This window comes from Rhodococcus sp. RCBS9, assembly GCF_029457415.1.
In the GTDB taxonomy this organism is placed as follows: Bacteria; Actinomycetota; Actinomycetes; order Mycobacteriales; family Mycobacteriaceae; genus Rhodococcus_F; species Rhodococcus_F qingshengii.
Genome location: NZ_CP120422.1, coordinates 2,452,489 through 3,142,500, shown reverse-complemented (window position 1 = coordinate 3,142,500; position 690,012 = coordinate 2,452,489). Strand labels below are relative to the sequence as shown.

The following is a 690,012-nucleotide window of genomic DNA, read 5'->3' as shown; positions in this document are numbered from 1 at the left end:
CAGCTCCCCCACGGGGTGTTTCGAACAACCGTAAATGCAACGAGAACTCCGAGCACCACGATCGTCACAGTCGGCCGAAGCACGATCATGCGATCCCGCGTGCCTTTCCAACGGCGCACTGTCCAACCGATCCACGCGATCACCAACACCGCGATAAACGGCACGATCAAGGCATTGCTGGACACTGCGGCGCCAATATCCAGATTAGTCAGGTCATTGACCGCACGAAGGCCACCACACGCCGGGCACCACAATCCCGTCAACGCGTACATCGGACAAACGCCGTAACTACCCGCGCTGTGGGGATCACGGAAGTGGAGTACCGCGGCGGCCGTCACGGCCACTGCAGCAACACCGACGGGTGCGGCCAGCGAGCGTCGTCGACTTGTGACCGCTTCCAACTCCATGGCACCCACTGTAAGAGACCCCGGCCGCGACTAGCGGGCGCGAACGACTACCGACCGGACCACCATGTCGTGCCAGCACTGGTGCTTCGAGTCCCAGAGCGGCCAGAGATAGTTGAGGAAGCATGCCCCACCCAGGATCGCCATCATGATCCAACGAAGCAGCGCCATCACCGGGCCGAGCGGTACACCGTCGGACTCCCGAATCACCGAAATTCCCAGCCACTTCTTGCCGAGCGTCTGTCCGGTGTTCCCTTGTCTGAAGACGAGGTTCCATACCTCGATCAAGAAGATCGCCAGTATGCCGACGACCATGACGATCACGCCGACCGGATTGCCGCCTTCAGCGCTCACGCTGCCGTCGTCGTATGTGGTCACTTCGGATCCGGAGAACGCGATCACCGCCCCGATGATCGCGAGGATGACGCCCGGGAGCGGAACGACAAAGCCGTCGAGGATTGACGCGAACACCCGCGAGATCCAGCTTGCGTACGGATAGGCGGGCGTCGGCGGCTGATAACCCTGCGGCGGCATCGGCGGCATCTGCCCGTACGGCGGCTGATTCTGCGATGGTTGGCCTGGTCCCCAGTTCTGATCCGACATCGAGGTCTCCCCTGTTCAGGCACGTGTTCGCCGAACTCAGGATAAACCGCACATACGCAAGAATTGGGAACTAACGACAAGAGCCCCACATCCGGATTTCCGGGTGTGGGGCTCTTGGCTGAGCTGCCTGAGAGAATCGAACTCTCGACCTTTTCATTACGAGTGAAATGCTCTACCGACTGAGCTAAGGCAGCGTGCCTTTCGGCGGTGGCGAGTCTATCTGGTCAACCCCCGGATCGCGAAAACGGGGGTCGGAAAGCGGCTCCGATGGAGGCAACCATCGCATCGAGCGCCCACTGCAACTTGACGTTGAAGTCGACGGCCTCGCGGCATTCGAGCACCGCTTCGATGCACTTGAGCAACCCCTCCGGGGACGTTCGCGCAGCCAACTCGGCGGCCTGCCGAGCCATGTCGGGATGGGTCGCCGTCGACGTCGACCCCAGCGAATAGGAAAGCGCGTCCCGGTACATGCCGGCCAGGTCGATCAGCGTCCGGTCGAGAAGATCGCGGCGGGCCCGGGTGTCGCGCGATTTCTGACGCGCTTCGAGGTCCTTGATCAGACCAGCCGATCCGCGCAGAGTCCCGGCTGTTCCCTTGCCGGTTCCACCACCACCCAAGGAAACCTTGAGCTCCTCGAGCTCCTGTTCCTTGAGTTCGGCGTAGAACGCCTTGGTGTCAGCCTCGATCGACTTCACCAAGTTCTCTGCGGCCTTGTACGCCGTCGAAGCCCCGATCGCGTCTGCGGCAAGTCGAAGCGAACGCTGACGCTCGTCGCGCGCGCTCTCGTCGGTGGCGAGACGCCGAGCCCGGCCGACATGTCCGCCGCTGATCGATGCGGCGATTCTCGCCCGTTCCGGATCCAGCCCGTCGCGGTCGATCAGCACCTGAGCGATCGATTCGACGGACGGCGTCACCAACGGCATGTGCCTACACCGCGATCGGAGGGTGACAGACATGTCTTCCGGATCGGTCGTCGGCGCGCAGAGCAGGATGACCGTGCGGTCCGGCGGCTCCTCGACAACCTTCAGGAGGGCGTTGGCTGCGCCTTCGGTCAAACGATCGGCATCCTCGACCACGATCACCTGCCACCGCCCCGTCGTCGGTCGACGCGAAGCGATGTTGACTATCTCGCGCATGCCTTTGACGCTGATGCTCAGGCCGTCGGGGATGATCCGTCGTACGTCACCATGGGTTCCACCCATCGTCGTCGTACACGCATGACACTCACCGCACCCTGGTGCACCGTCGGAGGTGCATTGCAGGGCAGCGGCGAAGCAGAGAGCAGCCACCGAACGACCAGAGCCGGGTGGCCCGGTGAAGAGCCACGCGTGGGTCATCTCCGAGCCGCTGGAATCGCCACGAGCCGACAGTGCAGCATCACGCAGGCTCTGCTCGACGTCGTGCTGACCCACCAGCCGACCGAACACACCTCGTTCGGCCACTTCAGTACTCATGCAAAAACCCTAACCGTCGGCACCGACGAAGCCTTACGAGTCTTTCTTCGCCGGAGCCTTCTTGGCGGCGGCCTTCTTTGCCGGGGCCTTCTTTGCGGCTGTTTTCTTGGCAGCGGCCTTCTTGGCCGGAGCCTTCTTGGCTGCTGCCTTCTTCTTGACCGGGCCGCGCGCACGACGATCAGCCAGCAACTCCGACGCCCGAGCATCGGAAATGGATTCGACGTCGTCGTCCTTGCGAAGGCTGGCGTTGGTCTCGCCGTCGGTGACGTACGGACCGAAACGGCCGTCCTTGATCACCATCGGCTTCTCGCTGACCGGATCGACGCCCAACTCACGCAGCGGAGGCGTTGCCGACGCCTGACGCCCACGACGCTTCGGCTCGGCGTAGATCTTGAGGGCCTCGTCGAGCGTGACGGTGAACATCTGCTCTTCGTTGGCGAGCGAGCGTGAGTCCGTGCCCTTCTTCAGGTACGGACCGTAACGGCCGTTCTGCGCGGTGATCTCTTCCTTCGATTCGGGGTCGACACCCACGACGCGCGGAAGCGACAGCAGACGCAGCGCATCTTCCAAGGTGATCGTCGCCAAGTCCATGGACTTGAGCAGCGATCCGGTCCGCGGCTTGGGGCCTGCGACCTTCTTGGCAGCCTTCTTCGCAGGCGCCTTCTTGGCCGCGGCCTTCTTCACCGCAGTCTTGGTGCTGCCCGAGCTGATTTCTTCCGGCTCGGGAGCGGTGACGGGAACGATGTCCGGTTCCGGCTCGGCCGGCGGTTCGGGCAGGATCTCGGTCACGTAGGGACCGAAGCGGCCTTCCTTCGCGACGATCTCGTGGCCCGTCAGCGGGTCGACGCCCAGCTTGCGGCCCTCTTGAGGCGTCGAGAACAACTTCTCGGCGTACTCGGGAGTGAGCTCGTCCGGTGGCAGGTCATCGGGAAGATTTGCCCGCTGCGAGATCAGATCGCCTTCGGGATCGTCCGGATTCTGAACCATGCGCTCGAGATACGGCCCGAACCGGCCGACGCGCACGTGAACCTCGCGACCCTCGGCGTCGTCGAACAGTCGGATGGAGTTGACCTCGCGAGCGTCGATCTCCTCGAGATTGACACCGACCATCTTCTTCAGCCCGCCCTCGCGGGCGACCGAACCTTCAGCGCCTGTCTCGCCGCCGAAGTAGAAGCTGCTCAGCCAGTTGCCACGCTGCTCACGGCCACCGGCGATCGCGTCGAGATCGTCTTCCATTCCTGCCGTGAAATCGAAGTCGACCAGCCGGCCGAAGTGCACCTCGAGCAGCCCGATGACGGCAAACGCCACCCAGGACGGAACCAGCGCGCTGCCACGTTTGTAGACGTATCCGCGATCGAGGATGGTCTTGATGATCGACGAGTAGGTCGAAGGACGGCCGATGCCGAGTTCTTCGAGCGTCTTGATCAGGCTGGCTTCTGTGTAGCGAGCGGGCGGGTTGGTGCTGTGCCCGTCCGGATCGAGCTTGGTGGCCGTGACTTCCTGACCCTTGACCAGCACCGGAAGCCTGGATTCGGCGTCGTCGGACTGACCGCCGGCCTCTTCGTCGACGCTCTCGACGTAAGCCTTGAGGAAGCCGGCGAACACGATGGTGCGACCCGAAGCGGAGAACGTGCAGTCCTCGCCGGTGCCTGCCGTGCCGGAGATGCGAAGCGTCAACGTCGTACCGCGGGCGTCGGCCATCTGCGAAGCGACGGTCCGCTGCCAGATCAGTTCGTACAGCTTGAACTCGTCGGAATCGAGCTTGGAGTGCAGCTGACCCGGGGTCTGGAACACGTCGCCGGCGGGGCGGATCGCCTCGTGGGCTTCCTGCGCGTTCTTGACCTTGCGGGTGTACTGACGCGGCGTCGGATGCACGTATTCCGGACCGTACAACTCGGTGGCCTGCGCACGAGCGGCAGCGATCGCCGACTCCGAGAGAGTCGTCGAGTCGGTACGCATGTAGGTGATGTAGCCGTTTTCGTACAGACGCTGTGCGATGCGCATTGCACGCTCGGACGTGAAACGAAGTTTGCGTCCGGCTTCCTGCTGGAGCGTCGACGTCATGAACGGCGGGTAAGGCTTGCGCGTGTACGGCTTGTCCTCGGCGGAGGAAACCGTGAGGTCGACGCCCTGCAACGCTTCCGCGAGACGACGCGCGTACGCCTCGTCGAGCACGGTGACGGCGCTGCCCTTGAGCTTTCCGTCAGCTCCGAAATCGCGACCGGAGGCGACACGCGAACCGTCGACGGAGACCAGGCGCGCACCGAAACTACGCGGGCTGGCCTCTGCACCGGCGTCGAGCGTCGCGGAAATATCCCAGTACGACGCCGACTTGAACGCCATCCGCTCGCGTTCACGCTGGACGATGACGCGAGTGGCCACCGACTGGACGCGGCCGGCCGAGAGCTTCGGCATGACCTTCTTCCAGAGAACCGGGCTGACCTCGTAACCGTAGAGACGGTCGAGGATGCGGCGGGTTTCCTGAGCATCGACGAGGTCGGTGTCGAGTTCGCGGGTGTCTTCGGCGGCAGCACGGATTGCCGGCTCGGTGATCTCGTGGAAGACCATTCGACGAACCGGAATCTTGGGCTTGAGAGTCTCGAGGAGATGCCAGGCGATTGCCTCGCCCTCGCGGTCGGGGTCAGTTGCGAGGAAGAGCTCGTCGGCGTCCTTCAACAGAGACTTGAGTTCGGCGACCTTGCCCTTCTTTTCCGGGCTCACGACATAGAGCGGCTCGAAGTCGTGATCGACGTTGACGCCGAGACGGGCCCACGACTCGCCCTTGTACTTGGCCGGAACGTCCGCTGCGCCGCGCGGGAGGTCGCGAATGTGACCGACCGATGCCTCGACGACGTAGTCCTTACCGAGGTAGGGAGCGATTTTGCGCGCCTTGGTCGGTGACTCGACGATCACGAGGCGACGAGGGTTACCGGACGCTCCCTGACCGCTGCCGTTGTCCGCTTTAGCCACCTGCTGCCCGAGCCTTCCTTTGGACGTTCACTGCCGTCGGCAGTTCTTCAGAACTAGACGTGTGGAGCAAGTTATACCCCGTGTCTCTCTTTACAGAGTGACATACCCGCAAGACATTCGTGCAGATCAGTACAGTATGGGCTCCGTCGGACACGCGACATCAGCACCGTTGGACACGCGGCATCAGCTCTGTCAGACGTGCGGCCAGGCGACCGAGGTGTCGACGTGTTTCGGCGCCTCACCGAGGTATTCGACGAGCTTTGTCAGTCTCTTCTTTCCCGACACACGGAGCCCCGGACCCGGTGTCCGGTTACCCAGTTGAGTCGGCGCGATACCAACCCTCATCAAGGCCTGAGCCAGCGGTGCGTGTGTCTCCTTCGCATGGGGGTCGAGGCCGAACACGAATCGTTCACCGCCTTCTTCGAGTCGGCCGGCGGCGACGGCCCACACTCGGAGTTGGCGAGAATTAGGAACCCACCCGACCGGCACCGCCTTCACTGCTCCCTTGGTCCATTGCACGGACAGCGGAAGGAGTGCGGGCGTCGACTGAGTTCGGACGAGTGGGCTGCCTTCTTCGCTACGCGTCACCTCGGCCCCGAGTCCGCACTGCGCGATCAACTCGGCAACGGCCTGTGCTCTCCAGTCCCGATCCACGACGATCGAGATCCGCGCGCGATCCTCCGAGGTCACGACCTGCCCCGGTCCGGCCAGCATTCCGGCGAGGTCCGTCACGGCAGGTGGAATCGACTCGGCAGAGAAAAAGGACAGTTGGCTCACAGAGTGAAACGTAAGCCACGAAGGTACTGACGGCATAGACGACCGGCCGTGGTCGGACAGCTGCGTGCATTACCTCGGACAGAGAAAGACTGGCTCAGCCCGAAAAGATTTGTCCCCCACCGCACGGATGCGATGGGGGACAAATACTGTCCGAACTAATCGCTCAGCGAGTGAGCGGAAAAATCAGACCGCGCGAACGCCGGTAGCCTGGGGACCCTTGGTGCCCTGGCCGACCTCGAACTCCACACGCTGGTTCTCCTCGAGGGTACGGAAGCCGTTGCCCTGAATTTCGGAGTAGTGAACGAAGACGTCTGCGGAACCGTCTTCGGGAGCGATGAAGCCGAAGCCCTTTTCAGCGTTGAACCACTTCACAGTGCCCTGTGCCATGCTTTTCCTTCTCTTTCTAACACCGGATTCGGTGAACAGCCCTTACAGTCCACCGGGCCGGTTCCGACCGCTGTACGTCTTTATTTCCCCCTCAGGAAAGGCAGAGCACCGCGCCCGCAACAACGATCCTGCGAGCGTGCACTTTCTCAAGCCTACGAACACAGAAGCTGCGACCGATTGTCAGTCAACCATGTTCTCCGCGTGCACAACAGTCGAAAAGGGAACTAAAAACGTTAAAAGTTCGCTACGAGAAAAACAGCCCACGATCGTGGTTTCCCGCGCGCGCGCGCCGAGCACCCGGTTCCACCAAGACCGCCGACCGTTGCGTATCATCAAAACTGCAGGTAGCGACAGTTTCCGATTGCCGCCACACCCCAACGCCGAGCCCGGAGAGTCACGTGAACGCACCTTCCCCGATCCCCGCCCCGGGAGGGAAGCCTGGCGAGACCTACGGGCAGATGCTGCTCGATCGGGTCGTCGCCGGGGTCAGTGGAAGCGAAAAACCACTGATGTTCACCGCGCAGTTACCTGCTCGCGTAGCCGAGTTCACCGAATGGCCGGAGTGGGTGCACCCCAGCGTCGTACGTGCGCTCGCCGAGCACAGCGTGCGGTCCCCGTGGATCCACCAGAGTGAGGCCGCCGACCTCGCTTACGCCGGAAAACACGTGGTCGTGGCCACCGGTACGGCGTCGGGTAAGTCACTGGCGTACCAACTCCCGGTGCTGACGGCCATGGCGACCGATCCGCTCGCAACAGCCCTGTACCTCTCCCCCACCAAAGCGCTGGGCTCGGATCAACTGCGAGCAGTGCTGTCCCTCACCGACTTCGACGTCGAACTTCGCAGCACGAACGCCAGTGCGTACGACGGCGACACCTCGCAGGAACTCCGCACTTGGGCACGTGAGAACTCACGCTGGCTCTTCACCAACCCCGACATGATCCACATTTCTCTGCTCAGAACCCATCAGCGATGGGCACACTTCTTCCGCAACCTGAAATACGTGATCATCGACGAATGCCACTCCTACAGGGGAGTCTTCGGATCCAACGTCGCGCTCGTGATCCGGCGATTACGCAGAATTGCAGCCCGTTACGGAGCCGAACCCACCTTCATCCTGGCCAGCGCGACCACAGCAGATCCCGGCGCGGCGGCCTCGCGGCTCATAGGCGCACACTGCACCGAGGTCACGGAAGACGGATCGCCGCACGGCCCACGCACCGTCGCGCTGTGGGAGCCGCCGCTACTCGAGGCATTGACCGGCGAAAACGGTAGCCCGGTACGACGTCCCGCGGGCGCGGAAGCCGCGCGGATCATGGCCGACCTCATGATCGAAGGCGCCCGCACTCTCACCTTCGTCCGCTCCCGCCGCGGCGCCGAACTGACCGCGATGGCCACCAAACGTCTACTCGCCGAGGTGGACCCGGACCTCGCCGAGCGAGTCGCGTCGTATCGCGCCGGATATCTGGCCGAGGACCGACGCGAACTGGAAGCTGCACTCGCCGACGGCACACTGCTGGGCGCAGCCACCACCAACGCACTGGAGCTCGGCGTCGACATCGCAGGCCTCGACGCCGTTGTCGTGGCAGGCTTCCCGGGCACCGTCGCCTCGTTCTGGCAGCAAGCGGGTCGCTCCGGGCGACGCGGTGAGGGTTCACTCGTCGTGTTGATCGCCCGCGACGATCCACTCGACACCTACCTCGTTCACCATCCGTCAGCGGTACTCGACAAACCCGTCGAGGCGACGGTGACAGATCCCGGAAATCCGTACGTCCTGGGACCACAACTTCTCTGCGCTGCAATGGAACTCCCACTTTCCGATGCCGAGGTGGACGCGTTCGGGGCTCTCGAGGTTCTGACCAGGCTGTCGGAGGAAGGCAAGATCCGGCGCCGAAAGCACGGATGGTTCGTCACCGCCGATTCGAACCCCCACGGCTCTTTGGACATTCGCGGCGGCATCGGAACTCAGGTGGCCATTGTCGACGGGGAATCCGGCCGGATGCTGGGCACTGTCGACGCGGGCCGCGCTCCGGCCACAGTTCATCCCGGCGCCGTGCACATCCATCAAGGCGAGACCTACGTCGTCGACGAACTGGACCTCGACGTCGGACTCGCACTGGTGCACACCGAGAATCCGGACTGGACCACCTCGGCTCGCGAGACCACCGAAATCACGATCACCGAACAACTCGAGCACAAGAACTACGGCGACATCGCCGTCGCTCTCGTCCAGGTCGAGGTGACACATCAAGTCGTCGGGTACCTACGACGGTTGACTTCGGGTGAAGTCCTCGACTCGATCGAACTCGACATGCCCGCACACACTTTGCCCACCAGGGCAGTGATGTACACGGTCACGCCGGAACTCCTCGAATCAATCGGGGTCCCGCCCGAACGGTTCCCCGGATCACTGCATGCCGCCGAACATGCCGCAATCGGCCTGCTGCCACTGGTGGCGATCTGCGACCGCGGAGACATCGGCGGAGTGTCCACCGCGATGCACGCGGACACCGGACTCCCGACCGTCTTCGTCTACGACGGTCATGCCGGCGGCGCCGGGTTCGCCGACCGAGGGCACAGCGAACTGTCCCGATGGCTCACCGCGACGCGCGACGCCATACTCTCCTGCGAGTGCGCTCACGGTTGCCCGTCCTGCGTCTATTCACCCAAGTGCGGCAACGGAAACGACCCACTCGACAAAGACGGCGCGGTGAAGGTTCTGACCGCCGTGATCGACACGATCAGCTGACCGGACCCGCACGCGCGTAAGCCTGCGCATCCCCGATCCCGAAGCCCGACAACAACACCGGTGCGCGTATCTCGACCAATACATCCCAACCCTGCACCTCGCACTCCGCGAGCACCGTACGCATCCGCTCCGCGATCACCGCGGACATCTCACACGCCGACTCGTCACCGCCGTCCAAGGCGCCCGCACCGCCGAGAGCCGAAAGATCAGCGGCCGACTGAGCCGTGTGCCGAGCCACCACTGCGGAACCGACATGCAGCATCCCACCGGTCACCATCACCATCGCCGCCAGAACGCAGCACGCCAGAACCGTGGCAACACCTTCGTCGTCACGTAGGTTCACCCCTCCTCCACTCCCGACTCCACTGCTGCCACCGCCTCGGAAGAAATGTCGACCAACGGCAGCAACGCACTCTCGGCGCTGACAACGGCCACCGCAAAGCCGTCCACGATCTCCACCGAGATCGACGCATCTTCGGGTGCGATCCGGCGGGCCGTGGCGACCGCAGACTCACGATCACCACGTGCCACCAACCGCGCGGCCTCACGAGCGGCGTCGACACACCGAACCTGCATCGACACCGCCAGGACTCCACCGACACACAGCACGACCACCGTGACGATCGAAGCCAGAGCAATCGCGGCCTCCACCGTCACGGCGCCGTCGTCGGCTTGCCGAATACCTCTCGTGGACAACATCACACAGCTGTCTTGAGCGCCTTGTCGATGATGCCTGTCAGCGCCGAGACAATGGAGTCGCCAGTGACAACCGTGTACAGGACGGCACCGAATGCGGCAGCCGCAATCGTGCCGATCGCATACTCCGCGGTGGACATGCCGTCGTCCTCGGCAACCAACAGCGCAAATCTGGCCGACACCGTCCTCAACGTCTTCGAAATCATTTCTCCCCCTTCAATCGAAACCTGTGGCAGCACTTCTGCCGCAGGAGCTTTCACTCGGATCCGGCTCACAGCAGGCCGTTACCGAGCACAGTCGTGGCAAGCCCGATCACCACCGGGACGATGCCCAAGGCGATGAACGCCGGCAGGAAACACAGCCCGAGTGGACCGCTGATCAGCACTCCCGCGCGTTCGGCTGCGGCAGCAGCAAGATCCTCGGCGTCACCTCGACTGCGCTCGGCGAGTTCGGCCATGGATGAGGACAGCGACGAACCCGAACGGGCGGAACGCCGAGCCATTCTGGCGAGCGCCTCGGTATCGGGATCGAGAGCGGCTTCGCTCCACGCGGCGTCGGGATCGGCACCGAGCGCCAGAAGGTCGGCGACGCGACGAAGCGAGTCGGCCATCGGTTTCGGTGCCGTCGACGCCATCGATGTGATCGCGGCGGAGACGGGAAGCCCCGCTCGTAGGCAGGCCCCGAGAAGGTCGAGACTTGCGGCAACTGCGAGTGGATCCGGCTTGTCCGGGACTGGAACCGAATTTTCTGTTGTTGTGTCCGCGAAGAGAATTTCTGCCGCCCTGGCCGAAGCACCGCGCCGAGCGGGAATGATCGCGAACGCCAACGCCATCATCGCCACGGATGCCCAACTCACGACGTGACCTTCGCAGTTATCCGGTCGGTCCAGAGCAGACCCGCTGAGACACAAGCGGTTCCGATCACCAGGAGCACGCCGCCGAGCCCACCTCCGAACAGCACGCGCAGCGGCGACGCACCCATCAATTGCCCGAGACCGATCCCCAACAGCGGGAGAAAGGCCAACACCGCCGCGGTCGCCCGAGCGCCCGCCAACCCGGCCTCGGTACGCTGACGAAAGCGTCTACGTCCCAACATGTCCGTCCGGACGGCGCCGAGTAGTTCCGCCAGTGCCAGCCCGTGTTGGTCGGCGACCCGCCAGACGGATCCGATGCGGGAGAACTCACGCTCGATGCACGAATCCGGTACCGCGAAGGCCGCTGCGGCAGAACCACCGAGACGCGCCCTGGCCCCAGCGGACCGGAATACGGCACTCACTTCTCCGGTACATTCCTCGCCTGCAACAGAACTGGCCGCTGCAGGATGCGCGCCGACGCTCAGCTCGGCGATCAGCACCTCCAGACCGGAGAGCAGCATCTTCTGTGAGAGGTCCCGGTTTTCGGCCGCCTTCGCGCGGCGCCCACGAAAGATCAAGGTTCCGGCGAGGACAACCGCTGCGCATCCTGCCGACAAGCCTCCGAGAACCCATGCAGCCGACACCGCGAAAAATGCGGCGACCAACTGCCACGGAATCTGCCGGTCGGGCTTGCGGATGCTCGGGGCGTACGCAGCGAGCCGAGCACGTGAATCCCGCACCGGCGCAATCGAGACCGCCAACGCGAGGACCAGGAAGGAAACCGTCACGTCCCGACCTCTCGATTGCGAAGCCGGAACATCCGCTCGAGCCGCTCACGACCCGAACCGCCGTCCGGCCACGCCTGCATGATTCGTACATACCCGTCCGCACCGCGGTCGATGACACCGATCTGTTCGAGACGCCTCGATCCGTCAGCCAATCTGTGCACGTGCAGGATCACTTGAACTGCCGCGGCAAGTTGACTGTGCAACGCGTGGCGATCCATACCGCCGAGCGCCGCCAACGCCTCGAGTCTGGCCGGCACCTCTTCGGGCGAATTGGCGTGAACGGTGCCGGCGCCGCCGTCGTGGCCGGTGTTCATCGCCGTGAGCAGATCAGTCACCTCTGCGCCGCGGACCTCACCGACGACGATGCGATCGGGACGCATTCGTAGTGCCTGCCGAACCAGATCGCGCACCGTCACCTCTCCGACGCCCTCGACGTTGGGAGCTCTGGCGACGAGGCGGACGACGTGTGGATGCGGCGGCGCCAGTTCGGCCGCGTCCTCGACACAGACGATTCGCTCGCGCGGGTCGACCGCGCCGAGCATGGCGGACAACAACGTGGTCTTTCCCGCACCGGTCCCGCCGATCACCAGAAAAGCCAAGCGACAAGAAATGATGCGATTGAGGAGCTCCCGCGCGTCCGGTTCCACGGCGCCGTGGGCGGACAACGCGTCGAGACCCTGGGTCGCGGGCCGCAACACTCGCAGTGACACGCAGGTTCCACCCTGGGCCACGGGTGCGAGTACGGCATGAAGTCGTACCCCGAAGTGCCCGTCGCCGACGCCCCGCAGGCGGCCGTCGACCCACGGTTGGGCGTCGTCGAGGCGTCGACCTGCCGACAGTGCCAACCGCTGCGCCAATCGACGCACAGCTGCCTCGTCGGTGAACCGCACCCCTGACCTTTCGAGGCCGACCCCGCGGTCCACCCAGACCTGATCCGGCGCGGTCACCAGTACGTCGGCGACCCCGGGTTCGTGCAGCAGAGGTTCGAGCGGCCCCGCGCCTGTCAGTTCCGTCTGGAGCACCCTGACGACCTCCAACAGATCCGTGTCCGCCAGAACGCCCGAGGACTCAGCTCGCACGGCATCGGCAACGGTGGCCGCCGTCGGCTCGGCGACCGACGACGCCGTCAATCGCTCGCGAACTCGGTCGAGCAGTTCGGCCGTGACCAACGCACTCATGCCGCAGCCCTGCGCGGGCGTGCGCCGGATTCGACGGCGTCGAGTACCGCTGTTGCCGCCACACTCAACGGACAACCGCGGGTCAATTCGAGGCCACCACGCTCGAGCATCGGCGCCAGCGATCGGTGGCCGCGCATCACGGCCGTCAGGGGCAGGCCGAGCATGTCTGCCACATCGGCGCCGCGTAGGCCCCCCGGTGCCGGCCCACGCACGACGAGCCCGACGTTGGAGTTGTGTCGCACCACCCAGGCTCCGACCTTCTCGGCCGCGACGCATGCGGCCACGGTGGCCGGAACCACCACGAGCACCGAATCCGACATCTCCAACACGGCCTGACCTACCTCGCTGGGATGACGTGGCACGTCGCAGACCACGAGCCCGCCGGAACTGCGACCTGCGTCAAGCACGGCGCGAACGGCGGTCACTGTCGGACCGTCGATCTCCCGGCGACTGCTCGCCAGAACCCTCAGAAACTTTCCCTTTGCCGGCAGTGCATCGCGCAGCGCCTCCGGGGACAACCGCCCGCCCTCGACGGTCAGTGCACCCCAACGTAATCCGGGAGCAGTCTCGATACCCAACAGCACGTCGGCGCCGGAACCGAGTGCGTCGACGTCCACCAACAGCGTCGGGACGTGACGTGCCGCCGACGTCAACGCGACAGCCGCAGCAGTTGCCGAGGCTCCGCCGCCGCCACAACCACCCACCACGCTCACGACGGTGCCGTCACCACTGACGTCTACGTGATCGGCCAGAACTGCGACCAGCGCGTTCTCTTCCTCGGGCAAGGACAGAACGCTGTCGGCTCCGATCGCGGTGGCGCTCTTCCAATCGTCGACGGTCGGTGTGCCGTCGCATACGAGGAACACTCGCGTTCGCTTGGGGGAACGAGCCAGAGCATCTCGCGCCGCCGACGCGTCCAGTACCACCGCCGAGGCCCGGTTCCACTGTTGCCGGGACACGGGATGTTCGGCCTCGTCCAGCCGGCGGTCCACCGCGGCGGCGACGCGTCGCACGCTCGCGAGGATTTTCGCGTCGTCGACGAGAACCAGAATGGGAGCCCCGGTTTCCTGAGAGTTGATCGTCGTGTTCATGACTGCAGAGCCTGAACGAGCACCGGCAGCGAAAACAGTGGGCCGAACAACCCTGTGGACAACTGGGAGGTTGGGGAGAAACAGGCCTGAGACAGAGGACGGCCCCCGCCAATGGGGGGAGGAGGCGGGGGCCGTCTGAGTTCAGCCCCGGGGGGTCGGGCTGAACTAGTTCGAACGAATCGAACAGCAACGATCTTACACCCGCCATCGGCGAGAAATGCAAGCCTGAGCTGCACTGAACTGCTGTTTTTCGCCGAAAGAGGACGCTTGCCGAAGAGCACACGAACCGCCTGTCGGACTATCCTCAATCCTGTGACCGACAAGCCTGCGAACGGACTGAATACCGGGCGGACAGCCGCTTTCTTCGATTTGGACAAAACGATCATCGCGAAGTCGAGCACCCTGGCGTTCAGCAAGCCATTCTTCGCACAGGGTCTGATCAATCGACGCTCGGTTCTCAAGAGCAGCTATGCGCAATTCCTGTTTCTACTGTCCGGCGCCGATCACGATCAGATGGAGCGCATGCGCGAGCATCTGACGGCGATGTGTGCGGGCTGGGACGTGGAACAGGTGAAGGCCGTCGTCGCGGAGACTCTGCACGACATCGTCGATCCACTCGTCTTCGCCGAGGCGGCCGATCTGATCGCAGATCACAAGCTGCGTGGACACGACGTCATCGTCGTGTCTGCTTCGGGTGAAGAGATCGTCGCACCGATCGCCCGCGCCCTCGGCGCCACCCATTCCGTCGCGACGTCGATGAGGGAGGAAGACGGCCACTACACCGGCGAGGTGGACTTCTACTGCTACGGCCCCGGCAAGGTCGAAGCCATGGAAAAACTCGCCGCGGAGTACGGTTACGACCTCGCCGCCAGTTACGCCTACTCCGACTCGGTGACGGATTTACCCATGCTCGAGGCTGTCGGACATCCGACCGCAGTCAACCCCGATCGAGCGTTGCGCAAGGAAGCGGCCGTAAACGGTTGGCCCATACTGACTTTCTCGAATCCGGTCTCACTTCGTGCCCGATTGTCGGCCCAGTCCACGACCACGGTGGCTACTACCGCTGCGGTGGGAATCGCAGCTCTGGTGGCCGGCGCCATGACCTTCGGGCTACTGCGCCGGAAACGCTGAAATCCAAGGCCCACAAACAAAAATTGGTACTTGCTGTGAGCCCGGACACAGGGTACAAAGGAGTTACGGAAGAACGGAAGGCCAGGAACGGCTCGGAAGAGAAGGACCGTTTCCCCAACCGAAATTCCTAGCACGGGCACTAGGGCACCCACGCGGAGCACAAGCCACTATAAGGGCAGAAGCGTTGTGGGCCTGCGAGATTCGTTCAATTTGAGCGAGGACCCCGCACAGGTTGCGGGGACGACCTCAGAAAGTGCGATCCCTCGCCGAGGCCACCCACACAACCCACCGAGCACGCTTGGTAACGAGTAGTCCGTGCTGACGGGCGGCGAAGTCGATTTATCGGCAGCGCCGCCCGTTCGTTATGTTCCGGCAGGGGCAATTTGCCGGACTATCCGGTAGCGGCGTCGGCAATCGAAGTCGCCTCTCGCGCACCGGCTTCGAGAGCACCACAGCACAGAATCACCCAACTGCCGACGCCCGCCGGATTTCCCGAAGCGAATCCTGCCGCGCCGTCCGTGTACGCCTGTGGTCGCCGAAGCCAACTGACCTCGGGGACCCCGAGATTGTGCGGATCCAGCCCCGACGAGACCGCAACCAGACGCGAGGCCGCGCGGGCGACGATGCCGTCAGCGGTGCCGAACGGGCTCAGCGCCAAGAGTTCTCCGTGTACGACGGCCGCCAGAACAGGTGCCGGTGCACTGGTTCCGCCTGTAACGAGTTGGGCGAGAGCGTCCAACCGCTCCCCCACTCCGCGATCCGACCGTGGCCGCCCCAGTTGATCTGCGTCCTCGACGAGATCCGCCGCGGCCAACAGGTGCAGCCGGGCCAAAGCCTGAAGTGGGGCGCGCTTCCACGTCGACTCCATGAGCGGAAGGCTGTCGCCGTCGAGAGCCTGAGCCACGCGCAGAGCACCCGCGAGAATCGGATCACCGGCCATGCCCTCGGTCGGCAATTCGGTGGTGCCACCGGCGAGCGATGCGGAAGCGCGCGCGGCACGAACCGCGGCTTCGGCGGCAGTGGTGGGCCAACCGCGACGGTTGGTCTTGTGCCGATGAACCTCACCCAGAGCATCGCGCGCATGATCGGCGGCGGCGCGTACGCCTGGAAGATCGACGAGGGGCTGCAAGGGGTCCGTCACGATCAACGACGGTACCCTTGCAGCCCCTCTGCGGACTTGCCTACCTACCTGTTGCGTCAGCTTCCCAGCTTGATGGACCCACCGGGAATCGCGTCGAGCAACTTGCGTGTGTAGTCCTGCTGCGGATTGCCGAACACGTCGTCGATCGGTGCCGATTCGACGATCGAGCCACGCGACATCACCAACACGTTGTCCGCGATCTGACGAACCACGGCCAGGTCGTGCGTGATGAAGAGATACGTCAACCCGAACTCTGCCTGCAGGTCGTTCAGCAGGGTCAAGATCTGATCCTGCACGAGCACGTCGAGAGCGGAGACCGCCTCGTCGCAGATCACGACCTCCGGTTGCAAGGCCAGTGCTCGCGCGATCGCGACGCGCTGACGCTGTCCACCGGAGAGTTCGTTCGGGAACCGACGCATGACCGACTGCGGTAGACCCACCTTGTCGAGAAGTTCGCGGACGCGAGCCTCACGCTCGGCTTTGGTCCCGACCTTGTGGGTACGCAGCGGCTCCTCGATCGTGCGGTAGATCGAGTACATCGGGTCGAGCGTGCCGTAGGGGTTCTGGAAGATCGGCTGCACTCGGCGACGGAATGCAAAGGTTTCCTTCGCACCGAGTTTCGCCACGTCCTGACCGTCGAAGACCACGTTGCCTGCGGTGGGCTCGAGCAGACCGAGGACCATCTGCGCGACCGTCGACTTACCGGAACCTGATTCCCCGACGATCGCCGTTGTGGTTCCGCGGCGGACCTTGAAGGACACGTCGTTCACGGCTGTGAAGTCGGTGGTCTTGCGGAAACCCTTGCGCAGCTTGAACACCTTGGTCAGATGATCGACGACAAGAACGTCGTCGGTCGCCTTGCCGAAGGACTCTGCCGTACTTTCCTCGGCCTTCACCGCTTCGGCGACCTCTTCCGCCTGTTCGCGAATCTCGGCGCGTGCCACCGACGAGCTGAGCCGCTTCGACGCCAACGACGGCGCAGCAGCGACCAGCTTCTGCGTGTACGGATGCTGCGGGCGCTTCAGAATCTCCAGTGCCGGACCGGATTCGACGATACGACCCTTGCTCATCACGATCAGATGCTCGGCACGCTCGGCGGCCAACCCCAGATCGTGGGTGATGAGCAGAACGGCGGTGCCGAGTTCCGTAGTCAGACCGTCGAGGTGGTCGAGGATCTGACGCTGGACGGTGACGTCGAGCGCCGACGTCGGCTCGTCCGCGATCAGGAGTTTCGGACGAGCGGACAACCCGATCGCGATCAGTGCGCGCTGACGCATACCGCCCGAGAACTCGTGCGGGTACTGGCCCAACCGGCTCTCGGCTTCGGCGAGGCCGGCCTCCTCGAGCAGTTCGGCGGCCCGAACCTTGGCTGCCTTGCCCTTGGCAATTCCGTTGGCGGCCAGAGCTTCCTCGATCTGGAAGCCCACTTTCCACACGGGATTCAGATTCGACATCGGGTCCTGCGGAACCAAACCGATCTGGCTGCCCCGGATGTGGACGAAGTCCTTCTCCGAAAGTTTCGAGATGTCCTTGCCGTCGAAGATGATCTCGCCTGCCGTCACCTTGCCGGTGCCGGGAAGCAGATTGATGATCGAGTGCGCGGTGGTGGATTTACCGGAACCCGATTCGCCCACGATGGCGACCGTCTGACCCGGATACACGGTCAGGCTGACGCCTCGAACTGCCGGGACCGGACCGGAATTGGACTGGAACGACACCTCGAGATCACGAATCTCGAGCAACGGAGTTTCCTCCGAGGTGAGAGTTTCCTTGGTGGTCATCGTGCTCACCGCTTCCGCGACTTGGGATCGAGGGCGTCGCGCAGAGCGTCACCCATCATGATGAATCCGAGGACGGTGATCGCCAAAGCCGTTGCCGGGTAGAACAGAATGGTCGATCCCTGACGCAGCGTCACCTGAGCGTTGCTGATGTCGCCGCCCCACGAAACCTCGGTGGACGGAAGTCCGATACCGAGGAAGGACAGCGTCGCCTCGGCGACGATGTACGTGCCGAGCGAGATGGTGGCCACCACGATGATGGGCGCCAACGAGTTCGGGATGACGTGGCGGATCAGTGTCTTGAGCTTCGAGACACCCAACGCTTCCGAAGCCATGACGTAGTCGTTGTTCTTCGCCGAGATCACCGCGCCTCGAGCAATTCGTGCCATCTGCGGCCAACCGAACAGTGCCAGGACGCCGACGACGGTCCAGATGGTGCGATCGGTGAACAGCTGCATCAGGACGATGGCAGCCAGGATCAGCGGGATGCCGAAGAAGATGTCGGCGACACGGGAGAGGATCGAATCGGTCCATCCGCCGTAGAAACCGGACAGCGCACCGAAGATCACGCCGATCACCAGCACCGACGCAGTGACACCGACGCCCACGAGTACGGATGCGCGAGCACCGTAGATGGTGCGCGAGTACACGTCACAGCCCTGGCGGTCGAAACCGAACCAGTGCCCTGAGGTCGGCCCCTGCATGCTGTAGGTCAGGTCGCAGAACCGCGGATCGGTGCTCGTGAACAAGCTCGGAAACGCTGCGATGACGATGACCGCGAGGATGATGATCGTCGAGATGATGAACAGGGGGCGCTTGCGTAGGTCGCGCCACGCATCGGTCCACATGCTGGTCGGCGCCTGATCGAGTTTGACGGCGTCCGTCTCCCCGGGTGCCGCAACTTCGGGCGGTGCCACGAAATGACTTTGCCGGACGGCGCGTCCGGTCTTCACGGTCTCAGACATAGCGGATCCTCGGATCGAGCGCGGCGTACAAGAGGTCGACGAGCAGATTTGCGATCAGGTAGATCACGATGAGAATGGTGACGAACGAAACCACCGTCGGCGCTTCACCTCTGGTCACGGCCTGGTAGATCGTGCCGCCGACGCCGTTGATGTTGAAGATGCCCTCGGTGACGATGGCGCCGCCCATCAACGTTGCGAGGTCGGCGCCCAGGAACGTGACCACGGGGATCAGCGAGTTGCGCAACACGTGCACGCGAACCACTCGTCCACGGGAAAGTCCCTTGGCGGTGGCAGTGCGCACGTAGTCGGCACTCAGGTTCTCCGCCACGGACGTTCGGGTCAGTCGCAGTACGTAGGCGAACGAGACCGAACCCAGAACCAGGGCGGGGAGCAGGAGATTGGTGAAGCTGGTGTTGCCACCGACCGTCGGCGGGACGATGCCCCATTTGACGCCGATGAAGAACTGAGCCAGGAAGCCGATCACGAAGATCGGGATGGCGATGAGAACGAGGCTGAACAGCAGGACGGTGCTGTCGAAGAATCCGCCCTTACGCAGGCCGGCGATGAGGCCGAAGCCGACACCGAAGACGGTCTCGACGATCAGTGCCATGAAGGCAAGTTTCATCGTGATCGGAAATGCCTGTGCCAGAACTTCACTGACAGGTCGTCCGGAGAACGACGTGCCGAAGTCCAGCGTGAAGATGCCCTTCAGGTACAGCAGGTACTGCTGATAGAAGGGGAGATCGAGGTGGTAGCGCTCCCGAAGCTGTGCTGCCACAGCCGGACTGAGCGCCTTGTCGCCCGCCAACGCGGCAATCGGATCACCGGGAAGCAGGAAGACCATGGCGTAGATCAGAAGAGTGGCCCCGAGAAAGACCGGGATCATTTGAAGCACTCGGCGACCGATGTACCAGAGCATCGGATCACCTCCTTGTCGATGATCGTGTACGTCAGCGGACAGTCCGGTGTGAACACGAGTTCGGGACGGCAGGCAGGGCGCCTGCCGCCCCGAACTCACGTTTCAGATGCGGATCGTTCTACGCGTCAGTTCTTTTCGATGTCTTCGTAGACCGGAATGCCGTTCCAGCTGATGGTCACGTTGGAAACGTTCTCCGACCATCCACTGGCTGCGTTGCGGTACCACGTCGGAATTGCAGGCAGGTCCTTGAGCAGCACTTCCTGAGCCTGATCGAGCAGTTCCTGAGCCTTCGCCTTGTCCGTCTGGCCGGCCGATTCGCGCAGGAGGCGGTCGAACTCGGGGTTGGAGTACTCACCGTCGTTGGAGCTGCCGCCGGTCTGGTAGTTCTGCGCCAGGAAGCCGTACTGCTGCGGGTAGTCACCCTGCCAGCCGGAGCGGAACGCGCTCTGGATGGTGCGGTCGGTGGCTTCGGTGCGGATCTGCGCAAAGGTGGCGTACTGCTTGCCCTTTGCGTCGATGCCGAGCGTGTTGCGGATGCTGTTCGCCGTGGCGTCGACCCATTCCTGGTGTCCGCCGTCGGAGTTGTATCCGATCTCGAAGCTGCCGGACCACGGAGCGATGGCGTCGGCCTTGGCCCAAGCGGCCTTGGCTGCCTCGGGGTCGAACTTCAGGTTGCCGTTACCGGTCAGCGAGTCGTTCCAACCCTCGATTGCGGGGCTGGTGAAGTCGAGTGCAGGCGTCCTGGTCTTGTTGAAGATCTGCTGGGTGATCTGATCGCGGTTGATCGCCATCGAGATCGCCTGACGGCGGAGCATGCCCTCTTCACCACTGAAGTGCGCCAGGCGCCCCGGAATCGTGAACGTCTCGATGGTTGCCGACGGCTGGTTGACCGTGCGACCGGCAAGATCCGACTCGAAGGTCGTGACCGCGCTCGGCGGGACCTGGTCGAGAACGTCGACGTTGTTGGCGAGGAGATCCGTGTACGCCGTGTCGAGGCTGTTGTACATGATGAAGTCGACGCCGGCGTTCTTCGGCTTGCGGTTGCCGTTGTAGTCCGGGTTCACGACCGTGTCGATGCGGACGTTGTGCTGCCACGCGCCGGCGCCGTCGAGCTTGTACGGGCCGTTGCCGACCGGGTTCTCGCCGAATGCGGTCATGTCCTTGAACGCGACCTCGGGCAGCGGGTAGTACGCCGTGAAACCGAGGCGATCGGGGAACGCCGACTCGGGCTGCTTGAGTTCGATGGTGAAGGTGGAGTCGTCCACAACCTTCAGACCCGACATCGTCTGAGCCGTCGGAACCTCGGCGGCAACTTCGTCGTAGCCCTTGATCGGATCGAAGAACGATGCCTGGATCTGAGCGTTGGTGGAGAGGGCTCCGAAGTTCCACGCGTCGACGAACGACTTCGCGGTGACGGGGGTGCCGTCTGTGAAGGTCCAACCGTCCTTGAGCTTGACGGTGAAGTTTTGACCGTCGGTGCTCTCGATGGACTCGGCAACCTCGTTCTCCGTGCCACCGTCGGCGGTGTACGAAACGAGACCGGCGAACAGGGAGTCGAGGACGCGGCCGCCCTGGTTCTCACTCGTGTTCGTGGGAATCAACGGGTTCTGGGGCTCGCCCGCCCAGGCGTTGACGACACCGCTGGACGATCCGCCCGACGAATCGCCGGACGAACATGCCGTGATCAGCACTGCCGTCATTCCGAGCGCGACCGCGCCGGTCGCTATGCGTGAGATACGCAAAGGAATTCCTTCCACATCTAAGTGACCCCGAGCATGCTCGCGGCCTGCCGACAGCCGTAACTGCCGGCGTCGTGTCGCCTACAACTGAAAGTGAACGTGACTTCGAGTTGTGGTCGAATAATGGTTTGACAATAGACACATCCGACGCGGGGCGCGCATCGCACCCATTGTCCGCAATTCCGAGGGAAATCTGTCCGCGCCCATTCACTCGTCGGCGGAAGCGACCACCCGTCGCATCAATTCGACCGATCGTCGCAGGACAACGGGTTGCAACGTGATGCAACGGTGCGTTTACGCGAGCTTGTGACTACCCTCACACGGAGTCAGAAAAGTGTCGATCAAAGTGGAAAGAAGGCCGTCAGCCATGACAAGCGCAGCCGAAACAGACGTCCCCCAGGCATATCCGCCGAGCGCAGAGTTCGCTGCGGCCGCCAACGCGGGACCGGAGTTGCAGGCTGCCGCAGATACCGACCGCCTCGCTTTCTGGGCGAATCAGGCTGAGCGCCTTCACTGGCACGAGAAATGGACCGACGTCCTCGACTGGACCGACGCCCCCGTCGCCAAGTGGTTCGTCGGCGGAAAACTCAACGTCGCCTACAACTGCGTCGACCGCCACGTCCTCGCCGGCAACGGCGACCGCGTCGCCATCCACTTCGAAGGCGAACCAGGCGATTCCCGCGACCTGACCTACAACGACCTCCTCGCCGAAGTCAGCCGCGCCGCAAACACTTTCACCGACCTCGGCCTCGTCGCCGGTGACCGCGTCGCGATCTACATGCCGATGATCCCCGAAGCGATCGTCACCATGCTCGCCTGCGCCCGCCTCGGCCTGACCCACTCGGTCGTCTTCGCCGGATTCTCCGCCACCGCCCTACGCTCACGCATCGACGACGCCCAAGCCAAACTCGTCGTCACCGTCGACGGGCAGTGGCGACGCGGCGCAGCAGCACCCATCAAGACAGCGGTCGACGAATCCGTCGCCGGAGCCGAATCCGTCCAGAACGTATTGGTGGTCAACCGGACCGGCATCGACGTCGAGTGGACCGACGGCCGCGACCTGTGGTGGCACGAAACCGTCGCACAGGCCTCACCCGAGCACGAGGCGCAGGCCTTCGACGCCGAGCATCCCCTGTTCATTCTCTACACCTCCGGCACCACCGGAAAGCCCAAGGGCATCATCCACACCTCCGGCGGCTACCTCACCCAGGCCTCGTACACCCACCACAACGTCTTCGATCACAAAGCGGGACAAGACGTCTACTGGTGCACCGCCGACATCGGCTGGGTCACCGGACACTCCTACATCGTCTACGGACCCCTCTCGAACGGCGTCACCCAGGTCGTCTACGAAGGCACCCCCAACTCCCCGAACGAGCACCGCCACTTCGACATCATCGAGAAGTACGGCGTCTCCATCTACTACACCGCCCCCACCCTCGTGCGGACGTTCATGAAGTGGGGCCGCGAGATCCCCGACGCCCACGACCTGTCCTCGATCCGCCTCCTCGGATCTGTGGGCGAGCCCATCAACCCCGAAGCGTGGCGCTGGTTCCGAGAGGTCATCGGCGGCAACAAAGCCCCCATCGTCGACACCTGGTGGCAGACCGAGACCGGCGCGATCATGATCTCCCCACTCCCCGGTATCACCGCCACCAAACCCGGATCCGCGATGGCTCCACTGCCCGGTATCTCCGCGAAGATCGTCGACGACGACGCCAAGCCCCTCGGCCCCGGCGGCAACGGCTACCTCGTCCTCGACGAGCCGTGGCCGGCGATGCTCCGCGGCATCTGGGGCGACATGGACCGCTACCGCGACACCTACTGGTCCCGCTACGCCGAAGAAGGCTGGTACTTCGCCGGTGACGGCGCCAAGTACGACGACGACGGCGCACTCTGGGTCCTCGGCCGCGTCGACGACGTCATGAACGTCTCCGGTCACCGCATCTCCACCTCCGAAGTGGAATCAGCACTGGTGAACCATCACGGAGTCGCCGAAGCCGCCGTCGTCGGTGCCGCCGACGAGACCACCGGACAGGGCATCGTCGCGTTCGTCATCCTCCGTGAAGGCGTCGAGAACACCGGCGACGTCCTCATCGCCGAACTCAAGGCTCAGGTCTCCACCGACATCAGCCCCATCGCCAAACCGCGTCAGATCACGATCGTGCCGGAACTGCCGAAGACCCGGTCCGGCAAGATCATGCGCCGTCTCCTGCGCGACGTCGCCGAAGGCCGCGACCTCGGAGACACCTCGACCCTGGTCGACCCCAAGGTATTCGACGCCATCCGCGGCAAGTAGGGCCTTCGGCCCCTGTGCGCCTTTTTGGTAGTCCCCACTACCGGAAAGGCACACAGGGGCGAAGCCCCTCTCGCAACTTCACTTCCTCTTTCGACGTCAGCCAGGACTCCTCGGCTACCCGGATGTCTGCGGCAACCCTCTTGTGCAAGGACTTTCCGCGCGAGGAGAGAAACACGCGTACCTTCCGACGGTCGTCCTCCCCGACTTCGCGGTAGATGAGCGCGAGCGAGACCAACTTGTCCGCAACTCGCGTCAGCGTCGGAGCCGGTGTTCCCGTTCGATCGCGCAGCTCAGCCATCGTCAGCCCCTCGGTCGACGCCAGGGCTTCGAGCGTCATCCAGTGATCAAGAGTGAGATTCTCTGCCGCCAGCGCCTTCTCCGCCGCTGCCGCGGCCATTCGAGCTGCTCGGACCAGCGCAGTCGTCAGCGACGCATCAAGAATTCCGGAGTCACTTTTTCCCACTGATCGCTCCCCCGCTGTTGCGCAGTTCACACTTCTCGGGCAATACTTTCAAATGAAATGATAGTAACCCAGGCCAGGCCGCTGACTCCCGATTCCGGCGGCGACGCATGAGCGCTACCGGCGCGCTCGAACGCGCGCGCAGCGCGGTGTGGCGCCTGGGCATGGTGGTTCCCCTTCAGGGGCCGGCCGGACTGTTCGGCCCCTCCTGCGAAGCAATCAGCGAGTTGGCCGCCCGCGACCTCAACAACTCCGGTGGCGTGCTGGGACGCGAAGTCCAGATCGAAGTGATCGACGGCGGCGCTTCGCCGAGCGTCGTCGCCGCCCGCGTGGGACAACTACTCGACGCCGGCGACATCGACGCCGTCAGCGGTTGGCACATCTCCTCTGTCCGCCACGCTCTTGCACCCGTGGTCGCGGACCGCATTCCGTACTCGTACACCTCGCTCTACGAGGGCGGCGAGGTCAGGTCCGGCATCTACTGCTCCGGCGAAACACCACGGCAGCAGATCGCGCCGGCGCTGAAGTGGCTGCGCGACAACGTCGGAGCGCGTAAGTGGTTTGTCGTCGGGGACGACTACATCTGGCCGCACAGCTCTCTCGGAGCCGTGAGGCAATTCGCCACCGAACTCGATCTCAGCCTTGTCGGCGGTTCGTTTGTCGACCTGGGGCGCGGCAACATGAAACAACTGGTCGAGACCGTCTCGAACTCCGGTTGCGACGGCGTGATCATGCTCCTCGTCGGCCAGGACGCCGTCGATTTCAACCGCGCCTTCGCCCGCCGCGGCCTCGACGAGTCGATGATCCGGTTCAGCCCGTTGATGGAAGAGAACATGCTGCTCGCGAGCGGGCCGAGGGCAACCCGCAACCTGTTTGCCTCCGCCGCGTACTTCCGTTCGATGGCCGACGGCAACTCCATGGATCTTCTCGGGCGCTACGTTGCACTGCACGGCGCGCACGCTCCGGCGCTGAACAATGCCGCCGAATCGTGTTACGAAGGGATACATACCCTTTCGGCCCTGGTGCGGCGCGCCGACAGCACTCATCCGCGTGACCTGGACGCCGTCGTCGAGGGTGCCGCGTACGACGGGCCTCGCGGAACCGTCGAGTTTCGTGATCGTGTTGCACGGCAGAAGATTCAGCTCGCCGTCGCCGACGGACTCGACTTCTCGATCATCGCAACGCTCTGAGATTTTCCCTGAGATCTCCCTCTTGACTTCTGTGGCGCGCATCACTTAGTTTCATTTGGAATCATTTCATTTGAAAGTAACCCGTCCCGAAGTAACCGTCCCGAAGTAACCGGAGGTGCCCGATGGGCAGTGTTGGTTTGCTTTACGTGGGAGCCGTCCTCTTCGTCAACGGACTGATGCTGCTCGGCACAGTTCCCGTTCGATCCGCCTCGGTCCTCAACCTCTTCGTCGGCGCACTTCAATGCGTCGTCCCCACCGTCATGTTGATTCAGGCTCAGGGAGATTCGAGTGCCGTCCTGGCGGCCTCAGGGCTCTATCTGTTCGGATTCACCTATCTCTACGTGGGCATCAGCAATCTCGCCGGCTTCGAGCCGGAAGGAATCGGGTGGTTCTCGCTGTTCGTCGCGTGCGCCGCGCTCGTGTACTCCTTCCTCTCTTTCACAGTGAGCAACGACCCCGTCTTCGGGGTCATCTGGCTCGCATGGGCAGCGCTGTGGACGCTGTTCTTCCTGGTACTCGGGCTCGGCCGCGAGAATCTCAGTCGCTTCACCGGCTGGGCAGCGGTCCTCCTGAGCCAGCCCACGTGCACGGTCCCCGCATTTCTGATCCTGACCGACAACTTCCACACCACACCCGCCGTCGCGGCCGGTTGGGCCGGAGCACTTCTGGTTCTCCTGGGCCTGGCCAAGATCCTCGCTGCACCCAAAACCGCAGTACCCCAATCCCGTCCAGCCTTCAACTGATCGACACAACCAAGGAGTGAAAGACAATGCGACACGGTGACATCTCCTCGAGCAACGACACGGTCGGCGTAGCAGTGGTCAACTACAAGATGCCCCGCCTGCACGATCGCGCCGGCGTCCTCGAGAACGCGCGCAAGATCGCCGACATGATGATCGGCATGAAGACCGGCCTCCCCGGAATGGATCTGGTGGTCTTCCCCGAATACTCCACGCAGGGAATCATGTACAACGAAGAGGAGATGTACGCGACAGCAGCCACCATCCCGGGCGACGAGACCGCGATCTTCTCCGCAGCGTGCCGCGAAGCCGACACGTGGGGAATCTTCTCCATCACCGGCGAACAGCACGAAGACCACCCGAACAAGCCCCCGTACAACACGTTGATCCTCATCGACAACAAGGGCGAGATCGTTCAGAGGTACCGAAAGATCCTGCCCTGGTGCCCCATCGAAGGGTGGTACCCGGGAGACACGACGTATGTCACCGAAGGCCCGAAGGGGCTGAAGATCTCGCTCATCATCTGCGACGACGGCAACTACCCGGAGATCTGGCGCGACTGCGCGATGAAGGGTGCGGAACTGATCGTCCGTTGCCAGGGATACATGTACCCCGCCAAGGACCAGCAGGTGATGATGTCCAAGGCAATGGCCTGGGCCAACAATTGTTATGTGGCAGTTGCCAATGCGGCCGGATTCGACGGCGTCTACTCCTACTTCGGACACTCCGCGATCATCGGATTCGACGGCCGGACGCTGGGTGAAACCGGCGAAGAAGAATACGGAATCCAGTACGCGCAGCTTTCCGTCTCAGCCATTCGCGACGCACGCGAGAACGATCAGTCCCAGAACCACATCTTCAAACTCCTCCATCGCGGCTACTCCGGTGTCCACGCAGCAGGTGACGGAGACAAGGGCGTCGCGGACTGCCCGTTCGAGTTCTACAAGCTGTGGGTCACCGACGCCCAGAAGGCTCAGGAACGCGTCGAGGCCATCACCCGAGACACAGTGGGTGTAGCGGATTGTCGCGTCGGAAACCTGCCGGTCGAGAAGACAATCGAAGCGTAAGGATCTCACTGTGCCTTATATCACCGACATGCTCCATGACCGGAACAGTGCAGCAGCACCACCGCCGGCCGAGGAACGAACCGAACCCGTACCGGTCGGGGCCTTCGACGCTCGCAAGCTCTCGAAAGCCCTGAGTTCCAAGATCGTCGGACAACAGGCCGCCGTCGACGCAGTGGTTCGTGCGATTTCGATCGCGCATGTCGGTGCCACGGATCCGACGCGTCCGCTCGCAAACATCCTTCTCGTTGGCCCGACCGGCGTCGGCAAGACGGAATTGGTGCGGCGCGTGGCCGCAGAACTACGGTCAGGACCCGATGATCTGTGCCGCATCGACATGAATGCTCTTGCGCAAGAGCATTATGCGGCGTCATTCTCCGGGGCTCCACCTGGATATGCCGGTAGCAAGGAGTCCTTCACGCTGTTCGACAAGAACACCGTCGAGGGCGATCCGTACACCCCCGGAATCGTCCTGTTCGACGAAGTGGAGAAGGCCGACCCCACCGTGCTGCGTGCGCTCCTGCAGGTCCTCGACAACGGCGAACTCCGGTTGGCGAACGGTCAGCAGAAGATCTCGTTCCGCAACAGCTACGTGTTCCTGACCTCGAATCTCGGCTCTGCTGCGGTGGCAGAACGTCGGCGCTCTCACCTGCGGCAGCTCGCCGATCGCGTCCGGATCGATCGACCGCGCCATGGTCATCATCTGGTGCAACGCGCGTTGGAGAAGTTCTTCGACCCCGAATTCTTCAACCGCATCGACGAAACCGTGATCCTCGACGAGTTCGACGAACAGACCGCGGAACAAGTGACCCGTCTCGAGATCGAACTGATCACGACTCGGTTGGCCAGGAGAGGCATCGACGTCGAGGTGGAGGACAGCGCCGTCGCCCTGTTGCAACGGCGCGGGTTCGACCCGGTGTACGGAGCACGTGGCCTGCGCCGGACCATCCGGAACGTCTTGGCCGACCCGGTGGCCGCCGCCGTTCTCGACCTTCGGCCGGTCGGGACGCAGCCACTCGCCTTGCAGGCGCGGGCAGTTGGTGATCAGATACAGGTAAAGAAAGTCCCATGAGTGCTCGCTCACGTTGCGGATCGAATCCGCAACGTGGGCGACACATTTCAAACATGTCCGCGTAACGCCACCTCCCTAGGTTGGGTGCCTGCACCACAAAGTGCACATGCACAGGCACCCAGGGGAAGTGACGTCATGACAGCAGTGAACGAGCAGGTGTCCGCCGGCGCACCGGACAGGGCAGATCTCGGTGAGAATGCCGCACTGAAGGAGACTCTGGAGGACTACACCCTCCGATTTGCGCCACGCAGCTACCGCAAATGGGGAACCGGCGTCGTCGCGACCTCCGCGCTCGGCGGAATCGCGTATCTCGCAGACTTCTCGATCGGCGCCAACATCGGCATCTCGTACGGCACCGGTAACGCATTGCTGGGCATCGCCGTGTTTGCCGTCGTCATCATGGCGACCGGCTTCCCACTCGCCTACTATGCCGCGCGATACAATATCGACCTCGATTTGATCACTCGTGGAAGCGGTTTCGGCTACTACGGCTCGGTGGTCACCAACGTCATCTTCGCGACGTTCACCTTCATCTTCTTCGCGCTCGAAGGTTCCATCATGGCCCAGGGTTTGAAACTGGGGCTCGGGATCCCACTCTCGATCGGCTACGCGGTCTCGACCCTGATGGTCATTCCACTGGTCATCTACGGAATGAAGGCTCTGGCAAAGCTCCAAGTGTGGACGACGCCTCTGTGGCTCGTCATGATGGTGCTGCCGTTCCTGTATCTGCTGTTCAAGCACCCTGATTCGGTGAGCGCGTTCTTCGCCTTCGGCGGTGAGGACGGCGCAAACGGCAAGGGCGTCAACTTCGGATCGGTGATGCTGGCCGCGGGTGTCTGCTTGTCGCTGATCGCACAGATCGCCGAGCAGATCGACTACCTACGCTTCATGCCGCCCAAGACGCCGGAAAACACCCGCCGTTGGTGGGCTGCAGTAATTCTCGCCGGCCCCGGCTGGGTGATCTTCGGCGCGTTCAAGCAGATCGTCGGACTGTTCCTCGCCGTGTACATCATCGCGAACGTCGTCGACGGATCCTCGATCGCCAATCAGCCCGTGCACCAGTTCCTCGAGATCTACCAGGACATGATGCCTCACTGGCTGGCCATGACGCTGGCCGTGATCCTCGTGGTCATCAGCCAGATCAAGATCAACGTCACCAACGCGTACTCCGGCTCACTGGCCTGGACCAACTCGTACACCCGCGTCACCAAGACCTACCCCGGACGCATGGTCTTCGTTCTGGTCAACCTGGCGATCGCACTGATCTTGATGGAAGCCAACATGTTCGACTTCCTCAACACGATCCTCGGGTTCTACGCCAACTGCGGTATCGCCTGGGTCGTGGTCGTCGCCTCGGACATCGCGATCAACAAGTACTGGTTGAAGCTCTCCCCGAAAGTCCCCGAGTTCCGACGCGGGATGCTCTACGACGTCAACCCCGTCGGCTTCGTGTCGATGCTGCTGGCCGCGGGCATTTCGATCCTGGTGTTCTTCGGTGCTTTCGGTTCGGCGATCAAGCCGTTCTCCCCGATCGTCGCAATCGTCATCGCACTGGTGATGCCGCCGATCCTGGCCGTCGCCACCAAGGGAAAGTACTACCTACGACGCACCGACGACGGCATCGATCTGCCGATGTTCGACGAGTACGGGAACCCCTCCGGTGAAACGCTTCTGTGCTGCGTCAGCGGAATCGAATTCGAGCGTCCCGACATGCTCGCGTCGAACGTGCCCGGTCCGAACGGCGAGAAGCAGTACATCAGCTCCCTGGCCTTGAGCACCGACAAGACCGGTGAGCACGTCCTGCCTGCTCAGCTTCCCTGACAACTGCTGTGCGCCTTTATTAACCGCCGGGGGTTAATAAAGGCGCACAGCAGGGTTATGCCCCTACATCGTCGAGCGACTCACCCTTCGTCTCACGCATGACCAGCAGCGCGACAAAAGTCAGCGTCGCCGCTACGAGAAGATAGATGCCGACCCAACCGACGCCGTAGTTCTTCGCGAGGTAGACGGCGATGAACGGCGCCACCGCTGCGCCCAGAATACTGGCCGTGTTGTACGCGATTCCCGAGCCCGTGTAGCGGACGTTGGTCGGGAAGAGTTCTGGGAGAACGGCACTCATCGGGCCGAAGGTCAGGCCCATGAGCAGCATGCCCACGATGAGGAACGCCAACATGCGACCGTCGTTCATTCCGTCCGGTTCGAGGAAGACACCGAAGGTCAAGCCGAACACCATGATCAGACCGGTGATGATCAGCAAGGTGATACGACGCCCGTAACGGTCGGCGAGCCAACCCGAGACCGGCACGGCGGCAGCGAAGAACACGACTGCGATGAGCTGCAGGACAAGGAAATCGGTGTACTTGAAGCCCGCACCGGTTCCACCGTCGGCCGGCGTCTTGCCGGTTCCGTGGCTGAGAACCCAGGTGGTCATGATGTAGAACAGCGTGTACGTCGCGAGCATCACGAACGTACCGATGATCAGCTGACGCCAACTGGTCTTGAATACCTCGGCGACCGGAGTCTTGACCTTCTCGCCGCGCTCGACTGCGCGCGCGAACACCGGGGTTTCCTCGAGCTTGAGCCGGACGTACAGGCCGATCATCACCATGATTGCGCTGAGCAGGAACGGAATTCGCCATCCCCAACTCAGGAAGGCACCCTCGAGGTCCGGGCTGGAATTGTCGTGGTTCATGAACAACGTGATGATCAGGAACAGTCCGTTGGCCATGAAGAAGCCGATGGGCGCACCGAGTTGCGGCCACATCGCCGCCCAGGCCCGCTTGCCTTCCTTGGCCGTCTCGGTCGCGAGCAGAGCCGCGCCCGACCATTCGCCGCCGAGTCCGAGGCCCTGGCAGAAACGCATGAGCGCCAACAGCGCCGGGGCCAGTAGACCGATCTGGTGATAAGTGGGCAACAGTCCGATGAGGAAGGTCGCGATACCCATCGTCAGCAGCGAGCCGACCAGAGTTGCCTTGCGTCCGACGCGGTCACCGAAGTGCCCGAAGAGAATCGAGCCGAGGGGACGGGCGACAAACGCGAGTCCGAACGTCGCCAACGACGCGAGAAGCGCGGTGGTGTCGTTGCCCTTCGGGAAGAACAGGTGCGGGAACACCGATACTGCCGCTGTTGCATAGATGTAGAAGTCGTAGAACTCGATGGACGTACCCACCATGCTGGCGACCACGATTCGGCTGCGCGGCACTCCGGCGACGGTATCTGCGTCGCCGCCCTCCGGCTTGGGTGGATTCTCACTGACTGACGTGCTCAAAACATGCTCCTGCGCCGTTATACGAAAGATGTCCAATTGGTGGGATAGTGTCCCAATCAGTAGGAATTGAACACCCGCGGGGTTTTCCGACGCAAATTCGGTTCGCGAATTCGGCTCAGCGGGCAATCCGCGATAAAATTCCGTAAAGGTGAGCCGGGAAGTCTGGTCGGCACGTGCATTCGATGCGTCACAACGTCGATCACGTTCATGTCTGTTGCATCCGAATTCGGTTGCACGAACAAAGGTCGTCCCCACGCGTGATCTCCACCCTGCGTTCCGAACTGTCCCGCTACCTCCGCACCGAAACGGTGGGCGGATCGATCCTCCTGATCGCTGCCGCCCTCGCTCTGATCTGGGTGAACTCGCCTTTCGGTGAGAGCTACATCGCACTACGTGACTTCCAGATCGGTCCGTCCGCACTCCATCTCGACCTCAGCTTGGGCACGTGGGCGCAGGACGGACTGCTTGCCGTCTTCTTCTTCGTCGCCGGCCTCGAACTCAAACGTGAACTGGTGGTCGGCGAACTCGCGGACCGCAAAGCCGCGATGCTCCCGATCATCGCGGCGTGCGGCGGCGTCCTGGTCCCCGCGATCATCGCGGCGTCCATCGGTTTCGGCACGCCCGGCATGGACAAGGGCTGGGCCATTCCCGTCGCGACGGACATCGCTTTTGCCCTCGGCGTGCTCGCGCTGACCGGCTCGAAGATCCCGGCGAGCGCCCGAGTTTTCCTGCTCAGCCTGGCCGTCGTCGACGATCTGCTCGCGATCATCCTCATCGCCGTACTGTTCACCGGTTCCCTCGCGATGTTGTGGCTGCTGACCGCGGCCGCAGCCCTGGCTGCCTACGCCTACGCCCAACACAAACGCATCACGACGCCGTTCCTCTACGTCCCGCTGGCACTACTGACCTGGTACGCGATGCACGAAGCGGGGATACACGCCACACTCGCGGGCGTCGCGCTCGGCTTACTCACCCGGGTGAGGCGCGATCCGGACGAGGAGTACGCGCCCGGTAACCGTCTCGAGCACCGTATTCAGCCCTACTCTGCAGGCTTCTGTGTCCCCGTCTTCGCACTGTTCGCCTCCGGTGTTCCGATCAACGCGGCGGTGCTCGGCGACATTTTCACCGACCCCGTCGGGCAATCGGTTGTCGTCGGTCTTCTGGTCGGCAAAACCGTCGGAATCTTCGGAATTTCCCTGCTCGCGATCAAATTAGGGATAGCAACCAAACCCAAGACACTGGAATTGAGAGACATGTTTGCCCTCTCAGTTCTCGGTGGCATCGGGTTCACCGTTAGCCTGCTTGTAGCAGACCTCGCATTGGACGGGGTCGGCGATGGCAGCGAGGCCGAGATAGCGAAGGCCGCAGTTCTCGTGACATCGTTGGTGGCATCGCTGATCGGATCAGCGCTGCTGTGGCGACGTGGACGAGTTCATGCGGCTCGAGACGACGCTTCCACCGCCATTGCCACGGACGCGAGAGAACTACCTGGAGAGGTCGACAAGTGAGCTTGACCAACGGAGAGAGCCAGCGCTTCACCGGAGATGGAGTACCGAACACGGTCTCTTCCATCCCTCTCACCGATGTGGACGCCCGCACGCCGGGCGAGGCCACCATCGGGGCCCTCGTCAAGGACGCGACCGCACAGGTCTCCACCCTCGTGCGCGCCGAGGTCGAACTTGCCAAGGCCGAGGTGACGGGCGAGGTCAAGAAGGGTCTGCAGGGCAGCGTCTTCTTCATCCTGGCCTTCACGGTTCTGCTGTTCAGCTCGTTCTTCTTCTTTTTCTTCCTGGCCGAGATGCTCGACACCTGGGTGCCGCGCTGGCTGGCGTTCCTCATCGTCTTCCTGATCATGGTGGTGACCACCGCGATTCTGGCGCTGCTCGGTTATCTGCGCGTGCGCAAGCTGAGGGCTCCGGAGAAGACGATCGAATCGCTCAAGCAGGCCAAGAACGTCATCCCCGGCAGCCATGACGACGCAAAGCCGTCTGTCGATTTCAACGCGCGCCGGTAGCGAGTCTGATCGAAAGTGGCAGCCCCAGATCCATCCACCGTCAGGTTCGACGGCCCCTGGATTCACCGGGACATTCACGCCAACGGCATCCGGTTTCACGTCGTCGAGGTAGGCGACGCGGAGCCGGATGCTCCGTTGGTGGTCCTGTTGCACGGATTCGCCGATTTCTGGTGGTCCTGGCGCCATCAGTTGACGGCACTGTCGGAGCAGGGATTCCGCGTCGTCGCCATGGATCTTCGTGGGTACGGCGATTCCGACAAGCCCCCTCGCGGCTACGACGGTTGGACGCTCGCCGGTGACGTAGCCGGCCTCATTCGTGCGATGGGTTACGGCAAGGCCACGCTGATCGGTCATGCCGACGGCGGGTTGGTGTGCTGGGCGACCGCGCTCCTGCATCCACGCCTGGTGCGGTCGATCGCGCTGATCTCGTCTCCACACCCGATGGCGCTCAAGAAAGCAGTCGTCCGCGACCCCTATCAGCGCCGCGCGCTTTTGCCCTCGTTCCTGGCCTATCAGGTACCGCTACGCCCGGAACGTCGGTTGACGGCCGACAACGGCGCCGAAGTGGAGCGTCTGGTTCGCTCGCGGTCCGGCCCCACCTGGCCGCAGCAACCCGAATTCGCAGACGTCATGAGCAAGATGCGGTCCGCGATCCGGATCCCGGGCGTCGCGCATTCCACGTTGGAGTACCAGCGTTGGGCCTTCCGCAGCCAGCTCCGCCCCGAGGGCCGACGTTTCATGCGTTTGATGGATCAGGTTCTTCGCATTCCGATCGTCCAGATTCACGGCGAACTCGACCCGTACGTGCTCACCCGTACCGTGCGTCGCGACAAGCACTGGGCTCCCGGCGAGAAACTGCGCACCATTGCCGGAGTCGGTCATTACGCGCATCAGGAAGCCCCCGAGCGCGTCAATCGCGAACTCGGGGACTTCCTCCTTACGGAGAAGTGACCGCTACAGGATGCACGCGCCCGTCGGTACGGGCGTCGATGCCGAGGCAGCCGCGTTCAACTGGCGCGAGACTTCCTGCGCGGTGAGGACGAATCCGGTGTCACTGTCGTCGACGGCAGCGCCGAACACGACGCCGAGGACCCGCCCCTGATCGTCGACCATCGGTCCACCCGAGTTGCCCTGCCGGATGGATCCGCGGACGGTGTAGACCTCACGCTGGGTGGTTCCGGCCTTGTAGATGTCCGGCCCGTTCAGGTTGAGGACCTCACGAACGCGGGCTGCGCTGGCCGTGTACGGACCACCGCCGGGGTAACCGAGCACCAACGCGTTGTCACCGGTCCGAGCCTGCTCCGGAGCGAACGGCAGCACCGGCGCGTCCAATCCGGGAACCGCCAGAATCGCGATGTCCACGGCGGAGTCGAAGAGAACCACCTGCGCGGGCAGTGCGCCTTCCATGGTGTCCACGGTGATGCTCTCGGTTCCGGCAACCACGTGGGCGTTGGTCATGACGCGTTCGGGGGCGACGATGAATCCGGATCCCTCGAGCGCGCGCTGGCAACTCGGTGCGACGCCGTTGATGCGGAGAACACTCGGACGCAACTGCGCCGCCAACGGACTGGCGAGAACGCTCGCGTCGGGTGCTTCGACCTCGGTGATGGGCGTGCGCCCGAACGGGCCGATGACGTCAGGCAGGCCGGAGGTGTCGAGCAGCGCCGAGAACTCGGTCGGGATGCGGCGCAGCCACTGCGGCGCCACTTCGTCCACGCTGGCGAGAACGTCCGAACCACGAACAGCGGCGGCAATATTCGGCTGCGACGAGGAAGTGAGCGGAATCGCGAGCAACCACGCCGCGACCACGACAGCCACCGCCTGTAGACCCGCACCGATGACGCTGTCGACGGATCGCGCCGTCGGACTGTGCATTCCGCTGCGCGCCGCGCGTCCGAGCACCATGCCGGCGACCTCGCCGATGATGACCAACACGACGATCAGCGAGATGCCCGCGAGGATGCGCAGCTTGCCTTCGGTGACGTGCACGAGCAGGTGCGGCGCCAACAGAATCCCGGCGACGGCACCGAGGATCACGCCGACGAACGCCAGCGCCGACGCCACCGCACCCTGACGCCATCCGGACGTGGCCGCGATGAGGGCAACCAGAACGATGGCGATGTCCACCCAACGAGAACCTGTCATCGCGGCACCGCCGAATCCTCGACACCTTCACCGAACTCGGACAGCGCTGTGTCCAGGTCTCTCACGTCCTCGTAGTTCCACGGAATCTCCCAGCCCGACACCGTGAACAGCGCCGCGAGGATTCCTGCTGTGAACCCCCAGACCAGCATGCCGTCGGCGCGGAACGCCGGGCCCTGGTACCCGAGGGGATGTCGAACCTGAAACCGGTTGTCGGGGTCGAGCAACGTGCGCAGCGGCACCCGGGCCACCCGTCCGACCTCGCCCTCGTCCTGAATGCCCACCGTCGTCGGCTGCTCCCAGTAGCCGAGCACCGGCGTCACGTCGAAACCCGACGGCGGGATGAAGATCTCCGGCAGCACGGTGAGGGGCTGAACTCCGCTCGGATCGAGCCCGGTCTCCTCCTGCGCTTCACGCAGCGCGGTGCCGACGGGGCCGTCGTCGCCCGGATCGGCGGCACCGCCGGGGAATGCGACCTGTCCGCTGTGCTGACGCATCGTCGACGCCCGTTGGGTCAGCAGGACGTCTGCGCCCTCCGGCAAGCCGCCGACGGCGAGAGGGTCTGCCTCACGCGGTCCGCCGAAGAGCACGAGCACCGCGGCCGGACGCGTCACGGTGCCGCGCGGCGCGCGACGCGCGAGGACTGGGTTGATCCGATGGGGATCGGTGGGCTGGGTGCTGGCGACAGCGCGCAACCACTCGGGAACCGGTGTACTCATACGACGACTCCCAGATATTGCGCCGCAGCGGCGGCGATCTCGTCCGCACTGCGGAAGGGTTGGGGCAAGACCTTGGCGACTGTTCCATCCGCGCGCACGAGCACCGACACCGGCAGCACCGGCGGTGCGCCCACTGCGATCCGTACCTTGCCGTCACCGTCCTGGACGCCGGGCAAACGCACCGAGTAGTCGATGAGTCGCGTCAAAGCGTTCTCCTGATTCGGATCCGAATGCACGGTCAGCACGTTGATGCTGCCGTCGGCGCGCTCCGCGAATTCCTGAAGGTACGGAAGCTCTTCGGCGCATGGCGCGCACCAGTACGCCCACAGATTGAGCAGAGTCGGCTTTCCGCCCACCGCTGCGGCAAGGTCGACGGGCGCTCCGTCGGAGACGCAGTCGAGGGTGATTCCGGCGAGAGCCGAGCCGGCAGGCGCTTCGCCGGTCGGAGTCGGGCAGGAAGCCAGAGCCGCCTGGCTACGGAGTTGATCGAGCGATTCCGACGACGGAGTGAACGTCGGCGGCTGATACGCGGACGAGGACGGGCCCGTCGACGTGGGCGTCGTGTCGTCTCCTCCGCGCGGCCAGATCGCCACGACGAGAGCCGCGACGACCACGAGCGCAGCGAGAGACCATCTTCCGGCACTTGTCATCGGCGATCACAACCCTGCCAGGGCGAGCAGATGATCGGCCTCGGGGCCTTTCACCAGGGCCGCGGCCTCGGTTTTGTCGGTCGGGCCGAGACCGTACGACGGGCAGTCCTTGGCCAGGACACACACACCGCATGCGGGCTTGCGCGCGTGGCAGACCCGTCGGCCGTGAAAGATCACGCGATGCGAGAGCAGAGTCCATTCCTTACGTTCGATCAGTGCCCCGACGGCGTGTTCCACCTTGACGGCATCTTCTTCCTCGGTCCACTTCCACCGACGCACGAGCCGACCGAAGTGGGTGTCGACGGTGATTCCCGGAATGTCGAAGGCATTGCCCAGCACGACGTTCGCGGTCTTGCGTCCGATGCCTGGGAGTTTCACCAGATCTTCGAGCTTGTTCGGGACCTGCCCGTCGTGGCGTTCGAGTAGCGCCTGACCGAGTCCGATCAGCGACGTCGTCTTGTTCCGGTAGAAGCCGGTGGAGCGGATGTACTCCTCGAGTTCGGTCCGATCGGCTTCCGCGTATGCCTTTGCGTCGGGATAACGGGCGAAGAGTGCCGGCGTGACCATGTTGACGCGGACGTCGGTGCATTGCGCCGACAGGATTGTCGCCACTGCCAGTTCCAACGGAGTCGTGAAGTCGAGTTCGCAGTACACGTGTGGGAAAGCCACAGCGAGCTCACGATTCATCCGACGCGCCCGGCGTACCAATCCGAGGTGTGATTCTTCCTTCCGCGCACCCCCCGAACGCGGTTTCTTCCGCTGCTCTGAACTGCCTGTCGGGGTGGTCTGCACTCAGACAACTGTACGGATACGACATGAGTGGAGACTCCGTCGTGTCGATTCTGAGACCTTCGACGTGTTTACTTCCCCCTATGCAAGGACTCGCAGTAATTCTCTTTCCGCTACTGCTTATGCTCTTTGCCCTGGCGATGGAACGAGTCGAAGGGCGATTGCGTCGGCTCTCGGTCCAAGAGCATGAAGTAGAAGACTTCCTCGACCAGGCAAGTCACGACGACGTCGCCCGCCTGGCAAGCGATGGGTTTCCCCATGCGTTCGCCCGCTTCCACCGGAAGCGTAAGGGCCGTCAGTCGGAGGCTCCCGAGAGCGCCAGCCTGGGCGAAATCCGGACACAACGGGCAAGTTGACGGCCATACAAAGTAGTCACCGCAGCAGATTCCGGAAGAATTTTCGGCTCTTACGTGGCATCAATCACTCGTCGCGAGCTAACGGGACGTAGACTTCGATGCCGTACCTGTTGCATTGAACACAGATTGCATTGGACACAGTGTCTCACTCATGAGGGCTGAGCCTGTGTACGACGGTTTGTGCGCAGCGAGGGTACAAAGATAGATAGCGCAAAAATGACACCACAAACGAACAAATCCCAACAAGGAGCGCACGTGGACGACGTCCTGGCAAGAGCCGGCATCTTCCAAGGAGTCGAGCCCTCAGCGGTAGCGGCGCTGACAAAGCAGCTGCAGCCCGTCGACTTCCCCCGTGGACATGTCATCTTCAACGAAGGTGAACCCGGTGACCGCCTGTACATCATCGTGTCCGGCAAGGTGAAGATCGGTCGACGCTCACCCGACGGTCGCGAGAACCTGCTGACGATCATGGGCCCGTCCGACATGTTCGGCGAACTGTCCATCTTCGACCCCGGCCCCCGCACCTCGACGGCTACGACCGTCACCGAGGTTCGCGCCGTGAGCATGGACCGCGACGCTCTCAAGGCATGGATCCAGCAGCGCCCCGAGATCGCCGAGCAGCTTCTGCGCGTTCTCGCCCGCCGTCTGCGTCGTACCAACAACACCCTGGCCGACCTGATCTTCACGGACGTTCCCGGCCGTGTCGCCAAGGCGCTCCTGCAGCTCGCGCAGCGCTTCGGCACTCAGGAAGGTGGCGCCCTGCGCGTCACTCACGACCTCACGCAGGAAGAGATCGCCCAGCTCGTCGGCGCTTCCCGCGAGACCGTCAACAAGGCGCTCGCTGATTTCGCACACCGCGGATGGCTTCGCCTCGAAGGCAAGAGCGTCCTGATCTCGGATTCCGAGCGCCTCGCTCGTCGCGCGCGCTAGCTCTTCCTGTTCGACTCTTTCGGCCGCTCCCGCTTCGGTGGGGGGCGGCCGAAGTCGTTCACTGGACTCTTGTTGTACCTATCGGTAAAGTCTGTACCGATAGGTACATATCTGATCGAGAGGCCCCGCAATGACCGTCCGAGCACCGATTCCGCCCTTCACTCACGAAACTGCCGTCCAGAAGGTCCGCCTCGCCGAGGACGGATGGAACTCCCGCGACCCGCACAAGGTGTCACTGGCCTACACGCCGGACAGTTGGTGGCGTAATCGGTCGACGTTCGTCACCGGCCGATCCGAGATCGTCGAACTTCTGACCGAGAAGTGGACCCGCGAACTGGACTACCGGTTGATCAAAGAGTTGTGGGCACACAGCGACGACCGCATCGCAGTGCGATTCGCGTACGAGTGGCACGATCACGACGGGCAGTGGTTCCGCTCCTACGGCAACGAGAACTGGGAATTCGACGCCGACGGACTCATGCACCACCGTCATGCCAGCATCAACGACGTTCCCATCGAGGAGTCCGAGCGAAAGTTCTTCTGGGATCCGACCGGACCACGCCCGCACGATCATCCGGGCCTGAGCGAGTTGGGTCTGTGATGAAAGGATGAATCCATGGCCAGACAGGTAGCTGAACGCTCGGACACGATTCCCGCTCTCGCGAACGTGTTTCGAACCTACGGGTTCGACGGAGCAAGCCTGGCCGTGATCACCGAACACACCGGTTTGGGCAAAGGCAGTCTCTACAACTTCTTTCCGCGCGGGAAGGAAGAGATGGCCGAGGCGGTGCTCGACGAGGTCGACAGATGGTTTCGCGCCGAAGTCTTCGAACCTCTTCGAGCAGAATCGGTTCCACCGAGGCAGCGCATCCAGAGCATGTTCGCTACCGCGGGCGACTACTTTCGGTCAGGGCAACGCATTTGCCTGTTCGGCGCATTTGCACTCGGTGAAGAGCGAAACCGCTTCGGCGCCAGGGTCCGAACATACTTCGACGAATGGACAGCGGCTCTCGAGGCGGCACTCGTCGGTGCCGAAGATTCCATCGGACTCGCCGAAGAAGCCGTGGCCGGGATCCAAGGGGCGATCGTGATGTCCCGGGCACTGGACGACGGTTCCGTATACAGCCGAGTGACGACGCGACTCGAAGATCGACTGGTACAGGCACTCACGCCGTAACGCATACCGCACGACCACAAAGGCATTTGTGCCGCGGCATCCACCTGGCATGCTCGAAAAAGCATGCACAAGAAGAAAGGAACCCATGCCCTCGTTCGAGACGGTGATCGCATCCACCCCTTTGGGGAAGGTCCGCGGCCGAAAGCGTGACGGTTCCTACTACTTCGGTGCGATCCCCTACGCCAGCGCACCGCGCTTCGAGAAGCCTCGACCGGTGGAACCGTTCTCCGACGTCTTCGACGCCACAGCGCTTGGAACGGTCTTCCCCCAACCACCTTCACGACTCGAACGCATCATGGGGCCACCGCTCCCCGAACCGGAGCACAGCGAGGACAGCTTCACCGTCACCGTCACAACCCCGTCGCTGACCGGTCATCGCCCGGTGATGGTGTGGCTTCACGGTGGCGGGTACTCCAGTGGCGGCGGCTCACTCCCCTGGTACGACGGCGGCGCTTTGTCAGCCGAGGGCGACGTCGTCGTGGTGTCGGTCAACTATCGCGTCGGCGTGCTCGGATACCTCCTCCTCGACGGCGTCAGCGAAGGCAATCTCGGGGTACACGATCAGATCGCGGCGCTCGAGTGGGTGCGCGAGAACATCGAGGCATTCGGCGGCGACCCAGACTCGGTCACCGTATTCGGTCAGTCGGCCGGCGCTCATTCCATTGTGAATCTGTTGAGCAGTAACAACTCTCGAACCCTGTTCCATCGAGCAATTCTGCAGAGCACCCCACGGCCGGACCTCAACTTCACGCAGGCTGCCGCGATCGAGAACGGGGAGACGTTTGCCCGACTGCTCGACGGAGATCCTCGGACCGCGCCGCTCTTCCACATTCTCGACGCATTCCGCGGCACGGCTGTCGAGTTCAGCCGGCGGTCCCCCAATGTCGTGCAACCGCCCTTCGCGCCGATCTCCGAACTGGAACCGGTGATCCGAACTTTCGAAACAGCGCCTGACGTCATCGTGGGATACACCCGAGACGAGGGATCTGCTTTCGTGCGCGACGTAGCGGGAGTACCCGATCCCGAACACGTCGCCGAAAAGGCACTGACACAGAACATGTTTGCCGAACCGGCAATGGAGCTGGCCGAGACCTTCACAGCGGCCGGCGCGTCGGTGTACACGTACCGCTTCGACTGGGCACCGACGGACGACGTCTTCGGAGCAACTCACTGCATAGAACTACCCTTCGTGTTGGGAACCGAGCAGTCCTGGCAGGGCTCACCGATGCTGGGCAGCAGCGACTGGCAGAGCATCGACGCACTGGGCCGTCGGATACGCCGGCACTGGACGTCGTTTGCGCACACGGGAAGTCCGGACAGCAGCGAAACCTGGGAGAAGTACACCTCGTCCCAATCGATCGGAATCACCTTCTCCTGAGCAACTTCGGGCGCCTACCCACCCGGAGAAATCCCGTCTAGGATTGCTCCATGGACATGCCCAAGCTCCTCGACGGGCGACTCAAACTCCGCCATCTCCTGCTCGTCGACGCATTGAGCCGTCAGGGCAGTGTGGTCGGCGCCGCTGCCGCACTTCACATCACGCAACCTGTCGCGACTCGGAGTCTGCACGACATCGAGTCCATTCTCGGCGTCTCGCTCTTCGACCGCGGCCCACGCGGCATCACCCCGACCATTTTCGGCGAGGCCTTCACAACTCATGCACGGGCCGTGATCGCGCAGCTGACCGAAGCCGGGCGACACGTCGTCGAACTTGCCGACGCCAATCGCGGAACCGTCATCGTGGGAACACATCTCGCCGGATCCAACGTGCTGCTTCCCGGCGCTATCGCGCGCCTGAAGGTTCACCACCCGTTGCTCACCGTCGTCGTGCGCGAAGGTACGCCAGAGCAGTTGCTCACCGATCTGGAAGCGGGCCGAATCGACCTGATCGTCGGCCGGCTCACCTCACCTACCGATGACACCGCGACAAGACGGAACCTCTACGCCGAATCCGTCGAACTCGTCACCCGCGTAGATCACCCGCTCGCTCACCGCGAGGACGTCCAACTCGAAGAACTACGCGGCTTCCCCTGGATCCTTCCCGGGGTCGAGACAGTGCTCCGACGCGAACTCGAGGAGTTCTTCGCCCGGAACGGCTTGCCGTTGCCCGAAAATCGGGTCGAGGCAACCTCTTTCCTCACCGTGCGTCAGCTACTGGTCGAGACCGACATGATCGCGGTACTACCGAGCCTCATCCCCCGCGACGATGCGCGCTTGACCACCCTGTCCATCACACTCGATCCGATCGGGCACAGCGTCGGCATCACCTCGTCGGCGACTCGCACGTCGAGTCCGTCCGCGCAGGCCCTGATCGCGACGCTGGAGTCCTTTGCAACTGAGCTCATGCGACCGTGAAACGCCGATCGGCCCGTTCCCTCCAGAGGGAACGGGCCGATGTCGGATCAACCAGGACTCAGGCGTTTTCGGAGACGCGAATCTCCTCGTGCTCCAAGCCCCGCGACGAATCGGGGACAATCTTGAACAGTGCGATGGCGCCGACCAGGCTGATCGTGCACACCCCGGCGAGATACCAGGTCACACCGACCGAAGATCCGGTGGCGTCGAGCAGAGCCGTGGCGATCATCGGTGCCAGTCCACCGCCGAGAATTGCACCGCTCTGGAGGATCAGAGACGAGCCGGAATAGCGGACCTTGGCCGGGAAGGTATCGGCGATGATGCTGCCCTGGACACAATGTGTGACCGGAACGATCAGGCCCATGCCCAGGAACGCGATGACGGCGACCATTTTGTTCTCGGTGTTGAGGAGCGGGAAGAACACGATGCACCACAACAGGATTGCAGCTGATCCGCCGATGAACATGTGCCGACGCCCGTACTTGTCGGCGATCTTTGTCCAGAACGGGATGGAAAGGAACCACAGGACTGCTGCCGCGGTCACGCTGAGCACCAGGAATTGCTTGTCGTAGCCCAGATGTTGAGTTCCGTACGACAGGGTGAACACCATGAAGGCGTACGCCACGGCGGAGTTCGCCAAGCACGCGGCAAGCGTGAGAGACAAACGGGGGAAGCCGACCTTGAGCGACTCACGCAGCGGGAAGCGGACTATTTCGCCCTTCTCCATGATCCCGGCGAATGACGGCGACTCGGTGACGCGCAGGCGAATCACCAGACCGATCGCCACCAGAACGAAGCTGAGCAGGAACGGGATTCGCCAACCCCACGAAGCGAATGCCGAGTCCGACATCACGGCGTTGGTCGTCAGGAAGATGCCGTTGGCGAGAACCAGTCCGGCGGGTGTGCCCATCTGAGGGAAACCTGCATAGAGATTCTTCTGCCCCGCCGGCGCGTGCTCCATCGACATGAGTGTCGCGCCGGCGCCTTCACCGCCCAGACCGATGCCCTGAACGACGCGCATCGCCACCAGGAGGACGGGCGCCCAGAAACCGATGGAGTCGTAGTTCGGGATGAGGCCGATGAGTGTGGACCCGATGCCCATCATCACCAATGAGACCACGAGCGTGGCCTTGCGCCCGATCCGGTCACCGAAGTGCCCGAACACGAGTCCACCCACCGGCCGTGCAATGAACCCGACGGCGAAGGTGCTGAAGGCAGCCAGCGTGCCGGCCGTGGGGCTCAGGCTCGGGAAGAATTGTTTGTTGAAGATCAACGCGGCGGCTGTGCCGTAGAGGAAGAAGTCGTACCATTCGAGAGTTGTGCCGGCCAGGGTTGCCATGGCAACTCGGCTACGGGCCGCTTTCTCCGGCAACGGCTTTCCGTCGCTCGTAGTGCTGTTGGATATCTTGTCTGACATCGCGGAACCTATCGATTGGATGGGGCAGGCGGACGATGAAGTCTGTAGTCACCGACCCCGTCTTCGGGATTGTCGGTATCACGAGCGTCGTCGATCGTTGTGTTTGGAATTGTGCTCGCTCGAGACATGACTCACAAATGCCGAATTCACCGTCCGCCATACCGGAAAAGGTATAGCCGGGGCCTCAGACGAGACCCAGGAAGCGTTCGGCATTCCCCCGCGAAATCAGTTGGCGCGCAGTATCGTCCAAGAACTCACTCTTGCGAACCACCTCACCGACCGGACGCTCCCCCAAGGGGTACGGGTAATCACTACCCACCATCACACGGTCCACCCCCACCGTGTCCACCAACAGTCGCAGCGCACGCTCGTCGAAGACGACGGAATCCACGTAGAACCTTCCCAGGTAGTGCGAAGGCGGGAACTGCGACGTACCGATGATGTCGTTGCGGCCGTGCCAGGCGTTTTCCATCCGTCCCAACCAGAACGCGAAAGATCCACCACCGTGCGCAAATCCGATCTTGAGACGATCGTCGATCTTGTCGAACACCCCACCGAGAATCAGTGCGAGTATCGACAGGTGCGTTTCGGCCGGCATCGCAGTGAGCCACTGCGCCATCCAGCGATCGAGGCGCGGAGAGTTGGCCATGTCCCACGGGTGCACGAATACCGGCACGTCCAGCGACGCGCAGTGCTGCAGGAACGTCACCACGCCCTCGCTGTCGAGGTCCAGATCGCCGACATGATTGCCGATCTCGACACCGCGGTGCCCGTTCGCGATGCACCGCTCCAACTCACGGCACGCTGCGTCGGTGTCTTGCAGAGGCACCTGGCAGAAGGGAATCAACCGATCCTTCGCCGGCTCCACGATCTCGAGTGCGAGGTCGTTGAAGATCCGTGCAATGCGACTTGCCTGCTCACCGCTCCGGCCGTAGTTGAAGAACGCCGGAGTAGGTGAGACGACCTGCTTCTGCACGCCGTCGGCATCCATGTCCCGAAGCCGCACCTCGGCGTCCCAGGCATCGGACTGGATGCGACGGAACTCCTTGGTGCCCATCATGATCATTGCTTCGGTTTCCGACTCGACCTTCAGCCACGGCGCTTGCGGCCCCGCGTCTTCGGTCAGATCCGGCCACCCGTTGGGCACGTAGTGGGTGTGGATGTCGATCAGGTTGCTCATAGCTCAGCCCTTGCCGGGATGGAGCGTGCCGCACTTGTCACACGTGCGGGCTTCTTCGCTCTCGTAGAACTTGACGAACACCGGCGGAAGGTCGGCCACGATGTCGCGCACCTGAAGTTCGACCTCGTGAATCTTGTGATCACATTCGAGGCAGTACCACTGGAACTTCTCGAGCGTGCCTTCCTTGCGGACGCGTTCGATGACCAGGCCGATCGAGCCCGCGGTGGGACGCTGCGGCGAATGCGGAATGTCTCCTGGCAGCAACCAAGTTTCACCCTCGCGAATGTCGACGCGCTGAGGACCGTCTTCGGTCATGACATTGACGTGGATGTCGCCTTCGAGCTGGTAGAACCACTCCTCGTACGGATCGAGGTGGTAGTCGGTCCGCTGGTTGGGGCCGCCGACGACCTGCACGATGAAATCGTCTCCGAGCGCCATCGTCTGATTGTTGACGGGCGGCTGCAGGAGGTGGCGGTTGTCGTCGATCCACTTCTTGAAGTCGATGACGGGAGGAATCGTGGTCATGATGCATTCTCCGTATCTTCGGACGCCGAGCGTCGGGAGGCGGGCACGTACGCCACGCCGGAAATTTCGATGAGCAGGTGAGGGTGGGGCAGCTGGTGAACAGCCACAGTCGTTCTCGTCGGACCGTTTTCGTCGAACAGTTCGGCGTACACCTCGTTGTATCCGCCGAAGTCGTTCATCGACACCAGGTAGGAGGTGACCTGAACCAGATCACTCAGTTCTCCACCCACTTCGGCGAGAATCGCCGCGATGTTCTCGATGACGGCACGCGTCTGCGCCCGAATGTCGAGCGCCGTGGTCCCCATCTCGTCGACCGCGACGCCGACAAACGTGTTGTCGGGCCGACGCGAACTGGTCCCGGAGACATAGACGAAATCGCCGACCACCTTGACGTGGGGGAACTTTCCGCGCGGCTTCGCCAGCCTCTCGATGACCTGCGCCCCACTCATCGCTTCACACCTTTCACCGTGACGGTTCCGAGTCCGTCGATCGTGCACTGTGCGACGCCCTCGTCGAGTCGCACAGCTGCTGTGGCGGCACCGGCCAGAATTACCTGCCCGGCGCGCAACGGGATTCGGCGTCGACGAGCGATGTCGAGCAGTGCATGCAGAGCTCGCACCGGATCGCCGAGAATGGCCGACGTGGAACCGACTACCGTCTCGCCGCCGACTTCCATACGTACGGAACGGTCTTCGACGTTCTGTAGCGGCAGCCACCTCCCGATCACGTACCCGGCAGCGCTGGTGTTGTCAGCGACGACGTCGGTGTAGGTGAAGCGGAAGTCGCGGTACCGCGAGTCGATGATCTCCATTGCGGGAGCCAGTGCGTCGACGCAGGTTTCGATGTCGACGTTCGGATCGTCGAGATCGACGTCCTTCGACAGGCGGTATGCCACTTCGGGTTCGATCTTGGGATGAATGAACGTCCTCAGGTCGACTTCGCCGCCGTTGCTCACGCACATCGCGTCGGTCAACTGACCGACGATCACTTCGGAGACACCCATCTGCGCCATCTTCGCTTTGCTCGTGAAGCCGAGCTTGATGCCCACAATCGATTCACCACGGCTGGTGCGCCGTTCGAGGAGTTCGTTCTGGATCCGGTAGGCCTGGTCGATGTCGATGGTGTGTTCGTCGGCGAGGCTCGGGGTGTCGGTGCGCGTCTGCGCAGCGTCGTCGAGGCGACGCGCGAGCGCGGATACGGTGTCTTCGGGGGCTGTCATCACGCCTCGCTCATTTCTGGAAAACTTTTGCGGTTTCGATGTTCACAGTTGCACACATACATTCGTCGGTTCGGTGTAGAAGTGCAGCGAGGACTCGCCGCCCTCACGTCCGATGCCGGACAGGCCCATGCCGCCGAAGGGAGATCGCAGTTCGCGGGTGAACCACGTGTTGACCCAGGAGATTCCGACGTTCATCTTCTGCGCGACGCGGTGTCCGCGGCGCAGGTCGTTGGTCCACACGGAGGCAGCAAGGCCGTACTCGGTGTCGTTTGCGAGGGCGATCGCTTCGGCTTCGGTCTCGAACGGAATGAGTGCCGCGACGGGTCCGAAGATCTCCTCACGTACGGCGCGATCCTTGTTGGTCAAGCCAGTCCACAGGGTGGGTTCGATCCAGGATCCGCCCGACAGTTCCTGTCCGAGGTCCGGAATACCGCCGCCGGTCAGCACTTTCGCGCCTTCCTGCTCGGCGATCTCGAAGTAGTCGAGTACCTTCTTCCGGTGTGCCTGCGAAATGAGCGGTCCGGTCGTCGTTGGATCGAGCGTCGGGTCGCCCAGACGCAGTCCTGCTGCCCGCTCGACGAGTCCACCGGCGATGTCTTCGAAAATGCTGCGGTGCACGTACACCCGCTCGGTGCACAGGCAGACCTGGCCGGTATTGGTGAACACCGATTTGGTCAGGCCCGTCAGGGCTTCGTCGATGTCGACGTCGTCGAAGACGATCGCGGCGTTCTTGCCGCCGAGCTCGAACGAGACCGGACGGACTCGCGGCGCAACGGTTTTCATGACATGCGAACCCGTTGCCGAAGATCCGGTGAAGGTGACCCCGTCGATACCGGGGTGCGTGGTGAGGAACTCGCCGGCCGAGTTCGCACCGAATCCATGGACGACGTTGTAGACGCCGGCAGGCAGGCCGACCTCTTCGAGCACCTCGGCCAGCAACGACGCAGTCGCCGGGGTCTCCTCGGAAGGTTTGACCACCACGGAGTTTCCGCACGCGAGCGCGGGCGCAACCTTCCAGGTCAGGAGAAGCAGCGGCAGGTTCCACGGAACGATCACGGCGACGACGCCGAGCGGCTTGCGGATCGCGTAGTTCAGCGCCTGCTTGCCGCCCGCGAGATCCGTGACAAACGATTCCTGTCCCGCCGCGGCGACGATGTCGGCGAAGGTGCGGAAGTTCGTCAGGGCGCGCGCGACGTCGAGTTCGCGTGCCTGCGTGATCGGCTTGCCGGTGTCCGCCATCTCTGCGGCGACGAACTCTTCGAATCGCTCCTCGATCCGGTCGGCAGCGCGTCGCAGCAGAGCCGTCCGCTCTCGAACCGGCGTATCGGCCCAACCGTTGTCCAGAGCACGTCTGGCAGAGGTCACGGCCCGATCGACCAGGGCCTTGTCGGCCTCGTGGACCCGGGCGAGAACACGGCCCGTTGCTGGGTCGACCTGATCGAAGCTCGACGACTCGTCGGGTTCGACATAGGAGCCGTCCACGTAATTGCGGATCCATCCGTCGCATTGTGAGGTCATGGACTAACTATTGGGCCGTTACCCATATCAAACAAATGCAAAAACTGCCGCCAGCTATACCTCGATCGGCATAGATGGCGGCAGTTCGGCCACACAACTCAGCTCTTCGTGTCGGCGCCGAGCGCCTCAGCGTCGCAGATACGCCAACTGCACGTTGACGGATTTCTCCGCGACCGGCCACAGCTTCGGGTCGACGTCGGAGTAGACGTGCTCGACTACGTCGCGCACCGAGGCAGACTCGCCCAACGTCGACAGAGCAGCCCGCACCTGATCCAGACGCTCCTCGCGGTGGGCGAGGTACTGCTGCGAAATCGCCTGCAGATCGGGTAGGTCCGGACCGTGCCCGGGAAGAACCGTCAGTCCTTCGCCGAGTGCGGCCAGCGATCGCAGCGAGGTGAGGTAGTCCCCCAGATCGCCGTCGGAGTCGTCGAGAACTGCCGTGCCGCGGCCGAGAATGGTGTCGCCCGTCAGCACGCTCGCATCGTTCTCGATGACTATCGACACCGAATCCGCGGTATGGCCCGGCGTCGCGAGGATCCGCAACTTCAGGCCCGCTACCTCGATCACTTCACCGTCGACAAGCGCCGAAGCGCCCCCGCGAAGAAAAGTAGGGTCGACGGAACGCACTGGAGCCGAAGTCAATTCGTGGAAACGGTCCACCCCGCCGGTGTGGTCGTAGTGCCGGTGCGTGATCAAGGTCAGCGCTACCGGACCGATACCAGCGACACGTTGCAGGTGTTCCTCGTCGTTGTCGCCTGGATCGACGACAACACACTCGACGCTGCCCGGAGCATGCAGAATCCAAGTGTTCGTACCGTCCAGCGTCATCATGCCCGGGTTGTTCTCGAGCAAGACCGAAGCGATGTCGGTGACGCGGCGTAGCTGCGCGTAGGCGGGATGGACCGTCGACATCAGCGAACTTCGACGATCAGTTCCACCTCGACGGGTGAGCCGAGGGGAAGTTCTGCCACGCCGACTGCCGAACGGGCGTGGATACCGGCGTCGCCGAGCACCTCGCCGAGGAACTCGGATGCGCCGTTGATCACGCCGGGCTGGCCGGTGAATCCTTCGGCGGATGCCACGAAGCCGACAACCTTGACGACGCGAACGACGTTGTCGATGCCGACCAGGGCGTCGATGGCAGCAAGAGCGTTGAGCGCGCAGGTGCGAGCCGCGGCCTTGGCGTCCTCATCCGACACGCCCGCGCCGAGCTTGCCGGTCAGCGCCAGTTTTCCGTCGACGAACGGGAGCTGACCCGACGTGTACACGTGGTTGCCGCTGCGAACCGCGGGAACGTAAGCAGCGACGGGTGCCGCGACGGCGGGAAGTGCAATGCCCAGTTCGGCGAGACGCTCCGACCAGGTCTGTGTTGCCTCTGCCATGTGATTCAGCCCTTCGGACGCTTCATGTACGCGACGTGCTGCTCGCCCGACGCGCTCGGCAGGACGGCGACGAGTTCCCAGCCGTCGACACCCCAGTTGTCGAGAATTGCCTTCGGATTGTGGACCAGCAACGGAGTCACGGTGTATTCCCAGGAAGTTATTTCGCTCATGCGGTGAGCCTATCCCGCGTACATCTTCGGCCCCAGACTTATAGGCTCGCGGTGTGGTTGCATCCCAAGATGAGCTGAGCAGGACCTGGCCCGAGTCTGCGACGAAGGCCCGCCTGCACTTTGTGTCAGGTAAAGGCGGAACCGGTAAGTCCACGGTTGCCGCCGCGTTGGCGCTCGCGTTGGCCGAAGGCGGCAAGCGCGTTCTCCTCGTGGAGGTCGAGGGCCGCCAGGGAATCGCGCAGCTCTTCGACGTACCACCGCTTCCACCGCAGGAGACCAAGGTCGCGGCCGCCGAAGGTGGCGGTGAAGTGATGGCTCTGGCCGTCGACATCGAGACCGCGTTCCTCGAATACCTCGAAATGTTCTACAACCTCGGCTTCGCCGGCCGGGCGATGCGTAAGTTCGGCGCCATCGAATTCGCCACCACAATCGCTCCAGGCCTTCGCGACGTTCTGCTCACCGGCAAGATCAAGGAGTGCGTCATCCGCACCGATCGAACCGGCAAACGCGTGTACGACGCCGTTGTCGTCGATGCTCCCCCGACCGGGCGGATCGGCAGCTTCCTCGACGTCACCAAGGCGATGGCCGACCTCGCCAAGGGCGGCCCGGTGCATTCGCAGAGTGAAGGCGTCGTTCGGCTGCTGCACTCGCCGGAGACCGTCGTACATCTTGTTGCGCTTCTCGAAGCGCTGCCCGTTCAGGAAACCGCCGACGCCGCCGCAGAACTGGCGCGTGACGACCTCAACCTCGGTGCCATCATCGTCAACCGCGCCAGCCCGAGGTTCTTGCCCGAAGACCAACTCTCCGGTGCTGCAGCCGGCAACATCGATGCAGCTTCGATCCGGTCGACGCTCTCCGATGTCGGCATCGATCTGTCCGACGACGACTTCGCCGGCCTGCTCACCGAGACGATCGAGCACGCGTCGGTGCTCGAAGCTCAAGAATCCAGTGCGGAGAAGCTCCGCGAGATCGACGGCGCGCGGGTGCAACTTCCCGCACTCGCCGACGGCGTCGATCTCGGTGGGCTCTACGAGCTGGCCGAATACCTCACGGAACAGGGCGTGTGATGACCGAGACCACCGAGAACGTGACGGTCGGCAGTTCCAGGACCGGCCGACGCGCAGCTCCTGCCCTCGATATTTCGGCGATCATCAAGGACCCGACGGCCCGAATCGTGGTGTGTTGCGGCGCAGGTGGCGTCGGCAAGACCACGACGGCTGCGTCGCTGGCGTTGCGGGCAGCCGAAGAGGGCCGACGCGTAGTCGTCCTCACCATCGATCCGGCCCGTCGCCTCGCACAGGCCTTGGGTGTGGCCGAACTCGACAACACTCCGCAGCCGGTGAAGCTGGGTCCCGAGGCCACGGGCGAACTCCACGCGATGATGCTGAACATGCGTCGGACTTTCGACGAGATGGTCATCGAGCATTCGAGCCCTGAGAAGGCCGAGCAGATCCTGGCGAATCCCTTTTACCAAACCGTTGCCACGTCGTTCTCCGGAACGCAGGAGTACATGGCGATGGAGAAGTTGGGGCAGCTGGCGTCGAACGACGCGTGGGATCTGGTGATCGTCGATACCCCGCCGTCGCGCAATGCGCTCGACTTCCTCGACGCTCCACAGAGGCTCGGAACATTCCTCGACGGACGGATGATCCGGCTGCTCTCGGCACCCGGCCGTGGCCTGACCAGGCTCGTGGCCGGCGCGATGGGATTGGCTCTGAAGGGTGTCTCGACCATCGTGGGAAGCCAAATGCTTTCGGATGCATCGGCATTCGTGCAGTCGCTCGACTCGATGTTCGGCGGTTTCCGTGAACGCGCCACGAAGACCTACGAGTTGCTGCGTCAGCCGGGGACTCATTTCCTGGTGATCGCAGCGGCCGAGCCCGACGCTCTCCGTGAGGCGGCGTTCTTCGTCGATCGCCTTGCGGGTGACTCGATGCCGTTGGCCGGTCTGGTTCTCAACCGCACTCACCCGACGTTGACGGCTCTGCCTGCCGATCATGCGGTGACCGCCGCCGACAAACTGGAAGCGAAGGAAAATGCGACCGAGGCCGAGGCCCTCACCGCAGCCGTTCTCCGCATCCATGCCCATCGGGCAGTGATCGCGAAGCGAGAAATCGCCTTGCTGAGTCGATTCACCGCAGCTCACCCGAAGGTGCCGCTGATCGGTGTTCCGTCGCTACCGTTCGAGGTCTCGGACCTCGAGGCGCTGCGCGCGGTGGGAGATCAGCTCACTCGTAAGGGCTGATCCCCCGATCGACCTGGATCAGACTGCTGAGTGATGCTGGCGCTGGTCTTCGAAGAACTCGGACCAGGAGTCGACGTCGGGGTGCTGCTTGAGCAGTGCACGGCGCTGACGTTCGGTCATTCCGCCCCACACACCGAACTCGACACGGTTGTCGAGAGCATCTGCTCCGCACTGCATGAGGACCGGGCAGTGACGGCAGATGGTGGCTGCCTTGCGCTGTGCGGCGCCACGAACAAAAAGTTGGTCGGGATCGACCTCGCGGCATCGCGCCTGAGTTACCCAGGCAATTCGTGCCTCGGCCTGCTCGATGTCCAAACGGCTACTCGGGGTGGCTGTGTACATTCTGGGTCCCCTCTACAAAGTCTGACCGTCGCCATGAGGCGAGCAGCGCACCATCTCAGCCGTCTCGCGGTAGCACGTGAAAGCTGAGACACATTCGTGATCGAGTGTTACGTCGATCACACTGATCACAATTTAGGTAAAGAACGCCCCTAACGCAAGACGGTCGGGAGCATTTTTTGGTACGGCAGTACAAAGCGCGTGTTCAGGAGGTTTTGAACACCCGCAAAACACTGAAACCGGTTCCAATGGGTGGGCACACGTACTCTGTAGATCGTGTCGATTGCAAAAACAGTGGCGAAGCTCGCCGGAAGCTCCGCATTGGCGGGTGTCCTGGTCGCAGGGGTGATGTTCCCGGTGGCCGGCGGATTCGGATTCGCGTCCAATCGCGCTGCCGATACCGTCGACAACGTCTCGGCCGAACTGGTCGAAGGCACGGTCCCCGCGGTGTCCACCATGGTCGATGCGGCAGGCAATCCCATTGCCTGGCTGTACGACCAACGACGCTTCGAAGTCCCGAGCGAGAAGATCTCCAACAACATGAAGTTGGCGATCGTCTCCATCGAGGACCGCCGGTTCCCCGACCACAAGGGCGTCGACTGGCAGGGAACGCTGCGCGCCTTCCTCACCAACACGACGACCGGTGAAGTGCAGCAGGGCGCGTCGACACTCGATCAGCAGTATGTGAAGAACTACCAACTGTTGGTCGTGGCCAAGACGGATGCCGAGCGCCGCGCTGCCATCGAGACCACCCCGGCCCGAAAGATCCGCGAGATCCGGATGGCGCTGACGCTGGACAAGGAACTCACGAAAGACGAGATCCTCACCCGGTACCTCAACCTCGTACCGTTCGGCAACGGATCCTTCGGCATTCAGGACGCGGCTCAGACCTACTTCGGCGTCGACGCCGCAGATCTGACCGTTCCGCAGTCCGCGATGCTGGCCGGCATGGTTCAGTCCAGCTCCGCGCTGAACCCGTACACGAACGTCGAGGGCGTGACCGAGCGTCGTAACACCGTGCTCGACACCATGATCACGAACATTCCGGATCGTGCCGACGAGTTCCGTGCAGCCAAGGAAGAGCCCCTCGGCGTCCTCGAAACCCCCAACAACTTGCCGCGCGGCTGCATCGCTGCAGGCGATCGCGGATTCTTCTGTGATTACGCACTGAAGTACCTCTCGGATGCCGGAATCACCCGCGACCAGATCAACGAGGGTGGTTACCTCATCAAGACCACTCTCGATCCGCAGGTCCAGGCGTCCACCAAGGCCGGACTGAACGCGAACGCGAGCGCCAACCTCGACGGCATCGCGAACGTGATGAACGTGATCAGGCCGGGCCAGGATTCACACAAGGTCATCGCGATGGCCAGCAGTCGCACGTACGGACTCAATGCCGACGCCGACGAAACCGTCCAGGCGCAGCCGTACTCCCTTGCCGGTGACGGTGCGGGTTCCGTCTTCAAGATCTTCACGACCGCTGCGGCGATGGAGAAGGGCCTCGGCATCAACGCGACCCTCGACGTGCCCAAGCGCTTCGAAGCCAAGGGCATGGGTAGCGGTGGTGCGGCAGGCTGCCCGGTCTCGACGTACTGCGTGGAGAACGCCGGCAACTATCCGCCGACATTGTCCGTGACCGACGCCCTGGCACAGTCCCCAAACACCGCTTTCGTCAAGCTCATCGAGGCGACCGGCGTCACGCCGACCGTCGACATGGCTGTCCGTCTCGGCATGCGCTCGTACGCCGATCCCAACACCTCGGGCTTCGACGAGCGCAGCATGGCCGACTTCCAGAAGGAACAAAACCTCGGTTCGTTCACCCTCGGCCCCACCTGGATCAACCCGCTCGAACTCTCCAACGTCGCGGCCACTCTCGCCTCGCACGGCAAGTGGTGCCCGCCGAGTCCCATCGATTCGGTCTTCGACCGCTACGGCAAGCCGGTGGCCGTCACCGAGCAGGGCTGTGAGCAGGTCGTCGAGCCCGGCTTGGCAGACACACTCGCCAACGCCATGAGCCGTGACGACGTCGGCGCCGGTACGTCTGCCGGTGCCGCGAGCAGCGCCGGATGGAGCCTGCCGATGTCGGGCAAGACGGGTACCACCGAGACCCACAAGTCCTCGGCGTTCCTCGGTTTCACCAACAACCTCGCTGCGGCCGTCTACATCTTCGGCGACTCCCCGACACCCGGCGAGATCTGCTCGAGCCCGCTACGCCCCTGCTACAGCGGCAACCTGTACGGCGGTACCGAACCGGCGAGATCCTGGTTCGCGGCAATGAACCCGGTCGCCAACAACTTCGGGCCCACCTCGCTGCCCCCGATCGACGAGAAGTACGCACGGGGATCACAGAACGGCCAGGTTCCCGAGGTTGTCGGCCTGAGCCAGTCGGCGGCGACGTCGAGGTTGCAGGCGTCCGGCTTCACGGTCAATTCCGTGACCACGGCATCCGGAGCACGGGCGGGAACGGTCACCGGAGTTTCGCCGTCCGGGTCCGCGATCCCGGGTTCGACCGTCACGATCTACATCAGTGACGGGTCCGTAAGGGCTCCGGCAGCACCCGCATCCCCGGCAGCTCCAGCAGCTCCGGCACCGGGCGCGACTCCCCCGGATGCGACTCCGCCGGGAGGCGAACCCGCACCGCCTGCGGGGACCCCACCGAACTGACGGCCCCGAAAACTGACGGCCCTGAAAACAAGAACGGCCGCGATCTCCGAGTGACTCGGAGTTCGCGGCCGTTTTCGGTTTCCGGTGGCGCGCTTCTACAGGCGGGACTTCACTGCTGCAGAGATACGTGCGCCATCGGCCTTGCCCTTGGCCAGCGCGCTGGCGGCCTTGATGACCTGGCCCATCTGACGCATACCCGGACGCTCACCGAGCTCCTCGGACACCTGAGCGAGGGCGGTGTCGACGACGTCGACGAGTTCGGCGTCGGTCAACGGCGTCGGCAGGTACTCGTCGATGATCTGAGCTTCGGCGCGCTCTTTCGCGGCAAGTTCACCGCGGCCGTTCTCGGTGTAGATCTCGGCCGATTCGCCGCGCTTCTTCGATTCCTTTGCAAGGACTTTGATGATTTCTTCGTCGGTGAGGACCCGTGCTTCCTTACCGGCAACCTCTTCGGTCTGGATGGCTGCCATGAGCATCCGAAGGGTGGCTGTACGTAGCGGATCCTTCGCCTTCATGGATGCAACCATGTCGGTTCGGAGGGTGGCTTTGAGCGATGGTGTCGTGTCGGACATGGTGGAAACGCTACGCGCTCGGCGTTTCGAGCGTGCCGATAGTTACCTCCGCCCGGACACAATTCTCTGTGGAATAGCTGTAAAAGGCGGCGAGAGCGACGCAGAAGAACGCCACACCCGTATCCTTGAGAGGTGTCTTCCCAGTTCCGCACCAATCTGACCCGCACCGCACTTGGTGCCGCGGGCGCCGCTGCACTAGGGATCGGGTACGCATCCGGCATCGAACGCAATGCATTTGCACTGCGTGAGGTGACGATGCCAGTCCTGGCGCCCGGTTCGTCGTCGCTGCGGGTCCTCCATCTCAGCGACCTGCACATGATGCCGAACCAACGGTTGAAACAGAATTGGTTGCGTGAGCTCGAAGGCCTCGACCCCGACCTCGTGGTCAACACCGGAGACAACTTGTCGCATCAGCGCAGCGTCCCGGCAGTGGTCCAGGCGCTCGGCGATCTGTTGGCTCGGCCGGGTCTGTTCGTCTTCGGCAGCAACGACTACTTCGCTCCGAAACCGAAGAATCCACTGAGCTACATCTTCAACAAGGACAAGCGCATCACCGGGGATCCCCTCCCCTGGGGCGATCTGCGGGCCGCGTTCACCGAACGTGGATGGCTGGACATGACCCACGTGCGCCGCGAACTCGAAGTGGCCGGTATTCGCATTGCTGCCGCCGGCGTCGATGATCCGCACCTGAAGCGCGATCGCTACGACACCGTCGCCGGAACACCGAATCCCGTCGCCCAGCTCAAGCTCGGCCTGACGCACTCGCCCGAACCTCGAGTTCTCGACCGGTTCGCCGACGACGGCTACGACCTGGTGCTCGCCGGCCACACGCACGGTGGTCAGCTGTGCCTTCCGTTCTACGGCGCGCTGGTCACCAACTGCCAGATCGACCGATCCCGGGTCAAGGGACCGTCGAAGTGGGGCGCGCACACCCAGCTGCACGTCTCAGCGGGCATCGGCACTTCGCCGTGGGCTCCGGCGCGCTTCTGCTGCCGCCCCGAGGCAACTCTGCTGACTTTGGTTCCGGCGACCAGGCGCGAACCGGAGCATGTCTCCGCACACAGTTCCGCAGAGTCTCCAGCGTCGGTTCTACGCAACTGACCTGCGGATTTAATGTCAGTCGACTCGGTAATGTAAGCTAACCGAGGTTCGACACGGGGTGTGGCGCAGCTTGGTAGCGCGCTTCGTTCGGGACGAAGAGGTCGTGGGTTCAAATCCCGCCACCCCGACAGTGAAGAACAGAAATCGAGGCCCTTCCGCTTTACGCGGGAGGGCCTCGATTTCGTTGACGATAAGGTGAAGCCGTGGCATCCGAACCAGACTTCGCGCACAACGACATGGCGAGCCGTAGCCGACGTGAGAAAGCTGTCGGTCTTGCCAAGTTCGCCTGGGATCGCGATATCAGTAGTGCAGAGTTGCTCGACATGCCCGACGATCGGCTGCGCAAGCTTGCGCGGGCGGCGGGCGCCAATCCGCCGAGCACGCGGGAGACCTGGACGATCGCGGCCGGACTGCTCGACGAGAAAGCCGTGTGGGCAGCAGCCAACCCAGACCGTCCCGAAGCTCGGCGTGAGCATCCGGACGAGAAGATCATGTGGGTGAAGAAGCCGATCGAGCCCTGGCTGTGACAGCCGAATTCAGCGCAGGTGTGACAGCCGAATTGAGTGCAGCTGTGACAGCCGAATTCAGCGGAGCTGTGAAGCGGTGATCGGGCAGGTCGATGAAGTAGTTGTGGATTGCTCCGCACCAGCCCAGTTGGCGACCTTCTGGGCCGGAATCCTCGGTGGGCAGCCGGTGGAGCGGAGCGCGGAGTGGGCGTTTGTCGACCCTCCAGGATGGACTCGCCTCGCCTTCCAGCGTGTACCGGAATCCAAGCTGACGAAGAATCGTCTACACATCGACGTCAGTGTGGATGACGTCGTCGCTGCGACCGAAGCTGCCGAGCGCCTCGGCGCAACTCGGGTCGGTACTGTCCAGCAGGACCCGGCCGGCACCTTTCAGGTGCTGCTGGATCCCGAGGGAAACGAGTGGTGCGTCGTCCGAAGTGCCGGAAGGTGATTTACGCTCCCGCTACGGTTTCGCGAGCCCAACGGTAGTCGGCCTTACCGCTGGGCGAGCGGAGGATGGTTGGTACGAGCACGATCGAGCGGGGGATCTTGTACCCGGCGACGTGGGTGCGGCAATGCTCCGACAATGATTCCGTCGCAACATCTTCGAATCCCGGTCGAACCTGCACCACCGCGGCGACCTTCTCACCGAATCGAGTGTCGGGCGCACCCGCTACCAAGGCGTCGAAAACTGCCGGGTGAGTTTTGAGTGCCTGCTCCACTTCTTCGGGGTAGACCTTCTCGCCGCCGGAGTTGATGCACATCGAACCGCGCCCGAGCAGCACGATGGTTCCGTCGGCTTCCATCGTGCCCATGTCCCCGAGTACCGCCAGACGAACCCCGTCGACGACGGGAAAAGTTGCAGCAGTCTTGGCCGGGTCGCCGAAGTAGGCAACAGGAACATGGCCGGCCCGGGCGATGAAACCGACTGTGTCCGAGCCTGGTTCGATGCGACGGAATTCGTCGTCCACAAGAATCATGTTGGGGTTGGATCGAATTCGCTTGGAACCGTCCTCACCGAATTCGACGACGCCGTCGTTGCCGGATTCCGAAGCACCGAATGCATCCTTGATCACCAACCCCGGTAGTCGGGTTGTCAGTTCTGCTTTCAGGTTCGGGGAGAACAACGCGCCACCCGACCCGATCAGTTGGAGAGTCGAAAGGTCGTAGCGGCCTTCGCTTGCGGTGATGGCGTCGGCGATCGGCCGAGCAATTGCGTCGCCGACGACGGTGATTCCGGTGATCTTCTCGGCCTCGACCAGTCGCAACACTTCCATCGGATCGAAGCTGCGGGTCAGCACTCGGGGCGCTCCCATGAGGAATGCCGTGAGCAGTGAATAGATTGCGGCTCCATGCATGAGCGGCGGGATGAGTAGCAGCACAGTTGGATTGGTGTTCGCTGCAGCTGCATCCACAACCTCTTCGAGGCTACGACGCGGCGGCCCGCTGAGATTCGCTCCGGACAGGGCGGCAAAGAAGAAGTCCTCGTGCCGCCACACCACCCCCTTGGGCATTCCGGTTGTGCCGCCGGTGTAGATGATGAAATGGTCGTCGTTGCTGCGAGGGCCGAAGTCGCGGGTATCAGTCTGCGCGGCAAGGGCGTTCTCGTAGTCTTCGCCGACGATCAACACGTGGGTGATCTCCGGACACTGCGGAACCACGGCCAATGCCGTCGGCGCGAATTCCTCTTCGACCAGCAGTGCCACCATTTGAGAGTTGGTGTAGATGTACAGGAGTTCTGCATCGGTATAGCGGAAGTTGACGTTGATCGGTACCGCTCTGATCTTCAAGCAAGCCAGAAGCGCTTCGACGTACTCGACGCAGTTACGCATGTGAATACCGACGTGCTGCCCAGGCTCGACGCCCACCGACTGCAGATGATGAGCGAGTCGGTTCGATCGCAGTTCGAGTTCGGCGTAGCTCAATCGCACGTCTTCCAGAATCAAGGGAACTCGATCGGGGATCGCATCGGCAACGGCCTCGAACAGATCGGCAATGTTCAGGGTCATCGAAATCCTCACTACACGCGTCTTCGCTTACCAGTACAGGTCTTTCGCGAAGCTAACACGTTGGTCGCACCCTGTAGTCCGAATTGCGTAGCGGTCCCGCTGAGCGAGACCTGACGCGCCGCTCACCTGGCATCAACGGTGCGGACACCTCCCTGACCAAGCCCGATAGCCGAAAGGTAGGGTAGCCTAATGCACTCACGCACCACTCTCCGGAGCCGCACGTCGGTCCGGGTCGCCATGGTTGCTCTGGCGACTGTTTTTGCCGCTACGGCCTGCGGCTCTTCCGACGCCGGCGGCAATGCAAACGGCAACACCGATGTCGCGACCGGCGGCAAGCTGTTCAGCACCGCCGACACGGAAACCGCGAAGCTCGGCAGCGATGCCGCGCCAGGCGAGTTCCCTCGCACCATCACCCATGCCCTGGGCGAGACCACCCTCGAGGCCAAGCCGACCCGCGTCGTCGTCCTCGACAGCGGTGAACTCGACGAGGTTCTCTCGCTCGGGATCACCCCGGTCGGCATCGCCAGCCCGGAAAGCGCCGCCGGTCAGCCGTCGTACCTGGCGGACAAGTTGGTCGGTGTCCCCGACGTCGGCACGACCAACAACCTCAACCTCGAGGCGATCACCGCACTGCAGCCCGATCTGATCCTCGGCAGCAAGCTGCGCCAGGACAAGCTTTACCCGCAACTCGCGGCAATCGCTCCGACGGTCTTCAGCATCCGCCCCGGCTTTCCGTGGAAGGAGAACTTCCTCCTTGCCGGTGACGCACTCGGCGAGGAGACCAAGGCTGAGCAGGTTCTCAACGACTACCAAGAGCACGCCGACAAGGTACGTGAGTCGATCGACGGCTCCCCGACCGTTTCACTGGTTCGTTTCATGTCCGGGAAGCTGCGCCTGTACGGCAATCTGTCGTTCATCGGCGTCATCTTGAAGGACGTCGGCCTGCCCCGCCCGGCGATCCAGGACATCGACGAACTGGCCGTCGAGGTCAGCCCCGAAACGATCACCGAGGCGGAGGGTGACCGAATCTTCTACTCCAGCTACGGAAATCCCGCCGACACGGGCCAGACCACGGTTGTTGCCGGACCACTGTGGGCCAGCATGGACGCAGTCAAGGAAGGACGCGCCACCGAGGTGAGCGACGAGACCTGGTTCCTGGGCCTCGGCCCGACAGGTGCCGGCCTGGTTCTCGACGACCTGCAGGCCAAGCTCGGCAAGTAGCCGTCACCGGCACAAAGAACGCCGCCCGACTCTCCGGAGTCGAGCGGCGTTTTTTGTTCAGCGGTTGTCCTGCTCGAGGTGTTCGTTCATCGTCGAGTGAAGGTCGACGAGAAATTCCTCGAATCGACTGAGCAGTTCGGGCGGGTACTTCGCCATCATGGCGTCGAGTCGCACGGCAAGGGGCCCGAAGAACTCGTCCGCCAGGTCCTGCACATGCGCACTGCTGTGCAGCGTGACCACTCGCCGGTCGGCATTCTCTCGGGTCCGGACGATATGTCCCGCCTTCTCCAGGCGGTTGAGCAACGCGGTGGTTGCACCCGACGTCAGCGAGATCCGCTCTCCGAGGCGGGCGGGTGAGAGCGGCGTCCCCTTCTCCTCGGCAGCGGTGATTTCCATCAAGGCAGTCGCGTCGGTGGAATGCAGGCCGAGCCACGACGCGAATCGATGGCTGAATTCGGTGAACGTGCCACCGTACGCGCGGAATTCGTCCATCAGCCGCTCCCGCTCCACGGAGATGTCGCGCGGTGCTTCCACCTCGGTGATCCCACCTTTCCTGTGCCAGACGGCGGCCGGTCGAACCCAGCGCGCACGTTGACAACTTACCGCCTCAAATATACCTTCATAATAAAGTTACTTCACAATGGAGGTTTATTCGTGAACATCTCACCCACCACCCGCAAGTGGTTGGGCCTGATCGCCATTGCACTCGGCGTGGCACTGATCGTCGTCGACACCACGATCGTCAACGTCATAGTTCCCTCGATCATCGAAGATCTCGGGATCAATTCCGTTCAGGCTCAATGGATCCAAGAGTCCTACGCAATCGTGTTCGCGGCACTCCTGCTTCTGGTCGGCAGAGTTGCCGACCTGGTCGGCGCCCGTCGTATCTTCATCGCCGGTGTCGTCGTGTTCGGCGCAACGAGCCTGCTGGCCGGACTGGCGCCGAACGGCGGTCTGCTCATCCTGGCGCGCTTCCTGCAGGGCGCCGGCGCGGCCATGATCCTGCCCACGTCACTGTCGCTTCTGAACGCGATGTTCACCGGAAAGGCGCGCGGCCAGGCCTTCGCGGTCTGGGGCTCCACCATCGGCGCTGCATCCGCCCTCGGCCCATTGCTCGGCGGCTGGCTTGCCGAACATGCCTCATGGCGTTGGGCATTCGGGATCAACATTCCGCTTGCTGCGCTCATTCTCATCGGCGCAGTGCTGTTCATCGCACCCTCGACGCGCACCGCAGGGCGCGTCGACGCCACCGGAGCGGCACTGTCCATCGCCGGCCTGGGCCTGCTGGCCTTCGGACTCGTCGAGGGACGAACGTACGGGTGGCTGACGACGAAGGAACCCTTCGATCTATTCGGTCTGTCATGGTCCAGCGGCCCGTCGCCGGTTCTGGTGGCGCTGGTTCTCGCCGTTCTGTCGCTCGGTGCGTTCGCTTACCGTCAAACCATGCTCACCCGCAGCGCCGATCCGTCGCGGGCGCTGATGGACGTGCGGTTGTTCTCCATCTCGTCGTTCCGCAACGGCAACATCGCGACGCTGATCATCGGACTCGGCGAGTTCGGAATCGTTGCGGTGCTTCCTCTCTGGCTCCAGTTCACGCTCGGATACAGCGCCCTCCAGGCAGGGCTCGCGCTGGTTCCCATTGCCATCGGCAGCTTTGTCGCCAGTGGTGCGAGCTTCGGGCTGGCATCGAAGGTCTCGCCGTTGGGCTTGGTCCGTATCGGCCTGGCTCTCGAAGCGCTCGGTCTCGCCGGCCTCGGATTCATCGCTGCGACAGACAGCCCCTGGTGGACTATCGCCGCAGTGCTGTTCTTCTACGGAATCGGCGTCGGTTTTGCGACTGCCCAGGTGACCAACGTGGTGCTCGAGGAGATTCCCGAGCAGAGCGCCGGTCAAGGCTCCGGCATTCAGAGCGCGTTCCGCCAACTCGGATCCGCACTGGGCATCGCTGTCCTCACCACGGTCTTCTTCAGCACTCTCAATTCGACGCTGAACAACGACCTCACCGGATCCGGTGTCGACCAAGCTCAGGCTGATCAGTTGACGCGGGCAGTCACCGACAGCGCAGGCGCCGCCATCGACTCGCTGGCCGGTTCACCGAACACTGCCTTCGTCGCCGACGCTGCCCAATCTGCGATGACTCACGGCATCACACTCGGCGGATACCTTGCGGCCGGATTTGTCGTGGTGGGCCTGATCGCCACGGCGCTCATCCCGAACAAGCCGGCCCCGTCAAACGAGGAGGAAACGAAAGCAGCAGCCGACGTCGCCTGACGGTCGGATCGGTGCAGTACGGTGCCGGTATGCGATTGCCCTGGTCACGGTCATCACAGTCACGGTCAGCACAGTCACGGTCAGCACAGTCACGGTCAGCACAGTCACGGTCAGCACCGGTGCTCAGTGAGGCCGACATCGTCGCCGTAGGTGAGCAAGCACGCGAACTGGTACTCCCAGGTTTCGCGACGTTCGACGAAATCTGCGAAGCCGCCCGAGACTGTGTCGAGGGCGGCTTCGAGAACGACGAACTCGGCAGACAGATCGACGCAGTAGTGCGTGAGGTCTGGGACCACAGACTCGGGGAGCAGACCCAGTGGACGGCTCCCGGCGACTTCGAGCGCCTCTCCGCAGCCTTCGCTGATCTCGAGCGCAACGGCATCGTAGCCCGGATGAACTTCACCTGCTGCATGCAGTGCGGCACTACTGAAATCGACGACGAACGCACGCCGTCCGAACCCGACGAGAACGGGTATCCCTTTGCTCAGTGGGCGTACACGTTCTTCCACATGCAAGATGCGGAGCGTCTCGGCGACGAGCCGTCCGATCTCTACTTGTCCTACAGTGCGTTTCGTCCGGCCCACGATCTCGATCCCGCACTGGTCGCCGCTGCCTTCGGCGGCGACGAAACCGCCAAGGCACACATGATCGCGCACACCGATCAGACCGTCGGGCGCCAGGTAGCCGACGCACTCCGAACTCAGGGGCTGAGCGTCGATTGGAACGGTGACAACAATCAGCGTATCCGTGTCACCGACGTATGTTGGCGCAAACCGCTTCCGCAGTAGGAGATTCAGCTGGGTGGCAATACGCGGTCGAGGAACGTATTGCTGAAGACGCGGTGTGGGTCGTGTTCGTCGAGAGTGGCGAGAGCGAAGTCCCAATTCCCGTCGCCACCGGCACGGAAGGTGGCAGGCACTGTGCTGGTGAGGAATTCGTCGTCCTGGTACGCCGCCTGATCGGTGAATGCCCACCCCTTGGACCACTCCGGACGGAAGGTCGCGTAATCGCCGGAGTAGTTCGCGACCATCCACCGTTCCATTTCGCGAAGGAAGGCAGGCAATCCCGCGGTGCCGGGAATCGAGACCACGTTCATCCAGATCGCTGTGTCCCAGTCCTGACGATCCGCCCGCGGCCGCACCGCTGACAGGTCCGGCACTCCGGCGCTGTCGACCAACACCTCGCCGTCATCGTCGACACCGCAGAGACGCACTTCGAACGGCATGTTGACGGGATACTGCCCCAGCGACGCGTAGTGCGTCATTCGTTCGTTCAGCCAACTCGTCATCTCGTGGACGACTCGGCCGATGTTGGACCGCTTGGTGATCACGGCTCCGCCCCCGGCTACGACGCGCAAGGTCGTGTGCCGGAGGTAGAACAGAACGTCTTTCGACCAGCCCCAGAGATCGTCGGTGTCGGTCAGCACCAATCCTGCTGCTACAGCGCCGAACTGAGAGGCGCCGAACAGCGGTGTCGCACCTTGGAGACCCTGTGCCACCATCCCCAACGGGGTGGTGACCTCTTCGGGAATCGCGTCGGAGAAGAAGTAGTTGTACGGCCCGCTCACCTCTCGGGACTCCGGCGGTTTGACCGGGGTCGGTGTCCAGACCTTGAGCCACGGTGTTTGCGTGAACGGGAACCAGATTGCTTCCACCCGTCCGGATTTCTCGACGAAACTCTCGTAGGTACGCCCTGGCGAACCGGGAGCAGCAAAGAGTTCTTGCCACGGAATGTCGGTGAAACTCTGGCACCGCAGCCGATAATTCTCCCCGGCTTGCAGCGTCACGGAGGTGACGAAGGTTCGACCCAGATGGGTCAGGAAGGCGGTGCTCTCGACGTCCGATCGGTGAAATGTCTTCAGTGCGTACCGATTGATGCCTTCGTCCCACGCCACCACCGTGATCTCGGTGATCAGGTTGCTCAGCGAACCATACGATTGACCAGGGGTGATCGTCTCCCCCACAGCCGGATAGGTTGCCCCGTGAGCACCGATCGCCAGCGCGCCGGCGATGGACAGCTCACCGATCGCCGGAGAGTTGGCCCAGCCGAGCCCTTCTCGCTCGAGCGCTGTCAGAATCGCTTCGATACTGGCGCCGGCGCCCGCCGTGACCGTTGCGGGCGTGCCGTGCTGCACCACAACCGAATTCAGTTTGGCCATCGTATCGACCAGCAGAACTCGATCCGAAGGCGCGCCGGGCACCACCGTCAACGGACTCCACCCGTGCATCGTTCCCTTCGCACGCACTGTGTACCCGTTGTCGAACGCCCAGTTGGCGAGGGTGACGACGTCATCGCTGTGACGTGCCGTGGCCGTCCACACGCTGTCGAGCATGATTTCTCGAGACCAGTTCGCGTACGCCTGCTGTGACAACGGAATGTCCGACGGAAATCCGGGCGGTGGCGCGATGGTCGATGCCGAACCCCAGGGAACTGCTCCAGCCGGCGCCCAGGAAATGCCCGCGAGAGCAGCTGCGCCGGCACTCGCTGCGAGAAATCCGCGCCGGCTCACACCGTCTTCGCTCGAGCTGTGCTCTGCCATGCGCTCTGCTTGATGCACCACTGCTCACTCCGTCAGCCGACTCGGTTCATGTCAGGGACGAACGTAGAACAAATATGATTACGATGCCAGTGGTTCCGTAATAAAAGTTTTCCGAAGCTCACTGCACCATCGGAGCGAAGACCGCGTAGATCGCTTCCGGGGCACCGTCGAACGCACTGATGATCAACCAGGCAGTCAGAACCGTCAACGCCGGCCCGATCAGGATCTTCTCGAGGTTCCCACCTGCACGGATGGACAGGAATGACGGCAGCCGTTGTTCCCACCATCGTTTGCCGCCGAGCGGAATCAGGGGCGCGAGAAACGGCACCCCTTCCTTGGTGATCGCATCGCCGAGACAGTGCGTGGCGCAACCCAGTGCCACCGCAACACCTAGCCCCGTGGATCCAGCCTCACTCGGATACCACTGCCAGGTGAGGGCAGAGAGCACCAACGCAACGGCGGAGACCGCGAGCCAACCCTTCTCCTTGGCCAATTCACCCGCCAATCCACGGATGGCCAACCCGAGGCAGAAGAACAGGGTGATGATGATGGCTGGCTTCCCGAACTGAACAACCAGCGCCGAGACCCCGGCACCCAACCCGGCGGCGAACAGCGCGGTGTGCGTGAGCGTCCGATGCCCACCACGACGCTTGCCGTCCTTCTTGCCTTTGGTGATGCGGTAGAAGGTCACCGAAATTGCGTCGATGCCTTTGGCCAGAGCCTTGCTGAGCGGACCGAATGATCGCGAAACCGTCGACTGACCGGTATCGAGGTCGGGAAGCAAGGCGGCTCCGGCACACACTCCGGCAAAGGTCAAAGTTTCCGCAGTGGATGTGGGCCCTCCCCAGTCGAGAGGCAACAACTCCGCAACCACCAACCCCACAGCAGCACCGGACATCGCGTGGGTGGGGCCCATGACCATGAAACACAACACCTTTCGAAACGCGCCCCGCATCAGGCCGTACCGCACCCTCTGCAAGACACCACACACATGACGCCGTCGGCGACGGCCCCGGCATGCTCGCCGAGACCGCCCCGAACGTAGCAAGTGCTACCGACAGGCTTGACCAACCTCCAGACCCAGTTGAGTACGGCCGTACCGTTCCAGGTCAAAGCGGTTCATGCGGAGCTTTTTTCGCTCGTCAGCCCGCGGCAACCGTGCATGACAGGGCAACGCCTTCCTCCAGCGGAGCGACACCGGCCATGTCGAGCACCTCTGCCGGAACACCTTCGGTCGTCGGAGCCCACTCGACGGTCGGCAACGCCGGCACCCCTTCACGCGCAACGAATGTCGCAGCTTCGCTCGGCACTTCGATAGTGACTGCGGCCGTACCGGCCTCCTCCGCGCGCACGACCTTCCCCTCGTCGATGAGCTTCTGCAGCTCCTCGTCGGAAATCGGCGCCGCGACACCACACGCTACTTCGGGAGCCACACCCAACTCGGCTGGAGCGGTCGCGATCGACCGCACCGCCACCGGTGACCCGTCGGAAATCGGGTTGGAAGCCCAGGCGATTCCCGGCGCCACTGCCATACCGAGGACCGCCACGGACGCCACCACCACACCGGTCCGGCGGGCCCGCTTGCCGTTCACTTTCAATCGCGTCATCGTAGTTCTCCTTGATCGAACGTTCTCGAGTTCTCGGCGCGGTCGCATCCGAGAAACCCGAGGTTATGAAGCCAACACTGCAGATCTGTTGTCGGTTTCTTAGGAGTTGATGAGAATGCGACGGCCCTCGCTCCGAGCGAGGCCCCAGGCCTTGATCCGATGGCACCATGGCTGGGGTGAGTACACGCGAGCGCATCCTGATCGTTGACGACGACGCGAAGGTTCTGAATTCGCTCGAACGTGGACTCCGATTGTCGGGCTTCGACACGGCAACTGCCGTCGACGGACGATCGGCCTTGTCATCGGTGAACAAGCAATGCCCGGCCGCGCTCGTTCTCGACGTCAACATGCCCGGCCTCGACGGCGTCGGGGTGGTGACCGCCCTGCGCGCGATCGGCAACGAGGTTCCGATCTGCGTGCTCAGCGCCCGAAGTTCCGTGGGTGATCGCATCGCGGGGCTGGAGGCGGGCGCCGACGACTACCTCACCAAGCCCTTCGAGTTGGCCGAGCTCGTCGCCAGACTCCGCGCATTGCTTCGACGCACGACGCGAGCCACCCCGTCGGTCGACCATCCGATCACGGTGGGACCGCTGACGGTCGATCTCCGTGGCCATCGAGCGCACATCGACGGTAGGCGAATCGAACTCACCAAAAGAGAATTCGACCTGTTGTCGGTACTCGCCGAGCACGCCGGTGTCGTACTCAGTCGCGCACAACTCCTGCGACTCGTCTGGGGTTACGACTTCGCCGCCGACACCAATGTCGTCGACGTCTTTGTCACCTACCTACGCAAGAAACTCGAAGTCGACGGAGCGCCCCGCGTGATCCACACAGTGCGTGGGGTGGGCTTCGTCCTGAGGGCCGAACGATGAAGCGGCCGCTGTCACTTCAGACTCGCGTAGCCATCGCCTCGGGCCTGGCCGCCGGAATCGTGATTGCCGCGATCGGAATTGCGTTCGCGGTCTTTCTGCGTGTCAACGGATCCGAACAACTCGAACGCACTCTCGATTCCGTCACCCTGGGCGTCGCGGCGAGTGCGCCGAGCCCGCTATTCATCGAGACACCAACTGCAACAACAGAACCATCCGTGGTCAGCCCCGGATTCAACGCCGCGACCGTCAGCGCCTTGGCTACCACCGATGTTCGCAGTCGTGATGTTCTGGTGCCCGGCGACAGCGGCGCCACACTGGCCGTCAGCATCCCCGAAGACCCACTGACCCAGGCAATCCGCGAGCAGCAGTTCCAAGTGGCCGCTGCAGCAGTGGTCGCCATCCTTGCCGCGGCCGGGCTCGGTTGGTTCCTCACCGGCCGAGCCGTCCGGCCACTACAGCAATTGACCGAGACCACCAGTTCGATCGGCAACAACCTCGACGTCGACGGACTCTCGCGCCGGGCACCGTCGGTACGTGGAACGCGAGAAGCCGAAGAACTGTCGGAGGCAATCCACAGCATGCTCAGTCGCATCGAAAGCGATCGAAGCCGCACCGAGGAGGCGTTGGAGTCGGCACGCGATTTCGCTCGCGTCTCCGCCCACGAACTGCGCACACCTCTCACGTCGATGCGTACCGATCTCGAAGTTCTCGCAACACTCGATCTCACGGAAAGCCAACGGCGCGAACTGTCCGGCGAATTGTTGGAGGCGCAGCGCCAGATCGAGCGCACCCTGACCGACCTCGAGACTCTAGCCCTGGGTGACGTGGCCGATCCCGAGGATTGTGCCGACGTCGATCTCGTGGAGGTTGCCGATCGCGCCGTCGCTGACGCAGGCCGTCTGCACCCGCAGGTCGACGTTCGTTTGAAAGCACCGGAAGAACTTTCGGTTCAGGCCTTTCCCGCGGGTATCCGTCTGGTGCTGACCAACGCCGTCACCAATTCCGTTCGGCACGGCAATGCCGACGAAGTCGAGATCACCGTCCGATCAGGGGCTGCGACGGGTTCGGCGACGGTATTCGTCGACGACAACGGCACCGTGATCGCGCCTTCGGAACGCGAAGCGATGTTCGAGAGATTCGTTCGTGGTACCGGTGCGGGCGACGCCGGAAGCGGTTTGGGACTGGCCCTCGTCGCGCAGCAGGCGAGGCTGCACGGCGGTAGCGCGCGACTCGACAAGAGCCCACTCGGCGGAACTCGATTGATCTTCTCGATCAACCCAATTCGACGTGCAGAGCCTCGAGCAGCGGCTTGGCCGCCTCGTCGAAGAATCGGTCTTGGGTATCTCCACCGATCTGTACCAGTGCCACATCGGTGAATCCGGCGTCCGTGTATGCCTTGACCGCTTCGACGATCACATCGAGATCGGGACCACACGGAATGCTTTCAGCTACATCCTCTTTGCGCACGAACTGAGTCGCACCCGAGAAGCTCGCCGGCGTCGGCAGTTCGGAGTTCACGGACCACCCTCCGCCGAACCACCGGAACTGCTGATGAGCTCGTGCAATTGCCGTGTCGCGATCAGGGTCCCACGAGATCGGAATCTGACCGATGGTCCGGCCTGCGGGAGCCAATCCGTATGCTCGGCCGTGCACGTGCTTCCACAAGTGCACTAGCTCCGAATCCGGTTGCACGGCAATCAAATCGTCGGCCATCGGACCGAAACGCTCGACGGACTTGTCTCCGGACATGGCCAGCGCCAGCGGAACCGGGTTCTCGGGGAGATCCCAGATCCTGGCGGACTGGACGTCGAAGTACTCCCCCTTCCAGCTCACCAGATCTCCGGCGAGCAGTGCGCGAATGATGCTCACCGCCTCCTGCAGCATGTCCTGGCGGGTGTCGATGGACGGCCAACCCTCGCCGACCACATGCTCGTTCAGGCTCTCGCCACTTCCCAATCCCAGGGTGAAGCGTCCGTCCGCGAGGATCTGGATCGTCGCAGCTTTCTGAGCGACGACGGCGGGGTGGTACCTCACGGTCGGACAAGTCACGTACGTCATCAAACCGACTCGCTCGGTGGCGTGGGCGACTGCCCCCAGCACCGACCAGGCGTAGGGTGCATGCCCCTGCTCGGTCAGCCACGGCGAGTAGTGATCACTCATCACTTCGAAGTCGAAGCCGACTTCTTCGGCCCGAACTGCATGGCGAACCAGTTCTTTCGGACCTGCCTGCTCCGTCATCAAGGTGTAGCCGAATCGTGCCATCACTGATCAACTCCCGGTATCTAGGCCTGAAACGAGTTCGGAAATCACACTGCCGTCGAGGTGGTCGAGGAGGTCGCGGGCGTCGTCGTACACGGCAGCCGCACCCGCACCTTCGAGTTCGTCGGTCGACATGCCGCCGCTGCGCACTCCCACAGCCACAACGCCCGCCCATGTCGCCGCCTTCATGTCCCAGACGGCATCCCCGACCATGACCGCATTGCCCGCGTCGACACCTGCCTTCGCGAGCGCGACCTCGATCAGGTCCGGATCAGGTTTGGCCTCGTCGACGGATTCCGAAGAGGTGGCGGCGTAGATCATTTCGTCGATGTCGAGCGTCCGGCGTAGCAACTTCAGTTCGTCGTCCGGCGCCGAGGTAGCGAGCACCACATGCAGTCCGAGCGAGTGAACTCGGCGGATCAACTCGCGCGCTCCCGGCAGTACTCGGAGACGGTCGGCCGACTGCCGGTAGTACGTGGTGTGAAGTTCTTTGGCTCGCGGTCCGCACCCGTCGATGTCTTCGCCGAGCAAGGACTCCAGTAGTTGGTCTCCGTCCATGCCGATGCTGCGGTGTACCCGCCACGCGTCGACCGGGCGACCTACCTCGAAGAAAGCTCGCGACCACGCTTCTACGTGCAGATAGTTGGAATCGACGAGCGTTCCGTCGATGTCGAAGAGAACCGCACCTATTGCCATGGGAATTGACTGCCCAACACCTCGGTTCGCGAAACTTGTGCCCCGAGCATTCTCAGCTCGAGAAGCGGATCATGGAGAGTGCGAACAGCAGAAGTGCACGTCGAACAGGGGTGTCGTCATGGAGTCAGTCGTTGTATTCCTTCTCGCATGCTTCGTCTATTGGTTTGCGCTTCTGTAGTTGGGTAGACGGAAACGGACCGCTGCCGGGAAGTGATTTCCCTTGCAGCGGTCCGCATTCGGTAGACCTAAGCGATGCTCATGTCAGCGGGTCACTGACCTGCGCGTACACCTTCTTCGACGCGCTTGCCCAAATCTGCGTCGACGTTCTTCCAGTACTCGAAGACACGCAACAGAACTTCCTCACTGACGCCGGCAAGGGCGTGGCCGACGATGTTGCTCACCAGGCGCTCACGAGCTGCGTCGTCGAGAACTTCACGGACCAGCGTTCCGGCCTGCGTGAAGTCGCCGTCCTCGGCGTGCTCGATGTATCCGGCGCGCACTGCCTTGCCGTCGAACGCCCACAGTCCTTCGTCACCGGCAACCGACGGATCGGCATGCGGTCCGCCGTACGAGTTCGGTGCGTACACCGGCGTCGACGGGGAATTGAAGCTGTAACGCATGGCGCCCTCCTTGGAGTAGGAGTTCACCTCGTTCTTCGGGGCATTGACCGGCAGGTCGGCGTAGTTGGTGCCGATGCGGTAACGATGTGCGTCGGCGTAGGAGAAGACGCGGCCGAGAAGCATCTTGTCCGGGCTGAATCCGATGCCGGGCACCACGTTCGACGGCTCGAACGAAGCCTGCTCGATCTGCGCGAAGAAGTTCTCCGGATTGCGGTTCAGCGTCCACTTGCCGACCTCGATCAGTGGGTAGTCCTTCTGGGACCAGACCTTGGTGAGGTCGAACGGGTTGAAGCGGTAGCCTTCGGCCTCGTCGACCGGCATGATCTGAACCTTGAGTGTCCAGCTCGGGAAATTACCGGCCTCGATGGCGTTGTACAGATCCGCGCGGTGGTAGTCGGGATCGCTACCGGCGAGGCTGTCTGCTTCGGCCTGCGTCAGGAACTCGATGCCCTGATCGGTCTTGAAGTGGTACTTCACCCAGAAGCGTTCACCCGCAGCGTTGACCCACTGGTAGGTGTGCGATCCGAAGCCGTCCATGTTGCGCCAGGTCTTCGGGATACCGCGGTCACCCATCAGCCAGGTCACCTGGTGAGCGGTCTCGGGACGCAGAGTCCAGAAGTCCCACTGCATGTCGTGGTCACGAAGACCGGAGCCGGGCAGTCGCTTCTGCGAACGAATGAAGTCGGGGAACTTGATGGCGTCCTTGATGAAGAACACCGGGGTGTTGTTGCCGACGAGGTCGTAGTTTCCCTCTTCGGTGTAGAACTTCATCGCGAAACCGCGCGGATCGCGCCATGTGTCCGGGCTGCCCTGCTCACCGGCGACGGTGGAGAAGCGGACGAGTGACTCGGTCTTCTTACCCGGCTGCAGGAACGCGGCCTTGGTGTACTTGCTGACGTCGTGTGTGATGACGAGTTCACCGAAAGCGCCGCCGCCCTTGGCGTGGACGATGCGCTCCGGGACACGCTCGCGGTTGAACTGCGCGAGCTTCTCGATCAGGTAGTGGTCGTGAAGGAGCACCGGCCCCTGAATACCCGCGGTCAGCGATTCGTCATCACTTGCGACCGCGATACCGAAATTGTTGGTGGTGGGCTTGGTCATGGCGAAGCCTCCTAGCGTTGTGGGCTGGGCGTCAGAGGAGCGGGGCTGCATCCGAGTCGAACGCATGGGCTGCATGCGAGGTGGCTGACTCGGAGGTTCTGGACGCATCAATTCGATTCTGCGAGACCGCGTCCGACTCGGTGTCGGATTCGGCAGAATTCTTCAGGCAATCTTCGCAACGGCCCCAGAACACGACCTCGGCTTCGTCGATTTCGAAGCCATGATTATCGGAAGGTTCGAGGCAGGGAGCTTGGCCGACAACACAATCGACGTCGACGACCTTGCCGCAGCCGCGACAGACGAGGTGATGGTGGTTGTCACCAGTCCTCGTCTCGAACCGTGCGGGCGAACCCGCCGGCTCGATGCGTCGCAGCAATCCTGCGTTCACGCATGCCTTCAGCACGTCGTAAACGGCCTGTGTGGATACCGATCCGAGCTGCTGCCGCACGAGTGCTGCAACAGAATCGGCGTCTGAATGCGGTTGGGCTGTAACCGCATCCAGCACGGCGAGGCGCGGAGCAGTGACCCTCAACCCGACGGCGCGCAATTGCGCTCGGGGGTCGAAGTCATGCTCTCCGTCTCGCATGTTTCCCAGTATGCCGCTTTTCTGGAATTAGTCAAGAAAAGGATTGCCTAAGTTGAATCGAGACCGGTGTCACACCTAGCGGCATCACACCCAGTGCATCGCACCCGGTTACTCAGCCCAGGACGAACCAGATCGCCTTGACCGTCTCGTCCGTCTCGTTGCGCAACCGGTGGGGAACGTTCCCGACCAGGTGTATCGCTTCACCCGCCTTGAGGAGCCGACGCATTCCATCGATGTCGATCGTCAGAGTCCCTTCCAGCACGTACCCGTAGTCGTCACCCGAATGAGTCTGCGGTGCATCGCCCGGTGCGGAATCGGCGCCGGGCTCGTACTCCGTGAGGAGGAACTGGACGTGATGGTTCGCGGGAGTGTTCGCCAACCGTTGCCAGCGAACACCCGACCGAAAGGTGAGGCAGTCGGAGATCCGCGGTTCGTGAGTCTTCGTTTCGGATGCGGATTCCCGTTCCGGATCGACGCTGTTGCCGAGCAGCACGTCCAAGGACAGGTTGAGTTCGGTCGCGATCGCAAAAAGCGTGTTCACCGCGGCCTGACTCTGCCCCAGTTCGAACTGCGACAGGAAGGACGGCGATACGCCGAGCCGCCTCGCCAATTCACGAACCGGGATTCCCTGTCTCGTGCGTTCGGCACGAACCGTCTTGCCTACCGACGTCCCCAAACCGTTGTCCTCCGTCTTCTGTTTGCGCGCCGCCACCTTGGCCGGCGCCGACTTCTGCTGTGCCGACTTCTTCTGTGCCGTCGTCTTTTGGGGAGTCGTCTTGCGCGGTTGCGATTTCTTCGATGCAGCCGCTGTCGACTCAGCCGTCTTACGAGGTGGCTTTGCGCCGGTTGCCGTCATGTCCGAACTCGCTTCCGTAGGTCTCGGGGACCGCCTGTGCGGAGCCCAAGCCTAGCGCTCGACGTAGGAGAAACTTCTGAACCTTCCCACTCTCCGTCCGAGGAAGCGACGCAACGGTCTCGACTCTCTCCGGAGCTTTCTGAACGGCAAATCCTTCGGACAGCAGGAAGATCCGCAGATCTCGAACGCTTGGCGGATCACCGTCCGGAACCACGAAGGCGCACGCGCGCTCCCCCAGATCCTCGTCCGGATACCCGACCACCGCCACCTCTCCCACATTGGGATGAGCCTCGAGGGCCCACTCGATGTCGGCAGCGCTGAATTTCTCTCCGCCCCGGTTGATGATGTCCTTGATCCGTGACGTGATCCGGATCTGACCGGGTCCGTCCACGGCGGCTACGTCGCCGGTCCGGAAAAAGCCGTCCTCGGTGAACGATTCCTCGTTGATCGAGCTGTCGACGTAGCCGACGAACAGTTCCGGGCCCCGCACCAACAGCTCGTCGTCTTCGCCGAGCCGGAATTCGTTTCCGCCGATCACAGCTCCTTCGTCCTCTGCCTGCAGGTCGATGTCACCGAAAGGATCACCCATGACGAGGGTCGGAAGTTCCGTCGATCCGTAGGTGCGAACAACCGCCGTCCCCATCACGCGATGGGCCCGACGCACCAACTCGGGCGGAATCCCGGCCCCACCACACACGAATCGGGTCAGCTGAGATCGTCGATATCCGCCCTTCTCGTAGGCGTCGGCGAGACCACGGAGAAACGGTGTCGCGCTCACGGTGAACGTGCATTGCTCGCGTTCGATCAACGCAACTGCCACTTCGGGAACCCAGTGTTGCATCAGAACGGTAGAGCAGGCTGCCGCTGCCGGCAGAACTACCGCATACGAAATTCCGGTGATGTGGGGTAACGGCGAAGGCATGAAGATTCGGTCCTGCGAATCCACGCCACAATGCGCGATCATGCTCGAACTCTCGGCCATCAGGGTCCGATGTGTGTGAAGCACGCCTTTCGGAGCCGAGGTGGTTCCCGACGTGTAGAGAACGAGGGCGACATCGTCGGGATCCGCGCGGTGGTCGGGCCGGTTCGACTCCATCCCGAAGTCCAGGAAGTCGTCGAACGTTGTGCGTCGCAACCCACCTTCGCCTCGAGCCTCCACCAGAAGAACCTCTCGGCCCAGATCACGGAGCACCGTCCCGAGTTGCTCGACGTGACGATATCCGCGGTATTCCTGCGGGGCTACGATCACCGACGGCTCAGCTTGCTCGACGATGAAGGACAACTCGTGTGCGCGGTAAATCGGGACCACCGGAAGGAGAATGCCGCCGGCAAGCCACGTGCCCCAGGCCGCAACCACGGATTCCCACCAGTTCGGCAGTTGAACGAGTACCACTTCTCCAGGCTCGAATCCCGATTTATGCAGTGCGCCTGCAAAGCTCGTTGCAGCGTCCACCAATTCCTGGTAAGTCCACCGCACACTCTCGTCGACAAGGGCCAGTGCTTCGGGATCGCGACGCAGGGCGTCGAGAAGCATCTCGGGCAGCACCCCGCCGCCGGTCATTGCCCGCGGGCGGGTAGCGCTCAGCACGACATCACCCGCCGAACGGCTGCAACGATGTCGTCAGGTCCGACTTCCCACTCACGTTCGAGCACCGGCGCATAGGGCGCAGGCGCGTACCGTGCTCCCACCCGCACTACCGGCGCGTCCAGTGAATAGAACCCGGAATCCACCGCCATAGCTGCGATCTCGGCTCCGACGCCGAAGTCCACGACGGCTTCCTGGGCAATGACCATCCGGTTCGTCCGACTGAATGATTCGAGAATCGTCTCCCGATCGAGCGGAGCAATCGTTCGTAGATCGATGACCTCGGCATTGATCCCTTCGTCTGCCAACGTCTGCGCCGCGACCAAGGCGTGCAATGCCATACGCGACCACGAGACGATGGTGACGTCCGAACCTGGTCTCGTCACCGCTGCCTTTCCGATCGGAACCCGAAAATCCTTGCTCGGCAACAAACTTTTCTTCTCGTACAGCAGTCGATGCTCGATGAACATGACCGGGTTGTCGTCCTCGATCGCTGCCCGCAACAACCCGTATGCATCCGCGCCCGAACTCGGCATGAGCACAGTCAGTCCCGGGATGTGCGCCAACAGCGCCTCGAGACTCTGCGAATGCTGACCACCCGACGATCTGCCGGAACCGAACTGCGTCCGCACCACCAACGGCAGACTCACTGCGCCGCCCGTCATGAACCGAAGTTTTGCCGCCTGATTCATCAACTGATCCAGGCACACCCCGAGGAAGTCGAGGTACATCAGTTCCACGACGGGCCTACGGCCCGCCATCGCGGAGCCGACGGCAAGACCCATGATTGCCGATTCGGAGATCGGCGTATCGAGCACTCGACCCGGATACTTTGCGGCCAATCCCCTGGTCAGACCGAAAACATTTCCGCCGGCAACGTCGATGCCGGCAAGAAACACATCCGGATCGGCCGCCAGAGAGTCATCGAGCGCCGCCTTGAGGATCTTGGACTGCGACACGGCCGCGCCGCCCGCGCCGACACCCACGTCGAGGCGGTCCGGCGGGTAGATGCGACGCGGCGAAAAGATGTACTCCATCACGCTCGACGCCTCCGGTTGCGGCGACGACCGCGCGAAACGCTCCGCCTCGGCGACCACCGCCCTCACCCGCTTGTCCACCAGATCGAGTACTTCGTCCCCGATGCCGAACTCTCGGAGTCGGCCACGCGTCAGCGTCAGTGGATCGGCCGCGAGAATGTCTCGCGCCATCTCGTCCTTGTCGCGGTACACCTGCGGATCGCCCTCGTAGTGCCCGTGCACCCGCAGAGTCGTGACCTCCACGAACACCGGACCACCGCTGCCTCGCACCTGCTCGTACACCGGCCGAATACCGTCGGCGACCGCCTCGACGTCGTTGCCTGCCAGCGTGATCGATTTCATCCCGTATCCCGCTGCGCGCGCAGAGATCGGGACAGGATGCTGATCCACCGTCGAGGAAAACTCCGAGAATCCGTTGTTCTCGCATAGGAAGATGATCGGCAGCTTCCACAGAGCAGCCATGTTCATCGCCTCGTGGAACGCACCGGTCGCAATCGCCCCGTCACCGAAGAACGCCACCACCAGATCGCCCTCACCGCGATCCTTGGCAGCGAAAGCCGCACCGACGGCAATCGGCAACCCCGCGCCCACGATCCCGTTCGCACCGAAGATCCCCAAGCGGGGATCCGCCACGTGCATCGAGCCACCCCGGCCGTTGTTGGCTCCGGTGACCTTGCCCATCAACTCCGCCATCATCCGGTCGGGCTCGAGACCTTTTGCCAGAACATGGCCGTGCCCGCGGTGCGTCGAGGTGATGACGTCACTGACCCGCGCATGAGTGAGAGCCCCCACCGCGCACGCCTCTTGACCTATCGAAGTGTGAACGAACCCCGGAATGGTGTCGCCCTTGTAGAGCGCCGAGATGCGCTCCTCCATCATCCGGATCAACAACATCTTTTCGTAGGCACACAGAACTTCTTCGCCGTTCACGAGCCGGAACACCTCCAATAATGCTGCGCTCGTTACGAATACATGCGCAGTGGGTGAGCAGGACTATACCGACGGATTTTCCTCGCTGTCCAGTGGCACTTGACAAAGGCTGTGAGGTGACTCACGATTACGGAGTACTTCGGATCCGCGACGATCCGCTCGGGGCAGTTGGCACGAGCGAACCGCGTCGATGCCGTAATACGCACGGCGACAAGACCGTCCGTTTTCTTTCGTACCTACTTCCGTTCAGCTTTCACTCGTTACATGAGGAGTCGCGCAATGCGCCGTGAAGATGTCGAATTCTCCAGCGACGGAGTCACCGTTCGCGGTTGGCTGTACCGACCCGACACCGACGACGACGTTCCGGCCGTCGTACTGGCAGGCGGTTGGTGCTACGTCCGCGAATTGGTCATGCCCTATTACGCCGAGGCCTTCGTGACGGCCGGTATGGCTGCGCTGGTCTTCGACTACCGCAACCTGGGCGTCTCGGACGGTGAGCCCCGCCAACATCTGGACCCGAAGCAACAGATTCGTGACTATCAGAACGCGCTCAGCTTTCTCGAGCGCACTCCCGGCATCGACAACGACCGTCTCGGCGCCTGGGGAATTTCCTACTCCGGCGGCCACGTGATGATTCTCGCCGCGACCGATCCCCGGGTGAAGGCCATCGTGTCTCAGATTCCGGTGATCGACGGGTACCGCAACATGCGTCGGATCCACGGGACCATGGGTTATCGAAAGCTGTGGGACGCAATTCTCGAAGATCGCCGACTCCGCTTCGACGATCCGGATCAGCGACTGCACATCGCGCATGCGAGCGAGAACCCCGAGGAAGAACTGTCGTCCTGGCCGTTCCCCGAGACGAAGACGACCTTCGCGGCACTTCAAGCCACCGAAGCTCCTCTCTACCAGAACAGTTCGACCATGGAATCCGTCGATCTCCTGCTCGACTACGACGTCAACTACTTCGTACCCCGGATTCTCGACACGCCGTCGATGATGATCGTCGCCGAAGGCGACGACCTCACGTTGTGGGACTTGGAGATCGAGAGTTTCAACAACATCCCGACTCCGAAGAAAGAACTTGTCGTCCTACCGCACACGTCGCACATGACGCTCTACAGCGATCAGTCCAAGCTCGCAGTAGCGGCCGAACACGCTTCCCGTTGGTTCACAACGCATCTGCTGGCGAAGTAGCGAAATCTCCCGTTTCCTCCACACCTCGAGACAACCTCTCGAGCCCCCTCTTGTGAGACCAAGGATGTGATCATGCCTTCGATCGAATCGAAGATCGTGGACGTCGCGCGAAACGCGACGTTCTCTCATCCACTGACCCGACGTTCCTTCTTCGCCGCAATGGGCGCAGCAGGCATCACCCTCGGCGCAGTGGCCTGCGGAGCAGGCGGCAGTTCCACCAGTACCGCCGCCGGCGGTGGCGCTGGCGCGGGCAAAGTCCAGGAAAAGACCCTCTGCCAGGTCACAACTCTCTCCAACGACTACTTCGTCGCGTTCTCGGACGGCGGCAAGCAGGCGATGGACGCGCTGGGCGTGAGCATGTCCTCGGTGGAGGACCAGGGCAACGTCAACACTGCGCTGGGACAGGTAGGCAACGTCCGCGCTTCGGGCGGCAAGTCGATCTTCGGTACTCCCGCCACCGAAGCTCAAGCGGCAGCTGTCACGAAAGCCTGCCAGGCAGCCGGGATTCTGTATGCCAGCTCGTACACGGCGCCCGCCTGGTACACACCGGCCGACGCGGACAAGTGGGTCCGCTTCATCACACCGCCGTCCACCAAGATCGCCGTCGCAACCGCCAAGGCTTTGTTCGACAAGGTCGGCGGCAACGGAACCATCATTCATGTTCCGGGGCAGAAGGGTTCGTCTTCCGACGATCAACGGACAGCTGGACTGAACGCCGCGGCCAAGGACTACCCGGGAATCAAGATCGTCACCGCGTCGCCGGGCAACTGGACTTCGGAGGACGCGAGAAAGGCGTTCACGAACATCTTGCCTTCGGTGCCGGACTTCGTCGGGGTGTTCGCGCAGAACGACAGTCAAGCTGCAGGAGTCATTGCGGCACTGGACGCCGCGAAGATCACCGGCAAGATCGTGGTCGGATTCGACGGTAACAAGCAGAACGTCGAATACATCGCGCAGGGAAAGCAATACCTGACCAGCGCGACGGTCGGCGGACTCACGGCAGGAATTCTCGGTGTCACCATCTTCGATCAACTCAACGGCGTCGACCTGTCTCTGCCGGAGCGATTCCTTTCACAGGGAGCACTCCTGGTGACTCCGGAGATCGCCGACGACGTACTGAAAACCGTGTACGCACCCACACTTCCGTTCGACTGGGCAAAAATGAGCAAGGCCCTGCATCCTGACGATTGGGACCCGCAGACCGTACTCAACCCTATCGATCCGCGGGAGTACTACGCCGGCGTATCGCAGGACCAATACACGCTGAACAGCGCTTGGAACTCTGCAGATATCACCGGAGTACGCACCGAGTACGCAGCCGCGTTCCGCTCGGGCCCGTTGCTGCAGTACAAAGACCAACTCGTGGCCTGAGAATGAGTGATACGAAGGTGAGCGACTCAGCAACCATCAGCTTGCGTGGGGTCTGCAAGAGTTACGGACCCGTTCACGCCCTCCAGGACGTCTCACTCGACGTCAGCCGAGGTGACGTTCTCGGCTTGATCGGTGAGAACGGCGCCGGAAAGTCAACGCTGATCGGCGTTTTGACGGGAACGGTGCGTCCCGACGCCGGAAGCCTCGATGTCAACGGGACACACGTGGAACTCGGCGACTCGCGTACTCTCCGCGAACTCGGAATCTCCGTGGTGGTCCAGGAGCAGTCATTGGTCGATGCACTGCGGGTGTACGAGAACATCTATCTCGGACGTGAGGGCGAGATAGGTGGTTGGGGACCCGGCCGGCGTCGGAGAATGCGCGACGCCGCCCAGTCGCTACTCGACACACTCGGCATCGAGGGGCTGCGCGCCGACGCCGTTGTCGCCGAATTGACTTACCCGCAAAGGCAACTGGTCGAGATCGCACGTGCCTTCTCGCGGATCACCGACGCCACCGAAGCGCCGGTGATCCTGCTCGACGAGCCGACAAGCGCGTTGACCGAGACCGAGGTGGAAATCCTCTTCGCGTTGATCGAGGGGTGGCGCGATCGGGTGTCGTTCATCTTCGTCTCTCACATCCTGCAAGACGTCCTGCGGATCAGCACACGGCTACTCGTACTTCGCGACGGGCGGTCCATCGAAACGCTCTCCGCTGACGGCGTCACGGCGGAGCAACTGCACGAGTTGATGGTGGGTAGCGAACGCAGCGCGGACTACTACCGCGAAGGCGAACAGACCGGAGTGCTGTCGACGAAGCCGTTGATCGAACTCCGAGATGCAAGCAGCGCAGGCGAGTTCGAGTCCGTCGATCTTGTCGTCCGACCGGGCGAGGTAGTGGGACTGGCCGGAGTCATCGGTTCGGGGAAAGCGTCGGTGGCTGCAGCAGTCGCGGGTGCGGAGTCGTTGTCGGCGGGTTCGATTCACGTCGACGGTACTGCGCACGAGCACTGGTCGGTTCCCGCTGCCGTGGCAGCCGGAGTCTTGTACGTCCCGCCGGAGCGTGCCCAGGACTCCCTGTTCCGCAGCGCGTCGATCAGAAACAACATCTCGATCGGCTTCCTCGATCTCCTCCGCCACCCGTGGACGCGGCTACTGCGTTTACGGACCGAAAGGGAATGGACGACGCAGTTAGCCCGCGCGCTGCAGGTCAAGGCCCCGTCGTTGTCGACGCCCATCGGGGAACTCAGTGGCGGAAACCAACAGAAGGCGATCTTCGCTCGGTGGCAAGGTCGCGAATGCAAAGTGCTGGTCCTCAGCGATCCGACGCGTGGAATCGACGTCGGAACGCGAGAGGAGATCTACGGTTTGGTCCGGTCGATGGCTGCATCGGGGGTCGGCGTGCTGCTGTGCGCCGAATCCCTCGAAGAAGTGATCGGAATGTCCGACCGAATCGTGATCATGAAGGACGGAGTCATCAGCGCAGAGCTGGCGGCCCCTGCAGAGCACAAGCCCGCCGAAGTCGACGTGATCAAGCACATGATGTGAGGAATGCAGTGACCCAGACACTCTCGAAGCAATCGCCGGTCAGCGATGCCGCAGCGCCGTCAGGCGCGCGCGGTCTGCTGAGTCGACTCGATCAGCACCGCAACATAGTTGTACCGACGGTTGCAGTGCTGGTCCTGATCATCTATTTCCAGTGGCGCACGGAAAGTTTCATCACTGCGACGTCCGCGCAGAACATTCTCAACCAGATGGCTTTCCTGACCGTGCTCGCGCTCGCCGGCACGTTTGTCATTCTGATCGGTGGTATCGATCTTTCGGTGGCGGCGACGGCCACTCTCGCCGGAATTCTGATCGCCACGTGGATCGACAAGTTCGGCGGCCCGTTGGCGATAGTCATGGTGATCGCCGCCGGGGCGGTGGTCGGACTGGTCAACGGATTGATCACGACAATGCTCAAGGTTCCGTCGTTCCTGGTGACGCTGGGAATGATGTCCGTACTCGACGGCATTTCCAACACCGTCTCCAAAGGCGGTCCTGTTTCCTATAATTCGAATCTTCTCCAGAGCCTGGTGAACGAGTCGATGATCCCCAACGTCCCCAACGGGGCACTGATCGCAATCCTGCTGACCATCGGCGCGACAGTCCTGGCATTCGGTACGTCGTTCGGTCGCCACATGTATGCGGTGGGCGGCAACGAACGCGCCGCGGCACTCGTCGGTGTTCGCGTACGACGCACCAAACTTGCGGTCTTCGCGGTTGCCGGAGCCGTCGCCGCGATTGCCGGAATCATCTTCACCGGCCAGGCCAGCACCGGCGTCCCGATGGGTGCAGGCCCGAGCCTGCTCAATTCCATCGCAGCCGTGGTGGTGGGCGGCACCGCACTGTCCGGTGGCGTCGGCGGCCCACATCGAACGATCCTCGGTGCACTCGTGATCGTGTTGCTGAGCGCCGGAATGGACCTGACCTCGGTCGACCCCTACACACAACTCGTCATCAAGGGCATCGTGGTGATTGCCGCAGTTGCACTGACCATCGACCGACGCCGATACGGAGTGATCAAGTGACCACCAGAGCACGCACCACCGGAAGAGTTTCGGGCAAGGTCGCGTTCGTCACCGGCGCAGCACGCGGCCAGGGCCGGGCACATGCGATCCGCTTGGCCGAGGAAGGCGCAGACATCATCGCGCTCGACATCTGCGCCGATGTCGAAGGCGTTCCGTACTCGCTGGCAAGCGAAGCCGACCTCGCCGAGACCGTCCGGTCGGTCGAGGCGGTCGGCGGACGAATTCTGGCCGAGGTGGCCGATGTTCGCGACTTCACCGCGATCAAAGGTGTCCTCGGCCGCGGAGTCGACCAGTTCGGTCACGTCGACATCGTCTGTGCCAACGTCGGTATCAACATCCCATCACCTACACACGAACTCACCGAAAGCCAGTGGGGCACTGTCGTCGACATCGATCTCAGCGGCACGTGGCGAACCGCCAAGGCAGCAATCCCCTACCTGATCGAACAGGGCGTCGGGGGCGCGATCATCCTGACCAGCTCGGCGGCCGGGCTCAAGGGATACGGCAACATCGCGCACTACACAGCCGCGAAACACGGCGTCAACGGGTTGATGAAAACTCTCGCGCAGGAACTGGCTCCCCACCGAATCCGAGTGAACACCGTCAACCCCACCCAGGTCGACACTCCGATGATCATGAACGACGCCATGTACGAGTTGTTCTGTCCGGACATCGACGAGCCGACCCGGGAGGATTTCGCCCCGTTGTCGCAAGCGATGAATGCGCTGCCCATCCCGTGGGTCGAATCCGTCGACGTCAGCAATGCCGTGCTTTTCCTCGCGTCCGACGAAGCCAGGTACATCACCGGCGTCGCACTGCCCGTCGACGCAGGCGTACTCGTCAAATAGCTCTCCGATCACCCACGTACACAACAATTTCAGCAACAGGAGGATCCCCATGACCGGACGATTCGAAGGCAAGGTCGCATTCATCACGGGTGCTGCTCGCGGGCAAGGGCGTAATCACGCATTGCGGCTGGCGCAGGAGGGCGCGAACATCATCGCTCTCGACTCCGTCAAGGACAACGACACCGTGCCGTACCCCTTGGCCACGGAGGACGACCTTCAGGAAACAATCCGTCTCGTCGAAGAAGCAGGCGGCAAGATCATCTTCTCGCACGCCGACGTGCGCAACTTCGACTCGGTCAAGCTGGCCCTCGAAGCCGGGCTCGATCGCTTCGGCCACGTCGACATCGTCATCGCAAACGCGGGCATCCTCTCCTTCGGGAACGCGCACGAATTGGACGAGGAGAAGTGGGGCGAAATGATCGACGTCAACCTCAGCGGCGTGTGGCGCACCGTCAAGGCCGCGATCCCCCACATGATCGAACAGGGCACCGGCGGCGCGATCGTCCTCACCGCCTCCGTTGCCGGGCTGCGCGCGTACACGGGTGTCGGACACTATGTTTCGGCCAAGCACGGCGTCGTGGGATTGATGAAGACCCTCGCCCAGGAACTCGCTCCGCATCGCATTCGCGTCAATACCGTGAACCCGACGCAGGTCGACACCGAGATGGTGCAGAACCAGGCGATGTACAACCAATTCGTTCCCGGCACCGACAATCCGGGTCGCGACGACTTCGCCAAGGCCTCCGGCGACATGATCCTCTACCCGATCCCGTGGGTAGAAAACGACGACGTCACCAACGCCGTCAAATTCCTCGCCTCCGACGAAGCGCGTTACATCACCGGCGTCGCGTTGCCCGTGGACGGCGGCGTGCTGGTCATGTGAGTGACCGACCAGTTCAGGAGACTCTCGTGAACCGAGTGACGAAGATGCCACCTCAGCTCTGTGGAGGGACGAGCGTCGCAACCACCCACGAATGCCAGGTTCGACGTGCCAAACGCTCGCGAAACCGTGGATCGTATGCGGACGACCTCATCGACTTCGCAATCCTGTGGCGCCCGTGGAACGGCGCCGCTGCCGAGGACATCTTCGTCACCTTCGGCCTGTCGCCGCAGACGTATTACAATCGACTGCGATCAGCTCTGAGTGGGCCGGCCGGATCGGACCTGTGCACGGCACTGAAAATGGAACTCGCCCAGCTCGGCGCTGCCTGAACTCGTCGGCCCTGCTTGAATCACTACACACCGCGTCGGAAATACTTCACGATCCCCGGGAACAAATCCGGGGAGACCGCCGTTGAACACCCTGTCGGCGTCCGAACAAGCCCCGGGCCCCACCCCTTTTGTCGCTGCGAGCGACCACCCGCCGAGAGGCGCCTGTGGGACGTCGACACCTGACTTTCACACCACACCACACGACCAAGGCCGCCCGGTCACTGACGGGCGGCCTTGGTCGCTTTTTCTCAGGTCAAACCCCCGCTACCGATGCTTGGCCGCTCCCGTAGTCATTTTTCCGCCCAGAATCACGACGCCGTGATGGGTGCCCGCAGCAAGCCAGTCCGGCAGGGTCTGCCCCTCTGCCTCGACGCCCACGCGCGCGTATCGGAACGATCCCGTCAGCCTTGCCGACGCGATCGCCAGACCTCCACCGGACTCCGGCTGCGCAAATCCCAACGCCCCGGCAATCGGCAGACGCGGCCCGAGCATCCGCGTATCCGAACGCACCCGCCAACCGTCGCCGGTTGCAGTGAATTTCTGCTGCACGTCTCCGTCGAACTCGGCCAGAACCTTGGGTAGTTGCCAGTGGACTCGCCCACCGTGCACCGACGGTTCCGAATCCACCGCGATGAAAGGGACCGCCATCCGCGGCATAGGCCCGATCCGTTTCCCTGGCGCATGCAAGACCGGACTGGCGAGGATCTCGCGATACGGGCCGACCGGCGAATCGAGGTAGTCCACCATCATGGCCACCGTCATCGGAATCGTTCGACCATCCGGGCCGAGCTCCCGCGCCGCCGACGTACTGCGGTGCCACCACAGTGTCGCGCGAACGCGAGCCGGCCACGGCGGCGGATCACTCACCGGCCAGTCGACGCGGTCACTTGTCGATTCAGGCACGCTCCACATCGGACACCTTCTCAGCTCGAATGGTCAGGGGAAGCCGCAAAGCGCCTGGTGCATGCGTCGGCACCACCGGATCGGACGGCAAAGTCGGATCGATACGTACGTATGGCTCGCCGGTCTTCGGCCGGGCGTCCGCGCCACCCTTGTTCGGCCACATCGCGCACGCTCGTTCCGCCTGCGCAGTGATGGTCAGGGAAGGATTCACTCCGAGATTTGCGCTCACCACCGAACCGTCCATGACGTGCAGTCCCTCATGACCGTATGCACGCAGATACGGATCGACGACGCCACTCGACGCGCTGTCACCGATCGCGCAGCCACCCAGAAAGTGTGCCGTCATCGGGATGTTCACGATCTCGGCGATGGAACCACCCGGGTCGCCGTCGATCTTCTCGGCGACCTTGCGAATGGCTTTATGACCCTGCGGAATCCACTGAGGAGGTGGATCGCCCGGTCCCGGTCTACTGGTGAGGGAGCGCCCGAATCGTTTGGTGTTCTTGGAAAGTTCGAGGGAGTTGTCGTCGGTCTGCATCACCAGCGCGATGACGGTTCGCTCGGACCAGTTCCGTACCGACAACGACCGCAAGAACGCTCCTGGGTGTCGGGCCGCGACCGCCAGAGTCTTCAGCACCCGGGGAGTTCGCCCACCGCCGTCACTCAGGACGGTCTGCAGAAGTCCTATTGCATTGCTGCCCTTGCCGTATCGCACCGGCTCGATGTGCGTGTGATCATCCGGGTGAAAGGACGACGTGATGGCTACGCCCTGCGTGAAGTTCCGTCGACGCGACTTCGACGTTGCGGCCAGTACGGCTTCGGAATTGGTACGTACGACGGTGCCGAGAGTATCCGACAGGCCCGGCAGGGCACCGGATTCCTTCATACCGAGCAGCAGCCTCGCCGTTCCGTACGTTCCGGCGGCAACCACCACCTGATCGGCGGTGAACCGAACTTCTCGCCGGCGGACGCCGTCCGTTCGCCTCGCGAGCAGGCTGTAACCACCGCTTGCCGCCGGCCGAAGGTCGGTGACGGTCGTGAGCGGATGAACCCTGGCGCCCGCTTGCTCGGCGAGATGGAGGTAGTTCTTGACCAGCGTGTTCTTCGCACCGACTCGGCAACCGGTCATACATCCCCCGCATTCCGTGCAACCTGTGCGTTCGGGTCCTTTTCCGCCGAAGAACGGGTCCGGCACGGAAACTCCTGCCTCCCCGAAGAAAACCCCGACGGGGGTGGACGTGAAGGTCTCCCCCACGCCCATCTCTTCGGCTACGTCCTTCATCACCGCATCGGCAGGAGTGAAGGACGGATTGGTGCGAACACCCAACATCCGTTTGGCCTGGTCGTAGTACGGCGCCAGTTCGTCGTGCCAGTCAGTGATGTGCGCCCACTGACGGTCTTCGAAGAACCGATTGGGTGGCTGATACAACGTGTTGGCGTAGTTCAACGACCCACCTCCGACGCCGGCCCCCGCCATCACGAGCACATCCGGAAGAAGATGGATGCGCTGAACCCCATAACATCCGATCCACGGCGCCCACAGGTACTTTCGAAGTCTCCAACTGGTTTCAGGCAACTCGTCGTCGGCAAACCGTCGACCGGCTTCGAGCACCCCGACGCGGTAGCCCTTCTCCGTCAGGCGAAGAGCGGCGACACTGCCACCGAATCCCGAACCGATAACCACCACGTCGTAGTGCGTCGCGGTCATGCCTCGACGCTTTCGATCTTGCGAGCGGAGTAGTTCTCCCGATCGAAATGCTCCAGCAGCGAACGGAATTTGAAAGTGAACGTCGGCCACTGCACCGAGTTGCGCCCCTCCGGATCGATGTACCAACTCGAGCATCCGCCCTTGTTCCACACCGTGTGCTGCAACTCGTGCTGAATTCCCTTGTTGTAGTGCACCTGCACCGTCTCGTTCACGTCGAGGGCATCGATCCGCTCTCGCTTCATGGTGTTCAAGGCGTCGTTGACGTACTCGGCCTGGGACTCGAGCATGTACACGATCGAACTGTGTCCGAGGTTGGTGTTCGGACCGTACATGAGGAACAGATTCGGGAACCCGCTGACCGCAGTACCCTTGTACGCGTTGGGACTACCGTTCCAATGTGCGGCCAGCGTCTCGCCACGTTTTCCGGTGATCAGATGCGCAACAGGCGGTTCCGTCGGCGTGAACCCCGTGGCGAAGATGATGGTGTCGACCTTGTGCTCGACTCCGCGTCCGTCGACCACTCCGTTTTCGGTGACCGAGACGAGCCCACTGTCGACCAGACTCACGTCCGCGCGGTCAAGGGTGCGCAACCAGTCGTTGGACAGAAGCATGCGCTTGCAACCGATCGTGAAATCGGGAGTCAGTTTCCGGCGCAACTCCGGATCTTTCACCTGTCTGCGCAGATGAAGGCGCGCGGCCGCCTCGAAGGCAGGCAGCACCCACGTCGCGTGCGACATCGCGGCACCGAGTAGCTCGCGGAAGCCGTAAACCCACCCTCGAATCACCTTCTGTGTAACGGGAATCCGCGAGTACACGGCCTTCTGTGCGGCAGGCAGGGTGCGATCCATCCGCGGAATCACCCAGGCCGGAGTTCGCTGGAACACGGTGACATGGGCAGCAGGGTCGGCAATTTCGGGAACGAACTGAACCGCCGACGCTCCCGTTCCGATCACGGCTACGCGCTCACCGCGCAGTTCGTGTTCGTGGTTCCACGTCGCCGAATGGAAAGTGGTCCCGGAGAATTGGTCGAGACCGGGAAAATCCGGGATCTTGGGCGTCGACAACGCTCCGGTCGCGGCGACCAGAGCTTTGGCCGTCAACGACCCTCGAGATGTCCGAATACGCCACAGCGCCGCATCCTCGTCCCACACAGCAGCTTCGAGTTCGCAGTTCAGGACTACGCGTTCCACGATGCCGGTGTCTGCGGCCACCTTCTTCAGATAGTTGTAGATCTCGGGTTGACGAGCAAAGGTATGACTCCAATCGGCGCTCGGTGCAAAAGAATACGAGTACAACGCCGTCGGCACGTCACAGGCACAGCCTGGATAGGTGTTGTCGCGCCAAGTGCCGCCGATGTCAGCTCCACGCTCGATCAACACGACGTCTGCAGCGCGATTGTCGCGAAGCATTCTGGCGGCCAAGCCCATACCGGCAAATCCGGCACCGACGATCAGCGTTTCGACATGTTCGGGAAGCTTCACTTCTTCTCCACTCGGGATTGCCAGGCCGGCAACAGTCGCGCTCTGAGCGCGTCGTCGGCTTCGGATGTACGAAACAGGGCTGAGACGGCAAGCCCACGAACGAGTTCGATGGTGAGTTCGACCGACTCGGAGTCGAACCGATCACCGAACAACTCGGCGCTGCCGAACTCGAGCGCCTCACTCACCTTGCGTTCGAGGGGCACCGTCGCCGCATGCAGAACGGGATCGGTCCGCGCCGCGACCCACAATTCGAGGGCGGCATAGAACAGCGGCCCGGAGAACGCGTCCGACAGGACCTCGAGGCCTCGACCACGATCCACTTCAGCGGTGAGGATTTCTTCCAGCCGCTTGTCGACCAGATACTCGACGGCCGCGACGACCAGCGATTCCTTGGTCGGAAAATGATGCAGTTGCGTACCCCGCGAGACGCCTGCGCGGCGGGCGATCTCTTGCGTGCTGGTCCGTGCGTAGCCCAGCTCGACCAACGATTCGACGGCGGCGTCGAGGAGGCGCCCACGCATCGCCGCTGTACGTTCGGCCTGGGTACGGCTTACTTTCGCATCGGAAGTGGTCTCGGTCACAAGACAACTGTAGAGCCGAAACGTAAAACAGTCCAGGCTGACTTCAAATCTTGACACGTAACATACCGGTCAGTCAGCTCTGCCTGATAACGTCCTCGCATCGAGCGGAGGGAAACAATCGCTATGCCAGAGCAAACAGCATTTCCACACCGCCGTGTCGGGTTGGTGGAAGACCACGAGTCGGTAGCAATCGGCGTGTCCGTGATGCTCGAGGACGAGCCGGACCTCGAATTGGTGTGCATCGCGACCACTGTGTCCGAGATGCTCGCTCAGAACGTCGCCTTGGATCTGGCAATCCTCGACCTCCGACTGGCCGACGGGTCATCGCCCAAGAGCAATGTCGAGCAACTGCGGTCCGCCGGGCTCGAGACATTGATCTTCACCGGGGCGGAAAACCCGTACCTCGTTCGCTCGGCCGCCCGTGCCGGCGTACTGGGTGTTGTACGCAAGTCCGAACCGACTGCCGTCGTGGTTGATGCGATACGCGCCGCCGCGTCGGGAAGGCAGGTGGTGACGACAGAGTGGGCTGCCGCAATCGACGGGGATCCAGGTCTCGACGAAGTGGGTCTGAGCCCTCGACAACTCGAGGTCCTCGAACTTTACGCATCCGGAGAGAAGGCGGATCGAGTTGCGCGACTCACCGGTTTGGCGCCGCAGACGGTTAACGACTACCTCCAGCGCATCAGGCAGAAATATGCGGCTGTCGGACGACCCGCACCGACAAAAACGGATTTGTACAAACGCGCGGTCGAAGACGGGGTGTTACCAATTCCTGAACGGCCTACTTCCGGAAAAAAGCTGACTTTGACTAACAATGAGATTCGGCAACAATAACTCTCACAGCGCTGCCCCTGAAAATATGGGCAGAGGAATTGATGTCTGGGAAAAATTTCCCTCTTCGAATTACATTCATCTGACAAGAAGACGGCACTGTCGGGGGTCTGTCATTCCGCTACAGAGAAGTAAGGACGAAACTCATGACAGTCACTGTGGAAAACTGCATGGCACAGGATCCCGTAGGACCGCACCTTTCGGAGCGCGAAATCGAGGTTCTCACGGAATGGCTACTGAGTGATTCGAAGTCACGCGTTGCTCAAAACCTCTACATCAGCGTGGGAACGGTGGGGACCCACCTGTCGCGGATTCGCGAGAAGTATGCCGACGTTGGAAGCAACGCACCGACGAAATGCGAATTACTCGTGCGAGCGATACAAGATCAGATAGTGACGATCGACGAACTCTGATCGACAGAGTTGCTTTCGACAAAACAGCCAGTGCTTCTGACGAAATTCTGAGGCTCTTCGGCCGCTTCATCGGCGCCGGCTATGTCTGCTATTTGATATTGCTTGCCCCTGCGATTGCAGAAGCCACCACGATGTCTGCGTCGTGGTGGACTCCACTGGCGGTGGTCGCGACTTTCGGTAGTGGGCTGGCGCTGGGAGCATCGACGTTCCACGCCGACACCCGATGGGTGAAACGAACTGCGAGCGCAAATGCGGTTCTCTACGTCGTGGTCATCCTCCTGTGGTGGCCGGCGTGGAATGGTGACCACGTCACAGATTTCACCTTGTGGATTTCCAATTTCCCCGGCGTCGCCAGCCTTGCTGCCGCTGCAGCTTGGCGACCGGCCGCTGCCGTCGTGCACCTTTTCGTAGTGGCAACACTCGCACAGTTGACCAATCACATAATCCGGACGAGTCCCACGACGCACCTGTTGGTTCCCGACCTCGCCTTCGCCTGGACATTCTGCGCGGTTTTCGTAGCAGCGGCCGTCATGGCCTTGCGAACCGGACGAGTACTGGATGCGACCATCGCCACCACTCATGCCGCTGCCGCCGGCGCCGCCGCGGCCGAGGCCAAATCCGTCGAACGCGAGAGATTCGACGCACTCATCCACGACACCGTGATGTCGACTCTGCTCGCTGCTTCGAGAAACGACGCCGATCCCTCGGTCGTCGCTCAGGCGCGAAGGACGGTGGCAAGACTCGACGAACTGCGCTCCGGAACCGACCACGAGACGAGTTTCGACTTCGACGGAATCCTCGCTCAGTTGCGTTCAGCCGCTTCGGAAGTGGACGAAAACATCACGTTCGAGACCGCCCTCTCCGACGGGTCTGATCCGAGCGGATACGCACCCGACTCGATTCGTGCGATGGCCGGTGCGATGGCCGAGGCACTGCGCAACAGCGTCAAACACGCCGGAAGCAGTGCACGGCGTTCGGTCACGGTCACGGCAACCGCCACCCACCTCGAAGTAGTCGTCACCGACGACGGCGTCGGCTTCGATCCGAGCTCCGTCGAGACGCATCGCCTCGGAATCACTGTCAGCATCCGCGGCAGAATGCGTCAACTCGACGGCGGATCGGCAACCATTCGATCGTCACCCGGCCGCGGCACTTCGGTGACTCTGACGTTGAGCTTGCCCGTAGCGGTGATGACATGACCAGGCCGGACGGACGAGATGTCCGCGATCTTCTCGGCATGCACAGCCGTGCTGCTCGATTCATGGCTGCATGCTTCGCGCTCACCTGCGTGATCTCGGTCGCCTACACATCCTCCGACGTCCGCGCAGTCTGGCCGATGATCTTGGCAATTATCGTGTGCTCGACTGCGGCTTTCACACTCGTACTGAGCAGAGGCGACCCGATGCCGCTGGGGCAGAGCGTTCTGGTGTCTCTGACCGGCGCCGTCACGAGCGGCCTGGTGTTGTCAGTGGTTCCCGTCCCCGTCAACGACATGACTCAACTCTGGATGTTCGGGATGTCGACGGCAGTCTTCACCTTCATGTGCGTTCGTGGGCGTACAGCACTCGCGTGGCTCGGGCTTGGACTCATGGTGTTGGTGACCGCCATCTGGTCCTCCACCACCGGCCAGGGGGCCATGTACGGAGTGTCGTTGACGGTCATCAACGCCGGCCCTGTTCTGATGTCGACCTTCTTCGCATACACCATCCGTCCTCAAGCCAGGGTTATCTACGAACTTCGTGAGCAGTCCACCCAACGAATTGCCTCCGCATCCGCCAGTGCTGCGATTCTCGAGGAACGCGACGCGCAACTCGACAGGCTCGATGTCCTTGCACGCCCGCTCCTCGAACGGGTCGCTTCCGGGGTTCCACTGACAACCACCGAGCGGCAAGAATGCGAACTCCTCGAGGCGCAACTCCGAGATTCGCTGAGGGCGACAGGCTTACAACAAACAGATGTCATCGATGCTGTGCGTGCCGCTCGAAACCGCGGCGTCGAAGTGGTCCTGCTCGACGACCACGGAATGGATGGCGCGAACCCCGACGTGCGCGACCGAATCCACTCGAGCATCGTCCGGGAACTCACCGCGATCACGCGAGGAAAAGTGACCATACGGATCCTTCCACCTCGGCGTACCGCTATGGCCACGATGCTGGTCGACACTGAAGACGTTCGACGAATCGAGTTCGATCACAACGGAATGCAGCTGCTACGGCAGGGGGACCGGGGAGAGCTCGGCACCTCGTCCATGTCCGTCGATCCGACTACAGACAGCGCCGTCGAACCCGAATAGCTTTCGAGGAGAGTGAGATTCACCGGGTCGATCACCAGGAGAAATGAATGATCTTCGAACTGCGTCCAGCGCATGTCGCACGTGCCCTCGCCGCACTGTGTGCCCTTCCGATTCTGTGGACCTTCGCAGTAGAGGGAATCACCACGACAACGGAATACGACTACAGCACAGGCGAAGTGTCCTCGTCGAGCGACCTGGGCTCTCAGATCGGAAGCGTCGCGATCTGGATCGTCCTCGCGATCGCATTTGCCGCCGGTGCCTGGTATCTGGAGAAGCAGCGCATCGGTTGGCCGCCGGCGGCGCACGAGCAGCTGGTCAGACTGCAGCTGGCATCACCCAACCGAGAAGAGTAAAGGTCCCTACCGCTTCCGATCGCCGGCGCGGAGAAGATTACTGGGAACCGTATGGCCCACTATCTCCTCTGCAACGGCAGCGGCACGAATGCTCGCATCCAGGTCGATACCCGTCGCAATGCCCATGTCTTCGAGCATGTAGACCAGTTCCTCCGTCGCGATGTTGCCACTGGCACCGGGAGCGAACGGACAACCGCCGAGACCTCCGGTGGACGCGTCGAGGTTTCGAACACCGTGCTGCACAGCCGCAAACGCGCAAGCAAGACCAGCGCCACGCGTGTTGTGGAAGTGCGCACCCAAGCCGAAGTCACCTACTCTTTCGCCCACAGCGTCGATCAATCGTCCGACACGTCCCGGCGTGGCAGTGCCGATGGTATCTGCGATCGAGAACTGATCAGCACCGAACTCCTTGGCCTGCTCCGCAATCCGCAGAACACGATCCGGGTCGGTTGGACCGTCGAACGGACAGTCCCAGGCTGTGGCCACGATGACCTCCACCCGTCCTCCGGCGTCGTGGACGATCCTGACGACCTCTCCGATACGTTCGGTCGCTTGCTCCGTCGTCGACCGAGTGTTGGCCTCGCTGTGGCCATTCGATGCCGACACAACATATTCGACGGTTTTCATTCCTGCGGCGACGGCCCGTTTCGCTCCACCGATTCCGGCGACCAATGCCGAGAACTCGATGCCGGGCCACTGGTGCAGTTCTGCTGCCAACAATTCCGCGTCGGCCAACGCCGGCACAGCGCGCGGTGAGACGAACGACGTCGCCTCGATACGCGAAACACCCGTCGCAGCCAGAGCGTCGACAAGACGAAGTTTCTCCGCCAGCGACACCGGGTCTTCGATCTGCAACCCGTCCCGTGGTCCGACTTCACGAATACTGACTGCTGGAATACCCACGCCAGGTACCGACATGTCAGATCACGCCCTTCATCTTCAGTTCTGCCTGCTCGTCGTCCGAGAGTCCGAGGAGCCCGCCCCACACCGAGGAGTTGTCGTGACCCGGCGCCGACGCTCCCGCGTTGCGCACGGATCCGGGTGTCTCACTGAAGGTAGGCACGACGCCCAAGCCGAGGACGTTTTCACCGATCCGCTCGTCGTAGTGGTCGACGAGCATCCCCCGCTCGATCAGCTGCGGATCCTTGACGACATTTTCAACCGTATTGATCGGCCCGGCAACAACTCCCACTTCGGTGAGGCGTTCCACCAGGCTGGTGGGATCTTGGAGCGCGACCCAGGCGCTGATCAGTTCGTCGAGCTCGTCCTGATGTTTGCCACGGGCAACATGATTGGAGAAGCGGTCGTCATGCGCTAGTTCCGGTCGCCCCATGATGGTGCACAGACGCACGAAGAGCGTATCCTGATTGGCTGCGATCACCACCCAGTTTCCTTCAGAGGTCTGATAGATGTTGGACGGCGCAATACCCTCCAATCTCGTTCCCGAGGGCTGCCGGATGATCCCGCCCCGATCGTAATCCGGGATCGTGGATTCCTGCACCGCCAGACAGGATTCCGTGAGGGCAACGTCGACCACCTGACCACGGCCGGTCCGCTCTCGTGAGAGCAACGCCGCCAGCACTCCCTGAACGGCGAACATCCCGCCGAGAGAATCTCCGAGCGAAAGGGCAATACGCGGAGGCGCCTGCCCTGGATAACCGTTCAGATGCCGAAATCCGCTGACCGCTTCGGCAACCGAGGCGTAGCCGGCGCTCTTGGCTTGCGGTCCGCTCTGCCCGTAACCGGATACCCTGGCCAACACCAACTTCGGATTGCGCGCACTGAGAACGTCGAATCCCAGGCCCCACTTCTCGAGGGTGCCCGGCCGGAAGTTCTCGACCACCACATCGGCATGTTCGATCAGATTCAGAAACAGGTCTCGCCCCGCGTCGACACGAAGGTCCAAGGTCACACACCGCTTGTTGCGGGCGTGAACCGTCCAGAAGAATCGATGACCGTCCTGCTCGGCCTGACCCCAGGTACGAAGCGGGTCCGGGCGGTCCGGCGATTCGACCTTGATCACGTCGGCGCCCATGTCGCCGAGCAGTTTCCCGGCGAAGGGCCCGGCGATCAAGGTTCCGAGTTCAATCACCCGATATCCGTCCAGGGGCCCGGTGGGCGCACCTTCCGACACAGCTGCCTCCTCTGGGAACTTTTCTCCCCTTGAAGGCTACGTCACCACCCGATATCGCAACATCATGTCGTGGTCTTCGTGATCGAGCATGTGGCAGTGCCAGACGTACCCCTGCAGGTCCCCCATGCCGACTTCTCCGTGTGCCGAGTGGTCTGCCATGGCACCTCTCGCGAAAGTTGCATCCGGATCGAAGCCCAACTCGTCGGCAGTCGGAAAGCGCACGATCACGCGGGTAATCGAGTTGGCATCCACGATGACAGTGTCTTTCTCCCCCGTTTCCCACACTTCGGGAGGCCGCAGCGGGGAGGTCACGAATTCCTCTGCCGACGGCGTCCACCGGACCCCCAGATCAGGTACCGGGTACCGCTGCATGAGCGCTGCAGTGTCGATGTTCTGGCGCCCCACAACGCGGAACGCCACCAGGTGCAGATGAATCGGATGTGGTTCCGTGGTGATGTTGATCAGATTCCATTGCTCGACGGCTCCCTGACGTGGCAGTTCGATATCCGAATCGGTGAACCTCAAATTGTTGAGCGACATAGTGATCGACGGGTAATCCGAGGGACGCGACAGCTGCATGATCGTGAGATTTCGCACCACATCCGGGGACGCCGGTTCGGCAGCAACGGAATTCAGCTGCTGCGGGATCGAGCCGGTGAATCCCTTTGCGCTGCCCACGTCGAACCGACAGAAGACCGGCATCACCTGTGTGCCGCGTTGCGCCACCGCAAGGGGTACCGGTTCGTCGTTGCGCAATTCCACCGTCGTGCCCGGCTCGAGCATACTGAAGTCGACAAGCAGATCAGCGCGCTCACCCGGACTCAACCGAACGTGATCCGTCGGCGCCGGGGCGGCCAGTAAACCGCCTTCGGACCCGATCACCCAGAACCGCATACGATTTGCGAAATGCAGATTCCACACCGAATAGGTTGCGGCGTTGAGCAGTCGCAATCGATACAGGCCGCGGGCAACCTCCACTTTCGGCCACACGACGCCGTTCACCACGCCAACGTCACCGGGGGTCGCCGGATCCCATGAACCTTGCGGAGTGAGCCACGTGGAACGGACACTCTGTTGACCGTCGGAGGTGAAGACCTTGTCCTGCAGAATCATCGGAAGCTCGAATTCGCCGGACGGCAAGCCGAGAGAATTCCCGGTGGTGCCTGTATCTGCGTCGTCACGGAGAAAATACATCCCGACCAGCCCGGCGTAGACGTTGAGGCGCGTCATTCCCATGGCGTGATCGTGATACCAAAGATTGCCGGCGGCACGACCATTCGCGTATTCGTGAACCAAACCTTCGCCCGGACGCTGAATCAGCTCCGGATGCCCGTCGAACTGCGGTGCAGTAACTCCTCCGTGCAGGTGAAGCGAGGTTGGGACCTGTGTGCGGTCGAGGTCGCTGACGCCGTGCAGACCCGGATCGACATCCGCGGCAAGCGGATACGCAGAAATGTCATTGGCATATCGGACTGTGACGAGCTGATCGACGTGCGCCTCGACGGTGGGGCCCAGATAATCCATTCCGCCGTAACCCAGCGACGGCGACGACGGTAGGTCCGGATGGAATCGGTGCATCGACGATGCCGCACGAAGCTCCAGGTTGCCACCCGAAATGCCCGGCAGGACAGGAAGGGTCTCCCGAAACGGTTCCAGACGGGGCGACGGAAGTTGGAACGGGCGCAGTGGATCGACATCAGGTGGTCGAGCCGTCGCTGATCCAGCGGACAACGCGCTCAGACCGGCCAGTAGGCCAAGCCCTTGAACAAACGATCGGCGACGGATCTTGTGTGACTCGTCCACTCACGGCCCCCTCACGCTGACGGCATCCGGAGCGGGTTACCCGCGTGCTCGCACGGTCAAACACCGACCACCTTCTCCAACCAGGGTTTGAGAATGGGTAGAACATGAGCCGGTTGCATTGCCTGCGTGTGATCCAGACCGTCGAGTACCTCGATATCCCACCCTGCCGACCGAACGGCGTCGAGGTCGAGATCGGCCGGCGCGACCCGTACCCCACCCCATCGGTCACCGTATTCGATGACGTCTCGCGAACCGACGAAACACATTCGCGGACAAAGGATGCGCCCTTGAATCGTTCGATCGTCGAATTCACCAAGTGCGCGGTACAGCGTCACGAACTGCCGGGTCTGCGCTCCGGTCAACGCAATGTCGATGGAGTTCCAATCGAATTCGTCTGATGATGCCGTGGGCTGTGATGTGCGCTGGGGCGGTTCACTCGCCATGCGGTGTGTAGCTTCGGTAACCTGGAGCATCGCCTTGTACGGCCCATCCACCGGCGGGAAACCACCCATGACCAGTGCGGTCAGACGATCGGTGCGCAGCGCCAACTGCAATCCGCACAGAGCCAGCCAGGAGTATCCGTAGTAGGCGAACTGGTCGATCCCAGCCGAATTCGCCACAGCCAGAATGTCGGACGCGATGTTGTCGGGAGTGAGCGTGTCCGGCGCGGGCGACGCCATCCGGTGCCCTTCGTAGTCGAAGGCAACCACAGTGAAGTTCGACGCCAACCCTTCCAGGAACATTCGACCGAGCGAGGGGTCAACGCCCCAGGCGCGCAGTTCGTCCGCCTTGATGCCGGTAGCCGAAATCGGATTCACAGGTATCAGCACGGCAGGGCCATGTCCGAGAACCTCGACATCGATAGTTGTCCCGTCGTGAAGTCTTGCCTCAACCATGCCCACTCCCAAATCTTTACACTGTAAAGTAATTAAGAATAGCGCGACTCCACGAAAGCGACAAGATGAACAAACAGGCAGGCCGACGCGATATCGCACGCACGATTTCACTTCTGTGGCGTCAACCCGAGGCGCCTTCCGGCCGCCGAGGACCGAAGCCCGCGCTGTCCACTGACACAGTCGTTGACGCCGCGATCGAAGTCGCCGACGCCAACCCCACGACACCGTTGTCGATGCGCATGATCGGCGACCACCTCGGCCGCACTGCGATGTCGTTGTACACCTACATACCGGGAAAGGACGAACTACTGGACCTGATGTACGACCGGGTGCATGCCGAGCTACCGCCGATCGCAGACACCGGCGACTGGCGCATGGCACTCTCCGACTGGGCCGCCGCACTCTTCGCCCTACATACACGCCATCCGTGGACATTGGATGTCTCGTTGGCGCGCCCCGTCCTGGGTCCGCACGAGCAGACAGGACTCGAATCACTCGTGTCCATTCTCTACTCCACAGGTCTCGATGCTCCGACCATCCGCAGATCGGTGAGCATGCTTTTCCATTTCATCCGGGGGTCCGCGCGGACCTTAGCTGAGATCCGGAGCGCCTCGACCATCGGAGATTCCGAATCTCATTGGTGGGCAGAGTCTTCTGCTGCACTGGCCGATGCTGCACCGGATTTCGCGGACGACTTCCCCCACACGATGCAGTTGGGTCGGGAGGCCCCACCGGTACCGGGCGGCGACTTCTATCTCGAACGAGAAACCGAAGAGTCATTTACTCAGGGCCTACAGATCCTCCTTGACGGTATCGAATCGAGGATTCGAAAACGCTCTTGACTCGAACGCATGTTCGAGTATGATTTGGGGAGGGGATCGGGGGGGTTCAATGAGCGTCTTGTTGTCGGATGTGGTGTCGGGTTCTGCGGTGGGGTTACGCGGACGTCTGTGGCGGTTACCTGCTTCTGAGTTACGTGCGGCTGCGGTGTCGGCGAGCGCGGAGATTCTGCGCCTGGAAGCCGTTCGAGTGGCCGTGGTCGACGAACTCTCGTTGCGTTCCGATGATCAGGTGATTGCCGGCCGCGGTGTGGGGTCCTGGTTGGCGGCCAACACGATGCTGCAGGTTCGGGACGGGAAGAAGATCGCCGCGCTGGGTGCAGCTTTGCGGCCGTTTCCGGCGGTGGCGGCTCGGTTCGATTGCGGGGACTGTTCGTTCGAGCATGCGGTGTTGATCGTGGCGTTCTGTGAGTCACCGCCGAAAGGCATGCCAGACGCCGCGCTCCCTCGCTGTATCGACCTACTGCTTGCGGCTGCGTCGGGCGTGGAAGCGACGACCACGAAAGTGCGGAACGTGATCGCGACCTTGGAGCGAATCTTCGAATCCGATGAAATTCCACCCGCCGAAGACGTCGACCGGAATGAGCTGCGGATCGCGTCGACATTGAACGGTCGAGTGGTGGTGCGCGGGGATTTCGACGCCCTCACCGGCGAAATGCTGTTGTCGGCGTTGTCGAATCTGACGATGCCCACCCCGGCACCCGATGGAACCCCGGATTCTCGGTCGGCAGCGAAACGAACTGCCGACGGGTTCACCGAACTGATCCGCCGCTATCTCGACTGCGCCAAAACAGGCACCGACGGTGGTCAACGCCCGCACGTGAACGTGCACATCAATGCTCGCGATCTCGCCGAGCACCGGGACTGCGCCGCAACACCCTCCACTGCTGATGACGGAATGGCTGTATCGGATCTCGATGTCGGGCACATGCCCTGGCTGGGGCCGCTGTCGGTGTCGCGGACCAGGCTCCTCGGGTGTGACTGTTTCCTCTCCACCGTTCTGCTCGACGATCACGGCGCACCGCTCGATGCGAAACCAGGAAAGAGGTTGGTCAACGCCGAACAACGCGTCGCGTTGATCGCCCGAGACAAAGGCTGCGCCTTCCCGGGCTGCACATGCGTGCCCGCGTGGACTGATGCGCACCATATCCGGCACTGGGCCAACGGTGGCCCGACGGTGATGAACAACCTGGTCCTGCTGTGCCGTTCACACCACCGACTGATGCACCGAAAATCAGGGTTCGTCGGGAAATGGGAAATCCGAATAGGAGTCGACAACAAACCCTGGTTCATTCCGCCGCCCTCGATCGACCCCGGGCAGCAACCGCGCCCGGCGAACACCACATTCAAAACCTGAGAACGAACCTCAGGCACAACAGAACACGGCCGAGCACCGCATCGAAGGGATCCCCCCGATGCGGTGCCAACAGACCGTGGCGAACCCGTCAGACGGCCTGCGCAACCTTGGCGGCTCGCGGGAATCGCTCCCGAATCTCCGCTGGCGTGACAACTCTCGGGTCCAGGGGTTGCTCGTCACGCAGGTGGCGCTCCAACACCTTGCCCGTCATCGGCGCAATGACTTTCAGAGCAGTGGTCATGTTCTTCGGTGAACTACCCAACCGGACTGCCGTTCGCACCGCGGGCGCAATTGCTCTGTCCAACAACGCTGGCTGATCGAACCCACCCATCGTTCGCATCCAGCCGGGCAAAGTCGCGATAGTGGCCGGCGCGACCAATCGGCTGAATGTCGCGAACTTCGTCTTCCCCTGCGCTCTCGGTGTTCTCAACAAGTAGTGCATCGCCCGGTTGGCACGCTCGGAGGTACACAATCTGGGCCTGACTTCAGCGAAGTACTCACGTACCTCGTCTCGGGAGCGTGGAACGTCGGAGGTCTTGCATGTCTGTAGTTCGGCAGCGATCACGCATTCTTCCCAGTACCGCTGCTCTTCGACAGCTGAAAGCGGGCCCGGCCCATACATCTCGTAGCACTTGAGCACCGAATGCCAACCCGTCACGTGGATCCAGAGTTGTGGCGCCGGATTGTTTGCGCTGTAACGAGTTCCGGTGATCGGTTCGATGCCCGTGGCCTGAGCATGAACTGTCATGAGGTGGTCGGACAGCGCCAGTGCCGTCCGCCCGTCGGCAGTGGCGACGGTCAGGAAGTACGCCAAGGTTCGGTCGAGTCGCCCGGCCGGATCGCTGTAAATCCCGCTCATGTCTGCCACTGCGGCAGCCAAGAAGGGGTCGAAGTGCTCGAGCACCACCGACCGCTGGAACCCGATCAGCGCTGTCGGCGCGGCCCAGATCTTCCAACTGGGTGATCCTGGGCCGAAGAAGCCGTAATCCTCACGCGGTCGATTCATCGTCAGTTCAGACATTTCATTCCTCCCCGTTCGTTGAGCCGGCACCGTTCATTTCGTAGGCACCAGACAAGGCGACTACTTGCTGCCAGACGTACTCGAATCGCTCCGCCGCGAACGTGGGGCGCCGAATAGATGCGAGTGCCAACCGTTGCTGATCTTCACTGGCGCTGGGTTTTCCGTACAACTCCACCGCTGCAGCACTGAAGTCGCGGACCAGGACATCGAAGATCTGATCCAGCACCCCACCGCTCCGCTGTCCCTCGTCCAATCCCAAGATCTCGGCTTGTTCGAGGATCAGCTGGCCGTAGACGACGAGGGTGAAGAGTTCGGTGATCGCAAGGCCGAAGTCCAAGTCGACCTGCTGCGCCGCATCCGGTGCAGCTTCGGCTAGAAGGGTCACGAGCGCTTCTGCCTGCTCCACGAACAGTGCAACGTTGGGAACATCCGCAAACTTCGCGTATACCGCTCGCCAGTCGTCGAATCGAACCTTGGACAACCCCCGTGCCGGGCCCTGACGGAACAGGAACTCGTCGTCGGCTGCGTCGTTACGCGTCGGAATCGCCGGAAATGACTCGGGGGCAAAGAGGTACGCCGGCATGAACTTGGCGATCAGGGCGAGATTGACGGCGACGGTCCCCTCGAGCTTGGGCAGCCCGTCGACATCCATCTTGGCCACCGCGAGGTAGCTGTCCTTCTCGAAGCCCTTTGCCGCAGCGATGTCGGAGAGCAGTCCGATCACCTTCTGTGCCTCGGTTGTCACCTTCATCTTGGTGACAGGATTGAACAAGAGGTAGCGGCGGTCCTCGGGCGATGCGGTGCGGAAATAGTCCACCGCACGATCCGAGAAGAGCCTCATCGCCAGCAGGCGCGCGTACGCGTCGACGAATTCACGTCGTACGTGTGGGAACGCCGTGACGGGATTGCCGAACAGGATTCGATTGTGCGCGTGGGTAATCGTCTCGTACAAGGCATGAGTCGACATACCGATTCCGCCGAAACACAGGTTGAATTTTCCGATGTTCACGGTGTTGAGTGCGGCACTGAATGCTGCCTCGCCGGTATGCAGGATATCCTCTGCCGCAACGGGATAGTCGACGAGTGAGAACTCCGCTACGTACATCTGGGCCGGAACGATGTTCTTCACCACGGTGAATGCCGGATGGTCCGAGTCGGCGTAGAAGAAGACGTACTGATCAGTGCCCTCCACTCCGTCGACACGGCCGAAGACAGAGACCGTGTTGGCGCAGTTGCCATTTCCGATGTAGTACTTCGAACCGCTGGCCAGGTACCCGCCGCTGCCGTTGGGCGTCAAGACCATGTCCGTGGAGTAGACGTCCGCGCCATGCTCTTTCTCGGACAGTCCGAATGCCGCAACGCCTCCGGAAGCCAAAGCGGAAGCTGCTCGCGCCCTTGCCGTCTCGTTGTCGCTCTGCCACACCGGCCCGAGACCGAGGATGGTCACCTGCCACGGGTACCAGTAGTTGAGTCCGTAGAAGCCGAGGATCTCGGACAGCGCGGCGATACGACTGGTATCCCAGCGCTTGTCAGAGTCGCCACCACTGTCGCGGGCGGGCGTCAGAAATGTGGCGAACAGACCTTCCTTCGCCGCGAAATCGAGGAAATCGGAGTAGAAGATCTTGTCGTGATAGTCGGCCAGGAGTCGGTTCTTTCCACGCGCCTCGAACCAGTCGACGGTCGCGCCCAGCAGTCTCCGCGTGGTCGCGTCGAACTCCGGCCGATCGTACGTGGAGGGATGGAGCAGCAGATCATTCGGCACTAAAGAGGTCGACGCTGTCATAGCGGTTGTTCTCCTCGAGATCTCGGCAGAGGCGCCTCACTGAGCACCATTCGAATACAACGCCACCGTAACAATTGCAGACGATGAATACAACGGTTGCGTATTATTCACGAAGAAGTGGCAGGCAGATTAGGGTGAGACCGGAGGTGATGCACACGATGACCAGGTCACAAGCTGACGCAACGGATACACCGCGGCGCAAGTACGCCCCTCGCATGGCGCCGGAGCAACGTCGCGAGCAGCTCCTCGACGCAGCATTCGAGGTCACCGGCCGCGTTGGCCTGCACAACCTCAGCATGGAATCCGTCGCTGCCGAAGCCGGTGTCGGCAAGCCCGTCCTCTACACGATTTTCGATACCAGGACCGATCTCGTCGCTGCACTGCTGCGCCGCGAGCACGAGCGAGCCATCGCTCAGGTACTCGAAACCATGCCGACAGATCTGAGCGAACTCGGCCCAGCGGCGTCGTACACCGGGACCGTTGGCGCCTTCGTCGACGCCGTACTGGAGAACCCGACGCGCTGGCGCCTGATTCTGACGTCTGTCGAGAACGCCCCCAGCGAGTATCACGGCTTGTTGAAGCTCTCTCGCGGAGCTGTCTTCGCCCGCGCCGAAGAACTGGCCCGCGCCGGGATTGCCCTCGAGTCGAAGCTCGAAGGCCTTGATCCGGTTCTCCTCGCACACACCATGATGTCGTTCGCCGAAATGCTCGGACGACTGGCCGTCAGTGATCCCGAAACCTATACCCGAGAACGACTTTCCAGTTTTGCCGTGGCTCTCGCACAATCGGTCGGGCGTTAGCGGCCGACTGAAACCTGTCGGTCGGATCTGCTTCAATACACGCATGACATCACCATCGATCGAACCGCTACAGCTTTTCGAAACGTCTCCGGGCAACTGGTCACTGATGCTCACCGACCAGCATTTCGGCAAGGTGGCATCGATATTCGAGCAGGTAGAGGGTTTCGAAGGCTCCGGTTACGACTGGGCGTCGGTCGCCCACGCAGTGGTAGGCCGCGATGCACCGCATCTGGAGGGCCGCTTCGGCACCGATCCCGAAGCGGGCATGTTTGTTGCGTACGGCAGCGACACCGAAGCTCTCGGTGAGCTCGGAGTGCTACTCGCCAAAGCGTATTCGGATGCCGAGTACCTCGGTGGCCTGGTCGCCATTTCCGAACTCGACTAGAGCGCCGGTCGAAACGACACCGGCCCCACACCTAGGTGCGGGGCCGGTACCGAACGAAAGATCTAGCCGACCAACAGCTCGGCAATCTGAATCGTGTTGAGCGCGGCACCCTTACGCAGATTGTCGCCCGAAACGAAGAGCGCGAGTCCGCGTCCCTCCGGGACACCCGGATCCTGACGGATACGACCGACCAGCGACGCGTTGCCACCGGCAGCGGCCAGCGGCGTCGGAACCTCGACCAGTTCGACGCCCGGAGCGTCGGCGAGGATCTCCTTGGCGCGAGCAACCGAGAGCGGGTTGGCGAACTCTGCGTTGATCGCGAGCGAGTGCCCGGTCACGACGGGAACGCGCACGCACGTACCCGAAACCAACAGATCGGGAAGTCCGAGGATCTTGCGGCTCTCGTTGCGGAGCTTCTGATCCTCGTCGGTCTCGCCGCTTCCGTCGTCGACCAGCGAACCTGCGAGAGGCAGGACGTTGAACGCGATGGGGGCGACGTAGTTGTTCGGGGCCGGGAAGTCGACGGCACTGCCGTCGTGAACCAGCTTCTCCGCGTCTCCGACTACGGCGCGCACCTGGCCGAGGAGTTCCTCGACGCCGGCGATGCCGCTACCGGACACGGCCTGGTAGCTGGAGACGATCAGACGCTGCAGACCGGCTTCGTCGTGCAGAACCTTCAGCACCGGCATCGCTGCCATGGTGGTGCAGTTGGGGTTCGCGATAATGCCCTTGACCAGGTTCTGCGTGTCCTGAGGGTTGACCTCGCTGACCACGAGGGGAACCTCGGGATCCTTGCGCCATGCCGAAGAGTTGTCGACAACGGTCGCGCCGGCAGCAGCGAAGCGCGGAGCCTGGGCGCGCGAGAGCGTCGCACCGGCTGAGAACAGGGCGATGTCGATGCCCTTCAGGTCCTCATCCGATGTGGCGGCCGCATCCTCGACGATGATCTCTTCGCCGCGGAAGGGCAGCTTCTTACCGGCGGAGCGTGCAGATGCGAAGAACCGCACCTTGTCCGCGGGGAAGTTCCGCTCTTCGAGCAAAGTGCGCATGACGATGCCGACCTGACCGGTCGCACCGACAACAGCGATAGTCGTCATGAGAAATTACCGTCCCGTTCCAGCGTGTACTACTGCTTCTTCTTCGCCACCGAGCCCGAAAGCGTCGTGGATGACACGTACAGCGTCGTCCAATTCGGTGTCCTTGACCAGCACTGAGATGCGGATCTCAGAGGTCGAGATGAGGTCGATGTTGATGTCTGCCTTGGCCAGCGCCTCGCAGAACGTGGCGGTGACGCCCGGGTGGCTCCGCATTCCGGCGCCGACCAGGGAAACCTTGCCGATGTGGTCGTCGAACAAGATCTGCGTGAAGCCGATGTCTTCCTGACGCTTGGTCAGGATCTCGACGGCGCGGGGGCCGTCGGCCGTCGGAAGCGTGAAGGTGATGTCCGTCTTGTTTGTCTCCACCTTGGAGATGTTCTGCAGCACCATGTCGATGTTGATCTCGGCATCGGAGACTGCGCGGAACACCTTGGCAGCGTGTCCCGGTGTGTCCGGCAATCCGACAACGGTGATCTTGGCTTCGCCGCGATCGTGCGCGACTCCGGTGATCAGGGCCTCTTCCACAGGAATGTCCTCCATCGATCCGGACACGATTGTTCCGGGCTTGGTGGTGTATGACGAACGGACGTGCACAGGCACGTTGTAACGACGGGCGTACTCGACGCACCGGAGCATGAGCACCTTCGCACCACACGCTGCGAGTTCGAGCATTTCCTCGAAGGAAACCGTCTCGAGGCGGTGAGCGTCGGGGACGATGCGCGGATCGGCGGAGAAAACGCCGTCGACGTCGGTGTAGATCTCGCAGACGTCAGCGTTGAGTGCAGCTGCCAACGCCACGGCAGTGGTGTCCGAGCCACCGCGTCCGAGCGTCGTGATGTCCTTGCTGTCCTGGCTGACGCCTTGGAATCCGGCGACCAGAACGATCGAGCCTTCGTCCAGCGCAGTGCGAACACGGCCCGGCGTGACGTCGATGATCTTGGCGTTTCCGTGGCTGCCGGTCGTGATGACTCCGGCTTGTGAGCCCGAGAACGAACGAGCTTCGGCGCCGAGGGAGTGAATTGCCATCGCTACCAAGGAGTTGGAGATGCGCTCACCCGAGGTCAGCAGCATGTCCATTTCACGGGCCGGCGGGGAAGGGCACACCTGCTGAGCCAGATCGAGCAGCTCATCGGTGGTATCGCCCATCGCTGACACCACGACGACGACATCATTGCCGGCCTTCTTGGTCTCGACGATCCGTTCAGCGACTCGTCGGATGCGCTCGGCGGTTGCCACCGAGGATCCGCCGTACTTCTGGACGACGAGAGCCACGCGTTTCTACCTCCAGGTCGAAATTGTTTACAGATACCAGAGGTCGAGCTTACCGAGGTGGTCCTGGGACTTCCCGATGCGTACTGCTGTTCGCCTCAGATCCGCGCGGGATCAGTTGCGAGATCCGCGATCGCATCAACGTCGCAGAACGCGAGCCACCGGCAACGTAACCGACCACCGTGACGGCAACTCCGCAGGCGAGAAGCACGCGGATACTGCTGACCAGCGAAACTGCCAGCGCGTCGTACACCGCGACTGCCGCCTCAGATGACGGTATGTCTGAATTCTGTAAATAGACTCGCCGCACGACGGCCAGCGCCACCAACAGGGCGATCATCGCCACCGCCGTCGCCAGCCCGACCAGGGACAGTGCGCGCATTCGCCTCGGCGCAACTGCGACGGCCGCGATCGCACAGGCCAGCGACACCCACGGCAGCCAGGCCGCTGCCCGGTCGAGAGTGTTCGAGAGGTCCTGGGCCCGCACCAGCTCGTCGGACTGCAGGATCTCGAACTGCGGATCGAACGTCGGAAGACGATCGACGACGGTGAATCCGCGATCGCGGAGGTTCGTCCGCAGTTCTGTCATGATCGGCTCGAGGGACAAGGTGACTGTTCCGCTGTCGTCGGATCGAACGATGCCGTCGGTGGCTCTGCCGGTCACCATCGCAGCAAGTTGCGCGTGCGCCTGACGGTTGGCCGCGGTCCAGAGCGTCGCGAACTGGTCGCTGGAGACCAACGACTGAGCCGCCTCCCGAACAAGTTTCTCGGCTTGTCTCGTCACCACCTGCGGAAACCGGTCCAACCGCTGCGTCAGTTCCTCGGTCAGCCGATCAACGACAGCCGCTTGGACAGCAGGTTCGGAAGCCAACGGGGCAACCGTCTCGACGTAACTGTCTGTGTCGTTCACCTGGGTGTGGACGAACAGCGCGAGCACCGAGCCGGCAGCACCGAGACCAGCGAGAACGATCAGCAGTGAACAGACGATCCAGCGGATCGAGCGCATCACGTGTGCTTGGCGCGCGCCGGTCGAATCTTCGCGGTGATGTGGTGAATGCGGTGATCGTCAGCGGGTATCCGGAAGGTCTCGGTAACCCGAACGGTCATCAGGTTCCGCCCGAACAACCCGGCGTCGAGGAGGTAGTCAGCCGTCAGGTCGTCCCCGTCGACCGTCCACTCCACCTCACGAATGTCGCGGATCACGCGATACTGAGGACCTCCGGAAAGGCTGCGCCGCAAATGATTCCCCGAAAATCCGGTCTTGAGCCCGACCTCGTGGCGTACCGCGTCCGGGGCCAGCGGTACGGAACTGCCATCGTGACTGCGGAGCGCGTCGAGGTACGTGCTCGCCACGGCGATTCGGGGATCCATGGACGACAGTCCACCATTTTCGGGGCCGAAACGGCAGCACAATTCGGCGACAAATTGGACATGAGGGCGAACCCCACCGATTTCTCGCGAAATCCAGGAGTAGAGTGCTGTGCATGCAGCGCGCACTCCTTCTTGGTTGCCGCGACGGGGTCTGATCCAGACTGGCCTCCCGCCGCGGGGTTTTTGTGCGCCGGTCGACCAAGCCTTCCGGACTCATGGTCTTGACCAACAGGTCAACAGGCCGGGTCCACAATCCTGGAGATCACACCCATGTCCCCCGCTGACGCATTCACCACCGGCACTCGCACCATCACCCCGCCCACGAAGCCGGCACCGTCCGACCAGCCTGCGTGGAACACGCAGAAGAACTCGTCGATGCCGACGTTCCGCTACCGCCCGTTCGCCGAAGAGGTCGAGACGGTCACGCTGCCCGACCGCACCTGGCCGGACAAGATCATCGACCGAGCACCCCAGTGGTGTGCCGTTGACCTGCGCGACGGCAACCAGGCGCTGATCGATCCGATGAGCCCGGCGCGCAAGCGTCGTATGTTCGATCTCCTGGTTCGTATGGGCTACAAGGAGATCGAGGTCGGCTTCCCGTCCGCGAGCCAGACGGACTTCGATTTCGTTCGCGAGATCATCGAGGACGGCGCCATCCCGTCCGACGTCACCATCCAGGTGCTGACGCAGTCGCGTCCCGAGCTGATCAAGCGCACGTTCGAGGCCTGTGAAGGTGCCGAGAACGCGATCGTGCACTTCTACAACTCCACCTCGATTCTCCAGCGCCGCGTCGTGTTCCGCGCCGACAAGGACACGATCAAGAAGATCGCCACCGACGCCGCCGAACTGGTCCTCGCCGAGTCGAAGAAGTACCCGGACACGAACTGGCGCTGGGAATACTCGCCCGAGTCCTACACCGGCACCGAGCTCGAGTACGCCAAGGAAGTATGTGACGCCGTCACCGAAACCCTGGGTGCGACGCCGGCCAACCCGGTCATCCTGAACCTGCCCGCCACCGTCGAGATGGCTACACCCAACGTGTATGCCGACTCCATCGAGTGGATGCACCGCAACCTGGCCCGCCGCGATTCGGTCATCCTGTCGCTGCACCCCCACAACGACCGCGGCACGGGTGTCGCTGCAGCCGAGCTGGGCTACCAGGCCGGCGCGGACCGCATCGAAGGCTGCCTGTTCGGCAACGGTGAGCGCACCGGCAACGTCTGCCTGGTCACTCTCGCTCTGAACATGTTCACGCGCGGCGTCGACCCGCAGATCGATTTCTCGAACATCGACGAGATCCGTCGCACGGTCGAGTACTGCAACCAGCTGCCCGTCCACGAGCGTCATCCGTACGGCGGCGACCTGGTCTACACCGCGTTCTCCGGCAGCCACCAGGACGCGATCAACAAGGGCCTCGACGCCATGAAGGTCGACGCCGACAGCCAGAACTCCGACGTCGACGACATTCTCTGGCAGGTCCCCTACCTGCCGATCGACCCGAAGGACGTCGGCCGCAGCTACGAGGCCGTCATCCGTGTGAACTCGCAGTCCGGCAAGGGCGGCGTCGCATACATCATGAAGGCCGATCACGGTCTGGTGCTGCCGCGTCGTCTGCAGGTCGAGTTCTCGCAGTCGGTCCAGAAGATCACCGACGGCGAGGGCGGCGAGGTCTCGCCGAAGGAAATGTGGGACGTCTTCCACGAGGAGTACCTCGCTCCCATCACCCCGCTCGAGCGCATGAAGCAGAAGGTCACCGCGTCCGAGGAGGACGGCGGCACCGATGCGATCACCGCGATCGTCAAGGTGAACGGCAAGGAACAGGAGATCTCGGGAACCGGCAACGGCCCGCTCGCTGCCTTCGTCGACGCGCTGGGAAGCATCAACTTCGACGTTCGTGTCCTCGACTACTCCGAGCACGCGATGTCCGCCGGTGACGACGCCCAGGCCGCGGCCTACGTCGAGTGCGCCGTGACGGGCCCGGAGGGTCAGAGCACCGTCGTCTGGGGTGTGGGTATCGCCACGTCGATCACGACGGCCTCGCTGCGCGCTGTGGTCTCGGCAGTGAACCGCGCCAGCTGACACTCAGCTCCTGACTCGTGAACAATCCCTGGTCTCACCCGATTTTCGGGTGGGGCCAGGGTCGTTTTCAGAGCACTGAAGATTTTCGGTCGATGTTTTCGATTCGGCATGACATTGGTCCCGAAAGAGTCGGTTAGCGAAGTTAACAAAAAGAATTCACCCATCGAGGATGATGCAGACGCCACGTGCGCGTGAGATAGTCAGCTCAGACAAATCCGACTTGTGAAATGGAGCTCGACAATGGATTCCTTTTGGGACTTCCTCTGGCTGATCATCATCAGCTTCGCGTTCATCGCGTACTTGATCCTGCTCTTCTCGATCATCACCGACCTGTTCCGCGATCACAAGACCTCCGGCTGGGTGAAGGCAATCTGGATCGTCTTCCTGTTCTTCATTCCGCTGCTCACCTCGCTCGTCTACCTGATCGTTCGCAGTGACGGAATGGCACAGCGGTCCCTCGAGGCTGCACAGCAGGTCAAGAACGCACAGGACAGCTACATCCGTGAGGTTGCCGGAAAGTCCCCGGCCGAATCCATCGCAGATGCAAAGGCACTTCTCGACGCCGGCACCATCAGTGAAGAAGAATTCGCAGCACTGAAGGCCAAGGCTCTCGCCTGATACCGGCCCTCACTAAGCGACCCTCACTAAACCGTGAGGATTGCACTACCGAAACGGGAGCGACACTAATCGTGTCGCTCCCGTTTTGTGTTCATTCACCAACAGCTGCTCATTCACCGACAGCCGTTCATTCACCGACGGCCCTTCATTCACCGACAGCCCTTCATTCACCGACAGCCTTCATTCACCGACAGCACGCGCGACGTCACGAAAGGCGTCGAGCACGACTCCGATAGCCGGACTGCGGTTGGCGTGTAACCGAGTTGCCAATTCATAAACTCGTGCAGCGCGCACTCCCGCCACCGGTTTCCTCGACACTCCGGGATGCGTGATCGCGTATCGCGGCATCAAAGCCACGCCGTGGCCCGCCGCCACCAGCTCTTCGATGACGCGGAAATCGTTTATCCGATGAGCGACGCGAGGCTGGACGCCGGTTACCGACGCAACCGACAGCAGAACGTCGTCGACCGGAAACCCGCCGCGCACGCTTATCCAGTTCTCGTCGGCCAATTGTTCCAGCCGGACCGAATCCTGCTCGGCAAGTGGATGATCAGGCCGCAGCACCAGATCGATCGGTTCACGCATCAGCGGTTGCACGCTGACCCGGGGAAACGACGTCTCGGCTCCGCGTTCGTCACGGTGGGTGAGGATCACATCGTGATCGGCCAACAGTCCAGGGACGGCGGACGCCGGTTTGTCGACGTCGTAGGCGTCGATGTCCACGTCCGAGTTCTTCAGCGCCGTCAGGACACCGGGCAGCAGGAGCGCCGCGCCGGAGGGAAAGAACGCGACTCGCACCTTTCCCCGCGGCGAGCCTCGGTACGACGCCATCTCGTCCGCCGCCCGGTCTAGCGCCGCCACCACGTCGTCGGCGCGAAGCACCAGCGCTCGACCCGCGTCGGTGAGGCGCAGCGTGCGCCCGTCCGGTTCGAGGAGCGAGACCCCCGCTTCTCGTCCGAGGATCTTGAGTTGTTGCGAGACGGCGGACGGCGTCATCGAGAGGGCGAGAGCAGTAGCGCCGACGGTTCCACGGTCGGCGAGCTCGCGGAGGATTCGCAAGCGCGTGGCATCCATACGGTGACGAATATCCATGTAGCAAAACTACATGGATAGTGCATCTATATTCGCTTGTTCTGATGCTTCGTAAGGCTCACGATTAACGCATGACTCCCCGCGACCGTCTCCTCGGCCTGACCGTGATCGTCTTGTGGGGTCTGAACTTCCTGGCCATTCGCGTCGGCCTGGATCATTTCCCGCCGTTCTTCTTCGCAGCGCTGCGGTTTCTGATCATCGCGATTCCGGTGGTCATCTTCGTGCCGCGTCCACAGGTGCCGCTCCGCTGGCTGCTGCTCTACGGATTCGGTTTCGGATTCGGCCAGTTCGTCTTCCTCTTCTGGGCGATGCATTCGGGGATGCCGACGGGCCTTGCATCACTTGTCCTGCAGTCGTCAGCACCGTTCACCGTCCTACTCGGCGCTTTCCTGCTCCGCGAGAAGCTCAGCGTCTGGCAGGTCTCCGGTATCGCCGTCGCCGTTGGCGGGATGTCCTTGATCGGCTGGGACCGCTCGCACCACGCGGCACTGCTGCCCGTCGTCCTCACACTCCTCGGCGGCCTGTCCTGGGCGTTCGGCAATCTCGGCAGCCGCTTGGCTGCGGCAAACACCGTCGGCGAGCCTGCACCGATGCGCTTGATGTTGTGGATGTGTGTCATCCCGCCGTTACCGATGCTCGCTCTGTCAGCCGTGGTCGAAGGCCCCACAGTCGGCTGGCACGCACTCGGCACCGCATTCAGCGCCGACGCCTGGCCGTCGCTGGTCGGACTGGCCTACATCATTCTGCTCGGCACCATCGCCGGATCCGGGCTCTGGACGATGCTCATGGGCCGCTATCCCGCCGGCATGGTGGCGCCGCTCTCCTTGCTGGTGCCAGTCGTGGGAATCGGCGCGTCCTGGCTGTTCCTGCACGAGGATCCGAGCCCGTTGTCACTGGTCGGGGCGGTCATCGTGATCGCCGGAGCGAGCGCCGCACAGATGAGGCGTAAGCCCGCGAACACTGTTTTCTCGGACACACCTGCAGCCTCACCACCGGCGCGACTCGGCGTCTGACGACGCCCTGTGCCAAACTCGGGCCGTGGGAACTGGACTATCGATCACAGCGCGCGGAAAGCTCGCCATGCGAGCTGCCGCAGCAGCATCTTGGGCATCGCAGAAGGCCGGTCGCGGCAAGGGTTCGATGATCGGCGGGCTGATCGCCCTCAAGATCGACCCGACGCTCATGACTCAGCTCGGACGCGGCAAGCGCACCGTCGTGGTCACCGGCACCAACGGCAAGTCGACGACCACGCGTATGACCGCCGCAGCGCTCGCGACACTCGGTGACGTCGCCACGCAGGCCGACGGCGCCAACATGGATGCCGGGATCGTGGCCGCCCTGGCCGCGCGTACCGATGCGACGCTGGCGGCACTCGAGGTCGACGAACTGCACGTCCCCCACGTAGCCGACGCCGTGAACCCGGAAGTGATCGTGCTGCTCAACCTCAGCCGCGATCAACTCGACCGGGTCGGCGAGATCAACATGATCGAACGGAAACTGCGCGCGTGCGTCAACGCGCATCCGAATGCGGTGATCGTCGCCAACTGCGACGACGTACTGGTCACCTCCGTGGCATACGACGCCACCAACGTCGTGTGGGTTGCTGCCGGCGGCGGTTGGGCCGGCGATTCCGTCAGCTGCCCGCGCACCGGCGAACCCATCGTGTGGGAGGGAAAGCACTGGCGCAGTACCGGTTCCGACTTCGCGCGGCCCGAGCCGACCTGGTGGCTCGACGACGACAATCTCTACGGCCCCGACGGCCTGAAGATTCCGATGACGTTGACCCTCCCCGGAAAAGCCAACCGCGGCAACGCAGCTCAGGCCGTAGCGGCTGCAGCGGCTTTGGGTGCAGATCCGGTCGGGGCAGTTGCCGCCGCATCGACGGTTCAAGAAGTCGCAGGTCGATACAGCACCGTCGAGGTCGGACCGCACTCCGTTCACATGCTGCTCGCGAAGAATCCCGCCGGCTGGCAGGAAGCGCTGTCGATGATCGATCCCACGGTGGACGGTCTGGTCATCGCGGTGAACGGTCAGGTGCCGGACGGCGAGGACCTCTCCTGGCTGTGGGACGTGAGGTTTGAGCACTTCGAAGGTGTCAAGGTAGTGGCCGCCGGTGAACGCGGAACAGATCTGGCAGTTCGCCTCACGTACGCGGGCGTCGAGCACACTCTCGACCCGGACCCGTTGCGCGCCATCGCTTCCTGCCCTCCCGGACGTGTGGAGGTACTGGCGAACTACACGGCCTTCCGTGACCTCAACACTGCCATCGCGAAGGAGTCTCGCAATGTCTGACTCGACAGTTCGCATCGGTCTGGTACTCCCCGACGTCATGGGCACCTACGGCGACGGCGGCAATGCCCTGATCCTGCGTCAGCGTCTGCGGATGCGCGGCTACGACGCCGAAATCGTGGACATCACCCTCAGCGATCCGGTCCCCGATTCGCTCGACGTGTACACGTTGGGTGGCGCCGAGGATTCCGCTCAGCGCCTCGCAACGCGTCACCTCGCGAAATACCCTGGTCTGCAACGCGCCGCAGAGCGTGGCGCACCGGTTCTGGCGATCTGCGCTGCCATTCAGGTGCTCGGCAACTGGTACGAAACCTCCAGCGGCGAACGCGTCGACGGTGTCTCGATGCTCGACGTCACGACCTCGCCGCAGGAGAAGCGTTCCATCGGCGAAGTCATCACGAAGCCGCTGATCGACGGACTCACCGCGCCCCTCTCGGGGTTCGAGAATCACCGCGGCGGAACAACTCTGGGTAGCTCAGCCTCTGGATTCGCACGTGTCACCCATGGTGTCGGAAACGGCGTCGGTGACGGATTCGAAGGCGTCGTGCAGGGTTCGGTGATCGGGACGTACATGCACGGACCCGCTTTGGCTCGCAACCCCGAACTCGCGGACCTCCTGCTCATGCGCGCCTTGGGTGTGAACGAGCTTGAACCCCTGCATCTGCCCGAGGTCGACAAGCTCCGCAAGGAGCGACTCGCGATTCGCTGACCCGGTTCAGACGGTTTCGGATTTGCCCTCGGTCAGAATCAGTTCCACGGCCAACAGCGCGGCGCAGGCCAGTCCCGCGACCAGTTCGGGCACCGCGGTGTAGGTACCACCGAGCACGACGACTATCGCGACCGAGAACGGCACGAGGGTGCGTACCGAGGAGTCGTGTAGTCGAATGTGGATGAACCACAAGGCGGCAAGGATGACCGCGACCGGAACGGTGACGGCAGCACCCGTCACCAACGCGCTGCCGTCACCGTGATGAGTCCAGAAGTCGACGCGCGAGGCCAACCCCGCACCGATGGCGGCAGCGGCGGCGAAGATGAAGTAGTGACCGAACCCCCAGACGAAGGGTGAGACGTTGTCACCGCCGATCACTTCGCCTGCATTGCGTTGGAAGTACAACCACCACAGGCTGAAGACAATCAGAATGCCGCCGATCACGACGTAGGTGACCTGCGCTGCCGGATGCTCACCGTCGACCGCGTCCTGAATCGCGATGGTGGTCGAAAGGATCGTCTCGCCCAGAACGATGATGAAGAACAACGAGTACCGCTCCGCGATGTGATGCGGGTGCCACGGCGTCATGCCCGGCTTCTCCGACCAGATCGGTACCGCGAATTCGCACAGAACCAACACCAGGAACGTCGGGACGTAAACGGCGGACGGCACGAAGTAGAAACCGATCCAACCGATCTGGACCAACACGATTCCGAGAGCGTATCGACGCGCCGTGAGCGCATGCTCGGGGTCGTTCCGCGAGACCCTGAGCCATTGGATGACCAGTGCTATTCGCATGATGACGTAGCCGACGATGATCAGCAGGGCGTCGTCGTTGAAGAAGCGGACGATGCCGGCTGCAAGGACCAGCGATCCGAGGATCTGGAATATGGTCAGCAGCCGGGCGATTCCGTCGTCGTTGTCGTACGCCGAGGTGAACCACGTGAAATTCAGCCACGTCCACCAGATCGCGAAAAACGCCATCGCGAAGTGCCCGACGCCCGAAGCCGCGTGCCCTTCGCTGATCGCGTGGTGCAGGCCGGTGGCCGCTTGAGCGACCGCCACGACGAAGCAGAGGTCGGTGAGCAGTTCGAGCGGCGTCGCCACCCGGTGCGGCTCGTGCGGGTCCCGCGGAACCAACGGCCTGATGAACGAACTGGTGCGATTCACGAAGGGCAGAGTAGCGCGATGATTGCCGACGCGCTGCCCGTGACTGGAACCTGTCGTCTCAGATATTCACGCCGACGCCCCGATCTGGGCTCGGATCTCCAACTGATCGGCGAGTTCGGCGCCTATCGCCCCCGCGCTCCCCAAAGTGAAGGCGATCTGCCGTCCCCACAGGAAATAGCGGTGAATCGGATAGTCGACATCCGCGCCGATTCCGCCGTGCATGTGCTGGGTCGCGTGCACCACGCGCAAACCGCCGCGCGACGCCCACCATTTGGCGACCAGCGCAGCCGCTTCCGCTTCACTCTCGACTCCGCTGTCCATCAGCCAGGCAGCGCGGTGGGTGGTCAATCTTGTGCTCTCGGTGTCGAGGTACGCGTCGGCGGCCCGGACGGCAACTGCCTGGTTGGTCGAGAGTGGACGACCGAATTGCACTCGCTCGGAGGTGTATTTCGCCGTCATCGCCAGCGCTTCCTCGCAGACGCCGGTAGCCAGGGCCGCAAGAGCCACCCGTGCACGCCGCAACGTCCAGTCTCGAACCACCGCGCCGTCTGCGGGAAGTGCGTCAGCTGCAGTAACCGCAACCCCATCGAACTGCACAGCGCTGTTGCTCTCGCGGTTCGTCACCTGTAGCGGCGTACGCACCAGCGCATCCCGGTCCGTCGGCACGATCATGACGCTGACACTGCCGTCCGGCATCGTCACCGGAACCACCAGCGCGGCCGCGAACTCCGCGGCAGACACGGAGTCGGCGCGGCCTGACAGAACCCAACCGTCAGGCGCCGGCTCGGCGCGAACCGCCGTCTCGGCGTTGTAGCCGGTGTCGAAGGCGCCGGTGACGATCACCGAGCCGTCGAGCAGTCCCGGAAGCCACGACGCTTTCTGCTCCGTACTGCCGAACTCGGCAATCGGCAGCGCTGCCGTCGAAATCACCGACCAGAGCGGCACCTGGGCGACCCGGCGGCCTTGTTGTTCGAGCACCGCTGCCAGGCCTAGCATTCCGAGTCCCGCTCCCCCGACTTCCTCTGGCAGAGGAATTCCCAGAACGTCGGAGTCGGCGAGGAGCTTCCACAGTTCGGCGTCGAAACCGCCGGCGCCCTCTACTTCCCGCAGTCGGTCCACTCCGGACTTCGCCGAGAAGATCGATTCACTCAGATCCCGCACCGCGGACAAGTTGTCGTCGAATTCGAATTCCATGTCAGCTCTTTTCGTTCTGTGCAGCGGGTCGGCGACGCGCAGCAAGCGCCATGCCCAGACATTTTGCGGCGACGATTTCACGCATCACTTCGTTGGTACCACCGCCGAAGGTGTTGTTCTGGGCGCGTCGACCCAGGTTCTCGACCCGCCCTTCCAGTACCGCTCCGGGTGTGCCGGGGCGCAGTAAGCCCTTGGCGCCCAGCACTTCCTGCAGCATGCCGTACGCACTGACGACAGCTTCGGTACCGAAGATCTTGGCCGCGGCCGAATCCCCGCCGCCCAAGGTGTTGGCGGCGACGTCCGCCACCAGCCGTAGGTTCATCAGGTCGGCAGCACTGAGCAGCGCGTAGACTTCCGCCAATTTCTCACGTACCCAGCCGATGTCGTAGACGTGGCCGTCACCGGCGGGTTCGGTCTTTGCCCATTCGACCACCTCGGCAAAGAGCTCGTTGGCTATACCACCGCGTGCCGCCAGGGCAACACGTTCGTGGTTGAGCTGGTTGGTGATGAGCTTCCACCCTTGATTGAGCTCACCGACGACATTGGTGATCGGCACCCGAACATCTTCGTAATAGGTTGCCGAAGTGCTGATTCCGCCCACGGTATGAATTTCGGTGACCGAGAACCCCGGCGAGCTGGTCGGTACCAGGACCACGGAAATGCCCTGATGCGTAGGCGCGTCGGGATCGGTGCGAACGGCAAGCCAGACCCAGTCGGCAAACACACCGGCGCTGGTGAAGATCTTGTTGCCGTTGATGACAAGCTCGTCACCCTCGATGCGGGCGCGTGTTTCGAGGGCCGCGAGATCGGTGCCCGCATTGGGTTCGGTGTAGCCGATGGCAAAGATCAACTCGCCCGCCAGGATCGGACGCAGGAAGAAGTCCTTCTGAGCTTGCGTCCCGTGCTTGATCAGAGCGGGTCCGACGGTGTTCAGCGTGACCAGCGACAGCGGCGCATTGGCGCGAATCACCTCGTCGTAGAACACGTACAGAGCTTCGGGGTTCTCGCCCCGACCGCCGAATTCCTCCGGCCACCCCAAGCCCAGCCAACCGTCTTTACCCATCCGGCGCAGGATGCGATCGAAGACGGGGCCGCCTTCGGTCTGATCCACGAGAGCACGGCGGTCTTCGTCGTTGATGATCTCCGCGAAGTACGCCCGCAATTCCTTGCGCAGAGTCTTCGACTCCTCCGACAAATCCAAGTACATGGTGAAACTCCTAAGATCTACGAACGCGGCAGGCCGAGTACGCGCTGCGCGATGACGTTGAGTTGAATTTCGACGGTTCCGCCGCCGAACAGAATCGAGGGAAGTCCGATGTGGTCTATCGCGTAATTCGCCGACGGGTCGACAACGGCGGCACGAGGTCCGAGCAGTCGCAACAGGTCCCGCGAGCCCTCGCGCTGCGCCAGGGCGTTGTACACCTTCGACACGCTGATCTCGGCGCCCGGTTCCTGACCCGCCAGCCGCGCCGACACCCCGCGCAGATTCATCGCGGACAGTGCCAACTCACGAGAGAGACTGCGGCCGAGGCCTTCCACTGCATCTTCGCGGGGGCAGTCGTGGCTCGCGTCGGCAATCACCTGACGGAACAGTCGACTCGAACCGTGGTGCAGCGTGCTGCCCATGCTCAAGCGTTCGTTGGACAGCGTTGTCGCAGCCAGTTTCCACCCTTGCCCCGGTTCGGCCACCAGGCAGTCGTCCGGGACGAAGACGTCGTCGAGGAATACCTCGTTGAATTCCGACTTGCCGGTGGCTTGTTTCAGCGGACGTACGTCGATGCCTTTCGAGGTCATGTCGACCAGGAAGTACGACAGCCCACGATGTTTCGGAGCGTCGGCGTCCGAACGCGCCAGGCATACTCCCCAATCGGCCTCGTGCGCGCCCGAGTTCCACACTTTCTGACCCGACAGGACCCAGCCACCGTCGACCTTGCGCGCTTTCGTGCTCAGGCCGGCCAGGTCTGATCCCGCGCCAGGCTCACTGAACAGCTGGCACCAGATGATGTCGGCGCGCAGCGAAGGCTCGACGAACCTGTCCTGCTGCTCGGCGTTGCCGTGTTCGAGAATCGTGGGCAGCACCCATTCCCCGATCACCGTGGACGGTTGAGCCCAACCTCGCATCGCGAATTCGTGTGCGATGACGGCCTGTTCTCTCGGTCCTGCTCCCAGCCCGTACGGCGCCCGATAGTGCGGGGCTACCAGTTTGGCGTCGGCAAATCGGGCGCGTCGAGCGCTCCCCTTGGCCGGCGCCCAACTGGCGCTGGTGGTTCCGTCGTCGGGCAGCAGCGCAACCTCGTCCAGAACCCTGCGAACCTGCTCTCGTAGTTCCGGCAGCATGTCCGGGTCGACAAAGGAGAAATCCCGTTCCGAATCGGCGGACCGGTCTCCCAACGTGTGTGCCCACTTCACCTCGGATCCCGCCACCGCAGCGATACTGATTGCCCGGCGCCAGTACAGATGCGCGTCATGCTCCCAGGTGAATCCTATTCCGCCGAGCAACGTGACACATTCGAGGGCGTTCTCGATGCCGACGGGCAAAGCGGCCAACGCAGCTTGAGCCGAGACAAGTCTGTGCTGATCCTCGTCGTGCTCTTCGGACCGAGCGGCGTCCCACACTGCGGCACAGGCAATCTCGGAGCGGACCAGCATCATGGCCGCCTTGTGCTGAACTGCCTGGAAGCTTCCGACCGGACGGCCGAACTGCTGCCGGGACTTCACGTAGTCGACCGCGGTGCGTAGCGCCCACCCGGCGATACCGCTCGCCTCCGCAGCCAACACCGTGTTGACGATCAGTTCGACTCGGTGCGCCTGGAGACCCTCGACGATCAGCCCAGCGTCGACCTTGTGATCGGTCAACGTCAGCGTCCCGATCGAGCGTGTCAGATCCACTCCGTCTTCGACCTCCACCGCAGCGGAAGACGACTGCTCGAGCCGGAACCACAACTTGCCGTCGTCGCTGTTCGCTTGCACGAGAACGACATCGGCTCCGGGTAGACCTAGAGCCGGGTCGGCAGAACCGCTCACGGTCCACCCTGCATCGCTGCGAGCCGCGCGCAATCCCACGCCGGTGCAGACTGCTCCGGTTGCGCCGGTGGCCAATTCGATCAGCATTGATTCCGCAGCCGGGCCGGCAGCTTTCGCGAGGATCCCACTGGCGATGACCGTCGGAACGTACGGTCCCGGGTAAAGCGCATCACCCAATTGCTCGACTACCACCGCCAGTTCGGCAAGCCCTGCCCCGTCACCGCCGTACTGCTCCGGCAGGTGCACTGCGTGCAGTCCCTGACGGACCAATCCATCCCACGAGTCCGGCCGATCACCGGCGGCGTACCGCTTGACGTTGCTCCGCGTATCGGCGATTCCACCGAAGCGGTTCGCGAATGCGGCTACCGCTTCCGCCAGGTCACGGTGATCTTCGAGCAGGGGCAGTGCCATGGCAGGTTCCTCAATCTTCGGTTCTTGTCAGATGCGTTCGAGAATCAGGCAGGTTGTTGCGGCGGACGCGCAGATCGCGATCAGTGCGATGGACTTGTCCCGACGCTCCAGTTCGTCGATGACATTGGCCAACAGTCTGATTCCGGTTGCACCGGCCGGGTGGCCCAGCGCGATTGCACCACCGTTGACGTTCAGCAATTCGGGATCGACGCCGTGAACCTGCGCGAACGACATCGGTACCGAAGCAAATGCCTCGTTGACCTCGAACAGGTCGATGTCGTCGATCGTCAGACCGGTGCGGCCGAGCACGATGTTTGCCGCGTCCACGGGACCGTCGAGCATGAACTCGATGTCTCCGCCGATGACGCACTGCGCCAATATCTTTGCCCGCGGCCGCACCCCGAGCATCCTGGCTCGATCCTCGGACATCAGCAGAGCGGCACTCGCACCGTCCGAGACCTGCGAAGACGTTCCAGCGGTGTGCAATCCGCCCTTTTGAACGGTGCGCAGCTTCGCGAGCCCTTCGAGACTCGATTCGCGCAGACCCTGATCCCGATGGACCGGAGCGTCAGAGCCCGGAGCGACCACATCGATGATGTGCGAGTCGAAGCGTCCTGCCTCCCATGCTGCTGCGGCTCGCTGCTGCGAGCGCAGCCCGAAGGAGTCGAGATCCTCGCGGCTGAAACCGCGCTTGACAGCGATCCGATCGGCCGCGGTGTACTGGTCGACGGTATCGAGTGACCACGACTCCGGACGTGGTGTTCCGAGGCCGGTACCCACCTTGTAGGTGAGTGGTGCCCGCGACATCAGTTCCACACCGCACGCCACACCCACGTCGACTGCACCGATGGCAATCTGCCCGGCAATCAACTGCACCGATTGCTGCGCGGTTCCGCACTGCGCGTCGATCGTGGTGCAGCCCGCTTCCAACGGAAGGCCCGCATGCATCCAGGACGTACGCACGATGTTTCCGAACTGCTCACCGAGAGGCGTCACACAGCCGCCGATGACCTGGTCGACCGCGCCAGGATCCACGCCCACCCGATCCAGCACGCCTTTCTGCGCATAACCCAACAGTTCCGCCGCGTGGACTCCGGACAGCCAACCCTCACGCTTGCCGAACGGCGTTCGTGCTGCGTCCACGATGACGGGCTTCATGCCAACTCCTCGGTTCGTAATGCTGGGTTCTCCGGTAATGCTGCGCCGTCCAGACCACGCACGGTCAGGGACCACTCGTCGATCAGGTCCAAGCTGACGCTCGAGCGCGCGGTGAACTCGGTGTCGCAATCACACAGCGCTGTGACCGCTTCCACCATTTCTTCCATAGATTCGACCTGATCCGGCCGGATAGTCTCACCGACCAGGACTCTGGCGCCCTCACTGAGCACCGCTGCCCGCGGTTGAACCGTGTTGACGCGAACCCCCTGGCCGTAGAGTTCCACGCCCATGCCGTTGCTCATCCTGTTGAGCGCTGCTTTGGACGCGCCGTACACGGTCATGGCAGTTCCCGGTTCGACCCACGTGAACGGCGGGCCATGCCACGGTTTGACGGTGCCACTGGACACGTTCACGATCCAGCCGTATCCGTTTGCCACCATCCCCGGCACCACGGCTTGCATCAGATCGAGCGGTGCATGGACATTTGCCTCGAACATCAACCGTCGCCGCCGCAGTGGGTAATCCGAGAGCGGCTGATAGATCGCCGCTGCCGCGTTGTTCACCAGGATGTCGATCGTCCCGCCAAGCTTCTCGATCGCCAGCGGCACAACGGTGTCGCGCTGCTGCTCGTCCGTCAGATCTGCGACAACTATCTCGACTTTGTTTCCGTACTTGGCAATTCGAGCCGCAGTCTCTTCGAGACTGCCCGGCAGGGTTGCGTGTGCACCGAGCGTCCGGGCCACGAGAGCGACGTCAGCGCCTTCCGCTGCCAGCCTCTCTGCGACGCCTGCACCGATTCCGCGGCTGGAACCGGTGACAAGCGCTCGGCGTCCTTCGAAGCGATCGGTCATGCTACTTCCACTTCGCGGCGAAGCGATTGATGCTCTCCGCAATCCGAGCAACTTCGCCGTCACGCAAACCGTGGCTCATGCCGAGTGTCATGCCGCGGGCAAAAACTGCGTCCGCTTCCGGCAAACCTTCGGCCGGCTGGCGAAATTCGATGTTGTTCATCATGGGGTGACGAGTGACGTTGCCGCTCCACACGGTTCGGGTGTCGATGCCGTCGGCCTCGATGGCTTCCTGCAGGTCGCTGCGCGTGAAGGGGGCGTTCTCGTTGATCATCACCGGGTAACACAGCCACGCCGTGTTGAGACCGTCGAGTTCTACCGGCGTCGTGAAGAATTCAGGATGGGCGCCGTATGCCGCCGTGAAGGCCGCAAATGTTGCCTTACGCGTCTTGTAGTTCTGTTCCAGCTTGTCGAGCTGCACGACGCCGTAAGCTGCGCCGAGTTCGGAGGGCTCGAAGTTCCACGACATGAGCTCGAAGATGAAGTCGTTGTCGTAGTCGACGCCGTCGAGTTCTTCACGGAAGACTCGGCCGGACTTGGTACTGCCGAACAGGTTCGGCTCGCTACGACGGCCCCAGCGGCGAAGCAGCAAAGCCTTGTCACGGCTGGCTTCGTCGTCGACGCACACCATTCCACCGGTTCCCGCGCACGTGATGATGTGTGCCATCGAGAAACTGGTGACGACGATGTCCGCCCGAGACCCGGTGGGAGTACCGCGGAGCGTGGCGCCGATCGCGTCACACGAATCCTCGATCACCTTGAGTCCATGGCGATCAGCGATATCACGAATGACGTCCCAGTCCGGGCAGTTGCCGGCGAGGTTCGGCATCAGGATGGCACCGGTCTTCTCGGTGACCATTGCCTCGATCTTGGTGACGTCGACGTTGAACGTGTTGGGTTCCACGTCCACGAACACCGGCACCAGACCGGCACGCACGATCGGTGCGATATCGGTGGAGAACGTCAACGGCGACGTGATGATCTCGCTTCCCGCAGGCAGTCCAAGCAGCTCGACTGCCAAGTACAAACCCGAGGATCCCGAGTTGCACATGACGCCGAACTTCTTGCCGGCCAAGGCCGCGATACGTTCTTCCATCTCGAAGACGTTCTTGCCGATGCGCAATCCTTGATGCCCGCTGCGCAAGACGTCGACAACAGCCTGTATTTCTTCCTCGCCGTGGGTGGCCCTGGCGTAGGTGATCCGCTCGCTCATCTTGTTCCTGCTTTCTCGAATAGGCGGCAGATTCAGCGATCTGCCGAGAGGACGAGCGCACTGTGCGGGACGGGAGAGCCGCCGGTCACGAGCACGTTGTCCAGAGTTTTGGTGGGTTGATTGGTGGAGGTGCCGCGGATCAGGCGTACACCTTCGGCAATGCCGTTGACGCCGTGGATGTATCCCTCACCGAGTTGGCCACCGTGGGTGTTGATCGGCAGGCGACCGTCCAGCTCGAGATTCCCGTCGGCGATGAAGTCTTTTGCCTCACCTCGACCGCAGAATCCGTACTCCTCGAGTTGAAGCAGAACCATCGGAGTGAAGGCGTCGTAGAGAATTGCGGCATCGATGTCGTCCGGGCCGATACCGGCCTGGTCCCACAGTTGGCGCGCCACGAGTTCGACTTCCGGCATGCTGTCGATGTCGTCGCGGTAGTAGCTGCTCATCGAAATCTGTTGCGGACCTACACCTTGCGCAGCGCCACTGATGACCGCAGGTTTGTGCGGCAGGTCGCGGGCGCGCTCCGCACTGACGATCACCAGCGCCTGTCCGCCGTCACTTTCCTGGCAGCAGTCGAGCAGGCGGATGGGATCGGCGATCATGCGTGAGTTCTGATGGTCCTCGATAGTGATCGGGCGTTCGTAGAACCAGGCCTTGGGGTTGTTCGCCGCATGCTTGCGTGAGAGGACCGAGATCTGGCCGAAGTCGGCGCTTGTTGCCCCGTACTTGTGCATGTACAGCTTGGCGAGGAAGGCTTCCTGCTGCGCCGGGGTCAGAAGCCCGTACGGGTTGATCCAGTTCCGATACTCCTGGTCCGTCGACGCGTTGTACGCAAAAGGTGGCGGGCCGGCGCCGAATCGGTGACCTGATCTTTCGTTGAAGGCACGGTAGACGACCACAACGTCGGCAACTCCGCTGGAGACGGCAAGCGCTGCTTGTTGAACCGGTGCGCAGGCACCGCCGCCGCCGTGTGGAATTCGACTGAAGAACGTCAATTCCGGGATCCCGAGGGCGCGTGCGACCGCAATCTCAGGATTGTTCTCCATGGTGAACAGCGCAAATCCGTTCACCTCTTCTGCCTCGATGTGCGCGTCGTCGAGTGCGGCGATCACAGATTCGCACGCCAACTGCCATTCGCTGCGGCCGGAGTTCTTGGAGAACTCGGTGGCGCCGATTCCGGCGATGGCTGCTTGCCTCGAAAATCCTCGTGTCATGCGATTACCCTTTCCACCGGTTCGAGAGTCACGTCGGCCGTCACGTGTGTTCCGCGGGCGTTTTTCCCGAGAACCGTCACGGTGAGCGCCCGGCCGTCTGTGGCGGTGACCTCGCCGGTGAATGTCATGGTGTCTCCGGGAAAGTTCGGAACACCAAGCCGTAGTGATGTTTTGACGATCCGTGACGCCGGGCCGGACCAGTCGGTGATGTAGCGGTCGATGAGCCCGTTGGTGGTGTTGATGCTCATGAAGATGTCGGGAGTTCCGCGATCCTGTGCCTTGCCCGGATCGTGATGCACGTCCTCGAAATCCTGAGAAGAGATCGCGGTGGCGACGATCAGCGTTCGATCCAACGGCAATTCGAGGCTGGGGAGGACCGAACCCACTTCGCAGTCAATCAGTTTCGTCATTGCACCGAACCCCGTCGCCTCAGTTGCGGCAGCATCTCGCCGTGAGCGTGCTCGGAGAAGGTCACTTCGAGTTCCATGCCGAATTCGAGTTCCTCGTGATCGATCCCCGCGATGTCGGCAACCAGACGCGTGCCTTCTTCGAGATCGACGAGTCCGACGGCGAGTGGGTACTCGAAAGCAGGATCCTTCGGGTGATGGATGACCGTGAAGCTGTGCAACGTGCATCGCCGCGTGGATTCGACTGTGTCCCAACTGAACGAGCGGCATTCCGGGCAGGCGGGCGCTGGCGGGTGGCGCAGAGTCTTGCAATCCGCACACCGTTGGATCTCGAGGCGACCCTCTTTGGCCGCGGAGAAGAAGAAATCGTTGTCGTCGGTGACGGTGAGTCTCGGCACCGCGGTGTGGCGGGAGCCAGTCTCGCTCATGCGATTACCTCCTGGGCTTCGGGCTTGGTATCTGTCTGGGCATCTGGTTTGAATCTGAGCAGTCGAAAGCGCTCTTCGACCAGCGTCTTTCCGTCCTGGTCCACGTACTTCTTGAACAGAGTGATGAAGCACCCGTGACCGAGAGCCGTCTGTTTGAACGGCGAGATCGCTTCGATGGTGAAATGCGCGGTGACGTGGTCACCGGGGCTCAGCTCCGCGAAATACTCCTGCTCGACGTTGGTCGCGACAACGGAGGTGTATCCGGCCTCGTCCAACAGCGCCAGCAGTCGTGAATAGGCGAAGTCCTCGGAGACTCCGTCGGCACGAAGTTGCTGGACCTGCCGATAACGTCGGTAACCCGCCATCACCCAGGTCGAGATCATGGCGGGCGGACAGACGACGTCTCGACGACCGGTACTGCGAGCGGCTTCGGCGTCGACGTAGATCGAGTTGCGGTCGTCGTGTGCCTCGACCCAGTTGCGGATCATCGCCTCGTTGACGGCGTAGCGGGCGACGCGGGGTGGTTCGGCCTCTGCGCCGATGAAATTCGGAAACTGCGTCTGCAGGCTCTGCACTGAAATCCTCCGTGAACGAAAGTTGAGCAAGCGCTTGATTTTGAAGCTAGCATAGGAATCCGGAAGTGGAAACACGCGATCTCACCGACGAATTGGTTCGAGCCGGAGCTATCAGGCAGGATTGCGCTACGTTCGACGCCGGCAGCCCGGCACCCCCGAAACCCTGCCCTGAGCAGGACCGACAACCAGTGGAGATTTCAGTGGCATCACCAGATCGTCGGGAGAAGATCCTGGAGAGCTCAGCCGAGCTGTTTGCCAGAAAGGGTGTCGCCACCACGACCGTTCGCGAGATCGGCGACGCCGCCGGTGTGTTCTCGGGCAGCCTCTACCACTACTTCAAGTCGAAGAATGCGATAGTTGCCGAGCTCATGCGCGGCTTCATCACCGACATTCAGCTCCGCTTCGATCAGGTTGAGAAGACGGCAAACGACCCCGAGGAAGTCCTGCGCGGCTTGATCCGCGAGACGCTGGTCGTCATCGAACTACACCCGCACCCGACGGCGATCTACCAGAACGATCGGGCTTATCTTCGCGACAACGATCTCCTGCAATCCGTCGACGGGCCTTCCCGCCAAGTCCGCGAGCATTGGATGAAAGCGATTGCCGAAGGCGTCGATCAGGGAATCTTCCGCAAAGACGTGGCACCGGAAATTTTCTATCGATCGGTACGAGACACCTTGTGGTCGACAACGCATTGGCCGGATCGCCAGAAGTACACCACCGACGAGTTCGCGGATCTGATGATCACGCTCTTCCTCTCGGGATTCAGGGTCGCCTGACCAGATCCGGCAAATCCAGATGTTTCGGGGTTCGTCCCTGCGGCAACAGGATCGACACCGCGAACACGACCACCGCGCAGCCCGCGCACACCAGGTAGGCGACGGAGAATCCGGTCCACGACGTGGAATGTTCCGAACCGCTGATCACGAATGCAGCGAGAATGGTTGCCACCGTCGCACTGCAGATCGTGCTTCCGGACGTCCGCAGAAGTGAGTTCACCCCGTTGGCAGCCGCCAGTCGCTGACGAGGTACGGCAACCAGAATCAACAGCGAGAGCGTGCTGTACACGATGGCAGTCCCGACCGCTGTGATACCCAGTGCTGCAACCACTCCCCACAGTGGCTTACCGGCAACGGCGTGAATCCCGTACCCGCCGGCGAGGAACACGGCGCCGGTCAACATCGCGGTCCGTGAACCGAAGCGGTCGGTGATACGCACCGCAACCGGTGAGAACAGCACCATCGCGATACTCGCCGGAATCTGGCAGAGCGCTGCCGCGATGATCGACAGGCCGTACCCGGCACCCGGCCCCTTCATCCCCTGCAGCAGTTGTGTGGTGATCAGTGTGTTCCCGAAAAACGCGAACCCGACCAGCAGAGCCGCCAGATGCGGGATCAACACCGCACGTTTCACGAGAGCACGGACGTCGACCAGCGGATTGACGTTGCGCCGCTGTTGAATTACCCAGAGCGTGAACAGCACCGCCGACGCGGCCAGCATGGAGATCACCGCTCCACTGGTCCACCCCCAACTCGACCCCTGAGTGATCGGCACAAGCAGAGCAATCATCGCGGCGCTCAGACCAACCGCCCCGACGCCGTCGAATCTTCCCGACGGATTCGGCTCGGACTCTCGAATGAACAGCACCGCAGCAAGAGTCACGGACAGCCCGATGGCGGTGGTTACCCAGAACAGGACGTGCCAGTTCGAGTACTGCGCGATCATCGCAGAAAACGGTATGCCCAAAGCGGTTCCGACGCCGAGCGTCGAACTCATCATGGCCACTGCGCCATTGACCTTGTTGCGTGGCAATTCGTCACGGAGCATGGAGATTCCGATGGGGATGACTGCCGACCCGGCCCCCTGCAACGCTCTCGCGAAGATGAGGACAGCGATGTCCGACGACAGCGCACACAACATCGAGCCGAGAGTCATCATCGAGAAAGCAACCAGAAGCATCTTCTTCTTGCCGAACATGTCGGCGAGCCGGCCGAAGATGGGAGTGACGACAGCGCCGACCAGCAACGTGACGGTCACCAGCCAGGACACGGCCGTGCGTCCAGCGCCGGTGAAGTGCGGCAACTCCGGCAGCAGTGGAACGATGACCGTCTGCAGAACAGCCTGGAACACTGCGGCGGCGACAACGATGGGGAACAGGAAGCGGGAGCGCGGCTGCGCGAGTCCCGCGTCGGAGGTGGTGACTGCAGGCGTGCCCGGCGGACGGTCGAGCGTCGTCACCCCACACCGCCTGTTCTCACTAGGTAAATATCCGTTCACCTACATTAGGTGAACGGATATTTACCTAGCAAGAATTGTGACGCCGCTCACCCGTCGAGCAGCTTTTGCACCAGCGGTGCGTACAGCGCAACCACCTCGTCCTGGGTGCCGGTGGCATGGCCGGCCATCATCCGTCGGCGCATGATCGCCACTCCGACCACCATCGACATCGCCAGTTCCGCGCGCAATCTCGCGTCGGGGCCGGACAGGCGACCGGCGAGGGTGTCGATCATCTGCGTCGAATAGTTCTCGCGCAGCTTGCGGTTGCTCTCTTCACTGACGCCGCTCATGAACAACAAGCTCATGGACAGCGGCTTGTACGACTCCAGCGGCTTGGTGAACAGCGAGACCATGCGCTCGCCGAGCGAGTCGTTCGGGGCGTCGAAGACCGTGACCGCCGCTGCCCGGAAGTCGACCAACTCGTCGTACAACTGCTCTTTGGAACCGAAGTACTTGATGATCAGAGGCGCGCTGACGCCTGCGTCTTCGGCGATGTCCTTGAGCGTGATTTCGCGGTACGGCCGAGTCGCGAATGCTTTCCCGGCCGACGCGATGATCTGCGCACGCGTCTGCTCGGACGTACGACGCACCTGCTGACCTTGCTCCGTGCCGCTCATCAAGCGTTCCGCGACAATTCACGACGGCCGGACAATGCCCGACCCAGCGTCAACTCGTCTGCGAATTCGAGATCGCCACCCATCGGAAGACCCGAAGCCAACCGAGACACCGTCAGCCCCGGAATGTCTCGCATCATGCGAACGAGATAGGTAGCTGTCGCCTCACCCTCCGTGTTGGGGTCGGTGGCGATGATGACCTCGGACACGTCGACGCCGTCCTCCTGATTTGCGATGCGAGCCAACAACTCCCGGATACGCAACTGGTCAGGCCCGATCCCCGAGAGCGGATTGAGCGCACCGCCGAGCACGTGATAACGACCCTTGAACTCACGGGTGCGCTCGACGGCCTGGACGTCCTTCGGTTCCTCCACGACGCAGATCACCGTGCGATCGCGACGTGCGTCGGCGCAGATGCGGCACTTCTCCTGATCGGAGACAGTTCCGCACACCGTGCAGAACTGAACGCCGTCACGGATGCGCTGCAATGCATTTTTCAAACGGTCGATCTCGGGAGGCTCCACGGAGAGCAGGTGAAAAGCGATGCGTTGAGCGCTCTTCGGCCCGACTCCGGGAAGCTTCCCGAGTTCGTCGATCAGATCCTGAACCGGACCTTCGTACACGCGTTCTCGTTTCTAGAAGCCGGGGAGACCGGGAAGGCCTCCGCCGAGTCCGCCGGCCAACGGGCCGAGCTTCTCAGCAGCGACTTCCTGTGCCTTACGCGAAGCGTCCTCGATCGCGCCGATCACCAGATCCTGCAGCGTCTCGACATCTTCGGGGTCGACGACCTTGGGATCGATCTGCAGACCGACAACCTCGCCGGTGCCCTTGACCGTGGCGACAACCAGTCCGCCACCGGCCTGACCGGTCACTTCGGCCTGAGCCATTTCCTGCTGCGCCGCCATCAATTGCTGCTGCATCTGCTGAGCCTGAGCCAACAGAGCAGACATGTCGGGTGCTCCACCTGGTTGCACGAGCGGTCCTTTCTACAGAGTTATCCCCACCAGCGTAGTCGGTGGGCGCTACCGTGAGCGGGTGCGCCGGAACCAGTCAGACACCGTAAAACCGTCAAGAGGGTCAAACATGGCATCACGTGTGTTCCGCTCCCCTGCCCTGATCGCCGTGGTCGGGGCCGGGCTTCTGAGCGCTGCGTGCACGATTCCGACCGAGACTGCCGAGGCCACGACTTCGGTCGAGGTGTCTCCGCTGAGCACTGTCGCCGCTGACGTCCCCGCTGCGCTCACCGGCAAGGTCGTCTTCCTCGATCCCGGGCACAGCGGGGCGAACGACGACAGCATCAACACCCAGGTCCCCACGGGCCGCGGCGGCACCAAGAACTGCCAGACCACCGGCACCAACACCGATGCCGGGTTCCCCGAGCACACCTTCAACTGGGAAGTCGCGAGCCTGGTCAAGAGCGAACTCGAAGGCCAAGGCGCCACAGTGGTCCTGAGTCGACCGGACGACATCAGCGTCGGATCTTGCGTCGACGCACGCGCCGAAGCTGCCAATTCCTCCGGCGCCGACGTAGTGGTGAGCATTCACGCGGACGGCGCAGCAGCCGGAGCCGAGGGCTTCCACGTCTGCTACTCCGCGCCCCCGCTGAACGCGGTGCAGGCCGGCCCGTCCGTCACCTTTGCCGAAACCATGCGCGACTCACTCGTCACAGCCGGGCTCACCCCGTCGACCTACATCGGTGACGACGGGCTGGCACCACGCGCCGATCTGACGGGACTCAATCTGTCGCAGCGGCCGTCGATTCTGGTCGAACTCGGCAACATGCGAAATGCCGACGAGGCAGCGCGCATGACGAGCCCGGACGGTCAGCAGGAATATGCGTCCGCCGTCACCAGCGGAGTCACCGCCTTCCTCACAACCCCCTGACCTGTCTTCTGTGGAGAAATTCCACTTGTCCACAGGTATGTCGGCACCGCCGAGGTAGCCCGCTCACCTGGATACGGTTCTGCCATGGGGCCGATACTTCAGGTAGATTTCGCTGCTCTGCAGCAACTTTCAGCTGATCTGTCTCGAATTGCGGATCAGATCTCGGGGATCGATTCCGCCGGACCGATTTTCGAAGCCGCGGCGGCCCTGAATTCGTCCGCTGTCACGGCTGTGTCGACTGGGAATGCAGGCGTCATCGCCGACGCGTACCGGCACCTGGCTACGCAGTTGGGACTCATGGCGTCGGGAACCGCTGCCGCAGCACGTCTGTACGACGCTGCCGAGGGCGAAGTGGTGTCCGAACTGCGCGGAGCCTACTGATGCAGCCCACCGTCTCTCAGCTTCGAACATGGTCACCGGAGAAATTGCGCACAAGCGCTTCGGAATTGATCGACATCGACCGGCAGATCGAAGTCCTCGGCAATGACGCCGGACGCAGCATCGACGCCGTCCGCGAATTCTGGCAGGGACAAGCGTCGAGCGCGGCGGCAGTGCAGTGGTCTGGTATCTCGCTTTCCTCGTCGCGGCTGTCGATTGCAGTTCGCGTAGTTGCGGATCTGTATGGCGGAGCGGCCAATACGATCGGTGCGGCGCGAAAATCAGTTCTGGACCTGGTCGAGGAGGCGACTCTCGAACACGGCTTGACGGTGTCAGACAGTGGAGCGGTATCGGCACCTGAGACGAAGCAGCCATGGAATCTGGCCGACGCCATGCAAGATTCCGAAAACGACACGGCTGCAAAGGTTTTTCAGCAGAAGATCTCCACTGCATTGACGGCACTCGACGACGAAGACAACCGGGCCGCGACTGCTCTGGGTGCGGCATTCCGAGAGATCGGATCACTCCTTGGCAATCAGCCTGATCGCCTCGACCGCACTGTCCTCGACATCCTCGACGGGAGGTCGACACTCCCCGGGACACCAACGGAGCTACACCGACTCTGGGAATCGCTCACGCCCAACGAGAAAGACGCGTTAGCGAGGTGGGATCCGTCCATCGGTAGCCGGGACGGCCTTCCCGCTCTCGACCGGGACTACTACAACCGGCGGTACCTCTCTGCGCTCGAGCAGTTGCCGGATCGAACGGTCGCTGCCGGATACACGGCCGTGCGCGGCGAACTTCGACCGGACACGTTCCTTCTCTCGGTCACGGATGGGCATGCCGTCGTGGCAGTCGGTAATCCCGATGCCGCCGGCAACGTCGCAACACTGGTTCCCGGAACCGGCTCCGGGCTGTCGGGCGTCGGCGGAGACCTGCAACGAACCAAGGCCATGTACGACGCGGCGGTCAGGGCGGCGCCAACGGAAGCCACATCAGTGATCCTGTGGTCCGGATACGACGCTCCCCCAGGCATTCCCGACGCAGCATCGGATCGGTACGCCAACTCCGCAGCGCCGAGGCTCGACGGCTTCCAGGACGGGTTACGAACCTCGCATGACGGTCCGCCTTCGCACAACGTGGTGATCGGCCATTCCTACGGCAGCACCGTGATCGGTGCTGCGACTACCCGTGGCGCTTCTCTCGACGTCGACGAACTGGTTTTTGTCGCAAGCCCCGGCGTCGATGCCGAGCGCGTGAACGAACTGAGCCTGGACGGCGTCGACTCCGCCGAGATGGCTCACCATGTTCATTCGACGACGGCCTTCTGGGATCCGGTCCAATTGATCCCCAAGATCCTCGGAGTCCACGGGTTCGACCCGTCGGATCCGGAATTCGGCGCGCAGGTATTCGCCGGATCCCCCGGGGAGCCTGGGTTCGGAGTTCACAGCGATTACTGGGAAAGCGGAAACCCCGCACTCACCGAATTCGGACGGATCATTACCGGCCCATGAAAGAAGGCGCCGTACCGGTGAAGGTACGACGCCATCTCGGTGATGCAGGATCGGTTAGACGAGTTCGCGCTTGAGGTTGTCCAGGACCTGGGCCTGGATGCGCTGCAGACCCTTCGGAGCGAACGTGCGCTCGAAGAAGCCGCCGATACCGGTGGCACCCTGCCACTGGGTGAGCGTCGTCACCGTCGTTCCGGTGCCGTTGGGGGCAACGGTCCAGGTGGTGACGAGGCTGGAGTTCGCGTCCTTCTCGGTGATGACGTTGCCGTCGACCGTCACTGTCGCCTTGACGTTGCGCGAGCGCTTTTCCGTCGCCTTGAGCGTCCACTGCGCGACGGTTCCGTCACCCTGGCCACCTTCGACGACCTTGTAGTCGAGGTACTGCTCGGACAGGATTCGCGGGCGAACCGTCTCGTAGTCCGAGAGCGCCGCGAGCACCTTGTCGGGTGCTGCTGTGACGACTGTCGAACTCATTGCATTGACCTGACCCATATGCCCTACGTCTCCTTGCTCGACCAACGCGGCTCGATACCGCGAATGACTACCCGAATCCGCACCTCGAACTGCGCAGATATTCCTTTCCATACTGCCTGCTGCGCCCGGGTATCTCGACCATCTACCCATTCCGTGTGAGCTGGTTCACCACTCGGAGCATTTACCGAGTTCGATTGCAACAACTCGATCAAATTCGGGCATTAATGCCCCTCCGGATAGCTTGCACACGCAACTACCGATAGCGTCAGGGTGTGACTCTCTCGTTCAATGGGGTAGTTCAGAAGTTAGATCGAATCCGGACAAAGCAAGGCCCGGGTTCCGATGCTGCGCGTGAAATGGGGTTCGAGCAGCACAGAGAAGGCGTCGAACGCCTACTCGCGTCATACCGCGCCATTCCCGCCGATGCTTCTGTACGCCTGGCAAAGAAGACATCCAATCTGTTCCGCGCTCGCGCCAAGACGTCGGCCCCCGGCCTCGACGTCAGCGGTCTGGCAGGTGTCATCGCCGTCGATGCGCAGGCGCGCACAGCCGACGTCGCCGGCATGTGCACGTATGAGGACCTCGTCGACGCGACGCTGCCCTACGGGCTGGCGCCCCTGGTCGTGCCTCAACTCAAGACCATCACCCTGGGCGGTGCGGTGACCGGCCTGGGCATCGAGTCCACCTCGTTCCGCAACGGCCTGCCGCACGAGTCGGTACTCGAAATCGACGTACTGACCGGAAGCGGCGAGATCATCACCGCAACACCGGACGGCGAACACGCCGAACTGTTCTTCGGTTTCCCCAATTCCTACGGCACCCTTGGCTATTCGACGCGATTGAAGATCGCACTCGAACCCGTCAAGAAGTACGTCGCCTTGCGCCACGTGCGCTTCGATTCGTTGAAGAAACTCGAAGAAACGATGGATCGCATCGTCACCGAACGCGAGTACGACGGGATCGCCGTCGACTATCTCGACGGGGTGGTCTTCACCGATTCCGAGAGCTACCTCACACTCGGCGTGCAAACCGACGAGGAAGGCCCGGTCAGCGATTACACCGACCAGGACATCTTCTACCGGTCGATCCAGCATTCGTCACTCACCCAGCCCAAGACGGATCGCTTGACCATTCGCGACTACCTGTGGCGCTGGGACACCGACTGGTTCTGGTGCTCACGAGCTTTCGGTGCACAGAACCCGAAGATCCGGCGCTTCTGGCCCAAGCAGTACCTGCGCAGCAGCTTCTACTGGAAGCTGATCGCCCTCGACCACAAGTACGACATCGGAGATCGCCTCGAAAAGCGCAAGGGCAAGCCCCCGCGCGAACGCGTCGTCCAGGACGTCGAGGTACCCATCGAACGAACCGCGGACTTCGTCTCGTGGTTCCTCGAGGAAATCCCGATCGAACCACTGTGGTTGTGCCCGTTGCGTCTTCGCGAGCCAAGCCCGGCCGCCGCTTCTGCATCACGGCCGTGGCCCCTCTACCCCCTCGAACCCAAGCGCACCTACGTCAACATCGGCTTCTGGTCTTCGGTGCCGATCGTTCCCGGTGAGCGCGAGGGGGCAGCAAATCGACTGATCGAAGAAAAGGTCAGCGATTTCGACGGACACAAATCGCTCTACTCCGACTCCTACTACTCGAAGGAAGACTTCGAGGAGCTGTACTACGGCGGCGACCGGTACATCGGACTCAAGGAACGCTACGACCCGAAATCCCGTTTATTGGATCTATTCTCTAAGGCGGTGCAACGTAAATGACCACGTTCAAAGACTCCAAAAGCCAGGACAAGCTCTCTATTGCCGAGATTCTCGAGACGCTTTCCGACGGCATGCTGCCGCTTCGATTCACCGCGTACGACGGCAGCACCGCCGGCCCCGAAGATGCCGACTACGGACTGCACCTCAAGTCGACTCGCGGAACCACTTATCTCGCAACGGCGCCCGGCGATCTCGGCATGGCCCGCGCGTACGTCTCCGGCGATCTCGAAGCCGAGGGTGTTCACCCCGGTGATCCGTACGAGATCCTGCGCATCATGGGTGACGAACTCCACCTCAAGCGCCCGTCGGCACTGACACTCGCCAGCATCACCCGCTCACTTGGCTGGGATCTGTTGCGGCCCATCGCCCCGCCGCCCCAGGAACACCTTCCTCGCTGGCGTCGCGTCGCAGAAGGACTGCGTCACTCCAAGACTCGTGACGCCGAAGTCATCCATCACCATTACGACGTCTCCAACACCTTCTACGAGTACGTCCTCGGCCCGTCCATGACGTACACCTGTGCCGCTTACGACAATGCGGAACAGACGCTCGAAGAAGCCCAGGAGAACAAGTACCGCCTGGTGTTCGAGAAGCTCGGACTCCAGAAGGGTGATCGACTTCTCGACATCGGCTGCGGCTGGGGCTCGATGGTCCGCTACGCGGCCAGGCGCGGCGTCAAGGTGATCGGCGTGACTCTCTCTCGCGAGCAAGCGGATTGGGCACAGAAGGCCATCGAGGACGAGGGCCTCGCCGATCTCGCCCAGGTCCGTTTCTCCGACTACCGCGACGTGGCCGAGACCGGATTCGACGCAGTGTCCTCCATCGGCCTGACCGAGCACATCGGCGTCGGAAACTACCCGGCGTACTTCGAGTTCCTCAAGGGCAAGCTGCGTGAGGGTGGGCGTCTGCTCAACCACTGCATCACCCGTCCGGACAACCGAAGCAGCGCCAAGGCAGGCGGATTCATCGACCGGTACGTCTTCCCCGACGGGGAGCTCACCGGTTCGGGTCGCATCATCTCCGAGATCCAGAACGTCGGCCTCGAGGTGCGTCACGAAGAGAACCTTCGCGAGCATTACGCACTGACGCTCGCCGGATGGTGCCAGAATCTCGTCGACAACTGGGACGCCTGCGTCGCCGAGGTCGGCGAAGGAACCGCCCGCGTCTGGGGCCTGTACATGGCCGGCTCACGACTCGGGTTCGAGCGCAATGTCGTTCAGCTGCACCAGGTTCTGGCCGTGAAGCTCGGCCCCAAGGGTGAGGCGCATGTGCCGCTTCGCCCGTGGTGGAAGGCCTAGGGGCAAAGCCCCTGTGCGCCTTTTTGGTAGTCGGCACTACCAAAAAGGCGCACAGGTGCCGCAGGCACCCGACTGCGTCCTCACCCAACCTCCCCGCCGCAAGACCGTCTCCACCTCGTGCGCAACCTGGCACGGGGTCTTCATCACCTCGTCGAATCCGTAGACCAACCGCGGACGACCTGCCAGCTCTGCCGCATTGTCACGGCGGCGATCACGAAATGCCACTTCTGCCATGGAATGCGCCCACCGACCGTCGAGACGCACGATCAGCGGCACACTGACTTCGCTGTAGTCGCAATCCTCGTACAGCGTGCGGCCGTCGACGCGGACCGGAGACTGGCGTCTGGCCGACGGCAACCCGTGCGCCTGCTCCACGTCGACCGCATAGTGGTATTCGAGCGTTGACTGCACCCCGTCTGCCAGGAGTCGTACCGTATCGGAAGCGCACCCTTGAATCGATGTGGTGTTCGTTCGTCAATCCGACGACGCACATCGTTCAACGGAATTCGCGCATTTGTCACTGTGGTGATGAGTGAAACGTAGGCGCTTCGCGCTGTGGATTCGGCGGTCGCAAGATCAATCGCGGTATCCGCCCGCGACGTTCGAGGTATGACTGACGGCACGCCGATGTATCGGTGGGCTCGGGATCGGTGGACGACTACCCCGGGGTGAACCACGCCACCCACTCTGACAAGTGCACCCGACGTTCGCGCTGGAACTCGGCGGATTGTCGCGGACTGACAGCGAGCGGACTTGCCGTAGGGCACGGTGACATGGACTGGCTTGTCTGCGTCGATGCGACGCATTCCCCATTCCTCAGCTGCAGTGTCGTGGCTCAGAATCGCTTGCGCGCCACCATAAAGCCAAGCGGCGTTCAAGATCATTTCTCTGGTGAGCGGGCCAGCGGTCACTGCATACACGCCTTGTAGAACGCGCTGCCATTCGCCGCGGTCCAGAAAGTTCCGCAGCATCCCTCGGTTGTATCCGAATGACGAGAGTTGCTGTTGCCGTACCAGACCGGATTGCGCATCGAGAATCCGGAGAAACTCGCTTCCACCATGAGACGTAGTCATGGCACCAAGCGTCAGGCCGAACTCCGACAGGACTGACGTGAAATTCGCTGTCGGAGTTCGTCTGTGGATAACTCACCAGCTGGGGATGAACCCCTGTGCGCCTTTTTGGTAGCCGTAACTACCAAAAAGGCGCACGGGGGCTATGCCCCTAGCGAAGCCGGCGGGGTGAACCGCGGGCCGTACTGCGCAGCGAGTTCCTTTGCGCGAGCGACGAAGCCGGCCGTGCCGCCCTCATAGCCGACGATGAACTGGTGAACGCCACCGGTCCAGGCCGGGAATCCGATACCCATGATGGAGCCGATGTTGGCGTCCGCCGTGGTGATCAGGACGTTCTCGTCGAAGCACTTCTGCGTCTCGATCGCCTCGATGAACAGCATGCGGTCGATGAGGTCCTGGATCGGGGCGTCGGAGGTTCCGGAGTTGAAGTTCTCGCGGAGTCCGGACCACAGGCCGGTGCGCTTGCCCTCGGCGTAATCGTAGAAGCCGGCTCCACCGAGCTTGCCCTTACGATCGAACTTCTCGACGAGGGTGTTGATGACCTCGCCGGCCGGATCTGCCGGCAGTTCCTTGCCTTCGGCCTTGGCGGCGTCGGCAGATTCCTTGCGGATCTTCTGCATGAGGGTGAGGTTGAGCTCATCCGAAAGCTGAAGCGGCGCAGCCGGGTAACCGGCCTGCATACCGGCCTGCTCGATGGTGGCGGGCTCGACGCCCTCGGCGAGCATGCCGATGGCCTCGTTGATGAAGGTTCCGATGACACGCGAGGTGAAGAAGCCACGCGAGTCGTTGACCACGATCGGCGTCTTGCGGATCGCCTGGACGTAGTCGAACACGCGAGCCAGAGTCTCGTCGGAGGTCTTCTCACCGCGGATGATCTCCACCAGCGGCATCTTGTCGACGGGCGAGAAGAAGTGGATGCCGATGAAGTCTTCCTGACGCTTCACGCCGGTGGCGAGACCCGTGATGGGCAGCGTCGAGGTGTTCGAGCCCAGCAGCGCCTTGGGATCGACGATGTCCTCGATCTCCTGGAACACCTTGTGCTTGAGTTCCTGGCTCTCGAAGACTGCTTCGATGACGAAGTCGACGCCGGCGAAATCTGCCGGGTCAGCCGTCGGGGTGATCTTGGCGAGGAGTGCGTCGGACTTCTCCTGCGTGGTCTTGCCACGCGAGAGCGCCTTGGCCTCAATGCCTTCGGCGTACGCCTTGCCCTTGTTGGCAGCCTCGATGCTGACGTCCTTGAGGACGACGTCGAAGCCGGCCTTCGCGGAGACGTACGCGATGCCCGCGCCCATCATGCCTGCGCCGAGGACGCCGACCTTCTTGATGGTGGACTTCTCGATGCCTGCCGGACGTGAACCGCCGCCGTTGATCGACTGCAGGTCGAAGAAGAACGCCTGGATCATGTTCTTCGCGACGCGGCCGGTCACCAGCGAGGTGAAGTAGCGAGCCTCGATGAGCAGCGCGTTGTCGATGTCGACCTGCGAGCCTTCGACGGCTGCGGCCATGATGGCGCGCGGAGCCGGCATCGGAGCGCCCTTGAGCTGCTTACGCAGGTTCGCGGGGAACGCCGGAAGGTTGGCAGCGAATGCCGGAGTGGACGGAGTTCCGCCAGGGATCTTGTAGCCCTTGACATCCCACGGCTGAACGCCGCCTTCGGGGTTGGCCTTGATCCATGCCTTCGCAGCCGGAACCAGCTCCTCTACCGAGCCGACGACCTCGTCGATGAGGCCGACTTCCTTGGCCTGAACGGGTCCACGCTGCTGCCCCTGGAGCAGGACGCCCATGAGCGCGTTCTGCAGGCCGAGCATCCGCACGGTACGCACGACGCCGCCGCCGCCGGGCAGCAGGCCGAGGGTGACCTCGGGCAAGCCGATCTTGACGCCCTTGACGTCTGCCGCGATGCGGTGGTGGGTCGCGAGAGCGATCTCGAGGCCACCGCCGAGCGCCGCACCGTTGATGGCGGCGACGACCGGCTTGCCGAGAGTTTCGAGACGACGCAGGTCTGCCTTGATCTCGACGCTGTGGTTGTAGATCTCCTCGGCCTGCTCGGGGCCGACCTTGATCATGTTCTTGAGGTCGCCACCGGCGAAGAAGGTCTTCTTGCCGGAAGTGATGACGGCACCGGTGATGGAGTCCTTCTCGGCGACCAGACGGTCGACGGTGGCCTTCATCGACGCGATGTACGCGTCGTTCATGGTGTTTGCGCCCTGGTTGGGATCGTTGATGGTGAGCACGACGATGCCGTCGGCGTCCTGGTCCCAGTTGATGATGTTCTGATCAGTCACTTTGCTTGACTCCTGGTAAGCCTCGTTGGAAGGACGGACGCCGCGTCAGACGCGCTCGATGATGGTGGCAACGCCCATACCGCCGCCGATGCACAGGGTGATGAGGGCGCGCTTGCCGCCACGACGCTCGAGCTCGTCGACCATCGTTCCGGTGATCATCGCGCCGGTTGCACCGAGCGGGTGACCCATGGCGATCGCGCCACCGTTGACGTTGAGCTTCTCGTCCGGGATGTTCAGGTCCTTCTGGAACTTCAGGACGACGGAAGCGAATGCCTCGTTGATCTCGAAGAGGTCGATGTCGTCGACTGTCAGGCCGGCAGCTGCCAGAACCTTCTTCGACGCCGGCGTCGGGCCGGTGAGCATGATGGTGGAGTCGGCGCCGCTGGTGGCGGTGGCGACGACGCGAGCGCGCGGCGTCAGACCCATGTCCTTGCCGGCCTGCTCGCTACCGACGAGCACGAGGGCAGCGCCGTCGACGATTCCCGAGCTGTTACCGCCGTGGTGAACGTGGTTGATCTTCTCGACCCAGTGGTACTTCTGCAGCGACACGGCGTCGAATCCGCCGATTTCACCGATCACACCGAACGCGGGAGCCAAGCCGGCGAGGTTCTCTGCCGTGGTGCCCGGACGCATGTGCTCGTCGTTGTCGAGGATGGTGATGCCGTTGATGTCCTTGACCGGCACTACCGACTTGGCGAAGTATCCGCCGGTCCACGCCTTGGCGGCGAGGTCCTGCGAGCGCACGGCGTATGCGTCGACGTCGTCACGCGAGAAGCCCTCGATGGTGGCGATGAGGTCTGCGCCGACGCCCTGCGGCACGAAGTAGTTGTCGTAGTTGGTGGCGGGGTCGAGTGCCCACGGTCCACCGTCGGATCCCATCGGAACGCGGGACATCGACTCGACGCCACCGGCGATCACCAGTTCGTCCCAGCCGGACCGAACCTTCTGAGCAGCCATGTTCACGGCCTCGAGGCCGGAAGCGCAAAAACGGTTGAGCTGAACGCCGCCGACGGTGTCGGGCAGTCCCGCATCGTTGACTGCAACGCGGGCGATGTCCATTCCCTGATCGCCAACGGGGGTGACGACGCCCAGGATGAGGTCGGAGATCCGGTCCTCGTCGAGGTCGGGAAAGCGCACGCGCAGTTCCTGGATCAGACCCGTGACCAGCGAGATCGGCTTGACCGAGTGCAACGACCCGGTCTTCTTGCCGCGGCCTCGCGGGGTACGGATGGCTTCATAAATGAATGCCTCTGTGGTCACTGTGAGGTGTTCCTTCCGTGTAATTCGTCGAACCGGTCTGCAGATCGTCCGCGCCACCGTCGGTGGTGGCGCATGGCCGAGGTACAGACCTCAGCCCTTTCACTGTAGAACGTGTTCCAAATTCATGGGAAGGACCGAAGCGATCCTGCTAGGTGACCGAGGTGATCAGGTGCGCGAACGCCTGCCCGCTTCGGTTCATTTCGGGTGCGCCCCCGGAAGCACTCACGGCACGATGCGATACGGCAACATCATGTCGTGATCTTCGTGATCGAGTAGATGGCAATGCCACACGTATCCCTGGAGTCGACCAGAATCAGCCATATCGTGGCGCCCACCGCCCGTCATCCCACTACCCGTCATCACACCGCTCGGAAGACGATCGAACATCGCGTCGGGATCGAAACCCAGCTCATCCGCGGTGGGGAATCGCACGATGATCCGGGTGACAGTGCCGCCGTCCACCCTGACGGTGTCCTTCATCCCCGCTTCCCACGGCGCCGGCGCGATCATCGGCCCCGCCTCGAACCCGTCGGGCGACGGAGTCCACTTGTTGCCGATCACCGGCTGAGGATGGCGGATCAAGTACTCCAGCGTCCGCATCGGTGTTCTGCCGAGAATCCGGAAATTCACCAAGTGCAGGTGTATCGGATGCGGGTCCGGCGTGGTGTTGACGATGTTCCACTGCTCGACGGTGCCTTGCCGCGGCCTCTCGACGTCCGTGGTGCTGAACGTCAGGTTGTTCAACGTCATCTGAGCCGGTGGATTCCGCAGTTCCAGTTGCTGGCTCACCGTCACCGTGCGAATTACCGTCGGCTGCTCCAACGGGGCGAGAACGTCACGTTGCCGGCGCCCACCGCGCAGTTGCGACGGAACACCACCGGTGAATCCGCGCCTGGCGTCACCGCGGAACCGGCAGAACAGCGGCATAGTCACTTCACCGATGACAGCGGCAGGTAGCGGGGGCGCCTCGTCGTTGCGAAGCTCCACCGTCGAACCCTCCGACAGTCCGGTGAAATCGACGAGGAGGTCGTACCGCTCCCCCGGTGCGCAGCGGAAGGCATTGACCGCGACGGGTGCGTCGAGCATTCCGGCGTCGTTGCCGATGACCCAGAACGTCATCATGTTCGAGAAGTGAAGATTCCACACACTTGCCGACGCCGCATTGACGATGCGGAAGCGGTAAAGGCCCCGAGCCACAGACAGTTCCGGCCACACCTTGCCGTTGACCAAGCCGACGTCGCCCACCGCGCCGCCTTCCCACGATCCTTCCGGGATCAAGATGGTGGATCGGCCGTTCTGGGCGCCTGTCGGCGTGAAGATCTTCTCCTGCAGGATCAACGGGATCTCGAATTCCTCGGCCGGCAACCCCAACGGATTTCCCAGTTTGCCGGTGTCGAATTCATCCCTGATCAGATAGTTGCCGATCAGACCGGCGTAGACGTTGAGCCGGGTGATGCCCATCGCGTGATCGTGATACCAGAGGTGGGCGGCTTCCTGACCGTGCAAAAAGTGATGCATCGCAGCCTGTCCCGGCATCACCAGCAGCTCCGGATGGCCGTCGCTCTCAGGTGAAGTGACTCCTCCGTGCAAGTGCAACGACGTCGGCGGGTTAGCGCGAAAGTCTGCCTGCATTCCATGCAGCGTCATATCCATGTCCGCTGCCAACGGATGTCCGGTCAGATCGTTCTCGAACGTCAACATGATCGGCTCGCCGGAATGCGCCTCGACGGTAGGGCCCAGATAACCGCCACCGATCTCTCCGCTGCGGTACGACAGTGCTGGGGACGAGGGAAAATCCCGATGAAAGGCATGTTGCCCCACTTGCGCTGTCAGTGTGATCTCGTTTCCGGAAAGCGTTGACAACGAATGTAGTTCGTCACAGAACGGCTCGAACTCCGGCGAATGAAAAATCAACGGAGACTCGATATCCACACTCCCCGCCGGAGCAGCACCTGCCTTTGCACCCAAAGCAACAGCCGCTGTGCCGACTACCAACCCTTTCAGAACCGATCTTCTGGAAACCCCGATACCCATACATTCCCCTCCCCATCGAAACGGGTTGCGTTCTCCCGCAAGGAAAACGCAACCCGTCTCTCCACTTCGATCTCGGAAAATCCCCCGCCTACTTTCCGTCGATCGCCTCCAGCACCGAATCGATCAGCGACTGTGAAAGTTTCGACGGCGGAGAGATTTCCAGTTCTCCCGGAGCGCCCGGCATCGTCCAGACAGTTCTGTGCCGAGCGATCGCGAGCTTCTCCCGTGATCCGTCCTCATTGACCTTGAAGTACTCGAACTCGAGGTCGATCCCCCTCTCGTAGAGGGCAGACAAGGACATCGTGACCAGGACGTCGTCGAACGGCATGACCTCGCGCAGATGCTCAACCCTGGTGTGCACACAACGAAGTTCCCCGAGAGCGCCTCTGGCCGCCATGGCCTCACGCTGAGAACGGACCAGGAACTTGTCCCGAACCCTCGACTGCCAGATGTAATAGTTGCCGAAGTAGATGTTGCCCACGACGTTTCCGTCCTGCAACGTCGTCGAGAACACCTCGGATTCGAGCAGGTACGGATTGCGCGGCACCATCGGAGCCGAGCGGATCACGGAACCACGATCGACGTTCTTCGGTTCGGTGGGAACAGCGATGTTCTTCGTCCCCGTCGGAATCGTCATCGGCTCGATGAAATCGTGGAAGTACTGCGGCATCGGCCGTGCCGCCACCACACCGTGGGAGAGGATTTCCACCCACGTCGTCTGCATCGCACTCCACCCGATGTGAGTGCGCGTCTCGCCGTCGACCCGGCACCATTCGACATGCAGATTGGTGGTTGCACGATCCGGACCGGTGAGCTCGGTGATCCAGATCGTCCCCTCGACAATGTCGTCGGTGTACAGGTTCGCATCGATGAACACCTCGGAGTTGTTGGTCACCATGCCCCAACGACCCGTCGCCATGTCCTCCACGATCTGCTTCGAGATCGGTCCGGTTCCCCTCTCTCGCAAAGCGCCCAACCACAGCGCGAAGCTCGCGAACCCCACTGATCCACCGACGTTGCACGCGTCCCGGAACCCGACGGGGAACCGGATCGACACCGCCGGATAGCCGCTCCGGGCCACCACATGCACGTCGGAGCCGTAGGCCATCGGATCGAACTGCGCGAGAGACTTCGCCGACAACGGTCCGGAGTCGAACTGCGGTGCCGGGTCCTGCGCCGGTTCCTCCGCATCCTCCTCATGAGTCACAAACGCGAGAATCCGCTCCTCGTTGTCCGTCAACAGAGCTGGAAAAGTCAGAACCACCACGCTTCCCTCTGCGCCGCCGCGGAAGGTCACTGCGTCGTCCTCCCTGGCGCCCATCGCCAGAGAAACCGACATCTGCCCCGTGGCCTTTCGGATCGCCTCGGCCGCCGCCCACAGCCTGGTTCCCGCACGATCGAGTGATTCGCCGCCTGCGATCAACTCGTCCATCAGCGGAATCCGCGCCGAACCCAGAAGCGCCTTCCACTGCACGGCGGTTCGGGAGCGAATCGGTTCGATGTCACACCCCTGAGGCCAGTCGCCGGCCGAACTGAGTGACTTGCTGCCGTCGTGCGAGAGCGAGACATCCACAGAGGGCGGAATATCACCGACGACGACGGGCTTTCCGGTTTCCTGCCATTCGATGGCAAAGGCATTACTCATTTGATCACCACATCCTCATCGAGATGAATGTTCACGGCCGCCTCGGCGATCGGTTTCTCCTGCTCGTGGCGTTCCGACTTGGTCAACTCGTGAATCCCCGGGGTATGCGCGACCACAACCCGCGGGCTCTTCACTCCCAACGCCCGGCTGTGTTGCGCGAGCTTGTCGAGAATGATCTGTGCGTCGCGCGCAGTCGGATCCGCGATTTCCTCAGCTGTAGGACGGCTTTCGTCGTGGGAGAGAATCTGGGAGCGATATCCCTCGAGCTGCATCACCACTCGTCCGTCCTTCACCACCGCCACGTCGGCTTGCATGTGGGTCTCTGTCTGCACCTTGTCGTAGGCGTACGCGGTGAACGAACGAGCCTCGAATCGTCCGTCGTACATGTCGATTCGCGCAATGTTGACCGGAAGGCAGATCTCCCGCGGAACCATGATCTGACCCGATTGGAGCAGGGAATCGAGGAAGTAGGGATCACCGAGGAGGTGCTGCTTACGGTCGGCTCGCGAAATAGCGCTGAAGAGAATGTGCTCGGAATCGAGGCTCGAGATCTCTTCGAGTCGGCGGAAATCGCCCTCCTGGAACAGCAACCACGAGTAGAGATCGTCCAACGGATCGATGTCGAGCACCGGTCGCGGCAACTCCTTCTCGAACTCCGGCAGTGTTTCGTCCAGCCCGAAGATGAAGTCGGCCGAGAAATGGGGCCGTCCGTACCCGGTCCGTTCGGTGCCGATCGTGACATGCACCCGCGTTCCTGCAGCATCACGATCCTGCTCCACGACGCTTGCCTTGATCTCGACTCTGGTGCCCTCGACCGTGTCGACGACGATCGGTCGATCCAGCTTGATGTCGTCGATGCGGACGCGGCCCAGAGTCACGCGTCCGGTGACATAGGCCGCCGCCTGCGACATCGCCTCGAGCCCGAACACCGTCGGAAGCAGCGCCGATCCCTTCCAGACATGATCGAGGACAAAGGGATCCGCCGAGGTGGACAACGTCGTCCGGGTCACCAGTTCTACCTGCGGCTCGAATGTCACCACTTGGTCGATGTAGCGCGACACCGCCGGCAGAGCCGGTGCTGCCGGCGCCCAGGTGTCGAGACCGCCGAGTCGACTGGTCACGACGATACGACTCGCCTCGGGTCCGCTGTCGACCAGGCGAAGGAAATGATCCACTCCCGCAGCCGTGGAAATCGGCATGACACCCATCTTCGCGAGGTGGTTGACACTGCCCATGCGGGCGCCCATGCCGGTCTCCCCCCACACGCTGTACGCGATCGAGAACGCCCGAGTCTTCGGGTGCCCGGCGGCATACCGCACCACCATTTCGTCGAGAAGCTCGTTTCCGTATGCATACCAACTGTTTCCGGGCATACCTGTGAATCCGATGATGGAGGAGAAGCCCACGAACAGCTTCAGGTCACGATCAGCGAGCGCTTCGACGAAGTTGGCTGCGCCCAGGACCTTAGGTGCAACCTCCTTGAAAGCCGCAGCGCTGTCGACTCTCTCGAACCGCCGCGGAACATTCGCCCCCGCACCGTGGACAAACCCGGTGATCGGCCCAACCTCGACCTCGATCTGGGCGACGACGCCGGCCACCGCCGCAGCATCCGTGACGTTGCAGCGATAGTAGTGAGCGCTCAAACCGGCAGACGTGAAGTCCGCAAGAGTGGAAGCGATTTCGTCACCCGCTTGTCGCTGAGAGCTTCCGATCAGCACTAGTTCGGCGCCTGTCTTTCGGCCGAGAGCCAGAGCGCATTGCGCCATGATGCCTTTCGCGCCACCGGTCACGACCACTACATCCGAACTCCCCAACCCGCTCTCGCGGACGGTGTAGTCGCTCGAGGCGAGAACCCGCGGTTGCAGTGCCGTGCGTCCCATCTCGGTGTCGTAAGTCGCGAACACATAGGATGCAACCGAATCCAACTCGGAGACGACGGTGGTTGCCACCACCGCGTCCGCAGTCGAGCCGTCGAATCCTATGACGCGGACATCCAGTTCGGGGCGCTCGTGATGCACCGAAGCGGCAAAAGCCGCCGCACTCGATACCGGCGCCGGATTGCCCAACTCGACATCGGTGAACTGAATCACTGCCAATGTGGTTCGTGCGCCTCCACTTTGCTGCGCCGGAACCATCTTGTACATGTGTTCGATCCCACGGCGCAAGCCGATTTCGGTGACGGAATCATCGGTCACACGCGGCATTACGGCAACCACGTGCTGTGCATTCGCAGGAGCGCCGTCGGAGAATGTGCGAATGTCGACCTGAGCACCACGCCCTCGCAGTTCGGATTCCAACCTTCCGACCAAACCGGCGTCGTCACCGATGACGACAAACGTCGTGTCCGTGAGGTCTCGGACTCCGTGCAACGCTGTCTCGCTCCGAACCTTTTCCAGGGTGTAATCGCGAACCCAGGTGAAGCTGTCGGCTGATAGACCCTTTGCCTTCACCGGCAGCGCCCGCGCAACCGGCTGCTGCTGCCCCGACTTCTCTTTCGCGGATCGATCGAGCACTTCGATGAGTTCACCCAGGCTGACGTTGACGAGTTCGGCCGGATCCAGATCACCCTGGACACCCAATCGCGTTGCCACAGTTGCTATCGCATCGGCAGCCTTGATCGAGTCCATGTTCAGGTCGTCGAGCAGGTGGAGATCCACATCGAGAGACTCCACCGGAAATCCGGTGTCCTCCGCGATTACCTCGAGCAGTATTCGCGACACGTCCGACTGCACCGAACTCGCTGCTGGAACGGCAGAACCGGGATTCGGTGATGCCGCAAGGATCAGCGATGCTGCTTCTCCGATCGTGGCATTGGCCAACTCGGCAGGGTCGAGGTCGACAACCTCGAACTGATGCGCAACCTTCGAAATAGCCTCTGCCGCACTGATCGAGTCGAGATTCAGATCATCGAGCAGACGCAGATCCGTCGTGATCGACTCGGCGGGGAATCCCGTCGTATCGGCGAGGATCCTGATCAGCTCACTTTCCACGGACCCAGCGCCCGCGTCAGCCGGCTCTTCGACTACCGGAGCCGAAACCGGCGAAGGAGCTTTCACTGCCACGGATTCGTGGCCGTTGGTGACTGCCCGCGAAGTCGGAGCAGATGGAGAAGATGGAGAAGACGGAGAAGTCGCTCCACTGCCTACATCCGCGCGAATGACGTCGACGAGGAAGGTCCCGCGTCGGCTCAGGTAATCGGCCAGCGCCGTAGCCGGATCCCCGCCGGACGTACCAAGTGCGAGCGGTTCGGGAGCAGAGGTAACCGTCAGCTTCGCCTCGGCCAGGTTCTCGATGAACACCTTCTGATCGGCAGGAACGAATTCGCGCACGAACCGGCCGTCGAAAAGTTCGTTCCATCGGACCTGAGCGCCGTGTACGTACATCGCGGCCAGTGCGACATTGAAGTCCTCGTCGCGTCCGGACTTGGACGCAACGGGGAAGCAGCGCACGCCGTCGGTCCCATTGATCGCCTTGGTGAGCCCGGTCAGCACACGGCCGGGACCGACCTCGACGAGCAGGTCCACGTCCTGCGAGATTCCACTTACCGTCTTGACCCAGTCGACCGGTGAGACAACCTGTTTGGTGACCAATTCGCGAAGTGCCAGTGGCGTCTGTACGCGTTTCCCTTCGACGCAGGAATACACGGGGCAAGTCAGCGAATCGACTTGCTCGTCAACGGGCGCAGTGGACTTCAGCTCCCGCTCGGCCTCGTTCATCATCTCGGAGTGGAAAGCATTCGACACGGCAAGCGCCTGAGCCGACACTCCGCGCGTCTTCGCGATGGCAACCACATCGTCGACCGCGTCTTTGGTGCCCGAAACCACGGTCTGTGTAGGCGTATTCAGATTCGCGACGGTCGCGTAACCCTTTGTTTCCGCGATGATCGCCTCAGCCGTCGATCGGTCGCAGGTCAGGCTCGCCATCGCGCCGTTTCCACCACCACTGACAGCCATGGCCGCACCCTTCGCCGCAGCCAAGGTGATCAGCGTCTTCTGGTCGTAAGCTCCTGCCGCGTAGAGCGCGGTCAACTCGCCGAGACTGTGGCCGGCGACAGCACTGGGTGTGACACCCAATCGGCGGAGGTACTCGAACCAGAGCAGCGAAGCCAAAGCGACGGCAGGCTGGGTGAACTGCGTCTGGGCGAGATCCCGCTTCCACTTCGCCAATTCCGCAGCGTCAGCGCTCTTGACCGGGTTCCGCAGAATTCGAGGCGTGATCGCCTCCGCTCCAACTCCCTCCAACCAGCCGTCCGCCTCGGTCGCCAGTTCGCGTGCCCACTCGAAGCGCTCGATCAGCACGCGCGCCATCTCTAGTTGTTGGGATCCCTGTCCCGGGAACAGGAATCCGATGTCGTGGTGGACGGCGTTCGAGATCGAGATCTCGTTGCTCACGACCTTCACCTGACCGGATGCAGGAGCGGAGTTCTCGCAGATCACGGCAAGCTGACGCATGCGTTCGGCCAACTGCGCGGGACGTCCGGCCACCACTGCGGCACGGAAGGGCGCGGTCGGCGAGATCACTCGAGAGAGTTTCGCCGAAAAGTCCAGCAGCTCGGCAACACTCAACGGAACCGCCAGATCTGCAACATCCCGCGCTCGGGTCGCCAAGTCCACCGCGGAATCTGCAGAAAGTACGAAAACCTCGGTGTCCTGATACGACGCCATCATCGTGCGGACGTCTTGCGAGGGTGTCAGCTTGCTGGATGGTGCATCAGCCGATTCGATCGCGACGTGGCAGTTGATACCGCCGAAACCCATGGCTTGCGCACCGGCACGCATCTTCTCGGACGGATCTCTGATCTCACCGTTGACGAGCGGAAAGAGTGCCGGCGCTTCGGTTCCGAACGCCGGGTTCGGGTCGGTGCAACCGGCGAGCGGCGGAAGGATTCGTTGATTGACGGCCATGGTCGCCTTGATCAGCGCAAGGATGCCCGACGCCGCCTTCGTGTGCCCGATCAACGACTTCAGTGACGTCATGCCGATGCTACGAGCCTCGACGGGCCCGTCCGTCTGAGCGGCCTGCTGGACGCCGGCCAGTTCGACGGGGTCTCCGACGGGAGTACCAGTTCCGTGTCCTTCGACGAAGGCAACCTCGCTGGCCGCGAATCCCGCTCGCGAGTATGCGCGACGGATCATCTCGGCCTGAGTTTCGGCGCGGGGCTTGGTGATTCCACCCTTGCCATCGGTGGAGATGCCCCAGCCGCGAATCGTCGCGTACACGTAGTCGCCGTCCGCCCTGGCGTCCTCGAGTCGTTTCAAGGCCACGAATCCGCAACCTTCACCCGGGATGAATCCGCTTCGGCTTGCGTCGTACACGTTCATGTCGCCACGGGTCAGTGCACCCAAACGGGCGAATCCCACCAGTTCCAAAGGATCCAAGCTGACGTCGACTCCCCCTGCCAAGACGAAGTCGGCCGCGCCGGACGCCAGCTTTTCGGCTGCAGTCGCCACCGCGAGCATTCCGGACGCGCACGCACCGTCCACGACGTACCCGCCGCCGTTGAAGTCGAGATAATTGCAGATCCGGCCGGCAATCGTATTCGACAACATGCCGGCGAGAGTGTCTTCACTCGGCTCCACCAATGGGCCCTTGTAGACATCTTCCATCGTCTCGGCGAGAGCATCGGCGACGGAACTGTCCAACTGGCGCGCTTCGGCTGCCACAGCGAGTGCGCGCTTGACGTAAGGCCAACGCAAACGCATCGACCACATCCGGGATTCTTCACCGGTGAGGGAGTTGCCGACGATTGCGGCGCTGCGTCCAGTGGGTACCGATCCTCGGCTGTAGCCCGCGTCCGTCAAAGCCCCGAGTGCTGTTTCCAGAGCCAACCAGTGTGTGAGATCTGTCGACTTGAAGGTCCGCTCCGGTATCCGGCGACCGACCCAGTCGAATTCGAAACCATCCATGAACGCGCCGCGATCGGCGTATGTCTTGTCGACGTCGTCAGGGCTCGCGCTCCAGTAGTCGTCGAGGGACATCCGTGACTCCGGAAACTTTCGGAATTGCATCCGACGCGCGAGGACGTTCTCCCAAAATCCTTGCAGATCATGTGCACCGGGGGACCACATGCTCATCCCGACTATCGCAATCGCAGGATTAGTTGAATCTTCAGTCATCTTACACTTCCTATTTTCGCGCGCATCCACGGGAGACTCAATCGACCGAAGACTAACCACGCCCTCATCGGTGTGTAAAACGCAGATTCACCTCAAGGCATAAACAAATAACAAAGGTCGTTCGTCGCAATGAACGTGTTTCAGCAATTTGACAGCAATCGAGAGTTAGCTGTAACTCGGAGTTACTTATTTGCTTCGCAACCGGTCATGCTCCTGCTTGAACATCCGTACCGGATCCCGGTTTCACGGCCGCCATTTACTCGCGATCGGCAAATATTCAGTTGAATATGCACCGAAATACCGCAATGCCGAACATGTGGCCAATTCGCCGAATGTCCCAAATTGGTCGATCCCCGCAAAACAAACATCCGACAACTATCAATCTGAACATTCGTGACACACCGAAATTTAACAGCAGCACTCGAATGCCCATCAGACAACGAGAACTTCCAGATATTCTTCGGCGACCATCGTCCGAATCGACGTTTCGTTACACCGGAACTGAGCGAACGAATGTGCCAGCAAACCAGCCACATACAATTCAGCTTTGCGAGGCCGAGCCGGTGCGCTTTCGAGACGCGCGCACACAAAGGGAACGGCACTTATAACAATTCGATCACACAGTGGTGCAGCTGGATTCCGACAGCTGTTTCACGCACACGGACCGACTCGGCAACTCAGCTTTCGAGGCGGCGAGCTCCGAGGACGTCCTTGAGGAGTTCCTTTGCAACATCCTCGGGATCACGTCTGGCAGTCGGATCAGCGGGCTCAGCCGCCTCCGCAAACATCTCGTCCTCGTCCTCCGGCGTTGCAGGCGGAGGAGTTGCCTCGTAGTCGACCTCAGGAGCAGGCGCCGGTCCAGGGTCTTCCGGATAGTCGGGGGCCTCGGGCGGCGGAATGTCGTCCGAATCTCCGCGCTGGGGCTGCGGGGCCTTGGGCTGCTGCGCTGCGCGCTCCTGACTGGGCCGTGAGAAGCGGGGCGCAGCGGCAGGGCGGCTCGGAGCTTCTGTCGCCTTGGTTGCGCTCGATACTGTCGGCGCTGTAGGCGCACCTTCTTGATACTCGACTTGCCAAGTGCCACCGAACATTTCGGCAAGGACCTCGCAAATGACCGCCGCGTTGTGCGGTTGCGTCACACGAGCACCCAGGACCGGTGAGCCGTGAGCGATGACAACGACATGTCCACGCACGTCGTGAACCGTCGCAGCGGACAGCATGGCCGGAAGAACCTTGTTTCGTTCACCGACCTTGTTGCGCAAGGTGTTCCACGATTCACGGAGAGTCTCGACTGTGGGGCCTGCCGAGACCGGCGCAGCTTCGGCAACCGCCGGCTCGTCGAACTCGGGCTCGGGCTCGTAGTCGGGTTCCGGCTCGGCAAGCCCGATCAGCTCTTCCGCCTCAACAGAAGCAGTAACCGGTGGTTCAACCACAGGAGCTTCAACTATTGGAGCTTCGGCAACCGGAGCTTCAACCACCGGAGCTTCGGCAACCGGCGGTTCCACGATCTCGACAGTGGGAGTCTCGACGACGGGAACTGCCGCTACCGGAGGTTCGACGACAGGAGCCTCCACAACCGGCGGCGCCGCAGCTGGAGCAGGCGCGGCTGGTTCCGGCCGTGCCTCAGGCTCGGCCTTGCGTTGAGAGGGCCGTTGAAACTTGGAAGCAATCTCCGGTTCGAGCGGCGGCACGGTGGGTGCCGGCGTTGCTGCCGCGCGAGGAGCAGCCGCGACTCCGGCAGCCGGAATACCTTGTTCCAGGCGCTCCAGCCGCTGCAATACAGCTGACTCGGTGTCGGAGGCCGACGGCAGCAGCATTCGCGCGCACATCACTTCGAGCAGCAGCCGCGGCGCCGTCGCACCACGCATTTCGCTGAGTCCGGCATGGACAGTCTCGGCGAAGCGGGTGAGCGTGGCCGGGCCGACTCGTTGAATCTGCTCACGCATCGTGACCAGCTCCGCTTCCGGAGCGTCGACCAATCCTCGTTCGCTGGCGTCGGAAACAGCCTGCATCAAGATGAGATCACGCAGGCGCTCGAGAAGATCGAGCGCGAATCGGCGTGGATCGTGACCGGCGTCCATCACGCGATCGACAGTGCCGAACAACGCGGCCCCGTCACTAGCAGACAGGGCGTCTACTGCTTCGTCGATGAGCGCGACGTCGGTGACTCCGAGAAGAGAGAGCGCGCGCGGATACGTGACACCTTCTTCTCCTGCGCCCGCGAGCAGCTGATCGAGGACACTCAACGAGTCACGAGGGGAACCGCCGCCGGCCTTGATGACCAGTGGATACACCGCAGGTTCGACCGGTACGCCCTCCTGGGCGCAGATCTTTTCCAGGAGTCCGCGCATGGTCGACGGCGCCAACAGGCGGAACGGGTAATGGTGTGTACGCGAACGGATGGTCGGGAGAACCTTTTCCGGTTCCGTCGTCGCAAAGATGAAGATGAGGTGTTCCGGCGGCTCTTCGACGATCTTGAGCAGCGCATTGAAACCCGCCGCCGTCACCATGTGTGCCTCGTCGATGATGAAGACGCGGTAGCGAGATGCGGCGGGTGCGTGGAACGCCTTGTCTCGGAGTTCTCGGGTGTCGTCGACGCCACCGTGACTTGCGGCGTCGAGTTCCGTCACATCCAGGTTGCCTGTGCCGCCCGGGCCCAGCGAAACGCACGAGTCGCACACGTCGCACGGCGTCGACGTCGGTCCCTGCTCACAGTTCAGCGAACGCGCCAGGATTCGCGCCGACGACGTCTTTCCGCAGCCGCGCGGGCCGGAAAACAGGTAGGCATGGTTGATGCGTCCGGTGTCGAGGGCCGTGCTGAGCGGTGCGGTGACATGCTCCTGCCCCACCACCTCGGCGAAGGACGCGGGTCGATACTTCCGGTACAGGGCCACGCGCAAAGACTACCGGCGACCCACGACAGGTGGTCCGGTGCGGGTGCAACGCCGACTTCTCCCGAAACATGTTCGCAACACAATCGCAGTGCGGAGGAAACCGCACGCACTCATCGTGGGTTCCGTGCACGCGGGCTGGTCCGCGTGCGTGAGGAGAAAACTGTGCCCGCCACCATCGATGCCGGAGCGACTGCCTGGTTGCTCGTCAGTACTGCACTCGTACTTCTGATGACGCCAGGACTCGCACTGTTCTACGGCGGCATGGTCCGCTCGACGGGCGTACTCAACATGATCATGATGAGTTTCGTCTCCATCGCACTCGTCACGGTCGCGTGGTTGTTCGTGGGCTACAGCCTCGTGTTCGGCGACGATCACGGTGGCATCATCGGCGGACTCGAACACATCGGCATGGCGGGCATCGACCCGTCGACCGTGCACGGGAATGTCCCGGAAGTGTTGTTCGCAACCTTCCAATTGACGTTCGCAATCCTTACTGCAGCACTCATCAGTGGTGCGATCGCCGACCGCGCGAAGTTCTCCGCCTGGATGATCTTCGTCCCCATCTGGTCCTTGCTCGTCTATGTCCCCGTTGCTCACTGGGTGTGGAATCCGCAGGGATGGCTCGCCCAGATGGGCGCACTCGACTACGCCGGTGGCCTCGTGGTCGAAATCGTGTCCGGAGCGTCGGGTCTGGCATTGGCACTGGTCCTCGGCCAGCGGATGGGTTTCAAGGCCGAGTCGATGCGTCCGCACAATCTGCCGTTCGTCCTGCTCGGCGTCGGCCTGCTCTGGTTCGGTTGGTTCGGATTCAACGCCGGCTCGGCCCTTGCGGCCGACGGTATGGCCTCGCAGATCTTCCTCAACACACTCGTCGCCGGTTGCACCGGACTACTCGGCTGGCTGTTCGTCGAGCAGAATCGTGACGGACACCCCACGACGTTCGGCGCAGCTTCGGGCGTCGTCGCCGGTCTGGTCGCGATCACCCCGTCGTGCGGAACGGTGAACATGTTCGGTGCGCTCGTCATCGGTCTGATCGCCGGCATCGTCTGCTCGTACGCCGTGGGATGGAAGCACAAGCTCGGCTACGACGACTCCCTCGACGTCGTCGGCGTGCACCTCGTCGGTGGAATCGTCGGCTCGTTGCTGATCGGACTCCTCGCGACGGCCGTGATGACGGGCGGTCCGGAAGGTTTGTTCTTCGGCGGTGGATTCGCGCAGTTGGGCAAGCAGTTCGTCGGCGTCGTCGTGGTCGCGCTCTATGCCTTCGGTGTGACCTACGGTCTCGGAAAGCTCATCGACAAGACCTTCGGCTTCCGCATTTCGCGTGAAGACGAGGCCCGCGGAATCGACGTTGCCCTGCACGCGGAGTCGGCCTACGAGCACGGAGTCCTCGGCCACGGTCCGATCGGCGGACAGAACCCGAGCCCGTTCCTCCAGCGTCAGCGGGAGGAACGGGAGAACCGCGAGCGGGACTGACCGCCCTCAGCGGTTCGCGATTTCCTCCATCAGGATCGGAACGCCGACATTGCAGGAATGAATCCCGACGACGGTGGTCAGTTTCAGCACCTTGAGAATCTCCTTCGAGGTCACTCCCATGTCGAGCGCGGCGCGAATATGGCGTCGTACGCCGGGCGCGTACATGTGTGTGCTCGCCGCATCGACGGCTATGCACAGCAACTGGATCACCTGAGGTGACAGCACCCCGCTGTTCCAGGGCTGCATCGCTGTCTTCATGTACAGCTCGGTCCACTCGGGATCCAGCTCCGAAAGTCCGTCCCACAACGGATTCCAGCCACCCGAATCCTTCATGGCCTGGGTCACGGGAAAAGCTTCACTTGCTCGAACGTCAGTCATCGATCTCCTCAGACCATCGAAAATGCTTGATTCAGTTCACGTTTGAGAATCTTTCCGGTTGCCGTCATCGGCAGCGACGGCACGAACTCGATGCGACGCGGATATTTGTAGGCGGCCATCTGTTCCCGCGTCCATTCCACGAGATCCGATTCGGAGATCTCTTCACTCGGCTCTCGGATCACGAACGCGACAACTTCTTCGCCGAGGCTCGTGTCCGGCACCCCGACGACGGCGACGAGTGAGACGGCTGGGTGAGTGAGCAGAACCTCTTCGATTTCGCGTGGGTAGACGTTGAATCCGCCCCGCACGATCATGTCCTTCACGCGATCGACGATGTAGTAATTTCCGTCGGTATCGACCCGTGCCAAATCCCCGGTGCGAAACCATCCGTCGCACATGACTTCCGCCGTCGCCTCTGGTCGGTTGAAATAGCCCTTCATGACGTTGTGCCCGCGAATGGCCAACTCTCCCACTTCATCGGGGCCGGCGATCGTGTGCCAAGAGTCGTCGACAAGCCGCGCTTCGACGCCCCAGATCGGCACGCCGATCGAACCGGGCCGGGGGTCACTCTCCGGGGCACTGAACAAGGCCAGCGGAGAGGTCTCGGACAACCCGTACCCTTCGAGGATCTGAACACCGAAGCGTTCCCGGAACTGTGTCAATATTTCCACGGGAAGCGCTGCGCCACCCGAGATCGCGCACCGCATGTTCTGTGCAACGGTCTCGATATCCACCCCGGATTTCACTACCTCGTCCAGCACGCCGAGCAGTCCCCAATACATGGTCGGGACGCCCGCGAAGACCGAGATCTTTTCGCGTTCCATGATCTCGAGTGCCGCGGTCGCATCGAAGCGCGGCATCAACACCAAAGTGGCACCGACGCAGATTCCCGCATTCATGGTCACTGTCTGGCCGAACGAGTGGAACAACGGCAAAGTCAGGAGATAACGCTCATGCATGGACGGAACGCTCTCGAACAACCGGTTGGTCGACAGTGCATTCAAGACCATGTTGCAGTGAGTGAGTTCGGCGCCCTTGGGCTTTCCAATAGTGCCGCTGGTGTAGAGAATGACCGCGGTGTCCGTCGGTTCACGAACAACCGCGACTGCAGGCGTTTCCGTGCCGGACACGGACGCCAGTGCTTCGCCTAGAGTCTCGACTCCGAGGATCGACGACGGTGCACCCGACTCGGCGCTGATCACGATCAGGGCCGAACAGGTCTCGCTCTGCTCGAACCCGGCGATGGCGTACTCAGCGATCGGCAATTCGGGACTTCCCTCGAAACAGAAGTACAGCTTTGCTTCCGAATCAGCCAGGTGATAGGCGATTTCGCGCCCCTTGAGCAGAATGTTCAGAGGAACGACGACGCCGCCGGCCTTGAGAATGCCGTAGTAGACGATCGGGAACTCGAGAACGTTCGGGCAGGACAACGCCACCTTGTCACCTGGCTCGACACCCCGCGAGACGAGCAGATGGGCGATGCGATTCGCGTACGCGTCGAACTGCGCATACGTCAGCCTCGCTTCCCCGAGAACCAGCGCATCCCGTTCCGGGTACCGCCGGGCCGAGTCTTCCAGCAGAGCAGCAAGATCAAGCATGACTGTGTTCCTCCTGCGCATCGGAATCCGTGGCATGAGACGAGGCAGCGCGCGACACCGACTCGAGCAGTTCCCGCACCAACGATTCCGCCCGCGGCCAATACCCGTATCCGGACGCCGGATTGAGATGTCCGACCTCACCCAGATCCAGCAACCGACTCCCCCATCCTTCAGCCAGACCCACAACTCGGCGATACCCGGCCAGCGGATCGTTCCGACTCGCCGCGACCGTGCTCGGAAACGGCAGACGCTGACGCGGTATCGGTAGCCACCCGTGACGGTCGAGATCTTCGAGAGACGGATAAGACTCGGGCAGCGGAAGTTCGAGATCCGCCGGCGTGACCAGAAGTGCGCCCGCAACCTCTCGATGATGCGCCCTCGCCCAGTGAGCAACTGTCATGACTCCGGCGCTGTGCCCGACCAGGACCACCGGCCCGCAGACACTTGTCAGCACCTCGTTCAATGCCGCAACCCGCGCATCGCGGCTGAGCTTGTCGGTCTCGAGGGGAGGAACCGTCAGAACGTTGTCGAGCCTGCGCGCGAGGTGAGTCTGCCAATGATCTTCGACATGATCCCGCAGACCGGGAACCATTACTACCGTAGTTGATTCATTCATCATGAGCTCCGAACGTCTGTTACTTCAGTGGCGCCGGGGATCTCGGGCCGATTCTGCAACGTCGCCAGCCGCCTCATCCCGGCGGGATAGGCACGCTTGCCGGCTACCAACGCGAGGGCCGCGACGACATAGACGAAGGGCGAAAGCTGTAGAGCGCCGAGAAGACCCAGGTGATCGGCGAGGATGCCGACAACGAAGGGACCGAGCGCCAGCCCGAGAAGGTTGTTGGCGACGGTGAGCGTTCCCATGGCCGACGCTCGAATCGAGTGATGGGTAAGGTTCGCGACCATCGCTGCCGTCGGCCCCGACGAACCGGCGGAGAAGAATGCACCGATACCGAGCAACACGAGTTGTGCTGTCCCCGTGCCCAACCGGAGCCCGACGCTCAGCGTCACCAACGAGATGGCGCAGTAGACAATGGCGGTGGTCCATTTTCGCGCCGAATCGTCGCGGCTGAATCTATCTGTGATGAAACCGCAGACCACCATCCCGCTTCCGACCAGGAGGACGAACACGGAAGCCGTGACGCCGGCCTTGTCCGGGGCCAAATCGTAGTAACGATTGAAGAAGCTCGGCAACCACGCCAGAAGTACAGCGGCGGTGAACATCTGGAGACCACCACCGATGTAGGCGAACAACACGGCGGGATTGGTGAACAGCGAGGACACCGGCGCACGAAAACCGTCGTGTCTCACCGCTTCCCCGGCGGCATCCGGCGCGGCCTCGACGGCGTAAGCGGTGAGCTTCTTCTCGGTGACGAGGGCACGGAAGAGCGCGACCAGAATCAGACCGAAGATTGCCATGGCGGCAAAAGACCACCGCCAACTGAACTGGACTGCGATGAACCCACCGATTGCCACACCGATGACCGAACCGAACGATCCACCGGCCATGAAGGCACCTGCAAGAGCTGCGTGCACGCGGGGCGCAAACACACTGAGGACCACGGCGATACCCACGCTGCCGTACGCCGCTTCACCGACACCGACCAGGAACCGGGCGCCCAACATCTGTTCGTAGGTCTGAGCGATTGCGCACAGCAACGTCGCGACACTCCACAACACCGCCATCAAGATCAAGCTCTTGACGCGGCCCCAGCGGTCCGCGAGCAGCGACAACGGGAACGTCAACAGCCCGACCATCAATGCCACCACGCTGCTCAGGGAGGCGAGGTGCGAATCGGAGAGATCCCAGTCCGCTTTCAGGATCGGGAAGACTGCACTGAGCACCTGCCTCGACATGTAGTCCGAGAGCAGAAGACCGAAAGCCAGGGCGAAAACGATCCACGGGTATAACTTTCGTCGTCCGCCGGTTCCGAGCGCGGTGTCCACACGTGGCGTGGCGGGAGCTTGCAGTCCCATGACTCTCCTAGGAAGTACTCGAGGTAGACGGGGGGATTCGGGGGTACGAACCGTCGCGGTTCGTACCCCCGGAACTGTTGTACGAGAGGGTGCGAACTCAGGCGTGCTGCGTGAATCCCAGCTGGCCGATCCGGCGGTTGGGCGCGTAACCCAGCTTCGCCAACGTCTCGTCGGTGTCGGCATATGCCTCACCGATCCGGTAGATGTCCCGAGCTTCCTTCGCGGTAGCCACCTCGCGGCCCAATTCGCCTGCAATGCGCACCAACTGCTCGATCTGCTGCACCGACGTCATCTTCTCGCCCTTGCGGCCCCAGATGGTGTCCTCGTTGCCGCAACGAGCGTGCAAGCCCATCGCGATGGCCATCGTGTTCACCGGCAGGACGCTACGCATCAGCGTTTCCAGCGTCAGGCACGCACCGTCGGGAACACGCTGGACGAAGTTCATCATGTTGTACGGGTTGGGTCCGTCGAAGCCGCCGCCGATTGCGACCCACGTGAGGTTGACCGGACCCGTGTAGATGCCGCGTCGGATCAACCGCTCCACCGTTTCGAGCTGCGGAATACTGGACAACTGGAAATGCGGCTGGATTCCGGCGGCCTGCAACCGGCGCAGGTGCTCTGCCACCCACTCCGGACCGGCGGGCACAGTCATTTCCCGATACGTATCGGCCAATTCCGGACGCTGCATCGACGTACCCGCGATGTCGTCGTCGGTCATCAGTTCCATGATGTTCATCTGGCTGGTATTGATCGCGATCGTCACCTGATCGGGAGCCGGCTCCAATTCCGCCAGCATGTGACGCACGTCGTCGGACAACCACTTCGCATCGGCACCTTCCCCCTCCGGGGCAAACGAAATCGACCCGCCGACCTGCAGAATCATCTCGGGAACGGCCTCACGCAAGCGACCGAGAAGCTCGTTGAACTTCGACAGACGCTTCGAGCCCTTGCCGTCGAGTTCACGCACGTGGATGTGGAGAACTGTGGCACCGGCGTTGAAACAGTCGACGGCTTGCTGGACGTGCTCGTCCATCGACAGAGGGAGGTCTTCTGCAAAATCGTCCGGCTCCCACTCCGGTCCGTAGGGAGCAACGGTGATGACAAGCTTGTCCTGGGTTTCGGGGAACAGTGAATCGTCGTGGAAATGCATAGCGTGACTCCGATCGAGTGAATGAATTTATCTTCGGGGCTGGGAAGAGAGATCAGAACGGTGCGTCGCCGATGATTCCGGCGCGCTCCATCTTTCGAACCGCGGGCCAGTAGTCCTGCACCGCGTAATGCTGTGTCGAACGGTTGTCCCAGATCGCGACGCTGTTTTCGGTCCAACGCCACCGAACCTGGTACTCGGGAATCTGAGCCTGGCTCGCCAGGTAAGTGAGCAGATTCCCGGCGCCGGGGGCGTAATCGATTCCATAGCGGACGTTCTCGGGCGTGTGATAGTTCACGAGGTGTGTGGCGAACGAATTGACGAAGAGAATCTTCTCGCCGGTCTCCGGATGTGTTCGTACCACGGGATGTTCGGCGTCGGGAAAGCGTTCCTTCAGCTGGTGCCGCTGTTCGATCGGCATCCGAGCGCCGAAGGTCGACTCGATACTGTGCCTGGCACGCAGATCCTTGATCTGCTCCTTGACCCGCGCCGGCAGATTCTCGTAGGCGAGTGCCATGTTCACCCAAATCGTGTCGCCGCCGACAGGAGGTGTTTCCACACAACGCAATACACATCCCATGGGCGGGTTAACGCGCCAGGTGGCGTCGCAGTGATATGCATTCTCGAAATGCTCCGGTGGGCTGTCCAGATCCTTGTAGATGCGGACCAGGCCCGGGTGGTCGGGGTCGCTGCCCAGAGCCGGATGATCCTCGAGTTCACCGAATCGCTGGGCAAGTTCTACGTGCTCGGCTTTGGAGAAGGTCTGGTCGCGAAAGAACAGAACCTTGTGTTCGAGCAACAATGCCTTGATTTCGGCGAAGAGTGCATCATCTCGCGCGACCTCGCCGAGATCCACCCCGGACAACTCTGCCCCGATCGAACAGGTCAATTTCTCGACGCGGATCGTATTCCTCGACGAGGGAAGGTTTTCTGTGAGCGTTGCGGTGTTGGTCATGACAATTCCTCTGGGAAGTGCTGTTTCGGTTCAGACGGAGAAGACGGAGGAACCGATACTGCGACCGGACTCCATGTCGTGGTGCGCACGCACCGCATCTTCGAGGGGGTACCGCTGGTTGATCTCGATCTTGATTCGCCCGGACTCGACGTGTGAGAACAGTTCGCCCGCCAGTTCGGCACGTTCTTCGGGATCCGCGATGTAATCGGCGAGAGCCGGACGTGTGAGGAAGAGTGATCCCTTGACTGCCAACTGCATTGCCTGAATCGGCGGAGTCGGTCCGGACGCCGTTCCGAAGCACACCAGCAGCCCCCGCCTGGCAAGGCAATCGAGAGAGATGTCGAACGTGGATTGCCCGATACTGTCGTAGACAACCGGCACGCCGACGCCCCCGGTGATCTCCTTGACACGCGCGACGACGTCCTCGCGGGTGTAGATGACGACTTCATCGCACCCGTGAGCTCGGGCAACGCTCGCCTTCTCGTCGCTCGACACCGTTCCGATCACTTTGATTCCCAACAGTTTTGCCCACTGGGTGAAGATCAGTCCAACCCCGCCCGCCGCAGCATGTAGCAACACGGTGTCTCCCGCTTTCAACGGGTAGATGCGACGCAGAAGGTAGGCGGCAGTCAGTCCTCGCATGGTCATGGCGGCCGCGGTGTCGAAGGCGATGCCGTCGGGTAGCGCGATCAGGTCGGACGACGCCATGATCCGCTCGGTGGCGTACGCACCCAGCGGACTGCCGGTGTAGGTCACACGGTCCCCCACCGCAAAATCGACTACTCCCTCGCCGATCTCTTCGACCACACCGGCGCCCTCGACGCCCATCCCGGCAGGCAATTGCGCAGGATAGAGGCCACTTCGAAAGTAGGTGTCGGCGAAGTTCAACCCCACCGCTTCATGACGAACCCGAACCTCTCCGGCGCCCGGTCGTCCTACCTCGATCTCTTCCCAGCGCATGACGGACGGTGTGCCGATCTCGTGGAACCGAATGGCGTTTGCCATCAATGCTCTCCAATTCTGTGGGCGGGTTCGACTCGATTACGGTCGAGCTGTATTCGTACGCAACAACTTCCAGAAGTCGGTGCTCGACTTCGTGGTCGTGCCGAACTTATGTGAACAAAACTATGTGAGATCCGGCTCACATGCTTAACTTGACGAGACACGCAACACAACATTTCGGGACATCGAGTAAAGGGGGACCTATGAAGCCACTCGCCCGCTACGCGTCACTGAACCGATACGTCGACCTGTGCCGAACAGTGGACGTGGACGCTGTGGCCCTCATGAGAAGTGTCGGCCTGAGCCCGGCAAGCCTGGCGAACCCCGACCAATGGGTACCGGCCGCCTCCATCGCATCGCTCCTGGAGCGATCGGCAGCGGAGTCCGGACACGAAGACTTCGGGCTTCTACTCGCCGGCCTGCGTCGACTGTCCAATCTCGGTCCCCTCAGCTTGGTCATCAGGGAAGAACCAGACGTCAGGAGCGCGCTCGACGTATTGATGCGATACGAGCACACGTACAACGAGTCATTACGCATTCGATTGAACGAGGTCAACGGACTCGCCACCCTGCGAATCTCGCTCGAGGTCGGCGAACCGGTCGACACCAGACAGAGCGTCGAACTCGCAGTCGGCGCGACGCTGCAGATCCTGCGAAGTTTCCTGGGTTCTCGATGGCAACCGGTCAGCGTGGGATTCACGCACAATGCCCCGAAAGACACGAGCACGCATCGGCGAATCCTCGGCGAGACGGTGGAATTCGATCACGAGTTCACCGGCATCGTTTTCTTCGCCGCCGACCTGGATGCGGCTAACCAACTTTCCGACGAGTTACTCCGGCCGTACGCTCGCCAGTTCCTCGACTCACTTCCCGCATCGGAAACCTCCGACACCCTCAGCCGCACCAAGGAATTGATCGAAGTTCTGCTTCCGACCGGCCGCTGCTCTGTCGAGCAGGTGGCACGCAGTCTCGGATTCGACCGGCGGACACTGCACCGTCATCTCGCCGAATCCGGAGATACGTTCACGGCCGTTCTCAATTCGGTTCGAAGCTCCCTCGCGGAACGATTTGTCTCCAACCCTCGCTATTCATTGACCGAAGTGGCTGTGCACCTAGGGTTTTCGACGCAGGGTAGTTTCTCGCGCTGGTTTCGCACTCAGTTCTCGATGAGCCCGAGCGCGTGGCGGACTCAGCGCTCGATCAGCTGACCAGCACGACTCCGACGTAGGCGATCGTTGCCACCCACACAGTGGAAATCGCGGCCAGCACGAATGGCCGGGCGCCAACTCCACGAATGACGCTCAACCGCACCCCCAGCCCGAGTGCGAACATCGCGGCGGCCAACAGCGCCGTCTGCACCGTCTTCGCCAGCCCCAGAAGCTCATCCGGCAAGATGCCCGTGGAGCGCAAGCCCGTACAGCCGATGAACGCCACGACGAAAAACGGAACCAACGGAGGACGCTTGGTGGCGGTGCTGTCGACCATCCTGCGTTGCCGGATGCTCAGAAATGCCATGACCGGCGCCAACATCAACACGCGCGCAAGTTTCACCACGGTCGCGACACCCAACGCGGTGGCGCCGAGAGCGCTGCCGGCAGCCACCACTTGCGCCACTTCGTGGATCGACCCACCGGCCCACATGCCTGCACCGACCTCGTTCATACCGAAAGCGTTGGCCAACAGTGGGATTGTCGGAATCATCAGAGTTCCGAAGATCACCACCAACGCAACAGCGGTGAGCAACTCTTCCTCTCGCGCATTCACCACACCGTCCGCAGCAGCCACGGCGGCAGCACCACAGATCGAGAAGCCGCAGGCAATCAGAATTCTCTGCGACCAACTCAATCCGAGAAGTTTTCCGGCATACATGGTCCCGGCGATACCGAGGAACACAATCGCCACCACAACGGCGATCACTCCCCAGCCCAAACCGACGATGTCGGAGAACATCAATTGCAGCCCGAGCAGAGCGATACCCACCCGAAGTAGCCGTTTCGCCGAGAATGCCAGGCCAGGTTGGAATTTCGCCGGCAAAGAGACGGTATTCGCCAACACCGCACCCGCCACGATCGCAATCAGCAACGGACTCACGGCGGAGGTGAACTGACCGGCTATCAGCGCGACCGTGGCCCCCAAGGCGCACAACGCAACTCCGGGCACCAATGCAGCCACACTGGACCACCGTCGTACTTCTGACGAAGGGGCGACTGCGGGTTTCTCGGCCACGGACTTCACATCACGGTTCACTCATCCAGCGTCCTTGAGCCACCATCGCTCCGGTAGGGCGATTTCTACCATCACGGCATATCAAATCGATATGAACCTGAAGTTCGGTATAGCCTGTTTGCATGACCAGACGGTGGCCCGACCTCACCACTCTCGAGCTACTCATCGGCATCGATGATCACGGAAGTCTCAGTGCGGCAAGCCGTTCAGCAAACATTGCGCAGCCGAATGCCAGCCGCGCCGTCAAAGCCCTCGAGCGGCAGCTCGGGATGCCACTCATACACCGAAGGTCGACGGGGGCGACTTTGACTCCGCAGGGGACCGTCATCGTCCACTGGGCGCGCCGCGTCCTCGCCAACTCGAGGCAGCTTCTCGACGTCGCCGAAGGGATGCGGACCGAACGATCCGCGGAATTGACCGTGTGTGCCAGCATGACCGTCGCCGAACATCTGATTCCGGCCTGGCTCGGTATCTTTCGGTCACTACATCCTGGTGTCACCGTCCACCTTCAGGTTTACAACTCGACCCGCGTCCTCGAGGCTGTAGAGGTGGGAATGTGCGACCTCGGATTCGTCGAGTCACCGACCGTTCCGAAGAGCCTGTCCAGCGTCACCGTCGCGCGCGACTCGCTGGTCGTGGTCGTTCATCCGGATCATCCATGGGCGCGTCGACGAAAGCCGCTGACCGTCGCCGAACTGGCAGCGACGCCGCTGCTGGTGCGCGAGCCCGGATCGGGAACCAGAACGACTCTCGACCTGGCGTTACACGAATACGAGCGCGGTGCGCCGTTGTTGGAACTGGGTAGTTCGGCCGCGATTCGAACCAGCGTGCTCGGTGGCGTCGGCCCGGCTGTACTGAGCACGCTGGCCGTCGAGGACCAGGTGAAGCAGGGAGAACTTCGGGTGGTAGCCGTCGAAGGCTTGGAACTCGACCGATCCCTGCGCGCAGTGTGGCGTCCCCCGCGTCAGCTCGAGGGTCCCGCAGGAGACCTGATGAAAGTAGTGCGTGCGAGCGGGTCCCGGAAATCCTGAAAGCGGCTTACTTCTTGTCGGCCTTCGCTGCTGCCTTTGCGGCCTTCTTGAACTCGCGGACCTCGAGCAAAGACTGTTCGTCGACCACGTCTGCAATCGAGCGCCTCGAACCTTCGAGCCCGTAGTCGCCGGCCGCTTGGCGCCAACCTTTCGGCTCGACGCCGATCTGTTTTCCGAGCAACGCCAGGAAGATCCGGGCTTTCTGATCCCCGTAACCGGGTAGGGCTTTGAGCCGTTTCAGCACTTCCTTGCCGTCGGGATTTCCCGAAGTCCAGATCGCCGCGGTGTCGCCGTCGTAGTTCTCGACGATGAACTGGCACATGAGCTGGATACGCTCGCCCATCGACTTGGGGAATCGGTGCACAGCCGGAGGCTCGGCACAGACGGCGATGAACTCGTCGGTGTCCATGTCGGCGATACGCCTGACGTCGATACCGCTGAGCCGATCCGCCAGCTTCTTCGGACCGAGGAAGGCCGTTTCCATCGGAACCTGTTGATCGAGAAGCATTCCGATCAACAACGCCAACGGGTCCTCGGCGAGGAGAGCATCAGCTTCGGGGTCACCGACAAGGTTCAGTTGAAGTGCCATGAGTCCGATACTGCCACGTCAGGCGGCAGTTGTGACCGGCGCCGACGCATCCGGGGCCGGAATCTTCCACTTCTTCCAGCCGAACAGAACCACCGTCGAGACCGCGGCAAGCGTGAAGACCCAGAGGTAGACGCCGACGGTCGGAATCCGCAGATACTCGGGCGGCACGAACATGAACAAGCCCATTCCGATGAAGCGATCCGTACCCGGAATGACCGACGGGTCCCACCAGGTGTGAGACCAGTTCAAGACCGGGAGCAGGAAAACGAACGGCGCCACCCACGCCCAGCGCTTCTTCGACACCATCGCGTAGTGCGCGGCGAGGACGACCAGCGGGACGAACCATACCCAGTGATGGCCCCACGAGAACGGCGAGACAGTGGTCGCAGTCAACCCCGTCATGGTGAGGCCGAGCAATTTCTGGCCGTGCCGGTGAGCAATCCACGCGGCACCGAGTCCGAGGCATACCGCCAGCGCACTGAAGACTAGAACCAGGACCCGCGACGGCGTCGGAGTGTGAGTGAGCTGAGCGATCAGACCGGACACGGACTGGTTGCTCGGAGCATCCGTCGGTCCGACGCGTTCGCTGTCGACAAGAGTGCCGGTCCAGTACTTGTACGCATCGTTGTAGATCACGACGAAGCCGATCGCAACGGTCGCAGCGAACGTCACGACGGCCGTCACCAACGCACGCCATTGACGAGTGATGAAGAGGTACGCCCAGAAGAAGGCCGGAGTGAGCTTCACGCCGGCGGCGATGCCTGCCCCGATTCCTCGGAGCCGACTCTTCTCGTCCCGACCGAGGTCCCACACGATCAAGAGCAGCAGGAAGATGTTGATCTGCCCGAGCCAGAGCGTCGTACGTATCGGTTCCATGAACAGAAAGATCGTCGTCGCCAACGCACTCACGGCGTACGCCTTCACGTCGAGCCGATAACCGAGGTACTTCCAGCACAACAAGATCACTGCGAACAACGCAGCGATGTTCAAACCCGTCCACACGACAATCGCCTGTTTGAACGAGAGCACCGCCCACACCGTGAACAGCAAAGCCGCAAACGGGGTGTACGTGAACATCATTCCGTCCAGGACTGGCCCGTCGTACAACGGAAGGCCCTGAACCACAACGCTGCCGCCGTGGCGGTAGACGTCGAGATCGAGGAAATTTTCGAAGATCCCCCAGTACCGCGTATTCATCGGCACGGCGAAAAGAACCATCAGCACGGACGCGACTGCCAGAACACCGAGTACAGAGAATCCGAGAACACCGACACGGAGGGTGCGTCGCGGTATGTCAGCTTCGATGACCGACTCTGATTTCGCGGTGTGCGCCTCGAAAGAAGGCCCATCCGAAGCGTTGATCGCGCCCGTCACTACAACCTCCGGGATTTACACCCTATGTCGGGAATTGATGCTCCGAACGGTACAAGACAAGACCGAAAAGTACCGACCGGGCACGCCGCTTCGAGAACTCAGATCTCGGAGAGACGCGATTCGGTAGCTGCGAGCAGAACACACGTAGCCACGCCGTCCATGGCAACTTCGAGTTCAGCCTTGGACGGGAAGCTCGGGGCCAACCGGATGTTCCGGTCGTCCGGATCCGTGCTGTACGGGAAAGCCGATCCGGCAGCGGTGAGCGCGATACCCGCGTTCTTCGCCAGTTCGATGACCCGCTTGGCCGTGCCGTCGACCACGTCGAGGCTGATGAAGTATCCTCCCTTCGGCTCGGTCCAAGACGCGACCTTCGATGCACCGAGACGATCCTCGAGGATCCGCAGTACGAGCTCGAACTTGGGCGCGAGGAACGCGCGATGCTTCTCCATGTGCGCACGAACGCCGTCGGCATTGCCGAAGAAACGCAGGTGGCGAAGCTGATTGACCTTGTCCGGTCCGATGCTCTTCTTGCCCAGGAACTTCTGGTACCAGGCAAGGTTTTCCGCCGAGCTACCGAAGAAGCTCACACCAGCGCCGGCGAAAGTGATCTTGGACGTCGACGCGAACACGAGCGGACGGTTGGGGTGTCCGGCCTCCGCTGCCATCGAGAGAATGTCGTAGGAAGGCGCAGTCTCGCCGACAAGCGGATGTACGGCGTACGCGTTGTCCCAGTACAGGCGGAAGTCGGGCGCGGCCGTCGGCATCGACGCGAGCGTACGGACAATTTCTTCGGAGTACACGGCGCCCGTGGGGTTCGCGTAAACCGGAACCGCCCACATGCCCTTGATCTGCGGATCTGACGCAACAAGTTCGGCGATCTTGACGACATCCGGGCCGTCGTGGTTCATCGGCACCGCGATCATCTCGATGCCGAGGGACTCGGTGATCGCGAAGTGGCGGTCGTAGCCCGGCGCGGGGCAGAGAAACTTGATCTTCTCTTCCTGTGCCCACGGCCGGGCCGAATCCGGAGTGCCGTGGAGCAGTGAGAACACGACGTTGTCGTGCATGATCTCGAGGCTCGCGTTGTTGCCGGCGAGAAGGTTCGCAACGGGGATACCCAGCAGCTCACCGAAGATGGCGCGCAGTTCCGGCAGACCGGTGAGTCCGCCGTAGTTACGGCAGTCGGTGCCGCTTCCGTCACGGAAATCACCGTCGCCGGGCAGCGTCAGCAGCTCTGCGGAAAGGTCGAGTTGTTCCGGGGAAGGCTTACCGCGGGTCAGATCGAGTGCGAGCTTCTGCGCCTGGAGCTGCGTGTACTTCGCGCTCTGGCTCTCATGCTCGGAGGTGAGTTCTTCATGGCTCATCAACCCGATCTGGGTTTGGATAGGCATCCGGAGCGGCCTTTCACCGACGAGGCGGGGTCGGGTATGTGAAAAAAATAGAGGACCCCGCGCACCCGGCAGAGCCCGTTGACCCTTGCTGCCTTCCGGCCCTGGGGGAGTTCACAGGATGCGCGCCGCGCGGGATCCAATGAACAGTGTAGACGGCTTTCTCCGGCCGCTGCACACCACCTACCGGGGCCGAGATGCAAACCTCGAGTTCCACCGGTTCTTCGCAGGTCAGGTACCCGTTTAACGCTTCGCGCCCGCAATTGGGTATGCTGCTCCACGGAGGATTCGCCTAGTGGCCTATGGCGCTCGCCTGGAACGCGGGTTGGGTTAACGCCCTCAGGGGTTCAAATCCCCTATCCTCCGCCAAAGGAACCCCTGTGAACTGCTGAGAAGCGGTTCACAGGGGTTCTTTTCTGTCCTCATGCAACGAGTAATGCAACAGGGTCTCGGTTCAGCTCGATGTTCTGCGAGCTCAGACGGTCTGCCGACTCGTGGTGGTTTCGATCCCGCAGCGCGCCGAATCGGAATGCTGCTGCGTGATTTCGAGTGGCCCGCCGATGGCCCGAACCCGATTCGGGAAGCTATGGCCACATCTGCTCCTGCAGCCCGCGTTGGTCATGAAATGACACCCGCGCCGCAAGTCTTATTTATCCAGATCCCATTCTGGATAAGATAGGCGTGGAAAGCAAGGCGGCAATATAGCGTGGATACAGGGAGAGACCAGATGGCGTACAGGACGTTGAAATCGATCTTTCACCAACGAGATCGTGCTGGTGCCGATGCTGAGGAGCGAGCGCGACGCGATTCTCCCGCCGCCGTCCACTGGGACCTACTGATCGGCGAACACTCGACGTTCGCACTGATGACACCCGAAGTCGCAGCGCTGATCGAACGGATCATGAGCTTCGAGCCGAAGATCCGGGCTGAGTGGAACGGGCTGCCGGCCCTCGCGCGCACCCACTACCTGCATCGCATGGTGATCGACGAGATCCAGGCAACGAACGAGATCGAACAGGTCCGCTCAACCCGGAAGGAGATCAGCGAGGCAATCGAGATGGTGTGGGCGGAGCAACCCCTCGCGAACAAGCGGTTCGCCGAGATGGTGCGGCTCTATCTCAATATCGGCAACGACCAGGCCGAGAGTCCGCAGACGCTCGACGACATCCGAGACGTCTACGACGCGGTAACTCGGGGCGAGATTCGCGACGAGGACGCCCCCGATGGGAAGCGGTTCCGGCAAGGGCCAGTATCGATCACGTCAGGAATCAAGGTCGTGCACACCGGTGTGGTACCCGAGTCAGCGATCGACGACGCGCTGACCCTCATGCTGAGCCAGGGGGGCGACGACTCGATTCCACGACTGATCAGGGCAGTGGTCGCGCACTTCATCTTCGAGTACACGCACCCGTTCTACGACGGCAACGGCCGAACCGGACGCTACCTTCTCGCGCTGGACCTTCGACAGGTGTTGGCTCCGTATGCGAGCCTGGCATTGTCGGCGACCGTCGCCGACAACAAGGATCGTTACTACAAAGCATTCTCTGACGCGGAGAATCCATTGAACCGCGGAGATCTGACGCCCTACCTGATCGATATGCTGGAGATCATCGCCGAGGCGCAACATCGACTGCTGCTCGACCTCTCCGAGAGGCGGCATAAGATCGACACACTCGAGGCGCGTATCCGCGTTCTGGTGGAGGATGAGGAATTTCCGCTGAACTTGGGACTCGATCGCGAGTCGACGCCGCCGGTTGATAGCAACCACATCGGCGCAGTCCTGTTCACCCTGGGTCAGGCCCACTGCTTCGAGGCGAACCGCGCCATCAAGTTGAACACCCTGGTCGAGGTGGTGGGTCGATCCAGCCAGTTCGCCCGCCCGCGACTTCAGCGCCTGGACGATGCCGGGATCATTGAGACGGTTACGAAGAGACCGCTGCGCTTCCGGCTCACGGCACGGGGGGTATCGCTCCTCGATCTGGATGGGGAGTGATTTTCGCCAGGTCGCAGATGGGCTAGGTGGCGATTGGGCGCACGATCGACGTTTCCATTCCCACTCGCGAATGGAGTGCAGTGGCCGCAACATTTGTGGTCTTCGTCGACGCACTGGTTCTGCCGCCGGGTACCGCACGGCGATTGGTTGCAGCGAGCTGGGCCGTCCACCCGATTTTCGACCTACTTCACGAGCGTGGTCCAGAATCACGTCTGCCGGATTGGTACCCCGCAATTTGCGCGGGATACGACCTCGGAACCGCTGGACTTCTTGCTGCCGAACCACGCAATTTCGTTTGACAGACTCACAAACCCGAGGACAGACTTTCCGTCCAACCCAACCATCGGGAGTACGCGTGATTGCCGGCCAGACCAATCTGCTCGCAGATTGCAGCAGTTGCTTCGGTCTGTGCTGCGTCGCACTCCCCTTTTCCAAGTCCTCCGACTTCGCGACCAACAAGAATGCCGGCGACCCCTGCAAGAACCTGCAGCAGGATTTCCGTTGCGGCATTCACACCGGATTGCGAAAGAAGGGCTTCACCGGTTGCACCGTCTACGACTGTTTCGGTGCGGGACAGAAGGTTTCACAGCAGACCTACGACGGCATCAGCTGGCGTGATGCCCCGGAGACCGCGTCAGACATGTTCGAAACCTTCCCTGTCATACGCCAGTTGCACGAACTGCTCTGGTATCTCGCCGAAGCCCGCTCGCTGAAGCAAACCCACTCGATACGAAAGGAACTCGACGCTGCACTCGCAGAGACGGAAAGCCTGACCAACGGCACACCTTCGCAGATTCAAACCGTCGACGTCTCAGCACACCGAGCGGCAGTCAACACACTGCTCTTGCAGACGAGTAACCTTGTGCGCTCACCGATCTCAACCAAGAAGGGTCGAAAACTCGACCACCGCGGCGCAGACCTCATCGGCGCCAAATTTCGTGGTTCCGATCTACGTGGGGCCAACTTTCGCGGGAGTTACCTGATCGGTGCAGACCTCCGCGACTGCGAACTCGATCGAGCCGATCTGATCGGTGCAGACTTGCGCGGCACCGACATTCGCGGCGCAAAACTCCGCGGCAGTATCTTTCTCACGCAGTTCCAGATCAACGCGGCGATCGGCGATTCGGCTACCACGCTGCCCGATTCACTGACCCGCCCCAGCCACTGGGCCTGAACCCGACTGTCAACTCCGTCGTCTGTCGGCGACTGTCAACTCCGTCGACGGAGAACGACCTTGTTAGCTTCCGGATCGACAGACACCCACGGCGGGTCACCGTCCGTTCCGTCCTCACGATGCATCAATGCGCTCTGACGCTGTTCGAATTCATGATGCTTGGACCCCTGAAACAGGGCAGCAACCTCTTCGAAGCCCGCGGCCGAGACCGGACGAGTCGTACGTCCCCGAGTCCACGGCAGTGCCCGGCCGCCGGTGAGCCGGTTCCAGAGAGTCTCGGCGAAAGCGAACAGGACCAGCAGCACGAGCAAGCCTGGCAGCGTCAACGCGAACAGAGTGCCCATGAAAGAAGTCTAGCGACGAACGCCCCCGGTCCCCTCGACTTCCGATCGGCCGCCCTATGTCTGGTCCCGCGGTCGATGATCTGCCACAATGCAAGCTGTTACGACTAGTAACACCTTCGGGGGGAGGATTTCACGTGAGCTTGATACTTGCAGCTACCGATCGTTCGGAGCTTGCCCAGACGCTTGGTACCGAATTAATACATTTCGGGCACCAGATACAGCTCGTCCGCACCGGGCGTCGACTACTCGATGACCTGGACACCGACAGTTTCGATATCGCCGTGATCGATCTCCTTCTGCCGGACATCGACGGCTACGAGATCGCACGGCAGATCCGCTTGCGCAGTTCGATGCCGATCATGATGCTGGTGGATACCTACGAGGACATCGACGAAGCACCACATCGCGCTGTCTCGGACTTTGTGCTGAACCCGATCGATTCTCACGCGCTCGATCTTCGGGTCACCGCAATCCTTCGTGAAACCGCACATCCCGCCCCCGGCAAACACCAACGTCACGGTGACCTGCTCCTCGATCGACGTGCGATGACGGCGACGATGGGCGGAAAGCTGCTGGTCCTCAGTCGGACCGAATGGCGGGTACTCCTGGAGCTGTCGACCGAGCCTGGGCGCGTGTACTCACGTGATCACCTGATCCGAAACGTGTGGGGTTCCGACCACGAAAGGACGCGTGTAGTCGACGCAACCATTCTCAGCCTGCGGTCCAAACTCGAATCCGATCCCGCGAAACCGAAGTACATCAAAACCATCAGGGGATTCGGATACCGCTTCGGCCCGGTCGACTGAAGTCGCCTTCGTGTCGGTGCCGCTCGATAAGCTCTTGTCATGGGTTGGTACACACCACAATCGGTCGCCCCGGATCTCTCCGACATCCTGGTGTGTGGCTGGACGGCGTGCGCAGAAGGAGAACACCTCCTCGTGCCCGATGCTTGCATGGACGTGCTGTGGATACGCGGCGTCGGCATACGCGTCTGTGGCCCCGAAACCGCTGCATGGTCATTCACTCTTCCGCCCGGAACACGCTCCGTGGGTGTTCGATTCCGCCCTGGATCGGCATCGCCGATGTTGCGAACCTCGGCGTCCGAGCTTCGGGATTCTCGCGCCGATCTCAGCGATGTAACCGACGCACGCACGGAACGAATACTGTTGAACCGCTTGGAAAATTCCGAAGACCACGAACAGGTCTCCATCCTCGAAAGCGCTGTTCGGAGTTGGGTAAGTTCGAGTTTCCGTCACGATCCGGTGATCAACCACGTTCGCACCGCACTGTCCGAACATTCGTGGAATGTCAGCTCTCTCGCCGACGCGGCGGCACTGACTTCGCGCCAACTCCAACGTCGATGCAACGACGCCTTCGGATACGGCCCGGCAACGCTGCGCTCGATCCTGCGCCTCCAGCGCTTCATGGCGCTCGCTCGCAGTCGACCCGCGCTGGGACTCGCTGAATCCGCCGCCCACTGCGGATTCAGCGATCAGGCCCACTTGACCCGTGAATGCCGCCGAATCTCGTCGCTGACCCCGGCGGCTCTACTCCGCACCCAAGCCCCCGACTGGCACGGGTCGGATACCGTTGTCGCGCTGGCGGAGGGAGACGCGGTCGCGTAATCCCGACCGCGCTCCCCCGCCGTCACTTCTGGCTGAAAAGCGTCCTTGCCGACCACAGCCCACCGAGGGAAAGAACTGCGACCGTCATGTAGTAGTAACTGGGGGCGTCGAGCGAGCCTGTTGTACTGATCAACCAGGTCAAGACCAACGGCGCGATTCCGCCGAGCAAAGTCACTCCGAGGTTGTACGACAATGACATTCCGGTAGCCCGGATCTCTGCCGGGAACAGCGAACTCATCAGGGCGGGCAAGGGACCGAAGGCAAACGCCATGATGACACCCAGGACCGAAACAACCAGGACGAGAGTCAGAGTCGACGGGTGATCGACCATCAATTTGAAGAGCGGCCAGGCCAAGACGATTGCCGCAACGGCGGCCCAGGTCATAACTCTCGCCGGTCCGACCCGGTCTGCAAGATGCCCGATCAACGGCACGGTGATCAAGGTGACCAGTCCGGCGACGATGCCGCCGAGATAGCCGGCCGAGGCGGAAACTCCGAGGTTCTTCACGGCAAACGTCGGCATGTACAAGATGAGGTAGATCGAGATAGTCGCGACGCCCACTACTGCGGCACCGGTCAGCACCCGGCCGAGATGCCTGGTCAGCGTCGTCTTCAGCGGAGCCCTTTCCGGAACGCTCGTCTTGAAATCGTCCGTTTCGTCAAGCTTGGCACGGATGTAGAGTCCGACCGGCCCGACGATGATGCCGAAGAAGAACGGAACGCGCCAGCCCCACGAGTAGAGCGCTTCATGCGAAAGGTGAGTGTTGAGCACGTATCCGAACAGCGATGCCAGGAAAACCGAGGCACCCTGGCTGGCAACTTGCCAGGAAGAGTAGAACGCCTTCTTGTGTGGCGCAGTCTCCACGAGGAAGGTTGTAGCAGTACCGAATTCACCGCCGGCGGAGAATCCTTGAATGAGACGTGAGACAAGGATGACGACGCCGGCCCACGGTCCGATCATCGAGGTCGTCGGCGCCACGGCCATGATGAGCGTGCCGATCATCATCAGCATCATCGTCAACGTCAAGGCGTTCTTGCGCCCGCGACGATCGGCGTAGCTACCGAGAACCATCCCGCCAAGCGGCCGGATGACGTACGAGATCGCGAACGTCGCGAACGTCAGTATCAAACCGAGCGTGTTGTCGCCGCCGGGAAAGAAATTATGGGCGATCACCACTGCGAATGATGCGTAGACGATGACGTCGAACCATTCGAGCGCAGCGCCGAGCGAACTGCTGATCACCGCCTTGCGAGCAGCGGCCAGGCGTTCCGGGGTGACTGTTCCGGAGGTTGGCGTAGTTGCCGTGGACATGGTTTTCCTTAGGGGGTCAGGGTGGGTCAGGCGCGGGCGTGAGCGATGACGTTCCGAACGAACTGCTCGCACTGTGCCAATTGGTCAAGTGTCACGTACTCGTCAGGTGCATGCGCCTGAGTGATGCTTCCCGGCCCACACACGACAGTGGGGATACCGATAGTCGCGAACATCCCGGCCTCGGTGGCGTACGCGACCTTTTCGTCCGAGGCCCGACCACCCCATTGTTCGACCAGTGCGGCCGCCGAAGCATTCGCACCCGTCTCCAGGGGAGGAACCGAGGCCGACACGTGCATCGTCACGGAGGCTGACGGGTTTTCTTCCTGCATCAGGTTTTCGATCCGATTCGCCTCGGCGGCAAAGCGTTCGAGCAAATCTGCGGCGCCAGCTGAGCTGATGCTCCTGAATTCGAAAGTGATGGAGCAATCCTCGGGGACAGTGTTCACTGCGATCCCGCCGGATACGAGATTGACCGAACACGTCGTCCAGGCCACGTCGAATGCGTCGTCGTACGGGCCGGACGCACGGAGCTCGTCGGCCGCGCTTCTGACGAATCGAATCAACTCCGCGCCGTATTCGATCGCGTTGACTCCTTGCGGAGTAAGCGACGAGTGCGCCGAAACACCATGCAGATCAACACGTATGACGTTCATCGACTTGTGTGCGCGAATGACCCGCATCTCCGACGGCTCTCCGACGACGCACACATCAGGGCACAGGTTCCGGGAAACAACCTCCTCGACCAACCCGGCCGCACCGATGCAGCCGACTTCCTCGTCGTAGGAGAATGCAAAGTGAATAGGCTTCGCCAGCGGCCGAGCAACGATGTCGGGGATCGCAGCGACGACGATCCCGATGAACGACTTCATGTCGCACGTGCCACGTCCGTACAGGCTTCCGTCGCGAACGTCGGGCGCGAAAGGGTCGCTACTCCAGTCTTGATCGTCGACCGGCACTACGTCTGTATGGCCGGAGAACATCACACCGCCGGCAGTACTTCCGTCAGGAGGAGTGAACGTTGCCAACAAGTTGAGCTTCGTTCCCTCGTCATCGGCAACAAGTACCGGCTCGACCCCATGGCGACGTAGTTCCGCCGCAATGAGATCGATCAACGGTCGATTGCTCACGGCACTCGTCGTATCGATTCCGATGAGGCGTTGCACCCACTCGAGGCTTCTCTCTGTCGGAACAGCGGGCAACGTGGTCGATGACATCTGGTTTCTCCTTTCACAGCATGAACGCGGTGGGCACTCGCCACCGCGTTCTGCCCTTCGAGCATGAATGAAGTGATCCCAGACACAGTGAAGATGCACGATACTTGCACCATGATCGAAGAAACGCAGGATTCCGCCGTACTGGACGACGTCGACCTCGCCCTGATCAATTGCCTGCAACTCGACCCGCGAGCGTCGTGGCGCACGGTTGGCGACGCGCTCAAAGTGGATCCGGTTACCGTAGCTCGCCGCTGGCAGCGGTTACAGGATTCCGGCACCGCCTGGGTCTCTGCCAGGGCAACCGGCCATGGCCGTCCGGAGTCGTGTCTGGCTTTCGTCGAAGTCGACTGCACGACTTCGAACGCGTTGACGATTGCAGAACGACTTGCCCGCTGGCCGCACGTACTGAGCGTCGAACACACAAGCGGCCCAGGCGACTTGACACTTCTCGTCGAGGTCAGAGACATGGCTTTCCTGTCGCGCTTCCTGCTTCGGTCGCTCGCGTCGGTACCCGGGATCGTCAGTTCGCGTGCACACCTCGTCACCGAGGTCTTCGCGATCGGAGACGACTGGAAATTGCAGGTACTCGATGCCGCGCAGCGAGCGACGATGACAGACCGGCCTGTGCGATACAAATACGCGCCGACGGATCAGCGCCATCACGGGAAGACGTTCGACGCGGTCGACCGCCAATTGATATTGAAACTGGGTGAGGACGGTCGATCCTCGATTGCCGAGCTCACGGTCGGTACCGGCCTCAGCGAAAGTACGGTCAGGCGGCGACTTGCCGAATTGACGTCGCGCAACCAGATCGTGTTCCGCTGCGACGTGTCTCTGCCACTGTCCGGCTGGCCCCTCGTGACCTGGGTGTGGGGATATGTCGATCCCACGGACCGGTCGACGATTCGTGCCCTGGTGGAGCGAGTGCCGGGAACGCGGGTGTGCATGCGGATATCCGGTGGACGCGCCAACACACTGCTCGCGATCGCCGCACACTCCCTTCGCGAAACTCCCATTACCGAAGTACAACTCGCACAAGAGGCACCGGGCCTGGTGGTGCTGAACAGGTCAGTGGTGCTGCGATCGATGAAGAGGGTGGGCCGACTTCTCGACGACGAGGGCAAGAGTGCCGGGGTTGTACCGATGGACATCTGGGCGGAAGCCCCGGAGATCGAGTGAATGTCCGAAATAATCAATCATGACGCGCCGCGGTGGAGAAGGATTGTTGTCATGACTTCAACAGAGATCTCCCCCGCCCAGCGTTATCGGGATCTGGCCGCCGGATTCACGGCCCGGATCGACGCCGTACCCGCCGACCGCTGGGACGACGATTCCCCCTGCGAGGGCTGGACCGCCCGCGACGTGGTGAGACACGTGCTCGACAGCGAACGAGACATGGTCAAGGTAGTCGGCCTGGAATTGGCACCCGGTCCGTCGGTCGACGACGACCCGTCGGCAGCCTGGGCGGCCGTCCGCGATTCGATGCAGGAAATTCTGGACGATCCGGCAAAGTCCACCCTGGAATACGACGGACACTTCGGCAGGACCAACCTCGGGGCCACGGTCGAAGGGTTCTTGTGTTTCGATCTGGTCATCCACGGTTGGGACCTCGCGGCCGCAACCGGCACCGATACGACGATGCGAGACGCGGACGTGGAGTGGGTGTCGGAGATCGCCGCGGGCCTGGGCGAGTCGATCCGCATGAGCGGTGTGTGCGGCCCGGAAATACAGGTTCCGGACAACGCTGACAAAGCGACGAAACTCCTTGCCTTCCTCGGCCGGAAGGCGTGAAAAAGCACCCCTGACGTGGGCATTACTTCCATACGCATGTAATGTCGCGGTATGCCGGAACGCCGAAAATCCTCCACGAGTCCAGACCTGCTTGCGGCGGCATTGTTCGATGTCGCCGCGGAATCCGGACTGGAAAATGCCAGCGTTCGCGAGGTCGCAAAACGGGCGGGTGTCTCGATCGGCGCAGTGCAACATCATTTCTCGACCAAGGACGAGATGTTCGCATTCGCACTGCGAACACTCGTCGATCGATTGTTGACGCGACTGGCCGAATCGTCCGCCGACGCAGACCCGCATACCGCCCTGTTCCAGGCACTCTCGCAACTCCTGCCCCTCGACGAGCAACGCACGCGTGAGGCGCATGTGCTCGCCGCGTTTGCCGTGCGCGCCGCAACCAGTGAGTCACTCTCCGAAATCCGCCGGACAACCCTGTTCACAATCCGCACCGGCATCTCGACAGTTCTGATCGGCATCGGAACTCCGGAAGCGGAAACCAGAGCGGCACTTCTGCTTTCAACCGTCAATGGATTGGCACTCGACGCACTCGGAAGCCCCGCCATGTATCCGCCGCAGTACCTCGATCACGCTTTGGAAACCCAGATCCGCCTCACCCTGCACGACGCCGAGAACCCGCTCGCCTCCGTCGGGCTCGCCAGCTGACGTGGAAGGAGCAGGACGCTTCGCGCCGAGTCCGTCCGGCGATCTCCATCTGGGAAACCTCCGGACTGCCCTCCTGGCCTGGCTGTTCGCCCGCACCAGCGGGCGCGACTTCCTCATTCGGGTAGAGGATCTCGACCGTGTCCGCCCCGGCGCGATGGAACGACAACTCGACGATCTGCGCAGGCTCGGCCTCACCTGGGACGGCCCAGTCGTATTGCAGTCACACCGTCTTCCCTTGTACCACAAGGCTATCGACCAATTGCGCGAGCGTGACCTGACCTATCCCTGCTTCTGCACACGCAAGGAGATCCTGCAGGCACCGTCAGCGCCCCATGCTCCAGACGGCGCCTACCCCGGCACGTGTCGGAACCTTTCGGAGGCCGAACGCGCCGAGAAATCGGCAAGTGGCCGATCTCCCGCGCTGAGGCTACGGGCCGGCATCGACTCGTTCACCGTCCATGACGAACTGTTCGGCGAGGTGACGGGACCAGTCGACGACGTCGTCCTGCTCCGCGGAGACGGGGTGCCCGCTTACAACCTTGCCGTTGTCGTCGACGACGGTGCACAGAACATCGACCAGGTGGTTCGCGGCGACGACCTCCTGACCTCGGCTCCGCGTCAGGCATACCTTGCCCAGCTGCTCGACATCGAACCACCGTCGTACGCCCACGTTCCTCTTGCCTTGAACAGTGAAGGCAAGCGACTCGCGAAGCGCGACGGCGCAGTGACTCTGGCAGATCAACTCGAGGCCGGACGCAGTACCGAGCAGGTTCTGACGATGATCGCGTCGAGCATCGGTCTCGCCGAACCCGGCGAGGTTGTCACACCACCCCAATTGGCGGATCGATTCGACTCTCGCAAGATCCCCCGGACCCCGTGGATTTTCCCGGCGAAGTAAGTGACGTATCAATCGGTGCCTCGTCGGAACAAAACTACGATTGTCCGATATGACAAAGCCGTCCGCAATAGCTATTCGTTGGCAATTCTCGAATAGTGAAGTACGGTCGAGACTGGCGAAGGAAATTCAGGGCGAGTTGTTCCTGCAAAACCACGCCCGGGATCTGAACCTGGAATCCGACCACAGTACCCACTTGCAGCATCCACGCTGACACGCACGTGCGGCACGGGCGACTCAGGACGAAAAGGAATACGCATGGTCCGCGAGCTTCGCGAGGCACTCGACGACCATCAATTCGAGGTGTTGTATCAACCCCAGGTCAATCTGAACTCGTCAGCAATTATCAGCTATGAAGCTCTTTTGCGTTGGCGCCATCCGCTGCGAGGGTTGATCGAACCTCAAGATTTCATGCGCTCCGCCGAATCCTCTGGGCTCATCATTCCCATCGGGCTACAAGCTCTGGAAATGATTTGTGCCCAAACAGCGTCGTGGCCTGAGCACATGATGGTCGCGGTCAACTTTTCGCCTCGCCAACTCGCTACCCCGCACGCCGCTCACGAGATCCTCGGAGCGCTCGACAGTTCACAAACGCCACTGAGCAGAATAATCGTGGAAGTCACCGAACTCGGCGTCGTAGGCCGGCATGCCGCCGAGACTCTTCACGTCTTGCACAACGAGGGAATTCGAATCGCGCTGGATGATTTCGGGGCGGGCTTCGCGTCCTTCTCCGCATTGTCGGAATTGCCGCTCGACATTCTCAAGATCGACCAATCCTTGACCTGGGCCGTCAGCGCAGCGGGTCGTGCTGGAGACCGCGCCTTCATGGTCATGGAGTCCATCGCCGACATCGCTCGGAAGCTAGGGCTTGATTCGATCGCAGAGGGCGTCGAAACCGCGGAACACGCAGCCAACGTCTTGCGGGCCGGCTGCGACATGGGCCAGGGCTATTACTTCGGCAAGCCACTTCCTGCGTCGTCCGTCGTCACTCCCGTGTGAGCGCTCGCCACTTCAGCACGACGGCACTTCAGTACGACGACGATGCACTCGCTATGAGTGCGACTACGAGAATCACGGCAAAAATTGCCAAGAAGGCCGCGCCGACCGCAATTCCGGCTATCGCAAGCCCGCGCCCCTGTTGACCTGTCTGCTTGATCTGATTGAGCGCGACAATTCCCAGAATGATTCCGACGATTCCGCCGAGACTGTAGAAGCAACCACCCGCAAGCGATACAACCAGCGATGCAATTGCGAGACCATTGGTGCCGACCGGCTGCATCGGCGGTGCGTACCCACCCGCGAATTGATTCGGTTGACCGTACGGGTTCGGAGGTTGGCCGTACTGAGGCTGTCCGTATTGAGCCTGTCCGTATTGTCCGGGTTGCTGATATTGATTCTGCTGATATTGATTCTGCGGTCCGAAATTCTGCGGCGGCAGGTACGGGTTCGGTTCACCGATTCCGCCCGGCTGGGGGTTATTACCGGGCGGGTTGTACGACGGCGGTGGATAACCCGGGTACTGCTCGTTGGGAGTGGTATATCCGGGAACTTCAGGTGAAGACTGCGTTTCGGACGGGGACACGCCGTACCCCTCAGGAGGCAGGCTCGGAAATTCTCCGTACCCAGGTTTTGCCTGGTAATCGCTCGAAGAATCGTCGTTGTTGCCCCCGGAACTCGTCATACAACGCAGCCTAAACCACAGGTGACCTCCGAATCCAAGTGAGCAGATGTCATCCACATCGCTCTTTGATCCCAGTAGGGTCATATCCACTGTCACACTCGAGCGCGATATTTACGACTGAGGGGAACACATGACAACCGGTGGGTACGACCCCAACCAGAATCCAGAAGGCGGGAAGCAATTCCCACCCCAGGATCCATATGGCCAGCAGGGAACACCTCCTCCCGGAAGTTACCCACCACCCGCAGGCCCCCCGCAGGGCGGTAGCTACCCGCCGCCTCCACAGGGCGGAAACTTCCCGCCCCCTCAGGGTGGCAACTACCCGCCTCCCGGTGGATACCCGCCGCCGCCCCAGGGCGGAAACTTCCCGCCGCCTCCGCAGTTCAACGACCAAGGTGCGTACGGCGGAGGAAACCGGCTGCCTTCGGGTGCTCAGCCGGGCGATCTGTGGATTCGACTCGGTGCCCGCATCATCGACGGCATCATCGTCGGCGTCATCGCCGCGATTCTGGCTCTATTGGTCAGTGACTCCGACAGCTTGATTCTGGTCTCGGGACTGTTCTCGGGAATTCTGACCTTCGCTTACTTCATCGCAATGGAAGTAACGCAGGGTCGGACTTTGGGAAAGATGATTCTGGGCCTTTCAGTACACGGTCCGGGTGGCGCACCTCGCCCCTCCGTCCAGCAGTCTGCGATTCGCAACGCCTTCACGTTGCTCTCGATCATTCCGATCATCGGCGGAATCCTCGCGTTGGTCGCCTACATCGTCATCGCGGTCACGATCAACAACAGCCCCACCAAGCAGGGCAAGCATGACGAACTCGCTGGTGGAACTCAGGTAGTCAAGGGTTAGGTGCGCATATGACAACCGGTGGGCACGACCCCAACCAGAATCCCGAGGACGGAAAGCAATTCCCGCCCCAGGATCCCTACGGCCAGCAGGGAACGCCTCCTCCTGGGAGCTATCCCCCGCCGGCGGGGCCTCCGCAGGGCGGAAGCTACCCGCCGCCTGGTGGATACCCCCCACCTCCTCAAGGTGGCAATTACCCGCCGCCAGGTGGATATCCGCCGCCTCCGCAGGGTGGAAGCTATCCCCCTCCCGGTGGCAACTACCCACCGCCCGGTGGATACCCGCCACCTCCCGGAGGCGGTAACTTCCCACCGCCGCCCGCCAACGACTACGGCGCAGGATTCGGTGGACCGCAGCTTTCTGTGGGTGCGGCAATTACCTACGGCTGGAACAAGTTCAAAGACAACGCATTGGTTTGGATCGGAATCTCGATCATCGCGTTCTTGATCGCCGGACTGATCCAGGGCGCTTTCAACGGTTTCGACTACACCAATACCGAATTCAGCGCGCTGTCGATCGTGGGTGGATTGGTCACCGCTATCGTCGGCTACATCATCCAAGCCGCATTCCTTCGTGGAGCGTTGAGCGAATTGGATGGAATCAAGCCGGCTTTCGGCACCTTCTTCCAATTCACCAACATCGGCGCAGTTGTTCTCGGCGGTTTCCTGGTAGCAGTGGCAACTTACGTCGGTTTGGCTCTCTGCATCATTCCCGGCATCATCGCGGCGTTCCTGCTCTACTACACGCTGACCTTCATCGTGGACAAGAATCAGGATGCGATTTCGGGCATCAAATCGAGTTACGCGTTGACCTCGTCGAACGTCGGAACGTTGGTCCTGCTGGCGCTCGCTCTGATCGGTATCAACATCGTCGGTGCGCTGCTGTGTGGAATCGGTCTTCTGGTGACGGCGCCCGTCGCGTTGATCGCCAGCACCTACGCATACCGCGTGCTGACCGGCGGCCATGTAGCTGCCTGATCCGTTCGTTTGCATCACCGAAGGCCCTGCGGTTCCACGTGAAACCGCAGGGCCTTCGGTGTGTTCTGCGCAACTGGACGGTCGCCAACTCGCATCCGAGCGCCTTGTGGTGCTTGGATGACGGACGTGACAGCTCAGGATCAGCAAGACGAATCGACCCACGAAACCAAATTTGCGCACGTCAGCCGGGGTTATTACCCGACGATCGTCGCGCTCTTCACCGCAACGCTGCTGATCTCGAACGTGGCGGCGACCAAGGGGGTCGCCTTCTTTGCGGATTCCGACTTCTCGCTCGGTCCCTTGCAGATTCTGCCCATCATCACCGATGGTGGATTCTTCTTGTTCCCGCTCGCCTACGTCCTCGGTGACGTGCTCAGCGAGGTCTACGGCTTCAAAGCGACCCGACGCGCGATCTACCTGGGCTTCGGCGCACTGATTCTTGCCGCTGCGTGCTTCTGGATTGCAGTGCAACTCCCGTCGGCAGAGTTCTACGAGAACCAGGCCGCCCTCGAAACCGTGGTCGGTGTCATTCCCCGGCTACTGGTCGCGGGCTTGGCCGCCTACCTCGTCGGACAGCTACTGAACTCACTGGTTCTGGTCATGATGAAAAAGCGCATGCAGGAGAAGCATCTGTGGGCGCGACTGATCGGCTCGACCGTCGTCGGCGAATTCGCCGATACCCTCATCTTCTGTTCCATCGCGGCCGGTGTCATCGGCATCAGCACATGGGAAGACTTCATCAACTACGTGCTGGTCGGCTTCCTGTGGAAGACGCTTGTCGAGGTTCTGGTCATGCCGATCACCTACCGCGTCATCGCATACGTGAAGAAGCGCGAACCGACCTACGCCTGAGGTGCAGGCGTCTTCGCCGCGTAGAACTTTCCGAGCATGTCCGCCTTGAAGTCGTGGAAATACCCACCTTCGATGCTGGCTCGGATATCGTCGACCAACTTCACGGTGAATCGCTCGTTGTGGATGGTGCAGAGCGTCGACGCGAGCATTTCCTTCGCCTTGAACAGGTGATGGATGTACGCGCGGGTGTAATTGGCGCACGTGTAGCAGTCGCACTCGTCGTCGATAGGCGTGAAGTCACGACGGAATCGGCTGGTGTTGATGTTGAACCTGCCGGAGCGGACGTAAATCGCAGCATTGCGAGCAACACGCGACGGGTTGACGCAGTCGAAAGTGTCCGCGCCGTTCTCGATTGCGACGAAGAAGTCGTCCGGTTCACTGATGCCGAGCATATGACGCGGCTTGTTCTCGGGTAGTTCCTCGTTACACCAACGCACGATCGTTCCGAGGTTCTGCTTCTCGAGGGCGCCGCCGATGCCGTAGCCGTCGAAGCCGTATCCGTTCTCGCCTTCGATCGACTCGAGTCCGCGGCAGGCTTGACGTCGCAGATCTTCGTACTGCGCGCCTTGGATCACGCCGAAGAGAGCCTGATAGGGCTTGTCAGCGCGTTCGGCGGTGAGCTTCTCGTGTTCATTGATACAGCGGATCGCCCACGCCTGCGTGCGCTCGACCGATCGCTCCTGGTAGCCGCGGGTGTTGAGCAGCGTTGTGAGCTCGTCGAACGCGAACATGATGTCGGCGCCGAGCTGATGCTGGATCTGCATCGACACCTCGGGGGTGAAGCGATGCTTACTGCCGTCGAGGTGCGATTTGAACGTCACGCCCTCGTCGTCGACCGTCGCGAGACGCTCCTTGCCCTTCGCGATGACGTCGTCGGACTGCACACCGACGGCCTCCATCGCGAGCACCTTCTTGAACCCGACACCAAGCGACATGACTTGGAAGCCACCGCTGTCGGTGAAGGTGGGCCCGTCCCAGTTCATGAACTTGCCCAGCCCGCCGGCCTCGTCGACGATGTCGGGTCCCGGCTGCAAGTACAGGTGGTACGCATTGGCGAGCAACGACTGCGCACCGAGTTCCTTCATGGACTCGGGCAGCACGGCCTTGACCGTGGCCTTGGTTCCGACGGCCACGAACGACGGCGTCGCGATATCGCCGTGCGGTGTGTGGATGGTTCCGGTTCGTCCGAGCCGGTCCTCGAGCCTGGTCCCAATGGTGAAAATCGACTCGGGACGCTTGTCGACGGAGGGCGCGGGCGGTGTCGGTACTGCAGAAGTCACGGGCTCAATCCTGTCACAGGAGCAAATATCGCCGTGATCACAGCGAAGAAAGTTCCTACGCGATCAGCATCCGACATTGGTCTACTGACCGAACCCGAGCGGTACCGCCGCGTGAGGGTCCCCACCATACTTCCCACTACACATCCCCCGGCTCGACCGGTTTACCCCGCCAACCCGCTGACAGGAGCTCACTTGACGAGACAGACCGGCCAGACCTACAACTTCGTCACCGTCGACGTCACAGACTCGATTGCCACCGTGACTATCGACAAACCTCCAGCCAACGCATTCAACCCCAGCATGATCGCCGAGCTTCTGGAGATACTGCCGGTACTCGCGTCGGACCAGACCGTCCGCGTCATTGTCGTGACGGGCACTGGACGGTTCTTCGTCGCCGGTGCGGACATCACCGTGATGCGCGAGCTGACGGAAGAAACTCAGCGCGCGATGCGCCCGTGGGTCGACGTACAGCGGATCCTCGAGTCGGCTCCCAAACCTGTCGTCGCGAAGATCAACGGGCACGCACTCGGCGGCGGAGCAGAACTGACGTTGGCCTGCGACTTCCGCATCATGGCGCAGTCGGCGACCATCGGCTTCCCCGAGATCGGACTTGGGCTTTTTCCGGGTGCCGGTGGCAGCCAGCGACTTCCACGCCTCATCGGGGCTCACCGAGCCAAAGTGCTCATGATCGAAGGCAAGCGCCTCAGCGCCGAGCATGCACTCGATATCGGCCTGGTCGACACCGTCGTTGCGGACGCCGACCTCGATGCGCATTGCGCTGACCTCGCACGCGAACTCGCGACGAAACCCACTGCCACCATCGGAATGATCAAACGCATTGTCGACGAGGGCATGTCGTTGCCGCTCGATCAAGCGCTGGATCTCGAATTCGAGGCAGTGCTCGACCTGATCAAGACGGACGACGCTGCTGAGGGACTTCAGTCATTCCTCGACAAGCGGTCCCCCACCTTCACGGGACGCTGACAGCTCCCATTTACCGAGAGGCCATCATGCTCAACAAATTTCAGAAGAAATGGGTGGGCGCAGTCGCTTCTCTCGCCGCCCTGACGATCGCGGTCAGCGGATGCACCCGGCCCGCTACCGACAACTCCGCGGAAAGTGGTGGCCTGGTACGGATCGCGGTGGGTGTAGACCCGTCGTACGCCCCGATTTTCCTGGCCGACCACGAGGGCATGTTCGAGGCCGCCGGCCTCGACGTCCAGGTCATCCAGACGGAAGGCGGGGCGGCGGGCGCCCAGAACGTCGTAGCCGGAACTTCGGAACTCTCCGGCAATGCCGACTCGACGGCACTGTCCGTCATGGCCGCCAATCCGAGCCTGCGGGCGCTGGGCGTATTTCAGGAATCCGACCGATACTTCCAGGTTGTACTGAGGAATGGCGTCGAGCCGAAGTCGATCAAGACCATGGGCGTCTTCCCCGGCATCGGCCTCTACTTCACGAACCAGTACCTGGCCAGTCTCGGCATCGACCCCACGACGGTCACACTCGTGAGCACAAGCCCGCCCGAACAGCCTGCTTTGCTGGCGCGCGGTGACATCGACGGCTTCCTGTCCTTCGACCCCTGGGTGACGCAGAGTGTCAATACCGGCGGGCGCGTTGTTGCCACGACCGGCGACTTCGGCGCCAAGTACGCCCAATGGATCATCGCTTCGGACAACTGGTTGTCCGCGAACGAAGAAACCGCAGGCAAGGTGTTCAAGGTGATCTCGGAAGCGTCGGCAATCGTGAACTCGGATCCGGATCGGGCTGCAACCGCAATTGCCGCGTCTATCCAGATGGACCCGGCCGAGGCCGCAGACCGGGTGACCCAAATCGATTTCGGTGGACGCGGATTCACCGAGGACGACGTGGAGCGCGCAAACGAACTTGTTGCATTCTTCCGCGAGCAGGGCAAGATCTCCGCGGACATCGATCCGTCCGCTGTCCTCCTCTCGGGATGGTTCGAGCAGAACGCCGCCTGAGCGGAGAGTGAGAACGGGTCCGGTGGGCAGACCGAAATCATGTCGCCCACCGGCCCGCAGAACTACGTTCGACTCCAGTCGGTTCGGCGATATCTTTCGATTGAAACGGAGTAGTTGTGGTGCATCCCCCGGTACGGGTCGTAGAGATTTCCAGTCCGTTTGCGCGATTCGCCGGGCGCATCCTGGTCGGGCTGGGTTTCGAGGTCATTCTGGTAGAACCACCCACCGGTGACCCCAGTCGCACCGAGTCCCAGGGTGATTCGTACTTGCATTGGCATGCGGGCAAGAAGTCCGTTGTCCTCGATATCGACGACAGCAACGATCGCCTCGCTTTCGAAGCACTGCTGCGCAGTGCCGACGTCCTGCTCGACGGCAGCGCGACCGGCGCTCTACGCGACAACCGAGGATCTCTCGTTCACGTACGAGTGACACCCTTCGGCACAACCGGACCGCGAAGTGACTGGAAGGCAACAAATCTGACCGTCGCGGCACTCGGCGGGATGATGGCCCAGGTCGGCGATCCCGAGCACCCTCCACTGCTGCTCCCCGAACTCCAGGCTGAGCAGCTCGCCGGAATCAATGCCGCAATCGGCGTGCTTCTCGGACTGCGTTCGCGATCCAAGGGCCACAACCCGTTGCTGGAGATCAGCGCTCAGGAATGTGTTGCCGCCGCGCTGGAAGCGGGCACTCTTGCCTACATTCACGAGGACCGCGTACCACCGCGTCCGGGCCGGGTACATCCGCTCGTTCCGCACGGACTGTTCCAGGCCGCCGACGGTTATGTCGGTGGCGGCCTCGGCGGTAGCCCCCGCATGTGGGACGGCATGTTGGCCTGGCTGATCGACAACGATGCTCAGGACGATCTCGATCAACCGGAGTGGTCCGACGCGGTCTACCGAAAGACGCATCAGGAACACATTTTCGACGTTCTGTCCGCCTTCATCGCGAAGTGGCCGAAGGAAGAATTCGCGGTCAGCGCGCAGTCACGCAAGTTGCCGTGGGCAGCGGTCGACCGGCCCGAAGAACTGCTGCGTAACCCGCAACTCAACGACCGGGACTTCTTCACCGACGTGACCGGAGATCACGGTACCTACCGCGATCTCGGGTTCGGCTTCGCTTTCCCCGAAGGCCGGCGCATCGGAACGCTCGAGGCTGCCCGGTTGGGCCAGCATCAGGAACTCTTGAAGGCCACCTCGCCTGTGGCAGTGAACGAAACCCACGAGTTCAGCGGTGGCAGCACGCCCAGCCTCGAAGGTGTCCGCGTCCTGGATCTCACGTGGGTGTTGGCGGGCCCGTACGGCACCAGAATCCTTGCCGACCACGGTGCCGATGTCATCAAGGTCGAATCGATCGGACGCCCGGACCCGACTCGCTTTGCACCGTTCATGCATCTCTCGCGAGGACCGCACGACAATCCGAACACCAGCGGGTACTTCAACGACGTCAACCGCAACAAGCGCAGCATCACACTCGATACCCGATCCGCAGAGGGCCTTTCGGTACTGCGCGACCTGATCAGGAACTCCGACGTCGTGGTCGAGAATTTCAGCTCGTCGGTCATGGACAAGATGGGGCTCGGCTACGAACAACTCCGGGAGCTCAACCCGGACATCATCTACGTGTCGATGTCCGGGATGGGTCACACCGGTCCTCGCAAGGACTGGGTGTCGTATGCCGACATCGTTTCGGCAAGTACCGGTTTGACCGCACTGACCGGCTGGAACGCCGATGACGTTGTCGGAGTCATCTACGGCCATGGCGACATCGTCGCCGGACTGCAAGCCGGCGTCGCGATGCTGGCAGCCCTCGACTACCGCGACCGGACCGGCCGGGGACAGCACGTAGACCTGTCACAACTCGAAGCCATGGCAGCGCACATGGGTACCAGCGTTCTCCGAGCCGCCCGGTCACAGTCCCCCGATCCGATCGGCAACAGCCATCACGAACTGGCACCACACGGCGTGTACCCGTGCCTCGGCAGCGACCGGTGGTGCTCGATTGCCGTTCGCGATACCACGGAATGGAATGCATTGTGCCGCATCATCGAAGCAGAGAAATGGATCGGCAATCCTGACTTCGCGAGTGCAGAAAGCCGCCAAGCCGATCACGAACGTATCGACGACGCCATCGCCGACTGGACCAGGACTCTGTCACCCGAAACCGTCATGGAACGCTTGCAATCGGCGGGTATCGCGGCCGGCACCGTCCAGGACGGACGCGACCTGGTCGAGAGCGATCCACATCTTCGGGCACGCAGTTTCTATTCGGCACAGGAACATCCCCTCGCCGGAACATTCCTCCACGAAGGCATCCCCGTTCGCCGGAACTCCGAACCCGGCTCGATCCGACGCGCTGCGCCGGTGCTGGGCGCGGACACCGACGACGTCCTCGAGTCGGTGCTCGGATACAGCGACGAACTGATCGCCGGACTTCGCGACCAGTCGATCCTGTCCTGACCGCACTCATATTCAGTACATCCATTCACAGATCGCTACTAGGAGACACAATGCGCGCGGCCCGACTCCATCAGTTCGGCACTTCACCGGTCATCGACGACATCGACATTCCCACACGTGAATCCGGTCAGACGCTCGTGCGCATCGACGCTGCCGCGCTCGGCCATCTCGACATCACCGTCGCGAGCGGAAACTTCGGAGTCAAGCCGAACCTGCCACATATCGGTGGAACAGACGGAGCGGCGACGGTAATCGAATCCGACACCTATGAGCCTGGCACCCGCCTTCTGGTCCGAGGCGGCGGAGTCGGACTGTTCAAGAACGGTTGCTGGGCTGAGTATCTGGTAGCGGCAGACAAGGCGTTCACACCCTTTGATCCCGCACTGTCGCCGGCCGTCGCCGCAACCTTCTTCCTGCCCAGCACAACCGGCTATGTTGCCGTCAACGACATTGCAGCCGTCGCTCCCGGCGAACGAGTTGTTGTCGCCGGAGCATCCGGCGCTGTCGGATCGATGGCAGCACAGTTCGCTCTGCTTGCCGGAGCGTCCGAGGTAATCGGTGTTGTACCGCGCGAAGATCAGGCTGCCTTGCTTCCGGAGGGTGTGCGTCCCGTCGTCGGGCAAGGCGACGAACTTGCCGGAGTGGTGGGATCCGAGCCTTCCGTCGACGCCGTGATCGACACGCTTGGCGGCGACGGCTTGCCGCACCTTCTGGCGAGTGTTGTCCCCGGTGGCCGGGCTGCCCTGATCGGATATACCTTGGGTAAGAGCCTCACCCTGGACTTGCCGAACTGGTTGCTCAGCGATGTCCGGATCCTGCCCGTCAACATGATTCGCAAGACTGCCCGGCAAGCCGAACTGGCACCTGAAATGATCCGGCTGCTCATCGAAGGCAAGATTTCCGTTGCAGTGCAGGAGTTTCCGCTGGATGACATCGCAACGGCACTGCAGTTGATGGGTGAGGGCAAGGTTGCCGGCCGGGCCGTCGTCGTACCCTGAGGGATACAATTACCCATGCCCCACGACGCACATGCCATTCCGCGCTCGCTTCCGGATTTGATCCGGAGGCGAGCTTTGGAGCGTCCGGAGCACCCGGCGCTCGTCGTCGACGGGATCACGGTCACCTACCGCGAATTGCGGGATCGTGCAGCGTCGATGGGGGCGGATCTCCGTAATCACGGTGTCGGCCGTGGGGAGCGCGTGGCGGCACTGTCCGGCAACAGGATCGAACTGGCAGACCTTGTTCTCGGATGCGCGTGGATCGGTGCGGTTGTCGTCCCACTCAATACGGCCCTCCGAGCCGACAGTGTTGCCGGCGCACTCGAACAGGCTGGTGTACAACGGATCCTGGTTTCACCCGAATACTCAGGCGCTGTAGCCGGATTCGACGGCACCGTGTGGGTCATGGGTGAACAGTGCGTCCCCACTGCCGGTTCGCATCCGGGCTGTGAGCCCGAGACCCTCGATCCGCTCGACCTGGCCGCGATACTCTTCACCTCCGGCACCACCGGTCTGCCCCGAGGCGTCCGATGCCCGCACGCGCAGTTCCTGCAGTGGGGCAAAGGCGTCGGCGCCTCACTCGGGCTCACCGGGGACGATGTGCTGTACAACTGCCTGCCGCTGTTTCACACCAATGCTCTCAATGCCTTTGTTCAGTCCCTTTGGGCCGGGTCTACTTTTTTCCTGGGACAACGCTTTTCGGTCCGCAATCATTGGCGCGAAGTTCGCGAGATCGGCGCAACTGTCGACTACCTGCTGGGTGCGATGGTGGCCATGTTGATGAACGCGGACCCATCGCCGCAAGACCGACAGCACAGCGTCCACGTGGCACTTGCCCCCGCAACGCCGGCTCATCTGATCGAACCGTTTGCCCAGAGATTCGGTGTAGAACTCGTGGACGGATTCGGAAGTACCGAAACCAATCTCGTGATCGGCACACTTCCGGGAGATCGGCGGGCCGGGTACATGGGGCGGGTGATGAGTGGCTACGACGCCGCAGTCGTCAACGACGGTACTGCGGCCGCAGACGGGGAGCCCGGCGAACTGGTGGTCCGCAGCACGATCCCCGGCGCCTGTTCACTGGGCTATCTGGGCGAGGAGATTCCGGCGACGGAGAGTTGGATACAGACCGGTGACAGGGTGATTCGGGAAGCAGACGGCTGGTTCCGATTTGTCGATCGCATCAAAGACGTGATTCGGCGCCGCGGTGAAAATATTTCCGGGGCCGAAGTGGAAACCGTTCTGGCGTTGCATCCGTCGGTCGGTCAGGTTGCCGTCTTCCCGGTACCGTCGGATCTGGCCGAGGACGACGTCATGGCAACTGTAATACTGCGCCCCGGAGTATCTTTCGACCCCATTTCGATTCTGGAGTTCTCCCAGCAACAGCTGCCGTACTTTGCACTTCCCCGGTACATCGACGTCGTGGACACGTTGCCACTCACCGAAACCGGCAAGGTACAGAAAGCAGTGCTACGTGAGAGGGGCGTCGGCCCACACACCTGGGACTGCGAGAAGAGCGTGTTCCGCGCCCGGCGATAGACCGCGCCTCGCTACTTGCCGCAACCGTTGAACGAACACATCACCGGACTGCAGATCGTGCGCAGAGCCAGCGGGTCGCTCGGCGAATGTGTGCACTTCATGGCATGAAGTTTTCGGGTGATTCCGGCGCCGGCAGTGCGCAGGGCCCCGGTGATGCGGCTGACGTTGAGGCGAGCCGTCGGCGCTGTCACAGACAACGCGCCGGCCAGAGTGCGCGGGCCGCTGAACACCGGCACTGCGACGCTCATGTACCCGAGCCGTGTCTCCTCGACCTCCACCGCGAGTTGTTCCTTACGCATCCGCTCGGTTTGCTGGCGCAGCACGCTGACGGACATCGTCGTTCGACTGGTCAAGGCGGTGAAACCCTGCTCGACTACCTCGTCGAAGACCGATTGCGGGGAGAAGGCAAGGATGATCTTGCCGGTGGCGGTGCAGTACAGCGGGAGCCGACCGGCCACCCGCGACTGCTGATTGAGCCCGCGGTGTCCGATGATCTTCTCGATGTAGAGGACGTCGATGCCGTCACGAACCGCAAAGTGAACCGTCTCCTGCGTCGCCAGTAGTAGGTCCTCCATGTACGGCAGCGCCGCATCGCGCAGAATCCGCTGACGCGGCACCAATTGGCCCAGCTCGAACAATCGCAGGCCGAGCCGGTACTTGGTACCCGCGCGCTCGAGCAATCCCCACTCGACCAGCTCGCCGGCCAACCGGTGAACCGTCGCTTTCGCGACCCCACTGCGCCGGGTGAGCTCCGTCAGAGACAGGTCACTGTGGTCGGTGTCGAAAGCGTCCAAGATCATTCGAGCCTTGCCCAGGACCGAGGACAGTTCACCTGCAGGCTGCGATGCAGCGGTCGTTTCCGACGCGATGGGTAGTACGGATCCGAACCCGACGGATTGTTGTGGAGCGGCCATGAGTGTCCTCCTGAACGATCTGTGACAGCCTGCCGAGACCGAGTGCCACAACGACCGAGATCGGTCGGGGTCCTCGTTAGGTGCAGGTGCTTCGAGACTGACACTATGGTGACGACACGATGAGACGCACGCCACACGGTCCGCTCAGTGAACCCGTCCCGCAGAGTTTACACGGGGCGCCTACCTGCGTAATTCTCCAGAAACATGCGGACGGCGGATGCAATCTGCGGAGCGTGCTCCTCGACGAGTGCGACGGTCCCCGATTCGACGATCTCCGTTTCCACCACTGCCGCACCCGTCAGGTGTGCACGCAACGGCGCAATGTTAGGCATCGAGAAGGGATCCTTCTGCGCGCCGATCAGCAAAACCGGCGCAGTCACCGAACCGACTCTCGCCTCCATGACGTAGCGGGCGCAGGCTTTGTGCCCCTCCGCCGGATCTACCCGGTAGGCAAGCGCGTCTCGGATGAACCTGTCGAGCAGTGCGGTGCCTGGTTCGGGGTAGTAGGGGCGACGCATCTCCCACAGCCTGGTGAGATGGCTACCGTCTGCGGCCCGGTCGACGCAGTCGATCCCACCGGGTCCCGAGTGCCCCTCGCGGTAGTTGCGGTCGGTCCACGGGCACGACGAGAGCACGGCAGCGTGCACCCTCTCGGGGCGTGATGCCGCCATCTCGAGCGCCACTGCCGCACCGGTGTGGTGACCGATGACCGTGACTCGATCGACGCCCAGGGTGTCGAGCAATTCCCACGCGCCTCGCGCATAGGTCTCGATGGTCTGCGGGCCGGGCACCGGAGCACTGTTGCCGTACCCCGGCATGTCCATCGCGACAACGCGGAAGTCGTCGGCAAGGAGTGGAATGAACTCGCGGAACTCGTCCCACGACCGGGGCGCCTGATGAAGCAGGAGAATCGCCTCACCCGAACCTTGCTGCGCGTAATGCAATTGCCCGAAAGACGAATCAACGTATCCGAGTTGCAGGCCGCCAGCCATCAGAACGCCGCAACCATCGGGGTATCGACGCCGACGATGTCGATCTTTGCCGAACCACCCGGATTTCCGACGGGCTCGCTACGGGTAGGCAAGACCTCGAGGAAGAAGCGCTTGTTGTCTTCCTTGAAATCCGGGTCTGCTTTCCGGTCGACGGTGATCGCCTCCACCGGGCAGGCCAATTCGCAAGCGCCGCAATCGATGCATTCGTTCGGGTTGATGTAGAGCTTGCGATCACCCTCGTAGATGCAATCCACGGGGCATTCTTCCATGCACGATCGGTCCGTGTAGTCGATGCATGCTTCACCGATGACAAATGCCATTGCCTAGCTCTCCTGTTCGGTGGAGTGTCCAGGGAAGATTTCTGCTTCCGGATCCAGCACTGCCGCAGCGTTGTTCACCGCAGTCGCGGCCTCGCCGAAACCGACGGCGATCAAGCGGACCTTGCCGGGATAGTCCGTGATGTCCCCGGCGGCATACACACGCGGAACATTCGTCTCCATCCGTGTGTTCACCGCGATGTGGCGATTGTCGATCTCGATTCCCCACTCCATCATCGGACCGAGGTCGGCCGTGAATCCCAATGCAGCGATGACGGATTGAGCGGGCAGCGTGGACGTGCTCTTGTCTTGTTTGTGGGTGATGTCGACCTCGCCGATCCACCCGTTTCCACGTACCGCCGAGACATCGGCGTTGACGAGAACCTGGACACTGCTTTCCTGCACCTTGGCGACTGTGGATTTGTGCGCGCGGAAACGATCTCGCCGGTGAACCAGGGTGACGGACTTGGCAATCGGTTCCAGGTGAACGGCCCAGTCGAACGCGCTGTCGCCGCCACCGACGATGACAACGTCTTTCCCGGTGTGCGCCGACAAATCCGGGACGAAGTAACTCAGCCCCCGATCCATGAACTCCGAACCCTTCGCCAACGGACGCGGGGTGAAGGTTCCGATGCCGCCGGTGATGACAACCGCGCCGGCCACCACGACCTGGCCCGTGCTGGTGGTGATCCGCACCCGGCCGTCGTCGTCATGCGACAGCTCACGAGCCTGCATGCCCAGAAGGTACACCGGATCGAACGGGGCAGCCTGCGCCATCAAACCCTCGATGAGGTTGCGTCCCTTGACCGAAGGGAATCCCGCGATGTCGAGGATCGCCTTCTCCGGGTACATCGCACTGACCTGTCCCCCCGGTTCCGCAAGGGCATCGATCACGGCAACCGAGAGGCCGCGGAAGCCTGCGTAGTACGCGCCGTACAGCCCGGCGGGGCCGGCACCAATGATCAGAATATCGACGCCGATCTCGTTGTCGGTCGCCGTGGAAGACGTTTTGTTCACACTCGATACGGTATTGCGCCGACGGACTCACGCAAATGAAACCGGTCCGCTCAACAGACCTCGGTAACAGTTGCGGGACAGCACGAAAAAGGGCCCGCCGACCTCTCGGTCGACGGGCCCAATGCTCGCAGGAATTCAGTGCGCGAAGAATTCAGTGCGCGAAGAATTCAGTGCGCGAAGAATTCAGTGCGCGAATACCTCGGGTTCGTCTGCTGCGATCTTCTGGATGATGGTCGAGTACGCAAACCACCCCACCTTCTCGGTGCCGACTGCTTCGTAGGTCTGCGCCGCGATCTTCTCGTGCAGGACAACCGGATCACCGGCGGCTCGCGCCGTCAACTCCGCCTGCATCGACCGCTCCATCGACACATACCACCACACTGCGCTCTCCACGGAAGTTCCGACGGTCAGATGACCGTGGTTGGTGAGGATCACGGCCTTGTTCGATCCGAGGGCATCCGCGATGCGAATCCCCTCCTCTTCGTCCAGCGCCACCCCGTGATACTCCTCGTAGATCGAGTGATCCTCGTGAAAGGCGCACGCGTCCTGAGTGATCGGCGTTAGGCGGGTGTGCAGCGAGGAGAACGCCTTACCGTTCAAACCGTGAGCGTGAACAGCTCCGATGACGTCGGGACGAGCCTCGTGAACCTTGCTGTGGATGACAAACGCTGCTCGGTTGAGCGGTCCGTCTCCGGAAATGACGGCGCCGTCCGACGCCACATGCAGCAATTCCTCCGGCTGAACCTGGGAGAAGTGCCGCCCGAACGGCGCAGTCCAGAAAGTCTCCGGATCTTCTGGGTCTCGGGCGGTGATATGTCCCGAGATTCCCTCGTCCAAACCGAATTTCGACAAAATCCGATACCCGCCGATGACAGCGGTCTTGCGACGACGCCGCTCACTCTCGATATCGGTGAACTCGGGCGGTCCCGGAATTCCGGCCTGCTCGGCAATGCTCAGCGGGTGATTCATGCTGCGCTCCTGACTATTTGACGCCGTAACGGGCGAGGTACCGCGAGGACAGAATGCGGAGAATCCGGTCGAAGATGAAGCCCATGATGCCCAGGACGATGATGCCGACGAACGTCCAGTCGATCCGGCCGTAGTTTCGAGCCTGCCAGATCATCGAACCGATACCCTGGTCGGCGGCGACGATCTCCGCCGACACGATGGTGAGGAAGCTGTTGCCCATCGCTAGGCGAGCGCCCGTGACGATGCCGGGGATCGACGACGGCAAGACCACCGTCTTCATGATCTGAAGTTTGTTGGCACCAAGATTTGCCGCTGCCTGCAGTTTGTTCTCGCTGATCGCTACAGTCGCGGCAATCGTGCTGACCGTGACGATGAATACCGAGGTGTAGAAGATCAGAACAACCTTCGACGTCTCACCGATGCCGAACCAGACGACGGCGAGAGTGACAAACGCAATAGGCGGAATGAACCGGAAGAACTCGATGTACGGATCGAGGAGCTGTCGCACGATGGAAATGCGGCCCATCAGAATTCCGACGGGAGCACCGATCACGACCCCCAGGAACCAGCCGATGAGAATTCGCTGACCCGATGCGGTGATCGACGACCACAGAACGCCGCTCTCCCACAGTTCCTGTGCCGCCGACCATACTTCGGCCGGTGATGCAATGGTGGTCGGCCCGTACCACCACGCCAGGAACGACCAGATGCCCAAACCGATTGCCGCTGAGGCTGCATACATCAGCGTCGCTTTGACAATCTTGGATCGCCGCGCCGACGAACGCTTTTTTGTCTCCGCCACCTTCGCTGTTCTCACACCGGCTGAACCACCGGTCACTACAGCCGTCACAGCTCGTCCTCCTCAATGCCTTGGTTCCGCAGCGACGCAACCACTTCTGCCCGAATGTCGTCCCGCAGCTTCTCGTAGAGCTCGATCACCTCGGGATCGTTGCGGTCTCGCGGACGAGCCGCATTGACCTCGTAGACGCTCTTGATCCGGGCCCGCGGGCCGGCCGACATCACGATCACACGGTCAGCCAACGTCAGTGCCTCGTCGATATCGTGAGTCACGAATACCACGGTGCAGCGGGTGTGCCGCCAGATACGGTCGAGTTCGGTCTGCAGAACCTGACGAGTCTGAGCGTCCAACGCACCGAACGGCTCGTCCATGAGAACCAACGACGGCTGGTTGGCAAGAACTCGTGCGATCTGAACACGTTGCCGCATACCGCCGGACAGCTGCGAGGGGAACTTCGCACCCGCGTGGGGCAAGCCGACCATCGCGAGGTACTCGGCCGCGATACTCGCCTGCTCGCTGCGGTTCGCTCCACGCATCCTGGGGCCGTAGGCCACGTTCTGGCTCACGGTCATCCATTCGAACAACGCTTCGGAGCTCTGAAACACCATGCCGGCGTGGCGGTTACTGCCGGCGACGACATCTCCGTCGCACACGATCTCGCCGGCGCTGGGTTCCACGAAGCCGGCCATGGACGACAGCAGCGTCGACTTGCCGCAGCCACTCGGACCGAGCAGACAGACGAATTCACCTGGCTGCACGTGCATGTCGATTCCGGCGACGATCTCCGCCGCGCCGAAGCTGATTCCGAGGTCGACCACGTCGATGGCAACACCGGTGTTCTTCTTGCCGGGGCCGGCTGTCCCCGCGCTATTCGTCGAGCTGGTCGTTGAACCACTTGTTGCGATACTCACTGTGCACCATCCTTGTACCAATCCAGAAGCATTGCCGATTCGAGATCCGGCTGGTCGCTGAGAACACCGATCGACTTGTAGAAATCTACGATCGACTGAGCCGACTCGACATCCGCAGCTTCGAGATTCACCACGGCGAAGTCGATCTCGTCCACCGCGGCAATAGTCTGATCCTCGCTGACGTTCACAGCCGCCTTGGTCGCGGACGCTGCCACGCCCGGATCCGACTCGACCTTGCGCGTTGCCTCGTCGAGCACCTTCGCGACGGTTCGCGCTGTCTCTTCGTTGGCCGACAACCACGGAGCCGTCGTGATCGCCCAATGATGATAGAACCAGCCGTAGTCTCCGGTTACTGCCACCACGTGGCCGGTTCCCTGATCCAGGGCGGTGGCCGGCCACGGCTCCCACAGGACAAACCCGTCGATGTCGCCGCGACTGAGCAGTGCGGGCATGTCCGTCGGGGTCGCCGAGATCATCTCGACCGAACCGGGGGCAATGGAGTTGGCAGCGAGGTACTTGTCCGTCGAAATCTGGCTGAGACCCGGGACGATGCCCATCTTCTTGATCGCAGCCGGTGAGTCGACACCGTTACGCAGCACGACCTTGATGTAGTCACCCGACGCCTCGTACGAGTACATCGCGCGCAACGACGGATTCTGACGCAACTGGGCGATCGTTGTCGTATCGGAGCTACCGGCGATCTGGACCTGCCCGGTCGAGAGTGCGTCGACGGCCTCGCCACCACGACCGAACTGGACGAGTTCGACGTCCAAACCGGCAGCGTCGAACATGCCTTCCTGATCCGCTACGAAGAACGGAGCGTAGGAAGCATCGATTCCGACTGCGATACGCAGTGGTCCACTTCCGGCAGAATCAGCTGTGCTTTGCGTCGCCGGGCGGCTGCATGCGCCGGTTGCAACGGTCAGCAGCAGCGCAGCCGAAACAAGAGCAGTCCTTCCAAACTTTGACAGCGAGGCCATCTACTCACACCTTTGTTTGTGATCTGTGCCGCAGTTGCGGGTCGTGGAGAGCAAACCTAGCTGTGTGTACCTACACCCGAGAACCAACCGGGTCCACCGTGCGGACCGGGGACAGGAACTTACCTCGGCGAAACACTGCACCTGGAGGAACGTCCGGACCGAAATACTTCGGTAACACGGCCCTCGATCACAATGTCCACCGAATCACAATGTCCACCGAATTGTCTGCGAGCGCAGCGCACTGGCGACATTCTGCGCCGTCATCGAATAGATCGACGCACGCGCTCCGGCGCTGCCGCCGGCGACGTGCGGGCTCAGGAGGGTCGAATCGAATCCACGGAGCGGGCTCGAAATCGGTAGTGGTTCAACGTCGAACACATCGAGCGCAGCGCCGCCGACATGCCTGGAACGCAAGGCACGCGCCAATGCCGCGTCGTCGACGACAGCGCCGCGCGCCACATTGACCACGATCGCTCCGGTGGGCAACTGCGCAACTCGATGGGAATTGATCAGTCCCCGAGTTGATTCCGTAAGCGGGACGGCCAGCACCAGGACATCCGCGAGAGGCAGTAACTCGTCGAGTGACACAAACGTCGCAGCCACAGTGTCACGCGGTCTCGAACGCGCAGTGACGTAGACGTCGCAACCGAAGGCGGCAAACAATTCTGCACACCGGCGGCCGATCGAACCAACACCTACGACGCCGACCCGGCGCTGCGCCAGATCGCGGCAATCGCGCGTCAGGATGGATTCCTGTGGCCATCGACCATCGGTAACCTCGTTGTGCGCCCAGAACATGGAGCGGCACAACACACCTGCCGCGAGCACGGCCCACTCCGCAACCGAGTTCGCGTTTGCACCGGGAGTATTCGCCACCGGAACTCCGGCGGCGCGCCAGGCTTCGGCATCGATGAAATTGGTTCCGGCACCAGGCTGTTGGACGAGGAGCACATTCCGGCCGAGCTCTGCTTCCTCCTTGCCCAGTGGCAGATCACCACTCCAGTCCCCCACCACGACGTCGCATGTCGGCAACTCCGCACGGAGCGCCCCCGTGGTGCGCTCAGGTAATCGAACTACCTCCGCCTCACCCCTGACGGCGTCACGGATTGCGGTACCGAGTCCGTTGTCGGCGTCGGCCGTCAGCAGAAGTACTTTCTTCACGAGAACTCCTTCGCTGTAAGACGATGACTGTACCTTCGAAAACGCGGAAGCCGGCCTCCCAATCGAGAGACCGGCTCCATTACGCAGCAGCATATTTGGCAGGAACTTCTCAGATAGCTGCCTTCGCGCTGGCTGATGCCTTTGCCAAGAACTCGAGGCTCAGCGGGTTGTACTTCGCTGCCTGCTCGTGCTGCGGCCAGTGACCGCACTCCGAGTAGAGTTCGAGCTGAGCGCCCGGAATATCCTCGGCCATCTTCTTCGCTTCCGGAACATCACCGAACGGATTTTCCTGACCCCAGACCACAAGAGTCGGCGCCTTGATGAGTGCCATTCGATCCGGGCGCAGCAGGTTCCGCTGGCGAACCTCCATCTCCTGCAAGGAAAGGAGGTTGTGGATGTTGGCGACAAAGTCAGGCTGATGGTAGATCCGGTGACGAGCCTGAACCAATTCCTCGGTTGCATCGGCGGGATCATGCATGAGCAACTGCATACGTGCGCGGGTCAATTCGATGTCGTCACTCTGGACGGCCTTCGCGGTCGACGTCTTGATGCGCTCCATGACTACCGGGTTCGCGACTGTTCCGCCTGCTGCCAGCAACTGCAGCGACAGAACACGTTCGGGCTGCTCGCTGGCCAGGTAGGCAGCGACCCAACCACCGAGGCTTTCACCCACCAAGTGCACACGGTCCAGTCCGACCGCGTCGAGGTAGTTCACCAAATGCTCGACGTAGCGCGGAATCTCGTACGGGTAGTCAGGCTTGCCGGTGTAACCATGGCCGAGCATGTCGATCGCGTGAACCCGGTAAGACTCGGCGTGCGGTGCAATATTGCGTGCAAATGCCTCGAGGTGTCCGCTGGTGCCGTGCAGGAAGATCACGGCCTCGTCACCGGATCCTGCCTGCAGAGAGCGCGTGGGCACACCGCCGGCGTCGACGGTCGTCAACTCGAAATCGAGCCCGGCAAGTTCGTTCCAGATTGTCATCAGAGAAACTTCCTTTACTGAAGGTGCAGATTATGTTGTTGCGCTGTCTGTTCCAGCTGGATCGAGAATCGTGACACCCATACCGGTGAGCCACTCGGGAATCGCTTCGTAGGCAAGGCGTTCACCCGGAACGTAGTCGAGCATCGCGGCCATCATGAGCCAGGTCCGCAACTCCTGCGCACCGTTGCCCGCCTCGTCTTCGATCTGCTGCGTCGTGAACTCGGCAAGCTCACTTGCCTTGCCGCTGGCAAACAGATCAAGAATTCGGTCATCGAACTCCGGAGTGATCGCGGCATCGGCTGCGCGGATGATCTGGCGTCGCCGGACGTCGTAGTCGGACCAGTTCTCCCGGCCGTCCAGCCAGGCTTGAACCATGAAATCCTCGTCCTCACCGTGCGGATCCCGCCAGTCCGGCCAGGGCAGACGATGAGACAATCCACCGGACGCGATCACCACGACCCGGGTATCCGCCGGATACGACGCAACGGCATCCCGCAGGGCCTTCGCCACTTCCTCACATCGCTTGAACGTCGGGAGGGGCGGCGCGAATACGTTGACCACCAACGGAACTATCGGAACATCGATTCCGTCGAGAAGGTACTGAATCGCGTGAGACTGACCATGATCGATCTGCAATCGCGCCGAGTAGGCAAGATCGAACCGGCCACCTTCGATCAGCTCGTTTGCAAGGTGCCTGGCGAACTCCACGTCGACCCGTTGCGGCCCCTTGGGTGTTCCTGACTCGCCACTGGAAATGCACTCTCCGACGCCGAGAGTGAACGCCGGAATCAGATCCAGCCAGAAACCGCGAAAGTGGTTGGAGCCGAGAATCAAGACAACATCGGGTTTCGACGCCGCGATCTTCTCCCGGCTCAGATACAGCGCGTCCCGGAAGCGTTCGGCCTCCGCCTTGTGCGTCGTCTCTTCCCAATGGGTGTTCATCAAGGTGCTGTGGGAGGCACCGATACCCAGAACTATCTTCGCCATCAGTCGATTCCTACTTCCTCGAGCGAGCGGGTGACGGTGTCGAGGGCCACTCGGATCAGATACTTCGTAAATCTCTCCGCCGCAGCCAGGTCCACAGTGTTCATCCCCATCGCGAAGTCCACCTCGAACGGTGCGTCGACCACCTTGGGCATACCCACCCGAATCGTCGGGATGCCGCGGCTGCGCAGGATGTTTGCGTCGGTGGCTCCACTCGCGTCGAAGAAGTCCTGATGCGGCTCTCCTTCGGCAGCTTCCCACGCGTGGACTGCGGCGCGGCGCAACCACATTCGAGGGTCGGAACCCTCACCGGGGATGGCAAGAACCTGTTCGACGTCGATCTGCAGATCCAGCGATTGTGCGATCTCCGCAACGACGGCTTTGAGTTCGCGCTTGGCCGCGGTGGGCGTCGTCCGCGGGCTGAGCCGTAGATCAACGGTAAGGCGCACCTGCTCGGGGGTGAACGACGCTGTTCGCTCCCACCCGCCGCGGATGTTGGCAACGATCCCCTGAGGCGCAACCAAACCGTCCTGATGCGCCGCCGAGTACTTCGGGAACCATTCCTCCAACTTGGCGACCACCTCGCCGGCTGCGGTAATCGCGTTGCGGTACGGCAACCGGTGGCGCGAGCCGACGTAGGTGTGCAGACCGTGCACCGTGATCTCGAACCAGGCCAGTCCCACTTCTTCCCAGGAAACCGTCCAGCCGGGCTTGGCGATCAACGCGCAGTCCGCCCACACTCCCTGTTCCAGGAGGAACGAGCAGCCGACGCCCTGGCCGGTGTTGCGTCGGGGGTTTCCGACACCGGGGCGGGCATTGGTCGGCATACCACCGGCGCCGAATCCGAGCACCAGGTCACCGCGGAGCGGAATACCGGCTGCGGCAATTGCTTCGGCCGCCGCGACAATGCAGACGGCGTGGCCTTTGGGGTTCGACGCACCCAATCCGATCACGTAGTTCTCGTCGAACTGGGCGTGCGGCGTCAGATCCGCTCGCAGCTCATTTCCCACCCACGGCAGGTCTTCCGCCGGATCGCCGGTCGTGACGGTGTCGATCGGCGCATACAGCAACAGGTCCGGTCCGGACCCGTCACCGCGGAGCCTTCCCCACGAGTTCGCCTGCCGATCATCGAGATCCATTGTGTGGGCCTCGATGCCCGACGCTGCCAGGACCGCCGTGATGTGGCGGGCCAGCGGTGCTTCGTCACCCGTCGGACTGGGAATGTTGACCACCGAAGTGGCGAGATCCCGCAATCGCGCACGATCGACATGGGCGTAGGCTCGCTCGACCCATTCCCGGCGCTCGTCGCCTAGGCCTGCGAGAGCATCGGCCCTCGCAGTGGTCATGGATTGACCTGATGTACCTGAGTATTGCTGCGCTCGCCGGCCAGCTGCCACAGCTTGGGAACTGCCACTGCAACAGCGGCACCGATAGCGACAGCCGTCAGAATCTTGAACATGTATCTCTCCTATTCGCTGGTGCCGGTGGGAATCTGAGCGTCGGCGACAGGGGCCGAGCGGGGCGTTGGCGTCCGGCGCTCTCGGGTGGGCCTGACCGGCGCCTTGGGGGTGTGCTTGGCCGCGTCGGCGATCTTCTCGGCGTACTCTTCCTCTGCCAGATTTCGCCACGTCGTCAGCGACACGTCCGGTCGGTACAGCTTCTCCGGCGGTGCGTCGGTGACCTCGACCATCCACGCATCCTGACCCGAGAACTGACCGTGGAACAGCCAGCGGATCGCGCCGAGGTACTTGGCGTAGAAGCCCAATTTTGCTGCGCCGGAGACGAAGTTGACCATGAGGCCGACGTACTTGTGGTTGTCTTCGTCCACCGGGACGTAGAACTCGTAGTGAATGAACTTGGGGTACGCGATGCGCAGGACACCCGGCATGGACAGTGAAGCAAAACCGGGGAAGTTCTGAGCTGCGATCACAGGATTGACGTCCAGACCGGCGCCGACGTTTCCGATCTGCGAAATCTGGGTCTCGTCCGGCTTCTTCTTCCACCACCGCTTGTTCGTCCAGGTTCCCACGCCCGGGAATTCCGCCTCCCAGTACACCTCTTCCTGCACGCGGTAGATCCAGCGTCCCTCCGGAACGATGCTCGTGATGTTCCACGTCGGCATCGGCTTGAACAGACGCCACAATGCGGTGCGGTGCAGGTACTTCGCATGTCCCTCGTCGAAACCGTTCTCACATGCGAAGCGCCAGTTGCCTTCTCGGGGCTGAATCCGACCACCGACGATACCCTTGTTCTCCACCAGCTCACGCGGCAACTGGTCGTCGATGGACGGCGCCGGCTCGTTGGCGATCGGGATGTACACCCACACCAGACCGAGTCGCTCCTCGATCGCATAGGTCTGGACGTTCAGCTTGCCGCAGATCTTGGAATCCGGACCGTCGGTGATGACCGCGGCCAGCTTGCCGTCAGTGAGCCGGTACGTCCAGCCGTGGTACGGGCAGCTGACAGTTCCCGGGAACTGCTGATCGCCCTCGGACAACGGAACGCCGCGGTGCGGGCACCGATCGTGCAGGGCATATGCCTTGCCTGCGTCGCGGATGATCGCCAGCTTTTCACCACAGATGGTGAAGCTCTTGGGGTCTTTGGTGATGTGGTTCGACCACGTGACCGGGTACCAGTAACCGCGGTATCCGCTGCCGGCTGCGTTGTAACCCGGCCATGCCGTCCAATCCTGCCGACCGGCCGCTCGTGGCCGCTCGGGCAGCGCGAACGTGGCTTCCGACGCCTCGACACCAGTCATGTGAAGTCCTCTCGACACTGAACGTTTGAATGAAACAGATCTTGGGTGAGATTGCGGTCTACGCCAATGGATTCGGTTCGCTCAGCAGACCCGGACCACCACAGCGGTTCCGACGGCACACAGCACGCCATTGTCCGAATGCTCCCGCAATGCCAAAGTTAGTTGGTCACTGTTGATTTGGGACACTTCACCCGACACCTCGAGTGTGGTTCCGACGGGCGCGGGCGCACGATTCTGCCAGGAGACGGACACAACTCCTTCGTATCCACCGGCAAAGTGTGACGCGGCACGAAAGAACAGCGTGCCCTGCAACTGGGCCATGACCACCGGTGCGGACAACCCCTCCGTCTGCGCATAGGAGGCGTCGTAGTGAATACGGTGCGAATTGTGCGTCGACGCCCCGAATCGAAGGATCCGAACCGGATCGCAGACCAAGGTCACCGATTCGATCGGCGTGCCCACGACTACTGTTTCGGTCATCGGACGATGAACTTCTCGACGACCTCGGCGAATGCGCCGGACTGCGCACCCCGGTAAGTCTTGGTGACCGAGAGCAGCAGAAACTCGTCCGGAGCCCGGCCCTTGGTCGTCACGGTATCGAGTACTCGCCCTACGACGACAGCCTCACCCAGCGGGGCAGGTCGCAAGAAAGTCACACTCTGCCCGCCGGCCATCAAGCGCACGTCGATACCGTCTGTGCCCGGCACTTCGTCACGGAACATGCCGTCTGCTCGGTACTCTCGATCGGAGCCACCTTGCGGTCCTCGCAAAAGCGAAGGCAGATACATCGGATGGACGGCAAATGCCGGGTGCTCCGGGTCGAGAAACCGGGGGTCCGTCTCGGCGGTGGCAACCGCAAACGCAACCGACTCCGCCGGACGCACCGTTCCCAACTCTCGCGTTTCCCGCGTACCGATCATCGCCTCCGCGCGATCACGCGCGTGCTCGAGTTCTGTTCTCATGCCAGCACGCTAGGCATTCGGAAGTCTCACAGCCACGAACCGGGTTCGCCTGCCGGACCGCGATACTTCCCATACCGCTCACCTCGAGGTCAGGTATAGCCATGGCTGATCAACCGAAGAGCTTGTACGCCAAAGCAGATGGCGTCACATTCCATTACTACGACCTCGGCGAGGGCGACCCCACGATTTTCCTGCACGGAGGCGGCCCCGGCTGCACTGCGTGGTCCGACTTCGGGCCGGTGGCACCGCTCTTCGCCTCGGATCGACGAGCGATTCTCGTTGATCTGCTGCAATACGGTCGGTCCGACAAGTGCACCATCGCCGGCCCAATGTGGGACTTCCACGCCGCCAAGGTGGTTGCCCTGCTCGACGAACTCGGAATCGAACGCGCAGACTTCGTCTGCAACTCGTGGGGCGGCACCATAGCGCTCAATCTTGCGGCAAAGTACCCGGAACGCGTTCGCTCCCTGGTGATCACGGGCAGCATGCCCGTCTTCTACGGTCCACTCGCGCCGCTCCCCGAGGATGGCCGTCGTGGCCGCAACGCCCGCGACGTCTACTACGGCGGCACCGGCCCCACCCTCGAAAAACTCCGCACCTTGATCACCAGTCTCGAATGGTTCGACGGATCGAAGTTGCCCGCCGAAACCCTCCAGATGCGATACGAGCAAAGTCTCGACCCCGAAGAAATGGCCCTGGCTGCCTCGGCGGACTCACCTCGTGGCGATTGGCAGGATCTCACAGCTGAACTCGGTCAGATCCAGGCGCCGACGCTCTTCGCCTGGGGCATGCACGACGCATTCCTCACCCCGGACTACCCGCTCATGCTTGCGCGGATGATTCCCCATGGCCATCTCTACATCATGGACAAGGCGTCGCATCATCTTCAGGAAGAACGACCATACGACTACTACAGTGTAGTTTCGGGTTTCCTTGACCAACAGCACAACTGAACGAACGGTGATCGCCCCGACGGGCGGTGCACGGATCCGATTGGTACTGCTTCTCGGAATTCTCACCGCCCTCGGGCCGTTCACCGTCGACATGTATCTTCCTGCGCTGCCACAGATCACGCAGGAATTCGGCACGTCGGACACGATGGTTCAGCTGACCCTGACGGGCACACTGCTGGGTCTGGCTTTAGGCCAGTTGCTCATCGGCCCACTGTCCGACATCTACGGACGTCGACGTCCCCTGCTCGTGGGCACAGTAATTCACGTCGGCGCGTCGTTGGCCTGCTTCTTTGCTCCGTCCATCGAAGTCCTCACTGCGCTGCGAACCCTTCAAGGTTTCGGCGCCGCCGCGACAGGCGTGATCGCGATGGCAATCGTTCGTGATCTATTCACCGGACACGATGCGGCAGTTGTACTTTCGCGGCTGATGTTGGTCATGGGCGTAGCGCCCATCCTGGCCCCCTCCATCGGCGGGGCACTGATGTCCGTAACACAGTGGCGCGGAGTCTTTCTCGCTCTCTTCATCCTGGGCATCGCGATGATCGCACTCGCGGCAGTATCGCTGCCGGAAACACTTCCACCCGAGAATCGGTCGGGCAAGGGCATCGGCGCCATCGCGCGAAACTACATTGCGCTCGGCAAGGATGCCCACTTCATGGTGTTGGTGCTCGTGTGCGGTCTCGGCCGCGGCGTTTTGTGGTCGTACATCGCCGCGTCGTCCTACGTGATGCAGGAACAGTTCGGACTGAGCGCCACCGCATACGGATTTGCCTTTGCCGGCGGCGCCGTCGTTCTGATCGGTTCGTCCCAGCTCAACGTCGTGCTTCTCGGCCGGTGGTCGCCGAATTCCATCACGATCTGGGCAATGTGGGGCAGTAGTGCCGTCGGCGCTGCATTTGTTGTTGTTGCCGCCACCGACTCGTGGGGATTCGTCGGGTTTGCCGTCCCCATCCTGCTGATGCTCTGCGCAACGGGTTTTGTCATGCCCAACGCACCGGCGGTTGCACTGTCCCGTCACGGAGAAGCCGCAGGCTCAGCAGCCGCGCTGATCGGATTTGCGCAGTTCGGCGCTGCCGCTGTGGTTGCGCCCGTCGTCGGCCTTCTCGGCAACACCAGTCTTGCCGTGGCCATCTCCATGACCGGGGCTTCGGTTCTCGGCGTGATCGCGCTGCTCTGCGTGCGTCGATAAAACGGTTATGCCGAGCGTTCGAGAACCGATACCTTCCGGCTGATCCCTTCGGCCGCCGCGCGCAACGGTTCGGCAAAACGCTCGGTGTCCATTCGATACCGCGGACTCGACACACCGATCGCGGCAACTGCTTCACCAAGTCCACCGAAGATCGGGGCAGCGATACTCGATGTTCCCAGGCGAACCTCCTCGGTCTCGACCGCCAACTGCTGCGAACGAACAGCGTCGAGTTGCCTACGTAACCCGTCTTCCGAGTTCACCGTCCGATCGGTGAACTCGACAAATCCGTTGCCTGTCACCGCTCGAAAAACGGAATCCGGTGAGTACGCGAGTATCGCTTTGCCGGTTGCCGTGGCATACATCGGCAGCCGGCCAGCCACCCGCGACGGCAGGTCCACCCCGTGATGACCGGAGATCTTGTCGATGTACAGAACATCGAGGCCGTCGCGAATCGCGAGGTGAACCGTCTCCCGGGTCGCCGCGTGAAGATCCTGCACATACGTCAAGGACACCTCGCGCAGAATACGTTGACGAGGAACCAACTGCCCCAGTTCGAAGAGCCGTAACCCCAACCTGTACTTGGTTCCGACCCGTTCCAGTAGACCAAGAGACACCAGTTCACCGGCTATTCGATGCACCGTCGCCTTCGCAACACCACTCCGATTCGCAAGTTCGGTCAGCGACAGCGCACCCGAATCCGCATCGAAGGAATCGAGTATCAGGCGCGCTTTCCCCAGCAACGAATGCATCGCCGAGCGCCTCCAGTACACAGAATGTGGTCCACCCAGCGGACCAAGTCTGCTCCAGTCTACTGAGGCATCAGATCTCCGCGCCCACGAATTGGCTGTTGTACAGACGGAAATACGCGCCGCGGGATTCGAGCAGAGCCTCATGGCTCCCCTGCTCCACGATCCGGCCTTCCTCCATCACCACGATCAGGTTCGCATCACGAATTGTCGAAAGACGGTGCGCGATGACAAAGCTGGTGCGGTCGTTGCGCAGAACCGCGGTGGCGCTCTGGACCAGCAGTTCGGTGCGTGTGTCCACCGAACTGGTCGCCTCGTCGAGGATCAGGATGGACGGCTGCGAGATGAAGGCGCGGGCGATAGTGATGAGCTGCTTCTCGCCCGCACTGACGTTGCTGCCTTCCTCGTCGATGACCGTGTCGTAACCCTCAGGCAGAGAGTGCACGAACTTGTCGACGTAGCTCATCTCGGCCGCACGACGAATCTCCTCGTCGGTGGCACCAGGCTTGCCGTAGGCGATGTTCTCGCGGATGGTTCCACCGAACAGCCATGCGTCCTGCAGAACCATGCCGATCCGTGAGCGCAGATCGTCTCGCGTCATGTCGGCGATGTCGATGCCGTCCAAAGTGATTCGGCCCGAATTGAGTTCGTAGAACCGCAGGATGAGGTTGACGAGGGTGGTCTTGCCTGCGCCGGTGGGTCCGACGATCGCAACCATCTGGCCCGGCTCGGCAGTCAGGGACAGGTCCTCGATCAGCGGCTGTTCCGGCTTGTAACTGAAGGTGACGTTCTCGAACTTGACGCGACCCTTGTCGACCGTGGGCGACTTCGCGCTCTTCGGGTCCTCCGACTGCTCGTCTTGGTCGAGCAGCGCGAAGACCCGCTCGGCCGAAGCGACGCCGGACTGCAGCAGATTGGTCATCGACGCTATCTGCGTGAGCGGCTGGGTGAACTGCCGCGAGTACTGGATGAACGCTTGCACATCGCCGAGCGTCATCGTTCCGGATGCGACGCGCATGCCACCCACCACTGCGATGGCGACGTAGTTGAGGTTGCCGAGGAACATCACGGCCGGCATGACCAGACCGGAGATGAACTGCGCCTTGAAACTCGACTCGTACAGATCCTCGTTCTGCTTGCGGAAGCGCTCCTCGACCTCCTGCTGGCGACCGAACACCTTGACCAACTCGTGGCCGCTGAATGCTTCCTCGACCTGCGCGTTGATTCCGCCGGTGCTCTTCCACTGCGCCACGAAGTGCTTCTGTGAACGCTTCGCGATGAACGCCGTCACCATGATCGACAGCGGAACAGTTGCCACCGCGATCAAGGCGAGCAGCGGTGAGATCCACAGCATCATCACCAGAATGCCCAGGACGGTCATCACCGACATGACCAACTGGCTGAGCGTCTGCTGCAAGCTCTGCGCGACGTTGTCGATGTCATTGGTCACGCGTGAGAGAACATCACCGCGTGCATGGGTATCGAAGTACCGCAAGGGAAGTCGGTGAATCTTCTGCTCGACGTCCTCACGCAGACGACGAACGGTTCGCTGGACCACGATGTTGAGCAGATACGCCTGCAGCCAACTGAACAGCGACGCGCAGACGAACAGCAGCAGCACGATCATCAAGACCTTGCCGACTGCGTCGAAATCGATTCCGGTACCAGGCACAACTGCCATGCCGGACACCATGTCGGCGAGCTGACCCTGCCCCGAAGCGCGCAATCCTTCGACAGCCTGTTCCTTTGTCGTCCCCGGCTGGAGTTGCTTGCTGACGATGCCGTCGAAGATCAGGTTGGTGGCGTTTCCCAGGATCTTCGGAGCGATCGAGGAAAGTACGACGCTTGCCGTCACCAAAGCGAAGATCAGGACGACGATCGGCTTGTCGGGGCTCAAGCGTCCAAGGAGACGTTTGAGCGAAGGGCCGAAGTTCATGGCCTTCTTTGTGGGATCACCGCCGCCGGGCGGGCCGATGGGAGGCGAGGAAGTCGGCCGATTGCTCATGATGCGTCCTGTACGGCTAGCTGAGAGGCGACAATTTCGCCGTAGGTGGGACAACTGACCACGAGTTCGTCGTGCGTGCCGATCCCCACGATGGCGCCGTCGTCGAGCACGATGATCTGATCGGCTTCCACGATGGTGGAAATGCGCTGCGCGACAACGACGATGCAGGCGTCTTGCGTGACCGGCCGGAGCGCCGCACGCAGCCTCGCATCAGTAGTGAGGTCGAGTGCCGAGAAGGAATCGTCGAACAGATAGATCTGCGGCTTACGCACCAACGCTCTCGCGATGGCGAGTCGCTGACGCTGACCGCCCGATACCGTCGTACCGCCTTGTGCCACCGGTGTGTCCAGGCCTTCGGGCATGGCGCGGACGAAGTCGGCAGCTTGGGCGATCTCGAGGCACTCCCACAGCCATTCGTCGGTAGCTTCGGGGTTTCCGTAGCGGAGATTGGTGGCGACAGTGCCGGAGAACAGATACGGCTTCTGCGGGACCAGACCGATCACCGAACAGAGCAGCTCCGTGTCGATGTCGCGGACGTCGACGCCGCCCACCGATACCGATCCGGAGGTGGAGTCGATCAACCGCGGAATCAGGTTGAGCAGAGTGGTCTTTCCCGATCCGGTGCCGCCGATGATCGCCGTCGTCTTGCCTGGTTCGGCGCGGAAGGTGATGTCGCGCAACACTGGCTCCTCGGCTCCGGGGAACTGGAACTGAGCTCCACGAAGTTCGACGACTCCCGGGTCCTTCAGTTCTCGGACAGGATTCTCGGGCGGGATCACCGACGAATCCGTGTCGAGTACTTCGGAGATACGTTCGGCGCACACCGACGCACGCGGCAGCATCACCGCCATGAAAGTGGCCATCATGACGGCCATCAGGATCTGCATGATGTAGCTGAGCATCGCGGTGAGCGAGCCGATCTGCATCGAGCCCTCGTTGATCTGATGGCCACCGAACCAGATGACCGCGACGCTGGTGACATTGCTGATCAGCATCACGAGCGGGAACATCAGTGCCATGAGGCGGCCGACGCCGAGTGCAGTCTCCGTCAGCTCACGGTTGGCATCGCCGAAACGCTCTACCTCGTACGGTTCCCGTACAAACGCTCGGACGACACGGATGCCCGTGATCTGTTCGCGAAGAACACGGTTGACGGCGTCGAGGCGGCCCTGCATGACCCTGAATCCGGGGACCATCCGGGCAATCAGGAAACCCATCGAGACTACGAGAAGCGGGACGCTGATCCCCAGGATCCAGGACAGATTCAGGTCCTGACGCAGAGCCATGATGATGCCGCCGACGCACATGATCGGCGCCATGACGAGGATGGTGCAACTCATCACGACCATCATCTGCACTTGCTGGACGTCGTTGGTGTTGCGGGTGATCAGCGAAGGCGCACCGAAGTGCCCGACCTCTCGGGCCGAAAACGTCCCGACCTGATGCAGCACCGAAGCCCGGAGATCGCGTCCGACGCCCATGGCGACTCGCGCACCGAAGAAGACGGCACCCACCGAGCACAGGATCTGCGTGAGCGTGACCATCAGCATCATCCCGCCGGTGGAGAGGATGTAGCCGGTGTCGCCTTTCGTCACGCCGTTGTCGATGATGTCGGCGTTGAGACTCGGAAGGTAAAGGGCCGCCATAGTCGAAATAAACTGCAGGACGACAACGCCCGTGAGTTCACCCCGGTACGGCGTCAGATAAGTGCGCAGCAGCCTGATCAGCATAGTGAGCGAAGGTTACCAATCCTGGCCGACATGTGCCGCTGGATATTTCGATACACAAAAACTGCTGTGCGCCTTTATTAACCGCGGGGGTTAATAAAGGCGCACAGCAGAGATCAAGCAGATGCGGACTGAAGCTCCGCTTCCTTTTCTTCACGGAGGGCCTTGCTGAGCTTCTCGCCCTCGATGTCGACGTTCGGCAGAATCTTGTCCAGCCACTTCGGCAACCACCACGCCTTGTCGCCGAGCAGTGCCATGACGGACGGGATGATCACCATGCGCACGATGAAGGCGTCGAAGAACACCGCCGCGGCAAGCGCGAAGCCGATCGACTTGATGAACGAGTTCGGTTCCGCGATGAAGGCACCGAACACGGAGATCATGATGACCGCGGCCGCACTGACGACCCGGGCGCCATGGTTGAAGCCGATGGTCACGGCCTCCTTCGCGCTCGCGCCGTGGACGTACTCCTCACGCATACGCGTCACGAGGAACACCTGGTAGTCCATCGCGAGTCCGAACACCACACCGATCAGGAAGATCGGCATGAAACTCACGAGTGGTTGCGGGTTCGAGATGATGCCCAACCAACCGTGCTGGAAGATCGCCACCGTCGCACCGAAGGTCGCGAGCACGCTGAGCAGGAAGCCGAGCGTCGCCGTCAGCGGAACCAGGATCGAACGGAACACCAAGAGCAACAAGATGAATGCAAGGCCGACGACGACGGCCAGGTAGGGCACCAATGCATCCTTCAGCGTGTCCGAGACGTCGCCTTCGAGTGCGGTCTGACCGGTGATGCCGTAGCTGACGCCGATCGAATCGTTGAGTCCGCCTTCGGCTCCACGAAGGCTGGACACCAGATCCATCGTGGCGGGGTCGGTCGGACCACTCTTCGGAGTGATCAGTACCTGCGCGGTGTCACCGGCCTCGTTGACCCCGACGACCTGTGCGTTCTGGACGTCATCGAAGCCCGAGATGGTCGAGACGACCTCCGCAAAGGCCTCCCCGGCGGGAACGCTGGCATCCTTGGCGTCGACAACGGCGATGAGCGGTCCGTTGCGACCGTCACCGAAGCCCTCGTCGATCAGGTCGTATGCCTGACGCGCACTGGTCGCCGGGTCACCGGTGGCCTCCGACGGCAGTGCCAGGCTCAATCCCGTTGCGGGCAGAGCCAATGCGCCCAGAAGCACTACTCCACCGATCAGCGGCACGAGCGGACGACGGACGACGGCACTGATGAAGCGCAGAGCCAACTTCGGCTTGCCCGAATCTTCGTCTTCGGACTCCTCAGCGCGCTTGCTGAGGAAGGGAATCTTGCCGGCAAAAGCCTTGCGTCCGAACATACCCAGGATCGCAGGCAGCAAGGTCAAGGCGATCAGAACCGCGATCAGCACGGTAAAGGCCGCTGCCGCACCCATATCGGAGAGGAACGGGATGCCGACGACTCGCAAGGCAACCAGCGCGATGATGACCGTCAAACCAGCGAATACCACTGCGGAACCGGCAGTTCCGACGGCGCGACCTGCTGCTTCGGCACGGTTGTCAGTGAGGGTGAGCTCATGCCTGAACCTGGACATGATGAACAGCGAGTAGTCGATCGCCACGGCCAGACCGATCATGATCGCCAGCGTCGGAGTCATCGAACTGAGATCCATGAATCCGGTGGCAACCGTGATTCCGAGGCTGCCGATAGCGATACCGATGATCGCGGTGAGGAGCGGAAGCCCCGCGGCCACAAGCGAACCGAACGTGATGGCCAGAACGACAGCGGCAACGGCGATACCGATCAGCTCGGTGACACCACCGGGCATCTCCGCTTCCTGAGCAGCAGAACCACTGACCTGGACGTTCAGTCCCTCGGCCCGACCGACATCGGCTGCGGAGTTGATCGAATCACGCAACGCCTGATCGAGATCGGCGAAGTCACCGCTGAACGGAACCTCGACGTACCCGACTGTGCCGTCGGCACTGAGCGGCGACAACGCACGCGCGTCGTCCACGGCCTGCGTCTCGGAAGTTCCAGCCGCAGCAGCCTTTTCCTTGAACATCGCAACCATGGAGTCGTTGCCGGTAACCGGATTGACCAACGCCTTCGCGGCCTGTTCCGGAGTGGCAGTCGCCGGGTCCACCTTGGCAGAGTCGGCGACCTTGTCGATGCCACGAATACTCGCGAGCATGTCGTCCATGGCCTTGACGTTCGCCGGATCGGCCAGCGTCGTGCCTGCCGGAGCTTGCACTACGTATCGCGCGCTCAACGAATCCATAGGATTGGGCGCGTCGGGAAAACGCTCCGCCATCAGGTCTTGCGCCTGCTGCGCCGGGGTTCCCGGAATGGAGAACGAGTCCTTGGTGGGGCCGGACAGAGTCGCTGCCCCGACGCCCATCAGGACCAGGATTATCAGCCAAACGCTGAGGACCGCGCCTTTTCGCCGGTAGGCGAACTTGCCGATCCGATAAAGATAGGTGGCCACGACGGGCTCCTTGCTGTTTCGGTGCGTGTACGTGGACAGGTATTACGTGTGGGGCTCAGAGACGAGACATCTCAGGGACGCGACATCTCAGGGGCAGGCGGCGGCGCGGGCAACCCGGCACGAATCTGCCGAAAAGCGTCGTGAACCAACTCTTCCGGACTGGAAGCCTCCGACTTTCCGCCAGTCCAGACGTCGATCACCGATTTAGCGGCTCCGCCCACCGCTCCCAGGAGGAGCGTCGGGTACAGGTCCTTCTCGGCGTCGGTACCGGTGCGTTCCGCCAATGCCTGAACGACTGCACGGTTGATCCGCTGATGCATGTCTGCGGCATCCCGGTAGAGCGCGGGACTCGAATCCGACAGCAGCCAGATACTTGCCTTCTCACTCCCACTCGGACCTGAGTCGTTCACGATTTCGACCACAAGTTCTTCGAGGACGTCGAGAATAGGTTCGTCCGCGGGCCGCGACGCAAGCGCCTCGATCCACAGGTTCACCGATTCCTCGAAACTGGCGAGCACTGCCTCCTCCTTGCTGGAGAAGTAGTTGTGGAACGTCCTCGTCGACACTCCGGCCTCGGAGGCGATTGCGTCAGCGGTGACGCATTCGATCCCCAGCGCACGAGCGAGCCGTGCTGCCGCGCCGCTGAGTGCGGCACGGGTTGCTGCCTTCTTGCGGTCACGAAGGCCTTGTTCGATGATCACCCCAACACGGTACCGAACTTGCAGAGCTCTGCAACTTTGCAGAGGTCTGCAATATTGTGCGATCGAACACACGGCACGGAAACTCGAGGCGTACCTCACACTCACGCACGGCAAATGCCTGAACAGCGCGACGGAGAGAGTTGCGAGCAACTCCGCAGCCTGACGCCGCCTGCCAAGTTGACGCGTGAATCAACATGGCCTGACATACTTTGCGGTGAATTAACCGTGATTTGCTCGGCGAAGGAATCTGATGGACCCGCTCCTGCACACCTGGCCGGTTTCGTCCACGGTGATGCTGTGGGGATCGAAGTCCGGACGAGGCTCCGTACTACGTCTCGTCCGTCTCACCATCGGGTTCTGCTCACTCAATTTCTCGATCGTGGCGTTCCTGTTTCTCCTCAGCGGAGAGGGCCCGGACGGACCGTTTGCGCGCAGTTGGCTCGTCGGCATTGCGGCCGTCAACCTGATCCCTACGATTCTCTGGTTTGTCGGCCGAATCAGAGGTTCACGCATGCTCAAGCTCTACGGACTGTGGGCGGATCTCGGAACTGCCTCGGTTCTCATCACCTTCACCAGCCATAACGCCGCCCTCTTCGGCGCGGCACTCTTTGTCGCCACCGGCGCCTACTTCACCTATTTTCTCGATTACCGCTGGTTGGCCTTCCATCTCGCCTTTGCCACGACATTTGTCATCGCCCTGACGGTGCTCGGCCTGACGAACGGCGACTACTCGACAACCAGCGTGATCGCACGCACGGACGTCGTCCTGTGTGCCGTGATCTTCATTCCGGCCACGATTCAGTTCACCTGGCGGCAATTACTCGCGCGCGCAACGGGATCCAAAGTGGATGCGCTTACCGGCCTGTTGAACCGACGAGGACTGTGGGACATGTCGGAGCGCATCTGGTCGGTCGCGTCGGCAAATCGTGCCGACATTGCTGTTGCCGTCGTCGACATCGACAAGTTCAAGGCGGTGAACGACACGTTCGGCCACGAAGTCGGTGACGCCGTCATCATCCGGACCGGAACGCGCCTGCAGGCGCATGTGAACGGTTTCGGTTACGCCGCGCGCACCGGCGGCGAGGAGTTCACCGTTGTGATGATCGGTACTCCGTACGGACTTCGCAAACGAATCGCGACGCTCCCCAAAGCCGTGGTGAACGCCTCCGACGACCCCCTGGCCACGGTCAGCGTCGGCGCAGCGACGCTACCTTTCATCCCACATCAGGAAGAGTTCGACTACAACGAGTTCTCCCGAGCAATCGTTGCGGCCGATCATCTGATGTACGACGCAAAATCCGCGGGAGGCAACACCGCGAACACTGCTCCTATGGCAGTTCCGCGTCGACGGGCACACTGAAACCGGGCTGTATCAGCGCCGATTCCACGCCTCGGGATCTGCCGTCAGTTCGTGAATGAACTCGGGCAACTCGCCACCTGCAACATCGGTGAGTGTGACATTTTCGAGCACAGCACGGAGGTTGACTCGCACTGCAATCCACACCTCCTTGAGGGGCGTTGCCGGTCCCCCGTAGTCGACGTCTTCCGGTCGCTGACCCCGAATCGAAGCCAGCGGTCCTTCGACAGCTCGTATGACGTCGGCAATCGTGATCTCGTCCGCGGACCGAGCGAGCCAGTATCCCCCGTCCGGGCCTCGACGGCTGTTGACCAAGCCGCCGCGCCGCAGGTCCGAGAGCACCGCTTCCAGGAACTTGTGGGGTATTACCTGGGATTTGGCGAGAAACTCGGCCTTGGCCGGGTCAGGACCAACTGCCGCGAGCTCGACCAGAGTCCGCACGGCGTAGTCCACCTTCGCGGTGATATGCACCGGCAATTCCTACCATCGTTCTATGAATAGTCGCAACAAACCTGCGAGTTCTTCGCCGCAAAGGGTTCCCTGACGTTACATTTTGATGCATGATGTAACGATCAGAGCTGGAGAACAGGACAAATCGCGTGTGGGAAACCCTTCTCGAATCATGGAAGTCACTGCTCGAACCGCTTCATGATCCCGTTACGCTCGCAATCCCCGCGTTTGTCATCTTCCTCGCAATCGAATGGTTCGCGGCCCGTGCGCTCGAAGATCATCCCGACGACGCCGACGGACGCGCACGGCCGGCACAGGGCGGCTACCGAAGCGTCGACGCCAGAACCAGCGTTCTACTCGGACTCGTGTCGATCGCAACGAGCACCTTCTGGAAAGTGCTGGCGCTGATCGGCTATTCCGCAATCTGGGTGTATCTCGCTCCGTGGCACCTCTCGCCGACTGCCTGGTACACCTGGGTGATCCTGCTGCTCGGAATCGACGTCCTCTATTACGCGTATCACCGCATCGCACACCGAGTTCGAGTCATCTGGGCCACACACCAGGCTCACCATTCGAGCGAGTACTTCAATTTCAGCACCGCACTGCGGCAGAAGTGGAACAACAGCGGTGAGATCATCATGTGGTTGCCGTTGCCGTTCCTCGGGATCCCGCCGTGGATGGTGTTCGTCGGCTTCTCCGTCAGCCTCGTCTACCAGTTCTTCGTCCACACCGAACGTGTCGGAAAACTCTGGCGGCCCATCGAATTCATCTTCAACACGCCGTCACACCATCGCGTCCACCACGGCTCCGACGCCGAGTACCTCGACCGCAACTACGCCGGAATCCTCATCATCTGGGACCGGATGTTCGGAACCTTCGCAGCCGAAACCCACCGGCCCACCTACGGACTCACGACGCCGGTCGGAACGTACAACATCTGGAAGCTCCAAACGCGCGAATATGCTGCCATTGCTCGTGATTGGAAGGCGTCGACATCGTGGCGGCAGCGAGCCGGCTACGTGTTCGGCCCGCCCGGCTGGGCGCCGAAAGCCGAGGTCACTTCAGCAGAATCCACAGCCCCGTCGCACTGAGCAGGAGCAGAGCGACCGCGAGAGTTGCTCCCATACCCAAAGCGGGCGTTGCCTTTTCGGCCGAAAACTGGGCCAACCGGCTGGGCCGCGACCGACGTTCGTAGACCGTCACCGCGACGACGAGCACGGCAGCGACGGACGGGCCGATCAGGGCCACCGACCCGAACGGCGGCAACCATCTCAGACAGGCGGCAGACAAGCCGAGGATCGACAGACTCGTACGCACGAACGAGAGCGATGTGCGCTCGGACTGCAAGCCCTTGTCCGGAGGCTTGACACCTTCCGACGGTTCCAGCGCGGTCAATCAGTTCACGACCTCGACCACCAGGACGGTCGCGCAGATCACCAGCACGATGCCGACGACCGGCGCCATGAGCGGCACCGGCAACGAGCGCTCAGTTCGCAGTGCACGCTCGGCGCTGATCCAGTGGACAAAGGAAGTGATGGCGATCAGAGCACCGCCGACGAGCAACAACGCGGCCAAGCCGGATCGAACCGTCGGATTGAGAATGTCGCCGCCGAACGCTTCGAGTCCGACGCCCGACGCGACGAAGGCCGTTGCAGTGCGGATCCAAGCCAGATATGTCCGCTCATTGGCGAGCGTGAACCGTGGATCGGGGTCTTCGCCCGTCCGGAACGGTCTCCACCGGGGCATCACCTGTTCATTCCGTCCGGGCAGAGATCGCACACTGCCTTCGGAGCGGACAAGAAGAAAGGAAGGTCATGTCCTTAATCTTCCCTGCCCGCCCCGAAGCAGTGCGAATCGGGTGGACGTAATTCAGCTCGCGGCGAGTGAGACCAGGAAGTCCACCGAGCCGCTGCCGTCGACGGTGACGAAACCGAGGGACGGAGGCTCGACTCCGAAATCGGTCCAGGTGACCGGAATCGAGCCCGATGCGATCAGCGAATCACCCGAATGCAGCACGGTCATGTCGACCGACACCGGCTTGGACTGACCCTTGAGCGTCAGCGTTCCTGACACCGTGACCGTCGCCGTTGTTCCGTCCGTCGGTACAGCAGACAAGTCCACCGGCGAGTCGATCGTGAACGTCGCCGTCGGATACGTGCTGGTATCCATCACATTGCCCGTGAACTGGCCGTCCCGCCGATCCGAGTCGGTCTTGATGCTTGCCACCTGCACCGTCACTTCGCCGGAAGTGAGCTTTTCACCCTCGACAACCGCGTTTCCGCTCACCTCGCCGGTGGTTCCGACGACGGTCACACTCGATCCGTTGAGAATCTCGTGCACGGTGTACCCAGCTGCCGTCTGGTTGTCCCCCTGCCCGGCGACGACGGTCCATTGCCCGTCGATCGATCCGGACGCCGCCTCCGCGCCCTCAGTGGACACCACGGCCGCCGGTGCATCGTCTTCAGCGATGAACTTCCCGTACGCCCACGGCCCCACGAGCAGGGCGAGTACGACCACAACTACTGCTCCGCCGATCCACCAGATCTTTTTCATGGGCTCGACGATAGTTGCAGCTTCAACAGTTGTCAGGACTTACGACCTGGGAGAACCCTGTGAAAGTGCTCTACGACCACCGAAGGCGAGCCACATCTACAGCCATTAGTAATCATTTGGTAAAGTCGACTGTGCATTCCGGCCCCCAGCCTGGAATGCCTGGGCCGTGCGCATCGAATCATGCATCGATCCCGATGCGCACGGTCTGCCCGAAACACGAATCACACCGATCGAGGGAGCTCGCGATGGCGGACCTGACGCTCCTGACCGACGACGAGTTACGCGAGCGTCGGATCGCCCTCAGTCGATCCCTCACTACCGCAGCAGATTTGATCCCCACCCCGCCACCCTCGTTCTTCGAGAAGCTGAAGCAGGACATCGATGCCGCCGCTGCAGAGTGGATCGCCCGCCGCTCCTGAACGTTCGAATTGCGCACACAGAACCGGTTTTCGATTTCCTCACCGGTTCACCCCGCAAGGGTGATGATGCAGCGGACGGTCACCGGCACCATGACTTCATGGACTCCCCGACCGACTCAATCGCACAAGGTTTCACGCCGGCACACGCTCAACTGGCGAGATCGGCCGGAGTTCCAGCAACGCTCGCCGCTGAGAGTTACGTGGAAGCCCTCGCCCGGATCGTCTATTACTGGGGCTATCCAGCTGTGGACACCTTCGGCCGTACAAACATGTGGGAGATCATGGATGGCAAGACCGGACTCCAACTCGGCCTTCTGCCAGGCGCCGCCAAAAATTACACAGGTGCCCTCACCGACTACATGAGCCCGGCGCAGCGGTGGGTCGTCTCACCCAACAACGACACGATCTACGGCGCAGGATTCGCCGATCTCACCGACGAAACCGCAGTGATACAGACCCCGACCGAGGTACCCGACGGCCATTACTGGACTATCCAGATCGTCGACGTGCTGACAAATGTGACTCACCAACTTGGTTCGGCGACAGGCACTCCCGGCGGAAAGTTCCTTCTGGTCGGACCTGATTGGGATGGCGAGTTGCCGGAAGACTTCCTCGATGTGCTTCGATCACCGACGAACGTGGCTGGTGTCTTCCCTCGCAGTTTCGCAGCACGTTCCGAGGCGTCCAAGCAGCAGGCGCGGTCGGTGCTCGACCAGATCGGCATGTACCCCGTTCAGCGAGGATCGACCCGGCCCGCGGTCCTTCGGCTACGAGGCCCACGCCGCGAACTCGATCTACCCTCAGGGCGTCACCGCCGAAATGTTGGCGGCCGATCCCGACGCCAGTCGACCTCAATGGGTGAAGCCGGAATCTTTCTGGACCGATCTTGCAGCAATGCTCGATTTCAACCCGACCATGGGCGCAGCAGACACCCCGATGGCTGATCAAGCCAAGACGCTTGTCGCACTGCATCGTTCGGACAAGTCGTACCGAGCGCTGCTCGACCGCGCCGCGCTCCGCGCCGACGTCGCCCTCCATCAATCGGCGAGCTACGTCCAAACCGGGGTCGACGCAGGCAACGGATGGCAACGGCAACGCAACAGTGGCCTGTGGGGCACCGACTGGTTCGGACGGGCGCTCGCGGCCGTCATCTACATTTACGTCAACGACTTTCACGAGGCTGTCTACCTCGTCCGGGGTACCGACCACGACGGAGCGTTGCTCCACGGCCGCGAGCGGTACACCATGACCTTCACAGAAGACGCACTCCCACCCGTCGACCGCAGTCGCGGCGGCTTCTGGTCTCTGACCATGTACGACAAGGACGCATTTATGCTCGCCGACGCACCCGGTAACCGCGTCAACCTCGGCACCGTCAATCTCGACGCGGGCGATCTCGTCTTTCGTGACGGGAAGCTCACCTTGCACCTGTCTCACGACGAGCCGACCGATCCGGATGCTCGTGCCAACTGGCTACCCGCTCCGCACGACGAATTTCGACTGATCATTCGCAGCTATGTCCCCGACAAATCAGTCCTCGATGAAACCTACCGATTCCCCGACGTCGTCCGAGCAACGGGACTATAGGCGCCACCAAGCACAAAAAAGCTCCCCACCTGCGTGAACAGGTGGGGAGCTTTGGCGGTGGCGGAGGGATTTGAACCCTCGGACGGGGGTTACCCGTCACACGCTTTCGAGGCGTGCTCCTTAGGCCGCTCGGACACGCCACCGCTGGTGACTTTACCGGATGGAGTGCCCGTGGCTGAAATCGCCAGGTGGAGCGGTATTACGTGAGCTTGTCCTTGATGCTGGAAGCGGCGTCCTTGACCTTCTCGCCTGCATCCTTGACGGCCGATTTCACCTGGTCGCCCTTGCCTTCGTTTTCGAGGTCCCGGTCACCGGTAGCGCTGCCAGCAGCTTCCTTGGCCTTGCCCCCGAGGTCTTCGGCCTTGTTCTGAGCCTTGTCTGCGATTCCCATGAGTACTCCTCTGTGAACGCGAACGAATCGCCTTCCGACGATCCGCCGATGCCCTGACGGCATCTGCCTCCACCATGCCCTCGATTGATGGATCCGGCTACCCGAGTGTGCGATCACTCTCGATGGGGAATACCGAATTCAGGCCCGCTGCTCGCGGAAGAAATCTTCCAAAAGCCCAGCGCATTCGTCCTCGAGGACCCCGCCGCGCACCTGCGGCCGATAGGTCAATCTTTTATCTCGAACTACGTCCCATAATGATCCGACGGCTCCGGTTTTCGGCTCCCACGCCCCGAAAACGACCCGAGAAACCCGGGCGAGGACCAGAGCGCCCGCACACATCGTGCATGGCTCGAGGGTCACGGCAAGCGTCGCACCTTCCAGGCGCCAGCCGTCACCGTAGGTTTTTGCGGCAGCACGCAACGCGAGGATTTCGGCGTGCGCGGTCGGATCGGACGACGCTTCCCTGGCATTGGAGGCCCGAGCAACTTCGACGCCGTCTGCGTCGAACACCACTGCCCCGACCGGGACGTCGGCGTCGGAGGCGGAACGTGCGGCCACGATGGCCGCACGGATCATGCGCTGGTCGTCAGCGAGAGTCATCTAGCGCGGGAGCTTGTCGAGCGCTGCGCCGAACTCGGATGCGAACCCGAGTCGCTGCGCGATCATCCCCAACTGCTCGTCCGGATAGAGATCGGTCTCGGCCGCGATGACGGCGAGCACGGGTTCCGGCAGGCCCAGATCGGCCAGCACGGACAGATCGCCCTCTTCCCAGGGTTCGACATCGTCGAGGTCGTCCGGGTCGATGTCGGGGATCTCGATGTGCAAGGCGTCGAGGACGTCGGCTGCGATGTCGTAGTCGATGGCGGCGGTCGCGTCGGAAATCAGCAACTGCGTGCCCGACGGCGCCGGACGCAACACGATGAAGAACTCGTCGTCGACGTCGAGAAGACCGAAGACGGCACCCGAACTTCGCAGCTCACGCAGCTGCGTTTCGGCGGCCGAGAGCGAGGTCAACGCGTCGGGCGTCAGTGCCTTGACCGTCCAACGCCCCTCTTCACGGACCACCGCGACACCGAAGCCTTCAAGCTCCTCCGACTGGTTCGAAGAGGCGCTCTTGTTACCCGCGCGCTGTGCACCCATGGCGCAACGGTAGCCCGCCTGGTGCCAGTGAGTGAAGTCCGAGCATCGATGTGCCAACCTGAACTCGTGTCTGCGATCGATTCCGCCCCACCAGTCTGCGTTCTCGGCCTCGGATTGATCGGCGGTTCGCTACTTCGCGCCGCCGTCCGATCCGGCCGCCGGGCGTGGGGTTACAACCGTTCCAGCGAGTCCGCCGACGCGGCCCGAGCCGACGGTTTCGACGCCGACACCGATCTGGTTTCAGTGCTGCAGAGAGCAAACGAAAGCGGCGCGATCATTGTGATCGCCGTGCCGATGCCTGCCGTCGACGCCACCTTGGCGGCCATCGCCGCGCACGCGCCCGACAATCCGATCACCGACGTCGTCAGCGTCAAGGGTGAAGTGAAGGCTGCGGTCGAACGAGCGGGCTTGAGCGCCAAGTTCGTGGGCGGTCATCCGATGGCGGGGACGTCAGCTTCGGGTTGGGCGGTCGGGGATGCCGATCTGTTCGTCGACGCGGTGTGGGTCGTTGCCACCGACGAGGGCGTCGACGCAGACGTGTGGTCGCAGGTCGCCGACCTTGCACTCGACTGCGGCTCGGTGGTAGTGCCGGCCGAATCCCTCGAGCACGATCGAGCAGTCGCGCGAATCTCGCATCTGCCTCACCTGCTCGCGGAAACGCTTGCGATCACCGGAGCTGCCGGCGGCGAACTGGCTCTCGGGCTGGCTGCCGGATCATTTCGCGACGGCACCCGCGTAGCCGGGAGCGCTCCTGGCCTGGTGCGGGCGATGTGCGAGGGCAACCGCGACGCCCTGCTGGTCGCGCTGGACGAGGCGCTCGACCTTTTGCAGGGTGCACGTACCGATCTGCTCGACAACGGCTCGACGGCACGATTGGTGGACGCAGGGTTCGCGGCGCGCGGCGCCTACGAGTCGCACGAGCGGTGGGACATCGAAGACGTTCAGGCCGGAGAACCCGACTGGATCAACCGGATGCGAGACGCCGGTCGACGCGGCGGCGTCATCCGGCGATCCGCAACCTAGAACTACGCAACCTAGAGATACGAAACCTAGATACGAGTTGCCAGACCCGGGTAGTCGAGGACAAAGCCTTCGGTATCGACGGACAACGTCGAGCTGGACACCGGGGACAGCACACTGATTCCGTCGGCGCCGGAGCTGTAGGTGATGGTCGCACCCTCGACGCGCAGGTCGAGAAGGTTTACGTAGACGACCGGCACCTCGGCGTCTTCGATGTCGTTCTGCAGACCGACGCGGCGGATGGGCAGCGTGTTGAAGAACGGGCTGAGGATCACGTCGACATCGAGTGCGCCATCGAACGCAGAGCGCTGGTGACTGGCGCCGTTCTCGACCATCCAGGTGCCTTCTTCGTCCCGGCTGATCGACATCTGACGCTCACCGGCGGCCAGGGCGGTCCGCACGGACAACCGGCGGGTGATGCCGGCCTCGTCGGTGACCAGGTCGTACGACGCGCTGAATGCCGGGTGCTCACTGCAGGCTCCACCGATGATCCGGCCGGAAGCCTTGATGCGATTTCCGTTCAGCTGCACACGAACAGACTCCATACGAGGAGCGTTGTGGGCCTGCCAGGTCAATACCGCGGGCCAGGACGCGTCACCGGAAGGTTGGATGCTCACCCGACCACGGTAATGGACGAACGGGCGCGGAGCACCGCTGGTTCGGGTTATTGCTTCGATCAGGGACCTTTTAGGGACTTCGATCGGCCCCGAAGATCTCGATGTAAGGCGTTTCACAACGGTTCTTCCGTAAGGAGCACGCCGCGGACCGAATAGTTGGCAAACGGTGTCGGAGTTCTCGAGTACCGTGCTTCTAGGTCGGTTCGTGAGGAAGGGTGCTGTGACGTCGTCGCGGAGCATGGTGGGTTTGTTTGCCGGTATCGGTGGTCTCGAGTTGGGGCTCTCGGAACATGGGTGGAACACCGAACTGCTGTGTGAAATCGATCCGGGCGCGCAGGCAGTTCTCCGTTCGCGTTTCGCCGACGTGCCGTTGCACGGTGACGTCACCAAACTTCGCGCGCTGCCCAGTGACATCGAATTGGTGGCCGCCGGTTTCCCCTGCCAGGACCTCTCTCAGGCCGGCAAAACGGCAGGCATCACCGGCGCACGCTCAGGCCTGGTGGACGAGGTGTTCCGTCTGGTCAAGCGTAAGAAGGGCCCGCGCTGGCTGTTGATCGAGAACGTTCCGTTCATGCTCCAGCTCGGCAAGGGCGCCGCCATGCGGCACATCACCGACGCCCTCGAAGACCTCGGATACACCTGGGCGTACCGGGTGGTCGACGCCCGCGCCTTCGGACTCCCCCAGCGTCGCCAGCGAGTCATCATGCTTGCCTCGCGCACAGATGATCCCCGCGAAATCCTGTTCGGCCAGGACGCCGGCGAGCGCCTGGGTGGCGATCCCGCGGACTACCCCTGCGGCTTCTACTGGACCGAAGGCACTCGCGGTCTCGGATGGGCCGTCAATGCCGTGCCGACGCTCAAGGGCGGCTCGTCCGTCGGCATCCCCAGTCAGCCGGCAGTCCGGTTGCCGTCAGGTGAGATCGTCACTCCCGGTCTAGTCGATGCCGAGCGACTGCAGGGTTTCGATCCCGACTGGACGCTGCCGTCCGTCGAGGTTCCCGGCCTACGCCACAGCCATCGCTGGAAGCTCGTCGGCAATGCCGTGAGCGTGCGGATGGCGTCGTGGGTCGGTGGCCGGTTGAGCGATCCCATCGAATACGACGCCGCGGGCGAGACGCCACTCGAACCGGGCGACGCCTGGCCGAGTGCGGCCTGGGGCCGTAACCGCCAGGCCTTCCGCGTCCATACCTCGACCTGGCCGGTCCAGTACGACTACGAGGATCTGAGCGGCTTCCTCGAAGACACGCGGTTGCTGTCGGCTCGGGCCACCGCCGGCTTCCTCAAGCGCGCGCGCATGGGCAATCTTCGGTTCATCCCCGGTTTCATCGAGGACGTCGAAAGCCATCTCGAGCGGATGGGCGGATATCCCGAGGCCGCAGCATGACGGACTCGCTGTTTCCCGAACCTGAAACGCTGTTTTCCGAGCCGGAACACGAACCACTTTGGAGTGCACTGCAACTCGCGGGCGACAAGCCCCCGGCCGACGCCGATCGCGGCGAGAAGAAGAACTACGCGCAGCGACTGTCCAATCAACTGGCACAGACGGTCGCCGACGCTCTGCGTCCGCTGTATCCCAACATCACCCCGACGGCGTCCGGTGAAGGCCAGGAGGCAACAGTCGATGTCGCCAAGGGCCGAAAGCGCTTGGACGTCAAGGCACTCGACCCCACTCTCGGCCTGATCCTCTGCGTCTCCATCAAGACGTACAACTTCCAGGACTACAGTCCCCGCAGCGGCAAGCTGGGACGGTGGACCAAGAACATCGTCCGCAACGACCACGAATTGCGTGGCGAGGCAATGGTTCTGCATCAGCGTCAGCCGTACAGCGTGTTGGTCGCCGTCATGTTCGAGCCGTACGCCACGTGCGACGACGGCGACCCGACCAAGACCAGCGACACCGGCAAATCCTCTTTTGCACACCACGTCACGACGCTCTCGAAGCGCTCGGGCCGAGGCAAGCGCGCGGTGGTCGGCGTTCCGGGAAAGGCCTGGGTGGATCTCGGCGCCGAGGACACCCGCTACGACCTCTTCGAGAAGGTCTACATCGGACTCTACGAACCCGATGGCGCAGTTCGGTTCTTCGACGTCGACGAGCCGCCGCCGCGCAACGGACGCCCCACCGAAGCTCAGACGCTCTCGTTCACCGACTTCGTGACCGTCGTGCACGGTGAAGTGGAGCGTCGCAACAGGTTTGCGCCCACTTGGTCCGATCCCGAAGACAGCGAAGATTCCGACGGCTGAGGGAACCACGGTGCCTGCGACGGATCCTGCCACCAGCGCTCGGATGAGCGCTCAGCGTCGGCGCGACACCAAACCCGAAATCGCACTTCGACGCGAGCTGCATCGACGCGGACTCCGGTACTTCGTGGATCGGGCGCCTGTCAAAGGTGTTCGCCGACGGGCCGATCTGGTATTCCCACGCCGCAAAGTCGCGGTGTTCGTGGACGGATGCTTCTGGCACAGCTGCCCGCAGCATGCGACGTTTCCCAAGAGCAACGCGCAGTGGTGGACGGACAAGTTGGCCGCCAACGTGGTTCGAGACCGCGACACCGATGCACGTCTGGCAGAGCAGGGTTGGACCGTCATCCGCGTCTGGGAGCACGAAGATCCGCTGGTAGCGGCCGAACGCGTCCAGAAAGCCCTGCTCGGTCCGTAAGCTCGATTTCGTGAAGGAACGCAACGTTGCGCGGTGGGGTTTGGTGGCTGCGCTGGCTCTGGGCGGAATCGTCTACTCGTCGTGGATTCTCGAATTCTTCCTGGACACCGGCCTCGACCCGGTGACATCGTTCCTCAGCGAACTCGATGCCGAGAACCAGAAATACCGCGATGTCTTCGGTAACGCCGATGTCCTGTCCGCAATCTTGATGTTGATCTCCGGAGCGCTGGGTCTGCTGATCACGCCCCGGCGAAGGCTCTACGTCACGGGCTGGATTGCGCTGGCGGTGTTCGGCATCGCGACCATCGCCGACGCGTCGTTCCCCCTCGAATGCTCGGGCGAGGGTTGCCCGTCGAGCGCACCCGACGGTCTACTTCCGCAGCTCCACCATGTTCACGCGTTGACGAGCAGCGTGGCGGTCTTCGCGATCTTCACCGCGATGATCGCATTCACCGTGGGAGCGTTCAGGTATCGCGAGCACCCTTCTTTGCGGACGACGGGTCTGACCATTCTGATCCTGACTTCCCTTGCGACGGTGTGGATGTTGACGACCAACAGCATCGAAGTCTCCGGCGGCGGTAATCTCGGACTGGGTATCGCTCAACGTGCGCAGGTGCTGGGAATGTCGTTGTGGTTGTGCACCCTGGCATTTGCGATGTCGAGGCCGCCATCCACCGGGCTCCCGGCGTCGCCGCGCTGACAGGTTTTCCGGCAAGCGATTCGGGCGATCCTGGAACTACAACTGAAAATGGCTGCCCCGAACTAGCGAAGGTGTGCCCATGTCTCTCGCGTCGTCGTTCTTCGCCCATCCGCACCAGGCGTTCACTGCTGGTTTCTATCGCAACGAGTCCTTCGACTTCGAGCTACGAGTCGTTCTCGGGCAAGCCACCTTCGGCGCGGCAGATACCGGCGAAGTGCTCTCGGCCATCGCTCACGTCGGCGAGAAGGACCTCGAAGGCTGGTACGAGGCCTGGTTCGACCTCGGCACACGGGTATTCGGGCAGGCCGATGAGGCAGCCGAGGCCGGGCATTCGCGAAGCGCGTCCAACGCGTACCTGCGGGCGGCGTCGTACTTCGGTGTGGCGATCAACGCCGTCGACGGTCTCAGCGACGATTCGGTTCTGGTCCCCACTTTCAAACGTCACCGACAGGCGTGGGACCGCTTCGTCGACACCACCGCCCAGCCCGTCGAACGCGTCCGGATCCCTTACGAGGACACCTACCTGCCCGGGTACTTCTTCCGGCCGCCCGGGGACGTGCGACGGCCGACGTTGATCATGGTGAACGGTAGCGACGGCCCGATCAGCGGGCTGTGGGGCAGCGGCGGTGCCGGGGCGCTCGAGCGGGGCTACAACGTGTTGATGTTCGACGGTCCCGGTCAGCAGTCGATGCTCTTCGAGCGCAACATCCCGTTCCGTCACGACTGGGAAGCCGTCATCACGCCCGTCGTCGACTATCTCGTGGACCGGCCGGACGTCGATGCGTCGAAGCTGGCGATGTACGGGATCAGTCAGGGCGGGTACTGGGTGCCGCAGTCGTTGGCGTTCGAGCATCGGATCGCGGCAGCGATCGCCGATCCGGGGGTCGTGGACGTGGCCGCGTCGTGGCTCGCCCACATCCCCAAGAACATGCAGAAGCTGCTCGACGAGGGGAAGTCGGAGGCCTTCGACCGCGACATGGCGATAGGGCTGGGAATGAAATTCTCCAAGGACAGCGCCCGAATCTGGCGTTTCCGAGCGCGTCCGTACCTCGCCGACGGCTACTACAACACTCTCGCCGAGGTTCGGAAGTACCACCTCGAACACGTCGCCGGCTCGATCTCCACTCCCCTGCTCATCACCGATCCGGAAGGCGAGCAATTCTGGCCCGGTCAATCCAAGCGGCTTGCCGCCCTCGCCGGCGGACCGACGACGGTGGTTCCCTTCACCGCTGCCGAGGGCGCGAACTTCCACTGCCAGCCCATGGCGAGGCGTCTGACGGATCAGCGGATGTTCGACTGGCTCGACGAGCAGTTGGATCTCTGAATCAGGCCCTCGAATCAACGATCGAATGATGGCGTATTTGCTGTGCGCTCGATGGAGTTCGGCATTCGTCGGGTATCGATCTGTGGAAGCGTGCGAGTGTGCCTACCTATCACGACTATGTGTGGATTCAGCAGTACCTCAACACGAGCCTGTCTCTCGGGTACTGCGCTGCACTCATCCCTCGGTCCACTCCCGCACAGGTGTTGAGTGCCCTCGGCGCCGACGAGAACACACAATCGGAGGCAATCGGGATCGCCGAACTCGGCGAGGTGATGTCCGATCTCACTGAACAGCCCGAGACAGCCGGGGCTGGGCAGGTAGTCGCAGTCGCGGCGGTGGGCGACGACAGCACACTGTTGATGCAGATCAACGGCGGTTCCTTCGCTATCTCGGAAGAATTGATGCGGCCCCTTCTATCCGATCGCGAGGTGGCTTCGCACTATCTCAGCGTCAATGCCGACAGCCAGTTCATCTGGTGGTCGAACGGCACACGCGTGGCTGAATTCGAACTCTTCGGATCCAGCCCGGTGGTCGGGGACGATCGGATGGTGGATTTGATTCTCGATGTCGGCGGAATCGGAATCGACGATGACGCCCAAGGCTATGCAGGTGAGCATGCGTTGGAGGGCGCCTTTGCTCTCGCCGAGCAGATCACCGGCGTCGCAGTCCCCGCCTCGCTATTCGTGGAAGGCCAATTTATGGTGGCCGTTGTCCCCAAGTCAGGACAGTCCCCCTCGGCAGATGTGCCATCTGAGGCTTCTCCGCGAAAGTCGCCCGCTGCGTGGAGCGAGGTAGCGCGACGTTACAAAGCGGCGGAACGGATTCCGCTACATGGGGTGATGTTCCGCGGGCGACCCCCCGGCGGTCGTCCCTCCGTGCGACTCGAATTCTGGTTCAAGCCGCGCACCTGCATCCGTCTCGAAGACGAGCAGGGAGTGCTGTTTCTGCAGAACCGACAGAAGCAGACGTGGTTCCGCACCGACGGGGTCCTCGAACGACGAAACGGCGGATACAGTCTCGACATCCATATCGAACAACTTCTCCAGATACACAGAACCTGGCCGTACACACCTTTCGCCGACCTACGCCCACCCGACACGACAGGGCGGGAAGTAGAGGTCGACGGGCGGAGAGCGTGGGAATTCGCGATGCCACCGGATTGGGCCGGCCGTGATGCCACGGTGGCGTTCGACGCGGAAACCGGGATCCCTTTGCGGTGGGCGGACCGAACGGGCAGCCATGAGATATCGGCGCTGGAAACCGGTATCGACGTCGACGACGGCTTTTTCTCCGGCCCCTGATAATCGAAGCAAGCGAGTCGTCTGACTGATCAGCGGATGTTCGACTGGCTCGACGAGCAGTTGGATCTCTGAATCAGGACACTTTCTCTTTCTTCGTCAACAGAGTGGCAATCATCGGCAACAGCAGAACCGTGATCGCCCCGGCCGCGACAAGAATCGACGCGTTGTCCGAGGACATCTGATGCGCGTCGACGGCCGCGCCCGTGACCGCCACGATCATGGGCAGGCCGGTAGCCCCGTACAACGCGACTTGCGCACTTTCGCGCGTGGTGAAGGGTGGTTCGACCTTCTCGAACTTGGTCACGAAGAACACCGGCACGCCGCGGACTACAACGATCAGGATCAAAAACGCAATCAGTATGCCGGGACTGGCGGCGACCGCCGAGACGTCGATCGCCATGCCTGAAGTGATGAAGAAAATCGGGATGAGGAACCCGAAGGCGATCCCGTCGAGCTTGATCTCGAGGCGCTCGTCGCCCTCTGGCATCAGTCGCCGCAGGATGAAGCCGGCGGCAAATGCACCGAGAATGACGTCGAGTGAGAACACAGCCGACAGCACTCCGAGGCTGACCAACAACAGAACGGTGAGGCGGACCGTCGTCTGCGCCGTCGTGTCCGCCCCTGCCCGCACCAGGCGATGTGTCCACGAGCCTTCGTGAATCAGCTTGCCGGGCAGCACCGCAACGATGACAGCGATCAAGGCGAAGACGGCAAGAACGATCAGCGACAGCACGGCACCACGGGCACTCAGCAGCACCGCCATCGCGACGACCGGCCCGAGCTCGCCGACGGCCCCGTGGTTGAGGACGGTCTTACCCAAGCGTGTGTCGAGGAGTTTGTTGTCCTTGAGGATCGGCAGCAGCGTGCCCAGAGCGGTCGACGTCATCGCGATGGCAACAGCGGCTTCGGCGGAGATCACGTTCCTCATGCCAAGCAGCGCGACCACCGTGAACGCCAGCGCGAGGCAGAACAGCCACGTGTAGAGCGCTCGACGTCCGCCGCGCCCACTGAGTTCCTGTCGGTCGATCTCGTAGCCGGCGAGCAGGAACAGCATGCCGAGGCCGAGTTCGCGCAGGATGCCGATCGCTTCGCTGTCAGCTGCGATGTTGAGGGCGAACGGCCCGACCACTGCGCCCGCGAGCAGTAGCAACACCACTTCGGGAACCAGTCGACGCGGGATCAGGCCCGCGACTATCGGCGCAATGGCCGCGATCAGCGCAATCCAGAACAGCGAGGAGGCAATTGAAGGCACGGATCATTGTCGGACAAAACCGACCACTCTGCACACATTGCGACCGGTCAGTCTGGTAGAAGTATCGAATGCTCACCTAGTAATGCGTGAGCAATCCCACGTGAAGGAACGGCCATGACACAACCCGCGCAGGACCCTAACCAGCCATATGGCCAGCCGCCTCAGCAGCCGTACGGGCAGCAACCCCAGCAGCCCTACGGACAGCAACCACCGGCTCAGCAACCTTATGGACAGCCTTATCCAGATCAGTCTGGCGCGCCGTTCCCGGGCCAGTACGCTCAGCCGGCCGGTGGATTTCAGCAACCGCCGCCTTCACCGGCGAAAAAGAAGAAGTGGCCATGGGTCATCGGAGGCATCGTGGCGTTCTTCGTGATTGTCGCGATCGCCACTGGCGGCGGGGACAAAGACAAGGAAGAATCCGCCGCGGCCCCCACAACCACGCAAGCCGCGGCCAACGGTGCCTCCGTGGCCGCAGTTGCCCCGGCCGAAGCTCCCAAGGAAACGAAGTCTTCGAATCCCGGAATCGGCGAGGAAGTGCGAGACGGAAAGTTCGGTTTCGTCGTGACGGGTATCGAGACCGGCCTCACGACGATCGGCGACAATCCCTACTTGCAAGAGCAAGCTGAGGGTCAGTTCGTACTCGTTCACGTCGAGATCACGAACACTTCCGACAAGCCCCAGGCTTACTTCGGATCCAATCAGACCTTGATCGACACCGAAGGTCGCGAGTTCACCAACAACACGATGGCAGCGATCAATATCGACGCCGAAACCGCGATCGGCGGCGACATAAACCCCGGCATCACACGGAAGACCACCATTGTCTTCGACATCCCGACCAGTGCCACCCCCAAGGAGATCGAGGTACACGACTCGATGTTCTCCGGTGGCGCCACAATTTCGCTTCAGTAAACCCGGAACAGTAAGAACGACGGTCTCCACCAGTTGACGATCAGCCGGTGGCGCCACAATTTCGCTTCAGTAAACCCGGAACAGTAAGAACGACGGTCTCCACCAGTTGACGATCAGCCGGTGGAGACCGTTCTCCTGCGAAAGGCCAACGGACTGAGGTCAGTACAGGTACTTGCGGTACGCCTCTTGTCTGGCGGGTTCGAGGTCCTCGACGCGCAGGCTGTGTTGCTCCGCCATCATGTCGCGCAGACTCGGCACCTCATCGGATGCAGGCCACGTCGACGGATCCCACAGCTTCGCCCGCAGAATTGCTCTCGCGCAATGCAGATACGCCTCGTCGATCTGCACGATCACCGCAAGCTGTGCAGGCTTGCCGTTCATCGCCATCGAATCCAACAGATCAGGATCGGTGGACAGAGTCGCCGTGCCGTTGACGCGCACGATCTCGTCGCGCCCGGGCGCGAGAAAGAGGATCCCCACGTGAGGATTCTCGATCATGTTCCGGTACGAGTCAGCGCGCCGGTTGCCCGGACGATCCGGGAGCACGAGCGTCTTCTCGTCGGGAAACAGAACCTGACTGACCAGGTCTCCACGCGGCGAGCAATCGCAATTTCCGGCCGCATCGGATGTCGCGAGCACAAAAAACCGTGCCTGCTCGATGAATTCACGGATCAACGGAGTCGTGTGAGCGGTCTGCTTCTCCATGATCGTCGGATGGGGCTGTCCGAGAATCGCATTGAGTTGTTCCACGGATTCGATCCGCCCGCCCGGGGCGTTCGACGCCGTCACGTCGACACGTCGTCGAGCACGTGGTGGCGCCCGAGCGGCAACACCAACGGCTTACCCGACATGGGGTCGGGGATGATTCGGCTCTCGAGACCGAACACGGTGCGGACGTTGTCGCTCGTGAGCACCTCGGCAGGATCACCCGCCGCGTAGACCCGGCGATCGGCCATGGCGACGAGGTAGTCGGCGTAGCGGGCGGCGAGATTGAGATCGTGCAGAACCATGACAATCGTTGTACCCCGAGTCCGGTTCAGGTCGGTGAGCAGGTCCAAGACCTCAACCTGGTGGCTCACGTCCAAGAAGGTGGTCGGCTCGTCGAGTAGAAGCAGATCGGTTTGTTGGGCGAGCGCCATCGCAATCCACACACGTTGGCGCTGACCACCGGAAAGCTCGTCCACCGATCGTTCGGCCAATCCGGTTGTGTCCGTAGCCGTAAGCGCCTCGGCGACAGCTGCGTCATCCTCGCGACTCCACCTCGACAGCACCCGCTGATGTGGATGACGACCACGGCCGACGAGATCGGCGACAACTATCCCTTCCGGTGCGATCGGTGACTGCGGCAGCAGACCGAGCGTGCGAGCGAGCTTCTTCGCGGGCAGGCGATGAACATCCTTGCCGTCCAACAGAACATGACCGCTTCGGGGACTGAGTAGCCGCGACATCGACCGCAGCAGTGTCGATTTGCCGCACGCGTTGGCGCCCACGATGGTCGTGATCTTTCCCGGCGGCACCGCGAGGTCGAGCGATTCGACGACGGTCCGTCCTCCGTAACCGAGTTCGAGGTTTTCGACAGTCAGAGTATGGAATTCGGTCACAGCGAACCTCCCGTTCGGTTGGAGCGAATGATGAGGTAGACGAGATACGGCGCTCCCAGCGCGCCGGTCACCACGCCAACGGGGTAGCGGGTGCCGAAGGCGTACTGTCCGCAGAAATCGGCGACGAGCACCAGCAGCGCTCCGACCAGCGCCGACGGAATCAAAAGTGATGTTCCCGGACCGACGATGCGGGCGGCGATGGGCCCTGACAGAAATGCGACGAAGGCGATGGGCCCCGCAGCGGCAGTGGCAAAGGCGATGAGTCCGACGGCCGCAATGATCGTCAGAATGCGCGTTCGTTCCACTCTGACGCCGAGCGCTTGTGCTGCGTCGTCACCGAGCTGGCTGGTCGAAAGGTTGCGCGATTGGCTCAGCAGCACCGGTCCGAGGACAACCAGCGCCAGGAGTAGGGGAACCGTCGAACCCCAGTTGGCACCGTTGAGACTGCCGGTGAGCCAACGCATCGTCTCCTGCAGATCCCATGCGGCGGCGGTACTGAGCAGGTAGGCGGTGACGCTGTCGAGCATCGCGGCCATGCCGATACCGATCAGTATGAGCCGAGTGCCCGCCACACCGTCCCGGAAAGACAGAACGTAGATCAAGACTGCGACGCCCAGACCGACGGCGATAGCAAAAACCGATACCTGTGAACCGCCGAGTGAAAGCGAGATGATCGCGAAAGCCGCTGCAGCGCTTGCGCCGGAGCTGATTCCGATGATGTCGGGGCTCGCGAGCGGGTTGCGCAGCATCGTCTGGAACGTGATGCCGCCCAAGCCGAAACAGATTCCGGCGACCACAGCGAGGACAGCGCGAGGCAGCCGGAGGCGGCCGACAGTGAACGAGGCACCAGGCACGTTCTCCCCCAGCATGACCCGAAGCACATCTGACGGCGGGTAGAAGGTTTTTCCCACCATCAGAGTGACCGCGAAGGATGCGACGACGAGGACCATCAGCACGGCAATCACGATGCGGCGGCGTCTACCTCGCCGGATACGGCTTGCTCCGACTGCGTCGACCTCGACTTCGGGAGTAACGAATGTAGTGGTCACAGCTCACGTATCTTCTGACGGCGGACGATATAGATGAAGAAGGGCGCTCCGATGAGCGCGGTGATGATGCCGACGTCGATTTCGCCCGGCCGGGCGACAATTCGTCCGAGAATGTCGGCGGCGACGAGAAGGCCGGCACCTGTCAGCGCAGAAAACGGTAGTAGCCAACGGTTGTCGATACCGATCAGCAGGCGGCACAGATGCGGGACAACCAAACCGACGAAGCCGATCGGTCCGGCAATGGCAGTGGCTGCACCGCAGAGCAACACTGCACCGAGCGCTGCCACTGCACGAACCACCGCGACGCGTTCGCCGAGACCTGACGCAACCTCGTCGCCGAGCGCAAGAGAGTTGAGACTGCGCGCTGACAGCAGACAGATCACGAAGCCGACAATGAGGAAAGGCAGACCCTGCCGGATCACCTCGAAACTCGCGCCACCGACGCCGCCGATCTGCCACGAACGAATGTTGCCCGCAATATCGTTTCGCGGCAGCATGATCGCAGTGATGAACGAAGCAAACGCAGCCGATGTTGCGGCCCCGGCAAGAGCCAACTTGAGTGGCGTGGCTCCACCTCGCCCGAGTGACCCGACCACGTAGACGAACAACGCCGCCCCGGCTGCACCGAGTACGGCCACCCAGATCATGCTGGTCTGGGTCCACAGTCCGAACCACGCCATTCCGATCACCACGGCGAGCGAAGCGCCCATGTTGACGCCCAGGATTCCGGGATCCGCCAAAGGGTTTCGGGTAATCCCCTGCATCACAGCGCCGGCAAGACCGAGCGCAGCTCCCACGATTATCGCGAGCACCGTCCGCGGAATGCGCTTGGCAATCGCACCCTGACCGATGTTGTCCGTTGAACCGCCTAGTGCGGCAACGATATCGGACCAGTCGACCTCACGAGAGCCGATGACGATCGAAGCGCACATGAGCACCGCGAGGACAACGAGAAGGGCGATCAACCACAGCGAATTGCCGAACGTCGGGCGCCGCGTATCGCGAGCGCCCGACGTCGAATCCTGCGAGGTTACAGTCACTCCGACTTTCCAGCGGCCCCGGCGAGCAGATCGACGTAGTCGCCGAGTACCCACGAAATCGCGAGTGGAGTCGGGTTGGCCGCCGTTCCCATCGGCCCGGTTCCATTGAGGAACACGATCGCGTTGTTGGCGACGGCAGGCATCTGCGAGAGCAGCGGGTCAGCCTTGAGTGCGTCGACAAGTGCCTGGTCACCGTAGGTGACGATCAGTTCGACGTCGTCGAAGACGTCCACACGCTCCGCACTGACCTTCTTCGAGAACTCACCACCCGTCGAGGCCCCGGCAACGCTCTTCGGCGTCGAAAGTCCGAGGTCCTCGAAGAACGCGGCGCGCGTGTCGTTCGCCGTGTAGAAGCTGACCTGGCTCAGATCAGCGGTGTCGACGTGCGTCAGGAACATGGTTGCCTTGCCGGCAAGCTGCGGATGCGAGGCAACCTCGTCGGCGATCTCCTTTTCGATGGTGGAGATCAGTTCCTGCCCTTCGGATTCCATACCCAAGCCCATGCTGTTGAACTTGATGACGTCGCGCCACGACGTCGCCCACGGCCCCTCGGGGTATGCCACGACCGGAGCAATCTCGCTGAGGGTGTCGTAATCCTCCTGCGTCAACCCGGAGTACGCGGCAAGAATGACGTCAGGGTTCGTATCGGAGACGGCTTCGAAGTCGATGCCGTCGGTCTCGTCGAAGAGCACCGGCGGCTTCGCGCCGAGTTCGTCGAGCTTTTCCTCGACCCACGGCAGCATTCCGTTGCCGTTGTCGTCACCGAAAGTCGCCGCTGCCATTCCGACGGGAACCACGCCGAGAGCAAGGGGCACTTCGTGATTGGCCCAGGCAACGGTGGCAACTCGCTCCGGCTTGGCGTCGATCGTCGTAGTTCCGAAAGCGTGCTCGATCGTGACAGGGAAGGAGCTGGATCCGCTTCCGGCGCTGCCGCCGTCGGCGGTCTCCGAGGAGTCGGAACTGCAAGCTGTCATGCCGAGGGCGACTGCGACCGCTGCTGCGGCCACCGCCAAGAAGCGTTTTGAACGCATGAAAACAGAACTCTCTCGAGAAGGGGTACGGCCCTCAACCCGGCTCAATCAGGCACTTAGGTGAGGTTTGCCTAAACCGTATACGGGAGGGCAATGTGGCGCAATCGCGTGTTTGGGACACCCCGTGTAGCGATCGAGACAAGGTGTGATGGCCGATCAGCTAGCCCGGAACATCCCTGGTGTAGCGCCTGTCGTGCGCCGGAATGCCGCCCCGAATGCGCTGGTCGAGTGGTAGCCCACACGCTCGGCAACCTCTTGTAGATCCAAGCCGTGGGCAAGAAGGGTCACCGCTCGTTGGGCGCGCACAGCCGAGACCCACTGCCCGAAACTCATCCCGGTCTCCGACCGAAATACCCGGGTGATGGTTCGCGGGCTGACACCGAGGAGCCTTGCCCAGTCGGACAGCGTTCGCATGTCACTCGGATCGTCACCGATCGCATCGACGATGGGTTGCAGAAGTGGCGAGTCCGGCACCAGCACCAGCAACTCGTTCGGCGACGGTGCCAGCACGTCGATCACCATCTGCTCCGTGAGCGAGCGCGAAGGAGCTCCGAGTGACTCGTCTGCCAGTCGCTCGAGGAGGTTCCGCAGCAGCGGAGTGACCTCGATCGCCACCGGCACGTCGGACAGAGAAGGAACCGATGCGATGTCGAGCTGAGCGGCGCGATACCAGGTGCCGGCCGGCGCGATCGCCGAGTGCAGGACGCCGGCGGGCATCCACAGACCTACGGTCGGCGTAATGGTCCACGTGCGCGATCCCACCGTGGCGCTCGACGCTCCCCGCTCGTTCCACAACAATTCGTGAGTCGGGTGCGAGTGCGCATCCCACCGGGTCTCGCGGGAGACAAGTTCGTCCATGCCCGCAATGACAAAGGGCACCTCGACCGCCCCGGCCGAGTAGACCGGGAGCGTCCGACTGTCGACGGTCTCCAACGGGTTCTCCTCGGTTCGCGTGGCTGCTCCGCAGAAAGCATAGGTCGCGGGGATCGGTTGTCGGTTCCCACGATCGCGGGGATCGGTTGTCGGTTCCCACGATCGCGAGGATCACCGCCCGAAATCGCCGAGGTGACCTCACACACATTCAAGAATTGCGTATGCACCACAACAAAAAGAAGGTCACAGACCTGAAGTCTGTGACCTTCTTTCTTGTGCGCCCGAAGGGATTCGAACCCCTAACCTCTTGATCCGTAGTCAAGTGCTCTATCCGTTGAGCTACGGGCGCATGTTCTGTTGTCTTGCTGGTCTTGCGTGTCTTACCGTCGTAATTTCTATCATTTCTAACCCGCCGGTCAAAATCACCGGCTTGGCGGAGGCGAGAGGATTTGAACCTCCGGTCCCTCGTAAAAGGGACAACTCATTAGCAGTGAGTCCCATTCGGCCGCTCTGGCACGCCTCCCTGGGGGTTCCGATCCTTTCGGACCGCCGGATCGAAAGATTACACACCCTTCGCCACCAAAGGCAAAACGTGTGGTCAGCGGACTGTTTTGTGGACTTACCGCAGGTGGCTGTCGAACCAGTCGAAGATCCGGGTCTGAGCTTCGATGATCGAGGCCGAATCAGGGTCGTCGAGGTCAGCGTCCTCGGACAGCTGTGGCGGCTCGTCCGCCCGGTGAGCCAGTCCGGCGTAGCTGACCACCAGTGTCGCGACGTCGGCCTTCGCGGTCGCTTCCCGGAGCAGAGTCACGTGTTCGCGAGGCGTGCTGGGATCGTCCTCGCCGTACAGCGCCAGCCACGGCGCCTGCAGGGAAGTGGCCGCGTCGACAAGCGCCTGAGCATCCACCGACAAGGCTTCGACGATTCCCCGGGCGGCGACGCTCACCGCGGCGCCGACGGGACGGCTGGTGGCCACGAGCATCGCGGCGGTACCGGCGTCGTCGAATCCGAGCACCCCGATGGTGTCTGCGAGAACTTCGCGTCCGACGAGCCAATCGAGGGTCGCGTCGAAGTCGGCGAAGAGGTTGTCACCGAACACCTCACCCTGCATGTGTTCGGGTTCGCGGTGAAACAGGTGAGGTGCGACGCTCACCCACCCTTCGCCGGCAAGCGCGCACATCAGATTCAGCAGAGCCGGGCTGAACTTCCGGGCTTCATGCAGGACGACGATCCCGCCCCTCGTCGGGCCGTCCGGCTCCACCACGGTCAGCGGAACAGCCGTGGCGACCTCCCCTTCGGCTCCGCGCAGATACGCGGTGGCTCGGAAGATTTCCGACATCTTCTAACTCTGACACGCAGACGGCCGCTACGCACCAAATCAGTGCGCGCATAATCGACTCGTGACCGCACACATTCGCCCTGACCTCGCCTCCATCCCCGCCTACGTTCCCGGACGCAATTTTCCGGGTGCGATCAAGCTGGCGAGCAACGAAACGACAGTAGGGCCGTTGCCCGGTGTGCGTGACGCCGTCGCCGACGCGGTCGCCGATGCCAACCGCTACCCGGACAATGCCGCGGTCGCACTCATCGAGGCGCTGGCCAGCTTCCTGAAAGTCGAGCCGGCCAACGTCGCCGCTGGTTGTGGCTCCGTGACGCTGTGCCAGGAACTCGTGCAGATCACCTGCGATCAGGGTGACGAGGTCATCTACGCGTGGCGTTCGTTCGAGGCGTACCCCGTGGTCACCCAGGTCGGCCATGCCGTCTCGGTCAAGGTTCCGCTGACCGAGGACTTCGGCCACGACCTCGACGCGATGCTGGCCGCGATCACGGATCGCACGCGGTTGATCTTCGTATGCAACCCCAACAACCCGACCGGCAATGCACTGTCGAAGGCAGAGCTCGAGAGCTTTCTCGACGCGGTCCCGGCGCACGTCGTCGTCGCACTCGACGAGGCGTACTTCGAATACTCACGCTCGGACGCCGACGGCATCGAGCTGTTCCGCAGCCGCCCCAACGTGGTTGTTCTGCGCACCTTCTCGAAGGCGTACGGCCTCGCGGGAATCCGCGTGGGTTACGCGGTCGCGGATCCGGAGATCATCGTGGCCCTCGGCAAGGTGCACACCCCGTTCACCGTGAGCGCTGTTGCGCAGGCCGCCGCAATCGCTTCCCTGGCTGCAGCAGACGAACTGCTTGCCCGCACCGAAGGTGTCATCGCCGAGCGGACGCGAGTTCGAACCGCTCTGATCGAAGCCGGGTACACCGTCCCCGAGTCGTCGGCGAACTTCGTCTATCTCCCCCTCGGAGAACTCTCTCCCGCTTTTGCCGAGGCGAGTACCGAAGCGGGCATTCTGATCCGCCAGTACGGCGTCGAGGGCGTCCGGATGACCATCGGCGATCCACACGAGAACGACGCATTCCTCGCTTTCGCGAACACCGACGTCGCGAAGCAGGCCGCGGGCATCGGCGTCACCGCGTGACACTCGATACATAACTGTTACGCCGAGGACTGGAATTCGTTTCGGCAGACGGGCACACTCAGGGAGGTTCGAGGCCGGTCCGAGTGAGGGAGCACGACGCATGACGCGACGCATGACACGAACGTGTGCCGTGCTCGCAACGACCCTTCTCGCCACCACCGCGACCTCCCTGAGTGGCGTCGCCAACGCAGAGTCCCAGGACACGGTGTCGGTACGTCTGTTGGCGTTCAACGATCTGCACGGCAGTCTCCGCCCGCCGGAAGGTGTTCGCAGCGAGATCAGGCAGGCCGACGGCTCGCTCACTCCCGCAGGTGGCGCGGCGTATCTCGCGGCCTACGTGACGCAACTTCGCAGCCAGGCCACCAACTCGCTGCTGTATTCGGTCGGTGACAACTGGGGATCGTCGGCGCTCGAGTCGGCGATGTTCAACGACGAACCGACGGTCGAACTCCTGAACCGGATGAAGATCGACGCTTCCGCGATCGGCAACCACGAACTGGACAAAGGGCTCGCCGAGTTCCGACGCATGCAGTCCGGCGGTTGCTCCGCCGTCGATGCGTGCACGTTCAGTCCGTCCTTCGGCGGCGCCAACTTCCCGCTGATGGCCGCGAACATGACGTACACCAACGGCACCCCGGCCACGCTGCCCTTCACCGTGAACATGGTCGACGGCATTCCGCTCGGAGTCATAGCGATTTCCCCCGCCAACACGTCGCAGATCGTGACACCGGGCGGGATCGCCGATCTGCAGTTCGGCGACGAGGTCGAAGCGATCAACCGCACCGCCGACGTCCTCGACTTCTTCGGCGTCAAAGCCATCACCGTCCTCCTGCACCGTGGGGACGAACCGGCCGTCGAAGGTGGGCCCAACGACTGCAACGTCGAGTCCGGCCCGGCCCGCGACATCGCCCTCCGCGCCTCACCGAAGGTGGACGTCATCTTCACCGCCGACAGCCACCAGCAGTACAACTGCGAATTCCCTGATCCCGCAGGCAATCCCAGAGTCGTGATGCAGGGCGCTTCGCACGGCCGGATCGTGTCCGTCGCAGACGTCACCATCGACCGCAACACACGCGAGGTCGTTCGCGATCAGACGTCCGCGTTCAATCAGATAGTGACACACGATATTTCGCCGGATCCCGATATTCAGGCTCTCGCCGACCGGGCCTGGTCGGAGGCGTCGGACAGCGCTCAGCGGCCGGTGGGGACCATTACCGCCGATCTGACACGCGACCGCGTCCCCAGCGGCGAATCGACACTCGGCAACCTGGTCGCCGACGCTCAACTCGCCGCCGGATCGACACGAGGCGCCCAACTAGCGTTGACGAACCCCGGCGGCATGCGCGAGGACTTGGACTTCGGCACTTCCGGCCAGGTCACCTACCGCCAGGCCTACGGTGTTCAGCCATTCGGTAACAGCCTCGAGGTGCTCTCCGTCACAGGAGCGGTGTTGAAGGACGCTCTCGAACAGCAATTCCAGATCGACCTCGACGGCACCGCTACCGAGCGCATCCTCTCCCCGTCCGCGGGCTTCACCTACGCCATGGACCGGCGAGCAGCGCCGGGCTCGCGAATCTCGGAAATGCGTCTGAACGGGCAGGACATCGCGCCCGACGCCGTCTACAGCGTCGTGGTGAACAAGTTCCTCGCCGAGGGCGGGGACGGCTTCACCGCACTGAAGAACTCCACCCAGATGACCGGTGCTGGCAACGACCTCGACGCCTTGACCGCCCTGTTCGCAGCCGGGTCGCCGGTCTCGCCACCTGCCACCGACCGCATCCGCACCATCGGCTGACTAGGCATCCCCGCGCTCGATTGCCTAGTCTCGACGGGTGATCATCGCGACCCATAACGGCAAGTTCCATGCAGACGACGTCTTCGGCGTATCGCTGCTCAAGCAGCTGTACCCCGACGCCACCGTCGTTCGCAGCCGTGACGAGTCCGTCCTGGGCAGCGCGGACATCGTGCTCGACGTCGGCGGTCGCTACAACCCGGCCGAGGGGCGCTTCGACCATCACCAGCGTGATGCCGGCGAGCGCAGCAACGGCATCCTGTACTCCGCCTTCGGTCTGCTCTGGCAGGAATACGGCCTGCAGTTCTGTGAAGGCGACGCCTCCGTGTTCCGCCGTATCGACAGCCGACTGGTCGAGGGCATCGACGCCGTCGACAACGGCCAAGAGATCTACACCCTCAACGACTACGGCACCAAGCCTTTTGATCTGTCGTCCGTGCTGGACCTTTTCAATCCGATCTCGTCCACCGACGAGGAGTTCGACACCCAGTTCGAGCTGGCCGTCGTTCTCGCAACCCAGGTCTTGATTCGCCTGCGCGCCAAGTATGCCGGCGACGCGGCGGCCGAGCGCGAGTTCACCGAGACCTACGAAAAAGCAACGGATCCGCGCTTCGTCGTGCTGGAACGCTTCGTTCCCCACGGCCGCGCCGCGTCGGCCCAGCCAGAGCTGCTGTTCACCATCTTCCCGAACACCAACGGCGGCTGGTCGATTCAGACGGTCAAGCCTGCTGACTCCAAGTTCGGTTCACGAAAGCTGTTGCCGGAGCCGTGGCGCGGCCTGAACGGCTCGGATCTTGCCGCCCAGACGGGCGTCGACAGTTCGGTCTTCTGCCACAAGGCCGGGTTCATCGCGGCTGCGCAGACCCGTGACGGCGCCCTCCAATTGCTCGAACTGGCACTGGCCGAGTAGTTCTCAGCTCACATTCCCAGCGCCGTCTTCACCGTCGGCCAGGAATCGTGAAGCGCGTCTTGCCAGTACGGCCACGAATGGGTGCCGTCGTCCCGATACGCGAACACTGCGGGAATCGACAACTCCCCCAACCTCGCTTCGAACAGTTGTGTGCACGTATTAGCGAGCGCCTCGAGCGGTCCGCCTTCGATGGCAGTCTGCAGTCCACTCGGGGTGAAGACGTTGTCGTATTCTCCGGGCGCACCTGTACCGGAGGACACGTAGATCGTCTTCCCACGCAGCGTTTCCGCGTTGGTGGACGGGTCGTGCTTTTGCCAGTCGGGGTCCGACGCCGGGCCCCACATGTTGGTGGCGTCGCCCGCCTTGCTGGCCACGGTGAGCCGCACGGAATCCTGCGAGGACGATTCGGAGTTATCGAGACAGCCACTGTACGAGGCCAATCCGGTGTAGAGCTTCGGGTGATGTGTGATGAGGTTGGCCGCGCCGAGCGCACCCATGGACACCCCGCCGACCACGTTCGTCCCATTTCCGGAAAACGCAGAATCGATCAACGTCGGAAGTTCTTCTGCGAGAAACGATTCCCACTTGTTCACACCGAGGTTCGGATCGTCGTTCTTCCAGTTGGTGTAGAAACTGCCGGTGCCGCCCACGGGGAGAACGACGTTGACGTTCTTGTCGGCAAAAAACCTTTCGATGTCGGTCTTCTGGGTCCAGGTGCTCTCGGAGTATCCGGATTCCGAACCGGCACTGACGCCGTCGAGCAGGTAGAACGACGGACGTGAACCGGCGCTCGACGCTGGATGCAGAACCTGCACTTGTACCTCGCGTCGCATGGCCGGCGACTCGACGAACACGGCACTGCGTGTGGGCGACAACTGCTCTATGCGATTGATGTGAGCCCCGGCCTGACCGGCCGAATCTCCTGGTGGGTTTTCAGGTGCCGGTTCGGCATACGCCACTCCGCCCATGACAAGCGCGAGCACGACCAACACAATCCCGACAAACCCAAATCTCCGCATCCGTCAAGCGCCCCCTGAGCATCGCACGACTACCGCTGACCCTCGATTGGACAGGACGAACGTCCCGGGGTCAACCCACTGGTTGGGATTTATTACTCGCGGGTATCCAATGGAGTTGGACAGTTCTCCACCGATGCACACACAGGTGTGGATAACTTCATTCACATCCACTTCCCAGTTGTGCATAACCTGTGGACAAAAGGATGAATTACAACAGAGTTATTCCTCCTACCTGCAACGATTCGTTTCCCCACAGTGTGCATAACTTTGTCGAACAGGGCTCGCGAGACGCCGGTTTCCGGGCGTGTCCATGCAGTTCACACCGCCGCGCCACTCTTTGTTCACAGGCCCGACACCACCGGCCGACAATGCTCCCCACCCCGACTTCATACTTGTTGCATGCTGACCGCTCTGCTCGCCGCCACAGCTGTGCTCGCCCTACTGACTCTGGTCCCCGGGCCCGACATGGCCGTCGTGACGCAGGCTGCTCTCGGCGCGGGCAGATCCGCCGGTTTCCGGGTAGCTGCCGGCATCGTCTCGGGCCTTCTGGTGTGGGGTCTGTTGACCGTCCTCGGGCTGTCGGCGATCCTGGCCGCGTCGGCGGAGGCGTACACCGTCGTCAAGCTCGCCGGCGCGGCTTACCTGATCTATCTCGGTGTGCGAGCACTGTGGGAGAGCCGGACGTCGCGGATGCAACACAATGCCGACGCTCCACGATCGCAGAAGGCCGGGACATGGAAGACGGGCTTCACCACCAACCTGCTCAACCCCAAGATCGCCGTCTTCTACACCGGACTGTTGCCGCAGTTGGTTCCGGCCGGGTGGCCGACGGGACCGTCGCTTGCATTGCTGGTGCTCATCCACGCAGCCATCACCATCGTGTGGCTCAGTGGCTACGTGGTCCTTCTCTCGCGAGCGCGTAGCACCTTCGAGAAGCCCCGAGTGCGACAGGCACTCGAGCGCATAACCGGAACAGTTCTTCTAGGATTCGGAGCGAAGATCGCGCTCGAAGCGCGCTGAGACGGCAATCGGAAAAGAGTAGACAGTGGGCGCGTGGGGATCGGGACCGTTCGATAACGACGGTGCAGGGGATTTGATCGCGTCCATCGGACACGGTGACTTCACCTTCGAATCGGTGGAGTGGGCATTCGAGGACGACTACCTCGAGGTGGACGGCGGCCAAATCGCCGTCGCCTTGCTCGAATTGGTGTTGATCGTGCGCGCCGATCGCAAACGCGACCCCGCCGCCCAGGACCTCGATCTCGACTCCTTCACCGCGGCTCTGACCAGTGAACGGCTCACCTGGCTGATCGAAATGGTGGAGCGCACCATCGCATCGACCGATTCGGAACTGTTCGAGCTGTGGGACGAGCAGGGACCGGAAGAGCTTGCGTCGTGGCGCGTTCCCGTCGTGGACGGTCTCGAGGATCTGCGCGTTCTGTCGGTCTGATTCCGTCGCCGCTCCATCACGTTTGCTTATCGGGCCACAACGGTTCGGTCTTGGTCAGATGCCCTGGTAGGACCCTATGGTCGAACGGATCACCGAGTGAGAACTGTGGCTCGTCGACGACGGGAATCCACGCTCACCCCGGACCCAGGAGCAGACCATCATGGCGACTTTCGTTCCGGCTGCGCGCGTCGACAGAATCAGGGAGTCGCCGAGTGTGGCTGCCGCACAACGAGTGCGCGAGCTGAAGGCCCAGGGCCGTGAAATACTCGACCTGACCGTCGGGGAGCCCGATTTCGACACACCCGACAACATCAAGTCTGCGGCGATCACTGCGATCAACACGGGTCAGACCAAGTACACCGCAGTCAACGGCATCCCGGCTCTACGCGAGGCAATCGCAGCACGCGCGGCTTCGCGAACCGGAATCCAGTACGCGGACAACCAGATCACCGTCGGCGGCGGCGCGAAACAGGTCATCTTCCTCGCTCTCATGGCGACGGTCGAAGCCGGCGTCGAGGTTATCGTTCCCGCCCCTTACTGGGTTTCGTACCCGGATATGGTCCTCGCTCACGACGGAACTCCGGTGATCGTTCAGTGCGAGGAGTCCGACAACTTTCTTCTCACAGCCGAAGCACTATCCGCTGCAATCACTTCGAACACCAAGTGGGTCATCCTCAATGCCCCGGGCAACCCCACCGGATCTGTGTACACCCGCGAGCAGCTGCAGGCCCTCGCCGAAGTGATCGAGGCCAATCCCCATGTCAGTGTGTTGGTCGACGAGATCTACGACGAGATCAACTTCGGCGACGCTCCGATCCCGAGTCTGCTGCAGGTCGCTCCGCACCTCCGTGATCAGGTACTGGTCACCAACGGAGTCTCCAAGTCTCATGCCATGACCGGGTGGCGACTCGGATACGGACTCGGAAATTCCGGATTGATCGGCGCCGTCAACAAACTGCAGGGTCAGAGTTCTTCCTGCCCGTCCTCGATCAGCCAGGCCGCAGCCGTGGAAGCCCTCACCGGCGACCAGAGTTTCCTCACCGAATCCGTACGAAGTTACCGACGACGACGCGACCTCTCGGCTCACCTCCTCAGTGTTGTCCCCGGGCTCGAGCCCGTCGTGCCGCAGGGTGCGTTCTACCTGTTCGTCAACTGTGCCGGCTTGATCGGCAAGCAGACCCCGGATGGCACCGTGATCGAGTCCGACCAGGATCTCGTCCTCTATCTCCTCGACGAGGCGTCGGTTGCCACCATTCAGGGTTCGGCTTACGGCGCATCGCCGTACTTCCGTATCTCCTTCGCCACCTCCGAGGCTGTCCTCGAAAAGGCCGCGGCACAGATCGCCGCGGCAGTCGAACGCCTTTCCTGATCTTTCATACTTTCTGGAGTACAAGATGATTCACGTCAAGACGAAAATTGATCGCGCGGACAAGGACCTGATTGCCGAACTGGGGACGTTCTCCGCGGCCACGATTCACGAGGCACAGGGACGTAAGGGCTCGCTGCATCCGGCGATCAAGCCGATCGACCGCGACATGAAGTTCTGCGGCTCCGCTTTCACAGTCAAGTGCCATCCCCGCGACAACCTCATGCTGCAGGTTGCGATCAGCTACGCACAGCCGGGTGACGTCCTGATCGTCTCTTCAGGTGATCAAGCCGCCGGCCAGTTCGGCGATGTTCTGGCCAATGCCTGTGTTGCGCGCGGCATTACCGCACTGGTCACCGACGGCGGAGTGCGCGATACCCGGGAGATCCGCGAACTCGGATTCCCCGTCTTCTCCAAGCACGTGTACATCGAGGGAACCGTCAAGGAATCTCTCGGCCCGATCAACCATCCCCTGGTCTTCGGAGAACAGGTCATTTATCCCGGTGACGTCGTCAAGGGTGACTGCGACGGCGTTGTCGTGGTCCGCCGCGAGGAGGTTGCCGAGGCAATCGAACTCTCGCGTGCCCGTGACGAAGCCGAAGCCGGGTACATCGAGCGTTACAAGCGGGGAGAGACCCCACTCGAGGTGAGCAATCTGACTGCTCTGCTGGAAGCCAAGGGCCTGGTGGTCGAATAACCTGCTGTGCGCCTTTATTAACCGCCCGCGGTTAATAAAGGCGCACAGGGTCGAAGGACTCAGAACCGCAACAGCACCTTCCCCGACACCGAAGCATCCTTGGCGACTGCGAAGGCTTCCAGAGCTTCCTCGACCGGATATTCGTGTGTGAGAACAGCATCGACAGCAAGCGAACCGTCGGCGAGGGCGAGCAGCACCTCGTCGATTTCGTCGTTGAAGCGGAATGAGCCCACCAACTCCAACTCTCGCGTGATCGCCAGCGAAATGTGTACCGGTTGAGGTCCGGACGGAAGAAGCCCGAGCATGACCACCCGTCCACCGCGCGTCGCCCCGCGAATAGCGGATTCGAGCCCGCGATGATTGCCGGTGCACTCGACGACCACGTCGGCATCGGATGCGGCGACTGCCTGGGCGTCGGTGGCCTCGAGAACCCGATCCGCACCGAGCGTCGACGCGATCTGCAGCGGAACGTCGTGCACGTCGACCGCGGTGATCGACTGCGCGCCTGCTCGTCTGAGCACAGCCACGACCAGTGCGCCGATGGGTCCGCAGCCGACGACCAGCGCCTTCTTACCGCGTACGTCTCCCGCTCGCGAAACAGCGTGCCAGGCAACGCTTGCCGGTTCGGCTACCGACGCAGTCCGCAGGTCCAACCCCTCGGGCAGTTCCCGGAGCATGCGCGTCGGGAGCACTGCGTATTTCACGAAGGCGCCCTCGGTGTGTGGGTACTGCGCTGCACTTCCCAGGTATGTGCAGCAGGGCGAGAGGTTGGGCCGATCGCTCGGGAACCGAGGCGCGGTCCCACCGGGCGTTGCGGGGTGTACGGCCACGGAAGTTCCAACTGCCGGCCCCGTTCCGTCCGCCGCGGCCGTCACGACCGTGCCGACCACCTCGTGACCGAGCAGCATCGGTGCCTTCAGAATCGACTCCCCCGCCGCGCCGTGCGTCCAGTAGTGCAGATCTGATCCACACACACCGCCGTAAGCGATCTCGATCACTGCCTGCTCGGCGGTCGGCGCAGTCAACGCAACATGCTCGACCCGCAGGTCACCTGCCGCATGGGCCACCACTCCGAGCGTCGTTTCCGGTAGTACAAAACTCATGATGCGCTCTCTCAGTCGTTGCGACGGATGAAGTCGAGGCCACCGGGCACCTGGAAGGTGGGGAGCACCTCGATGAGACCAAGATTGACGTGGCCAGGGGCGTCGATCGCGAACTCGATGGTATCCGCGATGTCCTTGGTAGTGATGGATTCGTAGCCTTCGTAGAAGGTCTCCCACGCTTCCTTCATGGCTTCGGGCGTGCCGCCGAGGTTGCGACCGAAGATCTCGGTCTCGACCCGGCCAGGGCAGATCTCGGTCACTCGAATCCGCTTGCCGATGCAGTCGTTTCGCAGCTGGCGCGAAATCTGGTGCACCGCAGCCTTGGTCGCGTGGTAGGCAGTGTGGCCGTAGAAGTTGTACAGGCCGGCGATGGAGCTGATGTTGACGACATGACCTAGATCGCGCTCCACCATTCCCGGCAGCAGAATGCGGCACAGGTGCAGCACCGCACGAAGATTCACGTCCACCATCGCGTCGACCGATGCTTCTTCGGCGTCGAGAATGTTTCCGGTTGCGGACACCCCCGCGTTGTTGACGAGGATGTCGATCTCCAGTCCGCCGACAGCTTCGGCGAGCGCGGCGGTGTCGGTGATGTCCACGGGCAGAGGGATCATTCCGGTGCGATCGGCAACCTCACCGAGCTTGTCGGCATTGCGGGCGACGCCGTAGACCGTCAGTCCGCGCTTGGTGAACATCTCGGTGACGGCGGCACCCATTCCGGTGTTGGCGCCGGTGACGAGAGCTGTGCGGTAATCGGAGAAAGGCATTGTGTGCTCCTACAGGAAGAAATTGGTATGACCCGGCGGCCGCCGCGGACTGCAGGCGGCCACCGGGCCGGATCAGGAGTGACTCACGCGAGAAGTCACAGAGTGTCGCGTAGCGGAACGTGGGCGCGATCGGTGATGGTGCTGACCGCGATCAGCGTGCCGATTGCAGTGATGACCGCGTAGAAGGCGGGAACGTAGATACCGAATTCGGGGATCAACCAGGTCATCAACAACGGTGCGGTACCACCGAAGAGTGCGGACGAGATGTTGTAACCCAAACCGTAGGCGGAGTAGCGAACCCGCGTGGGGAACAGTTCGACGATCAGGATGTGGATGACGGCTGTGTGCCCGGCGAAGATCACTGCCATGATGCAGGCACCGAGAACGGCGAGGCCGACGTTGCCGGTCACGATCATGGCATAGCAGGGGATCGCTCCGATCGCCATTGCCGCAGCTGCACCGGCGATGACCTTCTTGCGACCGATCCGGTCGGAGAGAGCACCCATGAACGGAATCGCGAAGCAGATCGCGACCAGGCTGGAGGCGGTGACGAGAAGCGCTGTCCCGGTCGAGAATCCGATCTGATCGCCTTTGAGGAACGTGGGCATGTACGAGAACAGAACGTAGTAGCCGGAACCATTCATCAGGGGAATGAACAGGGCGAGGATCATGGCGCGACGGTGCTCGGGAGTGGAGAATGCTTCCTTGAGCGGATTGCGCGACAAACCGCCGGATTCCTTGAGCCGCTCGAAGTTCGGGGTATCGGAGATCGCGCGGCGGATGTACCAGCCGATGATTCCCATCGGAATGGCCATGAGGAACGGGATGCGCCACGCCCACGATGCGAGTCCGCCGCCGTTGATCGCGTCGGCGTTGAGCCACGGCGACATGGCAAACGCGATCATCGTTCCGGTCAGCAGTGCGAGGAACGACGCGATCTGCGCGTAGCTCGTGATCAAGCCGCGCTTGCCTTCCGGGGCGTGTTCGGCGAGGAACGTCATGGCGCCGGCAGCTTCACCACCGACGGAGAATCCCTGCACGATCCGCAGAAAGATCAGCAGTGCCGGTGCCGCGATACCGATGGCCGCGTAGGTGGGCAGCAAGCCGATACCGGCGGTCGCCACGCTGATCAGCATGATGACGAACACCAACATCTTCTGTCGACCGATCCGGTCGCCGAGGATGCCGCAGACCACCGCGCCGAGGGGTCGAACGAAGAACGAGACCGCGTAGCCGGCGAACACCAGCATCAGCGCGTCGCTCGACTTCGATACGTCGAAGAACACGATGGCCAGTGCCGTCGCCATGAACGCGAAGACACCGTTGTCGTAGAGCTCGACGAAGATGCCGACGCAGCCCGCTGCGACGACTTTCCGGACCTTGCGCGGGTCGGCTACCTGGCCGTCTACCGCTTCGATGGTGTTGGTCATGCTGTCTCCAAAATAGACGCGCGGCGCGGAGCGCTCGCGGGGCGTGTGGTGCCGACGTGGCTCGGTACTCGGGCTTCCGAGGTGTGAAGAGGTATCCGGAGGGTGGTGAATACGTTCTCCACACGCCGCCTCAGCAAGGCGATGCGGTGCTGCTGTTCGCGGTGCTCTGCAACCGCCGTTGCGACGCTGCAGTTCCGGAATCGGACGCGGTGCCCGGGTCGGGCCTGTCCCAGCTGTGAGAGTGAAACGGTGGTGACGACTGCCAGCACCGGATAACCGGCGGTGACGCCTCTACCTCGATGCAGGACCAGAAGTTCGTTGCCAGCGGGTACTTCGACGGCGCCGATGGGGACGCCGCGCGAGAGGACCTCGCCGGTGCCGGTGCGCTGTGGGAGCGGCTGCTCATCGGTAGATGCCAGCCGAAGCCCGATGTGATTGCTCTGATCGCCCACCACGAATTCGGTGCCGAACAGCGCGGCTGCACTCTCCCCGAAGTCGTCGATGTCGGGGCCGTCGGTCACGTCGAGCGTCCACACGTTGCCGAAGGACGGTCGGTCGGGCAACAACCGGAACAGCGGTAGCCGGAAGACCGGGTGGTCGATCGGCGGGCAGTCGGTGTCGACGACCAGCGTCTCCCCCGCGGTCAAGTGACGGCCGAATCCGAGGACCTGGTCGGGAGCGCAGCTGCCCAGGAGGTAGTCGGCCGTCAGCTCTCCGTGGACGGCGACGTAGACGCGCAATCCGTCGTGGATTCCGGTGACGGCAAGCCGCTGACCGGCTCGCCAGACGATCGGTTCCCACTGCGGTTGCCGATGTCCGTCCACCGTCACCGTTGCGGGTGCACCCGTGACGGCGATCAGCAGATCCGTGGACGCCGACGCTGAAAAGTCGAGGGCCGTCAACTCCAGTAGCGGGGCCTCGCGCCTACTACCCACCAACGCGTTGGCGATCTCCGCGCTGATCTGGTCGGCTGCGCCGCCCGTCGCCTGACCGAACTGTGACGCCGATCCACGCCCCAAATCCTGGACGGAGCTGATTCCGGGAGTCAGGACGGTGACGGTCTCAGCCATGGGGATCACCCCATACGGGCAGGAGCGAGCGTCCGTCGAAGTCGTCCCAGCGATCGGCGTCGATCGCACGGAAGACGAACAGATCGCCCGGGCGGTAGGCAGAAATCTGCTCCGACGCCGGATCGACCAAGATGAGCGGGGTCCGGCCGATCACTGCCCAACCGCCGGGCGCAGGCCTGGCCGAAACGACTGCCTGACGTCCGGCCACCGCAACGGAACCGGCCGCGACGTGCGGTCGCGGGCTCGATCGGCGCGGGATGGGAAGGCCGAACGCCGGGCCGTCGAGCATCGGGGCGCCGCCGGGTGAGCCGTAGCAACGCATGACCAACGGGGCTGCGGAGTGAAGGCGCACCACTTCGGCTTCGGTGACGCCGAGAAACCGCGCTGTATCACCCAGGTCCGGGCCGTGTTCGCCCCCGTAGACGACGGGGATCTCGAACGTCCTAGGTTCACCTTCCAGCGGTCGGGGGATAGTCGTTGCTTCGCGAACCAGGCCGCGGACGGCGTCGTGGTCGGTGAGGAGGTTGTCGAACTCGACCAGCAGGGCGTCGTATGTCGGGATGACGCTGACGATGCCGTCGGCACCGAGATCGAAACGTGCAGCGATCGATCGAACGGTGTTCCAGTTCTGCTCGGCGGTCCCGCCGCTGACACTGACGCGAACGGCGGCGTCACCGCAGTCGGCGACGTAGGTCTTCACGCGGAACACCCGACATCACGGGCCCGCCGTGACGCCACGACCCGGGTCAGCGGCGCAATGGTGACACCGGCGGCCTCGAGCGCGGCGCGAATCGCCTTCGCGTTCGCGACGGCACCGGGGTTGTCACCGTGCACGAGGACCGTATCGGCGACAACCGGGATCAACGTGCCGTCCACAGCTTCGACGACTTCCTCGACCACCATCCGAACGGTCCGCTCGACCAGAACGTCGACGTCGTGAATCACCGCTCCCGGCTCGCTGCGGGGCACGAGAGTTCCGTCGGAGTTGTATGCGCGATCCGCGATTCCGACGATGCCGACGCTCAATCCGCGGGCAGTCGCCTCGTCGGCCAACGCCCCGTCCTGGGCGAGCACGATCAACGACGGATCGAAGGCCGCGACCGCATCGACGACGGCGCGCGCGTAATCCTGGCGTACGGCAACAAGATTCCCGAGCTTGCCGTGGGGAGCGATGTGCGACAACGACGTTCCGCTCGCGACCGCAAAGGCGTGAAGGGCGCCGAGTTGGAACAGCACGTCGGTTCGGACCTCGTTCTCACTGAGATCCATCGCGCGACGTCCGAATCCGGCGAGGTCCGGAAAACTCGGATGCGCGCCGATGCCGATACCGCGCGATACGCACCCCCGCACGGTCGCATCCATGGTTCGTGGATCGCCTGCATGGAATCCGCAAGCGATGTTGGCCGAAGTCAGCGTGTCGAGCAGAGCATCGTCGGCGCCCATGGTCCACGTGCCGAAACCTTCGCCGAGATCGGCGACAAGATCGATGCTGGTTGCCATTTCGGTCCTTCCGGTTCGTTTACTTGTTCGTACGGGCGCCGTTGCCCGTGGTTGGTCCGACTGTCGAAGTTCTGTGTGTCGACTTCGGTGTTTCTGGGACGCTACTCAGGAACGCCAAAGGGTTGTTAATACCGTTTCGCGTTGGGGTGATCGGAATTCGATATGTCCGTTGAGCTGGTAGTTTGCACAGCATGGACACGAGAAGGCTCTACTCGTTCGTACGAATTGTCGATGCCGGCAGCATCACCCGAGCCGCCGACATCCTGCACATCGCACAACCCGCCCTGAGCCAACAGATGACGTCGCTGGAAACGCAGTTCGGTCAGCAACTTCTGATCCGCAGCAAACAGGGTGTCGAGCCGACCGATGCGGGGCACGCACTCTATCGGCATGCTCAGGTGATTCTGCGTCAGGTGGAGAGTGCCCAGGCCGAGGTGTCCGTGGTCGGACGGGCGCTGGCGGGTGGCGTCTCGGTCGGCCTCGCCCCGTACAGCACCGCGACGGCAATCGCCTTGCCGCTCTTGGCCCGTGTGCGCGAGCAGCACCCGAATATCTTGTTGCACATCAACGAGAACTTCGGTGGCGTGCTCAGCGAAGCGATGATGACCGGTCGCATGGATCTGGCGTTGTTGTACGACGCCGGCCCGATCAAGGGTGTGACGTTCGAACGCTTGCTCACCGAGGAGCTGGTGGTGGTTGCCCCGTTCGGTACCGGACTGGCAGGCGAATCGGGATCCGACATCTCCCTGCCCGAGATCGCCGAACTGCCACTATTGCTTCCGGGTCGGATGCACACCATCCGCAAGGTGGTGGAGCAGGCTTTCGACCGTGCAGAGCAGCAACCGAACGTCGTGGCCGAAGTGGAATCGGTGATGACGCTGTCCGAGGCCGTACGCACCGGATTGGGCGCGACGGTTCTGCCGTGGTCGGTGGCCCGCAGGGTCATGGACGTCGAAGCGCTCGAGCTACGACGCATCGAGCCGGGCATCGAAGTGCATGTCTCCCTTGGCACCCCGGCCAATCAGCCCCTCTCCAAACCGGCCGAGGCGGTGCGCGATGTTCTGCGCACCGTCGTTGCCGATTACGTGAAGGGAACCAACGCGAGCGGTCAGTAGCCCGCCGACGGATCGATCACGGCGGCGAGGTCCTCACCTGCGGCGAATCGGGCGACGTTGGCTGCAACGTGATCTGCCAGGACGCGGGTGAGCGTCGTAGCCGGGTTGGCGACGTGTGGAGTGATGATCGCGTTGGGCAGCTTCCACAACCGATGCCCGTCCGGCAACGGCTCGGGATCGGTGACGTCCAGTGCCGCCCCGCCGATCGAACCGGCTTCCAGTGCGTCGACCAATGCGTCCGTGTCGACGAGGGTGCCACGCGCGATGTTCACGATCCAGCTCGACTCCGACATCTGGTCCAGTTCGGCCTTGCCGACCAGATGCCGCGTCGCGGATGTCGACGGTGCTGCGATCACGAAGTGATCTGCCTTGGACCAGATTTCGCCGGTGCGGTCGGCCGAGAGCGTTTCGGAAGCACCCTCGACAGGGGTCCCGGAGCGGGTGATCGCGATGACCTTGACTTTGGACGCGGCGAGGTACGGGATCAACGCACGGCCGATTCCGCCGCAACCGATGATCGCCACTGTCGAGCCCTGCAAAGTGCCCACCCGCGGGTCGAACTCTTCCTTGCGCCACGACTGCGCCGCCAATTGTTCGGGGAGAGAACGAACTCCGGCGAGGAGAAGCATCATCGTATGTTCGGCAACATTGCCCGCGTACGCTCCGGCAGCAGACGTCCAGACCCGCTTGTCGTCGATCACCCCGGCGTCGAACCAGGGCTCGATGCCGGCGAACGGCAACTGCACCCAGCGAACCGAATCGGGTAGCGACGACGGGAACGTCTCCGGCCCGTGTACCCACACGACGCCCTCGGCGTCTGCCAGTGGAACGAGAACTCCACCGGCTCGGCGTATTCCGTCGGCGACGTGAGGATCCTCGACGGGACCGAGGTGGATACGAGGGGCGCTGGCGTCTGTCATGTGGGTGCTTTCTGTTCGAGTAGCGGACGATCTAACAGCGGACAATCAGACGACGGCCGTCATTCCGCCGTCGACGTAGAGGATCTGACCGTTGACGAAATCCGAAGCCGGGGAGGCCAAGAACAGTAGCGACCCGATCAGCTCCTCCGTACGGCCCCAACGTCCGGCGGGTGTCCGCTTGGCGAGCCACGCGGTGAACTCCGGATCGTTGACCAGCGCAGAGGTCAGTTCGGTGTCGAAGTATCCCGGTGCGATCGCGTTGATCTGCAAACCGAAGGGTGCCCAGTCGGCGCACATCCCGCGGGTGAGCATCTTGAGCCCGCCCTTGCTGGCTGCGTACGGTGCGATTCCCGCTCGGCCGAGTTCGCTCTGCACCGAGCAGATGTTGACGATCTTCCCGTGTCCGCGCTCGACCATGCCGCGGGCGAATTCACGTCCGACGTAGAACGCACTGGTCAGGTTGGTGTCCATGACACGCCGGAAGTCGTCGTCGCCGAACTCGAGAAGCGGGGCGCGGTGCTGCACGCCGGTGTTGTTGACAACGATCTCGACCGGGCCGACCTCCGCCTCGATGCGTGTCGCCGCATCCCGGACGGCGGCCGAATCGGTGACGTCGAACGCGTATGCGTGCACCGTTGCGCCGGTCGCGTCGGCGATGCGTCGACGCTCGGCTTCGAGCACGTCGGAATTTCGGCTGTTGAGCACCACCACCGCACCCGCCTCGGCGAGACCAGTCGCGAGGGCCGAGCCGATGCCTCGGCTCGAACCCGTCACCAGCGCGACCTTCCCGGAAATGTCGAACGGGCCGGGGCTTGCGGTGCTACTCACGCTGTGACGCTCCTCTGAGATGTATGGATGTAGTCGACTGCCTCGCCCACCAGTGTGCTCGGTTCGGAGACGACATTCAGCGTGATGCCGCGCTCGTCGTCTGTAAGCGGTTCGAGAGCCTCGAACTGGGAGATGAGCAGACTCTCCGGCATGAAGTGCCCGGCGCGGAAACGCATACGTGCGGAGATAGTCTCGAAATCACCGGCCAGGTGGACGAACTGCACGTCGAGACCGTCCGGGCGCAACCGGCCCCGATAGTCCTTTCGCAGAGCCGAACAGGCAACGACGCCTGTTCGTCCCGCATCGGCACGCTCGGAAAGCCAGGCCGCGATCGCGTCGAGCCACGGCACACGGTCTTCGTCGGTCAACGGTGTCCCCGAACGCATTTTGGCGACATTGGACTCGGGGTGCAGATCGTCACCGTCGACGAAGTCTGCCCCGAGAGACGTGGCGAGACCCACTGCCACGGTGCTTTTTCCAGCACCGGCCACACCCATCACAACTACCTGCACGGTCATGCTTCGACCATGCCCGACTACCGAAGGCCAGACAATACTCGAGTGATACCGGTTCGCGAGGGTGCCATAGCGGAACGATCTAGGAACTTCTGCCCGTTCGAGCCCTATCCGTTCGCCTTCGCGATCGAATCCTTGCCCTCGGCCGCTCCACCCTCGATGGTGTCGTGCTGGATGGGAACGAACTTCTTCTTCGGCAGCAGGAACAGCCACGTCGCGAAGACGAACGGGCCCGTTCCGGCCGGCAGGCTGATCGGAGCAAAGGCAGACACCAGCGTGCCGTGGATGACAACAGTCACCAGTACTCCGAAGACGGTGTAGACGAACACACGCCACGACGGGTTGTAGAACACCGATCCGAGAGCAATTGCCGTCAGCACCGAACTGAGCCCGTAGAGACCATTGCCGATGTCGACGGTGTTTGCGCCCAGCGCCAGTACCGAACCCATCGCTATCGCGGAACCGATGAGCGCGAACAACGCCGCCCAACGCGACGCGACCAGCAGCGCGATCACGAAGATAATGCCGGTGACGGTGTTGTTGATCAGAAAGATCTGGGAGACGTTGCGGAACAGCGTGTCCCACAGGAAGCTGAAAGTAATTTCGGCATGAACTGACGCGTCCCCGATGTGCTGGGGAAACTGGCCCGCGCTGAGGTCTGACGTTTCGATCCGCAGGAACTGGAACGCCGCGAGGAGGAAGAACCAGTTGACGAGGTTGAACGGAAAGGTCAGCGCCGGTACGCCCCACGTCTTGAAGACATTGGCAACGGCCAGGAACGCGATCGTCGACGCGGCAGCTCCCACCACGAGGTAGATCCACAGCATCACACCGCCGGCAAGGAACGTCGGAAAGGCAGCTCCCACAAGAACTCCGTTGTATCCGTACAGGCCGATACGCATCGAATCGTCGTCGGAGTGCAGCATCATGCCGGTGACGGTGGATACCACCAGACCCACCACGGCACCAATTGCGACGGTGATCGTGTCCGCGGCTATCGCTCCCCAGAAGATACCGACCAGAAACAGCAGGCCCGTCAGCGCATTGCCCTGGAACATCACCTGCCCGGAGCCTTTGAGATTGGTGTCGATGAATCTGAGCACGACGTTCTTGTCCGCGACGTCGTCCCAGGGTTTGGTGATGGTGGTCATCGCACGTCCCTCGATCCTTCTCCGACGATCCGCGTCATCCCCACAGCGGGACGGGCGGAATGGTGGTGTCCAGAACTGCCTTTCGCACCAGAGCCCAGAAATCACGAACCTTCGCCTTGACGGGTTCGCTCTCCGGACCGAGGACTTTGAAGATGAGACCGGCGTCGTTCGGTAGCCGACTCGCTCCGGAAACGACCTTGCCGTCACGGCCCGGAACTACCTCTTCGAGAATCGCGTCGGCGTGCTCCTTCGGTGTCAGCAGGATGACATTGCCGAACACGTCGTGGTCGCCCATGATTCCGCCGTATCGCACGGGGAAGCGTGCCGGTTCGATCACCAATTTCTCGGTGAAGAGGTTCTTCCCGTCCGGACGCTCCGCCTTGATCATTGTGGAGTACAGGTCGTAGACGAACATCTCTCCGCCGTCGTGGTACTTGCGACCCGACATCACGATCTCCGAGAACAACAGCGTTGCAGTCGGATCCACCGTGATGTCGGTGCGCGCGTAGTACCTCGCGTTGCGGTGTGGGATCGTCACCCCGGGCATCAGTTCGAGACACGAATTCTCCGCGAGCACCACTTTCTGGAGTTGCGACGCGTGATTGGCATCCATCCGGTGAACCTTGGTGGCCGACTGAGTGGTCACGTGCGCGAGGGAACCCGGTTCCATCTCGATGGTCAGGAACAGTCGATCGCCTTGCAACACACTGCCGGACGTCGAGATCATGTAGACGCACGGCATGGTCGGCAACGCTTCGTCCCAGTACAGCGCCTGCTGAACGAGCAGCGGTGTCTTGCGGTACATGTCCCGCAGAATCGTCTTGTCGCCACGGTCGACAAATCGCATCTCGAGAACGCCGGTCTTCCCGACCTTGCCGGCCGGGGCCTGCTTCGGCTGGTCCTGGTACTGGTCGAGTTCCGGGATGGTCGGGATCGGCCCCGGGAGCGACCGCGATGCTCCCGGGACGGACGTTGCGCTCACGGTGCGCTCGCTCCCACTTCCTCTTCGTCGAAGAGGACTCCGTGCACGATGAGGTCCACCACTTCCTTGATGCCTTCCCCGGTCATGCAATTGGTGAAGACGAACGGCTTGTCGCCGCGCATCCCCTTGGAGTCGCGATCCATGACTCCGAGATCGGCGTTGACGTACGGTGCGAGATCGGTCTTGTTGATGACCAGGATGTCGGACTGCGAGATTCCCGGACCGTTCTTGCGCGGAATCTTGTCGCCTGCGGCTACGTCGATGACGTAGATGAAGAAGTCGACCAGAGCTGGACTGAACGTCAGTGTGAGGTTGTCGCCACCACTTTCGATGAACACCACGTCGGTGTCCGGGAACGTTTTCTCCATGTCCTCGACCGCCGCGAGATTCATACTCGGGTCTTCGCGGACGGCGGTGTGTGGGCAGGCTCCCGTCTCCACGCCGACGATACGTTCCTCCACGAGAACACCTTTGAGAGCCTTGCGCACATGCTTGGCATCTTCGGTGGTGACCACGTCGTTGGTGATGATCAGAACGCTGGTGCCCCGCTTGATGAACTCCGGCGTGATCGCCTCGATGAGTGCGGTCTTACCCGAACCCACGGGTCCGCCGATTCCGATGCGCGTTGTCTTCTTCATCGTTCTCCTTCTAGTTCATGAACATTCGGACGTGCGCCTTGACGTGAACCGCAGCCAGAATGTCGATCATCGGGGCGAAATTGGACATGTCGTCGAGTCCGTAGTCACGCACTGCGGCGTACTCACGGCCGGCGCTCTGATTGACCTCGAACAGAATCTCTTGCGTCGTGAGGTGATCGACTCGGACGATACGAAGGGCAGCGCCGAGCAACGTCATCGCGACACCGTACTGATTGACCGTGAAAGCGTCCTCTTCCGGAGAACCCATCTCCGCGAAAGCAATTCCGAGGCCGACGGGGTAGGTACCCGGCGTCTCCCCCGATGCGATCGCGGCCAACCACTTGTTGAACAGGGTCTCACCGGCCAAGCGCCCGCCGAGTTCGGCCAACTTCTTACCCATGCGGGTACTCATCGTGCGTGCTTCTTCGTTGAGTTTGCGTTCGATCACTGCATGATCAGCGGCGAGGATCGCCGAGAAATCACCGGCTGCCGCACCCCGGTGCGCCGCGAGTACGGCGATACCGTCGCACGTCGCGCCCTGATGGGCGGCCGAGAGCACAAACTCCCGCAGCGACGGACCACCCGTGACAATTCCCTGCGCCACGGCCGATTCCAAACCGTTGGAGAACGAGAAGGAACCGACCGGGAACATGGAATCGGAAAACTGCATCATCCGCATCGCGCGGTTGATGCTGAGCCCGGATCCCTCAGACGAGAGGGTCATGGGTATGCCCCTCGCCCTCACGCGCGGCCGCACCGAACAAACGGCGTGCCTCGTGTGGAGCGATGTAGGGAATTACCTCGGCGCCCGGGATGAAGGTGTACTCGATGCCCTCGAAAGCATGTGTCCGCATCACCGAGCCCATGACCGCCTTGTCGACCGTCAACGGAACGTAGACCTTCATTCCCTTCACCACCGCAGGCCAGTGCTGGTTACCCACGGCATGTCCCAACTCCAAGCACGTCTGAATCATCTTCTCGGGCGTCACCTCGACCAGTGCGCTCAGGTCGATCTCCAACACGTCCTTGAGGTTGATCCTCGCCACGACGACGGTGTTCGCCTGCTCGTCCCACAGCAGAATGTCGCCGTCCTGCAACTGAATACCCCGATCGAGCGAGACGGCCAATTCACGGCCACCGATCGTGGTGCGTCGTAACCGACTCTTCTGCGCTTCCCACTGATCGAGCGACAAGACGTCGACTACCGCATTGTCGAGTCGACCGGCCCACTCCTCGTCGGTCTCCTTCCCGAGCAGCGCGTCGACTCGCGTCGGCTTTCCGCTCGGCGCGGTCATCTCGCCGTGCGTGTGTGGCGTCGCATCGGCGCCGTGCGTGTGTGTGATTGTTCCCGACACTGGAGACCCCTAACTGAAGAAGTAAAGTTGGTTCAAGCGAATGGATTCGGCAGGTTCGACGTATGCGTGGACGCCGTCCGCAGTCACCGCGAAGGTCTCCGGGTCCACCTTGATTTCCGGAGTGGCCGAGTTGCGAACCAGATCACGCTTGGTGACTGTTCTGGTCCCCTCGACAGCAACAACCTGACGTTCGAGACCGAGCCGGTCCTTGATGCCGTCGTCGAGTGCCGCTCGCGAGACGAACGAGACCGAACTCTGCGGCAACGCCTTGCCGAATCCACCGAACATCGGCCGGTAGATCACCGGTTGTGGTGTCGGGAGTGACGCATTCGGATCTCCCATGGCATGCCAACTGATCAGACCGTTCTTGATGATCGTCTTCGGCTTCGCACCGAAAAATGCGGGCTCCCAGAGAACAAGATCCGCCATCTTCCCGACACCGATCGACCCGACCACATGCGAAAGACCAAACGTCAACGCGGGATTGATCGTGACCTTCGCGACGTAGCGCAACACGCGGAAGTTGTCGTGCGTCGGTGAATCCTCGGGCAGCTTTCCGCGGGACCGCTTCATGCAGTCCGCTGTTTGGATCGCGCGTAGCCAGTTTTCTCCAACCCGGCCCATCGCCTGTGAGTCACTCGAGAACATCGAGATGACGCCCATGTCCTGCAGTACGTTCTCGGCACCGATCGTCTCGGCGCGAACGCGGGACTCGGCAAACGAAACATCCGAGGGCACTTTGGGATTGAGGTTGTGACAGACCATGATCATGTCGAAGAGCTCGGCCTGAGTGTTGATGCCGTACGGCAACGTCGGATTGGTCGACGCCGGAAGTACGTTGTCCTCGCCCGTCACTCGCAGGATGTCGGGTGCGTGACCGCCGCCCGCACCCTCGCTGTGATAGGTGTGAATCGTACGGCCTTCGAAGGCCGCGATGGTGTCCTCGACGTATCCGGCCTCGTTGAGGGTATCCGTGTGAATGGCGACCTGAACGTCCATTTCGTCTGCCACCCGCAGAGACTCACGAATTGTGGCCGGTGTCGCGCCCCAGTCCTCGTGGACCTTCAGACCGGCCGCACCGGCCTTGATCTGTTCGACCAGCGACTGATGCCCGGACGAGTTCCCCTTGCCCAACATGCAGACGTTGACCGGCAAACCCTCGTTGGCCTTGAGCATCATCTCCATGTTCCAGATACCGGAAGTGATGGTGGTGCCGTTGGTTCCGTCGGTCGGGCCGATACCACCACCGATCAGCGTCGTCACTCCCCCACTGAGTGCGTGGTACGCCTGCTGTGGTGACACGAGGTGAACGTGTGGATCGATGCCGGCGGCAGTGAGGATCATCTGCTCACCGGAAATCGCGTCGGTCGCCGGACCGGTGGTCAGCCCCGGGGTGACACCTTCCATCGTGCTGGAGTTTCCCGCCTTGCCCCAGCCGACGATCTTGCCGTCCTTGATTCCCACGTCTGCCTTGACGACGCCGATGGTTGCATCGACGATGACCACGTTGGTGATCACGAGGTCGAGGGCACCGTCGATGCTGCATGACTCCGGATCCTGGCCCATGCCGTCGCGCAGCGTCTTGCCGCCGCCGTAGATCGACTCGTCGCCGATCGTTCGAAGATCTTCCTCGACCTCGATGTACAGGTCGGTATTGCCCAGTCTGATCTGGTCACCCGTGGTGACCCCGAACAGACCCGAATACTCTTGTCTCGAAATGCTTGTCATGGGTGTTGCTCTCCTTCGTCCGCCGTGAACGAGAATCAGTCGGTTTGAGGTTCGGACAGAAAGCCGAGTTCTTCGGCACGCTGGACGGCTCCGGGAAGCCGAGGCCGGTAGGCGGCGTGGGTCGGCGCCCAACCGTCGACAAGTCCGTTGAAGCCTTGCACTCGTTGCTTGCCGCCGAACGGCACCAACGTCACTTCCTTCTCGTCGCCCGGCTCGAACCTGACCGCCGTGCCCGCGGGAATGTCGAGGCGCCAGCCGAAGGACTGTTCACGATCGAAGGACAACGCGCGATTGACTTCCATGAAGTGGTAGTGCGAACCCACCTGGATGGGACGGTCACCGGTGTTTCGGACTCGCAACTTCAAACGTGGACGGCCCTCGTTGAGTTCGATCGGCTCGTCCCGCAACACGTATCCGCCGACCGGCACTTTCTTCTCGCCGCCGGAATCCTTCTTCGTCGATTTGCTTGCCATCTTGGAGTGCTCCTGACATCTCGGTCGGGCTACTGGATCGGAGAGTGCACGGTGACGAGCCGGCTACCGTCGAGGAACACCGCCTCGACCTGCACACGTGGAATCATCTCCGCGACACCGTCCATCACGTCGTCGACCGTCAAGGCGTGCGATGCGTCGGCCATGACCTCCTCGAGAGTCTTGCCCTCCCGAGCTCCCTCCAGGGCGGCTGCAGTGATAACTGCGACGGACTCCGGGTGATTGAGTTTGAGCCCCTTTGCCTTTCGCCTCAGTGCGACATCCGCCAACATGAGGATTGTCAGCTTGTCGAGTTCTCGCGGTGTCAGATGCATTCTGAACGCTCCTTGTCGATCATGCGGTAACTCCCTGTCGTCGAATACATGTCAGCTCCCCTGTTCCGTCGCTTCGGTGAGAGGTTCGGCCGCTTGCTGGACGAAACCGCTCCTCCTGCCGCCCGAGTACTCGTTGATCGCGTCCAGAACCGCCTGTGCATGTTCCGAGGCGACCAGCACCTCGACACGCAACCGCTCGGTGAACACGACGTCGTTGCGTTGTCCGCGGAACTTGAGCGAGGCCGAGTCACTCGCGGAGACATGCGCTTCCGATACGACTATCGACTCCGCTCCGGCGGCCAGCAGCGCCTCCCGTAGCTTCTCGGACTCGATGGTCTGCAATACCGCGGTGATGAGTTCGTGCTTCGGGGCGCCGAGGTTCGGAACAAGTTTTGCCCCCTCGACCAGGACCCCCGAGTCGAACCCGCTGGTCTGCGGCGCACCACCTGCGTCGACGAATGCGGCGTTGTAGCGGTATGCGTCCATGCCTTGCTGACGACGGTCGATGTCCACCTGGTCTTTCGGGGCCAGCTTGAGACCGATGGTCTTCTCGATGCCCGTGGCGATCAGCCAGGTCATCACGAACGAGAAAGCGATGACGACGATCAACGCCAGCGCCTGCTCGCCGAGTAGTCCTGCCCCGCCGCCGAAGAAGAGTCCGTCGCGGCCGATCGAATTGATGGCTTTTTCGCCGAACAAACCGAGAAGGAGTGAACCGAGGATGCCGCCGATGAAGTGGACCGCGATGACGTCGAGCGCGTCGTCGAACTTGAAGATCGACTTGAGCGCGAGCGCGAAGTGGCAGACCAGTCCGGCAAGCGCGCCGATCGCCAACGCGGAGAAGGTGCTGACGAAGCCGGCGCAAGGGGTGACGGTCGCGAGACCGGCTACCGCGCCGGTGATTCCGCCGATCGCCGTGGCCTTGCCCTCGGTGTACCTTTCGATGACGAGCCAGACGACCATACCGCCCGCTGCGGCGATGTGAGTGTTCATCAAGGCCTGTGCCGCAACACCATCGGCAGCCAATCCGTCGCCCGCGTTGAATCCGAACCAGCCGAACCACAGGATGCCTGCGCCGATCAACGCCAGAGGCACCGAGTGCGGGACTGCCTCGGCGTTGGGCCATCCCGGACGTTTACCTACCACCAGCAAGATTGCCAGGGCGGCGGCGCCGGCGGATGCGTGGACGACAATTCCGCCGGCCCAGTCCTGAGCTCCGCGGAGCGCCAACCAGCCTTCGGGATTGAAGAGCCAGTGCGCAATCGGGGGGTAGACGATGATCGACCACAGCACGAGCAGAACGGCCCAGCCCAAGGGCTTGAGCCGGTTTGCGGTCGCACCGGTGATCAGCGCAGGCGTGATGATCGCGAACATCATCTGATAGACCACGAACGCCAGAGTCGGTACCGCGACTGCACCTTCGATCAGGTGGAAGCCCGGGGCGGCGGCAGTGTGTATGTCCTGCAAGCCGAACAATTTGAGGTCACCGAGGAAGCCGGAACCCCAGTCTCCACTGAACGCGAAGCTGTATCCGAACACGACCCAGGTAATCGAGACGAGTCCGAGTGGGACGAGGTTCTGCTGCAACATGACGAGCGCACTGCTACCACGCACCAGACCGGCGTAGAAGAAGGCGAGTCCGGGAACCATGAAGAGAACCAGACCCGCGGAGATCAGCACCCACGCCGTGTCCCCACTGTCTATCACTGCTTCGGCTAACACCATTTCCATCGACATCGACGACCTCCGAGCATTATTCGGACCTGAACAAAGTCATTGGTTAGAGCAGCAATTCGCGATGTTCCGGTTCGCTGCGACAGTTACGCTACGCCCCATAGTTGCACCTTCTCAGCAAAATCGGGGGAACATCCGGTTTTCACGTTTAGTAGAGCATTGTTCTGGGAAAAGATGGGACTTTGCCTAAACATTGCGGACGCTCCACAACCTACAATTGCGGGACTAATTCTCGCCGAAAGTGGTTTAAATCTTGCAAAATGGGGAACGTAGCCGCAGGTGAGCGCCACTTTCGGAGCAGAAATGCCGTTTCCAGCTCGGGACTTAGCTCCCTAACCAAGACAGCTGCGAGCGCCTTATTTGATTACCAACGTCGGTGACCCGCCTATCCGATCGGGTAGGTAATTTCACCGAACATCTTCTCACCTGTTCAGATGGTTAACCTTCACCGCACTGAGGGCAATCCTGTCGTTAATATGTTCTTCATCCGTACTGGATATTTCGACCGGAAAGTCGAAGATCACCTTTCGATAACCTTTAAAGGTGAAATAATTTTCGCTGTAACTATTTTGTTATGCAGAACCTAGAGGGGAGGATTGATCCCACCAGGCGAGCACTCGGATGCCGGACAAAGTCAGCCACTTCGACGGCTCCCCCGCCTTTGTGTCGACCTCGAACCACACCCGCCCCGGTTGGCGACCGGCCTGGAGCCACGTCCCATCCGAGGCTCGAGCGGCCCGGATCATCTCGATCGAGTCCGCCATTCGCGGATCAGGCTCATTTCCATACGACAACGACGCTTCACGGAAGTAGTCGGCCGCATTGAGCACGTTGTAACGCCACCGGAATGGATACGCGAACCGTCCGACCCAGGGCCCCAGCGGTTCGCCGGTCGAGAGTCGCCGGAACAGACCGCGCCGCAGTAAGAATTCCTCACCGGATCGCCGAGCCGCGCGCGTCTCATCTGTTCCCCCGGTCGCGATCTCGTACGCGAGAAGCCCTTTGAGTGAATTGAGCGTCGAATGGAACGACGATCGGGTCGAACCTTCGATCCACTCACAGTTCCACCCACCATCCGGAAGTTGATGCCGCACAAACCAATCAGCCAGTTCATCAACGGGCATGCCGAGCCAAACACCGTTTGCCACCGTCCAGGCGTTGATGCAGCAATCGACCTCACCGTCCCAGTACGGCCGGCCCTCGTACTCCCAGCGACAGTTCTCCGCGAGCAGTTCTGCAGTACGACGCTCCCGCAGAACACTGGCGTCGAGGCCCCACTCACGCAAGGAGTTGAGCGTCCAAGTAGTTGCCGTCCAGGGTTGCGAACCTTCTTCTGCTGCTTCGGGTCCCACGAAGTCGAATTCTGCCGGGAAGAACGCCCCACCCGCCCATTGGCCGTCTCGATCCTGCAATGAAAGCAGGCGTGCACCAAATCCTTTGGTAGCGATCGACGCGCGCGTCGCCGCCCACACAGTGGGCGCTTCGTTCAGCAGGTCGCGCTCCACCTGCCACCGAATCGCCGGATCCGAATCGAGGAGCCACGCGAGCAAGTCGGCTCGGGGTGCCATCTGGCAATACTATCGAAAGGCGAAGCAGGCCATCCGGTTAACACATTTCTCGACGTCTGATGCAATGGTGAACTCCGGACCCGTTGCGTGGCCTACACCGGATAACCCAACGCCGCCCGCACCGCCACGATGTCGGCGGCAGCGACCTCCATTGGCTTGTCCCCCAACCGAACCAACGTGCCAATGGGCAGTTCCTCCACCACCGCAGATTGGGGGAGTTTGCTGCGATCGAACGTAACTCCTGAATGGAAGTATGTTTCCCATCCCACCTCCACCTCACCTTTCGACCGATTCTGAAGGTGCCGGTAGTCGCCGATGCTCCACCGAGCCCGATCCGGATCCCAATGCTTGACGATCACTCTCACGATCGCGTCTCCGATATCCGGGTCGAGCAACCGCCGGGTACTGTCGGTGAGCTGCTTCTCCGTCGGCAACGACACCCGGACACTGTTGGGAGCACTGGTTTCCAGCCCGCCGACCCAGGCACCGACCCGGCGCGCGGTCCCGTCCTCGGGCGACAAGTCGATGTCGTAACCCGGTCCCGGGGTGTCCGAATACCCCATCTCCTTCGAGCGGGAATACTCGAAGATTCGCACCAACCCGTCCACACTGAGATCTGCTGGCACCTTGTCGAACTCGGCAGTCGAGACCCACGGCAACGCCAACCCCGGGTCGACCGCTTCCAGATCATCGAGGAAAGCCCGCATCGTCTGCGCCACCTCCTGACTCGACTGCACCCGCGTGCCCCAATATCCGGCTACCGTCGGCCGCCGCCCGAACATGCTCATCGCCCCGTCCTTTCCGACCAATGCGCAATCGTCTCCAATTCAACTACGTGTCGCGACGTGAGCAGCGCTCGGCGGTCACGCGGCATCTTAGACCGGGTAACCCAGTGCTTCCCGCACGGCCAGGATGTCGTCGAAGTTGACGTCTAACGGTTTCTCGCCCAACCGAATCAGCGTTCCGTTGGGGAGTTCCTCCAGTACGGCGACGACGGGCAGTTTGCTGTGATCGAGATCGATCCCGGACTGGATGTATGTCTCCCACCCGACTTCGATTTCGCTGACCTCATTTCCCTGCGCATTGCGGTACTCCCGCGTCCCCCACCGCGCAGACTCCGGCGACCAATGCTCGATGATCGCTTTCATGATCGCGTCCCCGACGCCTGCGGTTAGCAACCGCGACGCCTCCCCGATTGCTTGTTTCTCCGGAGGGAGGGTGACGTTGACGAGATTCGGAACCCTCGGAACATTCCGGCCGAGAGAGAATTGGATTCTCAAGAACTGATATCTGTCCGGGTGCAACAAACTCACGATGTAGCCGAGGTCGAAGGCCGCAACGGATTGCCCTTCGACATCCTTCGCTGCCCGGAAGATTTTCGCTAGGCCTTCCACGCTTAGATCGGTCGACTCGGAGGCAGTCTCGGGCGAAAACACCCAAGCTTGTCCAAGTGCTGGATCAATGTTCCGCAGACTATGAAGAAACGAGAACACCTCCGCTGCAATGTCTTCTACCGGTTGCGTCCGAGGGCCCCAATACCCGATCACTGTCGCGCCACGATCCGAATTCATCGACCTTTCCTTTCCAGCCACTCTGCGATCGTCATAGTCGTTCTCGGCAAATCATTGTCATTGAACAGTTGTGGTCCGGGTTGCTGCGGAGCGCCGGGAGCATCCGGATTCACCGGCACCTGACCGACATCAGGCAGAGTCGGCACACTCGGTTCCTCGGCACGACCTGGCGAGGGAGCCTCCGGGGTGGAGTTCTCGGGTCTCGGGTTCGACCCCGGATCGCCAATCTCACCGGGCGAGAATGATTCCCACTCGCCACGATCGGGAACGCCGGGAAAGTGGGTTGCGAGGGTTCCGGAATCGCGGGATCCGGGCGTGCAGGTTTCATTCACGGACGGAACAGAGGGTTGATCATGCTCGGCATGTTGAACTGTGCCGTCGATGGCGGGTATGCCGCGCGGTGGCACTCCACCCGGAGCGTCGATCAGCTGGTGCGTAGCCGGATCGGGGTCGCGGCGCGGTAATTGCGGGCAGGCTGGTCGGTCCGCGCCATCCCTACCTGCAGGCAGCCCCGAGTGCGCCCAACGTAGGGCTCACAGCCGTCTGAAACCTTTGGGTAGAGGAATCTCCGGTCGTTCGGTCGGCAGTCCTGCTGCTGCGCGGATGCTTCGGATGTCCTCGACGGTTAACGGCGTGGACAGATTCTTCTGGATGACGATTGTGCCGTCCTGGTAGGGAAACGCCTCCACGCTGGGCGGGAGCTGCGTTTCCTTGATCGGCAACTCAGGACCGAAGTAGGTGCAACTGCCCACGATCGCGTCACCCGGTACGTTGAACTGAGGCGATGATTCGGTTCGGCGGTAGAGCACGGTGACACGCGAGTCCCAGATGTCGGCTAGTCCCTGTACGAGCTTCAATGCCAGCGAAATCAGTGATTCGTCGGCAAAGGCACATGCGAATGCGCCGGACCCTGAGGTGCCCCCGAAACTGACAACGACTTTGACGTCTCCAGCGGGTGAATACAGGGTCATATGTCGTCCCAATGAGAGGGGATACATACCGCCGGTGGCATCGGGGGATCGTCTGCGCTCGATCAATGCGGCTTCGATCGATTTTTCCGTCGGAGGTACAAGGATCTGACGGAGATTCGACGCCAAGGCCTGCTCGACTCCGGCGCCGTCGGGGAGTGCATCGCCTACTGTTTGGTACAAGTCGACGTCGAAGACAGGATCGATGTCGCGAAGCAATCGTAGCGAACGTGCAACGAGCGCGGCCGTGACGGCCTCGCTTTCAGGCGAACCCTTTCGTGGAATGACCTTCACTGTCAAGCCCGCCGTAGGATTGCGGCGCAGTGATGACGTAGGCACTTTCACTCCCCTCCAAATACGATGATGTTGATGTTCTCCATCCCGATGACCTCGTCGAACGCATCCTCCATTATCTGAGCAGCTTGTTCTTAAGAACACCATCACCTGCGGACGTGAGCTTGGCCGTAACTTCTGGTGTCACAGCCGACGCGAGCCTTTCGGTAGGCGAACCTCCGGTCGTTCGGCCGGCAGGCCGACTGCTGCGCGGATGCTTCGGATATCGTCGGCAACCAACGGGGCGCGTGGATCACGCTGGATGACGATCGTTCCTTTCTTGTACGGAAAAGCTTCGACAGTGGGTGGGATCTGCGTTTCGTTGATCGGCATCTCAGGGCCGAAGTAGGTGCAACTGCCCACCGTTGCGTCGCCGGGCACGTTGTACTGAGGTGTGAGTTCCGCATCCCGGTAGAGCACGGCTGTGTGAGCGTCCCAGATATCGGCCATGCCCTGGACGAGTTTCAATGACAGTGAGATCAGAGATTCATCGGCGAAGCCCCCTGGGTACGGCCAGATGAACGTGCAAAGTAAGGAACCTGCTCCCGCCGTACCCCCGAATCCGATGAGAATTTCGATGTTTCCGTTGTCGATGAACAACCTGAGTTGATGCCCGAAGGAGAGTGGGTAAATCCCGCCTGCGGCATCAGGAGACTTTCTGCTCTCGATCATTGCGGCCTCGAGGGAGTTCTCTGCCTGAAGCGTGAGGATCCGTCCACCATTCGATGCAAGCGCCTGCTCGACCGTAACGCCGTCGGGAAGGCCATTCCTCACGGAGCGATACATGTCGACGTCAAAGACTGGGTCAAGCTCTCGAAGGAACTGCTGCGACCGCGCTGCCAGCACTGCGGTGACCGATTCGGCTTCCGGCGGCCCCTTTCGCGCCATGACTTTCAAGGTCAATCCGGACGCCGGATCGCGACGTAAAGATGAAGCAGACAACGTCACTCCTGCTCGAAGACGATCGACCAATTGGACAGGCTCTGGCGCTACACCGGGTAACCCAACGCCGCCCGCACCGCCACGATGTCGGCGGCAGCGACCTCCATTGGCTTGTCCCCCAACCGAATCAACGTGCCAGTGGGCAGCTCCTCTACCACCGCAGATTGGGGGAGTTTGCTGCGATCGAACGTAACTCCTGAATGGAAGTATGTTTCCCATCCCACCTCCACCTCACCTTTCGACCGATTCTGAAGGTGCAGGTAGTCGCCGATGCTCCACCGAGCCCGAACTGCCCACGATCGCGTCGCCGGGTACCTTGCGCTGAGGCGATGATTCGGTCCGGTGGTAGAGCACGGTGACGCGAGAGTCCCAGATATCGGCCAGCCCCTGTACGACCCTGAACGCCAGCGCAATCAGCCATTCGTCGGCAATGGTGCAGGAAAACGAGTCGATGCGTGAGGTACCCCCCGAAACCGATCATGACCTCGAGATCCCTTTTGGTCAGACAAATTGATCATCTGCTCTTGGGAGACTGGATCCCAGGCACGTGCCACGTGGGGCAAGACCGCACACAAATTTCTTAGACTGTCTCCAGTCTGGATATCCAAGGCGCAGGCTCTAGGCACCGAGTCCGACGTTGGTCCAGATATCAAGGTAAGTGGAGTAATCGACCAATTCAGGGGGTTCCGTCGATGACCACACAACACCCCTTGTCGATTCCTCACCAAAGTACAAGCAAAGATAACCGCCGCCGCCCGATCTGAATGTCGCGATGCAACGAGCCGGATCTGGGTACTCTTCAGGGGACAGCCCGTCCAGAATAGACCATTCAAAGCTGTCAATTCGAAACATATCTTCAAGAGGCAGTGGCCCGACAGTCTTACCGGCAATATAGTACCAACCGTTGTGCAAATTTGAATAGAAATTCTTTAGACTGGGGGGAAATTTATTCCAATACCCTGGAAGTTCATCACCATCCACTACCGGTGGCGTACCCAAATAGTAGAGATCGGTCCCGTCTGCCATTTTAATTTTATATAGAAGAAAAAACCTATTTTCAGACCTGAGCAGCCGAACATCAGATAGATTCTCTTTAATGTTTCTGTAAGTGTCGCCCAATATCGGTCGCCCAAATACATCCCATTGGTCCAATATCCCCGAAATTCGAGCTGCAAGGTCACCATTTAGCGCATCCAACCAATAATTCGGAAGCGCCGTACGTTCAAGTGGTGTCAAGTCGTCAATCTCCACAAGCACGGGCGAGTCGATATACCGCGAAATCTTGACCAGATCCACTACTGAACTCCATTCAATATACTAGATATCATTTGACGAATTTCCTCAGTAAGATGAGTTTCGATTTCGATCATAGCATCCCGGAATTCAGGGGAAACCGGGATTCCGCCCTTCACATAGCCCCACCAGTCTGCCCAACTCTTGGCGCCCTTTGACGTATTCGCAGTCGGGCTCAAACCCAGGAAGTTATCGACGTAGTTCAATACTTGAATTTGCTGCTCGAAGGTCAACTGCGTAAAGCCAGGCATGTCGAATATGACCCTCATCGGTACGGTGTGATCCGCCTCGAGGACGTCGGGCAATGTGAGCCCGGGAAGAACCGGGTCCGGTCCGCCACCTTCGTGATCGAGGTTAACTATGTCGCGGATCACATTTGTCGGCGTTTTTCGACGCAGCGACGCATACAATTGAGCTAAGTCAGCGGCCGTCAGCGGGTTGCCTTCGGAATCCAAGCGAGAATCCTCGGGTGCAGCCTCACCCGAATCAGATGACTGCTGCGGAGGTGATTCTGGACTTGTCTCGGCACCATCGGTGAGTGAATCTACGACTTCTTGCACCGCGTGAATGAAGTTCGACGCTAGTACCCGCTCGACGGATGAACGTTCGGTGGGATCTGGGCGGACCGTCGGATCGGCGATCGTGCTCGGGTCGGGATCAAAGGGGTCGAACTCCGGGGGTCCGGGCTGGGTCGGCGCACCGGGAGTCTCGGGATCGACCGGAATGTGGCCTGGGTTGACCGGATCGACGGCCGGTTGCTCGCCAGGTTCGGGAGCCGAAGGTTGTTCGGGGTCAACTAATCCAGGTGCGGTGGTGCCGGGGTCTACTGGTGGTTCGAAACCCGGATCCGACGGTGTTGCCGGATCGCCTGAATCCGGCTCGCTGGAGGGATCTTGCGGCTGGGTCGGATCGTGATCACCAGGCAGACGCGGTACAGGCCGCGGCGTGGGCCTCCGAGGCGGCGGCTTCGCGGCAGGTCCGGCCGGCCCGGGCTGGGCGTGGCCGGGAGTGTCCTGCTCATGCGCTGGGGGCAGCTTCACGAACGGAGAAAGGACAGTGCGAAGAAGTGCCTGATCCTGCGGAGAAAGCAGGGCCATAGCCTTCACGAGCACTTCGGCGAGATCTACTCCGGCCTCGAGCGCCCATTCCTCGAGGCTTTCCATGCGGCCGAACAGTTCCGAATCCCCCAGACCCACACCTGCAAGGATTTGCGCGAACAAAGCTGCGATTCCAGCGGTGAGCATGAGCCCGGCTTCGGCTGCACTGAAGATGCCGCCGATGATCGGAATTCCTGCCAATTCTGCTTGGGGTGTGTCGGTTTCGTTCGGTGTAGCGGGCGCTGGGTCGATGGATGGGGATGTCCCGGCACCTGGTCCGTCCCCGCCGATGTCTCCGCTGATGTCCTCGGCCGGCGACCGCTGCGGGATCTGCTCCGGCACTTGCGCCGGAGCCTGCTCAGGGACTTGTGGTTCGGGCTCGACCGCGGGTGGGACCGGTGGTTGAGTGGGTATCGGTTTCTGGACTGGTGGATTGGGGGCCTTGTGGCCTTCGACCTGCGGTGTCTCGTTCCAATGTGGACCGTCATCTGAGCGGGTGCCGTCGTCCTCACCGGAGATCTTGGTCGGGCGCGCCGGTGCAGGCGATTTCTTGCCGCTCTGTGTGCGATCCTGCGGGTCCGCCAAAATCGGATACAGCACGTTCTCGATACCCGTGGTGTCGACGACCTGGACGAGTTGCCCGTCCCGGATCTCATAGTGCGTCGGAATGGGTGTGCCGTTGGCGTCGTAGGCCCACGGGGCATCGATTGTCGAGACCGGGTTTCCGTCGGCGTCGAAGACCGTGACCGTGCCGTCTTGGTTGACGCTCATGTGACCGCCGGGCGGCACCGCCACCGGAATCACGGATTCGTGCGACGACGTTTCGTCGTGGATCAGGAAGAAGAACCGGCTTCCGCCGGTGATCGGATCGAACACCCGCAACGAGGACTGTCCGCCAGGTGCGTACGCAGTCAACGGCGACGCGGCAGTCCCGACCGCCTGGGAGAGTACTGATTCGGGCGTGCGGGGGCTGAAAGGTCCCGGCCGCCCGCGCACTCCGATACCCGCGGCGGTGAACGCCGCAGCGCCGATCAGGGTGAGTTCGAGATACCGGTCACGGCCCGAGTCCTCCCCGGCGGTGGAAACATCTGCTGCCGGGACCGGAACCGTTTGAGCCGGTGCGATATTCGAATCCGAATCCGCGGGGATCGGTCCGGGACCACGATCGGTGGTGGTTCCCTCACCCGGGGTGGGTGTGGGTGAGGGAACCGCTGATGCCGATGCATTGGGGAATGCACCGACACCAGTTTCCGAGGCCGGGGACTCGGAAGCAATGGGCGGAACCTCGATCGTCGGCACAGGGACGATGGGGGTGCCGTTGTAGGTGGGAAAGTTCGTCGGACCATTGGCCCCGACATTCGGGCCACCGCCTGGAGCCTGTGCACCGGGGAGCCCGACGGTGGTCGTCGGCGCAGCTGTCGCCGTCGTGGACGGCGCGCTCAGGCACGGGTTGATGATCTCTGGCGGGATGGGTGCGCCAGGTGGCAGTGAGGCGATGAGATTCAGGTAGATCTGATGATCACGTGCCCGCACCGCCGCGCAGTCTTCTTCCGGCGTCGCGTTCGCCGGAGCGGCGGAGAGTGCAATTTCCGCACCGATCGCTCCGGCCGCTCCGGTCAACAGCGCCCCAGCGGCAAGCACTCCCGCGAGAGTCCGGCGAAGTCGTCTACCGGACTTCACCGGTGCGCACCACGATTGTCACTCTTCTTCGTTCGGAGTAGCGCGATGAGTTTGTCTGCGCCCCACCAGAACAACCGTCCGGAGATCGACATCCACAAGAAGAACGCCAGGTAAACCAGGACCGTCCCGTAGTCGTTCGCCCAGCCGGCAAGCTTCCCGATCACCGCGAATGCCGCGATCAGCAACCCCAGTCCGACTGCCGTAGCGATCACAGCCTTGGAGAGTGGACTGAGTTCACTCTCCGGATCCCAGTCATCAACGTCTGCAACGTCTTTGCTATCGACGGCAGCGGGTTCCGGTTGGACACTGCGACGTTCGGCGTTGTTGACGGTCATGGCTGGAACTCCAAACAGGATGGGAGAGCGGGGACAACGAGTCGCCGGTACTGGGCGTGTTATCAGTTCCAGTACTGCTCCGTCAGCACTATGTGCCCCTCACTGGCGGGGTGATTCGGGTCGGAGACAAAGACATTGGCATGCCCACCACGCGCGGCTGCTTCACCGAGCACAGCTCCTTCGAGGGCGTCGACCTTGCCATCGGTAACAGTTATCGCGGAACCAGGCGCCAACCAGACCCCCCTCAGCGAACCTGGAACGATGTTCGCAATCGCATCAGGAATCGGGCTCGCCGCCAGCGCCGCCGTTTCGGCATTCGAAAGTGAAAGTCCGATCCGGCCATGTTCCGGTTGCACGATCGGAGTTGCAGCAGATGCCACGCCGGCGCCGAGAACACCGATCAGGGCGATACCTGCGGTGAGGGTTCCGGCAGTGGCCAAGGTACGAATCTTCATGATTTCTCCTTTGTGAGCGTGATGAGTAACCACCCCGGGACGGGACGGATCAGGAATTACTCGCCAGCAGCGCCGGCGAAGTCTGCGAGGGTCAGAGCCAGGTGGGATCGGAGTACACGAACAACGTGTTGTCGGACGTCGCCGTCGACACCGAGAGTTGTGCGTACGAGCGGATCGTCACCGGCCCCATGCACGCATCAACCTTCACGTGCACGTTCTCCGCGGTGATCGACGCCTTCGACGACTCGAGATCCTTCTTCCCCAACGGAATCGTCGTGATCGTGCCCGGCGCAATCGTCGACTGAATACTCGGATTCACCGACGCATTCACACCCACGTTCGCCGACGGGACACCCGAAATACTCACACCGACAGACGGACCGAGCGAAAAGCCAAGCCCCAAGCCAAGTCCGGAGGAAACATCGATCTGGCAGCCGATCTGCAATCCCTGCTCGACATAACCGGTCTTCACTGCCGAATCACCCTGACCGCCGATCGTGCCGGTCACCTTCGCCGACACGAACCCCTCACGGGTGAACGCCGTCGTCGCCAGATTCGGCACCGGGTTCGCCGACAGTTTCGTGGCGGCAAGATCCAACGACCAGCCGTCATCGGTGACCGTGCTCGCAAATTTGTCCACCAACGCCGTCGGCGTTGCCGATGCGCTCCCTGCGAAGACCACACCAGACGACAGCGCGGCAACCGCACACGCCGCGAGCCCCACTGCGGCCCTCGATCGACGATGGGATATGCCGTTTTGCGATTCGATCGACATGAACTGCTCCTCCACGTGACACAGCAACCAGAGCGGTAGCCGACAACTAACTGAATTAGTTACCGGACGGTACCAATCGTCCTGTTTGCCCGCCAGTGCGCCATCTCCCCCATCTTGGATTTAGGGTGAACTTTCGGTAACAGATATATATCGACAGGCTTATCAGCAGCGAAAAGGACCTAGGTCCCACTATGAGCAAGGTCACCGTTTACGGACGAGAAGACCCCTCAGAAACAGTGCGGCAAATCGGATTCGACCCGCATCCCGCGGGCCTCAGAGCAGCTGAAGGCAGAAAGTGCGGGCATCAAGCCAGTGTGCGTACTTGAATATGAAACTAACAGGCATTACCTGGCAATCAATCGTGAAGTACGGCGCCCAAGCGGGGCCTGGGAGCGCAACGCTGCACAGCTCCCGCGGAGATACTCACTTCATGGTCGGCGCGAAATCGTCGGACCCACGGGCATCGCATCGTTAGCTTGTCAATCACTGATAGGCGCAGACGACGCACACAAGTAGTACGCAAGTACGAGAAAAGGCTCTGACCAAGACCGGAGTCCTTGATCAGAGCCCTACCAACTCAGGGTCGAATGTTATGCCGGTTCTCTCATGATGCCGAGATGCCGTGCAGTCCCGGACACCCCAGGAACCTCTTGCACAGGAGACCAGGTGTTCAGCCCGTCCGTGCTGTCGGAGTAGAGATACTTTCCTTCGGTATAGGCGTCGAGATAGATCCGCCAGTCGCCGCTCGGCAACTGAACCACGGCCGGACCTTCGACAAGCGAACCCCAATTCCCGGGCGGGACAAACGAATAAGGTCCCGTCACCGAAGGAGCGACCGCATGCTCGACGACCTTCCTCGTCTCGTTCTTGGTGAACGCATGATAGGTCGATCCGACTTTGACCACGGTGGTGTCGATGTGGTCCGCACCGATCCCGGCGAGCGGAACAGGCGGGCTCCACAACCGGAGCGACGGTTCCAACGCCGTCATCAGATACGGCACAAATCCTCCACCGGTCGACATCGACAGGATGACGTTGACGCGATCGCCGTCCACAAACCATTCAGGCGCCCAGGCCTTGGTGACGAATGGTGACAGCGACGGTCCGTCGCTGAATCCGGCCGAACCCGAGAAGCCCGGGGGGCTCGCAGAACCGGTGCCATCTCCCGTGCCAGGCATCAAGGCGCAGCAAAACGGAACCGGATAGTTCCCCAGCGGCGTCCAGTTGATGCGGTCGCTGCTGCGTGCGAACCCGATGTTCGCCCCACCACCCGTCGTGTAGGTGAGGTAGTACACCCCGTCCGTGTTCCGGAAGATGCTCGGATCACGCACGAGCCCAGACGGCGGCCTGTACGCCGACTGCTGGACGAGCTGAAAGCCGGTGCCGTCAGCCGACTCGTAGACATCCATGTCGCGGTCGCTGGCATTGCTGAACGCCACCATTGTGTATTTCCAGTCAGGCGGCGGCGCGGCGCTGCTGGCAGGGGCTGCGACCAGCAACCCCGCGACGACGAGGATCACCAGCGATACAACAGAAAGGCCGGTCCGTTTTGTCGGAATCACCGATGAAGTATGTATGACAGCAGGCCCACCATGGGTAACTTCGGTCGGAGGCAGAGCAGGATCGTTACCTAAGGCGATTCGTCTTGTAGTGACGGCGGGACGGCGGCAGGTCGGCCGTTAGCATCACGCCATGGAACTTGGGGTACATTTCGCGCTGTCAGACAGCGTGGCAGCGGAACTTCTGGACGCGCGCGGCGACGACGACAAACTCGGCGCTCTGGTCGAGGACATCGAGGAGACGGGCCGATCCGAGTTCTCGTGCGACACGGACAAGGCGTGGGATCCGATCCTGTGCGCCCTCTCCAGCACGGGGTACGAGCGCGTGTCCGAGAACTGGCCGGCCTACGGCGTGATCCTGGGGGACGAAGACCTCAACACCGACACCGACGACCAACTCGTCACCTACCTGGCACCCGATCGGGTCGCCGAAGTCTCCTCGTACCTGGCGGAAATCACCGAATCCGAGTTCGGCGTGCGCTACGACGCAATGCCACTCGACGACCGCAACCCGGAGTACGGCTCCGACGAGCGCGGGTACGCCTGGGGCTGGCTTCAGGAAGTGGCGGACTTTTTCCAGCGCGCGGCCCGAGAGCGTCGCCACGTGGTATTCACCGTGCGGTTCTGACAGTCGAGAGCCCACTGCCGAAGCAGCGCGCCCTCGAAGAATGAAAGACCGCTTGACAGTGGCGCTCAACTGCGGAGGACCCTCTGCGCGGGTTCTTGCTCTGACAATTCCTGTGCCGCAGCGTTTCTGGGTGACCGAGTGCGTGTCCTTCTCGCAGCCAGACTGACCAGTAACGGAAACGTAACGACGGCCCGGGCGCTTCTCTGGCATTCACGATCTTGACCAGCAATTTCACTGAAACAGTTTATTCTTCAACGGATTTCCAGTAGTGAGCTGCATCTCAAACCAACCCAATGGATTGCTCATTGTTTGCAACATGTCGTTGACTGTTACCGGAAGAATCAGACAAAGTGGCCCGTGGAGGCGCCAACTCGAGTGGGCCACCGACGAGGGAGAAGCCGAATGACGCACCTACGCAGGATGATTACCGCGGCCGCATTGATACCTGCCGGTATCGCAGCCATCGCACTCAGTGGCGCGGGCGCAGCATCAGCTGTTACTCCGATCGCCGACAACGGGCGCATCGGCGTGCAGCTGAACCAGGGTGAGACGGCATTGTTCGGCCAGCTCAATGCCGGCGCTGCGATCGAAAGCATCACTAACTCCACCCAGATCGGCGTGCGCCTCGCACCAGGATCGCGCTTCGAGAGCGGCCCCAACGTCGTCTGGGGACGTCTCGACCAGTTCGCCAACGAAGCAGCCTCCCGTGGTGGAGAAATTTCTCTCGGCGTACTCAACCCGGCGAGGGGTTCACAGCAGTTCTTCTTCATTCAGAACTGGTAATACCCTCCGCCGTCGAATTGATGCTTCGCTCTTCCTGTGGCGGGGCGGAGCATTTTTCGTTTCCCGTGGCCACGTTCGTCGCCGAGTGTTGAACAGGCGACGTTATCCCGGACGACTTTTGCGAGGACTGCAAACGGGCACCGATGCGTGCGGGAATTCCCTGTGCCACTGCGTAATAACGCATCCACAACCGACCCCCGAGGCGAACGAATGAGGTGGACTCGGCGCACCTCTGTTATTGAAAATGAAAATCATTTTGACGGAGGCAAGTGGATGGCATTCAAACTTAACTGTCCAGACGAGACGGATGCTCGAAAAGTGGGATGAGCTGCAGACTTAGGCGGCGTTGCCGTGCCGGTCGCTCTGCTCCATTACGTCCAGTTCGTCTGAGACGACGTCACGAGCGCTTTCGAATACTGAAAGTAACTTCTTCTGTTCCGAAGACAAGGTGACACGCCAGGCAGGCATACGGACGCCTGCGCTGCTGTACAGGTAGTCGGTTTTACCTGGAATCATCAGGATGTGGTCGTGTTCCACTGGGATGCGGTAGGCGAGGTAGTCGTGATCGGTGATCAGGGCAAATGAATGGCCACCCTCGAAGGCGAAGACGTCTGAACCGTCAGCCTGCGAATCCTAATCTGCTCCCACATCACAATAAGCAACTGCTGGCCAGTGTCACTTGACATGACACTGGTCGCGCAAGTGAGTCAAAGCCTGCCTTGATTAGTCGCCCCTGGACCGAGAAAAGAGACTACGGAAGCAAGTCCAAGAATTCTTGAATAACTTCTCGCACCTCCGACTCATTTTTGCTCGAATTCGAAGGATCATCCTGGTTAATTGCATTCATTATTTCAATTTGACCCCAGGCCCCCCTCAGGGTTTCGGAATCTGATGCACGCTCCGATTCGCGTTCTCTGACGTACCTCTCGAATATTTCAACTAGCGCATGCAAGGATATTTTTCCGTCACAATAATCGCGATTAACCTGCTCAGCTTCCAGGCGGTAAATTGATTGATCCGTCATGTTTTTCACTTTCCCGATAAATTGCCAAATGAGGTGGTCACAACTCTGCCCGTTTCATTGATGATAACTGATAGGTTGTTTATCGAATCATAGATCACGGTCGTGTTTCCTCTGCTCGGGGTCGCCACCCCTTCACGAATGGCCTGTTCAACCAGGGATGGGAGTATGCCGCGCTCTTGCATTCGGTCGAACGCATGCCCCGTATATTCACGACCGTTGACTATTCCAGGACGATTGGTTCCGGGCTTTACATTTATTTCGCGATCTCCGCGCCCACCCACAGGCGTCGAGGCCGGTCTGTCTCCGACGGGAATAGTCGGATCGCTAGGGGCTCTATTCCCGGCCTCACCGGCGGTGGCGGCTGCCCTGCGACCTGCGGCTTCGGCGTCTGCGGCGGTTCCGCCGCGCCGCAGAACAGCCTCCACCGCTTCTTGCACGGCAGCTCCGCCGACTCTGCCTCCTGTGCCTACGATCGGAATGAGGGAGACGATATTTGCTGCTGCGGCAGCGATCTCAGCCGGAGAATGCTCGGGTGAAGGTTGTGCTCGTTGGCCGCGATTGAAGCCGAACGGATCGACGGCGGCATCGTGCACCGGGACTACGAGGAAGTTTCGCCACGCATCTCCGAGCGTTCCGACGCTATCGACTGTTGTGTCGACGGCACTTTCCCCGACACCCCACGCGGTGTCCCATACTTTTTGCGGGAACGATCGGTCGTCGGGCGCGTTCGGATCTGGCGGGATCGGCACATTGCCGGTGAAACCGGCAGGCACGTCCCCGTGCGCTTCGGCAAGCTGGTTCGCAGCTTGTTGACGTGGACTGACAGTGGGTTTGGGGCCCGGACTGGTCACCAAACTTGGACCATCCGCCCATTGGTGACAGTCGAGCAAACGTGCAAACAAGGCACGATCCGGAGCATTTCAGCAGATTGAATGCAACGTGGTCTCTGGCGATATGGCCACGCAAACTTATTGAACGGTCAACAGTTAATTGGTGGCGCGCAGCTCATCCGGACACCAAGCGCAAGGAGGCCGCGTAAACCACGAGCCCATCTAGCCAAGGAGGGAATCGAATTGACCACCAGCCGCACGATGCGATCACCTGGAACTCTCGTCGCCGAGCGCCGCAATGGCTGATCGTTCACCACAGCACAACGAGAACCGGCAGATTGCCGCAACATCGGACGTAGCACCGAAGTGGCGAAGCCATTGCTTCACCCGGCGACCCCAGGGCGGCAAAGATTGCTACACATCCGACTCCTCGACGCTCCTGCGCTTCGTAGGGCACGAAAAAACCCAGCCCACGCTTTCGCGCGGGCTGGGTTTGAACAACGAACATTTGGCGGAAGCGGAGGGATTTGAACCCCCGGTGGGTTTAACGCCACGCTCGCTTTCAAGGCGAGTGCATTCGGCCGCTCTGCCACGCTTCCGTGGGCGATCCTATCGGGTGTTCCCACGGACCGCGAAAACGGCTCCGGAGTCAGCGCTCGCCGATGGCTTTGTCGACCTTCTCGAAGACGTCTGCCAGCACGTCCAGTTCCTGGGGAGTCAGCAGATCGACCAGATTGTTCCGCACGCCGGCCACGTGAGTAGGTGCCGCCTCGGCGAGGCGACGCCTACCCTCTTCCGTGATCCGCGCGAGCACGCCGCGCCCGTCTTCGACGCAGGTGTCGCGCACGACGATGCCCTGAGATTCCATCCGCCTGATCTGGTGCGTCAGGCGGCTCCGCGAAGACAGCACGCCGTCTGCCAGGTCACTCATCCGCAACGACCCGTCAGCTGACTCCGAGAGCATGACCAAAATGCGGTAATCGGCCAACGACAGGTCGTGTGAATCCTGCAGTTCGCGGTTGAGAACCTCCATGAGGCGCTGATTACCGTCCATGTAGCCGCGCCATGCACGCATCTCGCATGGCGTCAGCCACGGTGTCTCACCGTGCGCCGCCTGCGATGTCTCCTCGGTTGTCGCTTCAGCTGTCACAGGTTCCAAGTTTAGACCTGTGTCCGCCCGTCACAGTAAGACTCACCCTAAAGTCACGAATTGGACATCAGGATCGAACGGTCGATTTCGGCGACCGATGCCAGCCCCGCCAGTCCCATGGTGAGATCCAGGTCGGCCAAGAGACTCCGGAGCGCATGACGCACTCCGTCCGCTCCGGCCAATCCCAACCCGTACACCCACGGCCGCCCGTACAGCACTGCGTCGGCACCCAAGGCCAGAGCCTTGATTACGTCTGCGCCACAACGAATTCCGGAGTCCATCAGGATGTCCACCTCATGCCCCACCGCATCAGCGACGGGACCGAGAGCGTCGAGTGCCGAAATCGACCCGTCGACCTGACGCCCACCATGGTTGCTCACCACAATGCCGTTGGCGCCGGCCGCGACGGCCTCACGTGCGTCGTCGGGATGGACAATTCCCTTCACTGCGATCGGAAGTGTCGTCCACTGGCGAAGTTTCGCGATATCCGCGATCCGCACCGCATGGTTACCGAACAACGACACCCACGTGAGAACCGCGATCTGCAGCGCTTCTGCGCTCTCCTCGGGCGGCGTCGCCAGTTTGGCGCGGAACACCGGATCCGACAGATAGTTGGCAATACCCTTCGCCTGCAGGAACGGAAGGTGGCCGAGCTCGAGATCCCTTGGACGCCAACCCATACCGGGAGTGTCGGCAGTCAGGACGATAGCCTTCGCGCCCGCCGTCTCCGCTCGGCGGACAAACGACTCCGCAAGTTCGTCGTCGGCCGGCCAGTACAGCTGGTACCACCAGTTCTCGCCGGAGGCCGCCGCTACGTCTTCGATGGTCGAGGATGCCGCCGTCGAGAGAATCGATCCGATCCCCAACTCGGCAGTGACCGAACCGACCGCAACCTCGGCGTCGTCGTGGACCAAGCCGAGCACGCCCACCGGAGCCGTCAGGATCGGTGCAGCCAACCGCGTCCCCAACACCTCGACGCTCAGATCACGCGCGTCGGGCGCCGCAGTCCCCCGCAACATCCGCGGCACGATCGCATGCTTGTCGAACGCCCGCAGATTCGACACCGCGGTTCGTTCGGTCGACGCGCTACCGGCGATGTACCCGAAGGCCTCCGGTGAGAGTTGCTCGCGCGCGGCATCTTCCAAGCCTGCCGCAGTCATCGGCAAAGCCGGCTTCGCGCCGCTCAGTCCCGTCAGATAAATCTCGTTCTGCATGTTCCCGAAGTAAGTCACGTCCGCGACGGTAGCGGCAAAACACCCGTCAGCGGGGAGATTCGCTAGCGTCGTATCCATGTACGCCATAACGATCGATCAGCCCGGCGGTCCCGAGGTCATGAAATGGGCGCAGCAGCCCGATCCTGAACTACCTCGCGGGCACGTACTCGTCGAGGTCGCCGCGACCGCAGTCAACCGCGCCGACCTGCTCCAACGTCAAGGCTTCTACCCGCCGCCGCCCGGCGCGAGTGACATTCTCGGCCTCGAATGCTCGGGTGTGATCACCGAACTCGGCGAAGACGTCACCGGCTGGTCCGTCGGCGACGAAGTCTGCGCACTGCTGGCCGGCGGTGGCTACGCCGAGAAGGTTGCGGTCCCGGCAACACAACTTCTCCCCGTTCCCGCTGGCGTCGATCTCCGTGTCGCAGCGTCCCTGCCGGAAGTTGCGTGCACGGTGTGGTCCAACGTCGTAATGCGCGGAGGTCTACGACGCGGACAGGTCCTCCTCGTCCATGGCGGTGGCGGCGGAATCGGCACCCACGCCATCCAGGTCGGCAAAGCCCTCGGCGCCCGCGTCGCAGTTACCGCGGGTTCGGAGGACAAATTGAACCGCTGCCGCGAATTGGGCGCGGATATTCTCATCAACTATCGCGACAGCGACTTCGTAGCATCACTCGCCGAAGCCACCGACAACCACGGCGCCGACGTGGTTCTGGACAACATGGGAGCGTCGTACCTCGGGCGCAACGTCGACGCACTCGCCATGGACGGCCACGTCGTGATCATCGGAATGCAGGGTGGCCGCAAGGGCGAAGTCGACATCGCCAAGCTGATGGGAAAGCGCGGAAACATCACGTCGACGGGCCTGCGTGGGCGTCCGCTCACCGGCCCCGGCGGTAAAGCGGACATCGTCGCCGACGTCCGCGCGAAGTTGTGGCCGTTGATCGCAGACGGATCGGTTCAACCGATCGTGTCGACCGAACTTCCGATCACCGAGGCGCCATTAGCCCATCAGTTGCTGGATTCGCCGGAAACCGTAGGCAAGGTCATCCTCACCGTGAAGTGAGCCGAGCGGGATCGATCAGCCCAGGGCGCCGAGTTCGGCGACCAGCTGATTGATCTCGTACCGCGTCGTGTACGGCGCAAGGCCGACGGTGACCGCGCCGCCTTCGTCGTTGACACCGAGGGCGTCGAGCAGCCTGGAACCGCCGTGCGTACCGCTGACCGTCGCGATGCGCTTGTCGGCCAGATGCGCGGCGACCTTGTCTGCCGCCATGCCCTCGAGCGTGAAGCTGAGCGTCGGCACCCGCGTGGGTGCGCCGCCGATCACCATCACGTTGGGTAGGGCTGCGAGAGAACGCATGAGGTGATCGAACAGACCGTCCTGGTAGTCCTGCAGCGAGCTGATCGAGGTTTCGAGGCGCTCACGCCTGGTTCCCGTTGCCGATTCGTCCAAGCCCGCCAGGAAATCGATCGACGACGTGAGACCGGACAGCAGCGCGAACTGATGACCGCCCACCTCGAGTCGCTCGGCGCCACGCGCGTACGGGTTGAGCGACACGGCCGGAATTCGGTCGAGCAGTCCGGGATCGCGGAAGACGAGTGCGCCCACCTGCGGACCGCCCCACGACGGCGCGCTGACGGCAACGATGTCCGCCCCGAGATCAGCCATGTCCACATGCGCATATGGCGCTGCACCGACGGCGTCGACCACCATCAGTCCGCCGAATTCGTGCAGACGATCAGCTGCGGCGCGGACGTTCGGAGCCGAACCGACGACCGGTGATGCGGCCGTCAAGGCCACCAATCGAGTGGTCGAGGTGATGAGATCGTTGAACTGCCAACTCGGGAGCTCACACGTTTCGATTTCGACCTCTGCCCATCGCACCTGAGCGCCGTAGCGACTGGCCACACGAAGCCAGGGCGCGACGTTCGCCTCTTCGTCGAGGCGCGAGAGTACGAGACCGGTTCCGAGGCCCAACCGCGAACTGAGCGACTCGGCGAGCCAAGCCAACAACACCGCTCGGTCTGATCCGAGAACGACTCCCGCAGGATCTCCGCCGACCAGATCGGCGACCGCGGTGCGCGCACTCTCGAGAATGGCAGCACTACGACGGTTCGAGACGTGGCGACCGGAGGAAGAAGATGCAGAGGCACGGAACGCGGTGGAGACCGTCCGCGAGACGGCGTCCGGGATCTGCATTCCGGCCTGCGGATCGAGGTGGATCCAGCCGTCACCGAGTGAGGGAATCAACCCCCGTACGCGGGCAACGTCGTAAGCCATGCTCGACACTCTAGGTGCAGACGCCCGCTTAGTCGAAGGCAGTCACCCAATTACCCGTCAGTACAGTTATTCGATAGCTAACTTTTTGGGGGTTACGCGGCGTTTGTCGCCCACACACGACAAGATGGAAGCATGACGAACCCCGACAAAGAGCAGGTACTCGTTATCGGACCCGACGGTCGACCCGTCGCGATGCCGGCGGCCGAGGCAGAGGCCTCCACCTCCGGCACCACCGAAGGCGCGGAATCCGAAGCCGAGTCCGTCGCCGAGATGGTCGAGCAGCCGGCGAAGGTCATGCGAATCGGCACGATGATCAAACAACTCTTGGAAGAAGTGCGCGCCGCGCCGCTCGACGACGCCAGCCGCAAGCGCCTCAAGGACATCCACACCTCGTCCATCCGAGAACTGGAACAAGGCCTGGCACCCGAACTCCGTGAAGAACTCGAGCGACTGAGCCTCCCGTTCACCGACGACTCCATTCCCTCCGACGCCGAACTGCGAATCGCGCAGGCCCAACTCGTCGGCTGGCTCGAAGGACTGTTTCACGGAATTCAGACCGCACTGTTCGCGCAGCAGATGGCAGCGCGCGCTCAGCTCGAACAGATGCGTCAGGGCGCACTGCCTCCCGGCATGAGCATCGGGGCTCCGCATTCGCCTGCCCATCCGGACCAACAGAGCCCAGGAACCGGCCAGTATCTGTAACTCGGACCACCACGAAGTCCGCGGGAAATCCGGCGCCGACGCCAGGCCGGTAGGCTCGACCTCCGTGTCAGCATCCGCAATCGAATCCGAGACGCCGGACGCACCCGCGCCCGTGTCCGACTCCCAGACGTTCCGTCGTGCGTTCAAAGACCTTCGCGACGGTCTGAATCAGCGTGAGTTGTGGCTCAGCCTCGGCTGGCAGGACATCAAACAGCGCTACCGCCGGTCGGTGATCGGACCGTTCTGGATCACGATCGCCACCGGCGTTCAGGCCGCCGCGATGGGTCTTCTGTACTCCGCGTTGCTGAACATTCCGCTCAAGGAGTTCCTGCCGTACGTCACGGTCGGGCTGATCGTGTGGAACCTGATCAGTGCAAGCATTCTCGAAGGTTCCGAGGTCTTCATCGCCAACGAGGGCCTGATCAAGCAGTTGCCGTCGGCGTTGAGTGTGCACGTATATCGCCTGGTTTGGCGTCAGGTGCTGTTCTTCGCGCACAACTTCGCGATCTACATAGTTCTTCTGTTCGCGTTCAGTATCTGGCAGAACATGAGCTGGACGGCGCTCGCGGCAATACCGGCATTCGTGCTGATCGTCGCGAACACGCTGTGGGTCTCGATCGTCTTCGGTATCTTCTCCACCCGGTACCGCGACATCGCCCCCATCCTCGGCAGCCTCACCCTGCTGCTGTTCGTGCTGACGCCGATCATGTGGACGACGCAGGCTCTCAAGGACCAGGGTGGGCAAGCCATGGAACGGGTCCGGCTTGCCGAGCTCAACCCGCTGTACCACTACCTCGAGATCATCCGAGCACCACTCATCGGAGCCGACCAGCAGGCATACCACTGGTACATCGTCATCGCCTTCACCGTCGTCGGCTGGGCCGTCGCGATCCTGGCACTCCGCAAGTACCGGGCACGCGTGCCCTACTGGGTCTAGAGGAAACACATGAGTCAGCCAGTCAGCATCCACACGCAGAACGCGTGCGTCGACTTCCCGATCTTCGACGCGAAATCCCGTTCGCTCAAGAAGGCCTTCCTCGGCAAGGCCGGAGGATCCATCGGCCGCAACGACTCCGATGTCGTCGTCGTCGAAGCGCTCCGCGACATCACGATGACGCTCAAGGAAGGCGACCGCATCGGGCTCGTCGGCCACAACGGCGCCGGCAAATCCACCCTGCTGCGCCTGCTCTCCGGAATCTACGAACCGACCCGGGGATCCGCCAGCATTCGCGGACGCGTCGCACCCGTCTTCGACCTCGGTGTCGGCATGGACCCGGAAATCTCCGGGTACGAGAACATCATCATCCGCGGCCTGTTCCTTGGTCAGACCCGCAAGCAGATGCTCGCGAAGATGGACGAGATCGCCGAATTCACCGAACTCGGTGAATACCTCTCCATGCCACTGCGTACCTACTCCACCGGTATGCGCGTTCGCGTTGCCATGGGCGTCGTGACCAGTATCGATCCCGAGATCTTGCTTCTCGACGAGGGCATCGGTGCCGTCGACGCGGAATTCATGAAGAAGGCCCGCATCCGGCTGCAGAAGCTGGTGGAACGCTCCGGCATCCTGGTATTCGCCAGCCACTCCAACGAATTCCTCGCTCAGCTGTGCAACAGTGCGATGTGGATCGACCACGGCCAGATCCGCATGCAAGGCGACATCGAAGACGTCGTACGCGCCTACGAAGGTGACGACGCCGCCGAACATGTGCGCCACGTGATCAAGGAAATGGAACGGGAGAACACCCCGTGAGCGCACCCGAGAAAATCATCGGGGTCGTCGTCACTCACAAGCGTCGTGAACTGCTGGCCGAATCCTTGAAGGTTCTCAGCACCCAGTCGCGTCCGCTCGATCATCTGGTTGTCGTCGACAATGCCGACGAAGCCGATGTGAAAGAGCTCGTCGACAACGCTCCACTGCCGACCAGTTACATCGGTTCTCAGCACAACCTCGGCGGTGCCGGAGGATTTGCTCTTGGCATTCTCTACGCGCTTTCACTCGGCGCCGACCGCGTCTGGCTCGCCGACGACGACGGCCGCCCGGAGGGGCCTGAGGTCCTGGAAACACTGCTCGACTGTGCAATTCGGAACGACCTGGCCGAGGTCTCCCCCGTCGTCTGCGACATCGACGACCCCGACCGCCTTGCCTTCCCACTTCGCCGCGGCACGTCGTGGCGCCGGTTGCGTTCCGAGCTCGGCGACGAGGATCTCCTGCCCGGCATCGCGTCCCTCTTCAACGGCGCACTGTTCACCGCCGACGCGATCGATGCCGTCGGAGTTCCGGATCTACGCCTGTTCGTCCGCGGCGACGAGGTCGAGGTACACCGTCGCCTCGTGCGCTCCGGCCTGAAGTTCGGTACCTGCCTGCAAACTGCTTATGTCCACCCCAACGGCGCGGACGAGTTCAAGCCGATCCTCGGCGGACGCATGCACACGCAGTACCCCGACAACGACACGAAGCGCTACTTCACGTACCGCAACCGTGGATACATCCTCTCCCAACCGGGAATGCGGAAACTGCTTCCGCAGGAATGGGTTCGGTTCGGCTGGTACTTCCTGATCACACGCCGCGATCCGGCCGGACTGCGCGAGTGGATGCGATTGCGCAAGCTCGGCCGGGAAGAGAAGTTCGAACGTCCGAGTTAAGTCGGCCGCCCCGAGTTAATTCAGTTGCACAGTCGCGTCTGCGGCTGAGACGATTCTGATCCGACGCATGGTGCGTCCTGAGATTTTCGAGGAGTGAGTATTGATGACTGTCGTGTTCCGCAGTTTCAGCACCGTCAACATTCACACTTCTTCGTACTCGAGGACACACTCACCATGCCGGAAAACAGCGCGCCCCTGACCGAATACGGTTGGAACGCAACACTCTCGAACACATTCACTGCCCTGGCCCCACCGGACTCCGCACCCGGGCGCGTTCTTCGCGCCGACCGGGGGCGGTGTGACGTGGCCGTCGCCGAAGGCACAGTTCGCGCACTCAGCGGCAGCGATCCACTCTGTACGGGTGACTGGGTCGCCGTGGCCGAGTTACGGGACTCACGCGAACCCGAGATGCACACGGTCACTTCGATACTCCCTCGATCAAGCAGCATCGTTCGATCCTCGGCATCCGGAAAATCGGAAGGCCAGATTCTGGCGGCCAATGTCGACACCGTCGTCATCGCCACGGCTTCGGACGGCGACGTCGATCTCGGGCGCATCGAGCGACTACTCGCACTCGCCTGGGAAAGTGGTGCAACCCCTGTCGTCGCACTCACCAAATCGGATGCAGCTCACTATATCTCCGACACTCTCGCCGAGGTCACTGCCATTGCGCCCGGCGCAACAGTGCTGGCCGTCAGTGCCGAGACCAACGAAGGAATGGATGTACTCGATGCAGTTCTGGACGGCACCGTGGCGATACTCGGTCCATCAGGCGCCGGTAAGTCGACGCTCGCGAACGCCCTCCTCGCGGACACCACAGACGCCGATCGACTCGAGACCGGTCGCGTTCGGACCGGTGACGGAAAGGGACGCCACACCACCGTCACCAGAGAGTTGATCTCATTCTCCGGCGGCCGGACACTGATCGACACACCCGGCCTGCGAGGGGTCGGCATGTGGAACGCGGCGGAGGGGATCGACAAGACGTTCCCCGAGATCGAGGAGCTGATTGCAGAGTGCCGGTTCTCCGATTGCGCACACAACTCCGAGCCGGGATGCGCAGTCCTGAGCGCACTCGGGCGTGGCGATATCGATGAGCGGAGGCTCGCGAGCTACCGGAAACTACAGCGAGAGAATGCATGGAACGCCGCGCGAAGCGATGCTCGTCTGCAGGCAGAGAGGACGCGGGAGATCAAGGTGATCTCCCGACAACTCAAGAGTCACTACCGCGGTCGGGACCGGTAGCGAACAAAGCCTGGCAGCATGGGGGTGATCCCGACGAGAGGTTGCCATGTTCGAGCAGTTCCGTTCCAGCGCCAGAACCAAGCTTCAGCGTGCGGTATCCGAGGTGGTCGAGGCCGCCGACCGGCGCAACGCAGATCGCACGCAACAGATCCTCGACGCGCTGGCACTTTCACGTGACGAACTGGCCGAGGCCCGCGGTGACATCGCGGGCCTCCGGTCCAGGATCGACGAGCTGGAATTTCGCCAGCGTCGGGATCTGGCCTACGCCGTGGATCTGGAAGCGACAGCGTCGACTGCCGAGTTCATCCTCGAACACCTTCGAGTCGCGGAGACATTCGGCCACCCGCACGACACGCTGCGCCACGCATTGGGCTTGATCGAAATACCCGGCATGGCACTCGAATTCGGCGTCGCCAGCGGAACCACACTCAGGATCGTCGCGGAGGCTTTCACCGAACGCGAGGGGACCGTCGCAGGTTTCGACGTGTTCTCCGGCCTTCCGGAGACCTGGCGCACCGGGTTCCCGGTCGGCGAGTTCGCACAGGAATCCATCCCCGAAGTGCCTGGAGCGCAACTTGTTCCGGGCCTCTTCGAGGACACCTTGCCCTCGTTCCTGAACGACGAACCCGGCCCCGTTGCGTTCCTGCACCTCGACGCCGATCTCTACTCGTCCACCAAGACGGTGCTCGATCTCCTCGGCGACCGCCTGGTACCCGGGTCGATCGTCGTCTTCGACGAATTCTTCAACTATCCCGGGTGGCAGCAGCACGAGTACCGGGCGTGGACGGAGTTCGTCACACGCACCGGCATCTCGTTCGAATACCTCGGGTACACCGTCGACAACGAGCAGGTCGTCGTCAAGATAGTGCGCTGAGGCTCACTTCTCGTACAGTCGAGCCCAGTTCTCCCGACTCGTGAGCTGCGGAAACTCGCGAGCGAATGCTTCAGCCACACTTGGTGCTTCGGCGAGGAACCTCTTCATGACGCCGGCGAGGCGGCCGCTCATCTCGGCGGCCTTCTCGCTGTCGAAGCGGCGTTCACGCACGCCTCCCTGCGAAGCATCGGTGACGAAGACGTGATCGAAACGTCCGACGTGCCACCACTGCGCGTCCTCGTACGAAATCGCCACCGGACCTCGCTCGAGGTGATTGCGAGCCTGCATCACAACGCGTTTCGCCAGAACGAGGTCCGTCCACAAACCGGGTTTCGGGCTGGGCGCAACGCGGCGGATCGGCAACCTGCCCGGCAGCTCCGACGCCGGGCGGGTCACAGTCTCGGGGAAGCGCTTACGTTCCTGGTTGATCGCGGCAAGCGCCTTCTGCCCACCGTCCGCCAAACCTGCCGGCCCCTCGAGGAATCCCTCGATCGCCCGGAGTTGCGTATGTGCAAGGCCGTACTGCAAACCCACGATCGAGTGCGAAATATCCCGGGAGAGCTGCTTCGCGAGGGTTTTGGGTGCAAACCCTGGGTCCAGCGCAGCGGTGATCAGACCGTTGCGCGTACTGAAGTAGTGCGCGAAACCGTCGACGTCCTTCCAATAGAAGTCCGCATGCCACACAGCAGCCGACGGCAACGTGATGGTGGGAATCCCGGCCCGCCCGGCCCGCAAGCTGTACTCGACGTCGTCCCACTGGAAGAAGACCGGCAGTGGCAAGCCGATCCGCTCGATGGCTTCAGCAGGAATCAGGCAAGACCACCAGCCGTTGTATTCGGCGTCCACGCGACGTTCCGGCAGTTTCTCGAGCACACTCCGGTTACGAACACCGTGCTCATCGGTCGGTACACCACGCTGAAGCGTGCCCAGATCCACGCGTTCACCCGAAGCCAGCAGGTAGTCGGGGTTGAACAGGAAGAGCATCTGGGCACCGATCAACGCCGGCTCCGTCGTCATGTTCGCGAACGCACTCAGTCGAAGAACCGATTCGGGCTCGCACAGAATGTCGTCGTCCATCAAGATCACGTCGGCGTGCGGCCCGGCCGCCGAAGCCTCGTACAAGCCCCGCGTGAACCCGCCCGCACCACCTAGGTTCGCCTGCCGCAGATATTGCAACCGCGAACCGAACTTCTTCGACACTTCCTGGAACAGCTCACGGCTCTCTACCGGATCCGTTCCCTGATCGACGACGTACAGAGCGTCGAGCAACGCGAGTACACGCTCGTCGGACGCGAGGGCCTCGACCGTGCGCGCACAGTCGTCCGCACGATTGAACGTGCAGATCGCCACGGCTACCGGGCGAATCGACTCCGGCGAGACGACGGTCCATTCCACATCGTCGACCACTGCGCCGCCACCCTGCGCTTCGAACTGCAGCCACAGTGCCCCGCCGTCGACGAAAGTATCGAGCGGGGCAGTCATGGACACTCGCTCGTCGCCGGTCACGACGACGTTCGTCACGATACGACGGTGGCCACCGATGTCCGAGGCCTGGATCTGGATGCGGCAAGCGGTATCGGCCACGACATGTGCAGTGACGGTGACCTCGGTGACATTGGTCCAGCGCTGCCAGTAGCTGGCCGGAAAACGACCGAAGAAGGTATTGGTGTGCGCGACCGCGCCCGGCTGAAGCCGCAACTCGAACCGCGATCGCGTCGACATACCGACCTTGGTCACCGCATACAGTTCGTCACTGGCGACGGGCGAAGTTCCGGTGAACAACGTCCGCTGCGCCAGCAGTCGATCCGACGTCGCGCAGCGTTCGATCAACTCGACTCCGGAATCGGACTGGTCATCGGTCGTGTTCACGGTATCCACGCCCCGCAGGGTATCGCGAATCCGCACCTCGGCGCCCCGGGCACCGAGTCACACCAGGTCTACCCGTGATTACTCACTGCAGCGGCGGAGCGCAGCTCGGTCTTTCGCCGACGAAGCGACAACAGACCCTTCGCCATCTGGACCACGTCCTTGGGCGAGATACGGCTCGCGTGCGCCAGATGATCGTCGCTGAGTCGGATCGGGACCTCGACCGGGCGCACCCCAGCCAATTCGAGCGCGTAGTCCAATTCGGTGGTGAAAAGGAATCCACGCTCGGTCAGCGAGGGTGCGATTCGACGTAGCAAGACACCGTCGACGATGAAAGTTCCCTGGGGGTCGCCCGTGCGGGTACCCAGCACCACCCGTCGCAGCGTCGCGAATCCACCCGTCATCACCGAACGCAGCAAGCCACGTTCCACCTCTGAGTCCGAATGAGCCTTTGAACCGATGACCACCGGCGGGACGGACCCTAGATCCGCCATCACGCGGTCGGCGCCTTCGATGTCACCGAAACCGAACGGAAGGTCGTCCGCGGTGAGCAACACGCGTCGTCCACGAGAAGCAAGCGTCCCGGCGCGAAGCGCTGCGCCCATCCCTTTGTCGCTGCTCATCGGCAGGAAGGTCACTCCAGGCCAAGACCAGGAAGCTGCCAGAGCAGCACACACGTCGGCAGTGTTGTCCGTCGAACCGTTCTCCACGACGATGATCTCGACCTGACCGGCGCTCTCGGCCGGGCGGCTGGTGAAGTACTCGGCGAATTGACGCACCGTCGACTCCAGCACCTCGCCTGAGTTGTATGCGGGGATGATCACCGAGAGTTCCGGCGTAGCTGGTTCCCCACGAACGGGTTCCGTTCGCGATGTCGCCACGTCCCGATCTCCTTACTTCCCCGACTGCAGTTCGAACTCGTCGGAATACTACGCTCCGAGAAACAAGGCGCAGCCCAGGCTCCGAGAAAAAGAGCACGACCCAGGCTCCGAACAACAGCCATCGACTCGAAGACGAAAGCACATCGTGAAATCTGACTTACCGCTCGCACAACGCGTGGTGCCGCCAATTCTTCTCGCCGCTCTGGTGTCGATCGTCGCCGCCATCCCACTGATCTCCAATCGGTGGTTCTACTACTGGGACGACAGCGCAGCAGCTTTCACGCCTGGTTGGCACACGATCGGCGAGCGAATCCTGTCCGGGTCATGGCCGACGCTCATCCCCGAATTGTGGGCCGGCGGCAATGTCACAGCCGAAGCCCTTTACGGGACATACAATCCCGTGATCCTTCTGGATTCGGTTGCCATTGCACTCATTCCGAACCTGGGAATCGGAATCACCCTGGTCAAGATGCAATTCATGGCGATTCTCGCGGTAGGCGTTTATCTGGTGGCCCGCCAGTACGGCGCCAATCGGTCGATGGCTTTCATCGCCGGATTTGCCATGCCGTTCGCCGGATACACGCTCTATTTCGACGCCTCCAGTTGGGCGTCCGGGCTGATCGCCTTCGCCTGGATCCCCCACGTCTGGTGGTCTACCCGCGCCAGCGCCCTCGGCCGAGTGAACCCCCTGGTACCGATCGTTTTCGGCTATCTTGCGATGACCACCGGAAACCCGTACGGCGCTGTCGGTGTCGCGGTCGTCTACCTCGCTGTCATAGCGGAATGCATCGCAATCAAACGCGCAGGCAGCATCAAATCACTGATGATCAGCGCGGCAGCGATCATCATGATGTCGCTGATCGTGTATCTACCGTTGCTCTTCACCACCGGCGTGTCGGTGCGTACTCAGTCCGGAATCGCGAACGACGGTTCGCTTCGACCCGATCTCGGTGACCTGCTCAACCTCTCCGGCCCGTCGAACCAGCCGTACGTCACCGCTTTCGCTTCGCCTGCCATGACGATTCCGCTGGTGTACCTGGCTTGGTTCCTCATACCGCTCGCACCGTGGATTCAGTGGAAGTCACTGAAGAAGTTGGGCCGCCACAGCGTCTCGCTGTTCGTCTTCGGCGGAATTTACGTCGTACTACTTCTCGGACCGTCGAATCTGTGGCTTTTCCGTTGGCCCGCGCGACTGCTCGAGTACGGTCAACTGCCCGCCATCGTGGTCACGGCGGTCGCCCTCTCTGCCGGACTGCATCGTGATCGAATCCGGACAAGATCAATCATCACCGCGGGATTGTTGGCACTTCAGTTCTATCTTGCCTGGTCGAATGTCCCGGAAGACATCGGTATTCACTCGGCATCACTGATAATCACCGTGGTTCTCACCGTCTTCGCGTTGGTCGTGGCCTACCGAAAGCCCCGCTACCTCGCCGGTGCACTCGCTGTCGGCATCGTCGTCGTGCTCAGTGCTCAGACCAATTTCTGGTTCACCGGAAACTACAACGTGACACCGTGGAAGTTCCCCCGGCAGGTGGCATTCCTGGAGTCCAAGTTCGAGGACCGTTACCAGGGAACCACTTTCGCGATTGCCGACCCCGTCAACATCCCGCCGGACAACGAAACCGGGCAGTGGGGTGACCTCCTGTTCGGCAACACCTGGCAGCCTGCCGGAGTCAATGCCGTCAACAGCTACGCCGGAATCAGCTACAACGATTTCGTTCAAGCACTGTGCTTGAACTACTACGGCGGTGTCCAGTGTCCGGACGGCGTCGACCGACTGCTCGCTGAGTCGCCGGGAACGGGTGTGTCCTGGCTCGACGCGATGCGAGTCGACACGGTCGTCGTTCAGAATTCCGGACCGTACGGCGGAAAACGCGCCCTCGACGCCCTACCGGAGGGCGAGTGGACCGTATCGCCGGATCGGGTGGTCACGGTCGGCCATCGCACCACCGAGCATCAGTGGCCCGACGGTCGCGTATCGGCAACGACGCCTGGTCTCGACGTGCGTGGCGATGCCGCCGCTACGGACACCAGGGAAACCGTCGAATACACCGGATCAGGCACGGTCACATTCGCCCTGCTGGCCTGGCCGGGTTGGAGCGCGACCGTAGATGGTCAGACGGTCGAGACGAAGGCCAGCCCCGGCGGGTTGTTGCAGGTCGATCTACCGCCGAGTGCCACGTCCGGATCCGCCCTCACCATCGAATTCAGTCCACCCGGAAGCACTTTCGGCTGGACTGTCGCCGGCGTCGGATTGCTCCTGGCACTGTCTCAAGGAGCGTGGGCCTTCCGACGCCGACGCAGCGGTCAGGACGACAACGCTGCAGCCAACGCAGATTCCGTCACCTCGTGAACCGCGCGGTGAGCGGGCAGAATCGACGCTCGCTCACCGTCTGCGTCACCGGTGCCCTGCACCAATCCGAGGAAATGCGTCAGCTGCGCGGCAAGCGGTTCCTCGCTGTAGCGGATCGTCGGAATTTCGATGACCGTCTGCTGCTGGTAGCCGTCCCGATCGGTGGGCATGTTGTCGTCGATGTGCCGGTAGATCGTGATGTCGCGACGCAAGAGATCGATCTCGATGAGTCGATCGGCCTCGAGCAACGACAGCTGGCGAATCTTGCGCTGACTGATCCGGCTCGCGGAAATCGTTGCAACAGCACCTGATCCGAAGCGCAATACGGCGTCGGCGCAATCTTCCGACCGGTTCTGCACGGATGTCGGGTGGAAGTAGCCGAACTCCCCTTTTGCCAAACTGGGTTCCGAGCCGGCAAATCCGATGGCAAGGTCGATATCGTGAATCAGCAGGTCCGTCGCGACACCCGTCGGAATGCGGGAAACGAACGGCGAGTGGCGGATACCGTTCACCTGCCACACATCGCCGGAGAACTCACGGGCGGTGCGGACAGCGGGATTGAACCGTTCGAGCAGTCCACACATCAGGGGAACACCGGACGCGCGCGAACGATCGACCAGGTCGACGCTCTGCTCGTACGTCGCAGCCAACGGCTTCTCCACCAGGACAGGCTTCCCCAGATCGAGAACCCGCCCGGCCAACTCGTAGTGCGCCGGCGTAGCAGCGGCGATCACGACGGCGTCGATACCGTCGAGCGAGTCGAAATCGGCGGCCCAACGCGTATCGAACCGCGCAGCAACAGCTTTGCCCTGCTCCTCGCGCGGCTCGATCAGCAGATCCAACTCGCACAGCGGCGACTGCGCGATGACCCGCGCATGCAGCGAGCCCATCTGACCGGATCCGACAAGAGCGATACGTGGCTTGCTAGCAGTCATTTTTCAGGCCTCCATGGCGCCGCGAACCGCGGCAACGATCTGATCGACGTCGCCGGCGGACAACGCAGCGTGGACGGGGATGCTCAGGCACCGCGACGCGACCGAAGTGGCCACCGGCGTCTCGTCGATGACGACGCGCGGATGTTCGCGGTAGCACTCGTAGTCGTAGACGGCCTTCGGGTAATAGATGCCGCTACCGATGTCCTTCGCGGCCAGACGCTCACTCAACTGGTCGCGAGTGATCGGTGCGTCTTCGGCCAGCAGCAAGGTGAACTGATGCCAGACATGTCCACGACCGGACAGTTCGCTCGGCAGGATCAGTCCTTCGACGTCCTTCAGGCCGACACGCAAGGCCTCCGCATTCCGGCGGCGCGCCTCGACCTGCTGCATGTACGTCGCCATCTGGGGCAGAGCCAAGCTCGCCTGGAGGTCAGTCATCCGGTAGTTCTGGCCGACCATCTCGTACTGGTAGCGCGCCCGCATGCCCTGGTTGCGCAGGACCCGAAGTCGATCGGCGATCGCGTCGTCGTCGGTCGTGATCATTCCGCCCTCGGCGGTCGTGAGGTTCTTCGTTGCATAGAACGAGAAGCAACCCACACCGAAACTGCCGGCGCCTCGCCCGTCGTACGTCGCTCCGTGGGCCTGAGCTGCGTCCTCGACGACAGTCAGACCGTTTTTCGATGCCAGCGGCATCAATGCGCCCATGTCCGCCGACTGTCCGTACAGATGAACCGGCATCAGCACCTTCGTGCGGTCACCGATTCGATCGGCAGCGACTGCCGGGTCGATGTTGAAATCGGACTCGGAGATATCGGCGAACCGCGCCGTCGCGCCTGCCTCGAGAATCGCATTGAGCGTGGCCACGAACGTGAACGGCGTGGTCAAAACCTCGTCACCTGGCTGAAGATCCTGGACCTGGAGAGCCGCGATCAACGCCGTAGTGCCGTTGTTCACCGCCACCGCGTGTCGCGTGCCCACCAGCGCCGCGAACTCGTCCTCGAGCCGCTTCACCTTGGGTCCCTGCGCGACGATTCCCGATCGCAGAGTGTCCAGCACCTCGCGCTCGACTTCTTCCCCGAACGAGATACTGGATATCGCGATCACTGAGTTACCTCCGATAGATTCATCCGACCGTCGTCGGAACGAAATACCCCGACAACCCAGGAAGCGTATCGAAACACGATTCGATACTTCGAGAGGATTCCGGAACCTGCATGTCTGAACGAGCCGACTGCCACATCCATCCGACCGCCGTGATCGGCGCCGACGTACTGATCGGGGCGGGAGTCACGATCGGACCGAACGCGGTACTCACGGGCCCACTCGAGATCGGCGACGACTGCTGGATCGGCTCGGGAGCGGTCTTGGGAGCTCCCCCCGAGATCCTCGGCGCGTTACATCCGACGTCCTGGTCCGTCAGCGCCGGTCTGGGAATTCGAATCGGTGCTCGAACGACGATTCGCGAATTGAGCACAGTCCATCAGGGAAGCGAACGCCGCACCGAAATCGGCGAAGACTGCTTCGTGATGAACAGAGTGGGAATCGAGCACGACGTGCAGATCGGTGACCGCTGCGTCGTGTCCTCCGGTACGACGCTTGCCGGGCACGTCAGCGTCGGAGACGGCGTCAACCTGGGCATGCACACTGTCGCGCACCAACGACGCGTCGTCGGCTCCGGATCCATGATCGGCATGGGAACCGTCGTGGTCAAGGACGTCCCGCCCTTCTCCAAGGCCTTCGGCAACCCGGTGTCGTTGCACGGTGTCAACCGGGTCGGAATGAGTCGGTCGGGAATCGCGGAGGAGGACATCGCCGCGATCGAAGCCGTGTACGCCGCGGGAAGCTTCGGCACGTCACCGGCCATTCCGGACTCGCTGTCGGAGGCCTTCACCTGGTGGCGGGAACGCGCCGACAAACCGCTCGTGGTTTAGCGAGACAAATCCTGGTTGGTATCGTCTGCGAAATGACGAACGGGCGGGATGCAGGCGCGTGAGTACCTCTCCCGAATCTGAACAACCGGTCGAAGACGTCGAACCGGCCGCAGAGCCGAACGCTCTACGCGGCCTTCTCGTCAACGGATTCAAGGTCCTCGTCACCCTCGCGATCGTCGTCGCGATCATCTTCGCGGTGAAGTCCCAATGGTCCGAGGTCAAGAACACGATCATCGAGCTGAACTGGTGGACGCTTGCCGCCTCGTCGGTGTTCATCTTCCTCGGTATGGGTGCCGCAGTGCGGGCCTGGCAACACGCACTCGGCGCCCTCGAACAACCGATTCCGGCCTTCGACGCCGCTCGCGCTTATCTGGTCGGCCAACTCGGCAAGTACCTTCCCGGCAGTGTCTGGGCCTTCGTTCTGCAAACGGAACTCGTGAGGCGCGCCGGTGTGTCCCGTGCCGCAGGCTTTGTCGCAGTGCTGGTCACGGTGGGGTTGAGCACAACTTCGGCGCTGGTCGTCGGCCTCTTCGGTCTACCTGCCCTGTTCGAGGTCAGCACGGCGGCAGCGGTCGGCGTGATCATCCTCGTACCGATCGCATTGGTCTGCGCCTACCCGCCGGTGCTCACACGCCTGGTGAACCTCGCGCTGAAACTGCTCCGCCGCACGCCGCTGCACAAGCCGCTCACGATGCACAAGATTGCGCTCGCGTTGGGCTGGTGCGCAGCAAGCTGGGTGCTCTACGGCATCCAGTTGTGGCTGCTCGCGTCCAGTTCGGCCGGCTTCGAAATCCGTGGGCTCGTCCAGTGCATCGGCGCTCTCGCCCTCGGTATGTGCGCGGGGGTCCTCGTCTTTGTCGTCCCGTCCGGAATCGGTGTCCGCGAAGCCGTCATCGTCGCAGCGCTTTCACCGTTCATGGATGCCGGCGTCGCGCTCGGCCTCGCACTGGCGTCGAGGCTGCTGTTCACCCTCTGTGAGGTCTTTGCCGGCGTCGTGGCTGCACTGTCGGGATCACGAGGCCTGCGCAATGCACTCGTGCACGAGCGCTCGCGGGTGCCGGACCCCACCAAAGCCTGACGTTCGGTCAGACCACTTTCTCGGACGCGGAATACTGCGTCTCGACGCCGGCCTTCTGCGGACGCCACCACTGCTCGTTGTCGCGATACCACTCGACGGTGGCTTCCAGTCCGCTTCTAAAATCGCGGTACTGCGGCTTCCACCCGAGCTCCTGCTGCAGTCGCGTCGAATCGATCGCATACCGCAGATCGTGACCAGGGCGGTCGGTGACGAAGTCGAAATCGTCCGGCTTGCGTCCGAAAATTTCGAGCAGAGCCGCAATCACCGTCCGGTTGTCGGTTTCACCGTCGGCGCCGATCAGATAAGTCTCGCCGAACTTTCCGCGGTCCAGAATGTCCCAGACGGCGCGGTTGTGGTCCTCGACGTGAATCCAGTCGCGGACGTTGCGGCCTTCCCCGTACAACCGTGGACGCACTCCGTCGAGCAGATTGGTGATCTGGCGTGGGATGAACTTCTCCACATGCTGGTACGGGCCGTAATTGTTGGAGCAGTTCGAGATGGTCGCCGCGATCCCGAACGAGCGCACCCAGGCGCGCACGAACAGATCACTCGACGCCTTGGACGCGGAGTACGGGCTCGACGGGTTGTACGGTGTCGTCTCCGTGAACTTCGCCGGATCATCCAGTTCGAGGTCGCCGTACACCTCGTCGGTCGAAATGTGGTGATAACGGACCCCGTGCGAACGCACAGCCTGCAGGAGCGAGAAGGTTCCCATGACGTTGGTGCGCAAAAACGGTTCGGGGTCGGCGAGGGAATTGTCGTTGTGGCTTTCGGCCGCGAAGTGCACGACTGCGTCGGAGCGCGAGACAAGATCGTCGACCAGCGGCTCGTCGGCCACGTCGCCGTGGACAAACGTGATCCGGTCCTCGACGGACGCCAGGGACTGGCGATTTCCGGCGTAGGTCAGAGCGTCGAGAACCGTGACTTCCACGTCGGGACGCGTCGCCACCGTCTGATGAACGAAATTGGCACCGATGAAGCCGGCACCCCCGGTGACCAGTAGTCGCACGTCATCTCCTCAGGCTCATCGGACGAACCCCACTTTAGCGGCCGGGCGTGTCATGTCCGTTTGCGTCGGCAGGCAGGAGTGCAGGACACTGCACGCATGCGCGGAATCATTCTGGCCGGTGGCACCGGGTCGCGGTTGCACCCGATCACCCTCGGAGTGAGCAAGCAACTCTTGCCTGTCTACGACAAGCCGATGATCTACTACCCGCTCTCCACTCTCATGCTCGCCGACATTCGCGACATCTTGATCATCACGACCCCACACGACGCCGAACAATTCCGCCGGGTTCTCGGCGACGGCTCACAATTCGGCGTCAACCTCACCTATGCAGTGCAACACGAACCGAACGGCCTCGCAACGGCATTCACCCTCGGCGCAGAGCACATCGGATCCGACTCCGTGGCGCTCGTCCTCGGCGACAACATCTTCTACGGCCCCGGCCTCGGAACCCAACTCAGGCGTTTCTCCGACATCGACGGCGGAGCCGTATTCGCTTACTGGGTCTCGAATCCGACCGCCTACGGCGTCGTCGAATTCGACGACTCGGGTCGCGCCGTGTCCATCGAGGAAAAGCCGACGTCGCCGAAATCCAATTACGCAGTCCCCGGCCTCTATTTCTACGACAGCGACGTCGTGGACATCGCACGCACTCTGAAGCCCTCTGCGCGTGGCGAATACGAAATCAGCGACATCAATCAGCACTATCTCGAAGCTGGCAAACTTTCTGTCGATGTCCTCCCCCGCGGAACCGCGTGGCTCGACACCGGCACACCCGATTCCCTGCTCGAGGCAGCGAACTACGTGCGGACCATCGAACACCGCCAAGGCCTCAAGATCGGTTCCCCTGAAGAGGTTGCGTGGCGTCAAGGATTCATCAGCTCCGACCAATTACGCACTCAGGCAGAAGCATTGGGAAAATCCGGGTACGGCAACTACCTACTCGAGCTGCTCGAGCACGGCAAGGAATGGTGACGTGGAAATCCGTCCACTGAAGATCGCCGGAGCTTGGGAAATTACACCGAAGCAGTTCGGCGACAACCGCGGTGTCTTTCTCGAATGGTTCAAAAGCTCCGCCTTCACCGCCGCGACCGGCCGCACTCTCGACCTCGCGCAGGCCAACTGCTCGGTTTCCGAAGCCGGTAGCCTCCGCGGGATCCACTTCACCGACAATCCGCCCGGACAGGCGAAGTACATCACCTGCGTGAAAGGTGCCTTCCTCGACGTTGTCGTAGACCTGCGCGTCGGATCACCGACCTTCGGCGAGTGGGATGCGGTGGTGATCGACGACGTCGATCGACGAGCGGTGTTCCTGGAGGAAGGCCTCGGCCACGCGATCCTTTCACTCGAAGACGGATCGACAGTGATGTACCTGTGCAGCATCGAATACTCGCCCCACCTGGACCGCGACCTCGATCCCTTCGATCCGGAACTCGCGATCGAATGGCCGAGAACAGACCGTAAGGGCAACCCTCTGACCTACGAGCTCTCCGCAAAGGACGCTGCCGCGCCGTCCCTGGCAACGCTCCGCGCGGACGGCATGTTGCCCGGTTTTGTGGCCGAAGATTCGCCGAATCGGTAATCTTCACCTTTCACGACTCGATGGCATGACACCGGCGGGACGGACGGCTGGATGACCAAACGTGCGAGCAGACGCGGCCTGTGGACGGCCGTCGTTCTCGCAGCCGGCCTCGGTGGTCTCGCGCTGGTCGCACCGCCCCTGACTCCGGGAACGATCGAGTCCGCACCGGTCACCGTCATCACGACCACCCCACCCGCGCCGGTTGTTCCACTCACGCCGGAGGAGCTCTCGGCCCGGGTGGTCCCCACCATCGTCACCATCACGGCGCCGGCCGGATTCACCACCACTGCTGGGACCGGGATCGTGCTCTCCCCTGACGGAGTGGTGCTCACGAATCACCACGTCATCAGCGGAGCTTCGGACGTCACTGCCGTCAGCATGTCCAACGGGCTGATCTACGACGCCGAGATCCTCGGGTACGACAGCGTCAGCGATCTTGCCGTCCTTCGACTCGCGGGCGCTGACGATCTGCCGGTGGCTGTGGTCGGCAAATCAGCAGAAGCCGCTCGCGGGGACTCCGTCACCGCAATCGGAAATGCGGAAGGCGGCGGAGTACCCGTCCCTGCTCCCGGCGTCATCACCAACCTCGGTGTCACCGTCAACACCCGCAACGTGTCCGACGGATCGCGAAACCAGTTGAAGGGCCTCATCGAGGTCGACGCGGACATCCGGCCTGGCGATTCCGGTGGCCCCCTGGTCAACGCCGTTGGCGAGCTGATCGGCGTCAGCAGCGCGGGCAACGCCGTCACCGACCGCACCGAAACCTCACCGGCGCCTCAGTCCTACGCGATACCGATCGACACCGCACTACCGATCGTCGAGCAGGTACTCGGTGGCCGCTCCTCCGAGACCGTGCGTGTGGGACCGACACCCGTACTCGGTGTCGCGGTGAAGGATCACGCGGACATGCCGGCCGGCGCCGAAGTTGTTGCCGTGAGCTTCGATTCGCCGGCCGAGCGGGTGGGGCTGACCAAAGGTGCGGTCATCACCGAGTTCGGTGGCAGCCGGATCGCGTCGTCCGCTGATCTCAACGCGGCGATGAGCTCGCGCCGCCCCGGCGACACCGTCGCGGTGACGTGGGTGGACGCAACCGGGCAACCCGGGACCGGTTCGCTGGTCCTCGACGAGGGGCCACCTCGCTAGTCTTAGAAGGCGCCAGCCGTGAAAGCATCGTGGCATGACCACGGTTCTCCTGCTCACCTGTGACGGCGCCGCCCGCGAGGCGGATGTCGAAAGCAAACTCGTCATGGAAGCTCTCACCTCCTACGGCATCGCGTCGACGATGGCGCCGTGGTCGAGCCCGTCCCTCCTCGATATCGACGCCGACCTGGTTCTGATCCGGTCGACCTGGGACTACACCCAGCGCCTCGACGAATTTCTCGCCGTTCTCGATCAGCTGACCGCTCCGATCGCCAATCCACTCTCGATCGTGAAGTGGAACGCACACAAGGGATACCTCACCGAACTTGCCGCGGCCGGCGTCCCCATCGTCCCCACCGCTGTGATCGCTGCCGGAAAGAGCGAAACACTCACCCTCCCTTCGTTCGAGGGTGCCGACGTCATCGTCAAGCCGGCAGTGTCCGCCGGCGCTGTCGGAGTGGGAAAGTTTGCCGCCGGGTCCGAGCAGGCCCACGCTCACCTCAGCTCGATCCTCGACGGCGGTAACGACGCGTTGGTCCAGCCATTCGTCTCGGACGTCGTCGACGGTGAGCGCTCGATCATCCACATCGGCGGACGCTACTCACACGCTGTCCGGAAGATCCCGGCCGCCCACGACTTCCGCGTGCAGGAATTTCACGGCGGAACCAACCACCTCCACGAACCGTCCGCCGCCGAACTCGCGGTGGCCGACGCAGCACTGGCCGCGACCCCATGCGGCCCCGGCGAATTGCTTTATGCGCGTGTGGACGTCGTGGGTCCGGTGGATCAGCCACTGCTCATGGAAGTGGAACTGATCGAGCCCGAACTCTTTCTGCCATTCGCCCCTGGATCTGCCGACGCCCTCGCACGGGCAGTTGTCGCGTCACTAGGTCGGTGACGCGCCACGGAGTGCCTTCTTGTCGATCTTCCCCAAAGCAGTGAGCGGCAGCGCTTCCAGAATCGAAATCTCCTTGGGCGCCCAGATCGGACCCTTGTGCGATCTCACGTGCGCGATGAGTTGATCGGGTGTGACCGACCATCCCGTCTTCAGTACGACTGCGGCGGTAACAGCTTCTCCCCATTGAGAATCGGGGACACCGAATACCGCACATGCTGCCACCGCGGGATGATGTCCGAGTGAGTCCTCGACTTCGCGCGGGTAGACGTTGAATCCACCACTGATGATCGTGTCTTTGATGCGGTCGACGATCGAGATGAGCCCACTTTCGTCGATTCGAGCAACGTCGCCGGTGTGCAACCACCCATTCGCGAGCGCTGCAGCGGTTTGTTCAGGTTTGTTCCAATAGCCGTCCATCACGAGCGGACCTCGCACACAAAGCTCGCCGGGTACGCCCGTCGCCGTCTCGTTTCCCTGCTCGTCAAGCAACACCACTTCGACACCTGGCATCGCGCGCCCACAACTCCCCAAAACTGCGGGATCGTCCGTGTGCTCACGTGTATCGAGTACCGTCAACGCATTCGGGGCTTCGGCCTGACCGTAATGCTGGCTCAGGATCGGCCCGAACACCGCCCCTGCCTGCTCGAGCCTGGTGGGGTCGATGGGTGCAGCACCGTAAAGCATCCAGTTCAGCCCAGACAGATTCGCATCCGACAGGCGTGGATGGTCGAGTAAGGCATAGAGCATCGTGGGAACCACGAATGTAGCTGTGACTCCGCCATTTTCGATGGCGTCGACAACTCTGTCCGGGTCGAACGACCTGTGCAACTCGAAGCTTGCACCTCGCAGCAGACCGGGTGCGACGAGCAGACCGGCAGCATGAGACATCGGCGTAGTGAGCAGCATGGTGGTTTCAGCCGGCCACTCCCACGTGGTGCAGGCCCAGGCATTGGCGACCAAGGATCGGTCCCTGAGCATGACGCCTTTCGGCTCACCGGTGGTTCCACCGGTGTAGAAGAGATACAAAGCTCGACCCTGACCGCCTAAGCCTGAACCTATTCCCGCCGTACCCAATTCACACGCTGATTCGAGGGCTGACAGTGACATCACTCGAGTCTGTGCCGCTTCGGCGCGTACCTGGAACTGTCCGTCGGCAACCAACAGGAGATCGGTACCACTGTCTTTCAGCACCATCCTGTCGTTCTCTTCGGTCGCGAGCGGATGGAGTGCCGTGTAGCGCACGCCCGCCAGACACGCCGCGGCCATGACCGTGAATGCTTCAGGACACGGCCCCGCAAGCAGGGCGACCCCGGCTCCGTCCGGCAGAGCGAAGCTACTGAGGACACCTGCAATCCGCTCGATCTGTTCCGCAGTCTGCCAATATGTCAGCTCGGCCCGATCACCGTTCCGATCCGTGAATCGAAACGCGATGTGGTCTGGTCGGCGTCGCAGCGCCGACAGAATCAGATCCGCATATCCCGCTTGCACCTGCAAGCCTGGCGCCATCGGTTCATCGTTCATGATGTCCGCGTTCATCGTGGCCCTCCCAAGATCGTGACCGCGGCGACGGCTTCCTCGATGCCGTAGAGACCTCCGCCGTTCTCTGCGACCGCGATTCGAGCACCCGGAACTTGTCGCCGCCCTGCTTGTCCACGCAACTGCGTGACAAGTTCGAAGACCTGCGCCAGTCCCGTTGCCGAGACCGGATGACCACGGGACTCGAGCCCACCTGACGGATTGACCGGACGCACGCCTCCCAACGAACTCGCACCGGACGCCGACCACGCGCCGCCCTCACCGATCGGGCAGAACCCCAGATTCTCGACCTGCTGCACTTCACCGAAGGCCGTGGCGTCGTGGACCTCTGCCACATCCACATCGCCTGGCCCGACTCCGGCTTCCTCGTATGCGCTCATTGCTGCACGGCGACCGATGTGACTCTCCACGTCATCTGCGGTCCGATCCGTGCCTGACACCAAGCTGCAACCGAGTACCTGCGCCGCCCGCCGAGAGGAATCGTGCCTTCGAGCAAAGTCCGCACTGGTCACAATGACCGCCGCTGCACCGTCACTGACGGGCGAGCACATCGGAACTGTCAGAGGCCACGCGACTCGCCTTGCGGCAAGCACCTCTTCGACGCTGAAGAGTTTGCGAAAGTGCGACCGCGGATTGTGCACGGAATGCGCATGATTTTTGGCTGCTACGGACGCGAGCTCGAACTCGGTGGTTCCGAATCTCTCCATGTGCGCCCGGGCAAGAGAAGCGTAGATCTCCATGAACACCGACCGCTCACCCTGCGATCCGAGTGCATCCGGCAGCGGAGCGGACAGCGAAGCAAGGCCCGCGAGCGTCTCGTCGCGATGCGCAACGTCGAGTGCACCGTCGAACACCTCCAGACTTCGAGCCGGATCCGAGCACACCAGCTTGTCCACCCCGACCGCCAACGCGACCTCGGACAGACCGGCGCGAACGTGGGCGATCGCCAGCCAGAGTGCAGTCGCGCCGCCGGCGCAGGCATTTTCGACATTGACGACCGGGACTCCCCCGAAACCGTATGGCCTCAAGGCAATCTGGCCTGGGATCATGTGCTGCCGGTCGATCGCCTTCTGGCTGACTGTCGCGTAGAAGACCGCACCGACGTCACCGCGGGTCAGGCCCGCGTCTTCGACGGCATCGATCGCCGCACGCCCCGCCAATTCCGAGGCCGCGGTATCCGCGTGCCGCCCGAAGAGAGTCGCGCCGACACCGAGAACCATGACTTCGCCGCTCACGCCACCACTCGATTCCTCAATACACCGAGGCCGGTGACCTCGAGTTCGACTACGTCTCCCGGTTCCAGGAACCGCCCGTGCTCCAAGCCGCATCCACTCGGCACGGTGCCGGAACAGAAGACTTCACCCGGGTACAGCCGCGTGGAAGTCGAAGCGAACGAAATCACGTCCTCGAAACGATGGTCCATGTCGGCGCTGGTTCCTCGGCTCACCTCGTCTCCGTTGATTCTCGCGGTCATCTCGAGTTGGTAGGGGTCACCGACTTCGTCGGCCGTCACGATCCAGGGCCCGAGGACATTCGCGTTCGAAAAGTCCTTGCTCTTACTGAGACCGAGTCCGGTGGAGATCTCCTCGAGCTGAGTATCGCGGGCGCTGAAATCGTTGAAGATGGTGTAACCGAAGATATGCGCAGGGGCATCCGCGCGTGAGATGTCGGTTCCACCGCGCCCCAGCACACAGGCGAATTCGAGTTCGTAATCGCGCAGGCTCGAGTACTCGGGCCACACGACGTCAGATTTGTGTCCGGTCACCGCCAATCGGTTCGCTATGTAATACAGCGGGCGCTCCAACTGGATCTTCGGCAGTTCGACGTCCTCGAGTGCGACCCCTTGAATTCGGGCGCGAGCGTTGCGGAAGTGATCCATGAAGCAGCCGAAGTCTCGGATCTGGACCGGCTGAGGAAGCGGCGACATCCAGCGCACATCACCTGCGTCGACGATTGCACTTGCCGGCGGCTCGTCTGCGAGCCGATCCAGGGTCTCCCGTGCCGCCGGACCACCTTCGATGATGGTTTGCATGGTTTCCAGTTCTGGAGCCGGTTTTCCCGTCACATCATGATGAGCTCGCTCGAGTAACAACAGTTGCTCGCCGCTGCCCGTCACCAGAGCCGTCTGCTGAGTCTTTTCGTATTCGACGGTCGCAAGTTTCACTGTGAGTCAATACCTTTCACTGAATTGTTCGTTAGGTGAGGCAGGAATTTTGCTCAGACGAACGCGACCACACGAGCCGGGGCAGCGCTGGCTCGCGCAAGCTTGATCGGGAAAAACGCCACGTGAAATCCCGAGGGCGGAAGCGCGGCGAGGTTCGCCAGTTGCTGAACGATGAATACTTCACGTTCGCGTCCGGCCCGGTGCCCGTCCCAGAGAACCGAGTTGTCCCCGGTGTCACGAAATTTCTGCGCCATGACTGCAAAGCTCAAGTCCCAGCCGGCAGCGTCGGTGCCCAGCACCTTCGCGCCTTGCTCGGCGAGAAACAGCGTGCCTTCGCGACTCATCCCTGGATACTGAAAGAACCCTGGATCAGCCAAGGTGAAGCTCTCTTGTCCGGTACGGAGCAACACGGCACCACCCTGGGGAACGGACGCACCGTTTTCCGCCAGGGCAGCTTTCAGCGCGTCCACCGAGATCGGCTGATTCGCCTCGCACCGGCCGCGCAGGTCGAGCACCACTGTCTCGCAGAACAATTCATCCAACGCGATGTCTGTGATCGTGCGAGAAGGCTTACCCTCCGAGGTTGATCCGTAGTGCAACGGCGCGTCGACGTGTGTGCCCAGATGGCTGTTGAACTCACTCAACATCTCCGATCCCCACCCCTCACCGTCCGGAAGATCATGAACTCCGCACTGCAGTGCTGCCGCGAACTCGTCGCGTCCGGCACCTGCGGGGTGCGAGTAGGTCACCGAGGGGGCAACGACGGAAGCCAGTGCCTTCAAACCCTCGGGGAGCAATTCCCGATCGGCCGGATCGAGAGTTCTAGTCAGATCGATGAATTCCATGTCCGCCCATTCCGTTAAGTTATTGGACGCTCAGCATAGAACTGGACGATCAACATAGGCAAGAGGGTGTCGCGAGAGGAATACGGCCGGCCGATGGCCGGCCTCGTAGCATGAGTGCGGTGCGCAGGTCTCGGCCCCGACGGGCGCGTCGACGTCACCGCGTGCCGGAATTGGCTGCACTCGAGAACGAAAGAAGGCAGGAACACCGAATGGCGTCGACACGCAAGCAGGAGATTTCCGAGGAAACCAGACGGCGACTGGTGAAAGCCGCGGCCGAACTGGCTGCCGAAGGCGGGTCGACCGCGATGTCCGTACAAGCCGTGGCAGAAAGATCCGGTATCAGCAGAGGGTCCGTGGCCTGGCACTTCGGATCGAAGGACGGGCTTCTACGAGCCGTCGTCGAGGACGCATTCCGGTGGGGCATGGAAAAGCTACGCGCAGAGTTGGCATCATCCTCGGCGACTGGAATCGAAGCATTGATCGAAGCCAACTTCGTACTGATGTCATACCCCGAGGCACGAATTTTCTCGACCATCTTGATCGAAGCCGTGATTCCCGGGTCCACCATCCGCGAGACCTACGCAGAGCAGTACGTCGCAATGCGAACGCTGTACGCGGACTACCTGCGTTCGATCGACACCCCGGTCACCAATCCGGAGTTGGTTGCCGTCACCCTTCTGGCCGGCACTCTCGGGATCAACCTCCAACATCGCCTCGATCCCGACAACGTCGATCGACGTTCAGCAGTAACCGAGCTCGAATCGATCTATGCCCGCGCGATGGCACCTACCACAACGTCAGGACACGAGAATCCCTAACCGGACCGGAAGTTCAACTTCCCGAACAACTTTCGCCCGCGACCTGGGGCGGGACCGCATCCAGCCTGGCGCGAATGAACCTGGCAACGTCACGTAGCGCAGCCCGGCTCTCCGGCAAGCCAGGCCAGACGGCGGGAAACGCGTGAACCTGGCCGTTCCAGATCTGCAGCGAGCACGGCACCCCCGCGGCGGCGAGCCGTTGCGCCATCACCTCCGAATCGACTCTGAGCACCTCGGATTCGGCGGCGATCAGCAACGACGGCGGCAGAGCGGCCAGATCGCCGTCGACGGGTGAGTTCGTCTGTCCGCCAAGCTTTCCGATCGCCATCAATGCCGACACCGGGGCGATCACGTCGCGTCGAGCGTTGGCATGGACCGATTTGGTGGTGCAATCGAGATCGAGGAGCGGTGAGAGCCCGACCAGACCGGCCGGAACCTCGAGCCCCGCGGAAACAGCTGCAAGTGCCGTCGCGAAGACCAGGAAGCCTCCGGCCGAATCGCCAACGAAGACAACCTTTTCCGGCAAGGCTCCCTGTTCGAGGAGCCACCGGTATGCATCGAGACAGTCGTCGACGGACCCGCTGATGCTCGTGCTCGGCAACTGTCGATATGCGATGTGCAGGACCGGAAGGCCGGTTCGCTTGGCGATGCTTGCAACGACCGGCCGATGCGTGTTGAGCCCGCAGCACATGAACCCGCCGCCGTGCAGGTAGAGAACAACACCGTCGCGCAGATCAGCCGTCGAGCCTGCCGTCCGCACGAGTTCACCGTCGAAACCTGGAAAGCGAATCGCTTCCCGATCGATCCCGGACGGAATGCGTACACCCGCGGCCGAGTCCAGCACTGCGGCGCGGCGCATGGCGCCAGGCGTCAGCGGCGCGATCCCGACCACGGGCCGAAGCATCCATCGACACGCGTTGTAGAGGACCTGCGATTCGATACTCGGCCTGCCGTATCGAGTTCCGGTCCTTCGACTGACTGTCGGCAACAGAGACATCTGTCCAGATTAGAAGCGATCAGGCACCGAAGAGGTCGACTTCGTCGAGATCGTCGACGATCGTGACCTTTCGTTTCCGCCCGCCGATGACCTTGCCCAGACCGCGCAGTCCACCGGACTGAGCTTTCGGGGCGGGTTCGATGCGCTGCGGCGCAACTCTCGTCCGCGCTGCGCGCTGAACAGGCTTGGGGGCGGGGGCTGCTGCAGGTGCCGCGGGTTCGGGAACCTCGGCTGGAACCACCGCTTCCGGCTCCACGAAGCCCTGAGCAACCGGGGCCTCGGGCGCGACCTCAGCGGCTTCCTCGACCTCCGCCACTTGCTCCACCTGCACCGGTCCGTCGATCACCGGGATGTCCGACGCCCAGCGGACCCGATACTCCAGACCGCGCGACGCCAGCTCACGCGCGAGATCGCCGTGCCAGACCCCGTCTTCGCCGTCGCCGTATGCCCGTGCGTCGGAGCTCACCCAGATGACGTCGACGCCCGGGTTGCGGTCGGCGAGATCGAGCACGGTCAGCCAGTTCAGCGTCGCCGGATATCCGTCTCGCTTCTTCTTGTCGGTATAGGGCCGACGCAGCGAGATCGCCCTCTCGGCCACCTCGAGATGCGAAACGTCGACTGGATCGACCACTTCGACGCCGATCGCCACGAGGCCTTCGATCACGTCGTCGACGTAGCCGTCGGCCTTGTCGTGAGCCGCGTCGACGAACCTCGTAAGGTCGCGCCGCAACCCCAGTCGGTCGTACATGCGCGCCTGGACGCTCAGGGCCGCGATCATCTCCGCCGATTCCTCGCGGTAGCGACTCGCAACCTCGAGGACGACCAATCGCGGCACGACGACGCGGTGTCCGAGTGCGCGAGCGTCGGCGATGGCAGTGTCGAACCGTGCGCCCCTGGTCAGGGCCGAAGAATCGAGAACGATGATCATGGGCTCGATTCTCTCTCGAGAAACCGGACGAATGCGCTAATCCACCCCGAACCGTTACTTGATCTTGAAGATCACTGCCCGCTGAACGATGAAGTTGATGACCGTCGCGGTGCCCTGCGCGATGACGAAGGCCAGCGGTGTCCGCCACCAATGCTCGTCGAAGACATGGACCATCAGTTCGTTGAGTCCGACCTGAACCGCAAAAGTGACCGCGTACAGCGCGACTACAGCGATGAAGCGGGCGCGAGAAGGCTCGGCCTTGAACGTCCACCGACGATTGATGAGGTACGCCGTCGTGGTGCCCGCAACGAAGCTCAGCGATTTTGCGGCGACGCGCGGCAACCCCAACGCAAAGAGCAGCACGTACAGCCCGTAGTCCACGACAGCCGACAGCCCACCCGTCGCGACGAACCGGACGATCTGCGTTTTCAGGTCCATCGCGTCGTCGGCGATGTCCGTCGTGACAGGAATCTCGACGGGCAGCGGGACGTGGGGTTCGTGCTGGTGACTTGCAGGTGTTTCGGGCACGACGACGAGAGTAACCACTCGAGTCGGAGCCGTCGGCACTACTCCCAGGTAACCTCTACCTTGATGTCCACGACAGCAGAAGAGACGCCGCAGCCGGCTCTCCACACCCAAGCCCGCACCCTCACCGGTTGGGGACGCACCGCCGCCACCACTGCACAGGTGCTGTCCACCCCCGACGTGGAAGTGATCGCCAACGCGGTCGCCCAGGTTGCGGAACAGAACGATTCCAAGCCCTCGCATCTGCGACGCGGCGTCATCGCGCGCGGCCTCGGCCGCTCGTACGGTGACCCAGCGCAGAACGCCGGCGGCCTGGTCATCGACATGAATGCACTCAGCCGCATTCACCGCATCGATCGCGACACCGCTCTGGTGGACGTCGACGCCGGCGTGAATCTGGATCAGCTGATGAAGGCTGCTCTGCCGTTCGGCCTGTGGGTTCCGGTCCTGCCGGGTACTCGTCAGGTCACGATCGGCGGCGCCATCGGCTCGGATATCCACGGCAAGAACCACCACAGCGCGGGCAGCTTCGGCAACCACGTCGTGTCGTTGGATCTGCTGACGGCCGACGGCAAGGTTCGCACGCTCACCCCCAAGGGCGGGCGCAACGACCCGAAGGCCGCACTGTTCTGGGCCACGATCGGCGGCATGGGCCTGACGGGCATCATCTTGCGGGCAACCATCAAGATGACACCGACGGAGACGGCGTACTTCATCGCCGACGGCGACGTCACCAACAGCCTCGACGAGACCATCGCGCTGCACAGCGACGGCAGTGAGGCCAACTACGAGTATTCGAGCGCGTGGTTCGACGCGATTTCCGCGCCCCCGAAGCTCGGCCGGGCGGCAGTCTCGCGCGGGTCATTGGCGAAGCTCGACCAGCTTCCGGCCAAGCTGCAGAAGAACCCGCTCGCCTTCGACGCACCGCAGTTGCTGACGTTCCCCGACGTCTTCCCGAACGGGCTGGCCAACAAGTTCAACTTCACCGCGATCGGTGAGGTCTGGTTCCGCAAGTCCGGCAAGTATCGCGGCAAGGTCCAGAATCTGACGCAGTTCTACCACCCGCTCGACATGTTCGGTGAGTGGAACCGCGCGTACGGATCCAACGGATTCCTGCAGTACCAGTTCGTGGTTCCGCCGGAGGCCGTCGACGAGTTCAAGAAGATCATCGTCGACATCCAGCGCAGCGGGCACTACTCGTTCCTCAACGTGTTCAAGCTCTTCGGCGAAGGCAATCAGGCGCCGCTGAGCTTCCCGATCCCGGGCTGGAACATCTGCGTCGACTTCCGCATCAAGCCGGGCCTGAACGAGTTCGTCACCGAACTCGACAAGCGTGTCCTCGAATTCGGCGGACGCCTGTACACGGCCAAGGACTCGCGGACGTCCGCGGAAACCTTCCACGCCATGTACCCGCGCATCGACGAGTGGATCGCGACGCGCCGCAAGTACGACCCCACAGGCGTTTTCGCCTCCGATATGTCCAGAAGGCTGGAACTGTGATCAACGCTGTAGGTAACCCGCAAACCGTTTTGCTTCTCGGTGGAACCTCCGAGATCGGCCTCGCCATCTGTGAGGAATACCTGAAGAAGGCGCCGCTCCGCGTCGTTCTGGCGGCACTCCCTGGCGATCCGGGACGCGAAGCTGCGGTCAAGCAGCTCGAAGCGAAGGGTGCCACCTCGGTGGAGCTCATCGACTTCGACGCCGTTGATTTCGAATCGCACCCGAAGGTGATCGACCAGGCGTTCTCGAACGGTGACGTCGACGTCGCCATCGTCGCCTTCGCACTGGACGGTGACTCCGAAGAGCTGTGGCAGAACCAGCGCAAGGCCGTTCTGGTGGCAAACGTCAACTACACCGCTTCCGTCTCGGTCGGTGTTCTTCTCGGCGAGAAGATGAAGGCTCAGGGCTTCGGCAAGATCATCGCGATGTCGTCGGTTGCCGGCGAGCGCGTCAAGCGTGCCAACTTCGTCTACGGATCCACCAAGGCGGGCCTCGACGGTTTCTACCTCGGACTCGGCGAGGCTCTCGCGGAATTCGGACCGCAGGTCACCGTCGTTCGCCCCGGCATGGTGCGCACGCAGTTCAGTGCCCACGTCAAGGAAGCTCCGCTGACGGTCAACAAGGACATCGTCGCGAAGCTCGCTGTTGCCGCCTCGGACAAGGGCAAGGAAATCGTCTGGACTCCCGGCCCGTGGCGCTTCGTCATGATGGGTCTTCGCCACGTGCCGCGCCCGATCTTCCGGAAGTTGCCGGTTTAAGCTCCTCCCGTGCCAGAAACAACAACTGCTCCGAGTACAGACCTTTCGACCCCGTCGCCGTGGCGTAATGCCGCGGCGACGGTGGTGGAAATGGCCCTCGGAGCGCTGGTCGCCGCTGTTGTAGCCGCTGTCGGGCTCTTTGCTTTCGGCCGAGTGCAGTGGCCGGCGTTCACCTCTTCCAATGTCACGCAGGCAGTCACGACGGTGCTGCAGGTGCTCTGCATCGCAGTGGTCGGTGTTGCGGTTCTGATGTTCCGCGCCCGCAAGGCCGAGCGGGTCGCAAAACTCCTCTCGTGGGCCGGGCTCTCCGGCTTCGTCACCACGACGCTCGGACTTCCCCTGGCCGCGACGAGTCTGTATCTGCACGGGGTCTCGGTCGATCAGCAGTTCCGAACCGAGTACCTGACCCGGCTGACGGATTCTGCTGCGCTGCAGGACATGACGTACGTGGATCTGCCGCCGTTCTACCCGGCCGGCTGGTTCTGGATCGGTGGACGCGTCGCGAACCTGCTGGGAATGGACGGCTGGGAAGCCTTCAAGCCTTATGCGATCGGCTCGTTGGCTGTCGTCGCCGTCGTTGCACTCGTGTTGTGGACCAAGATGATTCGACGCGATTGGGCCGTCGTCGCGGCCTTGGCCGTCACTGCCGTCGTGTTGGCGTACAACTCCCCCGAGGCGTACGGCGCCGTCATCAACCTCCTGATCCCGCCGGTGCTGATCCTCGCGTGGGGCGCATTGGACCGGCCGGGGGCATCTCGATTTGCCGGAGCCGGCGCAATACTCGGGACGGGCCTGTTCCTCGGTTTCGCCGCAACGGTCTACACGTTGTACCTCGCCTTTGCCGCCTTCTCAGTCACTTTGATGGCCGTCGTCGCAGCAGTAATGGCAGCGAAGGCCAAAAACACGTGGAAGGCAGCGCTGAATCCGCTGATCCGACTGGTAGTGATCGCCGCGATCGCAGGGGTAGTGGCCCTCACGGTCTGGACTCCGTACCTGTTGAAAGCACTTTCAGGGGCAACTTCCGAATCCGGCACGGCATTCCACTATCTTCCCGATTCCGGTGCGGTACTGCCCTTCCCGATGCTGAGCTTCACCCTCGTCGGTGGGCTGTGCCTACTCGGCACGATCTGGCTGATTTCTCGTTTCCTCTTCTCCCGCCGCGCCCGGGCACTCGGCATCGGTGTCATTGCCGTGTATCTGTGGGCATTGCTGTCCATGACGTTCACCGTCGCCGGCAGTACGCTCCTCGGTTTCCGACTGGAGCCGGTCCTGATCGGACTCCTTGCCGCCGCCGGTGTGTTCGGTTTCTTCGAGTTCGCCGGTTGGATCGTGCTGGCCACCAGCGAAAATCCTCGCGTCAAAGCGGTACTGGTTGCACTCGGTGTCATCGGAGCCATCGCCTTCGCGCAGAACATCCCGCAGGTGCTGGCGCCGGATATCGCTGTGGCATACAGCGATACCGACGGCAACGGCGAGCGCGGGGACAAGCGACCCCCGGGTGCCGAAGCCAATTACGCCGACATCGACCGGATCATTCGCGAGCAGTTGGGACGCGAACCCCATGACACGGTGGTCCTCACTGCCGACATCGGCTTCCTCAGCTTCTACCCGTACTTCGGCTTTCAAGGACTGACGTCGCACTACGCGAACCCGCTCGCCGATTTCCGTGCGCGCGCCGCGCTGATCGAGCAGTGGTCGGAACTGAAGACGCCTGACGAACTGGTAGCTGCGCTGGACTCGGCGCCGTGGCGCAGCCCCGACGCCTTCGTCTTCCGCCAGGGCGCCGACGGGTACACGCTGCGGTTGGCAGAGGACGTCTACCCCAACGACCCGAACGTCCGCCGCTACACGGTCACGTTCCCCAAGGAACTGTTCGACGATCCTCGTTTCACCGTGACCGAGCAGGGGCCGTTTGTGGTCGTTACCCGCTCTGACGCAATCTAACCAGGAGATACGTCACAAAAGGCTTACCGTCGGGGTCGTTGACGCGACCCCGACGCACCCCTAACTTCATACCGTGCCCCGAACCGATGCCCGAGCGGCGATGATCGATGCAGCCGAGCGTCTGGTTGCCGAGCGAGGTCTGGCCGCTCTGACTCTTCGTGATGTTCAGACCGAAGCCGGGCAGGCCAACAAATCGGCTGCGCAGTATCACTTCGGGTCACGTGAAGGTTTGCTGGCGGCCGTCGTCGAGTCCAGAATGCGACCTGCCGGTGAGCGTCGTCGTGAGTTGCTCGACACGATCGATCTCGACGCGAATCCACCGACGATGCGTGCCCTCGTCGAGGCTCTCGTCCTGCCGTTGGCGGAACAGACCATCTACCGCGAGGGCACGTTGTACGCGCGGTTCCTGGTGCAGTCGATCTTCGACCCGGCGATGTCGTCGACTATCCGTGACCACATGCAGGCCGAGAGTTTCCGCGAAGTTCAGCGGCGGATAGTCGCTGTGTCCTCGTTACCGGCAGAGATCGCCGAACTTCGGGCGGGAACTCTGACCGTGCTCACCGTCGTCACTTTTGCCACGTGGGAAGGCCGCGTCGACAGCCGCGAACGTGCTCACGTGATCGTTGCCGACCTGATCGAAAGTTGCCTCGGAGCACTCTCGGCCCCGGCTGCGCAAATCTGACACGCTGTCCGGCGAGTTTGTTTCCGAAACTGCCGGGGTACTCAGCCCCTCCAAGCGCAGTCGAGCAAACGGCCGCATCAACCACCGGCGGGGTAGGTGATGACAGTGAGCGAACTCGTTGCGCAAAGCCGCGAGCTTGTACCGCATCGTGCAGTTCTCGATTCCGCAGAGCATGTTCTGGTCATTGCGCGCGGCAAACCGTTCGGGCGCGAGCAGGCTTTCCATGAAGTGTTGAGCGTCGCGATTCGCAATCGCATCGAAGTACTCACTCTGGCAAGGGCTCTCATCGACGTGTCCGAGTCCCGCGACTACCGCGCGATCCCGACCGACACCGCGCACACCGTTGCGGTGCTCGAATGGGGCGAGCTACTCGAGATCCCCACCGAACACCACGAGAAGTCCAGGGCCGAGTCATCCGAGGACGTCGATGAATCGAGTGAACCCGACGACCCGATCGAACCCGAGTATCTGGTCGAGACCGACGTGGGCGGACGGGTCGTCTTCGTCGCCCTCGCGTTCACGATCGGCGGGATAGTCGGATTCTTCGCGCACGACTGGGCACTTCTGCTTCTGATCACCGCCGTGTACCTCGTGTGGATCGCGGCACGGTTGGTCGCGAAACTCGTCAGTGTTTCCCGTAGTGCCCACTGGGCGGACGCTTCGCCGATTCGTGGCGCCGATTCGACCACAAGGAACGCGGAAAACTCCCACCATCACGCTGTTGCAGCGTGACGGCGGGAGCATCCGCTTTCGCTAAAGCCTCTGCGGTACACCGTAAGTGACGACGGTATCGCCATTCGACGTGACAGCCTTCGCGTACGGCCTGATGGTCACCGGCCCGATTGCTCCCTGTACGTAACCGTGAACTCCGGACAGACGGACAGCGGCTTCGGGACCGTCGAACTCCTGATCTTCGAGCAGCGCGACGTCGGTGATACCGCCCGGCGCCAGGTCGACGTCCAGTTCCTGCGACGGAATGATGTCGCCGCCGATGACGAACCCATTGGAAATATCCAGGCCCAGTTCGAAATCCGGAACCAGACCGATCCCGAGGTTCGTTCCGCTCTCGACTGCCCAGTCGAGACCAGGACTGTTGAGAACGACCGTCGCGCCGGTCAGCGCGATCGGGTAACCGATCTGATAGCCGATCGTCAGCTTCGTTCCGGTGAAACTTGCTGCATCCGGGCCGTCGATCTTCACGCCGGCAACCCCGTCGTGGAAGAACTCGACACTCAGCGGTGAGCTGTCGAGAGGTGGAAAGACGTGGATAGCGGTATCAGCCTGGAAGACTTCTATCCGATTTCCTTTGACGTCGGTGATCGAACTGGTGTTGTCGACGCCTGCCGACGCCGTCCCACCCCCCAGGACAACGGCCAACAAGGCCACTGCTCCTACTGCGCTACTACGAACTGCTGTCTTCGACATGCACAAGCACCATCCCATCCGGTATAGGCCCCGGACGTAGGTTCCAACTCTTCGTCGAGGATGGGATTCGTCGGGGCTGCCTGAACAAACGCGAGCAAGATCCTTGTTGCGATACCCCGGTCACGAACCCGTCAAACGGTGCACGAAAACATTACTTTTCGGACAAGTCGGGCGGACCGGTTTGTCCCGCTGAGTGCGCCCGCTCGCGGACGCGAACCGTTTTGTTCGTTACTCTGACAGAGGAAGTTATCGAATCGAGACCTAAGTAGGCCACCCCGAACTTCTGAGAACTGCCACTTCAGGGATGGGCGCCAGAACCGAAAGGCACCGACTGCATGACCGAGACCTTGCCCGACGTCCAACTGCTCGAAGAAGCACGTCCAGGGCGAGTCCGTTCAGCAGTGCGGCGCTCGGTCGTCCAGCGCGGTCGTCTGGTCGACCTCGCGATCATGGCGACGTTCACCGTCGCGGCGATCTACGTGATGTCCAACCTGTGGAGCGATCTGCAGTCCGGCTATCTGTTCAACGCGGGCCGCGACCAGGCCATGTGGGAATGGTTCTTCGCCGATACCGCTCACGCCCTCGCCCAGTTCCGCAGCCCACTGTTCAGTGACCTGCAGAATTACCCGCTCGGCGTGAACCTGATGGCCAATACCGCCATGTTCGGGATCAGCATCCCGCTGGCCCCGATCACATTGATCTTCGGACCGACAGCCACGTATGCGATCGGACTGACTGCCGGCCTCGGCGGCACCGCTATCGCCTGGTACTGGGCATTCTCGCGGCACGTGCTGACCGGCGTCTCCGTCCGCTCCAAGGTCGCCGCCGCCGTCGGAGCGGGGTTCTGCGGATTTGCGCCCGCCATGATCTCGCATGCCAACGGCCACCCGAACTTCGTCGCGTTCTTCGTACTTCCGTTCATATTCTTGCAGGTAGTGCGCATTTCGAACGGCAAGCGTCCGGTTCGCGACGGTGTCGTCCTCGGCCTACTCGTCGCCTGGCAGATCTTCCTCGGCGAAGAACCGCTCCTCATCTTCACGATGTCAGCCATGGTGTTCGGCGCCGCCTATGCACTGCCCGGCCTGGCCAAGTCGCGCCAGGCGATCAAGCGCGCGATGCCCGGCCTCGTGATCGGCGGCGCGGTCACACTCCTGATCACCGCGGTGCCGCTGTGGTCGCAGTTCTTCGGCCCAGCGAGCTACGACGGCGTCTCACACGGTCAGGCAGGCAACGACACCGCTGCACTCACCACGTTCCCGACCGAATCGGTTGCGGGCGACCCCGAGGGCGCGGAGTTCCGAATGAACCCGACCGAGGAGAACGCGTACTTCGGATGGCCGCTGGTGCTCCTGCTTCTCGGTGCAACGGTGTGGCTGTGGCGCATCCGCCTGACCCGCGCGGCTGCCGCCGTGATCGTGGTCATGGGTGTGCTCTCACTCGGTTCCGAACTGACCATCGACGGTGACAAGACCGGCATCACTCTGCCGTGGAAACTCCTCGCCGACCTGCCGTTGTTCGAATCGGTGCTCGAATCCCGATTCGCGATGGGCGCGATTCCGGCGATCGGGCTGCTGCTCACCCTCGGCACCTACCGCGCTTTTGTCGAACTTCGTGGACCGCGCCGCACGGCAGCCGGTGTCTGGCTGGTGGCTCTCGCCGTCGCGATGATTCCCCTGATCCCGACCCCCATTGACGCCGATCAGCGATCTGCGACGCCCGAATTCATCACCAGCGGCTCGTGGGAGAACTACGTCAGCGACGGCACCCTGGTGACGGTTCCCGTCGCGAGCGCCGAAGACGCCCGCGCACTGAGCTGGCAGGTCGACGCCGACTTCGGCTTCCCCATCGCCGGCGGGTACTTCGTCGGCCCGGATTCGAAGACCCGCGCCGGAATCTACGGCGCCGAGTCCCGGCCCACCTCGACCCTGCTGGTCAATGCCAAACAAACCGGCAAGGTCCCGTTGATCGACGTGGGCACCAGAGCGAACGCACTGACCGACCTGCGGTACTGGCACGCCGACGTACTGGTGCTTCCCCGATTCTCCGGCGACGACGCCCTGCGCCACACGGTCGACGAGCTGGTCGGCTTCGACGCCAAGCGCGTCGACGACGTGTGGGTGTGGGACGTACGAGACCTCGTGAGCGGCAAGACCTCCAACCAGAGCTGAGCGGGTTGATCAGCGGGTCATGATCACCGGACCGTCTTCGGTGATCGCGACCGTGTGCTCACTGTGCGCAGCCCGGGCGCCCGAAACGGTGCGAAGGGTCCACCCGTCGGCGTCGTGCCGGTAGTCGTCGGTTCCGTCGGCGATGAGCATCGGTTCGATGGCGATGACCAGGCCGGGACGCAGCCGGAAGCCTTTGCCTGCTCGACCTTCGTTGGGCACGTCCGGGCCTTCGTGCATCTCGCGGCCGATGCCGTGCCCACCGTGATCGGCCAGCATGCCGTACCCGCGGCCACGCGCGTACTGTCCGATCGCGGCACCGATGTCGCCCAATCGGTTTCCGGGCTGGGCAGCGGCAATGCCACGGGCAAGTGCCTCATCGGTCGCGTCGATCAGTGCCTGATCCTCACTACTCCCCCGCCCGACAGTGAAGCTGATGGCGGAGTCGCCGCACCAGCCGTCGAGTCTCGCGCCGCAGTCGATGCTGACCAGGTCACCGTCGCGAAGCCGGTACTCATTCGGGATACCGTGCACCACAGCATCGTTCACACTCGCACAGATGGCGCCTGGGAACGGCGTCGATGCCGTTGCCGGCCGGTAGTTCAAGAACAGCGCCGAGGCGCCGGCCGCCGAAATAACCTCCGCGGCAACGGCGTCCAATTCGAGCAACGTCACCCCGACGCTTGCCGCCTCACGCGCCGCAGCCAGAGCCTGCGCCGTGATTCTCCCAGCCGCCGCCATCGCGTCGATTTCCCCTGCGGTCTTGATTTCGACCATTTCGAACACCTTCCTTGTCGAATAACTATACCGGTATTACTATAAGCACATGGTGCGCGTGCCGCTGACGGCGGAAGAACTCGAACGAGGACTACGACTGGGTGAACTCCTGCGATCGGCGCGGGGCGACCGAAGCATGGTTCAGGTAGCGCTCGACGCCGGCATCTCGGTCGAAACTCTGCGCAAGATCGAAACCGGCCGCATCGCGACACCCGCCTTCTTCACCATCAGCGCGGTCGCGGAAGTGTTGGGTATTTCACTCGACACCATCGCCCGAACACTTGAAACACCACAATCCGAACAGGAAGTTGCATCCTGAGTAGTTCTCTCAGGATGTGCGGGCCCGCACTCGCCTAACATCGTTCCTTGTGCCGTCTGAAGTAGTAGTGCCCCCGAAACCCGTGCCCACTGGCCCCGAAGCTCCCCGAGAATCGGATTCCCAGAGAGTCCGGACGGCACGACTCATCGCGATAGTCACCGGCCTTCTTGGCCTGCTTCTTGCACTCGCTACGCCCTTCCTGCCCGTCAAGCAGGAAGCCGCGAGCATCGACTGGCCGCAGGGTGGGACCGTCAACAGCGTTTCGTCGCCGCTGATCTCCTACTCGCCCACATCGCTCGACATCACCATCCCGTGTTCCACCCTCGGCCAGTTGGGCGGCAGCGGCGGCACACTGCTCTCGACCATGCCGAACGGGGCGCCGGACCGAAACGCCCGCGGCCTCACCGTCCGCACCACTGCCGACCGCCTCGAAGCACTCATCCGCGATTCGGTATTGATCTCGACCCCGCTCGATCAACTGAGCGGGTGCACGGCGATCACCATCACGACCAACTCCGAGCAGACCGTCGCGGCGGTCACCGGTATCGACGGCGTCGGCACCACCCTGACCGGTGACTACCGCCCACAGGTTGTCGGCATCTTCACCGACTTGCAGGGCGCAGCGCCCGCCGGACTGTCCGCCCACATGGACGTCGACTCCCGGTTCTCGTCCAGCCCCACACTTCTCAAACTGTTCGCGATGATCGTCGCGGCACTCTCGACCATCGTCTCGCTGTACGCACTGCACCGGATCGACGGCGTCGACGGCCGTCGTGCACGGCGGTTCCTGCCGGCGCGATGGTGGAAGTTCACCGGCATCGACGCCCTGGTTATCGGCACGCTGGCGCTGTGGCATGTGTTCGGCGCCAACACTTCCGACGACGGTTACCTGCTCGGCATGGCCCGAGTCTCGGAGCACTCCGGGTACATGGCCAACTACTTCCGCTGGTTCGGCGTCCCCGAAGCGCCGTTCGGTTGGTACTACGACGTGCTGGCGCTGTTCGCGAAGGTCAGCACCGCGAGCATGTGGATGCGCCTGCCCGCGCTGATCGCCGGCATTCTGTGCTGGATGGTGATCAGCCGCGAGGTGATACCGCGACTCGGTGTTGCGGTGCGCCGCAACAAGGTTGCCATCTGGACCGGCGGGCTCGTGTTCCTCGCCTTCTGGTTGCCGTACAACAACGGCCTGCGTCCCGAGCCCATCATCGCCCTCGGCGCCCTGCTCACGTGGTGCTCCATCGAACGCGCCATCGCCACCGGACGTCTGTTGCCCGCCGCGATGGCCGTGCTGATCGCCGCATTCTCGCTGGCCGCCGGGCCTTCCGGGCTGATCGCCATCGGCGCGCTGATCGCCGGAGCCAGGCCGATCCTGCAGATCCTGATCGCCCGCGGCAAACGCGTCGGCTTCCTGTCCCAGATCATGCCGATTCTCGCCGCCGGAACCGTGGTGCTCGTCGCGGTCTTCGCAGATCAAACCCTCGCGACAGTTCTCGAATCGACCAGAGTGCGAACGGCCGTCGGGCCGAACGTTCCGTGGTTCGAGGAACGGTTGCGTTGGGACGCACTGATGACCATCTCCCCCGACGGCTCACTCGCACGCCGCTTCGGCATGTTCGTCATGATCGTCGGACTCGTCTTCTGCGTCATGATGATCCTGCGCAAGGGCCGGATCCCCGGCACCGCTATCGGGCCCTCGCGCCGAATCCTCGGCATCGTGTTCGCGTCGCTGCTCCTGATGCAGTTCACCCCCACCAAGTGGACTCACCACTTCGGTGTGTACGCCGGTCTGGCCGCCACGGTGGCCGTCCTCGCTGCCGTCGGTGTGAGTGCGTCGAGCATGCGTTCCAAACGAAACCGCGCGCTGTTCGCCGCGGGCATCCTGTTCATCCTCGCTGTGGCGTTCACGAGCTCCAACGGCTGGTGGTACGTCTCGAGTTACGGCGTCCCGTGGTGGGACAAGCCGCCGTCAATCGCCGGCAAGGGATTCTCGACGGCCTTCCTCGGCCTCACGATTCTCGCGCTGCTGCTGGCCGCGTGGTACCACGTCATGGAGCCGCGCCGGCGAAACGGCACGGAGGACAGCGTCAAGAAGACCAGGCGACTCCGCCTTCTCGCCCCGTCACCGTTAACCATCGCGGCCGGAGCGGTCGTGCTGTTCGAGGTGCTGTCCCTGCTCAAGGGCGCGGTCGCGCAGTACCCCGCGTATTCGATCGGCAAGTCCAACATCGAATCCGTCTTCGGCGGAAGCTGCGGTCTCGCGGGTGAGGTACTCGTCGAGTCCGATCCGAACGCCGGCGTTCTGCAATTGACGGATCGGCCCACCGATCTCGCCGGCGCAGGTGCCTTCGGTGCGAGCGAATCAACCGGGTTCTCGCCGGACGGGGTTGCAGGCGACCTCACGGCCGACGCAGAAGACCCGACGGCAGGCAGTGCAAACAGCCTCGACACCTCGACCTCGCAGTCCGGCACCACCACGCCGGGAACCGGATCCGGCACCGCCGGTGGCTCGCAGTCGACGGCCGGCGTCAACGGCAGCAACGTCGCGCTCCCGTTCGGGCTCGACCCCGCAAAAACCCCGGTGCTCGGTAGTTACGGAGCACCTCAGAACGCGTCACTGACCACCGGTTGGTATTCACTCCCCGAGCGCAACGACGCCGCACCGCTCCTGACCGTCGCGGCCGCCGGACGCATCCGCTACGTCAACTCCGACGGCATCGTCACCCCCGGCGCAGTGCTGCAGGTCGAGTCCGGCAAGAAGCAGGCCGACGGGAGCGTCGACGCACTGGGACGTGTCGATCCGATCGACATCGGCCCGTCGCCGTCGTGGCGCAACCTGCGCGTTCCGATGGATCAGCTGCCCGCAGACGCCGACACCGTGCGTCTGGTGGCCAGTGACACCGACATCAGCGCCGACCAGTGGCTGGCGGTCACACCGCCACGAGTGCCGACCATGCGCACGCTGCAGGACGTCGTCGGATCCACCGATCCCGTGCTGATGGACTGGGCTGTCGGTCTGGCCTTCCCGTGCCAACGTCCGGTGGATCACCTGTACGGCGTCGCCGAGATCCCGGAGTGGCGCATCCTGCCCGACCGCATCGGTGCGGAGTCCACCAACGCCTGGCAGGACCACTACGGCGGCGGACCGCTCGGCTGGACTACCGAACTGCTCTCGGCCAGGGCATTGCCGACCTATCTGGACAACGACTGGGATCGTGACTGGGGATCGCTCGAGCAGTACACACCGCTCGATCCGGACGCGATTCCCGCGCAAATGAACGTCACCACCGAGACCCGGTCGGGCACCTGGACACCGGGCCCGATTCGTTACCAGTCGTAACTGTTACGCGTGGACCTACCAACCACCTGGGCACGGTAGGTCCACGCTCAGCCCTGACATACCATCGGTAGCCGTGCCCGACGCCGTGACAGCTTCATCCCAGACTTCGAGTTCGCCGCCTCCTGCTGGTCAGGATGCCCGCGAGCGTTTCCATCGCACGCGATGGGTCGCGATCATCGCCGGCTTGCTCGGCTTCGTGCTCGCACTGGCGACTCCGCTGCTTCCCGTCGTGCAGACGACGGCTTCGGTCAACTGGCCGCAGAACGGCGTGATCGGCGACGTCGAGGCACCGCTGATGGCGCAGGTTCCCATCGACGTCAACGCATCGATCCCCTGCACCGCGGTCAGCTCGCTGCCCGAGGGCGGCGGCATCCTGCTGTCGACGGCACCTGCTCAGGGCGACGGCGCCGCGCTCTCGTCGATGTTCGTCCGCGTGTCCGCTACCAGCGTCGACGTGCTCGATCGCAACGTCGTCGTCGCTTCGGCGGCACGCGAGGACGTCGAGTCCAGTCGCTGTGGCGCCATCGCGTTCAGCTCTGACGTCAACCGAACCACGGCAGAGTTCGTCGGACTGACCTATCCCGACGGCAACCCGATTCGTGGCCAGCTCGACGGTGACTTCCGCCCGCAGGTGGTCGGCGTCTTCAGCGACCTGCCCGACGGCGCTGCCCCCGAGGGCCTCGGCTTCTCGATGACGATCGACTCACGTTTCTCCTCGAGCCCCAGCGTCTTGAAGCTGGTCGCGATGATCGTGGCAGTCCTCTCGACCATCGTCGCGCTGGTCGCCCTGGCTCGCCTCGACGGCACCGACGGCCGCAAGCACCGACGCTTCCTGCCCGCGCGCTGGTGGAAGTTCTCCGGTATCGACGGAGTGGTGGTCGGCACGCTCGTCGTGTGGCACTTCATCGGCGCGAACACCGCCGACGACGGCTACCTCCTCACCATGGCTCGAGTCTCACCGGACGCGGGATACATGGCCAACTACTTCCGTTGGTTCGGCGTTCCCGAGGCCCCGTTCGGTTGGTATTACGAAGTGCTGGCCGTGATGGCGAAGATCTCGACCGCGAGCCCGTTCATGCGTCTGCCCGCTCTGCTCGCCGGAATCCTCTGCTGGATGGTCATCAGCCGCGAGGTCGTCCCGCGTCTCGGCCGGGCGGTTCGCCGGAGCAACGTCGCCCTCTGGACCGGCGGGCTGGTGTTCCTGTCCTTCTGGCTGGCGTACAACAACGGTCTTCGCCCCGAGCCCATCGTGGCTCTCGGCGCACTGCTCACCTGGTGCTCCATCGAGCGCGCCATCGCCACCGGACGTCTGCTGCCCGCGGCCACGGCAATCTTGATCGGCGCCTTCACTCTTGCCGCCGCACCCACCGGATTGATGTGTATCGCAGCCCTTCTCGCCGGTGTGCGCCCGTTGGTGCGCATCGTCGTCAAGCGTCACCGACTGGTCGGCACCCTGCCGCTTCTCGCTCCGATCGCCGCTGCCGGAACCATCGTGCTGGTGGTCATCTTCGCCGACCAGACCTTTGCCGGCGTCATGGAAGCCACGCGCGTCCGAACGATCATCGGCCCCAATCTCGAGTGGTACCAGGACTTCCTGCGCTACTACTACCTCTTCGTCCAGACGGTCGACGGCTCGGTTGCCCGACGCTTCGCGTTCTTGACGATGATCCTGTGCCTCTTCACGACGCTCTTCGTGTTGTTGCGCCGCGGTCGCGTCCCCGGCGCGGCAACCGGTCCGTCGTGGCGCCTGGTCGGCGTCGTCTTCGGCACGATGTTCCTGATGATGTTCAACCCCACCAAGTGGACTCACCACTTCGGTGCGTACGCGGGCATCGCCGGTTCTCTCGCCGCGCTGACCGCCGTGGCCGTGTCCGCGTCCGCCCTGCGCTCGCGTCGTAACCGATCGGTGTTCGTGGCCGGACTGCTCCTGATGCTCGCGTTGACGTTCGCCGGCATCAACGGCTACTGGTACGTCTCGAGTTACGGCGTGCCGTGGTTCGACAAGACCATCTCCTACGACGGCCGTGAATCCAACACCCTGTTCCTCGCACTCTTTGCTCTCGCCTTGGCCTTTGCCGCCTGGCAGTACCTGCGTGAGGGATTTGCCGCCCCGCCCGAGAAGCCGAACACGGCCAAGGGCAGACGAATTCGCAAGTTCGCGGCCGCTCCCCTCACCGTGATTGCCGGTCTGATGGTCCTGTTCGAGGTGCTCTCGCTACTCAAGGGTGCAGTGTCGCAGTACCCGGCGTACTCGCTGGGCCGAAGCAACATCGAGGCACTCGCGGGCAAGACCTGCGGCATGGCCGAGGACGTTCTGGTCGAGACCGACGTCAATTCCGGGAATCTGCGGCCTCTGACCGCTCCCGGATTCAACGCCGAGGATCCGTTGTCGGGAGTTGATTCGAAGGGCTTCTCCCCCAATGGGGTTCCCAGCGATCTGACTGCGGATTACATCGAAGTCAAGCAGGGCATGGGCAATACCGACAGCCAGAGTGTCGGTCCCACCTTCGCCACCGGTTCCGGTGCCGGAACCAGCGGCGGCACCGGCAACGTCGGCGTCAACGGCAGCACGGCCAAGCTCCCCTTCGGCCTCGATCCGTCGAAGACACCGGTCATGGGCAGCTACCAGCCCGGCGTGCAGGAACCTGCTTCCCTCATCTCGAGTTGGTACGGATTGCCCACTCGCAGTGAAGAATCACCGCTGGTGGTCATGTCCGTCGCCGGGCGTGTGTGGTCCGTCGACAACACCGGTGCGATCACGTACGGCCAGTCACTGCTGGTCGAGTACGGCAGGACTCAGCCCGACGGAACCGTGCAGGTTCAGGGTTCGTACATGCCGCGAGACATCGGACCCGCGCCGTCGTGGCGCAACGTCCGTATCCCGATCGACGAACTCGCGCCGGACGCGGACGCCGTTCGGGTGGTCGCGTTCGATCCCAATCTCACGGGCGATCAGTGGATGGCATTCACGCCGCCGCGCGTGCCCAAGCTCGAGTCCCTGAACTCGTACATCGGCAACGAGCAGCCGGTGCTTCTGGACTGGGCTGTCGGCCTTCAGTTCCCGTGCCAACGTCCGTTCACACATCAGAACGGCGTGGCCGAGATGCCGAACTTCCGCATCCTCCCGGACCGTCCTCTTGCGGTCAGTTCCACCGACACCTGGCAGTCCGCGGACAACGGTGGCCCGCTCGGATTCACCGAGGTTCTTGCCGGTGCGACGACGGTTCCGACGTACCTGAAGGACGACTGGGCGCGGGACTGGGGATCACTCGAGCGCTACGACCGGTACTTCCCCAATGCGGTTCCGGCAGAGGTGGAGACGGGCACCGCAACCCGCTCGGGCATGTGGATGCCCGGCGAGATGCGGGTGCATTAGCCTGCGCTACCTACTCGGGTGACTGCTCGGGTGCGACGTACGGAGACGGCCGAGACCGCTCCGACAACGACGACGCACCCGAGTAGTTGCCCAACGCCTGGCCGTTCGCCGATCAGCACAACTGCCAGCAGCACGGCGAGAACCGGTTGCATGAGCAGGAGCGTCGCGCCCACCTCGGCGGGAAGCCGAGGGAGCGAGTTCCCCATCAGCATCCAGCCGAACACCTGGCCGACCAGTGCCAGTGCCGCGAGCCAGCCGAACGCTTCCCAGCCCGGGACGAAATCGATCCGGCCCCACAGTGATCCGATGACGGACCCGGCGATGCCCGCGGACGTCGTCGAGATCAACACCTGGCTCGCTGCCCGATCCGCCTCGCCCGTCCGGCCGACCACGAAGATGTAGCCGCCGTAGGCGATTCCGGAGACGAGCGAGAGCGCCGTTCCCCACAGCAAGTCGTCGCCGGTTCCCGCACCCCCGAACACGCCGCCCGCCAAGGCGATTCCCGTGAACATGAACGGCAGGGCGAAGACGAACCGCATCGGCACCCGATTGCCGAACACCAACCAGGACAGTGCGGGCACCACGACCACCTGCACGTTCACGACGACGCTCGCCATCCCCGCGCCGATCATCAGAATCGACTGTGACCACAACGCGAAATCCAGCCCGAGCAGCAGACCGCCGAGCACCTGCAGAACGACTGCCCGCCGGCTCGGCTTGCCCACCCGGCGGTACTCCCGCCACGCCAACCACAACAGCGGCGGCAAGGCCAGGAAGCAACGGAAGAAGACGGCGGTCGAGGGCCCCACATCGGCCAGCTTGATGAGGAGCGAACTGATCGAGATCGCAGCTGCGCCTCCGACGACCAGCAGTCGAGGGTCGATGCGCCCCCGAGGAGTTCGGGTGGGTGTCGATGTCTGCGCGGTCGCGGAGGTCAGTGTGGTCACTCGACAATGTTCCTGCCGCTAACTATTCAGCACAAGCAAATGTTCAGACCGTATATTCGGTAGCATTACTACTGTGTTGAATCTCGAAAGACTTCGCGCCCTGCACGCCGTCGCCGAGAACGGATCAGTGGCGGCTGCCGCCCGCACCTTGCATGTCACACCCTCCGGGATTTCGCAGCAGTTGAACAAGCTCGAGCGAGAGGTCGGTGTTCCGCTCCTCGAACCGCAGGGCCGCGGTGTGCGACTCACAGAAGCGGGCCGAATCCTCGCGCGCCGAACCGCAGAGGTTCTCTCGACGCTCGCCCAGGCCGAGGCGGAAATCGCGTCGCTGCAGAGCGAGGTGACGGGCCGCGTACGTATCGGCGCCCTGGTCTCCCCCAGCAGGACGGTGCTGCCGCGAGCCATCGCCGAAATCAGGCATGCGCACCCCCAGCTCGAAATCACCTTCAACGAAGGCGAATCCGAAGAACTGCTCCCCGCACTGATTCGCCGCGACCTCGACGTCGTGGTGGTCGACAGTTGGAGCACTCTGCCCGTCGAACTTCCCGACGGACTCTCCTTCACGCCCGTGTACGACGACGTGGCGCTGCTCGCTCTCCCGACGTCACATCCGCTGGCGGAGAACAAGGTCGTCGCGCTCAGCGAGCTGTCCGAGCATGCCTGGGCGACGTGGACCCGGGGAACGGACTTTCACACCTTCACCGTCCGGACCCTGCGCGCGCAGGGGTTCGACCCACGAATCGAGTACGAGGTCGCCGAGTTTCCCACCCAGGTCGAATTCGTCGCTCAGGGCCTCGCCGTCGCATTGATTCCACGTCTGGCGAGAGTTGTACCGCCGGAAGGTGTTCGAATGCTCGACACGGTTCCGCCGCTCGGCCGAGACATCTACCTCGCCTGGCGGACAGACAGCGAAAGGCCGGCCGTCCTGGCGGCGATAGAAGCGCTACGCCGCCAGTTCGACGCCCTCGGTGACAAAAAGAACTAGAGCGGCATCAAGTTGTGCTTGCGCGGGTTCTTGAAGATCGTCTTGTCCGCGAGCAACTTCAGAGCCTTACGGATCTCGAGACGCGTCTGCGAAGGCTCGATCACCGCGTCGATGTATCCGCGCTCGGCCGCGATGTACGGCGTCGCGACGAACTCGTTGTAGAAGTTGATCAGCTGAGCACGCACCGCGGGTGCATTCTCACCGGCCTCGGCGAGCTGACGCCGCCCCATGATGTTGACGGCACCCTCGGCGCCCATCACGGCGATACGAGCGGTCGGCCACGCGAGGTTGATGTCGGCACCGAGCTGCTTGCAGCCCATGACGGCATAACCGCCGCCGTACGCCTTACGAACCACCACAGTCACCTTCGGCACAGTGGCTTCGATGTACGAGAACAGGAAACGCCCGCCGCGCTTGATGACGCCGACCTTTTCCTGATCGACGCCGGGAAGGAAGCCCGGTGTGTCGACGACGAAGACGAGCGGGATGTTGAAAGCGTCGCACAGACGCACGAAGTGGGCGGCCTTGTCGGAGCTGTCCGCGTCGAGGGCGCCACTGAGGTACGTGGGCTGGTTGGCCACGACACCGACGGGCAGGCCGTCGACGCGGGAGAATCCGGTGATCACGTTGTGCGCGACCTGGGCTCCGATTTCGTGGAAAGTGCCGTCGTCGAAGATCCGCAGAATGATGTCGTGCATGTCGTAGCCGGCGTTGTCGGCATCCGGCATGAACGCATTGAGTTCGAGATCCGACTCGGTGATCTCGGGTTCGAGGCCCGGGTTGATCAGCGGCGCCTTCTCCTGGCACGACGACGGCATGAAGCTCAGGTACTCACGCACCCAGTCGAAGGCAGCCTTCTCGTCGGGAGCGACGTGATGGATGTTTCCGTACTCCGCCTGCTTGCGGGCTCCACCCAAGTCCTCGAGGCTGACCTCTTCGCCGGTGACCGACTTGATGACGTCGGGTCCGGTGACGAACATGTACGACTCTTCGGTCGCGACCACGACGTCCGTGTTGATCGGGGCGTACACGGCACCGCCGGCGCATTTACCGAGGATGACCGAGATCTGCGGGCACAGGCCGGACAACGGCTCCTGACGTGAACCCATGTTGGCGTACCAGGCCAACGAGGAAACGGCGTCCTGGATGCGAGCTCCACCGGAATCGTTGATACCGACGACCGGGCAGCCCACCTTCAGCGCAAAATCGTTGACAGCTGCGACCTTACGGCCGAACATCTCTCCGGCGGCACCGCCGAACACCGTCTGATCGTGCGCGAACACGGCTACCGGACGCCCGTCGACGGTCCCGTGACCGGTCATGACGCCGTCGCTGTACGGGTTGCCCTCGCCCGCCATCTTCACCAGGGCACCGATCTCGATGAAGCTACCGGGGTCGAGCAACATGTCGATGCGCTGGCGCGGCGTGCTGTGCCCTGCTGCATCGCGCTTGGCAATGGCCCGAGCCGAGCCGGGTTCCTTTGCCTTCTCCAACTTTTCGCGGAGTTCAGCGAGCTTCTCCGCGGTGGTTGTCGTCACTTCTGAACTCCGGTTTCCGCTGCTTTGGTCTGAGCTGTCTCGATCTGGGCCAGCTTGGTGGTGAGGTCTGCCGCAACCTTCGCGATGTACGGCTCGTCGACGATCTGCAGGTGGTCCCCGCCGATGTAGACGACCTCGAGGTTCTTCACGTAGTCACCCCAGCCACCATCTGCCTTGCGGGTCTTGAATGCAGGCTCGAGCGTCATCAGCTCGTCGTGGTACTTGTCAGCCATGTAGAGCACGACGTCGCCGTCGTAACTGCTGAACTCGGCCGTCTGGATGGCGCGATTGTCCAACCACGACGTCCGCTGATGCTCGATGATGCCGCCGGGAATCTTGGCGCCGCTCATCTTGATCATGTCCATCAAGATCTGGATCTGATCCTCGTCGGCTTCGGTGGAAGCCAGAACGTCAAGCGGCAGCGGCACATCCAGGTTGTAGGTGCGCTTGGCGAACTTGCCGTAGCGCTCCCAGCGCTTGCGTCGTTCCGCCTCGGTGTCCGGCACGACCTCGCCGGCCATGACGGTGTCGAGCAGCCCGACCACACGCACGTCGGCGCCCTGCTCGCGCAGCAACTTCGCGACCGCATACGACATCACGCCACCGAACGACCAGCCACACAGCACGTACGGCCCGTCGCCCTGGATCTCACGCAGCAGCGGAACGTAAGCAGCAGCGCGGGTTTCGATCGAGCCCTCGACCCGCTCGAACCCGTACATCGGCGTGCCGGCGGGCAGGCGCTTGAGCAGAGGCTCGTACGTCACCGTCGAACCACCGGCAGCATGGAAGACGAATACCGGTACGGCAGTGGAACCTTCGGGACGGGCACGCAGAGTACGTACGAGTCCGTCGATCTTGCCGTCGTCCTCGAGGTACTGGCGAACGACGTCCGCAAGCTCTTCGATGGTGGTGGAGTCGAGAACGTCGTCGAGAGTGATCTCGCCGCCGGCACGCTCGGAAAGCCGAGCAGCAAGCTTCTCGGCGACCTCGTCACCGACGATCGGCAGATCGTTGAAGATGCCCTTGGCCGACTTCCCGGTGACAACCGCCCACGTCGCAAACGTCAAGCGCTCGGCCGCATCTCGCGGCGGAACGTCCGAGCCTGCGTCGTCGGCAGTTCCGGCTCGAGAAGGATCGGAAGGCGCAGCAGCAACCGGAGCAGTGGTAGGTAGTTCCACTGCCACCTCTGCGGGAGCAACGTCCTCGTCAGCAGCGTCGGCCGCCAACTTCTCCGCGGCCTGCTTGTCGGCCATCGCCTGAACCTCTTCGCGATTGTCGATCGCGTAGCGCAGGTACTTGTTGACCTCGTTGAGGCTCGCATCCTTGACTGCCTGGAGCTGGAGCTGCGGAATGTCGAACTCGTACTCGACGCGGTTCTTGATACGCATCGCCATGAGCGAGTCGAGACCCAGTTCGATGAGCGGAACCTCGGCCGGCAGATCCTCCGGCGAGTACCCCATCGACTCGGCTACCACGATCTTGAGGCGGTCGTCGAGGCTCTGCGAACCGTTCGGATCCCACTTGTCTCCGGCGTCTTCGACGACCTCGGCCAGGGATTCCATCGGCGCACTGGTCTTGACCGGCGCGCTGACGACCAGCTCGGGCAGCGGCTCACCGGACGTGACGACGGCGTCGAACAGCAAACGGAACGTAGCACCCTCACGGGCGTGCACCTGCACCGACGCTCCACCCGGATGCGGGTTGAGTGTCGTGGTCAGGGTCGCAGCGCCGGCCAGCTCACCATGGGGAACGGCGGCGGTGAGAGCGACATCCGAGAGCACCTGTCCGGCAGCAGCGCTCACGAGCACAGCCAGATCGGTGACGGCGGATGCGTCGACCTCCCACACGTGGCGGCCGTCGGGCAGAGCGACGTGCGAACCGGGTACGCGAGCCGAACCGCCGGCACTGACGCGAATGTCGAGCCAATACGGCTTACGCAGGAATGCGGTACGCGGAACCGAAGCGAAATCGCCTGCGGGAAGCAGAGACTCGAGGTTCACGGCATGGCCGTGCACGTACAGCTGTGCGAGAGCGGCAAGAACACCCGCGGACTCGTCTTCCTTACGCTTGAGCGTCTGGATGAGCTCCATATCGTGCAGGCCCGAATCGAAAGCGGTAGCCGCCACCGACATCAGCGTCACCGGGTTGGGTGCAAGCTCGACAAAAGTGGTGTGGCCGTGGGCAACTGCACCGCGTACCGCATTGGTGAAGTACACGCTGTGGCGAAGACCCTTGACCCAGTACGCCTCTTGATGGATCGGCTCGTGACCGGGACGGTAGAAAGTGTCCTTGTCGACGGACGAGTAGACGCCGAGCTTCAACGTGGTCGGCTCGATACCGGCCAACTCCGCGGCAAGCTCGCCGAGCAACGGATCGACCTGTGAGGTGTGGCTGGCACCCTTGGTCTGCAGGACACGCGCCATCTTGCCGTCGGCCTCGGCGGCCGCGACGATCGCCTCGATGTCCGGCTGTGGTCCACCGATCACCGTGTGCGTCGGAGCTGCGTAAACACAGACCTCGAGCTTGGGGTACGTGGGCAGTAGCGCCTCGATCTCGGATGCGCTGTACTCGAGCAGAGCCATCAGACGGATGTCGTCACCGACAAGTGCGCCCTCGGCCTCACCCATCAGCCGTGAACGTGAACAGATCACGCGCACAGCGTCTTCCAGGTTCAGACCACCGGACACGTATGCAGCAGCGGCCTCACCCATCGAGTGCGGAACCACGGCTTCGGCCTCGGCGCCGTGGTGACGCAGCAACGCGGCCAGACCGACCTGGATGGTGAAGATTCCCACCTGGGCGGTCTCGACGTTGTACTCGATCGAATCGTCGAGGAACATCTCGACCATCGAGTAACCGGCCTCGTCCTGGATCAGCGCGTCGACCTCGTCGACGGCCGCCTTGAAGGCCGAGTTCTCCGTGTAGAGCTGCTTGGCCATCTTGCGGTGCTGCGAGCCGAAGCCCGAGAACACCCACACCGCGCCCTTGGGCGACGGCGAGTCGGCGGAGAAGACTCCTTGAGCAGGCTTGCCCGCGGCGACGGCACGCAGCGAGCTGATGGCCTCGGAGCGCGTCTTCGCCAGAACAGCGGCGCGCGAGCGTCCGTGGTTGCGACGCGCGAGTGTGCGGGCGACGTCGGCGAGGGGCGTCTTGCTTCCCTCTTCGGTTTCGAGCCAGTCGGCCAGGTCAGCGGCTGCGCGGCGACGACGCGACGGCAGCGCACCGGAAACGGCCAGCACAACGGTGCTCTCGTTCTCTGCTGCCGGTTCGTCGACCACCGGGGCATCCACAACCGGTTCATCGACTACTGCGTCGGCGGGCACGTATTCCTTGACCACGACGTGCGCGTTGGTTCCACCGAAACCGAAACCGGAGACACCGGCGACAGCCTTGCCGGTGTAGCGCGGCCAGTCGGTGGCCTCGGGCGTCACCTGCAGGTGCGACTTCTCGAAGTCGATGTGCGGGTTCGGGCCCAGGTAGTTGATCGTCGCGGGAATCTTGTTTTCCTGCATCGCCAAAACGACCTTGATCAGGCCGGCGGCGCCCGCAGCTGCTTCCAGGTGCCCGAAGTTGGTCTTCGCGCTACCGAGCAGAGCCGGCTTGTCTTCGTCACGACCACGACCGACGACACGACTGAGCGCGTCGGCCTCGATGGGATCACCGAGATCGGTACCCGTTCCGTGCGCCTCGATGTAGTCGACGGTGGTCGGCAAGATTCCGGCGTCGCGGTACGCGAAACGCAACACGTCGGCCTGGGCATCGGGATTGGGTGCGAGCAGACCGTTGGAACGGCCGTCCTGGTTGACCGCGGATCCGGCGATCACCGCGAGGATGGAATCTCCGTCACGCTCGGCGTCTTCGAGGCGTTTGAGCACGACGAGTCCGCCGCCCTCACTGCGAACGATTCCCTGAGCCTGAGCGGAGAAGGCACGCAGTTTTCCGTCGGGAGCGAGCATCCCGGTCTGATCGAAACCGAGGGTTCCGGGAGGGGCCAGCAGCATGTTGACGCCACCGGCCAGCGCGATGTTGGAGTCACCGCTGCGCAGCGAGCGCACAGCCTCGTGAACGGCAACCAGCGAAGACGAACACGCGGTGTCCAGAGCGATGGACGGTCCACGGAAGTCGAAGAAGTACGAGACCCGGTTCGCGACGATGGCAGTCGACGTTCCGGTCAACGCGTACGGATGCGCCGTCGTCGGATCACTGACCGCGAGCAGCTGGTAGTCGTTGGCGGAACTGCCGATGAAAACACCGACCTGCTTGCCCTTGAGCCCACTGGCCGGAATGCGAGCGTGCTCGAGTGCTTCCCACGCGAGTTCGAGTGCGAGGCGCTGCTGCGGATCGACGTTGACGACCTCGAGCGGAGACATCGCGAAGAACTCGGCGTCGAAACCCTTGACGTCGTCGAGGTACCCGCCCTTGGTGTTCGCGTTCTCGACCGCGGCCTTGATGGCGGGATCCGACATGAACTCGGCCCAGCGGTCCTCGGGGAGGTCGCTGATGCCGTCGCGTCCGTCCGCCAGCATTTCCCACATGTCCGAAGGCGTGTGCCCGGCACCGGGGAATCGTGTGGACAGTCCGACGATGGCGATGTCGTGAGCGTCCGTCGTGCCGCCTGAGACGTAGTACGAGGCGTCGACGGTCTCCTCCGGCGCCTCGGGCTCACCTTCGATGATCCGAGTAGCCAGCGAAGCGATGGTGGGGTGTTGATAGGCAACCGTGGCGGTCAGCGTGACGCCGAGCAGATCCTCGATGTCTCCGCTCAGAGCGACTGCGTCCCGCGAGGCGAGCCCGAACTCTTCCATCGGGCGATCGTCCGTGATCGAACCCGCCGGCTGACCGGTCGCGTTGGCGATCCAATTGCGAAGCCACTCACGCAGCTGCGCGACACTCATCTCGCTCACAACGTCTTTGCTCTGCGCACCATCTTGTTCAACCATCAACTCACCAAGCCACCGATCATGAAGGGACTGCTCCTCAAACGCTATCGGGGAATGCGGTCTGCTGATAGCCGCCTCGCAACGTTCCCTCGATATAGCTCGCCTTACACGCGCGGCGAGCGATCTTGCCGCTCGACGTACGCGGAATCGAACCCGCGGGGACGAGCAGGATGTCTCGGGCCGTGACGCCGTGACGGGAAGAAATCGCCGCACGCACAGTGTCCGCGATCGGCTGCGGATCGGCCTTGCCTGCGCCGGGAGCACGCTCGGCCACGATGACCAACTGCTCCGAGGAATCGTCGTCGTCGAACTTCAGACCCGAGTGCGTGTTGGAGAACACGACGGACGGCAGCTGGTTGGCCGGTACGGCAAACGCAGCGATGAAGCCGGGGCGCAGAGCCGGGCTGGCTTCCTGAGCCGAAGCCTCGAGGTCCTGCGGGTAATGATTGCGACCGTCGACGATCACGAGGTCCTTGACGCGCCCGGTGATGTACAGCTCGCCGTCGACGTAGACGCCGAAGTCGCCGGTACGCATCCAGTTGGCATCCGCCGGCGTGCCCTCGGTGTGGCTGTCTTCGCTCAACCGATTGTCCAGCTTGTTGTGGAAGGTCTCCGCCGTCTCGTCAGGGCGACCCCAGTAGCCGATACCGATGTTCTCGCCGTGCAACCAGATCTCGCCGACGTGATTGTCGGGGACCTCGGTCAGCGTCTCGGGATCGACGATCGCCGCCCACTGACTGCGCGAGACGTACCCACAGGAGACCTGCGCGATTGCGTTCTCGGAGTACTGGTCGACGATGACCATGCGTCCCTTGTTGAGTTCCGTGCGGTCGACGTAGATGACCTTGGCCTCGTCGGAATGCTTGGTCGAGGAGACGAAGAGCGTCGCCTCGGCCATGCCGTACGACGGCTTGATCGCAGTCTTGGGCAGACCGTACTGAGCAAAAGCGTCGTTGAACTTGCGCATCGACGACGTCGTGACCGGCTCACTGCCGTTGATCAGACCGATGACGTTGCTCAGGTCCAGGGTCTCGCCGTCCTTCGGCAGGCCACGCGCGGCAGCGTGCTCGAAAGCGAAGTTGGGAGCGGCAGCAAAGGTGCCGGCGCCGTCGGAAACCGCAGCAAGTTCCTTGATCCACCGGTACGGCCGCTGCACGAAAGCACGCGGGCTCATGATGGTGATGTACTTGCCGCCCAGAGCAGGCAGGATGACCGTCAGCAGGCCCATGTCGTGGAACAGCGGCAGCCACGTGACGCCCCGAGAGTCCTCGTTGAGTTCGATGGAGTCGACCATCTGGAGCGCGTTCGTTCCGACAGCACGATGGGTGATCTCCACGCCGGCGGGAACTCGGGTCGAACCCGAGGTGTACTGCAGGTACGCGATGTCGTCGAGTTCGATGTCGGGGCGAACCCACGTTTCACCGACGGTGTCGGGAATCGCGTCGACGGCGATGATGCGCGGACGCTCGGCAGCGGGAAGCGAGCGGAACAACTGTCGAACACCGGCCGCCGACGATGCGGCAGTCAGAATCGCAGTCGGCTTGCAGTCACCGAGAACAGCGTGAAGACGGTCGGTGTGACCGGGCTCGTCCGGATCGAAGAGCGGCACCGCGATGGAACCGGCCTGAATGGCCGCGAAGAACGAAATGACGTAGTCGAGTCCCTGCGGAGCAAGAATCGCGACACGGTCGCCACGCTTGGTGACCTGCTGCAGACGGGCTGCAACAGCGCGCAGACGCACACCGAACTGCTCCCAGGTCAGCTCCAGGGCTTCACCGTCACGCTCGCGTGAGTAGTCGATGTACCGATACGCGAGCTCGTCCGCGTTGACACGCGAGTGTTGCTCGACGTAGTCGACCAGCGTGAAGCCTGGTTGCAGGCGGATCTGGCCCTTCTCGTCGAGAAAGCCATCGAACAGCGCGTTCATTCCATCTCCTCCGAAGCGATCACACAAGCACTGTCTTTCATGCCTGCGCCCCAGACTTCCTTCGCTCTCTCGGGTCCATCTTCGATCAATCGAATCGCACTTTGTGCGCAACTCACCTGAATCACTTCATCGATCCCAAACCATCGATATGTTACAGATTCGCATCGTCCGTATTCTCCGGCCTACTCGCCCGCCAGTAACGGGATGATCGGGGCGAACGCTTCCATCTGCGTCGGGAAGACCCCGACGTACGACATCGACGTCTTCTCGCGGACCAGTCGAATCTGGTCTGCGATTTCCTCGAAAGTGCCCACAGCCAGGTATGGAGAGTTCAACAGCTCCTCCACGCTCAGCTTACGATCCACTTCGATGTTCGGCGGAAAACCTTGGTCCAGAGCGGCGATTGCCATTTCGGCAGCCTGCTCTCGATCGTCGGTGATCATGATCATGGTGATGGTCCAGTTGAGTTCGATCTCATCGAAACGCTCGCCGGCAGCCTCGCGGATCCGCTCGACACGTTCGATGGTCTTTTCCATCGTGATTCCGGAGAGCAGAAGCCGCCCGTCACGGTTGGTCGGTGTGGCGACCGAGATGATGTCCGCGTACTTCGCCGCGAGAGCAAGCATCTTCGGGCCTCCGCCGCCCACGATGATCGGTGGCCGCGGGCCCTGCCGCGGTCGCGGGCTGCCCTTGAGGCCGCGCACCTGATAGTGCTTGCCTTCGAAAGTGCATTCCTGCCCGCGCAGAAGAACGTCGAGAATCTGCAGAGACTCCTCGAGCTTCTCGATGCGAACGCCCGGGCTCTCGTAGGCGATGCCGCCCTTGTCGAACTCTTCCTTCATCCAGCCCGCACCGATACCGAGTTCGAGTCGACCACCGGACAGCACGTCGATTGTCGCCGCGTCCTTCGCGAGCACAGCGGGATGACGGAAGCCGTTGGCCAACATGGCGGTGCCGAGACGAATCTTGTCGGTGGCCACCGCGAGCGCTCCGAGAGCGGCGATCGGGCCGACCTGATTACCCAGGTGATCCGGAATCATGAACGAGTCGTAGCCGAGTTCCTCGGCCTTCTGCGCGAGCTTGACGAAGCGTCGCGCACCACCCTCTTCGGCGTTGCCCTCGCCACCGGCCGCAAACCGAAATTTGCGTAGGGCATCGCTGCCGTGGGTGGAACTCATATATCGATCTCCTGTGATGGACACGTACGTCGTACTCGAACTACAAACTCGGACAAATCGAACCTACTCGCCAGTCACTTACGTGACAGCACTGTAGAGGAAGCCCCCGGACCGTGCAGCACTCTACCGGGACCAAACGAGCAGATTACCCGCGAGCGAACTCCCGAGACGCCCGATTGTGACGAATCAACAGTGCGGCGGTGACTCAACTGTGGGGCGGCGTCGGTGCAGCGTCGATCTTCTCCGCAGCCCACTGTGCCATCCATTGGGTGGCCGTCGTGCCGTTCGGATCGACTTGGAAGGAGTTGTACATCGCGTGCACAGGGTTGTTGTAGTACTCGAGCAGTCGCGGCGCCGAACTCAGCCAGTTGGTCGGGTTGAGAGCGGCTGCCGGCGCGTCGCAGATACCGTCGCTCGGCGCGCAGATCTGATAGGTCCGATCGTTGAGGTCACCGAACCCGCCGGGCCTCGGGCCGGTCATCGTGAGACCGGGCAGCTTCAGCCCGTTCAGCGACAGCTCGGCGCCGACACCGGCAACGCTCGGGCCAACGGTGTTCCCGAACGCCGGATCGCGCCGACCGTCGGCGATCAAGCCGACGCCCAGAACCAGATCGGCAGGCACCGCGCCGGTACCGTCGCCGATACTCGCGGCGACGTCACCCGCGATCACCGCGCCCTGGGAAAATCCAGTCAGGACGTAACTCGTGAGCGGGCACTCGGCGTGCCGCTTCATCAGAAAGTCGTTAGTGGCAGCAGTTCCCGCGGCCCGACTGTTGTTGTAGGACTGCTGTCCGTCCGGCGGGATCGCCACCGGATTCGAAAACTGTGCGACATACGGAACGGTGTAGACGTCGGCCCGTGAAGTATCGAACTTCTCCTGCAGAGGACGGGTCACGTTCAGCATCAACGACGCCGGATTGGCCGTCGGGTTGTACGGGTCGTCGGTAGCGCTCGACTCCCACGTACCCGGTATGGCTACTACCTGGACATCGGGGCAACTGGCCGGCTGAGACACCGGAGGCTCCGGGCTCGGCGGGATCGGAGTCGGCGAAGGCACCCGCCCGGCCAGGATGTACCAACCGCCGATCACGACCGCTGCGACCACAAGAATGATCAGCAGCGGGATCAGGCACCCACGACGCTTTCCAGACCTCGCCATGACCCGCGCCTACTTGCAGTAGGTGGCGTTGGCGACGTCGATGTAGATCTGAGCGTTCGCACCTGCCTGCTCGGGAGTGATCTGCTTGCCTTCCGCCGACGCTTCCTGGCCGACGAAGGCGGTCACGAAGGTCAGGACCTCGTCGTCGGTCTGAGGACCGGCAGCGCAGATGTAATTGGCCGTGTTGACGGCGATGCTTCCGTCACCGGCTGGGGTGATGCCCTTCGCCTTCAGTCCGTCGAGGAACTTCTGTGCCTCGGGACTGACCTCGACGACTGTGGGACCCGGGAAGCCCTCGATGCTCTGCGGCTGCTCCGGCGGCGCGGTGGCCGCGGCTCCCGGACTGGTGGGCGCAGCCGACGCCGTCGTGGTCGCAGAGGCGGACGCAGATGCCGAACCGCTGGAGGACGAAGCCGCCGCGGACGTCGTGGTGACCGGATTGGAGGTTGCAGTGGAGTCGTCACTACCGCACGCGACAAGCGCGCCACCGGTGGCGAGCGCCAGGGCGCCGACCGCGATCGCGCGTGCACAAGTGTTTCGGTTACCCGAGAAAAGCGACATCAATGTCCGTCCTTGCCTTCAGTCGAAAGTCCATCAACAGGTTACGCAACGCACGCGGGCGGGCACCGATCCGTGATCGGGCCCGCCCGTCGTGCACCACTGTGAGTTAGTGAACTTCTGTCTTGTCACCGATCACCGTGATGTAGCCGAACTGGAAGTTCTGCTGGACACCACCGGGAATGTCGAACTTGTCACTGATCGGGAATCCGAGTCGTCCACCTTCGTATCCGACGCTCTTCCAACCGTCGAACAGCGGACCGTTCTCGACGGACCATGCACCGGTGCCGGGGCTCCAGTAGATGTTGCCGCCCTCGAACTCGGTGAAGCGTCCGTTGTCCTTGATCGGAACCTCGTTCGACTTCGGGAATCCGAGCCAGCCGTTTTCCCAGCCGAGTTCGCCGTACTTGCCCATGATCATTCCGAGAACCGCGTGAGTTCCGTTGGCGCTGCTGTACATTGCGCCGATCTCGAATCCCTGGACCTTGCCCGGCTTGCCGGGGGTCGCGATCTCGTCGGCAGTCGGGTAGCCGAGCGGGCCACCTTCCCAACCCTGTGTGGACCACTCGGCGAGGATGTCACCGCTGACGGGGTGAGCGCCGGTCTGCGGGGTCCAGTAGATGGAGCCGTTCTGGAAGTGGTTGAAGCGTCCGCGTCCGTCGGGGGTACCGAGTTCGGGGGTACGCGGGAAGCCGAGCGGGCCGGCCGCTGCTCCGGTGTTCATGTACGCGCCGGCGATACGACCGGCGACGGGCTGGGCGCCCGTTCCACTGGTGAAGTAGATGCGACCGTTGCGGAAGTCCTGTGCCAGGCCACCCGCGACGCTGTACTCGGGGGTGATGCAGTCACCGATCCAGCCGTTGGCTGCGGCCGTCGCACCGATCTCACCCGAAGTGCCGCAAGCCGGCTTCTCGACCTCGACGCCGATGGCGTTGGCCAACTGCGGCCACAGCTGATGAAGCTCGAACTGCCAGTACGGCCACGAGTGGGTTCCGGACGGGCGGTAGTTGACCTGCGCGGGGATGCCGAGCTGGTTGAGCTTGGTCGCGAAGGTCTGCGAGGTCAGGCGAGCGAGGATCTCGAGGCCCATGCCTGCGTAGTTGGTGCTCACGCCGGGAATTCCCGACGGCTGGTCGTACGGGCCGGTCGTACCGCTACCACTCGAGACGTACAGGCTGACGCCCTTGAGCTTCTCGGCGAGCGCGTACGGATCGTGTGCAGCCCACTGCGGGTTGGACGGCGGTCCCCACATCGCGGCGGAGTTGTATCCACCGGCGTCGGTCATCGCGAACTGGATTGCCTGAGGCATGCCGAGCGAGGTGGTGGTGAGGATGCCGGAGAGCGAAGCGGCGAACTTGAAGAAGCCGGGGTTGCGCGCCGTGAGGAACATGGCGGACGTGCCGCCCATCGACAGTCCGACGACACCGCGTGTCTGCGTGGTCCGCCAGTCTTTTTCGAGGATGGGGGGCAGTTCCTTGGTCAGGAACGTCTCCCACTGGTAGTTCTTGCCGTTGTCGGGCTGGAGCCAGTCGGAGTAGAAGCTGGACTGACCGCCGACCGGGAGGATGACGTTGACGTTCTTGTCCGCGTAGAAGGACTCGGCGTCGGTCTCGTAGGTCCAGGCGTTCTCGTTGTCGGTCGCGCGAAGACCGTCGAGCATCCAGACCGAGGGGAAGCTGGCCGACGGATTGACGTTCCAATCGCGGGCCAAGAGGATCTGCACCTGAATCGGGGTGCCCATCGCGGGAGAGTTCACCCACAGCGCGACGCGACGCTCGCTGAGCCAGTCGACCTTCGTGACCGCTGCTCCGGTGGGGTTCTGGGTGGCGGCCGGTGCGGCCTGAGCAGGTGCCGGCGCGGCTGCCGCGGTTCCGGCCGTCGTCAAGCCCGCGGCGATCGGCAGAACCAGCATCGCTGCCAGTGCGCCGACGACCTTTGTCCGGAAGGTTGCCCGGGACCGGCGACGGTCCTCCGTGGCAAGGCCTACTCGCATGAGCTCACTCTCTTTCCTTACGTTCGGTCCGCGCGTCGATCGTGTGGCCGCCTGAGCAGCCAGACCCCCGTTGAAACTATTTCTACACGCAAACGATCCCCGCTTGGGGTAGCCGCGCTGTTACTGGTGGTGCAATTGTTACTGACATCGGGCGCTTGTGCAGCACCTGAATACACAAGTGCCGTCCCGGTTCTCCTTCGAGGAGTCCGGAACGGCACTGGTGAAGTGACTAGGTCACGGGATCGCGCACGATCACCAAGCGTTCATGGTGTCGAGGATCTGGCCGCGAGCCTTCCACAGCTCTGCCGACCAGTACGGCCACGAGTGCGTGCCGTTGGACGGGAAGCTGTAGGTGGCCGGGATACCCAGCGAGTTCATGCGGATCTGGAATGCACGGGTGTTGACCAGGGCGAGAGCCTCGAGGCCCATGCCGTTAGCCGTGTTGTAGTAGTCGATCGGTGCGCGCGGGTGGTCGTATTCACCAGGCAGGCCGCTTGCCGACGAGATGTACATCGACAGGCCCTGCAGACGCGGCGCGAAGACGAACGGGTCGTTGCGCAGCCAGGACGGGCTCCACGGCGGTCCCCACATGGAGTCGACGTTGAAGCGACCGGCATCGAGCATTGCGACGCGGATTGCCTCGCGCATGCCCGGAGCCGAGATGTTCAGGTAGCCCGACAGCGAGCCGGCGAACTTGAACTGGTCACGGTGGTAAGCAGCCAGCGTCAGAGCAGCGCTGCCACCCATCGAGAGGCCGAGGACCGCGTTGTTGGTGGGCGAGACGCCGTAGTTCGCGAGGAAGTTGGGCAGTTCTTCGGTGAGGAAGGTTTCCCACTTGTACGTGATCTGCTGGCCGTTGAAGTTCGACGGTGCATACCAGTCGCTGTAGAAGCTGGACTCGCCGCCGACGGGCATCACGAGGGTGATGTTGTCGTTGCGGTACTGGTCCATCGCATTGGTCTCGAAGCTCCACGCGTTGGCGTCGTTACGCGCACGCAGGCCGTCGAGAAGGTAAAGGGCAGCGTTTCCGCCGCGAGCGGCCCACTGGACCTGGACCTTGATGTTGCCCATCGAGGAGGGCACCCACAGCTCGTCGTATCCGCCGGAGGGGGCGGTGTGGCTGGGAGCAGTGTGCGCAGGCGCAGCAGAGGCGACAGCACTACCGGCAACTCCTGCAGCAAGGGGGAGCACAAGTGCTGCGGCACCGATGGCCAACGCTCGGTGCTTGAGGCGCTGGGTCAGCCTCTTTCTGGCAAAACGCATGGATACTGCTCTCTCTCTTCGTCTGCGGAACCCACTCGGTGGAGTGGTTCCGGCGGATTCCGTCGGGGAACAGGCTTTTCTGCCAGCCCGAACGAGTTCGGGTCGGCAGCGGACCTCTTCCAAGTCACACTGCGCTCGCTGGACTTTATGTCACAGGTTCAGCTGTGACAAATAGGTGGACCGTTACGTCCCAATCCGCGAGCAACACCGTCATCACCCCTCGGGGGTGATTCAGGTTAGGTGAATCGTCTTCGAGTACATCGTGGCCAATCAATTCGGTGTTACTGAATCGAAATATTCAAACCCTCAACAGTCGGTGATGCTGATCACATCACCTGGGTGACTCCGGTGGAACGAGACCGCAGCGTTCCAATTCGTAGGCCGGAACCCGGTCGAATCGGTACTTCGCGAAGTCGAATGCCTGCTGGAAGTTCTGTTTGAATCTGGCCCAGGTCAGCTCGGAGCGGTACGACGTGAGCAACTCCTGCGTTTCCGGGCAGGTGATGGCCAGCTTTGCGTCCGCAACCCAGTCTTCGTCGAGGAAGAACGGCAGCCACGGTCGAACGTCGATCATTCCCGTGTCCGCGACCACCCAGTCCGGATAGAGATTCTTGTCGTGCCCGATCCGGCCGTCCTCGAGTCGCTCGGTGTGAGCTGCCAGGGGGTACGCCAGCCCCATCTGATCGAGCACCCGAACGTCGAGGCCGACGTTCATGCTCGTCATTCCGAGGTTGAGGAAGAAGACGACGTGCTCGGCCGGCTCTTCGATCGGTCCGGGTGGTGGGACGACGAACCAGGAGTCGTAGCTCGCGGACGGCAGCAGCAGCCCACCCTCCGGAGTCCGCGCGATGGTCTCGACCATGGCACGCATTCGCGGATAGTCGAGGTAGTCCTCGGCCAGGATCGGATGCTTGTGACCGGTGTTGAGTGCGTAGAACGCTCGCTCGTCGACGATTCCCGAGCGACCCACCACGGATCCTTCGGGCATACCCGTCGTGTTCGCGGCGAAGAAGGCCCAGATGATCGTGCCGATCCACAGCACCGCCGAGACTCCGAAGATCGCGGTGTCGCGATTACTTCCGAACGCTGCCCGCGCCGGCACCCGCAACGGAATGACCGCCACCGGGATGAGCAGGCAGAACAACACCGGCAACAGGACGCGGCCGTGCATGAAGTCGCCGCCGACGCGCAGAGAGTAGATCCCGAGGATCAGCCCACTGCCGAGAATGAAGGTGACAATCGCCCGCGGCGTGCGCAGAAACTGCTGAAAGCGCTGCCACAGCGGGCGTGTGGGTTGATCTGCGGTAGCGGTAGGTGTGTCCGCTCGGCTTCGCCACACGAGCAGCAGCGCACCGATGAGCAGGAACAGCAACGGTAACCAGAGCAGGTACGGCCCGACCAGGTTCCACAGGTAAGCAAAACCCTGCGCCCACTTCGCGCCACCGGCGTCCTTCGACACCGCGGTGTTCGGGTACGGCAAGGCGTAGTAGCCCATTCGCCAGATCTGATAGGCCACCGGGACAAGTCCGGCGACGACGACGATCAGTGTGCGAATCTTCCAGGTCAGGCCTGCGGAGAGAACGATCATCATCAACGCGGCAGCACCGGGAATCGCCATCTCGGGTCGAACCAGTGGTCCGAGTCCGGCCACGAACGAGAGAGTCAGGATCGACGCCGTGGACGGCGTCGACGCCTGCGCCCACCGAACGAGCAGTACCCACAGGAGCGCGATCCAGAAGATCACCAAGCATGTCTCGAGCCCGGAAGTGGCGAAATCTCGCGCAGGCGGAACCGCGATGTAGACGAGAACACCTGCCGGTACCAGCAGGATCGTTCCGCCCGCCGACGGCCGAACGCCGCGGTACAGACGACCGGTGCCGAGCATCGCCAACACGACGGCAGCAGTCGAGAGTACGAGCGCGATCGTCAGAACAACGTATTCGAGACGGATCTGCGTGAGCCAACTGAACGCGTAGACGATGTACGTCCACGCGGTACTCGTGTTCGCCTCGACACGCTCACCCGCGTTGAAGACCGGGCCGTTCCCCGCAAGCAGGTTGCGGACGGTTCGCAAGACGATGAGTCCGTCGTCGGCGATCCAGCGACGCTCCCACGCACCCCAGAACATGAGGGCAGCAGCAAGCACCACCCCGCCGAGAAAAACTCCTCGACTGAGGGTGGTGCGATTCGCCGCAGTGTCGACGTGCGGGTCGGCCTCGGTGCGTGGCTCAGACGAGGTAGACAGCGACACCCACTACTCCGATCCACGCAATCGCGAGGAGTTGCAGCACCCGGTCACCGAGCGCGATCTCCTCAGGCTCTCCGGCTTCGCCGCCGTCGACGTCCACCGCGTATCGCAGCACCGCGATGGTGAACGGCACCATCGAGATGGCGTACCAGTTGGTGCCCTTGATGGCGTCCTGTTGGAACGCCCACAGTCCGTAGCAGAGGACCAGCGTCGTCGCTGCCATCGTCCACACGAAACGCAGGTACGTCATCGTGTAGCTCTCGAGGGACTTACGGATCTTGGCGCCGGTCTTCTCGGCCAACTGCAATTCGGCGTAGCGCTTGCCTGCCGCCATGAAGAGTGAGCCGAACGCCATCATCAGCAGGAACCACTGCGAGAGATCGATCTCGGCGGCAACGCCACCGGCGATCGCTCGAAGCAGGAAGCCGGACGAGACGATGCAGATGTCGATGACGGCCTGATGCTTGAGACCGAAGCAGTAGGCGAGCTGGATGACGATGTACACGCCCATGACCACGGCGAGTTGCCAGTTGGCCAGGAAGGACAGCCCGATCGCACCGGCAAGCAGCACGACTGCCATGCCGTAGGCGATGTTGACGGGTAGAACGCCGGCCGCGATGGGACGGAATCGCTTCGTGGGGTGAGCACGGTCGGCTTCGACATCCATCGCGTCGTTGACGAGATAGATGCCTGATGCCGCCATACAGAACACGACGAACGCCAGCGCGACGGGCAACAGCACGTCGGCTTCGGTGGCGGTTCCGGCCGCGATGGGCGCTGCCAGCACAAGGACGTTCTTGACCCACTGACGTGGGCGAAGCGCCTTGACGATGCCGGCGGGCAGGGACTTCGGGGGTCCGCTGACCGTAGCCGGTTCCTCGCTCATTTATCTCCACATTTCTGTTCGGCTCTGGCTTCTTCGACCCGGCGAACTACCGCCGCGGATGCGGCTCCCAGTGCCGCTCCGGCGAGTACGTCGGTCGGGTAGTGAACTCCCAGGACCAGACGCGAAAGCATCATCGGGGGCACCAGCAACGCCGGTAAGGGTAGCCCGGTGAGCCGACCGATCAGCACAGCCGCCGCCGTCGTCGACGTCGCGTGTGATGACGGGAAGCTGAGCTTGCTCGGTGTCGAGACGTTGACCTGCACCGAAGGATCGGAAGGTCGCTTGCGCCTGACCACTCGTTTGATCACCACGGAGGCGGCGTGTGCACCGAATGCTCCGACGGCCGCTCCGGCCCATTCCCGTCGACGCGGCTTGTCCACAGCAGCTCCGACGGCAGCGATCGCGATCCACCCGAGGGAGTGCTCACCGAAGTGAGACATACCGCGGGCGACCTTGACGGCTCCCGGCAGCTGCCCGACGGTCGACTGAATCCCGGCCAGAATCTGTACTTCAGGAGATGCCGAAGACACGTTCCCACCTTTCCGTGCTGGTCAGTGAAGGAACGGCGTCCTGGTACTGCTTCTTGAGCTCGGGGAAACGGGCGGCGAGTTCGCGGCGCAACCGTGTTGCTTCCTTGAGCAGTTCGAGCGCGAGTTTCGGGTTTCGCTTGCGGTAGACGACGCCGCGACCGTCGGCCGTGGTGACGGTGACGCCGTCGACCTGCGAGAGCAGGAACCAACGGGCGTCGATGGTCGGAACGTTGAGCTGAGGGCGCTCGAGGTGTTCCGGCTTGGCCGGCTTCACGTTGTGCACTCCGGCCCTGAGGACCCGGGTGATCTTCGCGACGGTCGACAGCGGCAGGCTCACGTCTCCGACATCCGCACCGGAGGGCAGCGGCAACGCAGTCGACGACGGCAGTACGACCGCGTCGGAGAATTCCTTGCGCTGGGCGTGGACCTCACCGAGTGCCGTCGGCAGCATGTTCGCGACGTGCTCGGGTCCGGCGAGGAAGTCCGCGATGGCCTTGTTCTGGATCGCGACGGTGGAGTACTCGAGGCACAGCAGGTGCTTGAGCGTTGCCTTCACCGTGTTGACCACGAGGCCACGGCCGTTGCCCGGCATGTGGAGCGCGGCCACCACCAGACGGTTACGGAGGTGGAAGTACGCCTGCCAGTCGATGGCGTCGTCCTTGTCGCTCCACGCCATGTGCCAGATCGCGGCACCCGGAAGTGTGACGGTCGGGTATCCGGCTTTCTTTGCGCGCAAACCGTATTCGCAGTCGTCCCACTTGATGAAAAGCGGTAGCGGCTGCTTGATTTCTTCGGCGACCTGGCGCGGGATCATGCACATCCACCAGCCGTTGAAGTCGACGTCGATGCGGCGGTGCAGGAGTTTCGATTCGCGCAGCGGCTTCTTCGAGAAATCGTGGTCGTATTCGACGTTCGGTGCCGCGGTCCACATGAAGATGCCGCGGTCGACCACTTCACCCATCACGTGGAGGTGGCTTCGTTCCTGCAGGTTGAGCATCTGCCCACCCACCAGCATCGGCGACTTCGCGAAGCGCGAGAATGAAAGCGCACGCAGAATCGAGTCCGGTTCGATCTCGATGTCGTCGTCCATGAACAGGATGTGCTGGCACTGCGTCGTCTTGAGTGCCTCGTACATGATTCGGCTGTATCCGCCCGAGCCGCCGAGGTTGCCCTGATCGTGAATGGCGAGCCGATCACCGAGCGCTGCAGCAGCTTCGGCGAATCCGGGTTCGTCACGCACCTTGCGGGTGCCCTGATCCGGCATGATGACGGCCTTGATCACGTCCGACACCAGCGGATCCGAAGCCAGTGCAGCAAGCGCCTTGACCGCGTCGGTCGGACGGTTGAACGTCGGAATACCAACGGCGACAGTCGCTTCGCCGGGAGCCTCGACGGGCGCGTACCAGCCGCCGCTCTCGACGACCACTGCCGTATCGGTGGTGATGTCGAACCAGATCCAGCCACCGTCCTCGAACGGCGCCAGTTCCACCTCGAACTCGACCGCGGCATCGCCGTCGGCAAATTCCTTGCCTTCCACGTGAATTCGCGAGGAATCCGCCTTGGAACGGTAGATGTCGACGCGGCCGTGGCCGGACAGCTCGAGACGAAGGACCACCGATTTCAGGATGGACCATCGACGCCAGTAGCTGGCAGGGAACGCGTTGAAGTATGTGGCGAACGAGACCTCGGTCTCGGCGCCGAGCGCTACCGACGTGCGCGAGGTCGAGTGCGCCCGCCGACTGTTGGACCAGGACTCTTCCAAGTACAACGTGCGGACGTCGAGCGGCTCACCGGCGCGGGGCAGGATGATCCGCTGAAGCAGGGACTTGCCGAGGTAGGTCACCTCGTCGCCGCTGACGGCATCTTCGCCTTCGAGTAGATGACGTGCGTTCATTCGCTCTCCCCTGCCAATTCCGCACCCGTTTCGAGATGCGGGCGCAGGGTGTTCTCGAACATCGTCAGCGCGCTGGCGATCGCCATGTGCATGTCCAGGTACTGGTAGGTGCCGAGACGCCCACCGAAGAGGACCTTGTTCTCCGCGGTCTCCTTCTTGGCGCGTGAGCGGTACGCGGAGAGCTTCTCGCGATCCTCTGGAGTGTTGATCGGGTAGTACGGCTCGTCCTTCGCCTCCGCGGCACGTGAGAACTCACGCATGATGACGGTCTTGTCGGTCGGGTACTCGCGCTCCGGATGGAAGTGACGGAACTCGTGGATACGGGTGAACGGCACGTCGGCGTCGTTGTAGTTCATGACCGGGGTGCCCTGGAAGTCTCCGGTGGGCAGAACCTCGGTCTCGAAATCGAGGGTGCGCCATCCCAGTGCACCTTCGGAGTAGTCGAAGTAGCGGTCGAGCGGGCCCGTGTAGATGACAGGGGCGTCGGGGCTGGCGGTGCGCAGTTCGTCGCGGACGTCGAAGTAATCGGTGTCGAGGCGGACCTCGATCTTCGGATCCTTCGCCATGTTCTCGAGCCACGCCGTGTAGCCGTCGACGGGCAGGCCCTCGTACGTGTCGTTGAAGTAGCGGTTGTCGAAGTTGTAGCGGACCGGCAGGCGGCTGATGTTCGCGGCGGGCAACTCGGTGGGGTCGGTCTGCCACTGCTTAGCTGTGTAGTCACGCACGAACGCTTCGTAGAGCGGGCGTCCGATCAGGGAGATCGCCTTCTCTTCGAGATTGGAGGCGTCCTTCGAATCGATCTCGCTGGACTGTTCGGCGATGAGGGCGCGTGCTTCTTCGGGAGTGAAGTACCGACCGAAGAACTGCGACACGAGACCGAGTCCCATCGGGAACTGATACGCCTGTCCCTTGTGCAGCGCGAAGACGCGGTGCTGGTAGTTCGTGAACTCCGTGAACTGGGTGACGTAGTCCCAGACCTTCTTGTTGGAGGTGTGGAACAGGTGGGCACCGTACTTGTGGACCTCGATGCCGGTCTCCGGCTCTGCCTCCGAGTATGCGTTTCCCCCCAGGTGGTGACGGCGATCCAACACCAGCACGCGCTTACCCAGTTGGGTAGCGGCACGCTCGGCGATGGTCAGCCCGAAGAATCCCGAACCGACGACGATCAGGTCGTACTGGGCACGGGCGGTCTCTGAATTTGCAGCGGTCACGATGAACCAGGGTATCGGACCTGTTCGGAAGCCGAGGGTTGGATGCGTCACCAGGGACGATGCGGCAAGTCAGGACGTTGCAAGACCGATCAGACCGGAAGCACGAGGTGCACCGCTCGAATCGAATTCGATCACGATCGGTTCGTCGACGGGGAAGTGTGCGGGAAGTAGAAGCAGTCCCTCCGACGCGCAGCGTTCGAGAAGTTCGCGGCGGGTGACCCTCGCGATCTCGGGATCCGCGTCGCCGCCCTGACTGAGGTCCGGGTACAGAAACTGGATCGGATGGTGGACCACATCGCCGGAGATGACGGCGCCGCCGTCGGCAGTGCGAATCTCGATCACGATGTGGCCCGGCGTGTGGCCGGGCGCGCTGCGAACGACGACGCGTGTGCCTTCGGACTCGACCAGGACGTGGCCGTCGTCGACCGCCTCCCACTTCGCCCCGTCCAGAACGGGACGGACGCTGTCCTCGAAGGTCTGCGCCAGATCCGAGACCACTCCTTCGTGTGGACCGTCGGCGGCGAGTTGTTCGAGCGCGGCCAGTTCGGTGCGATCGAAAATGTAGGTCGCGCGGGGGAAGGTAGGCCGCCAGGTTTCGGCGTCGAGGGCGGTGTTCCAGCCACAGTGGTCAGGGTGCAGATGTGTGCTGACCACCAGATCGACGTCGTCGGCGGACACACCGGTGGCTGCGAAGCGTGAGAGGTAGTCGGTGCCGAACATGTGATGCGGCAAGAGGTTCGGCCGGTGCTTGCTGTTGCCGTTGCCGGTGTCGACGACGACGGCCTTGCCGCCGATCTCCACCAGGTAGGTGTGGATGGCAAGCACGAGGTCACCACTACCCTCGTCGAAGAACTCCGGTGTCAGCCGCGCCGACGCTTCACTGATCTCGGCCTCACTCGCCTGGGGAAAGAGCTCTCGCGGCGGAAACGGCCAGTGCGCCAGCTCTGTCAGTTGGGTGACGCGCGCCGACCCGACGTCGATGGTGAAGCTCATCAGTGTTTGCCTTCCGAACAGCTCGATACCGCTTGTGGGCACACACAAAGGCACCCACCGAAATGCTCGGTGGGTGCCTGGTCGGTGTCAATGGTTTTCGACGCCGGTGATCAAAGACTCTTCGCGATGATGCCCTTCATCACTTCGTTGGCGCCGGCGTAGATCTTCTGGACGCGGGAGTCCTCGTACATGCGCGCGATCGGGTATTCACGCATGTAGCCGTATCCGCCGTAGAGCTGCACGCACCGGTCGACGACGGCGCATTGCTGCTCGGTGAGCCAGTACTTGACCATCGCGGCGTCTGCGCCGTCCAGCTCGCCGTTGAGGTGATCCTCGATGCAGTTGTCGAGGAAGACACGGCAGGTGCGTGCGATCGTCTGGCACTCGGCCAGCTCGAAGGCGGTGTTCTGGAACTCGAAGAGGCTGTGCCCGAACGCTTGACGCGCCTTGGTGTATGCGACGGTCTCCTCGACTGCACGCTCGATGGTGCCGATGGCCTGCGCGCCGATGATGAGGCGTTCCTGCACCAGTTGCGCCATCAACTGACCGAAGCCGAGCCCCTCGGACTCACCGAGGAGGTTCGAGACGGGAACGCGAACGTCGGTGAAGGACAGCTCCGACGTATCTGCGCCGTGCTGACCGACCTTGTCGAGCACGCGGCCGACCGCAAAGCCTTCGCAGTCACGAAGATCCACGATCAGGAGCGAGACACCCTTGGCGCCCGCCTTGGGGTCGGTCTTGACGGCAAGCACGATCATGTCTGCGCTGCCACCATTGGTGATGAAGGTCTTCGACCCGTTCACGACGTAGTGGTCACCGTCACGGATCGCGGACGTGGTGATTGCCTTGAGGTCGGAACCTGTTCCTGGCTCGGTCATTCCGATGGCGCCGAGGATTTCGCCCGTTGCCATACCTGGCAGCCAGGCCTTCTTCTGCTCTTCGCTTCCGTACTCGAGCACGTAGTGGGCGACGATGCCACTGTGCACGGAGTTACCGAGCGCATAGTCACCGCAGTAGCCCTGCGCCTCGAAGACAGCGAGATCGTGCGCGAAAGTTCCACCGCCCCCGCCGTATTCCTCGGGAATCGAGCAGCACAGCAGGCCGAGCTTGCCGGCTTCGAGCCACACGGACCGGTCGACGCGATGCTGAGCGTCCCACTGCTCACGCTTGGCGATCAGTTCACGATCGAAGAAACCACGGGCCAGTTCGGCTACTGCGGTGATCTCGTCGTCGTGCCACGACGGCTTGCGCTTGGCCGCCATGATCAGACCCGCTTCAGCAGGGCAGCGAGTGCCTGACCGCCGCCGATGCACATGGTGACGATGCCGAATTCGAGGTCGCGGCGAACCATGTCGCGCGCGGCACGCAGGGTCAGGATGGCTCCGGTGGCGCCGACCGGGTGTCCGAGGGCGATCGCTCCGCCGTACGGGTTGGTCTTCTCCGGATCCAGGCCACTGTCACGGATGACGGCGATGGCCTGCGAAGCGAACGCCTCGTTGACCTCGGCGGTGCCGATGTCGGACGGCTTCAATCCTGTTTGTGCAAAGAGCTTTTCGAGAGCGAGCACGGGAGCGTAGCCCATCAGGCCGGGCTCCATGGCTGCCGTCGTGACGGTTTCGAGCGTGACCAGTCCGGTGAGACCGCGCTTGGCTGCCTCGGTGCCCGTCGCGAGGACGAGTGCGCCGGCGCCGTCGTTGATGCCCGACGCGTTACCGGCGGTGACGGATCCGCCCTCTTCGAATGCGGGGCGCAGCGTGGCGAGGGTTTCGACGGTGGTTCCGGGCTTGGGATGCTCGTCCTCGGTGACGGTGACGGAGCGCCGACCACCGGTCTCGACGGGAGTGATTTCCTCGGCGAATGCCGCCTTCGCTGCGTCGGTAGCGGCGCGGCGCTGAGATTCGACGGCGAACTCGTCCTGCTGCTCGCGACTGACGCCGTACTTACGGGCGACGGCTTCGGCAGTGCGGCCCATGTGAGCCTTGCTGAACGGGTCGGTGAGCATCGCGACGGTGCCGTCGACGAGGCTGCGATCGCCGAGCTTGTAGCCCGAGCGGGCGGCGAAGTCGTAGAAGGGCATGCGAGACATGCTCTCGTCACCGCCGGCGAGCGTGATGGCAGCTGCGCCCCATCGCATCTGCATCGCCGCAGACCACACAGCCTGCAGGCCGCTGCCACAGAGGCGGTTGACGGTGTAGGCGGGGACGTTCTCGGGCAGTCCGGCGGCGATGCCGACGCGGCGTGCGTTGTAGGCGTCCGGGCCGACCTGGCCGATGCAGCCCATGACGACCTCGTCGATGTCTTCGGGCGCAACGCCGGCGCGGCTCAGCGCGGCCTTGGCTGCTGCGGCGCCCAACTCGTGCGCGGGTACGTCCTTGAAGACGCCGCCGAAGCTACCAACGGGGGTCCTGGCCCCGTCGACGATGACGATCGGTTCGGGTGTGGTCATGATTGTCCCCATCTGCTGTGCTCACGTCGATTTCTCTGTCCGTGGCCGATACTAGGACATCGAAGTATCTCGCAGATGGGGACGTTGGTGTCAGGGTGTGGGAGCGCTCTCGGCGACGGGCACGACCTCGGCGTCGGTGTCTTGGTGGTTCCGGTAGCGGTAGAGCCCGATACCCACGAGGATCGCTGCAAGTCCCAGGGACACGATCATCTGGCTGCGTGTCGAGTCCAGGGTGAGCATGCCGATGCAGAGCGCGATGATGGCGGCGATCGTGGCGTAGGTCAGGTACGGGAAGAACCACATCTTGAGTTCCAGCTCCTGGCCCGAAGCTTCGAGCTTGCGGCGGGTGCGCAGCTGGGACACCGAGATGACCAGCCAGACGAACAGCGCGATCGCACCGGAGGAGTTGACCAGGAACAGGAAGACCTTGTCCGGGGAGAGGTAGTTCATGCCGACGGTCAGGAAGCCGACGATCGTCGAGACCAGGACAGCGCGCATCGGGACGCCGGTCTTCTCGATACGTGAGAGCGACTTGGGGGCGTCGCCGCGGCCGGCGAGGGAGAAGATCATGCGGCTCGCGGTGTAGAGACCGGAGTTGAGGCAGGACAGAACCGACGTGAGGACGACGACGTCCATGATGTTGCCCGCGGCCGGAATGCCGTAGGAGTCCATGACGGCGACGTACGGGCTGAGTGCAACCGACGCGCTGTCCCAGGGAAGCAGGGTGACGACCACCGCGATCGAGCCGATGTAGAAGATGAGAATTCGCCAGACGACGGATTTGACGGCTGCGCGAACAGCTTCGAGCGGGTTGGCCGATTCACCGGCGGCGATGGTGGCGATTTCGGCCCCGAAGAACGAGAACACGACCACAAGGACTGCGGCGAGCATCGCTCCTGTTCCGTTCGGCAGGAAGCCGCCGTGACCGGTCAGGTTTGTCATTCCGGGTGCTTCGACGCCGGGCATCCATCCGCAGATCGCCACGATGCCCATGCCGAGGAACGCGATGATGGCGACGACCTTGATGGAGGCGAACCAGAACTCGAACTCGCCGAACGACTTGACCGAGATGATGTTGGTCAGCGTCAGCACGATCATCAGAATCAATGCCCACGTCCACTGGGGAACCCCCGGAACCCAGCGATTCATGATGAGGGCACCGGCGGTGGCCTCGATACCGAGCACGATGATCCAGAACCAGGCGTACAGCCAGCCGATCGAGAAGCCCGCCCAGCGGCCGATGGCCTTGTCGGCGTACGAGGAGAACGAGCCGGTTTCCGGCGACGCTGCCGACATCTCACCGAGCATGCGCATCACGAGGATGACGACGACGCCGGCAAGCGCGTAGGAAATCAGGACACCGGGTCCCGTCTCCTGGATCGCCACACCGGAGCCGACGAACAGTCCGGCGCCGATGACGCCTGCGATCGCAATCATCGACAGATGCCGCTTCTTCAGCGTGTGCTGAAGTGCCGGCTGGTCTGTACTGGACATCAGTACTCCTTGTGGGCTGTTCGGAACGTGGATCTCGGTGGCGCTCTATCCGGAGCGCATTTTCGATAGCGCCAGTGTCGGACCTTCGGCAAGCTCGCGTCAGGCTCCACTTTGTACAAACGTGACCGCAGGCACTACAAAGTGGCGAGTTCGAGGTGTCAGACTGGACTCATGCCCATCACGCTCCGCCAGCTTTGTGCGACCGAACAGTTCGGCCTTCGCGTCCTGGCTGGGCACGACCAGCTCGATCGCACCCTGACCTGGGCACATGTCTCCGAACTTCCCGACCCGACGCCCTTCCTCGACGGCGGTGAACTACTACTCATCACCGGGGTGTCACTACCGACGACGGCCGCGGAAACGACCCGATTCGTACGGACCCTGGTGGCGGCCGGAATTGCCGGAATCGGTTTCGGAACCGGCCTCGGATACGAGCAGGCGCCACAGACTCTGGTGGATGCGGCCACCCGTTTCAGTGTGCCCCTTCTCGACGTCCCATTGCGAACACCTTTCATCGCCCTGACCAAAGCGGTGTCGAAGGCGCAATCCGACGACGACATGAAAGCGCTGCGCAGCAATTACCAGAGCCTGCGGCGACTGCTTCAAGCTGCGGTGACGGTCAACGGCACCCGGGCAGTCGTACGACGGGTGGCGGAATTGATCGGCGGATGGGCGGCTCTGCTGGACTCGGCCGGACATACCGTCGAGATCTCACACACCGCCGCGGCCGCAGGAATCGAGCGAACTGCCCCCGAGCGCGACGCCCGCCCGATGGAAGTCAGTTTCCTCACGAGTGAGAACGAGGACGTCATCTCCCATCCTCTGCTGACGTCGAGGGGAAAGCTGATGGGGTACCTCGTCGCCGGCTGCCCCGGCGCCGTCGGTTCACTGAATCAGGGCATCGTCATCGCAGCCGCGTCTCTGCTCACGTTGATGACGGCTCGAACCCGAGACGCACAGCTGACGATGAACCACCTTCGTACCGTTGCGATGCATCAGCTGTTCGAGGGACAGAATGCGCTCGCCCGCAACATCTCCGGGGAACTGTGGGGAGGATTTCCGGTCGAGCCTTTCCAGGTCTTCCACGTAGCGGGCCCGAGTGGCCTGCTCGAGAGCGTGTCCGTCTCACTGCTCGATGGTCTCAGCCGCGATCTGGCGTTCGGCATCACCGACGGTGCACTGATTGCCGTCGTCTCGGCTACCGACAGCGGGCGAATCCTCGCCCGTGTCAACGAAATCGACGTCACCGTCGGCGTGTCGGACATGCTGTGGTGGGACGATCTCTCGCGCGCCAGACGCCAAGCCGCGCAAGCAGCAGCCGAGGCGGGTGCCCGCAACCTGCCTTCGATGCGGTTCGCCGAACTCTCGGAGAGCGGATTGTCCGCATTTCTCGACCAGGATCGCTCGACGGCATTCGCGGCGGCACACTTGCGCCCGCTTCTGGAAGCGAAGGGCGGTAGCGATCTCTACCGGACCTTGGCCATGTGGTTGGCACACAACGGGGTGGGCGACGCCGCAGCCACAGCGCTGAATATTCATCGGCATACGTTGCGCAGCAGACTCGCTCGGATCGAGAGCCTTCTCCAGCTCGACCTCGGCTCCCCCACGGAACGTGCGGAGTTGTGGCTCGAGTACCGCCTGCTCGGCGACGCCCCGACCATCTGACCGACAACCAACGAACCCTGAACGACCTGAAGGGCCTCCGCCGGGTTACGGCAGAGACCCTTCAGAGTCGATACGTGCGAGTCGCTACCGACCGACCTTCCCCTAGCTTCCGCCCGTCGGTATCCACTCGCGGAGCACGTTGGCATCAACTACCTGCGCGCCCAAAACCTTTGTCCAGATGATGGTTCCGTTTTCGTAGACACGGAAAGTGCCTGCTTCGGAGGGCAACTGCATCTCCGGGCCGGCAGGAGCACCGAGAGAGCCGCTTTCACCGCCGAGCTCCCGATACTTCTTCTCGATCTGCGTCTCCGTAACCGTACCCGATGGATCGTCGGATGGCGAATTAGATTCCGGCACTGTCGATTCCGAATCCGGTGCCACTACCACACCCGCACCGTCACCGATGGTGAACCAGTCGGATTTCAGGCCGAGTTTCTGGCGGAACTGAATTCCGGTGGCGCCAACAGTTGCATTTGTTCCGACTACCTCGACTGCCGTCACTCGCCCGCCGTCGGTACCGAATCCGTTGCGCGAGAGAATCTTGAGCGATTGCAGCTCACCCACATCGAAGGCGTCCGCAATCTGCCCTGCGGTCAGATTCACTGTCCAGTCATGATTCGGAGAAAGCGCGTCACCGAGATCCTCGACGGCCGGGAATTCACCGCCGGAGCTGTAACCTCCTGTGGACGAGGAGAATTCGGTGGCAACGATCTTGCCGTCACGCGACAGAACGGCGCCGGCGGTGGACCGGACGGCTTCGGTGGTGCGGGGATCTTCCTTGCCCGCTCCGCCGTAGACCTGGCAGTCCTGAGTGTCGCAGGTGTCGGCGTACGAGCTGCGATGCTCGGTCGCAGCGTACGAGCGTGCTGCCACGGCTTGCGCCCGTAGCGCTTCGGCCCCACCGGAATCGGCCCATTCGGCCTTCGCTTCGACCGGCACCACGCCGAGCAGGTAGTCCTCCATGTCGAGGAGATTGACTGTCCGAGCCGAGCCGTTGTCGAGCACTACGCCGAGGGCGCCTCGATAGGGCGCGTCGTTGTTGCACAGCTTCAGGAACTGGTCGGCGGGTCGATCAGGACCGAGGTCCACCGGGTCCACCCACGGATGGTCGGTGACCGCTTCCCAGACAACCCCGCCACCACACCCGCTGGTGACCACTACCTGCGCACCGCCACCGGGCAGTGCAGTGAGATGGGCAGCCTCGCCGGGCGCGGTGCGCTGACCGTTGACCACGAGGCCGGCGTCGGAGTAGACGTCGAGCGTCGAGTTGTCCTGGGCCGTGAGCCGCACACTCATCTGGGCAGGCGGCATCGAGTCCAGGACGGTTCCCCCGTAGTAGTGACTGAGGATTCGCTCGCCGGACCAGCCGTCGTTCTTGGCGTAGCCGTAAGCGCCCCACTGGCCCATTCCACGGCCATGTCCGTTGCCGTGCCCGGAGAGCGTGAATTGCGTGTCGGCAGCGACGGCGTGCAGGATCGACGGCTCGTCAGCGCGGATTTGCGTGAAACCTCCGATCGCGACGCCGAGCGCAAGAGCCGGAACGAGACCGAGGACCGAGATCCGCATCAGCGAGGTTCGCCTCCCGGGTCCGCCCACCAGAAAGCGACCTGCGCGACCGGACACAGGCTTCTTACCTGCAGTTCCGCTTCTTCCGCTTCTCGCCATCAATGCTCTCCTCATCGCTACCGGCCTCACGAGTCCGCGAAGTCGGTACTTCGCGCGCAGGCCAGTCCACAACGATTTAACTAAAGTCTCACCCTAAGGTTGAGCGTTATGGACTTTTGTGACTAGTGTGGCAAGAGTGTTTGGAGTTAGCAACACCAGTCACACGAGTCACATCAGCATCACGAGTTGCAGACGTACGCGTCCGAAAACTGGAGTTCAACCCCAGAACATGGCATCCGACCTGCTCGGATCCGGTTTTGAAGGATTCCGTTCACGGCCGTCATCGGCCCTGAAGTTCGCTCGCAAGTAACTACAACCGAGGAGTAATCCCTTGCCACACCGTCGACCGAAGCCCTCGCTCGTACTCGGGGCTGTAGCCGCAGTGGCTGTCGCAAGTCCTTTTGCGGTCTACGGCTTCACGAGCACTACGTCCGATGTACGTTCCGCGAACGAGACGACGTCAGTAGCAGTGCCGACCCAGATCGCAGAGGTGCTCCTCGCGTCGGTGCCCGACATCATCATTCCGGTCAAGGAGCTGACCGGTCTCGATCTCCCCGACATCAACCTCGGTGATCTGAGAAACCTCAAGCTCCCGACCGAAATCCCGCTACCTCCCGGGATCACGCTGCCGACCGAGCTGTTCCCGGCACCCGCTGCTCCCGGCGCCCCGACCGAAACCGCTCCGGTTCCTTCCGAGGAAGAGCCAGGTGCCGTGGTCAAGGAAGTCACCCGCGACACTCCGTTCAGCATGGTCGCGTTGACCTCGGACACCATCGCCTCGGCGCAGTCCAAGGTCCGCGCCCTGGCCGAAGACGGCACCTGGGGCCCGTGGTTCACCCCTGACGCCATCGACTCCGCCAGCTCGGATCAGGCCACCAACTCCGGTACCGCCACCGAACCGGTCTTCGTCGGCGCGACCAAGTCCATCCAGATCCTCACGCCGCAGGGTGCCGCTGCTCCCGCAGCCGAGGTTGTGCCGGCCCCGGCTCCGGAAGCTGCCCCCGCGCCCGCTCCGGAAGCTGCCCCCGCTGAAGCACCCGCAGCCACCGGCGAACTCGGGTACACACCCGCTTCGGTGTCCAAGCCGCTTCGCCAGGTGACGACGGCAGCAGATGCCGTCACCGCCGTGTTGATCGACCCGGGTGCCAGCGAGGCAGACAGCAATCTGCAGGCCGTCGCAGCGCCGCTCGGCGGCAGCGGACCGTCCGTCATCACCCGTGCTCAGTGGGGAGCAGACGAGTCACTTCGCTGCGACTCCCCCACCTACGACGACTTCATCGGTGGCGCGACCGTTCACCACACCGCAGGTAGCAACAACTACACGAAGGCCGAATCGGCCGGCATCGTCCGCTCGATCTATGCCTACCACGCACAGACGCTCGGCTGGTGCGACGTCGGATACAACGTCCTCGTCGACAAGTACGGTCAGACCTTCGAAGGCCGCGCAGGCGGACTCGACAAGGCAGTTCAGGGTGCACACGCGGGTGGATTCAACGAGAACACCACCGGTATCGCGATGATGGGCGACTACTCCACCGTCGAGCCTTCGCAGGCGACGCTCAACGCCGTCGGCAAGTTCCTCGGTTGGAAGCTCGGCATGGCCGGACTCGATCCCAAGGGCCGAACGACGATGTACTCCGAGGGCACCGAGTTCACGCCGTACCCGCAGGGCGCAGCAGTCGATCTGCCGATCATCTTCGCCCACCGCGACGTCGGAAACACCGCGTGCCCGGGTGATGCCGCATACGCACACATGAACGACATCCGGAACATCGCGGCCGCGAACATCGGGGGAACGTTGAACCCCTCGAACCCTTCCAATCCGTCGACGCCTGCGCCCAAGCCGACCACTCCGGTCGACACGGTCACCGGTGGCACCGGTTCGTCGATCCCGGATCTGGTCACCCAGATTCTGCAGATCACCGACAATTCACCGCTCGCGCAGAAGTGGATCGCCGAAGGTGGCGAGATCGGACGCCTCGGCCAGGCACTGTCCGGAATTCTGCAGGCGAAGCTCGGCAACCAGGGTGCGCTGTTCCAGAACGGCGCTGTCTACACCTCGCCGAACGGCGGAGTGTTCACCGTGCTCGGCGAGATCTTCAAGTCGTGGCAGAGTTTCGGTTCCGACGCGGGTGAACTGGGATTGCCGATCTCGGACGAGTACTCGATCCCGGACGGCCTGCGAAGCGACTTCGAGAACGGTTCGCTGATCTTCAACCAGATCACCGGCATGGTCACGAAGGTCCTCAAGACCTACAACGAGACCTTTGCCCAGGAAATGGCCAACAGCGCGCCTGTCGGCTGACACTCGAGCAGTACACGTCCTCGGGCGCTGGTGGGTTCTACGACCACCAGCGCTCGAGGACTTTTGCGACCCCGTGTGCCGAATTGGTGTCGGTGACCTCGTCGGCTGCGGCTTTGGCTTCGGGGTGAGCGTTGCCCATGGCAACGCCGAGGCGTGCCATCCCCAGCATCGGGATGTCGTTGGGCATGTCCCCGAAGGCAACCAGACCCGACAGGTCGAAGCCGAACCTCTCCGCGGCGGCAACCAGGCCCGACGCCTTCGTGATTCCCGGCGCCGAGAGTTCGATCAGTCCGTTCTCGGTGGAGTACGTCATGTCGGCGAGCGCACCGACGTGCGGAGCGAGCGTGTCGTACATCGCCGTGCTGGTCATGCCTGGACGGCGAATCAGGAGTTTGACGGCCGGCGCCGCAAGCACTTCGTCCTCGGACATCTCGGTGTTGTCCGGGTTGAGCCAGGCATGTTCGTAGTCCGGTGAGCTGACGAACTGTGGGGTGGCGGCGTCATGTGCGCTCTCCCCCACCCGTTCCGCGGCCAAACCTGCGCCCGGGAGTGCAACCAGTGCCAGCTCGGAGAGTTCGGTGAGTGCGTCGACCGACAAGGTCGCGGCGCTGAGGACGCGGTCGGCGTAGCTGTCGTAGACAACGGCTCCATTGGCGCAGACGGCGAGTGGCGCGTATCCCAAGCCCTCGACGACGGGCGAAATCCATCGCGGAGGACGCCCGGTTGCCAGCAGGAACGGCGTGCCGGATTCGACGACGGCATGCACGGCGGCGCGGGTGCGGGCACTGACCAACTCGTCGTGATCGATGAGGGTGCCGTCGACATCGGTCGCAACCAAGGTTGGGCGGTCAGGGCTGATACGACGGTCTGGGCTCACACCGCCATTGTGCCTGCCCGGTACGACGGTCTCGCTCAGCGCGCCCGCTTCGCGCGTTCCTGTGCGTCCATGGCCGCAGCTTCCTCCGGCGTCGGTGCGCCACCGCCGAGTCGGCGCGGCACCCAGTACGCCCCGGGCTCGTGCACGAACCCGTCCTGCACGTGGCGCAGGATTGCATCCATCTCGATGCGCAGAATCTCGCTCAACGCTTCGGCGGGCTCGACCGGATCGATCGGTGCACCCACCTCCACCGAGATCGGGAAATGATTGCGGCCCAGATTTTTCGGTCCGCCCTTGGTGACGATCCGCTGGGCGCCCCAGACGATCAGCGGAATTATCGGAACGCCGGCGTCGATGGCCATCCGAGCTGCTCCGGATTTCATTTCCTTGATCTCGAAGCTCCGGCTGATCGTCGCCTCCGGGTAGACGCCCACCAGTTCGCCCCGTTTCAGGGCGTCGACTCCGGCTCGATACGCCTGCGCTCCGGCAGAGCGATCGACTTCGATGACGCCGCATCCACGCATGAGGAAGCCGAGGACCTTGTTGTCCGCCAACTCGGCCTTTGCCATCACCCTGAGCTTGCGTTTCGCGGTACCGACCGCCAGGGCCGCCGGTATGAAATCGAGGTAGCTCGTGTGGTTGATCGCGATGACGGCGCCACCGGACACCGGGACGTTCTCAGTCCCGGTGCGGGTGACCTTCACACCCTGGAAACCGCTCAGACCACGCGCGACTACCTCGACAGCGGTGTAAACGGGCTCGAAGGACATCGGTCAGCCTTCGGACTTCCGCGCCTCGCGAGCCTTGGCTTTCGCCTCGGCCTCATCGGCATCCATCTTGTCGGCCTGCTCGAGCGTCGGCGCGCTGCCACCGAGGCGGGCCGGCACCCAGTACTCGCCGGCGGGATGGTCGTAGTTCTTCTGCAGATCGAGCAGCAACTCCTGCATCGTCGACCGCAGCTTCGCCGTCAGCTCACTCGCCGGCTCGAAAGGTGCAATCGGCTCGCCGACGGCAATGGAGATGGGAGTGTTGGTGCGGCCCAAACGCTTCGGATAACCCTTCGTCCACACGCGCTGAGCGCCCCAGATGACGACGGGAACGATCGGGACGCCCGCCTCGATCGCCATGCGGGCGGCGCCGGACTTGAATTCCTTGATCTCGAAGCTCCGACTGATCGTGGCTTCGGGGTACACGCCCACCAATTCGCCGCGCTTCAGGAAATCTACGGCCGCCTTGTAGGAGTCGGCGCCCGCGCCGCGGTCGACCGGGATGTGCTTGAGGGCCCGCATGATCGGTCCGGAGATCTTGTTGTCGAAGACCTCTTTCTTGGCCATGAACCGGATGTAGCGCTTCGGGGTCCGTGCCGGCAGTCCCGCATACGTGAAGTCCATGTACCCGGTGTGGTTGATCGCGATCACGGCGCCACCGGACGCCGGGATGTTCTGCTCTCCCTTGACGGAGAACTTCAGGCCCTCGAAAGCGAAGACGGTACGGGCGATGCCGATGACTGTTCTGTAAACGGGATCCACAGTTCGCTAGCGTAGACGGGAATCCGTGATCTGACCCGCAGCAGTTCTGGGGTGGATGTTGGTCAGAATGTCGCAAAAGGGGCGTACGAACGAATGAAGTCGGCAGGACGAGCGGCAGTGGGGGCAGTCGCACTCGCCATGACGTTGGCGATAACCGCATGTGAGGACGACGGACGGACGGGAATCCTGACGGACGAACCGTCTCCGCCGACGACTGAAACCACGACGACAACCACTCTCGCACCCACGACGACAATTGCGCCCGCTGCGCCGGTCGCGCCACCTCCGGTTGGTGACGTGCCCGGCAATCCGGCTGCTGCGCCGGCCTTGGCAGCTTGGGCAACGGACCTGGTGTCCTTGGACGTGGACGCGCTCACGAACGCATGCTGGACGATGCCGCCCACAACGATCGCCGACCGATACTCGGATGTTCCCGCCATCTTGACGGCCATCGCCGCACCAGGCGTCGACGGCCAGTACGCGGTCACCTGGAATGGAGGCGGACTCTCCGTCGCCGCCAAGCGCTCGGAGATCGCTTCCGGCTATGCGTGCCCGTTCGTCTTCCCTGCGGGGCAATCAAACTTCTACACCGCGGCCGACGCTTCCCACGCCGTCGTCAGGTTTCTCTCACGCGCCACGGGACGGCCGGTCAATACCCGCGACGTCGAGACGTTCTATCCACTGATCTGCCCCGGCAACAGCCCGTGGGATCCGGACGGCACCGGCGCAACCGGCCAGCCGCCTCTCAAGCTCGATCCGAATCAGCTGGCCGGTATCAAGTCTTTCGACGCCGACGCTGCAACAGTCACTCCGGTTCGCGGCGACTACGTCCGTGTCACCCTGCCCGTCAGCGACGGAACCGGTAACTCGCGCTCGATGCAGTTCACCCTGTCGATCGGCCCCGAGGGATATTGCCTCGGGGCCGCGACCTGAACTGTTCCGGTCAGGAACCGAACGGAAGGAAATCGCTCGAGCCAGCGCTTCCTGAACCGAGGCTGCCCGTGCCACCGCCGGTTGCAGCCTTGATCTGAATTGCGTGGGCCGTCGAGGTGGATCCTGTGAATCCGGTTGCCCCGCTGTAGATTGCCGAAATCGAATGCGTGCCGGTTGTGGTGAAGGTGTGGTTCAGCGCCGCGATCCCGCTGACCACCGCAACAGCGTCACCGATCGGAGTATCCCCATCCATGAACTGCACCGTTCCACCGTTCTGCACCGAACTGACAGTCGCCGACAGGGTCACCGACTTGTTCACCACGGCATCACCAGGCACCGTCACCACAGTCTCCGTGGTGACATCCGAAGGCGCAGGGTCCGTTACATTCACCGTCCGCGCCTGGGCCGAGGATCCGACTACACCGGCTCCTCCCGAATAGACCGCAGTGATGCTGTGCGCACCCGCAGAGGTAAACGAATGCGTCAGGCCGGCAGCGCCGGCCGTAACCGCTTCAGGACCGCCGATCGCGACGCCACCGTCGTAGAACTGCACGGTTCCGACGCCGACAGCATCATCCGACGACGTTCGGACGGTTGCCCACAAGTCGGTCGCCACACCAGTTTTGGCGTCGGTCGGGATATTCAGTTCGACGACGGATTCCTGGTCGGCAACACTGACCTGAACTGACTTCGCACTCGCAACCGAGTTCTTGAATCCGGAACCAGCGGTGAAATCCGCGGTAATGCTCTGCGCGCCAGCGGCATCGAAGGAATGTGAGAGGGTCGCGGTACCACCGGACACTGTGACCGGGGAACCGATCGCAGTGCCATTTGACTTGAACTGCACCGAACCCACAGCATTGTTCGGAGCAACCGTCGCCGTCAGATCAACAGCCGTACCCGTAACCGCCGTAGCCGGAACCGACAGCGACGTCGTCGTCACCACATCCACCGGAGCCGGATCAGAAACGGTCACCGTCTGAGCCGACGCCGACGAACTCACAAAGCCAGCACCGGCGGTGAAATCGGCCGTAACACTTTGTGCACCAGCAGCATCGAACGCATGCGACAGCGTCGCAACACCCGACGTGACTGCCACCGGAGTGCCGATCGCCGTGCCGTTCGACTTGAACTGCACCGAACCGACAGCGTTGCTCGGAGCAACCGTCGCCGTCAGATCAACCGCCGTACCCGTAACCGCCGTCGCGGGAACCGAGAGCGACGTCGTCGTCACCACATCCACCGGAGCCGGATCAGAGACCGTCACCGCCTGAGCCGACGCCGACGAGCTGACAAACCCTGCACCGCCGGTGAAGTCAGCCGTAACACTCTGAGCACCAGCAGTATCGAATGCATGCGACAGCGTCGCGACACCTGACGCAACTGCAACCGGTGAACCGATCGCAGTGCCGTTCGACTTGAACTGCACCGTGCCGACAGCGTTGTTCGGAGCCACGGTAGCGGTCAGATCAACCGCCGTACCCGTGACGGCAGTCGCCGGAATCGACAGCGACGTCGTCGTCACCACATCCACCGGAGCCGGATCAGAGACCGTCACCGTCTGAGCCGACGCCGACGAACTCACGAACCCTGCACCGGCAGTGAAGTCAGCCGTAACACTTTGTGCACCAGCAGCATCGAACGAATGGCTCAGTGTCGCAACACCCGCGGAGACTGTCACCGGCGAGCCGATCGCCGCACCGTTCGACTTGAACTGCACCGAACCCACAGCATTGTTCGGAGCAACAGTCGCGGTCAGATCAACAGCCGTACCCGTGACGGCCGTCGCCGGAACCGAGAGCGACGTCGTCGTCTCCACATCCACCGGAGCCGGATCAGACACCGTCACCGTCTGAGTAGGCGCCGACGAACTCACAAACCCTGCACCAGCAGTGAAGTCAGCCGTAACACTTTGTGCACCAGCAGTATCGAATGCATGCGACAGCGTCGCGACACCTGACGCAACTGCAACCGGTGAACCGATCGCAGTGCCGTTCGACTTGAACTGCACCGTACCGACAGCATTGTTCGGAGCAACCGTCGCCGTCAGATCAACAGCAGTACCCGTAACCGCCGTAGCCGGAACTTGAAGCGTTGTAGTCGTACTCAGCGCTGAGCTCGAGATCTCGATGGTCTGAGCTTGCGCGGTCGAACCACCAAAACCTGCAGTACCTGAGTAGACCGCAGTGATCGAGTGCGATCCCGTCGTGGTGAACGTGTGATCCAGGGTCGCCGCTCCGCCAGTCACCGCGATGGGTCCGCCGATGTCGATGCCACCGTCCTTGAACTGGACCGTTCCGCCGTTAGCTGCCGGTGAGATGTTTGCGGTCAGCGCGACCGAGGTCTGCTCGACGGCACTACTCGGGACTGTCAACGACGCAGTCGTCTGTACAACGGCAGCGGCCACGCTCACTGTGCGTGCCGGTGACGTGGATGTCAGAAACTCGAGAACACCGTCGTATACAGCGGTGATGGAGTGATCTCCCGTTGCGATGAATGTATGTGGCAGTGTGGCAACGCCATTGACGACGGCCACCGGGGCGCCGATGTCAGTTCCGCCATCCTTGAACTGAACGGTGCCGCCTGTCGGTGCCGGGGAGACCTGCGCAACCAAATCGGTCGACTGACCGACCGTTGCAGCCGCGCCGGATGTCACTGCAGTCGCGGTCCCCGCCTGCGAGACGACGTTGACGGTGGCCAATGCCTGACCACCCGCATTCAACCCACCACCACTCGAATCGCGCGGAGAGCAGTTGTAGCGCTCCCAGTACCCCGGCCAAAGGGTCTCGTACTGCAAGAACGTGAACGCATTCTTCGGCGAATTGAACGCACCCGAATCACCGTCTGTGGCACGCAACTTCGGCTGCACCGTACTACCCGCGGCACCGGCAACCACCGTCACGTCGATCGCGGGCAACCGGAAGGTCTTCCCTGCCCCTACCTCGATTCCACCGTCACTGTTCTTGCTCGTGCTCGGGCCGTTACCGCCCTTGTTGTTCGAGTCAGCAGTCTGATTGTTCCCCGAAATACGCAGATGCGTACCCGCGCCATCCGGCGAACCGCCGTCGTTGATCCGAATCACCGACGGAGTCACACCGGACAAATTCGACGAAGTACCTGCCACGACCTGAGCATCCACCAACGACACCCCTGCAGGTATATCGAAGTCGTACTTGAGCCGCGTCCACTTACCGACACTGCGGCCTGCATGCCCACCCGTCGGCACCGACATCACGTTCGGCTGAACCCGATAGGTGAACGTCGACCCCGCCACCACCTTCTCCGGCGCAGACACCGTCACACCCGTCGAATGAAACACATCCGCGATATCAACAGCCAGATGTTCATAACCATCGCAACCCAGCTTGAACCCGATCGAGTTCTCCACCGCGGGAGATGACGTCGGAGCTGCCGAAGCAACGCCACCTGCCACCAGCACGCCACCGACCAACGCCGCCACCACAACCGCGGAACTTCTTCTCACCATCACGAACTCTCCTCAGCTAGCAACAGACGTGGATCGGGAACCGCACGGAAGGAGGTCACTCGAACAGAGCGGAAATCGGAATGGAGCTGGACGCTCGTACAGTACCCGTCAAAAGTAGTACTTGTATCAGTTATTTCAGACAAACAATCACGAATTGCCAATAGTTCAGCTAACGACCAGTCCGCGATTCCCGAAGAGCAATACCCCCTTGCACCTATGGGCGCAAGGGGGCATCACATCATCGGAGAATCATGAACCGAACGGCAGCGACAGCGAACCGAGCGAACCGGAGCCACCACCCCCGTTACCGACGTTCACAACCGATGCAGTCGACGTGGAACCCGTGACGCCCTGGGCTCCGCTGTAGACCGCGGTGATCGAATGGTTGCCGGTCGTGGTGAAGGTGTGGCTCAACACAGCCTGCCCACCGACAACATCGACGGCCGTTCCGATCGGAGTCGTTCCATCGAAGAACTGGACGGTTCCCGACGTCGCGCCGGAAGAACTGACCACAGCCTTCAGCTGCACCGAAGTGCCGACCTTTGCCGAAGACGGAGCCGTCAACGACGTAGAGCTTTCGACATCCGACGGGGTCGGAACCGTGACATTGACGTCGACAGACTCCGCAGCGGACGACGTGAACACACCGGATCCACTGAATGCAGCCGAGACTGCAAAGGTGCCTTCTGCTCCGAACACGTGCGGCAGCTTGGCAACTCCGTCAACAACCGCGACCGGGGCGCCCAGATCGACTCCACCGATCTTGAACTGGACCGTTCCGCCGGACGGCACCAGGGCGTCCGAGGGATCTTCGGACACTGTCGCGAAGAGATCAACAGGCAGTCCGACCTTGGCTTCACCCTGAACACTCAGCACCGTTTTTGTCGCCTTGTCGACCGGAGCCGGATCCGACACCGTCACCGTCTGAGCAGGCGCCGACGAACTCACGAAGCCAGCACCGGCGGTGAAGTCAGCCGTAACGCTTTGAGCGCCAGCAGCATCGAACGCGTGCGACAGAGTCGCAACACCGCCACTCACCGTGACCGGGGAACCGATTGCAGTGCCGTTCGACTTGAACTGCACCGTACCCACAGCATTCGAGGGAGCCACGGTAGCGGTCAGATCAACCGCAGTACCCGTGATCGCCGTCGCCGGAACCGAGAGCGACGTCGTGGTCTCCACATCCACCGGAGCCGGATCGGAGACCGTCACCGTCTGAGCCGACGCCGAGGAGCTGACAAAGCCAGCACCGGCGGTGAAGTCAGCCGTAACACTCTGCGCACCAGCAACATCGAACGAATGCGACAGAGTCGCAACACCGCCAGTCACCGTGACCGGGGAACCGATTGCAGTGCCGTTCGACTTGAACTGCACCGTACCCACAGCATTCGAGGGAGCCACGGTAGCGGTCAGATCAACCGCAGTACCCGTGATCGCCGTCGCCGGAACCGAGAGCGACGTCGTGGTCTCCACATCCACCGGAGCCGGATCGGAGACCGTCACCGTCTGAGCCGACGCCGAGGAGCTGACAAAGCCAGCACCGGCGGTGAAGTCAGCCGTAACACTCTGCGCACCAGCAACATCGAACGAATGCGACAGAGTCGCAACACCGCCAGTCACCGTGACCGGGGAACCGATTGCAGTGCCGTTCGACTTGAACTGCACCGTACCGACAGCAGTATTCGGAGCCACGGTCGCGGTCAGATCAACCGCAGTACCCGTGATCGCCGTCGCCGGAACCGACAACGACGTCGTCGTCTCCACATCCACCGGAGCCGGATCGGAGACCGTCACCGTCTGAGCCGACGCCGAGGAGCTGACAAAGCCAGCACCGGCGGTGAAGTCAGCCGTAACACTCTGCGCACCAGCAACATCGAACGAATGCGACAGAGTCGCAACACCGCCAGTCACCGTGACCGGGGAACCGATTGCAGTGCCGTTCGACTTGAACTGCACCGTACCGACAGCAGTATTCGGAGCCACGGTCGCGGTCAGATCAACCGCAGTACCCGTGACGGCAGCCGCCGGAACCGACAACGACGTCGTCGTCTCCACATCCACCGGAGCCGGATCAGAAACGGTCACCGTCTGAGCAGGCGCCGACGAACTCACAAACCCTGCACCAGCAGTGAAATCAGCCGTAACACTCTGCGCACCAGCAGCATCGAACGCGTGCGACAGAGTCGCAACACCGCCAGTCACCGTGACCGGGGAACCGATTGCAGTGCCGTTCGACTTGAACTGCACCGTACCGACAGCATTGTTCGGAGCAACTGTCGCCGTCAGATCAACCGCCGTACCTGTGATGGCAGTCGCCGGAACCGAGAGTGACGTCGTGGTCTCGACATCCACCGGAGCCGAAGCAATGCTGATCGTCGCGAGTGGACCTGCACCAGCGTTGAGAGGCGTGGTGTCCTTGTTCTCGCGAGGCGAGCACCGGGTCGGAGCCCACTGTGTACCAAGGAAACTCGCCTTTGCGAGCTGAGTGCTGAAGTTTTCGCTGGCACCGAGGTTGCCGGCCGCACCCGCGGTCCTCACCTTCGGCTGGATCACTCCCGTCGCACCAGCGACCATTGTTACGTCGACTGCGGGAAGTCGGAACCACGTGTCTCCGTTGCCGTTTGTCGAGCCATCGAGGTTCTTCTTGGACTTCGGTACTCGAATTCCACCCTCCGAGTTCGTGCTCGTCGTCGGACTGTTGCCGATCACCTGGTTGTTTCCTGACAACCGCAGGATCCCGCCGCTGCCGTCGACATTGCCAGAATCGTTGACTCTGAGAACATTCGGTGCGACATTGTCGAGTCCGATGGAGGTACCTGCGACGACGGTAGCGGAAACGTACGTCGCATTGCTCGGGATGGCATAGTCGATTTTCAGACGTGACAAGTTCGTAGTAGTCGCTCCGGAGTCCTTGTCCGGATATGACGTTCCGCTCGGCTGAATTCGGTAGGTGAAAGTCTCGCCGGGCTGGACAGAAGCCGGGGCGTCGACCGTGATGAGGTTGTCGGTGACCTTGTGGACGTCTCCGATAATCGATCCGGCAACGCACGCTGTTTTGAAACCGGTGGTCGAGATAGCAGCTGACGCGGGCGTGCCGACCAGCAGCATTCCGGCGACCATGGCGGTTCCGGTTATGGGCACGGCGAATCGCCGCAACTGAGAGATTTGGGGCATGGGCACTTCCTTCGGAAGGGCAAACATGAGCAGTGGATTCGGACAAAACGTGTGCGCGCCGTCACAACATAACGAAAAAACTAGTACGTGTACTACTTTTGGCAAGACACTTGTCCAATTCACCCCGGACTCACCCTCGTATCACCAGACGCGGGATGGAAAAGCAGGGTATGGAAACTCGATTGAACGCAAAACTATCGCCAAAGCGGCCCATCGACAACGCTTTTGGTGGTCACCGCGCCAATCGGCGGGAAAAAGTTGATATTTCGTCAGTTCAGAAAAAGTTCCAAACCTACCAGTACGAAAGTACGAAAAGGGCCGCGACGGAGTCCGTCGCGGCCCTGATTGTGTTGGTTCAGCGTGTCAGCGAAGCACATCCGTGCCGACAAACGGCACCAATGCCTCGGGCACTCGCACCGAGCCGTCGGCCTGCTGATGGTTCTCGAGAATCGACACGATCCAGCGCGTCGTAGCCAAGGTGCCGTTGAGAGTGGCGGCCGTCTGCGGCTTGCCGTTCTCGTCGCGGTACCGAACTCCGAGGCGGCGGGCCTGGAACGTCGTGCAGTTGGACGTCGATGTCAGCTCGCGGTAAGTGCCCTGCGTCGGGACCCATGCCTCGCAGTCGAACTTACGCGCAGCCGAAGAACCGAGGTCTCCGCCGGCGACGTCGATCACGCGGTACGGAACGTCGATGGCCGCCAACATGTCTCGCTCCCACCCTAGGAGACGCTGGTGTTCGGCGTCGGCGTCCTCGGGACGGCAGTACGTGAACATCTCGACCTTGTCGAACTGATGGACACGGATGATGCCGCGGGTGTCCTTGCCGTAGCTTCCGGCCTCGCGGCGGAAGCACGAGGACCAACCGGCGTAGCGCTTCGGGCCTTCGTTCAGTTCGAGGATCTCGCCCGAGTGGTAGCCGGCCATGGGTACCTCGGAAGTTCCGACGAGGTACAGGTCGTCATCCTGCAAGTGGTAGATCTCGTCCGAGTGAGCACCGAGGAAGCCGGTACCCGCCATGATTTCCGGACGTACGAGCACCGGCGGAATCATCATCGTGAATCCGTTGGCGATCGCCTTCTGCGCAGCCAACTGCAGCAGTCCGAGCTGGAGCATGGCCCCGTAGCCGGTCATGAAGTAGAAGCGCGAACCCGAAACCTTGGCGCCGCGTTCCATGTCGATCAGGCCGAGCGACTCGCCCAGCTCGAGGTGATCCTTCGGCTCGAAGTCGAACTTCGGAATCTCACCGACGTGTTCGAGAACGATGTAGTCGTCCTCGCCGCCCGCCGGCGCACCTTCTTGTACGACGTTGGAAATCGCGCGGTGTGCGGCGTCGAGCGCGGCCTGCGCCTCGTGCTGCGCGGCCTCGGCTTCCTTGACCTTTGCCGCCAGTTCCTTGGAACCTTCGAGCAGTGCGGGACGCTCCTCCGGAGATGCCTGTCCGACCTTCTTGCCGAAGGCCTTCTGCTCTGCACGGAGGTTGTCTCCGGTCAGAACGGCAGCGCGTCGGGACGCGTCGGCTTCGAGCAGAGCGTCGACCAGTCCTGGATCTTCTCCACGGGTGCGCTGCGACTCGCGGACGATTTCGGGGTTCTCACGGAGAAACTTGAGGTCAATCACGACTTCGAACTTTACCCACTCACTGCAGCTCTCCGACGGTCACGTCCACGTCGGAGAGGGAGAGATCACGATTCGAGCAGACTCAGGTAGTCCTCGCGTCCGAACATCCGAGCCGCGTCGACCGCCGTCGGGTGTCCACCTTTCGGGTCGGCTCCCCCGCTCACCAGCGCTTTCACCACCGCATCCTCGCCCTTGAAGACCGCCCCGGCAAGGGGCGTCTGGTTCTTGTCGTTGGGTCGGTTGACGTCGGCACCGCGCTCGATCAGGGCAACGACGGCGTCAGCGTGACCGTGGTACGCCGCCAACATGACGAGCGTGTCGCCACTCTCGTTGGTCAGATTGACGGGAACTCCGGCATCGACGTACGACGCCAGCCCGGCTGCGTCACCGGTTCGTGCCATGTCGAAGAGCCGGCCCGCCAGCTCGACAGCCTCGGGATCGAGTGGGGTGTTTTCGCTCATGACTACAAAATACTCACAGACGCGATTGTGAGTTTTGTAGTGAAGGTTCGATATCGCCACGGCAACAGGCATGATGGAATCGATGTCCGAAGACAAGATCGAGAAGTCGCCAGATCCGGCAGATCCCCAGGGGACGCCGGCGAAGAAAACTGTCTCCGCGAGTCGCACCCGTCGGGTCCTGGCTGCCGTGGCGGTAGGTGCGGTGGTCGCCGCGATCGCAACGATCGCGATTTCCGGTGGATTGAACAAGGACGACTCGTCCTCGGTCAGTGTCAGTGGTGGCGGTCCCGCAGCGACGGGATCTACTCGTGACGACGCCTTCACCGCGGCTGCGGCCGGCGACTGCCTCAACTGGACGCCTGCGACCGAGTCGGGCGGGGACCGCACGGACATGTCAAAGGTTCAGTGCGGAACTGAACACCGCTTCGAGGTTGCCGGACCACTCGACCTCTCGGTGTTCCCCGGCGCCGAGTTCGGCCCCGGTTCCCGGTACCCGGGCGCCCTTCGGTTCGCCGAACTACGCGACGAGCACTGCACACCCATCGTCATGTCCTACCTCGATTCGAAGTTCGATCCCAAGGGCAAGTTCAGCGTCGGCCTGATGTTCCCGAGCGAATCGGGTTGGGCTTCGGGTGAGCGCGCACTGCGTTGCGGCTTGCAGTTCTCGACCACGACCGGCGAACTACAACCGTTCGTGGGCCGCGTGGCGGACCAGGACCAGTCGAACGTGTGGGACGTCGGCACGTGCATCGGCATCAACCAGAACCTCCCGACCGATCCGGTCGATTGCGCGAAACCGCATGCATACGAGGTTATTTCGGTGATAGACCTCGGCACTCAATTCCCGGGCGCAATGCCGTCGGTCGAAGATCAGGACCGCTACCTCGAGGGCGTCTGCACTCAGGCGTCCAACGAGTATCTTGGTTCCGCAGACGCGCTTCGCGACAAGACGCTGACACTGTTCTGGGACAACATTTCACTGGAAAGCTGGTTGGCCGGCAGCCGCCGAGTCAATTGTTCGATCGGCAAAGAGGTCGAAACCGGCGGGTTTGCCGCGATCACCGGAAGCGCCAAGGGCGACATCCTGATCAACGGCGCCGCTCCGGTCCCGCCACCCGCTGCACCGGAAGGTCGGTCGTTGCCGACGCCGTTGCCCGGCGCAGCTCCGCCGTCGTAAGCCATGACGGTAACTATGACGCCCGACCGGTTCGAGGAACTGGTCGGCGAGGCGCTCGATCTGATTCCGCCCGAACTTGCCAAGGCAATCGACAATGTCGTGGTGCTTGTCGAAGCACGTGACGAAGAAGAACCGGGGCTGCTCGGTTTGTATCAGGGCGTCGCTCTGACCGAGCGGGATTCTCATTACGGTGGGTACCTGCCGGACACGGTCACTATTTTCCGCGATTCGATACTCGACATCTGCGCATCCGAGGACGAGGTTGTTCACGAGGTTGCCGTGACCGTCATCCACGAGATCGCGCACTACTTCGGCATCGAAGAAGACAGATTGCACGAACTCGGCTGGGGCTGAGGGCAAAGTCGTCCGATTTCGGGGGGAACCAAAAGCGGGCGGTATGCATCAAAGTATGTGCGGGGGGATATCGACGGCTGTGCGCACGGCCTCCCGACCACTTATCCGCCCTGGTCAGGAAGGAGTTCGGCACTATGCACGTCGACCCTCAAGCCCTAGTTGCCGCCGCAATGGAACTCGAGTCCGCGGCGACGCGATTGCGCGGAATCGTCTCTACTGCGCAGCCGACGCTACGCGTTCTCCCAGCGGGATCCGAAGAAGTGTCCGGTAGCGCGGCAAATTACTTCAACACCATCTCGGGCAGCCTTGCCTCGTCCACCGATCGGGCAATCGAGGAGCTCACCGCGGCTGCGGCAGCTCTGCGCAAGAATGCAGCTGCCTACGAGCTCGAAGACCAGCTCACCAAGTCCAGCCTGGCAGCCGCACCGATCTGATCGACAGAAATCGAGCTCGGTAACTCGGCAACACAGTCACACTTCCTGGGGGGAAGAACAATGGTCGGCATCACCGGCGTCATCTGGTATCCACGGGGCGCAGCACCCAACTCCGCAGCACTGGTCGCCGGAGCCGGGCCGGTCCCTCTCGGCGTGGCGGCCGGAGCCTGGTCCACCGTGTCGTCCGGACTGACCGACACCGCTGCATCAATCTCTCGCGTGATGGCGGACCTTCGCACCGGGTGGTCCGGAGAAGCAGCGGATGCCGCATTGAGCAAGTTCGCGCCGTTTCAGGAATGGGCTGCTGCTGCCGCGTTGCTCGCGGGAGAAACTGCAGGTAAAGCCCAAGTACAGTCCGGTTCATACACGGTTGCCACCCTCGCCATGCCGTCCCTGGCCGAGATTGCAGCAGTTCAAGCGGCCAAGGTCGCCGCGTATTCCATCGGCGGGGCGCTGGTAGGCGGAGCCGCTGCAGCCGAGGCTGCCGAAGAAGCTCTCAAAATTCGAGCGGCGGTGACAATGGAAACGTACGACGCCGCAACGGCCCATCTGGCCGTGCAGCAGAACTTCGACTCACCACCGTCCATCGCGGAACCCACAGCTGGGGCATCCGCTTCGGCCGAAAGCCCAGGCAGCGCCGCACGACAGTCCGTCGTGCAAGCGGCATCCACGCTCGCTGACGCAATCGCGGATCCCGTGCGCGCCGCCACCGCTGCTGTCGCATCCGTAGTTTCCAACCCGGTATTTGCCGCCGCTGCCTCACAAGCCGGTGCCATCTCCGGTGGAGTTGCCACCGCAGCCAGCGCCACCACCACCGCAGTCACAGGCGCCACCACTGCCGCATCAGCTCTCGCGACGGCAGGAGCAGGACTCACCGGACTGGGCGGCGCGGGACTCGGCGGCGCAAGACTCGGCACTTCCACACCATCACTGTTCGGCACCCCGTGGGCAAGCCGGGCACCGGCACAGGTCAGCGCAGCTTCCGCGACCACCGGAGCCGGAGCATTCGCGGGCTCGTCGTCGAGCAGCAGCACCGGCCGGCACGCTCTTCCGGATCCCTCCACCGGCCAGAGCGCCGCGCGCCAGAACCCCGTGACCTCGCCGGTTCAGGGCACCACAGATACCGTCAGAGTGGATCCGGCCCGAACCGCAGGCGGATCTGCGCCGATCGCCGGCGGCCGTCATGCGGCCCAATCTGAAGACGAGACCGAGCACGACACACCCGATTACCTGAAGCACTTCGAGCACTTCGCCGACGGCCGAACAGTCATCCCGTCCGTGATCGGTGGCGCACTCGAAACTGCAGAGCATTGATGGTGGACCTCGGCACCTCACCTGAGGGGTGGAATTTACCTGTCGTCGCCCTGTCACAGGACGAAATCGACTATGTACGTGAGCGACTCGGACTCGATGGGCTTCCCGTGGTTCTCGGTGGCGCGACGGTTCACGGCAGTGCGAGCGCTCACCGTACGGCGATGCAGTCCGCGGCAGATTCACTCTCCGAGCGCGATCTCCTCCCCGGTGGGGAGATCCATCACGACCTCAGTGCCCGCCTGCGCGTCCTGACCCACCCCAAGTGGGAGTTGGCGCTGCGTCGGCATGTCGGTGGAGGGATTTCACGCCTCTGCGTCGCGCAGGGCGAGTTCCTTTGTGTCGAAGCAACTTCAACCGGTTCTTCGTTCGCATTGCGCAGCGTCACCGCCGAACCGACTGCACCCGTTGTCACCGCGCTCGGCAGCGCCGAAGCAATGCCGATTGCCGTGATCAACGCACCGACCGAGATGCTCAGCCTGGCATTCGGCGCCGGCCCGGATGCAGGCAGCGTAACCTCGGCCTTGATCAACGCCGGGATACCCGAAGACGACGCGCGCCAACTGGGTAGCGCAATCGTCACATGCACCGCCTTCGCCGAATTGGTCGGAATACCACACAGTTTGGGAGCGACGACGCTCATGACCGGCGCAGTGACTGTGTACGACACCTTGTCGGGTCGGCTGGTCGGTTCGACCACTCGGGCCGCCGACGGCACCGAATGGACGTCCATCAGTTCCGGAACATCCCATCGCCTCCGACAAGCCGTGAACGCTCTTTTAACGGAACTCGAGGAATCGGCGCCGGAGACTTCCGGGTAACCTCGGGGCGTCCCTTCAACGCCCGGAGCCTTACTTCAGCATGCAGTTCTCGCGTCAACCGTCGTCACCGGGCGAACAAGGCTCGGTCGCCACGATCGACCGGCCGCACGAAGAACGGGCAACAACACCGCACCGACAAGACCTGAACGGACTGCGTGGCCTCGCCATCGGTTTGGTGGTCGTGTTCCACGTGTGGTTCGGACGGGTATCGGGCGGGGTGGACGTCTTCCTGGTTCTGTCCGGATACTTCTTCGTCGGCTCACTGGTTCGACGCGCCGAAGCCGGGGGTTCACTCAACCCGGTCCCGGCACTGCGGCGGGTGTTTCTGCGGCTGTTCCCCCTGATCGCGGTGGTCAGCATTTTGACCGCACTGGGGACCGCGTTGCTGCTGCCACGCACACGCTGGGCCGATCTGGGCGATCAACTGATCGCGGTGCTCGGGTTCTTCCAGAACTGGCAGCTCGCCAGCACCGCAAGCGACTACCTGGCCGCCGACGGCTCGGTCACTCCCCTGCAGCACCTGTGGTCGATGGCCGTACAAGGTCAGTTCTATCTCCTGGCCATCGCACTGGTCTCCGTGATCGCTTATGTCGCTTCACGCGTGAATCCCAACTATTTCCGCCCGTCACTCGCGGTCACCCTTCTGGTTCTGACCGCAGGATCTTTTCTCTACGCACTCGCCAAATCTTCGCGTCACCAAGCCTGGGCGTACTACGACTCCGGCGCCAGGTTGTGGGAATTGGCCCTCGGTGGTCTGCTGGCCGTTCTGATGACCAGCACACGCAGTCGGCAGATCGCATCCCTGCCGTTCTCGGTCAGAGCAACGATCGGCTGGGCGGGGCTTTCGTCGATCCTGTTGTGCGGCATAGTGCTCGACGGCGCCCAGCAGTTCCCCGGCCCGTGGGCGCTGGTGCCGGTGCTGGCCACTCTTGCGCTGATCCTGTCCGGAGTCGGCGACGACACGCCTTGGACGTCGAAGACTCTTGCCCATCCGGCACTGACGTGGCTCGGCTCGTTCGCATTCGCGCTGTATCTGATTCACTGGCCGATTCTGGTGTTTGCACTCGTCATCACCGGACGCCCCGAAGCCGGCCTGCTCGGCGGGGCACTGATCATCGCCCTCTCCGTCGCGGGGGCGCTTGCACTCCGGCGCCTGATCGAGGTTCCGGTGGAACGTGGAGGCCGCTCGCGCCGGTACACCGTCCTGGTATGCGTCGTCACCGCTGCCGTGGTCCTCGCCGCTTCGGTCGCCTGGCAGTCGTACGCGAGCAGCCAGACGACGGGCCAGCGGGCGGTCGACACCCTCGACCTCCCGACCCATCCCGGCGCACTCGCGCTCACCGACGGTGCCGAAGTACCTAAGGCGTCGATGGTTCCCTCGATCTTCGATGCGCCACTGGACCTTCCGGCCAGTACGCTCGACGGCTGTATCGCCGATTTTCTCGAGCGGGACGTCGTCCACTGCACCTACGGCGACGCCGATGCAGACAGAACCATCGCGCTCGCGGGTGGTTCGCACTCCGAGCACTGGCTCACTGCGCTCGACGAACTCGGCAAGAGTCACGGGTTCCGCGTCGACACGTATCTGAAGATGGGCTGCCCGCTCACCATCGACTCCATGCAGACGTTGTCGGACAACGACTATCCGGATTGCGTCGACTGGTCGCGTGGAGTACTGACCGAGTTGGCCGACGCCTCACCCGATTTCGTGTTCACGACGGCAACCAGGCCGAGTTCCGACGGCCCTGGCGACGTGACGCCCGAGTCTTACGTACACGTGTGGGAGGAACTGGAGCGCGACGGTATCGACGTACTCGCCATCCGCGATACCCCCTGGCTGCACCACGACGGCGTCGCCTACCGCGCGATCGACTGTCTGGCGACAACCACGTCACCCGATCACTGCGCGATGCCACGGTCCGAAATGCTCAGCGACGTCAATCCGGCGCCGTCGGCGATCGGCGATCTGACCAACGTCCGTCTACTCGACCTCAGCGACGGCGTCTGCGGACCGGAGTTGTGCCGCGTCGTGGAGGGAAATGTGTTGGTGTATCACGATTCCCACCACCTGACAGCCAGCTACGTGAGCACGCTGTCCGCTGAACTCGGGCGCCAACTGAGCGTCCAGACCGGTTGGTGGTGAAGCCGGCCGTCAGCCCATCACGTCGTCGGCACCGGGGATGAGTCGGTGCTCGAACGGCGGGTTGACGGTTCCCCAGCGCAGGCACTCCCAACCGCCGTCGACCGAAGGCAACAGTTCGACGGTCTCGGTGTTGGCCAAGTGGTTGTTGGCTGCGAACAGACCGGGGACACCGGCAAGCTGGGCTGCGACAAGACGGATCGCCGCACCATGACTGACCACGACGATGTCGCCGCCGTCTCGTGAGCCTTCGAGAAATTCTTCGCGCAACGAATTGACGACGGGGACGTACCGCTCCAGGACGTCGTATCCCGTTTCACCACCGGGGATGCGAGCGCCGAGGTTGCCGGTGTGCCAGTGATGGAACGTCTCCATGAACAGTCGGTGCGCGGCCTCGTCGGTACGATCTTCGAGGTCACCGGCCTGCACCTCGTGCAATCCGTCCCGCACATCCAGAGTGACACCGGCGGCCTGCTCCACGAAACCTGCGGTCTGCCGGGCACGCAAAGCCAACGACGATACGAGTGCCAGCGGAGGCGCCGAAGCCAGGCCGATGCCCAACGTCTCGGCCTGCGCCAACCCTTCCGGCGTGAGCTTTGCTCCGGGTAGTGCGGTGTCGAGACGTTTGGCGACATTCGCCTCCGTCTGACCGTGCCGAACGAGGATGAGCCTTCCGGTCATCGTTCTCCCCCTCCATGCTTGAGTTCGTCGATCCACCGAATCGCTTCTTCGTCCGAAGGAGGTTGTGGCCCGGTCGAATTCGCTGTCGCCCACGACCCCAGGAAGCGGACTCCGGATTTACGATGCAGCGCACGCATCGCCTCGGCCACCAGCGAGTCCTCGACGTGTCCGACGCAGTCCACGAAGAACCGGTACGTGCCCAATTCCGTTCGCATCGGCCGTGATTCGATCCGAGTCAGATCGATACCGCGAGCGGCGAATTCGGAGAGTGCGCGCACCAGGGAGCCGGGAGCGTTGTCAAGATGAAGCACCAGCGCGGTGCGATCGGCACCGGTCCGCGCCGGAACCGGGGCCGGCTTGGTGACCAACACGAAACGTGTGCGGGCGCCGCCTACATCGGCGACGTTGTCCGCCAGGCTGTCGAGTCCGAGCATCTGACCTGCCAAAGCCGTGGACACACCGGCGTCGACGGTTCCGGCCTGCACATCCAGGGCCGCACCGGCGTTGGACGACGCCAGCACCACCTCGGCCTGGGGCAGGTTCTCGGCGATCCATCCGCGGACCTGCGCGCCCGCATGCGGGTACGCGCCGATCGTGCGGACCTGATCGGCGGTGGTCCCGGCCCGAACCAGGATGGAGAAACTCACGTCCAGATCGGTTTCGGCGACGATCTGCAGCGGCGAACCGAGAGCGAGTGAATCGAGCGTCGGAGCTACGCCGCCTTCCACCGAGTTCTCGAAGGGAACCACGGCTCCGTCCACGGAACCGTCGCGAACCATGTCGAGAGTCGCCGGCGGACTGCCGGCCGGTACTCGCTCGACGGTTTCGCCGAACGCGCCCTCAGCCTCCAACTGGGCGAGAGCTATCTCCGTGAAGGTTCCCGACGGACCGAAATACGCGATTCTTGGCACGCCTAAAAGATTACGCACCGACCCACGCCGGTCACTGCAAACCCGCGGCACGCAAAGCCGTTTCCACTGCAGGCAGATCCGCGACCTCGATCGTGAGCAGCACCTCACGCATGGCCGACGCGGCTTCGGGGATCAGCGCGGCAAGTTTTTCCGGCTTCGGATCGACCATCGCGGCGCGCACGTCGTCGCCGCGCAGTGCAGCGACGGTGCCACACAGCAGGGAGATCACCTCGTCGCCGTCGGCCGCGCGGGCTACGAAACCGACGGACTCGTGCGCGAGTACCGCCAGGAAATCAGCCACTTCGGTGGGCGTAAGACCGGCGGCGAGTCCGGGGATCCGGCCACCTTCGCACAGACGCAGCGCCGCTTCAGCGGGTGTCAGATCCTCTTCGCCGCCGTCGACATACACAGCGAGCGGAGCGGGCAGGCGCAGCGCGATCGCGTCGTCGATCTGGTCGGTGGTGACGTCGACGTCGAATCGGACGGCCTCGTACGACGCTTCCGTGTCCGCACGCAGTTCTTCCGGATCGATATCGAGGCGGACGACAACCCGGCCTGCTGCTTCGCCGCCGATCAGAGCCGACGCCGGAACAACCGGGAGAAAGAGTGCTTCGAGGAGTCCGCGCGAGTTTCTCGGGGCGGGCAGCCCGAGTGAGAGAGGAATGGCCACAGACAAACCGTAACCCCGGCGCAGGCGGCGGATTCCACGCGAGTTGCGCAAAAGTCTTGCGATTCACACCGAAGCGCCTTAGGTTAGGGTTACCTCATCATCCGATGGAGTTCGAGAGAACACCCGCCAAGGGGGCAGCATGGCAACGAAGACCAGCACCGGCCCGTCCACCGCCGAACGCGTCCGCAGCGCCTGTGTGCGCGCACAAGACGCAGTTCTCGCCATCGAAGGCAGCGATCCCACCGTCACGTCGGTGCATCACCTGCGTTCGAACGGTGACGTCGTCGTTGCAGTCCCACATGCCTCCGCAGCTGCGGCCCTGGCCTGGAACTCCGGCGGCGGCGGCCTGCCTGCCGTCCTCGAGATCACCGATCACGCACCACTGCGTCTGCGTGAGCCCGTGCGCTCCCTCGTGTGGCTTCGCGGCTCGTTACACGCCGTGCCCGACTACGAGGCACGCGTTCTCGCCGACGACGTCGCATCCGAACATCCCCACCCGGGGCTCCTCGACATCGGCCACACCTCGGTCCTCCTTCGCTTGAGCCTGGCCTCGGCTGTAGTCGCTGATGCAACGGGGGCAGAACCCGTCGCCGTGGACGAACTGCTGAACGCCAGCCCCGATCCCTTCTGGGAAATGGAGACCGCATGGCTGCAGCATCTCGACGAAGACCACCGCGACCTCGTGGACCTGCTCGTGCGCAAGCTTCCCCCGTACATGCGCACCGGACGCGTTCGCCCACTCGGCATCGACCGCTACGGACTTCGCCTGCGGGTCGAGGATCACACCGGTGACCGCGACGTGTGGATGCCGTTCGCCAACCCCGTCGACGACGCTCCCGCGCTGAGCCGCGCCATCCGCATGCTGGTCGGGTGCCCTTTCCTCAACGGCCTCCGATCGGGCGGCGCATCAAACGGCTAGCGTTGCGCGGGTGAATGCCCGCGAAACCGTCCGCACCTGGTTACGGCCGCCGACTCCCGTCCCGGCCGGCCCGGCCCTCGATCCGGCCGCCAGACGCGGAGTCTGGATCGAGATCACGATCGTCCTGCTGGTCACCTTCGGACTCAGCGGATTGTCCGGGATCCTCTCGCTCGCCGAATCCTTGGCGACGCCGGTTGCGCTCTCGGATCAGACGGTTGCACTCAACCCGTCGCGGGCCGCCATCGACTGGATCGACCTGGCGCGCCAATTGCTGGGCGTCGCAAAGCTTCTCGCGTGGGCAGCGCTGGGACTCTATCTACTGTGGCGTTCGGGGATCGGTCCACGTGCTGCGGGACTGACCCCCAAGCCTCGATTCGGGCGCGACATAGCACCGGGATTCGGCCTCGCCGCTGTGATCGGTCTCCCCGGTCTGCTGTTCTATCTCGTGGCTCAGGCACTGAGCATCAACCTCACCGTCCAGGCCAGTGCGCTCGACGATCACTGGTGGCGGGTGCCGATCCTCGTACTGTCCGCGATCGCGAACTCCGGTGCCGAAGAGGTGCTGGTCGTCGCCTACCTGATCACTCGCCTCCGAACGCTGGGTTGGAGCGAGAACAAATCACTGCTCGCGTCGTCACTCCTGCGCGGCAGTTACCACCTCTATCAGGGGTTCGGTGGCGGCGTCGGAAACGTGATCATGGGGCTCGTGTTCGGCCGGTACTGGCAGCGCACCGGGAAACTCTGGCCGCTGGTCATCGCCCACGCTCTCATCGACATGGTGGCGTTCATCGGTTACGCCCTCCTGCGCGATCACGTCTCCTGGCTGCCGTGACCGGTACCGTGAACTGGTGACCGGCGACTCCGAATATCCTCAGCGCCCTCCGCGGCGCCAGCCGCCAGGGCCACCTCCGCGTGGACCGATGCCTCCGAGGCAGAACCCTCCACGCCAGAATCCACCCCGTCAGGGCCCACCCCCGCAGCGGCGTCCACCGATGCCGCCGGAAGGGCCGACGGTCATTCGCCGCGACGGACGCCCGCAGCAGCAGAATCCGGCCAATCAGGCCTGGTCACAGGTCCCACCACAAGCGCCGCAGCAGCCCAGGCGTGAGGACTGGGCGCCGACCCAGCGCCCGCAACCGTTTCAGGACGACCCGCGCAGGCAGGGGCCGCCGCGTCAGGATCCGCAGCGCCAGGCGAAGTACGCGCCCGCACCGCCGCGCCGTACCCCGCCGAACGCCCCGCCGCGCCCTCCAGAACCTCCGAAGCAGCGACGCCCCCGCAAGCGTCGTAGCTGGGGTAAACGTATCGGCATCACGTTGTTGGTCTTGCTGCTCGCGCTGGCCGGCGCGATCTACTACGTCGACAGTTCCCTCAATCGAATCGACGCGCTGCCCGACTACGCGGGACGCGTCGCCGATACTCCGGGCACGAACTGGCTGATCGTCGGCTCCGACAGTCGTGAGGGGCTCACCCCCGAGCAGGAGCAAGCCCTTGCGACGGGCGGTGACACCGGCCCCAAGCGCACTGACACGGTCATCTTGGTCCACGTCCCCAAAAGTGGGAAGACGACCATGGTCAGCATCCCTCGCGATTCGTACGTTCCGATTCCCGGCTACGGGTCGGACAAGATCAACGCCGCCTTCGCCTTCGGTGGCGCTCCATTGCTGGTGCAGACCGTCGAAGAGGCAACGGGGCTTCGCATCGACCACTACGCCGAGATCGGATTCAGCGGGTTCGCCGGCATCGTCGACGCCGTCGGTGGCGTCAACGTGTGCCTGGCACAGCCGATCGACGATCCGCTGGCCGGGATCAACCTCCCCGCCGGATGCCAGGACTTGAAGGGTTCGGACGCACTCGGGTTCGTGCGAACTCGCGCGACGGCGCTCGCCGACCTCGACCGCATGAACAACCAGCGCCAGTTCATGTCGGCGTTGCTGTCGAAGGCGACGAGTCCGACCACGTTCCTCAATCCGTTCCGGTTGTGGCCACTCGTCTCCGATACCGCCAAATCTCTACAGGTCGACGAAGGCGATCACATCTGGAATCTGGCCTCACTCGCCTGGGCGCTTCGCGGCGGGATGACCACCACGACGGTTCCGGTCGCCGGTTTCGAGGACGTGGACGGTTCGGGCAACGTGTTGTTGTGGGACAAGGCGCGCGCTTCGCAGTTCTTCGACGCCCTGGCCAACGATCAGCAGATTCCACAGGATCTGATCACCACGGGGTAATCGCCCTGAGTTCCGGTAGTACCGCGGGAGGACAAGCCCGGCGAACAAATCGCTTTCCGGCAGGACGCGGAATCGGCGGCCGAAAAATACCGTGAAGGTATGAACACAACACACCGCCGATTCCGCACTCTCGCCGTCGTTGCCGCCGCCGTCGGAGCTGCTGCACTCGTGACGTCCTGCTCCGGAACCTTCGAGAAGTTCGACGACTCCAAGGCGTACAAGAAAACCGAAACCTTCTCTTTTGCACAAGCATCCAACGGAATCGACACACTGCCGAGTTGGGTTCCCGCCGGCGCAACGGGTATCGACGAGGTCATCCGCACCACCGGCAACGAACGCATCCTGCGAATGACTGCGAACATCGCGGAGATAGATCACAACAGCTGCATCGCACGACCCACCGTCGAAACTCGTCCCGCATCGTTGTCCGCACAGTGGTGGCCGACGGGGGTCGAGAAGGGCAGTTCTTTTCAGTGCGGCGATTGGTACGTCGGCGAAAAGGACTCGTTCGTCTACGGGTACCGACCGGAAACTGTGGGCTTCGTCATCGATCAGCTCGACAAGAAGTAGCTCCCTCTCAGCGGCGACGACCCAGTAACCTGTTGGGATGACACAGGCGAAGAACTCGAGCGAATTCACCACTCTGCTGCGTCAGCAGATCCGTAACGAGTTCACTGCATCGCAGCAGTACATCGCGGTAGCGGTGTACTTCGATGCACACGATCTTCCGCAGATGGCCGCGCGCTTCTACAGCCAGGCCACCGAGGAGCGCGGTCACGCGATGATGATGATCCAGTACCTGCTCGACAACGACCTCGACGTGGACGTTCCGGGCATCGACGACGTCGTGACGAAGTTCGACAGTGTCCGGGCTCCGGTCGAGTTGGCACTCGAGCAGGAGAAGACGGTCACGGAGCAGATCACGCAGCTGGCACGCACCGCGCGCGATACCGGCGACTACCTGGGCGAGCAGTTCATGCAGTGGTTCCTCAAGGAACAGGTCGAGGAAGTGGCAAGCATGACAACACTTCTCACCATCGTCGACCGCGCCGGCGACAACCTGTTCCACCTCGAAACGTTTGTCGCACGCGAGATGAACACCCCGGCCGCTGCCGATGCAATGGCGCCGACGCCCGCCGGCGGCGGCGTCTGAGGGCCACCGGCCTACCGAGTCTCAGGCCGCTCGGCGGCGTTCAGTGATCTGAGGAAATTGTTGTACGCCTCAAGATCACTGTCGCCGTCGATCTCGGCGCGGCGGTCCAGGTCGGCATTCATCCGTTTGTCGTCGCGGTTCCAGCGCATCGCGAAGATCACGACCACCACCAGCGCGACGGGCTCTCCGTACGACCACGCGAGGGCGCCCGCCAGCTGCTGATCCTGCATCACGTCCACGCCCCACTCCGGAGGCGGATCCACGAACGTGGTCAGCAGCGGCTTTGTCGCCATCATGAGTACGACGCCGATGAACACGTGCAGCGGCATCTCCACGAACAGGTCGAAACACCGGCCGAGGTAGCTCTGTCGCACCGGCAGTGGGCCGGTGGCGAGCACCGGCATGATGAATAGCAGACCGCTGGCGAGAAAGAAGATCTCGAGAAAGACGTGTCCAGCCGGTAACGCCGAGACGGTGTCGAAGATCGGCGACAGGTAGATCCCGTAGTAGCTGAACAGAAATACCGGGATCGTGAACCCGGGGTGCAGCATCCACCGCGCCGGACGGCTGCGCAATGCCGAGAGGGCAAGCGCGAGAATGCCTTTTCCTATTCCTCGGTGCGGCGTCGAACGTAGTAGCAGCAGTCCCGGCGAGCCCAGTACCCAGAGCGGCGGGATCGCCATCGAGAGCGTCAGGTGTTGGAACATCCAGACGCTGAAGAGTTCGTAGCCGTAGCTCTCGACCTTCAGTCCGGTCACCGCGATCAGCAGCAGGCACCCACCGAGGAAACACGCTGTCCGATGCCACGGCCATGGTCGCCCACTCGCGCGAACTCGCTGAGCGCCAGTCCAATACCAGAGTGCAAGAACAACTCCCAGGGCAGGAAGAAGCGGGAGGGATGAGGTATCCCACTCCAGCATCTGCCCGATCGACGGCGGCGGCGTGTCATTCACGAACGCTTCACCGGCGGGTCCTCCTTCGTCTCCATGCGGGTACCGTCGACTCTACACCTAACTACTATGTTGGATAGTATTTAGGAATTCGACGGAAGGTACAGGTGCACAGCAGTGTCCAGAAGCATGAAGATATCCGCCGCCCTGATCGCGGTGTTCGCGGTAGCACTGATCACGTTCATCACCGTCGATCCGATTCGGGCAGACAACGAGAACGCCGATCGGGCAGCACAATCCACCGCCGTCCTCACCGACGACGCGTACCGATTGACCTCGGCCGCCGACGGCAAGGTAAACCTGGTCGAGTTCCTCGACTTCGAATGCGAAGCCTGCCTCGCGCTGTACCCGACGATGGAGCGGATCAGAGCGGAGTACGAGGATCGAATCACGTTCGGCATCAGATACTTTCCGATTCCGAGTCACACCAACAGCACTCTCGCGGCGCAGGTCGTCGAATCCGCATCTCGCCAGGGCAAATTCGTCGAGATGTACAAGCGAATGTACGAGACGCAGTCGCAATGGGGTGAATCCGCCGAATCACAGGAGGCGCTGTTCCGTTCCTACGCACAAGATCTCGGACTTGACATGGCCCGATTCGAATCCGACCTCGGCAGCCGCGGCGTCCGCGAGCGGGTCGAGCGCGACTTCGAAGAAGGCCGACGCCTCGGCGTCCAAGGTACTCCGACGCTGTTCCTCAACGACGTGAAGCTGGACCAGATGCCGAGCTACGAGCAGTTGAAAGCCCAGATCGATTCGGCCTTGGGAGAATGATCAGGTCAGAACAGCGCAGATCCCCGCGGAGACGGCCACCGTCACGGCTGCGGCAACGGCCGTCGTGACAGCGGCCGGCACACAGGCCGCCACCGCGCAGGTCAGTCGCCGAGGCGACGCCACGTCGCCGTCGACCAGGGAACTCAATCGCACCGCGGTCGTGCTGCCGCGATCGCTCAAGCTCCAGTCCGGCTGAGGAAGCGGCGATTTCGACACCACGGCAAGGGCGGAACGCACCGCAGCCGGGCTGGTGACGCGAGCGGCGTGTCTGTCCGCCGACAGTTCGACGATCGCGCCGACGGCAGCGGGTGCCGCCGCGAACAACGGCACTCGCGGAAGAACAGCGGCCAAGACTTCGCACGCACCGACAATTCGGTGATGACCGCCGCTCAGGTGTGCACGCTCGTGCGCGAGGACAGCATCCCGCTCGCCTCCACTGAGAGCGGATGACAAGCCTTGCGTCGCAACAACAAATCCAGGCTTTCCGGCGACGCTGTACGCCATAGGCAGCGGATGATCCAGCCACAACACGTCGGACTCCGAGTTGTCGCGGCGCGCGACGATCGAGAGAACATCACGATGGAAATCTCGGACCCTCGCGTGCTCACGTGCCTGCTTGCGGCCGGCCAGCACGATCCGAACGGCGATCACACCCACCACAGCAACGGCTGTGCCGGTGATCAGTTCACCCACCCATGAACTCGTGCCGTGCGCGAAGGCGCTGAAACACCGAGCGATACCGTCGACCAGCCCCTCGACCGGCGCGTGGCTCGGCCACACCAGAACCAAGACCGCGGAGAGAGCGAGATACAGAGCCGACGCCATGCTGCCGAGCCACGCCGCGAGCAGCACCGCCGGTGACAACGCCGAGGAAACGGCTCGCAACACTCTCGGAACCAGGAATCCCACGAGCATCGCACCGAGAAACATCGGCAACGCCAATGTCATTGCACACCTTCCCCGGAAAGACCCCGGCGCAGGGCCTCGTTCTCGGCATCTGTCATGGTCTTGGCGAAGTGCAACAGCACGGCAGCGGAATCGGAACTGCTGTCCAACAATTCGCGCAGCGCTCTGGATGTGGCCTCTTCACGGCTGCGACTCGGCCGATAGAAGTAGGCGCGACTCTTCTTCTCACGACTCACCCAGCCCTTGTCGAAGAGATGCGTCACGACGGTCAGGATCGTGGTGTACGCAAGTTGTCGACGCTCACCCAGGATCTCGACCAGATCCTTGACCGAGAGCGCGTCGTCGGACTGCCAGAGCACATCCATGACCTCGGCTTCGAGTCCGCCCAGCCCCTGCATTGCTCCTCCATCGCGTCGTGACAGAACTTCAGTCGCCCGTGGTCTTCTCCCCGAACGACACGCCCCGGGAATTCAGGTACACGAGCGGATCGGTCTTCTGTCCGTCAGATTGCCACACCTCGTAGTGCAGGTGTGGTCCTGTCGATTGTCCACGATTGCCCACGGTCGCGATCAACTCACCCGCCCGCACCTTCTGACCCGCAACCACGAGCGCCTCGTTGATGTGTCCGTAGACGCCGACGGTCCCGTCGTCCTGCTGGATGCGGACCCAGAGCCCGAATCCCGCGGCGGGACCGGATTCGAGCACCACACCGTCGGTCGCCGACACGATGGGCGTTCCGATCGCGTTCGCGATGTCGAGACCGTAGTGGGTGGTTCCCCACCGTGGACCGAAGTTGGACGTCATCGTCCCGCTGACGGGGGCCATCACCTGTGGCTTTTCGGCCTCGTACGCCAGCGCCGCTCGCTCGGATTCGAGCTGTCGCGTCTTGCCGAGTTGTTCGGCTATTCCGGCAAGATCCGTCGACCGGACAAGGTCGAGGATCTCCGGCGCCGACACCGCAGATGCATCCTCGACTACAACCGACGGCGGCGACGCGTGCCCGATGGAAGTGCCGGACGCGAGGATTGCACCCGTCGCCACGGAAACCGCGGCCATGCGCCCGCCGGGTCTGATCGGCTCGGATTTTCGATGTCTTCCCACTTCTCGGTCCTCGCGTCGATGACAAATGAAGGTCTACGCCGCCACCTTACAACTATGTTGCATAGTTTTTAAGACATGCACTATTGCGCATATATGCATATGTGTCTAGGCTGGCGTCGACGAAAGGACCTTCGATGTCACACGGACACGGGCACGGAATCTCCCCCGCCGAGGCTGCGACCAGCAACAGCGGCAAGCATGTCAACAAACTGTGGATCGCCGCCGGCCTCGGGTTGGTGACCTTCGTGCTGCAGGTGACGGTCGGCCTCTTCACCTCGTCATTGGCCCTGCTCTCGGACTCGGCGCACGTGTTCACAGACATCTTCGGCATCTTCATGGCGCTCGCCGCGATCCTCGTCGCACAGCGTGCCGCCCGGCGCCCCGACCGTACTTTCGGCATGTACCGCACGGAAGTGTTTGCGGCACTGGCCAATGCGATCCTGCTCTTCGCAGTCGCCGGGTGGGTGCTTTACGAGGCCGCCAGCCGCTTCACGGATCCGCCCGAGGTTCCCGGCCTTCCCGTCGCGACAGTCGCCGTCGTCGGTCTGGCGATGAACGTCATCGCCTTCCTCATGCTGCGCAGCGGCGCGAAGGAAAGCATCAACATCCGCGGCGCCTACCTCGAAGTCATGGCGGACATGGTCGGGTCCATCGGCGTCCTGGTCAGCGGCTTGGTCACGCTTGCGTTCGGTTGGCGCTACGCCGACCCCGTCATCGGCGTCGCGATCGGCCTCTTCGTCTTGCCACGTGCCTTCAACCTGGGCCGCCACGCCGTTCGCATCCTCCTCCAGCAGGCTCCCGACCGCATCGACGTCACCTCGATCATCGAGAAGATCAACGCTCTGCCGGGAGTCGTCGACGCGCACGATCTGCACGTCTGGACACTCACCTCGGGGATGGAAGTTGCTTCCGTTCACGTCACCGCGGTCAGTGACGCCGATCCCACAACGGTGCTCGCAGCAACCCGAACCTTGCTTGCCGAGGAATTCGAACTGGGGCACGCCACCGTACAGGTGGAACTACAGGGAAGCGACGGTAAATGCGCGGAACTCGCCTGGTGAAATGGACATTCCTAAATGAAACATTCGAATTCACCGGGCTCGATAACCTCACCGAATTCGAAGAAAAATTAGGTCTTCTTTAGTTTGGGAACGCTTACCACAATAAGGTCATACTGGGATGACAGGGCCTCTGACCTGCACTATCTTGGAATTCATGACTTCTGGGGAGACTCACATGACCAAATTCCACGCACTACTCCGAGACCAGATTCGCAACGAGTTCAACGCTTCGCATCAGTACATCGCGACAGCGGTTTACTTCGACAATGCGGATCTGCCACAGCTGGCAAAGCACTTCTACAAGCAGGCTGTGGAAGAGCGTAACCACGCCATGATGATCGTTCAGTATTTCCTCGATCGCGACATCAATGTCGAACTCACCGGCGTCGACGCCGCGAAGGCCGACTTCAAGGATGCCCGCGAGCCCATCGCTCTCGCGCTGACGCAGGAGAAGACGGTCACCGAGCAAATCGTCCAGCTCGCGAGCACTGCCCGCGAAGAAGGCGACTACCTCGGCGAGCAGTTCATGCAGTGGTTCCTCAAGGAGCAGGTCGAGGAAGTTGCAAGCATGACAACACTTCTCACCATCGCGGACCGCGCAGGCGCCAACCTGTTCGACCTCGAAGACTTCGTGTCCCGCGAGATGAGCACCGTCGGTGACACCACCGGTGCACCGAGCGCAGCCGGCGGAACCATCTAGCCTGCAGCACTCACGGATTTTGCCCTCGAGCCGAACGGTTCGCTTCCTGCCAGCAGGATCGAACTGATCAGCTCGGGGGCATCTGTCATCGGTACGTGCCCAAGGCCGGGCAGAACCATCAACTTTGCCTGCGGGAACGGCTTTTTCACGCGCTGCGCCTGATACACGGGCAGGATGAGATCGCGTCGACCCCACGCAACCGTCACCGGCACAGTGGGATCCACGATGGGCGGCAGCACGAAGTCCATCTCGAGACCGAGATCGACGAGTTCGTTCGACACGAGCGAACGGCAGTCGGCCAACGCCGCTGCATAACCGACATGACTCGGATGAGCGAAGAACGCGGCGAGCGCCGGATAGCGAATCAGCTTGTACCGCAATGCGCGTGGCAATCCGTCACCCATGAGCTTGGCTGTGCCGCGCAGTGCACGGAACGTGTTGATCGCTCGCACCTGATCGAGGTGATTGACAAAGAACCCGGCCGGCGAAAGAGCTGTCGCCGACGCGACATCTCCGCGCGCTGCCAGCGAGAGGGCAATCCAGCCGCCGAGGGAGTTTCCCGCGACGTGGGCACGCTCCCCCGCCGGCGTCACTTCCTTGACGAACTCACTGACATCGTCGATCAGCTGTCCCATGACGTCCGGACCGAGTTCGGGCAGCAGCGACTCTCCGTGACCCGGCAGGTCGACGGTGACGACGCGGCGGTACGGCGTCAGCTGGTCCAAAAGCGAATCCCACGCCTGCCGTCGATGGACGATGCCATGGACGAGCACAAGCGTGGGACCACTACCGGAGATGTCATGCGACAAGGTCATGTCACCAACATTAACCGTAACTTCGCGTAACGCCTATAGTTCGGGCGAAAAAATCAGCGCAGCGTGACCTGACGACCACGAAGTCCGTCGCGCGAGCGAAGCTCGGCCGAGGTCAGCGGAGCATCGACGGCCAGAGCCTCGGCAAGACGCTCACCGAGCTCGACGGTTGCCGCTACCCACTCGTTTGCATGCTTTTCGCGGTCGACGTCGAAGACGGGAACCAACAGGCCGTGGGTGCGGAACGAGCCTGCGTAGCGCGAGCCCTCACCCAGATGCAGTCCACCGGTCGCGTGCACGCGCGCCAGCGCGAGCATCAGGTCGTCTTCGCTCTCGGGACGAACCCAACGCAGGTGCGCCTTCTCGCCGGCGTCGACCCACCACGCGGCAACGAGGCCGTCGCCTTCGAGGCGTGCAGAGGGCATGATCGCCGAGTTGGCGTGCTGCACGGTGGCGGCAACCTCGGGATCGGTTTCGACGCCCTCGGGGATCCACCAGTTGAAGTTCTGGTGCACGGTGATGTCGAGCAGTGCCGAGGGATCGACGACAGCGGTGACTGCGGGGGTCTCGGAATCGGGGTTCGCGGCAGAAAGCGCGTCGCCGGGGGCCGCGTCCTTGATCCAGTTCACCGAAGCGGCGAGGTCTGCGCCGAGGTCGGCCGAGTGCGCCTGAACCTGGACACCGACAAATCCTGTGGCCGTCTCGCCCTCGTCGCGGACGAGTGCGGCAACAGCGCCGGGGAGGACCGTTGCCAACGTGACGGGACGGTCGGAGCCGATGACCGGCAACGGAGCCGTGGCGGACGGAACGAATTCGCGCAGCGCGACCAGATCGCACTCGGCGGCAAGGCCCTCGAACGGGCGGCTGACTACGCCGGCAGCGGCTTCACGCTCTGCTTGGCGTGCCGCCAGCTTCTCTGCGCGTGCGCTGCCCTGCTTCGGTCCACTGTTTCTTTTGCTCTTCTTGGCCACGAGGGCAAAATCTACACGCTGCCCAGCCATTGCTTCGTGCGCCCGGGATGGTTGGTGGCAACCCAACTGACCCCGAGCTCACGACACAGGTCCACATCCGCCTTGTCGTCGACGGTCCAGCAGTACGTCGCGCGACCCGCAGCAGCGGCCCGATCGACCAGATCGGGATGTTCGCGCAGAGCCTTGATCGACGGCCCGATCGCCGTAGCGCCCACAGCCGTCGACGCACCGCCGCCGAGGTACCGCGACGCGTCACCGAGCAGGACCGTCGGCAGCAGCGGTGCCGAACGACGCACTCGCCACACCGCACTCGCCGAGAAAGACATGACGACAGCGCGCGAATGATCGGCCGACGGCGGTGACGCGATCCCGAAGCGGTGCAGTTCCGCCAGGAGTTTGGCTTCGACCAATCCGCCGAACCTCACGGGGTGCTTGGTCTCGATGAACAGCTTCACCGGGCGCGCAAAATCCAGAGCGAGGGTGATGAGATCGGAGAGAGTCAGCAGTTCGGCCGGTTCGCTCGTCGACCCGTAGTCCAGAGCGTTCAGCGAATCGAGCGTCATCTCGCTGACGATCCCCGTCCCGCTGGAGGTGCGGTCGACCTTGCGGTCGTGAACGCAGACCAGGTGTCCGTCGCGGGTGAGCCGGACGTCGCATTCGAGCCCGTCGGCACCCTCCTCGAGGGCCAGTTCGTAGGCGGCGAGGGTGTGCTCCGGCCGCGCAGCCGACGCACCTCGGTGCGCAACGACGAGTGGACCTCGACGATCTGGGCTCACAGGGCAGCGGTCTCCTTCTCGTCCAGCACCGTCTTCTCTTCCAGCACCGTCTTCTCTTCCAGCACCGAGCGCGGCACTGGCACCCACCGGGTTTCCGATTCCGGTTCACCGCGCCAGCTCTTGCGCTCGATCCGGCGGATCACGACGAGTGTCAACGCCGCGGTGACGGCAGCGATCAGTGCGATGAAAGCGTTCAGCAGAACCCCGTCGGCCATTGCCTGAATCCCCGGGCGTGATCGCCAGTACGCGTTGACCACCAGCAGCAGAGCGCTGAATGCCCAGAAGCCCCACCAGATCTTGACCAGCAGGGTTCCGCGCGGATCGCGGCGGACCAACTCGAAGAGATAAACGGCCGGCATCACCAGGTTGAGGATCGGCACAGCGCAGCCGACGACAACTTCCGACGCTGTGCGTGGATCGGATTCCCGGACACCTGCGAAGTGTTCACGACGCCGACGAAGCAGCCAGCACACAGCGACGATTGCCGCGAAGACCGAGATCAGCAGTCCACCCAACTGAGTGAAGTACACGGCGGCGTCGGAGACCGTGAGCAACGGCTGCGGGATCAGCCTGGTGCGGTTGCGGACCAGGATCGCGTATCTGCCCAGTTCGGCGAACACCGCCAGTCCGTAGAGGATCGTTGCGAGCGTCAGCAACGGCCCGACTCGGTCGGCCATCCGGTCCGCTCGCGAGGGCGGCACCGGTGAGGTATCGACGACGTCCTGGAGTCCCCACTGCGGGACAGCGTCGTAGCGCGGAGTGGAGAAGCTACGACGCACTGGTGCGTCCCCCACGCCGCGGGGGTCGGACGGGGAGCGCGCGATCCAGCGGAAGCCACGGCGGTTGGGCGGTTGGTAGATCTCGGTGCGGGTGGGGATCAGCAGGACGCCGCTGCAGCGCGGGCACCACTGCGTCGGGCCGCCGACGACAGGCCAGCGTGCGGCGCACCGGGCGCAGACCTGAACGACACTCACAACTTCGATTCTGTCACGCCGTATCGGTAACGGCAGCAAATGGATTCACTCCCGATTTGTGATCGAACCTCCACCGCGTTCACCTGCATTGTTCGAATAATGTGACCTCCGCCACTTAAAAACTCGAGTTATCCACAGTTTCCACAGGTTCATCCACAGTTCTGGATGAATGAATCGGGCTTTATCCACAGGTCACGGGCAAGACCCTGAGAATTTGCTGACAGGTGTTAGCGAACGATGCACAGGCTCGAGGATGAATTTGACACCGCAGGTCAGTGAACTTTCGGGCGTCGACGTCATTTATCCCGGCAAAGTTCACAATCCATTCAGAAATTGCTCCCGAAAAGACAGAAAAGACCGGTATCCCCTTTTTATGAAAAGTCGGTTTTTGACACACCTGGAAGCATGACCGTCGATGACTTCTCCACAGCCCGAGCCAACTCTGACGTTCACCCCGAGACGGGTCACGCAGCTCGCGTTCGTGTTGATCGGATGTCAGCTCGTCATTCGCGTCTGGGTTGCCGCGAGCAATTACTTCTACTGGGACGACCTCATCCTGATGGGCCGCGGAGGACGCTTCCCACTCTTCTCGAGCGAACTCCTGCTCTACGACCACGACGGTCACTTCATGCCCGCGGCCTTCTTCTTCACCGGGTTGATCGCCCGTATCGCGCCGTACAACTGGGCGCTGTCGGCAACGCTGCTCGTCATCGGTCAGGCCGCCGCGTCGTTGGCGCTTCTGCGCACTCTTCGGTTGGTCCTCGGCCGGCGACCGGCACTGTTGATTCCGCTGCTCCTGTATCTGTTCGTCCCGCTGACACTTCCGGCGTTCTCGTGGTGGGCAGCCGCGCTCAATGCATTGCCGCTCCAGATCGCGCTGGCCTGGGCATGCGGCGACGCGATCAAGCTGTACCGCACCGGGCAGGTGCGCTACGTGTTCTCGGGCACCGCGGTTTTTGTCATCTCCTTGCTGTTCTTCGAGAAAGCAGTGCTCGTTCCGTTCGTGGCACTCGCTTTTCTGGTGCTGTACTTGCGCACACAAGGTGAAGGAACGCCGATACGAAGTGCGATCACGAAGTGCCGACTCCTGTGGACGGCCTGCGCCGCCGTGCTCGCGATCTGGATTCCGGTGTATCTGACAACTGTCGAATCTCCGATCACCGGATACGGCCGTTCGATGTCCACCGAACTGCTGCATCACGGAACGTCTTTGGGGATGCTTCCCACTCTTCTCGGCGGCCCCTGGCGCTGGGAGCGGTGGATCCCCAGCCCCGCCTGGGCCGATCCGCCGACGCTCTTGGTGGTCGCATCCTGGGCCGCGCTGCTGACGACGGCCGTGATGACAGTGCGTGCCCGACGCGGCGCTGCCTGGATCTGGGCTGCCGCGGCGCTGTACTTCCTGGCCTCAGTGGTGGCGATGACCGCTACCCGATCCGACGCCGACACCACTTACGAGTTGGCGCAGACCTTGCGTTACTTCACGGATTCGGCGACGGTGTTCGCCCTCGCCGCCGCTCTTATTCTCGCTGCGCCTCGGCGACGTCCGGCCCGTATACCCGTCGCAGTCGCCGCCGGCCTGTCAGTGCTCTTCGTGATCAGTTCGCTCGTCTCGACCGTCACGTTCGTCGACATCTGGCGCGAGAACCCGACCCGCGACTACCTCGCGAACGCGCGAATGTCGTTGTCACAGAATCAGGATGCTCCACTGCTCGAGCAACCCGTCGCGATCGAAGTGCTCCTTCCCGTCGCCTTTCCGAACAATTTGGCAAGCAACGTTCTCGCGCCGCTGCCTGATCGCCCCGAATTCTCTTCCAGCACTCCGATTCTGCGCACCATCGACGACAGCGGTCAGATCGTCGATGCCGAAGTGACCTGGACGAGAAGGATTCCCGAAGGAACGGCACCGAACTGCGGCACCCGTGCCGAAGGCCCGACCGAGCTCCCCCTCGACGGCCCCCTGGCCGGCTGGGAATGGACGGTTCAGCTCAATTACCTCGCCAGCGCCGACGGAACGATCGATGTTGCGTTGGAGTCCGGCGACGCAGTATCCGTACCCGTCACCCAAGGTTTGCACTCGGTGTTTGTGCGCCTGGTCGGCCACGGAAACAGCGTGAAGATCACGCCGACAACGCCGGGACCGACCCTGTGTTTCGGCGCCGGACAAGTCGGTGCCGTCGTCCCGACCTCCACAAAATAGTGGCAGAGTAGAACTCATGGAGCTGCGTATATTCACCGAACCCCAGCAGGGCGCTACCTACGAACAACTACTGACTGTTGCCCAGACCGCCGAAAAACTCGGCTACGGCGCATTTTTCCGCTCGGACCACTATCTCGCCATGAATTCCGACGGCCTTCCCGGGCCCACCGACGCATGGATCACGCTCGCCGGAATCGCCCGCGAAACGTCCACCATCCGCCTCGGCACTCTGGTGACGTCGGCTACGTTCCGTCACGCCGGACCGCTGGCCATCTCGGTCGCACAGGTCGATCAGATGAGTGGTGGCCGCGTAGACCTCGGCATCGGCGCCGGCTGGTACGAGGAAGAGCACCAGGCGTACGGCATCCCGTTTCCGGCGCTCAAGGATCGCTTCGAATTGCTCGAGGAAACTCTCGACGTCGTGACCGGTCTGTGGCGTACGACGGTCGGCGACACGTTCGACTACGACGGTAAGCACGTGCAGATCAAGAACTCTCCCGCGCTTCCCAAACCGCACCAGGTCGACGGTCCGCCGATCCTGATCGGTGGCACGGGCAAGAAGAAGACTCCGGCGCTCGCCGCTCGGTTCGCAAACGAGTTCAACATCCCGTTCAAGTCCCTCGAGGAAACGAAGGACATCTTTGCGCGGGTTCGTCAGGCTTGCGTCGAGCACGAGCGCGATCCGAACGAATTGGTGTACTCCAACGCTCTCGTCCTGTGCTGCGGCCGCGACGAGGCGGAGATCAAGAAGCGCGCCGAGGCTATCGGACGCGACGTCGACGAGCTACGTGAGAACGGTCTGGCCGGAACACCTTCGGAGCTGGTCGACAAGATCGGCACTTTCGCCGAGGCCGGTTCACAGCGCGTGTATCTGCAGACTCTCGATCTCGCCGATCTGGATCATCTCGAACTCGTCGCAAGCGAGGTCATGCCCCAACTGCAGTAAAGAATGGGCCGGGATCTACAGCGCGTTCGCGTCGAGGAATGCGCGTAGGTCTCGGTCCCACTGGGCCGAGCGGGAACGGTCGAGAAAGACGCGCACCAGCATGAAAGCGATGACCAGCAGCGACATCACGCTGAACCAGGTGAAAACGCCGGTCACCACGGCTGCGACGTCGGCAGCGCTCTGAGTGATCGGAGCTACGGTCTTGTCGCCCTGATCATTGACGTAGATGGGGACCTCGGTGCCGGCGGGCGTCGCCGAGTCGACAGTGACATCACCCGTATGAACCTGGCCGTTCCAGTTCCACTGCGCGCTGGCCATTTCGGTGGTCGGCGCAATGTAATCGGCTGTCGAGGCGGTGGTCTGCGTCGAATCTGCAGTCGTCGTCGCCGAAATGCTGTGTAATTCGGCGGATTGTTTGGCGATCAGTGCGTTCTGGCTCGAAGCAGTCGCAGCCCCTGCCCATACCGCGAGAGGCAGCAGAAGAATCGCGAAAATGATCAGACCGAAGGACATGAACCCTTCGATCCGATCACTGCGGCGAACCATCGGATCGTGGCCTACATGAATGGTGCGTCGGAGCAGCGACGCAGTTCCTCGCGTACTACCTGACATTGTGAGCTCAGTTCTCTCGACGACACACTCTTACATCGAGATTCCCTTTGTTTCGATCTAGTTGCAAGTGTTAACGAGCTGAATCACATGTGTCCTCCAACACCTGTCCAGTTATTCGCTCGGCGGAAGGATGTCCGTCTGCGCCGGAACCTGATCCTGACGGAGCAATCCGACCGGGCAACTGACGCCCGTGGCATGCACCGGGCAGTAACCGCCGGGATTCTTCGCCAGATACTGCTGGTGGTAATCCTCCGCGTAGAAGAAGTCGCGCAGCGGGCCGATTTCGGTGGTGATCGCTCCATATCCGGCTTCGGCAAGCCGTTCACCGAAAGCGACGGCCGACGCATGAGCGATTTCTTCCTGCTCCGCGGACGTCGTGAAGATCGCCGAACGGTACTGCGAGCCCTGGTCGTTACCCTGACGCATCCCCTGCGTCGGATCGTGGTTCTCCCAGAAGTGCGCCAGGATCTGCTCGTAGGAGATCACTGCGGGATCGAAGACCACCAGCACGACTTCGGTGTGACCCGTACGTCCGGAGCACGTCTCTTCGTACGTCGGGTTGGGCGTGAAGCCGCCCGCATAACCCGCAGCGGTCGTGTACACGCCGGGAAGCTGCCAGAACTCCTTCTCGGCGCCCCAGAAACAACCCATTCCTACGACGACGGTCTGCAGTTCGGCCGGAAACGGCGGCGTCAACGGATGCCCGTTGACGTAGTGCGCGGTCGGAACCGGCATTTTCTGCTCTCGGCCCGGGAGTGCGTCCTCAGGCGCGATCAGCGTGGATTTTGCGGACGCTCGTCCCAGAATGTCGTCGTACCAGCTCATGCTTCGATGCTACGCGCGAGCGACTGTTTCGCCACGCCGTGATCGCGCGGGCGCCGGGCAGCTCCACCCACCGGTAGCCGATTTCTGCTACCGCGGCCGTGGCCAGAAGGAAGAGTGCAAACGCCAGCGTCGGTCCGACGTACAAAACGGTGTTCTCGACGACGCGGTACAGGATCAGGGTGTGCACGAGATAGATGACGTAACTACGCGTCGAGAGCCACTTCACGACCGGCCAGCGCGTCGGGACGCCGTCGTAGCGGCCGATGAGAACTACCGCTGCGGCGACTACCGAAATGGTCCACAGATAGTGCTCACCGGCCCAGTAGACGCGGAACTGGGTCGCCACGATGATGACGTGCATCTGGACGAGGACGGCCGCGATCAGCCAGCGGCCGGGAGCGAGCTTCGCCCACGCGAGGTACATGATCTGGCCGAGGAAGACGGCCGGCAGCGTCGCGGCGATCTTGGACAGCATCGGCACGGTGTACGGCAGCGGCGCGTAGACGTTGTAGAGCAGCACCAGCGAGCACAGCGCACCACCGGCGAGCGGCATGACGATCGGTCGCAGCCGCAGTATCGGGCGAGCCGCTACACATGCGAGATAAAAGAGGAATTGAACGGTGAGTGTCCAGGTCACTCCCAGAACTGCTACCTCGGGCTTGAGAAAGAATCCGCCGAGAAAAAAGCTCATCAACGCTTCGGTATCGGAAATACCTTCCTGACCGCTGAACATTCCGTTGATTCCGAGGCGGACCAGAAGAATGGCAATCGCGGTCGCCACCCAGAATGCGGGCAGCAGTCGACTGAATCGGTTGGTCAAGAACTTTCCGGGGCCGTCGCGAATCGCGGATCGCGTCACCAGAGCACCGGTAAGCATCATGAATACTGCGACGCCGACAAAAGAGAGGTGCTGGTTGAGTTCGGCAGGCTCGATCAAAACGCCGTAGACGACGTCGATCACCCACCAACCCGAGCCGAGATCGTCGATGACGTAGAAAGAGATGTGGGAGTAGATCACGGCGGCAACCGCCAGGGCTCGCAGCAGGTCAGCGCCCGGAAGATTCACCCGAGGCGCGGCCGCCTCTGGTGATTCCGGGAGGAAAACTGGTGCGGGCATCGCGCAAGTTTAAGGTTCCGTTCACCTTTACGACGAATTTGCGCATATTAGCTTACCCTTAGATCGGGGCAAGTTCGGTTTCCCAAACTTTATTCTTTGGTGATTACTACCTGAGCCGGACTGTTGCGGACGGTGTACGAATGTTATTGGGTGGAAACCCGAAGAATGATTTGCACATACGCGAGTGACGTCACGCCGTGACCGGTGATCGACGCACTCTAAAGCACCAGGGCTCACCAGCCCGCAAAGAAGGGACCCTCGTGTCTGTTTACACGCTGCCGGAACTCCCCTACGACTACGCAGCCCTCGAGCCGCACATCTCGGGCAAGATCATGGAGCTGCATCACGACAAGCACCACGCGGCTTACGTTGCCGGTGCCAACGCTGCACTCGAGAAGCTGGCCGAGGCTCGTGAGAACGACACCATCGCAGCGCAGGCCAACCTGCTCGAGAAGAACCTGGCGTTCCACCTCGGTGGCCACACCAACCACACCGTTTTCTGGAACAACCTCAGCGCTGACGGTGGCGACAAGCCCGAAGGTGAACTCGCCGCAGCGATCGACGACAACTTCGGTTCGTTCGATCTCTTCCGCGCTCACTTCTCCGCGAACGCCAACGCCATCCAGGGCTCCGGCTGGTCCATCCTCGCGTGGGACTCGATCGGACAGCGTCTGATCATCGTCCAGCTCTACGATCAGCAGGGCAACATCTCCATCGGCCTCACGCCGCTGCTGCTCCTCGACATGTGGGAGCACGCTTTCTACCTCGACTACCAGAACGTCAAGGGCGACTACGTCAAGGCATTCTGGAACATCGTCAACTGGAACGACGTTTCGGCTCGCTTCGACCGTGCACGTACCCAGACCGCAGGTCTGATCGTCTAGTCACGCTCTTCTTGCGAACGGCGGCGCCTTACCAGGGGCGCCGCCGTTCGTGTCAGCAGAGCACCACCGAGCAGGACCGTCGTGGCTCCGAAGACCAATGCCAGTGTGCGAGTTCCGGAGTCACCGCTGCTCGCGGTGGTCTGATTCACGGCCACCGGATCCGACAGCACCGAGGTCAGCTGAACCTGCTGCGGGGTGGTCATCGCGGGAATACCGGATTTTGCGCCGTCGAGGCCCGTGACCAGTGACTTGGCGATTCCTTGCAGCGTCGTGAATCCCTGGGTGATCTGATCGGTCACGTCACCGAGCATCTGCGGCGCCTGATCAGCGATGGGAATGAGGCCGTCGTTCAATTGTCCGGCAGCACTGCTCAGTTGATCGCTCGCGCCTTGCAGCTGCCCGACAGCGGTGCGGACTAGATCACCGAGCTCCGTATCGGGCCCGACCGAGCCACCCAACAGCGCCGGAACGGTGCCCAGTTGCGCATTCAGCGCACCGAGATCCGAACTCACACCGGCCAGTTGCGCTGTCACGTCAGACGGGATCGGAAGGCCGTTCAGCGCAGTCTGCAGCGCGTCGATTCGTGTCTTCAGTTCCGCGGTCGAGGTCGACGCCTCCCCAAGCGTCAGGCCCAGTGAGTCCGCGCGCGTGGCCAGCTCTTCCGCCGACCCCGACGCCTGATCGACAACACCGGACACCTGATCCGCGACGCTCATCAGCTCCAACGCCCCGGACCGTGCGGTCTCGAGGTACGGCAGCAGAGTGCCTGCGCCTGCTTTCACCTGATCGATGGACTTTCCGGCCTCGTTGGTTCCGGCGACCAGAATCTGTGCGGTGGTGAGGTTTTGATCGATCGAGCGTCTGGCGGCCGACGTCTGAGCCAGCAGGCCCTTGATGCCGTCCGCGCCGACCTGCGCCGATACGGCCCGAGTCAACTCGGCCGACTTCTCCGAATCCGAGCCCTTCACCTCGAGGTCGACGCTCGCCTGCCGTGGATCCATGCCGAACATCGACGCGACGGTTTCGCTGAAGTCCTCCGGCACGGTCAACGTCGCGAAGTAGTTCCCGCCGGGGTTGTCGACCACCTGGAAGTCGAAGTCTTCGTTCTTGCCCAACGTGTCCACCAGCGTGTCGCCGGCCCGAAGTTCCTTGCCGTCGAGCGTGGTTCCCGCGTCGGCGTTCACGATCGCGACGGTGTTCGAGGTGTCGGCACCGCCCGCGAAGATCACGAACCCGATCCCCGCCACCGCAGCCGCAACGATCGCGGCCACACCACCGACTGCCAGCCGTCGACCGAGTCGTGACGGCCGGCGATGGGAGTTTTCTGTGGTGTTCTCGGCGCTCATGGGCGAGACGATAAAGCAACAACTTGTAGAAACACTGAGAGCCCTAGCCTGCGGGCGTCGCCGGCTTCTCAGACTCCTCGGGTTCCTCCTTCGGCATGTCCCGAGGGCCACTGATCAGGATGTCGGCCCAGCGCGTGGCTGGGTCGATGTCGAGCAGGACGGCCTTCACCAACAACGAGAGCGGGATCGCCAGCAGCGCTCCGAGCGCCCCGAGAACCCACGACCAGAAGACAAGTGAGAGGAACGTCATCGTCACCGACAGTCCGACGGCGTCGCCGACGAACTTGGGTTGGATGATGGACTGGATCACGAAGTTGATGACGGAGTAGACGACGATCACCCACAGCATCAGCCACGGCCCGCCCTGCAACAGTCCCAGGAGCGCCGGTGGAATCACGCCGATGACGAACCCGATGTTGGGGATGTAGTTGGTGATGAAGGACAGCAACGCCCACAGGACGGGCAGCTGAATGCCCATGAGCCACAGCGCGCCACCGTCGAGTACCGCCACGATGAGACCGAAGACCGTCGAGACCACCAGGTATTTGCGAGTTCCGGCGGCAAAGGTGGAGAGCGCGTAGGAGATTTCGGGACGTTGCTCGGACAACACATGCAACCGCGAGCGGATGCTCATGCCGTCGAAGGCCATGAACAACAACAACGCGAGAATGAACACCAGATCCGACAGGATGCCGAGCAGGCCCTCCAGCCCGCTTTCGAGTACGCCCACAACCTTCGTGAGATCGACACTGCTGAGCGTGCTTTGGATCTGTTCGGTGCTCACTCCGAAGTCGGCCAACTTGTCGCGGCCCTCGTTGAGGAGGTTGGTCATCTCCTCGGAGTACTGCGGCAGGATCGTCGCCAACTGAGCCGTCGACACGATCAACGACGCCGCCAACCCGAGCAGGATCAAGTACACGGTGACCAGTGAGCCCAACATCCCGACCCACTTGGGCCACCCTCGGCGCTGTGACCAATCCTGAATGGGCTGAACGGCAATCGTCAGCACCAGGGCCAGGAATACCGGTCCGAGGATGCCGCCGAACACCTTCATTCCGCCGACGGCGACCACGGTGGCGGCAATACCGAGCAGGACGATCAAACCGCGCGGGATCGACCAGTTCTCGCTACCGGACAGCGTGGGGATCGGAGTGGGAGCCTCGACGGCCGGCTTTCCCTTCTTAGAGAACACCGGCTTCCTTTGCCCGGCTCCTGATCTGGAATGCTCCCACGATCATGAAGAGGCCGAACAGGATTGCGTACCAACCCAACAACCAGATGAGGCTGATGATGCCTTCGCCGGGCGCGATGAGAAGAATGATGCCGAAGATGACAGCAAGCACCGATGCGGCGAGCAACCATCCCCAACTGGATCCGGGCAGCGCCTTCATCTTGAAGGCGCCGACAATTCCGAAGATTCCGAACATGATGGCGTAGAAGGCAATTATGTACAGCAGCACCAGCGCAGTGATGCCCGGCCAGACCAGCGCGACGATGCCGGCTCCGACCGAGACGACGCCCGTGAACACCCACCAACCCCACGAGCTCAGATGCTCGCGGTCCCGGATGGCGCGAACTATCGTGATCAAACCGTCGGCGATGGAGTAGATACCGAACAGGAAAACCAAGGCCACCACGGTAATTCCCGGCCACACGAGCGCGATGATTCCGAAGATCACGCCGAAGATTCCGCGGATCAGGATCATCCACCAGATCTCTTTGCCGTACTGCACGAACGGATTCTGCGTGACCATCAGTAGCCTCCGAAACAAGCGGGTGTCTCTGACCGATTCAACAGCTCTTCAAACAGGGCAGTACCGACAGATCGTATGACTCTTGTGACCTTTCCGCCCATCGAAACGCGCGGCTGATACCGAGTTGTGCTCTTCGGGTACGAAGCGAGGGGACTTTCAGCCTGCTTCTCGAATACTTGCTTCTCGAATACCGGGCGCAGTCCACGATCCCGACAGCACTGCAGCCTTCGGCCAGTACAGGCGCAGAAAGACGTTGAAGTCGCCGGACGGAGCCGGCAGCCAGTTCCGCTCCTTCTCACCACCAGGGGATTCGTGCTGAAGATAGATGTCGAGGGAACCGTCGTCGGCAAACACCAGATCGCTTCGATCGCCAATCGCGTATCGGTCGATCGGGTTGTCCACGAAGAACTGCCGCTCGCTCATCATCGTGAGCGACCAGAAGCCCTCGACCGGTGGCAGCTCGCCCTTCTCGAAGTGCAGGACGTACTTCTTCGCCCCGGTCAGCGGCTTCCCGTCGACGTCCGTCGTGGCATGCGGGTACACGGCATCAGCGTCGAGATTGGCCCCGAAACCGAGCCAGACGATCAGAGCCCGCTGAGCGTAATGGGTTCCGTAGTGCCCCAAGCCGCGGTGCATCGTCCAGCCGTTCTTCGGACTGCCCTCGGCCTCTTCGGCGATCTCGCTCAGCACATCCATACCGGTTCGCGCAGCTCGATCGAGGGCATCACGTACCTCCTGCGGACGCGACCTCCAGGGCAAGGAGGAGCCGATTCCTATGTCGGACAGTTGTTTCATCATCTCGGTGTCCTCCGGACGCGGAGGATTGTCGTCGAGAAGTGCGTCGAGTCTGGTGAAGAATGCCTCGCCGTCCATGGCGGCCACCTGGTCCACCGGCGGCGTCCGCGTGTCGACGGCAGGGTTCACCGGCATTTCACCGGGCGTGTAGTCCTGCGGGTCACCCGTCCACTCCGACAGAGGAGTGAGTCGCGTCCGGTCCTGCAGGCTGTGCACTTCTGTCAGGTCTGTGCCCCCCGACGTCGCGTAGCGGGCGACTATCCAGTTCATCGCCGTCGGAGACCGCAGCAGCGTCAAACCCTTGGGCACGTTGCCTTTCCAATTCGGCCCGGCCACCAGGTACGGTCCCCCGGTCCGCCCGACTGTCCGAGATCCCGGAACCGTGAACACGTCGCTCCACGCGTCGAGGATGGGGACCAGCCAGTACCGGGTGCCGAAGTCCGGCAGTGAGAGCACCTGCGGTTCCGTCGAGACGTCCAGCCACCCCGACGAGTAGAGAGTGTCCGCGTTGGGTGAGACGACATCGGTGAAGGTCGCATCCGGCGTCGTACGCGCGTATGCGAACTGGTTGAGCGGGGCTTTCATCGCCACCGGCGAAGGCACCGCCGTCATGACATCCCGCGATACCGCAGCAATCAACAGGGGATATCCGAAGATCCACGCCTGCGTTGCCAGGTCTTCCAGCCGAGAACGGTTCTTCGACAGAGTCATGTCTGCGCATACCACCGCCCTCACCAGCGCAAACCTGGCTGGCACTCTCCCTCTCTTGTGTGCCAGTACCGAATGGGTGCATATTTCGATTACCCAACGAGGTGTGCCGGACCGACGCATGCGCGTCTGCCCGAGATTTGCCCCAGCACCGAGGGAGGAACAGAAATGAACAGAAACGAAGCAATAGGCATTTCTCCGTTCCAAGCCGCTGGGTCTTTGCAGGGGTTCGTCATTTCCGGTCGTTGGCCGGACACCACCCAGGAGTGGGCGCAGCTTCTCGCATTGGCTGTCCGCGTGGCCTCGATGCCAGGTTTGTTGCCGACCACGACGGTCTTCGGGGTCCGTGAAGACGTTCCCGAAGATCCGCAGCCGGGCACCGTCGGTCTGGTGGTTGCCGAAGGTCCGGTACTCGGCGATTTCGCCTTGACACCCGGCCGTTTCTCCGACCATCAGCCACCGGCGCTGATCATGCTGCACCCACCGTCGGAAACCACGCCCAGCCTGCCGGAATGCGAGGGCAGCGCGTCGGGGTGTGTACTGCTGCCAGGCCTTCCCTATCTGGGTTTGGAGCATCGTGCGGCGTGGGTCGAGGCTGAGCCGGACGGCACAGTCGTCTCCATGATCAGTCGTGTCGGCATCGATCCGATCAGCGATCCCGACACCGCTGTTTTGGCCATGCTCCTCGCCTCGTGACGGCCCCGGTAAGCGATAAGTTCGGACTCCCAAACTTGCTGTGCGCTTTGCCAATTCGTTTCAGGCGCGCTAACGTGGGCAGCAACGAAGGGGAGTAGCCCCCAATCGCCCGTGTCGACATACTGGTTCGACGCGCTCCGCCTGGTGCGGATCGCGAAGCACCCGGCCTGGCGAACCGAAGGTCTTGTGGCCTCGGTGGGCGAGACCTTCGGCCGGACAAGCGCACCCACTGCGCCTGCCCAGGCCGGAGGCTCGCATTTTTCCTCCGACCTACACCGACCGGAGGAGTAAATCTTGCTTGCCGCAATACTTTTGAGTTTCGGCGTCATTTTTGTCGCAGAACTCGGTGACAAGTCGCAACTGATGGCAATGACGTTTGCCTTGCGCTATCGCTGGTGGGTCGTCCTCGGCGGAATCACCGTCGCCACCACCCTTGTTCACCTCGTCTCGGTCGCCGTCGGCCACTACCTGGGCGTCGCCCTCCCCACCGCGGCGATTTCCATCGTCGGCGGTATCGCTTTCCTGATCTTCGGCCTCTGGACCTTGCGCGGTGACGATCTCACCGACGACGAGCAGAACAAGGCCGGTCGCGTCACGCGATCCGCCTTCATCGCCGTCGCCTCGGCCTTCTTCCTGGCAGAACTCGGCGACAAGACCATGCTCGCCACCATCACCCTTGCCACCGACAACGACTGGATCGGCGTCTGGATCGGGTCGACGGTAGGCATGGTGGCGGCCGACGCTCTCGCCATCATCGTCGGCTCGGTGCTGGGCAAGCACCTTCCGGACGGATTCATCAAGATCGGCGCCGCGGTGCTGTTCTTCGTCTTCGGTATCTGGCTGCTGCTCGAGGGCATCTTCCCGGACTCGTCGGCCGGCATCATCGGCGGTGGCGTTGTCCTGGCCGTGTCCGTGCTGGGTGCACTGGCTCGGATGATCTGGAAGCGCTCCCGTGCGACCGACTCCGCTACGCACCTCGTCGACGACAATCGGACGCCGATCGACTGACGCTCAGCGAAGAAGGTCTCCGGCACCCCAAATCGCGACCGGCACATGACCTTCTGCCACTCCGCTCGGTCCGAGCAGCTGTCCGAATCGCTTCATCGGGTACAACGAGACACGTCGATCAAGGATCCGCACACTACCGATTCGACGGAGGCGATCCTCGACGACAAGACTCTGCGCGAGGCTGCTCAGCCACACGCTGATCAACATGTTCGCTGTTCCGGTGGTCGCTACCAACAATCTGATCTCCGGCCAACTCGACACAAGATTGCCGAGTTCGTCGGTGGAACCGTCCACAGCGACGTCGAAGATCACTTCGAACGGTGAACCGACGGCCTGTTGCGAGACATCGCAGCGGAAAATCAACTGTTGCGACGCAGTCAGTTGGGCCAAGCGCCGTCGAATCGCAGTCTCGTTCGTTCCACAAATCGCGGCGAGACGCGCATAGCTGGCACGTCCGTCACGGCCGAGCGCCTCCAACAGGGCACCGTCGGACTCGCGGAACTCTGTCGGATCTGCCGGCACCGCAGCGCCCTTTGTCGATGCCGTTGCCAGCTGAGCCCGACCCGCTTGCCCCAGAGCGCCCGGCTCCCAGCTGAACCCGTCCCGGTACACCTTCACCCCGACCCGGCTTCTGATCGACAGAATTCCAGGGTCGGCGGCAAGGTGCTCACACACCAAGGCGTCCAAACTCTTGTGGTCGGCGGCCACGACTCCGACGAAATATTCGTACTCGCCTTCCGTCCTGGCCAACAGATAGGCACAGGAGAGTTGACGTAACAGCTCCCCCACGTCGGCAACGGAATCCTGTGTGGTCCTGATCAGGAGATAGCCGAATATGTGGGTTCGACCGATTGCGACCGCGTTGACCCACGAATGACCGTTCGAGACGAGGCGACGCCACCGGCGGGCGATCGTCGTCGAATCCATGTCGAGCACTGACGACAACTGCGTCCACGACGCTCGGGGGTTGAGCTGAAGTGCATTGATGATCTCCAGATCAGATTCCGCGATGACAAATGCGTCGGATTCCGGCTTCATCGGCCCAGTATTGCCGGATTACTGCATTCTGGTCGGTGATCCCTGCCTGTTTGCCAAAGATGTGTGAATCACTTCACAGGTTCACCACTTGGAGGCCCAGTGCTTCGCTCCACCAAAGTCACGGTCGCGTTGCTGTTCGTCGCGTACGCGATCGACTACATAGATCGGCTGGCGATCAACCTCGCTCTCCCCTTGCTCGGTGAGGAGTTCGATCTCGACTACTCCCAGCGTGGATTGATCATCTCCACGTTCTTCATTGCATACACGCTGGCCCAACTGCCTGGTGGACTGCTCGCCGATCGATACGGCGCAGTCCGGATGGCTCTGATCGGGTTGGTGGCGTGGAGTGTCTTCACCGGCCTCACTGCCCTTGCCTGGTCGTTCGGGACGCTTCTGGTTGTTCGCTTTCTCTTCGGTCTCGCGCAGGGCGTGTTTCCGGCAGCTGCAGTAAAGCTCGTTGCCGAGCGGAGCATCCCGGAGCAACGTGCCACTGCCACAGGATGGATGAACAGTTCCAACGCCGTCGGTACGCTACTTGCCATCGTTGTTGCGGCAGCACTTCTCCCGTTGATCGGCTGGCGTGGAATGTTTCTGGCCGTCGCGGCGCTCGGCGTACTCTCGCTCGTCAGCATCAAGTTGTGGCTCCCGCCGGCACTTCCGGCGGAGAACGACCACGGTCCGGATTCCTCCTGGGACAACATGCGCACCGTACTTCGCTCCCGCGCGATGTGGCTCTTCGCCTTGATGTTCTTCGGATACGACTTCGTGATCTGGGGGATGTCGTCGTGGGTTCCGTCGTACCTCCATGACGAACGTGGAATCGCCCTCTCGAGTGCAAGCCTCCTTCTGATTCCGGCTACCGTGGTGGCCGCCGTGACCACCGTCATCGGCGGGCGAATCTCCGATCGACTGGCTGGCAACAGTCGTGTCGTCGTGGTGCCGTCCATGCTCGCGTGCATCGTGATGCTCGTTTCGATTCCTTTCGTCTCCAACACGGCCTTGTTCGTCGTTCTCGTCACCCTCGGATCTGCCGCTGCCTCTTTCGCTTTCATGCCGTGTTTTGCACTTCCGCTTCGTAGCCTGCCTTCGTCGGTGGTCGGAGCAGCCTCGTCGATGATCATTTTCGGCGGCATGGTCGCCGGAATAGTCGCGCCGTTGGTATTCGGATTCATCGTGGACCACCTCTCCTGGTCAGCGGCGTTCGTATCTCTCGCGCTCGGGCCTGTCGTGGCGATCGTCGCGGTCATGGCAGCACCACAAACCCGGGAAAAGATGCTGAACCTGGTGCAACTGAAAACCGCCAACTGAAAGAAGATCAACCATGAATCAACTGCTTTCGAATCTCGAGTTCGGAGACCCGTCGCGGTTGCGAACCGTCGAGCCGCACTGGTTCGAGCTCTACCGGGACCTACACGCACACCCCGAGTTGTCCGGCGACGAAACTCGCACCGCCGCAATTGTTGCCGAGGAACTTCGGCGAATCGGCGGCTGGGACGTCACGGTCGGGGTCGGCGGTACGGGTGTCGTCGGTGTTCTCGAAGGGAGCAGCGGTCCGGTGATTCTGCTACGCGCCGACATGGACGCGTTGCCGGTGGCAGAAGACACCGGGCTGTCCTACGCCTCCAGAACTGATGGAGTCATGCATGCGTGTGGCCACGATGTCCACGTAACCGCGCTACTTGCCACGTGCGCAGCACTTTCCGCGGATCCGACATCGATCACCGGGACTGTTGTCGCGGTCTTCCAGCCTGCCGAGGAGACCGGCTCCGGCGCTCGTGCGATGGTCGACGACGGAATCTTCGACCGCTTCCCGCGTCCGGACCTCTGTCTGGGACAGCACGTGGGCCCAACTCCGGCGGGGATGTTGGTCAGCAAACCCGACATCTTGATGGCAGCATCCGACACGATACGAGTGGTCTTTCACGGCCGTGGTGGACACGCGTCCTCACCGTACGCATGCATCGACCCTTTGTTGATGGCAGCGTCTTTCGCGCTGCGCATTCAAAGTCTGGTGGCTCATGAAGCGGCAACCCCGACAGCACCTGTGCTCACGGTGGGAGCCTTGCACGCCGGCACGGCTGCGAACATCATCGCCGATGAAGCCGAACTACTGCTCAGCCTAAGGACTTTCAGCGCAACGTCACGAGAAAACATGCTCGAATCGGTGCGCCGGATAGCCCGCGCAGAAGCGGACGGAGCCGGCGCCGTCGAGACGCCGGACGTTCATGCGTACAACGGCTTTCCGGCCACGGTCAACACTCCGGACGCCACGTCCACAGTGATGTCCGACCTGCGACAGGCCGGCTTGGGAATGCACACTCTGTCACAACCACTTTCAGGTAGCGAGGACTTCGGAATCTTCGGCACCGCCGCCCAATGCCCCTCCGTGTTCTGGCATTTCGGCGGAACGGCACTGCAGAGTTTCGACGGAACCGCCCTTGCCGCGCTCGCCGAGGGACGGATACCACCCGGCACGCCGTCCAATCATTCACCGCGCTTCGCCCCCGATCCCGCCGCTGCCCTACCCGAAGGTGTCACGGCCATGACCGCAGCTGCACTGGGAGCCCTTGCGCGGAGCGCGTGATTCTCACACAGACTTACCCAGGGAGATAACGTCATGTCAGACGAACTGCACTACCTCAGCGCCACCGAAGCCATTGCTCACTTTCGCGCGCGAGAATTGTCTCCGGTCGAACTGCTACAGGCAATCATCGACCGGACACAGAATTTCGAACCTCACATCAATGCCTTCACCGAAGAGATGTTCGACGAGGCCCTCGCCGGCGCCCGGGAAGCCGAGAGCCGATACCTCGGCCACGGACCCGAACCTCGACCGTTGGAGGGAATTCCGGTAGCTGCCAAGGAAAAACATGCCATTGCGGGAAAGTCTCTGACCGAAGGTTCGCTGGCGGGACGCGGCAACATCGCCCGCGAGAACGCACCGGTGATCGACCGAGTTCTGGCAGCAGGCGGCCTGATTCACGCACGCACGACGACACCGGAATTCTGCGTCGCGGCGTTCACACACTCTCCTTTGTGGGGCGTGACCCGCAATCCCTGGAACCTCGATTACAGTCCCGGCGGCTCATCCGGCGGAGCCGGCGCCGCACTGGCCGCCGGAACTACTACTCTGGCAACAGCATCCGACATCGGCGGGTCGACGCGAGGCCCGGCAGGCTTTACCGGCACCGTCGGTCTCAAGGCCTCGTACGGGCGTATCGCCGGGGTCGCCCCGCTGTCCATGGATTCCTACCGTGGCGACGGTCCGATGGCCCGAACTGTCGACGACGCAATTCTTTTGGCCAACGTTCTGATCGGGCCGGATCCGCGTGACCATTCTTCCCTGAGGCCGGCGATCACGCTGCCACACGAGTACCCGTCGGTCGAGGGAATGCGAATTGCCTTGTGCCTGCGGCTCGGTGACTTCCCCATCGAGCCTGACATCGAGGCGAACACCCGGGCTCTCGCACAGTCGTTGGTCGATGCCGGCGCGATCGTCGAGGAGATCGAGTTGCCGTGGACTCGTGATTCGATGGCAGCAGCGGTGAAAGTCCATTTCGGAACGATCATGGGTGCATCCGTCGCGGAAGTTGCTCGCGTCCACGGTGATCTTCTTGCCGACTACACGCTCGACAACGTCGCGATCACGTCGAAGGGCGCTGTGGAAATGTCATTTCTGGACGGCCTTCGCAAGGAAACCCAAATGCAACGAGAGCTCGCCGAGGCGATGGCTCCCTTCGATGCGCTGATCTGCCCGACTTCGGGCACCATCGCCTTCCCGGCAGGCGAGTCTTTGCTCGACGGCCTCACTGTGGCGGGTCAGCACGTGAACACCACCGCCGAAGCACTTCTCACATTGCCGTTCAACGTCGCCAATCGGTGCCCCGTATTGGCGGTGCCGAGTGGACACGCACACAACGGCGTTCCCACGGGCGTCCAGATCGTCGGCCATACGTACGACGAACCGACCGTGTTCCGGATCGGCAAAGCACTGGAGAAGATCCGCCCGTGGGCATACACCGACCAGCATCAACCGAAGCTGAATGTGGTGACGCCGGCGTCCTCTTGATTGCTGAGGAGATCAGAGCTTGGCTCTGATCTCCTCAGCGATCGGCTGGAACTGCTCGAGGAATGTCAGGGCCCAACCGAAGGACGCGACGCCCTCGTAGTCGAACGAGTACACCTGATCATTCTTGACGGCGCGCAGACGCTGGAAGATGGTGTCGTTCGCCAACTTCTCGTTGATGGGGCCCTTGCCACTGTTGGTGATGATGACGTCGGCCTCGTCGAGTAGCTCCAACTGCTCCCTCGGGAACCACTCGTTGCTGCCGGCGGGAATTGCCAGCGAACGGTCGTTGAACTGGAACCCGGCCTCGCTGATGACCGTCGTCTGATACTTGGTCGGCGAGTACAGCGAGAAACCACTCTCCTCGAAGTACGTGGTGTAGACGACCTTCACCTTGCTCAGCACATCAGCGTTGTCGCTGCGGAACTTGGCGATCCGCGCCTCGTACCGATCTGCCAACTCTTGAACCTTCGCGCTCTGGTTCAGCGCGTCCGCGACTCCGAAGGCGCGCTCCTTCCATGCGTACTGCCCGTCTTCGGCAAAAACCGCGGTCGGTGCGATCGACCGGATCTGCTCGTAAAGATCCGGGTTGTTCTCCGACAGCAGGTTGGTCATCACGATCAGGTCGGGAGACAAAGCCGTTATCGCCTCGGCGTTGGGCTCGTACCAGCGTCCCACCTTCGGGAGAGACCGCAGAGCGGACGCATAGGGTTCCGGGACGCCGTCGGCGTTCTCGTAGTCGACCGGCAATCCGACCGGTGTGAACCCGGCGTCGAACATCGCGGGGCCCGTGTAGTAATCGGCGCTGACCACCCGTTGCGGGTTGGTGGGCACTTCCACCTGCCCCAGAGCCGTGTTGATGGTGCGCATCGAACCCTCGGCCGATTCACCGGAGCTGGTTCCACAGGCCGTGAGCAATCCGATCCCCGCCAAGGCACCGGCTCCGAGGAAACCGCGTCGGGTAAGTGCTGCGGTGATGCGAGCGAATTCGGCATCGGTGTCAGCGCTGGGCAATAGAAGTGATGTCATGAAAGTGCCTCCAAAGCGCCGGTTTCGAGTTCGTTGAGCCAGTTGATTGCAGTGCCGTAGTCGGTGACCTGAGTGCTGATTCCGAATACCCGGCCCGAAGCTGCTGCCGGAATGCGGCTCCACAGCGGGCTGGTGAAGACGGATTTCATTCCTGCAGAATCAGTTCCGTTCGGCTGCTTCGGGTAGATGACGACGGTGACGTCCCGCAGCATTTCGAGTTGTTCGAGCGGGAAGGCTTCGAAGCCGGTGGCTGGGCGCAGGTCCGGGATGAATTCGCCGCGGGTCACGTTCAGGTCGGCGAGCATCGCGCCGGTCACTCCGGTTGGATACAAGATGGAGAAGTGCCCTTCCGAACCACCGATAGCAACCTGGGCCCACCGATTCTCGCCAAGCTGCGCGGCGTATTCGGTGCGGATTCGCTCTTGCATCGCCTGATACTTCTCGCGATTCGACGTCAATGCCGAACCCTTGTTGACCGCGTCTGCGACACCCTCGGCGACAGCGCGCCAATCCGATCGGTTCGTGCCCGAATACACCGCTGTCGGAGCAATTTTCGAGAGCTCGCGGAACATGTCCTCGTCGATCTCGTACGCATCGCCGACAATGAGATCAGGCGCGGCAGCCACGACGGCTTCGCGGTTGACCTCGAGGAAAACCCCCACCGTGGACAAGCCGTCGATGAACTTCTGCTGTGTCGGGGTGAACTGGTCGATGTACGCGCTGTAGTCGAGCGTCGCGACGGGTCGGGCGCCGACGGCTTGCAACTGCCACGGGGTGTTGTAGGAGACGGCGACGATGCGCTGCGGATCAACGGGAACATCCACGGGTCCGTAATGCGTCTGCACCGTCCGAGTTTCGCCTTCCGCACCGCCACCGCCGTCCTCACTGCTGCATCCGGCAAGGGCGAGCATGGACAGTGCGGCGGCACTTCCACCCAGAAAGCCGCGTCGGGTCAAGGCCGCGGCGACGCGAGCGAACTCTGCATCGGTATCTGGAGTCGGTAACAGGAGTGATGTCATGGGTTTCCTGACGGTTATCCGAATTAGGGCTACCTAAAATTACTCTCACCTGCACCGTTACGGTGAAGCCTCTTGGCCAAGACGTATCTCTTTCGCGCCAAGACGCCAATCGTTGAACTGGTATTACCACTTGACCTCTTACCGATAAGCGGGTTACGGTCGGTACATGTTTCAACCCGTTGCACGTACCTCGGCCTCCGGCGCAGTCTTCGATCAGATTTCGGTGAAAGTGCTGGCCGGAGAGCTGGCTGCGGGCGAGGCGCTACCCAGCGAGCGCAAGCTCGCCGAGGCATTCGGCGTCTCGCGGCCCGCAGTCCGCGAGGCAATTCAGAAGCTCGCCCAGGCCGGGCTCGTCGAGGTCCGCCAGGGCGAGTCCACGTCGGTGCGCGATTTTCGACGCCAGGCCGGACCCGAACTTCTCCCCCAGCTGCTGGTGCGCGACGGCGTCCCCGATCTGAGCGTGGTGCGCAGCGTCCTGGAAACTCGCGAGTTGATGGGACCGCAGATCGCTGTGCTGGCCGCCCGTCGCATCTCCGCGGAATCCGCCCGAGAACTCGACGCGGCCGTTGATCAACTAGGCGCCACCGAAGATCCAGTGGAGTTGCAAGACCGCGCTCTGGCGTTCTGGGACGTCGTCGTCGACAGCGCAGATTCCATTGCCTTCCGTTTGATCTTCAACAGCCTTCGGGCTGCATACGAGCCGGCTATGACTGCACTTGCATCCGTCATGGTCGCCGAAGTCGGCCAGACCGACCTGTATCGAAAACTGGCCTCCGCCATCACTTCACACGACGAGCCAACTGCCGAGACGTCAGCCGCACAGCTCCTTCACACCGGCACGACGGCAATCGGCGACGCTCTCACCTTCCTGGAAGGACTGAAACCATGAGCAAGCCACTTACTCTCGCCGATGCCGCACGGACGTTCCGCAAGTCACCGACGCCGTGGATGATCGGCACCATGCTGCTGGCCGCCGCGGCGGCGCGCATCGCAGTGGGCAACTGGCAGATCACCGACGCCCTCGTTCCGCTCGTGATGCTTGCCGCATTCCCCTTCGTGGAGTGGATCATTCACGTCTTCGTTCTCCATTGGAAGCCGCGAACCATTGCCGGCGTCACACTCGATTCACGGCTGGCGCGCAGCCATCGGGAACACCACTTTGCGCCGCGAACCGTCTCACTCATCTTCATCCCGTGGCAGACGCTCCTGATCGTGATTCCCGTTCTGACAGCCGTCGCCCTCCTGACATTTCCCCGCGTCGAACTCGGTCTGACGTTCCTGACCTTCATTTCCGTGCTCGGCCTCGGTTACGAGTGGACGCATTTCCTCATCCACAGTGACTACAAGCCGAAAACTGCTCTCTACCGGTCGGTTTGGCGCAATCACCGCAACCACCACTTCAAGAACGAGCACTACTGGTTCACCGTCACCACGGCGGGAACTGCCGATCGCGTACTGGGCACGTACCCCGATCCCAAATCCGTCGAGACCTCCCCGACAGCCAAGAACCTGCACGGCGCAGCGTCCAAGCTGTGAAGGAAGACCGGTTCCTGGCCCCCAGCTGGCAATGAACTTGAACTTGCCTGTGTATCAGCAATTTTCGTTGAAACTCGTCAGAACCGTGCTTAGTGTCGATGGAGTCAGAAGTTCGAAAACGCTGTAACCGAAGGACACAACACATGTTCAACGATGTAATCAACAACGTCATCCACCCGATGGTCACGAACTTCCAGCAGTTGGGCCCCCAGCAGTTCATTCCGCAGCAGTTCATCCCACGGGGAGTGTTCCAGCAGGCGCCGCAGGCAGCAGAGCAGGCAGTGACGATCTTCGGTAGCTGATACCGCAATCCACAGATAGCGCCACTCAGGGGTCGTCCGTCCAATATGCTGGACGGACGACCTGAGTGCCTCCGCCTGACAAGGATCCCCATGACCGCGAACACCCCCATCCACGCTTTCACCGACGACGCCCTGGGCGACCTCGACGCCACCGGCGTCGCCGCCCGGATCGAATCAGGCGAGGTGACCGCACGGGAAGTCATGGAGGCATCGATCGCCCGCGCCGAGGCAGTGCAGGGGCAATTGAACGGTCTGGCCTGCACTGATTTCGATCGTGCCCTCGCCAGGAGCAACCGGCCCGCCAAGGGCGTCTTTGCCGGTGTCCCCACCGCGATCAAGGACAACACCGACAGCGCCGGCCTTCCCACCCAGCAGGGCAGTACCGCCTTCACCGCGGTCCCCGCCAAAGCCGACAGCGATTTTGCGAAGCAGTTCCTCTCCACCGGGGCCATTTCGATCGGCAAGACCCGACTGCCCGAGTTCGGGTTCAGTGCGTCCACCGAATACATGACGGAAGAACCCGTGCACAACCCGTGGAATCCGGCGTACTCGTCGGGCGCTTCCTCGGGAGGCGCAGCCGCGCTTGTTGCTGCCGGCGTACTCCCGATCGCGCACGCCAACGACGGCGGTGGATCGATTCGCATTCCCGCCGCTGCCTGCGGACTCGTCGGACTCAAACCCACTCGCGGACGCACCATCGCCGATCCGGCCGACAAGTCGATGCCGATCCGGTTGATTGCCCAGGGCGCCGTTACTCGGACTGTTCGCGACACTGCACGATGGATGTCTGCGGCTGAGAACTACTACCGCAATCCGCGACTCGCACCGGTTCGCTTGATCGAAGGACCCAGCTCAACCCGCCTGCGCGTCGGCGTGATCGCCGATTCCGTCACCGTCACCAAGACGGACGACGAGACGCGCAAGTCCGTCGAAGCTACGGCCGAACTCCTTGCAAGCCTTGGCCATCATGTCGAGGACGCAGCACTGCCCGTCGGCCCCGAATTCATCGACGACTTCAGCATTTACTGGGGCTTTCTGTCGTTTGCCATCTCCACCGGTGGCAAACAAATGCTCGGACCCGACTTCGACAAGTCCGGCACCGACAATCTCACCAAGGGCCTCTACACGCTGTACCGGAAGAACCTGGTGAAGACGCCGCGCGTGCTCTATCGTCTGCGACGGCTCCAGCAGCAATACAGCGCCATGTTCTTGAAGTACGACGTCGTGCTCTCGCCGGCCCTGGGGCACACCACCCCCGAGCTGGGATACCTCTCTCCCGCTCAGCCTTTCGAGGAACTCTTCGACAAGCTGATCGCGTACACATCGTTCACGCCACTGAACAACATCTCCGGAGGTCCCGCGATTTCGCTACCGATGCATCAGACCAGCAACGGTTTGCCGTTGGCTGCGCATTTCTCCGCCGATCTCGGCGACGAGCGCACGCTCCTCGAATTGGCCTTCGAACTGGAAGAGGCTCAGCCCTGGAGAAGAATCCAGGACTGAGCCTCGCCGGTAAATACCCTCAGTCTCGCGGCAATCCGAGCATGCGCTCACCGATCACGTTGAGTTGCACCTCGGTTGTGCCACCGTAGATGGTGGTGGCACGGCCCGAAATGAGTTGCTCCATCGCCTTGTCGCTTGGCTGACCTGGGATGCTGACCGCTCCGGCAGCACCCAGTTCGGCGACGACGAACTCGGCAATCGACTGGCTGATCTTCATCGCCAACAGCTTGCCGACGCTCGACGTCGTACTCACGTCGATTCCCGAAAGTTGCTTGAGCACAACGCGGGAACCGATGAGATCGATCGCCTGACTCTCCGCAACCAGCTCGCCGACACGGTAGCGTCCGATCGGGCTCAGGTCTGCCGACTTCGCGAACTTCAGCAGATCGGAGTCCGAGGCGTACGCCTCCATCTTCTGGCTGAGCGCGACGCGCTCGCCGGCCAGCGTCGTCCGGGCGACGTTCCAGCCGTCGTTGACCTCGCCGACCACGTTCTCGTCGGGGATGAACACGTCGTCGAGGAACACCTCGTTGAACAACGCCGAGCCCGTCATCTCACGCAGCGGGCGGACGGTGATGCCCGGTGTCGACATATCGAGCACGAAGTAGGTGATGCCCTGATGCTTCGGCTTGCCGGCGTCCGTACGGGCGATCAGCATCGCCCAGTCGGAGAACTGAGCAACCGTGGTCCAGATCTTCTGACCGGTGATCTTCCAACCGCCGTCGACCTTTTCGGCCTTCGTCGACAGTGATGCGAGGTCGGAACCAGCACCGGGCTCACTGAAGAGCTGGCACCACACCAGCTCACCCTGCAGGGTCGGTACTGCCAATTCCTGCTTCTGCTTGTCCGAACCATGCGCTACGACGGCCTGCACGGCCCAGGTGCCCATCAGGAGCTGCGGCATCGAGATACCGGCAGCCTTGATCTCCTGGGAGATGACGATCTGCTCGAGCGGAGCGGCGCCGCGCCCGTACGGCTTCGGCAGGTGCGGCTGAACCCAGCCGCCGTCGCCGAGTGCGATCAGTTGGTCGTCCTCGTCGAGATCGACCAACTTGGCCAGCTCGGTCGCGATGTCGCCGCGGATCTCCTCCGCCTCGGGCGGTAGTTCGAGAACCGAAGCCCGGCTGACACCGTCAAGTGCTTGCTGCGCAACACGATTGGCTCGATCCTCGCGGGTGCCGAGAATGCCGCGGATCGAGAGCGCGCGGCGGTAGTACAGGTGTGCGTCGTGCTCCCACGTGAATCCGATGCCGCCGTGAACCTGCACGCAGTCCTGCGCTACCTGCACTGCGGCGTCCGGCACGATGACTGCGGCGATGTCGGCGGCAAAATCTGCCGTGTCGTCGCCCTTGTCCAATGCGCTTGCCGCATCCCACACAACGGCGCGTGCCTGCTCGAGCGCAATGCCCATCTGCGCACACTTGTGCTTGACGCCCTGGAACTGGCCGATGGGTCGCCCGAACTGCACGCGTGTCTTGGCGTACTCCGACGCAGTGGAAACACACCAGGACATGACGCCGACGTCTTCGGCGCCGAGAACGACTGCGGCAATGGACCGTACCCGCGCCTCGGTGAGACCGTCGAGTATCCGTTCGGCGCTGATCTGAACATTGTCAGCTTCGATCCGCGCACTACCGCGCAGCACGTCGATGCTGTCCTGAACGGTGATCGCGACTGCGCTGCTCTCGAGCACCGCGTAGCGAACGCCCTCGGGCAACTGGATCGGAACCAGCAGTACGTCGGCGTGCTCACCACCGAGCACACCGTCGAGTGCGCCCGTGATCTTGTACCCACCGTCCGACGACTCGGCCGCCAACGGTGCACCCAAGGCGACTGCTGCCGTACGACTTCCGTCGATCAGACCGGGCAGGAACTCGGGTCCCGCCTTGGAATCGGCGGCGCCGAGAACGGCGCTTGCCAATACCGTCGGAACGAACGGTCCGGGAGAGACTGTGCGGCCCAATGCTTCCAGTGCCACCGCCAAGGTCAGCAGGCCGGCGCCGTGACCACCTTGCTCTTCCGGAACCGCGAGCCCGAGAAGGTCCTGCCCGACGAGTGCCGTCCAGAACTGGGGGAACTTGTCCTCGGTCCGTGACTCCACGGCCGCGCGCACCTGCTCGGTGGTGATGGTGCGCTCGGCGAAGGAGCGCACCGAATCTGCAAGCGCGGTGTGCTCCTCACTCAGCCCGAGACCGAGTTCGTATGCGTTGCGTGCCATGCGCTTACAGTCGTTCTGCGAGGTCGGCGGTGGTCCAGGGACCCTCGCTCTCGATGGTGTTCACACCGTGCCAGCCGGCGAGTTCCGTGATGGCCCCACCCTGAACGGCATACACCTTGCCGGTGAGCTTGCAGTCCGCCGCCGCGAGATAAGCCACGAGCGGCGAGATGTTTGACGGCGCAAACGCATCGAACTCACCCTCGGGGACCTCGGCCGCGAAGAGCGCACCCATACCGGGTGTCGCCAGCGTCAGTCGAGTACGCGCGATCGGCGCAATTGCGTTGACGCGCACGCCGTATCGATCGAGCTCGTCAGCGGCCACCAAAGTCAGAGCTGCGATGCCCGCCTTGGCGGCACCGTAGTTGCCCTGGCCCGCATTGGGCATGAAAGTACCCGAAGCCGAAGCAGTGTTGATGACCGAAGCGTTGACGGTCTCGCCTGCCTTGCTCTGGTCCTTCCAGTATGCGGCAGCGTGGTGCAGTGTCGCGGCGTGCCCTTTGAGGTGCACGGCAATGACTGCGTCCCACTGGCTCTCGTCCATACCCGCGATGAAGGCGTCACGAAGAATGCCGGCGTTGTTGACCAGGACGTCGAGTCGGCCGAACTCACTGACGGCCTGCTTGACGAGGCCCTCGGCACCGTCCCAGGTGGCGATGTTGTCGGTGTTGGCAACAGCCTTGCCGCCTGCAGCGACGATCTCGTCGACTACCTGCTGCGCGGGGCCGGCATCTGCACCGGAACCGTCGTTTGCTCCGCCGAGATCGTTGACCACGACGCTCGCACCCTCACGAGCGAAGAGCAGCGCATGCTCACGGCCGATGCCGCGTCCTGCTCCGGTGATGATCGCTACGCGACCGTCGAGACTTCCCATCAGTTCAGATTCCCATCAGTTCAGTTGTCGGACATGAAGACTCATTTGTCGGCGATGACCGCCAGGCCGTCCTTGATCACGAGGTCGCCGACCGCGCTGGTTTCGTACGAGTACGACGTGGCTCCGTCTGCCGAACCCGACTTGTAGAACACCGTCTCGATGTCCTGGGTCGGGAGTACGGGTTTCGCGAATCGCACTGCGAGACGGCGCAACCGCTCGGTCTCGCCGCCTGCCAGTTCGGTCAGGGCTCCCCACGACGTGAACGCCATCGTGCACAGTCCATGGTTGATGATTCCGGGGAGACCGGACATCCGAGCGATCTCCTCGTCGAGGTGAATCGGCATCGGATCGCCGGAAGCCGGTGAGTACCGGAATGTCTGGTCCTCGTCGATGTGCTGGTTCACCACCGCTGCGGGTCTACCAGCGCGAAGAGCGTCGTCGAATCGGTGTTCGGGAGCCTTCTCGCCAAGTCCGGGGCCCGCGTCGACCTTGCGGAAGAAGGCCGTCATCCACTGCTCGTTGACCAATTCACCCTTGTCGGTTTTGGTTTCGACGTAGATGACGACGGTGGATCCGTTGTCCCGGCCCTCGAATCCGATGGGCTTGGCACGAGCGACAAGGTGGTCACCGGGGTAGATCGGACGGTGGAACAGGAAGTCCTGCTCACCGTGAACGAGCTTCATCAGCAGTTCGACCGGCGCCACCGACAGCGCAGCGGGTGCCATCGACATGAAGACGGGTACCACCGCGAAGACCGGCGGAGCGATCTCGCCTTTCAGGTGTCGCTCGATGGGGTCGTTTGTGGCAGCGGCATATTCGGCGATGCGCTCGGCTGTCACCTCGAAGTGCTCCGGATCGGTCCATACGTCCAGCCCGGACGTATCGAATTCGACCGCGTTGGTCTTCGGTGTCGTCATCGAGCCGTTACCCGACCAGCTCGGCGAACTTGGCCAGCGAGGCCTCGAGATCAGCCTTGGCGTTCTTGGCAACTGCCTTGCCGATCGGCCCGACGATCATGGTGCCCTTGAAGCTGGCGTCGACGGTTGCCTTCGAACCCGCACCGTCGGCCTCGACCGAGAGGATGAATTCGACGGTGACGCCGGCCATTCCGGTACCGGCAATCTTGACCATCTTCGGAACCTCGACCTCTTCGACGGTCCACTCGATCTTGTTGGCCATACCCATCACGGAGACGACCTCGGTGAACTTGGCGCCCAACGCGACCTCGGTGGGGAGTTCACTCTTCCAGCCCTGGTGAATGGTGAGCCACTCTTCCCAGCGAGACAGATCGGAGAGCGCATCCCAGGTCTTCTCGGGGGATGCGGGCAGTACGGCGGAGACGGAAACGGAAGCCATGATGAAACTCCTAGTGGGTAGCTGGCGGGTTGAGGGTGTGATTCAGCGTGCGTAGGGCTTGTATGCGGTCACGACAACTGCACCACCGAGTCCGATGTTGTGCTGGAGGGCGACCTTCGCGCCGTCGACCTGACGCTTGTCCGCGGTTCCGCGGAGCTGCCAGGTGAGTTCGGCGCACTGCGCGAGGCCTGTTGCTCCGAGGGGGTGGCCCTTCGAGATGAGGCCGCCGGACGGGTTGACCACCCAGCGTCCGCCGTAGGTGGTGTCGTCGGCGTCGACGAGCTTGCCGCCGTCACCTTCGGCGCACAGTCCAAGTGCCTCGTAGGTCAGCAACTCGTTGGTGGAGAAGCAGTCGTGGAGTTCGATGACGTCGACGTCGTCGGCGGTGATCCCGGCCTGGGCGTATACCTTCTCGGCGGCCTTGCGGGTCATGTCCGCGCCGACGAGGCTGATGGCGCTCTTGTCCTCGAAAGTGCTGTTCATGTCGGTGACCATGGCCTGTCCGACGATCTCGATCGCCTGAGCAGCGAGCCCGTGCTTTTCGACGAATGCTTCGCTGGCGATGATCGCCGCGCCGGATCCGTCCGAGGTGGGCGAGCACTGGAGCTTGGTGAGCGGCCCGTGAATCTGGCGTGCTTCGAGGATCTGCTCGAGGGTGTACTCGTCCTGGAACTGCGCGTACGGGTTGTTCAGTGAGTGCTTGTGGTTCTTGACGGCGATCTTCGCGAACTGCTCGGCAGTGGTTCCGAAGCGTTCCATGTGCTCGACGCCCGCGGCGCCGAACATGTACGGAGCCGGCGGCATCGCGAACTCCTGCAGCTCGGCGAGAGCGAGGAGGTGCCGCATGAGGGGCTGTTCGCGGTCGTCGTAGGTGGATCCGAGGGACCCGGACTGCATCTTCTCGAAGCCCAGCGCGAGTGCGCAGTCGGCCTGACCACTCTTGACCGCCTGCGTGGCGAGGTAGAGCGCGGTCGATCCCGTCGAACAGTTGTTGTTGACGTTGACGATGGGGATACCCGTCAGACCGAGCTCGTAGACAGCGCGCTGACCTGCGGTGGACTCGCCGTAGACGTAGCCGACGTATGCCTGCTCGACCTCGGTGTAGTCGATACCCGCGTCTTCGAGCGCCTTGGTACCCGACTCGCGTGCCATGTCGGGGTAGTCCCACTCGCGGGCTCCCGGCTTCTCGAACTTCGTCATGCCGACGCCGACGACAAAAACCCTGTTACTCATTGCCACTCCTGAAGAGAACGGTATCTGTGTGTGACACGCTGTCCCACCAAAGTATGTGAGACATCTTGTCCAGTCAATGGCGGGGTGAGTATCGTTCGATTTATGACAAAAACAGCCGAGTCGGCGCAGCCCGACGGGCGCAGCACTCGCTGGAATGATCACAAGGAACAGCGCAAAGCGCGGATCCTCGACGCAGCACTCGATGCAGTCAACGAAGGTGGCGCCGACGTCGGCGTCCAGCAGATCGCCGAGCGCGCCGACGTCCCCCGTTCCGTTGTCTACCGGATCTTCAAGGATCGAGCCGACCTCGACGAGCAGCTGCGAGTCCGCATCCTCGAGATGATGATGACCGACCTGACCCCCACCCTCACGCCACAAGGCACCGTCGGCGAGGCCATCTCACGGGCCGTCGAGACCTACCTCCAGTGGATTGTGAAATATCCACGACTGCACCACTTTTTAGGCAAGGGCTCGCCGAGTACGCGGGCCACCGGTTCGAAAGTGGTGACCGGAACCAAGACGGCAATCGCCGTCCAATTGGGAAATTTGTTGGGCACGATCCTCACCAGCCGTGGCAAACCGTCGAAGATGGCGGAGCCCTTGGCTTTCGGCGTCATCGGATTGGTCGACGTCAGCGTCAACCGTTGGCTCAGCCAGCCGGGTTCCGATGTGACCAGCGCAGAATTGGCCGAGTTCCTCGAACGCTCCATCTGGCAGGTTCTCGACGGCAATCTCCGGAGCATCGGCGTCGACATAACGCTGTCGACCCCCATCGCCGACCTGTGACAGTCACCGAACTACCCTGGACACTCGACGGACGGGGACTTCAACTGATCCAGGTTCCATCACTCGCCCTGCACGCACTGGGTGAAGACAACGCCACTCTTGCAATGGAACTCGCACCCAACCTCCTGACCCCGTATCTCCTCGGCGAAGAATGCCAGGGCTTGTGGCGCTACCGGAGCAAGCAGATAGCAGAGAATCCCCTCGACAGCGCGTGGATCACCCGCATCGCCGTCGATGCCCGCACCTCGACGCCGGTGGGGTTGGCCGGATTCCATGGTCGTCCCGATGCGCGCGGGATGGTGGAGGTCGGATATCGCATCGACCCGGCGTTCCGGCGCCAGGGATACGCTCGGGCCGCCCTCGAGATACTTCTCGACGTCGCAAGTCGCGAATCCGAAGTACACACCGTTCGAGCGACCATCAGTCCGAACAACATCGCATCACGAAATCTGATCAGCCAGTACCGTTTCAACGAAGTCGGTGAGCAGTGGGACGAAGAAGACGGTCTGGAAACCATCTTCGAAGTCAGTGCCTCTCCGGAACCGTGACAGCCGTCAACCCGCTGGTTTTATCGGTCCAGTGAATGGCACGGTCCTCCAGCATCACCGGCGTCCACAACCTGTATGTCTTCACCTGATGGTGATGACGACACAGGCATTGGAGGTTGCTCGCAATGGTCCACCCACCACGTCTCGGATCGGAAGGATCGAACTCGGTGATGTGGTCGAGTTGGCACCTGTTCGCGGGCACCGAACAGCCAGGGAACCGGCAGTGACCGTCGACGGCCCGCACCAATGCGGCCAGAGCCGCTCCCGGAGCATAGGTCAGCGCGCCGGGAGGCGGATCGGGTTGGGTGCCATGCCCATCCGATCTTCGAACGATGTCCGGTGATCGCGCGACCAACCGTTGCATTGCCCGAATCCGATCCCCGCAGCCGTTCGGTTCGCGACTTGGGCGATCACGTCGGGTGACAAGCGGCAGGACAGTCGGAGCATGCTGCCGACGCGGTCGGTTCCCCGCGGCCTGGGCGCGGAAATCAACGAACAAGGCCTGCCAGGTGGAATCAGCGGCGAGCTCGCGAGCAAAATCAGGATCGATCGGCCCGTATCCGTCGATGCTCGCGGGATCTGACATCAATCCGAGGAGCGTCGCCAGATCACACACGATGTGCAACAACGGCTTCCGACGTGAGGATGCAGTCGATCGAGCTGCTGTGGATGCTGCCTCGCACGTTTCGCTGCCACACTGACAAGTCAGCCCCTGTTCGCCGTGCAGCAGAGCGACCAGTGCGTCGGCCCTACGGGTCGAGACATTTCGTGGATCGTGGTTGCAGACGCTTCCGGCGGCCTCGTTGATCAGGCCAAGCGCTTCGACGGCCTCGGTCGCGCTGAGTGTTGCCTGCAACTGGGCGAGTCCGTGACGGTCTGCTCGCGTGCGAACATCGCGGTGTTCCAGCATCTTCCGGCGACGTTCGGCGGCAGCATCCGGATCGTAGGCAAAGAGCTGGCGCTCGATGTCGCGCTCCAGTTGCCCGGGCGGAAGACGGTGCGCCGAGGCAAGTACCCGGCGCTCGAGTGCTGCGATCGCCTCGGTGTCGGCCCCGGTGAGTCCGTCGACAATCTTGCGCACGCGCGCATAGTCCAGCTCGCCGGCAGCGAAGGCCGCCTTGGTGAACGGAAGGAACTCCCGCAGGGCATCACCGATCTCGATGTGGACTTCGGCAGTACGACGCGAGCACGTGAGCATGACCGCGATCTCGTTGCATGCGATCCGCCACGCCTTGTCGACATCACCGGACACGTCGAGTTCGGCGTTGAATCTCGACTCCGACAACATGGATGCACCGAGCACCTTTTGCGCGGCAAGCATGTTCTCGCTCTGCGCCGTCGCAAAGAGCATGTCCGGCAACACGAGTGGGTCGACGACAGGACGGCCGTCATCGACGGATGTGCCCACACCGCCCGTCGATCCGTTATCGAACATACATTCGACAATAAACCCACCCACCGACAAGAAAACTAGAGTGCCGGTTTGTATCCCTTACCCTGCATCCACGCCAGCACGTCCAACACCCTGATGACCGGAACGGATTCGTCGAGACCTGCTCGTGCACGTAGATCGAGGAGTCGACTCTGCAACTCGTCTTCCCGCATGGCTACGCGAACGGGTTCCAGGTGGGCCGACTTCGTTCCCAACTCCCGCCCGACGACGTCGTCGTAGATCGGGAAGAGTCGCGGACGCTTGCGCGCGATCAGTTTGGACGCCATGGTTCGCCCGACGCCGTGAATCTCTCGAAGCGCCGTCTCCAACCGCCACACCGGGGATTCCGGAGTGAAGGGATCGGGTTCGTTCGACAGATCGCGATCCGGGCCCACGTCCGCCAGGAGTCGGTTCAGTTCGGCATTGTTCTCCCCGAGCAGGAAGAAGGCTCCTTGCGCCGGAACCTGAACCGACAGAAGCGTCACCGCAACAAGATCTTCCGCGGTGAAGATGTTCGCATCACGATCGCGATTGCCACTGGGATCCCAGGAATCCCACAACGCACCGGTTCGGAGATAACCGGTCTTTCGGAGCGGCCTCGTGAAATATTCCTGCAGCACGTCGACCGCGCCGTCATCGTCCCCGTCTCGCAGCACACGCGGGAGTCGGATGGGCAACTGATCAACCATGGTCGAGCGACCTTTCCAGTACATATTTGGCGAACCCGGCGTTGTGATACTGCCGAAATGGGCCCTTGCCCTTGGCAACAAGATGCTCCGCGAGCGGACGAACCGTCGTCACGTCGACGGGCAGCTGGGCGAACTGTTCCAACGCATCCGAGTCCTCGAGACTGCAGTCGATCACGGTCCCGTCGCCGTCGGCGGACGCCAACTCGGTGCGTCTGATGGCGACCAGATCGTGCTTGGCATCGAGTTCTTCGATGCTGCAGCCGGTTCGCGATTCCAGTGCCGAACTGGATACGTACACGGACATGACGTGCTCGATCGCCTTACCGCCGACCAGATGGCACTCGACGCTCAGAATCTCCATCGGACCGATATTGAGCGTGAACAAGCGATGGCGCTCCGCGGATCGGTTGGTCGACGGCAGGCAACTGATCGTCCACTGTTCGATCTCGACGGCGGCCGGAGCGTCGAACGCGTAGGAGAGAACCTCGGCAATCAGTTCGGCAAGATCTTCGAAGAGAGGGTCGCGCTGCAACCGCTCGAAATTCTCGACAGAAGCGGCGGGACGCACAGGCGCCTTGCTCACGCAGGTCCCCTCTCGTCCGGTGCTTTGCTCTCAGACCTCGCGTCCAAGGTACCCAGCCCTACGCGGGTCTCGCGCGTTCGCCCTCACATACACCCTCGCGTTATGGTTCTCGACACGTACCACCGCCTTACCGATCGCTAACTCGAGGAGCACACGAAGTGGAAATCAAGGGAACCGCAGCACTGGTCACCGGAGCGGCATCAGGCCTCGGCGCCGCAACAGCCAAGCGCCTCGCCGACGCCGGCGCTACCGTCTTCGGCCTGGATCTGCCCGCGTCGATCGAGCGCGCAGGCGACAACGTCCCCGCCGGCGTCACCCTCATCCCCACCGACGTGACCAGCGGCGAAGAGGTCGAAGCAGCGATCAACCAGATCGTCGAGTCGGGCTCCCCGCTGCGCATCGTCGTCAACTGTGCCGGTGTCGGTTGGGCCGGACGCATCCTGTCCAAGAAGGGTCCGCACGACCTCGAGCTGTTCCGCACGGTCATCACCGTCAACCTGCTCGGCACCTTCAACGTCATGCGCCTGGCCGCCGACGCCATCGCCAAGACCGAGGCCGTCGACGAGTCGGGCCAGCGCGGCGTCGTCATCAACACCGCTTCCGTTGCTGCCTTCGAAGGCCAGATCGGCCAGATCGCGTACTCCGCCTCCAAGGGCGGCGTGCACGGCATGACGGTTCCGGCTGCCCGTGACCTTGCGCAGTTCGGCATCCGCGTCAACACGATCGCTCCCGGCATCATCGACACCCCGATGCTCGCAGGCGTCACCGACGAGTACCGCAAGGGCCTCGAGGCCGGCGTTCCGTTCCCGTCCCGCCTGGGCCAGCCGTCCGAGTACGCGCAGCTCGCGCAGATGATCGTCGAGCACGACTACCTCAACGGCGAGACCATCCGCATGGACGGCGCACTGCGCATGGCGCCGCGCTAACCTCCCTGCTGTGCGCCTTTATTAACCGCCCGCGGTTAATAAAGGCGCACAGTTGTCAGAACGAATGAAAATACCCACCGTTGGAGTGGGCAGTTGCGCTGAGGTACTCGGCCACTTCCTTCGCCGGCATCGGTCGGCTGATGTAGTAACCCTGAACCAATTCGCAACCGGCGGTAAGCAAGAGCCTCAGCTGGTCGGCCGTCTCCACGCCTTCCGCCAATGACTGCATACCGAGCGCCTTCGCCACCTCGACCACCGAAGTGACAACTGCCGAATCACCCTCGCTCAGTTCGGTGATGAACGACCGGTCGATCTTGAGGATGTCCAACGGCAGTTTCTTCAGACTCTCGAAAGACGAATAGCCGGTTCCGAAGTCGTCCAGGGCAATCGCAATTCCGGTGGCACGCAGGCGATCCAACTCGGCGACGGCAAGCTCCTCCACTGCTCCCGTCTCCGTGATTTCCAGCTGAAGCCGTTTGCCGGACAGACCGCTTGCCTCCAGCGCATCGTTCACGGCCGATCCAAAGCCGGACGACATCAGTTGCACCGGAGAGACGTTCACCGTCACGTACGTGTCGTCGGGCCACGTCGCGGCTTCGGCGCACGCCATGTTCAGTACCTGAAGCCCCAGAGGGACTATCAAGCCGGTCTCCTCCGCGACATCGATGAAAATGTGCGGTGCAAGCACGCCCCGCACCGGGTGATTCCAGCGAAGCAGTGCCTCGAAACCCTCGACGCGGCCGGTGTCCGCACGAACCTGCGGTTGGTAGTACAGCTCGAACTGCCGAGACTCGATCGCAAGCCCAAGTTCTTGCAGGGCCGATGCTCGCTCCCTGGCCCGCGCCCGCAGCACCGGTGAGTATCTTCCTACCCGGTTCTTGCCGGCGGATTTTGCCGCATACAGCGCCAGGTCGGCGGACATGACAAGCGTGTCCGCATCTTCGGAATCTGCGGGTGCGCCGGCATAGCCGATCGATGCACGAACCTCGATGCGATTCCCCCGCACGTAAAACGGCTCACGCAATGCATCCAGATAGCGAGCGAACACCTCTCCGCCGTCCCCTGTTCCCCGCAAGACGACGCCGAATTCGTCACCACCGATTCGCGCACACATGGCGCCGTCGACCACCCGATTGAGCCGTACAGCAACGGAAATCAACAATTTGTCACCGACAGGGTGCCCTAACGTGTCGTTCACCGACTTGAAATTGTCCAGGTCGAGGATTCCGACAAGGACTTCCTCGCCGGTTCGGACGGTGCCGAGCGCGTCGGACAGCTCCGAGCCGAACGTCCGGCGATTCGGGAGCCCGGTCAGTCCGTCGGTTGCAGCAAGCCACAGAATTCGCCGCTCGTAGTTGTACTTCTCGGTGATGTCCGAGCCCACGCCTCGCCAACCCACGAACTCCGTGGCCTCGGATAGCCTGGGATGACCCGACAGAGACCACCATCGGTCGACGCCGTCGACACGAACGGGAATGACGACCTCTCGAAACGGCATGAGGCGGTCGAGGTGATCTCCGATGACCTGGACCGCGGCTCGGCCACTCTTCGTCGAACCCACGTCGAGCCGATCCAACAATCCGCGCAGCGACAGGGTTTGCAGGTCGGAGACGGGAACTCCCGAGATCTGCGACAGCCGAGCGGAGGTGTGCGACAACGTCCCGGTGGTGTCGACTTCCCACAGCCAGTCGCGTGACCCACCCTCGAAATCGTCGAGAAGCAAACTGACCGTCTGGCGCTCGGCAGCAGCCTCGAACTCGGCGAGACAACGACTTCGGAACGACGCCCAGAGGTACACGACGCCGATAATCAGTGTCACCGAGTAAACGACCAACTGGAACGAGAGGACAGCATATTCCGTAGTTCTCTTGGGCAGGATAACGACGAGCAATCCGATGCTGTGCACCAGAATCCACGCTACCGCTATCGACCGAACCGTCGACAACGCTACGGCGCCGGCGCCCATGACTCCGGCGAATGTCGCTAGAAGCACAAGCTTTCGCGAGTTGTCCGTCACGGGAAGCATCGCGGCGGCGAGAACGACAAGCAGAAGCCCAAGCAGGATCACCTCGAGCATGAGCGCCCAGTAGTCGTACCTCGTCGTATGTTTGGGCGTGTACCGGCCCTTCAGGACGACTCGCGGTATCCAGACGCGCACCGAATTGAGGACGACCAAGAAGGCCGCAGAACCCCAGATCACCCGAAACTCGTTGTGACCGGGGGGTATGACATACACAAGCAAAGCGCACACGCTGAGTACATTGACCATGTTGGCCAGTGGCGCGACCGTCGTCACCTGCAGTATCTGGCGTGCGAAGAGGTCGCGCCGCTCGACGTCAGACAGTTCGGCGTCGCTCGCACTCGAAGTCAGCCTGCTCAGCATGCAACACCCTCCATCGTGGAGCCGACCAGATGAAGGTAGCGCGGATGCGGGTTCCGGACACACGATGACGAGAAACTACGAGTTGAAACATACTGTTCAATAGGATGTTTCAGACAATCGCGACAGAACGGATCAGCGCTACAACTCGGAAGCCAGCGGAATTTCCTTCTCCGCGCGGTCCGTCATCCACTCACGGAGGACCTTGGTGGCAATGACGTCGTCCTCGTTGTACTGCAGGATGCGTGTCCGCTGCGTCTCGTCCGGCTCACCGTCGTAGCCGACCGCCTCGCGGTACCACGCCATCGACGCTTCACCCCCGGCCTCGGCGTCACGCCAGTTGAAGCCGGCGACGGGAGCAATCTTCTTGAGCCCCTTGCCGTTCGGGCAGATGAACTGATCACTCACTGCTTGATAAATGTCGACCCACTGCGGACTGTCGATGAACTCGCGGATCTCGTCCTTACTCGGAATCCCGGGTTCACCGGCAAACCTGCGCGCCGAGTCCAACAACCACTTGTCCTCGGCTGAACGCGAATAACAGTATGCGGCAAAGGTTTTACCCGAAGCAGCGGCCGCGGCACGCTCCGCCATCAGCCAGCCCCAGAACTCTGCGAACGACCGCGCCTCGTCACGCGTCGGCAGCGGATCCCACGTCGCAAATCCTCGATACATCGAGAAGCCGCCGACATTGAGCAACGTCCCCCACAGGTACGCGCCGTGCTCCTGATAGCTCTCCATGTCGACGTCGATCTCGATGTCCGCCCGAGTCACCGAGATCTTCTCGAACCGCCGCACCAACGGAGCATCTGCCAACCACGCCTTGGCGATCACGACTGCGTCGTCGAAATTTCCGTGCGGCCAATCCTCGAGCGGCTCACCGTCCCAGGCGGCCAGCTGATCGATCGTGTTGCAGCCGACGTCGCGCAGAAGCTCGGCCCGCGATCCGACAGCCACCAGGCTGACGTCGCGGTTGCGAACCAATTCCCGCTTGCATTCGGTCCACCACGGGCACGACTTGCACTCGCTCACCTGTGACGGAGACGTCAGCACCTCACCGCGGGCCACAGCGATACGGTCGGCGAAACGCTTGTCGTAATCGTCGAGAATCGCGCTGAGGTCGTGGACGAGGATGCAGTCTCCGTTGTATCCGATCGCGCCTGCCGTCAGCGACGGGCTCGCCAGCCCACGACGCTCGAGCATCCGATAGACCTGCGCGACGCGCATCTGATCGCGGACCTGACTGCGGACCTTGCGTTTGGGATCGGCCGCGGGCTCCCATTCGAAGAGCCCCGAGGTGATCGCGCCCTGGCCGGGATCGGTCACCTTGTGATTGACGACAATGACGGGGATGTACCCGCCACCCTCGTCGTCACGGATGAGCATTTCGCAGCGACCCTTGCGTCCGGTGTCGCGCTCGACCGGCAAGACCGCGCCCCAGATCCGGTCCGCGCCGGCCTCACAGGCAGCCAAGGTGTCGCGAGCCTGAGCCGACGCCGATTGGTCGGGGTTGATCTTCACCCAACGCTCGGGAGCAGCACCGATCACGAGTTCGGCGATCTCCGCGCGCTTCGCGATCGCGGCATCCTGGCGCTGCTTGACGCCGGTGTCGACGGGTTCCGAAGCCGATTTCCCGGGAAACAACCCGTCCAGACGCACCCGATGACGGCATCGGGTCAACGCCCCCGAATCGATGATCGGGAGCTGGGGCGCGGGGTTGTTAACGGAACACACGATGACGAAGATTATGTGCTCCCCTAGGCTGAAGCCGAAGCGCAGGTACCTGGCAACACACAAACACCTGGAAACGGGGTCCTTTTCGATGGGGTTGTTCAAGAAGCGAAAGTCTCGTGCCACCCGCAAGGCGGAGGCAAAGGCTCTCAAGCACAAGGCTGAGGTCGAGGCGAAGCTCAACGCCAAGAGCCAGCGTAAGCGCGACAAGGTCGAGACCAAGTCGCTCAAGAAGCTGGAGAAAGCCGAGATCGAGTCACAGCACAAGATCGAAAAGGCGCAGATCGCGACCCTGAAGGCGCAGGAGAAGGCCGCTGCGAATCAGGGCCTGACCGTCGCCAAGGTGCGTAAGTACCTGGGAGTGGCACGTCTGCTTGCCCCCGTTCTCCTGCCGATCGCTTACCGCGCAGCCACGGCGGTGCGCGCCCAGCTCGACACCACGCGTGCACAGAAGATGGGCATCGCCGTCGACCAGCTCGGTGACTACACCGGTCACGGCGCGAAGTTGAGCGCTCGTATCGCCGGCGCCGAGAGCTCGGTCACCGAGATCCTCAGCCGCAAGCCCGACGACGCGGAGACGCAGCGTTTCGCCGCCGCCATCCGTGAGCGCCTCGGCGACCTCAGCACGGCAGTTCGCGCTGCCGAGCAGATGCCGCAGGCTCGCCGTAAAGCAGCTCACCAGGCGATTTCTTCCGAACTCGACGGCGTCGAAGCAGATCTGCTCGCACGTCTCGGCGTGCGCTAGACCTGAGGACGCCAGTGAGAGCAGCCGAGCAGACCGCGACCCTCCGGGGGACAGCTGTCGGTTCCGCTTCGGCTGCTCTCGCTGTCGCCGCGCACGGGATCGGCGGAGGCGAGCTGCCACAGTCGTCGTCGCTGACCCTGTTGCTCGCCGTCTGCGCAACCGTCGGCGCCGTGACGGCCACCCTTCCCGCCCTCTCTCGGGGGCCCGCTGCCTTGATCGTTGCTCTGGGTCTGGGTCAGCTCGCCGCGCACACCACCATGACGCTCTCCGAGCACGCTCATTCGCCCGCTCCGGGATTGGTGATGCTCGGTGCTCACGCCGGTGCCACCGTCGCTTGTGCGGTGGCGGTCCTGGCCGCCGAGCGCCTCTACCGAGTTGTCACCCACGCTCTCCACGTCGTCCTGGCGTCTCTGGCTCCCGCCGCTGTCACTTCCCGCGGCCACACCGTCTCGACCGGAATCCATCACGGACCTGTCGACGCTCTACTTCGCGCCAGCATCTCGCGGCGCGGTCCTCCTGCCCTGGTCTGAAGATTCGTAGAACGCCCCACCCCTTCACCAGACCAAGAGGACACTTCCCGACATGAAGAACACCCTGATTTCGCGCGCGGTTGTCACGACCGTCGCTACCGGCAGCGCCGTGCTGCTGGCCGCCGGAATTGCTTCAGCACACGTCAGCGTCGTCGCACCAGGAGCTGCGCAGGGCGGATACTCCGTTCTCACGTTCCGCGTGCCCACCGAATCCGACACCGCTTCGACCACCAAGCTGACGGTGGCGCTCCCCGACCTCAAGTCGGCACGCACCGAACCGATGCCCGGCTGGACCGCCGTCGTGGAGAAGGACCCCACCTCGTTGGTCGCCAAGTCCGTGACGTGGACCGCCGACCCCGGCGTCGGAATCGCCCCCGGCCAGTTCCAGCAGTTCGTCCTTTCTGCCGGCCCGCTGCCGGAGCAGGACGAGGTCGAGTTCAAGGCCGTCCAGACGTACAGCGACGGCAACGTCGTCAACTGGGATCAGGAAGAGCTTGCCGACGGCAGCGAGCCGGACAAGCCCGCCCCGACGCTGACTCTCGCCGCGTCCACCGGCGATGCCCACGGAGCCCCCTCTGCCGATAACACTGCCGAGACGTCCGCCGCATCCGAAGCCTCTGACTCTTCGTCGGACAACACCGCCCGCTGGCTCGGCGGCGTCGGCCTGGTGCTCGGCGCGTTGGGCGCTGCACTCGGCCTCGGCGCACTGGTCAGGAGCAAGCGCTGATGAGTACCCGGATCAAGGTCATCGCCGTCGGCATGCTCGCGATGCTGGCCACGATGCTCGGAATGGGCACGGCCAGTGCACACTCCGCGGTGGTCGGCTCCAACCCGGAAAACGGTGCGTCCATTCAGGTTGCGCCTGACACGGTTTCGGTCACGTTCAACGAGGCTCTGCAGGCACAGTTCGCGGCGCTGACGGTCACCGGCCCGGACGGCAACCTCTGGACCAAGAGCGATCCGTCCGTCGAAGGACCCACTGTCAGTGCAGACCTCGGCGATCTCGGGCCGACCGGCGTCTACACCATCGCGTACCGCGTCACCTCCGCTGACGGTCACCCCGTCAACGGAACCCTGACGTTCACCCTCACCGAGGCGGGGTCGGGCACTCCCGGCGCTGCCGCCGCGTCGAGTACGGGTGAGTCGGAGTCCGGCAGCATGCCGGTGTGGATCTTCATCGTCGCCGGCGTCGTCGTGTTCGGCGGTGCGCTGTTCTTCGTGCTCCGTAAGCCGAAGTCGAGCTGATCGCGTGACGGGTACGGCAAACAGGTGGTGGTTGCTGTTTGCCGTACCCACAGCTCTGCTGGGAGTCCTGATCGCCTGGGGCCTCGCCAGCCCGTCGGGACCCGAATCGTCGAGCACGGTCCGCGTTCTCGCGATCGGATGTGGTTCGTTGACGCTCGGCATCGCGACGCTCGCCTGGATGGGCCGCAGTGAACGCCGCCCGGCGACAACCCCCGCCGTCATGTGGACTCAGCTCACCGCGGTGGCAGCAGTGTGGCTCGTCGCCGAGATCACGCTCCTCGTGCTCAATGCCGCAGCGGCCGACGGCGCCCCGGTCACCTCGCTGACCATCGGGCACTTCGGCGCATTCGTCTCCGAGGTCAACGTCGGCCGCGTCGGCGTCGCGATCATCGCGTGCGCGTTTGCCGTCGTCTGTTACGGCATCTACGGATTCACCAATCCCGAGACGGTGCCCGTCGCACCGGCATTGGTCGTCTCCGCGTTGGCGCTCGCTGCCCGCCCGATCACCGGGCACATGGCGCAGCAGAGCTTCGGATCGATCCTCGACGCCGTTCACGTCCTCGCTGCGGCCTTGTGGTTCGGCGTGCTCGCCGCACTCGCGCTTGCCGTACCGTCGCGCGGTGCCTGGGCGATCTGGTTGCCCAAGTACTCCGCTCTCGCCTGGCGATGCGTCCTCGCGCTGGTCGTCACCGGTATCGTCAACGCCGTCGTGCGACTCGACTCACTCTCCGCCTTCTACGACACCGCATACGGTCGGGTGATCCTCGCCAAGATCGTGGCGATCGGACTGCTCGTCGCCCTGGGATGGTGGTGGCGCCGGACATGGGTGGTCGCGAGCGCTGCACACCGCATGAGTTCGGACGGATCCCTGCGTCGCGCCATCGGTGAAGTTGTCTTCATGGCCATCGCATTCGGGCTTGCCGCGGCCCTTGCGACAACTGCGTAAGACGTGCCTCAGCGCGACATTTCGTGACCCGCACATTTAACGTTTCACGTCGAGATTTAACCTCTGCGTGAGTTTATTTTCCCAGCTTGCGGCGGTTTCCGGCCCCCCTTAGCGTTGCTCGCATGACGGAGGCCCAACGCTCGTTTCTCGTCTGCGCTTCGCAGCGCAGCGGCAGTACTTTGCTGGTCGAATCCCTGCGAGCAACCGGGGTCGCGGGTGAGCCGGAAGAGTTCTTCCAGTACCTCCCCGAGACCTCGCGATCGCCGCAACCGAGGCAGTGGTTCGAAGACGTCACGGACGAGTCCGTCCTGGGTCTGCTCGCCCCGTTCCACCCGGGCACGCCGGACACTCGCACCTCCGAACAGTGGCGCACACAACTTCTCGAACTCGGCCGAACCCCCAACGGAGTCTGGGGTGGCAAGCTGATGTGGAACCAGACGCCGCTCCTACTCGATCGCGCGGCCGGATTGCCCTGGCGCAGTGGGACGGACCTACGTTCCGCACTCCACGACACCCTCGATCACGACCTGCAGTTCATCCACGTCTATCGAGAAGATGTCGTCGCTCAAGCTGTGTCGATGTGGCGCGCCGTGCAGACACAGGTTTGGCGCGACGACGCGACTCCACCGAATCTCTCGGACGGTGCGCAGTACAACGCAGTCGGAATCGCGCACCTGGTGACGATTCTCGGCGAGCAGGAACGCCAATGGAAGCGCTGGTTCGAGGAAGAGGACATCTCTCCCATCGAAGTCGGGTTCCGCGATCTCACCGAAGACCCGCAGTCCGTGGTCGCAAAAACCCTCATCTCCCTCGGCCTCGACGGACAACTGGCCCCGCCACCCCCGCTGCGTCGTCAGAGCGACGGACGATCCCGCGAATGGGTGCAGCGTTATCGCATCGACGCCGAACAGAACGGATATCCCGTCACATGAGCACCGTCACCGATGTCGTCGACGAACTCCGAGTTCTCGAATCCGAAGCGGTTCACATCATTCGAGAGGTGGTGGCAGAACTCGAGAGACCGGTACTGCTCTTCTCGGCCGGCAAGGACTCGATAGTCCTGCTTCGTCTGGCCGAGAAGGCGTTTCGGCCCTCCCCACTCCCTTTCGCGGTCCTGCACGTCGACACCGGTCACAATTTCGAGGAGGTCATCGAATTTCGCGACCGCCGAATCAAGGAGGGCGGGCACACACTTCTGGTTGCTTCCGTTCAGGATTCGATCGACCAGGGTCGAGTGCAGGAGTCGACCGAGACCAGCGGATCGCGAAACCGCCTGCAGACCAGAACCCTGCTCGACGCTCTCGAAGCTGGAAGGTTCGACGCCGCGTTCGGCGGCGCCCGCCGGGACGAGGAACGTGCGCGCGCCAAGGAAAGAGTCCTGAGCTTCCGTGACGAGTTCGGCCAGTGGGACCCGCGAGCGCAACGGGCCGAACCGTGGTCGCTCTACAACGGTCGGATCAGACGCGGCGAGTCCGTTCGTGTCTTCCCGCTGAGCAACTGGACCGAACTCGACATCTGGCGCTACATAGCCCAGGAGGAACTGGAACTGCCGCCCATCTATTTCGCGCACCAGCGGAGGGTATTCGAGCGCGACGGGATGCTCCTCGCTGCTTCCGAATTCAGCACCGACGCCGAGAACGCCGCGGCAACGACCGAGTGGGTGCGATATCGAACCGTCGGCGATCTGACCATCACCGGCGCCGTTCGATCGCACGCCACCACTATCGACGACGTCGTCACCGAAATCTCGGCCGCGACGGTTTCCGAACGAGGCGAGACTCGCGCAGACGACCGAACGTCGGTCGCCGCGATGGAAGACCGAAAGCGTGAGGGCTACTTCTGATGACGACCACCATCACTCGCCAACTCCTGCGACTGGCCACGGCGGGTAGCGTCGACGACGGCAAGAGCACGCTGATCGGCCGACTGTTGCATGACACCGACAGTCTGCCAACCGATCACCTCGATTCCGTGACCGACGAGCACGGTGTCGCCGACCTGGCTGCACTCTCCGACGGACTACGTGCCGAGCGTGAACAGGGCATCACGATCGACGTCGCGTACCGATTCTTCTCCACCCCGACAAGAAGTTACGTACTCGCCGACACCCCGGGGCACGAACGCTACACGCGCAACATGTTCACCGGAGCATCCAACGCTCACGTAGCGGTCCTGCTGGTCGACGCGAGGACCGGCGTGCTGCGTCAGACCCGTCGGCACGCCAGAATCGCCGCACTGCTCGGTGTTCCGAACCTTGTAGCCGTGGTGAACAAGATCGATCTGGTGGACTTCGACGAAGCGAGATTCGCTCAGGTGCAGGAAGAATTGCGGGCCTTGGCACGGCAAGTCGGACGCGAGAACGTACTCGCCATACCGGTCTCCGCGAAAGCCGGCGACAATGTCGTGACGCGGTCCGAGAACACCGCGTGGTACGAGGGGCCGACGCTCCTCGAGTACCTCGAAGGCGTCGAACTCCATGCGCCCGCGACGCACATCGAGGAGCTTCGGCTTCCCGTGCAATGGGTTTCGCGCCCCGATCCGCAGAATCGTCGCCGGTACACCGGCCGGATCTCGGCAGGCACACTGAGCGTCGGAGACGAGGTAGTGGTCCTGCCGTCCGGATCGAAGAGCACCGTGATCAGTCTGGACACTCTCGACGACAACCGCAGTACTGCCGTTGCACCACTGTCGGTTTCGGTGGAACTGGCCGACGACATCGACGTCGGACGTGGCGACGTTCTGGTCAGTGGCGGTGCGCAGGCTCATTTGCCGGTTCTGGCCCGAGAACTCGAAGCCACCATCTGCTGGTTGTCCAACACACCGTTGCGCGCGGGCGATCGGATAGCGCTCAAACACACGTCCCGGACCGTGCGAGCGACCGTCCAAGAACTGCACACCCGTCTCGATCCTGAAACGCTCGACGAGCAGGACAGCCCAGTCGAATTGGGACTCAACGACATCGGAACGGTCACGCTCCGAACCAGTTCCGTGGTGGTCGCCGACACCTACGACCACAATCGGGACTCTGGCGCCTTCATCCTGATCGACGAGCAGAGCAACGACACCGTCGGCGCCGGCACCATTCTCGAACCACGCGTCGTCGTTCCCGGCGAGCAGACCCGCAACGACATCAAGTGGCATCCGTCCTCACTCGAACGTCAACGGCGATGGGCGTCTACCACCCAGAGGGGCGCGACGATCTGGTTGACCGGCCTACCTGCATCCGGAAAATCTACCGTCGCAGTCGCTGTCGAACGTGCGCTCGTCGACGCGGGACGCACCGCGTATCTGCTGGACGGTGACAACGTCCGCCACGGTATCTCCGACGATCTCGGGTTCTCGCCGGGAGACCGAGCCGAGAACATCCGACGCGTCGGGCATCTCACTCGACTGTTCGCCGACGCCGGCGTGGTGGCGATCGCGTCGATGGTCTCGCCACTACGTTCGGATCGAGCAATTGCGCGCGCGCTCAACGAAGCTGCCGGGCTCACCTTCCTCGAAATTGCCGTCACCACCCCCGTCGAAGAATGCGAACGCCGTGATCCCAAGGGCCTGTACGCACGTGCGCGGGCGGGTGAACTGAAGGGGCTCACCGGAATCGACGCGCCTTACGAGACGCCGGAGGACCCGGACCTGGCATTCGACACAACCGGCGCTGACATCAACGAGCTGGTCGAGCGGGTCATCGCATTGTTGGAAGAGCGCGAAGCCGCAAGGCCCTAGGGATTTTCGGTGTCCGACTCGAGGTAACCGCGGTCCGCACTGTAGGCGGACCGCACGTTGGGTCGGACACCGATCTTCTCGAGGTACGCCGCCATGCGGTGCACCGCCATCGCGCTTCCCAATGCCTCGTCCGGGAGACGATCGTCGGTTTCGGCGCGCCACGTGTGAAGCTGCGAGGACAATTCCGCCTGTATTGCCGAGACTTCCGGTCGATCGATCAGATTGATCTTCTCGTCCGGGTCGGCACGGAGGTCGTACAGCTCCCGGGGTGCGCGTACCGCAAGATGCTCGGTGCCGAGCGCTTTTCCGGAAAGACTGTCCTCGATGTCGAGCGGTAGATCCAGAGCCGGGCGGACGGCGTAGTTCTCGATGTAGCTGTAGTCCTTGGTGCGCACCGCACGAATGGGATCGAAGCTGTCGTGAAAGGTCTTCTCCGTGAACAGGGAAGTACGAACGGGTTCGGACGGTTCAGTTCCGCGGTCGACGAGGGCATCGGCGTGCGAGCGCCCTTCCACCTCGGTGGGGACATCGATACCGAGGAGATCGAGAATGGTCGGAACAAGGTCCACACCGCTGAACAGTGTCTCGTATTCCTTTCCGCCACTGCGATACCGCGCGGGAGGCCGAGCGATCAAGGCAATACCGGTACCCGGGGCGTAGAGCGTCGACTTGGCACGCGGGAACGCCGCGCCGTGATCAGTGAGGAAGAAGACCCAGGTGTTCTCGTCGAGCCCCTCTTCCTCGAGGGTCGCGAGCAGTTCCCCCACCGCGGCGTCGGCCACCTCTACGCTGCCGTGGAATTCGGCCAGATCCTCGCGCACCTGTGGCACGTCCGGAAGATATCCGGGGACCTCCAGGGCTGCGGTGTCCGCCGGGGTATAGCGATCGGCGGGGTACGGGCGATGCGTTTCGAAGAATCCCGTGGTGAGCAGGAACGGCTCGGGCGGGAAGCGTCGTAGCCAGTTCTGGGCACGCGGAACCACGTAGTCGCAGAACGAGTTGGTGACGTCGTACTCGTGGTAGCCCAGTCGCTTCGGATACGCAGTCTCGTGCTGCATGCCGAAGAGCGAGGTGTACCAACCGTTGTCGGAGAGGATCTGCGGGAGCGTCTGCACCTCAGCGTGGTACTCCCAGCCGTGGTGCGCCAACCCGATCAGACCGTTGTTGTGTGGATACCTGCCCGAGAAGAGCGATCCGCGCGAAGGCGAGCACAGCGGCGCCGTCGCGTGTGCGTCGGTGAACCGGATGCCTTCTGCCGCCAGCCGGTCGAGATGGGGGCTGTTGACCCCGGCGACACCGTAACTCGCGAGGTGCCGCCCCAGGTCGTGCCAATGAATGATCAGGACGTTATCTCGCGCAGCCGACACGTGGGCAAGGCTAGTTGCCCCGCCCACGTGCGGCAACAGCTCGAATCAGCAGGATCTCAACTGTTTCTGCAGAGTTGTCTGATCCATCCGCGGGTATCGGCCGGATCGATGACGTCGTCCAGTTCGAACGTGGTCGCCGCCATCAGCGCCTTGCCCTGTGCGTAGGCCAGTTCCACGAACTGACCGAACAGCGTTTCCCGAGCCACCGGATCTTCGACGGACTCGAGTTCCTTGCGGAAACCGAGACGCACAGCACCTTCCAGACCCATCGGCCCGATCTCGCCCGTCGGCCACGCGACCGTGAACTCGGGGGCGTGGAAGGAACCACCGGCCATTGCCATGGCGCCCAACCCGTAACCCTTGCGCAGGATGATCGTTCCGAACGGCACGGTGAGGCGAGCACCGGCAACGAAGAACCTGCCGAACCTTCGAACCGTCGCCTCCTCCTCCGAATCCGGGCCCACCATGAATCCCGGTGTGTCGCACAGCGTCACCAGAGGGATGCGGTGCGCTTCGAGCAGTTCCAGGAAATCCGAAGCCTTGTCCGAGGCTTCCGCGTCGATCGCGCCGCCGAGATGCTCGCTGCTGTTCGCCAGCACACCGTACGGAACTCCTTCGACACGAACGAGTGCGGTTACTACACCGCGTCCGTAGTCTCGACGCAGTTCCAGGACGCTGTCGACGTCCGCGATTGCGTCGATCGCTCCACGAACGTCGTACGAGCGCAGGCGATTCTCCGGCACCACATGCCGCGAGAGCCGCGGATCCGGAGCGGTCCACTCTCCGCTCGCACCCTGGAAGTAGCCGAGGTACTGCTTGGCCAGCGCCACCGCATGAGCGTCGTCGTCAGCGACCAGGTGTACGACGCCGTTGCGGCGCTGCACGTCGATGGGGCCGATGTCCTCGGGGCGAAAGTTTCCGAGCCCGCCGCCCTCGACCATGGCAGGACCACCCATCCCGATGTTGGCGTCCGGTGTCGCGATCAGGACGTCGCACGCGCCGGCCAGGGCCGCGTTGCCTGCGAAACAGCGCCCGGACACGACGGCGACCATGGGCACCCGCCCGCTCAGCGCCGCCATGGCGCGGAAGGTTCCCAGCTCGAGGCCCGCCCCGGCGCCGGCGTCGGTGTCACCGGGGCGACCGCCGCCACCTTCCGCGAACAGCACCACCGGAACTCGCTTGCGATCGGCGATCTCGAGCAGGCGGTCGGTCTTGGCGTGATTGCGCATGCCCTGGGTACCGGCGAGCACCGAGTAGTCGTACGAGATCACGACGCTCTCGCCGCCGCTGATGGTCGCCACTCCGCCGATCAACCCGTCGGCAGGAGTGTTGGCGATCAGGTCTTCCTCGCTTCGCCGACTCCGCTGCGCTGCCAACGCGAGAGCGCCGTACTCGACCAGGCTGTCGTCGTCGACCAGGTCGTAGACGTTCTCGCGAGCAGTCCGGCGTCCCAGCTTGTGACGCTTCGCCACGGCTGCGGGCCGGGCCGGGTCCAGGGTCACCTCGTGGCGAGCGATGATCTCCGCGAGATCGGGACGCACGTCGTCGAGGTCCACCTCGTCGACCTCGGCGAGCTTCGATCCCGCGCTTGCACTACGGACGACGAGCAACGGTTCGCCCGCACCCACCGACCTCCCCGGTGACGACAGGACCCGGACCACTTCGAGATCACCGGGCGCCGAGAGAACATGCTGCATCTTCATCGCCTCGAGGACGGCAACCTGGCCACCCGCATGGACGCCGTCACCGACTGCGGCAAGTTCGACGACGATTCCCGCCATCTGTGCACGGACCACGTCCTCGTCCGGCGCGATGTCAACACTCGCGGAGGGTGTTTGTGGGTCCGCTTCGGGAACGAGGTCCGCCAATCGAGAACCCAACCAGTCGACGTCGACCAGGCCGTCGCGGAAGTCCTTGTCCGACAGTATTGCCTGCAGGAATTCGAGGTTGGTCGCCACGCCGTCGATGGTGAACTCATTCAGAGCAGCAATCGACTTGCGCACCGCGGCAGGGAAATCCGATCGACGCGTGTGGGTGATCACCTTTGCCAAGAGCGAATCGTAACGCGCACTCGGCGAGAGTCCGACCGTACCGAAGGTGTCCACTCGCACGCCGGGCCCGCCCGGAGGAGTGAAGTTGTCGAGCGTGCCCGACGAGGGCAACGCATTGCCGTCCGGCGTCATGGTTTCCATGTTGACGCGGGTCTGGATCGCGATTCCCGAAGCGTTTGCCACGGATCCGACTGTCTCCGAGCCCTTCTCGACAGCGATGATCCCTGTTGGCAAGTCCAAGTTCTCGAACGGAACTCCGTCCGCGATCGCGAGCTGCACGGAGACGAGGTCGACTCCGGTGACCTCCTCGGTCACCGTGTGCTCCACCTGAATTCGGGGATTGACCTCGAGGAAGACGAAGCCGCGTTCCTCGACGAGGAACTCGACCGTCGCGATGCCGCGGTAGCCGACCTCGGCGCACAGCCTCGCCGCCGCAGCGTGAAGACGATCGCGCAGGGCCCCCGACAGCCCCTGCGCGGGCGCAACCTCGATCAACTTCTGATGGCGACGTTGGACGCTGCAATCGCGGTCACCCAGAGCGAGCGCGTGGGTTCCACCTTGCCCCGGTGCCGCCACGATCTGCACTTCGATGTGCCGAGCGTGCTCACTGAGTACCTCGGCGAACAGTGCCGAACTGCCGAATCCCGACTGGGCTTCGGCCGCACACACACGGTACGCGTCGTCGAGTGCTTTCGGGTCACGCACCGCGCGCATGCCGCGGCCACCGCCGCCGCTGAGCGCCTTGATCATGATCCCGCGGGAATTGCGCTCGAAGAATTCACGCACCTCGTCGAGGTCGGCGTTCGCCGATGTCGACGGCAGGACCGGCACTCCTGAGTCGACAGCCGCGGTGCGGGCACTGGCCTTGTCGCCGAAAGTCCGGAGAACCTGGGCGTCCGGGCCGACGAAGACGATGCCCGCCTCGGTACACGCCTGCGCGAATTCGGCGTTCTCACTGAGGAACCCGTAACCCGGGTGCACGTGCGTGGCGCCTGTTTCGGCCGCGATCTTCAGCAGTGCGCTCTGATCCAGGTACGCGGATGCGCCCGACGCTCCGAGCGGCACCGACTCCGTGGCCGCCGCGACGTGCGGACTGGACGCGTCGTCCTCGGCGTACACCGACACCGTCTCGATCCCGAGTTCACGGGCAGTTCGAATGATCCGCAGCGCAATTTCGCCGCGGTTCGCAATCAGCAGTCTCACTTGTCCCCCTGAGTGCGCTCGAACAGATCGCCCTTGCGCACCTTTCCTGTCGCTGTCATCGGAAGCGCCTCGAGCACTTCCACTTCGGGCACCTTGTACGTGGCCATGTTCTCCTTCGCCCACGAGACGATCTCGTCGGCCGCAGTGTCGGAACCCTCGACCAGTTGGACAAACGCAAAAGCCACCTGCCCCTTGTCCGGGTCCGGTTTCGGCACCACCGCAGCCTTTTCGATCGCCGGGTGCAGCATGAGCAGCGCTTCCACCTCGGAGGGAAAGACACTCATGCCGTTGGTCTTGATCATTTCCTTGTTCCGCGCCAAATAGTGCAAACCGCCACGCTCACTGAACTTTCCGACGTCACCGGTCTGCAGCCAGCCGTCACGGATGGCGTCGGCGGTGGCCGCCTCGTTGCGGTAGTACGCGGAAAGGATGGACGGGCTGCGCACGATGATCTGCCCGTGCTCGCCGACGGGAACCGGCCTGCCGTCGTGATCGACGATCAGAACGTCGGTGCCGGGCACCGGAATTCCGCAGAACACCGGCTCGCTTTTCAGGTCGTAGTCGCCGTCCTGGAAGCCGAGGGTGATCGTGTCCGCGGTGTGGGTTTCGGTCATGCCGTAGCTCGCTTCGCGCAGAACGCCGCCGGTAGCCTCGCGCCACCGCTGGCGCGTGGCCGGATCGAGTTTGAGAACGAACGAAACTGCCATGACGTTCTGGAGTGTCGAGAGATTTCGCTCCGCGAATCCTGGCGTGTCCATCAGTTCGACGTAATTGTCGACAGTTCCGACCAGCGAGGTCACGCCGTAAGCCTCGACAGCGTCGAGCGTGGTCTCCGCATCCCAACGATTCAGCAGGACCACGGTTCCGCCGTTGACGAGCGGAACCAGGATGCCGAAGTCCTCACCTGCGATCCAGAAGATCGGCAAGAACACCAGGGACACCGGCGGATTGGCACCCACCTGGTCACCGCCCGCAAGCGTCGCGGTGGCCGCGGTGTAAACCATGTGGCGCTGAGTGTGCTCACAGCCCTTGGGCATTCCCGTCGTTCCGCCCGTGTAGTTCAGGGCGGCGAGGGAATCGAGTTCGGTGGCGACAGGAGTCGCCCGCTCACTGGTGATGATCGACTGCCAGTCGCTCAGGCGCGGATCGTCGACCTCGAAGGGCAGTTCGACGGTCGGGATCGCCGTCAGCATGTCCGACACTGCAGTCTTCGCGACGTGTTCGAGTGGAGTCTGTGAGCGAACCTTCTTCACCAACTTCGAGAAGGTGTTCTGCGTCAGTAGGACCTTGACGCCGGCATCGTTGAGTTCGTGAATCAATTCATGTTCACGGAAGAGTGGATTGATCGGCACGTGAACCGCACCGACCTTGAGAATGCCGAGCATCGCGATATGGAACTGAGGGCAATTGACCAGGTGAACGCCGACGCGATCGCCGCGTTCGACTCCGAGTGACAGCAGCCATCCGGCAAAACGATCCGAAAGCTCGTCGTATTCGGAATACGTGATGACCCGACCGTAGAAGACGATGGCAGGAGTATCCGGCCGCTCGATCGCCCAATGCCGCAAGTAATCGACAAGTCCCCCACCTTCGAGCGGATACTCGACGGCGCGGGGAATGCCGGCGGGCCAATGCGCTTGTTGCAGCGCAGAGATCTCCGCCAGAGCCGCTTCGAGCACGTCTTGTTCTGCCACCGATCACTCCATTCGTAAAAGAAATCTATTTCGACTCTTCCAACCCGATCAACCGCTCGGACATCGTCGTCATATCTGCAATGAACTGGTTCTGCTCTTCGACACTCGCCTTACTCAGTCGTGCTCCACCGGCCATCTGTGCGTCCGAGATCATCTGAACGAGCACCGGGGGCGAAACACAGGGATCTACGTCGTGAACCCGTCGAATCCGTTCGACAAACCGGACGTAGCGGCTCACGAGCTTTTCGCGAACCGCCGACCAACTGCGCTCGACCTCGGAATCCACCCGCGCCCGATGCTCGATCACCGCGAGCAGGTCACCGTAGGTGTACACGGCCGTGATGAACGCCGACGTGGTCGTTCGGAGAACTTCGCGTAGATCCTCGGCCGCCGGGCCCTCCATGTGCTGAGCGTCGAGGAAGCGTCGGCACATCATCTCGGCGACGGCGCGGAAGACCTCGTCCTTCGACGAGAAGTACGCGTAGAAGGTCGCCCGGGACACATCAGCCCTGGTCGTGATCGTCTCGACGGTCACGGCGTCGTATCCGAGTTCGCCGAAGCAGAGGGCAGCGGTGTCGAGCAGTCCGGCACGGCGTGGACCGTCCCCGAGCTTGCGGGCTGTCCGCGCTCGCTCCTGCGTTTCGCTGGTGGTCACCGTCACAGTGTGTGTTGACGTTGACGTCAATGTCAAGAATCGCAGCCCCGACGACCGACTTCGGCCTTTTGTTCGGGTTGCCCTTTCACAGCCCATATATCGGGTGTAAGACTCTGCCTCTAATGCTTTTCGCCTTTTCCAGAAGGAGTCAGTTCCGTGCCGGAAGAATCCGCGTCACCCTCCTATTCCACGATCAAGGAAACAGTTGCAGCTTTGATGCCGACTCTGGAGTCGGAACTAGTCGAACTTGTTCGCATCCCGTCGATAGCGACCGAGGGTTTCCCCAGCGAACCCCTCTTCGAGGCTCACGATCTGATCGTTTCTCTACTGGAAAAATCCGGAGTCACGAAGATAGAGAAACTCGAAATAACAGGTAAAACCGCGCCCGTCATCATTGCGACAGTGCCCGGCCCCGCCGGATCCCCGACGGTATTGATGTATTCGCATTACGACGTCGTTCCCGCCGACGACGTCGAACTCTGGGATTCTCCGCCTTTCGAACCGAGCAAGCGTGACGGCGCGATTTACGGCCGCGGTACGGCAGATTCGAAGGCAAATGTCATCGGCATGATCGGTGCACTTCGAGTCTTCGACGGAAAGCCGCCGGTGACGGTCAAGCTCGTCATCGAGGGCCAGGAAGAATTCGGCAGCCCCTTCGACAACTATCCGCCGGAAGCCCCTGAATTATTTGCGGCCGACGCAATGGTCATCGCCGACGTCGGCAGCGTTCGCCCCGGATCACCGACCCTGACCGTCGCACTGCGCGGATCCGCCCAGGTGATCGTCGAACTCACCACTCTCGGCGCCGACAAGCACAACGGCCTCTACGGCGGCGCCGCACCGGACGCCCGCCTCGCGCTCATCCGCGCACTGGCGTCGCTGCACGACGACAACGGTGACGTGGCGGTCGACGGCCTCATGCGCGAACCGTGGACCGGCAGTTCATACACCGAGGACGAGTTCCGCACCCTCGCCGAGATCCAAGACGGGCTTCCGCTGCTCGGAACCGGCGGCATCGGCGAACGCATCTGGTCGGGCCCGGCCATCACCGTGACGGGCATCGACGCTCCCCCTGTGGACGGTGCGGTCAACGCCGTCGCAAGCACTGCCCGCGCCGTGATCAATCTGCGCGTACACCCGCGCCAACCTGCCATCGAGGCGCAGGCTGCTCTGGTCCGGCACCTGGAAGCCCTGCGCCCCTTCGGTTTACAACTGACTGTCACCGCGGGAGAAACCGGCGACGGGTTTGCGGCAGCCGAAGGTGGACCGGCCTTCGACGCGGCATTGTCTGCATTATCGCAGTCGTGGGGTGAGCCGGCCGGGCTGATGGCAGGCGGCGGCTCGATCCCCCTCGTGATGGCCTTGGATACAGCAGTGCCCACCGCCGAGAAGCTGTTGTTCGGCGCCACCGACGGTTACGCGAACATCCACGGCCCCAACGAACGCGTCCTGCTCGACGAGCTCGAGAAGGCCGTCGTCGCCAAAGCACTGTTCTTCCAGGAGTACGCACACACCTTCGAGGGGAAGAAATGAGCACCGAGACCGATACGGGATCCGCGCAAACGCCCGCCAAGAAGAAGTTCGAGTTCCCCGGCGCGGTCACGATGCTCGCGATCGTCACCGTCCTGGTATGGATTGCGGCACTGTTCATTCCGGCCGGACGCTTCGGCGTCGACGTGGACGGCTCACCCGTTCCCGGCAGCTTCGAAACCGTCACGTCTCCGCTGTCGTTCTGGGAACGAATCCAGCAACTGATCCTCTCCCCCGTCAACGGCCTCTACGGCGTCCAGGATTCGATCACCGGGTTCGTCGACACCGACAACATCGGACGGCTCTTCGGTTCCGTCGGCGTAGTCCTCTTCATCATGGCGCTCGGTGCGTTCATCTCGGTCAGCTTTGCCACCCGCAGTCTCGAAACCGCTGTCTCCCAACTCGCTACCAAGCTCAGTGACAAGGGCTGGTTGCTCATCACCGTCATCATGGTGCTGTTCTCGCTGCTCGGTTCGACGATGGGCTTCTCGGTCGAGACGTTCGGCTTCTACGCCCTGCTCATCCCGCTGATGACGGCACTGGGTTACGACCGCATGGTCGCGGCCACCATGATCATCCTCGGCGCTCTGGTCGGAAACATGGCGTCGACCGTCAATCCGTTCTCGATCGGCGTCGCCTCCGGTGAGGCAGGCGTCTCCATCGGTGACGGCATCGTGCTGCGCGTGATCCTGTGGATCGTATTGACCGCTGTGGCAGTGGTATTCGTTCTCCGCTACGCCGCAAAGGTGAAGAAGGATCCGTCCAAGTCGCTTGTCGGCTTCGACATCGCGGACGACGAAGACGAAGAGCCGGCCGAGCCGGCCGACATCGACGGCAAGCTCACCGGAACTCAGAAGCTGGTACTGCTCATCACCGGACTCACCTTCGGACTGATGATCTTCTCCGTCATCCCGTGGTCGAGCATCTTCGGCGCCACCACCGGTCCGGCCGAGTACGACGCGTACCACGTCACGGCAACCGAGCCCTACTGGTTCGAGTTGAACTGGTGGTTCCCGCAATTGGCGATGCTGTTCATCCTCGCCGCCGTTCTCGTCGGCATAGTCGCGAAGATGGGTGAGAAGAAAATCGTCTCCCTGATCACGCGTGGAGCCGGCGACATGGTCGGACCGGCGATCGTCATCCTGCTCGCTCGCGGCGTCTCGGTGATCATGACCAACACCGAAACCCTCGACACCATCCTCAACGCGATGGAGCAATTGGTCAGCGGCGCTTCGGCGGGGGTCTTCGCGATCCTGGTGATGCTCGTCAACATCCCGCTGGCGTTCCTGATCCCGTCCAGTTCCGGTCACGCCACCCTGGCGATGCCGCTGCTCGCGCCGCTGGGCGACTTTGCCGGAGTCAGCCGAGCACTCGTCATCACCGCCTTCCAGATGGGCCACGGCCTGATGCTGATGGTTGCCCCGACCAACGTCGTCGTTGTCGGCGGGTTGGCCATGGCGAAGGTCGGCTACGACAAGTTCCTGCGCTTCGTCTGGCCACTGCTACTGATCAACTTCGTGATCGTTGTCGTGGTGATCGGCGCGGCAGCGGTATTCGAGTAGTTCAAGCGTGGTGGGCCTCGCGTGCCGCCGTCTCCAGACGGTCGGTGTACTCGGCCCACCACGCCTCATCGCCGGGAGCCAGATTGTTGTCGCCCGCCTTCATCCCAGCGGCGCCGTCGATCAGCTCCCGCACGATGTCCGCGTGGCCGGCGTGCCGATGGATCTCGGTGACAACGTGAACGAGTATCCGGTGCAGTGTGACGTCGCGACGATCCTCCGGCCAGTGCTTCACGAAGCCGGGGGCGTCCAGATCGTGCTCCTCGATCGTGGCGTCGGCGAAAGCCCAGGTGCGGCGATAGGTTTCGACGATGTCGGCAGTGGACTCGTCGGCGCGGGCCCACATGTCGACGTTGAGTTCCTCCGAACGCAACCACGCGGGGAGATCGGGAACCCGACGGCCGAACGTAGGACCGAAATACCCGAGCTCGACGCCGATCATGTGTTTGACCAGACCCAACAAGTTGGTCCCTGTCCGGGTCATCGGGCGCCGAATGTCATACTCCGACAGCCCGTCGAGCTTCCAGACGAGCGCATCACGTGCTGCCTGCAGGTACCGCTGGAGATCTTCCTTTTCCGAGTTGGTGGTCATGAAACCAACCTAAACCGAGTGGAGCAGACATTGACAGCGGTCGAGGATCTGACCGAGGTTGCCTCCCGGGCCGTCGCCGCCGAGCGTGACGCCCGGTCGGTGCGCTGGCACAACCCGGCAGCCGTCCGCAAGGCTGCCGCGGCCGTCCGTGATTCGCTCGCCGACGAACGATCAGCGCTGAGCCGACCGTCGTACAGCGGGTTGTCACCGTCGCCGCACATGGCGCGCCAACTCGAACTGATCACGACGTTGCAGCCGCCACTGCCCGCCGACGCCGGCATCGGCACCGCCGCGCAGGCCGAGGCCGACGCCGTCGCCGCGGTGACCACCGCACGGATAGCCTTGCGCGCCGCCCACCTTGCGGTTCTCGAAGCACGCGTCGCCGCGCTCGATGCCGGTGACACCGATACCGTCGCCGCCGCGATCCGTGGTTACGTCCCGCTGAACTCGGGCAACCCCGTCGTCCGGCATGTGCAGGATCTCGGCTCCCGGATCCGTGAGGAAGCACGGCACGTGGTGAGTGGAAAGCCTCGGTCGATCGCTTTTCGGCTGGGGCTGAGCCTCGGAATGGGCTTGGCGTACCTGGCATTCATTCGCCTCTTCCAGTGGGACACCAAGGAAGATCGACTGCCTTACCTTGCGCTGTATGCACTCTCGGGTGTGGTCGGAAGCGTCGTGTGCACCAATGCGCTCAGCTTCGACGCCGGCCGCGTGCGCGCTGCGTTGTCCGGTGGAACGAGGCTCTGGCACGTGCTCGTCGCGAAAAACGCGGTGATGCTGCTCCTCGTCGGCAGCGCCGGGTTCCTGCTCAGCGCCGTCCTCGCGTGGCGCTCCGGAAGCAGTGCCGACCTGGTGAAGGCGTGCGGCCAGGTGCTGACCATGATCCTGCTCTGGTTGGGGGTCGCGAACGTGATGTCGGTGAGCTTGCCGCTGCGGGCAGAACCGATGACGGCGCGGCGCCACGACGGCACGTGGAAGCAGTTCCTGCTGTCCTTCGTCATCTCGTACGGTGTCGGACTGATCGTCAATCTGATGCTCTACTGGCGCGTCTGGGCAAAGACGACGCTTCTCGAGCAGATGGGCGGTCCGTGGATTCCGGTCCTGCTGCTCCTCGCGAGCGCGGCCGCGACGTGGCTGTTGCTGACCGTGCTGGCCGTACTCCTGGCCGAGCAACCGCGCTTCCGGCGCGCCTTGCACCGGGAGATGGTGGTCTACCGCGAAGAAACCAACCACTTGCAGGCGACCATTCAGCACAATTCCGGCTAATGTAGCCGTGCGTGGCTGATCCGGGCACGTCGCGAGTACACGCAGTGTCGAGGAAGGCGTGACCCATCATGTCCGTAAAGCCTGGCGCGGCCGCCACAACGGCCGCCGTGAGCACCGCCTCCTGGCTACCACTCATCGTGGTGGTCCTCACCCAGATTCAGGCGTCGTTCGCCGTCAACGCCCTGACCGTCTCGATGGCCGGCATCACCACCGATCTCGACACGCCCGCAACAAGTGTCGGCACCGCGATCACCGCGGGCACCTTCGCCATGGCTGCCTTCATTCTATTGGGGGCCAAGATCGGCGCCCGTTACGGAACGCGTCTGGTCTTCCAGATTGCCGTCGCGATTCACGGCCTCGCAATGGCCGCGGTCGCCCTGAGTCAGAGCCCGGCAATGCTGTTCGTGGCCCAAGCTGCATCCGGCGCCGTGATCGCCCTCATCGCTCCTGCGTTGACGGTCTTCATCGCCACGAACTTCAGTGGCGATCAGCAGGCAAAGGCCATCGGTTACCTGGCAGCAGCAATCCCGGCGGCCGGTGTGCTGGCGCTGCTCATCGCCGGTTCCTTCGCGACGACGATCGGGTGGCGATACTCGTTCGCCCTCGTCGTGGCTCTCGCGGTGGTCAACCTGATCCTGAGCTTCCGGGTCAAACCTGTTCCCCCGCAGAAGGACATCACCATCGACTGGGCCGGCGCCGCCATTGCTGCCGTTGCCGTCATCCTGCTCAGCTTCGGTTTCAGCGGCCTGAACTCGTGGGGCGTCATCCTGGCCACCGACGCTGCGCCGTTCTCGGTCATCGGTGTTTCACCCGCGGCCATCCTGATCGTCCTCGGCACCATCTGCGCGCAGGGATTCTTCCAGTGGACGCGAAGCCGCAAGGCGCAGAACAAGCCTCAGCTCTTCAACCTCGACGTCCTCAAGACCGGCGCCGAGCGCGCCACCACGATTTGCATGGCGACGATGATGTTCGTGGGAACCGCGGCCAACTTCCTCATTCCGCTGTACATGCAGATCATCCAGGGCCGCAGCAGCTTGCAGACGTCGTTCTCGATCATCCCGTACACACTTTCGATCTTCATCGCGAGCACCGTAGTCGCGCGTCTGTACAAGACGTACTCCCCGCGTCTGATCGCACGAGCCGGGTTCGTCGTCGTTGCCGCTGGACTCATCTTGTTGGCCTTCACCATTCGTGGCGACTGGCATCAGATCTTTGTCGTCATCGGACTGATCACCCTCGGCCTCGGGCAGGGCGCCATCGTTGCGCTGGTGTTCAACACCCTCCTCACCGCAGCTCCCAAGGAACTGGCCGGCGACGTCGGTGCCTGGCGGGGACTGGTACACAACATGTCCGGCAGCGTCGGCATCGCGGTGGCCAGCGTCTTCGCCGTCGGAATCCTCGGTTCCCTCGTCAGCTCGCAGCTGATCGACAACCCCACCATCCCGGCATCACTCAAGGTCGAGTCCGGGATCAATCTCGACCAGGTCAACTTCGTCCCCAACGATCAACTCGTCGTGACGCTCGAAAACACCTCGGCGACACAAGCACAGATCGACGAAGCCATCCGGATCAACACCGAAGCGCGCTTGCGCGCCCTGCGAACCTCGCTACTCGTCCTCGCCGGACTCTCCCTGCTCGCCATCATTCCGGCCGGCCGCATGCCCGACGAAGTACCTGCTCTGGAAGAACCGCAACCCACGAAGGGCAAGAAGTAACCGATGTCCAACCAAGACCAATTCGGTCCGATCGAATACGTTGCCGTCGAGTTTCCCGGCGGTGCACCGACCTCCGCAGGATTCGAGCAGCTGCTCACTCTCGTCGACTCCGGCGTGATCCGCATCCTCGACCTCGAGTTCGTCACCAAAGCCGCCGATGGATCAGTGGCCGTCGTACCGGCATCGACCTTCGAACTCGCAGATTTCGATCTGGCGCAGTTCGACGGCGCTGCCTCCGGACTGCTCGACGCCGGCGACATCGCCGCCGTTGGTGACGAGTTGGCCACCGGTAGTGTTGCCGCCGTGCTCGTTTACGAGGAACTGGCCATACTGCCGGTGATCGACGCGTGGACACGCAGCGGCGCAAAGATTGTCACCGAAGGTCACCTGAGCTTGGACGAACTTGCCACCGCACTCGACAACACCGCACCAGGCAACACGGAGAAGGACGCATGAGTTTCTTGAGGCGAGCCGGCCGGGTAGCCGTCGCAAGCTCCATTCACGGCAATGTTCAGCGCCGTCAGCGGACCCGTTGGGCCGCCGAAGATCAGGCTCGCGCAGCGCAGGCCCAGCCGGTGCCCCCGATTCCCGATCTACCACCCCTGCCACCGCAGGCAGCTCCGGCAGCTCCGGCAGCATCGATGGACTTGAAGCTCGAACAGCTCACCAAGCTGGGCGAACTCAAGAATGCGGGAGTATTGACCGAGGCCGAGTTCGAGACCCAGAAGGCGCGCATCCTCGCCTGACCTAGCTGGGCCGCCCGAGTGCAAAAGCCATGACGGGAAGCTGCGTCGTCGCGAGATTCAACAGAGATGCCACTCGCGCATCCGTGAATCCTGCGATGGCGCAGCCCACAAGTCCCATCGCCTCGGTCACGAGGTACAGATTCTGAACCAGCACACCGGCATCCACGTGCATCGTGCGGTAGTGCCGCATCGCGTACTTCTCGAGCGGCGCTTCCACGTCGGCAACCACAAACAGAAGAACCGGGAACACGTCGACGAACTCGGGTTGGAGAAGGCTCGCTCGAAGGTGCTCTCGCACGTCGCCTGGCCGGACAGCTTCGGCACGGCCTCGGGCATATCGGTATACCCCGGCTCCGAGCTCGTCTCCGGGTCGGCTGAGAACAAACGACAGCGTCAGTTCGCGCATCCCGCCCGCCGTCGGGCTGCTGACAACACTGTGGTGCAACATGTTTGACAGCTCGCCTGCTCGGAGTGCCGTCTGTGCGGGGTCGTAGCGGCTCCGCCGTGCCTGCAAGACGTCCGCGAACCCGCAGGCCGGCAGTGGCGTCGCGGCCGGCAGTTCCACGGATTCACACGTCACCGGCGGCAGTGCGTGCTCGTCGAACGGTAGCTCCGACGGACTCACCGTCCGGTCCAACACTGCATGCAGCGATACGACGGCCTCGATGCGATCGAGTGCGGTCACGAACCCGGGTGCAGCAGGCGAGACACCTCGCCGGCCCCGTCGATCGAGACCAACTCGCCGGCGAACCACGCCTCCGGAACGGCAAAGATCGCATTCGACGCCGCGGCGGGGGTTCCGGCAAATGCCGTCCGCGCGGCATCCAGGGTGGATTCCCGAGCCGACTCGGTGGAGTAGACGACGAGGACAGCCTTCGGCGACTTCGCGAGCACCGATTCCGTGGCTACCTGGCCGAAGTACTTTCCGTCAGGAAGGTCGTTCTCGAAAAGATTGCTTCCCCCGGCGGCCTCGAGCACACTGCTGTAGAGGCCCCTGGCCAGAGCATAGGACTGTCCCTCCGAAACCTGAACCATCACAGTGGGAACCGGCTCCTGCCCGGCGACAGATGCCTCGGTTGCTGCGAGGGACTTCTTGCCGTCGGCCAGGAGGGTTGCTGCCGCGTCACTAGTTCCGGTCAAGGCGCCGAGACCGTCAAGGTCGGACCAGACGTCGTCGATCCGCCCCTCGGTGACGGCCTTGTGGCAGTAGCCGCTGTTCACGAAGATCGGGATGCCGAGGTCACGCAATTCGTCCATGGTCTGCAATCGGTCACCGTCGAACCAGTATTCCCCGTCGGAGACGATCAGATCCGGACGGGCGTCGAGCAATGCTTCTTTCGCGGGAACTCCGGCGCTCAGCACCGGCACGGCCGCGAACTGATCAGCGAGTTCGGGGCTGGGAGGAGAGAGGTCGGTATTCGATTGTCCGACAATGCGGTCGGCGGCGCCGAGCTGAATGAGAAGTTCCGTCATCGACGGATACAGCGAGACAATCCGCTCCGCCGTCTTGGGCACCGTGACCTCGCGATCACAATTGGTGACGGTGATCTTCTCGGACGACGACGCCGCCGAATCCGCCGTGGAGTTTCCGCATGCGGCCAGTACTGCGGTGGCGGTAACGGCCGAGCACATCAGCGCGGCAGTACGTATCGAGGATTTCAAGACACTGCTTCTTTCGTGTGTAGGAGCGGAGGGGCGAACGAGAGCAGGGGGCGCCCGGTCAACGGATGAGTGCCGAGATGCACCTGAACCCCGAATACTTCGGACAGCAGGTCCTCGGTGAGGACCTCGGCCGTTGGTCCTGTCGCGACAACTACCCCGCCGGAGAGCAGACAGACGTAGTCGCAATACGCTGCGGCCAAGGCGAGTTCATGGATCGCGACAATCGTCGTGGTACCGAGTTCGGCGACCAGTTCCATCAATTCGAGTTGAGCACGGATGTCGAGGTGGTTGGTGGGCTCGTCCAGGACCAGCACCGACGGTTGTTGAGCGATCGCCCGGGCCAACATCACACGCTGCTTTTCTCCGCCGGACAGTTCGGCGAAGAGACGTGATCCAAAGCCCTGCATGCCGGTTCGCACCAGTGCTGCGCTGACGATGTCTCGGTCGATCTCGCCGAGTCGAGAGAACGCGCTGTGATGCGGCGTCCGACCCGTTGCAACCACCTCGCGGACGCTGAACGAGAAATCGGATGAATGCTCCTGCCCCACAACACCGATGATGCGTGCTGCCGATCGAGGCGAGAGATCGTCCCAAACATTCACCTCGTCCACCTTCACGATTCCGCTTCGAGGCTTCATCGAGCGATACAACGCGCGAAGGAGGGAGGACTTTCCACTGCCGTTCGGTCCGACGAGTCCGACCACGCTTCCCTCGGGCGCTTCGAGGTCTACACCCGAAACCACGAGGCGTCCGCCCCGAACGACGTGAATTCCGCTGGCCGACAATCTCATGACTGCGCACCGCCGTCCCGTCGAAGCAACCAGAGGAAGAACGGTGCACCCAATCCGGCGGTGATGATCCCGAGCGGTAATTCGTTGGGCGCATCCAACATCCGAGCCGCAAGATCGACGATCACCAGGAAGGTGGCACCAACCAACGCGGTCGCGGGGAGCAGCTTGCCGTGATCGGAACCGACCAGAAGTCGTACGGCGTGCGGCACGAGCAGCCCCACGAAACCGATTCCCCCGGCGACGGATACGACAACCGCGGTCAGCAACGACGCGATCACCAGTAGTAGCAACCTGGTACGGCGCACGTCCACGCCGACCGATTGCGCGCTCTCGTCTCCCATGGCCAACGCGTTGAGTTGGCGCGATTGTGTCAACAGAATTGCCGCACAGACGGTGATCACCGCGGCGGGCACACCGAGATCCGACCAACTGGCCCCGCTCACCGAGCCCAGCAACCAGAAGAGCACTCCCGAAAGCTGACTCGGATCGGCGCGCAACTGCACAAAACTTGTTGCAGCCGAGAGCAGATAGCCGATGGCAACTCCGGCCAGGACCATGCGCAGCGGGACGAGCATTCCCTCTCGCCGACCCAGGACGAGAACCGCGATCAGGGAGATCATGGCCCCCAGGAAGGCTGCCACCGGGACACCGATCGACAGGCCGGTGCCGATGCCGGTCGTCATGATCAGTACTGCACCGAAGGATGCTCCGGAACCCACGCCCAGAATGTACGGATCGGCAATCGGGTTGCGCACCAACGCTTGCAGCACGGCGCCGGCCAACGACAATCCGGCGCCCGCCAATGCCGCAATCAGAATGCGCGGTACCCGCAATCCCCACACGATCCGATCGAGCAGCGGGTCGACCGGCGGACCGCCGACGTGTGCGTACAACACCGCGAACACGTCGGCAAAGGACACCGACGCGGCACCCGACCACACCGCGACGGTGGAGACCGCGACAAGCACAACCGCCGTGGCCAACAGAAACGGGACGTACCCGCGCTCGCCGACGGGATGTGGACGCGACGGCACTCGTGGTGCTGCCTCGCTGGTCAGCGTCATCGCACTCCTGAGTCGGTGGGGTTCGCAGTCATGAACAGGTGGATCTAACCATAACGACAGTCGTTTTCATTAATAGTCACATGCTCATCTGTGCGGGTAAGGGTCGGTCCGCAGCGCGCTCGCCCACGCGAAGAGCGCCCCGACCAGCGCAAAGATGCACGCAACGAGGTAGGCGGTGCCGATGTCCCAGCGTCCTGCGATTGCCCCGGCAATCAAGGCGCCGACCGGCGAACCACCCCAGGCGACCATCCTCGCCGTGGTGTTCACGCGCCCCTGCAGACGATCCGGAGTCAGGCGCTGACGTGCACCGATGCCATTGAGGATGGTGACGGTCGCACAGCCGGAGTAGACGACGAGCGCCGTGATCGCGGCGCCGGTGTTGCCGGTTGTCGCAACGACGAACAGCACCACCGGGGCGATGGTCAGCGCCCCGACAGTGATCGCCCCGACCGGCCACTGCGCCGGTAGGCGTGGAAGCACGAGCGCCCCGACCACTCCACCCACGGAGACGGCCGTCCACACGGCGCCGATCATCGGACTCGACGTCGAAATCCCAAGCCTCTCGGATGCGTACACCACCAGGAGCGCCGTAACCGCACCCTGCGTCAGGGAATTGACGAAGCCGACGCCGGTCAAGGCTCGCAGAAGCGGCGACCGCCAGAGGAAGCTGAGGCCCTCGCGTATGTCACGCGCAATTCCGGTTCCCGACTTCTTCGGCGCCGCAGGAGTAATCGAAAACGAGGCTCCGATCGAGGCCATGGCCAGCCCGGCCAGTACGTAAGCCAGTGCATCAGCACCCAATGCGTAGGCCGGGCCGATCGAGGCCACAAGCACGCCGGCTATCGCCGGAAAGACAACATCGATCAGCGTGCTGGACGTCCACAGCGCGCTGTTGGCCGCCGGTATCCTCTGCCGACCGACCAGAGCAGGCAGCGCTCCGAAAGCAGCGGCGTCGAACCACACGAAACACGTTCCGATGCACATCGATACGCCGACGGAATGCCACGCCGTCAATACGCCGAGTGCCTGCGCTGCCGGAATACTCGCCAAAGCAAGTGCAGCTACGGCCTGCGCACACAGGATGACCGTCCGCCGGTTGACTCGGTCTGCCACGGCGCCGGCGAACAAGCCGAACACGAGATACGGCAGAACCGTCCCCGCAGCCGCGAGCGAGGTGAGAAACGGAGACCGGCTGATGTCGAACACCAGGATCGGCATGGCCACTCCGGTGACCGCCGCACCGGCTACGGCAATCGTACGAGCCGTGAAGAACAATCGAAACGATCTGTCCCGAAAGACATGTGGTTGCGCTTCGACGGATCCCGTCGTCGGGGTCTCGCTCATGTATGCACTCTCTTGTACCTGTTGCTCTCCGTGGCGATCTTTCGTACGGTGGCATCGTAATGGAAATGGTTTCCATTACGGAAGGGATGACAATGAGCAACATTTCGTTCGACAGCGTCTCCAACTCGGCTCCGGCCAATGCACTCCAGGGCGTCGGCACCAACGCTCTCGTCGACAACCCGTTCACCTTCGAGCCGGTTGCCGAGGCAACGTCCGCACACGCCCTGCAGGGTGTGGGCACCAACGCCCTCGTCGACAACCCGTTCAGCTTCCAGAGCTGAAACCTCCCCTGATCCAGACTGTTTCGACAGTCTGATCAGCCGATGACCCCGCCCGCATCCGACTCGTCGGGTGCGGGCACCGACAAGGAGATCCGTGTACGCCCTCGCCGACGGACACCAGCTGTATCCGACCCCGGACGGTGTTTGGCATTACCTGACACCGGACGAGAACGCGGTCACGATCGGCGCGCCGGCCGAAGACCTCGCGGAACTCGACAACTTTCTCAGGCGCTCTGGTTCGGTGCTCGGCCCGGGAGCTATCGAGATCGCCGACGCCCTCGTCTCTCGCGGCGTGCTGGCTGTTCCAGGTCAAGTGCCAGAGATTCCGCGCCCACAGCGTGTGCTGATGGACGGGATCGGGCCCGTTGCCGATGCTTGCATCGCCCTGCTCTCCAAGGCTCTTCCGCATCTCGAGGTCGTATCCACCACTGCGCCAATCGAAGACGATGTTGCGTCGTCGGACCTCGTACTGTCGGTTGCCGACGCTCCTCCTCACGACGCGTGGTCGGAACTCGATACCTGGTGCCGCCACAGCCGAACTCCGTGGCAACGCGTCCACACGGAGCTGGGTGAGATCTGCATCGGTCCCTTCTTCGACGGCATCGACAGCGCAAGCTACCGGGACGTCTGCGGTCGACGGCTTGCTGCGTCGCGCGTCCCGGATCATCTGCAGGCACTGTGGAATCACCTCGCCGGCAGCGAACCTCGCCCGCTCGAACTTTCACCCACCGCAGCCGCAATGGCCAGTGCGCTTGCATGTTCGGACGTCGTGGCTGGTGTGCATGGCGCACCGCCATCACACCTTCACCACCAGATCCGGATGAATCCGCGAACCCTCATGATGACTCGCCATCCCGTGCTACCACTGCCCGGCGGCGTTCTCGAACCCGCGCCGACGCTCCGGTGATCTCACTCGGCGTGAAGATCCCGGCAGCAGACGGTTCTTCGTTGGCTACGGATGTGCTTCTCCCACCGGATTCTTCACCGCGGGGACTGATCGTGATCCGCACCCCGTACGGGCGTGGATGGCATCTGGCGGAGGGGATCGAATGGCGATCACGAGGAATTGCATTCATCTCGCAGGACGTACGCGGACGGCACGATTCCACCGGCTCTTGGGTACCGTACGTCCACGAGCGCGAGGACGCCGCCGCCCTGGCCGAGTGGCTGCAGGATCAGCCGTGGACACCGGAGTGCGTCATCGCGAGCGGGGCTTCGTATGCGGCCGGAACCGCCTGGGCATTTGCTGCCGAGACCAACAGCGCCGATCGGTCATTTCGTGTAGACGGCGTCGTCTCCAAGGTGCCGACCATCGGAAGCGACCGCGTCAAACGTGATCCCTCGGGGATACTCCTCCTCGCCGAGCATCTGGCGTGGTGGGGCGAGCACGGAGATTCGTCTTCCTCCCGTGAGGGTTTCATCCCTGAACTGATGCGTTCGGATTCAGCTTTGCTGGAACATCTCCCGGTGCAGTCGATGATCGAGAAAGTCGGTCTGACCTCCGATTCACCGGGCTGGTTGACGCCGATCCTTCGCGCTCGTAAACGCGAAGACTTCGGTGGCGATGATCTGGTGTCCGCGGACGAACTCTCCGAACTCGACATCGCCGGGCTGCACATCGGCGGTTGGGACGATGCGATGATTCGGGAGACACTGCGGCACTTCACGTCCGTGGGGCGCGGGCCGCAGAGTTTGATCGTGGGCCCCTGGGCGCACGACCTCCGCCCGGGAAGGGTCGGCGAGACAAGTTTCGGCCGCCTTCAGGTCGAGTGGATGGAATCGGTATTCGCTGCGCGGCCCCTGACCATCAATCGGGTATTCGACCGGGGTGTCGGCGAATGGTCGACCGAACCGTTTGTCACGGGTGCGAATCGCGTTCATCTCGAACCAGATCGGAAGGATGCGGCCTACAGCTTCCTGTATGACGCCTTACGGGACCGAAACAACTGTGTTGTCTTGACTTTCGATATCAAGCACGACTCCGTACTCTCCGGAACACCATCGGTGGAGCTGAAAGTGTATTCACCCGAGGGCGAAGCCGATTGGATCGCCGAACTGAGCGTCGTCGATCCCGCTGGAGTTACCAGATCGATCGCACGGGGCGCGGGTGTCAGCCTGCAGCCGACGATGGTGACCATCGATCTGGATCCCGTGTTGCACACTGTGCGCGCGGGTGATGTCTTGACGCTGCGGATCGCCGGCTCGGACTTCCCACGACTCGCACGCAATCTCGGAGACGGTGATCGCTATCGAGGAACACGCAGTACCGCACTGCACCAATCATTTTCCGGGTCGTTGACCCTGCCGATACTCGGAGGAACTGCCGGTGGATGACTTGCTGGTCGACGCCCGGAGCGGCGTGCTGACCTCACTGGAACCACACATTCGCTCGGACATGCCGACAGGCTGGGTCGGTTGGGCCGCGAGGGTGGCCGACACCAGAAACTTCGGCGGCAGCGGTTCACTGTTTCGCGCGGACCCTTACGGATTCGGGGCTTCGATACGCGACGATGCAGCAGCTCGCGGGGCGGCGACCGGTGAGGCCGTCGAAAGATATTGCGGCAACGTGGTCCCCGAGGATCTGGTCCGCAGCAGTGCATCAGCGCTGGAACTGGCCGGCTCACGGGTCGTCGATCCCGCTGAATTTGCGTTGTACAGCGAGGATCAGTACCGCCTTCCCGGATTCCCCTTTGTTCCCTTCACCTCTGATCTGAACATTCGCTGGGCATTGGGTCACACCATGGACGAAAAGGTGCCCACCTACGTGCCTGCGGCCCTGACTTATCTCGGGTACTACACAGGCACCCGTCGCTGCGAGCCACCGATCGCGTCGTTGCAGTACGCCGGAATCGCAGCGGGACGCTCACGCGACGAGGCCGAGATGTCAGCTCTGCTGGAACTTCTCGAACGCGATGCCACCGCGCTGTGGTGGTGCGGGGACCGGTCACAGCCGGCGATCGAGCTTTCCGACTGGGAGCGGTTGCCTGCGCACCGCCAACTCGGGGATCTGGAGAGCCAGACCCGGAGCGTTCGAGTGCTTCTGCTTCCCTCCCCCTTCGGCATTCCCGTCGCCGCAGCGTGGATCCGCGATGACCGACGTGGACTGGTCGCGCTGGGCACAGCTTGTCGACCGACGGTGGAGGCGGCAGTCTCGAAGGCGCTTGTCGAGGCGTATGCCGTACTTGCCATCACGATCGACCTCGCCGACCCCGACGGGCCGACCTGGCGCAGCGTGGCGGACGGAACGCTGCCGGCGCACCTGTACAAACCCTTTCGGGCCGACCGTCGTTACCGGGACGAGTTCGATCCGCAATGGAAAGACGTCGTCGATCTGCCGACCGTTGCCCAGCTTTATCTTGATCCCACGATGGCCCTGGCCGCGGAGGAACATCTCTTCGACTACACCGAAACACTCTCGGTATCAAAGATTCCCGACGAAGCGCCGTTGGATCTGGCTTCTCTCGTAGCGCTTCTGACGTCACGGGGACACCAGCCGATTTCCGTCGATCTCACCACCGGCGACATCTCGATTGCCGGGTTGCACGTCGTCCGCATCCTGACTCCGGGCCTGTACAACAACGCCCCGGCAGCCTTTCCCCTTCTTGGAGGTAGCAGATTGACCAGCGCATCGACCACCCATCTGCATCTGCCGGTCCCCCTCGCATGACATCTTCGCTCGTCGACCGCCGAACTGGGATCATTCGAGAGCTGGTCGACGCCGTTGTTCCCCAGCACTTTCCGCCCGAGTTCAAGCTGATTCACTCGTATGTCAGTGATTCAGCACGCTTTACACCCTGGTCCAGTGACTCGGCCGGCGCCGGATATTGCTTCGATCTGGGTGACCGTGCGCGGCCTACCGCAGCTGCGATAGGCGAAGCGGTGGAACGGTATTGCGGCAACATCGTCGCCAAACCGATCGTCCGCGGGTCCGCCGAAGCGTTGATCGGAGCAAGCATCGAGCTGTCACAACTCGCGCGTTTCGACGCTGCCCAGTACGCGCGGCCACAGTTCCCGTTCGTCGAACCAACCGACGATCTGGAGATGGACTGGACTCGCGGAGCCGACCTGATCACGGGTTCGGATATCTGGGTACCGGCCGAACTCGTCTGGGGTTCGTATCCTCATTTCGTCGCCCGGACGGGTCCGGCGATCTCTCCGGTGGCTCAGGCGGGTCTCGCCGCCGGTCCCACGACGGAATTCGCGATACGGAATGCACTGCGCGAGATAGTCGAGCGCGACGCGATGACGTTGTCCTGGACCGGAAGACGCGGCGTTCGGATCGTCACCGGCATTCCCGAGGTGCTTCGGCGACTGGGGAATCACGGCACCCTCTCGACCAGGTGGTTGTCATTCGACAGCGATTTCGGGATCCCGGTGCTCGGCGCCCTCGTCCACGACGGACTCACCGGATACTCGACCATCGGTACCGCCTGCCACGAAGAAGCGCAGACGGCTGCGTTCAAGTCACTCGGCGAAGCGCTTCAGCTGCAGCTGCTTTCCGCCGACTACGACAACCCGGAGAGCGGCATCGGTCGAGCCGCGGCCTCCCCGACCAGTCCGCTTGCGCCGTGGCGAGCTGACCGAAGCTACGCAGGCGCCTACCGATCGGATTTTGCCGACGTGATGGACTACGGATGCCACTTGCAACTTCACCTGGACCCGGAGATCCAAGCACGATTCGAGAGTGAGCTGGTCGGTGCCGTCGTCGGCGAGGTGGGACTCGACTCTCTGACATCAGCCGCCGGCACCGAAAGCGCTCTGACGGCAGCCGGTTTCCGGCCGGCATGGGTCGATCTCACCACAACTGATGTTCTCCACGCCGGCCTGCACGTCGTCCGCGTCGTCGTACCCGGTTGTCTCACCAATGCGGCCGCCGGATTGCCGTTTCTCGGCTCGCCCCGACTAGTGGACTGTCTTGCCGGACGATCGGCTCGCACCATCCCATTGCCGCACTGACAGTTCGGGAACCGCCGCTTGCAACGACTCGGTGGTTTCCACCGCGTGGAACCACGTCGGCTTCGAGATCGCGGCATCCCGAATCACCTGCACGGCGCGCGCGGCGATAGCTGCCGTCGCGACCGACTGGCTAAGCCCCGAAACCCACAGCGCCGGGCCGGTATCCGCTCGGGCCATCGCTACCCAACGATCCGAGCCCCACAGCTTCTTCGGCACGACCTTCTGTAGCGCGGGTGCCCACGTCATGGCCGCAAGTCCGAGCGTCGCGGTGGACGTGTCCAATCGCAGGTACGTCCTGACCGGAACACCGAGGTCTCGCGTCAACGCATGCTGGTCCGAAAAGTCGGCCCGCACAGCAGGACCGGTGCGGTAGCCGGTCGCATCGGCCGGTATTCGAAACGTCTTCATCCCGGTGTAGTTGCGGACCGATCGTCCGTCGGGATCAGGAAACCTCGTGCCCAACATCCCGTACGTCCACGCCGTTGCGGCCGGCCCGTGTAGTTCTCCACCGCCGAGGCCGATCAGGATGTACACGGGTCCGTCGCCGAGTCGATGCGCCTCGGTTGCAAGGACACTGGTCAATCCCGGCGCCAACCCGACGCCCATGAGAACGGGTCCGTCGACCGCTTCCAATTCTTCGCAGTAGCTCGAGGTCGCCGTGATGTCGACGAATGCCGCCCCACCGCGTACCGCTTCGTCGGCCAGGCGAACATCCTCGAAACCCGACGCATTCACCACGACATCGAAGTCTCGAACCACAGTCGAATACGCGCCTGGTTCTTTAAGATCAACGACGACGTCCGCGCGGGCAGGGTCACGGCCGGCGGAGTACGCGGAGATTTCGGGGACCTTCGCGAGTTGTTTCATCAGGGGAATCCCGACGGCACCGTAGCCACCGAGTACAAGAACCTTCGTCATTACTTCACCTCCCGAGTCGCTAGAGTTCGACTCTAGAGTTAGACTCTAACCATGACTGAGGTTCTTCGGGAAGACACGTCGGCGCGGCGCAAGATCATCGAGGCAGCGCGTGAGGTTTTTGTCGATCCCGGCTACGCGGCCGCCACGATCAAGCAGCTTGCCGCGGCGGCGGGCGTGTCGGTGCAGAGTGTCTATTTCGTGTTCGGCAACAAGCCGAGCGTGCTGTCAGCACTACTCGACGTGGCCGTTGCGGGCGACGAGGAAAAGACGGCAACTCTCGACCGTCCGTGGGTGGCGGCAGCACTCGGCGCCCCACATCCACTCGGGCAACTCCGGATTCAGGTTCACCACGGACGGCTCATTCTGGAACGCACCGCAGACATCCTGCTGGCACTGAGGGCCGCCGCTTCCGCCGACGAGGACGCCGCCCGTCTGTGGCAAATCAACCGCACTCAGAGACGCACGGTGCAGGAACATCTGATGGTCGGCATCGTCGAAAAAGCGCCGGCCGTCGACCTCGAAACAGCTGTGAACGTCGCACTCACGCTGCTCAGTCCCGAGACCTATACAGACCTCGTGGTCGGCGCGGGTTGGACCGGCCAACAGTACGAAGAATGGGTGGTCAACACCCTTGCCGCCACCCTCGGCCTGGACCGAACCGTCAAATCCCGGAAGTAGCTGGGACTACTTGGTGGGCTTGTCGTCGATGTGCCGTGGGTTGTTCCACAGGCGCTCCGTCAGATCGTGGAGGACGGCAAGGGTGATCGTGTCGTCGTCCCGTCGGAGCAGAGACTGGCTGACCGTCGCGCGCACCAACGTGGAGTCGGAGTGCACGAACTCCTTGACCGAGCCCGGCTCGGAACTCAGTTCACGATGGGCCTGCTCTGCACTGACGTCGTCGGCATCCTTGTCGTAGAGGATGTCCTGCAAACGCAACGCCGAGACGGCCTTCTTGGGATATCCCAGCATGTCAGCGAAAGACGGGTTGGCAAAAACGATGCTGCCATCGCGGTGAACGGCCATGACCGGCACCGGAAGCCTGTCGAGGAGAATCAGGGCAGGCATCTGCTCCAGATCCGCAATCGGCGATTGTGGCGGCTGCGCAACGTTGCGGCGGCGTTCCATAACACGTCCTCTCAAGTTGCCCGAGTCGACAACAGTCTAACTGCCCAGCAAATCGCGGGTTGACTTCCCGCCCGGATGCAGTGACGAATGCCCGAATCGTGCCCGCCTGAGTCACGCCGCGAGCGCCTCCTGATCCTCCGCCAAGGAACCGTCAACAACACGATAGACAGTATCCATCCGAGACAGGTGACTTCGGTCGTGTGTCACGAGAAGGGTTGCCGCCTCGCGTTCCCGCACCACCCCGATGATCAGATCCATGACAGCGGCACCGCGCTCCTGATCGAGCGCACTCGTGGGCTCGTCGACCACGAGAAGCTGCGGATCGTTCATCAATGCTCGCGCGAGATTGACGCGCTGTCGCTGCCCACCCGACAGCTGGGACGGCCGTTTTCCGCTCTGATCCGCGAGCCCGACAGCGTCCAGCAAATCCATCGCTTTTGATTTCACGGCCTTGCGACGGGCCCGTGACGTGAACACGGACTGCCCCAGATGCGCCATCACCTCGAGCTGCTCCAGTGCAGTCAGCGAAGACACGAGGTTCGACTGTTGGAAGACGATGCCGATCGACGAGCGTCGCAGCTCCGACGCCGCCCGCCGACTCAGCGCAGCGATGTCGGTGCTGCCTTCCGGCGTCCGGAGATAGACGTGCCCGGAATCCGGACGGATCAGCGTCGACGCCACCGCCAACAGGCTGGACTTGCCCGAACCCGAGGGCCCGGTGATCGCGGCGATCTCGCCGCGGTGCAGTCGCAGAGACACGTCGTCCAGCGCCGTCACCCGCGATTGCCCATCGGGAAACGTCAGATCGACGTTCTGGATGTCGAGAACTGTGGTGCCGGTTGTCATGGTCATCGTGCGCTCCCCAATGCTGTGAGTGGATCGGTGGTCGAGAGGAATCGAAGTGCAAAGGCCGCGCCGAGCAGACCGAGCCCGATCAATGCCACGGCAGGTACGACGGTGGTGGATGCGTCCAGGACGAACGGCATGGCGTCACCGATCAGCGATCCGGCCACGGCCGTCAGCCCGATTCCGACGGTGACACCGGCAATCAGAACGATGAGCGCCTGACCCAGTGCGTCGCGCACCAGCGAACCGGTAGTCGCACCGAGCGCCTTCAGCGTCGCGATGTCCGGAGTTCGCTGGATCGTCCATACCGTGAAGAACGCACCGATCACCAGGGCTGAGATCGCGAACAACATGAGCGTCATCAACGTCAACGACCCGTTCTCCGACTTGTACGAACCGATCGCGTCGAGCGAACCGCTGACCGTCGTCGACGTCGTCGCAGCCGCCTTGTCCGTTGCGGAAGCGTCAGAGGCTCCGGTGACAGCCAGTACTGTCGCAACTCCGCCGCGTGGATTGGCCGCCTGCCAGTCGTCGAGCGTCATCCAGACGACGGGCGAATGGCTGTACCAGTCGTCACCGCGAACGGCGCTGACGGTGAACTGCTTCGTACCGACGCTCACCTGATCGCCGGCGCCCGCCCCCAGTTCGCGGGCGGCACCTTCGCTCAACACCACCGTGCCTGACGCCGACGGCGTCACGTCACCGAAACCGCCATCAGCGCCGAACAGGGCCACCGACTTCTGATTTCCGTCGGCCAATCCCGCTTTCCCGCGACCGATTCCGATGGGATCGACGTCCTTCGACGTGGAGGTCCAAGCGTTGACCTGGTCCTGCGTGAGCGCCGACTCGTCGAACGACGCCCCGGCTCCGGTGTCGGCGAACACCACCGTGTCGGCATTCATGGCCTCGATGGCCGACACGTTCTGATGGCGAAGTCCTGCAGTCAACCCGCTGAGAAAACTGACCAGAAGTGCAACCAACAGAACCACGACGGAGATCAGCGCGAAACGACCTCGCGCTGCCCGTAAGTCCCTCATTGCGACAAACACTGTGAATTCCTTTCCTGTGCTTGCCTCTACGCTCTCGCGGATGCAGACTCTTTCCATCGCACCTCGGATCGACATTCCAGCGCTCGAAAGAACCATCCCGGTTTACAACTTTTGATGGATGAACCAGGCCCGAACCTCGCTAAGCTGGGCGAGATGCACCGATCTCCGCTCACGCCTGTCTTCGCCGGCCTACAACTGGGCCTGCATGTCCTTGTCATGGCGCTGGCCGGTGTGGTGTTTCTTCGAGCGCTGATCGACGAATCCGACCTGACCGCAACAATCATCGCGTTGGCCGTGATCTTTGTTGCCGTCTATCTTTTCGGGGTCGCCAAAAGGCTGCGCGGCAACGCTGCCCGCTGGTGGCTGGCCGTGCTGACCCTCGTCTGGATCGCGACGATGGCGGTATCCGCCGACGCCGCCTACCTCGCGTTCGGACTCTTCTTCCTCTATCTCCATATTCTGCGACGCCCCTGGAGTCTTCTCGCCGTCACCGCGGCAACGGCTGTCGCCGTGGTCGGCACCGGCCTGCATCGTGGATGGACGATTGCCGGCGCCGTCGGCCCGATCATCGGCGCTGCCGTAGCGGTTGCAATCGGCCTCGGATATCAAGCGCTGTACCGCGAGGCAGCCGAGCGCGGTCGTCTCATCGACGAGTTGATGAATACTCGTGAAGAATTGGCGTCGACGTCTCGCGATGCCGGAAAATTCGCGGAACGTGAAAGACTCGCCGCCGAGATTCACGACACCGTGGCCCAGGGACTTTCGAGCATCCAGATGCTCCTTCACGCTGCCGAACGCGCCGATCCGGACAGCCCGGCCATCCGTCAGATCAGCCTCGCACGGGAAACTGCCGCGGACAGTCTTGCCGAAACCCGCCAACTCATAGCCGAATTGACGCCCGCGGCCTTGGACGGTCAGTCGCTCGCCGACGCGCTTCGTCGAATCTGCGAACGCGCGAGCAGTCCTGAACTGGAAGCGCGCTCCGTGGTCGAAGGCGAGGCAGTGCGGCTGCCGATGCCCCTCGAAGCAACATTGGTACGCATCGCTCAGGGCGCGGTGTCCAATGTTCTCCGCCATGCCGATGCAACCAGAATGGCTGTGACACTGACCTATTCCGATGACACCGTCAGCCTCGACGTGGTCGACAACGGTCGCGGTTTCGACGTGGCAGTTCTCGAACGTGGCCCGGCGGAATCTTTCGGCCTCAATGCAATTCGCCGACGCGTCGAACTGCAGGGCGGGACTTTCTCCATCGAGTCCGAGCCGGGACACACGGCCGTCGCAGTGACGTTTCCTCTCGAAGTCGGCGAACCGTGATCCGCCTGCTGCTCGCCGACGATCACGCGATCGTGCGCGCCGGGTTACGAGCGCTGCTCGAAAGCGAAGCCGACATCGAGGTAGTCGGCGAAGCGGGCACCGCCGAGGAAGCCATAGCCTTCTGCGCCACCACGCCGGTCGACCTCGTGCTCATGGACCTGCGATTCGGCCCCGGGAAGACGGGCGTCGACGCCACCCGCGCGGTGTGCGCGCTGCCGAATCCGCCGCACGTACTCGTCGTGACCAACTACGACACGGATGCAGACATCTTGAGCGCTGTCGAGGCCGGGGCCAGCGGGTACTTACTCAAGGACACACCACCGGTCGAGTTGCTGTCAGCCGTCCGTGCCGCTGCGAGCGGGGACAGCGTTCTCTCCCCCGCCATCGCGTCGAAGCTCATGACTCGGGTACGCAAACCCGAAACCAGCCTCAGCCCAAGGGAAATCGAAGTTCTGAAGTTGGTGGCGGCGGGTCGCTCCAACCGAGAGATCGGCAAAGAACTGTTCCTGAGTGAGACCACGGTCAAATCGCATCTGGTTCACATCTTCGGCAAGTTGGGAGTGAAGTCGCGGACGTCGGCGGTAGCTCGTGCGCGGGAGCTGGGTTCGATCTGACATTTGCCCGAATTGTCGAAAGTAGCTGGACAGCAGCAATTTTCGCTCGCAATTCTATTGTGTTCGAAACTTTGTTCGATTAGACTTTGGGCATGGACAGTCGGGAAGCGTGGCAGCTGGATGGCGAGGGCCTCAAGAGTGAGGTTCTCGATCTGGTGCGTGTCCGGCACGAGTTGCAGTCGCGGTTGGTGTTGCTGATCGTGGAGATGTTTTCCCGGGAGGTTCTCGGTGGGAAGGGTTTTCGGGCGATCGCGCAATGGCTGCACGGTTCGACGAATCTGGAGATCGGTGAGTGCAGTCTGCTGGTCGGGTTGGCGCGGTTGCTGATGCTCGAACCCGTTGTCGGCGATGCGTTTCACCGCGGTGACGTTGATGCGTTGAAAGCCCGTCAGGTGGCGTCGTTCTGTCAGCATCCACCGAAGAACATGACGCCGGCGGATGTGGACAAGGCCCGCGGGATTCTGCTTGGCCTGGCGTCGAAGAACATTGCTGATTGTGATGCGGTGCGGGCGGCGATCCGCCGGATCGAGAAGCAGTACGGCAAACGCGAAGACGGCGTCCCGGTCGGTGAGGATTCCGAACGTAACGAGTTCTACGCCTCGAAAGGCCTGTACGGGCGCGTGTCGGTGAAGGGTGATCTGGATGCGGTGAACGGGGCCCGTCTGATCACGTTGTTGTCGAGTCTGTCGGCTCCGACACCGGAGAAGGACGGGGTCAAGGACACCCGCACGCCGGCGCTACGGCGGGCGGACGGGTTTTGCGAACTACTGCGGCGGTATGAGCGGGCGGGGTTGGGTCCGATCGAGGGCGGGGTGAAACCGCACATCACGGTGACTGCGTCGGCGAAAGACATGACCGACCTCAAAGCAATGAAGGATATGTTGCCGTCGACTCAGGAACTGGGTTTCGCGTGGACGGATTGGGTGGGCCCGATCAGTATCGACACTGCCCGGATGTTGGCCTGCGATTGCACGGTCACGCGAATTTTGTTGGATGAGAATGGTGTTCCGCTCGACTGCGGTAAGGAAGCGAGAACGGCGACGGTGCCGCAGCGGCGAGCGTTGGCGGTTCGTGATGGCGGGTGTGCGTTTCCCGGGTGCGGAACTCCGTCGGGGTGGTGCGATGCCCATCATATTGTTCACTGGAACGATGGTGGCCCAACAGATCTCGACAACCTGATCTTGTTGTGCGGTCATCACCACCGGACGCTGCACCACACGGAGTGGCGGGTGGAGATCGGCCCGGATCGGAAATCGGTGTTCTATCCACCGATGTCGGTTGATCCGTATCAACAGCCGATCGGCGGGAACAGCCCACCGACAGCGGCGTGAACCGACATAACTGAAAAGGCCAGCGTGTGCACCGGGGAAGAATCATGCCCCGGGGCATACGCTGGCCTTTTCGGCTGCGCTCGATGTCCGTCTTGCGACAGCATCTGTCTCCACTTCGACACGCCGGACCCATAGGGTCGAGGCATGTCTTTCTGCGAACCCGCCCGCGTTGTCACCGTCACGTCCCTGACCCCGCACATGCGGCGAATCAGCATCGAGGCAGAAGGCAACTGGCACTGGCCGACCGGCGGACAAGGCGACGAGCGCATCGACATCGCGTTCCCGAAACCCGGTGAAACAGAAGCAGATTACGACTACTTCAACAATCCCGACTACGGCAAGGCCGATCTCGGAACCGAGCCACCGTGGCGGCACTACACCGTGCGCAAGGTGCACGACGGCGGCCGACGTCTGGACATCGACTTCGTCGTGCACCCTGGCGGTATTGCAGCGGATTGGGCCCTGCGGGCCGAACCAGGTCACCTACTAGGCGTCTTCTGGTCGGACAGTTCGCGGTCCCACTACCAAGCACCGGCGGGTCCTCGCTGGCAGCTGCTGGTCGCAGACGCCACGGGTCTCCCCGGACTGGGCAGGATTGTCGAAGAACTTCGAAAGGGCGATGTCGCACAGGCGATCATCGAGGTCGAAACCGAAGAGGATCGACAGGAATTTGTCACTCGCGGCGACGTCACGTACACGTGGCTCGTGGGGAGTGGCCTCGGAAAGGCGCCGAGCGCACTGTTCGAGGCTGTGGAGAAGGTCGAGTTTCCCGAATCCGAATCGGCCGACATCTACGCGTGGGTGGCGTGCGAAAGCGCAACAAGCCGTCGCATTCGTAAGCATCTGAGGGAAGTTCGAGGAATTGCTCGCGACAAGCACAATGTTGTCGGGTACTGGCGAGAGGGCGCCGACGGCCACGTTTCCGGCATGAACAGCGAGGAAGTCACCGTCGGCGCCTGAGCGCCGTGATCACTCTGCCGGCAGCGTGTCGGTAGATTCTGTGTGAGCCTGCTGCGCGTCAGCCGACTTTTCCGCCAGCATCTCGAACAGTGCTCGGCGCGCCTCGGCGAGAATTGCCTCGGCCTTGGCTACCTGCTCAGCGGTCCCACCTGCGGCTACCGCGACAGCGGCACCTCGGAGTAGGCCCATCGCGGGACGGAGCGCTGCGCCTGCTTCACCGAAGTGAGGCCGACCGTGTCCGCGCTGGTCAAGTCGACCGCGCCGGCCTTCGGGGCGTCCTTCTGCTCGGTCTTCGAAGCGACCCTCGGGTCGCTCGCCCTCGAATCCTCGACGGAAACCGTGTCCACGATGCGGGCCTCGGCGGCCATGCTCGCGACGTTCTTGCATTTCTGGGTTGTTGTGTGGGGCGTACATGTTGTCCTCCTGGACTGTCTGTGTTTGTTTGACGTATCGACGATATATCGACAATAGATCGAACGCAAGGGTTCGTAGAATAATTCCCGCACCCTCGTCCGGATACGCTGAAGCCGTGAACACGGATCTACAAGCCCAGGCCGCGGACGTCCTACGCCGCCTCGCACTCGACGAATCCCTGAAAGAACGCACCATGGCGGACGCCGCGACGGCAGCACTCGCACGGAAAGTCGCCGCTCGCTACATCGGCGGCGAAACCATCGACGACGCTTTCGACCGACTCCCCTCGATCTTCGCGCGAGGACACAAGGCGAGCATCGAATACACCGGAGAAAGCGTCCGGGATCCCGAACTCGCGAACGCCGAAACCGATGTGTTCGTGGAATTGGCGGAACGGATCGGCACCTCGGGCGTCGACAGCACCGTGTCGTTCGACCTCTCGCACATCGGCTTGGTCATCGATCCGGAGCAGTGCTTTCGCAATGTCGTGCGCCTGGCCGAGACCACGGAACGCGCCGGTGCCGAGCTGATCATCTCCGCCGAAGCGTCCGACCGCACCGACCTGGTCCTCGACATGCACGCGCGACTGGCCGAGCGGTTCACTCACGTGGGGATCACCGTTCAGGCCCGACTGCACCGGACCGCAAAGGATCTCGCCGCTCTGCTGGACCGACCCGGCCGCATCCGTCTCGTGAAGGGCGCCTTCCTCGAAGCCGAATCCGTCGCCTACCCGCGCGGTAGTGCCGAACTGCGAAGCGCGTATCTCAACTACGCAGCCCGAATCGTCGAATCGGGTCACCAGGTTTCCATCGCGACACATGACCGCGACATCCTCGAAGCACTACGCGCCGAGCATGATTCGAAGCTCAGAGGCGAGCACGTCGAGTTCGAGATGCTGCTCGGCCTCGGCACCGAGCAACTGGACGCACTCCGAGGAGCAGGCTTCACCACACGCGAATACGTCATCTTCGGAACACAGTGGTGGCTGTACGTACTCAATCGCATCGCCGAAGAACCGGAGCGTGTCTACACCGCGCTCATCGACGCTGCGCTCATCAGCACTGCAAACTAGATCTCCAACAACAGAAGTGGGGCCACACTCGAATCGAGTGCAGCCCCACTTGTGTCAGTTTCTAGCTCTCCAGAAACGCCTTGATGCGCGCCAGAGTAGTTTCCATTCCGGTCTGCATCAGCTGATCTCGACCCCGACCGAGTAGGCCGCTACCCGACATCATGCGCACGTAAAGCGCAGGCGTCGCATAGATCTCACGAGTCTCGGTAAGCACGGTGCCCGTTCCCGAAGGCTCGAGCACAAAGGTCCACCGCGCTTTCGGCTCGTCCGATTCGAAGGAGAACCTCCGGCAGTCGACCACGTCGACCACCGTGCAGTGCGTGCTCCACCGAATCAGACCATGCTTGTTGGTGCCCTTGAACTTTGCACCCACAGTGCCCGGAGTTCCGGAAGTCCATGTTCCACCGGTGTTTTCAGGACTGAAGCGACCCATACCTTCGATGTCGCTGACAACCTTCCACACCGATACCGGCGTTGCCTCGATGTACGCGCTGGCGGTTTCCACCCGTTACCGGCCCGGAACCCAGGACATGATCTTGATGGCGTGAGGCATGAGCTTTGCCCACACCTTGGCCGGAAGTCCGCGCGGTCCACCGAGATTCATGACGCGAGTGGTGGCAACGGTCTGCGGTTCGGTGTACTTGATCAGACCCTCCGCGCCGTGACGACGACCGACGCCCGAGACACCCATGCCACCCATCGGTGCTGCGGTGCTGCCCCAGGTGGGTGCGTAACCCTCGTCGACGTTGACGGTGCCGGCGTGGATGCGCGCTGCGATGGCTTCACCGGCAGCCTTGCTTCCCGCCCACACACTGGCGTTGAGGCCGTACTCGGTGTCGTTGGCCGCAGCGATGGCCTCTTCGACGTCCTTGACGGGGTAGATCGAGACGAGCGGCCCGAAGGTCTCGTCGCGGTAGCACTCGGCGTCTTCGGGAACCCCGGTGAGCAGGGTGGGCTCGTAGAACAGCGGTCCGATGTCCGGGCGGGCCTTGCCACCGGCAATGACGGTGGCGCCCTTGACCACTGCGTCGTCGACATGAGCGGAGATTGCCTTGACCTGCGCCTCGGAGACGAGGCTGCCCATCTCGATTCCGAATTCGTATCCGGCGGCGAGGTTCATCTTCTTGACGCGGTCACCGAACATGCGGATGAACTCGGGTGCGATGGACTCTTCGACGTAGATGCGCTCGATGGAGATGCACAGCTGACCGGAGTTGGAGAAGCACGCACGCACAGCGGCGTCGGTGACCTCGCGCAGGTCTGCGCCGGCCGCGACGATCATCGGGTTCTTGCCACCGAGTTCGGCGGAGAAGCCGATCAGTCGACGGCCGGCCTGCTCGGCGAGGAGCTGACCGGTCGCGGTGGAACCGGTGAACATGAGGTAGTCGGTGTTCTCGACCAGGGCGGTGCCGACGACGGAGCCCGGCCCGGGAACCACGGCGAAGAGGTCGCGAGGCAGACCCGCCTTGTAGAGCAGTTCGACGCAGGCGAGCGCGCAGTACGGCGTCTGGCTGTCCGGCTTGAGGACAACGGCGTTACCGGCGAGCAGCGCGGCGATGGCGTCGGACACGGCCAGCGTCATCGGGTAGTTCCACGGCGAGATGACGCCGACGACACCCTTGGGCTGGTAGCGGACGACGGTCTTCGTCAGGCCCGGGAGCATGCCGGAGACGCGACGCGGGCGCAGCAGCTTCGGCGCCACACGTGCGTAGTGACGCGACGTCATCGAGATGTCGAGGACTTCTTCCTGAGCTGCGGTACGCGACTTTCCGGTCTCGGCCTGAGCCATGTCCATGAGGGCGTCGCGGTTCTCGAGGATGAGATCGCGGTAGCGGTGGAAGACGGCAGCGCGGTCGAGGACGGAGCGCTTGGCCCATTCCTTCTGGGCGACGCGGGCACGGGCGATGGCCGCAAGTGCGTCGTCGGCGGTGCCAACGGGGATGGCCGCCAGCTCCTTGCCGGTGAACACCTCGGTGATGGACTTCGTCGGGCGATCGGCAACATTGTCGATGGCGATCAGATCGGCGAGCCGCGAGAAGGTCGCAGCGGACGGAGCAGGCATTTCAGTACCCCTACTGGTGAGTAGTTCTTGGAGTTACACACAACTTACCCCGTCGGTGGTACCGATCACAGTGCCGAATCAGACAGAGTCAACCAATACTGCCTCTTTCGGACGTTTTGCGATCAACAACGACATGACTGCAGCGATCGCGCAGAGCGCGCCGGCCACCAAGAAGGCAGCGTCGTACGAGCCGATCTGATCACGAACGAGACCGGCCAAGAAGGCCACCAGACCCGCACCGATCTGGTGCGATGCCAGCACCCAACCGAACACGATGGGGGCGTCGGCGCCGAAGTGTTGACGGCACAGCGCGACGGTCGGCGGAACCGTCGCCACCCAATCGAGCCCGTAGAAGATGACAAACGCGATCATCGGCGGATTCACGGTGTTGGCGAGCAGCAGCGGCAGGAAGAGCAGCGAGATTCCGCGGAACAGGTAGTAGATGCCGAGAAGTTTTCGCGAGTCCATGCGGTCGGTGAACCAACCCGAAGCAATGGTGCCGACCATGTCGAGGATTCCGATCAACGCCAACAGGGACGCGGCAGTCGTGATCGGCATTCCGTGGTCGTGCGACGCCGGGACGAAGTGCGTGCCGATCAGGCCGTTGGTGCTCGCGCCGCAGATCGCGAAGGTACCGGCGAGAAGCCAGAACACCTTGGTCTTCGACGCCATCACCAGCACCGAGATCGCCCGGCCTCCGGCACCGCCGCGCTGGTAGACAGGCTTGGCTGGTGGGGCGTAATCGGCGGGCGCGCCGTACGGCGTCGTACCCACGTCTGACGGATAGTTACGCAGGAACAGCAGAACGAACGGCACAACGGCCAGTGCGGCAAACGAAACTGTGAAGGCGACGCTCTTCCAGTCGTACGTTTCGGCGATCTTCGCCAGGACCGGAAGGAACACCAGCTGACCGGCAGCACCACCGGCCGTCAGGATGCCGGTCACGAGACCACGCTTCTCGACGAACCAGCGATCGACGACGGTGGCGACAAACGCCAGCGCCATCGAACCGGTACCGAGACCGACGAAGACACCCCACAGCAGAATGAGCTGCCAACTCGAGGTCATGAAGATCGTGAGACCACTGCCGAGCGAGATGAGCGCCAACGCCGAAGTGACAACCGCCCGGATGCCGAACCTTTCCATCAGGGCAGCAGCGAACGGCGAGGTCAACCCGTACAGGATCAGGTTGACCGAGACGGCGGCCGAGATGCTGGCGCGCGACCACCCGAAATCCTCGTGCAGTGGATCGATCAGCACGGATGGGGCAGCGCGGAAGCTCGCCGCTCCGACCAACGCCAGAAATGCCACGATCGCGACGGACCACGCGCGGTGAAAGCGCGGCGGGCTCACCTGCTGTTGGCCTGATTCGGGGAGAGCGGTCTCAGAAGTCACAGAGAGAATTCTGCAGTTCGGATTCGATCGAGAACAGTGGCCAGATTGCCAATATATGAAAGGATCGAGCCATGTCTGGTCCGCATCGCGTCGTCGTACTGGCTCTTAACGGAGTCATACCCTTCGAACTCGGGATCCCCGCGCGCATCTTCGGGCGTGCCCTCGACGTCGAGGATCGGCCGCTGTACGAGATCCTGACGTGCACAATCGACGGCAATCCCGTGCGGACCGACGCTGACTTCAGCATTTCGGTCGACCATGGGAGCGAGTTGCTCGCCACCGCCGACACCGTCGTCATCCCCGCGTCGTACGAGTTGGGTCCGGCCTACGAAGACGGCTACCTCTCCCCCGAGTTGGCCGCAGCTTTCCAACACATCCGGCCGGGCACTCGGCTGGTCTCGATCTGCACCGGGTCGTACATCCTCGCCGCGGCGGGTTTGCTCGACGGACTCCGCGCCACGACGCACTGGCGCAACACCGACCATTTCCAGCGTGTCTATCCCAAGGTGAACGTGGATCCGGACGTGCTGTTCGTCGACGAAGGCCACATCCTGACCTCGGCCGGGGTGGCGTCGGGAGTTGACCTCTGCCTGCATATCGTCAGGCGTGACCACGGCATGGAAGTGGCGAACACCGTCGCGAGGCGTTGCGTCGTACCGCCGTGGCGCGACGGTGGCCAAGCTCAGTACATCCGACGCCCCCTGGCCGACAAGCCTTCGGAATCGACTGCCGACGCTCGGCACTGGGCCCTCGAACATCTCGACGACCCGATCACCCTGGCGGACCTGGCGACGCGCGCCAACATGAGCGTCCGCACGTTCAGCCGTCGATTCCGCGACGAAGTCGGAACCACACCGAACCGCTGGTTGACCAGCAGACGCGTCGATCGGGCGCGGGAACTACTGGAGGAATCCGATCTGTCGATCGATGCGATTGCTGCTCGAACCGGCTTCGGGACTGCGACATCCATGCGTCAACACATGAACGAGGCCCTCGGCGTTTCACCGAGCGCCTACCGACGCACGTTCAAGGCACCGGTGTAAGCGGCAGTACCAGGCACTATCCTGGATGCCATGGCCGAACAGACTCGCCCGAACTTTCCTCAGTACTGCGGATACCTCCTGGGGAAGACGCTCCCCGACCGGTATCAGGACTGGGTACGGAACGATCTCGTCGGCCCGGGCGCCCAGGCCCGCTACATCATCCGCTTCACCGTGCCGGCGACGCTGATCCTTCTGCTGTTCCTCTTGATCCCGGGACCGATCTGGATTCCCTTGGCCATGATGGCCTTGTTGCTCATCCCGCTCGCGTACTTCGTCGTGGCGCTCGGGACCATCTACCGCCGTCACCGCCTGCTGAGCCACGGACTCGATCCCGAACTGCTCGACGAGAAGGCCCAGCGCCGTGCCGATCGCACTCGCGAGGACTACGAGAAGCGGCACGGTCGCTGAGCACCCCTCAGCGGAACATCGTCACTGCGGCCTTGGCGAGGACCTTCGGATCCTTCTCATAGTGATGCATCTTGGTGAGCTTGTCTTCCGGAATCCCCAGGAACTTGTAGACGGCTACCTGAGCACAGCGCACCGAGTACTGCTCGGTGAACACCATGTCGAACGGCAGCTCCGCGAACTGACTGATGAACGCCAGGTTCTTGGAGTGCTTCGGCACCACCAGCGGCCGGTCGCCGACGGCGCGCCGATTGAACAGCGCACTGGCGTAAGGCATATGGCTGGGAATCGAATTCACGACGCTGTCCATAATCTCTTGTCGACGCGCGGCGAGCGCACCGCTCTCGTCGAGCGCCTCGAGGTGTCCGAGCGTCTCTTCCAGCATTTCCCGCCCGGTCATCTCGATGAACGGCTTCTTCACGTAGTCGCCGTCCTTGCGCGGGAACAGACAGTAACCCCAGAAGACTCCTTCGTTCTCCTTCTGCGCGTGGTAGTGCGGCTGATGGTGGACCACGATCGAGAGAAGCACGTTCGAGTCCACGAATGTGTTGAGCGCATTTCCGGGGAGCTGCTTGGTGATTCGGGAAATCTCGTTGATGAGCTCGTGTGACGAAGTGGTGACGGTGAAGCTGGTCCACTCACTCTGCGCCCGGTCCCCGAAGAACTTGTCGGGATTCCCGAGATCGTAGAAATGCTCGGTGGCCTGCTTCCACAGCAGCGCACTCGGTGCGTATCTCATGTCTTCGACGATCGGGGTATCCAGATCGCCGATCGAAGAACTGTCGGTGATGCTGCCGTTGGTGTCGAAGACGAAATCGCCCTCCGCCACGTCGATTCGGCCCTTCTCACCGGTGCGGACGTTTTCGTAATCGAGTCCCGTCACGATGATCTCGTCTCGTAGCGGGGTGTCCTTGAACACGAACTCCGTGATCTTCAGTTCGTTGACGAACTTCACGCCCTTGCCTTCGAGGAAGGCCCGCATCGGCAAGATGATGCTCTCGTACTGGTTGTACGGGGATCTGGTGACACCGGCAAGAGTTTGAATGCGACTGAACTCGAGAATCATTCGGTTCATGTACCGGCGCAGCTCCATCGCCGAACTCACCCGCTTGAAAGCAAATGTGGTCTCCCACATGTACCAGAAGTTGGTGGTGAAGAAGTGCGGAGTGTCCTCGAACCACTGCTCGATACTGATGTCGTCGAGTTTTGCCTCGTCCGACTCCGGCATCGTCATCAGCTTCGTCAACAAGTACCGATCCTTGTTGTCGAATTGCATGTGCTTGTAGTCGTTTTCACCCTTGTTGCGAATGCCGTCGCGATCGATCAATCGTGCGACGTCGTGCGTTGGATGCGCGTGGTCGAAATCGAGAATGTCATCCGTCACCGATTTTCCCGGGTTGTCCAGCGACGGAACCACACTCAGCACGTCCCAGAGGTTCTCATAGGTCTCCTCGTTGAGCATGCGACCGCCACGATTGATGAAGCCCGCGTCGTTGCCCAGCTCGCGATGACCGTACTGGTGCTGGAAGGTAGCGGCAGATTCGCCGTCGTTCGCTCCATGCATGTCCAGCCCCATGATGGTGATGTCCTCACCGCTCCACTCACCGTCTCGAATCAAATAGACGGCAGCCGAGAGGTTTCCGATGCCGGCACCGATCATGTAGGCCTTGTGAGACAGCTTGGAAGACATTGGGTTTCGTTCCTTACTCGAGTCGCGGTACGGATACCTTCCAAGCATGGACCCCTTTGCCCGCTGGCGCATCACCCGAACCGGATGACGTCCGTCACGGTCGCTGAAGGCGCACCAGATCCAGTGCAAAACGCGCGTAGTCGCGTGCAATTTCCTCGGGCGTTTGTGGTCCGCTCGGCCGATACCATTGCGCGACAGAGACACACATCACGACGATTGCACGCGCGGCCTGTCGCGGCCGATCCGTCCCGAACACACCGGCAGCGATTCCGTCGTCGACCTGCTTCGTCATCAACCATTGCTGGTAGTTGCGTGATTCCGTGATGCGCAACCTGTTCTCGGCTGTGAGACTGCGCATTTCGCTGGCGCCGAGGAATCCTTGATCACGCCGATAGATATGGAACAAGGTCACACATTCGACGAGGAAAGCCAGCCTTTCGGAGGGACTTTCGCCCTCGTCGATAGCCGCCAACGATCTCGTGTTCAGTTCAGCCATGGTGAGGTCGAGAATTTCGGCCAACATCTGTTGCTTGCTGGAATAGTGGTGATACAGACCCGGAACACTCATCTGCGCACGTTTGGCGATCTCACGCATCGCAGCGCCGTGATATCCGGTCTTCACCATCTCCGCGAGCGCGGCCGCCAACACCGGATCGAACGAACTCGGGCCGAACCTTCGCCACTCGTTCGGGCGAAAATGTGCGTTCGGGTCGGCGTCGTCGCCTCCCCATCGTGGCTGTTCTGGCGGACGCACTATCGCAGCCGGGAGCAGAGCGTCGAAACGCACTCCGAGAATCCCGCCGATTGCCGCCAACCTGTCGACGCTGACTCTGGTCTTTCCGGTCTCGACGGCGCTGAGGGTAGCTGCGCTGACGCCGAGACGCCTGGCCAATTCGCGCAGCGAGAGCCCACGGTGACGCCGGGCTTGCCGGATCGACGCTCCGATCAGGACGGCATTCTCGAATTCGGTCACAGTGTTCAGTATTCCCGAACATTGGATTTCCAACAATGCGATGACCACGGCAATCGGTGAACCTGTTGACTACTGATTATCGGCCTGAACATGATGTGGATCACAAAGACCCAGGTCCGCCCGAGCGATCGTTCGGTGTCGGTAGCGAGAGGATCGAATCACCATGACCGAGGCGCCATATCTTGGAGAACTCCTGCGCGACGCACCCAGCAACTGGGGCAAGTGGGGAGAGTCCGACGAGGTCGGTTCACTGAACTACCTCGACGCCGGACAGGTGCTTCGTGGCGTCGGAACCATCAAGCAGGGTTCCGTGTTCACACTCCAACGTCTTATCGGCGATCCCAAGGGTGATCCGGTGTGGCCGGGACGCAGCCCTGCCGAGCGCACACAGATCTTCGACGAGAGCAGCTGGGACGGCGACGACGCCCCCAACTTCCCCGGTGGCCTGCATTACGCGGACGACAAGATCGACGCGTTCCTGCAGGGTTCGACGCAGTACGACGCGCTCGGCCACGTCTGGTACGACGGCGCGCTGTGGAACGGATACTCCGCTGACACCACTGTCGGCGGCCTGGAGAAGGCCAGCGTCGAACCGATTGCCGACCGTGGCGTCGTCGGACGCGCAGTACTTCTCGACATGGCAAAGTTCCGCGGCAAGGAAAACCTCGACAAGGCCGAAACCTTCACGCACCATGATCTTTTGGCCTGTGCCGAAGCGCAGGGGGTCACCATCGAGAAGCGTGACATCCTCGTCATCCGCACCAACTTCCTCAAGCTGTTCTTCGACCAGGGCGAAGCCTTCTACGAGGGCTTCTGCGAGCCCGGCCTGATCTACAGCCCCGAACTCGTCCAGTGGTTCCAGGACATGGAGATCCCCAACCTTGTCACTGACACCATTGCCAACGAGGTCACCACCGACCCCGAAAACGGTGTGGCACTGGTTCTCCACAACGCATTGATGCGCAACCTCGGAGTGGTGTTCACCGAGATCTGCGATCTGGAGAAGTTGGCCGCGGACTGCGCGTCCGACGGCCAGTACACGTTCCTGTACGTCGCCGCACCGCTCAAGGTTGCCAAGGCCAGCGGCTCTCCCGTGAATCCGGTTGCCATCAAATGACATACGAAGATCGCCCTTGGTTGGCGTTGTACCGCAACGACGTTCCCCCCGACATCGACGTCGAACAGCCCACAACGCTCGAAATGTTGGCAGCGGCGGTCCGCTCTGATCCGGACGCCACGGCTGTGAAGTACTTCGACGGTCAACTCAGTTTCGCCGAACTGGATCAGCAGAGTGACGCCCTGGCCCGCGCACTACGAGCAGGTGGTCTGACGAAGGGAGACCGTGTCGCACTCTTCCTGCAGAACGTTCCGCAATTCGTGCTCGCCCTCGCCGGAATCTGGAAAGCCGGCGGCGTCGCAGTCTCGATCAATCCCATGAGCCGTGAACGAGAACTGGGATACCAACTCGAAGATTCCGGAGCAGCGGTTCTGATCGCTCTCGAGGGGCTCTACGAGTCCGTCGGCCGCAATGTCGTCTCCGACTCGCCGGTCAGGCGAGTCATCACCACCTCGGAACTCGAGTACCAAAGCCGCAACGATCCGAGGATTTTCGACGGAATCGTCAAGAAGGATCTCGGTACCGACGATCTCGCGACGCTGATCGACCAGCATCGTCTCGGCGATCCGATCACTACCGACGCTGCACCGGAAGACATTGCGGTACTGACCTATACGTCGGGAACCACAGGTCCGCCGAAGGGAGCGATGACCTCTCACGCGAACATGACCTTCAACGCCCAGGTCTACCGTGACTGGCTGGGGCTCACCCCGAAAGACACGGTTCTCGGGGTCGCACCGCTCTTCCACATCACGGGGTTGATCGGTCACATCGCGGTGTCCGTCCTGGCGAGAATGCCGCTGGTGCTGGCCTATCGCTTCCAGCCCGAGGTGATGCTCGACGCGATTCGTGAGCACCGCCCGACATTCACAGTCGGCGCCATCACTGCGTTCACCGCGCTGCTCAACACTCCGGGTTGCGCGCCGGAAGACTTCACCTCCATGCGGTTGCTGTATTCCGGCGGCGCACCCATCTCGCCGACAGCCGCCGAGGCAGTCCGCGCCATGACCGGTGCTGCGCTGCACAACATCTACGGGCTGACCGAGACCACGTCGCCCACTCACGCCGTTCCCGTCGGGGCAGATACCCCCGTCGACCCCACGTCCGGGGCACTGTCCGTCGGCGTTCCAGTACCCAACACCGTGGTCCGCATCGAAGACGAGGACGGTGCGGTCCTGCCGATCGGAGAGATCGGCGAACTGGTCGTCCGAGGTCCACAGGTGGTGCGCGGTTACTGGAACAAGCCGGAGGAGAGTGCGTCGGCCATTCGCGACGGGTGGTTCCACACCGGCGACGTGGGGTTCATGGACGAAGCCGGCTGGTTCTACGTCGTCGACCGTAAGAAGGACATGATCATCGCGTCCGGCTACAAGGTGTGGCCACGCGAAGTCGAGGACGTTCTTGCCGAACATCCCGCGGTCCGCGAGGCGGCTGTCGTCGGGATCGCCGACGAATACCGCGGTGAGACGGTGAAGGCGTTCGTCAGCCTCGTCGCGGGGGCGTCGGTGACGCCGGAAGATCTGATCGATCACTGCAAGCAGCGGATGGCGGCGTACAAGTACCCACGCTCCGTGGTGCTGGTGGAGGAACTGCCCAAGACCGTCACCGGCAAGATACTGCGACGGGAACTGCGCACGACCTCCTGATCACAGGGCAGCGGGCGGACTTCGCGGTCCGCCTGCTGTCTGATCGCGCACAGTTTCCGGTCGACCGCGCCATTGGGGTAATGGAACAGTAATATGTGCTGAGTACCCACGGACAAACGGGAGACATCAGTGAGCAAGTTCGGACGTAAGAAGCAGCCCACGCCCAAGAGCTACCAGTGGCTGGCCATGACCCTCATCGCTTTGTCGCTCTCCGTGTCGATCGGGATTGCCGCCAAACCCTCCTGAGCTCTGCGAATCCGAAACTTGTAACCCCGCGTCCATCTCCACATGGGCAAATAGGTGCAATTCGGACGCTTAGCTGTTCTAACTTTCCTTCCGTCGTGTCACCTCGGCACCGACGGAGAGGATCAACTCACCATGCGAAGCTCACGCTTCGGCGTGCTGGCCGCTGCCGGCGCTGTCGGACTAGTGCTTGTCACCAGCAGCGTCCAGTCCATCGCCACGGCGTCACCGTTCGGTTCGCTCGACGCCGGTTCGAGCTCCGGTTCGACAGAGATACCGACCGTCAGCGACGGCGGCTTCACGTCCAAGACGCCCTACACTCCCGGCCAGCGCATCGCCGACTATCAGGCGCCGCCGACGGGATACTCCCCCGTGTACACGGAAAGTGTTGCGCGCCATGGTTCCAGAGCACTGTCGAGCCTGAAGTACGACGACCTGAGCCTGCAGCTGTGGGAAATCGCCGAAGCCGAGAACGCATTGACTCCCGTCGGCAAGGAATTCGGCCCGGCCCTCCGTGATCTCATGGCCGCCAACAAGAAGCTGGGGTACGGCAACCTCAGCGGACGCGGGATCACCGAACACAGACAGCTCGGCGCGCGGGTCACTGAACGCCTCCCCCAACTGTTCGACGCCATCGCAGCGCAACAGGGCACCATCACCTTGACCTCGTCGGGTGTGGACCGTGCCGTGGACAGCGCCGAGAACTTCGCGCAAGGGCTGACCGGTGCGTTTCCAGCCGTCGCCGGCGATGTTGCACCGGTGACCACGGATGCCGACCTTCTCTACTTCCACGACTCGGATGCAAACGCCGACTACAAGGACTACGAAGAGTCCGATCCTCGACTGAAAGCCGTCGACGACCAGATCGCCGATCTTCCCCGCACCCGCGAGGTCTCGCGGCACATGATGCTCAGGCTCTACTCGGAGGACTTCGTGAACCGGCTGAGTGCGGGCGAGTTCTCACTCGTCGACCGTGGCAAGGGTTCCAGCACGATCGACAACGAAGTCGACGCCGCGTACATGCTGTACAACACGTACATCATCACTCCGGGCATGGCCGAAGAAGGCAAGTGGAATTTCGAGCGGTTCATCGAACCTGCTGACGCGCAGTGGCTCGCATACACGAACGATGCCGAGGACTTCTACGCCAAGGGCCCGGGCTTCACCGGTGAAGACGTCACCTACCGGATGGCAACTGTCCTGCGCGACGAGTTCCTGCGCGGCCTGCAGAAACATACCGGCGACGACGCCGTCCCGGGAGCGGATTTCCGGTTTGCACACGCAGAAACGATCATCCCCTTCGCAGCACTCTTGAAACTGCCGGGAAGCACCGCCTCGCAGGCGGAGGGCGACCTCTACACCTATGCGAACAACCCCTGGCGCGGATCACAGGTCAGCCCGATGGCTGCGAACGTGCAGTGGGACGTCTACGCCGGACCGGAGGGTAAGCGTCTGGTCCGAATGCTTTACAACGAGCGCGAGACAGCATTTGCTGCCCCGTGCGCTCCGGTGAGCGCCGGGAGTTTCTTCTACACGCCGGACGAACTGGCCCGCTGCCTGCCGGAGATTTCACCGGCAGCCTGAGATCCGGCAACTCGGGATCCAGCCAGCGGTCGACGAGGGCGCGCCCATACCTGGTGCAATGCCAGCATGCGCGCCTTCTCGTCGTCTTCCATCAACAAGGCGTCGCAGATCCTCACGATGACCGGAGCCGAAACACCAACGGACGTACCCTGTTCCAGCCGCTGATAGTGATTGAAACTGATGTCGGCAATCTGCGCGACATCGCGCCGACTGAGGCCGTGCATTCGGCGAGCACCCTCGCAGCGCATGCCGACCATTTCGGGCGCAAGACTGTTTCGTTTTTCGACGAGCATCTGGCTCATCAACTGACGCGCGCTCGACCCGTTCACGTCGCCACCTTTTCCATCCCTGAAATATGCTTTCACCTAACATGTTTCAGAATATGGGATGGGACGGACCCGGCGGTATCTCCGAGATGACAGATAATCACGCGATACCGCCAACCCTGTGCCCGTCCAGGCTGTGACGATCAGGCTCAAGATCAGGCTATGAACCTGCCGATCGTCGGATTCGACTGGCAGATGGGACTACTGCCCCAGTTGATCGAACCGAACGCCGTCGCAACGACATTGCCGACGCCGGTGTTCACCGTCGCGGACAGGTACGGATAGGTACCGACCAGGTCGACGATTCCGGACTTGCCCGTGTCGGTGTTGACCCACGCAACAGTCACCTGACCCGCCGCCGGGATGGGTGCAGCGGCCGGGAACGAATCGAAGCGAATGTCACCCTTGGCGATGGGCGGATTGGATTCTGGCCCGGACTGGCCGGTGAGCCCGGTCAACGAGGCCAGCGACCCCTGATTCGGACACCCGATAGTGACGGCGGCGCCGCCGAAAGGGTGGGGCGGATCAGCCGAGGCGACTCCGGCGAACATGACGCTCGCGGCAATCGGTAGTCCGATGGCCGCAAAAACCCCGGCCGTGCGTGTGACGCTCATAGCTGCTCCTCGGGTCGACAACACTTTCCGGATACCCCTGGTACAACGCCCGAAACGAAGGAAAGACGACTATTCACACCCCCTAGACAACGCGTGTTGTCAGAACTACAGTCGGTGGTGCAGCTCACACCTATCTCTGCCGCGCGCAGACCAGTCCCAGGGAGTGTTCAGATGAAGCGCTACGACCTCCGCAGTCGCACGGATCAACTCGATCCCGAAACCGATTACGAAGAGATGTCGCGCATTCTCGCGGCGCAAGAGTTTCCCTGGGACATCAATCAGGCGCTCAGCTTCGCACTGTTTCGTACATACGCTGTCCCCTCGATCGGCAAGCTCCTCTTCTCCACGGGCGAGTTCACCGACAAGGTTCAGAAGCGCTACGACGACACCAGCCTGATCCTCGACGCCATCCTCGAGCACGGCCTCAGCAGCACCGAAGGCCGCAAGAGCGTGCGTCGAATGAATCAGATGCACGGCTCGTACGACATCTCCAACGACGACATGCTCTATGTCCTGGCCACCTTCGTCGTCACGCCGGTCAGATGGCTCGACGAGTACGGCTGGCGGAAGATGACCGACAACGAGATCGTCGGGTCGACGAATTATTACCGCCACCTGGGTCGGTACATGAACATCAAAGACACGCCGGACACCTACGAGGGCTTCGTCAAACTTCTCGACGACTATGAGCGCGAACACTTTTCATTCGATCCCGGCGCCCGAGCCGTCGCTGATTCCACCCTCGACCTGATGTGCACCTTCCCGCCCAACAACCTGGCACCGAAGGCTCTGGTCAAGGGATTCGCCTTCGCTCTCATGGACGATCACCTACTCGACGCCTTCCACTACAGGCACCCGAGCACTGCGATGCGCGTCGTCTCACGCGGTGCGCTGAAGGTCCGCGCGCGCCTGCTGCGGTTCTTCCCCGTGCGTACGAAGCGGAAATTCGCCCGCGAGCTGCCCAACATCCGCAGCTACCCGAACGGTTACAAGGTCGAAGACCTCGGCACCTTCCCCACGGGATGCCCGGTCAAGCACCTGCAGGCAGACCAGCAGGCCCAAGCGTAAGCAGGTTCCCATCGTGGAGTGGTGGAACTCCTGGCACCCGGGCTGATTCGCGTTTCTCATGCCTGGGAAAGGGAAGAGCCTCGACCCGCGCGACGCAGGGTGATCAATTCATGGTTCGTCTCGGCGTCGTGTCGACGCCCCTCTTCTTCGAACTCCATCAGCGCATAGAACCTGCGGGCGCGATCGTTGAGCGTGTAGACCTCCAGTGTCACCTCGCCGTGCATGGTTGTGGCGTGTTCGACCAACGCCCGCCCGACGCCCAACCCTTGTGACGCCGGCGCGACGAACAGTCCCCCGATTTCGGAGCCGATCATTCCCAACAGTCCAACGACAGCGGAGTTGTGCTCAGCGACCCAATTGTCGGCCTGAATCAGATAGACCTCTCGCATCTTCTGCTCGCGTTCGCCCGTCCCCTCACCCGCAAGGAACGGATGGGCTTCACGGGCAGCGCGCGACCACAGGTCGACGACCACGTCCTCATCCGAGGGCTGGTAGCGGCGAATGATCAGATCCTGGTTCACAATCCGACCATACCCTCAGACATTAGAGGACTGGCTGGCGCCGAAAATGTTCAATTCGCGGATCTACGCACGACGACCCCGACGTATATCAGTGGACGATTCCGTTCGTTGCCGCTCCGCAGTTACTGCGGTGTGCAAGGGTTGTCCGATGACTGACGGTGATCCGGTAACTAAGCGCGGAGGTCCGGCATCCTGGTGGAAGGTGACAGCGATTGTCACCGCAGTGCTTGTCACTCTCACATGCGGCGTCATCGTGTGGTCCTTCATGCCGCCGGTTGTGTACTTTCCGTTCTGTGCGCTCGCAGCCTCAGTACTGCTCGGTTTGGGCGGAGTGTGGTTGATACTCAGCCTGATTGGCTGGATGAAGTACAAAACTCTGCGTTTGAGCACGATCGCGCCGGTGATCGTGCTCGTCACCGGTGCGCTCGTGACCTTGTCCGTCCCTTCGCGTGCTGCGTTTGCATTGTCGAAAGATTCGCTCGAAGCACTGGCCGCGGATTGCCAGAAGTCGATGGACAACCAAACAATTGGCGTCTACCGGGTCCTGCAGGTCTGGCCCGTCGGCAACGGGTGCCGCTTCCACATCGAGGGTGGTCTAATCGATTCGATCGGATTGGCGTACTTACCTGACGGCGCACCATATCTCGGCAAGCCCCGCCGCGACGGCGAGATCGGATACCAGGAGTTCGACGGCGACTGGTACTCGTTCGTTCAAGCGTTTTAGCAGCGAGAAACTAGCCGACCAGCTTGGCCTTCAGAAGCGCGATCGTGTCCGCAGTGAGTCCGAGACCTTCGGTGAGATAACCGTCGACGGTTCCGTAATCGCTGGCTACCTGCGCGAGTCCAGCTTCCAGGTACGAAGCGTCGACACCGAGGGCCGGCTCGAGATTGGTCGCCACCTGCGGGCTCAGGGCCTGAGAGATCTGCGCAAGGATCTTCTCGTTGGTCGCCTGAAGGTAGGTGTTGCTCAACAGATAGTCGTCCATGATCGTCTGGGCGGGGACACCGGCGATGGACTGCAGCAACATCGCGGTCCAACCCGTGCGGTCCTTGCCTGAGGTGCAATGGAACAACTGCACCCCGTCACTCGCAGCGATGTCCGAGAGGACCTGCTTGAAGCCGGCACGGCGAACGGGATCGGTGACAAAACTGCGGTTGGTGTCGACCAAGAACTGCTTGGCCTCCTCCGGCGACTTGATCGTCGTCGCGAGCTGGGTGAGATCCTTGAACTCGATGGGGATGTTCGTGTACGTCACACCGTCCGGGAGTTTGTCCGCGCCACCGATGAACGGGTTGGAGATCTCGGTTGCGCCGCGCAGGTCATAGGCGTCGGCAAGCCCGAGGCCGGTGAGTGTCGTCTTGTCTGCGTCGGTGGTAGCGGTCAGCGCATTGGACCGGTAGATGACGCCGCGCTTGAGGTGTGAGCCGTCGACGGTGGCGTATCCCCTACCGTCGTTGCCGGCAACGTCGCGAAAGTTGGCCACGGAGGCCAAATTCGGTGTCGGCGCGAGGACAGGATCGAGCGAGCCGAGATCGACCGCTCCAAGCGAGCCTGTGTTGAGAGAGCCCAGGTCGAGCGGGATTGCCGTGGCGGGAGCAGCAAACATCAGACCACCTGTAACAACTAATGCGGCGGCCTTTGCAGTGCGAGCGAACAACATTCGTGTGCGTGTGGACATGTGGCAGTGCCTCTCTCTGCAGTTTGGGATTTGTGGTGTGGTGATCTGGAGTTACGGAGCGACATCACCGATGCCGGTAAATCCGTATCGCTGGTGAGGTCCGATGACTGCTACCTCGAACAGGCCTGTCCCGGTGCGGGTTACGCCGCCCTCGACGAGGGTGAACCGAGCCAGGTTGTCGACCGGGCACAGCATCTTCTTCCACGATTCGATGTCCGAAACCTTTTCCCGCAGGCCTTGAACCACCAGTTCGCCCTGCCACATCCCGTGGCGCCAATCCTGCTCGAGTCCGTAGCCCGTGCCGACACCGATGTAGTTGGGCAGTATCGGTTCGCAGGTGATCTCCAGGATGTGGTCGGATTCGCCTGGTGCACCGGGGCGCCGGAAGTACAGAGTTCCGCTCTTCACCTCGCGAGTACCGGAAATGAACGTGAGCTGGTGGTCCGGTCGACCCAACCACTCCGGCTCGCGCGAGCGGTCCGCCCAGACGCGAGTCGCATCTTCGAGGATTCGGCGTCCCTGCTGATCTTCTTGAACGATCGTGACGATGGTGAAGTCGCCGAATTGCATGATCGAGTAAATCCAGAAGAAGTTCTGACTGCCGGCTATCGCCGGATCTGCCTTGCGTCCAGGCGGTTCCGCTTCGCCGACCGGTCGCACACCCCAGGACCGATCGCGATTACCCCGCCACGTCTCCGGGGTGACCGGGATGACGTCGCCGTCGACGGTCAGGGATCCGGACCATGTTCCGGTCTGCACGAATCGTTGCGTGTCGAAGGTGACTCGTTCGAGCTGGCGATGGAAATGTCTGGCCTCGAGATTGGCGGGGCCGTCGGACTCGAAGGTGAGGTCGAAGCTCAGGTCCGGCGCTTCGGGACTCGGGTCCAACACCACACGTAGGCGGTGCAGACCCTCGATGATTTCGATTCGCAGCGGGCCTACTGACAGGTCCATACGATCGTCACCCAAGGCTCGGGATGCCCGGAAGACAATATGGTCTTCGCCGCGCCGAAGAACCGCAAAGCCGTCGCATACACCAAGATTGGGGTACTGACCGAGACCGATGATGAGAAACAGCGGCTCGGTGTCGCCGTCGACGCCGGCATGGCAGTTGAAGTAGTAGCGGTCGTAGAAGTTTCGATCCGAGGTGCCCACGTGGCGGATGGTCTCGGCGATCTGATGTACCGGGTAGTCGTCGAGCGGGGACAGTGTCATCGTGCATCTCCTGTTGTGAGCGGGGATGTTGCGAGCGACTCCCAATAGGTGCCGTCGAGCATGGCTTCGAGTGTTTTGTGGTGCAGGATCATCTCGTCCGGGTTGTCGGGGAATTCGGCCTGACCGAAAGCCACTGCGCGGCTTTGGACTCGGAACATGATCACCGCGTGCCGCAGCGCGGCGTAAAGGATGTAGAAATCTAGATCCGCAACCTGGTGGCCGGAAAGCGAGCCGTAGGCCTCTGCCACGTCCTCGCGACGAAGGAAGTCCGGCATTCCGGGGAGTCCGGCCATGGCAGCGAGATCCTCGAAGAACCTGTGCTGGAAGATCATCCAGCCGAGGTCCAGCTCACGCGGCCCCAGTGTGGCCATCTCCCAATCGAGGACCGCCGCCGGCTCGAAGTCGCGGTAGATGACATTTCCGATCCGCGAGTCACCCCAGCAGAGCACTGCGGAACCGGCATCGACGGGAAAGTTCGCTTCGATCCAGTCGAAACCGCGCTCGATCAAAGGAGATCCTGGTCCGTCGGCTGTTGCCCACTCGTAATAGCGCCGCTGGTCCTCGAGGTGCGCGCGAAGTGCTTCTGCCCCAGTCGGTTCGGCACCATCGCGGCACAACTCGGGGAGTGCGAGGTGCGGATCGGCCATAGCGTGTAGCTCGGCGAGCACCCGGACCGATGACTGCTGGAGTCGAGAACAGTCGTCGGCCGAAGCTTCCGAGAGCCAGGATCCGAACGTGTACGGCATGACATCGGGCGGGATTTCGCCCTCACGCCGTTCCATCACGAAGAACTCGCCGCCGAGCGCGTCCGGGTTGCTCTCGGACCAGTACACCCGCGGGATCGGCACCGACGTGTGAGCGGCGACGGCGCTCATGACCCGAAACTGCTGGTCCAGGTTGTAAGACGGAAAGATCGGTACCGCACTGTCCCGCGGGGCGATACGGGCGACCAAGCGATGCTCGGCTCGAATCCCGTCCTCGATCCACGTCGCATCGAAAAGCACAGTTTCGTTGGACATGCCGTTCGCGGCCGGCACCTCGACCGAGGTCACGGAAGGTTTCGAACCTCGCCACAGCACGGTCGCGAGCCAGCCTTCGAGGCTGCGCCGCATCTCCGCCGGGTCGTTGCGGGATTCGCCGGGCCTGGCAAATTCGGCGTAGTCGGGATCTTCGCCGGAGGTTTCTGTTTCGGTTCGAAGGTTCATCACCACTCCTCGTGGTTCGGTGGCGCCGATGCGCACGTGCCGATTGTCGATACAATATGTATCGACTAAAGCCGTGACAGAATGTAACGGCCATCACAGCGATACCGCAAGGGATTTGCCCAAAATGTCCAAAGATTCCGAAACTCAGCACCGCCTGGGCCCGCAGCGAAACCCTGCAATCGACGACGCAGTACTGGACGCGACCAGGCAACTGTTGGAAGAAAAGGGGTACGCGGGCACGTCCGTCGACGCCATAGCCACGCGTGCGGGAGTAGGACGTCCAGCCATCTACCGTCGGTGGCCGTCGAAGGCACACATCGTCAACGACGCGATCTATCCCGTACTCGACGTCGAACAGGGCGCTGACATCGACACCGAACTCGGCACCGAGGGCACGATCGCGGATCAGATCCGCGCGCTGGTGCACGGCGCGGTTGCTCTGTTCGCAGCTCCCGCCACGCGAGCCGCTGCTCCCGGATTGATGGGCGAAGTGCGAACAAACGCGGAATTACGCGACGTTCTCGTGGTGCGGCAACTGGCCGGAGTCCGCGTCGAGCTGAACCGTCGACTCGAGGCGGCGAGAGAGCGCGGCGACATCCGAAGCGGCGTCGACGCCGACGCTCTTCTCGACATCATGGCGGGCGCGGCCATCTTCGCGCTGTCGGTTCGTGACGTCTCGGACCCGGGACCGTTTGCCGATTCTCTTGCCGACATAGTGCTGAACGGCATACTCCCCGACGACAACTAGGCGCCAACCTCGCCGACTATCCTGTGGGGCATGACCGAGCCTGTAGCGACCGCTGACCTTGCCGACGAGATCGGACCCGACATTCGTAGCTGCGACACGCAGTTCACCCAGTTCGGTGGACGTGAAGTCTTTGCCGGCCCCATCACCACCATCAAGTGCTTCCAGGACAACCTGCTCGTGAAGCAGACCCTCAGTGAACCGGGCAACGGCGGAGTCCTCGTCGTCGACGGTGACGCGAGCATCCACACCGCGCTGGTCGGCGACATCATTGCCGGCCGCGGCGTCGACAACGGCTGGGCCGGCGTCATCGTCAACGGAGCCGTCCGCGACTCCGCGATCCTGCGCACCCTCGACATCGGCGTCAAGGCTTTGGGCACCAACCCGCGCAAGAGCACGCAAACCGGTTCGGGCGAGAAGAACGTGCCGATCGAAATCGGCGGAGTCACCTTCAACCCCGGCGAGATCGTCTACAGCGACCAGGACGGCGTCGTCGTTCGCGAGAGCTAGTCAGAAGTCGCGGGATCAGGCGGGGGCTTCCACTTTGGCGGCCATCCCGCCGATCTCGACGACATCGCCGTCACGAAGCTGGCGGCCCCGACGATCTTCGACCTCACCGTTGACCGAAACCATGCCGTCGGCGATCACTTCCTTGGCCTCCGCGCCCGATTCGATGAGGTTCGCGAGCTTGAGAAACTGACCGAGCCGAATCATTTCGTCGCGGATGGGTACTGCTGGAATGTTGTCGGTCATGTCAATCATCTTCCTCCTCCCACAAAACTGGACACGACAGACCACACTTAGCGTGAGGATCTGATCGACCGGTAGGAGAGGAAGCTCGATGGCACCATTGACCGAGGTATCGGACACCACTGCAGAGTTGGTGGAATCGCCACCCGAAAATCCGCGCCAGGCGCGTCGATTCCGCAAAGGGCGGTTCAGCCAGGTTCCCCATATCTCGGGACTGATCCTCGGAGTCTTCTCCGTACTGGTGTTCCTGTGGAGCCTCTCGCCGGTACTGCGGCACATCCTCCGCGTCCCACGCGAATACATCGACAGCTACTACTTCGACGCACCGGATACGAGCCTGTCGTGGGCGCTCGTCGTCGCCCTGCTCGCCGCCGCCCTCGCGAGCCGCAAGCGCATCGCCTGGTGGCTGCTGACGATCTACCTGTCACTGATCACCCTCACCAACATCGCCTCCGCGATCGTCGACAAGAACCCGAACAACGCCGTGGCCGTTGTCGTTTTGCTTGTCGTGATCGGAATTCTCATCGCGGCGAGGCCCGAGTTCTACACACGCGTACGGCGCGGCGCCGGCTGGAAAGCACTCGGCGTGCTGATCGGCGGCATGGCTGTCGCGACCGTGATCGGTTGGGGCCTTGTCGAACTCTTCCCAGGTGACCTGCCGCAGAACCAGCGATTCCTCTGGGCCCTGAACCGCGTCACCGCGGCGGCTTCGGTCGACAACGAGGTGTTCGACGGCCACCCGCGTGTCTTCGTCAACACGGTCCTCGGTCTCCTCGGTGCCATCGCGCTACTCGCCGCAGTCATGACGCTCTTCCGCGCGCAACGCTCCAACAACGCGCTCACCGGAAACGACGAGTCCGCGATCCGCGGGTTGATCCAGAACTTCGGCGCCGACGATTCGCTCGCCTACTTCGCCACCCGCCGCGACAAGGCCGTCATCTTCGCACCGAGCGGCAAGGCCGCGATCACGTACCGCGTCGAGATCGGCGTCTGCCTCGCCAGTGGTGATCCCATCGGTGATCCCGAAGCGTGGCCGCACGCCATCGAAGCGTGGCAGGGGCTCGCGTCGCAGTACGGCTGGGCGACGGCCGTCATGGGCGCCAGCGAAACCGGGGCGACGGCATACAAGAAGGCGGGCCTGAGCGTCCTGCAGCTCGGCGACGAAGCGATCCTGCGCACCCGCGAGTTCAATCTCAACGGACGCGACATGCGCCCGGTGCGCCAGGCGGTCACCCGCGTCAGGCGTCACGGCGTCACCGTGCGGATGCGACGCCATCGCGACATCCCGCCCGAGGACATGGCGGCCGTCATCATCCGCGCCGACGACTGGCGCGACACCGACACCGAGCGCGGCTTCTCCATGGCGCTCGGCCGACTGGGCGATCACCTCGACGGCGATTGCCTCCTCGTCGAAGCCGTCATGGGTGAAGGCACCGAGGACGAAAGCGTCGTCGGCATGCTCTCGCTCGTGCCGTGGGGACCGAACGGTGTTTCGCTCGACCTGATGCGCCGTAAGCCGACGGCGCCCAACGGTGTCGTCGAATTGATGGTCTCGGAGTTGGCCACACGTTCGGACGAGATCGGCGTCGTGCGAGTTTCGCTCAACTTCGCCGTGTTCCGCTCGGTGTTCGAGGAAGGTTCGCGCATCGGCGCGGGCCCGATCCTCCGCATCTGGCGCTCGGTGCTCGTCTTCTTCTCCCGCTGGTGGCAGCTCGAAGCGCTGTACCGCTCGAACGTGAAATACCAGCCGGATTGGGCGCCGCGCTTCCTCTGCTTCGAGGACAACCGCGAACTGCCGCGCGTCGGATTCGCGTCGGCCATCGCCGAAGGCTTTGTGGTGCTGCCCAGTTTCGGGCGCAAGTCCAGCCAGGTCGTCAAGCACACCGGCACGCATGCGGCGGTGCCGGCAGCTCTGGTGACTTCCGAAGGACTGCATGCCGACGGCAGCCCGCCGGACTCGGCTCCGACGTTCACGACCAACGGTCCGCGTCGACCCGAGCAGGTCCGCGTGCGCATGAACAAGCTCGCGCAACTGGCCGACGAAGGGATCGCCGCCTACCCCGTCGCCTATCCACCGACGCACACGATCGCGGCCGCAGCGAAGTCACCGGAGGGCACCCGCGTGCGAATCGCGGGACGCCTCCTGCGGGTCCGCGACTACGGCGGAGTGGTGTTCACGGACGTGCGCGACTGGTCCGGCGACATTCAGGTCCTGGTCGACCAGGACAACGTCGGCCGCGAGAAGCTGGCGGAGTTCGCTGCCGAGTTCGATCTCGGTGACCTGATCGAAGTCAGCGGAACCATCGGGCGCAGCCGCAAGGGCGAGCTGTCGCTCATTGCCGTCGAGTGGCGCATGAACGGCAAGTGCCTGCACCCGCTGCCGGACAAGTGGAAAGGCCTCTCGGATCCCGAGACCCGCGTCCGCCAGCGGTACCTCGACATCGCCCTCAACCCGAAGGCCCGCGAACTGCTCGAAGCCCGAAGCGCCGTCGTGAAGTCGCTGCGCGATTCACTCGGTGGTCGCGGATACCTCGAAGTCGAGACCCCGATCCTGCAGCAGGTGCACGGCGGCGCGAACGCTGCTCCGTTCCTGACACACATCAACGCGTACAACCTCGACCTCTATCTCCGCATCGCACCCGAGCTGTACCTGAAGCGGTTGTGCGTCGCCGGTATGGAGAAAGTGTTCGAGATCGGCCGCGTGTTCCGCAACGAGGGCGTCGACTTCAAACACAATCCCGAGTTCACGATCCTCGAGGCCTACGAAGCCCACAGCGACTACGAGGGCATGATGCGGATGTGCCGCGAGCTGATCCAGGCGGCGGCCGTCGCAGCATTCGGTCGCGAGATCATCATGCGTCCCGGCCCGGACGGCGAACTGGTCGAGGTCGACATCTCCGGTGAGTGGCCGGTGAAGACGATGCACGGCGCCGTCGCCGAAAAACTTGGTGTCGACGTCTCCCCCGAGACAAGTCTCGAAGACCTGCAGAAGTTGTGCGACGCCAATGAGATCCCGTACCAGTCCAGCTGGGATACCGGCGCCATCGCGCAGGAAATGTACGAGCATCTGGTCGAGGACTACACGGAGTTCCCGACGTTCTACACCAACTTCCCCACCTCGATGTCGCCGCTCACCCGGCCGCACCGCAGCATCCCCGGCGTCGCCGAGAAGTGGGACCTGGTGGCGTGGGGCGTCGAACTCGGAACCGCATACAGCGAGCTGACCGACCCTGTGGATCAGCGCAACCGGCTCACCGAGCAGTCGATGCTCGCGGCCGGCGGCGACCCGGAAGCGATGGAATTGGACGAAGACTTCCTCCAAGCCCTCGAACACGCGATGCCGCCGACGGGTGGTCTCGGGATGGGCGTCGACCGAATCGTCATGCTGATCACGGGTGGCAGCATCCGCGAGACGCTGGCCTTCCCCCTCGCGAAACCGCGTCAGTAGTCCGGATTCTCGCGTGCCGGAATTGTTCCACGTGAAACCACCGGGCGAGATCTTGCAGGTCGGCGAGAGCCGACTGCATGTTCTTGCCGAGGGCGACGGCCCCGTCGTCGTCCTGTGCGGCGGGCTGGCGGGCAACTGGTTCGACTGGGATGACTGCGCGCGTCATCTTCAGTCGGACCACACCGTCGTCCGCTTCGATCGCCCGGGCTTCGGGCTCAGCGAGCCTACTTCCGAAGTTCCGACCGTCCGCGGCGAAGCTCAGCGGATCCGCGACGTGCTCGACACTCTGGGACTGAGTGGTCCGGCCGTGGTGGTCGGCCACTCCATCGCCGGCTTCTACGTCGAAGGCTTCGCGCGCCTGTTCCCCGATCGGGCGGCGGGGATGCTCCTCCTCGATTCCAGTGCCGAGAAGGAGCCGAAACGTCTTTTCCCCCGCGACCTGCTGCTGATCGCCTCCCGAGCCGCCGCGGCTTCGTTCAGCACCACCGGGCTCCAACGACTCCTCGGTACGACGACGCGCAAGATCCTCAACCAGTCCGTGCCGCCGAGTGGGTCGTCCGAAGCCACTCTCGAATGGGTCCGGAAGATCTACCGCGAGCCTCATTATCTGGAAGCGGCGATGATCGAATACGTCGCGTACACCGATATGGCGCTGGAGCTCACCGCTTTACGACGCTCGAGCAAGCATCCACTGCCCGACATCGACCTCAGCGTCGTAGCCGCACACACTGGCCACACCACTCCCTGGTCCATCGCCTGGATGGCAAAGCAGCAGAAACTCGCCACCTACCTCGGTGGGAGTTTTCACGTCCTGCGCCCGGCGCATCACCACGCGATGATCGACCAACCCGAGGAGTTAGCGAACTTGATTCGGCGCCTCACGCAGCCGAACCGTCGGGGATGACACTTAAAGTTACAACTCGGACAGTAGCCGGATCATTGCTAGTCTCGGACAGCTTCTGCTTTCTACGACAGGCTGACCATGGACCGTTCGACACGTCGGGTGCGCTCGTGCCTGATTTTCGTGGCGATCCTCGTTGTCGCCCTGGCGGGCATCGCCGCCCGTCCGCCCGGTTTTCTGTCGACCTTCTGGCCCGCCAACGCGATCCTTCTGGGCATTCTCCTCCGTAACCCGCGCTCGTTTGCGCCGATCGGACTCGCTGTCGGCGGCGCAGCGCTGCTGACGGCGGATCTTGCGACCGGAAGCCCCGTGCAGAGGGCCTTCGAACTGAATGCGATCAATCTGGTCGGCGTCACGACAGGATTGATCGCCGCGAACTTGCTCGGCTGCTTTCCGCGGCAAATCTCCGAGACGAAGTACACGGCCAGAATCTTCCTCATCTCGGTTCTGGCGTCGTTCACGGCCGGGTCCGCCAGCGCACTACGCACTCAACTCCACGAAGGAAGCGGTGCGGCAACGGAATTGGTGGGGTGGTTCTTCGCCGACCTGTGTACGTATCTGATCGTGCTGCCGATCGTTCTGTCGGCACCGACGCTCGAACACATTCGAAGAACCTGCGGGCCGTCCGTGCGGCAGAGTCTGCGCTTGAGGCGGCTCGCACAGATCCTGGCGCCTCTGGCCGCTCTCCTGGCCTGTCTGCCACTCGCCCTGGAGGTTCAGGGAGCCCTTGCGCTGCTGCTGCCGATGCCGGCGCTCCTGTGGTGCGCAATGCGTGTCTCACTGTTCAGCACTTCACTCCTGGCAGCCGGATGGAGCGCGTGGGCACTGGTCATGGCGGGTAAGGGACGTCTGGCACTGGCAGATCCGGTGCACCTACTCAGTGAGGGGGTGACCACCCGGATCTCCGTCATCTTGATGGCACTCTCCCCCATCGCCGTAGCCGTCGCCACTGGCGCACAGCGGCGCGCTGAGCGAGAACTCCAACGCATCGCCGAATGCGACGCCCTCACCGGAACGCTGAGTCGCCACGCGTTCTGGACCCAATCGCAGGAACTCCTCGACGCCCAGCACGCGGCACAACGACCGATCGCCGTCATGATGCTCGATCTCGACCACTTCAAATCGATCAACGACAACCTCGGTCACCTCACCGGCGATTCGGTCCTCGAACAGTTCGGAAACACCCTCCTCGCCGCTACCGAAGGGCTGGGACTCTCCGGCCGACTGGGTGGTGAAGAATTTGCCGTCGCCGCCGCCGACTGCACCTTCGAGGAAGCCATCCACCTCGCGGAGCGCATCAGAGAGGCGCAAGAGGCCCACGCGCGATCCATTCGCGGTTTCGCGGGAACGGTCAGTATCGGCGTCGCCTGGGCCGATCGCGCGATGCCGGGCATGGAGACTCTGCTCGATATCGCCGACAACGCGATGTACCAGGCAAAACGCGACGGCCGAAACCTCGTGGTGGCGTTCGATCTCTACATGGCAAGGTGACGTAGGTGCAACTACTCCTGATCCGACACGCGCTCCCCGAACTGGCCGAGGTCACCGAAGGCCGCGCAGATCCCTCGCTGACCGACGAAGGTCGTGCCCAGGCACTACGGCTGCCCGCAGCACTGGCGCCGTACCGGATCACCGGACTCTTCAGCAGCCCGCAGAAGCGCGCACTCGAGACCGCAGCCCCGGTAGCGCAGATATTGGGCCTTCCGGTCACCCAGCGCGAGGGTCTGGCGGAATACGACTACGAGCAGCCGCACTACATCCCGATGCACGAGGTCCTGGAGCGGGCGCCGGAAACCTATGCGCGAATCAAAGCCGGCTGGCTCCCCGAGTCGGTGGACGGCGACGCCTTTCGTGCGCGAGTCCTCGGTGCGATCGACGAGATAGTCGCGGCAACGGACAACGACGCCACCGTGGCGATCTTCTGCCACGGCGGCGTCGTCAACATCGTTCTGCAGGAACTGCTCGGACTGGAGCGCCCGTTGACCTTCCCGATCGAGTACGTGTCCGTCACGCGCATTCTCGTGTCGCGAAACGGAAGCCGCAGGGTCGGGTCGATCAACGAAACCGGTCACGTACGCAACATGCTTCGCGTGTAGTCACACGTTGTGGCACGCCACCTGATGGCCGCCCTCGACGAGACGCAGCTCGGGAACTACCTCGGCGCAGAGATCAGTAGCCAGCGGGCACCGCGTGCGGAAGCGGCAGCCACTGGGCGGATTGAGCGGCGAGGGCAGTTCGATGACCTTCTGCTCGACGTTCTGCGCCGCGGTGACGGTGGCGTCGGGATCGGGAATCGACGCCAGCAGTAGCTGCGTATACGGGTGCAGCGCGCGGTTCTGCATGTCTTCTGCGGGAACGATTTCGCAGACGCGGCCCAAGTACATGATCATCACGCGGTCACTGATGTTCTTCACGACGGCCATGTTGTGCGCAATGAACAGCAGCGACAGCCCGTGACGCTTCTTCGCGTCCTCGAGCAGGTTCAGAATCTGCGCCTGCACGGACACGTCGAGGCTCGAGACCGGCTCGTCACAGATCAGGACCTTGGGGTCGAGCATCAATGCGCGGGCGATGCACACGCGCTGGCACTGACCACCCGAGAGTTCGCGTGGGGTTCGGTCCCACACCATGTCCGGGTCCAGCCCGACCTCGGCAAGAACCTCGCGCGCCCGAGCTTCGATGGCAGCCTTGTCTTTTCCACCCCAGATCGACGGACCCTCGGTGATGAGAGCCTTGACCTTGCGACGGGGATTCAGGGAGGAGATGGGATCCTGAAAGATCATCTGCAACTGAGTGCGGCTGCGACGCAATTCTTCCGCGCCCAGTGCCGTCATTTCCGTCTCTCCGAGGCGGATCGAGCCCGACGTCGGTGAGGGCAACTGCATGATCGCCCGGCCCGCCGTGGACTTGCCACAGCCGGATTCACCGACCACGCCCAAGGTTTCGCCCGGAGCGACGGTGAAGCTGATCCCGGACACGGCGTGAACGGTCTGGCCCTTGCCGACGTTGAATTCGACGACCAAGTCCTCGACCGTCAGGGCCGCGTCCACCGTCTCGGACTTCCTGGTATCCACTGATGCAGTCATCAGACCATCTCCTTCACCGCGAGCGTCAGGCCCGCTGCGGTAGTGCCGGCCTTCTCGTTGGCGACCAATGCCGTTGTGCCTTCGGGGGTGTCGACCGGGTAGTGGCACGCGAACGTGTGGCTTTCGGTTGTGTTGTCCCCCGGTCCGCCGGGAGCCAGGGCCGGGTCGCCGGTCAGGCAGTCGTCCTGGGCGTATCGGCAGCGAGCGGCGAAGCGGCAACCGGTGATCGGCTTCGTCATGTCCGGGAGTCCACCCGGAATTGTCTGCAGCACTGTGTGCGTCGGTGATTCGAGTCGCGGAATCGCGGCCATCAGCGCTTCGGTGTACGGGTGGCGAGGACGAGTGAACAACTCTTCGGTTGCCGACGTTTCCACGACGGAACCGGCGTACATGACGGCGACACGGTCCGATCGCCCCGAGACCACACCGAGGTCGTGGCTGATCAGGATGACGGCCATGTTGAGCTTGTCATTCAGTGAGGCGAGCAGATCGAGAATCTGCTTCTGCACCGTCACGTCGAGAGCGGTGGTCGGCTCGTCGGCGATCAGCAGTTTCGGCTCGCAGGCCAGCGCCATCGCGATGACCACACGCTGTCGCATACCTCCCGAAAGTTCGTGGGGGTACTGGTCGAGCCGACGCTTGGGCTCGGGGATACCCACCATCGACAGGAGTTCCGCTGCGCGATCGCGCGCCGCGTCCTTCTTCAGACCCAGGTGGAACTTCAAGGATTCGGTGATGTGGGTACCGATGCGCTTGAACGGATTGAGCGAGGTCATCGGATCCTGGAAGACCATGGCGATCTCGGGTCCCCAGAAGTGCTTCATCTCCGACTTCTTCATCGTCGACATGTCGCGGCCGGCAAACGTCACCGTCCCGCTGATGTCGAGAGCCGGACCCTTCTGGAGCAGTCCCATGATGGTGCGCCCGAGAACCGACTTGCCGGAACCGGATTCACCCACGATGCCGAGAGTCTCGCCGGCGGAGACGTGGATCGAGACACCGTCGACTGCTCGCAACTGGCCACGGGGAGTGGCGAATACGGTTCTGATGTTGTCCGCCTGCAGTAGCGGAACGCCGTGCTGAGCTGAAGTGGTCACAGCTTACTCCGATACTTCTCGCCGATGAGGTTGAAGGAGAACACCGTCAGGAAGAGGAAGACGCCTGGTACCAGGACGATGAACGGATGCTTCTCCACGATCCCGCCCTGACCTTCCGCAATCATGTTGCCCCAGGTCGGATCAGGTTGTGCGATACCGAGTCCGAGGAAGCTCAGTGACGCTTCCGCGACGATCAGGCCGGAGACGGCCACCAGGCCGAGCGCGGCGACGGGAACGAGGACGTTGGGAACCAACTCGCGCCAGATGACGCGCCATTTGGTGGCGCCCATGGCTCTCGCGGCAAGCACGAACTCCCGTTGGGCGACGACGATGGTGTTTGCCCTGGCGATTCGAACCATGCTGGGAATGCAGAGAATCGACAGTGCGAGGGTGATGTTGCGCAGGTTCGACGTGAGCACCGCGGCCAGTGCGATGAGCAGCACCAGAGAAGGAATGGCCAGCAGCGAGTTGGTCAGGATTCCGACCACGGCGTCGACCTTGCCACGGAAATAGCCGGCCATGACGCCGATGGTGCCACCGATGATCATGCCGATCAGCACGGCGCAGATGGCGACAGTCAAGGAGGCGCGCGCACCGAACAGGGCGCGGGCGAGCAGGTCGAGACCGAAGTTGTTGGTACCCAACGGATGATCGGAGAGCAGGCTCGGCGATGCGAAGCCCGGCTCGGCCAAGGTCTTGACCGTGTCCTTGTACTCACCGAGCGGCAGCAGCGGCGCGAAGATCGCGGCCAGGATCAGCGCGACCAGCCAGATGCACGCCAACCAGTACGAGAGATCGAACTGACTGCCCCACTTGGACGTACCGAGTTTGCCGAGCCCCTTGAAGAGGAAAACCAGGGCAACGAGCGCGAGCACGATGCGGACGGTCATCATGATCGCTGAACCGAAGAGTGCGGTGCCGAGCAGCGCAACGCCGACCACTGTGAGAATCGATCCGATCAGGACCAGATTCTTGGGCTGTTCCAGCGTCTCGACGGGACCGGGAGCCAGCAGGACTGTCTGCTGCCGGTATGTCATCACCTCGGACGGGGCCGGCGACGGGGCCGCTCCGTCTGGCGTCACTTCAGACATGGACACGACGACTCCTCGGGTCAAGATAGGTGTACAGAACATCGATCGCACTGTTGACGAGGACGTAGATGACCGCGATCACGACCACCGCGCCGAGCAGCATCGGCGAATCACCCTGCTGCGCTGCGCGGACGATGAGCGTGCCCATTCCGGGCAGCGAGAACAGCGTCTCGACGATCACGGTGCTGCCGATCATGCCGCCGAGAGCCAGACCCATCATCGTGATGAGCGAGAACGACGACGGGCGGAGCGCGTCACTGAAAAGCACTCGCAGCGTGGGCATTCCCTTGGCCTTCGACGCGAGGATGTAATCCTCACGGAGCGTCGTCACCAGGTCGGATCGGAGAACGCGAGTGAACATCGCCATCTCGAGGAGGCTGATGGTGATCGCGGGAAGTATTGCGTGTGAGAGGTTTCCGGAGAGGCTGTCGCCGATGCGCACCCACTGTGATCGCGGGAACCAGCCGAGCCAGTTGACGGTGACCATGATCAGCAACAGACCGGCGAGGAAGCTCGGGACGGAAAGAACACCGAATGTCGCGGCGCTGATGACGCGGTCGATGACGCCGCCTTCGTGGTGCGCCGACCAGAGTGCGAGCGGAACTGCGACGACGAGTGCGATGACCAGACCCATCACTGCCAACTGAACGCTGACGGGGAGAGCGGAACTGATCGCGGTGAGGACGTCCTGCTGCGGGGGAACGAGCGAGTTGCCGAGGTCGCCCTGGAGAGCGCTGGTCAGCCAGTCCCAATAGCGAACCAGGAGTGGATCGTTGAGTCCGAGCTGCTGCCGAACTTCCTCGTACTCGGCAGGCGTTCGGCCTTCACCGAGAACGGAGACAGCGGGATCGCCGGGGATCAGTGATGCCAGCACGAAGGTTCCGAAGCTGACGATCAGGATCACAATGACGAGCTGGCCCAATTTCTTACCTATTGCGCCGATGTTCATCGATTTCGTCTCCTTCGGACAGCGAGCTCGCAATACACAGCAGTTCCTCTGATTTCATTTCTTCGTTCGCAGCCGGCCCCGATCCGCTGCAATACGGGCGCGGGGCCGGCTGTGAACTTCAGGCTCTCTAGGACTTCCAAGCTCCGTCGAAGAGCACGATTCCGTCGAGGCTCTGCTCGAGTCCGTGAACGTTCTGGTTCCACACGTCGAGTGCGGCGACGTTGCCCCACACCTGCCACGGGACGGTCTCGTTGGCGCGTTCCTGGATCTGTGCCAGGACTGCCTTCTTGTCCTCGTCGGTGGTTGCGACGCCCAACTTGTCCAGGAGAGCATCCATTTCGGCGTCGGAGTAGCCGGTCGCGTTGTTACGGCCACCGGACTTGATGCCCGTGTACAGACGCTCGTAGGGATCGGCCTCGGCGAGGCTCAGTGCTGCGGTGCTCATGTCGTAGTCGTGATCGGCGTACATCCGCTTGACCAGATCACCTGCACCGGTGACGTATTCGATCTGAGCGTCGAAGCCGACTGCGTTGAGCATCGCCTGGATGGCCAGAGCCGTTGCCTGTGCGGACGGTTCCTGGATGGAGAGGAAGGTGATCTTTCCGTCGTAGCCGTCGGCCTTGGCCTGATCGAGCAGTTCCTTCGCCTTGGCGGGATCGACGCCGATCGGTGCGACGTCGTTGTGCCAGCGCGAGGTGTCCTGGAAGATCTCCTGGCCGGGCAGTCCCTTGCCGTTGTTGACGCGGGTGTTGAGCGTCTCCGGATCGACGGCCAGCGCCATCGCCTGGCGGACACGGACATCCGAGCCCGGGCGGCCCGGGGCCATGTTCACGTTGGCGATGTAACCGAGCGACGGGATGTCGACGAAGCCGGGGTAACCCGACTCGATCAGATCCAGGATCGGGGTGAGCGTACGCATGTACGCGGCGTCGATGCCGCCCGTCTTGAGTGCTTCGGCGGTGGGCTGAGCTCCGACGATGCTGATCAGCTTGAGCTTGTCGATGTTCGGTGCGCCGTCGTAGTAGTCGGGGCGAGCAGCCAACAGCAGTTCCTCGTTGGGAGCGAACTTCTCGAGGGTGAAGGCGCCGGCGCCGATCGGGGTGAACTGGTCACCCTGCTGGGCGCTCGGGGCGACGATCATGCCGGGTCCGGTGGCGAGCATCGACTGGATGCCTGTCCACGGATCAACGAGGTTGAAGACTACGGTCGTCGCGTCGGGGGTGTCGATCGAGGCAACCTTGGAAGCCCACAGGCTCGACTGAGGTCCCTTGTTGGTGACGTAGCGGTTGATGCTGTCGGCGACGGCCTTCGAGTCGAGAGCTGTGCCATCGCTGAACTTCACACCGTCGCGGAGCTTCAGCGTCCAGGTCTTGCTGTCCGAACTCGCTTCGAGCGACTGAGCGAGCTTGGGCTCGAACTTCTGCCCGATGGGGTCGTAACGCATGAGCACGTCGTAGATGGCACTGAGCTCGCTGCCACCGGTGGCGCCGGCAACCTGAGCCTTCGCGGGATCGAGAGTCGTGACCGCCGAGTAGCCGCTGAACGTCAGCGTGCCGCCTTTGGTGGGAGTGCCGGGATCGGCCTGCTCGTTGACCATGCCGATCTTCAGTGAGGAACCGGAATCAGCGGATTCGCCGCCGCCATTGCTCGAGCCGTTGTCGGCGCACGACGCCAGGAACATACTTGCGGTGATCGCCAGCGCAGCCGCAGCCAATCTGCGACTTCCGCGGCGGGAACTACGACTCATTCGAATGCCTCCAAGGCGGGGTAAGACCGTGACGTGATGTTGAACACGAAACAGTCTGTGATGGGAGGCACAGAAAATTGGATCGAGTCTCGCTCAGTGGAATCGGTTAAGTTGCAGGCCTCAACAGTCAGGTAAACCGACCCTGGCCAGCGGTTACCTTCGTGGACAGCAGACCAGCCGGTCTAGTCCCGGTCGAGCGTCGCTTCCTCGAGATCGAGCTCGCGAAGTACCTTCCGGAGGACCTCGTCGTCGATCCGGCCGGCATCGCGTTCGGCGATGAAGACGTCTCGCTCGGCATCGATCATCTCGAGGCGCAGCGAGCGGAAGGCGTTCGACGGGCTCTCCCCCAGATCCTCGTCGCTGCGTCCCAGTCGCTCCCACGCCGAGTTCGCGCGGTGGGTGTTCCAGCTTCGCAAGATGTCCGCGGCACGATTGCGGACCTGAGGGACGTCGTCGGCGTCGGCTCCGACCAACTCGTCCAGCCGCGCCGCAGCGGCCCGTGCAGCCTTGTCCTGAGCGGCCGCCTCGGCGCGGGCGTCGGACTGCTCTTCGTCCCCCTGCACGCCGAGGACACGGATCACCCACGGCAACGTCAGGCCGTGCAGCAACAGCGTGCCGACCACGACGACAAACGTCAGGAACAGGATCAGCGACCGCCCCGGGAAGTCCTCCCCACTGTTGACCGTCAGCGGAATGGCGAAGGCAGCTGCCAGCGACACGACCCCTCGCATACCGGCCCACGACACGACGAACACCGCCCGCGCCGAAATCTCCGGCTCCCTCGCTCGAATACGCGGCGACAGCCAGCGCGGTACGTACGTGAACGGGAACACCCAGGCGATTCGGACCACCACGACGGTCACGAGAACGGCAACCGACGCCCAGACGACGATCGAAGTGCTGTACCCCTGCAATCCGTTGACGACACTGGGCAATTGGAGACCGATCAACAGGAAGACGAACGACTCCAGGATCAGGTCGACGGCCCTCCACACTGCCGTGTCCTGCAAACGCGTCGCATAACTCGCGCGGGTGGAGCGCTGGCCGAGGAACAATCCGGCTACGACGACCGCGATGACGCCCGACGCGTGGACCTCTTCCGCAGCCAGGTAGGTGAAGAACGGCACCACCAATCCGATTCCGCTCTCCATCACCGGATCCTGGAGCTTGCCGCGAACCTTCGAGATGACGAACCCCACCGCGAGGCCGATCACCGTTCCACCGACCGCCGCGACGAGGAAGGTCTCGAAGCCGCCGATCAGCGTCGCACCCGTACCGACGGCAGCCGCGAGAGCGACCTTGTACGCCGTCAGAGCGGTGGCGTCGTTGAGCAGGCTCTCCCCGCCCAGCAGGGTCATGATCCGGCGCGGCAGGCCGAGCTTGCGTCCGATTGCGCTCGCGGACACCGCGTCCGGCGGCGCCACGATCGCGCCGAGAACCAGAGCAGCCGCTATCGAGAACTCCGGCACGATCAGGTAGGCGACAAAGCCCACCGCAGCCGTCGTCGCCAGGGGAAGCCCCACCGCGAGAAATCCGATCGGACGCAGATTCGAGCGCAAAGCCAGGTATGAACTGTCCAGTGCTGCCGAGTACAGAAGTGGAGGCAACACGACGAACAGGACGAGGTCTGGATCGAGTTCCAATTCCGGAACACCCGGTATCTGACAGGCGATCAAACCGACCAGGACGAGGATCAGCGGCGAAGACAGCCCGAACCTTCGCGCGACCGCCGCCACCAGCAACGCCGCTACTACAACCCCCAGTAATATGCCGTTCACCCTGGCAGCATGCAGTATGGAAGGCGATGAAGAAAATCCTGAAGCGAGCAGCAGCTCGCACACAGCAGCCCGCACCCGCTCCCACCGGTTGCGAGGAACTAACCAATGCGCCCGAAACGGACCCGGCGGCGCTTACGCCCGGCGTCTGCCAGGAGTGCGCCGAGTTGGGCGAGGATAACTGGTCTCACCTGCGCATGTGCCTGTCCTGCGGCCACGTCGGATGCTGCGATTCCAGCCCTCATCAGCACGCCACCAACCACTACCGCGAAACCGGGCACCCGGTCATGCGCTCACACGAGCCCGGCGAATCCTGGCGCTGGTGCTACGTCCACGACCTGATGGACTGACCGCGCGCGACTGGCGGTGCACTGCGCATAGTGCCCACCTGTCACGGCGCACAGCCCTCGGTGTTGCGCACATTGCTCAATCCACCGGGTAGCTATTGCTCAATCTGTATGCCGATGATGGACTTTGACGCAGAATCTGCACAACAGATCGACAGGTGCGGCTGGACTTTGCCGCACCGAACGGTTCGGCCTCAGGAAGTCCTGCCAAACATCACAACCACATCGTCGGCCCCACGATCTGGGGTACAGGCGGTGCGGTGATCGATGTCCACTACTGAAGGCAGGACCGGCCGTGAACAGCCCCAACATCGACCAGAACGCTCCCGAGTCACTGGCGGAGATCGAGAAGCGCGTTCTGTGGTTGTCGACCGCGATGATCCATCACGCCAACCGTGTCCGTCCGAATCCCAGCGGGCTCAAGGTCGGCGGCCATCAGGCCTCGTGCGCGTCGATGGTCTCGATCATGACGTCGCTGTGGTTCGGCCAACTTCGTTCCGGCGACCGGGTTTCCGTCAAGCCGCATGCGGCGCCGGTGCTCCACGGCATCAACTATCTGCTCGGCGAACTCGACGAGTCCTACCTGACGACTCTGCGCGAATTCGGGGGCCTGCAGAGCTACCCGAGTCGATCGAAAGATCCTGATCCGGTGGATTATTCGACCGGTTCGGTGGGTATCGGCGCGACGGCTCCCATCTGGGGCGCCATCGCTCGCCGATACGTCGACGCCTCCCTCGGCGGCGCCGGAACCGGGCGTCAGTACTCCCTGGTCGGTGACGCCGAACTCGACGAGGGCGCGGTGTGGGAAGCAGTTCTCGATCATTCGGTTGCCGAACTGGGTGAGATCGTGTGGATAGTCGACCTCAACCGCCAATCACTCGACCGGGTGGTGCCGAACATCGCGGCAACCCGCCTGGAGCGCATGTTCTCGGGTGCCGGCTGGCAGGTCATCACCGTGAAGTTCGGTGCGCTGCTGGAATCACTGTTCACCCGGCCGGGCGGCACCGCGTTGCGCGAACGAATCCTGGACATGCCGAATCCGGAGTACCAGCGCCTGCTGCGATGCACGGCCGACGAGGTACGTCTGAGACTGCCCGGCGACGCGGCGGACGCCGACGCGATCACGGCGCTGATCGACGACCTCGACGACGCCACGGTGCTCGAGGCCATCCGCAATCTCGGTGGCCACGACCTCGACGCTCTGCGAGAGGCGTACGCACAGATCGACGACACCCGTCCCACCGTGATCATCGCGTACACGATCAAGGGTCGGGGTCTGCCGACGCAGGGTCATCCGCAGAACCACTCGTCGCTGCTCACCGCCGAGCAGTTCGAGCACCTGGCGGCGGAACTCGGCATGGATCCGTCGAAGCCCTGGGAACGGTTCGAGACCGACAGCCCGTCCGGCCGCATCTGCGCCGAAACCGCTGGGCGCCTGACTCGCCCGAAGGTGGAGCATCTGGTGCCCCCGGCAGTTCCGAAAGACATCGGCCGTACGCCCTCCGGCACGTCCACCACTCAGGCAGCTCTCGGCCGGGTACTACTCGACCTCAGCCGCGAAGCGCCGGACGCCGCGAAACGTGTTGTCACACTGAGCCCGGACGTCAGTTCCACCACCAACCTCGCAGGCTGGCTGAACAAGGTCGGGGTCTGGTCCCCCGACGAGCGGCACAACTGGTTTGCCGACGACGCCGAAACGATCATGCACTGGCGTGAGAAGCCCACCGGTCAGCACATGGAACTCGGTATCGCCGAGACCAACCTGGTCGGGTTGATGGGCGAACTCGGTGCAACCTGGAGTCGTTGGGGCCAGCCACTCTTCCCTATCGGCGTGATGTACGACCCCTTCATCGAGCGGGCTCTCGAACCGTGGTCGTACGGCATCTACGCCGGTGGACAGTCGATCATGGTCGGCACTCCGTCGGGCGTCACCTTGGCCGCCGAAGGTGGTGCGCACCAGTCGATCAAGACCCCATCCATCGGACTGGAACAGCCGGGTTGCGTCAGTTTCGAACCGGCATTCGCCGTCGACGTCGAGTGGACGCTCCTCGACAGCATCGGACGCCTCGGTCGCCCGGACGGCAGCTCGTCGTATCTGCGCCTGTCGACCCGCCCGGTCGATCAGGCCCTGGCCGCGGTACCGACCGATCCGGCTGCGCGAGAACGCCGCCGAAGTCAGGTGGTCGCCGGGGCATACACACTGCGGCACAACCCTGATCCGGCCGTCACCCTGGTCGGCATGGGTGCCACCGTCACCGAAACACTGGTCGCAGCCGAAAGACTGGGCGAGCAAGGTATTTCCGCCGACGTCGTGTGCGTGACCAGCCCCGGCTTGCTCTTCGAAGCGCTCCAATCGCGGCGCGGCCTCGCGGACGGCCCGTCGTGGATCCTGGATCAGGTCTTTCCGAGCAGCCGGTCCGCGCCGATGGTGACTGTTCTCGACGGACACCCGCACACCCTCGCGTTCCTGACGGGAATCAACAACGTTCCGGGCGCTGCGCTCGGAGTGAGCCGGTTCGGTCAGGTCGGTTCACTCGAGGACGTCTACCGATACCACGGCCTCGACTCCGACAGCATCGTCCGCGCTGCCCTCGATCTCACTTCTTGATCTATCCCGCTCTCTGATGCCGAGAAGCGTCCCCGCAGGGACGCTTCTCGGGTCCAGTCAGTTCTTCAGTTCTTCAGTTCTTCAGAAGCCTTCAGTTCTTCCAGGCCTTGTCGAAGAACATGATTCCGTCCAGGCTCTGCTGAATGCCGTGGACGTTCTGTCCCCACACACCGAGCCACGGGGTGTTGCCGTAAACCTGCCACGGCACAACCTCGTTGGCGCGCTCCTGGATCTTGGCGAGCACCTCGATCTTCGAGTCGGTCGACGTCGCGACACCCAATTGATCGAGCAGCGTATCCATCTCGGGGTCGGAGAAGCTCGTGGCGTTGTTCCGTCCACCCGACTTGAGATTGGAGTACAGACGCTCGAAAGGATCGGCTTCCGCGAGGCTGGCGGAACCTGTTGCCATGTCGAAGTCGCGGTCGGCGTACAAACGCTTGACGACGTCGGCAACCGAGTTGACGTACTCGATCTGGAAATCGAATCCGACGGCGTTGGCCATCGACTGCAGTGCGAGAGCCATCGCCTGCGCCGAATTCTCCTGCAGCGTCAGGTATGTGATCTTGCCGTCGTAACCGTCGGCCTTGGCCTCGTCGAGAAGCTGCTTCGCCTTGGCGGTGTCGACGCCGATCGGAGCGACGTCGTTATGCCAGCGGGAGGTGTCCTGGAAGATGACCTGTCCGGGCAGACCCTTGCCCTCGTTGAGTCGGTTGTCGAGTGCGACGGGATCGGTTGCGAGCGCCAATGCCTGACGGATGCGCACGTCGGCACCGGGACGACCGGGTGCCGTGTTGACCAGCGACAGGTACGACAGCGACGGAATGTCGACGAAGCCCGGGTAGCCGGAGTCGATCAGATCCAGCACGTTCGGTAGCGAACGCATGTATGCGACGTCCGTGCCGCCGCTCTTGAGCGATTCAGTGGTGGACTGCGAACCGACAATGCTGATCAACCGCAGCTTGTCCACGTTCGGGGCACCGTCGAAGTAGTCCTCCCGAGCGTCGAGGATCAATTCCTCGTTGGGAGCGAACTTCTCGAGGGTGAAGGCACCCGCGCCGATCGGGGTGAACTGATCACCTTGCTGGGCGCTCGGCGCGACGATCATGCCGGGGCCGGTGGAGAGCAGTGACTCGATACCGGTCCACGGGTCGACGAGATTGAAGACGACCGTCGACGGATCCGGAGTGTCTACCGACGCGACCTTCGACGCGTACAGACTCGACTGCGGTCCCTTGTTGGTGACGTAGCGATTGAGGCTCGCCGAGACGGCCGCCGAATCCACCGGCGTCCCGTCGCTGAACTTCACACCGTCACGCAGTTCGAGGGTCCACGTCTTGAAGTCGGAACTCGGCTCCATCGACTCTGCGAGCTTCGGAACGAATTCCTTGGACGCCGGGTCGTACCGCAGGAGCGTGTCGTAGATCGCGCCCAACTCCGAACCGGCGACCGAACCGGCGATCTGAGTCTTCGCCGGATCGAGATTGGTGACGGCGGAGTACCCGCTGAACGTGAGGGTGCCGCCCTTGACCGGATCGCCCTCGCCGGACTGCTCGTTGACCGGGCCGATGGACAATCCCGAACCGGAGTCCGGTGCGTCGCCGCTCCCACCCCCGTTCCCGCTGTCAGCGCACGACGAGACGAACAGGCCGGCGGAGACTGCCAGCGCGACGGCGGCAACCTTGCGGTGACCGCGCCGAGAACTGCGACTCATTCAAAACCTCCAGGTCAGAAACTGTGATGTGAAGCATTGTCGAGACAGTTTGTGACTTAAGGCACAGGTATTAGTCGCAGGTCCCGCTCAGTGGAATGAAGCGCGACGATTGGTCAGTTTTTGAGCGACATTCGCAGGTCAGACCCTTAGCGAAGGTCAGGAATTCATTCTGATTCAGGCGCCTTTCAACGGATGAATCGCCGGAGCGCCGTCGAGAAGTGGTCCGGCAGCGGCCAGCGCGGCCTGTAGATGCGGGGACTGCATGTGAGCGTCCAACTCCTCCTGCCCGCGCCAAGTTTCGATCGTGACGAACGTGCCGGGCGCAGCCGCTGACTCGAACAACTCGTACGACACACAGCCGTCCTCGGACCGACTCGCCTCCGCGAGAGTTGTCAGAGCCGATCGGACGTCGTCCTCGGAACCGGACTTGGCCGGGATGGTTGCAACTACACGAAGCTCGCTCATCGGATACCTTTCGCAGAGGGGAAGTCAGCTAGAGACACACGCCACAAACGTACACACGAAAAGGGCAACCAATGGGGCTACTGAAGGACGTCACCGGCTGGCGACGCGGAACGAAGTTGCAGCGTCGACTGCGCGATCTCACCGGCACGCTGGTGGTGATCACCGGTGCGGGCAGCGGCATCGGGCGTGAAACGGCCCTCGCCTTCGCCGCCCAGGGAGCTATCGTCGTGGTCTCCGACATCAATCTTGAAAGCGCGCAGGACACTGCGGCACTTGTAAACATCCCTTCGCAAGCCGGCGGCGCCGAAGCAGTGTTCGGTGGCGGTGCCCACGCCTATCAGGTGGACGTGTCCGACGAACAGGCCGTGATTCGGTTCGCGGAGACCGTCGCGGCACATCACGGCGTACCGGACATCGTCGTCAACAACGCTGGAATCGGGTTCTCCGGGACATTCGCCGACACCGAGCAGCGCCAGTTCGAGCGCGTCATGGACATCAACTTCTGGGGAGTTGTCTACGGCTGCCGGGCATTTACCCCGATGATGATCGACCGGGGAACAGGAGGGCACGTCGTCAATCTGTCCTCGGCCGCCGCGTACACACCACAGAAGGCCCTCACCGCGTATTCGACAAGCAAAGCAGCGGTATTCATGCTCTCGGATTGCCTACGGGCAGAGCTGCTTCCACACGGCATCGGCGTCAGCACCATCTGCCCCGGCCTCGTTCACACGAACATCCTCAAGACCACCGAGTTCGCCGGGACCACCGCCGAGGAGCAGCTCGAGAACCAGACCAAGGTCGACAACTTCTACCGCAAGCGCAACTTCACGCCTGACCGAGTCGCCAGTGCCATCGTGAAAGCGGTTCGCACGAACAAGGCCGTCGTACCCGTGACCGTCGAAGCCAAGCTCGGACGCACGATCAGCCGGTTGTCTCCCGGGTCGATGCGCGTCGGAGCTCGGTTCGAGATCTAGGTCAGCTTCCGAAACTCAGGCTGCCCGTGAAACCCTGCTGCACATCGGCTTCCGAGCGGGGAAGAACCTCGTAGGTGCTGGCGTACTGGCCACTGAAACCGGTGACGGTGATCGGGCGTCCGACGGCGACGGCATCGACGTCGATTCCGGTCTGGGTGTTGACGAAGATGACGGTGTTTCCCTCGGCGCCCGAGACCAGGATCTTGTGGCCGTACGGCAGATCGTCGACGACGGGTCCGCTCACGATTCCGGACACCGTCACGAGACGACCTTCGCTACCCTCACCGATCGCATTGAGGGGCAGTCGCGCCGGGCTGATCTGGGAGGTCGTGCCGATTACCTCGACGGCAGTCGGGCGGACGACGAGCAGGCCTTCCTGATCCGCGAGGACTCCGGTGACCTGAACCTGATCGCCGAGAGCAATCCCGGAGTTGTTCGGATCGCTGATGTAGATGCCCGAATTGCCGCTCTGGAGACCAAAGCCCTTGTCGTAGAAGCTGGATTCGAACACTCCAGACGGCGTAGTCGCGGTTCCCACGACGGTGACCGTCGTTCCGATGGCCTGCGCACGGGCTGCCGCGATGGAGTCCGCGGACACCTCACCGACAACTGCTGCCGGCTCCGCCGTCGCTGCAGTACCGACAAACATGGTGGCTGCAGCCGCAACTGCCAGTGCCGTCACACCCCGGCGCAGGACCGGACTCGCAAGAACGCTGTCTCGAAACATGTTTGAGGACTCCCCTGTGATTTCGTGGCCGCGCAGGTGCTCCTGATGGAGTCCGCCTTCGCCCACCCTGAGGCACAGGTTATTACAGGTCGGACGCCGCAGCGGTGGTGACATTCCGCCACCACCGCTGCTTCAAGGCATCCGAGTTTTCAGGAACCGGAGCTTCCGGACGAACCGCTCGAGCCACTGGAACCGCTGGATCCTGTTCCGCCACCGAGATCGTCGAGAGGATCGCTACCGGTGAGGCCGCCCGGGTACAGGTAGGCGTCGGAGATCGTGCTGAGCGAGGTTCCCGACGTGGCCGGTACCTTTGCTCGCCAGTTGACGATCGGGTTCAGCACTCCGAACGGTCCGCAACCACTGGCGGCGGGCAGCGCGAAGCCGGTGGCCTGGTTCCCGACCGGGCTCACCTTCAGTGCATTGTCCGGGAGCACCGTGTAGGTCGGTACCACCGACGGGTCAGGCGCGAGACGAAGATTCACCGGCGCAGCCGCGGAGCCCAGGTAGCAGTTGTCGCCGAGGAACGCATTGTTGATCTTCATCCGCACCGGGATGCTCAGATCCATGTCGGTGATGATGCCGTTGAGGGTCGGGGCAGCGGTCGCCTCCACCTCGGCGGTGACTGCGGCGAGGCCGAACAGATTGCCGAACGGCAGGTCGATTCCGAGGACTCCACCCGGAACGGTCAACGGCTTGGAGTAGACACCGTGGTGTCCGTCGTCGCGCGGGAGAAGAACGGTGGACTCACCTTCACCGGAGCCGGCCTCGGCGGCGATGATCATGTCGCCTTTTCCGATCGGGAGGTTGAAGCCGTTGTTGTCGAAGGTTCCGCTCTGAACCACAACCGACACACAGGATTCGGCAGTAGCCGGACACACTGCGGCACCGGGTATCGAATTGTCGACCGGATCCTGAGCCGAGGCCATCGGCGCCGCGAACGCGAGGACCGCACCTGCGGTACCTGCAATGACGGCCACGCGCGTGCCGAGACGTCTGTTGCCGTTCTTGTGAGATTTCTGCACTGATTTCTCCCTGCCGTTTATGTGATGGGGGACGAAACTCGCAGTCATTGCTTGTGTTTCGACCGCCGCCGACAAGGTCTTTGCGGTGTGCTCCTACTCACAAGTAACAACTGAACAGATGTATATCACAGGACTTCGACTTAAAAACAGGGCAAAAGGGAGTTTCCTTAAAACGGACAAAATAAGCGGTACGGTATGTAACACTCACGGGTGATGAACACGAACAGACTGGTCCTCTGCGTCGCGGCAGCGGGCCTAATCCTCAGCGGCTGCAGCAGCCAATCCGACAGCGACGCAGCGGAATCCACATCTGCTGCCACCAGCACGTCGATCGCGGCAACGTCGAGTTCAGCTGCCCCCGAGTCCCTGTCGGCGCTGGCGACCAGCCCACCCGCCGCAACTCCGGAAGCCGCGCCGAGCGTCGTCGAATCGACGCCCCCACCGGTAACGCTGCCGGTGGCGCCACCGGCAAACTCACCGATCGACGCCCGGTCACCGGAAGAGATCGTCGCGAACGCCGGCGAGAAGGGGCAGCGGTACATCGCCGCTCTGCGTCTGGCCGGGATCCCTCCCGCCGGAATGGATTCCGCAGAGATCCTCTACGCCGACGGCACCTGCAAGGCTCTCGCTGACGGTATGCCTCGGTCCGAAGTGCTGGCGGAGTTCAACTCCGTCGGCGAGGTGTACTCACAGATCACGCCGATGTCCTCGCAGCGCATTGCCGAGATCTACGTCGACACGGCGGAGCAGACGTACTGCTGATCAGGCCTTGCCGGCCAACCAGCCGTGCAGCCAGGATGTAGCCGAATTGCCTGCGCCGTCAACGACGTAACGCGTGTAGTCGGTGTGGACCTGCGAGCCGTAGAAGTCGACCAGCTGATCGATGCGACGCGAATTCGCGCCCGGATCGAGCTGGGCCATCAGAGCGGGGAGCCCGCCTGCGGTGATCAGATCGTTGACGATCACGGCCGCTTCGTCGCGCAGCGCGAGCGCACTGGCCGGAGTGGGATCGGACGCCTGAGCCATGAATCCGGCCAGGCGCATCACAAAATCGTCCTTCGGCGTCGAGCAGTACAGGTCACCGACCGCGCACAGCGTCACCGTTTTGCCTGACAGCCAACCGAATCCACCGATGCGAGGGCCGCTGGCACCGTTACCGCCGACAGCGGGGCCGATCAGGACGTCGGACTCGGAACGACGGGGATCGGACAGCAAGCCGACGCCCTCGACGCGAGTCGGGGGGACCACGCCGATGCCGGTTCCGATCTCGGCGGCGAGATCGCCTGCCGCGTCGGCGCCCTGGCTGTATCCGACGATGGCGAAGCGAGTGTCACCGCACGAGGCGGCCATGGCGCCGATCATGCCGCGGGCATTGTCGACGGCCTGCTGCTTCGACTTGGCGTAGACGTTGGACTCCCACGGGAAGGCCGTCGCCGAGTAGGTGACGTAATCGGTGCGTACGGAGCCCGGAAGCCCGTTGGTCACCGGGGCGAGCATGCCGGCGCCGGGCCTGGTGCCCGAGGGCTCCCAGGTTCCCGGGATGGCCACGACGTACAGGCTGGGGCAGGGATCAGCCGACGCCACGGGAGCACTGACAACCGGTACCACTACTGCCGCAGCAAGTGCCGACAACACCGCAACGAGACGCCTCGCACGCATGAAACTCCCCTGTTTTACCTTCAGCAACCCATACACCACTATCGGTGCTCCGGAATCATACTGTCTGGGCGTTGTGTCTGTCCGATGCACGATTGATGAAGGTTTGTTACAGATCGTGCGAATTGCTTGCAGAAACAAAGCCGCACCCCACCGAATGCGGTGGGGTGCGGCTTTGTGAGAGCCTCTAGCGCTGCGGAGCCGCTGTCGGGTGGATCGGTGACGGAAGGGCCGTGACACCCTCGAGGTAGGTGTCCACAGCGGCTGCTGCGGAACGTCCCTCGGCGATGGCCCAGACGATCAGGGACTGACCGCGGCCCATGTCGCCGGCCACGAACACGCCGTCGACGTTGGTGTTCCACTTCGACGTGCGGGCGACGTTGCCACGCTCGTTCAAGTCGACACCGAGATCGGTGAGCAGACCCGGCTTCTCGGGACCGACGAAGCCCATTGCCAGGAGCACGAGATCGGCTTCGAGCTCGAAGTCCGAGCCCTCGACCTTCTCGAAGCGACCCGACTTCATCTCGACCTCGTGAGCCTTGAGTCCGGTGACCTTGCCGTTTTCACCGACGAAGTTCTCGGTGTTGACGGAGAACAGACGCTCGCCGCCCTCCTCGTGAGCCGAAGCCACGCGGAACATGAGCGGGTACGTCGGCCACGGAGTCTGCTCGGCGCGAGTCTCCGGCGGACGCGGCATGATCTCGAACTGGTGGACGCTGGCCGCACCCTGACGGTGCGAGGTGCCGAGGCAGTCCGCTCCGGTGTCGCCGCCGCCGATGATGACAACCTTCTTGCCCTCAGCGGTGATGGTGGGAGCGTCGAGGTCACCCAACTGCACGCGGTTGGCGATCGGCAGGAACTCCATCGCCTGGTGGATGCCGTCCAGTTCGCGGCCCGGGATCGGAAGATCGCGAGCTGCGGTGGCGCCGCCGGCCAGAACCACTGCGTCGAACTGCTCACGCAGCTCGTCCGCGGTGATGTCCACGCCGACATTGACGTTGGTCTTGAAGACGGTGCCTTCGGCTTCCATCTGCTCGAGACGGCGGTCGATGTGCCGCTTCTCCATCTTGAACTCGGGGATGCCGTAGCGCAGCAGGCCGCCGATGCGGTCTGCCCGCTCGAAGACCGTCACTGCGTGACCGGCGCGGGTCAGCTGCTGCGCTGCAGCCAGACCGGCCGGACCACTGCCGACAACCGCAACCTTCTTGTTGGTGGCGTGCGCGGCGCGAACCGGCTTGACCCACCCTTCGTCGAAGGCCTTGTCGATGATCTCGACCTCGACCTGCTTGATGGTGACCGGATCCTGGTTGATGCCCAGGACACAGGACGCCTCACAGGGTGCGGGGCACAGACGACCGGTGAACTCCGGGAAGTTGTTGGTCGCGTGCAGACGCTCGATGGCGTCGTGCCAGTGGTCCTTGTAGACCAGGTCGTTCCACTCGGGAATCAAGTTTCCGAGAGGGCAACCGTTGTGGCAGAAAGGAATTCCGCAGTCCATGCAACGGCTGGCCTGGGTCTTGAGGGTTTCCCTCGGGAACTCCTCGTAGACCTCTTTCCAGTCGAGCAGGCGCAACGGCACCGGCCGGCGAACCGGAAGTTCGCGCGACGTGTGCTTCAGGAAGCCGCTTGGATCACCCACGAGCTGCCTCCATAACTGCCTCGTCCACGTTCTTGCCATCCTTCTCTGCGGCCGCGATGGCCAAAAGAACCTTCTTGTAGTCGCGGGGCATCACCTTTGCGAAGTGACCCACCTGCTGCGACCAGTCAGCGAGGATGCGCGTGGCAACCTCGGAGCCGGTTTCGTCGCGATGACGTTCGATGGCGCCCTTCAACCAGGTGAAGTCGTCGCCCGAAAGATCCTCGAGGTCCACCAGTTCGGTGTTGAGGTTCTTCTCGAATGCCTTGTCGGGGTTGTAGATGTACGCGACGCCACCGGACATGCCGGCGCCGAAGTTACGTCCGGTGGCTCCGAGGATGACCACCTTTCCACCCGTCATGTACTCGCAACCATGATCGCCCACACCCTCGACGACGGCAGTGGCGCCGGAGTTACGGACTGCGAAGCGTTCGCCGACGACACCGCGAAGCAGAGCCTCGCCGCTGGTGGCGCCGAACAGGATGACGTTGCCACCGATGATGTTGTCTTCGGCGACAAAGCCTTCCGCTGCATCGAGCGGCGGGCGTACGACGATGCGTCCACCCGAGAGGCCCTTGCCGACGAAGTCGTTGGCGTCGCCGTGCAGGCGCAAGGTCATACCGCTGGGCACGAAAGCACCGAAGCTGTTACCGGCGGAACCGGTGAACGTGATGTCGATGGTGCCGTCGGGCAAGCCCTCTCCACCGAACGCCTTGGTGACCTCGTGGCCGAGCATGGTGCCGACCGTGCGGTTGACGTTGGTGATCGCGGACTCGAAAGAGACCGCCTCACCCTTGTCGAGTGCGTTGCGGGCCGAAACGATCAACTGCTGATCGAGCGCCTTGTCGAGACCGTGATCCTGCGTGCCGGTGCAGTGGACGTCCTGGTCCATGAACGCGGACTCGACCTGGGTCAGGATCGGCGACAGATCGAGATTGCCTGCCTTGCTTCCCTTCCAGTGATCGAGAGCGCGCGTGGTGTCCAGCATGTCGACCTGGCCGACGGCTTCGAGCAGCGTGCGGAAGCCGAGTTCCGCGAGAAGCTCGCGAACCTCTTCGGCGATGAACATGAAGAAGTTCTCGACGAATTCCGGCTTGCCACTGAAACGCTGACGCAGCAACGGGTTCTGCGTCGCGACACCGACGGGGCAGGTGTCAAGGTGGCAGACGCGCATCATGATGCAGCCCGAGACAACCAGCGGTGCGGTGGCGAAACCGAACTCCTCGCCGCCGAGCAGGGCAGCGACGACGACGTCGCGACCCGTCTTGAGCTGGCCGTCGACCTGCACGACGATGCGGTCACGGAGACCGTTGAGCAGCAACGTCTGCTGGGTCTCGGCGAGGCCGAGTTCCCAGGGTGCGCCCGCGTGCTTGACGGAGGTCAGCGGGGTGGCACCGGTGCCACCGTCATGACCGGAGATCAGAACGACGTCGGCATGTGCCTTGGAGACACCGGCCGCGACGGTTCCGACGCCGACCTCGGAGACCAGCTTCACGTGGATGCGGGCCTGCGGGTTGGCGTTCTTCAGGTCGTGGATCAGCTGAGCGAGATCCTCGATCGAGTAGATGTCGTGGTGCGGAGGCGGCGAGATCAGGCCGACGCCAGGTGTGGAGTGCCGAACCTCGGCCACCCACGGGTACACCTTGTGAGCCGGAAGCTGGCCGCCCTCACCGGGCTTGGCTCCCTGCGCCATCTTGATCTGGATGTCGGTGCAGTTGCTCAGGTAGTGCGAGGTGACACCGAAGCGTCCCGACGCGACCTGCTTGATGGCACTGCGACGCAGATCGCCGTTCTCGTCCGGCGTGAAGCGCGACGGATGTTCGCCGCCCTCACCGGAATTGGAGCGGGCGCCCAGACGGTTCATCGCGATGGCGAGAGTCTCGTGAGCCTCGGCGGAGATGGAGCCGTAGCTCATCGCACCCGTCGAGAAACGCTTGACGATCTCGCTGGCGGGCTCGACCTCGTCGATCGAGATCGACGGCCGCTTGCCGATGTTGAAGTCGAACAGACCACGCAGAGCGGCAAGGCGCTCCGACTGGTCGTTGACCATGGTCGTGTACTCCTTGAACACCTCGTACTGACCTGTGCGAGTTGCGTGCTGGAGCTTGAAGACCGTGTCCGGGTTGAACAGGTGGTACTCGCCTTCACGACGCCACTGGTACTCGCCGCCGACCTCGAGCTCGCGGTGAGCGCGCTCTTCGGGGCGATCGAGGTATGCGACGGCGTGACGTGCCTGGACGTCGGCTGCGATCTGGTCGAGGCCGATGCCACCGAGCTGCGACTGCAGACCGGTGAAGTACTCGTCCGTCAGCTCCTGCGAGAGGCCGATGACCTGGAACAACTGAGCACCGGTGTACGACGCGAGCGTCGAGATGCCCATCTTGGACATCACCTTCAGGACACCCTTGCCGGCTGCCTTGATGTAGTTCGCGATGCCCTTCTCGAGGGTCAGACCCTCGAGCTCGCCGTTCTGCAGGAACTCGTCGATGGTCTCGAAAGCCATGTACGGGTTGACCGCTGCGGCACCGAAGCCGATGAGGAGCGCCATGTGGTGCACCTCGCGGGCGTCGCCGGCCTCGACGATGAGACCGACCTTGGTGCGCGACTTCTCACGAACCAGGTGGTGGTGCACGGCCGAGGTGAGGAGCAGCGACGGGATCGGCGCGTAGTCCTCGGTGGACTCACGGTCCGAGAGCACGACGATGCGTGCGCCACCCTCGATTGCCTGCGAGACCTGGTACTTGATGCCCTCGAGCGCACGACGGATACCGTCGCCGCCTTCCTTGACGGGGTACAGGCCACGGATAACGACACTGCGGAAGCCCGGGAATTCGCCGTCGTCGTTGACGTGAACGAGCTTCGACAGGTCGTCGTTGTGCAGGATCGGCTGCGGGAGCGCAATCTGCTTGCAGGAGTCCGCATTCGGGTGCAGCAGGTCGCCCTCGGGGCCGATGGTCGCGCCGAGGCTGGTGACGACCTCTTCACGGATCGCGTCGAGAGGCGGGTTGGTGACCTGAGCGAAGAGCTGCGAGAAGTAGTCGAACAGCATCCGGGGACGTGACGAGAGCACGGCGATCGGAGTGTCGGTACCCATCGAGCCCAGTGCCTCGGCACCGGAGAGTGCCATCGGCTTGACCAGCAGGTTGACCTCTTCGTTGGTGAAACCGAAGAGCTGCTGACGCAGGACGACGCGCTCGTGCGACATGTACGTGTACGGACGGTCCGGCAGGTCGTCCATGTGGATCAGACCTTCGTCGATCCACTGCTGGTACGGGTGCTCGGCAGCGAGTTCGTTCTTCAGTTCCTCGTCACTGATGACCCGGCCCTGCGCGGTGTCCACGAGGAACATGCGGCCGGGCTGGAGGCGGACCTTGCGGACCACGGTGGACGGATCGATCGGCAGAACGCCGACCTCCGACGCCATGACGACGAGGCCGTCTTCGGTGATCCACAGACGCGACGGACGCAGACCGTTGCGGTCCAGCACGGCGCCGATGACGGTGCCGTCGGTGAAGCACACCGACGCCGGTCCGTCCCAGGGCTCCATGAGAGCCGAGTGGTACTCGTAGAACGCCCGACGAGCGGGGTCCATGCTCTCGTGCTTCTCCCAGGCTTCGGGGATCATCATGAGAACTGCGTGCGGCAGGCTGCGGCCGGCGAGGTGCAGCATCTCGAGCACCTCGTCGAAACGAGCGGTGTCGCTGGCGCCCTGGGTGCAGATCGGGAAGATCTTGTCCAGGTTCTCGCGGCCACCGAAGACGTCACTGTCGATGAGGGACTCGCGAGCGCGCATCCAGTTCTCGTTGCCGGTGACGGTGTTGATCTCACCGTTGTGAGCGACCCGGCGGAACGGGTGCGCCAGCGGCCACGACGGGAACGTGTTGGTGGAGAAGCGCGAGTGGACCAGGCCCAGTGCGCTCTCGACACGATCGTCCTGCAGATCGAGGTAGAAACCCTTGAGCTGCGGGGTGGTGAGCATGCCCTTGTAGACGAACGTCTGGCCGGACAGGCTGGGGAAGTACACGGTCTCGCTACCCGGGCCACCCTTGCCGGCGCCTTCTGAGCCGAGTTCGTGCTCGGTGCGCTTACGCACCACGTATGCACGACGCTCGAGATCCATGCCGGTGTACTTGTCACCCTCGGAGCCGATGAAGATCTGACGGAACGTCGGCATCGCGTCGCGCGCCAGTGCGCCCAGCGAGGAGTCGTCGGTTCCGACCTCGCGCCAGCCGAGAACCTTCAGGCCCTCTTCGACGACGATCTTCTCGACTGCAGCAGCAGCCTCGTGTGCATCGGCGTCGCCCTGCGGGAGGAATGCGATACCGGTTGCGTACGCGCCTTCGGCGGGCAGCGCGAAGTCCACGACAGCTCGGAAGAACTTGTCGGGAACCTGCAGCAGAATGCCCGCACCGTCACCCGTGTTGGGTTCTGATCCGGCAGCGCCGCGATGCTCGAGGTTGACCAGAGCGGTGATCGCCTTTTCGACGATGTCCCTGCTGCGGCGACCATGCATGTCGACAACAAATGCGACTCCACAGGAGTCGTGCTCATTGGACGGGTGATAGAGGCCCTGGGGGCCTGGAAGTTGCTTCATACCCAGCCTTCGTATGCCATAAAGATGCACCGACGACCAGCAGCGCTGATGGCCATCAACTTGCAATGCAAGTCCTTCAAAGCACCGACACGACGATGTGTTCGGTACCACCGAAGTAGCCGCCCTGCGCAGACGCGATGGTGTGCGTTCTGGCACCCGGCGACGTGAGTCTTCGGTCGGTTGAAACTTTTGTGAGTCAACCGTGTAACGAAAACGATAATTCAGAACCCCGGCACGGGCGCAACTAAGGTAGCCCTATAATTGCTCTGAACTGCGGCGATGCAGGGAGCCAGAAGGCCCCTCGACAGATTTCGGAGCTGCGTCTGTGCAGAGAAGTTCCGATTCACAGGATACCGAATCCGCAGGAAACAGGCGCGATGGGCGATGAATGCAACAACTGGCCGCAGCGATGAAAATCAGCTGCGGCCAGTGCGCCTCGAACTGTAACAAAAGTTGATCGATCAACCAAGGTCTAGGCCTGAATTGTTTGCTCGCAGAATGCCATCGCTGTAATTTCCGTAGGCTCACCCTTGAGAAGACGGGTGGCGAAGAGCAAATGACAACAGCAGTAGTGGTGGGCAGTGGCCCCAACGGTCTCGCGGCGGCGATCGAACTCGCCCGCGCCGGAATCGACGTTCATGTCATCGAGGGTGCGGACAAGATCGGCGGTGGCACCCGCAGCAGCGAATACATAGTCGACGGACTCGTCCACGACGATTGCTCCGCCTTCCATCCCACCGCTTTGGCTTCTCCCTACTTCAAGGCCCTCGACCGCGAATTCGGGCTCGCCAAACATGGCCTGACGTGGCTGTGGCCCGAGATCGATCTGGTCCATCCACTCGACGACGGCACCGCCGGGGTTCTGTGGCGCGACATCAACCGGACCGCTGACGGATTGGGTGCCGACGGTAAGAGGTGGCTCGACGTCTTCGGATACCTCTCCGAGAACTTCGACGAGTTGGTGCAGGACGTCTTCAAGCCGATCGTGCACGTTCCGAAGCACCCGCTGATGCTCGCGCGTTTCGGGACGGGCGCTCTGCTTCCCGCGACGGGTTTCGCGCGGATGTTCAAGACCCCACAAGCGCGGGCGCTGTTCGGCGGCGTCGCGGCGCACATGTTCGGGACGCTCACCCTTCCTCTCTCCAGTGCTGTCGGCTCGATGCTCACTGCGGCCGCTCATGCTCACGGTTGGCCTGTGGCGCAAGGGGGTTCAGGATCAATTGCGGATGCGCTCGCCTCGATTCTGCGCAGCCTCGGTGGCACCATCGAAACCGGGAACTGGGTCACCAACTACTCCCAGATCGCCGACTACGACATCGTCATGCTCGACATCGCACCAGACGCGGCCGGTCGTCTGCTCGACGGTCGGCAACCCGACCGCATTGCCCGGGCCTACCGCAAATTCCGCTACGGCACCGCCGCCTACAAGGTCGACTACGCCGTGCGTGGTGACTCCGACGGGAGCGTCGTGCCGTGGACGAATCCGCACGCCCGCAAGGCCGGCACCCTGCACCTGTCCGGGACGATTTCGCAAACTGCTGCTGTCGAACGTCAGACCGTGCGGGGTCAGATGCCGGACAAGCCTTTCATTCTGTTGGGCCAGCAATTCTTGGCCGACCCTTCCCGTTCCGTCGGAGACATCCATCCTGTGTGGTCGTATGCGCATGTGCCGCACGGATATCCAGGTGACGCCACCGATGCGATCACGAGTCAGATCGAGCGCTTCGCGCCGGGGTTCCGGGACCGGATCGTGGGCGTCCACGTGCGCAATGTGCCGCAGATGCAGGCGTACAACCCCAACTACGTGGGTGGCGACATCTCCGCGGGGGCGAACACGGCGCGCCAAATCATCGCGCGCCCCCGGTTCGGGCTGGACCCCTATGCCACCGGGGTTCCGGGCGTGTACCTCTGCTCGTCCGCAACTCCCCCGGGCGGCGGGGTCCACGGGATGGGTGGGTTCAATGCGGCGCGGGCGGCGCTGAAGTCTCAGGGTTGAGGCGTCCCCGATGGGGACGACATTTCGGACAAACATTCACTCGCGAGTCACCCCACCAAGGATGATCGTCGACTTCGGATTTGCGCGTAGCCGTCACTCCGGCAAGGGTCGAGCAGTGTGGTCGTTAGGCATTGACGTCGGCTTGCTTATGCTATCCACGGAGTCACGAAATTCAAGAATCCCTCAAAGCAGGGCTACCGCGAAAAACGCTCGTGCGCGAACAGCTGGCTTGTTATGCAAATCGACTCAAGTGGCAATGCCGACACCGCGCGACATAGCGCCCATGACGGCGCGAACCAAGATGTTGCGAGTGCCCGCGTTTCACTTGCCGAACACAATTGACAAGTAGCGTATGCCCCAGGTGCGTTGTCACATAGAACTGGCGGGGCGGCGCCAATGCGTTACCGCGTCAGTAATTCCACGCGTGCTTGCACCCTATTCAGCGACCGAAACCAGCAGATGAAGGCTCCACCATAAGCCAAAATCGATAGGAGAAACCCGACTGCGATTGCGTTCGCCAGCCACATATGGAGTGTCGGCTGTTCAAAGCGATCTACAGCTAAATTCGTGAGGACACCACCAATAAGGGCAACTGCGAAGAGGAGGCCAGCAATATAGCCGAATAGAAAAGTAGACTTATGCGAGCGGCGATCACGGTATGTCTCGACCAGTCGGGGGATCGCCTTGCGCCCCGCTTCCCGCAGTTCATTAGCGAAGTCGGGATAACCCGCCGCCTCTACCCGCTGTGCGGCAGCGAGGTGATCGTCTTCAAAATCGATTCGATCGGCCACACGCTTCATGACATAGCGGTCGGAGAAGAACCCTCCCATATAGCGACGCGCCGAGTCGAGAATCGTGAGCAACGCGGTCGCAATCGCCAAGATCGCGGTAACGGTGGTCATGAGTATTCCTTTCTTTACGAGGATGCTTTATGTCACCATTGCACGGGCTACCGACAGGAACCCGAGTTGCAAGATTTAGCGAGGAAATCGACGTCATAGACTGTGTCGAAAAGTGATCTCCTTCGCTTACACGACAGAGGTATTCAAAGCGTCTTATTCGAAGTGGAAAGTTAATCTTGTTGCACCCTCAATCTCGACGTTCAGAGCGCCGGCGACGCAACGCACGCGCATACGCCCGAACAGACTCTGAGCTCAAGCGGCAGGAAGAGTCAGTCTGGTCCGCCCGGTTAAGGCACTACAGCACCGCCCATCGCGCCACGCGAATTCAATTGCGGCAGAAGTGGTCTGACAAGGAAGACCACCGGATCGTCAAAAGGGAAAGAGAGGAGAAACAGTCCGGCAAACCGACTTTCTCGATGAAAGACGGCCTCGCGATGGTGTCGATCGCATCTTTGATGATTCTTCAGTCTGCCGCCGCTGCCATAGCTCTCATAGCCGGCGTGCTGCGGGTGGTCGCCCCACGATCCAAGCTGTGATTACAAGAACCAAGTGATTGTGTTAAGTCTGGACGCTCCGTCGAAAACCTCCATCCCGACAACTCCAGAACGACGGAGCACTTCGTGCGAACCACCCCGCCATGGGGTGAATGTCCGTTATCTTCCTCGATAGTGGTTGCAATCTCCTGGCTGCTTGGCATCCCGCGCACGGATGCTGTCACCACGAAAGGGAGCACATCTGTGAATGGACCCGCAACGCCTACTCGTTTGTCCCGGACCACCGCGGCCCTCGGTGTCGGCGCGCTCGCTGCCGCAATCACCTTCGGCAGCGCTGTTGGTACTGCATCGGCCGACACTCCGGTCGCCGACTTCGGCAGTATCTCTTTCGCGGTGACCAACGGTCCCGACAACACCATCTACGACATCAACGCCATCATCAATCTCCCGCCCGGCACACTGCCGCCAGGGATGATGACCCCTCAGATCACTGCGCCCGCCGCGCCCCCTCAACCAGTCGGCGACCCGTTTGCGGGCACCGCGTTGGACTTCGTTCTGAGCTTCATTCAGGCTGCGGCCAGATAGCCGACAACAAAAAACGAGGCCACCAACTCTTGTGAGTTCGTAGCCTCGTCTTGTGGTGGGCGAAGGGGGACTTGAACCCCCACGTCCCGAAGGACACTGGCACCTGAAGCCAGCGCGTCTGCCATTCCGCCACTCGCCCGAGCAACGCCGAAACATTATCACGACAAACTTTGAAAGTTCTATTCGTGCAGCTCAGGGCACGAATCGATGAACACCGAGCACCCAAAAGCCCAGAACCGATACCATGCTGAAACAGCGGCCAGGTACTGCCGAAGCGACATTTGACAGTACCGTGGAACCTGTACAGCAGTTTGGACGACACGCGACAAGGCGGTGCCGGCGCTACTTGCCGAGCATTTTGCCGTCGTAGATGCGAGGCGAGAGGAGGGCCCGATGGGCATCGTGCAGCGATTCGAACGAAAGCTCCAAGGAGCTGTCGGCGACGCATTCGCGCGGGTCTTCGGTGGTGGTGTTGTGCCGCAGGAAGTAGAGGCGGCGCTCCAGCAGGAGGCACGTGACCGCGTCGAGCACCTCGGCGGCGGAATCCTTCTCGCCCCCAACAACTACGTGATCACCATCAACAACTCCGATCACGAAGAGCTGGCAGCAGATCGCGAACTGACGACAAAAGCTTTCAGCCGACACCTGCAGGATTTCATCCGCGATCAGGGTTGGCAGACGTACGGCGACATCTCGGTCACCTTCGAGCCTTCGCCTACGCTCCACACCGGTCAGTTCCGCACCCGCGGAACCGTCGACCCGGATGGTGACGCCGAGCAGGCATCACCGCCGTCGCATGTTCCGCAGGTTTCGTCGCGGCCTCCACAACGGCCGCCTCAGCGACCCGCACCGATTGTTCCCCCTGTTTCCAATCCAGTCCCGTCACAACCAGGAGCCGGCCCCATGACGCAGAACTCAGGCTACGAACCAAGCCGCGAACCGGCGGGTCGCCAGCCCGAACCGCAGCAGCCGGCACGGAACGGGTACTCCCACGACGACGGCGGTTACGCCGCTCCGCAGGGCCAGGAAGCGCCGTACCAAAACGGTTACGACCGCGGCGACGGTTACCGCACGGGCGACGACCAGCAGGGCTACAACCAGCAGCAGGGTGGCTACGACCAGCAGGCGTACCCGAACCAGCAGCAGCCGTACGAGCAGGCCGGTTACGACCAGCAGGGCTATGACCAGCAGGGCGGCGGCTACGACCAGCAGGGTTACCAGCAGCAGCCGTACGACCAGCAGGGCTACGGCCAGCAGGCGTACCAGGGTGGGTACGACCAGCAGGGCTACCAGCAGGGTGGCTACGACCAGCAGGGTTACCAGCAGCCCTACAACGGCCAGTCCTACGATCAGCCGGGCTACGACCAGCAGAGCTACCAGCAGGGCGGCTACGACCAGCAGGCGTACACACAGCAGCCGTACGAGCAGGGTGGCTACGAGCAGGGCGGCAACTTCGAGCAGACGCAGGCCTACCCGCAGCAGGGTTACGCCCAGCCGCAGGGTGGTTACGCACCGACGGCCCAGAGCCTGACGGCAACCCTGCAGCTCGAGGACGGCAGCGGACGCCACTTCCAGCTTCGCGACGGCAGCAATGTCATCGGCCGCGGCCAGGAAGCTCAGTTCCGCCTCCCGGACACCGGCGTCTCACGTCGCCACATCGACATCCGTTGGGACGGCCGCACCGCGATGCTGTCCGATTTGGGATCCACGAACGGCACCACCGTCAACGGAGCACCGGTCCAGGACTGGCAGCTGGCAGACGGCGACATCATTCGCGCAGGTCACTCGGAGATTCTGGTTCGCATTCTCTGAGCTGAGAAACGGACGCCAGGATTTTTCCGATAACAATCGAACATTCGGCGGTCCGTCGGCGCGCCGCCGTCACGCGGCTGTCAGTATCGTGATCTTCGGGGCCCAGAGCCCCCTATGATGCTGCCAGTCGACAATGCTCGAACCCCGCTGCGGCGGGGCTCGAGCCATAGAAGGAGGTGGACAGCCGTGCAGGGCCTGATTCTGCAACTCACACGGGCGGGCTTCCTGCTCCTACTGTGGCTGTTCGTCTGGGCAGTCCTCCGCACTCTCCGCTCCGACATCTATGCCGGCTCCGGGGTCAGGGTTCCGCCGCGGTACACCCGCGCCGGAAAGGTCCTGCCCTCGCTGGGCAAGGCGAAGGTGCCTCGGTACCTGGTGGTCACGCAGGGCGCCCTCGCCGGTACCCGCATCACCCTGGGTTCTCAGCCGGTCATGATCGGCCGCGCCGATGATTCGACGCTCGTTCTCACCGACGATTACGCGTCGACGCGCCATGCGCGGCTCTCGCAGCGCGGCGCCGACTGGTACGTCGAGGATCTCGGTTCGACCAACGGCACCTATCTGGACCGCGCCAAGGTCACCACTGCGGTGCGCGTGCCGCTGGGCACTCCGGTTCGCGTCGGCAAGACGGTAATCGAGCTACGCCCGTGACCCTTGTTCTCCGCTACGCGGCGCGCAGCGACCGCGGTCTCGTGCGCTCCAACAACGAAGATTCCGTGTACGCCGGTGCCCGTCTGCTGGCCTTGGCCGACGGTATGGGCGGGCACGCGGCCGGTGAGGTCGCGTCGCAGTTGATGATTGCCGCTCTGGCGCATCTCGACGACGACGAGCCCGGCGAGGATCTGCTCGGCAAGCTCGAGGCAGCCACCCGCGAGGGCAACGATTCCATCGCCGATCACGTCGAGGAAGAACCCGAACTCGACGGCATGGGCACCACGCTCACCGCGATCCTCTTCTCCGGCAGCAAGCTCGGTCTCGTGCACATCGGCGACTCGCGCGCCTACCTGCTGCGTGACGATCACCTGACGCAGATCACCCGCGACGACACGTTCGTGCAGTCGTTGGTCGACGAGGGCCGGATCACCGCCGAACAGGCACACACGCACCCGCAGCGATCCCTGATCATGCGGGCGTTGACCGGCAACGAGATCGAGCCGACGCTCACCGTGCGCGAAGCTCGCGCCGGCGATCGTTACCTGCTCTGCTCCGACGGCCTCTCCGACGTGGTCAGCGACGAGACCATCGAGAACACGATGCGCGAGGGCTCGCAGGAGCAGTGCGCCGACCGTCTCATCGAATTGGCGCTGCGCAGCGGCGGTCCCGACAACGTCACCGTCGTCGTCGCCGATGTCATCGACCTCGACTACGGCCAGTCTCACCCCATTGTCGCGGGCGCCGCGTCGACGGAAGAGGAAGAGGACGCCCCTCCCCCCAACACCGCTGCCGGCCGCGCCGCTGCCATGCGTCCGCCGCGCGCGACGCCCAAGCGAGTTGTCTCCCAACCCGAACCGGAACCGAAGAAGAAGCGGAACCGGTTGTGGTGGGTGGTCCTCGCCGTGGTGCTGATCGCGCTGATCGGCGTCGGCGCCGTGATCGGCCGCGCCGTCATCCGCAACAACTACTACGTCGGCGAAGACAACGGCCGCGTGACGGTGCTGCGCGGAATCCCTGGTTCGGTGCTCGGCTACTCGCTGCAAGACGCGGATCTGGTGGGTTGCGTCGGCGACGACGACGTCCTCACTCTCGTTTCCCCCGACGCGATTCCCAGCAACTGCAACATCCTCGAAGTGACGGATCTGCAGCCGTCGGCGCAGGAGCAGGTGCGCGCCGGGCTGCCGTCCGGCAAGCGTGAGGATGCGCAGAGCCAGATGATCCGTCTCATCGGCGGCGATCTGCTGCCTCGTTGTGAGCCGGTTCCGACGACGACGGCAGCGCCCACTCCCCCGCCGGCACCGGAGACCACTCCGGCTCCTGCGCCGCCCGCGGAGCCGGCCACGCCGACGACGGCAGCACCCACGACTACGCCGACGCCGACCGACATTCCCGGTCAGACTTGCAGGACGGTCAACTGATGTCGTCCAACGCAGCTGCGGGGACGGCTTTTCCGAGTCCGCCCGGAGGTTTTGCCCCGGCGCCGGTCCAGTCGACCCGCCGAAACGTGGAGCTGCTGCTCCTGGGCTTCGCCGTCATCATCACGACGGTCTCGCTTCTGCTCGTCGAGGCGAGCCAGGAACAGAAGATCACTCTCGATCTGGCTAAGTACGCGCTCGCGTACACGGGCCTGTTCCTGATCGCGCACTTGGCAATTCGGCGGTATGCGCCGTACGCAGATCCACTGCTACTGCCGATCGTCGCCCTGCTCAACGGCCTTGGGTTGGTGCTCATCCACCGACTCGACCTCGCCGACGAACAGACAGCGCTCTACAACGGCGTCGAAGCACCGTCACCGGATGCGAACCAGCAGGTCATGTGGACTGCACTGGCGATCACCGGTTTTGTGCTGCTGCTCGTGTTCTTGAAGGACTACCGCCTGATGGCGCGGTTCAGCTACACCCTCGGCCTCGCAGGCCTGGTGTTCCTGGCGATTCCCGCGATCCTGCCGGCGAAGTTCTCGAGCGTGAACGGCGCAAAAATCTGGATTCGCCTGCCCGGATTCAGCATTCAGCCAGGTGAGTTCGCGAAGATCCTGCTCATCATCTTCTTCGCCTCCGTGCTCGTCGCCAAGCGCGACCTGTTCACCTCGGCCGGTAAACACTTCCTGGGCATGGATTTTCCGCGTGCCCGCGACCTCGGTCCGATCCTGCTCGCCTGGATCGTCTCGGTGGGCGTGCTCGTCTTCGAAACCGACCTCGGTACGTCGTTGCTGCTCTTCAGCACCGTGCTGGTGATGCTCTACATCGCGACCGAACGTGTGGGCTGGCTGGTGATCGGCGGCGGACTGCTCGCCATCGGATTCTTCTTCGCCTACAAGATGTTCGGACACGTGCGCGTGCGCGTCGACACCTGGCTGGACCCGCTCGGCGACTACGCCAACACCGGTTATCAGATCTCGCAATCGCTGTTCGGCCTGGCCACCGGTGGTATCGCCGGAACAGGTCTGGGCAGCGGCCGCCCCAACCAGGTGCCGTTCGCGAAGACGGACTTCATCATCGCGACCATCGGCGAAGAGCTCGGCCTGATCGGCCTGGCCGCTGTGCTGATGCTGTTCCTGCTCCTCATCGTGCGCGGCCTGCGTACGGCGTTGGCCGTGCGCGACAGCTTCGGCAAACTGCTCGCCGCCGGTCTGTCGTTCACGATCGCGATCCAGATTTTTGTCGTCGTCGGCGGCGTCACCAAGCTGATCCCGCTGACGGGTCTGACTACACCGTTCATGTCGTACGGCGGCTCGTCGCTGCTCGCGAACTACCTACTGCTGGCCATCCTCGTCCGGATCTCGGACGCGGCTCGTGCGCCGGTAGTGACGAAGAAGAAAGGTCCGCCCCCAATCGCTGACGCCAATACCGAGATGATGCCGCGCGTATGAACACTCCACTGCGCCGCGTCGCGATGGCCGTCATGGTGATGGTTGTCGCGCTCCTCGCCAACGCCACGTACGTACAGGTCATCAAAGCTGACGACCTGCGAGCCGACCCGCGCAACTCGCGGGTGCTGCTCGACGAGTACTCACGCCAGCGAGGTCAGATCTCGGCTTCCGGTCAGGTGCTTGCCGCCTCCCGCGCCACCGACGACCGGTACAAGTACCTGCGCGAGTATCCGAATCCGTACCCGTACGCACCGGTCACGGGCTTCTACTCGATGCAGTACGGCAGCGCCGGCCTCGAGCGCACCGAAGATCCGATTCTCAACGGCTCGGACAACCGGTTGTTCAGTCAGCGCTTCTTCGACCTGGTGTCCGGACGCGATCCGCGCGGCGGCAACGTCGTCACGACGCTCAATCCGGCCATGCAGCAGGTGGCGTACGACCAGTTGACCAGCAAGGGCTACACCGGTTCCGTCGTCGCCATCGAGCCGAGCACCGGACGCATCCTGACGATGGTCAGCACCCCGAGCTACGACCCGAATCTGCTTGCCAGCCACGACGGCGCCGAAACCACGAAGGCGTGGGACGAGCTCAACGCGGACCCCAACGATCCGCTGGTCAACCGCGCGATCTCGCAGACCTACCCGCCCGGCTCGACCTTCAAGGTGCTCACCACGGCCGCAGCTCTGGGCAACGGCGCGACCCCGGACGACCAGCTGACCGCGGCGCCGCAGATCACGCTGCCCGGCACCAGCACGACCCTCGAGAACTACAACGGCAGCACGTGCGGCCCCAACCCGACGGCGTCGTTGCGCGACGCGTTTGCGCGCTCGTGCAACACGGCGTTCGTCGAACTGGGCATCAAGGACGGCGCCGACGCCATCAAGGACGAGGCCAGCGCCTTCGGCATCGGTCCCAACACTCCCGCGATCCCGCTGCCGGTCGCAGACAGCACCGTCGGCGACATCTCCGACGACGCTGCCCTCGGCCAGACCAGCATCGGCCAGCGTGACGTTGCGGTGACCCCGCTCGAAAATGCGGTGATCGCCGCGACCGTCGCCAATGGTGGTGTGCGGATGCAGCCCAACCTGATCTCCCAGTTGCAGGCGCCCGATCTGACCGATCTCAGTACGCCGTCACCGGTGTCGATGGGTCAGGCGATCTCGCCGGCAGTGGCGGCAACGCTGACTGATCTGATGATCGGCTCGGAGAACTTCACCGGCGGCGACGGCAAGATCCCCGGCGTTCAGATCGCGTCCAAGACCGGTACCGCCGAGCACGGCGTGAACCCGCGGGAAACTCCGCCGCACGCCTGGTACATCGCTTTTGCACCGGCGCAGAATCCGACGGTCGCCGTGGCCGTCATCGTCGAGAACGGTGGTGACCGCGGACTCGCCGCTACCGGTGGCTCGGTTGCTGCGCCGATCGGTCGTGCAGTCATCGCAGCCGGAATCCAAGGGGGCTGAACCGTGGCGTTGAACAACGGCGCTTTGATCGCCGATCGTTACCGATTGATCCGTCTCATCGCCACCGGTGGGATGGGTCAGGTGTGGGAAGCCACCGACTCCCGGCTCAACCGTCGCGTCGCCGTCAAGGTACTCAAGTCCGAGTTCTCTTCCGATCCGGAGTTCTTGGAGCGCTTCCGCTTCGAGGCCCGCACCACCGCACAGCTCAACCATCCCGGTATCGCCGGAATCTACGACTACGGCGAGACCCGCGACAGCTCGGGTGATTCCACGGCGTACCTGGTGATGGAACTCGTCAACGGTGAACCGCTCAACGCCGTCCTGGCACGCGTCGGCCGCCTGGCGGTTCCGCATGCCCTCGACATGCTCGAGCAGACCGGCCGCGCCCTGCAGGTCGCACATGACGCCGGTGTCGTGCACCGCGATGTGAAGCCCGGCAACATCCTCATCACGCCGACGGGCCAGGTGAAGATCACGGACTTCGGCATCGCCAAGGCCGTCGAGAACTCCCCTGTCACGCGCACGGGAATGGTGATGGGCACCGCCCAGTACATCGCGCCCGAGCAGGCTCTCGGTCAGGACGCGACCGCGGCGAGTGACGTGTACTCGCTGGGAATCGTCGGATACGAAGCACTTTCGGGTAGACGCCCGTTCACCGGTGACGGCGCGCTGACCGTCGCGATGAAGCACGTGCAGGAAACCCCGGCGCCGATGCCGGCCGACCTGCCGCCGAACATCCGCGAGCTCATCGACATCACGTTGACCAAGGATCCGGCCGGCCGCTACGCCAGTGGCGGCGAGTTCGCCGACGCCGTTGCAGCCGTTCGGGCAGGGAGACGTCCACCGCCGCCCGGTCTGCTCGCTACCGGTGCCGCGAGCGCGTTGCCGGCAACGGGTGCCACGCAGGTCATGCCGCCGACGTACGCGGGCCCGGTGACGGGCGCCGCTGCTGCGGACGACGCGGCAGCCGGCGGACTGACCAGTGGACAGAAGGCCGTGGCGTGGGCCGGCGGCGGATTGATCCTGTTGGCGTTGATCATCGGCGGAGTCTGGATCGCGACCGACGGTCCGAGCGACCCGACGCCGCCCGTCGTCACGTCCACGACGTTGCCGACCACCACGACGACCAAGCCCACCACCACGACGACTCGGCCGACGACGACGACCACCGAGCCGACAACAACGACGACTCGGCCGACGACCACAACGACCGAGCCGACAACCACCACGACAACGCCGACCACGACCACAACAACTCCGACGACCACAACCACCACCACGACGACAACGACGACCACAACGACCACTGAGCCGTTGGCGGATCCCGGAGACGCTGAAGAACCGCTAGGACAAGACCAATGACGACACCCCGCAATCTCTCCTCCCGCTACGAGCTGGGTGAGATTCTCGGCTTCGGCGGAATGTCCGAGGTTCACCTGGCGCGCGACCTCCGACTCAGCCGCGACGTCGCGATCAAGGTGCTGCGTGCAGACCTCGCACGCGATCCCACGTTCTACTTGCGGTTTCGTCGTGAGGCGCAGAACGCTGCCGCGCTGAACCATCCGGCGATCGTGGCCGTCTACGACACCGGTGAAGCCGAGACCGACGCCGGGCCGCTGCCGTACATCGTCATGGAGTACGTCGACGGCGACACGTTGCGTGACATCGTGCGCAGCACCGGACCGATGGCTCCGCGCAAGGCGATGGAAGTGATCGCGGACGTCTGTGCCGCTTTGGACTTCAGCCACCGCAACGGCATCGTGCACCGCGACGTCAAGCCCGCCAACATCATGATCAACCGTGCCGGCGCCGTGAAGGTGATGGACTTCGGTATCGCCCGTGCCATTTCCGACGCGTCGAGCCCGATGACGCAGACGGCCGCCGTGATCGGCACCGCTCAGTACCTCTCGCCGGAGCAGGCGCGCGGTGAGCAGGTGGACGCGCGTTCGGACGTGTACTCGCTCGGTTGTGTGCTGTTCGAGATTCTGACGGGCGAGCCGCCCTTCAAGGGTGATTCACCGGTCGCCGTGGCGTACCAGCATGTTCGTGAAGATCCGCAGACGCCGTCGGAGATCAATCCCGACATTCCGCGCGAGCTGGATTCGATCATTCTCAAGGCAATGAGCAAGAACCCGGCCAACCGCTACCAGAGCGCCGGCGACATGCGCAGCGACTTGGTGCGTGTCCTGGGCGGTCAGCGTCCGAGTGCGCCGATGGTGATGAACGACGAGGACCGCACCACCATCCTCGGCGCCGTCGGCTCCGACACCGGGAACTACCGCACCGCTCCCGATCCGGTCGAGCCGGTTCCTGCGAGGACAACTCGCGCCGCCGAGCCGCCTGCCAAGAAGAAGGGCGGTCGCTACGCCCTGATGGGCATCGCGGCGCTTCTGGTGATCGGTCTGGTGACGTTCTTCCTCATTCGGGTGAACTCGCCGAAGGTCGAGATGGTGACCGTTCCGGGTGACCTGACCAACCAGCCCGCCGACGTCGCCGAGGCGACGCTGACCAACGCCGGATTCCAGGTGGAGCGTCAGCAGAAGACGGACAAGGTGATCGCCGCCGGAAACGTCATCACGACGCGTCCGGTTGCCGGGGTGCGTATCGAGAAGGGCAGCACCGTCACCATCGACGTGTCCACCGGACCCGAGCAGGTCGCGATCCCACGCCTGACCGGGCTGAGCCAGGACGACGCGGAGAAGAAGCTCAACTCCGTCGGACTCCGACTTGATCCGACCATCGGCAAGGCGGCATCGACCGTCGCCGAGGTCGACAAGATCGTCAATCAGGACCCGGCCGTCGGAGTGTCGGTTGTTCTCGATTCCGCGGTCTCGATCACCGTCGGCACCGGACCGGAGCAGGTTCGTGTCCCGGATGTCACCGGTCAGCGTGAAGAGGTGGCGAGGCCCAACATCGAAGGTGCCGGGTTCGTCGTCCAGATCACGGAGATCGATTCGGGACTGCCCAAGGGACAGGTTGTTTCGACCGACCCGACCGGCGGTACTTCGGCCACCAAGGGTTCGACCGTGACGCTACGAGTGTCCAACGGCAACCAGGTCGCGATGCCTGATCTGACCAACAAGACGGTGTCCGAGGCGTTGAGCACGCTTCGCGCAGCCGGCTGGGCGGGAACTGCATCGCAGCTGGTGCAGAACCAGAGCACGACGCTCACCCCGGAAATGGTGGGCAAGATCGTCTCGCAGACGCAGCCTCCGGGCTCGGAGATCTCCAAGGACGCAGTCATCACCGTCAGCGTCGGAGCGCTCGGAATCCCCGGCCGCTAGCAAAGTGAAAAAGTGCCTCCCGGAGATTTCCGGGAGGCACTTTTTTGTGGACAGGTGTCAGAGAATTGCGGGCAATGCGCCGCCGAGCGCCGACGCGACCTCGGCCTCGAGGGCTGCGACGAGCCCTTCCGGCGGCGCCTCACCGCAGACTGCGAGCCAGTTCGCGAGCATCCGGTGTCCACCCTGGGTGAGGACGGACTCGGGGTGGAACTGGACGCCGTGAATCGGCAGTTCGCGGTGGCGCATCGCCATCACGACGCCGCTCTCGGTGTGGGCGGTCACCTCGAGTTCCTCGGGAATGGTGTCCTCGAGAACCGTCAGCGAGTGGTAGCGGGTAGCGGTGAACGGATCGGGCAGTCCGGCCAGGACGCCGACGTCCTTGTGGTGAACCAGACTCGTCTTGCCGTGAAGCAGTTCGGGCGCGCGGTCGACGGTTCCGCCGAAAGCCGCACCGATCGCCTGATGTCCGAGGCAGACGCCAAGCAGCGGGGTCTTGGTGTCGGCGCAGACCTTCACCAGATCCATCGTCGCTCCCGCGCGCTGCGGAGTTCCGGGGCCCGGGCTCAGGAGAATGCCGTCGAACTGCGCTACTGCACCCTCGAGGTCTGCCGTCAGTTGTGGATCGTCGTTGCGCCAGACCACGGCTTCGGTTCCGAGCTGGCCGAGGTACTGCACCAGGTTGAACACAAAGCTGTCGTAGTTGTCGACGACGAGAATCCTCATGAGAGCAGGGTAAACGCCCGTGCTATCCGCCGGTATAGGCGGGGACCGTGATCTGCGACGGCGTTGCCTGCGTGTACCCGAGGCCGAAGCGGGTCGCGTACTGCTTGTAGATCCGAATGCCCGGTTCGGCGGCGAGGGCCGCCTCGAGGCGCGCAACGTCACCGATGGCGCTCATCACGTAGGGCGGGCTGTAGGTACGTCCGTGAAGAAGAAGAGTGTTTCCGATGCACCGCGGCGCCGACGTACTGATGATCCGTTGGTCCTGCATGCCCACCGCTTCGGCCCCGCCGGCCCACAGTGCGTTCAGGACGCTCTGAACGTCCTGCTGATGCACGACGAGGTCGTCCGGGGTGGCGTCGACCGGATACTTGCCGTCGGCGTTGCGCGGAGCGTCCGTCATCGTGACGACAACACCCGGGCCGGTCATCTCCGTCAGTCCCGCGTCGGCGGAGATGTTCTTGATGTCACCGAGCGCGGCGGCCACTCCGGCGTCGGACCGAGCGGCGTCTTGCTGCAGCGAATCGAGCTGGGCGGCAAGTTCGTCCCGGTCGGCCGAGACTTTTTCGGCATTGGCCTGGGCGCTGCGAACCAGATCGGAGAGCCTGGTGCTTTCGGTGACCTGGAGCTGGTTCTCCTCGGCGGATCGTTGCGCCGTGGCGACCATCAGACCGGCTACCAGGCAGACGGCAAGTACACCGATGTGCCAGACGGTTCGTGAAGATTCACCCGAAGACACGTGGCTCCTCCCGGATTGTGCAGGTCGGCCGGTGACCAACTGGACACAGCTACGTTAGCGTGTAGGTAACACATGCAGGTCACACCGTAGAGCGAGGACGTCATGCCCAAGTCGAAGGTCCGTAAGAAGAACGACTACACAGTCAACCCGGCAAACCGCACTCCGGTGAAGGTGAAGATGGGTCCGTCGAGCACGTTGTACGTCTCGGTGATGCTCGGATTCATGCTTGTCGGCCTGGCGTGGCTGATTGTGTACTACTTGGCCGCGGATTCGATCACGTGGATGAACGACTTGGGAAACTATAACTTCCTCGTCGGCTTCGGTTTCATGGTTGTCGGCCTTGTCATGACCATGAGATGGCGCTGACCAGCGAGTATCTGATTCGACCCGGATCGTGACCGTCATTCAATTACATGGGTGTCATTCATCCCCATTGTGGATAACTCCTGTGGACAACCTAGGAAGTTATCCACATGCTCGAGGATGAATTTCATCCACAGCCTCGTGACAACGTCACGGAGGTGATCTCGTGGGCCACTCCGATGGGTGTTGTCTACGCGATGTTCGGCGGCGGAATTGCCCTCGCGATCGCCTCGATAATCGCGCCCACGGAGCCTGCCGGACGCTTCCTGCTCGCCCTCGCGGTGATCGGGCTGTTCGTGATGGGCGGACTCGCCCTGCGTCAGCGTCCCCGCCTGGCTGTGATCGAAGACGCGGGAACCAAGTCGATCGCGGTGCAGCGACTGCGCGCCCGCCACGAGTTCACCCGCGAACAGATCGACCGCGTGCGTCTCGTCCGCTACCCGCGTCTGGGTCGACGCGTCCCGATGCTCGAGATCGACATCGTCGACCGTCCCACCGACACGGAGAAGCTGTTGATCTTCGGACGCTGGGATCTCGGCACGTCGCCGGAGGACGTCCTCGACGTGCTCGCTGTCCACGGATTGGTACCGCCCGAGAAATAGGCGCGGGTTACATGGCCAGTGCCGCGAGGTCCGGCTGCACGATGTCGAGAGCCTGCTGCGGCACCGCGACTGCGTCGCTCGACCATCCCCAGATCGAGTACAGCTCACGGCCGGGGTCGGTGTATCCGTCGCGGCCGTGCAGTACCCGGTAGTTGTCGATGCAGATCATCTCGCCGGCTTCGGCGCGGAACATCGGACCGCTGTCGCGCACGTGAATCACAGCCTCACTCCACTGCTTCACCAGCGGCCACTGCGCTACTTCCGATTCACCGGCGATCGGCGCGAGGTACGGGTGATAGCGAACCTGGTTGCGTCCACTCGGCACCGTCCTGGCGATCGGCGCAAATGTGTTCTGCGGGAAGTTCGGTTCCGAATGGTCGATGTCTGTGCTCCAACAGAATTCGGCCAATTCAGCGGTTGCGGGATCGAAGGCGAGCAACCGCGTCAGTTTGAGCGCATCGATGAGAAACGAGTCGCCGCCACTCGGATACGCCGGACGCTTGCACCACAGAAACAGATAGTCGGGCGCGTAGTCACCGAACGCAAAACCGTCGTTGTGGGCGGTCATCCGCTCGCCGGAGATGCCGAACGAGCGCTTCCTGCCGCGTTCGTCCACCGGTTGGGTGTCGACGACAGCTGCTTCGGCATCCTGACTCTTGGCACTCGCCTCGAACTGACGGCCGACGCGAATGCACTTCTCACCGAGCAAATTCGACGCGAAGGCAATGGCATCTTCCTCGGTGTGCAGGCCACCGAAGACCGCGGCCCCGTCGAGAGCGATTGCCGCCCGGACGGCCTCGACCGTGTCCACGCGCCGCGGAACAACACTTGCCAGCGTCAAATCGGAAGAGAACATTCATGACTCCATACGTCGAGTTGGCCAAACGGTTCAACTCGAGCGTAGGAACTCGTCATTTCGACGGCGTAACTCCGGAAACCGATTCGGTTACGGAGCCGGCCTTCAGATCACCCGGCCTTTCAGATCACCTTGCCGGGGTTCATGATTCCGTGAGGGTCGAGTGCGCCCTTGATTGCATGATGCATCGCGACGACGGCCGGTGACAGTTCCTGTGCCAGGCCACCCATCTTCAGTAGGCCGACGCCGTGCTCACCGGTGACGGTTCCGCCCAACTCGAGGGCGTTGTCGATGATCTCGGCAAAAGCGGCCTGAGCGCGCCTCCGCGCCGCTTCGTCGTCGTGTGGCGTGATCAGCAGCGGGTGCAGGTTGCCGTCACCCGCGTGCGCGATGTTCGCGATGTGCGTGTCGTGCCGGGCCGAGATGGCCTCGATGCGCGCCAACATCTCCGGAACCGCCGCCTTGGGGACACAGATGTCCTCGGTGAGCACCGGGCCGAGCCGCTCGAGGGCGGGGTATGCCAGACGCCGGGCGGAGAACAGGGCGTCGGCTTCCTCCTGGTCGGTGGATCTCGCGCTCCAGGTAGCCCCGGAACGGTTGAAACAGGCCAACATTCGCTCGGCTTCGGCGTCGCCGATCTCGCCCGGTGTGTCGATTCGGCCGAGCAGGACCACCTCGGCATCGGCCGAGAGGCCCATGTTCTTCCAGGCATCGACGGCAAGCAGGCACTGCCGATCGATCAACTCGAGGGCCGACGGCGTGAGACCGTCTGCGGCGACGGCTTCGACGGCCTTGCCCGCAGCAACGATGGAGTCGAAGTATCCGACGATGGTGCGTTCGGGATCGCGCTGAGGACGAAGCTTGACGGTCACCTCGGTGATCACCCCGAGAGTGCCTTCGGAGCCGACCATGAGTGCCGAGAGATCAAACCCAGCCACTCCCTTGGCAGTTCGACGCCCGAGCCGAACCAGCTCACCGGTTCCGGTGACCACCTGCATGCCCAGTACGTAGTCCTTGGTGACGCCGTACTTGACGCAGCACAGGCCGCCGGCATTGGTCGCGACGTTGCCGCCGATCGTCGACCAGGGTGCGCTCGCCGGATCGGGTGGATACCAGAGGCCGTGCTCGGCGCAGGCGTCGCGGAGGTGATCGTTGACCACTCCGGGTTCGACCACGGCCAAACGCTCGAGGGTGTTGATCTCCTTGATGGCGTTCATCGCGTCGAAGGCGATCACGACGCCGCCGGCGACTGCGTTGGCTCCGCCCGACAGACCGGTTCCGGCGCCGCGCGTGACGACGGGCGCACCGTGGGCGATGCACGCCTGCACAACTGTCTGTACCTGCTCGGCTGTGCGCGGGCGGACCACTGCGACAGGCATCTCGTAGGGAGCCCACTCGGCGTCGTCGTGGATGTAGCTCGCCATGATGTCGGGGTCGGTGATCAGTCGATCCGCATCGATCTGCGAGCCGAGCGCCTCGAGGAGTGTCATGTCTCCACGATAGTGACGGCGGCTACACCGCCCCATGTAGATTTACTCCGAGAAACCGGAAACTGTATGGACATTCTCTCCATACTCATCATTGGTCTGACGAGTTGGTCTGACAAGGGAGCGCGGATGCACGAGAACTGGCTACAGCTTCTCCTGGCCGAGGCATCCACCGAGGAACTGATCGAACACCGCGATCAGTTGGCCGCTGGGTCAGGCCCCGAGGTCGCCGCCGAGATCGAGCGAGAAGCCCGATCGGCACTTCAACTACGAAGTCTCCTGGCTCAGCGCCGACAGCGCGCCACCGAACTCGGGGCACTCAACGACATCGCGTCGCTGCTGACCACGATGCACGATCACCACGCCCTTCTGCAGGAGATCGTGGATCAGGCCAAACGACTACTCGGCGTGGACCTTTCGTACCTTGCTCTCATTCACGACGACATCTTGATCATCGAAGTCACGAGCGGTGCGTACACCTCCCAATTGCTCGGCCTCACGGTTCCCTTCCGCGAAGGTCTGATCGGTCGCGTGGTCGAGAACTCTTCTCCTGCTTGGTCTCCCGACTACCGAAACGATCCCTCGTTTGCACATATCGGACCGGCCGACGACGCAGCGCGAGCCGAGAACATGCGCGGCCTGCTGGCTGTGCCGCTGACCTTGAACGGCAAGATCCTGGGTGCCCTGTGCGCGTGCAAACGTCAAGAGCGCCGATTCGGCAACGAGGAAGTTGCGTTGCTGTCCGCCCTCGCAGCCCATGCCTCGGTGGCCATCGAGAATGCCCGCTCTCTCGAACGCTATCGCGCGACGGTTGCGGAAGTGAACGCCGCGAACACCGAACTTGCCAAGCGCACAGCACTTCTCGAACAGACACTGACTTGGGATCGTTCGCTCACTCAGGTTGTCCTGCGCGGCGGCGGTGTTCGCGAACTCGTGGAGGAAACCTCGGCGTCGACGGGCTCGCCCGTGTTCTTCGTGACCGGAACATCCGAGATCCCACCGGGACTGCAACGGGTGAGCGAGAGCGTGCATCGGGTCTTCGACATCCTTGCCGCCGACCGACGCGAGCAGGAAGTGACGCTTATCGTCGGTGAGCAGTTCCTGTTCGCCACCGAAGTACGCAGTGCCGGTGACCAACTCGGAGTTCTGTTCCTACTCTCGCGCCAGGAACCCACCGCCGCCATGAGATTGGCACTCGAAAGGTCTGCTCCCGCCATTGCGCTGGCACTGGTCGGCGAACGGGCAGCCCGGGAAGCCACCCGCCGAGCACGCGATGCATTTCTGGTCGATCTGATCACCAGGCCTGCGCCGACGCCGGCCGAGGTCACCGGTCAGTTCCGCCTGGCCGGGCTCAATCCTGACCGCTCGTACACCGTCGTGGTGGCCCGCCCGGCCGACGCCGTCGACCGTGCGCGTCGCAGTATCGAGGAAATTGCATTCCCCTCGGGAACCGTTGTTGCCGAACATGGTTCACGAGTCATCGCACTGATTCCCGGAATGTCACCGGCAGCAGTTGCGGCGGCGTGGGTTCAGCCGGCGGAGAACCCGACAGTGGGAATCGCCGATCCCGCGGTGGGAGCGGAAGGTCTGGCGCGGGCGTATGTCGAGGCACAGCACACCGTCGACGTCCTCGAGACTCTCGGTCGGGCCTCCCACGTGGAACCGGCAAGTTCACTCGGCATCTACCGAATTCTCCTCAGCCGCACCGGCCGCGAAGAACTGGAAGCCCTGACAGAGCGTTCCCTCGGTCCTCTCCTCGAGGAGGAGCAACGACGCGGCGTTCCGCTATTGGACACCCTCGCGTCGTACCTGTCACACAATTGCAAGCACTCCGCGACCGCCGCCGCGCTCGCGATTCACGCCAACACTCTGTACCAACGGCTCGAGTCGATCGACCGATTGATCGGTACACAGTGGCGTCAGCCGGACCAGGCGCTCGATCTTGCGCTCCTGATCCGGCTGCGTGCCAGTGCCGGGAAACTCGGTCAGATCTGAGCGGGCTTGCTCGATCGCTTTGCCAGTGCCACCACAAGGATTGCGGCACAGAGCATCACGGCGCCCACCACCCACAGTCCTGCCTTGGCATTTCCGGTCACATCGGTGAGCCAGCCGGTGATGTACGGAGCACCGAAGCCCGACGCGTTGCCGATCGAGTTGATCATGGCGATGCCCGCGGCCGCGCTGGCACCCGTCAGGAACGTGGTGGGAAGGTACCAGAATACGGGGAGTGCACACAGCACGCCGACGGCGGTGAGCGAGACCGCGATCATGACGGTGAACGGTGAATCCAGGTACAGCGCAATCGGAATGGATACCGCGCCCAGGAGCGTCGGGGCTGCAACGTGCCACATTCGTTCACCGGTCTTGTCGGAATGGCGGCTCCACAGCACCATCGCGACAGCGCCGATCGCGTAGGGGACGGCCACGATCAGGCCTGTCTCGACGAGCGAGAAATCGGTGTTGAACGTCTGCTTGAATCCCGCGACGATGCTGGGCAGGAAGAAGCTCAAAGCGTAAAGGCCGTACGTGATTCCGAAGTAGACCAGACCGAAACCGATGACGCGGGGATCACGCAGGGTTTTGCCGGCCGACTGGTGACCGGCGTCGCCGAGTTCTTTCTCCTCGTCGGCCATCGACTTCATCAGCCAGGTGCGCTCCTCGAGGGTCAACCACTTCGCGTCGGCGGGACGGTCGGTGAGGTAGAACCAGACGACAAACGCCAAGATCACGGCGGGCAGACCCTCGATCAGGTACATCACGCGCCATCCGGCCAACCCGAACAGGCCGTCGCCGTACTGGATGATGGCCGCCGAGAGCGGGGCACCGAGCGCCGACGAGAGCGGAAGTGTCAGCAGGAACAAGCCCATCAGGCGTACGCGGTACTTCTTCGGGAACCAGAAGGTCAGGTAGAGAAGAACTCCGGGGAAGAAGCCGGCCTCGGCGATTCCCAGCAGAATGCGGAGGAAATAGAGGCTGCCCACGTTGGGCACGAATGCCAGCGCAGCGGCGAGGATGCCCCAGGTGAGCATGATCCGCGCGATCCACAGCCGGGCGCCGAAGCGGTGCAGGGCCAGGTTGCTCGGCACCTCGAACAACAGATAGCCGACGAAGAAGAGTCCGGATGCGAGCCCGAACATCGTCTCGGTCATACCGAGGTCGGCGCTCATGGTGAGCTTGGCGAAAGCGATGTTCGTACGATCCAGATAGTTCACGAAATAGAGCAGGATCAGGAAGGGAATCAGCCGGCGCGCTACCTTCTTCACCACGCGAGTTTCGATCTCGCTCGGCGCAACCCCACCGTCAGTGGTGGTGCTATCGGTGGAGGTCATTGCAGGGGTACTCCTCGGAAAAGGTCAGCGTTGCTATCTACGAAGTGACTCAAGCCACAGTAGAAGCACGACCGAGCCCAACCTATGTGGACAATCTCTACAGAAGCCGTCTCTGCATGTGCGATTGCTCCCAAAGATCCGACAGATGATCCCGGGCAGCCCGACGAACGTCCCTGAACAGTCGAAGGCGACAAACCCGTCTGAGCTGGGGGTTTAGAGCTACGAGCACCAAGTCACTGGCTAGTGTTGTCGGCGAAACAGCCAGAGCAAGTGCGGACGCACCGCGTGACTTGAAGGACAGAACATGACGAAGTTGGTTCGGACCACGATGACCCGCCGGTCCTCCACCGCAGTCGCTGCCACCATCGCGGCGGTCGCTCTATTCGCCTCCGCCTGCGGCAGCGACTCCGACAAGACCAACTCCGACAAGAGCGCTGCCGGCGCCTCGTCCGCTACATCCTCGGCCACCGTCGGCGGGAAGACACTCGACGCCAAATTCGAGACGAAGTGCGCAAAGGACGGCGGCACGACAGTTATGACACTGCTCGACGCGGAAAATGCCACCTACGGCATGTTGACCGTCTCGGCCATCGTCGATGAATCCGGCACGGTTCAGACTGCTGGAATCGCCGGAAGCGAGGGTGGATCGAACGGTCTGCCGTACACCGCCGGATACGCACCAGGCCTGCCCGGCGGATCTGCCAGTGCCAAGCAGGACGGCAGTACCTTCGTGGTGACGGGCGAGGGAATCGGCGCCCGGGACAAGGGCAACCCGACGGCGACGTCGAGCTTCGAGATCACGTTCGCCTGCGAGTCCATCATCGGCGGCTGATCCGTAGAACGGCTGGGCCCTAGGATTCTTGCTAGCTGATTCCCAACTGTTCGCGCAGTTGAACGACGCGGAGCACGATGACTCCGATTGTCACCACGGTGACGGCACCAAAAGCGATCCAGCCGATCCGCACTGCTTTCACGCGGTTCTCACCGGCGCCCAACCACTGTGGGGCGTACAGGAATGCAGCGGCCGTTGCGGCACCTGCCACCAGACCTCCCGCGTGACCCCAGAACGAGATCCCGGGCAGCGAAATGCTGATGATCACATTGATCGCGATCACCGAGATGATCGGGACCGGGCTTCGACGCAAACGCAATAGAAGGACGGCCTGTGCGCCCATGATGCCGAAGATCGCTCCCGACGCCCCAGCAGTCCAGGACAGGGCCGTGAGCGAAGAGAACACCGGCTGGAATGCCATCACCGAGGCGGAACCGCCGAGAAGCGAAACCAGGTAGATGCCGATGTACCTCGAGCGGCCCATCACAATTTCGGTGTCGCGGCCCAGGATGTAGAGGGCGTACATATTGACCGCGAGGTGCAGGATTCCGAAGTGCAGGAACCCGGAGCCGATGAGCCGGAACCAGTCACCGCTGGCGACCAGACCCGGATTGAGTGCCCAGTTCGCGAAGATCGACGAGCCGACCTGATTGTTCATGATGCTTCGCGACTGCGCGAAGGTGGCGAGGAACGCCAGGACGTTGAGCCCCATCAAGGTGTACGTCACGATCGGGATCGCACGGGCGGGGCTCACGGTGTTTCCGGCGACGCCCCGAACGGGGCGGACATCGCGTTGGCCGGCAGCTACACAGTCAACACATTGGTATCCCACCGCCGCCTCGCGGAGGCAGTCCGGGCACGCCGGACGTCCACAACGATTGCAGGAAAGTGCGGTGGGTCGATCTGGATGGCGGACGCACCGCGGTTGGGGCGGGATGCCCTCACTCGCACCGCCGCCCCAACCGGGGTTCGTCATCTGCTTGTTTTACCTGTTCAGGAGATGGTGATGCTGTTGATCACGACGGGCTCGACCGGACGATCGCCACGATCGACGGCGGTGGAGGAGATAGCGTCGACAACCTTCTTGGAATCGTCGTCGAGAACCTCACCGAAGATGGTGTGGCGACGGTTCAGGTGCGGCGTCGGGCCGGTGGTGATGAAGAACTGCGAGCCGTTGGTTCCCGGGCCTGCGTTGGCCATGGCCAGCAGGTAGGAACGGTCGAACTGCAGTTCCGGGTGGAACTCGTCACCGAACTTGTAGCCCGGGCCGCCGGTGCCGGTTCCGGTGGGGTCGCCACCCTGGATCATGAAGCCGTCGATGACGCGGTGGAAGATGGCACCGTCGTAGAACGGGCCGGTCTTGGTGCCGGCGGCGTTTGCGGTGGTGTACTCCTTCGAGCCGTCGGCGAGGCCGACGAAGTTCTCGACGGTCTTCGGCGCATGGTTGCCGAACAGAGCGATCTTGATGTCGCCGCGGTTCGTGTGCAGCGTTGCGGTTGCGGTCTGATGAGTTGAAGTCACACCACCATCGTGCCATTGCCGGCGTTCTCGCGGATGTCGCCCCGCAAAAGTCTCCCTGTCCTCGCCCCACTGTTATGGCACAGTGAAGTCATGACACGAGTGACCGAGTCCCTCAGCACGCAGTTGCCCGACACCTTCGATCACGCGCGCGCCCGCGTCGAGGACACCTTCGACGAGACTGCCGCCTACCTCGAAGAGACAGCGGCTCGCATCAAAGAGTCCGAGGCAGCCGACAACGCTCGCCGCATCGCTGCGGTGGTCGCCACGTCGGTCGCTCGCGGCGCTGGGCAGGTCGGGTTGTTCCTGGGTCGCCAGGGCAAAGTCCTCGCCAAGAAGGGCGTCGAGCGCGCAAAGGCCATCCCCACGAAATCCACGGAACGCACCGAGAAGCCTCGCGGTCGCAAGCGCGTCACCGTGTTCGTCATCGCCGGTGTTGCGGTGATCAGTGGCGCGGTGTTCTTCAAGAGCCGCCGACGCGAGCATCCGCCGGTCGCTTCCGCACCCCCTCGCCTCGAGGAGAACTCGGCCGAGAAGACCGCTTAGTCGAGATACGAAAAGCCCCGGAACAGATTGTGTTCCGGGGCTTTTCGATGTTCACGTTCAGCAGTTGGACGGTGCCGGGACGTTGTTGAAGCGATCGATCATGTATCCGACGGATTCCGGGGTACCCACCAGGTACGGCGTCGCGTGATTGATTGCCAGTCCCGGAATGATCGGGGGCAGTTCGTTGACGGAGAACTGCACCGTCGCGCCCTTGCCGCACCAGTCTCGCGCCAGTTGCTGTCCCTGGCCGAACGGAACGATGTCGTCGGAGCGGCCATGCTGAATGAGCACGGGCGACTCCGGCGTCAGCTTGCCGATCTTCTGCTCGTCGAGGATTGCCTGCGCCATGGGCAGACGCGCCAGAACTGCGGAGAGTGATTCACCGGAATTGGTGAAGCTCGACGACTGCTGGAAGCCGAACTGCAATCCACTTTCGGCGACGCACTGGTTCTTGGTGGCGGCCAACATCTGTCGGCCGCGATCGTTGATCTCGGCGTCGAGCAGCGGCTGAACCTCGGGGTACTGCGCAAGGATCCCGTTGAGCGCGTATCCGATCACTCCGGTGAGGAACGTGCCGTCGACCTGCTGCAGCGTCGCCGCCAGATCGGCGGGCGGTGCACCTGCGTACGTGCCCTTGAGATCAAGCTCAGGAGCATACGACGGCTTCAATTCCGTTGCGGCAGCGGCAGCTCCACCACCTTGCGAGTAACCCCACAGTCCGACGGGGCCGTCGGCGGGAATGCTCGTGTTCGGGAGTTGCTGAGCGGCTCGCACCGAGTCCAGAACGGCGTGCGCTTCGGCTTCACGGTTGACGTAGGTGTGATCGCCCGGAGTTCCGAGGCCCTCGTAATCGGTGACGACGACGGCAATGCCGTTGAGCAGCAACGTGTTCACCCAGATGGACTCGTAGCCGACCATGACGTCCGTCGGGAACTGGTACTCGATGCCGGTGTTGAACAGCTTGGACGGTGCGCACTGATCGCCCTGTCCGTGCGTTCCCACCGCTGCGGCAACCAGTGGACGCGCCCCCTGCCCGGTCCACGGGTTCGACGGTTCGAGATAGGTGCCCGTCACGGCAACGGGGGCGCCTTTGGCGTCCTCGCTTCGGTACATGATCTTGGTGGCGGTTGCCGGCCACGCACCGTTCGATCCGGGCACGCTCAGCAGCAGTGGTGACGGCTCACTCTTGATGAGATCTCCGTTGGCACCTGCCGGAAGCTCCGACGGCGGCGTGTAGAAATCCGCCGGCTCCGCCGTTGCGGCAGGGGCCGTCACAGCACCCATGACCAGTGCCGCGACGGAGACCCCGGCCGCCCACCATGCTCTGCTCTTCACGTTTCGATCTCCCCACGCTCGCTTGCGCTGTGGCTTGGCACACAGCGAACGCAGAGTAACACATACCTCACGTAACACTTTTTGGTGAGGTTTTTGCCTTAACAGGCTGAATTACAACCGTTTACGACTACTTCGTGGGCTCCAGATTGGTGGTCAGCAGCGCACGAAGCTTGTCGGTATCAGCCGAGGTCCAGGTCTCGGGGTGCAGGATCTTGGCCCACATGTCCGCTGCATCCTCGCCGTAATTGTGACCGTGCCCGGACGGGACGTCAGCCGAGAAGACCATGTCGAGGGTTACCTGCCAGAAGGTCACGAGAGGAACCCATGTCATTCCCGGATCCACGTCGCGACCCAGCGGTTCCTTGAGCCAATCCGGCTTGTTGAGCAGCAGGTCGAAGGACCACCACGTGATCGGGTCGCTGGCGTGCTGCCAGTACACGATGCGATCGTCGTCCCAGTCCGACTTCAGCTCCAGATCTTCCGGATCACCGGCAAACCGAATTGCCTGGCCACCGTCGATCACCGGCAGAATCTCCGGTGAGCCCGAGTCACGACTGTCCGTGATTTCCTGCCACTGAGCAGTGAAGTTGGGGGTTCCGACCCACAGTGCGCCGTCGACGCGCGTCATCATGTCCTGAGCGCCGGCGAATGCGGCCTGGCCACCGTAGGAGCCGAGGCTCTCACCGAAGACAACCAGTTCGGGTCGCGTCTCAACGGGCAAGTCGATCCACTTGGCGTAGACCGCGTTGAACAGCGCGCGGCCGGCGATCATCGGCGTCTCACGGTCGGCGATGAAGGCCAACGGACTCGGAAGGAACGAGTACTGCATCGACGCGATCGCCGTGTCCCCGCCCTCGACGTACTCGAACGCCGACGCGACGTCCTCGTTCACCCAACCGCGACCGGTGGTCGTGACAACTGCGAGAGTTCCGCGGTCGAATCCGCCGGTGCGCTCCAACTCGTCGACGACCCGCTGTGCGACACCGTTGATCGAGTCCGAGGATTCACGTCCGGCATACACCCGGATCGGTTGCTTCGCTTCACGTCCGGTCAATGCAGAGATCTCGGCTGCGGTGGGACCGCTACCCATGAAGGTGCGCCCCTCCTGGCCGAGAGAATCCCAAGCCTCGGCGGACATCGGCGAACCGCTGCGCTCTGCAATCATGGGCTGTTCGATGCCGTCCGGTGTTTCGTGATCCGCACCGGAGAAACTCCAGTTCGCGAAGGCGATCAGCCCGTTGTACAGCGCACCGTTCACGATGAAGATGCCGAGGGCGAAGATGACGATCAAGCTGCCGACCTTCGCCGCCTCGAGGGGAACGAACCGTAGTGCGACGGCGGTGAGCTTGTTGGTGGTGAACCGAAGACCACGGCCTGCCTCGAGCAGGATGAACCAGATTCCGAGCGAAATCATCAGCACCAGAAGATAATTCGCTTGATTGGTGCGTGGAGCTTCCACGAGATCGCGAACGATCTGCTGCCACCACGAACCGAGGACCAAGAACGTCGGCACCAGAATGACGGCCGCGACCAACAGGATTCGCCAGCCGATCTTCTTGGTGCGATCCGACCACTGCGGTTCGACGCCGCACTTGCGGATCATCCAGGCGACCGTCACGCCGACGCCGTATCCCATCGCGAGCGAGATGCCCGTCGCAACGCCCTGCAGGTACCACGCGCGCGGCAACAGGGACGGACTCATGGACCAGGTGAAGAAGACCAGAGCAAAGGCAAGCCCGACCGGGTGCAGCGTCTTGCAGTAGAGGCGCAGCCGTTCCCACACACGTTTCATGCCGGAATCGTATGCGCCCCGTGCCCGAATCAGGTCACGAAGCGCACACGCGTCCAGTCTGTTTACGGGGCGAAGCGCAAAATCGCGGCAACTGCGCCGCCGCCCGGAATGTCCTCCGCGCGAACAGCGAGCACCCGTGCACCCGTCAGGAGCGCACGACGAGCGATCTCGTCGACGACCCCGTAGGTGCTTCCGTTGGTCGACTCACCGGTCGTGAGAGCGCCCGTCTGGGGATCGAGACTTCCGGGTACGACGGAATCTATGTCGATGAAAACGGTGTCGACCTGTCCGTACGTCGCGGCTGTTGCCACGTCGGCGACGTCCGTCTGAGTGCGTCCCTGTTCCGTGCGCACATTGAAGGTGTCCCGCACCGCCGCCAGCTGCTCGGCATGGAAGTCGTCGAGCGCCCGACGCGAACCGTCCGCCACTTCCTGCGTCGACAAGGCTTCCGGGTTTCCCTCGACGGTTTTGTCGACCAGGTGGCGGTACGAATTCACGGAGCGATACACCGACGCGATGGGTTCCGCAGCGGCCAGAATCAAGGGGACGTCACGGCCGGCGAGCACACCGCGGACCTCGTGATCGACTGCGCGGGCGTACTGATTGACGCGCAACTTTCGGCTGTCCGACCCCGACAACCGACCCGCTTCGGTACGGCTGTTGATCGACGACTTGCCCGCGTGATCCGCAGCGTTCTTCGGCATTCCCTGAACACGGACCTCGTCGGCCGGCTGATCGGCAGCGATCTCGATCAGTCGCACCGAACCCTCTGCCAGAGCGAGAACAAACGCCGTCTGGGGGAACGTCACCGAACGGAGCAGTGGCTTGAGATGAAACCGATCGCTGACCGTTTCGAGCGCCTGCAGACGGTTGGGGAGGCGGAAGGTCACCAGACGCTCCGGCGTCGCGTACGTGACCAATGAGCGCGACTGGAAGCGCCAGAAATCGTCGTCGTCGTCGAGCTCTGCGTATTCGGCCTCGAACTGCTTGCGCTCGGCCGGATCCTCCACCGATGCGAGTGCCGAGCGGACCTGGTCCTTGAAGGCTATGCGCGCTTTGTCGTAATCCTGCGGCGCATCTTCAGTCGGAGTAACGATGGTGATGCAGGTGGGCCCCTCCACCTCCGCGAGTGCGGCAATTTCACCGTGGCTGGGAATGTCGTTGTGAAGCACTACGAACCTCCTGAAATTGGGTTCTCCTCACGCTACGCCCGGCTGGTTATGACCACTAGACTTTCCGGAGAATTCGGGACGAACGGTCCATAGTGGGCGCGGTTCCGGCCACCCCACTCCGAGCGAACGGCATGTTCATCGCCTTCAGTGCGCCGAAAGTGCCGTTCGCTCGAAAACGGGGGCACACAAGTCGGGCACCGGCCGGGGCGAGCAGAGATCGGGTACATCGGCATACAAAAACACCCTCCCGGATCCCGGGAGGGTGTTTTCTTACTGTGGAGCCTAGGAGATTCGAACTCCTGACATCTGCCTTGCAAAGGCAGCGCTCTACCAACTGAGCTAAGGCCCCGTTCGGTTTTCTGACCGGAGTCAGAGTACCTAGGTTCTATCCTGTTTCCAAATCGTGCCAAACCTTGTCTCCGCGCTGACTTTTGATCAGCTTGGTGACCCCGAGAGCTACCAGAATTCCGGCCCCGACAAGCAGGAAAACCTTCATTCCAGCAACCCTTCTTCGGCACATGGGAGTGGGCCTAGGAGGACTTGAACCTCCGACCTCTTCATTATCAGTAAAGCGCTCTAACCACCTGAGCTATAGGCCCCTGAACCGATTCCAAAGATTACCCCACCGGGCCGCTGACACCAAAACGGGCCCGGCGGAGCAATGTTTTCGCAGGTCAGTCGCGGTCGGCGAGAGTTACCTCTACGCCGCCAACCAGGTCGCTGCAGAGGTTGTAGATGAACGATCCGATCGTGACGAGTGCCGTGAAAAGCACCATGTTCGCGATACCGATCAGTGCGGCGTAGCCGAACACCTGGCCGGCCGTCACCAGACCGTCCGAGCCGCCGTCGGCAACGATGTCGGTGAACGCGTTGTTCAGGCGATCCCAGACGCCCATGCCGTCGAGAACGACGTAGAGCAGTCCGACGGCCACCATCCACACGAAGAACAGCGACACCGAGATCACGGATGTGATCTTGAGCGTGGACCACGGGTCGATACGACGGATCTGGACCGTTGCGCGCAGTGGCGCACCGTCCACGACCGAAGCCGATACGGCGTGAGTTTTCTCACCCTTCACCGCAGCAGGCAACGGATGCTTGGCCTCGGAGAGGTCAGGCATGTCCTTCGGTAGATCCTTGCGATCGATGTGCCGAGTCGGCCCGTCGATCGCGGCGGCTTTTGCTTTCGGATTAGCGACCGTGGGATTGGCGACCGTGGCGTTTGCAGCCTTGGGATTTGCGCCCGAGGGTGTAACAGCCTTGGCTGCTGCCGCGCCGGCGACGCCACCGGTAGCTGCGGCAGCCGCCGTTCCCGTCACGACGGGACGTGCCGACGGGTTGCCGGCAGGACGACCCGTCGGTGCACCGGCAGCGGGACGACCCGATTGCGGCTGTCCCTTCGGCGCACCACCCTGCGCGGGGTTTTTGGCCGGACCACCCTGCGCCGGACCACCCTGCGCAGGGCCTGCCGCTGCAGGACGCTGCGGACCCGCAGGCGGCTTACCCCCGGCAGGAGCTGCCGGACGACCCGCAGGAGCACCAGCGCCGGCTGGGCGCGTGATGTTGGTCTGCGGCTGACTTTGCGGCGCCTGACTTTGCGGTGGCTGAGTCTTCGACGCCGGGGCTTTGGACGCCGGGTTCTGAGCAGCCGGGTTCTGAGCTGGCTGCCCCTGCGGCTGACCCGACGGCTGGGGTCCGCGTTGCCACGGCGGCGCCTGGCTGCCACGAGCCTGATTGGCAACCGGTTGCGGCGGAGCCTGACCGTCACCCTTTGCCGGAGTTACCGGCGCAGCCGGAGCCACTGAAGGAGCGGAAGGAGCTTGACCCTTGGCCGCACCCGCGGCGTCGGAAGCCCCACCCGCCGGCTTCTGAGCCGACGGGCCGCGAGGCGGCTCCGGTGCCTTGGGCGCCGGAGCTGCCTCGGAAGCTTTGGGTCCGCCGTCCGCTGGAGCTGCAGGTTTCGAGGTCTGCGGCCCCGCCGGAGCAGTTGCCTGCTCCGGCTTCGGTGGCGTCGAACCTGAAGTGCTTTCGCTCTTCTGGTCACTGCCCGGCTGGTTGGGAGTGCTCACTAGGACTCCTTAGCTCCATCGGCATTGTCTGCGTTGTCGGTGGTCTCTGCAGCGAGCTCTTCGGGCTCGTCGGCGTTGCGCGCAATCGCGAGCAGTGTGTCGCCTTCGCCGAGGTTCATCAGACGCACGCCCTTGGTCTGGCGTCCCGCCTTACGAACCTGCTTGGCAGCCGTCCTGATGACGCCGCCGCCCGAGGTGATCGCGTACAGCTCGTCGTCGTCGTCGACGATGAGCGCACCGACCAGAGTGCCACGTTTCTTGTCGTACTGAATCGTGAGCACGCCCTTGCCGCCGCGACCCTGCACCGGGTAGTCCTCCATGCCGGTTCGCTTGGAGTAACCGCCCGACGTGGCGACCAGGAGGAACGTTCCTTCACGAACGACGTTGAGCGAGAGCAGCTCGTCGTCACCGTTGAAACGCATGCCCTGGACACCGGAAGTGGCGCGGCCCATCGGACGCAGTGCCTCGTCGGTGGCCGAGAAGCGGATCGACTGGCCCTGTGCCGAGACGAGAAGGAGGTCGTCTTCGGCGGAGCAGAGGACAGCGCCGACCAGTTCGTCTTCACCGCGCAGGTTGATGGCGACGATGCCACCGCTGCGGTTGGAATCGAAGTCGGTGAGCTTGGACTTCTTGACCAGACCGTTGCGAGTGGCGAGCACCAGGTAAGGCGCGTCTTCGTACGTCTTGATCTGGATGACGGACTGGATGCGTTCGTCCGGCTGGAATGCCAGCAGGTTGGCAACGTGCTGACCGCGAGCTGTACGGCTCGCCTCGGGCAGTTCGTAAGCCTTGGCGCGGTAGACGCGGCCCTTCGTGGTGAAGAACAGCAGCCAGTCGTGCGTCGACGTGACGAAGAAGTGCGAGACGATGTCGTCCTGCTTGAGGCCGGCACCCTGAACACCCTTGCCGCCGCGCTTCTGCGAGCGGTACAGGTCGGTCTTGGTGCGCTTGGCGTAACCGGTCTCGGTGATCGTGACGACGACGTCTTCGCGGGCGATCAGATCCTCGTCGTTGACGTCTCCGTCGGCGGCGATGATGCGGGTACGACGGTCGTCGCCGTACTTGTCGACGATTTCCTTGAGCTCGTCACGAACGATCGCGCGCTGACGCTCCGGGCGAGCCAGAATGTCTTCGAGGTCCGCGATTTCGAGTTCGATCTCGGCCAACTCGTCGACGATCTTCTGACGCTCGAGGGCGGCCAGACGACGCAGCTGCATGCCGAGGATGGCGTCGGCCTGGATCTCGTCGACGTCGAGGAGTTCCATCAATCCGGCGCGAGCGATGTCGACGGTCTGCGACGCACGGATCAAGGCGATGACCTCGTCCAGAGCGTCGAGCGCCTTGACCAGACCGCGCAGGATGTGGGCGCGCTCCTGTGCCTTGCGAAGCAGGTACCTGGTACGACGGACGATGACCTCGAGCTGATGCGTCGTGTACAGACGGATCATCTGATCGAGGCGCAGCGTGCGCGGCACTCCGTCGACGATGGAGAGCATGTTGCAGCCGAAGCTGGTCTGCAGCTGGGTGTGCTTGTAAAGGTTGTTCAGCACGACCTTGGCAACGGCGTCACGCTTGACGGTGACGACGATGCGCATGCCGACGCGGTCCGAGGACTCGTCGTGGATGTCGGAGATGCCACCGATCTTCGCGTCACGAACCTGCTCCGCGATGGAGGTGATCAGGTTGTCCGGGTTGACCTGGTAGGGCAGCTCGGTGATGACGATCGTGGTGCGGCCCTTGGCATCTTCTTCGATCTCGACGACGCCGCGCATACGGACGGAGCCACGGCCGGTGGTGTAGGCATCCTGGATGCCCTGTCCACCGACGATGAGCCCGTGCGTCGGGAAGTCGGGTCCCTTGATGCGCTCCATGACGGCCGCGAGGGTGGCTTCCTCGTCCGCCTCGAAGTTCTCGAGCGCCCAGTAGATGGCCTCGGCAACTTCACGCAGGTTGTGCGGCGGAATGTTGGTGGCCATACCGACGGCGATGCCGTTGGAACCGTTGATCAGAAGGTTCGGGATTCGGCTGGGCAGAACCGTCGGTTCCTGCGTCTTGCCGTCGTAGTTCGGGGTGAAATCGACTGTCTCGTGGTCGATTTCGCGCAGCATTTCCATCGCGAGCGGCGTGAGCCTGCACTCGGTGTAACGCATGGCGGCTGCGCCGTCGTTGCCGCGGGATCCGAAGTTTCCCTGACCGTCGACGAGCGGGTAACGCAGCGACCACGGCTGGGCCATACGGACCAACGTGTCGTAGATCGAGGAGTCGCCGTGGGGGTGGTAGTTACCCATGGTCTCGGCGACCGGTCGGGCAGACTTCACGTATCCGCGGTCGGGGCGATATCCGTTGTCGTACATCGCGTAGAGCACGCGGCGGTGCACCGGCTTGAGTCCGTCGCGGACATCCGGCAGAGCGCGACCGACGATGACGCTCATGGCGTAGTCGATGTAGCTGTTCTGCATTTCCTGCTGGATGTCGACCGGTTCGATCCGGTCGTGTTGCGGACCGTCCGGTGGCAACGTGGTGTCGGTCATGAGCTCACTTTCTTAAAAGAGGGGGCAAGCCCCTGTGCGCGGAAAAGGAGCCCGGGGACTCCTCAACCACGCACAGGGCCGCAGGCCTACACGTCGAGGAAACGAACGTCCCGGGCATTGCGGGTGATGAAGCTGCGTCGTGCTTCGACGTCTTCGCCCATCAGCACGCTGAACAGCTCGTCGGCAGCAGCCGCGTCGTCGAGCGTGACGAGACGCAGAACGCGCACCGTCGGGTCCATCGTGGTTTCCCACAGCTCCTTGGCGTTCATCTCGCCGAGGCCTTTGTAGCGCTGGATGCCGTCGTCCTTGTTGATCTTCTTGCCGGACTCGAGGCCGGCCTTGACCATCGCGTCGCGCTCGCGGTCGGAGTACGCGAATTCCGGCTGCGCACCCTTCTGCCACTTGAGCTTGTACAGCGGCGGCTGCGCGAGGTAGACCTTGCCGTGCTCGACGAGCGGCCGCATGAAGCGGAACAGCAGCGTGAGCAGCAGCGTTGCGATGTGCTGACCGTCGACGTCGGCGTCGGCCATGAGCACGATCTTGTGATAGCGCAGCTTGGCGATGTCGAACTCGTCGTGGATGCCCGTGCCGAACGCGGTGATGATCGACTGGACTTCGGTGTTCTTGAGGACGCGATCGATACGCGCCTTCTCGACGTTGATGATCTTTCCGCGAAGCGGGAGGATCGCCTGGTACATCGAGTCTCGGCCGGACTTGGCCGAGCCGCCTGCGGAGTCGCCCTCCACGATGTAGATCTCGGACTTCTCCGGATCGTTGGAGCGGCAATCGGCGAGCTTGCCTGGCAGGCCACCGAGGTCGGTCGCGCTCTTACGACGGACCAGCTCACGCGCCTTACGTGCGGCGACGCGGGCCTGCGCCGACGAAACAGCCTTGTTCACAATGGTTTTCGCGTCGGCGGGGTTCGCCTCGAACCAGTGCGCGAGGTGCTCGTTGCACGCTTTCTGCACGAAGGACTTGACCTCGGTGTTGCCGAGCTTGGTCTTGGTCTGACCCTCGAACTGGGGTTCACCGACCTTCACCGAGATGATGGCCGCAAGTCCTTCACGGATGTCGTCACCGGTGAGCTTGGGATCTTTGTCCTTGAGCAGCTTCTTTTCGAGCGCGTACTTGTTGACCGTTGCGGTCAGTGCGGCGCGGAAGCCCTCTTCGTGGGTACCACCCTCGTGGGTGTTGATGGTGTTGGCGAAGGTGTGCACGGACTCCGAGTATCCGGAGTTCCACTGCATTGCGACCTCGAGCTCGTGGCCGGTGCCCTTGGCGGTGAATCCGACGACCGAGTTGTGGATCGGGGTCTTGCTCTTGTTGATGTGCCGGACGTAGTCCTCGAGTCCACCGGGGTAGTGGTAGATACGGGTCTTGGACTTACGCGGCGCTGCCTGAGCAGCTTCTTCGGCTTCTTCGGCAGCAGACTTGGGAGCCTCGGCCACCTCGGCAGCTTCGTCGTCGATGACCTCGGCGCGCTCGTCGGTCAGCGTGATGGTCAGGCCCTTGTTGAGGAAGGCCATTTCCTGCAGACGACGCGCAACGGTCTCGAAGTTGTAGCGGGTGGTCTCGAAGATCTCGGGATCGGCCCAGAAACTGACGGTGGTGCCGGTTTCCTTCGTCGGGTCGCCCTGTACGAGCTCTCCCGGCTTGGAATCGGTGTACGTCTGCTGCCACCGGTAGCCGTCGACCTTGATGTCGACGTCGAGCCGGGTCGAGAGCGCGTTGACCACCGAGATGCCGACGCCGTGCAGACCACCGGAGACGGCGTAGGAGTCGGAGTCGAACTTGCCGCCGGCGTGCAGCTGGGTCAGCACGACCTCGACGGTGGGAACTCCGGAGGCGTGCATGCCGACCGGGATGCCACGGCCGTCGTCGATGACGCGGATTCCGCCGTCTTCGAGGAGGGTGACCTCGACCTTGGTGGCGTGTCCGGCCATCGCCTCGTCGACCGAGTTGTCGACGACCTCCCAAATGAGGTGGTGCAGACCGCGTTCACCGGTGGAACCGATGTACATGCCTGGACGCTTACGTACCGCCTCGAGTCCTTCGAGGACGGTGATGGACGACGCGTTGTAGTCCTTGCTGGAAGTGCTTGTATCTGACTTCTGGGCAGCCACGGGTGGGTAGCTCTCCTTCTCCGTCAATACTCGAGCGCAGCCGTCAGCAAGCCCTTGCGGGTGTCGTCGGAGCGGGTTCGAGAATGTTGCCGCTAGTTACCGTTGACCATCTTACTGGTAAGCACCGACTAGAAGCGGCCAATGACACCCCTGGCTGCGCCGCAGACGAATTTTTACGATCCCCGGAAGGTGAAACGCTAGGAACTTTGCTTCTCCGAGCGACGCTCTCTCAGGCTCGCGATAAATGCCCGCGCATGTTCGGCAACCTCACCCGGATGTGAAAACGGCGACCAGTGTCCCGCGGCAATTTCACGTCGCTGCAGGTCGGAGACCCATTTTTCGGTGTCTTCGTATCCCACCGGACGAACGGCTTTGTCGTACTTGTTCAGAATGAGCTGAACAGGCACGTCCGTGTACCGATCCCGCGGCTTGCCGAGAGACGGCCGGATGTTCGCGCGATAAAGCTTGAGTCCGTTCACCATGTCGTCGGCGATGGTGGGCGCGGTGTTGACCACACGGGGGTCCAGACCGTCGAAGAAGCCCAGAAACGCCGGCCAGTGCTTGGAGAACCACAGACGCAACGGAAGGGTGCACAGGCCGGGAATCTGGAACAGAACGGTGTAGGCCGACGCAATTCCCTGCGCCGCCGGGCCGAGGAAACGACGCTTGGACGCGCTCGCCCGGATCCACTTGCCGAGATGATCGAGATTGGGGCCCGAGATGGACGAGAACGACGCGATCTTCTCTTCGGCACCCGGCTCGCAGACCGCTTCCCACGTTTCGACGGATCCCCAGTCGTGCGCGAGGACGTGCACCGGCTTGCCCGGGCTGACCGCGTCGATGACGGCAAAAAGATCGCCGGCCAGTGCGCTCAGTTGGTAGTCCTGCACCCTCGAGGGGATTGTGCTCTCACCGGCCCCGCGGCTGTCGTAGCTGACGACGCGGAAGTCGTCTGCCAGCAAAGGCACGATGCGGTTCCACAATTCATGGGTGTCGGGCCAACCATGCACCAGGACGATGGTCTCGCCGTCTGCCTTGCCCTGCTCGAACACGGCCAGGCTGACGGAACCGTTGGTCACGCGACGCGCGGTCACGGCATGGACAGGAGAGTGCTTCGACATTGTCGAACCCTTCGGAGTCGGGAAATATCTAGAGATCGAGAACGAGACGTCCACCGTCGGAACGGGATACGCAGATGAGCATCTCCGTTTCCTGTTCGGTGTCGGTCAGACGCCTTTCGCGGTGATCGGGTTTACCCGCGAGTACCTTCACACGACAGGTTCCGCAGAAACCCTGCTGACACGAGTACCCGACACCGGGCAATGTCTTCTTGATGACGTCGAGCGCGGACTCGTCGGCGGGCACGGTGAGTACCTGACCCGAATTGACAAGCTGCACTTCGAATTCCTTGCCGTCGATCACCGGCGGAGCCCCGAACCGCTCGAAATGCAAAGCGGTGGAGGGTGTATCGCGGAAACCGCGGCGGACGGCATCGAGCATCGGCGTCGGGCCACAGCAGTACACGGCGCCGCCGACCGGCGCTCGTCCGAGAAGGTCTGTGGTGGTGGGCAATCCGAACTCGTCGTCCGGGCGCACGAAGACACGCTCGGGATCCCAGGTTGCGATCTCGTCGAGGAACGGCATGGATTCACGGGAGCGGCCCGAGTACACGAAGTACCAGTCCATCCCCAATTCTCTTGCCGCACGGACCATTGCGATGATCGGCGTGATACCGATGCCGCCGGCGACGAACAACGCGCTGCCTTCTCCGACAAACGGGAAGCCGTTGCGTGGTCCGCGTACCGTGACGTGCTCACCGGGCTGGAGAGCGTGCATCTCGATGGAACCGCCACCGCCGTCGGGGATCCGGCGCACCGCGACGCTGTATCCCGTGCGATCGGCCGGGTCGCCGCACAGCGAATACTGACGCCGCAGACCCGAAGGTAGATGGAAGTCCAGGTGCGAACCCGGATGCCACGGCGGAATCGGTGAGCCGTCGGCGGATTCGAAGCGCAGGCGAACGACGTTCTCGTCGGTTGCCACCACCTCACGTGTGCTGACCACCATGTTCATGGCCGTGTCGGGGTTGTGGCCCGCGATCTCGGGGTTGTAGTCGTAGGCCGTCAACACCCGAAGGTACTTGTCCGCCAACAACTCCGTGATGCGCATGGCGCGGTCGGGACGGTTCTTGCCGGACAGATCGGGTGGCGCCGGAAACCGCGGCAACCCGTCGTGCCCGGAGATGACGTCCTTGACCCTCGAGAGTGAAATCACCGTGCGGCCGCCTGGGCTGCGGGTGACGACGCGAGGTACTGCACCGCCTGGGCGGTCGAGCCCTCGTTACTGGGGTGATAGGACTTGCTGAAGTAGGTCGACATCCGCTTGACCAGCTCGAACGACGTGGGAACTGTGCCGCGCTTACCGGCCGCGATGAAATCGGACAGGTGGGGGCGTCGACGGCTGGGAGCCTGAGCGGCAAGCTCGGGATCGTTGCGCATCAAGAACCGGGTACCGCGAATCCACAGCCACACGATTGCGGGCGTGACGAGGATCTGGGTACGGATCCGGCGGGTCTCACGCTTGTCGAAGTAGCGCATAACGTCGTACGCGACGGCTCGGTGTTCGACTTCTTCGGCGCCGTGCCAGCGAAGGAGATCAAGCATGGTCGGGTGCATGCCGGCTTTGTCCAGTCCCTTGGCGTTGAGCACCCAGTCGCCGAGGAAAGCAGTGATGTGTTCGATGGCCGCGATGATCGCCAAGCGCTCCACCAGGTGATTCTCGGCACGCAGACCCGTCATCGGACGCGGTCCGAGCAGCTTCGAGAATGCCCACTCCATCTGCTGGGTGTACGGCGTCGGATCGAGGCCGTTTTCCTTGAGATGGACGAGGACACCCGAGTGCGCGTTGGAGTGCATCGCCTCTTGGCCGATGAATCCGACGACGTCTTCACGGAGTTTCTCGTCCTCGATCAGAGGAAGAGCTTCCTTGAAGGTCTCGACAAACCATTCCTCACCGGCGGGGAGGAGAAGGTGAAGCACGTTGAGAACGTGTGTGCTGAACGGATCGCCCGGAATCCAGTGCATGGGCAGATCGGACCAGTCGAACTCGACATTGCGAGCCTGCAACAGGATGTGATCCGGCTCGGCGAACGACGAAGCGGGTGTCGATATCTTCTGCGACATCTAGCTACTCCTTCATGCCTGCCGATCGGTGGGGAACGACAGCCTTGTGACACAGTTCACTCACTAGCGAGTTTTAACTGTAACACGAAGTAATAGGTAGAACCAGGGCCTGGTTGAGTTTTCCTCAGCCGTACGTATCGCGAGGTCCGCGGCCTTTCACATGCCTTTCTCCCTTGCGCCAGCTAGGCGCACTCGGACCGGTGATCCGCAGTGTCTTCACGACGCCGTCACCGACGGCAGCAGCGATCTTGGCCAGAATCTGGGACTGCATCATGCGCAACTGGGTAGCCCACGCCGTCGACTCGGCGGAGATGCTGAGAACACCTTCTTTCAGAGAGATCGGCTCGGCGTGCGCGGAGATGTCTTCTCCGACGACCTGCGGCCACCGACCGAGGACCGTGCCCTCGGACACCTTGGGGGACCACCCACGCGATTTGGAGATAGCGCTGGTGAGAGCGCCGAACGGCTGAGGGTCCCGCGCATCCGGGCCGGGGCCGGACCAACCGCTGCGTCGACGCGGTCGGCCACTTCCGTATTTGGGCGACGATCGCCCCTGCCCGACGGCCTTGCCGTTGGCCTTTGCCGTCGCGCGTGCCTCCTCGAGGGCACGGCGCGCCAGATCGATCCCTTTGAGCTCGGGCTCCGGAGCCGCGCTGCTGTCTTCAGTCATCGAACTCGACCTCCTGATCTGTCGAGCCTACGGGCACTATCCGGGATATCCGACCGTCTCCGGTATCGGAGGCTTCGACGCCGAACTTGGCCGCCTCGAGTTCGTCCGGTACGTCCTCGGGAACAGCAGCTGTGATCAGTACCTGTTCTGCGGTGGCGGCAACGGTGGCGAGCGCACGACGGCGACGACGGTCCAATTCCGCGAAGACATCGTCGAGCATCAGGACCGGGTCGCTGCCGTCCGCGCGCAACAGAGCAAAACCTGCCAGTCTCAGCGAAAGCGCAAAAGACCACGATTCACCATGGCTGGCAAAACCTTTCGCCGGACTGTCGCCGAGAATCAGCTCCAGGTCGTCCCGATGCGGACCGACCAGACACACTCCGCGATCGATTTCCTTCGACCTCATCTGCGCCAACTCGAGATGGAATCTCTCCTCGAGGTATGCAACGTCGTCGATACCGGAAATCCTTGCAGGATCGGTGAATTCGGGATCCAACGAGGACCCCAGACTGCTCTTGTATCGAATCGACGCCGGCCGGGATTCGGGTGCGATGGAACGATACGACTCCGCCAGATGCGGCGCCAGATCATGGACCAACTCGAGGCGCCCGGCCAGCAATTGTGCGCCGTGAGCGGCCAGATGCCCGTCCCACACCTCGAGGGTGGAGAGGACGTTGTCGGACTCGCCACCACGAGAACCGCGACGCAAAGCCGCACCGGCAGTTTTGAGTAGGGCTGAGCGCTGACGCAGAACTTTGTCGTAATCCGCACGGACAGCAGCCATTCGGGGTATCCGGGACGTCAACAACTCGTCGAGATAGCGTCGACGATCGCCAGGATCACCGCGAACCAACGACAGGTCTTCCGGCGCGAACATCACCGACTGCAGAATCCCCAGCACTTCCCGCGGACGACGCGTCGGAGACTGATTTATCCTGGCGCGGTTGGACTTTCCCTCGATCAGTTCGACGTCGATGGTCAGTTCACGCCCGTTGTTGACCACCGTTGCACCGGCAAAAGCACTGGCGGAACCGCTGCGGATCATCGGTGCATCCGTGGACACTCGATGAGACGACAGCGTCGACAGATACCCGAGTGACTCGAGGACGTTCGTCTTACCGTGCCCGTTGGAACCGAGGAACACGGTTGTTCCCGGCGTGAGGTCAAGCGTCAGCGAATCCCAGGATCGGAAGTCACGCAGCGAAAATCTACGAACGAACACTTAGCTTCCAGAAGCCGAATTCTTGGGCGAGGCGCTCTTGACGGCGTGACCACCGAACTGATTGCGCAAGGCCGACACCGCCTTCATGGCCGGTGAATCATCCTGTCGTGAAGCAAATCTCGCGAACAGAGCAGCCGAGATGACGGGAGCGGGGACCGCGTGCTTGATAGCTTCCTCGACCGTCCAGCGGCCCTCACCGGAATCCTCGGTATAGCCCGTGATCTGCGCAAGCTCCGGATCTTCCTCGAGGGCGTCGACAAGCAGATCGAGCAACCACGAACGTACGACGGTTCCCTTCGACCAAGCTCGGAGCACGCCCGGAACGTCCGCGATCAGGCTTTCCGCCTCGAGGAGCTCGTACCCCTCGGCATACGCCTGCATCAGGCCGTATTCGATGCCGTTGTGCACCATCTTCGCGTAATGACCAGCACCGACGGGACCGGCGTGGACAAAGCCGTCTGCAGCCTCACCGTCGGGGCGAAGGACGTCGAAGATCGGCATTGCCTTCTCGACGTCAGGCTCGGATCCGCCCACCATCAGGCCGTAGCCGTTCTCACGGCCCCAGATGCCACCGGAGACACCGCAGTCGAGGAAACCGATCCCACGGGCGCCCAACAGCTCGGCATGAACAGCGTCGTCGGTGAAGCGAGAGTTTCCACCGTCGATGACCAGATCGCCACCCTCGAGGGCATCCGCCAGCTCGGCAATGGTGCTCTGGGTGATGTCACCGGCCGGAACCATCACCCAGACGACTCGAGGTCCCTCGAGGGAAGCAGCGAGTTCGGCAAGTGACCCGACATCGGTGACTTCCGGTCGAGGGTCGTATCCGATCACCTCGAGGCCATGCGCGCGCAAGCGCTCACGCATGTTGAAGCCCATCTTGCCGAGACCTACGAGTCCGATCTTCATACTGTTCTCCCTGGTCAGGCGCGAACTGAAGTGCGGGGTTCCACTCAGCCCGGAAGGCGAACCGGCATCAGCAGGTACGTGTACTCGCTCGAGGGCGCAGCGAAGTTACCGGACTCGTCTGCCGTGGGCTCTTCCTCGGCCGCGGGGCGAAGAACAGCCGGACGGCTGGGAGTGGTGAAGCCGAACAGAACGTTTTCGCTGTGAAGCGAGTTCAACCCGTCGATCAGGTAACCGGGGTTGAACGCAATGGTGAGTGCTTCGCCCTGGAACGACGCGTTGAGCGTCTCTTCCGCGCGGCCGGCGTCGTCGCCACCCGCAGAGAGGAGCAGGCCGTCAGCGGAGAACTGCATGCGAACCTGTGCGCCACGCTCGGCGACGAGTGCTACACGCTTGATGGCTTCGATGAGTGGCGTGACCTCGACCGTTGCCATCGCGGTGTGCTGAGCAGGCAGCAACTGACGGAACTTCGGGAACTCGGCGTCGAGGAGGCGCGTCGTGGTGCGGCGTCCGTCGTTGACGATGCCGAGGAGTCCGTCGTTTCCGATGGTCGTACCGGAGCCGAGAGCCAACTCGACCGGCGAATTTGCATTGCCGGCAAGCGTTTTCGCGGACTCGGACAAAGTCTTGGCCGGGATGAGAACAGCAGCCTGGACGTCGGGATTGGCCGGAGTCCACTCGAGTTCACGTACGGCGAGACGGAAGCGGTCGGTAGCGGCGAGGACGATCGAATTCTGTTCGATCTCGACACGGATACCCGTGAGCATCGGAAGGGTGTCGTCCTTGCCGGCTGCAACAGCTACCTGGCTGATGGCTTCGGCGAACAGGTCGACGGGAATGGACCCGGACTGCTGCGGAAGCGTCGGAAGCTGGGGGTAGTCCTCGACCGGCATCGTGGGCAGGGAGAACTTGGCGCTTCCGCACGAGATGAGCACGCGAGTGCCCTCGAGGGTCACATCGACCGGCTTGTTGGGAAGCGACTTGGTGATATCTGCGAGGAGGCGACCGGAGACGAGTGCCTGACCTGCAGTTGTGACATCTGCCGAGACGCGGACCTGCGCGGATACCTCGTAGTCGAACCCGGAAACGGTGAGGCCGGCTTCGGTTGCGTCGAGAAGAACTCCGCCGAGAACCGGCACGGGCGGCCTCGAGGGCAGGCTACGAGCAACCCACGCTACTGAATCAGCGAACTCTTCCCGGGAAACGCGAAACTTCAGGCTTCCAAGCTCCATCGCCGGGTTATTCCTCTCGGTAGGCATGTTCGTCTGCTGCGGATCTGCATCAGCTCACTTGAAGTCTGACACAGACCAAGCGATGCCCACCGTATGCCCTCGAGGGCGCAAGTGGAAAGCCGAAGCCGCGGCGAGCGCAGCCTGAGGCGAGGTTCTCAACAGGAGTTGTCCCCAGAACTATTTTCAAAGAGCTTTTCCTAGGAAATTCTCAGTAGTAGTAATAAGTCCTGTGCAATCTGTGGAGCAACGGTTGTCGACGCTGGTAGGTCCCCTCGAGGGCCTGTGCACTTCTCGAGGACAGACTCGAGGACCAATCGACCCCCTCTGTGCACTCTCTGAAAGTTTTCGGATTCCTCCTCGAGAACTCCACAGACTTTCGGAGTTATCAACACACTTATCCACAGATGTGAATACTTTTCACAAGAAACGAAGAGTTTGTTCTCATCGGCGTGTCTGACTCCGGCGTGTCGTCCCTCGAGGTGGACAACCGCCCTCGAGGGGACCTCACGTGGAACCCTTCGAATACACCGATGCCGCTCGAGGGAACCTCTGCCTCGAGCGGCATCGATCGAAATAAGTGCAGGTCAACGCTTGGAGCGCTGCTTGATCCTTGCGGTCAACTCCTGAACCTGGTCGTACACCTTGCGGCGTTCCGTCATTTCCTTACGGATCTTCTTGTCGGCGTACATGACCGTCGTGTGGTCACGGCCGAACGTCTGACCGATCTTCGGCAAGGACAAATCAGTGAGCTCACGGCACAAATACATCGAGATCTGGCGGGCCTGAGCGAGTGGCCGGGCCTTACCCGGCCCACACAGGTCGTCGATCGACATGTTGAAGTATTCGGCCGTCACCGCCATGATCGTCGCCGCGTTGATCTCGAGGCTCGACGAATCGGGCATCAGATCGCGCAGGACCACCTCGGCCAACGTCAGATCCAACGGCTGGCGGTTGAGCGAGGCAAAAGCGGTGACGCGGATCAACGCGCCCTCGAGTTCACGAATGTTGCGCTCGATACGGCTGGCGATCAACTCGAGGACGTCGTGCGGGACCTCGAGGCGATCCATCCTCGCCTTCTTGCTCAGAATCGCGATACGCGTCTCGAGCTCAGGCGGCTGAACGTCGGTGATCAGGCCCCATTCGAAGCGCGTCCGCAGACGCTCCTCGAGGGTTGCCAACTGTTTGGGCGGACGGTCCGAGGAAACGACGATCTGCTTGTTCGCGTTGTGCAAGGTGTTGAAGGTATGGAAGAACTCCTCCTGGATACCTTCCTTGCCTTCGATGAACTGGATGTCGTCGACCAGCAGGACATCCGTTTCCCGGTAGCGACGCTTGAACGCGACCTTGCGGTCGTCACGAAGACTGTTGATGAAGTCGTTGGTGAATTCTTCGGTCGAGACGTACTTGACCCGCATGCCGGGGAACAGTCGCTGTGCGTAGTGGCCGGCCGCATGAAGAAGGTGCGTCTTGCCCAGGCCCGAAGCTCCCCAGATGAACAAGGGGTTGTACGCACGCGCCGGCGCCTCCGCGATCGCGACGGCAGCGGCATGAGCGAATCGGTTGGACGATCCGATCACAAAAGTGTCGAAGGTGTACTTCGCATTGAGGCTGTTGGCGCCGGACCCCGAAGCAGAAGGAGTAGCGGGCGGCTTCGTGAAGTACGACGGCCACGATTCGTGAACGCTCGCGAGTGCTTCGCGGTCGTCGTCGACTTCTTCGGTCTCGGCAGTCTCGGAGTCCGAAGGTTCGCCGTCGCCTTCGGTGAATCTGCGCCGACGGTATGCGCCCGATGAGTTGACCGACTCGAACTGACGGCTGCCCGTGCGCTCCTCGACCGGTTCGGCGGGTGCGTCGGCATCGTCTTCGAGTGCAATGCGGACACCGAGTCCCTCGACCTGGCCGCCGAGATGGCGTCCGAGTGCCTGCAGGATCGGCTCGCGTAGATCGCGCTCGATCGTCTCTTGAGCAAATGGCGATGGAACCGAGAGGAGTGCAAAACCCTGAGCAAGTGTGAGAGGCCTCACCAGACGGACAAATGCCTTCTGCTTGCTGCTCAAAGCCGGAAGATTACTTCCGGGGTCATCACTCGTGAGTTCTGCAACCACGTCGACCCAGACCCGTGCGAGCGCGTTGGGATCGTCGTTCACGTGGTTCCTTCCCGTGTTTCGCCGACAGTGGGTGTGCTGCAGCTGCCGAGCGTATGGCTGCGGCGTCGAATGATTCGGTGGATTACCACCCGGGGTGAGAACCCCGTAACAGGCTACGAATATGCCACCTGGGCTGTGTTTCCACACAATTATCCACAGATGTGGACAAACCTGCACCGAGTCGGTTTTTTCGTCAACCAAATTCGTCAAAGTGACCGAGAAATTGATCTACCTGCAACTTTGTCGGAACTCGAGGCGTTCGCCACTTGGTGTCGGGGATGCGTCAACACTCACAGCCCTGTGGATGAATGTGGAAACTCGGGATTCGGGGTCGCGTCCGGTGCTCGTGCCCGTATGTGCTGATGAGGCCTTGTCGAGAGCATGCGCCGGTGGAACTGTCCGGGTTGCCTTCGGGTCACCTGCAGTCCGTAGCGGAACTGTTGCCAAGGTCACACTTGCCGCCTCGCTCGAGGTCACGGCCGTATGCACACTGTGAATGGAATCTGCGGAATGATGTAAGTATCGGCGTGTCGCCGTGGTTGCCGCGGGAGGGCTCCGAATCGGGCTGGTTTGACCTTGGCAACGGTGGTAAGTAACCTCGAACGGTCACCCGCTGGTGGTGATCGCTTCGTGCTGGCTACATATGTCAGGTCGGATCGGTCTTCCAAGCCACAACGAGTGAAGTTGATTGTTCTGTACCTGTTGGATCCAAAGGCGCCGTAAGGCGTCGATCACTGAATGACGCCGGGAGGCGTCAATGAACTTCGAGGAGTGTTGACCGTGGCCAAGGGCAAGCGGACGTTCCAGCCGAATAATCGCCGCCGCGCGCGTGTTCACGGCTTCCGTCTTCGTATGCGTACCCGTGCGGGTCGTGCAATCGTTTCGGCGCGTCGCCGTAAGGGCCGCGATTCCCTCACCGCCTGATCTGATTTCGAGTTCAGGAGCTCGGGGTGTTGCCTGAGCCGTCTCGGTTGCGTCGCCACGCGGATTTCTCCGTGGCGGTGCGACGCGGGCGTCGTATGGGAAGACGCGACCTTGTCGTGCACGCGTTCGATCGCGAGCAAGTAGAGGCGCTGGTAGTAACAAATCACGGTCCCCGTTTCGGGCTGATCGTGAGCAAGGCTGTCGGGCCGGCGGTGATTCGACATCGAGTCGCACGCCGGCTTCGTCATATCTGTGCAGATTTCGTCGGGCAGGTTTCGCCGGAGACGGACGTGGTTATCCGCGCACTTCCGGGTGCAGCTACCGCCAGTTCAGCCGAACTGGCCAAGCAGTTGCGCGGGGGCCTGACCAAAATGAACCTATTGGTGTCGGTAAGTGAAGAGCCATGAGTACTCCGCTCTCTGAGCAGATCGAGACTCCCAGAGCCTCCCGTGTCATCACGGTGTTGAAGGCTGTGCGTCGCGCTCCCGCCACTGTTCTCATCTTCTGTATCGAGTTGTACCGGACGTATGTGTCGCCCTTGAGGATGCCGACCTGCCGGTTCACCCCCACCTGCAGTGAATACGCAGTCGAAGCGCTGCGCACTCACGGGGCGATCAAAGGCCTTTTCTTGACTGTGGTGCGGTTGGCGAAGTGTGCCCCCTGGCATTCTGGAGGGTGGGACCCTGTCCCTGCCCGTCGTGACCGTGATGCGGGTAGCCGCCATAGCTGTCCGGAAGCACGCGCAGCGTGTCACAGTCCGACGGACGAACAGAGGAGTACTTAGAGCCGTGCTCAATTTCATCTACTATCCGGTATCCGCGATTCTGTGGGTCTGGCACAAGGTCTTCGGGTTCATTCTCGGCCCGGACAACGGAATAGCCTGGGCGCTTTCCGTGGTGTTCCTGGTGTTCACCTTGCGTGCGGTTCTGTACAAGCCGTTCGTGAAGCAGGTCCGCACGACGCGTCAGATGCAGGAACTGCAGCCACAGATCAAGGCATTGCAGAAGAAGTATTCGGGCGACCGTCAGCGCCAGGCCGTCGAGATGCAGAAGCTCCAGAAGGAGCACGGATTCAACCCGATCATGGGCTGTCTCCCGGTCTTGGCTCAGGCTCCGGTGTTCATCGGTCTGTTCCACGTCCTGCGCTCGTTCAACCGCACCGGCACCGGCATGGGCCAGCTGGGCATGAGCGCCGAGGACAACCTCAACACCCCGAACTACGTCTTCTCGGCCACTGACGTCCAGTCGTTCCTGGATGCTCGTCTGTTCGGCGCGCCCATCTCGGCCGCGATCACGACGCCGGTTGCGCAGCTTCAGGCCTACGTCACCGAGAACGTTCCCGAGCTTCCGTCACGGCTGAACATCATCCTCGTGGCCGCTCCGCTGATGATCATCGCCAGCATCGCGACGCACTTCAACTCACGCGCTTCTGTTGCCCGTCAGAGCGAAGCAGCTGCCGCGAACCCGCAGTCCGCGATCATGAACAAGCTCGCCCTGTACGTCTTCCCGCTCGGTGTTCTGGTCGGTGGACCGTTCCTTCCGATCGCGATCCTCCTGTACTGGGTGTCGAACAACATCTGGACCTACGGTCAGCAGCACCTCGTCTTCCGCAAGATCGACGCGGAAGAAGAAGCCAAGAAGCAGGAAGCGATCACTCGCCGCAACGACAATGCGCCCAAGCCCGGTGCCCGTCCTGATCCCAGCAAGAAGAAGGGATCTCCGGCTGCGCTGAAGACCGCGGATTCAGCCGACGACGACGGTGACGCCCCGGAAGTTTCGCTCAAGAAGCCACAGCCGAAGCCCTCGGGTTCCAGTGGTGGTTCCACGTCGAAACCGAAACAGAACCGGCCACAGAGCAACCGCGGCAACTCCCCCAAGCGCAATAAACGGCGCTGATCCAGGAAAGAGAACGACCAATGTCCAGTGAAGCTGACATCGTTGTGGATGGAGAGAACGCAGACGTGAGCACCGAGACCACTGCGCCGGTTACCGATGTGGATGTAGACATCGACGATTCCGATGACGACCTGATCGAAGAGGGCGAGATCGCCGGCGACTACCTCGAGCAGTTGCTCGACGTTCTCGATTTCGACGGAGACATCGACCTTGACGTCGAGGGCGATCGGGCGATCGTCAGCATCGACGGCGGCGACGACCTGACCAAGCTCGTGGGACGCAAGGGTGAGGTTCTGGATGCTCTCCAGGAGCTGACTCGTCTGGCAGTTCAGCAGTCGACCGGAGAGCGCAGCCGCTTGATGCTCGACATCGCCGGGTGGCGTGCGGGCCGGCGCGAGGCACTCAGTGCTCTCGGTGCGGAAGCTGCACAGCGTGTTCTCGAGACCGGCGAACGCGAAGAGCTTGCTCCGATGACTCCGTTCGAACGCAAGATCGTGCACGACGCCGTCGCCAAGGTCGCCGGTGTTTCCAGCGAGAGCGAAGGCGCTGAGCCGTCTCGTCGAGTGGTTGTCCTCAAGGACTGACACTCCCCCTTGATCGAATGCGGGCCCCGGATTTTCCGGGGCCCGCTTTTGTGTCCGAGAGGTGTTTCACGTGAAACCGAATCCGGCGGCACGGTGAAGGTCCGCTGCCTATCGTTGTCGACACGGCCTATCTCTATTTCGGAACCTGTCGTCAATGAAGCGTCGTGAAGGGAAGCAATCTTGCTGATACGACCCGCGACACGGGCCGAGCTGGAAGAGCCCGTGGGGTTCGCGATGAACGATCCGGTCGAGTTCGTCGACACTGACTCGCTCCGGGAAGAGGTGGCGGCCGGACGGCTTCGTCCGGAATGGAGTTGGTTCGCCGTTGACGGCTCCAGGATCGTCGCGCGTGCCCTGTGGTGGGGGCGTGAGGACAGTGAGCGTCCGCTCGCCCTTGATTTCCTGCACGTGCTGGCTGACGTGCCGGATCGTGCTGCGCTTGCCGCCGAACTCATGTCGCGGGCGCACACCGAGTTCCATGCGAAACCTGAGTATGTGCTGGTCGTGCCGACCGCCGGGCAGGACGCGAATTCCGCCGTCGCAGACGCCGTGTCCTGGCGTCGTGAGGCGGCCCAGGCGGCCGGACTGACCGAGATCATCGAGCGGCTGCGTTTCGAGTGGACGCCTGCGGCCGGTGTGCCCGCCCCCTCCGAGCGTCTGACTTTCCGTCCCGCCACCGATGAGGAGTTCCTCGCGGTGTTCCAGCGGGTCGCTGTCGGCAGCCTGGACGTCGCCACGCAACGAGGCATCGCGGCTACGGACATCGTCAGCCAGGCCAGGGACGATCTCGAGTTCTACCGGTCGTGCCCCGGCGAACGATCGTGGTGGCGGCTGGCGGAGACCATGGACGGGACGCTGGTCGGCTTCGCGATCCCGTCTGCGACGCCCTACCACCGCAACGTCGGATACCTCGGAGTAGTGCCCGAGCTACGCGGGTGCCGCTACGTGGACGACATCCTCTGCGAGATCACCCGCTTTCACGCAGCCGATGGCGCCAATCGCATCACCGCGACCACGGACGTACCCAACACACCCATGGCCGCGGCGTTCAAGCGGGCGAACTACCAAGTGACCGAGGTCAGGATGGTGTTCGAGGCCCCGGCGGGCTGATCCAGGCCTCAACCGGAGGTTCGCTGCCGTCGTGCCGGCGCGGGCCTTTCTGTCCAGCTTGTCCGACGGTGTACGGGGTGACGCGGAGACCGCCGTGTACCAGGGGGTAAAGGTGGCCAGGTTCCAACTCGGCCCACATATCCTGCTGCAACGGTGTCGTACGAAAATAGAGGTCGCCAGATCCGGTCACCCGGTCGAGGAAGTGCCACCATCGGTTGCGCGCGCACGGCCGACTTGGCGCATTCGGCGGTACGCTCGGTCACTTGCATCGTCACCGCAGTCACGGGGAAGTCGGAACAGAGGAGGTCGGCAGCGACCGAAACTTCGATCCCGAACGTCTCTCACAGGCGGGCGGCGATTCTTGAGAGCCGTCATGCTCAGCTTCATGATTGCCTTCTTGGCTGTCGGCGGGGCACTGTGCATGTTCGGATATTCGATCGACAACACGGCGTACTACATGTGAGCCCCTCCCCTCCCCCAGCGGAAATAGTCGGCCCTTCGTTTCACGTGAAACCGGATCGATGGTTGTTGCCCCGAGCCCTCGATCTCCATCCCAGATTGGTATTGGATGTCTACTGGATGGCGATCACGACCCAATGGCTTCTGGTGTGCCATCGTCAGCGCGAACCCCAACCTGACGGATGCGGCCGTGAACCAACTTCAGCCCGTCACCGTTTGCTTGCTCGATCATCGCGATCTGTGGGGCTTCGGCGCCTAGATCGCCGAGATCGGATCGTCTTCGGATATTTCGAATGTCGCGAACGGTTCGTCGTGCGCCGGAGTCGACGATCGTTCCGGAGATGCCAACTGGCGGATCTCGTGTTCGAGTCCCACCCAGTGTCGAGCCGGCATGGAACGACGGTGCAGTTCGATGAAGAAATTTCTGTGGTGCGGATTGCTCAATGCATCTGCGACGGAGTCGAGGGCGAGCCCAATGCTGCGGAGTGCGTTCACCATCAGTCCAGAGGAGAGGGTGAACTCTCCGATGTGCATCCTGTGGAGCGAAGCTTCTTGGATTGATTCGCGGTTTGTGATGCCAAGCCTCCGGCGTCCCGCAACAGGAGTGTCAAGCCGACGGATATATGGCTCGCAACAACCGGCGATGAGATACCGAAGCTGTCCGAGATCTGGAATCGAAGTCTGTTTTCCGAGTCGACCTACAGAGAGGATTTGACTGACCGAGTCCGTTCTGCAGTCCGTCGCCGGCGATCTTTTGCAACGACTTTTTCATCGAAAATTGGTCTTTTTGGGTCAGAATTCCATCCATGTAACTACTCATGGCAGTTTCGTCACTGTGATGATACTAAGAATTGCGCTCCTATCTGCATTCGATCGCCCGGCCATGTTTCACGTGAAACGCGTCAGAATTGGAAGAATTTTCAGCGCAATGTTTCACGTGGAACGTGAACCCCTCCCCTCCCCCGCTTGAATTTTGGGCCGAATACTTCCCAAAGAATGAACGAGTCGGCAGACTCACAGCGAGTCGGTGTGCAGAAGCGAACACATGTCGGCTCCAGAGCGGATAATGATTTCGGTCTTGATTGTTGATTTCGCGGTTTACGCGGGAGGATGTTTCACGTGGAACAGAATGGTGCGGCGTCGGTTGACTGGGACGAACAAGAGACTGCGCGCGCAGTGTTCGGTGACAGATATGAGATCGCGGAACGGTATTACCAATCCCTGGCGACGGATGGTGTCGAGCGCGGGCTCATTGGTCCCCGTGAAGTCCCTCGACTGTGGGAGCGTCACCTTCTCAATTGCGCCGTCATCGGTGAGTTGATTGCCGAAGGCGAGTCGGTTGTGGACGTTGGAAGCGGCGCCGGCCTACCCGGTATCCCTCTCGCAATCGCCCGCCCGGACTTGAAGGTGACTCTGGTCGAACCGTTGCTTCGACGCTCGGTGTACCTCGCGGAGTTCATCGAGTCCAACGGATTGGACGTATTGGTTGTCCGAGGGCGAGCCGAGGAATCGGGTGTTGTGAAGGAAGCGGGCGGCGCGGATGTAGTCACCTCGCGAGCTGTGGCGCCTCTCGAGAAGCTCGCACGTTGGTCCCTCCCACTCATTCACGAGCACGGCCGGATGTTGGCACTCAAGGGTTCGAGCGCCGCCGAGGAGATCGAGCGAGACCGTACGGCGCTCACCAAGTTGGGCGCAGGTAAGTTGGAAATACTCGAATGCGGAGCCAAGATTCTCCGCACCCCCACTGTTGTGGTGAAGGCCGAACGTCTCCCGAAGCGCCGCCAGCGTTGATGATTTACACGCATGCAATCGAGAGCAATGTACAGATGATGAGAGCACCTAGTGATCGATTCCCAATCGAAGGAGCAGTCAATGTCGGGTCGATCTGAATCCGCCGTTTCACGTGAAACACCGAAGCAGCACACGAGTGCGGGTGCGGATCAGATCGTCAACGACGACGACAATTTCACCGCCCCCTACGCGGCGATCTCCTCGGAGGAGACCCCCATCGGGGCGGCCGCGCATCGAGCGAGCCAAGTGCTTCATCCCCATTCGGTGACGCTGCCGAAGCCGGCGTTCCGCCGCGTGATCACCATCGCGAACCAGAAGGGTGGCGTCGGCAAGACGACGACCACGGTGAACCTTGCGTCGGCGCTCGCTCTTCAAGGGCTCACTGTCCTTGTGGTCGATTTGGACCCTCAGGGCAACGCCAGCACCGCTCTGGGCGTCGTCCATACCTCGGGCACCCCGTCGAGCTACGAGCTGCTCATAGGCGAAGTGAAGGCCCCGGAGGCGATCCAGACCAGCCCGCACAGTGAGCGCCTTCTCTGCATCCCGGCAACGATCGATCTGGCGGGCGCCGAGATCGAATTGGTCTCCATGGTTGCCCGCGAGAATCGACTCAAAGGCGCGCTCAACGACAAGGTGCTCGCAGAGCTTGACGTCGACTTCGTCCTCATCGACTGCCCGCCCTCGCTGGGACTGCTGACCGTCAACGCGATGGTCGCTGCCAAGGAAGTTCTGATCCCGATCCAGTGCGAGTACTACGCCCTCGAGGGGGTCGGTCAGTTGCTCCGCAACATCGAACTCGTCCAGGCTCATCTCAACCCGGATCTGCATGTCTCCACCGTCCTTCTGACGATGTACGACGGGCGCACCAAGCTGGCCGACCAGGTCGCCGAAGAAGTACGCAAGCACTTCGGTGAGGCCGTTCTGCGCGCCGTGATTCCGCGCAGCGTGAAGGTGTCCGAGGCTCCCGGATACGGGATGACAGTTCTCGACTACGACCCGGGTTCACGTGGCGCCATGAGTTACCTCGACGCCGGCCGTGAACTTGCCGCCCGCTCTGCCACCACGACGACCCAGGAGCAGTGAGATGAGTCAAGCACGCAAAGGTGGATTGGGCCGCGGCTTGGCTGCTCTCATCCCCACTGGGCCGGCCACGGCGCCGGGTCTGGGATCGGCTGCAGCGGACGTCGTAATCGGCGTCGACAAGCGCAACCCCTCCCCTCCCCCACCGACCAAGGCGGCCCCGAAAACGCAGAAAGCCACCAAGGCGTCGGCTGCGAAGGCTCCGGTGGAAGCTGAGCCGGAGACCGAACTCGAGCCGACCGGCGCGGTCTATCTCGAGATCGAACCGAGCCTGATCGAGACGAACCCGAAGCAGCCTCGCAGCGTTTTCGACGAGGAAGCACTCGCGGAGTTGGTTCACTCGATCCGCGAGTTCGGCTTGATGCAGCCGATCGTGGTCCGTCGTCACGGTGACAAGTACCAACTTGTCATGGGTGAGCGTCGCTGGCGCGCGAGCCAGGAAGCCGGGCTGGAGAAGATTCCGGCGATCATTCGTGAAACAGATGACGACTCGATGCTGCGCGACGCGCTCCTCGAGAACATCCATCGAGTGCAGTTGAACCCCCTCGAGGAGGCAGCGGCGTATCAGCAGCTGCTCGAGGAGTTCGAAGTCACCCACGAAGAATTGGCCAATCGGATCGGACGTTCGCGTCCCGTCGTGACCAACATGATTCGTCTGCTGAAGCTGCCGGTGGCGGTTCAGCGTCGCGTTGCGGCCGGTGTACTTTCGGCCGGCCATGCTCGCGCACTGCTGTCCCTCGAGGCGGGTGCCGACGCTCAGGAGGTCATGGCGGCGCGCATCGTCGCGGAAGGAATGTCTGTTCGCGCGACGGAGGAAGCAGTCACTCTGGCCAACCGGGCGGATAATGAGATCGCTCCCCCACAGAAGCGCAAGCCCATCGTGATGCCGGGTCTGCAGGATGTGGCCGAGCGGTTGTCGGACTCGTTCGACACTCGGGTGACTGTCAGTCTGGGCAAGCGGAAGGGAAAGATTGTGGTCGAATTCGGCTCGGTCGACGACCTACAACGCATCGTCGGAATGATGGAAGCACAGAAATCCAAGTAGAGAACTCGGATGCCCGTTTGGTGACGTAATCATGATGACCGGGCACACCACCTATTTTCGTCACTGTGACAAATCTAGGTGGTCCGAGCTTCTCGAAATCTTGAACCGGGACGAAAGATGTTGAACAGCAATATATTAGGGCGATCAACTCTCGTGCCACTGCCGACTTGTCGTAGCTGGCCTATCCTGGAGAAGAGAAAAGCAGCGGGCGAGCATCAAAACCGCTTCGGGGACCTACGGAGAGTGAGTTAGTCAGTGTCGACTCACGTCATCACCTCTCTCACACTCGACAGCCTCGATCAGCTTTCCGCCCATGCGCGCCGATGCGTGTTCTGGGAGATGGACCCGGGCGCGCTTCACGACGCCCGAGGATTCTGTGATCAGGAATTCGAGAAGGAAGCCTGGCTGTCGATGGTCATGCTCGAGTGGGGTTCGTGCGGACAGGTCGCCGTCCGCGACGGAAAGCCGCTCGGCAGTGCGTTGTACGCCCCTCCCCGCATGATCCCGCGCGCGCAACTGTTTCCCACCAGCCCGGTCAGCTCGGACGCAGTGCTTCTGACAAGCCTTCGCCTCGAGCCCTCGGGCATAGAGGAAGAACTAGGGCCGAGCCTGCTGGCCGCTGTCGTGACAGATCTGGTCCGACGAGGAGTTCGTGCGCTCGAGGCATTCGGTATCCGTAGCGGCGACTTGGGGCCAGCTTCCGACGTGGCCAGTGCAACGGCAGCTCTGGAATGTTCACCCGCAGAATGCATGATCAGTGCCGAGTTCCTCGAGGACTACGGTTTCGAGGTCGTGGCACCGCACCATCGTTATCCGCGCCTTCGTCTCGAACTCAATCGAGATCACGAATGGAAAGTCGACGTCGAAGAAGCCCTCGACCGTCTACTGAAGGCCGCAGCTCTCGAGATGGTGGAGATCAGCGAACTCGCCAGAGTGTGAGCAGGTGCCGACCGCAGGACCTACGAAATGCGGTCGGCTACCGAAAGCTCTTCTGCGAGAAGCTCGGCGAAGGTGAAGGTACCGGTCGGCTGATCATCTTGGCCCAACAGATACAGCCGCTTGACCGAGATCAAAATGGCTTCGGCGATGGTGTCACGCATCCGCGGATTCGTCAGTACCGCAACGTCGGACGCGTTGGACAGGTAGCCGAGATCGATCTGCACCGTCGGCATGTTGGTCAGGCGCAACAACTCCCACGTTCGACCGTGAGTTCTGCAGTCCCGCAACGGAGTTCGCGCAACGATCTCGCGCTGAACGAAACCGGTCAACACCTGCCCGATCATCGAGACCGAACCGTGCGAATTTCCGAAGTGGAAGCTCGCGACGCCGTTCGCCGACGGGCTCGAGTTGCTGTCGCAGCGCAGGGAGATCATCAGATCGGCGTCGAATGCGTTGGACGTCAGCGCGCGCTCGGCCTCGCTCGGATCGGCGTTGTGCGGGCGGGAGAGGAAGGTTTCCATCCCGGTTGCTGCCATCCGCCCCTCGAGGCGCATAGCCAGATCCCACAGGATGTCGGCTTCGGAGATGCCGTTGACGATTGTGCCGGTGGACGGACCACCGAGGCCTGGATCGATGACGATGCGCTTGCCGCCCAGCTGTGGGCCCTTGCGCCTCACCAGCTCCTCTTCGCTGATCGCGTGCGGCGATCCGCCGGTGACGCGAGTTCCCAGCAGTTCCAGCGAACGCAGTGTCTGCGGTCCGCAGATACCGTCGGCGGCGATCCCGATTTCACGCTGGAAAGACGAGAGAGATTCGTGGGTCTGCGGGCCGAAGAAACCGTCGACCCGACCTGCGTAGAAGCCGAGGTCCTGCAGTTTGGCCTGCAGAGCTGCGACGTCGTCGCCGTACAGCGGCGCAGAAAGCTGGTAAATCAACGTACGGGCGCCCAGGCGGTACGAGGCCTCGCGAAGTGACCGATAGGTGGCCGGGCCCACGATGCCGTCGACAAGGAGCCCACGCTGCTGCTGGAAGGCGCGAACGGCGCTGTCGAGTTGATGATCGAAGATGGCGTCGGGTGCAACCCAGTGGGCACCGTCGGCGCTTTCACGTCGAATACCGGAAGTTCCGTGATGGAGGTATCCCAGCTTCGTCAATGTGCCCCGAATCTCGGCGACGGCCGGGCCGTGATCGCCGTGTCGGAGTCTGTGCATGCGTGAAAGCCTCTCGGATCGGTTAACGAATTCGATCGATGTGCCTGGTCGTAGACCCGATCAGGCACATCGATCGATTATCTCAGAAATTCTGTGGATTGCGAGAATCCACGATGCTCATCCAGCCGTCAGAGAACGTCTGCGAGGTCCTTGAGCAGTGCGGCCTTGCCCTTGGCGCCGACGATCGTCTTGATCGGCTTGCCGTCCTTGAACAGGATCATCGTCGGGATCGACATGACCTGGAAATCGCGGGCGGCCGCCGGGTTGGCGTCGATGTCGAGCTTCGCGACGGTCAGCTTCTCGCTGTTCTCACCGGCGATCTCCTCGAGGACCGGGGCGACCATCTTGCACGGGCCGCACCAGGTTGCCCAGAAATCGACCAGAACGGGCTTGTCGCTGCCCAGGACGTCCTGCTTGAAGGAATCGTCGGTGATGGTGACGGTATTCGACACTGTTACTCCTCGAGGGTTGGGTTCGACAGCTTGATGAATCAGGGAGCGCCGACGACGTCGACCGTGTGGCCGGCTGCGTCGAGCGTGTTGGCGGTGATGTCGCCGCGGTCGGCCAGCCAGCGTTCGGCGTCGATTGCTGCGGAGCATCCGGTGCCGGCAGCGGTGATCGCCTGGCGGTACGTGTGATCGACCAGGTCACCGGCAGCGAAGACGCCGTCGACGGAGGTCGCGGTGGAACCGGGAGCGACGCGCACGTATCCGGCGTCGTCGAGATCGACCTGGCCCTTGACGAGCTCACTGCGCGGGTCGTGGCCGATGGCGACGAACATGCCGGTGATCTCGAGTGTGGAGGTCTCACCCGTGACGGTGTCACGAACGACGAGCCCGGTGACGCTGTTCTCGCCGAGGACCTCGACGGGCTCCGCGTTGGTCAGGAAGCGGATCTTCTCGTTGGCCTTGGCGCGCTCGAGCATGATCCGTGAGGCGCGGAATTCCTCGCGGCGGTGCACCAGGGTGACCGAGCGAGCGAAGCGGGTCAGGAAGGTTGCCTCTTCCATCGCGGAGTCGCCGCCGCCGACCACGACGATGTCCTGGTCACGGAAGAAGAAGCCGTCGCAGGTGGCGCAGGCGCTGACGCCGCGGCCGAGGAGGCGTTCTTCACCGGGAATGCCGAGGTAACGGGCTGCCGCGCCCATGGCGAGGATGATCGCGTGCGCGGCGTACGTTTCGCCGTTCGCGACGACCGTCTTGATCGGGCCGCTGAGATCGATCTCTTCGACGTCCTCGGTGCGGATGTCGGTGTCGAAGCGAAGTGCCTGCTCACGCATCTGTTCCATCAGATCGGGGCCCATGATTCCTTCGCGGAATCCGGGGAAGTTCTCGACCTCGGTGGTGGTCATGAGGGCGCCACCGAACTGGGTTCCCTCGAAGAGCAGGGGCTGGAGCTCAGCGCGCGCGGTGTAGACACCAGCGGTGTAGCCGGCCGGTCCGGAACCGACAATGATGACGTCATGGACCGCGGGCGTGTTTTCCAGCTGGGTGGTCATGCGAGCCTTCCAATAGTGAGTGCAGACCCTCCGCTTCTTGGAGAGCCGTACCGATCAACACCAGGATAAGGGGTGTTGTTCCCGCACTCGGCTGGAAAGTGGCTCACAGCCGGCAGCTCACAGTGTGGGACTCACTGGGCGGGGCGCGCTGCCTCCCGAACCACCAGCGCGTCCCGAACCACACAGCGTGTGCCGGTGTAGATGGTGGGCATGCACTTGTTGCAGTGGATACACAACCCCTCGTCGACGCTCTCGGCTCGGAATTTGTTGACCAGTTGTGGGTCCCTGAGGAGCGCGCGCGCCATGGCGACGAATTCGAATCCTTCATCCAGTGCGTGCTCGATGGTGTCGACGCGGTTGATGCCGCCGAGCAGGATCAGTGGCATCCTCAGCGCCTGTCGGAACTGACGGGCGAAGGGCAGGAAGAAGCCCTCCTCGAACGGGTACGTCGGAAAGAGTTTGGGACCGTAGAACTTCAGCCCGTACCCGACGAGTTTGGGTTGGGAGGCGACAAACTCAGCCAGTGGGACCTCACCGCGGAAGAAGTACATTCCGTTGAGAAGTGAACTGCCACCGGTCAATTGCATCGCATCCAGATGGCCGTCGGCTTCGAGGATCTGGGCGATCGGCAGGCTCTGGTCGAGCCACAGACCTTTCGGCACCCCATCGGACATGTTGAATTTCGCGGTGACCGCCACGCTGGATCCAGCGGCCCGTCGCACCGCTTCGACGACTCGACGCGGATACTCGGCGCGCTTGGCGACGCTGCCACCGTATCGATCGTGGCGCTTGTTCAGATTGGGGCTCATGAACGAACTGAGGAGGTAGTTGTGGCCGAGATGGACCTCGATGGCGTCGAATCCTGCGTCCACGGCGACGCGAGCGGTCCGTTCGAAGTCGGAGACGACACCGTCGAGTTCGGCGAGTGTCGCGCCCTTGACGAGGCCCATCGCGGGCGGACTCAGCCGGGTCGACGGCGCCAGAGTCTTCGTCTTGTTGGAGAGCGTGTTGGCGACCAGTCCCGCGTGGCCGATCTGCGCCGCAGCAAGTGCGCCTTCGGCGTGGACGGCGTCGGTCAGTCTGCGTAGTCCCGGCAGCGCGCGCTCGTCCATGACAAGGGTGTCGCGGTGGACTCGTCCACCTGGTGAGACGGCGCAGTAGGCGACAGTGGTCATCGCGGCCCCGCCGCGGGCCACCTCGGCGTGGAAGTTGATCAGATCGTCCGAGACCGCTCCCCGGGGCATGACGCCCTCGAACGTTGCAGCTTTGACGATGCGGTTGCGCAAGGTCAGAGGGCCGAGACGTGTGGGTTCGAATATCGACGGTGTGGGCGCTGTGGTCATTTTCAACTTCCTGCGGCGGCCTGATCTTTACGATGCCAGTGGACTCGTAACTACGACGATATAGCGCCTACTCCCAATCTGTCCGACAATTCGACACGATGAATGCCACAGGATCAGGTCGCCCACGAGACCCACGCATCGACGACACAGTCCTCGAGGTCACCCGAGCGATGCTCCTCGAGGTCGGTTGGGATCAACTCAGTCTCCGGGCGATCGCGGCACGGGCAGGCGTCAGCCGAGCCTCGATGTCGCGGCGATGGCCGTCGAAGGCACATCTTGTTCTCGGGTCGATCCTGGGGGCGACACCGGACCTGACACCGTTCGAGGGCACCGATCGCGACGGCTGGATCCGTTGGGTGGTGGAGGGAAGTGCTCAGCTCTTCTCCCGTCCCGAGGTTCGCGCCGCGTCGCCAGGATTGCTGGCGGCCCTGCGCGACCACGACGACCTGCGCAACGAATTGTGGCGCGGGTTCAGTGGACCGAGTACCCAACTGTTCCTTCAGAACGCCGAAGATCCTGAATCGGCACTGCTCGATGCCAAGGCCGTGCTGGTATTGGCGGCCGGGGCAGCGATGTTTTCGAGTCTGATAGCGGTCGAGGATGATACGGACGCATTGCGTGGGAGAATCCTCGAGCTCTTACTCCCGGCGGCAACACCGCGCTGACCGTCGACGTCAGCCGATGTTCTTGACCGACAACGTATTCGGATTCCCGTCGCTGCAGTTGATGCCAACAGTCAGTGCAGTGATCTGACGCGGCTGCGATCCCGTGAAGAGTAGGACTATCGCCGGCGCCCCGTCGATGCGAATCTCGCCGGAACCGAGCAAAGGCCAGCCCTCGTCGATGCCGTTGGCGCGTAGGCATCCGGCAAGTTTGGATGGATCATCCAGTGGTCCAAGGTTTTTGGATCCGACGAGTGAGAGCAGAGACGCCGAATCCGGATCGTCGACAGCAGACGTCGCCGGTGTGCTCGGTTGAGCGACAACACTTTCGGCAGGTTCGGAATCTCGGATTCCGATAACAACGATCACGAAGGCCGCCAACACGGCTGCTGCGGCACCGAGAACCCACGCTTGTGGGCGCCGCCGGAACGGCACGACAGATGCCTCAGCTTGCGGCTCCAGCTGTTCTGACTGTAGATCCAGTGCCGAATTGATTCGCTCGGCAAGCGAATTCGGAATCCGTTCGTGAGTGGCCTTGCTCGAGTTCAGTGTCGCGAGTGATGCCGTGACGCCGTCAAGGGCGGTGACAAATGCATGGGCGTCAGGATCTGCGTGTACCACCGGCCACAGAGCCGCACTGGTTTCGGAATCGAGAACCCCGGCGTGAAGATCTGCGAGTAGGTCTTCCGAAAACGGAGGCGACGGAACGCGAACAGACGGATCTGTCATGAACCCTCCCTCGGCAGTCGGTGCGGACCCTTACAAGATAGGACGCGGCCGGTTCACGAATGGTTCCCGCCTTCGCGAAAGTCCTCCAACTGGGCGGCGAGACGCTTGCGCGCGCGGGCGCAGCGACTCTTCACGGTCCCTACGGGCACTCCCAACCTCTCGGCGGCCTCGGCTACCGGATACCCCTCGACATCGACGGCGACGACGGCAGCACGCTGCTCAGGCGGCAGCGATGCCAGTGCCTGTTCGACGGTCAGGCTCATGTCCACTGTCGCCGCATAGTCGCGGTGATCGCGGGGTTCCTCCGCGTTCTCCGAAGACAGAGAGAACGCCGCCCGTGATTTGTTGCGTCGGATCCGGTCGAGGCAGGCATTGACCACGATGGTGTGGAGCCAACTACGCACCGCCGCGTCGCCGCGGAACTTCGCGGCCTTGCGGTGCGCGGACAGCAGACCCTCCTGGAGAGCGTCGGCCGCATCCTCGTCCGAGTAGCTCGTACGCCGGGCAACGTGCCATAGATGATCCTGATGCCTGGTCAGTAGTTCACGGAACGCATGCTGATCGCCCTCGACATGAGCAGTCAACAATTCGAAATCCGTCGCCTCGAGATTCTTGTTCTCGAAACTTCTGGATTCGAATTTTCCGGCTCCGCCCCCGGTGCCCCCCCGATAACTGTGCACGGGCGGATATTAGCCCAGTCGGTAGGTTTCAGAAGGGCCAAGGGCGATCACTTTGCAGCAGTGAATGCAATCTCCGAGATGGATGTCTGGTTTTGTCCGGATTCGGTGCTGAGCTGCGTAATCCAAACCAGGACATACTGACCCGAGCCGTCCGACGTGACTGGAATGTCGGTCACGCCGTTCTTCAGGACACCCGATCCGATTTCCTTGGTCTGATCCAGCGAAGTATTCGCAGAAGGGGCAGAACGGATTTCAACGACGGTTCCCGGCGAATCAGACGTGATCGCAACGTTCTTCAGGTTGGCGGCATCGGCAAGCGTCACCATCAGGCCGACACCGTTCTTCAGCGACGGGAACGGCTGGAAGTACGAATCCGACGACCATGCGGTGGCCGGATTGCCGTCGATGGCGTTCTTCGCTGTTGCCGGCTGATCCGGCGTTCCCTGGGGTGAGAACACCGTTACGGCCGAGGAAGCTACCGGAACGGTTGCTGCCGCCGGTGCGGGCGCCGGTGAATTGTTCTCGGGCGCAGTGGCTTCGGTGGTCAGTCCGAAACTCTGCTCGCTGAGCGGGGTGTCGTTACTGCCACCCGAGAGGAAGCTCGCTACCCACACCACAAGGAGAATCAGGACGATCACGGTGAAGACACCGAGCGCCGTCAGTGCCGCGAGCATCCGCGTCGACTTCTTCTTCTCGGCCTCGATGGCTTCGGGGTCGTTCAGTGCATGACCCGACGCACCCTGTTCGCGGTGGCCGAGACGAAGTGCCGGAATCATTTCCGTCTTGTCGTTGACGACGGACGCCTGATCGAGGATGTGCTGCACGGTGGCAGCAGTGCGGATTCCACTCTCCGACTGCAACGCTCGAACCGCAACGGCCGAGATGTCGAACGGAACCTCCGGACGGACGACGCGAGGCTCGACGATGTTCCCGTCGGCGCCGCGGCCGGCGGGAAGCAAACCACCGACGGGACCGGCGGACGGATCGGCGAGCGGCCAGCGCGCCGTGATGAGCGAGTACAGCATGGCGCCGAGACCGCGGACGTCGCTGGTGGAATCGGCGTCGGCAAGCGTCGCCGGGAACGCCAGTACGGCGTCACCGTTGATGCTGATGCGAACGCGGTCCGGGTGATCGATGGACAGCGCACCGCCGGTGCGGTGAGCAGCTTCGGCAGCCGCCGCGAGGGCGCGGATGGCGCGGGCTGCACCGATCGGCGACGGCGTCGTCTCGGCCATCTCACGCAGCGAACGGCCGGGAGTCCATTCGGCGACGACGATGCCGCCCGAGCTTCCGCGGACGACGTCGAGGACGCGAGCCAGACCGGGCGAGTTGATTCGTCCCAGGCGCAGAGTGCGTGAGAGAACTGCCTGCGGTCCGGACTGGCTGTCGTCGTCACCGCGCTGATCGGCGTCGACGAACGTCAGGGCTACTTCACGGTCGAGCTTGACGTCGAGAGCTTCCCAGAACTGCAGTCCGCGGGTTCCGCCGTGCGGCGCGAGCAGACGGTAGCGTCCGCCGGCGACAGATGCGCCCGGGATGAGCTTCGGTCCACGGGGCATCGGTCGCTGGGCCGGTCGTGATGCGGATCCGGCGGCAGGTGTGCGAGGTGCAGTGGGCGGTGTCTGAGCGGCAGCCGTCTTCTGAGATTCGGGTGCCTTCTTGTCCGGAGCAGGCGTCTTCGGCGCGGGTGTCTTCGAGACAGGTGCTGAAGGTGTCTTCGACACGGGCGCCGAAGGTGTCTTGGACACACTGACCGGAGGTACCGGCGGAGCGGCCTTCTGCACCGGCGGCTGCGGCTTCTGACCCTGCGGGCTTTGGCCCTGCTGCGGTCGCTGTGCGGGCTGCTGTGGCTTCTGACCCTGCTGTGGCTTCTGGCCGGCAGATGCGGAGGAACTCGTGGATGCAGGTGTGCCCGACGATGCCGTTGACTTCTGTTCGGACGCTTTCACGGCAGAAGTCCCGGCACTCTTGTTGCCGGAAACGTTGTCGTCGCTCACCCTCGCTCCTTCTCCATCGATAGCCCGTCCCCGAATACGCGCGGGTTGCGATCCTGTACGCCCACGACCAGGGTACGGGAGCGCACCCGGTCGTTCTTGCTGGTTTGATTCCGTTCTGATTGCAGGAATCAGCTCGGTGACGTCGTCGTCGGTGTTGTTACGTGTGTCCGGTTCGGCGCGACCTGTCAGTGAACGAATCTTGCGGGAGACCGCAACCGTTACCGACAGGACTTCCGGAACCTTCTTGAAGTAGAGAATCGTGAAGGTGATCGCGAGCATCAGGATGCCGCCGACGGCGACGCGAACCATCGAGCCAGGTCCGCCGAAACGCTCGGTGAGTTGATCGAATCCGAGGACCCGGTCGACCGCGAGCATGGTCAACGACCCGGCCAGCGAGGCGAGTACGACGGACCAGACTGTCTTGCCCACGTTGGCCATCTGCAGGTTTCCGAGGCTGCGGTGCAGGAGGTACCCGCCGATGACGGCGCCGGTGATGTATCCGAGACCGTTGGCCGCACCGAGCAGGATCACGACCTGATCGCTGTTGGATGCGAAGACCGGAGCGAGCGCCGAGAAAGCGATTTTCACTGCAGTGATGCCGAGAACGATCCACGTCGGCGTCCAGGCTTGTTCGCGGGCGTAGAACACACGAAGTTGGATCAGGACCAGCGCGTACGGAATCAACGTGAATGCCGACCAGCTGACGGCGGTGCCGAGTCGTTCGGCCTGTTCGGGTCCGAAGCGGCCGTAACCGTAGAGCGCTTCACCGACCTGCGGACCCATGAAGGTCAGGAACATGATGATCGGAACCAGCGTGATCATGGTCAGACGCGTTGCGACCGACAGATCGTCCACGACTGCCGGGGTGTCGTCGGCCGCCGCGTTGCGGCTCAGGCGCGGCATGATCGCGGTCAGAACCGTCACTCCGAGCACGCCGTACGGGAGTTGCAGGAGCAACCAGGCCTGGCTGTAGATGGCAGGGCCGGCTTCGTCGGCATGTGAGGAAATCTTGGTCGCGAAGATCATGCCCATCTGGCTGATCAGGACGTACAAGACGATGGCGACGGCCATGCCGCCGAACTGGCGCAGGCGGTCGTCGAGACCCCACAGCGGCTTGAGCGAGATCTTCTCGCGGCGAAGCGCGGGGATCAGGCTGGCTGCCTGCACGATGACGCCGATGGTGATGCCGATGCCGAGGGTGAGCAGCTTTGCATCGCCCATCGAGACCGGATCAAGCGAGATCTCACCCGGAGTCAGGCGATAGACCACGAGCACCACGAGGACGACGACATTGTTGAGTACGGGAGCCCAGGCTCCGGGCTTGAAGATCTGTCTGGTGTTCAGAAACGCTGTGAACAGCGCCGACAGCCCGTAGAACAGGATCGCCGGCAGAAGCAGATAAGACAGCGCCGTGGTCAGGTCGGTGCTGACCTTGCCGTCTTCGGACAGGAAGACGTATTTGGTGAGTACGGGTGCTGCCAGGGTCGCGAGCAGCGCGGCCATGCCGAGTAGAACGAGCGACGCCGTGAAGAGGCGTCGGACAAACGCTTCGCCGTGATCGGCGTCCTCCCGCTCGGCGCGAACCAGCACGGGGACGACGATGGCGGTCAGCACGGCGCCCAGAACCAGTTCCGCGATCATGTTCGGAATCTGGCTGGCCACGGTGAACGAACTGGCGATGGCCGGGCCCAGGACCATCAGGATCATCAACTGCTTGGCGAATCCCGTGATACGGCTCGTCAGCGTCGCGATCGCGATGGAACCCGTTGCCGCGAGAAGTCGAGAGTTCGTCTCCTTGCGTTCCCCGACCTGGACATGGGCGTCGGTGTCGAACTCGTCCGACGTGGTCGTCTGCCGGTCGGCGAATTCCATCTCGGCTTCGCGGTACCGGGGGTAGTCGCGGATCACCGGGATGGTCATGGTGGGTGCGTCGTCGAAACGTGCGTCCGGGTTGACCGGCTGGATCGGGTAACCGCGCTCCCACGGTGGCATCCGAGGATGCGAGCGGGTCGTGGCACTCTTGCGGGTGATCGCCGAGCGGCGACCCTCCTCGGGTGGATTCCCGGTCATGAGCGTTCGTACCCTTCATCTGCTGGGTCCGGCTGACCCTTGAATCGATGCCACAGCCGTCGCCCTGCCAGGAACAGCAGCAACCCTCCCGCTGTCGCCGTCACGGCGGCCAGGGGACGACCGTACGCATTCGACCGTACGGTCACGCTGGTCGGCGTACCCAATTGGCGGCCATCTGTCGTGGTCAGCGAGAAGTTGACTTCCAGCTTGCGAGAATCGTTCATTTCCGCGGGCACAGTCAACTGTCGGCTACCTCGCGGCGGCAGCTGTTTGGGACCGATGTCACTGATCTGCATCTCGGGTGGGGCTTCCACACGCAGGTCGACGTTGATGGCGATGGGCAGTTCGTTGCGCGCCACCAGCAGGAGCGGACTCTGCCCCGACGCAAGGGTGTAGACGCCGCCCGGCGACACCACACTGACGGCCCGGTACATCCCGTCGACGGCTTCGGTGACGTTGTCGGCGCGGATGGTCGCAGCGCGCTCCGCCCGATTGACCGAAGCGGAGTCGACGTTGCGGCGATCGGCCAAGGTCATCGAACGGAGCAGATCTTCGCGGAGCGGCGCCGTGAATCCCCGGGGGGTGAGCGAAGCCGCCGGATCGTCCACGAGCGAAGCTTCGAGCCCGTCGATACGCGGAAGTTGGGTGGTTGCGGTCTCGACGACGGACGTCTGCGGACCGTCCTGGGTAGCCCGGTCCGGGTAGTCGAGCGTGGCGGCGTCCGTCGCGCCCGGTTGCCTGCCGAGCAGCGCCGGCAAGGCCTGAGGTGAGGCGAGCCCGGACCGGATGAGGGTCGCGAGCATCGAGAGCACCGCCGTGGCGTCGTTGCTGTCGGCGGTCCACAGTTGCGGCGGCGCGAAGATCTGATTGCGCGGCAGCGACGTCGGCGTCAGCGCGGCCCAGGCCATCGCCCCCAGCGCGTCCTGACGCCGGGCGCTGCGCGATTCGATGTCGATGGTCGGCGCGGTGTCGTCGGGGATGTACGACGGGACCTGCGGTTCCGAGCCGGTGGCGGCCAACGCTGCTGCCGCCGAGGTGTCGAAGGCAAGCGCGTCGAGTGAGCCGGTTATCCGCGACGACAGCTGCGGAGCTGCCGAGTCGACGGAAGTGTCAGCCACCATCGCTGTGGTGGGATTCACGCTCAGCACCTCTGCGGTGGCCGAGTCGAGGACACCCGAATCCGGCCAGACGAAATCTCGCAGTGAGGTCACGCCGAGGATGTTGTCGACGATGTCCGCCGGCCGTGTGAGCGCGGTAGCCGTCAACTCCGGATTGGCCACCGAGGTGACCGCGGCGAGATCGGCCTGGGCGAACGGAACCGCCGTCGTGCACATCGAGGACGCGAGCGTCTTCACCCGGCCGAGCCACTGGTTGGCGGCGTCGCTGCCGCGGCCTTCGTGCGACGGTCCGGTGGGATCTGACGAGTTGTCGGCCACGAGGTATCCGCGAGTCATGTTCTCGACGGCGATCAGAAGGTCGGGGTCGATTGCCAGGCAGAGCGCATCCGTGACGCGGCGATCGGTATCGCTCTCGGGCTTGGTGGCGTTCTCCACCGCATCGACCAACGCGTCCAGACGGCCGCCGTCGGAAAGTTCGGTGGCAAGTTCGTCGTCGATCAGGCGTACGGGCTCGTTGACCGCGCCGGGGATTCCGCCGACGAGTCGTGGCGCGTCGGCCAGCGGCCACATGAGCGTGACGCCGATCGGGGCGGACGTGTCGGGGGGAACGACCGCCGTGGCGGACGAACTGGGGGTTCCGGCTGTGGCGTTCGATTCGGCTGCGGCCGGCACACCGAGGACGGGGAGCAGGAAGCGTGCGTCGTCGAGTCGGGCGGCACCGCCGTACTCCGGGGTCCCGTTCACGTTGACGAGCATCGGGTAGACGCCGGGTTCGGTGATGTCGAGGGACAACCCGGTTGTGCTCCGGAGCGGCAGGGTGAGCGTGAACTGCTTGGACTGGCCGGTGTCGAGGGTGGTGGCAACGGTGTCGAATTCGCCGACCGTGTCGAAAACGGCCTGGTCGAAGTCGAGTGCGGCGCGCACGTCCGAACTGGAGTCGATCGCGGGAGCACGTTGCAACCTCACGCCGACGTCCTCGACGGGACGATCACCGACGTTCTTCACCGTGCCCTTGACCACGACGTTGCGGTCGCTGGTGGTCGTCACCGTGGTCGGTGCGGTGGAGTCGATGGTCAGCTGCAGAAATTTGGCATCGTTGGTGTTTCGCGCCGGGGCGCGCTCACTGGGCTGGCTGGACGGCGCTGCACCTGCGACGGCCGTCGTTGCAGGCCCGAAACCGACAGCGGCCATCACCAAAGCGGCCACACCGGCCCGCCGCAGAGCCATTCTCATCCGGCGTCCGGTTCCTTCGGGCGCTGTTCTTGCCGTATTTCCGTTCGCGGCATCTCGGCGATCATCTGGGACGCGAGTTCTGCGAGTTTGCGCTCGTCGGCGTATGCGAGGCGCGAGTGCAATTCCGTCAGCGGCACCCAGGCGACTTCGGTGACCTCGATGTCCTCGTCGGAGAGTTCACCGCCGAGAAAGCGGAGGAGGTAGTGGTGCACGGTCTTGTGGACGCGTCGACCTTCGGTCACGAACCAGTAGTCGATGCTGCCCAGCGGTGCCAGGACGGTTCCCTGGATACCGGTTTCTTCTTCGACCTCACGCATCGCGGTCTGCTCAGCGGTCTCACCTTGTTCGATATGGCCCTTCGGTAGCGACCAGAGCAGGCGTCCGCGGCGGTCGGTTCGGCCGATCAGTGCAGCGCAGAGACGTTCCGGGGGTCCGCCCCAGCCGTCGACGACCAAGCCGCCCGCAGAAGTTTCACGGACGGTTCGCATCAAAGGTTTATCGGGGTTGCCGACGGCAGGTCGACGCCGCGGGTTGCGGCGACTCCTGTTTGTTCGTTCGGCACCAGACACCTCATCGATACTAGTTGGCGTTGCAGCGTTGCCCGGTAACCCGCGCAAAGCGGTCTATCGCGTTCGTATGCGCGTTCTGCTATTTGCGCACCTTAAGTAAGCTCCTTTCACGTGACTGTCCCTACCTCCGACGCTGATCGCCGCCTACGACTGCTTGCCGACGCCACTGCAACGCTCGGCACGTTGTCCGACGTGTTGAACCCGCTCGGTGAGCGTTTTGCTGCGGCCGGTCACGAGCTGTTCCTGGTGGGTGGCAGTGTTCGCGACGCGATCCTCGGCCGCTTCAGTGGCGATCTGGACTTCACGACGGACGCCAGGCCGGAGAAGGTTCAGGCTCTGCTCAAGGGCTGGGTGGACAAGCAGTGGGACACGGGCATCGAGTTCGGGACCATCAGCGCCATCAAGCACGGCCAGGAGATCGAGATCACGACCTTCCGGGCCGACGCTTACGATCGCGTCTCTCGTAATCCGATAGTCGAGTACGGCACGACGTTGGCCGACGATCTGGTGCGCCGCGATTTCACCGTCAACGCGATGGCGATGAAGATCGGCGCGGACGGTTCCTACACGTTTGTCGATCCGCTGAACGGCATGGACGCGCTGTTGGCCGGAGAGCTCGATACGCCGTCGGCGCCGGAAAACTCGTTCAACGACGATCCGCTGCGGATGCTGCGTGCTGCCCGGTTCGTCTCGCAGCTTGGTTTCACGTTGAACAATCGTGTTTTCGAGGCCATCAAGGAGATGGCGTCGCAGATCGAGCGAATCACCGCCGAGCGTGTGCAGGTGGAGCTGAACAAACTGATGCTGGGCATGTACCCGGTGGACGGCATCAACATGATGGTCGACTCCGGACTGGCTGCATACGTGCTGCCCGAGGTTCCGCAGATGAAGCTCGAGATCGACGAGCATCACCAGCACAAGGACGTCTACCAGCACTCCCTCACGGTGCTCCAGCAGGCGATCGATCTCGAAGAAGGCGATCCGGACCTCGTATTGCGTTGGGCAGCACTGCTTCACGACATCGGAAAGCCGGATACCAAGCGTAACGAGCCTGGCGGTGGGGTCAGCTTCCACCACCACGAGGTGGTCGGCGCCAAGCTGGTGCGCAAGCGCATGCGGGCACTGAAGTTCTCGAAGCAGATGGTCGACGACGTCTCACAGCTCGTGTTCCTGCACTTGCGTTTTCACGGCTACGGCAAGGGACAGTGGACCGACTCGGCGGTGCGGCGGTACGTCACCGACGCGGGCGAGCTGCTCCCCCGCTTGCACAAGCTCGTGCGGGCCGACTGCACAACACGCAACAAGCGTCGCGCCGCGCAGCTGCAGGCCACGTACGACGACATCGAAGAGCGGATCGCGCGCATCGCCGAGCAGGAAGACCTTGCTCGCGTGCGTCCGGACCTCGACGGCAACGCCATCATGGAACTGCTCAACATCCCGGCCGGCCCGCAGGTGGGCAAGGCATGGACGTTCCTCAAGGAATTACGTCTGGATCGCGGCCCGCTCGAGCGTGACGAGGCCGAGGCCGAACTGCTGAAGTGGTGGGCTACCCAGCAGGGCTAGTTTCTCGTTTCTTGCGGTTGATCAGCACCGCTGACAATCCGGCGGCATAGACACCCGCACCGGCAACGGCCAGGCCGACGCTCTTGCCATCGGGTGCGATCACCGTCGACGCTGCCGCGATCGCACCGATGAACGCGACGTTGAACACGGTGTCCTGCAGGGCGAATACCTGACCACGACGGTCGTCGTCGATGTCGATCTGCATGGCCGCGTCGCCGCTGAGTTTCACGGACTGGCCGGCGATGCCGAGCAGGAAAGCGGCGATCAGCAGCGACCCCTGAGTCAGCGTGGTCACGAAGACGAGCTGGACGAGAACCGCGCACACCAGGGCGTAGGTGATCGTCCGTGAGCGACCGATCCGCGGGATGAGGAACGGTGTGATCAATGCCGCGATCAGCATTCCGATTGCCGTGGCGCCGACGGCGACGCCGAATCCGGCCATCCCTCCAGGTAATTGGGAGCCGTTCGAGGTGTCGCGTAGGACCAGCACCATGATGAGGGTGTTGATGCCGAAGCAGATGCGGTGCGCTCCGATTCCGATCATCGCCGTGGTGACGCCGGGCGCCTCCCAGACAGCGGTTGCACCGGTGCGCAGTCCGGCCGTCACCGAACGGACGGCACTGGCGCGGACCACTTCGTCGGCGACCGGACCAAGTGAGCGGGCGGTGAACCTGGCCGCGGCGAGGGCCGCGATCACCGATCCCAGTGCTGCGATGGCCACGGCGGCGCCTGACGCTCGATCCCCCGCGCCGATCATGCCGATGATCGCCACCGCTGCCGAAGCACCAAGAGCGGCTACCACCGAACCAGCCGTTGTGAGAACGGAATTGGTTGCCACCAGCCACGATTGTCGGACGACCTTCGGCAGGGCTGCGGATACGCCTGCCCCGACGAAGCGACTGACTCCGATTGCAGCAAGCGCACAGGTCAACAACAGAGTGTCACCGCCGCCGGCGACCAACAGCACCGCAGTGGTCAGGATGAAGAGCCCGCGGAGCACGCTCGCCCACAGGAGCACCAGGCGGCGGTCCCAACGATCCAGCAGAGCGCCGGCAAAGGGGCCGATCACCGAATAAGGAAGGAGCAGTACGGCAAAGCCGGCCGCTATCGCCACCGGATCGGTTTCGCGTTCCGGGTTGAAGAGGATTGCGCCGCCGAGCGCGGCCTGGAACATTCCGTCGCCGAACTGGCTGGAAAAGCGGACGAGCGCCAGCCTTCCGAGGCCGGGTGATTCACGCAGGGTGTGCAGTACGCGCTGCCAGGCCTCGCGGCGGTTCGAGGCTCGGTTCATAAGCGGAAACTGTAGTGGGTGGGTCAGGCGCCGATCTTGACGGTGGCCCGCTCGAGGATCGGCGCGACGTCCACGCCCCTCGGCAGCGTTCCGAACACACTCCCCCAGCTGTTTCCGAGCCGACTCGCGCAGAACGCGTCGGCCACCGCGGGGTGCCCGTAGCGGAGCAACAGCGAGGCCTGCAGAGCGAGCGCCATGTTGCCGACGATCTTTCGTGCCCGGTATTCGATGTCGTCGAAATCGCCGAATGCCACCTGGAGATCCCGCACGGCCTGATCGAAGTGGCCGTCCACTCCACTGGCTCGTTTGAGCTCGTCGAAGAACACCTGCAGTGTTTCGGGTTGCTTGGCCATCGCCCGCAGTGTGTCGAGCGCCGCGACGTTGCCGGAACCCTCCCACACCGAAAGCAGCGGAGCCTCGCGATAGAGGCGCGGCATCCGGGATTCCTCCACGTATCCGTTTCCGCCCAGACACTCGAGTGCCTCGGCAGCGTGGATCGGTCCGCGCTTGCAGACGAAGTACTTACTCACGGCCAACGAAATGCGTCGTAGTGCGCTGGCGTGGGCATCGCCTGCGGTTGCGCGGTCGGTCAGAGCGGCCAGCCACATCGCGACGGTGGTCGACGCTTCCGATTCCACCGCCAGATCTGCCAGAACGTTTCGCATCAAGGGTTGGTCGATCAGGTTGGCGCCGAAAGCACTTCGATGCGTCGCGTGGTGAACTGCCTGCATGGTGCCGACGCGCATGCCGGTGGCCGTGCCGATCGTGCAGTCCAACCGGGTCATGTTGACCATCTCGATGATGGTGCGCACGCCCCGGCCTTCCTCGCCGACCATCCATGCGAGAGCGTCGAGGTACTCGACCTCACTGCTCGCGTTGGAATGATTGCCCAACTTGTCCTTCAAGCGTTGCAGGTACATGTTGTTGAGCGAGCCGTCCGGCAGGACCCGAGGCAGGAAGAAGCACGACAGACCACCCGGTGCCTGGGCGAGGACGAGGAACACGTCCGACATCGGCGCGGAGGTGAACCACTTGTGGCCCGTCAGCAGGTAGCTGCCGTCGGATTGTGGCACTGCCCTTGTGGTTCCGGCACGAACATCCGAACCGCCCTGCTTTTCCGTCATCGACATACCGGCGATCAATCCGGGTTTGGTGAGGGGAGCTTTCAGCGCCGAATCGTAGTGCCGCGTGGTCAGGAGGGGTTCGTACTGCGCGGCCAGATCCGCGTTGTGCCGCAGCGCGGGGATCACGGCGTACGTCATGGAGATGGGACAGCCGTGGCCGGCATCGGTTTGACCCCACACGGCCATCTTCGCGGCGCGGACGAGGTGTGCGTGTGGATTCGGGTCAACCCACGGAGCGCCGTGCAGTCCCAATTCCACTGCGGTGCTCATGAGTTGGTGATAGGCGGGGTCGTAGCGGACCTCGTCGATACGGTTGCCGTAGCGATCGTGGGTTCTCAGGACGGGTGGGTGCTCCTCGGCCAGATCGCCCCACTCCTGGGCCTGAGCACTGCCGGCGCGGATCCCGACGCGATGAACCCCCTCGAGTTCGTCCGATGCTCCTTCGCGGTGTAGTGCCTCGAGGATCGGCGCGTATTCGGCTGCGTCGTAATCGATCAGGGGCGGAACCTGATTGGTGACTTCATGCGTGGGTGTCATCGAAGCTCCCTAACGATCGAAGGGTGAAGGCGAGAATGGCGTCGATCGCAGCGGGATCGGTGGTGCCGCCGCGCAGTGGAAGGATCAGGGCCTCGCCGATTGCCCCGACGATGCACGCTGCCGTCAGAGTGGCGTCCTGTGGCGGTATCTCACCGGATTCGACTGCCGAGCGAATTGCGGTGGCCAGGCAATCGCGGAACGATTCGCGAAACATCAACCGCTGTTCGTCGACGAGAGGATCTACCGGTTCCACCAGCAGTGCATAGGCGAGAACCGGTGCGCGCATGGCACGTTCGGCGAAGGTCCGAACCGACGCTGATACAGCGGAGCGGTGGTTGCCTTCCAGATGTCGGGCGCTGTCTCCGGCGTCCCGAGCTGCGGATACCTCACGGCTGCAGACTGATTGGAACACTTCGGCGAACAATTCGCCCTTGCCGTTGAAATGTCGATACAGCGTCCCGGTGCCGACGCCGGCGTGTTTGGCCACCGCGGCGATGGAACATCCCGCATAGCCGTGGGTTGCCACTGCCGTCGTGGCGGCCTCGAGCAGTCGGGCGCGTTGGGCGTCCAGTCTTTCCTGTACTGCTGGAGTGCGGCGATAGGCCATGTGAAGAAGTGAACACCCGTTCCGTTCTTGCGTCAAGAGTTGACTGGAGCAGAACGGCGACATGGCTACTGGAGCATCGTTGAACTTTTACACGCAAACCCCGTGGGTGAGCATTTCGATCAGCCCGTCGGCCGTCTTTCGAAACGGTTCTTCGGATTGGGCAGCACGAGCGAGGACGTAAGCACCTTGCCGCACTGCGAGAATGGTGGCGGCGAGAGCTTCGATGTTCGCATCGGGACGGATTTCACCGTTGCTGCGCCCGTCTTCGAGTGTGGATGCAATGTTCTGTTGAATCCACACGAACATGGTCTGGATCGGTGCTCGCAACTCGTCGTTGGATGCGACCTCGGAGTCTTGGACCAATCTCCCGAGCCGACACCCGCGGAGGACGTGTTCGTCGATCGTGAGGAAGGCAGCGATCTTGTCGACGGTCGTCTCGCCGGAGCTGAGTCGTTCGGTGATTTGCGCTTGTAGTTCGCGCCCCATGAGATGCTCCGCGGCCACCGCCAGGTCCGCTTTCCCCTGGAAGTGGTGGTACATGCTGCCTTGCCCGACGTCAGCCATTTCCTGCACGGCGCGTGGGCTGGTTCCGGAGTAGCCACGCTCCCACAACAGTTCTTGCATGCTTGCGATCAGCCGTTCCGCGCTACCCATGAAGACATTGTACCTATGGGTATGTACAGTCTCTGTGAAAGCTGTTGTACTTGCGGGTACAGAAATTCCGGAGACGGGGGCCTCATATGGGCACGAGCAACATCTCTGCTGACAGCTCGGTCGGTGACGCAGTCTCCGGCGGCACGAAACATACTGCACCAGTGAGTGCTTCAAGGGTTCAGGCACTGGCGCTGACTGCGGTTTGTCTTGGATTCTTCATGATCCTGTTGGACGGGAGCGCTCTCAACATCGCGTTACCGGCAATCGAACGCGACATCGGTGGCTCCATTGCCGCTTTGCAATGGTTGGTGAACATCTACACGGTTCCTCTGGCCAGCCTGTTGCTCACAGCGGGAGTTCTGGCGGACCGAGTCGGTTCCCGCAGTGTCTTCCTGTGGTCGTTGGGCGGCTTCACGGCGGCTTCTCTGTTGTGCGCCGTCAGCCCAAACCTTCTATCGCTGGCGGCATTTCGTTGCCTGCAGGGTATCGCTGCTGCCGGGCTTCTTCCAACGACACTGGCGATCATTGCACGCACCTATCCGGATCCGATCGCGCGTGCCAAGGCAATCACGATTTGGGGAGCAACGGGCGGAATCGCATTGGTCGCAGGACCGATCGGAGGAGGCTTGCTCACCGAGTTCATCGGTTGGCGCTCGATCTTCTTCGTCAATGTTCCCATCGGCGTTCTAGCCCTCTGGCTGTGCTGGCGGCATGTCCGTGAAACCGCGACGCGCGATGCGGAATCCTATGACGTTCCCGGGCAGGTCCTCGGCATCGCCGGACTTGCCCTCCTGGTAGCCGGTTTGATCGAAGGCGGCTCCCGCGGGTGGGGTGATCCGTTGGCGCTGGCGTTGCTACTCGGATGTGTGCCAGCGCTCGTCGGGTTCTTCGTCGTCGAGGGCCGGACCCGGCATCCGGTTCTGCCGCTGTCGATCTTCCGTAAGCCGGCGTTCTCTGCATCCATAGCGAACGGATTCGCCTTCCAATTCGGGGCCTACGGCATGCAATTCATGCTCGCGATATTCATCCAGTCCTACTGGGGCTCTTCAGCGCTGCGGACAGGACTGTTCTTTCTGCCGTTTGCAGTGTTGTGGACGTTCGGAACGCTGGTCCTCAATCGCGTGTGGGCAGGTCGCGGTATGTGCTGGCTCCTGACTGTCGGTGCTTCCACTGCTGCGATCGGCGCGCTCCTGTGCACCGCGATCGGGGACAGCGATACCTGGCCTGTGGTGATGGCGGGGACCGCCCTCGTCGGTCTCGGGTGTGGTGTGTTCGGCCCCAGCTGCAATGGAGCGGCCATGGCAGTGATCGACAAATCGTTCGCCGGACTTGCCTCGGGGGTACTGAATACCTCCCGTCAAACGGGCATGGCGATCGGCGTCGCGGCCCTGGGCATCGCTCTGAGTGCGTCGAACTCCGTTGGTGGGGCACGCATCGGGATGATCTTCGTTGCAGCGTGTTTCGTGGCCATCGTCGCTCTCAGTCGACGCTATCTCACGCAGATCTGAGTGATGCCCGGCCCACCGCCAGATTCAGGCAGCAGCGGCGCGAGCCTGTTCCTCGCGCCACCACGCGACGGTCTCTTCGGCGGCCTGATCGAGCGGCGTCGGCGAGAGTCCGAGCAGCACTTCGCTGGCACTCGAGTCCATGACGAACGGCTTGGTGAACTGGTAGTTCATCTCCGCGAGTTCGCGGCTGTCGGTGTTGATCTTGCCGACGGCGTCGAGCACCCAGGCGGGCAGGACACCCACCTTGGCGGGGGATGCCCCGGCGGCGCGGGCGAAGGCCTCGGCGATCTTGCGCTGAGTGAGCGCGGGGCCGGTGGGTGCGTGGAGGACGGAGTTCCAAAGCTCGGGGTTGTGGGCTGCGGCGATCATCGCTGCTGCGAGATCGGGGATGTAGGTGAAGGAGTGCGGCTGATCTGCGGAACCGATGACACGAATCTTCTTACCTGCCATGACCTTCGGAACCATGCGCTCACCGGCGTGGGCGGTGCGGACGCGGGGGCCGAAGAAGTCCGAGGCCACGACGCTGACGGTGGGTGTTGCCGAGGCCTCGCGAGCACGCAGCAGCGCGGTGCGCACTCCGCGCTTGCCGCCGGTGGCGTTACGTGGATCGGATTCGGTCATCAGGGTGTCGGAGTTGTAGGCGTAGAGGCTTTCGGGGAAGACCACGACGGCACCGATGGATGCGGCCGCGTCGAGCACAACCTTCTCGGCCGCCGGGAGTTCCCGCTCCCAATCGGCTGCGTTGTAAGCAGCGTGGATGCAGTGGTAGATGGCCGTGGCGCCCTCGCTGACCGAGCGAAGGGCCTCGGCATCCGAGACGTCGACGCGTCGCCGGTCGATCAGCGGGTGCTCGGGCCCGCTGCCGGACCTGGTCAGGAGCCGGACGTTGATTCCCTGCTCGGCGAGCTGTAGTGCGACGGCGGATCCGACGGGTCCTGCTCCGGTGACGATTTCGAGGTTCGACATGGTGTGCTCCTTCTTGTTTCGAGTGAACTGAGAGCACTGCTCTCGTTTTCAAGAATGCACCGGCACCCGAGCGCTGTCAAGAGCAGTGCTCTCTTTTGTTGATACTGCTCTCGGTCATGGGGCAAGATGGACTCATGGTTGGAACTCCCCGCGAACGGGCGCGCGAACAGACGCTGCAGGACATCACCCGTATCGGACGCGAGCATCTTGCTGCCGTCGGCGCTGCCGCTTTGTCTCTGCGGGCCGTCGCGCGTGACCTGGGAGTCGTGTCCTCAGCGGTATACCGCTATGTCGCCAGTCGGGACGAACTGCTGACCTTGCTGGTGGTCGACGGGTACACGGAACTGGGCGCGGAAGTGGACGCCGCCGTGAATGCCGTTGCAGCAGAGGATTTTCGCGGACAGTTCATTGCTCTCGGGCGCGCCGTTCGGAGCTGGGCGATCCGGGAGCCGGCCCGCTACGGTCTGTTGTTCGGCAGCCCCGTCCCCGGCTACGACGCTCCGGGCGAGCAGACCACCGGCCCCGGCACCCTCGTCGTGACCCGGCTGATCGGGATCATCGACGCCGCCCATCGCGCGGGTTCACTGACGGTGCGAGAGGGTCCGGGCCTGAGTGACACGTTGGCAGCGGACCTCGAGGGAGTGCGGAATGAACTGGGTACCGACCTGCCGCCGGATGCCGCCGTGCGCGCAACTCTCGTCTGGGTATCGCTGTTCGGTTCGGTGAACTTCGAGGTGTTCGGGCAGTACGGAAGCGATACGTTCACCGACGCGAGCGAGATTTTCGAGCGGCATTTGGCACTACTTGCCGATGTGGCGGGTCTGACCTGAACACGCTTGTGTCTCGTTCCTCCGCACGCAGTTGTCGGTGAGATGATGTCCTTGTGGCGCACGCAGAAGAACCCGAGGATCGAATGGCCTGGATAGAACCGGAGGTTCGTCCGGGCAGTTTGTTGGTGTCGTCGACCGATCTCACGGAACCCGCATTTCGCCGCACCGTCATCTACATGATCGAGCACAACGACGCCGGGAGCCTGGGCGTCGTCGTCAATCGGCCGAGTGAGACGGCCGTGCAGAACGTGTTGCCGCAGTGGTCACCGCTGACCGCGCATCCTTCGGCCCTGTACATCGGTGGACCAGTCAAGCGTGACTCGGCGCTTTGCCTGGGCATCGCTCGCAACGGTGCGCGGATCGACGGCGTCGCCGGCCTGCGGCGGGTGGACGGCAAGGTAGTCATGGTGGATCTGGACTCGGACCCGGAGGTCATTGCTCCTTTGGTCGAAGGGATCCGCATTTTTGCCGGGTACTCGGGTTGGACTCTGGGCCAGCTGGATTCGGAGCTCGAGCGTGAAGACTGGATGGTGATCAGCTCGCTGCCGTCGGATGTGCTGACGCCGCCCCGAGTCGATGTCTGGGCGCGGGTGCTACGACGCCAGCCGCTACCCGTGGCGATGCTGGCCAGCCACCCCATCGAGGTGGAACGAAACTGACTTGTCGGAGGTCGATGATATTCCTGTGTCATCGTTTTCGAGAGAGGTGGCAGCAATGATCGCTGAGCGTCAGATCCAGTGCGCGGATTGTGTTTCGGATGTCGATCACTGCCACGATTCTTTGCTGCGGCATGCCGACGGATCACTCGAATGCACCGGCGCGAACTGCCTCGACCTGGCATCGGTCCGCCATGCGCTGTCCATCGATTGTGCTGAACTGCAGGGCGGTTGCGGCTGCGTCGACGCGACCCGAGGCGAGTTGCTCGCTAGCTGACGCTGACCGGATCCCGATTCGCGAAGCGTTGCGCCATCGCAGCACAGACGATCAGTTGGATCTGATGGAAGATCATCAGCGGCAACACGATCAGGCCGACGGGCTGGCCCGCGAACAGTACAGCCGCCATCGGTAGGCCCGTTGCCAAGGACTTCTTCGACCCGCAGAAGATGATGACGATCTGATCGGGAAGATCGAACCCGAGCTTGCGCCCCGCGAGAGTGGTCACGCCGAGAACCAGCGCGAGAATCAGGCAGCACACGATTGTGAGGATCACGATCTGCCAGATCGTGATGGTGCTCCAGATCCCCTCTTTCATGCTTTCGCTGAAGGCGGCGAAGACAACGAGGAGGATCGATCCGCGATCGACGTACTTGGTGGGTTCGGCGTACTTCTGCAGCCATCCGATCACCAGCGGGCGGATCAGCTGACCGACGATGAACGGGATCAGCAACTGCACGACGATGTCGAGGATCGACGAGAAGTCGACCGTCGCCTGGCCGGTGGTGTTCATCAGCAGAACCACCAGCAGCGGTGTGACGAAGACGCCGATCAGGTTGGAGAACGACGCACTGACGATCGCGCCCGCGACATTCCCCTTGGCGATCGAGGTGAACGCGATCGAAGACTGAACCGTCGACGGAACCAGGCACATGTAGAGGATGCCGGTGTAGAGTTCGTCGCTGATCAGCGTCGGCGACAGGAATCGCAGTGCTAGGCCGATCAGTGGGAACAGCACGAACGTCGCGGCGAGGACGACGGTGTGCAGTCGCCAGTGCTTGACGCCCTTCCAGGCTTCCTGCGGCGAGAGCCGTGCGCCGTAGAGCAGGAACAAGAAGCCGATGGCGATCTTGGTGGCCCAGTTCAGAATGCTCTCCGCGGTACCCGATACCGGGAACACACTTCCGAGCACGCCGGCGATGATGATGCCGAGGATGAACCCGTCGATGTAGAACCTACTGAGAAACTTCACCTGGCTAAGGATAACGGCGAGCTTCAGCGGGCTCTCGAGCCCCACGAAGGTTGAAGCCCATCACCGCCAGGCACAGCAGCGTCCCGATGATCGACAGCTCGATGATGGCCGTCTGCATTCCCTGGAGGGTGATGGCGATACCCGCGATGATCGACGGGATCGCCAGTCCCGCGTAGCTGACGGTGAAGAACGCGGCCAGAACTCCGCCGTGGCTCTCGCGGGCGTGGGTCCGGGCGGCGGCGTTGACGCGCTTCATGCCGCCGGCAAACGCCAGACCGTGCCCGGCGCCGACCACGACGGTGATGACGCCAAGCAGTGCCAGGCTCGGGACGAGGTCGACCACGAGGAGGCCGATCATTCCCAGAGCGAGGATTCCCAGGCCGGCGGTGACGGACGTGCGCGGGTCCATGCGGCTTCCGCCGAGTTGCGCGACCACCGAGCAGATCATCACCAGTGCGGCCGCCCCGCCGCCGAGTAGAAGGTTGTCGATGTTCAGCAGGCTGGTCATCCACGACGGGACCACCGACTGGAAGAGCCCGACCGCGCCCCACGACAGCGCGACGGCGAGCGAGCTGAGCCAGAAAGTCTCGCGAATGGCGGCGGGAACATGTGGCATCTGGAAGAACCGCTTCGGGCGTGTGACGTCCCCGATCCGCGGAAGTAGCAGCAACACGATCAGTGCCGGGATGAACGCGACGAGGAAGATCAGATACGGCAACCGCAGCGGTTGTGGAAGGTACTGGGCGATTGCACCGGACACGAGTGGTCCGAGCGCACCGCCCAACGCGCCCGTCACCGTCGATACGAGCGCTGCACGTCGGTGATCGAACTTCGGTTCCTGCTCCACCAATGCGGCGCTGCCCGCCGCACTGGCCGCGCCCACCGCGATTCCCTGGGCAATCCGGCCGACGAACAACCACACCGTCGCGTCGGCAAATGCCAGAACGAGCGTGCCGACGACGCTCAGAGCGAGTGCAGTAAGGAGCACGGTGCGTCGGCCGAGGGCGTCGGACAGCGGTCCGAAGAACAGCAATGCCGGAACGAGGCCGGCGACGTAGACGCCGTAGATCAGCGTCTGGATGGTGGGCGTGAATCCGAACTCGGTCCGGTAGAGCCCGTAGACGGAGGTGGGCATGTTCGCGCCCAAGAGGATCACGGTGAGGACGTAGCCCACGCCGTAGAAGTGTCGATTGGTGCGGCGTGTGCGTTCTTCGGTGGCGACAGCTGTGGCGGACGTGGGAAGCCCCTCCTGAAGACAGAGTGCGAAAATACATGGGTCGTCCTACGTATCGTAGGTGAGTGGAATGATCGCCGCTAATGCTGTGAGGATGAGCTGATGACCGTTGTTCGCAAAGAGTCCGCGTACGAGCAATCCCTCGACTGGATGCGCGCGCAGATCTCCGACGGCGTCTGGACAGTGGGCAATCGTGTTCCGACCGAGCCGGAGCTGATGAGTGTTCTCGGCGTCGGCCGGAACACCGTGCGCGAAGCGATCAAGACATTGACCTCGACGGGAGTCCTGGAGATCCGTCGCGGATCAGGGACCTTCGTGCGCGCTCGGACCGACATCGGCGGACTGCTCGGCAGACACGCGTCCGTCGACGAGATGAAATACGTCTTCGAAGTGCGTCGTGCGCTCGAGATGGAAGCGGTCCGGTTGGCGTGTGAGCGTCGCAGCGACGACGACGTCCGGATACTTCGTGAGCTGGCCACCAAGCGTGACGTCCCGGCCGAGAACTTCGTCGACGTCGATCTCGCGTTTCACATTGCCGTTGTCGATGCCGCCCACAATCCCGTGCTGAAAGATCTGTTTGCCGGAATCCTCGAAACAGTTCGAGCCACCTACGAGGTGACCGAAGGGGTGCATCCGCCGTCGCTGACGTCTTCGCATCATCAGGGAGTTGCCGAAGCCATCGCCGAACGCGATGTCACCAAAGCCAGGGCTGCGGCGTGTGGGTATCTCGAGAAGACTCAGGAAGCGATCGGTTCAGGCTCGGCGGTTAGCGAGTCCGGGCGTCGGCCAATCGATTGAGTGACCCGGCGATGTCTTCGGCTCCGGGTGTCGTGATCGTGAGTCGGTCGCCACAAGCGAACGTGATGACCACCGCTGGCCCGGTGCGGGTGACGACGCCGTAGTTACGACGACCCTTGGTCTTGAGTCCCCAGCCGCCGAAGTCCGCGAACGGTTTGATCTCCGCGACGTCGGCTCCGACAACTTCCTCGATGCCGTAGGTCATCGCAGCAATCCCCATGTTGATCACCCGGATTTCCCGTTCGTCGACGATCACCCGGAAGCGAACCAAGCTGACGACGAGCAGTCCGAGTGCCCCGAAGATGAACAACGGCCAGAGTGACCGCATCGCCAACGCCATGATGACTCCGGGCGCCAGAGTGATCGCAGTGAGGATCACCGAGCCTTTGGTGCTGAATCCGACGTCGTCGGAGATAGGTAGAGGGCAGCTGCTTCGCGGCAACCCGGCCGAGGGTTCGATCGTGGCAAGAGTGCGGACGCGGTAGTCGCGCAGGAAGGAGGCGCCGATCCACCCCAGCACCCCGCCGACTGCAAAGCCGACACCGAGAGACCACAGCGGGAGTGACGTCGTGGACGGATCGGCGACATCGAGTTGGGTGTAGAGCAAAGCGAAGTTCACTGTCGTGACGAGCCCGACCATGCTCAGCCCGACAACCAACATGAAGCGACGCATCATCAACATCGCGGGAGCAAGAGCAGCAATCGCGCTGAGACCGCCACCGAAGAGCAGTGTCAAAAGTGCAATGGTCCATGCGTTGGCCGACGGGGTGGAGAAGCCGTCCGGCGAGGTGGTGGTCCAGTGAGTCGCGATCTGCTCCGGGAGGCGAGGCTCCCACATTTTTGTCAGGACGAAGCCGAAGACCGCACACAGCAGCGGAACCACTAGCCCGAATACGACCCCGGCCGGGTCGATCACGCGATGTTTCACGTGAATCAATGAGCCGGCTGGCAAGCATCCTTGAGCGCGCAGGCACCGCAGGAAGCGGTACCGCAAGCGGCAGCGTTCGCCTTGGCCTCGGGGGTCTCCGCCACCGGCTCGTCTGCGGCAGGCTCGGAGTGGCCGCCGCAGTTGCAGTCGTTACCGCATCCGCTCTGTTGTGGGAGTGCGGCGGCTGCGCGGGTGCCGATGCCTCCACCGAAACCGGCAGTGAGGACGGCGACGACGACGGCGATGATCGCGACCGCGACGCCGAAGACTCCGCCGATGGTCAGTGCTGCGACTCCGCCGATGACCAACATTCCAGCGGCCGCGAGCATGGTCGGACCGGCCACCTTGTTGGCGAGGGCGAACGACTCCTCGCTCCGCAGGGAATCCTCGGTGCGGACACCGGCCCAGCGGTTGCGCGGGAGTTTGCCGATCAGTCCGGCGACAGCAACTCCACCGACGGCGACAGCGAGCACGAATAGCACCACAGCGACAACGATCACCCATACAGGATAGGCGCGAGTGGAGTTGATGGTATGCCCGGGTCGTGCAGGCTCTACCCTGGTTATCGGTATTTCCGTCAGCCAAGTAGATAGCGACCACAGTGACCGAGTCTCCGCAGTCCCCCGATTCACCAGCCGACGCAACTCCGCAGCACCGCTACACCGCGGAGCTCGCCGGCCAGATCGAGCAGCACTGGCAGGACCGCTGGAGTGAGGAAGGCACGTTCAACGCGCCTAATCCGGTCGGTCCGCTCTCCTCGCCCGACGGTGTTCCCGCCGACAAGCTCTTCGTGCAGGACATGTTCCCGTACCCCTCGGGTTCGGGCCTGCACGTCGGTCACCCGCTCGGATACATCGCTACGGACGTCTTCGCGCGCTTCCATCGCATGCAGGGGCGCAATGTCCTGCACACCCTCGGCTACGACGCGTTCGGTCTCCCGGCCGAGCAGTACGCCGTGCAGACGGGTACCCACCCGCGGACGACCACCGAGTCCAACATCGCCAACATGAAGCGCCAGCTGCGACGCCTGGGTCTGGGCCACGACGAGCGTCGTAGTCTCGCGACGACGGATGTCGACTTCTACCACTGGACGCAGTGGATCTTCCTGCAGATCCATGGCGCCTGGTACGACAAGGAAGCCGGCAAGGCGCGTCGTATCTCCGAGTTGGAAGCCGAGTTCGATTCCGGTGAGCGCGCTCTGGAAGACGGACGCGAGTGGGCTTCGTTGGACGTGGCCGCGAAGGCCAAGGTTCTGGACTCGTACCGCCTTGTCTACCAGTCGGATTCGATGGTCAACTGGTGCCCCGGTTTGGGTACCGTCCTGGCCAACGAGGAAGTCACCGCCGACGGTCGTAGTGACCGCGGAAACTTCCCAGTCTTCCGTAAGCATCTCCAGCAGTGGATGATGCGCATCACCGCGTACTCCGATCGCCTGGTCGACGACCTCGAGTACTTGGATTGGCCGGACAAGGTCAAGGCCATGCAGCGCAACTGGATCGGACGCTCGTACGGTGCCGAAGTTACCTTTGCTGCAGGCGAGTACGGCGTCGATGTGTTCACTACCCGTCCGGACACGCTGTTCGGCGCCACCTACGTGACGCTGGCTCCTGAGCACGACTTGGTGGACAAGCTCGTCGCGGACGAGTGGCCCGAAGGTGTCGACGCGCGCTGGACTGGCGGTGCCACGACTCCGGCGGAAGCTGTTGCTGCATACCGTAAGTCGATTGCCGCCAAGACCGACCTGGAGCGCCAGGAAAACAAGGAGAAGACGGGCGTCTTCCTCGGTTCCTACGCCGTCAATCCGGTCAACGGACACAAGGTTCCGATCTTCATCGCCGACTACGTTCTGACGGGTTACGGCACCGGTGCGATCATGGCAGTTCCGGGACACGATCACCGTGACTGGGAGTTCGCGAACGCGTTCGGTCTGGATATTCTCGAAGTTATTGCCGGTGGCAATGTTTCGGAGGCTGCGTACTCCGGTGACGGCCCGCTGGTGAACTCCGACTACCTCGACGGGCTGGACGTTGCCGAGGCCAAGGCGACCGTCATCAGTCGCCTCGAGGAGAGCGGCCAGGGCAAGGGCACCATCCAGTACAAGCTGCGCGACTGGCTTTTCGCGCGTCAGCGTTACTGGGGCGAGCCCTTCCCGATCGTCTACGACGCGGACGGCAACGCACACGCTCTGCCGGATTCGGCTCTGCCCGTGGTGCTTCCGGAGGTCGAGGACTACGCACCCGTGTCCTTCGATCCGGACGACGCCAACTCCGAGCCCTCTCCCCCGCTGAACAAGGCGACCGACTGGGTCAACGTCGAGCTCGATCTCGGTGACGGTCTGCAGACCTACCACCGCGACACCAACGTCATGCCGCAGTGGGCAGGTAGCTCGTGGTACCAGCTGCGCTACATCGACCCCACCAACCAGGACGCCTTCTGCGACCCGCAGAACGAGGCGTACTGGACGGGCCCGCGTCCGGAACTGCACGGCCCCAACGATCCCGGTGGAGTCGACCTGTACGTCGGCGGCGTCGAGCACGCAGTGCTGCACCTGCTGTACTCGCGCTTCTGGCACAAGGTTCTGTTCGACCTGGGCTACGTGTCCTCGAGCGAGCCGTACCGCCGCCTGTACAACCAGGGCTACATCCAGGCATTCGCGTACACCGATGCCCGCGGCGTCTACGTGCCGGCGGAAGAGGTCGTCGAGCGTGACGGCAAGTTCTTCTACGAAGGCGCCGAGGTCAACCGCGATTACGGCAAGATGGGCAAGAGCCTGAAGAATGCCGTTGCGCCGGACGAGATCTGCGCCGAGTTCGGTGCAGACACTCTGCGTGTGTACGAGATGTCGATGGGTCCGCTGGACACCTCGCGTCCGTGGGCTACCAAGGACGTCGTCGGTGCTGCGCGATTCCTGCAGCGAGTGTGGCGCGTCGTCATCGACGAGGAGACCGGCAAGCCCCGTGTCACCGACGAAGCTCCTGGTGAAGAGACTTTGCGTGCGCTCAACAAGGCGATTTCCGGTGTCATCGAGGATTACACGGCGCTGCGCGACAACACGGCCGCCGCGAAGCTGATCGAGTACAACAACCACCTCACCAAGGCGTTCCCGGGCGGTGCGCCGCGTGCTGCTGTCGAGCCGCTGGTGCTGATGCTCGCTCCCCTGGCGCCGCACCTCGCGGAAGAGCTGTGGTCGCGTCTGGGTCACACGGAATCCCTTGCGCACGGACCCTTCCCGGCAGTCGAGGAGAAGTGGCTCGTCGAGGATACCGTCGAGTACCCGATCCAGGTCAACGGCAAGGTTCGTAGCCGCATCAGCGTCCCGGCGGATGCCGATCGCAAGGCTGTCGAGGAGATTGCGCTGGCCGACGAGAAGATCGTCGCTCTGCTCGAGGGCAACGCACCCCGCAAGGTGATCGTTGTGCCGGGCAAGATGGTCAACATAGTTCTGTAGGGCCTTCGGCCCCTGTGCGCCGTTTTGGTAGTTACCGCTACCGAAACGGCGCACAGTCGTTTCTGGGGATGATTCCCGACGTTGACACCGAGGGGGAACCTCAAAGGCGGGATCGTCAAGTACGGGGTGGTCGGTATTTCGAAGATGGGAATGGCTCCACGTTCAAGTTCGAACCGAAAATCGTTGCCGTTGCTCATAATCCAAAGCCAGGTTCGAGCTTGTGACGCCAATCAGTCGTTGTCCTGAATGTCCCGCTCCACGGAACATTTGGTAGCGCGTGTTCGATGTGAGGGCTGTGATGCACGTAACACGTTGCCGAGAGCGGTAGCTGTCGTTCCACTGCACTTCCCCGCAAGGCCCCCGTCGGCGGTATTCGACAGGGGGTCAATCGAATTTGTAGGTGTCCCGAAAGGATCTTCCAGCCATGGCGTCTCACGTCCACAGCTCCGGTTCGTCTCCTAGTGCGCCCGAACCGACGTCGATACCGGAGCGTTGGACTCCGCGACTGGTGTTCTCTCTGGCGTCGATCGTTCTACTTCTCGAGATGCTCGCGGTGAGCTACATGATGATTTCCACTGCGCTGCCGGCCATCTCGGCGCATTATCAAACGACGCAGGGAGCTTGGCTGCTCACGTCGTTCTTGCTGCTGGGGGCGGTCGCGTCTCCTCTGCTCGGAAAGCTCGCCGACATGTACGGCAAGCGAAAAGTCCTGCTCTTGGCGGTCGCCGGCGCAGCGGTCGGATCCTTCATTTCGGCGGTTGCGCCGAGCTATGCCGTCCTGATTCTGGGCCGGTCATTGACGGGTCTGCTCGTTCCCTGCCTCTTCCTGAGCTACTCCCTCATTCGAGATGTCTTCCCGCCGAAAACTGTTGCGCTGGCAGTCAGTATCGCGACTTCCGGTATGGGTCTGATCGCGATTCCGGCGCCGTTCGTCTCCGGTTGGTTGATCGACAACCACGGGTTCCGGAGCATCTTCTGGTTCTTTGTCGTCGGGCTGGTTCTCCTCGGCGGCATGATCTTCGCCTCGACGGCGGAATCGACTGTCCGACTTCGCTCTTCGCTGGACCTGATCGGCGCGGTACTGCTCGGATCGGGCATCGCCGGAATTCTGATCGGCGTCAGCTTCGGACCGACCTGGGGCTGGAAGAACGGTTCGACACTGGCCTACCTGATCGGCGGCGTCGCACTGTTGGTGGCTTGGGTTGCCTCTGCCCGAGCCATCCGCGAGCCCTTGATCGACCTGCGCTACTTCGGCAAGCGTTCGGTGATGCTCACCGCCGTCGGTGCCGGTTTCTGCTACGGCGCGTCGGGAGTCTTCACGATTCTGCTGCCGATGATGGTGATGACCCCAGCAGTTCTCGGCCTGGGATACGGATTCGGCGTCACGGCAGAGGGATTCGCGATCTTCCAGGCGCCGCTTGGCGGCATGGTGGTGGTCGGTGGTTTGGTCGTGGGCTTCCTCGTGGGGCGCAACATCCGGCCCCGTCTGCTGATGATCATCGGAATGATCCTCATGGCAGTCGGATTCACGTTGACGGCAACCATTCACGACAACAAGCCTCTGCTCATCATCTTTGCCGGAATCTTCGGTGTCGGTATGGGTATGGGCTACGCCTCCATCCCGAACCTGCTCATCGAGGCAGTGCCGCCGCAGTTGCAGGCAACCACGGCGAGCATGGTTGCGGTCTTTCAGAGCATCTTCCCCGCAGTGCTTCCCGTCATCGCCTTCACGGTCTTGAACTCGCACATCGCGATGGCGATGGAGGGCGCTGTCTTCTACACCGACGAGGGCATGCGTATCGCGTTCCTGATCGGTGCTGCTGCAGCAGTTCTCGGCGCGATCGCAGCCGTGTTCCTGCCGCGAAACATCGTCCAGATCGGCGCAGAAGACGGTGTGCAGCAGGAGACGTCCCTCCTCCCTGCTCACTGATCGGAAATGCTGCGCGTGTAGATCCGGGCTGACAGGATTGGGTGTACCGACGAAAGGACTCCCATGACGTTCGCGGATCTGGACGGCGATGAACTGTGGAGTTACCTGACGGAGCGTTCAGGACTGCCCGGCCCGCGCGCGAACCTTGGGCTCATGCTCGAGTTCGCGCGCGGCGCCGATGACGACGACATCCTGCTGGCGGCGGAGTCCGAGGACGAATACATCCGCTGCTGTGGGATCGTCGGGCTCGGATTCATCCTTGTTCGTTCACGCGACAAGGCTGTTCTGAACAGTCTCACGGAGGCAACCACCAGTGCGTCGTGGCGTGCACGTGAAGCTGCCGCGATGGCCGTTCAGGCGATAGGCGACACGGATCCGGAATTGTTCCGGGCGATCATCGAGCAGTGGTCACGCTCCGCCCATCCATTGACGCTGCGCGCAGCGGCTGCGGGGATCTGCGAGCCACGGTTGCTGAAGGACAAGACCAACGCTGCGCTGGCCGTTCAGGTGTGCCGAGACGCTACCGAGTGGATCGTCTCGCAACCAGCTGATTCTCGTCGTGAGGCCGACACACGGACTCTCCGGCAGGCGCTCGGATACTGCTGGAGTGTCGCGGTTGCGGCGGATCCGGAGAATGCCCTGCCGGCATTCGTCTCCCTGGAGGCGTCGGACGACACCGATGTCGTCTGGATCGTGCGGGAGAACCGGAAGAAGGCTCGCCTGCGCAAGGTGCTCGAAAGCTGACCCGTGGAACAGAGTCGTAGGTTATCCTCAGAATTAGAACCTGTTCTAACTACGAGGGGTAGACCATGGCACCGTCCGCAGAGGTAATCCGCAAGACCGTCGACGCCTACATCGAGACCGTTGCGACGGGCACTGCTGCCCAGGTTGTGGCCCTGTACGCAGAGGGTGCAACGGTTGAAGACCCGGTTGGTACCGACGTGCGCACCACCCGCGAGTCCATTCTCGAGTTCTACTCCGTGATCGAGAACTTCGACCAGGAAGCTCACCTTCAGACCCTTCGCATTGCCGGAAACGAAGCGGCATTCCACTTCTCGCTGATCACCAAGCTCGGCGAGCAGACTCTGACCATCGCACCCATCGACGTCATGACCTTCGACGACGACGGAAAGATCCTGTCGATGCGTGCATTCTGGAACCAGGAAGACATGATCACCGCCTGACATGACGGTCAAGACGATCGACGTCGACGGATTCTGTTGGCAGATCGACGATTCCGGTTCCGGGACAGCTGTGGTCATGTGCCACGGCTTTCCCGGCCTCGGATACAGCTATCGCCATCAGTCGGCAGCGTTGGCGGAAGCGGGTTTTCGGTCGATTGCACTCGACATGCCCGGTTACGGCGGCACTACCCGCCCCGACGCGATCGAGGACTACACCAACGACGCCGTCGCGAACCGGCTGATCGACCTACTCGACGCTCTCGGAATCGACAAAGCGGTGTTCGTCGGACACGATTTCGGCGCTCCGGTTGCGTGGACGACAGCGCTTCGTCACCCCGATCGCGTTGCGGGACTGGTCTCCTTGGCGGTTCCCTATGCGCCGGACAGATTCCCGGCCAAGCCCTCGGCCATCTACGCCGCCTTGGCGCGCAAGCACTTTCTGCACATTCACTATTTTCAGGAACCGGGTGTCGCGGAGCGCGAACTCGACGCCCGTCCACGTGAATTCCTTCAGCGGCTCTTCCACGCCTTGTCCGGGGCTTACCGGTACCTCGATGTGTGGAAGAACCCCTCCGAAGGAAACGGCTATCTCGACGTACTTCCCGAGGCGCCGGCGTTGCCGTGGTCGTGGCTCACCGAGGATGATTTGGATGTCTATGTAAAGGCCTTTACTGCAACAGGTTTCACCGGTGGCTTGAACTGGTACCGAGCGTATGACGCCAATTGGGAACGCAGCGCGGATCTGGACGGCGCGCACGTCGAGGTCCCGACGCTCTTCGTTGCGGGCGCGGAAGACCCGGTCATCGCGATGAGCGGTCCCAAGGCACTGGACCGAATGAAGGACACTGTCCCCGACCTGCGGGGTGTACATCTCCTCGGCGGTGCGGGGCACTTCGTACAACAAGAACACGCTGCCGAGGTCAATGAACTTTTGATCTCTTTCCTTCGGTCGCTCTAGGCGAAATCGGGCCGAAGGTCTAGCGTTGCGCAGATGCGCACCAGGATCTTCGATCGCGGTATTCGGGTAGGTATCACCGGTGCTCTTGTTGCCGGTTCGCTTCTGGCTCTGGGCGTGTCCGGTGCCGCCGCCGCTCCGCCTTGCCCTGGATCGTCACCCGCCATACTCAGCGCCCAGATTCCGGGTGCGGCCCTCGAGGGTGTCACGGTGGACGGGCAAGGGCGCCTGTATACGACCGACCTGGTGAGTGGGCGGATCTTCCGCGTCGACGGGCCTGGTCAGGCCGCAGTTCCGATCGCGACGGTTCCCGGCGGTGCGGGCGCACTCGCGTGGAGCCCGGACGGTTCACTGCTGGTGGGTACCGGAGCAAACGCCGGCGTGCTGATCGGCGATCTGACGCGTGCTGCGTCGGTCGCGCGGGTGGACGTGAACTCGGGCGCCGTGACGCCGATAGCCGGTGGTCTGAGCGCTGCAAACGGCCTTGCCGTCGCGCACGACGGGACGATCTACGCCACCAACGATTTCGGTTCGCTGATCGGAAAGGTCAGCCCGAATGGTTCCGTCGACCCGGCGTGGGCAACCTTCCCGAGTGCAAACGGCGCTGCCCTGAGCGCCGATAATCGCTGGCTCTACGTTTCGCGCACGTTCGCAAACCCGGGTGTCAGCCGCATCTCCGTGGACAATCCGGGATATTCGGAGTCGTTGGTCGATCTCGGTGGTTTCGAAACCTTCTCTGCCCCAGATGGTTTGACCTTGGACTCGCGAGATCGCGCAATTCTTCCCACGGACATCAGTGGTGAGGTGTGGCGGATCGACGGACCCGGCCAGTACTGCTCGCTCACCAGCGGACTGCAAGCGTCGAGTGTGTTGACCTACGGGCGTGGCAATTCCGGTTTCGCGGCCGGGCATCTCTACCGCGCCGGGTTCGACGGAAAGATCTTCGAGATTCCGGCCGGCTTCGACGCGGGCGCCCAGGCCGCAACACCCTGACGCGACACCCTGACGCGACTTACCCACTACTGATGCCGGGACTGCCGGAATCGTCCATACTGGTCTGCATGGCGGAAACGAGTGAGATCGACGAGGCCGAAGTGGCCCTTCCCGCGATACCGCAGCCGTTGCTGACCCCGCTCACGGAAGCTGCGATCTTCCTGGTTTTCACCATCGACGAGGGTGGTGAGCAGGCAGTTCACGACGTTCTGGCGGATATTTCCGGGCTGCAACGCTCGATCGGATTCCGGGTTCCCGCCGGTGGCTTGGCTGCCGTCGTCGGCATCGGTTCGGATGCGTGGGATCGACTTTTCGACGGTCCACGGCCGGCGGAATTGCATCCGTTCGTCGAGTTGACCGGTGACAAACACCACGCCCCGCGCACGCCGGGCGATCTGTTGTTTCACATCCGGGCCCGTCAGATGGACCTGTGCTTCGAGTTCGCCACGGTCGTGACCAACAGGTTGGCCGGGGCCGCGTCGGTGATCGACGAGGTCCACGGGTTCAAGTATTTCGAGCAACGCGACCTCATGGGTTTTGTCGACGGTACCGAGAACCCGTCCGGGCAGGCCGCTTACGTCGCGGTCACCGTCGGTGACGAGGATCCGGATTTCGCAGGCAGCAGTTACGTCATCGTCCAGAAGTACCTCCACGACATGTCGGAGTGGAACTCCCTGCCCGTCGAGGAGCAGGAGAACGTCATCGGACGCTCCAAGCTCGAAGATCTCGAGATGGACGACGACACCAAGCCGGCCAACTCCCACACCGCACTCACCGTCATCGAGGACGAATCCGGTGAGCAGATCCAGATTCTGCGGGACAACATGCCGTTCGGCCACGTCGGCTCCGCTGAGATGGGTACCTATTTCATCGGTTACTCGGCGTCGCCTACGGTCACCGAGCAGATGCTCACCAACATGTTCATCGGGAATCCCGTCGGCAATTACGACCGCATTCTCGATTTCTCCACCGCCGTCACCGGAATCAATTTCTTCGTTCCGACGGCGGACTTTCTCGACGATCCCCCGGACTTGCCGACCAGGCTCGTTCCCGAAGCGACGTTCACAGCGCCCATCTCTGACGGTTCTCTCGGAATCGGCAGCCTCAAAAGGAGTGCCCAGCAATGACAAACCTGCACCGCGACCTAGCACCCATTTCGGCAGCAGCCTGGGCCGAGATCGAAGAAGAGGCGAGCCGTACCTTCAAGCGTCACGTCGCCGGTCGTCGTGTCGTGGATGTGGAGGGACCGTCGGGTGACGATCTCGCGGCCATCCCACTCGGGCATCAGGTGCCGATCAATCCCTTGGCCGACGGCGTCATCGCACATGCTCGTCAGTCCCAGCCGATCATCGAACTGCGGGTCCCTTTCACCGTCAGCCGTCAGGCCATCGACGACGTCGAACGCGGCGCCAAGGACTCCGACTGGCAGCCCGTCAAGGACGCGGCCAAGCAGATCGCGTTCGCCGAGGACCGCGCCATCTTCGAGGGATACCCAGCAGCCAGCATCACCGGCGTGCGGGCCAGCGGTTCCAACCCGGAACTGAAGCTACCCATCGACGCCAAGGACTACCCGGAAGCCATCAGCCAGGCGATCACGTCGCTGCGCTTGGCCGGTGTCAACGGACCGTACTCACTGCTCTTGAATGCAGATGCGTTCACCGCGATCAACGAGACCTCCGATCACGGCTACCCCATCCGCGAGCACCTGCGACGCGTCCTCGACGGCGAGATCATCTGGGCCCCGGCCATCGACGGCGCTTTCCTGCTGTCGACGCGTGGCGGTGACTACGAATTGCACCTCGGCCAGGACCTGTCCATCGGCTATCTCTCGCACGATGCGAACTCCGTCGAGCTGTACTTCCAGGAATCGATGACGTTCCTCATGTACACCAGCGAAGCTGTTGTCTCACTTGCGTGAGACCTTTCGAAACCTCTGATACCAGGGTGGGCGAGGCAGTTCGCCGATGTCCTGGAGATGGGCGACAAAGGCCTGGGCATCCGCATGCGAAGACGACTTCGGTCGTCCGTCCGCCCACGCTGTGAACAACTGAAGATAACGATCGCCGAGAGTGTGGCGCACGACCGGAAGGTGGTGCGCCACTTCTCCTGCGCGCTTTCGGAGCAGCGCCGCCGAGACAACGGCGGCTTCGTCTTTGTCGAAGCCTTCGGGCAGTTCGCCACCCGCCACCAGTGCGCGAATCAGCGCCTCTTGACGCTCACCGAGCGTGCTCATGTGCGTGACCAATCGGTGCCCGCGGTGATGCGATCCAGACCAGCTGCGTCGGCGATGGCATCGAGCTCGTCGAGCAATTCCAGTGCCGGCGGATAGTTTCCGTCGCGCTCGAGCATGATCGCGGGATGGTGACCGGCGGCGGTGAACTGCGCAAGGAGTTCCAGCACGGCTTCGGGCACCGGGTCGGTGTGCGTGTCGTGGTATTTTCCGTCGCCGAGACTGCCACCGGCGATGTGGCAGTAGGCGATTCGTTCGAGTGGCAGCCGGCTCAGCTCGGTCCAGGGATCACGCCCGCGATTGAGAGCGTTGGCGTAGACGTTCGCGATGTCGAGAACCAGCAGGGCCCCGGTGCGCTCGACGATCTCCGCGAGAAACTCCCCTTCGGTCAACTCGTCGTCCGGCCAGTCGAACAGGGCGGCAACGTTTTCGACGGCGAACGGCACCGGTAGACCGTCCTGAGTCCGGGTGATGTTGCGTACCAGGGCGTCGACGGCTTCGTAGGTGCGCGGAAGTGGGAGCAGGTGGCCGGCCTCGATGCCGCCTGCACGCACGAATGCGATGTGCTCGCTCGCCAAGGGAGCGCCCAGTAGCTGGGATGCACGCGCAAGGTGATCGATCCGTGCCTGATCTACCGCCTCGGCCCCGCCAAGTGAGAGCGAGATTCCGTGCGGGATCACCGGAACTCCCAGCGAGCCGAGGTGCGGCGGTATCTCGTTTCCGACGGATTCGGCAATGACTTCGCAGAATGCCAGGCCGTCGAGTTGCGCGATGATTCCGGAGACCTCGGGGCGCCAACCGATTCCCAGGCCGTGCAGGGTCATTCGAGTCACCTCCCGTGTGCAACTGCTAACGGCGACTATAGACGGATCAGCCGGGCAACCAGTTGGGTCCCGGACCGTTGCCTTCTTCGAAGATCAGCCACGTTTTGGTCGAGAGAACCCCGTCGAGTCCCTGGAGTTCTTCGAGGACGGTGTGGCGTAGTTCCTGGTTGTCCGGGGCTCGAACCAGCACCAGAACGTCGAAGTCGCCGCCGAGGAGGGAGAAGTGCTCGACAAACGGCAGGGCCTTCAAGGACGCCGCCAGACCTCGCCACGAGTGCTGCCGGATCGAGAGTGCCACGTACGCCGAGGAGCCGAGTCCGGCCTTCTCATGGGCGATCCGCGTCGTGAATCCGGTGATGATTCCGGCGTCCTCGAGCCTTTCGATGCGGACGTAGGCGTGAGCGCGGGATATGTGCGCCTTTTCAGCCAGTGCACGCATGGAGATGCGACTGTCTGCGGTCAGTTCGGCGATGATGCGGCGGTCGATCGCATCGAGAGCGTGCGGTTCGGTGGCCATCTGTCCATTCCTGGTTCGGTAGTCGAGTCGGTTGATGGACATATTGCTGCCCGAATCCTCATGATAGGCCGTTTGTCTTGAATCCTCGACGCCTGCTGCCATTACGTCGCCGAAGTGCGAATACTGATGGACACAACGTCTTCTGGAGGTAGAAGTGACACTTGTCGAGCCCTTGGGGGAACTGCGGTATCAGAAGTTCCTGCCGGCCGATTCTGCGGTGCAGTACCTCGACCCTGCCGGAGAACTGACGCGCAGCGAGGCCCGCTACGCAAAACCGAGCGACGATCGCCTGATCGCGATGTATCGAAAGATGTTCCTGGGCAGGCGTTTCGACCAGCAGGCTACGGCGCTGACCAAACAGGGGCGCCTGGCCGTGTATCCGTCCTCGCGAGGGCAGGAGGCATGTCAGATCGCGGCAGCGATGAGTCTGGAGCCGAGTGACTGGCTCTTCCCCACCTACCGGGATTCGATGGCGTTGGCCGCCCGGGGTGTCGATCCGGTGCAGATTCTGAGCATGCTCGCCGGCGACTGGCACTGCGGATACGACCCGGTCGCACTGCGCAGTGCGCCGCAGTGCACCCCGCTGGCAACGCAATTGCTGCATGCAGCGGGGGTGGCCTACGGGGAGTCTCGACGGGGCTTGAACACCGTCGCCTTGGCGCTCTGTGGTGACGGCGCCACCAGTGAGGGCGATTTCCACGAGGCGCTGAACTTCGCCGCCGTCTTCAAGGCGCCGGTGATCTTTCTGGTGCAGAACAACGGATTTGCGATCAGCGTGCCACTGTCGCGCCAAAGCGCAGCACCGACGTTGGCGCACAAGGGTGTCGGCTACGGGATCGGCAGCGAGCAGGTAGACGGCAACGATCCCGTTGCGATGCTGGCCGTCATGGACGAGGCGGCACGCTTCGTCCGCAGCGGAAACGGACCGGTGATCGTCGAGGCACACACTTATCGCATCGACGCACACACCAATGCCGACGACGCCACCCGCTACCGCGACAGCGCCGAGGTGGAAGTCTGGCTCGGGCGAGATCCGTTGCCGCGTCTCGAAAAGTATCTGCGCGCACACGATCTGATCGACGACGCATTCGTGGAATCACTGACCGCGGAGGCCGAGGCAGAGGCCGCCACACTGCGCGCCGGCATGAACGTCGACCGCCCGCACGATCCGCTCGATCTGTTCCGGTACGTCTTCGCCGAGCAGACACCGCAATTGCGTGAGCAACAAGCCCAACTCGAAGCCGAACTTGCTGCCGAAGCCGCTGACACAGGGGGACACTGACCATGCCCATGCTCACGATGGCTCAGGCCCTCAACACCGCGCTACGCGACTCTCTGGCTGCGGACGACAACGTTGTCGTCTTCGGTGAGGACGTCGGCACCCTGGGCGGCGTTTTCCGCGTCACCGACGGCCTCACCCGCGACTTCGGCGACGACCGATGCTTCGACACTCCCCTCGCCGAGTCCGGCATCATCGGATTCGCAATCGGCATGGCCATGGCCGGTTTTCGTCCGGTCGTGGAAATGCAGTTCGACGCGTTTGCCTATCCGGCGTTCGAGCAGATCGCCTCCCATGTGGCGAAGATCCGCAACCGCACCAAGGGCGCGCTGTCGATTCCGATAGTCATTCGTGTTCCTTTTGCCGGCGGTATCGGCGGGGTGGAGCATCATTGTGATTCCAGTGAGGGCTACTACGCGCACACACCCGGACTGAAGGTTGTGGCGCCGTCCACGGTGGAAGATGCGTACTCGCTGCTACGTTCGGCAATCGAGGACCCCGACCCCGTGATCTTCCTCGAGCCCAAGAAGCTGTACTTCGCACGAGCAGATGTCGAACTGACCGCACGTGAGCCGATCGGTCGCGCCGTCGTCCGTCGCCCCGGTCGTGACGCGACGCTCATTGCCTACGGTCCGTCCGTGGATGTTGCACTGAGGTCCGCCGAGGCCGCTGCAGCCGAGGGCCGGGACATCGAGGTGATCGACATCCGCTCGATAGTGCCGTTCGACGACGAGACGGTCACCGCATCGGTGCGAAAGACCGGACGCTGCATCGTTATCCAGGAAGCGCAGGGTTTTGCCGGTGTGGGTGCAGAAATTGCTGCCCGCGTGCAGGAACGGTGTTTCCACCATCTCCATGCCCCGGTGCTCCGGGTCAACGGCTTCGACATCCCCTACCCCGCTCCCAAGCTCGAGCGTCACCACCTGCCCAGCATCGACCGGGTCCTGGACGCCGTCGACCGTCTGCAGTGGAACGACGCCCCGGACACCCGTTGGGCGGTGACGGCATGAGCAATCAGGTTTTCATGCTCCCCGACCTCGGCGAAGGACTGGCGGAGGCCGACATCGCGGAGTGGCACGTCAAGGTAGGCGACGTGGTCACCATCGATCAGATCGTCGTCGAGGTGGAAACTGCGAAAGCTGCTGTGGATGTGCCCATCCCGTTCGCCGGGACCGTGATCGAACTACACGGCAAAGACGGAGACACCCTGAAGGTGGGCACACCGCTGATCACTGTGAGTGGTGGCGAGAGTGTCGACGCGGTCGTTTCGGCCAACCACGAGCGCTACCGCGAAGAGGAACGCGCCGGTTCGGGCAACGTCCTGATCGGCTACGGCACCAGCGAGGATGCACCGAGACGCCGACGCAGAGCGGCTCCGTCGGTACGTGTGATCTCGCCGATTGTTCGTAAACTGGCCTCTGACAACAGTATCGACCTAGCCACGATTTCCGGATCGGGCGCTGGCGGAGTCATCACGCGCGCCGACGTCGAGGCCGGGGCAAACTTCGGCCCGGAAACGGAAACGTCACACGCGACCGACCAAAGAATTCCGATCAAGGGGCTACGCAAGGTAGTTGCCGACAAGCTGTCCACCAGCCGCCGCGAGATCCCTGACGCGACAACCTGGGTCGACGTCGACGCCACCGAACTGTTGGCGGCGCGAGCCGAGATCAACAAGTCACTGCCCGATTCCGACAAGATCAGCCTGATGGCGCTCCTGGCTCGGCTGACCATCGCGGCGTTGGCGCAGTACCCCGAACTGAACTCGTCGGTCGATACTGCTCGAGGCGAGATCGTTCGACACGCCCGCACCCACCTGGGGATCGCCGCGCAGACACCGAAGGGATTGATGGTACCGGTCATTCGAAATGCGGACGCCCTGAGCACCGTCGAACTCGCACAAGCACTTCGGGTGACCACCGACCTTGCGCGCGACGGCAAACTCGAACCCGCCCGCCTGACCGGCGGCACGTTCACGCTCAACAACTACGGGGTATTCGGGGTCGACGGATCGACTCCGATCATCAATCACCCCGAGGCGGCAATTCTGGGGATCGGACGCATCATCGACAAGCCGTGGGTCGTGAACGGCGAGTTGACCGTTCGTAAGGTCACTCAGATCTCGTTGAGCTTCGACCACCGCGTCTGTGACGGAGGCGAAGCCGGCGGATTCCTCAGGCTGTTCGGTGACTACATCGAGAACCCGATCCGCGTCCTGGGAAGGCTCTGATGACAACTGCAGAACCCCACAGCGACGTCGTGATCCTCGGTGGAGGATCGGGCGGCTATGCCTGCGCCATCCGCGCCGCTCAACTCGGATTGTCGGTCACGCTGATCGAAGCGGACAAGGTCGGCGGAACGTGCCTGCACCGCGGATGCATCCCGACCAAGGCACTGCTGCATTCCGCCGAGGTGGCCGATTCGGCACGCACCAGTGAGCAATTCGGTGTCCGGGCATCTTTTGCCGGCATCGACGTCGCGCAGGTGCACGACTACAAGAACGGGACAGTCGAGCGGCTGTACAGCGGTCTGCAAGGTTTGTTGGCGCAACACAAGATCACTATCGTCAACGGATACGGAACGTACGTCGGTGGGCGAAGCATCGACGTCGACGGAACCCGCTACACCGGAACATCACTCGTTCTGGCCACCGGCTCGTATCCGCGGGAACTCCCCGGCATCGAACTCGGCCGACGGATCGTCACCAGCGACCAGGCACTCGAACTCGACCGGGTGCCCACCAGCGCAACGGTACTCGGTGGCGGTGTCATCGGCGTCGAGTTCGCAAGCCTCTGGCGCTCGTTCGGCGCCCAAGTAACGATCGTCGAGGCACTCCCCCGACTGATCGCCGCCGAGGATCCGTGGTCGTCGAAGCAGCTGGAGCGGGCCTATCGTAAACGTGGAATCGTCTGTAAGACAGACACAAAGGTCGATTCCGCGAAAGAAGCAGCCGATTCCGTCCGCATCGAACTTAGCGACGGAACGAAACTCGACACCGACCTACTGTTGGTCGCCGTCGGCCGCGGACCTCGCACGGACGGTAACGGTTTCGAAGAAAACGGAATCAGCCTCGACAAGGGATTTGTCGTCACCGACGAACGCCTCCGTACGTCCGTGGACGGTGTGTACGCGGTCGGCGACATCGTGCCCGGTCTTGCGTTGGCGCACCGAGGTTTCCAACAAGGAATCTTTGTGGCCGAACAGATTGCCGGCAAGGATCCGATACCGGTCGCCGAACACCTGATTCCTCGCGTGACGTACTCACATCCCGAAGTTGCATCGGTCGGGCTCGGCGAAGAGGTGGCGCGCACGCAGTACGCCGACGTCTCCACCGTCATCTACGACCTGGCAGGTAACGGCAAGAGTCAGATCCTGCGAACTACCGGCGGAATCAAAGTGATTCGAAGCGGAACGAAAGGCCCTGTTGTCGGAGTTCACCTGGTGGGAGACCGCGTCGGCGAACTGATCGGTGAGGCGCAGTTGGCCGTTGCCTGGGAAGCACTTCCCGATGAAGTGGGGCGTTTCATCCACGCGCACCCCAGTCAGAACGAAGCGTTGGGCGAGGCCATGCTCGCACTCGCGGGAACACCACTGCACGCCCACAACTGACCCGGAGACAGAAAAGGAGATTCAATGAGTATCGACGACGAACTGCGCTGGGACGGTGAACTGACCGTCACTCGCCATGATCGGGAGACCGGCACGACTTTCGTGATTCGAATCGACTCCACCCGTCTGGGACCGGCGTCGGGTGGCACGCGGGCCGCTCACTATCCCTCCATCGGTCACGCATTGGCGGACGCCGGGAAGCTGGCCGGCGCAATGACTTTGAAGATGGCGGTCTCCGATCTGCCGATGGGTGGCGGGAAGTCGGTAATAGCGCTACCTGCACCGCGCAATCAGATCGACGCCGCAACCTGGTCTCGTATCCTCGGCATCCACGCCGAGAACATCGACAAGCTCGAAGGAAACTACTGGACTGGTCCTGACGTCAACACCAACTCTTCCGACATGGATCAGCTCAGCCGCACCACCAAATACGTCTTCGGGCGTTCGGTCGGCAACGGTGGCGCCGGTTCCAGCGCGCACGCCACCGCTCTGGGTGTGTTCGAAGCGATGAAGGCCACGGCGCGTCGCCGAGGACTCGGAACACTCGACGGCCGAACGGTACTGGTACAGGGGCTCGGCGCCGTCGGCGGCGACGTCGTCCGTCTCGCAGCGCAGGCTGGCGCACGTCTGCTGGTTGCCGATACGGACCCGCAGCGCCTCGAGGCGGCTTCTCTCGCGGGGCACACGGTCGTTCCTGCCGGCGAGGTCCTCCGAACACCGTGTGACCTCTTTGCCCCCTGCGCGATGGGAGGCATCATCGATTTCGCTGCGGCTGCGTCGATTCCGACTCTGGCCGTGGCGGGCGCAGCAAACAACATCTTGACCGATGCCGCTGCGGGCGAGGTTCTGCGAGACCGCGGGGTTCTCTGTGCCCCTGATTTCGTCGCGAACGCAGGCGGAGCCTTTCACCTCGTGGGGCGAGAAGTCCTGGGGTGGAACGAAGACGACGTCGTCGAACGAACCCGAGGGCTCGGTCGAACTCTGGACGAGGTGTATTCGTTGAGCGAGGAACGTGGCATCACTACCGAGGCCGCAGCGCTTATGCTCGCCCGGGCGCGGCTATCCCCCGCATCCGCCGCCGCCACATCCGCCGCCCCCGCTGCAGCTGCTGCCTCCCCCGCCTGAACCGCCACCGTCCGAACCCCCGCTACTTCCGCTGCCGTCGGCACCGATTCCGGCGGCGGAGGCCAAGGCGGGATTGATCATCAGCATCGCCGAACCGGCGAAGAGAGCAGCGGACATTCCGGCCAAACGCGGTCCGTAGGCGGAGAAGGCAGGCTTGTTGCGCGGGGACAGGTAGGCGTGTGCCGTGGTCAGTTCCGAACGTGCCGCCTTGCCAGAGGTGGTTCGATCGAAGTTGAGCCCGAGCAGCGGGATACTGAACCCGGTGACGAGTACGGCGAGAATCAGAAACTCGACGGGCTTGTCGTTGTGCAGTCCGAAAGCAATGCGGACGATACCCACGGCCACCAGGATCTTCAGCGGAACTGTGGAGAGAAAGATTGAACGCCTGGCGCTGTCGGAGGTCAGGTATCCCCGGTCCGCCAAAGAGTTTCGTAGGCGAGCTGTTTCCACCGTCATACGCTCGGCGAGTTGGCGCCGACGATGGGGTAGAGCCTGCTGGGCCAGGCGCTGGTACACGGTGAGGGTGTACCAGTCCAGGGTCTCGTCGCCAGGGCCCAACGGGCGCAGGACAGCGCCGTCGGTGGTGATCAGGTCAGCGCTACGCAGGATTGCCAATGATGCTGCGATGGCGCGTGACTCGCCGGTGAGCATTCCGACTTCCGGAGGCGTCAGTTGCTCGGCGGAATACCCGTGCTCGGTTGAGTACCCGTGCCGGGGTGCCCGGATCATCAGACGCCACCCCAGAGTGAGAACCATGAGCGTGGCCGAAACGGCTATGTAGCCGTAGAGGAAATCCTCGCTGGGGATCCCCCAAGTGTCGGCTGCATGCGTGCTCATCCCCCACACCCCCCGCCGCCGCAACTGCTCCCACTGCCGCCACCGCCGTCCGAACCGGATGATCCGGATGAGGAGCCACAACTGTAGTAGCTCGAACTTCCGCCACCCGGGCTGTACGCGGCGCCCGCAGCTACCGCTCCCGCCAGCGCCGGATCGATCAGAACCAGAGCGCCCGCACCGAAGAGCGCCGCCGAGAGCCCGGCGAGCGAGGGACCGTAGCTCGTGTACGCGGGCCGCAGTTTCGGTGAGAGGTACGAGTTTTCGTGCTTGAGTCGTCGAAGCTCGCTGTCTCCCAAAGCTGTCCGATGACGCTTGATGCGAAGAAGTGGAATCATCAGAGCGAGAACGATGATGGTGAGGAGCAGGAACCCGACCGGCTTACCGCCGGCGATTCCGGCGACGAGACGGACCAAGCCGAGAGCAATTACCGCCACGATCGGAACGGTCCGAAGGGCAGCGGTCAGACCGTCCTGCTGGCGTTGCAAATATCCCTCGTCGATCAACGTCGTACGTAGTTGTGCGAGTGCGATGTTCAGCCGTCCCATCAGACGCACCTGCCGCAGCGGGACCTTTCCGTTGCCGAGTCGCTTGTGCACCGTACGGGTGAACCAGTCGAGACGATTCTTGTCCTCCGCAGTGAGTGCCAGCTTGGTCTTGCCTTCGGTGCTGATCAGCTCGGCGCTGCGCAGAATAGCCATCGACGCCAGCACCGCTTGGTAGTCACTGGTCAAGGCACCGATCTCGGGAGGAGTGAGCGGCCGACGGACAGCGTCGACGACCACCGGTGACCGGCGCGCAGTCATTCGGCTGTACAGCGAGAGTCCGATCGCGACGGCAGCCGCCACCAGGTACCACTGAAGGAAAGTCTGGCTGGGGATCCCCCATGTATCCGTATGATCATGCATCGCACACCACCTCTCGATGAACTCCTGAGACAAGTCCAGTCTCTTTGTCCGACAACTGATGTCAGTATCGGGCCAGTGCCCGGAAAAGCGATATCCGGATGGCCATCGTCACCATTCCGTTACCGCCGAACTGGGGATTTACCGGCCGGTAGGTCGAAGCACGATCTCCGTGGGGTGTGCGTCGGACGGTGTTTCGACGGCAGTGAGTACGGCACGCGCCACAGTGGAGGCTTTCAGGAAGCGCTCCGGGTCGTACTCGTCGCCCTCACCCGCGACGATGTCGCGCTGCATGTCGGTGTCGATCCGTCCGGGGTGAATGGAGGTGACCCGAAGTGCCGGCTCTTCCAGGCGCAACGCATCTCCGAAAGCGCGCAGGGCGAACTTGCTGGCCGCATACGAGCCCCAACCGGCGTTGGCGCGCAGTCCGGCACCCGAATTGATCAGCACGACGTGACCTCCAGCCGCACGAAGCGCGGGCAGGAGAACCCGCGTGAGTTCGGCGACGGCGATGACGTTTGCCTCTAGGGTGCGTCGCCACTGATCGACCGAGGATTCCTCGATGGTTCCGATGTCGGCCACGCCGGCGTTGTGTACCAGCACGTCGAGCGTCGTGATGGACGAGGCGGCGGCGGCGGCGGCGTCGTAGTCCGTGAGGTCGAGGGGTAGAGGCGTCGATCCGGGCAGTTCGGCGCAGATCGGCTCGAGGGCCTGCGCGGATCGTGCACCGAGCAGCAGGTTGTGTGTCGGCGCCAGTTCGCGTGCGATGGCAGCTCCGAGGCCGCGACTGGAACCGGTGATCAAGGCAGTAGGACGCATGGCCCGAGCCTATCGAGTGGAGATTGTTCGGCGAGACGAACTTGTGTATTTGTTTACCCACATATTAGAGTTCGACCATGACGACACGCGACGCGAAGAACTTCCGCCGCCTGGGAATTGCCGCCCTCGCCGCCCTGCTTCTGTCCAGCTGTTCTGCGGTGAGTTCTGGCTCCGACGACGACCGCCCGGTGGTGCTCACCACGTTCACCGTGCTGTCGGACATCGCCCAGAACGTTGCCGGCGATCATCTTCGCGTCGAGTCGATCACCAAGGCGGGGGCCGAAATTCACGGCTACGAGCCGACGCCCGGAGACATTCGGCGGGCGAGCGAAGCCGATCTGATCCTCGACAACGGCATGAACCTCGAGGCGTGGTTCGCGAAATTCGTCAACGGACTGGACGTGCCACACGTCGTGGTCAGCGACGGCGTCGAAGGCATTCCGATCGCCGGCGACGCGTATGCGGGCAAGCCCAATCCGCATGCATGGATGTCTCCGTTGAATACGCAGATCTACGTCGACAACATGGTGACTGCTTTCAGCGACCTCGACCCGGACAACGCCTCGGCATTTGCGGAGAACGGCGCGAAGTACAAGACGGAACTGCAAGCAGTGCAGGACGGCCTGGTCAGTGGCCTGGCGGCATTGCCCGCAGGTCAGCGCGCACTTGTCAGTTGCGAGGGTGCGTTCTCCTATCTGGCCAGGGACGCGGGACTCAGCGAGGCGTACATCTGGCCGGTCAATGCCGAGCAGCAGGCGACGCCGCAGCAGATCATCGCCGCGATCGACTTCGTCCGAGCCAATTCCGTTCCCGCCGTCTTCTGCGAGTCGACGGTCTCGGATGCCCCCATGCAGCAGGTTGTCGGGGCGACCGGCGCGAAGTTCGGCGGAACGCTGTACGTCGATTCGCTGTCCGAAGCCGACGGTCCCGTGCCCACCTACCTGGACATGATTCGCCACGACACCGACGTCATCCTCGGCGGTCTGACCGGCGGTAAATCATGAACGATGCCATTCGCGTCGAAAACGTCAGCGTTCACTACGGCGAGGTCCACGCACTGGACCACGTCGATCTGACGTTGAACTCGGGTAGCGTCTGCGGACTGATCGGTATGAACGGTTCAGGAAAGTCGACTCTGTTCAAAGTGATCATGGGGATGATCAAGCCGGACAACGGTTCTGTCAGAATCGCCGGTCTCGACGCAGCCACTGCGCGCAAGAGCGGCCGCGTCGGATACGTGCCGCAGAGTGAAGACGTCGACTGGACCTTCCCGATCAGCGTCCGTGACGTCGTGATGATGGGCAGGTACGGCCACCTCGGATTCTTGCGACGTCCGCGGCGTGCAGATCGCGAGGCGGTGGCAGAGGCCCTCGAGCGGGTGGAACTCACCGAATTTGCGGATCGTCAGATCGGTCAGCTCTCGGGTGGTCAGAAGAAGCGCGCGTTCGTCGCACGCGGCATCGCGCAGGACGCGTCGATACTGCTGCTGGACGAGCCGTTTGCGGGCGTCGACAAGCGTTCCGAGGCAACGATTTCTACGCTGCTACGAGAGTTGGCTTCCGACGGCCGGTCGATCTTGGTCTCGACCCACGATCTCCACGCTGTGCCGAAACTTTGCGACGAGGCGGTACTGCTCATGCGCAAGGTCCTGGTGCATTCCGACCCGGACACCGTGCTGCAACCGGAAAACCTCGCCCTGGCTTTCGGTCTCGACGTGATGGACAGGACCTGATCGATGAACCTCGTAGAACTCCTACTTGATCCTCTCCAGTACGGATTCATGGTGCGCGCGTTGGCCGTTGCGGTTGTGGCAGCGGTTGTCTGCGCGGTGCTCAGTTGTTGGTTGGTGCTCATCGGGTGGTCGTTGATGGGCGACGCCGTCTCGCACGCCGTGCTGCCGGGTGTTGTCCTCGCTTACGTCGTCGGCGCACCATTTGCTATCGGGGCCTTGATCTTCGGGTTGATCGCCGTAGCGCTGATCGGACTGATCCGTAACACCAGTCGCGTCAAGGAAGACGCCGCGATCGGTATCGTCTTCACGACTCTCTTTGCGTTCGGTTTGGTTCTCATCTCGGTGACCCCCAGCCAGACCGATCTCAACCACATCATTTTCGGCAACCTGCTGGGGGTGAGCTCGTCAGATCTTCTGCAGGTCGCGATACTTGGCGCGTTGGCGTTGAGCATTCTGTTGATCAAGCGTCGTGATCTGACGTTGTTCGCCTTCGACCCGATCCATGCGAACGCGATAGGTCTTTCGCCCAAGCGCCTGGGTGCGCTGCTACTCGGCGTCCTCGCACTCACGTCCGTTGTGGCGTTGCAAGCCGTCGGCGTCGTGCTGGTGGTGGCGATGCTGATCATCCCCGGCGCGACGGCCTACCTCCTCACCGACAAGTTTTCGCGGATGCTGGTGATAGCTCCCGTCGTTTCCGCAGTCTGCGCGATTGCCGGTATCTACGTCAGCTACTACCTCGACACGGCTTCCGGTGGCATGGTCGTCATGACGCAGGGCATCGTGTTCGCTCTGGTGTACCTGTTCAGCCCCTCGCAAGGGGTGATCGCGAAATGGACTTCGCAGCAGCGTAGGACCCGAGCGGAATACAGCGCCGCGGGGCGTACGAGCCTTCCTGATCGTTCGTCCAGTTAACAATCCGCTACCAAATCGGGTAGGTTCGTACGGGCATTCGTCACCACAACATTCCGGCCGCAACGATGCCGGCTGCAAGACGATCGGTGGTGACGCCTTGAACACCGATGGGTTCTTCGATGACGCAGTTCCGAGCGCGACGCACGTGGCTGGTTCTCGGCGTCGTTGTCGCGGTCATCGCTCTCGCCGGATCCGGGCTGCTCAGCCCACGAACTTCGGTTCTGGTGGACGATATCGCCCAGCTCGTCGGCGGAGCCACCGCAACTACGGTCTGTTGGTGGACATCGCGGCGCTATCACGGCGTCGAGCGTCGTTGGCGAACTCTGATGGCTCTGGGTATGGCCGGCTGGACTCTCGGGATGTTCTTCTGGGCGTTCTACCGCTCGGTTCTCCACGTTCCACTTCCGTCGCCGTCGATCGCGGATATCGGTTTCTTCATGTTCCCGGTGTTCGCCGTGCCGGCGCTTCTGTCGTTGGTGCGTCAGTCGCCCCGGCGTGAGGCGATCGGTCCGATCCATCTCTGGCTCGTGCTGACGCTCGACGGTCTTGTCGTTGTCGGTGGATTGTTCATCCTCACGTGGACAACGGCCCTGGGCGCCGTCGTTCATACCGGTCCGACGGGATCTCTCGGGTTTCTTGTCGCGGTGATGTATCCGATCACCGACTTCGTTCTGATCGCCATGGTCTTGCTGATGGTCATCGGACCGAAGGCCGTAGCAGAGATCCGTGAACCGCTGACGTTCCTCGGGTGCGGGTTGGTGATGCTCTCCCTATCGGACAGCCTGTACGCGTACTTGGTGGCGATCGGCGCCGAGAGTATGCCGACCATCGCCGATGCCGGGTTCATCGCGGGGCCGCCGTTGATCGCCTTGGCGGCGCTGACGAAGCGAACCGAGCCTCGGAACCGCAACGCGCCACAGCAGTGGCGAAGCGATCGGACTCAGTTGCTGCTGCCGTATCTGTTGATCGCGGTGATCGCGACGATCGTGACTGTTCAGGCGCTGATCGTCGGCAACCTCGATGCCGTGGTCGTGATACTCGGCGTCGGCGTGTTGGTTCTCGCGCTGGTGCGCCAAATACTCACGCTCCTCGAGAACGACGCGCTACTCCAACAGATCTCCGCTGCCCAGGACGAGCTGAGGTACCGAGCACATCACGACCCACTCACCGAGCTTGCAAACCGGGCCGCGTTCGACGAACACTTTGCGAGCGCCATCGAAAACTATCGCCACACGAACTCCGATTGGGTGCTGATGCTTGTCGATCTGGACGACTTCAAACAGATCAACGATCGATACGGGCACCCGGCCGGCGACCGGTTACTGGTTGCTCTCACAGCACGTCTGCGCGAAGCGGTTCCCGAGGGTGCGTTTGTCGCCCGATTCGGTGGCGACGAGTTCACAGTGCTCCTGCAGGGCACGATCGACGACGCCGTCGTCGTGGCTCGCCGGATCGTCGACGCGCTCAGGTCCGATCAGACTGCAGACACATCGGTGTCGGTGGGTGCGAGCGTTGGTGTCGCGCATTTCGAGTCCGCGCAGTTCGAGTTTGGGGACGAACCGCTCAGCGCGCACACTCTTCTTCGCCAGGCCGATGCGGCGATGTACGAGGCGAAGAGAAGTGGGAAGGGCGCGGTCGTTGTCTACGGCGGCCGTCGCAAATGGTTATCGCCGTAGTAGTGCGAAAATCGTTGCCGGTGAACCCGATCCGGCCTTGTTGATCGCACCACCGACAAGGATGCTAGCCCCGGTGGTTGGCAGGGCGGCAAGATTGTTCAAGTTCTCCAGGCTGATTCGATGCTTGTCGTACAGGATTGTCGAGACGGGGTAGGTTTCATCGTTTCCGAGGTCGGGACCGAACGTGTCGGTTCCCAATGCTCCGCGGGTGCCCAAACGGCCGGTGTCTATCAGCCACCGCGCCGCGTCCACCGAGAAGCCGGGCTGGTGGGTGACGCCCTCGGCATCGGAGTTGGCATATTCTTCGCTACCCCAGCGCGATTCCCATCCGGTCCAGAGAACTACGGCCGCTCCATCGGGGATCTTGCCGTTGCGCGTTTCCCATTCCTGCAGGTCCGCGACCGTGAGCGCATAGTCCGAATCGGCGGCAGCCTTGTCCCGGATGTCGATCTTCACTGCGGGGAGGAAGAGGTCCGCCGGATCGAGTTGGTCGGCTGTGAGGCCGCCTTCCTGGAAGTGTGCGGGTGCGCCCCAATGCGTGCCCGTGTGCTCACCTTCCTTGACGTACTGGAGGTAGTAGCCGTCGTTTGCGATGGTGGCCGCTGTGTCGAGAGTGAACTCGGGGTCGCCTGGAAAAACCGGCGTCGTCGCCGGGTCGTTCACGTGTGAGAGCGAAACAACCGACAACTGTTCGTTCAACGGGCTTGTTGCGTCTTGACTGCTTCCGGAACTGCTACCCATGTCGATCACCTGAGGTCCCGCTACCAGCGCCAGACCTGTGGCTGCGCGCTGAAGTAGCTGCCGTCGTTTCATCGATCCCCCACCAATTTGTCCGAATTGAGAGTGTTGCAATCACTTTCGCTCCTTGAACACTAGGACAGAACCTTAGGCTGCTGCGGACCATGACGACCACTCCACATCGCGGACAGCTATGACCTGTCCGTGCGGTCGGTGATCTACGTACTGCGGATACTTTGCGGCCAAAGCATCGATCGCGCTCTCGGACTCCTTGGTGCCGGGGTCGAGAACCTCCGCATGTCCGTCGACGCGGACCCACCAGAGCGCGGACCAGTCGTCGTCGTAATGATCGACCAGCAGGCTTGCGCGCCCCGTCTCGGTGATGTTCCGGAGCCTGCGAAGAGCGGTCGTGGTTTTCGGTTTGTGGTCGACACAGGAATAGACGGTGCCGCCGACCAATACGAATACCAGCGGCACGATGTGCGGAACGCCGGCCGCATCTGCCGTTGCCAGGTGAGCCACCCGCGCGGCTTCAAATCGTGCTCTCGGGTCGTCCATATTCACAGCGTAAGGGGATCAAGGGTTGCCGCGAGCCGCTGCTGACGGAACAGTGGTCTCATGGAACCGGATGAAGCGCTTCGGGAGATCGCCTACTGGCTCGAACGATCACGCGCTGAAACGCACCGCGTCAAGGCCTATCGCCGAGCTGCGGAGGTCTTTTCAGGATTGTCCGACGAGCAGAAGGAGTCTCGCCGGAAAGCCGACAGTTGGAAGGCCCTCACCGGCATCGGGCCGAAGACTGCCACGATTATCGCTCAGTCGTACGACGGCATCCCCGAGTATCTCGAGGAACTGCGGGGGCAGGCTGAGCCCATCGGCGACAGCCCATTGCGACAAGCCCTCCGCGGCGACCTCCACACCCACTCCGACTGGTCCGATGGTGGAAGCCCCATCGAAGAAATGATGCGACGCGCAGCAGCACTCGGCCATGACTACTGCGCCCTCACCGACCATTCGCCTCGCCTCACAGTTGCCAACGGGTTGTCCGCGGAGCGCCTACGGTCTCAACTCGACGTGATAGCCGGGTTGAATGCCGAATTGGCTCCCTTCCGCATTCTCACGGGAATCGAGGTGGACATCCTCGAGGACGGTTCACTCGACCAGGATCCCGATCTGCTCGACGAACTCGACATCGTGGTGGCGAGCGTCCACTCCAAGCTGCGGTCCGAGCGTGAGGCGATGACCCGCAGAATGCTTGCTGCAGTGCGAAATCCGCGTGTCGATATTCTCGGACACTGCACCGGGCGTCTTGTCGAGGGTGCTCGCGGAACCCGGCCCGAGTCGCAGTTCGACGCGGAGAAAGTGTTCGAGGCCTGCCGCGAATCAGGCACAGCCGTTGAGATCAATTCCCGACCGGAGCGTCGTGACCCGCCTTCGCGTTTGATCGAGTTGGCCCGCGATCTCGATTGTCTTTTCTCCATCGACACTGACGCCCATGCCCCCGGTCAGTTGGCTTGGCAGGGCTACGGCTGTGACCGGGCCGAAAAGTGCGGCGTCGAAGCGGATCGGGTGATCAATACGTGGACCGCCGAAGATCTTCTGGAGTGGGCGGGCAATTGACGGTCTCGGCACGCGCGCTGCTGTTGGTGGCGTCGCTTTGCCTGGCCACCGCTTGTTCGGCTCCCTTCTGGCGAGATTCGGTGTACTTCACACCTCCTGAGGCTCGGGTGTTCGAGACTGCCGACTGTCTCGGAATTGAAGTCGCATGGGGCCTGTTCGGTGTCGATCTGTATTCGCGTCCGAAACACGAAATAGGGTATCCTCCATCTGATTTCGATCCAGTGGCAGTATTTCGTTGCGAAGTCGGCGAAGACGCCTCCGGAGCGCTAACCGTCGACATGGTTCGACTCGAAGGTGACGTAGCCGCCGTCAAGGATGCATATCGTGTCGACTCCAAACGCTTTCCCGACAATGTCGTTGCGAGTTGTGTCACAAGCGAACTGATTCCCGTCAAACTGTGGATGGTCAATAGTGCCGGACAAGTGATGTTTCCGGCCTGGCCGTCGAGTCCGTGCGGCTTTCAAGTCGGGCCTCTCGATTCGCTTCGATCTCTGCATGAAGTCGAACGTGTCCGAACTTCGTTGAGTCTTTCTCCGACGATGGCGAATTGCGATCGCTCGTCTGCCCTTCAATTCGACCGGACAGATGCCAGAGAAGTCGACAAGGCGCGCGAGCAGTTCGAGAGAGGCGAAGTCTATGACCCGCTCGACAATGAGCTGGCTACGCCTGTCGCTGATGCTGCACGACTATCCGTGTGCCGGCATGAATCTCAGACAGACGTGGACGTTATTCGCCTGTCCGAAGCGGAGAGTCGAGACGTGGTTGCCGCCATAGCCGATGCTCCTATAGCTCCGCCTTGTGATCAGATCGCGACAGCGACAGCATCATCAACCCTCCTACGGGTTGACGGTTCGGGTGGTACTCCTGTGAGCGTGGAGTTGGATGGATGTCGCCGTGCCGCCCTTTCCGGCTATCGAAGCACGCCGGAATGGGTCACCGAGGCGTTTGCTCGGTGACCTCCGGGTTCAGAGTCGTGTGGTGGAGCGGCGGGGTTTCCGGTCGGGGTCGATGCCCGGTGGTGGGATGAACCAGGGCAGGTGATCGGTGCCCATTCGGATTTCCCATTGTCCGGTGAATCCGGGTTTTCGGTGCATCAGGGTGTGGTGGGTTCGGCAGAGTAGGACCAGGTTGTCCATGACGGTTGGTCCTCCTTTGGCCCAGTGTTTGATGTGGTGGGCGTCGGTCCAGGCGGGGACGCAGTCGCAGCCGGGGAAGGCGCAGCCTTTGTCGCGGGCGATCAGGGCGGTGCGTTGTGCTGCGGTGACAAGCCTTTTGAGTGGGGTGACGTCGAGTGGGGCACCGTTTTCGTCGAGGAGGACGCTGGAGAGCATGCAGTCGCAGGCGATCATGCGGGTGCGGCCGATGCTCAGTGGTCCCATCCAGGGCATGTGGCCGACATCGAGATCTTGTTTGTCGAGATCTTGGAAGTCGAGATCGAGCATGCCGGGATCGTCGTCCTCGGACGGGACAGGTGTTGAGCCATCGCCCGTTGTGGCGCATTCACGGTGGTAGGCCAGGTCTTTGGCGTTGATGTGCACGTTCAGGTGTGGGCGTTGGCCGCCGTCGATGCCGGTGGCAGCGTTGTCGAGGTAGCGCCGGATGAGTTCTGCCATGGCGTCTGCGTTGCGTGTGGCGGCGGGTCGTTTGTCGGGTGTGCCGTCTTCGGCGGGGGTGGGCATGGAGAGGTTGGAGAGGGCGGAGAGAAGCATTTCGCCGGTCACTCCGTCGAAATCGCCTCGGACGGCGACTCTTCCGTTGAGGGTGGGGGAGATGCGCAGTTCGTTGCGGTCGGTGTCTTCGCTTGGTGGTGGGTCGTCGGATTCGAACATGTGCTCGAGGACGCTGATGGCGTAGCGCAGTTTGACGGTGGTTGCTTCGGTTCCGGATGCTGCGGCGAGGAGTGTGTCGCGGCAGTACGGTAGTGCGGCGTCGGGCATTGCCTTGGGTGGGGATTCGCAGAACGCCACGATCAGTGCTGCGTGCTCGAAAGTGAGGTCACCGGCATCGAATTGGTCTTCGATCTCGGGAAATGAGCGTAGCGCTTTGCCCAGGGCTGCGATTCTTCTGCCGGTGGAGATCTGCAGCATGGTGTGGTTCGCGAGCCATTGTCCGGTGCCGCGGTAGCAGAGTACTTGTTCGTCCGGGTTCAACGTCAGGGTGTCGACAGCGGCCACTCGAATGGCTTCCAGGCGAAGAATTTCCGCTGACGCGGTGATGGCGATCTCGCGGACGTCGCTGGGGTGAAGCCGCCACAATCGTCCGCGCACACCCACGGCGGAGTTGTTGACCACGTCGGTGACAGTATCTTCGTCGGTGATGTTGATCGTCATGAGAACCCCCCGTTCCACCTCCCATCATACTCGAACATACTTTCGAGTCAAGGATATTTTCGAGAAGGTGAGGTGGGCCCGGCCGTCGTGATTCTATTGTTCGAGAACAGGTTCCGTCGCTAGAGCATCAGCGCCGGATCTGTAGTCAGTTCGATGTTCAGCCACGGTTCGTAGGGGAGATCGGCGAGGCTGGTGGCGAACGAGCGTCGTACTGCGTCTTCACCGTCGATGTCCCAGCTGTGTGGCACGACCATGAACGTCGCTTCGACATACAGCTTGCGACCCACCTTGCTCATGGTGAGAGTCGGTTCGTCCAAACCGAATTCGTCGCGGACGACGGCGATGGCATCGTGCACGCGGGCCTGAACGTTTTCGCCGGGAGCACCTTCGAGGAGTTCGATCAGTGCGGTTCGCAGAAGTGCGTACGGTTGCGGGACCAGCATCGCGCAGCCGAGGAGGACCAAGACGGAGTCGACATATCGGTCGGCGTCGGAGAAATCGGTGCGGCCCAGGATCATTGCGACGACAGCACCGACTGCGACCAGCGCGCTGAAGGCAGCCGACGCTCCCCATTGCCTGGCTTCGGCGACGAGCAGATCAGATGTGCGGTCGACTTGTCCGACGTAGCGCCAGATGATGATCGACACCACTGCGCTGACAGCGCCGTATGCCACCAGAGACCCCGCGGTGACGTCGGCTCCGCCCGCGAGGATGACACGAACTGCCTCGACTGCGGCGTAGGCGAGCGTCGCCAGTAGTGCCATGCCCTGGACAGCGATGACGACCGGGATCAATGCCTCCTTTCCGAACGGGAAGCGTGCGGTGGGGCCCGAGTCGGCTATCCGCGAGACCCGCAGTGAGATCGCCGTCAACACCATTCCGATGAGGGCGTACACACCGTCGAGCAGGATCACCTGGGACTGCGAGATCCAGCCCCAGAATGCGGCGAGCACAGCCAACGCCGTTGCGACCACGAGCGAGTACCGCAGGGCCTTGCGTTCGCGGGTAGCGCTGTCTTCCTTGGTGCCCATGAATTCCAAACCGCCTGTCCGTTTCGATATTCCTTCACGTAGGAATACCAGCAACGACGCGCAGGCACGGGATCAGTGGACCAATTGCGCTGCCAGATCGAGAAAGTCCTCGGCGTTGATGTCGAACTCGTCGGAGAAGGACACATCGGGATTGCCCCTGGCTCCGAATTCGAGTGGTCGAGCTATGAAGGCTGTGCGGAATCCGAGAGCTTTGGCCGCCCGGATGTCATATTTGTGACTGGCAACCATCATGATCTCGGCCGGGTCGTACCCGAGATATCGAGCGGCCAGGTGATAGATCTTCGGATCTGGTTTGAAGACGCCGGCCATTTCGGCAGTGAAGACGGCATGCCATGGCAGATTTCCGTGCCGGGAGATGCTGACTGCGGCATTCACGTCGGCGTTGGACAAGGCAGCGATTGTGTACTGCTGGCGCAGGGTTGTCAGGCCGGCGACAGTGTCGGGCCACGGGTCCAGGAATTTCCAGGCGGTGGTGAGTTCTTCCTGTTCGGCATCGGAAAGTTCGATGCTCTCGCGGGCCAACAGCTTGCGCAGAGCCTCGCGGTACACCGAATGTACTGTCACCCATTCGCCTGTGGAGTCGTCGGCCTCGGAGGTGTTCGCGAAGTACTCAGCGCGCCAGAGATTGACGAATCTTGGCCAGTCCACGTCGGCGTCGGTGATTCGACGGGCCTCTCGGCACAGTGTGCTGTGAAAATCGGTCGCTGTGCCCTGGACGTCGAACAGCAGTGCTTTGATCTTCTCGCGCACTAGGCCTCCACTCCGAGATCACCTGACGGACTTCCTTCATTATTGCGGCTGCAGCGCCGGATTCGTGCTCGGTGAGCGCAAAGGCTCGACGCGTCGCAAAATAGACATCTATGGCCGACCGCGGATTCACCCCGACTCAGCTCGCCGCCCGAGCTGCCTACTTGCTGCGCGGAAACGACCTGGGCACGATGACCAGCGCTGCCCCGAAGCTGTATCCCCACATGTGGAGCTGGGACGCCGCGTTCGTGGCGGTAGGTCTGGCGCCGCTCAGCGTCGAACGGGCGGTAGTAGAGCTCGATACCTTGCTCTCGGCTCAGTGGAAGAACGGAATGATTCCGCACATCGTGTTCGCGAACGGTGTCGACGGCTACTTCCCCGGACCGACGCGGTGGGATGTCAATGCGTTGGCAGCGCATGCTCCTTTGGGTACCGCTACATCGGGAATCACCCAACCCCCCGTTCACGCGATCGCGGTGCAGCGGATTCTCGATCATTCGCGTCGGCACGGACGTACGACGCGTGCGGTCGCGGAAGAGTTTCTCGACCGGCGCTGGAGCGATCTGGTTCGGTGGCACCGGTGGTTGGCGGAGGCCCGCGATCTCGACGGCAACGGCCGTATCGCGCTCTATCACGGGTGGGAATCTGGGATGGACAACTCTCCGCGGTGGGATCTGGCGTACGCGAATGTTGTTGCGGGACAAGTTCCTGCGTATCAGCGTGCTGATCTCGCTGTGGTGACGGACCTGTCTCAGCGGCCCACGGATCACGAATACGACCGCTACCTTTGGCTTCTCGAAGAGATGAAGGCCGTGCGGTACGAGGACTCGCAGCTTGCCACAGCCATGAGTTTTGCCGTCGAGGACGTGTTTGTCAGCGCGGTCTTCTCGATGGCGTGCGACGTCCTGGCGACGATCGGCGAGGAGCATTCCCGGCCGAACTCCGACGTCCGTGATCTACGCGGGTGGGCAGATCGATTCCGGCAGGGCGTGATTGCCACCACCGATGAACGATCAGGTGCAGCAAAGGATTTCGATCTTCGCACCGGGCGATGGGTTCATACCGAGACCATCGCGATGTTTGCGCCGTTGCTGTGCGGCGGCCTGAGCCGCGATGCCGAGCGCGCTCTGTTGCGCACTTTCGAGGGGCCCAAATTCTGTGGTCACCCGGACATGCGGTTTGCTGTCCCACCGTCGACGTCTCCGGTTTCCGGCGATTTCCGCCCGCGGGAGTATTGGCGTGGCCCGGTGTGGCCGGTGATCACGTGGTTGTTCTCGTGGGCGTTCGCGCGTCGGGGGTGGGCCGAGAGATCGCACGTCTTGCGTTCGGAGGGGTTGCGGCAGGCCAGCGATGGCAGTTTTGCCGAATACTACGAGCCTTTCACCGGTGAGCCGCTGGGCAGTATGCAACAGTCGTGGACCGCTGCGGCTGTTCTCGATTGGCTCGGTTGAGTGAACATTCCCTGAATTAGGGGACAAAACGGACTAGTCGACCTTAGTCTCGGGAAATGGTCGAGCGACGGATCGTCAGGACACTGGGCAAGCTCACCCCGATCGCGATGGCAGCTGCCATCGCGATCACGGCACCTGGCCTCGCCGCTGCCGACGCTCCCCGTGGCCCGGACGTCTCTTCGTGGCAACACGTGGACGGAACCGGAATCGACTGGTTCCAGGTCAAGGCGTCAGGGCACGAGTTCGCGATGGTCAAGGCCACCGAGTCGCTCAACTACGTCAATCCGTACTTCATCCAGGATTGCCTGGTCATGCGTGCTGCCGGCGTCTCGCGCGGGGCCTACCACTACGCAGACGTTCGCCAGTCCCCCGAAGCCCAGGCCGCCTTCTATTCGGCGATCGTCCTGGGTATCAACGGACCTGGTGACCTCCCGCCCGTTCTGGATCTCGAGGACGCGAAGGGACTGCCCGCCGGGCAGGTCATCGACTGGACTCATCGCTACTTGAATACAGTCCAGGCACTTACCGGGCGGCAGCCCATCATTTACACGTATCCCAACTTCTGGCGTACTCAGATGGCCAACACCACCGAGTTCAACCACTACCCGCTGTGGATCGCCGATTACAACGGGCAGAACGCACCGGGGCCGCTACCCGGCGGTTGGTCCAACTGGACTTTCTGGCAGTACACCAGCACCGGACGCATCCCAGGAATCACCGGAAACACAGATATCAACGTCTACAGCGGAGCCCAGGGCGATTTCGATCGCTACGCCAACAGTGTGGGGTTCGGCAGCAGCTAGGTTGCGGCGGGGCCGTTGGCTCCGTGGCGCCCGTTTCGGGCCCTTTCGCCCTCGAGGCATTTGTCGCGAGGCATGTGGAAGGGCTCTTTTCGACGCCTTTGCCTCGCTTGGCTGGTTAGTCCGGTTGTTGCTCGTCAGTTACGAGAATTCTGCCGAACGGTAGCCACAGTCGCAGAATTTTCGACTAACTGAGCAGGATCAAAAGATAGCTGTGGCAGAAAATGAGCAGAACTGCTCTGCCTGAAAAGCTACAAAACGGACTTGAAGTTGGGTCTGAATCGAAGGCGGCCGCCCGGTTTCGGGCGAAGTTGGTGCCTCGCAATCCAACTATCGGAGCCTCGGGATGCTTCGTTACCGGCAGCAGTCGCTGAGTGTGGTCTGGATCAATTCGATCAATTTCGACGGGCTCGCACGCGTGATCGGACTCCATGCAGGACGGGGTTTCCGAACGTCGTTCGAGGGTCTGTGGCGCATCCAACAGGCCTTATCCATATTGGGCATTTGTCCAGATTCCATATCTTCCTCGAGGTTGGTCGTCACCCGATCTGGTCAGCGGAAACGTTGAATGTCATCGCGTTCGCCGCGGTGCCGCACTCCGAGGGCTGAATTGTCCGCTCGGACAACACTGCTCCTCGAAGCTTGTCCGATCTACGAACAAAAACGTCGATCGGTCTGCTTTGTCCGACTTTCGATGGGCAAGCTCCCGGTTATCTGTTATCTTGTTCCTGATAACTGGAAGGTTGCTCTCGATTTGCGCGGATTTCGAGGGCCAAGGTCCTGTTCAGGGCGGCTCTTCCAACACGCAGGTGTTTCCGAAGAGGAGCTCGAATGACAGGACCGGCAACAGCGTCCGGTGTGAGGTCGATCAGCCGAAAACAGGCGCATCGACCCGAACCAACCGATCAACCGGGAGTTCGCGCCAGCGCTCTCGCATCTCCGTCCATCGAACATCGATCAGGCACATCCTGGGGAGTAAGAAATGCCTAACGACATACCGCCGACAAGGTCGGCCATATTCACCGCAGGGCTCCCGCCCTGGGTGCGAGCGTGGACGGTGGTATGGACCGCCATCGCGATGATTCTCGGTATCTCCGGCGCGACGGCAGTGGTTGCGTCAGCGCAGCCGGCCGCGACGCTCGGCGGCCCCGTTCAGGCTCAGGCGCCGGCTCGCGCCGCTGTTCTTCCGGATGAACAGCCTGCAAAAGGCTGCGCATTCAGCGCCCCCGGCACCGGTCCGTTCTCGCAGAACATCTGCTGGATCGATATGTCGACGCTCGATGCGGCAACGGCTGCTTCTGCGGCAGGGCAGTCGATGGAAATCCAGCTCACCGACGGTTACAAGATCAACTTCAAGGCTTTCCTCACCGACTCGGTAGCGGGAAAGACACACCAGGGGATCGAAACGAAGGCATTTCCCACGTTGCACTATGCAGCGTTGGGAACTTCCGCGTACACGGGTGTGCCGACGACGATCAAGCCGGCGATCTACCAAACCTCAGCCACCGCTGGTCAGTCCGGTGGAACAGTCTCGCTGAAGAACATCGTGATGACGGGGCCGAATGGCGCCGTCAACAACTACGGGCTCGTAGCAGCCGACGCCGAGTCGACAGACGCGAATATCAATACTACGAACGACCGTGAATTCCTCACTTTCAATTCGGACAAGCCTCTACGGCAGATCGCACGTACCGTCGGTGACGACAGTGATCCTGCCTACCCCGGAATTCGGGCCTGTGACGGTGGGCTGACGGGTATGCCAGCCAATACCGTCCGATGCGATTCGTGGAACAACGTCAATGGCCAGGGGCGCACGCCCGGAACGCTGGTCGTTGCATCGACTGCTCCGACAAGTTTCGCAGCCACTTTCGGAAATACCGTTCAGGCGACCTCGCGTCAGGGCCTGGCGTTCGGTGTGCTGCTGTCGAAGGTCAAGATCGACAAGGACCTCACGCGCGTCACCCCCGGTGACGATTTCACTATCGGCATGAGCACCGGACACCACGCTGATGCAGGCGCCGCTGCAGCAACCGAGATCAAGAGCACCACGACCGGTGCGACTGATACGACGGCATCGACTGGCTGGCGGACGCTCCTCGCAGATACCACGCCCACCCCTGTCACGTTCTGGGAGAAGCCAACTACCTCGGCGACCAAGACCGCGAACTATGCGACATCGTGGGATTGCCAGGTAAACGGCGTGACCCAGGCCCTCAGGGTCGGTGACGTTGCGCAGGCAGCACTTACACCGGGTGACAACGTGTATTGCAAGGTCAAGAACACCCCGGTTCTCGTGAAGAAGTCGTCGTCACCACCTACCGGTGAGACGGTCAATATCGGCCAATCAATCACCTACACTCTGAATTTCGAGAATCCGGGCACTGCGCCGGCAACGATCGACTACACGGACTACCTCGCCGACGTCATTGATGACGGAACAGTTGCGGTCGGTGCTGCAACCGGCGGACTCACCGCCGCATTGAACGGCGCCGACAAGATCAAGGTCGGCGGCACGTTGCCGGCCGGCGGCAAGGGGACAGTCACATACACCGTCACTGTCAAAGACGGCGGCAACAAAGTTCTGAACAACTATCTGGTTCCGGGGACTACAACTCCCCCCACAACATGTGATCCTGCAACCAATCTCTGCACGACGCATCCCATGCCTGGTTTCACGCTGACCAAGACGGCTGATCCGGTTTCCGGTTCGACGGTTCAGGCCGGCGACACCATTACGTACACCGTCACCGGTGCCAACACCGGCAGGACGGCCCTGACTCCCGCGACGATCACCGATGATCTGAGTGCGGTTCTCAACAATGCTGCTGTCGTTCCGGGCTCGCTGAAGGCGACCATCGACGGTGCTCCTGTTGCTGCTCCGACTCTTTCGGGCAGCACTTTGTCGTGGTCCGCGAATCTCCCGGCCGGTAAGTCTGTTGTTCTGACATACCAGGTGAAGGTCAATGCCGGCGTTGCCGCGGGAACGGTTCTGAACAACAAAGTCACCGGTACTGCGAAGCCGCCGACCGGTCCGGACATCACTCCTCCTCCGGTGGAAACGAATCACTCGGTTCCAGGTTTTACGCTGGCGAAGACTGCCGATCCGATCTCCGGTTCGACGGTTCAGGCCGGCGAGTCGATCAAGTACACCGTCACCGGCACCAACACCGGCAAGACGAAGCTTGATCCGGTACAGATCAATGACGATCTGGGTGCGGTCCTCAATAATGCTGCTGTCGTTCCTGGTTCGCTGAAGGCGACCATTGACGGAGCTTCCGTGGCTGTTCCGACTTTGTCGGGTACGACGCTCTCGTGGACTGGCGTTCTCGAAGCCGGCAAGTCGGTTGTCCTGACCTACGAGGTGAAGGTCAACGACGGTGTCGCTGCGGGTACGGTTCTGAACAACAAGGTCACGGGTACTGCGAAGCCGCCGACCGGTCCGGACATCACTCCGCCGCCGGTTGAGACGAATCACTCGGTTCCCGGTTTCACTGTCGCGAAGACTGCCGATCCTGCGTCGGGTACCGGCGTCAATGCTGGTCAGACGATCACGTATACGGTGACAGGTACGAACACCGGTAAGACGACGCTCAATCCTGTTGTGTTGACCGATGATCTGTCGAAGGTTCTCGACAACGCGACGTTGGTGGACGGTTCGCTCAAGGCGACAGTCGACGGTGCTGCTGCCGCTGCTCCGACGCTCTCGGGGACGGCGCTCTCGTGGACTGGTGTTCTGGAGCCGGGTAAGTCTGTTGTTTTGACTTATCAGGTGAAGATCAACGATGGTGTTGCCGGCGGGGTTCTGATCAACAACAAGGTCACCGGTACTGCGAAGCCGCCGACGGGTCCGGAGATCACTCCTCCGCCGGTGACGACGGAGCATCCGGTTCTGTCTCCGAAGATTGCTGTGGTGAAGTCTTCTGATCCGGTGTCGGGTTCGAATGTTGTTGCCGGTCAGGACATCAAGTACACGCTTTCGTTCTCGAACACCGGTAACGGTGCGGGTGAGGTCGCGTACTTCGATGATTTGCGTCAGGTTGTGGACAAGGGTGCATTGAGTGGTTTGACTGCTGATGCTCCGTTGGTTGCGACGATGGTCGGCGGCGATGGTTTCTCGGTGACGGGAACCTTGGCGGCCGGCGAAACGAAGACGGTGACGTATTCGGTGAAGGTCAATGCCGATGTGGTCGGTGGGGTGTTCGTGAACAACTTCGTTGTTCCGGGGACGACTCCGCCGGTTGATCCTCCGGAGGTGTGTGATCCGGCGACGCAACTGTGCACGACGCATCCGGTGGTCTCTCCGAAGATTGCTGTGGTGAAGTCTTCTGATCCGGTGTCGGGTTCGAATGTTGTTGCCGGTCAGGACATCAAGTACACGCTTTCGTTCTCGAACACCGGTAACGGTGCGGGTGAGGTCGCGTACTTCGATGATCTGCGTGGTCTGCTCGATGATGCTGATCTGGTTGCGGGCAGCTTGAGTGCTGATGCTCCGTTGACGGCTGCGATGGTCGGCACGGATGGTTTCTCCGTGACGGGAACCCTTGCGGCCGGTGAGAGCAAGACGGTGACGTACACCGTCACGGTCAAGGCTGATGCCGATCGCGTTGCGGCGAATGCCGACAACACGGTGCTCAACTTCGTTGTTCCGGGTACGACTCCGCCGGTTGATCCTCCGGAGGTGTGTGATCCGGCGACGCAACTGTGCACGACGCATCCGGTTCAGGTTCCGGGGTTCACGGTCGCGAAGGCTGCCGATCCTGCGTCGGGTACCAATGTTGCTGCTGGTCAGACGATCACGTACACCGTGACCGGTTCCAACACGGGTAACACGACTCTTGATCCGGTGGTGTTGACCGATGATCTGTCGAAGGTTCTCGACAACGCGGTGTTGGTGGACGGTTCGCTCAAGGCAACGGTCGACGGTGTCGACGCGACTGCTCCGACCCTGTCGGGTACGACGCTCTCGTGGACTGGTGTTCTGGAGCCGGGTAAGTCTGTTGTTTTGACTTATCAGGTGAAGATCAACGATGGTGTTGCCGGCGGGGTTCTGATCAACAACAAGGTCACCGGTACTGCGAAGCCGCCGACGGGTCCGGAGATCACTCCTCCGCCGGTGACGACGGAGCATCCGGTTCTGTCTCCGAAGATTGCTGTGGTGAAGTCTTCTGATCCGGTGTCGGGTTCGAATGTTGTTGCCGGTCAGGACATCAAGTACACGCTTTCGTTCTCGAACACCGGTAACGGTGCGGGTGAGGTCGCGTACTTCGATGATTTGCGTCAGGTTGTGGACAAGGGTGCATTGAGTGGTTTGACTGCTGATGCTCCGTTGGTTGCGACGATGGTCGGCGGCGATGGTTTCTCGGTGACGGGAACCTTGGCGGCCGGCGAAACGAAGACGGTGACGTATTCGGTGAAGGTCAATGCCGATGTGGTCGGTGGGGTGTTCGTGAACAACTTCGTTGTTCCGGGGACGACTCCGCCGGTTGATCCTCCGGAGGTGTGTGATCCGGCGACGCAACTGTGCACGACGCATCCGGTGGTCTCTCCGAAGATTGCTGTGGTGAAGTCTTCTGATCCGGTGTCGGGTTCGAATGTTGTTGCCGGTCAGGACATCAAGTACACGCTTTCGTTCTCGAACACCGGTAACGGTGCGGGTGAGGTCGCGTACTTCGATGATCTGCGTGGTCTGCTCGATGATGCTGATCTGGTTGCGGGCAGCTTGAGTGCTGATGCTCCGTTGACGGCTGCGATGGTCGGCACGGATGGTTTCTCGGTGACGGGAACCCTTGCGGCCGGTGAGAGCAAGACGGTGACGTACACCGTCACGGTCAAGGCTGATGCCGATCGCGTTGCGGCGAATGCCGACAACACGGTGCTCAACTTCGTTGTTCCGGGTACGACTCCGCCGGTTGATCCTCCGGAGGTGTGTGATCCGGCGACGCAACTGTGCACGACGCATCCGGTGGTCTCTCCGAAGATTGCTGTGGTGAAGTCTTCTGATCCGGTGTCGGGTTCGAATGTTGTTGCCGGTCAGGACATCAAGTACACGCTTTCGTTCTCGAACACCGGTAACGGTGCGGGTGAGGTGGCGTACTTCGATGATTTGCGTCAGGTTGTGGACAAGGGTGCATTGAGTGGTTTGACTGCTGATGCTCCGTTGGTTGCGACGATGGTCGGCACGGATGGTTTCTCGGTGACGGGAACCTTGGCGGCCGGCGAAACGAAGTCGGTGACGTATTCGGTGAAGGTCAATGCCGATGTGGTCGGTGGGGTGTTCGTGAACAACTTCGTTGTTCCGGGTACGACTCCGCCGGTTGATCCTCCGGAGGTGTGTGATCCGGCGACGCAACTGTGCACGACGCATCCGGTGAAGGTTCCGGGGTTCACGGTCGCGAAGGCTGCGGATCCGGTGTCGGGTACCAATGTTGCTGCGGGTCAGACGATCACGTATACGGTGACGGGTGCGAATACGGGTAACACGACTCTTGATCCGGTGGTGTTGACCGATGATCTGTCGAAGGTTCTCGACAACGCGACGTTGGTGGACGGTTCGCTCAAGGCAACTGTCGACGGTGTCGACGCGACTGCTCCGACCCTGTCGGGCACCACGCTCTCGTGGACTGGCGTTCTCGAGGCCGGTAAGTCGGTTGTTCTGACCTACCAGGTGAAGATCAACGATGGTGTTGCCGGCGGGGTTCTGATCAACAACAAGGTCACTGGTACTGCGAAGCCGCCGACGGGTCCGGAGATCACTCCTCCGCCGGTGACGACCGAGCATCCGGTGGATGGCACACCCGCGATCGAGGTACTGAAGTCCTCTGTTCCGTCCACCACGAACCGTGTGGTTGGCGGCCAGGAGATCACGTACACGCTCACGTTCAAGAATGTGGGCACCGCGGATGGTGAGGTCAGCTTCTACGACGATCTCACCGACGTTCTCGACGATGCAGTAATGACGAAGGATCCGGCTACCACTTCCACGCTGGTTGTTTCGGGTGTCGTCGACAACGTCTTCACGGTCACCGGAAAGCTGGCCAAGGGCGAGACCGCGACAGTGACGTACACCGTCAAGGTCAATCCTGAGATCGGAACGTTGTCAGGTCCCGGATTCACTCCGGGTGTCCTGAACAACTACCTGGTGGTTGGTGGCGAGAACCCGCCAGTGGACTGTGTCCCGGGCGACGCTCTCTGCACCGAACACCCGATAGACCCGCCGGAGACCACCACTACGGTGCCGCCGACGACCACCACGACGCCGCCGGTCACGACGGAGCCCTGTGTTCCTCCGACGACGACCACGCGGATGGTTCCGACGACAACGGTTGCGACGACGACGGCTAGCGCGATCACTGCCGGTGACGCTGATGTGACCGGTACGGAGGAATCCACCACCGCGGAGGAGACCACCACAGAGGAGACCACGACAGAAGAAGTTGTCGCGGAAGAGATTGTGGATCCGTGTGGCGTGACGACAACGACGCCGCCGACGACAACGCCGCCGGTCACGACAGTTCCGCCGACCACGACGGTTCCGAACACGACGGTGCCGGTTACACCGACGATCATCATTCCCCCGATCGTCGTTGTGCCTCCGATCGTCGTACCGCCGACGGTTCCGGGTCAGCCGGTTCCGAGCACGGTTCCGGGACAGCCGAAGCCGCCGACAGCAAACCCGGGTCAGCCGGGTCAGCCGAAGCCGTCTGCTCCTCAGGGCGGGACGATCAACTCGGGTGGTGGCGCTGGTGAGAGTGGCGTGAACACCGGGTTGCTCGCAGCAGGTGGATTGGTTCTGCTGCTGGCGCTGGGAACGGGTGTTGTTCTCCTGACGCGTAAGCGTCGCGAGGACGGTGACAACTGATTCTCTTGAGAATCTGAGGTAAACGACGTGGGGCAGATCGCAGAGTATGCGATCTGCCCCACGTCGTTTTCATGTGTGTTACGAGCCGAGCCGAGATCCGTCCTTCTTCCAGGCTGCAACTACCGACGGGCGAGGCTGGGAAGAACCACCGTCTGGCCAATGGGATGCGGGGCTTTCGATGCTGGCGTCGTCGGTCTCGCCGGGGTGCTGGACGCAGACGATGACGCGCTTCTCGTCCACGATGGGGCCGCAGGTTTCGGCGCCGACGGGAACGGTGAGGAACTGCTTTGTCTCACCGCGGTTTTCGCCTTCGAGGACAACGCTGAACAGCCCGTCGTTGGACTTGAGTGCGTTGCCGTCGGTGGAGATCCACAGATTGCCGTGCGGGTCGAAGGCAAGGTTGTCCGGGCATGAGATGGGGCTGACCTTGCTCTTGTCGAACCCGCCGAAGTAAGTATCGGCTGTGGCCGGATCTCCGCAGACGAGAAGAAGATTCCAGCCGAAGGTGGTGCCGGCGTGGTCGTCGGTGATTTCGAGGACCTGGCCGTTCTTGTTGTTGTTCCTCGGGTTCGCCTCGTCGGCCGCGGCGCCACCGTCGACTCCGCGCTTGGTGTTGTTGGTCAGTGCGACGTAAACCTTGCCGCTCTTCGGGTTTGCCTCGAAGTCCTCGGGGCGATCCATCTTCGTTGCCCCGACCTTGTCACCGGCCTGGCGGGTGAAGACGGCGACCTCTTCGGCGCTCATACCGTCTACCAGCGATTCGCCCTTGCCGTCTTCGCCGGTGCGCAGGATGGCTACCCACTCGCCGGTTCCGTCGAACTTGCCGTCCGACGGAAGTTTGCCGCTGCCGTCGATCTCGCCGGCGGAGTTTCCGCTGAGCTTTGCGACGTACAGTGTTCCGGCGTCGAGCAGAGTCATGTTGTGGCGCATGGCTGCTTGACTCTTGCCGTCCTGCATCTTTCGGCTGGAGACGAACTTGTACATGTAGTCGAAGCGCTCGTCGTCGCCGCTGTAGGCGACGACGGTGCCGTCCGCCGTGATGTAAATGGTGGCGGCTTCGTGCTTGAAACGTCCGAGCGCTGTGTGCTTGATCGGAGTCGACGACGGATCCCAGGGATCGATCTCGACGACGTATCCGAATCGGTTGACCTCGTTGGGTTCTGCGACCAGATCGAACCGCTTGTCGAAGCGTTCCCACTTGCGCTCGGAAGCGGCGCCGGCAAGACCGTAGCGCTTCAGTCGCGCTGCGACCGTGGGATCGGTGACACCCTCGGCGTTCGCGAAGTACTGGTTGAAGTTCTCTTCGCCGGAAAGCACTGTGCCCCAAGGGGTGACGCCGCCGGCGCAATTGTTGAGGGTGCCGAGCACTTTGGTTCCCGTGGGATCGGCACTCGTCTTGAGGAAGTCGCTACCTGCAGCGGGGCCGGTCACGACAAATTCCGTGGTTCCGGTGATGCGGCGGTTGTTCGATCCGATCTCCGGTACGAGCTTGCCGTTGTCGGATTCGCCCTTGACCTGGACGACCGACAGTCCGTGGCTGGCGAGGCCGATCTTGAACTGCTCCTCGGTCGGGTTCTCCGCATCGTAGCCGCGGAACATCGCCGGCTCGGTGGAGTATTCGTGATTGACCACGAGTAGGTAGGTGTTGGGCTGCCCGTCGACCGGGAGCAATCCGGCGAAGTCGTTGTTGAATCCGAACTGCAGTTCCTGCGCCGCCGCAGTCTGCTTGTCGAAGTCGAAAGCCGGGGCGCCGGCGAGAACGGCGTCACCCCAGCGAATCACGACGGCTTGATCGTATCCGTCAGGGACGGTGACCTTGTCTTCCTTGTTGGGCGCGACGGCGCCGAAGTTCGTCCCCGCTGGTGTCGATCCGCTGCTGCTGCCGCTCGTCGATCCGGTTCCCGGTTCGGCACTTGCGGATTCGTCCGAACAGGCAACGAGGGCGCTGCCCGCTCCCACCGCGAGCACTGCCATGCCGCTGCCCCGGAGCAAGCCGCGACGACTCAGCGCTGTGCGTGCGATGTCGCGGAAGTACTCGCCGCCCGAGGTGTTGGGGACCTCGTGAGAGCACGCGTTTCCGCACTTGTACTGGCAGGTGATCGACGCGCGTGCAGACACGCCGTCGTGTTTGACGAACAAGGCCAAAGGCTTGATAGCCACCGTGAACTCCCGAGATTCGATGTACGGACTTCGGGAACCGTAGAAGCTCGAAGCAAGGGTAAAGGAACGTAAAAATGAACGGCAAAACAACGAGGTGACCCTTACCCGCGGTTTACGACGCGTCCCCGCGGGGACGTCGCATGACATTTGTCATCGCTGATCCGTGACGGTGTCACCGCAGGTGATGACGCTGTGCACTGTTTTCGGCTCTGACTTCCCGCGAAGCTTGGATGCATGAGAGAACCACATGAGGGAAGCCTCCTGACGGACCTGATGGACATCGGACCCGCACCCACGATGGGCCGCGAACTTGTAGTGATCGTGGTGAACATCGCGATCGTCGGAGTGGTGTTCGCGATCATCGGCTCCAATCCGGTGTTCTGGATCCTTGTTGCCGCTCTCGCTGTCTATGTGGGTATTCGATTCGCGATCGGACTGCGCGGCTGGAACCGAGCGGAGGCGCAGCGATGAAGGGCGATCCCGTGATCGACGTAGTCGGAATGTCGCGGCGTTACGGCTCCGGTAAGGAGGCGTTCGATGCTGTTCGCAATCTGGATCTGAGTGTTCAGGAAGGCGAGCTGTTCGGCCTCCTCGGAACCAATGGTGCCGGCAAGACATCCACCCTCGAAGTGATTCAGGGTCTTTCACGAGCCAGTGCCGGAACGGTGCGCGTTCTGGGCATGGATCCGGTGCGCAACCGCAAGCAGATTCGCCCGTCGCTTGGCATCATGCTCCAGAAGGGTGGCTTGCCCCAAGACCTGACTGCTCGTGAGAGTTTGGCGATGTGGGCCGGAACCTGCTCGAATCCGCTGCCCGTGGACGAGGTGCTCGAGCGCGTGGACATGCGTGACCGTGGTGATACCCGCGTGAAGTTCCTCTCGGGAGGTGAGGCGCGGCGACTGGATCTGGCGTGCGCGATCATCGGCCGGCCACTCGTCCTGTTTCTCGACGAGCCGACTACTGGTTTGGATCCCGAAAGTCGACGTAACACTTGGCAATTGATCGCTGACTTGAAAGCGTCGGGCGTCACCATCATGTTGACGACGCATTACCTGGACGAAGCCGAGTCCCTGTGCGACCAGTTGGCGATCATGCACCGAGGATCGGTGGTGCGCAGCGGAACCGTGGCGGACGTCGTCGCGGATCATCCTGCCCAGATCAAACTGCACCGTCCCGGTCTTCCGCTCCCGGCCCTGGCCGGCGCCGAGGTACGCGTCGAAAACGATCTGGTGGTGATCACCACTCGCACAGTGCAGGAGACGCTGACGGAACTGCTGCTGTGGGCACAGCACAACAACATCCTGCTGACCGGCCTGGATGCCCGCGCGGCATCCCTGGAGACCGTATTCCTCTCCATTGCAGACCAATTCGATCATCACGCAACTCTCGAAGGAGCGTCGGCATGAACCGCATAGCAACCCTGTCTCGTTCGGAGTTCACGCTCCTGGGACGAAATCGACTGTTGCTCTTCAACGCAATCGTCCTCCCGTTGATCTTTCCCGTGGGGATGCTGTACCTGTCGCGCGATGGCGGGTTGTCCGACAAGTCGGTGTCGGCAGGCCTCGAGGTGTTTGCACTCTTCCTGCTCGTGTTCGTGGTCTTCTACAACCTCCTGTCGGTGTACGCGACGCGTCGTGACGAGTTGGTTCTCAAGCGACTACGGACAGGGGAATGCAGCGACGCCGAGATCCTCGCGGGCCCGGCAGTGCCGTCGTGGGTTCTCACCGGCCTGTTGACGGTGGTGATCGGAATCGCCGTGATGGTTCTGGGCGGTAGTGCTCCGGTCAATCCGGTCCTGGTGCTGGTCGCGGTGATCGGCGGCGCCGCGCTCTTCACGGCGCTGGCGTTGATCACTTCGGCTGTCACGCGAAATGCAGAGGCGGCGCAGATCACCTGCATGCCGATTCTGATTCTGGCGACGGCAGGTATGTCCTCGATCAGGAATGTCGTGCCGGACAACGTTGCTCGCATTCTCGATTTCACTCCGCTGGCCGCAGTAGTGGACCTTCTCAATCTCGGATGGCTGGGGCGGACCACTGGCGAACTGGCTGATCTGGGCGATGCGCCCGGTGCGGCAGCCGGATTTGTCGACACCTTCGGTTCGGCTGCGCAACCGCTGTTGGTCATGCTGGCGTGGATCGTCGGTTCGGTTCTGATCGCGAACGTCCACTTCCGCTGGGAACCGCGTTCGTAGAACTCTGAGAAGGTAGTGGGCATGATCGCGCAGAACTTCGGACGCTGGAATCCGAGACGGACGTGGCGAACCGCGTCGAACGTCGACAAGGTTCGCCTCTACACGCGGCAATCGTTCATCATGGTCGCAGTGGTTTTCGGTGGCTTCGGTGCGGTCACCGAGATAGTTGCGGATCGGTACCTGTCGGGTGTCTTCCTCGGAATCAGTGCCGTTGCGTGCGTCATCGCCGTGTCTCGGATGCCTGATCTGGGCGGAGTCGTGGCCAAGCCCGTCCAGATTCCTCTTGCCGTGATGACGTTGTCGGCGTTCTGCTCGGCGGGAATTGCCTTGGGAAGCAATGGCGAGAACGGCCCGTACTTCTGGCTGGCGGCAATCCTTGTCGTGCCACTTGCGGGGTTGACGTCGTTGCGCTGGCTGATCGTGGGCTCGGTGGCCGCCGGGGTTGTACTGGGACTGCTTGCGGGTCCGGAAAGCGGCGTGTCCGTCGGAATCGTCGCCGCCTTCATGGGGCTGACCGTCTACATGTCGGTGTGGCTGCTGCGGATGGTCACCGAATTGGACGAGGCACGCGGAGCCGCTGCCGCTCTGTCCGTCGCCGAGGAACGGTTGCGATTTTCACGCGACCTCCATGACGTCGTCGGGCGGGCACTGTCTGCAATTGCGGTGAAAAGTGAACTTGCAGCTACTCTTTCACGACGCGGCGACGATCGTGCCGCCGCGCAGATGGACGAAGTACGCGAACTTGCGCAAGATTCACTCGACGAAGCGCGCGAGTTGGTTCGGGGATACCGGTCCATCGCCTTGGCGTCCGAGCTGGCCGGTGCGCAGTCTCTGCTCGAGGCCGCCGGAATCTCCACTGCGATACGTGGATCGGCAGATCAGCTGCCGGTGGAACTGGCCGAAGCTGCCGCCTGGGTCGTCCGTGAAGGCGTCACCAACATTCTCCGGCACTCCAGTGCCGAGAATTGCAGCATCGAAGTGTTCGCGGACGGCGTCGTGATCGCCAACGACGGCGCACGGATCGCAGAGCCGAACAACGGAACCGGCCTGAACGGATTGCGCGAGCGCGTCGGCGCCGTCGGAGGAATTGTCGAAACCGTGCAGGACGAAGATCGCTTCACCCTCACCGCCCACTTTCCGTCCCGAACGAAGGAGTCTCGGTGACCGAGCCGATCAAGGTACTGCTGGCCGACGACGAGAACCTGATCCGCTCGGCTCTGGCCATGATGTTGTCGCTCGAGGACGACATAGTTGTCGTCGCGGAAGCCGAATCCGGCGAGGATGCCGTGGTCGCTGCTGCAAAACATCAACCTGACGTAGCCGTGCTCGACCTTCAAATGGCAGGTATCGACGGCATCGAGACGGCGCAACAGATTGCGCAGACGGTCTCGGGGTGCGTCTCGATCATCGTGACGAGCCACGGGCGTCCCGGGTATCTGAAGAAGGCACTGTCAGCAGGCGTCCGAGGATTTCTGCCGAAGACGACGCCTGCGGCGACGCTCGCCGAGGTGGTCCGCAGCGTCCACGCGGGCGGGCGGTACGTCGATCCGTCGTTGGCTGCCGAGGCGATCGGCGCCGGCGACTCACCGCTTACTCCGCGCGAAGCGGACGTACTCGAGTACGCGGCCGACGGAGCATCCATCGAGCAGATCGCTTCCCGGGCACACCTCTCGGCAGGAACCACCCGGAACTATTTGTCGTCAGCTGTCACCAAACTCGGTGCTGCCAACCGGCACGAAGCAGCGGTGATCGCCCGCCGGCAGGGGTGGATTTAGGGCCTTCGGCCCTGTGCGCCTTTCTGGTTGCGGGCACTACCAAAAAGGCGCACAGGGCCGAAGGCCCTGCGATGTCGAGAATCCCCGACTTGCTTCGTCCCGGTAGTGAAGTGCGACCAGAATGGGTGGCACCGACACAGAGGAGATTCACGATGGCCAAGTACTTGCTGCTCAAGCACTACCGCGGCGCTCCGGCGGCAGTCAACGACGTGCCGATGGACCAGTGGACGCCGGACGAGATCACTGCCCACGTGAAGTACATGCAGGACTTCGCGGATCGGCTCGAGAAGGCGGGCGAGTTCGTCGACGGTCAGGCTCTCGCTCCTGAGGGCACCTTTGTCCGGTACGACGGTGAGGGTCGCCCGCCGGTCACCGACGGTCCGTTCGCGGAAACCAAGGACCTCATTGCCGGCTGGATGGTGATCGACGTCGACAACTACGACCGTGCCGTCCAATTGGCCGGCGAGCTCTCGGCCGCGCCCGGCGCAGGCGGGAAGCCGATTCACGAATGGCTCGAACTGCGCCCGTTCCTGACCGAGCCGCCGACCATCACGGACTGAAACCTGTCATGGACGACGCCCTGCTTCGGAGTCTGACTCCGAGTGTGCTCGGCATCCTCGTCCGCCGCGGAGCAGATTTCGCGTCGGCCGAGGACGCCGTGCAGGACGCTCTGCTCGAGGCGGTCAGGGTCTGGCCGGACAACCCGCCGCGGGACCCGAAGGGCTGGCTGGTCACGGTGGCCTGGCGGCGGTTCCTCGACGGGATCCGGTCGGATGCGGCTCGCCGTAAGCGGGAGTTTCTGGCTGACGAGCAGCCAGGCGAGCGGCCGGTCAGCGGGTCGGTGCCGGGCGTGGACGACACACTCCAGCTCTACTTTCTGTGCGCGCACCCGTCGTTGACGCCGTCGTCCGCCGTCGCACTCACGCTGCGCGCTGTCGGCGGGCTGACCACCCGCCAGATTGCGCAGGCCTACCTGGTGCCCGAGGCGACTATGGCTCAGCGCATCAGCCGAGCCAAGCGCACGGTCTCCGGCGTCCGGTTCGAGCAACCCGGCGATGTCGCCACCGTCCTGCGTGTCCTCTATCTGGTCTTCAACGAGGGGTACTCCGGCGACGTCGACCTGGCTGCCGAGGCCATCCGGCTCACCCGGCAGTTGGCGGCCGCGATCGATCACCCCGAAGTCGCAGGGTTGCTCGCACTGATGCTGCTCCATCACGCTCGTCGAGCCGCGCGAACTGCCGCGGACGGCAGTCTGGTTCCGCTAGCCGAGCAGGATCGCAGCCGGTGGGACACCGATTCGATTGCCGAAGGAGTCGCAATCCTCCAGTCAGCTCTCGCCCGCGACCGGCTCGGTGAGTTCCAGGCCCAGGCCGCCATTGCCTCACTCCATGCCGACGCTTTCACAGCAGACGAGACCGACTGGGTGCAGATCGTGGAGTGGTACGACGAACTCGCAGCCCTGACCGACAGCCCGATCGTCCGGCTCAACCGAGCGGTGGCGGTCGGCGAGGCGGACGGGCCACGCGCCGGCTTGGCAGCTCTTGCAGCGCTCGACGATTCACTTCCACGCCATGCCGCAGTCGAGGCCTATCTCCGTGAACGCGACGGAGACCTGGAGACGGCGGCGAGGTTGTATGCCGATGCAGCGCACAAGGCATCCAACCTCGCCGAACGTGACCATCTGATGCTTCAGGCGTCCAGGATCAACGCCCGTCGATCTCCTGCAAGCGCCCCTGACTCAGAGAACCTGTGAGAGGAACGCTTGCAGTCGATCTGTTTCGGGATCGTCGAAAAGCTGTTCCGGAGTACCGGTTTCGACAACGGCACCGCGATCCATGAACAGCACCTTGTCGGAAACGGAACGCGCGAAACCCATTTCGTGCGTCACGACGACCATGGTCATGCCGGACTTCGCGAGATCGGCCATCAATGCCAGAACACCCTTGACCAGTTCGGGGTCGAGAGCTGACGTCGCCTCGTCGAAGAACATGACCTCGGGCTTCATCGCCAGGGCGCGGGCAATTGCGACGCGCTGCTGCTGACCGCCGGAAAGGTTGCCGGGCCGCGAGTCGGCCTTCTCCCTGAGCCCCACCAGATCCAGCTGCTCGAGCGCGAGCGCCCGAGCTTGTTCCTTCGACAAACCCTTGAGCTTGTTCGGCCCGAGTGCGATGTTCTCGGCGACGGTCTTGTGTGGGAACAGGTTGAAGTGCTGGAACACCATGCCGATCCGCTGGCGTAGCTCGTCGGGGTTGTCCTTCAGGACGGACTTCCCGTCGAGCAGCACGTCACCCTGCTCGGGCTCGTGCAGACGGTTCAGCACGCGCAGGAGCGTCGACTTGCCCGAACCGGAGGGCCCGATGACGGTGACGGTGTTTCCGGCGTCGACGTGCAGGTTGACGCCGCGAAGCACCTTGTTGGTGCCGAAGGACAGATGCAGGTCCTTGCCGGTGAGCGATACGGACTTCAGTTCAGAGCTGGTGGTCATGTCCTCAGCCCCTTTCCACGACGATGGCCTGCTCGAGCGGATCCAACGTGCCTGAAGTGTCGGCGCGTCCGGTCCGGAGTCGGTTGTCGATGTAGTTGACGAGGTGCGTCAGCGGGATGGTCAGAGCAAGGTAGAACAAGCCTGCCGCAACGAGCGGGGACAGGCTGCCGGTCTGGGCGTTGAGATCACGTCCGACGGCAAAGAGTTCCCGCTGGGTGACGAGCAGACCGAGGAAGTAGATCAGCGACGAGTCCTTGATCAGCGAGATGAACTGGTTCATCAACGCCGGCAGAACGCGTCGTACACCCTGCGGGATGACGACCAGCGACATGGACTTTCGGTAGCTGAAACCGAGGGCACGTGAAGCCTCGAGCTGCCCGGACTCGACGCTCTGGATTCCGGATCTGAAGATCTCACCGATGTATGCCGACGCGAGCAGTGACAGCGCCGCGACACCGAGCCAGTACGGATTGCTACCGGTGATTCCCTTGACGATCGGTCCGACGCCGAGCCCGATGATCAAGATGATGACGACTGCGGGCAGGCCACGGAAGATATCGGTGTAGACGCGGGCCGGCCAGCGCAGCCAACGGGTGCGCGAGATACCGGCGACAGCGAGCAGCATGCCGAGGATCGTGCCGATGATGCCGGACGCGAGCGCAAGGATCAGGGTGTTGGGAAGACCGGTCTTGAGGAGATCGGGGAATGCCTTCTTGTACAGATCCCAGTCGAAGAACGTGTCCTTGAGCTGTTCGAGCGTCGACTTCGGTTGGTACGACGCGGTATCGCCACCGTCGCCGTTCGCTGCGTTTTCCGCGGCAATGGCTGCGAAGTCGGGCAGTTCCGGAGTGGCCGCGGCCTTGGATCCGGGCTTCCAGCCTTCAGGGAGTTGGCGCGGTACCCAGTCGGCGTACAGCTGAGACCAGGTTCCGTCGTCGATGACTGCGTCGAGGCCGGAGTTGAGGGCGTCGATCAGCGGCTGGTTTTCCTTGTTCACCGCCCAGCCGACGAAGTTGTTGACCGAGAAGGTGTTCTGGATGATCGAGGTCGGATCACCGGGAGCGATTGCACCTTCGGCCTGCTGAGACGGAGCTACCCAGGCGTCGATCTGTCCGGACTTGAGGTTCGCGTACGCCGTGGCGTAGTCGGGAAACTTCACGGGATCGAGCTTGAGCGTGTTCACGACGTAGTCGTCCTGCACGGTTCCCTGCACGACGCCGATGCGCTTGGAGGCATCCAGGTCTCCGAAGCCGGTGATCGGGCTGCCGTTAGGCACGACGAGGGAGAAGTATCCGAAGTCGTAACCGTTGGTGAAGCCGACGGTGTTGCGACGGTCGTCCGTGGTGGTGATGGACGACGAGCCGACGTCGAAGCGTCGACCGGCAACCTGGGCGAGAAGCCCGGCGAACTCGGTGCCGACGAACTCGACCTTCAAGCCCAGTTTGTCCGCGACGGCCTTCAGGAGTTCGTTGTCGTATCCGGTGTACTGATTCTCGGAGTTGACGCAGATGCTCGGGGGCGCGTCACCGAGCGTGCCGACCGTGATGACCCCGGGTTTGATCAGATTCAGCTTCGAGGTGTCGATCTGATCGACCGGGGTGACGGTGGCCGTGGTGTAGCGGTCTTCGGCGCCCGCACCCGCTGCCGCGTCCAGATTGGTGGGCGCCGCGGTTGCAGCTCCCACTCCTGGAGGTGCACACAGGTCTGTGGGGGCTGCCGACGAATCCGAGCCACTCGAGCACGATGACAGAGTCAGCGCCAGGAGGGCAGTGAGGAGCAGTGCCACCACCAGGCGGATCTTCGCTGCGACGGAAGAAAACATGCGTGCAGCGTAAACCTAAGGGTAGCCATTTCTCCGTGTAGAACTGTTGACAGTTTTCGGACAAGGGGCCGTTGCGCTGCGGGCATGCCTTCAAATCAGCGTGATTTTAAGTATCGCCAGGTCGGGGAATCTCGTGCCGAAGAGATCGGCGTCAGCGGACGGGTGCGAGGTCGACGCCCGACGGAGGTACCAGGCGACGCAGCGTTCCGTCGAAGCCGGTGACGTAGAGCGCCCAGCCGTCGCCGTCCTGTCCTATACGCACTGAACTCGGCCCGTTCCACCCATTCGACAGACCCGAAGCGACGACGCAGGAAGTGCCGGTTTCAGGGTGTACGCGATAGATCGAGCCTTCGACGTGAGCAGCGGCGTAGAGCATTCCATCCTGCGACATGGTCAGATCGTCGAGTCCGGGTATCAGGCTCGGGACCGTCGCTACAACTGTCCACGCGTCAGGGGTATCCAAGGGCACTCGAATGATCTGACCGGTGAACAGGTCATCGGTGTACACGGCTCGATGATCCGGACTGAGCGCGAGTCCCTCCGAACGCGGCACTGTCGACCAATTGGGAACGACGGCTCCGGAGTCGTGCAGATAGCGCGAGACGCCCTTTGGCGGACCTCCTTCTGTTCCGACCCACGTGGTCAGCAGATCGCCGTCGGGAAGCCGGAGCAGGCCGTTGCCCGCGAAGTCGACGGGTGCGGACAGCTGATCCGTCGAGGTGTCCAGGTGCCACAGCTTGCCGTCCTGTCTGGTGAGGAAGGACAGCCTCGAACCGTCGAGTTGCAAACCGCCAGGGGCAGCCATGTCGTCGAGGACAGTTCGTACCTGTCCTGCGGCGTCGACGTGATAGATCTTCGACTCGCCGGAGAGGTAGAACCCGCCGTTGTCATCGGGCTCGAGGTTTTCGAGCTGTTCCAACCCTTGCGCTACGGTTTCGACCCGCCACTCGCCGCACATCGGCGCGACTGTCCAGGTGGCCCCCGCCGGCGTCACCGCGGCCACGGTCCCGGCTGCGATCGCCGCGACGATCAACAACGCCCGAGTTCGGTTGCGTGATACCCCCATTGCGCACAACTTACGGCAAACCGGACCAATATCAAACGGTCTGGTCGGTATAGCCGACGCCCAGGGGGTCGCTCCAGGTGGTCCACACGTCTGGCCCGAGTTCGATCTCGGCTGTGGTGAGTAGACACGCGTCGAGTTCTCGGTGCAGTCGAGACGGGTCGATGGCTTGGCCGATGAAGACGAGTTCTTGTCGGCAGTCTCCGACGGGTTCTTCCCACTTGTCGAGGATTCCGTCACGACGGTAATCGTCGGCCGGCCACTCGTCACGGGGTAGAAACTTCCACCAACGGCCGACGTATCCGTGGCGAATGAGATGACCGGCCTGAGAAATACTCCCGATCTCGGTGAACCGGCCGGCATTCCAGTAGTAGCCCTTGGCCCGAAGTAACTTTCCGTTGGTCCACTCGCTGCTGAGGAAATCATGCAGCCGTTGGGGGTGGAAGGGTGCGCGCTCGCGGTACACCACCGAACTGATTCCGTACTCTTCGGTTTCGGGGATGTGTTCACCTTGGAGTTCTTGTAACCATCCGGGGGCCTGTGCAGCCTTTTCGAGCGAGAACAAACCGGTGTCGAGAATCGTGTCGAGTGGGATGCGACCGAGCGTCATCGGAACTATCGCAGCGGATGCGTTCAAAGAGCGCAGGACTGCGGTCAATTCGACCAGGTGCTGGTGCGAGACGAGATCGGCCTTGCTCACCAGGATGACGTCGGCAAATTCGATCTGATCGACAAGCAGATCCGCGATGTCTCGTTCGTCTTCCGGGGCATCGGCTTCGACGCGGCCCCCAGCCGTGTAGTCGCGCAGAAAACTGTGGCCGTCGACGACGGTGACCATGGTGTCGAGTCGGGCGACGTCGGCGAGGGCGTGGCCGTCGGTATCGATGAATGTGAACGTCTCTGCGACGGGCAGCGGTTCGGAGATGCCCGAAGATTCGATGAGTAGGTAGTCGAATCGGCCATCGGCGGCCAAGGCACTGATCTCGGAGAGAAGATCCTCTCGCAGGGTGCAGCAGATGCAGCCGTTGGTCATCTCGACCAGTTTCTCTTCGGAGCGACTGAGCGAGATCTCACGCTCGACTTCTGCACTGTCGATGTTGATTTCGCTCATGTCGTTGACGATCACCGCGACCCGCCGACCCTCTCGATTTCGCAGGATCTCGTTGAGTAGTGTCGTCTTCCCGGCGCCCAGGAAACCTGACAGCACCGTGACCGGAAGTCGTGTGTCGACCATGATTTCCAGTGTCCTTCCGAATGAGAGAATTGCTGTGATCAGGCGGCGGTCACGCGAAACGCTGTGATCGCGTGACCGCCGCCCGGAATGTTGGACGATCAGGCCGCAGGCTCGAGGTAACCCTCGAAAAGGTCGACTACGACGCTGCCGCCGTCGGTGTCGCTACCGAACAATTCCTCGGCGGCGAACTTCACGTGGTACGTCGGTTCTTCGCCGGCGTCGTTGCGCCCGTGGCCGATTGCGTCGGGAAACGGCCACTTCTCGCTAGTCCGATGAGAGATGGTTCCCACTCGTCCGCGGCAGTACGCAGGCATTCGAATATGCCCCGGAACGTACTCGTCGCGCACGCGTACTCGCTGACCGATTTCGAAGGTGGTCGTCTCGACGGGTGCCGGACGCCCTTCGGATTCGCTGGGCCGCGACAGTGGGAACGGTCCCCCTGCAAGGCTTTCGAGTTCTTCCTGCGTCAGGATTCCCTTTTCGACCATCAGTGTCGCGACGCCGATGACGTACCTCTCGTAGTACGGGGTCATCATGTAGTGGCGTGGTTCCATCCGCTCGACGACGTATCGAACTTCGTCGACGCTGAATGCCCCGAGTTCGGCGACACCGGCGAACATCAGGCTGTACGGCAGGTGTTCCCACTCGGCGTGGAAGGTGGGGCCGATGTCGGCGTTGACGGTATGCGGGACTTTGCCGAAGCCTTGAACTCCGGCAAGATCGTGTACTCCATCCATGGTGTGCTTCTTTCTTGTCGGGGTGATCAGACGGTGGGGACCTGCGGGACTGCGACGCCGATCAGGCAGTCCTTGGTGACGATCTCTTGAAGCTGTTCCTGGCTCCAGCCTTCGGTGCCTGCGGGACGTTGCGGGAGAACCATGTAGCGAGTTTCGGCGGTGGTGTCGTAGACGCGGATCTCGACGTCCGACGCGATCTCGGTTCCCATCTCGGAGAGAACCTTCCGTGGCTCACGCACCACTCGCGCACGGTATTCGAAACTCTTGTACCAGGTAGGGGGCAGGCCGAGAATGGGCCACGCGGTGCATGAACACAGCGAGCACACGATCACGTTCTTGAGGGTCGGGGTGTCTTCGACTGCCACGATGTACTCGCCCTGGGGGCCCAGGTATCCGTACTGGGCAACCGCGGCGGTACCGTCGGTGAGAAGCAACTGCCGGAACTCGGGGTCGGTCCACGCCCGCGCGACCAATTCCGCTCCGCGCCTTGGACTGAAGTCCTCCTCGAAGGTTTTCTTCCATCCTTCGACGTAACCGTCGGGTACCAATCCCTTACCGTCGAGTGCGCGGAACAGTGCCCACGCCCGGTCGGAGACCGGCGCCTGGGCCGGTGCGGCGTTCTCCGTTGTGTGGTCGATCGTTACTGACATCTGGTTCACCTTTTCTATGCGGGCTGATCATGTGTGAATCGGTGGAATTTGTTGTGCAAGTGCGGATACAGAACTAGGTGAGGCTGAGTTGTGGTGCAGAGTCGGAGATGTGGTCGGCAGGCGTCGGAAACGCGCCGCGAAGCTTTTCGAATGCGCGCCCGACCCGGAGGACCGTCGCATCGTCGAAGGTCTTGCCGGTGATCATCATTCCGACCGGAAGCCCGTTCACCAGGCCGGCGGGAACGGACAGGGACGGATGTCCGGTCACGTCGAACGGTGCTGTGTTGGCGATCATCCCGAGAGCCTTCGTGATGAAGGTTGCACGATCCACGTCCTTCGCCGGTAGTTCGGATGCGACGTAGGGCAGTGTGGGCATCACCAGGACGTCGAATTGTCTCAAGGCAGTGTCGTAGGCGGCGCGGGCGAGCGGTACGAGGTTCCGGGCTTTGCCGTAGCTCGCGCCGCCGAGGGTGGTGATGCCGTGGTGGCCGGTCAGAGCCACCAGTTTGACGGTTTCGGACAGAGCGTCGGCGTGCTGAAGGCGTCGAGAAGCAAAGTGTGCCATCAGTTCCGGATCGTACAAACCTTCGGCGTTCATGCCGTATCCGTTGCCGTCCAACATCTGGTAGGCACCACCGTCCGTGGCGATCACGTTCCAGATGTGGAAAGCATGTAGGTGCCACGGGATGTTTACTTCCTCTACCGTGCAACCGATTTCGGCCAGACTGTGTGCCGCTGCGCGGACTGCGTCGTCGACCTCGGGCTGTGAGACCGCGTGCCCGAAACCTTCTCGAACGATCCCGATTCGCAGACCATCCACATCGGAGTCGAGGGTGGACAGATAGTCACCTGCTTCGACGCTGTCGGCTTGGCGTGGGTCGTTACCGTCGCGACCGGCGATGACCGAGAGCATCAGTGCGGCATCGTGGACCGTGCGTGTGATCGGGCCGAGATGGTCGATTGTTCGCTCGATGGGAAATGCACCGGTATACGGGACGAGCCCGAACGTCGGCTTGTGTCCGACGACGCCGCAGAATGCCGCCGGGATCCGGATCGATCCACCCTGATCCCCGCCGATGGCAAAATCGACGTCACCGTTTGCGACGAGAGCCGCACTGCCACCGGATGATCCACCTGCTTCACGCTGTGGGTCCCATGGATTGCGGACCGGTCCGCTTGCCGGTGTGAAGCTCGAACCGGAGAAACACAGGTCCTCACACACAGCTTTGCCCGCGACGGTTGCACCGGCCGCCAGTAGTCGAGTGACCACAGTCGCGTCGCGAGACGGAGTGAACCCCTCTACTGTCCGAGACCCGTTCATCATCGGAACTCCGGCCACGGTCACGTTGTCCTTGATCGCCACGCGTCGGCCGGTCAGGACGCCGTCCGACGTCGGCGGGATGCTTGTGGTCACATACCAAGCGCTCAAAGGATTTTCGCTCGCTGTTGGCACCGTGTGCTCACGTGACGTGGTCGGCGGGGTTGCCTCGTCGGCGTACAACTGGTCGACGACGTCGTAGGAGCCCAGTGCTCCGTCGATCAGTGCCGGCCACTCGAGCCGGGCTGATTGGTCGAGAGTGATGCCGTAATGCTTTGCGGCGGTGTCTATTGCATTGTCGTCAGGTCGGATTGTTGCCATGAGAAGTGTGCTCCTGATGTGATCGGCTTCACTTGTCTTTCAGACTAGGGCCGGATCCATAATTGCGTCAATAGGTATCGACATATTGACTCGTTAAGTTCGGGTTACGCGCGCTCAGAGAGAACGGGGGTACAGGCGCCCACGGCGTGATTCAGCGAGCAGAATCGGTCGATGCAGTGGAACGCCGTTGTTCGTAGAGCTTTTCGACGTCGTGACAAGCTGCCGAAGTACTGTTTCCGGATCGCCTGCGGACGTTCGTTCGACGGCGCGTGCGTAAGCGACGATCGCTTCGTACGTTGTCTCCGACAGGGAACTGAGCGGAGGCAGGAGTTCGTTCGAGCTCGCGCTGTATCGCTTTTCGAGGTCGTGATCGCCGGCTGCGGATTGAAAGTAGCCGAATGCCGCCCAGACTCCGTCAGCATCGGAATTGCCGATGAGCTGCTGAGTGGCCTCGTCGAGGACCAATGCAAACGTCCGCGTGGTGGCCCGCAGTCCGTGCTGGGCGCATTGTCGTTCGAAGAAGACCTCGTCATGGCCCACCAGGGTGGAAAGAATCAGTTCGGCCCCGGAGTCGGCTATCGACTCGATGATGCGTGAGAAGTCGGTTGTCCCCAACGGTACGTAGACTTCGCCGGCCACCGAACCTGTGGATTCGGCGATCACACGCCGGGCCGCCCAATGCGCTCCGAACGACCACGAATACTGCTGGCCGACCAGGAACCAAGTGCGAGAACCGGTCTCGGACATCATTGCGGGTATGCCCGCTCGCGTCTGGTCGAGTGGTCGCTCACCTAATCGAAGGACTCCCGGACGCGATCGACCTCCCTCGTTGAGAACTGTGTGCACCAACAGCACACCGGTGTTCTGCAATGCAGATGCAGCGGCATTGAAGGTCGACGATGTCACGCACGCGAAAACGGCGCGACATCCGCTTTTCACCAATCGCAGTGCGGTCGCCGCTCCGGCCGCCGAGTCGGAAGCGTCATCGCCGATCACCAAGTCGACGAGAACGCCGCCGATGCCGCCGTCGGCATTGATTTCTTCCACCGCCAGGGCTGCGAGTGTTTCTGTCGCCTGGGCGAATACAGCTGCCGGGCCGGATTTGCTGACCAGCAGCCCGATCCGATGTCGGTCGGAACGCGGAGGTTCGGGTGGAGCGAATCCGCGCTTGTTGGCAAGCCAGGAAATGCCGTCCTGATCGAGGCTGGACTCGAGAACGATCCGGGTCCCGGCGCCGTCGGGAAAGAACCGGATCGTCAGGCGGCCGCGCCACGGTTGGTGGTGCACGATCACGACCGATCGGCCCCGCTTCACGCCGGCGACGTATCCCAACAGCGTGATCGGCATTCCGACTGGATCTGCGCGTGCGCCGTCGCCGACGGGAAGGGAGATCGCGGCAGCGGCCCCGACCGTCAGTTGCTCACATTCGAGTTCGAGCAGTTGCCCCGTTTCGAGGCGCTCGAAGGCTGACCCTGGTGGGTCGGTCGTCACGATCTGTGCCGTTACGGAGAGACCTGGCACGTTCTACTTCCTGCCTGAAATAGGTGCTGGGGCTCAACAAGGCCTCACGCTCGGCGACGCACCGATGCGACGTCTGAATCCTCAGTCGCAGTGGTCGGCGACTCGGAGGCGTTCGAACCTGCTTCCAGCGCTCGCCCGAGGACGTCGCGCAGGAACTGGAGTGCATCGTTGGCGGGCCCCGATGGATCTATCGAGAACAGGCGATGACGTCCTTGACGCCGTTCGACGATCACGCCGGACAACCGCAGCGCCTTGAGATGTGTGGATACCGTGGTGCGACCGACCGTCGAAATTTGATCGCTGATGAAGCCCGCGTTGCACTCGCCGTGGGTAGCCAGCGTGTCGAGAATCTGTCGACGCACTTGGTCGGCCAGCACAGCAAACGCCAACTCTTCGTTTCGTTGAGTAGTCACTGTCTGCTGTCCGCGCTTCCTCGATGGTCTCTACTGAGATATGTCGACACCCGTCAACATATCTCGAGTTGCCTCCGAGGGAAAGAATGTGGCCGAAGATTGCCGGCGACTTCGGTCAGTGCTCGGCGGTGATCACCGCGTCGCGCAGCATTCCGGTCCCGGGATGGCAATTGATGTACTCGTAGAGCTGATCGGCGGCATCGAATACCGAGACCTCATGGTAGAGACGCAATTTCGAAAGGCCCTCGGCCACCCGGAAGAACGTCGTGAAGATCCGTAGATGGGTCGGGTGGGATTCCGACCACCGTTCGAGTTGGTCGAGGGAGGCCCAGTGGCCGATGTTGTAGCTCAAGTCGAGGAAGTTTCCGTCGATGTCGATATTGCGTACGAATCGGTTGCTGTAGCACCCGACGGCCGGGCCGTTGTCGCGGAGGAAGTCCATACCCGATTGAAGAGTGGGCAGGATTTCGTCCAGGTAGAGGCTGCGCTCGTCTGCTTCCGCGTCGGCCCAGTCCTGCCCGGACCTGATCAGTGCGATGTTGTCGTGTCCCCGCACTACTACGCGTCCACCTACGGCGGGGTCACCGGCGACGACCCGCAGTTCGCCCGAGGCCTGCATCCAGTCGGTTTGGGAGATCGGAAACCGCTCGCGCATCGAACCCCAGTAGCCGTGCTCGTTGATTTCGCCGCTGACACCGTCCATGACAGCTCCCACCCCGGGGAGGTCGTCTTGGAACGCGTAGAGCGTTTCGAATTGTTCGGCTCTCGGTGCCACGATCTCGCGGAAGAACCCCAATCCGTCCGACAGGCGGTCTTCGGACTCCCACCAGGAGGACACTGGAGGTGATGTGCTCCAACGATGTTGGGAAGAAACATCTTTCCAGTAACCGACCACGATCAGGTTCTCGTAGCCCTGGTTGTCGATGTGATGGGTGAGATCGTGGTGTGCCGGTCCGTCCGGCAAGTCGAAGCCGGCGACGATATCCCGCATCGCCCGCAGTGCTGCCGGGCGCTGATCCTCGCCGCGGAACTGCACGCCGAGATAGCCCATCACGACCTGGTGCAATGTGTCGTCTGCGCGCCCGACCCACATGGGAAACGGTGGCGTATAGGTATCCGGGACCCGCCTGGTCAGAGTGCGCGGGCATTGAAGGTGTTCGCCGATTGCAGATTCCATGAGTGCTCCCTGTGATGTAGGTGGTCGAATCGGGTGCCTGGCACTTGGCAACGCCGTGCCGAAAATCTACGCCCGCTCAGCCGAGCAAACTTGGCCGTCAGCGCCCGATGCTTGGCCTACCGTGCCAAGAATTGTGGATACGCTTCGGCGACAGAAAATTTTTGAACACCATGTTCAATGGGTAAGTGTCCGAAGATGTTACAGATCAGCGGGTAGTACTTGTGGGGGCCGCTGCTTGCGACCGGTACCGCCGCGGGCTGATCCCGAATTCCGCCTTGAAGGCTCGACTGAAGGCGGCCAGGTCGGTGAATCCCCAGCGGTGAGAAATCTGGGTCAGCGACCGCTCTACTCCGTGTCGTTGCACGATCTCACGACGGCAACCGTCGAGTCGACGGCTGCGAATCGACCGTGACACCGTCGTGCCGTGTTCGGCGAAGGCTCGGTGCAACTGCCGAATGGAGACTTTGACCGATCCCGCGATGTCCACCGGAGACAGGGCCGGGTCTGCGATGCGGGCGTCTATGACCGACAGGGCGGATTCGTAGAGGCTGGTTCGCCGCGAGGTGATCGGTCGCGCAGTTGTGTGAAGAACGGACTTGACCAGGTTGCCGATCTCGTTGACGACTTCCTCTTCGTCTCCGCTTGCGTCGGACGTCATGCGGACGGAGGCAAGATCGTGAAGAAAGCGACCAAGCAGGCCACTCAGGCCCGCGTGTCCGTCGAAGGCGATGGCGGTCAGGCTCGTGACCTCCGCGTCGCTGAGCGACAGGTACGACCGTGGCCAGGTGAACACCTCGAGTCCCCAGATGCCGTCGTGTGCGTGTCCCTCGATCTGCCAATCGAAGGGGCGCGTGGTGTCGTACAGGACGTAGTCGCCACGTCGCAGGACGCATTCGCGGTCGTCTTGGCGCACTACCGCGCTACCGCGGCGGATCATCCCGATCTGCAGATAGTCCGCGCCGTCGCTTTTGATGAGGCTGTTGCTACGGACTATTCGTTGTTCCATCGATTGAACTGCGGATACCCGAACGTGTGCGAGTTGGGCCGAGTGGACGGCCCCGCTGAATCGATCGCCGTCTCCGATATCGGATACGTCGAGCGCGACAAAATGCTCGCGCAACAAATCTGCCCAGTCGCCCGTGAGAGTCGTGCGTGTGGGCAGGGAGAAGCCGGATCGCGCGAGCATTGCAGGGCGCCTCCTCGCAGAAAAGCCGAAGTTCTCGGGTGCTCGATGTTCAGAGAGTAATCCCGCACATCAGACATGTCGATAGAAGTCGACATGTCATCGCGTCGGGAAGAAATTGTTTGCCATACAAACAACGCCGAGTTATTGTTTGTCGTACAAACAAGTAGGAGTTCGTGATGGCCACCGAGGCAGTTCCCGCAGCGCGCGCGACGCGTGAGTCGGGCAAGCAGACGCGCATGGCGCTGTTCAACGCCGCAACCGAGCTGTTCCTCGAGCACGGCGACAGCGTCTCCATCGCGCAGATCTGCACGGCCGCCGGCGCCCATCCCAACCAGGTGACCTACTACTACGGCTCCAAAGAAAAGCTCTTCGTCGAGGTGGCGTGCGCGGCCGTTCTGCGCGCAGGCAAGCGTGCCGAGGTCGATGCCGCCGACGCCGACACGGTCGGCGATTACACCGAGAAGCTGGTCGGATCCCTCCTGGGCTCGGGCGCTCCCAGCGTCGAACTCTTCGTGGAAGCGATGATGATGACGGGTCGTCGTGGTGAACTCCGCGACCTGATCTCCGAAACGCTTCGCACTCTGCACTCCTCGGGCGAAACCGCCCTCCTCCGTACCTTGATCCGCACCGGCTGGCAGCTGCGCGCGGGCATCGACGTCGAGTCCAAGGCCTTCTGGTCTGCGATCTTCGGCCTCGTCATCCAGAAGACTGCCACCGGCGAGAGCTTCGGCTACTCCCTCGAGGAGGCGGTTGCCGTCATCTTCGCCACCCTCCAGATACCCGACGCCGTACTCAACAGCTCGATGGAATGAACTCTCTTCGAGCGTGATTCTCCGACAAGGACTTCGATGAATATCGTTCGCGTATTCGACAGCAACGTCACCAAGACCCCGGACAAACCCTTCCTGATATTCGACGGTCACGATCACACGTACTCCCAGGTTCAGGACGGAAGTCGACGCGCCGCAGGCTATTTGCAGTCGCTGGGCGTGCAGCCGGGCGACCGCGTCGCGCTGATGTGTTACAACACTCCGGGATTCGTGTACGCGATGCTCGGTGCCTGGCGCTTGGGCGCCGTCGTGGTCCCCATCAACCACAAGATGCAGACTCCGGAAGTTGCCTACGTGCTGGGACACGCGAAGGTGTCGGTGTGCGTCTTCGACGGTGAGTTGGCGCCGGTTGTCGGTCGACTGGAGACAACGGCCAAGCTGATCAGCACGGACTCTGTCGCAGACGGTTTCGACTTCTTCGACGACGCCATCACCCGCCAGGACGGCGTTGACGGTATCGACATCGACGAGAACGATCCGGCCGAAATCCTCTACACCTCGGGGACTACCGGCTCGCCCAAGGGCTGCGTCCACAGCCACCGCAACGTCGTCGGTGTTGCCGTCACCGCGGCCCTCGCCGTGTCGACGACTCGGGACGAGCGACTGCTCATGGCCGTCCCGATCTGGCACGCTTCCCCGCTCAACAACTGGTTCATGTCCACGCTCTACATGGGCGGAACCGTCGTGCTGCTGCGCGAGTACCATCCCGTCAAATTTCTGGAAACAGTTCAGGAACAACGCATTACCCTCTGCTTCGGCCCGCCGGTCATCTACACCACCGCACTCAACCTCGTGCCGAACTTTGCCGACTACAACCTCGGAAGCGTTCGTGCGTGGTTGTACGGCGGGGGACCGATCGGCGCGGATGTCGCTCGGCGACTGGTGGAGTCGTACGGCACCACCGAATTCCGGCAGGTCTACGGCATGACCGAGACCGGGCCAGTGGGCACCGTGCTGTACCCCGAAGAGCAGTTGAGCAAGGCGGGCTCGATCGGCCGCGTCGCGCTGGCCGGCGTCGACCTGCGCCTGGTTGCCGATGACGGCACCGACGCGGAGCCCGATCAGATCGGTGAGATCTGGCTGCGCGCCGACACCGTCATGCAGGGGTACCTCGACGACCCCGCTGCCACGAAGGCTGCATTTGCCGACGGCGGTTGGTATCGCACCGGCGATCTGGCGCGCAAGGATGCGGACGGTTACCTCTTCATCGTCGACCGCGCGAAGGACATGATCATCACGGGCGGTGAGAACGTCTACTCCAAGGAGGTCGAGGACGTGATCTCCGGCCACCCGGACGTCGTCGACGTCGCCGTTGTCGGAAAACCCAACGAAGAATGGGGCGAGACCGTCGTCGCGCACGTCGTCTGGCGTGAACCGGATGTCATCAGCGCCGACGACATCAAGGACTACCTCTCGGACAAGTTGGCGCGCTACAAGATTCCGCGTGAAGTGGTGTTCGCGACGATTCTTCCGCGTACACCGACCGGCAAGATCCAGAAGCACCTCATCCGCGCAGCGAGCTGAAAGGCCTGTCATGACTGATATTTCCGAGAAGACCGTCACCCACCCGGCTCCGCATCGCACCCATGCAGTGCTCAACCAGTCGGTACCGCGCACGGACGTCAACGAGTTCCTGCTCGATACGGTCCTGGCCGAAGGCGTCGCGCGTCACGACGCCGATTGGGCCACCAGTGAACTCACCGATATCGGTGAACTGGTCGGCAGTGCCGGGTTCCAGCACGACGCCGAGCTGGCCAACACGGTGATCCCCGAATTGAAGACCTTCGATCGCTGGGGAAACCGCATCGACGAGGTCGAATACCATCCGTCGTATCACCGGATCATCTCTGCCGCCGTTGCGCACGGTGCTCACACCTCTGCCTGGGCTGACCCCAAGCCGGGTGCCAACGTGGCTCGGGCCGCGGCATTCATGCTCTTCTCCCAGGTCGAACCGGGCCACGCGTGCCCGATCTCCATGACGCACGCTGTGATCCCCTCGCTCGAGCTGCAACCCGATGTAGCCGCCATCTGGACCCCGCGTGCCCTTTCTCGGAGTTACACCCCCGAGTTGGATGCTCCCGGAAAGGCATCCGCGATCTTCGGAATGTCGATGACGGAAAAGCAGGGTGGCTCCGACGTGCGAGCCAACACGACCATCGCCAAGCCGGCCGGACGTGGCGGCTCGGGTGCGGACTACCTCCTCACCGGACACAAGTGGTTCTGCTCCGCGCCGATGTCCGACGCCTTCCTGGTTCTCGCTCAGGCCGAAGGTGCTGCCGGCGAGGGACTTTCCTGCTTCCTTCTCCCCCGCATCCTGCCCGACGGCACACGCAACGTCTTCCGCATCCAGCGTCTGAAGAACAAGCTGGGCAACAAGTCCAACGCGTCTTCCGAGATCGAGCTCGACGGCACCGTCGGCACCATGATCGGCGAACCGGGACGTGGTGTGCGGACCATCATCGAAATGGTGTCCCAGACGCGACTCGACTGCATTCTCGGCAGCACGGCAGGTATGCGTCAGTCGGTGGCCGAAGCGGTGTGGCACGCACGGCACCGCAGCGCTTTCGGTGCCGTCCTGGCAGATCAGCCCGCAATGACGTCGGTGCTCGCCGACCTGGCTCTCGAATCCGAGGCCGCGACCATCACCGCACTGCGATTGGCCCGTGCGCAGGACGAGGACGCGAACGAGCAGGAAAAGGCGTTCCGCCGACTCGCGACGGCTGTTGCGAAGTACTGGATCTGCAAGCGCGGCCCGCACCACTCCTACGAAGCCCTCGAGTGCCTGGGCGGCAACGGTTACACCGAGGACTTCCCTCTTGCCCGTCGCTACCGTGAGCAGCCCGTCATGGCCGTGTGGGAGGGGTCGGGCAACGTCATCGCGCTCGACGTCCTGCGCGCGATGACCCGTGAACCCGACTCCGTGGCCGCCTTCGACCACGAGATCAACCTCGCCCGCGGCAACAACCCGGTCCTCGATCAGCACCTCGATCGGGTACGACGCCAACTCGGTGAGCTCGCCACGATGGCACCCGCCGACGCTCAGCTCCGCGCTCGGACCGTCGTCGAGGCTATGGCGTTGGCGCTGCAGGCTTCGCTCATGGTGCGCCACTCCCCGGCCGCCTCGTCCGATGCGTTCATTGCCGCTCGCCTCGGTGCCGACCGTGGTCACGAGTACGGAACTCTGCCTGTGGGAACAGATTTCGCCGGAATTCTCGCGAGAGCCTAAGGCTGCTCCCTCAGTACCCTGGTGACGGTGTGTACTGCCGGCGTCGGATTGTTGGGTCGCCATGCCATCGCGATTTTCAGCGTGGGCGTGGCCCCGGCGATCGGCAGGTACACGACCCCGTCCATGGACAGATGCGCCGTCGACTCCACGACGACGGCAATCCCGACCCCCGCTCCGCCCATGGCCAACAGGCTGTACGGATCGGGGGCTTCGTGCGCGACGGTGGGCGTGAAACCTGCTGTGGCGCACACGGACAACGTCGCATCGCGCACCGCCGAGCCGTGCTCGGCGGGATACATCACGAATCGCTCGGTTGCCAGGTCTTCCGGTGACACCGAGTCATGCGCACCGAGGTGATGCCTGGCAGGAACCGCGACCATCAAGGTTTCCTCCCGCACAGTGTGAGTCTCGAATCCGCGCGGAATGGGCAGGCCGACTATGCCCATGTCCAGTGCTCCGCGTCGGAGAGCGTCGAGCACCTCACCCGAGTACATCTGCGGCCGTAGTTCCAGTTCGATTCCCGGATGGGAGTCGGCCAAGGACCGTGTGAGGGCCGACAGGACGGTGTAGCCGCCTGTTCCGCCGAAACCCACTGTGACACGGCCCGTCTCGCCAGTCGACGCGGCCGATGCGATTTCTCGTACCACGGCGATCTGCGCTTCGATGATCCGTGCGGGCGTGACCAAGGCTTCGCCGGCGGCGGTCAGTTGCACTGATCTGGTGGTCCGGACGAACAGGTCGGTGCCCAGTTCACGCTCGAGCGCCCGAATGGTCTGGCTGAGCGGGGACTGCCCGATGTGGAGTCGCTCGGCGGCCCGGCCGAAATGAAGTTCGTCGGCGACTGCGAGAAACGCGCACAGTTGACGCAGTTCCACGTCGCTCCTCCCGGGTTTCATTATGTGGTTCTCCCACATAAATAAGTCGAACTAAGTCTTGGACTCTACATGGATTTCGGACGATAGTGATTCACGCCTCACATTGCATCCCTTGGTGATGCCCGACGCGAGAATCAGGGAGAACCGTGGATCAACACCCAGGTCAAGACACCAATCCGCCTGAATACAACACCAAACAGGCACGCAAGGCCGGAATCACGGCGTTTGTCGGAACGACCATCGAATGGTTCGACTTCTACATCTACGGAACCGCATCCGCCTTGGTGCTCGGCCCGCTGTTCTTCCCGGATGCGTCGCCGGCGGTGGGGACACTCGCAGCCTTCGCGACTTTTGCCGTGGGATTCGTGGCTCGTCCGGTCGGCGGAGTGGTGTTCGGTCATTTCGGAGACAAGTTCGGTCGCAAGAACGCCGTGATCATCACCCTCGCGCTCATGGGGTTGGGAACTGTCGGTGTCGGCCTCCTCCCTACGTACTCCCAGATCGGGATCTGGGCACCGATACTGCTTGTGGCACTGCGTGTTCTCCAGGGCATTGCCATGGGCGGCGAATGGGGCGGTGCCGTGTTGATCGCCACCGAATTCGCTCCCCCGAAGAAGAAGGTGCTCTACGGCGCGTTTGCGCAGCAGGGTTCACCGGTCGGCAACCTGCTCGCGACGCTGGCCTTCCTCGGCCTGACGTTGATGTCGGATTCCGTGTTCGAGTCGTGGGGTTGGCGTCTGCCGTTCCTCGGATCCGCAGCTTTGGTGATCGTCGCTCTCTACATCCGGTTGCACATCTCCGAGACACCCGAGATGAAGAAGGCTGTTGCAGCACAGGAGCGTACACGGATGCCGCTGGTCGAAGTGTTGCGGTCGCATCCCGTCGAACTTGCTCTCGGCGTCGGCGCTGTGGTTGCTGGTGTTGCCATCACGTACGTCAAGACGACCTTTGCGCTCTCTTGGGCGACAACGGATCTCGGCTTCGAGCGTAGTGACTTCCTCCTCGTGATCACCGTGGCACTGGTAGCCCAGGCGCTCGTACAGCCTTTCGGTGCTGTGCTGGCCACACGGATCGATCCGTCGAAAGCGGTCCGTTGGATGCTGCTTCCGGAGATCGTGCTCCTACCACTGATGTTCGTGCTGGTTCAGACGGGCTCCGTGCCCTTGGCGATTCTGGGGATGGTCCTCGCGACGGCGCCTCACGCAATGTATTACGCCGCGTTGGCCGGCATCCTGGCGCAGGTTTTCCCCACCAATGTTCGGTATACCGGCATCTCTCTGTCGTACCAATTGTCGACCGCCATTTTTGCCGGAACGGCCCCGATGGTCAGCCAGTATCTGCTGACGCGAACCAACTCGATCTGGCCGGTCGTAGCTCTAGGGCTCGTGTATGTCGTTCTCTCCCTTGTCTGTATGACTGCATTGTTGCGCAGGAGTGCGCTGCACGGGCAAGGGCTGGAGTCGACGAGCTCCTCGAACATGACCGATGCTTCCACCCTGAAAGGCGTTGACCACTGATGAACTTTGCACACACCGACCCCGCTCTGACAGCGGTAGTGGACAGATGGACCGCCGGGGCGGACCGAGAGACGTTGAACGGATTGCTCGACCGACTGGGCCGAGATGCCGCCGGCCGTTTGTCCGAGCTTGCCGACATCGCAGACAAGAACCCGCCGGTGCTGCAGCAATTCGACAAGGCCGGTGACCGCGTCGACCGGATTTCCTATCACCCGGCCTACCTGGAACTGTGCCGGGCGGCGTACAACGAGTACGGCCTGTCCGCCATGTCGCACCGAAAAGGGTTGCACGGATGGGACTCCGTGCATCCGCCACTCGCGAAGTACCTCGCGTCGTACATCTTCGTGCAGGCAGAGTTCGGGCTGGCCTGCCCGGTGTCGATGACAGATGCTGCTGCGCGGACCCTGCGTATGTTCGGTGATCCGGCCGTGTTCTCGCCCTGGATCGACGCGTTGACGTCGACGGACCCCGAGCAGGCGAAGACGGGTGCGATGTTCATGACCGAGATTCAGGCAGGCACCGACATCGCCTGCACCGAAACACGCGCCGAGCGCGACGGTGACGGATGGGTTCTGACGGGCAAGAAGTGGTTCGCCTCCAACCCGGATGCCGATGTGATCATCACCCTCGCAAGATTCCCGGGCGGACAGGATGGTTCGACGCGTGGAGTCGGAATGTTCATGGTGCCCAAGACCTTGGGATCCGGCGAGCGCAACAACCTCACGATCGATCGTCTCAAGGACAAGCTGGGTACGCGTTCCATGCCGAGCGGCGAGGTGACGCTGAACCGGGCGCACGCACTCCAGGTCGGTGAACTCGATCGAGGGTTCCGCCAGATGGCTGAAATGGTCAACACGTCTCGCCTCTCCAATGCGATGCGTTCGAGCGCTCTCATGCGCCGAGCAGTTCGTGAAGCCGTCGAACATTCGAAGAGCCGAGTCGTGTTCGGTAAGAGGCTCTTCGACCAGCCGCTGATGCGGGCGACACTTCTTCCCCTTGCACTCGATGCCGAGGCTTCGCTGGCCCTGGTCGCGTACAGCGCACAGTGTCTTCAGGGAGCAGACGGCGGCGACGAACAGGCGCGCGCACTGATCAGAGTACTGACACCGATCGCCAAACACTTTGTCTGCAAACGCGCGCGGGTGGTCACCGGCGAGGCCATGGAGGTGCGCGGAGGAAACGGCTACATCGAGGAATGGGCCAACGCGCGACTCGTCCGGGACGCTCACCTCGGATCGATCTGGGAAGGGTCGAGCAATGTCATTGCGCTGGACGTACTTCGGTGCCTACGTAAGTTCAACTCGCACCGCACCGTCGCGGGAGCGATGACCGACATCCTGTCCACCGTCGGACCGGATTGCGAAGCCGGGTCCGGAGTTCTGTTGCGGCGCTGGGAGGAACTGGTCGATGAAGGAGATCGTCTGATCTCCGGATCTGACGATGCCGCGCAGGCTGCGAGTGCAAGGTACTCCGACGAGTTGGCTCGTACCGTCATGGCGACCCTGCTCTTCGACCTTGCGGACCACGGCATCCGACACGGTAATGGGTACCGGTCACTGCTGGTGGCGAATTCCTACCTGGCCGGTCTTGTGGGGAAGGTGCCGTCGGCTGCACTCGGCAATCTCGACGTGATCACCGACGGCGGTGACGTCGAGCTGGATGATGCACGTGACGTCGTAGCCGAGTTCCTCTCCGTAGCAGGGGTTCACCAGTGAATTCTCCAACAGGCCCCACACCCTTGGCTGGTGTCCGCGTGCTCGATCTGTCGAAGATCCTTGCCGGGCCGTACGCAACCATGTCGCTTGCCGATCTCGGAGCCGACGTCACCAAGATCGAACACCCTGAAGGCGGCGACCCCACGCGTTCGTGGGGGCCTCCCTTCGTCGGCGTAGATGCCGCCTACTACCTCGCGATCAACCGCGGCAAGAAGTCGGTCACGATCGACCTCAAGTCCACCGAAGGACAGGAGATCATCCACCGCATGCTCGAAGAGACCGATGTGGTCGTGGAGAACTTCAAGCCGGGCAGCGGATTACAGAAGATCTTCGACTACCAGGCACTGTCCGAGCGATACCCGCATCTGATCACCCTGCACATCTCTGCCTTCGGTGAAGAAGGACCGCTGCGCGACGAACCGGGGTACGACATGATCGCGCAGGCCGCGGGCGGGCTCATGTCGCTCACCGGTGAACCCGGCGGCGCTCCGATGAAATCCGGATTTGCGTTGGGAGACTTGGGCGCAGCACTTTTCGGACTGGTCGGTGTCCTGGCCGCATTGGTCGAGCGAGGCCGGACCGGACGCGGACAGTACGTGACCACGTCGCTGTACGAGTGCCAACTCGCGATGCACGTCAACTGGGCGACCAGTTACTTCGCCACCGGTGAGCGCCCAACTGCGTTGGGCTCCGGTCATCCGAATCTTGCTCCGTATCAAGCATTTCCTGCCAGCGACGGGTACTTCGTCATCGCTGTCGGCAACGACGCGATGTGGGCGTCGCTGTGCGAGGCCATCGGAAGGAGTGAACTGGTCACCGATCCGCGTTTTGCCCACAACCGCGACAGGGTGGAGAACCGCGAGAGTCTGGAACGAGAACTCATCAGCGCCTTCGCATCGGAGACCGTCGAACACTGGTGCGCTCTTCTCGCCGAACGCGCCGTACCGGTCTCACCGATCCGGCATCTCGACGAGATCTACTCCGATCCCCACACCGCCGCGCTCGGCATGGTCGGAACCGTCGACCATCCGACGCTCGGACCGTTGAAGCAAGTGGCCTTTCCGGTCAACTTCTCCGGCCAGAGGCCACGTCTGACGTCGGCGCCGCCCGTTCTCGGCGCCGACAACGACGAAGTCCTTGGTACCGCTCAGGCCAGCCCGCTCAACGCAGGCGGCGTGTTGTCGTCGCGCCAACCGATGGCCTCGGCAAGCGTTGTGAGGTCGTAGTCCGGTCCGCTGACGCCGACGGTGAAGAGTGAGACACCGTCGGCGACCAGGTCGGCTGCATTTTCGAGCCCAGGCCACGGAACCGAGTGCTCTACTTCCAGCGGGTTCCGGCCCACGTCGGCGCAGTGGTCGGAGAGGATGTCTGACTTGCGCAGGTGTGTCTCACGGTCGCCGAAGCTGTGCCAGACGTCGGCGTACTCGGCGACCAAGCGCAGGGTCTTCTTCTCGCCGCCACCGCCGATGAGGACCGGGATGTTGCGCGTCGGCGGCGGGTTGCCCTTCGCCAGGCGGCCCGTGATGCGGGGGAGGTATTCGCCAAGCAGTTTCAGCCGTGAACCGGGAGTGCCGAAGTCGTATCCGAACTGGTCGTAGTCCTTCTCGAACCAGCCGGCACCGATACCGAGGATCAGGCGCCCACCGCTGATGTGGTCGACGGTTCGCGCCATGTCGGCCAGCAGATCCGGATTGCGGTAGCCACCACCGGTGACCAGGGCGCCGATCTCGACGCGTTCGGTCTGCTCGGCCCAGGCGCCGAGCATGGTCCAGCATTCGAAGTGTGCGCCGTCGGGATCGCCGGTCAACGGGTAGAAGTGGTCCCAGTTGAAGACGATGTCCACCCCGGCGTCCTCGGACCGCAAGACGGCGTCGCGTATCAACCCGTAATCGGGTGCGTGCTGGGGTTGGAGTTGAACACCGATGCGTACCGGACGAGTCATGCCACGCTCCTGACGAGAGGAATGGTTGTCTTCTCCCATCATGGCCGGGTGTGCGCGGTACCGCTACCGCCGCCGTCGGTGACGGGTTTGCCCGATCTTGTGCCCACCCCTTTTCGAGCGAACGGTACTTTCGGCGCCTTAGATCGACTGAACGTGCCGTTCGCTCAAACAGGGGGGCAGTCAAAGGGGGCGGGCAAAAAGGGGGGGCGGGCAAAGGCGGCGGGTAAAAACAGGGGTGGTCTGCCCACAGCAGACAGGCGGGGCCGCGGCACTGCCGCGCCGGTAGGAATGGATTCATGACTACTGAAGCGCCCACCGATACCGGCTACCGTGACCTGTTGACAGACAGGCTCTTCCGACAGCGAACGATTCTGCTCACCGGCGAGGTCAACGACGCCATGGCCGAACGTGTGTGTTCGGAACTGGTGCTCCTCGCGACCACCGACCCCAAGCGCGACGTCGTGCTCTACATCAATTCACCTGGCGGGTCGGTGTTTGCCGGTCTGGCCATCTACGACACTATGAAGCTCATCCCCAACGACGTCGTGACGGTCGCGATGGGCTTCGCCGCCAGCATGGGCCAGGTGCTTCTCTGCTCCGGCACCCACGGCAAGCGAATCAGCCTGGCGCACAGCCGCATCATGATGCACCAACCTTCGGCAGGTATCGGTGGCACTGCGGTGGACATTGCGATCCAGGCCGAGAGTCTCGAGCTGATGAAGCGTCAATCGCAGGAAATCCTCGCCGCCGAAACGGGCCGGACCGTCGAAGAGATCGAGACCGACAGCGATCGGGATCGCTGGTTCACCGCCGAGCAGGCGCGCGAGTACGGAATCGTCGACCGCGTCGTGACGTCCTTCGCCGAGATAGCACCGCAAGCCACCTTCCCCAAGATCGGATTGTGACGTCATGTCCCAGTACACGATTCCCAGTGTCATCGAGCGAACACCAACGGGTGAGCGATCTTTCGACATCTTCAGCAGGCTGCTCAACGAACGCATCGTCTTTCTCGGCACAGAGATCGACGACGGCGTCGCCAACGTCGTGATGGCTCAGATGCTGCATCTGCAAGCCGACAACCCGGATCGCGAAATCGGTTTGTACATCAACTCTCCCGGCGGTTCCACCACGGCGATGCTCGCGATCTACGACACCATGCAGTTCTTGAAACCGACGATTTCGACGTACTGCATGGGTCAAGCGGCTTCGGCTGCTGCGGTGCTTCTCGCCGCCGGCACTCCGGGCCATCGGCATGTTCTTGCCCATTCGCGGGTGCTGCTGCATCAACCGTCGACGCAAGGTAGCGGCACCATCTCGGACCTCGCGCTTCAAGCAGCCGAGATCCTGAGAATCCGGGAGCAGACCGAGGCGATTCTGAGTAAGCACACCGGTCAGAGCGTCGAGCGGCTCCGTAAGGACACCGATCGCGACAGGATCTTCACCGCCGACGACGCAATTTCCTACGGGCTGGCCGACACCCTCATCGAAGGGAACTGATCAGGCTGCCATCAGGACGGGACCGGAGATCGGGGCGGGAGAATGTCCGAAGGTAAGGGAGTTGAGCGCAACGATCCTGTTGCCCGCTCGGAACAGCAGGTGCTCGAGCGGCATCCCGAGCGCTTCGCAGATGGCGCGCAGAATTTCCGACGACGGTTCCTTCTTGCCCCGTTCGATCTCGGAGAGGTACTGCTTCGACATCCCGACCTTTGCGGCTACGTCGTCGAGAGTTCGGTCCTGATCGCGTCGAACCTCCCGCAGCACTCGTCCGTAGGCTTCACGAATCAGCGGGGGTTTGCGCACGGCAACAGCCGGATCGGGGAGTTCCGACTCACCCTTGACCAGGACCAGTCTGCGCGGCGCATCCATAGGCCGAGTATTCCAGCCGACCGGTACGGACACCACCGGGTTCGCCGAGGGCTGACATCTAGTCCGTTCGAACACCACCGGCAAGGAACATCGCTCGAAGAACGAAGGCCGCCTCGGGCCCGATGATCTCGCCGACAAGGCTCGTGTAGCGGTCGACGAACTCGGGCCCGTGGGAAGCCTCGTCGGAGGCGGGGTCGCCGAGGTGGTGCGCAAGTTCGTGCAAGACAACGAATTCGCGTAGCGCCCACCGGCCGTCACGGTCGTCCGGGACGGCGATGACGTCGTTCGAGTAGTGAGCGGCGGCATTGCCGGCGCGGGAGCGTACGGACACCGGAATGGTTGCGCGAGTCCAGGTCTCCCGTACCCAATTCAGCCCGAGTAGCTGATCGCAGTACGCCTGGACCGACTCCACGGAACCGAATTTGCGCTCGACCGGCAAGGTGATGGTGGAACCCATGACCTCGACGCTCCGAAGTCCACGCTCGTCGGCGCGATCGAACATGGTGCGCACCAACGTCTCTGCCTCGTAGACGGCGCTCCGCTGCGTATCCCTCACGAGTCGAGCTGCCCGCGTACCCCGCCGATCTCCGGAAGGTTCCCCAGACGTGCGGAGCGCGCCGCCCGATCACCCGCTCGTCGAGCATGTGAGGAATGCCCGGCGCTTGCGCGGCCGCCGCCCCGCCACGTCCCACGCGCTTTGGAGTTGGACGAGTAGTAGTCCTTCAGCTCGATTTCCTTGTTACGCAGCACGAGTGCGGTTTCGGAAGACGACGTGGCAGATTCTGCGATCGCGGTCTTCTCCGTCTCCTGCTTCGTCTCGGCCAACCGCGCGCCGATGCGGGACGCGTACGCCATCTGGAAGTTCAGGCGTGCCGTCACTCCGGCCACCGGCTTGCGGACCTGCGTGCTGACGCGTCGTCGTCCACGAGTTTCGACGACGGTCCGCACGGACGTTTCGCCGCGGTACGCCCCGGAACGCACGTACGCGTCGGAGTCGCGCACCATCTGGAAGAGCAGGCTCGAATACAGGGCCTCGCACACGTCGATGTCGCCGGCGAAGCCGTAGGCGTAGATTACGGCCGACGTCTGCGCGATGTCGCATTGCACGTCGTTGGCAGCGGCGATGGCGATGAACAACTGGGCGTACGTTCGCAGTCCGCGCTTGCCCGGTTCGCCGATGGTGATGAGCCGTTGAGTGGGCGTCGCACGCTTTTCCGAAGACGCGGTGTGCGCACGCGCGACCGCCAGGTCGATCGCGGAACTGGTGGCCAACCGCTGAGCGGCAGCCATGAAGGCTTCACCTTCGTGTGGATTGTCGGTGGACTCCGCTTGGCGAAGCAGCGCACCGATGCGGGTCAGCATCTTCTCCGAACTCACCGTGAAAGACTACGCTCGCGCGCCGACACGGACGTTTATGCTGCTAGCGCACACGCTCACCCTCGACTTGGATCGTCCGGCACGTTCCTGCCGGTAGAAGGGATCAACCCCGTCATGGCTTCAGTGACTTTCGAGAGCACCACCTGCCTGTTCCCCGGATCGAACACTCCGGCAGTGGACAAGCTCGACCTCGAGATCGAGGACGGCGAGTTCCTCGTCCTCGTCGGACCCTCCGGCTGCGGAAAGTCGACCACCCTGCGCATGCTCGCCGGGCTCGAAGATGTCCACAGCGGACGGATCCTCATCGGCGACCGCGACGTCACCGGTCAGGAGCCGAAAGAGCGCGACATCGCGATGGTCTTCCAGAACTACGCGCTGTACCCGCACATGTCGGTGGCCGAGAACATGGGTTTTGCGCTCAAGCTCGCCGGAACCAACAAGACGGAGATCCGCGCCCGCGTCGAAGAGGTCGCGAAGATGCTCGATCTCGAGCCGTACCTCGATCGCAAGCCCAAAGCGCTGTCCGGTGGACAGCGTCAGCGAGTGGCGATGGGCCGCGCCATCGTCCGCCAGCCGCAGGTCTTCCTGATGGACGAGCCGCTCTCGAACCTCGACGCGAAACTCCGTGTGCAGACACGTACGCAGATCGCTCAGCTGCAACGACGCCTCGCGACGACGATGGTTTACGTGACCCACGACCAGGTCGAGGCCATGACGATGGGTGACCGCGTCGCCGTCCTCGAAAAGGGAATCCTGCAGCAGTGCGCCTCGCCGCGCGAGCTCTACAACAAGCCGAAGAACGTCTTCGTCGCCGGCTTCATGGGTTCGCCCGCGATGAACCTGTTCACCCTCCCCGTCGTCGACGGCGGCGTCGCATTCGGTGACGGGATCGTTCCGGTTCCGCGCGAGACGATGAACGGTGTCGTCGAAACCGAGGTTGTTCTGGGTATTCGCCCCGAGCACCTCGAGATCGCCGCCGAAGGCCTGCCGATGGAGGTCGACGTCGTCGAGGAACTCGGTTCCGACGCCTACGTCTACGGCCGGACCACGATCGGCGGACGGTTGCAGCAGATCGTTTCGCGTGGTGACTGGCGCAATCCGCCGCAGAAGGGCGAGCGAGTCAACCTGCGCGTCGACCCTGAGAAGGTGCACATTTTTGCCACCACCGACGGGCGTCGCCTGGGTTAGGTGGACCTGTCAAACGACACATGACCGATTCAGGTTCGGCGTAATACCCACAAGTAGGGGTGTCTCGTGCCACAGTAGGGGCCGATGCCGGGAGCCGGCACCCATGGCGCATGCCGTGAGCCGGCTCTCGGTGACCGTCTATTTGTCATACACATACGGGGAGCGAATCCATGGTTCTGAACTCGAAGGCGATGCGCCGCGCTGCAATTGCAGCCACGGCAGCGTCCATGCTGGTACTGGCAGGCTGCTCGTCCGATTCGGACAAGGACAGCGGAACCAGCACCACGGCCGCATCCGGGGGATCGTCCTCGAGCGAAGGCCGCGGACCCATCACGATCGTCGAGGGGCAGGATGCCCTGAACGAGGCGCTCGAAAACATCATCACCGACTGGAATGCGGAGCATCCGGACGAGAAGGTCACGCTCAAGCCGCTGGCCAAGGAAGCCAACGCGCAGGTCGACGACATCACCCAGCGCATGCAGGCCAAGAGCGACGAGTACGACCTCATCGGCGTCGACGTCGTCAACACCGCCCAGTTCGCCGCAAACGGTTGGCTGCTGCCGCTCGAGGGTGACCTCGCGATCGACGAGTCCGGCCTCCTGCCGTCGACCGTCGCTTCGGGCACCTACAACGGCAAGCTCTACGCAGCGCCGAAGAACACCAACGCAGCGTTCCTGTACTACCGCAAGGACCTCGTCGAGAAGGCCCCCACCACGTGGGCCGAGCTCAAGGAAAACTGCCCGAAGGCTGTCGAAGCCGGCATCTCCTGCTACATCGGTCAGTTCAAGAACTACGAGGGCCTGACGGTCAACACCACCGAGATCACCAACGCCTTCGACGGCCCGTGGGTCGGCCCGGACGGACTCACACCGGCCATCGACGACAAGACGAAGGCAGGCGTTCAGTCGATCGTCGACAACTTCGCCGACAACACGATCCCGCAGGAAGCGCTGACCTACTCCGAGGGCGAGTCGCAGACCGCGTTCGGCGACGGCAAGGCACTCTTCATGCGCACGTGGTCCGGCTTCTCGGTCGACGGTGAGAAGACCTCGGTTGCCGGCAAGTACGGCTACACCGTTCTTCCGGGTGTCGACGGACCGGGCGCTTCGACCGTCGGCGGCTACAACGTCGGCATCAGCGCGTACTCGGACGCACCCGCCACGGCTCGTGACTTCCTCGAGTTCATGCAGACCAAGAAGTCGCAGACGTACTTCACCGAGGTCGGCGGCGCACCCGTCCTCTCGGCTGTCTACGACGATCCGGCAGTGCTCGCTCAGTTCCCGTACTTCGCGACCCTGAAGGAAGCACTCGCCACCGCTCAGCCGCGCCCCGTCACGCCGTACTACACGCAGGTGTCGAAGTCGATCTCCGACAACACCTACGCTGCTATTCGCGGCGAGAAGACCGTCGAGCAAGCCTTGGCGGACACCAAGGCCGGCATCGAAACCGCCGGTAACTGATCTACCAGGAGCAATAAGCAATGGCAGAACCGCAGGATCCTTCCGCGGCTGTGCCTACCAACCCCACGGTCGGGGCCGGTTCAACCGGTCCCGACCGTTCGGGCGTTGGTGGGAGACACCGTGCACCGGAACCGCTAGAAGAGCCGTCGGCATCCGAGGCAGCAGGGACATCCCTGACCAAGGTTCTGCCTGACCTTGCAGCTGCTCCACCCCCGCCGACCTCGCCCCCGCCTGCGTCGGCCGACAAGCCGAAGAAGCGTCGACGAGTTCCGGTGTGGGCGTTCGTCGCACCGTCGCTGATCGTTCTCGCCGTCATCATTCTGTATCCGCTCGGACGAGCGATCTGGATGTCGATGCACAGCGACGGCAAGAAGCTCGATCCCGAGACCGGCATGTTCGTCACCGGTCAGTTCACGTGGTTCGACAACTACAAGAACTGGATCACCCAGTCCTGCAACACCGCCAACGGCTCGATTCCCTGCCCGCCCGGCACACTCGGATCGCAGTTCTGGCAGTCGATCGGAAATACGTTCGGCTTCACCGTCGTCACCGTCCTGCTCGAGACGGTGATTGGTCTGTCGATGGCGTTGATCATGGCCAAGACGTTCCGCGGACGCGGTTTGCTCCGCGCTTCCGTGCTGATTCCCTGGGCCATCCCCACCGCCGTCACCGCGAAGCTCTGGTTCTTCATCTTCGCCAACGACGGCATTGCCAACAAGATCCTCGGCACCAACATCCTGTGGACGGCGGACCCCTGGCCGGCGCGATTCGCGATCGTCGTCGCCGACGTCTGGAAGACCGCGCCGTTCATGGCGTTGCTGATCCTCGCGGGTCTTCAGATGATTCCCGCCGACGTCTACGAGGCCGCCAAGGTCGACGGTGCGACGGCGTGGCAGCGGTTCCGCATGATCACGCTTCCGCTGGTCAAGCCCGCACTCATGGTGGCGGTGCTCTTCCGCACGATGGACGCGCTGCGCATGTACGACCTGCCCGCGATCATGATGGGATCCAATCCCGCCACCTCCACCATCTCGGTTCTGGTGGTCGATCAGATGCGCGTCGGCGCCAATTCGGCGTCGGCACTGTCCACCATCACGTTCCTCATCATCTTCGCTGTGGCCTTCATCCTGGTCCGATTCCTCGGAGCCAATGCGGTCAGCACGCAGGAAAAGCAGCGGAAGGGGGAGCCGGTATGAACAAGGCACTACGCGGCAAGGTCGGCACCTACATCGGCGTCGTACTGATCATCGTGTGGGGACTCGCTCCCTGCTACTGGATGATCGTGACGGCGCTGCGCGACCCGGCGGACACGTTCTCGACGTCGCTGTGGCCCACCAATCTCACGCTGTCCAACTTCACGGCGGCGCTCGATCCCGACGCGAAGGTGAACTTCACCCGTGCACTGATGAACAGCCTCATCATCGCGGGCGCGACCACGCTGATCGCCTTGGTCATCGGCGTGTTCACGGCGTACGCGCTCTCGCGTTTCGATTTCCGTGGCAAATACTTCGTCACCGGAATCATCCTCGGCGCGTCCATGTTTCCGGTTGTCGCCCTCGTGACTCCGTTGTTCCAGTTGTTCACCGACATCGGCTGGATCGGCAGCTACAAAGCGCTGATCATCCCGAACATCTCGTTCGTGCTGCCGCTGACGGTCTACACGCTGACGTCGTTCTTCTCCGAGCTTCCGTGGGAACTCGAGGAGGCGGCGCGTATCGACGGCGCCACCCGTGGCCAGGCTTTCCGCCTGATCATGCTTCCGCTCGCCGCGCCGGCACTGTTCACCACCGCGATCCTCGCCTTCATCGCAACGGTCAACGAGTA

Annotated in this window: 624 protein-coding genes, 10 tRNA genes, 1 other RNA gene and 2 pseudogenes (2 of these 637 cut by a window edge); 274 read left to right on the top strand and 363 right to left on the bottom strand. The window is 62.7% G+C overall.

The annotated features are described in order from the left end of the window. The 7 genes from P0M12_RS14860 to P0M12_RS14830 form a co-directional block, all read right to left on the bottom strand. A protein-coding gene (locus P0M12_RS14860) for a DUF2752 domain-containing protein (RefSeq protein WP_007732476.1) crosses the window boundary here: on the bottom strand, nt 1–407 show its 5' portion. It extends 16 nt beyond the left edge of the window; 407 of the gene's 423 nt are visible here — the first part of the coding sequence; its start codon is at nt 405–407; the stop codon falls past the left edge of the window. 30 nt (nt 408–437) lie between these two features. Continuing rightward, complete coding sequence (locus P0M12_RS14855) at nt 438–1,007, bottom strand: RDD family protein (protein ID WP_047270004.1); 570 nt, start codon at nt 1,005–1,007, stop codon at nt 438–440. 121 nt (nt 1,008–1,128) lie between these two features. Beyond that, nucleotides 1,129–1,201 (bottom strand) — tRNA-Thr (locus P0M12_RS14850). Nucleotides 1,202–1,231: 30 nt separating this feature from the next. Continuing rightward, complete coding sequence (locus P0M12_RS14845; protein WP_019746652.1) at nt 1,232–2,461, bottom strand: DNA polymerase III subunit delta'; 1,230 nt, start codon at nt 2,459–2,461, stop codon at nt 1,232–1,234. A 33-nt stretch (nt 2,462–2,494) separates the two neighbouring features. After that, the gene (topA, locus tag P0M12_RS14840) at nt 2,495–5,431 is read right to left on the bottom strand and encodes a type I DNA topoisomerase (protein WP_003946104.1); all 2,937 of its coding nucleotides are present in this window, start codon (nt 5,429–5,431) and stop codon (nt 2,495–2,497) included. A gap of 192 nt (nt 5,432–5,623) precedes the next feature. Next, a complete protein-coding gene (locus P0M12_RS14835) occupies nt 5,624–6,208 on the bottom strand; it encodes a hypothetical protein (protein ID WP_003946106.1) in 585 nt (194 codons plus the stop codon). A gap of 183 nt (nt 6,209–6,391) precedes the next feature. After that, nucleotides 6,392–6,595, bottom strand: a complete 204-nt coding sequence (locus tag P0M12_RS14830; protein ID WP_003946117.1) for a cold-shock protein — start codon at nt 6,593–6,595, stop codon at nt 6,392–6,394. Between the two features lie 458 nt (nt 6,596–7,053). On the opposite strand from P0M12_RS14830, the gene P0M12_RS14825 reads away from it, so the two are divergent. Beyond that, complete coding sequence (locus tag P0M12_RS14825; RefSeq protein ID WP_003946107.1) at nt 7,054–9,342, top strand: DEAD/DEAH box helicase; 2,289 nt, start codon at nt 7,054–7,056, stop codon at nt 9,340–9,342. Here the strand turns inward: P0M12_RS14825 and P0M12_RS14820 are convergent. The 7 genes from P0M12_RS14820 to ssd form a co-directional block, all read right to left on the bottom strand. Further along, nucleotides 9,335–9,685: an Rv3654c family TadE-like protein gene (locus P0M12_RS14820; protein WP_064689115.1), complete on the bottom strand. Its 351-nt coding sequence runs from the start codon at nt 9,683–9,685 to the stop codon at nt 9,335–9,337. The two genes, P0M12_RS14825 and P0M12_RS14820, sit on opposite strands and share 8 nt — an antisense overlap. After that, entirely contained in the window at nt 9,682–10,041 is a 360-nt protein-coding gene (locus P0M12_RS14815; protein ID WP_047270007.1) for a TadE family type IV pilus minor pilin, read from the bottom strand. Before P0M12_RS14815 ends, P0M12_RS14820 begins: the two co-directional genes overlap by 4 nt. Beyond that, a complete protein-coding gene (locus P0M12_RS14810) occupies nt 10,041–10,244 on the bottom strand; it encodes a DUF4244 domain-containing protein (RefSeq protein ID WP_007732448.1) in 204 nt (67 codons plus the stop codon). Before P0M12_RS14810 ends, P0M12_RS14815 begins: the two co-directional genes overlap by 1 nt. A 65-nt stretch (nt 10,245–10,309) precedes the next feature. Then, the gene (locus tag P0M12_RS14805) at nt 10,310–10,894 is read right to left on the bottom strand and encodes a type II secretion system F family protein (protein WP_230359456.1); all 585 of its coding nucleotides are present in this window, start codon (nt 10,892–10,894) and stop codon (nt 10,310–10,312) included. Continuing rightward, a complete protein-coding gene (locus tag P0M12_RS14800; protein ID WP_230359455.1) occupies nt 10,891–11,679 on the bottom strand; it encodes a type II secretion system F family protein in 789 nt (262 codons plus the stop codon). The genes P0M12_RS14805 and P0M12_RS14800 overlap by 4 nt, the downstream gene beginning before the upstream one ends. Further along, complete coding sequence (locus tag P0M12_RS14795; protein ID WP_003946116.1) at nt 11,676–12,857, bottom strand: TadA family conjugal transfer-associated ATPase; 1,182 nt, start codon at nt 12,855–12,857, stop codon at nt 11,676–11,678. The genes P0M12_RS14800 and P0M12_RS14795 overlap by 4 nt, the downstream gene beginning before the upstream one ends. Then, nucleotides 12,854–13,948 (bottom strand): septum site-determining protein Ssd, encoded by a 1,095-nt coding sequence (gene ssd / locus P0M12_RS14790; protein WP_277377883.1) that lies wholly within the window; start codon nt 13,946–13,948, stop codon nt 12,854–12,856. The genes P0M12_RS14795 and ssd overlap by 4 nt, the downstream gene beginning before the upstream one ends. Before the next feature lie 312 nt (nt 13,949–14,260). Here ssd and P0M12_RS14785 point away from each other — a divergent pair, with 312 nt between their 5' ends. Continuing rightward, nucleotides 14,261–15,079: an HAD-IB family hydrolase gene (locus tag P0M12_RS14785; protein ID WP_003946123.1), complete on the top strand. Its 819-nt coding sequence runs from the start codon at nt 14,261–14,263 to the stop codon at nt 15,077–15,079. A gap of 391 nt (nt 15,080–15,470) precedes the next feature. Here the strand turns inward: P0M12_RS14785 and P0M12_RS14780 are convergent, their stop codons facing one another. The 5 genes from P0M12_RS14780 to P0M12_RS14760 all read right to left on the bottom strand — a co-directional run bounded on the left by P0M12_RS14780 (nt 15,471) and on the right by P0M12_RS14760 (nt 21,624). Next, nucleotides 15,471–16,220 (bottom strand): hypothetical protein, encoded by a 750-nt coding sequence (locus P0M12_RS14780; RefSeq protein WP_003946100.1) that lies wholly within the window; start codon nt 16,218–16,220, stop codon nt 15,471–15,473. A gap of 56 nt (nt 16,221–16,276) precedes the next feature. Next, nucleotides 16,277–18,001 carry an ABC transporter ATP-binding protein gene (locus tag P0M12_RS14775; protein WP_099696931.1) on the bottom strand — a complete coding sequence of 575 codons (1,725 nt, stop codon included), beginning with the start codon at nt 17,999–18,001 and terminating at the stop codon, nt 16,277–16,279. A 5-nt stretch (nt 18,002–18,006) separates the two neighbouring features. Continuing rightward, nucleotides 18,007–18,963, bottom strand: a complete 957-nt coding sequence (locus P0M12_RS14770) for an ABC transporter permease (RefSeq protein WP_019746638.1) — start codon at nt 18,961–18,963, stop codon at nt 18,007–18,009. Continuing rightward, nucleotides 18,956–19,882, bottom strand: coding sequence for an ABC transporter permease (locus tag P0M12_RS14765; RefSeq protein WP_007732434.1), 927 nt, complete (start codon nt 19,880–19,882; stop codon nt 18,956–18,958). Before P0M12_RS14765 ends, P0M12_RS14770 begins: the two co-directional genes overlap by 8 nt. Nucleotides 19,883–20,007: 125 nt before the next feature. Beyond that, nucleotides 20,008–21,624 (bottom strand): ABC transporter substrate-binding protein, encoded by a 1,617-nt coding sequence (locus P0M12_RS14760; RefSeq protein ID WP_037132624.1) that lies wholly within the window; start codon nt 21,622–21,624, stop codon nt 20,008–20,010. Nucleotides 21,625–21,988: 364 nt separating this feature from the next. On the opposite strand from P0M12_RS14760, the gene acs reads away from it, so the two are divergent. Next, complete coding sequence (gene acs / locus P0M12_RS14755) at nt 21,989–23,920, top strand: acetate--CoA ligase (RefSeq protein WP_065351837.1); 1,932 nt, start codon at nt 21,989–21,991, stop codon at nt 23,918–23,920. 37 nt (nt 23,921–23,957) lie between these two features. Here the strand turns inward: acs and P0M12_RS14750 are convergent, their stop codons facing one another. Continuing rightward, the gene (locus tag P0M12_RS14750) at nt 23,958–24,383 is read right to left on the bottom strand and encodes a MarR family transcriptional regulator (RefSeq protein WP_042446697.1); all 426 of its coding nucleotides are present in this window, start codon (nt 24,381–24,383) and stop codon (nt 23,958–23,960) included. Between the two features lie 107 nt (nt 24,384–24,490). On the opposite strand from P0M12_RS14750, the gene P0M12_RS14745 reads away from it, so the two are divergent. The 5 genes from P0M12_RS14745 (at nt 24,491) to P0M12_RS14725 (ending at nt 30,267) form a co-directional block, all read left to right on the top strand. Then, the gene (locus tag P0M12_RS14745; RefSeq protein WP_277377882.1) at nt 24,491–25,570 is read left to right on the top strand and encodes a substrate-binding domain-containing protein; all 1,080 of its coding nucleotides are present in this window, start codon (nt 24,491–24,493) and stop codon (nt 25,568–25,570) included. A gap of 122 nt (nt 25,571–25,692) precedes the next feature. After that, nucleotides 25,693–26,313 carry an AmiS/UreI family transporter gene (locus P0M12_RS14740; RefSeq protein ID WP_054187038.1) on the top strand — a complete coding sequence of 207 codons (621 nt, stop codon included), beginning with the start codon at nt 25,693–25,695 and terminating at the stop codon, nt 26,311–26,313. 26 nt (nt 26,314–26,339) lie between these two features. Continuing rightward, complete coding sequence (locus P0M12_RS14735; protein WP_003946093.1) at nt 26,340–27,377, top strand: aliphatic amidase; 1,038 nt, start codon at nt 26,340–26,342, stop codon at nt 27,375–27,377. 10 nt (nt 27,378–27,387) lie between these two features. Beyond that, complete coding sequence (locus P0M12_RS14730) at nt 27,388–28,446, top strand: AAA family ATPase (protein WP_007732419.1); 1,059 nt, start codon at nt 27,388–27,390, stop codon at nt 28,444–28,446. 135 nt (nt 28,447–28,581) lie between these two features. Continuing rightward, the gene (locus tag P0M12_RS14725) at nt 28,582–30,267 is read left to right on the top strand and encodes a membrane protein (RefSeq protein ID WP_047270014.1); all 1,686 of its coding nucleotides are present in this window, start codon (nt 28,582–28,584) and stop codon (nt 30,265–30,267) included. A 55-nt stretch (nt 30,268–30,322) separates the two neighbouring features. On the opposite strand, the gene P0M12_RS14720 is transcribed toward P0M12_RS14725, so the two are convergent. Beyond that, nucleotides 30,323–31,714 carry an MFS transporter gene (locus P0M12_RS14720; protein ID WP_003946096.1) on the bottom strand — a complete coding sequence of 464 codons (1,392 nt, stop codon included), beginning with the start codon at nt 31,712–31,714 and terminating at the stop codon, nt 30,323–30,325. Nucleotides 31,715–31,971: 257 nt separating this feature from the next. Between P0M12_RS14720 and nhaA the strand changes: the two genes are divergently transcribed. Genes nhaA through P0M12_RS14705 form a run of 3 tightly spaced genes read left to right on the top strand, consistent with a single transcriptional unit; the run spans nt 31,972 to nt 34,679 of the window. Further along, nucleotides 31,972–33,222: a Na+/H+ antiporter NhaA gene (gene nhaA / locus P0M12_RS14715; protein ID WP_064443033.1), complete on the top strand. Its 1,251-nt coding sequence runs from the start codon at nt 31,972–31,974 to the stop codon at nt 33,220–33,222. Next, complete coding sequence (locus tag P0M12_RS14710) at nt 33,219–33,728, top strand: phage holin family protein (RefSeq protein ID WP_007732413.1); 510 nt, start codon at nt 33,219–33,221, stop codon at nt 33,726–33,728. Before nhaA ends, P0M12_RS14710 begins: the two co-directional genes overlap by 4 nt. 15 nt (nt 33,729–33,743) lie before the next feature. After that, nucleotides 33,744–34,679: an alpha/beta hydrolase gene (locus P0M12_RS14705; protein WP_007732412.1), complete on the top strand. Its 936-nt coding sequence runs from the start codon at nt 33,744–33,746 to the stop codon at nt 34,677–34,679. Between the two features lie 3 nt (nt 34,680–34,682). Here the strand turns inward: P0M12_RS14705 and P0M12_RS14700 are convergent, their stop codons facing one another. The 4 genes from P0M12_RS14700 to nth are packed head-to-tail and all read right to left on the bottom strand — an operon-like array spanning nt 34,683 to nt 38,031. Continuing rightward, nucleotides 34,683–35,873: a MarP family serine protease gene (locus P0M12_RS14700; RefSeq protein ID WP_003946095.1), complete on the bottom strand. Its 1,191-nt coding sequence runs from the start codon at nt 35,871–35,873 to the stop codon at nt 34,683–34,685. Continuing rightward, nucleotides 35,870–36,589, bottom strand: coding sequence for a CoA pyrophosphatase (locus P0M12_RS14695; RefSeq protein WP_063315187.1), 720 nt, complete (start codon nt 36,587–36,589; stop codon nt 35,870–35,872). The genes P0M12_RS14700 and P0M12_RS14695 overlap by 4 nt, the downstream gene beginning before the upstream one ends. Further along, complete coding sequence (locus tag P0M12_RS14690; RefSeq protein ID WP_003943500.1) at nt 36,586–37,239, bottom strand: TlpA disulfide reductase family protein; 654 nt, start codon at nt 37,237–37,239, stop codon at nt 36,586–36,588. Before P0M12_RS14690 ends, P0M12_RS14695 begins: the two co-directional genes overlap by 4 nt. Nucleotides 37,240–37,245: 6 nt before the next feature. Next, the gene (gene nth, locus P0M12_RS14685) at nt 37,246–38,031 is read right to left on the bottom strand and encodes an endonuclease III (RefSeq protein WP_083059337.1); all 786 of its coding nucleotides are present in this window, start codon (nt 38,029–38,031) and stop codon (nt 37,246–37,248) included. Nucleotides 38,032–38,111: 80 nt separating this feature from the next. On the opposite strand from nth, the gene P0M12_RS14680 reads away from it, so the two are divergent. From P0M12_RS14680 to P0M12_RS14655, 6 genes are all read left to right on the top strand, one after another. Continuing rightward, nucleotides 38,112–38,384: a hypothetical protein gene (locus P0M12_RS14680; RefSeq protein ID WP_019746620.1), complete on the top strand. Its 273-nt coding sequence runs from the start codon at nt 38,112–38,114 to the stop codon at nt 38,382–38,384. 255 nt (nt 38,385–38,639) lie between these two features. Continuing rightward, nucleotides 38,640–39,314 (top strand): Crp/Fnr family transcriptional regulator, encoded by a 675-nt coding sequence (locus tag P0M12_RS14675; RefSeq protein ID WP_003943506.1) that lies wholly within the window; start codon nt 38,640–38,642, stop codon nt 39,312–39,314. 130 nt (nt 39,315–39,444) lie between these two features. Then, a complete protein-coding gene (locus P0M12_RS14670) occupies nt 39,445–39,915 on the top strand; it encodes a nuclear transport factor 2 family protein (RefSeq protein WP_007732407.1) in 471 nt (156 codons plus the stop codon). A 15-nt stretch (nt 39,916–39,930) separates the two neighbouring features. Continuing rightward, a complete protein-coding gene (locus tag P0M12_RS14665; RefSeq protein ID WP_054827456.1) occupies nt 39,931–40,491 on the top strand; it encodes a TetR/AcrR family transcriptional regulator in 561 nt (186 codons plus the stop codon). A gap of 85 nt (nt 40,492–40,576) precedes the next feature. Then, complete coding sequence (locus tag P0M12_RS14660) at nt 40,577–41,869, top strand: carboxylesterase family protein (RefSeq protein ID WP_228401742.1); 1,293 nt, start codon at nt 40,577–40,579, stop codon at nt 41,867–41,869. Nucleotides 41,870–41,919: 50 nt separating this feature from the next. Next, nucleotides 41,920–42,846, top strand: a complete 927-nt coding sequence (locus P0M12_RS14655) for a LysR substrate-binding domain-containing protein (RefSeq protein WP_003943516.1) — start codon at nt 41,920–41,922, stop codon at nt 42,844–42,846. Nucleotides 42,847–42,904: 58 nt separating this feature from the next. Here the strand turns inward: P0M12_RS14655 and P0M12_RS14650 are convergent, their stop codons facing one another. The 9 genes from P0M12_RS14650 to P0M12_RS14610 all read right to left on the bottom strand — a co-directional run bounded on the left by P0M12_RS14650 (nt 42,905) and on the right by P0M12_RS14610 (nt 50,257). Beyond that, entirely contained in the window at nt 42,905–44,263 is a 1,359-nt protein-coding gene (locus P0M12_RS14650; protein WP_042446679.1) for an MFS transporter, read from the bottom strand. Between the two features lie 184 nt (nt 44,264–44,447). Continuing rightward, a complete protein-coding gene (locus P0M12_RS14645; RefSeq protein WP_042446676.1) occupies nt 44,448–45,443 on the bottom strand; it encodes an amidohydrolase family protein in 996 nt (331 codons plus the stop codon). A 3-nt stretch (nt 45,444–45,446) separates the two neighbouring features. Beyond that, entirely contained in the window at nt 45,447–45,968 is a 522-nt protein-coding gene (locus P0M12_RS14640) for a 3-hydroxyanthranilate 3,4-dioxygenase (protein ID WP_003943511.1), read from the bottom strand. Then, the gene (locus P0M12_RS14635; protein WP_063315191.1) at nt 45,965–46,417 is read right to left on the bottom strand and encodes a RidA family protein; all 453 of its coding nucleotides are present in this window, start codon (nt 46,415–46,417) and stop codon (nt 45,965–45,967) included. Before P0M12_RS14635 ends, P0M12_RS14640 begins: the two co-directional genes overlap by 4 nt. Continuing rightward, nucleotides 46,414–47,187, bottom strand: coding sequence for a fumarylacetoacetate hydrolase family protein (locus P0M12_RS14630; protein ID WP_003943526.1), 774 nt, complete (start codon nt 47,185–47,187; stop codon nt 46,414–46,416). Before P0M12_RS14630 ends, P0M12_RS14635 begins: the two co-directional genes overlap by 4 nt. A gap of 42 nt (nt 47,188–47,229) precedes the next feature. Continuing rightward, entirely contained in the window at nt 47,230–48,705 is a 1,476-nt protein-coding gene (locus P0M12_RS14625; RefSeq protein WP_277377881.1) for a 2-hydroxymuconic semialdehyde dehydrogenase, read from the bottom strand. Nucleotides 48,706–48,831: 126 nt separating this feature from the next. After that, nucleotides 48,832–49,617 carry an MBL fold metallo-hydrolase gene (locus P0M12_RS14620; protein WP_007732381.1) on the bottom strand — a complete coding sequence of 262 codons (786 nt, stop codon included), beginning with the start codon at nt 49,615–49,617 and terminating at the stop codon, nt 48,832–48,834. Next, nucleotides 49,617–50,087 (bottom strand): RidA family protein, encoded by a 471-nt coding sequence (locus tag P0M12_RS14615; protein ID WP_003943508.1) that lies wholly within the window; start codon nt 50,085–50,087, stop codon nt 49,617–49,619. Before P0M12_RS14615 ends, P0M12_RS14620 begins: the two co-directional genes overlap by 1 nt. A gap of 5 nt (nt 50,088–50,092) precedes the next feature. Then, nucleotides 50,093–50,257 carry a hypothetical protein gene (locus P0M12_RS14610; protein WP_003943454.1) on the bottom strand — a complete coding sequence of 55 codons (165 nt, stop codon included), beginning with the start codon at nt 50,255–50,257 and terminating at the stop codon, nt 50,093–50,095. A gap of 53 nt (nt 50,258–50,310) precedes the next feature. Between P0M12_RS14610 and P0M12_RS14605 the strand changes: the two genes are divergently transcribed. Then, complete coding sequence (locus P0M12_RS14605) at nt 50,311–51,324, top strand: ArsA-related P-loop ATPase (protein ID WP_037130910.1); 1,014 nt, start codon at nt 50,311–50,313, stop codon at nt 51,322–51,324. Continuing rightward, entirely contained in the window at nt 51,324–52,502 is a 1,179-nt protein-coding gene (locus P0M12_RS14600; protein WP_277377880.1) for an ArsA family ATPase, read from the top strand. The genes P0M12_RS14605 and P0M12_RS14600 overlap by 1 nt, the downstream gene beginning before the upstream one ends. Before the next feature lie 18 nt (nt 52,503–52,520). Here P0M12_RS14600 and P0M12_RS14595 read toward each other — a convergent pair whose 3' ends face one another. Next, the gene (locus P0M12_RS14595) at nt 52,521–52,844 is read right to left on the bottom strand and encodes a WhiB family transcriptional regulator (RefSeq protein WP_007732375.1); all 324 of its coding nucleotides are present in this window, start codon (nt 52,842–52,844) and stop codon (nt 52,521–52,523) included. Between the two features lie 291 nt (nt 52,845–53,135). On the opposite strand from P0M12_RS14595, the gene P0M12_RS14590 reads away from it, so the two are divergent. Further along, complete coding sequence (locus P0M12_RS14590; protein WP_003943525.1) at nt 53,136–55,505, top strand: transglycosylase domain-containing protein; 2,370 nt, start codon at nt 53,136–53,138, stop codon at nt 55,503–55,505. A gap of 95 nt (nt 55,506–55,600) precedes the next feature. Here the strand turns inward: P0M12_RS14590 and P0M12_RS14585 are convergent, their stop codons facing one another. Continuing rightward, on the bottom strand, nt 55,601–56,077 hold the full coding sequence (locus tag P0M12_RS14585) for a GatB/YqeY domain-containing protein (RefSeq protein WP_003943491.1): 477 nt from the start codon (nt 56,075–56,077) through the stop codon (nt 55,601–55,603). A 132-nt stretch (nt 56,078–56,209) separates the two neighbouring features. Between P0M12_RS14585 and P0M12_RS14580 the strand changes: the two genes are divergently transcribed. The 4 genes from P0M12_RS14580 (at nt 56,210) to P0M12_RS14565 (ending at nt 58,135) form a co-directional block, all read left to right on the top strand. Continuing rightward, nucleotides 56,210–57,178, top strand: coding sequence for a metallophosphoesterase (locus P0M12_RS14580; RefSeq protein WP_003943461.1), 969 nt, complete (start codon nt 56,210–56,212; stop codon nt 57,176–57,178). A 54-nt stretch (nt 57,179–57,232) separates the two neighbouring features. Then, nucleotides 57,233–57,306: transfer RNA gene (locus P0M12_RS14575), tRNA-Pro, on the top strand. A 75-nt stretch (nt 57,307–57,381) separates the two neighbouring features. After that, a complete protein-coding gene (locus P0M12_RS14570; RefSeq protein WP_003943496.1) occupies nt 57,382–57,705 on the top strand; it encodes a hypothetical protein in 324 nt (107 codons plus the stop codon). Nucleotides 57,706–57,781: 76 nt separating this feature from the next. After that, nucleotides 57,782–58,135: a VOC family protein gene (locus tag P0M12_RS14565; RefSeq protein WP_042446659.1), complete on the top strand. Its 354-nt coding sequence runs from the start codon at nt 57,782–57,784 to the stop codon at nt 58,133–58,135. Between the two features lies 1 nt (nt 58,136). Here the strand turns inward: P0M12_RS14565 and P0M12_RS14560 are convergent, their stop codons facing one another. Continuing rightward, nucleotides 58,137–59,693 carry an acyl-CoA synthetase gene (locus P0M12_RS14560; RefSeq protein ID WP_054827461.1) on the bottom strand — a complete coding sequence of 519 codons (1,557 nt, stop codon included), beginning with the start codon at nt 59,691–59,693 and terminating at the stop codon, nt 58,137–58,139. A 189-nt stretch (nt 59,694–59,882) separates the two neighbouring features. Here P0M12_RS14560 and P0M12_RS14555 point away from each other — a divergent pair, with 189 nt between their 5' ends. Further along, the gene (locus tag P0M12_RS14555) at nt 59,883–60,914 is read left to right on the top strand and encodes an iron-siderophore ABC transporter substrate-binding protein (RefSeq protein ID WP_003943522.1); all 1,032 of its coding nucleotides are present in this window, start codon (nt 59,883–59,885) and stop codon (nt 60,912–60,914) included. Between the two features lie 57 nt (nt 60,915–60,971). On the opposite strand, the gene P0M12_RS14550 is transcribed toward P0M12_RS14555, so the two are convergent. Then, a complete protein-coding gene (locus tag P0M12_RS14550; RefSeq protein ID WP_003943458.1) occupies nt 60,972–61,448 on the bottom strand; it encodes a helix-turn-helix domain-containing protein in 477 nt (158 codons plus the stop codon). Nucleotides 61,449–61,568: 120 nt separating this feature from the next. On the opposite strand from P0M12_RS14550, the gene P0M12_RS14545 reads away from it, so the two are divergent. Together P0M12_RS14545 and P0M12_RS14540 are read left to right on the top strand one after the other, a co-directional pair. After that, nucleotides 61,569–63,185 (top strand): DHA2 family efflux MFS transporter permease subunit, encoded by a 1,617-nt coding sequence (locus P0M12_RS14545; RefSeq protein WP_064443026.1) that lies wholly within the window; start codon nt 61,569–61,571, stop codon nt 63,183–63,185. A gap of 119 nt (nt 63,186–63,304) precedes the next feature. Then, on the top strand, nt 63,305–63,973 hold the full coding sequence (locus P0M12_RS14540) for a hypothetical protein (RefSeq protein ID WP_042446741.1): 669 nt from the start codon (nt 63,305–63,307) through the stop codon (nt 63,971–63,973). A gap of 5 nt (nt 63,974–63,978) precedes the next feature. Here P0M12_RS14540 and P0M12_RS14535 read toward each other — a convergent pair whose 3' ends face one another. From P0M12_RS14535 to P0M12_RS14525, 3 genes are all read right to left on the bottom strand, one after another. Then, entirely contained in the window at nt 63,979–65,724 is a 1,746-nt protein-coding gene (locus P0M12_RS14535; RefSeq protein ID WP_064443467.1) for a cholesterol oxidase substrate-binding domain-containing protein, read from the bottom strand. 118 nt (nt 65,725–65,842) lie between these two features. Further along, nucleotides 65,843–66,646 (bottom strand): metal-dependent hydrolase, encoded by an 804-nt coding sequence (locus tag P0M12_RS14530; RefSeq protein WP_007732353.1) that lies wholly within the window; start codon nt 66,644–66,646, stop codon nt 65,843–65,845. A gap of 220 nt (nt 66,647–66,866) precedes the next feature. After that, nucleotides 66,867–67,331 carry a hypothetical protein gene (locus P0M12_RS14525; RefSeq protein WP_003943487.1) on the bottom strand — a complete coding sequence of 155 codons (465 nt, stop codon included), beginning with the start codon at nt 67,329–67,331 and terminating at the stop codon, nt 66,867–66,869. Between the two features lie 167 nt (nt 67,332–67,498). On the opposite strand from P0M12_RS14525, the gene P0M12_RS14520 reads away from it, so the two are divergent. Both P0M12_RS14520 and P0M12_RS14515 read left to right on the top strand, forming a co-directional pair. Then, nucleotides 67,499–68,203 carry a response regulator transcription factor gene (locus P0M12_RS14520; protein WP_003943475.1) on the top strand — a complete coding sequence of 235 codons (705 nt, stop codon included), beginning with the start codon at nt 67,499–67,501 and terminating at the stop codon, nt 68,201–68,203. Further along, on the top strand, nt 68,200–69,579 hold the full coding sequence (locus P0M12_RS14515) for a HAMP domain-containing sensor histidine kinase (RefSeq protein ID WP_075831949.1): 1,380 nt from the start codon (nt 68,200–68,202) through the stop codon (nt 69,577–69,579). The genes P0M12_RS14520 and P0M12_RS14515 overlap by 4 nt, the downstream gene beginning before the upstream one ends. Here the strand turns inward: P0M12_RS14515 and P0M12_RS14510 are convergent. The 7 genes from P0M12_RS14510 to P0M12_RS14480 form a co-directional block, all read right to left on the bottom strand. Beyond that, entirely contained in the window at nt 69,476–70,465 is a 990-nt protein-coding gene (locus tag P0M12_RS14510; RefSeq protein WP_007732341.1) for an LLM class F420-dependent oxidoreductase, read from the bottom strand. The two genes, P0M12_RS14515 and P0M12_RS14510, sit on opposite strands and share 104 nt — an antisense overlap. A gap of 6 nt (nt 70,466–70,471) precedes the next feature. Further along, nucleotides 70,472–71,158 (bottom strand): HAD family hydrolase, encoded by a 687-nt coding sequence (locus tag P0M12_RS14505; protein WP_003943463.1) that lies wholly within the window; start codon nt 71,156–71,158, stop codon nt 70,472–70,474. 269 nt (nt 71,159–71,427) lie between these two features. Next, nucleotides 71,428–72,879 carry a catalase gene (locus P0M12_RS14500; RefSeq protein ID WP_003943483.1) on the bottom strand — a complete coding sequence of 484 codons (1,452 nt, stop codon included), beginning with the start codon at nt 72,877–72,879 and terminating at the stop codon, nt 71,428–71,430. A 31-nt stretch (nt 72,880–72,910) separates the two neighbouring features. Next, a complete protein-coding gene (locus P0M12_RS14495) occupies nt 72,911–73,465 on the bottom strand; it encodes a Fur family transcriptional regulator (RefSeq protein WP_003943517.1) in 555 nt (184 codons plus the stop codon). Between the two features lie 112 nt (nt 73,466–73,577). Further along, a complete protein-coding gene (locus P0M12_RS14490) occupies nt 73,578–74,321 on the bottom strand; it encodes an XRE family transcriptional regulator (protein WP_054187027.1) in 744 nt (247 codons plus the stop codon). Continuing rightward, nucleotides 74,290–75,909 (bottom strand): AMP-binding protein, encoded by a 1,620-nt coding sequence (locus P0M12_RS14485; protein WP_142006325.1) that lies wholly within the window; start codon nt 75,907–75,909, stop codon nt 74,290–74,292. Before P0M12_RS14485 ends, P0M12_RS14490 begins: the two co-directional genes overlap by 32 nt. Next, nucleotides 75,903–77,873, bottom strand: coding sequence for a dehydrogenase E1 component subunit alpha/beta (locus P0M12_RS14480; RefSeq protein WP_277377879.1), 1,971 nt, complete (start codon nt 77,871–77,873; stop codon nt 75,903–75,905). Before P0M12_RS14480 ends, P0M12_RS14485 begins: the two co-directional genes overlap by 7 nt. 279 nt (nt 77,874–78,152) lie before the next feature. On the opposite strand from P0M12_RS14480, the gene P0M12_RS14475 reads away from it, so the two are divergent. From P0M12_RS14475 to P0M12_RS14445, 7 genes are all read left to right on the top strand, one after another. Next, on the top strand, nt 78,153–79,070 hold the full coding sequence (locus P0M12_RS14475) for an alpha/beta fold hydrolase (RefSeq protein WP_054187024.1): 918 nt from the start codon (nt 78,153–78,155) through the stop codon (nt 79,068–79,070). Between the two features lie 72 nt (nt 79,071–79,142). After that, a complete protein-coding gene (locus P0M12_RS14470) occupies nt 79,143–80,441 on the top strand; it encodes a sugar ABC transporter substrate-binding protein (protein ID WP_143542547.1) in 1,299 nt (432 codons plus the stop codon). 17 nt (nt 80,442–80,458) lie between these two features. Beyond that, the gene (locus tag P0M12_RS14465) at nt 80,459–81,988 is read left to right on the top strand and encodes a sugar ABC transporter ATP-binding protein (protein ID WP_185744486.1); all 1,530 of its coding nucleotides are present in this window, start codon (nt 80,459–80,461) and stop codon (nt 81,986–81,988) included. A gap of 8 nt (nt 81,989–81,996) precedes the next feature. Beyond that, entirely contained in the window at nt 81,997–83,010 is a 1,014-nt protein-coding gene (locus P0M12_RS14460) for an ABC transporter permease (protein WP_190287611.1), read from the top strand. Next, entirely contained in the window at nt 83,007–83,858 is an 852-nt protein-coding gene (locus P0M12_RS14455) for a mycofactocin-coupled SDR family oxidoreductase (RefSeq protein WP_064111995.1), read from the top strand. The genes P0M12_RS14460 and P0M12_RS14455 overlap by 4 nt, the downstream gene beginning before the upstream one ends. 49 nt (nt 83,859–83,907) lie before the next feature. After that, on the top strand, nt 83,908–84,741 hold the full coding sequence (locus tag P0M12_RS14450) for a mycofactocin-coupled SDR family oxidoreductase (RefSeq protein WP_054187020.1): 834 nt from the start codon (nt 83,908–83,910) through the stop codon (nt 84,739–84,741). A 26-nt stretch (nt 84,742–84,767) separates the two neighbouring features. Beyond that, a complete protein-coding gene (locus P0M12_RS14445; RefSeq protein WP_277377878.1) occupies nt 84,768–85,070 on the top strand; it encodes a hypothetical protein in 303 nt (100 codons plus the stop codon). A gap of 264 nt (nt 85,071–85,334) precedes the next feature. Here P0M12_RS14445 and P0M12_RS14440 read toward each other — a convergent pair whose 3' ends face one another. The 4 genes from P0M12_RS14440 to P0M12_RS14425 are packed head-to-tail and all read right to left on the bottom strand — an operon-like array spanning nt 85,335 to nt 89,683. Then, nucleotides 85,335–85,982 carry a hypothetical protein gene (locus P0M12_RS14440; RefSeq protein ID WP_042922823.1) on the bottom strand — a complete coding sequence of 216 codons (648 nt, stop codon included), beginning with the start codon at nt 85,980–85,982 and terminating at the stop codon, nt 85,335–85,337. Beyond that, nucleotides 85,966–87,681 carry a GMC family oxidoreductase gene (locus P0M12_RS14435; protein ID WP_054187018.1) on the bottom strand — a complete coding sequence of 572 codons (1,716 nt, stop codon included), beginning with the start codon at nt 87,679–87,681 and terminating at the stop codon, nt 85,966–85,968. The genes P0M12_RS14440 and P0M12_RS14435 overlap by 17 nt, the downstream gene beginning before the upstream one ends. After that, on the bottom strand, nt 87,678–89,162 hold the full coding sequence (locus tag P0M12_RS14430) for an NAD(P)/FAD-dependent oxidoreductase (protein ID WP_007732326.1): 1,485 nt from the start codon (nt 89,160–89,162) through the stop codon (nt 87,678–87,680). Before P0M12_RS14430 ends, P0M12_RS14435 begins: the two co-directional genes overlap by 4 nt. Next, a complete protein-coding gene (locus tag P0M12_RS14425; protein WP_202427151.1) occupies nt 89,159–89,683 on the bottom strand; it encodes a TetR/AcrR family transcriptional regulator in 525 nt (174 codons plus the stop codon). The genes P0M12_RS14430 and P0M12_RS14425 overlap by 4 nt, the downstream gene beginning before the upstream one ends. A 183-nt stretch (nt 89,684–89,866) precedes the next feature. On the opposite strand from P0M12_RS14425, the gene P0M12_RS14420 reads away from it, so the two are divergent. The 5 genes from P0M12_RS14420 to P0M12_RS14400 all read left to right on the top strand — a co-directional run bounded on the left by P0M12_RS14420 (nt 89,867) and on the right by P0M12_RS14400 (nt 93,633). Continuing rightward, the gene (locus P0M12_RS14420) at nt 89,867–90,577 is read left to right on the top strand and encodes a response regulator transcription factor (RefSeq protein ID WP_277377877.1); all 711 of its coding nucleotides are present in this window, start codon (nt 89,867–89,869) and stop codon (nt 90,575–90,577) included. A gap of 143 nt (nt 90,578–90,720) precedes the next feature. Continuing rightward, nucleotides 90,721–90,987 (top strand): helix-turn-helix transcriptional regulator, encoded by a 267-nt coding sequence (locus P0M12_RS14415; RefSeq protein ID WP_277377876.1) that lies wholly within the window; start codon nt 90,721–90,723, stop codon nt 90,985–90,987. 131 nt (nt 90,988–91,118) lie between these two features. Next, entirely contained in the window at nt 91,119–92,186 is a 1,068-nt protein-coding gene (locus P0M12_RS14410) for an ATP-binding protein (protein WP_042446628.1), read from the top strand. Next, nucleotides 92,183–93,280, top strand: coding sequence for a hypothetical protein (locus tag P0M12_RS14405; protein ID WP_065455112.1), 1,098 nt, complete (start codon nt 92,183–92,185; stop codon nt 93,278–93,280). The genes P0M12_RS14410 and P0M12_RS14405 overlap by 4 nt, the downstream gene beginning before the upstream one ends. Nucleotides 93,281–93,327: 47 nt before the next feature. Next, nucleotides 93,328–93,633 (top strand): hypothetical protein, encoded by a 306-nt coding sequence (locus P0M12_RS14400; protein ID WP_073513342.1) that lies wholly within the window; start codon nt 93,328–93,330, stop codon nt 93,631–93,633. A 6-nt stretch (nt 93,634–93,639) separates the two neighbouring features. On the opposite strand, the gene P0M12_RS14395 is transcribed toward P0M12_RS14400, so the two are convergent. The 4 genes from P0M12_RS14395 to P0M12_RS14380 are packed head-to-tail and all read right to left on the bottom strand — an operon-like array spanning nt 93,640 to nt 98,466. Continuing rightward, nucleotides 93,640–94,551 (bottom strand): hydroxymethylglutaryl-CoA lyase, encoded by a 912-nt coding sequence (locus P0M12_RS14395; RefSeq protein WP_003943493.1) that lies wholly within the window; start codon nt 94,549–94,551, stop codon nt 93,640–93,642. Between the two features lies 1 nt (nt 94,552). Continuing rightward, nucleotides 94,553–95,767, bottom strand: a complete 1,215-nt coding sequence (locus P0M12_RS14390) for a CoA transferase (protein ID WP_277377875.1) — start codon at nt 95,765–95,767, stop codon at nt 94,553–94,555. 36 nt (nt 95,768–95,803) lie between these two features. Continuing rightward, nucleotides 95,804–97,570 carry a multicopper oxidase domain-containing protein gene (locus P0M12_RS14385; RefSeq protein ID WP_277377874.1) on the bottom strand — a complete coding sequence of 589 codons (1,767 nt, stop codon included), beginning with the start codon at nt 97,568–97,570 and terminating at the stop codon, nt 95,804–95,806. Nucleotides 97,571–97,626: 56 nt separating this feature from the next. Next, a complete protein-coding gene (locus P0M12_RS14380; protein ID WP_277377873.1) occupies nt 97,627–98,466 on the bottom strand; it encodes an alpha/beta fold hydrolase in 840 nt (279 codons plus the stop codon). A gap of 65 nt (nt 98,467–98,531) precedes the next feature. On the opposite strand from P0M12_RS14380, the gene P0M12_RS14375 reads away from it, so the two are divergent. Further along, nucleotides 98,532–99,308 carry a TetR/AcrR family transcriptional regulator gene (locus P0M12_RS14375; protein ID WP_277377872.1) on the top strand — a complete coding sequence of 259 codons (777 nt, stop codon included), beginning with the start codon at nt 98,532–98,534 and terminating at the stop codon, nt 99,306–99,308. 49 nt (nt 99,309–99,357) lie between these two features. Next, nucleotides 99,358–100,662 carry an HNH endonuclease signature motif containing protein gene (locus P0M12_RS14370; protein WP_277377871.1) on the top strand — a complete coding sequence of 435 codons (1,305 nt, stop codon included), beginning with the start codon at nt 99,358–99,360 and terminating at the stop codon, nt 100,660–100,662. 88 nt (nt 100,663–100,750) lie between these two features. Here P0M12_RS14370 and P0M12_RS14365 read toward each other — a convergent pair whose 3' ends face one another. After that, nucleotides 100,751–101,683 (bottom strand): oxygenase MpaB family protein, encoded by a 933-nt coding sequence (locus P0M12_RS14365; protein ID WP_277377870.1) that lies wholly within the window; start codon nt 101,681–101,683, stop codon nt 100,751–100,753. Nucleotide 101,684: 1 nt separating this feature from the next. Continuing rightward, nucleotides 101,685–103,466 (bottom strand): acyl-CoA dehydrogenase, encoded by a 1,782-nt coding sequence (locus P0M12_RS14360; RefSeq protein ID WP_073512824.1) that lies wholly within the window; start codon nt 103,464–103,466, stop codon nt 101,685–101,687. 158 nt (nt 103,467–103,624) lie between these two features. Here P0M12_RS14360 and P0M12_RS14355 point away from each other — a divergent pair, with 158 nt between their 5' ends. Further along, nucleotides 103,625–104,266 (top strand): TetR/AcrR family transcriptional regulator, encoded by a 642-nt coding sequence (locus P0M12_RS14355; protein WP_037130914.1) that lies wholly within the window; start codon nt 103,625–103,627, stop codon nt 104,264–104,266. A gap of 43 nt (nt 104,267–104,309) precedes the next feature. Next, nucleotides 104,310–104,651 carry an Imm51 family immunity protein gene (locus P0M12_RS14350; protein ID WP_149357835.1) on the top strand — a complete coding sequence of 114 codons (342 nt, stop codon included), beginning with the start codon at nt 104,310–104,312 and terminating at the stop codon, nt 104,649–104,651. A gap of 62 nt (nt 104,652–104,713) precedes the next feature. On the opposite strand, the gene P0M12_RS14345 is transcribed toward P0M12_RS14350, so the two are convergent. Genes P0M12_RS14345 through P0M12_RS14330 form a run of 4 tightly spaced genes read right to left on the bottom strand, consistent with a single transcriptional unit; the run spans nt 104,714 to nt 108,388 of the window. Continuing rightward, nucleotides 104,714–105,748, bottom strand: a complete 1,035-nt coding sequence (locus P0M12_RS14345; protein WP_003943474.1) for an aspartate-semialdehyde dehydrogenase — start codon at nt 105,746–105,748, stop codon at nt 104,714–104,716. Nucleotides 105,749–105,754: 6 nt separating this feature from the next. Next, nucleotides 105,755–107,020 (bottom strand): aspartate kinase, encoded by a 1,266-nt coding sequence (locus P0M12_RS14340; protein WP_003943494.1) that lies wholly within the window; start codon nt 107,018–107,020, stop codon nt 105,755–105,757. A gap of 49 nt (nt 107,021–107,069) precedes the next feature. Further along, complete coding sequence (locus P0M12_RS14335; protein WP_007731502.1) at nt 107,070–108,023, bottom strand: hypothetical protein; 954 nt, start codon at nt 108,021–108,023, stop codon at nt 107,070–107,072. Then, nucleotides 108,023–108,388, bottom strand: coding sequence for a hypothetical protein (locus P0M12_RS14330; protein ID WP_003943492.1), 366 nt, complete (start codon nt 108,386–108,388; stop codon nt 108,023–108,025). Before P0M12_RS14330 ends, P0M12_RS14335 begins: the two co-directional genes overlap by 1 nt. 270 nt (nt 108,389–108,658) lie before the next feature. On the opposite strand from P0M12_RS14330, the gene leuA reads away from it, so the two are divergent. Beyond that, a complete protein-coding gene (gene leuA, locus P0M12_RS14325; protein ID WP_003943488.1) occupies nt 108,659–110,467 on the top strand; it encodes a 2-isopropylmalate synthase in 1,809 nt (602 codons plus the stop codon). A 240-nt stretch (nt 110,468–110,707) separates the two neighbouring features. Beyond that, nucleotides 110,708–111,085, top strand: coding sequence for a PLDc N-terminal domain-containing protein (locus P0M12_RS14320; RefSeq protein ID WP_003943489.1), 378 nt, complete (start codon nt 110,708–110,710; stop codon nt 111,083–111,085). 180 nt (nt 111,086–111,265) lie between these two features. Here the strand turns inward: P0M12_RS14320 and P0M12_RS14315 are convergent, their stop codons facing one another. Further along, complete coding sequence (locus P0M12_RS14315; protein ID WP_003943476.1) at nt 111,266–112,159, bottom strand: LysR family transcriptional regulator; 894 nt, start codon at nt 112,157–112,159, stop codon at nt 111,266–111,268. Between the two features lie 89 nt (nt 112,160–112,248). On the opposite strand from P0M12_RS14315, the gene P0M12_RS14310 reads away from it, so the two are divergent. From P0M12_RS14310 to P0M12_RS14300, 3 genes are read left to right on the top strand one after another with little or no spacing between them, the layout of a single operon-like run. Next, nucleotides 112,249–113,190, top strand: coding sequence for an EamA family transporter (locus P0M12_RS14310; RefSeq protein WP_003943484.1), 942 nt, complete (start codon nt 112,249–112,251; stop codon nt 113,188–113,190). A gap of 25 nt (nt 113,191–113,215) precedes the next feature. After that, entirely contained in the window at nt 113,216–114,469 is a 1,254-nt protein-coding gene (locus tag P0M12_RS14305) for a MurT ligase domain-containing protein (RefSeq protein WP_277377869.1), read from the top strand. Then, nucleotides 114,462–115,175 (top strand): hypothetical protein, encoded by a 714-nt coding sequence (locus tag P0M12_RS14300; RefSeq protein WP_007731510.1) that lies wholly within the window; start codon nt 114,462–114,464, stop codon nt 115,173–115,175. The genes P0M12_RS14305 and P0M12_RS14300 overlap by 8 nt, the downstream gene beginning before the upstream one ends. A gap of 6 nt (nt 115,176–115,181) precedes the next feature. Here the strand turns inward: P0M12_RS14300 and P0M12_RS14295 are convergent, their stop codons facing one another. The 11 genes from P0M12_RS14295 to P0M12_RS14245 all read right to left on the bottom strand — a co-directional run bounded on the left by P0M12_RS14295 (nt 115,182) and on the right by P0M12_RS14245 (nt 126,817). After that, nucleotides 115,182–116,345 (bottom strand): low temperature requirement protein A, encoded by a 1,164-nt coding sequence (locus P0M12_RS14295; protein ID WP_047271595.1) that lies wholly within the window; start codon nt 116,343–116,345, stop codon nt 115,182–115,184. A gap of 66 nt (nt 116,346–116,411) precedes the next feature. Then, a complete protein-coding gene (locus P0M12_RS14290; RefSeq protein ID WP_277377868.1) occupies nt 116,412–117,539 on the bottom strand; it encodes an acyl-CoA dehydrogenase family protein in 1,128 nt (375 codons plus the stop codon). A gap of 1 nt (nt 117,540) precedes the next feature. Further along, nucleotides 117,541–118,746 (bottom strand): acyl-CoA dehydrogenase family protein, encoded by a 1,206-nt coding sequence (locus P0M12_RS14285; RefSeq protein WP_047271591.1) that lies wholly within the window; start codon nt 118,744–118,746, stop codon nt 117,541–117,543. 17 nt (nt 118,747–118,763) lie between these two features. After that, nucleotides 118,764–120,974 carry an acyl-CoA dehydrogenase gene (locus P0M12_RS14280; protein WP_277377867.1) on the bottom strand — a complete coding sequence of 737 codons (2,211 nt, stop codon included), beginning with the start codon at nt 120,972–120,974 and terminating at the stop codon, nt 118,764–118,766. Between the two features lie 27 nt (nt 120,975–121,001). After that, the gene (locus P0M12_RS14275) at nt 121,002–122,132 is read right to left on the bottom strand and encodes a steroid 3-ketoacyl-CoA thiolase (RefSeq protein WP_277377866.1); all 1,131 of its coding nucleotides are present in this window, start codon (nt 122,130–122,132) and stop codon (nt 121,002–121,004) included. Next, nucleotides 122,129–122,983, bottom strand: a complete 855-nt coding sequence (locus P0M12_RS14270) for an SDR family NAD(P)-dependent oxidoreductase (protein WP_042447783.1) — start codon at nt 122,981–122,983, stop codon at nt 122,129–122,131. The genes P0M12_RS14275 and P0M12_RS14270 overlap by 4 nt, the downstream gene beginning before the upstream one ends. 1 nt (nt 122,984) lies before the next feature. Then, nucleotides 122,985–124,193, bottom strand: a complete 1,209-nt coding sequence (locus tag P0M12_RS14265) for a DegT/DnrJ/EryC1/StrS aminotransferase family protein (protein ID WP_277377865.1) — start codon at nt 124,191–124,193, stop codon at nt 122,985–122,987. Nucleotides 124,194–124,225: 32 nt separating this feature from the next. Continuing rightward, complete coding sequence (locus tag P0M12_RS14260; protein WP_030535711.1) at nt 124,226–125,407, bottom strand: lipid-transfer protein; 1,182 nt, start codon at nt 125,405–125,407, stop codon at nt 124,226–124,228. Further along, nucleotides 125,404–125,817 (bottom strand): acyl dehydratase, encoded by a 414-nt coding sequence (locus P0M12_RS14255; protein WP_047271582.1) that lies wholly within the window; start codon nt 125,815–125,817, stop codon nt 125,404–125,406. Before P0M12_RS14255 ends, P0M12_RS14260 begins: the two co-directional genes overlap by 4 nt. Further along, nucleotides 125,814–126,242: an OB-fold domain-containing protein gene (locus P0M12_RS14250; protein ID WP_054781277.1), complete on the bottom strand. Its 429-nt coding sequence runs from the start codon at nt 126,240–126,242 to the stop codon at nt 125,814–125,816. The genes P0M12_RS14255 and P0M12_RS14250 overlap by 4 nt, the downstream gene beginning before the upstream one ends. Beyond that, on the bottom strand, nt 126,239–126,817 hold the full coding sequence (locus P0M12_RS14245) for a MaoC family dehydratase N-terminal domain-containing protein (RefSeq protein WP_054188606.1): 579 nt from the start codon (nt 126,815–126,817) through the stop codon (nt 126,239–126,241). Before P0M12_RS14245 ends, P0M12_RS14250 begins: the two co-directional genes overlap by 4 nt. A 65-nt stretch (nt 126,818–126,882) precedes the next feature. Here P0M12_RS14245 and P0M12_RS14240 point away from each other — a divergent pair, with 65 nt between their 5' ends. Beyond that, complete coding sequence (locus P0M12_RS14240; RefSeq protein ID WP_172827063.1) at nt 126,883–127,596, top strand: TetR/AcrR family transcriptional regulator; 714 nt, start codon at nt 126,883–126,885, stop codon at nt 127,594–127,596. Here P0M12_RS14240 and P0M12_RS14235 read toward each other — a convergent pair. The 4 genes from P0M12_RS14235 to P0M12_RS14220 all read right to left on the bottom strand — a co-directional run bounded on the left by P0M12_RS14235 (nt 127,583) and on the right by P0M12_RS14220 (nt 130,682). Further along, complete coding sequence (locus tag P0M12_RS14235) at nt 127,583–129,055, bottom strand: MFS transporter (RefSeq protein WP_007731537.1); 1,473 nt, start codon at nt 129,053–129,055, stop codon at nt 127,583–127,585. The two genes, P0M12_RS14240 and P0M12_RS14235, sit on opposite strands and share 14 nt — an antisense overlap. Before the next feature lie 86 nt (nt 129,056–129,141). Next, nucleotides 129,142–129,711: a TetR family transcriptional regulator gene (locus P0M12_RS14230; RefSeq protein ID WP_042447770.1), complete on the bottom strand. Its 570-nt coding sequence runs from the start codon at nt 129,709–129,711 to the stop codon at nt 129,142–129,144. Continuing rightward, complete coding sequence (gene recR / locus P0M12_RS14225) at nt 129,711–130,331, bottom strand: recombination mediator RecR (protein ID WP_003943917.1); 621 nt, start codon at nt 130,329–130,331, stop codon at nt 129,711–129,713. Before recR ends, P0M12_RS14230 begins: the two co-directional genes overlap by 1 nt. A gap of 12 nt (nt 130,332–130,343) precedes the next feature. Further along, complete coding sequence (locus P0M12_RS14220; RefSeq protein WP_003943929.1) at nt 130,344–130,682, bottom strand: YbaB/EbfC family nucleoid-associated protein; 339 nt, start codon at nt 130,680–130,682, stop codon at nt 130,344–130,346. Between the two features lie 109 nt (nt 130,683–130,791). Here P0M12_RS14220 and P0M12_RS14215 point away from each other — a divergent pair, with 109 nt between their 5' ends. From P0M12_RS14215 to P0M12_RS14205, 3 genes are all read left to right on the top strand, one after another. Beyond that, entirely contained in the window at nt 130,792–131,592 is an 801-nt protein-coding gene (locus P0M12_RS14215; protein ID WP_277377864.1) for an Rv3717 family N-acetylmuramoyl-L-alanine amidase, read from the top strand. An 84-nt stretch (nt 131,593–131,676) separates the two neighbouring features. Next, a complete protein-coding gene (locus P0M12_RS14210) occupies nt 131,677–131,973 on the top strand; it encodes a hypothetical protein (protein ID WP_007731542.1) in 297 nt (98 codons plus the stop codon). Next, nucleotides 131,973–133,484, top strand: a complete 1,512-nt coding sequence (locus tag P0M12_RS14205) for an alpha/beta hydrolase (RefSeq protein ID WP_277377863.1) — start codon at nt 131,973–131,975, stop codon at nt 133,482–133,484. The genes P0M12_RS14210 and P0M12_RS14205 overlap by 1 nt, the downstream gene beginning before the upstream one ends. 54 nt (nt 133,485–133,538) lie before the next feature. Here the strand turns inward: P0M12_RS14205 and P0M12_RS14200 are convergent, their stop codons facing one another. Further along, the gene (locus tag P0M12_RS14200; RefSeq protein WP_003943959.1) at nt 133,539–133,973 is read right to left on the bottom strand and encodes an SRPBCC family protein; all 435 of its coding nucleotides are present in this window, start codon (nt 133,971–133,973) and stop codon (nt 133,539–133,541) included. A gap of 338 nt (nt 133,974–134,311) precedes the next feature. On the opposite strand from P0M12_RS14200, the gene P0M12_RS14195 reads away from it, so the two are divergent. Together P0M12_RS14195 and P0M12_RS14190 are read left to right on the top strand one after the other, a co-directional pair. Further along, nucleotides 134,312–135,715 carry an FAD-binding oxidoreductase gene (locus P0M12_RS14195; RefSeq protein WP_007731548.1) on the top strand — a complete coding sequence of 468 codons (1,404 nt, stop codon included), beginning with the start codon at nt 134,312–134,314 and terminating at the stop codon, nt 135,713–135,715. Beyond that, nucleotides 135,712–137,013: a class I SAM-dependent methyltransferase gene (locus P0M12_RS14190; protein ID WP_003943932.1), complete on the top strand. Its 1,302-nt coding sequence runs from the start codon at nt 135,712–135,714 to the stop codon at nt 137,011–137,013. The genes P0M12_RS14195 and P0M12_RS14190 overlap by 4 nt, the downstream gene beginning before the upstream one ends. A gap of 36 nt (nt 137,014–137,049) precedes the next feature. Here P0M12_RS14190 and P0M12_RS14185 read toward each other — a convergent pair. From P0M12_RS14185 to P0M12_RS14155, 7 genes and pseudogenes are all read right to left on the bottom strand, one after another. After that, a pseudogene (locus P0M12_RS14185) lies at nt 137,050–138,086 on the bottom strand (type IV toxin-antitoxin system AbiEi family antitoxin domain-containing protein). 140 nt (nt 138,087–138,226) lie between these two features. After that, nucleotides 138,227–140,368 carry a 3-hydroxyacyl-CoA dehydrogenase NAD-binding domain-containing protein gene (locus P0M12_RS14180; RefSeq protein WP_003943799.1) on the bottom strand — a complete coding sequence of 714 codons (2,142 nt, stop codon included), beginning with the start codon at nt 140,366–140,368 and terminating at the stop codon, nt 138,227–138,229. Nucleotides 140,369–140,413: 45 nt separating this feature from the next. After that, nucleotides 140,414–141,628 (bottom strand): acetyl-CoA C-acetyltransferase, encoded by a 1,215-nt coding sequence (locus tag P0M12_RS14175; RefSeq protein WP_007731553.1) that lies wholly within the window; start codon nt 141,626–141,628, stop codon nt 140,414–140,416. A gap of 222 nt (nt 141,629–141,850) precedes the next feature. After that, nucleotides 141,851–143,662, bottom strand: coding sequence for a multicopper oxidase domain-containing protein (locus P0M12_RS14170; protein ID WP_277377862.1), 1,812 nt, complete (start codon nt 143,660–143,662; stop codon nt 141,851–141,853). A gap of 88 nt (nt 143,663–143,750) precedes the next feature. Continuing rightward, on the bottom strand, nt 143,751–145,307 hold the full coding sequence (locus P0M12_RS14165; protein WP_277377861.1) for a hypothetical protein: 1,557 nt from the start codon (nt 145,305–145,307) through the stop codon (nt 143,751–143,753). Then, the gene (locus P0M12_RS14160) at nt 145,304–151,423 is read right to left on the bottom strand and encodes a type I polyketide synthase (RefSeq protein ID WP_277377860.1); all 6,120 of its coding nucleotides are present in this window, start codon (nt 151,421–151,423) and stop codon (nt 145,304–145,306) included. The genes P0M12_RS14165 and P0M12_RS14160 overlap by 4 nt, the downstream gene beginning before the upstream one ends. A gap of 677 nt (nt 151,424–152,100) precedes the next feature. Further along, nucleotides 152,101–154,314, bottom strand: coding sequence for a DNA polymerase III subunit gamma and tau (locus tag P0M12_RS14155; RefSeq protein WP_030535724.1), 2,214 nt, complete (start codon nt 154,312–154,314; stop codon nt 152,101–152,103). 162 nt (nt 154,315–154,476) lie between these two features. Here P0M12_RS14155 and P0M12_RS14150 point away from each other — a divergent pair, with 162 nt between their 5' ends. After that, nucleotides 154,477–155,790 carry an ammonium transporter gene (locus P0M12_RS14150; protein ID WP_003943791.1) on the top strand — a complete coding sequence of 438 codons (1,314 nt, stop codon included), beginning with the start codon at nt 154,477–154,479 and terminating at the stop codon, nt 155,788–155,790. 6 nt (nt 155,791–155,796) lie between these two features. Here the strand turns inward: P0M12_RS14150 and P0M12_RS14145 are convergent, their stop codons facing one another. From P0M12_RS14145 to P0M12_RS14115, 7 genes are all read right to left on the bottom strand, one after another. Then, on the bottom strand, nt 155,797–156,168 hold the full coding sequence (locus P0M12_RS14145; protein ID WP_277377859.1) for a carboxymuconolactone decarboxylase family protein: 372 nt from the start codon (nt 156,166–156,168) through the stop codon (nt 155,797–155,799). Between the two features lie 8 nt (nt 156,169–156,176). Further along, entirely contained in the window at nt 156,177–157,766 is a 1,590-nt protein-coding gene (locus P0M12_RS14140; protein WP_277377858.1) for a long-chain fatty acid--CoA ligase, read from the bottom strand. Next, on the bottom strand, nt 157,759–158,382 hold the full coding sequence (locus tag P0M12_RS14135) for an alpha/beta fold hydrolase (protein WP_050656466.1): 624 nt from the start codon (nt 158,380–158,382) through the stop codon (nt 157,759–157,761). Before P0M12_RS14135 ends, P0M12_RS14140 begins: the two co-directional genes overlap by 8 nt. Then, a complete protein-coding gene (locus P0M12_RS14130) occupies nt 158,382–159,743 on the bottom strand; it encodes an MFS transporter (protein ID WP_162114028.1) in 1,362 nt (453 codons plus the stop codon). Before P0M12_RS14130 ends, P0M12_RS14135 begins: the two co-directional genes overlap by 1 nt. A gap of 97 nt (nt 159,744–159,840) precedes the next feature. Continuing rightward, complete coding sequence (locus P0M12_RS14125; RefSeq protein WP_050656457.1) at nt 159,841–160,893, bottom strand: 3-keto-5-aminohexanoate cleavage protein; 1,053 nt, start codon at nt 160,891–160,893, stop codon at nt 159,841–159,843. A 52-nt stretch (nt 160,894–160,945) separates the two neighbouring features. Beyond that, the gene (locus P0M12_RS14120) at nt 160,946–161,845 is read right to left on the bottom strand and encodes a TauD/TfdA family dioxygenase (RefSeq protein ID WP_007731564.1); all 900 of its coding nucleotides are present in this window, start codon (nt 161,843–161,845) and stop codon (nt 160,946–160,948) included. A 30-nt stretch (nt 161,846–161,875) separates the two neighbouring features. Then, nucleotides 161,876–162,850, bottom strand: coding sequence for a quinone oxidoreductase (locus P0M12_RS14115; RefSeq protein WP_003943928.1), 975 nt, complete (start codon nt 162,848–162,850; stop codon nt 161,876–161,878). A gap of 200 nt (nt 162,851–163,050) precedes the next feature. On the opposite strand from P0M12_RS14115, the gene P0M12_RS14110 reads away from it, so the two are divergent. After that, nucleotides 163,051–164,055, top strand: a complete 1,005-nt coding sequence (locus P0M12_RS14110) for an AraC family transcriptional regulator (protein WP_007731570.1) — start codon at nt 163,051–163,053, stop codon at nt 164,053–164,055. Here P0M12_RS14110 and P0M12_RS14105 read toward each other — a convergent pair. Further along, nucleotides 164,048–165,094 carry a putative sulfate exporter family transporter gene (locus P0M12_RS14105; protein ID WP_007731571.1) on the bottom strand — a complete coding sequence of 349 codons (1,047 nt, stop codon included), beginning with the start codon at nt 165,092–165,094 and terminating at the stop codon, nt 164,048–164,050. The two genes, P0M12_RS14110 and P0M12_RS14105, sit on opposite strands and share 8 nt — an antisense overlap. A 101-nt stretch (nt 165,095–165,195) precedes the next feature. Here P0M12_RS14105 and P0M12_RS14100 point away from each other — a divergent pair, with 101 nt between their 5' ends. Next, entirely contained in the window at nt 165,196–166,104 is a 909-nt protein-coding gene (locus P0M12_RS14100; RefSeq protein ID WP_003943906.1) for a LysR family transcriptional regulator, read from the top strand. A gap of 7 nt (nt 166,105–166,111) precedes the next feature. Here P0M12_RS14100 and P0M12_RS14095 read toward each other — a convergent pair whose 3' ends face one another. The 4 genes from P0M12_RS14095 to ffs all read right to left on the bottom strand — a co-directional run bounded on the left by P0M12_RS14095 (nt 166,112) and on the right by ffs (nt 169,600). After that, nucleotides 166,112–166,693 (bottom strand): HhH-GPD-type base excision DNA repair protein, encoded by a 582-nt coding sequence (locus P0M12_RS14095; protein WP_003943868.1) that lies wholly within the window; start codon nt 166,691–166,693, stop codon nt 166,112–166,114. A gap of 18 nt (nt 166,694–166,711) precedes the next feature. After that, complete coding sequence (locus P0M12_RS14090; protein WP_064073546.1) at nt 166,712–168,067, bottom strand: glycosyltransferase 87 family protein; 1,356 nt, start codon at nt 168,065–168,067, stop codon at nt 166,712–166,714. 98 nt (nt 168,068–168,165) lie between these two features. Next, entirely contained in the window at nt 168,166–169,458 is a 1,293-nt protein-coding gene (locus P0M12_RS14085) for an aminotransferase class I/II-fold pyridoxal phosphate-dependent enzyme (protein ID WP_003943985.1), read from the bottom strand. 42 nt (nt 169,459–169,500) lie between these two features. Continuing rightward, nucleotides 169,501–169,600, bottom strand: an RNA gene (gene ffs, locus P0M12_RS14080) — signal recognition particle sRNA small type. Nucleotides 169,601–169,736: 136 nt separating this feature from the next. On the opposite strand from ffs, the gene P0M12_RS14075 reads away from it, so the two are divergent. The 4 genes from P0M12_RS14075 (at nt 169,737) to P0M12_RS14060 (ending at nt 172,622) form a co-directional block, all read left to right on the top strand. Beyond that, a tRNA-Ser gene (locus P0M12_RS14075) sits at nt 169,737–169,824 on the top strand. A 496-nt stretch (nt 169,825–170,320) separates the two neighbouring features. Continuing rightward, a complete protein-coding gene (locus P0M12_RS14070) occupies nt 170,321–171,448 on the top strand; it encodes a Fic family protein (protein WP_228401709.1) in 1,128 nt (375 codons plus the stop codon). Between the two features lie 80 nt (nt 171,449–171,528). Then, nucleotides 171,529–171,747 (top strand): hypothetical protein, encoded by a 219-nt coding sequence (locus P0M12_RS14065; RefSeq protein WP_261256885.1) that lies wholly within the window; start codon nt 171,529–171,531, stop codon nt 171,745–171,747. 56 nt (nt 171,748–171,803) lie between these two features. Continuing rightward, on the top strand, nt 171,804–172,622 hold the full coding sequence (locus P0M12_RS14060; protein WP_065455097.1) for a pentapeptide repeat-containing protein: 819 nt from the start codon (nt 171,804–171,806) through the stop codon (nt 172,620–172,622). A 35-nt stretch (nt 172,623–172,657) separates the two neighbouring features. Here P0M12_RS14060 and P0M12_RS14055 read toward each other — a convergent pair whose 3' ends face one another. Then, complete coding sequence (locus P0M12_RS14055; protein WP_007731580.1) at nt 172,658–172,966, bottom strand: DUF6191 domain-containing protein; 309 nt, start codon at nt 172,964–172,966, stop codon at nt 172,658–172,660. Between the two features lie 134 nt (nt 172,967–173,100). On the opposite strand from P0M12_RS14055, the gene P0M12_RS14050 reads away from it, so the two are divergent. Next, a complete protein-coding gene (locus P0M12_RS14050) occupies nt 173,101–173,772 on the top strand; it encodes a response regulator transcription factor (RefSeq protein WP_007731581.1) in 672 nt (223 codons plus the stop codon). A gap of 39 nt (nt 173,773–173,811) precedes the next feature. After that, complete coding sequence (locus P0M12_RS14045; RefSeq protein ID WP_003943809.1) at nt 173,812–174,591, top strand: helix-turn-helix domain-containing protein; 780 nt, start codon at nt 173,812–173,814, stop codon at nt 174,589–174,591. 22 nt (nt 174,592–174,613) lie between these two features. On the opposite strand, the gene P0M12_RS14040 is transcribed toward P0M12_RS14045, so the two are convergent. Then, nucleotides 174,614–175,903, bottom strand: a complete 1,290-nt coding sequence (locus P0M12_RS14040; protein WP_030535736.1) for an MFS transporter — start codon at nt 175,901–175,903, stop codon at nt 174,614–174,616. Between the two features lie 26 nt (nt 175,904–175,929). Further along, complete coding sequence (gene argE, locus P0M12_RS14035; protein ID WP_065455096.1) at nt 175,930–177,117, bottom strand: acetylornithine deacetylase; 1,188 nt, start codon at nt 177,115–177,117, stop codon at nt 175,930–175,932. 111 nt (nt 177,118–177,228) lie between these two features. On the opposite strand from argE, the gene P0M12_RS14030 reads away from it, so the two are divergent. From P0M12_RS14030 to P0M12_RS14010, 5 genes are all read left to right on the top strand, one after another. Further along, nucleotides 177,229–178,296 carry an Lrp/AsnC family transcriptional regulator gene (locus P0M12_RS14030; protein WP_064073653.1) on the top strand — a complete coding sequence of 356 codons (1,068 nt, stop codon included), beginning with the start codon at nt 177,229–177,231 and terminating at the stop codon, nt 178,294–178,296. Between the two features lie 51 nt (nt 178,297–178,347). After that, nucleotides 178,348–178,908: a TIGR03086 family metal-binding protein gene (locus P0M12_RS14025; protein ID WP_007731584.1), complete on the top strand. Its 561-nt coding sequence runs from the start codon at nt 178,348–178,350 to the stop codon at nt 178,906–178,908. A 51-nt stretch (nt 178,909–178,959) separates the two neighbouring features. Further along, a complete protein-coding gene (locus tag P0M12_RS14020; protein ID WP_019746515.1) occupies nt 178,960–179,568 on the top strand; it encodes a TetR/AcrR family transcriptional regulator in 609 nt (202 codons plus the stop codon). Between the two features lies 1 nt (nt 179,569). Then, entirely contained in the window at nt 179,570–180,466 is an 897-nt protein-coding gene (gluQRS, locus tag P0M12_RS14015) for a tRNA glutamyl-Q(34) synthetase GluQRS (RefSeq protein ID WP_042447725.1), read from the top strand. Between the two features lie 255 nt (nt 180,467–180,721). Then, complete coding sequence (locus tag P0M12_RS14010; RefSeq protein ID WP_003943863.1) at nt 180,722–181,462, top strand: EAL domain-containing protein; 741 nt, start codon at nt 180,722–180,724, stop codon at nt 181,460–181,462. A 28-nt stretch (nt 181,463–181,490) separates the two neighbouring features. Here P0M12_RS14010 and P0M12_RS14005 read toward each other — a convergent pair whose 3' ends face one another. After that, the gene (locus tag P0M12_RS14005; protein ID WP_030535740.1) at nt 181,491–182,144 is read right to left on the bottom strand and encodes a DUF4190 domain-containing protein; all 654 of its coding nucleotides are present in this window, start codon (nt 182,142–182,144) and stop codon (nt 181,491–181,493) included. A gap of 130 nt (nt 182,145–182,274) precedes the next feature. Between P0M12_RS14005 and P0M12_RS30420 the strand changes: the two genes are divergently transcribed. From P0M12_RS30420 to P0M12_RS13990, 3 genes are all read left to right on the top strand, one after another. Beyond that, nucleotides 182,275–182,997: an RDD family protein gene (locus P0M12_RS30420; protein ID WP_064073552.1), complete on the top strand. Its 723-nt coding sequence runs from the start codon at nt 182,275–182,277 to the stop codon at nt 182,995–182,997. Nucleotides 182,998–183,005: 8 nt separating this feature from the next. Beyond that, nucleotides 183,006–183,971, top strand: coding sequence for a hypothetical protein (locus tag P0M12_RS13995; RefSeq protein WP_223304518.1), 966 nt, complete (start codon nt 183,006–183,008; stop codon nt 183,969–183,971). A 117-nt stretch (nt 183,972–184,088) separates the two neighbouring features. Further along, nucleotides 184,089–184,823: a queuosine precursor transporter gene (locus P0M12_RS13990; RefSeq protein ID WP_030535741.1), complete on the top strand. Its 735-nt coding sequence runs from the start codon at nt 184,089–184,091 to the stop codon at nt 184,821–184,823. Here the strand turns inward: P0M12_RS13990 and tgt are convergent. After that, the gene (tgt, locus tag P0M12_RS13985) at nt 184,814–186,103 is read right to left on the bottom strand and encodes a tRNA guanosine(34) transglycosylase Tgt (protein WP_007731594.1); all 1,290 of its coding nucleotides are present in this window, start codon (nt 186,101–186,103) and stop codon (nt 184,814–184,816) included. The two genes, P0M12_RS13990 and tgt, sit on opposite strands and share 10 nt — an antisense overlap. Before the next feature lie 192 nt (nt 186,104–186,295). Between tgt and P0M12_RS13980 the strand changes: the two genes are divergently transcribed. The 5 genes from P0M12_RS13980 to P0M12_RS13960 all read left to right on the top strand — a co-directional run bounded on the left by P0M12_RS13980 (nt 186,296) and on the right by P0M12_RS13960 (nt 193,078). After that, entirely contained in the window at nt 186,296–187,087 is a 792-nt protein-coding gene (locus P0M12_RS13980; protein ID WP_020723626.1) for an enoyl-CoA hydratase-related protein, read from the top strand. A 26-nt stretch (nt 187,088–187,113) separates the two neighbouring features. Continuing rightward, complete coding sequence (locus P0M12_RS13975; protein WP_007731596.1) at nt 187,114–188,085, top strand: ABC transporter substrate-binding protein; 972 nt, start codon at nt 187,114–187,116, stop codon at nt 188,083–188,085. 119 nt (nt 188,086–188,204) lie between these two features. Continuing rightward, nucleotides 188,205–190,541, top strand: coding sequence for a CoA transferase (locus tag P0M12_RS13970; RefSeq protein ID WP_230359430.1), 2,337 nt, complete (start codon nt 188,205–188,207; stop codon nt 190,539–190,541). 50 nt (nt 190,542–190,591) lie between these two features. Continuing rightward, nucleotides 190,592–191,539 (top strand): zinc-binding alcohol dehydrogenase family protein, encoded by a 948-nt coding sequence (locus tag P0M12_RS13965; RefSeq protein ID WP_007731598.1) that lies wholly within the window; start codon nt 190,592–190,594, stop codon nt 191,537–191,539. Between the two features lie 15 nt (nt 191,540–191,554). Further along, nucleotides 191,555–193,078: an AMP-binding protein gene (locus tag P0M12_RS13960; protein ID WP_064073555.1), complete on the top strand. Its 1,524-nt coding sequence runs from the start codon at nt 191,555–191,557 to the stop codon at nt 193,076–193,078. 11 nt (nt 193,079–193,089) lie between these two features. On the opposite strand, the gene P0M12_RS13955 is transcribed toward P0M12_RS13960, so the two are convergent. The 15 genes from P0M12_RS13955 to P0M12_RS13885 form a co-directional block, all read right to left on the bottom strand. Next, on the bottom strand, nt 193,090–193,992 hold the full coding sequence (locus P0M12_RS13955) for an IclR family transcriptional regulator (protein WP_007731601.1): 903 nt from the start codon (nt 193,990–193,992) through the stop codon (nt 193,090–193,092). Nucleotides 193,993–194,159: 167 nt separating this feature from the next. Continuing rightward, a complete protein-coding gene (locus P0M12_RS13950; protein ID WP_007731603.1) occupies nt 194,160–194,984 on the bottom strand; it encodes an alpha/beta hydrolase in 825 nt (274 codons plus the stop codon). Continuing rightward, the gene (locus tag P0M12_RS13945; RefSeq protein ID WP_007731605.1) at nt 194,984–195,304 is read right to left on the bottom strand and encodes a ferredoxin family protein; all 321 of its coding nucleotides are present in this window, start codon (nt 195,302–195,304) and stop codon (nt 194,984–194,986) included. The genes P0M12_RS13950 and P0M12_RS13945 overlap by 1 nt, the downstream gene beginning before the upstream one ends. 3 nt (nt 195,305–195,307) lie before the next feature. Next, nucleotides 195,308–196,318: an NAD(P)/FAD-dependent oxidoreductase gene (locus P0M12_RS13940; protein ID WP_050655582.1), complete on the bottom strand. Its 1,011-nt coding sequence runs from the start codon at nt 196,316–196,318 to the stop codon at nt 195,308–195,310. Nucleotides 196,319–196,501: 183 nt separating this feature from the next. Further along, on the bottom strand, nt 196,502–197,287 hold the full coding sequence (locus P0M12_RS13935; RefSeq protein WP_054188628.1) for a class II aldolase/adducin family protein: 786 nt from the start codon (nt 197,285–197,287) through the stop codon (nt 196,502–196,504). A 13-nt stretch (nt 197,288–197,300) separates the two neighbouring features. Further along, entirely contained in the window at nt 197,301–198,137 is an 837-nt protein-coding gene (locus tag P0M12_RS13930; protein WP_019746502.1) for an ABC transporter permease, read from the bottom strand. After that, on the bottom strand, nt 198,134–198,997 hold the full coding sequence (locus tag P0M12_RS13925) for an ABC transporter ATP-binding protein (protein ID WP_007731623.1): 864 nt from the start codon (nt 198,995–198,997) through the stop codon (nt 198,134–198,136). The genes P0M12_RS13930 and P0M12_RS13925 overlap by 4 nt, the downstream gene beginning before the upstream one ends. Further along, complete coding sequence (locus tag P0M12_RS13920; protein WP_007731624.1) at nt 198,994–199,977, bottom strand: ABC transporter substrate-binding protein; 984 nt, start codon at nt 199,975–199,977, stop codon at nt 198,994–198,996. The genes P0M12_RS13925 and P0M12_RS13920 overlap by 4 nt, the downstream gene beginning before the upstream one ends. Nucleotides 199,978–200,181: 204 nt before the next feature. Continuing rightward, nucleotides 200,182–201,138: an NAD(P)-dependent oxidoreductase gene (locus P0M12_RS13915; RefSeq protein ID WP_019746501.1), complete on the bottom strand. Its 957-nt coding sequence runs from the start codon at nt 201,136–201,138 to the stop codon at nt 200,182–200,184. Nucleotides 201,139–201,247: 109 nt separating this feature from the next. Further along, a complete protein-coding gene (locus P0M12_RS13910) occupies nt 201,248–202,120 on the bottom strand; it encodes an alpha/beta hydrolase (protein ID WP_019746500.1) in 873 nt (290 codons plus the stop codon). Between the two features lie 30 nt (nt 202,121–202,150). Beyond that, nucleotides 202,151–203,107 carry a 3-(2,3-dihydroxyphenyl)propionate dioxygenase gene (locus tag P0M12_RS13905; RefSeq protein ID WP_007731630.1) on the bottom strand — a complete coding sequence of 319 codons (957 nt, stop codon included), beginning with the start codon at nt 203,105–203,107 and terminating at the stop codon, nt 202,151–202,153. Next, nucleotides 203,107–204,450 (bottom strand): peptidase dimerization domain-containing protein, encoded by a 1,344-nt coding sequence (locus tag P0M12_RS13900; RefSeq protein ID WP_007731632.1) that lies wholly within the window; start codon nt 204,448–204,450, stop codon nt 203,107–203,109. The genes P0M12_RS13905 and P0M12_RS13900 overlap by 1 nt, the downstream gene beginning before the upstream one ends. A gap of 122 nt (nt 204,451–204,572) precedes the next feature. Further along, the gene (locus P0M12_RS13895; protein WP_007731634.1) at nt 204,573–205,862 is read right to left on the bottom strand and encodes an aromatic ring-hydroxylating dioxygenase subunit alpha; all 1,290 of its coding nucleotides are present in this window, start codon (nt 205,860–205,862) and stop codon (nt 204,573–204,575) included. Between the two features lie 81 nt (nt 205,863–205,943). Further along, the gene (locus P0M12_RS13890; RefSeq protein WP_007731636.1) at nt 205,944–206,342 is read right to left on the bottom strand and encodes a hypothetical protein; all 399 of its coding nucleotides are present in this window, start codon (nt 206,340–206,342) and stop codon (nt 205,944–205,946) included. Then, nucleotides 206,339–206,824, bottom strand: a complete 486-nt coding sequence (locus tag P0M12_RS13885; protein ID WP_007731639.1) for a MaoC family dehydratase N-terminal domain-containing protein — start codon at nt 206,822–206,824, stop codon at nt 206,339–206,341. The genes P0M12_RS13890 and P0M12_RS13885 overlap by 4 nt, the downstream gene beginning before the upstream one ends. A 101-nt stretch (nt 206,825–206,925) precedes the next feature. Here P0M12_RS13885 and P0M12_RS13880 point away from each other — a divergent pair, with 101 nt between their 5' ends. Both P0M12_RS13880 and P0M12_RS13875 read left to right on the top strand, forming a co-directional pair. Continuing rightward, nucleotides 206,926–207,777 carry an alpha/beta hydrolase gene (locus P0M12_RS13880; protein ID WP_007731641.1) on the top strand — a complete coding sequence of 284 codons (852 nt, stop codon included), beginning with the start codon at nt 206,926–206,928 and terminating at the stop codon, nt 207,775–207,777. 7 nt (nt 207,778–207,784) lie between these two features. Continuing rightward, nucleotides 207,785–208,966: a multidrug effflux MFS transporter gene (locus P0M12_RS13875; RefSeq protein ID WP_007731642.1), complete on the top strand. Its 1,182-nt coding sequence runs from the start codon at nt 207,785–207,787 to the stop codon at nt 208,964–208,966. 5 nt (nt 208,967–208,971) lie between these two features. Here P0M12_RS13875 and P0M12_RS13870 read toward each other — a convergent pair whose 3' ends face one another. The 5 genes from P0M12_RS13870 to P0M12_RS13850 form a co-directional block, all read right to left on the bottom strand. After that, entirely contained in the window at nt 208,972–209,715 is a 744-nt protein-coding gene (locus P0M12_RS13870; protein ID WP_007731643.1) for an IclR family transcriptional regulator, read from the bottom strand. Between the two features lie 70 nt (nt 209,716–209,785). Next, nucleotides 209,786–211,717, bottom strand: coding sequence for an ABC transporter ATP-binding protein (locus tag P0M12_RS13865; protein WP_007731644.1), 1,932 nt, complete (start codon nt 211,715–211,717; stop codon nt 209,786–209,788). Further along, on the bottom strand, nt 211,714–213,447 hold the full coding sequence (locus tag P0M12_RS13860) for an ABC transporter ATP-binding protein (RefSeq protein WP_003943950.1): 1,734 nt from the start codon (nt 213,445–213,447) through the stop codon (nt 211,714–211,716). The genes P0M12_RS13865 and P0M12_RS13860 overlap by 4 nt, the downstream gene beginning before the upstream one ends. Nucleotides 213,448–213,560: 113 nt before the next feature. Beyond that, on the bottom strand, nt 213,561–215,915 hold the full coding sequence (locus P0M12_RS13855; protein WP_042447716.1) for an MMPL family transporter: 2,355 nt from the start codon (nt 215,913–215,915) through the stop codon (nt 213,561–213,563). Between the two features lie 71 nt (nt 215,916–215,986). Beyond that, a complete protein-coding gene (locus P0M12_RS13850; RefSeq protein WP_007731646.1) occupies nt 215,987–216,616 on the bottom strand; it encodes a TetR/AcrR family transcriptional regulator in 630 nt (209 codons plus the stop codon). A 250-nt stretch (nt 216,617–216,866) separates the two neighbouring features. On the opposite strand from P0M12_RS13850, the gene P0M12_RS13845 reads away from it, so the two are divergent. Beyond that, on the top strand, nt 216,867–217,976 hold the full coding sequence (locus tag P0M12_RS13845; protein ID WP_020968182.1) for a GGDEF domain-containing protein: 1,110 nt from the start codon (nt 216,867–216,869) through the stop codon (nt 217,974–217,976). Nucleotides 217,977–217,988: 12 nt separating this feature from the next. Here the strand turns inward: P0M12_RS13845 and P0M12_RS13840 are convergent, their stop codons facing one another. Beyond that, a complete protein-coding gene (locus tag P0M12_RS13840) occupies nt 217,989–218,444 on the bottom strand; it encodes an Rrf2 family transcriptional regulator (protein ID WP_003943908.1) in 456 nt (151 codons plus the stop codon). Between the two features lie 128 nt (nt 218,445–218,572). On the opposite strand from P0M12_RS13840, the gene P0M12_RS13835 reads away from it, so the two are divergent. Continuing rightward, complete coding sequence (locus P0M12_RS13835) at nt 218,573–219,514, top strand: sterol desaturase family protein (protein WP_003943902.1); 942 nt, start codon at nt 218,573–218,575, stop codon at nt 219,512–219,514. Here P0M12_RS13835 and P0M12_RS13830 read toward each other — a convergent pair. The 3 genes from P0M12_RS13830 to P0M12_RS13820 form a co-directional block, all read right to left on the bottom strand. Beyond that, nucleotides 219,480–219,818: a DUF202 domain-containing protein gene (locus tag P0M12_RS13830; protein WP_064112067.1), complete on the bottom strand. Its 339-nt coding sequence runs from the start codon at nt 219,816–219,818 to the stop codon at nt 219,480–219,482. The two genes, P0M12_RS13835 and P0M12_RS13830, sit on opposite strands and share 35 nt — an antisense overlap. Next, nucleotides 219,819–220,169 (bottom strand): DUF202 domain-containing protein, encoded by a 351-nt coding sequence (locus P0M12_RS13825; protein ID WP_003943804.1) that lies wholly within the window; start codon nt 220,167–220,169, stop codon nt 219,819–219,821. A gap of 123 nt (nt 220,170–220,292) precedes the next feature. Beyond that, a complete protein-coding gene (locus P0M12_RS13820; RefSeq protein ID WP_003943876.1) occupies nt 220,293–220,976 on the bottom strand; it encodes a YceI family protein in 684 nt (227 codons plus the stop codon). Between the two features lie 245 nt (nt 220,977–221,221). On the opposite strand from P0M12_RS13820, the gene P0M12_RS13815 reads away from it, so the two are divergent. The 3 genes from P0M12_RS13815 (at nt 221,222) to P0M12_RS13805 (ending at nt 222,982) form a co-directional block, all read left to right on the top strand. Further along, a complete protein-coding gene (locus tag P0M12_RS13815; protein WP_003943953.1) occupies nt 221,222–221,395 on the top strand; it encodes a hypothetical protein in 174 nt (57 codons plus the stop codon). Nucleotides 221,396–221,493: 98 nt separating this feature from the next. Then, a complete protein-coding gene (locus P0M12_RS13810; RefSeq protein WP_230359427.1) occupies nt 221,494–222,339 on the top strand; it encodes a DUF1254 domain-containing protein in 846 nt (281 codons plus the stop codon). After that, nucleotides 222,290–222,982, top strand: coding sequence for a DUF1214 domain-containing protein (locus P0M12_RS13805; RefSeq protein WP_230359426.1), 693 nt, complete (start codon nt 222,290–222,292; stop codon nt 222,980–222,982). Before P0M12_RS13810 ends, P0M12_RS13805 begins: the two co-directional genes overlap by 50 nt. 52 nt (nt 222,983–223,034) lie before the next feature. Here the strand turns inward: P0M12_RS13805 and P0M12_RS13800 are convergent. The 4 genes from P0M12_RS13800 to P0M12_RS13785 form a co-directional block, all read right to left on the bottom strand. Beyond that, nucleotides 223,035–223,125: transfer RNA gene (locus P0M12_RS13800), tRNA-Ser, on the bottom strand. A gap of 56 nt (nt 223,126–223,181) precedes the next feature. Beyond that, a complete protein-coding gene (locus P0M12_RS13795; RefSeq protein WP_003943869.1) occupies nt 223,182–223,373 on the bottom strand; it encodes a CsbD family protein in 192 nt (63 codons plus the stop codon). Between the two features lie 138 nt (nt 223,374–223,511). Further along, on the bottom strand, nt 223,512–223,973 hold the full coding sequence (locus P0M12_RS13790) for a nucleoside deaminase (protein ID WP_003943976.1): 462 nt from the start codon (nt 223,971–223,973) through the stop codon (nt 223,512–223,514). Continuing rightward, nucleotides 223,974–224,513: a tRNA adenosine deaminase-associated protein gene (locus P0M12_RS13785; protein ID WP_003943823.1), complete on the bottom strand. Its 540-nt coding sequence runs from the start codon at nt 224,511–224,513 to the stop codon at nt 223,974–223,976. Between the two features lie 48 nt (nt 224,514–224,561). Between P0M12_RS13785 and P0M12_RS13780 the strand changes: the two genes are divergently transcribed. Further along, complete coding sequence (locus tag P0M12_RS13780) at nt 224,562–225,536, top strand: prephenate dehydrogenase (protein WP_165638770.1); 975 nt, start codon at nt 224,562–224,564, stop codon at nt 225,534–225,536. Between the two features lie 26 nt (nt 225,537–225,562). Here P0M12_RS13780 and P0M12_RS13775 read toward each other — a convergent pair whose 3' ends face one another. Then, a complete protein-coding gene (locus P0M12_RS13775) occupies nt 225,563–226,150 on the bottom strand; it encodes a putative glycolipid-binding domain-containing protein (RefSeq protein ID WP_073512852.1) in 588 nt (195 codons plus the stop codon). Nucleotides 226,151–226,388: 238 nt separating this feature from the next. On the opposite strand from P0M12_RS13775, the gene dcm reads away from it, so the two are divergent. From dcm to P0M12_RS13745, 6 genes are all read left to right on the top strand, one after another. Continuing rightward, complete coding sequence (dcm, locus tag P0M12_RS13770; protein ID WP_030535749.1) at nt 226,389–227,534, top strand: DNA (cytosine-5-)-methyltransferase; 1,146 nt, start codon at nt 226,389–226,391, stop codon at nt 227,532–227,534. Further along, nucleotides 227,531–228,391, top strand: a complete 861-nt coding sequence (locus tag P0M12_RS13765) for a hypothetical protein (protein WP_003943911.1) — start codon at nt 227,531–227,533, stop codon at nt 228,389–228,391. Before dcm ends, P0M12_RS13765 begins: the two co-directional genes overlap by 4 nt. A 10-nt stretch (nt 228,392–228,401) precedes the next feature. Beyond that, on the top strand, nt 228,402–228,806 hold the full coding sequence (locus tag P0M12_RS13760) for a very short patch repair endonuclease (RefSeq protein ID WP_058227067.1): 405 nt from the start codon (nt 228,402–228,404) through the stop codon (nt 228,804–228,806). Between the two features lie 10 nt (nt 228,807–228,816). After that, nucleotides 228,817–229,506, top strand: coding sequence for a DUF998 domain-containing protein (locus P0M12_RS13755; protein ID WP_007731663.1), 690 nt, complete (start codon nt 228,817–228,819; stop codon nt 229,504–229,506). Nucleotides 229,507–229,585: 79 nt separating this feature from the next. Next, nucleotides 229,586–230,830, top strand: a complete 1,245-nt coding sequence (locus P0M12_RS13750; protein WP_058227066.1) for a prolyl oligopeptidase family serine peptidase — start codon at nt 229,586–229,588, stop codon at nt 230,828–230,830. A 98-nt stretch (nt 230,831–230,928) separates the two neighbouring features. After that, nucleotides 230,929–232,131: a DUF6461 domain-containing protein gene (locus P0M12_RS13745; protein ID WP_030535753.1), complete on the top strand. Its 1,203-nt coding sequence runs from the start codon at nt 230,929–230,931 to the stop codon at nt 232,129–232,131. A gap of 73 nt (nt 232,132–232,204) precedes the next feature. On the opposite strand, the gene P0M12_RS13740 is transcribed toward P0M12_RS13745, so the two are convergent. Continuing rightward, nucleotides 232,205–233,383 carry a cation:proton antiporter gene (locus tag P0M12_RS13740; RefSeq protein WP_218681263.1) on the bottom strand — a complete coding sequence of 393 codons (1,179 nt, stop codon included), beginning with the start codon at nt 233,381–233,383 and terminating at the stop codon, nt 232,205–232,207. A gap of 357 nt (nt 233,384–233,740) precedes the next feature. Between P0M12_RS13740 and P0M12_RS13735 the strand changes: the two genes are divergently transcribed. Next, nucleotides 233,741–234,295 carry a DUF4352 domain-containing protein gene (locus P0M12_RS13735; protein ID WP_051720817.1) on the top strand — a complete coding sequence of 185 codons (555 nt, stop codon included), beginning with the start codon at nt 233,741–233,743 and terminating at the stop codon, nt 234,293–234,295. Nucleotides 234,296–234,454: 159 nt separating this feature from the next. Here the strand turns inward: P0M12_RS13735 and P0M12_RS13730 are convergent, their stop codons facing one another. The 9 genes from P0M12_RS13730 to P0M12_RS13690 form a co-directional block, all read right to left on the bottom strand. Then, nucleotides 234,455–235,084, bottom strand: a complete 630-nt coding sequence (locus P0M12_RS13730; RefSeq protein ID WP_277377857.1) for a pyridoxamine 5'-phosphate oxidase family protein — start codon at nt 235,082–235,084, stop codon at nt 234,455–234,457. Beyond that, nucleotides 235,081–235,896 carry an ABC transporter ATP-binding protein gene (locus P0M12_RS13725; RefSeq protein ID WP_230359425.1) on the bottom strand — a complete coding sequence of 272 codons (816 nt, stop codon included), beginning with the start codon at nt 235,894–235,896 and terminating at the stop codon, nt 235,081–235,083. The genes P0M12_RS13730 and P0M12_RS13725 overlap by 4 nt, the downstream gene beginning before the upstream one ends. Then, complete coding sequence (locus P0M12_RS13720) at nt 235,893–236,945, bottom strand: iron chelate uptake ABC transporter family permease subunit (RefSeq protein WP_118604829.1); 1,053 nt, start codon at nt 236,943–236,945, stop codon at nt 235,893–235,895. Before P0M12_RS13720 ends, P0M12_RS13725 begins: the two co-directional genes overlap by 4 nt. Beyond that, nucleotides 236,942–237,985: an iron ABC transporter permease gene (locus tag P0M12_RS13715; protein ID WP_277377856.1), complete on the bottom strand. Its 1,044-nt coding sequence runs from the start codon at nt 237,983–237,985 to the stop codon at nt 236,942–236,944. Before P0M12_RS13715 ends, P0M12_RS13720 begins: the two co-directional genes overlap by 4 nt. Beyond that, nucleotides 237,982–239,016, bottom strand: coding sequence for an iron-siderophore ABC transporter substrate-binding protein (locus tag P0M12_RS13710; RefSeq protein ID WP_064113949.1), 1,035 nt, complete (start codon nt 239,014–239,016; stop codon nt 237,982–237,984). The genes P0M12_RS13715 and P0M12_RS13710 overlap by 4 nt, the downstream gene beginning before the upstream one ends. Nucleotides 239,017–239,172: 156 nt before the next feature. Continuing rightward, entirely contained in the window at nt 239,173–239,949 is a 777-nt protein-coding gene (locus P0M12_RS13705; protein ID WP_039973248.1) for an AraC family transcriptional regulator, read from the bottom strand. A gap of 216 nt (nt 239,950–240,165) precedes the next feature. Continuing rightward, nucleotides 240,166–240,238: transfer RNA gene (locus tag P0M12_RS13700), tRNA-Arg, on the bottom strand. Nucleotides 240,239–240,320: 82 nt separating this feature from the next. After that, nucleotides 240,321–240,412: transfer RNA gene (locus P0M12_RS13695), tRNA-Ser, on the bottom strand. Nucleotides 240,413–240,508: 96 nt separating this feature from the next. Next, complete coding sequence (locus tag P0M12_RS13690) at nt 240,509–241,228, bottom strand: dienelactone hydrolase family protein (protein ID WP_003943860.1); 720 nt, start codon at nt 241,226–241,228, stop codon at nt 240,509–240,511. Nucleotides 241,229–241,289: 61 nt separating this feature from the next. Between P0M12_RS13690 and hisC the strand changes: the two genes are divergently transcribed. The 3 genes from hisC to P0M12_RS13675 all read left to right on the top strand — a co-directional run bounded on the left by hisC (nt 241,290) and on the right by P0M12_RS13675 (nt 245,068). Then, on the top strand, nt 241,290–242,366 hold the full coding sequence (hisC, locus tag P0M12_RS13685; RefSeq protein ID WP_064113793.1) for a histidinol-phosphate transaminase: 1,077 nt from the start codon (nt 241,290–241,292) through the stop codon (nt 242,364–242,366). A 100-nt stretch (nt 242,367–242,466) separates the two neighbouring features. After that, entirely contained in the window at nt 242,467–244,161 is a 1,695-nt protein-coding gene (locus tag P0M12_RS13680) for a bifunctional UDP-sugar hydrolase/5'-nucleotidase (protein WP_064113794.1), read from the top strand. A 37-nt stretch (nt 244,162–244,198) separates the two neighbouring features. Beyond that, a complete protein-coding gene (locus tag P0M12_RS13675) occupies nt 244,199–245,068 on the top strand; it encodes an MYG1 family protein (RefSeq protein ID WP_047271521.1) in 870 nt (289 codons plus the stop codon). A gap of 8 nt (nt 245,069–245,076) precedes the next feature. Here P0M12_RS13675 and P0M12_RS13670 read toward each other — a convergent pair whose 3' ends face one another. Continuing rightward, nucleotides 245,077–246,060 (bottom strand): alpha/beta hydrolase family protein, encoded by a 984-nt coding sequence (locus P0M12_RS13670; protein WP_156519400.1) that lies wholly within the window; start codon nt 246,058–246,060, stop codon nt 245,077–245,079. A 426-nt stretch (nt 246,061–246,486) separates the two neighbouring features. On the opposite strand from P0M12_RS13670, the gene P0M12_RS13665 reads away from it, so the two are divergent. From P0M12_RS13665 to P0M12_RS13650, 4 genes are all read left to right on the top strand, one after another. Continuing rightward, the gene (locus P0M12_RS13665) at nt 246,487–247,107 is read left to right on the top strand and encodes a LysE family translocator (protein ID WP_007731691.1); all 621 of its coding nucleotides are present in this window, start codon (nt 246,487–246,489) and stop codon (nt 247,105–247,107) included. A 25-nt stretch (nt 247,108–247,132) separates the two neighbouring features. Further along, complete coding sequence (locus tag P0M12_RS13660; protein ID WP_064113851.1) at nt 247,133–247,537, top strand: DUF4259 domain-containing protein; 405 nt, start codon at nt 247,133–247,135, stop codon at nt 247,535–247,537. A 160-nt stretch (nt 247,538–247,697) separates the two neighbouring features. Beyond that, nucleotides 247,698–248,906: an aspartate transaminase gene (locus P0M12_RS13655; protein WP_007731694.1), complete on the top strand. Its 1,209-nt coding sequence runs from the start codon at nt 247,698–247,700 to the stop codon at nt 248,904–248,906. Between the two features lie 25 nt (nt 248,907–248,931). Continuing rightward, nucleotides 248,932–249,600, top strand: coding sequence for a 4-carboxy-4-hydroxy-2-oxoadipate aldolase/oxaloacetate decarboxylase (locus P0M12_RS13650; protein WP_007731695.1), 669 nt, complete (start codon nt 248,932–248,934; stop codon nt 249,598–249,600). A 59-nt stretch (nt 249,601–249,659) separates the two neighbouring features. Here the strand turns inward: P0M12_RS13650 and P0M12_RS13645 are convergent, their stop codons facing one another. The 6 genes from P0M12_RS13645 to P0M12_RS13620 form a co-directional block, all read right to left on the bottom strand. Beyond that, a complete protein-coding gene (locus P0M12_RS13645) occupies nt 249,660–250,703 on the bottom strand; it encodes an L-idonate 5-dehydrogenase (protein WP_054188639.1) in 1,044 nt (347 codons plus the stop codon). Between the two features lie 11 nt (nt 250,704–250,714). Further along, nucleotides 250,715–251,470 (bottom strand): SDR family oxidoreductase, encoded by a 756-nt coding sequence (locus P0M12_RS13640; protein WP_007731698.1) that lies wholly within the window; start codon nt 251,468–251,470, stop codon nt 250,715–250,717. Nucleotides 251,471–251,565: 95 nt separating this feature from the next. Then, nucleotides 251,566–252,900 (bottom strand): MFS transporter, encoded by a 1,335-nt coding sequence (locus P0M12_RS13635; RefSeq protein WP_277377855.1) that lies wholly within the window; start codon nt 252,898–252,900, stop codon nt 251,566–251,568. Further along, nucleotides 252,897–253,970: a biotin-dependent carboxyltransferase family protein gene (locus tag P0M12_RS13630; protein ID WP_007731701.1), complete on the bottom strand. Its 1,074-nt coding sequence runs from the start codon at nt 253,968–253,970 to the stop codon at nt 252,897–252,899. Before P0M12_RS13630 ends, P0M12_RS13635 begins: the two co-directional genes overlap by 4 nt. Beyond that, entirely contained in the window at nt 253,963–254,670 is a 708-nt protein-coding gene (locus tag P0M12_RS13625; RefSeq protein ID WP_277377854.1) for a carboxyltransferase domain-containing protein, read from the bottom strand. Before P0M12_RS13625 ends, P0M12_RS13630 begins: the two co-directional genes overlap by 8 nt. Beyond that, a complete protein-coding gene (locus tag P0M12_RS13620; protein ID WP_007731705.1) occupies nt 254,667–255,470 on the bottom strand; it encodes a 5-oxoprolinase subunit PxpA in 804 nt (267 codons plus the stop codon). The genes P0M12_RS13625 and P0M12_RS13620 overlap by 4 nt, the downstream gene beginning before the upstream one ends. Before the next feature lie 191 nt (nt 255,471–255,661). Between P0M12_RS13620 and nac the strand changes: the two genes are divergently transcribed. Continuing rightward, nucleotides 255,662–256,585, top strand: a complete 924-nt coding sequence (gene nac, locus P0M12_RS13615) for a nitrogen assimilation transcriptional regulator NAC (protein WP_030535780.1) — start codon at nt 255,662–255,664, stop codon at nt 256,583–256,585. Here nac and P0M12_RS13610 read toward each other — a convergent pair. The 24 genes and pseudogenes from P0M12_RS13610 to P0M12_RS13495 all read right to left on the bottom strand — a co-directional run bounded on the left by P0M12_RS13610 (nt 256,579) and on the right by P0M12_RS13495 (nt 279,700). Further along, the gene (locus P0M12_RS13610; RefSeq protein ID WP_007731707.1) at nt 256,579–257,505 is read right to left on the bottom strand and encodes a D-isomer specific 2-hydroxyacid dehydrogenase family protein; all 927 of its coding nucleotides are present in this window, start codon (nt 257,503–257,505) and stop codon (nt 256,579–256,581) included. The two genes, nac and P0M12_RS13610, sit on opposite strands and share 7 nt — an antisense overlap. Before the next feature lie 45 nt (nt 257,506–257,550). Further along, entirely contained in the window at nt 257,551–258,333 is a 783-nt protein-coding gene (locus tag P0M12_RS13605; protein WP_007731708.1) for an SDR family oxidoreductase, read from the bottom strand. Then, complete coding sequence (locus tag P0M12_RS13600; RefSeq protein WP_030535782.1) at nt 258,330–258,851, bottom strand: gluconokinase; 522 nt, start codon at nt 258,849–258,851, stop codon at nt 258,330–258,332. The genes P0M12_RS13605 and P0M12_RS13600 overlap by 4 nt, the downstream gene beginning before the upstream one ends. Nucleotides 258,852–258,955: 104 nt before the next feature. After that, nucleotides 258,956–259,999 (bottom strand): urea transporter, encoded by a 1,044-nt coding sequence (gene yut / locus P0M12_RS13595; protein ID WP_030535783.1) that lies wholly within the window; start codon nt 259,997–259,999, stop codon nt 258,956–258,958. A gap of 34 nt (nt 260,000–260,033) precedes the next feature. Next, nucleotides 260,034–260,981, bottom strand: a complete 948-nt coding sequence (locus P0M12_RS13590; protein WP_277377853.1) for an urease accessory protein UreD — start codon at nt 260,979–260,981, stop codon at nt 260,034–260,036. Beyond that, entirely contained in the window at nt 260,978–261,619 is a 642-nt protein-coding gene (ureG, locus tag P0M12_RS13585) for an urease accessory protein UreG (RefSeq protein WP_007731713.1), read from the bottom strand. The genes P0M12_RS13590 and ureG overlap by 4 nt, the downstream gene beginning before the upstream one ends. A 10-nt stretch (nt 261,620–261,629) precedes the next feature. After that, nucleotides 261,630–262,343 (bottom strand): urease accessory protein UreF, encoded by a 714-nt coding sequence (locus tag P0M12_RS13580; protein ID WP_047271507.1) that lies wholly within the window; start codon nt 262,341–262,343, stop codon nt 261,630–261,632. Beyond that, nucleotides 262,327–262,974 carry an urease accessory protein UreE gene (gene ureE / locus P0M12_RS13575; protein ID WP_050655600.1) on the bottom strand — a complete coding sequence of 216 codons (648 nt, stop codon included), beginning with the start codon at nt 262,972–262,974 and terminating at the stop codon, nt 262,327–262,329. Before ureE ends, P0M12_RS13580 begins: the two co-directional genes overlap by 17 nt. 9 nt (nt 262,975–262,983) lie before the next feature. Continuing rightward, complete coding sequence (locus P0M12_RS13570; RefSeq protein ID WP_003943847.1) at nt 262,984–264,702, bottom strand: urease subunit alpha; 1,719 nt, start codon at nt 264,700–264,702, stop codon at nt 262,984–262,986. A gap of 35 nt (nt 264,703–264,737) precedes the next feature. Next, on the bottom strand, nt 264,738–265,175 hold the full coding sequence (locus tag P0M12_RS13565; protein WP_003943812.1) for an urease subunit beta: 438 nt from the start codon (nt 265,173–265,175) through the stop codon (nt 264,738–264,740). A 29-nt stretch (nt 265,176–265,204) separates the two neighbouring features. Next, nucleotides 265,205–265,507, bottom strand: coding sequence for an urease subunit gamma (locus P0M12_RS13560; protein WP_007731718.1), 303 nt, complete (start codon nt 265,505–265,507; stop codon nt 265,205–265,207). A 51-nt stretch (nt 265,508–265,558) separates the two neighbouring features. Then, nucleotides 265,559–267,238, bottom strand: coding sequence for an ammonium transporter (locus P0M12_RS13555; protein ID WP_277377852.1), 1,680 nt, complete (start codon nt 267,236–267,238; stop codon nt 265,559–265,561). A 575-nt stretch (nt 267,239–267,813) separates the two neighbouring features. Beyond that, entirely contained in the window at nt 267,814–268,809 is a 996-nt protein-coding gene (locus P0M12_RS13550) for a squalene cyclase (protein WP_118604853.1), read from the bottom strand. A 92-nt stretch (nt 268,810–268,901) separates the two neighbouring features. Next, nucleotides 268,902–269,597 (bottom strand): Imm52 family immunity protein, encoded by a 696-nt coding sequence (locus P0M12_RS13545; RefSeq protein ID WP_230793306.1) that lies wholly within the window; start codon nt 269,595–269,597, stop codon nt 268,902–268,904. An 87-nt stretch (nt 269,598–269,684) separates the two neighbouring features. Continuing rightward, nucleotides 269,685–270,380: an Imm52 family immunity protein gene (locus P0M12_RS13540; protein WP_325066535.1), complete on the bottom strand. Its 696-nt coding sequence runs from the start codon at nt 270,378–270,380 to the stop codon at nt 269,685–269,687. A 533-nt stretch (nt 270,381–270,913) separates the two neighbouring features. Then, on the bottom strand, nt 270,914–271,687 hold the full coding sequence (locus P0M12_RS13535) for a hypothetical protein (RefSeq protein ID WP_223304698.1): 774 nt from the start codon (nt 271,685–271,687) through the stop codon (nt 270,914–270,916). 138 nt (nt 271,688–271,825) lie between these two features. Further along, a complete protein-coding gene (locus P0M12_RS13530) occupies nt 271,826–272,623 on the bottom strand; it encodes a hypothetical protein (protein ID WP_230359415.1) in 798 nt (265 codons plus the stop codon). A 47-nt stretch (nt 272,624–272,670) separates the two neighbouring features. Then, nucleotides 272,671–272,910: pseudogene (locus tag P0M12_RS13525) on the bottom strand (hypothetical protein); the annotation flags it as partial. Nucleotides 272,911–273,241: 331 nt separating this feature from the next. Further along, the gene (locus P0M12_RS13520; RefSeq protein ID WP_065455076.1) at nt 273,242–273,919 is read right to left on the bottom strand and encodes an SMI1/KNR4 family protein; all 678 of its coding nucleotides are present in this window, start codon (nt 273,917–273,919) and stop codon (nt 273,242–273,244) included. Then, nucleotides 273,919–276,693: a hypothetical protein gene (locus P0M12_RS13515; RefSeq protein ID WP_277377851.1), complete on the bottom strand. Its 2,775-nt coding sequence runs from the start codon at nt 276,691–276,693 to the stop codon at nt 273,919–273,921. The genes P0M12_RS13520 and P0M12_RS13515 overlap by 1 nt, the downstream gene beginning before the upstream one ends. Then, a complete protein-coding gene (locus P0M12_RS13510) occupies nt 276,690–277,028 on the bottom strand; it encodes a hypothetical protein (RefSeq protein WP_047272170.1) in 339 nt (112 codons plus the stop codon). The genes P0M12_RS13515 and P0M12_RS13510 overlap by 4 nt, the downstream gene beginning before the upstream one ends. A gap of 62 nt (nt 277,029–277,090) precedes the next feature. Next, entirely contained in the window at nt 277,091–277,483 is a 393-nt protein-coding gene (locus tag P0M12_RS13505) for a hypothetical protein (protein ID WP_029254241.1), read from the bottom strand. Nucleotides 277,484–277,574: 91 nt separating this feature from the next. Beyond that, on the bottom strand, nt 277,575–278,258 hold the full coding sequence (locus P0M12_RS13500; protein ID WP_054188735.1) for an MspA family porin: 684 nt from the start codon (nt 278,256–278,258) through the stop codon (nt 277,575–277,577). 590 nt (nt 278,259–278,848) lie between these two features. Then, nucleotides 278,849–279,700 carry a glycoside hydrolase family 43 protein gene (locus P0M12_RS13495; RefSeq protein ID WP_228402308.1) on the bottom strand — a complete coding sequence of 284 codons (852 nt, stop codon included), beginning with the start codon at nt 279,698–279,700 and terminating at the stop codon, nt 278,849–278,851. Between the two features lie 250 nt (nt 279,701–279,950). Here P0M12_RS13495 and P0M12_RS13490 point away from each other — a divergent pair, with 250 nt between their 5' ends. Together P0M12_RS13490 and P0M12_RS13485 are read left to right on the top strand one after the other, a co-directional pair. Then, on the top strand, nt 279,951–280,445 hold the full coding sequence (locus P0M12_RS13490; protein WP_020905815.1) for a DUF1877 family protein: 495 nt from the start codon (nt 279,951–279,953) through the stop codon (nt 280,443–280,445). A gap of 402 nt (nt 280,446–280,847) precedes the next feature. Beyond that, nucleotides 280,848–281,228 (top strand): hypothetical protein, encoded by a 381-nt coding sequence (locus P0M12_RS13485; RefSeq protein ID WP_020968146.1) that lies wholly within the window; start codon nt 280,848–280,850, stop codon nt 281,226–281,228. 336 nt (nt 281,229–281,564) lie between these two features. Here the strand turns inward: P0M12_RS13485 and P0M12_RS13480 are convergent, their stop codons facing one another. The 5 genes from P0M12_RS13480 to P0M12_RS13460 form a co-directional block, all read right to left on the bottom strand. After that, on the bottom strand, nt 281,565–281,765 hold the full coding sequence (locus P0M12_RS13480) for a hypothetical protein (RefSeq protein WP_003943904.1): 201 nt from the start codon (nt 281,763–281,765) through the stop codon (nt 281,565–281,567). A gap of 492 nt (nt 281,766–282,257) precedes the next feature. Further along, nucleotides 282,258–283,106 (bottom strand): DUF4258 domain-containing protein, encoded by an 849-nt coding sequence (locus P0M12_RS13475; RefSeq protein WP_277377850.1) that lies wholly within the window; start codon nt 283,104–283,106, stop codon nt 282,258–282,260. Between the two features lie 485 nt (nt 283,107–283,591). Beyond that, nucleotides 283,592–283,681: transfer RNA gene (locus P0M12_RS13470), tRNA-Ser, on the bottom strand. A gap of 50 nt (nt 283,682–283,731) precedes the next feature. Then, the gene (locus P0M12_RS13465) at nt 283,732–284,157 is read right to left on the bottom strand and encodes a MarR family transcriptional regulator (protein WP_020968140.1); all 426 of its coding nucleotides are present in this window, start codon (nt 284,155–284,157) and stop codon (nt 283,732–283,734) included. A 128-nt stretch (nt 284,158–284,285) separates the two neighbouring features. Continuing rightward, nucleotides 284,286–285,524, bottom strand: coding sequence for a lactate 2-monooxygenase (locus P0M12_RS13460; RefSeq protein ID WP_044480920.1), 1,239 nt, complete (start codon nt 285,522–285,524; stop codon nt 284,286–284,288). Between P0M12_RS13460 and P0M12_RS13455 the strand changes: the two genes are divergently transcribed. Further along, a complete protein-coding gene (locus P0M12_RS13455) occupies nt 285,523–286,512 on the top strand; it encodes an NAD(P)H-quinone oxidoreductase (RefSeq protein ID WP_007731765.1) in 990 nt (329 codons plus the stop codon). The genes P0M12_RS13460 and P0M12_RS13455 overlap by 2 nt on opposite strands. A gap of 15 nt (nt 286,513–286,527) precedes the next feature. Here the strand turns inward: P0M12_RS13455 and P0M12_RS13450 are convergent, their stop codons facing one another. After that, nucleotides 286,528–287,730: a cysteine desulfurase-like protein gene (locus P0M12_RS13450; RefSeq protein WP_007731767.1), complete on the bottom strand. Its 1,203-nt coding sequence runs from the start codon at nt 287,728–287,730 to the stop codon at nt 286,528–286,530. A 132-nt stretch (nt 287,731–287,862) separates the two neighbouring features. On the opposite strand from P0M12_RS13450, the gene P0M12_RS13445 reads away from it, so the two are divergent. From P0M12_RS13445 to P0M12_RS13420, 6 genes are all read left to right on the top strand, one after another. Beyond that, nucleotides 287,863–288,432 carry a bacterial proteasome activator family protein gene (locus P0M12_RS13445; RefSeq protein WP_003943894.1) on the top strand — a complete coding sequence of 190 codons (570 nt, stop codon included), beginning with the start codon at nt 287,863–287,865 and terminating at the stop codon, nt 288,430–288,432. A gap of 64 nt (nt 288,433–288,496) precedes the next feature. Beyond that, on the top strand, nt 288,497–289,369 hold the full coding sequence (locus tag P0M12_RS13440; protein WP_064442976.1) for an ABC transporter permease: 873 nt from the start codon (nt 288,497–288,499) through the stop codon (nt 289,367–289,369). Between the two features lie 9 nt (nt 289,370–289,378). Next, the gene (locus tag P0M12_RS13435; protein WP_007731776.1) at nt 289,379–290,185 is read left to right on the top strand and encodes an ABC transporter ATP-binding protein; all 807 of its coding nucleotides are present in this window, start codon (nt 289,379–289,381) and stop codon (nt 290,183–290,185) included. Continuing rightward, complete coding sequence (locus tag P0M12_RS13430) at nt 290,182–291,078, top strand: glycosyltransferase family 2 protein (protein WP_007731778.1); 897 nt, start codon at nt 290,182–290,184, stop codon at nt 291,076–291,078. The genes P0M12_RS13435 and P0M12_RS13430 overlap by 4 nt, the downstream gene beginning before the upstream one ends. Nucleotides 291,079–291,252: 174 nt before the next feature. Then, nucleotides 291,253–292,323: a ribosome small subunit-dependent GTPase A gene (gene rsgA, locus P0M12_RS13425; RefSeq protein WP_277377849.1), complete on the top strand. Its 1,071-nt coding sequence runs from the start codon at nt 291,253–291,255 to the stop codon at nt 292,321–292,323. Nucleotides 292,324–292,369: 46 nt separating this feature from the next. After that, nucleotides 292,370–293,197 (top strand): class I SAM-dependent methyltransferase, encoded by an 828-nt coding sequence (locus tag P0M12_RS13420; protein ID WP_065455073.1) that lies wholly within the window; start codon nt 292,370–292,372, stop codon nt 293,195–293,197. A 3-nt stretch (nt 293,198–293,200) separates the two neighbouring features. Here P0M12_RS13420 and P0M12_RS13415 read toward each other — a convergent pair whose 3' ends face one another. Both P0M12_RS13415 and P0M12_RS13410 read right to left on the bottom strand, forming a co-directional pair. Then, nucleotides 293,201–295,075 (bottom strand): glycosyltransferase, encoded by a 1,875-nt coding sequence (locus P0M12_RS13415; protein WP_277377848.1) that lies wholly within the window; start codon nt 295,073–295,075, stop codon nt 293,201–293,203. Between the two features lie 59 nt (nt 295,076–295,134). Beyond that, nucleotides 295,135–295,944 carry a glycosyltransferase gene (locus P0M12_RS13410; RefSeq protein WP_054827093.1) on the bottom strand — a complete coding sequence of 270 codons (810 nt, stop codon included), beginning with the start codon at nt 295,942–295,944 and terminating at the stop codon, nt 295,135–295,137. Between the two features lie 145 nt (nt 295,945–296,089). Between P0M12_RS13410 and P0M12_RS13405 the strand changes: the two genes are divergently transcribed. Next, nucleotides 296,090–298,300, top strand: coding sequence for a hypothetical protein (locus P0M12_RS13405; RefSeq protein WP_277377847.1), 2,211 nt, complete (start codon nt 296,090–296,092; stop codon nt 298,298–298,300). Here the strand turns inward: P0M12_RS13405 and P0M12_RS13400 are convergent. Together P0M12_RS13400 and P0M12_RS13395 are read right to left on the bottom strand one after the other, a co-directional pair. Continuing rightward, nucleotides 298,255–299,235, bottom strand: a complete 981-nt coding sequence (locus P0M12_RS13400) for a Gfo/Idh/MocA family oxidoreductase (RefSeq protein WP_007731789.1) — start codon at nt 299,233–299,235, stop codon at nt 298,255–298,257. The two genes, P0M12_RS13405 and P0M12_RS13400, sit on opposite strands and share 46 nt — an antisense overlap. 3 nt (nt 299,236–299,238) lie before the next feature. After that, the gene (locus tag P0M12_RS13395; RefSeq protein ID WP_042950324.1) at nt 299,239–300,339 is read right to left on the bottom strand and encodes a DegT/DnrJ/EryC1/StrS family aminotransferase; all 1,101 of its coding nucleotides are present in this window, start codon (nt 300,337–300,339) and stop codon (nt 299,239–299,241) included. A 110-nt stretch (nt 300,340–300,449) separates the two neighbouring features. On the opposite strand from P0M12_RS13395, the gene P0M12_RS13390 reads away from it, so the two are divergent. Both P0M12_RS13390 and P0M12_RS13385 read left to right on the top strand, forming a co-directional pair. Beyond that, nucleotides 300,450–301,166: a DapH/DapD/GlmU-related protein gene (locus tag P0M12_RS13390; protein ID WP_058038038.1), complete on the top strand. Its 717-nt coding sequence runs from the start codon at nt 300,450–300,452 to the stop codon at nt 301,164–301,166. Between the two features lie 58 nt (nt 301,167–301,224). Continuing rightward, on the top strand, nt 301,225–302,244 hold the full coding sequence (locus P0M12_RS13385) for a lysylphosphatidylglycerol synthase transmembrane domain-containing protein (RefSeq protein WP_256520253.1): 1,020 nt from the start codon (nt 301,225–301,227) through the stop codon (nt 302,242–302,244). 7 nt (nt 302,245–302,251) lie between these two features. On the opposite strand, the gene rfbB is transcribed toward P0M12_RS13385, so the two are convergent. Further along, nucleotides 302,252–303,253: a dTDP-glucose 4,6-dehydratase gene (gene rfbB / locus P0M12_RS13380; protein ID WP_073513410.1), complete on the bottom strand. Its 1,002-nt coding sequence runs from the start codon at nt 303,251–303,253 to the stop codon at nt 302,252–302,254. 96 nt (nt 303,254–303,349) lie between these two features. On the opposite strand from rfbB, the gene rfbA reads away from it, so the two are divergent. The 4 genes from rfbA to P0M12_RS13360 are packed head-to-tail and all read left to right on the top strand — an operon-like array spanning nt 303,350 to nt 306,870. Continuing rightward, complete coding sequence (rfbA, locus tag P0M12_RS13375) at nt 303,350–304,225, top strand: glucose-1-phosphate thymidylyltransferase RfbA (protein ID WP_003943968.1); 876 nt, start codon at nt 303,350–303,352, stop codon at nt 304,223–304,225. 1 nt (nt 304,226) lies between these two features. Next, complete coding sequence (rfbC, locus tag P0M12_RS13370; protein WP_042921219.1) at nt 304,227–304,832, top strand: dTDP-4-dehydrorhamnose 3,5-epimerase; 606 nt, start codon at nt 304,227–304,229, stop codon at nt 304,830–304,832. A 51-nt stretch (nt 304,833–304,883) separates the two neighbouring features. Then, entirely contained in the window at nt 304,884–305,975 is a 1,092-nt protein-coding gene (locus P0M12_RS13365; RefSeq protein WP_003943984.1) for a trypsin-like peptidase domain-containing protein, read from the top strand. Nucleotides 305,976–306,009: 34 nt separating this feature from the next. Then, complete coding sequence (locus tag P0M12_RS13360; RefSeq protein ID WP_256520252.1) at nt 306,010–306,870, top strand: hypothetical protein; 861 nt, start codon at nt 306,010–306,012, stop codon at nt 306,868–306,870. Here the strand turns inward: P0M12_RS13360 and P0M12_RS13355 are convergent. The 4 genes from P0M12_RS13355 to P0M12_RS13340 are packed head-to-tail and all read right to left on the bottom strand — an operon-like array spanning nt 306,859 to nt 311,415. Continuing rightward, nucleotides 306,859–308,406 (bottom strand): AMP-binding protein, encoded by a 1,548-nt coding sequence (locus tag P0M12_RS13355; protein WP_058038043.1) that lies wholly within the window; start codon nt 308,404–308,406, stop codon nt 306,859–306,861. The two genes, P0M12_RS13360 and P0M12_RS13355, sit on opposite strands and share 12 nt — an antisense overlap. Beyond that, nucleotides 308,403–309,641: a thiolase family protein gene (locus tag P0M12_RS13350; protein ID WP_030535807.1), complete on the bottom strand. Its 1,239-nt coding sequence runs from the start codon at nt 309,639–309,641 to the stop codon at nt 308,403–308,405. Before P0M12_RS13350 ends, P0M12_RS13355 begins: the two co-directional genes overlap by 4 nt. Beyond that, nucleotides 309,638–310,570: a fumarylacetoacetate hydrolase family protein gene (locus P0M12_RS13345; RefSeq protein WP_030535808.1), complete on the bottom strand. Its 933-nt coding sequence runs from the start codon at nt 310,568–310,570 to the stop codon at nt 309,638–309,640. The genes P0M12_RS13350 and P0M12_RS13345 overlap by 4 nt, the downstream gene beginning before the upstream one ends. A gap of 53 nt (nt 310,571–310,623) precedes the next feature. Continuing rightward, the gene (locus P0M12_RS13340; RefSeq protein ID WP_065351774.1) at nt 310,624–311,415 is read right to left on the bottom strand and encodes a cyclase family protein; all 792 of its coding nucleotides are present in this window, start codon (nt 311,413–311,415) and stop codon (nt 310,624–310,626) included. 209 nt (nt 311,416–311,624) lie between these two features. Here P0M12_RS13340 and P0M12_RS13335 point away from each other — a divergent pair, with 209 nt between their 5' ends. Further along, nucleotides 311,625–312,233 carry a TetR/AcrR family transcriptional regulator gene (locus P0M12_RS13335; protein ID WP_158170230.1) on the top strand — a complete coding sequence of 203 codons (609 nt, stop codon included), beginning with the start codon at nt 311,625–311,627 and terminating at the stop codon, nt 312,231–312,233. 13 nt (nt 312,234–312,246) lie between these two features. Here P0M12_RS13335 and P0M12_RS13330 read toward each other — a convergent pair whose 3' ends face one another. Genes P0M12_RS13330 through P0M12_RS13320 form a run of 3 tightly spaced genes read right to left on the bottom strand, consistent with a single transcriptional unit; the run spans nt 312,247 to nt 314,686 of the window. Continuing rightward, nucleotides 312,247–313,230, bottom strand: a complete 984-nt coding sequence (locus P0M12_RS13330; RefSeq protein ID WP_030535811.1) for an alpha/beta hydrolase — start codon at nt 313,228–313,230, stop codon at nt 312,247–312,249. A gap of 19 nt (nt 313,231–313,249) precedes the next feature. After that, on the bottom strand, nt 313,250–314,158 hold the full coding sequence (locus P0M12_RS13325) for a PIN domain-containing protein (RefSeq protein WP_125050191.1): 909 nt from the start codon (nt 314,156–314,158) through the stop codon (nt 313,250–313,252). Between the two features lie 54 nt (nt 314,159–314,212). Then, nucleotides 314,213–314,686: a GtrA family protein gene (locus tag P0M12_RS13320; RefSeq protein WP_269465953.1), complete on the bottom strand. Its 474-nt coding sequence runs from the start codon at nt 314,684–314,686 to the stop codon at nt 314,213–314,215. Between the two features lie 63 nt (nt 314,687–314,749). Between P0M12_RS13320 and P0M12_RS13315 the strand changes: the two genes are divergently transcribed. The 5 genes from P0M12_RS13315 (at nt 314,750) to P0M12_RS13295 (ending at nt 320,299) form a co-directional block, all read left to right on the top strand. After that, nucleotides 314,750–316,183 (top strand): FAD-binding oxidoreductase, encoded by a 1,434-nt coding sequence (locus P0M12_RS13315; RefSeq protein ID WP_003943934.1) that lies wholly within the window; start codon nt 314,750–314,752, stop codon nt 316,181–316,183. After that, nucleotides 316,180–316,941, top strand: a complete 762-nt coding sequence (locus P0M12_RS13310; protein ID WP_007731800.1) for a decaprenylphospho-beta-D-erythro-pentofuranosid-2-ulose 2-reductase — start codon at nt 316,180–316,182, stop codon at nt 316,939–316,941. The genes P0M12_RS13315 and P0M12_RS13310 overlap by 4 nt, the downstream gene beginning before the upstream one ends. A gap of 90 nt (nt 316,942–317,031) precedes the next feature. Next, nucleotides 317,032–318,885, top strand: coding sequence for a galactan 5-O-arabinofuranosyltransferase (locus P0M12_RS13305; protein ID WP_125052506.1), 1,854 nt, complete (start codon nt 317,032–317,034; stop codon nt 318,883–318,885). Nucleotides 318,886–318,958: 73 nt separating this feature from the next. Next, a complete protein-coding gene (locus P0M12_RS13300; protein WP_228401673.1) occupies nt 318,959–319,567 on the top strand; it encodes a TetR/AcrR family transcriptional regulator in 609 nt (202 codons plus the stop codon). 99 nt (nt 319,568–319,666) lie between these two features. Further along, complete coding sequence (locus tag P0M12_RS13295; protein WP_202022615.1) at nt 319,667–320,299, top strand: hypothetical protein; 633 nt, start codon at nt 319,667–319,669, stop codon at nt 320,297–320,299. A gap of 21 nt (nt 320,300–320,320) precedes the next feature. On the opposite strand, the gene P0M12_RS13290 is transcribed toward P0M12_RS13295, so the two are convergent. After that, nucleotides 320,321–321,010, bottom strand: coding sequence for an MspA family porin (locus P0M12_RS13290; RefSeq protein WP_037126068.1), 690 nt, complete (start codon nt 321,008–321,010; stop codon nt 320,321–320,323). A 317-nt stretch (nt 321,011–321,327) separates the two neighbouring features. Here P0M12_RS13290 and P0M12_RS13285 point away from each other — a divergent pair, with 317 nt between their 5' ends. Further along, nucleotides 321,328–323,160, top strand: a complete 1,833-nt coding sequence (locus tag P0M12_RS13285; RefSeq protein WP_042921226.1) for a hypothetical protein — start codon at nt 321,328–321,330, stop codon at nt 323,158–323,160. 9 nt (nt 323,161–323,169) lie between these two features. Here the strand turns inward: P0M12_RS13285 and map are convergent, their stop codons facing one another. Then, entirely contained in the window at nt 323,170–323,934 is a 765-nt protein-coding gene (gene map / locus P0M12_RS13280; protein WP_030535815.1) for a type I methionyl aminopeptidase, read from the bottom strand. Nucleotides 323,935–323,983: 49 nt separating this feature from the next. On the opposite strand from map, the gene P0M12_RS13275 reads away from it, so the two are divergent. From P0M12_RS13275 to P0M12_RS13265, 3 genes are all read left to right on the top strand, one after another. Next, a complete protein-coding gene (locus P0M12_RS13275; RefSeq protein WP_003943854.1) occupies nt 323,984–324,253 on the top strand; it encodes a helix-turn-helix transcriptional regulator in 270 nt (89 codons plus the stop codon). An 82-nt stretch (nt 324,254–324,335) separates the two neighbouring features. Then, the gene (locus tag P0M12_RS13270) at nt 324,336–327,590 is read left to right on the top strand and encodes an arabinosyltransferase domain-containing protein (RefSeq protein WP_277377918.1); all 3,255 of its coding nucleotides are present in this window, start codon (nt 324,336–324,338) and stop codon (nt 327,588–327,590) included. A gap of 73 nt (nt 327,591–327,663) precedes the next feature. Continuing rightward, nucleotides 327,664–330,966, top strand: a complete 3,303-nt coding sequence (locus tag P0M12_RS13265; RefSeq protein WP_277377846.1) for an arabinosyltransferase domain-containing protein — start codon at nt 327,664–327,666, stop codon at nt 330,964–330,966. Here P0M12_RS13265 and P0M12_RS13260 read toward each other — a convergent pair. Then, entirely contained in the window at nt 330,963–331,913 is a 951-nt protein-coding gene (locus tag P0M12_RS13260) for a DMT family transporter (protein ID WP_277377845.1), read from the bottom strand. The two genes, P0M12_RS13265 and P0M12_RS13260, sit on opposite strands and share 4 nt — an antisense overlap. A 73-nt stretch (nt 331,914–331,986) precedes the next feature. Between P0M12_RS13260 and P0M12_RS13255 the strand changes: the two genes are divergently transcribed. Then, entirely contained in the window at nt 331,987–332,898 is a 912-nt protein-coding gene (locus tag P0M12_RS13255) for a LysR family transcriptional regulator (protein WP_065351773.1), read from the top strand. On the opposite strand, the gene P0M12_RS13250 is transcribed toward P0M12_RS13255, so the two are convergent. From P0M12_RS13250 to P0M12_RS13170, 17 genes are all read right to left on the bottom strand, one after another. Next, nucleotides 332,895–334,436 (bottom strand): acyl-CoA carboxylase subunit beta, encoded by a 1,542-nt coding sequence (locus tag P0M12_RS13250; protein WP_003943957.1) that lies wholly within the window; start codon nt 334,434–334,436, stop codon nt 332,895–332,897. The two genes, P0M12_RS13255 and P0M12_RS13250, sit on opposite strands and share 4 nt — an antisense overlap. Further along, nucleotides 334,433–339,376: a polyketide synthase Pks13 gene (pks13, locus tag P0M12_RS13245; protein ID WP_277377844.1), complete on the bottom strand. Its 4,944-nt coding sequence runs from the start codon at nt 339,374–339,376 to the stop codon at nt 334,433–334,435. Before pks13 ends, P0M12_RS13250 begins: the two co-directional genes overlap by 4 nt. A gap of 37 nt (nt 339,377–339,413) precedes the next feature. Next, nucleotides 339,414–341,303, bottom strand: a complete 1,890-nt coding sequence (gene fadD32, locus P0M12_RS13240; RefSeq protein WP_003943899.1) for a long-chain-fatty-acid--AMP ligase FadD32 — start codon at nt 341,301–341,303, stop codon at nt 339,414–339,416. Between the two features lie 182 nt (nt 341,304–341,485). Then, on the bottom strand, nt 341,486–342,481 hold the full coding sequence (locus P0M12_RS13235) for an LLM class F420-dependent oxidoreductase (RefSeq protein ID WP_277377843.1): 996 nt from the start codon (nt 342,479–342,481) through the stop codon (nt 341,486–341,488). Between the two features lie 205 nt (nt 342,482–342,686). Continuing rightward, complete coding sequence (locus P0M12_RS13230) at nt 342,687–343,640, bottom strand: cutinase family protein (RefSeq protein ID WP_003943848.1); 954 nt, start codon at nt 343,638–343,640, stop codon at nt 342,687–342,689. Nucleotides 343,641–343,649: 9 nt separating this feature from the next. Then, complete coding sequence (locus P0M12_RS13225) at nt 343,650–344,201, bottom strand: DUF732 domain-containing protein (RefSeq protein WP_003943980.1); 552 nt, start codon at nt 344,199–344,201, stop codon at nt 343,650–343,652. 106 nt (nt 344,202–344,307) lie between these two features. Then, nucleotides 344,308–346,191 carry an alpha/beta hydrolase-fold protein gene (locus P0M12_RS13220; protein ID WP_277377842.1) on the bottom strand — a complete coding sequence of 628 codons (1,884 nt, stop codon included), beginning with the start codon at nt 346,189–346,191 and terminating at the stop codon, nt 344,308–344,310. Between the two features lie 252 nt (nt 346,192–346,443). Next, nucleotides 346,444–347,454 carry an alpha/beta hydrolase family protein gene (locus tag P0M12_RS13215; RefSeq protein ID WP_007731818.1) on the bottom strand — a complete coding sequence of 337 codons (1,011 nt, stop codon included), beginning with the start codon at nt 347,452–347,454 and terminating at the stop codon, nt 346,444–346,446. A gap of 331 nt (nt 347,455–347,785) precedes the next feature. Further along, nucleotides 347,786–349,705, bottom strand: coding sequence for a flagellar motor control protein ZomB (gene zomB / locus P0M12_RS13210; protein ID WP_277377841.1), 1,920 nt, complete (start codon nt 349,703–349,705; stop codon nt 347,786–347,788). After that, the gene (locus tag P0M12_RS13205) at nt 349,683–350,588 is read right to left on the bottom strand and encodes a decaprenyl-phosphate phosphoribosyltransferase (protein WP_003943808.1); all 906 of its coding nucleotides are present in this window, start codon (nt 350,586–350,588) and stop codon (nt 349,683–349,685) included. The genes zomB and P0M12_RS13205 overlap by 23 nt, the downstream gene beginning before the upstream one ends. Further along, on the bottom strand, nt 350,585–351,118 hold the full coding sequence (locus tag P0M12_RS13200) for a phosphatase PAP2 family protein (protein ID WP_003943893.1): 534 nt from the start codon (nt 351,116–351,118) through the stop codon (nt 350,585–350,587). Before P0M12_RS13200 ends, P0M12_RS13205 begins: the two co-directional genes overlap by 4 nt. After that, nucleotides 351,099–353,012, bottom strand: a complete 1,914-nt coding sequence (locus tag P0M12_RS13195) for a glycosyltransferase (protein WP_007731821.1) — start codon at nt 353,010–353,012, stop codon at nt 351,099–351,101. The genes P0M12_RS13200 and P0M12_RS13195 overlap by 20 nt, the downstream gene beginning before the upstream one ends. Further along, nucleotides 353,009–354,223, bottom strand: coding sequence for a UDP-galactopyranose mutase (gene glf, locus P0M12_RS13190; RefSeq protein WP_007731822.1), 1,215 nt, complete (start codon nt 354,221–354,223; stop codon nt 353,009–353,011). The genes P0M12_RS13195 and glf overlap by 4 nt, the downstream gene beginning before the upstream one ends. A 69-nt stretch (nt 354,224–354,292) precedes the next feature. Further along, nucleotides 354,293–355,216, bottom strand: coding sequence for an MBL fold metallo-hydrolase (locus P0M12_RS13185; protein WP_210377932.1), 924 nt, complete (start codon nt 355,214–355,216; stop codon nt 354,293–354,295). Nucleotides 355,217–355,326: 110 nt separating this feature from the next. Continuing rightward, nucleotides 355,327–356,478 (bottom strand): acyl-CoA dehydrogenase family protein, encoded by a 1,152-nt coding sequence (locus tag P0M12_RS13180; RefSeq protein ID WP_081557203.1) that lies wholly within the window; start codon nt 356,476–356,478, stop codon nt 355,327–355,329. A 2-nt stretch (nt 356,479–356,480) separates the two neighbouring features. Continuing rightward, the gene (locus P0M12_RS13175; protein WP_277377840.1) at nt 356,481–357,662 is read right to left on the bottom strand and encodes a thiolase family protein; all 1,182 of its coding nucleotides are present in this window, start codon (nt 357,660–357,662) and stop codon (nt 356,481–356,483) included. 90 nt (nt 357,663–357,752) lie between these two features. Further along, on the bottom strand, nt 357,753–359,156 hold the full coding sequence (locus P0M12_RS13170) for an amino acid permease (protein WP_261256659.1): 1,404 nt from the start codon (nt 359,154–359,156) through the stop codon (nt 357,753–357,755). Nucleotides 359,157–359,327: 171 nt separating this feature from the next. On the opposite strand from P0M12_RS13170, the gene P0M12_RS13165 reads away from it, so the two are divergent. Next, nucleotides 359,328–360,821 carry a PucR family transcriptional regulator gene (locus P0M12_RS13165; RefSeq protein ID WP_003943944.1) on the top strand — a complete coding sequence of 498 codons (1,494 nt, stop codon included), beginning with the start codon at nt 359,328–359,330 and terminating at the stop codon, nt 360,819–360,821. A 102-nt stretch (nt 360,822–360,923) separates the two neighbouring features. Here the strand turns inward: P0M12_RS13165 and P0M12_RS13160 are convergent, their stop codons facing one another. After that, entirely contained in the window at nt 360,924–362,486 is a 1,563-nt protein-coding gene (locus P0M12_RS13160) for a SpoIID/LytB domain-containing protein (protein WP_054827106.1), read from the bottom strand. A gap of 331 nt (nt 362,487–362,817) precedes the next feature. Here P0M12_RS13160 and P0M12_RS13155 point away from each other — a divergent pair, with 331 nt between their 5' ends. Further along, the gene (locus P0M12_RS13155) at nt 362,818–364,791 is read left to right on the top strand and encodes an N-acetylmuramoyl-L-alanine amidase (protein ID WP_003943924.1); all 1,974 of its coding nucleotides are present in this window, start codon (nt 362,818–362,820) and stop codon (nt 364,789–364,791) included. 37 nt (nt 364,792–364,828) lie between these two features. Here the strand turns inward: P0M12_RS13155 and P0M12_RS13150 are convergent, their stop codons facing one another. Genes P0M12_RS13150 through P0M12_RS13140 form a run of 3 tightly spaced genes read right to left on the bottom strand, consistent with a single transcriptional unit; the run spans nt 364,829 to nt 367,197 of the window. After that, on the bottom strand, nt 364,829–365,650 hold the full coding sequence (locus P0M12_RS13150; protein WP_037131235.1) for a Cof-type HAD-IIB family hydrolase: 822 nt from the start codon (nt 365,648–365,650) through the stop codon (nt 364,829–364,831). A 53-nt stretch (nt 365,651–365,703) separates the two neighbouring features. After that, the gene (locus tag P0M12_RS13145; RefSeq protein WP_007731829.1) at nt 365,704–366,438 is read right to left on the bottom strand and encodes a lysophospholipid acyltransferase family protein; all 735 of its coding nucleotides are present in this window, start codon (nt 366,436–366,438) and stop codon (nt 365,704–365,706) included. Between the two features lie 3 nt (nt 366,439–366,441). Beyond that, nucleotides 366,442–367,197: a lysophospholipid acyltransferase family protein gene (locus tag P0M12_RS13140; protein ID WP_003943903.1), complete on the bottom strand. Its 756-nt coding sequence runs from the start codon at nt 367,195–367,197 to the stop codon at nt 366,442–366,444. Nucleotides 367,198–367,290: 93 nt separating this feature from the next. On the opposite strand from P0M12_RS13140, the gene P0M12_RS13135 reads away from it, so the two are divergent. Continuing rightward, entirely contained in the window at nt 367,291–368,130 is an 840-nt protein-coding gene (locus tag P0M12_RS13135) for a hypothetical protein (protein ID WP_037131202.1), read from the top strand. A 10-nt stretch (nt 368,131–368,140) separates the two neighbouring features. Here P0M12_RS13135 and P0M12_RS13130 read toward each other — a convergent pair whose 3' ends face one another. The 4 genes from P0M12_RS13130 to P0M12_RS13115 all read right to left on the bottom strand — a co-directional run bounded on the left by P0M12_RS13130 (nt 368,141) and on the right by P0M12_RS13115 (nt 376,869). Continuing rightward, complete coding sequence (locus tag P0M12_RS13130; RefSeq protein WP_277377839.1) at nt 368,141–371,617, bottom strand: Ig-like domain-containing protein; 3,477 nt, start codon at nt 371,615–371,617, stop codon at nt 368,141–368,143. Nucleotides 371,618–371,866: 249 nt separating this feature from the next. Further along, nucleotides 371,867–374,791, bottom strand: a complete 2,925-nt coding sequence (locus P0M12_RS13125) for an Ig-like domain-containing protein (protein ID WP_277377838.1) — start codon at nt 374,789–374,791, stop codon at nt 371,867–371,869. A 363-nt stretch (nt 374,792–375,154) separates the two neighbouring features. Then, complete coding sequence (gene serS / locus P0M12_RS13120) at nt 375,155–376,408, bottom strand: serine--tRNA ligase (protein ID WP_007736032.1); 1,254 nt, start codon at nt 376,406–376,408, stop codon at nt 375,155–375,157. Between the two features lie 65 nt (nt 376,409–376,473). Beyond that, nucleotides 376,474–376,869, bottom strand: a complete 396-nt coding sequence (locus P0M12_RS13115) for an ankyrin repeat domain-containing protein (protein ID WP_003945404.1) — start codon at nt 376,867–376,869, stop codon at nt 376,474–376,476. 82 nt (nt 376,870–376,951) lie between these two features. Here P0M12_RS13115 and P0M12_RS13110 point away from each other — a divergent pair, with 82 nt between their 5' ends. From P0M12_RS13110 to P0M12_RS13085, 6 genes are all read left to right on the top strand, one after another. Beyond that, entirely contained in the window at nt 376,952–378,046 is a 1,095-nt protein-coding gene (locus P0M12_RS13110) for a septum formation family protein (RefSeq protein ID WP_030535830.1), read from the top strand. A 3-nt stretch (nt 378,047–378,049) separates the two neighbouring features. Next, the gene (locus P0M12_RS13105) at nt 378,050–378,400 is read left to right on the top strand and encodes a metallopeptidase family protein (RefSeq protein WP_007736028.1); all 351 of its coding nucleotides are present in this window, start codon (nt 378,050–378,052) and stop codon (nt 378,398–378,400) included. 134 nt (nt 378,401–378,534) lie between these two features. Further along, nucleotides 378,535–378,834: a PE family protein gene (locus tag P0M12_RS13100; RefSeq protein ID WP_003945399.1), complete on the top strand. Its 300-nt coding sequence runs from the start codon at nt 378,535–378,537 to the stop codon at nt 378,832–378,834. A 60-nt stretch (nt 378,835–378,894) separates the two neighbouring features. Next, nucleotides 378,895–380,148: a PPE domain-containing protein gene (locus tag P0M12_RS13095; RefSeq protein ID WP_277377837.1), complete on the top strand. Its 1,254-nt coding sequence runs from the start codon at nt 378,895–378,897 to the stop codon at nt 380,146–380,148. Beyond that, the gene (locus P0M12_RS13090; protein WP_277377836.1) at nt 380,148–380,966 is read left to right on the top strand and encodes an ESX secretion-associated protein EspG; all 819 of its coding nucleotides are present in this window, start codon (nt 380,148–380,150) and stop codon (nt 380,964–380,966) included. Before P0M12_RS13095 ends, P0M12_RS13090 begins: the two co-directional genes overlap by 1 nt. A gap of 40 nt (nt 380,967–381,006) precedes the next feature. After that, nucleotides 381,007–383,109, top strand: a complete 2,103-nt coding sequence (locus tag P0M12_RS13085) for an acyltransferase family protein (protein ID WP_277377835.1) — start codon at nt 381,007–381,009, stop codon at nt 383,107–383,109. Between the two features lie 9 nt (nt 383,110–383,118). Here the strand turns inward: P0M12_RS13085 and P0M12_RS13080 are convergent, their stop codons facing one another. From P0M12_RS13080 to P0M12_RS13070, 3 genes are read right to left on the bottom strand one after another with little or no spacing between them, the layout of a single operon-like run. Further along, nucleotides 383,119–383,787 (bottom strand): histidine phosphatase family protein, encoded by a 669-nt coding sequence (locus tag P0M12_RS13080; RefSeq protein WP_058038060.1) that lies wholly within the window; start codon nt 383,785–383,787, stop codon nt 383,119–383,121. After that, complete coding sequence (pheA, locus tag P0M12_RS13075) at nt 383,784–384,698, bottom strand: prephenate dehydratase (RefSeq protein ID WP_003945402.1); 915 nt, start codon at nt 384,696–384,698, stop codon at nt 383,784–383,786. Before pheA ends, P0M12_RS13080 begins: the two co-directional genes overlap by 4 nt. Before the next feature lie 31 nt (nt 384,699–384,729). After that, complete coding sequence (locus tag P0M12_RS13070) at nt 384,730–385,368, bottom strand: hypothetical protein (protein ID WP_277377834.1); 639 nt, start codon at nt 385,366–385,368, stop codon at nt 384,730–384,732. Between the two features lie 139 nt (nt 385,369–385,507). Here P0M12_RS13070 and P0M12_RS13065 point away from each other — a divergent pair, with 139 nt between their 5' ends. From P0M12_RS13065 to P0M12_RS13045, 5 genes are all read left to right on the top strand, one after another. Further along, nucleotides 385,508–386,287 carry a DUF2470 domain-containing protein gene (locus P0M12_RS13065; protein ID WP_058227345.1) on the top strand — a complete coding sequence of 260 codons (780 nt, stop codon included), beginning with the start codon at nt 385,508–385,510 and terminating at the stop codon, nt 386,285–386,287. Nucleotides 386,288–386,297: 10 nt separating this feature from the next. Then, a complete protein-coding gene (locus P0M12_RS13060; protein ID WP_003945405.1) occupies nt 386,298–387,119 on the top strand; it encodes a type II CAAX endopeptidase family protein in 822 nt (273 codons plus the stop codon). Between the two features lie 160 nt (nt 387,120–387,279). Continuing rightward, entirely contained in the window at nt 387,280–388,515 is a 1,236-nt protein-coding gene (locus P0M12_RS13055; RefSeq protein WP_007736010.1) for an LCP family protein, read from the top strand. A 99-nt stretch (nt 388,516–388,614) separates the two neighbouring features. Then, nucleotides 388,615–389,085: a hypothetical protein gene (locus tag P0M12_RS13050; protein ID WP_042453189.1), complete on the top strand. Its 471-nt coding sequence runs from the start codon at nt 388,615–388,617 to the stop codon at nt 389,083–389,085. Nucleotides 389,086–389,122: 37 nt separating this feature from the next. Next, nucleotides 389,123–389,668, top strand: coding sequence for a ferritin (locus tag P0M12_RS13045; protein WP_003944176.1), 546 nt, complete (start codon nt 389,123–389,125; stop codon nt 389,666–389,668). 11 nt (nt 389,669–389,679) lie between these two features. Here the strand turns inward: P0M12_RS13045 and P0M12_RS13040 are convergent, their stop codons facing one another. After that, nucleotides 389,680–390,621 (bottom strand): cytochrome c oxidase assembly protein, encoded by a 942-nt coding sequence (locus P0M12_RS13040; RefSeq protein ID WP_007736006.1) that lies wholly within the window; start codon nt 390,619–390,621, stop codon nt 389,680–389,682. 126 nt (nt 390,622–390,747) lie between these two features. Here P0M12_RS13040 and P0M12_RS13035 point away from each other — a divergent pair, with 126 nt between their 5' ends. Continuing rightward, nucleotides 390,748–391,392, top strand: coding sequence for a thioredoxin domain-containing protein (locus tag P0M12_RS13035; protein WP_030535837.1), 645 nt, complete (start codon nt 390,748–390,750; stop codon nt 391,390–391,392). On the opposite strand, the gene P0M12_RS13030 is transcribed toward P0M12_RS13035, so the two are convergent. The 3 genes from P0M12_RS13030 to P0M12_RS13020 are packed head-to-tail and all read right to left on the bottom strand — an operon-like array spanning nt 391,393 to nt 393,354. After that, a complete protein-coding gene (locus tag P0M12_RS13030; protein WP_277377833.1) occupies nt 391,393–392,340 on the bottom strand; it encodes a M56 family metallopeptidase in 948 nt (315 codons plus the stop codon). Then, a complete protein-coding gene (locus P0M12_RS13025; RefSeq protein WP_063315268.1) occupies nt 392,337–392,696 on the bottom strand; it encodes a BlaI/MecI/CopY family transcriptional regulator in 360 nt (119 codons plus the stop codon). Before P0M12_RS13025 ends, P0M12_RS13030 begins: the two co-directional genes overlap by 4 nt. A gap of 28 nt (nt 392,697–392,724) precedes the next feature. Then, nucleotides 392,725–393,354 (bottom strand): M23 family metallopeptidase, encoded by a 630-nt coding sequence (locus P0M12_RS13020; RefSeq protein ID WP_064113814.1) that lies wholly within the window; start codon nt 393,352–393,354, stop codon nt 392,725–392,727. 179 nt (nt 393,355–393,533) lie between these two features. Here P0M12_RS13020 and P0M12_RS13015 point away from each other — a divergent pair, with 179 nt between their 5' ends. Both P0M12_RS13015 and P0M12_RS13010 read left to right on the top strand, forming a co-directional pair. Beyond that, entirely contained in the window at nt 393,534–394,460 is a 927-nt protein-coding gene (locus P0M12_RS13015) for a cation diffusion facilitator family transporter (protein ID WP_054782294.1), read from the top strand. A 154-nt stretch (nt 394,461–394,614) separates the two neighbouring features. Further along, nucleotides 394,615–395,160 (top strand): ferritin, encoded by a 546-nt coding sequence (locus P0M12_RS13010; RefSeq protein ID WP_030535839.1) that lies wholly within the window; start codon nt 394,615–394,617, stop codon nt 395,158–395,160. Here the strand turns inward: P0M12_RS13010 and P0M12_RS13005 are convergent. The 4 genes from P0M12_RS13005 to P0M12_RS12990 are packed head-to-tail and all read right to left on the bottom strand — an operon-like array spanning nt 395,157 to nt 398,693. Continuing rightward, nucleotides 395,157–395,975 (bottom strand): alpha/beta fold hydrolase, encoded by an 819-nt coding sequence (locus tag P0M12_RS13005; protein WP_003944129.1) that lies wholly within the window; start codon nt 395,973–395,975, stop codon nt 395,157–395,159. The two genes, P0M12_RS13010 and P0M12_RS13005, sit on opposite strands and share 4 nt — an antisense overlap. Nucleotides 395,976–396,028: 53 nt before the next feature. Next, entirely contained in the window at nt 396,029–396,943 is a 915-nt protein-coding gene (locus P0M12_RS13000) for a DUF5926 family protein (RefSeq protein ID WP_277377832.1), read from the bottom strand. 11 nt (nt 396,944–396,954) lie between these two features. Then, nucleotides 396,955–397,719: a glycerophosphodiester phosphodiesterase gene (locus P0M12_RS12995; protein ID WP_003944175.1), complete on the bottom strand. Its 765-nt coding sequence runs from the start codon at nt 397,717–397,719 to the stop codon at nt 396,955–396,957. Beyond that, nucleotides 397,716–398,693, bottom strand: coding sequence for a DUF4328 domain-containing protein (locus P0M12_RS12990; RefSeq protein ID WP_277377831.1), 978 nt, complete (start codon nt 398,691–398,693; stop codon nt 397,716–397,718). Before P0M12_RS12990 ends, P0M12_RS12995 begins: the two co-directional genes overlap by 4 nt. Nucleotides 398,694–399,108: 415 nt before the next feature. On the opposite strand from P0M12_RS12990, the gene P0M12_RS12985 reads away from it, so the two are divergent. Beyond that, on the top strand, nt 399,109–400,890 hold the full coding sequence (locus tag P0M12_RS12985) for a hypothetical protein (RefSeq protein ID WP_277377830.1): 1,782 nt from the start codon (nt 399,109–399,111) through the stop codon (nt 400,888–400,890). A gap of 16 nt (nt 400,891–400,906) precedes the next feature. Continuing rightward, entirely contained in the window at nt 400,907–401,836 is a 930-nt protein-coding gene (locus P0M12_RS12980) for an LLM class F420-dependent oxidoreductase (protein ID WP_058038067.1), read from the top strand. A 15-nt stretch (nt 401,837–401,851) separates the two neighbouring features. Here P0M12_RS12980 and P0M12_RS12975 read toward each other — a convergent pair whose 3' ends face one another. The 3 genes from P0M12_RS12975 to P0M12_RS12965 all read right to left on the bottom strand — a co-directional run bounded on the left by P0M12_RS12975 (nt 401,852) and on the right by P0M12_RS12965 (nt 404,390). After that, a complete protein-coding gene (locus tag P0M12_RS12975; protein WP_223304488.1) occupies nt 401,852–402,448 on the bottom strand; it encodes a hypothetical protein in 597 nt (198 codons plus the stop codon). 111 nt (nt 402,449–402,559) lie between these two features. Continuing rightward, complete coding sequence (gene msrA / locus P0M12_RS12970) at nt 402,560–403,273, bottom strand: peptide-methionine (S)-S-oxide reductase MsrA (RefSeq protein WP_020905733.1); 714 nt, start codon at nt 403,271–403,273, stop codon at nt 402,560–402,562. Beyond that, entirely contained in the window at nt 403,212–404,390 is a 1,179-nt protein-coding gene (locus P0M12_RS12965; RefSeq protein ID WP_047272742.1) for an acyltransferase, read from the bottom strand. Before P0M12_RS12965 ends, msrA begins: the two co-directional genes overlap by 62 nt. Before the next feature lie 260 nt (nt 404,391–404,650). On the opposite strand from P0M12_RS12965, the gene P0M12_RS12960 reads away from it, so the two are divergent. Then, nucleotides 404,651–405,274 (top strand): superoxide dismutase, encoded by a 624-nt coding sequence (locus tag P0M12_RS12960; RefSeq protein WP_003944189.1) that lies wholly within the window; start codon nt 404,651–404,653, stop codon nt 405,272–405,274. Here the strand turns inward: P0M12_RS12960 and P0M12_RS12955 are convergent. The 4 genes from P0M12_RS12955 to P0M12_RS12940 all read right to left on the bottom strand — a co-directional run bounded on the left by P0M12_RS12955 (nt 405,271) and on the right by P0M12_RS12940 (nt 409,880). After that, nucleotides 405,271–406,620, bottom strand: a complete 1,350-nt coding sequence (locus P0M12_RS12955; protein WP_277377829.1) for a hypothetical protein — start codon at nt 406,618–406,620, stop codon at nt 405,271–405,273. The genes P0M12_RS12960 and P0M12_RS12955 overlap by 4 nt on opposite strands. A 43-nt stretch (nt 406,621–406,663) precedes the next feature. After that, nucleotides 406,664–407,812, bottom strand: a complete 1,149-nt coding sequence (locus P0M12_RS12950) for an AI-2E family transporter (RefSeq protein ID WP_042453218.1) — start codon at nt 407,810–407,812, stop codon at nt 406,664–406,666. Continuing rightward, nucleotides 407,802–408,374, bottom strand: coding sequence for an HdeD family acid-resistance protein (locus tag P0M12_RS12945; RefSeq protein ID WP_003944155.1), 573 nt, complete (start codon nt 408,372–408,374; stop codon nt 407,802–407,804). Before P0M12_RS12945 ends, P0M12_RS12950 begins: the two co-directional genes overlap by 11 nt. Before the next feature lie 156 nt (nt 408,375–408,530). Then, nucleotides 408,531–409,880 carry a DUF1254 domain-containing protein gene (locus P0M12_RS12940; protein WP_277377828.1) on the bottom strand — a complete coding sequence of 450 codons (1,350 nt, stop codon included), beginning with the start codon at nt 409,878–409,880 and terminating at the stop codon, nt 408,531–408,533. A 165-nt stretch (nt 409,881–410,045) separates the two neighbouring features. On the opposite strand from P0M12_RS12940, the gene P0M12_RS12935 reads away from it, so the two are divergent. Together P0M12_RS12935 and P0M12_RS12930 are read left to right on the top strand one after the other, a co-directional pair. Further along, nucleotides 410,046–410,573, top strand: a complete 528-nt coding sequence (locus P0M12_RS12935) for a hypothetical protein (protein WP_003944138.1) — start codon at nt 410,046–410,048, stop codon at nt 410,571–410,573. 294 nt (nt 410,574–410,867) lie between these two features. Then, nucleotides 410,868–411,581 (top strand): TMEM165/GDT1 family protein, encoded by a 714-nt coding sequence (locus P0M12_RS12930; RefSeq protein ID WP_007735982.1) that lies wholly within the window; start codon nt 410,868–410,870, stop codon nt 411,579–411,581. Between the two features lie 3 nt (nt 411,582–411,584). Here P0M12_RS12930 and P0M12_RS12925 read toward each other — a convergent pair whose 3' ends face one another. Next, entirely contained in the window at nt 411,585–412,619 is a 1,035-nt protein-coding gene (locus P0M12_RS12925; RefSeq protein ID WP_054781284.1) for an Lrp/AsnC family transcriptional regulator, read from the bottom strand. Nucleotides 412,620–412,718: 99 nt separating this feature from the next. Here P0M12_RS12925 and P0M12_RS12920 point away from each other — a divergent pair, with 99 nt between their 5' ends. Genes P0M12_RS12920 through P0M12_RS12910 form a run of 3 tightly spaced genes read left to right on the top strand, consistent with a single transcriptional unit; the run spans nt 412,719 to nt 416,688 of the window. Continuing rightward, a complete protein-coding gene (locus P0M12_RS12920; protein ID WP_030535848.1) occupies nt 412,719–413,927 on the top strand; it encodes an MFS transporter in 1,209 nt (402 codons plus the stop codon). Between the two features lie 13 nt (nt 413,928–413,940). Continuing rightward, nucleotides 413,941–415,203 (top strand): amidohydrolase, encoded by a 1,263-nt coding sequence (locus P0M12_RS12915; RefSeq protein WP_054188675.1) that lies wholly within the window; start codon nt 413,941–413,943, stop codon nt 415,201–415,203. Between the two features lie 33 nt (nt 415,204–415,236). Then, nucleotides 415,237–416,688, top strand: a complete 1,452-nt coding sequence (locus P0M12_RS12910; protein WP_277377827.1) for an amidase — start codon at nt 415,237–415,239, stop codon at nt 416,686–416,688. Between the two features lie 12 nt (nt 416,689–416,700). Here the strand turns inward: P0M12_RS12910 and P0M12_RS12905 are convergent, their stop codons facing one another. Both P0M12_RS12905 and P0M12_RS12900 read right to left on the bottom strand, forming a co-directional pair. Further along, complete coding sequence (locus P0M12_RS12905; protein ID WP_204855091.1) at nt 416,701–417,714, bottom strand: ABC transporter substrate-binding protein; 1,014 nt, start codon at nt 417,712–417,714, stop codon at nt 416,701–416,703. Next, nucleotides 417,711–418,733, bottom strand: coding sequence for an ABC transporter substrate-binding protein (locus tag P0M12_RS12900; RefSeq protein WP_030535851.1), 1,023 nt, complete (start codon nt 418,731–418,733; stop codon nt 417,711–417,713). Before P0M12_RS12900 ends, P0M12_RS12905 begins: the two co-directional genes overlap by 4 nt. Before the next feature lie 166 nt (nt 418,734–418,899). On the opposite strand from P0M12_RS12900, the gene P0M12_RS12895 reads away from it, so the two are divergent. From P0M12_RS12895 to P0M12_RS12880, 4 genes are all read left to right on the top strand, one after another. After that, a complete protein-coding gene (locus P0M12_RS12895; protein WP_030535852.1) occupies nt 418,900–419,622 on the top strand; it encodes a GntR family transcriptional regulator in 723 nt (240 codons plus the stop codon). Further along, nucleotides 419,619–420,269 carry a sterol desaturase family protein gene (locus P0M12_RS12890; protein ID WP_030535853.1) on the top strand — a complete coding sequence of 217 codons (651 nt, stop codon included), beginning with the start codon at nt 419,619–419,621 and terminating at the stop codon, nt 420,267–420,269. The genes P0M12_RS12895 and P0M12_RS12890 overlap by 4 nt, the downstream gene beginning before the upstream one ends. 143 nt (nt 420,270–420,412) lie before the next feature. Then, a complete protein-coding gene (locus P0M12_RS12885; RefSeq protein WP_230793341.1) occupies nt 420,413–420,571 on the top strand; it encodes a hypothetical protein in 159 nt (52 codons plus the stop codon). Between the two features lie 90 nt (nt 420,572–420,661). Beyond that, nucleotides 420,662–422,074, top strand: a complete 1,413-nt coding sequence (locus tag P0M12_RS12880; protein WP_277377826.1) for an amidase — start codon at nt 420,662–420,664, stop codon at nt 422,072–422,074. Between the two features lie 19 nt (nt 422,075–422,093). On the opposite strand, the gene P0M12_RS12875 is transcribed toward P0M12_RS12880, so the two are convergent. The 5 genes from P0M12_RS12875 to P0M12_RS12855 are packed head-to-tail and all read right to left on the bottom strand — an operon-like array spanning nt 422,094 to nt 427,752. Further along, nucleotides 422,094–424,292 carry an acyl-CoA dehydrogenase gene (locus tag P0M12_RS12875; protein ID WP_277377825.1) on the bottom strand — a complete coding sequence of 733 codons (2,199 nt, stop codon included), beginning with the start codon at nt 424,290–424,292 and terminating at the stop codon, nt 422,094–422,096. Between the two features lie 4 nt (nt 424,293–424,296). Beyond that, on the bottom strand, nt 424,297–425,163 hold the full coding sequence (locus P0M12_RS12870; RefSeq protein WP_007735961.1) for an SDR family oxidoreductase: 867 nt from the start codon (nt 425,161–425,163) through the stop codon (nt 424,297–424,299). 41 nt (nt 425,164–425,204) lie between these two features. After that, nucleotides 425,205–426,080 carry a MaoC/PaaZ C-terminal domain-containing protein gene (locus P0M12_RS12865; RefSeq protein WP_030535857.1) on the bottom strand — a complete coding sequence of 292 codons (876 nt, stop codon included), beginning with the start codon at nt 426,078–426,080 and terminating at the stop codon, nt 425,205–425,207. Nucleotides 426,081–426,087: 7 nt separating this feature from the next. Next, complete coding sequence (locus P0M12_RS12860) at nt 426,088–426,519, bottom strand: SRPBCC family protein (RefSeq protein ID WP_030535858.1); 432 nt, start codon at nt 426,517–426,519, stop codon at nt 426,088–426,090. A 42-nt stretch (nt 426,520–426,561) separates the two neighbouring features. Continuing rightward, complete coding sequence (locus P0M12_RS12855) at nt 426,562–427,752, bottom strand: lipid-transfer protein (protein ID WP_007735955.1); 1,191 nt, start codon at nt 427,750–427,752, stop codon at nt 426,562–426,564. A 102-nt stretch (nt 427,753–427,854) separates the two neighbouring features. Here P0M12_RS12855 and P0M12_RS12850 point away from each other — a divergent pair, with 102 nt between their 5' ends. Further along, on the top strand, nt 427,855–428,538 hold the full coding sequence (locus tag P0M12_RS12850) for a TetR/AcrR family transcriptional regulator (RefSeq protein WP_007735953.1): 684 nt from the start codon (nt 427,855–427,857) through the stop codon (nt 428,536–428,538). Beyond that, nucleotides 428,535–429,086: a GNAT family N-acetyltransferase gene (locus P0M12_RS12845; protein ID WP_277377824.1), complete on the top strand. Its 552-nt coding sequence runs from the start codon at nt 428,535–428,537 to the stop codon at nt 429,084–429,086. Before P0M12_RS12850 ends, P0M12_RS12845 begins: the two co-directional genes overlap by 4 nt. Here P0M12_RS12845 and P0M12_RS12840 read toward each other — a convergent pair. The 3 genes from P0M12_RS12840 to P0M12_RS12830 are packed head-to-tail and all read right to left on the bottom strand — an operon-like array spanning nt 429,064 to nt 431,790. Then, the gene (locus P0M12_RS12840; RefSeq protein ID WP_276117177.1) at nt 429,064–430,521 is read right to left on the bottom strand and encodes an HNH endonuclease signature motif containing protein; all 1,458 of its coding nucleotides are present in this window, start codon (nt 430,519–430,521) and stop codon (nt 429,064–429,066) included. The genes P0M12_RS12845 and P0M12_RS12840 overlap by 23 nt on opposite strands. Nucleotides 430,522–430,556: 35 nt before the next feature. Then, nucleotides 430,557–431,207, bottom strand: a complete 651-nt coding sequence (locus tag P0M12_RS12835; RefSeq protein WP_042920619.1) for a DUF6308 family protein — start codon at nt 431,205–431,207, stop codon at nt 430,557–430,559. Then, nucleotides 431,200–431,790, bottom strand: coding sequence for a hypothetical protein (locus tag P0M12_RS12830; protein WP_058038083.1), 591 nt, complete (start codon nt 431,788–431,790; stop codon nt 431,200–431,202). The genes P0M12_RS12835 and P0M12_RS12830 overlap by 8 nt, the downstream gene beginning before the upstream one ends. Nucleotides 431,791–431,948: 158 nt before the next feature. On the opposite strand from P0M12_RS12830, the gene P0M12_RS12825 reads away from it, so the two are divergent. Continuing rightward, nucleotides 431,949–432,716: an SDR family NAD(P)-dependent oxidoreductase gene (locus P0M12_RS12825; RefSeq protein ID WP_003944195.1), complete on the top strand. Its 768-nt coding sequence runs from the start codon at nt 431,949–431,951 to the stop codon at nt 432,714–432,716. A 55-nt stretch (nt 432,717–432,771) separates the two neighbouring features. On the opposite strand, the gene P0M12_RS12820 is transcribed toward P0M12_RS12825, so the two are convergent. Together P0M12_RS12820 and P0M12_RS12815 are read right to left on the bottom strand one after the other, a co-directional pair. Further along, entirely contained in the window at nt 432,772–435,099 is a 2,328-nt protein-coding gene (locus P0M12_RS12820; RefSeq protein WP_277377823.1) for a bifunctional diguanylate cyclase/phosphodiesterase, read from the bottom strand. Nucleotides 435,100–435,237: 138 nt separating this feature from the next. Beyond that, a complete protein-coding gene (locus P0M12_RS12815) occupies nt 435,238–436,794 on the bottom strand; it encodes a TM0106 family RecB-like putative nuclease (RefSeq protein ID WP_277377917.1) in 1,557 nt (518 codons plus the stop codon). 124 nt (nt 436,795–436,918) lie between these two features. Between P0M12_RS12815 and P0M12_RS12810 the strand changes: the two genes are divergently transcribed. The 8 genes from P0M12_RS12810 to cysC all read left to right on the top strand — a co-directional run bounded on the left by P0M12_RS12810 (nt 436,919) and on the right by cysC (nt 444,016). Then, nucleotides 436,919–437,572 (top strand): DUF6474 family protein, encoded by a 654-nt coding sequence (locus tag P0M12_RS12810; RefSeq protein WP_003944178.1) that lies wholly within the window; start codon nt 436,919–436,921, stop codon nt 437,570–437,572. Nucleotides 437,573–437,586: 14 nt separating this feature from the next. Continuing rightward, nucleotides 437,587–438,102: a hypothetical protein gene (locus P0M12_RS12805; RefSeq protein ID WP_003944165.1), complete on the top strand. Its 516-nt coding sequence runs from the start codon at nt 437,587–437,589 to the stop codon at nt 438,100–438,102. Nucleotides 438,103–438,154: 52 nt separating this feature from the next. Further along, nucleotides 438,155–438,829 (top strand): YcnI family protein, encoded by a 675-nt coding sequence (locus tag P0M12_RS12800; RefSeq protein WP_003944147.1) that lies wholly within the window; start codon nt 438,155–438,157, stop codon nt 438,827–438,829. Further along, the gene (locus P0M12_RS12795; protein WP_003944137.1) at nt 438,829–439,347 is read left to right on the top strand and encodes a copper resistance CopC family protein; all 519 of its coding nucleotides are present in this window, start codon (nt 438,829–438,831) and stop codon (nt 439,345–439,347) included. The genes P0M12_RS12800 and P0M12_RS12795 overlap by 1 nt, the downstream gene beginning before the upstream one ends. A gap of 4 nt (nt 439,348–439,351) precedes the next feature. Continuing rightward, entirely contained in the window at nt 439,352–440,293 is a 942-nt protein-coding gene (locus P0M12_RS12790; protein ID WP_003944164.1) for a CopD family protein, read from the top strand. A 122-nt stretch (nt 440,294–440,415) separates the two neighbouring features. Next, complete coding sequence (locus tag P0M12_RS12785) at nt 440,416–441,225, top strand: Stf0 family sulfotransferase (RefSeq protein ID WP_007735934.1); 810 nt, start codon at nt 440,416–440,418, stop codon at nt 441,223–441,225. After that, nucleotides 441,222–442,136, top strand: a complete 915-nt coding sequence (gene cysD / locus P0M12_RS12780) for a sulfate adenylyltransferase subunit CysD (protein ID WP_277377822.1) — start codon at nt 441,222–441,224, stop codon at nt 442,134–442,136. Before P0M12_RS12785 ends, cysD begins: the two co-directional genes overlap by 4 nt. Next, entirely contained in the window at nt 442,136–444,016 is a 1,881-nt protein-coding gene (gene cysC, locus P0M12_RS12775) for an adenylyl-sulfate kinase (RefSeq protein ID WP_277377821.1), read from the top strand. The genes cysD and cysC overlap by 1 nt, the downstream gene beginning before the upstream one ends. Here cysC and P0M12_RS12770 read toward each other — a convergent pair. Genes P0M12_RS12770 through P0M12_RS12755 form a run of 4 tightly spaced genes read right to left on the bottom strand, consistent with a single transcriptional unit; the run spans nt 444,013 to nt 450,992 of the window. After that, nucleotides 444,013–445,383, bottom strand: coding sequence for a sulfatase (locus P0M12_RS12770; RefSeq protein WP_003944134.1), 1,371 nt, complete (start codon nt 445,381–445,383; stop codon nt 444,013–444,015). The genes cysC and P0M12_RS12770 overlap by 4 nt on opposite strands. Nucleotides 445,384–445,439: 56 nt before the next feature. Continuing rightward, nucleotides 445,440–448,637, bottom strand: coding sequence for a carboxyl transferase domain-containing protein (locus P0M12_RS12765; protein ID WP_058227364.1), 3,198 nt, complete (start codon nt 448,635–448,637; stop codon nt 445,440–445,442). Beyond that, complete coding sequence (locus P0M12_RS12760; protein WP_007735929.1) at nt 448,634–450,331, bottom strand: AMP-binding protein; 1,698 nt, start codon at nt 450,329–450,331, stop codon at nt 448,634–448,636. The genes P0M12_RS12765 and P0M12_RS12760 overlap by 4 nt, the downstream gene beginning before the upstream one ends. 25 nt (nt 450,332–450,356) lie before the next feature. Beyond that, nucleotides 450,357–450,992 (bottom strand): TetR/AcrR family transcriptional regulator, encoded by a 636-nt coding sequence (locus tag P0M12_RS12755; RefSeq protein ID WP_277377820.1) that lies wholly within the window; start codon nt 450,990–450,992, stop codon nt 450,357–450,359. A gap of 150 nt (nt 450,993–451,142) precedes the next feature. Between P0M12_RS12755 and P0M12_RS12750 the strand changes: the two genes are divergently transcribed. Together P0M12_RS12750 and P0M12_RS12745 are read left to right on the top strand one after the other, a co-directional pair. Next, on the top strand, nt 451,143–452,519 hold the full coding sequence (locus P0M12_RS12750) for a M20/M25/M40 family metallo-hydrolase (RefSeq protein WP_277377819.1): 1,377 nt from the start codon (nt 451,143–451,145) through the stop codon (nt 452,517–452,519). Next, nucleotides 452,516–454,078, top strand: coding sequence for a TRAP transporter large permease subunit (locus tag P0M12_RS12745; RefSeq protein ID WP_277377818.1), 1,563 nt, complete (start codon nt 452,516–452,518; stop codon nt 454,076–454,078). Before P0M12_RS12750 ends, P0M12_RS12745 begins: the two co-directional genes overlap by 4 nt. Before the next feature lies 1 nt (nt 454,079). Here P0M12_RS12745 and P0M12_RS12740 read toward each other — a convergent pair whose 3' ends face one another. After that, nucleotides 454,080–454,667 (bottom strand): DinB family protein, encoded by a 588-nt coding sequence (locus P0M12_RS12740; RefSeq protein WP_003944177.1) that lies wholly within the window; start codon nt 454,665–454,667, stop codon nt 454,080–454,082. A gap of 18 nt (nt 454,668–454,685) precedes the next feature. On the opposite strand from P0M12_RS12740, the gene P0M12_RS12735 reads away from it, so the two are divergent. The 4 genes from P0M12_RS12735 to P0M12_RS12720 all read left to right on the top strand — a co-directional run bounded on the left by P0M12_RS12735 (nt 454,686) and on the right by P0M12_RS12720 (nt 458,394). After that, a complete protein-coding gene (locus tag P0M12_RS12735) occupies nt 454,686–455,933 on the top strand; it encodes a hypothetical protein (RefSeq protein WP_277377817.1) in 1,248 nt (415 codons plus the stop codon). A 68-nt stretch (nt 455,934–456,001) separates the two neighbouring features. After that, nucleotides 456,002–457,648, top strand: a complete 1,647-nt coding sequence (locus P0M12_RS12730; RefSeq protein ID WP_050657053.1) for an MFS transporter — start codon at nt 456,002–456,004, stop codon at nt 457,646–457,648. A gap of 3 nt (nt 457,649–457,651) precedes the next feature. After that, complete coding sequence (locus P0M12_RS12725; RefSeq protein ID WP_007735911.1) at nt 457,652–458,104, top strand: DUF6325 family protein; 453 nt, start codon at nt 457,652–457,654, stop codon at nt 458,102–458,104. Beyond that, a complete protein-coding gene (locus tag P0M12_RS12720) occupies nt 458,101–458,394 on the top strand; it encodes an SHOCT domain-containing protein (protein ID WP_030535874.1) in 294 nt (97 codons plus the stop codon). Before P0M12_RS12725 ends, P0M12_RS12720 begins: the two co-directional genes overlap by 4 nt. Nucleotide 458,395: 1 nt before the next feature. Here the strand turns inward: P0M12_RS12720 and P0M12_RS12715 are convergent, their stop codons facing one another. From P0M12_RS12715 to P0M12_RS12695, 5 genes are all read right to left on the bottom strand, one after another. Next, a complete protein-coding gene (locus tag P0M12_RS12715; protein ID WP_277377816.1) occupies nt 458,396–459,079 on the bottom strand; it encodes a SagB family peptide dehydrogenase in 684 nt (227 codons plus the stop codon). After that, complete coding sequence (locus P0M12_RS12710) at nt 459,076–460,056, bottom strand: ABC transporter substrate-binding protein (RefSeq protein WP_204855109.1); 981 nt, start codon at nt 460,054–460,056, stop codon at nt 459,076–459,078. The genes P0M12_RS12715 and P0M12_RS12710 overlap by 4 nt, the downstream gene beginning before the upstream one ends. Beyond that, a complete protein-coding gene (locus P0M12_RS12705) occupies nt 460,053–460,847 on the bottom strand; it encodes an ABC transporter ATP-binding protein (RefSeq protein ID WP_042453274.1) in 795 nt (264 codons plus the stop codon). Before P0M12_RS12705 ends, P0M12_RS12710 begins: the two co-directional genes overlap by 4 nt. Then, complete coding sequence (locus P0M12_RS12700) at nt 460,844–461,911, bottom strand: iron ABC transporter permease (protein WP_042453275.1); 1,068 nt, start codon at nt 461,909–461,911, stop codon at nt 460,844–460,846. The genes P0M12_RS12705 and P0M12_RS12700 overlap by 4 nt, the downstream gene beginning before the upstream one ends. Before the next feature lie 84 nt (nt 461,912–461,995). Then, nucleotides 461,996–463,255: an MFS transporter gene (locus P0M12_RS12695; protein ID WP_277377815.1), complete on the bottom strand. Its 1,260-nt coding sequence runs from the start codon at nt 463,253–463,255 to the stop codon at nt 461,996–461,998. Nucleotides 463,256–463,347: 92 nt separating this feature from the next. On the opposite strand from P0M12_RS12695, the gene P0M12_RS12690 reads away from it, so the two are divergent. The 5 genes from P0M12_RS12690 to P0M12_RS12670 all read left to right on the top strand — a co-directional run bounded on the left by P0M12_RS12690 (nt 463,348) and on the right by P0M12_RS12670 (nt 468,492). After that, the gene (locus tag P0M12_RS12690; protein WP_003943543.1) at nt 463,348–463,536 is read left to right on the top strand and encodes a streptamidine-related RiPP repeat protein; all 189 of its coding nucleotides are present in this window, start codon (nt 463,348–463,350) and stop codon (nt 463,534–463,536) included. 94 nt (nt 463,537–463,630) lie between these two features. Next, entirely contained in the window at nt 463,631–464,443 is an 813-nt protein-coding gene (locus P0M12_RS12685; RefSeq protein ID WP_042453280.1) for a hypothetical protein, read from the top strand. Then, nucleotides 464,440–465,870: a CocE/NonD family hydrolase gene (locus P0M12_RS12680; protein WP_064073626.1), complete on the top strand. Its 1,431-nt coding sequence runs from the start codon at nt 464,440–464,442 to the stop codon at nt 465,868–465,870. The genes P0M12_RS12685 and P0M12_RS12680 overlap by 4 nt, the downstream gene beginning before the upstream one ends. Next, nucleotides 465,863–467,203 carry a YcaO-like family protein gene (locus P0M12_RS12675; RefSeq protein WP_277377814.1) on the top strand — a complete coding sequence of 447 codons (1,341 nt, stop codon included), beginning with the start codon at nt 465,863–465,865 and terminating at the stop codon, nt 467,201–467,203. The genes P0M12_RS12680 and P0M12_RS12675 overlap by 8 nt, the downstream gene beginning before the upstream one ends. Then, entirely contained in the window at nt 467,200–468,492 is a 1,293-nt protein-coding gene (locus tag P0M12_RS12670) for a YcaO-like family protein (protein ID WP_064073628.1), read from the top strand. The genes P0M12_RS12675 and P0M12_RS12670 overlap by 4 nt, the downstream gene beginning before the upstream one ends. Here P0M12_RS12670 and P0M12_RS12665 read toward each other — a convergent pair. Beyond that, nucleotides 468,439–469,410, bottom strand: a complete 972-nt coding sequence (locus tag P0M12_RS12665; RefSeq protein WP_277377813.1) for a hypothetical protein — start codon at nt 469,408–469,410, stop codon at nt 468,439–468,441. The genes P0M12_RS12670 and P0M12_RS12665 overlap by 54 nt on opposite strands. 51 nt (nt 469,411–469,461) lie before the next feature. On the opposite strand from P0M12_RS12665, the gene P0M12_RS12660 reads away from it, so the two are divergent. Continuing rightward, nucleotides 469,462–470,088, top strand: coding sequence for a TetR/AcrR family transcriptional regulator (locus P0M12_RS12660; protein ID WP_042453289.1), 627 nt, complete (start codon nt 469,462–469,464; stop codon nt 470,086–470,088). 6 nt (nt 470,089–470,094) lie between these two features. Here P0M12_RS12660 and P0M12_RS12655 read toward each other — a convergent pair whose 3' ends face one another. From P0M12_RS12655 to P0M12_RS12645, 3 genes are all read right to left on the bottom strand, one after another. Then, complete coding sequence (locus tag P0M12_RS12655; RefSeq protein WP_003943598.1) at nt 470,095–470,535, bottom strand: PAS domain-containing protein; 441 nt, start codon at nt 470,533–470,535, stop codon at nt 470,095–470,097. A gap of 111 nt (nt 470,536–470,646) precedes the next feature. After that, entirely contained in the window at nt 470,647–471,387 is a 741-nt protein-coding gene (locus P0M12_RS12650) for an ABC transporter ATP-binding protein (RefSeq protein ID WP_003943539.1), read from the bottom strand. Next, nucleotides 471,384–472,430, bottom strand: a complete 1,047-nt coding sequence (locus P0M12_RS12645; RefSeq protein ID WP_042920776.1) for an ABC transporter permease — start codon at nt 472,428–472,430, stop codon at nt 471,384–471,386. Before P0M12_RS12645 ends, P0M12_RS12650 begins: the two co-directional genes overlap by 4 nt. Nucleotides 472,431–472,544: 114 nt before the next feature. Here P0M12_RS12645 and P0M12_RS12640 point away from each other — a divergent pair, with 114 nt between their 5' ends. From P0M12_RS12640 to P0M12_RS12625, 4 genes are all read left to right on the top strand, one after another. Then, nucleotides 472,545–473,747 carry a sensor histidine kinase gene (locus P0M12_RS12640; RefSeq protein ID WP_003943587.1) on the top strand — a complete coding sequence of 401 codons (1,203 nt, stop codon included), beginning with the start codon at nt 472,545–472,547 and terminating at the stop codon, nt 473,745–473,747. Next, complete coding sequence (locus P0M12_RS12635) at nt 473,744–474,361, top strand: response regulator transcription factor (protein WP_003943536.1); 618 nt, start codon at nt 473,744–473,746, stop codon at nt 474,359–474,361. The genes P0M12_RS12640 and P0M12_RS12635 overlap by 4 nt, the downstream gene beginning before the upstream one ends. Nucleotides 474,362–474,453: 92 nt before the next feature. Next, complete coding sequence (locus tag P0M12_RS12630) at nt 474,454–475,692, top strand: HNH endonuclease signature motif containing protein (protein WP_228401621.1); 1,239 nt, start codon at nt 474,454–474,456, stop codon at nt 475,690–475,692. Between the two features lie 144 nt (nt 475,693–475,836). Then, nucleotides 475,837–476,652 carry a siderophore-interacting protein gene (locus P0M12_RS12625; protein WP_277377812.1) on the top strand — a complete coding sequence of 272 codons (816 nt, stop codon included), beginning with the start codon at nt 475,837–475,839 and terminating at the stop codon, nt 476,650–476,652. 9 nt (nt 476,653–476,661) lie between these two features. Here P0M12_RS12625 and P0M12_RS12620 read toward each other — a convergent pair whose 3' ends face one another. After that, nucleotides 476,662–476,841: a hypothetical protein gene (locus tag P0M12_RS12620; RefSeq protein ID WP_003943560.1), complete on the bottom strand. Its 180-nt coding sequence runs from the start codon at nt 476,839–476,841 to the stop codon at nt 476,662–476,664. Continuing rightward, on the bottom strand, nt 476,808–477,020 hold the full coding sequence (locus P0M12_RS12615; protein ID WP_047272698.1) for a hypothetical protein: 213 nt from the start codon (nt 477,018–477,020) through the stop codon (nt 476,808–476,810). The genes P0M12_RS12620 and P0M12_RS12615 overlap by 34 nt, the downstream gene beginning before the upstream one ends. A gap of 161 nt (nt 477,021–477,181) precedes the next feature. On the opposite strand from P0M12_RS12615, the gene P0M12_RS12610 reads away from it, so the two are divergent. Further along, the gene (locus P0M12_RS12610) at nt 477,182–478,138 is read left to right on the top strand and encodes a proline dehydrogenase family protein (protein WP_277377811.1); all 957 of its coding nucleotides are present in this window, start codon (nt 477,182–477,184) and stop codon (nt 478,136–478,138) included. A 61-nt stretch (nt 478,139–478,199) separates the two neighbouring features. On the opposite strand, the gene P0M12_RS12605 is transcribed toward P0M12_RS12610, so the two are convergent. From P0M12_RS12605 to P0M12_RS12595, 3 genes are all read right to left on the bottom strand, one after another. Beyond that, complete coding sequence (locus tag P0M12_RS12605) at nt 478,200–478,643, bottom strand: SRPBCC family protein (RefSeq protein ID WP_003943564.1); 444 nt, start codon at nt 478,641–478,643, stop codon at nt 478,200–478,202. A 3-nt stretch (nt 478,644–478,646) separates the two neighbouring features. Next, nucleotides 478,647–480,200: a succinic semialdehyde dehydrogenase gene (locus P0M12_RS12600; protein WP_276117196.1), complete on the bottom strand. Its 1,554-nt coding sequence runs from the start codon at nt 480,198–480,200 to the stop codon at nt 478,647–478,649. Nucleotides 480,201–480,278: 78 nt separating this feature from the next. Beyond that, entirely contained in the window at nt 480,279–481,595 is a 1,317-nt protein-coding gene (locus P0M12_RS12595) for an MFS transporter (protein WP_030536659.1), read from the bottom strand. Between the two features lie 71 nt (nt 481,596–481,666). Here P0M12_RS12595 and P0M12_RS12590 point away from each other — a divergent pair, with 71 nt between their 5' ends. Together P0M12_RS12590 and P0M12_RS12585 are read left to right on the top strand one after the other, a co-directional pair. Continuing rightward, entirely contained in the window at nt 481,667–482,638 is a 972-nt protein-coding gene (locus P0M12_RS12590; protein WP_158170493.1) for a helix-turn-helix domain-containing protein, read from the top strand. 30 nt (nt 482,639–482,668) lie between these two features. Continuing rightward, a complete protein-coding gene (locus P0M12_RS12585; protein ID WP_003943558.1) occupies nt 482,669–483,046 on the top strand; it encodes a DUF5313 family protein in 378 nt (125 codons plus the stop codon). A gap of 7 nt (nt 483,047–483,053) precedes the next feature. Here the strand turns inward: P0M12_RS12585 and P0M12_RS12580 are convergent, their stop codons facing one another. After that, complete coding sequence (locus P0M12_RS12580; protein ID WP_073512952.1) at nt 483,054–484,781, bottom strand: oleate hydratase; 1,728 nt, start codon at nt 484,779–484,781, stop codon at nt 483,054–483,056. 46 nt (nt 484,782–484,827) lie between these two features. After that, nucleotides 484,828–485,754 (bottom strand): TetR family transcriptional regulator, encoded by a 927-nt coding sequence (locus tag P0M12_RS12575; RefSeq protein ID WP_192712824.1) that lies wholly within the window; start codon nt 485,752–485,754, stop codon nt 484,828–484,830. Between the two features lie 115 nt (nt 485,755–485,869). Between P0M12_RS12575 and P0M12_RS12570 the strand changes: the two genes are divergently transcribed. The 3 genes from P0M12_RS12570 (at nt 485,870) to P0M12_RS12560 (ending at nt 490,296) form a co-directional block, all read left to right on the top strand. Further along, the gene (locus tag P0M12_RS12570) at nt 485,870–486,823 is read left to right on the top strand and encodes a cyclase family protein (protein WP_003943547.1); all 954 of its coding nucleotides are present in this window, start codon (nt 485,870–485,872) and stop codon (nt 486,821–486,823) included. Beyond that, nucleotides 486,820–488,469 carry a long-chain fatty acid--CoA ligase gene (locus P0M12_RS12565; protein WP_277377810.1) on the top strand — a complete coding sequence of 550 codons (1,650 nt, stop codon included), beginning with the start codon at nt 486,820–486,822 and terminating at the stop codon, nt 488,467–488,469. The genes P0M12_RS12570 and P0M12_RS12565 overlap by 4 nt, the downstream gene beginning before the upstream one ends. A gap of 378 nt (nt 488,470–488,847) precedes the next feature. After that, complete coding sequence (locus P0M12_RS12560) at nt 488,848–490,296, top strand: histidine-type phosphatase (RefSeq protein ID WP_209910734.1); 1,449 nt, start codon at nt 488,848–488,850, stop codon at nt 490,294–490,296. On the opposite strand, the gene P0M12_RS12555 is transcribed toward P0M12_RS12560, so the two are convergent. After that, a complete protein-coding gene (locus P0M12_RS12555; protein WP_143542652.1) occupies nt 490,242–490,625 on the bottom strand; it encodes a helix-turn-helix transcriptional regulator in 384 nt (127 codons plus the stop codon). The two genes, P0M12_RS12560 and P0M12_RS12555, sit on opposite strands and share 55 nt — an antisense overlap. A 152-nt stretch (nt 490,626–490,777) precedes the next feature. After that, on the bottom strand, nt 490,778–491,236 hold the full coding sequence (locus P0M12_RS12550) for a hypothetical protein (protein WP_003943607.1): 459 nt from the start codon (nt 491,234–491,236) through the stop codon (nt 490,778–490,780). Nucleotides 491,237–491,407: 171 nt separating this feature from the next. Between P0M12_RS12550 and P0M12_RS12545 the strand changes: the two genes are divergently transcribed. Further along, on the top strand, nt 491,408–492,304 hold the full coding sequence (locus tag P0M12_RS12545; protein WP_003943533.1) for an oxygenase MpaB family protein: 897 nt from the start codon (nt 491,408–491,410) through the stop codon (nt 492,302–492,304). A gap of 56 nt (nt 492,305–492,360) precedes the next feature. Here the strand turns inward: P0M12_RS12545 and P0M12_RS12540 are convergent, their stop codons facing one another. Then, the gene (locus P0M12_RS12540; protein ID WP_003943603.1) at nt 492,361–492,825 is read right to left on the bottom strand and encodes a GNAT family N-acetyltransferase; all 465 of its coding nucleotides are present in this window, start codon (nt 492,823–492,825) and stop codon (nt 492,361–492,363) included. Between the two features lie 148 nt (nt 492,826–492,973). On the opposite strand from P0M12_RS12540, the gene P0M12_RS12535 reads away from it, so the two are divergent. Beyond that, complete coding sequence (locus P0M12_RS12535) at nt 492,974–493,549, top strand: hypothetical protein (RefSeq protein ID WP_277377807.1); 576 nt, start codon at nt 492,974–492,976, stop codon at nt 493,547–493,549. A 10-nt stretch (nt 493,550–493,559) separates the two neighbouring features. Here P0M12_RS12535 and P0M12_RS12530 read toward each other — a convergent pair whose 3' ends face one another. Genes P0M12_RS12530 through P0M12_RS12520 form a run of 3 tightly spaced genes read right to left on the bottom strand, consistent with a single transcriptional unit; the run spans nt 493,560 to nt 496,924 of the window. Continuing rightward, the gene (locus tag P0M12_RS12530) at nt 493,560–494,504 is read right to left on the bottom strand and encodes a tyrosine-protein phosphatase (protein WP_050794040.1); all 945 of its coding nucleotides are present in this window, start codon (nt 494,502–494,504) and stop codon (nt 493,560–493,562) included. 51 nt (nt 494,505–494,555) lie between these two features. Next, nucleotides 494,556–495,719 (bottom strand): hypothetical protein, encoded by a 1,164-nt coding sequence (locus P0M12_RS12525; protein ID WP_277377805.1) that lies wholly within the window; start codon nt 495,717–495,719, stop codon nt 494,556–494,558. Next, complete coding sequence (locus P0M12_RS12520; RefSeq protein ID WP_065352822.1) at nt 495,716–496,924, bottom strand: phosphotransferase family protein; 1,209 nt, start codon at nt 496,922–496,924, stop codon at nt 495,716–495,718. Before P0M12_RS12520 ends, P0M12_RS12525 begins: the two co-directional genes overlap by 4 nt. 124 nt (nt 496,925–497,048) lie before the next feature. Between P0M12_RS12520 and P0M12_RS12515 the strand changes: the two genes are divergently transcribed. Continuing rightward, entirely contained in the window at nt 497,049–497,672 is a 624-nt protein-coding gene (locus P0M12_RS12515) for a TetR/AcrR family transcriptional regulator (protein ID WP_277377803.1), read from the top strand. A gap of 30 nt (nt 497,673–497,702) precedes the next feature. Next, on the top strand, nt 497,703–498,179 hold the full coding sequence (gene rraA, locus P0M12_RS12510; protein WP_003943552.1) for a ribonuclease E activity regulator RraA: 477 nt from the start codon (nt 497,703–497,705) through the stop codon (nt 498,177–498,179). Between the two features lie 15 nt (nt 498,180–498,194). Here the strand turns inward: rraA and P0M12_RS12505 are convergent, their stop codons facing one another. After that, the gene (locus tag P0M12_RS12505) at nt 498,195–498,422 is read right to left on the bottom strand and encodes an RNA-binding S4 domain-containing protein (protein ID WP_003943569.1); all 228 of its coding nucleotides are present in this window, start codon (nt 498,420–498,422) and stop codon (nt 498,195–498,197) included. An 88-nt stretch (nt 498,423–498,510) separates the two neighbouring features. Between P0M12_RS12505 and lysX the strand changes: the two genes are divergently transcribed. The 4 genes from lysX to P0M12_RS12485 all read left to right on the top strand — a co-directional run bounded on the left by lysX (nt 498,511) and on the right by P0M12_RS12485 (nt 504,864). After that, on the top strand, nt 498,511–501,867 hold the full coding sequence (lysX, locus tag P0M12_RS12500; RefSeq protein WP_277377800.1) for a bifunctional lysylphosphatidylglycerol synthetase/lysine--tRNA ligase LysX: 3,357 nt from the start codon (nt 498,511–498,513) through the stop codon (nt 501,865–501,867). A 13-nt stretch (nt 501,868–501,880) separates the two neighbouring features. Then, on the top strand, nt 501,881–502,771 hold the full coding sequence (locus P0M12_RS12495) for an alpha/beta hydrolase (RefSeq protein ID WP_007735816.1): 891 nt from the start codon (nt 501,881–501,883) through the stop codon (nt 502,769–502,771). A 78-nt stretch (nt 502,772–502,849) separates the two neighbouring features. Continuing rightward, entirely contained in the window at nt 502,850–504,259 is a 1,410-nt protein-coding gene (locus tag P0M12_RS12490; protein WP_277377798.1) for a diguanylate cyclase, read from the top strand. Between the two features lie 5 nt (nt 504,260–504,264). After that, entirely contained in the window at nt 504,265–504,864 is a 600-nt protein-coding gene (locus P0M12_RS12485; RefSeq protein ID WP_003943544.1) for a histidine phosphatase family protein, read from the top strand. Here the strand turns inward: P0M12_RS12485 and P0M12_RS12480 are convergent, their stop codons facing one another. The 6 genes from P0M12_RS12480 to P0M12_RS12455 form a co-directional block, all read right to left on the bottom strand. Further along, nucleotides 504,865–505,854 (bottom strand): oligopeptide/dipeptide ABC transporter ATP-binding protein, encoded by a 990-nt coding sequence (locus tag P0M12_RS12480; protein WP_058227385.1) that lies wholly within the window; start codon nt 505,852–505,854, stop codon nt 504,865–504,867. Then, nucleotides 505,854–506,951 carry an ABC transporter ATP-binding protein gene (locus P0M12_RS12475; RefSeq protein ID WP_021342346.1) on the bottom strand — a complete coding sequence of 366 codons (1,098 nt, stop codon included), beginning with the start codon at nt 506,949–506,951 and terminating at the stop codon, nt 505,854–505,856. Before P0M12_RS12475 ends, P0M12_RS12480 begins: the two co-directional genes overlap by 1 nt. After that, nucleotides 506,948–508,042 carry an ABC transporter permease gene (locus tag P0M12_RS12470; protein WP_007735813.1) on the bottom strand — a complete coding sequence of 365 codons (1,095 nt, stop codon included), beginning with the start codon at nt 508,040–508,042 and terminating at the stop codon, nt 506,948–506,950. The genes P0M12_RS12475 and P0M12_RS12470 overlap by 4 nt, the downstream gene beginning before the upstream one ends. Beyond that, on the bottom strand, nt 508,035–508,991 hold the full coding sequence (locus tag P0M12_RS12465; protein ID WP_003943571.1) for an ABC transporter permease: 957 nt from the start codon (nt 508,989–508,991) through the stop codon (nt 508,035–508,037). Before P0M12_RS12465 ends, P0M12_RS12470 begins: the two co-directional genes overlap by 8 nt. 127 nt (nt 508,992–509,118) lie before the next feature. Further along, the gene (locus P0M12_RS12460; protein WP_003943605.1) at nt 509,119–510,738 is read right to left on the bottom strand and encodes an ABC transporter substrate-binding protein; all 1,620 of its coding nucleotides are present in this window, start codon (nt 510,736–510,738) and stop codon (nt 509,119–509,121) included. Nucleotides 510,739–510,920: 182 nt separating this feature from the next. Continuing rightward, nucleotides 510,921–512,516: a Na+/H+ antiporter gene (locus P0M12_RS12455; RefSeq protein ID WP_116057485.1), complete on the bottom strand. Its 1,596-nt coding sequence runs from the start codon at nt 512,514–512,516 to the stop codon at nt 510,921–510,923. Between the two features lie 26 nt (nt 512,517–512,542). Between P0M12_RS12455 and P0M12_RS12450 the strand changes: the two genes are divergently transcribed. Then, complete coding sequence (locus tag P0M12_RS12450) at nt 512,543–512,863, top strand: UBP-type zinc finger domain-containing protein (protein WP_003943615.1); 321 nt, start codon at nt 512,543–512,545, stop codon at nt 512,861–512,863. Between the two features lie 292 nt (nt 512,864–513,155). Further along, nucleotides 513,156–515,468 (top strand): pyruvate dehydrogenase, encoded by a 2,313-nt coding sequence (locus tag P0M12_RS12445; protein WP_277377795.1) that lies wholly within the window; start codon nt 513,156–513,158, stop codon nt 515,466–515,468. A gap of 91 nt (nt 515,469–515,559) precedes the next feature. Here P0M12_RS12445 and P0M12_RS12440 read toward each other — a convergent pair whose 3' ends face one another. Both P0M12_RS12440 and P0M12_RS12435 read right to left on the bottom strand, forming a co-directional pair. Continuing rightward, nucleotides 515,560–517,179, bottom strand: a complete 1,620-nt coding sequence (locus P0M12_RS12440; protein WP_042453342.1) for an ABC transporter substrate-binding protein — start codon at nt 517,177–517,179, stop codon at nt 515,560–515,562. A 174-nt stretch (nt 517,180–517,353) separates the two neighbouring features. Continuing rightward, complete coding sequence (locus tag P0M12_RS12435) at nt 517,354–517,644, bottom strand: putative quinol monooxygenase (protein WP_003943546.1); 291 nt, start codon at nt 517,642–517,644, stop codon at nt 517,354–517,356. Nucleotides 517,645–517,715: 71 nt separating this feature from the next. Here P0M12_RS12435 and P0M12_RS12430 point away from each other — a divergent pair, with 71 nt between their 5' ends. After that, nucleotides 517,716–518,618, top strand: coding sequence for an SDR family NAD(P)-dependent oxidoreductase (locus tag P0M12_RS12430; protein ID WP_003943614.1), 903 nt, complete (start codon nt 517,716–517,718; stop codon nt 518,616–518,618). Nucleotide 518,619: 1 nt separating this feature from the next. Here the strand turns inward: P0M12_RS12430 and P0M12_RS12425 are convergent, their stop codons facing one another. Together P0M12_RS12425 and P0M12_RS12420 are read right to left on the bottom strand one after the other, a co-directional pair. Beyond that, nucleotides 518,620–519,345 (bottom strand): hypothetical protein, encoded by a 726-nt coding sequence (locus P0M12_RS12425; protein ID WP_210377898.1) that lies wholly within the window; start codon nt 519,343–519,345, stop codon nt 518,620–518,622. 149 nt (nt 519,346–519,494) lie between these two features. Continuing rightward, nucleotides 519,495–520,367, bottom strand: coding sequence for a hypothetical protein (locus P0M12_RS12420; RefSeq protein ID WP_003943530.1), 873 nt, complete (start codon nt 520,365–520,367; stop codon nt 519,495–519,497). A 213-nt stretch (nt 520,368–520,580) separates the two neighbouring features. On the opposite strand from P0M12_RS12420, the gene P0M12_RS12415 reads away from it, so the two are divergent. Further along, nucleotides 520,581–521,129, top strand: a complete 549-nt coding sequence (locus tag P0M12_RS12415; protein WP_099696873.1) for a DUF732 domain-containing protein — start codon at nt 520,581–520,583, stop codon at nt 521,127–521,129. On the opposite strand, the gene P0M12_RS12410 is transcribed toward P0M12_RS12415, so the two are convergent. The 3 genes from P0M12_RS12410 to gltB form a co-directional block, all read right to left on the bottom strand. Next, on the bottom strand, nt 521,130–522,026 hold the full coding sequence (locus tag P0M12_RS12410) for a cutinase family protein (protein ID WP_007735797.1): 897 nt from the start codon (nt 522,024–522,026) through the stop codon (nt 521,130–521,132). It abuts the gene before it with no gap. Nucleotides 522,027–522,210: 184 nt separating this feature from the next. Then, nucleotides 522,211–523,662 (bottom strand): glutamate synthase subunit beta, encoded by a 1,452-nt coding sequence (locus P0M12_RS12405; protein WP_277377793.1) that lies wholly within the window; start codon nt 523,660–523,662, stop codon nt 522,211–522,213. Beyond that, the gene (gene gltB, locus P0M12_RS12400) at nt 523,655–528,253 is read right to left on the bottom strand and encodes a glutamate synthase large subunit (protein WP_031332633.1); all 4,599 of its coding nucleotides are present in this window, start codon (nt 528,251–528,253) and stop codon (nt 523,655–523,657) included. Before gltB ends, P0M12_RS12405 begins: the two co-directional genes overlap by 8 nt. Before the next feature lie 556 nt (nt 528,254–528,809). Here gltB and P0M12_RS12395 point away from each other — a divergent pair. Then, on the top strand, nt 528,810–530,249 hold the full coding sequence (locus P0M12_RS12395) for an NAD(P)/FAD-dependent oxidoreductase (protein ID WP_277377791.1): 1,440 nt from the start codon (nt 528,810–528,812) through the stop codon (nt 530,247–530,249). A 401-nt stretch (nt 530,250–530,650) separates the two neighbouring features. On the opposite strand, the gene P0M12_RS12390 is transcribed toward P0M12_RS12395, so the two are convergent. Continuing rightward, nucleotides 530,651–531,151 (bottom strand): hypothetical protein, encoded by a 501-nt coding sequence (locus P0M12_RS12390; RefSeq protein WP_047272680.1) that lies wholly within the window; start codon nt 531,149–531,151, stop codon nt 530,651–530,653. A gap of 737 nt (nt 531,152–531,888) precedes the next feature. Between P0M12_RS12390 and P0M12_RS12385 the strand changes: the two genes are divergently transcribed. Further along, complete coding sequence (locus P0M12_RS12385) at nt 531,889–532,230, top strand: hypothetical protein (protein WP_277377790.1); 342 nt, start codon at nt 531,889–531,891, stop codon at nt 532,228–532,230. Between the two features lie 53 nt (nt 532,231–532,283). Here the strand turns inward: P0M12_RS12385 and P0M12_RS12380 are convergent. Further along, nucleotides 532,284–532,369: transfer RNA gene (locus tag P0M12_RS12380), tRNA-Leu, on the bottom strand. Nucleotides 532,370–532,623: 254 nt separating this feature from the next. On the opposite strand from P0M12_RS12380, the gene P0M12_RS12375 reads away from it, so the two are divergent. From P0M12_RS12375 to pknB, 7 genes are all read left to right on the top strand, one after another. Continuing rightward, nucleotides 532,624–534,042 carry a DUF3662 and FHA domain-containing protein gene (locus P0M12_RS12375; protein ID WP_050656362.1) on the top strand — a complete coding sequence of 473 codons (1,419 nt, stop codon included), beginning with the start codon at nt 532,624–532,626 and terminating at the stop codon, nt 534,040–534,042. Nucleotides 534,043–534,228: 186 nt separating this feature from the next. Next, nucleotides 534,229–534,693 carry an FHA domain-containing protein gene (locus P0M12_RS12370; protein ID WP_003943418.1) on the top strand — a complete coding sequence of 155 codons (465 nt, stop codon included), beginning with the start codon at nt 534,229–534,231 and terminating at the stop codon, nt 534,691–534,693. Beyond that, a complete protein-coding gene (locus P0M12_RS12365; protein ID WP_277377788.1) occupies nt 534,690–536,114 on the top strand; it encodes a protein phosphatase 2C domain-containing protein in 1,425 nt (474 codons plus the stop codon). The genes P0M12_RS12370 and P0M12_RS12365 overlap by 4 nt, the downstream gene beginning before the upstream one ends. Further along, nucleotides 536,114–537,565 (top strand): FtsW/RodA/SpoVE family cell cycle protein, encoded by a 1,452-nt coding sequence (locus tag P0M12_RS12360; RefSeq protein ID WP_003943414.1) that lies wholly within the window; start codon nt 536,114–536,116, stop codon nt 537,563–537,565. The genes P0M12_RS12365 and P0M12_RS12360 overlap by 1 nt, the downstream gene beginning before the upstream one ends. Beyond that, a complete protein-coding gene (locus tag P0M12_RS12355; RefSeq protein WP_007735774.1) occupies nt 537,562–539,028 on the top strand; it encodes a penicillin-binding protein 2 in 1,467 nt (488 codons plus the stop codon). Before P0M12_RS12360 ends, P0M12_RS12355 begins: the two co-directional genes overlap by 4 nt. 3 nt (nt 539,029–539,031) lie before the next feature. Then, complete coding sequence (locus P0M12_RS12350) at nt 539,032–540,390, top strand: protein kinase (protein ID WP_063315330.1); 1,359 nt, start codon at nt 539,032–539,034, stop codon at nt 540,388–540,390. Continuing rightward, nucleotides 540,387–542,312, top strand: coding sequence for a Stk1 family PASTA domain-containing Ser/Thr kinase (gene pknB, locus P0M12_RS12345; RefSeq protein WP_042453355.1), 1,926 nt, complete (start codon nt 540,387–540,389; stop codon nt 542,310–542,312). Before P0M12_RS12350 ends, pknB begins: the two co-directional genes overlap by 4 nt. A gap of 57 nt (nt 542,313–542,369) precedes the next feature. Here pknB and P0M12_RS12340 read toward each other — a convergent pair whose 3' ends face one another. Both P0M12_RS12340 and P0M12_RS12335 read right to left on the bottom strand, forming a co-directional pair. Next, entirely contained in the window at nt 542,370–543,035 is a 666-nt protein-coding gene (locus P0M12_RS12340; protein ID WP_003942537.1) for an aminodeoxychorismate/anthranilate synthase component II, read from the bottom strand. Nucleotides 543,036–543,057: 22 nt separating this feature from the next. Next, complete coding sequence (locus P0M12_RS12335) at nt 543,058–543,699, bottom strand: DUF881 domain-containing protein (RefSeq protein ID WP_223304399.1); 642 nt, start codon at nt 543,697–543,699, stop codon at nt 543,058–543,060. Nucleotides 543,700–543,873: 174 nt separating this feature from the next. Between P0M12_RS12335 and crgA the strand changes: the two genes are divergently transcribed. After that, complete coding sequence (gene crgA / locus P0M12_RS12330; RefSeq protein ID WP_003942576.1) at nt 543,874–544,137, top strand: cell division protein CrgA; 264 nt, start codon at nt 543,874–543,876, stop codon at nt 544,135–544,137. A 107-nt stretch (nt 544,138–544,244) separates the two neighbouring features. After that, nucleotides 544,245–544,736, top strand: coding sequence for a PH domain-containing protein (locus P0M12_RS12325; protein WP_003942511.1), 492 nt, complete (start codon nt 544,245–544,247; stop codon nt 544,734–544,736). A 7-nt stretch (nt 544,737–544,743) separates the two neighbouring features. On the opposite strand, the gene P0M12_RS12320 is transcribed toward P0M12_RS12325, so the two are convergent. After that, nucleotides 544,744–545,592: a TauD/TfdA family dioxygenase gene (locus P0M12_RS12320; RefSeq protein ID WP_042453359.1), complete on the bottom strand. Its 849-nt coding sequence runs from the start codon at nt 545,590–545,592 to the stop codon at nt 544,744–544,746. Between the two features lie 122 nt (nt 545,593–545,714). Then, complete coding sequence (locus P0M12_RS12315) at nt 545,715–547,082, bottom strand: FAD-linked oxidase C-terminal domain-containing protein (protein WP_024487653.1); 1,368 nt, start codon at nt 547,080–547,082, stop codon at nt 545,715–545,717. A gap of 126 nt (nt 547,083–547,208) precedes the next feature. Here P0M12_RS12315 and P0M12_RS12310 point away from each other — a divergent pair, with 126 nt between their 5' ends. Continuing rightward, nucleotides 547,209–549,074: a GAF domain-containing protein gene (locus P0M12_RS12310; protein WP_073512969.1), complete on the top strand. Its 1,866-nt coding sequence runs from the start codon at nt 547,209–547,211 to the stop codon at nt 549,072–549,074. Here P0M12_RS12310 and P0M12_RS12305 read toward each other — a convergent pair. Continuing rightward, nucleotides 549,065–550,408: an MFS transporter gene (locus tag P0M12_RS12305; protein WP_007729201.1), complete on the bottom strand. Its 1,344-nt coding sequence runs from the start codon at nt 550,406–550,408 to the stop codon at nt 549,065–549,067. The two genes, P0M12_RS12310 and P0M12_RS12305, sit on opposite strands and share 10 nt — an antisense overlap. Nucleotides 550,409–550,712: 304 nt before the next feature. On the opposite strand from P0M12_RS12305, the gene P0M12_RS12300 reads away from it, so the two are divergent. Beyond that, nucleotides 550,713–551,240, top strand: a complete 528-nt coding sequence (locus tag P0M12_RS12300) for a lipoprotein LpqH (RefSeq protein WP_125050136.1) — start codon at nt 550,713–550,715, stop codon at nt 551,238–551,240. A gap of 31 nt (nt 551,241–551,271) precedes the next feature. On the opposite strand, the gene P0M12_RS12295 is transcribed toward P0M12_RS12300, so the two are convergent. Next, the gene (locus P0M12_RS12295; RefSeq protein WP_118605179.1) at nt 551,272–552,216 is read right to left on the bottom strand and encodes a rhomboid family intramembrane serine protease; all 945 of its coding nucleotides are present in this window, start codon (nt 552,214–552,216) and stop codon (nt 551,272–551,274) included. Nucleotides 552,217–552,233: 17 nt separating this feature from the next. After that, nucleotides 552,234–552,761, bottom strand: a complete 528-nt coding sequence (locus P0M12_RS12290; protein WP_007729190.1) for a peptidylprolyl isomerase — start codon at nt 552,759–552,761, stop codon at nt 552,234–552,236. A 90-nt stretch (nt 552,762–552,851) separates the two neighbouring features. Here P0M12_RS12290 and P0M12_RS12285 point away from each other — a divergent pair, with 90 nt between their 5' ends. Continuing rightward, nucleotides 552,852–553,304, top strand: a complete 453-nt coding sequence (locus tag P0M12_RS12285) for a hypothetical protein (protein WP_277377783.1) — start codon at nt 552,852–552,854, stop codon at nt 553,302–553,304. A 57-nt stretch (nt 553,305–553,361) separates the two neighbouring features. On the opposite strand, the gene P0M12_RS12280 is transcribed toward P0M12_RS12285, so the two are convergent. The 16 genes from P0M12_RS12280 to dnaA form a co-directional block, all read right to left on the bottom strand. Further along, nucleotides 553,362–554,639, bottom strand: a complete 1,278-nt coding sequence (locus P0M12_RS12280; RefSeq protein WP_003942541.1) for a lipase family protein — start codon at nt 554,637–554,639, stop codon at nt 553,362–553,364. 127 nt (nt 554,640–554,766) lie between these two features. Then, entirely contained in the window at nt 554,767–556,431 is a 1,665-nt protein-coding gene (locus tag P0M12_RS12275; protein ID WP_221742463.1) for an alpha/beta-hydrolase family protein, read from the bottom strand. Between the two features lie 62 nt (nt 556,432–556,493). Beyond that, entirely contained in the window at nt 556,494–557,603 is a 1,110-nt protein-coding gene (locus P0M12_RS12270) for a hypothetical protein (protein ID WP_277377782.1), read from the bottom strand. Between the two features lie 276 nt (nt 557,604–557,879). Next, nucleotides 557,880–557,952, bottom strand: a tRNA-Ala gene (locus P0M12_RS12265). A 176-nt stretch (nt 557,953–558,128) separates the two neighbouring features. After that, nucleotides 558,129–558,202, bottom strand: a tRNA-Ile gene (locus tag P0M12_RS12260). Between the two features lie 75 nt (nt 558,203–558,277). Further along, entirely contained in the window at nt 558,278–559,672 is a 1,395-nt protein-coding gene (locus P0M12_RS12255) for a DUF3566 domain-containing protein (RefSeq protein ID WP_277377781.1), read from the bottom strand. Then, complete coding sequence (gene gyrA, locus P0M12_RS12250; protein ID WP_003942463.1) at nt 559,672–562,203, bottom strand: DNA gyrase subunit A; 2,532 nt, start codon at nt 562,201–562,203, stop codon at nt 559,672–559,674. Before gyrA ends, P0M12_RS12255 begins: the two co-directional genes overlap by 1 nt. 86 nt (nt 562,204–562,289) lie before the next feature. Further along, nucleotides 562,290–564,326: a DNA topoisomerase (ATP-hydrolyzing) subunit B gene (gene gyrB, locus P0M12_RS12245; protein WP_003942515.1), complete on the bottom strand. Its 2,037-nt coding sequence runs from the start codon at nt 564,324–564,326 to the stop codon at nt 562,290–562,292. 197 nt (nt 564,327–564,523) lie between these two features. Beyond that, nucleotides 564,524–565,447: an alpha/beta fold hydrolase gene (locus tag P0M12_RS12240; RefSeq protein WP_007729179.1), complete on the bottom strand. Its 924-nt coding sequence runs from the start codon at nt 565,445–565,447 to the stop codon at nt 564,524–564,526. 28 nt (nt 565,448–565,475) lie between these two features. Beyond that, entirely contained in the window at nt 565,476–566,597 is a 1,122-nt protein-coding gene (locus P0M12_RS12235; RefSeq protein ID WP_039973074.1) for a PDR/VanB family oxidoreductase, read from the bottom strand. Beyond that, entirely contained in the window at nt 566,597–567,508 is a 912-nt protein-coding gene (locus P0M12_RS12230) for a metal-dependent hydrolase (protein ID WP_007729174.1), read from the bottom strand. Before P0M12_RS12230 ends, P0M12_RS12235 begins: the two co-directional genes overlap by 1 nt. Nucleotides 567,509–567,632: 124 nt before the next feature. Then, nucleotides 567,633–568,178, bottom strand: a complete 546-nt coding sequence (locus P0M12_RS12225) for a DUF721 family protein (RefSeq protein ID WP_003942471.1) — start codon at nt 568,176–568,178, stop codon at nt 567,633–567,635. Beyond that, entirely contained in the window at nt 568,171–569,400 is a 1,230-nt protein-coding gene (gene recF / locus P0M12_RS12220) for a DNA replication/repair protein RecF (protein ID WP_054828073.1), read from the bottom strand. The genes P0M12_RS12225 and recF overlap by 8 nt, the downstream gene beginning before the upstream one ends. Then, on the bottom strand, nt 569,401–570,309 hold the full coding sequence (gene gnd, locus P0M12_RS12215; protein ID WP_277377778.1) for a phosphogluconate dehydrogenase (NAD(+)-dependent, decarboxylating): 909 nt from the start codon (nt 570,307–570,309) through the stop codon (nt 569,401–569,403). It abuts the gene before it with no gap. Between the two features lie 44 nt (nt 570,310–570,353). After that, nucleotides 570,354–571,538 carry a DNA polymerase III subunit beta gene (gene dnaN, locus P0M12_RS12210; protein WP_277377777.1) on the bottom strand — a complete coding sequence of 395 codons (1,185 nt, stop codon included), beginning with the start codon at nt 571,536–571,538 and terminating at the stop codon, nt 570,354–570,356. Between the two features lie 584 nt (nt 571,539–572,122). Continuing rightward, nucleotides 572,123–573,685: a chromosomal replication initiator protein DnaA gene (gene dnaA / locus P0M12_RS12205; protein WP_003942491.1), complete on the bottom strand. Its 1,563-nt coding sequence runs from the start codon at nt 573,683–573,685 to the stop codon at nt 572,123–572,125. A 780-nt stretch (nt 573,686–574,465) separates the two neighbouring features. Between dnaA and rpmH the strand changes: the two genes are divergently transcribed. The 6 genes from rpmH (at nt 574,466) to P0M12_RS12175 (ending at nt 578,198) form a co-directional block, all read left to right on the top strand. Continuing rightward, the gene (gene rpmH / locus P0M12_RS12200; RefSeq protein ID WP_003942540.1) at nt 574,466–574,609 is read left to right on the top strand and encodes a 50S ribosomal protein L34; all 144 of its coding nucleotides are present in this window, start codon (nt 574,466–574,468) and stop codon (nt 574,607–574,609) included. A 26-nt stretch (nt 574,610–574,635) separates the two neighbouring features. Continuing rightward, nucleotides 574,636–575,016 carry a ribonuclease P protein component gene (rnpA, locus tag P0M12_RS12195; RefSeq protein ID WP_019746209.1) on the top strand — a complete coding sequence of 127 codons (381 nt, stop codon included), beginning with the start codon at nt 574,636–574,638 and terminating at the stop codon, nt 575,014–575,016. Beyond that, nucleotides 575,013–575,393 (top strand): membrane protein insertion efficiency factor YidD, encoded by a 381-nt coding sequence (yidD, locus tag P0M12_RS12190; RefSeq protein ID WP_007729147.1) that lies wholly within the window; start codon nt 575,013–575,015, stop codon nt 575,391–575,393. Before rnpA ends, yidD begins: the two co-directional genes overlap by 4 nt. Nucleotides 575,394–575,397: 4 nt before the next feature. Beyond that, nucleotides 575,398–576,504, top strand: coding sequence for a membrane protein insertase YidC (yidC, locus tag P0M12_RS12185; protein ID WP_003942570.1), 1,107 nt, complete (start codon nt 575,398–575,400; stop codon nt 576,502–576,504). A gap of 20 nt (nt 576,505–576,524) precedes the next feature. Next, nucleotides 576,525–577,088 carry a protein jag gene (locus P0M12_RS12180; protein ID WP_003942504.1) on the top strand — a complete coding sequence of 188 codons (564 nt, stop codon included), beginning with the start codon at nt 576,525–576,527 and terminating at the stop codon, nt 577,086–577,088. 234 nt (nt 577,089–577,322) lie between these two features. Next, nucleotides 577,323–578,198, top strand: a complete 876-nt coding sequence (locus P0M12_RS12175; protein WP_042453666.1) for an N-acetyltransferase — start codon at nt 577,323–577,325, stop codon at nt 578,196–578,198. 714 nt (nt 578,199–578,912) lie between these two features. On the opposite strand, the gene P0M12_RS12170 is transcribed toward P0M12_RS12175, so the two are convergent. After that, nucleotides 578,913–579,155 (bottom strand): hypothetical protein, encoded by a 243-nt coding sequence (locus tag P0M12_RS12170; protein ID WP_277377776.1) that lies wholly within the window; start codon nt 579,153–579,155, stop codon nt 578,913–578,915. 612 nt (nt 579,156–579,767) lie between these two features. Here P0M12_RS12170 and rsmG point away from each other — a divergent pair. The 4 genes from rsmG to P0M12_RS12150 all read left to right on the top strand — a co-directional run bounded on the left by rsmG (nt 579,768) and on the right by P0M12_RS12150 (nt 583,512). Continuing rightward, on the top strand, nt 579,768–580,448 hold the full coding sequence (gene rsmG / locus P0M12_RS12165; protein ID WP_019746204.1) for a 16S rRNA (guanine(527)-N(7))-methyltransferase RsmG: 681 nt from the start codon (nt 579,768–579,770) through the stop codon (nt 580,446–580,448). Nucleotides 580,449–580,529: 81 nt separating this feature from the next. After that, nucleotides 580,530–581,531, top strand: coding sequence for a ParA family protein (locus tag P0M12_RS12160; RefSeq protein ID WP_003942510.1), 1,002 nt, complete (start codon nt 580,530–580,532; stop codon nt 581,529–581,531). A gap of 1 nt (nt 581,532) precedes the next feature. Continuing rightward, complete coding sequence (locus P0M12_RS12155) at nt 581,533–582,573, top strand: ParB/RepB/Spo0J family partition protein (protein ID WP_007729136.1); 1,041 nt, start codon at nt 581,533–581,535, stop codon at nt 582,571–582,573. Nucleotides 582,574–582,828: 255 nt separating this feature from the next. Continuing rightward, nucleotides 582,829–583,512, top strand: a complete 684-nt coding sequence (locus P0M12_RS12150) for a hypothetical protein (protein WP_003942495.1) — start codon at nt 582,829–582,831, stop codon at nt 583,510–583,512. Between the two features lie 20 nt (nt 583,513–583,532). Here P0M12_RS12150 and P0M12_RS12145 read toward each other — a convergent pair whose 3' ends face one another. The 4 genes from P0M12_RS12145 to nox all read right to left on the bottom strand — a co-directional run bounded on the left by P0M12_RS12145 (nt 583,533) and on the right by nox (nt 587,564). Then, complete coding sequence (locus tag P0M12_RS12145) at nt 583,533–584,723, bottom strand: N-acetylmuramoyl-L-alanine amidase (protein ID WP_003942558.1); 1,191 nt, start codon at nt 584,721–584,723, stop codon at nt 583,533–583,535. A gap of 128 nt (nt 584,724–584,851) precedes the next feature. Then, on the bottom strand, nt 584,852–585,175 hold the full coding sequence (trxA, locus tag P0M12_RS12140; RefSeq protein ID WP_003942530.1) for a thioredoxin: 324 nt from the start codon (nt 585,173–585,175) through the stop codon (nt 584,852–584,854). A 38-nt stretch (nt 585,176–585,213) separates the two neighbouring features. Continuing rightward, on the bottom strand, nt 585,214–586,221 hold the full coding sequence (gene trxB / locus P0M12_RS12135) for a thioredoxin-disulfide reductase (protein WP_003942521.1): 1,008 nt from the start codon (nt 586,219–586,221) through the stop codon (nt 585,214–585,216). A 131-nt stretch (nt 586,222–586,352) separates the two neighbouring features. Next, nucleotides 586,353–587,564, bottom strand: coding sequence for a 4,4'-dithiodibutanoate disulfide reductase (gene nox, locus P0M12_RS12130; protein WP_277377774.1), 1,212 nt, complete (start codon nt 587,562–587,564; stop codon nt 586,353–586,355). Nucleotides 587,565–587,662: 98 nt separating this feature from the next. Between nox and P0M12_RS12125 the strand changes: the two genes are divergently transcribed. After that, entirely contained in the window at nt 587,663–588,229 is a 567-nt protein-coding gene (locus tag P0M12_RS12125; RefSeq protein WP_030537491.1) for a TetR/AcrR family transcriptional regulator, read from the top strand. Nucleotides 588,230–588,238: 9 nt separating this feature from the next. Here P0M12_RS12125 and P0M12_RS12120 read toward each other — a convergent pair whose 3' ends face one another. From P0M12_RS12120 to P0M12_RS12100, 5 genes are read right to left on the bottom strand one after another with little or no spacing between them, the layout of a single operon-like run. Then, entirely contained in the window at nt 588,239–588,955 is a 717-nt protein-coding gene (locus P0M12_RS12120; RefSeq protein ID WP_277377773.1) for a hypothetical protein, read from the bottom strand. A gap of 53 nt (nt 588,956–589,008) precedes the next feature. Further along, nucleotides 589,009–589,635 (bottom strand): RNA polymerase sigma factor SigM, encoded by a 627-nt coding sequence (sigM, locus tag P0M12_RS12115; RefSeq protein ID WP_162114247.1) that lies wholly within the window; start codon nt 589,633–589,635, stop codon nt 589,009–589,011. A gap of 47 nt (nt 589,636–589,682) precedes the next feature. After that, a complete protein-coding gene (locus P0M12_RS12110; protein ID WP_277377772.1) occupies nt 589,683–593,702 on the bottom strand; it encodes a lipid II flippase MurJ in 4,020 nt (1,339 codons plus the stop codon). Next, complete coding sequence (locus P0M12_RS12105; protein ID WP_277377771.1) at nt 593,699–596,053, bottom strand: DUF6049 family protein; 2,355 nt, start codon at nt 596,051–596,053, stop codon at nt 593,699–593,701. Before P0M12_RS12105 ends, P0M12_RS12110 begins: the two co-directional genes overlap by 4 nt. After that, nucleotides 596,050–596,541, bottom strand: a complete 492-nt coding sequence (locus tag P0M12_RS12100) for an NUDIX hydrolase (protein WP_007729122.1) — start codon at nt 596,539–596,541, stop codon at nt 596,050–596,052. Before P0M12_RS12100 ends, P0M12_RS12105 begins: the two co-directional genes overlap by 4 nt. 192 nt (nt 596,542–596,733) lie before the next feature. Here P0M12_RS12100 and P0M12_RS12095 point away from each other — a divergent pair, with 192 nt between their 5' ends. Further along, entirely contained in the window at nt 596,734–598,185 is a 1,452-nt protein-coding gene (locus tag P0M12_RS12095; protein ID WP_003942535.1) for a CCA tRNA nucleotidyltransferase, read from the top strand. Here the strand turns inward: P0M12_RS12095 and P0M12_RS12090 are convergent. The 4 genes from P0M12_RS12090 to P0M12_RS12075 all read right to left on the bottom strand — a co-directional run bounded on the left by P0M12_RS12090 (nt 598,169) and on the right by P0M12_RS12075 (nt 602,398). Then, nucleotides 598,169–599,476, bottom strand: a complete 1,308-nt coding sequence (locus P0M12_RS12090; protein WP_007729119.1) for an MFS transporter — start codon at nt 599,474–599,476, stop codon at nt 598,169–598,171. The two genes, P0M12_RS12095 and P0M12_RS12090, sit on opposite strands and share 17 nt — an antisense overlap. Nucleotides 599,477–599,499: 23 nt before the next feature. Further along, the gene (locus P0M12_RS12085) at nt 599,500–601,137 is read right to left on the bottom strand and encodes an acyl-CoA dehydrogenase family protein (RefSeq protein WP_277377770.1); all 1,638 of its coding nucleotides are present in this window, start codon (nt 601,135–601,137) and stop codon (nt 599,500–599,502) included. Further along, complete coding sequence (locus P0M12_RS12080; protein WP_277377769.1) at nt 601,121–601,744, bottom strand: TetR/AcrR family transcriptional regulator; 624 nt, start codon at nt 601,742–601,744, stop codon at nt 601,121–601,123. Before P0M12_RS12080 ends, P0M12_RS12085 begins: the two co-directional genes overlap by 17 nt. 87 nt (nt 601,745–601,831) lie before the next feature. Continuing rightward, nucleotides 601,832–602,398, bottom strand: coding sequence for a TetR/AcrR family transcriptional regulator (locus tag P0M12_RS12075; protein ID WP_277377768.1), 567 nt, complete (start codon nt 602,396–602,398; stop codon nt 601,832–601,834). Nucleotides 602,399–602,559: 161 nt separating this feature from the next. Between P0M12_RS12075 and P0M12_RS12070 the strand changes: the two genes are divergently transcribed. After that, on the top strand, nt 602,560–603,906 hold the full coding sequence (locus P0M12_RS12070) for an MFS transporter (protein ID WP_277377767.1): 1,347 nt from the start codon (nt 602,560–602,562) through the stop codon (nt 603,904–603,906). A 24-nt stretch (nt 603,907–603,930) separates the two neighbouring features. On the opposite strand, the gene P0M12_RS12065 is transcribed toward P0M12_RS12070, so the two are convergent. Beyond that, the gene (locus P0M12_RS12065; RefSeq protein WP_277377766.1) at nt 603,931–604,872 is read right to left on the bottom strand and encodes an NAD-dependent epimerase/dehydratase family protein; all 942 of its coding nucleotides are present in this window, start codon (nt 604,870–604,872) and stop codon (nt 603,931–603,933) included. Between the two features lie 134 nt (nt 604,873–605,006). Here P0M12_RS12065 and P0M12_RS12060 point away from each other — a divergent pair, with 134 nt between their 5' ends. The 3 genes from P0M12_RS12060 to P0M12_RS12050 are packed head-to-tail and all read left to right on the top strand — an operon-like array spanning nt 605,007 to nt 606,635. Beyond that, nucleotides 605,007–605,702, top strand: coding sequence for a TetR/AcrR family transcriptional regulator (locus P0M12_RS12060; protein ID WP_003942494.1), 696 nt, complete (start codon nt 605,007–605,009; stop codon nt 605,700–605,702). A gap of 53 nt (nt 605,703–605,755) precedes the next feature. Beyond that, nucleotides 605,756–606,361: a YqgE/AlgH family protein gene (locus tag P0M12_RS12055; protein WP_003942572.1), complete on the top strand. Its 606-nt coding sequence runs from the start codon at nt 605,756–605,758 to the stop codon at nt 606,359–606,361. 55 nt (nt 606,362–606,416) lie between these two features. Beyond that, the gene (locus P0M12_RS12050; protein WP_042924370.1) at nt 606,417–606,635 is read left to right on the top strand and encodes a hypothetical protein; all 219 of its coding nucleotides are present in this window, start codon (nt 606,417–606,419) and stop codon (nt 606,633–606,635) included. Here the strand turns inward: P0M12_RS12050 and P0M12_RS12045 are convergent. Then, nucleotides 606,628–607,608, bottom strand: coding sequence for a bile acid:sodium symporter family protein (locus P0M12_RS12045; RefSeq protein ID WP_003942582.1), 981 nt, complete (start codon nt 607,606–607,608; stop codon nt 606,628–606,630). The genes P0M12_RS12050 and P0M12_RS12045 overlap by 8 nt on opposite strands. A gap of 4 nt (nt 607,609–607,612) precedes the next feature. Next, on the bottom strand, nt 607,613–608,782 hold the full coding sequence (locus P0M12_RS12040; protein ID WP_003942549.1) for an MFS transporter: 1,170 nt from the start codon (nt 608,780–608,782) through the stop codon (nt 607,613–607,615). Nucleotides 608,783–608,944: 162 nt separating this feature from the next. Here P0M12_RS12040 and P0M12_RS12035 point away from each other — a divergent pair, with 162 nt between their 5' ends. Continuing rightward, nucleotides 608,945–609,640, top strand: coding sequence for a FadR/GntR family transcriptional regulator (locus P0M12_RS12035; RefSeq protein ID WP_277377765.1), 696 nt, complete (start codon nt 608,945–608,947; stop codon nt 609,638–609,640). Here the strand turns inward: P0M12_RS12035 and P0M12_RS12030 are convergent. Then, the gene (locus P0M12_RS12030; RefSeq protein WP_277377764.1) at nt 609,609–610,568 is read right to left on the bottom strand and encodes a DUF1648 domain-containing protein; all 960 of its coding nucleotides are present in this window, start codon (nt 610,566–610,568) and stop codon (nt 609,609–609,611) included. The genes P0M12_RS12035 and P0M12_RS12030 overlap by 32 nt on opposite strands. Before the next feature lie 5 nt (nt 610,569–610,573). After that, the gene (locus P0M12_RS12025; RefSeq protein WP_042451768.1) at nt 610,574–611,068 is read right to left on the bottom strand and encodes an SdpI family protein; all 495 of its coding nucleotides are present in this window, start codon (nt 611,066–611,068) and stop codon (nt 610,574–610,576) included. Between the two features lie 101 nt (nt 611,069–611,169). Here P0M12_RS12025 and leuS point away from each other — a divergent pair, with 101 nt between their 5' ends. The 8 genes from leuS (at nt 611,170) to P0M12_RS11985 (ending at nt 620,996) form a co-directional block, all read left to right on the top strand. Continuing rightward, a complete protein-coding gene (gene leuS / locus P0M12_RS12020; protein WP_277377762.1) occupies nt 611,170–614,016 on the top strand; it encodes a leucine--tRNA ligase in 2,847 nt (948 codons plus the stop codon). Nucleotides 614,017–614,440: 424 nt separating this feature from the next. Further along, nucleotides 614,441–615,946, top strand: coding sequence for an MFS transporter (locus P0M12_RS12015; protein ID WP_277377761.1), 1,506 nt, complete (start codon nt 614,441–614,443; stop codon nt 615,944–615,946). 63 nt (nt 615,947–616,009) lie between these two features. Continuing rightward, a complete protein-coding gene (locus tag P0M12_RS12010) occupies nt 616,010–616,690 on the top strand; it encodes a hypothetical protein (protein ID WP_277377760.1) in 681 nt (226 codons plus the stop codon). A 65-nt stretch (nt 616,691–616,755) separates the two neighbouring features. Further along, a complete protein-coding gene (locus tag P0M12_RS12005; protein ID WP_003942502.1) occupies nt 616,756–617,130 on the top strand; it encodes a nuclear transport factor 2 family protein in 375 nt (124 codons plus the stop codon). Between the two features lies 1 nt (nt 617,131). After that, complete coding sequence (locus P0M12_RS12000) at nt 617,132–618,088, top strand: alpha/beta hydrolase (RefSeq protein ID WP_230359316.1); 957 nt, start codon at nt 617,132–617,134, stop codon at nt 618,086–618,088. Nucleotides 618,089–618,121: 33 nt separating this feature from the next. Next, nucleotides 618,122–619,078: an SMP-30/gluconolactonase/LRE family protein gene (locus P0M12_RS11995; protein ID WP_277377759.1), complete on the top strand. Its 957-nt coding sequence runs from the start codon at nt 618,122–618,124 to the stop codon at nt 619,076–619,078. A gap of 68 nt (nt 619,079–619,146) precedes the next feature. Further along, complete coding sequence (locus tag P0M12_RS11990; protein ID WP_042447536.1) at nt 619,147–620,205, top strand: Dyp-type peroxidase; 1,059 nt, start codon at nt 619,147–619,149, stop codon at nt 620,203–620,205. After that, the gene (locus P0M12_RS11985) at nt 620,202–620,996 is read left to right on the top strand and encodes a family 1 encapsulin nanocompartment shell protein (RefSeq protein ID WP_003942478.1); all 795 of its coding nucleotides are present in this window, start codon (nt 620,202–620,204) and stop codon (nt 620,994–620,996) included. Before P0M12_RS11990 ends, P0M12_RS11985 begins: the two co-directional genes overlap by 4 nt. On the opposite strand, the gene P0M12_RS11980 is transcribed toward P0M12_RS11985, so the two are convergent. Genes P0M12_RS11980 through P0M12_RS11970 form a run of 3 tightly spaced genes read right to left on the bottom strand, consistent with a single transcriptional unit; the run spans nt 620,985 to nt 622,649 of the window. Further along, a complete protein-coding gene (locus P0M12_RS11980) occupies nt 620,985–621,311 on the bottom strand; it encodes a hypothetical protein (protein WP_007729071.1) in 327 nt (108 codons plus the stop codon). The two genes, P0M12_RS11985 and P0M12_RS11980, sit on opposite strands and share 12 nt — an antisense overlap. Then, entirely contained in the window at nt 621,308–622,132 is an 825-nt protein-coding gene (locus P0M12_RS11975) for a DUF692 domain-containing protein (protein ID WP_161121357.1), read from the bottom strand. Before P0M12_RS11975 ends, P0M12_RS11980 begins: the two co-directional genes overlap by 4 nt. A gap of 46 nt (nt 622,133–622,178) precedes the next feature. Further along, entirely contained in the window at nt 622,179–622,649 is a 471-nt protein-coding gene (locus P0M12_RS11970; RefSeq protein ID WP_064113143.1) for an Lrp/AsnC family transcriptional regulator, read from the bottom strand. Nucleotides 622,650–622,803: 154 nt separating this feature from the next. Here P0M12_RS11970 and pdhA point away from each other — a divergent pair, with 154 nt between their 5' ends. From pdhA to P0M12_RS11945, 5 genes are read left to right on the top strand one after another with little or no spacing between them, the layout of a single operon-like run. Continuing rightward, a complete protein-coding gene (pdhA, locus tag P0M12_RS11965; RefSeq protein ID WP_276117233.1) occupies nt 622,804–623,931 on the top strand; it encodes a pyruvate dehydrogenase (acetyl-transferring) E1 component subunit alpha in 1,128 nt (375 codons plus the stop codon). A gap of 2 nt (nt 623,932–623,933) precedes the next feature. Beyond that, nucleotides 623,934–624,938: an alpha-ketoacid dehydrogenase subunit beta gene (locus tag P0M12_RS11960; RefSeq protein WP_151098518.1), complete on the top strand. Its 1,005-nt coding sequence runs from the start codon at nt 623,934–623,936 to the stop codon at nt 624,936–624,938. Further along, entirely contained in the window at nt 624,935–626,158 is a 1,224-nt protein-coding gene (locus P0M12_RS11955) for a dihydrolipoamide acetyltransferase family protein (protein WP_276117235.1), read from the top strand. The genes P0M12_RS11960 and P0M12_RS11955 overlap by 4 nt, the downstream gene beginning before the upstream one ends. Further along, nucleotides 626,158–627,537: a dihydrolipoyl dehydrogenase gene (gene lpdA, locus P0M12_RS11950; RefSeq protein WP_276117237.1), complete on the top strand. Its 1,380-nt coding sequence runs from the start codon at nt 626,158–626,160 to the stop codon at nt 627,535–627,537. The genes P0M12_RS11955 and lpdA overlap by 1 nt, the downstream gene beginning before the upstream one ends. A 24-nt stretch (nt 627,538–627,561) precedes the next feature. After that, the gene (locus P0M12_RS11945) at nt 627,562–628,662 is read left to right on the top strand and encodes a Glu/Leu/Phe/Val dehydrogenase dimerization domain-containing protein (protein ID WP_277377758.1); all 1,101 of its coding nucleotides are present in this window, start codon (nt 627,562–627,564) and stop codon (nt 628,660–628,662) included. On the opposite strand, the gene P0M12_RS11940 is transcribed toward P0M12_RS11945, so the two are convergent. From P0M12_RS11940 to P0M12_RS11930, 3 genes are all read right to left on the bottom strand, one after another. Then, the gene (locus P0M12_RS11940) at nt 628,597–629,499 is read right to left on the bottom strand and encodes a TIGR04222 domain-containing membrane protein (RefSeq protein ID WP_277377757.1); all 903 of its coding nucleotides are present in this window, start codon (nt 629,497–629,499) and stop codon (nt 628,597–628,599) included. The two genes, P0M12_RS11945 and P0M12_RS11940, sit on opposite strands and share 66 nt — an antisense overlap. Next, nucleotides 629,496–630,404 (bottom strand): TIGR04222 domain-containing membrane protein, encoded by a 909-nt coding sequence (locus P0M12_RS11935; protein WP_277377756.1) that lies wholly within the window; start codon nt 630,402–630,404, stop codon nt 629,496–629,498. Before P0M12_RS11935 ends, P0M12_RS11940 begins: the two co-directional genes overlap by 4 nt. 138 nt (nt 630,405–630,542) lie before the next feature. Then, the gene (locus P0M12_RS11930) at nt 630,543–631,220 is read right to left on the bottom strand and encodes an SDR family oxidoreductase (RefSeq protein WP_276117241.1); all 678 of its coding nucleotides are present in this window, start codon (nt 631,218–631,220) and stop codon (nt 630,543–630,545) included. Between the two features lie 77 nt (nt 631,221–631,297). Here P0M12_RS11930 and P0M12_RS11925 point away from each other — a divergent pair, with 77 nt between their 5' ends. The 4 genes from P0M12_RS11925 (at nt 631,298) to P0M12_RS11910 (ending at nt 635,540) form a co-directional block, all read left to right on the top strand. Further along, a complete protein-coding gene (locus P0M12_RS11925) occupies nt 631,298–632,224 on the top strand; it encodes a metal ABC transporter substrate-binding protein (protein WP_030537457.1) in 927 nt (308 codons plus the stop codon). Further along, complete coding sequence (locus tag P0M12_RS11920) at nt 632,221–632,952, top strand: metal ABC transporter ATP-binding protein (protein WP_277377755.1); 732 nt, start codon at nt 632,221–632,223, stop codon at nt 632,950–632,952. Before P0M12_RS11925 ends, P0M12_RS11920 begins: the two co-directional genes overlap by 4 nt. 3 nt (nt 632,953–632,955) lie before the next feature. Then, nucleotides 632,956–633,864 carry a metal ABC transporter permease gene (locus P0M12_RS11915; RefSeq protein ID WP_218747513.1) on the top strand — a complete coding sequence of 303 codons (909 nt, stop codon included), beginning with the start codon at nt 632,956–632,958 and terminating at the stop codon, nt 633,862–633,864. A gap of 119 nt (nt 633,865–633,983) precedes the next feature. After that, nucleotides 633,984–635,540 (top strand): GGDEF domain-containing protein, encoded by a 1,557-nt coding sequence (locus tag P0M12_RS11910; RefSeq protein ID WP_277377754.1) that lies wholly within the window; start codon nt 633,984–633,986, stop codon nt 635,538–635,540. On the opposite strand, the gene P0M12_RS11905 is transcribed toward P0M12_RS11910, so the two are convergent. Together P0M12_RS11905 and P0M12_RS11900 are read right to left on the bottom strand one after the other, a co-directional pair. Continuing rightward, nucleotides 635,529–636,281, bottom strand: a complete 753-nt coding sequence (locus tag P0M12_RS11905) for a cyclase family protein (protein ID WP_172403480.1) — start codon at nt 636,279–636,281, stop codon at nt 635,529–635,531. The two genes, P0M12_RS11910 and P0M12_RS11905, sit on opposite strands and share 12 nt — an antisense overlap. 144 nt (nt 636,282–636,425) lie before the next feature. After that, complete coding sequence (locus P0M12_RS11900) at nt 636,426–636,842, bottom strand: TIGR03668 family PPOX class F420-dependent oxidoreductase (protein WP_003942513.1); 417 nt, start codon at nt 636,840–636,842, stop codon at nt 636,426–636,428. A 54-nt stretch (nt 636,843–636,896) separates the two neighbouring features. Here P0M12_RS11900 and P0M12_RS11895 point away from each other — a divergent pair, with 54 nt between their 5' ends. Together P0M12_RS11895 and P0M12_RS11890 are read left to right on the top strand one after the other, a co-directional pair. Continuing rightward, nucleotides 636,897–637,898, top strand: coding sequence for a PHP domain-containing protein (locus P0M12_RS11895; RefSeq protein ID WP_003942580.1), 1,002 nt, complete (start codon nt 636,897–636,899; stop codon nt 637,896–637,898). Then, complete coding sequence (locus tag P0M12_RS11890) at nt 637,883–638,854, top strand: hypothetical protein (protein WP_064442874.1); 972 nt, start codon at nt 637,883–637,885, stop codon at nt 638,852–638,854. Before P0M12_RS11895 ends, P0M12_RS11890 begins: the two co-directional genes overlap by 16 nt. A gap of 9 nt (nt 638,855–638,863) precedes the next feature. Here the strand turns inward: P0M12_RS11890 and P0M12_RS11885 are convergent, their stop codons facing one another. The 3 genes from P0M12_RS11885 to P0M12_RS11875 form a co-directional block, all read right to left on the bottom strand. Beyond that, nucleotides 638,864–640,228, bottom strand: a complete 1,365-nt coding sequence (locus P0M12_RS11885; RefSeq protein ID WP_277377753.1) for an HNH endonuclease signature motif containing protein — start codon at nt 640,226–640,228, stop codon at nt 638,864–638,866. 119 nt (nt 640,229–640,347) lie between these two features. After that, nucleotides 640,348–641,259 (bottom strand): cation transporter, encoded by a 912-nt coding sequence (locus P0M12_RS11880; protein ID WP_277377752.1) that lies wholly within the window; start codon nt 641,257–641,259, stop codon nt 640,348–640,350. Between the two features lie 72 nt (nt 641,260–641,331). Beyond that, entirely contained in the window at nt 641,332–642,030 is a 699-nt protein-coding gene (locus P0M12_RS11875) for a haloacid dehalogenase type II (protein ID WP_007735269.1), read from the bottom strand. A gap of 110 nt (nt 642,031–642,140) precedes the next feature. Between P0M12_RS11875 and P0M12_RS11870 the strand changes: the two genes are divergently transcribed. The 3 genes from P0M12_RS11870 to P0M12_RS11860 all read left to right on the top strand — a co-directional run bounded on the left by P0M12_RS11870 (nt 642,141) and on the right by P0M12_RS11860 (nt 652,136). Further along, on the top strand, nt 642,141–643,478 hold the full coding sequence (locus P0M12_RS11870; protein ID WP_019746148.1) for a glycogen debranching protein: 1,338 nt from the start codon (nt 642,141–642,143) through the stop codon (nt 643,476–643,478). Nucleotides 643,479–643,534: 56 nt separating this feature from the next. Next, nucleotides 643,535–644,281 (top strand): glycoside hydrolase family 25 protein, encoded by a 747-nt coding sequence (locus tag P0M12_RS11865; protein WP_003942452.1) that lies wholly within the window; start codon nt 643,535–643,537, stop codon nt 644,279–644,281. A 979-nt stretch (nt 644,282–645,260) separates the two neighbouring features. After that, complete coding sequence (locus P0M12_RS11860; RefSeq protein WP_277377751.1) at nt 645,261–652,136, top strand: isopeptide-forming domain-containing fimbrial protein; 6,876 nt, start codon at nt 645,261–645,263, stop codon at nt 652,134–652,136. A 78-nt stretch (nt 652,137–652,214) separates the two neighbouring features. Here the strand turns inward: P0M12_RS11860 and P0M12_RS11855 are convergent, their stop codons facing one another. Continuing rightward, complete coding sequence (locus P0M12_RS11855; RefSeq protein ID WP_042450656.1) at nt 652,215–654,296, bottom strand: PhoX family phosphatase; 2,082 nt, start codon at nt 654,294–654,296, stop codon at nt 652,215–652,217. Between the two features lie 234 nt (nt 654,297–654,530). Here P0M12_RS11855 and P0M12_RS11850 point away from each other — a divergent pair, with 234 nt between their 5' ends. The 7 genes from P0M12_RS11850 to P0M12_RS11820 all read left to right on the top strand — a co-directional run bounded on the left by P0M12_RS11850 (nt 654,531) and on the right by P0M12_RS11820 (nt 660,018). Next, complete coding sequence (locus P0M12_RS11850) at nt 654,531–654,767, top strand: hypothetical protein (RefSeq protein WP_277377750.1); 237 nt, start codon at nt 654,531–654,533, stop codon at nt 654,765–654,767. Continuing rightward, nucleotides 654,764–655,702: an ABC transporter ATP-binding protein gene (locus P0M12_RS11845; protein ID WP_003945975.1), complete on the top strand. Its 939-nt coding sequence runs from the start codon at nt 654,764–654,766 to the stop codon at nt 655,700–655,702. The genes P0M12_RS11850 and P0M12_RS11845 overlap by 4 nt, the downstream gene beginning before the upstream one ends. Continuing rightward, nucleotides 655,699–656,490, top strand: coding sequence for an ABC transporter permease (locus P0M12_RS11840; RefSeq protein WP_003946064.1), 792 nt, complete (start codon nt 655,699–655,701; stop codon nt 656,488–656,490). Before P0M12_RS11845 ends, P0M12_RS11840 begins: the two co-directional genes overlap by 4 nt. A 21-nt stretch (nt 656,491–656,511) precedes the next feature. After that, the gene (locus P0M12_RS11835) at nt 656,512–657,654 is read left to right on the top strand and encodes a histidine kinase (protein ID WP_007735262.1); all 1,143 of its coding nucleotides are present in this window, start codon (nt 656,512–656,514) and stop codon (nt 657,652–657,654) included. Beyond that, the gene (locus P0M12_RS11830; RefSeq protein WP_003946002.1) at nt 657,651–658,265 is read left to right on the top strand and encodes a response regulator transcription factor; all 615 of its coding nucleotides are present in this window, start codon (nt 657,651–657,653) and stop codon (nt 658,263–658,265) included. The genes P0M12_RS11835 and P0M12_RS11830 overlap by 4 nt, the downstream gene beginning before the upstream one ends. 152 nt (nt 658,266–658,417) lie before the next feature. Next, nucleotides 658,418–658,825: a YciI family protein gene (locus P0M12_RS11825; protein WP_003945999.1), complete on the top strand. Its 408-nt coding sequence runs from the start codon at nt 658,418–658,420 to the stop codon at nt 658,823–658,825. An 8-nt stretch (nt 658,826–658,833) separates the two neighbouring features. Further along, complete coding sequence (locus P0M12_RS11820) at nt 658,834–660,018, top strand: DUF6596 domain-containing protein (protein WP_277377916.1); 1,185 nt, start codon at nt 658,834–658,836, stop codon at nt 660,016–660,018. Here P0M12_RS11820 and P0M12_RS11815 read toward each other — a convergent pair. From P0M12_RS11815 to P0M12_RS11765, 11 genes are all read right to left on the bottom strand, one after another. Beyond that, nucleotides 660,004–660,750, bottom strand: a complete 747-nt coding sequence (locus tag P0M12_RS11815) for an amino acid ABC transporter ATP-binding protein (protein WP_003946070.1) — start codon at nt 660,748–660,750, stop codon at nt 660,004–660,006. The genes P0M12_RS11820 and P0M12_RS11815 overlap by 15 nt on opposite strands. Nucleotides 660,751–660,754: 4 nt before the next feature. Then, entirely contained in the window at nt 660,755–662,572 is a 1,818-nt protein-coding gene (locus P0M12_RS11810) for an ABC transporter substrate-binding protein/permease (protein WP_003946057.1), read from the bottom strand. A 151-nt stretch (nt 662,573–662,723) separates the two neighbouring features. Next, nucleotides 662,724–663,638: an SMP-30/gluconolactonase/LRE family protein gene (locus P0M12_RS11805; RefSeq protein WP_277377749.1), complete on the bottom strand. Its 915-nt coding sequence runs from the start codon at nt 663,636–663,638 to the stop codon at nt 662,724–662,726. 31 nt (nt 663,639–663,669) lie between these two features. After that, a complete protein-coding gene (zigA, locus tag P0M12_RS11800; RefSeq protein ID WP_050655935.1) occupies nt 663,670–664,869 on the bottom strand; it encodes a zinc metallochaperone GTPase ZigA in 1,200 nt (399 codons plus the stop codon). A gap of 98 nt (nt 664,870–664,967) precedes the next feature. Further along, nucleotides 664,968–665,606 carry a nitrile hydratase subunit beta gene (gene nthB, locus P0M12_RS11795; RefSeq protein ID WP_042450645.1) on the bottom strand — a complete coding sequence of 213 codons (639 nt, stop codon included), beginning with the start codon at nt 665,604–665,606 and terminating at the stop codon, nt 664,968–664,970. Nucleotides 665,607–665,632: 26 nt separating this feature from the next. Next, entirely contained in the window at nt 665,633–666,256 is a 624-nt protein-coding gene (gene nthA / locus P0M12_RS11790; RefSeq protein WP_042450854.1) for a nitrile hydratase subunit alpha, read from the bottom strand. A 73-nt stretch (nt 666,257–666,329) separates the two neighbouring features. Further along, nucleotides 666,330–667,895, bottom strand: coding sequence for an amidase (locus tag P0M12_RS11785; protein ID WP_277377748.1), 1,566 nt, complete (start codon nt 667,893–667,895; stop codon nt 666,330–666,332). 114 nt (nt 667,896–668,009) lie between these two features. Then, on the bottom strand, nt 668,010–669,416 hold the full coding sequence (locus P0M12_RS11780; RefSeq protein WP_054187255.1) for a substrate-binding protein: 1,407 nt from the start codon (nt 669,414–669,416) through the stop codon (nt 668,010–668,012). 44 nt (nt 669,417–669,460) lie between these two features. Further along, entirely contained in the window at nt 669,461–669,829 is a 369-nt protein-coding gene (locus tag P0M12_RS11775; RefSeq protein WP_218680515.1) for a winged helix-turn-helix domain-containing protein, read from the bottom strand. Nucleotides 669,830–669,944: 115 nt separating this feature from the next. Next, nucleotides 669,945–671,006 (bottom strand): phenylacetaldoxime dehydratase family protein, encoded by a 1,062-nt coding sequence (locus tag P0M12_RS11770; protein WP_007735242.1) that lies wholly within the window; start codon nt 671,004–671,006, stop codon nt 669,945–669,947. 205 nt (nt 671,007–671,211) lie between these two features. Continuing rightward, the gene (locus tag P0M12_RS11765; RefSeq protein WP_047270147.1) at nt 671,212–672,192 is read right to left on the bottom strand and encodes a helix-turn-helix domain-containing protein; all 981 of its coding nucleotides are present in this window, start codon (nt 672,190–672,192) and stop codon (nt 671,212–671,214) included. Nucleotides 672,193–672,368: 176 nt separating this feature from the next. Here P0M12_RS11765 and P0M12_RS11760 point away from each other — a divergent pair, with 176 nt between their 5' ends. The 3 genes from P0M12_RS11760 to P0M12_RS11750 are packed head-to-tail and all read left to right on the top strand — an operon-like array spanning nt 672,369 to nt 676,248. Next, complete coding sequence (locus P0M12_RS11760) at nt 672,369–673,004, top strand: TetR/AcrR family transcriptional regulator C-terminal domain-containing protein (protein WP_030537647.1); 636 nt, start codon at nt 672,369–672,371, stop codon at nt 673,002–673,004. A 36-nt stretch (nt 673,005–673,040) separates the two neighbouring features. After that, nucleotides 673,041–674,546: a long-chain-fatty-acid--CoA ligase gene (locus P0M12_RS11755; RefSeq protein ID WP_030537646.1), complete on the top strand. Its 1,506-nt coding sequence runs from the start codon at nt 673,041–673,043 to the stop codon at nt 674,544–674,546. Nucleotides 674,547–674,556: 10 nt separating this feature from the next. Continuing rightward, nucleotides 674,557–676,248: an acyl-CoA dehydrogenase family protein gene (locus tag P0M12_RS11750; protein ID WP_007735237.1), complete on the top strand. Its 1,692-nt coding sequence runs from the start codon at nt 674,557–674,559 to the stop codon at nt 676,246–676,248. Here P0M12_RS11750 and P0M12_RS11745 read toward each other — a convergent pair. Beyond that, complete coding sequence (locus P0M12_RS11745; protein WP_277377747.1) at nt 676,245–677,123, bottom strand: LysR family transcriptional regulator; 879 nt, start codon at nt 677,121–677,123, stop codon at nt 676,245–676,247. The two genes, P0M12_RS11750 and P0M12_RS11745, sit on opposite strands and share 4 nt — an antisense overlap. A 146-nt stretch (nt 677,124–677,269) precedes the next feature. Here P0M12_RS11745 and P0M12_RS11740 point away from each other — a divergent pair, with 146 nt between their 5' ends. The 3 genes from P0M12_RS11740 to P0M12_RS11730 are packed head-to-tail and all read left to right on the top strand — an operon-like array spanning nt 677,270 to nt 681,581. Beyond that, entirely contained in the window at nt 677,270–678,640 is a 1,371-nt protein-coding gene (locus P0M12_RS11740; protein ID WP_064075479.1) for an MFS transporter, read from the top strand. Next, nucleotides 678,640–680,355 carry an acyl-CoA dehydrogenase family protein gene (locus P0M12_RS11735; RefSeq protein WP_277377746.1) on the top strand — a complete coding sequence of 572 codons (1,716 nt, stop codon included), beginning with the start codon at nt 678,640–678,642 and terminating at the stop codon, nt 680,353–680,355. The genes P0M12_RS11740 and P0M12_RS11735 overlap by 1 nt, the downstream gene beginning before the upstream one ends. Continuing rightward, complete coding sequence (locus P0M12_RS11730; RefSeq protein WP_277377745.1) at nt 680,352–681,581, top strand: CoA transferase; 1,230 nt, start codon at nt 680,352–680,354, stop codon at nt 681,579–681,581. The genes P0M12_RS11735 and P0M12_RS11730 overlap by 4 nt, the downstream gene beginning before the upstream one ends. On the opposite strand, the gene P0M12_RS11725 is transcribed toward P0M12_RS11730, so the two are convergent. Continuing rightward, nucleotides 681,503–682,297, bottom strand: a complete 795-nt coding sequence (locus tag P0M12_RS11725) for an LLM class F420-dependent oxidoreductase (protein WP_030537640.1) — start codon at nt 682,295–682,297, stop codon at nt 681,503–681,505. The two genes, P0M12_RS11730 and P0M12_RS11725, sit on opposite strands and share 79 nt — an antisense overlap. Before the next feature lie 296 nt (nt 682,298–682,593). Between P0M12_RS11725 and P0M12_RS11720 the strand changes: the two genes are divergently transcribed. Then, nucleotides 682,594–683,202: an ATP-dependent Clp protease proteolytic subunit gene (locus tag P0M12_RS11720; RefSeq protein ID WP_007735229.1), complete on the top strand. Its 609-nt coding sequence runs from the start codon at nt 682,594–682,596 to the stop codon at nt 683,200–683,202. A 4-nt stretch (nt 683,203–683,206) separates the two neighbouring features. Beyond that, the gene (locus P0M12_RS11715; protein ID WP_003945993.1) at nt 683,207–683,794 is read left to right on the top strand and encodes an ATP-dependent Clp protease proteolytic subunit; all 588 of its coding nucleotides are present in this window, start codon (nt 683,207–683,209) and stop codon (nt 683,792–683,794) included. Here the strand turns inward: P0M12_RS11715 and P0M12_RS11710 are convergent, their stop codons facing one another. Genes P0M12_RS11710 through P0M12_RS11700 form a run of 3 tightly spaced genes read right to left on the bottom strand, consistent with a single transcriptional unit; the run spans nt 683,795 to nt 685,540 of the window. Then, nucleotides 683,795–684,163 carry a helix-turn-helix transcriptional regulator gene (locus P0M12_RS11710; RefSeq protein ID WP_003946041.1) on the bottom strand — a complete coding sequence of 123 codons (369 nt, stop codon included), beginning with the start codon at nt 684,161–684,163 and terminating at the stop codon, nt 683,795–683,797. It lies immediately after the preceding gene. A gap of 58 nt (nt 684,164–684,221) precedes the next feature. Further along, nucleotides 684,222–684,719, bottom strand: coding sequence for a TIGR04338 family metallohydrolase (locus P0M12_RS11705; RefSeq protein WP_277377744.1), 498 nt, complete (start codon nt 684,717–684,719; stop codon nt 684,222–684,224). Continuing rightward, complete coding sequence (locus tag P0M12_RS11700) at nt 684,716–685,540, bottom strand: DUF2786 domain-containing protein (protein ID WP_030537724.1); 825 nt, start codon at nt 685,538–685,540, stop codon at nt 684,716–684,718. Before P0M12_RS11700 ends, P0M12_RS11705 begins: the two co-directional genes overlap by 4 nt. Before the next feature lie 114 nt (nt 685,541–685,654). On the opposite strand from P0M12_RS11700, the gene ugpC reads away from it, so the two are divergent. The 4 genes from ugpC to P0M12_RS11680 form a co-directional block, all read left to right on the top strand. Then, the gene (gene ugpC / locus P0M12_RS11695) at nt 685,655–686,728 is read left to right on the top strand and encodes a sn-glycerol-3-phosphate ABC transporter ATP-binding protein UgpC (RefSeq protein ID WP_003946073.1); all 1,074 of its coding nucleotides are present in this window, start codon (nt 685,655–685,657) and stop codon (nt 686,726–686,728) included. A 170-nt stretch (nt 686,729–686,898) separates the two neighbouring features. Further along, the gene (locus P0M12_RS11690) at nt 686,899–688,188 is read left to right on the top strand and encodes an ABC transporter substrate-binding protein (RefSeq protein WP_003946022.1); all 1,290 of its coding nucleotides are present in this window, start codon (nt 686,899–686,901) and stop codon (nt 688,186–688,188) included. A gap of 20 nt (nt 688,189–688,208) precedes the next feature. Beyond that, nucleotides 688,209–689,384: a sugar ABC transporter permease gene (locus tag P0M12_RS11685; RefSeq protein ID WP_209910596.1), complete on the top strand. Its 1,176-nt coding sequence runs from the start codon at nt 688,209–688,211 to the stop codon at nt 689,382–689,384. Then, nucleotides 689,381–690,012 carry the 5' portion of a carbohydrate ABC transporter permease gene (locus tag P0M12_RS11680; RefSeq protein WP_063315381.1) on the top strand. 205 nt of this gene lie beyond the right edge of the window, so the window shows 632 of its 837 coding nt (coding positions 1–632); the start codon lies at nt 689,381–689,383; its stop codon lies beyond the right edge, outside the window. The genes P0M12_RS11685 and P0M12_RS11680 overlap by 4 nt, the downstream gene beginning before the upstream one ends.

Coding starts and splice junctions, on each gene's coding strand:
- P0M12_RS13920 (WP_007731624.1), bottom strand. CDS start 199,977: ATGGCCTCGCTGTCAAAGTTTGGAAGGACTGCTCTTGTTTCGGCTGCG.
- P0M12_RS13510 (WP_047272170.1), bottom strand. CDS start 277,028: ATGACCGTCAACAACGCCGAACGTCGCAGTGTCCAACCGGAACCCGCT.
- P0M12_RS12565 (WP_277377810.1), top strand. CDS start 486,820: ATGACATACGAAGATCGCCCTTGGTTGGCGTTGTACCGCAACGACGTT.
- P0M12_RS13845 (WP_020968182.1), top strand. CDS start 216,867: ATGGACCCGCTCCTGCACACCTGGCCGGTTTCGTCCACGGTGATGCTG.
- P0M12_RS12145 (WP_003942558.1), bottom strand. CDS start 584,723: ATGCACAGACTCCGACACGGCGATCACGGCCCGGCCGTCGCCGAGATT.
- P0M12_RS14355 (WP_037130914.1), top strand. CDS start 103,625: ATGACCAGGTCACAAGCTGACGCAACGGATACACCGCGGCGCAAGTAC.
- P0M12_RS14825 (WP_003946107.1), top strand. CDS start 7,054: ATGCTGCTCGATCGGGTCGTCGCCGGGGTCAGTGGAAGCGAAAAACCA.
- P0M12_RS13565 (WP_003943812.1), bottom strand. CDS start 265,175: ATGGCAAGCAAATCGACGAAGAAGGATTCCGGCGGCGAGAAGAAAGTG.
- P0M12_RS12730 (WP_050657053.1), top strand. CDS start 456,002: ATGTCCGTAAAGCCTGGCGCGGCCGCCACAACGGCCGCCGTGAGCACC.
- P0M12_RS13015 (WP_054782294.1), top strand. CDS start 393,534: ATGTCACACGGACACGGGCACGGAATCTCCCCCGCCGAGGCTGCGACC.
- P0M12_RS13965 (WP_007731598.1), top strand. CDS start 190,592: ATGCGCGCGGCCCGACTCCATCAGTTCGGCACTTCACCGGTCATCGAC.
- P0M12_RS14845 (WP_019746652.1), bottom strand. CDS start 2,461: ATGAGTACTGAAGTGGCCGAACGAGGTGTGTTCGGTCGGCTGGTGGGT.
- P0M12_RS14440 (WP_042922823.1), bottom strand. CDS start 85,982: ATGTGGAGCGTGCCTGAATCGACAAGTGACCGCGTCGACTGGCCGGTG.
- P0M12_RS14725 (WP_047270014.1), top strand. CDS start 28,582: ATGACAGCAGTGAACGAGCAGGTGTCCGCCGGCGCACCGGACAGGGCA.
- P0M12_RS12505 (WP_003943569.1), bottom strand. CDS start 498,422: ATGACCGACAACATTCCAGCAGTACCCATCCGCGACGAAATGATTCGG.
- P0M12_RS11840 (WP_003946064.1), top strand. CDS start 655,699: ATGAACCGCATAGCAACCCTGTCTCGTTCGGAGTTCACGCTCCTGGGA.
- pks13 (WP_277377844.1), bottom strand. CDS start 339,376: ATGGTTGAACAAGATGGTGCGCAGAGCAAAGACGTTGTGAGCGAGATG.
- P0M12_RS14515 (WP_075831949.1), top strand. CDS start 68,200: ATGAAGCGGCCGCTGTCACTTCAGACTCGCGTAGCCATCGCCTCGGGC.
- P0M12_RS13125 (WP_277377838.1), bottom strand. CDS start 374,791: ATGCCCCAAATCTCTCAGTTGCGGCGATTCGCCGTGCCCATAACCGGA.
- P0M12_RS12810 (WP_003944178.1), top strand. CDS start 436,919: ATGGGGTTGTTCAAGAAGCGAAAGTCTCGTGCCACCCGCAAGGCGGAG.
- P0M12_RS14510 (WP_007732341.1), bottom strand. CDS start 70,465: ATGGCACGATTCGGCTACACCTTGATGACGGAGCAGGCAGGTCCGAAA.
- P0M12_RS12080 (WP_277377769.1), bottom strand. CDS start 601,744: ATGGCCTATCGCCGCACTCCAGCAGTACAGGAAAGACTGGACGCCCAA.
- P0M12_RS14530 (WP_007732353.1), bottom strand. CDS start 66,646: ATGGTCATGGGCCCCACCCACGCGATGTCCGGTGCTGCTGTGGGGTTG.
- P0M12_RS12745 (WP_277377818.1), top strand. CDS start 452,516: ATGAGCACCGAGACCGATACGGGATCCGCGCAAACGCCCGCCAAGAAG.
- P0M12_RS12870 (WP_007735961.1), bottom strand. CDS start 425,163: ATGGGAAGTCTCGACGGTCGCGTAGCGATCATCACCGGAGCAGGACGC.
- P0M12_RS11960 (WP_151098518.1), top strand. CDS start 623,934: ATGCCCATGCTCACGATGGCTCAGGCCCTCAACACCGCGCTACGCGAC.
- P0M12_RS14435 (WP_054187018.1), bottom strand. CDS start 87,681: ATGACCGCGACGCACTACGACGTGGTGGTTATCGGTTCGGGATTCGGT.
- P0M12_RS11770 (WP_007735242.1), bottom strand. CDS start 671,006: ATGGAATCTGCAATCGGCGAACACCTTCAATGCCCGCGCACTCTGACC.
- P0M12_RS13305 (WP_125052506.1), top strand. CDS start 317,032: ATGGCCCTCGGAGCGCTGGTCGCCGCTGTTGTAGCCGCTGTCGGGCTC.
- P0M12_RS14215 (WP_277377864.1), top strand. CDS start 130,792: ATGGCATCACGTGTGTTCCGCTCCCCTGCCCTGATCGCCGTGGTCGGG.
- P0M12_RS14610 (WP_003943454.1), bottom strand. CDS start 50,257: ATGAGCGAAATAACTTCCTGGGAATACACCGTGACTCCGTTGCTGGTC.
- P0M12_RS11935 (WP_277377756.1), bottom strand. CDS start 630,404: ATGCATGATCATACGGATACATGGGGGATCCCCAGCCAGACTTTCCTT.
- P0M12_RS12340 (WP_003942537.1), bottom strand. CDS start 543,035: ATGAGGATTCTCGTCGTCGACAACTACGACAGCTTTGTGTTCAACCTG.
- P0M12_RS12985 (WP_277377830.1), top strand. CDS start 399,109: ATGACTTCTCCACAGCCCGAGCCAACTCTGACGTTCACCCCGAGACGG.
- yidD (WP_007729147.1), top strand. CDS start 575,013: ATGAGTACTCCGCTCTCTGAGCAGATCGAGACTCCCAGAGCCTCCCGT.
- P0M12_RS12005 (WP_003942502.1), top strand. CDS start 616,756: ATGGCACCGTCCGCAGAGGTAATCCGCAAGACCGTCGACGCCTACATC.
- P0M12_RS13880 (WP_007731641.1), top strand. CDS start 206,926: ATGGCTGATCAACCGAAGAGCTTGTACGCCAAAGCAGATGGCGTCACA.
- P0M12_RS12355 (WP_007735774.1), top strand. CDS start 537,562: ATGAACACTCCACTGCGCCGCGTCGCGATGGCCGTCATGGTGATGGTT.
- P0M12_RS13870 (WP_007731643.1), bottom strand. CDS start 209,715: ATGCATTCGTTGCTGGGGAAAGCGCGCCTGATACTCGATTCCTTCGAT.
- P0M12_RS13455 (WP_007731765.1), top strand. CDS start 285,523: ATGTACGCCATAACGATCGATCAGCCCGGCGGTCCCGAGGTCATGAAA.
- P0M12_RS11710 (WP_003946041.1), bottom strand. CDS start 684,163: ATGGATGCGCCGCGCAGACTGGTCCTGGTCAAGGGTGAGTCGGAACTC.
- P0M12_RS14130 (WP_162114028.1), bottom strand. CDS start 159,743: ATGGGACTGCAAGCTCCCGCCACGCCACGTGTGGACACCGCGCTCGGA.
- P0M12_RS14560 (WP_054827461.1), bottom strand. CDS start 59,693: ATGACCCTGAACATTGCCGATCTGTTCGAGGCCGTTGCCGATGCGATC.
- P0M12_RS12520 (WP_065352822.1), bottom strand. CDS start 496,924: ATGAACCTTCGAACCGAAACAGAAACCTCCGGCGAAGATCCCGACTAC.
- P0M12_RS13160 (WP_054827106.1), bottom strand. CDS start 362,486: ATGGCGAGAAGCGGAAGAAGCGGAACTGCAGGTAAGAAGCCTGTGTCC.
- P0M12_RS14210 (WP_007731542.1), top strand. CDS start 131,677: ATGGGGCCGATACTTCAGGTAGATTTCGCTGCTCTGCAGCAACTTTCA.
- P0M12_RS13610 (WP_007731707.1), bottom strand. CDS start 257,505: ATGACAGACGCCAGCGCCCCTCGTATCCACCTCGGTCCCGTCGAGGAT.
- P0M12_RS14830 (WP_003946117.1), bottom strand. CDS start 6,595: ATGGCACAGGGCACTGTGAAGTGGTTCAACGCTGAAAAGGGCTTCGGC.
- P0M12_RS12180 (WP_003942504.1), top strand. CDS start 576,525: ATGTCCAGTGAAGCTGACATCGTTGTGGATGGAGAGAACGCAGACGTG.
- P0M12_RS14660 (WP_228401742.1), top strand. CDS start 40,577: ATGCCCTCGTTCGAGACGGTGATCGCATCCACCCCTTTGGGGAAGGTC.
- P0M12_RS12570 (WP_003943547.1), top strand. CDS start 485,870: ATGACCGAGGCGCCATATCTTGGAGAACTCCTGCGCGACGCACCCAGC.
- P0M12_RS14230 (WP_042447770.1), bottom strand. CDS start 129,711: ATGAGCGGCACGGAGCAAGGTCAGCAGGTGCGTCGTACGTCCGAGCAG.
- P0M12_RS14640 (WP_003943511.1), bottom strand. CDS start 45,968: ATGACCACGATTCCTCCCGTCATCGACTTCAAGAAGTGGATCGACGAC.
- P0M12_RS13950 (WP_007731603.1), bottom strand. CDS start 194,984: ATGGCTGGCGGCCTGCAACTCGGATACGTTGATTCGTCTTTCGGGCAA.
- P0M12_RS14030 (WP_064073653.1), top strand. CDS start 177,229: ATGATCGAAGAAACGCAGGATTCCGCCGTACTGGACGACGTCGACCTC.
- P0M12_RS13680 (WP_064113794.1), top strand. CDS start 242,467: ATGACGCGACGCATGACACGAACGTGTGCCGTGCTCGCAACGACCCTT.
- P0M12_RS13445 (WP_003943894.1), top strand. CDS start 287,863: ATGACGAACCCCGACAAAGAGCAGGTACTCGTTATCGGACCCGACGGT.
- P0M12_RS13165 (WP_003943944.1), top strand. CDS start 359,328: ATGCCCATCACGCTCCGCCAGCTTTGTGCGACCGAACAGTTCGGCCTT.
- P0M12_RS13460 (WP_044480920.1), bottom strand. CDS start 285,524: ATGGATACGACGCTAGCGAATCTCCCCGCTGACGGGTGTTTTGCCGCT.
- P0M12_RS13975 (WP_007731596.1), top strand. CDS start 187,114: ATGCTCAACAAATTTCAGAAGAAATGGGTGGGCGCAGTCGCTTCTCTC.
- P0M12_RS11860 (WP_277377751.1), top strand. CDS start 645,261: ATGCCTAACGACATACCGCCGACAAGGTCGGCCATATTCACCGCAGGG.
- P0M12_RS12175 (WP_042453666.1), top strand. CDS start 577,323: ATGAACGATCCGGTCGAGTTCGTCGACACTGACTCGCTCCGGGAAGAG.
- P0M12_RS14475 (WP_054187024.1), top strand. CDS start 78,153: ATGCGCCGTGAAGATGTCGAATTCTCCAGCGACGGAGTCACCGTTCGC.
- P0M12_RS11970 (WP_064113143.1), bottom strand. CDS start 622,649: ATGGCCACCGAACCGCACGCTCTCGATGCGATCGACCGCCGCATCATC.
- P0M12_RS11850 (WP_277377750.1), top strand. CDS start 654,531: ATGAGAGAACCACATGAGGGAAGCCTCCTGACGGACCTGATGGACATC.
- P0M12_RS12110 (WP_277377772.1), bottom strand. CDS start 593,702: ATGACCGGGAATCCACCCGAGGAGGGTCGCCGCTCGGCGATCACCCGC.
- P0M12_RS12460 (WP_003943605.1), bottom strand. CDS start 510,738: ATGAGTCGTAGTTCCCGCCGCGGAAGTCGCAGATTGGCTGCGGCTGCG.
- P0M12_RS12525 (WP_277377805.1), bottom strand. CDS start 495,719: ATGACACTGTCCCCGCTCGACGACTACCCGGTACATCAGATCGCCGAG.
- P0M12_RS14110 (WP_007731570.1), top strand. CDS start 163,051: ATGAAGCCACTCGCCCGCTACGCGTCACTGAACCGATACGTCGACCTG.
- P0M12_RS13620 (WP_007731705.1), bottom strand. CDS start 255,470: ATGGCAACCAGCATCGATCTTGTCGCCGATCTCGGCGAAGGTTTCGGC.
- P0M12_RS13580 (WP_047271507.1), bottom strand. CDS start 262,343: ATGACCCTCTCGTCTGAGGGATCCGGGCTCAGCATCAACCGCGCGATG.
- P0M12_RS12670 (WP_064073628.1), top strand. CDS start 467,200: ATGACATCTTCGCTCGTCGACCGCCGAACTGGGATCATTCGAGAGCTG.
- P0M12_RS14285 (WP_047271591.1), bottom strand. CDS start 118,746: ATGTACTTGGATTTGTCGGAGGAGTCGAAGACTCTGCGCAAGGAATTG.
- dnaN (WP_277377777.1), bottom strand. CDS start 571,538: ATGGAGCTTGGAAGCCTGAAGTTTCGCGTTTCCCGGGAAGAGTTCGCT.
- msrA (WP_020905733.1), bottom strand. CDS start 403,273: ATGAGCTGGTACGACGACATTCTGGGACGAGCGTCCGCAAAATCCACG.
- P0M12_RS12160 (WP_003942510.1), top strand. CDS start 580,530: ATGTCGGGTCGATCTGAATCCGCCGTTTCACGTGAAACACCGAAGCAG.
- P0M12_RS13095 (WP_277377837.1), top strand. CDS start 378,895: ATGGTCGGCATCACCGGCGTCATCTGGTATCCACGGGGCGCAGCACCC.
- P0M12_RS13055 (WP_007736010.1), top strand. CDS start 387,280: ATGCCGCCGGAAGGGCCGACGGTCATTCGCCGCGACGGACGCCCGCAG.
- P0M12_RS12955 (WP_277377829.1), bottom strand. CDS start 406,620: ATGAGCGCCGAGAACACCACAGAAAACTCCCATCGCCGGCCGTCACGA.
- P0M12_RS12695 (WP_277377815.1), bottom strand. CDS start 463,255: ATGAGCGAGACCCCGACGACGGGATCCGTCGAAGCGCAACCACATGTC.
- P0M12_RS12360 (WP_003943414.1), top strand. CDS start 536,114: ATGTCGTCCAACGCAGCTGCGGGGACGGCTTTTCCGAGTCCGCCCGGA.
- map (WP_030535815.1), bottom strand. CDS start 323,934: ATGGTCGAAATCAAGACCGCAGGGGAAATCGACGCGATGGCGGCGGCT.
- P0M12_RS11955 (WP_276117235.1), top strand. CDS start 624,935: ATGAGCAATCAGGTTTTCATGCTCCCCGACCTCGGCGAAGGACTGGCG.
- P0M12_RS12800 (WP_003944147.1), top strand. CDS start 438,155: ATGAAGAACACCCTGATTTCGCGCGCGGTTGTCACGACCGTCGCTACC.
- P0M12_RS11905 (WP_172403480.1), bottom strand. CDS start 636,281: ATGGGTAGCAGTTCCGGAAGCAGTCAAGACGCAACAAGCCCGTTGAAC.
- P0M12_RS14045 (WP_003943809.1), top strand. CDS start 173,812: ATGGGTTGGTACACACCACAATCGGTCGCCCCGGATCTCTCCGACATC.
- crgA (WP_003942576.1), top strand. CDS start 543,874: ATGCCCAAGTCGAAGGTCCGTAAGAAGAACGACTACACAGTCAACCCG.
- P0M12_RS14415 (WP_277377876.1), top strand. CDS start 90,721: ATGACAGTCACTGTGGAAAACTGCATGGCACAGGATCCCGTAGGACCG.
- P0M12_RS11865 (WP_003942452.1), top strand. CDS start 643,535: ATGGTCGAGCGACGGATCGTCAGGACACTGGGCAAGCTCACCCCGATC.
- P0M12_RS13100 (WP_003945399.1), top strand. CDS start 378,535: ATGCACGTCGACCCTCAAGCCCTAGTTGCCGCCGCAATGGAACTCGAG.
- P0M12_RS12295 (WP_118605179.1), bottom strand. CDS start 552,216: ATGACGAACCCCGGTTGGGGCGGCGGTGCGAGTGAGGGCATCCCGCCC.
- P0M12_RS12050 (WP_042924370.1), top strand. CDS start 606,417: ATGATCGCTGAGCGTCAGATCCAGTGCGCGGATTGTGTTTCGGATGTC.
- nac (WP_030535780.1), top strand. CDS start 255,662: ATGGACACGAGAAGGCTCTACTCGTTCGTACGAATTGTCGATGCCGGC.
- lpdA (WP_276117237.1), top strand. CDS start 626,158: ATGACAACTGCAGAACCCCACAGCGACGTCGTGATCCTCGGTGGAGGA.
- gnd (WP_277377778.1), bottom strand. CDS start 570,309: ATGAAGATCGGACTCGTAGGTCTCGGCAAGATGGGCTTCAACATGCGT.
- P0M12_RS13990 (WP_030535741.1), top strand. CDS start 184,089: ATGACGGACGTGACAGCTCAGGATCAGCAAGACGAATCGACCCACGAA.
- P0M12_RS11720 (WP_007735229.1), top strand. CDS start 682,594: ATGACTACTGAAGCGCCCACCGATACCGGCTACCGTGACCTGTTGACA.
- P0M12_RS13630 (WP_007731701.1), bottom strand. CDS start 253,970: ATGGCTGAGACCGTCACCGTCCTGACTCCCGGAATCAGCTCCGTCCAG.
- P0M12_RS14450 (WP_054187020.1), top strand. CDS start 83,908: ATGACCGGACGATTCGAAGGCAAGGTCGCATTCATCACGGGTGCTGCT.
- P0M12_RS14350 (WP_149357835.1), top strand. CDS start 104,310: ATGACATCACCATCGATCGAACCGCTACAGCTTTTCGAAACGTCTCCG.
- P0M12_RS14525 (WP_003943487.1), bottom strand. CDS start 67,331: ATGACGCGATTGAAAGTGAACGGCAAGCGGGCCCGCCGGACCGGTGTG.
- P0M12_RS12230 (WP_007729174.1), bottom strand. CDS start 567,508: ATGTCGCAGAAGATATCGACACCCGCTTCGTCGTTCGCCGAGCCGGAT.
- P0M12_RS14370 (WP_277377871.1), top strand. CDS start 99,358: ATGAGCGTCTTGTTGTCGGATGTGGTGTCGGGTTCTGCGGTGGGGTTA.
- P0M12_RS13220 (WP_277377842.1), bottom strand. CDS start 346,191: ATGCGAGTAGGCCTTGCCACGGAGGACCGTCGCCGGTCCCGGGCAACC.
- P0M12_RS14095 (WP_003943868.1), bottom strand. CDS start 166,693: ATGGCACTTCAACTGAACCTTGTCGGTGACCCCGAAGCTGATGCTCTC.
- P0M12_RS14335 (WP_007731502.1), bottom strand. CDS start 108,023: ATGCGCTCGATCCGCTGGATCGTCTGTTCACTGCTGATCGTTCTCGCT.
- P0M12_RS12640 (WP_003943587.1), top strand. CDS start 472,545: ATGGATGAACCAGGCCCGAACCTCGCTAAGCTGGGCGAGATGCACCGA.
- P0M12_RS14055 (WP_007731580.1), bottom strand. CDS start 172,966: ATGGGCACTCTGTTCGCGTTGACGCTGCCAGGCTTGCTCGTGCTGCTG.
- P0M12_RS11990 (WP_042447536.1), top strand. CDS start 619,147: ATGGCGGAAACGAGTGAGATCGACGAGGCCGAAGTGGCCCTTCCCGCG.
- P0M12_RS14100 (WP_003943906.1), top strand. CDS start 165,196: ATGACCAGACGGTGGCCCGACCTCACCACTCTCGAGCTACTCATCGGC.
- P0M12_RS14770 (WP_019746638.1), bottom strand. CDS start 18,963: ATGTCTGAGACCGTGAAGACCGGACGCGCCGTCCGGCAAAGTCATTTC.
- P0M12_RS13020 (WP_064113814.1), bottom strand. CDS start 393,354: ATGGCCGCGGTTTCCGTGGCGACGGGTGCAATCCTCGCGTCCGGCACT.
- P0M12_RS11870 (WP_019746148.1), top strand. CDS start 642,141: ATGGCCGACCGCGGATTCACCCCGACTCAGCTCGCCGCCCGAGCTGCC.
- P0M12_RS13815 (WP_003943953.1), top strand. CDS start 221,222: ATGGCGGACCTGACGCTCCTGACCGACGACGAGTTACGCGAGCGTCGG.
- P0M12_RS14190 (WP_003943932.1), top strand. CDS start 135,712: ATGACCACGTTCAAAGACTCCAAAAGCCAGGACAAGCTCTCTATTGCC.
- P0M12_RS14145 (WP_277377859.1), bottom strand. CDS start 156,168: ATGACTGACGTTCGAGCAAGTGAAGCTTTTCCCGTGACCCAGGCCATG.
- P0M12_RS12470 (WP_007735813.1), bottom strand. CDS start 508,042: ATGTCTGAAGTGACGCCAGACGGAGCGGCCCCGTCGCCGGCCCCGTCC.
- P0M12_RS12925 (WP_054781284.1), bottom strand. CDS start 412,619: ATGAAGCCGGAATCCGACGCATTTGTCATCGCGGAATCTGATCTGGAG.
- P0M12_RS12945 (WP_003944155.1), bottom strand. CDS start 408,374: ATGGTCACGCAGAATCCGTTCGTGCAGTACGGCAAAGAGATCTGGTGG.
- P0M12_RS14815 (WP_047270007.1), bottom strand. CDS start 10,041: ATGTTGTCCACGAGAGGTATTCGGCAAGCCGACGACGGCGCCGTGACG.
- P0M12_RS13450 (WP_007731767.1), bottom strand. CDS start 287,730: ATGGCTTACGACGTTGCCCGCGTACGGGGGTTGATTCCCTCACTCGGT.
- P0M12_RS12465 (WP_003943571.1), bottom strand. CDS start 508,991: ATGAACATCGGCGCAATAGGTAAGAAATTGGGCCAGCTCGTCATTGTG.
- P0M12_RS12035 (WP_277377765.1), top strand. CDS start 608,945: ATGACCGTTGTTCGCAAAGAGTCCGCGTACGAGCAATCCCTCGACTGG.
- P0M12_RS12820 (WP_277377823.1), bottom strand. CDS start 435,099: ATGCTGAGCAGGCTGACTTCGAGTGCGAGCGACGCCGAACTGTCTGAC.
- P0M12_RS12865 (WP_030535857.1), bottom strand. CDS start 426,080: ATGACGACACCGAAGACCAACGCGGTCGAATTCGATACGTCCGGGCTG.
- P0M12_RS13050 (WP_042453189.1), top strand. CDS start 388,615: ATGAACACAACACACCGCCGATTCCGCACTCTCGCCGTCGTTGCCGCC.
- P0M12_RS12515 (WP_277377803.1), top strand. CDS start 497,049: ATGTCCAAAGATTCCGAAACTCAGCACCGCCTGGGCCCGCAGCGAAAC.
- P0M12_RS12530 (WP_050794040.1), bottom strand. CDS start 494,504: ATGTCCACACGCACACGAATGTTGTTCGCTCGCACTGCAAAGGCCGCC.
- P0M12_RS13145 (WP_007731829.1), bottom strand. CDS start 366,438: ATGTCCTTCGAGCCCGTTTACACCGCTGTCGAGGTAGTCGCGCGTGGT.
- P0M12_RS11765 (WP_047270147.1), bottom strand. CDS start 672,192: ATGCTCGCGCGATCCGGCTTCTCCCTGCCCACACGCACGACTCTCACG.
- P0M12_RS12395 (WP_277377791.1), top strand. CDS start 528,810: ATGACAACAGCAGTAGTGGTGGGCAGTGGCCCCAACGGTCTCGCGGCG.
- P0M12_RS14280 (WP_277377867.1), bottom strand. CDS start 120,974: ATGGCACTGCCCCTGCTCGAAGATCACCGTGACCTGGCGGAAGCGGTA.
- P0M12_RS11940 (WP_277377757.1), bottom strand. CDS start 629,499: ATGAGCACGCATGCAGCCGACACTTGGGGGATCCCCAGCGAGGATTTC.
- P0M12_RS14165 (WP_277377861.1), bottom strand. CDS start 145,307: ATGAGTAATGCCTTTGCCATCGAATGGCAGGAAACCGGAAAGCCCGTC.
- P0M12_RS13910 (WP_019746500.1), bottom strand. CDS start 202,120: ATGACAATCTGGAACGAACTTGCCGGGCTCGATTTCGAGTTGACGACC.
- P0M12_RS14775 (WP_099696931.1), bottom strand. CDS start 18,001: ATGACCACCAAGGAAACTCTCACCTCGGAGGAAACTCCGTTGCTCGAG.
- P0M12_RS12120 (WP_277377773.1), bottom strand. CDS start 588,955: ATGACAGATCCGTCTGTTCGCGTTCCGTCGCCTCCGTTTTCGGAAGAC.
- P0M12_RS11915 (WP_218747513.1), top strand. CDS start 632,956: ATGAACCTCGTAGAACTCCTACTTGATCCTCTCCAGTACGGATTCATG.
- gyrA (WP_003942463.1), bottom strand. CDS start 562,203: ATGACCGACACCACGTTGCCACCGGACGGTCCGCAACACGACCGGATC.
- nthA (WP_042450854.1), bottom strand. CDS start 666,256: ATGTCAGTAACGATCGACCACACAACGGAGAACGCCGCACCGGCCCAG.
- P0M12_RS13495 (WP_228402308.1), bottom strand. CDS start 279,700: ATGGTGGCGTTCAGCAATGCCAGCGACCGCGACATGGATGTCTACGAG.
- P0M12_RS13005 (WP_003944129.1), bottom strand. CDS start 395,975: ATGACCTTGTCGCATGACATCTCCGGTAGTGGTCCCACGCTTGTGCTC.
- P0M12_RS13035 (WP_030535837.1), top strand. CDS start 390,748: ATGAAGATATCCGCCGCCCTGATCGCGGTGTTCGCGGTAGCACTGATC.
- P0M12_RS13335 (WP_158170230.1), top strand. CDS start 311,625: ATGGCGTCGACACGCAAGCAGGAGATTTCCGAGGAAACCAGACGGCGA.
- P0M12_RS12425 (WP_210377898.1), bottom strand. CDS start 519,345: ATGTTTCGAGACAGCGTTCTTGCGAGTCCGGTCCTGCGCCGGGGTGTG.
- P0M12_RS14630 (WP_003943526.1), bottom strand. CDS start 47,187: ATGACAGCCCCCGAAGACACCGTATCCGCGCTCGCGCGTCGCCTCGAC.
- P0M12_RS14320 (WP_003943489.1), top strand. CDS start 110,708: ATGGATTCCTTTTGGGACTTCCTCTGGCTGATCATCATCAGCTTCGCG.
- lysX (WP_277377800.1), top strand. CDS start 498,511: ATGGCACCATTGACCGAGGTATCGGACACCACTGCAGAGTTGGTGGAA.
- P0M12_RS12860 (WP_030535858.1), bottom strand. CDS start 426,519: ATGGCTTCCGTTTCCGTCTCCGCCGTACTGCCCGCATCCCCCGAGAAG.
- P0M12_RS13215 (WP_007731818.1), bottom strand. CDS start 347,454: ATGCGTTTTGCCAGAAAGAGGCTGACCCAGCGCCTCAAGCACCGAGCG.
- P0M12_RS12620 (WP_003943560.1), bottom strand. CDS start 476,841: ATGGGCCTACTCCGAGGTGCCGCTGTCGCGGTAGCCGCAGGTGGGACC.
- P0M12_RS12240 (WP_007729179.1), bottom strand. CDS start 565,447: ATGTCGAAGCACTCTCCTGTCCATGCCGTGACCGCGCGTCGCGTGACC.
- P0M12_RS13225 (WP_003943980.1), bottom strand. CDS start 344,201: ATGTCGCTTTTCTCGGGTAACCGAAACACTTGTGCACGCGCGATCGCG.
- P0M12_RS12435 (WP_003943546.1), bottom strand. CDS start 517,644: ATGAGCGAGCTTCGTGTAGTTGCAACCATCCCGGCCAAGTCCGGTTCC.
- nox (WP_277377774.1), bottom strand. CDS start 587,564: ATGACCACAGCGCCCACACCGTCGATATTCGAACCCACACGTCTCGGC.
- P0M12_RS13540 (WP_325066535.1), bottom strand. CDS start 270,380: ATGAATTCGGATCGTGGCGCGACAGTGATCGGGTATTGGGGCCCTCGG.
- P0M12_RS12975 (WP_223304488.1), bottom strand. CDS start 402,448: ATGTCAGGTAGTACGCGAGGAACTGCGTCGCTGCTCCGACGCACCATT.
- P0M12_RS13600 (WP_030535782.1), bottom strand. CDS start 258,851: ATGACCGTGCAGGTAGTTGTGATGGGTGTGGCCGGTGCTGGAAAAAGC.
- P0M12_RS11980 (WP_007729071.1), bottom strand. CDS start 621,311: ATGAGCACGCTCGGTGAGCGTCAAGAGGCGCTGATTCGCGCACTGGTG.
- P0M12_RS14275 (WP_277377866.1), bottom strand. CDS start 122,132: ATGAAGCCCGTCATCGTGGACGCAGCACGAACGCCGTTCGGCAAGCGT.
- P0M12_RS12875 (WP_277377825.1), bottom strand. CDS start 424,292: ATGGCACGCAACGCATACGAACTCGGTCTCGGGCTGAGTGAGGAGCAC.
- P0M12_RS12725 (WP_007735911.1), top strand. CDS start 457,652: ATGTCCAACCAAGACCAATTCGGTCCGATCGAATACGTTGCCGTCGAG.
- P0M12_RS14345 (WP_003943474.1), bottom strand. CDS start 105,748: ATGACGACTATCGCTGTTGTCGGTGCGACCGGTCAGGTCGGCATCGTC.
- P0M12_RS14265 (WP_277377865.1), bottom strand. CDS start 124,193: ATGAGCGAGCGGATCACCTACGCCAGGGCCACCCACGGCGAGGAAGAA.
- P0M12_RS11815 (WP_003946070.1), bottom strand. CDS start 660,750: ATGACCACCAGCTCTGAACTGAAGTCCGTATCGCTCACCGGCAAGGAC.
- P0M12_RS14160 (WP_277377860.1), bottom strand. CDS start 151,423: ATGACTGAAGATTCAACTAATCCTGCGATTGCGATAGTCGGGATGAGC.
- P0M12_RS13635 (WP_277377855.1), bottom strand. CDS start 252,900: ATGACCAACACCATCGAAGCGGTAGACGGCCAGGTAGCCGACCCGCGC.
- P0M12_RS14505 (WP_003943463.1), bottom strand. CDS start 71,158: ATGGCAATAGGTGCGGTTCTCTTCGACATCGACGGAACGCTCGTCGAT.
- P0M12_RS12010 (WP_277377760.1), top strand. CDS start 616,010: ATGACGTTCGCGGATCTGGACGGCGATGAACTGTGGAGTTACCTGACG.
- P0M12_RS13085 (WP_277377835.1), top strand. CDS start 381,007: ATGCAGTTCTCGCGTCAACCGTCGTCACCGGGCGAACAAGGCTCGGTC.
- P0M12_RS14500 (WP_003943483.1), bottom strand. CDS start 72,879: ATGACCAAGCCCACCACCAACAATTTCGGTATCGCGGTCGCAAGTGAT.
- P0M12_RS12440 (WP_042453342.1), bottom strand. CDS start 517,179: ATGAGTCGCAGTTCTCGGCGCGGTCACCGCAAGGTTGCCGCCGTCGCG.
- P0M12_RS14645 (WP_042446676.1), bottom strand. CDS start 45,443: ATGAGCAACCTGATCGACATCCACACCCACTACGTGCCCAACGGGTGG.
- P0M12_RS14120 (WP_007731564.1), bottom strand. CDS start 161,845: ATGACCAACACCGCAACGCTCACAGAAAACCTTCCCTCGTCGAGGAAT.
- P0M12_RS13890 (WP_007731636.1), bottom strand. CDS start 206,342: ATGACCGAAACAGTAGTCGTGGGCACGCCGATCGAATCGGTGACCTTG.
- P0M12_RS12850 (WP_007735953.1), top strand. CDS start 427,855: ATGACAAAAACAGCCGAGTCGGCGCAGCCCGACGGGCGCAGCACTCGC.
- P0M12_RS13825 (WP_003943804.1), bottom strand. CDS start 220,169: ATGCCCCGGTGGAGACCGTTCCGGACGGGCGAAGACCCCGATCCACGG.
- P0M12_RS13860 (WP_003943950.1), bottom strand. CDS start 213,447: ATGCTGATCAGGCTGCTGCGCACTTATCTGACGCCGTACCGGGGTGAA.
- P0M12_RS14260 (WP_030535711.1), bottom strand. CDS start 125,407: ATGACACGAGGATTTTCGAGGCAAGCAGCCATCGCCGGAATCGGCGCC.
- P0M12_RS12305 (WP_007729201.1), bottom strand. CDS start 550,408: ATGACCTCCACCGATAGCACCACCACTGACGGTGGGGTTGCGCCGAGC.
- P0M12_RS11985 (WP_003942478.1), top strand. CDS start 620,202: ATGACAAACCTGCACCGCGACCTAGCACCCATTTCGGCAGCAGCCTGG.
- P0M12_RS13640 (WP_007731698.1), bottom strand. CDS start 251,470: ATGCCTTTCTCCGATTACCGCACAGCTCTCGTCACCGGCGCCAACACC.
- P0M12_RS11910 (WP_277377754.1), top strand. CDS start 633,984: ATGACGCAGTTCCGAGCGCGACGCACGTGGCTGGTTCTCGGCGTCGTT.
- P0M12_RS12940 (WP_277377828.1), bottom strand. CDS start 409,880: ATGACTCTGTCGAAGAACCGTTCTCGGCTGGAAGACCTGGCAACGCAG.
- P0M12_RS14700 (WP_003946095.1), bottom strand. CDS start 35,873: ATGACAGGTTCTCGTTGGGTGGACATCGCCATCGTTCTGGTTGCCCTC.
- P0M12_RS14795 (WP_003946116.1), bottom strand. CDS start 12,857: ATGAGTGCGTTGGTCACGGCCGAACTGCTCGACCGAGTTCGCGAGCGA.
- P0M12_RS11975 (WP_161121357.1), bottom strand. CDS start 622,132: ATGACCCTGCACGGCCTGGGAATCGGTTGGCGCCCCGAGGTCTCCGGA.
- P0M12_RS11755 (WP_030537646.1), top strand. CDS start 673,041: ATGAATATCGTTCGCGTATTCGACAGCAACGTCACCAAGACCCCGGAC.
- P0M12_RS12615 (WP_047272698.1), bottom strand. CDS start 477,020: ATGGCCGCCGAGGCCCGCATCGTGGACACGGTTTCCGTCGAGGATTCG.
- P0M12_RS14300 (WP_007731510.1), top strand. CDS start 114,462: ATGTCTGACTCGACAGTTCGCATCGGTCTGGTACTCCCCGACGTCATG.
- P0M12_RS13945 (WP_007731605.1), bottom strand. CDS start 195,304: ATGGCATTTGTCATCGGTGAAGCATGCATCGACTACACGGACCGATCG.
- P0M12_RS14745 (WP_277377882.1), top strand. CDS start 24,491: ATGAGCGCTACCGGCGCGCTCGAACGCGCGCGCAGCGCGGTGTGGCGC.
- P0M12_RS12840 (WP_276117177.1), bottom strand. CDS start 430,521: ATGTTCGATAACGGATCGACGGGCGGTGTGGGCACATCCGTCGATGAC.
- P0M12_RS12740 (WP_003944177.1), bottom strand. CDS start 454,667: ATGACCACCAACTCGGAAAAGGAAGATCTCCAGCGGTACCTGCAGGCA.
- P0M12_RS13650 (WP_007731695.1), top strand. CDS start 248,932: ATGATTCACGTCAAGACGAAAATTGATCGCGCGGACAAGGACCTGATT.
- P0M12_RS14115 (WP_003943928.1), bottom strand. CDS start 162,850: ATGGCAAACGCCATTCGGTTCCACGAGATCGGCACACCGTCCGTCATG.
- P0M12_RS12890 (WP_030535853.1), top strand. CDS start 419,619: ATGAGCAAGCCACTTACTCTCGCCGATGCCGCACGGACGTTCCGCAAG.
- P0M12_RS14535 (WP_064443467.1), bottom strand. CDS start 65,724: ATGGCAGAGCACAGCTCGAGCGAAGACGGTGTGAGCCGGCGCGGATTT.
- P0M12_RS13555 (WP_277377852.1), bottom strand. CDS start 267,238: ATGGAAATGGTGTTAGCCGAAGCAGTGATAGACAGTGGGGACACGGCG.
- P0M12_RS12665 (WP_277377813.1), bottom strand. CDS start 469,410: ATGACGAAGGTTCTTGTACTCGGTGGCTACGGTGCCGTCGGGATTCCC.
- P0M12_RS13550 (WP_118604853.1), bottom strand. CDS start 268,809: ATGGCACCCCGAGCCGACTTGCTCGCGTGGCTCCTCGATTCGGATCCG.
- P0M12_RS12880 (WP_277377826.1), top strand. CDS start 420,662: ATGACCGCGAACACCCCCATCCACGCTTTCACCGACGACGCCCTGGGC.
- P0M12_RS14695 (WP_063315187.1), bottom strand. CDS start 36,589: ATGAGTACACCGGTTCCCGAGTGGTTGCGCGCTGTCGCCAGCACCCAG.
- dcm (WP_030535749.1), top strand. CDS start 226,389: ATGGTGGGTTTGTTTGCCGGTATCGGTGGTCTCGAGTTGGGGCTCTCG.
- rraA (WP_003943552.1), top strand. CDS start 497,703: ATGACCGAGCCTGTAGCGACCGCTGACCTTGCCGACGAGATCGGACCC.
- P0M12_RS12625 (WP_277377812.1), top strand. CDS start 475,837: ATGTCTTTCTGCGAACCCGCCCGCGTTGTCACCGTCACGTCCCTGACC.
- P0M12_RS14375 (WP_277377872.1), top strand. CDS start 98,532: ATGAACAAACAGGCAGGCCGACGCGATATCGCACGCACGATTTCACTT.
- P0M12_RS13710 (WP_064113949.1), bottom strand. CDS start 239,016: ATGCGTTCAAAACGCTTCTTGGCGGTGGCCGCAGCAGCGGTCGCAGTC.
- leuA (WP_003943488.1), top strand. CDS start 108,659: ATGTCCCCCGCTGACGCATTCACCACCGGCACTCGCACCATCACCCCG.
- trxB (WP_003942521.1), bottom strand. CDS start 586,221: ATGACCACCCAGCTGGAAAACACGCCCGCGGTCCATGACGTCATCATT.
- P0M12_RS13390 (WP_058038038.1), top strand. CDS start 300,450: ATGTCTGAACGAGCCGACTGCCACATCCATCCGACCGCCGTGATCGGC.
- acs (WP_065351837.1), top strand. CDS start 21,989: ATGACAAGCGCAGCCGAAACAGACGTCCCCCAGGCATATCCGCCGAGC.
- cysD (WP_277377822.1), top strand. CDS start 441,222: ATGAGCACCGTCACCGATGTCGTCGACGAACTCCGAGTTCTCGAATCC.
- ssd (WP_277377883.1), bottom strand. CDS start 13,948: ATGAACACGACGATCAACTCTCAGGAAACCGGGGCTCCCATTCTGGTT.
- P0M12_RS12410 (WP_007735797.1), bottom strand. CDS start 522,026: ATGCGTGCGAGGCGTCTCGTTGCGGTGTTGTCGGCACTTGCTGCGGCA.
- P0M12_RS14310 (WP_003943484.1), top strand. CDS start 112,249: ATGACTCCCCGCGACCGTCTCCTCGGCCTGACCGTGATCGTCTTGTGG.
- P0M12_RS13170 (WP_261256659.1), bottom strand. CDS start 359,156: ATGTCCAGTACAGACCAGCCGGCACTTCAGCACACGCTGAAGAAGCGG.
- P0M12_RS12060 (WP_003942494.1), top strand. CDS start 605,007: ATGGTTGGAACTCCCCGCGAACGGGCGCGCGAACAGACGCTGCAGGAC.
- P0M12_RS14620 (WP_007732381.1), bottom strand. CDS start 49,617: ATGTCGACGGTCCATCCCGCCTACGCGCAGCTACGCCGCGTCACCGAC.
- P0M12_RS12910 (WP_277377827.1), top strand. CDS start 415,237: ATGTCAGACGAACTGCACTACCTCAGCGCCACCGAAGCCATTGCTCAC.
- P0M12_RS11885 (WP_277377753.1), bottom strand. CDS start 640,228: ATGACGATCAACATCACCGACGAAGATACTGTCACCGACGTGGTCAAC.
- P0M12_RS12785 (WP_007735934.1), top strand. CDS start 440,416: ATGACGGAGGCCCAACGCTCGTTTCTCGTCTGCGCTTCGCAGCGCAGC.
- P0M12_RS12450 (WP_003943615.1), top strand. CDS start 512,543: ATGAAGAAAATCCTGAAGCGAGCAGCAGCTCGCACACAGCAGCCCGCA.
- zigA (WP_050655935.1), bottom strand. CDS start 664,869: ATGGTCGACACACGACTTCCGGTCACGGTGCTGTCAGGTTTCCTGGGC.
- P0M12_RS12965 (WP_047272742.1), bottom strand. CDS start 404,390: ATGCCCGCACCAGTTTTCCTCCCGGAATCACCAGAGGCGGCCGCGCCT.
- P0M12_RS14290 (WP_277377868.1), bottom strand. CDS start 117,539: ATGGAATTCGAATTCGACGACAACTTGTCCGCGGTGCGGGATCTGAGT.
- P0M12_RS12315 (WP_024487653.1), bottom strand. CDS start 547,082: ATGACACTCCTCGAGGCGCTCGGCTCGCAGATCGATGCGGATCGACTG.
- P0M12_RS13010 (WP_030535839.1), top strand. CDS start 394,615: ATGACTTCTGGGGAGACTCACATGACCAAATTCCACGCACTACTCCGA.
- argE (WP_065455096.1), bottom strand. CDS start 177,117: ATGTCATCGACCACGTTGCCCGCTGTTCCGACAGAGAGAAGCCTCGAG.
- P0M12_RS12700 (WP_042453275.1), bottom strand. CDS start 461,911: ATGACGCTGACCAGCGAGGCAGCACCACGAGTGCCGTCGCGTCCACAT.
- P0M12_RS13195 (WP_007731821.1), bottom strand. CDS start 353,012: ATGAACGCACGTCATCTACTCGAAGGCGAAGATGCCGTCAGCGGCGAC.
- P0M12_RS12630 (WP_228401621.1), top strand. CDS start 474,454: ATGGACAGTCGGGAAGCGTGGCAGCTGGATGGCGAGGGCCTCAAGAGT.
- P0M12_RS14010 (WP_003943863.1), top strand. CDS start 180,722: ATGGTCCGCGAGCTTCGCGAGGCACTCGACGACCATCAATTCGAGGTG.
- P0M12_RS12915 (WP_054188675.1), top strand. CDS start 413,941: ATGAATCAACTGCTTTCGAATCTCGAGTTCGGAGACCCGTCGCGGTTG.
- P0M12_RS12895 (WP_030535852.1), top strand. CDS start 418,900: ATGTTTCAACCCGTTGCACGTACCTCGGCCTCCGGCGCAGTCTTCGAT.
- P0M12_RS12480 (WP_058227385.1), bottom strand. CDS start 505,854: ATGACTGCATCAGTGGATACCAGGAAGTCCGAGACGGTGGACGCGGCC.
- P0M12_RS12655 (WP_003943598.1), bottom strand. CDS start 470,535: ATGGAACGCCGCCGCAACGTTGCGCAGCCGCCACAATCGCCGATTGCG.
- P0M12_RS12545 (WP_003943533.1), top strand. CDS start 491,408: ATGAAGCGCTACGACCTCCGCAGTCGCACGGATCAACTCGATCCCGAA.
- P0M12_RS13285 (WP_042921226.1), top strand. CDS start 321,328: ATGACCGAGACCTTGCCCGACGTCCAACTGCTCGAAGAAGCACGTCCA.
- P0M12_RS12065 (WP_277377766.1), bottom strand. CDS start 604,872: ATGTCGAACCTCGAAATCGTCACCGGAGCAGGACCCGTCGGATCCGCC.
- P0M12_RS11785 (WP_277377748.1), bottom strand. CDS start 667,895: ATGGCAACAATCCGACCTGACGACAATGCAATAGACACCGCCGCAAAG.
- P0M12_RS13935 (WP_054188628.1), bottom strand. CDS start 197,287: ATGAATCACCCGCTGAGCATTGCCGAGCAGGCCGGAATTCCGGGACCG.
- P0M12_RS12085 (WP_277377770.1), bottom strand. CDS start 601,137: ATGACACCCACGCATGAAGTCACCAATCAGGTTCCGCCCCTGATCGAT.
- P0M12_RS12720 (WP_030535874.1), top strand. CDS start 458,101: ATGAGTTTCTTGAGGCGAGCCGGCCGGGTAGCCGTCGCAAGCTCCATT.
- P0M12_RS13485 (WP_020968146.1), top strand. CDS start 280,848: ATGACGCACCTACGCAGGATGATTACCGCGGCCGCATTGATACCTGCC.
- P0M12_RS11880 (WP_277377752.1), bottom strand. CDS start 641,259: ATGGGCACCAAGGAAGACAGCGCTACCCGCGAACGCAAGGCCCTGCGG.
- P0M12_RS14040 (WP_030535736.1), bottom strand. CDS start 175,903: ATGTCCACGGCAACTACGCCAACCTCCGGAACAGTCACCCCGGAACGC.
- P0M12_RS13065 (WP_058227345.1), top strand. CDS start 385,508: ATGGCAACGAAGACCAGCACCGGCCCGTCCACCGCCGAACGCGTCCGC.
- P0M12_RS14140 (WP_277377858.1), bottom strand. CDS start 157,766: ATGCTTGATCTTGCTGCTCTGCTGGAAGACTCGGCCCGGCGGTACCCG.
- P0M12_RS13505 (WP_029254241.1), bottom strand. CDS start 277,483: ATGAAGATTCGTACCTTGGCCACTGCCGGAACCCTCACCGCAGGTATC.
- P0M12_RS14125 (WP_050656457.1), bottom strand. CDS start 160,893: ATGCATTTCCACGACGATTCACTGTTCCCCGAAACCCAGGACAAGCTT.
- P0M12_RS12690 (WP_003943543.1), top strand. CDS start 463,348: ATGAGCAACATTTCGTTCGACAGCGTCTCCAACTCGGCTCCGGCCAAT.
- P0M12_RS13435 (WP_007731776.1), top strand. CDS start 289,379: ATGAGTCAGCCAGTCAGCATCCACACGCAGAACGCGTGCGTCGACTTC.
- P0M12_RS13130 (WP_277377839.1), bottom strand. CDS start 371,617: ATGGTGAGAAGAAGTTCCGCGGTTGTGGTGGCGGCGTTGGTCGGTGGC.
- P0M12_RS13275 (WP_003943854.1), top strand. CDS start 323,984: ATGGTGCGCGTGCCGCTGACGGCGGAAGAACTCGAACGAGGACTACGA.
- P0M12_RS11820 (WP_277377916.1), top strand. CDS start 658,834: ATGGACGACGCCCTGCTTCGGAGTCTGACTCCGAGTGTGCTCGGCATC.
- P0M12_RS12550 (WP_003943607.1), bottom strand. CDS start 491,236: ATGAGCGTCACACGCACGGCCGGGGTTTTTGCGGCCATCGGACTACCG.
- P0M12_RS13955 (WP_007731601.1), bottom strand. CDS start 193,992: ATGGCCGCTCCACAACAATCCGTCGGGTTCGGATCCGTACTACCCATC.
- P0M12_RS12320 (WP_042453359.1), bottom strand. CDS start 545,592: ATGTTCTCTTCCGATTTGACGCTGGCAAGTGTTGTTCCGCGGCGCGTG.
- rfbA (WP_003943968.1), top strand. CDS start 303,350: ATGCGCGGAATCATTCTGGCCGGTGGCACCGGGTCGCGGTTGCACCCG.
- P0M12_RS12600 (WP_276117196.1), bottom strand. CDS start 480,200: ATGCCTGCTCCGTCCGCTGCGACCTTCTCGCGGCTCGCCGATCTGATC.
- P0M12_RS13355 (WP_058038043.1), bottom strand. CDS start 308,406: ATGAACGCGGACATCATGAACGATGAACCGATGGCGCCAGGCTTGCAG.
- P0M12_RS12390 (WP_047272680.1), bottom strand. CDS start 531,151: ATGACCACCGTTACCGCGATCTTGGCGATTGCGACCGCGTTGCTCACG.
- P0M12_RS13295 (WP_202022615.1), top strand. CDS start 319,667: ATGACAGTGAGCGAACTCGTTGCGCAAAGCCGCGAGCTTGTACCGCAT.
- P0M12_RS12585 (WP_003943558.1), top strand. CDS start 482,669: ATGGCCGAACAGACTCGCCCGAACTTTCCTCAGTACTGCGGATACCTC.
- P0M12_RS14020 (WP_019746515.1), top strand. CDS start 178,960: ATGCCGGAACGCCGAAAATCCTCCACGAGTCCAGACCTGCTTGCGGCG.
- P0M12_RS14470 (WP_143542547.1), top strand. CDS start 79,143: ATGCCTTCGATCGAATCGAAGATCGTGGACGTCGCGCGAAACGCGACG.
- P0M12_RS12225 (WP_003942471.1), bottom strand. CDS start 568,178: ATGACTGAAGACAGCAGCGCGGCTCCGGAGCCCGAGCTCAAAGGGATC.
- P0M12_RS12705 (WP_042453274.1), bottom strand. CDS start 460,847: ATGAGATTGTCGGCCAGCGGAATTCACGTCGTTCGGGGCGGACGCCTC.
- P0M12_RS11715 (WP_003945993.1), top strand. CDS start 683,207: ATGTCCCAGTACACGATTCCCAGTGTCATCGAGCGAACACCAACGGGT.
- cysC (WP_277377821.1), top strand. CDS start 442,136: ATGACGACCACCATCACTCGCCAACTCCTGCGACTGGCCACGGCGGGT.
- P0M12_RS14520 (WP_003943475.1), top strand. CDS start 67,499: ATGGCTGGGGTGAGTACACGCGAGCGCATCCTGATCGTTGACGACGAC.
- P0M12_RS12285 (WP_277377783.1), top strand. CDS start 552,852: ATGACACGAGTGACCGAGTCCCTCAGCACGCAGTTGCCCGACACCTTC.
- P0M12_RS11685 (WP_209910596.1), top strand. CDS start 688,209: ATGGCAGAACCGCAGGATCCTTCCGCGGCTGTGCCTACCAACCCCACG.
- P0M12_RS11945 (WP_277377758.1), top strand. CDS start 627,562: ATGAGTATCGACGACGAACTGCGCTGGGACGGTGAACTGACCGTCACT.
- P0M12_RS12580 (WP_073512952.1), bottom strand. CDS start 484,781: ATGCTTGGAAGGTATCCGTACCGCGACTCGAGTAAGGAACGAAACCCA.
- P0M12_RS14665 (WP_054827456.1), top strand. CDS start 39,931: ATGGCCAGACAGGTAGCTGAACGCTCGGACACGATTCCCGCTCTCGCG.
- P0M12_RS12325 (WP_003942511.1), top strand. CDS start 544,245: ATGCTCGAGGATGAATTTCATCCACAGCCTCGTGACAACGTCACGGAG.
- P0M12_RS14400 (WP_073513342.1), top strand. CDS start 93,328: ATGATCTTCGAACTGCGTCCAGCGCATGTCGCACGTGCCCTCGCCGCA.
- P0M12_RS14490 (WP_054187027.1), bottom strand. CDS start 74,321: ATGACGGCAACCGGCGCAAAGCCACCTCGTAAGACGGCTGAGTCGACA.
- P0M12_RS11895 (WP_003942580.1), top strand. CDS start 636,897: ATGGAACCGGATGAAGCGCTTCGGGAGATCGCCTACTGGCTCGAACGA.
- P0M12_RS13785 (WP_003943823.1), bottom strand. CDS start 224,513: ATGGGTGCACAGCGCGCGGGTAACAAGAGCGCCTCTTCGAACCAGTCG.
- P0M12_RS13690 (WP_003943860.1), bottom strand. CDS start 241,228: ATGTCGGAAATCTTCCGAGCCACCGCGTATCTGCGCGGAGCCGAAGGG.
- P0M12_RS11925 (WP_030537457.1), top strand. CDS start 631,298: ATGACGACACGCGACGCGAAGAACTTCCGCCGCCTGGGAATTGCCGCC.
- P0M12_RS13025 (WP_063315268.1), bottom strand. CDS start 392,696: ATGCAGGGGCTGGGCGGACTCGAAGCCGAGGTCATGGATGTGCTCTGG.
- P0M12_RS30420 (WP_064073552.1), top strand. CDS start 182,275: ATGACAACCGGTGGGTACGACCCCAACCAGAATCCAGAAGGCGGGAAG.
- gltB (WP_031332633.1), bottom strand. CDS start 528,253: ATGAAGCAACTTCCAGGCCCCCAGGGCCTCTATCACCCGTCCAATGAG.
- P0M12_RS13810 (WP_230359427.1), top strand. CDS start 221,494: ATGGACTCCCCGACCGACTCAATCGCACAAGGTTTCACGCCGGCACAC.
- P0M12_RS13325 (WP_125050191.1), bottom strand. CDS start 314,158: ATGATCATCGTTCTCGATTCTTCGGCCCTGACCAGGGGCGCACGGTTC.
- P0M12_RS13105 (WP_007736028.1), top strand. CDS start 378,050: ATGACGGTAACTATGACGCCCGACCGGTTCGAGGAACTGGTCGGCGAG.
- P0M12_RS11810 (WP_003946057.1), bottom strand. CDS start 662,572: ATGTTTTCTTCCGTCGCAGCGAAGATCCGCCTGGTGGTGGCACTGCTC.
- P0M12_RS13805 (WP_230359426.1), top strand. CDS start 222,290: ATGCTCGATTTCAACCCGACCATGGGCGCAGCAGACACCCCGATGGCT.
- P0M12_RS14555 (WP_003943522.1), top strand. CDS start 59,883: ATGCACTCACGCACCACTCTCCGGAGCCGCACGTCGGTCCGGGTCGCC.
- P0M12_RS13765 (WP_003943911.1), top strand. CDS start 227,531: ATGACGGACTCGCTGTTTCCCGAACCTGAAACGCTGTTTTCCGAGCCG.
- P0M12_RS13340 (WP_065351774.1), bottom strand. CDS start 311,415: ATGGAATTCATCGATCTGACTAGAACTCTCGATCCGGCCGATCGGGAA.
- P0M12_RS12430 (WP_003943614.1), top strand. CDS start 517,716: ATGGGGCTACTGAAGGACGTCACCGGCTGGCGACGCGGAACGAAGTTG.
- P0M12_RS12170 (WP_277377776.1), bottom strand. CDS start 579,155: ATGGTGAACGCACTCCGCAGCATTGGGCTCGCCCTCGACTCCGTCGCA.
- P0M12_RS11930 (WP_276117241.1), bottom strand. CDS start 631,220: ATGCGTCCTACTGCCTTGATCACCGGTTCCAGTCGCGGCCTCGGAGCT.
- P0M12_RS12650 (WP_003943539.1), bottom strand. CDS start 471,387: ATGACCATGACAACCGGCACCACAGTTCTCGACATCCAGAACGTCGAT.
- P0M12_RS13205 (WP_003943808.1), bottom strand. CDS start 350,588: ATGAGCGAGGAACCGGCTACGGTCAGCGGACCCCCGAAGTCCCTGCCC.
- P0M12_RS12980 (WP_058038067.1), top strand. CDS start 400,907: ATGGAGCTGCGTATATTCACCGAACCCCAGCAGGGCGCTACCTACGAA.
- P0M12_RS12100 (WP_007729122.1), bottom strand. CDS start 596,541: ATGCGAACCGTCCGTGAAACTTCTGCGGGCGGCTTGGTCGTCGACGGC.
- P0M12_RS14200 (WP_003943959.1), bottom strand. CDS start 133,973: ATGGGTCAGGTCAATGCAATGAGTTCGACAGTCGTCACAGCAGCACCC.
- yut (WP_030535783.1), bottom strand. CDS start 259,999: ATGACCACCATCACCAAACCCTGGGACGACGTCGCGGACAAGAACGTC.
- ureG (WP_007731713.1), bottom strand. CDS start 261,619: ATGAAGAAGACAACGCGCATCGGAATCGGCGGACCCGTGGGTTCGGGT.
- P0M12_RS13090 (WP_277377836.1), top strand. CDS start 380,148: ATGGTGGACCTCGGCACCTCACCTGAGGGGTGGAATTTACCTGTCGTC.
- P0M12_RS13365 (WP_003943984.1), top strand. CDS start 304,884: ATGACCAAACGTGCGAGCAGACGCGGCCTGTGGACGGCCGTCGTTCTC.
- P0M12_RS13570 (WP_003943847.1), bottom strand. CDS start 264,702: ATGACAAGCATTTCGAGACAAGAGTATTCGGGTCTGTTCGGGGTCACC.
- P0M12_RS13330 (WP_030535811.1), bottom strand. CDS start 313,230: ATGTCTCTGTTGCCGACAGTCAGTCGAAGGACCGGAACTCGATACGGC.
- P0M12_RS14680 (WP_019746620.1), top strand. CDS start 38,112: ATGCAAGGACTCGCAGTAATTCTCTTTCCGCTACTGCTTATGCTCTTT.
- P0M12_RS12155 (WP_007729136.1), top strand. CDS start 581,533: ATGAGTCAAGCACGCAAAGGTGGATTGGGCCGCGGCTTGGCTGCTCTC.
- P0M12_RS13185 (WP_210377932.1), bottom strand. CDS start 355,216: ATGAGCTTCACCATCGACGTCGGGTCGGCGCGCGTCACCCAACTGACA.
- P0M12_RS14855 (WP_047270004.1), bottom strand. CDS start 1,007: ATGTCGGATCAGAACTGGGGACCAGGCCAACCATCGCAGAATCAGCCG.
- P0M12_RS13750 (WP_058227066.1), top strand. CDS start 229,586: ATGTCTCTCGCGTCGTCGTTCTTCGCCCATCCGCACCAGGCGTTCACT.
- P0M12_RS12125 (WP_030537491.1), top strand. CDS start 587,663: ATGAATGCCACAGGATCAGGTCGCCCACGAGACCCACGCATCGACGAC.
- P0M12_RS11845 (WP_003945975.1), top strand. CDS start 654,764: ATGAAGGGCGATCCCGTGATCGACGTAGTCGGAATGTCGCGGCGTTAC.
- P0M12_RS13180 (WP_081557203.1), bottom strand. CDS start 356,478: ATGGCGGCCAAGCGCAAGCCGTCGTGGCACGACGACGAGATCACCGCA.
- P0M12_RS14650 (WP_042446679.1), bottom strand. CDS start 44,263: ATGTCAGACAAGATATCCAACAGCACTACGAGCGACGGAAAGCCGTTG.
- rsmG (WP_019746204.1), top strand. CDS start 579,768: ATGTTTCACGTGGAACAGAATGGTGCGGCGTCGGTTGACTGGGACGAA.
- P0M12_RS13500 (WP_054188735.1), bottom strand. CDS start 278,258: ATGTCGATCGAATCGCAAAACGGCATATCCCATCGTCGATCGAGGGCC.
- P0M12_RS14365 (WP_277377870.1), bottom strand. CDS start 101,683: ATGTCTGAACTGACGATGAATCGACCGCGTGAGGATTACGGCTTCTTC.
- P0M12_RS13315 (WP_003943934.1), top strand. CDS start 314,750: ATGTCCACGACAGCAGAAGAGACGCCGCAGCCGGCTCTCCACACCCAA.
- P0M12_RS13895 (WP_007731634.1), bottom strand. CDS start 205,862: ATGACTGGTGTCGAGGCGTCGGAAGCCACGTTCGCGCTGCCCGAGCGG.
- P0M12_RS13645 (WP_054188639.1), bottom strand. CDS start 250,703: ATGAGTTTTGTACTACCGGAAACGACGCTCGGAGTGGTGGCCCATGCG.
- P0M12_RS14360 (WP_073512824.1), bottom strand. CDS start 103,466: ATGACAGCGTCGACCTCTTTAGTGCCGAATGATCTGCTGCTCCATCCC.
- P0M12_RS13795 (WP_003943869.1), bottom strand. CDS start 223,373: ATGGGAATCGCAGACAAGGCTCAGAACAAGGCCGAAGACCTCGGGGGC.
- P0M12_RS13655 (WP_007731694.1), top strand. CDS start 247,698: ATGGCGACTTTCGTTCCGGCTGCGCGCGTCGACAGAATCAGGGAGTCG.
- P0M12_RS13665 (WP_007731691.1), top strand. CDS start 246,487: ATGCTGACCGCTCTGCTCGCCGCCACAGCTGTGCTCGCCCTACTGACT.
- P0M12_RS12560 (WP_209910734.1), top strand. CDS start 488,848: ATGCGAAGCTCACGCTTCGGCGTGCTGGCCGCTGCCGGCGCTGTCGGA.
- P0M12_RS13080 (WP_058038060.1), bottom strand. CDS start 383,787: ATGACCGGAAGGCTCATCCTCGTTCGGCACGGTCAGACGGAGGCGAAT.
- P0M12_RS13780 (WP_165638770.1), top strand. CDS start 224,562: ATGTGCCAACCTGAACTCGTGTCTGCGATCGATTCCGCCCCACCAGTC.
- P0M12_RS14005 (WP_030535740.1), bottom strand. CDS start 182,144: ATGACGAGTTCCGGGGGCAACAACGACGATTCTTCGAGCGATTACCAG.
- P0M12_RS12090 (WP_007729119.1), bottom strand. CDS start 599,476: ATGAACCGAGCCTCGAACCGCCGCGAGGCCTGGCAGCGCGTACTGCAC.
- P0M12_RS12535 (WP_277377807.1), top strand. CDS start 492,974: ATGACTGACGGTGATCCGGTAACTAAGCGCGGAGGTCCGGCATCCTGG.
- P0M12_RS12905 (WP_204855091.1), bottom strand. CDS start 417,714: ATGACATCACTTCTATTGCCCAGCGCTGACACCGATGCCGAATTCGCT.
- P0M12_RS14380 (WP_277377873.1), bottom strand. CDS start 98,466: ATGGTTGAGGCAAGACTTCACGACGGGACAACTATCGATGTCGAGGTT.
- P0M12_RS12885 (WP_230793341.1), top strand. CDS start 420,413: ATGTTCAACGATGTAATCAACAACGTCATCCACCCGATGGTCACGAAC.
- P0M12_RS14585 (WP_003943491.1), bottom strand. CDS start 56,077: ATGTCCGACACGACACCATCGCTCAAAGCCACCCTCCGAACCGACATG.
- P0M12_RS14740 (WP_054187038.1), top strand. CDS start 25,693: ATGGGCAGTGTTGGTTTGCTTTACGTGGGAGCCGTCCTCTTCGTCAAC.
- P0M12_RS14195 (WP_007731548.1), top strand. CDS start 134,312: ATGGGGTTCGAGCAGCACAGAGAAGGCGTCGAACGCCTACTCGCGTCA.
- P0M12_RS13900 (WP_007731632.1), bottom strand. CDS start 204,450: ATGACCACTGCGAGGGCCGATGCTCTCGCAGGCCTAGGCGACGAGCGC.
- P0M12_RS11920 (WP_277377755.1), top strand. CDS start 632,221: ATGAACGATGCCATTCGCGTCGAAAACGTCAGCGTTCACTACGGCGAG.
- P0M12_RS14615 (WP_003943508.1), bottom strand. CDS start 50,087: ATGGCAGAGGCAACACAGACCTGGTCGGAGCGTCTCGCCGAACTGGGC.
- P0M12_RS13360 (WP_256520252.1), top strand. CDS start 306,010: ATGACCACGGTTCTCCTGCTCACCTGTGACGGCGCCGCCCGCGAGGCG.
- P0M12_RS11735 (WP_277377746.1), top strand. CDS start 678,640: ATGAACTTTGCACACACCGACCCCGCTCTGACAGCGGTAGTGGACAGA.
- P0M12_RS12075 (WP_277377768.1), bottom strand. CDS start 602,398: ATGGGTAGCGCGGAACGGCTGATCGCAAGCATGCAAGAACTGTTGTGG.
- P0M12_RS14690 (WP_003943500.1), bottom strand. CDS start 37,239: ATGACAAGTGCCGGAAGATGGTCTCTCGCTGCGCTCGTGGTCGTCGCG.
- P0M12_RS14330 (WP_003943492.1), bottom strand. CDS start 108,388: ATGGATCCCCGAATCGCCGTGGCGAGCACGTACCTCGACGCGCTCCGC.
- P0M12_RS11825 (WP_003945999.1), top strand. CDS start 658,418: ATGGCCAAGTACTTGCTGCTCAAGCACTACCGCGGCGCTCCGGCGGCA.
- P0M12_RS13490 (WP_020905815.1), top strand. CDS start 279,951: ATGGAACTTGGGGTACATTTCGCGCTGTCAGACAGCGTGGCAGCGGAA.
- P0M12_RS14735 (WP_003946093.1), top strand. CDS start 26,340: ATGCGACACGGTGACATCTCCTCGAGCAACGACACGGTCGGCGTAGCA.
- P0M12_RS13560 (WP_007731718.1), bottom strand. CDS start 265,507: ATGCATCTGACACCGCGAGAACTCGACAAGCTGACAATCCTCATGTTG.
- P0M12_RS14635 (WP_063315191.1), bottom strand. CDS start 46,417: ATGAGTGGGGCGCAGGTCATCGAGAGGCTGGCGAAGCCGCGCGGAAAG.
- P0M12_RS11725 (WP_030537640.1), bottom strand. CDS start 682,297: ATGACTCGTCCGGTACGCATCGGTGTTCAACTCCAACCCCAGCACGCA.
- P0M12_RS14085 (WP_003943985.1), bottom strand. CDS start 169,458: ATGCCTATCCAAACCCAGATCGGGTTGATGAGCCATGAAGAACTCACC.
- P0M12_RS14625 (WP_277377881.1), bottom strand. CDS start 48,705: ATGACCTCACAATGCGACGGATGGATCCGCAATTACGTGGACGGCTCC.
- P0M12_RS13115 (WP_003945404.1), bottom strand. CDS start 376,869: ATGAGCGAAAACACCCCACTCGATCCCGAGGCTGTCGAGCTGGCGGGC.
- P0M12_RS11805 (WP_277377749.1), bottom strand. CDS start 663,638: ATGGGGGTATCACGCAACCGAACTCGGGCGTTGTTGATCGTCGCGGCG.
- P0M12_RS12660 (WP_042453289.1), top strand. CDS start 469,462: ATGACTGAGGTTCTTCGGGAAGACACGTCGGCGCGGCGCAAGATCATC.
- P0M12_RS12375 (WP_050656362.1), top strand. CDS start 532,624: ATGGGCATCGTGCAGCGATTCGAACGAAAGCTCCAAGGAGCTGTCGGC.
- P0M12_RS12835 (WP_042920619.1), bottom strand. CDS start 431,207: ATGGTTGATCAGTTGCCCATCCGACTCCCGCGTGTGCTGCGAGACGGG.
- P0M12_RS14765 (WP_007732434.1), bottom strand. CDS start 19,882: ATGCTCTGGTACATCGGTCGCCGAGTGCTTCAAATGATCCCGGTCTTT.
- P0M12_RS14495 (WP_003943517.1), bottom strand. CDS start 73,465: ATGCGAGACGGAGAGCATGACTTCGACCCCCGAGCGCAATTGCGCGCC.
- P0M12_RS14670 (WP_007732407.1), top strand. CDS start 39,445: ATGACCGTCCGAGCACCGATTCCGCCCTTCACTCACGAAACTGCCGTC.
- P0M12_RS14270 (WP_042447783.1), bottom strand. CDS start 122,983: ATGACCGATCGCTTCGAAGGACGCCGAGCGCTTGTCACCGGTTCCAGC.
- P0M12_RS13135 (WP_037131202.1), top strand. CDS start 367,291: ATGAAGTCGGCAGGACGAGCGGCAGTGGGGGCAGTCGCACTCGCCATG.
- P0M12_RS12015 (WP_277377761.1), top strand. CDS start 614,441: ATGGCGTCTCACGTCCACAGCTCCGGTTCGTCTCCTAGTGCGCCCGAA.
- P0M12_RS14600 (WP_277377880.1), top strand. CDS start 51,324: ATGACCGAGACCACCGAGAACGTGACGGTCGGCAGTTCCAGGACCGGC.
- pknB (WP_042453355.1), top strand. CDS start 540,387: ATGACGACACCCCGCAATCTCTCCTCCCGCTACGAGCTGGGTGAGATT.
- P0M12_RS12590 (WP_158170493.1), top strand. CDS start 481,667: ATGTCTGGTCCGCATCGCGTCGTCGTACTGGCTCTTAACGGAGTCATA.
- P0M12_RS14025 (WP_007731584.1), top strand. CDS start 178,348: ATGACTTCAACAGAGATCTCCCCCGCCCAGCGTTATCGGGATCTGGCC.
- P0M12_RS12490 (WP_277377798.1), top strand. CDS start 502,850: ATGGACCGTTCGACACGTCGGGTGCGCTCGTGCCTGATTTTCGTGGCG.
- fadD32 (WP_003943899.1), bottom strand. CDS start 341,303: ATGAACGCGCTGTTCGATGGCTTTCTCGACGAGAAGGGCCAGATCCGC.
- ugpC (WP_003946073.1), top strand. CDS start 685,655: ATGGCTTCAGTGACTTTCGAGAGCACCACCTGCCTGTTCCCCGGATCG.
- P0M12_RS11995 (WP_277377759.1), top strand. CDS start 618,122: ATGCGCACCAGGATCTTCGATCGCGGTATTCGGGTAGGTATCACCGGT.
- P0M12_RS12900 (WP_030535851.1), bottom strand. CDS start 418,733: ATGACATCACTCCTGTTACCGACTCCAGATACCGATGCAGAGTTCGCT.
- P0M12_RS14810 (WP_007732448.1), bottom strand. CDS start 10,244: ATGATTTCGAAGACGTTGAGGACGGTGTCGGCCAGATTTGCGCTGTTG.
- P0M12_RS14250 (WP_054781277.1), bottom strand. CDS start 126,242: ATGAGCGAGACTGGCTCCCGCCACACCGCGGTGCCGAGACTCACCGTC.
- P0M12_RS12415 (WP_099696873.1), top strand. CDS start 520,581: ATGAACACGAACAGACTGGTCCTCTGCGTCGCGGCAGCGGGCCTAATC.
- P0M12_RS14595 (WP_007732375.1), bottom strand. CDS start 52,844: ATGTACACAGCCACCCCGAGTAGCCGTTTGGACATCGAGCAGGCCGAG.
- P0M12_RS14410 (WP_042446628.1), top strand. CDS start 91,119: ATGTCTGCGTCGTGGTGGACTCCACTGGCGGTGGTCGCGACTTTCGGT.
- P0M12_RS13110 (WP_030535830.1), top strand. CDS start 376,952: ATGTCCGAAGACAAGATCGAGAAGTCGCCAGATCCGGCAGATCCCCAG.
- P0M12_RS13995 (WP_223304518.1), top strand. CDS start 183,006: ATGACAACCGGTGGGCACGACCCCAACCAGAATCCCGAGGACGGAAAG.
- P0M12_RS13175 (WP_277377840.1), bottom strand. CDS start 357,662: ATGACCACACCCGAACCGATCGTCATCGTCGACGGGGCCAGGACCCCC.
- P0M12_RS14070 (WP_228401709.1), top strand. CDS start 170,321: ATGACACCCGAAGTCGCAGCGCTGATCGAACGGATCATGAGCTTCGAG.
- P0M12_RS13865 (WP_007731644.1), bottom strand. CDS start 211,717: ATGAGCAATCGGCCGACTTCCTCGCCTCCCATCGGCCCGCCCGGCGGC.
- P0M12_RS14255 (WP_047271582.1), bottom strand. CDS start 125,817: ATGACGAAACTGATTGACTGCGAAGTGGGTTCGGTCCTCCCCAGCCTC.
- P0M12_RS11750 (WP_007735237.1), top strand. CDS start 674,557: ATGACTGATATTTCCGAGAAGACCGTCACCCACCCGGCTCCGCATCGC.
- P0M12_RS14205 (WP_277377863.1), top strand. CDS start 131,973: ATGCAGCCCACCGTCTCTCAGCTTCGAACATGGTCACCGGAGAAATTG.
- P0M12_RS13820 (WP_003943876.1), bottom strand. CDS start 220,976: ATGAAAAAGATCTGGTGGATCGGCGGAGCAGTAGTTGTGGTCGTACTC.
- P0M12_RS13045 (WP_003944176.1), top strand. CDS start 389,123: ATGACACAGGCGAAGAACTCGAGCGAATTCACCACTCTGCTGCGTCAG.
- P0M12_RS14405 (WP_065455112.1), top strand. CDS start 92,183: ATGACCAGGCCGGACGGACGAGATGTCCGCGATCTTCTCGGCATGCAC.
- P0M12_RS13960 (WP_064073555.1), top strand. CDS start 191,555: ATGCCCCACGACGCACATGCCATTCCGCGCTCGCTTCCGGATTTGATC.
- P0M12_RS12275 (WP_221742463.1), bottom strand. CDS start 556,431: ATGAAACGTGTGTGGGAACGGCTGCGCCTCTACTGCAAGACGCTGCAC.
- nthB (WP_042450645.1), bottom strand. CDS start 665,606: ATGGATGGAGTACACGATCTTGCCGGAGTTCAAGGCTTCGGCAAAGTC.
- P0M12_RS13290 (WP_037126068.1), bottom strand. CDS start 321,010: ATGGGATGGTGCTTGTGCATGTCGAAGACAGCAGTTCGTAGTAGCGCA.
- P0M12_RS12300 (WP_125050136.1), top strand. CDS start 550,713: ATGACGAAGTTGGTTCGGACCACGATGACCCGCCGGTCCTCCACCGCA.
- P0M12_RS12855 (WP_007735955.1), bottom strand. CDS start 427,752: ATGAGTAACAGGGTTTTTGTCGTCGGCGTCGGCATGACGAAGTTCGAG.
- P0M12_RS13545 (WP_230793306.1), bottom strand. CDS start 269,597: ATGAGCATGTTCGGGCGGCGGCCGACGGTAGCCGGATATTGGGGCACG.
- P0M12_RS14655 (WP_003943516.1), top strand. CDS start 41,920: ATGGACATGCCCAAGCTCCTCGACGGGCGACTCAAACTCCGCCATCTC.
- P0M12_RS12335 (WP_223304399.1), bottom strand. CDS start 543,699: ATGGTCGCCACGGCGCAACGATCCGCCGAGGAGAACCAGCTCCAGGTC.
- P0M12_RS14170 (WP_277377862.1), bottom strand. CDS start 143,662: ATGGGTATCGGGGTTTCCAGAAGATCGGTTCTGAAAGGGTTGGTAGTC.
- P0M12_RS12795 (WP_003944137.1), top strand. CDS start 438,829: ATGAGTACCCGGATCAAGGTCATCGCCGTCGGCATGCTCGCGATGCTG.
- P0M12_RS12935 (WP_003944138.1), top strand. CDS start 410,046: ATGAACAGAAACGAAGCAATAGGCATTTCTCCGTTCCAAGCCGCTGGG.
- rsgA (WP_277377849.1), top strand. CDS start 291,253: ATGCCGGAAAACAGCGCGCCCCTGACCGAATACGGTTGGAACGCAACA.
- P0M12_RS13465 (WP_020968140.1), bottom strand. CDS start 284,157: ATGCGTGCATGGCGCGGCTACATGGACGGTAATCAGCGCCTCATGGAG.
- P0M12_RS13235 (WP_277377843.1), bottom strand. CDS start 342,481: ATGAGTTCCACCCACGGCAGCGATGCCCTACGCAAATTTCGGTTTGCG.
- P0M12_RS14135 (WP_050656466.1), bottom strand. CDS start 158,382: ATGAATGAATCAACTACGGTAGTAATGGTTCCCGGTCTGCGGGATCAT.
- P0M12_RS13230 (WP_003943848.1), bottom strand. CDS start 343,640: ATGGCGAGGTCTGGAAAGCGTCGTGGGTGCCTGATCCCGCTGCTGATC.
- P0M12_RS13885 (WP_007731639.1), bottom strand. CDS start 206,824: ATGAGAACAGAACTCGAGCACGCGCGTGATCGCGCGGAGGCGATGATC.
- P0M12_RS12310 (WP_073512969.1), top strand. CDS start 547,209: ATGCACGAGAACTGGCTACAGCTTCTCCTGGCCGAGGCATCCACCGAG.
- P0M12_RS14420 (WP_277377877.1), top strand. CDS start 89,867: ATGCCAGAGCAAACAGCATTTCCACACCGCCGTGTCGGGTTGGTGGAA.
- P0M12_RS14425 (WP_202427151.1), bottom strand. CDS start 89,683: ATGCGTGGGCGCCTCCTCGACGCCGCCGTCGAATCGTTGGTCGAGCTG.
- P0M12_RS14315 (WP_003943476.1), bottom strand. CDS start 112,159: ATGGATGCCACGCGCTTGCGAATCCTCCGCGAGCTCGCCGACCGTGGA.
- P0M12_RS12000 (WP_230359316.1), top strand. CDS start 617,132: ATGACGGTCAAGACGATCGACGTCGACGGATTCTGTTGGCAGATCGAC.
- P0M12_RS12105 (WP_277377771.1), bottom strand. CDS start 596,053: ATGAGAATGGCTCTGCGGCGGGCCGGTGTGGCCGCTTTGGTGATGGCC.
- P0M12_RS13420 (WP_065455073.1), top strand. CDS start 292,370: ATGTTCGAGCAGTTCCGTTCCAGCGCCAGAACCAAGCTTCAGCGTGCG.
- P0M12_RS13400 (WP_007731789.1), bottom strand. CDS start 299,235: ATGACTGCTAGCAAGCCACGTATCGCTCTTGTCGGATCCGGTCAGATG.
- P0M12_RS13905 (WP_007731630.1), bottom strand. CDS start 203,107: ATGGCGAAGATAGTTCTGGGTATCGGTGCCTCCCACAGCACCTTGATG.
- P0M12_RS11835 (WP_007735262.1), top strand. CDS start 656,512: ATGATCGCGCAGAACTTCGGACGCTGGAATCCGAGACGGACGTGGCGA.
- P0M12_RS11690 (WP_003946022.1), top strand. CDS start 686,899: ATGGTTCTGAACTCGAAGGCGATGCGCCGCGCTGCAATTGCAGCCACG.
- P0M12_RS14395 (WP_003943493.1), bottom strand. CDS start 94,551: ATGTCGGTACCTGGCGTGGGTATTCCAGCAGTCAGTATTCGTGAAGTC.
- P0M12_RS11760 (WP_030537647.1), top strand. CDS start 672,369: ATGGCCACCGAGGCAGTTCCCGCAGCGCGCGCGACGCGTGAGTCGGGC.
- P0M12_RS13790 (WP_003943976.1), bottom strand. CDS start 223,973: ATGACTCTCGCTGACGACCAGCGCATGATCCGTGCGGCCATCGTGGCC.
- P0M12_RS13030 (WP_277377833.1), bottom strand. CDS start 392,340: ATGACATTGGCGTTGCCGATGTTTCTCGGTGCGATGCTCGTGGGATTC.